At 62.0% G+C, this 922,746-nt stretch carries 777 protein-coding genes, 3 tRNA genes, 40 pseudogenes and 2 riboswitches (2 of these 822 only partly in view); of the genes and pseudogenes, 356 read left to right on the top strand and 464 right to left on the bottom strand.

Going from position 1 to position 922,746, the window contains the following annotated elements:
- The 3 genes in view from ACVI1L_RS23830 to ACVI1L_RS23820 are tightly spaced (at most 25 nt apart) and all read right to left on the bottom strand, a layout consistent with a single transcriptional unit that may run on beyond the window.
- Positions 1-703, bottom strand: partial view of an alpha/beta fold hydrolase gene (locus ACVI1L_RS23830; protein WP_456783950.1) — the 5' portion only. The gene continues 77 nt to the left of window position 1, outside the view; the window shows 703 of its 780 coding nt (coding positions 1-703); its start codon is at positions 701-703; its stop codon lies beyond the left edge, outside the window.
- Complete coding sequence (locus ACVI1L_RS23825; protein WP_456783949.1) at positions 700-936, bottom strand: lipoyl domain-containing protein; 237 nt, start codon at positions 934-936, stop codon at positions 700-702. Before ACVI1L_RS23825 ends, ACVI1L_RS23830 begins: the two co-directional genes overlap by 4 nt.
- A gap of 25 nt (positions 937-961) precedes the next feature.
- Positions 962-3,430, bottom strand: coding sequence for an alpha-ketoacid dehydrogenase subunit alpha/beta (locus ACVI1L_RS23820; protein ID WP_456783948.1), 2,469 nt, complete (start codon positions 3,428-3,430; stop codon positions 962-964).
- Positions 3,431-4,529: 1,099 nt separating this feature from the next.
- Here ACVI1L_RS23820 and ACVI1L_RS23815 point away from each other — a divergent pair.
- From ACVI1L_RS23815 to ACVI1L_RS23805, 3 genes are all read left to right on the top strand, one after another.
- A complete protein-coding gene (locus ACVI1L_RS23815; RefSeq protein ID WP_456783947.1) occupies positions 4,530-5,321 on the top strand; it encodes an SDR family NAD(P)-dependent oxidoreductase in 792 nt (263 codons plus the stop codon).
- Between the two features lie 97 nt (positions 5,322-5,418).
- Positions 5,419-7,035 (top strand): GMC family oxidoreductase, encoded by a 1,617-nt coding sequence (locus ACVI1L_RS23810; RefSeq protein ID WP_456783946.1) that lies wholly within the window; start codon positions 5,419-5,421, stop codon positions 7,033-7,035.
- A gap of 1 nt (position 7,036) precedes the next feature.
- Positions 7,037-7,780 (top strand): SDR family NAD(P)-dependent oxidoreductase, encoded by a 744-nt coding sequence (locus ACVI1L_RS23805; protein ID WP_456783945.1) that lies wholly within the window; start codon positions 7,037-7,039, stop codon positions 7,778-7,780.
- Between the two features lie 378 nt (positions 7,781-8,158).
- On the opposite strand, the pseudogene ACVI1L_RS23800 reads toward ACVI1L_RS23805, so the two are convergent.
- Positions 8,159-8,302: pseudogene (locus ACVI1L_RS23800) on the bottom strand (transposase domain-containing protein); the annotation flags it as partial.
- Positions 8,303-9,139: 837 nt separating this feature from the next.
- On the bottom strand, positions 9,140-10,912 hold the full coding sequence (locus ACVI1L_RS23795) for an IS701 family transposase (protein WP_456783944.1): 1,773 nt from the start codon (positions 10,910-10,912) through the stop codon (positions 9,140-9,142).
- 1,466 nt (positions 10,913-12,378) lie between these two features.
- Here ACVI1L_RS23795 and istA (ACVI1L_RS23790) point away from each other — a divergent pair.
- Together istA (ACVI1L_RS23790) and istB (ACVI1L_RS23785) are read left to right on the top strand one after the other, a co-directional pair.
- Positions 12,379-13,892 (top strand): annotated as a pseudogene (gene istA / locus ACVI1L_RS23790) (IS21 family transposase).
- Positions 13,889-14,701 (top strand): annotated as a pseudogene (gene istB, locus ACVI1L_RS23785) (IS21-like element helper ATPase IstB). Before istA (ACVI1L_RS23790) ends, istB (ACVI1L_RS23785) begins: the two co-directional pseudogenes overlap by 4 nt.
- Positions 14,702-14,847: 146 nt before the next feature.
- On the opposite strand, the pseudogene ACVI1L_RS23780 reads toward istB (ACVI1L_RS23785), so the two are convergent.
- Positions 14,848-15,699 (bottom strand): annotated as a pseudogene (locus tag ACVI1L_RS23780) (ISNCY family transposase); the annotation flags it as partial.
- Positions 15,700-15,808: 109 nt separating this feature from the next.
- On the opposite strand from ACVI1L_RS23780, the gene istA (ACVI1L_RS23775) reads away from it, so the two are divergent.
- Both istA (ACVI1L_RS23775) and istB (ACVI1L_RS23770) read left to right on the top strand, forming a co-directional pair.
- Entirely contained in the window at positions 15,809-17,593 is a 1,785-nt protein-coding gene (istA, locus tag ACVI1L_RS23775) for an IS21 family transposase (RefSeq protein WP_456785596.1), read from the top strand.
- Positions 17,571-18,339: pseudogene (gene istB, locus ACVI1L_RS23770) on the top strand (IS21-like element IS1631 family helper ATPase IstB). The gene istA (ACVI1L_RS23775) and the pseudogene istB (ACVI1L_RS23770) overlap by 23 nt, the downstream one beginning before the upstream one ends.
- A 74-nt stretch (positions 18,340-18,413) precedes the next feature.
- On the opposite strand, the pseudogene ACVI1L_RS23765 reads toward istB (ACVI1L_RS23770), so the two are convergent.
- The 17 genes and pseudogenes from ACVI1L_RS23765 to ACVI1L_RS23685 form a co-directional block, all read right to left on the bottom strand.
- Positions 18,414-18,989 (bottom strand): annotated as a pseudogene (locus tag ACVI1L_RS23765) (ISNCY family transposase); the annotation flags it as partial.
- A gap of 16 nt (positions 18,990-19,005) precedes the next feature.
- Positions 19,006-20,598: an IS66 family transposase gene (tnpC, locus tag ACVI1L_RS23760; protein ID WP_456783943.1), complete on the bottom strand. Its 1,593-nt coding sequence runs from the start codon at positions 20,596-20,598 to the stop codon at positions 19,006-19,008.
- A 74-nt stretch (positions 20,599-20,672) separates the two neighbouring features.
- Entirely contained in the window at positions 20,673-21,017 is a 345-nt protein-coding gene (gene tnpB / locus ACVI1L_RS23755; protein ID WP_027583889.1) for an IS66 family insertion sequence element accessory protein TnpB, read from the bottom strand.
- Positions 21,014-21,364, bottom strand: a complete 351-nt coding sequence (locus ACVI1L_RS23750) for a transposase (protein ID WP_253606702.1) — start codon at positions 21,362-21,364, stop codon at positions 21,014-21,016. The genes tnpB (ACVI1L_RS23755) and ACVI1L_RS23750 overlap by 4 nt, the downstream gene beginning before the upstream one ends.
- Before the next feature lie 411 nt (positions 21,365-21,775).
- Positions 21,776-21,901 (bottom strand): hypothetical protein, encoded by a 126-nt coding sequence (locus ACVI1L_RS23745; protein ID WP_456783942.1) that lies wholly within the window; start codon positions 21,899-21,901, stop codon positions 21,776-21,778.
- A gap of 970 nt (positions 21,902-22,871) precedes the next feature.
- The gene (locus tag ACVI1L_RS23740) at positions 22,872-23,318 is read right to left on the bottom strand and encodes an enoyl-CoA hydratase/isomerase family protein (RefSeq protein WP_456783941.1); all 447 of its coding nucleotides are present in this window, start codon (positions 23,316-23,318) and stop codon (positions 22,872-22,874) included.
- A gap of 2 nt (positions 23,319-23,320) precedes the next feature.
- Positions 23,321-23,611: an enoyl-CoA hydratase/isomerase family protein gene (locus ACVI1L_RS23735; RefSeq protein ID WP_456783939.1), complete on the bottom strand. Its 291-nt coding sequence runs from the start codon at positions 23,609-23,611 to the stop codon at positions 23,321-23,323.
- Positions 23,612-23,668: 57 nt separating this feature from the next.
- Positions 23,669-25,225, bottom strand: coding sequence for an AMP-binding protein (locus tag ACVI1L_RS23730; protein WP_456783938.1), 1,557 nt, complete (start codon positions 25,223-25,225; stop codon positions 23,669-23,671).
- Positions 25,226-26,213: 988 nt separating this feature from the next.
- The gene (locus tag ACVI1L_RS23725; RefSeq protein ID WP_456783937.1) at positions 26,214-28,229 is read right to left on the bottom strand and encodes an acetyl-CoA carboxylase biotin carboxylase subunit; all 2,016 of its coding nucleotides are present in this window, start codon (positions 28,227-28,229) and stop codon (positions 26,214-26,216) included.
- Positions 28,230-28,231: 2 nt separating this feature from the next.
- Positions 28,232-29,764 (bottom strand): acyl-CoA carboxylase subunit beta, encoded by a 1,533-nt coding sequence (locus ACVI1L_RS23720; protein WP_456783936.1) that lies wholly within the window; start codon positions 29,762-29,764, stop codon positions 28,232-28,234.
- Between the two features lie 201 nt (positions 29,765-29,965).
- Positions 29,966-31,000, bottom strand: coding sequence for a 5-oxoprolinase subunit C family protein (locus ACVI1L_RS23715; protein WP_456785595.1), 1,035 nt, complete (start codon positions 30,998-31,000; stop codon positions 29,966-29,968).
- Positions 30,993-31,694: a 5-oxoprolinase subunit B family protein gene (locus ACVI1L_RS23710; RefSeq protein ID WP_456783935.1), complete on the bottom strand. Its 702-nt coding sequence runs from the start codon at positions 31,692-31,694 to the stop codon at positions 30,993-30,995. Before ACVI1L_RS23710 ends, ACVI1L_RS23715 begins: the two co-directional genes overlap by 8 nt.
- A gap of 49 nt (positions 31,695-31,743) precedes the next feature.
- Entirely contained in the window at positions 31,744-32,523 is a 780-nt protein-coding gene (locus ACVI1L_RS23705; protein ID WP_456783934.1) for a LamB/YcsF family protein, read from the bottom strand.
- Positions 32,524-32,604: 81 nt separating this feature from the next.
- Positions 32,605-33,384 carry an SDR family NAD(P)-dependent oxidoreductase gene (locus ACVI1L_RS23700; RefSeq protein WP_456783933.1) on the bottom strand — a complete coding sequence of 260 codons (780 nt, stop codon included), beginning with the start codon at positions 33,382-33,384 and terminating at the stop codon, positions 32,605-32,607.
- Positions 33,385-34,380: 996 nt separating this feature from the next.
- Positions 34,381-34,656: pseudogene (locus ACVI1L_RS23695) on the bottom strand (IS701 family transposase); the annotation flags it as partial.
- A pseudogene (locus ACVI1L_RS23690) lies at positions 34,653-34,958 on the bottom strand (IS5/IS1182 family transposase); the annotation flags it as partial. The pseudogenes ACVI1L_RS23690 and ACVI1L_RS23695, both read right to left, overlap by 4 nt.
- A gap of 170 nt (positions 34,959-35,128) precedes the next feature.
- Positions 35,129-35,301, bottom strand: a pseudogene (locus tag ACVI1L_RS23685) (IS481 family transposase); the annotation flags it as partial.
- A 689-nt stretch (positions 35,302-35,990) separates the two neighbouring features.
- Here ACVI1L_RS23685 and ACVI1L_RS23680 point away from each other — a divergent pair.
- Both ACVI1L_RS23680 and tnpB (ACVI1L_RS23675) read left to right on the top strand, forming a co-directional pair.
- Entirely contained in the window at positions 35,991-36,254 is a 264-nt protein-coding gene (locus ACVI1L_RS23680; protein ID WP_456783932.1) for a hypothetical protein, read from the top strand.
- A 23-nt stretch (positions 36,255-36,277) separates the two neighbouring features.
- Positions 36,278-36,691, top strand: a complete 414-nt coding sequence (tnpB, locus tag ACVI1L_RS23675) for an IS66 family insertion sequence element accessory protein TnpB (protein WP_456785594.1) — start codon at positions 36,278-36,280, stop codon at positions 36,689-36,691.
- On the opposite strand, the gene ACVI1L_RS23670 is transcribed toward tnpB (ACVI1L_RS23675), so the two are convergent.
- The 5 genes and pseudogenes from ACVI1L_RS23670 to ACVI1L_RS23650 form a co-directional block, all read right to left on the bottom strand.
- The gene (locus ACVI1L_RS23670; RefSeq protein ID WP_456783931.1) at positions 36,619-37,650 is read right to left on the bottom strand and encodes a LysR family transcriptional regulator; all 1,032 of its coding nucleotides are present in this window, start codon (positions 37,648-37,650) and stop codon (positions 36,619-36,621) included. The genes tnpB (ACVI1L_RS23675) and ACVI1L_RS23670 overlap by 73 nt on opposite strands.
- 229 nt (positions 37,651-37,879) lie before the next feature.
- A complete protein-coding gene (locus tag ACVI1L_RS23665; protein ID WP_456783930.1) occupies positions 37,880-38,896 on the bottom strand; it encodes a LysR substrate-binding domain-containing protein in 1,017 nt (338 codons plus the stop codon).
- Between the two features lie 968 nt (positions 38,897-39,864).
- Positions 39,865-41,342: pseudogene (locus tag ACVI1L_RS23660) on the bottom strand (aldehyde dehydrogenase).
- An 8-nt stretch (positions 41,343-41,350) separates the two neighbouring features.
- On the bottom strand, positions 41,351-41,923 hold the full coding sequence (locus ACVI1L_RS23655) for a thiamine pyrophosphate-dependent enzyme (RefSeq protein ID WP_456783929.1): 573 nt from the start codon (positions 41,921-41,923) through the stop codon (positions 41,351-41,353).
- Between the two features lie 10 nt (positions 41,924-41,933).
- Positions 41,934-42,467, bottom strand: a pseudogene (locus ACVI1L_RS23650) (thiamine pyrophosphate-binding protein).
- Positions 42,468-42,944: 477 nt separating this feature from the next.
- Between ACVI1L_RS23650 and ACVI1L_RS23645 the strand changes: the two are divergent.
- From ACVI1L_RS23645 to ACVI1L_RS23635, 3 genes are read left to right on the top strand one after another with little or no spacing between them, the layout of a single operon-like run.
- The gene (locus tag ACVI1L_RS23645) at positions 42,945-43,379 is read left to right on the top strand and encodes a Dabb family protein (RefSeq protein WP_456783928.1); all 435 of its coding nucleotides are present in this window, start codon (positions 42,945-42,947) and stop codon (positions 43,377-43,379) included.
- A gap of 7 nt (positions 43,380-43,386) precedes the next feature.
- The gene (locus tag ACVI1L_RS23640; RefSeq protein WP_456783927.1) at positions 43,387-43,692 is read left to right on the top strand and encodes a hypothetical protein; all 306 of its coding nucleotides are present in this window, start codon (positions 43,387-43,389) and stop codon (positions 43,690-43,692) included.
- A 17-nt stretch (positions 43,693-43,709) separates the two neighbouring features.
- A complete protein-coding gene (locus ACVI1L_RS23635) occupies positions 43,710-44,369 on the top strand; it encodes a chorismate-binding protein (protein WP_456783926.1) in 660 nt (219 codons plus the stop codon).
- Positions 44,370-44,552: 183 nt separating this feature from the next.
- Here ACVI1L_RS23635 and ACVI1L_RS23630 read toward each other — a convergent pair whose 3' ends face one another.
- From ACVI1L_RS23630 to ACVI1L_RS23620, 3 genes are all read right to left on the bottom strand, one after another.
- Complete coding sequence (locus ACVI1L_RS23630; protein ID WP_456783925.1) at positions 44,553-44,846, bottom strand: hypothetical protein; 294 nt, start codon at positions 44,844-44,846, stop codon at positions 44,553-44,555.
- A 129-nt stretch (positions 44,847-44,975) separates the two neighbouring features.
- Positions 44,976-45,290, bottom strand: coding sequence for a hypothetical protein (locus ACVI1L_RS23625; RefSeq protein WP_456783924.1), 315 nt, complete (start codon positions 45,288-45,290; stop codon positions 44,976-44,978).
- Positions 45,291-45,973: 683 nt separating this feature from the next.
- Positions 45,974-46,916 (bottom strand): IS630 family transposase gene (locus ACVI1L_RS23620; protein ID WP_141343507.1). Its coding sequence is split into 2 segments (ribosomal slippage): positions 45,974-46,576 and positions 46,578-46,916, totalling 942 coding nucleotides; the frame shifts between segments, so codons are not numbered across the junction.
- Positions 46,917-48,238: 1,322 nt separating this feature from the next.
- On the opposite strand from ACVI1L_RS23620, the gene ACVI1L_RS23615 reads away from it, so the two are divergent.
- Positions 48,239-49,030, top strand: coding sequence for a glycosyltransferase family 9 protein (locus ACVI1L_RS23615; RefSeq protein ID WP_456783923.1), 792 nt, complete (start codon positions 48,239-48,241; stop codon positions 49,028-49,030).
- Between the two features lie 496 nt (positions 49,031-49,526).
- On the opposite strand, the pseudogene ACVI1L_RS23610 reads toward ACVI1L_RS23615, so the two are convergent.
- A pseudogene (locus ACVI1L_RS23610) lies at positions 49,527-49,888 on the bottom strand (IS110 family transposase); the annotation flags it as partial.
- A gap of 29 nt (positions 49,889-49,917) precedes the next feature.
- Here ACVI1L_RS23610 and ACVI1L_RS23605 point away from each other — a divergent pair.
- Positions 49,918-50,217, top strand: coding sequence for an IS66 family transposase (locus ACVI1L_RS23605; RefSeq protein WP_456783922.1), 300 nt, complete (start codon positions 49,918-49,920; stop codon positions 50,215-50,217).
- 56 nt (positions 50,218-50,273) lie between these two features.
- Positions 50,274-50,405 carry an IS66 family transposase gene (locus ACVI1L_RS23600; protein WP_456783921.1) on the top strand — a complete coding sequence of 44 codons (132 nt, stop codon included), beginning with the start codon at positions 50,274-50,276 and terminating at the stop codon, positions 50,403-50,405.
- Between the two features lie 603 nt (positions 50,406-51,008).
- Here ACVI1L_RS23600 and ACVI1L_RS23595 read toward each other — a convergent pair.
- The gene (locus tag ACVI1L_RS23595) at positions 51,009-52,166 is read right to left on the bottom strand and encodes an AGE family epimerase/isomerase (RefSeq protein ID WP_456783920.1); all 1,158 of its coding nucleotides are present in this window, start codon (positions 52,164-52,166) and stop codon (positions 51,009-51,011) included.
- 549 nt (positions 52,167-52,715) lie between these two features.
- On the opposite strand from ACVI1L_RS23595, the gene tnpA (ACVI1L_RS23590) reads away from it, so the two are divergent.
- The 3 genes from tnpA (ACVI1L_RS23590) to tnpC (ACVI1L_RS23580) are packed head-to-tail and all read left to right on the top strand — an operon-like array spanning position 52,716 to position 55,170.
- Complete coding sequence (tnpA, locus tag ACVI1L_RS23590) at positions 52,716-53,114, top strand: IS66-like element accessory protein TnpA (protein ID WP_057016786.1); 399 nt, start codon at positions 52,716-52,718, stop codon at positions 53,112-53,114.
- A complete protein-coding gene (tnpB, locus tag ACVI1L_RS23585) occupies positions 53,111-53,458 on the top strand; it encodes an IS66 family insertion sequence element accessory protein TnpB (RefSeq protein ID WP_057016787.1) in 348 nt (115 codons plus the stop codon). The genes tnpA (ACVI1L_RS23590) and tnpB (ACVI1L_RS23585) overlap by 4 nt, the downstream gene beginning before the upstream one ends.
- 47 nt (positions 53,459-53,505) lie before the next feature.
- Entirely contained in the window at positions 53,506-55,170 is a 1,665-nt protein-coding gene (gene tnpC / locus ACVI1L_RS23580; protein ID WP_456783919.1) for an IS66 family transposase, read from the top strand.
- Positions 55,171-55,424: 254 nt separating this feature from the next.
- On the opposite strand, the gene ACVI1L_RS23575 is transcribed toward tnpC (ACVI1L_RS23580), so the two are convergent.
- The 5 genes and pseudogenes from ACVI1L_RS23575 to ACVI1L_RS23555 form a co-directional block, all read right to left on the bottom strand.
- Complete coding sequence (locus ACVI1L_RS23575) at positions 55,425-56,897, bottom strand: PfkB family carbohydrate kinase (protein WP_456783918.1); 1,473 nt, start codon at positions 56,895-56,897, stop codon at positions 55,425-55,427.
- A 430-nt stretch (positions 56,898-57,327) separates the two neighbouring features.
- Entirely contained in the window at positions 57,328-57,549 is a 222-nt protein-coding gene (locus tag ACVI1L_RS23570; RefSeq protein WP_456783917.1) for a hypothetical protein, read from the bottom strand.
- A gap of 1,286 nt (positions 57,550-58,835) precedes the next feature.
- Positions 58,836-59,045 (bottom strand): hypothetical protein, encoded by a 210-nt coding sequence (locus ACVI1L_RS23565; RefSeq protein ID WP_456783916.1) that lies wholly within the window; start codon positions 59,043-59,045, stop codon positions 58,836-58,838.
- 41 nt (positions 59,046-59,086) lie between these two features.
- A pseudogene (locus ACVI1L_RS23560) lies at positions 59,087-60,646 on the bottom strand (ABC transporter ATP-binding protein); the annotation flags it as partial.
- Positions 60,647-61,661: 1,015 nt separating this feature from the next.
- Positions 61,662-61,811 (bottom strand): hypothetical protein, encoded by a 150-nt coding sequence (locus ACVI1L_RS23555; RefSeq protein ID WP_456785687.1) that lies wholly within the window; start codon positions 61,809-61,811, stop codon positions 61,662-61,664.
- Between ACVI1L_RS23555 and ACVI1L_RS23550 the strand changes: the two genes are divergently transcribed.
- The gene (locus ACVI1L_RS23550; protein ID WP_456785593.1) at positions 61,743-62,186 is read left to right on the top strand and encodes an IclR family transcriptional regulator domain-containing protein; all 444 of its coding nucleotides are present in this window, start codon (positions 61,743-61,745) and stop codon (positions 62,184-62,186) included. The genes ACVI1L_RS23555 and ACVI1L_RS23550 overlap by 69 nt on opposite strands.
- Before the next feature lie 524 nt (positions 62,187-62,710).
- Here the strand turns inward: ACVI1L_RS23550 and ACVI1L_RS23545 are convergent.
- The 7 genes and pseudogenes from ACVI1L_RS23545 to ACVI1L_RS23515 form a co-directional block, all read right to left on the bottom strand.
- On the bottom strand, positions 62,711-62,998 hold the full coding sequence (locus ACVI1L_RS23545; protein WP_456783915.1) for a DUF3892 domain-containing protein: 288 nt from the start codon (positions 62,996-62,998) through the stop codon (positions 62,711-62,713).
- 2,773 nt (positions 62,999-65,771) lie between these two features.
- Positions 65,772-65,984 (bottom strand): annotated as a pseudogene (locus tag ACVI1L_RS23540) (integrase core domain-containing protein); the annotation flags it as partial.
- Positions 65,985-66,181: 197 nt separating this feature from the next.
- Positions 66,182-66,907, bottom strand: a complete 726-nt coding sequence (locus ACVI1L_RS23535; RefSeq protein WP_456783914.1) for a hypothetical protein — start codon at positions 66,905-66,907, stop codon at positions 66,182-66,184.
- A gap of 73 nt (positions 66,908-66,980) precedes the next feature.
- Positions 66,981-68,324, bottom strand: coding sequence for a diaminobutyrate--2-oxoglutarate transaminase (gene ectB, locus ACVI1L_RS23530; RefSeq protein ID WP_456785592.1), 1,344 nt, complete (start codon positions 68,322-68,324; stop codon positions 66,981-66,983).
- Between the two features lie 696 nt (positions 68,325-69,020).
- The gene (locus tag ACVI1L_RS23525; RefSeq protein WP_456783913.1) at positions 69,021-69,524 is read right to left on the bottom strand and encodes a hypothetical protein; all 504 of its coding nucleotides are present in this window, start codon (positions 69,522-69,524) and stop codon (positions 69,021-69,023) included.
- Entirely contained in the window at positions 69,521-70,924 is a 1,404-nt protein-coding gene (locus ACVI1L_RS23520; protein ID WP_456783912.1) for a B12-binding domain-containing radical SAM protein, read from the bottom strand. The genes ACVI1L_RS23525 and ACVI1L_RS23520 overlap by 4 nt, the downstream gene beginning before the upstream one ends.
- Complete coding sequence (locus tag ACVI1L_RS23515; protein ID WP_456785591.1) at positions 70,921-71,547, bottom strand: dTMP kinase; 627 nt, start codon at positions 71,545-71,547, stop codon at positions 70,921-70,923. Before ACVI1L_RS23515 ends, ACVI1L_RS23520 begins: the two co-directional genes overlap by 4 nt.
- 347 nt (positions 71,548-71,894) lie before the next feature.
- Between ACVI1L_RS23515 and ACVI1L_RS23510 the strand changes: the two genes are divergently transcribed.
- Genes ACVI1L_RS23510 through ACVI1L_RS23495 form a run of 4 tightly spaced genes read left to right on the top strand, consistent with a single transcriptional unit; the run spans position 71,895 to position 75,068 of the window.
- Positions 71,895-73,004 carry a radical SAM protein gene (locus ACVI1L_RS23510; protein ID WP_456783911.1) on the top strand — a complete coding sequence of 370 codons (1,110 nt, stop codon included), beginning with the start codon at positions 71,895-71,897 and terminating at the stop codon, positions 73,002-73,004.
- Positions 72,995-73,579, top strand: coding sequence for a 3'-5' exonuclease (locus tag ACVI1L_RS23505; RefSeq protein WP_456783910.1), 585 nt, complete (start codon positions 72,995-72,997; stop codon positions 73,577-73,579). Before ACVI1L_RS23510 ends, ACVI1L_RS23505 begins: the two co-directional genes overlap by 10 nt.
- Complete coding sequence (locus ACVI1L_RS23500; RefSeq protein ID WP_456783909.1) at positions 73,576-74,172, top strand: AAA family ATPase; 597 nt, start codon at positions 73,576-73,578, stop codon at positions 74,170-74,172. Before ACVI1L_RS23505 ends, ACVI1L_RS23500 begins: the two co-directional genes overlap by 4 nt.
- Positions 74,169-75,068: an aldo/keto reductase gene (locus tag ACVI1L_RS23495; RefSeq protein ID WP_456783908.1), complete on the top strand. Its 900-nt coding sequence runs from the start codon at positions 74,169-74,171 to the stop codon at positions 75,066-75,068. The genes ACVI1L_RS23500 and ACVI1L_RS23495 overlap by 4 nt, the downstream gene beginning before the upstream one ends.
- A gap of 159 nt (positions 75,069-75,227) precedes the next feature.
- Here ACVI1L_RS23495 and ACVI1L_RS23490 read toward each other — a convergent pair.
- From ACVI1L_RS23490 to ACVI1L_RS23475, 4 genes and pseudogenes are all read right to left on the bottom strand, one after another.
- Positions 75,228-75,521: pseudogene (locus ACVI1L_RS23490) on the bottom strand (transposase); the annotation flags it as partial.
- 342 nt (positions 75,522-75,863) lie between these two features.
- A complete protein-coding gene (locus ACVI1L_RS23485) occupies positions 75,864-76,874 on the bottom strand; it encodes a hypothetical protein (protein WP_456783907.1) in 1,011 nt (336 codons plus the stop codon).
- 893 nt (positions 76,875-77,767) lie between these two features.
- A complete protein-coding gene (locus tag ACVI1L_RS23480; protein ID WP_456783906.1) occupies positions 77,768-79,027 on the bottom strand; it encodes a pentapeptide repeat-containing protein in 1,260 nt (419 codons plus the stop codon).
- 176 nt (positions 79,028-79,203) lie between these two features.
- The gene (locus ACVI1L_RS23475) at positions 79,204-80,631 is read right to left on the bottom strand and encodes an N-acetylmuramoyl-L-alanine amidase (protein WP_456783905.1); all 1,428 of its coding nucleotides are present in this window, start codon (positions 80,629-80,631) and stop codon (positions 79,204-79,206) included.
- 989 nt (positions 80,632-81,620) lie between these two features.
- Between ACVI1L_RS23475 and istA (ACVI1L_RS23470) the strand changes: the two genes are divergently transcribed.
- The 5 genes from istA (ACVI1L_RS23470) (at position 81,621) to ACVI1L_RS23450 (ending at position 86,378) form a co-directional block, all read left to right on the top strand.
- On the top strand, positions 81,621-82,928 hold the full coding sequence (gene istA / locus ACVI1L_RS23470) for an IS21 family transposase (protein ID WP_253587187.1): 1,308 nt from the start codon (positions 81,621-81,623) through the stop codon (positions 82,926-82,928).
- Positions 82,928-83,788, top strand: coding sequence for an IS21-like element helper ATPase IstB (gene istB, locus ACVI1L_RS23465; RefSeq protein ID WP_253638728.1), 861 nt, complete (start codon positions 82,928-82,930; stop codon positions 83,786-83,788). Before istA (ACVI1L_RS23470) ends, istB (ACVI1L_RS23465) begins: the two co-directional genes overlap by 1 nt.
- A gap of 417 nt (positions 83,789-84,205) precedes the next feature.
- Positions 84,206-85,378 carry an XRE family transcriptional regulator gene (locus tag ACVI1L_RS23460; RefSeq protein ID WP_456783904.1) on the top strand — a complete coding sequence of 391 codons (1,173 nt, stop codon included), beginning with the start codon at positions 84,206-84,208 and terminating at the stop codon, positions 85,376-85,378.
- A 6-nt stretch (positions 85,379-85,384) separates the two neighbouring features.
- Positions 85,385-85,855 carry a DUF4411 family protein gene (locus tag ACVI1L_RS23455; protein ID WP_456783903.1) on the top strand — a complete coding sequence of 157 codons (471 nt, stop codon included), beginning with the start codon at positions 85,385-85,387 and terminating at the stop codon, positions 85,853-85,855.
- A 358-nt stretch (positions 85,856-86,213) separates the two neighbouring features.
- On the top strand, positions 86,214-86,378 hold the full coding sequence (locus ACVI1L_RS23450) for a hypothetical protein (protein WP_456783902.1): 165 nt from the start codon (positions 86,214-86,216) through the stop codon (positions 86,376-86,378).
- Between the two features lie 592 nt (positions 86,379-86,970).
- Here the strand turns inward: ACVI1L_RS23450 and ACVI1L_RS23445 are convergent.
- Complete coding sequence (locus ACVI1L_RS23445; RefSeq protein ID WP_253640698.1) at positions 86,971-87,441, bottom strand: M15 family metallopeptidase; 471 nt, start codon at positions 87,439-87,441, stop codon at positions 86,971-86,973.
- Positions 87,442-87,805: 364 nt separating this feature from the next.
- Positions 87,806-88,114, bottom strand: coding sequence for a hypothetical protein (locus ACVI1L_RS23440; protein WP_456783901.1), 309 nt, complete (start codon positions 88,112-88,114; stop codon positions 87,806-87,808).
- 35 nt (positions 88,115-88,149) lie between these two features.
- Here ACVI1L_RS23440 and ACVI1L_RS23435 point away from each other — a divergent pair, with 35 nt between their 5' ends.
- Positions 88,150-88,305 carry a hypothetical protein gene (locus tag ACVI1L_RS23435; RefSeq protein ID WP_456783900.1) on the top strand — a complete coding sequence of 52 codons (156 nt, stop codon included), beginning with the start codon at positions 88,150-88,152 and terminating at the stop codon, positions 88,303-88,305.
- Positions 88,306-88,320: 15 nt separating this feature from the next.
- Positions 88,321-88,616, top strand: a pseudogene (locus ACVI1L_RS23430) (DUF4411 family protein).
- Positions 88,617-88,762: 146 nt separating this feature from the next.
- Here the strand turns inward: ACVI1L_RS23430 and ACVI1L_RS23425 are convergent.
- The 3 genes from ACVI1L_RS23425 to ACVI1L_RS23415 form a co-directional block, all read right to left on the bottom strand.
- A protein-coding gene (locus ACVI1L_RS23425) for an IS5 family transposase (protein ID WP_456783899.1) occupies positions 88,763-89,598 on the bottom strand; the annotation gives its coding sequence in 2 pieces (ribosomal slippage) (positions 88,763-88,947 and positions 88,947-89,598; 837 coding nt in all).
- 323 nt (positions 89,599-89,921) lie between these two features.
- Positions 89,922-91,397: an MBL fold metallo-hydrolase gene (locus ACVI1L_RS23420; RefSeq protein WP_456783898.1), complete on the bottom strand. Its 1,476-nt coding sequence runs from the start codon at positions 91,395-91,397 to the stop codon at positions 89,922-89,924.
- A 1-nt stretch (position 91,398) separates the two neighbouring features.
- Positions 91,399-94,959: a S8 family serine peptidase gene (locus ACVI1L_RS23415; protein ID WP_456783897.1), complete on the bottom strand. Its 3,561-nt coding sequence runs from the start codon at positions 94,957-94,959 to the stop codon at positions 91,399-91,401.
- 132 nt (positions 94,960-95,091) lie between these two features.
- Here ACVI1L_RS23415 and tnpA (ACVI1L_RS23410) point away from each other — a divergent pair, with 132 nt between their 5' ends.
- From tnpA (ACVI1L_RS23410) to ACVI1L_RS23390, 5 genes are all read left to right on the top strand, one after another.
- Positions 95,092-95,565 carry an IS66-like element accessory protein TnpA gene (gene tnpA / locus ACVI1L_RS23410; protein WP_456783896.1) on the top strand — a complete coding sequence of 158 codons (474 nt, stop codon included), beginning with the start codon at positions 95,092-95,094 and terminating at the stop codon, positions 95,563-95,565.
- Entirely contained in the window at positions 95,546-95,899 is a 354-nt protein-coding gene (gene tnpB / locus ACVI1L_RS23405; protein ID WP_456783895.1) for an IS66 family insertion sequence element accessory protein TnpB, read from the top strand. The genes tnpA (ACVI1L_RS23410) and tnpB (ACVI1L_RS23405) overlap by 20 nt, the downstream gene beginning before the upstream one ends.
- Before the next feature lie 52 nt (positions 95,900-95,951).
- Positions 95,952-97,523 carry an IS66 family transposase gene (tnpC, locus tag ACVI1L_RS23400; protein WP_456783894.1) on the top strand — a complete coding sequence of 524 codons (1,572 nt, stop codon included), beginning with the start codon at positions 95,952-95,954 and terminating at the stop codon, positions 97,521-97,523.
- Positions 97,524-98,028: 505 nt separating this feature from the next.
- On the top strand, positions 98,029-98,895 hold the full coding sequence (locus ACVI1L_RS23395) for a HamA C-terminal domain-containing protein (RefSeq protein ID WP_456783893.1): 867 nt from the start codon (positions 98,029-98,031) through the stop codon (positions 98,893-98,895).
- Positions 98,895-101,006: a DEAD/DEAH box helicase gene (locus ACVI1L_RS23390; RefSeq protein ID WP_456783892.1), complete on the top strand. Its 2,112-nt coding sequence runs from the start codon at positions 98,895-98,897 to the stop codon at positions 101,004-101,006. The genes ACVI1L_RS23395 and ACVI1L_RS23390 overlap by 1 nt, the downstream gene beginning before the upstream one ends.
- A gap of 796 nt (positions 101,007-101,802) precedes the next feature.
- Here ACVI1L_RS23390 and ACVI1L_RS23385 read toward each other — a convergent pair.
- On the bottom strand, positions 101,803-103,683 hold the full coding sequence (locus ACVI1L_RS23385; RefSeq protein ID WP_456783891.1) for a tetratricopeptide repeat protein: 1,881 nt from the start codon (positions 103,681-103,683) through the stop codon (positions 101,803-101,805).
- Positions 103,684-103,890: 207 nt separating this feature from the next.
- On the opposite strand from ACVI1L_RS23385, the gene ACVI1L_RS23380 reads away from it, so the two are divergent.
- The 3 genes from ACVI1L_RS23380 to ACVI1L_RS23370 are packed head-to-tail and all read left to right on the top strand — an operon-like array spanning position 103,891 to position 107,762.
- A complete protein-coding gene (locus tag ACVI1L_RS23380) occupies positions 103,891-105,765 on the top strand; it encodes a hypothetical protein (protein WP_456783890.1) in 1,875 nt (624 codons plus the stop codon).
- Between the two features lie 53 nt (positions 105,766-105,818).
- Complete coding sequence (locus ACVI1L_RS23375) at positions 105,819-107,300, top strand: MBL fold metallo-hydrolase (RefSeq protein ID WP_456783889.1); 1,482 nt, start codon at positions 105,819-105,821, stop codon at positions 107,298-107,300.
- Positions 107,301-107,342: 42 nt separating this feature from the next.
- The gene (locus ACVI1L_RS23370; protein ID WP_456783888.1) at positions 107,343-107,762 is read left to right on the top strand and encodes a hypothetical protein; all 420 of its coding nucleotides are present in this window, start codon (positions 107,343-107,345) and stop codon (positions 107,760-107,762) included.
- A 229-nt stretch (positions 107,763-107,991) separates the two neighbouring features.
- On the opposite strand, the gene ACVI1L_RS23365 is transcribed toward ACVI1L_RS23370, so the two are convergent.
- Positions 107,992-108,420 (bottom strand): hypothetical protein, encoded by a 429-nt coding sequence (locus ACVI1L_RS23365; protein ID WP_456783887.1) that lies wholly within the window; start codon positions 108,418-108,420, stop codon positions 107,992-107,994.
- Between the two features lie 174 nt (positions 108,421-108,594).
- Here ACVI1L_RS23365 and ACVI1L_RS23360 point away from each other — a divergent pair, with 174 nt between their 5' ends.
- Complete coding sequence (locus tag ACVI1L_RS23360) at positions 108,595-109,401, top strand: alpha/beta fold hydrolase (RefSeq protein WP_253641088.1); 807 nt, start codon at positions 108,595-108,597, stop codon at positions 109,399-109,401.
- Between the two features lie 35 nt (positions 109,402-109,436).
- Positions 109,437-110,144, top strand: coding sequence for a helix-turn-helix transcriptional regulator (locus ACVI1L_RS23355; protein WP_253640707.1), 708 nt, complete (start codon positions 109,437-109,439; stop codon positions 110,142-110,144).
- A gap of 2 nt (positions 110,145-110,146) precedes the next feature.
- Here the strand turns inward: ACVI1L_RS23355 and ectB (ACVI1L_RS23350) are convergent, their stop codons facing one another.
- The 4 genes from ectB (ACVI1L_RS23350) to ACVI1L_RS23335 form a co-directional block, all read right to left on the bottom strand.
- Positions 110,147-111,433, bottom strand: a complete 1,287-nt coding sequence (gene ectB / locus ACVI1L_RS23350; RefSeq protein ID WP_456783886.1) for a diaminobutyrate--2-oxoglutarate transaminase — start codon at positions 111,431-111,433, stop codon at positions 110,147-110,149.
- Positions 111,430-111,675 carry a hypothetical protein gene (locus tag ACVI1L_RS23345; protein ID WP_253640709.1) on the bottom strand — a complete coding sequence of 82 codons (246 nt, stop codon included), beginning with the start codon at positions 111,673-111,675 and terminating at the stop codon, positions 111,430-111,432. Before ACVI1L_RS23345 ends, ectB (ACVI1L_RS23350) begins: the two co-directional genes overlap by 4 nt.
- Positions 111,672-112,295 carry an acyl-homoserine-lactone synthase gene (locus ACVI1L_RS23340; protein ID WP_456783885.1) on the bottom strand — a complete coding sequence of 208 codons (624 nt, stop codon included), beginning with the start codon at positions 112,293-112,295 and terminating at the stop codon, positions 111,672-111,674. Before ACVI1L_RS23340 ends, ACVI1L_RS23345 begins: the two co-directional genes overlap by 4 nt.
- A gap of 330 nt (positions 112,296-112,625) precedes the next feature.
- Positions 112,626-113,093, bottom strand: a complete 468-nt coding sequence (locus tag ACVI1L_RS23335) for a transposase (protein ID WP_456783884.1) — start codon at positions 113,091-113,093, stop codon at positions 112,626-112,628.
- A gap of 641 nt (positions 113,094-113,734) precedes the next feature.
- Here ACVI1L_RS23335 and istA (ACVI1L_RS23330) point away from each other — a divergent pair.
- The 5 genes from istA (ACVI1L_RS23330) to ACVI1L_RS23310 all read left to right on the top strand — a co-directional run bounded on the left by istA (ACVI1L_RS23330) (position 113,735) and on the right by ACVI1L_RS23310 (position 119,480).
- Entirely contained in the window at positions 113,735-115,273 is a 1,539-nt protein-coding gene (gene istA, locus ACVI1L_RS23330; RefSeq protein ID WP_456785590.1) for an IS21 family transposase, read from the top strand.
- A gap of 11 nt (positions 115,274-115,284) precedes the next feature.
- The gene (gene istB / locus ACVI1L_RS23325) at positions 115,285-116,028 is read left to right on the top strand and encodes an IS21-like element helper ATPase IstB (protein WP_456783883.1); all 744 of its coding nucleotides are present in this window, start codon (positions 115,285-115,287) and stop codon (positions 116,026-116,028) included.
- 346 nt (positions 116,029-116,374) lie between these two features.
- On the top strand, positions 116,375-117,556 hold the full coding sequence (locus tag ACVI1L_RS23320) for a pentapeptide repeat-containing protein (RefSeq protein ID WP_456783882.1): 1,182 nt from the start codon (positions 116,375-116,377) through the stop codon (positions 117,554-117,556).
- Between the two features lie 440 nt (positions 117,557-117,996).
- A complete protein-coding gene (locus ACVI1L_RS23315; RefSeq protein ID WP_456783881.1) occupies positions 117,997-118,359 on the top strand; it encodes a hypothetical protein in 363 nt (120 codons plus the stop codon).
- A complete protein-coding gene (locus tag ACVI1L_RS23310) occupies positions 118,356-119,480 on the top strand; it encodes a hypothetical protein (RefSeq protein ID WP_456783880.1) in 1,125 nt (374 codons plus the stop codon). Before ACVI1L_RS23315 ends, ACVI1L_RS23310 begins: the two co-directional genes overlap by 4 nt.
- Positions 119,481-119,722: 242 nt before the next feature.
- Here ACVI1L_RS23310 and ACVI1L_RS23305 read toward each other — a convergent pair whose 3' ends face one another.
- From ACVI1L_RS23305 to ACVI1L_RS23280, 6 genes are all read right to left on the bottom strand, one after another.
- Positions 119,723-121,054, bottom strand: a complete 1,332-nt coding sequence (locus ACVI1L_RS23305; protein WP_456783879.1) for a M20 metallopeptidase family protein — start codon at positions 121,052-121,054, stop codon at positions 119,723-119,725.
- A 662-nt stretch (positions 121,055-121,716) separates the two neighbouring features.
- Positions 121,717-123,105: a CapA family protein gene (locus ACVI1L_RS23300; RefSeq protein ID WP_456783878.1), complete on the bottom strand. Its 1,389-nt coding sequence runs from the start codon at positions 123,103-123,105 to the stop codon at positions 121,717-121,719.
- A gap of 818 nt (positions 123,106-123,923) precedes the next feature.
- Complete coding sequence (locus ACVI1L_RS23295; protein WP_456783877.1) at positions 123,924-125,435, bottom strand: porin; 1,512 nt, start codon at positions 125,433-125,435, stop codon at positions 123,924-123,926.
- Between the two features lie 727 nt (positions 125,436-126,162).
- On the bottom strand, positions 126,163-127,485 hold the full coding sequence (locus tag ACVI1L_RS23290) for a hypothetical protein (RefSeq protein ID WP_456783876.1): 1,323 nt from the start codon (positions 127,483-127,485) through the stop codon (positions 126,163-126,165).
- Positions 127,486-128,392: 907 nt separating this feature from the next.
- Positions 128,393-129,793 carry an aminotransferase gene (locus ACVI1L_RS23285; protein ID WP_456783875.1) on the bottom strand — a complete coding sequence of 467 codons (1,401 nt, stop codon included), beginning with the start codon at positions 129,791-129,793 and terminating at the stop codon, positions 128,393-128,395.
- Positions 129,794-129,803: 10 nt separating this feature from the next.
- Complete coding sequence (locus ACVI1L_RS23280) at positions 129,804-131,282, bottom strand: NAD-dependent succinate-semialdehyde dehydrogenase (RefSeq protein ID WP_456785589.1); 1,479 nt, start codon at positions 131,280-131,282, stop codon at positions 129,804-129,806.
- A 191-nt stretch (positions 131,283-131,473) separates the two neighbouring features.
- On the opposite strand from ACVI1L_RS23280, the gene ACVI1L_RS23275 reads away from it, so the two are divergent.
- Entirely contained in the window at positions 131,474-131,950 is a 477-nt protein-coding gene (locus tag ACVI1L_RS23275) for an Lrp/AsnC family transcriptional regulator (RefSeq protein ID WP_456785588.1), read from the top strand.
- 358 nt (positions 131,951-132,308) lie between these two features.
- Here the strand turns inward: ACVI1L_RS23275 and ACVI1L_RS23270 are convergent, their stop codons facing one another.
- Entirely contained in the window at positions 132,309-133,604 is a 1,296-nt protein-coding gene (locus ACVI1L_RS23270) for a serine hydrolase domain-containing protein (protein ID WP_456783874.1), read from the bottom strand.
- A gap of 742 nt (positions 133,605-134,346) precedes the next feature.
- On the opposite strand from ACVI1L_RS23270, the gene ACVI1L_RS23265 reads away from it, so the two are divergent.
- The gene (locus tag ACVI1L_RS23265; RefSeq protein WP_209910113.1) at positions 134,347-134,514 is read left to right on the top strand and encodes a hypothetical protein; all 168 of its coding nucleotides are present in this window, start codon (positions 134,347-134,349) and stop codon (positions 134,512-134,514) included.
- 11 nt (positions 134,515-134,525) lie between these two features.
- Here ACVI1L_RS23265 and ACVI1L_RS23260 read toward each other — a convergent pair whose 3' ends face one another.
- Positions 134,526-136,271 (bottom strand): hypothetical protein, encoded by a 1,746-nt coding sequence (locus ACVI1L_RS23260; RefSeq protein ID WP_456783873.1) that lies wholly within the window; start codon positions 136,269-136,271, stop codon positions 134,526-134,528.
- Between the two features lie 1,232 nt (positions 136,272-137,503).
- Between ACVI1L_RS23260 and ACVI1L_RS23255 the strand changes: the two genes are divergently transcribed.
- A complete protein-coding gene (locus ACVI1L_RS23255; RefSeq protein ID WP_456783872.1) occupies positions 137,504-138,076 on the top strand; it encodes a GNAT family N-acetyltransferase in 573 nt (190 codons plus the stop codon).
- A 191-nt stretch (positions 138,077-138,267) separates the two neighbouring features.
- Positions 138,268-140,178: an asparagine synthase (glutamine-hydrolyzing) gene (gene asnB / locus ACVI1L_RS23250; protein WP_456783871.1), complete on the top strand. Its 1,911-nt coding sequence runs from the start codon at positions 138,268-138,270 to the stop codon at positions 140,176-140,178.
- Positions 140,179-140,354: 176 nt separating this feature from the next.
- Here asnB and ACVI1L_RS23245 read toward each other — a convergent pair whose 3' ends face one another.
- The 4 genes from ACVI1L_RS23245 to ACVI1L_RS23230 are packed head-to-tail and all read right to left on the bottom strand — an operon-like array spanning position 140,355 to position 145,001.
- Positions 140,355-141,188: a serine hydrolase gene (locus ACVI1L_RS23245; RefSeq protein WP_456783870.1), complete on the bottom strand. Its 834-nt coding sequence runs from the start codon at positions 141,186-141,188 to the stop codon at positions 140,355-140,357.
- A gap of 49 nt (positions 141,189-141,237) precedes the next feature.
- The gene (locus ACVI1L_RS23240) at positions 141,238-142,410 is read right to left on the bottom strand and encodes a sugar ABC transporter substrate-binding protein (RefSeq protein WP_253640724.1); all 1,173 of its coding nucleotides are present in this window, start codon (positions 142,408-142,410) and stop codon (positions 141,238-141,240) included.
- Entirely contained in the window at positions 142,411-143,421 is a 1,011-nt protein-coding gene (locus ACVI1L_RS23235; protein WP_456783869.1) for an ABC transporter permease, read from the bottom strand. It lies immediately after the preceding gene.
- Positions 143,422-143,426: 5 nt separating this feature from the next.
- Positions 143,427-145,001: a sugar ABC transporter ATP-binding protein gene (locus ACVI1L_RS23230; RefSeq protein ID WP_456783868.1), complete on the bottom strand. Its 1,575-nt coding sequence runs from the start codon at positions 144,999-145,001 to the stop codon at positions 143,427-143,429.
- A gap of 291 nt (positions 145,002-145,292) precedes the next feature.
- Between ACVI1L_RS23230 and ACVI1L_RS23225 the strand changes: the two genes are divergently transcribed.
- Positions 145,293-145,421, top strand: coding sequence for a hypothetical protein (locus ACVI1L_RS23225; RefSeq protein WP_456783867.1), 129 nt, complete (start codon positions 145,293-145,295; stop codon positions 145,419-145,421).
- A 7-nt stretch (positions 145,422-145,428) separates the two neighbouring features.
- A complete protein-coding gene (locus ACVI1L_RS23220; RefSeq protein ID WP_456785686.1) occupies positions 145,429-145,761 on the top strand; it encodes a hypothetical protein in 333 nt (110 codons plus the stop codon).
- Positions 145,762-145,948: 187 nt separating this feature from the next.
- Here ACVI1L_RS23220 and ACVI1L_RS23215 read toward each other — a convergent pair whose 3' ends face one another.
- Positions 145,949-146,218: a hypothetical protein gene (locus ACVI1L_RS23215; protein ID WP_456783866.1), complete on the bottom strand. Its 270-nt coding sequence runs from the start codon at positions 146,216-146,218 to the stop codon at positions 145,949-145,951.
- Positions 146,219-146,692: 474 nt separating this feature from the next.
- Here ACVI1L_RS23215 and ACVI1L_RS23210 point away from each other — a divergent pair, with 474 nt between their 5' ends.
- From ACVI1L_RS23210 to ACVI1L_RS23190, 5 genes are all read left to right on the top strand, one after another.
- Positions 146,693-148,072, top strand: a complete 1,380-nt coding sequence (locus ACVI1L_RS23210) for a hypothetical protein (RefSeq protein ID WP_456783865.1) — start codon at positions 146,693-146,695, stop codon at positions 148,070-148,072.
- Between the two features lie 178 nt (positions 148,073-148,250).
- Positions 148,251-148,332 (top strand) — tRNA-OTHER (locus tag ACVI1L_RS23205).
- Between the two features lie 163 nt (positions 148,333-148,495).
- The gene (locus tag ACVI1L_RS23200) at positions 148,496-149,869 is read left to right on the top strand and encodes a hypothetical protein (protein WP_456783864.1); all 1,374 of its coding nucleotides are present in this window, start codon (positions 148,496-148,498) and stop codon (positions 149,867-149,869) included.
- A 74-nt stretch (positions 149,870-149,943) separates the two neighbouring features.
- Positions 149,944-151,740, top strand: coding sequence for a DEAD/DEAH box helicase (locus ACVI1L_RS23195; protein WP_456783863.1), 1,797 nt, complete (start codon positions 149,944-149,946; stop codon positions 151,738-151,740).
- Positions 151,740-153,695, top strand: coding sequence for a hypothetical protein (locus tag ACVI1L_RS23190; RefSeq protein ID WP_456783862.1), 1,956 nt, complete (start codon positions 151,740-151,742; stop codon positions 153,693-153,695). Before ACVI1L_RS23195 ends, ACVI1L_RS23190 begins: the two co-directional genes overlap by 1 nt.
- A 139-nt stretch (positions 153,696-153,834) precedes the next feature.
- Here the strand turns inward: ACVI1L_RS23190 and ACVI1L_RS23185 are convergent, their stop codons facing one another.
- From ACVI1L_RS23185 to panD, 4 genes are all read right to left on the bottom strand, one after another.
- Positions 153,835-155,040, bottom strand: a complete 1,206-nt coding sequence (locus ACVI1L_RS23185) for a phospholipase effector Tle1 domain-containing protein (protein ID WP_456783861.1) — start codon at positions 155,038-155,040, stop codon at positions 153,835-153,837.
- Between the two features lie 19 nt (positions 155,041-155,059).
- Complete coding sequence (locus ACVI1L_RS23180) at positions 155,060-156,514, bottom strand: hypothetical protein (RefSeq protein ID WP_456783860.1); 1,455 nt, start codon at positions 156,512-156,514, stop codon at positions 155,060-155,062.
- A 220-nt stretch (positions 156,515-156,734) separates the two neighbouring features.
- On the bottom strand, positions 156,735-157,370 hold the full coding sequence (locus ACVI1L_RS23175; RefSeq protein ID WP_253640736.1) for a dethiobiotin synthase: 636 nt from the start codon (positions 157,368-157,370) through the stop codon (positions 156,735-156,737).
- 872 nt (positions 157,371-158,242) lie between these two features.
- Positions 158,243-158,644: an aspartate 1-decarboxylase gene (panD, locus tag ACVI1L_RS23170; protein WP_456783859.1), complete on the bottom strand. Its 402-nt coding sequence runs from the start codon at positions 158,642-158,644 to the stop codon at positions 158,243-158,245.
- A 444-nt stretch (positions 158,645-159,088) separates the two neighbouring features.
- Between panD and ACVI1L_RS23165 the strand changes: the two genes are divergently transcribed.
- The 3 genes from ACVI1L_RS23165 to ACVI1L_RS23155 all read left to right on the top strand — a co-directional run bounded on the left by ACVI1L_RS23165 (position 159,089) and on the right by ACVI1L_RS23155 (position 161,538).
- On the top strand, positions 159,089-159,448 hold the full coding sequence (locus ACVI1L_RS23165) for a Dabb family protein (RefSeq protein WP_456783858.1): 360 nt from the start codon (positions 159,089-159,091) through the stop codon (positions 159,446-159,448).
- A gap of 114 nt (positions 159,449-159,562) precedes the next feature.
- Positions 159,563-160,957 carry an aminodeoxychorismate synthase component I gene (pabB, locus tag ACVI1L_RS23160; RefSeq protein ID WP_456783857.1) on the top strand — a complete coding sequence of 465 codons (1,395 nt, stop codon included), beginning with the start codon at positions 159,563-159,565 and terminating at the stop codon, positions 160,955-160,957.
- Positions 160,954-161,538, top strand: coding sequence for an anthranilate synthase component II (locus tag ACVI1L_RS23155; RefSeq protein WP_456783856.1), 585 nt, complete (start codon positions 160,954-160,956; stop codon positions 161,536-161,538). Before pabB ends, ACVI1L_RS23155 begins: the two co-directional genes overlap by 4 nt.
- Before the next feature lie 761 nt (positions 161,539-162,299).
- On the opposite strand, the gene ACVI1L_RS23150 is transcribed toward ACVI1L_RS23155, so the two are convergent.
- The 13 genes from ACVI1L_RS23150 to ACVI1L_RS23090 form a co-directional block, all read right to left on the bottom strand.
- Entirely contained in the window at positions 162,300-163,181 is an 882-nt protein-coding gene (locus ACVI1L_RS23150) for a pantoate--beta-alanine ligase (protein ID WP_253640741.1), read from the bottom strand.
- 201 nt (positions 163,182-163,382) lie between these two features.
- Entirely contained in the window at positions 163,383-164,864 is a 1,482-nt protein-coding gene (locus tag ACVI1L_RS23145; RefSeq protein WP_456783855.1) for a pentapeptide repeat-containing protein, read from the bottom strand.
- Positions 164,865-165,698: 834 nt separating this feature from the next.
- Complete coding sequence (locus ACVI1L_RS23140) at positions 165,699-167,411, bottom strand: dipeptide ABC transporter ATP-binding protein (protein WP_456783854.1); 1,713 nt, start codon at positions 167,409-167,411, stop codon at positions 165,699-165,701.
- The gene (locus ACVI1L_RS23135) at positions 167,412-168,275 is read right to left on the bottom strand and encodes an ABC transporter permease (RefSeq protein WP_456783853.1); all 864 of its coding nucleotides are present in this window, start codon (positions 168,273-168,275) and stop codon (positions 167,412-167,414) included.
- Positions 168,272-169,261 carry an ABC transporter permease gene (locus ACVI1L_RS23130; protein WP_456783852.1) on the bottom strand — a complete coding sequence of 330 codons (990 nt, stop codon included), beginning with the start codon at positions 169,259-169,261 and terminating at the stop codon, positions 168,272-168,274. Before ACVI1L_RS23130 ends, ACVI1L_RS23135 begins: the two co-directional genes overlap by 4 nt.
- Complete coding sequence (locus ACVI1L_RS23125; protein WP_253640746.1) at positions 169,233-170,849, bottom strand: ABC transporter substrate-binding protein; 1,617 nt, start codon at positions 170,847-170,849, stop codon at positions 169,233-169,235. The genes ACVI1L_RS23130 and ACVI1L_RS23125 overlap by 29 nt, the downstream gene beginning before the upstream one ends.
- A gap of 101 nt (positions 170,850-170,950) precedes the next feature.
- The gene (locus ACVI1L_RS23120) at positions 170,951-172,291 is read right to left on the bottom strand and encodes an NtaA/DmoA family FMN-dependent monooxygenase (RefSeq protein WP_456783851.1); all 1,341 of its coding nucleotides are present in this window, start codon (positions 172,289-172,291) and stop codon (positions 170,951-170,953) included.
- Between the two features lie 1,562 nt (positions 172,292-173,853).
- Complete coding sequence (locus ACVI1L_RS23115; protein ID WP_456783850.1) at positions 173,854-175,176, bottom strand: amidohydrolase family protein; 1,323 nt, start codon at positions 175,174-175,176, stop codon at positions 173,854-173,856.
- A 160-nt stretch (positions 175,177-175,336) separates the two neighbouring features.
- Positions 175,337-176,230, bottom strand: coding sequence for an amino acid ABC transporter substrate-binding protein (locus ACVI1L_RS23110; RefSeq protein ID WP_456783849.1), 894 nt, complete (start codon positions 176,228-176,230; stop codon positions 175,337-175,339).
- A gap of 446 nt (positions 176,231-176,676) precedes the next feature.
- Complete coding sequence (locus tag ACVI1L_RS23105; RefSeq protein WP_305884570.1) at positions 176,677-177,444, bottom strand: amino acid ABC transporter ATP-binding protein; 768 nt, start codon at positions 177,442-177,444, stop codon at positions 176,677-176,679.
- Between the two features lie 59 nt (positions 177,445-177,503).
- Positions 177,504-178,199: an amino acid ABC transporter permease gene (locus ACVI1L_RS23100; protein ID WP_456783848.1), complete on the bottom strand. Its 696-nt coding sequence runs from the start codon at positions 178,197-178,199 to the stop codon at positions 177,504-177,506.
- On the bottom strand, positions 178,196-178,987 hold the full coding sequence (locus ACVI1L_RS23095) for an amino acid ABC transporter permease (RefSeq protein ID WP_253640751.1): 792 nt from the start codon (positions 178,985-178,987) through the stop codon (positions 178,196-178,198). The genes ACVI1L_RS23100 and ACVI1L_RS23095 overlap by 4 nt, the downstream gene beginning before the upstream one ends.
- Positions 178,988-179,192: 205 nt before the next feature.
- Positions 179,193-180,353 (bottom strand): aminotransferase class V-fold PLP-dependent enzyme, encoded by a 1,161-nt coding sequence (locus tag ACVI1L_RS23090; RefSeq protein WP_456783847.1) that lies wholly within the window; start codon positions 180,351-180,353, stop codon positions 179,193-179,195.
- Between the two features lie 212 nt (positions 180,354-180,565).
- Between ACVI1L_RS23090 and ACVI1L_RS23085 the strand changes: the two genes are divergently transcribed.
- On the top strand, positions 180,566-181,363 hold the full coding sequence (locus tag ACVI1L_RS23085; RefSeq protein ID WP_253640753.1) for an IclR family transcriptional regulator: 798 nt from the start codon (positions 180,566-180,568) through the stop codon (positions 181,361-181,363).
- An 891-nt stretch (positions 181,364-182,254) separates the two neighbouring features.
- Entirely contained in the window at positions 182,255-182,416 is a 162-nt protein-coding gene (locus ACVI1L_RS23080) for a DUF2934 domain-containing protein (RefSeq protein ID WP_253640754.1), read from the top strand.
- A 96-nt stretch (positions 182,417-182,512) separates the two neighbouring features.
- On the opposite strand, the gene ACVI1L_RS23075 is transcribed toward ACVI1L_RS23080, so the two are convergent.
- Both ACVI1L_RS23075 and ACVI1L_RS23070 read right to left on the bottom strand, forming a co-directional pair.
- Entirely contained in the window at positions 182,513-182,860 is a 348-nt protein-coding gene (locus ACVI1L_RS23075; RefSeq protein WP_253640755.1) for a hypothetical protein, read from the bottom strand.
- Positions 182,861-183,156: 296 nt separating this feature from the next.
- On the bottom strand, positions 183,157-184,230 hold the full coding sequence (locus tag ACVI1L_RS23070) for a hypothetical protein (protein ID WP_456783846.1): 1,074 nt from the start codon (positions 184,228-184,230) through the stop codon (positions 183,157-183,159).
- 1,192 nt (positions 184,231-185,422) lie between these two features.
- Between ACVI1L_RS23070 and ACVI1L_RS23065 the strand changes: the two genes are divergently transcribed.
- Positions 185,423-186,802: a hypothetical protein gene (locus ACVI1L_RS23065; RefSeq protein WP_456783845.1), complete on the top strand. Its 1,380-nt coding sequence runs from the start codon at positions 185,423-185,425 to the stop codon at positions 186,800-186,802.
- Between the two features lie 920 nt (positions 186,803-187,722).
- Complete coding sequence (locus ACVI1L_RS23060; protein ID WP_253640758.1) at positions 187,723-188,157, top strand: SET domain-containing protein; 435 nt, start codon at positions 187,723-187,725, stop codon at positions 188,155-188,157.
- Between the two features lie 1,717 nt (positions 188,158-189,874).
- Here ACVI1L_RS23060 and ACVI1L_RS23055 read toward each other — a convergent pair.
- Both ACVI1L_RS23055 and ACVI1L_RS23050 read right to left on the bottom strand, forming a co-directional pair.
- Entirely contained in the window at positions 189,875-190,306 is a 432-nt protein-coding gene (locus ACVI1L_RS23055) for a hypothetical protein (protein ID WP_253640759.1), read from the bottom strand.
- A 1,161-nt stretch (positions 190,307-191,467) separates the two neighbouring features.
- Complete coding sequence (locus ACVI1L_RS23050; protein ID WP_253640760.1) at positions 191,468-194,881, bottom strand: autotransporter family protein; 3,414 nt, start codon at positions 194,879-194,881, stop codon at positions 191,468-191,470.
- Positions 194,882-195,793: 912 nt separating this feature from the next.
- On the opposite strand from ACVI1L_RS23050, the pseudogene ACVI1L_RS23045 reads away from it, so the two are divergent.
- Both ACVI1L_RS23045 and ACVI1L_RS23040 read left to right on the top strand, forming a co-directional pair.
- Positions 195,794-196,034: pseudogene (locus ACVI1L_RS23045) on the top strand (MFS transporter); the annotation flags it as partial.
- Between the two features lie 234 nt (positions 196,035-196,268).
- A complete protein-coding gene (locus ACVI1L_RS23040) occupies positions 196,269-196,496 on the top strand; it encodes a hypothetical protein (protein ID WP_253640761.1) in 228 nt (75 codons plus the stop codon).
- Positions 196,497-196,806: 310 nt separating this feature from the next.
- On the opposite strand, the gene ACVI1L_RS23035 is transcribed toward ACVI1L_RS23040, so the two are convergent.
- From ACVI1L_RS23035 to ACVI1L_RS23020, 4 genes are all read right to left on the bottom strand, one after another.
- Positions 196,807-198,114: a type II toxin-antitoxin system HipA family toxin gene (locus ACVI1L_RS23035; protein WP_253640762.1), complete on the bottom strand. Its 1,308-nt coding sequence runs from the start codon at positions 198,112-198,114 to the stop codon at positions 196,807-196,809.
- A complete protein-coding gene (locus ACVI1L_RS23030; protein WP_050399954.1) occupies positions 198,114-198,368 on the bottom strand; it encodes a helix-turn-helix domain-containing protein in 255 nt (84 codons plus the stop codon). Before ACVI1L_RS23030 ends, ACVI1L_RS23035 begins: the two co-directional genes overlap by 1 nt.
- A gap of 227 nt (positions 198,369-198,595) precedes the next feature.
- Positions 198,596-198,796 (bottom strand): hypothetical protein, encoded by a 201-nt coding sequence (locus tag ACVI1L_RS23025; protein WP_253640763.1) that lies wholly within the window; start codon positions 198,794-198,796, stop codon positions 198,596-198,598.
- A gap of 996 nt (positions 198,797-199,792) precedes the next feature.
- A complete protein-coding gene (locus ACVI1L_RS23020) occupies positions 199,793-203,140 on the bottom strand; it encodes an autotransporter outer membrane beta-barrel domain-containing protein (RefSeq protein ID WP_456783844.1) in 3,348 nt (1,115 codons plus the stop codon).
- An 892-nt stretch (positions 203,141-204,032) separates the two neighbouring features.
- Here ACVI1L_RS23020 and ACVI1L_RS23015 point away from each other — a divergent pair.
- Positions 204,033-205,364 (top strand): MFS transporter, encoded by a 1,332-nt coding sequence (locus ACVI1L_RS23015; protein WP_456783843.1) that lies wholly within the window; start codon positions 204,033-204,035, stop codon positions 205,362-205,364.
- Positions 205,365-205,485: 121 nt separating this feature from the next.
- Here ACVI1L_RS23015 and ACVI1L_RS23010 read toward each other — a convergent pair whose 3' ends face one another.
- Together ACVI1L_RS23010 and ACVI1L_RS23005 are read right to left on the bottom strand one after the other, a co-directional pair.
- On the bottom strand, positions 205,486-206,490 hold the full coding sequence (locus ACVI1L_RS23010; RefSeq protein WP_253640766.1) for a nucleotidyl transferase AbiEii/AbiGii toxin family protein: 1,005 nt from the start codon (positions 206,488-206,490) through the stop codon (positions 205,486-205,488).
- Positions 206,483-207,082 carry a DUF6088 family protein gene (locus ACVI1L_RS23005; protein ID WP_253640767.1) on the bottom strand — a complete coding sequence of 200 codons (600 nt, stop codon included), beginning with the start codon at positions 207,080-207,082 and terminating at the stop codon, positions 206,483-206,485. The genes ACVI1L_RS23010 and ACVI1L_RS23005 overlap by 8 nt, the downstream gene beginning before the upstream one ends.
- Positions 207,083-207,766: 684 nt before the next feature.
- On the opposite strand from ACVI1L_RS23005, the gene ACVI1L_RS23000 reads away from it, so the two are divergent.
- From ACVI1L_RS23000 to ACVI1L_RS22985, 4 genes are read left to right on the top strand one after another with little or no spacing between them, the layout of a single operon-like run.
- Positions 207,767-209,296, top strand: coding sequence for a Wadjet anti-phage system protein JetA family protein (locus tag ACVI1L_RS23000; RefSeq protein ID WP_456783842.1), 1,530 nt, complete (start codon positions 207,767-207,769; stop codon positions 209,294-209,296).
- Positions 209,286-209,924, top strand: a complete 639-nt coding sequence (locus ACVI1L_RS22995; RefSeq protein ID WP_253640769.1) for a DUF4194 domain-containing protein — start codon at positions 209,286-209,288, stop codon at positions 209,922-209,924. The genes ACVI1L_RS23000 and ACVI1L_RS22995 overlap by 11 nt, the downstream gene beginning before the upstream one ends.
- On the top strand, positions 209,921-213,355 hold the full coding sequence (locus ACVI1L_RS22990) for an SbcC/MukB-like Walker B domain-containing protein (protein WP_456783841.1): 3,435 nt from the start codon (positions 209,921-209,923) through the stop codon (positions 213,353-213,355). Before ACVI1L_RS22995 ends, ACVI1L_RS22990 begins: the two co-directional genes overlap by 4 nt.
- Positions 213,356-213,357: 2 nt before the next feature.
- Positions 213,358-214,527: a Wadjet anti-phage system protein JetD domain-containing protein gene (locus ACVI1L_RS22985; protein ID WP_456783840.1), complete on the top strand. Its 1,170-nt coding sequence runs from the start codon at positions 213,358-213,360 to the stop codon at positions 214,525-214,527.
- 689 nt (positions 214,528-215,216) lie between these two features.
- Here ACVI1L_RS22985 and ACVI1L_RS22980 read toward each other — a convergent pair.
- The 9 genes and pseudogenes from ACVI1L_RS22980 to ACVI1L_RS22940 form a co-directional block, all read right to left on the bottom strand.
- On the bottom strand, positions 215,217-216,815 hold the full coding sequence (locus ACVI1L_RS22980) for an ABC transporter ATP-binding protein (protein WP_456783839.1): 1,599 nt from the start codon (positions 216,813-216,815) through the stop codon (positions 215,217-215,219).
- 1,424 nt (positions 216,816-218,239) lie between these two features.
- Positions 218,240-218,446, bottom strand: coding sequence for a hypothetical protein (locus ACVI1L_RS22975; RefSeq protein ID WP_253640774.1), 207 nt, complete (start codon positions 218,444-218,446; stop codon positions 218,240-218,242).
- Between the two features lie 2,125 nt (positions 218,447-220,571).
- Positions 220,572-222,800 carry a hypothetical protein gene (locus ACVI1L_RS22970; RefSeq protein WP_456783838.1) on the bottom strand — a complete coding sequence of 743 codons (2,229 nt, stop codon included), beginning with the start codon at positions 222,798-222,800 and terminating at the stop codon, positions 220,572-220,574.
- A gap of 583 nt (positions 222,801-223,383) precedes the next feature.
- The gene (locus ACVI1L_RS22965) at positions 223,384-223,737 is read right to left on the bottom strand and encodes a hypothetical protein (RefSeq protein WP_456783837.1); all 354 of its coding nucleotides are present in this window, start codon (positions 223,735-223,737) and stop codon (positions 223,384-223,386) included.
- A gap of 283 nt (positions 223,738-224,020) precedes the next feature.
- On the bottom strand, positions 224,021-225,259 hold the full coding sequence (locus ACVI1L_RS22960; protein WP_456783836.1) for a cytochrome P450: 1,239 nt from the start codon (positions 225,257-225,259) through the stop codon (positions 224,021-224,023).
- A 586-nt stretch (positions 225,260-225,845) separates the two neighbouring features.
- A complete protein-coding gene (locus ACVI1L_RS22955; protein WP_253640778.1) occupies positions 225,846-226,880 on the bottom strand; it encodes a ribonucleotide-diphosphate reductase subunit beta in 1,035 nt (344 codons plus the stop codon).
- 29 nt (positions 226,881-226,909) lie between these two features.
- A complete protein-coding gene (locus ACVI1L_RS22950) occupies positions 226,910-227,638 on the bottom strand; it encodes a hypothetical protein (RefSeq protein WP_456783835.1) in 729 nt (242 codons plus the stop codon).
- A gap of 22 nt (positions 227,639-227,660) precedes the next feature.
- Positions 227,661-228,421 (bottom strand): annotated as a pseudogene (locus ACVI1L_RS22945) (IS5 family transposase).
- Positions 228,422-228,462: 41 nt separating this feature from the next.
- Positions 228,463-229,701: a ribonucleotide reductase N-terminal alpha domain-containing protein gene (locus ACVI1L_RS22940; protein ID WP_456783834.1), complete on the bottom strand. Its 1,239-nt coding sequence runs from the start codon at positions 229,699-229,701 to the stop codon at positions 228,463-228,465.
- Positions 229,702-229,797: 96 nt separating this feature from the next.
- A riboswitch (cobalamin riboswitch) is annotated at positions 229,798-230,013 on the bottom strand.
- 1,374 nt (positions 230,014-231,387) lie between these two features.
- Between ACVI1L_RS22940 and ACVI1L_RS22935 the strand changes: the two genes are divergently transcribed.
- Positions 231,388-232,269, top strand: a complete 882-nt coding sequence (locus ACVI1L_RS22935) for an SPASM domain-containing protein (protein WP_456783833.1) — start codon at positions 231,388-231,390, stop codon at positions 232,267-232,269.
- Between the two features lie 380 nt (positions 232,270-232,649).
- On the top strand, positions 232,650-234,959 hold the full coding sequence (locus ACVI1L_RS22930) for a hypothetical protein (RefSeq protein ID WP_456783832.1): 2,310 nt from the start codon (positions 232,650-232,652) through the stop codon (positions 234,957-234,959).
- Positions 234,960-235,098: 139 nt separating this feature from the next.
- Here the strand turns inward: ACVI1L_RS22930 and ACVI1L_RS22925 are convergent, their stop codons facing one another.
- Complete coding sequence (locus ACVI1L_RS22925; protein ID WP_456783831.1) at positions 235,099-235,275, bottom strand: hypothetical protein; 177 nt, start codon at positions 235,273-235,275, stop codon at positions 235,099-235,101.
- 352 nt (positions 235,276-235,627) lie between these two features.
- On the opposite strand from ACVI1L_RS22925, the gene ACVI1L_RS22920 reads away from it, so the two are divergent.
- Entirely contained in the window at positions 235,628-236,746 is a 1,119-nt protein-coding gene (locus ACVI1L_RS22920; protein ID WP_456783830.1) for a Fic family protein, read from the top strand.
- A gap of 337 nt (positions 236,747-237,083) precedes the next feature.
- Here the strand turns inward: ACVI1L_RS22920 and ACVI1L_RS22915 are convergent, their stop codons facing one another.
- Both ACVI1L_RS22915 and ACVI1L_RS22910 read right to left on the bottom strand, forming a co-directional pair.
- The gene (locus ACVI1L_RS22915) at positions 237,084-237,824 is read right to left on the bottom strand and encodes a hypothetical protein (protein WP_456783829.1); all 741 of its coding nucleotides are present in this window, start codon (positions 237,822-237,824) and stop codon (positions 237,084-237,086) included.
- A gap of 1,720 nt (positions 237,825-239,544) precedes the next feature.
- Entirely contained in the window at positions 239,545-239,985 is a 441-nt protein-coding gene (locus ACVI1L_RS22910) for a VirK family protein (protein WP_050420720.1), read from the bottom strand.
- A 684-nt stretch (positions 239,986-240,669) separates the two neighbouring features.
- Here ACVI1L_RS22910 and ACVI1L_RS22905 point away from each other — a divergent pair.
- A complete protein-coding gene (locus ACVI1L_RS22905; protein WP_253640785.1) occupies positions 240,670-241,689 on the top strand; it encodes a hypothetical protein in 1,020 nt (339 codons plus the stop codon).
- Positions 241,690-243,282: 1,593 nt separating this feature from the next.
- Here the strand turns inward: ACVI1L_RS22905 and ACVI1L_RS22900 are convergent.
- A complete protein-coding gene (locus tag ACVI1L_RS22900) occupies positions 243,283-243,516 on the bottom strand; it encodes a hypothetical protein (protein WP_253640786.1) in 234 nt (77 codons plus the stop codon).
- Positions 243,517-243,642: 126 nt separating this feature from the next.
- Here ACVI1L_RS22900 and ACVI1L_RS22895 point away from each other — a divergent pair, with 126 nt between their 5' ends.
- The 3 genes from ACVI1L_RS22895 to ACVI1L_RS22885 are packed head-to-tail and all read left to right on the top strand — an operon-like array spanning position 243,643 to position 246,458.
- Positions 243,643-244,332 carry a response regulator gene (locus ACVI1L_RS22895; protein WP_076828281.1) on the top strand — a complete coding sequence of 230 codons (690 nt, stop codon included), beginning with the start codon at positions 243,643-243,645 and terminating at the stop codon, positions 244,330-244,332.
- A 26-nt stretch (positions 244,333-244,358) separates the two neighbouring features.
- Positions 244,359-245,816 carry a type II and III secretion system protein family protein gene (locus ACVI1L_RS22890; protein ID WP_253640787.1) on the top strand — a complete coding sequence of 486 codons (1,458 nt, stop codon included), beginning with the start codon at positions 244,359-244,361 and terminating at the stop codon, positions 245,814-245,816.
- Between the two features lie 9 nt (positions 245,817-245,825).
- Positions 245,826-246,458, top strand: coding sequence for a CpaD family pilus assembly lipoprotein (locus tag ACVI1L_RS22885; RefSeq protein ID WP_253640788.1), 633 nt, complete (start codon positions 245,826-245,828; stop codon positions 246,456-246,458).
- 183 nt (positions 246,459-246,641) lie between these two features.
- On the opposite strand, the gene ACVI1L_RS22880 is transcribed toward ACVI1L_RS22885, so the two are convergent.
- From ACVI1L_RS22880 to ACVI1L_RS22830, 11 genes are all read right to left on the bottom strand, one after another.
- A complete protein-coding gene (locus ACVI1L_RS22880; RefSeq protein WP_253640789.1) occupies positions 246,642-247,679 on the bottom strand; it encodes an EscU/YscU/HrcU family type III secretion system export apparatus switch protein in 1,038 nt (345 codons plus the stop codon).
- The gene (gene sctT, locus ACVI1L_RS22875; RefSeq protein WP_253640790.1) at positions 247,676-248,491 is read right to left on the bottom strand and encodes a type III secretion system export apparatus subunit SctT; all 816 of its coding nucleotides are present in this window, start codon (positions 248,489-248,491) and stop codon (positions 247,676-247,678) included. The genes ACVI1L_RS22880 and sctT overlap by 4 nt, the downstream gene beginning before the upstream one ends.
- Positions 248,492-249,190: 699 nt before the next feature.
- On the bottom strand, positions 249,191-249,466 hold the full coding sequence (locus ACVI1L_RS22870; protein WP_253640791.1) for an EscS/YscS/HrcS family type III secretion system export apparatus protein: 276 nt from the start codon (positions 249,464-249,466) through the stop codon (positions 249,191-249,193).
- 1 nt (position 249,467) lies between these two features.
- Positions 249,468-250,133 carry a type III secretion system export apparatus subunit SctR gene (gene sctR / locus ACVI1L_RS22865; RefSeq protein WP_253640792.1) on the bottom strand — a complete coding sequence of 222 codons (666 nt, stop codon included), beginning with the start codon at positions 250,131-250,133 and terminating at the stop codon, positions 249,468-249,470.
- Entirely contained in the window at positions 250,126-251,181 is a 1,056-nt protein-coding gene (gene sctQ / locus ACVI1L_RS22860) for a type III secretion system cytoplasmic ring protein SctQ (protein WP_253640793.1), read from the bottom strand. The genes sctR and sctQ overlap by 8 nt, the downstream gene beginning before the upstream one ends.
- A gap of 56 nt (positions 251,182-251,237) precedes the next feature.
- Positions 251,238-251,774 (bottom strand): hypothetical protein, encoded by a 537-nt coding sequence (locus ACVI1L_RS22855; RefSeq protein WP_253640794.1) that lies wholly within the window; start codon positions 251,772-251,774, stop codon positions 251,238-251,240.
- Complete coding sequence (gene sctN, locus ACVI1L_RS22850) at positions 251,750-253,099, bottom strand: type III secretion system ATPase SctN (RefSeq protein ID WP_253641093.1); 1,350 nt, start codon at positions 253,097-253,099, stop codon at positions 251,750-251,752. Before sctN ends, ACVI1L_RS22855 begins: the two co-directional genes overlap by 25 nt.
- 2 nt (positions 253,100-253,101) lie before the next feature.
- Entirely contained in the window at positions 253,102-253,725 is a 624-nt protein-coding gene (sctL, locus tag ACVI1L_RS22845; protein WP_253640795.1) for a type III secretion system stator protein SctL, read from the bottom strand.
- Positions 253,722-254,339 carry a nodulation protein NolU gene (locus ACVI1L_RS22840; RefSeq protein WP_253640796.1) on the bottom strand — a complete coding sequence of 206 codons (618 nt, stop codon included), beginning with the start codon at positions 254,337-254,339 and terminating at the stop codon, positions 253,722-253,724. Before ACVI1L_RS22840 ends, sctL begins: the two co-directional genes overlap by 4 nt.
- A 22-nt stretch (positions 254,340-254,361) precedes the next feature.
- Positions 254,362-255,216 (bottom strand): type III secretion system inner membrane ring lipoprotein SctJ, encoded by an 855-nt coding sequence (sctJ, locus tag ACVI1L_RS22835; RefSeq protein WP_456785587.1) that lies wholly within the window; start codon positions 255,214-255,216, stop codon positions 254,362-254,364.
- A 17-nt stretch (positions 255,217-255,233) separates the two neighbouring features.
- The gene (locus tag ACVI1L_RS22830) at positions 255,234-255,755 is read right to left on the bottom strand and encodes a nodulation protein NolB (protein WP_456783828.1); all 522 of its coding nucleotides are present in this window, start codon (positions 255,753-255,755) and stop codon (positions 255,234-255,236) included.
- 253 nt (positions 255,756-256,008) lie between these two features.
- Between ACVI1L_RS22830 and ACVI1L_RS22825 the strand changes: the two genes are divergently transcribed.
- The 10 genes from ACVI1L_RS22825 to ACVI1L_RS22780 all read left to right on the top strand — a co-directional run bounded on the left by ACVI1L_RS22825 (position 256,009) and on the right by ACVI1L_RS22780 (position 266,151).
- The gene (locus ACVI1L_RS22825; RefSeq protein WP_305884585.1) at positions 256,009-256,650 is read left to right on the top strand and encodes a secretin N-terminal domain-containing protein; all 642 of its coding nucleotides are present in this window, start codon (positions 256,009-256,011) and stop codon (positions 256,648-256,650) included.
- A gap of 272 nt (positions 256,651-256,922) precedes the next feature.
- Positions 256,923-257,552, top strand: a complete 630-nt coding sequence (locus tag ACVI1L_RS22820) for a hypothetical protein (RefSeq protein WP_253640799.1) — start codon at positions 256,923-256,925, stop codon at positions 257,550-257,552.
- 612 nt (positions 257,553-258,164) lie between these two features.
- Positions 258,165-259,970 (top strand): HrpF/NolX family T3SS translocon protein, encoded by a 1,806-nt coding sequence (locus tag ACVI1L_RS22815; RefSeq protein WP_456783827.1) that lies wholly within the window; start codon positions 258,165-258,167, stop codon positions 259,968-259,970.
- Positions 259,971-260,812: 842 nt separating this feature from the next.
- Complete coding sequence (locus ACVI1L_RS22810) at positions 260,813-261,109, top strand: hypothetical protein (protein ID WP_456783826.1); 297 nt, start codon at positions 260,813-260,815, stop codon at positions 261,107-261,109.
- Between the two features lie 73 nt (positions 261,110-261,182).
- Positions 261,183-261,416 carry a nodulation protein NopA gene (locus ACVI1L_RS22805; protein ID WP_229157596.1) on the top strand — a complete coding sequence of 78 codons (234 nt, stop codon included), beginning with the start codon at positions 261,183-261,185 and terminating at the stop codon, positions 261,414-261,416.
- Between the two features lie 115 nt (positions 261,417-261,531).
- A complete protein-coding gene (locus ACVI1L_RS22800) occupies positions 261,532-262,419 on the top strand; it encodes a SctD/MshK family protein (RefSeq protein ID WP_253640803.1) in 888 nt (295 codons plus the stop codon).
- Between the two features lie 33 nt (positions 262,420-262,452).
- Entirely contained in the window at positions 262,453-262,992 is a 540-nt protein-coding gene (locus ACVI1L_RS22795; RefSeq protein WP_253640804.1) for a hypothetical protein, read from the top strand.
- Positions 262,993-262,994: 2 nt separating this feature from the next.
- Positions 262,995-263,423, top strand: a complete 429-nt coding sequence (gene sctY / locus ACVI1L_RS22790) for a type III secretion apparatus assembly chaperone SctY (RefSeq protein WP_456783825.1) — start codon at positions 262,995-262,997, stop codon at positions 263,421-263,423.
- Between the two features lie 8 nt (positions 263,424-263,431).
- On the top strand, positions 263,432-265,543 hold the full coding sequence (gene sctV / locus ACVI1L_RS22785) for a type III secretion system export apparatus subunit SctV (RefSeq protein ID WP_253640806.1): 2,112 nt from the start codon (positions 263,432-263,434) through the stop codon (positions 265,541-265,543).
- 104 nt (positions 265,544-265,647) lie between these two features.
- On the top strand, positions 265,648-266,151 hold the full coding sequence (locus ACVI1L_RS22780; RefSeq protein WP_253640807.1) for a tetratricopeptide repeat protein: 504 nt from the start codon (positions 265,648-265,650) through the stop codon (positions 266,149-266,151).
- A 382-nt stretch (positions 266,152-266,533) separates the two neighbouring features.
- Here ACVI1L_RS22780 and ACVI1L_RS22775 read toward each other — a convergent pair whose 3' ends face one another.
- On the bottom strand, positions 266,534-266,719 hold the full coding sequence (locus tag ACVI1L_RS22775; RefSeq protein ID WP_253640808.1) for a hypothetical protein: 186 nt from the start codon (positions 266,717-266,719) through the stop codon (positions 266,534-266,536).
- A 777-nt stretch (positions 266,720-267,496) separates the two neighbouring features.
- Here ACVI1L_RS22775 and ACVI1L_RS22770 point away from each other — a divergent pair.
- A complete protein-coding gene (locus ACVI1L_RS22770) occupies positions 267,497-268,273 on the top strand; it encodes a hypothetical protein (protein ID WP_253640809.1) in 777 nt (258 codons plus the stop codon).
- A 314-nt stretch (positions 268,274-268,587) separates the two neighbouring features.
- Here the strand turns inward: ACVI1L_RS22770 and ACVI1L_RS22765 are convergent, their stop codons facing one another.
- Entirely contained in the window at positions 268,588-269,751 is a 1,164-nt protein-coding gene (locus ACVI1L_RS22765) for an IS4 family transposase (protein ID WP_057015126.1), read from the bottom strand.
- A 643-nt stretch (positions 269,752-270,394) separates the two neighbouring features.
- Here ACVI1L_RS22765 and ACVI1L_RS22760 point away from each other — a divergent pair.
- Together ACVI1L_RS22760 and ACVI1L_RS22755 are read left to right on the top strand one after the other, a co-directional pair.
- On the top strand, positions 270,395-271,144 hold the full coding sequence (locus ACVI1L_RS22760; protein ID WP_229157581.1) for a P-loop NTPase family protein: 750 nt from the start codon (positions 270,395-270,397) through the stop codon (positions 271,142-271,144).
- 60 nt (positions 271,145-271,204) lie between these two features.
- Positions 271,205-271,924 carry a hypothetical protein gene (locus ACVI1L_RS22755; protein WP_253640811.1) on the top strand — a complete coding sequence of 240 codons (720 nt, stop codon included), beginning with the start codon at positions 271,205-271,207 and terminating at the stop codon, positions 271,922-271,924.
- A gap of 225 nt (positions 271,925-272,149) precedes the next feature.
- Here ACVI1L_RS22755 and ACVI1L_RS22750 read toward each other — a convergent pair whose 3' ends face one another.
- The 4 genes from ACVI1L_RS22750 to ACVI1L_RS22735 all read right to left on the bottom strand — a co-directional run bounded on the left by ACVI1L_RS22750 (position 272,150) and on the right by ACVI1L_RS22735 (position 277,726).
- Entirely contained in the window at positions 272,150-273,970 is a 1,821-nt protein-coding gene (locus ACVI1L_RS22750; RefSeq protein ID WP_253640812.1) for an NEL-type E3 ubiquitin ligase domain-containing protein, read from the bottom strand.
- A gap of 790 nt (positions 273,971-274,760) precedes the next feature.
- Positions 274,761-275,006: a hypothetical protein gene (locus ACVI1L_RS22745; protein ID WP_229157577.1), complete on the bottom strand. Its 246-nt coding sequence runs from the start codon at positions 275,004-275,006 to the stop codon at positions 274,761-274,763.
- Positions 275,007-275,212: 206 nt separating this feature from the next.
- Complete coding sequence (locus ACVI1L_RS22740) at positions 275,213-276,796, bottom strand: hypothetical protein (protein WP_456783824.1); 1,584 nt, start codon at positions 276,794-276,796, stop codon at positions 275,213-275,215.
- A 678-nt stretch (positions 276,797-277,474) separates the two neighbouring features.
- Positions 277,475-277,726 carry a hypothetical protein gene (locus ACVI1L_RS22735; RefSeq protein ID WP_253640814.1) on the bottom strand — a complete coding sequence of 84 codons (252 nt, stop codon included), beginning with the start codon at positions 277,724-277,726 and terminating at the stop codon, positions 277,475-277,477.
- A gap of 2,480 nt (positions 277,727-280,206) precedes the next feature.
- On the opposite strand from ACVI1L_RS22735, the gene ACVI1L_RS22730 reads away from it, so the two are divergent.
- Positions 280,207-281,277: a cytochrome-c peroxidase gene (locus tag ACVI1L_RS22730; protein WP_305884571.1), complete on the top strand. Its 1,071-nt coding sequence runs from the start codon at positions 280,207-280,209 to the stop codon at positions 281,275-281,277.
- Positions 281,278-282,081: 804 nt separating this feature from the next.
- On the opposite strand, the pseudogene ACVI1L_RS22725 reads toward ACVI1L_RS22730, so the two are convergent.
- Positions 282,082-284,347, bottom strand: a pseudogene (locus tag ACVI1L_RS22725) (DPP IV N-terminal domain-containing protein).
- A gap of 1,256 nt (positions 284,348-285,603) precedes the next feature.
- Between ACVI1L_RS22725 and ACVI1L_RS22720 the strand changes: the two are divergent.
- From ACVI1L_RS22720 to ACVI1L_RS22710, 3 genes are read left to right on the top strand one after another with little or no spacing between them, the layout of a single operon-like run.
- Positions 285,604-286,131 carry a hypothetical protein gene (locus ACVI1L_RS22720; protein ID WP_253640815.1) on the top strand — a complete coding sequence of 176 codons (528 nt, stop codon included), beginning with the start codon at positions 285,604-285,606 and terminating at the stop codon, positions 286,129-286,131.
- Between the two features lie 55 nt (positions 286,132-286,186).
- Positions 286,187-287,383, top strand: coding sequence for a molybdenum ABC transporter ATP-binding protein (modC, locus tag ACVI1L_RS22715; RefSeq protein ID WP_253640816.1), 1,197 nt, complete (start codon positions 286,187-286,189; stop codon positions 287,381-287,383).
- Positions 287,343-288,062, top strand: a complete 720-nt coding sequence (locus ACVI1L_RS22710; RefSeq protein ID WP_375162637.1) for a DUF2478 domain-containing protein — start codon at positions 287,343-287,345, stop codon at positions 288,060-288,062. Before modC ends, ACVI1L_RS22710 begins: the two co-directional genes overlap by 41 nt.
- 96 nt (positions 288,063-288,158) lie before the next feature.
- Here the strand turns inward: ACVI1L_RS22710 and ACVI1L_RS22705 are convergent, their stop codons facing one another.
- Complete coding sequence (locus ACVI1L_RS22705; protein ID WP_456783823.1) at positions 288,159-289,151, bottom strand: hypothetical protein; 993 nt, start codon at positions 289,149-289,151, stop codon at positions 288,159-288,161.
- Between the two features lie 109 nt (positions 289,152-289,260).
- Positions 289,261-289,758, bottom strand: coding sequence for a hypothetical protein (locus tag ACVI1L_RS22700; RefSeq protein ID WP_253640817.1), 498 nt, complete (start codon positions 289,756-289,758; stop codon positions 289,261-289,263).
- Between the two features lie 327 nt (positions 289,759-290,085).
- Between ACVI1L_RS22700 and ACVI1L_RS22695 the strand changes: the two genes are divergently transcribed.
- Both ACVI1L_RS22695 and ACVI1L_RS22690 read left to right on the top strand, forming a co-directional pair.
- The gene (locus ACVI1L_RS22695; protein ID WP_229194592.1) at positions 290,086-290,640 is read left to right on the top strand and encodes a peroxiredoxin; all 555 of its coding nucleotides are present in this window, start codon (positions 290,086-290,088) and stop codon (positions 290,638-290,640) included.
- A gap of 6 nt (positions 290,641-290,646) precedes the next feature.
- Entirely contained in the window at positions 290,647-291,195 is a 549-nt protein-coding gene (locus tag ACVI1L_RS22690; RefSeq protein ID WP_253640818.1) for a carboxymuconolactone decarboxylase family protein, read from the top strand.
- Positions 291,196-291,381: 186 nt separating this feature from the next.
- Here the strand turns inward: ACVI1L_RS22690 and ACVI1L_RS22685 are convergent, their stop codons facing one another.
- From ACVI1L_RS22685 to nifH, 8 genes are all read right to left on the bottom strand, one after another.
- The gene (locus ACVI1L_RS22685; RefSeq protein WP_157348532.1) at positions 291,382-291,678 is read right to left on the bottom strand and encodes a ferredoxin family protein; all 297 of its coding nucleotides are present in this window, start codon (positions 291,676-291,678) and stop codon (positions 291,382-291,384) included.
- 39 nt (positions 291,679-291,717) lie between these two features.
- Entirely contained in the window at positions 291,718-293,025 is a 1,308-nt protein-coding gene (locus ACVI1L_RS22680) for an FAD-dependent oxidoreductase (protein WP_253640819.1), read from the bottom strand.
- Between the two features lie 11 nt (positions 293,026-293,036).
- Positions 293,037-294,146: an electron transfer flavoprotein subunit alpha/FixB family protein gene (locus ACVI1L_RS22675; RefSeq protein WP_050420689.1), complete on the bottom strand. Its 1,110-nt coding sequence runs from the start codon at positions 294,144-294,146 to the stop codon at positions 293,037-293,039.
- Positions 294,147-294,694: 548 nt separating this feature from the next.
- The gene (locus tag ACVI1L_RS22670) at positions 294,695-294,826 is read right to left on the bottom strand and encodes a hypothetical protein (RefSeq protein ID WP_256527903.1); all 132 of its coding nucleotides are present in this window, start codon (positions 294,824-294,826) and stop codon (positions 294,695-294,697) included.
- A gap of 296 nt (positions 294,827-295,122) precedes the next feature.
- Positions 295,123-295,464 (bottom strand): nitrogenase stabilizing/protective protein NifW, encoded by a 342-nt coding sequence (gene nifW, locus ACVI1L_RS22665; protein ID WP_253640820.1) that lies wholly within the window; start codon positions 295,462-295,464, stop codon positions 295,123-295,125.
- Positions 295,465-295,935: 471 nt separating this feature from the next.
- Positions 295,936-297,120 (bottom strand): homocitrate synthase, encoded by a 1,185-nt coding sequence (nifV, locus tag ACVI1L_RS22660; RefSeq protein ID WP_456783822.1) that lies wholly within the window; start codon positions 297,118-297,120, stop codon positions 295,936-295,938.
- Between the two features lie 368 nt (positions 297,121-297,488).
- Complete coding sequence (locus ACVI1L_RS22655; protein WP_253640822.1) at positions 297,489-298,199, bottom strand: nitrogen fixation protein NifQ; 711 nt, start codon at positions 298,197-298,199, stop codon at positions 297,489-297,491.
- A gap of 149 nt (positions 298,200-298,348) precedes the next feature.
- Positions 298,349-299,233 carry a nitrogenase iron protein gene (gene nifH, locus ACVI1L_RS22650; protein ID WP_253640823.1) on the bottom strand — a complete coding sequence of 295 codons (885 nt, stop codon included), beginning with the start codon at positions 299,231-299,233 and terminating at the stop codon, positions 298,349-298,351.
- Positions 299,234-299,792: 559 nt separating this feature from the next.
- On the opposite strand from nifH, the gene ACVI1L_RS22645 reads away from it, so the two are divergent.
- Both ACVI1L_RS22645 and ACVI1L_RS22640 read left to right on the top strand, forming a co-directional pair.
- Positions 299,793-300,206 carry an ArsC/Spx/MgsR family protein gene (locus tag ACVI1L_RS22645; protein WP_253640824.1) on the top strand — a complete coding sequence of 138 codons (414 nt, stop codon included), beginning with the start codon at positions 299,793-299,795 and terminating at the stop codon, positions 300,204-300,206.
- A 450-nt stretch (positions 300,207-300,656) separates the two neighbouring features.
- A complete protein-coding gene (locus ACVI1L_RS22640; protein ID WP_375162638.1) occupies positions 300,657-301,400 on the top strand; it encodes an OmpW family protein in 744 nt (247 codons plus the stop codon).
- 566 nt (positions 301,401-301,966) lie between these two features.
- Here ACVI1L_RS22640 and ACVI1L_RS22635 read toward each other — a convergent pair.
- The 15 genes from ACVI1L_RS22635 to ACVI1L_RS22565 form a co-directional block, all read right to left on the bottom strand.
- Positions 301,967-302,314 (bottom strand): (2Fe-2S) ferredoxin domain-containing protein, encoded by a 348-nt coding sequence (locus ACVI1L_RS22635; protein ID WP_253640826.1) that lies wholly within the window; start codon positions 302,312-302,314, stop codon positions 301,967-301,969.
- 1,193 nt (positions 302,315-303,507) lie between these two features.
- A complete protein-coding gene (locus ACVI1L_RS22630) occupies positions 303,508-303,981 on the bottom strand; it encodes a Rieske (2Fe-2S) protein (protein ID WP_253640827.1) in 474 nt (157 codons plus the stop codon).
- A complete protein-coding gene (locus tag ACVI1L_RS22625; RefSeq protein ID WP_253640828.1) occupies positions 303,978-304,199 on the bottom strand; it encodes a hypothetical protein in 222 nt (73 codons plus the stop codon). The genes ACVI1L_RS22630 and ACVI1L_RS22625 overlap by 4 nt, the downstream gene beginning before the upstream one ends.
- 348 nt (positions 304,200-304,547) lie before the next feature.
- A complete protein-coding gene (locus tag ACVI1L_RS22620) occupies positions 304,548-305,702 on the bottom strand; it encodes a DegT/DnrJ/EryC1/StrS family aminotransferase (RefSeq protein WP_253641096.1) in 1,155 nt (384 codons plus the stop codon).
- A gap of 44 nt (positions 305,703-305,746) precedes the next feature.
- Positions 305,747-306,016, bottom strand: a complete 270-nt coding sequence (locus ACVI1L_RS22615; protein ID WP_253640829.1) for a hypothetical protein — start codon at positions 306,014-306,016, stop codon at positions 305,747-305,749.
- 34 nt (positions 306,017-306,050) lie between these two features.
- Positions 306,051-306,410 (bottom strand): DUF3024 domain-containing protein, encoded by a 360-nt coding sequence (locus ACVI1L_RS22610; protein WP_253640830.1) that lies wholly within the window; start codon positions 306,408-306,410, stop codon positions 306,051-306,053.
- Between the two features lie 14 nt (positions 306,411-306,424).
- Positions 306,425-306,664 carry a nitrogen fixation protein NifZ gene (locus tag ACVI1L_RS22605; protein ID WP_253640831.1) on the bottom strand — a complete coding sequence of 80 codons (240 nt, stop codon included), beginning with the start codon at positions 306,662-306,664 and terminating at the stop codon, positions 306,425-306,427.
- An 11-nt stretch (positions 306,665-306,675) separates the two neighbouring features.
- A complete protein-coding gene (locus ACVI1L_RS22600; RefSeq protein ID WP_253640832.1) occupies positions 306,676-306,981 on the bottom strand; it encodes a nitrogen fixation protein NifZ in 306 nt (101 codons plus the stop codon).
- A gap of 1,256 nt (positions 306,982-308,237) precedes the next feature.
- The gene (locus ACVI1L_RS22595) at positions 308,238-308,462 is read right to left on the bottom strand and encodes a 4Fe-4S binding protein (RefSeq protein WP_253640833.1); all 225 of its coding nucleotides are present in this window, start codon (positions 308,460-308,462) and stop codon (positions 308,238-308,240) included.
- Positions 308,463-308,472: 10 nt separating this feature from the next.
- Entirely contained in the window at positions 308,473-310,032 is a 1,560-nt protein-coding gene (gene nifB / locus ACVI1L_RS22590; protein ID WP_253640834.1) for a nitrogenase cofactor biosynthesis protein NifB, read from the bottom strand.
- A gap of 341 nt (positions 310,033-310,373) precedes the next feature.
- Positions 310,374-311,213: an SIR2 family NAD-dependent protein deacylase gene (locus ACVI1L_RS22585; protein WP_456783821.1), complete on the bottom strand. Its 840-nt coding sequence runs from the start codon at positions 311,211-311,213 to the stop codon at positions 310,374-310,376.
- Positions 311,214-311,233: 20 nt separating this feature from the next.
- Complete coding sequence (gene nifT, locus ACVI1L_RS22580; RefSeq protein ID WP_253640835.1) at positions 311,234-311,458, bottom strand: putative nitrogen fixation protein NifT; 225 nt, start codon at positions 311,456-311,458, stop codon at positions 311,234-311,236.
- Positions 311,455-312,660 (bottom strand): cysteine desulfurase NifS, encoded by a 1,206-nt coding sequence (nifS, locus tag ACVI1L_RS22575; RefSeq protein WP_253640836.1) that lies wholly within the window; start codon positions 312,658-312,660, stop codon positions 311,455-311,457. Before nifS ends, nifT begins: the two co-directional genes overlap by 4 nt.
- The gene (locus tag ACVI1L_RS22570; RefSeq protein ID WP_253640837.1) at positions 312,657-312,938 is read right to left on the bottom strand and encodes a hypothetical protein; all 282 of its coding nucleotides are present in this window, start codon (positions 312,936-312,938) and stop codon (positions 312,657-312,659) included. The genes nifS and ACVI1L_RS22570 overlap by 4 nt, the downstream gene beginning before the upstream one ends.
- Before the next feature lie 20 nt (positions 312,939-312,958).
- Entirely contained in the window at positions 312,959-313,279 is a 321-nt protein-coding gene (locus ACVI1L_RS22565) for a HesB/IscA family protein (RefSeq protein ID WP_253640838.1), read from the bottom strand.
- A 276-nt stretch (positions 313,280-313,555) separates the two neighbouring features.
- Here ACVI1L_RS22565 and ACVI1L_RS22560 point away from each other — a divergent pair, with 276 nt between their 5' ends.
- Positions 313,556-314,146, top strand: coding sequence for a hypothetical protein (locus tag ACVI1L_RS22560; RefSeq protein WP_253641098.1), 591 nt, complete (start codon positions 313,556-313,558; stop codon positions 314,144-314,146).
- Positions 314,147-314,155: 9 nt separating this feature from the next.
- On the opposite strand, the pseudogene ACVI1L_RS22555 reads toward ACVI1L_RS22560, so the two are convergent.
- Positions 314,156-314,550: pseudogene (locus tag ACVI1L_RS22555) on the bottom strand (Rieske (2Fe-2S) protein).
- A 65-nt stretch (positions 314,551-314,615) separates the two neighbouring features.
- On the opposite strand from ACVI1L_RS22555, the gene ACVI1L_RS22550 reads away from it, so the two are divergent.
- The gene (locus tag ACVI1L_RS22550) at positions 314,616-314,894 is read left to right on the top strand and encodes a hypothetical protein (RefSeq protein ID WP_456783820.1); all 279 of its coding nucleotides are present in this window, start codon (positions 314,616-314,618) and stop codon (positions 314,892-314,894) included.
- 351 nt (positions 314,895-315,245) lie between these two features.
- Here the strand turns inward: ACVI1L_RS22550 and ACVI1L_RS22545 are convergent, their stop codons facing one another.
- The 10 genes from ACVI1L_RS22545 to ACVI1L_RS22500 form a co-directional block, all read right to left on the bottom strand.
- A complete protein-coding gene (locus ACVI1L_RS22545; RefSeq protein ID WP_253640839.1) occupies positions 315,246-316,106 on the bottom strand; it encodes a host specificity protein in 861 nt (286 codons plus the stop codon).
- 411 nt (positions 316,107-316,517) lie between these two features.
- Positions 316,518-316,817 carry a ferredoxin III, nif-specific gene (gene fdxB, locus ACVI1L_RS22540; protein WP_229157522.1) on the bottom strand — a complete coding sequence of 100 codons (300 nt, stop codon included), beginning with the start codon at positions 316,815-316,817 and terminating at the stop codon, positions 316,518-316,520.
- Positions 316,818-316,820: 3 nt separating this feature from the next.
- Entirely contained in the window at positions 316,821-317,030 is a 210-nt protein-coding gene (locus ACVI1L_RS22535) for a CCE_0567 family metalloprotein (RefSeq protein WP_253640840.1), read from the bottom strand.
- 8 nt (positions 317,031-317,038) lie between these two features.
- Positions 317,039-317,503: a NifX-associated nitrogen fixation protein gene (locus ACVI1L_RS22530; RefSeq protein ID WP_253640841.1), complete on the bottom strand. Its 465-nt coding sequence runs from the start codon at positions 317,501-317,503 to the stop codon at positions 317,039-317,041.
- A gap of 6 nt (positions 317,504-317,509) precedes the next feature.
- On the bottom strand, positions 317,510-317,905 hold the full coding sequence (gene nifX, locus ACVI1L_RS22525) for a nitrogen fixation protein NifX (protein WP_456783819.1): 396 nt from the start codon (positions 317,903-317,905) through the stop codon (positions 317,510-317,512).
- Positions 317,902-319,308 carry a nitrogenase iron-molybdenum cofactor biosynthesis protein NifN gene (nifN, locus tag ACVI1L_RS22520; protein WP_253640843.1) on the bottom strand — a complete coding sequence of 469 codons (1,407 nt, stop codon included), beginning with the start codon at positions 319,306-319,308 and terminating at the stop codon, positions 317,902-317,904. The genes nifX and nifN overlap by 4 nt, the downstream gene beginning before the upstream one ends.
- 9 nt (positions 319,309-319,317) lie before the next feature.
- A complete protein-coding gene (gene nifE / locus ACVI1L_RS22515) occupies positions 319,318-320,964 on the bottom strand; it encodes a nitrogenase iron-molybdenum cofactor biosynthesis protein NifE (RefSeq protein WP_253640844.1) in 1,647 nt (548 codons plus the stop codon).
- A gap of 89 nt (positions 320,965-321,053) precedes the next feature.
- Positions 321,054-322,610 (bottom strand): nitrogenase molybdenum-iron protein subunit beta, encoded by a 1,557-nt coding sequence (nifK, locus tag ACVI1L_RS22510; protein ID WP_253640845.1) that lies wholly within the window; start codon positions 322,608-322,610, stop codon positions 321,054-321,056.
- Between the two features lie 66 nt (positions 322,611-322,676).
- Positions 322,677-324,179 carry a nitrogenase molybdenum-iron protein alpha chain gene (gene nifD, locus ACVI1L_RS22505; RefSeq protein WP_253640846.1) on the bottom strand — a complete coding sequence of 501 codons (1,503 nt, stop codon included), beginning with the start codon at positions 324,177-324,179 and terminating at the stop codon, positions 322,677-322,679.
- A gap of 391 nt (positions 324,180-324,570) precedes the next feature.
- On the bottom strand, positions 324,571-325,452 hold the full coding sequence (locus ACVI1L_RS22500; protein ID WP_253641099.1) for a LysR substrate-binding domain-containing protein: 882 nt from the start codon (positions 325,450-325,452) through the stop codon (positions 324,571-324,573).
- A gap of 139 nt (positions 325,453-325,591) precedes the next feature.
- Here ACVI1L_RS22500 and ACVI1L_RS22495 point away from each other — a divergent pair, with 139 nt between their 5' ends.
- From ACVI1L_RS22495 to ACVI1L_RS22470, 6 genes and pseudogenes are all read left to right on the top strand, one after another.
- Positions 325,592-326,341, top strand: coding sequence for an SDR family NAD(P)-dependent oxidoreductase (locus tag ACVI1L_RS22495; RefSeq protein WP_253641100.1), 750 nt, complete (start codon positions 325,592-325,594; stop codon positions 326,339-326,341).
- A gap of 20 nt (positions 326,342-326,361) precedes the next feature.
- A complete protein-coding gene (locus ACVI1L_RS22490) occupies positions 326,362-327,207 on the top strand; it encodes a transketolase (RefSeq protein ID WP_253640847.1) in 846 nt (281 codons plus the stop codon).
- On the top strand, positions 327,204-328,214 hold the full coding sequence (locus ACVI1L_RS22485; protein WP_253640848.1) for a transketolase family protein: 1,011 nt from the start codon (positions 327,204-327,206) through the stop codon (positions 328,212-328,214). The genes ACVI1L_RS22490 and ACVI1L_RS22485 overlap by 4 nt, the downstream gene beginning before the upstream one ends.
- 165 nt (positions 328,215-328,379) lie before the next feature.
- Positions 328,380-329,405 carry a TRAP transporter substrate-binding protein gene (locus ACVI1L_RS22480; protein ID WP_253641101.1) on the top strand — a complete coding sequence of 342 codons (1,026 nt, stop codon included), beginning with the start codon at positions 328,380-328,382 and terminating at the stop codon, positions 329,403-329,405.
- Positions 329,406-329,408: 3 nt separating this feature from the next.
- The gene (locus ACVI1L_RS22475; RefSeq protein WP_253640849.1) at positions 329,409-331,292 is read left to right on the top strand and encodes a TRAP transporter large permease; all 1,884 of its coding nucleotides are present in this window, start codon (positions 329,409-329,411) and stop codon (positions 331,290-331,292) included.
- Positions 331,293-331,800: 508 nt separating this feature from the next.
- Positions 331,801-331,935 (top strand): annotated as a pseudogene (locus tag ACVI1L_RS22470) (transposase); the annotation flags it as partial.
- Between the two features lie 228 nt (positions 331,936-332,163).
- Here the strand turns inward: ACVI1L_RS22470 and ACVI1L_RS22465 are convergent.
- The 26 genes and pseudogenes from ACVI1L_RS22465 to ACVI1L_RS22340 all read right to left on the bottom strand — a co-directional run bounded on the left by ACVI1L_RS22465 (position 332,164) and on the right by ACVI1L_RS22340 (position 360,035).
- Positions 332,164-333,411 carry a cysteine desulfurase gene (locus ACVI1L_RS22465; protein ID WP_253640850.1) on the bottom strand — a complete coding sequence of 416 codons (1,248 nt, stop codon included), beginning with the start codon at positions 333,409-333,411 and terminating at the stop codon, positions 332,164-332,166.
- Entirely contained in the window at positions 333,408-334,730 is a 1,323-nt protein-coding gene (gene sufD, locus ACVI1L_RS22460; protein ID WP_253640851.1) for a Fe-S cluster assembly protein SufD, read from the bottom strand. The genes ACVI1L_RS22465 and sufD overlap by 4 nt, the downstream gene beginning before the upstream one ends.
- Positions 334,731-334,749: 19 nt before the next feature.
- The gene (gene sufC / locus ACVI1L_RS22455) at positions 334,750-335,502 is read right to left on the bottom strand and encodes a Fe-S cluster assembly ATPase SufC (RefSeq protein ID WP_253640852.1); all 753 of its coding nucleotides are present in this window, start codon (positions 335,500-335,502) and stop codon (positions 334,750-334,752) included.
- A 72-nt stretch (positions 335,503-335,574) separates the two neighbouring features.
- On the bottom strand, positions 335,575-337,071 hold the full coding sequence (sufB, locus tag ACVI1L_RS22450; RefSeq protein WP_456783818.1) for a Fe-S cluster assembly protein SufB: 1,497 nt from the start codon (positions 337,069-337,071) through the stop codon (positions 335,575-335,577).
- Between the two features lie 194 nt (positions 337,072-337,265).
- Entirely contained in the window at positions 337,266-337,460 is a 195-nt protein-coding gene (locus ACVI1L_RS22445; RefSeq protein ID WP_128971097.1) for a 4Fe-4S dicluster domain-containing protein, read from the bottom strand.
- Positions 337,461-338,100: 640 nt separating this feature from the next.
- The gene (gene ald / locus ACVI1L_RS22440) at positions 338,101-339,213 is read right to left on the bottom strand and encodes an alanine dehydrogenase (protein WP_253640854.1); all 1,113 of its coding nucleotides are present in this window, start codon (positions 339,211-339,213) and stop codon (positions 338,101-338,103) included.
- 401 nt (positions 339,214-339,614) lie between these two features.
- Positions 339,615-340,662, bottom strand: a pseudogene (hypE, locus tag ACVI1L_RS22435) (hydrogenase expression/formation protein HypE).
- A complete protein-coding gene (hypD, locus tag ACVI1L_RS22430; RefSeq protein ID WP_456783817.1) occupies positions 340,659-341,801 on the bottom strand; it encodes a hydrogenase formation protein HypD in 1,143 nt (380 codons plus the stop codon). The pseudogene hypE and the gene hypD overlap by 4 nt, the downstream one beginning before the upstream one ends.
- The gene (locus ACVI1L_RS22425; RefSeq protein WP_253640857.1) at positions 341,798-342,034 is read right to left on the bottom strand and encodes a HypC/HybG/HupF family hydrogenase formation chaperone; all 237 of its coding nucleotides are present in this window, start codon (positions 342,032-342,034) and stop codon (positions 341,798-341,800) included. The genes hypD and ACVI1L_RS22425 overlap by 4 nt, the downstream gene beginning before the upstream one ends.
- Before the next feature lies 1 nt (position 342,035).
- A complete protein-coding gene (gene hypF / locus ACVI1L_RS22420) occupies positions 342,036-344,294 on the bottom strand; it encodes a carbamoyltransferase HypF (protein WP_253640858.1) in 2,259 nt (752 codons plus the stop codon).
- Entirely contained in the window at positions 344,291-345,238 is a 948-nt protein-coding gene (gene hypB / locus ACVI1L_RS22415; protein WP_253640859.1) for a hydrogenase nickel incorporation protein HypB, read from the bottom strand. Before hypB ends, hypF begins: the two co-directional genes overlap by 4 nt.
- Positions 345,238-345,579, bottom strand: coding sequence for a hydrogenase maturation nickel metallochaperone HypA (hypA, locus tag ACVI1L_RS22410; RefSeq protein WP_253641102.1), 342 nt, complete (start codon positions 345,577-345,579; stop codon positions 345,238-345,240). The genes hypB and hypA overlap by 1 nt, the downstream gene beginning before the upstream one ends.
- Positions 345,572-346,666: a hypothetical protein gene (locus ACVI1L_RS22405; RefSeq protein ID WP_253640860.1), complete on the bottom strand. Its 1,095-nt coding sequence runs from the start codon at positions 346,664-346,666 to the stop codon at positions 345,572-345,574. The genes hypA and ACVI1L_RS22405 overlap by 8 nt, the downstream gene beginning before the upstream one ends.
- Before the next feature lie 103 nt (positions 346,667-346,769).
- Complete coding sequence (locus tag ACVI1L_RS22400) at positions 346,770-347,633, bottom strand: hydrogenase expression/formation protein (protein ID WP_253640861.1); 864 nt, start codon at positions 347,631-347,633, stop codon at positions 346,770-346,772.
- Between the two features lie 20 nt (positions 347,634-347,653).
- Complete coding sequence (locus tag ACVI1L_RS22395) at positions 347,654-348,064, bottom strand: hypothetical protein (RefSeq protein ID WP_456783816.1); 411 nt, start codon at positions 348,062-348,064, stop codon at positions 347,654-347,656.
- 189 nt (positions 348,065-348,253) lie between these two features.
- Complete coding sequence (locus ACVI1L_RS22390) at positions 348,254-348,544, bottom strand: HypC/HybG/HupF family hydrogenase formation chaperone (RefSeq protein WP_253640863.1); 291 nt, start codon at positions 348,542-348,544, stop codon at positions 348,254-348,256.
- Between the two features lie 16 nt (positions 348,545-348,560).
- The gene (locus ACVI1L_RS22385; RefSeq protein WP_456785586.1) at positions 348,561-349,145 is read right to left on the bottom strand and encodes a HyaD/HybD family hydrogenase maturation endopeptidase; all 585 of its coding nucleotides are present in this window, start codon (positions 349,143-349,145) and stop codon (positions 348,561-348,563) included.
- Positions 349,146-349,156: 11 nt separating this feature from the next.
- Positions 349,157-349,876 carry a Ni/Fe-hydrogenase, b-type cytochrome subunit gene (cybH, locus tag ACVI1L_RS22380; RefSeq protein ID WP_253640864.1) on the bottom strand — a complete coding sequence of 240 codons (720 nt, stop codon included), beginning with the start codon at positions 349,874-349,876 and terminating at the stop codon, positions 349,157-349,159.
- A 4-nt stretch (positions 349,877-349,880) separates the two neighbouring features.
- Complete coding sequence (locus tag ACVI1L_RS22375; RefSeq protein WP_456783815.1) at positions 349,881-351,671, bottom strand: nickel-dependent hydrogenase large subunit; 1,791 nt, start codon at positions 351,669-351,671, stop codon at positions 349,881-349,883.
- Between the two features lie 23 nt (positions 351,672-351,694).
- Positions 351,695-352,786, bottom strand: coding sequence for a hydrogenase small subunit (locus ACVI1L_RS22370; RefSeq protein WP_253641104.1), 1,092 nt, complete (start codon positions 352,784-352,786; stop codon positions 351,695-351,697).
- Positions 352,787-353,605: 819 nt separating this feature from the next.
- Positions 353,606-354,868 (bottom strand): serine hydrolase domain-containing protein, encoded by a 1,263-nt coding sequence (locus ACVI1L_RS22365; protein ID WP_253640866.1) that lies wholly within the window; start codon positions 354,866-354,868, stop codon positions 353,606-353,608.
- Between the two features lie 102 nt (positions 354,869-354,970).
- Positions 354,971-355,651 carry a molybdate ABC transporter permease subunit gene (locus ACVI1L_RS22360; protein ID WP_253640867.1) on the bottom strand — a complete coding sequence of 227 codons (681 nt, stop codon included), beginning with the start codon at positions 355,649-355,651 and terminating at the stop codon, positions 354,971-354,973.
- Between the two features lie 730 nt (positions 355,652-356,381).
- Positions 356,382-357,362, bottom strand: coding sequence for a PDR/VanB family oxidoreductase (locus ACVI1L_RS22355; RefSeq protein ID WP_456783814.1), 981 nt, complete (start codon positions 357,360-357,362; stop codon positions 356,382-356,384).
- Between the two features lie 10 nt (positions 357,363-357,372).
- On the bottom strand, positions 357,373-358,125 hold the full coding sequence (locus ACVI1L_RS22350) for a GntR family transcriptional regulator (protein ID WP_456783813.1): 753 nt from the start codon (positions 358,123-358,125) through the stop codon (positions 357,373-357,375).
- 3 nt (positions 358,126-358,128) lie between these two features.
- Complete coding sequence (locus ACVI1L_RS22345; RefSeq protein WP_456783812.1) at positions 358,129-359,178, bottom strand: aromatic ring-hydroxylating dioxygenase subunit alpha; 1,050 nt, start codon at positions 359,176-359,178, stop codon at positions 358,129-358,131.
- A gap of 719 nt (positions 359,179-359,897) precedes the next feature.
- Positions 359,898-360,035: a hypothetical protein gene (locus ACVI1L_RS22340; protein WP_253640871.1), complete on the bottom strand. Its 138-nt coding sequence runs from the start codon at positions 360,033-360,035 to the stop codon at positions 359,898-359,900.
- A gap of 635 nt (positions 360,036-360,670) precedes the next feature.
- Between ACVI1L_RS22340 and ACVI1L_RS22335 the strand changes: the two genes are divergently transcribed.
- From ACVI1L_RS22335 to ACVI1L_RS22310, 6 genes and pseudogenes are all read left to right on the top strand, one after another.
- Complete coding sequence (locus ACVI1L_RS22335) at positions 360,671-361,975, top strand: dicarboxylate/amino acid:cation symporter (protein WP_253640872.1); 1,305 nt, start codon at positions 360,671-360,673, stop codon at positions 361,973-361,975.
- 1,083 nt (positions 361,976-363,058) lie between these two features.
- Entirely contained in the window at positions 363,059-365,731 is a 2,673-nt protein-coding gene (locus ACVI1L_RS22330; RefSeq protein WP_456783811.1) for a PAS domain S-box protein, read from the top strand.
- Complete coding sequence (locus ACVI1L_RS22325) at positions 365,728-366,399, top strand: response regulator transcription factor (RefSeq protein WP_253640874.1); 672 nt, start codon at positions 365,728-365,730, stop codon at positions 366,397-366,399. Before ACVI1L_RS22330 ends, ACVI1L_RS22325 begins: the two co-directional genes overlap by 4 nt.
- Before the next feature lie 93 nt (positions 366,400-366,492).
- Positions 366,493-366,879, top strand: coding sequence for a response regulator transcription factor (locus ACVI1L_RS22320; RefSeq protein WP_253640875.1), 387 nt, complete (start codon positions 366,493-366,495; stop codon positions 366,877-366,879).
- A gap of 1,333 nt (positions 366,880-368,212) precedes the next feature.
- Positions 368,213-369,019, top strand: coding sequence for an effector protein NopP (locus ACVI1L_RS22315; RefSeq protein WP_305884572.1), 807 nt, complete (start codon positions 368,213-368,215; stop codon positions 369,017-369,019).
- 454 nt (positions 369,020-369,473) lie between these two features.
- Positions 369,474-370,816: pseudogene (locus ACVI1L_RS22310) on the top strand (IS5 family transposase).
- A 427-nt stretch (positions 370,817-371,243) separates the two neighbouring features.
- On the opposite strand, the gene ACVI1L_RS22305 reads toward ACVI1L_RS22310, so the two are convergent.
- From ACVI1L_RS22305 to glmS, 3 genes are all read right to left on the bottom strand, one after another.
- Positions 371,244-371,909, bottom strand: coding sequence for a hypothetical protein (locus ACVI1L_RS22305; RefSeq protein WP_456785585.1), 666 nt, complete (start codon positions 371,907-371,909; stop codon positions 371,244-371,246).
- An 8-nt stretch (positions 371,910-371,917) separates the two neighbouring features.
- Positions 371,918-372,889 (bottom strand): glycoside hydrolase family 127 protein, encoded by a 972-nt coding sequence (locus ACVI1L_RS22300; protein WP_456783810.1) that lies wholly within the window; start codon positions 372,887-372,889, stop codon positions 371,918-371,920.
- A 1,014-nt stretch (positions 372,890-373,903) separates the two neighbouring features.
- On the bottom strand, positions 373,904-375,730 hold the full coding sequence (gene glmS, locus ACVI1L_RS22295; RefSeq protein ID WP_253640877.1) for a glutamine--fructose-6-phosphate transaminase (isomerizing): 1,827 nt from the start codon (positions 375,728-375,730) through the stop codon (positions 373,904-373,906).
- A 926-nt stretch (positions 375,731-376,656) separates the two neighbouring features.
- On the opposite strand from glmS, the gene gmd reads away from it, so the two are divergent.
- Both gmd and fcl read left to right on the top strand, forming a co-directional pair.
- Positions 376,657-377,742, top strand: a complete 1,086-nt coding sequence (gmd, locus tag ACVI1L_RS22290; RefSeq protein WP_456783809.1) for a GDP-mannose 4,6-dehydratase — start codon at positions 376,657-376,659, stop codon at positions 377,740-377,742.
- Positions 377,723-378,733, top strand: coding sequence for a GDP-L-fucose synthase (fcl, locus tag ACVI1L_RS22285; protein WP_456783808.1), 1,011 nt, complete (start codon positions 377,723-377,725; stop codon positions 378,731-378,733). The genes gmd and fcl overlap by 20 nt, the downstream gene beginning before the upstream one ends.
- A gap of 230 nt (positions 378,734-378,963) precedes the next feature.
- Here fcl and ACVI1L_RS22280 read toward each other — a convergent pair whose 3' ends face one another.
- Positions 378,964-380,103, bottom strand: coding sequence for an MFS transporter (locus ACVI1L_RS22280; protein WP_456785584.1), 1,140 nt, complete (start codon positions 380,101-380,103; stop codon positions 378,964-378,966).
- A 1,030-nt stretch (positions 380,104-381,133) separates the two neighbouring features.
- Here ACVI1L_RS22280 and ACVI1L_RS22275 point away from each other — a divergent pair.
- Entirely contained in the window at positions 381,134-381,289 is a 156-nt protein-coding gene (locus tag ACVI1L_RS22275) for a hypothetical protein (RefSeq protein WP_375162676.1), read from the top strand.
- Positions 381,266-381,759: pseudogene (locus ACVI1L_RS22270) on the top strand (IS5/IS1182 family transposase); the annotation flags it as partial. The gene ACVI1L_RS22275 and the pseudogene ACVI1L_RS22270, both read left to right, overlap by 24 nt.
- 161 nt (positions 381,760-381,920) lie before the next feature.
- Here the strand turns inward: ACVI1L_RS22270 and ACVI1L_RS22265 are convergent.
- On the bottom strand, positions 381,921-384,176 hold the full coding sequence (locus ACVI1L_RS22265) for a hypothetical protein (protein ID WP_456783807.1): 2,256 nt from the start codon (positions 384,174-384,176) through the stop codon (positions 381,921-381,923).
- A 324-nt stretch (positions 384,177-384,500) separates the two neighbouring features.
- Here ACVI1L_RS22265 and ACVI1L_RS22260 point away from each other — a divergent pair.
- A pseudogene (locus tag ACVI1L_RS22260) lies at positions 384,501-384,701 on the top strand (IS5/IS1182 family transposase); the annotation flags it as partial.
- Positions 384,702-385,068: 367 nt separating this feature from the next.
- Here ACVI1L_RS22260 and ACVI1L_RS22255 read toward each other — a convergent pair.
- The 14 genes and pseudogenes from ACVI1L_RS22255 to sfnG form a co-directional block, all read right to left on the bottom strand.
- Positions 385,069-385,989 carry a sulfite exporter TauE/SafE family protein gene (locus ACVI1L_RS22255; RefSeq protein ID WP_456783806.1) on the bottom strand — a complete coding sequence of 307 codons (921 nt, stop codon included), beginning with the start codon at positions 385,987-385,989 and terminating at the stop codon, positions 385,069-385,071.
- Positions 385,990-386,335: 346 nt separating this feature from the next.
- Positions 386,336-386,563 carry a hypothetical protein gene (locus tag ACVI1L_RS22250; protein WP_253640881.1) on the bottom strand — a complete coding sequence of 76 codons (228 nt, stop codon included), beginning with the start codon at positions 386,561-386,563 and terminating at the stop codon, positions 386,336-386,338.
- 233 nt (positions 386,564-386,796) lie between these two features.
- Positions 386,797-389,901 carry an efflux RND transporter permease subunit gene (locus ACVI1L_RS22245; RefSeq protein ID WP_253640882.1) on the bottom strand — a complete coding sequence of 1,035 codons (3,105 nt, stop codon included), beginning with the start codon at positions 389,899-389,901 and terminating at the stop codon, positions 386,797-386,799.
- Positions 389,902-390,380: 479 nt separating this feature from the next.
- The gene (locus ACVI1L_RS22240; protein WP_253640883.1) at positions 390,381-391,466 is read right to left on the bottom strand and encodes a hypothetical protein; all 1,086 of its coding nucleotides are present in this window, start codon (positions 391,464-391,466) and stop codon (positions 390,381-390,383) included.
- A 185-nt stretch (positions 391,467-391,651) separates the two neighbouring features.
- Positions 391,652-392,245: a hypothetical protein gene (locus ACVI1L_RS22235; protein ID WP_456783805.1), complete on the bottom strand. Its 594-nt coding sequence runs from the start codon at positions 392,243-392,245 to the stop codon at positions 391,652-391,654.
- Between the two features lie 78 nt (positions 392,246-392,323).
- Positions 392,324-392,773: pseudogene (locus tag ACVI1L_RS22230) on the bottom strand (SOS response-associated peptidase family protein); the annotation flags it as partial.
- The gene (locus ACVI1L_RS22225) at positions 392,749-392,880 is read right to left on the bottom strand and encodes a hypothetical protein (protein WP_256527907.1); all 132 of its coding nucleotides are present in this window, start codon (positions 392,878-392,880) and stop codon (positions 392,749-392,751) included. The gene ACVI1L_RS22225 and the pseudogene ACVI1L_RS22230, both read right to left, overlap by 25 nt.
- Positions 392,881-395,174: 2,294 nt before the next feature.
- Positions 395,175-396,371: an acyl-CoA dehydrogenase family protein gene (locus ACVI1L_RS22220; RefSeq protein ID WP_456783804.1), complete on the bottom strand. Its 1,197-nt coding sequence runs from the start codon at positions 396,369-396,371 to the stop codon at positions 395,175-395,177.
- A 22-nt stretch (positions 396,372-396,393) separates the two neighbouring features.
- Positions 396,394-397,182 carry an ABC transporter ATP-binding protein gene (locus tag ACVI1L_RS22215; RefSeq protein WP_456783803.1) on the bottom strand — a complete coding sequence of 263 codons (789 nt, stop codon included), beginning with the start codon at positions 397,180-397,182 and terminating at the stop codon, positions 396,394-396,396.
- A 61-nt stretch (positions 397,183-397,243) separates the two neighbouring features.
- Positions 397,244-398,575 (bottom strand): ABC transporter substrate-binding protein, encoded by a 1,332-nt coding sequence (locus ACVI1L_RS22210; RefSeq protein ID WP_456783802.1) that lies wholly within the window; start codon positions 398,573-398,575, stop codon positions 397,244-397,246.
- A 26-nt stretch (positions 398,576-398,601) separates the two neighbouring features.
- Positions 398,602-399,645 carry a branched-chain amino acid ABC transporter permease gene (locus ACVI1L_RS22205; RefSeq protein ID WP_456783801.1) on the bottom strand — a complete coding sequence of 348 codons (1,044 nt, stop codon included), beginning with the start codon at positions 399,643-399,645 and terminating at the stop codon, positions 398,602-398,604.
- 3 nt (positions 399,646-399,648) lie between these two features.
- A complete protein-coding gene (locus ACVI1L_RS22200; RefSeq protein ID WP_456783800.1) occupies positions 399,649-400,539 on the bottom strand; it encodes a branched-chain amino acid ABC transporter permease in 891 nt (296 codons plus the stop codon).
- Positions 400,539-401,447 carry an ABC transporter ATP-binding protein gene (locus ACVI1L_RS22195; RefSeq protein ID WP_456783799.1) on the bottom strand — a complete coding sequence of 303 codons (909 nt, stop codon included), beginning with the start codon at positions 401,445-401,447 and terminating at the stop codon, positions 400,539-400,541. Before ACVI1L_RS22195 ends, ACVI1L_RS22200 begins: the two co-directional genes overlap by 1 nt.
- A gap of 25 nt (positions 401,448-401,472) precedes the next feature.
- Positions 401,473-402,561 carry a dimethylsulfone monooxygenase SfnG gene (gene sfnG / locus ACVI1L_RS22190; protein ID WP_456783798.1) on the bottom strand — a complete coding sequence of 363 codons (1,089 nt, stop codon included), beginning with the start codon at positions 402,559-402,561 and terminating at the stop codon, positions 401,473-401,475.
- Between the two features lie 811 nt (positions 402,562-403,372).
- Between sfnG and hisN the strand changes: the two genes are divergently transcribed.
- Positions 403,373-404,164, top strand: a complete 792-nt coding sequence (gene hisN / locus ACVI1L_RS22185) for a histidinol-phosphatase (protein ID WP_253640891.1) — start codon at positions 403,373-403,375, stop codon at positions 404,162-404,164.
- A 29-nt stretch (positions 404,165-404,193) separates the two neighbouring features.
- Entirely contained in the window at positions 404,194-404,409 is a 216-nt protein-coding gene (locus tag ACVI1L_RS22180) for a hypothetical protein (RefSeq protein ID WP_375162640.1), read from the top strand.
- 418 nt (positions 404,410-404,827) lie between these two features.
- Here ACVI1L_RS22180 and ACVI1L_RS22175 read toward each other — a convergent pair.
- The 9 genes and pseudogenes from ACVI1L_RS22175 to ACVI1L_RS22135 form a co-directional block, all read right to left on the bottom strand.
- Positions 404,828-405,118: pseudogene (locus ACVI1L_RS22175) on the bottom strand (IS5/IS1182 family transposase); the annotation flags it as partial.
- Positions 405,119-405,288: 170 nt separating this feature from the next.
- Complete coding sequence (locus tag ACVI1L_RS22170; RefSeq protein ID WP_456783797.1) at positions 405,289-406,191, bottom strand: terpene synthase family protein; 903 nt, start codon at positions 406,189-406,191, stop codon at positions 405,289-405,291.
- The gene (locus tag ACVI1L_RS22165) at positions 406,188-407,738 is read right to left on the bottom strand and encodes a hypothetical protein (protein WP_456783796.1); all 1,551 of its coding nucleotides are present in this window, start codon (positions 407,736-407,738) and stop codon (positions 406,188-406,190) included. Before ACVI1L_RS22165 ends, ACVI1L_RS22170 begins: the two co-directional genes overlap by 4 nt.
- Positions 407,739-408,021: 283 nt before the next feature.
- Positions 408,022-409,020 carry a polyprenyl synthetase family protein gene (locus ACVI1L_RS22160; protein ID WP_456785583.1) on the bottom strand — a complete coding sequence of 333 codons (999 nt, stop codon included), beginning with the start codon at positions 409,018-409,020 and terminating at the stop codon, positions 408,022-408,024.
- Positions 409,021-409,153: 133 nt separating this feature from the next.
- Positions 409,154-410,497, bottom strand: coding sequence for a cytochrome P450 (locus ACVI1L_RS22155; RefSeq protein ID WP_456783795.1), 1,344 nt, complete (start codon positions 410,495-410,497; stop codon positions 409,154-409,156).
- Positions 410,497-411,342: an SDR family oxidoreductase gene (locus tag ACVI1L_RS22150; RefSeq protein WP_456785582.1), complete on the bottom strand. Its 846-nt coding sequence runs from the start codon at positions 411,340-411,342 to the stop codon at positions 410,497-410,499. The genes ACVI1L_RS22155 and ACVI1L_RS22150 overlap by 1 nt, the downstream gene beginning before the upstream one ends.
- Positions 411,329-411,637, bottom strand: coding sequence for a ferredoxin (locus ACVI1L_RS22145; RefSeq protein ID WP_456783794.1), 309 nt, complete (start codon positions 411,635-411,637; stop codon positions 411,329-411,331). The genes ACVI1L_RS22150 and ACVI1L_RS22145 overlap by 14 nt, the downstream gene beginning before the upstream one ends.
- A gap of 1 nt (position 411,638) precedes the next feature.
- Positions 411,639-412,928 carry a cytochrome P450 gene (locus ACVI1L_RS22140; protein WP_456783793.1) on the bottom strand — a complete coding sequence of 430 codons (1,290 nt, stop codon included), beginning with the start codon at positions 412,926-412,928 and terminating at the stop codon, positions 411,639-411,641.
- Positions 412,929-413,022: 94 nt separating this feature from the next.
- Positions 413,023-414,225: a cytochrome P450 gene (locus ACVI1L_RS22135; protein ID WP_456783792.1), complete on the bottom strand. Its 1,203-nt coding sequence runs from the start codon at positions 414,223-414,225 to the stop codon at positions 413,023-413,025.
- 778 nt (positions 414,226-415,003) lie between these two features.
- On the opposite strand from ACVI1L_RS22135, the gene ACVI1L_RS22130 reads away from it, so the two are divergent.
- The 4 genes from ACVI1L_RS22130 to ACVI1L_RS22115 all read left to right on the top strand — a co-directional run bounded on the left by ACVI1L_RS22130 (position 415,004) and on the right by ACVI1L_RS22115 (position 418,641).
- Entirely contained in the window at positions 415,004-415,480 is a 477-nt protein-coding gene (locus ACVI1L_RS22130) for a hypothetical protein (RefSeq protein ID WP_456783791.1), read from the top strand.
- 75 nt (positions 415,481-415,555) lie between these two features.
- Positions 415,556-415,717 (top strand): hypothetical protein, encoded by a 162-nt coding sequence (locus tag ACVI1L_RS22125; protein ID WP_456783790.1) that lies wholly within the window; start codon positions 415,556-415,558, stop codon positions 415,715-415,717.
- Between the two features lie 576 nt (positions 415,718-416,293).
- Positions 416,294-417,085: an ATP-binding cassette domain-containing protein gene (locus tag ACVI1L_RS22120; protein WP_456783789.1), complete on the top strand. Its 792-nt coding sequence runs from the start codon at positions 416,294-416,296 to the stop codon at positions 417,083-417,085.
- Positions 417,082-418,641, top strand: coding sequence for an ABC transporter permease/substrate-binding protein (locus ACVI1L_RS22115; RefSeq protein ID WP_456783788.1), 1,560 nt, complete (start codon positions 417,082-417,084; stop codon positions 418,639-418,641). Before ACVI1L_RS22120 ends, ACVI1L_RS22115 begins: the two co-directional genes overlap by 4 nt.
- A gap of 397 nt (positions 418,642-419,038) precedes the next feature.
- On the opposite strand, the gene ACVI1L_RS22110 is transcribed toward ACVI1L_RS22115, so the two are convergent.
- The 3 genes and pseudogenes from ACVI1L_RS22110 to ACVI1L_RS22100 all read right to left on the bottom strand — a co-directional run bounded on the left by ACVI1L_RS22110 (position 419,039) and on the right by ACVI1L_RS22100 (position 422,089).
- Entirely contained in the window at positions 419,039-419,872 is an 834-nt protein-coding gene (locus ACVI1L_RS22110) for an ABC transporter ATP-binding protein (protein ID WP_456783787.1), read from the bottom strand.
- Positions 419,869-420,669: an ABC transporter permease gene (locus ACVI1L_RS22105; protein WP_456783786.1), complete on the bottom strand. Its 801-nt coding sequence runs from the start codon at positions 420,667-420,669 to the stop codon at positions 419,869-419,871. Before ACVI1L_RS22105 ends, ACVI1L_RS22110 begins: the two co-directional genes overlap by 4 nt.
- Positions 420,669-422,089, bottom strand: a pseudogene (locus tag ACVI1L_RS22100) (ABC transporter substrate-binding protein). The gene ACVI1L_RS22105 and the pseudogene ACVI1L_RS22100 overlap by 1 nt, the downstream one beginning before the upstream one ends.
- 320 nt (positions 422,090-422,409) lie before the next feature.
- Between ACVI1L_RS22100 and ACVI1L_RS22095 the strand changes: the two are divergent.
- A complete protein-coding gene (locus tag ACVI1L_RS22095) occupies positions 422,410-423,255 on the top strand; it encodes a Crp/Fnr family transcriptional regulator (protein ID WP_456783785.1) in 846 nt (281 codons plus the stop codon).
- On the opposite strand, the gene ACVI1L_RS22090 is transcribed toward ACVI1L_RS22095, so the two are convergent.
- The 6 genes and pseudogenes from ACVI1L_RS22090 to ACVI1L_RS22065 all read right to left on the bottom strand — a co-directional run.
- Entirely contained in the window at positions 423,230-424,216 is a 987-nt protein-coding gene (locus ACVI1L_RS22090) for a HEAT repeat domain-containing protein (protein ID WP_456783784.1), read from the bottom strand. The two genes, ACVI1L_RS22095 and ACVI1L_RS22090, sit on opposite strands and share 26 nt — an antisense overlap.
- Position 424,217: 1 nt before the next feature.
- Positions 424,218-424,451: a 4Fe-4S dicluster domain-containing protein gene (locus ACVI1L_RS22085; protein WP_057838199.1), complete on the bottom strand. Its 234-nt coding sequence runs from the start codon at positions 424,449-424,451 to the stop codon at positions 424,218-424,220.
- A gap of 14 nt (positions 424,452-424,465) precedes the next feature.
- Positions 424,466-426,202, bottom strand: coding sequence for a fumarate reductase/succinate dehydrogenase flavoprotein subunit (locus ACVI1L_RS22080; protein ID WP_456783783.1), 1,737 nt, complete (start codon positions 426,200-426,202; stop codon positions 424,466-424,468).
- An 18-nt stretch (positions 426,203-426,220) separates the two neighbouring features.
- Positions 426,221-426,505, bottom strand: coding sequence for a gamma-butyrobetaine hydroxylase-like domain-containing protein (locus ACVI1L_RS22075; RefSeq protein WP_456783782.1), 285 nt, complete (start codon positions 426,503-426,505; stop codon positions 426,221-426,223).
- A gap of 649 nt (positions 426,506-427,154) precedes the next feature.
- The gene (locus ACVI1L_RS22070; protein ID WP_456783781.1) at positions 427,155-428,414 is read right to left on the bottom strand and encodes a xanthine dehydrogenase family protein molybdopterin-binding subunit; all 1,260 of its coding nucleotides are present in this window, start codon (positions 428,412-428,414) and stop codon (positions 427,155-427,157) included.
- 403 nt (positions 428,415-428,817) lie between these two features.
- A pseudogene (locus ACVI1L_RS22065) lies at positions 428,818-429,287 on the bottom strand (integrase core domain-containing protein); the annotation flags it as partial.
- A gap of 723 nt (positions 429,288-430,010) precedes the next feature.
- On the opposite strand from ACVI1L_RS22065, the gene ACVI1L_RS22060 reads away from it, so the two are divergent.
- The 6 genes from ACVI1L_RS22060 (at position 430,011) to ACVI1L_RS22035 (ending at position 433,974) form a co-directional block, all read left to right on the top strand.
- Positions 430,011-430,799, top strand: coding sequence for a hypothetical protein (locus tag ACVI1L_RS22060; RefSeq protein WP_456783780.1), 789 nt, complete (start codon positions 430,011-430,013; stop codon positions 430,797-430,799).
- A 17-nt stretch (positions 430,800-430,816) separates the two neighbouring features.
- Entirely contained in the window at positions 430,817-431,068 is a 252-nt protein-coding gene (locus ACVI1L_RS22055) for a hypothetical protein (protein WP_456783778.1), read from the top strand.
- Between the two features lie 41 nt (positions 431,069-431,109).
- The gene (locus ACVI1L_RS22050) at positions 431,110-431,673 is read left to right on the top strand and encodes a TIR domain-containing protein (RefSeq protein WP_456783777.1); all 564 of its coding nucleotides are present in this window, start codon (positions 431,110-431,112) and stop codon (positions 431,671-431,673) included.
- Complete coding sequence (locus ACVI1L_RS22045; protein WP_456783776.1) at positions 431,610-432,317, top strand: hypothetical protein; 708 nt, start codon at positions 431,610-431,612, stop codon at positions 432,315-432,317. The genes ACVI1L_RS22050 and ACVI1L_RS22045 overlap by 64 nt, the downstream gene beginning before the upstream one ends.
- A gap of 815 nt (positions 432,318-433,132) precedes the next feature.
- On the top strand, positions 433,133-433,546 hold the full coding sequence (locus ACVI1L_RS22040; protein WP_456783775.1) for a hypothetical protein: 414 nt from the start codon (positions 433,133-433,135) through the stop codon (positions 433,544-433,546).
- 5 nt (positions 433,547-433,551) lie between these two features.
- Positions 433,552-433,974, top strand: a complete 423-nt coding sequence (locus tag ACVI1L_RS22035; RefSeq protein WP_456783774.1) for a hypothetical protein — start codon at positions 433,552-433,554, stop codon at positions 433,972-433,974.
- Between the two features lie 525 nt (positions 433,975-434,499).
- Here the strand turns inward: ACVI1L_RS22035 and ACVI1L_RS22030 are convergent.
- Positions 434,500-434,706, bottom strand: coding sequence for a hypothetical protein (locus tag ACVI1L_RS22030; RefSeq protein ID WP_456783773.1), 207 nt, complete (start codon positions 434,704-434,706; stop codon positions 434,500-434,502).
- A gap of 80 nt (positions 434,707-434,786) precedes the next feature.
- Between ACVI1L_RS22030 and ACVI1L_RS22025 the strand changes: the two genes are divergently transcribed.
- The 3 genes from ACVI1L_RS22025 to ACVI1L_RS22015 all read left to right on the top strand — a co-directional run bounded on the left by ACVI1L_RS22025 (position 434,787) and on the right by ACVI1L_RS22015 (position 437,009).
- Positions 434,787-435,536: a thermonuclease family protein gene (locus ACVI1L_RS22025; protein WP_456783772.1), complete on the top strand. Its 750-nt coding sequence runs from the start codon at positions 434,787-434,789 to the stop codon at positions 435,534-435,536.
- A gap of 19 nt (positions 435,537-435,555) precedes the next feature.
- Positions 435,556-436,569: a hypothetical protein gene (locus ACVI1L_RS22020; RefSeq protein ID WP_456783771.1), complete on the top strand. Its 1,014-nt coding sequence runs from the start codon at positions 435,556-435,558 to the stop codon at positions 436,567-436,569.
- A 197-nt stretch (positions 436,570-436,766) separates the two neighbouring features.
- A complete protein-coding gene (locus ACVI1L_RS22015; protein WP_456783770.1) occupies positions 436,767-437,009 on the top strand; it encodes a hypothetical protein in 243 nt (80 codons plus the stop codon).
- A gap of 157 nt (positions 437,010-437,166) precedes the next feature.
- Here ACVI1L_RS22015 and ACVI1L_RS22010 read toward each other — a convergent pair whose 3' ends face one another.
- Together ACVI1L_RS22010 and ACVI1L_RS22005 are read right to left on the bottom strand one after the other, a co-directional pair.
- A complete protein-coding gene (locus ACVI1L_RS22010; RefSeq protein ID WP_456783769.1) occupies positions 437,167-438,120 on the bottom strand; it encodes a hypothetical protein in 954 nt (317 codons plus the stop codon).
- 9 nt (positions 438,121-438,129) lie between these two features.
- Positions 438,130-438,318, bottom strand: coding sequence for a hypothetical protein (locus ACVI1L_RS22005; protein WP_456783768.1), 189 nt, complete (start codon positions 438,316-438,318; stop codon positions 438,130-438,132).
- A gap of 989 nt (positions 438,319-439,307) precedes the next feature.
- Here ACVI1L_RS22005 and ACVI1L_RS22000 point away from each other — a divergent pair.
- Complete coding sequence (locus ACVI1L_RS22000; protein ID WP_456783767.1) at positions 439,308-439,475, top strand: hypothetical protein; 168 nt, start codon at positions 439,308-439,310, stop codon at positions 439,473-439,475.
- 666 nt (positions 439,476-440,141) lie between these two features.
- Here ACVI1L_RS22000 and ACVI1L_RS21995 read toward each other — a convergent pair.
- Positions 440,142-440,738: an HGGxSTG domain-containing protein gene (locus ACVI1L_RS21995; protein ID WP_456783766.1), complete on the bottom strand. Its 597-nt coding sequence runs from the start codon at positions 440,736-440,738 to the stop codon at positions 440,142-440,144.
- Between the two features lie 60 nt (positions 440,739-440,798).
- Between ACVI1L_RS21995 and ACVI1L_RS21990 the strand changes: the two genes are divergently transcribed.
- Positions 440,799-441,131, top strand: coding sequence for a transposase (locus tag ACVI1L_RS21990; RefSeq protein ID WP_456785581.1), 333 nt, complete (start codon positions 440,799-440,801; stop codon positions 441,129-441,131).
- Positions 441,131-441,472 (top strand): hypothetical protein, encoded by a 342-nt coding sequence (locus ACVI1L_RS21985; RefSeq protein WP_456783765.1) that lies wholly within the window; start codon positions 441,131-441,133, stop codon positions 441,470-441,472. Before ACVI1L_RS21990 ends, ACVI1L_RS21985 begins: the two co-directional genes overlap by 1 nt.
- A 114-nt stretch (positions 441,473-441,586) precedes the next feature.
- Here ACVI1L_RS21985 and ACVI1L_RS21980 read toward each other — a convergent pair whose 3' ends face one another.
- Both ACVI1L_RS21980 and ACVI1L_RS21975 read right to left on the bottom strand, forming a co-directional pair.
- Entirely contained in the window at positions 441,587-442,165 is a 579-nt protein-coding gene (locus ACVI1L_RS21980; protein ID WP_456783764.1) for a hypothetical protein, read from the bottom strand.
- A gap of 746 nt (positions 442,166-442,911) precedes the next feature.
- Positions 442,912-443,061 (bottom strand): hypothetical protein, encoded by a 150-nt coding sequence (locus tag ACVI1L_RS21975; RefSeq protein ID WP_456783763.1) that lies wholly within the window; start codon positions 443,059-443,061, stop codon positions 442,912-442,914.
- A 295-nt stretch (positions 443,062-443,356) separates the two neighbouring features.
- Between ACVI1L_RS21975 and ACVI1L_RS21970 the strand changes: the two are divergent.
- A pseudogene (locus tag ACVI1L_RS21970) lies at positions 443,357-443,770 on the top strand (transposase family protein); the annotation flags it as partial.
- Between the two features lie 80 nt (positions 443,771-443,850).
- Here ACVI1L_RS21970 and ACVI1L_RS21965 read toward each other — a convergent pair.
- From ACVI1L_RS21965 to ACVI1L_RS21955, 3 genes are all read right to left on the bottom strand, one after another.
- A complete protein-coding gene (locus ACVI1L_RS21965; RefSeq protein ID WP_456783762.1) occupies positions 443,851-444,033 on the bottom strand; it encodes a hypothetical protein in 183 nt (60 codons plus the stop codon).
- An 887-nt stretch (positions 444,034-444,920) separates the two neighbouring features.
- Positions 444,921-446,252 carry a tyrosine-type recombinase/integrase gene (locus ACVI1L_RS21960; RefSeq protein WP_456783761.1) on the bottom strand — a complete coding sequence of 444 codons (1,332 nt, stop codon included), beginning with the start codon at positions 446,250-446,252 and terminating at the stop codon, positions 444,921-444,923.
- A 588-nt stretch (positions 446,253-446,840) separates the two neighbouring features.
- Positions 446,841-447,146 (bottom strand): hypothetical protein, encoded by a 306-nt coding sequence (locus tag ACVI1L_RS21955; protein ID WP_057019307.1) that lies wholly within the window; start codon positions 447,144-447,146, stop codon positions 446,841-446,843.
- 177 nt (positions 447,147-447,323) lie between these two features.
- On the opposite strand from ACVI1L_RS21955, the gene ACVI1L_RS21950 reads away from it, so the two are divergent.
- Positions 447,324-447,695 (top strand): DUF4118 domain-containing protein, encoded by a 372-nt coding sequence (locus tag ACVI1L_RS21950; RefSeq protein WP_057019306.1) that lies wholly within the window; start codon positions 447,324-447,326, stop codon positions 447,693-447,695.
- Between the two features lie 70 nt (positions 447,696-447,765).
- On the opposite strand, the gene ACVI1L_RS21945 is transcribed toward ACVI1L_RS21950, so the two are convergent.
- Positions 447,766-447,906: a hypothetical protein gene (locus tag ACVI1L_RS21945; RefSeq protein WP_168858519.1), complete on the bottom strand. Its 141-nt coding sequence runs from the start codon at positions 447,904-447,906 to the stop codon at positions 447,766-447,768.
- A gap of 171 nt (positions 447,907-448,077) precedes the next feature.
- Here ACVI1L_RS21945 and ACVI1L_RS21940 point away from each other — a divergent pair, with 171 nt between their 5' ends.
- Positions 448,078-448,317 carry a hypothetical protein gene (locus tag ACVI1L_RS21940; RefSeq protein ID WP_456783759.1) on the top strand — a complete coding sequence of 80 codons (240 nt, stop codon included), beginning with the start codon at positions 448,078-448,080 and terminating at the stop codon, positions 448,315-448,317.
- 425 nt (positions 448,318-448,742) lie between these two features.
- Here ACVI1L_RS21940 and ACVI1L_RS21935 read toward each other — a convergent pair whose 3' ends face one another.
- The gene (locus ACVI1L_RS21935; protein WP_057019303.1) at positions 448,743-449,279 is read right to left on the bottom strand and encodes a hypothetical protein; all 537 of its coding nucleotides are present in this window, start codon (positions 449,277-449,279) and stop codon (positions 448,743-448,745) included.
- Between the two features lie 50 nt (positions 449,280-449,329).
- On the bottom strand, positions 449,330-450,877 hold the full coding sequence (locus ACVI1L_RS21930) for an acetolactate synthase large subunit (RefSeq protein ID WP_253625695.1): 1,548 nt from the start codon (positions 450,875-450,877) through the stop codon (positions 449,330-449,332).
- A gap of 388 nt (positions 450,878-451,265) precedes the next feature.
- Here ACVI1L_RS21930 and ACVI1L_RS21925 point away from each other — a divergent pair, with 388 nt between their 5' ends.
- The 3 genes from ACVI1L_RS21925 (at position 451,266) to ACVI1L_RS21915 (ending at position 454,412) form a co-directional block, all read left to right on the top strand.
- Entirely contained in the window at positions 451,266-451,841 is a 576-nt protein-coding gene (locus ACVI1L_RS21925) for a L,D-transpeptidase (RefSeq protein WP_456783758.1), read from the top strand.
- Between the two features lie 107 nt (positions 451,842-451,948).
- On the top strand, positions 451,949-452,752 hold the full coding sequence (locus ACVI1L_RS21920) for a DUF2927 domain-containing protein (RefSeq protein ID WP_456783757.1): 804 nt from the start codon (positions 451,949-451,951) through the stop codon (positions 452,750-452,752).
- Between the two features lie 664 nt (positions 452,753-453,416).
- Positions 453,417-454,412 (top strand): LysR family transcriptional regulator, encoded by a 996-nt coding sequence (locus ACVI1L_RS21915; RefSeq protein WP_456783756.1) that lies wholly within the window; start codon positions 453,417-453,419, stop codon positions 454,410-454,412.
- Positions 454,413-454,426: 14 nt separating this feature from the next.
- Here ACVI1L_RS21915 and ACVI1L_RS21910 read toward each other — a convergent pair whose 3' ends face one another.
- Complete coding sequence (locus tag ACVI1L_RS21910) at positions 454,427-454,639, bottom strand: hypothetical protein (RefSeq protein WP_456783755.1); 213 nt, start codon at positions 454,637-454,639, stop codon at positions 454,427-454,429.
- Between the two features lie 453 nt (positions 454,640-455,092).
- On the opposite strand from ACVI1L_RS21910, the gene ACVI1L_RS21905 reads away from it, so the two are divergent.
- A complete protein-coding gene (locus ACVI1L_RS21905) occupies positions 455,093-456,229 on the top strand; it encodes an ABC transporter substrate-binding protein (protein ID WP_456785580.1) in 1,137 nt (378 codons plus the stop codon).
- A gap of 25 nt (positions 456,230-456,254) precedes the next feature.
- Here ACVI1L_RS21905 and ACVI1L_RS21900 read toward each other — a convergent pair whose 3' ends face one another.
- Positions 456,255-457,373, bottom strand: coding sequence for a M48 family metallopeptidase (locus ACVI1L_RS21900; protein ID WP_057019297.1), 1,119 nt, complete (start codon positions 457,371-457,373; stop codon positions 456,255-456,257).
- Between the two features lie 4 nt (positions 457,374-457,377).
- Positions 457,378-458,529, bottom strand: coding sequence for a DUF898 family protein (locus tag ACVI1L_RS21895; protein WP_456785579.1), 1,152 nt, complete (start codon positions 458,527-458,529; stop codon positions 457,378-457,380).
- A 266-nt stretch (positions 458,530-458,795) separates the two neighbouring features.
- Between ACVI1L_RS21895 and ACVI1L_RS21890 the strand changes: the two genes are divergently transcribed.
- From ACVI1L_RS21890 to ACVI1L_RS21870, 5 genes are all read left to right on the top strand, one after another.
- Complete coding sequence (locus ACVI1L_RS21890) at positions 458,796-458,948, top strand: hypothetical protein (protein ID WP_456783754.1); 153 nt, start codon at positions 458,796-458,798, stop codon at positions 458,946-458,948.
- Positions 458,948-459,169 (top strand): hypothetical protein, encoded by a 222-nt coding sequence (locus ACVI1L_RS21885; protein WP_456783753.1) that lies wholly within the window; start codon positions 458,948-458,950, stop codon positions 459,167-459,169. The genes ACVI1L_RS21890 and ACVI1L_RS21885 overlap by 1 nt, the downstream gene beginning before the upstream one ends.
- A 242-nt stretch (positions 459,170-459,411) precedes the next feature.
- Positions 459,412-460,683, top strand: a complete 1,272-nt coding sequence (locus ACVI1L_RS21880; protein WP_168858527.1) for a cytochrome P450 — start codon at positions 459,412-459,414, stop codon at positions 460,681-460,683.
- Positions 460,684-460,713: 30 nt separating this feature from the next.
- The gene (locus ACVI1L_RS21875; protein ID WP_456783752.1) at positions 460,714-461,988 is read left to right on the top strand and encodes a cytochrome P450; all 1,275 of its coding nucleotides are present in this window, start codon (positions 460,714-460,716) and stop codon (positions 461,986-461,988) included.
- A 225-nt stretch (positions 461,989-462,213) separates the two neighbouring features.
- The gene (locus ACVI1L_RS21870; RefSeq protein ID WP_456783751.1) at positions 462,214-463,929 is read left to right on the top strand and encodes a methyltransferase domain-containing protein; all 1,716 of its coding nucleotides are present in this window, start codon (positions 462,214-462,216) and stop codon (positions 463,927-463,929) included.
- A 238-nt stretch (positions 463,930-464,167) separates the two neighbouring features.
- Here the strand turns inward: ACVI1L_RS21870 and ACVI1L_RS21865 are convergent, their stop codons facing one another.
- Positions 464,168-464,677: a MarR family winged helix-turn-helix transcriptional regulator gene (locus ACVI1L_RS21865; RefSeq protein ID WP_057019292.1), complete on the bottom strand. Its 510-nt coding sequence runs from the start codon at positions 464,675-464,677 to the stop codon at positions 464,168-464,170.
- A gap of 105 nt (positions 464,678-464,782) precedes the next feature.
- On the opposite strand from ACVI1L_RS21865, the gene ACVI1L_RS21860 reads away from it, so the two are divergent.
- Positions 464,783-465,682, top strand: coding sequence for an alpha/beta fold hydrolase (locus ACVI1L_RS21860; protein ID WP_456783750.1), 900 nt, complete (start codon positions 464,783-464,785; stop codon positions 465,680-465,682).
- A gap of 69 nt (positions 465,683-465,751) precedes the next feature.
- Entirely contained in the window at positions 465,752-466,555 is an 804-nt protein-coding gene (locus tag ACVI1L_RS21855; protein ID WP_456783749.1) for an isocitrate lyase/PEP mutase family protein, read from the top strand.
- Between the two features lie 79 nt (positions 466,556-466,634).
- On the opposite strand, the gene ACVI1L_RS21850 is transcribed toward ACVI1L_RS21855, so the two are convergent.
- Complete coding sequence (locus ACVI1L_RS21850; RefSeq protein WP_057019326.1) at positions 466,635-467,588, bottom strand: ABC transporter substrate-binding protein; 954 nt, start codon at positions 467,586-467,588, stop codon at positions 466,635-466,637.
- A gap of 179 nt (positions 467,589-467,767) precedes the next feature.
- On the bottom strand, positions 467,768-469,486 hold the full coding sequence (locus tag ACVI1L_RS21845) for an adenylate/guanylate cyclase domain-containing protein (RefSeq protein ID WP_057019289.1): 1,719 nt from the start codon (positions 469,484-469,486) through the stop codon (positions 467,768-467,770).
- A 368-nt stretch (positions 469,487-469,854) separates the two neighbouring features.
- Between ACVI1L_RS21845 and ACVI1L_RS21840 the strand changes: the two genes are divergently transcribed.
- Together ACVI1L_RS21840 and ACVI1L_RS21835 are read left to right on the top strand one after the other, a co-directional pair.
- Positions 469,855-470,415, top strand: coding sequence for a phosphonopyruvate decarboxylase (locus ACVI1L_RS21840; RefSeq protein ID WP_456783748.1), 561 nt, complete (start codon positions 469,855-469,857; stop codon positions 470,413-470,415).
- On the top strand, positions 470,415-471,008 hold the full coding sequence (locus ACVI1L_RS21835; RefSeq protein WP_456783747.1) for a thiamine pyrophosphate-dependent enzyme: 594 nt from the start codon (positions 470,415-470,417) through the stop codon (positions 471,006-471,008). The genes ACVI1L_RS21840 and ACVI1L_RS21835 overlap by 1 nt, the downstream gene beginning before the upstream one ends.
- 13 nt (positions 471,009-471,021) lie before the next feature.
- On the opposite strand, the gene ACVI1L_RS21830 is transcribed toward ACVI1L_RS21835, so the two are convergent.
- Positions 471,022-471,945 (bottom strand): LysR substrate-binding domain-containing protein, encoded by a 924-nt coding sequence (locus tag ACVI1L_RS21830; RefSeq protein ID WP_028334965.1) that lies wholly within the window; start codon positions 471,943-471,945, stop codon positions 471,022-471,024.
- 152 nt (positions 471,946-472,097) lie between these two features.
- On the opposite strand from ACVI1L_RS21830, the gene ACVI1L_RS21825 reads away from it, so the two are divergent.
- From ACVI1L_RS21825 to ACVI1L_RS21800, 6 genes are all read left to right on the top strand, one after another.
- Positions 472,098-473,267 carry an acyl-CoA dehydrogenase family protein gene (locus ACVI1L_RS21825; protein ID WP_050386889.1) on the top strand — a complete coding sequence of 390 codons (1,170 nt, stop codon included), beginning with the start codon at positions 472,098-472,100 and terminating at the stop codon, positions 473,265-473,267.
- 11 nt (positions 473,268-473,278) lie between these two features.
- Positions 473,279-474,379 (top strand): CaiB/BaiF CoA transferase family protein, encoded by a 1,101-nt coding sequence (locus tag ACVI1L_RS21820; RefSeq protein WP_456783746.1) that lies wholly within the window; start codon positions 473,279-473,281, stop codon positions 474,377-474,379.
- A gap of 27 nt (positions 474,380-474,406) precedes the next feature.
- A complete protein-coding gene (locus ACVI1L_RS21815) occupies positions 474,407-475,261 on the top strand; it encodes an FAS1-like dehydratase domain-containing protein (RefSeq protein ID WP_456783745.1) in 855 nt (284 codons plus the stop codon).
- A 103-nt stretch (positions 475,262-475,364) separates the two neighbouring features.
- Entirely contained in the window at positions 475,365-476,417 is a 1,053-nt protein-coding gene (gene hisC, locus ACVI1L_RS21810) for a histidinol-phosphate transaminase (RefSeq protein ID WP_456783744.1), read from the top strand.
- 94 nt (positions 476,418-476,511) lie between these two features.
- On the top strand, positions 476,512-477,402 hold the full coding sequence (locus tag ACVI1L_RS21805) for an MBL fold metallo-hydrolase (protein ID WP_456783743.1): 891 nt from the start codon (positions 476,512-476,514) through the stop codon (positions 477,400-477,402).
- A gap of 107 nt (positions 477,403-477,509) precedes the next feature.
- A complete protein-coding gene (locus ACVI1L_RS21800; RefSeq protein ID WP_038386258.1) occupies positions 477,510-477,698 on the top strand; it encodes a Rossmann-fold NAD(P)-binding domain-containing protein in 189 nt (62 codons plus the stop codon).
- 19 nt (positions 477,699-477,717) lie between these two features.
- On the opposite strand, the gene ACVI1L_RS21795 is transcribed toward ACVI1L_RS21800, so the two are convergent.
- Genes ACVI1L_RS21795 through ACVI1L_RS21780 form a run of 4 tightly spaced genes read right to left on the bottom strand, consistent with a single transcriptional unit; the run spans position 477,718 to position 480,724 of the window.
- Positions 477,718-478,011: a putative quinol monooxygenase gene (locus tag ACVI1L_RS21795; RefSeq protein WP_456783742.1), complete on the bottom strand. Its 294-nt coding sequence runs from the start codon at positions 478,009-478,011 to the stop codon at positions 477,718-477,720.
- Positions 478,012-478,046: 35 nt separating this feature from the next.
- Positions 478,047-479,414, bottom strand: coding sequence for an epoxide hydrolase family protein (locus tag ACVI1L_RS21790; protein WP_057019282.1), 1,368 nt, complete (start codon positions 479,412-479,414; stop codon positions 478,047-478,049).
- Positions 479,411-480,061: an isochorismatase family cysteine hydrolase gene (locus ACVI1L_RS21785; protein WP_168858541.1), complete on the bottom strand. Its 651-nt coding sequence runs from the start codon at positions 480,059-480,061 to the stop codon at positions 479,411-479,413. The genes ACVI1L_RS21790 and ACVI1L_RS21785 overlap by 4 nt, the downstream gene beginning before the upstream one ends.
- Positions 480,062-480,118: 57 nt before the next feature.
- Entirely contained in the window at positions 480,119-480,724 is a 606-nt protein-coding gene (locus ACVI1L_RS21780; protein WP_456783741.1) for a VOC family protein, read from the bottom strand.
- Positions 480,725-480,846: 122 nt separating this feature from the next.
- Between ACVI1L_RS21780 and ACVI1L_RS21775 the strand changes: the two genes are divergently transcribed.
- The 4 genes and pseudogenes from ACVI1L_RS21775 (at position 480,847) to mdlC (ending at position 484,689) form a co-directional block, all read left to right on the top strand.
- Positions 480,847-481,344 (top strand): winged helix-turn-helix transcriptional regulator, encoded by a 498-nt coding sequence (locus ACVI1L_RS21775; protein ID WP_156436432.1) that lies wholly within the window; start codon positions 480,847-480,849, stop codon positions 481,342-481,344.
- A gap of 112 nt (positions 481,345-481,456) precedes the next feature.
- Positions 481,457-481,840: a tautomerase family protein gene (locus ACVI1L_RS21770; protein ID WP_456783740.1), complete on the top strand. Its 384-nt coding sequence runs from the start codon at positions 481,457-481,459 to the stop codon at positions 481,838-481,840.
- A 128-nt stretch (positions 481,841-481,968) separates the two neighbouring features.
- Positions 481,969-482,856 carry a BJP family subclass B3 metallo-beta-lactamase gene (blaBJP, locus tag ACVI1L_RS21765; protein ID WP_225648158.1) on the top strand — a complete coding sequence of 296 codons (888 nt, stop codon included), beginning with the start codon at positions 481,969-481,971 and terminating at the stop codon, positions 482,854-482,856.
- A gap of 203 nt (positions 482,857-483,059) precedes the next feature.
- A pseudogene (mdlC, locus tag ACVI1L_RS21760) lies at positions 483,060-484,689 on the top strand (benzoylformate decarboxylase).
- A gap of 124 nt (positions 484,690-484,813) precedes the next feature.
- On the opposite strand, the gene ACVI1L_RS21755 reads toward mdlC, so the two are convergent.
- Positions 484,814-486,358 (bottom strand): 4-hydroxyphenylacetate 3-hydroxylase family protein, encoded by a 1,545-nt coding sequence (locus ACVI1L_RS21755; RefSeq protein WP_456783739.1) that lies wholly within the window; start codon positions 486,356-486,358, stop codon positions 484,814-484,816.
- Here ACVI1L_RS21755 and ACVI1L_RS21750 point away from each other — a divergent pair.
- Both ACVI1L_RS21750 and ACVI1L_RS21745 read left to right on the top strand, forming a co-directional pair.
- Positions 486,357-486,578, top strand: a pseudogene (locus ACVI1L_RS21750) (TetR family transcriptional regulator); the annotation flags it as partial. The gene ACVI1L_RS21755 and the pseudogene ACVI1L_RS21750 sit on opposite strands and share 2 nt — an antisense overlap.
- Before the next feature lie 349 nt (positions 486,579-486,927).
- The gene (locus tag ACVI1L_RS21745) at positions 486,928-487,065 is read left to right on the top strand and encodes a hypothetical protein (RefSeq protein WP_456783738.1); all 138 of its coding nucleotides are present in this window, start codon (positions 486,928-486,930) and stop codon (positions 487,063-487,065) included.
- 113 nt (positions 487,066-487,178) lie between these two features.
- Here ACVI1L_RS21745 and ACVI1L_RS21740 read toward each other — a convergent pair whose 3' ends face one another.
- Together ACVI1L_RS21740 and trhA are read right to left on the bottom strand one after the other, a co-directional pair.
- Positions 487,179-487,973, bottom strand: a complete 795-nt coding sequence (locus tag ACVI1L_RS21740) for an SDR family oxidoreductase (RefSeq protein ID WP_076830800.1) — start codon at positions 487,971-487,973, stop codon at positions 487,179-487,181.
- A 148-nt stretch (positions 487,974-488,121) separates the two neighbouring features.
- Complete coding sequence (gene trhA, locus ACVI1L_RS21735; protein ID WP_057019273.1) at positions 488,122-488,817, bottom strand: PAQR family membrane homeostasis protein TrhA; 696 nt, start codon at positions 488,815-488,817, stop codon at positions 488,122-488,124.
- Positions 488,818-489,011: 194 nt separating this feature from the next.
- On the opposite strand from trhA, the gene ACVI1L_RS21730 reads away from it, so the two are divergent.
- Entirely contained in the window at positions 489,012-490,475 is a 1,464-nt protein-coding gene (locus ACVI1L_RS21730) for a YcjX family protein (protein ID WP_456783737.1), read from the top strand.
- Positions 490,472-491,503, top strand: a complete 1,032-nt coding sequence (locus ACVI1L_RS21725; protein ID WP_456783736.1) for a YcjF family protein — start codon at positions 490,472-490,474, stop codon at positions 491,501-491,503. The genes ACVI1L_RS21730 and ACVI1L_RS21725 overlap by 4 nt, the downstream gene beginning before the upstream one ends.
- 115 nt (positions 491,504-491,618) lie before the next feature.
- Here the strand turns inward: ACVI1L_RS21725 and ACVI1L_RS21720 are convergent, their stop codons facing one another.
- Complete coding sequence (locus tag ACVI1L_RS21720) at positions 491,619-493,160, bottom strand: glycosyltransferase family 39 protein (protein ID WP_456785578.1); 1,542 nt, start codon at positions 493,158-493,160, stop codon at positions 491,619-491,621.
- A gap of 220 nt (positions 493,161-493,380) precedes the next feature.
- Here ACVI1L_RS21720 and ACVI1L_RS21715 point away from each other — a divergent pair, with 220 nt between their 5' ends.
- The 5 genes from ACVI1L_RS21715 to ACVI1L_RS21695 all read left to right on the top strand — a co-directional run bounded on the left by ACVI1L_RS21715 (position 493,381) and on the right by ACVI1L_RS21695 (position 497,731).
- The gene (locus ACVI1L_RS21715) at positions 493,381-495,126 is read left to right on the top strand and encodes an adenylate/guanylate cyclase domain-containing protein (protein ID WP_410469703.1); all 1,746 of its coding nucleotides are present in this window, start codon (positions 493,381-493,383) and stop codon (positions 495,124-495,126) included.
- Positions 495,127-495,288: 162 nt separating this feature from the next.
- Entirely contained in the window at positions 495,289-495,516 is a 228-nt protein-coding gene (locus ACVI1L_RS21710) for a hypothetical protein (protein WP_229192994.1), read from the top strand.
- Between the two features lie 208 nt (positions 495,517-495,724).
- Positions 495,725-496,924, top strand: a complete 1,200-nt coding sequence (gene sorA / locus ACVI1L_RS21705) for a SorA family sulfite dehydrogenase catalytic subunit (RefSeq protein ID WP_456783735.1) — start codon at positions 495,725-495,727, stop codon at positions 496,922-496,924.
- Between the two features lie 11 nt (positions 496,925-496,935).
- Positions 496,936-497,247, top strand: a complete 312-nt coding sequence (gene sorB / locus ACVI1L_RS21700; RefSeq protein WP_456783734.1) for a SorB family sulfite dehydrogenase c-type cytochrome subunit — start codon at positions 496,936-496,938, stop codon at positions 497,245-497,247.
- Between the two features lie 283 nt (positions 497,248-497,530).
- Positions 497,531-497,731 (top strand): cold-shock protein, encoded by a 201-nt coding sequence (locus ACVI1L_RS21695; RefSeq protein ID WP_057019268.1) that lies wholly within the window; start codon positions 497,531-497,533, stop codon positions 497,729-497,731.
- Positions 497,732-497,944: 213 nt separating this feature from the next.
- Here the strand turns inward: ACVI1L_RS21695 and ACVI1L_RS21690 are convergent, their stop codons facing one another.
- From ACVI1L_RS21690 to ACVI1L_RS21680, 3 genes are all read right to left on the bottom strand, one after another.
- Positions 497,945-500,017 carry a tetratricopeptide repeat protein gene (locus tag ACVI1L_RS21690; protein ID WP_253589444.1) on the bottom strand — a complete coding sequence of 691 codons (2,073 nt, stop codon included), beginning with the start codon at positions 500,015-500,017 and terminating at the stop codon, positions 497,945-497,947.
- Between the two features lie 209 nt (positions 500,018-500,226).
- Positions 500,227-500,850, bottom strand: a complete 624-nt coding sequence (locus tag ACVI1L_RS21685) for a hypothetical protein (RefSeq protein ID WP_456785577.1) — start codon at positions 500,848-500,850, stop codon at positions 500,227-500,229.
- A 104-nt stretch (positions 500,851-500,954) separates the two neighbouring features.
- Positions 500,955-501,416, bottom strand: coding sequence for an Lrp/AsnC ligand binding domain-containing protein (locus ACVI1L_RS21680; protein WP_038386239.1), 462 nt, complete (start codon positions 501,414-501,416; stop codon positions 500,955-500,957).
- A gap of 114 nt (positions 501,417-501,530) precedes the next feature.
- Between ACVI1L_RS21680 and putA the strand changes: the two genes are divergently transcribed.
- Entirely contained in the window at positions 501,531-504,539 is a 3,009-nt protein-coding gene (gene putA / locus ACVI1L_RS21675; protein WP_456783733.1) for a bifunctional proline dehydrogenase/L-glutamate gamma-semialdehyde dehydrogenase PutA, read from the top strand.
- Positions 504,540-504,710: 171 nt separating this feature from the next.
- Positions 504,711-505,916, top strand: coding sequence for a CaiB/BaiF CoA transferase family protein (locus ACVI1L_RS21670; RefSeq protein WP_057019265.1), 1,206 nt, complete (start codon positions 504,711-504,713; stop codon positions 505,914-505,916).
- A gap of 153 nt (positions 505,917-506,069) precedes the next feature.
- Here ACVI1L_RS21670 and ACVI1L_RS21665 read toward each other — a convergent pair whose 3' ends face one another.
- From ACVI1L_RS21665 to ACVI1L_RS21655, 3 genes are all read right to left on the bottom strand, one after another.
- Positions 506,070-506,234, bottom strand: coding sequence for a hypothetical protein (locus ACVI1L_RS21665; RefSeq protein WP_168855758.1), 165 nt, complete (start codon positions 506,232-506,234; stop codon positions 506,070-506,072).
- 99 nt (positions 506,235-506,333) lie between these two features.
- Positions 506,334-507,881, bottom strand: coding sequence for a hypothetical protein (locus ACVI1L_RS21660; protein ID WP_456783732.1), 1,548 nt, complete (start codon positions 507,879-507,881; stop codon positions 506,334-506,336).
- A gap of 194 nt (positions 507,882-508,075) precedes the next feature.
- The gene (locus ACVI1L_RS21655) at positions 508,076-509,146 is read right to left on the bottom strand and encodes a hypothetical protein (RefSeq protein ID WP_456783731.1); all 1,071 of its coding nucleotides are present in this window, start codon (positions 509,144-509,146) and stop codon (positions 508,076-508,078) included.
- A 204-nt stretch (positions 509,147-509,350) separates the two neighbouring features.
- Here ACVI1L_RS21655 and ACVI1L_RS21650 point away from each other — a divergent pair, with 204 nt between their 5' ends.
- The 3 genes from ACVI1L_RS21650 to ACVI1L_RS21640 all read left to right on the top strand — a co-directional run bounded on the left by ACVI1L_RS21650 (position 509,351) and on the right by ACVI1L_RS21640 (position 511,285).
- Positions 509,351-509,725: a Crp/Fnr family transcriptional regulator gene (locus ACVI1L_RS21650; RefSeq protein WP_018273297.1), complete on the top strand. Its 375-nt coding sequence runs from the start codon at positions 509,351-509,353 to the stop codon at positions 509,723-509,725.
- Positions 509,722-510,531 (top strand): MBL fold metallo-hydrolase, encoded by an 810-nt coding sequence (locus ACVI1L_RS21645; RefSeq protein ID WP_057019263.1) that lies wholly within the window; start codon positions 509,722-509,724, stop codon positions 510,529-510,531. Before ACVI1L_RS21650 ends, ACVI1L_RS21645 begins: the two co-directional genes overlap by 4 nt.
- Before the next feature lie 139 nt (positions 510,532-510,670).
- Positions 510,671-511,285 (top strand): glutathione S-transferase family protein, encoded by a 615-nt coding sequence (locus ACVI1L_RS21640; RefSeq protein WP_057019262.1) that lies wholly within the window; start codon positions 510,671-510,673, stop codon positions 511,283-511,285.
- A 198-nt stretch (positions 511,286-511,483) separates the two neighbouring features.
- Here the strand turns inward: ACVI1L_RS21640 and ACVI1L_RS21635 are convergent, their stop codons facing one another.
- Genes ACVI1L_RS21635 through ACVI1L_RS21625 form a run of 3 tightly spaced genes read right to left on the bottom strand, consistent with a single transcriptional unit; the run spans position 511,484 to position 513,516 of the window.
- Complete coding sequence (locus ACVI1L_RS21635; protein WP_057019261.1) at positions 511,484-511,978, bottom strand: TPM domain-containing protein; 495 nt, start codon at positions 511,976-511,978, stop codon at positions 511,484-511,486.
- A gap of 2 nt (positions 511,979-511,980) precedes the next feature.
- Positions 511,981-512,877, bottom strand: a complete 897-nt coding sequence (locus tag ACVI1L_RS21630) for a TPM domain-containing protein (protein ID WP_057019260.1) — start codon at positions 512,875-512,877, stop codon at positions 511,981-511,983.
- A 21-nt stretch (positions 512,878-512,898) separates the two neighbouring features.
- Positions 512,899-513,516, bottom strand: coding sequence for a LemA family protein (locus tag ACVI1L_RS21625; protein ID WP_057019259.1), 618 nt, complete (start codon positions 513,514-513,516; stop codon positions 512,899-512,901).
- Positions 513,517-513,676: 160 nt separating this feature from the next.
- Here ACVI1L_RS21625 and ACVI1L_RS21620 point away from each other — a divergent pair, with 160 nt between their 5' ends.
- The 3 genes from ACVI1L_RS21620 to ACVI1L_RS21610 are packed head-to-tail and all read left to right on the top strand — an operon-like array spanning position 513,677 to position 516,895.
- Positions 513,677-514,531, top strand: a complete 855-nt coding sequence (locus tag ACVI1L_RS21620) for an enoyl-CoA hydratase (protein WP_082653946.1) — start codon at positions 513,677-513,679, stop codon at positions 514,529-514,531.
- An 8-nt stretch (positions 514,532-514,539) separates the two neighbouring features.
- Positions 514,540-515,685 carry an acyl-CoA dehydrogenase family protein gene (locus ACVI1L_RS21615; protein ID WP_456783730.1) on the top strand — a complete coding sequence of 382 codons (1,146 nt, stop codon included), beginning with the start codon at positions 514,540-514,542 and terminating at the stop codon, positions 515,683-515,685.
- A gap of 13 nt (positions 515,686-515,698) precedes the next feature.
- Positions 515,699-516,895: an acyl-CoA dehydrogenase family protein gene (locus ACVI1L_RS21610; RefSeq protein WP_253625665.1), complete on the top strand. Its 1,197-nt coding sequence runs from the start codon at positions 515,699-515,701 to the stop codon at positions 516,893-516,895.
- A 122-nt stretch (positions 516,896-517,017) separates the two neighbouring features.
- On the opposite strand, the pseudogene ACVI1L_RS21605 reads toward ACVI1L_RS21610, so the two are convergent.
- The 7 genes and pseudogenes from ACVI1L_RS21605 to ACVI1L_RS21575 all read right to left on the bottom strand — a co-directional run bounded on the left by ACVI1L_RS21605 (position 517,018) and on the right by ACVI1L_RS21575 (position 528,809).
- Positions 517,018-519,344, bottom strand: a pseudogene (locus tag ACVI1L_RS21605) (xanthine dehydrogenase family protein molybdopterin-binding subunit).
- Positions 519,345-519,504: 160 nt separating this feature from the next.
- Positions 519,505-520,593, bottom strand: coding sequence for a S1C family serine protease (locus tag ACVI1L_RS21600; RefSeq protein WP_316395294.1), 1,089 nt, complete (start codon positions 520,591-520,593; stop codon positions 519,505-519,507).
- Between the two features lie 98 nt (positions 520,594-520,691).
- Entirely contained in the window at positions 520,692-521,567 is an 876-nt protein-coding gene (locus ACVI1L_RS21595) for a dihydrodipicolinate synthase family protein (RefSeq protein WP_456783729.1), read from the bottom strand.
- Positions 521,560-522,516, bottom strand: a complete 957-nt coding sequence (locus ACVI1L_RS21590) for an NAD-dependent epimerase/dehydratase family protein (protein WP_456783728.1) — start codon at positions 522,514-522,516, stop codon at positions 521,560-521,562. Before ACVI1L_RS21590 ends, ACVI1L_RS21595 begins: the two co-directional genes overlap by 8 nt.
- A 23-nt stretch (positions 522,517-522,539) precedes the next feature.
- Positions 522,540-524,180, bottom strand: coding sequence for a phosphoglucomutase (alpha-D-glucose-1,6-bisphosphate-dependent) (pgm, locus tag ACVI1L_RS21585; protein ID WP_456783727.1), 1,641 nt, complete (start codon positions 524,178-524,180; stop codon positions 522,540-522,542).
- A 231-nt stretch (positions 524,181-524,411) separates the two neighbouring features.
- The gene (locus ACVI1L_RS21580; protein WP_456783726.1) at positions 524,412-526,064 is read right to left on the bottom strand and encodes an acetolactate synthase large subunit; all 1,653 of its coding nucleotides are present in this window, start codon (positions 526,062-526,064) and stop codon (positions 524,412-524,414) included.
- Positions 526,065-526,142: 78 nt separating this feature from the next.
- Positions 526,143-528,809 carry a M1 family metallopeptidase gene (locus ACVI1L_RS21575; RefSeq protein ID WP_456783725.1) on the bottom strand — a complete coding sequence of 889 codons (2,667 nt, stop codon included), beginning with the start codon at positions 528,807-528,809 and terminating at the stop codon, positions 526,143-526,145.
- A gap of 249 nt (positions 528,810-529,058) precedes the next feature.
- On the opposite strand from ACVI1L_RS21575, the gene ACVI1L_RS21570 reads away from it, so the two are divergent.
- Positions 529,059-530,513: a GH1 family beta-glucosidase gene (locus ACVI1L_RS21570; protein ID WP_057019250.1), complete on the top strand. Its 1,455-nt coding sequence runs from the start codon at positions 529,059-529,061 to the stop codon at positions 530,511-530,513.
- A gap of 1 nt (position 530,514) precedes the next feature.
- Here the strand turns inward: ACVI1L_RS21570 and ACVI1L_RS21565 are convergent, their stop codons facing one another.
- On the bottom strand, positions 530,515-531,582 hold the full coding sequence (locus ACVI1L_RS21565; protein WP_456783724.1) for a maleylacetate reductase: 1,068 nt from the start codon (positions 531,580-531,582) through the stop codon (positions 530,515-530,517).
- A gap of 20 nt (positions 531,583-531,602) precedes the next feature.
- Complete coding sequence (locus tag ACVI1L_RS21560) at positions 531,603-532,583, bottom strand: helix-turn-helix domain-containing protein (RefSeq protein ID WP_456783723.1); 981 nt, start codon at positions 532,581-532,583, stop codon at positions 531,603-531,605.
- A gap of 152 nt (positions 532,584-532,735) precedes the next feature.
- Between ACVI1L_RS21560 and ACVI1L_RS21555 the strand changes: the two genes are divergently transcribed.
- Positions 532,736-533,461 (top strand): alpha/beta hydrolase, encoded by a 726-nt coding sequence (locus tag ACVI1L_RS21555; protein ID WP_456783722.1) that lies wholly within the window; start codon positions 532,736-532,738, stop codon positions 533,459-533,461.
- A gap of 197 nt (positions 533,462-533,658) precedes the next feature.
- Here ACVI1L_RS21555 and ACVI1L_RS21550 read toward each other — a convergent pair whose 3' ends face one another.
- Positions 533,659-535,152, bottom strand: coding sequence for a flavin-containing monooxygenase (locus ACVI1L_RS21550; protein ID WP_076830680.1), 1,494 nt, complete (start codon positions 535,150-535,152; stop codon positions 533,659-533,661).
- Between the two features lie 121 nt (positions 535,153-535,273).
- The gene (locus tag ACVI1L_RS21545; protein WP_057019245.1) at positions 535,274-535,723 is read right to left on the bottom strand and encodes a cupin domain-containing protein; all 450 of its coding nucleotides are present in this window, start codon (positions 535,721-535,723) and stop codon (positions 535,274-535,276) included.
- A gap of 263 nt (positions 535,724-535,986) precedes the next feature.
- Here ACVI1L_RS21545 and ACVI1L_RS21540 point away from each other — a divergent pair, with 263 nt between their 5' ends.
- The 4 genes from ACVI1L_RS21540 to ACVI1L_RS21525 all read left to right on the top strand — a co-directional run bounded on the left by ACVI1L_RS21540 (position 535,987) and on the right by ACVI1L_RS21525 (position 538,957).
- Positions 535,987-537,015 (top strand): AraC family transcriptional regulator, encoded by a 1,029-nt coding sequence (locus tag ACVI1L_RS21540; RefSeq protein WP_456783721.1) that lies wholly within the window; start codon positions 535,987-535,989, stop codon positions 537,013-537,015.
- Between the two features lie 97 nt (positions 537,016-537,112).
- On the top strand, positions 537,113-537,979 hold the full coding sequence (locus ACVI1L_RS21535) for a S1C family serine protease (protein WP_456783720.1): 867 nt from the start codon (positions 537,113-537,115) through the stop codon (positions 537,977-537,979).
- On the top strand, positions 537,976-538,347 hold the full coding sequence (locus tag ACVI1L_RS21530) for a response regulator transcription factor (protein WP_057019243.1): 372 nt from the start codon (positions 537,976-537,978) through the stop codon (positions 538,345-538,347). The genes ACVI1L_RS21535 and ACVI1L_RS21530 overlap by 4 nt, the downstream gene beginning before the upstream one ends.
- A gap of 397 nt (positions 538,348-538,744) precedes the next feature.
- The gene (locus ACVI1L_RS21525; protein ID WP_456783719.1) at positions 538,745-538,957 is read left to right on the top strand and encodes a hypothetical protein; all 213 of its coding nucleotides are present in this window, start codon (positions 538,745-538,747) and stop codon (positions 538,955-538,957) included.
- Positions 538,958-539,096: 139 nt separating this feature from the next.
- On the opposite strand, the gene ACVI1L_RS21520 is transcribed toward ACVI1L_RS21525, so the two are convergent.
- On the bottom strand, positions 539,097-539,447 hold the full coding sequence (locus ACVI1L_RS21520) for a hypothetical protein (protein WP_057019241.1): 351 nt from the start codon (positions 539,445-539,447) through the stop codon (positions 539,097-539,099).
- A 349-nt stretch (positions 539,448-539,796) separates the two neighbouring features.
- Here ACVI1L_RS21520 and ACVI1L_RS21515 point away from each other — a divergent pair, with 349 nt between their 5' ends.
- The 7 genes from ACVI1L_RS21515 (at position 539,797) to ACVI1L_RS21485 (ending at position 548,825) form a co-directional block, all read left to right on the top strand.
- Entirely contained in the window at positions 539,797-540,888 is a 1,092-nt protein-coding gene (locus tag ACVI1L_RS21515) for a mandelate racemase/muconate lactonizing enzyme family protein (RefSeq protein ID WP_456783718.1), read from the top strand.
- 219 nt (positions 540,889-541,107) lie between these two features.
- Entirely contained in the window at positions 541,108-542,526 is a 1,419-nt protein-coding gene (locus ACVI1L_RS21510; RefSeq protein WP_057019239.1) for a M20 family metallopeptidase, read from the top strand.
- 446 nt (positions 542,527-542,972) lie between these two features.
- Complete coding sequence (locus tag ACVI1L_RS21505; RefSeq protein WP_057019238.1) at positions 542,973-544,763, top strand: peptide ABC transporter substrate-binding protein; 1,791 nt, start codon at positions 542,973-542,975, stop codon at positions 544,761-544,763.
- A gap of 280 nt (positions 544,764-545,043) precedes the next feature.
- On the top strand, positions 545,044-546,000 hold the full coding sequence (locus ACVI1L_RS21500) for an ABC transporter permease (RefSeq protein ID WP_016842735.1): 957 nt from the start codon (positions 545,044-545,046) through the stop codon (positions 545,998-546,000).
- A complete protein-coding gene (locus ACVI1L_RS21495; RefSeq protein ID WP_028334911.1) occupies positions 545,966-546,883 on the top strand; it encodes an ABC transporter permease in 918 nt (305 codons plus the stop codon). The genes ACVI1L_RS21500 and ACVI1L_RS21495 overlap by 35 nt, the downstream gene beginning before the upstream one ends.
- Positions 546,880-547,860, top strand: a complete 981-nt coding sequence (locus ACVI1L_RS21490) for an ABC transporter ATP-binding protein (RefSeq protein ID WP_456785576.1) — start codon at positions 546,880-546,882, stop codon at positions 547,858-547,860. Before ACVI1L_RS21495 ends, ACVI1L_RS21490 begins: the two co-directional genes overlap by 4 nt.
- A complete protein-coding gene (locus tag ACVI1L_RS21485; RefSeq protein ID WP_168855782.1) occupies positions 547,857-548,825 on the top strand; it encodes an ABC transporter ATP-binding protein in 969 nt (322 codons plus the stop codon). Before ACVI1L_RS21490 ends, ACVI1L_RS21485 begins: the two co-directional genes overlap by 4 nt.
- A gap of 188 nt (positions 548,826-549,013) precedes the next feature.
- On the opposite strand, the gene ACVI1L_RS21480 is transcribed toward ACVI1L_RS21485, so the two are convergent.
- Positions 549,014-549,976: a LysR substrate-binding domain-containing protein gene (locus tag ACVI1L_RS21480; protein WP_456783717.1), complete on the bottom strand. Its 963-nt coding sequence runs from the start codon at positions 549,974-549,976 to the stop codon at positions 549,014-549,016.
- A 100-nt stretch (positions 549,977-550,076) separates the two neighbouring features.
- On the opposite strand from ACVI1L_RS21480, the gene bla reads away from it, so the two are divergent.
- Complete coding sequence (bla, locus tag ACVI1L_RS21475) at positions 550,077-550,976, top strand: class A beta-lactamase (RefSeq protein ID WP_456783716.1); 900 nt, start codon at positions 550,077-550,079, stop codon at positions 550,974-550,976.
- A gap of 34 nt (positions 550,977-551,010) precedes the next feature.
- Here the strand turns inward: bla and ACVI1L_RS21470 are convergent, their stop codons facing one another.
- Positions 551,011-552,432: an amidase gene (locus ACVI1L_RS21470; RefSeq protein WP_456783715.1), complete on the bottom strand. Its 1,422-nt coding sequence runs from the start codon at positions 552,430-552,432 to the stop codon at positions 551,011-551,013.
- Positions 552,433-552,636: 204 nt separating this feature from the next.
- Between ACVI1L_RS21470 and ACVI1L_RS21465 the strand changes: the two genes are divergently transcribed.
- Positions 552,637-553,569 (top strand): ankyrin repeat domain-containing protein, encoded by a 933-nt coding sequence (locus ACVI1L_RS21465; protein ID WP_456783714.1) that lies wholly within the window; start codon positions 552,637-552,639, stop codon positions 553,567-553,569.
- A gap of 115 nt (positions 553,570-553,684) precedes the next feature.
- Here ACVI1L_RS21465 and ACVI1L_RS21460 read toward each other — a convergent pair whose 3' ends face one another.
- The 11 genes from ACVI1L_RS21460 to ACVI1L_RS21410 form a co-directional block, all read right to left on the bottom strand.
- Positions 553,685-554,251, bottom strand: coding sequence for a c-type cytochrome (locus tag ACVI1L_RS21460; RefSeq protein WP_229190982.1), 567 nt, complete (start codon positions 554,249-554,251; stop codon positions 553,685-553,687).
- Between the two features lie 247 nt (positions 554,252-554,498).
- Positions 554,499-556,208: an outer membrane protein assembly factor BamB family protein gene (locus ACVI1L_RS21455; RefSeq protein WP_456783713.1), complete on the bottom strand. Its 1,710-nt coding sequence runs from the start codon at positions 556,206-556,208 to the stop codon at positions 554,499-554,501.
- Between the two features lie 406 nt (positions 556,209-556,614).
- On the bottom strand, positions 556,615-557,553 hold the full coding sequence (locus ACVI1L_RS21450; RefSeq protein WP_456783712.1) for a carbohydrate kinase family protein: 939 nt from the start codon (positions 557,551-557,553) through the stop codon (positions 556,615-556,617).
- Between the two features lie 10 nt (positions 557,554-557,563).
- Positions 557,564-559,216, bottom strand: a complete 1,653-nt coding sequence (locus ACVI1L_RS21445) for an FGGY-family carbohydrate kinase (protein WP_456783711.1) — start codon at positions 559,214-559,216, stop codon at positions 557,564-557,566.
- A 41-nt stretch (positions 559,217-559,257) separates the two neighbouring features.
- On the bottom strand, positions 559,258-560,031 hold the full coding sequence (locus ACVI1L_RS21440) for an SDR family NAD(P)-dependent oxidoreductase (protein ID WP_057019317.1): 774 nt from the start codon (positions 560,029-560,031) through the stop codon (positions 559,258-559,260).
- Positions 560,032-560,124: 93 nt separating this feature from the next.
- A complete protein-coding gene (locus ACVI1L_RS21435; protein ID WP_456783710.1) occupies positions 560,125-561,132 on the bottom strand; it encodes an ABC transporter ATP-binding protein in 1,008 nt (335 codons plus the stop codon).
- A 16-nt stretch (positions 561,133-561,148) separates the two neighbouring features.
- Positions 561,149-561,979, bottom strand: coding sequence for a carbohydrate ABC transporter permease (locus ACVI1L_RS21430; protein WP_028334898.1), 831 nt, complete (start codon positions 561,977-561,979; stop codon positions 561,149-561,151).
- Positions 561,980-561,983: 4 nt separating this feature from the next.
- Positions 561,984-562,856, bottom strand: coding sequence for a carbohydrate ABC transporter permease (locus ACVI1L_RS21425; RefSeq protein ID WP_024583852.1), 873 nt, complete (start codon positions 562,854-562,856; stop codon positions 561,984-561,986).
- Between the two features lie 136 nt (positions 562,857-562,992).
- Positions 562,993-564,306, bottom strand: coding sequence for an ABC transporter substrate-binding protein (locus ACVI1L_RS21420; RefSeq protein WP_456783709.1), 1,314 nt, complete (start codon positions 564,304-564,306; stop codon positions 562,993-562,995).
- A gap of 377 nt (positions 564,307-564,683) precedes the next feature.
- Entirely contained in the window at positions 564,684-565,637 is a 954-nt protein-coding gene (locus ACVI1L_RS21415) for a sugar-binding transcriptional regulator (protein ID WP_057019228.1), read from the bottom strand.
- A 9-nt stretch (positions 565,638-565,646) separates the two neighbouring features.
- Positions 565,647-566,312, bottom strand: coding sequence for an HAD family hydrolase (locus ACVI1L_RS21410; protein ID WP_456783708.1), 666 nt, complete (start codon positions 566,310-566,312; stop codon positions 565,647-565,649).
- 114 nt (positions 566,313-566,426) lie between these two features.
- Here ACVI1L_RS21410 and ybaL point away from each other — a divergent pair, with 114 nt between their 5' ends.
- Together ybaL and ACVI1L_RS21400 are read left to right on the top strand one after the other, a co-directional pair.
- A complete protein-coding gene (gene ybaL, locus ACVI1L_RS21405; protein WP_057019226.1) occupies positions 566,427-568,148 on the top strand; it encodes a YbaL family putative K(+) efflux transporter in 1,722 nt (573 codons plus the stop codon).
- A gap of 61 nt (positions 568,149-568,209) precedes the next feature.
- On the top strand, positions 568,210-568,443 hold the full coding sequence (locus tag ACVI1L_RS21400; protein ID WP_028343292.1) for a hypothetical protein: 234 nt from the start codon (positions 568,210-568,212) through the stop codon (positions 568,441-568,443).
- Between the two features lie 260 nt (positions 568,444-568,703).
- On the opposite strand, the gene ACVI1L_RS21395 is transcribed toward ACVI1L_RS21400, so the two are convergent.
- From ACVI1L_RS21395 to ACVI1L_RS21370, 6 genes are all read right to left on the bottom strand, one after another.
- Positions 568,704-568,928: a hypothetical protein gene (locus ACVI1L_RS21395; protein WP_057019225.1), complete on the bottom strand. Its 225-nt coding sequence runs from the start codon at positions 568,926-568,928 to the stop codon at positions 568,704-568,706.
- Positions 568,929-568,992: 64 nt separating this feature from the next.
- The gene (locus ACVI1L_RS21390; RefSeq protein ID WP_057019224.1) at positions 568,993-569,268 is read right to left on the bottom strand and encodes a chaperone modulator CbpM; all 276 of its coding nucleotides are present in this window, start codon (positions 569,266-569,268) and stop codon (positions 568,993-568,995) included.
- A complete protein-coding gene (locus tag ACVI1L_RS21385; protein ID WP_456783707.1) occupies positions 569,265-570,167 on the bottom strand; it encodes a DnaJ C-terminal domain-containing protein in 903 nt (300 codons plus the stop codon). Before ACVI1L_RS21385 ends, ACVI1L_RS21390 begins: the two co-directional genes overlap by 4 nt.
- 125 nt (positions 570,168-570,292) lie before the next feature.
- Complete coding sequence (locus tag ACVI1L_RS21380; protein ID WP_028343296.1) at positions 570,293-570,475, bottom strand: hypothetical protein; 183 nt, start codon at positions 570,473-570,475, stop codon at positions 570,293-570,295.
- A gap of 83 nt (positions 570,476-570,558) precedes the next feature.
- Positions 570,559-571,971 (bottom strand): hypothetical protein, encoded by a 1,413-nt coding sequence (locus tag ACVI1L_RS21375; RefSeq protein ID WP_456783706.1) that lies wholly within the window; start codon positions 571,969-571,971, stop codon positions 570,559-570,561.
- Between the two features lie 96 nt (positions 571,972-572,067).
- Entirely contained in the window at positions 572,068-572,292 is a 225-nt protein-coding gene (locus ACVI1L_RS21370) for a hypothetical protein (protein ID WP_141340045.1), read from the bottom strand.
- 347 nt (positions 572,293-572,639) lie between these two features.
- Here ACVI1L_RS21370 and clpB point away from each other — a divergent pair, with 347 nt between their 5' ends.
- The 5 genes from clpB to ACVI1L_RS21345 all read left to right on the top strand — a co-directional run bounded on the left by clpB (position 572,640) and on the right by ACVI1L_RS21345 (position 577,897).
- Positions 572,640-575,252 (top strand): ATP-dependent chaperone ClpB, encoded by a 2,613-nt coding sequence (gene clpB, locus ACVI1L_RS21365; protein ID WP_057019220.1) that lies wholly within the window; start codon positions 572,640-572,642, stop codon positions 575,250-575,252.
- Between the two features lie 100 nt (positions 575,253-575,352).
- Positions 575,353-575,607 (top strand): DUF2171 domain-containing protein, encoded by a 255-nt coding sequence (locus tag ACVI1L_RS21360; RefSeq protein ID WP_057019219.1) that lies wholly within the window; start codon positions 575,353-575,355, stop codon positions 575,605-575,607.
- 147 nt (positions 575,608-575,754) lie between these two features.
- Positions 575,755-576,816 (top strand): Dyp-type peroxidase, encoded by a 1,062-nt coding sequence (locus ACVI1L_RS21355; RefSeq protein ID WP_168855796.1) that lies wholly within the window; start codon positions 575,755-575,757, stop codon positions 576,814-576,816.
- Positions 576,809-577,624 (top strand): family 1 encapsulin nanocompartment shell protein, encoded by an 816-nt coding sequence (locus ACVI1L_RS21350; protein WP_456783705.1) that lies wholly within the window; start codon positions 576,809-576,811, stop codon positions 577,622-577,624. The genes ACVI1L_RS21355 and ACVI1L_RS21350 overlap by 8 nt, the downstream gene beginning before the upstream one ends.
- Before the next feature lie 81 nt (positions 577,625-577,705).
- A complete protein-coding gene (locus tag ACVI1L_RS21345) occupies positions 577,706-577,897 on the top strand; it encodes a hypothetical protein (protein ID WP_057019217.1) in 192 nt (63 codons plus the stop codon).
- Positions 577,898-577,912: 15 nt separating this feature from the next.
- On the opposite strand, the gene ACVI1L_RS21340 is transcribed toward ACVI1L_RS21345, so the two are convergent.
- Positions 577,913-579,133: an MFS transporter gene (locus ACVI1L_RS21340; RefSeq protein ID WP_456785575.1), complete on the bottom strand. Its 1,221-nt coding sequence runs from the start codon at positions 579,131-579,133 to the stop codon at positions 577,913-577,915.
- 187 nt (positions 579,134-579,320) lie between these two features.
- On the opposite strand from ACVI1L_RS21340, the gene ACVI1L_RS21335 reads away from it, so the two are divergent.
- Positions 579,321-580,532, top strand: coding sequence for an amidohydrolase family protein (locus tag ACVI1L_RS21335; RefSeq protein WP_456783704.1), 1,212 nt, complete (start codon positions 579,321-579,323; stop codon positions 580,530-580,532).
- A gap of 27 nt (positions 580,533-580,559) precedes the next feature.
- Here the strand turns inward: ACVI1L_RS21335 and ACVI1L_RS21330 are convergent, their stop codons facing one another.
- From ACVI1L_RS21330 to ACVI1L_RS21320, 3 genes are all read right to left on the bottom strand, one after another.
- On the bottom strand, positions 580,560-581,582 hold the full coding sequence (locus tag ACVI1L_RS21330; protein ID WP_456783703.1) for a glycoside hydrolase family 5 protein: 1,023 nt from the start codon (positions 581,580-581,582) through the stop codon (positions 580,560-580,562).
- Entirely contained in the window at positions 581,579-582,868 is a 1,290-nt protein-coding gene (locus tag ACVI1L_RS21325; RefSeq protein WP_253625636.1) for an O-antigen ligase family protein, read from the bottom strand. The genes ACVI1L_RS21330 and ACVI1L_RS21325 overlap by 4 nt, the downstream gene beginning before the upstream one ends.
- Before the next feature lie 75 nt (positions 582,869-582,943).
- Positions 582,944-583,798 (bottom strand): WecB/TagA/CpsF family glycosyltransferase, encoded by an 855-nt coding sequence (locus tag ACVI1L_RS21320; RefSeq protein WP_316398888.1) that lies wholly within the window; start codon positions 583,796-583,798, stop codon positions 582,944-582,946.
- A 461-nt stretch (positions 583,799-584,259) separates the two neighbouring features.
- On the opposite strand from ACVI1L_RS21320, the gene ACVI1L_RS21315 reads away from it, so the two are divergent.
- Positions 584,260-585,390 (top strand): GNAT family N-acetyltransferase, encoded by a 1,131-nt coding sequence (locus ACVI1L_RS21315; RefSeq protein ID WP_456783702.1) that lies wholly within the window; start codon positions 584,260-584,262, stop codon positions 585,388-585,390.
- A 24-nt stretch (positions 585,391-585,414) separates the two neighbouring features.
- On the opposite strand, the gene ACVI1L_RS21310 is transcribed toward ACVI1L_RS21315, so the two are convergent.
- A complete protein-coding gene (locus tag ACVI1L_RS21310; protein ID WP_456783701.1) occupies positions 585,415-586,635 on the bottom strand; it encodes an FAD-dependent oxidoreductase in 1,221 nt (406 codons plus the stop codon).
- 618 nt (positions 586,636-587,253) lie between these two features.
- On the opposite strand from ACVI1L_RS21310, the pseudogene ACVI1L_RS21305 reads away from it, so the two are divergent.
- Positions 587,254-588,580: pseudogene (locus tag ACVI1L_RS21305) on the top strand (lipopolysaccharide biosynthesis protein).
- 18 nt (positions 588,581-588,598) lie between these two features.
- On the opposite strand, the gene ACVI1L_RS21300 reads toward ACVI1L_RS21305, so the two are convergent.
- Positions 588,599-590,707, bottom strand: a complete 2,109-nt coding sequence (locus tag ACVI1L_RS21300) for a GumC family protein (RefSeq protein ID WP_456783700.1) — start codon at positions 590,705-590,707, stop codon at positions 588,599-588,601.
- A 168-nt stretch (positions 590,708-590,875) separates the two neighbouring features.
- Here ACVI1L_RS21300 and ACVI1L_RS21295 point away from each other — a divergent pair, with 168 nt between their 5' ends.
- Both ACVI1L_RS21295 and ACVI1L_RS21290 read left to right on the top strand, forming a co-directional pair.
- Entirely contained in the window at positions 590,876-592,177 is a 1,302-nt protein-coding gene (locus ACVI1L_RS21295) for a glycosyltransferase family 4 protein (protein WP_141340042.1), read from the top strand.
- A 15-nt stretch (positions 592,178-592,192) separates the two neighbouring features.
- Positions 592,193-593,749: a glucosamine inositolphosphorylceramide transferase family protein gene (locus tag ACVI1L_RS21290; RefSeq protein ID WP_456783699.1), complete on the top strand. Its 1,557-nt coding sequence runs from the start codon at positions 592,193-592,195 to the stop codon at positions 593,747-593,749.
- A gap of 16 nt (positions 593,750-593,765) precedes the next feature.
- Here the strand turns inward: ACVI1L_RS21290 and ACVI1L_RS21285 are convergent, their stop codons facing one another.
- The 12 genes from ACVI1L_RS21285 to ACVI1L_RS21230 form a co-directional block, all read right to left on the bottom strand.
- The gene (locus ACVI1L_RS21285) at positions 593,766-594,968 is read right to left on the bottom strand and encodes an ABC transporter substrate-binding protein (RefSeq protein WP_229189132.1); all 1,203 of its coding nucleotides are present in this window, start codon (positions 594,966-594,968) and stop codon (positions 593,766-593,768) included.
- Between the two features lie 55 nt (positions 594,969-595,023).
- On the bottom strand, positions 595,024-595,725 hold the full coding sequence (locus ACVI1L_RS21280) for an SDR family NAD(P)-dependent oxidoreductase (protein ID WP_057019207.1): 702 nt from the start codon (positions 595,723-595,725) through the stop codon (positions 595,024-595,026).
- Positions 595,726-595,764: 39 nt separating this feature from the next.
- Positions 595,765-596,571: a glutathione S-transferase family protein gene (locus ACVI1L_RS21275; RefSeq protein ID WP_168855807.1), complete on the bottom strand. Its 807-nt coding sequence runs from the start codon at positions 596,569-596,571 to the stop codon at positions 595,765-595,767.
- A 24-nt stretch (positions 596,572-596,595) separates the two neighbouring features.
- Positions 596,596-597,756, bottom strand: a complete 1,161-nt coding sequence (locus tag ACVI1L_RS21270) for an iron-containing alcohol dehydrogenase (RefSeq protein WP_253625628.1) — start codon at positions 597,754-597,756, stop codon at positions 596,596-596,598.
- A 40-nt stretch (positions 597,757-597,796) separates the two neighbouring features.
- Positions 597,797-598,570, bottom strand: a complete 774-nt coding sequence (locus ACVI1L_RS21265) for an enoyl-CoA hydratase-related protein (protein WP_456783698.1) — start codon at positions 598,568-598,570, stop codon at positions 597,797-597,799.
- A 12-nt stretch (positions 598,571-598,582) separates the two neighbouring features.
- Positions 598,583-599,593, bottom strand: coding sequence for an NAD(P)H-dependent flavin oxidoreductase (locus ACVI1L_RS21260; protein WP_057019203.1), 1,011 nt, complete (start codon positions 599,591-599,593; stop codon positions 598,583-598,585).
- 21 nt (positions 599,594-599,614) lie between these two features.
- Entirely contained in the window at positions 599,615-600,802 is a 1,188-nt protein-coding gene (locus ACVI1L_RS21255; RefSeq protein WP_168855810.1) for an acetyl-CoA C-acyltransferase, read from the bottom strand.
- A gap of 14 nt (positions 600,803-600,816) precedes the next feature.
- Positions 600,817-601,947, bottom strand: coding sequence for an acyl-CoA dehydrogenase family protein (locus ACVI1L_RS21250; protein WP_456785574.1), 1,131 nt, complete (start codon positions 601,945-601,947; stop codon positions 600,817-600,819).
- A gap of 96 nt (positions 601,948-602,043) precedes the next feature.
- Complete coding sequence (locus tag ACVI1L_RS21245; RefSeq protein ID WP_456783697.1) at positions 602,044-603,225, bottom strand: acyl-CoA dehydrogenase family protein; 1,182 nt, start codon at positions 603,223-603,225, stop codon at positions 602,044-602,046.
- A 12-nt stretch (positions 603,226-603,237) separates the two neighbouring features.
- The gene (locus tag ACVI1L_RS21240) at positions 603,238-603,975 is read right to left on the bottom strand and encodes an SDR family oxidoreductase (protein WP_076830559.1); all 738 of its coding nucleotides are present in this window, start codon (positions 603,973-603,975) and stop codon (positions 603,238-603,240) included.
- Between the two features lie 51 nt (positions 603,976-604,026).
- Entirely contained in the window at positions 604,027-605,571 is a 1,545-nt protein-coding gene (locus ACVI1L_RS21235; RefSeq protein WP_456783696.1) for a class I adenylate-forming enzyme family protein, read from the bottom strand.
- Between the two features lie 59 nt (positions 605,572-605,630).
- On the bottom strand, positions 605,631-606,269 hold the full coding sequence (locus ACVI1L_RS21230) for a DsbA family protein (RefSeq protein WP_456783695.1): 639 nt from the start codon (positions 606,267-606,269) through the stop codon (positions 605,631-605,633).
- 206 nt (positions 606,270-606,475) lie between these two features.
- Between ACVI1L_RS21230 and ACVI1L_RS21225 the strand changes: the two genes are divergently transcribed.
- A complete protein-coding gene (locus ACVI1L_RS21225; RefSeq protein WP_456783694.1) occupies positions 606,476-606,982 on the top strand; it encodes a winged helix-turn-helix transcriptional regulator in 507 nt (168 codons plus the stop codon).
- A gap of 49 nt (positions 606,983-607,031) precedes the next feature.
- Here the strand turns inward: ACVI1L_RS21225 and ACVI1L_RS21220 are convergent, their stop codons facing one another.
- The 3 genes from ACVI1L_RS21220 to ACVI1L_RS21210 form a co-directional block, all read right to left on the bottom strand.
- On the bottom strand, positions 607,032-607,907 hold the full coding sequence (locus ACVI1L_RS21220) for a PhzF family phenazine biosynthesis protein (protein WP_456783693.1): 876 nt from the start codon (positions 607,905-607,907) through the stop codon (positions 607,032-607,034).
- Positions 607,908-607,933: 26 nt separating this feature from the next.
- Positions 607,934-608,977, bottom strand: coding sequence for an alpha/beta fold hydrolase (locus ACVI1L_RS21215; RefSeq protein ID WP_456783692.1), 1,044 nt, complete (start codon positions 608,975-608,977; stop codon positions 607,934-607,936).
- A gap of 102 nt (positions 608,978-609,079) precedes the next feature.
- Positions 609,080-611,401 (bottom strand): molybdopterin guanine dinucleotide-containing S/N-oxide reductase, encoded by a 2,322-nt coding sequence (locus ACVI1L_RS21210; protein WP_456783691.1) that lies wholly within the window; start codon positions 611,399-611,401, stop codon positions 609,080-609,082.
- A gap of 408 nt (positions 611,402-611,809) precedes the next feature.
- On the opposite strand from ACVI1L_RS21210, the gene ACVI1L_RS21205 reads away from it, so the two are divergent.
- Together ACVI1L_RS21205 and ACVI1L_RS21200 are read left to right on the top strand one after the other, a co-directional pair.
- Positions 611,810-612,469, top strand: coding sequence for a hypothetical protein (locus ACVI1L_RS21205; protein ID WP_456783690.1), 660 nt, complete (start codon positions 611,810-611,812; stop codon positions 612,467-612,469).
- Positions 612,466-612,732 carry an HGGxSTG domain-containing protein gene (locus ACVI1L_RS21200; protein WP_456783689.1) on the top strand — a complete coding sequence of 89 codons (267 nt, stop codon included), beginning with the start codon at positions 612,466-612,468 and terminating at the stop codon, positions 612,730-612,732. The genes ACVI1L_RS21205 and ACVI1L_RS21200 overlap by 4 nt, the downstream gene beginning before the upstream one ends.
- A gap of 953 nt (positions 612,733-613,685) precedes the next feature.
- Here ACVI1L_RS21200 and ligD read toward each other — a convergent pair.
- Positions 613,686-614,609, bottom strand: a complete 924-nt coding sequence (gene ligD / locus ACVI1L_RS21195) for a non-homologous end-joining DNA ligase (protein WP_057019192.1) — start codon at positions 614,607-614,609, stop codon at positions 613,686-613,688.
- Positions 614,610-614,731: 122 nt separating this feature from the next.
- On the opposite strand from ligD, the gene ACVI1L_RS21190 reads away from it, so the two are divergent.
- Complete coding sequence (locus ACVI1L_RS21190) at positions 614,732-614,962, top strand: DUF3606 domain-containing protein (protein ID WP_057019191.1); 231 nt, start codon at positions 614,732-614,734, stop codon at positions 614,960-614,962.
- A gap of 314 nt (positions 614,963-615,276) precedes the next feature.
- Here ACVI1L_RS21190 and ACVI1L_RS21185 read toward each other — a convergent pair whose 3' ends face one another.
- The 3 genes from ACVI1L_RS21185 to ACVI1L_RS21175 form a co-directional block, all read right to left on the bottom strand.
- A complete protein-coding gene (locus ACVI1L_RS21185) occupies positions 615,277-615,456 on the bottom strand; it encodes a hypothetical protein (RefSeq protein WP_141340039.1) in 180 nt (59 codons plus the stop codon).
- Between the two features lie 103 nt (positions 615,457-615,559).
- Positions 615,560-615,751 (bottom strand): hypothetical protein, encoded by a 192-nt coding sequence (locus ACVI1L_RS21180; RefSeq protein ID WP_057019190.1) that lies wholly within the window; start codon positions 615,749-615,751, stop codon positions 615,560-615,562.
- 25 nt (positions 615,752-615,776) lie between these two features.
- The gene (locus ACVI1L_RS21175; protein WP_168855819.1) at positions 615,777-616,019 is read right to left on the bottom strand and encodes a hypothetical protein; all 243 of its coding nucleotides are present in this window, start codon (positions 616,017-616,019) and stop codon (positions 615,777-615,779) included.
- Between the two features lie 1,766 nt (positions 616,020-617,785).
- Between ACVI1L_RS21175 and ACVI1L_RS21170 the strand changes: the two genes are divergently transcribed.
- A complete protein-coding gene (locus tag ACVI1L_RS21170; RefSeq protein ID WP_200844582.1) occupies positions 617,786-617,944 on the top strand; it encodes a sigma factor-like helix-turn-helix DNA-binding protein in 159 nt (52 codons plus the stop codon).
- 340 nt (positions 617,945-618,284) lie between these two features.
- Here ACVI1L_RS21170 and ACVI1L_RS21165 read toward each other — a convergent pair whose 3' ends face one another.
- From ACVI1L_RS21165 to ACVI1L_RS21155, 3 genes are all read right to left on the bottom strand, one after another.
- Entirely contained in the window at positions 618,285-618,491 is a 207-nt protein-coding gene (locus ACVI1L_RS21165; protein ID WP_057019187.1) for a hypothetical protein, read from the bottom strand.
- A gap of 174 nt (positions 618,492-618,665) precedes the next feature.
- Complete coding sequence (locus tag ACVI1L_RS21160) at positions 618,666-618,875, bottom strand: hypothetical protein (protein WP_141340037.1); 210 nt, start codon at positions 618,873-618,875, stop codon at positions 618,666-618,668.
- Between the two features lie 98 nt (positions 618,876-618,973).
- Positions 618,974-619,387, bottom strand: a complete 414-nt coding sequence (locus ACVI1L_RS21155; RefSeq protein ID WP_076830452.1) for a hypothetical protein — start codon at positions 619,385-619,387, stop codon at positions 618,974-618,976.
- 364 nt (positions 619,388-619,751) lie between these two features.
- Here ACVI1L_RS21155 and ACVI1L_RS21150 point away from each other — a divergent pair, with 364 nt between their 5' ends.
- From ACVI1L_RS21150 to fabF, 3 genes are all read left to right on the top strand, one after another.
- Entirely contained in the window at positions 619,752-620,870 is a 1,119-nt protein-coding gene (locus ACVI1L_RS21150; protein ID WP_456783688.1) for a hypothetical protein, read from the top strand.
- Positions 620,871-621,168: 298 nt separating this feature from the next.
- Complete coding sequence (locus tag ACVI1L_RS21145; protein WP_456783687.1) at positions 621,169-623,478, top strand: tetratricopeptide repeat protein; 2,310 nt, start codon at positions 621,169-621,171, stop codon at positions 623,476-623,478.
- 171 nt (positions 623,479-623,649) lie between these two features.
- Positions 623,650-624,912, top strand: a complete 1,263-nt coding sequence (gene fabF, locus ACVI1L_RS21140; RefSeq protein WP_456783686.1) for a beta-ketoacyl-ACP synthase II — start codon at positions 623,650-623,652, stop codon at positions 624,910-624,912.
- Positions 624,913-624,962: 50 nt separating this feature from the next.
- Here the strand turns inward: fabF and ACVI1L_RS21135 are convergent, their stop codons facing one another.
- The 4 genes from ACVI1L_RS21135 to ACVI1L_RS21120 form a co-directional block, all read right to left on the bottom strand.
- Positions 624,963-626,144, bottom strand: a complete 1,182-nt coding sequence (locus ACVI1L_RS21135; protein ID WP_456783685.1) for a radical SAM protein — start codon at positions 626,142-626,144, stop codon at positions 624,963-624,965.
- Between the two features lie 128 nt (positions 626,145-626,272).
- Entirely contained in the window at positions 626,273-626,668 is a 396-nt protein-coding gene (locus ACVI1L_RS21130) for a hypothetical protein (RefSeq protein ID WP_057019179.1), read from the bottom strand.
- Between the two features lie 535 nt (positions 626,669-627,203).
- Positions 627,204-629,987, bottom strand: coding sequence for a UPF0182 family membrane protein (locus tag ACVI1L_RS21125; protein WP_456783684.1), 2,784 nt, complete (start codon positions 629,985-629,987; stop codon positions 627,204-627,206).
- 216 nt (positions 629,988-630,203) lie between these two features.
- Positions 630,204-630,278: transfer RNA gene (locus ACVI1L_RS21120), tRNA-Glu, on the bottom strand.
- A 585-nt stretch (positions 630,279-630,863) separates the two neighbouring features.
- On the opposite strand from ACVI1L_RS21120, the gene ACVI1L_RS21115 reads away from it, so the two are divergent.
- The 3 genes from ACVI1L_RS21115 to ACVI1L_RS21105 all read left to right on the top strand — a co-directional run bounded on the left by ACVI1L_RS21115 (position 630,864) and on the right by ACVI1L_RS21105 (position 634,106).
- Positions 630,864-631,316: a (2Fe-2S)-binding protein gene (locus ACVI1L_RS21115; RefSeq protein WP_028333166.1), complete on the top strand. Its 453-nt coding sequence runs from the start codon at positions 630,864-630,866 to the stop codon at positions 631,314-631,316.
- 1 nt (position 631,317) lies between these two features.
- A complete protein-coding gene (locus ACVI1L_RS21110; RefSeq protein WP_456783683.1) occupies positions 631,318-633,633 on the top strand; it encodes a molybdopterin cofactor-binding domain-containing protein in 2,316 nt (771 codons plus the stop codon).
- A gap of 200 nt (positions 633,634-633,833) precedes the next feature.
- Complete coding sequence (locus ACVI1L_RS21105) at positions 633,834-634,106, top strand: hypothetical protein (protein WP_456783682.1); 273 nt, start codon at positions 633,834-633,836, stop codon at positions 634,104-634,106.
- 179 nt (positions 634,107-634,285) lie between these two features.
- Here the strand turns inward: ACVI1L_RS21105 and ACVI1L_RS21100 are convergent, their stop codons facing one another.
- The 3 genes from ACVI1L_RS21100 to ACVI1L_RS21090 all read right to left on the bottom strand — a co-directional run bounded on the left by ACVI1L_RS21100 (position 634,286) and on the right by ACVI1L_RS21090 (position 637,193).
- On the bottom strand, positions 634,286-636,016 hold the full coding sequence (locus tag ACVI1L_RS21100; RefSeq protein WP_038387773.1) for a methanol/ethanol family PQQ-dependent dehydrogenase: 1,731 nt from the start codon (positions 636,014-636,016) through the stop codon (positions 634,286-634,288).
- A 67-nt stretch (positions 636,017-636,083) separates the two neighbouring features.
- On the bottom strand, positions 636,084-636,731 hold the full coding sequence (locus tag ACVI1L_RS21095; RefSeq protein ID WP_456783681.1) for a QcrA and Rieske domain-containing protein: 648 nt from the start codon (positions 636,729-636,731) through the stop codon (positions 636,084-636,086).
- Between the two features lie 126 nt (positions 636,732-636,857).
- A complete protein-coding gene (locus tag ACVI1L_RS21090; RefSeq protein WP_456783680.1) occupies positions 636,858-637,193 on the bottom strand; it encodes a hypothetical protein in 336 nt (111 codons plus the stop codon).
- Between the two features lie 21 nt (positions 637,194-637,214).
- Between ACVI1L_RS21090 and ACVI1L_RS21085 the strand changes: the two genes are divergently transcribed.
- The 5 genes from ACVI1L_RS21085 (at position 637,215) to ACVI1L_RS21065 (ending at position 642,648) form a co-directional block, all read left to right on the top strand.
- Positions 637,215-638,234, top strand: a complete 1,020-nt coding sequence (locus ACVI1L_RS21085; protein WP_456783679.1) for an RluA family pseudouridine synthase — start codon at positions 637,215-637,217, stop codon at positions 638,232-638,234.
- Between the two features lie 216 nt (positions 638,235-638,450).
- Positions 638,451-639,347, top strand: a complete 897-nt coding sequence (gene rpoH, locus ACVI1L_RS21080) for an RNA polymerase sigma factor RpoH (protein WP_024581019.1) — start codon at positions 638,451-638,453, stop codon at positions 639,345-639,347.
- Positions 639,348-639,796: 449 nt separating this feature from the next.
- Positions 639,797-640,204, top strand: a complete 408-nt coding sequence (locus ACVI1L_RS21075) for a hypothetical protein (protein ID WP_057018049.1) — start codon at positions 639,797-639,799, stop codon at positions 640,202-640,204.
- 433 nt (positions 640,205-640,637) lie between these two features.
- A complete protein-coding gene (locus ACVI1L_RS21070) occupies positions 640,638-641,657 on the top strand; it encodes a hypothetical protein (RefSeq protein ID WP_456783678.1) in 1,020 nt (339 codons plus the stop codon).
- 178 nt (positions 641,658-641,835) lie between these two features.
- Positions 641,836-642,648: an aminoglycoside phosphotransferase family protein gene (locus ACVI1L_RS21065; protein WP_456783677.1), complete on the top strand. Its 813-nt coding sequence runs from the start codon at positions 641,836-641,838 to the stop codon at positions 642,646-642,648.
- Positions 642,649-643,799: 1,151 nt separating this feature from the next.
- On the opposite strand, the gene ACVI1L_RS21060 is transcribed toward ACVI1L_RS21065, so the two are convergent.
- From ACVI1L_RS21060 to ACVI1L_RS21040, 5 genes are all read right to left on the bottom strand, one after another.
- Positions 643,800-644,675 carry a L,D-transpeptidase gene (locus ACVI1L_RS21060; RefSeq protein WP_456783676.1) on the bottom strand — a complete coding sequence of 292 codons (876 nt, stop codon included), beginning with the start codon at positions 644,673-644,675 and terminating at the stop codon, positions 643,800-643,802.
- 1,025 nt (positions 644,676-645,700) lie between these two features.
- The gene (locus ACVI1L_RS21055; RefSeq protein WP_253588098.1) at positions 645,701-646,321 is read right to left on the bottom strand and encodes a peptidoglycan recognition protein family protein; all 621 of its coding nucleotides are present in this window, start codon (positions 646,319-646,321) and stop codon (positions 645,701-645,703) included.
- Between the two features lie 34 nt (positions 646,322-646,355).
- Positions 646,356-647,561 (bottom strand): GGDEF domain-containing protein, encoded by a 1,206-nt coding sequence (locus ACVI1L_RS21050; protein WP_076827935.1) that lies wholly within the window; start codon positions 647,559-647,561, stop codon positions 646,356-646,358.
- A 791-nt stretch (positions 647,562-648,352) separates the two neighbouring features.
- On the bottom strand, positions 648,353-648,964 hold the full coding sequence (locus ACVI1L_RS21045) for a LysE family translocator (RefSeq protein ID WP_038386831.1): 612 nt from the start codon (positions 648,962-648,964) through the stop codon (positions 648,353-648,355).
- A gap of 114 nt (positions 648,965-649,078) precedes the next feature.
- Positions 649,079-649,483, bottom strand: a complete 405-nt coding sequence (locus tag ACVI1L_RS21040) for a response regulator (RefSeq protein ID WP_456783675.1) — start codon at positions 649,481-649,483, stop codon at positions 649,079-649,081.
- A gap of 160 nt (positions 649,484-649,643) precedes the next feature.
- On the opposite strand from ACVI1L_RS21040, the gene ACVI1L_RS21035 reads away from it, so the two are divergent.
- Positions 649,644-650,513, top strand: a complete 870-nt coding sequence (locus ACVI1L_RS21035; protein WP_057018056.1) for an SDR family NAD(P)-dependent oxidoreductase — start codon at positions 649,644-649,646, stop codon at positions 650,511-650,513.
- 226 nt (positions 650,514-650,739) lie between these two features.
- Here ACVI1L_RS21035 and ACVI1L_RS21030 read toward each other — a convergent pair whose 3' ends face one another.
- The 4 genes from ACVI1L_RS21030 to ACVI1L_RS21015 all read right to left on the bottom strand — a co-directional run bounded on the left by ACVI1L_RS21030 (position 650,740) and on the right by ACVI1L_RS21015 (position 653,230).
- Positions 650,740-651,588, bottom strand: a complete 849-nt coding sequence (locus ACVI1L_RS21030; protein WP_076827937.1) for an FRG domain-containing protein — start codon at positions 651,586-651,588, stop codon at positions 650,740-650,742.
- A gap of 23 nt (positions 651,589-651,611) precedes the next feature.
- The gene (locus ACVI1L_RS21025; protein ID WP_158074192.1) at positions 651,612-651,830 is read right to left on the bottom strand and encodes a hypothetical protein; all 219 of its coding nucleotides are present in this window, start codon (positions 651,828-651,830) and stop codon (positions 651,612-651,614) included.
- A gap of 13 nt (positions 651,831-651,843) precedes the next feature.
- Positions 651,844-652,650 carry a lytic murein transglycosylase gene (locus ACVI1L_RS21020; protein WP_076827939.1) on the bottom strand — a complete coding sequence of 269 codons (807 nt, stop codon included), beginning with the start codon at positions 652,648-652,650 and terminating at the stop codon, positions 651,844-651,846.
- Positions 652,651-652,819: 169 nt separating this feature from the next.
- Complete coding sequence (locus ACVI1L_RS21015) at positions 652,820-653,230, bottom strand: ester cyclase (RefSeq protein WP_456783674.1); 411 nt, start codon at positions 653,228-653,230, stop codon at positions 652,820-652,822.
- Positions 653,231-653,747: 517 nt separating this feature from the next.
- Here ACVI1L_RS21015 and ACVI1L_RS21010 point away from each other — a divergent pair.
- Together ACVI1L_RS21010 and ACVI1L_RS21005 are read left to right on the top strand one after the other, a co-directional pair.
- Entirely contained in the window at positions 653,748-656,564 is a 2,817-nt protein-coding gene (locus ACVI1L_RS21010) for a CHAT domain-containing protein (protein WP_456783673.1), read from the top strand.
- A 170-nt stretch (positions 656,565-656,734) separates the two neighbouring features.
- A complete protein-coding gene (locus tag ACVI1L_RS21005) occupies positions 656,735-656,971 on the top strand; it encodes a hypothetical protein (RefSeq protein WP_026192271.1) in 237 nt (78 codons plus the stop codon).
- Positions 656,972-657,130: 159 nt separating this feature from the next.
- Here the strand turns inward: ACVI1L_RS21005 and rpoD are convergent, their stop codons facing one another.
- Positions 657,131-659,263, bottom strand: coding sequence for an RNA polymerase sigma factor RpoD (rpoD, locus tag ACVI1L_RS21000; protein WP_456783672.1), 2,133 nt, complete (start codon positions 659,261-659,263; stop codon positions 657,131-657,133).
- A gap of 366 nt (positions 659,264-659,629) precedes the next feature.
- Positions 659,630-661,651 (bottom strand): DNA primase, encoded by a 2,022-nt coding sequence (gene dnaG / locus ACVI1L_RS20995; protein WP_456783671.1) that lies wholly within the window; start codon positions 661,649-661,651, stop codon positions 659,630-659,632.
- Between the two features lie 210 nt (positions 661,652-661,861).
- Between dnaG and ACVI1L_RS20990 the strand changes: the two genes are divergently transcribed.
- Positions 661,862-662,416: a chlorite dismutase family protein gene (locus tag ACVI1L_RS20990; protein ID WP_456783670.1), complete on the top strand. Its 555-nt coding sequence runs from the start codon at positions 661,862-661,864 to the stop codon at positions 662,414-662,416.
- A gap of 155 nt (positions 662,417-662,571) precedes the next feature.
- On the opposite strand, the gene ACVI1L_RS20985 is transcribed toward ACVI1L_RS20990, so the two are convergent.
- From ACVI1L_RS20985 to ACVI1L_RS20975, 3 genes are all read right to left on the bottom strand, one after another.
- Complete coding sequence (locus ACVI1L_RS20985) at positions 662,572-662,970, bottom strand: gamma-glutamylcyclotransferase family protein (protein WP_316395585.1); 399 nt, start codon at positions 662,968-662,970, stop codon at positions 662,572-662,574.
- Between the two features lie 109 nt (positions 662,971-663,079).
- Positions 663,080-663,892 carry a transglutaminase-like domain-containing protein gene (locus ACVI1L_RS20980; RefSeq protein WP_057018064.1) on the bottom strand — a complete coding sequence of 271 codons (813 nt, stop codon included), beginning with the start codon at positions 663,890-663,892 and terminating at the stop codon, positions 663,080-663,082.
- Positions 663,893-663,894: 2 nt separating this feature from the next.
- The gene (locus tag ACVI1L_RS20975; protein WP_456783669.1) at positions 663,895-664,794 is read right to left on the bottom strand and encodes a transglutaminase family protein; all 900 of its coding nucleotides are present in this window, start codon (positions 664,792-664,794) and stop codon (positions 663,895-663,897) included.
- 104 nt (positions 664,795-664,898) lie between these two features.
- On the opposite strand from ACVI1L_RS20975, the gene ACVI1L_RS20970 reads away from it, so the two are divergent.
- Together ACVI1L_RS20970 and ACVI1L_RS20965 are read left to right on the top strand one after the other, a co-directional pair.
- On the top strand, positions 664,899-665,696 hold the full coding sequence (locus tag ACVI1L_RS20970; protein WP_456783668.1) for an N-formylglutamate amidohydrolase: 798 nt from the start codon (positions 664,899-664,901) through the stop codon (positions 665,694-665,696).
- Between the two features lie 128 nt (positions 665,697-665,824).
- Positions 665,825-667,564: an adenylate/guanylate cyclase domain-containing protein gene (locus tag ACVI1L_RS20965; protein ID WP_456783667.1), complete on the top strand. Its 1,740-nt coding sequence runs from the start codon at positions 665,825-665,827 to the stop codon at positions 667,562-667,564.
- 191 nt (positions 667,565-667,755) lie between these two features.
- On the opposite strand, the gene ACVI1L_RS20960 is transcribed toward ACVI1L_RS20965, so the two are convergent.
- From ACVI1L_RS20960 to ACVI1L_RS20935, 6 genes and pseudogenes are all read right to left on the bottom strand, one after another.
- Complete coding sequence (locus ACVI1L_RS20960) at positions 667,756-667,938, bottom strand: hypothetical protein (protein WP_057018065.1); 183 nt, start codon at positions 667,936-667,938, stop codon at positions 667,756-667,758.
- Between the two features lie 7 nt (positions 667,939-667,945).
- Positions 667,946-669,109: a PepSY-associated TM helix domain-containing protein gene (locus tag ACVI1L_RS20955; protein ID WP_456783666.1), complete on the bottom strand. Its 1,164-nt coding sequence runs from the start codon at positions 669,107-669,109 to the stop codon at positions 667,946-667,948.
- 110 nt (positions 669,110-669,219) lie between these two features.
- A complete protein-coding gene (locus ACVI1L_RS20950) occupies positions 669,220-671,481 on the bottom strand; it encodes a TonB-dependent siderophore receptor (protein ID WP_456785573.1) in 2,262 nt (753 codons plus the stop codon).
- Positions 671,482-671,817: 336 nt separating this feature from the next.
- On the bottom strand, positions 671,818-673,023 hold the full coding sequence (locus tag ACVI1L_RS20945; RefSeq protein WP_456783665.1) for an NAD(P)/FAD-dependent oxidoreductase: 1,206 nt from the start codon (positions 673,021-673,023) through the stop codon (positions 671,818-671,820).
- Positions 673,024-673,140: 117 nt separating this feature from the next.
- Positions 673,141-673,476, bottom strand: a complete 336-nt coding sequence (locus ACVI1L_RS20940) for a hypothetical protein (protein ID WP_057018069.1) — start codon at positions 673,474-673,476, stop codon at positions 673,141-673,143.
- Positions 673,477-673,573: 97 nt separating this feature from the next.
- Positions 673,574-674,520 (bottom strand): annotated as a pseudogene (locus tag ACVI1L_RS20935) (helix-turn-helix transcriptional regulator).
- Between the two features lie 369 nt (positions 674,521-674,889).
- On the opposite strand from ACVI1L_RS20935, the pseudogene ACVI1L_RS20930 reads away from it, so the two are divergent.
- Positions 674,890-675,821: pseudogene (locus ACVI1L_RS20930) on the top strand (helix-turn-helix domain-containing protein).
- A gap of 12 nt (positions 675,822-675,833) precedes the next feature.
- Here the strand turns inward: ACVI1L_RS20930 and ACVI1L_RS20925 are convergent.
- Positions 675,834-676,013 (bottom strand): hypothetical protein, encoded by a 180-nt coding sequence (locus tag ACVI1L_RS20925; RefSeq protein ID WP_456783664.1) that lies wholly within the window; start codon positions 676,011-676,013, stop codon positions 675,834-675,836.
- A gap of 9 nt (positions 676,014-676,022) precedes the next feature.
- Complete coding sequence (locus tag ACVI1L_RS20920) at positions 676,023-676,256, bottom strand: DUF6894 family protein (protein WP_028333132.1); 234 nt, start codon at positions 676,254-676,256, stop codon at positions 676,023-676,025.
- 193 nt (positions 676,257-676,449) lie between these two features.
- Between ACVI1L_RS20920 and ACVI1L_RS20915 the strand changes: the two genes are divergently transcribed.
- From ACVI1L_RS20915 to ACVI1L_RS20905, 3 genes are read left to right on the top strand one after another with little or no spacing between them, the layout of a single operon-like run.
- Positions 676,450-677,136, top strand: a complete 687-nt coding sequence (locus tag ACVI1L_RS20915) for a TetR/AcrR family transcriptional regulator (protein WP_316395557.1) — start codon at positions 676,450-676,452, stop codon at positions 677,134-677,136.
- A complete protein-coding gene (locus tag ACVI1L_RS20910; protein ID WP_456783663.1) occupies positions 677,133-679,814 on the top strand; it encodes a molybdopterin-dependent oxidoreductase in 2,682 nt (893 codons plus the stop codon). Before ACVI1L_RS20915 ends, ACVI1L_RS20910 begins: the two co-directional genes overlap by 4 nt.
- A complete protein-coding gene (locus ACVI1L_RS20905; protein WP_057018074.1) occupies positions 679,811-680,734 on the top strand; it encodes an FAD binding domain-containing protein in 924 nt (307 codons plus the stop codon). Before ACVI1L_RS20910 ends, ACVI1L_RS20905 begins: the two co-directional genes overlap by 4 nt.
- Before the next feature lie 64 nt (positions 680,735-680,798).
- On the opposite strand, the gene ACVI1L_RS20900 is transcribed toward ACVI1L_RS20905, so the two are convergent.
- The 4 genes from ACVI1L_RS20900 to ACVI1L_RS20885 all read right to left on the bottom strand — a co-directional run bounded on the left by ACVI1L_RS20900 (position 680,799) and on the right by ACVI1L_RS20885 (position 685,587).
- Positions 680,799-682,571 carry an adenylate/guanylate cyclase domain-containing protein gene (locus ACVI1L_RS20900; protein ID WP_456783662.1) on the bottom strand — a complete coding sequence of 591 codons (1,773 nt, stop codon included), beginning with the start codon at positions 682,569-682,571 and terminating at the stop codon, positions 680,799-680,801.
- A gap of 164 nt (positions 682,572-682,735) precedes the next feature.
- Complete coding sequence (locus tag ACVI1L_RS20895; RefSeq protein ID WP_028333127.1) at positions 682,736-683,353, bottom strand: LysE family translocator; 618 nt, start codon at positions 683,351-683,353, stop codon at positions 682,736-682,738.
- A 244-nt stretch (positions 683,354-683,597) separates the two neighbouring features.
- The gene (locus ACVI1L_RS20890; RefSeq protein WP_456783661.1) at positions 683,598-684,140 is read right to left on the bottom strand and encodes a hypothetical protein; all 543 of its coding nucleotides are present in this window, start codon (positions 684,138-684,140) and stop codon (positions 683,598-683,600) included.
- A 7-nt stretch (positions 684,141-684,147) separates the two neighbouring features.
- The gene (locus ACVI1L_RS20885) at positions 684,148-685,587 is read right to left on the bottom strand and encodes an LVIVD repeat-containing protein (protein ID WP_456783660.1); all 1,440 of its coding nucleotides are present in this window, start codon (positions 685,585-685,587) and stop codon (positions 684,148-684,150) included.
- 120 nt (positions 685,588-685,707) lie between these two features.
- Between ACVI1L_RS20885 and ACVI1L_RS20880 the strand changes: the two genes are divergently transcribed.
- The 4 genes from ACVI1L_RS20880 to ACVI1L_RS20865 are packed head-to-tail and all read left to right on the top strand — an operon-like array spanning position 685,708 to position 687,487.
- The gene (locus ACVI1L_RS20880) at positions 685,708-686,022 is read left to right on the top strand and encodes an ArsR/SmtB family transcription factor (protein WP_028343393.1); all 315 of its coding nucleotides are present in this window, start codon (positions 685,708-685,710) and stop codon (positions 686,020-686,022) included.
- A complete protein-coding gene (locus ACVI1L_RS20875; protein ID WP_456783658.1) occupies positions 686,015-686,479 on the top strand; it encodes an SRPBCC family protein in 465 nt (154 codons plus the stop codon). The genes ACVI1L_RS20880 and ACVI1L_RS20875 overlap by 8 nt, the downstream gene beginning before the upstream one ends.
- A complete protein-coding gene (locus tag ACVI1L_RS20870; RefSeq protein WP_456783657.1) occupies positions 686,472-686,939 on the top strand; it encodes an SRPBCC family protein in 468 nt (155 codons plus the stop codon). The genes ACVI1L_RS20875 and ACVI1L_RS20870 overlap by 8 nt, the downstream gene beginning before the upstream one ends.
- Before the next feature lie 32 nt (positions 686,940-686,971).
- Entirely contained in the window at positions 686,972-687,487 is a 516-nt protein-coding gene (locus ACVI1L_RS20865; protein ID WP_456783656.1) for an SRPBCC family protein, read from the top strand.
- A gap of 174 nt (positions 687,488-687,661) precedes the next feature.
- On the opposite strand, the gene ACVI1L_RS20860 is transcribed toward ACVI1L_RS20865, so the two are convergent.
- From ACVI1L_RS20860 to ACVI1L_RS20840, 5 genes are all read right to left on the bottom strand, one after another.
- Positions 687,662-689,272, bottom strand: a complete 1,611-nt coding sequence (locus tag ACVI1L_RS20860) for an acyl-CoA synthetase (RefSeq protein ID WP_456783655.1) — start codon at positions 689,270-689,272, stop codon at positions 687,662-687,664.
- A 270-nt stretch (positions 689,273-689,542) separates the two neighbouring features.
- Positions 689,543-691,063: an FAD-dependent oxidoreductase gene (locus tag ACVI1L_RS20855; RefSeq protein ID WP_456783654.1), complete on the bottom strand. Its 1,521-nt coding sequence runs from the start codon at positions 691,061-691,063 to the stop codon at positions 689,543-689,545.
- 27 nt (positions 691,064-691,090) lie between these two features.
- Positions 691,091-691,708, bottom strand: coding sequence for a GTP cyclohydrolase I FolE (folE, locus tag ACVI1L_RS20850; protein WP_028333118.1), 618 nt, complete (start codon positions 691,706-691,708; stop codon positions 691,091-691,093).
- A 119-nt stretch (positions 691,709-691,827) separates the two neighbouring features.
- Positions 691,828-692,283 (bottom strand): GatB/YqeY domain-containing protein, encoded by a 456-nt coding sequence (locus ACVI1L_RS20845; protein ID WP_028333117.1) that lies wholly within the window; start codon positions 692,281-692,283, stop codon positions 691,828-691,830.
- A 58-nt stretch (positions 692,284-692,341) separates the two neighbouring features.
- Positions 692,342-693,043 (bottom strand): alpha/beta fold hydrolase, encoded by a 702-nt coding sequence (locus ACVI1L_RS20840; RefSeq protein ID WP_141340933.1) that lies wholly within the window; start codon positions 693,041-693,043, stop codon positions 692,342-692,344.
- 160 nt (positions 693,044-693,203) lie between these two features.
- Here ACVI1L_RS20840 and carA point away from each other — a divergent pair, with 160 nt between their 5' ends.
- From carA to ACVI1L_RS20815, 5 genes are all read left to right on the top strand, one after another.
- Positions 693,204-694,397 carry a glutamine-hydrolyzing carbamoyl-phosphate synthase small subunit gene (gene carA / locus ACVI1L_RS20835; protein ID WP_076827979.1) on the top strand — a complete coding sequence of 398 codons (1,194 nt, stop codon included), beginning with the start codon at positions 693,204-693,206 and terminating at the stop codon, positions 694,395-694,397.
- 104 nt (positions 694,398-694,501) lie between these two features.
- Positions 694,502-694,999, top strand: a complete 498-nt coding sequence (locus ACVI1L_RS20830; protein WP_168855236.1) for a PaaI family thioesterase — start codon at positions 694,502-694,504, stop codon at positions 694,997-694,999.
- A gap of 136 nt (positions 695,000-695,135) precedes the next feature.
- On the top strand, positions 695,136-696,236 hold the full coding sequence (locus ACVI1L_RS20825) for a mandelate racemase/muconate lactonizing enzyme family protein (RefSeq protein ID WP_456783653.1): 1,101 nt from the start codon (positions 695,136-695,138) through the stop codon (positions 696,234-696,236).
- Between the two features lie 66 nt (positions 696,237-696,302).
- A complete protein-coding gene (locus ACVI1L_RS20820; protein ID WP_229191362.1) occupies positions 696,303-696,824 on the top strand; it encodes a cupin domain-containing protein in 522 nt (173 codons plus the stop codon).
- A gap of 341 nt (positions 696,825-697,165) precedes the next feature.
- Positions 697,166-698,629 carry a DUF1254 domain-containing protein gene (locus ACVI1L_RS20815; protein WP_456783652.1) on the top strand — a complete coding sequence of 488 codons (1,464 nt, stop codon included), beginning with the start codon at positions 697,166-697,168 and terminating at the stop codon, positions 698,627-698,629.
- A 106-nt stretch (positions 698,630-698,735) separates the two neighbouring features.
- Here the strand turns inward: ACVI1L_RS20815 and ACVI1L_RS20810 are convergent, their stop codons facing one another.
- The gene (locus tag ACVI1L_RS20810; protein ID WP_028344084.1) at positions 698,736-699,263 is read right to left on the bottom strand and encodes a Dps family protein; all 528 of its coding nucleotides are present in this window, start codon (positions 699,261-699,263) and stop codon (positions 698,736-698,738) included.
- Between the two features lie 123 nt (positions 699,264-699,386).
- Between ACVI1L_RS20810 and ACVI1L_RS20805 the strand changes: the two genes are divergently transcribed.
- The 5 genes from ACVI1L_RS20805 (at position 699,387) to ACVI1L_RS20785 (ending at position 705,436) form a co-directional block, all read left to right on the top strand.
- A complete protein-coding gene (locus tag ACVI1L_RS20805; protein ID WP_057017034.1) occupies positions 699,387-700,076 on the top strand; it encodes a class I SAM-dependent methyltransferase in 690 nt (229 codons plus the stop codon).
- A 77-nt stretch (positions 700,077-700,153) separates the two neighbouring features.
- Positions 700,154-700,229, top strand: a tRNA-OTHER gene (locus tag ACVI1L_RS20800).
- 322 nt (positions 700,230-700,551) lie between these two features.
- Entirely contained in the window at positions 700,552-704,016 is a 3,465-nt protein-coding gene (gene carB / locus ACVI1L_RS20795) for a carbamoyl-phosphate synthase large subunit (RefSeq protein ID WP_456783651.1), read from the top strand.
- A 197-nt stretch (positions 704,017-704,213) separates the two neighbouring features.
- Positions 704,214-704,687 carry a transcription elongation factor GreA gene (gene greA / locus ACVI1L_RS20790; protein ID WP_018269816.1) on the top strand — a complete coding sequence of 158 codons (474 nt, stop codon included), beginning with the start codon at positions 704,214-704,216 and terminating at the stop codon, positions 704,685-704,687.
- Positions 704,688-705,040: 353 nt separating this feature from the next.
- Positions 705,041-705,436 (top strand): DoxX family protein, encoded by a 396-nt coding sequence (locus tag ACVI1L_RS20785; RefSeq protein WP_057017035.1) that lies wholly within the window; start codon positions 705,041-705,043, stop codon positions 705,434-705,436.
- A 125-nt stretch (positions 705,437-705,561) separates the two neighbouring features.
- On the opposite strand, the gene ACVI1L_RS20780 is transcribed toward ACVI1L_RS20785, so the two are convergent.
- Complete coding sequence (locus ACVI1L_RS20780; RefSeq protein WP_016845095.1) at positions 705,562-706,041, bottom strand: Lrp/AsnC family transcriptional regulator; 480 nt, start codon at positions 706,039-706,041, stop codon at positions 705,562-705,564.
- A 282-nt stretch (positions 706,042-706,323) separates the two neighbouring features.
- On the opposite strand from ACVI1L_RS20780, the gene trxB reads away from it, so the two are divergent.
- From trxB to ACVI1L_RS20765, 3 genes are all read left to right on the top strand, one after another.
- Positions 706,324-707,289 (top strand): thioredoxin-disulfide reductase, encoded by a 966-nt coding sequence (trxB, locus tag ACVI1L_RS20775; protein WP_057017037.1) that lies wholly within the window; start codon positions 706,324-706,326, stop codon positions 707,287-707,289.
- Positions 707,290-707,291: 2 nt separating this feature from the next.
- The gene (locus ACVI1L_RS20770; RefSeq protein ID WP_026192264.1) at positions 707,292-708,212 is read left to right on the top strand and encodes a LysR family transcriptional regulator; all 921 of its coding nucleotides are present in this window, start codon (positions 707,292-707,294) and stop codon (positions 708,210-708,212) included.
- A gap of 530 nt (positions 708,213-708,742) precedes the next feature.
- Entirely contained in the window at positions 708,743-709,657 is a 915-nt protein-coding gene (locus ACVI1L_RS20765; protein ID WP_057017038.1) for a 4-hydroxy-tetrahydrodipicolinate synthase family protein, read from the top strand.
- Positions 709,658-709,820: 163 nt separating this feature from the next.
- On the opposite strand, the gene ACVI1L_RS20760 is transcribed toward ACVI1L_RS20765, so the two are convergent.
- A complete protein-coding gene (locus ACVI1L_RS20760) occupies positions 709,821-712,214 on the bottom strand; it encodes a heavy metal translocating P-type ATPase (protein ID WP_057017025.1) in 2,394 nt (797 codons plus the stop codon).
- 65 nt (positions 712,215-712,279) lie between these two features.
- Here ACVI1L_RS20760 and ACVI1L_RS20755 point away from each other — a divergent pair, with 65 nt between their 5' ends.
- On the top strand, positions 712,280-712,555 hold the full coding sequence (locus ACVI1L_RS20755; RefSeq protein WP_018269815.1) for a metal-sensitive transcriptional regulator: 276 nt from the start codon (positions 712,280-712,282) through the stop codon (positions 712,553-712,555).
- A 379-nt stretch (positions 712,556-712,934) separates the two neighbouring features.
- Here the strand turns inward: ACVI1L_RS20755 and ychF are convergent, their stop codons facing one another.
- From ychF to ACVI1L_RS20735, 4 genes are all read right to left on the bottom strand, one after another.
- Positions 712,935-714,032, bottom strand: coding sequence for a redox-regulated ATPase YchF (ychF, locus tag ACVI1L_RS20750; RefSeq protein WP_057016605.1), 1,098 nt, complete (start codon positions 714,030-714,032; stop codon positions 712,935-712,937).
- A gap of 59 nt (positions 714,033-714,091) precedes the next feature.
- Positions 714,092-714,706 carry an aminoacyl-tRNA hydrolase gene (gene pth / locus ACVI1L_RS20745; protein ID WP_253624882.1) on the bottom strand — a complete coding sequence of 205 codons (615 nt, stop codon included), beginning with the start codon at positions 714,704-714,706 and terminating at the stop codon, positions 714,092-714,094.
- Between the two features lie 55 nt (positions 714,707-714,761).
- Positions 714,762-715,484 (bottom strand): 50S ribosomal protein L25/general stress protein Ctc, encoded by a 723-nt coding sequence (locus ACVI1L_RS20740; protein WP_168856580.1) that lies wholly within the window; start codon positions 715,482-715,484, stop codon positions 714,762-714,764.
- 269 nt (positions 715,485-715,753) lie between these two features.
- Positions 715,754-716,014, bottom strand: a complete 261-nt coding sequence (locus ACVI1L_RS20735; RefSeq protein ID WP_050384261.1) for an accessory factor UbiK family protein — start codon at positions 716,012-716,014, stop codon at positions 715,754-715,756.
- A 177-nt stretch (positions 716,015-716,191) separates the two neighbouring features.
- Between ACVI1L_RS20735 and ACVI1L_RS20730 the strand changes: the two genes are divergently transcribed.
- The 7 genes from ACVI1L_RS20730 to ACVI1L_RS20700 all read left to right on the top strand — a co-directional run bounded on the left by ACVI1L_RS20730 (position 716,192) and on the right by ACVI1L_RS20700 (position 722,631).
- Positions 716,192-716,926: a dienelactone hydrolase family protein gene (locus ACVI1L_RS20730; protein ID WP_168856578.1), complete on the top strand. Its 735-nt coding sequence runs from the start codon at positions 716,192-716,194 to the stop codon at positions 716,924-716,926.
- Positions 716,927-716,941: 15 nt separating this feature from the next.
- Positions 716,942-717,784, top strand: coding sequence for a prolipoprotein diacylglyceryl transferase (gene lgt / locus ACVI1L_RS20725; protein WP_456783650.1), 843 nt, complete (start codon positions 716,942-716,944; stop codon positions 717,782-717,784).
- Between the two features lie 99 nt (positions 717,785-717,883).
- Positions 717,884-718,942, top strand: a complete 1,059-nt coding sequence (locus tag ACVI1L_RS20720) for a class I SAM-dependent methyltransferase (RefSeq protein WP_456785572.1) — start codon at positions 717,884-717,886, stop codon at positions 718,940-718,942.
- Positions 718,939-719,706 (top strand): peptidoglycan editing factor PgeF, encoded by a 768-nt coding sequence (gene pgeF, locus ACVI1L_RS20715; RefSeq protein WP_456783649.1) that lies wholly within the window; start codon positions 718,939-718,941, stop codon positions 719,704-719,706. Before ACVI1L_RS20720 ends, pgeF begins: the two co-directional genes overlap by 4 nt.
- A 136-nt stretch (positions 719,707-719,842) precedes the next feature.
- Positions 719,843-720,775 (top strand): MerR family transcriptional regulator, encoded by a 933-nt coding sequence (locus ACVI1L_RS20710; protein ID WP_057016611.1) that lies wholly within the window; start codon positions 719,843-719,845, stop codon positions 720,773-720,775.
- Between the two features lie 102 nt (positions 720,776-720,877).
- Positions 720,878-721,498, top strand: a complete 621-nt coding sequence (locus ACVI1L_RS20705; protein ID WP_076825524.1) for a hypothetical protein — start codon at positions 720,878-720,880, stop codon at positions 721,496-721,498.
- 179 nt (positions 721,499-721,677) lie between these two features.
- Positions 721,678-722,631, top strand: coding sequence for a ribose-phosphate pyrophosphokinase (locus tag ACVI1L_RS20700; protein WP_028344316.1), 954 nt, complete (start codon positions 721,678-721,680; stop codon positions 722,629-722,631).
- Positions 722,632-722,784: 153 nt separating this feature from the next.
- Here ACVI1L_RS20700 and ACVI1L_RS20695 read toward each other — a convergent pair whose 3' ends face one another.
- Together ACVI1L_RS20695 and ACVI1L_RS20690 are read right to left on the bottom strand one after the other, a co-directional pair.
- Positions 722,785-723,591 carry an SDR family NAD(P)-dependent oxidoreductase gene (locus ACVI1L_RS20695; RefSeq protein WP_076825526.1) on the bottom strand — a complete coding sequence of 269 codons (807 nt, stop codon included), beginning with the start codon at positions 723,589-723,591 and terminating at the stop codon, positions 722,785-722,787.
- Between the two features lie 104 nt (positions 723,592-723,695).
- The gene (locus tag ACVI1L_RS20690; RefSeq protein ID WP_057016614.1) at positions 723,696-724,277 is read right to left on the bottom strand and encodes a 6,7-dimethyl-8-ribityllumazine synthase; all 582 of its coding nucleotides are present in this window, start codon (positions 724,275-724,277) and stop codon (positions 723,696-723,698) included.
- 78 nt (positions 724,278-724,355) lie between these two features.
- Positions 724,356-724,509, bottom strand: a riboswitch (FMN riboswitch).
- Between the two features lie 441 nt (positions 724,510-724,950).
- On the opposite strand from ACVI1L_RS20690, the gene ACVI1L_RS20685 reads away from it, so the two are divergent.
- Positions 724,951-725,451, top strand: a complete 501-nt coding sequence (locus ACVI1L_RS20685; protein ID WP_016844492.1) for a type III secretion system chaperone family protein — start codon at positions 724,951-724,953, stop codon at positions 725,449-725,451.
- A 179-nt stretch (positions 725,452-725,630) separates the two neighbouring features.
- Complete coding sequence (gene proC / locus ACVI1L_RS20680; RefSeq protein ID WP_076825528.1) at positions 725,631-726,461, top strand: pyrroline-5-carboxylate reductase; 831 nt, start codon at positions 725,631-725,633, stop codon at positions 726,459-726,461.
- A gap of 123 nt (positions 726,462-726,584) precedes the next feature.
- On the opposite strand, the gene ACVI1L_RS20675 is transcribed toward proC, so the two are convergent.
- The 4 genes from ACVI1L_RS20675 to ACVI1L_RS20660 form a co-directional block, all read right to left on the bottom strand.
- The gene (locus ACVI1L_RS20675) at positions 726,585-726,995 is read right to left on the bottom strand and encodes a thioesterase family protein (protein WP_057016658.1); all 411 of its coding nucleotides are present in this window, start codon (positions 726,993-726,995) and stop codon (positions 726,585-726,587) included.
- Between the two features lie 115 nt (positions 726,996-727,110).
- Positions 727,111-727,314 carry a tautomerase family protein gene (locus ACVI1L_RS20670; RefSeq protein ID WP_018269806.1) on the bottom strand — a complete coding sequence of 68 codons (204 nt, stop codon included), beginning with the start codon at positions 727,312-727,314 and terminating at the stop codon, positions 727,111-727,113.
- Between the two features lie 119 nt (positions 727,315-727,433).
- Positions 727,434-728,948: a histidine--tRNA ligase gene (hisS, locus tag ACVI1L_RS20665; RefSeq protein WP_456783648.1), complete on the bottom strand. Its 1,515-nt coding sequence runs from the start codon at positions 728,946-728,948 to the stop codon at positions 727,434-727,436.
- A 273-nt stretch (positions 728,949-729,221) separates the two neighbouring features.
- The gene (locus ACVI1L_RS20660) at positions 729,222-730,301 is read right to left on the bottom strand and encodes a branched-chain amino acid aminotransferase (protein WP_168856574.1); all 1,080 of its coding nucleotides are present in this window, start codon (positions 730,299-730,301) and stop codon (positions 729,222-729,224) included.
- 330 nt (positions 730,302-730,631) lie between these two features.
- Here ACVI1L_RS20660 and ACVI1L_RS20655 point away from each other — a divergent pair, with 330 nt between their 5' ends.
- From ACVI1L_RS20655 to ACVI1L_RS20645, 3 genes are all read left to right on the top strand, one after another.
- Positions 730,632-731,180 carry a MarR family winged helix-turn-helix transcriptional regulator gene (locus ACVI1L_RS20655; protein ID WP_038375766.1) on the top strand — a complete coding sequence of 183 codons (549 nt, stop codon included), beginning with the start codon at positions 730,632-730,634 and terminating at the stop codon, positions 731,178-731,180.
- A gap of 19 nt (positions 731,181-731,199) precedes the next feature.
- Complete coding sequence (locus ACVI1L_RS20650) at positions 731,200-731,904, top strand: response regulator (protein ID WP_038377300.1); 705 nt, start codon at positions 731,200-731,202, stop codon at positions 731,902-731,904.
- A 112-nt stretch (positions 731,905-732,016) separates the two neighbouring features.
- The gene (locus ACVI1L_RS20645) at positions 732,017-733,402 is read left to right on the top strand and encodes an ATP-binding protein (RefSeq protein WP_028333083.1); all 1,386 of its coding nucleotides are present in this window, start codon (positions 732,017-732,019) and stop codon (positions 733,400-733,402) included.
- 1 nt (position 733,403) lies between these two features.
- Here the strand turns inward: ACVI1L_RS20645 and ACVI1L_RS20640 are convergent, their stop codons facing one another.
- The 3 genes from ACVI1L_RS20640 to ACVI1L_RS20630 all read right to left on the bottom strand — a co-directional run bounded on the left by ACVI1L_RS20640 (position 733,404) and on the right by ACVI1L_RS20630 (position 737,133).
- Complete coding sequence (locus tag ACVI1L_RS20640) at positions 733,404-735,539, bottom strand: TonB-dependent siderophore receptor (RefSeq protein WP_456783647.1); 2,136 nt, start codon at positions 735,537-735,539, stop codon at positions 733,404-733,406.
- A 720-nt stretch (positions 735,540-736,259) separates the two neighbouring features.
- Entirely contained in the window at positions 736,260-736,790 is a 531-nt protein-coding gene (locus ACVI1L_RS20635; RefSeq protein WP_168856572.1) for a DUF3617 domain-containing protein, read from the bottom strand.
- Between the two features lie 43 nt (positions 736,791-736,833).
- Positions 736,834-737,133 carry a hypothetical protein gene (locus ACVI1L_RS20630; protein ID WP_028341043.1) on the bottom strand — a complete coding sequence of 100 codons (300 nt, stop codon included), beginning with the start codon at positions 737,131-737,133 and terminating at the stop codon, positions 736,834-736,836.
- A 166-nt stretch (positions 737,134-737,299) separates the two neighbouring features.
- On the opposite strand from ACVI1L_RS20630, the gene ACVI1L_RS20625 reads away from it, so the two are divergent.
- The 4 genes from ACVI1L_RS20625 (at position 737,300) to ACVI1L_RS20610 (ending at position 740,145) form a co-directional block, all read left to right on the top strand.
- Positions 737,300-737,776 (top strand): hypothetical protein, encoded by a 477-nt coding sequence (locus ACVI1L_RS20625; RefSeq protein WP_456783646.1) that lies wholly within the window; start codon positions 737,300-737,302, stop codon positions 737,774-737,776.
- A 114-nt stretch (positions 737,777-737,890) separates the two neighbouring features.
- A complete protein-coding gene (locus ACVI1L_RS20620) occupies positions 737,891-738,577 on the top strand; it encodes a ribonuclease T2 family protein (RefSeq protein ID WP_057016621.1) in 687 nt (228 codons plus the stop codon).
- A gap of 233 nt (positions 738,578-738,810) precedes the next feature.
- Positions 738,811-739,671 carry a 23S rRNA (adenine(2030)-N(6))-methyltransferase RlmJ gene (locus ACVI1L_RS20615; RefSeq protein WP_057016622.1) on the top strand — a complete coding sequence of 287 codons (861 nt, stop codon included), beginning with the start codon at positions 738,811-738,813 and terminating at the stop codon, positions 739,669-739,671.
- Between the two features lie 261 nt (positions 739,672-739,932).
- Complete coding sequence (locus ACVI1L_RS20610) at positions 739,933-740,145, top strand: cold-shock protein (protein WP_016844477.1); 213 nt, start codon at positions 739,933-739,935, stop codon at positions 740,143-740,145.
- Positions 740,146-740,418: 273 nt separating this feature from the next.
- On the opposite strand, the gene ACVI1L_RS20605 is transcribed toward ACVI1L_RS20610, so the two are convergent.
- The gene (locus tag ACVI1L_RS20605) at positions 740,419-741,042 is read right to left on the bottom strand and encodes an outer membrane protein (RefSeq protein WP_016844476.1); all 624 of its coding nucleotides are present in this window, start codon (positions 741,040-741,042) and stop codon (positions 740,419-740,421) included.
- Positions 741,043-741,308: 266 nt separating this feature from the next.
- On the opposite strand from ACVI1L_RS20605, the gene uvrC reads away from it, so the two are divergent.
- From uvrC to ACVI1L_RS20570, 7 genes are all read left to right on the top strand, one after another.
- Positions 741,309-743,408, top strand: a complete 2,100-nt coding sequence (gene uvrC / locus ACVI1L_RS20600) for an excinuclease ABC subunit UvrC (protein ID WP_456783645.1) — start codon at positions 741,309-741,311, stop codon at positions 743,406-743,408.
- 193 nt (positions 743,409-743,601) lie between these two features.
- Positions 743,602-744,216, top strand: a complete 615-nt coding sequence (gene pgsA, locus ACVI1L_RS20595; protein WP_057016624.1) for a CDP-diacylglycerol--glycerol-3-phosphate 3-phosphatidyltransferase — start codon at positions 743,602-743,604, stop codon at positions 744,214-744,216.
- The gene (gene moaD / locus ACVI1L_RS20590; protein WP_456783644.1) at positions 744,213-744,464 is read left to right on the top strand and encodes a molybdopterin converting factor subunit 1; all 252 of its coding nucleotides are present in this window, start codon (positions 744,213-744,215) and stop codon (positions 744,462-744,464) included. Before pgsA ends, moaD begins: the two co-directional genes overlap by 4 nt.
- 67 nt (positions 744,465-744,531) lie before the next feature.
- On the top strand, positions 744,532-744,999 hold the full coding sequence (locus ACVI1L_RS20585; RefSeq protein ID WP_076825543.1) for a molybdenum cofactor biosynthesis protein MoaE: 468 nt from the start codon (positions 744,532-744,534) through the stop codon (positions 744,997-744,999).
- Positions 744,999-745,958 carry a 50S ribosomal protein L3 N(5)-glutamine methyltransferase gene (prmB, locus tag ACVI1L_RS20580; protein WP_076825545.1) on the top strand — a complete coding sequence of 320 codons (960 nt, stop codon included), beginning with the start codon at positions 744,999-745,001 and terminating at the stop codon, positions 745,956-745,958. The genes ACVI1L_RS20585 and prmB overlap by 1 nt, the downstream gene beginning before the upstream one ends.
- Positions 745,959-746,122: 164 nt before the next feature.
- The gene (locus tag ACVI1L_RS20575) at positions 746,123-747,535 is read left to right on the top strand and encodes an EAL domain-containing protein (RefSeq protein WP_456783643.1); all 1,413 of its coding nucleotides are present in this window, start codon (positions 746,123-746,125) and stop codon (positions 747,533-747,535) included.
- Positions 747,536-747,550: 15 nt separating this feature from the next.
- On the top strand, positions 747,551-748,405 hold the full coding sequence (locus ACVI1L_RS20570) for a TIGR01459 family HAD-type hydrolase (RefSeq protein ID WP_456783642.1): 855 nt from the start codon (positions 747,551-747,553) through the stop codon (positions 748,403-748,405).
- Positions 748,406-748,854: 449 nt separating this feature from the next.
- Here ACVI1L_RS20570 and ACVI1L_RS20565 read toward each other — a convergent pair whose 3' ends face one another.
- A complete protein-coding gene (locus tag ACVI1L_RS20565; protein ID WP_016844467.1) occupies positions 748,855-749,250 on the bottom strand; it encodes a response regulator in 396 nt (131 codons plus the stop codon).
- Positions 749,251-749,463: 213 nt separating this feature from the next.
- Between ACVI1L_RS20565 and ACVI1L_RS20560 the strand changes: the two genes are divergently transcribed.
- From ACVI1L_RS20560 to arfB, 8 genes are all read left to right on the top strand, one after another.
- Positions 749,464-750,435 carry a bifunctional riboflavin kinase/FAD synthetase gene (locus tag ACVI1L_RS20560; RefSeq protein ID WP_076825550.1) on the top strand — a complete coding sequence of 324 codons (972 nt, stop codon included), beginning with the start codon at positions 749,464-749,466 and terminating at the stop codon, positions 750,433-750,435.
- Entirely contained in the window at positions 750,432-750,983 is a 552-nt protein-coding gene (locus ACVI1L_RS20555) for a sugar O-acetyltransferase (RefSeq protein WP_168856566.1), read from the top strand. Before ACVI1L_RS20560 ends, ACVI1L_RS20555 begins: the two co-directional genes overlap by 4 nt.
- A gap of 210 nt (positions 750,984-751,193) precedes the next feature.
- Complete coding sequence (gene ileS / locus ACVI1L_RS20550) at positions 751,194-754,208, top strand: isoleucine--tRNA ligase (RefSeq protein ID WP_456783641.1); 3,015 nt, start codon at positions 751,194-751,196, stop codon at positions 754,206-754,208.
- Positions 754,181-754,702, top strand: coding sequence for a signal peptidase II (gene lspA / locus ACVI1L_RS20545; RefSeq protein WP_092089066.1), 522 nt, complete (start codon positions 754,181-754,183; stop codon positions 754,700-754,702). Before ileS ends, lspA begins: the two co-directional genes overlap by 28 nt.
- Before the next feature lie 101 nt (positions 754,703-754,803).
- Positions 754,804-755,535 (top strand): hypothetical protein, encoded by a 732-nt coding sequence (locus ACVI1L_RS20540; RefSeq protein ID WP_057016632.1) that lies wholly within the window; start codon positions 754,804-754,806, stop codon positions 755,533-755,535.
- A 152-nt stretch (positions 755,536-755,687) separates the two neighbouring features.
- A complete protein-coding gene (locus ACVI1L_RS20535) occupies positions 755,688-757,079 on the top strand; it encodes a M16 family metallopeptidase (protein ID WP_194295318.1) in 1,392 nt (463 codons plus the stop codon).
- Positions 757,076-758,440, top strand: a complete 1,365-nt coding sequence (locus ACVI1L_RS20530; RefSeq protein ID WP_168856563.1) for a M16 family metallopeptidase — start codon at positions 757,076-757,078, stop codon at positions 758,438-758,440. Before ACVI1L_RS20535 ends, ACVI1L_RS20530 begins: the two co-directional genes overlap by 4 nt.
- Positions 758,441-758,631: 191 nt before the next feature.
- The gene (gene arfB / locus ACVI1L_RS20525) at positions 758,632-759,051 is read left to right on the top strand and encodes an alternative ribosome rescue aminoacyl-tRNA hydrolase ArfB (RefSeq protein ID WP_057016633.1); all 420 of its coding nucleotides are present in this window, start codon (positions 758,632-758,634) and stop codon (positions 759,049-759,051) included.
- Positions 759,052-759,315: 264 nt separating this feature from the next.
- Here arfB and ACVI1L_RS20520 read toward each other — a convergent pair whose 3' ends face one another.
- On the bottom strand, positions 759,316-759,615 hold the full coding sequence (locus ACVI1L_RS20520; protein ID WP_057016634.1) for a hypothetical protein: 300 nt from the start codon (positions 759,613-759,615) through the stop codon (positions 759,316-759,318).
- A 390-nt stretch (positions 759,616-760,005) separates the two neighbouring features.
- On the opposite strand from ACVI1L_RS20520, the gene ACVI1L_RS20515 reads away from it, so the two are divergent.
- From ACVI1L_RS20515 to ACVI1L_RS20500, 4 genes are read left to right on the top strand one after another with little or no spacing between them, the layout of a single operon-like run.
- Positions 760,006-760,326 (top strand): c-type cytochrome, encoded by a 321-nt coding sequence (locus ACVI1L_RS20515; protein ID WP_168856586.1) that lies wholly within the window; start codon positions 760,006-760,008, stop codon positions 760,324-760,326.
- Positions 760,327-760,722 (top strand): VOC family protein, encoded by a 396-nt coding sequence (locus tag ACVI1L_RS20510; RefSeq protein ID WP_057016635.1) that lies wholly within the window; start codon positions 760,327-760,329, stop codon positions 760,720-760,722.
- 53 nt (positions 760,723-760,775) lie between these two features.
- Entirely contained in the window at positions 760,776-761,324 is a 549-nt protein-coding gene (locus tag ACVI1L_RS20505) for a twin-arginine translocation pathway signal (RefSeq protein ID WP_057016636.1), read from the top strand.
- A gap of 17 nt (positions 761,325-761,341) precedes the next feature.
- Complete coding sequence (locus tag ACVI1L_RS20500) at positions 761,342-762,910, top strand: GMC family oxidoreductase (protein ID WP_229190508.1); 1,569 nt, start codon at positions 761,342-761,344, stop codon at positions 762,908-762,910.
- A 317-nt stretch (positions 762,911-763,227) separates the two neighbouring features.
- On the opposite strand, the gene ACVI1L_RS20495 is transcribed toward ACVI1L_RS20500, so the two are convergent.
- Positions 763,228-763,548, bottom strand: a complete 321-nt coding sequence (locus ACVI1L_RS20495) for a ribbon-helix-helix domain-containing protein (protein ID WP_016848007.1) — start codon at positions 763,546-763,548, stop codon at positions 763,228-763,230.
- 232 nt (positions 763,549-763,780) lie between these two features.
- Between ACVI1L_RS20495 and mutL the strand changes: the two genes are divergently transcribed.
- Positions 763,781-765,598 carry a DNA mismatch repair endonuclease MutL gene (gene mutL, locus ACVI1L_RS20490; RefSeq protein ID WP_456783640.1) on the top strand — a complete coding sequence of 606 codons (1,818 nt, stop codon included), beginning with the start codon at positions 763,781-763,783 and terminating at the stop codon, positions 765,596-765,598.
- Between the two features lie 135 nt (positions 765,599-765,733).
- Here mutL and rsmD read toward each other — a convergent pair whose 3' ends face one another.
- Together rsmD and ACVI1L_RS20480 are read right to left on the bottom strand one after the other, a co-directional pair.
- Positions 765,734-766,288 carry a 16S rRNA (guanine(966)-N(2))-methyltransferase RsmD gene (rsmD, locus tag ACVI1L_RS20485; RefSeq protein ID WP_456783639.1) on the bottom strand — a complete coding sequence of 185 codons (555 nt, stop codon included), beginning with the start codon at positions 766,286-766,288 and terminating at the stop codon, positions 765,734-765,736.
- A gap of 6 nt (positions 766,289-766,294) precedes the next feature.
- Entirely contained in the window at positions 766,295-768,337 is a 2,043-nt protein-coding gene (locus ACVI1L_RS20480) for a pseudouridine synthase (RefSeq protein WP_456783638.1), read from the bottom strand.
- 140 nt (positions 768,338-768,477) lie between these two features.
- Here ACVI1L_RS20480 and ACVI1L_RS20475 point away from each other — a divergent pair, with 140 nt between their 5' ends.
- Positions 768,478-768,924 carry a nucleoside deaminase gene (locus ACVI1L_RS20475; RefSeq protein ID WP_225163883.1) on the top strand — a complete coding sequence of 149 codons (447 nt, stop codon included), beginning with the start codon at positions 768,478-768,480 and terminating at the stop codon, positions 768,922-768,924.
- 322 nt (positions 768,925-769,246) lie between these two features.
- On the opposite strand, the gene ACVI1L_RS20470 is transcribed toward ACVI1L_RS20475, so the two are convergent.
- Positions 769,247-770,152, bottom strand: coding sequence for an alpha/beta fold hydrolase (locus ACVI1L_RS20470; protein ID WP_456783637.1), 906 nt, complete (start codon positions 770,150-770,152; stop codon positions 769,247-769,249).
- Between the two features lie 122 nt (positions 770,153-770,274).
- On the opposite strand from ACVI1L_RS20470, the gene ACVI1L_RS20465 reads away from it, so the two are divergent.
- The gene (locus tag ACVI1L_RS20465; RefSeq protein WP_038388024.1) at positions 770,275-771,507 is read left to right on the top strand and encodes an acyl-CoA dehydrogenase family protein; all 1,233 of its coding nucleotides are present in this window, start codon (positions 770,275-770,277) and stop codon (positions 771,505-771,507) included.
- 135 nt (positions 771,508-771,642) lie between these two features.
- On the opposite strand, the gene ACVI1L_RS20460 is transcribed toward ACVI1L_RS20465, so the two are convergent.
- Together ACVI1L_RS20460 and purD are read right to left on the bottom strand one after the other, a co-directional pair.
- Positions 771,643-772,968: an adenylate/guanylate cyclase domain-containing protein gene (locus ACVI1L_RS20460; RefSeq protein WP_456783636.1), complete on the bottom strand. Its 1,326-nt coding sequence runs from the start codon at positions 772,966-772,968 to the stop codon at positions 771,643-771,645.
- Between the two features lie 46 nt (positions 772,969-773,014).
- Positions 773,015-774,292: a phosphoribosylamine--glycine ligase gene (purD, locus tag ACVI1L_RS20455; RefSeq protein WP_456783635.1), complete on the bottom strand. Its 1,278-nt coding sequence runs from the start codon at positions 774,290-774,292 to the stop codon at positions 773,015-773,017.
- A 165-nt stretch (positions 774,293-774,457) separates the two neighbouring features.
- Here purD and xseA point away from each other — a divergent pair, with 165 nt between their 5' ends.
- Positions 774,458-776,080 (top strand): exodeoxyribonuclease VII large subunit, encoded by a 1,623-nt coding sequence (xseA, locus tag ACVI1L_RS20450; RefSeq protein ID WP_456783634.1) that lies wholly within the window; start codon positions 774,458-774,460, stop codon positions 776,078-776,080.
- A gap of 16 nt (positions 776,081-776,096) precedes the next feature.
- Here xseA and ACVI1L_RS20445 read toward each other — a convergent pair whose 3' ends face one another.
- Entirely contained in the window at positions 776,097-776,927 is an 831-nt protein-coding gene (locus ACVI1L_RS20445; RefSeq protein WP_456783633.1) for a dienelactone hydrolase family protein, read from the bottom strand.
- A 186-nt stretch (positions 776,928-777,113) separates the two neighbouring features.
- Here ACVI1L_RS20445 and ACVI1L_RS20440 point away from each other — a divergent pair, with 186 nt between their 5' ends.
- Positions 777,114-777,341 (top strand): DUF2093 domain-containing protein, encoded by a 228-nt coding sequence (locus ACVI1L_RS20440; RefSeq protein ID WP_016848019.1) that lies wholly within the window; start codon positions 777,114-777,116, stop codon positions 777,339-777,341.
- 14 nt (positions 777,342-777,355) lie between these two features.
- On the opposite strand, the gene lpxK is transcribed toward ACVI1L_RS20440, so the two are convergent.
- The 6 genes from lpxK to ACVI1L_RS20410 form a co-directional block, all read right to left on the bottom strand.
- Positions 777,356-778,378, bottom strand: a complete 1,023-nt coding sequence (lpxK, locus tag ACVI1L_RS20435) for a tetraacyldisaccharide 4'-kinase (RefSeq protein WP_456783632.1) — start codon at positions 778,376-778,378, stop codon at positions 777,356-777,358.
- Entirely contained in the window at positions 778,371-779,705 is a 1,335-nt protein-coding gene (locus tag ACVI1L_RS20430) for a 3-deoxy-D-manno-octulosonic acid transferase (RefSeq protein ID WP_229192932.1), read from the bottom strand. Before ACVI1L_RS20430 ends, lpxK begins: the two co-directional genes overlap by 8 nt.
- Complete coding sequence (locus ACVI1L_RS20425) at positions 779,668-780,381, bottom strand: lysophospholipid acyltransferase family protein (protein ID WP_050384219.1); 714 nt, start codon at positions 780,379-780,381, stop codon at positions 779,668-779,670. The genes ACVI1L_RS20430 and ACVI1L_RS20425 overlap by 38 nt, the downstream gene beginning before the upstream one ends.
- A complete protein-coding gene (locus tag ACVI1L_RS20420) occupies positions 780,378-780,626 on the bottom strand; it encodes a DUF4170 domain-containing protein (RefSeq protein ID WP_016848023.1) in 249 nt (82 codons plus the stop codon). The genes ACVI1L_RS20425 and ACVI1L_RS20420 overlap by 4 nt, the downstream gene beginning before the upstream one ends.
- Positions 780,627-780,770: 144 nt before the next feature.
- Positions 780,771-781,580 (bottom strand): 3'(2'),5'-bisphosphate nucleotidase CysQ, encoded by an 810-nt coding sequence (locus ACVI1L_RS20415; protein WP_225163891.1) that lies wholly within the window; start codon positions 781,578-781,580, stop codon positions 780,771-780,773.
- A complete protein-coding gene (locus tag ACVI1L_RS20410) occupies positions 781,567-782,955 on the bottom strand; it encodes a TldD/PmbA family protein (protein WP_456783631.1) in 1,389 nt (462 codons plus the stop codon). Before ACVI1L_RS20410 ends, ACVI1L_RS20415 begins: the two co-directional genes overlap by 14 nt.
- Before the next feature lie 273 nt (positions 782,956-783,228).
- Between ACVI1L_RS20410 and ACVI1L_RS20405 the strand changes: the two genes are divergently transcribed.
- Complete coding sequence (locus ACVI1L_RS20405; protein ID WP_456783630.1) at positions 783,229-783,753, top strand: DUF6101 family protein; 525 nt, start codon at positions 783,229-783,231, stop codon at positions 783,751-783,753.
- 225 nt (positions 783,754-783,978) lie between these two features.
- On the opposite strand, the gene ubiA is transcribed toward ACVI1L_RS20405, so the two are convergent.
- The gene (gene ubiA, locus ACVI1L_RS20400; RefSeq protein ID WP_057016651.1) at positions 783,979-784,911 is read right to left on the bottom strand and encodes a 4-hydroxybenzoate octaprenyltransferase; all 933 of its coding nucleotides are present in this window, start codon (positions 784,909-784,911) and stop codon (positions 783,979-783,981) included.
- 10 nt (positions 784,912-784,921) lie between these two features.
- A complete protein-coding gene (locus ACVI1L_RS20395) occupies positions 784,922-785,656 on the bottom strand; it encodes a hypothetical protein (RefSeq protein ID WP_456783628.1) in 735 nt (244 codons plus the stop codon).
- 450 nt (positions 785,657-786,106) lie between these two features.
- On the opposite strand from ACVI1L_RS20395, the gene ACVI1L_RS20390 reads away from it, so the two are divergent.
- The 6 genes from ACVI1L_RS20390 to ACVI1L_RS20365 all read left to right on the top strand — a co-directional run bounded on the left by ACVI1L_RS20390 (position 786,107) and on the right by ACVI1L_RS20365 (position 792,355).
- A complete protein-coding gene (locus tag ACVI1L_RS20390; RefSeq protein ID WP_456783627.1) occupies positions 786,107-786,883 on the top strand; it encodes a 16S rRNA (uracil(1498)-N(3))-methyltransferase in 777 nt (258 codons plus the stop codon).
- A 323-nt stretch (positions 786,884-787,206) separates the two neighbouring features.
- A complete protein-coding gene (locus ACVI1L_RS20385) occupies positions 787,207-788,373 on the top strand; it encodes an ATP phosphoribosyltransferase regulatory subunit (protein ID WP_456783626.1) in 1,167 nt (388 codons plus the stop codon).
- Positions 788,370-789,347 (top strand): ATP phosphoribosyltransferase, encoded by a 978-nt coding sequence (hisG, locus tag ACVI1L_RS20380; protein ID WP_057016654.1) that lies wholly within the window; start codon positions 788,370-788,372, stop codon positions 789,345-789,347. The genes ACVI1L_RS20385 and hisG overlap by 4 nt, the downstream gene beginning before the upstream one ends.
- A 141-nt stretch (positions 789,348-789,488) precedes the next feature.
- A complete protein-coding gene (locus ACVI1L_RS20375) occupies positions 789,489-790,535 on the top strand; it encodes a glycosyltransferase family 2 protein (protein WP_316395501.1) in 1,047 nt (348 codons plus the stop codon).
- Entirely contained in the window at positions 790,532-791,374 is an 843-nt protein-coding gene (locus ACVI1L_RS20370; RefSeq protein WP_057016656.1) for a ChbG/HpnK family deacetylase, read from the top strand. The genes ACVI1L_RS20375 and ACVI1L_RS20370 overlap by 4 nt, the downstream gene beginning before the upstream one ends.
- Positions 791,375-791,503: 129 nt before the next feature.
- On the top strand, positions 791,504-792,355 hold the full coding sequence (locus ACVI1L_RS20365; protein ID WP_456783625.1) for a DUF2076 domain-containing protein: 852 nt from the start codon (positions 791,504-791,506) through the stop codon (positions 792,353-792,355).
- 72 nt (positions 792,356-792,427) lie between these two features.
- On the opposite strand, the gene ACVI1L_RS20360 is transcribed toward ACVI1L_RS20365, so the two are convergent.
- On the bottom strand, positions 792,428-793,234 hold the full coding sequence (locus tag ACVI1L_RS20360) for a L,D-transpeptidase family protein (RefSeq protein ID WP_456783624.1): 807 nt from the start codon (positions 793,232-793,234) through the stop codon (positions 792,428-792,430).
- Positions 793,235-793,544: 310 nt separating this feature from the next.
- Here ACVI1L_RS20360 and ACVI1L_RS20355 point away from each other — a divergent pair.
- The 5 genes and pseudogenes from ACVI1L_RS20355 to ACVI1L_RS20335 all read left to right on the top strand — a co-directional run bounded on the left by ACVI1L_RS20355 (position 793,545) and on the right by ACVI1L_RS20335 (position 797,908).
- Positions 793,545-794,322, top strand: a pseudogene (locus tag ACVI1L_RS20355) (protein phosphatase CheZ).
- Positions 794,323-794,696: 374 nt separating this feature from the next.
- A complete protein-coding gene (locus tag ACVI1L_RS20350) occupies positions 794,697-795,059 on the top strand; it encodes a potassium channel family protein (protein WP_456785571.1) in 363 nt (120 codons plus the stop codon).
- A 1,500-nt stretch (positions 795,060-796,559) separates the two neighbouring features.
- Positions 796,560-796,745 (top strand): hypothetical protein, encoded by a 186-nt coding sequence (locus ACVI1L_RS20345; RefSeq protein ID WP_156436301.1) that lies wholly within the window; start codon positions 796,560-796,562, stop codon positions 796,743-796,745.
- A gap of 215 nt (positions 796,746-796,960) precedes the next feature.
- Positions 796,961-797,440, top strand: coding sequence for a hypothetical protein (locus tag ACVI1L_RS20340; protein WP_244558799.1), 480 nt, complete (start codon positions 796,961-796,963; stop codon positions 797,438-797,440).
- 189 nt (positions 797,441-797,629) lie between these two features.
- Positions 797,630-797,908: a hypothetical protein gene (locus ACVI1L_RS20335; protein ID WP_141339615.1), complete on the top strand. Its 279-nt coding sequence runs from the start codon at positions 797,630-797,632 to the stop codon at positions 797,906-797,908.
- Positions 797,909-798,127: 219 nt separating this feature from the next.
- Here ACVI1L_RS20335 and ACVI1L_RS20330 read toward each other — a convergent pair whose 3' ends face one another.
- Complete coding sequence (locus ACVI1L_RS20330) at positions 798,128-798,646, bottom strand: hypothetical protein (protein WP_026192247.1); 519 nt, start codon at positions 798,644-798,646, stop codon at positions 798,128-798,130.
- Between the two features lie 318 nt (positions 798,647-798,964).
- Between ACVI1L_RS20330 and ACVI1L_RS20325 the strand changes: the two genes are divergently transcribed.
- From ACVI1L_RS20325 to ACVI1L_RS20315, 3 genes are all read left to right on the top strand, one after another.
- The gene (locus ACVI1L_RS20325; protein WP_018269780.1) at positions 798,965-799,261 is read left to right on the top strand and encodes a co-chaperone GroES; all 297 of its coding nucleotides are present in this window, start codon (positions 798,965-798,967) and stop codon (positions 799,259-799,261) included.
- Positions 799,262-799,436: 175 nt separating this feature from the next.
- Positions 799,437-801,083 carry a chaperonin GroEL gene (groL, locus tag ACVI1L_RS20320; RefSeq protein ID WP_038388056.1) on the top strand — a complete coding sequence of 549 codons (1,647 nt, stop codon included), beginning with the start codon at positions 799,437-799,439 and terminating at the stop codon, positions 801,081-801,083.
- 90 nt (positions 801,084-801,173) lie between these two features.
- Positions 801,174-801,464 (top strand): hypothetical protein, encoded by a 291-nt coding sequence (locus ACVI1L_RS20315; RefSeq protein WP_229192774.1) that lies wholly within the window; start codon positions 801,174-801,176, stop codon positions 801,462-801,464.
- A gap of 31 nt (positions 801,465-801,495) precedes the next feature.
- On the opposite strand, the gene ACVI1L_RS20310 is transcribed toward ACVI1L_RS20315, so the two are convergent.
- Complete coding sequence (locus tag ACVI1L_RS20310; protein ID WP_076827529.1) at positions 801,496-801,864, bottom strand: antibiotic biosynthesis monooxygenase family protein; 369 nt, start codon at positions 801,862-801,864, stop codon at positions 801,496-801,498.
- Positions 801,865-801,962: 98 nt separating this feature from the next.
- Here ACVI1L_RS20310 and ACVI1L_RS20305 point away from each other — a divergent pair, with 98 nt between their 5' ends.
- Complete coding sequence (locus ACVI1L_RS20305; protein WP_057018090.1) at positions 801,963-802,439, top strand: MarR family winged helix-turn-helix transcriptional regulator; 477 nt, start codon at positions 801,963-801,965, stop codon at positions 802,437-802,439.
- Between the two features lie 108 nt (positions 802,440-802,547).
- Complete coding sequence (locus tag ACVI1L_RS20300) at positions 802,548-803,747, top strand: hypothetical protein (protein ID WP_456783623.1); 1,200 nt, start codon at positions 802,548-802,550, stop codon at positions 803,745-803,747.
- Positions 803,748-803,765: 18 nt separating this feature from the next.
- Here the strand turns inward: ACVI1L_RS20300 and ACVI1L_RS20295 are convergent, their stop codons facing one another.
- Complete coding sequence (locus ACVI1L_RS20295; RefSeq protein WP_057018092.1) at positions 803,766-803,963, bottom strand: hypothetical protein; 198 nt, start codon at positions 803,961-803,963, stop codon at positions 803,766-803,768.
- A 248-nt stretch (positions 803,964-804,211) separates the two neighbouring features.
- On the opposite strand from ACVI1L_RS20295, the gene ACVI1L_RS20290 reads away from it, so the two are divergent.
- Positions 804,212-804,739: an ester cyclase gene (locus ACVI1L_RS20290; RefSeq protein ID WP_456783622.1), complete on the top strand. Its 528-nt coding sequence runs from the start codon at positions 804,212-804,214 to the stop codon at positions 804,737-804,739.
- A 203-nt stretch (positions 804,740-804,942) separates the two neighbouring features.
- Here the strand turns inward: ACVI1L_RS20290 and ACVI1L_RS20285 are convergent, their stop codons facing one another.
- Both ACVI1L_RS20285 and ACVI1L_RS20280 read right to left on the bottom strand, forming a co-directional pair.
- A complete protein-coding gene (locus tag ACVI1L_RS20285; protein WP_456783621.1) occupies positions 804,943-805,410 on the bottom strand; it encodes a PaaI family thioesterase in 468 nt (155 codons plus the stop codon).
- A 19-nt stretch (positions 805,411-805,429) separates the two neighbouring features.
- On the bottom strand, positions 805,430-806,005 hold the full coding sequence (locus tag ACVI1L_RS20280; protein ID WP_456785570.1) for a bifunctional transcriptional activator/DNA repair enzyme AdaA: 576 nt from the start codon (positions 806,003-806,005) through the stop codon (positions 805,430-805,432).
- 206 nt (positions 806,006-806,211) lie between these two features.
- Between ACVI1L_RS20280 and ACVI1L_RS20275 the strand changes: the two genes are divergently transcribed.
- Positions 806,212-806,886, top strand: a complete 675-nt coding sequence (locus tag ACVI1L_RS20275) for a hypothetical protein (protein WP_456783620.1) — start codon at positions 806,212-806,214, stop codon at positions 806,884-806,886.
- A gap of 58 nt (positions 806,887-806,944) precedes the next feature.
- Here ACVI1L_RS20275 and ACVI1L_RS20270 read toward each other — a convergent pair whose 3' ends face one another.
- Both ACVI1L_RS20270 and ACVI1L_RS20265 read right to left on the bottom strand, forming a co-directional pair.
- Positions 806,945-807,361, bottom strand: coding sequence for an META domain-containing protein (locus ACVI1L_RS20270; protein WP_438077719.1), 417 nt, complete (start codon positions 807,359-807,361; stop codon positions 806,945-806,947).
- A 160-nt stretch (positions 807,362-807,521) separates the two neighbouring features.
- Positions 807,522-809,192: an L-lactate permease gene (locus tag ACVI1L_RS20265; RefSeq protein WP_038380167.1), complete on the bottom strand. Its 1,671-nt coding sequence runs from the start codon at positions 809,190-809,192 to the stop codon at positions 807,522-807,524.
- 310 nt (positions 809,193-809,502) lie between these two features.
- Between ACVI1L_RS20265 and ACVI1L_RS20260 the strand changes: the two genes are divergently transcribed.
- Positions 809,503-811,248, top strand: coding sequence for an ABC transporter ATP-binding protein/permease (locus tag ACVI1L_RS20260; RefSeq protein ID WP_456783619.1), 1,746 nt, complete (start codon positions 809,503-809,505; stop codon positions 811,246-811,248).
- Positions 811,249-811,420: 172 nt separating this feature from the next.
- Here ACVI1L_RS20260 and ACVI1L_RS20255 read toward each other — a convergent pair whose 3' ends face one another.
- The 5 genes from ACVI1L_RS20255 to ACVI1L_RS20235 form a co-directional block, all read right to left on the bottom strand.
- Positions 811,421-812,416, bottom strand: coding sequence for a TorF family putative porin (locus tag ACVI1L_RS20255; protein WP_057018099.1), 996 nt, complete (start codon positions 812,414-812,416; stop codon positions 811,421-811,423).
- Between the two features lie 498 nt (positions 812,417-812,914).
- Entirely contained in the window at positions 812,915-813,325 is a 411-nt protein-coding gene (locus ACVI1L_RS20250) for a histone (RefSeq protein WP_456783618.1), read from the bottom strand.
- A 214-nt stretch (positions 813,326-813,539) separates the two neighbouring features.
- Positions 813,540-814,856 (bottom strand): glycolate oxidase subunit GlcF, encoded by a 1,317-nt coding sequence (gene glcF, locus ACVI1L_RS20245; RefSeq protein WP_253588102.1) that lies wholly within the window; start codon positions 814,854-814,856, stop codon positions 813,540-813,542.
- Entirely contained in the window at positions 814,853-816,091 is a 1,239-nt protein-coding gene (locus ACVI1L_RS20240) for an FAD-binding protein (protein WP_456785569.1), read from the bottom strand. The genes glcF and ACVI1L_RS20240 overlap by 4 nt, the downstream gene beginning before the upstream one ends.
- Positions 816,092-816,123: 32 nt before the next feature.
- Positions 816,124-816,813 (bottom strand): ArsR/SmtB family transcription factor, encoded by a 690-nt coding sequence (locus ACVI1L_RS20235; RefSeq protein ID WP_244558800.1) that lies wholly within the window; start codon positions 816,811-816,813, stop codon positions 816,124-816,126.
- A gap of 196 nt (positions 816,814-817,009) precedes the next feature.
- Between ACVI1L_RS20235 and ACVI1L_RS20230 the strand changes: the two genes are divergently transcribed.
- On the top strand, positions 817,010-817,492 hold the full coding sequence (locus ACVI1L_RS20230) for a putative quinol monooxygenase (protein ID WP_225162242.1): 483 nt from the start codon (positions 817,010-817,012) through the stop codon (positions 817,490-817,492).
- A gap of 143 nt (positions 817,493-817,635) precedes the next feature.
- Here the strand turns inward: ACVI1L_RS20230 and ACVI1L_RS20225 are convergent, their stop codons facing one another.
- Complete coding sequence (locus tag ACVI1L_RS20225; RefSeq protein WP_233475491.1) at positions 817,636-818,781, bottom strand: acyltransferase family protein; 1,146 nt, start codon at positions 818,779-818,781, stop codon at positions 817,636-817,638.
- 320 nt (positions 818,782-819,101) lie between these two features.
- On the opposite strand from ACVI1L_RS20225, the gene ACVI1L_RS20220 reads away from it, so the two are divergent.
- Positions 819,102-819,515 carry a hypothetical protein gene (locus tag ACVI1L_RS20220; RefSeq protein WP_076827552.1) on the top strand — a complete coding sequence of 138 codons (414 nt, stop codon included), beginning with the start codon at positions 819,102-819,104 and terminating at the stop codon, positions 819,513-819,515.
- 285 nt (positions 819,516-819,800) lie between these two features.
- Here the strand turns inward: ACVI1L_RS20220 and ACVI1L_RS20215 are convergent, their stop codons facing one another.
- On the bottom strand, positions 819,801-821,294 hold the full coding sequence (locus ACVI1L_RS20215; protein ID WP_076827554.1) for an FAD-linked oxidase C-terminal domain-containing protein: 1,494 nt from the start codon (positions 821,292-821,294) through the stop codon (positions 819,801-819,803).
- Positions 821,295-821,531: 237 nt separating this feature from the next.
- Between ACVI1L_RS20215 and cycA the strand changes: the two genes are divergently transcribed.
- Positions 821,532-821,924 carry a cytochrome c-550 CycA gene (cycA, locus tag ACVI1L_RS20210; RefSeq protein WP_018269764.1) on the top strand — a complete coding sequence of 131 codons (393 nt, stop codon included), beginning with the start codon at positions 821,532-821,534 and terminating at the stop codon, positions 821,922-821,924.
- Between the two features lie 90 nt (positions 821,925-822,014).
- Here the strand turns inward: cycA and poxB are convergent, their stop codons facing one another.
- Positions 822,015-823,751, bottom strand: coding sequence for a ubiquinone-dependent pyruvate dehydrogenase (gene poxB / locus ACVI1L_RS20205; RefSeq protein ID WP_168856526.1), 1,737 nt, complete (start codon positions 823,749-823,751; stop codon positions 822,015-822,017).
- A gap of 111 nt (positions 823,752-823,862) precedes the next feature.
- Complete coding sequence (locus ACVI1L_RS20200) at positions 823,863-824,825, bottom strand: alpha/beta fold hydrolase (protein WP_456783617.1); 963 nt, start codon at positions 824,823-824,825, stop codon at positions 823,863-823,865.
- Positions 824,826-825,184: 359 nt separating this feature from the next.
- Here ACVI1L_RS20200 and ACVI1L_RS20195 point away from each other — a divergent pair, with 359 nt between their 5' ends.
- Entirely contained in the window at positions 825,185-825,361 is a 177-nt protein-coding gene (locus ACVI1L_RS20195; protein WP_018269760.1) for a hypothetical protein, read from the top strand.
- A gap of 97 nt (positions 825,362-825,458) precedes the next feature.
- On the opposite strand, the gene ACVI1L_RS20190 is transcribed toward ACVI1L_RS20195, so the two are convergent.
- On the bottom strand, positions 825,459-826,127 hold the full coding sequence (locus tag ACVI1L_RS20190) for a tetratricopeptide repeat protein (protein WP_057018108.1): 669 nt from the start codon (positions 826,125-826,127) through the stop codon (positions 825,459-825,461).
- Positions 826,128-826,250: 123 nt separating this feature from the next.
- Positions 826,251-826,376 (bottom strand): type B 50S ribosomal protein L36, encoded by a 126-nt coding sequence (gene ykgO, locus ACVI1L_RS20185; RefSeq protein WP_002718645.1) that lies wholly within the window; start codon positions 826,374-826,376, stop codon positions 826,251-826,253.
- A 469-nt stretch (positions 826,377-826,845) separates the two neighbouring features.
- Between ykgO and ACVI1L_RS20180 the strand changes: the two genes are divergently transcribed.
- The 4 genes from ACVI1L_RS20180 (at position 826,846) to ACVI1L_RS20165 (ending at position 829,953) form a co-directional block, all read left to right on the top strand.
- Complete coding sequence (locus ACVI1L_RS20180) at positions 826,846-827,730, top strand: amidohydrolase family protein (protein ID WP_316399315.1); 885 nt, start codon at positions 826,846-826,848, stop codon at positions 827,728-827,730.
- Between the two features lie 164 nt (positions 827,731-827,894).
- Positions 827,895-828,734: a dienelactone hydrolase family protein gene (locus ACVI1L_RS20175; RefSeq protein ID WP_456783616.1), complete on the top strand. Its 840-nt coding sequence runs from the start codon at positions 827,895-827,897 to the stop codon at positions 828,732-828,734.
- A complete protein-coding gene (locus ACVI1L_RS20170) occupies positions 828,731-829,474 on the top strand; it encodes a haloacid dehalogenase type II (protein WP_057018111.1) in 744 nt (247 codons plus the stop codon). The genes ACVI1L_RS20175 and ACVI1L_RS20170 overlap by 4 nt, the downstream gene beginning before the upstream one ends.
- Before the next feature lie 5 nt (positions 829,475-829,479).
- Positions 829,480-829,953, top strand: a complete 474-nt coding sequence (locus tag ACVI1L_RS20165; protein ID WP_050384246.1) for a YbaK/EbsC family protein — start codon at positions 829,480-829,482, stop codon at positions 829,951-829,953.
- Here the strand turns inward: ACVI1L_RS20165 and ACVI1L_RS20160 are convergent.
- The 4 genes from ACVI1L_RS20160 to ACVI1L_RS20145 all read right to left on the bottom strand — a co-directional run bounded on the left by ACVI1L_RS20160 (position 829,950) and on the right by ACVI1L_RS20145 (position 835,432).
- Positions 829,950-830,330, bottom strand: a complete 381-nt coding sequence (locus ACVI1L_RS20160; protein WP_168856521.1) for a hypothetical protein — start codon at positions 830,328-830,330, stop codon at positions 829,950-829,952. The two genes, ACVI1L_RS20165 and ACVI1L_RS20160, sit on opposite strands and share 4 nt — an antisense overlap.
- A gap of 141 nt (positions 830,331-830,471) precedes the next feature.
- Entirely contained in the window at positions 830,472-831,461 is a 990-nt protein-coding gene (locus tag ACVI1L_RS20155; protein ID WP_076827566.1) for a tripartite tricarboxylate transporter substrate binding protein, read from the bottom strand.
- A gap of 448 nt (positions 831,462-831,909) precedes the next feature.
- Complete coding sequence (locus ACVI1L_RS20150; RefSeq protein WP_076827568.1) at positions 831,910-834,345, bottom strand: Nal1-like putative serine protease; 2,436 nt, start codon at positions 834,343-834,345, stop codon at positions 831,910-831,912.
- 172 nt (positions 834,346-834,517) lie between these two features.
- The gene (locus ACVI1L_RS20145; protein ID WP_016846155.1) at positions 834,518-835,432 is read right to left on the bottom strand and encodes a LysR family transcriptional regulator; all 915 of its coding nucleotides are present in this window, start codon (positions 835,430-835,432) and stop codon (positions 834,518-834,520) included.
- Between the two features lie 116 nt (positions 835,433-835,548).
- On the opposite strand from ACVI1L_RS20145, the gene ACVI1L_RS20140 reads away from it, so the two are divergent.
- The 7 genes from ACVI1L_RS20140 to ACVI1L_RS20110 all read left to right on the top strand — a co-directional run bounded on the left by ACVI1L_RS20140 (position 835,549) and on the right by ACVI1L_RS20110 (position 843,708).
- A complete protein-coding gene (locus tag ACVI1L_RS20140) occupies positions 835,549-836,301 on the top strand; it encodes an SDR family NAD(P)-dependent oxidoreductase (RefSeq protein ID WP_057015452.1) in 753 nt (250 codons plus the stop codon).
- A 75-nt stretch (positions 836,302-836,376) separates the two neighbouring features.
- Positions 836,377-837,075, top strand: a complete 699-nt coding sequence (locus tag ACVI1L_RS20135) for a pirin family protein (protein ID WP_057015482.1) — start codon at positions 836,377-836,379, stop codon at positions 837,073-837,075.
- Between the two features lie 149 nt (positions 837,076-837,224).
- Positions 837,225-837,824 carry an NAD(P)H:quinone oxidoreductase gene (gene wrbA, locus ACVI1L_RS20130; protein WP_456783615.1) on the top strand — a complete coding sequence of 200 codons (600 nt, stop codon included), beginning with the start codon at positions 837,225-837,227 and terminating at the stop codon, positions 837,822-837,824.
- A gap of 238 nt (positions 837,825-838,062) precedes the next feature.
- Positions 838,063-839,679, top strand: a complete 1,617-nt coding sequence (locus tag ACVI1L_RS20125; RefSeq protein WP_076827575.1) for a B12-binding domain-containing radical SAM protein — start codon at positions 838,063-838,065, stop codon at positions 839,677-839,679.
- A gap of 132 nt (positions 839,680-839,811) precedes the next feature.
- Positions 839,812-840,759 carry a DUF5996 family protein gene (locus ACVI1L_RS20120; protein ID WP_076827577.1) on the top strand — a complete coding sequence of 316 codons (948 nt, stop codon included), beginning with the start codon at positions 839,812-839,814 and terminating at the stop codon, positions 840,757-840,759.
- 231 nt (positions 840,760-840,990) lie between these two features.
- On the top strand, positions 840,991-842,097 hold the full coding sequence (locus ACVI1L_RS20115) for a glycoside hydrolase family 5 protein (RefSeq protein WP_076827578.1): 1,107 nt from the start codon (positions 840,991-840,993) through the stop codon (positions 842,095-842,097).
- A gap of 123 nt (positions 842,098-842,220) precedes the next feature.
- Entirely contained in the window at positions 842,221-843,708 is a 1,488-nt protein-coding gene (locus tag ACVI1L_RS20110) for a hypothetical protein (protein WP_456783614.1), read from the top strand.
- 48 nt (positions 843,709-843,756) lie between these two features.
- Here ACVI1L_RS20110 and ACVI1L_RS20105 read toward each other — a convergent pair whose 3' ends face one another.
- Positions 843,757-844,356: a 3-keto-disaccharide hydrolase gene (locus ACVI1L_RS20105; protein WP_057015457.1), complete on the bottom strand. Its 600-nt coding sequence runs from the start codon at positions 844,354-844,356 to the stop codon at positions 843,757-843,759.
- A gap of 252 nt (positions 844,357-844,608) precedes the next feature.
- On the opposite strand from ACVI1L_RS20105, the gene ACVI1L_RS20100 reads away from it, so the two are divergent.
- The 3 genes from ACVI1L_RS20100 (at position 844,609) to ACVI1L_RS20090 (ending at position 845,756) form a co-directional block, all read left to right on the top strand.
- On the top strand, positions 844,609-845,046 hold the full coding sequence (locus tag ACVI1L_RS20100) for a cupin domain-containing protein (protein WP_057015484.1): 438 nt from the start codon (positions 844,609-844,611) through the stop codon (positions 845,044-845,046).
- Positions 845,047-845,118: 72 nt separating this feature from the next.
- Positions 845,119-845,358: a DUF2171 domain-containing protein gene (locus tag ACVI1L_RS20095; RefSeq protein WP_456783613.1), complete on the top strand. Its 240-nt coding sequence runs from the start codon at positions 845,119-845,121 to the stop codon at positions 845,356-845,358.
- Positions 845,359-845,414: 56 nt separating this feature from the next.
- The gene (locus ACVI1L_RS20090) at positions 845,415-845,756 is read left to right on the top strand and encodes a hypothetical protein (protein WP_076827584.1); all 342 of its coding nucleotides are present in this window, start codon (positions 845,415-845,417) and stop codon (positions 845,754-845,756) included.
- Here ACVI1L_RS20090 and ACVI1L_RS20085 read toward each other — a convergent pair.
- Positions 845,730-849,845 carry a bifunctional diguanylate cyclase/phosphodiesterase gene (locus ACVI1L_RS20085; RefSeq protein WP_456783612.1) on the bottom strand — a complete coding sequence of 1,372 codons (4,116 nt, stop codon included), beginning with the start codon at positions 849,843-849,845 and terminating at the stop codon, positions 845,730-845,732. The genes ACVI1L_RS20090 and ACVI1L_RS20085 overlap by 27 nt on opposite strands.
- Positions 849,846-850,248: 403 nt before the next feature.
- Here ACVI1L_RS20085 and ACVI1L_RS20080 point away from each other — a divergent pair, with 403 nt between their 5' ends.
- The 3 genes from ACVI1L_RS20080 to ACVI1L_RS20070 are packed head-to-tail and all read left to right on the top strand — an operon-like array spanning position 850,249 to position 853,488.
- On the top strand, positions 850,249-851,301 hold the full coding sequence (locus ACVI1L_RS20080; protein WP_057015461.1) for an Ldh family oxidoreductase: 1,053 nt from the start codon (positions 850,249-850,251) through the stop codon (positions 851,299-851,301).
- Positions 851,302-851,325: 24 nt separating this feature from the next.
- The gene (locus tag ACVI1L_RS20075) at positions 851,326-852,690 is read left to right on the top strand and encodes an LLM class flavin-dependent oxidoreductase (protein WP_076827588.1); all 1,365 of its coding nucleotides are present in this window, start codon (positions 851,326-851,328) and stop codon (positions 852,688-852,690) included.
- Positions 852,691-852,702: 12 nt separating this feature from the next.
- Entirely contained in the window at positions 852,703-853,488 is a 786-nt protein-coding gene (locus ACVI1L_RS20070) for a fumarylacetoacetate hydrolase family protein (RefSeq protein WP_076827590.1), read from the top strand.
- 50 nt (positions 853,489-853,538) lie between these two features.
- Here the strand turns inward: ACVI1L_RS20070 and ACVI1L_RS20065 are convergent, their stop codons facing one another.
- Positions 853,539-854,375 (bottom strand): IS5 family transposase, encoded by an 837-nt coding sequence (locus ACVI1L_RS20065; protein ID WP_076824982.1) that lies wholly within the window; start codon positions 854,373-854,375, stop codon positions 853,539-853,541.
- 529 nt (positions 854,376-854,904) lie between these two features.
- On the opposite strand from ACVI1L_RS20065, the gene ACVI1L_RS20060 reads away from it, so the two are divergent.
- Complete coding sequence (locus ACVI1L_RS20060) at positions 854,905-855,960, top strand: serine hydrolase domain-containing protein (RefSeq protein WP_456783611.1); 1,056 nt, start codon at positions 854,905-854,907, stop codon at positions 855,958-855,960.
- A 54-nt stretch (positions 855,961-856,014) separates the two neighbouring features.
- On the opposite strand, the gene ACVI1L_RS20055 is transcribed toward ACVI1L_RS20060, so the two are convergent.
- Complete coding sequence (locus ACVI1L_RS20055) at positions 856,015-856,935, bottom strand: LysR family transcriptional regulator (protein ID WP_076827592.1); 921 nt, start codon at positions 856,933-856,935, stop codon at positions 856,015-856,017.
- A 191-nt stretch (positions 856,936-857,126) separates the two neighbouring features.
- On the opposite strand from ACVI1L_RS20055, the gene ACVI1L_RS20050 reads away from it, so the two are divergent.
- Complete coding sequence (locus ACVI1L_RS20050; RefSeq protein ID WP_310885481.1) at positions 857,127-857,480, top strand: hypothetical protein; 354 nt, start codon at positions 857,127-857,129, stop codon at positions 857,478-857,480.
- A gap of 57 nt (positions 857,481-857,537) precedes the next feature.
- Positions 857,538-858,038, top strand: coding sequence for a hypothetical protein (locus tag ACVI1L_RS20045; protein WP_076827596.1), 501 nt, complete (start codon positions 857,538-857,540; stop codon positions 858,036-858,038).
- A 299-nt stretch (positions 858,039-858,337) separates the two neighbouring features.
- On the opposite strand, the gene ACVI1L_RS20040 is transcribed toward ACVI1L_RS20045, so the two are convergent.
- Positions 858,338-858,793 (bottom strand): Lrp/AsnC family transcriptional regulator, encoded by a 456-nt coding sequence (locus ACVI1L_RS20040; protein WP_057015467.1) that lies wholly within the window; start codon positions 858,791-858,793, stop codon positions 858,338-858,340.
- Between the two features lie 157 nt (positions 858,794-858,950).
- On the opposite strand from ACVI1L_RS20040, the gene ACVI1L_RS20035 reads away from it, so the two are divergent.
- Positions 858,951-862,427: an indolepyruvate ferredoxin oxidoreductase family protein gene (locus ACVI1L_RS20035; protein WP_456783610.1), complete on the top strand. Its 3,477-nt coding sequence runs from the start codon at positions 858,951-858,953 to the stop codon at positions 862,425-862,427.
- On the opposite strand, the gene mctP is transcribed toward ACVI1L_RS20035, so the two are convergent.
- The 4 genes from mctP to ACVI1L_RS20015 form a co-directional block, all read right to left on the bottom strand.
- Positions 862,398-863,888: a monocarboxylate uptake permease MctP gene (gene mctP / locus ACVI1L_RS20030; protein ID WP_456783609.1), complete on the bottom strand. Its 1,491-nt coding sequence runs from the start codon at positions 863,886-863,888 to the stop codon at positions 862,398-862,400. The genes ACVI1L_RS20035 and mctP overlap by 30 nt on opposite strands.
- Positions 863,889-863,898: 10 nt before the next feature.
- The gene (locus ACVI1L_RS20025; protein ID WP_038384255.1) at positions 863,899-864,084 is read right to left on the bottom strand and encodes a DUF3311 domain-containing protein; all 186 of its coding nucleotides are present in this window, start codon (positions 864,082-864,084) and stop codon (positions 863,899-863,901) included.
- Between the two features lie 145 nt (positions 864,085-864,229).
- Positions 864,230-865,201: a tripartite tricarboxylate transporter substrate binding protein gene (locus tag ACVI1L_RS20020; protein ID WP_456783608.1), complete on the bottom strand. Its 972-nt coding sequence runs from the start codon at positions 865,199-865,201 to the stop codon at positions 864,230-864,232.
- Positions 865,202-865,377: 176 nt separating this feature from the next.
- On the bottom strand, positions 865,378-866,289 hold the full coding sequence (locus tag ACVI1L_RS20015; RefSeq protein WP_456783607.1) for a LysR family transcriptional regulator: 912 nt from the start codon (positions 866,287-866,289) through the stop codon (positions 865,378-865,380).
- A gap of 143 nt (positions 866,290-866,432) precedes the next feature.
- Between ACVI1L_RS20015 and ACVI1L_RS20010 the strand changes: the two genes are divergently transcribed.
- The 3 genes from ACVI1L_RS20010 (at position 866,433) to ACVI1L_RS20000 (ending at position 870,050) form a co-directional block, all read left to right on the top strand.
- Entirely contained in the window at positions 866,433-867,581 is a 1,149-nt protein-coding gene (locus ACVI1L_RS20010; RefSeq protein WP_456783606.1) for an HlyD family secretion protein, read from the top strand.
- A 366-nt stretch (positions 867,582-867,947) separates the two neighbouring features.
- Entirely contained in the window at positions 867,948-869,564 is a 1,617-nt protein-coding gene (locus tag ACVI1L_RS20005) for an MDR family MFS transporter (RefSeq protein WP_456783605.1), read from the top strand.
- A gap of 27 nt (positions 869,565-869,591) precedes the next feature.
- Positions 869,592-870,050, top strand: coding sequence for a carboxymuconolactone decarboxylase family protein (locus ACVI1L_RS20000; protein ID WP_057015474.1), 459 nt, complete (start codon positions 869,592-869,594; stop codon positions 870,048-870,050).
- 157 nt (positions 870,051-870,207) lie between these two features.
- Here ACVI1L_RS20000 and ACVI1L_RS19995 read toward each other — a convergent pair whose 3' ends face one another.
- The 7 genes from ACVI1L_RS19995 to ACVI1L_RS19965 all read right to left on the bottom strand — a co-directional run bounded on the left by ACVI1L_RS19995 (position 870,208) and on the right by ACVI1L_RS19965 (position 875,972).
- On the bottom strand, positions 870,208-871,068 hold the full coding sequence (locus tag ACVI1L_RS19995) for a D-amino-acid transaminase (protein WP_057015475.1): 861 nt from the start codon (positions 871,066-871,068) through the stop codon (positions 870,208-870,210).
- A gap of 166 nt (positions 871,069-871,234) precedes the next feature.
- Entirely contained in the window at positions 871,235-871,966 is a 732-nt protein-coding gene (locus ACVI1L_RS19990) for an amino acid ABC transporter ATP-binding protein (protein WP_057015476.1), read from the bottom strand.
- Between the two features lie 191 nt (positions 871,967-872,157).
- Positions 872,158-872,850, bottom strand: coding sequence for an amino acid ABC transporter permease (locus tag ACVI1L_RS19985; protein WP_057015486.1), 693 nt, complete (start codon positions 872,848-872,850; stop codon positions 872,158-872,160).
- A gap of 2 nt (positions 872,851-872,852) precedes the next feature.
- On the bottom strand, positions 872,853-873,584 hold the full coding sequence (locus tag ACVI1L_RS19980) for an amino acid ABC transporter permease (protein ID WP_168856500.1): 732 nt from the start codon (positions 873,582-873,584) through the stop codon (positions 872,853-872,855).
- Positions 873,585-873,735: 151 nt separating this feature from the next.
- Positions 873,736-874,665 carry an amino acid ABC transporter substrate-binding protein gene (locus ACVI1L_RS19975; protein WP_456783604.1) on the bottom strand — a complete coding sequence of 310 codons (930 nt, stop codon included), beginning with the start codon at positions 874,663-874,665 and terminating at the stop codon, positions 873,736-873,738.
- Positions 874,666-874,695: 30 nt separating this feature from the next.
- The gene (locus tag ACVI1L_RS19970) at positions 874,696-875,559 is read right to left on the bottom strand and encodes an alpha/beta fold hydrolase (protein WP_456777677.1); all 864 of its coding nucleotides are present in this window, start codon (positions 875,557-875,559) and stop codon (positions 874,696-874,698) included.
- Positions 875,556-875,972 carry a hypothetical protein gene (locus ACVI1L_RS19965; RefSeq protein ID WP_168856499.1) on the bottom strand — a complete coding sequence of 139 codons (417 nt, stop codon included), beginning with the start codon at positions 875,970-875,972 and terminating at the stop codon, positions 875,556-875,558. The genes ACVI1L_RS19970 and ACVI1L_RS19965 overlap by 4 nt, the downstream gene beginning before the upstream one ends.
- A 388-nt stretch (positions 875,973-876,360) precedes the next feature.
- Between ACVI1L_RS19965 and ACVI1L_RS19960 the strand changes: the two genes are divergently transcribed.
- The 3 genes from ACVI1L_RS19960 to ACVI1L_RS19950 all read left to right on the top strand — a co-directional run bounded on the left by ACVI1L_RS19960 (position 876,361) and on the right by ACVI1L_RS19950 (position 879,482).
- The gene (locus ACVI1L_RS19960) at positions 876,361-877,326 is read left to right on the top strand and encodes a Bug family tripartite tricarboxylate transporter substrate binding protein (RefSeq protein ID WP_038384272.1); all 966 of its coding nucleotides are present in this window, start codon (positions 876,361-876,363) and stop codon (positions 877,324-877,326) included.
- 155 nt (positions 877,327-877,481) lie between these two features.
- Positions 877,482-877,967, top strand: a complete 486-nt coding sequence (locus ACVI1L_RS19955; protein ID WP_028332964.1) for a tripartite tricarboxylate transporter TctB family protein — start codon at positions 877,482-877,484, stop codon at positions 877,965-877,967.
- 6 nt (positions 877,968-877,973) lie between these two features.
- Positions 877,974-879,482 (top strand): tripartite tricarboxylate transporter permease, encoded by a 1,509-nt coding sequence (locus tag ACVI1L_RS19950; protein WP_028341157.1) that lies wholly within the window; start codon positions 877,974-877,976, stop codon positions 879,480-879,482.
- A gap of 43 nt (positions 879,483-879,525) precedes the next feature.
- Here the strand turns inward: ACVI1L_RS19950 and ACVI1L_RS19945 are convergent, their stop codons facing one another.
- A complete protein-coding gene (locus tag ACVI1L_RS19945; protein ID WP_456783603.1) occupies positions 879,526-880,467 on the bottom strand; it encodes an IS481 family transposase in 942 nt (313 codons plus the stop codon).
- Between the two features lie 182 nt (positions 880,468-880,649).
- Here ACVI1L_RS19945 and ACVI1L_RS19940 point away from each other — a divergent pair, with 182 nt between their 5' ends.
- Positions 880,650-881,813 (top strand): IS4 family transposase, encoded by a 1,164-nt coding sequence (locus ACVI1L_RS19940; protein WP_456783602.1) that lies wholly within the window; start codon positions 880,650-880,652, stop codon positions 881,811-881,813.
- A gap of 181 nt (positions 881,814-881,994) precedes the next feature.
- On the opposite strand, the gene ACVI1L_RS19935 is transcribed toward ACVI1L_RS19940, so the two are convergent.
- The 3 genes from ACVI1L_RS19935 to ACVI1L_RS19925 form a co-directional block, all read right to left on the bottom strand.
- Positions 881,995-882,840 carry an IclR family transcriptional regulator gene (locus tag ACVI1L_RS19935; RefSeq protein WP_057015479.1) on the bottom strand — a complete coding sequence of 282 codons (846 nt, stop codon included), beginning with the start codon at positions 882,838-882,840 and terminating at the stop codon, positions 881,995-881,997.
- 247 nt (positions 882,841-883,087) lie between these two features.
- On the bottom strand, positions 883,088-884,374 hold the full coding sequence (locus ACVI1L_RS19930) for an MFS transporter (RefSeq protein WP_057015480.1): 1,287 nt from the start codon (positions 884,372-884,374) through the stop codon (positions 883,088-883,090).
- A gap of 233 nt (positions 884,375-884,607) precedes the next feature.
- The gene (locus ACVI1L_RS19925; RefSeq protein ID WP_076827757.1) at positions 884,608-885,993 is read right to left on the bottom strand and encodes a M20 family metallopeptidase; all 1,386 of its coding nucleotides are present in this window, start codon (positions 885,991-885,993) and stop codon (positions 884,608-884,610) included.
- 239 nt (positions 885,994-886,232) lie between these two features.
- On the opposite strand from ACVI1L_RS19925, the gene ACVI1L_RS19920 reads away from it, so the two are divergent.
- Complete coding sequence (locus ACVI1L_RS19920) at positions 886,233-887,618, top strand: LLM class flavin-dependent oxidoreductase (RefSeq protein ID WP_456783601.1); 1,386 nt, start codon at positions 886,233-886,235, stop codon at positions 887,616-887,618.
- A gap of 245 nt (positions 887,619-887,863) precedes the next feature.
- Here ACVI1L_RS19920 and ACVI1L_RS19915 read toward each other — a convergent pair whose 3' ends face one another.
- The 3 genes from ACVI1L_RS19915 to ACVI1L_RS19905 form a co-directional block, all read right to left on the bottom strand.
- Complete coding sequence (locus ACVI1L_RS19915; RefSeq protein ID WP_057017884.1) at positions 887,864-889,528, bottom strand: thiamine pyrophosphate-binding protein; 1,665 nt, start codon at positions 889,526-889,528, stop codon at positions 887,864-887,866.
- 130 nt (positions 889,529-889,658) lie between these two features.
- Positions 889,659-890,174, bottom strand: coding sequence for a GFA family protein (locus ACVI1L_RS19910; RefSeq protein ID WP_229190744.1), 516 nt, complete (start codon positions 890,172-890,174; stop codon positions 889,659-889,661).
- Positions 890,175-890,236: 62 nt separating this feature from the next.
- Positions 890,237-891,364 (bottom strand): alkene reductase, encoded by a 1,128-nt coding sequence (locus ACVI1L_RS19905; RefSeq protein ID WP_456783600.1) that lies wholly within the window; start codon positions 891,362-891,364, stop codon positions 890,237-890,239.
- 161 nt (positions 891,365-891,525) lie between these two features.
- On the opposite strand from ACVI1L_RS19905, the gene ACVI1L_RS19900 reads away from it, so the two are divergent.
- Positions 891,526-891,909 carry a winged helix-turn-helix domain-containing protein gene (locus tag ACVI1L_RS19900; protein WP_016846469.1) on the top strand — a complete coding sequence of 128 codons (384 nt, stop codon included), beginning with the start codon at positions 891,526-891,528 and terminating at the stop codon, positions 891,907-891,909.
- 277 nt (positions 891,910-892,186) lie between these two features.
- Here ACVI1L_RS19900 and ACVI1L_RS19895 read toward each other — a convergent pair whose 3' ends face one another.
- The gene (locus ACVI1L_RS19895) at positions 892,187-893,683 is read right to left on the bottom strand and encodes an aldehyde dehydrogenase family protein (protein ID WP_253590513.1); all 1,497 of its coding nucleotides are present in this window, start codon (positions 893,681-893,683) and stop codon (positions 892,187-892,189) included.
- Between the two features lie 192 nt (positions 893,684-893,875).
- Between ACVI1L_RS19895 and ACVI1L_RS19890 the strand changes: the two genes are divergently transcribed.
- Positions 893,876-894,727: an SDR family NAD(P)-dependent oxidoreductase gene (locus ACVI1L_RS19890; protein WP_057017889.1), complete on the top strand. Its 852-nt coding sequence runs from the start codon at positions 893,876-893,878 to the stop codon at positions 894,725-894,727.
- A 277-nt stretch (positions 894,728-895,004) separates the two neighbouring features.
- Here the strand turns inward: ACVI1L_RS19890 and ACVI1L_RS19885 are convergent, their stop codons facing one another.
- From ACVI1L_RS19885 to ACVI1L_RS19850, 8 genes and pseudogenes are all read right to left on the bottom strand, one after another.
- On the bottom strand, positions 895,005-895,211 hold the full coding sequence (locus ACVI1L_RS19885; RefSeq protein ID WP_024581255.1) for a hypothetical protein: 207 nt from the start codon (positions 895,209-895,211) through the stop codon (positions 895,005-895,007).
- Positions 895,212-895,293: 82 nt separating this feature from the next.
- A complete protein-coding gene (locus ACVI1L_RS19880) occupies positions 895,294-896,289 on the bottom strand; it encodes a nitroreductase family protein (RefSeq protein ID WP_057017890.1) in 996 nt (331 codons plus the stop codon).
- Positions 896,286-897,407: a hypothetical protein gene (locus ACVI1L_RS19875; protein ID WP_057017891.1), complete on the bottom strand. Its 1,122-nt coding sequence runs from the start codon at positions 897,405-897,407 to the stop codon at positions 896,286-896,288. Before ACVI1L_RS19875 ends, ACVI1L_RS19880 begins: the two co-directional genes overlap by 4 nt.
- Positions 897,404-898,603: a hypothetical protein gene (locus ACVI1L_RS19870; protein WP_057017892.1), complete on the bottom strand. Its 1,200-nt coding sequence runs from the start codon at positions 898,601-898,603 to the stop codon at positions 897,404-897,406. The genes ACVI1L_RS19875 and ACVI1L_RS19870 overlap by 4 nt, the downstream gene beginning before the upstream one ends.
- Positions 898,600-899,475 carry a HesA/MoeB/ThiF family protein gene (locus ACVI1L_RS19865; RefSeq protein ID WP_057017893.1) on the bottom strand — a complete coding sequence of 292 codons (876 nt, stop codon included), beginning with the start codon at positions 899,473-899,475 and terminating at the stop codon, positions 898,600-898,602. The genes ACVI1L_RS19870 and ACVI1L_RS19865 overlap by 4 nt, the downstream gene beginning before the upstream one ends.
- Complete coding sequence (locus tag ACVI1L_RS19860; RefSeq protein ID WP_199805262.1) at positions 899,472-900,539, bottom strand: hypothetical protein; 1,068 nt, start codon at positions 900,537-900,539, stop codon at positions 899,472-899,474. The genes ACVI1L_RS19865 and ACVI1L_RS19860 overlap by 4 nt, the downstream gene beginning before the upstream one ends.
- A 304-nt stretch (positions 900,540-900,843) precedes the next feature.
- Positions 900,844-901,119 carry a YiaA/YiaB family inner membrane protein gene (locus ACVI1L_RS19855; protein ID WP_038384293.1) on the bottom strand — a complete coding sequence of 92 codons (276 nt, stop codon included), beginning with the start codon at positions 901,117-901,119 and terminating at the stop codon, positions 900,844-900,846.
- 83 nt (positions 901,120-901,202) lie between these two features.
- A pseudogene (locus ACVI1L_RS19850) lies at positions 901,203-901,903 on the bottom strand (PspA/IM30 family protein).
- 112 nt (positions 901,904-902,015) lie between these two features.
- Between ACVI1L_RS19850 and ACVI1L_RS19845 the strand changes: the two are divergent.
- The 3 genes from ACVI1L_RS19845 to ACVI1L_RS19835 all read left to right on the top strand — a co-directional run bounded on the left by ACVI1L_RS19845 (position 902,016) and on the right by ACVI1L_RS19835 (position 904,498).
- The gene (locus tag ACVI1L_RS19845) at positions 902,016-902,624 is read left to right on the top strand and encodes a TetR/AcrR family transcriptional regulator (protein ID WP_050385268.1); all 609 of its coding nucleotides are present in this window, start codon (positions 902,016-902,018) and stop codon (positions 902,622-902,624) included.
- 298 nt (positions 902,625-902,922) lie between these two features.
- Positions 902,923-903,132, top strand: a complete 210-nt coding sequence (locus ACVI1L_RS19840; RefSeq protein WP_028341292.1) for a cold-shock protein — start codon at positions 902,923-902,925, stop codon at positions 903,130-903,132.
- A 232-nt stretch (positions 903,133-903,364) separates the two neighbouring features.
- A complete protein-coding gene (locus ACVI1L_RS19835) occupies positions 903,365-904,498 on the top strand; it encodes an acyl-CoA desaturase (RefSeq protein WP_057017925.1) in 1,134 nt (377 codons plus the stop codon).
- Between the two features lie 26 nt (positions 904,499-904,524).
- On the opposite strand, the gene ACVI1L_RS19830 is transcribed toward ACVI1L_RS19835, so the two are convergent.
- Complete coding sequence (locus tag ACVI1L_RS19830; protein WP_057017895.1) at positions 904,525-904,896, bottom strand: cupin domain-containing protein; 372 nt, start codon at positions 904,894-904,896, stop codon at positions 904,525-904,527.
- Positions 904,897-905,194: 298 nt separating this feature from the next.
- On the opposite strand from ACVI1L_RS19830, the gene ACVI1L_RS19825 reads away from it, so the two are divergent.
- The gene (locus ACVI1L_RS19825; RefSeq protein ID WP_057017926.1) at positions 905,195-905,479 is read left to right on the top strand and encodes a hypothetical protein; all 285 of its coding nucleotides are present in this window, start codon (positions 905,195-905,197) and stop codon (positions 905,477-905,479) included.
- A 50-nt stretch (positions 905,480-905,529) separates the two neighbouring features.
- Here ACVI1L_RS19825 and ACVI1L_RS19820 read toward each other — a convergent pair.
- Both ACVI1L_RS19820 and ACVI1L_RS19815 read right to left on the bottom strand, forming a co-directional pair.
- A pseudogene (locus ACVI1L_RS19820) lies at positions 905,530-906,355 on the bottom strand (amino acid kinase family protein).
- Between the two features lie 13 nt (positions 906,356-906,368).
- A pseudogene (locus ACVI1L_RS19815) lies at positions 906,369-907,180 on the bottom strand (amino acid kinase family protein).
- A 444-nt stretch (positions 907,181-907,624) separates the two neighbouring features.
- Here ACVI1L_RS19815 and ACVI1L_RS19810 point away from each other — a divergent pair.
- Positions 907,625-909,625 carry a hypothetical protein gene (locus ACVI1L_RS19810; protein ID WP_456783599.1) on the top strand — a complete coding sequence of 667 codons (2,001 nt, stop codon included), beginning with the start codon at positions 907,625-907,627 and terminating at the stop codon, positions 909,623-909,625.
- Between the two features lie 68 nt (positions 909,626-909,693).
- Here ACVI1L_RS19810 and ACVI1L_RS19805 read toward each other — a convergent pair whose 3' ends face one another.
- A complete protein-coding gene (locus ACVI1L_RS19805; RefSeq protein ID WP_456783598.1) occupies positions 909,694-910,665 on the bottom strand; it encodes a zinc-dependent alcohol dehydrogenase family protein in 972 nt (323 codons plus the stop codon).
- A gap of 120 nt (positions 910,666-910,785) precedes the next feature.
- Here ACVI1L_RS19805 and ACVI1L_RS19800 point away from each other — a divergent pair, with 120 nt between their 5' ends.
- Both ACVI1L_RS19800 and ACVI1L_RS19795 read left to right on the top strand, forming a co-directional pair.
- Complete coding sequence (locus tag ACVI1L_RS19800; RefSeq protein WP_456777701.1) at positions 910,786-911,367, top strand: TetR/AcrR family transcriptional regulator; 582 nt, start codon at positions 910,786-910,788, stop codon at positions 911,365-911,367.
- A gap of 143 nt (positions 911,368-911,510) precedes the next feature.
- Positions 911,511-911,867, top strand: a complete 357-nt coding sequence (locus ACVI1L_RS19795; RefSeq protein ID WP_456783596.1) for a hypothetical protein — start codon at positions 911,511-911,513, stop codon at positions 911,865-911,867.
- Positions 911,868-911,899: 32 nt separating this feature from the next.
- Here ACVI1L_RS19795 and ACVI1L_RS19790 read toward each other — a convergent pair whose 3' ends face one another.
- From ACVI1L_RS19790 to ACVI1L_RS19770, 5 genes are all read right to left on the bottom strand, one after another.
- Positions 911,900-913,975, bottom strand: coding sequence for an FAD-binding oxidoreductase (locus ACVI1L_RS19790; protein ID WP_456783595.1), 2,076 nt, complete (start codon positions 913,973-913,975; stop codon positions 911,900-911,902).
- Positions 913,976-914,036: 61 nt separating this feature from the next.
- On the bottom strand, positions 914,037-914,651 hold the full coding sequence (locus tag ACVI1L_RS19785) for a glutathione S-transferase family protein (protein ID WP_456783594.1): 615 nt from the start codon (positions 914,649-914,651) through the stop codon (positions 914,037-914,039).
- A gap of 197 nt (positions 914,652-914,848) precedes the next feature.
- Complete coding sequence (locus ACVI1L_RS19780; RefSeq protein WP_456783593.1) at positions 914,849-915,262, bottom strand: Rieske (2Fe-2S) protein; 414 nt, start codon at positions 915,260-915,262, stop codon at positions 914,849-914,851.
- Positions 915,263-915,269: 7 nt separating this feature from the next.
- Positions 915,270-916,382, bottom strand: coding sequence for an amidohydrolase family protein (locus ACVI1L_RS19775; RefSeq protein WP_092089441.1), 1,113 nt, complete (start codon positions 916,380-916,382; stop codon positions 915,270-915,272).
- Between the two features lie 73 nt (positions 916,383-916,455).
- Complete coding sequence (locus tag ACVI1L_RS19770; protein ID WP_456783592.1) at positions 916,456-917,520, bottom strand: amidohydrolase family protein; 1,065 nt, start codon at positions 917,518-917,520, stop codon at positions 916,456-916,458.
- A 237-nt stretch (positions 917,521-917,757) separates the two neighbouring features.
- Here ACVI1L_RS19770 and ACVI1L_RS19765 point away from each other — a divergent pair, with 237 nt between their 5' ends.
- Positions 917,758-918,237 carry a hypothetical protein gene (locus ACVI1L_RS19765; RefSeq protein WP_456783591.1) on the top strand — a complete coding sequence of 160 codons (480 nt, stop codon included), beginning with the start codon at positions 917,758-917,760 and terminating at the stop codon, positions 918,235-918,237.
- A 6-nt stretch (positions 918,238-918,243) separates the two neighbouring features.
- Here the strand turns inward: ACVI1L_RS19765 and ACVI1L_RS19760 are convergent, their stop codons facing one another.
- A complete protein-coding gene (locus tag ACVI1L_RS19760) occupies positions 918,244-918,957 on the bottom strand; it encodes a DJ-1/PfpI family protein (RefSeq protein WP_057017904.1) in 714 nt (237 codons plus the stop codon).
- Positions 918,958-919,021: 64 nt separating this feature from the next.
- Between ACVI1L_RS19760 and ACVI1L_RS19755 the strand changes: the two genes are divergently transcribed.
- A complete protein-coding gene (locus ACVI1L_RS19755; RefSeq protein WP_229192419.1) occupies positions 919,022-920,017 on the top strand; it encodes a GlxA family transcriptional regulator in 996 nt (331 codons plus the stop codon).
- A 57-nt stretch (positions 920,018-920,074) separates the two neighbouring features.
- On the opposite strand, the gene ACVI1L_RS19750 is transcribed toward ACVI1L_RS19755, so the two are convergent.
- Both ACVI1L_RS19750 and ACVI1L_RS19745 read right to left on the bottom strand, forming a co-directional pair.
- Positions 920,075-920,623, bottom strand: a complete 549-nt coding sequence (locus tag ACVI1L_RS19750) for a carboxymuconolactone decarboxylase family protein (protein WP_057017905.1) — start codon at positions 920,621-920,623, stop codon at positions 920,075-920,077.
- Between the two features lie 190 nt (positions 920,624-920,813).
- Positions 920,814-921,731: a LysR family transcriptional regulator gene (locus tag ACVI1L_RS19745; protein ID WP_199805264.1), complete on the bottom strand. Its 918-nt coding sequence runs from the start codon at positions 921,729-921,731 to the stop codon at positions 920,814-920,816.
- Positions 921,732-921,844: 113 nt separating this feature from the next.
- On the opposite strand from ACVI1L_RS19745, the gene ACVI1L_RS19740 reads away from it, so the two are divergent.
- Both ACVI1L_RS19740 and ACVI1L_RS19735 read left to right on the top strand, forming a co-directional pair.
- Positions 921,845-922,411 carry a chromate transporter gene (locus tag ACVI1L_RS19740; protein ID WP_076827649.1) on the top strand — a complete coding sequence of 189 codons (567 nt, stop codon included), beginning with the start codon at positions 921,845-921,847 and terminating at the stop codon, positions 922,409-922,411.
- Positions 922,408-922,746: the 5' portion of a chromate transporter gene (locus ACVI1L_RS19735; protein ID WP_168858497.1), read on the top strand. 192 nt of this gene lie beyond the right edge of the window; 339 of the gene's 531 nt are visible here — the first part of the coding sequence; it begins with the start codon at positions 922,408-922,410; its stop codon lies off the right edge, out of view. The genes ACVI1L_RS19740 and ACVI1L_RS19735 overlap by 4 nt, the downstream gene beginning before the upstream one ends.

Raw genomic sequence — 922,746 nt, 5'->3', positions numbered from 1 at the left:
GAGGGAGGTGGCCAGTGTCAGGCAAAGTAATCACTTTGCTGCTGAACGCAGCGAGTTTCGTTCCGTCAATTGGATTTATCCGATCGTCCTCTCCCCAAACTACCAGGCGCGGAATATTGGTAGCGGTCACGGACACGGCATGAGGTTTGATCACTGCGTCCGCGTCGAGGAGTTCGTGAGCTAGCATCTGCATTGCAGCGCGAACGCCAGATTGATGCAGGTGCCCAAGAACTCGCTCGGCAATCGGAGGAGTGATAAGGCGCGGGCGCGCGACCAATCGCCGAAGAAGCGCCAAAGCGGTATCCATATCGGAAAGTGTTGGAAAGCGGCCCAGAAAATCGCTGTCTATTCCCTTGCCGAGGCCGGCGGGTGCGAGAAGTGCCAATGCGGCGACAAGATCCGGTCGACGAGCTGCCAATTCGATGGCGATGGCGCCGCCAAGCGAATGACCTATCATAACAAAGCGCTCGCACTGGATGTCAAGCGCCTTAATCAGCTCGTCGACGATTCCCGAAATCGTCATCGTAGAGGCGAGAGGCGGCTGATTTCCATGAGCCGGCAATTCGCAAACAAAGACGCTACCTACCTGTCGAAGCCTATCCTGATTGGCGAGCCAAGTCATGCGATCGGCACCGAATCCATGGATAAGCAGCAGATTGGGCCCGGCCCCTCCTAGAGGAATTAACCGAACTCCATTCGTCACGTTTCGATCACTCCTAGCGTAGCTCCTACCGTGGCGAGCTCGCCTGCGGGAATAAGTATCTTCTTTAGCCTACCTGCGGCAGGCGCTTCGATTTCCGTGGTCACTTTGGGCGTTGTGATCAAGACGACCTGTTCGCCTTCCGCTACAATATCACCTTCGGCTTTGAGCCATTCGGTGACTTCCGCCTCTTCAATCTCATTTCCAAGCACCGGCATGACAATGTGATTGTCCATCCTCATCCTCGTTCGATTGTCGCTTCTATAGACCGATCCTGGCGAGCTCTTGGTCGTCCCAGGTTCGAATGCCCCGCCGATTACCACGCTTGTCCGGGAAAAGCTCAGCAGTTACGACATCGATAATGTCATTTGCTTGCGGGTAGAAATCCACCTTGCCGCTTCCGCCGGGGACGATCCAGTTGGGCGAACCCAGAACGCGCGGCGCAGCTGTCAAATAACGATAACCGAAACGGGTAATGTTTGCGGCCACCGTCATTAGGACACTTCCCCGTTCCGAAGCTTCTGACACGAGCAGGATGCGTCCGGTCTTCTTAACGGAAGCAAGCACAGGCGCGTAGTTGAAGGGCACAAGGGAGCGTGCATCAATCACTTCGGCAGAGATTTTGAATGTTTTTTCTAACTCGTCAGCCGCGGTTAGCGCCGGGTACAATGAAGGTCCGATAGTCAGAATGGTGACATCGTCTCCCAGACGCTTACGGTCCGGTTCGCCAATCGGGATCCGATAGTATTCTTTCGGGACTCCTTCGGGGCGGAACTGTTCGATAGCATCGTAAAGGCGCTGACTTTCGAAGAAAACCACTGGATCGTTGCTCGACAACGCGGAGGCCAAGAGTCCTTTCGCGTCATAGGGCGTTGCCGGATAGACAATCTTCAGGCCAGGAACATTTGCGCATAGAGCTGTCCAATCTTGGCTGTGCTGAGCCCCCTCAACTCCCGTTCCAACAGAGCAACGCAATACGATGGGCAGGTTTAACGCACCACCGGACATGGACTGCCACTTTGCCATCTGATTGAAGACTTCGTCGCCGGCTCGGCCGATAAAATCACCGTACATCAGCTCGATGAGGGCGCGGCCACCTTCCATAGCGTATCCGACAGCAGTCGCCACAATAGTGGCTTCGGAGATGGGTGTGTTGAACAAACGGTCATATGGAAGTAATTCGGCAAGCCCGCGATATACGCCGAGCGCGCCGCCCCACTCCCGACACTCTTCACCATACGCTAGGAGCGTCCGATCATGAGCCATGTGGTGTAGAATGGCTTCAAACAGCGCGTCCCGCAAAGTGATTGCCCGCATGGGCGACAGCTTTGTGCCGTCCTCAGCGAAGCCGGACCTGCTTTTCTTAGCGTCTTGCTGGACGCGAATTCCGGTCTCGAGAGGCTTCAAGAGCGGAGCCTTCTCGATAGGGAGCTCTATCTCGGTATTAGAGAACATGAGCTTGCCCACCGACAAGGGGTCCGCCCCAACATCGATGTACGGAGTGAGAGCCGGATCAACAGCGACTGCGAGGATTTCTCGCATTCTTGACGCGACTTGCTCGCGAATCGAGGCAATCTTATCCACCGTCGTGATGCCAGCTTCCTGAAGCCGGCCCGAGAATAGCAAGATCGGATCGTGTGCAGCCCAAGCTTGGATTTCGTCCTTCGTTCGATACACGTTGGCGTCGATGGCTGAGTGCCCAATGGAACGGTAGAATTCGACGTCCAAAAGAGCTGGCCCCTTCTCCTGGATCAAAATCTCCCGCTTGCGCCTCACCGCGTCGGCCACAGCAAGCGGGTTGGTTCCGTCAACGGTCTCCGCATGCATAGCTTCTTTGTTAACCCCGAGCGCAATTCGCGATAGACGATCGCGGCCCAACGTTTCGCCTATAGCTTGGCTGCCCATGGCGTAGAAATTGTTATGGAACAAAAATAGTACTGGTAAGCCGCCCTTGAAGACATCACTCCACAGCGTTTCGAATTGGGCCATTGCAGCGAAATTCATCGCTTCCCATACCGGCCCGCATCCAGTTGAACCGTCTCCCAGATTCGCCACGGTGATTTCACCGGAATGCGCGAGCTTTTTTTGAAGTGCCGCCCCGGTTGCTATTCCAGCAGAGGCTCCAACAATTGCGTTGTTAGGGTAGATGCCAAAAGGCGCAAAGAAAGCATGCATCGACCCGCCCATGCCGCGGTTAAAACCTGTGGCGCGCGCAAGCATTTCTGCAAGAAAGCCGAGGATAAGAAAGTTCTCCGCGACCTCAGCGGCATTTGCTCCTTGAAGGCAGCTCTCAACGGTACGAAGCAATGCTCCACCCTCATGATGCTCCATGATTGCGCGAGTGGCCTCGTGGGGAAGCTTGCGGATTGCAGCTAGGCCCTTCGCAATGAATTCGCCGTGACTGCGGTGGCTCCCAAAAATATGGTCTCCGGGCTCAAGGGAAGCCGCAGCCCCAACTACGGCCGCTTCCTGCCCGCTGCTGAGATGTGCCGGCCCCTTGTAGTTGAATTCAACGCCGCCATAGGCGCCTTTGGACTTCAATGAGCCTATCGCTGTTTCGAATTCCCGAATGATCATCATGTCACGCAGCATTTGCAGGAGACACGCATCACCAAAACGGGCGCGCTCAGCCTCGATATTAGCCTCATAGGCATGGACGGGAATCGAAGGAGCGCTCAGCACGCTGCGCACTTTGAATACGTTGGGATCAATGAAGATTTCCTTGGGCATTCCGATCTCCGATTAGAGCACGCGGGCCATTTCAGACCCTACTTACTAAACCTACAGGCCCGATACGCAATGATCATATGGACAGACCGACGGTACGCCTTATCGTCCCTATCTGCCCAAACCAAAGAGGGCCACGTTACCCTTGGCACACGTAATCCCTCGGACGTTTCGAAAGCAAATCACGGGCTCCATCAGTGCGACGGGCATGTAGACATTGGTAGGGAGAAAAGCTCAGGAAAGGCCGCGCCGCTTAGGCATCGACACAGCGCCCCCCCCCCCCCTATCCGCTCGCATGCCGGAATATTTGGGCCTGTGAAAGCCTGTCGGGCAGCTACTAACTTGCTAAGTGCCGTACTGTGGGGACCGCAGCATCTTTCCCGAACGTTGACGTAGTCTTCCAGACGGCGCCCCTCCAGAGATATTCGATTAGTTTACGAATTATGGTCGCCCGGCCTCGGACGCCAATACCAATTGCGAATTCATCAATACCAGGTGGGAATAGATCATTGTTCTCATTATGTCGGCATACTCCCAGAGTTTCAGCGGGAGTCGGACAGCCACTATCGCGGGAACCTGAATGAGCTCGAAATTAACCGCGAAATCACGAACCGAGTAAAAGCAGCTCATCCTTCGAACGCCCTGAGTGTCACGTTCTAATGAAGGGATGGACCCGTTTATCGAGCCTGGCTCGGGACTATTGAGCGTTCTCAAATACAGTGGCTGGCCCATCCAACGCGCGTCCGGATTAAACTGCGTGTGCAGATTGGTTGACGCCAATTCTGTCCGTAACCCGAGTTCTGAGATCGACGGCCTTGGATATACTCCTCCCACCTCACAACCCGCCTCGCCGTTCATGCTCTCGATGAATTTCGTGCACGTGAATTGATGACCTAAAGCTCCTTCGACATACGCAAGCACTAATAATCGCTATTACCAATTTGGAAATGCTCAATACCGATTTGGTCATGGAAAATGCTTAGGCTGTCTGCTTAGCATCGTGAAAAGGTAGACGGGTTTGGAGCGAGATGCTGAGCACTGAGCATGAACAATCCGGAACACTCGACCAGCTACATGGAAGCCAGCCTCGGAGAACATTTCAATGTCCTACCCACCCCGGAACGATACGCAAACCGGCTTATCGGCCAAGGATTCTGAACGGCGTGTCGCAATAGTAACCGGGGCTGGATCGGGCATCGGTCGTGCCACCGCTCACAAGCTGGCCTCGCAAGGCTACGCGGTTGCCTGCGTCGACGTCAATGGCGACTCTGCGCGAGAGACCGCGGCGGAGCTCGCAGACTCAATCGGGATCACCTGCGACGTGGCGGTAGAAGCTGACGTGATCGCCTGCGTCGAACAGGTCATGAAGCGCTACGAGCGCCTCGACGTCTTGGTCAACAACGCGGGGATCGCCTCCAGAGCGCGTGCCGAGGACGAGACGGCGAAGCACTTCGACGCGGTGATGGCCGTTATTGCTCGCGGAATCTTTCTCTTTTCTAAGTATGTGATGCCCCATCTTCGCTCGAGCCGCGGCTGTATTGTCAATATCGCTTCGTATAGCGGCTTGGTCGGAGCGCGCAAGCATGTCGCCTACTGCGCTGCGAATGCGGCGGTGCTCGGTCTGACCCGCGCTCTCGCTGTCGACCACGTCGGCGAGGGTATTCGCGTTAACGCAGTCTGCACTGGCACTGTGGACACCCCATGGTGCGACCGCCTGATTGCGAAAGCGGAGGATCCGGTCGCTGAGCGAAAGCGACTCCACGCCAGTGCACCCATTGCTCGGATGGGGAGACCAGAGGAGATGGCTGCCGCGGTCGCCTACCTGGCGTCCGAGGAGGCCGGCTTCATCACAGGCTCGCAGCTCGTGATCGATGGCGGCGTCACGATGCAGTAGGCCCCGGATCTACGGCTCCGCGACTGGCAGGAAGGCCGAGCCGCGCAGGAGGTCGACTGAAGCATCGGTCTCGATAGCTAAAGGAAGAACTAGAACTATGGGAGCAGAACAATACACCCACATCATAGTCGGCGCCGGATCAGCCGGGTGCGTCTTGGCATCCCGACTCTCGGCGGACGCCGCCAACCGAGTTCTGCTTCTGGAAGCCGGCGGCAACGACTGGAATCCCTTGATCCGGATACCGGCTGGCACAGTCAAGTTGCGCAACGGTCTGCATAGCTGGGTGACGTCTGCCGAACCAAGTGAAGCAGTGGGGGGCCGGCGCATCAGCTGGCCAGGAGGAAGGGTGATTGGCGGGTCGTCGTCAATCAACGGCATGATGTATATGAGGGGCAACCCTATCGACTACGATCATTGGCGTCAACTTGGTAATCTTGGCTGGAGCCACGCCGACGTCTTCCCGTATTTCCTGAAAGCAGAAGGACATGTGTCCCGAAGCGGTGCATTCCACAACAATGATGGCCCATTACGCGTCGAAGAAGCCGCTCCGTCCAATCCGTTGAATTCGGCGTTCGTTCGCGCCGGCGTCGAGGCGGGATTCAGGCAAACCGATGACTTCAACGGCACATCGCAGGAGGGCTTCGGCCTAACTGACTGCACCGTATACAACGGGCGGCGCTACTCGGTCGCCCGCGCCTATCTCGATCCGGCGCGTCGGCGCCCCAATCTACGAGTGGTCACGCGGGCCCGCGCAACGCGTGTTCTCTTTGAAGGACGGCGAGCGGTTGGCGTCGAATATCGGCGCTTTGGAACAACTGTTCAGGTCATGGCGAACGCGGAAGTCATCCTGAGTGCGGGGACGATCCTCTCGCCGGCACTGCTGCTCCGCTCCGGTGTGGGCGACTCGCGTGCCCTTGCGGAACTAGGCATTCCTGTGGTTGCGCACCGGCCTGAGGTGGGACGCAATCTTCAGGACCATCCGTGCGTCCGCGTGGCCTTTGGTTGCGCGCAGCCAATCACACTACACAGCTTGGCGCGGGTGGACCGAGCGGTGTTGATGATGCTTCAAGCTCTCTTGCTGCGTTCGGGACCCGCTAGCCGCCCTGTGTTCGAAGCTAGTGCGTTCACCCGAACGCGAACAGAGCTTGCTGTGCCAGATATCCAGTGGTACTTCATGATTGGCCTCGAATTCCGCGGGCTGAGGTGGCCAGGAGTTCGCGGCGGCCCGCTCGATCGCGATGGCTTCTCGATGATCCTGGCGTTGCAAAGACCTGAAAGCCGCGGAAGGGTTTCGCTGGCGTCGCCCGATCCGTTCGCGCCGCCCAAGGTCGAGCATGGCTATCTTTCGGCGCCGAGTGATCTCTCGGCCTTGGCCGCAGCGGTGGCGCAGGCACGCAAAGTGGTCGCGCAACCTGCCTTCGCGCCCTATCTGAAGGACGAACTCGCGCCCGGTCCCCGCGTACGTAGCGAGCACGAGGTTTGCGATTGGATACGCAATACAATTATGTGCGGCGTACACTGGGCCGGCTCGTGCCGCATGGGCAGTGACGATGCCGCCGTGGTCGACCCTGAATTGCGTGTTAGAGGTGTCGAGAGGTTGAGTGTCGTCGATGGATCGATCATGCCGCAGGTGGTCTCTGGAAACTTGAATGCACCAATCATCATGATCGCGGAAAAAGCCGCTGATCTAATCCGCGGACGCCGGAGCTACTGAGATGAGCACGACGCGAGTAGCGCTAGTAACTGGCGCCGGGTCGGGAATCGGCCGCACCGCCGCCCACAAGCTGGCCTCACAAGGTTACGCAGTCGTCTGTGTGGCCCGTCATATCGACTCTGTCCGGGAGACCGCAGCGGACCTCACGGACTCACTCCCGATCGCCTGTGATGTGGCGGTGGAGGCCGACGTGACCGCATGCATCGACCAGGTGGCAAAGCGCTACGGCCGCCTCGATGTGCTGGTTAACAACGCCGGCATCGTCTCGACCGCGCGCGCAGAGGACGAAAGGGCCGAGCAGTTCGACGCTGTCATGGCCGTCTGCGCGCGCGGGACCTTTCTAACGTCCAAGTACGCGATGCCTCTTTTGCGTTCGAGCCGCGGCTGCATCGTCAATATCTCCTCGATCCAAGGTTTGGTCGGAAACCAAAACCGTGTCGCCTATTGCGCGGCTAAGACTGCGGTAGTGGGGCTGACCCGCGCGATGGCAGTCGATCACGTGGGCGAAGGTATCCGCGTCAACGTGATCTGCTCAGGAGCCGTAGATACTCCTTGGCTCGAGCGTGTGGCGGCCCAATTTGAGGATCCGGTAGCGGCCCGTCAGACAATCAACGACCGCGTGCCCATCGGTCGGGTGGGGACTACCGAGGAGATCGCCGCCGCGATCGCCTACCTCGCTTCCGAGGATGCCGGCTTCATCACGGGCACCGTGCTCACGATCGATGGCGGTTGGACCATGCAGTAAGCTGCCGCGGCTCCCAAGCGGCACATCCCAGACGTCCGCAAAGTCCCCAGCATTCGCATAGCACAATGGGCAAACTGGCGCCGAAGCAGCAAAGTGAGCTCCCGTACGGTGTCCATTTGACGTAGACCGCAGGCATCGCGGTCACCGCCTGAGCAGAACGGAGTTCTATTTGTAGAACCTGATAAGTTCGAGCAGATTTTCGGTTGCGAAGTCGGTGAACGCCTGGACGCCGTCTTCCCCGACACCGTAGACCCCAGATCACGCCATCCTCGATCTCTATTTCCATGGCGATGTCCCATAGCCAGTCGTCGTCTTGACTGAGGTCCTTCGCGAACTTGGTAATGGTGGTGACGTGACGGACTTTGTTGACGTGGGTGGTCATGCGGCTTGAGCAGAGATCGGAGATGCCGGCGTCCAATTGCAGGGCAGAAATTCGACCAGCCGATGAGCCGGATGGGCGGCGATGCGGGCGAGGATGTCAGTGAGCCACGCCTGCGGATCGATGCCGTTCATTTTGGCCGTTTATGCCGACTGCCGAACTATGCCGAACGGGCTTGTTCTCCTTGAGATTTACCGTGAGCGGAGTGTAATCGGCTTGGCATAGCTTGTCTTGTACCTCCGCTTTCAACAGTGAAGGCCAGGATATGATAGTCCAGAGCTTGATCGACGAAGGGTAGAAACACGCTCCATCAAGGGTACGATCGGGCGTTCCGCTGATTCCAAGGAAGACCGGCGCCGCGCTGAACTCCTGCTTGCGTTCGAAAAGGGCCGGGCCCGAGAACGTCATGACCGTCGACCTCTTGCGTAACGATCTGTCCCCTATTTGCGCCCAATTCGATGAGGTCCCACTGCGCTCTGCTGCTGCATTCCGCAGCGTGACGGCAAAAGGACGGGTCGACGTGAAGCGTAGGAGAAGAGCCTCGTCTTCAAGAATGGTCAGCGCGCCGACATCTAGGGGCGCATATCGGCGCTGTGCCGAGGCCGCGGCATGAAGCGCTGTCTTGCCGAAGGACGCGAGCGTTTCGAGCTGTGGGTCGGTGCCACCGTGGTCGCCAACAATTTCATGAGGATCGCAGCAATGCTGGCGCGACCGTCACGCAAGCGAAAAGCTGCTTGATCGACACGACGACCCGCCGGTCATTCCAAGTGGCCACAGCTCAGCACATCCCAAGCTGACAGACGGCGCGCAACTCCGAACCGCACCGAAAAAGCCGCCAGTTATGAGCTCGCCGGTTCCCGCATTTTCCGTAACTTTTGTACCCAATCTATCGGCATCGCTTGAATCGAGCCCCCTAAGTTCAGCCGTTTCGCGACAGAAACTAGCACTACTTTGGCAGATTGTGTTTTCGCCGCTGTTTTTCACGGATTTGCTTTCGGCAATATGGGCACTGCTGAGACGGCGGCCGAAGGATGAGATCGACGATGGCGTGACGTACGGCTGGCATGGTTGGCTGAGGCGGAGGCCCGTTGATTCTTTTTTTTCCGCCCCGCGTATGCGAGGCGACGATGTTGCAGGAAGGCGTAGGCAATCATTGTCATCAAGGCGTGACGATGAAGACCTTGCCATGATCGCCCTTCGAAGTGATCAAGTCCAAGTTCCTCCTTCAACTGCTGATGCGCCTGCTCACAAATCCACCGTGCCTTGATGGTGGCGGCCAGCGTGCGCAGATCCGTCGCCGCCGGAAGATTGGCCAGATAGTATTTCTTCTCCCCGGACGCACGTTGCTCGCCAATGAGCCAGGCTTCGTCGCCTGGGAGATGCTGCTGACCTTTATCCCATATCCGCTGCGGAGGGCCGTCGGCGGTCCGGACACGGAGAGCAGCAAATTGGGCTTTCAGCCGACCTTTCGTCCCGCTACGCCAACTCACGGTTTTCCATTTGGCGCTGGCGAGCATTTGTTCTGCGGCAATCGATAAGATATCGGGCACGTGGTGCTTTCGTGGTTTTCCGCGGACCTTGGTAATCGGCCAAATGAGCTTCACATCGACCGGATACACTTTCTGGTGCCGAGGGATGCCGACAGCCCAGGTCAGCCCGCGCTCTGTTAGCCCTTGTCGAAACGGTGCGCTGAGGCCGTATCCTGCATCCGCCAGCACACATCCAAAGCGCACGTTGGCTGCCATTGCGCGGTCAATCTCGGCTAGAGCAATCTCGGGCTTGGACCGTGCCGTTCGATGTTCGACTGGCACGCGAGCGCGCTTCATACGAGATACGTCGCTTGTCCAACTGTCAGGCAGAAAGAGACGTAACGCGACCATCACGGGCACTTCGCCGCGCGCAAGCGTCAAAGACACCAGCGTTTGGCAATTTGCCGTTTTACCGAGAGCCGACGCGTATTGAGCCGCAACACCGACCGAGCGCTCACCCTTCTTCGGCAGTGAGGTGTCATCAATAACCAGCACCGCATCCCTGCCGTGGATGAGGCGGATGATGCGCTTGTCGCCGATCCTATGTTCCAAGAAGCGCACCAGCCAAGATTGACTGACTGCGCCAAAGAAATTTTGGATGTCGGCGTCAACGATCCAGTTCACCTGCCGCGTCTCGATCGCTGTGCAGAGCGCGTCCAACGCATCATGTGGCCCTCTGCCGGGCCGAAACCCGTAGGAAAAGCCACAGAAGTCTCCTTCGTAGATGGCGTTGAGCACGATGACGGTGGCGCCCTGGACGATTTTGTCCTCGAGAGCCGCGATCGCTAACGGCCGCTGCTTGCCGTCTGCCTTTGGTATGTACGTCCGGCGAGACGGTTGCGGGCGGTATGTTCCTCGTTGGACCCGTTTGTGCAGATCGGCGAGCTGGGGCTCGAGATCTTCCTCGTAGTCCTGCCACGTCATGCCATCCACTCCGGGAGCGGCCCTACGCCTGAGCGCAAAGAACGCCGCCCGCAGTGTATCGACATTGATGTGGTGAAGGAGCGCGGTGAACCGGTCCTTCTTCCTCAGCCTTGCGGCTGCCCGTACGCGGTCCAGCGACTGGGTCATGCGAGCCCGGCCCTGTGTCCGGTGTATGCGCCGCTGTTCCGCGTTTCCCTTGGTCCCCAGCCTTGGCTCCACCCACTCCTCCGCCGGTAATCCGGCTTTGTTCGTCGGCTTCTCAGCTACTATGCCAGAGTCAGACTTCTCCGTGTCGTGCATCAGCGGCTACGGCTCCTCGCCTTCCCGCTGCGGACCATATCCTCGGAGGAGGAAGGTGGCCGACCCGGAGATATCCCGGTTCCCGTACAAGGAGCTTCCATGCATGCCAGGGTCTACGACCACGCCGGGCTGGACGGGTGCTCGCGTTTGCGCACTCGCCCATGTTGCCTTCCGCTCTTTGGACAGCGTCGACGCCCGGGATAACACTGTTTCGCGGCTCAATGGCTGGCCTGCATGCTCCCCTACCGACGCTTCGCCGACCCCCTCGCGGAGGCCTGCGCACGGCTCGGGGCCGATGTGGTTCGCTACACCTTCATCGCAATGGACTTTCACCATCTACTCCTTGCCGGTCTCCCGGCGCACCCAAAGTAGTGCTAGGCTAGAGCTACCCGCTCCCTGATGCCGCGGTTAAGGGAATCAGACAGCAGGCAACAAGCTCTCGGTTCAACTGATTATGGTCCCTCTATGCCGCCACCTCGCGGCTTATGATATTCGATCCCTTCTATAATCAGTTCGTACTACCCATGTCACGATTGAGGAATTTTCTGATTTGACCAGTGTCCGCGCTCCGAACTGATTATCTCTTCGCATCGCGCGACCTTGATACAATCAGTGGAGCTATCATCGAAGGAGCAATTGGTGCTCGCTTCCCTCTTCGCCTCGTAGCGGACGTTGAAGTCACTTGCTTCGCAATTTGAATGGCGGGTTTAGGCGACCTTCTTGGTGATTATGGTGAGTTCATTGTATTTTATGCAGACCGTTGTGGAGCAGCTTGCCCGTGCGCATCGTGATCCGAATCAAACGATTCCAATCCACACCCACCCGCTTCCAAAAGTCGGTAAGGGTCTTAAGAGGTCGTGATGCAAGGACGCAGCAAGCGAATCAGCACTCGACGATGACGTACGTGTACTGTTCCGCTTTCACAACGGGACTAATCCTTCAACGTGGAGTGGAGTGGCGCTCAAGCCTTCGACCAGCTGCGCCACTCGACCACACCTCCAATGGCTGCTGCTCGTGGAGTTAGACCAGGGACATCAATGCATTGTGACGCCACCATCTATTACCAGCCGGGTGCCGGCATGAAGCCAGCCTCTCCGGAGGTCAGGCAGGCGAACGCGGCGGCAATCTACTCGGGTGTGGCCCTCTGGAAGATGGCACGCGCGCGTAAAATCCCTTTCGCAGGTCCTCGACCTAGCGCCCGGGCAGACCGCGTTGACGAGGACGCCCTCGCCCACGTGGTCGACTGTCATGACACGGCTCAGGCCCAGGACTGTCGCGCGGCGATCAGGATGGAAGAGCGCGTCAATCAAGGAGAGAGAGTTTCGCCGGGCTCGTGATGTAGGGAGGGCGTAGCCCGACCGGAGTTACGAGCCCGGCGTCGGCGCGATCCACGAGGGACCGCGCCGCTTGGTGATCGCGGCCGGTAGGTTATGCAAGTGGTTCTTCCGCCAAGAGGAATCACTCGCTTGCCCGGCCGACACATCACAGATCACCAAATGAGGCTCTACATGAAGTACCGTCAGACCGATAGCCCGCCAGTGGCGGCGGCCAAGGCGTCGTTCAGTGCGTCGACCGGTTATCGGATCGAGAGAGATCCCCGACGTCCATCGCAAAAGAAAGCTCCTCGCGGCCGACGACGGCCGGATCCGTTGAGCGAGGTGTTCGAGACCGAGATCGTCCCGATCCTGAAGTCGGCACCTGGCTTACGCCCGGTGGCGGTCTTCGAGGAGATGCTCCGACGTCATCCGGATATCGGCACCGGTATCCGTCGCACCCTGGAGCGTCGGATCCGCGCCTGGCGGGCGATCCACGGCGAGGAGCAGGAGGTGATCTTCCGCCAAACCCACGAGCCTGGCCAACTCGGCCTCTCCGACTTCACAGACATGGGCGAGTCGGGTGTTACGATCGTGGGCGCACCCTTGGATCATCGTCTCTATCACTTCCGTTTGGCCTATTGCGGGTTCGAGCACGCCCACGTCGTGCTTGGCGGCGAGAGCTTCGTTGCCCTGGCCGAAGGCCCGCAGAATGCCCTCTGGTCGCTCGGTGGGGCGCCGCGGGAGCATCGGACCGACAGCCTGTCGGCCGCATTCTGCAATCTCGATCGCGATGCACGGGACGATCTGACGCAGCGATACGAGGCCCTTTGTGCCCATTACGGCATGCGGCCTTCCCGCAACAATCGAGGCGTTGCCCACGAGAATGGCTCGATCGAAGGCCCCCACGGTCATCTCAAGCGAACAATCGCGGACGCCTTGCTGCTGCGCGGAACTGCCGACTTCGACGATCTTGCCACCTATCGCGGCTTCATCGACGAGATCGTCAGCCGCCGCAATGCCCGCAACGCCAAGTGGATCGATAGCGAGCGCGTGGTGTTGCAGGAGCTGCCTGATCGCCGCACCTCCGACTACGAAGAGGTGATCGTCCGCGTGACGTCGTCGGGCGGCTTCACCCTGCGCAAGGTGTTCTACACCGTGCCATCCCGCCTGATCGGCCACCGGCTGCGGGCGCGCCTCTACGACGATCACCTCGACGTGTTCGTCGGCGGCACGCATCTCCTTACCTTGCCGCGCGGGCGGCCGCATCCCAATGGCAAGTACGATCAGGCCGTCGATTATCGGCACTGATCCTTTCTCTGCGGCGCAAGCCAATGGCGCCTCTCAATCTGGTCTATCGGGACAGGCTGTTCCCGCGCGAGGGCTATCGGAGAACCTTCGACCGATTGCGCGAGCGATTACCGGACAAGAAGGCCTGCCGGATCATGGTCGATCTCCTCGCGCTCGCTCATGAGCGTGGCTGCGAGGCCGAACTCGCCGATCAGCTCACAGCCGACCTCGATGCCGGCCGACTGCCCGAACTCAACCGGCTGCGAGCTCACTTCGCTCCTGACCCCGCCCACCTTCCGAACGTCGTGGTGCAGCTCGCACCGCTTGCCACCTACGAATGCCTCATCGGTACTGCCGAGACCGGAGGTGCCGCATGAGCGTGGCCAACACCGTTGATACCGCGCGCCTCAATCTGTTGCTCAACGAACTCCGCCTCCCAGCCATCAAGGTGCTGTGGGCGCAATTTGCCGAGCAATCTGACAAGGAAGGTTGGCCAGCGGCCCGCTTCCTCGCCACCATTGCCGAGCACGAGATCGCCGAACGCGGTCGCCGGCGCACTGAGCGCCATCTCGTCTAGGCGCGGCTGCCTGCCGGGAAGACCTTCGACAGCTTCGACTTCGAGGCCGTGCCGATGATCTCCAAGGCGCAGGTGATGGCACTCGCCGCCGGTGACAGCTGGTTGGGCAAGGGTGCCAATTTGCTCCTGTTCGGGCCACCCGGCGGCGGCAAGAGCCATCTGGCGGCAGCTATTGGCCTGGCCCTCATCGAGAACGGATGGCCCGTCCTCTTCACCCGCACCACCGATCTCGTGCAAAAGCTCCAGCTGGCTCGCCGCGAGCTTAACGTCGAGGCCACCATCAACCGCCTTGATCGCTTCGATCTCCTGATCCTCGACGATCTTGCCTATGTCACCAAAGACCAGGCCGAAACTAGCGTGCTGTTCGAACTCATCAGCGCACGTTACGAGCGCCGCTCCATGCTGATCACCGCCAATCAGCCCTTCGGTGAATGGAACAAGGTCTTCCCGGATCCCGCCATGACGCTGGCCGCCATCGATCGTCTCGTTCACCACGCTACCATCGTCGAGATGAACGTCGAGAGCTACCGCAGGCGCACCGCGCTCGAGCGAAAACGAGGTCCAGGACGGCCGCCTTCGCACGCGACAATCAAAACCGTCGCTGATTGACGCTCGTATTGCCTCACATATCGATGCTCCTGAGTGCGATGGGTTGCCTCATTTATTTTGCTCCCGGCTTGGGTTGAGGAGGAGGCCGGGTGCGGAGATGGCCGGGGTTTCGGAGCGCCCGGCGTCCTCCGCTGGCACCTGGCACATCATTGGGGTGTTGTGACCTCATACTCCGGAAGCGTTTCCTCCGTAGGAACGAACAGTAACGCGTTCGCTTGCTCGCTGCGCCAGGATTTAAGTCGACGTTGAAGCGTTCGAAGAAGCTTGTTCGGATAGGCTCCAGGATATTCCACCTGCAACCGGGAGAGCAGTTCGCTGCCAGTCCGCCAAGGTTCGACTTCAAACCATTTTCGCAAATCTGGCGTTGCCCTGATGAGCGGGTCGGGACGGCGCCGACCTCTCTTCGCTTTCGCGATTGGCCGATCCGTCGGTCGCATAGCTCCGTCCTTCCAGGCGGTTCGTAGACTTGCCAGAAAGAGATCAATCGATTGCGATGCCCCAGCAGGATTGACGATAGGCTGGGTATCCGCAAGCGCCGCGAGGCCTTCCTGCGCGCCGCGGATATCGCGCAACAACGCGACCGGGTCGAGAGCGGCATAGATTTCTTGGAGTTGGGCGCGAACCGCGTCGGGCGTGCGGGCGTCGGCGGCCAAGCGCTGGTGTGGTGTTGTCGGCACGCTGTATGTCTTGCGCACACGCGCACCGTCGCGCTGCTTGGCTATCAATTTGAACGAGGGTTGGAAGAAGTTCACGAACAGCCGCGCCGATCGATAGAGTTCAGCCAGCAGCTTGGCCGCTTCCAGGCCCTCGAACCGACGATAACCGACCATCCTGCGCACGACGGCGCCGTTCTTCTGCTCGACGAACGCCTGGTCATTCTTTCGGTAGGGCCGGCAACGCGTGAAGACGATGTTGGCCGCCTCGCAGTAGGCTTTGAGCGTCTCGTTCATGAACACGGTATCATTGTCAGTATCGAAGCCGAGTAGCGCAAAAGGCAAATCCCCGTGGGTCGGTCAAAATCCCCCGGGTATGGTCACTTGAAACTCCCCCACCTGATGATCGCCGTCAGCGCCGCTGAACAGCGGTAGCCGGTCAGGCAGGACGTTTATTTTCGGTCCCTTTAGCCAGCAAGGGACCGGGGAGTTGAACGTCTTGAAGCCACACCTGCAAAGCACGGTATTTACGCTACTCGATCGCAACACCAGCCAGCGCGAGATCCACCGGCTGACGGGGGTCGATCGAAAGACGATCCGGCGTTACCGGGCGCTGCGGGCTGGTGCGGAGGCAAATTCCCCCGGGGAAGTGACCACCGGCCCGGTGAGCGTAGACGGCCAAATTCCTCCACCCCGACCACCGGCTTTTGGGGCATCGGAAGCGACGGTCACCAGCAGCCTGGCCCGTTCGGCTTGCGAAGCGCATCGGACGTGGATCGAAGAACAGGTCCGCCTGAAGCGGAATGCGCAGGCGATTTACCAGGACCTGGTCGATCAATTTGGCTTTCCGTCCAGCTACCAGAGCGTCAAGCGGTTTGTGCGCCGGTTGCGGCACACCGACCCCGAGCAGTTTGATCGCCTTGAGTTCCTCCCCGGCGAGGAAGCTCAGGTCGACTACGGCGAGGGCGCGCCGACGGTTGATCCGAAGAGCGGGCGGTACCGTCGTCCCCGCCTGTTCGTGATGACGCTGCGCTACTCGCGGCGCAGCTTCCGGCGGGTAGTCTGGCAGTCCAGCCAACAAGTCTGGGCGCAGCTTCACGAAGAGGCGTTCCGGTATTTTGGCGGGGTCCCCAGCTATGTCGTGCTCGACAACCTGAAGGAAGGCGTTCTCAAGCCGGATTTGTACGAGCCCCAGCTCAACCCGATTTACAGCGCGATGCTGGCTCATTACGCCGTGGTCGCCGATCCCGCGCGCGTGGCCGATCCCAATCGGAAAGGATGCGTCGAGAGTGCGATTCAACATACCCAGGGCACCGCGCTGGCCGGACGGCGCTTCGCGACGCTGGAAGCCCAGAACGAGTTCTTGAGGCACTGGGAGGAGAATTGGGCCTCCAAGCGCATCCACGGCAGCACGCGTCGTCAGGTCGAGGCGATGTTCCAGGAGGAGAAGCCACACCTGCGGCCGTTGCCAGTGGCGGCCTTCCGCATCTTCACCGAGGTCGTTCGGACCGTCTGCGACGATACCACCGTGCGTGTTGATAGCAGCTATTACGCCGCGCGGCCTGCGCCCCTCGGCAGCCAGGTCGTGGTGCGGATCTACGCCGCGACGATCGAGATCCGCGATCGCCACACCCATGCGCTGCTGCGCGTTCATCCCCGGATGGCGCATCCCGGTTCTGTCGTCCTGCCGACCAACGAGCGGCCATTCAATCCGTCGCGGCAAACAGCCTTGCTGCTGTCGAGCGCCGGCCGCATCGGCCCGCAGACCAAGGCGCTGTGCCAGCAGATGTTTGACACCGAAGGGCGCGTTGGACAACGCGCGATGTGGGGCATTGTCGGGCTGAGCCGGAAGTATCCGGCACGGCTGGTCGAACAGGCTTGTGCGCACGCCATCAGCAACCGCATCTACCGTTACAAGCACGTGCGTGCGACCGTCGAGCGGCTGCTTGAACAGGCATTCGCGCAGATTGAAACGACGCCACCACCGACATCGCAGCTCATCCAGGATCATCCGTTGATCCGCACCTCCGAGGAATACGGCGACCTCTTCAGCCGCGCTGTGCGGCGCGACGCCGACGACAATGGCCGGCAGGCCGAGGCTCACGACGACCGCGCCCCTGCAATCCGCGCTCGTGGCGCCTGCGCAACCCCGGCCAGCTCCGGCGCCACGAGCGCTCCCGCTGCGCCTTCTCACCTCAAACTGGAGACCCAGCCACATGATGACCATGCCGGAAATTGAGCGTTGCCTGCGACAGCTGCGCCTGTCGGGCGTCCGCGACACGCTGCAGACGCGCGTGCTGCAGGCGCAGGGCGCCAACCAGCCCTTCCTCGAGACCTTCTCTCTGATCCTGCAGGACGAACTGGACCGTCGTCAGTCCCGCCTTATCGAGCGACGATACCGGCAATCCGGGCTCGACGAAAAGCTGACGCTCGCCGAGTTCGACTGGTCCTTTAATCCCAAATTGCCGCGCCAAACCTGCTTCCAGCTCCACACCCTGGCGTTCATAGCCGCTGGCGAGAACGCCCTGCTTGTCGGCAAACCCTGGCACCGGGAAGTCCCACATCGCCAAGGCGATTGCCTATCAGGCGATCCTGCAAAGCCACAAGGTCCAGTATCTTGAGACCGACGACTTCTTCCACCGCTACGCCCTGAACTCCCCGGCGCAACGCGAGGTCCGGCTGCGAACCATCATCGACTGCGATCTCCTCGTGCTGGACGATCTGTTCCTCGCACGCGCCATCCCTGACGACGCCGGCGCATTGCTGCAGACCCTGATCCATCAGCGCTACAAACTGCACCGCAGCGTCATCGTCACCTCCAATCGCGTCGTGCAGGATTGGGGGACATATCTGGGGGACAACACCATGAGCACCACCATCCTCGATCGCCTGATGCACCACTGCCATCTGCTTGAGTTCGACGGACGCAGCTATCGGCTCAAAGAGGCCGCTGAAGCTCTTGCCCGTGAAACAAAGTCAAAATAACAATCCCTTCTGTCCTGCCTCGCGGGTGGAGGAATTTGACTGACCACACCCGGAGGAATTTGAAGTGACCCGCGGGGAAATTGTTTGCGCAATTCCGTCAGCACCGTGCTCAACAGCGTCTGTTCGCGCACGATCAGAGGAACGCACTCCGTCCAGCCAGTAGCAATGTCGGTGAGCACGAGGGTCTGGATGAAGCTGCCACGCGCGGATGGACCGCTATGCGCGACAAGGTCGGCCTCGACGAATCCCGGCGCCGGATCATTCCAATCTGCCGACGTCCTTATTGGAACACTGCGGCGCAATTAGTGCGCCGCGTGCCGCCGGCGCTTGCGACCTAATTCTTCTCGGACCCGCACCAATGCGCGGTCGATCGTCGCAGCGCTCATCGCCAAAAGTTTGTCGCGGATCTCGGAGGCAAGGTCGAGGTGGCCGTGCCGTTCCATCGCCTCAATCAGCGCAGGCATTAACGCCTTCAGCCGCTTCCCGCAGATCCGGTCTGACGCCTCCCAAAGGAGCACGAGCGCGTTGTGTTCTGCCTCATTATAGACTCGACGTCGCGCCCGTCGGCCCTGGCGTGCGTCTTCCTGACCTCGAAGTAGGCGCATCGCATGCTTGCGATGGAATCCGGTGATGTCGACGAACTCGGTAAGCGGCAAGCTGAGGCCGTCAGGCTGCGTGGTTCCATGGCATAAGCGCGTCGATTTGGCTGCTCGGCCAGCCGTTGGCGATACGCTGAAGTTTTAAGGCGAGCCAGGCGAACGGATCGACGTTGTTCATTTTCGCCGTCTGCAGCAGCGTTGCGATGGTCGCCCAGGTTCGTCCGCCGCCGTCGCTGCCAGCGAAGAGGCTATTCTTTCTCGTGATTGTTTGTGGCCGGATGGCGCGTTCGACGACGTTGGAGTCGAGCTCGATACGTCCATCGGTCAGGAAGCGTTCGAAGATGGCACGGCGCGAGACGGCATAGCGGATCGCCTCGGCCAATTTTGATTTGCCGGAGCTCCGCCGCAAGGTCTGCTGCCAGAGATCGAAGAGATCTGCGACGATCGCCGCGGAGGCTTGCCGGCGCGCGGCAACGCGAGCGTCGGGGCTTTGACCGCGCACGGTCTTCTCGACCTGCCAGAGCCTTGCCATCCGCTCGACCGTCGCCGTTGCCACTTCCGAGCTCCCTGCAACATGCAGCTCGTAGAACTTGCGTCTGCAGTGTGACCAGCAGCCAGCCAATGTGATGCCATCATTGCCGCGATCGGATCGCGCGAGCTTGTTATAGGCGGCATAGCCATCCACTTGCAGGATGCCGCGATAACCATTGAGATGGCGGACCGCGCATTCGCCGGAGCGGCTGTCTTCGAAGCGATAAGCCACCATCGGGGGACCGCTGCGGCCAAAGGTTCGGTCATCCCGGGCATAGGCCCATAAGTAGGCCGTCTTTGTCGATCCGGAGCCCGGAGCGAGCGTCGGCAAAGTGGTTTCGTCGGCAAAGACCCGTTCGGCCTTCTTGACCTCGCTGAAGATGTAGTCGGCCACGATCTCGAGCTCGAAGCCGAGCTTGCCCATCCATTGCGCCATCAGCTGGCGGTCGAGCTCGACATGATCGCGGGCGTAGATAGCCTCCTGCCGGTAGAGCGGCAGGCCATCGGCATATTTGGCGACGGCTATCTGGGCCAGAAGCGCTTCCGTCGGAATGCCTCCTTCAATGATATGGGCCGGGGCCGGCGCCTGGATGACGCCGTCCGCGTTCTTGAAGGCATACCTGGGACGGCGCGTGACGATCACCCGGAACTTCGCCGGCACCACATCCAGGCGCTCCGACACGTCCTCGCCGATCAGCACCTTCTGCTTGCCGGCATGCTCAGCCAGCTCTTCCGGCTCAATGACGGTTTCGATCCGTTCCAGATGGGGCGCAAAGCCCTTGCGCCGACGCGGTGCACGCTTGCCATCCGCCTGCGCACGGCCCTTGCTGACCTGGGCCTTGATCGCGGCGATGCCGGTCTCGATCTCCTCGAAGACGAGGGCCTGCTGTTCATCGTCGCCGTTCGCCGAGCCGAGCTTCTCCGATCGTCGGCCGAACCGGGCGCGGTCGAAGGCCTTCAGGATTTGCGTCAGCCGCTCGATGCGCGCATCGGCATCGGCGTTGCGGGCCTTGAGATCGGCGACTTCGCTCTCCAGAGCATCGGCGCGGGCCGCTTTCTCGGCCATGGCAAGCACCATGGCTTTCAGCGTCTCTACGTCATTCGGGAGGCTGAGATCGGGCGGCGTCATTGACCCGACCAGAGCACATTTTGCCCCGGTTCTCTTGCCCTTTCAGGCCGCTGATTCACTTCGCCGCAGTGCTTTTACCCAACAATCTCCGGCGGCTTGACCGCCGCGGTCCGGACCCGCTTCCAGTCCATCCCATCCACCAGTGCCATCAACTGCGCAGCATTCAGCTGCACCCGATGATGCCCGATCCGCGGCCAGCAGAACCTCGCCTTCTCAAGCCGTTTTAAATAGAGGCACACGCCGGAGCCATCCCACCATACGATCTTGATTCGGTCGGCTCTTTTGGCGCGGAACACATAAAGCGCACCGTCGAACGGATCTGAGCCGGCATCGCGCACCAGCGCAACAAGGCCATCGATACCCTTGCGGAAGTCGACTGGATGGCTCGCCAGGAACACCTTCACGCCAGAGGGGATCATGCCGAACGGACCGCCCGGATCACCCGCTGCAACTGCGCCTCGTCGACGTCCACGCCGGCGCGCACGATCACCTCGCCAATGGCAATCTCGATCACCGCGCCTGCCACAGGCGCCACCACACCCTCGCAACTCGAGTGCCGTGAGCGATAACGCCGCCGCTCGGCCCGAGCGTCACGGCGCCAGGCGAACAGCTGCGACGGGTGAATGCCGATCCGGCGGGCGATCGCCGAGACGCTCGCGCCAGGCTCCAGCGCCTCCATCACGACTTGGGCCTTAAACTCGTCCGACCAGCGTCGGCGAAGCTGCCGCGGCGCTCCCTCAAGACGGTCGGCGACCGCTTCGATCATATGGAAGGTTCTAGTTCCAGAACTAGGCGCAGACATAGAAGCTCACATCGGCTCACAAACTTAGCAGCCGATAGCCGATCGTTCACCCCCTCCGCCAGACGGGGTCTCCTTGCCGCTTACCGAACTCGTCCAATATCCGCGCCTTCTTCTGCGCGATCCGAACGCCGATAGCGCGCGCATGCTGCCGCCGTCAGTTCCTTCCGCGTTGCTATGCTTAGCCACCCCATCTTCGCCCCCGCTCGTTCCCGATCCAAGGGAGCAATTTACGTGAGGCAACGGCTCAGCATCCGGTAACAATTAGGGCGAGGCAATGCGCTTCCAATCCAGATCGACGCGCTACACAGGACCGCCTAAATCAGATAGGACGAACGCAGGAACACCTCCTGCGCGCCCCATTCCTGGGCCGCTAGTCTAGGCAATGGCATGGCGATCATGCCTAGCATTGCCATCAGCATCAACCGGGCGTTCCGAGCCTTCAGCGGCCGCGATGATCTTGCGAGAGGCCTGATGTTTGGGATTGCGCATGTGGGTGATCATGTTAGTCACGTCCACACCGCTCGAGCAGCGGTTGAACGCACTTCCGCCGATCCGACACCAGTTGATCCTCGCTAGCATAATCGAACCGGTCGCCCAGCTGCTTCTCAATGCCGGCCGTAGCCCAGCTCACGTTTGATCTTGTTAGTATCGTAGAGCCGGTGCCAGCTTCCTTGCGGGTCTGTAATAATCATCGGCCACGAAGGTACGCAAGCGAGGCCGGAAGGCTGACAATCTCCCACTGGTGATCAAAGGCTGTCGCAACGACTTCCGCCACCTGGCGCAGCGTAAGTTGACGTTCATCGCCGCAGTTATAGATCTGACCGCCCGCCTCCATCGGGCGATCCACTGCGCACAAAACCGCCTGCATATTCACGGAATAATACCCGCGTGTGATAAGTCGTAGGCTTGCATCAGGAAGAACCATGAACGGACGTCGATTGAGAGCGCGGCGAACCAAGCACCATTCAAAAGGAGGCGGCTGACGCGGTCAGTAGATAATTGGGCAGCGCAAGATGGTGGCTCGGGGACGCATAGCCATAATCTCGCGCTCGGTCTCGGCTATCCGATAAGCAAATCGCCCATCAGAATCCCTCTTGGTTTCGCTGAAGTGTGGATCGCCGTGTATGTGTTCGACGGCGTCTGGGATTTCATCACTCTCGTGAGAGCCTCGGTGAAACAGAGTGGCTCGGAACCCGCGAGCAATCAATCCGTTGACGATGGGGTCCGCTGGGACCCGTACCGCCGACGACCAAGGCGCGGTTTTCTTTGCCCATGACAATTTCTTCACCAACGGACTGCCTCGGCGCAATCATTCGAAGCCAACCACAAGGTTGATTCCCTACACATTGATTTTTTCGCGGCGTAATGGCCTGGCAGAATGCGGACCGCGGCCACCGCCCCAGAACACTAGCTCGCTCTAGTACGAATGTCCCGACTTTTCATGGGGCAGTCTTTCGCAACTTTGCGAGCGTCAGATCCCAGAGCTCCCTCGTTTGTTAGCGGGCTTGGGTGCAGACCCTCGGGCGCCGGGGCCCTGGAAGAATTGACCAATCTCTTTTTGGGGAGCACCTGTCTCAAACGCCTCTCGATACACACTGAGCGCCATTTGCATTGCAGTGGAATAGCGCTCTTCATCGAACTGCCAATTTTCCGATTTTGGGAGCTTGTACGCGATGCGAGGTTGCTCCGATAAACGTCGAGCGGCCTCCAATGCGGCCTCGAGCACTTTCGACTGCTCCACCATTTCCTGAATGAAGCCGAGCTGTTTAGCTTCCTCGACATCCATAAGGCGACCGCCCAGCGCAAGCTCGATCGCCCGGCAGCCCACTCGCTCCCACATGAGCCACGTGCCGAAGATGCTGGGTAGGCCCGAGCTCACTTCGGTTTGGCCGACCCTGACGCCAGGATGCAACCACATAGTCACAGAATTGCGTGATCTGGCTTGCTGAAGTGCCTGACCGCATCATAACACGTCCTGATGCGTCGCAGCCACGGTTCGATGTTTATCCCGTCGGCGAACTCCCGCAGCTCAGCTAAATCCTGACCGGAGCAGAATGCTTTGTCGCCTGCGCCTGTGAGCACAACCGCGTCAACATTGCCGTCTGTGTCGACGGCAAGGAGCTTGCGTGAGAGTTCGTCACGCAGGGCCGAGGTCCAGGAATTGTAGCTGTCCGGCCGATTGATCGTGAGCACAAATACCTCATCGCGCATCTCGGAAAGCAGTTCCTCGGTTTATGGGCGAACTTCTGGTTTTCTTCTGTCATCGTATTAAGTTCGCGCCGGCCTGTACCCGGCTCGCTCGGCATCCCATGCCTTCTTAAGGTCGATCTCGATGTCGCTCTTCTTAATGCGCTGTGTCGGCCCGCGCGGGAAGTCATCGACGAATTGAATGAATCTCGGTACCTGATAATAGGCAAGGCGTTCGCCGCAGAAGTTGGCGATGTTGAGGGGATTGGGGTCGGCGCCTTGACGCAGCTTAACTACTGCGAGAATGTCCTGATCGCCCAAGGGAGAGGGCACTCCGATTACCGCTGATTCCTCCACACCGGGCGCTGCGTTGAGCACGCGCTCCACTTCCCAGGCGGACACGTTTTCACCTCGGCGGCGCAACGCATCCTTTTTCCGGCCCTTGAAGTAGTAATTGCCGTCCTGGTCGACGGTTGCGGTATCACCGGTGTAAATGCAGCCGTCTGGCCGCATCACCTCTGCCGTTTTCTCCGGATCGCCGAAATAGCCGCTCATCGTGACACCGGCGACCTTCGGCTTAAGGACGACTTCGCCAACGATCCCAGGTCCAACGCGTCGGCCCTGGCTATCGATCAACCAGCTGTCGAACTCCTCGACAGGAGTGCCGACTGAACCGACGACTCCGCGCAAGTTTAGATGAGTGAAGTTCTGGCCCTCGCTGAGGCCGTACCCCTCACGCACCTGAAGTTCGAACCGCTCTTCGAACTTGCGCCAGCTATCGGTAGGACATGCGGCTCCCCACGCGATGGAGACACCGTTATTTCGCTCACTTTCTACGGGCGGCTGCGACAAGATGATGTTCACCAAGCCGCCTAGATAGTGGAGTTTGGTTGCGCCCGCCTCGGCGATCTGGTCCCAAAGCCTAGACGCACTGAAGCGCTCCACCATATGGATGCTCAGGCCCTTTTGGAGCGCCATAATTACCGTCATCCAGGCGGCAATGTGATAGAAGGGCTCCCACAAGAAAAACGTGTCGTTACGCTGTGCGTCCGAAAGGATGGCCGCGTTTTTTGCTCCGACCCAGTACCAGCGATGCGACAACACGACCCCTTTGGGAGCTCCCGTCGTTCCCGAGGTGTAATTGATCGCTACGGCGTCGTCGAGAGATCGTGGCACCGCCAAAGGCACAGAACGACTTGTGCGCAGAAGCACATTCAGTCCGATCTCCCCGTTACCGTCGACGCCATCTTCCAGCCAAACCAAACGTGGCCGATGAGAAACGGCTGAAAGAGCCTTCCGGATCGGATCCGCGTGCGCGCGATTAGCAAGCAAAACCTGCGGTTTACTGCTACTGAGCTGTAGTTCGAGGCCCGCTGCCTTCAGGTGGATGCTAAAGGGCACGGCAGCCGCCCCGATCCAAGACGTCGCAAGATAGAGCTGCATGTGCTCAATAGACGACGCAAGCATAAAGCCTACACGATCGCCGGGCTTCACGCCTGCATCTACCAGCGCACCAGCCATCACTTGGACTCCGTGCAAGAGCTGTTTGAACGTGGTGTGTTGTTCGGAGAACGTACAGAAAACCCGCTCGCCACTATCTTGGGCACGTGCGAGGAGAAGCTCAGGGATCGTATACATCAGGTGAACTCGATTCAGTGACCGATCGGGGAGACACCAGTGCGATCGGTTTCAGATTTGTTGAAGATCTTGTCTAAATAGAGCTGCTAGACTGCGCGGTGGCTTCGAAAAGAATAGGGACTGCGTAAACTCCGCTCGGTTCGACCAAAAGTGTGGGTTCGAGTGAGCTAGACATATTTGGCCTTGAATCTAGAAAGGATGCTAACACCGAATTCATACTGGACCACGCGGATCGGGCGGATTGAACTCCTGTTGCTCGGTACCCTTGAGACTATTCTCATCGATTAGTAGAGAGGATCAATCGCCTCCTTTGGCGTGCGCCAACTGGCCATGATATTTCGAGTTGATACCGCATCGTACGGCTCGCAGCCATAGCCCATGCTGCCGTGAATGGCTTTGCGAATGTTGCACGAACCGCAAATGGGAGTTCTTTGGAGCCGCTGCAGAAAGCCGTCCGTGCGGTTGCCAACGGCCGCTCTGCGAGCGCTAGATGACACTCCGAAATCGCTTTCACTTAGTTCTGCTGAGGTAGCTAGCATTCGTAAACCTTGGCCCATGTATCCAGTCGGGGAATGCGGTACGTGCTGGAGGTTTCGGTTGAATTTTGGACAAACCGGCCGAGGCTAGACCAATACCAAATTCGGAAGAGTCCATACCAGATTGGAATGAGGCGAAACTCGTAGACTAGAGGAGGCGTGGTCCTGTAGAACGTCTTCAATGTCTCGCGTAGAAAGCTGACCTATTTCCAAACGGTTTGAGGTAGAGCAGCGTACGTGAGGATCCCGGAAGTCAGTTGAGGCAGTGATGTCATTCTGGCCGGATGCGGAGTACACCGGATTGATCACATATTTGCCGTGCGATCGAAATCGATCAGCCTTGATCTTCTCGTCGGCAATCCTTCTTCGCTCATCGAGAACCATCAATCGCGCTCCCGACTTAATCAGGTGCAGAATGCGTTGGTCAACGATGGCAGTGAGCGTAAAAGATTTCAGACAAACTCCAGGATCAACGCATCCGCTGCCAGCGTGGCGCCGGCGGCGGCGTGGATCTTCTTGACCGTGCCCTCACGCTCGGCGCGCAGCACGTTCTGCATCTTCATGGCTTCGACCACCGCCAGGGTCTCGCCGGCCTTGATCTCCTGCCCCTCGGTCACCGCGATCGACACCACGAGACCAGGCATCGGGCACAGCAACTTCTTGCCGGTGTCGGCGGCCGAGACCACCGGCATCAACCGCGCCGAGGTCGCCTCGGTCTCGGTGAAAACATAGACCGGGATCTCAAAACCCTGATGCGCGAGGCGGAAGCCGTTGTTGATCGCCCGCACCTGCACGGCGACGAAGTTGCCGTCGATGGTGCCCTGCCAAACCGGATCGCCCGGGATCCAGCTCGATACGAGGTTATGAGGGTTGCCCGGCAGCCCGTCGGCGGCAATGAAGCGCACCGCAATCGCGTCACCCTCGCGGGCGACATCGAGCGCGATCTCGGCGCGGTCGAGCCACACCGCGCGGCGGCGCTCGCGCAGCACCACGCGGCCGCCCATCTGGCCGGAGATCTGCCGCTTGCGCTCGCCCAGCACGTGGTCGATGGCGGCGCCGACCGCGGCTAGCCGCCGCGCGAACTCGCCCTCGGGTGCGTGCGCCGAAAATCCCTTGGGGAACTCTTCCGCAATGAAGCCGGTCGACAGCCGGCCCTCGCGCCAGCGCGGATGGTTCATCAAGGCCGACAGGAACGGAATGTTGTGCCGGATGCCGTCGACATAGAAGGCGTCGAGCGCGGTCGCCTGCGCCTCGATCGCCGCGGCGCGCGACGGGGCGTGGGTGACGAGCTTGGCGATCATCGGATCGTAATGGATCGAAATCTCGCCGCCTTCCTGCACGCCGGTGTCGTTGCGGATCGTGATGCCGTCATGGCTGGCCTCGGCCGGCGGACGGTATTTCACCAGGCGCCCGATCGACGGCAGGAAGTTGCGGAACGGATCCTCGGCATAGACGCGGGATTCCACCGCCCAGCCGGTCAGCGTCACGTCCTTCTGCGCGATCGCGAGCTTCTCGCCGGCGGCGACGCGGATCATCTGCTCGACGAGATCGATGCCGGTGATCAATTCGGTGACGGGATGCTCGACCTGCAGGCGGGTGTTCATCTCCAGGAAGTAGAAGCTCTTGTCCTGGCCGGCGACGAATTCCACGGTGCCGGCCGAATCGTAGTTCACGGCCTTCGCCAGCGCGACGGCCTGCTCGCCCATCTTGCGGCGGGTGGTCTCGTCGAGCAGCGGCGACGGCGCCTCCTCGATGACCTTCTGGTTGCGGCGCTGGATCGAGCACTCGCGCTCGCCGAGATAGATCACATTGCCATGCTTGTCGCCGAGCACCTGGATCTCGATGTGCCGGGGATCGACGATGAATTTCTCGATGAAGACGCGGTCGTCGCCGAACGACGACTTCGCCTCGGCCTTGGCGAGGTTGAAGCCTTCGGCGACCTCCGCCTTCGAATGCGCGATGCGCATGCCCTTGCCGCCGCCGCCGGCGGAGGCCTTGATCATCACGGGGTAGCCGATCTCGTCAGCGATCTGGACGGCGTGCTTGTCGTCCTCGATGACCCCGAGATGACCCGGCACGGTCGAAACCTTCGCCTTCGCCGCGGCCTTCTTGGATTCGATCTTGTCGCCCATCGCGGCGATGGCGCCGGGGTTCGGACCGATGAAGACGATGCCGGCGGCTTCGAGCGCGCGCGGAAACGCCTCGCGCTCGGACAGGAAGCCGTAACCGGGATGCACCGCCTGCGCGCCGGTCTTGCGGCAGGCCTCGACGATCTTGTCGATCAAAAGATAGCTCTCGGCCGCGGCGGGCGGTCCGATCAGCACGGCCTCATCGGCCATCTCGACATGCAGCGCGTCGCGGTCGGCCTCGGAATAGACGGCGACCGTCTCAATCCCCATACGGCGCGCAGTCTTGATGACCCGGCAGGCGATCTCGCCGCGGTTGGCGATCAGGATTTTCTTGAACATGATCACAGAGGCAGGTTGTCGTGTTTCTTCGCGGGAATCTCGACCTTCTTATCGCTGAGCATCGCCAGCGCCCGCGCGATCCGCCGCCTTGTCGAATGCGGCATGATGACGTCGTCGATGTAGCCGCGTTCAGCGGCGATGAAGGGCGACAGGAAGCGATCTTCATATTCCTTGGTGCGGGCGGCGATCTTGTCGGGGTCGCCGATGTCAGAGCGGAAGATGATCTCCACCGCGCCCTTGGCGCCCATCACGGCGATCTGGGCGGTCGGCCAGGCGTAGTTCATGTCGGCGCCGATTTCCTTCGAGGCCATGACGTCGAAGGCGCCGCCATAGGCCTTGCGGGTGATGATGGTGACGAGCGGCACCGTGCACTGCGAATAGGCGAACAGCAGCTTTGCGCCGTGCTTGATCAGGCCGCCATATTCTTGGCTCGTGCCCGGCAGGAAGCCCGGCACGTCGACGAAGGTGACGATCGGGATGTTGAAGGCGTCGCAGAACCGCACGAAGCGCGCCGCTTTGCGCGAGGCATCGCTGTCGAGCACGCCCGCCAGCACCATCGGCTGGTTGGCGACGAAGCCGACGGTGCGGCCGGCGATGCGGCCGAAGCCGGTGACGATGTTTTTCGCAAAGGTCTCCGAGATCTCGAAGAAGTCACCCTCGTCGACGACCTTCAGGATCAATTCCTTCATGTCGTAGGGCTTGTTCGGATTGTCGGGGATCAGCGTGTCGAGCGACATGTCGACCCGCCCGATATCGTCGAAGCTCGGCCATTCCGGCACGCCGTCGCTGTTGTTCGAGGGCAGGAAGTCGATCAGGCGGCGCATCTGCAGCAGCGCGTCGACGTCGTTCTCGAACGCGCCGTCGGCGATCGAGGAGCGCGTGGCGTGCACCGAGGCGCCGCCGAGTTCCTCGGCGGTCACCACTTCGTTGGTGACGGTCTTCACCACGTCGGGGCCGGTGACGAACATGTAGCTGGTGTTCTTCACCATGAAGATGAAGTCGGTCATCGCGGGCGAATAGACGTCGCCGCCGGCGCAGGGGCCCATGATGACGGAGATCTGCGGGATCACGCCCGAGGCCTGCACGTTGCGGCGGAACACATAGGAATAGCCCGCCAGAGCAGCGACGCCCTCCTGGATACGCGCGCCGCCGGCGTCGTAGAGACCGATGATCGGCGCCCTCGCCTTCATCGCCATGTCCTGCAGTTTCGTGATTTTCAGCGCGTGGGTTTCGGAAAGCGAGCCGCCGAACACCGTAAAATCCTTGGCAAAGACGAACGTCTTGCGGCCGTTGACCGTGCCCCAACCGGTGACGACACCGTCGCCGGGGATCTTGCTCTTCTCCATGCCGAACTCGATCGCGCGGTGCTCGACGAACATGTCGAATTCCTCGAACGAGCCCTTGTCCAGCAACAGCTCGATACGCTCCCGCGCGGTCAGCTTGCCGCGGGCGTGCTGCGCCTCGACGCGCTTCTCGCCGCCGCCCAGCTTGGCGCCGGCGCGTCGATTATCAAGTTTATCAATGACCTCAAACATAATTGAGCCTTCTGATACCTCGGACGTATACAATCGAGCGCGGATTCGTTCTCTCTGACGACATTGATTGCCTACACTTTAGTACGGACGTGCCCCTCTCACGCTCCACAGGTTTTTAGAACTTCGGCGAAGTACTTGGCCGCGTCTAAGACGAAATTCGTGCTGCGCTTTTCATTGTCGACCATCGGCAGCTCCTGCAGCCTACTTCGTCTCGACGCTTGAGGACGTGTTGGAGCGAGCGTCAACCACACCGCTGACGAGATTTTCGCCCATCAATTTTTGTGCCAAACTTCTCCCGGACCGCGAAATGGCCGAATAATATCGGCTCAGAGCGGCAGCCCGACTACGAGCCATATTGATCGCCTGCTCTGGATTAAGAGACACGAAACGAACTTCGTCGCGACTGCGCATTTGCACGAAGGCGTCGAGCTCGCAGTCCAAAACCGTCGCTATCTTCGGATAGCCGCCTGTCGTCTGATGATCCGCCAATAGGATGGTCGGCACGCCATCGCCCGATATTTGAATGGAGCCACGGATGACCGGCTCCGATGGCATATCCAGAGGACCCTTCGGCACAAGCGCGGGTCCCCTTAACCGAACGCCCATGCGATCGTACGCATCACTTAGGTGAAAGGAGCTCGAAAGTAGCGTAGCGAGAGCGTCGTCGCTAAAGAAGCGGTCCTGTGGGCCAACGACGACATGGAGCTTTGATTCGGGAGACGCAGATGGGCGCAATATGTCCCCCTCGCGCTCTTGACGCAGCGACGCACCACGAATGACGAGTCGTTGACCGGGTGATATTTTTCCTCCTCCGAAGCCAGAGATTGCATGAGTCGAGGCGCTGACCAGCCACCGTTCAGCCACAAGCTCGCCAGCGAATGCCAAGTAGGTCCAACTCCCCCACGAGCCGGGGCGGACCGTGAGACGCTCCCCTGCACGCAGGGAAATTACCGCCCAAGAACCGGTCTTGAGGCCGGCGCTCTCGACGAAAAATCCGCCACCTGCGACCGCTGCACTCAAAGCCCCACTGTCGCATTCGATCGAAATGCCTCCCATCGAAACCTCGATGGCTGGAGTGCCTGGGCTATTCCCCAAAGCCACATTGGCGGCAATGAAAGAGGACCGGTCCATGGGACCCGAAGCCGGAACCCCAAAGCGCATAAAACTGGTACGAGCCGCATCCTGGATAGAAACGTGGGGGCCGGCGGATACGACGGACAACACAGCGTCACCCATGCCGTGCGCTTTCATATTGTGCTCGGCTGATGCGTTGAAAGCGAACGCTATCGCCAACATCGAATAGGAATGGCCGATTGGCTGCTGCCTCGTTCAAAATCCTCGTCGGTGACCGACCAATTATCCACCACCCAGTTGGCATCTTGAGGGTCGTAACCAGACATTGCGACCCGGCGATAAGCACGCTGCCCGCGGGGATATCGCGCACAGCCGCCTGCTTCCGAGGAAGTTGGATCGAAGGAGGAACTCCCGCCATGTAAGCATAGCCCGGCGCGAAACCGTACATATAGACCTTGTAATCACCGGATGAATGAGCCGAGATGACTTCCTCTTGGCTCAGCCCGCAGGCTTCCGCCACACGGGCCAGATCGGTGGCGAATTCCTGATCGTAGCAGATCTCAACTTCCCAGAGCGCTCCGGCGAGCTTCTCCGAGGGGCCGGCGACGACAAGCGCAGCAACAGCATGCCTCACAGCCGCGTGGTCGGTCAACAAGGGATCGAAGCAGACGAGAACACTGGCGTAAGCGGGAATCGCTTCGACAAAACCCTCGAACGGCGATTTCGACAGAGCCCGATCGAATTGTAGCACTCGGTCGTGCGTCGCGGTGTTGATCTCTTCACCAAACTCGACAAGCAAGGCGTGCTCGGCGACCGGTCGGTATTGCGGGAATTCGGCAACGGATCCTATCAGCATAGCGCTCAGTCTTAATCCGCCCCTCAGGAGTCAACGAAGTCCGTGGCGATTAGTCGGCCAGGTACTCTTGAATAAACGGGCGTAGTTTAATGCCTGCGGCTTCAAGAGCCCCCCGCAAATGACGTGCCATAGCCAGAGCGCCTTCGCTATCGCCATGAACACAAATCGAATGTGCCTCTAGCCTAATTGGCTCAGCGTCCACCGTCGGCATCAATCCACTGGACAAGAAATCGAGGAGGCGCTGTGCTGCGGCTTTTGGATCATGGATCATTGCGCCCGCAAGTTTGCGGGGAACGAGACGTCCGGTTCGGAGATACCCACGATCAGCAAACACCTCGCTAAACACAGAGAGCCCAGCTTTCCTGCCAGCACTTTCAAGCTCGGTTCCGGAAATTGCGAGAATCGCGAGATCGGACGATACCGCCTTAGTTGCTCGGACAATTGCATCAGCAATCGGTCGCTCGTCAGCAGCCCAGTTCCCCAATGCGCCATGCGGTTTTACGTAACGCACCGCGCATCTAGCCAGCGCAGCCGCACCCAAGAGCGCTCCTAGTTGGGTCGCAACCAATTGCTCGACCTCGCGTCCGCTCAATGGAAGGAGCCGTCGGCCGAAGCCTTCCCGGTCAGCAAACCCGGGATGGGCACCCGCAATAACCTTCCAGTCCTTGGCCAGCGAAAGAGTCTCACACATGGTCGCAGGATCGCCCGCGTGACCGCCGCAAGCGATGTTTGCACTGGTGACTACGGTCAAGATCGCCGCGTCATCGCCCATACGCCAGGATCCATAGCCCTCGCCCAGATCAGAGTTCAGGTCTATCGCGATAGACATACTTCACCTAAACTCGGAGTACGCCTGCAATTTGTAATGTGGCACGTCGATGCGATAAGTGGAGCCTTTCGAAGATACTCACTAGGCAGTCTCCGGATCGGGCATCACATAGTTCAGAACACGCCGGCCCCCGTCCGGGTAGATCGTTTCGCCGGTGATGTAGGACGCATCGTCGCTCGCGAGGAAGGCCACGACAGAAGCGATTTCGGAGGCGGTTCCATATCGCCCCATAGGAGTCCGCGCGATGATGGCGCTGTCAGTCGCACTGGCGACAAAATCTCCGCGCACCATTTCAGTGTCGATCGTGCCCGGACCGACACCAACGACGCGAATACCGTTTCTCGCAAAGGCGACGGCGGCAGTCCCGGTGACCTGGTTCATGCCGGCCTTTGTGATGGCATAGGTTGCAACGTTTGGATTTGCCAATCCTGAGTTGATCGACGACATGTTGATGATTACGCCACCCCCGCCTTGAGCGATCATCTGTTTCGCGGCCGCTTGAGTGCCCCAAAACGCACCTTCCAGATTGACGCTAAGAACCCTGTCGAAATCGACTTTCGAGATATCTAAGAACGGCTTCACCTGAGCGATGCCGGCATTATTGACCATTATGTCGATGCGGCCGAACTTGCTTACCGCGGAGGCAATCAGCGCCTCGACTTCTTCCTTCTTGCTCACATCCGTGACGACAGACAGGATCTTCCCTCCGGCCCCGAGAGATTTGGCTGTCTCACTCAGACGCGCGCTATCTATATCGGCGACAACAACCTTCGCGCCTTCGATCAGAAGTCGCTCTGCGCACGCCCGCCCTATGCCGCGCGCCGCGCCGGTAATAACCGCGACCTTCTCCGCCAACTTCATATTGTGCTCCTCAGTCTATAAAAGACGCTCATGGCGGGTCACCGAGTCTGCCCGCTTCTAATTTCCGAGCTCGGTCGAATAAAACAGCATCAGGTGCGCCCCCCAACATTCCCGCAGCCACTTAGAACAAAACTCCTCGAGCTGGGAGAACTGGTAGAAGCGGTTGGAGTCGTGACATCCCCCCAGCAGCAAGCTCCTTGCAATCTTGTGGCTCGCTTGCACGTGGAGTGGCGTTGGACGGTAGCGGTGATGCACTTTTGGCATGAGCATCCTTATGGCACTATGGGAAGACCGGCTCCGCGAGGAGCACACCAATTCCAGTGAGATCAACACTGGATTGGCATTACGGGTTTGACGCTGCACAGGCCGCGATGACGCAATCGCCACGCCCAAGGCCGTTGGCCCTCAGACCATCGGCTGAAGTGGTGATAGACTACCTTCCTTTGAGCTACCAACAAGCGTAAGAGCCTCCTCAGTCGAGGGATCGATCACATCGGTTACTCGCGTTCGCTCAGTTTTCGGCACCTTGCAAAGCTGATCAGCTGATGTCGTTGTGAAGCATCGACATCCGGGAACGCCAATACCGATTTCGGAGAGACTCATACCGCATTGGAATTGATCATGTACGCCGCGATCAGATGGTGGCGTGGCACACGCCCCTTCTGCGCAAATGAAATGTAATACTAGACCATCGTAAACGAACGATCTCGGCCAAAGCCGAAACGACTTTCGGGGGCACGAGATTGGAATTGATGCGGTCGTCGATGAATGCCTGAAGCCTGCGCCAGCGATCGTCAACTAAATGGAAGTGACTATCATGAGCGATGACAATGCCGCGGTAGTCGTCCTAGATGCTGGCCTCGGCAATTGCTTGAGCGTATTGGTAACGAAGCGTTCGGGTTGGCAGCTCGAGCTTGCAAATGAACCCCTAGCACTACAGTTGCATTTTGATTTGAGGTGCGCCTTTCGAGCTGCGGCTTGATGGGCGCGTCGGAATGAGGCGTCGGATTTCCTGGACCGACCAGCGGATGAGCCTTGCCGGTGCGTCGATTTCGTTTTTTCGGCATGATCGCATTCACCTGGGATCGGACGGTGGTCATGAGGGAGACACCCGGTGCCAGCCGTGCCAAGAGCGTGGTCGAGACCGAGCTCGCCCTTTGTCGTCTCAAAACCTTCTTCGACGCGCCATCGCGCTCCTTCAACGCGAACGAGGTTCTCGATCGAGGTACCCTCGGGACACCATGTGGTGAAGCAAGAGAGTTCACCGTCGGCAAGGCGTGGCAGAAACTCAACTCGCCCCAGTAATATTGGTAGTAGGGGTTCTCGATCCAGCGGGCATACAACACGTCATCCGACAGGTTGTGTATGTGCTTCAGAATGAACAGGCCAGCGACAGGCTGCTTCGGCAAGCCAGGCTGTCCGGGACCGGTTTGATACACCGAATCAAAGCGGTCATCCAGAAACTTGCAATCGATCAGCGCCGCTAGTCGCACCAGCGGGCGACCCATGTCGATGATTTGATCGAGCGCAGGAAACAGCAGGTCCTTCTGGCGATCGTTCCGCGGTTTTCTCATCGCCTTCCGCAATGCCGATGACCCGCCATCATGGAATCACGAATCACTCGAAAGCGAAATCCAAAAACGCAAGAAAGCGCGTCACAACATCCGGCTTTCCTGCAAAATCGAATACTTTATCGAGGCAACTTCTGCACGTCTCCCAGGGCCGACCTGCGTTCTTCACGGACGACGAAGTCAGCGAGACGCTGGCGGAACTGGTCGTGGCTCTCGTCGCGGAAGCGCTTGACTGTTGCCTCTTTGATAGTTCGGTTCATTCGCTAGACCTGACCGGTGGCCACGGGTGCCTTGCCTTAGTGGTCCGGTGCTCGATGTCGATCCTGGCGCAAGCGTGTTTGAACGCGGGGCCCCCAACAGTTCGCCGTACGCGCTAAGCCTGTCGGAGGAGGGATCGTCGGCTACATGCTGCAGTCCATGTAAGCAATCATCGAGTGGCAACAGCGTGTAGCAACGAAAGCCGATGTTGATCGCCTTTTCTTCCGCAGACAGCGCACCGTCAATCTTGCCTGTCGCGGACCGCGTTGGGAGGTCAACAACCATGGTTCGCATTTCCATTTGGCAACGGCCTTTGCTTATCCGTGGTGTTTCTGCAGCGCCCCCAGGTTCGCTTGATGTATCGATCGACGAATCGCCTCTGTCGTCCCGGCCCTCCTGTGAAGAACTTGACGCATGGCGCATCTTTGAGTCTTAAAGTAAGGATGTCTCATCAAAACTCGGGCTCAAACATCTAGACGAGAGGTGGCTGCCGACCAATCGTAACCGGTATGAGGCCCCACCTGGGCATCGCGCGAATGAGCTGCGATACAGCCGGGTATGAACTGTCTTTTGGAGGTGGGCTATGGCAGATGCCATGCTTGATGCCAGGCAGCAAGGCGGCTCCTATCGTCGGATCGAGGTGATCACGGGACAGCCGTCGGCGACGGCACTGGACGGCGGAAGAGAAGGCCCGGATCGCGGCGGAGAGCTTCGAGGAAGGGTCAATATTTCCGAGGTCGCTCGGCGCCACGGCGTTGTTCGTGGGCTGCTGACGGCGTGGCGCAAGTTCGCGACGGCAGCAAGCTTCAGGCGCCAGGCTTCGTGCCGGTCCGGATCGCTTCCGAGAGCGGTCCGGAGACGGCAAACGAGCCGGACCGGTTAGCGTCCGCGCATAAGGTGCTGCCGCAGATGGCATCGCCTCCAGGCAAGCTTGGCGGGACGATCGAGATCGAGGTGAGCGGGGCACACATCCGGGTCGAGCCCGGAGTGGAGCTGGCGACGCTTTCGACAGTGCTATCGGCGCTTCGGCGCATCCGTTGATTGCATTACGGTCTGACCTCAAGGTGGTGCTGCCGGCACAGCCGGTCGACTTTCGCAAGTCGGTGCACACGCTATCGGCGCTGGTGAGCGAAGCGCTGCGTGCGAACCCGCATTGCGGCGACGTCTTCGTGTTCCGCAGCAAGCGCATGGACCGAGTGAAGCTTCTGGCGAAGGCGAGGTTCTGCTGGCCGCGGATCGGACATCATCGAGTGCAGCTGAATGCTGCGCAGTGGAACTCATACCGGTCACAACCAATCAGCTGGCCCGTTCCTGAGTTTCGATGTTCGCGATTGTCTCCCACAATCGACCAGCAATTCGGGCGGCGCATCAGGCCAATGGCATATCCGCTCGCCTCAAGCCCGGATCACCGCGCGCTTTCGTGTGCGAGGCGCTGCCTGGTGGGCTTTATGTTTTGTGAACTCGCCCTCCTCTGTTGAACTCTATGTGGACGGGGCATAGGAACCCAGTCTTCGTGCTGCTGGAGAGCCGCAAATGTCACGTCAACGGCTAAACGCGTCAGTCCAACGTACTCATTTGATCTGCAGACGACCGATGTCCACCAGTGTATTGGCGAGCCTTCCAAAGGTCTCCAAGTGAAGTCTTTTGATCCGGCGTTGCCGCTCCGGTTAAGAACCCGCTCTGTCGCAAACGTCACCGCAGATTCTGTCCTGAGAAACGCCGCCGTCATCTTCACGGCATGCAGAATACGTACAGGCACGTAGCCTCCAGCTCGGCAAAACTCCAGTAGTTCGTCGTAAAGGCCCGGGGAGAAGTCACGCTGAAAGTGCACGAGCGGGTAGGGGCTTAAGTCCGGAAGACGCAGCTTTTGCAGTCTTGCGAGTGGATGCTTTGCGTCAATCACAATGCCCAGAACTTGGCCAAGCGGCGGAGACGCCCAGAGGCCCCGCTTCTCAAAAGGATGGCGGAGAACACCGACATCGATCTCTGCAGCCGAGATGAGACGTTGCTGCTCTGCTGTAGATGCCTCGACAACATGCACCTCGACGCGCTCGTGCTGCAGGCGCGTTAGAACGCTCGACAGCACACCTCGCGAGGTTTCGGGAGGAAGTGCGATCCGAAGGCGCCGTGTTTGGCTCGGGGAGAGCGACCTCACCAAACTCAGTGCAGCGTCAAACGCTTGGACGGCATTGCGTGCTTGCGGCAGCAGCGTCTCCCCCGCTGGAGTTAAATTGACCTTCTTGCTGGTACGATCAAACAGCCTTACGCCCAGATCGCTTTCCAAATCCGCAATGCGCTTCGAAAGAGGCGGCTGGCTCATATTCAAGTCGCGAGCGGCCCTCGCGAAGCTGAGAGCTTCCGCGACTGCCACGAAATAACGGAAGTGCCTTATGTCCATTTTGTGAATTATAACCATAAAAGCCTGCTTTAGCAGCACAAATCACTCCTAATTCTAGCCAATTTTAACACGCCCGAGAGCGCAATGCCGAGCGCGCGAGATGGGGCGACGATCCCAGGAACCCGCTCCGGGGTCCTTTGCAAGCTCTGTCGCTTGATGCCCAGGTGGGAACCGGGCAAAGCAAGCAGTGGCCGCTAGTTTATGAACACCTCTACCCTAACGCCTATTGCGGGTAGCCGACGACGTTAACGCTCCTGATCGAGAGCGGCTATCGGTTGACCTGGCCTCGTCGCAGGCCGGCGTGTGGCTGCGCATTCCGCAACAGCGGCTCGGCGCGCGCATTTTTCAACCCAGGCGCGCCCTCGAGCAACCGCCCAATCCAGATGTCCCGCTTCACCAGATCCGTGGCGATTTCTACGAACGTGCGTCCGACGAAGCCCGCCGCCGGGCTCGCCGGGCGATCGGCCGAGTAAGCCAAGACCAACTTACGCACCGGAGCTGGTTGCACAATCGGAGCGGCCGATAATATCCCTTGTTTCACCTGATCGTAGATCGGCGCCAACGGCAATATTGTCGCACCAAAGCCGTTCCGAACGAGATCGACCATCGCCCCCAATGAATCGGCCTCGACGCTAATATGCAGATCAATCGCCGCGCTGCGCGCTCCCTCCTCTACGATGCCGCGAAGGCCGTGTCCCCGACTTGGAAGCACAAGTCGCTCTCCGGCCAGACGTTTGAACTCGACTGCTTTCGATGACGTTTGGCGCAATTTGCCGGGGCTGATCTGGAATAGATCTTCCATTAACACGGGAACGATCCGCAGAGACTTCAGCGGCTGGGGATTGTAGGTGACGGCGACGTCCAGTTCTCCGCGTTGAACCCAGTCCAGAAGATGACCACTGAAGGCGGAAAGGAGACGAATTCCCAGTTCCGGATGGCTGTTCTTGATCCGGCGGACGAGAGGAACCGAGACGATTTCCGACACAGTGGGCGTCATTCCGATCATAACGGTGCCTCTATATGAGGAGTGACCGGACGCCGCCATTACACGTATCTCGTCCATCTGCGACATGATCGTGACCGCCCGCTCGAGCACCTCACGGCCGGCGTCCGTGATCACCATGCCGCGACCGTGACGATCGAATAGACGCGTCCCTAGCTCCTTCTCCAGAAGCCTTATTTGCCGGCTCAACGCGGGCTGTGCCACCTGGAGCCTGTCCGCAGCCTTGCTGAGACTTCCCAATTCAGCGACGTGGATCAGGGTCTTAAGCTGGGCAATGTCCATGGGTGGCCGCGCCGTTCCAAAAGAGAGCCTCTCATTGAGACGAGGGCGTTCCGATTTGATTCTATATCACGCAGCCAATTTCAGGAGGAGCCAACGTTCGCCCTGGATCAATCCCTCAACCGGACCGAGGAGTCGGTCCGTGTCTCCTATTGGAGAGTCTGGGCTCAAGTACCTCGCAGCGACTTCGTGGCTTCACAGGTTGCTCAATCATCACACCATCCAAAGCGGTTGCATCGTTGCCGCTGCTAGAACGCTAGGGCACAAGAGGCTCGGGCATTCGTCGATGGGCGCCCTAATGAGGATGAATGAAAACTTCCCGCCGGGTACCGGATCGCGCGCGGCAGGCATCGTTCTTCGTGGCTTGGAGTCTCGAACGCTGCCTTGACCCGCTCCAAGAGGTGAGGTCTCATAACTCGCGCTTCATGTCGTGTTGCGGACACGCCAATAGGATCATGAGATCGGATTTCTGATTGGAGAGATCAAGACCTTTTTGTCGCTGACGAAGTACTGATCGTCTTTGTGCACCGCTTTGATGCGAGTGGGCCAGTTCGCAATGGCCAACTCCCTCAAGCCCATCGCCTGCAAGCGAAGTTCTCCGCTGTCAATCTTGGGCAGATGGCGCTTCTGCGGCTCCTCGGGAGCCATACGTCACCAGCTGTTGATGCGACCGTGAGAAGTGCCGGAGTTGCTGCCCCAGCGCTTGATCTCCTCCATTACTGATGAACGCTTCGGCCCAGTTCGGATCCACCGTACTGCTCCAAGATCTGCTACCGTCCATACGTCTCTCATCGAGGCGTCGACGAATTCCTCAGAATAAGCTCGCGCGATGGTGTTCCGGAGGGACCTCCGCGGCAGAGCACGGAGTCGCGGATGTCCTGATGGCGCTCGCTCGCGGCGGCTTCCAAGTCTCCAGCCGGTACTCTTGCGGTAGGACCCCGCCGACGTACCGCATGCCAAAATATTCGCAGCTAGCGGAGCACGAACGGGTCGGGCACGCCTTCGGCGAGATTTATCCAGATGCACTTCGTCTGTAGATATTCGTTGATCGCGTCCCGACCGTTCTCGCGTCCTATTCCACTCTGCTTGTAGCCACCGAACGGCGCCATGAAACTAACCGCCCGGTAGGTATTCACCCAGACGGTGCCCCGCGCGTATCTTGTCGGCCATCTTGAAAGCCCTACGAATGCTGGACGTCCACAATCCAGCTGCGAGGCCATAAAGACTATCGTTGGCGATTTCGATCGCCTCGTCGTCATCTTCGAACGGAATGATTGATAATACCGGTCCGAACACCTCTTCTCAGGCGATACGCATGCCGTTCGAAACATCACCGAAGATCGTCGGCTCGACGAACCAACCGTCGCGCAGTTCGGCTGCGTTCGGCGTCGCGCCGCCGAGAAGACAGCGGGCGCCCTCTCCCCGCGCGATGTCAATATAGTTCAGCACCTTTTGGCGCTGTTGCTCAGTTGTGATGGGACCGACCTGTGTCGTTCGCTCCATCGGATCGCCCAACCTTGCACTCGCTGCGAACTGGACGACCTTTTCGGACACCTCGTGATAGACTGAGCGCTGCACCAGGAGTCGCGAACCGGCGATGCATGTCTGACCGGAAGCTGCGAATATGCCAGAAATTGCCCCCTTTACATCATCCTCGATGTTGGAATCCGCGAAAACAATATTCGGCGATTTCCCCCCAATTCGAGTGTAACGTGCTTGATACCCTTCGCAGCGGCCGCATAGACGGCCGCGCCTGTCGCATCTCCACCTGTGAATGCTACCTTAGCCACGCGGGAATGCTCGACAAGTGCCGCGCCTATCTCTGAACCGACACCCGTGACTGTATTAACAACACCGTCTGGGAATCCGGCTTCCTTCACAAGCTCGATGAACGCGAGTGTCGCGCAAGAAGTAAACTCCGAAGGCTTGATGACGATCGTGTTGCCGGCAGCAAGCGCAGGAGCCAATTTCCAAGTTAACAGCAAAAGCGGCGAATTCCATGGTGTGACGGCAACAACTACACCAAGAGGCTCACGCTTGGTGTAGTTGAACGCTTGTCGGTCGGAATGCCCCCCTCGATTTTGTCGGCAAGGCCGCCATAGTAGTAGAACCACTCTGGAATATACCGCAATTGCCCGCCAATCTCGGCCAGAAGTTTCCCATTATCCCTTACCTCGATTGCTGCCAGCCTTTCGGCGTCGCGAGCGATTAAATCCCCGAGCCTGCGCATCAGACGGCCACGACCGGTCGCATTAAGATTCGCCCAAGGGCCCGAGACGAAGGCGCGATGGGCCGTTTGAACCGCGGCATCTACGTCTTCGGCCGAGCATTGCGGTACTTCCGCCCAGGCTCGGCCGGTGAATGGATTCTTTGATGGAAGCCAACGGCCGCTCTCGCTCGCGACCTGCTTACCATCAACGACGTTGTAGAAGCGTTGCAAGTCGGTCATGACGCACCTCAGATTGAATGAAATCCAAGAGCCGAACGGAAGCGGTTCTTGATGTAGGCGCCGTCGCGCGACGGCAGCACTCGCGGCGGACTGTTGGCCGCGATGCGGATGCGGGCAAATTTAGTGCCATTCCTAGTGCCAAGCCGTTCGCGCAGATCGTCGAGGCCGGAAGGCTCAACGATGTCAGCCATCCAAGAGAATCCGCATGTCTTAGCGACCTGATCGAGGGCAAGCCCGCGACCCGCATGGCTCTCCTGCATGCCGGTCTCGCCGAAGCGCCCATTATCGAGCACAGCAATCGTAAGGTTCGCCGGTTTACGGACCGCAATAGTCGCCAGCGCCCCGAAACCCATGAGCATTTCGCCGTCACCGGTAAGCACGAGCACGGAGTAGTCTGGGCGAGCCGTCGCAAGCCCGAGGCCGACGGTCGCTGCGCTACCCATCGCAGCCCAAAGATAATAGTTGTTATCATGGTCGCCCGCGGCCATGACATCGTACGACGCTGCCCCCAATCCGGTAACGACCAACAGCTTCTTTCGTCCCGTTAGCAGACGAGCAACTGCCTCTCGTCGATCGAGCACGCCTTGGTTCTCACTTCATCCATTTCTTTTCTCCTATCAGCCGCTGTCCAAGCAGCAATGCGCAAGCGCGGTCGCCGTTGAAGGCCATCGTCGCGGCACCATGCAAAAGCGGAGAGACATCTTCCGGTGCGCCGGCTCGCCAAGTCATGACGTTCATGAGCTTGAGCGCCTGCTCGGTCACTTGCCCCGTGGGATTCTGCCAAGAGTTGAATTCAGCCCAGTCGCCTCGCATGGTCACGACCATCAGGAGCGGAAACTGCGCACACGACTGCAACGCGAGCGTATTGATGCAGTTTCCCACGCCGCTCGACTGCATCAGCAAAGCACCTCGCTCGCCACCGAGTCAAGCGCCAGCGAGATATCCGACCCCCTCCTCCTCCGTCGTGAGAACCACCGAGTTGATTTCGGGATCGGCTTCAGCCATTCGAATCGCGGTCGAGTGACCCGCATCAGGCACGTAGACGACGTGCTTTACGTTATGTTGCTTCAGCACCTTAAATACATCGTGCTGCCAACCCTGCTTTTCGGCTACTGCTGCATCCATTTCCGCTCCTTAGGGGCTAAGTCCCGCCGGTCACCTCGAAACGCGCCGCGGGTGCTCTTGATGTCATCGTCGCATCGATATCTCCGCATGACCGATAATCGCTCAAGCTTCCGCGTTGCTAAGCCGCTCGGGACAGTCGTCTGCTTGCATTCGGCCGAGTTATCGTCGGCGGCCGTCGATCAAATGACTATCAGAGCTTGTCGCGTGTCCAAGACCCCGGCGGTTAGAACAGCTATCGAAATATTCTATTGCAGATTGATCGGCCACGCGTTCCCGAGCGCGGTATTCAGACCTTGAGCGCTTGGCAATTCCCACGTCCTGATCAGGAAAAAGGTTTTTGTGAGCTTCTGTTGCGCTCCCGCGTGCCCGCACGAGTGTCGAACGCGGCATCTGCCGTCAATATGATGCGAACATTGCCCAAAGCTTGACCCCGATATATGGATGCGACTGAGTTGCAACGTCACCTTTGCGGGCACCATGATCCGTCATATCGTCTTCTTCACTGCAAAGAACAAGGCCGATATCGACCATATGGTTGAAGGCCTATCGGTTCTCGCCTCGATCCCATATGCACGCCGACTCGATATTGCGCGCAACCGCAAGAGCGATCAGCTTGCCAACGATATCGATGTCGTGGTCTATGGAGAGTTCGACAGCGAGGGGAACCTCGCAGCGGGACGTAATCCAGCGCGTACGAACGCTCCGGGAGCTGTGGTTTGCTGCAGACTACGATCCATCAATAGATGTGCATTTCGCTGGGCGCTGGCGGCTTATTCCATCTCGGCCGACCAGCTGCCGAAGACAAACTTGATGATTAGCCTCGATGGCTCGTACATTTCGTACGAAACAGGCCTATTTGGAACGGGGTACGATCGACACGGGCCGCGCTGCATACAAGCAGTCGGTGAATGATAGCCAAATGTACGTCCGCGAATTGCAGTGGATTGAGCCTGTCAAAGCGCCGCGGTGTCTTGCGCAGCGGCCGCAACTTACTTTTCTCGATAGCGCGGCACCGGACAACGTGCTGGGGCGTTATTCGTATCTGGCCTGTGAGCCATTCAGCACCTATTTGGTGGCGGATGGACAAGCAAGTTGTAATGGAGAGGTCATTGAGGGCGATCCATGGGCGGTGCTTCGAGCGCTTCTCGCCGGATACCGACAAGCGCATCGCGCGGATCTCCCGCCGTTCCAGGGCGATGCCGCTGGCTACCTCGCTACGATCTGAACCGGACGTTAGAGCGATTGCCAGCGCCCAAAACTCCCGGCCAAGGGCTGCCTCAATCCGTCCTGCATCTCTATGACGTGGTGGTCAGCTTCGACCAACGGAGCCACAGGTGCTGGATCGTCTCGACCGGATGGCCGGAGCAAGACTCCGCTCGACGAAACGAGCGTGCTCGTCGTCGCGCCGACGAGTTTGCAGCGCTACTTGCCAAGCCGAGATTAGAGCGGATTGTACTCCCAGGCACGGCGGGCGCATGGCATTCGAGCTTTAGCCGTGAAGGCTACATTGCGGCCGTCCAGCGCGTCGTCGAATTGATTCTGGCCGGGGACCTATTCCAGGCCAATATTGCGCAACGCTTCACTGCTAAGGTGTCGCCTCTGCCCGACCCGCTTACTTTCTACTGCCGGCTGCGGACAGTGAACCCGGCGCCGTTTGCAGCCCTTTTGCGCTACGGCGAACTGACGATCGCATCAAGCTCTCCGGAGCGTTTTTTGAAGCTTGACGGACGACAAGTCGAAACGCGACCGATCAAGGGTACGATCTTACGTTCTGCTGATCCCGAGGAAGATCAGCGCCGCGCTGAAATCCTCCTCGCGTCCCCACTGCGCCGGTCGCCCTCCGTCCAGTCATCAGGCGCCGGACAGACTTGTCCGAGAAGGGATATAGGCTTCTGGTTTTGACGAAGCCAAGCTTCTTAACGACGCGTCTTCGGTGGGTTCACTTTCATTCGTTTTTCGGATGCATACCTGCTCGAGGACTTGCTTTGAGCTTTTGTTCCAACGCTCACCACCACGGCTCTTTACTGCAGCAACTTGGAGTTGTTTGAGATGTGCTCCTGCAAGCCGATCCCGAGGGACCTGCCCTCATCTTTCACGCAGCTTTACGACACCGTTTTCTCCTTGCTGTTTCCCTCCTTTCCATGTGTCTCTGCAGCACACTGTACCCAAGTCAAAGCTTTCCGATCGGGCACTCTTCACCGAGGTTTTAGTCTCGTTGAGCGTCAATCCAAGCGTGGTTATCACCGCTTTCGTCCACATTAATGCGTCTTCCGCGTGGCCGCGGCTGAGAATGATGAAGTCGTCGGCATAGGAGATAATCGGGCCACGGAATGCTTCACGCCGACCGCTGAGACGCCAATGCTTCCGGAACCGGTTCATGTAGATGATGGAGAGCAGCGGACTGCGGACGCCGCCATGTGGCGTGCCACAATTGTTGCTACCGCCGCTCGTGCGCCGTTTCCCCGTTCCTATCCCGCCCTTCGACCGGTACTCGCAGCCATAACTTAATCAGCCGCAGCACATTCCGGTCGACGGCGCCTCGGGCCACCGCCGCACCGGATCGGACCGATAGTTCTTCGTGACGAGTTCATCGCGCACTAGCCAACCACGCTTCGAGTCCCGACGCTCGATCTGCTCGAAAGTTATTCCGTCCGCTCCTGATGCACCCGCGTTGACGCGGGCCAGCTTGTAGGCGTGGCTCAGAATGTCCGCATGGCAGATATTGTCATACAGCACGTAGAAGCGGAAGTCAGGCTCCGCCTTCGCCTTGCAATAAAGCTTTCCCTGAAGAGCTCCTAATCCTAACCTTATCGGGCGTTTCAAGGCTCATCGCCAATCTACCCTTTCCCTCGCCATCTTCAAAAGCGCACCTGAAGTCGGAGTCCTTTCCTCAGCCGGAATTATTCGGTTTCATCGGTACCTATGCCCCAGTCCGACTCCCGTCCGATCCATCGACTACTCAATGCTGAAGGCGCGACCTTCGACCAAGACGGGTCTCTCCCGATTACCCGCACTGCCTTTTCAACGTGCCGTGCACATTACCCGGTGAACCAGACAGATACATGCGTCGATTGCTTCCCTGTCCGCATGGCCTTCCCCGGCATATGATCGGGTCTGCATTCACATCGTAACTTTCGAGGCGTGCTCAGGCTTCACTCACGTTACGGCCCACTGCATTGCTCGGCCGCCTAAAGCGACTTTTGTCACGAGGCTTCGAACCGTCCGATTGCTCGTCCGAACCGCTCGTCAGCTACCAAAATCAATCGACAACTCTCTCGGTGGATCCCTCTTCTACTGGTATACGCGCCGTCGGGTCGCGCCATACGGTCTTACCGAGGAGCGACGTCGCGCCACTCTAGTCGATCCGACCGCCCGCGAGAGATCTCGATCGACCGGGTTGTCGTCCACGCGAATGACAACGCGCAGCTTCCATTCAGGCGCGACCTATACCGCGTCATGAACGCTATTTCGAGCCGAGATCTAGAGCATTTTCCACATGATGTGGATCATCTGGTGTATCCAGCATGCCTAAAGTAGTTGGCACACATCTGCGGCGCAAACGACTTGACGAGTTTGCCGATGAGTTTGAGCAGGGCTTGGACCGTGCGGGTGGCGCCTTTGCGCAGCGCAGCTTTCAACCGGGAGAAGGCCTGTTCGATTGGATTGAGGTCGGGCGAGTAGGCCGGCAGATAACGCACGCGGGCGCCGACAGCCTCGATCGCCTCGCGGACACCGGCGATCTTGTGAGTGCGCAAGTTGTCCATGAAGACGATGTCGCCCTTGCGCAAGGTCGGCGCCAGGACTTGCTCGACATAAGCCAGGAACGAGGGCCCATCCATTGCACCGTCGATGACATAGGGCGCCGTGAGGCCATCGATGCGCAGCGCGGCGACAAGCGTCAGCGTCTTCCAGTGACCATGGGGCACGCCAGAGACGAGGCGCTCACCGCGAGGAGAGCGCCCATAGTGCCGGACCATCTTCGTCGTGACCGCAGTCTCGTCGATAAAGATGAGGCGCGGTGCACGCAGCTTGGGCTGCTCGGCTTTCAGCGCGGCACGCTCGGCAGCGACGTCAGGTCGATCCTGCTCGGCGGCGTGCAGTGTTTTTTTTGAAGGTGATGCTGTGACGGTCGAAGAAACGCCAGATCGAACCGATGCCGGCCTTTTGCTTTCTCTGAGAGCGCAGACGCGCGCGGATCTCCTCGAGCGTCAGGTCCGGCTCCGCGGCGATCAGCTCGATCAGCCACTGCTTGTGCTGCTCCAACGGCGAGCGGCTGTGCCCGGTGCCGGGCTTGGCCTCAACGTTTCCGGTCTTCCTCCAACGATCCATCCATCGGATCGTAGTCGAAGCGCCGAGATTGAGAATGCGCGCAGCCTCACGTGCGCTTTCGCCGGACTCAACAAGCTCAACCGCACGCACCCTGAGGTCCTTGGAGTATCCCTTCGCCATCGCATGCCCCGCATGTTGTCGCGGGCAACACCGAATCTGATTTGCGTGCCCGTGGGAATCCCCTTTGACTGTTCCGATTCACCTCAACTGGAAACCGCTCTAGTGATCATCAAACATGGTCTGTAGCCGACATTATGATGCCATTAAAGGGTCGAGATCACAATCGCGAACTCGGAAATGCGAGATACTTAACCGTAAGCGCACGCCTCGCACAGGTCCCACAACGCACGCACAATTGCAAAATCAAGCTTGATACAGCTCGATAGATCGACGGCGTCTGGACAATGCGAACGCGCGCGCAATTGCCACCAGCAACGATCAAACACGACCACGCCAAATTCCCGCACGACATGCCATAGCGACACGGTCAACTAGCAACATTGGTGATTGATCCCGGTAACGCAACTTGTCATCTATCGTTTAATGAATACTTGGCTCGTCAGCTGCACCATGCTGGGGACTTCTGCATGCACCATCAACCACAAGCCGCTCTCGCCGACCGGCCTGATCGACACGCTCGTTCTTCAGCGGTAGAAATGCTGCGCACTGAGGTATGCTCCACCCGCGACCTCTCCTTCCTCATGGAAACGGACGAGTCGGGAGCGCTCGCTGAGCGCGGAGGCGTCGACGGTTTCCCCGCATCGAGCATGTCCATTGCCTGGTCTCCTGGCTACTGCGATGCCTCGAAAACTTCCAGCCGCAGACTCGACGACCTGATCCAACCCATAGTGGATTCGACCGAACTACCTGTGCTCGTTGGCGGCTATTCCGACCTTGGTAACCTGAACCATGTGGGCCTCCCACGTAAGTTCCCCGGCGTGGCGCTGCCAAGCTTGCGGCCAATAGCGGCTGCTTTCCGAAGACGAAGTTGGTTGTTGGCAATCGTCATCCTCTCGCCGCTGTCGGTGAATTCGGCCGATAGTTTGCAGCGTCCCCTGCCGCGACGACTACGAACGCGAACCGCATTTAATCGGAAGCGTTGCCGACATTGAGAAAGAGGTCTTCAGCCTCATCGGCTGCGACGACCTTGCTCATGCGAAACGGTGATAGCTGCTGAAGACGATCGAGTAGCGGCAGCCGCGAGCCAGATTACAGACTCAACGGTCAGCTTGAGCAGCGCAGATGCTGGTGCAGGGGGTTTCTTTGGATCAAGGTGCAGCATTTGCCGCCGCTCGCGAGGCGACTTCGCTACGGTCAGCTTGGGCGAGCTTCCGCTTCCGCACGTCGGAACAAGCCGGTAGCGCTGATCGTACTTTTGTAACCGGAGGAGCTCGCCGAGGAGGCCGAGGAGATTGTCCGCAAGGAAGTCGGAAGGAGTTTCGATGGGATATGGTGATGAACTCATGGGCTCCGGCATGGCGCGCGGAGCTCACGCCCGGGGCGTCAAGATCGCCTTCGGCGACGGCCGTGAAATCAAATGGCACGAATGGGCTCACTTAATCTTTTATGACAATCCCAATGTGGCCGCCCCCGGACAGGAGCGAGCTGATAATCTCGAATGGATCGAGCACTACGGCGCTGTGCGCAAACATTGCCGGCCCGGCGGCGGCGGGTGCCGGCACTGGATTTTCACTCCGGGCACACAACGGCCGGGCGAGCTCTTCTTCGATCCGCGCGAGCTCGAATTTGCTAAGCGCGTCGGCGAAGACTTCGTGGTCATAGAGCCCAACATCAAGGACAAAGCGAAGCAGTGGGGCGCGCAGAACAAACAGTGGGGCCTCGATCGCTACAACGGCGTCGCCCAGATCCTGCGCAACCGCGGATTCCGAGTCGTGCAGTTCAATACCGGCTTGCACGCGATCGATGGTATCGAGCGCATCGCGACCCCGAACTTCCGAACGGCCTGCGCGGTGCTAGCACGCGCGGCGCTCTACATCGGGCCCGAGGGGGGCTTGCACCACGCCTGCGCGGCCGACCCGGTCAACACGCCAGCGGTAGTGATCTTCGGCGGCTTTGTGTCGCCGTGGGTGACCGGCTACGCACAACACGTGAACTTGTTTACCGGAGACGATCTAGGCTGCGGCAACTTCGACGCCTGCGAACATTGCCGGAGGTGTATGTCGAAGATCAGCATCGAGCAGGTTGTCAGCTCGGCGCTGAGGCTTCTAAAATGAGAACATTTCTCGAGCGCCGCCTAGGACGTACGCCTCCGACGAGGCTTACGATTACCCACATTTTGAGTCAGAGTCTTGCTCCCGTTGCGATATCGATGAATCGCGATAATCCGCGCCACATGATCAGATTCGCTGGTGACGGATCGTTGGCGCGGGCGACTTAGCCGCCGAGCCTGGCGATCTTGATGAGATAATGCGACAATGTCTTTCGTCGTGCGCTGACTGGATTCTTGTCTTTGACGAGGCGATCAAGCAATTGGATTTCAGCTTTGGTCAGCACAAGTTCCGCTGAGGCATTTGGCGCTGAACGATTAAGCATCGTCATCCAAAAACAATGCGCCAGCTCACAATGCAGAATACCGAGATCGGATTCATCGATCGCTGAGCAGTCCGCAGTTGCGAGTCCCCTGCCCTACACCCGGATTTGAGCATCTTGTGGAAGACCTCGATCTTCCATCGCAGAGAATACCATTCGAGTTTATCGATCGTATCCCCGCGCGATTGCACCGATGCGCTGATCCAACCGGCGCCAATCGACTGCCAACTCCTCGATGACACGCAACATGCGTGGTGACAGGCATCTGCGCGCGTCGCAAGAATGATGTGTCGTTTGCGTAGCAAACCGATGCCCTGTCGCATGGCGATCCCGCGCTCCAGCATGAAGGCGCGAATCTGGTTGATGATCCCGGTACGTTGCGACACCAGTCGCTCGCGCACCCGACGCAACGCCTGCAGATTTAGCTGCTCGGCGATCTTGGTCGCGACGAACTTCATCGTCGGGCGCTGCACGGCCTCGGCATTATTGAAGTCGTTCCTCTGTCCCTTGCTGTACTCGCGCAGTTGTGCCGGGAGCATCCGCAGGCCCGTCTTGCCGGCTAGCGGGCCTTATGCTGGCGGATGCCTTTGATGGCTACAACCAGCCTCATCGAAAGCCAACACCGATCCTTGAAGCCGCCTGCTGGAGCCATGGATGGAGCCAGTTTGTCGACCTGGTCGAACAGGGAGAGGCGCCGATCGCCAGCGAGGCCGTACGTCGCATCGATATGCTCTTGGAGATCGAGCGCAGCATCAACGGCAAGACGCCCGAGGTGCGGCTTTCCGTCCGTCGTGAACGATCGCGGCCGCTCATTGCCGAGCTCGCAATGCGCCAACAGCGAACGCTACTCTCCACTAAGAACTACCGCTAAGGCGATCAATTGCAGCCTTAGCGTTCACCCGCTTCCTGGACGACAGTCGCGTCTTCTTGTCAAACAACGCAGCCGGACGCGCCTTGCGGGGCATCGCGATCGGAAGAAAGAACTGGACCTTAGCGGGTTCGGACGCTGGCGGTGGTCGCGCAACCACAATCTATACGTTGATCGAACTTACAAGATGATCTCAATCCGCAGCCTGGCTGACCAATGTGTTGGCATGGCTTCCTGATCATCCCGCCAGTCGGTCGCCGACCTCCCTCCGTGGACTTGAAGGCTGCTCAACAAGATCGCCGCAGCAGCTTAACGCGCCCATGACGTTAGCGCCACGGCGGGCGTCTTCGTCGGACGGCCGACGTGCAGCATAGTTTCGATCGGGCTTCAGCGATGGACGGCGGGAGAGCGTCATCGTTATGCTGCTAGGCCAACTCGGTTTGCCGGGCGGTCGTGCCGCTTACCCTCATTGGTAACAGCAAGATGCTTGTCCGTTCCAACGGGCGGCAGCGAACGCGAGCGACGATGCTCTAGAAGTCGGCACGGCCGTCGTTCGACAGGTTTTGGCTTCCTGGTCGCCGAAGCTCTCGCCACCTGCCCACCCTTGCTAGCATCTTATATCGACCCCATCGAGATAAATGCTAACATCCGCACTCGAGCTGATTGCTCCACTTCACCGAGATGGATGGCTTTGCCGTTATTCGCGACATACCGCCTCGCCGGCGAGGGACGGCATCGCTCCATTTCGACGGTCGTGGGTATTCAGAAGGCGATGGCTTTCTTCACCTGTGGGTTTAAAAGGGATCGCCCATGGGATCAATCGAGGACTGCAGACATCGTTCGCACTCGGCGAGAGCGAACATCAGATGATAAAGAGTGCTCGCTGGCATAGATGTACTTATCGGTTCATCTTTGTCGGACACATGATCGAGCCAGCCACCGCCCAAGCTTTCGGGACAATGGACTTTTGCAAGGCGGCCTAGAAACGCCGCGATGTCTACTTGATAATCACTCCCTCGCCATGTTTCTACAGCGAGGCTCTTCAACGCTTCAGCATGGGGCCAGCTTCGACTAGAACGCCTGCGAACTGAGCCGTCCTCACTTACTTCATCAACAATACGGCCTCGCGCGCGGTCGGTTCCTAGCGTCAGCGCCGACGCAACAAGCCTCCCAATCTCGCTTTCAAGCGACACTGACGCAAAGCCCTCATAGCGACGGAGCAGCCATGCCCATTCGAACTGGTGGCCCGGCTCAACGCTGCCCGCGCCAGGGGCGGGAACGACTTGCCAATGATCGTCGAAATACTCTCGTAAGACGCCGCGGCCGGCCCCTATGAAGTGACGGATCGCAAGCGCTACGAGCGCGCCCGCCCGATCAAGATAACCGTGCTGCGACGTGGCTTCAAATAGCTCAAGATAGGCTTCCAGCAAATGCATGTGAGGATTCTGTCGTCTCGGATTACGGCGACGCGGCAGCCCATCCCAAAAACCACCACGTTGTCGATCCGCTAATCGGTCGTCCAGAAATAGGACTGTGTCCTCAATCGCCTTATAGAACAAGTCATCGGGCGATAGCTTAACTAACCAAGCTAGCGCAAACAACACGAATGCATGAGCGTAAAGATCGCGTCGAGAATCGGCAACAGCACCGTCTCGAGTAATCGAGAAGGCCCATCCCGGCTCTCCGTCGGGCGCCCAGAACAATCCTATCATTGACCGGCCCGTGGCCAAGGCAATGTCCCGTCCGTTGAACCAGCCACGTTGGCTCGCCAACGCATAAACACTGATCTGGCGAGCCTGAACCATGACTCGACGGGGCGCAGATACCAGTGGACTTCCCTCGAAAGCGATCGCCTCTTCAAACAACATGGCAGATTGATCGAATCCCACATCTGCCCATAACGGTAAGGCCTGTCGCAACGCCCAGTTGCGAAACTTTGAAAGCTGGTCCATCCAGCGAACGCTCCGTCCAATGGACAACTTGATCATCGATACTGATCGTGTTCAGCGAATTACTTCTCTATATAGCGACGAACGTCGCGTCCTCAAGCGGCATAAACTCCGCCACATATCCGGCCTGACGCAAATGATCCCGCGAAGTCTCGGTGAAGTACTAATGCTGGGCTAGGAGGGTGAGTATCGTTATCGATGTATTCGATGCTTGCTGGCATCTCGAGCAAGCCAAAGCACCTGCGCTGGGCGCGAAAGGTACGGGCCTTGCCCGAGTCTACGTCGAAGATATCAGAACGTCCGCCGGACCGACAGTCAAAGTACTACGGCGGCCACACCCTGACTAAATAAAGTCGCGTTGCTGTTTACCATCTGCAATGCTGTCCTGTGACGATTGAATAGTGAAACAGATGGACCCTGCGCAGTATCTGGAAACATGTTGGTAGTTGCGCTTTTCATATCTCGCTTTTCATAGTATCCCTCCGTTGAGGGCCGCCTTGTTTGACGAACGCGATCGCTGCAGGTCCTAGGGGTAATCCTAGGAGAAGCGCTATGACGATTTCGAGGGCGGAGGTGATCACGTCGGTCGAGCGGCGGCGCCGCTGGTCGCAAGATGAGAAGGAACGGCTTGTTGCAGCGTCGCTGGAGCCCGGCGCCAATGTTTCCGAGGTGGCTCGCGTGGCCGGGCTTCATGTGAGCCAGCTGTTCAGGTGGCGCAAGGAGCTTTGCAGGCACGGCGAAGCGAGCATAGCGCCGTTTGTTCCGGTCGAGATTGGGTCGTCCGCGCCACCGCGGGAGGTGGCCGAAGCGCCGTTGACGACGACGACGCGTCGACGCAAGAGCCACGGCATCATCGAGATTGATCTTGGTACCGGGCACCGCATCCGGGTCGATGGCGACGTTGATGGAGACGCGCTACGTCGTGTTCTCGATGCTTTGGTCCGCCGATGATCCCAGTTCCCACGGGCGCGCGAGTGTGGCTCGCGACAGGCTACACGGACATGCGCCGAGGCTTTCCGTCGTTGGCACTCCAGGTGCAGGAGGTGCTGCGCAAGGACCCGCTCAGCGGTCATCTGTTCGTCTTCCGCGGTCGCCGAAGCGATCTTGTGAAGGTGATCTGGCACGATGGCCAGGGAGCATGCCTGTTCACCAAGAGACTCGAGAGAGGAAAGTTCGTCTGGCCATCGGTTGCGGGTGAAGCTGTGACGATCTCGCCGGCTCAGATGAGCTACCTGTTGTCCGGAATCGATTGGCGTAACCCTCAAGAAACCCATCGGCCGACGCGGGTCGGATAGCCGCTTTTACGATTTGAATCTGCTGCTCGATCTGATTCAATGGCTTCATGACATCGAAGCCGGACGATCTTCCTTCTGACCTCGCGAGCGCCTACCTTGCGCTGCTGGCCGAGCGAGAGATGTTGCAGGCTGAGCGCGATGTCGCCGTCGCGGATGCCGCCAGTGCGCGGGCGGAGCTGTCGGACAACGAAGCGCTGATCGCACATCTTGAGCTGCGGATCGAGAAGCTCAAGCGCGAACTGCACGGGCAGCGATCCGAGCGCTCGGCACGGCTGCTCGAGCAGTTGGAGTTGGAGCTCGAGGAACTCGTAACCACGGCGAGCGAGGATGAGCTTACCGCTCAGGCGGCGGCGGCGAAGACGCAGAACGTCCGTCCCTTCACGCGTAAGCGGCCGGTGCGCAAGCCTTGGCCAGACGATATCGAACACGAGCGCGTCGTCGCTGAAGCTCCAACGACCTGCGCCTGCTGCGGTGGATCACGGCTGGCGAAGGTCGGCGAGGATGTGACCAAGACGCTGGAGGAGATCCCGCGCCGCTTCAAGGTCATAGAGACGGTACGCGAGAAGTTCACCTGCCGCGATTGCGAGACGATCAGTCAGGCGCCTGCGCCGTTCCATGCCACGCCGCGCGGCTTCATCGGTCCACAATTGCTGGCGACCATCCTGTTCGACAAGTTCGGCATGCATATCCCGCTCAACCGCCAAAGCGCGCGCTTCAAGAGCGAGAGGATCGACCTGTCGTTGTCGACGCTGGCGGACCAGGTCGGCCACGGGACCTTCGCGGTCATGCCGCTCTTCCACCTGATCGAACGCCATGTGCTCGCTGCCGAGCGCCTTCATGGCGATGACACTACCATCCGGATCCTGGCGAAGGGCAAGTGCACGACCGGACGGATCTGGACGTATGTACGGGATGATCGGCCCTTTGCCGGGCCTGCGCCGCCTGCGGCGGTCTATTACGCCTCGGGTGACCGACGAGGCGAGCATCCCCAGAAGCATCTGGCCGCCTTCGCCGGCATCCTGCAAGCCGATTGCTACAACGGCTTCGAGCCGCTGTTCGATCCGCAGAAGAAGACACTACCAATTACGCCGGCGTATTGCTTTGCCCATGCCCGGCGAGGCTTCTTCGAGCTGGCTGACATCGAGAAAAATGCTCGGGAGGGCAAGAAGGGTAAACCGGTCTCCCCGATCGCACTGGAGGCGGTCAAGCGGCTGGACGCGTTGTTCGAGATCGAGCGCGCCATCAACGGCTGTGACGCTGACGACCGGCGCGCCGTCCGCCAGGAACAGAGCAAGCCGCTTCTCGACGACATGCACGCCTGGCTGCTGCGCGAGCGCGAAACCCTCTCGCGCTCGTCCGAGGTCCTGAAGCCGATCAACTACATGCTCAGGCGCTGGGAGGGCTTCGCCCGCTTCCTCGACGACGGCAGGATCTGCTTGACCAACAATTGCGCTGAACGCGCATTGAGAGGCATCGCCTTGGGACGGCGCAACTGGACCTTCGCCGGCAGCCAGCGTGGGGCCAACCGTGCCGCCATCATGCTGACGATGATCACGACGTGTCGGCTCAATGACGTCGATCCAAAGGCCTGGCTTGCCGACGTCCTCACCCGTATCGCCGATCTTCCCACTTCGCGTCTGCACGAACTGCTGCCCTGGGAATGGAAGCTTCTGCGCCAGGCTGCAGAGCCCTCCGATCAGCGGGCCGCCTGATCTTCACCCAACGCCATCATAGCGCTCTCGAGACCCGCGCGCATGCGTCAATCGGGCGGCCCTCGTCGTGTGCGTACCTTTTCATAGACCTAGTGCACCTTTGCTCGGAGCAGGCGACCGCTCAGCGATCCTGTCTGTAACAATAAGGTCCAACTAGCGCTTGCTGCGAGCATAAAGACTGAGGGACGCGTTCGAAGGCAAATGATCGGATCTATCGGATCTCATGAAACGGGCACGAATCTTATCATTTCTGCCTATGTTTCATCGCTTTCGGCATTTGAGATTGTTCCGCCGAGGCTTCCTCTAATGATCGAAGTCGTCGACTGTTGGGGCACAAGCGGCACCAACACCACCTTGCCACCGCGCGCTTTGACAAACGCCGAACCAACGACGTGGTCTTCGGTATAGTCTGCGCCCTTGACTAGCACATCAGGCTGCAGGGCCTCGACAAGATCGATGGGCGTATCATCCTGAAAAATGACGACTAGATCGACCATGCGCATTTCACCAAGAAGATGAGCCCGTGCCTCTTCGCGCTGAAGTGGCCTCGACGGTCCTTTGAGCCGTCTTACGGAAGCGTCACCGTTGATTGCCACGATCAATTTGTCGCAAGCCTCAGCCGCCCGCCTGAGCAGCACGGCATGGCCGGTATGAAGCAGGTCGAAACATCCATTCGTAAAGCCTACCGTGAGACTCTGACGGCGCCATCGCTCGCGTTGATCCAACGCTTCACGCAACGTGACTAACTCGCCTCGCTTTTCCCGATTACTTCCGACCTCTTCGCCCAGTGCGGCGTAGACTTCGGGAAGTGTGACGACCGCTGTACCGACCTTACCCACAACGATGCCGGCCGCTGTATTAGCCAAGCTCATGATTTTGTTCACAGGTAGCCTGGCGCCGTAGCCGAGGGCGGACACAGCGAGAACCGTATCGCCGGCTCCGGAGACATCGAAGACATCCTGAGTCGCCGTCGACAGATGTAGCACCTGTCCGCCGGGTGAGAGGAACGACAGACCTTGCTCAGAACGAGTCAATAGAATGGAGGCGCCCGTTTGTTCAATCGCACGTCTGCCAGCGCGCTCGACTTCTACGTCAGTTTCGCATCGCATTCGGACGGCGTTCGCTAGTTCGTTTCGATTTGGCTTAATAAGGGTGGCGCCTCGGTAAATTTCAAGAGCGAAACGCTTCGGATCAACGATACATGGTTTGCCAGAACGCGCTGCACATTGGATTGTCTCCCGAATAACGCGATCCGAGCAGACCCCCTTCGCATAATCAGAGATCACCACCACGTCAGCCTGCACGGCGGCCATACGAACGGCGCCCATCAAATCCGCCTCGATCTCGGCTTTCACAAAGTTCGACTGCTCATGATCTATCCGGACGATCTGATGTGCGCCGCTCGTGACGCGGGTCTTACACGTCGTAGGACGATCCTTATCCACGACAATATCCATGCGCGCGCCTTCCAACCCTTCAAGCATATCGAGCAGGCGGGTGCCGCTGTCGTCCGCACCAACAACGCCCACAAGATCTGTTTCGGCTCCGAGGGCCGAGAGGTTGGCCACCACGTTAGCCGCGCCTCCTAGCGCGTCACGCTCGCGCTGTCGCAAGAGCACTGCGACGGGAGCCTCGGGCGACAATCGCTTAACGGTCCCGTCGAGATAGCGATCGAGAATAAGGTCGCCCACGACGGCAATTCGCAAACCGGAGAAATCAAAATGCATAATGTCCGACGCCCTGCCTATTTACTGGTTCCCTAGTCCACGGCACGAGAGAACGATCCAAGGATCGGTCAGCCGAAGCGATATGTTAGAGAATTTGTGTGAGCCAGACGCATGGTGTTGTTCTCTCGATGGTGCGGCATTGAGGTCGCGCCGCAATTGATGGGGCCCGGATCGTCCGCTCACGGGTTTTGAGTCAATCTCGATGTGACGGTCGCCGAGCAGAAGGTTCAGTGCCAAGATGTCTTCGGACAAATCCTTACCCATCACAAATCGCCCGGCAGGCGGCAAGTAGGAGTTAGTCTTCGTCGAATCGAAGAGTTCGTGTATCGGCCCTGCCATCCATACCTCCGATCTTTGCCGACTTTGTCGCAAACAAACTGGCGGATGACCAGCGAGCCCGGGTGAAGCAAGCTACTGTTGTTGCTCGGCATCACACGATTGCCTCGCCAATCGTTGAAAGGGCCACCGCGGCGTAGATTTTCGGCGATCCGCTTCGCATGCTGATTTTAGTTTCGTCGCCGGTATGCCAAACGCTATTGAGCACTTTCGACAATGCATCATCGAGCTGCATCGGATGACCGATGGAGGCGATGCGACTGTCATGATCGGCGAGGGACGAGGTAGACATCCCAAGGGAATGGCAGAGCTCCATCCAACGTTTCTCATATCGCCTGGATAGTGGAATGCAAACCGATATTTCAGCTTCGACCCTTTCAGTTAAACCACGCGTCAACTTGGCTCGGACCGCTTTCGCCGATGACGCTCTTTCGCTAGCCACAGCTCTGATGTTCTCTTACCCGCTATCTCTATGTTTTTCTTTCGGATGCTCCAGATAGGCATCGCTGCCGCACATGATCTGCACCATGTTGCCAACAATTTGACCATTGCACTTTCCTTGGCTAGGCAGTTTAAAAGGGCTGGACTCCTAAGTCTCCACCTTGATCGCAGGAGCTGGGGCTCGACGCACATGGCCATGTTGCTCTCCAAAGTTGTTGCCAGGCGTTGCGCGCCTCCATGCGCGAGCTTATTTCGTTCTCAAAACTTGGCACCTTGGCTCGGGAAGGAGGCGTATGTCACTGTGTACACTCAGCCTTACCCGTTATCTGCATCTTGGCAATGGCTGTGCCAACACCGCCGGCCCTCACTAAGCGCTTGATGCACTTTGAAAACGCTCTATTGCGCTCGAATACGAACACTGTTTTAAACCTGACAGGCTCATCGCCGTTGTCGACAACCTGACACTTAGAGCGGTTCACGGATTTATTGAATCGGTGCGATTCCAGATTTGGCGCGAATATGATTCCGAGATGCTTGGGTGGCCTGGATGCTAGGATCCGATGGCCCGACCAATTTCCAATGATCTGCGTAAACGCGCGTCGCGGCAGTTGCAAAGAGCCGTCGTTCGATGGCATCGCGGTTTGGGGTTGCGGTGGTGGCAAGGAACCCACGCAGCTGATGGCGGCGACGCTTTTCTCCTGAACAGCACAGTTCACGCATCGCCACGATGCACCTGGAACACATTCTTCGCCAGATCCAACCCGATTGTGTTAACTTCCAACATGGGCGCGAACCTTGCGTCGCCTGCTGATCATCGGAGCCCACGCCACTGTGCGCTGGGCCATGCCCTGCGCGAGGGCGCGCGCTTCGAACGGCCGCGACGGCCGCTGATAGAGCACTGAGCGGTTGTCGCGGCAGGCCTTGTGGCCCAAGGCGCAAGCAATCCAGCTGGACCGACCGATGATGATCAGGTTCTCATCCGGTCGATCCACTCGCCGGCCACGAGCTTTTGGAACAGCGGCTTGTCAAGTTCGCACTCCGTCTTCATGTCGATATCCTCGACGACGGCGTTTTGCCGGAGGCTTGCGACGAACGACCGGCCGTTTGTTTTTGCGTTCGTTCGCCTCACGGTCGAGGAGCAGCGCGAGACGATGCGGCAGGCTATGCTTTAGTCTGGCTTGCCGCCGAGATCTGGCCGAACTCAGCGGCCTGCCGCTCGAACAGACCGCGATAAGTTCCGCCGGGTCGCTTGCTCAGCGCAGCATGCGTGCCCTGCTCGACTATTTTGCCGCGATCGAACATCAGGATGCGATCGAGGCTGCGCACGGTCGACAGCCGGTGCGCAATCACGATCGAGGTTCGTCCTTTCATCAGCCGCCCAACCGCCTGCTGGATCGCTGGATCAGCGCGTCCGATTCCGAATCAAGGCCCGAGGTCGCCTCGTCCAGGATCAACACCGGCGCGTCCGCCAGAAAGGCGCGGGCCAGCGCGACGCGCTGTCGCTCGCCGCCCGACAGCTTTACGCCGCGCTCACCCAGCGTGGCGTAGCCCTTCGGGCGTGTAGGATGAAGTCGTGCGCATTGGCGAGCCGCGCCGCCTGCTCGATCGCCGCGGCGCCGGCGCCGGGCCGGCCATAGGCGATGTTCTCGGCCAGCGAGCGGTGGAACAGGATCGGCTCCTGTTGCACGACCGCGATCTGGCTGCGCAGCGAGTGCTGTGTCGCCGTCGCGATATCCTGCCGTCGATTAGGATCCTGCCGCTGGAGATATCGTAGAGCCGCTGTACCAGCTTGACGAACGTAGTCGTGCCCGAGCCGGAGCGTCCGACCAACCCGACGCGCTCCCCCGCACGGATGTTGACCGACAGCCCGTCATAAAATGGCACACGATCCCGCCGTAAAGGAAGGTCACATCCTCGAAGGTGATACGTCCGCCCTCGATGTCGATCCGCTTCGCGTCAGGCACATCGACAACACCGATCGGCTCGCCATGGATAGCGGTCAGTTCCTCCATGTCGTTGACCGAACAGCTGCAGATTGTTGATGTGCATCCCAACGTCACGCAGATAGGCATGGACGACGTAATAGCTCGTTAGCACGTAGGTCACATCGCCTGGCGAAGCGCGGCCGGCGATCCACAACAGGCACCTCCAATCACGAAGGTGCGGGAACACGGCAGCATCACAAGCTGCGCCATGTTGCTGGCATTATAGCGCAGCCAGGTGCGCCGCACCCGCGTTGGCCAGCGGTTGACGACGCCATCAAGGCGCGCGCCCTCTTGCGCCTCCGCGCCAAATGATTTCACCACTGCGTTGCAGGTGAGCGCGTCCGTCAACGTGCCGCCGATCTTGGTGTCCCAGGCGTTGGAGACGCGCGCCGCCGGCGCGATGTAGCCGATCGTCAACGCCGCCGTCAGCGCGACATAGATCACCGCGCCGAGGGCGATCACGCCTAGCACTAGCCAATGGAGACCGAGCAGGACCATCCACCCCACAAGCACCGCCGGCGACGGCAACAATGCCATCAGGATCGTGCGGTTGAGCAGGTCGAGCACCCACATGCCGCGCGTGATCTTGCGCACAGTCGAGCCGGCGAAGGAGTTGGCGTGCCAGTCAGTCGAGAACCGCTGCACTCGCATGAACATCTCGCGCGCCACGCCCGAGATCATCGTCAGCGTGAACGGAACGATTGCCTGCAGGCCGGCGAGACGCAGGACGATCGATGCCGAGCCGAGCGCGACGATACCGCCGAAGGCGACCAGCGCCGTATGTCGCGCCGCGGGGGCGGACGGACCTGACATCAATGCATCGACCAGATGGCCAGAGTAGACCGGCATGAACAGGTCGGCCGCCGCTGCGCCGAGGAAACTGACGAGCACAATCGTGACGCGTACAGACTGCTTGAGCCAGTGGAGGAATACAAACGCGAGCACCACGCGGATCGCGGTGGATCGTTTGTCTTCTTGAACAGCCATGGAACGAGCGGTGCGTGCCGCATGCGGCCTAGGACTCTTTCGATGCAGATGAGGTGCGCTCAATGCTTGGCGCTCCGAGGCGACGCAATAATGCCCGCAATCTGGGCCACGACAGACTTCTTCTGCCCATTTCACCTCTCTTTGCGTAACGGTTCAATCTTTTGAGGGTGCACCACCGTATGCGAACGCCGATCTGAGGCATTGGCCGGCCCTGCGCGATCAGTTCGAGAGTTTGTGTGAGCCTCGGATCGACGCCATTCGTCTTCGCCCGTCTGCTGACGCGTGGGGACGGCCGGTCGGTCGGCCGCCGCCGTGGCTGAGTGCAAATGGTGCATTTTGATGGCGGAGGAGTCGTTCAGCATTTTCGTGCAGACTGTCAGGATGTTTGCGTTAGGGATCTCGGTGCGACTTCACCTGAACGATCGCTTCCGCGTTGATCGGGCCGGCGGTCGTCGCAATCTGAACCTCCAACCCGCCGCGAACGGTTCAGCGCTATGCTCGATAGTCTTTAGTGCCACGGGCCCGCCGAAGAGACAGACGAATTGGCCAGTGAGTAATTCCACTATTACCCCTTTTTATACCCTTTCTCATGTTATCTCTTCCAGCGCTTGCGCTTAAACCCATTTGAAAACCCACCTTGCGGAGCCGCACAAAGAGACGCGTAGAAAGTCTTCCCCGCTGTATAATTGGGCCGACGGTCGAACCTACAGGGACATAACGTGCTTTTTTACTTTGTCCCGGATGGGCTCAGGAGCATCTGGCGATTCCAGCGTCACCTCAACCGACTCGAGCGCGCGGTCCTTATTTCCGCTCTCGTAGCAATACGGGGCGACTGGCTCATATGACAGGTAGTTGGAGCCATCGCCGCGTGGCGGATAACGTACTGCCAAGACGGGTTCGAATAGTCCATTGCTCATCGCAAAGCGGTCGGCCCGCCGGAACTGAGAGTTCTCATTCGCCGTACTAGAGAGCTGATGGATTGCCTCGGCCATCCACAACTCAGAGTTTTTCTCGATCACGGCAAAGCAATTGACGTATAACCGACAGGCCGCTTACGAAGCAACAAATCCGCGTGCAGCACGGCGACGTTCACGTCATCCGGCAGAACAGCGACAGCCTCTTCCGCCGAAATCGCCTTCGGCCAATCCAGCGCCTTCATCGCCAACGTAAGTTTGGCGACGATCAGCGACGATCGGCTCAGTCAAGGCTCGCTTGCGCGAACGATCGCGCCTGGGTCGGACAGCAACTTGCTGACACCCGACAGCGAGGCTACGCGACCTGCGTTGGAGAGATAGATGAAGGCCTTGCCGCGATCGCTGTACCGGTGAAGCTTTCGAGCGGAATGGTTTTGCGCTCCGTGGCCATGACCGGCCCTCTACAGCGCATCATGAACGACCAATTGGCTGACAGGCTCCGAGCTCTGCGCGGTACGGCCGATACGCTCGCGGTGTCGCTTTCTATCAGAGGGCAATTGAAACGGAAATCGAGATCAGCCGCCGCTGAGAAACCTGACCAAGTTTCACGTCGCTATGCTCCATAGCGCCGGGGCATCCGCGCGGCCGATCACGAAAGGTGTTGGAGCTTTTGTCCCGCAGTCTGACAAGGTCAATCTTTGCTCCTCTCAGGCCATAGCGAAATGCTAAGAGGAAGCAATGGCCTATCCGCCCTGCACAAGGACATCGCCTCGTCCTTGCGGCCCGGGAGCCCCTCGCTCCGAGCGACATCTCGAGTGGGCGTAGATTGCCCATGCCCGGGGCGGCCAGCCATGAGCTATGACTTCACGGCACGTTGAAGACGCCGTCACTCTTGCTCCTGGATGGGTCCACTGGGAGGGCGACGTAGCGCCGTCGAGTCCGAAAGCGATTGAGGCAACATCGGCGGTACCGAGGTCGACCTGGAAGCATCTGATAGGCAGATCAAGGGGACCGAGCGATATCCTCGTCGTCAAAGCGAGCCCCTTTGAAGATCGTCCACTCCGCGAACTGCTCCACCTCAAGTTGGCGCTCGCGGCGATCTGGCCGGCAATGAGGATTTGTTGATCACCGGCCAGCACGATCTCTTCCTTTAGCCGCACTCGTCCAGAGCAAGTAAATTATCCTTCCAGACACCGTCAGAGCGGGTTTGCAAGAATTTGTTACCGGCGGCACTAATCCGCACCTCGACCCAAGCTGTTGCCCCACCCTCGGCCGTGTAGAAGCGGTGAGTTCCTTGCTCGATCATGCGGACAACGTCAGGAACTGTATCCTTCCATCGCCCCGCCCCGTTCGGCTTTGGCCCACCTACGTGCGTGATGTGCTCGTGGGGGCTCTTACGATTCGGCTTATTGACGCAATCGATCCTGCAGTCGACCATTACGACTATACCCTTCACAAAATATGATGACCCGTCCGAAGCACCGAGTCATTGGGTTCTAAAATGCAGCCAGCTAGATTCTGACAGAACTAGCGGGCTTCGGCCCTGTTTTGAGAATCCGTCACCAGCGCCCGGAGCGAGGTCCCATTCGATCGGAATGCCCGCCGCGGGCCGCCGGCAGCCTTCCATAAAAAGACATCCCGAGTCCCGATCGCTTCGCAGAGCATCGGTTCGCGCGACGGCCATTCAGAAATGACCGATAGCAAGTCAGTAGCTGAACAGCTGCCTCTGCGATCGGCGGGCGCCTGCGCGGATCACTCTGTTGCTGGGCGCAAACTGAATGCGCAGCCAACGTCTGTTCAGTCGCAGGCCGAACTAGTGCCGACGGACTGTTGGATCAGCGGCACCTTACAAGGCCTTCGCGCGATCCCTTTTTGTCATTGTTGATTGTATACCGCTCCGGCCTGTGACCGACATTGATGTGTAAGTTGTCTGGATAGCAGTAGCCGAGCGCGGCAAGCCAACAAAGGATTTTTTCTGTACGTAACGTACAGGTCCGTCGCTGCTGGGGTGTTGCCTCCAATTTGTTCTATATGCGCACCGAAGCGCCCCTTGTAGTTCTTCCGGTAAATTCCACGTAGGATCGCATCGGCCAATGTATTTGCTTGTTCATGGTTCGACCTGCAGCCACTTCTCCAATTGAAGAGCAGCACTCATCGATTCATTATCGCTTGACTTGGTAATGAGGTGTCTTGTCGAGGGCACGATATTCGGCTACTGGAGGCTCGCCTGCCACTGGCAATAATCGCGTAGCATCACCGCTGCGACGGCATGATTCTATGTCAAGCACCACCGATCGAGACAGGATCGTGGCTAACAGTACTGGCGCTCAATCTCGATCCTCAAGTGTTCGCCGGTTATTCAAACCAGCCAGTCGTCAACCGCAATATCCCCTCGACCAGGTGCAATATCGACCCGTCCGGCTCACCATGCGTGACTTCGTAGACGCCTTTGTCCACCGTCCAGCGACCAGTCCACATGCGAAATCGGGAACCCACATGGCAAATGACGCGTGCTATTCTGCCGAGGATCTTGGCGATGCCTTTCCCTCTAAAATCTCCACGGATCCAAGTATCCCCATGGTAGGCAATTTTCCCGGGCATCTTCTTCGCGCTTGGCGCTGTACAAGTACAATGGTCCCGAGGATGAGCATGTATGGCCGGATCAGTGTAAAATGCCTTTAAGGATTGAAGATGTTCTGAAAAGTTGCTGCGTGAAGGATCAGACAATCGGGCAGCCTGTACAAGGGCGAGCTTGTTCTTCCTGTAAACGCCCATGCTCCAGTAGCCCTCCCCGGTTCAATTGCAGAGCGCTCGGGCCTAAAATTAGGATATGTCGGCCGCTTTGTCGGGGTCGCCCGTGTGATCGAACATATTGCCGAAAATCGAAACCTGTCGAAAGCCTGATTTCTATTAGGGCCGCGGCGGCCTCATATACCTGCAGAAGGCGTGAGACGTGCAAGGGATTCAGCACGCCTTTCATCACTGCACTTTATCCTCTCTTGATCAGCGGCACCCACGGTGTGCGTTACCGACTCGCGGTTCATCATTAATCACGGATCGGTGCACCTACCTGTTCTGGTGAGTCAGTTTGTATTTGATGATTGAGAAAGTGGTGGTGAATGCTTCAATCATCGTCGTTTCCGTGCAAGACAGAAGTCTTTGAACAAGCCGGTTTTTTTCGTCAAGTGAACCGCTTCGCGTTCTGACCGGCCACTGTTTATTAGGAAGGAGCCAGCCCGGCCCGGGCATGGGCCCCTGTTCGGGACTTTTCAAAGGAGGAAGTCAGCACCCGCACTGCGCCAGCGGCGGTTTACACCGGCGCAGAAGCTCCGATCGTCAATGAGACGCTCAACCGGGCATGTCGATCGGCTAAGTCGCCCGTCGCTATCGCCCCGATCCGACTTGCGATGGAGACGGCTGTGAGCGAAGGAAACAAAGAAGCGATACGTAGGGACAACGACGATGTGGTCGCCGCGTCCGAACCTAGCGTTCAGGATGGGCTCGATACCTCGAACGCCTGCTGGGCCACAAGACCACAGGGCGAGGTCCTCAAGGAGATTCCTGACATTGCGTCCTAAAAACCGACTTATTGTCGAGATCAGAGGCACCGGAGGATACGTTGTGAACGGACCCAGAGACCCTCAAGGTTGCCCGCTCCGACCTATGCGAGACTGACGGCGCATTAGGAAACGCCATGTCGCTCATGCAAGGCCAATACTTACCGGCTCCGTCGCTAAACGCACGCTCATATGCAGTTGGAGTATAACTGTCTGCCGCGTACCCACGTTGGTCCGCTACCCCGGTATTGAACGCAATATGTGATCGTGAGGCTGCAGGGGCAAAATGGGCCAGCCCCCGACGTCATGAGACCCATCATTTCGGCTGCTACCATCACTTTTGGTGTTGGCTTTCCAAATGGTGAGGCTGCCGACTGAAAACGCCGGCCTTGGGTCAGGCCCAACTCGCAAGAGGAGCTGAATCATGAACATCACGGCACCGGTCCGTCACACTAATTACAGCTTAACCCGGGCGACGATCTGAACGACCTTCGCATGTCTGAGGTCGTGCGGCCGTTGTATGACCGCGCGCGAGAATTCATTCGCGAGACCGTGGAACCGATTTCGGATGAACTTGAGAAGCTTCCTGAGAACGTAGCCGACCGCTGGATCTTCATTCCAGCTTATCTCGAACTGCTGGAGAAGGCGAAGGCAATCCTCCACTTTTTGCTGGGCGTCCGCAAGAGACAGGAACCAGTGGGCGTTGAGGCATTCGGCCCGGAAGCGGCCATTGAAGGCCTCGATGAACGCGTTGTCGGTTGGTTTGCCGGGCCGCGAGAAGTCCATCGTGACGCCGCGCTGGTAAGCCCACGGATCAAGATCGCGCGACACGAACTCGCTGCCTTGATCGCCCCGGACTCGTTGCGGGGAAGCCCACTTACCGCGGGGCGCTACGCCCCCTCATCCGCCGAATCGCGGAGTTCTAAGGCTTTGCCCATTAATCTCTCCCGCAGCCTGTACCGCCATGGAAAACTGCGTATGGTGAGAGTCTAGGCATACGCGACGACAACTCACTGCCGATCGGCGCCTATCGTGACCGGGCTGCGCGGCTCAGGACCAGCAGTCTAACCGCCCTGACAAACACTCCCTTGAACTGGAATCGGCTTCTCGTGGCGATCAAGGCGAGCTCTCAACTCCTCACTGGTCAACCAAATAAGCCAATCGTCGTCAGTAATTCCTTCGTCCACGAGCCGCAATATCGAGCCTCCCGGCTCATGATGCAGATATCCGTATTGCGCAACGACGCCCTTGTCTATCAGCCAGCGCGCCACAAGCGCACATACGAAATCCGGATCCCATTTGGCATAGGCTAGCCCGAACGCTATTCCTGCCATGATCTCGGGCATGCCCTTTCCTCTGTAGTCTTCTCGTACCCACAAATCGCCGTGGTAGGCTAGCTTGCCGGACATCTTTCTTGCACTTGGCGCAGCGCACGTACAATTGTCCTCGGGATGCGCATGCTTCGTCGGCTCCGCGTAGAACGCCATTAGGGATTGAAGATGTTCCGCAAGGTTACTGCACGAAAGATCGTAGAGCCGAACGGCCTGCAGCGCCGCAACGTCGTTGTTCCTATCGACGCCTACCATCCAGAATCCTTCGCCTGGTTTAATCTGCGATCTATCCGGCCGGAAATTTGGATATGTCGGCCCCTTAGTCGGGGTGGCGCATGTAATGGCGACGTAGTCTTGAAAGTCAAATCCGATCGAAAGCGTGATGCCCTTTCGCGCGGCGCCTTCATCATACACTTGAAGAAAGCGTGAGACGCGCAGTGGATCAACCAAGTGTTTCATTCTGCATCTTGTCTTCGCGACGAACTACGTAATAGGCGGAGAGCTGCGTTAGCAGCTCACAGCATGCTCGCGCTCATGTCGAGCCCACGCCGGATGAGCGGCCAACGAGATCGGAACTGGATCCGTCCAATGTTTCTGCCAAGGAAAGCTCGAATATATCGAGGCCCTGGTTTAGGGTCTCAAGGTCGATTGTGAGCGCAGGAAGAAACTTTATAACCTGGTTGCTTGGGCCGCATCGTTCGATCATCAGTCCCTTCTGAAATGCCTTGCGAGCCGTCGCTTCGGCTATTTCGGCCGCTTTGCAATCAAAACCCAGCGCCATGCCGCGCCCTCGAACGCTAAAATGATGTCCACGTTTGGACGCGATAACATCAAGACGGCGGCGCATAGCCTCTCCCATGTGCCGGACCCCTGCTGCAAAGGTGCGACTGCGCCAATAGATGTTTATCGCCGCGGTCGCAGACACAAGCGCAAGATTGTTTCCTCGAAAAGTGCCTGTGTGTTCTCCTGGCCGCCAGGAATCGTGCTCCTCTTTGATCAGCAACATTGACAGTGGCACCCCGTAGCCGCTGAGCGACTTCGACATCACGACGATGTCCGGTGAGAGGCCCGCGAACTCGAAGCTGAAGAATTCTCCGGTGCGACCGCATCCCATCTGGATATCGTCAACTATGAAAAGGGCACCCACACTTTTCGCTATGGCCTGAATCGACTGTAGCCATTCCTTGCGGGCGACGTTAATTCCGCCCTCCCCCTGCACGGTTTCGACGAGAATCGCGGCCGGAGCGTCGATGCCACCGCTATCGTCCGACAACAGGGCGCCTAAATACTCAGCCGTATCAACAGCTGGCCCGAGAAAGCCGTCATAGGGCACGAACGTTGCACCAGACAAAGGGATGCCGCAGGCCGCACGATAACTACGACGAGCGGTGACGGCGCTCGCCCCCAAACTCATGCCGTGAAACCCGTTCGTAAACGAAATGATGTTCTGACGTCCTGTCACTTTGCGCGAGAGCTTCAAGGCAGCTTCAATGGCGTTAGCACCTGTCGGCCCCGTAAACTGGAAACGATATCGCAGACCTCGTTCTCGAAGTATGACCGCGTTAAACGTCTCCATGAATTCGAGCTTTGCGGGAGTGGCCAAATCAAGCCCGTGGACTACGGCGTCCGATGCAAGGTATTCGGTGATGGCCGCCCTGATCTGGTGATTGTTATGGCCATAGTTCAGCGCGCCTGCACCAGAGAGAAAATCAATGATCTTTCGGCCATCATCAGTGAGCATGATGGATCCGCGCGCCCGACTGAACACTGCCGGAAACGAAATCGGGTATGAGCGGACATTAGATTCCAGACTCTGCAAAGCGGTTTCGCTGCGTGGCTCATCAGTTACTCGAGCTAGGGCATTCTCTACAAGCAAGCGGTTCAAGAACAAGCACGCCTTCCACTGGTTGCGCTGGTTATCGCTAAAGTGAGTCGCCCTCACGCCCGCCGGCAGCACTCATGCTGCACGAAGCGGGTTGAGAACGGCTCCGCTCACCTAACTCAGACCTGGCCTGAACGGACCTACCAAAAATGGTAGTTTCGAGGTGGCACCGAGCCGGTAAGACTCACACGGATCACGGGTGCGCAGCTGATTTCACGAGAACTGCCATGGCGTTAGCCGCGGCCGACAAAATCGTGAATCCCGGCCTCTAGAAGGGGCCACGGGACGATCCGAATAGATTTTTGGGACTGCCGTCGTGTCAGGCGCCGCCTGGCCGACAGCAAGCGGTCTCGCTATCCGCACAAGGCAGGCCAGCACGGCCGACAGCGGCTGCTCACACGCACCGCCAGTTTTGTGGGCCTTTATCAGTTCGCAATTGACCGCAGGTAATCACGAATTTCGGTTCGCTAAGATCGAGCCGTCCTCTTCGATCACCGCACTCGTACGGCTTTGCCGCTCAGCAAAGCAGATGGTGGCTTAAGATCTGACCTCGATCAGATTGCGCCCTGTTCTGTAGACGGCTCCCCGGGATGGGCTGGTCCAGCGCAGATCCCTGGGGCTCTGTATTGCTGCGACGACCCTGAACGGGTTTCAGAGGAGGAGGCGATCTGAGTACATCAGCTCAAGCGGCTAAGTTGCAGCTGATCGAGCCATTGATGCACGACGAGCCATGCTATCGATGCAGTCGCCGAGCCGCTTGATGTAATCCGTTCGCTCCCGCAACGGACGTCGCATGATAAACGAGGGGTGTTCCAACCGCACCAGCCGCGGCCCCGACTTCTCTCCTGCGGCTGATCTCGTGTTCTTCACTCGTATCAGTGCATCACCCACAATGGAACTCAACCCAATCACAACGTCGGAATCTCCAAGGCTCCAAAGCTCATGACGCTCGAGCTCGTCGACGAGTTCGGCACATGAGGGGTAGCGCTCGCGGCCCTGTTTGTCGAACAGCGCACGGGGGATGACGTTGTCAAAGGAAATCGACACCGTCTTCGGCAAGCCGGCCGCCTCGATGGCACCACGCAGAAAATTGCCGGATCGAGAACTTGGTGAGAAAGCCGGGAACGGCTTATCAGTTGCTGGATCGAACTTCCTGCACGGGCCCAGAAACAGAACCGAAGTTTTTCTTCTCATCGTCGTCGCTGCTCCCGCATGATCGCCGCCAGATTCTGCTTCACCGTGGCCACGGATACCTCGCCGAACTGAAGACCGGTCGAGAAATTGAACTCGTCCCGGTCAGGCGAGAACGACTCATCATCGAGACTGTCCGCGTATTTCAGCATGGCTTCCGGCGAATACCCAGCCATAATCAATCGCTGCCAGTCTGGCGTGCCCGGATAAGGCCGGTACTCAAAAACGCTGCAACGAAAACGGCCAGGTAATCCCTCGGTCAGATCCCAAAGACGTCTGATCAGGTCCAAGGTCGCCTGGTGTTCACCGCGCGCCTCAGTAGGCAGCCCAAGTATGAAGTATCCCTTAACGTGGATCCCCCTGCGGCAAAGCCGGACCACGGCTTGGACGACCTGGGCCACGCTGATCTTCTTGTCAACATGCGAAAGCAGGCGATCGCTCCCTGTTTCGATGCCGAGCGCCACTTCCCGGCAGCCAGCCTTGGACATCAACGCCAGTAGGTCATCTGCCGCCGAGGCCAACACGTTGATCCGCCCCGTTGCATCCCAGCTCATGTCGAGAGATTCGTCTAGGAACGCGTTTAAGGTCGTTCGCATCAATCGCGTGTTCGCCAGGAAGAGGTCGTCCACGAACCTGATCCTTTGCACGCCGTATGAGGATCTGAGCTGCCGGATTTCGGCCGTGAGGCCCTCTGGTCGGCGCATCCGGACCGTCACATCTGGGTTGCTGCTGATCGCCGCGCCGCAAAACGAGCAGTCGAAGGGGCATCCCCGCGAGGCCACCATTGCCGATTCCAGGACACTGCCGTCCATGTAAGGATCCTGCTGCAGGAATCTGCGGTCCAACAGCGGCATTGCATCCAGGTCTGGCGCGAGAAGAAGGGGGTCCTTTGCCCGAACAACAGGCATGATCGCCCGGCCAGCCTCGCGCCAATACACCGCCGGCAGTTCGCGCCTGGTCTCAAGGTCGGCCAGCAATCGAGGCACGCGGGTCTCTGCCTCGCCAAGTACCAAGGCGTCTATCCGTGGAATCCGCACGTCCTCTAGAATGGCGCGCGGCATGGCTTTGGCTTGGTGGCCGCCCAGCATTACCGAGATACCGGGATCTAGGAGCTGCAACAGGCTGACGCTGTGGACGTAGGTCGGCGCAAGCAAATTCAATCCGACCCATCGCGGTCTAGCCTCATTGATGAGCGCCGCAATTTTGGACAAACCAAGGCCAAGGGCCTCGGCATCCAAGACATCAACCGCTAATCCCGCCTGCTCTGCGCAGGTTGCGATGTAGCCCAACCCAAGGGTCGGAAGCGTGAAGTCATTCCTGCGCGGTGAGAGATCGTAATTCTTCAATGGCGAGTTGACCAACAGGAGGTCGGCGTCAGCGGTGACCTTCCAATCAGTTTTCATGTTGAGCGAAACTTCGCCAACTCAGAGCTGATCTCAGCCGAAAGTTGGTCCGCGATGGTGCTCTTGTCTACCGAAGCGTCGACGGTACTTACGCGATGCCCGCGCTGTTCGAGCAGCGCCGAACCCGCGTCATACAGTGCGATCTCCCGATTGATGTCGAGCCGATCCTTGAACCAGTCGGACCTGCCGGGCCGGCTTCGTCGCCGCTCCGCCAGTTCGCCGGCTTCGAGCCGCAGAACGATCGTGAGGGATGCGGCCAGCAGAGGACGATTGATCGAGTAGAGATATTCGATCGGCACTCCGGCAAAACGCTGATAGACCAAGGTCGACAGGACGTAGCGATCACAAAGCAGCGGTCGAGGAGCGACTTCTCGCAGCTCCGCTCTTGCAGCCGCGGCGGCCAGCGCAAGCGTGAGCGGGCGATCAGGATCAGCGGCCAGATCTCTGATGACGCGCCCCCAACGGCCACTGTCATTATTGCTGGCCACCTCGATAAGGGTAGCCGCTCCCGTGAGCCGTTCCGCAGTCGCTCGCAATAGCGTCGTTTTACCGACGCCGCTCGGCCCTTCCAACGCGATTATCGGCAACCATTGTTTCTCGCGCTCGGAGCCGCTATCCGTCATCGTGCTCAACTCAGTCCATCCCGGCGCATATCTGGACGATCGTCAGCATCTCGGCTGTTGGGCAAATCTCGCCACGTCATAGCTCAACACCCGTCGTTCACCCGTTGCCAACGATCGCGCCTTGCCTACCCGGCCAGGCTCGACAGCGATCGAACTATCCGGACGATTGCGCAGCGATGGCATAGCCAAGGCGAATCCTAGCCATCATCGCTCCAAGCAATTGCGGAACGTACTAGGGATTTCCCTAGCTTCTCGCCGCTTGCGACCAACCTTGACCAAGCGCTATCAACAACAGGACGGACTCGCGCCGAGTAGGTCCGGTCAACGCCATTGCCCAAGTGAATAAGATGCCGATCCTTCGTCCTGCGCCCGCAGATATTCCCGCCGAGCTTCGCGTAGTGGTTGACTACCGCAAATCCGGCCTCAGCCTTAATCACGTGGTGGGATGTCCACTTGATTGCGGATACTGCGTGCGACATCTGTTCCACAACTTTGGTATGAAGCAGCCTCGTCTGGTGATGGACGACGTGGAGGCCGTGGACCGATTGGTCGGGCACTGGGCGTTTCGCCCAGGCACAACTCCGCTGCAGATATTCAATCGCGCGACCGATCCGTTTCTGCCGGGGGTTAAGGAGCACCTGTTCGCAACCCTTGAAGAACTGGATCGAAGGCGCCTTACCAATCCTACCCTGGTGATCACCAGGTGGAAGATTGAGCCAGACGATGTCGCACGCCTGGACAAGCTGAAGTCCCTTCGCCTGACTGTGTTGGTCACCTGGTCGGGCATCGAGGACGATCGGATCGAGCCGGTCGCCAGTTCCATTGCCGAGAATTCGATGCAGGTCCTCAAGGCGGCCGCCGTGCGGACCAAGTCGATCCTCTACTGGCGCCCGGTCATTGCCGGCCTCAACGACACGGCGCACCATCTGGAGCGAGCGCGGGAACTATCGTTTTTAACCGATGCAACGGTATTTACCGGCCTTTTTCATCGTCAGGAGATCAGAGACTATTTCCGCGATGTGGGCGTTGGCGACCTCTATCCGTCCATCGCACGCCGCAAGATCCTGCCCGCCGAGACCGAACAACGCATCATTGCTGCTCTCGCGGGGCGCCCGCTGTTCCGAAAGACCTCGTGCGGCGTCGCCTATGCGCATCGGACGACGGACTACAACGGACATTTTGGAATTCGTGAAATCTGCGATATTTGTCCTGTCGAACAGGTCGAACGATGTGCATCGTCCCACCGGAAGCCTGACCTGACCGCAATTAGCAAGCTGGCAGAGCTGGCCGAGCTCGATGTCACGTCTATCGACGTGAACGACCGGCGAATCGAGGTTGAGGGAAGTACCGAGCAACAGCGCTATTTCATGCAGCACTCATTGAACTTTCAGGTTCACGATCAGGGAAGCCCGCATTTCTATGGACGTCACGGCCGGGCGGAGGTCGGATGGGATTAGATCGCTTCTGCGTCGTCGACGTCGAAGGCAACGGCGGCTCGCCGCCGGAAATCGTCGAACTGGCGATGATTGAGCTAAAGGGGCTGGTTCTGACCGACCAACGACGCCATTGGCTCATTCAGCCCAGCCGACCCATAACACCGTCAGCGAACCGGATCCACGGCATTACCGACGCCGACCTGGCCGGCGCACCGGCCATCGAAGACATCGCCGAAGACATCATGGATTGGCTGTCAGACGTACCGATCGTGGGTCATAATGTCCGGATCGAATTCGACATCTTGACGCGATCTTTGGATGGATGGCGACCACCCGCGGCGATCGACACATTGAAGCTGGCAAAAAAACTACGCCCCGGTTTGGCTTCATACGGCCTTGAGAATTTCGGACGCGAACTAGGCCTTGCCGAGAAGGCAGCCGAACTCACCGGACGCAGTCATCATTCCGCGCTATATGATGCGACATTGACTGGCCTGATCTTCATCCATCTTCTTTCTCCGCTTTCGAGCGAACAGCGCGCAGCAGCAATCCAGGATGCCGATATCCTTAATCCGAGCCAGGGGTCTCTGCTGTGACCAGACCAATCGTAAAAGTCGCCATTACGGGCACCCATTCGACGGGCAAATCGACTTTTCTCGACGAGTTGGCGGGGCGGCTGCATGATCTGGATCTCAAAGTGACCCGGATCGGCGATATCCCGAGCGCAGCCGCTCGCGCCGGCTTTCCGATATTGAGGAACCACACGTTCGAGAGCACGCTGTGGCTGATCGCCGAATGCATGCGACAGGAGGCCGCCGCCTCGCTCAAGCACGACATCATCCTCGTCGATCGACCTGTCTCTGACGCACTTGGTTACCTGCGTGCTGCCTTGCAGCTCTCTCGGCGCGAGCTGCCCGCTCGCCGTCTCAATGCGCTTTTAGCCATCATCGAGGCGCACACGCCGGATTACGATGTCCTGATCGCAACGCAGCTCGACCAGAACATCCCGCTGGGCCCCGGCAGAGACACCGACGATGAGCTCCGCCGGTCGGCCGCAGAGCATATCGAACTTCTGACTTCGAAGATCGCGCCGTCCGCACCGAGACTCACTTTAGCGAACCGAAGCGACATACTCGAAGAGACCATCGCCCGAGTGTCAGGGCTTGTGCGGGGCGCAAGTCTTCGATGAAGTTGGGACGGATCGGACTCGGATGCATGGCTCTTAGCGGCATCTATGGAGCCGTGCCCCGCGAGCGCGCCATCGCCTTGATCCATCGTGCTGTCGATCTCGGGGTCACCCATTTCGACACCGCGGAACTTTACGGACCATATGCGAATGAGGAATTGCTCGCAGAAGCGCTCGGCTCCAGTAAGAAGGACGTCGTGATCGCCACAAAATTCGGCTATCGGCTCGATAGCGGCAAGATAGTCGGGCTCGACAGTGCACCTGCCAAAATTCGTCCAGCGGTGGAGGGCTCATTGCGGCGGCTGCGCCGCGATCATATCGACATTCTGTATCAGCACCGGCAAGATCCTTTGGTACCGGTCGAAGACGTCATCGGAGCGATGTCCGACTTGGTCCATGAGGGTAAGGTCCGGGCTCTAGGCCTATGCGCCGTCGACCATCAAACCCTCCGAAGAGCTCAGACGGTCGCTCCGATCGAATTCGTCCAGAATGAATACTCCCTCATCAACCGTACCCCTGAAGACGACCTGCTCCCCCACCTAAATGCGAGCGCCGTACGGTTCGTCTGCTATTCGCCCCTTGGCCGCGGCATCTTGACCGGCAACGCGTATCCCTTTTCCGGTCCGTCCGATTACCGGCGCAACGACGCTCGCTTCGAGGAGGGCAACCTCCTCGTTTTTCGAGAGCGTCTGCGAGCACTTTGGGAGATTGCGCAAGCACATGCGGCAGCTCCCGCCGCTGTGGCACTTGCATGGTTGCTTTCCAGGAGAGAGAACGTCCATGTCATTCCGGGACCGAAAACAGTTGAACAGCTTGAGGATTGCCTTTCGGCCGCTCGCCTTTCGCTGACCCGCTCTGAGATCGCACAATTGGGCGACCTGACCTCAAAGTCTCATTAAGCTCGCGCACTCACATTTGCTGCGATGCAGCTGATGGATTCAGTGAGATCTCGAAAAGCCTGCCGCCGACGATCATACGTTTTCGCCAGTCGCGGGCGGTCCTAGCACGAGCTCGGTGATACGCTGTTAGAAGAGAGGCTATGGCTATTGTCCCGAGCAGGCTCCATGTTGATGCACGCGGCAATCGATGTGTCGATCATTTGCACAGCGGCATCATGGGGGCAGCTGCCAAAGCCTTCATAATTGCCGCCCACACACCTGCTCGTCGCCAGCGAACGAAGCGATTGTAGCAATGGTATGCGGGCCAAAGGCCTCCGGAAGATCGCGCCATGGTGCCCCCGACAAGATGCCGTTCAGTACCCAGCGGTCATTCACCCGCGGTACGCCGCGCGGCTTGTTCGGCAACATTGGCCTTATGGCAGCCCACTCCCCGTCGGTGAGTTCGTGGCGCATGATTCGAGCCCCCAGTTTGGGAGTTTGAATCACAGTTCGGAGCGCAGGTTCAATGCGACCTTGCCGCCTAGGGATTTGGACGCTATCCGCCTGGCAGCAGACCTATTATGCTCACATTGAGTTTTGTCGAGTTTGACCCATCTCGGGAGTGGAAGTGCACGGCAACTGGTCCCAGGTGCGCACGCCGCCCGCAAAGGTGAAGGCCTAGTCGGACTTTGTTCAAAGATTCTTTTGAGAGCGGGCGCGCTACGAAGCTGGATGTCCCGCGAGGTGCGACCACGACCCACCGGCGGCCGAACCCGGCGCTGGGCCTTCGCTGCGTCGGAGATGCAATGCCGAGCATCAACCACTTTTCTCGTTATCGATGTCGACGGATGCTCGATGGTGATCCGCGTCAGTGTTGTCTCGATAGAGTCGCTCCGTGAGAAGCCACCTTTCGAGCCGATCGACAAGCGGCCCTCGGAAGTGAACAGAGGCAACGAACACGGGGAGCACCCACTCATGTTCAATCTCATTCGCGGGGTTCGCTTCCGCTGCCGCTCTCGCCTCCGCTCTTGTCGCCTCTTCAATCGCCACGACACCTTGGATGACTCTTGGAGCGATTGTGACCATGTCTGCCGCCGGGTCCCGCAGAACTGTTACCGCTGCAGTTGCAGCAGCGATCGCAGCAACTACCGCGGCGTCTTTCACTACATCGAGTTTCACATCGTCCTCCAGCGCAGCTGGTCGATGTCTCGTGAGCCATGCATGGATTTTGACCAGCCATGGAGCCTGAAATCCAACGCGGAGTCCGAGACCAATAGGTATTTCAAATCCACGATCAAAATAAGCGTGCTGGGTGATGGCTATTGCGAAGGCGAAAAGAACCGCAAGCGTCCCTTGAGAGAAGTCGCCCGGTGGCACCGACGCGCCCATCGCAAGTTTGGCGGCGGGCTGCGCGAGCAGTATTCCACCTAGGCCCGCCAAGAACTTGATCACGCTCCAAACCGCCACCAACCCTATCTGCCGAACATAGATTGGTGCGGTTGCTGACCCTGATAGTCCGCTTAGCACATATGTTAGCAACTGGGGCGCGACGCCGAGATAAACAATAGTGCCCACCAACAAAAGTTCGTCCTGGACGTTTGTCAACATTCCATGAATGGCTTGCAGCGTCTCTACGAAGGACGGGCCCAAAACCTCCGTAACTCTTTGACCTTTCTTTTCCGCAACAACGTACAGGGCGAAAAAGATCAAAAAGAAAAGAGAGAAGATATACCAGATAGCATAAATCTCGTGAGGGTAATTCCTTCTCATTCCGGAATTGGTTACGAAGAGCATCGCAAGTATCACCGAGAGGAGTCCGTAATCCATGGTCATTACTCCGGAACAGCTCGCTTAGATTGTAGATCGACACGCTAGGCTAACCAACGGCCGATATCGTGTGCTTGCTTACGTCTCGGTGGAGCAACGCAACGTGCGCAGCTTCCACCGAAACGACAGGAGTTTGCAGCTCACTAGTGCCGTTGGCGGCCGTCCCGCTGATCAAAGCACAGATGGAATTCGCAGCCGCACCAAGCCTGTCCATTTCACGCTTTTCGAGCAGCGGCTTCCAAAGACCTTCCCTTCCCGTTTACATTGCTGCGCTCCACTGCCGGCGAGACAAGGCGCTGGAAACGCCCCGAACGACAGGTGCTGATCGTCATTCATATGGTACACGCTTTGTGAACCAGAGGAGATCTCCGGGATATGATGCCGAAGGGCCTCGCAAGCATAGTGGAACAGTGGTCAGGTCGGCGCGGCCCTCGCATTTCCATTTGACCCGAGGTATGCCGGCATCGCTAGATCGATCCGCCAGCTTCTGTGGGCGTACATTGCGTCGACAGCGTCTCGTGGCACGGAAACCACAATGGCTCGCCGCGGCCGGATATCCTATCGATATCGTCGTTCACAAAGCGCCGCCTCGAAACCAACCACTGCGATCTTTCAGAATTAGGAAGTTCTACACCGTCAGATCGAAAATATAGTCGCCGAGTTGGACCTCCCTGCTGTCGCGACTCCAGAAGCCTTATCTGTCCCCAGCGTTCACGGCTGGGTCCTGTCCGACAGCGCGCAACCAAATGAGGACCGCGGCATGGATCCCAGCGCATCTTTTTTGGCAAGGATCTAGTCGCCCGCAATGATCGCCCTTTCCAGTCGGTCATCAGATCCCTCTCATGGACAAGGCACCCGGCCAAAAGCAGAAAATGGCCGGACCCGTTGATTGCCTAACGCGACGGGGATACGGGGCAAGCTATCGGTTCATACTTGGCGCCGACCGGAGACGAGCCATCGGGTTTTGAACCGCATGCCCTAATGCCCTTCGCCAGCACGGCGTTCTTCTTCAGCTCGGCTTGCATGTCTTCGGAGAAATAGGGCTGCTCACATTCGAGCTGTTCAGCCGTCATGCCTGGTGCCCCGACACACGCTGTTTCGAGCTGCTCGGCCTTCAGGCCCGTCACGCCTTTGAAGCTGACGCGCGAAATTGTCGCGTAGTTGAAACTCGCCTCCGTGAGCGTGGCCCCCGAGAAATCGGCCCCCTGGATATTTGCCGCTGTGAAGTCCGCACCGGTAAGATTGGCGTCGATGAAGTGCGTGACGAAGTGCCGGCGCTCCTCCCCATTGGAGATCCCTCTGCACCGGGCTGGCCTCGAATCACCCTTGGCAGGCTCGTGTAAGCGATTGCCGATCTCCGTGCACCAACCAGGATTCTGGTAGTCGCCCGCTTCTATCCCCATGAACTGGGTGCCCTGCATCTCGGCCTTCACAAAGTTGGCACGGTGCATTTTTGAGGCCGACATACGGGTGTGACCGAGGCCCTTCACCACGCCCCATTCGTCCTGTAGATCCAGGCCGACATAGCAACCATGTTCCAAATCGAAGTGCTTTCCGGTGGGATCGTCCTGGATCCTTCGTTCTCCAATGCTCCGCATCGCGAGTTGCAGGGATCCATCCAGTTTGAACCCTGCTTCGAAGGGCTTTCGACCGGCACATAGCTTGTCTGACATGGTCCTTACGTAGGAAGACAGGGCATCAAATACGGCGCGGTGGTAAGATCGGTCGCTTCGCGCGATGAACGACAGCACGTTGATCGCTTCGGCGCGAGCCGGCTCCGACCCAGCCGTTGCATCGGTCGCCAGCAGCGGTTTGATATTTGCTGAGAACAGCTCTGCCTTTTTTTGATTGAACGCGTCTTCGGTTCCTCTGATTCCCTGCAGGCTCGTAATGACCGTGCCAAACACGGCGAGACCACCTAGCGTCTGCAGAATAGTTGAGCGGATCTTCGATCGCATGTCGATGATCTTGCCTAGATCGTCCGGCGGGATCGGGACGAGCCTTCCGTCGGGATCGACCGTGCGGTCGATGGGAACCGCATAAATCGGAACGAGAATAATGAGCGTAATCGAGGCGACCACGTAGAACGCAATCGAGATAAGTAGGATATTCGCGGGGATGTAGAGGCCCCATAGCGTCAGCCCTGCGTCCATTCTTCACCCATACCAGCGCGGAACTTGTTTCATCCGCATCAATCAGCGAAAAGCCGTCCGAGAATGTCGGCAAGGCGCCCCCCTTGCTTTGCGACTGCCTGTAAATGACAGGGCCTGACCTGTCAGATATCTGCTGCGCCGTTAAGCAGGCAGATCCCCAAACGCAAGCGCTTGATTCACTGAGCTGATGCGACGACCTCGTCATGATGATCGTCAGGGGGCGGCGAGATCACTGGTGCATCCACCGGCGTCAAGTTTTTGAAATTGCGTTGGACCTTCGCCAGAAAATTGCTCCACCCGTCTGGCTTAGACCGCAATACTCGCGGACAATTCTTCTTCGACCAATCGTAGTGCTGGTAGACTCCACTCGGCACGTGAATGCCTAACCGGTAAGCCAGCCATGAGGTCAACAAAGCAGCTCTATCGTAGCAGGCATCCACATCGCGCATGTCTGAGTTCATGCAGATCTCTATTCCAATGCTGGTCGCGTTGCCCTGCCTCGTGGCCGTGTGCCAGGCTACTTCGTTCGTCGGCAGGCTCTGGTACACAAACTTGTCGTCGACAGTGAAATGCCATGACACTTGTCTTTGTTGCGCGTCCGGGCCCTTCATGTAGCGCGCATGAGCCGCAGCGTTTGCGCCCGCAGACACGTTATCGGTATTGTGAATAGTGATGGAGGTCGCCGTCATCCGCGTCCCGGGACGATTGCTGTTGCCGACCGGCACGTAATCCTGGACTATATTCAGCTTCAGTTGGGCCGCGTCGAGGTTCATGGTCTCTCCTGTGAATGATGCGATGCTGAAATTACTCGTGGATACGGGCGTATCCACAAATAGCTGCCAGATATCTTCGGGAGCTGTGTCTGCACACCAGAAACTGCAGGACGCGAAGCCGTTGCTCGCAATCAGACCAAAGAATTTGTTAGTGGCCGACAGACAGGTGGCGACGTCCGGAAAACGGACGTCCTCGGTCATTGTGATGTTTCCAGTCGGCTTATAGCGCGAGAGGAAATCATTAGCCGGAATGAGAGCTTTATAGTCGCGTATCGACTTGGCGAGCCGCGTCACGGCCCTGGCCGTCGTGTAGTAGACTTGAGGGCATACGTCTTCGATATGGTCTAGGAATGGAGCAAACGGCATGTCCCGGTGCAGCGATGGTTGATCGTGACTGGAGAACGCGATGCCGCGCGCCGCGGCTTCGAGTCCCTTGCTGAGAGGATCGAGATAGGCGACCGCTTCTCTTTCCGCGCCCCGGAATCGCGGATTTTCCGGCGTCCGCTCGGCGTCGACCACAATACCGGCCAGCGCCGCGTCATCGGCCCACGATAGGACGTTCGAAGCTTCTTCGGCCGCAGCCCTTTTGTCCGCGCAAAACGGAACGTGCCAACCCCAGAGTTCTACGCCCGCGGCGGACAGCTCTGTACCGAGCGCGGCGATCTCCGGATGTTGAAGATTAGCGTCCCGGTTGGGACCTCGTCCGGCCCGTATCCAGATGCCTTTCAGATGGGCTCGGCTGCACTTGGCCGCGAACTCCGCGGGATCGGTCCTCGCGAGAACCTTTGTCAGATCGGTAACGAAGAGGTTTCGACCTTCGGTACGTTTCATAGCACGGCTCACTCTCGGCCATCCGATATCGCGGACAGCTTGCGTCATCTGCGCCGCAGAAGACACTAGGGTCTCACCTAGGTGCCACGGTCGTTTGCAGGCGCACTAGCGGCTGACGCCCAGACAATCGGCCCCTTTCGGACGAAACGAGCGGAGGGGCTGGAGGACAGGATGTAACCTAACTCCTAGGTCGCTAGCCTGGAGCAATCCGCAACGTCGTGACAGCCGCTGCCTCATTGCCTTCAAACGCTTGCGGGCTCAGCACGACATCTCAAGCTCTGGCCGCTTCAGCTTCCGCCCTAACGGCGATCTTTCGCAAGCATCGCGTAAACTTGCGATCGCCGCGCAGTTCTTGACGTCCGTTACGGCGGCAGCCGGCGATACGGACTCGTCTGGCAGCTCTAGGATGCTCAGAATTTCTTCTTCCGGAAGGCCTGAACGACTGCTCTTCGACCTCGAAATGGTCGCTCCCTTGGGCCAGAACACGCGTCCGCCAGCATCTTTCTCGGGAAATTCTCCTCGCCGGTGTCACGAAACAGCATCACTGCAGCAAGGGTCTCGCGTATCATTGGAAACCAACCGAGTCCGGACATCGCTGCGCTCTCGAACCAACGCTGCCCGCGTTCTGGCGTCGTAGGCGATGGCGATAGGAAATAGGTCCGCCATCATCCACGATCCATATTTCGACCTCCTGAAAAGAAGGCGAAGCCCATGGAAGCCTCACGAATCATGCGAGGGAGATTTTTGGAAAGCTCGGTTCTAATTGGGCAAAAGCACAGCTGGTCACTGCCGTGCGTGGTGATAGGATCCTCATGACATGTCCCTGAATTTTTCATCCAGCGGCAATCAGAGTCTCGGGGGTTTTGCGAATGCAGCGGAAACCAAGCAGTTTCGGATCGCGAATGGTGCGGTTGTCGCGCGCCATGGAAAACTGCCCCCTCGGCGTCATGAGGAATTGCCCCCTCCTCGGATAGCTGAGGAGAGAGCGAATGAACGAGGAACGAATCACTAGAGGCTCGCCGTGGAGTGATCCACGGGGGCAGGTGATGAAGACGCCGGATGACGTGGCGGAGATGTTGCGCCTAAGGGCGTGCGGATGGGGGCTGAAGCGGATTGGGCGCCAGCTGGGCTGCAGCCATCACACGGTGAAGGACTACGTGGCGGCGGGCGGGGTGAAGCCGTTCAAGTCGCCTGAGCGGCCGAAGCTGCTCGACGGCCTTGAGGGTTGGCTGCACGAGAGGTTCATTCGCCATCGCGGCAATGCTGACGTGGTTCGCCAGGATCTGTTGGCCGAGAAAGGCGTGGAGGTAAGCCGGCGAACGCTGCAACGCGCCGTGCAGCCCTATCGCCAGGCGCTGAAGGCGGAGGCGCTGGCGACGACGAGGTTCGAGACGCCTCCTGGCCGACAGCTGCAGATCGACTTCGGGGAGCGTCTGGTCGAGATCGGCAGGGTGAAGGTCAAAGCATTCGTGTTCGTGGCAACGCTCGGGCATTCGCGACGGCTGCATGTGCGTGCGTTCCGGGCGGAGAAGCAAGAGCACTGGTTCGCCGGGCTCGAGAGCGCATTTACGACCTTCGGCGGCGTGCCGGAGGAAGTGCTGATGGACAATCCACGCGCGCTCGTCGTGCGTCACGACGCGGTGAGCCGGTCGGTTCAGTTCAACGACAAACTCATCGCGTTTGCGAAGCATTGGGGCTTCCGTCCACGCGCCTGCGCGCCATATCGGGCACGCACGAAGGGCAAGACGGAGAATGGCGTCGGCTACGTGAAGAAGAACGCGATCGCGGGGCATTCCTTCGTAAGTTGGGAGGCATTCGAGGCGCATCTCGCCAAGTGGGAGCGTGAGGTGGCGAACGTGCGTATCCACGGCACGACCGGCGAGGCGCCGATGGTTCGCTTCGTACGCGACGAGGCACACCGGTTGAAACCGCTCGGCGGGCAGCCCTCGTTCGGATCATTGCGCGAACTAACCCGGGTCGTCGGCAACGATTGCGCCATCGAGATCGACACGAACAGTTACTCAGTGCCGTGGCGCCTAATTGGCGAGCGCGTGGCGGTAACGGTCGCGGCCGGCGAGGTGCGGATCCGCCATGGATTGCACCAGGTGGCGGTCCACAAGCAATCGGAGGGGCGCCGGCTGCGGATCGCCGATCCCGCCCATCTCGATGGTGTTGCCGGGCGCAATGGCGCGGTCCGCCGGCCGGAGATTGCGGCGGCGGTGCCGGGGTCGTCTCCACCGCCTTCGTTGTTGCGTCCTCTTGCCGAATATGAAGCCGTGATCGGGGGAAGCTTCTGATGACGCGCGCAAAGAAGGCAACCGAAGTACCGACTGATCCCCTTGATGCCATGCTGGCGCGATTGCAGCTCTCCGGCATCCGCGATCAGCTCGATAGCCTGCTCGACGAGGCAGCGCGCGCGAACCTGTCGGCACGTGAGACGCTGATCCTGCTGTGCGAGCGCGAGATCGCACGCAAGGATCATCGCCGCATCGACATGGCGCTGAAGCTTGCACACTTCCCGGCCGTGAAGGAGCTTGCTGGCTTCGACTTCGAGGCGCAGCCGTCGATCGATCCGAAGCAGATCCGCGACCTGGCCGCGTCACGTTGGATCGCCAACGGAGAGAACGTGCTGCTGCTCGGCCCGCCGGGCGTCGGTAAGACGCACTTGTCGATCGCGCTCGGGCGAGAGGCAATCCTGGCCGGGTATACGGTGCAGTTCACCACGGCGACGACGCTGGTCGCTGGCCTTGCCAAGGCGCATGGCGATCGGCGCCTGGACGAGAAACTACTCGCGCTGTCGAAGCCAAAGCTACTGATCGTCGACGAGCTCGGCTATCTGCCGCTGGAACCCGACGCGGCCCATCTGTTCTTCCAACTGGTCAGCCGGCGCTACGAAACTGGTGCCATGCTGATCACGTCGAACCGCAGCGTTGCCGAATGGGGCACCGTGTTCGCCGATCCGGTGGTCGCCACCGCGATCCTCGACCGGCTCCTGCACCACAGCTACGTGTTGACTATCCGCGGCGACAGCTACCGGCTCCGCGCCAAACGGAAGAGCGGCCTCATCAAGCCGCCGCCCGCCGGTGACGGCCCTCCGGTCGGCTCCGCCTCCCTCCGTCCCGTCACCGACGGAAGCAACCTTCAACCAAGATCATAACCCGATGGTGGGGGCAGTTCTTCATGACGCAAAGGGGGCAGTTCCGGATGGCGTTTGACAGCGGTTCATATCGGTCTTCTTTGACCCGAACCAGAGGTCAGCGATGCCAGGGAGAATCACGGCAGAGCGTCGACAGTTGCCGACCGGACCGAATCCAATCGACCTAAGACACTGAAACTGCTCGCGCTTCTGGGTTGACCGGGGGAACATTTCATTGACTTGCCGGTTTAACGGCCTATCTAGAGGTTTGGATCCGGAATGCTTGGTCGGCGCAAGGGCTCGGTAGACATCGGGGCCATTCGCTTCAACCGACCGCGGCTGGGTGCGCATAGTTGAACGTTTATTTTAACGCGTGCTGGTCAAAGCTTTGTGGGTCGCTTGATGGTTAGGTTAATCTCTTCCGCGGGAAGCGAGAAGATGGCGAAAAGCGTGAAGGCCCTTATCAACCCGACCATGCTTGCATGGGCGCGGAGACAAGCCGGGTTCAGCCCGGACGAGGCCGCACGCCGGTTGCACATCGACGATGAACGGTTGACCGCGTTCGAGGAGGGCGGCGAAGCTCCGACTTTCGCGAAGCTTCTGGACATTGCGGACCTCTACAAGCGCCCGGTCAGCCTGTTTTACCTCAAGACCCCGCCGAAGGGCTGGCAGCCCATTCAGGACTTCCGCCGGCTGCCCGGCGTTGACGAGGGGTTCTCTCCCCAGCTCACGTACGTCATCCGTCTGGCACGGGAACGCCGTGAGATTGCATTGACCGTGCGCAATGAGTTGGGCCAGCCGGTGCAGCCGTTTGACCTCACGGCCACGCTGAAGACGGATGTTGAGCAATTTGGCCAACAAATCCGCGCATATCTTGGCATCACCGAAGCCAAGCAACAGCGGTTTGGCCGCAAGGCCTTCGATAACTGGCGCATGGCAGTGGAAGCCAAGGGCGTCCTTGTCTTCGTCGTGCCGCGGCTGAAGATCAAAGAAATGCGAGGCACGGCGCTTGCCGAGCAAACCATGCCGGTAATTCTGATCAACGGCAAGGATCGCGGTAACGGCCGCGTGTTTACGCTGCTGCATGAGTTCTGCCACCTCGCTCTCCGGCAAAGCGGGGTCAGCAATATGGGCGGCGATCGTAATGACGCCCCTCATCCCGACGTCGAGAAGTTCTGCAACGCCGTCGCGGCCGCGGCATTGATGCCGAGCGACTGGTTGCTTCGCGAGACCCTTCTTGTCCAGAAGGGGACTCAGAAGAGCTGGCGCGATGATGAGCTGGAGGCGCTGGCGCTGCGGTTCGGCGTTAGTCAAGAAGTAGTGCTCCGTCGCCTGCTGACCCTCGGCCGTACCACGCAAGCCTTTTATGACAGCAAGCGCGTCGACTTCCAAAAACGCTATGCCCAGCTCGATGAGCAAAAAGAACCATCCGAGGGCGGCCCCAAGTATCATTACGTGGTGCTCAGCCAGCTCGGCCGTACGTTCACTCAGCTTATTTTCCAGGGCTATCACGATCGCTATTTCACGCTGCGCGACGTCGCAGGTCTTTTGAACATGAAGGTTACGACTGTTCCTGTGATGGAAAAGGCGGCCTTTGGGATGGCGGGCTAAGCCGGCATGGCCCAAAAGACCTATTGCATCGATACGAGCGCGCTGATCGCCGCCTGGTACGAGCGCTACAAGCCGAACCGTTTCCCGAAACTGTGGGACCAACTCGACCAGCTCGTCACGGATGGCAGGTTGGTTTCTTCGACACTGGTCCTGCGGGAATGCAATAAGCAGCGCTCAGAGGAGCTGCACGAGTGGCTCAAACCACGCGAGGCCATATTTATTGTGCCGGATGAAGCGGTACAGCGGCAAGTTGACCACATCGTCAACACCTACACGGCGCTGGTCTCGGCCGGCAAGGAGAAGTTTCAGGCCGACCCCTTCGTGATCGCCCTTGCCAAGGTCAGTGGCTACACGGTCATCACCGAGGAGACCGGTATCGGCAGCCTTGGCAAAATTCCCGGCGTCTGCAATGCAATGAAGGTCGAGTGCATCAACCTCATGCAGCTCATCGACGAAGAGGATTGGGTACTGGGCTAACTTCCACGCAGACAACATCATCAGCGCTTTAGCGGCAGGAGACTTCCGTGCTCAATTTTGATCCGTCCTCGCTCGCTTCGGAGACTAGGCAGTCCGTCGTCGTGCCGCTGCCCGCCTGCATGACGGGGCAAGCACGGCCGCACTCAATAAGCGCCACCCTAGCGTGGTTTACCCCTGTGCAGGCCGGAAGGCAGTCGTACCGATCAGTACGACTGTCGCTGATCGCGTCAGACGATATCGATCAGTTCCGGGTGTTGCCAGCGAAGTCACAGCCTGATGTCAATCAGCCAATAGAGGGACAGTGGTTTCCAGGAGATGGGATGGTGAAAAAGCGCCAGCCCTGACGGATACTTCGGCAGTGGAGTTTATTGTTCAGCGCGAGCCCGATCGCGGACCCAAGATCGACGAACTGGCGCCATTTGGCCTCGCAGTCACAGTCACCATGCCCGGCATGGTCGAAGTCTACAGCCAAGCACAGGCAAGGATTACTCAACCTGCACGCATTCGCGCCGGAGCGCGTTGAACATGCGAACAGACGCTCGATGAGGCGGCAAACTCCAATATCGGTTTAAAACCTGAAGCTTAGGAAACCATATAGAACGCTCATTTAGCTCAGGTAGCCCGATGCACGCGGAGGGCTTGACGAATGCCAAGCGGCACGTGCCCTCTCTATGGCGGGATGGCAGGCCCCGAGAAGGCATCTACGGGGGGCGCCGTTTGGCCCAAGGCCGAGCGCGCGGCGGAGGCGTGCAAGGCGGCGTGACCGGCGAGCGTGGAAAGCCTGCACGGCCCGCATGCTCGCGTTCCAAGGGCCTGCACAGCCGTCCCCTTCACTGGGCGGTACCTTCAACGTCGCTATCTTGGGGTGAAGTTATCCAGGCCGCGACACCCATGAGACCGAGGACGCTCGATATCATTCGGCGGCCGAAGACAACGCAGATCAATAGCCAAGAGCGATAAATGGAGGCGCAAGCGAACAGCGAGGGTATCCGTTTAAGCGCAGCCGTTCTGATCGCGCTACGACCAACCAAGATTCAGCCCATGCTCCGCGATCATGTGGCGGCGGGGCGAGCAGTGGAGGAAGCGGCTCCAGTTAGCCATGAGCCGGCTTTCCGCTATGCCCGCCCGACGCCAAACTCGGCTTCGATAGTCTCCTTGGCGAGTTCAAAATGCATGCTGTCGACGGAGCGCCCACTGAATCCGGCGCCCCAGTACCAGCCATGACGATTGAAGAACGGCGCCAGTTGAAGACAACCCTGGTGGCAGTGATTGTCCCCCTGGCCGACGACGCCGCGACCGAAATAAAGGTCGATCGCCGTGCCCCAACTATGGTTCGAGAACGAATTCGGGTTGTGCCGCTTCGAGCGCACGCACAGCAATCCGGCGGAATTCACCGCCGCGACGACATCTGGAATCTGTTGCTCTGCTTCTTCGAACACGGTCTTCAACGAATTCACGGCGTAGTTGAGACCGCTTACCTTGAAGGGGCCGACATCGACGCTAGAAAGAATCTTTGCCTTGAACGAACCTGTGACCGGACTGCATTCCGAAGTTTTGGCTCCTGGCGCGCCCAGTAGGCGGATCATCGTCCTTTCGTCAGCCGATGTCAGCCCTTGATTGAACGTGTTCCGAGGCGGTATCGGGACTTTGGTATCCGGACTCGGTGACGCGCCGGCGAACATCCTGGTGGCGATTGAAGCACTTCTAATCCTCGTAGCGGCCCTGCCCATGCCGATCCCTCCCTGCTCAGGTCTCGATATTCGACAACATCGAGGCCGCCTCGCCCACTCGGAGAGTCCCTAGGATCGACGCGTGAGACGAGAGCTCGTGGCAGCGCGGCTCTTTTCGACTCAACCGTATTGAAGGGCAACTTCGACAGTCGGCTGGACGCTCGCCTATCTAGATCGGTTGCCGGAAAATTTCGGCCGGCCATACTTATCGGGAAGGCGTTCAAATTCGGTGAGAAGTGAGTGGGAGTGCGATCAGCATGCCCCTCATCCCGACGTCGAGAAGTTCTGCAATGCCGTCGCGGCCGCGGCATTGATGCCGAGCGACTGGTTGCTTCGCGAGACCCTTCTTGTCCAGAAAGGGACCCAAAAGAGCTGGCGCGATGATGAGCTGGAGGCGCTGGCGCTGCGGTTCGGCGTTAGTCAAGAAGTAGTGCTCCGTCGCCTGCTGACCCTCGGCTGTACCACGCAAGCCTTTTATGGCAGCAAGCGCGTCGACTTCCAAAAACGCTATGCCCAGCTCGATGAGCAAAAGAACCGTCCGAGGGCGGCCCCAAGTATCATTACGTGGTGCTCAGCCAGCTCGGCCGTACGTTCACTCAGCTTATTTTCCAGGGCTATCACGATCGCTATTTCACGCTGCGCGACGTCGCAGGTCTTTTGAACATGAAGGTTACGACTGTTCCTGTGATGGAAAAGGCGGCCTTTGGCATGGCGGGCTAAGCCGGCAAGGGTTGCATCGATACGAGCGCGCTGATCGCCGCCTGGTACGAGCGCTACAAGCCGAACCGTTTCCCGAAACTGTGGGATCAACTTGACCAGCTCGTCACCGATGGCAGGCTGGTTCTTCGACGCTGGTCCTACGGGAATGCAACAAGCAGCGCTCGGAGGAGCTGCACATGTGGCTCAAGCCGCGCGATGCCATGTTTATTGCACCGTATGACGCGGTACAGCAGCAAGTTGACCACATCGTCAACACCTACACCGCGCTGGTCTCGGCCGGCAACAGAAGTTTCAGGCCGATCCCTTTGTGATCGCCCTTGCCAAGGTCAGCGAGCGCGTCGCGGAAGCTTCTCGACTATCTGGAGCCCTCCCGTGAACGCGAAGGCCCCAGCCGGAACCTCGGTCGCGAAGGCGTCGAGGCCGAACTCGAAAACCTCCTCAGAGTCTGACTCATAAATCACCCAACCTTAGCTGCAGCCGCGAGTCTGCGGGTCAGGAGCCTGATGTGTGCAATCAGCAGCCAGGCAGCTTCGGTTGCCACCGTCGCCTCGAAGTCCTTGGCGAGGCGGCGGCATCTGCCGAACCAAGCGAATGTGCGTTCAACCACCCACCGCCTCGGCAGAAGCTGGAAGCCTTTGACGCTTGAGACCGCTCGACGATCTCGACAGTCCATGGACCGCAGTCTGAGAGCGCGTCGAGGAGTTGATTTCCGCGGTAGATCCGGTCGGCAAAGACGTGGCGCAGCCGGGGGAAGTTCATCCGCACGTTCTTCAGCAGCGGTACGGCGCCATGGCAGTCCTGAACGTTGGCCGGATGAACATGAACCCCAAGGAGGAGGCCATTGGTATCCGTCACGATATGCCGCTTGCGGCCGTAGATGCGCTTGCCTGCATCGTAGCCGCGCGGTCCGCCAGCTTGCGTGGTTGGCGCACTTTGACTGTCGATCACGGCTGCCGTCGGCTTCGGTGTCCGTCCAAGCTTTTTTCGCGCCCGTCGGACAAGCACGCTGACAATCCTCTGCCACCGGCCTGTATCCCGCCATCTATAAAAATAGCCCTGCACCGTCGAATAGGGCGGGAACTCCTGCGGCAACGCCCGCCACTGGCAGCCGGTCGAAACGATATAGAGGATCGCTTCGATCACACGACGCAGCTCCGTCTTACGCGGCCGGCCGCGCCGGTTCGCTCGCGGCAACAGGCGTCTGATCACCGCCCACTCCGCATCGGTCATATCGCTTGCATAACGCAGATCGTCCCGCCGATATTGCTCCCGAGTGATCTTGGTCCAGGGCATCGTGCTCTCCCTCGAATCTTTGCAAATCCGATGGAATCACACCCCACTGAGATCACTCACCCATTTTTCAGTCAGGCTCTCAGGACGGAGCACGAAGACAGTCTACGCGTCAGCGCGCACACCTGATCGCCAGCGACGTCGAAGCCACCGATGAATTGAATCCGCTCGATGACCTCAGCCTTTTTGCGCATAATAGCATCGATTAGGTCTTGCCACACAGATCGTCTTTGCCTGCCGGCTGTCACCACTCCCATCGATATCGTCGCCTCTCTCGCAGCCTCGGAAACCACCTACTCAGCGCGATGTTTTCGAATTCCGAAGGTCTATACTGTTAGCTCGAAGTACAGGTCTTCAATCTCGACGCCTGCTATCGTTCCTTCAGGGGCCTTATCTGTCCTAAGCGTTCGCGCTTGGGTCCTGTCAGATAGTGCGGCAACCAATGAGGCCAGCGGCATGGCTCCCCAGCGCATCTTCTTGGCAACAACCTCGTCGACCGGGATGATCGCCGTTTTCAACGCGGTCATCAGGTCGAGCCCTTTTTCCTTCATGGTCGCGTTGTAGCTGCCGTGATGACCGACCTTGTAGAAGATCGTGTGCTCGAGCAATCCCGGTCCGGTTCTCCGGTCCGCGCCGGCGCCCCACTCCAGCGCCTCCCACGAAAGCCAGTTCCCGACCTGAGCATCCGCGGCGAAGAGCAGTACGTCGCCGCCCTCGAGTTCGATGGCCAGAACGAGACTGGTATTATTCGTCGCTGATTGGAGCATCAGGGCGAACTCGTCCGTATTGCCAAGCCAATCGGCGTCGATCCGCCGCCAATCGGCTCCTGTCCAATAGGCCTTTCGGAAGAACTGATGTGCCTGCGAGGTGGAAAGCGGAATCCGGGAGGATGGTGGAAAGGGGACGACGTCGCCGTCCCCGGAGAGAGCGCTGATGACACCGAGTGGCAGCACGCCACTGCCGTCGAGCGCCAGCTCATAGGTTTCTGGATTCTTCTTTGAAGGGTTAAAGTGCTTGATGGCCTTTTCATCGTGAGGGGGCCCAAGGACGAAGATCTGGAAGTTACATCCTTCAGGTACGATGGGCGGATCGGCCGGATGCAGATAGATGGGACCGCCGCCTCCCGACTTTGCCTTCGCAAGGCCGAATGCAGCCTTCGTCTTCTCTCCTGCCGCGCCGAACATCCCCGTCAAGGCGAGAACAGAATCCGCGCCAGTCTCGTTTCCTGCTGCTCTCAAGGCATCAACACTCGCGGATATCAATTCCAGTGACTGGCCGCGTTCCTTGCGCAGCTTTTTTGCGAGCTCATCGCGGGGATCTTCGGTCCAAGCAACCCAAACCTGACCGACGGCGAGTTCCTCGAACAGTTCCTCCGCCTGTTGGAAGCCGGAGACGTGGTCCCAATGCTCGTGAGTTACAGCGAGCACGTCCACAGATCCTTTTGTTACGTCCAGAATATCCCTCATCACGGCTTGCATTTTTTCTGCGCCCTTTTTCTGGGCAACCGCCACTCCGCAATCGATGAGCAGCTTGAACATCGGCCCGTTCTTGCGCGGAATGCGAACGAGGATGCAGTCCCCGAGACCGTGTCTGTAGATACGGATCAGAGCCCTCGGATCGTCTGTCTTTTCGGTGGTCGGCTTGCGTCGCGTCCCTCCGGATGGCTTCGTCTTCTTCGCAGCAGGTGGCTCCTTTGCCGCGCTGGCCTTCTTGCTCGCCCTGGTCTTGGTCGCCGGCGCGGACTTTCCATGACTTGATCGCTTGGCGCGCTTAGCGGCCTTCTTTGCGGTCCTCTTGGCCATTTCAAGTCCCCCAGCCACGGTGCAGGAGAGCAAACTGCTCGCGATCGTGATGAGGATCGCCTGGCGAAACATAGGCGATGCCCAGTTCCGCAGCGCGCTCTTTCGCAGCCGCTCTGGCTTGTTGCTGCGCCGCCGCTCCGGTCGACCCGCGCAGGCACTTCCTGATAAAGTAGACCGGCATATTGTCGTTGAGATCGACCATCACCGTACACCCGCCGCGGTAGCGCTCGGCGTCGGGATGGGCTCTGAAGGTCTGCGTGATCCCCATCACCAACCAACCGTGACTGGTGCCGTCAGGTGCCGTCTTTCGTGACGGCCGAACCGAATGGACCTCCACCGGGCGCATCTCGCCGACCATCTCACCGATCTTGACGTTCTCGGCTGCGTTCTCGAAGCCAAGCGAAGACAGCAGCGCCGCGCGCTTGGGATCGGATATCCATTTCCAGACCTTGAGACGGTTCCTCTCGGAGGTTTCGTATGCGTTACGACGGACCGAATTCAGATTCCAGTCGAGGTCCAGGGACTTGACGAGAGCCGCAAAATCACGCGCCATCTGATGATCGATCGCCGGCGGCCTCCTCCAGACCAGGCTATCCTCAGCGAGATGGGCAACATCCTTCGGATAGATGCCGCGATCCCGAAACGCGGAGATGAAGGCAACGCGGTAACCGCGGGTATCTTCACGCACCAGATCACGATCGCCGGTGATCAATGCTCGCAGGTATTCGCCAAAGGTCAGATCCGTCGGCGGACAATAGTCCAGTGCGCGGATGCAAATATTGAGAACCTGGTCGGCGATTGTTGACGCCTCTGCGGCCAGCCTCAATGCCAAATCGTGCGAGATCTCGCCTTGCGGCAATATGCCGGTACCATTGGTCGCCAGCCTGACAAGGTCCGCGCTGCGTCCCCGATAGATCGTCTCGAACGCTGCAAATACTGCGGAAACCAGCACTGATCCCAAGAGGTGCGGATCCCCGGTTGCCTTCTGCGTCTCGTAGTCGGTTCTGCTGGGCTTGACTGCTTGCCACTCGCCCTTCTCGTCAGTCCTGCCGATTGCGCTTCGCAGTGGCCCGTGCATCCCGCTGGCCTGTCCGAACTGCACGGCGAGTTGTCCCAACAGACTTTCCTGGCTGAGGTCGCCGCGCGCCCGCTTGATCTGTTGAAGGAGCGCTTCCGGGATCGTGAAGTGCTGGAACAGCGCCACGATATCCGCAAATGCCTCATGGAACGCGAGCATGTCCGGATTGGTCGCTTCCTGGTATCTCGGGTGCAGACCGTCGAGCAGCGCGTGGGTCGTCTCGTGCGCGATGATGTCATGCGAGACTGAGCAGAAGACCTGTGATCCCGGCAGGGATGTGCCGATATCGCCCTCTTCCGCGGTGAAATAACCGAACAGAAGCGCCATTCGGGCGCTGCTGTAGTAGGCGTTGTTCTCCCTCAACGCGTGCGGATAGACGCGTAGGCGCTGCACGAATTTGCGGTCGACGACATTCCCGTCCGGCCCTCGTACCATCCGCGGCGCCCAAAGCGCCCGGCGTCCGAGGGCGCGCTCGAACCGCGTAATGGTCCGCATCGCAACTGCATAAGCCATCTGTTGGTGGAACTGGGGGTTCGCCTCGGATGGGGCGTGCCCGTTCGTCCCGAGAAGATGGGGATGATTGAGATCGACCGGGGCGTAGCAACATTTGCTTGCCGGATCGACGTCCACCACTTCCAGATATTCGCCCGTCGGACCTTCGGTAAGCTCGGCTTCCCAAGGAACCGACACCGTCGCCTCATTGATGCCGAACATCTGAGGATCGGTCTGCAGGGTCGGGTCGTAGGCGAAGACGCGGAGCTTCCGGACGGGAGGCACCGGCAGCGGAGGTTCGAGCGCTTGCTCAAGGTTGAGGTGATCCATTGGCGTGATCGCGGCGGATTGCGCGCTCGCCGGCGCCTTTGCGCTCGTCGCCACCACGGGCGCCTTCATGAGTGCCTTCTTTAGCGTATGCGAAGCAAGTGGGCTCGCCAGGACCTCAGCGACCACGGCCTCGAGCGCGCCGCGTGCGGGCCGCCCGGTCAACTTGGAATCGAGCCCGGTCTTCTGCAGCACCTGGCACAATTCAAGGTCCAACATCGGCTGTTTTAGCGGTCCCGCGGCCGCCAGTCCGAACACAAGGTGGGCCATGGAAAAGCTGGCATCGTCTTCGGGCTGCTTCTCCAAGCCGCCGCGCGGTATCCAGGTAGACGCGTCCTTGGCGCGTAATCTTCCCGCCCCGAGATACTTCGCGCGGGCCTGGTCGTGAGCTGCGGATTCGAACAGCGCATTGCGGATCAATTCGACCCTTTGCCAGGGCTCTGCCACTCCATCGTAGAGTGGACGATTTGCCTGGATCCAAGTCGCTGCGGCAGCTGCGATCTGAGGCGTTGCCGCGGAGGTGCCGGCTCCATCGAAGTCGACGACAGCCGCTTCTCCGAACCTGGCCCAGGGCACATTAGGTGTGTAGGCGGCCAAGGCCCCCAGCATCTTGCTGTCCGGGCCGTAATCGCCGGCCATCAATGCGGGCGCGAGGTCGGCGTAGGGCGCCCCATCCGCCATGACACCGCAAGCGGCAACCACCCGGTTGAACCGTGCCGGATAGACGATGAGATGGGTCGGAAAGTTGCCATAGTTGTTGCCCGCGGCCGTCACCACGAAGACGCCAGCGTCATAGAGCGAATTCACAGCTTCTGCCCAGGCTTGCGACGGTACGCCTCCCATGCTCATCGTGACGACATGGACCAACGTCGACGGCGTCCTGCACAGGCCGTGGACATGATCGAACGCCTGCGCGATCGCGCTGTTGCGAAACAGAACGACGCGGTTCGCCACTCGAATGGGAACGATCTCAGCGTCTGGCGCGCAACCGAACGGTTTCACCCCCGAGCCACCTCCTCCCGCAAGAATACTAAGCGTGCCGGTGCCGTGGCTGAAATTGTTGAACAGACCCGATGAGCGGTCTCTTGCATCGTCTGGAAAGTCAGGGTCGACGAAATTTTTCTGGCCGTCGATGAACTTTGGGCAAGTCACGTGATCCGGATCGAAGCCGGTATCGAGATGAGCAATTCGGATCCTATGGCCTTTGCCTGGATCGGACTGTACCAATGCGGAAAACTGACCGTGATCATTATCCGCGAACCAATAATTGTCGGCCTCACGGGGGTAGTGCGGATCTTGGTCGTTCGGTGCCCCGGTGCGCAGCGCAAGCTTGTCCTCGACCAATGGCTCCTTGCCGATCGGCCACTGCTGCTCCAGATCCGGCTCGGCAAATCGGATTCCGCCGGGCGCAAGCGCCTGCCCTTGGGCGACCAACTCATGGCAGGCCTGCCAGGCGGCGGCTACGTCCAATTGGGGAGCATCCGCCTCGACCATGTGCCACTCGGCGGGCGCCGCGGCGCCCAGGCCGCCGCCTTTGCCGATACTTTGAAAAAGCGGCTTTGCCGACAGCTTAACCGCGGGCGCCTGTGCCAGACCGATCGATGCTGTCCTTAGTGAGCCCGCCGCCTTCACCAGAAACCGCATTTTACCGTGTGCATCGCTCATCATCGATTCCCGAGCTGTAGGGATCGGCCGAGGCCGGAGACCCCTCAAGAGTAAGCGCGAATTTCCCCGCACCTTTTGGTTTTGAGTGCTCTGATGCATGAGGTGTCCACTTAAATAGGTGGACACCTCATGATGAGCGACGATGGTCAGAAACTGCGCGTCAGGCTTGTTGGTCGGAACGGTCGCCGGCGCTTTGAGACGACATCGAAGGAGCGTCTTGTGGCGGCCTGCCTTGAGCCTGGCGTTTCGGTCTCGAGACTTGCACTCGAACATGGGGTCAACGCGAACCTGCTTCGGAAGTGGATCAAGAAGGACGCCGCGGCCAGGTCGGCGCCGTCGTCGTCACCCTCGGCGTTCATCCCGGTTCACCTTGAGGGGGCCGCCGAGCGGGGTTTGTCGCGGCAAGGCAGTGTGGCGGCGGTGGATTTGCCGGCGACTTGCGCTGAAGTGGGTGGGTCGGAATCCAAGGGGTCTCCAGCTTTTTGTTCTCCGGCCAAAGTGAGCGCGTCGCTGCCGAATGGCGTGAAGCTCGCGCTGGAATGCGGGGATGTGGATGCATTGACGGCGATCATTGGAGCCCTGGGCCATGTTCAGACTGAGCGGTGACCTGCAGGTCTATCTGCACCGTGAGCCGATCGACTTCCGAGCTGGCATCAACAGCCTTGCGGTTCTGGTTCAGGAGACGATGGCGCTCGATCCGTTTGTGCCGGCAGTTTTTGCGTTCTGCAATCGCCGTTGCGACCGGATGAAGTTGCTGTTCTTCGACCGGTCCGGCTTTGTGCTGGTCCTGAAGCGGCTGACCGAGGACAAGTTCCGATGGCCGCGCCGCCAGGAGGCGGTCGTCCGGCTTACGACCGAGCAGTTGCACTGGATCCTCGACGGCATCGATATCGATGCGATGGTCCGTCATCCGGTGCGGCAATATCAGGTTGCCGGCTGAGCTCTTGAGTTGAGCGGTTGACGCGTCGGAACGGTTCAGATTCAAGAATCCGATGAATCGAACCGGCAATCCGAGTGTCGAGGTGCTGTTGGCGCGCATTGCCGCGCTGGAGGCGGAGAATCGTCAGCTCACGGAGCGCGTCGTCAAGCTGGAGGAAGAACTGGCGCTGGCACGCCTGCATCGTTTTGCGCCGCGCAGCGAAAAGCACGTCGACCGTCTCTTCAATGAAGCCGAGCAGGCCGCCGATGAGGATGACGCCGGCAGCGAAACGAACGATACCGCCGAACTTCCGGACACGGGTCTGCCATCGGTCGAAAGCACGACGGGAAAGAAGCGCGGCCGCAGGCCGCTGCCGGCAAACCTGCCGCGCGAGCGCGTCGAGTATGACCTGCCCGACGATCAGAAGGCGTGTCCTTGCTGCCGTGGCCAGATGCATCGCATGGGCGAGGCTGTCACCGAGCAACTTCATATCGAGGTGAAGGCGAAGGTTTTACAGAATGTGCGCTTCAAATATGCCTGCCGCCATTGCGATCGCACCGGGATCAACGCCCCTGTCGTGACCGCGCCGATGCCGACGCAGCCGTTGCCGGGCAGCGTTGCCACGGCCTCGACGCTGGCGTTCGCGCTGGTTCACAAATATGTCGACGGCACGCCGCTCTACCGCTTGGCGCAGGCCTTCGAACGCGCAGGCGTTCCTGTCAGCCGCGGCGCTTTGGGCCACTGGGTGATCGGCTCGAGCGAGAAGCATCTGCATCGCATTTATGATGCCCTGAAGCTGCGGCTCAGATCGCAGCCTCTCATCCATGGCGACGAGACGACGGTTCAGGTCCTCAAGGAGAAGGACAAAGCGGCCACCAGCACATCGTACATGTGGGCGTATCGCAGCGGCAAGGATAGTCACGAGCCGATCGTTCTTCTGGATTATCAGCCGGGCCGCGGCCAAATCCACCCGCAGGTCTTCCTCGGCGATTACCGTGGCATCGTGATGAGTGACGGCTATAGCGCATGGCGCACGCTGGAAGGGGCCACCCACATTGGATGCATGGCCCACTCCCGGCGGCGTTTTGTCGACGCCCTCAAAGCGAGAAAGAAGGGCGGCGGGCCGCCCGAGCAGGCGCTGCGGTTCTTCGAGCAGCTCTACCGGGTTGAAAGGCAGGCGCGGGACGAGAAACCGGACAGAGACGAAACGCCGGATCAATGCATCCGTCGCTTCCGCCAGCAACACAGCATTCCTGTCCTGAACGCCCTCAAGGAATGGCTCGATCAAATCGCCCCGAAGGTCCTGCCGGACAGCAAGCTTGGCGACGCCGTATCTTACACCCGGAACCAATGGGACTATCTGACGCGTTACACCGAAGATGGCAGGATGCCGATCGACAACAATCTTCTGGAGCGCGACATCAGGGTTTTTGCCACTGGCCGAAAAAGCTGGCTGTTCAGCGACACCGTCGACGGAGCCAGGGCCAGCGCCGTCGTCTACAGCCTGATGCTGACCTGCCGCGCCTCACGTGTCGAGCCGTTAACATGGCTGCGCCATGTGCTCACCGAATTGCCTCAGCGCGCAGACAACGCCGATATCGCTGACCTGTTGCCCTTCAACTTCCCCAAAGCGGCCACTGCCTGAACGGCTCAGCATCGCCCCGATACGAAGGCCATCCGTCAAATCGCGGCCGACAACGTGCGCGGAAAATCGCGCTTACCCTCAAGAGAACGAAATCAGGAGATGAACGGACTGACTACTGGGCGCCTCCCTAGGTGACGATCGACGTCGTGTCACGTAACAGCGTGATCGGCCATTACATTGACTCGAGGGCAAGCTGGAGCGTGACAGCCCCGAATACACAGGAGGCTGTTCTAGGCCCATTCCCAGTGAGCAAGACCCTACGGGCCAGGCCGTTACCGCGGTTTCCGCGTCCGTTTGCACCAACCCTGCCCGCCGCCTCGAACCAGCTAAACCCCGATCAATCAAAAGCGGGGTAAATGGATGCGGCTCGTCCCGCCACCGAGGAACGTGCAGTAGGAACTTATACAAATCTGAACTCGCATACGCTTTTTTGGGGACAATTATCTCAATGACAGGGTTGTCATTCGAAATCCTTATCGACAACGCTCTTGCCGGAATAACTTCCGTGTCACAGCTCACCACTTTAGTGAACAACCGGGTCCTTAGTTTAATTAACGACTTCGAGGACACCCATTGGCGGTATCTCAAATTCCAGAGTTATCTGTGGGACAATATCGCTCAAACTGCCCTGTCCCAGCGAGAGCGCTCTGCACTTGTGGATCAGAGTCACAGCAGCCTGATCGCGGCCGCTCAGAACCTCAGATTGACTGACAAGGATGAGCAAGGTCAGGGCAGCGAAATAGCCGAAGTATTCTTGTATGGACTGATGCGCCATCGTTTTGGTGCTTTGCCGGTGGTTCCGAAGATATTCTACAAACAGAATGTTCAGGATAATGCCAAGGGAGCAGACAGCGTACACATCGTCCTGAACGGCGACGACTTTACACTTTGGTTTGGCGAAGCGAAATTTTACAACTCGATAGCTGACGCTCGGCTCGATGCAGTGGTGACTTCCGTCCTGAACTCACTATCGACCGATAAGCTGAAGAAAGAAAACGCAATCATCACCAGCGTCTCGGACCTGGATGGACTGCCGATCGCTGAGGCCCTTCGGAAAAAGATCAAGGCCGCCCTAAGCAATCGCGAGTCGATCGACAATCTGAAGGCAAAGATTCACATACCGATCCTTTTGCTGCACGAATGCGCCACGACCGCGGCGGCGAACGAGTTGTCGGAGAGGTACAAGGCGGAGTTGATCGCCTTTCATAAGGACCGGGCCGAGTCTTACTTTTCTAAACAGCTCGCAAAATCCAGCTTAGTTCACAAATACAATGATCTCAACTTCCACATCATACTCTTTCCGGTCCCAAGCAAGAGAAAGATCGTTGATGCGTTTATCCACGCCGTTGCCTTCTACAAGGGACAGAAGTGATGGAGATTTTTGAGACCTGTCAGGAGATCAATGGGCTGCTGTCTATCCACAATGAGCTGGCCGCCAGAAATCTGTTGATACAGCTGCTGGCAGACCTGAATCGGGCCAAGACCCCCTACCCGCAGTTGGTGAACCATATGATCCGGGCGACCGGCCTGTTTCCGTACCTGCAGCTTGAGGGCGCGTCGTGGGATCAGAAATACGTGCATCACGCGTTTGAGGTCAACGTCGGCCGCCAACTAGCAACCCTGCACCGAGAGCAGTCCTCTGTCCTTGCTAGGCTCCTGGACGGAAAGAGCATCGCGGTAAGCGCCCCAACGAGCTTCGGAAAAAGCTTTATCATTGACGCATTTGTAGCCGCGAAGCGCCCCGACACGGTTGTGATCATCGTCCCGACAATCGCACTGATGGACGAGACACGAAAGCGGCTGTTCAAGAAATTCTCCGAGCAGTACACGATCATAACCGCTCCAGATACACGGCTCGGATCCAAGAATATCTTCATCTTTCCGCAAGAGCGCGCCTTCGGATACCTGTCCTCATTGGAAAAGATCGACCTTCTCGTCGTAGATGAATTCTACAAGGCGAGCCAGGAGCATGACCCCGAGCGCGCCTCCACCCTCATAAAGGCGATTCTAAAGCTCTCCAAGCGGGCGAGCCAGCGGTACTACCTTGCGCCGAACATCAAGAAACTCAACGACAATGCGTTCACGCGCGACATGGAGTTTGTTGAACTCCTCAATTTCAATACGGTGTACTTGAATATCCAAGAACCTTACAAGGAATTTGGAAAAGACGCCGCCAAGAAAGGCGCGAAGCTGATTGAGCTGATTTCTCCGGGCGATCAAAAATCACTCGTTTACGCTGGCACTTACTCTGAGATCCAAAAAATTGCCGATCTTGTAATCAAGAACCTGCCACGCGTAGATCGGATATACACCTCAGCGTTCGCCAGGTGGCTGAGGGAAAACTATGCAAAGGATTGGCTCTTGGCCGATCTGGTTGAGCGGGCCGTCGGCGTTCACAATGGCAGCATGCACAGATGCCTCAGCCAGCTGCAGATCAAGCTTTTCGAGTATGAGGACGGATTTGACAGCATTGTCTCCACGTCCTCCATCATTGAGGGCGTCAACACTTCCGCTCAAAATGTGATCATATGGCGCAGTAAGGTTGGCAGCACCAACCTGAAGGATTTTACATACAAGAATATCATTGGCCGCGGCGGCCGCATGTTCAAGTACTTCGTCGGCAACATCTTCCTGTTGGATGCGCCGCCAAAATCCGAAGACGCTCAACTCGAAATCTCGTTTCCGGATAAGATGCTGGGGACTCTCGACGAGAATAGTGATGCAGACCAGTTGACGGACCTTCAAATTGAACGGATCGTCACGTACAGAACCCAGATGTCCGACATCATTGGCGCGGAACAATTTGCACGTCTCAAGAAGGAAAATGTTCTGCAGGACAGCGACGCAGACTTTCTACTGAGCTTGGCGAAGGATATGAGGGACGCTCCAGATGAGTGGAAGGGGTTCGGCTATCTCAACTCGCCAAATCCTGCCCAATGGGACTTCATGCTGTATAAAGTGCTCAAACTCAAACCCGGCGGTTGGGATACGACGTGGTCTAACGTGGTGAACGCCACCAAGGCGATTGCGCACAATTGGCGTGATGACCTGTCCCAGATTATTTCCTCGCTGAGGCAAAGCGGTATAAGCATAGAAGACTTCTTCAAACTGGAGCGGACTGTTACATTTAAGTTGTCTGCCCTCCTCGGCGACGCAAATGAGCTTCATAAGATCATTGTGAACCCATCTGTCGATATTTCGGGGTTCGTAGGGAAGATGAGCCGCGCGTTCCTCCCCAGTGCGGTCTACCATCTCGAGGAATACGGCCTACCGCGCATGATATCGAAGAAGATCCATGCGGCCGGTCTCATCAACTTTGAAGATCCTGAAATGGATCTCATCAGAACGCTTGAGCGGTTCAAGTCTTTAGGAAGTAACGCTGTGCTCGCGATCAAGTCTCTAGGACCTTTTGATCGATACGTTGTGCGGTTCTTCTTCGATGGGATCACTCTTGACGAGTCCCAGACGCCGGAAGACGCTTGACAAGATGTTACCCTCAAAGGCAAGGCGATTACACCAATCGAAACCAGTCGCTAGAGCGCGCGGTAATTTGGAGAAATCGACATCGGTCGGTCCCAGGGCTGGCGTTCGCCTGCGCCACCGTCGTCGAGGTTTGCTCCGCCAAATGCTTGCTTCGAGGAGAATAAGGTCTGCGGTACCCGCGCGGGCAGCCGCATGAGCTTATAGGGACCATCGCCCTCGGGGAGGGTCGGCGCGTAGGTCAAATTTTGCGGTCCCTTGCACCGCTGTACGCGAAGCAGTTGTGGTCTCCAGCTCGTGACTGGTTGCCCCGACAGATGCTTTCAGCGCGTATTAGGGAGCCTGGAAGCCAACCTCGCGGAGCTTGCCGAAGAGATCGCCGATGGAAATCTCCCCTCTGCCCGAATTCATATATTCGGAAGGTCTCGCAATGCCCAAGCTCGCCCCAGTCCTGTTCGAATGTTCGAATCGACCGTGCTCCTACCGTATTGCCGTGCCCACGTGTTCGCGCCGGAGCGCATTTGGCGCCGCGATAGCTTTACATCCGCAAGACGATGAAACTCGCGAGACGAGTCGAACTCGCAAGGAACACTCCGCCTGCCGACGAACGGACCTTAGCCAGGATTGGGCCACGCCTAGAAATGACCGAGAAGCTCTGATCGACCGGCGACAACAAAAAGGCCGCCTCTTCCGGCGGCCTTTTTCGGCTGGGTTCAATCACCCTCGCCTTCCTCAGGATAGATCATGGCTAGGCTCCAATTCTGCCTCTTTTTAGACAACCACAACGAGCGCATGTCAACTACTTTGAGCGCCTTTTGCCCGGCTTGCGCCGCTTTGGTGCGCCCTCCGGACTGGCGCCATGACGGCGAAGGACCCACAACGCATGCTCGAGGATGTCTCTTTCCTTTTCGTTAAGCTGACTGGTCGTGGCGTAGAATGTGGGGCCAGGACTCGGCGGTACCCCTCTTAATTCGGAGTCATCTTCGATTGCGGACGGAGATGCTGCGCTCGCGGGCGGCATACTAATTAGGCGCTCGATTGTTTCAGCGGCCATGACCGCCTGCTCTACCTTGCCGAAGAGCAGGCTTGCTCGACATAACGTATCGATGAAGTTGAGCTGTTGCCTGGTACTGTTCCGAAGATCGAGATTTTGCTCCAAGAAGGTGAGGTGCTCCCTCACTTCTTCCTTGCTGATCTCAACGCCTTTGGGATTCAAGTCCAAATACTCAGCCGCGTAATGCAGCGCATTGTTGGCGTTACGCAACCGCGATATCATCGTCGACGTATTGTGAAGCGCCGCAAACTGGCAGGCTTTCTTGCTATAGCCGTATGCTTGCACAAGAAGGCGTATTCGTTCAGCCCTCCCCTCTTCATCGAGTGGCTGCGAACGGCTCTTGGCCCACAGCGCGAAGCCGAGCATTCTTGGAATGACAGTATGTAACCAATGATCGCGGGGCACGTAGCGATCAGCCGCAAGCAGAGATTCTGCCTTTTGATACTTTGCGATCGCGGCATCCAGTTCATTGAGCTTCACCAAGGCCTGCGCGTAGCGGTAGTGTACAACGACGCTTTCAGGCGATATCTCCTGCGCCTCGCTGTATAATTTGATGGCTTCATCCAAGGTCTCCTTCTTGCCAATGGATAGCAGACAGAACGCGCGCTCCATTGTCACCAGAAAGGTCGCCACCTCTCGCTCACGATCAGAATCGAACGCTGAGGTCGGAATGAGGGCTCCAGCTGCAGAGAACGCTTCTGCCGCCTCGCGGAACATCTTCTCGGCTGCCGAACCCGCCCCTGAAGCTGCAGTGCTCATTGCGACAGCACGAGCCTCGTACGCCGCCCTGAACGCAGCCTGAAGCTTGGTAGACGACTTTCCGACACCTTTGAGTGCATTCTCGGGATCATCGACCGGAACGATGAGATACGCTCCTGGTCTGGCGTGGACGTCGATGGCTTGGGATTTTATTATTCCGGCGTATTGACTACAGCCGTCCGTAAACGTCTTGAGCACGTTGAGGTGAGGCCGCCAACTATCAATGAGTTGCTCCGGCTCGACTCGGCTCCTGTAGATCGAATACCGCAGCTTATGATCGATTTCCCCCCAAGCGTCTTCGAACACGGTCCTGATCTGGATTTCGATTGGAACCTGCACAACCTCGTCGTCTTGCTTCACGCTGCAGAATGCAACGAGATGGATCGATGAGTATCCTGTTTGGACCTGCAGAATATTGGCGTCCCTGATGGGAAAGCCGAAGGAATCAAACACACTTCTCAGGCGGCTCGTGATCGCCTCGGGGTCGCCAATGGTAGCGTTAGTGTAGATGAGCCCCTCTTTGAGGCTATCCTTTGTGAACGGCGACTTGGAAAAATGGGCGCCTTGATGCTTGATCAGGCTAAGGAATATCTTCAGGGCATCGATGACGTCCTCCCGAAACAATGTAACCACGCGAACACCTACGATGTCCGTGATGTCCTCGGGCCGATAGCCTCCTCTGCCCTCTTCTTTTCGTTTACGCTGTGTCTTCTCGAGTATTGCCTTTACGGGCTTAACGCGACTTCTAACCGCGTAGAAGACGTCTGCGCTCGATTGCAGTGCGCTGAGGATTTCTTGCAGGGCCTTCTGTGCCGGCGCGTGGATTCTGAATGCCCTTAATTCCAGATCTTGCTCGCTTTCGGACATCGCGCTCCTATCCTTCGCCGTGCTCGCGTAGTTCGGCCCAGGCAGCTGTTCCGCAACGGCGAGATAGCCGTCGGCGAGGACGCAACACCGAACTCTCCTTGTGGAGACACCGTTTCCACAACTGAAGGCAAGCTAGGGAAGAGCCTAGGATACGCGGCCGCAGTGAATGCTAGGCTGGGTATCAGCATTCAACAGGCGTCCCTCTGCATGCAGGCTGGAACCAAGCAACCAGGAAACACTCCTCCTTTTCGGCGTCTACGGATCTATGCGTTTGATCCGTCAGCTTCGTTGGATATACAGACCGCCGTGATCAACGAAGCGCGGGTGCAGCTCCCTTGGGAAGAGTTGGCCGATGGGCCCAGCGGAGAGTATATTGAAGTCATCGACGTGGATCCGGCCAGCGGCGGCTTCTACTCGGCAGTGAGGCTTGATGAGGTGGCACTGCTGGTTCAGGACGGGCTTGCTCCTTCGGAGGGGAACCCGAAATTCCATCAGCAGATGGCTTACGCCGTCGCAATGATGACGATCCGCAATTTCGAACGCGCTCTGGGACGGAAAGTGCTCTGGGCTCCTCGACCTTGGCGCTCGATCGGAAAAGGCAGCGAACGTTTTGTCGAGAAGCTTCGCATCTACCCTCACGCACTGCGCGAGGCAAATGCGTACTACAGCCCCTCAAAGGTCGCCCTACTGTTCGGCTATTTTCGAGCTTCCACCCGTGACGCCGGCCGCAACCTTCCTGGTGGCGTGGTCTTCACCTGCCTCTCCCACGACGTGCTCGCTCACGAAACTGCCCACGCAATCCTCGATGGGATGCATCGGCGCTTCATCGAAGCGAGCAACATCGATTCTCTGGCCTTCCATGAGGCTTTTGCCGACATCGTGGCGCTGTTTCAGCACTTCACGTTACCCGAATCCGTTCGGCATCAGATTTCGCACTTGCGCGGCGACCTCGGACAACGCTCGCTTCTTAGTGGCCTTGCGCGTCAGTTTGGAGAGGCGATCGGGCGACACCACGCGCTCCGGGATGCAATCGATGAGGTAGATCCGATCACCAATCTACCAGATCCTACGGCGCTCGATCGCATGACCGAGCCTCACGAACGCGGCGCTATTTTAGTCGCCGCAGTGTTCGACGCCTTCGTATCGATCTACAAGTCTCGGGTGGCTGACCTACTCAGACTGACAACGGGCAGCGGAAATCAATTTCCTTCTTCTGACCTGCATCCCGATTTGGTCGGCCGGCTGACGGTTGAAGCCACGAAGTCAGCGGGACATGTTCTGCGAATGTGTATCCGCGCGCTGGACTATCTTCCGCCTGTGGACGTGACCTTCGGCGACTACCTGCGAGCTATAATCACGGCTGACGCCGATCTGGTTGCCGACGACGTACGCGGATATCGGCTCGCCTTCATCGAGGCGTTTCGCCGCCGCGGCATCTACCCAAAGGACATAAGGTCTTTGTCGGTTGAGAATCTCATTTGGGAGGCTCCTGCGCAGCCCATCAGCATAGGATGGCTGACCAAGCAAGACTTTTCGTATCGCAGGAAGCGGCGCGACATATTCCGGACAGAGGAGGTCAGGAAACGAAACCTGGCGAAGTGGCTCGTTTCGAATGCGGAAATGTCGCATGAGGCGATCAGAGCTATGGGACTATGGCTCCGGTCGGATGCGAAGAATACAATCCGGCGCTCCAGAGAACTAAGAGGGCCGCGTTTCGAGATCCAGTCTGTCCGTGTCGCGAATCGAGTGGGTCCCGATGGCCAGCTCGAGCCACAGATTATCATCGAGATAACTCAGGAACGCAGAGGCTATCGCACCGCCGAGCTCCAACAACAGGTCGAACAACAGGGGCGCATTCCAGGTGTCAGAGCGGACTTCACCTTTCGCGGTGGTGCCACACTCATCGTGGATTTTCGAACACGCGAAGTCCGGTGCTGCATTGTCAAGGATATCAACAGCGATTCCCGCCTTGATGCGCAACGTGCGTTTCAATTTGGTGCACAGAGCGAGTCACTTGGTGCCACGTATTACGACGCCGCTGGTCGTCGTGAGCCGTTTGCGTTTCTCCACAGAATGCTGTGAGCACGATGCCTAATAGAAATGAGAAATTGACGGCTGGGAGCATTGCAATCCGGATGTATCGCGACATCCTTGGGGATTGTTTCCTGCTGCGGATTCCTCAATCGGAGGGTGCGTTCCATATCCTGATTGATTGCGGAATTCTGCAGGGAATGCCCAATGCCACCTCCCGGGCAAAGCGCATCATGAGCGACATCTGCAAGCAAACCGATAGAATCGACATTTTAATTGTCACTCACGAACATTGGGATCATTTATCTGGCTTCGCGGAGGCCGCCGAGGAGTTTATGTCGATTTCGGTCGGACAGCTGTGGCTTGCCTGGACGGAGGATCGTCGGGATGAACAGGCTCGGCGTCTTCGCGAGGGACGTGAGCAGGCTATGAGAGTGATCGATCGTAGCTTCAACGCTCTCACAGCGCTTCTCGCTCCTGAATTCGATCCAGACGCTGCAGAGGAGGAGGAGTCTGAGCCCTCCTCTGCTTCGATGCCACTGGATGGCCTCACGGGACTGATGGCATTTGTTGGAGCTGAACAACCAGGCGACATGCTGTCAGCGGCAGCACGTACAACGTCGATCCTGGATCAATTGCGCGCCAAGGCCGAGACCGTGAAGTTTCTTGCACCCGGCGGAGAAATTATTCGCCCGATGAATAGCGACGAGCTATCGGTCTATGTGCTCGGTCCGCCACGCGATGAAAAAATGCTGAAGCGGAGTCGTCCCAGTAAACGGAAGCCGGAAGTTTACGAGCTCGCTGGAGACGGTCCGGAGGTGGACATGTTCTTGGTGGCGGCCCTGTCGCCGGTCGCGGGCATCGACATGGCTCAATCAAAACTTGGCATGCCGTTCGCGACGCGCGAACTTATCGCCAATGATGCGACGGGTGTTCGCGCCGAGGGGATCCGTAATTCTCGAGCGAAACACAATGATCCGGACGGGGAATGGCGACGCATTGATACTGACTGGCTGGGCGCGGCCGAAACGCTAGCCTTAAGACTCGATTCGGACACCAACAACACCAGTCTAGCGTTGGCTTTCGAGCTTCGGAGTGGAAAGGTGCTGCTTTTCCCTGGTGATGCTCAAGTCGGCAGTTGGCTGTCGTGGGCAGATTACGTGTGGCCTGCAGAGGCCAAACACAGCGACCCAGGAAGCGTGACTGCCGAAAAGCTTCTCGCTCGAACAGTCGTTTACAAGGTCGGCCATCACGGCAGTCATAATGCCACGCTGCGCGAGCGTGGATTGGAGCTAATGAATCATCCCGGATTGGTCGCTTTTGTGCCGGTCGACGAACGCTTCGCGCGGGACGTAAAGAAGTGGAATATGCCCTTCCCTTCATTGAACAAGCGTCTCGAGCAAAAGACCGGCGGCCGCGTGATCCGCGGTGACAAGGATAAGGACTTTCTCATCGAAGAGGCTCGCCAACGAGCCGGGAAGGCTGGCGAGTTGTCGAGATCAGACTGGGAAACCTTCCTCGATGACATCTTCGATATCGAGGACAAGGAGGGAAAGGTGGCGATCGAATATCGTCTGCGCATCTAACCTCCCCGACGGCGAGGAGGCGGATCGGATATCTCAGGCACCATGCAGAACGCGGACGATTTCAACACGGCTCGGGGCCGCCTTGTAAAAGAGCCGTACGTTCCGCAGCAAAGCTCCGGTGCTGATTCCGAGCTCGGGACGATGGTGACCGGCCCTGGGGGTTCTCGGCGAACGTCTGAAGAGATGGCCGGTGCGTTCTACCAGGCCATCCGCCTGCACGAATTCGATACGAAAAAGCGCCAGCTTCATTTCGATCCATTTTGCACGGAGGGCGCCTGGATAGATCACCTCATACTTGTTGATTTCAGCGGTTCGTGTCCGTGGGCCTCGGCCTGTTCGCCAACTCGCTGGGCTGGAATGGATCGCGGGGCCATTGCCACTTCCTACGGAGAGGCGGCACGCATCGCCTCCAGCTTCGCTTTCCGATGGTGCTCGCGTTCTTCGACCAGCCGCAGCCCTTGACATTGGTTCCAGGCGGTCACGTAGCGATCGCTGCCGAGGACGTCTTCGATGAAATCTCATTGTGTTTGCCGAGCGCGTCGCTAGTGGCCGTGAGCAGCTCCTAGTTTAAGTTATGGATTCCATGGGTCTTACTGAAGCGCACTGCGGTACGGCTGAGGGAACGCGCCCGACGACTTGGCGCGTCCAAGTACGCCCGCTGCGCACGCGGTTCGAGCCGCAGGATCCGAGCTCAGAGGTCCGGCTTCGCGAGGACGTGTGCACCCGACCCGCTGTCCTTCCCGATTTCGGTAATATGCTGGATCAGGGCCGCCCCCGACTTACCTGGATCATGGCCTCGCCGCATCTGGCCACGTGCGAGTGAATCGCGAGCTTCGGCAAGGCCGATGTAGGCGACGTCGGGGTCCAGATTTGGTGCCTTTCCGAGACGCTTGGGAAAATCCGGGCAGATGCCAGGGATGAACAGGCGTTCCTCGGAAGCCTTGCGGATCCGACCCGACCGCCAGCTCCATCGCGAGAAGCTGATCCAGCCCGTTTCCGAGCGTCTGTTTCTTCCCGCCCCGAATAGCTCTGAACGCACGCGCGTCTTGCGGATTCGAATCACGATGAACAGTGACGCCGCATGAGGCCAAACCACGCCTGCGATGCAAAAGCCAGTCACTGCAGCTCAGGCGACTCAAATGCGGCCGGGATGTCCCGGCGACTGGGGGATTCCCTAGGTTGTTGAAGGGCGCTGTCTGGCCACAGATGATGGAAAAAAGACAGGGATTCGCAGCCTTCTGCAGTGATCCTGCTGTTTGGCACTCGCCAAGGCCGGGAGAACATCGTGCTCGATATGAAGATTCGTCTCGCCGGAAATGCGTTGGCAGTCCGGGTTCACCGAGGCCGGGGATCGGCCGTCCTCCTGATCCACGGGAATTCCTCCTGCAAGGAAATCTTCCTTCATCAGGAAGCTTATCTAGCGAGGCGCGGGCATACCGTCATCGTCCCTGACCTTCCCGGGCATGGCAATTCGTCGGACGCCCTCGCACCTAAGAGAACTTACAGCTTTCCCGGCTATGCCGCGGCTCTAAAAGGAGTGATGGACAACCTGGGTATTTCCAGCTTCCACGTGATCGGGTGGTCCCTGGGCGGCCACATCGGCATCGAGATGTGGTCTGGTATGAGCGCCGTCCGCTCGCTTCTGATTTCGGGAACCCCGCCCATCCACTTGAATCCGGCCGGCGTCGCAGACGGCTTTCTCTCCTCATCGGTGATGGACCTCGCGGGCAAGCGCGACTTTACGCCTGAAGACGTCTCGGCCTACGGTTCGGCCATGCTCGGCAAGCCTCTCAATCGAAGGAGCCGCTTTGCGGCAATGATCGAGCGAACGGACGGCAGAGCCCGCTACTGGATGGTTCGCAATGGTCTGGCCGGACAGGGGAAGGACGAGATCGCGTCCGTCGCCAAATGCGCCAAGCCGCTTGCGATTATCCAAGGGCGGCGCGACGTTTTTGTACGAATCGAACATGTCCGTAAACTTACCTATAGACACCTCTGGTTGCGCAGACCAATATTGATGAACGCTGGACACGCGGCGCATTGGGAAAGACCCGATGCGTTCAATAGATGGATGGGAAGGTTCTTGAAATATGTAGATTAATTATCGGGGAGCATGGGCGTTTAAGGGGATGCCGTATGGTCGCCAATGTAGATGATTTTATTGCTGCTAGTATTTCGATTGTTTCCGATACCGAACTGCTCGAGCTGTTTCTGCAAGCCGTCGAAGCGGAAGGCTACCAGAATGCCGTGTTCGCGAAAGCGCGAAACAACCGCCTGGAGTCGATCCCTTGGGAGCGGTTCCCGACGGGATATCTAGACACCTACAGGGAACGCCAATGGGATCGGATCGATCCCGTCGTGCAACAGATCCAGCACGCCAGGCGTCCGTTCAGCTGGGACGATCTTTGCGCGCGGACAAATTTGGACCGCAAGCAGAAGATTTTCTTGGAGGAATGCAAGGAACTCGGCGTCCATTCAGGCGTCACGATTCCGCTGCACGGACCTGGCGCGGATGTCGATCTGATCAGTCTGAGCTTGAGGGATGAGCGGAAGCCGAACCCCCATGCGCTCGGACGAATTTATGGCCTAGCCGTGCAGTATCGGCTCAAATTAGGAGAACTGCAGGCAAAACCCGAGCGGCGCGCTCCGCATCTCACAGGGCGGGAGATCGAGTGCTTGCGCTGGTGCAAGGAGGGAAAGACGAACTGGGAGATCGGCGAGATCATCGCGACCTCCGAAAAGACCGTCGAATTTCATTTGTCGAATGCGATCAGAAAATTGGGAGCCTGTAACCGGATTACGGCTGTAGTGATGGCAATTCAGACCGGAGTGATCGCGCTGTAGGCTCATGCAGCCAAGTCGGCGCGGTTAGCTTGCTCAAGCGCTACGACGTCGAGCGCGGCTGCCAACCGAGCCAACCCCTCTCGGAAAAGGGGAAGCTCGATATTCAAAGGCGCCAAGATTTTGACGACCTCGTCGCGAGGGCCGCATACCTCCAGCACAAGGTGCCGTTTGAACGCCTCTTGCGAAATGGCACGAGCAAGCTCAGGAGAAGAGCACTCGAACCCGACCATCATACCCAGTCCCTTCTTGTTTGTTATGGTGTGCGGATAGCGGACGCACACCTCCGTCAGCCACCGATCGAGCATTGTCGAGCGAACAGCTATTCCGGCGATGAAGTCGGAATCCGACCAAAGCTCGAGCGCAGCCCGCGCGGTGACGAATGCCAGATTGTTGCCGCGGAACGTGCCGTTGTGTTCGCCTGGACGCCAGGTATCGATCGAGGGATTGATCAGCAGCAGCGACATCGGTAAGCCACCACCGCTGATCGATTTTGCGAGGCATACCATGTCGGGCGCTATCCCAGCATCCTCGAAGCTGAAAAAGCGGCCGCTCCGTCCGCAGCCGGCCTGTATGTCGTCGACGATCAGCAGCGCCCCGATACGCCTGGCAACATCGCGAAGGTGACGAAGCCAATCTCTCGAGGCGACGTTCAAGCCCCCCTCTCCTTGGACTGTCTCCACGATAATGGCCGCAACAGGATCTATTCCACCCGACGGATCTTCGGCCATCGCCGCGAACCTTTCCAGATCCGATTGGCCTGCCCCGTGATAGCCGTCGAAGGGAAGCCGCACCACCCCGTCCAAACATCCCTGCAGACCCTCGCGCGCTCGGTTCGAACCGGTCGCCGACAGCGCTCCCAACGACATGCCGTGGAACGCGTTCGTGAAGGCTACGACGTTCGTCCGTCCGGTGTGCTTGCGCGCCAATTTGAGAGCGGCCTCCACCGCATTGGCGCCGGTTGGGCCGGTGAACTGCATGCGGTAGTTCATGCCACGGGGCGACAAGATGAGGTCGCGAAAAGCGCGGATGAAAGCCAGTTTGGCGCCGGTATGAAGATCGAGCGCACAGCCGATACCATCAGCTTGGAGATAATCCTGCAACGCCGCTTTGATCTTCGGATGGTTATGGCCGTAGTTCAACGACCCGCATCCTGCCAGAAAGTCGATAAATTCCGTTCCTTCCGCATCCCAGAGGCAGGCCCCCCTTGCCGTCGCGAAGAGGTTCGGGATCTGTCGACAGTAGTAACGAACTTCGGATTCCGAGTCCGCGAAATCAGCAAGATAATTCATTTTCCGGCCTTTCTGAGCGGCGCCTCGTCCTCTCGGCAGAGTTCGCCCGCTGGGAGGCCCGCGCCCTCAACATCGGCTTGCTCGGTTTCTTTCATCAAACTGCAACGCACGGCGCGGAGGTCATCTGCGATCTTCGACAGCCCTGTCCGGTCAGCTACGGAACTCAAATAGGTCACAGCATCGGCCATCCGCCGCGCAATCTTGGCCGGAGCGGTTTCGTCCTCTGGATTCTCCAAAGTCATGCAGCTCTCCGGAATGGTGTGGGTGGATGTTCCTTCAGGATAGAGCTAGGGATGCCGTATTTGCGGCAAAAATAGTTCGGCCGAATATGGGCGGTGGGAACGAAGAAGGCTCGTTCGATCTCGCCTTCGATAAGCGCTTGCTCGCCGAGCCACTCGATCCCCTCCCGGATGAAATGGGATAATAGATGTTGACGCGTCACGCCGACCATGCCCGCAAAACCGTTTGCTTGAAAAAATTCAGCGATCGCACTCAACAACTCGGGAAACACCGTCCTGCGCACCAGGGGTGTCAGTGTCCGATCAACACAAACCCTTGTCACCTCCCAGATCTCGGAGCTGTTCGGCAGGGCACTTGCTTTCACCAGAAATGGCCAGTGTCCCGCCAGCATGTAAGGTCGGTCGGTGCGAAGCAATCGCGCCATGCCGCGGACCCGCCGCTCCTCGTCTCTCCAGACCAGGTAGAGGGCGGAGGGCGTGTCGAATTCATCGAATTCCAGTTCGTCGAACGATGAATGATCCAAGCCGCGCTGTTTTACGAAGACTTCGTATCGAAGCCTTGCCTGTGAGGCCAAGGCGTCCTGATAGAGATGGGCGGTCGCAAGCGAAAATGCCTCGATCATCGGTCTGTCCATCCTTCCGGCTTGGGAAGGAAAGCAGGGGACGCCGATTCGACCTACTCGGAAGGTTCCTAGGTTTGTGCGACCATAGCTGTGTGGCCTTCGAAACCCACGACCACCGCCACCACTTCCTCGAGCAACCAAGCGAATCGCTGCGCTTGCCTTGATCGAACCGTGATTCATTTGCCTGAGCCGGGCGGCGACGCGCGGGTGCCTGACGACATTTTTGCCAACAACTTCCTGACCGGCTGCGTTGCACGTTGTTGGAGGAACCGGTCGTCGGGATCGAAGCTAACGGACGGTCAGCGCGAACATGTTCCGCCGCTTGCAATCTCATGGCCTAGGGCGCGGACCGCCAGCCATAGCCGGATAGATGCGAGTTGGACGAAGGCGAGGTAGTTGGCGGCGAATCTGTCGTAGCACGTCACCACCAAGACACTGTTTGATCCTATTGAAGAACCGCCCGGCCTGGTTCTGAGCGCGGTAGATACGGACTGAAGTAGATCGGATCGCCGCGATTGCTTTTCGGCGGAATATTGGCCGATGCGCCTTTTTCATGAAAAGCTCTCTGATCCAGTCGGCCTCATAGCCAGGATCGGCAAGCAGCATTGATCCGGATTTCAGACGAGACAGCAGCTTTCCAACGAGTCGGACGTGGTGGGCCTCGCCGGGGCTCAACGTCAGTCGGACCGGCAGACCATTGCTATCGACGACAGCATGAATTTTGCTCGTCAACCGGCGCTGATTCCTCGTGGTGCAGGCTCCATGCTGATGCTCGCGGACAACGAAGGTATCGATCATCTGGACAACGGCATGGGCACCATCGACGATGCGGCCCCAGACGCCAGCCTCGCCGCCATCTCACAAGTCGGTTATAGCAGGTGGTGTACGGACCAAACGCCTCGAGGAGATCACGCCAAAGTGCTCCGCAAGGCCGAGAAGATGCCATTGAGGACACGGCGGTCGTTAACCGTGGAACACCGCGCGGCTTGTTGGGCAGCATGGACTTGATTGCAGTCCCATTCATAATTCGCGAGTTCGTAGCGCATGATTCGGGCCCCCGGGTTCGGGAGTTTGAGTCAGGACGGTCTGACCAGACGCAATGCTTCCGGGCAGGTCCCGGTCGAACGCTTAGTGGGTAGAAGCAGACGTCAGCCAGCCGACAATCTCCGCTGGAACCGTCGAAAATGACCCAGAGCTGACCTTTGCTAGGTGCTTTTCGGCCTGCCTCTACTTGGCTGCTGATTCCGCTCGATGTCGCCCACGATTCCGGAATGATCTCGCCCACCGTTCCGATTTGATGTCGCCCGCCATTCCGAGATGATCTCGCCCACCATTCCGGGATGATGTCGCCCGGGGTGACGAGGCCTCTTCTGGCTCCGATACGGTCCCGCCTTTCGGCTTTGCGAAGGGGGACCTGGATGCCGACGGAGAGGTTTGCGATGCGCCATGTGCGCGATGTGATCAGATTGAAGTCGGCCGGGATGCCGACCCGCGAGATTGCGCGGCGGGTGGGGACAGCCCCTTCGACGGTGCGGTTGACGATCCACTGGTTCGAGGCAGCGGGGCTGACCTGGCCATTGCCCGACGACATCACCGACGCTGCGCTGGAAGCCCGGCTGTTCGCCAGCGCGGGAGCCGGTCCCGGCACCCGGCGGGGCCATCGCCGGCAGGCCGAGCCGGACTGGGCGGCGGTACACCGCGAACTCCGGCGCAAGCATGTGACGCTGTCGATCCTGTGGGACGAGTACATCGCGGGCGAACCCGGCGGATATCGTTATTCGCGGTTCTGCGAGCTCTACCGCGCCTGGGAAGGCCGCCTGTCGGTGACGATGCGCCAGTCGCATACGGCCGGCGACAAGCTGTTCGTCGACTATGCCGGCGACGGCGTGCCGGTGGTAATCGACCGGTTCACCGGCGAGCGACGCGCCGCGCAGATCTTCGTCGCGGTGCTCGGCGCATCGAGCTTCACCTACGCGCAGGCGACCTGGACGCAGGGGCTCGCCGACTGGATCAGCGGCCACGTCGGCGCCTTCGAGGCGATCGGCGGCGTGCCGGCGCTGCTGGTGCCGGACAATACCAAGGTCGCCGTGATCAAGGCCTGCTTCTACGACCCGCAGATCAACCGCAGCTACGCCGACATGGCGGCGCATTACGGCACCGCCATTCTGCCGGCGAGGCCGCGACGGCCACGGGACAAGGCGAAGGTCGAACAGGCGGTCCTCATGGTCGAGCGCTGGCTGCTCGGGCGGCTGCGCCACCGCACCTTCCACAGCCTCGCCGAGGTCAACGCGGCGATCACCGAGCTAATGACCCGGCTCAACGAGGAGCGGCCGATCCGGCGGCTCGGCGTGACCCGCCGCAAGCTATTGGAGGAGATCGACCGGCCGGCGCTCAAGGACTTGCCGGAGAGCCCCTACGTGTTCGCCGAGTGGCGGATCTGCCGGGTCAGCATCGACTATCACGTCGAGGTCGAGGCGCATTACTACAGCGTCCCGCATCGCTTCGTCCGCGCCGAGGTCGAGGTGCGCTTCTCCGCCCGCACCGTCGAGATTTTCCACAAGGGCGAGCGGATCGCCGCGCATCAGCGCATGAGCGGCAACCACAAGCACACCACCGTGCCGGAGCACATGGCGTCCAGTCATCGGCGCTACGCCGGCTGGACCATCGAGCGCATCCGCAAGGACGCCGCCACGATCGGGCCGGCCACCGCCGCGCTGTGCGACCTGATCCTCGATGAGCGGGCGCACCCCGAGCAGGGCTTCCGCGCTTGCCTCGGCATCATCCGGCTCGCCCGATCCTACGGGCAACAGCGGCTCGATGCCGCCGCCATGCGGGCGATCGACATCGGCGCGCGCACCTACGGCTCGGTCAAATCGATCCTCGCCAACAATCTCGATCGGCGTCCTTCACCCAAGCGCCCCGCGGACGACGCGCCGGTCCTTCATCCCAACATCCGCGGGCCGCGCTACTACAACTAGGAGATCACGCCTTGCTCACGCATCCGACCCTCGATCAACTCCACGCGCTCGGCCTTCATGGCATGGCCAAGGCCTTTGCCGACATCGAAGCCGGCGGCGATGCCGCAAGCCTCGGCCATGCCGAATGGCTCGCGCTGCTGCTCGAACGCGAAGCCTCGCTGCGACGCGACAAGCGGCTATCGAAGCGGCTGCAATACGCCAAGCTGCGCCAGCAGGCTTGCGTCGAGGACATCGACTATCGCACCCCGCGCGGCCTCGACCGCAGCCTGCTGACGATGCTGGTCGAAGGCCAATGGATCGACGACCACGCCAACCTGCTGATCTGCGGGCCCTCCGGCGTTGGCAAGAGCTGGCTCGCCTCGGCGCTCGGCAACAAGGCCTGCCGCGATAATCGCTCGGTGCTCTATCAGCGTGTCCCGCGGCTGTTCAGCGATCTCGCTTTGGCGCGCGGCGACGGCCGCCATCCCCGCATCCTGCGTGCGCTCGGCCGCGTCGATCTCCTCATCCTCGACGACTGGGGCCTCGAGCCGCTCGACGCCGCAGCCCGCTACGACCTCCTGGAGATCCTCGAGGACCGCTACGGCCGCCGCTCCACCACCGTCACCAGCCAGCTCCCCGTCGATCAATGGCACGCGCTGATCGGCGATCCCACCTACGCCGATGCCGTCCTCGACCGCCTGGTCCACAACGCCCACCGGATCGATCTCAACGGCGAGAGCCTGCGGCGAACCCGCAAACCCGATCGAAAGGCCTGAGCCAGTGGCGCTGTGGACATGCCGCTGCGCTTGGACAACGCAAAGAGCGTTGCCCACATGCCCACAGCAGACCAACAGCAGACGAAGAAGGGCCTCAAGCCGCGATTCAAGGTTGACCCCGCGGCTTCACCGATGCCAGAAACCAAACAGCCAGAACGCCTCGCGCCCCGGGCGACATCATCCCGGAATGGTGGGCGAGATCATCTCGGAATGGTGGGCGAGATCAAATCGGTACACCCGGGCGAGATCATCGGAATCCGCACTTGGCAACGACCCGACCGTCTGAGAATATCTTCTGATGCCCGCCCCCATATCAGCCTCCACCCAGGCAGCGAGGGTATCGTCCATGGCCAACGGCGAGCACGTCGCATTGCTCAAGCAGGGCGTGGACGCGTGGAACGCGTGGCGGTTCAAGAACCCCAATAGCCGTCCAGACCTCAGCGAGACAGACCTCAGCGGGATGAACCTCAGCGGGGCGAACCTTGCCGAGGCGAAGCTCGTCGTTGCGAACCTCAGCGGGGCGGACCTCAAAAGAGCGCGCCTCATCGACGCGAACCTCAACTCGGCGAATCTCAGGCGGGCGAACCTGAGTGGGGCAAACCTGCTCGCTGCGAACCTCATCGAGGCGAACCTCATCGAGGCGGACCTCAGGAGGGCGGACCTCAACTTTGCCGAACTCTACAAGGCGTACCTCGACGGTGCGGACCTCAGCGAGGCGAACCTGAGCTGGGCGAATCCCATCGAGGCGAACTTCAGGCGGACGAACCTCAGCGGGGCGGACCTCAGAGGCGCAAACCTCAGGGAGGCGAACTTCGTCGACGCCATCCTCAGCGGGGCGAACCTCGAGGCTGCCACTCTGCTGGATACTGACCTTACCGGCGCCGACCTTACTGGCTGTCGCGTCCATGGTGTATCAACATGGCGCCTGAAACTAGACACCAGGACCAAGCAGAAGAACTTGGTCATCACACGGCAGGACGAGCCTGCGATCACCATCGACAATATCGAGGTCGCGCAGTTCATCTATCTCCTGCTCAACAATGAAAAGGTTCGCGACGTGATCGACACCGTTACTTCAAAAACGGTGTTGATCCTTGGTCGCTTCACCGCTGAGCGTAAATCAGTTCTCGATGCCATCCGCGAGGAGCTGCGTCGGCGAGGCTATCTGCCAATCCTTTTCGATTTTGATAAGCCAGCCAATCGGGATGTCACGGAAACTATTTCCCTGCTGGCCCGCATAGCCCGCTTCGTTGTGGCGGACATCACAGATGCCAAAGCCATCCCACAAGAACTCAATGTCATCGTGCCAGATTTGCCGTCCGTTCCCGTGCAACCTCTCCTACTGAAAGATGGCGGCGAGTATGGGATGTTTGAGCACTACGCGCGTTATCCTTGGGTATTGCCACTCTATCAGTATGAGACACAAGATCAGTTGATCACTGCGCTTGGAGAGCAAGTTATTGAGCCTGCTGAGCGTAAGGCATTGGAGTTGGCTTCAGGGGCCAGACCAATTCCACCAATAATCTAGTTTACCCATCAGCCCGCCCGCGGATGCCGGATGTCGGTTCTTGGCCCATCGCAACATGTTGCGCTGCCCACGAACTTGGTCACTATAGGAGCAAAGCGGACGTGGTCACCACTCCCATCGGGCTGCCGAGCTTAAATCTGCCAGGCCAGGTACGGTAGGTTGTTTGTACCGCTTCACGTTCTCTAACGGAAAAGATGGGGTCAAACATTCCAGCGGCAGCTCCAATGCGCAATCCCCCTCCGCTCCAGCACCGCCGACATCGGGCCCGACTCAGCCCCTCACGCGCCTCCGCCTCTTAGTGATGCTCTGAAACTCAGCCGCCGAAGAATGCTGGATTTCCCTAACCAGGGCCGAGGAGTCCCCCCGAGCAATCTGGGGACTTCCCTAGTTCCAGCCTGCTCAAGCCGAATGCAAGCTGCCAGGGGATGGAGGACATCGAAATGAAGAAAGCAAAGGCCAGCCCGAAACCGGGGCTAGCTTCGGGGGAACGCTTCAAACAAGCTCTCGCGCTTCACGCGAATCGTCTCAGTAACAAGGTCATCAAGGACACCACAATCGTGGCCAGGATCATGGCTGCGCTTGGCCTCAAGCCGCCTATCAAGACGGCAATGCAGATTTCCAAGCTACTTGGCGGAGACGCCAACGCCTGGGATATCGCGTTGGTACTGATGTCCTACCCGTCGTTCAAAAGCGATGGCCTCGTGCTTCAGAAGGGCGAAGTCATGGACAAGGAAACCCTTGCCGAACTGGGCGACTTGGTCTTCGCTTGGTATGAGGATAACGGCTGGAGCATCGAATCATGACTCGGATTCGGGCGGCCCTCGCTTCCACTTTCCTCGTCTGCGCGGCTCTACCCACGTCAGCGGTACACGCTGAGGGCTTCGACGTCGACCACGCCAGCGTGGAAGAGCTGAAGAAGCGGAATGCGCTACTCGATCGGGAAAAGGGCGCGATCGCGAAGCGCCTCAACGCGCTGACGCACAAGCAGGGAGGCGCGTTCGAACGCGGCGCCGAAAAGCTTTATCCCTCCGGGCCTGACAAGCCTGCCGAAGCCGTGCAGAAGGTTTCCTTCTGCAATCAGGATCAGCGCCTCTTCATCAGAGCCGACAGCCTCGACAATTTCCTGTACACCGCCCTAACGGCTGCAGACGCGCAAGGCGCGTCGGTGTCCTACACAGACGATCGTATAGCGAAAACCCGTACCCTTGCAGTTCAAGGACAGCTCTCCTACGTCCTGTTCCGCGACCTATGCCCGCCAACACCCATCGAATACGTTCCCTTCATCTCCGGCTGGGCCGTCGTCCCCTTCGTCGCAGCTGACGGCGACTTTACGTCTCCCCGATCAAAGAACGAGCAAAGCTCGGCAAAGATCGGCGTGGAAACCCAGTTCGAATTATCCAGAGGATTAAGCTTGTTCGGCGACTTTCCCTTGCGTCAGGTCTTTACCTTCGCCCCTTACTACCAGTCCGATTTCCGCGGCGAGGCACGCGCTTATGGTTTCAACGGTTATTGGGACGCCTACGATCTCCGCTACCATCTTGGGGGTTATCTGAAGACCGATCCTTATCTCGGCTGGTTCGTGCAGCTTCGAGGCGAGGCTGACATCCGACAAGTCGACATTCCAGGTGTGACAGGACTTTCAAAAACCAATTACGAATGGGCTGGCGCGACAGCAAGGCTGACTTTTAACTTTCTCCCGAGCGCGGACGTCCCGGATTGGCTGCTAAATCGCTTCAGCTTCATCGCCACAGCAAAGTACTTCCACGATTTCAATTCGGGAATGGATGTGAACTTCTACCAAGCGACACTCAAGTACAGGCTCAATCCGTACTCATCGATCGGCCTGGAATACACCAACGGAACAACCAAGGAATCGCTCGTGTACGCCCAGAAATACATGATCAAACTTCTCTATGCGGAATGAATTCATCTGGCCATGCCGAGGCGACAACGCTCAACGCGCATCGCTTAACCCACGTCACAGGGAACCGCGTGAAATCAAGCTGCGCTAGTGACCGAGGAACAGCGTTGCGGGGGACGCCGCCTAGTTAATGATGACGCAGGCGATCAACTTGACGCAGCGCCACCTGGTAACATCAACCCAGATCGTTGGCGCCATAGACGCAGGAAGCCTCCTCTACGAGCAGAGCCTGTTTTGGCGATAGGCTATGCTGCTGGTGTAGCGTTCGCGAACGGGGGGCCGATTCGCGAGTTCAACAGATCCAGGATGTATCTGATTGCGAGCTCCGTGGTCGGAATGATGAGGTCATCAGAGGCTGCAAATGTCGGCGTATGCAAATGCGAATCATTGCCCGGCGCACGGCTGCCAAACCAGAAATAGATCGACGGAACGGATGCCGAGTAGAACCCGAAGTCGTCACTGCCTCCTACCCGCTTCTTGCTGGTGAGGCGTTCCGCGCCAACCGTCTCTTGAACGACCTGTCTGAAGCGTCTTACCATTTCGGCGTCATTGAAGACGGCTGGCTCGCCAGCTTGGATATCGCATTCAGCGCGGCCGCGGTGCATCAGGGCAACGGCTTCGGCGACGTCGCGCACACGTTGGCATAGCAGCCCCCGCCGTTCCGGACTGCCCGTCCTGATGGTCCCCTCCAGCGCGACGGAAGGACAGATGATATTTGTCGCATTACCACCATGGATGGTGCCAATTGTGAGAATCGCGCCATCATCAGCTGGCATTTCGCGCGATACCACTTTCTGAACTTCATTGACAAAGGCAGCCGCGATGGCGATCGCGTCAACACCCTGATGCGGAGCAGCGCCATGCGCCATCTTGCCGCTGAAAGTGAGCTTGAACTGGTCGGCGGATTTGGTGATCGCGCCCTCGCACGCATCGAATACGCCGGCCGGAATCTCAGGATTGACGTGAAAGCCGACCGCCCGATCGAAGCCGTCCAAGAGCCTCTCCGCTGCTACGGTGCGTCCACCCAACGGCTCGGCTTCCTCAGCCGGCTGGAAGAACACGCGCAACCTGCCGGCAAAATTGCCACGCAGCCGATGGAAGGTTAGAGCAGTGCCGAGCGCGATCGACGCGTGGATGTCGTGGCCGCACGCATGCATAACGCCATCGACTCGAGAACAGTAGGACAAATCCTGCCGCGTCTCCTGGATTGGCAACGCGTCGATGTCGCCACGCACCGCGATGGATCGCTTTGGGCCGGAAGCAGTACCTTCGATGTCGACATAGAGCCCGGTATTGTGAAAGACCTTAGCGTCCGCAAGGCCGAAGCGTCGGAGTATGTCGCGAATGCGTGCTTGTGTCTTCCACTCTGCGTTGGAGAGCTCAGGCTCGCGATGCATAGCATGGCGCAGTTCGATCACCGCGTTGCGCTCGGTCTCCGAAAGAAGGCTATTGCAGCGCATCGTCGCTCCGAGGTTCTCTTCTTGCCGTTCGGCCAACCAACCGCCATTTGAGTAGGTAACCTGGCGCGGCGACGAAAATCGGCCAAGTTCGACGCGCTGCGCATACGTTCGGCTCATTCGTTTGCTTTCGTGCAGAAATCCATCACAAGGAGATCGTCTCCATGAAGCTGAGAGAAGGCGGTTCAAACCCAACGCTCTGCTCCTCGCCGCTTGTGGCCGCCGATGTCGTTCCTGCTCACCGAGCTGACGCTGGGCAAGTCCACGGGAGCGCCGCCGGAGCGGGCGCCCGTCGCGAAATGCGACCGCGTCCATGGCCTAGATCGCCGTGCAGCTGATGATTCAGAGGCTTAGGATGGTGAATCGCTTATCTCGATTGCCCTTAATACCTTGGCCACTGTCAATCCCGCCGACATGCTGAGCGCGTCGGCCCCCCATTCGCATGAAACCAGGAGGAGGGAACAACTCCGTCATGAGCCGCAGATCGTCGATCGTAATTCGTGGCGGCATGATGGTGGACCTTGCCAAGGCTGATACGTGACAACCACACCGCTGCACCTCCAGGATTCGGCGCAAATGCCGATTGACGAGCGACGGATGGCGGTCGAGCTCCGGATTCGTACCTGACGTCAGTAAGCTAGAGAGGTCTCGGCAGAATGCAGCATGGTCAAGCAACACTCATCAACATGATGTCGCTCGCAGATTCGAATAGCGCCCGGCATTAGGTTATGTCGTTGAGGGAGATCTCCTTCTGATGCCAGGATTCGCGCCGGCCAATCGTATCATCGGGACGACTTGGGCCGCAGCCTGATAACGCCGACCTCGTTCTCGATGGCGATCTCGGTCCCAAATGGCTGCGAGAGCGCCTGTAGGCGCTCAAGAATGACTTTTGCTTGCAGAGCAGAGGTCAGGCGCGGGACGCCCCGGTTCGCAAGTCTCTTCGCGTGACCAAGCTCGATCGGAATAAGCCGCAACTCGGCAAGCTGGTTCTGCTCAAATCGACTGACGGTGACAACGCTCTCATAGAAGATGGGATCCGAAAATCCCGGATCTGTCTCGTATCCTCCACCCATCTCGGCTGCCGTCACTTCGGCGTCGGTGTCGAGGCGCGGGTCCTTGCCCTGAGCGGCAAACATATCCGCGCCTATTGGCGTGCGAAGATCATCCATGATGAAGTTGCCGAGGCTGTAAAAGATCGGCTTCCCCTTGTAGATCTCGATGCCGCGCAGCTGGTGCGGCCCATGCCCGATATAGGCGTCGGCACCGGCATCGATGAGCCTGTGGGCAAATGACTGTTCGTAATCGGGCGGCTCGTTGCTCCAATTGCCGGGCTCGTGACCGTGGTTCGTGACAATGCAAAAATCGGCAAACTGCTTGCCCTGGCGAACATTTCGAAGAATGCCGGCGACATCGCCCTGATCTGCTTCATAGCTGTAGCAGGCCCTGTCGCCAGCCTTGTATGCCGTGCCGGCGAGCACGAGGCGATCCGGATCATCACGGTCCGGCCTGAGGCCGGGCAGCGCATCGCGGATTTGCCGCAAGCTCTCGAGCATTTCCCGCGGAACGACGATGCTTCGCGTCAAACGAAGGCTGTTGAGCCCGGCTCGTCCTGGCGCCTCGCCGGCAGGATCGGCCGCACGAGAGAGCGGCGTGAATGTTGAAGCGGAAGACACCAGGGCGACGCGTCCGCGTGCGGTCTCCAGGAAGCGAGCAGCGCCGGCTTGTGCAAGATTTTCGCCCGCTCCGGCATGGACGATACCGCATCGATCGAGCGCTCGGCTTGTCTCGCGCATACCTTCGACGCCCCAGTCAAACGAATGGTTGTTGGCGAGGCTTACGATATTGATCCCCATCGCCTTCAAGTCAGGTCCGACCTCCGGAAGGCTCACGTGATAGGCGCCGCCGTACTCAGCTTGCGGACTTCCCTTGAAGGATCGAATATCGAAGACGTTGGTTTCCATATTGCCAAACGTCACATCAGCGCCATGAAGAATGTCGACGACGGCGCCGAATTCGCAATCCTGGCTCTTGGTGAGCGCCCTCGTCACGATGAGATCACCGACCGCGACCAGTGTGAAGCCGTCCGCAACGTTGGTTGCAATCGAACCGACGAAATCGTAGCCGACACCCGGCTGGTCTGAATGGCGACCGCTTTCTGAATCTTTGTCCATAGTGCTCTCCGTCCACGAACTCTTTATAGCTAAATCCGGCCTGCCTGTTATCTCTCTTCTCTGGCTCCACTCGGCGCAATTTGCGAAAGAGGCCGCTGGCCCTCGCCTCCTCGACGTTCTACGTTAGCTGCGCTTGAGGCAAAGAGCCTGTCCTGCTCGTCCGCTGTTATGCGCACAACCCAGTAACCGATTTCGATGGCCGTTTGCCGCCACGTAAATTGATGATGGAGTCCGTCCAGCGGCATAAAATTAAATGTCTGCCCTTCCCCGGAGCTGCGCTGATAACTAGTTCTTCTATCGATTCGAGCCCTCTTCCCTTTTGCTCGGGATGTTTCATTGTGCCTGCGCGGCTCGGCTTGTGTGCGTGAAAGCTCATGAACTGGGACGCATTCATTGATGGCGGCCAAAAGAAGCGCCTGTTCGACCCTAAGGTCCTGCTCAAACCGGCGGCTACCCTGAGTGGCCAGGAGAGGAACCGCCATGATGCCACTGTGCCGATCGGAAGAGCGCCCGATATAATCCAAGGCCTCATGGTGAGTTCCTTCATGCTGAGATCAGTTGGTTTTGTTTGGTCTTGGGTCCCGCTCCTCAGCGATCGAATGTGCCAACTTTTACGCCCATGGCAACATCGCCCCTCCGCGCCCGCCGTACGGCCATCCAATTCCATGGCCGCACTGCCATCCAATTGATCTATTCTCGGAAAACTCAATACGAGTTCTAAAAAGGCCCCCAGCGGGCATGCCGGAGGCCTTCTTGGAGGTCACACTTGGATCAACAGAGCCGTTCCGTTCTCTCCTTTCCTCTGGTTGATTTAGAACTCACCAGTTGCGCTGAGCGCGTAGCAAGAGCGTGAGGCTGTTCTGGTCCTTCAGTTCATAGGTAGCGCCTGGCTTGGCTATACCTGGCTGCGCTGGCAGCGTCACCGTGCTTCCGCTCGCATACTTCTGATCCAGCATCGTGTAAGCGAGATCGGCCGAGAACGTCAGGTTCTTAACCGGTGTCCAGCCAGTCATCAAACCGACAACCGCATAGTTGAAATCGGGGTTACAACCGGCAGCCCCGGTCGACAGCGCAAGTGTTGTTACGAAAGCGCCGCAGATGTAGCTTTTGGCTGTGCTGTTGTATCGCACCGCAGCCCAGGCACCGTAGAGGCTGGTGGCCCAGCGCGGATCCCAATTATGGGTGTAGCCGCCGCGGAAACCGTAGGTCGTGGTCAACTCCTGTCCGGAGCCCGCGACAAACACAGAATCGGAAAGACCTGCAAGCCCGACGCTCTGGTAAGCGCCGGCAAGGCCGCTGCCGCCGTACATTGCGAAGGTGCTCGACGTATAGTCCTGGAAATTGTAACGGCTCGCGCCCTTGGTATAGACGCCTGTCAAGTTGATTGTGTCGCCCGGACCGGTCGGGATGTTTTTGATCGACAATGCCAGCTGACCCGCCCAGCCCCATTTGTCGGCCGGATGGCCACTCGTTTCATCGGCGCCGTAGTAGGCGGCGTGATTGTCGTGCGCTGCGACCGCCGCCTGGAACAGGCCCCAAGCCTGGTCAACGCGAAGCATAGCAATCAGATCTGGAGCTGCCGTGCCGGCGATGTCGTTGCCACCATACGCACCAGTTGCAAGGCCCGCGGGCGTGGCTGCACTCACATTCCAGATGTTGGTTGTGTCGTGCTGAACTTGATCCTGAGCTGAGAAGGAGGCGGTGATGCCCTGGCCGAAGTCGGCGGTATAGGTGAACTGGTTGACCGGATCCCAGCCGCCGCCACCTGGCAGGCCGTCGAAATTGTTACCCGGATAGTTCGCCCAGGGCGCTGAGAATTGCGACTGCGCCTTGCCAAACGTGAACCCAGCGAATTGGATGAACGCGTAGTAAACACCGAGCGTGCCGCCAGCGACGCTCGCGCCACTATAGGCAGTCGAACCATTCGAGGCAGTGGTACCGGCGCCGGCATAGCTCCCCGCGTTCCAGTTGAATACGCCGTCAAAGAACGTACGGACCACGCCGTACTCTGTCTGGGTACGCGTGTCGATCGACAGGTCTTCACGCGAGGCAGTGCTGTAGTAGTTGCGGAGGCGATTTTGCGCACCGGCTACGCCGCTATTGGCCGCGTCATAAACGGCGTTCGTGGCCAAGCCCGCTTGGACGCGCAGATAACCGCCGAGCTTGATGCAAGTATCAGTGCCGGGAATGTAGTAGAAACCTGGTCCGTATAGGGAGCAAATCTTCACATATTCGATCGCTTTGGCCTTCACAGGTAGATCGGCTGCCTGCGCGCCGGCGCCCGCGAACAGCGCCGCAGAACAGAGGACAACACTCGTCGTCAGTTTCATCGATGAACCTCCAAGTTGGAAATGTGGGTCCCGTGGCCCAAAGGTCCGCCGCTGCTACGTTCACTGCGACGGACGGAGCTTGACGGAACGAACTTCGAGGCCCCCCTCGATGTCTGACGAAACGTTACCGAGGTACCGAAGTCGAGGTTTGCCGATGTAGGCCCTCGCAACTTCCAAATTCTGCGCCTGAGTGGGATGATTTGCAGTTTTTGTGCGATTCAGCGCTCAATCTCGGTACTACGTCCGAGCTGACGCCGGACTCAGAAGACGCCTGATCCGCACTGGCTTAAGGCTGGCTTCGATGCAACGACTGCGTCGGATCGCAGCACCGAACCTCGGCGATGCAGATTGGCCAAGTCTGGTGAGACCCTGCGCACGCCTTCGTAAGCGCGTTTTGCTTATTCACGCTGACGCCCGCGCCACGCTTGGAGATTGGTCAGCTCGCCGTGCTGAAGCGCGACCTGGGGACATTGAGATCTGGGGACCTTGAAACGTCTCCAAGATTTTGAGCTTTTCTTCTTCAGACCAGCGCTACCGCTGGGCTGCGTCCACCGCCTGCAAGCCGCTCGACTTCGGCGCTGCGCCCATCGCCCATGGCAACAGGCCTTTGATCCCCAATCCTGCTCAAAAATGGAGCTCGGGAAAGAACTCAATCGTCCCTGACGTCATCGACGTCCTACGTTGTCCATTCGCTTGAGAGCCATGGGTCCAACCTGGATGGCCTCATCTAGGCAGCTTCAAGTAGCCGGTATCCATGGTTCTGCGCTTGAAGTCGCACGATCGTAGAGGCCACCCCGATTTCGCCCGAAACCTTATCGAGTAAAAAGGTCGAGACGTCCTTTTCTTTGCCCAGACGCTTTTCGAGGTAGCTTGCAGGAGCAAGCAATTCGGCCCCGAACGCTCGGCTAGCTTGCTGCTGACGGGTCCGTGACGTCGTTACCAAGCGCGAACTCTCGTCATCGCTAACCCACGCCAAAAATGATCCGCGTGCTGCGGAGAATTCCTTGTCGGTTCCGGACGACAAGGCAAGTTTGAACTCGCTCTTGGCGCGCCCAACTGCCCCCTGTATCGGAAATATTGTTGAAACAGGATTGCCTAGGTCGGCAGCTTGGCTCGGATCAAATCCAAGCTTCTTGAAGAATTCTTTTCTGCCTTCTGGACTATCATGAGCAATGCCGAGAGCGTTTCGTACTTGCGCCGCAGCATTGTAACCCCACTCGTAGGCCCGCGTGACATTATCCTTTGGCTTGGCCAGCCGGGTGAGCGGGGTCACATCAAATGAGCCACTGTTTCGAAGTGCTTCAGCGATACGTCCAGTGAATTCGGCAGCCCTCTTGAAGTTTCCAAGAGTAGTGGCCTCACAGAGATCCACCAAAGCAGATTGAGAAATCGTGTCCGAGACTCTCTCTAGAGCTGCATCGATTTCGGGATGTTCAACATAAGGGGAAAGCCCCATCGATCCTATTAGTCGGCAGTACTCTTCTTGCTCCGCTGACGTCTCAATCACCTTTTGCCAGGCTTGGTGAGCCTCCGAGGAGCCCACCCCTTTCTGCTTCATGTGATCGAGTACGGCATTTATAAATTTGTGCAGCTCCGCCTTTACGTCAGTGGTTCTAACCGTCGACACGCAGGCTTCAGTGAAACTGAGCTGCGCAAATCTCAAATAGGCCTGCCGAGCGACGATCTCGATTGTTTCGCCGGAAGGGACAAACATAACGTCAGGCAGGGCTATCCCGTGCCTCGGAAAGCCGAACCAGTGCCGGGAGCGAAATTCGCTATCTGCGTCGCTGCGATCTAGCTTTTTTGGTTCATACAAGAACGCCCACCAGTTCTGGGCCAGCCATTCGACTAGATAGTATGCGGGAACAGTCAGGTACGTGTTCTTCGTCCCCAGGTCGGTCAAGTACGCGGTTATCGCGCTCGCACCGACTTTCATCTCGAAGCGACTGAGCGAGGCGTCCAATTGCGGATTGCCACCGGCCTCTGGATCAGATGGCCATTGCACATCAATGCCGAAGCTATCCGGCTCTATCGAAAGTTCTTCGGCCATTGCGATCGATCTTCCAAGGGGTACGCGTGATACTCTCCGTTCTCGCGATTAGTCAGCCTAGCCTCATAGAGAACGTCGCCGTCCAAATACCAGACATAACGCGGGAACCCGGCGCCCTCCCAATAGCAAGACACCTTCGCCTCGCTTATAGCACGCCTAAGCGCCTCGGTCGCTGTAGCGTTTGTCCAGTTCGGAGGGCACTTGCTGGTTAGACCGGCGCGCCGCGCGATGGGGCCAGCCCTTGATCCAACGGCGCGATGATAGGCACTGCCAGTGTATCTAACTCGGCTTATGATCGCCTTTAGAGCCTTTTCGAACTTCTGCGCGGCTTCTTTCGATAAGTCCTGCAGGATTAACAACTCTCCCGACTTGGTCGGCCCGAACCTCGCTTCCTGCTTGGGTTTTTTCAAAGCCATTAACAATCACTTGCTTCCGTCAGGAAAACACAACCGCAGATGGTGCACCTGCCGCCGCAAATGGCAACTATTCTGGCGAGCTGGTGGGAATGCAACACAAACTGCGAGGCGCGCCCTCGACGTCTAACAAAAGCTTGGCCATTCCCGCCACGCACCGGCGGCCAGCTCATCTCGAATGTTCCGCTTTTGTTCGCTTAGCAAGCAACCGAAGCTCGACGCCGGCTTCCGGCTCCCCTTGGCCGCGTTGAAGGTCATTGCCTCCGTTCTGCGACAGAGACACGCATCACCGCGTTAGGCCCGGCCTTGGCGTTGCTACAGGCTGCGCCTCTAAAGCGCGATGAGATTGCGGTTGTATCGTCATCGCGCTTTAGCTTTGCGCATGATCTTTCGGAAAGCCGCCTTCACGCTGTGCGGATCTTGCTCTCAGGCTCGATCGTTCTCGAAGGGGACGATATTCTCAGGTTGGCAAGCGCAGGTATCGGAGTTCACGCTCACTGGTTGAGCGATGTTTTTGAAAGCTCATCGAGCACTTGCTTGGTTGCTCCGTATGCGAGTTCGACGATCTCATCGATCTCAGCTTCGGAGACAACAAGAGGCGGCGCGAATCCGAGAATGTCTCCGTGCGGCATTGCGCGAGCAATGAGTCCCCGATCACGGGCAGCTTTCGAAATGCGAGCTCCGACCCTGAGCTCTGGATCAAATCGACGCTTGGTCTGACGGTCGGCAACGAACTCGACCGCCCCCAGCAGGCCCACACCTCTCACCTCTCCGACGATCTCCAACTGAGCAAACCGTTCCTTCAATCGCCGCTGCAAATGCGCTCCGACGGTTCTGGCGCGGTCGCTTAGTCGTTCCTTCTCAACGATATCCAGGACCGCATTTGCAGCGGCGGCCGCGATCGGATGGCCCGAATAGGTGTATCCATGCGAAAACGCCCCGACCCGATCGGCCGCTTCCTCCATGACGGCGTAGACTTTTTCTCCAACGATGGCACCCGAGAGCGGCACATAACCGGAAGTCAGGCCTTTCGCGACAGTCACCAGGTCGGGCTCGATCTCGTAAAGTGTGCTGCCGAAGTCCGCACCAGTTCGACCAAATCCACAGATCACCTCATCGGCAATCAGAAGGACGTCATACCGCCTGAGCACAGCCTGAATTTCGCGCCAGTATCCGGCAGGCGGCGGCGTAATTCCCCCCGTACCGAGCACCGGCTCAGCAATGAAGGCGCCAATCGTTTCCGGTCCTTCCCGCAGGATCAGCTGTTCGAGCTCAGCTGCGCGCCGGCGCGAGAAGGCCTCCTCCGTCTCGCCAGGCTCGGCGCCCCAATAATGATGCGGTGTGCCTGTGTGCAAGATTCCGCGAACGGGAAGGTCCATATGATCATGGTAGAACGACATGCCGGTCATCGAACCGGATATGACCGAGCAGCCATGGTAACCGCGCTCGCGTGAGATGATTTTCTTCTTGTTGGGCTGCCCACGGAGATTGTTATAGTACCAAACGAGCTTGGCCTGCGTTTCATTGGCGTCCGATCCGGACAAACCGAAGAACACTTTGCTTGGTTTACCCGGTGCTATTCGCACCAGACGATCAGATAGGGTGGCCAGCTCTTCGGTCGTATGGGCGGCATAGGTGTGGTAGTACGCGAGATTGTAAGCCTGCTGCGCGATGGCTTCAGCCACCTCGGTCCGACCGTATCCGATGTTCACGCAGTACAGACCAGCAAAGCCGTCAATGTAGCTGCGGCCTTCGGCATCTTGGATGCGGATGCCTTCGCCGCCCGTGACGATCGTTGGATCACCAATCTTGCCTTGGGCGAAATCCTTGAGCTGCGTGAATGGATGCAAGACCGTTGAGCGATCTCGTTCGGCGATGGTTTTGACGTCGAGCACTTTTATTCTCCTAAGCTATCAAATCGCCGAAGCAGACGTATTTAAGTTCCATATACTCGGCTAAACCGTGTCGCGAGCCCTCACGACCGAGCCCAGACTGCTTCCATCCGCCGAACGGAATAGGCGGCCCCGTGAACGAGGCTGTATTGACACCAAGCATGCCGCACTCAATTTGCTCCGAAAGTCGGAACGCTCGACGTAGATTGTCCGTGTACACGTACCCGGCCAGCCCCATCTCACTGGCATTAGCTCGGGCAATGACCTCTTCCTCAGAATCGAACGAAAGCACGGCAGCCACCGGCCCGAAGGTTTCCTCGCGCGCAATAAGCATGTCATCGGCGACACCAGTGAGTAGTGTCGCAGCGACGAAGTTCGGACCCAAATTGGCGCCTCGATGCCCGGAAAATGCTCGCGCCCCCTTCTTCACAGCATCATCGATGTGGGTCCTGCATTTGTTGGCGACCGCCAATTTGGTCATCGGCCCGATGTCCACCCCGGGCTCCAAGCCGTGACCGACGTTGAGGTCAGCAATAGCCTCGGCAAACGCCTCAACGAAGGCATCATAGATGTCGGCTTGAACATAGATGCGATTGGCTGCCAGGCAGTCCTGGCCTGAGGTGGCGAATTTTGCGGCCATCGCTCCTTTGATGGCTTTCTCAAGGTCAACGTCATCAAAAACGATGAAAGGCGCATGTCCTCCCAGTTCCAGCGACACTTTCTTGATCGTGTCGGCCGCCCCCTCAAGCAAGAGACGGCCAACGTCGGTGGACCCAGTGAACGAAAGCGCTCGGATTCGCGTATCGCGCAACAGCGGAGTCGAAAGCTCGATCGGATGGCCAGTTACAACTTGGAACACACCGCGCGGGACTCCCGCCTCTTCAGCCAACCTCGCCAAGGCAAGGGCGGAGAGCGGCGTCTCGGGTGCAGGCTTCACAATGACCGGACAACCCGCCGCAAGCGCGCACCCCGCCTTGCGCGTAATCATCGCGATGGGAAAATTCCACGGCGTGATCGCGGCTGCAACGCCGATTGGCTGCATTCGCACATGAAGCAGACTTCCAACCTTGTGGCTTGGGATCGTCTCGCCGTATGCGCGCTCCCCCTCCGCAGCAAACCACTCGAGAAATCCAGCACCATACGCAATCTCTTGGCGAGCTTCTGCTAGCGGCTTGCCCTGCTCGCTCGTCACCAGGATCGCGAGCTCTTCCGAATGCTCGAGCATCAATGATGCCCAGGACCTGAGCATCGCTGCCCGATTTGCTGGCAACAGACCCCGCCAGGCAGCAAACGATCGTTCAGCTGCGGCGATCGCTCGGTTCATGTCGGCGCTTGAGCAACGCGCTGCGTTGGCGATTTCTTCGCCAGTCGCGGGATCGACCACGGCATCTCTTTGCTCGCCGGCAAACCAGCGGCCGTCAATCAGCGAATGCCCAGCCAGAAAGTCGCGGCGGCGTACATTGTTCAGATGTTTGATAGCAAGGCCAGCCAACTGAGGGCTGTTCTGCCGAGCAGTTTGAAGGGGCATTCGAACGTCCAGTGTGGTGATTTTGTTGAAATTTCCGATGTATTCAGGATAGTTGTGTCACAATCGACATTTGCGGCGCATTTTCTGCCGCTCTGAGGATTTCCTGCATCGCACAGGCGCTTTGCGGCGCAATTCACCTGAAGGCGGAGATGACCATGCGGTACGATCGAATAGACGCCCGGATCCTCGAGATCGTGCAAAAGAACAACCGTTTGACGTCTGAGGTGATCGGCGAAATGGCGGGGCTTTCCGCCACCGCGTGTCAACGGCGGCTGAAGCGGTTGCGCTCGGACGGCATCATCGAGGCCGACGTCTCTATCATTTCGGCAAAGGCGGTCGGGCGCCCCATACAGATGCTCGTGCTCGTGAACCTTGAGCGAGAGCGCTCGGATATCATCGACAGATTCAAGAAAGCGATCAGGTCTTCCGCTGAGGTCGTTAATGGATTCTATGTCACTGGCGACGCCGATTTCGTCTTATATGTTACCGCGCGCACCATGGAAGAATATGAGCAGTTCACTCGGCGGTTCTTCTATGAGAACCCGGACATCAAAGGCTTCAAGACGATGGTCATCATGGACCGGGTCAAGGCGGGATTTGCCGTTCCAATAGAGAAACCGTCCGAGGATTGATCCGGGCGTCTTCCCTCGCGGATCATCTCTTTGCACCTTGGTCAGACATCGGGCAGACCTTGGAGCATCCTGCATCACGTATTCTCAGCCAACACTCACGTCGCGTCAAACAGCCGATGAGAGCAGCCAATATCTGTCGATCCAGACAGTTCCTGCTCTATCATTGAATAGCACGCACCGCATAGACGGCTCGCTACAGAGCAACTTAGCAATAGTTCTGAAGGCTGCAGATTGCTTTCGCTATATTCCCCAATCCGCGCGCGAGCCTGCGCAGACCCGTCAATCGCCAGATGCGAGCCCAACAGTGGGCGCCATCTGACCGAGAAGGTGCGAGTGCGATGACCGCTTGCTGCCGGCATTATCGACGCAGCATCTGGCCCAATGCGAACATCTGAGGCATGGTGATCGGATCGCTGAGCGCGGCCGACGCTATCGGGTGCGAGCAGAAGCGCGCGATCACCATCTCTGCTTTCGGCGCGATGTATAGGCGCTGGCCATGGATGCCCCGAGCTTCTATGGCGTCCAGCTCGTTATGTGTCATCCACCACTGGCTGCGATAGGAGTAATTATACCCCATCAGCGGAAACTCGAGGGAGTGGTCGGCCTTTTGCAAGTCGTGTACGACCGAAGCGGGAATCAGTTGCTTTCCATTCCACTCCCCTTCACGGCGCATCAACTCGCCGAAACGCGCCATGTCACGCAGCGTTGCCGATAATCCCGCGCCAGCCATCGGCATGCCCGCGGAATCGACAATCATGTAGCCATCTTCTTCGCAACCGAGGGGCGCCCAGAGCCGCTCGCTGAGCAGCTGCGCAAATGAGCGGCCCGTCACGCGCGCCATCACCCAAGCCATGACCTCAGTGTTTACGCTCTTATACGCGAATGCCTCGCCGTGCACGCCAGCTTTCTTGATTGAACGCAGGTAGTCGGCACAGGTCTGTGTCCCCTGCTCATCGTTTGAACGCGGGCGCCAACCGGCGGCGCGCGCATACTCCCAGACGCTCGAGGTCGATTCCGCGTAAGATTCTGTGTAGGCAAGACCCGTTTGCATGTCCATCACCTGGCGCAAGGTGGCGTCATCCCATGCGGTGCCGCGCAACTCGGGTAGGTAATGCGGGATTGTCTTCGTATCGTCGAGCACGCCTTCACACACGAGGGCAGCTGCGAGCGTGCCTGCGTACGACTTCGTGATCGAGTTACACGCATGCGGCAGGTGAGGTGCTAGCGCGCCAAAGTATCGCTCGTAAGCGACGCGTCCACGATGCAGCACTAGAATGCCGTCAGTATAGGTGTCGATTAATGCCTCATCGAATCGGCGCTCGCGCCCGGTCGTATCAGTGAATGTCAGGGCATCGATCTCAACCGTCCGATCGTCGCCCTGCAGACGTGACGACAGGTACGCCCCCCGCCAAACATTAACGGTGGCCGTCAGTTCGCGCATATGCGAGAGCGCCCAACGTATTTTTGGGAATTCGAGGAAGGTGTCGCTCTCGAAAGTAATGCGCTTGTCTGCAGACGGCGGGGCACCCCGCATCCAGCCAAGCTCGCCGGGATCAGACGCACGACCGTCAAGGTAACGCTTGCCATCGAATTCGACCATTCCCTTCGACAGCTTGTCACTATTTCCGATACGTGTACGCCATTCGTCTTTCATCGGCTTCTTTCCAGCGCCCCTCTGTTCTTGGCAGACTTTTACTGAGTTCCTGAAGTCGAATTCTCTCAAGCCATGCGTGGCCACGCTCAAATACTGCGGCTAAGTGCCTGGATGCGCCGTTTTCGCGCTATCGGACGCAAGGGAGAGAACCTGGGCATTAGAGCGATGGCCTCTCGGCACACTAGAGTAGTGAATATAGGCACCCGTCCGCTCGGGCCTGCCGAACCGGCAAACTGCGCCAACTATCCGAGCTTCTCCTCCATAGCCTGGTTCTTGAGGCGACGGCTTGCACTTCATCGCATAGACTCGCGTGATGTCGAACGCACTTCGGGCGCTGGCGATCGATCTGACCGCGGAGATAAGCTACTCCACGGCGAGGCCCTCCGTCAGATAGTAGAGGCCCTGCGAGGCTCTCCTCGCACGTTGTCCTTCAGGACCTCCAAGTTAACGCTGAAAACACGTCGGATCGGAGGGGGAATCTGCCTTCGCGGAAATGCAATCGACGATCGGCAAGCAGGACGATGCCTACCTCAAGCGACATGACGATCGACCGGTCTGGAACAGGCGTGCTCAATCGACGGTTCGAGGCTTCCTGCCCTCGTCCGCGCCAACCAGACGGGAAGTTATTGGAAGATAATGCTTAATTAAGCAAGTTTGGCTCGATCCGGGCCTTGTTTGGCCGCACGCAAGATGTAGATTGTATTATAGATTTCCACGGTTTCCGGGGAAGCTGAGGCAACTGATGGCCAACATTTCCAAGAAGTACTCGGAACAGACTCGCAAGGCGAAGAAAGCCGCAGCGATCGTCGTCAGAAAGTCGTCGACAGACCCCGAGGAGAAGCGCATTTTTGAGACCTTCACCAAACGCGCTCAGCAAGACTTCAGGCCCGCAGCGAAGAAGCGTGCCTAAAATCGATCGGTCTATTTGGATCTGGCCACACCGGTCGTGATCCAATCAGGCCGATCTTGTGCTCCCACACTGACAGCACAGTGCGCATCGTAGACCCATCGATGGGTCGATCCATCGTCTGACCGACCATCCAGCGTCCGTTCGGTTTTTCCTTCCGCGACAAGCTCCAGAACGAGAGCGTCGCAATCTCTCGGAAGCTCAAGCTTCTTCGCCCCGTTCACGTCGTCTTTCCAAAGCGCTATCGCGCTGGCTTGCGGATGATCCCCAAGTTCGTTTTGACGCGCTATCAGGCCGAACGAAGTGAGTGTCAGAACCGACGTTCCCGGATCCTCAGCCAGGACCGTTGCGTATCTCGCCGGCCACCTGTTCTCCAATTGTGGTCCGTCCATCAGGAGCGCGATCAGCAGGTTGGGCCCGACGCCCCGGACGACCGCTTGGCATGGATCGACGCGCGCCAAGTCCTCACAAATCAAAGTCGTCAAGGTACTGTTTCCTCTGAACACGAGGACGTCCAGACTCCGGCTGAGAATGGACAGATGCTCCCACCAGCTCTTCTTTGGGTCTAGTCCAAGATCATACGCTTCGATCTGCGAAGAATTGAGCTTCCAGCGATGGTGCTTTTCCCGCACCAGGATGATCTTTTCCCAGTCCGTCATATTGGCGGTCCGACGACCTTCCAACAGGAAGAACGGGGCGATCGCGACGAAATTTCCGCCGCGGCCGGACCGATCGTGCGTTGTTCCCGCAATGAGGAATTCGATCATTTCGTCCTTGGCGAGAGCTCGAGCGAGATCCACGAACTGCGTGAAATTGAGCGCAAGCTCGGGAAGCACGACCGCGTCGACGCGTTTGCCTTTCGACCTCGCCTCGCGCACCAACTGCAAGACATATCCGACGAACGCCTTTCGCTTCGTTCTGTCTCGATTATCCGGCAGCCAGCTAGACCGCACACCGAACCATCCCCATGCGTCCTTTGCATGCACAGCAACCTCCTCGAAGACGTCGTCAGCGATCCGGAATGGGTACGGCAAGAGCAGAAGTCCCAACTTTCTGGGCCTTTGGCCGGCTCGTTCGGGAAATACTGGTTGGACCCAACGAGCGCGAACCTGGCCTCGCGGAGGAAGCAGCGCGAGATGATGCGAAAGCGACCTCAGCGTGCATCCGACAGTGGGAGTCCTTGACTTAGGTTGGACACACACAAGATCATCGACGGCAGTCGATAGTGAGAATGACGCTCGTTGAAGGGCATAAAAATCGTCCTCGGTCTCTTCCAATACGTATGCGGAACGCATCGGCAGAATGAATGGATGATCCGAATCGAATCCAATATCTCGGGACGCCTCGTCCGCGATCATCATCAGCTCCAGACAAGGCATCCACCAGTCGGGAGCATCCGATTTCTCCAATAGCGGCTCATAGACGATTTCATCGCGATATTTCCTGAGACGACGCCACGTCGCTATGACTTTGCCTGGCGCGCTGGGAAGCGTCCGACCGGCCGGCGTCGGCGCGCGGAGCCATTCCTTCCCAAGCCTGGCGGCCCGATTTCGCATCGCCGCGTCCACGATCAGGCTGCGAAAATCCGAGTCCGGCATGGGCACGTGCGGCGCGATGTGATGGGATGCGCCCGAGCGCTCCAGCAGGTGAGCTGAGAACGCAAAGACGTCGGCAGGCAACCTAGGCGGTTGCACGAACGGGTCTTGATCGGCGGGAAATTCAGGAAACAATGAACGAAATACGTCTTCTAATGTTGCCATCACTGCTACGGGTATTTTCTGTTCTCTGCTCGCAGGGATTTTGGATCAGTCCGGCTCGCAGGTCGACAGAATAAAGCGCGAGCCCTGCCCCTATCCTGTGGAAGCGTCCCTCTCCCTGCCGGCCGAAATCACGCAGCAGGCTCTGATCGCTTGTCCTCATTGGCAGTCCACGCAAGTCCTTGCGCCCAACACCCGTGTCGGCGCTCGCGCTGACGGCGCCGGCCATCGAAATCACAACGTCTGGCCGCCGGACGCCACTCGCCTCCGGCGTTCTCCGAACCGGAAAATTGCCGCGACGCAGTTTAGGATCCGATCTTTGTTCTTGTTATGTTCGAGCGAATACCGATTGAGTGCGGGACTGCCCGGCGTCGAGTGAATCGATCCTGAATGAGCAACAGACCAGCGAGTTGTCACATGCCGAAGGAGATGGAGAAACTCGCCGTAGCAGCCGAACGAGATGCCATGGAGCGCCCAGTCGCTCTCGATGCAGACATGCCGGCAGAGAGAAACGCATTCGTGAGCGAGCTATCCTCAAGTGGCGGATATTGGCGTTGAATTACACGTTGGAGCCACGTGCCTCCACGGGTTCGGTCACGCAAGACCTTGGTCAAGGTGTGCCGAACGAGGCCAACCATCTCTTCGTATCGGCGGTGTGGTTCAGACAGTCGTTGTCCAACAGTTTAGCCGATAGACCCAGATAGACCCAGATAGACCCAGATAGACCCAGATAGACCCAGATAGACCCTCACCCGCGGCCGGCCGGCGATCAACGGTAGTGTTGGCTGGAGACCGAATGTTCGCGTTACAAGCCGCTGCGCGATGTGGATCTCGCGGTTCTTCCGCATCGCCGGACAAGGTTCGTCCATGACCCGGGCAGCGGGCGTCGGTGCAGCAAGGCCGGTCGAGCACTCGCAACGTTGCTGCAACTGCGACACCGCGCCGCGTGCAGCCGGAGAGCTGATCGTGTGCGCTCTTCAACTCTCAGCTTTAGTAGGTGCCTACATTTGAATGCCTGCTAGTGTGCCGCGGTCCCGGCATTTCAGCCGCACAGATCTGGGTAAAGTGGATGCTTGGTTTCAGTTCGGCCGGTCTCATGCGTCAGCATCTCGCTGATCGACAACGGCGCGCTGTATCAGGATGTAATTCAACTACGAGCAGAGATTTCGATGTTCTTAAGGTCTGATCAGGCCACTTGACTGTGGTTCGACACAAATCTTCTTGGAAGAAGACCGATGATCAGATCTGAGACCGAACGCTTGATCCTCGTCCCGCCGGGACTCGCCCACGAGGCGGAATTGTTCAAGTTGCACAACGATCCCCTCGTTCAGACGGCGCTATTCAATGGCGTGCCGCAAAGCACTGACGATGTTGGCAAATGGCTCAATCGGTTTATCGCCACCTGGCGCAAGAATGGCTTCGGCGACTGGATTGTCTACGAGAAGACCAACGATGGTCCGATTTTCATAGGCCGCTGTGGCCTGCGCGACTATGAGGGTACGAATAATCTAGAACTCGCATACTCTCTCACTGAATATGGAGCAGGACGAGGTCTGGGGCCGGAAGCCGCACGCTTTACCATCACGCACGCCTTGCAAAGCTCGACCAGGAAAAAGATTGCCTGCGTCATTGCGCATGGCAATCTTCGCTCCGAGCGGGCCGCCAAGAAGCTTGGGCTACGCTACGTCGACGACCGCTGGTATCAGCGCAAGTTTTGGCAGTACTACGAGATGACCCGCGAGGAGTTTTACGACTTGCAGGACGAGCAACTGACAAGGATTACGCGAATGCAGCGTGATGGCAATTGAATGCCGACTGCCGGTTAGTAATCCCTGTTTGACACGGATCCAGCCGCCCCCACAAACGATTTGACACTGCCGGGCTACCCGCTCGCAAATCGAACCTTACAACAGCTCAAGCCTGCCACCCGAGTAAGTCGGTGCTCGCCGTCTGGCGCTATCCGAGGGAGCCTGTTGAGCCAAAGCCAACGACACAACCAATGAGGGGCCGTGCTCGCGGATGCGGTGTCTCGTCACCCCTGAATTTGCGCGACAGCTCACCTAGGGTAAGGAGCCAAAATATGTGCGGCATCTGTGGATGGATTGACTTCGATCGTGACCTTGGAGCTCCCAAAGCGCGACAGGAGCTTGCCCAGATGACGGCCACCATGGCCAACCGCGGTCCCGACGACGAAGGGACTTGGATCGACGGACCCGCCGCGCTTGGACACCGCCGCCTGGCAATCATTGACATTGAGGGCGGTCGCCAGCCAATGACGCTCCAGCAGGACGGCCGAACCGCCCTGGTGCTTGTCTACACCGGAGAAACCTACAATTACCGCGAGCTGCGTCGACGACTCGCCGCCCTTGGCCATCGGTTTGATACGAGCAGTGACACAGAGGTGGTGCTGCAGGCTCATCGCGAGTGGGGCCGACAAGATCCGCGCTCCGCGGTGAGCGAACTGAACGGGATGTTTGCCTACGCGCTTTGGGACGTTGGCAGGCGCGAACTGCTTCTCATACGCGACCGGCTCGGCATTAAACCGCTCTACTACTACCCCACCCCGCACGGCGTGCTGTTCGGCTCCGAGCCAAAGGCGATCCTGGCCAATCGCCTGGCTGCCCGGATCATGGACGGCGACGGACTTCGCCGCACGCTATGCTCCATTGCCGATCCGGACATCACTGCCTTTCGCGGTATGCGGGAGGTACGACCGGGTCATATCGTCCGCGTGACGCGCGATGGCATCCACCAAATGAGATATTGGCAGCTCACCGACACCGGGCATACCGACGACGTGCCGACAACGGTTCGGCGCGTCCGCGATCTGCTCGAGGACACAGTCCAGCGGCAGCTTATCGCTGACGTGCCATTGTGCACGCTTTTGTCGGGCGGCCTGGATTCCTCGGCCTTGACCGCACTGGCCGCGCGCTTCAGCGACAATAGGATCCGATCCTTCGCTCTCGATTTCGTCGGCTACACCGACAATTTTACCCCAAGCCCGATGTGTCCCACACCCGACGGACCGTACGTGCAGGAGGTCTCAAAGTTCGTCGATACCGAGCACACAAACATCACATTATCCGCAGACGAACTCATGGACTCGAGCGTGCTGGCCAGCACCCTCCATGCCCACGACCTGCCATTCACGGGAGGGGATCTCGATAGCTCGCTCTATCTGTTGTTCCGGGCTGTCCGGAAACGCTCGGCGCTCGCGCTGTCCGGAGAGTCGGCCGACGAGCTTTTCGGGGGCTATGCCTGGTTCCACAATTCCGCGTGCGTTCAGGCCGATACATTTCCCTGGTCCGAGAGCATCGATACCGCCCGCCAGTGCTTAGACAGCGGCGTTGCCACAAAGCTCGAGATGACCGGCTATCTTGACGAGCAATACCGCAGGGCTCTGGCTGAAGTCCCCGCCTTGACCGGCCCCGCCTCGGCTGATCCGCTTGAGTGTCGTATGCGCCAGGTCTGTTACCTCTTTCTCACGCGCTTCCTGCCGAGGCTGCTCAATCGCAAGGACCGGCTGAGTATGGCTTCAGGCCTGGAGGTGCGGGTTCCCTATTGCGACCACCGGCTGGTCGAGTATGTGTTCGGTGCCCCATGGGGCCACAAGACGTTCGACGGGCGCGAGAAAAGCCTGCTGCGGGCCGCGACCGCGGACCTGCTGCCGGAGTCAGTGGTACGACGAGTTAAAAGTGTGTTCCCCTCTATCCAGGATTCAGCCTACTGCCGAATGCTACGCACCCGCTTCACCGGCCTGCTGAACGACCCCAATGCGGCAGTGGCCCCGCTGCTGTCCATCGATCGCTCGCAGTCCTTGCTCAACGCTTCAGACAATATTAGGTGGGTACAGCATATCCTCAACCTGCAGGATTTCCTGACCAACTACAAAGTCAGCCTCACCATCTGAGACGCCAGCAGTTGGTCGGCTGATCCATAAGGTGTAGGACTAGATCGCCTCGGCTCGACAAATCGAGCCGTCGTTGTTTCGCCTTCAAAGCGCCCGGACCGATCATCATCGTCAGGATCCGCTCCCGCGCTCCCGGCCCGATCAGTCGCCAGCACAATGTAATCAGTCACCAAATATCAAGGGACTGACAAATCGTCGAACAGCGCCTCACCCAGATCACCCATGAAGCGCGCCACTGCGTTGTCTGGGAGAAACGACCGATCATCTCCACTGGCGAAAGCTGTCATCACCACTATCACGCCACGCCGCTCGACAATGACGGCGTCCCCACGAACACCGGAAACGAACCCGGTCTTGCCAGCGATGGTGAGGTCTGGCGGCGTGCCGTGGTCCGCGGCATACGGATCATACGGCAGTTTGCGTAGCAGCAGATCGACATAATGCTGGCGCGACATGATTTCGCGGATTGTCTGCGAGGCTCGGACGCTGATCAGTCGGCCTTCGGCAATGGCAGTTAGTGTCGCAAGGAAGTCACGGGCAGTGCTCACTGCAAAATTTCTTGGATCGTTTCCGATCTTTCCGAAATCGATGCGATTGACGAGGCGCGTCGATGTCAAACCGATGTCGGTGATAACTTGGTTGATCTTGTCGAGGCCGAGCAAGTCAATAATGATATTGGTCGCGGAGTTATCGCTCAGGATGATCATGAGGGTCGCGATATCGCGAAGCGGCATGCTCACCCCAGGCGATAAATACTTTAGCACTCCCGATCCGCCGACTAAATCGCTGGTTTTGACGGAGATGACCTGATCAAGCGATTGCCGCCCCTTCTCCACCTCGTTCATTAGCGCGACGAGAATATGAATCTTGATGCAGCTGGCGGTCGCGGTGGATTTATCCGCTTGCCAAGTGATCGTCTTTCCCGTCGAGATGTTGTATCCGGCGAAGACAACATCGCCGGACCAACTTCTGGCGAGATTAATCGCCCGGGACGAATCATCCTCTGTCATAGGTCGCTGCCGGAAAATGAGGGCTGAGATTTGCCTCGACCTAGCGGCATCAAAGATCTTTGACATTGCCAAACTTCTGCAAGATGCCTGTTGCTGCCAGATAGCGATTTTCCGGCACAAGGGGCGGCAGCAGGACAACCTTTCCGGCCGCATCGTAGTAGGTGTCTACATCCTTCTTCGTGAGCACGATCTGTGGTGCCTTTGTCAGCGGCGGTGGCTTTTCGTCGTTCACGATCGCGACGCCCATGGCGAGAAGATACTGGCCCCAGTGAGTGCTGAACACGGAGCCTTCGCCGACCCATTGCGGATTGGTGCGCAGCTCTTTCAGAGCCGCAAGCGAACCGCCGAGGCCGGCGACCAGCGCCTTGTCGCCGCGCCCGGACTCTGCAACAGCCCGCCACGTGGCGATGGCGGAATCATCGTTGACCGCAAACAGCAGCAAGTTGCGGTCCTTGGGAATGGTCTGGAGAACGTTCTTGACCGCCGCATAGCTAGCTTCGAGCGCGCCCTTTCCATCCACCTGTATACCGGTCGGACTAATAATGGTTGTCGTCGCGGTGATCGCCTCGGGGCCAACCTGCTGCATCCCCATCTCCTCGGCGATCGTAATGTAGAAGTAGCGAACGCAGTCGTTCACCTCCACACCGGCGGCAGCCGCCTGAGCGACAAGCACAGTGGTATTGTCGGCGGTCCAGCCTTTCTCCCTGGCGGCGGCGGCGACAATCTTGGCAGCGTCGATACCGATCTCCTTGTTGACCAGGTTGAACCAGTGCCCGCCCGGTACGGGTACATTGATCGCGACATAGGGCACCTTGGCCCGCTCGAAAACCTTCCGCAGGGAATTCCCGATACCTTCGACACCGTTGTATTCGAAAACAATGTCCGGCTGCTCCTCGATCATCAGCCTTGCATTGTTCAAGGCGGTGACACCGTCGCCGTTATTGTTGTATCGCGAAAGTACAACGCCTATCTTGTCAGCCGCCGCCTTGAAGCCGTCGCCAAACTGCTTGAAGAGCTCGCCCGACTCCTGAACATTGGCAAAAGCGAACTTGTACTTGCGATCGCCGGCTTCAGCCTTCTGGATGCCCAATCCGGCGAGAACAGAGCCGCCCAGAACCGCAGTACCAGCCACGAGCGTGCGCCGGCTCATCATGATTGATCTATCTGTCTTCGAGTTCATCATTTCCCCCTGAGTAGAATTGTCCGCGATGGCCACGACCACTTAGCTGTCCTCACGCGCGAGCACCTCACGCAGCCTGGCGAAGCTCACACCGATGAGCAAAATGGTTCCGGTCACAATCTGCTGGTAGAAAGCAGGCACATGCAAAAGGGCCAGGCCATTCGCCACGGTCCCGAGGATGAGCACACCGATCAGCGTTCCTCCGATATTGCCTACGCCGCCCGATAGTGAGGCTCCGCCAAGCACGACGGCAGTGATCGAGGATAGTGCCACATCGGAACCGACCGTCGCCGAACCTGCGAGCAGCTGGCTTGCAACAACGACACCAGCAAATGCCGAGAGGGATCCGCAGAGTACATAAACTGAGATCGTCACCAGATCGACACGAATGCCGGCGAGACGGCTCGCCTCCGGGTTACCGCCGACTGCGTAGAGCATGCGGCCATATACGGTAAAATTCAGCAGGAACGTGCCAGCGAGCGCGAGAGCGACAAACGCCACGACATAGGCAGGAACGCTGGCAAAGGCAGGATCGGCCAAAACACCGGCCTCGACATTGGCGAGTGGCACGGTAACGCCATCGGTCACTGCATAAGCTAGACCGCCGGTGATGGACAGCGTTCCGAGGGTGACGATCAGCGGACTAATTCTAATTTTGGTGACGATGAGGCCGTTTATCAATCCGACGACTGCTCCGATGATGATGACGAGCGCAATGGCCGCCGGCACATTCATCCCAGCATTGGAGAAGAGCGCGAACAGAACCGAGCCGAGTGGCAAGACACCGGCGACGGAGAGGTCGAACCCCCCGGAAATAATCGCAAGTGATTGTCCGAGGGCCACGATACCAATCACCGTGACATTGGTCAGCACATTGGCCGCATTGCTCCAAGTCAGGAAAAATGGGCTCGAAAATGAAAGCGAGACGACGATCAGGAGATAGAAGAAGCCCATCCCGAAGAACTGCACGAGAAGCCGCACCACCTTTTGCCGGCGAATACCGGGATCTGCTGCCGTTTCGGGCGCGGTGGTCTCAACGAAAGCCTGACTCATTTTGATCAAATACCTCCTGCCGCGAGCGCAGCCGCGGCCGACTGAGTTTTGGCCGCGCCGCTTAGTTCTCCGACGATGCGGCCATCACGGATCACGATCAATCGATCGCTCAGCTCGACCGCTTCCTCGATGTCTGACGTGACGACGACCATCGGACACTTCGTGCGGGCGATGTCACAAAGGAAGGAATGGATTTGTGCGCGCGCGCCGACGTCGACGCCCCGGCTCGGCTCCTGCAACACGAGGAATGAGGGGGCCATCGCCATTCGCGAAGCGAGAAGGATCTTCTGCTGGTTACCACCGCTCAACTGACCGAGAGGCTGCTCCAGCTTGCGGTAACGCACGTCGAAGCGCTGGCCTATCTCTGCCGCCCAGCGCCGTTCAAAGCCGGCGCGGATCACACCGAAGCGAGACATATGCGATAGCACCAACAAAACGAGATTCTCGCGGATGCTCCGCCTTAGCACCAGCCCTTCGCGCTTGCGTTCGGCAGGAACGTAGCCAATACCGAGGCTCCTTGCCTTGATCGGCGTGGCAGGGATCGGGCCACCTCGGCCAAACAAGGAGAACGTTCCAGAGATATCATTTCGAGTTCCGCCAAGTCCTTGCGCGACAAGTTCGGCGCCAGACCCCCGCAGTCCGTAGAGGCAGACGATTTCGTTTGCCGCGACGCTGAACGACACGTCAGAAAGAGAAGGGATACCAGATCGCGACCATTTACTAACAACAAGCGCCGCCCGGTTGGATCTGCTCATAGGCGCGATCACCGTTTGCTTGCTGTGCTGATCGCGGCCGAGCATATGGCGGATCAGTTCCGACTTGCTCGTGCTGGCCGTCTCCAGGTCAGCGACCTTACGACCATTGCGCAGGACGACGACACGCTGGCTAAACTCATGCACCTCGTCCATACGGTGCGAAACGTAGATGACGCCGACACCATCGCGGTTCAGCCTGGCGACGATGCCAAACAGTCGGCGACTCTCCTCCCCGCTGAGCGCTGCAGTTGGCTCGTCCAGCACGATGATGCGCGCCCGGCGGGCCAGCACCTTGACGATCTCGACGATCTGCCGCTCGGCCAAGGTCAGTCGAGCCATCGGGCGCGACAGGTCACCGAGATCGACTCCAATGTAGGCCGCGGCCTCCTCTGCCGCCCGCCGCGTGGACCGTCGCGTAACGAGCCCACACTTTCCTTCCCAGCGATTAAGCATCACGTTATCGGCCACTGATAAATGCGGCACATAAGCGAGCTCCTGCGGGATGAGAGCGACCCCATGCGCCAACGCATCGCGGGGCGCCTGAAAGAGGACGGGGCGGCCCTCCAGGATCATTTCGCCGTCATTGTCGGGCCGAATTACACCGGAAATGATCTTGGAGAGCGTGGACTTTCCGGCGCCGTTTTCACCAAGCAGAGCAACCGTCTCTCCGCGCGCAAGATCGAGATCGACGTGCTGCAACACGCGCGTGACGCCGAAGGTCTTGCCAATGTTACGTAGCCGCAACAGGCCGCCCGAAATCCGGCCGCAGTTCAACAACACGGCCCCAGGACAAATCTCGGCCGCGGAGACAGTCGAACTCCTCATCACCCCTCTCGCGCGCTTCACTTCCGTAGGATATTCTTTTGTCCGTTCGCCTGAACGGATGGCCAGATATTCTATCTATTCAGCGCAGTTTGGCGGCGATTTTCGTGTAATTTCCGCATCTTTTGTGCGAAATCGGCCTCTCCTCAGCCCCCTCAAGAACACCCATTCGCGAACCTATTCCGGCACAGGGCCTCAAACCGTGCATCAGCGCGACGGTGTCTTGCTTGATCGATGCTCTGTGCCGGGACAAGGAAAAATCGGAGATGCTTACCCTAACTCCAGGTGATCTACATGTTCGTTTTGAAGCACCTGCGCGACAAGGCCTCGATCTTCGAAGCCTACGTGAAGGCGACCTGCCTCAAGGACGAGTCCGCTCGCGTGTTGTCTCTTGAGGGATTTTTTTGCAAATCCGGAGCTTGAGCCACAGGTGACCGAGGTCTTCGCCGCGATTCCGGATTTCCGGCATCTCCGGCACGAAAACCGTGCCGCGGCGGAGTATCTGACTCATCTTTGCCGCGATGAAACTCTGTCCGTCACGTATCTGGTAGCTGATGGCCGGGAAGGTGAGGCTTTGCAGCAAGCGCTCGCTGCCGAGGGCTTACTTCCACCCAAGACGCGCGTGATCGTCGAAGCGGAAACAAACGCTCATCTGTACATGATGTTCGCGTCCGCAGGCGGTGGCTATCAGGTGACGGGTTTCGTCCTGTCCGATCTGGTCTTTAGAGAAATGCCTGGCGTCTGCGCCAACCAGATTTTTTGACAAGGTACACAACTGGTCACGCGCGAGGACGCGCGGTGAACGCAGGGTCGTCGCGAGTCTGGCTTGGTCTGCAAGTTCAACGGCATCCGCGCGCTGCGCCAGGATGCCGTTCTTGCAATCGACAACGATCAGGCTCACGCCCGCTTTGACAGCTTGCGAGATGGTGTCTGCGCCAATCACTGGAGCGTCAATGGATGGCCGAGATAGTCGCGGACGCTAACTTGACTAACGCGCGCATCTCTCCGCTCGGGGCCAGCCCCTCCACTGTGTGAAGTAATTCGCGCGTGTTTTCCTGTTCTGTTTCTATGACCCTGCCCGCTTCTACGACGACGGCCTGCCGGACAAAGCGGCGCGGCTGACGCTGAATATCGGGTACGGCGAGGTCGACGATCAGCTTCACTGTCGTCAGATCGAACCTCTGTACAGCCACGCGGTTGATGGCCAGAAAGGCGGCCAAAAGCTCAGATTCGCAATTGTGCGTCGCAACATTGGGCGTGCGATGCAAGCTAGAATTGACTAGCCGAGTCCAGCAATGCTCGGCAAATGACACGGAGTAAGCCTGCTGCTTGTGTTTTAGCCAAGAATTTAAGGTCTTGAATGGGGGCGTTGCTTCACATGAAGGCCAGCGACTCGCCGTAACCGCAGACATCAGGATTCCGCGGACCGCCCGGGCAAAAGACGGCCGCCTGCCGATGTCGCATTACCCGAATTCTACTGTGGAAACGGCCGCCCGGGCCGGCATCAGCGCCCACCTCCGCGAGCGCGACAGCAGGAAACAATGAACATTTGCTTGGACTTAATGGGGCGTGCGTTTTTGCCTGCGTTTTGGGCACCGGCTTACGACATCGATCGTGGTGGCATATATTCGATCCGGCCGCGGCAGCGGAGAAGAGGCTCTGCAGCCACAACAGCAAGGGGGGCCAAACCGGGGGTGGCGTCGGCATCGGCCTACATACTGATCGTGCGGCCCGAACGGCGCAGCACACTGCTCAATTCGGAATCCGGTTGGTTCGGCGGTCCCAAAGCGTCGGAGCCCGTCCCCGTTTTCGACCATAGCAGGCGCGCGCCCCTGGTGTTGCTCGCCTCCTTCGAGGACGGCTACCTGACGCACGTGGGCGACGCACGGAAAGGCGCTTCGGCCGGCACGGCCCTCGTGCGGCTCAATATGACGTCGCTTGAAGCGCTCGCGCATCCCATCCCGTTCAGGGAAGTGTTGCGTCGCGTGCCTCCCCGCTTCAAGACACCGCTCACCCGCATCGCGACAAAGGGCGGCCTAGTGTCCCCCAAGGCCCTCCGAGCCCTCGTCGACGTCCTGAGCGACATGGACTCGCTGCTCGCCGACAAGCTTCGCAGGCTGTCCGCAAGCCGGCGAGAACTAATCGACGCTCTAAATCGGCGGCAGCGCGAGAATCTGGCGCTACAGAAAGAGTCGGTTGCCGCGGCGCTCGAGATCGCCGGTGTCGACACGGACAAGATTCTGGAATGGTCCCCGCCGGCGTCCGAGCAAACCTTTTTCTTGGACGGTCTCCCCGGGACAGCCGTTCGCGAAGACGTCATGCTTCATGCCGACATCACCGAACTGCCAGGATTTGCCGTCATCCGCGAGCAGCCCTATCTGGCTGCGCGCACCTTCCAGGCCAACGACAACCCCGATGTGCGCGTCACTATCCTGATGGCCAACCGCCTGCCGCTGGAGCAGCAAACCGGGGCCGACTTGATCTACTTCAACAGCGCCTACCGCTCGTTCGTGATGGTGCAGTACAAGGCGCTGGAGAAAGGCGCGAAAGAACACGAATTCCGGTGGACCGACGGCGATCAATTCTGCGACGAGGTCGCGCGCATGGACCAGTTGCTAGAAGAGTTGTCTAAGATTGAGCCGGACACTGACCCTGATGGCTTTCGCCTGACCAGCAATCCCTTCTTCCTCAAGTTCTGCTCGAGAGTGGTATTCAACCCGGACGACAAGGGTATGTTTCCCGGGATCTATCTCCCACACGGATTGTGGAAGGTGCTGGCGAACAGTGGTCGCCTCAAAGGTGCGCGCGGCGGCAATGTTCTGACCTATGCCAACGTCGGCCGCCGTCTAAGCGGCACCGATTTCGTGGCTCTGGTAGGCAGCTCGTGGATCGGGACGACGATCCCGCAGACTATTGCGCTCGAACGCCTGTTTCGGTCTGTGCTGGCGACGGGCCGCACACTGACCTTCGCAGTCAAGACCTCCCGACCAGCACCGGGCGGGCCGATTGGACCGTTGCCGGGGCTGGATGATAGCGAGGACCTGCCTGATCACGGTATGGACGCCAGCAAGTGAGACGGCTAGGCAGACCACCACGACTGCCATCCTGCGGGCCGCACCGAACCACGCAGACGAGACTGCAGCTCACCTGAGCGTTCGCCGAACCTCACGCTCCATGGCCAAGACGACAATAAACTTCTCTATCAGAGCGTGTAGTAGTCAATCCTAACGAGATGCGTTATGACGCAGCCGCGCGGACGGCGGAATTGGTAGACGCGCAGGTCTCAAAACCTGTTCCTAACGGAATGTCGGTTCGATTCCGACCGGCCGCGCCAAGGCTCATGAGCCACACGAAACCGAAGCGCTAGCCGCCGCTATTTGTCTCATCGCATGTGCTTGCTCAGCGAGGTTGGAGATTCCGGGGGACGGCGGCGGTCGAGAACAGCTTGCACGATTGAATTGTGCTAGCCTGTCTCTGCAACAAAGGATGAGTGAGCAATGCCGGCGTTAGACGAAAGTGCGAGAAGGCAAACGATATCTGCTGCTCTGGCTGGCGCCGCAAGCAATCCCGATGCCGAACGAATTCAGTTGCCATGGCGCGGCTCTCAGATCATGGCCACTGTTGTGCGTGTGCCGCTGGACGCTGTAGTGCTCAACCCCCGCAGCCACCGTATCCGCTCCCAGCTTGAGTCGAACACCGAGGCTGCCCTTGTAAGTTCGGTCCCCTTCGAGCCTCGGGCGCAGTCCATCATCACCGAAATCCTCCGGACAACCGACAAGTTCGACGACCTCAAAGCCAACCTCCGTGACGTCGGTCAGACCGATCCCGGCGTCGTTAGCGTTGCGGGCCTTCTCGTTAACGCGAACACGCGCTGCGTGGCACTCCGCGACATCAACGCGCGAGACATCCGGGTCGCCGTGCTGCCGGACGATGCGACGGACGAGGATATCGACCGGCTCGAACTCAATCTGCAAATGGTCCGCGACTTTCGTCGCGACTATACCTTCACCAACGAGCTTCTGTTTATCGAAGAGCTGGTCACTAGGTATCACTACACCCCCATTAACATAGCGACCGAGATGAACTGGGTATCCCGCACGGATGCCGCCGCAACGCGGCGTGCCGAGGAGGAAGTCCAGACCCGCCTCCGGATGCTCGCGATCATCCGGGAACTACAGGCCATGGGCGCCAACCGGTTACGGCTCGTCGAGTTCGACGCCATGCGCCAGGCCATCAGCGAACTCGACAGTGAGTTCGAACGAATTAACGCAATCGATCCTATGGAGGCTCAACGCGTCAAGGACATGCGGCTGACGGGGCTGCTTGCGAACGTTGGCTATCGCGAACTGCGCGAGATCAAGGAAGGTTTCCTGGACGAGTTTCTCCTGCCTGCACTGGAAGAACAGTCCCTCTTCCAGGACAGGATCGATGATCTGACGCGGCCAATGGTGGCGGACACGGCCTCGATACCGGGTCTCGATGTACTCGATGGTCTTGTGCCCACCGCTAGCAGCGGAACGCGGAGCGCCGAGATGCTGTTGAGCTTGATGGCATCCTCGATAGGCAAGGATACCGTGCTGTTACCGGCAAACGGTTCCGGTTCTATCGAAGTTAGCCGTCCCCAATTTTTGGATGAATTCAAGCAAGCGGTCGAAGGCGCGGCGGAGGACGCCCGCCAGGAGCGTACCAAGGGGGACCGGATCGATCGTCCTCGTCTCCTTATCCGAAAAGCGAGCAAGCAGATTCGAAGCGCGATGGAAGCTTTAGCGCAGGTTCGAAGCAGCCCTGAGTTTGACGACGCGAAGTTGCTTGCTGCCGTCAGCGATCACGTCGCAGCCTGCGATGCCCTTCAGAAAGCTCTCGAACTGTGACTGCAGCACTTCCGAAAATCCTCATAGGTCGCAACCAGGCGGCAGCAGGACTCAGGGTCACCCGGCGTGCGCACGTGCCCGATGCTTTCTGGACCAGGGTGCTGGCTGAATGGGGCATCCACGGGCCGAACGCGTCCGTCGAGATCGCCGTCCCGACCGAGCGCTTCCTCTCACGCTTGGACTGGCTCCCTGCGGCCTGCCAACGGTTTGCCGTTTCCATCGAGTGGGACGAGACGGCTGGCAGGCTTGTCCGTGCCGCGCGCGCCGAGCGCATCGCACTCGATCAGGTGATCCGGGCCGTTCCCCTTCCCGCTGACGAGATCTCCCGCAGACTCGAAAACGGTCGGTTTACGCGCCCGCTACGAGACTTCCAGCTTCGTGATCTCGGCAAACTGCTGGTCCTCAACCACGGCGCTAACTTCTCCGTTCCCGGCGCTGGCAAAACCACCGTCGCCTATGCGCTTTACGAGGCGGAGAGGCTCGCTCAACGAGTTCAGCGGTTACTGGTTGTCGCCCCCCTTTCTGCCTACGACGCCTGGACGTCGGAAGCTCGGGACTGCTTCGACCAGCCGCTTCGTGTCCACCGCTACGATGGCACCGAGATCCCAGCCGACGCCGAGGTCTGCCTGGTGAACTACCAACGTCTTTCCACCGCGTACGACGATATTGCACGGTGGGTTGCTGAACGCCCCTGTCATGCCATTCTCGACGAAGCGCATCGCATGAAAAGGGGGCGAGCCGGCGAATGGGGCACCACTACGCTCAATCTTGCCTATCTCGCCATTCGTCGCGATGTCCTGACCGGAACGCCGGCCCCGCAGAGCATGCGCGACCTGCAAGCTCTGCTCAGCTTCAGTTGGCCTGGCCAGGCGCTTCGCATTCTGCCGGAGCAGTTGTTCCGCCGCCAGCCACCCCCCGAAGTCACTGCGATCGCAGCCGCCGCGGTTCGCCCCTTTTTTGTGCGCACGACCAAATCCGATCTTCGCCTCACTGCACCTGAGAAAACTGTCCTGACGATTCCTCTCGAAGGCCTGCAACGTGAGATCTATGAGGCACTCCGCAATCAATATGCGGGGCAATTTGCGGTCACCCGTCGCGAGCGCACCGATTTTGCGCGGATGGGTGCCGTTGTCATGTATCTCCTGGAAGCCGCAACCAACCCGGCACTCCTCAACGACACCCCGGCCGACATGAACCTCAGCGGCTTCCGTTTCCCGCAGATGACTATTCCGCCGGGCTCTTCCCTTGCTGACTTGATCGCGCGATATTCAGATCACGAAATTCCGCGAAAAATCATCGAGCTCACAAAGCTCGTGAAGGCAAACGCCGACCTCAACCGGAAAACGCTCGTTTGGACCAACTTCGTCCATAACATCGCCCAACTCGAGAGGTCCTTCGCGCGCTACGATCCCGCCGTCATTCATGGCGGAATTCCATCCGAGGTCTCTCAGCCGAATGCGCCTCGCACACGCGAGGATGAACTCGAAAAGTTCCGCCACTCGCCTGATTGCCTGGTCCTGCTCGCCAATCCGGCGGCGACAAGTGAAGGCGTCAGCCTGCACCAACACTGTCATGACGCGATCTATCTCGATCGGACATTCAATGCTGGCCAATACCTTCAAAGCGTTGACCGGATTCACAGATTGGGGATGCCGGAAGACACGCCGACGCGCATTACTTTCCTCATCACGGAGGACTCAATCGACGAGGTCGTTGATGCGCGCATCCGCGAGAAGGCGGAACGGCTCGGCGCCATCCTCGAAGATGGTGATATCGCCACAATTGCCCTGCCGGACGAAGACGATTATGCCCGCGTCATTGACAGCGACGAAGACGTCGCCGAGCTGTTTAGACACGTCCGCGGTGAATGATGCCCACCGTCTCGCCAAGTCGATCGGCAGGTGCGGCACACCACACCTCGGTTGCGCAGCCCATTCAAAGCCTTCTGCGGCACATCAACCAGAAAGCGCTCAGCAGCGCCGTCGCGGTTGAGACCCGCAATCGCGAACGACACCTTCCTCCCGTGAGTGTCTACCGTTGGTGGGCGCGCAGGACGTTAGCGGTCAACGACGCATTGCTCGGCGCTTTCTCTCGTGAAACAGGCTACGCGTCCGCTGATATCGTCGTCGCAGACCCATTCGCTGGCGGAGGCGTCATTCCTCTTGCAGCAATGAGACGTGGATTTTCTGTCTACGCGCAAGATCTCAATCCTTGGGTCGCCAAGGGGCTTGCTACAATGCTGGCTTTGCCCGGCAAGGAGCTGCTGCAGAGCGCGCGCGAAGAACTGGCACTATCCTCGGATCCTCTGTGGAGACAAGCGTACGCCACAACGTTTTCCGATGGCACACCCGCAACGATCAGCCAAACCCTCAGGGTCGCCACGTCCCGTTGCTCGAATTGCGGCTACAAGCATAAGCTGTTTCCTCATGCGCTCGTGTCTTTGACGAAAAGAAAGGAGCTTCGAGCCGGTAAAGCTTACCTCGCCTGCTCGCATGGCCATCTTTTCCTTGGCAGTCGCGCTCGACTGTCAGAATGCCCAACGTGCGGCGAGGCCGTTAATCCTCGATCGACGCATTTGACAGATCGGATCGTGAAGTGCCCCCGCTGTTCCCATGAGGAATCCGTTTCAGTCCGGGCAACGTCTCGGTCCTGGAACTGGGAGGTAGCGCTCGTCGAGCGGGTTGATAAGAGCCGGCGCGAGATTAGCGAGCCAACCGCCAAGGAAGTGGCCCAAGCGTCGTCCAGGTCATGGGCCCCGCGTCGCACGCTTGGGCCTATACCGACTGCCGCGGAAACCAATGTTCTGCTAAGACACGGCTTCAAAAATTGGGAAGATCTTTATCCCCGTCGCCAGCGAGTAGTAATCGAGCGGCTGCTCACCCTCGCTCGTTCGAACAAGAATCCTCAGCTCAAACTGGCTCTAGAAATGGCCGTGCTAGGGAGCACGGAGATGGCAGGCTTCCTATCTCGGTGGGACAGGTTTTATCTCAAGAGCTTCGAGAGTATGTCCTCGCACCGCTTCAATTTTTCTACATTCGTCGCCGAGCCAAACGTGCTCGGAGCCGGTCTTGCCGGCAGAGGAACCGTCAACAGGCGCCTGGTGTCATTCGAAAAAGCCGCGGAGTGGCTTGCAGCCGCTGGCGTTGATCTACATTCACGGCCCATATTCAAGTCTTCCAGACGGCGAATGTCCCAAACTCCGGCGACCGGCGCCACAATCGTCGTCGGCAGTTCAGAGCGAATGCTCATGCCTGACAGGTCTGTGAATCTGATCCTGACAGATCCCCCATACTACGACGACGTCCAATACCACGAGCTTTCTCTACCGTTTCGAACTTGGGCAAAGCTTGGGAAGCGCCGCAACAAGGGTGAAGCTGTCAAGATTCCGCATACGCAAGAGCTCAACGAGCACAGGCGATATCGTGATGTCCTGACAACCATCTTCAAGGAGTTTCATCGAACCTTGAAGACCGACGGCCGCTTGGTCTTCAGCTACGCGAACCGCGAGCCGGCAGCCTGGGTCAATCTTTTCGCAGCTCTGAAAGCTACGCAGTTTAGGCCGGTGGCCTTTACCATCGTCCAGAGCGAGAACGAACACGATCTGACCAAGCGCAAGGGTCGGTCTTGTCATCTTGACTTGATACTGGAATTGGCTGCGTCGACGGCTGCTCCGATCGAGCAATGGCGCCCCAAACCCGTGTTTCGGACCAACGAAGAGCGCTACCTGCTTTCCGTCGGTGATGCGTTCCTCAAGTCGGGCAGCATGGTCAACGGCTGGGAAGCCGAACTGGTACGGCGGCTCAAGACAGAAATATTCGTTGAGTAGGTGTTGCGGCCTATATCGAATTATCCGCCCCACTGCGTCGAGAACCGATTACGGCTGCCAGCTGACGCATAAACAGCCGTCCGGGACATATTCTCGAGCGCTCGCACAGCCATTCGCTTCCGCAAGATAGAGCCGCGCCTTACGACGATGCGGCAACTGAGCCATCGCCGCGGCTAACGTCATCTTCGAAGTATTTTTTCGCTTCCAAATGCTTCCGCAGGGCGACCGGTCTGTACGGGCCGAAGCTCGTGTAGTTGCGCACAGATTTCATGGCAAGTCGTTCGTAGACGGTATCGTGAAGCTGCGCGGTGTCAGGGACTTCACGGGACGCCTTGGACCAATGGAGGGCCGTTCCACCCATTCCGACCATGCATTCATCGTGCATCATTCCATCCGCTGATGGATAGAGCCGCAGCAGATTCCTGTCGACGAGGACGCGGCCAGGTTCTGGAATTTTTTCAGCAATGAATTCCACCATCCAAGCGAGCGTGACGTCTGATAAACGTGATTCGTTTTCTGGATAGCTTCCGCCGACGTCAGCGTGATTGCCGGCGAACCAGATCTGATCGAATTGCTCGGGTTCGCCGTGCCTGTCGGGCCACGTAACGGTCCCGCTTCCTCCCCATGGGACGCGCTTGAAATCCTTACGCCCTTCGTCGATCGATTGCAGATGCCGTGCGTACTGAACATCGGAAGGGAAATGGCGGTCGTACGCCCAATCGGGAAAGATCCGTTGCCAGCCTATCGCCGCGACTGCATCCCATATCCCGATGAAATAGGCGGAAGCACCGGCGGCGCGTCCAGCTTCTGCTTTGTACGCCGACCGGAACTGCTCCGCTCGCTTGTCCGCCTCTGCTCCGCTGCGCGGCATTCCGAGACGATAGACGCAGGCAACGGCCTCACCGGCCACGCGCCGCAGCGATTTTGGATCGAGGCTGATCGATTGCCCACTCCGCTCCTGTCTCGGAATGCCGCAGAGCTCCAGTACATGGGCGAGGCACCTGGCCGTGTAGGCACCCCGGCTGAAGCCGAACAGGTAGATGCGATCCCCCGGCTCCCACACGCCGATGATGGCCGTGTAGCAATCGATGATCTTCTTGGTGATGCCGAACCCAAACATCTGCTGGAGCGTTTCCTTGAACCGGCGCCAGCGACTGTCATATCCTGGTGCCGGCGTTCCTATTCCTGGAACGTAGAGCGCTAGCTGCTTTCTGGGGTCGATGATCGAGTCAGGACCTGTCCGCGTCGCCCGGTACAGTTTATAGACATTGGTCCGGCTCTCGTCTGGCAGCAGACCGCCTTCGTTTCCGGTGCCGTCAGCGAACAGCAGGATGTTCTTGGCCACGTTCGGTTTTCCTCTCAGGTCACACCAGAAGATCGATCGACGATTCTGCGATGACAATGCCGGTAGCATCCGTGAAAATTGCAGCAACGTCCCTCATCTTCTGCCGGAACGTGTCATAGGCATCCTGACCGATCAGTGGAATAGCTTCAGCGAGGCTTGCCACCTCTCCCGGCTTTTTTGCAAGAATGCCCTTGAGCTTTTGCTCTTCAGAGCGAAGGCCTGCGATAGCGGCGTTAAGGTCGGAGATGTTGGTCGGGGTTACGAGTTTCCCACCAATGTAGACAACCTGACTGAGACCAACGATGCCGAGAATCGTACCCGGAACGACGAATGTCGACAACTGATTGACACCCGCAGCGATCAGACCGCCAATTACAACCAGACCAAATATGAAGCTCTGATAACGGTACACGTCAAAGGCCCCGTCCGTGGTGAAGAAATCCCGCCAGGTTGCGTTTGCCGGGTCAACGACAGTCTTCGCCATGGGTATCCAGCCATGTCGCAGGAGCCATGCCCGGTTATCAGCTGAGAGCGTATTGCGCTGGCTGTCGGTACCTTTGGCGATTGTGGCTCCGATGCCGCTAATGCCGAGCAGCGCCAGGATTGAGGCAGAGAGGTCGACAAGAGTTCCTGTCTGCAACAGCAGCAGAGTTATGAGGGCGGCAACGGCCAGCGAGAATGCAAGTGTCTGGAACGTCGAAAGACTACCCTTCCCATCCGGACCTGCGCAGACCTGAGCGGGACTTAATGCTCGCAGAAACGAACCAAACGTGTGATCCTGTTTTCTCAGAGCAAACGCAATCCAAAGGTAAAGAACGAGGACCTCTGCGAATACCGAGAAGATGCTGAACCAGTACGGACTGAGCCTGACACTCACGGACGATACCCGCCAGGGAGATTGACCAACCGGACTGTTACACGTGTAGAGGTACAAATCGACCCTGCTCCAAAACCACGCAAGGTCATCGGCCATGTTCAGCGTAACGATTGTCTGATCGGGCTCGAGCAGATGCTTCTGCACCAGCGGATCCAAATCCGTCGCGCGGCGTGTCACAGCGTCTTGTCGCTTGAAGATATAAGTCTGATCGCCGTAGTCGATTCCGGCAAAGTATCGCGCGCCATCGACGAATGGCGCACGAACTCCGATGTCCACGCGCTGATTTGTAGGAAGAAAATTCGTGGCGAGCACGAGGGGGGCGCCAACCGGATTGCGGCCTGACCTAAGCTCCACGGCAAATTCGCCAGGCTTAACGCACTGCTTTTGAGGGTCGCGGGACGCGGCGACAGCCGGAGCCTCGGCAGCTGCGGGCTTCTGATCCAGCTGATCCGCGCGCGGTTGCTCGGGCGCGGGGCCCTGCCCAGGGAGGAGCGGGCCATCAACCGCAGCCGTGTGCTGTCGGGCTTTCGTCGGTGAGCATAGCAACACACTCGTCAGCATAATCGTGTACATCGCAACGAACAGCGATCTCGTCATTCGCCCTCCCCGACAGCCCGAATAGTCGGCGCCATTTACCAGGGGTTGCGTCCGTCACGCAAGCCAACCTGTCCAGTTGAACCCTCGTGGGATCGGTGCTGCCGACGAACCGGCAGCGAGAGCGGTCCTGAAGCGAAAATTCGTCCGCGGTCAAATGTCATGGCGGCCAGCTCCGAAGACCCGCTCCCGCGCAGAGTGGCGGCAAAGACAAAGCGGAGCCTCATGGCTTGAAATCATCATGCCGGAAGGAAGCCCTGAACGCAGCTTGCAGCGTGTCTGCCGACAACGGAGCAATCCAGGGCAGCCGTCCTAACCACCGCACCCGGCCAATCTCGCAAATTGCTTTCGTAACATCCGAATTCTTTTCACCAACGAGGGCTATTCCAAGAATATCGATCTGGCGCCTTCGGAGCGCATCTATGGACAGCAGCGCACAATTGACCGTCTCCATACTTGTGCTAGCGCAGAGCACGACAGGAAGTCGCCATCTCTCCAGCACGTCAATGTAAAGCGAGCTGCAATTGAGCGGGTCCATCAGTCCGCCGGCTCCTTCGATCACAAGCGGATACTCTCCGGGATCCGGCACGTCCAGCGAATCGATGTTGATGCGCACTTCGTCAATCGCTGAAGAACAGTCGGGCGAAACGATCGCCGGCAGTCGGTAGCGCTCAGGCACGATGCGGTTCAATGGAAGATTCCCAAGACGACGGACGCGCTCGCTGTCGGTTTCTCCCTCGAGACCGGCTTGAACTGGTTTCCAGAACTTCGCGCCGAGAAGATTAACAAGTCCAGCGCAGAACACCGTCTTTCCGACCCCGGCACCTGTACCGCTCACCACTATTCTCTGCAGGCTCATCGACCTTGCACTCACGTCATCTCCAGCGGTGCGCGCAACTCAACCTCCACAACAATCTCGGTTCGTTAAGAGGATCGCCTGACCTTCTAGACGATCGAAAGCCTGCATTCGGCGCACGGCCCAGCCTTTAAGGTTGAGCAAAGCGTCCGGCGCGCACTTGCGGCTGTTTCTTTCTCCAGGCCAAGGCGGCCGCAATCATGGAAGATGCATCTCGTGTTCGCTCCCAAAGACCTGCCCCAGAAAGACCTGCTCCGCATGACTAGATTGACCATGCGCCTTGAGCGTGCATGCGATGGCTCTTCCCTGAGTTGCGTGCCATTCGTTGTGACAGGTCAAGATTGTTTCCGGCACACAAATTTTGTCCGCGCCGTACGAAAGCAGCCCCCCTTTGTCAGAGTGTGTCCTGATAGATGCAAAACTGTACGCTTCGAACGACGGCCGGGGGTTCACCTGGTTGGTATCACCAATGGCGATCGTCTTGTCGGAAATGGGCGTCGACGCATACCAGGCTGCTACGAGTCATCTGCGCGCTCCGGCCCTGTACGCGAATATCGATCGAAGCGCCGAGCAGGCCGGGCGGTTCATCGCATAGGCATCAAGAAGCAGCTGGCCCACTTCCGCCGCGACCAATTTTTGTGCTTCCCCTATCGCCGCGCAGAATCGGCTCCTGGGCCCATCCCTACGCCACCCGCCTCCACCCGAATGAATTTAGCGGTGACGCGCTATCCAGCGCAGACCTATCGTCGAGGCGGATTTTAGTTCCGTCACCGGTCTGAAACTGCTCAACCATTTGACTTATTTGAGACAAAAGCGGCGACGTTGGCCGGTCGCTCATCGTTCGTCTCCTGGTGAGCGCGGACTCGCGTAGAGCTCTATCGGTTCGCGACGGCCACGCCGGCTCCCGGGCCACCGTTTGCGCTTTCAGGTCGACAAATATGATTCTCCCGATCAACCAGCACAACGCGCGGCTTGAATTCGTTGGCCTCCTCCTCGTCAAAAGACGCATATGCAACGATGATCACCTTGTCGCCAGGCATTGCGAGCCGTGCAGCCGCTCCATTCAAGCCTATTGTTCCCGATCCCATAGGGGCCTCAATCACATAGGTGGCGAACCGCGCTCCAGTTTCGATATTGTAGATTTCGACGCGCTCGTTGATGAGGAATCCCGCCGCATCCAGCAACGCGCGATCTATCGAAATCGAGCCTTCATAGTGCAGGTCGGATTGGGTGACCGACGCGCGATGGATTTTTCCCTTCATCAACGTAACCTGCATGGATTGCCCATCCTGAAGTTTGTGCGGAGTGCACTGCTGCCTGGTTTTAACAGGATTGCCGACCTGCCCCCGTTTCCAGCCCGGCATTGCGTGCTGGCCGGCTTACGGGATTATGCTGGTCGAAAGCAAGTCGCCGCGGAGATCGAAGTCGCGCTGTTCAAAGAGGATGGTGCTGTACTTCAATCGATCATGTATTCCGTCCGCGAGCCACACCATACCTCTCGAGCACCACGGTCCGTGCTGTCGTGCAGCTGACAGTCAGATCGTTGACGTGCGGCCAACTTACACACCTTGATCAACCAGAAATTCTGCGAGCTCCGCTACAAGGCCATCGACACAAGCGGCCAAATACGAGTTCTGCTGTCAATGCCCTTCCGGCGTTGCGTTGAGCTTGATCCCGGGATAAGAACGCCGCCAGGTTAGGTCGTCACGTTTGCGGTCGCCATGATCCGTCACATCGTCTTCTTCACAGCCAGGGACAAGGCCGATATCGACCGAATCGTAGAAGGTCTATCGGTTCTCACGTCAATCCCATATGCACGTCGGCTTGAGATCGCGCGCAACCGCAAGAGCGATCAGCTTGGCAATGATATCGACATCGTGGTGTACGGCGAGTTTGACAGCGAGGCGGATCTTGCTGCGTACAAAACGCACGGTTTGTATCAAGAAGCGATCCGGTGCGTACGGCCACTTCGGGAGATGCGCTTTGCTGCAGACTACGAGCTATCAACAGACGTGCATTTCGCCGGAACTGCTGGACTAGGGCAGCTCGCTCGGCCCGTGAGACGAGCCCGCCATGAGTAGCTTGATGATCGGCCTCAAGGGTTTGTACGTATCGAACGGAAATTGCCCTCGTTCGGAATGGCATGACCATCGGCGCGGGCCTCACAGGCTGTCCCTCTTCGGCAATCCATAGCCATGCACGTCCGCGAGCTGCATTGGGTTGAACCTGTCAAGGCGCTGCGATGCGTTGCGCAGCGGCCGCAGCTTACTTTTCTCGATAGCGCGGCTGGGCCCGAGCTGCTTGGACGTTACTCATATTTGGCTTGCGAACCGTTCGGTACCTATTTGGTCGCCGAAGGACAGGCAAGCTGGCATGGGGAGGTCCTTCCAGGCGATCCATGGGCGGTGCTGCGCAACCTTCTCGTCAGATGCCGGGAAGCACATCGGCCCGATCTCCCGCCGTTCCAGGGGGGAGCTGCCGGCTTCTTCGCGTACGATCTGAACCGAACCCTGGAGCGGCTGCCAGGGCCATCAATTCCCTGTCTCCGATTGCCTCAATCAATTCTACATTTTTATGACGTGGTGGTCAGCTTCGATCACCGCGACCGCAGATGCTGGATCGTCTCGACAGGATGGCCGGAGCAGGACCCTGCTCGACGAGCCGACCGTGCGCGTCGCCGGGCCGATGAGTTTACGGCGCTGCTTGCCAGACCAAGGTCGCCGCAGATTATAATTCCTGCTAGGGCGGGCGCGTGGGAGTCGAACTTTAGCCGTGAAGGCTACATAGCAGCGATCCGACACGTTATCGAACTGATTCTGGCTGGGGACATATTCCAGGTGAACATCGCGCAATGCTTCAATGCGAGGGTGTCGCCGCTGTTCGATCCGGTCACATTCTATTGCCAGCTCCGGTCATCAAACCCAGCTCCTTTTGCTGCCCTCTTGCGCTACGATAAGCTCACGATTGCATCGAGCTCTCCTGAACGATTTCTGAAACTTGACGGGCGACAGGTCGAAACGCGTCCTATTAAGGGAACTATTGCGCGTTCCGCGGATCACGCGGAAGATCGCCGCCGGGCCGAAATCCTGCTTGCGTCCGAAAAGGACCGCGCGGAGAACGTCATGATCGTCGATCTGCTGCGCAACGATCTGTCACGCGTTTGCACAGACGATTCGGTTGACGTTTCAACACTGTGCGCCCTCGAATCCTATGCCTCAGTGCACCACCTCGTCTCGGTCCTCACGGGCGCACTCGCAGCAGGGCAAGATGCTGTCAGTCTGCTTCGCGCCTGCTTTCCTGGCGGATCCGTGACCGGTGCTCCAAAGGTGCGAGCCATGGAAATCATTGCGGACATCGAGAAAGTGGCCCGAGAGGTCTATTGCGGCTCAATCGGCTTCATCGGATTCAACGGACGCATGGAAACCAACGTTGCCATCCGCACAGTGATGATCAATGACGACCAAGCCTTGTTTCATGCAGGGGGTGGAATAACGGCAATGTCGAATCCTGAAGCCGAATACGAGGAAACGCTTGCGAAGGCGCAGAGTCTCTTCGGCGCTTTTGGTGTCGATCCGGCCGGTGCATTTTGATTTTCATCATCGATAATTACGATTCCTTTGTGTTCAATATTGCGCGCTGTTTTCGCAAGCTTGGCGCGGAGACGAAAGTCGTCCGGAACGACAGGATCACCGTCACCGATCTCGTTGAACTTCAGCCACGAGCAATCGTCATATCGCCCGGTCCCTGCACACCAGTCGAGGCCGGCATATCCACTGCCGTTGTTCGCGAACTTTCGGGGCGCATCCCCGTGCTTGGCATCTGTCTTGGGCACCAGTGCATTGGAAGCATGTTCGGCGGATGCGTGGTCCGCGCACGCCATCCCATGCACGGTCGGGGTTCCCATGTAACGCACGAAGGGGGCGGATTGTTCAAAGGACTCCCGTCACCCCTTTACGTGGGGCGCTACCATTCTCTGGTCGTCGAACTTAATCCAGCAGACGCGCCGGATCTCATGGTGACAGCTCGTTCAGATGAAGGTGAGATCATGGCCTTGGCACATCGGCATCAACCAACCTATGGGGTGCAATTTCACCCGGAGTCCGTACTTACTAAGGACGGTAATTTGCTACTTTTGAATTTCTTGCGATTGGCGGAGAGTTTTCGAGCGTGAACCAGAGCTCCTTTATTAACAGCTCCAGAAATCGGCTCGCCGAAGACAAGACGAGCTGCTGCGTTTGATGGACGAGCTCGGTGCACGTCGTGAAAGACAGTTGTGGTCTGTTGAAGATGGAGCGAAAAAGCGCGAAAGAGCTCAATTTGTACGCCGCGTACTCAACTTTTTCTTTTAGCGCAGCCACAAATGCACTACTTGAGACCACCAATGCAAAGCCGCGCATCACCTCCTTCGATGAACAGGCGGATTACCCTCTGGCGTAATCGCAAAAATATTTACTCGAGATCCGCCAAGAGATTGGCGGTGCCTTGCGGTAGTCTTGCTACCGCTGCCCTTAAGGGCGTTTCCTCCCTTGACTTGGCCGCCGGTCCTCCAGGATCGGCGGCTCTCTTAGGGTTAGGTCAACGTCCTTCTGATTGAGAAATCATAGATCATCTCCACTCGGCCTACGCGGCACCGGACTGGCGGAACGTGTGGGATGGGAATTGAGAACATTCATGCAGCACAGAGGCGTGCAATTCAGCATCCTGGAAGCATCGCCAGGCCAATGGCGCTACAATTTCAAGATCGATGGCAAAACGATCAGTGGCAAGACCCAAACGAGATTGCAGCTTCTCGCGGTCCGTCGGGTCAAAGATCGCATTAATCGAGAACTGAATCGCAGCGCGGAAAGCCAGAGTTGACGTCGCGTGTATGGCTCTCCCGGCTGCGCCCGCTCGACCTTGTCGTTCAAGCGTCAGCTACGCGTAATCGCCTGGCTACGGCCGCTCAGGCAAATCAATCCAGATATCCGAAGGACCATTCAGGAGCATATCCTGATCTGCAACGTAGATACTATCGAAGACCCTGATGCCATGAGCCATTGCTGCACCGACGATTATGAAGGGGAGCTTGACCTGTTCCAGATTTTCGAAGCTCTCGGCGTCAACGATTCGGATAAAATCGAGTTTGAATTTTCGGAACGCTATCAGAGATGTAGCTGACGTGATCAGATTCCTGACACACGAGGTTCCCTGGGTGACCTGTTTTCTCGCATGATCGAGTGCCATGAAAAGGCACGACAGCTCGTCAAGCTCGGAGCGGCTAAACCGCCTCAATCGCGACGAGATCGGCACTCCGTTCCTGTATCTCACCGTCGGCACAAACCGTATCTCACAATCGAGAAGGAGGTCGGTGACGGCGCGCTTCACCAGGATCGCCTGACCAATATCTTTGAGTCCGAAGTAGCTGCGGGTTGGTCGCGCATAGCAAATCCAGCGGATCGCACCGGTCACGGCTTCCTTCAAGCGCTCCTGGGGCCCGTCCAGACGCAAATCATAGTCCTCTTGTGATATAAGCGTTCGATAGCCTGCTGGAAACATCTCGGCATCATTAGACGAAACCACGGCAGTTGCGCCCGCTCGTAGCGCAAGCCCGATATCATCGTCCAAATTGAAATCATAGCTAACACCCGGCTCAAACTGGCTCTTGTTCGGGTATACCGTGACAATTGCTACGTCATTTTCGCTTGCAGCCCTTCTGATCAGTTCTGCATGACCGCGGTGCAGGGCGCCCAATGTGTGCACCGTGCCGATCGTCTGCCCTGTTCTCGCGACTTCGCGAAGAAAGGTTCTGCCAGCCGAAAGGGACGCCAGATGCATCTGTTTTACTCCAGTTCTTCTGAATGAAACAAAGCTTCTCCGATCGCCTAGTCACGGAAGATACGTTCTGCGTGCTGCACCGACGGATCGCGCGCTGCGCCGGGACGAAAGTTTCACGTCGGCCGCATGGGCATTCTGCCCAACCTGGCCAAGCTAATAGCGTTGTCTCTTCCCCCGTTCATCGCTCGTTTTCCCAAAGCGTCAAGTTGACCCTTCTCGACTGCGTTTCATCAACGATGAAAATCCGGCGAGATACTCTGTTGGCTCGCCCGGCGGATCATGCTTCAGAGCGGCTTTCAGTCCTGGGCATCGGTCTGCAAAGAACGGTGGCTCGAATGTGGTTATCTTGACACCCGAAAAATCGACCTTTACGAAGCTGGCCTGGAACGGCGAGATCCCACTCAGGTTCGCGTCGCGCAAGGACGATTGGTTCGCGCGGATGTATGCGACGCGCGTTGCCTCCAGGTTACTCTCGGTCATTCCCGCCGCGAGATATGCTTGAACCAGATTGGATCCCTGGAAGTTTGCGCGATCCAATGCCATGGATTGCGGGGGATCACCGGTAAGCATCGACCTGTAGAGGTAAGCCTGTGACAAATCTGCATTCTCGAGATCGCAGTCACGCATAAACGCACAGCGGCCACGAAAACCCGTGAACTTGGCGGCGCGCATCGTGCTTTCTGTTATCGAAATGCTTTCGCCTGATGCCCGGGACAGGTCCGCTCCATCGAGCTGACAGGAACGAATTGACACACCGTTCAATACGGCGCCGATGAGGTTCGCCTCGGACAGGTTTACGGACAGGAGCCGCGCCTCCGTGAAATCTGCCTGTTCAAGCTCCGCTTTTGAAAGGTTTGACAGGTGCAGATCAGCGAACGGTGCGCTCAGGGCCCTCGCCTTAATCCGCCCGCTCACCTTTGAGAGTCTCAGATACGGAAGATGAGCGCCTTCCAGGATAAGGCCATCGACCGAGGTGGGGCGCATGATCGATAGACAATCTCCCTTCGACTGGAAGAACGAGCAAGCCGCCAGATATGCCTTCGTGATCGTGACCTGGCTCAATTTGGCAAAGCGGAAGGAAACCGAAGAAAGGAAGCACTCATTAAGAGTTGAACCTTGCAATTCCGCCCCATCGAATACAGCATGACTCGCGTCGCACTGATAGACGAGAAGTCCACTGAGCATCGCGTTGTCAAAACGCGTCCTCTTCATACTGCAACCGTGGAACAGACCACCGGTCGCATCAACTACATTGCGCAGACTGGCATCGTCGAAGTTGCACACCTGTGCCGCAATCGCGTGCATATACGCAAAGTCCAGCTTGGCCCCACGGAAGCTTGCTCTCTCTAGCCCGGGACAGATCAGGTTCGCTCCAGAAAGGTCTGCCCGATCCAGCTTTGCTCCGTAGAGTTGCGCGCGATTGAGGGTGCAGCGCCGCAACGGAAAATCGGATAGGTCGAGACCGCTGAAGTCCTCTGAGGATAGCTGCAATCCAATCCCGGTCCTCCTGATCACCTCTTCAGTTCGCTTCCCGACGGCCACCACCGCACGTAGCCGATCAGCAGCTCGGCTCCAGTATCGAACGAACTCTCCATCCGATGAAAAATTGTCTGTCGTCCCGCTCCGGTCTTCTGATTCTTGATTCGCGCTGCACACGCAGTTAGCGCCGATCGTTTGCGACATGTCGACGATTCCGTCTTGCCCGGATTAAGAGTGGGCTTTTTTAGCACTTGTTACTCGGCAAACGCCGATACGCCATACGATTCGTGCCATCGCCGGCTGCCAAATCAAAGCCTCGACGTGCCGATGACGTAGCAAGTTCGCGGCGGGCCTTCCCATCCGTAGGCCGTGTGCTCGTCGACTGAATGCATCATGGCCGTCCATCACCGCCTTGTTGGCGATTGTTGCTCACCGGGGGCCACCGAGGTCGCCAACACAAGCTCGTTTGACTTTTCTGATATGCTCAAACACCCGATTCGTCTCTCCCAGTCGAAGTCCATCCGTCAACCGAATGCGAGAAGCTCTCAATCTTGCTTCCCAGAATGAAGCCACGGCTTGCGGCCGAAAGCGATCGCTTATGTAGCGCCGTACTCGGCAGTACCTGAGCAATGACCGTGCCAGCCGATCAGCTGTAATAAGGGGCTGAATAAATGCGATGAAATCGAGATCGCCGGATCGCCCCCAGCTGTTTTGAACCTGACAAAAGCCGACGCTTGTCGGGGATCGCACCAGGTTCGCGAGGAGATCGCAAGAAACCAGGTTCCGAGCTTGCTCGCGAGACGCGCGATGGCCGAGAAGGTTCCGGCAGTCAAGGAATTCGGCACGTTCCAGGCGTATAGTTAGCGAAACAGTGTACGAGGTCGAGTGGTCCGCCCCACGCGCCGGCCGACCCATCGCGAACCACACTGGCGGTGCGATGAACGAGCGCGCAATCGTGACCGAACCGGCGCGCAAAATGGTAGTGCCTCCCGATTGAAGATCCGCTATTTATGACCCAGAAAGTCGAATTCGGCGCATTCACGCGATGCCTCTTTCGAGAATCATTGACGGACGACTTATCTCAGGATCGCGCACAAGACGGGGCATGGCGGCGATAAGGCTCCTGGTATATTCAGATTGTGGATTGAGGAATATCTCTTCAGTAGCGCCACAGTCGACAATTCTCCCCTGGCGCATCACGATGATGCGATCGCTGATATGACGAACAACGCCGAGATCATGGGAGATGAAGAGATAACTCATGCCGAGGTGGCGCTTTAGATCGCCGAGCAGGTCCAGGACTTGGGCCTGGATCGAGACGTCGAGCGCCGAAACCGGCTCATCGCAGACGATCACGGCAGGATTAGGCGCGATCGCGCGCGCGATTGCGACGCGCTGGCGCTGACCGCCCGAGAGCTCGAGCGGTCGCCGGCCAAGCAAGGCGCTCGACAGCCCGACCAGATCGAGCAGCTCGATAACGCGCTCCTGACGCTTGCGCGATGTCTCCACGTCCATCGATAGGCTATCGGATAAAATGCGACCGACGGTCCAGCGTGGATCAAACGAGCTAAGAGGATCCTGATATATAATCGATATCGACCGCCGGCGAGCCCGCCGTTCACGTTCGGCAAGCGTGGTCCAGGCCCGGCCTTCAAACTGGACAGCTCCCCCGTCCGGTCCCTCGAGCGCGAGAACCATCCGCGCCATCGTGGACTTTCCTGACCCGGACTCACCCACGATGCCCAAAGTCTCGCCGGATCGCAATTCAAATGAGACGCTGTCGACGGCTGCCCGTAAGGAGCCATCTGGGCCCTTGAAGCGCTTCACCAGGTTTGTCGCTTCGAGCACGATGGAGCGAGATGTCGGCGGCCATTGCACGGGTGGCTCCGTTTGCTCGCCAATGGCCGATGATGAGAGACGTGATCCACGCGGCCGGCCTGACGGCACGGCGTCCAGCAGCTGACGAGTATAGGAGTGTCGTGGATCTCCGAATATCTGAGCGGCGGTACCGCGTTCGACGACCTCGCCTTGACGCATGACGAGGACCTCATCCGCCACGCGGGAGACCACTGCCAGATCGTGACTGACCAGGATCAGAGCTTTACCTCGCGTTTTGGTTTCCTCGAGCAGTGCCAGCACCTGAGCTTGCGCTGTCACGTCGAGAGCGGTGGTCGGCTCGTCGGCGATGAGCAGGTGTGGATCGAGCGCGAGTGCTGCGGCGATGAGTGCCCGTTGGCGTTGGCCACCGGACAATTGCTGCGGCAGTTGCTTGGCCTTGATTTCGGGTTCAGGGATGCCGACGAGCTTGAGGAGAGCAATCACGCGCTGTGCGAGCTCCTGGCGTGATGATACGGCACCATGCAGGCGCAGTCCCTCGCCAATCTCTTTGCCGACCCGGCGAAGCGGGTCCAGCGAGACGAGTGCATCCTGTAGTACGAAGCCAATCCCGTTGCCGCGAATGCGCCGCCAACCACGATCGTGAAGGCCGATCAGGTCCGTTCCATCGAAGCTCAGTTGGCGTGCATGGACCCTGGCGTGGCGACCGGCGAGGCCTATGAGAGCCCGCGCGGTCACGCTCTTGCCTGAGCCGGACTCACCGACGATCGCAAGGCACCGCCCCGGGCGTAAGGAGAAGGAGACATTGCGCACGACCGCTTTTGCGGAGATGTCGCGCCCGAAGGAAACATGCAGCGAATCGACCGTGAGGAGATCTGCCTGCTGCGAGACAGGCTTGGGAGGAGCCTGCAGCATTCAAATTTTTCCTTCCAGACGGTCCTGCAGGTGGCCTCCGACAATGGTGAGGCTGAGGGCAAAAATCGTCACGGCCAGTCCGGGTATGATCTCCAGCCACCACGCATAGATCACATAGTTGCGGCCGGCATTGAGCAGCGCACCCCATTCAGGGGCCGGGGGAGCAACGCCAAGACCTAGAAAGGCCAGGCCGGACGCCCAGATAATCGCCTGACCGACCCCGATCGTCACCATAGCCGTCAGCGGGCTCATCGCGTTCGGAAGAATATGCCTCCAGACGATACGTGGAAACGGATGTCCGAGGGCCTTGGCTGCCTCCACGTACCCGGTCCCCTTGATAGATAGCATCTGGCCCCTGATCATGCGCGCATAGCCGGGCGCCGCGCCGATTCCGACGGCTATGACCTCAGTCAGCACCGACGGCCCAAAGACGGTCACGAACACCAGGGCGAGCAAGAGCGTGGGAATTGCGAAGAGCACGTCGAAAATCCGGGTGAGAATGCTGTCGAGCAGGCCACCGGAAAGCGCGGCGGCGACGCCGAGAATGAGTGCAACGGACATGCTCAGTGCGGTCGCACCAAGTCCGATGGCAAGCGATTGGCCAGCCCCCTCCAGCACGCGGGAGTAGAGATCCCGGCCCAATTGATCGGTACCCAACCAATGGACGATCGAAGGCGACTGCAATGACGAGCTTAAATCAATAGCGAGCGGGTCGTGCGTCTGCAGCACTTTTGGCGCGATGGCCGCGAGGACGAAGAAGCCAATGGTGGCAAGCGAGGCAGCAACCCGGAAGGGAACATAGCAGATGAATTCCAGGAGTTCTCCGAGCGGCCGAGACACCGTGACTTCTACGGACCTGCTCATGTCAGCTTCATCCTCGGATCGAGTATCCGGTAAGCCAGATCAACAATCACACTGACAAGGACGAATAGGCCGGCAGAGATCAAAACAGCTCCCGAGACAATCGGAACGTCCCGCGAGGACGTCGCGGCAACGAGAACTCCACCTAGGCCTTGACGGGCGAAAACGACCTCTATCAAGATCGCCCCCGAAAGAAGCTTGCCAAGAGCCCAACCTGACAACGTAATGCCGGGCAATGCGGCATGACGCAGGACATGGTGAAGTCTGACGCCGAAATCACTCATGCCTCGAGCTCGCGCGGACGTAACGAAGGGCTGCTCGAGCACGCGCGTGAACTCGTTCAGAACGACTTGTCCGAAAAAGCCCGACAGTTCGAGCGCCAGCGCAAGGGTTGGGAGAACCAGTCCCATCGGCGAACTTTCCCCGACAACGGGAAAAATCCGCAAGTTCACCGCAAAGATGACGAGCAGAATTGTAGCTAACCAGTAAGGCGGTACGGTTGCCAGGAAGATTTGCGCGCCGCTGAGCAGCTTCGACCATATGTTGTCTCTGCCGGCGATCAACAGGGTGGTCAAGATGGCAATAGCCCATGCCATCAGCAGCGCGGCGATCGCCAGAACGATAGTTGGACCAATCTGCTCTGCGATGATCCCCGCGACTGCTCGATGCTGCTGGTATGATTCACCAAGATCGCCGTGCAGGATGCGCCATACGTACTTGGCATATTGAACCACGAGCGGTTGATCAAAGCCGTATTGCGCATTGATGGCTGCGAGCTCTGCCGGAGCCGCCGGCCCGACATTACCACTCCGTACATTGATGATGATCTGCGCGCGATCGCCGGGCAGCAAACACTGAATCAGGAACGCAAATGTTGCTGCAGCCCAGACGACAGCCACGCCGGAGAGTATGCGGCGCGCGAACCAAACAAGCGGATTGTGGGCTACGCGCTTCACGGCCTCATTTCCGTTCATCAAAATGAGCATCATAGAAGACGGGCTCGCCCACTGACCCGTGGTCCAGCCACACGTCTTTCAGATTAGGGCTGGTAGCCAAAGTCACGTCCAGCACCGTGAAGCCAATCACAGGAGCCTCATCCACGATCTTCCGTTCCGCCTGCTGATAAAGACCCTTACGTTCAGCGCTACTGAAGTCCTGCTCCGCCCTTTGGATCACCTCCCAAAGCGCCGAATCCTGGAAGCGCGACGGATTGAATCGATTGGGTTCACCATTCTGGTCCGGCTTCCATGAAATTCGGAATATCTCGGCGCCGGGTGCAACCCAATAGAGCAGCACGATTTCATAATCATCCGGGCCGAGGTTTCTTCCGGCGAAGAAATCAGCGGGATTAGTGGGTTGAAGACGTACGTCAAAACCGGCCGCCCTTGCCTGCTGTTGGATTACTTGCAAGGCTTGCTCGCCATCGGGCTTCAGAAAAGCGTTCGAATAGGAAATACGTACCGTCAGTGAATTGCCGTTCTTGACACGGACGCCGTTACGGTCGCGCTCGGTCCAACCCGCCTGATCAAGCAGCTGATTGGCTTTCCGAATATCGTACGCATAGGCCCGCCCGAGTTCGTGCAGGTATTCCGGCGAGCTTTGACTTAGCGCACCGTTGCCTTCAAATGGCAAAGAGCCAAGGAAGGATGTGTCAACCGCGGCCTTTCGATCAGTAGAATAAGCAAAAGCCTTGCGGACGAGTACGTCGTCAAACGGGGGCCTGGCCGCATACAATGCAAGGCGTAGAGGGGTGCCGCCGGTAATATGCCGCAATACTGGAAAGCGGGAATTAGCGTCTTTCCATGCAATGGCCGGGATATCGTAAATGGCATCGGTCTCGCCCGTGATCAGCGAGCCATATCGGACAGTCTGATCTGGCAGAAACTTCCAGCTGATTCCGTCAACGTAAGCCGGGCCCTGGTGTTTCGCGGTGGCCGGCGCCCAATTGTAGTCGGGATTACGGCGGAAGGTGACTTCCCGCCCATGGCGCCACTTGTCGACGATGAAAGGACCCGAGCCGACCGGGTTCTCGCAATTCACCGCAAGCCCACGTTTGAGCGCGGTTGGCGACAGAATACCTTGTGAGGATTGGGCGAACACGTTGAGCAAGGGCTCGAACGGCACCTTCAAGGTTACCTGCAGCGTCAGGGGAGCGATTGCCTTTGCCGATTCGAAGCTGTCGCTAAGATACGGAGCGGCAGTCGGATTGCGAAGATCGGGATCATTGCTGAGCCACCCGTTGATATTGTCAGCGATGGCCTGCGCATCGAGAGCAGTCCCGTCCGTGAACTTCACATTTGGTTTTATCTCGAATGTGTACACCTTTTTGTCGTCGGAGATGGTCCAGGACTCGGCCAACCATGGCGCAATCTTGCCGTCGTCGCTACGAGCAACCAGATTGTCACTGTACTGGCGTTGCAGGTACCATTGCTGCACCCACCCGCCGAACAGGCAGGCAGGCTCTTGAAAATGTCCATAACGGATAACGCCTCCCCGCTTCACGGCTACCCCTTCTTGGGCATGAACGCTGGGTGTCCATTGAGACAGGCCTGAGAGCACGGCAAGGGTGGCCGCCATCTTTCGTGCTAGATGGTTCGACCGGCCAGTGAAGCGCCTCGTGGGTCGCGCAGTCGGTGAAAGCATATCCAGGCTCCGGAGCGTTTGATGTTGAGGAAACGTCACAGCGGTGAGCTAGCTGCGGCTCTTGTCGGCTCAGAAGGAATCGAAATTCCAAAATGCTCCCGCAGTGTCTGCCCGCGATATTCTTTGCGAAACAGTCCGCGCTTCTGCAGGATGGGCACCACATTGTCGACAAAGGCCGGAGTGCCATCCGTCAGCACGTCCGGAATGATATTGAAACCATCGACCGCGCCAGCGCGGAACCATGCTTCAATCGAATCCGCGATCTGCTCGGGTGCGCCTACGATCAGGCGATGCCCAAACGCTTGAACGCCACTGATGATCTCGCGAACCGTCCGGCCTTGACGTGCAAGGACTTCAATCGTGCGATGGTGGCCGACAGAAAACGGAACCTTGTCTGCATCGGGCAAAATCTCCTGCGGGATGGTGCTTTCGAGGCTGAGCTTCTCGACCGCCACGCCCATGCTTCGTGCAAGAGCAGCCACGGCGCGCTCCAGATCGAGCAGCTCGTCCAGCTGCTCTTTGCGACGAGCCGCCTCTTCCTCGGTTCCCCCGATGCAGGTGACCAGCCCTGGCAGGATGAGCGGAGCCGCGGGCCGTCCGAATTGCCGCGAGAGCGCGCGCAGGCGCGCGGCCTCCTGCAGCGCCGTTGCCAAGTCCCCGGCGGCCGCAAACACGACATCTGCACTGCGGGCACCAAGCCGCAATCCGGGCTCCGAACCGCCTGCCTGAACGATGACTGGAAGACCTTGCGACGAAGCGGGATGCGTAAGCGGGCCTCGGATACCGAAGATATTCGTAGTTGGGTCGAGAAGCCGGAATTGACTCTGATCTGCATAAACACCCGCAGCCTGATCGGCGATGATCATCTTGTCGCTCCAGCTCAGCCAGAGAGCACGGACGGTTTCAACGAAGTCCTCGGCGCGTCTGTAGCGATCCGCTCGTGCGATCTCTTGACCGCCAAAGTTCGCGACCGTCGCCGGGCTCGAGGTCGTGACGGCGTTCCAGGCGACGCGGCCACCGCTGATGACATCGAGAGATTGGAAACGCCGGGCGAGATTGTATGGCTCATTGTAGGTTGTCGACGCCGTCGCGATCAGCCCAATCCGCTTCGTTTCGCGGGCAATCACAGAGAGAACCAGCGTAGGCTCGAGCCCATTCAGCGGCGGCTGGTGCGTAATGTCGGAACTTATCGCGGGCGTATCGGCGAGGAATACGGCATCCAGCAGACCGTGCTCCGCAAGCTTCGCGGCCCGGACGTAGTGCTCGATATCGAAAAAGGCGCTTGGATTGGTGCTCGGCCAGCGCCACGCGGCAGAGTGCCCGCCAGCCCCATGAAGATTCAAGCCCAGATGAAGCATGGAGTTGACCGAAGACATCACACCTCCGAATGCGACGGCCTCTGAGCCGCTCGCCGGGTCTTGACGTCAAGCCGATCTCCGCCTGCGATTTCGGCGGCCCCCCTGCCCTTTCGCGCAGGCCCGCCCTGAATGCCGCCGAGCGACCGATTTGAGAGCGCTGATAATAAGCCGCCAATTGATACCGGGCGGCTATCACCGAAGAGGCCTTGGCCAGGCCTTCCGATGTTCTCGGAGCCGGCGCGCCTCAGAAGAGCTTCGACCACGATAGTTGCCGAATGACGCCGAACTGTGTGCAGCGCTTTTGCAACCCCGATTTGATTCCACACGAGTGCACTCACATCGGCTCTCCACTACTCATCAAGAGCTCGCTTCGTTCTCAGGAAGGTGCTGTCGACGCGCCCATTTGCGACCGTAATGTTTTGGACCGACCGAGCGAGCTCAAGCTGGACGATCTGTAGAGGTCAAGAGCAGCTAAACGCAATAGTTGAGTATTTCAATCTAACATCCTCGGTTGGCATCCTCTTCTATTTCGATGTCTATCTTCCCATCGCTAACCAGACTCGTCTCTGGTCAGGTTCACCGAGCAAGTCGATGCATGACTACAGTAACTTCGAGCGGCAACGCCGGCTCGCAGCCAAACGGCATGAATCGATGCGTTCGACGACACATGAGACATTTGGCGCAACAGTTTTGATCAACTGCTTTCTGCCGCGCTTCAAAGTTGAAGCCAGCCATTGAGGTGAAGCCAAGCCAATCATCCAATAATGCGATGAAATACTGCAGATTCTCGATGCCCCCGTGACACAATCCTGGCGGCCGAGATTGCTACTGAGGTCACGCGCGCGCGCGCCCAGGCCGCATGCCTTGGCGGGCTTGATCAGCGGCCTCAGAGATCAGCCTCAATCTGCACTCGGCCGACGTGGTGCTGAACCGGTGCAAACGCCGGTGATGAGGTCGAAAGAAATTATGCAATACAGGGGCGTGCAATTCAGCATGAAGCGTCGGCAGGCGAATGGCACTAAAGTTTTGAGATGGGCGGCAAGACGACCGGCGCCAAAGCCCGAACGAGATTGCAGCTTCTTACAGTCCGTCGGGTCAAGGATTGCATTAGTCGTGACCTGAATCGCGGTGCGGAACGTCAGAGTTGATATTGCCGTGGATGCTTCTGCCAGCTGCGCGAGCTCAATCTCTGCCGCCTTGGGATCGGGGGTACCAGTTGGCCCGCATATCGAACTTGATGCGCACGCACCGCACTGGCGCAATTCAGGATTGGACATCGCCATCAGACGACGAGCGGTGCCTCCCCTTGGCCGTGGCTCTCGGCCCGGGCGTCCACCGGTAACGCAATGTCCTAGCTGCAGCCAGGCTAATGATGAGCGCGGCCGTTGCTGAGTGTTGTCGGCGGCCTGCGGTTCGTACCTGTCGTCGAACAGGCGGATGAACCGGCAGTCGCGCGGAAAGAAAGCGTCCGTCCGGGAGCTCGAGCGCTGTATCACGCTCGATGCGCTGGGCGCGCCAACCACCCTCACATCGCTGATGGTCATGGATGTAGACAAACTTTAAAAAAGGTTGTGCGCCATTCACCGCTGCGTCGTATCCTCCCGATGCGCTTTCTGAAAGAACTGAAGCGCGTTGCCGCGCATGATCCGGTCAATCAAGTCACGGGTGTCCTCGAGCGCGATCCAGCCTTCGGCGACCAATTGCGAGAGAGCTCGTGCGATTCCACGGCGCGCTACGCACGCATGGCCATAAATTGGCTCGACAGCGACATAGTCGCCGCCAAAGGTGAAGATCTTGTTGGACGGAACCGCCATCAAAAACTCCTTCAAGAAGCGAACGCCCGCCACCGGGTTGATGATCCATGCCCAGCACATGTCGATCGCCGCGTTAGGATAATGTTTGGCCAACGCAATAAACTCGTGCTCGTATGGGTAGCCAATATGCATGAGGACGAATCGGGTTTCGGGAAAATCCTGCAGCAGACGGCAGAGATCTGCTGCATTGCTGCGAGTACGCGCGAGTTGCATCACGCCGTGGCCCGCCAAAACGCCGGTGTGCAGTTTGACCGGCAGGCCGTACTCGCCAGCCTTGCTGACGCAATAGCGGAATAGATAGTCTTGCAGCGCCTTAAGGTCCTCAGGACCAAGGGCGTGCAATGCGCCTACCCTGTCGGCATGGTGCGGGAATAGTCTTGCGGCATGCGCCTTGGTGACCGGCTCGAAATCGAGAGCGCGAGAATAGGCAATTTGCGATTTTACAGCCACGGCTTTGGCGGCGTAAGTCGCAAAATAAAAGTCTATAACCCCGAGCCATTCATCGAGCGTGGTGGGGCGTCTGCCCGTCTCGGCTTCCACCCACGCAAAGTCAGCAGCACTACACCGGCACAATTGAAGGATGCTTATGTCGTGGTCGAGCAACCCTGGCTGCTCGGTCTCCATAAAGATGCGCTGTAGCGAATTGACGTGACAGCCGTTGATGTTTGCCAGCTCCAGAATCCGTGCGTAAAAACCCGGCTGAACGGTTTGATGGTATTTCTCGGCGATCCGGGGCAGACTTTCGTCGGACAGGTCTTCTTCACCGTAAACGCCACGAAATGTATGGCGCAGCGCCTGGGCGTAGCCGGTGTGACGGATCCGTTCCCAATAGGGCGCGATCAGCCGATATTTTTCCTGGCTCGTAAGATCCGGCCCGAGAAACGCTCGCAGGTCGCTCACTGGCAGGCCCGCAACCACCAGATCCTCGGCAGCATAGGATCTGAATAGATAGGCCCAGTCGTTGCATGGCAATGTTCGTGGATGGACTGCTCCGGAAAGGCGCTGGCTTTCCTCGATCAGGTGTTCATGGGTGTCCACAAATGGCGTCTGCTCGACCCATTGCGCGATTTGTCGATCCGCGTCCGTCATCGACTCCCAGCCAACCGCTCCGCTTCTCATTTCGCGCTCCCTTTAGGTGACGACAGTTGCTTGCGTCAGCACTCGCGATCACAACCAGCATTGTGACCATGCTGCAGGTCTGGCGTTGACGTCCTATTGCCGCAGCGGCTTCGGCTCGCCGCGGTCAAGCTCAGTAATCGACGACATCACTGGGGTGAGCGACGCGCTCCTTGAGCGCATCGGGCATTGGGAAGTTCAGATTGATATTTTTCGGCGGGATCGCAGCCACGAACCATTTGTCGTAGATTTTGGTGAACTCGCCGGAAACCATGAGTTTGGAGAGAACGTCGTCGACTATCTTTTTGAAGTCGGGATCATCCTTCGAGAACATCAGGCCATAATAGTAAATGGTACCATAGTTAGCTTTTAGAAAGATGAGGTCGGTTGGTTTCGAATAATCCGCCTTCATACCGGCCAACAGAATGTCGGCTTCCACCCACGCCGCCACACGACCGGTCGTGAGCAGCAGCAACGATTCCGCATGGTCTTTGGCTTGCGCGATTGTCAGGTTGAGATCGTCCTGCTGCGAAATGCCTTTGGCGATGCCAAGAGCATCGGACCCTTGGGTTACGACAACGGTCTTCCCTTTCAGATCTTTCGGCGTCTTGAGCCCGCTCGAGGCCTTTGCGAGCCAAGCCGTTTGACTGGCGAAGGTCGCAACGCTGAATGAGACCTGTTCTAGACGCTGCTTACTGCTGGCTGTGCCACCGCACTCGATGTCGATCGTGCCATTCTGGATAAGTGGAATACGATTGGACGAGTTGACGGGCGTAAGCTTTGTCTGAATGTCCGGAGTGCCGAGATCAACTTTCAGACGATCGACGACGTGCGCGCACAGCTCGAGAGAAAAACCAACAGGCTTCTGGTCAGCGCCGAGATAGGAAAAGGGTATCGAAGCTTCGCGATAACCAATGGTGATCACCTTTTTAGATTTGATGTTTTCAAGCGTTTGGCCCGCTTGGACCTTGGAGATCGCCATTAGGGTGATCGCAGTCGCTGAAAGCAGTGCAAGCACTTTAGCCATGGGAATTCCTTTGCTTCATATGAAACGCGGCTTTTGCGCCTTTGATCTGGGCAGCGCGTGCGCTGCCAGCGATCCGTGCGCGATCAGCCGTCTAAGATGACCGCTTCCAACCGCCGGCAGACGCCTTAGTCCCCGAAGCTGGGCAGCGCACCATGCGCTCACTCCGAACCGCACATAAACCGGGCAGCACTCAACCGTGGCTAAATGATAGGCCGCGGGCGCTATTGGCACCACATAAATGTCAGTTTACGAGTTCTTTAATTTCGAAATATGATAATTCCTCTATAGGCTAAGACGCCGAGAACGACGGCTCGCCTTCCCCACCCGCGATATGCTCCAGCGCGTGGGCATACGCGATCGCGTCATTCGCGCTCCGTCGGCGATGCGCTGGTCATACTCTAAGTGTCTGCCATGGCGTTTCACGGAAGACGGCGCGTGGCGCGATCTCAGTGAATGATCTGGTTGAGGAAGGCTTTCGCGCGGTTCGTGTTCGGCGCTCGAAAGAAGGTGCTCGGATCGCCCTCTTCCACGATTGCGCCGCGATCCATGAAGACCACACGATCCGCAACTTCGCGCGCAAAACCCATTTCGTGCGTGACGCAGACCATCGTCATCCCGTCCTGCGCGAGCTCAACTATGGTCTCGAGCACCTCCTTGACCATTTCCGGATCGAGGGCAGACGTCGGCTCGTCAAAGAGCATGATCTTGGGCTGCATGCACAGGGCGCGGGCTATAGCGACACGTTGCTGTTGGCCGCCCGACAATTGCGCCGGATATTTCTTGGCCTGATCATGGATCCGGACTTTCCTCAGCAGGGCCATCGACCGCTCATGCGCCTCGGGCTCAGCAAGGCCTCTGACCTTCATCGGAGCCAGCATGCAATTTTCGAGCACCGAGAGATGTGGAAACAGGTTAAAGCTCTGAAAGACCATGCCGACTTCAGAGCGAACGTTATTGATGTCGCGAATCCGGTCTGTCAGTTCGATCCCATCGACGACTATACGTCCGGAATCGTGCTTTTCGATATGATTGATGCAGCGGATGAGAGTCGACTTCCCGGAACCCGATGGCCCGCAGAGTACGATCTTTTCTCCTTTTGCGACTTTGAGGTTGATGTCGCTGAGGGCATTGAAGCTGCCGAATCGCTTGACGAGGTGCTCGACGACAACCATCGGGAACGGGTCAGCTGGGCTAACTGTGCGCTCTTGCTGCATGCTGATCTCCAGGTTATAGCCCCAGGGAACGACGGGCCATCAGATTATGATTGACTTGACTATCGGCGGGCGCCCGCGATCGCGTACTTCTTTCGGAGCGAGGCGACAAATTGGGACGCGCCGCAGCTTACGATGAGATAAACAACGGCCACTGCGAGGTACATCTCGACGAGACGACCATTGAGCTGTGCGAGCTTCGAAGCCGCACCAAGGAGATCCGTGAGCGATAGAACGTAAACAAGGGACGTATCCTGAAACAGGATAATGGTCTGGCTCAGTATGATGGGGCTTGCGACCCGAAACACCTGCGGAAGGACGACATGGCGATACGTATCGAATGTCGACAGGGCGAGAGCCTGGCACGCCTCGAATTGTCCTTTGTTCACTGCGCGCAATCCGACACGGATGATTTCCGAATAGTAGGCGGCTTCGAACAGGCCGAACGTAAAGAACGCTGTATAGGTGGCACCGACTGGAACTGGGCGACCGTTGCCTGACAGGTGTCCCAGAACGATGGGCACCAAGAAGAAGAACCAAAACAGGACTAGAATAAGCGGAATCGATCGCATCAGGGCGACATAACTACGGACGAGCGGGCTCAGAACGCGGAGCTCAAAGTGCTGCACGAGGGCGAAGAGCGTTCCAAGAAACATCCCGATCAAGAAGGCGGCAGCCGCCAAGGAAAGCGAGAACAGCAATCCTGACCAAAGATAGGGCCATGCCTGTACGACAATCGAGAAATCGAGACTGTTCATTTCACGACCTCCATACCGCTAGGGAGGGAGCTTTCCAGCTTCACATCGTCGAAATCTGACCCGCCGGTCTCCCTACCCGGTGCGGTACCAGGTATGCGCACGGCTTTATCGATGAACATCATCGTCTGGTAGGCGATCAAAGCCAAAGCGAGATAGATGAGTGTGGCGGCGCCGAATGCCGCGAAGGTTTGGAACGTCGCGTCGCTGATTTGGCGCGCCTGGGCGGTCAGCTCCATCAGACCGATGGTTAGAGCAACGGATGTATTCTTATAGATGCCCATCACCTCGCTTGTCAGGCTAGGTACGATAAGGCGAAGTGCCTGCGGCAGGATGATATGACGATACGCCAGGTAACCACTCAGGCCGAGTGCGGCAGCCGCTTCATCTTGCCCCCTGGGCAAGGCTTCGATGCCAGCGCGAATCTGTTCTGCGATGCGCGCGGCGGTGTAGAGGCCCAGGCACCACAAGGCCGGAAAGAAAGATCCCCAAGGCAGAGGTATCTGCTTTATCCAGTCGCCCATGGTCGTTGGAAGAAGCTCGGGCAGGACGAAGTACCAGAGAAACATCTGCACGAGAACGGGGATGTTTCGGAATATCTCAACGTACAATCGAGCTAGGGCCCGGAAGAAGGGGTTCTGCACAGTTCGACCTATGCCGACGACGACTCCGATTGCGAATGCAATCCACCAGCCGAAGAAGGCGAGCGCCAACGTCCAACCGAGACCCGAAAGAAGCCAGTCGATGTAACGCTGGCCATCCACGGTCTTTTCAAGAAGAACAGTGAACATCGCGAACCTCACGATTGCGGGTGTGCACGACGACCACGCTCAAATGATCGCTCATCGTGCGCGTTGTGCCGGTACTAATCGACCGCGCCAGCTGAATGCAAGATCCTCTCCTTCGGCGTATCGGCAAGCGCAAAGCCATGATCTTCGCGCTTTGGCAGGATCAGGCCGTCCGCTTCGAGCACCTTTTCTCTAACTGCTCCCATGCCTACGCAGCCTTGAATGAATTTTTTGACAGCCGTCCGCGGATGAGATGCACTAAGCGATCCACATCGTCGATCGTGTTGAACATGCCGAACGATATACGGATGCCGTCACGCTCTGGGGAAACACGCACGCCATTCCCTTCGAAGTAGCTGAGCCATTCTGTCGCGGGAAGACCGACGACGTAGATGTGAGGCGATCGATGTCGCCGCTGACGCGGACCTATGAGACTGACGCCGAGATTGTCCAGCTGAGCGAGCAGATGATCACCTAAATCGAAGCAATGGTTCTGAATGTTCTTCACACCGATCTGCTCGATCATGTCGAGCGAGGCTCCGAGCGCATGAATTGCAGGAAGGTTGAAGTTGCCTAACTCGAAGCGTCGCGCGGTGGGAGACGACGCCAAGCGATCGGGACGAGCGATAAGGTCGTCAGGAATTTCTGCCAAACTGGCAGCGGCAAGATAGGCGGGCTCCAGCTCCTTCAGAGTCTGGTCCCAATAGAGCAATCCGAGACCTTGAGGGACGAGCAATCCCTTGTGACTTCCGGAGCCCACGAAAGTCGCCTGGATGGCCTTCACATCGATAGGAACGACCCCGATTGCCTGCATGACGTCGACGACGAAGTAGAGCTTCTTATCCGCGCAAAGAGCGCCGATACTCTCGATATCGAAGCGATGTCCCGCGTGGAAGGTTACGTGCGACAGCGAAATCGCGCGAGTTGTGTCGTCGATGTAGGGAAGAAAAGCCTCGGCGTTTACGACATCCGTCATGGGAAGGAAGTCAATCCGGACACCCTTCTTCTTCAAATTGAGGAAAGCATAGGTGTTGTTTGGATGGTCGCCATGGATCATCAAAACGCTATCGCCGTCTCGCAGAGGCAACGCGTTCGCCGCGATGTTCATGCTTTCCGATGTATTCTTGGTGAAGGCGATTTCGTTGGCCGACACCCCAAGGAAACGGGCTACTTTGGCACGCGTTTGCTCAACCCGATCGAGCCACACGCTCTTCGGCCCGGCGGTCTCCAAGCCTTCACGAAGAAAGGTTTCGATGGCGGCCATTACGGGACGCGCTAGCGGCGCCTGAAAACCGGAGTCGAGGTAAACCATCCTTTCGGCTACAGGGAACTCCTTGCGCACAGCTTCCACGTCGTAATGACGAGACATTCCCACTCCCCTTTCAAAACGCGTCGCCCGTATTGCCAAGTTTCCTGGGCTTGATCGCCATCCAAACCGGGCCTGTGCAGTGCACAAAAACCGATCAACGAGCGCCGACGCCAACGATATGAGCAAACTGGAGCTTAATCCAGGTCATTTTTCATATTTCAGTAGCAATAGTTCCGAAAAATGATAATTTACTTCCGACTAGGGAGATTGCGATGGCCGACCAAAAAAAGACTGCTGGGCCCCTCGACCGAGCGTTCGCCATAGTTGGCCATGTCGCTCATCAGACAAAGGCCGTCTCGGTCGTTGAGATCGCGAACGCCCTTTCGTTACCCGTTCCGACGGCGCATCGACTTGTCGGAAATCTGGAAGAACGCGGCCTTCTTCAAAAAGCGCTTGGATCAAAGCGCTACGTGGTAGGCAATCAATTGGTGATGCTGTCCGCCAGAGTCATCGGCGCGGCTTTTCGCACAGCACGGCGCCACGCCGTGCTGCGCGCGGTTGCCGGCGAGATCGGCGAACAGTGCGAGATCGGGGTCGTGCGCGACAATCTCGTCACTTACGTTGACAGCGTACGTGTGTCCCAACCACAGGGGCTTCAATTCAATCCCGGCGAGGCGGCTCCACTTCACTGCACCTCGACCGGAAAGATCTACATGAGCCGACTGCCCAAAAGGCCGCGTGAAAAGTTATGCCGCTCACTCGCTCTGACCCAGTACACTGATAACACCATCGTGGATTGCGAGACGCTTCTGAAGATTCTCGAGGAGACACGCCATCACGGGTGGGCCAAGACCAATGAGGAATACGTGAAAGGCGTGGTCGGCTGCGCGGTCCCTATCGTTTCACCGGACCGGGAGCTGATAGCTTGTCTTGGCGTCTCGGTGCCCGCGGCGCGAATCAGCTTCGCAGAGCTTGACCGGTTCATTCCTCCACTCCAAAGAGCCGCCGCGCTCCTATCGCAAACCATTCTTCAAACCGACAGCGAGGATGAAACGCTTGAGGATACTTGAGGAAAAGGATCCCTCGACTTCGCCCCTTCTGGTCGGGAGAAGGCACGGATATGCGTCAGAAGATTCGGAGTGATCGCTCGCCGGCGACATCATGAAACGCGCTGGGCGTATCGATGCAAGTCTTTGCCCTCCGGAAACGGCATAGATGGCGGTAAAGTTGATCGCAATTCTGCACAGACAACAAAGATGCACATTTTCAGAGAAGACGATGAAAGAATGCGCCAGAACCACAACAACGCATCCCGCGCAGCCGAGCTATAGTGCACGATGCGCAACATTGCGGGTTCCAAGCTCTCGGTGGTCGCGAGCAGCGCAAGGTGATTTTGCAAGACTTGTTTGTTCGACAATTGGCTGCTGAGCCCACCCGCGCTGTTTGCGCCAGTACTTGGTTGGCGATGGCCAGCAACTCGTTTCAGGATACAGGCAGCTCAAATACGAGGTGGCCTCATCTTGAAAGGCGGATGAACCCTATCGCTGGAGAGAACCGAAGCTTACTGGACGTGACGGGTCCAACGCGAGGAGCTTCCGGTTCGGCTTCACCAGGCCTATGCAGCGCCTCTGCCTGCGCAAGCCGGAAGGCCCGGTAGCTGGGCTAGATCGGCAAGGTCGGGACTAGTTGATCGCGGACAGTGTCCTGCCAATCGGCGAAGCCGTTCGACTCTAGACGTGAGCCCGAAGTCAACGCTCACCGAGCCAGTCAGAAAAGGCGAAGGCTCGATGGGTTGAGGCGCCGCTCTCCTCCTGATTGTCGCGCTGTAGGCGTCGATTGTCGCCGACTCGAATACCGCGACGTCACAACCGAAAGGTTGCGACGCGCCAGTTCGTTCGAGGGCCGACCCAGGACATAGGAACGCATGAAGCTCCCGTCCGTTGAAGCTCCGGAGAAATCCTATGAACAGACGGATTGACGAAACAGTCGCCGTGCGCGCCTATCAGCTCTGGGAAAAGGCCGGCAAGCCGGAAGGACGCGACGAGGAATTCTGGCGTCTGGCCGAACAACAGTTGCTCAACGAGGATAAGAGCTCGCCTCTACGCACCCCCGACGCTCTCTGAGGACGCCAACTGCTCATTTGCCGGGGCCTCGGATCGATGTCCGCGCCTCGCCTCGATGTGAGCGGATTGCTCAGTGAGATTCCGGCCCGGCAAGGCTTAGCGTCGACCTTGTTTGGGCATCTTCTCGGATGTTACCTTGATGCCCGAGAGCTTCTCGAACCCCGGCAATTGGGCCGCGACCGCGTCGGCATACGGATGAATGTCGTAGGCCCAGACGATCGATGCGCCTTCAAACTGGCGCCAATTGATGTCGTCCGCCTTGGCTTGGGTGAAGACCACGGCCGTTCCAGCAAAAAGCGTGGAACAGATGAGAACGTTTCGGGCAACCAATAACCGCGAGAAGCGGCGAGCTTTCTTGTCATCATTCCCTTCTAGGCTCTTTGGCCCGTGAACCCACGCGCCCTCCTCTTCCGGGGCCGCGGGGCAGGGATGCCAATCCGTCATTTTTCCGCCTTGAGGCGGTTTTCAAACCAACGTTGGGTAACATTGGGTAAGATCCAAATTCACGCTTGGTGCCGACGACGCACCTGGTGGGTAAGACAGCATCACGGTTCCGTAAAACAGGTCCTTCTCGGCGAAGCATGATCGCTTTCGCTGACTTGGCTATCGACCTGACGAGGGGCCCGGCCTTCGGACCGGACGCGTATGCGCTCGGCACGCTTGACTTGCAAACAGCTGAAAGGAGGGGCGCCAGTCCCGCCCGATTAGCCGCAGTCGATAGCTCGTCAGGACTGAGAGGGTCAGTTGCCGGAATCCGAGGGGCAATGAGCTCGAGAGTCCATCATCTTCTCGGGCGTATCGAAGGTGATCCTCGCCTTCTTGATCGGCGCATGATCTTGCGGTGTGCTAGTAATGTTCAAATTATCCACGCTGGCTGTCCGATAATCAGCTAGGTTGCCGCCCAGAAACAAGACCTCGGTCTCCTCGCGCGGTATTCCCCTCAACCAATCTCGCAGCTCCTCATCTCCGGGAGCATGCCCACGCTCTAGAATATCGTTGATCTTTTTGATCGGCCAGGCGGTGACGCTTGGTAACGTATAAGTGTGCAGCTTCTTAGCGTTCCTTGCAATCGCGTTTGCGCCATTCTCGCTGTGGTCCTTTGAAAGGAGCAGTCGCGAGGGGGTCTGGCACAATGACACAAAAGCACTCTCTGTAACGCCTTTCGTGTGCCATGCCGCGAGACGCGCCATATCAATTTCGTCCTCCCTTTCGTCGTCCGAGCAGATAGCAGCCTTATAAACATGCGGGCTAGCCTGAGCACGCAAACCGGCTAGGGAACGCACATGCGCGATGGCACTCACCTCCTTGTCTAGAATGGGCTCACAATCGATGTCCTCGTTCTGAAAGCGGTGCAGCGACAGATACGATGATGCCAGCACATCGTCGAAAATGCGATCGCCGTCGATACTGCCGGCAGAAGATCCGGCGGTTCGTTGCCACTGTGCGGCTCGCTGTGCAGCGAGTTTGATCTCGTTCTTCAGCGCCTTAACGCTCGCTCCGGCTAGCGATGCGGCAAGTTCGGCGCGCCCCCTAACGAAGGATGCGGCCGGGCACCGCTCGCTTTCCTGGATGGCGCCCGCTCTCCGATTGCCCCTCATCATGGTCGAGGGTGATCCAATCCGGGAATCCGCCGAAGCGGCAGTTGAATATGATGTTCGGTGTGACCGCAGTTCACTCAGCTGCTGCTCAAAGTCCGCTTGATCCGGCGACGGGTATGCTGGTGAGCTGGTTTGTGCGCTTAGGCCGCCCGGCTGTTGCTGCGTCCGCTGCTGCTGGGTCAAGGGTTCCAATGTGTTTGGTGGATCGATGTTCATCTGTTCCCCTCGCGCGTGGGACGTTCAGTTTGATCTTGGCAGGTGCGGCTTTCGAGAAGCTGACAAGTGAGGAAAGGAATGGGACCGACCGCCAACTTTTCGGGGGCTTCCCGCTCGGCTACCGATGCTACGGTGCGTACTCCGGGTAATCCCGCGTCTTCGGCGCGCATGAAGGGTTATCGGGTAACGTTGCGGCTGTGTAGCTCCCTGCCAATAGTTGAACAGCCGCTGGTAGTGTGCGCGCAGCCGTGCTGTCCCACATCCTTTTACGCGGCTGAAGTCGCGCAGAGCCTCGGAACGAAGCCACACTTAGCAAAGTATCGCGGCAGAGAAGCAAAGGAAGGGAAGAATTCTGCGCACAATCTGCACATCGAATCTGCCAAGCATCTGCGCGCTTTGTGTCCCCCAGCTACTTCCAGCAGGAGCGAGCGTAACCGGGGGACGCCGGCCCAGGCTAAGCAAGCGGACGGCTCGTTGGCCTGAACATCCCAAATGCCCGCGTTCTCGAGCGCAGTCCACCGGTCGGTGGCCAAGGCAAAGGAGGAGGAGCTTCTGCGCGAGGCAGCATTCCTCTTTCTATGCGAATATATGCTCTCCACCTATATGATGGTCGGGGTGCGGGTCCTTCGCCGCGCGATGAACCAACGGTTTTCAATGGATGACGCCTTGCGAGTGCAATGATTCAAGCTTCCTCCTGGCGACACGCAACATGTCGCACGTCGGTCCTCCTTCACATCGGTCGCAGCTGCAAGAATTCCTGCACCGTCCGCACCGCGACACGTGCCAAGATTGCTGGATCCGATTTCCCCTTTGCGGCCAGAGTCCAGACCTTCTCGGCAAAGCATGCCTTCAACGAAGAAGTCCGCCTCAGTTGGGGCACCATCCGGATGGCATCGTCAGAGCACATCCCAGCTCAGTACACACTTTATTTGGGACGATTTTGTAGGTCTCATGATGCTACTCAAAATAGAATCTGTTCGTGCCGGCTCCGACTCAGCCCAGCGAGTGTTTCCGAAAAATGTAATCCGGCATCCCTAGCGCGTCCCTCGGGTGAGTGTGGCAGTCGGGCTAGCCAATTTGGCTCTCTTAAATCCCTAAGTGCGTCAGCTTGTCGACAGCTGAACCTAATAGGCCGAGAACAGAGAGCGACACTATCTGCTCGGGATTGCGACCGACTCAAACGGGAGGTGACATGGACCCATTTAACAGCATCAACCCATTCAACCAAGATCGCGCTGCTCACAACGCCGCGGAGCCACAACCGCAACAGCAACAAGCGGCGTTTGAGCCGTACTTGGATGAAGTGCCGCAGCTTGATACCAGTGCCGTCGCAGGGGTTCCTGTTTCTCCAGGTCACTACTATCCTCGTTTATCCGACGAAGACCGTAGACTCACCGAGGCGTTGGAACTTGTGCACCATGGGGCCCGTGGTCCTCATCCCGAAGACGCAGGACGCCTCGGGGGCGCCGCCGCGCAGCACAGCGCGCCGCGAGAAGCTTTAAGTTGGCCGAACGAGCTGACTGCGGAACATCACGATCAGGATCCGCTGCGGGGGATGATGGGCGAAGCCATCCTAGCATCGTCTCTCATGCCAACCGCGCGCGATCACCAGGCACCGGATCCCGGAGAAGCCGTTCGTCACTTCAACTGGAGCGACGGTTACCAGCCGGCTGCGAATGAACGGACGGGGAGCACCTCCCTTTCAAGTCACGCGGCCCTCATGGGTGAGGATTTCAGCGGGCAGTTGAGTCCTGCGAAGAGGCAGAGGACGCTAAGCCATGCGGAACTGGATGCTATTGAGCGCCAGCTGAGCGAGCCGGGCAATTCAATGGCTCGTGTGCTGATGGAAAGCGCCGGCGCACCGTCGCCTTTCGGGCCAGCGGTCGGTTCGCCATTGGTCCTTCCTGAGGAAGGTTACGATCAGGATCGGCTGTGGGCGATGGCGGAAGACGCCGGCCCATCATCGTCTCTCGAGCCAACCGCGCGCCATCAGCAGACCCTGGATTTAGGAGCGGTCGTTCGTCCCTTCAACTTCCGGCAGGGCGACCAGCACGCGTCGGCTGCGCTTGACGGTAGCAGCATCCCGCCGAGCCAGGACAGCCGACCCAACAGTTTAGTGGTTCACACTGACCGCTACACCGCGCTGTTCGTGCCCGCGGCGACGATGAGGCGAAGCAGCCCACTCAATCCGTCAGGCGCTGCCATGCGTCCCGGCTTTCGACTGGAAGGCGTTCCGAACCCCAGTGCGCAGCCGGCGAATCGGGCCTCGCAAGCGCAGCTTGGACGGTCGACGGAAAAAGCCGCTCCGGCGTCCGCCAGGGCTGAGACGCCGTCCCCCGCGGCCCGCGAGATTTATGCTGCATCATGGGCCGTTCCCGAGGGCTTTTCGCACGGCACCCAACCCGCCCCGGACACGATGCTCTCGAAGCTCGGCCGCTGGGGCCTCTTGCCGGACGCGGCGCAGCCGGCAAAACAGTACGACATTCGTGGCGAGCGGTACACCGCCCTCTTGGGCCCGGGAGGGCCCAATGACGTTCGGCTCATCCATCACCCACGAATGGAGGCCGACTGACACTCCCGACGCTAGGAGCCCGTCCAGATAGCTCTGGTATCGGGCTTGTTAATGGACGATAGCTTGCTCCAGCGACTCTTGCGAGCTTGGCGACCTTATGGGCGGTGCAGATGAGCGCTCCCCGATGAACTTGCGCGCATCATCGCTCAGCGACTCCTCGTTCAACCGAACGGCCACCGCCTCTTGTTAGCAGGCCGCCAAAGCTGCGAAGAAACACCTACGGTGTTCTTCACGGCACGTTTGGCGGCATTGCCCTTCGTAAGGCCCTGCTCGAGCCCGAAATAAAGGAAGCATCCTCGGAGTAAAGAGGCTGCTTCCTGCCTCCCATTGAAACCCCGGTCGACTGAGCTGGCGGCACCCGACGACGACGGGTCAGGTGGTCCATCAGCCCCAGATGCATATCCTGGTCGTGGCCTTCCGCAAAAGCTCCTCTGGCCAACGGCGTCTGCGGCGTCGTCCATCCGCCTCGAGCCTATCAGTGCCGTATCTTCGGGATCAGCAATGGTCGGGATACCAGGCGCGATCGCCATCGCTCTAGCGCCCACCGATGACTTCCGCAGCTGAGCCAGTGCTGCGCCGACGTTGCCGCCAACGCCAGTGTCCTGGTTATAGCTCTTGACATCAGCATCCAGCGCCTCCGCGGAAAGCTGGCCAGCAATGCCCTTCCTATTTTTTGAGGCAGATAGTCGCTGAACCCTCTGAGCGCAATGCATAGATCATCCCAACTACGCCGCTGACGCTCGCCCAGTTCGCCGAGATCCTGATCCGACAGCAACAGCACCGAAAACAATGCAGAGATCGAAGAAAAATCGAAATCGTGGTGGATGCGCGATTAAACGACCCTACCAATTCTTGCAGGAGATTTGCGGGACTTAGGTCAGTTAGCGTGCTGGGTGTTAGTCACTTTTGGAGATATTTCAGTGTTGATTGTTGAAACCATTTTGAAGCCAGACCGCTTTGGCGGCATCGGACTTTTCTCTGCTGCTCTTTTACCTAAAGGCACATTGGTTTGGATTCATAATCCAATCGTTGACATTGCCGTGACGCCTGAACAGTACGAAGCCCTCCCTCCAACATTTCAAGCTTTACTTGACAAGCATGCCTATCCAAGAGACCGCGATGTTGATGATGGTGTTGTAGAGTACAATGCTGACAATGCCCGTTTCATGAATCACAGCAGTCAGCCAAACACATATCAAGACGATCATTGCCGAATTTTTACAGCCCGTGACGTACAACCGGGTGAAGAACTGACTTGCGATTACTTGTCTTTCGATCCACGGTGCGACTTATCGTGGGTTAAAGAGCTAGCGCCGAATCCTGGAGCCGGAAGGCGCCAGGCGGCGTTGGATTGAGTTTGCGGTCTGGCGACGTTGATTCCGTCGGCGAATTTAACACCGGGGAGAGTTTCGGCAGCGGTGTCCCTATCGAGACGACGCGAGTTGAAGACCATCGTGAGCGCGGTCTTGTTCGACGTCCCTCGGCCGCGCACGAATGCGCTTTCGATGACGTTGGTCCCCTCTACGCGGAGTTCACTACATCTGTTGTGCCAACCTAAGGCTTCGTTACTGGCTCGTTTTTTTACTCGCTAATTCCGCAACGCGTCCTGGCAGCGAAAACACTGGGCTGCGGTTACGATTCCCCCGTGAGTCTTTAAGGGATTTGGTGCGGCGTTCATGCAAAGCAGACCGTGGGAGCGGACGCTGCTGCCCCGAATGCCTCGACGACTTGATTGACGAGAGCAGCCCGGTTCGCGTGATCGATGTATTTGTCGATGCGCTCGGCTGAGATAGGCTTTGAGGTTGCGGAGCCGGCGGCGGTTGGCCATCGTACCATCCCTCGGCGCTCCTCAGGCTTTACATTTACGGCTATCTAAACCCGGGTGCGGTCGGGCCGGCGGCTGGAACGAGAGGCCGGGAATGTCGACGTGATGTGGCTGCTGGTTCGGCTCGCTCCCGATCACAGACGATTGCGGACTTCCGCAAGGACGACGGCCTGTCGCTGCGCAAGCTGTGTGCGAGCTTCGTCGAACTCTGCCAAGAAACGGGCCATCTGGCGGCGGCCAGCCGTCGCCATCGACGGTAGCAAGTTCAAGGCCGCGAACACCCCGGACAGGAACTTCACGCGCGCGAAGATGGAGCGACGGCGTGCTCTGTTGGAGGAGAGAGGCACGCTATCTGAGCCAAACACGGCCGAAGCCAAGAGCCGACAAGCCGCCGACCACGAAGGTGACGAGGCTTACCCACAAGCTGACAAAGCCGAAGGAAGGAAATGGACATGCTTGCTTTCTGCGAGAAGCAAATGCTTGCTTCACCAAGTGACCTGCCACTGAAGTTTCATCCAGCAGCGGTTAGGTACGCCAAGTGGCTTGCAGTGAGACTGAAGTTTGGACTCGAGAACTAGAGTTTTGCGCCTTGGTCACGTTGGCGGGCGGTTACGCCGACTGGTTTTTACGCCGACTGGTTTTGCAGCAAAATCGGCGGTCGATTGCCGATCGCCCCGTGAGCGACAGGTCCGCCATTGCAGCCACGGCACTTTATTGACATCGGCGAGGTGTTGATGTGGAGCTTTGAGTGCAAACTCGGCGCTCCCCCCGCCTCATTCCGACCGAAAGGCCGAGCCGAGGCAGAGGAAGCAGCATGACGAGGAGATCGTCGCATCCTTGCCGGGAGTGAAAAGGATCGTCCTCGCCGCTCACAGAAGCCTTCGATGCCCTGCAGCAACGTGACTATGCCGCCTTGCGCAGTTTGACAGGAGTCGCGCCAGTCACCAAGCGCTCGGGTAGGAGCTGCCTTGGATAGAAGGCAGGCTCCGCGCTTTTTGTCTTTATTCCTGCATAGTGACGTTTGGCATGCGAGCTGCTGAGCGGCTCATCGGCTTGGCTGTTTATCTTCACGCGTCTCCAGACAGTTGAAGCTTGGCGTAGAAAACTCGGCGCGGGTGGTGCCTCCAAACACCCGCGCGTCTTTTTCCGTTAACCCCAGGCCGCGGCGTTGGCCAAAGACGCTGTGGAGACCATTCCATGAATGTGAAGCCTTCCGAACGTGGCGAGTGTCTGCGCCCGTTGCCAGACTAGCGCCTTGACTTCGGTTTCCACCCGCGCCTCGCGCTGCAGTTGCCGGCATAACGCTTCGGTCGCGACCCGGGTAGTATTTGTATTTTATCGGTGTTCAGCTCGACGCTTTTTGCAACCTCGCCGCCAAACCATTCGCTAAACTGAGCTGGAATGATCCGAATGTTCTTTCGGCAGGCAGCCGACTGCAGCATCGCCTGAAGCGTCGTGCAGTTGTTTTTCAAGACCGCCGATTCGCCCGCCGGAATGACAGACTTTGCAAAAACCGTAACTGTTTTTGCAGAGGCTGTAATCTTGCGTGGAAATGCAACGCAGCGGAAGCCGTCCATGCCGTAGACGCATCTCATCTTTCGAAGCTCGATAGGCTGCCCAATGAACTCGGCGGGATCGGCACAAATGTCGTTCCACTCAACAAGCCGAAAATCATTCACGGTGGAAGTCACAACGAACCTGTTAGTTATCTCTGTTTCCGGCGAGCGAGGTACGTCGGCAGCGAGCGCGGGCCGCGGCGAACAGAGCGTGATTGCAGCTCCAAAAGAACACCATAGCAATCTACTGACTCGCACATTCGACATCAAAGCTGGCCCTTGTTTTAAGAATTCGCATCGTCAGCGCCATAACGGAGTATTTCGACTGAGCGGGTTGTGCATGAGCAAGAACCACACCAATGTTCTACGGCAGAGGCGACGAAGCGGCACGCCGCAGATGCGCGGGACAATCTATTATGTCTGACGACCTCACATCGCGCTGCGTTCCCTACACTCAGTCTCTTTCGACACTTGATGTAAGCGATTTAACGTGCGAGCTGCTCGACGAACCAGCAGCGTTTTTGGCAAGATGCAGGACCAAACCGGCTCGGAAGCACAGTGCATAGCCACCCTAAGACTACTGAAGCGGCCGACCGCGTTGAGCGACACCTCCCTTCGCGTGGACAGTGGGACAAGAGTCACTTCGAGGTCACGACCAAATGGTTGACTTCGAAGTTTAATCCGCCTTAAGACGAGGTTATCTCAACGCCGTATTGGACGATGGTTCGTTTGGTCCCGCCGGCCTATTCCCCGGGCACGCCGCAAAGGGGCTCCAGCCACTGCCGCTGCTTTTCCAGAGTTTGTCCGCAGCGCGCGAGCGTTTCTCCAGAGCCTCGGCCTCGCCAGGATGGCCGAATCCGTTGCGCGCATTCGCGCATGGCTTTGTCCAGCGCTGCCTGCCCGAAGCCATTGACTTGTCGCGCCGTTCGCGACCCGTTGCGTCGAGGCTTCCTTCCCGCAGGCGCTCGGTCCTTGGGCCCCCAACGTTCCTTTGGAATTCAGCTGGATCTCCGGCTCACGCTCGGTGATCATGCGAGCCGGAGTCGGACGGCCGCTCGATCCCACCCGACGCTTGAGGCGCTCTAGACGATGTCGGAAGATCGTCAGCGTTGATGCAAATGCTGCTTGCCCTCGAGAGAGTTCGCTCCGACATCCCGCGCGGAAGTCAGCACCGGCGTTCAAGCAGGCTAGCCTCGATCGTGAGCGCCAGCCTCTCGTCGAGGAAACCTGGATTGAAATAACGAGATCTCATTGCTGTGTAGCACGCGGGCGAAATGCATTGCATCAGAACTTCACATTGAAGGTGGCATTCAGTCCGTTCTGGGTGATGCCTGAACCGAACTGACCCTGGTAGGCGATGCCAAGAGTGCTGTTGCTCGAAAGCTGGAAGTCCAAACCGGATTCGACGAGTGCCACGTCCTTGCCGATGGATAGGCCTGAAGCTGCAAAAGGGCTGGATCCAGCAGCAAAGCTGGCTGTCGACAGCGGAATGAGGTCGCCTACGGCATGACGCCAGCCAATATCGGCTCGCGCAGTCGTGGCTATCTGGCCAAGTTGAAAACGGGTGGTCGCGTAGACGCCGAGCGTGGAGAGCGTCGTATCCAGCGTGCCAGCGTGAACACTAAGCGCCGCTCCGTTCAACCCCCTCTCGCTAAAGCTATCCGTCGCCGCGCGAACATGGGCGAGATTGGCATAGGGCTCGATCACCGACCCGTCACCGAGATGGACTTTATAGCCGAGTTCTCCAAAAATCTGGAACGTGCCTGCATCGTAATCCGAGATCAAGTTGTCGTTGAACCCTGGGAACCTCACGTTGCGGCTCATCTCGAGATCGTGCCATGTATAGGCAAGGCCTGAACGGAAGGCGATGGCCCCTTCTGGCACGGTCCACTCGGTGCCGGCATAGGTCCCGAACGTGTAATTGTCGCTGCGGCCTGACGACGAGGCCGCGCCGACCTTGAAAATGGAACGGCTATAGCCTGCAACAACACCGACCCGCCAGTCGTCAAATGCCGACGTGTCGATCCCGGTCATGAGGCCGCTGATGGTGGATCTGGTGCTCGCACCATTGTTATCGCCCGATTGGGTCGTCCATCCGCCAAAGGCAGAAGCCCACGCTGCATACCCCTGCAGGTCATAAGAGGGCAGGCCAGACGAAGCCGGGCCGACCAGGCCTGTAGCAGAGGCAGAATTGCCGCGCGACCACTTCTGCTCAGGACCATAACCCATCACCGCCATCGCCGAGGTTGGCGCGCCGTCAAACGCCTGTTCGAGACGGTTGTAGACTGCCGAACGCGCATAGTAGCTGTCATTGACACGTCTGCCCTGCTCGGACGCATAGATGGACGGCGAAAGCTGACGCAGCCCAGATGTCACCGCCGTGCCGTCCGGCGCGGAAAAGTCGAGCGCCGCGAGAAGCGGGTGCAGCCCTGTAGCTGCGTTGCCAGCTACTCGATCGAGCGCCGCGCCCACCTGGCGGCTGTTGGCGTCGGTCCCATAACGCGAATAGGCATCGGATGGGCGGGAGAGTGTCAAGGCGTAGGTGTTGTCGCCTTGAGCCGTTGCACTCGCCAGCAAGGTGGGCGATTGCAGCGATGTCGTCACGTTCGTGAACGAGCCTGTGAGATTTGTCGCATTCAGCCACTGATCGGAGGAGACGTTAAAGCCGTTACCATACCAGCCACGCTGCGGGGTGATCGTGAGCGTACCATCGAGCGTCGTATTGCCATTCACCACGAGATGGCTGAACGCGCCAGCATCGTTTACGGCGACCTGCAAGCGACCGGTCGAGGTTTGCAGATAGTCGCCATACACCTTGATGCTGTTGTCCAGACCGTTGATGAGGGGCGCGACAGCACCGCTGTTGGTGAAGCGACCACTAGCATTGAGCAGATAACTGCCGTTACCGGACAGGGTTGCACCTTGCGCGACACTTGCATCGTACACCGCGTGATTGCCAGTCAATGTCGTGGCGCCACCGGCGAACTGCAGCGAAAGATTGTTACGTCCAACGATATTACCGTCGTAGCGGGTTGCAAAATTTGTGTCGGGCTCCTGCGTTGAGTGATCGTTCGCATCAGGCTTCAACCCGAACGTTAATTTGGTCAGACGCGGAGCACCGTTCTCGTCAAGCTGGTTGTAGTCAGACAAGATGTCCCCCGACAATGCAGAGCCACGCATCACATTGATCTCGCCGACGTAACCATTGTTCGACATGTACATCGCTGCATGACTGCCAGCCAGTCGCCCGGTCAGATCGAACTTGCTGACGAGCGGACCTGCGATCTCGTTCAGCATCGGGGCTTGGTTATTGCCAATCGTGCGAATATACGAACCACGATATTCATAGTAATTGCCCATCGCATTGTTGCCAAAGTCGAAACTTGCCGCGATGCCATGCTCACCGAGAGCCTGCACATCGCCACGCTGAGTCAGTGTGTGGTCCTTGCCATAGGCGAACATAACACCGCGCCCATAGGCGCCGTCGGCGTACACACGGGTCCCGGACGGAATTGTGATCTGATTGTTTTCGCCGTCGACGCGGATGCCGGAGCCCCCTGCTCCTTTCGAAAGCAGGTCGGCGCGCTGGACCACAGTGTTGCCGCTGCCATAGACGTGCAGTCCCAGTCCGAGAGTAGCCGTATTGTACGTATTTGGCAGATAGGCGGTACCCTCAGCATTCCGAGCGAAGAACGGATTGTCGTTTATCAGATCGCGACCGGTGCCATAGATGGAGTAACCAAATAGACCACGCCGATCAATGCTTTGGCCGATGTCCTGGAAGGCGGCGATCTCCGCCTCCATCGGGGCGGTGTAGTTCCGGTATTGCTGGTGGCTCAACAGGCTGTTCTTAAGCTCGCTATGCGAGACAAAGGGGACATCCAGCCGGCCGTCCTCAGTCATCACTCGAACGGGAATACCTGGCATGGCACCGGCCAGCACTTCACTCACATGCTTCCCGGCAAAATAGCCCCGATCGTGGCGCAGGTCGAAAACGTCCTCAGCTGGCGAGTTCACGCACAGCGAGCAATAGATCACCTGCCCCGGCCTGGCTTGTTTGCCGTTGTCGTCATACAAATGGTTAGTCCAGGCATTTATCGCATTAGGGAAGTACGGCGATATCGGCTCGGTGCGCCAACCATCATAACCGTCAATGGTACCGGCCATTCCCAGCTGATGAGCGAACTCATGAATCATAACAGGTGCCAGGCCGATCTTCGGCGTCATTGGCAATTGCGAAGGAATGTATGCTTCGGATGAAAATCCCATTTCGCCGATCGCAATCATACCATGTGCGCCATGGTTCAACTCGCCCGGATTCTGACCGGTGACTGCCGCCTGCACCTTGTTCTCGCCATCAGGCGAGCTCTGGACTGAGGCCCATGCCGTGTTGCCCTGAATTCCGCCGATGTTGACGACGGCCGGCGACTGCCCGGGTTTGACCCTTATGATTTCGGCCCAATAGCGGATCGCTGCCAGCGAATGGTCCGTTTCCCATTGCGCTAGATCCCGAGCTGAATACGCCGGCTCGCTACCTCCGCCACAACAGAAAGGGCCATCTCCGGGACCGAATATCCGTGCTCGGATAAAGGACACGCCGTTCGAATCCCTAACATCGTAAGTTTCAACCGCTCTACTGGGAGAATCCAGCAAGGCACTAGCCGCAAGCACGATGGTCGTAATTGTCTTCGTCTTCATTTACAGATTCTGTTCGAGGTCTTGATTGCCGGCGTGCTTCGCCGTCCAACTTGGAGCGCGCGTGCACGCAGATGCGCCAGCGAAGCGCAGCCGTCATTGATCGGACATCGGCCTTGCGCCTTCGTAGCCCGAGTCTGACGGCAGAACTTCAATTCAAAAGGAAGGCTAGCTCTCTGCAGGGAAGCCAGCCTTGATGAAGTCAAGTCAATTCACAAGTATGTCCCTCATTGCTGGTGACTTTGATTTCAACTTCCTCAAACTCAAGCTCTGGCACTTCACGCTTGCTATTTGCGATCCGCCGAGCCGCGGCTCGCCTGAGCGATGATGACCGCCCGATGCTTCGCGGCCGTGGCCGATGTCGAGCGTTTTCATGGGCCCCGTTAACAATGCGAGCTCCTATTGTCTTTTGATCGCAGACAGATCCTGCATTCTGCAGCGCCAATCCCGACAAAGCAGGCGACTGCACGCAACTAACAAGCAGCGGAGCAAAAGCCGGGCCAAATCGCCTGATGCCTTCGCCGTGCGCAAACAGATGAACGCAGCAACGCCGCGCGGCGGCCCTTCTGCGTGAAAACGGGCGATGCCTGTGCGTCGCCCGCCAATGTTGTCGCAAACTCGCCATTGCACAGGAGCAAAACGACTGCCACGCCTGACAATTGCAGCGCGCCCTGTTCATCTTTGCTGGCGATCGCCGTGATCGGTTCAAGGTTTGAATGGGGCGCAAGAGGCAGGCATTTTTGTTACACTCATCGTCGTGAGCTTCGCCCTGGCATGCGTCAGGCAGATGTAGAGCACCGGGACGTAAGCCCGGCCACCTCAAGCTAGACGACGCGTAGGGCAACTGAAATGCAGCGTGCGCGACCTGACTGGTCGAAATGCTCGGCCGGCGATCGAACTCCAGACGGATCGAGGATGGCTAGGCAGTTTACTGGGGAGAAGCCGGAGCCCGTCCTCTTTCCGGCAGACGAACGCTTGACCGGCCGCGCCGTGTGGGGAGCAACCATCGGCAATATTCTCGAGTTCTACGACTTCGGAACCTATGGCTTTTTCGCCATCCAGATCGGTCATGCATGCTTCCCGGCAAGCGACCCGTTGCCAGCCTCATGCTGTCGCTCGCAACCTTCGGCGCTGATTTGTGACCACGCCGATCGGGCCATTCTGCTCGGCTCGCCGGCGCTTCCAATAGAACAAAGCCGTCCGCCATTGTCTTGTACGAGCATGGCAGAGTCCTTTGGCAACTCCTTTACTGTTGTCGCCGTGACGGCCGACAATGTCTCGGCGGACGGGCCAGAGCAGCGAATCTGGATCGCATTCGCCAAACCGAGCCAGGCTTCGACATTAGTGCTCACCGCTGCCCCCCGAAGGTTGGACAGCGGTGGTTGTGGACATGGAATTGACGGACAAAGAGCGACGAACGTTCGAGGAACTTAACGTCAAGCTCGGCGATGTTTACCGATTGAGGAAGTATAGCCAGCTGCATCGCAGCTACCTATTCAACGCTTACGCCGTTTGCTCTCAGCCTATTCGCGGCCTTAAGCTGGTCTGCGATGTGATCGGAGATGTCGCCGATTTCAGCTTGCAAGTCGGCCTGGATGTTCGGAAACCGAGCCCGTAATAGCGAGACTCAGCCCGTTCGTTGAATATCTCAAGTGCGGCCCGAATCGAGCTCCTCTGGAGCGATCGGGCCATCATAGCGGGAACACCCTGGAGCGCGCGGGGCTGGCGTTGCTGGTGACCATGATCATCATCGGCGCGCCGATCATCGCGTTCCGGCAATTCTGGCGCCGGCGCCGCCGACGGCGATCATGGGCGCGATGATCGCCTGTCGACATTGATGCCGACGCCGACGATCCTCATGCTGCTGGTGCCGGTGTTGGTGCCACCAGCGCTGGCCCGCTCGCACGCAGCCCCTTAGGCTGAAAGTGTCAACGGTCGTTTATAAGACCGATGCGGCGAATAGCGGCGACTCTTATCGAGTCTGCCAATTCTTTGGGAAAGCCTTTGGGGAGGTCCTTTATCACTTTCGCAAAGGCTGCCTCGAAGTTTTCGACGAGATCCTCAAAGATTGCGTGGACTACGGCCGGTCCAACGCCGGAGATTTCGGCGGTCTGTAGGAAATGACGCGGCAAAATATCAGTCATTCCGTAGTGGCGATTTTTGCCGACCGACATTGCAAGTTTAAAAGCTTTGCGCTGAATTTGTCCGGCGTCGAGGCTTGGTTGCGCGCTCAAGACATCATAAAGCGGCGTGAGCCGGAAGCGCCCGCCGGGGCTCAGGAATAGGCTAAAATTCTTGGCGTGTCCGTCAGTTGCGCCGATGAGCCAGAACACGATGCTGGCCCGCAAAAATGTCGCGATGTCTTCGGTCGGTTCATCGCTACCCTTGAGGAGTTGCAGGATGTCTTTCATGCCGGGGCCGCCATCCGATTGATATTTCCGGGTGGTGGGTACGGATAGAGCCTGGCAGCAATCTTCCTGAGGAAGGCGCAGCAACCTTTTATCATTGGTCCAGCGCCTATCGAAGCGCTCGACAATCAACGTGCGGCGACCACCAAAATCGGCGATCTCGACGTTCGCCGTTGGTACGCCAAGCGCGGCCAGCAGCTTAAGGCAGAAATATTCGTTCTCGACGCTGTTCGAGAGATCGATCCCGTTCGGCAAACGACCGATTTGCGGTTTGAGAATGTGCGTCGTCGCCGTGGTACCAGTCGGCTTGTACCATTTGCCATCTCGCCGCAGCAGGGCGGTCTTCTCCTGGGCACCAGCGATGGAAATCCGGAAATCGTCGTCTTCCCCCATCCCAAGTGGAGCGCTCGCAAGGTTCTTGATGATGGCGGCGACATCGCGGTCGGTGACAGCGTTCCCTTCGATCGTACCGGCAGGTCCAGGATCGACACGCTGTGGAAGAAACTGGAGCGCACCAACGCAATCATGCCCGAGTGCAAAGAGCATGCTGTAGGCGTCAGTACCTTTTGCCCCCACCCGCTCCGCGACTCGTTTGCGTATCTGTTCGCTATCGGGCAACAGGTTGTCAAACACGGCGATTACAGGTGCGCCGATATAGCGGTCTTCGCGCAAGGGCAGCGATAGCGAGATTGGGAAGGTCGATTCCCAGGAGAGCCATTGCGGAGTGTAACGAAAGTCGATCGCACCGCTGGACTCGCGCCGGAGCATGCCTGCCAGGCGTGCGTTGACGAACACATTCAGGGGCGCGTTTGCTGGAGGCCGGCCCATCAGAAAATGTCCTCGATGTCAGTCGAGGTGGCCTTGCTGCGGGTACGGACCACCAGTTCAAGATTGAGCGCGGCCAGCGCCTCCATGAGGGTGTGGAGCTGAATGGCAGGCTCGCCCGCTTCCAGTCGGGATACGGTGCCCTGACGCAGATGGATCTGCTTTCCTAAGCCTGACTGGGTAAGTCCGGCCTGTCGGCGAGCCCGCCGTAGAATGGCGCCGAGTTGCTTTTCCGTACGAGCAATATGCTGCGTCATGTGAATCTCCGCGTTCAATATACGCATATCCGTATATATCGTCAATATACGCAAATCCGTATATTACAGAAATATACGCGTTAGCGTATATAACACAGATATACGCGATCGCGTATCGGCTATTCTCGATTGCGGGCGTGCGGGATGGTGCTTGGCAAGTCAGTGTTCGGCAACATTCCAAAATGTCATCGATCGCCGCCATCAATGCTGCCGTACTCGAGGCGTGCTTATCGGTCGTGCCAGATGGTCGCAAAGACGCATCCGCTGTTGGGATCGAAAAATGCGGCTTGCTCGTCCTTCTTGATCTCCTTGCGCTTGGCCCGAAGCAACTGAACAAGACAGCGTCCCTCACCTGCATTGACCAGAAAGTGGCCGGTCGGTTTGTCCTTGGGGCCGCGTTCGGGTTCGACGACAGGAAATTGCAGCATGCCGAGGATGCGATATTGGCGGCGAGAGCTTCGACTTCAGCCTTTCGAATTTGGCATCTTACGAGCATTCTTGGGCGACTTCTTCAGTTTGCCGCGCGGCACCATCACGACGGACTGCGGCGGAGGTCTTGGTTCTGTTGTTTTTCTCCTTAAGGCTGAGGTTGCGCGCGGCAAAAAGCCGCCATAAGCCCTGCCTCGCGGCGAGTAGCGAGGTGTGCAAGGCGCAAGGGCTGAAGGAAGTTGGAACAACTTTTTTAGGGCACCGCGCGGAGCGTGGGGGAGCCAAAACCGAAGGCCTGCGCCGCGCTGAAGGGCCGCGCCCCTAAGCTGCTGCCGCGGCAGCAGCGATACAGTGCTTTAGAGTACTAAAGGCGCGCAGAGCTTGAGAATAGAAGTATTTCCAAAGCCTCGGGGAGAGTGGTGCTCCGGCGGCACCGGCCTTTGAGCGGCACCCGTCTAACGCGGCAGCGATAGCGACGGCGGCCGGCCGCCGGCCCGCTTCAGCGAGTGCCCCCGGCGAGGAGAACCTTATGTCTTCGCGAGTGATCGCGACCCGAAGGGCCGAGACAGCATGCTCGGTGAGCTGGCGCATAGACGAGGTCGTCGCTGCGTATAATTGCGATCTGCGCAGCGCCCTCAAGGTCCTGTTGCTCGCCAATGAGCAGTTGGAGCACATTCTGAACTGTTTGAACGCCGAATTGAACGAGCATATGCAGCGGCATCATCGACAGCAGACGTTGCATTAGCCGGCAAAGTTCGAGTTTGGACCCCCGATCCCCCTAAGCTTTTCGGCGGCAAATGATCTTACTTCGCGCCACCTCAGGCGGGCGCGGCGCCGCGATGTCGCGGCATGTCTTCGGCTGGTGGACCGCTGCGAGACGCCGGCGGCGGCGTTCAGGTGAGCTCGATGGCTGGCCGAGTTTTGGCCGACGAGATGTGGACAGAAATCAACATGGTTCACTGCACAGCGGCGCCGAAGCCACGCATCCCCATTCATCAGAACTTCACGTTGAAGGTAGCATTCAGTCCGTTCTGGGTGATGCCTGAACCGAACTGACCCTGGTAGGCGATGCCAAGAGTGCTGTTGCTCGAAAGCTGGAAGTCCAAACCGGATTCGACGAGTGCCACGTCCTTGCCAATGGATAGGCCTGAAGCTGCAAAAGGGCTGGATCCAGCAGCAAAGCTGGCTGTCGACAGCGGAATGAGGTCGCCTATGGCATGACGCCAGCCAATATCGGCTCGCGCAGTCGTGGCTATCTGGCCAAGTTGAAAACGGGTGGTCGCGTAGACGCCGAGCGTGGAGAGCGTCGTATCCAGCGTGCCAGCGTGAACACTAAGCGCCGCTCCGTTCAACCCCCTCTCGCTAAAGCTGTCCGTCGCCGCGCGAACATAGGCGAGACTAGCATAGGGCTCGATCACCGAATACTTACCGAGATGGACTTTATAGCCGAGTTCTCCAAAAATCTGGAACGTGCCTGCATCGTAATCCGAGATCAAGTTGTCGTTGAAGCCTGGGAACCTCACGTTGCGGCTCATCTCAAGATCGTGCCATGTATAGGCAAGTCCTGAGCGGAAGGCGATGGCCCCTTCCGGCACGGTCCACTCGGTGCCGGCATAGGTCCCGAACGTGTAATTGTCGCTGCGGCCTGACGACGAGGCCGCGCCGACCTTGAAAATGGAACGGCTATAGCCTGCAACAACACCGACCCGCCAGTCGTCAAATGCCGACGTGTCGATCCCGGTCATGAGGCCGCTGATGGTGGATCTGGTGCTCGCACCATTGTTATCGCCCGATTGGGTCGTCCATCCGCCAAAGGCAGAAGCCCACGCTGCATACCCCTGCAGGTCATAAGAGGGCAGGCCAGACGAAGCCGGGCCGACCAGGCCTGTGGCAGAGGCAGAATTGCCGCGCGACCACCTCTGCTCAGGACCACAACCCATCACCGCCATCGCTGAGGTTGGCGCGCCGCCAAACGCCTGTTCGAGACGGTTGTAGACTGCCGAACGCGCATAGTAGCTGTCATTGACACGTCTGCCCTGCTCCGACGCATAGATGGACGGAGAAAGTTGACGCAGCCCAGATGTCACCGCCGTGCCGTCCGGTGCGGAAAAGTCGAGCGCTGCGACGAGTGGGTGCAGCCCTGTAGCTGCGTTGCCAGCTACTCGATCGAGCGCCGTGCCCACCTGGCGGCTGTTGGCGTCGGTCCCATAACGCGAATAGGCATCGGATGGGCGGGAGAGTGTCAAGGCGTAGGTGTTGTCGCCTTGAGCCGTTGCACTCGCCAGCAAGGTTGGCGATTGCAGGGCTGTCGTCACGTTCGCGAACGAGCCTGTGAGATTTGTTGCATTCAGCCACTGATCGGAGGAGACGTTAAAGCCGCTGCCATACCAGCCGCGCTGCGGGGTGATCGTGAGCGTACCGTCGAGCGTCGCATTGCCATTCACCACGAGATGGCTGAACGCGCCAGCATCGTTTACGGCGACCTGCAAGCGACCGGTCGAGGTTTGCAGATAGTCGCCATTCACCTTGATGCTGTTGCCCAGACCGTTGATGAGGGGCGCGACAGCACCGCTGTTGGTGAAGCGACCGTTGGCATTGAGCAGATAACTGCCGCTACCGGCCAAGATTGCGTCTTGTGCGACACTTGCCTCGTACAGCTCGTGATTGCCAGTCAATGTCGTGGCGCCACCGGCGAACTGCAGCGAAAGATTGTTACGTCCAACGATATTACCGTCGTAGCGGGTTACAAAATGTGCGTCTGGCTCCTGCGTTGAGTGACCGTTCGCATCAGGCTTCAACCCGAACGTTAATTTGGTCAGACGCGGAGCACCGTTCTCGTCAAGCTGGTTGTAGTCAGACAAGATGTCCCCCGACAATGCAGAGCCACGCATCACATTGATCTCGCCGACGTAACCATTGTTCGACATGTACATCGCTGCATGACTGCCAGCCAGTCGCCCGGTCAGATCGAACTTGCTGACGAGCGGACCTGCGATCTCGTTCAGCATCGGGGCTTGGTTATTGCCAATCGTGCGAATATACGAACCACGATATTCACGGTCATTGCCCACCACATTGTTACCAAAATCGAAACTTGCCGCGATGCCATGCTCACCGAGAGCCTGCACATCGCCACGCTGAGTCAGTGTGTGATCCTTGCCATAGGCGAACATGACACCGCGCCCATAGGCGCCGTCGGCATACACGCGGGTTCCGGGCGGAATTGTGATCTGATTGTTTTCGCCGTCGACGCGGATGCCGGCGCCCCCTGCTCCTTTCGAAAGCAGGTCGGCGCGCTGGACCACAGTGTTGCCGCTGCCATAGACGTGCAGTCCCAGTCCGAGCGTAGCTGTATTGTATGTATTTGGCAGATAGGCGCTACCCTCAGCACTGCGAGCGAAGAAGGGATTGTCATTGACCAGATTTTGGCCGTTTCCGTAGATGGAGAACCCGAACAAATTGCGCCGATCGATAGTGTAACCTATATCTTGAAACGCGGCGATCTCCGCTTCCATTAGGGCGGTGTAGTTCCGGTATCGCTGATGACTCATCAAACTGTTCTTCAGTTCGCTGTGCGCCATAAAGTCCGTCGATCGCAGCGGAATACCTGGCAGGGCACCGGCCAGCACTTCGCTCACATGCTCCCCTCTGAAATAGCCTTGTTCACGTCGCAGATCGAAAACGTCGGCAGCTGGCTGGTTCGGGCATTGGGAACAATATATCGCCTGCCCCGGCTGAGCCTGTTTGCCATTGTCATCGTACAAATGACTCGTCCACCGATTTATCGTTTCGGAAATATACAGCCCGTCGGCACGACCAATGAAGGCAGCACCAGTCATACCGAGCAGATGCGCGTTCTCGTGCACGCTAACGGCTGAAAGGTTTGTGCTCGGTGTCATAGACACTTGGGACGGGACGTAGGTGTACGGTGAAAATCCCATCTGGCCGATGCCGATCGCGCCATGAGCACCAGATTCAAGTTCGCCCGGATCCTGACCGGTGAGCGCAGCCTGCACCTTCGTGCCGGCTCCATGAGAAGGGGACATGCCCCAGGCATTGTTATCGTAGTCCGCGCTGATACTAATAATCGCTGGCGATTGACCAGGGATGACCTTGATGATTTCCGCCCAATACCGAATCCCGGTAAGCACCTGACCTATCTCCCAACGAGACAAATTGCGCGATGAAGATCCCGGATCGGCCTCGTCGGCACTGAGTATGCGGACCCGCATGAACGGCACACCGTTCGAATCAGCGACATCGTAAATTTCGACGGCCCTACTGGGCGACCCCAGCACCGCTGTAACTGTAAGCACGACGGCGGCGATTGTCTTCGTATTCATACTACCCATTCTATTCGAGGCGTTGATTGCGGCGCGGTTGCCATCACACGTTCGACCATGCGCACGCGTGATGCGCTTGAGCAAAGCGCGCCTGCCGTTGATCAAACACTGGCTGTGCACATTCACGGCGACAACCTGACGGCCGCGCCGCAATATCAAAGGAAAGCTCCTCCCGTGGAGGAGACCTGATGAATCCGGGTCAACTCACAGAGGCGCGCTCGCTGATGACGTTTACTTCCATTTCCTGGAGCTCAGTGTCCGGTGCATGAGGTTCGCCATGTGCGTCCGGCTGAACGCGGCCCGCCATGAGCGGATATCCTCGACGTCTGCAGCGCAGGCTGCGATCCGTCCTTTAAATTGTGTCGTCAACAATGCGAGCTCATGCCACCTCTGATCGTAGGAGGATCCCTGGTTCTGCAGCGACAATTCCGACAAAGTAGGTGGCCGCACACAACTGGTAAGCAGTGGAGCAAAAGCCGGGCCAATTGCCTGACGCTTTGCGCACACGCGCAGCCGGCTGAACCCTGTCTGCATGCGCGGTCATCTGTGTGAAAGCAGGCGGCTTCTGTTCGGTGCCCACCAATATTGTCGCAAACTCGCCATGCACAGAAGCACAACGAGCGCTGCGCCCGACAATTGCAACGCGCTTGCTCATCTTTGCCGGCGATTGCCGCGATCCGTCCAAGCTTTGAAACGGGCCGCAAGAGGCAGGCATTCTTATTGCATTCATCGTCGTGAGCTTCGTCCTGGCATGCGTGAGGAATGTAGAGCACCGGGACGCGGGCCCAGCCCACCTCAAGCTAGATGACGTGCAGAGCAAGTGAAGTGCAATGCGCCCGACCTCGCTGGTCGAAATGCTCAGGCCGGCGATCGTGCCTCAGACGGATCGAGGATGGGCAAGCAATCTACTCGGCAGAAACCGGAGCCGGTCCTCGTTCCGGCAGACGAACGCTTGACCGGCCGCGCCGTGTTAGGTGCAACGATCGGCAATATTCTCGAATTCTACGACTTTGGGACCTATAGCTTTTTCGCGATCCAGATCGGACAAGCGTTTTTCCCGGCAAGCGACCCGTTCGCCAGCCTCATGCTGTCGCTCGCAACCTTCGGCGCGGGTTTTGTGACCAGGCCGATCGGGGCCATCGTGCTCGGCTCGTATTCAGATCGGGCCGGGCGCCGGCCTGCGATGACCGCCAGCTTTGTCCTGATGAGCGCCGCGATCCTTGTGTTAGCGCTCACCCCCTCATACGGGACAATAGGAGCTGCTGCTCCGCTCCTGGTCATTGTCGCGCGTTTGGTGCAAGGCTTCGCGCTCGGCGGTGAGGTTGGTCCGACAACTGCCTATTTGCTGGAAGCGGCGCCGGCCGAGGGGCGCGGTCTTGCTGTCTCGTTTCAGCCTGCCAGCCAACAAATCGCTGCGACGGCCGGGGCGCTTGTTGGAGAAATACTCTCCCTGACCATGACAAGCGAGGCACTCAACGCGTACGGATGGCGGATCGCGCTCTTGCTCGGCGCCGCTACGCTGCCGTTCGGATTTTGGCTGCGGAGCGGCTTGCCCGAAACGTTGCACCGGCCCCAAGCGCCGGCTCCGGGCGTTCACCCTGTAGGAAGATTGCCTGCCACTCGCCGTATCATGAGCTTGGGATTCGTCGTCCTGGCCAGTTGCACGATCATCACCTACGTCACGGGATATATGACCACCTATGCACTGAACACCCTACAAGTTTCCGCGCCTCTCGCCTTTGGCACCACGCTCGTTAGCAATACGGTAGGAATTGCTGCCGCGCTGCTGGGCGGCTGGCTCGCAGACCGCGCGGGCCGCCGGCACATCATGATATGGCCGCAGATCGCTGCGTTGTTGATGACCTATCCGGTGTTCTTCTGGATCTCAGAGAGCCGCAGTGCCCTCGCACTTCTCGGGGGCCTCGGCGCGCTCACACTTATCGGAACGATTCCGTATAGCGCCTTCTATGTGAGCATGGCCGAAGGTTTGCCTAAGAACATTCGTGGTGGCGCCTTCGCGATCATCTACGCTTTTGCGATAGCGATCTTCGGAGGCACAGCTCAACCAGTCGTCACCTGGCTGATCTATCTTACCGGGAGCGCGCTGGCGCCCGCCTGGTACATGCTTATCGCTAGCGCGGCTGGGCTCCTTGCCATGCTCATGATGCCGGAGACGGCACCGCTCAAAATTAACAGCGCTGCAAACAAGCAAAGCCCGCTATAGCGTGGCGAATGCGCTATTTTTCCAACGTGCAGCAGCGCGTGCTAGGGCTCATCTTCGGCAATCCTCAGCACAGCTTCTATACGTCGGAAATCTTTCGAAGCGTCCGTTCCAGCAACCGGCCTCACTTACTATTTGCGCGCCGCTGCAGAGCTTCACAGCGCTTCATGAGCTGCTCAAACGGCTCAGGTTCGCCGAGAAGTAATCCAGCGTCGATTGTCTTTTGATAATCGGCCTCAAGGTCCTTACGCATCTTTTCGTCAGGAACTAACTGAAGCTTGCCGGATATCGCGGCGTGATAGTCGATGACATTGTCGTCGCGATCTTTCTCCCGGAAGAACTTGCTCTTCCAATCGGCGACTTCCTGCGCCAGCACTTTGTCATCGAAGGCGGCTTGCGCAAATCCCTTATCATCGAGCTTCACGAGATCGTACCAATGGCGCGACACACGATCGCCCGCGATACCCTGAGCGCAAAGAACGTGGACGGCCGTTGCTTTCTCCCAAACGGTGCGCTTGGGAAGCATGATTTTTGGGGTCGCTACAGGAAACTCGAGCTCGGACAGGGATTTCGCCGCATCGCAGGTGATCTCTCTCGTCTCGGACGGCTGACCGGTCGAGCGCGCACCGAATTCGAGCTTGATCCAGGGCGGAACATAGTCGAAGCCCTGGGTCAGCTTTTCATAGTCGACATAGATGACATCGTTCTCAACACGGAACGTGACGTCGACTCCTGTAGCTGCTGCGTGTTTCTGTAGGACAGGAAGTGTCTTGTCTTTGACCCAGGCGGTGAGCCGCTCGCGAGCAAGCTTTGTCCACTTGTCGGCCTGGCTTCGCGAAGCGGGTATGGGTGGGTCGCCCGTGGCAAGCTCAGGAATGATCCGGCGGACATCGTAAGTGAGATCGATATCCTCCGAGAACCGTTCGATGACGTCGTAACCTTTGGAGAGGGACGTACCTCCCTTAAAGACAAGATGCTCACCCAATTCAGAGTCAAAGAGTCCTTGCAGGGCCCAAACGGCCCAGATGTCCTTCTCCAAAAGATGGACCGGGCGGCCTGAGGCGGTGGCGGCGACGCCAAGTGCCTCAAGCCTCTCGTCACGAGAGAGCGTCAGGTAAAGTTCAGCCATGATTTAGAAGGGATTGGCTGACGGATTTCGACATCCACGGAGGCATCGCGCGACGCAGCGCGACGAGATCCTGCAAAGTGTCGTCGGACAGCTTGCGCTTCAATACCTTAAGAGCCTCGCCCGCCTCTCGCTCGCCGAGCCAGGCAAGAGCCCGGATTGCCTGTCCAGCAATCGAGTCTGTCGGCAGAAGCATCCAGTGCGGTGCATGCCGCATCTCAACCGTCTGTGCTCCGAGACGAAACTGACGATCTGGACCGGAGGTCAAATAGACGAGCTTCGTCGGCACTTGCGTAGTGAGACCAAGTTTATTCGCGGCCGCGGCTCCGTGTGGAACGATCGTTTCCGCGTGCGTGGAAGCCAGCGCTTCGATGACCTTTTCGGCAGCCGGCGCGCGTATGCCAAAACGTGTTTTCACTGGCAGAGCGTAGAGCCCATGGGCAAGACGCATCAACTCGTTGCGTTTGGCGAGACGCTTCAAAGCTTGATCGACCGCAGCACGGCTTCCCAAATGCAAAACTTCCTTAGCACCGATCAAAGTGCCTTCTGGAAGTGCTTGGGCATAACTCAAAATACGCTCGGCGACGGTTTGCATGGTTTCCCTCCGTTGTCAGAAACATAAGCCAATTTCTGACAACACGCAAGGTTTATCGAAATAAAAAATAAAAATCAATAACTTAGCCGCTGCTTGATATTACTTAGCAGGGGCCAAAATCAGAACGGCAAGGGCATGAAAGGCCATGAGCGTGTGGGGTCTCATTGCTCGGGGCATCGAACGGTGGGCTCAATCCTCAAGCCTCCGTCGGCAAACGAGATGGAGGCGGCAGAAGCGCGGCCGTTACACACTTCAGCGGTTCGCAGGGCACAAACTACAGATTGCGACCACCTTAGCACCACGCCCGGCTTGGATACTCAACGGAGCCCTGCTCGTCCGTCAGCCCGGAGGCTTCCGTCCTCAATAGTTCTTCCCTAAGATCTCCGCGCCTACTTCGGCCGAATAGCGGGGCTTTTTTGTCTCATTGGACAACATAGCTTGCCGAAGTTCTTTGAACGGCTTTTCCCCGAAGACCCATCCCTCCCTCAAAGCGCCGGCACGGAGCCCTGAGGCTCGACAGCTTCCCTTCGGCAAGCTATATAGGAACATACAGCGAACAAAACCCTTCTGGTTGCGAGTCCTCGCGATGCATCTCGACTGAAGTATTTCCCCAGTAGATCATGAGGTTAGGGGCAGGGCAGCTCGCCCCTTCTCTGGATGACGCCGATTCAGGAGTGGTAGCGATTGTCCTTGTTCCGTCATTTGCATGATGAGGCTTTTTTGGCCTTCTCGCGCGATCACAAGCACCTGTACGCGGCCTGTCTGCTCGACCTCCTCGAACGCTTCTTTTCAGGCGCGCCGTCGTTCCCGACTCCGCAGCAGGTCGTCCACGCCATCTATGACGTCATGCGCGCCAACCCAGCCCTCTGGAGCGAAGGCGACGACTTCGGCACCTTGCCGGAAATGATCTCGGCAGGTCGCCGCCGTATCCGGAAGGCCGACGTCGCGCTCGCGTCCGAGAAGGGCGACAAGGCGCTCGGTCTGGCGCGGCAACTCTACGCGCGGCTGCTCGCCTGGGGTTGGCTTGAGGAGGAGGAATACGGGCTCCGTGTCACGGTCGACATGGCTATGGGACCGCTGCTCGTGATCCAGCGGCTCGCGAGCCTCAATAAGGATCTCTCGCAGCGGTTCGGCGGCTTGATCGTGCAGATCCGCCTCAATCTCGAGGCCGTCGAAAAGCTGAGGCCCGCGATCACCGACCGCAAGCAGCGCGAAGCCGCGCTCGCCGTCCGCGAGGCACGCAACCAGGCCGACCAGTTTACCAAGAGCCTGCGGGCCATTCTGGCCGACCTGAAGCGGATCCGACGGACCGTCATGGAATCGAAGACGGTGGCTACCCGGCTGGAAGCCTTCTTCGAGGAGTTCGTCGACCAGCTCCTGCTGAAGGATTTCGAGTCCATCCTCACCGTCAACCATCCGTACCGCTTCCGCGATGCCATCGTCGATCTCGCACGGCGGATCTCCTATACACCGGACACCATGCAAGTCCTCGCCGAGGAGTACACCGCTTCCAGCATGGCCGCCGACGTCGAGGACGGTCGAATGGCGGCGGCCGACGATCTGCTTGCAATCGAAAACATCTTCGAACAGATCGGCGAGATGTTCGAACGGATCGAGGCCTTCCGCAGGCAGCTCGAGGCCCGGGTCCGCAATACCATCAAGTACGCCGAGCGCGGCGGGCAAGGACTCGTCGGCCGGGCCGGCGACCTGGTGCGGCGGCTGGACGCTCTGCTGCGAGACGGCAGGCACGATAGGGCGACCGTCGAGTGGAGTATTGAGCCGCTGCGGTCGCCCTGGTCGGAGCACCATCAGGCGCCGGCCAGGCAGCCGCGCCGCCCGGTCGAGGCAAGGGAGCTCGCCGGCCCGCCCTCGGACCCGTTGTACGAGCTGAGGAAGAAGCTCCGTCTCGAGTACATCGCTCGCATCGCGCCCCGGCCCGAGGATGTCAGACGATTCCTTGAGGGCCAGGTGCCGCCATTCGCGACCAAGGAAGCTCGCTTCATGGAAATCGACACCGTGGACGACTTCCTCGCCTTCGATTGCGCCCGCCGCTATGCGCTGACGGGCGAGGTTCCGCCGCAGGTCGCGGCCGGATTCGATCTGGAGCCGCGCCCAGACACGCCGCCACACGACAGCGATTGGCTTCGTTGCGCGAACTTCCTGGTCAGGCGGTCCGGCAGGCTCCGGAAAGCGGAGGCGCCCAATGCTCAGTGAGTTCGAACACGTCGAGCGCTCCTTCGGCGCGGAAAAGGCGGCCGACCTCCGCAAAGCGCTGCACTTCCTGCTGCGGCGGCAGTTCGTGTTCGCGGGAGATCCCAGAACCGGAACCGTCTACAACATGATCATGGACGGCCGCTTCCGCAACGTGGTCGATGACTTCTTCGATAGTTGCGGATACCGCGTCCATCGCGATCCGGAGGCGCAGTGGGCCGGCATCGTCGCCATGGATGAGGACGTGCCGCTGCCCCGGATGAAGCTCGACGAAACCATCGTCATTCTGGTGCTGGCAGCGTACTGGCAGCAAGAGGTGAACGTCGGAGCGGTCGAAGACCGGGCCGTCGTGGTCGCCACCTTGAACGATCTGTTCGACCGCTACCGCGAGATGGCGCAGCACGGCGGCGGAGGCGCGATCTCGGCCGCCCGCTTCCGCGACATTCTGCGCGAGGCTGCCCAGCGCAGCCTTGTCGAGATCGGCGACTTCGACGACGAGCAGCAGGACTGCGAGGTCAGGATCCGCCCGATGATCAAGCTGATCAGCGGCGGCGACGCCCTGCAACGGCTCGAGCGCTACGTGCGCAGCGAGGAGGCCCGCTTTCCGCAGCCCGCGGGAGACGAGGCATGATGGAGCTACGCCACCTGACGATGGTGAACTGGCACCTGTTCGACGTCGCGGACATCGATGTGACGGGGCACGTCGGCGTCCTTGGCGAGAACCGTTCCGGCAAATCGACGATCCTGGACATGGCCCAAGTCGTACTCACCGGCGGCAGCCGGCGGTTCCTGCGCCTGAACGCAGTCGCCGGCGACAGCGGAAAGTCGCGTAGTGGCTCGAAGCGCAGCGTCGTCGACTACTGTCTCGGCACGCTCGGCGAGGACCAGCGCCGGCGCGACGAGGCGCGCACCTACATCGCGCTCGGTTTTGAAGACACGGAAGGCGCGCGGCCGCCGGTCACAATCGGCATGGCGCTCGAGGCGCGGAAGTCAGACAGCAGGGAAACCGTGCTGGCGCTGTTCGTCACCGTCGGCACCCTTCTAAGCTCCAAGGACTTCATCGAACAGCGAGGGAAGTTGCAGTTCCCGGCGCAGTGGGAAGACGTGCGCGCCCGGATCGTCGCGGCGGTTGGCGAAGGCAACTTCGTCAACCACCGCGATCGTGCCGGCGACTACGTCCGCGAATACATGCGCCATCTCCTGCCGCATTCGCCCTACGGCGAGCAGAACGCAAGCGCCCTGCAAAAGTCGATCGTCAATGCGATGACGCTCGATCACAACCAGACGGCCACGCAGTTCGTGCGGAACTATATCCTCGAGGACAGTCCGATCGGGATCAAGGAGCTGCGCGAGTCGATCCAGACCTACCGCAATATCAGCGAAACGATCCGGAAAATGCGCCTCAGACTCGAAGCCCTGAGGGCACTTCGGGGGGTTCTCGCCGCACTCGAAGAGGCGCTCGAGACCAAGTTCAGGGAGGAGTGGATCGCCAAACGCGCGGCCTGGCTCGCGGCGCGCGCGATCAACCTGGACTTTAAGACCAAACGGCGTACCGAGATGGCGCGCCGAGATGCCGCAGCAAAAGAACTCGAATTCATCGAGGAGGACGTCAAGGCCATCGATCAGGAGATCGAACGCCTGACGGCGGCGATCGCCGAGCACGATGCCAAGACCGGAAGAAAGTCGCTGCAGCAGAGCGCCGATGTGGCCGCGCAGGCGGCGCACCGCGCCTCGGCCGAGTTCAAGGCACGCCTGGATAACATCCGCAGCCTGTATCCGCTCCGGGCGATGTGCGCGGACTCTTTCGAAGACTTCGTCCCTGCGCTGGAGCGTCTTCTAACCGCCGCCGTCGGAGCCGACATAGCGGGCGTCTCAGACGAGCTCTCCGCGGCCGAGAAATCCTTCGCGACCAGCGGTGCGAAATGGCTGCCGAAGATCGACGAAGCGCGTCAGGCGATCATCGCGGAGCTTTCCGGGCTGCGAGGCCGGCGCGACGAGGTGCTGGAACGGGTCCGACAGCACGCCTCCGGAGGGGCGCGGGCCTATCTTGGCGACGACACTGAACTCCTCTGCCGAAGGCTCCGGCAGAAGGGAATGGCCCCGCGCGTGCTCTGTGACATCATCGAAGTCGCCGAACCCGAATGGGTGGGGGCCGCCGAGGCGCTCCTCGGCCGCGACCGGGAGGCGGTGTTCGTGGACAGAGCGGACATCAGCGCCGCCACGGCGATGTTCAAGGAAGGCCGCCGCGAGTTTCGCCACGCATCCCTCGTGAGCCTGAACAAGCTCGAGCAGTTCAGGGCCAAGCCGGAGCGCGGCAGTTTCCCCTCCATCTTCCGGAGCCAGGATCCGGACGCGATGGCGTTCATCATGCGCCGCTACGGCACGGTCCGTCTCGCCGACACGCTCGATCAGTTCAATAGGCCCGGCCGGGCCATCATGAAGGACGGCCTCTACGACGATGGACTCGTCAGGACCCATCGCTGGATCGAAGCCTCGCAGCACAAGATCGGAAAGGCGGCCCAGGCGAACGCCCTGCGCTCCCTGCAAGATCAGGCCGAGGAACTGGATCGGCTCCTGGCCGACAAGAGCAAGGAGGCCCAAGCCGCGGAGCAGGCCTTTGCCGCTCTGAAGAACATCTGTGACGGGCGTGACGACCTGAAGGCTTTCGCTGCGGCCTTCGCGGCCGCGCAGATCGAGATCGGCGAAGCCCATGCCAGGCTCGATGCACTCGATGGCGCGGGCGACGGCGGCCTTCGCGACAAGAAGCGAGCGCAGCAGAAGCTGAAGGACAAGAGGCTCGACGAGAGAAAGACCCAGCAGAAGGCGTTTGGCGAGCATGACGGCGAACTCAGATCGGCCGAGAGGAGGCTCAAAGATGGGGAGAACGTGCCGGGCTCCGAGCTCAACCTCCGGGTCGCCCGATCGATCTACCGCAAGACCTTCCCGCTCTACTCCGCCGCGAAAGGCAGGCTCGTCTACCGCGAGCGCCTCGATGCCGCAGCAAAAGGCGGTTTTGCTGAGAAACACCGTGCCATCGCAGACAAGGCGGTTAAAGATGCCGACGCCTCGGACGTCGAGCGCGTCCGGATCGAGCGCCGGGTTCGCGAGTTCCTCTACGATTACTTCGACCAATTCGGGATGAGCTCGCAAGTTGGCGCCGAAAGCGAGCCGCTACGCGAGGTGAAGCCCTGGATGGAGCAGCTCATCTCGGATATCGAATCCAACGAGCTGCGCCAGTACGAACGGCAGGCCCGAGAAGCAGCAGAAAAGGCCTCTACGCTACTTCGCGGCGAGTTCATCAACGCGCTCACGGCCCGGATCGGCAAGATGGAGCGGGAACTGCAGTCGTTGAACCGTAGCCTCTACGCACATCCCTTCCACAACGAGAGATATTCGTTCCATCGCACCCAAGTGGTGGAATTCCAGCCCATCCTGAAGATCATCGAGATCGCCAAGACCTCTCCGGAGGCGCTCGACATGCTGTTCCGGGGCGATGTGCCCGATGACTTCCCGCACAAGGATACGATTCTTGCACTCGAGGCGCTGCTAGAGGATCCCGACAAGGACTTCACCCAGTTTGAGGACTACCGCAACTTCTACACCTTCGAGATCCACATGGAGGATGTCGCTACCGGCCGCTCGACCCGCTGGGAGCAGCGGCGCGGCACCGGATCGGGCGCCGAACAGCAGGTACCCATCTATGTCGCCATCGGCGCTTCGCTCGCCGCCGTCTACGGCAGCGCCGAGCGTCGTACGGGCAAGCCCGCCGGCTTCGCTCTCGCCATGTTCGACGAGGCCTTCTCGAAAATGGACGGCAAGAACCAGCGGCAGATGATGAGCTTCTATAGGAATCTCGGGCTCCAATTCGTGATCGCGGCGCCGTTCGAGAAGCGGGTCGCCGTGCTCGAGCACATGGATACGATCGTGGAAGTGGACCGCATTGGCGAGCAGTCCAGAGCCACCGTGGTGGAACTGAAAGAGAAGGCCAAGCGCGAGCTGATGGCCATCGATCCGGACCTAATGTCCGAAGATGAGCTCGCCAGCCGTCTGGCCGCCGAGTAGCCATGGCGCGGCGTTTCACGGACGCGAACGGCCTCCTGAATGACCTGCTCGATCGCTTCGAGGCCGGCGCCGCGAGCCCGATCGCGCACCCGGATTATGCCGCCTTCGTCTCGGTCGTCGCGGCGGACGCCTTCCTCAAACAGATCAGGGAAGCCGAAGGTACCGGCGCGGTGTCCGTTGGCTGGGGCCGAGGCGTCAAGCGGGATCAGGTCGCACACGTGCGGCTGGCCTCGGCGGAGATCCTATACCGATATCTCGACCGCACCCCCGCGTCGCGGATTGCGCAGGACGCTGCGGCAAGGCTTGCCGCCGGATCGGCGCTGCGCGACTCTCTGAAGAACAGCGCTTCCCAAATCGCCGAGGTCTGGGGACGGGGGAAGACGTGGCACGGATTCGCTTCGTCCGACGTCGAGATGCTGCGCGACGCCTTCGTTCTCGCCCAGGCCATCCTGGACGACAAGCATCTCGACGTCGACTACAAGACCTTCTCGCGACGGACGGTGGGTCACAGCAAGACGCTCGAACGCATCGAGGGTGCGGTCGTGCGGCTCCTGAGCGGCATCCTGGAGTTTCCCCCCGGCGCGCGGCCCCGCGAGGCACTGCGGGCAATCGGACTGGAACGCTTCGCGCCACCGCTGCTGGTCGCAGGAAAAATCGACCTCGAGGGAGCCGACCTCTCCAGGATTTCTCCACATTACCTCGGAATCACTCCCAAGGAAGCAGATCGCGTTCGTTTTCGGGAGCCACCGGCATACATTCTGACGATCGAAAACTTCGCAAGCTTCAACCGACACATTGCCGAGGCGGACCCCGGTCGACTGGGAACGACGATGTATGTCGGCGGTTACCCTTCGCTCGCCACCCAGCAGGCGCTGCGGATGATCGCAGGGTCGGTATCCGAAAAGACGCCAATCTTTCATTGGTCGGACATCGATCCCGACGGGAGCTGGATCTTCCACACCATCGAGCGCGCCATCGGCCGACCGATCCGACCCCACCTGATGAGCGTCGAAATTGCGGAGCGCTCGGGACAAGTGCCGTCCAAAAAATCCGCACCCGCCAGATGCTCACCACAGTCCGGTATCGCGCGGCTGGCAGCGTACCTGGCGGAAGATGGAGCCAAGACGCTTGAGCAGGAAGAACTCGATCCCGTTTTGCCAGAGCTTCGTTAGAAAATCCGTGTCGGTGTGAGGCCGACATCGCGCCGTCCGCAGTTCAAGGATCTCGGCCGGCGATGGTTGAACAACACATGCGATCGGCAAAGCGGACGCCATGAGTAAGGCGGCTGCTTGCCGGGATCGAAAAACGCCGTCGGCACGCGCTCGACACGCCCCCAAGCACCGCCTGCTCTCCGGAAGAGATCGCGTCCACCGTTTTTCCTGAGTTGCATACCCACCTTCGTGGTCAAGCGCATGCGTGCAAGGGCGGCGCCTGCGATCCGGGTGACGGCGCAGGACCATGTCCATCTCGCCAATGCCCGCGAAGGCATCGTGGCCGATGTTGCCGTCCGGACGCGAGTAATGGGTAGCGGGGCGATGTCTACCTGGTCGCCGAGCTCATCAATCGCGGCACATATGCGCAGAATTCCGTCTGGTGCAGCCTGAATTCAGGACGAAGGAGCCTGTTCCGACCGCAAGCCGGCCGATCGCCAACTTACGCCCGCCCCTGCCACCTGGCGTCGCAGATTGGCAATCGGCACCCTAGAATACTTCACGTCTACCGGAGCACAGGGCCCCGATTCCATCATAGATACCGAGGATGGTCTCTATGACGTGGGTAGCTCCTTGAACGGCGAAGGCATCTCGTCCGGCGATGCACCTTCTGTGCGGCGTCAACGCGCCGGGCCGATCATTCACTTCGGCTATGTCACTGACAAGCCGCAGTCGGTCAGGTCGACCACGACGTCGCTTGTAGAAACGACGCCCTTGCGGTGAGTGATCGCCAGCACGGTCACATCTTTGGCTAGCGTACGGATATGGTTCATAATGTCCTGCTCGGTTTCTTCGTCGAGCGCGGAGCTGGCCTCGTCAAGAAGAAGGATCGCCGGCTCGCCATAAAGCGCGCGGGCAATAGCAATACGCTGGCGTTCCCCGCCGGAAAGCTTCAAACCACGTTCTCCAATTGCTGTGTCAAATCCTTCAGGCAAGGCCTCGATCAAGGGGAGAATAGCGGCTTTTTCCGACGCAGCGCGAAGGCGCACCTCGTTGCGGGGCCGCCCTAGCAGGATGTTGTCGGCTAGCGACTCATTGAGCAACATCACGTCCTGCGGCACGACAGCAACTGCGGCATACCAATCCGCGCGTTCGATGCCCGCTATATCGGTTCCATCTACCAGAATACGACCGCGGTCCGGTTCAATCGATTTCAAGACGAGCTTAAAGATTGTCGATTTTCCCGATCCCGATTCACCGACAAGGAAGGTAATCCCACCCCGCCCAGCCACAAACGAGACGTCCGTAACGCCACGACCGTTGTCGTAGGCGTAACCAATGCCCTCGAAAGAGAGCTGGCCAGCGGAGGGCGTGAAATCTTGAGCGTGAGACGGTCTGCGCTCTTCGGGTGCGGCCCATAGTCTAGCCAGAGGGATGAGGTCGGCTCGCGACCGCGCCGCGTCAGAGATGGCGCGCGCAACCATCTCGAATGGCATATTGAGCTGGAGTAGAAGCGTGTTGAATAGCACCATATCCCCGATGGTGACCGCCCCGACCTGGTATTCAGGTATGAGAAGGAAAAACGTGACCGCAAATTGTAGCGCGACGGCTGGGCCGAGCACGGCGATGTAGGCAACGCGTTGCAACACATAGGCGCGCCAGTTATCACGCACCTCCCGCGCCGTTATCGTAAAGCGCTGGCTCATCCAGGAATGACTGCCGAAATAGCGCAGGGTGTCCATGGAGCTCATGACGTTGCCAACGAAACGCGCATTGTCCTGTCCGGCTTCTCTGGCTCGTTCCAGGAACACGTACGCCCGACGCGTGGAACTCCACGTCAATGCAATTAGGACTGCCCCATAGACGACGACGATTGCAGCGATCTGGATATTGAGGAGCGCGCCGAGAGTAGCGAACGTAAGTAGAAGTTGTGTTGCAGCAGGGATGAAGACGACGATCCCAAGCTGGACCAAAGCCGTCAGGGCGCTGCGCCCGCGCGCGGCCGCATTCTGTATCTCTACGGGATTGTGCTCAAGAAAAAAGAGCGCGGTTTTCCTCAAGATGCGATCAAAGAAGCCCGTTGCAGCGATGAAGCCCAGGTTCTCGGCTGTCATGAAGGACAGATACTGCAGCATGCGCTGCAATGCGGAGGCTACCCCAAGTAGGACCGCATAGCCTGCGAACCCCCACGCAAGCACCGACATGTCTTCCTCGCGCGGGAGACGGTCAATGAGACACGAAAATACATAGGGCGCTGCGACGCTGGTCGCGCTTGAGATCAGCACCACGGCGACAACGACGAGAAGCAACCACCGATCGGAGCGCCAGTACGCATGTAAAATTTCGGAAACCGGTGATAACGTGCTGCCGTTCGACATATCTAGCGGATAGAGAAATGGGCTTTGCTGAGGTTGAAAGAGCCGACATAGCCCTGTTCGCACGATGATTCCATGGCGAGCGCACGTGAAGATGCTCGATGAGGGCTCGCAGCACTTTCCTGTGTATCATTGCTTGGCTTCAAATCAATTGATCCAGCACGGTCATCAACTCACCAAGGCTGGTAGGTTGTCGTCTGCCTTCTCACATGAGAGATCATTTTGTGGCGGGGTGGCTGAACGCCAGCTGCGAATTTTGCGATTCTTGTTTGGCGATTGACAACTCGACGGAGCGCTATGGATCTCACCTTGAAGCGCGCCGAGGCAACATTAGGCAGGAGGTCTGAACTCAACGATTTTACCCGCGTTTTAATCTCGTCCCGGCCTTGGTGACAAAGCGGAGCTCAGCAGTGCGCGTTGCCTGATCGTTGTTAAGCACCCTGTCCTTATCCGCGCGATCCCAAAGCTCCTGTGGCGAAACTTGAACAGCTTCAGAGACCGGAACGCAACGGCTTTGATCAAATCGCAGTTGGCTTGGCCTTTGAACATAGCCGGACGCACACATGTGCTCGGTAAGTCTTGATCTTTACCGGCAGGTGAGCCTTGGAGGCTTACGGCGAGATAAATGTATTCGGGCGTTCTGAAGTTCGCGGCTATATTGGAAAGTATGGCATCCGGGGTGCTCAATCGGGAACACCGAGTAGCGACGTCCGCCTACATCGTCCGCCTGCCTCTTTGCCTTTGGCGGACCGATTTCGGAGTTGTCGGGATGCTCGCACGCGCGCCGCGATCCAGCGCACTTCTTTTCCTGTCCGCAGTGCTCCTCACAGACCGGCTGGCCGCGTCATCAAGAGCAGATTCAGCCAGCTCGACCAGGCGAAGCCTCATATGGGACGCGCCGAGTCGCCTGCGAGTCCCAGACCGCGTTCAGTTTCTCCGACGGCTTTGCAGTGCCCGCCGATCGACGACGAGGTTCCTAAGGTTCAGGTCTGGCTGCGGACCTTCTGCTAATCGACTGACCAGTGCCCGCGTCCCATCAACCACGACGACGCCGCAGTCATACTGATTGCTCTGCTGGCTTATGGGCGCGTCTTGCAGGTTGGCCCCGACTCGTTCAGCGATCCTGCTGCGTATCATTATATCCTAGAACTGAGTCATAGTGATAGGTAACGAGCCGAACGCGGCGATCCACCAGCAGGAACGACCAATGGGAGCCAAGGCGATTGAGGTCTGTAGCGCTAGCATCATTCACCGGCAAGAACAGGAAGTCGGCTGTAGCCGGAGGAGGAGGACGCGACCGCTGTCCAGCTAGCGGCCGGCGCCTCTATCCTCGTTCTATGCTTGGTTGTCTTCCGTCGTTAGTGCTGCACGCACGAGGGATCGGTCAAACAGAAGAATAAGTCGCAGATACCATCCAACGGGTCATCCGCGCATTGAGGATATGACGTATCGGCTACCTGCACCTTGGTGGCGACCGGTTGGGCGGCAACCTCAGCAACAAAGGTCGGCACCGCCGGCGTTCCAAGCGTGAAGGCGCTCGCAGTCACAATCACGAATTTTTTCATTCTAGAGTCGCTTCCCTAGGTTGGCCCCAGCCGTCCGCCACGTCTATATGACCTCACCGCAAGTGGTAAAATTGATTTTCTTGATTGGGTCTATCTACGGAATGGATACGTTCGGATATCTCGGCAGGGCCTCGCCTTAAGTCAATCGGAGTCAGCGGAGCCGTTTATGCTCGAGCTCTCGCCCAGCCATCGAAGCTATCGATACATCTGTCGAAGCATTGATCTTGGCATTGCATTGGTTGGGACTGCACGGGTTTCCCGACGGCCCCTGCGTCACTTTCCGGATGAGCGTATACGCGATTTCTTCACCGCCGATACGACCGATTGCGGAGATCGCTCTACTAGTTCCTTTTTCTTATGGCTACGCTGCAGGCCACACCGCAAGGCTTTCGCCGCTGTGGTGCCAAGTCTGGTGCAGCACCGGGCAAGTTAGTCCCTACGACCTCATCAACCGAATGAAATCGTTGAGGCCAAGATTCACGATCGCGAGGATTGAACGACCGATCCGGGCAAAGCAGATTCCCCTATGCACGTGCACAAGGTTTCATAAAATCGTTCCCTCGGGTTGAACGATCTCGATCGAACAACAACACGCCATCTTGGCGGCGTCCTTGATGTTGGGCTGAGGCCACGGCAAAGGCGCTGCCCGACGCCGTTCCAGGTCGCCGAGCCCACGCGAATCCTCGCGCTCCGTCAGGAATCCCAGCAGAGCACAATGTCGCTTCCACGCAACGCCAACCGGTCACGAGCCCGATGGCTGTCTCGGCTATTCCGACCAGAGCCAGCGTCTCGAGCGGCACTTTCGGGCCATCGATTCACGATCGATGCAAGCCTGCCTCGGCAGCCTTCCTTACGCAACTCAAGCTCAGGATCGTTGCGCCTCCGCCGGGCCGCATCTGCCCGACTTTCGCACTGCCGGATTTAGCGACGATGGCGCCATCTCGCCAAAGTCAGCTCTGCGATGAACAATGGACGGGCGCCACAGTCGCAAGGGCTGGATCTTCAAGCAATGAAACTCGTCAGCTGATCGACAGCTAAACCCTCTAGCATGAGACCATCTCTATCCGGACAAGGCTAGGCTTGTGAGCGATACCCCAACCGAGGAGCGCGAGGTACTGTTTCTGGGCGGGAATCTGGATGACTATCGGACCGCTAGCGAATTGAATCCATACAGAAAGTCAGAGACGAGAGGCTGAGGCTAAAGGGTGCGAGAAAGCGCGACATCTCTTGTTGCGCTGCTCGGAAAAATCGGAAGCAGCGTTCGCGGCATCTATAATGCCTGATCGGAGTGGCCAGCGGGGGAGCTGACCGGGTAGCGTACGTCGACCATCAAAGTGTCCGCCGAGATCTGTATCGTCTTCAAATTCGTCGCACTTGTCGTCGTCGGGAAGCGAGGTATTTCGCTCGCCGATAGCCCAATATGCTCCATTATAATCGCCATAGCTCCCGCTCGGTCTGACAGCAATGCCAGCAGAGCACAACGAGCTTCCCGCCACCCCGACGCGGTCGTGGCCGTCACAGGATCAGTATTTGCAGAGAAGCAGCTCCGCCCTCACCGGCTGGGACAATCGGAAGAACGAAAAGCCCCAGCACCTTCTGGGGGGCCTGGAGGCCGGGATGCTGGGGCTCTCGTCGCCTTATCCAAGCAAAAGGATAGGCAGGCTCATTGTGCATTGCGAAGTCGATTCGTCAAACCAGAGCGCATAGTTTTCTATTGGCATGCCAACCATCGGAAGCAGTCCCTCTGGAGGTTTACTTGTCAGTTGGCGACGCACATGCAGGCCTTTCGCGACGAGCGCGACGACATCCGACCGTATCGTCATCGGGATCACGCACATGAGGATTTTCTCCTGCTGCCGCGCTCAGCGGCTGGCTTCGTGCCCACGCGCCGATCTTCGGCGTCACCAATGGCCTCATAGAGAGCTTACTTGCCCGCGATCGAAAATGATCCGGCTCCCCGGCCGACGAGCCTCTCGTGGATTTGGTGCGTGTTCTCTTCCTCCGCGCTCCATCCTTTGGGAGATGGAGCCTGAGGAGCCCGGTGCGGCTCAGGTAATCCGCCGAGCCGATCTGGAGGCATGAAAGCTGCCATCGAACGGCATGCTGCCGCAAGACAAGAAGCTGACTAGATTCCCAGTCGCCCCATCTGCGCTGACACGTGCCCAGCATCGGGAAGGTGGTACAACGCCTGGCCGCCAGCTGCGGTGCTCAACAAGGACTTGCAAAACGCAGGTGTGAGCTTGCCGCGGTGGATCACGACGTTGTTGTGCCCCTCGGCGGCTCGAGCGTTCTGCCAGTGCCGATTATAGCCGCGCTGTTCATCGGACTTCACGTGGCAAGCGGCGAAGTCACGTTCCCCCAGCATTGCCAATTGCCAGGCATGTACCGGCCGCTTGGTATGGATGTGCACCCACATCGGGCTTGGCCTCGCACCACTGCTCAGCGCCTTTGGCTGCAGCTTGACCTCGAACAGCTTCCCTGGCTCTCCCTGCAAGGCGCGCGGTGGATCGACTGGCGCCAAATCCCCCGCCGCCCGCAATTGTTCAAGGTACCTTTGCGACGGAAACGCATAGGTCTTCATGCAATCGCTCGTGATTGCCGCCTTTCGCCCGCTCAGTGAGTTTGCCTGCCCCTGCACCTCGGACCGCATCGCCTTGAGCCGAAATATTTTTTCGTGCACTTCGGGCACTTGCGCCGGCGTGAGCAGGCCCCGGCGGCGAGGCTCCTCCAGCGCGGCTATACAGGCCTCAATCTCAGTAGCCTGCGTCTGCAAGCGCTTACTGACGAGATCCAAGACGTGGTCGGCGTCCTCGGGCTTCATCTGGCGCGCTTGCGAGACGGCACTTTGTTGAGCCGGCAGATCGAATTGCAGCAGTTCGTCCAGTCGCTCAAGTAATCCCGCCAGCGCTTTCCTTGAGGGCGGAGCCTGCCACATCTGGAGGTGCTCGGTAGCAGAGGTTGAGGCGCTCGCGCGTGCCTCCTCCGCGGTCACGAGTTTTTTGGTACCGAGGTCCGAGAGCACGATAACCTTGCCGGTCGGGGCCGTGGCCGCATCGGGCCTGGCGAGTTGCGGCTCGGGTGGGCGGGGCGTCGAACTCCCCTCGCCTGCGGCCGCTGCGCGCCTTCCTTTGCCCTTTCTGCGCGCTCTGCTGCTTTCACCCACCATGGCGGTATTTTCCGGCAGCGCAGGCCGGACCGGCGGTTCAATTGTGGCTGCCAACTTTGGCTGCACTGCCAGCAACCGCATGACTTCGTTCGCCGTAAGCCACGCACCTTCCACGATCTGGTCCAGCAACTGCAACGGAAGGTCAGCTCCTGATCCGGCTTCCCTCAGCGTGGCAACCATGGAACTCACTCCTGGAGCGAACTCCGAAAGCCGCTCCATGACACCTTCTAGAACGGCGCGATGCTCGGCGTCGAGCGGTGCCCCGTTGCTGTACATAACGGCATGGCCGGTCGAGACAAATGCTGGGAAAACATCTTCGATGAAGGTCCCGAGCAGACGCACACGCCCGTTCTCGTCCATGAGGGCCTCGTGTGTGTCTGGTTCCAACGTGCTCGCTTGCGACTTAATCAAGAACTCCGCCAGAGCTATGCGCGATTGCAGATACATGCACTTCATATTGAGCGCGCAGCCGGTGTGCAGCCTTAATGCGGCCTCTTCGGCCTTGCGCATCTCCGGCGTAGCGCTTGGCAAGTCTGCAGTAGCTGCGCAGACCGATTGCATCCGCTCCGCGCGCAGTGCCTTCTTTCCCCACCACTCCATGTGGGCCGCATGATGTTCCGCCACGCTTGCGACCGAGCGGCTCAGCTGGTAGGGCGTAGCGATGCCTTTCAACCTCTCGAACCAACTTAGCGCTTCTTTTCTCTTCTTCTCCACTTGCTCAACAATCTGCCTGGCCACGGTGTTACATTGGGTGGCTGCGTCAAGGACGTCATCGCGGAGAAGGCGGGCCCGATCGTCGGGCAGAATGCGACGCGCCAAATTTGGGGGCAGATCGGCGTAGTAGTCCAGAGCTGCTGAGCCTGCCCTGACGACTTGGTCGATCAGCTCTTGCGCCTCGGGCAAGTCCCGGCCGTGCATGGCCGCTCGACGACAAATTTCAAGTTCCTCAAGGAGACTCTCCAATCTTTGCCTTGCTGCTCTGATCTCGTCCCGCGTTGGCGCCACTACATCTGAATCTTGTGGCTGGCTCGCGAGCGGCGCGGCCCGCTCCTGAAGCCCGGAGCGCATCCGCTCCACGACGGCGTCGAAGGATTGACTGCGGTCTCCAGTGACGCCGCCGAGTTCCCCGGTGCTGTCGGCTGCTGCCGCCCCAACGTGCGATTTCCCGGATCGGCCAATGCCCGTCATGCTTTATCTCCGATTAAGTCGACGATGTGCAGCCTGTCTGGATAGACCGCTTGGCTGACGAGTAGCTGACCAAGAGCGTTCTCCAGGGATGCGATCCTCGCAGCTCCTGTGTTGCTGCGGGGATAACCGCGTGAGTTGCGGGATAATCAGCTGAAGCACGACCGCGGACTAACCTGTCCTGGTCGTGATCTGCTTTGTCGAATGCGGCAATACCGGCCGCGAGGCGATCCGTGGTCATCTTGGCTCCAGGCCAGTCGTGTGTTCACACGAACTGGACGAAGCCATCCAAATGCTGGAGAGCACCAGGCAACGCTCGCTCATAGCGAATTGTGGTCAGGCAGAAACTGGCCAGCGTAGATCGATCAAGACCTTACGGCCGCCGCACGCATCTCACGATCCGGCAAGCAGACTTCGAGAAGAGTTTACGAAGCCAACGGCCACGCACCGACCGTGATGAAATGTTGAAAGCCGGTCAGCAACAACATTGGCCCCGTGCGAAGCGAGCAGAACCGACATTGCGCAGGTCCTTTTCAAACTACATCTCGCCAAAGCCGGCACCCATCCATGCTCAATCAGAATTCCCTCATAGACATATGGCAGCGAGCGTACCAAGCGCACCGAGCAACAGCCCGATCAGCGAACCGGTTGTCGGAACGTCTCCAAAGAGGAGAAGGGTGAGTATCGGCTCCACCACCAGAATAGCTCCCACCGATATTGCGACAATGATCCAGATATTCTTCAGATGCGTGTAGCCCAGCGCGTATCCGAAAACGAGAAGGATGCCACCGAAAGATATCAGCAGAAACATCGGCAGGAGCATTGTCACATCCCCGCCCGATTTTCCAAACCGCCTTGAGGCAATCAACTCGGCGATGATCGAAATCGCTTCTCCAAGGAAAATCGCTGCCACCGCTACAATCTTCAATATCAAGCTCATCGACCTTTACGGTTGCAGCTATCCAAGGCGGCCCGAAGATGGGGCTTTGAGGCGCCGTTGGCGTTGCCCTTTTCGCTTGTCATGCGCCGGCAAGGCCGCCCGGCCCGCTACACCTGTCGCTCCTTACACGAGCTCCACAACGCCTGCCCGGTTGCCGACCGGATCCCGACATGCAGCGATTGTTTGGCGCCGATCAAGCCGCTTTCGCTACCTGCGGCAACGAAAGCGGCTCAAGACAAACCCAACCGCACCGCGTGCCGTCTGCCACCGACGCGATCAGGGACTAGGCTGCAATCTGCACGGGCAGCGCGGAATAGCCGTGAACGAAGTTTGACGCGATTCGCTCGGGCTCGCCGACAACCCTGACGTCCAGCCCTGCACGCAATATTTCCTCCCAGAGGATATTCAACTGCAATTGCGCAAGATGCCGACCAACGCACCGATGGATACCAAATCCGAACGACAGATGCTGCCGCACATTCTTGCGGTCGATCACAAAGCTATCGCCATTCTCGATGACTTCTTCATCCCGGTTGCCAGAGATGTACCACATAACGACCTTGTCGCCCTTGCTGATCTGCTTTCCACCCAGAATGCAATCTGCCGCGGCGGTGCGGCGCATATGGGCGATCGGTGTCTGGTATCGAATAATCTCGGACACGGCGCCCGACACCAGCCGCGGATTGTCGCGCAGTTTTCGCAGCTCGCCGGGGTACTGATTCATGAACAGGACGCCGCCGGTCATCGAGTTGCGGGTGGTGTCGTTGCCTCCGACGATCAGCAGGATTAGATTGCCGAGAAACTCATCCGGCTCCATATGGCGCGTGTCGGGCGAATGTGCCATCAAGGAAATCAGGTCCAGCCGCGGCTCGGCATTAATGCGCTCGTTCCAAAGTCGTGTGAAATACTCAAGACATCCGGACAGGATTGTCCTTCGCTTTTCCCAGCTGTCGATGGCATGGCCGGCTCTCGGAGGTGTGACAGCTACATCTGACCAATAGGTCAGGAGCCGACGGTCTTCGAAGGGAAAGTCGAAAAGCGTGGCGAGCATCTGCGTCGTCAGCTCGATCGAGACCATATTCACCCAATTGAACGGATCATTGCGCGGCAAGCCGTCCAGAATCACCCTGACCCTCGAGCGGATCAGACTTTCAAGCTTCGCCAGGTTATCCGGTGCAACTATCGGACTTACGGTGTTGCGCTGCCGGGCGTGTTTTGGAGGGCCCATCTTGATGAAGCTCGGGGTCCAGTGCTCGTCAGGCACGTCGACGATCGTGACACCCTGCTCTGATGAGAATGCCTTATGGTTTGTATCCACCGCGACAATATCGCGGTACTTCGTGACGGACCAATAGGGGCCATAGCGGCTGTCTTGGCAGTAGTGAACGGGATCCTCCCTTCGCAGCCGCTCGAAGTACCCCCATATGCTGTCATCCTGAAAGCGCTTGGCTTCGCTTACATCCAGCTTGCTCAGCGGGATACTCGACGCCCCATCGGCTCTACGTGCCGATCTCGCTTTCATGATGGGCTCCGCAGATTTTGCTCATTCGAGAGCATACGGGTCCGCATAGTCGCTATCCCCGACCGCCCTGGTGTGTTGGTTGCGAGCATGTCCTCGCTCCAACAGAGTATCTCAAAGCGCGAGGCGGCCTCTCCTACCATTTCCGGCAGTCAGAACCGCATTGACTTTCCATATCGATCTGTTTGTGGCTGGCCGAGAGCCATCATCCCATGGTTCGGCGCCAGGGCTGCGCTGTAAAGGGGCGCAAGTTCAGAACGCAGCTCCGCCACCCGCATGCCGCGAGGCTAAGCTTGTCAAACTCGCAACACATACGCGTTTGAGCGCCGGCCGCGTGCGCAGGTTCACCATCGACTGCCTGCTCTGTCGACGCCATGACGGCCGATCCTCCACAAGCATAAGGACCTCAGCGACTGATGGTGAGTGGCGCCAGATCCAGCGGCTTTGCTGTCACGGGTCTGCGATAATCATTTCGAGCGGACCAGATCGGTGTCACGCGATGTGGCCTTGCTGCGCGGTCTCCAGCGGACTTTCGCGAAAAATCCTAGGTGCACCAGAATCGAAGCGCAAAAGCGTTGTTGCGTTCGTGCTAGATACGGCCGAAAGTAGCCCATACTCCCTCTTCGCCGTCCCAGCTGCCGCGGCTCGCGGCCTTGGAGTACTCCGTAGCGCGCTGCTCGAAGAAGTTGGCGTGCTCGACCCCATTGAGGATCTCGACCAGCCAGGGCAATGGATGCGGCTTGAGCTGGGTAAACCCGCTCTGACCAGCCTCAAAAAAATCGAAGACCGGGGTAATCCCGAGCTGGGTCAGCCGCCAATCGGCGACATAGCGGACATAGGCATGGATCTGCTCAGGGCGCATGCCGTCGATCTCGCCGAGACCAAAGGCGAGATCAACGAAGTTTTCCTCCAGCTTCACCATGGTCCTGGCGACATCGATGATGTCGTCGCGAACGGAGCTCGTCACCGCGCCAGTTTCGCGGTGCCATTCGTGAAATAGCTTGATGATGCCCTCGCAGTGGAGACTCTCGTCGCGCACTGACCAGCTTACGATTTGTCCCATGCCGTTCATCTTGTTGTGCCGCGGAAAGTTAAGCAGCATGGCAAAGCTCGCGAACAAAGCCATGCCTTCAGTAAAGGCACCGAACATGGCCAGGGTGCGAGCGACGTCGGCCACAGTATGGACGCCGAATTCGTGCATGTAGTCAGCCTTGGCGCGCATCTGCGCATAGCCGCGGAATGCCTCGAACTCGGCCTTGGGCATGCCAAGCGTCTTGAGCAACAACGCATAGGCGTCAATATGGACGGTCTCCATATTGGTGAAGGCAGCCATCATCATCTGCACGGTGAGCGGCTGGAAAATCGGGATGTAGCGTTTGAGATAATTGTCACCGACCTCGATGTCCGATTGAGTGAAGAAGCGGAATATCTGGGTGAGCAGCGCGCGCTCGTTGGCAGTGACACGATCCGACGCCCAATCCTTGAGGTCGGAGCCGAGCGGAACCTCCTCGCCCATCCAATGGGTCTGCTGCTGACGCTTCCAGAACTCGTAAGCCCAGCCATAGCGATCAACGTCATAGCTTCCGGTCGAGTCCAGGAGGCCGACCCGTCCCTTGCCGATCAACGTGCGCGGATCGACAGCCGAGAGGTCAATCACTGACATGCAAGGCACTCCTCATAGTCGGTGCGCTGCGGCTGCGGTCGTTCCGCCTCGTCACGGCCGCTGATTTTGCCGGCGAACGCTGCGCGCGAGATCGACTTCGAACGGCAGTAATAGAGGCTTTTCAATCCGCGCTCCCATGCCGTCCAATGCAGCATATGGAGATCCCACTTATCGACGTCGGCCGCCAGATAGAGGTTGATCGATTGACTCTGGCAGATGAACGGCGCGCGGTCGGCGGCGAGCTCGATGATCCAGCGCTGGTCAATCTCGAAAGCGGTGCGAAAGATCGCTTTCTCGTGCTCCGAGAGGATGTCGAGATGAGCGACCGATCCCTCGTGCGCTATGATCGACTGCCATATCGCCGGGGTGTTGGCGCCCTTGGCCGTGAGTACCCTGGCGAGATGCGGATTGCGCACTGAGATGGCGCCAGACAATGTCTTATGGGTGTAAATGTTGGCCGGGACTGGCTCGATGCAAGCGCTCGTGCCGCCGCAGATAATGCTGATCGAGGCGGTCGGCGCAATTGCGATCTTATGGCTGAATCGCGCCATCACGCCGCGTTCCAGCGCATCCGGGCAAGGGCCGCGCTCGCGAGCGAGCGTCACCGACGCCGCGTCGGCATCCCGCCGGATTTTCCGGAACATGTTCAGATTGAACGACTTGGCCAGGACGCTCTCCATCGGAATGCCCTTGGCCTGAAGGAACGAGTGGAAGCCCATGACGCCTAGGACCGATCGACATTCATTGCATCCAGATCATTGCGGCAGCGAGATGGATGAAGCCGGTAAAGTTGTCAGATCGCCTGTCATAACGGGTTGCCAAGCGTCGGAAGTGTTTGAGCTGGCCAAAGCAGCGCTCGATGCGGTTGCGCTGTTTGTATGCGTCGGCGTCGTGCGGAATGATGATCCTGCGGGTGCGGTTTGACGGGATCACCGCCGTTGCGCCGATTTCCGCGATGATCGCACGCAGGGCGTTGCTGTCATAGGCCTTGTCGGCGAGCACGGCATCGCCGCTTTGGCCGTGGAGCAGTGCCGGCGCCTGGGTGATGTCATTAACTTGCCCAGCCGTGACGATGAAGCGGAGCGGACGGCCGAGCGCATCAGCCAGCATGTGGATCTTGGTGGTCAGTCCACCTCGGGAACGCCCCAGCGCCTGATCTTTGGCCCCCCTTTTCCGCTCGTCGCCTGCTGGTGGGCGCGAACGATGGTGCTGTCGATCATCAGATACTGGTTGTCGCGATCGGCGGTCAGAGCAGCGAACACGCACTCCCAGACGCCGGCATGGCACCAGCGGCTGAAGCGCTGATGCACCGTTTTCCACTTGCCGTACCGTTCCGGCAGGTCGCTCCAGTGTGCGCCCGATCGCAAAACCCACAAACATCCGTTGACGAACAGTCGATTGTCCGCAGCCGTACGTCCCGGGTCGCCAGCTTTCCCCGGCAGCAGTGGCGCAATCCTCGCCCATTGCGCCTCCGTCAGCTCATATCGTTTCGCCGCCACCATCTGCTCCGTGTCTCGAATCACGGAACTCTATGAATCAGCGATCAAACCGCTTGGGAATCCTGAATGTCGATCGGTCCTAGGCCGACGGAGCGCTCGCGTAGGGCAGCATAGCGGGCACGCCTCATGCCCTCCGGCGCCACCGTGATGAAGTGGGTGAGCACGTTGTCAAGGAAACGCATGATGTCTTCGATGAAGCCCGGCTCCTCGCTCCACCGGTCCCATGTCTCGAGATTGAGCGATGAGAGACAGCACACCGCGGTGCGCTCCTCGTCGCGATGATCGATGCCGGTCGGCAGGGTAATTTCGCTGCACAAATTGGAGGTCGAGACCTTGAGGCCGAGGTCGCGCTGGTGCTTGGGAAGGGCGCGGTTCACGGTGTCGATGAACAAGAGATAAGGCTCGCCGGTCTGCAGCCGGTTCTCGAGGATACGTTGCCACAGCTGGCGAGCGTCGATCTCGCGAACCATTTCGCTGGTCTTTGGACTGCGAAGCGCGAACGCTGTCCCGGCTCGCACGGCATGCATAAATTCGTCAGTAACGTTGATGCCGTGATGCAGGTTGAGGCTCTTACGATTGAAGTCGCCGGACGACTTCCGGATCTCAAGGAACTCCTCTATCTCGGGATGTTGGACATCGAGATAGACTGCCGCCGAGCCGCGCCGCAACGAGCCTTGACTGATCGCCAGCGTCAGGCCGTCCATGACGTGGATAAACGGGATGATGCCCGAGGTGACACCGCCCTTAACCTTCTCGCCGATCGAGCGAACATTCCCCCAGTAGGTACCGATGCCGCCGCCGTTGGAGGCAAGCCAGACGTTCTCGTTCCAGGCGCCGACAATACCTTCGAGCGAATCCGAGACCGAATTGAGGAAGCATGAAATGGGTAGACCACGCAAGCTGCCGCCATTCGAGAGCACCGGCGTCGCCGGCATGAACCACAGTCGGGACATTGCATCATATAGACGCTGAGCATGTGCGACATCGTCCGCAAACGCGCACGATACCCGCGCAAACATGTCCTGGACGCCTTCGCCCGCGAGCAGATAACGGTCGGTCAATGTCAGCTTGCCGAACGATGTCAGGAGGCTGTCGCGCGATCGATCAAGTGCAAGGTCGGACGGCTTTGGAGCTGGCGCGAGGGGACGCGGCAGCGGGGCCAGCGATGGAGGCGGCGCAACAGACCGCTGAAGCGGGGCAAGCGCTGCCTGTGCTTGCGCTGCCCGCACACTGGATGGTGTAACGAGATGACCCTGCTGATCGAAATCAAAAGACGGCGACATCGGCAACCCCGCGATGTTTGGAGCCGGGGCCACGGACGACTTGCAGGAGACAAACGTCCCTCAGTGCAAGCGCTCCACCGGGGCACCCCGCCCGAGGACGTTTGTTCTGTCGCGGCAGGTCTCCTGGCTTGCGGGTCGCTGCGGCTGTCGACCTTCCCGGCGCGTTTCTGCGCCAGTGGCCCATGATGACAACCGCTCACCGCTTACAGTTGCGGGGGCAGCCCCGGAGTAGCCGTTCGGCGCACCGGGTTCCCTCTTAGCTTCCTGTCCTACAAGATAAAGGATGGAAGAACCATGACAGATCTACATCTAGGCGTCACTTGCCGAGATTCGTCAAGTCTCGTTTGGGGTACATCAAGTCAGAAGAGGACACCGCGAAGTCAATGAATGGAGTGGCCGACGCCGAGCACCGGTATGTTCCGCTATCCATATACGTCCACCTGTGGCTGTTCAGGCAAATCAATCCAGAAATCCGGCCGACCATTCATCAGTCTATGCTGATCTGGAACGTAGATCCTACCAAAGGCTCTGAGACCGTTTTTTCCGTTCCGATGAGTATGAGCGGATCTTCAGCTCAAGATCTTCGAAGCTATCAGCGTCAACGATCCAGATGAAATCGTGTCTAAGGCGCTGGAAAGCTATCATGGACGTAGCCGACGCAGTCAGCTCCTCGACGCACGACGCTCCCCGTGCGATCTCGCTGCTCGAACGGCTGACGGCCCTGAAGAACACGAAAGCTCATCGAGCTCGCAGCGGCTAAGCCGCTGTAAGCGCGACGAAACCGGCTCCCTTCGTGAATTTACCGTCGGCGCAAGCCTTGTCTCACAATGAAGGAGCAAGTCCGCGGCGGCGCGTCCCACCGGGATCGCCTTGTCAATATCTTTCTAGCCAGTATAGCTGCTGTTCGGCGCGCATAGCAGATCGATTTGGTCGCGGCGCATCTAGGTCGCCGCCCTTCTGATCAATTCGGCACGTGCCCGGTGCATGTTTGTAGCGAACCAATTGTCTGGCCCATTCTCGCGATCTGCCGATAAAGGCTTCGCCTACTGTTCGGTGCCCAAAGAAGCCAGGTTGGTCCTACTTACTCGGCCGCGTCCATCAGGATTTCCGGATCGTCGCGCCTCTCATCGCGTCCCAGAGCAATCTTCGCAACACGCGAAAGCCTCCAGGGCCATGCTGGATCACGCCCGACGCGCTTGAATCGTACCCGACGTCATGTTGCAGGATTCGGCGCAAGCCACGACTGTTTGGCAAACAAGCTTGGCATTTCGGACGCGATCGGAACAACGTATGTCGCCTCTGGGCGGTCCCATGTCGGCGATTGACTGCGCGGTCCGGCGACACGGAGATGATGTGGTCCTCAGGATCGAGCACCTCCCGGAGCCCTATTTGCGGCTCTCCTCGACAACATCAAGAGCTGTCGAGCTGACGTGTTTCTGGAGGAAAGGAGGATGCTAGGCGCAGACATGGTGGTAGGCGGCAATCGACACCCAGAGAGAGGAGCGCCGGACTGGTCCTCCTGTACCCTGTTGTCGAAACCAGCGTGGCAAGGCACGGGCTTCATTCAAGGCATCTCGCCCAACGTCCAAACTCCGGTTGCGATCGTTTCAGGCAAGGCGCGACGCCGCGTTAGCTGCGCTCGATCTGCGGCAATTGCCTGCTCCGGCACCTGAAAGGACCAGATACATGACGGCATACCCTAGGGTCTTACAAGAGTTGCGTGTGGTTGAGCCCGGCCATCGGGTATTGGAGATAACCACGACCACCGGCTGCATCGTCAGATGTTCTTATTGCTCCCAGGACAAGTTTGCAGATCGCCAAAGGCCCGTATCCCAAGCCAAGCATCTGGGTGTTCAGGATTTCAAGCAATGTCTCTCACGCGTACCGACAGCTACTGGCATTAGTTTTTCCGGATATTCGGAACCCTGGTTGCATCCGCATTGCAGCACGATGGTTGAGCATGCTTACGCACGCGGCCACGACGTCCGGATCTTCACGACCCTTGTTGGAATGAACGGGACTGACGTTCGACGCCTGCAAATGCTCCGGTTCAAGACTTTCGTCGTGCACGTTCCCGACGACGGCACTTATATGAACAGCCGCCTCGTCGGAAAAAACTACATCAATGTCATGCGCCGACTGATTGAGGCAAACATTCCCTCGATTCAATTTGTGATCCTGGGTAAAATCCATCCTGATCTAGCCGATGTAATCCCCGCCAAAAAGCTGCAACGCTTGCGGCCGCTGAGTAGCAGGCGAGGACATATAGATCCGAAAATGATCACCCCGCGGCAGCCGATCGCCGGCACCCTGACATGCAATGGGAAACAGCAACATCGGAATGTCCTTCTTCCAAACGGCGATGTTACTTTGTGCTGCATGGATTTTGAGCGGCGTCATGTCCTTGGGAATCTTTTGCGCGACGAGTACGAAGATCTGTTCGAAGGCCGGATATTTAGCGAAATCGCCGACCGCATGAACGGTACAGATGGCTTTCTGCTTTGCAGGACGTGTGAATTTGCCAAACCGGAGCCGGAATGCTGCAGGGCCCCTGCCCGCGCGCTGTGAGGAATGGCCATACCAATGGAAGCTCGCCGCACCAGCTGGACTAGAGGGGAGGGATTATCCGGCTGAAGGAGCGATACGCTCTCCTCTCATCAATCGCGAACTCGGCCAATGGCAGACCGATCATCACGATGACAGGCCTGGGATCGTCGCGATCGCGAGCTGAGCGTTGGATCGAGGTCCTCGCATCGCATTTCAGTTCGAACCTCAGTTGAAGGATTTGTCATCCTGCGCTCTCCTTTTCGCGACGCGAACACACAGCATCGCCTTGGGTGCCGCCCTGGTTCGCTATCATTCTCTGTCTTGCTTGGGGGCTACGTCAGGTTTTGGACAGCCACCGCTAGTACCGAGGCGCCGAGACCGATGCAAGCGGAGACGCGACCATGAACCAATTTGACAATATCAACCCTGCCGATAATCGTCCCGCTGCGTCCGAGACAACCGTGGAACAACGGCAACCGCAGCTAGCCTACTTTGAGCAGCAGCTGGCAGATGTGCAACAGCTGGGGCCTATATATGCTCACAGTCAGCTTTACGATGTCACTCAGGAAGACGATCGCCTGATCCAGGCAGCGTCTGGTGCGGCTCTCGAGCGAGGACCACCGCCTGGGCCGACAACCATCAGTATTTACGATCGCCGCCTTCGCAAGTTGGCTGAGGCGCTGAAGAAGGATGGCAAATCAATAGCGGCCCTCGATGATGATACGCTGCTCGATTGCGCCAAGAAGCTGCTGCCAAACGATAAGATTATCGCCCCAGCATTGTTGATTGTCAGCCGCTACCGCAAGCCTGGCGCCACCCTTCGGATCACGACACATTACCGTCCATCGAACGAAGACGAACGCCTCATTAGGAAGGCCGCCGAGGCAGGCTTCGGTCGAGGGATCGACGCGAAAACGGCCGGAAATTACGCAAGCTGCCTCCGGAAGTTGGCGTCAGCTCTCCGCCCCCTGTCCATTGCCAGGCTCAGTGCCGACAAGTTGCGCGGTCACGCCGATACTTTGTTCCCGAAAGACAAGAAACTCCTCTACGCTTTGAACAGACTCCGCGACTATCGCGCGGGCGTCAGGCAGGACAATTTGGAAGGACAAGGAGGTGGCTCGCATCCGCCAACTCAGCCGGCCGCGCGTTCGTCCATGCTGACTGTCGAGGACCAGCTTTTGGAGAATGCTGCGGATCAGGGCGTATTGCTGGCTGGCAATCTCAATGCTCCGGAGGTTTGGGGTGAAATGGATTTGGCCGCTCATTCTCCCCTACAAAGTGTCGCGCAGGATGTGCTTTTCGACAACGCGGCGCGGAGCGGAGAGCTTGCGGTCTCCGGCTTCGATGCACCGTTACTTTGGCAGGGAATGCGCGCCCCCGCTTTCTCGTCCGTACAGAGTTTTGCTCAGGAAGAGCTTTTCGATGCTACGGATCGCGAGAACCTGCTGGCAGCCGCGCCGTACGATCAATCGGCGCTTTGGCGAACGATGAGCTCAGCCTCCCGTTCGGACCTGCAAAGTGCCGACCAGGCGGAGCTTTTCCATGGCATTGATCGAGATGATTTGCTGCCAGGGATGACTTTCGATACACCGGAACTGGCGTCGCGGGTGAATCCGGTCGTCCCTTCGCCCGTGCAAAGCGCAGCCCAGGACGAGCTTTTCGAAGCGGCCCTGGAGGGCTTCGTGGTCGCGGACGATCTTGTTGTTCCGGAACCGGACTCTACTGCCAACTTGCCCATTGAAAGTGCCGGCCGAGAAGAGTTTCTCGATGCTGCAACCTCACAGCCGAACTCGCGATTGCTGAACCTTGCCTCTGAACAATACTTCGCACGCATGATGGACCAAGGCGGTGCCGCCCCGGCCACAACGCCACTTCCAGTCAGCGAAAGCTTTGACGCTTCTTTGGTCGTTCCAGGTGACTTCTTCCACGGCAACCAGCCCGCGCCGGATATGATGCGCTCCAAATTGGGCCGTTGGGGTCTGTTACCGGATGCGACGCAGCCGGTGAAGACGTACGACATTCACGGTGAGCCCTATACGGCCGTGTTAGGACCCGGAGGGCACAATGATATTCAGCTTATTCATCTGCGCTCTCTCGCCGTCGGCGACACGTTTGATGTTTCATTCGCCGTGCCGAAGGACTTTTCCCATCGCACCCAGCCGGCTCCCGACACGATGCTTTCTAAGTTGGGTAATTGGGACTTCTTGCCTGATGCGGAGTATCCGGTGATGAACTATGAGATTACCGGTGAACGCTACACGGCTGTGTTGGGACCGAAAGGGCCCAACGACGTTCAACTTATCCACCACCCTAGGTTCGCTTTGCGGGGTGAAGCTGCGCTTGCGACGCCGACGGCTCCCCCGCGTACCTATGGCGGCCCTGTATCCGGGTTTAATCCACCCGCCACGCTCGAATTACGAAAGGACGCCCCTTCGGCGCTGGGGCCAAACCTTCCATTGCCGTCTGCGGCTTCGGCATGGAGCCATCAGCCGGCCCCGCAAGTGCCTGAACTCGGAGAGTTGTTCGGCCAAGACTGGAGGCACGGCCCCCAAGAGGCTTCGCCTCTCGTGATCGACATGCTCCAGGACCTGGGCCTTTTGCCGAGCCAGGGTGTCCCCATGACCTGTTTTTTGATCCATGGTCAGCCCTACACGGCCGAAAGCGTACCCGGAGGCCGCATTCTTCTGTTTCATCGGCCGCAATTTGACTGAGTGAGGTGCTCGTTGGCACCTTGCACGGCTACTCAGGCCGCGAAACCATATCGAATCGTTTGCTTTCAGAGAACCTAAAACCGCAAGCGCATCAGAGGAGAGCTCGGCAAACTTGTCTCCGCGAGCGCGGAGAAGACCTTCAAAGACGCCGCTGGACAGCTTCGCCTTCAACGTCGGTGACGGCCAACATGTCCTTCATATTGAGAATGTCGGCATAGAGATGGACACCGTCGACGCGGTAGGCGATGTTCGTCGACAGGTTGGCAAGCTTGATGTCCCGGACATACTCCTTGATTTCGATATCCTTAAGCGGCAACGCGTCGATCTTGGCGCCAGTGCGCTTTGTCGCCCGATCCTTATTCCAATTGCGGCCTGCCTCTAAAGCTCCTGTTCAGCGCCGAGCGCCTTTTCGGTAATAAAATCAGATGCAACCGCAAATGGTGCGTCCCAGGAAGTTCCGCCAGCTCCAAACGGGAACAATCCACAGCCTCAAGCTCGCTTTATAGAACATATCAGGAACTACGGGAGCCCCCTGGCTAGGAATGCCTGTCAAGATCTGGGCCGTCGGGCGGGCTCGCGCGTTATCTAGATTATTCTCATCATTTTTTGACGAGCACCTTGCGGTGACGAGAATACGCCCCATAATCTCTTCATAGGATGCAGAGATTATGCCGTATATTCACAACACTCCCGGCTGGCCCAGTTTCAACTGGAACGTTCAAAGCATTGCTAATCGGCTCGCCGCAGTCCGCCACAAGCAGGGGCGCCTCATAGGCCGCATGGAGCGCCTAGGCTTCCCACTCAAAGCAGAAGCAACACTTCAAAGCCTCACCGAAGAAGTCGTGAAGTCCAGTGAGATCGAAGGCGAAGTCCTCGACCGCAACCAAGTGCGCTCGTCAATTGCTCGCCGATTGGGCCTGGACATTGGTGCGCCTACACCGGCTGACCGGAATGTCGAAGGCATCGTCGAAATGATGCTCGATGCCGCAGAAAAATATGCCGATGAGCTGTCAGCCGAACGCCTCTACGCTTGGCATGCGGCGCTCTTCCCCACCGGACGAAGCGGCATGACCAAGATCGTGGTCGGTGCCCGGCGCACCGAGAAGTCCGGGCCCATGCAAGTCATCTCTGGACCCATAGGGCGAGAGCACGTGCATTACGAGGCTCCCGCCGCCGCACGGCTCGAAAATGAAATGCGGGCCTTTCTGGCCTGGTTTAACAGCCGGGCTGACATGGACCTCGTTCTCAAAGCCGCAATTGCCCATCTATGGTTTGTAACCATACACCCTTTCGACGATGGAAATGGACGCATCGCGCGAGCCATCGCCGATCTAATGCTGGCGCGTTCCGAGAACAGCACGCACCGCTTCTACAGTATGTCGGCCCAGATCCGTCGCGAAAGGAACGATTACTATGCGGTTCTCGAAAGAACCCAAAAAGGCGACCTGGATATCACCGAGTGGATTAAGTGGTTCCTAGATTGCTTGGACCGTGCCTTTGACGGGGCTGCGGTGGTCCTCGCCAGCGTTCTGCGGAAGGCTACTTTCTGGGACGAACATGCGGGAAAGCATCTCAATGAGCGTCAGCGGACCGTTCTCAACCGGCTTCTGGATGGCTTCCATGGAAAAATGAGTTCATCCAAGTGGGCGAAGTTGACAAAGATTTCCCAAGCGACGGCTTCGAGAGATATTGATGAACTCGTTGCACTCGGCATCCTGAAGAAAGACGCAGCAGGCGGCAGAAGTACCAGCTATTCTTTGATCGAGCCGAGGGTAGAAAGCTCATGAAGGACGATCAAGAAGAGCCTTTGAGAAGACTCTCTCCATGCGACTTGTCCGAACCATCGATTTCGTCAAGTTCGCCGAAACCAAGAATGCCGCCCTTCTTACGTTCTCCTCGGCTTGGATCATCGGCACGATCAACCTGCTAACGAGCCAGGCCAGCTTGCCACTTGGTTACAACGTCGCATTCTGCGCAGCGCTTCTTCTCTTCGCTGTGGGCGGCCTGGTTTGTATTCTGTCGTTTGTCCCGCAGGTGTTGGCTCAGTTTTTCGAGACGGATGACGACTCCGTCAGCTTGCTGTATTGGGGCGCCGCGCCGAGCACACATTCAGGCGCTGCCTTCTTATTCCATATGCGAGGCGCTCCAAACCCTGAGGGCCCGGGGTGCCAGTCTGGTATCGACGAGTTTGCTCCAGGACTTGCCTACTTCGATCCAGCGGCATTTTCGCGCCGGCAAGGTCTCCAGCACTTTTTGGGCAATAGGTGCGAGACTCGCAGCTTCGGAGGTTGGGTCAAGGCCAGCATCTGCAAGGATTTTCACGGCGGTCTCTTTGGATCGCATCCACGCCGCTTCGGTGAACCTGCTCTCCGAGAAATACTCGAAACAGGTGCGAAACGTCAGAGCACGGCCGATGACCTTATGGTTTGGTAATCCCGTCTCACTGAGCCATCGGCGCAAATGGTCGCACCATTCCTTGTTGCTGAAGTCGAGAAGATTGCCACCTTCGAAAATCAAAAGCGCCGCCATGCTGGCGATTTCACATCGCACGTCTTCATCTTGTTTTTCGAACCATTCGCGGATTGCTTGCAAGGGCGTCCTCGGCATCTCGGCCGCGCCGGTCCGTTTGAACGGGACGACGTTTTCCAGTGGGGGCATGCGCGGCCAAGGCTTGCCCTTTGCGTCCCATAACACCCAACGCTCTGCGATCGCTTTTGCTTCTTCCGGTGATCTGGTCCGCCAAAGCTCCTTGAGCGCCTCGTCGACGTAGTATGAAACATCCGCCTTCAGGCCGCATGTACGCGCGATTGCTGCTAGGCGTCCGGCGTCAAGGAGCCGGGCCGCGAAGTTGTTCTCTGCGTTCATTTTCCGAGCTCTTTCGCGCCCTCTCCAGCGCGTCCCGTTCATTCTGCTCTAAGCGCACTACAAACCCGCTATTCACGCCGTTGAAAGTTAGCGGCGACGTGACAGAACGTCCGTCGGTATCGGCCGAGCAGACGCCGTCTGCCTTATGTCACGCGCCGCTAACTTCAGTGGCCAGCCACGGCCGCAACTTGCGATGTAGCCATGCCCGGAAAGCCCCTAGGCATGGCTAGGGGCATGCATTCTTTGTGCCAAGCAATAGTCGACAGTCTGGATGACGTTTGTGTTGGGTTTGTCTGCTTCCCGACATACTAAGGTCTCGATCCTAGCAGTCGACCTTGTCGGCAGCGGGCTCATCTTGATGCTGCCGTCTCCGCAACCACGCGAGCGACGTCGCTAGTGGATCAAAAGGCCCTTCTGTTTTCGCTATTGGCGCTTTAAATCGGCACCCCTGCAACAGCGCTGGGCTCCCTCATGGTTAGTTTAGTCAGTCCGGTTCGTACAAAATTCCTGCTCCAAGCTGGTTGCGGTCACTCTTAGACACACAACCTGCATTCCAATCATCTCAGTAGCAGTCTGGCCATTGGTGATTGTGTTTTCTATCTCAGGCGTCTTCACAATTTTCCGACAACGACGGCAGTTTAACGTCGCCGGTACGTGCATACGAGAGAGATGCACTGATACCCAGTTAGGACAATTTTCATTCGTCGAATTTTGGACATCTTAATGAGCGTATCGCGTGCGGAGATCGACTCTAACAAACAGATCGTTCCTTTCCGAGGAAGATCACGTCTTTACTTTCTTCCATCGCCAAAACGGGGATGACTGGCTCACAACTCTTGAGGAGGTCGATCGGCGCCGTGTTGTGGTTGCCTCAATCGAATAAGTTATCTATCGAGTTGGCGCGTCGGTTTCGCCGACTGAGCTCTACGCGCTACGCGCGCCGAGCCGCCGTCTCCCATCCCGGCTTCACGCCCCTCGCGCGCGGCTCCGCCCCGGCGCCCACAAGGGCTCTGTGCTCACCGCGGCCGTCTCCCCAGCCTTCCGCGCTGCGCTTGTGCAGGCTGAGTGATCCCCTCGGCAACGTCGTCCCTGCGTGCGCCCCCGGTCTCAGTGGGCTTGGCATGACGATTCAGCGTGGAAGTCTGCGCTGAATCGTTACCCCCAAAAGGAAAACTGAAAAATCAAGAATTGCGTCCAAACGAAAGCTTAAGGCGTACAAACGCACCGCGGTAGTCGCGGCACGATCTTAAGCGGGATGGTTCAATCACTGTGACCACGTTTGGAAGCACGAAACTCTCAGATGAAAGGACCAAAAAGACGCGGGAAGCATGATACGAGCGCATTGTCGGGCGGCTGAGGAGTAAGCGTCATCATCGCGGGCCAGCAGCTTGATCAGGTTGAAACCTCACAGGATCGCGGATCAGATGCGGACGTACTTTGGAAACGTCTGGAATGTTCAAATGACAGGCCCGTCTCCGAACAATATGAGGATAGCCGGAACCGCCGATCTTCCGACAACTGAGGCTCAATGAGGATCGATGGCCATCATACGGTACCTTGAGACAGCAAGTTCGTGCACTCGATGCGGCTCGGGAAAAGACGGCCAGATACAATCTGGCCGTCTCTCACGATCAAAACCATCCGTCATGACATGCGAAGGTGTTTGCACGGTTAAAGGATCAAGGTTTCGAAGCGCGTCCCCCTGCGCTGTTCGCTTCGTTTACCAGATGAACTTAGCGCCATCCGGCAGTTCGCAGATGAATTCGCCCTGGTTCACGAGTTCGGTGGTCCCGACGACAAGCTTCGAGGCCCGCACCGTGAGCCTGCCTTCGCGGCTTAAGCTATGGCGGATGTACTCGGTCACGGCATGTCCGGAGCTGTCCACCGTTTGGTGGGCATTGGCGAAGCTAATGCCGTTCTGGGGGGTCACCCTGAAGGCATTGATGACCAGACCAGCCTGAGTTGCCGACGCAGCTTTGCCACCCTCCGCGGCTGTACAGCGGCTCATGTCCAGTACGAGCTTCACATTCTTGCCGGTCTGCAGGGCATGGAGCACCTCGGTGTATTTCGGCGAAGGCTCATCGGCTCTCGCCATCGTGCTCACGCCTACGGTCGAAAGCAAGGACAATACGATGGCCAGTCCTTTGCCAGTACACTTCATACGCTCTTCTCCCTCGAAAAGTACCACAGATCGTACGTTGCAAGACGTCGTGTAAGCCGATTGGCGGATTTGAGACATCAAGCGCGCCTGCGACAAAGACAATTTGCCGCAACTAGACGCAAGTGGTTGTGACGGCTATTCCGACGTCACAACCTCGTAGGTCAGGTTTGCTAAAGCGGCTCGCCCCCGCGCGAAATCGACTAGACGATTTGATCGAGCGTCGGCCGCTTGGAAACCACAAAACGGTGACCGGTCGCGCTCGTCCATTGCAGGTCCGACGGCCGAGAGGATACCGTTCTTACATCTGTGTAAGCAAACGACTTGAAAAGAACGCGTCGGCCCGTCGCATCCGCCAGCTTGTCCATGTGATACGCGGGCAAGGACCGCTGCCCCAGACGGCGTACCCGCAACGAGGTGGTGGTGGAGCGAACCTGGCGCGGCAGTCCGAACAAGCTCCGATCTCGGCCCATTCGAAATAGCAACGACAGAGAGCACAAGACAGCACCGACTTGTGAATCCCTGGTTTTGCGTGCCTTCCTTCTGGCTGACGATCGCCTCACTGACCAAATCCGTCCGGCTCCCTCAAAGGTCAAGGCAAATGGCTTCCTTCCTGGTCCGTCAGCTTCTCGAAAGCTGCGCCTGCAATAGTCTGCGCCAATAGCCGGCACCCGAATGGAGACACAAATGAATGTTGATCCCCGGAAGGCCGCCGACACTCCATGCGAGGTTCACGACGTGCTGCAGCAGCCGAGCCGGATCGACAGGCAATCAGACGAGCTTAGCGCCCAGACCAGCGCACCCGCACACAGTTCCGAAGATCTAGCAAGCTTTGAGCAGCAGCTGTATGACCTGAACCTCAATGACCAGGATTCGGTTTTGCCAAGGTCGGATTCAGTCTCGTCAGTGGCAAGCTCGGCAACCAGCACGTCGTCGTCTGCGTCGAACCAGGCGGCCCCGGAAGCCGTTTGCTATCCAGCCACATCATTTGTCAGCGCGCGCGCCCAACTTGCCGCAACGCTGACAGGTGCCACTCTTGAAGCGCTGCGGAACGAGATCAACCTTGCCGAGCAGCAATCGGCACGTTGGTCACCGGCGACCGCACCTCCCGTCGATCGGGACCGCGTATTCGAGGACGTGGCGGGCTCGTCATATGTCACACTGCGGCGCTTTCAGAATCAGAACAGCGATTGCAAGCCGCGCAAGGAAGAAAACACAAGCGCAATATCGCATGTCCGTAACACGGCTCGGGATCACTCTTCCGTTGGATACCCGCTAGAGCGCTATCCTCTGGACCGGGCGCGCCAAGCTGGCTGGCATATGCGCGGCCAGACAACGACATCTGCCTTCGTATCGTTGGTCGAGGATCCGGAAACACTAGCCGTTTCGCGCGACCCTTGGGCAAGAGCGATCGCCAACCATGCGGACGCGCTGCACACCTACACGGTACCGAAGTCGGCGGTCAGGACGCCTGACGACGTGCTGTGCAGCATCGGTCTTGGAATGAATGCCGAAGATCCGGACCACGTCGACGGCGACGTCGATTTGATGTGCTCACTCGGCAGAACTCCAACCCGAGAGACTGAACGCCTGTTCCTGGGCGGCATTTTGGAGAGTTACCGAACCGCAAGCGAAGCCAATCCCTGTCGACCGCGCCATTTGGCAGGTTCGTTTGGGTTCATGGCCGAGACAACCACCTCAAGGTAGACCTGGAGCACGACACATCTCACGCGTTACAATTTGAGCATAGGGCATGGCGTGACCGACGTCTGATCAACTCGCCGATCGACCGGGGCAGCCCTCTACGCAATGCGCAACAGCCGGTTGAGGGTTCCGAGAGGGAAAGTCGCATTTCGACGGTCGGGAGGAGCCGGCCGTTCGGGCATCCTGGTATCTTGGCTGCGTTCTGACATCGCACGGCATCTATTTGTTAGTGGACATCACGCGTGGCCGGAGGCGTGATGAGGTAAGCCGCTGAACGCGAAGCATCGCCCCTTTAGCTAGCTCGACCTGACATTGAATGGGCGATCAACACTTTGGCCGCGATCGCATCAGCTATTCACTCGTCTCCGGCAAGCGTACTGTTGTAGCCGGTCCGATCCGTCACCTGGATGCGTTCCATCAAAACAATCGATTTTGCTGGGGACGGCTAAACGTCTCATAGTCGACCGCGATCTATGGAGGCAGCATTCAAAAATGACGTCTGGCAATCGATTCTCTTCTCAATCTCTTGATGGTCAAATTGGTTCGCGCGATCGCTCGTCCGCATCTCGGCTGTTAGCCCATGACCGTCACGTGAACGCATACCCGCCCCGGTCTTCCCGCAAAATTGCCACGCATGTGGCGTATCCGTCGATCGTCCGATCGTGACGCCCTGGCTTTGCTCAAAGCCTGGCACGAACGACTGACTCTTCGTGCACATCCATGGCTCTGACGCCAAGCTTGATCGGACGGCGAAATGGTCACGACCCGGACAGCGCGAGACAGACCGCCACGCGAAGGTCGATGGTCCAGTCCAAACTGTGTCACCATTAGCTCACAAGACTTTCGAGTTTGATGGCACCGCCACAAGCATCGAAGGCACTTGAATCTCACCTAGCGTCAGATTGTAGGATTTCCGACAGTCTCGCGACAGAATCCGCTCGCGTGAACTATTCCCGACAGGTAGCAAGAAATGCGATCGTCTCAAAAACTCAATGCTCGGTGGCTCCGCCTGGTTAAGCTACTCGATGGCTTCTCTTCGGAGCGCACATCGTGCATCGCCTCTGCGCACAGCAGAGGACGAAGCGCCCCACGCGTAGCCAGGGCAGGACCCAGCGAGCGAGAAGAACGGGGGCAGTCGCAATTTTGCTCATGCCGGTCACGCACCGAGTTGGAGATCAAATCATTCATTCGCCGTTCATCCTGTGTGACGACACGGTGCCTACGTAAGCACTTCGGGCGATGCGCGATGACAACACCGGACTCGACCCGTTCTTCGTTCGCAGCATTCGCGCCGCGGCGGCGTGGGAGAACTTCGGCGCGTCCAAACTTCGGGACGCTTGGCATCTCGCGTGGCAATCACCGACCAGCGAGAGGATGTCTATCAGGCCGATAGACGTATTGATCTTTTGTCATGCGTCTCGGCCTTTCCAGCAATCGGCTAGATGCAGATCGCGTGAACCGTCTTAAAAGCGCGGGAACACTTGCATCGTCGTGGCTTGACGACAGTACGGGCTCAAGCCCTAGCAGGAACTGACCGCGGATTAAGACGAATTGGGGAGTTTCCAAATGTCAGCTTCGCTAGTCTGTTCGGACAATTCAGCCGCTTTCGCCTGCGATTTCGTTTCGCTCGTGCGGTTTGGCGCAATCGTTCCCGCAGGCGGTCTCGGCCCACAGATGCATCAGCGCGCTGCCAAGGCTTTCAACCTTGTTGGAAATCGCAGAGCTGTTGCCGACATACAGGATCTTTTGAACGGTGTCGCCGGCGGACGCGATGCGCGGCAGGTCGCCTGTCCGATAACGGTAGACCGGCAGACATTGATCGCCTGTCATTATGCTCAACCCTGGCATTTCCGACTTTTCGAATTCACGTCAAAGCGGCCGCCTCTCGGATCCACCGAGCCTCATGGTCAACCGTGACACGCTCAAGTCCTGCCGAGGATGGACGAGAGGCAATGAATGCGAATTCTCCTGGTTGATCATCATGCGGACTTTGGCCGCGCCGTGAAGGAAGCGCTCTTGGATTGCGGCTTCGCCGTTGATGTGACGCGCACACTGGATGAGGCGTCGGCCGCGCTGGAATGCGCGAACTACCACATGGTTCTGCTCGAATCTGTCTTGCCCGACGGAGACGGACTTGAATGGCTGAAGCAGTTGCGGCGCGAAGGACGCTCAATGCCGGCGATGATGATGAGTAGTCTCAATGATCTCAGCCGCCGAATTGCAACTTTCAATGCAGGTGCGGATGATTTCCTGCCCAAGCCCGTGTCTATCGACGAACTCATCGCCCGCATGCGAGCCATTCTGCGACGGTCAACGCAAATGACGGCGCCGGTGGTGACATTCGGCAATCTGCATTTCGACCCGATCGCAAGGCAAGTCTCGGTTGGCGGCCGGATACTGAGAATTGCGCGACGCGAAGTCTGCATTCTCGAACATCTGCTCAACCGCGCCGGCCGCACCGTGCCGCGCACATCGCTGGAAGATAGCTTGTATGCGTTTGACGACGAGGTCTCGACCAATGCGCTGGAAGTCGGGATCTATCGCTTACGCGCGCATTTGAACCAGGCCGGTGCGACGCTCAGGATCAAGACCGCGCGCGGGGTCGGCTACACCCTTGAACTCGTCGGCGCAGCATCGGCTGCCTAGCAATCTAACTTGAAAGCAACAATCCCTTGAAGGTCGTCAAGAATGCTGCCGGCGCCAATCTGCCGCCGATGGCCATCATCTCGCAACGCTCTGCCGTCCTGCCCCGCTTGTGCTACGTCCTGTGCGGACTTGCTCTGCTATTTCCACTTGCTGGCGCAGCCGAGACAAAACGGGACGGCAAAGGAGAGCCGCCACGTGCGGCGCCTGGCAGCACCACCGGCACGCTCAACCTCACCTCCTCACAGGGCAAGACGGTTCATCTGAACGCGCCGGCAGCGAGCATTTTTGTTGCCGACCCGGCGATCGCCGATTACCAGGCGCCATCGAGCAGCACGATATTCGTATTCGGCAAAAAATCCGGACGAACCAGCCTGTTCGCTTTGAACGAGAACGGCGAGGCTCTCGCCGAGCTGCGCGTCGTTGTCACCCAGCCGATCGAGGACCTGCGTGCCACGCTGAAGGCTGAGATCGGCGATTATCCGATCCAGGTCAGCTATACCCCACGCGGCGCAATCCTTGGCGGTACGGCTCCCAACGCCGATATCGTCGAGACGGCCAGGAAGGTGACCGAGCAGTTTCTCGGTCCGGGTGCGCTGGTCGTCAACAAGATCCAGGTGGCAGGTTCGCTGCAGGTGAATCTGAGTGTGCGGGTGGCAGAAGTCTCCCGCAGTGCCGTCAAGGACCTCAATATCAACTTCACGGCTTCCGGTCCGAACGGCGCTTTCCTTGTCACCGGAAAAAGTGGCGGTTCCGGGCCGGCCCGCGGCGGCGGCACGATCGGCATCGGGTACAGCGCTGGCAATACCAACCTGAGCGCTGTTCTCGACGCACTCGCCAGCGAGCACCTCGCCTCGATCCTGGCTGAACCGAACCTGACCGCCATGTCCGGGGAATCCGCAAGTTTTCTGGCCGGTGGCGAATTTCCAATTCCGGTGATGCAGGACAACCGGCAAGTCTCGGTCCAATTCCGACAATTCGGAATCAGCCTGGAGTTCGTCCCGACCGTCCTCAGCAATAATCAGATTAATATCCATGTGAAGCCTGAAGTCAGCGAACTGTCGAAAGAAGGCGAGGTCAGCGTCAACGGAATATCGGTGCCCGGTCTCTCCACGCGTCGTGCCAGTACTGTCGTCGAGCTTGCCAGCGGTCAAAGCTTCGCCATTGGGGGGCTCATCAGGCGCAATTTCAGTACCGACATCGGCACTTTTCCTTGGTTAGGAGACGTTCCGATCCTTGGTGTGCTGTTTCGCTCCTCTTCATTTCAGAAGCAGGAGACCGAACTGGTCATCATTGTCACTCCCTACATCGTCCGACCGGGATCTGGCCCGGGCAAGATGAGCGCTCCAACTGATCGCATCGGACCGCCTTCGGACGCAGGGCGCACCCTGACCAATACGCTGGCTGGTTCATCGAAGGGCCGCGAGGCGGCGCCCGCCACGGCCAGATCGGGTGCGACCTTCGGTGCCGGCTTTATCATTGAATGAGGACTGCCAATGACCTTGCGACACCTATGTCTTTTGATCGCAGTTGCGGCGGCCCTTGGCGGATGTGCAAATAGTGCTGCGATTTCTTCCGGATCGGCTGGACAAGCGGCCCGGGTGGAGCAGAGGACCAGTGTCCTGCTGCTTCAAAATCTTCGTCGCAACGAGAGGTACAGCCTGCGGGATTTCATTGCCAATGCCAGCCGCGGCCGGCGCGATGCACTCCAACTCGACGTCGCCGGCTCACCGCGGCTCGTAGCGCAGGTTGCCCATGAGGCGCGCGCGATGGGCATTGCCCCCTACAATATCCGCCTGTCCGCCTCTCCCATCGATCAACGCGCGCATTTCGGGGTCCGGATCGAGGCAATTACCTACGAAGCACATCCTGCCGTCTGTCCGCCGCTCGCTGTCACCGGCCCTTCTCTAGGCGACAATTCATTCGATCCAACGCTTGGCTGCTCAGTCCGCAATAACCTCGCAGTCATGGTCAACGATCCTGGCGACCTGCTAGGCAATGGCGCCGTCATGCCGACCAGCGGTGATCGTGCAGTGCTTCCCATCACAGCTCGTGGGACCGCGGCGACGGGCAATCGCAGCAATTTGGAGGATGGAATCCGAAACAGGAGTGCGCCAGAAACCCAATAAGCGGCTCGCAACATCCGGGCAGGACGAACGACGCTGGGCACTCTGGTTTCCATATCAGTCTTGCGATGAGCGGACGAGGCTCCTGGCATCCTGTCTTTGCTCGGCCGTTGTTTTTGGATCGCGCAGCTTGTACCAGGTTCTGCGACAATAGGGTCTTTGCCGGTAGGTCTGAGCGTATCGACGCTATACAAGGCCGGCGGCAAACACCGCCTTTGCGACCCTCTCGAAACAATCCATCGGAACGGCCTTGCCCATCGCACCTTTACGGATCAGTTGACGCGCCAACACATGATCCTCGACAATGCTCAGACGCTGGGCCCGCGCCTGCGCCAGTAACTGTGACGCCACCTCGCCTTCACCGCGGCACACCAGCACCGGGACGCCTGTCTCGCCCCGAACGTAGCGCAGCCCAATCACCGCCGCCGGCCCACTCAGTATTAAGGTTGCCCGGTGGATTCCCAGCGGAGACTCGTTCGCCGACTCGCGACGGAGCCTGCGGTGTTCACCCTTGATATGCGGATTACCATCCTGTTCCTTGGACTCGCGCTTGGCCTCGCTCTGCGTCATGCGCATGTCGCGCAGGAATAACCAACGCTGAATGAGCAGATCGGCCAGCCCACCAATCAGAAAGGCGCCGGCAGCAATCGCTATCAGTACTTTCAACTCGTTAAATACAAAACCAAGGCAGCTTAAATCGCACACCGGCAAATAGACCAGCGCTCTCCAACCTGCGAGCACAGTGAAGACGAACGTGGCACCCAGAACCAATACTTTGACGAGGGACTTTCCAAGCTCGACAAGCGAGCGCTGGGAGACAATCCGCTTCAGCCCTTTGACCGGATCCAATTTCTCAAAGCTAGGTTTCAGCGGCTCGACGGAAATCGTCAACCCGCCGCCGGCCAAGACGCCGGCCAAGATGGCCGCAATCAACGCCGCACCCAGGATGGGAGCTACGGCTGCCATAGAAAGGTCCATCAGTCCGACCAACGCCTGCCGGACCGCGCTGTTGAACGGCTGGCCCTGCAGCTTGTCGATGAGCCGCACGGCTTCGCGCCATGCGTCTACGATCGGGCCCGCCCTGAAGTACAGGCAGCCGAAACCAGCGCAAAGGCTTGCCGCGGTCACAAAGTCGGCGCTGCGCGGGCTCTGCCCTTTCTTACGCGCGTCCCTCAGCTTCTTGTGACTTGGTGGAAGCTTTTTCTCTTCACTTGTGTCGTTCATTTCAAGAACTTCTCGAGCCACTCCAGCACACCGTCGAACTGACCGATCTCGGCTCCCATATATTCGATCAGGAAGACGGCGTAGCTCACCATGATGATGCCAAAGGCGGCATTCTTGATAGTCGGTGAGAGATCGTTCAGCTTGATTTGCGGCGCAAAGCGCCCGAGCAGCATGAGGGATACGTCAATCAGAAGCAGCAGAGCCAGCACGGGCCCGGCGACCACGAGGGTCGTATGCATGATATGGTCGAGCAGCTTGATAAATTCCATTGCCCCCTGCTGGGTCAGGGGCGGTAGCAGTCGATACACGGGCCAGATCAGATAACTTCCGTAAAGGCATCTGATCATTGTCTGCAGGCCCCCCGATACAACGAAGATCGTAACCGCCGCAGTTCCGAGAAAAAGCCCCATTGCGGAGGTTTGACTGCGTGTCGCAGGATCGTCTACCTGACTGGAGATGCCGCGCTGGGTATCAATGATGTCACCAACGGCTTGGATGCTCCAAAGTGGTATGCTGAGCAGAAAGCCGAACAATAGGCCGATAAATATCTCCTTCACACCAAGGAGCGCGACCGCAATCATACGGGTGCCGGGATCCAGCGTCTGCAAGCCGCTCTTGATTTGCATCAAGCAAGGCAATCCAATCACAACCGTCGCGCTTGCGCGGATCATCCCGCTAATGTGCGGCCGCGTGAATACAGGATGAACCAGCATAATACCAAGCGCACGGGCAGTGCCAAGTCCAGCCGCAACGACGAATTCGACGGCAGTCTGAACCAGACTTTGCGTCTCGGTGGGTGACAACGCATCCATTTGAGCTCAGCTCACCGCTCGCTTCAAGCCAATCTAATCGCCCGTGCGCCTCGCCATGATGCGAGTCGACAAGAACTCTGCTGGTCATCTACCTCGTGTCCTAGCGGTTGCAGATTGACATACCGAGCACTAGGGTCACTCACTTGCGCTTCAACTCTCCGCAGCCGGCTGTCCACCAATAAGGTATGACCATTTCAATGATAGGACCCGCCGAATAGCGCCGCTACCAGGCCAGCAAGCCAAGCTCCTTCGGCTGTCACCGGCCGCAGGGCGGTTCTGGTGACCTAGAGCTTCGGAGCTTGCATCAATTCAACAGTTCGCGGCGATCGGTCTCGGCCGGCGCTTCATCGCGGCTTTGATCCATCAGATCGTCAAAACCCTGCGTCCACTTGAGATCAAATCGGTTCGCCTATCCACCTAGTTAACAACTCGTCAGGTTATGCATCGAGGACCAGGCCTCACCGCAGGTCATTTCATCGTAAGCCAGACTTGAATTGAGTGGATGACAATATCAGATGAGGTCATTCCTCCTCCGAAGGCCGATCGAGCCGAACAGGACAGTCCGGATATCTATCTGTCCCATGCTAATGAGGCGAGCTTTCGGTAAGCTGACGAAACTCGCCTCTTCCATGGTTCAGAAAGAGGACAGACAAACGCGACGCCATAGCTGTAGGCTTCGTCCGCCTTGCGTTCCCCGCACTAATACCTCGCTGTGAGCGCCGGGAAATCGGTGAAGATGTGCTGTGCTTGCTCGATCAGTGGCGCGCTCAGCACCGGGGCAAACAGAACGAGCACCGCGACGACGACGAGGAGCTTCACTGTCAGTGGCAAGGTTTGATCCTGGAGCTGGGTTGCTGCCTGCACGATGCCGATACCCAGTCCGGCCACGAGGGCTGCCAGGAGCGGCGGCAGAACCCAGATCATGAACAGGACAAGTGATCGGCTCAGGTGGGTGAGGATGCTGGCTTCGTCCATCTCAACCTCCGGGGGTTGCGTAGCTTAACACCAATCCGTGCATGAGCCGCGACCAGCCGTCGATTGTGACGAACAGAAAGAGCTTGAAAGGAACAGATATCATTGTTGGTGACACCATTGACATGCCCATGGCCATCAGAATTGTCGTCACGATCAGGTCGATCGTGATGAACGGAAGGTAGAGAAGGAAGCCGATCTCAAATGCACGCTTAAGTTCCGAGATCAAAAACGACGGCACGAGAATTGCCAAATCATCGGCTGTTGCGTTGCTGCGCATCTCGTCCGACCAGATATGTTCCGTCGATGACAGGAAGAACGTGCGCTGCTCCTCAGTGGTGAACTTTTTGAGGTGGGCGCGCAGCGGCTCGCTGCCCTCCTTGGCGGCGGTCAACCAGTCGTCGGCGGTTTGGTAGCGAAGTTGCGGATCGGTCACGCGGTTGTAGGTCTGCTCGAACACTGGAGCGCCTATGAACACGGTAAGAATCAATGCAGCGCCATACAGAACGATATTCGGTGGTATGGACTGAGTCCCGAGCGCGTTGCGAACCAGGAAGAGAACGACAGAGACCTTTATGAAGGCAGTCGTCGTGACTACTGCGAACGCCAGCAGGCCAAGGCCGACCGTCGCCGCAAGAAGCGCAAGGATACTCGGTTGAATGTCAACCATTGACTGCCAACCTGCTACGTAACCGGATCCCAAGCGCCTCACCGATGCGCACGATGTCGCCCCGGCCGATCAATTGACCGTTGGCTACAATATCGACTGGACCGTCCAGGGGCCGCCCAAGTTCGAACACGTGTCCCTCGTTGATGCTTCTCAACGTACCCAGGGGGATAGGCCAGCGGCCGCATTCGAACACAAGCGTGATCTCAACACTGTCGATGTCGGCTTCCGAGGGCGGGATTGCTTGTTCCGTTTGGGGGCGTATCGTCATATCTACATACCTTAGAGGATGGGGCTGCAGGCGGAATGGTCCGCGAAGGACAAGTCTGTCGTCCACGGCCTGCGCCGGCGCCCACAACCTGTCCGCCGTGAGGATCAGCTGGCTATGGGCAAAGGGAATGACGTCGGGCAGCAGTGCGTCGCCGGGCTGTGCTTGGCGAAGTAGTCTGACAGGCGCCCGCAGCGAGCCGATCTCTGTCGTAATCACGACCGGCAATTCCGACGAAATCTTGCCTTGCTCTCGCGGTAATTGGCCAATCAATTCGCCTAACAAGCGAAACGCAGAAGGAATCAGACCGTCAAGCGGTGCGAACAAGAACAGGCGGGCCTTTCCCGCCAGCGCTCCGATGGCGACATCGAGCTCCAGATAGGGGTCTTTGGCCGTTGCGTCTTCGATGCGGATCAACTGCACATTCGATGCGAGCACGTTCTCTAGTCCAGCGATCCAGGGTTCCAGTGCGAGCTCGAGAACGAGCGAGCGGGTTGGGTCGGAAGGTAACGTAAGGCCCTGCTGGACCGTTGAAATCAGTGTCTCGACGAGAAGACGAGGCAAGGACAAAACAGCTGTCTCGCCGCCGGCGCCAAATACGCAGTCGAGCATCGACATGTCATATGGCTCTGCCTGCCAGACAAGCCGGCTCACACGGATGGATAGTATCTTGTCGCCATGGCGGCTCTGCAAGATGGTACGCCGTGCGGCAATCTCGTTGGCCCACGAGACCACTTCATGCGCCAGCTTCACCGCTGGCTGAAATAGTGCGGGTTCAGCCACGGCGCTTACCGACAGGTTGCACAGGCGCAGTTCGCGACGTCATAACAGAACCAGCATTAGAACGCCCCGCCGATCGTCTGGCTGCGCGAACCACCCTGATATCGGAGCAAAACCTCATCGTCGGCGTCGATTTCGGCCGCAGACTCCGAACGGACGGCGCTCGCGCGCTGGACATTGCCCTCGATCTCTTGCCATTTCTGGCTCGCCGCCGAACGCCCGGCCCATACTGCCCGCGCCTCACTCACAGCCCGCTGTGCCTCCTCATGCGCCATGCGTGCCTGCTCAAGCGCCCGACGCGCCGATTCGATCTCTGCTGCCAGACGCCCAATGACGAGTTGACACCGTCGATCGAGCTCGGTCACGGACGTTGTGCCGAGCGCCGCCAGTTCCCGATAAAGTTCAGCTTCGACCTTGGCGCGATGCTTCTGCGCGGCTTCAAGACCCTCAGACGCCCGCTGCAGCGCGTCGGCTGCAATTCGGCGCTTGGCTTCCATGTTCGACAATTCACGAAGCGCGCTTCGCTCCCTCATGTCTTTCACCAGCCGCAATTTCGACGCTTGCACGGGATTCAGGCCGTGAGACGCGACATCCATGAAACGGTCTCCTCAAAGCTGGACGGCTCGTCCTGTCCCTGGCGCAAGAATGCGCGCAGTTCCTCGATTGAATCAATTGCCCGATCAGTCAGTGGGTCGCTGCCGGGCTTGTATTCACCGACCTTGATCAGAAACTCAGCTTCATTGTAGCGCGAGAGCAGATCGCGGAAGACGGAGGCCGCCTTGCGATGTGGCGCGGAGGCGACCGCATCCATGACACGACTTCGGCTCGACAGCACATCGATGGCGGGAAAATGCTCGCGCGAAGCCAGCGCGCGCGAAAGAATGATATGACCATCAAGAATGCCGCGCGACTCTTCGGCAATCGGATCGCCCGTGCCGTCACCTTCGACAAGCACTGTATAGAATGCCGTGATGGAGCCCCGCTCTCCCATACCGGCACGTTCCAACAGACCGGGCAGCAGCGCAAAAACGGAAGGAGGAAAACCGCGTCGGGTCGGAGGTTCTCCCGCGGCGAGGCCGATTTCGCGCATCGCGCGGCTAAAGCGCGTCAGCGAATCCATCATTAGCACGACCTGCAGTCCTTGATCCCGAAAATACTCCGCGAGTGCGGTCGCCATATGAGCGCACTGCGCCCGCTCCATTGCGGATCGATCGGATGTCTCAACGACAACGATCGTGCGCGCAATGGCATCTCCAATATGACGTTCAATGAATTCACGCACCTCTCGGCCGCGCTCTCCTATGAGTGCAACTACGGTGACATCAGCGGCCGCCCCTTTTACAATTTGCGACATCAGCGTCGACTTACCGCACCCAGCATCCCCATAGATTCCGATCCGCTGACCTTCGCCACACGTCAGAAGCCCATCCAACACGCGAACGCCGAGAGGAAATGGCTGCTCGATGCTACGCCGTTTCATCGGGTTGGGTGCCCTGCCGCGGAGCGGACAAGTGTGGACCGTCTTTATGGGCCCCTTGCCGTCGAGTGGACGGCCGAAGCTGTCGATCACGCGACCGAGCAGGCCGGGCCCGACTGACACTTCCTGCATGCGCCCGGTCGGGACCACTTCCGCGCGGTGTGACAGGCCTACCATATCGCCGATAGGCGTCAGCAGAACCCCATCCGGCAACAAACCGATGACTTCGGCCTCAAGCGCCCATCCGGATGCGTGATCCTGCAACAGGCAAAGTTCTCCGACACGGGCCCCTGGTAATACGGCATGAAGTAACGTGCCGATCGCCCGCGTGATCCGTCCCCGCACAGCACGCGTATCGACATCCTTTGCTGCGGACCTTACAGATGCCAGCGCCGCACGCAAATCTCCTTCTCTGGCCGCTTGACCAGGGCCTGATCGTTGCATCGTCACGATTCGCCTTCCTGAGAGGACGGATCAAGGCTGAGACGCAATTTGCGGAGTTGTGCGGCAAGTCCTAAATCCACATTGCCGAACTCGCTCCACAGAACGCACTGGTCAGGTCCCATAGCCGGGTCCGGATCAATTCTGACTTTCGGCCGACCATCCGTCCCGTCGAACGCCTCGAATTCATGTCTTAGTGCATCAGCGTTCACAGGAGACACGTGAAGGCATACTTCCGCGCTGCTATATCTTTGCTCGACGGCGTGACGAACGGTTCTTACCAGCATCTCGCCGGGATCAAAGGAGCCCAACAGGTCGGTCAATATCTCAAGGACGAGCTGTGGCAACTCCTGCTGCAGAACGGCTTTTCGCCGGGCCACATCGGAAGCAGCTCGGGCGATCAGCTGCGCCATTTGGTCCGATCCTGACCTAAGACCCTCGCTGTGGCCGTGCTCCCGCTCTTGCTGATAGGCTTTGCTTGCCCAGCTGCGAACCTGCTGCAGATATCGGTCGGCTAGCGCACGCGTCTGCACCGCATCGTACCAGATGCCGAGTTCCGCGGCTGGTATGAGTGGACCAACCGGCCGTATCCGCGGGCTATCTGGCTGGGCCATCTCATCGGCCGTCATGCCGCTGGCGCCTCGTTGGCCAAGTGGGCTACCACCAAAGACAGCAAACGACCCGCTGCGCTGTGGTGTTCGGCTGCTGGGGATTCGGCGGCGGTCCCAACACGTAAACGGAATAGGACGCGCAAACGGTCAAGCTCTGATGCGTCCTTGAGCCAGGCACCAAGGCTGGCATGTCCGTCATGTTCAATCTGGCTCGACAGTTTATGCGGATCGACAATCGATGTGGTCGCGACCGCAGCAGATAAGTGTCGGATTGCGAAAGCGTGCGCTTCCGCACCAATATTTTCGATCAGAATCGCCACATCATGCTTTGACACAAGCTTCAGCATCGAACGGGCATGCCAGATACTGCCAGCGAGCAAGGCCGCCCGACGCGGATCATGCCCGAGCAGAACGTCCCTGCCCCAGTCAGCTCCGTTCGAGGCCAGCTCACTTAGCAGCAATCCGGCCAGTCTTTGCTGCAACCTCGGCGTCTTCTGCAACTGCAGCACCGTGGCCTCCGACAGGAGCCCATCAAGATGGCCGGCCAAACGGCTGGGATGGATCAAGGCGGCAAGCTCGCGCAGGCGATCGGAATGCGCGTTGAGTGAATGATTTTGGTCGGGGGATACCATCGATACGAACCTGAATGCCGGCCTATTTCGCATCGGAGGAGAGCTTTTTGCCAGCGGACTGGACCGCTGGCCTGCTGGCACCACTGCCGAGATTTATCAGCTTACGCCAGGATTGGCGAAGTTGCCCACCGCGTGCGCTCAGCAGTAGCCAAGATACGATGCCCAATACGGCGAGCGCACCTCCTGCGCCGATCGCAATGGGAGCCGCGACGAACCTGGTTGACTCGTTTGACGCTGCCGCTGGCGTAACCGAGACCTCATGCTGAGTCCGCTCGACGGGCACGAACACGACCGCCACTTTGTCGTATGATAGACCTTCGATGCTATTGGCGACGAGCATCTTGATTTGCGGCAGCAAGGCTGAGAGCTTCGCGCTGGAGGCGTGCCGAATGAAAACCGACGCCGAGGACGGGGTTGCATCCTGCCGCAGCAGATCATTCTTCGGTAGAACGACATGAACACGGGCGGAGAGAACCCCATCAATATCGTTGATCGTACGCGACAATTCTTCACTTAGGGCATAGACGTAGCGGGCCCGCTCCTCGACCGGGGAGGCAACGAGCCCCGACCCCTTGAACACCTCACCAAGGCTCTTGAAGGGCTGGCGCGGCAAGCCCTGGTCATTTAGCAACTCGATGGAATAGGCGAGCTGCTTTTCTTCGACCTGAATGGTGCTCGTCCCATCCTTACCGACGACCCGGATGGCATCTACGCCCCTGCTCAGCAGCAGCCCAAGCATCTCGTTGGCGTCACGCTCCTGCACTTTGGTATACAGATCCGTTTTGCAACCGGTGAGGGTCGGTAAAAGTAGCAGCAGAACAACAGCATGAAGCCGCTTGCTCGCGGGCCGACCGTTACCGATCTTACCTTTCGTCAAGACAGCCAACGGCCCGCTCAGCCTGCTGATAGAAGTTTATTCAGAGATGAACTGACGGCACCTGTACCCTTGGAGATGAGCGAAACCTGGACGACGCCGTTGTAAACATCGCGCAAATTCGTCAGCGCCGAATCGAAATGATCCGCACCTTCCGGCTTGCCCGCCGGATGCACCCCGACTTGCTGCGGCCGCAGGAGCGGTTGCGCGGCCGGCCCAAGCTGGAAACTCTTCGCAGGATCAAGGTCGCCGACGAGCGTCGGCGACACTGCACCTCCAGGAAATTGTTTGCCCTGGTGGATAGCAGAAATGCTCTGAAGGACGCGATCGCCAAGCGGGCTCGCCGGCGTGACTGCGCGCTGCACTTCCGGCACCGATGAAACTGGCGCGCGCTCGGTCACAGAAGAGACGCCCCCCTGTTTCAAGGCGGCCTGCGCGAGACTCTCATGAAACTGGGCGTGCGCCAGCGAACAGCCGCTGGAGGCACACTCGACGGGGTTGGCGGAGACCGACGCAATTCCAAGCAAAATGGGAGAAATCATTTCTGTCCCGTGGTGAGAGTAGCCATTCGCTCGCATGAATGGGCTGGCACCCTAGAGACCCAGACTGACCAAAAGCTGACGAGCATCTGTCATCTAATAATCACGGTTGGCTTCCAATTTCGTTCGAAGCGTCGGCCTCCAAATTTTGGGACGAATTCCGGTGCTTGGTCTCAAGTAGAAGAAACTCGCTGGAATGCTCATCCCGTCTACAAGGTTGCATATCTTGAAGAAAGTTCTCTATCTTGCTGTTTTCATGTGCTTGGGCGCCATCAAGGCGCTCGGCGCCCCGCTGGCGCTGCCGTCGACGCCGTATAGTTACACAGTGCTGGATCAGGACCTCGCGACCGCGCTGCAGGAGTTCGGTAACAACCTCAATATCAGAGTCAATATCAGCACGGGGGTGAAGGGACGAATTCGCGGGCGAATGCCGGATCTCTCACCGCGGGAGTTTCTCGAACGGTTGATCAGTCTCTACAACCTTCAATGGTACTACGATGGGCTGGTGCTCTACGTATCTGACGCGCATGAGGCGCAAAGTCGCCTTCTGATACTAAATCCGATCAGCTTTGACGCGTTCAAGGCGGCGCTCGACGCACTTAACATCTCGGACGAGCGCTACATCGTGAGAGCCGTGCCGGGAGATGGCCTCGTCTTCGCGTCCGGTCCGCCTCGCTTTATCGCGCTTGTGGAGCAAACACTCAAAGGACTGGTGACGGAGGCACAGGCGCGACGAAACCCGAACGGAGCCGAAAAGCCACCGCATGAGTCGGTCTTGATGCTGTTTCGCGGATCTTCCAGCGTGGTCGTTCGCGAAGGACGCCCCAACGACGTTCCTTCACCCGAGCTTTCACATCAAGACGGCGTGGTTCACGCACCTGATCCTGGCAAGAATTGAACGGATGATAACAGATGGGTCAGGAAGAGATGTAATTTCCCTCTGTCAGCTTTTCGAAAGCTGCTGCTGTCATGATTAGAGGGCGGCTGTCGAGCGGCGATGCCGCAAGACAGGCAATAAACGTCCGGGCCCGCATCACGGATGCGCGAGTATCCGTGACCTGCTTTGCAGCCTTAGCGCTTCATGCGCGCCTTTGAAAAGCTCTACGAAGTCCGTCATGAAGTTCGTCGCATCGGATGAGAGCCGCTTTGTTGTGCAAAAGGAGGAACAGGATGGACTTCAATGCGCTAAGCGCAGCAGACAAGAGCCCACCGCACCACTCGGCCTCATCGCCCGCCGATCGACGTGAGTTTGAGCGTGAACTGATGGCATTGGATGAAATGCCCGAATACAACCAGGACCTGATTTGGCAGGAGCTAGGAGGCCAATCATCACGCGGCGAGCCGTCATTGATCGACGGCGAGCAGTCCAATTCCCAACAAGCGGCCGCTCAAGAACGCGCGGATGCCTCCGATTTCGGCAACGACCCTGTTTGGCAAGATCTTGAGCCTGGACTCCTGCGGGCGGGGTCGCCTCACGCCGGACCGTCCCAAGCGGGACCCGCGCTGCCCGCACGCGGCGCGCCGCCGGAGCTTGGCGATTTCGTCATGGCGAACGGATATCTCGCTAGCGAAAACTGGGTCTTCGTCGGCCAAACAGCTACGCCTGCTCAGATCGAGATGCTGAGAGGCCGTGACGTCATGCCGAGCAGAAATGTCCGGACTACAACGTTCACCGTCTTGGGTATGCCTCACACGGCACAATGGCGAGCAGAAGGGTTCATTCGTCTCGAACCGTCGCTAGACGCCGCCCTTCGGCCCGCAGATTCGAGCGAACACCCGCCAGGTGACGAAGCACAGTGACATTGACAGATGCAGAGGTACATTTGAGATCCGAGGTGTCCGGAGTACCATGCGCCGCTCAACTTTTGGGATGGATTGATTCGTGCGTCCACCCCGGCAATCTGATCCGATCATGCTGCATCGCCGCGATCGGGCAGACGCCAACAACTTGTTTGACACGCAGGCGCGAGCTGGCTGAACGCTGGTGAGTTGCCGAGCGATGTTGCGGAACCGGCGATGTGTTGCATGAATCAGCGCACGCGAATCCTGCGAAGAGCGGCAGACTCGTTGACCTTGCTGTCGCAGAGGCGAGCGATCGAGCACCGAAGCAAGCCGATGCCGAATTGAGGACACGCCGCCGCCTTGAGCGACGTCATTTCTCAACTCATTGTGAAATCCTTTGAGCGCCGTCAGCTTCTCGAAAGCTAATCGCTCCTACCATACGGCGTGAATATCTAGACGGCGATATGCCTCTAGATTGTAGCCAAACTGAGCGCTGGGAGCGCTGTGCAATCGGAAGCAAGCGGTAGGAGCCATTGAAGCCTATCGACATCTCTTGCTCGTTGTTCGCCGCGATCTCAGGCTGCGCCACATAGCCAGCTTGTGGTGCGATCTCAAATCAGAGGACGTATGATGTCAGTCAACAATCTGCCGCTAACCACCAGCTCGAATTTGGCTTTGTCGGGGCTAGCTTCCGGGCCCTCGCCGGCGCGTGACTTTTCAAGCTTCGAGGCGGTGCTGGTCAGTTTGTCGTTGAAGGGCACGACTGACGAGCATTCCCCACCGCAAGGTCCGGCGGCCGAGGACTCGGCCAAGCAACTGACGGAGGAACTCACGCAAGAGGTGCGGAACATCATCCCGCCGGAGATCAAGGCCGCACTGGACGCATGTCAGGAGACCCCCGAGCCGTCCTCTGAGGAAGCCTCCTCCGCTGCGAACGCCCCAAAGATTGCAGAAGCCCCCGTACAAAGCTCCAGAATTACGTGGAACAGCGGCACCCCGACTGAGGCCGAGCTGCAGATTGTGTCGGTGCTGATCCGACATAAGGACAAATGCCCGCTGGATTGGAAATCTCTGGGAGATTTGGCCAACGATCCCTCCACACCGCCGGATCTAAAGGCGGCCATCGAGGCACTGCAGCGAGACCCCGAGCTCTTCTACGCGATAGGCTCGCAAGGCGACGGCCGCTGCGGCGGTAAAATCAAAGCGGGTGATCTCTCCGGCTTCTCCGATCACCACCCGCAAGTTGCTGAGTTCCAGGAGCAGCGGGCAAAGAACTATACGCAAAACTACATCCCCTCCGACGGCAGCGGCAACGGCGAGCCATCGGTTATGATGCTGACCGATGCATTGCGCGAGCTCTATCGCTATTCCGACAACCTGCCCAAGAACCTAAGCCTTTCGGATTTCAAGCAGATCGTCGACGGCGAAGCCAAGACGGGCAAATGCCCGCCGCAGGTTCTCGCGGCCGCTCAATACTTCCTCGACCATCCGGATGAATGGAAGCAGTTGTATGGCGGCTCGATAGACAAGGTCCACAAAGAGGACTTCCTGCAGGTTGCTTCATCATCGGTGAATCTCACGAAAGCCGAGCTCGATACGCTCGACACGATCAGCAAGAACCAAAGCGCCTTTTTCGGGAAGGGCGACCTGACGCGGGAAAAGCTGGCGAGCATGGCTGACGACAAGAGCCTCGCGCCCGAGGTGCGAAGGGCGGCATCCCGGCTGCTGTCCGACCCTGTGCTGTTCGGGTTGATGAACAACGCGATTACGGGCTACAAAACCCACCACAAGTTCTTCGACTTCGGCGGCGGTCATACGGTCGATTCCGGCAATATCAGCAAGAGCGACTTCAACCAGTTCTTCAGCAACATGTCCGGTGCGAACCGCACCGTTCAGCATGTGAAGACGCATGCCGCCCGAACGGCCGCCGAGAAGGACGCGGTCGCGGACATGACGATGGGCGTGGCAGACCAGCCCGACATCAAGTCTCCCAAAAAAAACGGTGGCGCCTTCATGCACGCAATCAACGACGTGCTCAAGGTTGGCTCGAAGGTACTCGACTGGGCCGCGACAGCAGTCGGTGTACTTAGCTTCATTCCAGGCTTGGGCGAATTGGCCGATTTGGCGTCAATGGTGCTCGAAGCCGAAGCGCAAGCTGCAAATCTTCTTCACACCGCGATCAGCGGTGGCAATATAAAGCAAGCGCTCGAAGAAGCTGGCCTGAACCTTGCGGCACAGGCGGTAGGCTGCATCGGCGGCCCTGAGGTCAAATTGGCAATGCGAGAAGGCTTGGTAAAGCAGGCAATTCAAGAAGCGGCCACGGCGGGGGTCAACCTCCCGGTTTCGGTAGCCCAGTCCTACGCGGAGGACTACCTGAACAACTTGAAGGCTCGCATCGAGTCCGAACGCATGCAAGCTGCAGGCGCTAACGCCTAGCCGGATCGCACTGTCTGTCAGGATCAGGCTGAAAACGCCAGTCGAGCTTGTGCGGCTACGCGCGGTCAGGTCTCCCTGCCGAGCAGTCGGCCGCGCAAGCTCTACCATCCTCGATACCGTCCGCTGGATCCAAGGAACTTGCTCGCTCTTCACTGCGCACAATTTATGTGGGCCGCGCTCGATCGCGCGAGGGCGACCTCAAATCCAGTCTGCCGCTGCGAAGGTCGATCGACTGCATACGCAGCCCGGCAAGAAGGTCGATGCATTAAAACCGCGCGACAGAACCGGTCGGAGCCGCGGAGCCTGCCGGCTTGCGCAAGGATCAGGAGCACGCGGATCGTAGAGCGCCAGGGCTCAGGACCTTTCTCGAGCGGCAGGCTGCTGTTCGCTCTCCTGAAGGCGGGTCCCGATTGACGGATCCTTCATGAGCCCTCCAGGACCGAGGGATCGTCATGAATCGCCGTCTCGCTTTCCGGCCCGCTCCAAACCAAGTCAAGATCTGTCCCGCTGCGCCCGGCCGCGAGCAAATTGTCGAAAGACCCCGCGGGTATCGAAAGGGACGTCAGCCCGGGATTGCAGCACGTCGACTTCGAACGTGATCTATTAATGGTTGCGTTAACATCCGCCTGTTGAAGCTTTCGACTTGATGAGCAGCGATCCGACCCGATCGAGCTCCACAAACGAACGTTTGTCCTGGTACATACCATCTGATCTGCAGCTTTCGCAGATCCAGCATCGGCTCAATTTTCTAGAACTCGTCAGCTTCTCGAAAGCTAACGTTTGCACATTGGTGGGCGGAAACTGCCTCCATTGGCACGATCGAATTGACATAGGAGAACCCGATGCGCGTTACGAGCTCTAGCGCCGCAGGGCACGTTGATGCCGACCTCCATGCGGCTGGCGGCAAAAGCAGCGGCAAAAAAGGATCTCACAAACCTGACGAGCGCGACGATCATGGCCGATCGCCAGATGCGAATAGTCCCGTAAACGGCGGCGCGTCCACTCCGGGCGGCACCTCGCGAGAAGCTGCTATGCAGCAAGCATTCAACGTCGCTCTGGGAGCCGCTGCTCTGCAGATTGCCAATAGTGCAATGGGTCATTTCGACGACGTCATGGCCGAAACAGAAGAGGATTCCTGACGTCGCATGTTGCGGCGTCAGGAAAATAGGAGCCGCACGTTGCGGCGAAATTCGAGCAAACAGGAGAATTACTATGACTAAGGGCGTTGGTGCGTCTGGTACCTCGATTGCAGGCGGTGCAGCTGGCACCGCTGCAACTGGAGCCGCTTCCGCCGGTGCTGAAGTTGCTGGAGAGGCGGCATTCCAACGGCAAATCGCCGCTCTGACCGCCACGAGCACCAAGGCTGCCGAGAGGGATGTGGAACTTCGCGTCGTCTCGACCGAGCTTTCGACCGTCAAGAAAGCAGCCGATGAGCGGGTGCAGTAAGGGATGACGTGGGGCGACGTACGTCGCTCACTTTCCCGGGCTGCTTAGTCCGTGAAGTCGCAACGGGCCGTACGGTTTTGCCGTACGGTCCCGTTCGCAGTTCAGGAGAGCGACCGTGAATGAACCACATTGCCCGCGTTTCGAAGTGCTGCTGGGGTGCTATTCTGGGCTGACGGGCAAAGTAGGGGTCGGATCGTGTCTGATCGGAAGCAGCCTCGATGCTGATTTAATCTTTGTCGAACAGGGCCTCGAACCACACCATCTTCGTGTCACCCCGCATTCCAACTCGATCGAGATCGAGGCCCTGGCGGGCGACGTTCGTGTCGAGGGACACGAGACTGTTTTGCCAAACGCGCCCATCGTTGTCCCTCTTCCTGTTGTCCTTCATGCCGGCGAAATGTCGATCCAGTGGTCTATCGAGGGCCTCGAAAAAGCTGGCTCTATCGATCGCCGGCGTGTATCGCTCGCCGGACTTGCCATGGTCGTTATCAGCCTTGCCGCGGCTGGCACATTGTCGACCAGTTTTGTCCAGACTGACACGGCTGCAGTGCCAAGTCCGCCTCCTGCCGCCGACGTTGCCCCCAAGCTGGCGCTCAGCGCTCCTGATGCTCTGGTCACCGATGCAACTGCGGGGCTGCTGCAAGAGGAAGTTGACAGAGCGGGCCTTGTCGGCATCAAAATCGGTTCTGGGTCCGGCGTTGTCACGGCCGACGGCAGCATTACGCCCGCTGCACTTGCCACGTGGCAAGGCATCCAGCAACGCTTTGATCGCAATAGCAACGGCGCTTATACGCTCGTCAATGCAGTCGCCGTCAAGGATGAGAAGACACCCTCCGCAATTGGAATCCAGGCTGTGTGGCGCGGCAGCGACCCTTATATCGTCGTTGCTGGCCAAAAGTATTTTGTTGGCGCGCTCTTGAGCAATGGATGGACCGTCAACGGAATTGAGGAAGGGCGTGTTCTGCTGAGCCGGAATGGCCGGCTTGCCGCTCTGTCCTATTAGCGTTTCAGGCCGCAGGTAAGGAAGCAAAGTGCCATGACTAGGCTGCCCCCGAATTCCGTCGAGCCTGGCGCCTCTTTTCAGGGACCAAACCTTGATCATCATGCATCTAGCATCACGCCGGGCAATTCTCGAGCCAAGTCCATCGGGATCGATCGGACGCGTGGCAATGATGACAAGAACCACGGCGCAATTTCCCAGCATAACGACGCACCGGATCGCTTGGTTGAGGGCACGATCGACAGCGCGCTCGAGCTCGGTTCGATCAATGCGATTTCGCGCGTCAATCTCGACGAGGCCCGCGCCGAGCCATGTCAGATCGAGCCAGGCTCGGAACTCGCTTGGCTTAACGGGCCTAATCTCGCGCATAGCCTGCTCTCTTTCGTGACGCCGCGGCTACGTCATTCGCACGTTCTGCGTCCTGATCAACACGGCCCTCTTTTGGAGCGTTTGGCCAATACGCTATCTGCCGCGCCAGAGGATTTGGTGGCACGTGAAGGAGCCGCCCTTCTGCAGCTGGAGCTGCAGCGGTTAATCTTGCTCCGGCAGAGCCACAACGGCTTGATCAAAGGCTAGCAATGGCCGAGCCAGACAAATTGCAACACGTCACATCTACACAGCCGCCAAACGTTTCCGAAGCCGATGCTCGCGAGCTGGTCTCTGGGCCGGAGCGAGATTTGCTCTGCGTGCTTTCTTATATCTATCTTTCCTGCGGGCAGAGCGCAAAGAGCCTGGCTCTGTTGCGGCTGGTTGCTCACGAACAGTCTCGAGACATCGGCTTGCTGCGGATCCTGGCCTACGCTCTCATCTCGGAACGTCGCGGTGACGAAGCACTGTCGGTATTGGATCGGCTTGACAAACTAGATGACGAACCGTCCTCGTCTCTGCCCTTGATGCTTATGCGCAGCCACGCCCTGCGCCATGCCGGCCGCATGACCGAAGCGCAGGCCACCTTCAAGCGCTATGTTTCATTGCGGTGCAACACAGCTGCAGCTAGGCAACAATAAGGCTTTTCATGGCCAACGTTCTACGAAATCTCATCACGCGCGCGCCCGCTCATCCGGATTTGATGGTCGCGCTGATGCTTCTTCTGGCGATCGGAATGATGATCATGCCGATCCCGATTGTCGTGATCGATATGCTGATCGGCTTCAATCTGGGCTTTGCCATATTGCTGCTGATGGTCGCCCTGTATCTCAACACGCCACTCGACTTTTCGTCGCTGCCGGGCGTCATCCTGATCTCCACTGTTTTTCGACTCGCTCTTACCGTTGCAACGACGCGGCTGATCCTGTCCGAGGGTGACGCCGGCAGCATCATCCATACGTTCGGCGATTTCGTCATATCCGGCAACATCGCCGTCGGCATTGTCATATTTCTGATCGTAACCATGGTGCAATTCATGGTTCTGGCCAAGGGCGCCGAACGAGTGGCAGAGGTGTCGGCGCGCTTCACGCTCGATGCGTTGCCGGGCAAGCAGATGGCGATCGACGCGGAGCTGCGCAACGGCCATATCGACCAGCACGAAGCCCGCAGCCGACGCGGCGCGCTGGAGCGGGAAAGCCAGCTTCACGGCGCGATGGACGGCGCCATGAAATTCGTGAAGGGCGACGCCATCGCCGGACTCATAGTCATCTGTATCAATATGCTAGGTGGCATCACGATCGGCTCGCTCTCCAGGGGCATGTCCCTTGAGGAGGCGATGCATCAATACACTATCCTGACAATCGGTGATGCGCTCATTTCGCAGATCCCAGCCCTGCTGCTGTCAATTACAGCCGCAACCATTGTCACTCGTGTCAACGGTCCTTCCAGACTCAATCTCGGCGCCGATATCGTCAACCAGCTTACGGCCAGCACACAAGCGCTCCGGCTGGCCGCCTGCGTCCTGCTTGTGATGGGGCTCGTTCCTGGCTTCCCTTTGCCCCCCTTTGTCATACTGGCCGCGCTCTTTTCCGCAGCCAGCTTTGTCAAGGTTGGCGTGCCAGAGAGCAAGACCGCTCCCAAGGCCGGCGTCAATCCCACCGGTTCGGCTCCCGCTTCCACGCAGGGTCAGAAGCAAACCGTGCCGGCCGAAGCACTTCCGATTACCCTGTTGCTGGCGCCGAACCTAATGAAGGCAATGGACGTGGGGGAACTCGAGCAGTGCGTCGCACGGGTTTCAGCACTGGTCTCAGCTGATCTGGGTATCACAATTCCACGCATTCCCGCCCAAAGCGCCAACCACTTGGCCCGATCGCAATTCAGTGTGGCCGTCGAGGGCGTACCCGTAGAAGAGGGCGCTATTGACCCGACAAAGCTCTTGCTTGACGACGACGTAGCGAACATCGAATTGAGCGGTATCCCGTTCTGGCAGGATCCAGACACGCATCGGATCTGGATCGAACAGGACCATGCGGCTGCTCTCAAAGCGGCCGGCATAGGGCACCACGGTCCGAGCGAAATCGTCGCCTTGCGCGTCCGGTCCACGTTGACGCGCTATGCACAGCGCCTGGTTGGCATTCAGGAAACGCGCCAGTTGCTTGGCCGGATGGAGCAGGAATATGCCGATCTGGTGAAAGAGGTGCTGCGCACGACACCGATCCCTCGGATCGCGGATGTCCTGCGTCGTTTGTTGGACGAGGGCATCCCAATCCGGAACACCCGCTTGGTTCTGGAGGCGCTTGCGGAATGGAGCGAACGGGAGCAAAACGCTGTACTGCTTACCGAATATGTGCGCTCTGTTCTGAAGCGGCAGATCTGTCACCGCTATGCCAACGCACATCGCGTTGTGGCCGCCTTTATCGTCGAGCGTGAGACTGAGGATATCGTGCGGGGTGCCGTGCGCGAGACCGCCGTCGGCCCATACCTCGTTTTGGAGGATCGGCAAAGCGAGATGCTGCTCTCCCAATTTCGCCAGATCCATTCAAGCATCGCGCGCAGCCAGAACCAGCCAGTTATTCTAGGTTCGATGGATATCCGGCGTTTCGTTCGCGGCTTTCTCACGCGTAACGGAATCGACCTACCTGTCCTTTCTTATCAGGATCTCGCCGCAGATTTCACTGTCCAGCCGATCGGATCCGTGAAGCTGGCACCTGCCAAGGACAAGAGCCCTTCCCCGGGCGGTCTCCTGAGCGCTGCGAGTTGAGACTGCACGAGCAGGCCATGAATTCAAATGGAACCAAACGTCGGCGGCGCTTGTGCTTCGTTAGTCCAGGCCCATGGTCGGTTCTGCCTGCGATGCTCACTATTATGATGCTCACCGGTTGCGCGAACCTGTCACGCCAGCAGTGGTCCACGTCAGACTTAGCAGACGCCAAAGAGTTTGATCCCGCCAAGCGCGAGCGCATCTCGCGCGCTCTCATTGATGCTGATGAGAAGAATCTGCGCGCGGCCTTGGACCAACAACCGGACAACGTCAATGCGGCAATTTCTCTTGCACGGGCCTTGTTGGCGCGCAACTCCTCAGATGAGGCACTTCAGGTGCTCAATGAGGTACTATTGGCAGCACCCGGCGACCTGCGCGCATTGAATGCCAAAGGCGTAGTACTCGATCAACAGGGGCGCCACGAGGAGGCGCAAGTGCTATATCGTCAAGGCCTCGCGATCGAGCCCACAAATTCGATGTTGCGCAACAATCTCGAGTTGTCGGCCGCACTTGAAGGTAAGACGGACATCCGAAACTCCAATCAGGAGTTACAACCTGGCGACGAGTACGCATTAGCCAGATCGAGATCTCACAGCCGACAACGGTAAATCGCGAATGCCTAATCCACGTCAGTCGGCTGGCCGACAGACAGCTGGATAATGATCACGTGCAGAGATTACAGGCGCATTTGCATTCGAACGATATTGTCGCGAGGAGCGCAACTTTATCGTGCACAATCGGGAGAGCCGAGCGCCATCTCTTGGCTGGATGGCGTGAGCCCGACACGCCCTCGCTTCGACGGAACGGCGATCGGCCGGGCCCTGATGTCGCGCCCGCGGCTTCTGCTGCTCGACGAAGCCTCTACCCTCAATTAGAAGCCAGTAAGTCACCGATCTTTCACACGACTTCGTAACCAGGTCACCTGGCCAACATTCTGTATCTTGAGTTTACCAATTCTTGGGTAGCGGCTCTTTGGATCGTCCGGTCACTTCAACGAAGACATGCAGGCGAACAGTTAAAATATCTCTCAAGCTCCGCAACCGCGCGCTCCTCCCACTCTACAGCTTGCGCCAGCAATGAGACGCCTTGTATTGGCCGAAATGCGGCAGCCTGCCGGCACAGAGACGCTATCGCGCGATAGCGGCGCACGTTTTCCATAACGGCCAGTCCGGTCATTTGCGGATATTTCCCCTGCTGTTTCAGGCAAGAACTTGCTGCATAACAGTTTTCGATCCGTTAGCGGCAAGGGCGAAAGGCGTGAATGGTTGGCAGATTCTTGCCGGCCCGACGGCCGATGAACCTTTCCCAGGAGGAGATCCTCCATCAAACGCGCCTCGGCACTGCCGGCCAAGGGCGCCGCTGCTCCGCGTTTTCTCGGCATACAGTTTCAGCCAGGCAAAAGTATAGATGAAAAACGGGAGCGAGGGCACGTCTCGGCTTGCACGTCAATCAAGCGACCTGTGATAGTGGTCGGCTTCCAATGTGAGAAGCGGAGGCCAACGCTTTGTCAACCCCGCGACGAGGCCAAGGTTTGGGATCGACTCCGACGCAGATTGACGTCCATTGGTGCCAGTTCGAACCTCGGTCCCATGCCACACGACAGGGTTAATTCTGCGCGGTCCAGACTGACCGATCCGTAGCCCGAACCAGCGACGTCGCCGGATCTGGAGACACTTACAGTACCTGTCAGCATGACAGCGAGGCAGCACTCTCAGCGTCAGGCGCATCATTTTCCACCTCCGATTGAGAGTCGGGCCTTCGATTTGCGGCCTTTGGCCCATGCACTTGCTGCCCCTGCGGGTGACGCTTGGGCCAAGGCGGACGTCTCCGACTTAGACTCAACTCGCCAAAACAGATGGGTGACGGCACGTGTTGTTTGCAGCAGACTGCTTAACAAGTGCTCGGTTAACAATGCCACGCTAGAGCGCTCGCACCGCGATTAGGGGCACTCAGATGATCACGCCGGTTCGACGGAACTGGAGTCCAAAAGAACTATTCAATTCTCTTACGCCAGCGATGTTCAACGCTGAGCCGTCGGCTATACGTGCGCGTTGGAATAAATTGTGGCCTGACCTGTACACGGAATATGACGCCCGGCACTTGAAACAAGAGTTAGCCGACCGAAACCTCATCGTTAGCGATGAAGCTGCGGCATTCTTCAACGCGTGGGCGATCGACGAGGAGCGCCACACCGATGGCTTCATCCGCATCATTGAACTCGTCGCTAATGGATCCGAAAGGGATCTTCGGGAGAGATTGGACGCTCGGCCTCACGATTTTGGTCCAATCGTTGAACACATGAAGGACGAATTCTCCCTGATGGTTATGATTGCATTTGATGAGATGTGCACTTGCCGTGCCTATGCAGCAGAGAAGCCCTTCTATGACGCCCTTGGTAACAACACGTTTCATCACTGGCTGAGGGAAGTGATTGCCGACGAGGCGGTTCACTCGATGAACGCCGTAAACGTTATCCGTGCGCGCTATCGCGATCGCATTGGCCAAGTGGACTCAATTCTCGATAATCTAATCCGCGCGACCGAAAGTCTACGCTATTCCGGCACCTTCGTCCTCGACTACTTCGGCGCGGTGTACTCTAAGGAGCTGCTCGCCGGTTCTCGCCTCGTGACTATGAGAAATATCGCCAGGCCATTCACGGTGGAGAGCAGAATGTTGACCGCGAGCCTGTCGAAACTTCAGTCGGCGCCACATCGACGCCCTTCCCCGTAAATATCCATTGTGCCAATTGGCTCCAGCTTTTCGTTTGCGTTCGAGCGTGCCGAATTTCGACAACCGCGTCGGGAAGCCGCAATTCGACGCCCGATCTTCTGCAAGTCCGCCTTAGCTAGATAGATGCGGTTATCGACGCGCGCGATGTTGTCGGACACGCGTCCGCCGGACCGGTCGCTCCGGCTTCCCTGCCGTCCTCGTCAGCGACACGATAATCCTGCTTCGACACGGATGCAGGATTGCGATTTGCGTCCTCGCGGATTTAAGCACTCGCACATCCCGCCCCCCTCCTACGCAGGGGTGTCCGGGGAAATTCAGGCATAGCGGAGCTCCATCTGGTCAGGTGAGATGGTTGATTTCCGACGGCTGGGGTTGATGGGCGGAGGTTTGTCGATGGCAGCGAGGGATCGACGCGTGAGCAGGAGCTGGCCGACGAGTTCGGCGAACCTGAGCGGGAGCATTTTGATGCAGTTGGTGTGAGCGGCGATGCGCAGCAGCAGGTAGGCAATCATCGCAGCGAGCACCTGAAGGCGGATCGCGTTGTCGTTGGCGCCGAGGAACTTGCGAATATCGAGATGCTGCTTGATCCAGCGGAACAGCAGCTCGATTTGCCATCGGCTCTTGTAGAGGGCGGCGATCTCGACGGCGCTACGGGCAAGGTCGTTGGTCAGGAGTGTGATCTTGCCGCCTTTCTCGCGTCTGATCTTGATGCGGCGGAGCGGGATTGGAAGGCGCGAATCGCCCTTGCTGGTGAGCTTCACCTCGTCATCGGCAAGGATTTCGAAGCCATCCCCGTTACGCTTGCGGATGGCGCGATGCCTGAGCGAGCGAAGACGGATGCTCGTCTTCGCCCGGGTAACGAAGAAAGCCTTGCTATCATTGATCTTCTGCCACCAGTCGAAACGGCAATAGCCCTTGTCAAACACATAGGTGGTGGCGGGCTGGATTGGGGTCTGTCGGCCGATCTCGATGTCATTGACGTTCGCGGCCGTCATCTCGACGCAGGTCGGGACATCGCTCCTTGGGTCGTAGACGACATGCAGCTTCATGCCGCGGATGCGGCCGTTCCACGTCGCCCAACTGCAGACCTTGCCGAGCGGGATCGGACTGGCGTCGATCAGACGCACCATCTCCATGCCTTCACTCCGCAGCTGGCGACGCGCCATCGCCGACAGCGCCGCAAAGGTTTGCGCGAAAATGCCGATCGGACGGCGGGCATTGGCATCGGACAACGTCGAGCGCGACAGCTTGCCGGTTCCCAAGTGATAGTGATGCTGCGAATTGGCGTTGAAGCCAGTCACCACCCCGCGCAGACTGCTGTTGCCGCTAAGCTGGGCATAGATCAGCGCCACCAGATGATCCCAGCTCCTGAACGACTTGTCGTAGGCATCCCCGTCCAGACGATCCACAACCGTCTGAAACTGCCGTCGATTGATCGGTTCAAGCAGCCTTCCAAAAATGCTACCGCGATATCGCATGCTCGGCCCTCTGTGTCTCGACAACCAGAAAAGACCGATTTGCCTCGGTCCTGCCGAGCATGCACCGCGACACAGTGAATCATTCCCCGGACACCCCTGCCTCCTACGAGGGTGAGAGCGAGTTCGTTCAACCCATTTTTAGAACTGATGAGGCGCATTCCAGCGAAAACGTCATCACGCTTCTGGAGACACTAGATCGGCCAACCCAGGTCAAACGAGCTAGATTCGCGACTTTTCTCCAGGCAATTGCCGCACCACCTCGATCCTGTTTACATCGAGGCTACAAGCTGACGCAGCGCAAGATTCACGTCATTTCCACGCCGCTCCAACGATCGGTAGATAGAACGCTATCGTTATCGCAACGACCACCAGCCTCACGGTTGATCCTTTGGTGGCCGACCCTTCGGCTACTCACAAACCTCACGTAGATCACGAGCAGGAGCGATTACTTTCTGCTCTCGGCCTGCGTCACCGTCTCAATCGCACGACGCAACTCGTTCGATGTTGAAAACGTTCGTCCACCTGAGGAGCGCTCTCATCGAAAATTCAATTACCCTTCTTTCTGCCATGTTCTCACCCAAAGCAGAGACGCGCCGATTGCGCACGTCGCGCACGGCAAGAGCGAGTGTCTCAGGAGAATTCGATGGTGAAGCCAGTTGTGATTGTAGTGGGCGCAGACAAGGGAGGTGTCGGCAAGACGACCGTATCACGAACGCTGCTGGACTACTTCAGCGTCAACAACGTGCAAACACGCGCCTTCGATACGGAGTCTCCGCGGGGGACGTTGAAGCGCTTTTATCCCGCGATCACCGAGATCGTCGACATGACGACGACCGCGGACCAGATGAAGATTTTCGATACCCTGAACTCCGGGCTATCCGTCACCGTCATTGACGCTCGCGCCGGATTACTGTCCTCAGCACTGGCCTCCTTGCGCGACATCGGATTTCTGGATTCGGCGCGGTCCGGCCAGATTACCTTTGCCGTATTCCACATCCTAGGATCGTCCATCGCTTCGCTCGACGAGATCGCGGAGACCGCTACCTTCATGAGCGGCGCAAAGTACTATCTGGTCAAGAACTTCATCAATGACACTCAGTTCTTCCAGTGGGACCAGTCGACCTATAATTCCTATTTTCACCGCATCAAACAGGCGACCGAGTTGACCATCCCGAAACTTAACGAGATGGCCTATGAGCAGGTCGAAGTCGCATCCGTCCCGTTCGTCGATTTCGTGGCAAACAAGGGCCGCAACGATGAGCCCGCGAACAACTCCTTCGTGCTACGCGGTTATGTCCGGCACTGGCTGGCAAATGTCTGGAGCGAATTTGATCGCATCAACTTGACGGAATTGGCCGGCGCCAAGTCCGCTACGCGGAGTGGCGAGAAGTAGTCGCATATTCTTGCGGGCCAAGAGCAGGCCCATATACGAAACGAGATTGATCTGCTGGCTATGTTAGCGACCCCTATCTACATCATCTGCTCTCCTAGCCCGCAGGTTGGAAAAACCCTCATCGCTCGCGTCCTGAGCGAGTTCTTGCTGCTCAAAGACGGCACCGCCCTGTCGTTCGATGTCAATCTAAAAGAGCCATCACTGCTCGATTACCTGCCGAAGATCACCGAGACCGCGGATGTGACGGACACTTACGGCAAGATGCAGTTGATGGACCCGCTTATCGTCCACGATCGGGTACCCAAGGTGATCGATCTCGGCTTCCATGCCTTCGACGAATTCTTCAAGATGTGCGAGGAGATCGGCTTCATGAAGGAGACGGCGCGCCGCTGTGTCGCTCCTATCATTCTCTTCATCGCCGGCGCTGACCGCATTTCCTTTCGCGGTTATGACATACTGCGGCGGCAGATTCCGTCAGCATCGCTGGTCACCGTCCACAATGAATTTGCGCTGCGCGGCGGATTACCTGAAGTCATGGATGGCGAGCGGGTGCTCCAGATTTCGGCGCTGCCGCTGTTTCTCAAGAGATATATAGACCGACTTAGCTTTTCCTTCACCGGATATCTGCGGGACGAAAAAGACTGGTCCACCGAGCTGCATCAGTGGATACGACGGAACTACACGATGTTCCGCGACCTAGAATCGAGCTTGATGCTGCGAAGATCCTATCGATCCCGGGGGACGAACATCGAGAGCCTGCGTTGCACAAAGGCAACTTGAGGCTGGGACTACTCGCCATCTATTCGTCCAGCTTATGAGCAGTCGTTTGACCGGCCGCCAACGGCTTCGGCGGTCATGAAATGCACGTGCGAATCCCCGCCAGGATTGGGTGCAATCAAGCGTCCTTTTCCTTGAGCTCATCCGCCCCCAATCGCGCGACCGGCAACTACCTCTTGGGCTTTGCGGGCGGCCGAGACGCATCGATGATCTTTCCAGCGGAGGGGCTCATAGCTCGAAGCCGAGCTTCCCGAGCACCTGGTCCATGACCGCGCCTTTGATCTCGCGGGCGATCTCGTTGCGTATCTGGGCGCCGAGCACCCGCTCGGCATCGGCGTCTCCTGTCAGACCATCCTCGGCCAGCCGCCGATCCAAGCGGGCTTGAAACGGTTCGCCCATCGCGTCGACAAGCCGTTCCTGCATCTCAGCATGGTCTTCGGGCGCGATGCGCCTTAGCACACTTTCCCATGGCTGCCATCGGGTCGCGAGGAACTGCGGAAATTCCGTCGCCTCCTGGTTCCGCACTGCCGTCTCGGCCCTGGCTACATCATCCCCAGTAACGTGAGAGACGCTCATGAAGCGCATATCGGGAGCGATGTGCCGCAGCTCCAGCGCATCATGCAGCCGGGTCTGGTAGGCAAGGTAGACCTCGATCTCATCGATGTCCGCATCCGGATCGGCACGACGAAGCGAGTTGACGGTCTCGCGCGCGATTCGGTCCAAGGCCTCCAAGCGAAACATGACGCGGCCGTGCTGAAGCAGTTCGCCAAGGCGTCCGTCATAGACGCCGTCTTCAACATCCGCGTTCAGGCGTGCGCTCTGCATGCCGTTCCAGGTCAAAGTGATGCGATCTTCACAGCTCGCGCTCGCTCCGGAGGCCAGTTCGAAATACTGCTCGCGCAAATTCGGCCTGATGGCTGCCTGCCGCAGATCTTCGGCGACCGCGTGCCGGAACGCGTCGCGACCATAGTTCACGGTGCCGCGGAGCCTGTCGAGAAAGCGTGCATAATCTAGGGCACCTGGCTCTTCGGCGAAGGCCTGCCAAGCGGTTATTGCTGCCGGCTCGCCCTCGAGCCAGTGCGCGACAACCTCCTGCAGCGACCGCGGCTCAACTTGGACCGCGCCTGCGGTGTTCGAGAAGAAAACCTGCGGGCCGACATAGTCTCCGGCATGCATGGCAGTCGCCAGGCCGGCCTGCACCGCGTCGGGCAGAGGATTGTTCTCCAGATCAACACTCGCGTCACGGCTTAGCTGTGTCAGCACGGTCTCGGGCACGCTGGTTAGCTGGTTGTTGCTGGCGGCAAACCATAGCAGCTCGGCCGGAAACGTCTGGGGAATACTGGTCAGCCGATTATGGCTGGCACTAAGCCATTCAAGCCCGGCCGGAAGAGGCTCGGGCAGATCGGTCAGCTGGTTATAGTCGACATTCAGGCGCTCGAGCCCGGCTGGAAGCTCGGGCAGACGAGTCAGCTGATTGCCCGCGACGTCCAACTCCTGAAGCGTCGCTGGAAGGCGATCGGGCAGACTAGATAACTGATTGTTGTCGACATTCAGACGCCGCAATCCAGGCGGCAGCTCTGCGGGCAGGCTGAATAGCCCGTTGCTAATGGCATAGAGCCGCCGCAGACCGCGCGGAAGCTCGGGCAGCCCGGTCAGCCGATTATTGTTCGCAGAGAGCCGCTGCAGACTGGCCGGAAGAGTTTCGGGAAGGCTGTTCAGCTGATTGTTGTCGACATTCAGGCAGCGCAAGCCGGCCGGGATCGGAGCCGTCAAAGTGGCCAGGGAGAGGGACGACAGATCTAGTGGCTCATTGAGATTGCCCGTGTCCCTCCAGGCCCTCATTCGACTTACCGCCTGCTGCCGATCCTCATGCTGCCCCTGCCCGTCTTCGGCAGCCCAATCCGTCAAGACTAGGTCCGGCAAGTCGGCAGACGCCTGCGCATCCGTCAAGACTTCGTGCCATTGCGATGAGGCCGGAGACCCTGGTTCGGAGCTTTCCCAATCGGAAGCTTCGGAAGGAGCGCCCGTGCCGAGCTGTTCTGCATTCATAAATGTCGTCTCTTGGGTAGCTAAAGGAAGCGAATGCACCGGGGGCGGCGTATCATGAATCCGGTAGAGTCCCGCTATGGATGCGCTTCATCGGCTGACGAGAGCACGGGATCACGAAGCAGTCGCCACGCAGGGATTGGTACGATTACTCTGCGCCGGATGGCGACCGAGGACCAATCTCAACGGGCCTCACTCGCTCCCGGATCGGGTCGATACTGGAATCCACCTCTCCTCTCCTGCAATGCTTGAGCACATCGAGCCGGCCTTGCCAACGAGTAGGGACTTTCAGCCTACGAGATAGAGCTGTCGACAAGCTGACGGCCTCGACGATGATCAATGCGCCGCCCCACATTCCTTCGATGTCTCTCGACGCTTAGTCGCAGGGCTCCGCAAAACGCCCGACGGGATCAAAACGGCTTCCTGCTCGCCGAATTGGTGTCCGAGCGGCGGCCCGCCGGGAGCGTGATGTTGGCAGGACGGCGAGGTTGCCGTTCCTATGCGGTCGAAGCGGCTACCCCTTCCTGAGAGAAGTTGTGTTGATCGACGAGCCGAACGCTAGCAGAGTTTTGCGCGTAACGCGCTCGCTACTCACCAAGGGACAAGGCGTGTACCCAATCAGCCCGACCTGAACGATGAACCTACAGCTATTAATGATCGGGGCCATGATCCTCAAGCTCGACTGGCGCTTTCGCGGATTGCGGCAGGCAAGCGGTAATTCCGCTCGCGGATCCCTTCCGTATCGAACAGACACCGCGTATCGCTGCCGGGACCGAATTTCCCTACGTCGCGCTCAGTGGAGCCGGCCCTCGCCGCGACCAACGAACTCGAGCACTGACTGCGCTTGGTTGATCTCGCGCGACACGCGCTTCAATACCCGTATTGCGACCTCTTCCGTCGCGATCAATCCCGCTCTTTCGCACGCCAGCCCGAAATGATGCATCACTTGTTCGTCGGATGGCGCGATACGATTCTGAAATAGGCTGATCGTCAATGATGAGAGCATATGCTCGACGACGTCGTTTTCAGCCTGGCTCACGAATCTACGTCCTTCTGATTAGTCGCTCGATTCTGTACAATATGGGCATCGCCGATAGGGTCATGACACCTCTCATTGTGCCGGGTTGTCGCCTCTTGACATCGCCGCATGATGCGTATCGAACACCGCTAGCTGGCGCTTTCTTTCCTCGATCGCCTCATCTGCTGGCATCACCTCTCTTCCTCACGAGGCTGCGCGGCCTCAGACTACGCAAGTCTCAGCTCCCTGATGATCTCAGTTATCCTCCCTTGGCCGGCGGCGTGTTGCGGCCACTTGCTAAAGCCACTCAGCAAATTCTCCGATTCGAGCCTGGTAAAGTCAAAGAGCCTGACACCGCGCCCAAGGACCTCATTGACGATCGTGATCGTGGCTTGGCGAGCGGCACTTTCTTGTGGCGATCTGTTGAAGCCGATCAGCAGGCCCCTGAGATCTTGGGTAGTGAAATCCGAGAGCCCCGTCCTCGGATCGGCGCGGCGAAGGACCTCGCCTGCGAGCACCACGTTCACTTGACCGCATGGTAGCTCGTCCGGCCAGTTACTGAAGCCGCTCACTAGGTTTGCAAGTCCCTGCTGTGAGAACTCGCAGAGCTGATCAGCGCGGCGCAGGACCTCGCGAGCGAGTGCGACCGCAGCTCGGCGAGACGCGGCCTCTTCCGGCCACTTACTAAAACCGTTCACCAGGTTTGCCAGCCCCTGCTGAGTCAGATCGGGGAGCTGGGCAGCACGGCAAAATACCCCACCGGCGATCGCGACCGTAGCCTTACGGCAAGTCGCATCTTCGGGCCATTTGCAGAACCCGTTCACCAGGTTCGCCAATCCTTGCTGGGTAAAATGGGGAAGCTGGGCGGCACGGCGCAGGAGCTCGCTTGCGATCGCGACTGTTGCCTGACGAGATGCATTCCCCTCTGGCCATTTGCTGAAGCCATTCACCAAATTCGCCAGATCCTGCTCGCTAAACTCGTGGAACTGCGTCGCACGTCCAAGCACTTCGGTTGCAACCGCGACCGTGACTTGACCGCAGGGCAGCTCTTCAGGCCACTTGCTAAAACCGTTTACAAGGATGGCCAACCCCTGCTGAGGGAAATCGGCGAGCCGGCGGGGGCGCCGCAGGATTTCTAGTGCAAGCGTGGCCGCGGCTTGGCGCAAGGCCGCCTCTTCTGGCCACTTGCTAAATCCGTTTACCAGGCTCACCAATCCTTGCTGTCTAAACTCAGAGAGCTGATGGGGGCCGTCCGCTCGGCGGATGACCTCACCCGCGATTGCAACCGCGGCCTGTCGAAAGTCACTCCCTTCCGGCCACTTGCTGAAGCCGTTTATCAGCCCTGCCAGGCTGAGATTGTTCAATTCTTGAAGCGATTTGCTTTCCTCGCGACAAAACTTGGCTATTCGGACCGCCCCATGGCGACATTCCGCTCTCCTGGCGTGCCTGCCGAACGATGCCGCAAATATGGAAAGCGCCCTGATACCGATCTTTCTCATCAGAGCATGGTCCAGCTGCGACACGCGAGAAGCTATTCTCTCGCAAGTATCCCGCCCCGCCTGACCTCCAGCCCTTCGGCTCACCGCATTGCATGTCGTGGCATAGCCCCACGATTTCTCTGCACGGATGCTTTCCTCGAAACTCGGTAGAAATCTGGATTGAAACTCAACGGCTGCTTGTTGCAGAAACACCGGCAGGTCCGCCTTGCACAGTTGCTTGTCGCGCCTGACCACTGCAGTCGAGAATTCAACAATGCCGCCAGCACGATCGATTTCGTTTAGCGCCGTCGTGAGACTAGTTTGAACGGACATAGGACCTTCCGAGCGTTCATCGCAGCACCCTTCGGCTATATGCGACCGGTCATCGCCTCTGGCTAGATATTAATCGTCTACGCTCTTGGAGCATCTGCCTGACGCCGGGCTGTTCACTCGGCGCGCTTTCGCTGCGCGACTAAAAACGCGATTGCAGTTGTCGCTAACCACATTTTGCTGCCCGCACCATTCCATCGTTCCAGCCAATCCGCTTGCCAGCACTTGACAATGCCCCGCCCAGCGTTCCCGTGGCGATGGTGCAACTCCCCTTCCTGGCCATCGCCTGAACAAGGTTGGCAATCAGCAAGCCATTCCCCTCGGTCTCGATTTGCCAATGAGCCGTCGACGCCTGCCCCATCCTGAGCTTTGTCTTGACGCATCGGCAAGTCTACAACCTGCCGCAACGTGAGATTCAAGCTGTAAATCGGCCTCCCGAGGCAGAGGCGGATTGTATAAAGCGGATATCGATTGCAATACTTGCCGGTGGAGTGCTTATTTAGCTCGACACCGCGTCCAGCTGACGTTTGCCGTCGATAGCTGAGATCCCACCCTTGGCTCATGCGCTTTGTTTGATCGATTTGCGAGCGCCGACGGTCGCGGTCAGGCTCACCCGCCTGCCCGTAGGCGAAAGCATCTCCGCCACGTCATTTCTCATGCTGTAAATGAGAGCGCCCTCACTCATAAATTTATCCATTCGGAAAAACGATTGCCCGTACCGGTGGCGGCGCGGGACTGCCCAACCATTAGAGAGGAGGCGAGCGCAATGAAGGCGCCACCCTTGATACCGCTTGCGCCGCCAGAGGACGATATCGCTATATTGCGGGTCACGAGTTGCCGGCCTAAAGTTAAGCCGCGCCGAGTCTGGGCAATCAACAAAGCCGCCGGACGCTTGTAAGTTTTGGTGCCATAGACCATGGCGACATTCACCATGCTTTACCAGCTCGTGCTTAAACAGCCTAATGCCGGACGTGACTTAACATCTCTCCATCTTTCGTATCTGATGGGCACGAAACTGTAGAGCGCAGGAATTATGCAAGATACGCTATCAGGGCGCGGAGAACACTCGCGGATCTGCCGCGATTTCACGTCAGACGTGCGGTGTAAGGTGATATGGATTAAGAGGGGCCTTGCACAAATCGAACCGCTCGCCACATCTGCGCAGAAACGGGGGAGCAGTCACAAGTCCTCAGACGGAATTGTTCGGCATGAATGCGGAGCCACCGCTACTCATGAAGATCCGCGTGCTTAAGCTCGAATGCCAAAGTGAACTACATCTGCAATGACTTCGATCGATGATAGATTAAGTGAGATCAGGTGGCTGCGGAACGAGATTTGGCGCTGCCGGCGGTTACTTAAGACGGACCTATCTGGCGCGGAACGCGAGGGTGTTGAGAAGCGCCTGCTTGAACAGCTGTCTGCCTTTGAGCGGCTCTCGTCGACGACGTTTCCTTTGGTTTTGAACCCTAATGTTAATTCGACCAAGAGCATCACGACCGGGCCAAACGGCTCCACCGAAGCGCCCATCGAAAACGCCGCAATGGCATCAAGCAGTTCCTTCGCGAATTCAATTGGGGGTTAACCTCAGCGCTCTCCTCGGCTCGATTCGACCCCCTCGAGCCCAACCTAATCCCAATGTGAAAATATCTGGAAGACCGCGATCGAATGCCCGCCCCAACGCGAGCATTCCGCGATTTTTTGCCAGTCATACTCGATCTGGTCACCTGCGGAAAATGCTAGGCTGAAGACAACGACGCCATAGATTGAGGGACAATACGGACTCCTGAACGATGTGCGGCCTAACGACCTCCGACGTTGAAGCAGATTCGTCCGTCGGATCATTTGCAGCCAGCCGATTGCAACTTCACGGTTGCCTTATCCGCCGAACAGGCTGCAGCGCAGATAGCGCGCAACTGCTGCAGTAGCGCATCGAACCTCAAAGCGAACCCTGACCTCGTAACACGCGTGGCGGCCCTGTCGATCGCCGAACGAGGCCAATCGGCTCACGACGTTCAGTGCCGCTGGCGGACGCGTCCGGCTCGACAGGGTGACGATTCCAGTCCGATAGACTTTCGAAACAGTAGTCAGATCAAAGTCCGGTGCTAATCAGCCTGGAACACGTCACCGTGCGTCAAGTTCTGTAACTTCTGCTCGGACGGATCACTCTCGATGGAGGACGATCGGAACTCTATTGAGGCGTCGTTTTCGCCCGCCGTTTCTGTCCGCCGCGGTTGGCATCGCGCGGCGACATTCGACGCCCAAGCTTTTGAAATTGTCCCTAAGACAAAACATGGCTGCGTCTACATCCCTACGTCCTGTGAATCGCTCACAGAAGCGCATTACGTCTGGTCTGCACGACGTAAGGACTTCTTCGGCCCGCTGATCTCGCGCACGAGCGTATCCTGCACACCACATGGCCGCGATCGCGATCGCAGCAAGGGCGGTTGCCGAGCGGTGCGCATTGTAAGTCCACCCCATTCGTCGTCTTTGATTCACCAAACCCCTCTTAAGCCGCATATCCTTCACTATGGTTCTTTGCCCAACGAGCGTCATCTGTTTATCGGGAGCTAGGCAACAGCTCGGCAGCGGCCGTCGCGGGGCCGCCGTAATCATTGTGGTCCCCTGAATCATCGTCTCGCCACGCGCAACACGTTCACTGCTAAGACTGAGACACGACAGAGACCCGCTGCGCTTTGCAGCGCGCGCAATGCGTTCCAGCCTCTGTGACATTCGCGATGCTAGTTCCCAATGTGGCGTTTCCTGATGCGAAGCTCTGCTTCGCAATGCCTACAACCTGACGCTACGATCGATTCAAGCATTTTTAGCGTCCAGCAAGTGTGAATACGCTCTGAGACGGGCACATCCGCATTGTGGACGAACTCGCGCCAGCTGCACGCTTCACCGGCTGCCCCCGTGTGAGAAACGTCGCCGGTGTTGGTCGATGACCGCTCGGCCTAGTGTTGGGTTGAAGGCGCGCCGGGACAATCGGCGATAAGTTATCGCCAACGCTGCTCGCTTGTTCGTCGTCCGATCCAACGATCTTAGAGCCTGCAGACAAGAGTTTGGCACGATAGTTTTCCGAGAAGCACAAGACTTTGGACCGGTGGGTCAGAATGGCTTGTTCTGGATTGTGACGGTCGCGGCTCTGACCGACGGCGGATCCTGTAGGCTCAAGCTGCCCCCTGCCTATTGCTAGTGTGCAATTGTTCAACGCCAGCTCAGCGGCTTCGACCTTGCGCTCCGCTGGCACGGCAGTTGCTACTCAGCGCGTGAGCTGGGTTTGGGTGCAGCCTAGCCGCAACGCGGAAGATATCATTCGTCGTTGATTGCTGCGGATCTTTCTGCGGACGGACTGAAGCGCCCGCACCGCCCTATGTTCGCGATCGCCTGATCTACGACGAAAGAGGCTTAATATGAGGAAACCAGCGGCAGGCGAGCTTTATATGGTGGGCAAGCTATTTGTCGTGGCCATTGCCATTCTGGTTTCGTCGGCAGCAGGTGCCAATGATGATCTAATGAGCGCCGCCAGGCGACTTTTCATGCCGATCCCCTCAATGGTTCCAGCGGTGAAGGACAATCCGATCACCCACGAAAAGGTCGCCCTTGGCAAATCCCTGTTCTTCGATCCGAGGCTTTCGGCGAGCGAGGTCATTAGCTGCAACACGTGTCATAACGTTGGGATGGGCGGGGTAGATGCCGGTCCGACTTCGATCGGTCATCGCTGGCAGCAGGGTTCACGTCGCGCGCCAACTGTCTACAACGCGGTCTTCAACGTGGCGCAGTTCTGGGACGGGCGCGCGGCAGATCTCAAGGCGCAGGCCGCGGGCCCTATCCAGGCCGGCGTCGAAATGAATGCGACGCCCGATCGCGTGCTCAGCACGTTGAATTCCATGACGGAATATGTCGTTATGTTCAGTAAGGCATTCCCCAACGATGCGGCGCCCGTTACCTTTGAAAATTCTGCCAAGGCCATCGAGGCTTTCGAGGCGACCTTGATCACACCCACCGCCCCCTTCGATCAGTACCTTGAGGGCGATGCATATGCTCTCAATGATCAGCAGAAAGCCGGGCTAAAGCTATTCATCGAAAAGGGATGCTCCTCTTGCCACAACGGAATCAACGTCGGTGGACAGGATTACTTCCCGTTCGGCGTGATTAAAAGGCCCGACGCAAACTTGCTTCCGAGAGACGATAAGGGACGTTTTGCCATCACTAAGAATCCTAGCGATGAGTATGTTTTCCGCTCCGCGCCATTGCGCAACGTCGCATTGCGGTCTCCCTACTTCCATTCCGGTCAGGTTTGGAGTCTCAAACAAGCGGTTGGCGTAATGAGCGAGGTTCAACTCGGCATAAAGCTGAGTGACAAAGAAACCGACGAAATTGTCGCCTTTCTAAATTCGCTTACCGGGCAGTTGCCGAAGATCGATTATCCGATACTACCCACACGCACCAACGTCACGCCAAGGCCCTCTTTAGACAAATAGGCCGTCACGATCGCGACACTCCATGTGATTAGCGAGCATACAGCGCAGTGACTCAGGCCGCGACGAAGTCAGGATCGGGTGGTCGAGCTAAAGCTATCAGCCAAACCTCTAGGTCGCTACCCTTTCGCAGCTGACGCTAGCACTCTTTGGGCGCGGGTCGACTTCATCTCGATCCTAGGTGGCTCAGCCCCGGAAAGAACAGCTGGCACTGCAACAAAAGCCGCACTGAGACGCGCCAAGTGACGCTGCTACGAGGGATCCGCGCCTTCCGTAGCTCGCGAGCACCGCATATCATCGCACGCCGGCAATATTTCCACCCTGACTTCAACGATCAAGACGCCCCTACCCTAGCGCGAGGAGCAAGCGCGACGTCGCAGCAATTTGCAATACCGTCCGATTATGCGAAAGGCAACCGCTCTCTCTGACAGGAGAAAAAGTGATGGGGCAGCCGAACGTTTTTGGAAACCGTCACTCTGTACGATCTCACTCCAGTTGAGCAGCTCGAACTTGCGAGAGCAGTTTTGCCTCCCTTGCGCAATGTTACGACGGCACGGCAACTTCGATCTCGTATGCGGGACGCGCAACGCTGACGGGCGGACGCAGGCGCATTCGAATGCGCACAAGCTCCCGGAGGTTGCAAGCTGACATTGCCGCCTCAGCCGCGATGAGCTTCTTAAGAAGCCATTCAGTTGTGAATGCCCTTTGCCTGAAATGCTACAGAGCCCAAGTTTCGGGAGAGCTGTCGTGCGAAGTGTCATGGCGACAGCGACCAAAATGATCAGGGGTCCTTACGCCATCACCACGTCATTTGGCCTTCGGCAACTCGCTCATTGGGGCATTCCAGTTCGGCGTTCTCTGACCGAGTATGCTGCAAACAAAGAAGTCCAGCAGCTTGAGCTCGGCATAATTGCCCGGTGTTCCGTGATTGCCGCCCGGCACATAAAGCATATCGAAGAATTTTCCCGCCTTGATCAGCCGATCTACAAGCTGCAACGTGGAGGACGGATCGACATTCCGGTCCATTTCGCCGACGACAAGCATCAGCTTACCCTGCAACCGATGTGCGTTGTCGATCGCCGAAGACTGCGAATATTCGACGCCGACCGGCCAACCCATGTACTGTTCGTTCCACCAGATTTTGCCATGCGGTTGTCGTAGCAACCGCTGTTGGCCACAGCTACTTTGTAGAATTCAGGATAAAACAGCAGCGCGCTCACTGCATTCTGCCCGCCGGCGGACGTGCCAAAGATGCCGACATTGGAGATATCATACCAAGAATATCTTGCGCTGGCCGCCTTGTGCCACAGGATTCGGTCGGGAAAACCGCCGTCCTTCAGATTCTTCCAAGCAACGTCATGAAACGCGCGCGAGCGGTTATTCGTACCCATGCCATCGATCTGAACAACGATAAATCCCAGCTGGGTGAGCGGTTCGACCCGCGTCGAGAAAGATTTCGGAACGGAAGATCCGTGTGGGCCGGCATAGACATCCTCGACGACCGGATATCTCCTGTTTGGATCGAAGTTGACCGGCAGGTGAATGACGCCCCATATATCGGTCTTGCCGTCGCGCCCCTTGGCAGTGAAGCTCAGTGGCGGCTGCCAACCGACGCCGATCAGGTCTCTTATGTCGGCCCTCTCGACATTCGTAAGTTCGGCATTATCGCTGGTCCGGTACAACACCATGCGCGGCGGCAAGTCAAGGCGTGACCACAGGTCGGCATAGTAGCGGCCGCTCGGTGAGAACTCAATGTGATGATTGGCCTGCTCAGGCGTCAGCGCAGTCAGTCCCCTCCCATCGAAGTCGATGCGATAGGCGTGGATGAAATAGGGATCCTCCCCAGAGTTCATCCCGCTGGCGCCAAACCAGATCTGGCGTCTGATCGGATCGACATAATAGACCGCGCGGACCACCCAATCTCCTCTGGTGATCTGATTTTTTAGCTCACCGGTCCGGCCACTGAACAAATACAGGTGCTCATGCCCGTCGCGCTCGGACGCCCAGATGATCTCCTTCCCATCCTCAACGTCGTACCGGAAGGTCTTTCCAGTACGCGGCTGCAGACGCCCGTACTCGATAAAGGTCTCGCTGACCTCGTCAATCAAGGAGCGCACCTGCCCGGTGGCGGCGTCCACCTCGACAAGTCGATAGAGCTGATGCCCACGTTGATTGTATTCGAAGGTAAAGCCACGTCCGTCCTTCCACCACTTGATCGGCGACAGTTCATACGGATTTGGGAAAGCGGTGCTGTCGATTGCAATCACGCGCCGGCTGACGACATCAATGAGCACCGGCTGGGACAACGCCAGGGCATCACCCGGCTTTGCGTATGTCATCGACAAAGGCCTGGGTTGAATCTGGTCAGTTGGAGAAGATTCGACGTAGTGAATCTTCCTTTGGTCGCCTGGACGGATCCGATAAGCAGCCAGGCGAATTGAGTCCGGAGACCATCTCAACGTCGACAAAGCATAGTAGTTTCCTTCTGATCCGTCCCAGGTCAATGGGATGTCCTGCAAGCCGTCCTTGCTGCGCAGAAAGATATTGTAGTTTCTAATATAGGCGTCCCATCTCCCGTCGAGAGATGTACTTGTCTTCGACGAATGATTCACAGCAGGTAGCGTGTCGTCAGCACTCAGCCCTGATGGACCTGCATGCTTGTGCAGACATAACTTGCAAGTTCGCAGCTCCAGCGGGTATTCTCGATTTCGAAACTGAGCCTTTGACCGCTATCGGCCAGCTCGAAACGGGCGAAGGGCAGATCGTCGGCTTTGTAGTTCTTATGGCTCTTCCTGTTCAGCGCCGCCGCGAGGCGAATCTGATCAAAAGCTGGTCGCTTTACACCTGTGGCAGCATTCACCAGCATGAACTGGCGTTTGCCCTGGGTTGTACGTCGGTAGACGAACGACTCGCCCTCTGGCAGCCAGAACGGCACTTCGGGTACATTGACGGTGAGTTGGCCGTAGCGGTCGCCGATCGTCAGCGCTCGCTCATAATCGGACTGAACCAGCGGCGGACGGGCGATTTCGTCGGCCAGGGCATGCGTGGCAGCAGATTCCGGCTGGACCAGCATCGCAAGCACTACAAGAACTCCAGGTCGCATTTCATCCCACGAAAATGACAAGCTCGTGCCAACCGCGGCAACCTGACCAATGTCCGATCGCTGCTCGGTCGCCGGTGATATGCAGGGGCCATGCCAGCTGATGCGGCGCGCGTGCCGGCTCTTTTCGATCTCAACGTCGTTTTCGCGCCAAGATCTGTGACTGTTCAACGCACAGCTGGTCGGAGGTCGAACACAAAGCACATATCGCACGTGGTCTGGTGGTTGATTTCAGGCCGCAGCATGCTGAAAGACTTGAACTCCGGCTCCAACAACTGCCAAGGCAGCATGAAGATGCCATCGAAAGTCAACCGATTGGCTCCTACCGCCATCACATGCAAGGACGCAGCGATCTCCTCTTCGTTTCGCCACGGCTGCCGTGGTTGTTGCAGCTGGTCAGATATGCGATCATCTTCGTCATCAGATCGCGCGCCTCGGCCTCGACGGCAATTGCAACCGGACGATAAGTGCCGCTGGTTAGACGTACATCATTTGGTCGACAGCTCTTTGACTTGCCGTGAGGCGCAATCGATGGGCTGCCAATGATCGAGCCTCTGTCGGTATCGTTGCAGACGCCCCTGCCGGTCGAATCCGTCTGCTCCGAGAACGCAACGTCGTACTCTCGACACCTTGATGCGGGGACTGACGCGCAATGGAGCGGTGGTGTTGCGGTGTGCTGCTCCTGATGAGAGAATGTTGCACGCACTGGCACCGTTGATCGGTTGCGGCCGAAACCACCTGTGTGCTGATGTGACCAGGAGATCGATCATGAGTTCGCGCGTGACGCCTCGCCCTCCGGTTGCTGGGACGATCGCGCGCGGCTACGAACTGGGCTGGATCTGAATGCTCATGACCTAGCGATAACTCGCATCCGTGAGATGTCCGTCCAGGCGATCACGAAAGCTTCTAGATAGCCAGTCAAGTCCCTCAGGTTGCCAATGAGCTCACCTTCTCTCCTCCGGCAGATCGGTGAGGTCTGACAAACTGGATCGCATCGCCTTGTGCATTATTGGCGAGTTTGACGGTCGCACGTTCGCCAACGCACCATCTTCAGCGCAAGTGACGATGGTACCGCGCCCAGCTTCATCTCATCGCCCTGCATGTGCGGTTGATGACGCGAGCGTCCAAAACCCTACCATAAGATACGACCATCTAAGACGCCGGGCGGAGAGCGATGCGAAGCCCCTTCACGCCGGCCGCGCACCATATTCCTGGGAACGGCACGCGGATTGCTGGGCAAGGATCAACGAGCTGCCGCGAAGAAAGCGGTCGCAGCGGACCCGGAGTCCAAAATGAGGCTTATCCGATTGATCTTGATCGATCTGACTTTGATGCTGCTCGCACCGGGGAACGCAGAAGCCACGATTAGGGCCGCCGGCGCAGCCTTCACATCTGCTACCAAAACTGTGGCGTCATCGGAGCGGATTTCGGCCCCAGATCCAATCTTGAGCTCTGGCGCGAGCCGACAGCCTTCCGGCCCAACGACACAAGCGGCGCCATTTCAGCTTGCAACGAACACCCTCGGTCCGGTCAAGCCGGCTGAGCATTCCACGATGCTGGAATTGGGCTCTCCCTGTGTGATCGGCAAGCGCGCAGGGCAGCTTCCGATTGCCACGATGATCGATGGCTCGGAGATGCTCAACAAGCCGCTTGTCCTAACACCATCGATCTGTATTGCCGCAACCATGCGTTATGGCCTCTTGGGGCGCAGACACCGCGTTGGAGCGGAACAGACTGGATTCTCGGAGGCATGGTGATCGCGGCGATTCTGCTCGTGATCTTGGTAGAAAGATACTTCACAGGCGCGGGCACGTGAGAGAAGCAAAACCTGGCTATATCGAATTCGCCTTCAACGGCTCTCTCGCAAACATCCCGCTGGTGGCCCAATTCAGCGCGCCAGCCAAAGGCATCACGGCTATTTTCGGGCCGCCTGGCTGCGGCAAGACCGCGCTCGCACGCTGCATCGCCGGCGTGCAGCGTCTGCCGGGTGGATTTTGCGCAATCGATGGTGAGATTTGGCAAGATCAGACGACGTTTCGGCCGCCTCATCTGCGTCCCGTCGCTTATGTATTCCAACGACCAATTCTTTTTTCGCATTTGTCCGTCAAGCGCACCCTTCTGTTCAACGCGTCAAAATCGAAACCGACACTGATCGACTTTGATGGCGTGGTCGAATTGCTCGCCCTTACCCCGCTCCTCGAGCGTTCGCCATCGCATCTTTCTGACGCCGAGCGACAGCGCCTTGCCCTGGGCAGCGCGCTGCTGGCACAACCTCGGTTACTTTTGCTTGACGACCCGCTCATTTTGCTCGACCGCTCCGCTAAGTGCGAGATCTTGCCGTTTCTCGAGCGCATGCGGGAAGAGCTCCCATTACCCATGATCTATGTCAGCCATGACATGACTGACATAGAGCGTTTTGCCGATCATCTCGTCATGATGAAAGACGGCGTTGTGACTGCGGCCGGGCCACTCAATGTCGTTCAGACCGCCCCGGCTCTTGCCGCGCGCGGCGATGCGGCAGTCTGCCTTGATACCGTGGTCGGCGGCTATGACGGGCGCTATGGGCTGATCATCCTCCGCCTCAAAGGTGCGCGCCTGTTGATCCCTGGAGCGCCGCTTAGGCCGGGCGCGCAGCTGCGGCTGCGCGTCGCAGCCGGCGATGTCAGCATCGCGTGCGAGCCGCCGCGCGCCAGCTCAATTCTCAATGTCTTTCCGGCACGCATCAAAGCCTCTCTGCCGTTCGACGATGCTGAGATCACCTTGGTCCTGGCTCTCGAAACTGGCCGTTCGGGCGTACCGCTTCTGGCCCGCATCCCGCGTCGCTCCTTTGATGCGCTACGGCTCAGCGATGGCATTGACGTATTCGCCGAGGTCGCGCGCGCCGTGCCGGTCGCAGTCCCCGAGCGGTTGCTCGCAGGGCCTTCCACATCAACAGGAGGCGTTCGACAGATAAGCGTCGATACGAGAAATGAACAGAAATCGGAGTACGACAGTGAGCGACAATCTTGATGAGATAGATCCGAAGCATATTGCGGCTGTCTTCGACCGGCCAGACGATGTAGATATGCTACGGGGCGATTTAGCCCAGGATCTCGCGCGGCGAGCCGTACGCGTCTGCGGCATCATCCGGCGATACTTGACGGGCGCACACGGTACCCGGCCTGGTCGCAGAGGACATTATGTCAGGGCGAGAAACCTCGATTTCCGAGCAAGTCGGCAGCGCAACATTGTCTATAAGCTGGATACAAATGGACTCGCGAAAGCCGCAGCTATCGCTTTCCGAGCGCTTCGCGAGCTGGTCGATCTCCTCGCGATGGGCACATTTTGCCGGCAGCAAGCAACTGGCGGCCGCCTGCGCGCCGAATTCGTCGACCCAATCGCCCGTGACGTACCACTTCTGACAGCCGTTCTAGTTAGATGTCTTGCCGCTTGGCGAACTTTCACGCGTGATGTTGGCACGTTGCTATTTTGCGATCGCCAAATCGTTCAGCGATGGTGGCGCGATATCTCCGCGCGCCTAGCGCGCAGCTGGGCTTTCATTCCCAGCTGCGACTATTTAGGTACTATGATACCGGAGCGCCTGATGACGACTGTACGACCACCAGATACGTCGCTCCGAAATCGCCCGTCGGACTCCGTCGCCGTCTCTGAAAACAGCCTTAGCTCCGGGCTCCGCTCCTCGTTATGAGACACCATGATGCTTTGCGAAGGTTCCGATTGTGGACGTTCAGCCGGCGAGAAGTCGCGGTTCAATCAACTTGGCGCTATTCAGTCGAGGCCGATATCAGCCCCTCAGCCGGTTTTGCAGTGCCTGCCGATCAATGACGAGATTGGTGAGACTGAGGTCTGACTGCCGTCTTCCCGCGAGCCGCCTGACCAGCGCCCGCGTACCGTCGACCACAAAGACACCGCAGTCATAGCCGTTCCTCTGCTGGCGTATTGAGGCGCCTTGCAGATCGGCTCCCACCCGCGCTGCGAGCATTGCTGCATGCCTGGCGTTGTATCCCTGAGCTGAGTCGTAGTGGACCGGCCCGTCGCGATCGCGGCGGTCCACCAGCAGCAACGACCAATGGGAGCCGCGGCGATCGAGGTCCGTGGCGCTGGCATCATTGACCGGCAAGAACAGGAAGTCGGCTGTATCGTTGCCATCCCGATCGTCGACAATGCGATGGAATGCGGCTAGCGCGTCGGCATCGGTCCCCTGGCCCACCCGAAAGGCCATGAGAGGATCGACGAACCAAGTCCTGGCGGCGAGGTTTGGATTGCTCGCCCACAACTCCTGCGCCAGGAGTTCGTAGTCCCGCTGGATATGCTCGTCGCCCAGCCATTCCCTCGCTCCGAGAACCCGTCCGCTGCGGTCGCTGGCAGAGGCACCCGCAGCCGAACCAGCGACCCGGGTCTTAGGAACCGAGGATGGGCCAGCATGATAGACCAGCTGAGCGTCGCGGCGTCCTCGCGGACCCAACGTGATGGAGTAGGTCTCCCCGTTGATGGAGACCGGCTGGGGAGCCATTCGCGAACTCGGCAACAGGCTTTTTTTGTCCAGTACATCGAGCAGGACATCCGGCACCGGCTGTGAGCCATGCTGCCAATCCTCGCCGACGCGATTTCCGATGTCCTCGAACTCTTGAGGCATACCCGATGGCCCGATGAAGAACGGAGGTCTCTGCACCGACCCTGACTGGGCATCGTCACGCATGTCCGGCGGTGTGGACGGCAGGTCAACCAAAGAACCAAGACCCCGATAGATGTCTGAGAACCGAGCTGGCTCGCCCATCGGCGTTGGAAAGTCCAAATAGGACGGCAGTTGCCGGGACCAAGTCGAGCTCGACCCGGCCTGCTCCTGCAAGCCGGCCGGGCCAAACGGGCCTAACACCGGCGGCCACTCACTTACGGACGGCGGCGTCGGCAAATTTCGTATCCAGGTCGAGGTGGAGGTTGAGTCCGAGCCTGCTCTTTGCTGAGGAAAGCGTACACCCCAGCGCCCTGTTTGCCTCGACGACTTGCACATACTGCCTGAGCTTCTTGAGCGTCACGCCAGATTTCCTGTTGGCTTCGGCGCAAGCCCGGTAGTCTGCATCCAGCGAGCGTTGCTGCTCATTATTGCCGTTGATTCGGCTTGCGATGCTCGCCTTGCCCTCTGTGCGGAGCCAATCACCGAACTTGCGTTGCGCCGAAGCAGTACTTTGAATGGTTCTTCTCCTATTCTGGGAACTCGAATCGAGCTTGCTCAGCTCTTCGTTGGCAAGGCCAGCGATGAGGCTGGCGTCGTCGTCGTAAGGACGAAATCCTTGTTGGGGCTCGAGACCTAGATATTCTCTAAAGGGATCGAGTGGGGCCGTCCGCTTTGTGGCTTTACTGAACGCCGCATAATCTGCGTTCAATGACGATTTTGCGCAGCATTGCCGTCGATTCGGTCCATGATGTGATAGCCGCATGTGCGTTGACACTCTACAACCTGACGCTACGTAGATTTCCAGCCTTCATTGTCACCACAGCGAGCCTGGTTTGGGTTCATTCCTGTTTCAGATGCGGCACATCCTCGCAGCTTGGTGATCGCCTGCCGTTTCGAGCGGCCTCAATGCGCGAGGCGAACTCAGCCAAGCCGCTGCGCGGCGCAACCAGGACAATCGGCTCTTGAGAACTGATGGCATGTCGTTTGCTTCAGCAGCATGGTCACCATGTCCGGAAAACAAACGTGTGAGGACCGTATGCTTGGAATTGGAAGTCAATTGCCGCCGTTCGAGATTACAGGCGTGAAGCCTGGCTTTCAGGCGCAGGAAGAAGATGGGCAGAGTGCATTCGAGACGTTGACCGAAGCCAGCTTCCCGGAAAAATGGAAGATCATCTTCTTCTATCCCAAGGACTTCACCTTCGTCTGCCCGACCGAAATCGCCGAGTTTGCCCGGCTTTCCAAGGAATTCGTCGACCGCGATGCAGTGGTACTGGGGGGCTCGACTGACAACGAGTTCTGCAAGCTTGCGTGGCGACGCTCACATGTCGACTTGCAAAATTTACCAATCTGGCAGTTTGCCGACACAAAGGGGACCCTGGTCGATGGCCTTGGTGTGCGTTCCCCCGAAGGGGTCGCGTATCGCTACACCTATATTGTTGACCCCGCCAACACGATCCAGCACGTCTATGCGACCAATCTCAACGTCGGGCGCAGCCCCAAGGACACACTGCGCGTGCTGGACGCCCTCCAAACTGACGAGCTCTGTCCCTGCAACCGCGAAATCGGCGGCGAAGTCCTGAAGGTCGCTTGAGGCAGCATGTTGTCGATCGAACAGTTGAACGAAAAGATCCCCGATTTCGCCAAGGACGTCAGGCTCAATCTGACGTCCTTGATGGCCGATGAGACACTCTCGCCGCAGCGGCAATACGGGCTGTTGCTGGCGAGCGCGATTGCCACCCGCAATGTAGATGTCATTGCCGCAATGGAATCCGCCGCGGTCGCCGTGATGACGCCCGTGGCGATCGCGGCAGCGAAATCTGCGGCCGCTGTGATGGCGATGAACAATGTGTACTACCGCTTCGTTCACCTCGCCTCAAATTCGGAATACAAGACGATGCCGCCACGGCTGCGCATGAACGTGATTGGCAGTCCGGGTGTTGACAAGTCTGATTTCGAGCTATGGTCACTTGCTGTCTCCGCCATAAACGGATGCGGTGCTTGTATCGATGCCCACGAGAAGACACTGCGAGCTGCGGGCGTCAGCTCCGAAGTGATCCTCACTGCCGTGCGTTCTGCCGCTATCGTCCAGTCAGTGGCGATTGCTATCGAAGCCGTTCGGCCGAGCCCATCCCAGGCAACGCGCTGATTCCTCCTCTGCCAGCCGATCGACAGGGTGTGGCGCCGTTCCGTATCGCCACACCGATCCTGTTACCTTGATGCGGGTCTAGCTCAAATTGCTCGCACCGTGCCAGAGGCGGAACGCGCGAAGGATGCAAATATTCCGACGCTTAGGGAGGCTCGTACCACGGCTCGTTCCATCCTCACCTCACCCTCAGCCAAATTTGAACAGCACCCCATATCCGCCGCGCGGGTAACTCCACTGGATATCGCCGGTGGGCTCGGCGATCACCCGACAGGTACCGCACTCGATACAGCCGTCAACAGTCACCTCGACTCGCCCCTCATCGTTCAGCTCATAGCATCGCGCGGGGCACGCTTTCAAAAGCGCAACTAGCTGCGGCGATGGGGACGTGTGTGCGCGAACCTTGACGTGAGGACGACCAATGTCGACAAGGTAGCGGTTGTAATACAGCTTGTCTTCCACGCGCACCGAGGGTTCGGCATCCATGCTTTGTCCTTCCATACTTGGAACTCACACTTTTGATAATTAGCGCCAGGCTCGCGCAAAACGACATGCATCGCCGAACAGCCCCATCCATGAGCGCGCCTTGACAAAGGATTTCAAGGTCGCCTTCTCCTTCTCAACCTTGGGCGTACCATCGACCCGCACAAAGTTTTGCATTGCCTTAGAGATGAGCTGCGGATAGGTGAGAAAGAAGTTTTGTGAGTGAGTATGCATTAGGGGTGGCAAATCCTTGTACTTCTTGAGGTCCTTGATGACGAAGGACTCATCCAACATCTTCTTGTAGAGCGACAGATTTGTCGCTGTCATCGGCTCGCCGCGCGATTTCACCAAGCCGATCGCTTCGGCCGCTATGCGACCTGAGGTCATCGCGAGATTGGAGCCCTCGCGATGAACGGCATTGTTGAGTTGCGCCGCATCGCCAACGACCACCCAGCCTTCCCCGTAGAGCCGTGGGATCGATTTGTAGCCTCCTTCAGGGATGAGATGCGCCGAATATTCCTTGACTTCGGAACCTGCTAGCAGAGGCAACACAGAGGGATGCCTTTTGAATTGATCGAGCAAGCCGTAGGGCGTCTGGCCGGTGCGCTGGAAATCGGCGACGAGACAACCGATGCCCAGCGAAATACACTCTTTGTTGGCATAGATGAAACCCATTCCGGTCATACCGCGGGAAATGGTGCCCGCCGCCTCGATCACGACGCCTTCTTCGCCCTTAAGATTGAAACGCGCTTCGATGGTCTCGCGAGGCAAGAAGTGCATTTCCTTGACGGCGAGCGCAACGTTATCGGGTGTCGGCCGCGCGCGCAGGCCCGCGCGCGTCCCAAGCAGACCATTGACCCCTTCAGCGAGCACGACGACATCGGCATGTATTTCGCCGTCGCGGCGATCTGTACGAACGCCGACAATCCTTTCACGCTCGTCCCGTACGAGCTCCGTCACGGTCGTCTCGCAGAGCACGGTCGCGCCGGCTTCGCGCACCTTTGACGAGAACCATTTGTCAAACTGCGCGCGTATGATCGTGTAACGGTTCGGCCGCTCCTCGTTGAAGTCGTCCGAGCGGTAATGCATCCCGACATGCGAGCGGTCGTCCATCATCCAGAACCGTTGTTCAACCAGATGACGTTCGAGCGGCGCCTCTTCGCGAAACTCGGGGATTAGCTTTTCCATCATGTCCGCGTAGAGGATTGCGCCCTGCACATTTTTCGATCCAGGATATTCGCCGCGCTCGAGCTGCAGCACCTTCATGCCTTGCCTGGCCATGGACAGCGCCGCCGCGTTACCAGCCATACCGGCTCCTACCACGATGGCATCGAACCTCTCTTCAATCATCATCATCTCCTCTAGACCGCGATCCGCGCGCGCGAATTCGGCAAGAGCCGAGCGCGAAATGCCGCCGTCAGCGCCGGCAGCAATTGCATGGCATCACTGACGATCGCAACATGGGCGAAGTCGAAGATCGGAGCACGTTTGTCAGTATTGATGGCGACGATCAGATCCGCCCCCTCGACACCCACCCGGTGCTGGATCGCGCCGGAAATACCGGCCGCAATATAGAGCTTTGGCCGGATCGTCTTGCCGGTCTGACCGATCTGCCGATCAGACGTAACCCATCCCTTCTGCACCAGAGGACGCGAGCAGCCATATTCAGCGCCAAGAAGAGTTGCAAGCTCGCGCACCAGCCGGAAGTTCTCAGGCGATCCCAATCCCAAGCCACCCGCAACCACGACGTCGGCATAGGCCAGATTTGATGTCTCGGAATCACGATCTGGGAGGAACGACAGAACTTTCGTGACAATATCGTCTTCGACAAGGCCGAGCGGATGGACGATGATACGGGCCGCATCACGTTCGACGCGCTCAGGCATCGGCATGACCCGCGGACGCACTGTTGCCATCTGCGGACGATAATTCAAGGTATAGATCGTGCAGAGCAACGAGCCACCAAAGGTCGGACGCGTCGCCGCAAGAGAACCATCGGCGTCGACATCGAGCGCGGTGCAGTCGGCAGTGAGTCCCGTTGACAAAGTGGTCGCCACCGAACCCGCGAGATCGCGCCCCAGCGTGGTCGCGCCCAACAGCAGGATCTCGGGCTTGTAGGTATTGACGAGTTCGGTGAGCGCTTTGGTATAGGATTCATTGCGGTAATCCGCCAAAACGTTGTCGCTCACGAGATAGGTCAGATCGGCCCCATAGCAAAAGGATTCAAGTGCGGCGTTACGGGTGGACTGCCCCTCCGGGCCGACAACGACCGCGGCGAGATTCACCTTCAGCTTGTCGGCAAGCCTGCGCCCCGCTCCCATGAGCTCCCAGGAAACCGGATGCACCTGGCCGCGCTCCAGCTCGACGAAAACCCAGACATGCTTGTAGGCCTTAAAGTGCTCCGGCAGTTCCTTCTTGGCTGCTGCCCGGCCGGCCGCCGCAGGCACAGCTGTTTTGGTGACATTGCTCATGCTTTAAAGTCCCCTCAAGAATACGCGCGCCCGCGCCACAGGTTTGTATCTAGATTCAGTTGACTGAGGATCAGTTCTGATCAGCAAGTGGCCTGGCTGCTCGGCTGCCCGGCCCGCTTAGTGCAAACCGACCAGGCAGTAAAACTCGTCATCGACGTAGACGCTCCGGGCGGGCCAGAGCCAGAGATGTCCTCGACGGTAGTGCCTCGCGCGCTCGGTTCGACAAGCGCCACGGTGCCGGCGACGCCGCTACGGCATCTGTGCCCGGAAGAGTTGTTGCGTCCGCCTGCTCTGCAGTATCGGCGCCTCGCTTTCGGCCCAGCGCTCTGCACCGGGTGCGACCACCAAAGCGATCGGAGCTGCGCACCTGTCATGCACTGCGTGGTCAGCCTCCAGCCCCGGCACCTTGCATCGGCCGAGCTTGGCGCCTCCGCCGGACGCATGTTGCTATCCGCGTTGCGACGAATGCCACTTTGCACGCATCCGCGGACTCGCTCGACGCTGACGACTATGTACATGCCCTCTCCAGATGTTGCGCAACGGACAACTTAGCCAATGACCACCATCTCACGGTCGGTGTCGGCTTCGTTCGCATCAAAGGCCATATCGAACGGACCGGGTGCGAGCGTGAGCCGCGAGATCATGCCGCATCGCTCGGTAGGCGGTAGAAGCAGCGTCATAGGTGTTCCTTTTTTTCATCTCGGACGACCGCCATCTGTCAGCATCGATGACGGGATAGGCACGACAACAGCAAGTGTCGTACCACTTGCAAGAACCATCGAAAGTCAGGCGGAAGCAATGATTTGACAGAAACTTAAATGCTCGCTCAGGGCCTTGGACACGATCAGTCCGGACATGGGTCGGGAATGCGACAGCGTCGCTCGGGTCATGGCTGGCAGAGAGATGATCTGGATGAAGGAGCTTTCAGACCGCACGGCAATCGTTAGAGAGCACCTCATTGCGGTGGAGCGCGAAGTCACTTCAGCTCGCTCAACGGAACAAAGGCTGTCGGTTTGCCTGGGCCTGCAACCGCATCCTTCAAAACCTTGAATACTCGCTGATCAATCGGCCGCGATGCCACGAAATCAGCATAAGCCTGCTCCAGCATCGCTTTGCACCGAGCTCTGATTTCCAGCTCTGTGGCGCCAGAAAATTGCTCTTCGGCGAAATATTGTCCCATGCGCTTTAGGATGTGAAGGCGCGCGACATTTACAATCTTCGGATCATAATCGACGCCAAGCAGCGAAAAGAACTCCTCTGCCGACGAGGCGTTGCTAAGCCGGTCCAGGATAGGGGCGGCCGGGGATGAGTTGATCATCGAAAGGTCTCCTTTGGATCAGCTCTCGGACGCCAAATTAGATACTCTTAGCGCCTGATGATATTGCCGCGGTTCTACCTCGCACAGCGGGTGCGCATCGCCAACGCCTGGAACGCCGACGCGCTCAACTTCGCTATCCAGATCTGCAGGTTCGGCGGGCGCCGACGTCAGCCCGGATGAGGAAGGGGCATGAACGGCCAAACCGCAATCGGTGCTGATGCTCGTCCGACCGGTGGTGGGGCGGGACGGCAGCCTCAAGAGAAGACGTCGCTTGGCAGCGGCTCGCTGCCGGATTGCAGATCACAGCATGAATGCCGGAATAGCCCGTAATAACTGGAGCGCAGATTTGCGACCAGCGAGCTGGCGTGCGGAAGTGGGTCATTTTCGCGCCAATCAGTGGCATCGGATGGCCTCCTTGCGACGCACTTGGTCTCTCGAATAGTCGGCGCAAACGATGCTAAGCACGGCTCTTCACTCGCTTTGGGTGGCTGGGCATCCGCACACGTCGCGCCAGATCGCCGCCACCGTTTGGCGCTCGACCGGCAGCTTGTGCTCGATCGCATGCTTGCGAACCTGCGACAGGATCTGTCTGGCTTGATCGGCGCTGGCGGCCAGCTCGAGTTCATCGAGCAACGCCGTAATCGCCGCAAGTCCAGAATGCTTGCCGATCACAAAGCGGTTGCGGCGGCCAAGCAAAGCCGGATCAAGCGACTGATAGGTGCGCTGATCCTTCAAAAGGCCATCGACATGAATGCCGGATTCGTGCGTAAATACGTACTCTCCAACGATGGCCTTATTCAGAGGAATGGCACGCGCGGCCGCTGCAGCCACCAATGCGGCGACGTTCTCGAGCTCCGGAAGTACGATGCCGGTCCCGCGTCCGTAGAGCTGCTTGAGTGCGACCGCGACTTCCTCGAGCGGCGCATTTCCGGCCCGCTCGCCTAACCCGATGACGGTCACCGAAGCGTGGCTCGCGCCAGCTTTGATGGCTGAGAGTGTATTGGCGGTTGCGAGTCCGAGATCGTCGTGGCCGTGAAATTCGAGTTCCAAATCGGTGGTCACACGCAGTTTCCTGACCAGCGCGTAGGTTGCGTCGGGATCGAGCACACTGAGCGTATCTGCAACACGAAAACGACGCGCGCCCGCGGCTTTTGCGACTGCAATCAGCCGGATCAGAAACTCGACGTTGGCGCGCGAAGCGTCCTCGCCGCCAACAGAAACCTGAAGCCCCTTCTGACGAGCATAGCCGACCAATTGCCTCACCTGTTCCAGTGCCAGGCTGCGATGACCGCCGAGCTTGGCTGCGATCTGCACATCGGAAGTCGGGATCGACATGTTGATCATGGACACCCGGGCTTCAATCGCCGCATCGACGTCCGCTTTCCTCATCCGGCACCAGCCTATCGTAGTCAGCGGAAGATCTGCTTCGACAATGGCGCGGATTGCTGTGATTTCCTCATTGCCCATCACGGGCGTTCCCGCCTCGATCTCCGTGACCCCGGCCCGCGCGAGCGCCTGCGCGATCGCCAGCTTTTCCTTCGTGGTGAACGCAACACCGGGCGCCTGCTCCCCGTCCCTTAGCGTCGTATCGTTAAGCACGGTCGGCTTCGCGCGTTCTTGATCGAACCATGAGGGTTCGTCGCTAGAGGCGATCACGCAGGCTGGCTCCTTATCTTTGACCACATCCCCTTAAGCAACCCGCATGCCACTGCGCTATTCCTGGCAACGGATTGAAAATCTACGCTTCCTTCCTTAACCTCCTCCCGCCAATGGATTGCCGCAAACGCGACTGGCTCATGAAGCGGGCGCTTTTGCCATTCCCAAGTCAAGTTCGAAAGCCAACCCGATTGCAGCGCGCCGCGATGTTGGCGATTGATCCCGGAGCAATTCTGGCCGGCATGTCTTGGATCCATGGCCACTTGCTCGCATTAAAGCGACGTTTATCCGCACGATGACATGCCGCGGGGATCGCCAGATCCTGGAAGCGTTGTCGCGCTGCAACGCACGAGAATATTTGTGGCAAGTCAGATGGGCCAATCAGCGGTGACCTGCTGGCGAGCCGCCTCCAGCAACTGGTCGCGCCGGCGCTCGGCCATCCGGCTCTCACCGCTTTCTTCGCCGAAACAAAGGTTGAAGTCATTACATTGCGTGCACACTGGTGTTGTGCACATCGCGAGGCCTTCATCCTCGCAAAGCATGCGATAGAAGAAACGCTTCCAACGCATATTGTTGACATTGCGCGCGGCGAGCGGCGCGTAGTGACGGCTGAGCAGCCGAGAGAGCTCGCCACGATTGCGCAATCCGAGATCTTCCCATAGATGGTCTGGTTCGATGGCTCGTCGGGCGATCATGGCAGCCAGCCAGCGGCCGAGATCTCCTTCCGTCGAGCGGTGTTTCAGGAGTAGATCGCGCACCATTGCGATTTCGTCGTTCTCGTTGCATTTGCACCTCAGGAGCTCATCGGGGAGTTCGACCTCAAGTGAGGGAAAGTACTGCGCGAGCAAAGCCGCGAGTTCATCGCCCGATAGGCCAGTCTTCTCCGGGAGAGCGCCACCATCCATCGTGGCAGCCGCCAGAATAGATGCCAAAGCGTGGCGGTCGAAATGACTGTCACTGGCAATGTCGGCAGCCGCAGAAAGTACGCCGGTGAGGAGGCGGTAGGCTACAATTCCGTTGGAACTGCTCGCATCAGGCTCACAAGCAGCCATAAACGGAAGGAAGTGCACTTCGGACATGATTTTGTGGGTCTCTATAGCGGCCGGGTTTGCGTCGCCGCGTCCTGGTCCCGGCCGGGAGCGCTGATCAGAATGCCGGCCTCCCCGGATGGGGGGTGAGGGAGGCCGGCATCCGTCGCGCGCCTTCACAAGGCCGCGACTCACGACCTTTACGAGGCCGCGAGTTCGGCGGCAGTTTTGCCGATGATGGATTCGTCGACCGCCTTCATAATGCCATGCTCCATCAGCATGTCCTCGAGCTCGTCCATGGAGATCGGAGTCGGAATGATACCCTTGCCGCCATTGTTGTGAACCTTGGTAGCGAGATTGCGATAGTGATCGGCCTGCTTCGAATCCGGCGCATACTCGAGCACCGTCATGCGGCGGAGTTCGGCATGCTGCACCACGTTGTCGCGCGGCACGAAGTAGATCAGCTGAGTGCCTAGCTTCTTGGCCAGCGCCTCCGCCAGTTCCAACTCCTTGTCCGTCTGTCGTTCATTGCAGACCAGGCCGCCCAGCCGCACACCGCCCGAGTTGGCGTATTTCAGGATACCCTTGGAAATATTGTTGGCGGCATACATAGCCATCATTTCACCGGACATCACGATATAAATCTCCTGCGCCTTGTTTTCACGGATTGGCATCGCAAAGCCACCGCAAACGACGTCGCCGAGCACATCATAGGATACGTAGTCAATGTTCTCATAGGCGCCGTTCTCCTCGAGGAAGTTGATCGAAGTGATGACGCCACGACCGGCGCAGCCGACGCCCGGCTCAGGACCACCGGACTCCACGCAGCGGATGTCTTTGTAGCCGACCTTCATCACGTCCTCGAGTTCAAGATCCTCCACGCTGCCGGCACTCGCCGCCAAGCTTAGAATCGTGTCCTGCGCTTTGGCATGCAGGATCAAGCGGGTCGAGTCCGCTTTAGGATCGCACCCGACAATCAGGATTTTCTGACCCATCTCGGCCAGCGCCGCCAACGTGTTCTGGGAAGTCGTCGACTTGCCGATGCCACCTTTCCCGTAGAACGCGATTTGCCTTAGTGAAGACATGTTGCTCTCCATCAACCGATTTGCCAAAAGTTGCGCGCCTCTCACGCGCGAGCTTGTTTCTCTCTCTCAGAAACGGGGCACACGGGTTCAAGGGAAGGAGCACATCGCTCGTCTTACGCGTCGGCGTGCACTCAGCCCTCACTCAGTGTTGCTGCCCGATATTAGCAACCGCCGTGCCAACGCTCGTAAGCGCTGCCCAAGTCTTTGATTACATTTAAAAAGCCACCTGCCCGCGAGTGCGCCTGGCCGTTTTGGAACCTATCGGTCAGCGCGGCTGTCAGAAAACGAACAAGAGGCAACCGCTGACGCGAAGCTCATTTGCATGGGCTGTCCCATATCTTCAGCCACGGAATGGGACTTGCTACTCCTCTCGTGAACCGGCTCTCTGGGGCTTGAGCGGTGCGACAATGTCGGTTGCGATCCAGACTGACCGGACAGCGGATACCAGCGGCGCTTAGCCGACTGACATTGAAGATAATCGGCAAGACCATCGACTGGGCGTCGAACGCAGCAGCGACAGGGCCACCGTTCAGCTCAGCGCTGCCAACATAGGTATGACATGGCGACAATCATCTTTTATCAAAAGCCCGGCTGCGCGACCAATGCGCGTCAGATTCAAGCGTTCAACGCTGCCGGTCACGACATCATAGCCAAAGATATTTTGATGGAGCCGTGGGCTTCGGAAGAACTGCGCCGCTTCTTCGGCAATACCCCGGTCGCCTCCTGGTTCAACCAAGCGGCCCCCCGTATCAAATCAGGCGAAGTCAATCCCGCCATGATTGACGCCCAGCGCGCACTAGCGTTGATGTTAGACGATCCGCTCCTGATACGCAGACCTCTGATCGACGTCGGCGGATCACGATGCGCCGGATTCGATCATGAGCTCGTGCTGTCGCTGCTTGGCCGCGAGGCCCCAGATGATCTCGAGCGATGTGCGCATGACGCAAACGAGACGCGCTGTCCGCAAACGTGAGGCTAGTACAGAAGGCTTTGATGCGAAGAACCACATTTTTCTGCTTCCGGATTGGTTCGTGACCGCCGACTCGGACCCTCGCTGAGAAGGCCAACCTGGCTGCTCCGTAACACGGATCTGCCGATATTGCGCCTCGGGTGATTGCTGCCTCCACCGGCCCTGCAATGTGCGGGGTTGCTGCATTGCCATTTTGATTTTGCATGGCCCAACGGGCATTGATTGGATCGGGGCATCAAGCCAACCAACAATCTCCTGAAGAGATTGGACTCAGCACAGACAATGAATCGAACAGCTATCAAGCAAAGACAACGACGCTTCGATAGCCGTGCTTCTTATGCAACTCAGCCGCATAATTGCGGTGAACCAACCACTATTTTGATCCGCATCAAATCCTCCGCCGCTTGTCATGTGTGACAGAGATCTCGCGCGTGTTATCGCGCGACTTTTGGAATGGAGAATTCGATGAGAAGAAGAACAATTCTGACGACGACGTCGCTCCTCACGCTCGCGATCTCGTTGGCCAGCATCTCGGCACAGGCTGCAGATCTCGGTCCGGCGCCGGTTTATTACAAAGCACCCCCGATCGAACCGTTCAATCCATGGATGATCCGCCTGCGGGTGCTCGGCGTTTTGCCGGATACCGCAGGCAGTTCAGTCCACGTCTCCGGGGTACCCTCGCTGTCTTCTCCCAACTCCGGGCTATCGATCAGCGATCAAGCCATACCGGAGCTCGACATCACGTATTTCTTCACAAAAAACATCGCGGCCGAACTTATTCTCGGCGTGACCCGCCATCACATCAGCGGCACTGGCACGCTTAATGGACTCGATATCGGCAAAGCCTGGCTATTGCCGCCGACGCTAACCCTGCAATATCACTTCAACGATTTCGGCCCACTGAAGCCTTATATCGGCGCAGGCATCAACTACACCGCATTCTTCAATCAGTCGGCGGCCAATACGTCGCTCGCCGGCCTTACCGTGACGGATCTGCACATCAGCAACAAGTTCGGCGCGGCGGTCCAATTTGGCTTCGATTACATGCTTGACCGTCATTGGGGCCTCAACTTCGACGTGAAGAAGCTGTGGCTGCGGCCAGACTATTCTGCGACCGTAAACAATGCGATTCCCGTCTCCGGGCGCGCCAATATCGACCCATGGCTCATCAGCGGCGGCATCGCTTACAAGTTCTGACGTCAGAACAGGGTCCAAAGAAGAAGACAAGGTTGATCAATCCGGACGCGGCGAGCCATCGAGCGCGTCCTTCAACCGCACCGCAGTTCATCCGCGAGCGAGATGGCGTGTCAAAGACGCGTCGTCTCGCGAAGAAAGTGAGCGCCATCCGCACCTTGCGCTTGCGGCGTGCTGCGTAGGGACAGTATTAAGTGACGCGAACAGATTGATCCAACAGCCATCGAAGGAAACACGTTCTTGCTTTGTCAGGCGTTGCGACCGTGCCAGTTGCCGATCGGGTCCGACAATTCAAGGCGTCGCGCTGCGCCGTGACAATGATAGTCTGACAAAGGAGTTGACGCTCAAGGTTCAGGGCCCGGGCACGAGCAGCGCTCTAATCTGGGCCCGTCTCACCGAACATCTCAAAGACCGCCATAACGACAAATTCCATGACGCGCTGTCCGCACGTCCTGACGCCTGAGGGCCGCTCGGTCATCCTGAGCCGACCGACGTGCCGAGGGGACAGCTCATCGACGGAGAAGCTGTCCATGCTTGATTGCCCGGCCAAGCGGCGCGAAGAAAGCCGTTTAGCTGCGCTTTAGCACCATCACGAGGCGGTCGACACGTTTACCCTGCTTGAGATGGGATTCCAGGATTTCGTCGACGTCTTCCGGCGTAGTCGCGCGGTACCAGATTCCGTCAGGATAGACGACCATCAAGGGACCGGAGTTACAATATCCGAGGCAGCCAGCCATCGTGAAACCGATATCATTAAGGCCTTGCGCTTCGATCGCCTTGCCCATTCGATCCCACAATGCTTGCGCGCCAGAGGCGCCGCAACTGCCGTGCGGATGAGTGGGCGGACGCTGCGTGTTGCAGGCAAAGACATGATGCCTATAAATTTGGGGGAGCTCGAATTCGATTTCTGAGTCCATGCGCTTATCCTGCGATCAATGCGAGCGATCCGAAAGAGACATGGCCCGGGCTCGCATCGCCCTCACAGGGTCTCTTGCTGTCGAACGCCGCATCGATAGATTGATGCTACTGATTTCGACGCGCGCCTGCGAACGCAGGCGAAATGAGCGAACGCAACACTAATTGTAAACGCTGAAGATCAGCCACAGATGACTCACGTCTGGCACAACCTTCCTGATTCGTTTCAACGTCTTCTCCTACCATCGCAATCTCTTCGCTCCTACATTGCTCAACCATCCGATTGCTCCAAAGCAAGTTCCACACCAAATGCAGAATCCTCGCGTTTTTACGACCATCTCTTGTTCTGCCGAGGCGCTCCTCATCGTTGATGCTCGAGTTCCGACAATGTCGTTTCTCTTCTGTTTTGGACAAGACAATCGTTGGCTTCGCGTTTGACGCCCCCCATTCTGCCTCAGCCGTTCGCACGCATGATGTGCGCTCCGCTGTTTCCGATCTATTGTTTACCAGATAGCGCCTGGCGCAAACGCCCCGACAGTCAGAGTGAACGCAGACCCGCGTTCAAGGCTATAGGTTAAGCTGCCTGGACTTGATCGGCCGTCACGAAACCGGCAACACAGCGGTTCTGGATCGCGCCCACAGCCCTCCACGACACCGTCAAGGCGCACTTGCCGCCTCAATGCCGAACAGCGAACACGTGTTATGCATGCGTCCGCAAACCGGCGGTGCGCTGAGGATCGCGGCGCCACTCGCTGAGTGTCGCATTGAGGCGTTTGGTATCGCAATTGCTGCGCGGGCAACAAGCCAGTCTTAGCGGATAGCCAAAAGCTTCTGACACAGGATCGTCATTGTTCCTCCCAAACGATCCTGTCAGTCTGGGTCTCCCCATTCTTGCAGCCCAGACGGTGCCCTCGGCGGACTTCCAGCCGCCGAGGGCATTTCTTGACCATGTTCTATCGGCCGGCAGCAAGAAGCATGTCCCGCCTGCCGGGTCCATTTGGCGAGTTGACGTAAGAGCAACCTTTCGTTGGTGCGGTGGAGCTCGCTGGCCGCCTGGCAGCAATGCGTTGGACTGCCGTTTGCTCTGACAAGCTACGAACGCATAATACCGATCTGCACCAACGCTCAGGAGGGACGATTTCGTCCTCCGATGAAATCCCGCAGCCAAGTTGAACAACAGCCAAGTGATACGCCATCAATCCGGATGGATCGTGATATCCATTGTTTCTTCGCTGTCCTCGAAGCGTTCGGAAGCCCGATCCTCCTCCAGCAGCTTGACGCCGCATAGGCAAACGTCACCTTCGATCACGGCGAGCGCTACCGGCTCAAGCGCTTGTCCATTGCATAGACCATCGATGCACACTCCGGTCTCGATCTCGAACCTTGCACCATGCCGGCCGCATCTGAGAAAGGAATGGTCTGCCGAGAAAAACTCGCCGGAGCCGATGTTCAGCCAGACGCCGTCATGCGGACAACGATTCACATAGCCAAAATAGTCGTTGCCGAAGGTACGCACCACAATAATGGAAAACAGCCGGATCTCGCCGCTATCATCGATACGCGACAGGCTAAAGCCCCTGGCGCCACTCCGCTCGATGGCGTCGGCCGGACAGACGGCAAAAACCTCGATCTGGTCGCCCATTGGGTTCCCGATCATCGCTTGGCTCATCCCGGCCTCGCAGTTTCCTGCTTGAAGGCTTCGACCGCAGTACGGCTCAGTCGGAATATGCCACGGCCACGAGCGAGCGGTCGATATGCCGCGCCAGCGCGGGCGTTGAGAACTTCAAACCATTGGTTCGGCGTGAGCTTTGCCGGTCGCTCGCTGATCTGGACCACTCTTCCGTTCGGAGCGAAGCGGACGTGAATGATGACTTCCTGTACGTTCATGGTAATCTCTGTTTGACTAACTCGAGACACCCCAGCCGAAACGATGATGGCGCGTGCTGGGATTCGAGCATCTTGGTGCGTAGGCCTCAAGCCACGGCATGGGTACGGCACTTTGCGACGATCGAGCAGGTTTTCTGCGAGCGCGAGGCTAGAGCATTTCTCCCGCAGCTTCCCGAACAGTACATGATGCAGCGGCATGTGGCGTGCTCCGGCCTTACGCGGATAGCTATCTGCCCGCGAGGCATCGCATGACATGCGGCTCGCTCGATTTCTCATCTCGCGCACGCCCAGAGCTACGATTGTGCTCAATCGATCCTGCTCCCTTTCATCTGGTGCATAACGATCATCTCAGTAGATCGCCGCACCTGCGCCCACGTTGATCGACGCATCTTTCATGGTCTCCACGATAAACTCGATCTGCTTGTTCGTGAGATGGGTGTGAAACGGCAGCGCTAAAGCGCGATCGGCGACCTTTTCGGTAACCAGGAAATCGCCACGGCGATAGCCAAGGTCAAAATAGTGGCGTTGCAAATGCAACGGTTGGCTGTAGGCAGCGGATTGAACCTGGGCGGCGCGCAGATCATCGATAATGGCGTCCCGACCGGAGCGCGTGAAGCGTGTCCCCAATTGAACGAGATAAAGCATCCAGTTCACATCCGTCACATCGGGACCGACATAAGGCGGCTTGATGCCTTCAAATGACTGGATATGCGCGTTATAGAGCTGCTCGATGAGCCGACGCCGCTCCAGGATTTCATCGAGACGCTTCAGCTGCGCCAGCCCCAAGGCAGCCGTGAGATCGCTCATGCCAGCCTGGTAAGGTGCTGTGCTCGCGACGACAACTGAGAATCGCTCGTCCAGGCGGTGGGCGCGATGGCGGCGCAACCCAACCGCAATATCGATGTCATCCGTCACCACCATTGCGCCTTCACCGCAGCTTAGGGCTACCGGCTGGGCAAAGTCGAACACGGCCAGGTCGCCAAATCGGCCGACGAGCTCCCCCTTGTAGCTCGACCCGATCGCCTCGGTAGAATCCTCCAAGAGCAGCAGCCGGTGGCGCTGTGCGACCGTCCGCAGTTCTGCCCATGGCGCAGGATGACCGTTGGGATTGCCGGCGACTATCGCCCGAGTGCTCGCCGTAATGCTCTCTTCGACCTTCGCTGGAACCAATGTTCCCGACCAAAAGTCGACATCGGCAAATACCACCCGTGCGCCTGCGAGACTGATGGCATGCGCTGCTTCGCGAAAGGCGTAGGGCGAGGCAATGACCTCGTGTCCTGCTCCGATCCCGAGCGCCTTGAGTGCAAGCAGGAGCCCAATAGTACCACTCGAAACCGCAACGGCATGTTTGCGGCCCAGATAGACCGCGAAGGCCTGCTCGAACGCCTCAGTGATCGGCCCGCTGGAGATCTGCGACGAACACAGCAGGGTTTCCACTGCAGAGAGCTCAGCGACGGTAATATCCGGGTCCGACAGTGGGATGAAGGACGCATTATTCTCCACATTATGCGCGCCATCGCACGGATGCTCTGCGAGCTCAGTACCGCTCACTGCGCAGCGGTCCTTTTGGCCAATATGATGCCAGTCGCCCGTGCCGGATCGGCCGTAATCTGCACGCAGTGATCCGATCCATCGATCAGATGGAGATCGAAACGCACAAACTGCCGGAATGGCTGATCCGTCATATCCGACGCATCACAGCGCACACAAGCAAGCTGCGGAAAGCGGCGCCGCAGCTCGACAAACGGCTCCTCCTCGGCCCTGTCGGCCGCAAGCAGCTGCTCGATTTCAATCAATTCCTGCGCAGTGAGCGTCATCGTGGCTCCTCTGTGGCCCCTCAAAAGCCGCCCCTCATTGCCAGAACAGACGCTCCGGATCCGCGTTCAATTCGTCGATCGCTAAAGTCAGGCGGTGATATAGGCTGTAAAATTCCCAGATTCCTTGGGCGTGGTTCTTGCAAAACACCTTCCAAATTCCGCTCACGCCATCATAAAGAATCAGCGCGACGTCGATTAACGCGCCGTCCTTGTCAATATTGCGCGAACAACAGGGGCTCTCGACGAGGTAGCCGGCTTTCACCGGTGTCACCTTCGGCGAGACGTAGAGATAGCGCGTGCGGGAGCTCAAGCTGCGCTCGATCCGCTTGCGATCAAGCTCGTTGGGGTGCGCCACCAGCCCGGTCTTGACCTTCCTCATCAGCCCGGCATTCATGCGAAAGCCTCCCTTCAAAGACCTGTGATTTCTTCTTCAAGACAGCCGATGAGCAACCGCTCTCCAAAATCGACAGTATAGATCGGAACGTTCGCTTTGGTATGGATGGCAACCCTGATGATCTCTCCGGCCACTCCGGCGCCGAGCAAGACCCCGTCAGGCTCCGCATTGGGAAAAGAGCCGTCGTTAATGATATCGACTGCGGTTTTAACCCGCTGGCCCCGCCGATATTTCAGAAAACCGCCTTCATCCACGACACGGCCTCCTACAGCAATGGCACATCATCGATCTCCTCGCAGGCATCCACCGGCTCGAGTTCCTTGCGCTTCATGCCAACGCGGTAGCCGCTTTCCATAAACTCGACACCGTAGATGTAGAACTGTTGCAGGAATGTGCCGATCGAGATGACGTAACCGATCTCTCCCTTCTTGACCAAGATGTCGCCAATCTCCTTGCCACGAAAGGTGCCATCATTCCGGATGGTGCGATTGGCTCGTACCTTTTGGCTAAAACTGAAGACAGGGGGCTCGTCGAGCTCGACGACGTCGCTGTCGCGAACAATACCGCTCATGTAGCGCTCCTCATGCATCGCTCGCCGGCAGACATGCAGGGGTGCTGCCCGGCCCGACCAGGAGACATCCTCCACGATTGTGCTCATCCCTCGCCGCACTCAGCCGATTCGCCCACCGCAATGCGGTTCGCCAGCTTGTGCCGACACCAGGATGTCGCTGTAGGGCAGTCCGTGCCCCGAGTGACAGCCATTCCGCGAGATCTAGCCGCGCTCTGGCGTATCGGCCCGTAGCTACGCCAAGTAGCCCCGCAACGGCAGCGCGACGCGGCACGATGTGTCGGAACTGGACGTCCTCAGCGCAGACCGATTGATTGCGGAGCTGCCGGGCGAAGTGGCGCGCGAGGGCGTCGCCAGCTCCTTGTCGGTCAGCCTCGGCATCATTTCTCCGTATGAAACGATGTTCCGGCTTGGGCGACGAGGCTTCTATGGCCATCGAGCATCGACGATAAGACGACGGCATTGGCCTGCATGGACACGATCGCTCGGATCTCGCCGTCTGCGCGCCACGTGCCGCCGTTGCTGAGCGCGGGATTGCGCTGGGAGAAGTGCTGGAAATGTTGCCGGCACGATCATTTGCGCAAATAGCCGAACGCCGGTAGTCGCAGCCCTTCTTGCGCGACGGACGAGCGCAGGCACTGCAACTAGAGTGATGCCCCGGGGCAGCGTTGCCAATGTGATCGATCTTCGGATTGGCTCCTCCGCTGCAGGACGTCCGCGAACGATTCGGTACCGATCGTGTCAGCCAGTTCGAGTTCGAGCAGCTTGGTCGCTGCCTCGCCCCTGCTTCCAGATTGCCGGCCCATAGCGGGAGGCCGGTGAGATCCTTCAACACGGTGGGATGCAACCGCGGCATGATGATATCGGCGTGATCAAGTGCAGCGTCAGTCACGTTGACCATCCTCCAGTCTTGGCCCGGGACTTCGCCGAACAAAGTGCGCGCGAGCAGCGCTCCCTGACCGGCAGATGCCGACTTGGCTGCTGCCTCGAAGGTCATCGGTAGCTTCGCTCGCCCGGCACATTCCGCGATGTTGCGGCTCGGTAAGGCTGATCCCGCCGGGCATGCGCCGATCAGCGTGACCTCGTCAGTCACATCAACGATAACGGCGCTGGCCAGAAGCCTACGCTCGGAGTTGAGAGGCGTTTTTGGCCTGCCGCGCCAAATGAAATGTCTGCCGACGCTCCGCTGCCGGCGAGCAACGAAGTTTGCAACGCTTTCAGTCCCAGCTCTTGGCATGCCGTTCACGGAAGCTCGCGTCCTAGGCTGGCGCCCGATAGCGGGGCAAGGAGGTGTCAATTACGCAGGTATTGTCGACCGGACAGGCCGCGGCGCATTGCGGCTCGTCGAAATGGCCAACACATTCGGTGCATTTCGTCGCTTCGATGACAAAGCTTCCTCCCTTTTCCGAGATGGCAACGTTCGGGCATAAGGGTTCGCAAGCTGAGCAGCTGGTACACTGAGAGGCGATGATCTTGAATGGCATATACCCCCCTTTACGCCGCGGAGATCAGAGCTCCCTGGCGGATCGCGGCGTCCCCGCGCTTCTCATGCTGGACATCGCCGCTCTTCACCTTGTCTAGATAGGACCTGAACCAGGCGATCGTCGACTTCTCGATGAACTCATGCGCGTATTGATCGACTGGCTCGATCCCGGCCTTGATCAGGTTGCTTTTTGGGCAGCCACCGATCTTGGCCACGAACACCGCATGGCAGTCATGGATGCCACGAATGATGGTCGAAAGCCTGTCCTCCTCGCCATAACCGCCCTGACAGTAGACGTCGACGCGACGGTGACCGATGAATTTGGCGCCGGATGTGGAAAGTTCGTATACTTGGAATTCCTTTGCATGCCCAAAGTGCTCGTTGATGAGTCCCGAGCCCTTCGTTGCGACTGCCACCAGAACCGTGATCGCGCTCGTCTCGCCGGCGAACTGTGTAAGCTCTTGTTGGTGGGCCACGACGCTGGCGGCCCGCTCGTCCTCCACCCTATCTTGATAAGCCTTGCGCGTCCCAAGGTCATATTTGACGTCCATTTTCATGATCTGATCGGTACTGAACTCTGCGCTGCGATCCTCTCCGATCAGTCCGACAGCATCAGCGCGGCACTGGCGACAATGCCGCATCATGTTCATCTTCCCTTCACAAGCATCCTGCAGCGTCTTCAATTCCTGCGCCGTCGGCCCCCGCTGACCGTTTAGGCCAAACACCGTGCCGTACTCAGGCGCGGAGATCAGCGGCATGATATTGTGAAGGAAGGCACCGCGCGCCTTAACCGCCTTGTTGACCTCGACCAGGTGCTGATCGTTGATGTGGGGGATCATCACCGAGTTGACCTTGCACAGGATCCCCCGTTCGCTAAGCATCTCCAGTCCTTGCAGCTGACGGTCGGTTAGTATCCTCGCCGCATCGATGCCGGTATAGCGTTTATGGTTGAAGAAGATCCAGGGATAGATCTTGGCGCCGATTTCGGGATCGATCGTGTTGATAGTGATGGTCACGTGGTCGATTTTGGACCTGACGATCGTGTCAATATGGTCCGGCAGAGCCAGTCCGTTGGTCGACAGACACAGCTTGATGTCGGGGGCCGCCTTGGCGACCAGTTCGAATGTCTTGAACGTCTTTTCTGGATTGGCGAGAGCATCGCCGGGACCAGCGATTCCGAGCACGGTCATCTGCGGAATGGTGGTCGCGACCACGAGCACTTTTCTCACCGCCTGCTCGGGGGTGAGCTTCTCGCTCACCACGCCCGGGCGAGATTCATTGGCGCAGTCATATTTGCGATTGCAGTAATTGCACTGGATGTTACAGGCCGGCGCGACCGCCACATGCATGCGGGCGTAATGATGATGCGCCTCTTCGCTGTAGCAGGGATGGTTCTTCACCTTTTCCCAGATTTCGCTCGGCAGATCGCCTTGGCTTGTCCGTGACCCGCAGTCTGCCTGGGCGGTCTTGGCTGCGATGCGACAGCCCTGTTGCTCGGCGGCAGACTGCATCATCGTGCCGTTATCCAGCGCAGCTTTGGCGTATCCTCCGCCCCCCACGACCGCATTCATTCTCTTTTTCCCCGCAGGCACATTGGCTTCCCAGGACCATCCGTGAGCGAGCCTCTAGACGAGGCGTAGCAACTCACATGCCACGGCGCAGAAGACGAACTTTCATCGGTTTGTCATAGCGTTAGCGGACCCGGCCGACGTTGAGACATGTAAGAGCCGCAGTGATACGCTTGTTAAGAATGCGACAGATGCGTCCCCATCCTCACTCAGAGCTTCGCGGGCTGGCGCGTCAATGATGGCGGCAAAGCGCGCGCAACACCCAGCTCCATCTGAGCGGGCCTTTCGTGCGCCGCCCCCACTCACAACTGGCGATACAAGTCGGGCTATCCAGCTTCACACATCTAACGGTTGAGCAGTATCTCAACCGCGCAAGGGAGCCGAATCGCAAGCGGCGCCAGACCTTGTTCGAGCAGAAAACGGAGCTCGTTGCGCGACAGCGTGTCCGGATCGACGATCGCATAGTGGGCGCCACCCGAGCGCTTGATAATCTGCCGCGCATAGCCGCGCAACAGCTGGTCGTCAAAGCGACAACCGATGAAGAGAAAGGCCCGTCCGCTCCGCCTTTCCTTGATGATGTCCGGAATTGGACTCTGAATGTCAATCTCGGTCACGGCCTCGACATAGTCAGCATCGGAGATCAGGAAGTTGTTGGCTGGACGCACGCTGCCATGCGGCTTATAGAGCACTGTCGCCCAGCTACCGGCCACGGCACTGTCGACCTCTTGGCCAGAGAAATCATAGAAGCGGTACCAACGATTCTCGCCAATGCCGGCACGGGTAATGCCCTGAACTTCACCCCAGCCCTCGCGCTTGCCCAGCGCGGCGCGCATTGCGCCGTCGTACCATGCATCGACGATGACGGGAAGCGACAGGGACGCGAAATGATGATGTAGCGGCGTCGGCTCAGCTGACCGAGCGAAGGCCTGCACCATCAATGTCGTCAGCGTAGAGCGATGTTTGCTGACCTCGATATGCTGCGCCGATGCCCATGCATTGCCTTTGGCCCGCCGAGGCAGTGCAACCTTGCTGGCGAAGAAGTCGGCCAGCGCCTCGGGCGAAGTCGGCACATCGGATCTGGACAGTTCGGTGAGGCCAGGACCGAGATAGGGCACGACGCGCGCAACCCTTAACCCGGCAGCGATGTCGACGAGAATGGTCCTAGCCTCAGCTGCATCGACCAAGTCGACCCGCCGAGGCCCCTTCACTGACCCTCTCCGTCCGTTCCTCGTTTTTTGGCGTCGATTGTGATTGGCAATTTTGTATCGCTCGCCATCTTGGGCAAATCGAGTACCCAACCGTTGGCTATTTTGATCCACCCACCCCAGAGCGTCTCATACTCGGACTCAACGATCGGCTCTTCGAGATCTTTCTTTGGTACGTAGATCGACAGGCCTGCCTCTGGAGACCGGCGGATCATGATTTTCACATTGAACTCCTTGACTGTGAACCATGGCTCGCCAAGCGAGCCGACTCCCGCGAAGCGGCGCGCAGGCGAGCCACGATGTCAGACACGGCGCACACGACCTCGTCGACCTCTGCAAATGAGGTTTCTCGCGATAGCGAGAAGCGCACCGCGCCACGCATGCTCCACGCCGGCACCTGCATGGCCCGCAAGACATGCGATGGCTCCATTGAGCCCGCGTTACAGGCTGATCCGAGCGACACAGCAATGCCGGCCCGATTGAGATGATGGGCGATCGCTTCGCCTTCGAGATGGTCGAAGGCAATATTGGTCGTGTTCGACAGCCGGTTACTGATATCGCCGAGCGCAATGCACTGACCAATGTGCAGTATCCCCTGCTCCAGGCGGTCGCGCAACGCAGCAATGCGAACGCGCTCCGGTTCAAGCCGCTCCGCCGCTAGCTCTGCAGCCTTTCCAAGGCCGACGATTGCGGGAATATTCTCCGTTCCGCCGCGGCGCCGTCGTTCCTGGGATCCGCCCCGGATCAGCGGCCGGAAACTTGTCCCTTTGCGCAGATATAGCGCGCCGATGCCTTTGGGACCATGCAGTTTGTGCGCGGATAGCGACAGCATGTCGATCGCACTATCCTTAAGGTCTACGCGCATCTTGCCGACGGCCTGGACCGCATCGGTGTGAAACAGCGCGCCCGCCTCATGGGTCAACCCTGCAAGAAACTCTACAGGAAATATCGTACCGGTCTCGTTATTGGCCCACATAACGGAGGCAATCGCGGTCCTTGGTCCGAGCGCACTCCGAAACGCCTCGATATCGAGCCGGCCGCGGGAATCTACCGGTACGACATGCGTCTTGACTCCGCTTGCCGCCAATTGCTCAGTTACAGTAAGAACGGCAGAGTGCTCGACTGAGGTGGTGACGATCTCGTCGCGGCCTTCCTGGGTCGCAAGCGCAGAGAGAATCGCGGCATTGTTGGCCTCGGTCCCTCCCGAGGTGAAAACGATCTCACGATCGTATGCGCAGCCTAGCAACCCCCGTAATCTACCCCGGGCCTGCTTCATGGCGACTGCGACTTCGCCGCCAAAGACATGCGTGGATGAAGCGTTGCCGAATTGCTCTGTGAAGAACGGCAACATGGCTTGCACGACGGATGGATCGGTCCGGGTCGTTGCATTATTGTCGAGGTAAATCGGCACTTGAATCCCGCTCAATCCAGCGCCTGGCCGACAGCCGCAATCGGGACGAGACGAACGCATTCGCCGATTTTGTCGACCAGCCTCGTCTGAATGCGGTCCAGCGTCAGTCTAGGACGCTTATAGAACGCGGATGCGCCGTTCAGACTGGCGATGGTCCTGTGACTATTGGTCCCGATGAGCCGACAGTCGCCACGATCGCCATGCAGATCCGCTCGCATCTGTCCGATTGCGCCGCGAATGCGACGCACTCTCGCAGCCGACGATTGCCATACTTCTTCCGGTTCAGCCAGCATGCTGCGATGTTTCCTCTTTATCAGCTGAACGATTTGCCGCAGGAGCAGCTCGCGGCGGCGTTCGGGTTCTGAAAGGTGAAGCCCGAGCTCTCCGGCGCCACGACGAAATCAATGGTCGTGCCGAGCAGATGCTCATGGCTCTTGCTGTCGACAAACACCTTCAGACCGCCGCATTCGATCACGGTGTCACCAAGCGTCGGCGCCTCGGCCAAGCCCATCTTGTATTTGAACCCATTGCAGCCGCCTGCTTCGACCATAATGCGCAGGCCACCGGTCGGGTTCGTCGATGATGCCATCGCGCCTTTGATGGCACTCACTGCGCTGTCTGTCAGGTTGATCATGGCTTACCCTCTCATGAGCTTAGGTCTGCCCGACAATGGCAAGTCATGTGCCAGCGTGCACAAGCTTGACCCCACTTACCTTTTTTTGATCGCATCTGTCGGCTTCGGGACCGGTGTCGAGTTCGTGACAACGCTGCCTGAGGCGATCGCCTCTCGCATACGCGTTTTGTTTCGAGGCACGGCTGGAGGTCGTTACAGATGCGGCGGCAAGCAATTTGCATCGCATCTGGCATCGGCCAGCGCGCCGGTGAAAAGCTCAAATCGAGGACGAATTTAATGACTGCAATCGAGAACACCGCACTCGGTCGACTTGAGAAGGAGGGCCGCCTGCTCAATGCTGTACTCAAGGGCGGGACGACCAAGCCGGGCCGGTTTGGCTTTCGCGGCGACATAGCACTCAAATTTCAGACGCAAGTCGCGGACGAGAAGCGGCCACCGGACTATTCGATCGAACAGGTTCTGACGGTCGCGCAGGACGGAGAACGTACTATCCCGGTACTGGCCGGCTACCTGCACTCGTTCGCCTATCTTGCTGACGTCGCGGCTGTGCTTGACGGTGCGTTAAGCCAAAAGGGCAGCTATTTCTTGTTCTGTAACAACGTCGATTTGCTGGCGAAGTACCACATCAAGCTCGGTGGCATTACCTTCCACGTCCTGCCATGCGATGAATCCACTGTTTGGAAGGAGATGATGGACTTGGTCGGGCTCAACAAGGACGACCTCAAGAAACTGGATGCGGGCGGCAAGCTTGATTACCTCCTCGATGCGGCGAAGGCTCTCGATCTATCCTACGACGAGATCTCCTACGAAGACGGGCTGGAGAGGATGGAGCCGGTAAAAAACCGCAACGAGAACCGGCCGGTCTGAGCGCGGACGTCATTCGTTCCGGGACGCATCGTCTTCGACAAGACGCACGCCGACGACACAGATATCGCCATCCAGAACTGTCAAGGCGATCGGCGTGAGCGTTCTGCCTTACACGGACCATCGACGCACAGCCCGGTTCCGAGCTCGAAGGTGGATCCGTGTTTGCCGCACATCAGCCGGACGCCGTCTGGATCGAGGAACTCGTTTCGTTCCCAGTCCAAAGCAACGCCGTTGTGCTGGCATCTATTGACATAGCCAAGCACCTTCTTACCCCAGCGCACCACAACGATGGACCACGGCCGGTGATTGCCGTCATGATCGAGGACCATAAGGTGGAATCCCATGGCCTTGCGGCTCGGAATGTCGTTAAAACCACAAATCGCGTAAATAGCATCTACCTGCATTCATTGCTCGTCTATCGCAAGGGCTCTGCACTGTTGCTGTGCCTTGAGCTGTAAGAATCGTCCGAGTGCTGCGTGCCGTTCTCTTAGCCCAACGCGCCCCCTTCGGTGCCGCACACCTTGTCCGGCTAGCAGAATCGCAAGCGCGTGCGCAACTCGCTGCTCCTGGCGTAGCGATCCATCCCGCCTCCGGCGTACGCGCATTGGCGCTCTCGGGCGTCTCTATAACGCTGATGTTCTATTTTACCGATAATTTCGTCCATTTGCTGGACGAGCCCGACAAGACGCTCGATCGTATGCTGGAACGCTTCGTTTGGTCGCACTCCCGATGGGGCACCTCGCGCTAGCCGTCGCAGAACGATTTTCACGATCGCCAACTTCGCAACCGCCTAAGTGATATCTCAACGAAAGTACTGATTTCGTGAGCGCAATCGGTTCTCGCATTTGCCTCAGATTGCCGCTCAAAAAGCCGGACTAAAGCAGGTCCTCTCCCAAACCGTACCAAAGCCCCGCTGGCTCGGCGCCGCAGGCCCTCCGGCACGTATGACACAAGGCCGGCCCAGCTCCACCAACCAACTCGCGAACCGGTATCTGGCAAGCATAAGGGAGCGCGACGTGGCGCACGCCCCCTTCAAGGCTACGACTTCTGCTCGTGCGCGAGCTATGGCGAAAAACCGATCGGTTCCGCCGCACTCCGATTATTCCGAATCGTCTTCAACAGCCATTCGTCGAAGTTCGCGCTCCAAGTAAAACGAAGGGTCATCGTCAGATGAATTCGTCTCAACGCTCTCTTGACGACCGCTGCGGGCCTCTTCGACTTTGGAAAGATATTTTGTAGGCTTGTCTACTCGCTGCCACTTGTCGTTCTCGTTCTTCGTCCACACTTCGGGATGCTGGTGAGGGTCGAGCACCCAGTGATTTTGAGCCACGTGAACAAAACCCATTTCAGCCAGACGGGGCTCCATCCCCGGTCGGGCAGGACGTGACAATACCAATGGATGATCGCCGTCCAATCGCAATTGATGCTCGAGCAGGATATCGCCTGCGTTTTCGACGAGCGGGTGAGTAACGCGTAGATCTACTACGGACGTGATATCGTTACGCCCGAACTGTTCTCGAAACCGGTCTCCCTTGATCCGGACCGGGCCACCCACTGCTAGCAGGCCGACACTTTCGTTACCCAGTTGATAGCTGAAGAACCGCGCGGGTCTATTCGGGTCATGGTAAGTGTTGGCATAGGCTCCAGCAACAGTTGCAGCCCACTCAGCTTTCTTCGAGACAAACTCAGGGTACTCTTCTTGTGGGTCGTCTGCGATGTCCATGATATCGCGACGCAAGTATCTCTCCACGAGATCCATGAAGTCGTCTTGTTCGTGGATTTCGATAATGGGTGGATCGGAACTCAGAGAGTATGGCGCCGCGGCCCCCGACGACGACCCACCTCGCTCCATGCGCGCAACTGTTTCCGCAAAACGGGGGCTATCTCCCGCCTCGCTCGAATCATCAGCCTGATTAGCGCTTGTGGACTGGCTGGATGAGCCAACGATTCTGCCATACATCCGGATCGTTCTCCTATCGGCGAATTGCACGCAATCGAGCTCGTGCCGCGCAAGCTCTGCCGACGAGGATACAATCTCTAGCTGACCACAAGCTTACCACGCCACCGGCCCACCACGGGCTCGGCAAGGCATCCGCCGGAAGACAGACAACGACTCGGCCGCCTTAAGGCTCCACTGGATAGATGAACTGCGTGTCCCTTGTCGCGGACGGGCGATCAACGACGTGCCGCTCGACGTTGTTACTCTCAACCAACTAAAATACCCAATCAATCATTTCCAAGTCACTTGGTCTCGGAGGTTTGAGCACGACGGCCTGATCAAAGCTGCGAGCTCACTGACCACGTGCGCGTCATCCGCAGGCGGCGCATGTGCGTGCACTATCCTCTGCTGCGGTTGGACGAGGCGGTCTTCTCACGCGACTTCCGCTCCGACTGAGGCGTGGATCTGGCAATTGGCCGGGCACACCCTGGCGCAGGCGCCGCAGCCGATGCATGCGCCCTGATCATTCAGAACCATGATCTTCTTTTCGATCTCATCGTCCGCGTCATCGTCCAGATCGACAAGCTCGCCCTCTTCGCTGATTCCCTTCAAGGTCATTACATCTCGACCGCACACTTTGAAACAGCGGCCACAACCGATGCACTTCTTGTCATCGATCGATATCAAGTATTCCGGTATCCACTTGCGGCCATCGCGCGCTGCAAATGACATAAGTCAGCCCCTTTGATTGTTTTCAAACGCCTTCAAATCATGGTTCTTGCGCTCGAGTTCGGCATAGGCATCGTACGCCTTCTGCGCCACCGTCATGATCGAGCCCCAGTTGACGGGCAATTCCTCCGACAGGTCGTGCAAATCCATTTTGGCTTGCAGCGCTTTGCCTGACAGCTTCTTCAGTTCTGCTTTCAATGCTTCACGTTCGCTCATGAGCGTCCTCAATAGTTCGCCACGTCCGGAAATCTGCGAACCATCTCGATTCCGTCGTTGACATATTTGTCGCCTTCCTGTGCCAGCTTTACGAGACTAACGAAGCCGAAACGATGCACATCGCGTAGCTGCTTGTTCACGGCGATCAGCCGGCCAGCGATCAACACCACGCGGCCGAAGCCTTCATGATGCAGCTTCATAATGGGCTGGATCATCACACCGGTGACCCTCTCGATCGAGAGCGCGACCGCGTCGAAGAATAGTTCAAGCCGCCACAGCGTGTCCGGATCGGGATCGCCGACAATAGGTAGGGCGCGCCGCTTCTCCTTATCCAAGATATAGGGTTCGAGCAGGTCGAGATCGCTCTTCTTCGTCCAGGCGCCGTTGGCATCCTGAGCACGCCAAATCTTGATCAACTCCATGAGGAACGGTTTGTCGATGCCGCTACCCTGCCGCACAATTTCTTCGGTCATCTCACCTCATTTGTCGAACTCAAACGCGCGGCGCTGGTCCTTGGCCATGGCCTTGCGAAGCCAGGGAGGTGGCGTTCCCTTCAGTACGTCCTGAAGCTTTTCAAGCAGCTCAAGGATGCTTTCCGGCTTGCTCACCTTGATGGGATGGATCTTGTTGGCCACCACCCGCGCGGCCCCAGCACCGCCGATGGCGGCGACGTAGAGAATTGCGCAATCCTTGATTGCCTCGATCTTTGGCGCCAACTTATCGTCGTTGCCGTCCTCCTTGAAATCGCCCTCAAACTCGACTGCTTTAAGAAATACGTGCCCGCCCGGCGCGACATCATAGATTGCGATATTCTTTGCCCAACCAAAATGCGCATCGACCCGTCTAAGATCTTGCGTAGCGAATGCGATCTTCATGCTATCGGCCTCTCAGTTGCGCCATGCGAGCTGTAGCCGGCTCGTCGTGGCAGTGCGGGCGGAGCTCGCCAGCTATCGGGCGTAGGCTGATGATTCTCCTCGCGGTCAGCAATCACGAGATTGGCGATATCGAAGAGCATGTCGCGCGTACCACGGTAGCCGACGGATAGCTGGTGTCCTGCACCAAGCCGATCGAACATCGGAAAGCCCGCGCGATAGAACGGGATTTTCAGCCGAGCCGCCGCTTGCCTGCCATGCGAATGCGTGATCAGCAGGTCGCATTGCCTGGTTCTGGCGAGCTCTTCGAGATCCTCGAGATCGCCGATGAAGACTTCCTCGGTCTTGACTCGCTCAATAACGACCGACTGCGTGGTTGTCACTGCTGCGGTCACCTGCGCACCCATGTCATGCAGCATAGTGGACAGGTCGAACAGGAGGTCCGGCTCGGCGGCAATCGCAACTCTGCGACCACCAATATGGAAGTGCGCGTCCAGCATTGCATCGGCGAGCTGGCCACGCTGCCGCCGATATTTCACCGGTACGGGCCGGCCGCTGATCTCGCTCAAAAAGGTGATAAATTCGTCGTTGGGATCGAGACCGCAAAGTCGTTCGAACAGGCGAAATGGCACGCCGGCCTTGGCCTGCAGGACCTCCGCCGCGCGTCGCATCTGTGCGCCGATTGCGATTGTCCATTGAGCGCGTCCCATGCTCGCAATTTCGTCGATGCCGATGCCGCCTATGGTTGTCGGCGTAAACTCATCGGGGATATGCCCATCAAGCGAGCCTGCCAGATCAGGCAAAAAAGACGGCCGCAATCCGAAATCCTCCAGGATGGCCCGGAGTTCGTCTAGATCACCGGGGGTAAGGTGGCATCCTGGAAGAACATTCACCTTGGATGGGTCGCGCAGTCCACTTACGCCCGGCCCCTCGACCAACGCCTCCACAATGCGCGCCACAGCCTTCTCCCAGCCGTCCTGGAACGCTCCCTTGAAATCTGGTGTCGAGACATAGACCAGCGGCAATTTTGCAAGTTGCGGATGCTTGTCCCGGATCAGCTTGAGGTAGGCATCGACATCGTCGCCATTGGTCTCTGTAACCCCGGTCGAGCAGATCCCCACGATCTTTGGCTTGGCTCGGCTGTGGATATTGAGTATCGCCTGCTCGAGATTCTCGTAGCCGCCGAGCACGGTTGCGACCTCGCTCATAGCGGTGGTTTGCAGCGGTACTGCTTCCTTGAAATGGCGCACGAAGAGCGTGAGCCCGAAGGATGTACAGCCTTGCGAGCCGTGCATAAGCGGCATAGCGCCACGCAACCCCATAAAGGCGAAGGCTCCACCGATCGGCTGGCTCATCTTCAGCGGATTGACCGCACAAGATTTTGTAGACGCTTTGACGAGGGCCATAACAGGTCCTTATTCTGCGGCCTGTGGCAGGGCAGATGGTGAGGCCGCCAAGATTCCCTCGATGCGTCTGTTGCAGCAGCCGCCGACCGCATTGGTGTGCTCTCTGACAGCTTCCACGCTGATCAAGCCATGCGCGGTGATTGCATCCTCGATTGTTCCGAGATCGACCTTGTTGCAGCAGCAGATCTCCTTGGCTCGGCGCGCCGTTTCGCCGAGCGCAGGATCGCAAGCGATCTCGGCCAGCGGTGATCGCATCTGCACCATCGCCTTCGCCAAGACCTGCCATGGCGCAGGTCGACGCAGCTGCTCCCACATCGGATTGGAGAGCGACTTGTCGATCTCCTCCACCAGTTTGACCATTCCAAGATAGCCCAGATAGGCATGGCACCGCTCCTGGTTGATATCGATCCAGGGCATCGCCGCCTTCAGTGCGACAAACTGCGATTTGCCGCCCGACAGCATGATGTCCGCCTCCGCTTCTTTCAACATTCTGTACATTTCGCGCGGCGTCATCTCCTCGATCATGTGGGCATCCTGCCCCATCAGCTCCTTGATGCGTTCCTTATCCTCCCTGGTCGATTTTTTCACGCTGGTTCCGACCAATTCGAGACCGGCTTCCTGCAGCGCCGCCACGACCGACCATGACTTGACGCCGCCGGTAATCAACAAGACCTTCTTGCCTTTGAATCGTGGCTTGTACGGTTCGATGGCAGCCCAGGCGCGCGTTTCCTCGCGCGCGATCACCGCATCAGTGCGCCCGAGCAACTCTTCGGGGGCGCCGCGATCGACCAATAAGCGGGCGATCTGGCGAAGCGAATCGCTCGAATCCTGGATACCGTAGAACGCCCCCTCGAAGAACGGGATCCCGTAGCGTTCCTTCATTTTGCGTGCGACGTTGATCATAGATTTTGAGCAGACCAACATCGCCGCCCGCGCGCGATGAGAAGAAGCGACCTCGCGATACTTTCCGTCGCCAGAGATGCAGGAGAGAATCCGGACTCCGAGCTCGTCCAGCAATGGCTTCACTTGCCAGAGCTCTCCCGAAAGATTGTATTCTCCGATCAGGTTGATGTCGTACGGCGTTGTGTAGTCCGGCTCCTGCGTTCCGATGACATGTTCGAGCAGGGCCTCGCCGGCGAGCTTGTTACCCAGGTTCTTGGAGCCAACGAACCCGGGGGAATTGATCGGGATCACTGGCTTACCGAACCTTTGAGACGCAGCCTTGCAGACCGCATCGATATCGTCGCCGATCATCGCCGGGACGCAAGTCTGATAGACGAAGATCGCGGGAGGGTCCCACTTATCAATGATTTCTTTGATTGCTTTGCACAGCCGCTGCTCGCCTCCGAACACGATATCGGTTTCGTTCAGATCGGTTGTGAATGCGGTCCGCCACAGGTTCAAGCCAGAAGACGCGGAGCCGCGATTGTCCCAGGAGTTGCCTTCACACGCAATCGGACCGTGCACCAGGTGAGCGACATCGGTAAACGGCTGCAGCGCGATCTTGGCACCGTCGAAGGCACAGCCCCCCGCAGCACTGCCCGGCTGCAGTTGCTTGGTGCAGCCCTTCCTGCGTTCAGCCTCCGGCTTATTGCCATTCTTGCCGCAGCCCGGCTCGTCGAAAATATTCTGGACCGTAGCCGCCAGCGAACTCATCCGTTTTCCCCTCAGCGGAAGTCAATTGAAAGTGTTTAATGCGTTTGTGCCATCGCCGCGTTCGGCGATGGCACGTGCACCATTCGTCATCAACGAATGATGTCGAAGCTGTAGTCGGTTTTGCCAAGAAGGTTGGTCTTCTTGTCGATTTCGTCGAAGATCTTGTCGAGGATCTTGACCAGCACATTCAGGCCGCCCTGATACCCCCAAACGGGCGAGCGGTGATGGTGATGCCGATCAAAGACTGGAAAGCCAATTCGGATCAGTGGCGTTCCAGTGTCGCGCTCAAGGTACTTGCCGTACGTGTTGCCAATCAGAAAATCGACCGGCTCGGTAAATAGGAGCGAGCGCATGTGCCAGAGGTCCCGGCCAGGGTAGACTTGGCAGCTCTGCCCAAACGGCGAGCTGGCAAGCAGCGCCGCCATTTTTGTCTGCCATGCCTTGTTGCCGTTGGTGGAAAGCACATGGGTTGGCTCGGCGCCCAGTTCGAGCAGAAAGGCAGCTACTCCGTAGCAGAGATCCGGATCACCATAGATCGCGAACTTCTTGCCATGGATATGCGCACTGGAATCGGCGATGGCATCGACCAAGCGGCCACGCTCTCGTGCGAGTTGCTCGGGAATGTCCTTGCCGCCGATCCGCGATAACGCCACCAGCAAGTCATCCGTTGCGGATATGCCAATCGGGTAGTTGAAGGACACGACATCCTGACCATGCTCGGCCACGAATTGCAACGTTTTCTCCGTACACCACTCCTGCATGGAGATTGTCGCCTTGGCGTGAACGGCGTTGGCTGCGTCTTCCAGCGTGGTGCCACCGTCATACATCCGGAACTCGCCATCTGTCGGGGTGTCGAAGACTTCGGAGTTGTCGGCGAGTATGGTGTGCTGGATTCCCATCAGTTCCAGGATGCGCTTGATCTCGCGAAGGTTTCCGACGGTATAGCCATCGAAACCGCCGATGATGTTGATGGCCTGGTTCGGCCTGCGCTCCAGCTTCGGCGCCGTTCCGGCCTTGCCGTCCCAAAAATGCTCCAAGATGCCCTTGAGCGCGTTGTCGTAGCCGGTGACGTGGCTGCCGACGAAGGCCGGCGTGTGGGCGAACGGCACGTCGAACTCCGCCGGAACCGAGCCCTTCTCCTTGGACGTCTTGATGAAGGCGTTCAGGTCATCGCCGATCACCTCAGCCATGCAGGTCGTGGAGACCGCAATCATCTTAGGTTTGTACATGTTGTAGCTGTTGGCGAGCCCGTCGATCATGTTGTTCAGGCCACCGAATACAGCAGCGTCCTCCGTCATCGACGATGAGACGCAGGAGCTCGGCTCCTTGAAGTGTCGCGACAGATGGCTGCGGTAATAGGCCACGCAGCCTTGCGAGCCGTGGACGAATGGCAGCGTGCCTTCAAAGCCGACGGAGGCGAATACGGCGCCAAGCGGCTGGCAGGCCTTGGCCGGGTTTATCGTTAGCGCCTCCCGCGCAAAATTCTTCTCGCGGTACTCCGGCGTTTTCGTCCATTCCTTGATACGCTCGACTTCGGCAGGCTCGCGGGGATCCTCGAACATTTTCTTCTTGTCCAGCATCTGCTGGTATTCTGGACCGCGGAACAGTTCGAGATGATCGAGCACGTGCTCGGCACTTTGCGCCATTATTAAGATCCTTTTACTGTCGAAATTGATCGCCTCAGCTCTCCGCTAAGAGCGTGACTTGTTGCCCTATTCTGCAGCCAAGAGCTTGGCCCTCGGCGATTCCTTCCAGGGCGCCTTCGTCTTTTTCCAGACAGGCGAGTTGACAGCCATGTCCATGTCGCGCGCGAAGATCGCAAAGCCGTCATAGCCGTGATATGGACCCGAATAGTCCCAGGAATGCATCTGCCGGAACGGCACCCCCATCTTCTGGAACACATATTTCTCCTTGATGCCCGAGCCGATGAGGTCAGGCTGGAGCTTTTCGACGAAGCGCTCGAACTCGTACCCATTGACGTCGTCATAGATCAGCGTGCTGTCCTTTACGTAGTTCTGAGCGGTGCGCTGATAATCGTCGTTGTGGCCAAACTCGTATCCGGTGCCCACGACTTCCATCCCGAGGTCTTCGTAGGCGCCAATCACGTGACGCGGACGAAGCCCGCCGACATACAGCATGACCGTCCGGCCCTCCAGGCGCGGGCGATACTTCGCAACCACTGCGTTCACCAGCGGCTGGTACTTTTCAATCACGCGCTCGGCCCCTTCCTTGATCTTGTCGTCGAAATAGGCCGCAATCTTCCGCAGCGATTCTGCGATCTTTGAAGGTCCGAAGAAGTTGTATTCGCACCAGGGGATGCCGAATTTCTCTTCCATGTGGCGGGAGATGTAGTTCATTGAACGGTAGCAATGCAGAAGGTTGAGCTTGGCTTTCGGAGTTGCCTCGAGTTCAGCGAGTGAACCGTCCCCGGACCACTGCGCGATCACCCGCAGGCCCATTTCCTCCAGCAGAATTCGCGATGACCAGGCATCGCCGCCGATATTGTAATCGCCGATGATCGCAACATCGTAAGGCGTCGGCTCGAACTTTGGTGTGCCGTCGGGCTCGAGCTTGTCGAAGATCCAGTCACGTACCGCGTCGTTGGCAATGTGGTGACCTAGTGACTGCGATACGCCACGAAAACCCTCGCAGCGGACTGGCACGATGGTCTTGCCTCCATACTCCTTGGATTTAGTTCTTGAGACAGCTTCGATATCGTCGCCGATCAGTCCGATCGGGCATTCCGATTGGATGGTGATGCCGTTGTTGAGGGGAAACAGCTCCTGGATTTCGTCAAGAACTTTGACCAGTTTCTTGTCACCACCGAATACGATATCCTTTTCTTGGAAGTCGGAGGTGAATTGCAGGGTCACGAAGCTATCGATCCCCGTCGTACCAACGTAATAGTTGCGGCGCGATCCCCACGAATACTGACCACAGCCAACAGGACCATGGCTGATATGGACCATGTCCTTGATCGGTCCCCAAACCACGCCCTTGGATCCCGCATAGGCGCAGCCTCGGATCGTCATCACGCCGGGTATGGATTTGATGTTGGACTTCACCCCGCAGTCGGACTTGCCGGCCTGATGAACGTTGAGGTGCTTGGCACGCCTTTTCGCGGTTTTCTCCGGATAGACCTTCAGCACCTCCTCGATCAGCTGTTTGTTGCGAGCCCTGATATCTGCGATACTCTGGGTCGTGGCGAGACTCATCTGATGTCCTCAAGGTTAGCTGTTGCAAGAGCGGCTTCGGACCAGAACTTTTGCAACCAGCATGCCAGCGCTTCGCGAACACAAAACCCACAACGATTAACGGCAGTTAGCGCGTCTCGCGCGGTGGCAACGCCGTTGTTGCGAACGCGACATCGCGCTTTGCTCGGAGGCTTCTTGGTTTGACCTGTTCGAAACGGAACAAGGGGGAGCTATGCGCGAAATGGCCCCGCTCAGCTATCAGCGCGTGTTTTCGTTCTAGACGATGAACCCATAAATCTGCCGGGCGGACGGCTTGCCAGAATCCGCTATGGCCCGATAGCGACCAAATTCCGCAGCGCGACGAAATAACGCGAAGGGTCAGGAGCGGATGTCAGCTCCAGCTCACGCTAATCTATGAACTTGGCGCAATCTCAGATCTGATCCATTCCACGAAGGTCTGCAAAGCGCGGCGCTGACGGCCAGCGCGCGGGAACACTAGATGATGACCAACGTAGCGGATGTCGGTGGAGCGGCCAGCCAGGGGCGCTATCAGGCGCCCCGACGCTATCTCACTTTCAGCCAACCGAGTTGATTCCAACGTCACGCCAACCCCGCCGCAAGCCATGGCTATTGCGAGGAAGCTGCGGTCGAATCGCATTCCATGGATCGCTGGAGGTTCGAGCCCGTTCGCGGCGAACCATTGATACCATTGAACCTGCTTCACGTCGGAGCGAATAAGAACTTGGCTCAACAAATCCTTTGGCTGGCGGATTCTCTTCGCGATTTGAGGAGCACACAGAGGGGTGACGGTTTCCTCACCAAGCGGGATCACTTCGAGGCCCTCACCGCGAGGTGAACCGTAGACGATGTCCAGATCGAAATCGTCGTTCGTGAAGCGGGCGTACTCCGTATTGGCGGCGAGCCGAACCTCCAGTTTCGGTTCGGCCGCGAGAAATTTGGTCAGGCGCGGGGCCAGCCATTGCGCTGCGAAACTTGGGGCACAATGCACCCTCAGGAGCTGCGGCCCGCGACCTGCGACTTCTTCGATCCCGCGCCGCAAATTGTCGAAGGCCGCACCGGCGTGGCGCATCAGGTTCTCGCCAGCGGGCGTTAGACGGACGGAACGAGCACTCCGCTCGAACAGAACGGTGCTCATGGTGCTTTCCAGCTTGCGGATCGCGTGGCTGACGGCGCTCGGCGTCAAATGCAACTCGTCGGCCGCATCGCTGAAGGAGCCAGTGCGCGCAGCCGCTTCGAAGGCCCGGATAGCGGAGATCGGGATGCTCGACAGCAGCATACCCATAAGTGAACCAGATTCACACATCCAAGACAACTGCGCGTTTGTCCCGGCCGGCCCCTCGGCTCTAGCAATGGGGCAAGAGGACCGGCTGCCTACCGCGGCGTCCAAAACGACAGGGACAGGGAGGATTCGAATGCTGCTTCGCGGCAAAACGGCGATCATCACGGGGGCGGCCTCGCCTCGTGGGATTGGCCTCGCAACCGCCAGGCGATTTGCCGAAGAGGGCGCGCGGGTCGCCATCCTCGACATCGATGGGACCGCCGCACAGGCTGCCGCGCAAGGCCTCGGCGACGCTCATATCGGAATTGCTTGCGACGTCGCCGACCGGGCTTCGTGTCAGAAGGCAGTCGAAGCTGTCGCTGACGCTTTCGGCCAAATCGATATCCTGATCAACAATGCCGGCATCACACAGCCGGTCAAATTCCTCGACATCACGCCGGCCGACTGGGACCGTATCCAGGACGTCAACCTGAAGGGCATTCTGTTCCTCTCCCAGGCTGTGATCCCGCATATGTGCAAGCAAAAATCGGGATCGATTGCATGCATGTCGTCGGTATCGGCCCAGCGCGGCGGCGGCATTTTCGGTGGTCCGCACTACTCGGCGGCGAAGGCCGGGGTCCTTGGGCTTGCCAAGGCGATGGCTCGGGAATTTGGCGCCGATGGTATCCGCGTCAACTGCGTCACGCCGGGATTGATAGGCACCGACATCACCTCTGGCAAGCTCAACGACGAGATGAAAGCGAAGATTCTGGAAGGCATTCCGCTCGGACGGCTCGGGGAGGCCAAGGACGTTGCCGGTATCTACACATTTCTTGCATCGGACCTCTCGGCATACGTCACCGGCTCCGTGATCGACGTCAACGGCGGGATGCTCATTCACTAAGAGCAGCGATGGAGAGACGGATGTCCACGAGTTTACTTGTCAACACGCCCAGCCTTTCGCAGCGTGCGCGCAACATTCGCCGCAACGCCCTGCGCATGGGCGAAGTTCAAGGCCAAGGCTATATCGCGCAGGCGCTCGATATTTCCGACGTGTTGGCGGTCGCATATTTTCACGCGATGCGCTACCGGCCTGAGGAGCCCACCTGGGAAAATCGCGATCGTTTCCTCCTTTCCAACGGTCACTACGCGATCGCCCTTTATGCCGCACTGATCGAGGCCGGCATTATCCCCGAAGTCGAACTCGAGACGTATGGCTTCGACGAAAGCCGCCTGCCGATGTCAGGCATGGCGTCCTACACGCCCGGTATGGAAATGTCCGGCGGGTCCTTGGGGCTCGGACTGAGCATCGCGGTCGGCATGGGCCTCGGGTTGAAGCACAAGGGCTCCAAGAGCCGCGTTTTCACGCTGTTCTCGGACGGAGAGCTCGACGAGGGTTCGAAGTGGGAAGCAATGATGTCGGCTGCGCACCACAAGCTCGACAATTTGATCGCGATCATTGACGTCAACAACCAGCAGGCCGACGGCCCTTCGAAACAGATGATGGGGTTCGAGCCGTTGGTCGACAAGCTCGAGGCCTTCGGCTGGTTCGTACGCCGCGTCGACGGCAATGACCTGGACGCCGTCGTGGCAGCATTCGACGCAACGATTTCGCACCCCGAGCAGCAACCGAGGATCATCATCGCCGACACTCTCATGGGCAAGGGAGTTCCGTTCCTCGAACAGCGAGAAAAGAATCACTTCATCCGGGTCGAAGCGCACGAATGGAAATTGGCGCTGGCAGAACTTGATGCGGGAGACAGGTCATGAAGTCGGTTACCCCAGGTACGCCCGGGAAACCGCGGTTCACCACCTCCGCGATGATCGCGTCGATCGCCGCCGAGGGACAAAAGACGAAACCAGCGCCGTTCGGTCACGCGCTTGTCGAATTGGCCCGGAGCTGCCCCGAGGTGGTGGGCCTCACCGCCGATCTTGGCAAGTACACGGACCTGCACATTTTCGCGAAGCAGTTTCCAGACCGCTACTATCAAATGGGTATGGCGGAGCAGCTCCTCTACGGTGCGGCTTCGGGCATGGCGGCTGAAGGATTCATGCCCTTCGCAACAACTTATGCCGTATTCGCCTCGCGGCGCGCCTACGACTTCATCCACCAGACGATTGCAGAGGAAGACCGCAACGTAAAGATCGTCTGCGCCTTGCCAGGTCTCACTTCCGGCTACGGCCCAAGCCACCAGGCGGCGGAAGACCTCGCGCTGTTCCGCGCAATGCCGAACATGACCGTGATCGATCCCTGCGACGCTCACGAGATCGAGCAGATCGTTCCGGCCATCGCGGCGCATCACGGGCCCGTATATATGCGGCTCTTGCGTGGTCAGGTGCCCCTCGTCCTGGACGAGTACAACTATCAATTCAGGCTCGGCAGGGCATCCTTGATTCGGGACGCTCGGGACGTCCTGATCATCTCCTCTGGAATCATGACCATGCGAGCGCTGGATGCTGCAAAGGAACTCGCCGGTGATAGCGTGGACGTAGCCGTGCTGCATGTACCGACAATCAAGCCGCTCGACCACGGAGCGATACTGCGCGAAGCAGCAAAACCCGGCCGTCTCGTCGTGGTCGCCGAGAACCATACCATCATCGGCGGGCTCGGAGAGGCGATTGCAGCGCTGTTGATGCGCTCCGGCGTCCATCCAGCTTTCCGCCAGATCGCGTTGCCCGATGAGTTCCTTGCCGCTGGGGCGCTTCCCACGCTGCACGATCGCTACGGCATTTCGACTGCGGAAGTTGCAAGGCAGATCAAGGGGTGGCTGCGCTAAGCGCGCACCTAGATACGTCAACTTCGACTGAGGGAAGCATCGCCTACGCGGCGTCGCCGCGGAGAACGATGGCCGCTGCCTGACGGCCGGTGCCCGAGAACCGGCCGGAACTGCAGAAGCGTGCTGCTGCCGATCAACATACCGATACTCAACAAGGAGGAAGCAATGACCCAACGCAAATCGACTGCCATCACCCGTCGCAAGTTGCTCCTGGCCGGCGCGGCTGTCCCGTTGTGCGCCGTCCTCAGCCGCCCGGCCGCCGCCGCAGAGTTCACTTACAAGCTCGCGACCGGGCAGGACCCCGCGCATCCGGTGAATGCTCGGGCCAAGGAGGCCGCCGATCGCATCAAGGAAGCGACTAGCGGGCGCTTGGAAATCAATCTCTTTCCCGCCAACCAGCTTGGCTCGGATACGGATCTGCTGACGCAGGTTCGCAACGGTAGCGTCGAGTTTTTCAACCTTTCCTCTCTAATCCTCGCTACCCTTGTACCCGCCGCGGGCGTCGTGAATCTCGGCTTCCTCTTCCCCAACTATGATGCCGTCTGGAAGGCCATGGACGGCGAACTCGGCGCCTACATCCGCGCGCAGATCGCCAAGACGCCTATCATGGCGGTGTCCAAGCCTTGGGACAATGGCTTCCGCCACATCACGTCGTCGGGCCGTGAGATCAAGACACCGGACAACCTCAAGGGCTTCAAGCTCAGGGTACCTGCCGCACCCAATCTGACGTCGCTGTTTCTTGCGCTCGGGGCAGGACCAGCGCCGATCAACTTCAACGAGGTCTATTCCGCGCTCCAGACCAAGGTCGTGGACGGTCAGGAAAATCCCCTTCCGATCATAGCAACGGCGCGCCTGTATGAGGTGCAGAAGACCTGCAGCCTGACGGGTCACGTCTGGGACAATTACTGGATCCTCGGCAACAAGCGCGCGTTCCAGAAGCTTCCGCAGGACGTGCAAGAGATCGTGACGCACGAACTCGATCGCTCGGCCAACGATGAACGAGCCGACATCGCAAAGCTCAGTGAATCCCTCCGCACCGACTTGACAGCCAAGGGCATGCAATTCCTCGACGTCGACCGATCCGCCTTCCGGCAGGCGCTGGCAGAGACGAGCTTCTATGCCGACTGGAAATCCAAATTCGGCGCGGAGGCCTGGGTTCAACTTGAGAAAGCCGCGGGCAAGTTGGGGTGAGCCATGGAACAAGCGCACATGGACGGGGCGACACTTGCTCTTCCTGAGCCTGCCTCCGGATGGCGCAAGGCCGTTGTGAACCTGAACAAGGCACTGAAGCCCGTCGTCGCCATTCCTGCCGCACTGCTGGTCATCGCAGAGGTGATAGTCCTTTTCGTCGGCATCGTCTCTCGCTACGTGCTCCATACCCCGATTGTCTGGTCGGACGAGCTCGCCGGCATCCTGTTTCTGTGGCTGGCGATGCTGGGATCGGTCGTCGCCTTCCAGCGGGCCGAGCATATGCGGATGACGGCCATCGTTGGCATGATCCGCCCGGAAGCCAGGTTGTTCCTTGACGTCTTTGCGACGGCTGCCTCGTTCGCGTTCTTGCTTCTGGTAGTTCGCCCCGCCTACGAGTTTGCGGCCGACGAAGTCTTCGTCACAACTCCGGCTCTGGGAATAGTCAACACTTGGCGCGCCGCCGCCCTGCCGGTCGGCATCGGCTTGATGCTGGTCGTTGCCACTCTGAGGCTGGCAGCCACGGCCAATGTGAAGCACCTCGCGGCTGCAATCGCTGCGGTGGGAACGCTGATCGGGGTTCTCGCGCTGCTCGCACCGATCCTTAAACCGCTCGGCAATCTGAACCTGTTGATCTTCTTCGTGTTTATCGTTGGCGCCATGGTTTTCGCAGCAGTGCCGATCGCCTTCGCGTTCGGCCTTACGACCATCGGCTACATAATGCTGACGACCAGCACACCCGACGTGGTCGTTATCGGTCGCATGGACGAAGGCATGAGCCATCTCATCCTGCTTGCGGTGCCGATGTTCGTGTTCCTCGGCTTGTTGATCGAAATGACCGGCATGGCCCGCGCCATGGTCGTTTTCCTCGCCAGCCTGCTTGGCCACGTTCGGGGCGGTCTCCAATATGTGCTTGTCGGTGCGATGTATCTGGTCTCGGGTATTTCGGGATCCAAGGCGGCCGATATGGCAGCAATAGCGCCTGTGCTCTTCCCCGAAATGACCAGACGCGGCGCGAAGCGTGGTGACCTGGTCGCGCTCCTGGCGGCGACCGGCGCTCAGACCGAGACGATCCCCCCATCATTGGTGTTGATCACAATCGGATCGGTGACGGGTGTGTCGATCGCGGCCCTGTTCACGGGCGGGTTATTGCCGGCGATCGTGCTCGCGGTCGGACTGTGCGCGGTGGTGTGGTGGCGGTACCGTGGAGAGGATTTGTCGCACGTTCAGCGTGCGACCAGCCGTGAAATCGGCCGTTCCTTTCTGATCGCGCTTCCCGCCATTGCCCTTCCATTTGTGATCCGCGCTGCGGTGATCGAGGGGGTAGCAACAGCCACCGAGGTCTCGACGATAGGCATCGTCTATTCCGTATTGGCCGGGCTTTTTATCTATCGCCGGTTCGACTGGCGCCTCCTCTATCCGATCTTGGTTGAGACCGCGGCTCTTTCCGGCGCGATCCTCTTCATCATCGGTGCGGCGACGGGGATGGCCTGGGCTTTGACCCAATCGGGCTTCTCGGCATCACTTGCGAAGTTCATGACCTCCTTGCCGGGTGGTGCGCCGATATTTCTGATCGTCACGATCCTTGCGTTCGTCGTCCTGGGAAGCGTGCTCGAAGGCATCCCTGCCATCGTGCTCTTCGGTCCGCTGCTTTTCCCCATTGCCCGTCAGGTGGGGGTGCATGAGGTCCACTATGCCATGGTCGTCGTTCTGGCGATGGGGATTGGACTTTTCGCGCCGCCATTCGGCGTCGGCTACTATGCGGCGTGCGCCATCAGCCGGATCCATCCCGACGAAGGCATGCGTCCGATCCTGGCGTACATGCTGGCCCTGCTCCTCGGCACAGTCATAGTGGCTGCAGTGCCGTGGATTTCCATAGGTTTCCTTTAAACTCTGCGAAACGTCTCAGCTACGGAGATCGCCCGCACCTCTCTCCTTTCACCGCATTCGGAGGGACGCGAGGTGAGATTCTGGCGAGCTAGACAGGTTGTTCGCACAGTTCTTTGCTCCTCGTGGAGGCAACGATCGCCTTCCTCGGGGCGCGGAGCGACGCACGGCCTTCAGGGCCATACGCGACTATGGATCGCGCATCGACCAGATCGCATGCGAGTTTCGAACAAAGGCCTGACGTGAATGCGAGTCGCCTTTCGTTCGAAGCTCCGATCACTTTTCATGACCAGCGCGACTGGCCTCTGGTAGTCCTCCAAGGCCGATCCTGCGTCATGTCCGCTTCGGGATCATTCACGACCGGGTCGAGCCACAAGCAAGCCCGGCCAAGTCCGCTACGCCGCCAAAAAGTGGATGTGTATTCAGAGCATTAGCGGCACGCCACGGGGCGTTGCCGGTTGATGGCGTTGCCCGAGGCATGATTCAAGCTCCGAAACCGGAGCCTCGAATCATGCGCCACGAATTCAGCGATTGCGAATGGACCGCCATCAAACCGATGCTGCCGAACAAGCCGCGCGGCGTTCAGCGCGTAAATGACCGCCGCGTGCTTAGTGGCATCTTTTGGGTCCTGCGTTCAGGTGCGCCATGACGCGACCTGCCGTTAGAACACGGCCCCCGCGCTCGACGAAGGCGGTCGCAAAGGAAAAACGGCTGCAAGGTACCCTGGCCGACCAGGCCTGCCAATGCGAACTTTGCTTGCCGAGACCTCAGGTGTTGACCTTCTGCGATGACGATAATGCTCAGGGGCACGACGTCATTCAACTTCGCAGCTCAATGCAGGCTCTCTCTCACCTCGACGCAGCACGCCAGCCGATCACGCCAATAGCTGGCGTGCCTTGATAAGTGCGCGCGCGAGCACATCAATTTCTTCACGGGTGTTGTAAAGTCCAAGGGACGCACGGCATGTTGCCAACGCCCCGAAGCGCTTGAGCAGCGGCATCGCGCAGTGAGCCCCTGCCCGCACCGCTACACCGGCGCGATCGACGACGGTGGCAATATCGTGCGCATGCGCACCTTTCACATCAAACGAGATGATCGGCCCCTTCTCGGCCGGCGCCCCGATCATGCGCACGGAGTTGATGTCCCCGAGCTTCTCCTGCGTGTAAGCGAGCAGTTCGCTCTCGTGCTTGCGGATCTGAGCCTTGCCTATTGAATTGATGTAATCCACGGCTGCGCCCAACCCGATCGCCTCGACGATCGGCGGCGTACCCGCTTCGAACCGGTGCGGCGGATCCCCATAAATGACGCCGGAACGCGAGACCTCGCGGATCATCTCGCCGCCGCCATTGAAGGGCGTCATCGATGCCAGATGCTCGGATTTTCCGTAAAGAACGCCGATTCCGGTCGGACCATAGAGTTTGTGGCCGGTCATGACGTAGAAATCGCAATCAATATCGCAGACGTCGACACTCAGATGGACGCATGCTTGCGAGCCGTCGACCAGCACCGGGATACCACGAGCATGTGCGACCCTCACCAGGTCTTTCACCGGCAAGACCGTGCCGAGCACGTTCGACATCTGTGTGATTGCGACCATCTTGGTGCGCGAGGTCAGCAGTCGCTCAAATTCATCGAGTAAGAAGTTGCCGGCATCATCCACTGGTGCCCATTTGATCACTGCACCGAGCCGTTCCCTAAGAAAATGCCATGGCACAATGTTGGAGTGGTGTTCCAAAATTGACAGAACGATCTCATCACCCGGGCTGATGCGCTCGCGACCAAACGTCTGTGCGACCAGATTGATCGCCTCGGTGGCGCTGCGCGTGAAGATAATCTCTTCGTCCAAATGCGCGTTCACAAACCGCGCTACCTTGGTACGGGCGCCCTCATACGCTTCGGTCGCCGCATTGGCGAGATAGTGCAAGCCACGATGAACGTTGGCATATTCGCTGGAGTACACCTGCATCATGCGGTCAAGTACCGCATTTGGCTTTTGCGCGGACGCAGCGTTATCGAGATAGACAAGCGGCTTGCCGTACACGGTCATGGCCAGCGCCGGAAAGTCACAACGCAGACGGTCGACCTCGTAACGACCATTGCTGACCGCGGGATGTTCGCTCATTGCCGTTCCTGCAGCCAGTGTTCAGCTTGCGCGGTCACAAAATCGCGCAGGTTATCGGCGAAGATCTCCTCAATTGACTCTCCAATGAACGCTTTAATCAGCAACAACTGCGCGTCCTTCTCGGACAGCCCCCGCGCGCGCAAATAGAATACGAGATTGCCGTCTAGCGCTCCTGAGGTCGCTCCGTGGCCGCAGGTCACGTCGTCGGCCGAGATTTCAAGTTCCGGCTTATTGTCGGCCTCGGCCTGGTCGGATAAGAGCAACGCTCGCGTCGACAGGCTGGCGTCGGTCTTCTGGGCAACGGGACGAACGACGATCCGGCCCTGAAACACCGAGCGGCCGCAATCATCAACGACCGCGCGGAACTTCTGCCGACTGGTGCAATGCGGCACGGCGTGGTCGACCACTATTGTTGTGTCGGCGTGCAGTTTATCTTTGATGAGATTTACCCCGTTCGCAGAGAGTTTGGATCCCTGGCCACCCAGCGTCACGAATCCCTGATAGCGATTAATAGAGCCGCTGCACGTCATGCTGAAGAGATCGAGCTTAGCTCTGGTGCCGACCGCGATGATCCCCGACGAGATGTTCACCGCATCAGCGGCGTCAGCCGCTATGCGGATATGCGAAAGGCTCGCCTCGTCCCCAGCCAGGGCGATTAAGACATCGTTGGCCTGATAGCCGCTCGCGCCTTCGGCAGAGATGAAACTTTGCACCACGGTCGCATGCGCCCCTTTATCGAGCTGCAGATATGAGCGTGTAAAAGCGGACACCGACGATCCCGTTGCGACCTGAACGATTTGAATAGGGCGTCTAATCGTGTTGCCTTCGGCAATCGAAATCACCAAACCATCTGAGGCCATTGCCGCATTGAGCGAGATCACCGCATCGTCCGTCGTCGAAAGCACCAAACCGGCCATTGCGCCAGTGGACGAATTCTCCAACACCTCTCGCAGTGACTGCACATGGAGCTCATTTTCCAGCTCGCCGAGATCCGATAGCTCAGGCGCGAATATGCCGTCCACCAAGACCAATTTGACCGCCTGATCGACAGCCACTCGCCTGGCCGACGCCTTTGCGCGCGCCAACGCCGCTGCATCCGGTCGCGGGGCGAGTGGCAACACCTCGCCGATCAGGGCACGCAGATCCGTGTATCTCCAGGCCTCCATGCGCCGATGCGGCAGGCCGGCGCGCTCATAGGCTTCGAATGCCCTCGCACGGATATGGGGGACGAGGCCCGCGCCAGGCAACCGTCCGAGCGCAGCTGCGAGAAAATTGCTCGTTGCGCACCCGGCATCGGCCTTAGCCAATACTTGCTTCATGGGGAAATCCATAGAGCCGTCAGGCCGCGGTTTCGAACTGGGCGTAGCCACAGGCCTCGAGTTCCAGCGCGAGTTCCTTGCCGCCGCTCGTCACGACGCGGCCTTTCGACATCACGTGCACATAATCGGGCACGATGTAATGAAGGAGCCGCTGATAGTGGGTGATCACGATCATCGCCCTTTGCGGCGAACGCAGGCCGTTGATGCCGCTCGCGACAATACGCAGGGCGTCGATATCCAGCCCGGAATCGATCTCGTCCAGTATGCATAGACTCGGCTCGAACAACGCCATCTGCAGGATCTCGTTGCGCTTCTTCTCGCCGCCCGAGAAGCCGACATTGACGCCGCGCTTGAGCATGTCCCGGGTAATGTTGAGTGACTCGGCCACCTCACGGACCTTTTTCAGAAATTCGGGCGTGGATAATTCCCCTCGGCCGCGCGCCTTGCGCTGGGCGTTGAGCGCCGCGTGCAGGAAATTCCAGGTGGTGACGCCGGGGATCTCGACCGGATACTGGAACGCCAGGAACACGCCCTTGGCGGCGCGCTCGTTGGGCTCCATCTCCAGCAGGTCCTCGCCCCTGAACAGGATCTGCCCGCCGGTGACTTCATAGCCCGGCTTGCCGGCGATGACGTGGGAGAGCGTCGACTTGCCGGAGCCGTTCGGCCCCATAATCGCGTGCACTTCGCCCGCATTGACCATAAGATCGAGGCCACGGATTATTTCACGACTGTCGACACCAACATGCAGATCTTTGATTTCGAGCAGCGTCATTTTTTATCTGATCCCTCAAACTGCGTCGTCCGGAACGGCGAGCCGCGTTCGCGGGGCTCGCGGGACGTTTGGTTATCCGACAGATCCCTCGAGAGAGATCGAGATCAGCTTCTGCGCCTCCACTGCGAACTCCATCGGAAGCTTTTGCAGGACATCTTTCGCGAAACCGTTGACGACAAGGCCGATGGCCTGTTGCTCACTCAAGCCTCTTTGCAAGCAGTAGAATAGCACGTCCTCGGAAATCTTCGACGTCGTCGCTTCATGCTCGAACGTCGCCGAGGAATTCTTGGCCTCGACATAGGGCACGGTGTGCGCGCCGCATTTGTCGCCGATCAGAAGCGAGTCGCAGGCGGTGTAGTTGCGCGCGCCGGTGGCCTTGCGATGGGCGCTGACGAGACCGCGATAGGTGTTCTGCGACTTGCCGGCGGCGATGCCCTTGGAGATGATCCGGCTCGACGTGTTCTTGCCGAGGTGGATCATCTTGGTGCCAGAGTCGACCTGCTGGAAGCCGTTCGAGATCGCGATCGAGTAGAACTCGCCGCTCGAATTGTCGCCGCGCAGGATGCAGCTCGGATATTTCCAGGTGATCGCCGAACCGGTCTCGACCTGGGTCCAGGAGATCTTCGAATTGCGACCACGGCAGTCGCCACGCTTGGTGACGAAATTGTAGATGCCGCCCTTGCCTTCCGAATTGCCCGGGTACCAGTTCTGCACCGTCGAATATTTGATCTCGGCATCGTCGAGCGTGACGAGCTCGACGACGGCGGCGTGCAGCTGGTTCTCGTCGCGCTGCGGTGCGGTGCAGCCCTCGAGATAGGAGACGTAGGAGCCCTTGTCGGCGATGATCAGCGTGCGCTCGAACTGGCCGGTGTTGCGCTCGTTGATGCGGAAATAGGTCGACAGCTCCATCGGGCAGCGCACGCCCGGCGGCACGTAGACGAACGAGCCGTCGGAGAACACCGCCGAATTCAATGTTGCGAAGTAATTGTCCGAGGTCGGCACCACGGTGCCGAGATATTTCTGCACCAGCTCGGGATGCTCGCGGATCGCCTCCGAGATCGGCATGAAGATTACGCCGGCGGCCTTCAGCTCCTTCTGGAAGGTGGTCGCGACCGAAACCGAATCGAACACGGCATCGACCGCGATCTTGCGGTTCGGCGTCTGCTCGCCGCCGGGCGGCGGCTCGACGCCCTCGAGGATCGCAACCTCGCGCAGCGGGATGCCGAGCTTCTCGTAGGTCTTGAGGATTTCCGGATCGATCTCGTCGATCGAGGACAGCGTCTTCTTCGGCTTCGGCGCCGCGTAGTAGTAGATGTCCTGGTAGTCGATCTTCGGATAGTCGACGCGCGCCCAGGTCGGCTCGGTCATGGTTAGCCAGCGGCGATACGCCTCCAGGCGCCATTCCAGCATCCAGGCCGGTTCGTTCTTCTTTGCGGAGATGAAGCGGACGGTGTCTTCCGACAGCCCCTTCGGGGCCTTGTCGGACTCGATCAGCGTCTCAAACCCATATCGATACTGGTCGACGTCGATGCGCCGGACGCGCTCGACCGTCTCTTGTACAGCTACCATTGCCCACTCCGTTCACGCATGGACGATTCCCGGCGGCGATGATCGCGTCGCCTCTCCTCCGAGCGGATCGCGCAAGTCATGGCCGACTCGAGGCCAGGTTGGGAAAGAACCAGGAGACTGACCCAAAAGGGAGCCGCCCTGGATAGGGTTTCGATCATGTTTCGCGCCGGAGTGCCATCCGTCGGCTACTCGATCTATGCCGGCACACAGGTATCAGGCACCGGACAAACGACGGCGCATTGCGGCGCATCAAAATGCCCTTCACATTGAGTGCACTGGCTCGGATTGATCACATATATGTCGTTCTTCAGGCTGATCGCGGCATTAGGGCATTCGTACTCACACGCACCACAGACCGTGCATTGTGACGCGATTATTTTGTAGGCCATCACTACGATTCCATAAGCGAAGGTGCGGGACGACGCCTTGCCTTCAAGTCTCATGCCAAGGAGTCTTGTGCTTGATTTGTCTTGGCTAATTTCGATAGCGCAAGCCGCCGCCTCGACCAGGTGTCGTAAACCCTACAATCGGCATCGCAGCTGCTTGATCTCGTAGCTTGCGCATTGTCGAGATTTCGCGATAGCCAGCGATCATGTGAAGGGGTTCGCCTATAGGACGCAGCTCGGCTCGACCTGACGTGGCGGCGGAGCGCTTTTGAAGTGGTATCGATTGTAGCCGTGCCACCGTCTCGGGGGATCGCAGATCGCCCTCTGGCGATGGTTCTGCTCACCCGGACAGCGGCAGCGAAGGCACCACGATGTCAATCGGGCGACGTCGTCATCGGCTCAAGCAACGTCTCCATATCGCAACGAGAAAAATCGTCGCGATGGCACCAAATAGAACCGCTCCGGTAATCGAGGGCCCCCTGGCCGAGCCGGCGCACGCAAATGTTCAAATCTCGCAGATTACGGCCGCGCTCGGCGTCGCAAACAAATCTCAGCGAACCGCAGCAGATTGATAGAGCCGAAAAAAAGCCACCCCGGAGGGTGGCCCAAGTCAGGGAGGAAACGCCCGTAGGGGCCTCTGGGATCAGGCTGCAGCCTGCTCGATCGGTGAGAACGGGAGCCCGAGACTGTCGGCCACCGCCTTGTAAGTCAGCCGGCCTCGATAGACGTTGAGGCCTGCACGCAAATGCGGATTTTCCAACACGGCGGAAAACCCCTTATTGGCCAGAGCCAAGCCAAACGGCAGCGTGGCGTTATTTAGTGCCTGGCTCGAGGTCAGCGGCACGGCGCCGGGCATATTGGCCACGCAATAATGAATGATGCCATCCACTTCATAGGTTGGATCGGCGTGAGTGGTTGGGTGCGAAGTCTCAAAACAGCCGCCCTGATCGATAGCGACATCCACGAGCACGGCCCTCTTACGCATCGAGCTCAGCATGCTCCGGCGGATCAGCTTCGGCGCACTCGCACCTGGAACGAGCACGGCACCAATCACAACATCGGCCGCAAATACCTCTTCCTCCACAGCTTCGATGGTCGAAAACCTGGTTCGAACGCGCCCTTCGAATAGCTCATCCAACTCGCGCAACCGAGGTATCGAGCGGTCGATGATACTCACTTCTGCACCCAGACCGGCCGCCATCCGTGCCGCGTGCGTACCAACGACGCCACCACCGATCACCACGATGCGGGCCGGCTGAACACCGGGCACGCCACCGATCAACAGCCCTCGTCCGCCTGCACTGCGCTTTAGGGCGCTACCCGCCGCTTCGACCGCGAGCCTGCCTGCGACCTCGCTCATCGGAGCCAGCAGCGGAAGGCCACCATGCCCATCAGTCACGGTCTCATAAGCGATTGCGGTGCATCCCGATTTTAGAAGCCCCTTGGCCTGCTCCGGGTCCGGCGCCAGATGCAGATAGGTGAACAGGATCTGGCCATCCCGCAGCTGGCTCCATTCGGACGGCTGAGGCTCCTTGACCTTCACAATCATTTCGCTCGATGCGAATACCTCAGCTGCAGAATCCAGAATCGCTGCACCGGCGCTGCGATAATCGTCATCGGTTGCGCCAATGCCAGCGCCGGCATTGGTCTCCATCATTACGCGGTGTCCTGCTGCCGCGTATTCGCGGACGGCTCCAGGGGTCAGGCCCACGCGATATTCGTGTGCCTTGATTTCCTTGGGAACTCCGACCTTCATTTGCAAACTCCCTGCCTAGTGCGCCTTTCTAATTGAAAGAGCGCAGCGATATTGCGACGCAGCAGCCCAAATGGCGCAGGAATTCAGCGATCTTTGACCAGCCGCGCAGGTTTTCGATGCCGAATGGGTTGAGCGACCGTGCTCGCTAAGCTTAACCGTCGTACTCCGCGATAGAGATGACGCGCTTAATCGAATTCTCGGCTCGCGGAAAAGTTAACAACGAATCCAGTCTTGCCGACCTTGTCGAAGAACGAACAACGTAGTCTGCCAGTGAGGCAGGATTTACCCAGAGGCTGGATTGTTTGCCACCGCTGATGGCCAAATGACCATTGATCATCAATCTGATTCCTAGATGCGCACGGTTGACGCCTTCATGCTCGTCGCAAATGGGCGTGGATTGTTCAACAAATCCGAGGCAACTGTTCGCCTGACAACCAATCGACGATCCGTCCGCCGCCGAAACTGGTCGCTATCTGCACAAATTTGTGATCGTCAGCTACCGTCTCGCCGATATCAGCAGCATCGCGTCCGAGCGGATGCGCCTTCATAGCTGCAAGCACTGCATCGGCCAAATCGGGCGTGACGATCGCAACGAGCTTGCCCTCATTGGCGACATGGATCGGATCAAGCCCAAGGAGTTCGCAGGCTGCCGCGACCGCTGGCTTCACCGGAATGGCTGCTTCCCTGTAGACGGAAGCCAAGGCCCGATTGATGCGCAATTTCGTTGAGGGTTGCGGCAAGACCGCCGCGCGTGGGGTCGCGCATCACCCGGATGCCGGCGCCGCCAGCCGCAATCATAACGGCGACAAGGTCATGTAGCGCTGCGGAATCCGACACGATCTCGGTTTGAAACCCGACGTTCTGGCGTTTTGACATGATCGCCACGCCATGGTCGCCAAGGCTGCCCGACACCAACACACGGTCCCCGACCATAGCCTTATCGGCGGAGAGATCGAACCCATGGGCCAGAGCCCCGATTCCGGTCGTGGAGATAAACAGACCATCAGCCTTGCCGCGCTCGACGACCTTAGTGTCCCCCGCAATGATGTAAACGCCCGCGCCGCGCGCTGCCGCGCCCATCGAATCCGCAATCGCCTTCAGATCAGACAGCGGGAACCCCTCCTCAATGATGAAGCTGGCCGACAGATAGAGAGGGCGCGCGCCGGACATCACGACGTCGTTGATCGTCCCGTGCACAGCGAGTGAGCCGATATTGCCGCCAGGAAAGAACAGCGGCGAAACCACATAACCGTCGGTCGTCATCACCATTTTACCCGTCGCAACGTCAAAGGCCGATTGATCATTGCAGCGGGCAAGCCATTCATTACCGAAGGCTCGGTGAAAAAGGCTGTAGATCAGCTGTGCCATGGCTCGTCCCCCGGCCCCATGGGAAAGATCAACGCGTCCGTTCTCGAGATCGAGCTTGCGTTGATAGCCCTGTACGCTCATGACGTTCGCCTCACCTGATCATCGCGAACGCGGCCATATGTCCAATACGCCGCACAGGCGCCTTCCGATGAGACCATGCAGGATCCTATGGGAGTTTCCGGCGTGCAGAGGGTTCCAAACAGCTTGCAATCGACTGGCCGCTTGGCGCCGCGCAGGATGGCGCAGCACTCGCACGCCGGATTGTCGGCGACCCTCAGTTCGTGCATCGCAAAACGCGCCTCCGCGTCGAACCGCGCGTAGGCCCGCTTCAGCTTCAGTCCACTATTTGGTACGAAACCGAGCCCGCGCCATTCGAACTGCTCACGCGGTTCGAATGCCTGCGAGACCTCGTCTTTGGCGCGCCGATTGCCTTCACGCCTCACTGCACGGCTGTATTGGTTCTCCACGTCGTAGCGGTCTTCGTTCACCTGTCGCACCAGCATCAGGATCGCCTGCATCACGTCGAGCGGTTCAAATCCCGCGATCACGATCGGCTTGCCGAATTGTTCCGCCAGGAGCTCGTAAGGCTGCGTCCCGATGATCGTGCTGACATGTGCAGGCCCGACGAAACCGTCGATTGCAGCCCCGCCGATATTGCGGATTTTCGGGTTCTCGAGAATGCTCTGCATCGCAGAGGGTGTAAGCACGTGGTTGCAGAACACGCTAAGGCTCTTCAGCCGCTTCTTCTCGGCTATCCGGATCATCACGGCCGTCGGGGGTGTCGTGGTCTCAAATCCGATGGCAAAGAACACGACCTCGCGGCTCGGCGCCTGTTCGGCGATCCGGATAACGTCGACCGTCGAGTACACCATCCGGATGTCTGCGCCGAGCGCCTTGGCTCGCAACAGGGACCGTCCTTGCGAGCCAGGCGCCCGTATCAGGTCGCCGTAGACGCAAAGGGTGACCTCCGGCCGCTCGACGAGACGAATCGCCATGTCGATCCTGCTGGCAGGTAGGACACAGACCGGACAACCGGGCCCGTGGATCATGCGAATATTCGCGGGCAGCAGATCCTCAAGGCCATAGCGTGATATCGCATGAGTGTGTCCACCGCAGAATTCCATGAACCGATAGGCCTTTTGCGGATCAGCTTCGGCGCTAATCGCACCGGCGAGCCGCTGCGCAAGGGTCTTGTCGCGAAATTCGTCGGCATATTTCATGGCCGGAGTTCCTGCCCTGCGCTGCCTAGCTCCTGCAGGAGCTCCAGCGTGCGCTTGGCTTCTATCGGATCGATCTTGGCCAGCGCGTACCCAACATGGACAAGGACGTGATCACCGACGTCGAGCTCGTCGATAAGAGCAATCGATATCTCCAGGCTAACACCGTCGATGCACACGACGGCCATGTGGTCGGGAAGAAGTTTTACGATCTTTGCCGGAACCGAAAGACACATATCAGATTCTCCGTTCGGTGGCGGACGACTGTCCAGCAATCTGCAAAGCGGCAATCCAGGCTTGGCCAAGGCTCAAACCACCATCGTTGGCCGGCACCCGCTGTGGCACCAGCGGGGTCAGGCCGGCAGCGCAGCACCCGCGCCAGATCTCATCCATCAGTACCGCGTTCTGAAAGCAGCCTCCGCTCAAAACGACGGTATTGACGCCGGTTATCCGCGCGGAGCGCATGACCCAGTCAACGCAGGCAGCGGCGAAGGTGCCATGAAACAGGCCGGCTGCGCCTGCGGCGTCAATGTCGTCCGCAATCAATCGCGCAAACAGCGGACGAAGCGACAGCACGCCACCATCGATCGTCCACCCGGCCTCTAGAATCGCAGTCCGCCGCACTAGCGCCTCGAGCTTGATCGCGGCTTCTCCTTCATAGCTCTGCCAACTCACAATCCCCAGCAGCGCCGCCACCGCGTCGAATAGCCGGCCCGCGCTGGTCGTGCTGGCCCCGCCCGACTGATCGAGCAAGGCCGAGATACATCGAGCTTGCCGTTGCGCTGCAAAGCGCGGCGCGATTTCGTTACCCCGTCCGAGCCAGTGTAGTATCGCGCTCGCCATGCGCCACGGCTCACGGGCTGCGCGATCGCCGCCAGGCATTTGCAGCGGCGCGAGATGCCCGATGCGTCGGCACATCGCGCCTTCGCACAACAATAGCTCGCCACCCCAGTTACCAGCATCCGAGCCAAAGCCATGGCCGTCGAGCACCAGAGCTAGCACCGGTCCTGCATGGCCATGTTCAGCGATCACGGCGGCGGCGTGTGCGTGGTGGTGCTGGACTGCAATCAGCGCGCGGCCGCTTGCTTGCGCAAAGCGGGTGGATGCCATGTCGGGATGCAGATCATGAGCGATGACGACAGGCTCTACGTCAAGGATCGATGTGAGGTGTTGAATCGTCCCCTCGAACACACGGATGCCTTCGGGCGTATTGAGATCGCCAATATGTTGGGAGACGAACGCTTGGTTGTCCCGCGTGATGGTGACGGTCGATTTCAGCGCGCCGCCGACGGCGAGCACGGGCGGCACAGACTGCGCGAGCCGGATCGGTTCGGGAGCATAGCCACGAGCGCGACGAATGAATTGGGAGCGGCCAGCCACCACCGCGACCACGGAGTCATCAGCACGCGTCAAAATATCCCGATCATGGGTCACGACAAGGTCGGCGATCGCCTCGAGTCGGCGCAGCGCCTGCGCGTTGTCGATCAGGAGCGGCTCGCCGCAAGGATTGGCACTGGTGACGACGATGACCGGGCTTGGTTCCGCAATCCACGCTCCTGTCGAGCGAAGCGCATGAAAGATCAGATGATGCAGCGGCGCTACAGGCAACATGACGCCAACGCGAGACAAGCCGGGCGCTATGGCGGGCGCTAGACATTTGCGCGAAGTTAAAAGCACAATGGGCCGCGCTGCGGATTCGAGCAGCGCGAGCTCGAGAGCGTTCGCTTCCGCGATCTCGTTGACGCACTCTATGGAACCGAGCATAACTGCAAACGGTTTCTGACGGCGCTGCTTTCTGCTGCGCAGGCGCTGCACAGCGTCCTCGTTACGGGCATCGCAAAGGAGCTGGTAGCCGCCGAGACCCTTTATGGCTATGACTTGACCGCCTGCGATTGCAGCGACAATGGCGTTGATCCCATGGCTAAGCCGAGGGCCGCATTCTGGACACGCGATCGCCTCCGCATGAAACCTGCGGCTCGCCGGATCCGCATATTCGGCCGTGCAGGCGGCGCACAGCCTAAACGCCTTCATCACCGTGTTGTGGCGATCGTATGGGAGCCGCCCGGCAATAGTGTAGCGTGGACCACAATGGGAACAACTAATGAAGGGATAAAGGTAGTGGCGATTCTGTGGATCGAACAGCTCGCTGAGGCATTGCGCGCAGGTCGCGGCGTCGGCGATGATGTGCGTTGACAATTTTCCGCCTTCGCTCGCGCCGATCGAAAATTTTTCTGTCGCGAGCGCCGCTGTCTCCTGAACGCAGATGTGGTCGATGCGCGCCAACGGAGGCGCCTCGAGCGGCAATGTGGCAAGAAATTCTGACGCACGGCCACCTTCGACTTCGATTGTGACGCCCTCCGGGCCGTTGGCGACAAATCCTGCCAATCCGTACCGCGTAGCGAGGCCATAGACGTAAGGACGAAAGCCGACCCCTTGCACCGCTCCGCTCACGCGCACGCGCAGTCGTGTTCGGTCGCAAATGGTTGCGGCGCTCATCGCCTGGCGTCCTCTACGGCCTGCCTTTGGTGGACCACCTTTCTATCGATCCAAGCGTAGAGCGCGTCAAAACCCTCGCCGGTACGGGCCGAGACCGTAAGCACTTCGATCTTTGGATTGGCGCGTCTGGCATATCCAATGGTCTTGTCCAGATCGCACTCAAGCAGTGAGGCCAGATCGATCTTGTTGATCACCATGAGTGAAGAAGCCGCGAACATATCGGGATATTTCAGCGGCTTGTCTTCACCTTCGGTCATCGACAACACAACGATCTTGCAGGCCTCGCCAAGATCGAAGGCCGCGGGACAGACCAGGTTACCGACGTTCTCGATGAAGAGAATACCGCGCGTGAGCCGCGGCAAGCGGCGATAAGCCTCGCCAATCATTGCAGCATCGAGATGGCACCCCTTACCCGTATTGACTTGAATAGCTGGCACGCCGGCCGCTCGAATGCGTTCGGCATCGTTTGAGGTCTGCTGATCGCCCTCGATGACGCCGGTCGGATAGCTGAGCTTGAGCTCGGATACGGCGCGGACGAGCAGCGAGGTTTTGCCAGCACCGGGACTCGACATAAGATTAAATACCACCAGTTCATCGGCCGCGAAGAGCGTCCGGTTGTCGGCGGCGATCGCATTGTTCTTGCCGAGGATGTCACGCTCGACCCGAATGATGCGTTCGCGGCTCGCGCCCTTGACCTTCGATCCAGCTGGGCCGGCGCTGCAGCTCAGAAGCGCTTGCCGACCATCACTCTGATAATGTTCGTGATCATGACTGTGGCGGGCATGGGATGAATTCTGCACGCTCTCGTCGCCGTGAAAATGTACGTCATGGCGCCCGCAATCGTCCTGACTATGAGGATAGCAACGGCCTTGGCTCTCCGGATCACGTGCTCCGGCAAGTTCGATCGAAGACGTCGCTTGGCTGCAACCGCAAACGGTACACATCAATCGATCTCCAGTTCTTTCACTCGCATCTGCTCGCCGCCCGTTACTTGCAACTGATAGCTGCCGCAGCAAGGACAGGGGTCACCGCGGCGAGCAATTTCCACACTGTTAGAACAGCTCATGCACCAGGCGACACCCGGAAGTTCGAGGATCTCAAGAGCTGCCCCCTCGGCAATCGTTCGCGTCGCAACGACAGCAAAGCAGAACCTGATCGCATCAGGCGCGATATGGCTGAGCGCCCCGATTTCCAGACAGATGCTCCGCACCCGCGACAACGATCGCTGACGCATCTCCTCCTCGACGATTTGGATGATGCCCAGACAAATCGCCATTTCATGCATCGTCAACTTTGCGAAACCTGAGTGTGAATCCGACACAGGGATCAAGCGATTCAATCACCGCACGAACCGCTTTCTGATGCCGTCTCGCCCTCAGCACCACGCCGTGCAGGTTCCGGACAACCGGTCCGCTCCTATGGAAATTCCATTCCGTCGGAGCAAGAAATTCGAAGCGGTATATCTGGCCCCAAGGATCAAGCTCAACCGCGTGATAGAGCCTGCCCCTGGCGCATTCGACCGCGGTCGCGGCGCGTCCAGAACCCAACCGGTAGCTTTCGATGATCCCAGGCTCCGCTGAGTCAATATGAGCGCCGGAATTGAGCCAATCGCAGAGCCGAACGATTTCTGCAATTCTGGCCTTCAGCCGCTCGACCGCACCCGACCGACCCAGCCAGAGCCGATCACGCGTCATTTGGCGTGCCCATGGACCCGTCTCGGGCGCACGCCCCCCAAGGTCGGGACAATGACAAAATGTCGGGTCATCACCGAGCAGCCGTTCAATGATGTTGCGGTCGTCGGCAACGGACAGGAACGAGTGCGCGATCCGGATCGATTTCAGGTCGATCTCGTCCAGCGCGGCTATGCGAATTGCCAATGGGCTGCAGGGCCTGGGCGCGCCATCTCCGTTCGGCATGCCGATCGCGGCCAGCCCAGCCACAATTCTTGCCGTCGCTTCGCGTCGAGCAGGACCGCAGGCCGGTTGTCCGCTACCGATAAGTGCTGACATTCCCTGCATCACGGAGCGAATAGCCGCGGCACTGGCGGTGTCCTGGGCAAGATGTCCGACCAAGAGACCCCGCAGCAATTCCGCGATGCGCTCGGCAACGACCAGCGCAACACGATGCTGCCTTGTCGTGGGGCTGATCGCTTCGTCGCGCGCCGTCTCGATCGCAGACAGAAGCGCGGTTTGCTGCGCAACGGCACACAATGCGAAGAGCCGCGGGATCTGTTTGAGCAGCGACGAGGCCGGTTTGCCGACGAACAGCCGCGCCAGCGGTGGCCGGGCTCGCGGTAGGATCTCGACCGCGGCAATTACGTCGGCAGCAAGCCAGACCGTGACATCGATTTTATTGCGGATCGCGAAGCTCATATGCACCGCTGCGTCATTAGCTCGCGCGGAACGGCAGCCGCGCTGCCTGCGCTGTCTACGCTGTCTGCGAGATCCCACTGAATTTCGAATATCTTTAAGTTCTTCATGTGAGGTACGCCTCCATAATTTCCTGCAGGCGCCCGGCGGAGTCCTCGAAATCCTCGTCAGCAGCCAAGGCAACGATCGGCACGTCTCCGACCTCCACCGTATCGAGGATGACGTCGTCCAAAGAATTGAAGTACTGCACCGACCAGACGTTCCTCACTCCTGTCGCCTGCACGCGGCATGTGCCGTAACCGCGGAAGATGAGCTGGACCGGACCATGGCCCAAACTTTGCTGCAGGAACGTCATGTCCACAGCACTCATCGGCAGCAACGTCAGATTGATAACATGCGCCCGCATGCCCGACCGCCACACACGCGCCCGCGCGCGTATTTCCGCAAGCACCGCGAGCACGTTCATGGCGCCGTCCGGCGCCGCGCCGATCGGAAAGTCGGCAGACGTCAACTCAGTTGCGGCGCGCTGCACAATCTGCGGGATTGCCCCAACCTCGACATATTCGTGCGCCGATTCGGCCCCGATACGCACGCGCCAGATTCCCGCAAGGACCGCCTCCCGGAGTTGCGCAAAGGAGCCATCTGGCAGCGCAACCACGCCGGCGACCTCGCCCTCCCCGAGCACCTCGCCAATCAGCTTGCGCTCGAGCTTGCTGAGATTGGCGAGTCCGTACAGTTGCGTCCGAGTGCTCTGCCTCTGGCCGCGAGCGGCAGCGGCGACATTAGACAACAGCACCGTGACATTCGGATAGTTCCTTGCAAGCTCGTTGCCGTCGCGCCGAGCGCGCTTGGCTACCGCCTCCATAGTCGTGAGCCCGCTATGGAATACATCGAGACTTTCCGTGCCCGTGGCAGACTTGCTCACCACCTGCTCGGCGTCCTCGGATACGACGCGGACCGCTGTCTTCATGATACGATGTCCCGTTGGATCTATCGGGAGGCATAGCCGGCACAAATGCTACCCGCGTACAGCCAAATGATCGGTACGACGATGCGGTCGATCCTGACCAAACGGTCCAGACGCCTGCCGATCAGGCAGAGCGTATCGTGCCGATGGCACAAAATTGGCGTCAATCGACGACGCGGGCCGAGTCTTCCGACCAGCTTTCCAGCCAACGCATGCGCAGGCCCTGTGCTTTGCACGCAACGCCGAAAAGCCTTGATCAATTCAGGAAGGGATAATGCGAGATGGACGGCCCGGAGCGAATGTACGGCATCGACCGCCAGCGGCACTTCCGGCGTGCTCGCGGAAGCGTGCGTGACGAGGCGTGCATCCGCGCCAACGCTCTCTACCTCGGACGGACAGGGTGCCAGATCATGCCGCGCCAGCTTGAATTTCATCAGACTCCTTTCTGATAGTTCTTGGTTTGAGCTAGGTGAGATGTAGCAAGGCACGTGCCAATCGTCGTCTCGCTGTGGGGGAGACCGGAATCAATGGCTCGAAGCATTTTGATCTTTCCATGCAGAAGGTGCGCGCGATCGATCGATTTGCGGGCAGGCGTAGTCACCGCAACATCCGCAGCAGAACCGCTAACGTAGGTGTTCGGGCAATTGCGGCTCACGGCCGACCAGGTCTGCAAAGAAGGGATCGCAGTCCTGGCCGTTACGGCTGGCGTCAAGCCCGTCGAGAGCTTCCGAGATCAGTCTTGCTTCATCCTCATCCAAGAGTCGCACGGCGCTGTCGATATGAACGAGCACCCTGGCGCCGACCGGGGCGCCGTAGAGCAGCATGACCGAGACACGCCGCTGTTCGTTGCGATACTCACAAAGTGCCGTGATGTCGTCCGTCTCAACAATCGTCATTGGCAAGCCGAGGCACATGATCAATCGCGGGCCGCTAGATTGGCTGCGCTCCCATCTCATAACTTGCATGGTCGATATTGTTCGCCAACAGCCGTTCTGATGCGGGCAGCGGCGTCGTTCGCGGTGTGGCCGGCGAGCCCCACTGCGCCAGGAGTTTGCAAGCCAGTTCGATCGCCGGCGCAATCTGGAAGCGCACCGGAGCTGTCAGCGGACCGCCCCAATGCTCCAGGTCCAGCGCCTGACATCCGATGAGAGCGAGGTCTCGCGGGCAGCGGCCAAGCAGATCGGCCGCACTCAAGACCTCCTGAAAACCGGTCTGATGTAGGCTTATCTTATTGGCGCCAGCAAATTTTGGCACCTCGGCATCCCGCATGAGCTTCAACTGTCCGGGCGGGAGTGCAAAGTCGATGGCATCGAACACGATCATGCAATCGGCCTGCTCAAGATAACTTACCAGGTAGAGCCCCTGCGTGCCGCCATCAAGGATGGTGACATTGTCAGCGACTACATAGCGGCGATAGAACTCCTCTACCGCCCGCACGCCGAACCCCTCATCGGCCCACAGGATATTACCGATGCCAAGCACAAGGATCCGTTGCTTGTTCTCCGGAACTAGTATCCGCTTGCCATTCAATCGCGTAACTCGCGCTCACCCGAAATCATCGAGGAGATGCTCCGGCGCGACATGATGTCCTCCCGGATCACCGCGTAGATGTGAACCAGCACAAAGACCACGATCACCCACAGACCGAGATGATGCCAGGTATGGACGTCCTGGCTATTTGGCCAGATTGAAAACACCCACCCGAACAGCCTGTCCTGCCAACTGTCGCTACCGGCGCCCTGCCCATAAAGTGCAAAACCTGTGACGATCATGAAGGTGATCGTTTGCGTAAACATAAGGAACATTGCGAGCTGAGCCAGGCGGTTGTGCCCGACGCGTCTGTCGGGCTCAACTGCAAGGAACGCGTACCAGCGAATCTCGTGGTGCACCTCGCGCCAAAAGCACCCGCGCCAGAGCGGAACACAAAAGATCTGCATGGCATGTCGATTTCCAATCAGGGCCGAGTAAATACGCAGAAGAAAGCCGACGCTGAGCACATATCCCGCAGAGAAATGCGCAAATCGGATATAACCGAACAGGTAATTGCCGCTTGCCTGTCCCGACATCGCCGGCGTCCCCGTTCCAATCAGATAGCCGGTCAAGGCCAGCATCAGAATGGCCGCCGCATTGACCCAGTGCCACAGTCGCACCGGCGCCTCATAAACGTAGGCGCCGCGACGGCCGATGCCGCGCTCGGTCGGTGCCGCATCGACGGCAGCGGGGGGCTGCGGAGCGTTGTTCAGCATGTCCCTAACGAACATTGACTGAAGCCATCTCTTGGCCGTCAAGACTCATCACATGGGTCGAGCACGCCAGGCACGGGTCAAAGGAATGGATCGTACGCAAGATCTCCAGGGGGCGCAGCGGATCGGCCAACGGGGTGCCGATCAGGGAGGCTTCAAAGGCGCCAATATTGCCCTTGGGATCGCGAGGAGATCCGTTCCATGTCGTCGGTACGACACATTGATAGTTGTCGATCTTCGTGTCCTTGATCTTGATCCAGTGCCCAAGCGCACCGCGCGGCGCCTCAGTGAAACCGTAGCCCATGGCCTCCTTGGGCCAGCTTTCCGGCTTCCATCTTGCGACATTTGCAGTTGCCGTATTGCCTGCCTTAATATGGACGACCAACTTATCCTGGAAATAACGCAGCTGATGCGCCGCCCACTGGCATTCGAGTGCCCGCGCCGCGGTACGGCCAAGCGTCGAGAACATCGCCGTCAGGGGAAGATTGAGTCCCTTGAGCAGTCTGTCGGTCGGCTCCTTGAACTCGGCTTTGCCCTGCGCATAACCGATGATGTATCGCGCCAAAGGTCCGACTTCGACGGCGTGGCCGCGCCAGCGCGGCGCTTTGATCCACGAATACTTGCCACCTTCGTCGAGTTCCTCGATATCTGTCTTGCTCCCCTTGACTTTTGACCCGAGCTCGAAACTCGGTTCGGTGATGCCATCCCATGGATGCAGTCCACAGCAATCGCGCGGGTACTTATACCACGAGTGCGTGACGAACTCCTGGATCTGGTCCGGATCGCTATGGTCGATCGGCAATATCTCCTCGAGATTGCCATCAAGAATGACGCCGCGTGGCAGCTTGAGATTGTTCGCAGAACAGTCGTTGGCGTTTTCGAGGATGTCGCCATAGGACATTACGCTTTTGCTTGAAAGTCCGCCACCATGTAGCCAATCCTTATAGAACGAGCCGATCATTGCGACGTCGGGCAGATAGACCTGCTCGACAAACTCGATCGAACGGTCGATGATCGAGGATACGAGATTAAGTCGCTCCATGTTGATCGCACCCACCGCACCAGTTGCGTCGATGTTGATCGCGCAGGGCACGCCGCCGACCAGCCAGTTCGGATGGGGATTTTTGCCCCCATAGACGGCCTGGATTTTGACGATCTCTTTCTGGAAGTCGAGCGCTTCCAGATAATGCGCCACGGCCATCAGGTTCGCCTCCGCTGGCAGCTTGTAGGCCGGATGCCCCCAATAGCCGTTCTTGAAGGGACCTAGTTGCCCTGATCCGAAAAATTTAGTCAGCCTGATCTGCAAATCCTTAAAATAGCTAGGGGATGACAACGGCCACGGCGAGATGGACTGCGCCAGCGCGGAGGTGGTCTTGGGGTCGGCCTTGAGCGCGGATACCACGTCGACCCAATCGAGCGCGTGCAGATGGTAGAAATGCACGAGATGATCATGCACGAGCAAGCACAGCTGCATGATGTTTCGGATCGAATTGGCATTCTCCGGAATCGTGATCCCTAGCGCATTCTCAACCGCGCGCACGGAGGTCAGCGCATGGGTGCCGGTGCAGACACCGCAAATCCGCTCAGTAAACGCCCAGGCGTCGCGCGGATCACGTCCGCGCAAGATGACTTCGATGCCACGCCACATCGTCCCGCTCGAAACCGCATTGCGGATCACGTTGTCGGAATCGACATTGGCTTCGACACGCAGGTGGCCTTCGATCCGCGTCAGCGGATCGATGACGATTCGCTTGCCGGAGCGATCGAGATTGAACCCTTTTGGTATCTGTCCGGCCACCGTCGTCCTCTTCTCAATTCCGCTTATTTTTGTGAGGCTGTGCGATCCGGCTTGTTGGTCAACCGCTTCACGGCAGTGACCGCCGCATGGGCGGCGACGGACAGCCCAACTACCCCTGCAGCAGCCATACCAATCTGATCGGCGTTCTTCTCAATGCCGAACTGCTTGATGGTCGTGAGTCGGTCGTAAAATGAACCTCTGTCCCAAAAGCCGTCTTCGGAGCAACTGAGGCAGCCGTGGCCGGATTGAATTGGAAATGAAACACCGCCGTTCCAGCGAAGGGCCGAACAGGCATTGTAGGTGGTTGGCCCCTTGCAGCCCATCTTGTAGAGGCAATAACCCTTGCGTGCGCACTCATCGTCCCACTCTTCGACGAATTGGCCGGCGTCGAAATGGGAACGTCGATAGCATTTGTCGTGAATGCGCTCGGAATAAAACATCTTTGGGCGCCCTTGGCGATCGAGCTCCGGAAGCTTTCCGAACGTGGTGATGAAAGTCACCAAGCCGCTCATGACCTCTGCGATAGGCGGACACCCGGGTACCTTGATGATCGGCTTGTTCTTGATCACCTGATCGATCGGCGCCGCGCCCGTCGGATTGGGTCTGGCCGCCTGCACGCACCCCCAGGACGCACACGTGCCCCAAGCGACGATCGCCATCGACTCTTCCGCCATCGACCTGAGCTTTTCAACGAACGGCTTGCCGCCGTCAATGCAGAACATGCCCCCCTGCTTCAGCGGCGGATTACCTTCGACCGCAAGCACATACTTGCCTTTATACTTGGCGCGGGCTTCCTCCAGGATGGCTTCAGCCTGGTGTCCAGCCGCCGCCATGATCGTATCGTCATAGTCGAGCGAAATCATTGACAGCAGCGTGTCTTTGATCAACGGATGGGCCGAGCGGATAAAGCTTTCCGAGCAGCAGGTGCACTCGAGCCCGTGCAGCCAGATGACGGGTACGCGCGGTTTGGTCTCCAGGGCGTCGGCAATAGTGCTTGCGGCAAGCGGACCAAGTCCGAAGCTGGCGGCCGTCAAACTGCAGAATTTATGGAAACTACGACGCGTGATGCCCTGACGTCTGATCACGCTGTAAAGCGTCTCCGTTGCCCCGCTCATGAAGCCTTCCATGTGAGTCGTCGTCGGCCGACCGAACTGCTAGCGCAGCAGCAAGAAACAGGCCATCGGAACCCAACGCTTGACTGGGCGCCAAGCCAGCCTTTCGACTCTTGCCCTATCGGCGAGCCGGCCAGCAAGCCCCAGGCTCGCGCCGTTGAGCCATGTCACGCCAGTGATGTCGGGCTTTGAACGTCGATGTGAGAACTTCAACAGAGCAGCACAATTATTTGCCAATCCAGGGCGACCACGTCATACCGGCTTTTGCACAATCGGAACAAGCGCGCGCATACCGCTTCTTGAACGAGTTGGTGACAGAACGAGTTGGTGCAGTTGACGGGCACCGTCCATCTCAATCAGACTTGCTCTCCGCGGGGCAAATGGGGTTCGATCCGCGTCGTAGTCCGACTGCGGAAACACGCCAAAGTGGCCGGCCCAGCGCCGAACAGAACGCGATGCCGAGCCGCGCAGCGCACATGCTTTGATTTGCGAGGCGGATCGATCTGATCTGTCTGTCATTCAGTGTGGCTGCCGCACGGCATTACCAAGGGATCGGACGCGACGGTCTGGATGTTCTAAAGCGACATCTAGGAGAGCATCGCGCGAGCCAATCGACGGCAAGCCGCGGTCCTCTTAGCATATCGCGACACCGCACTCGCCTACGAGAGTCTCTTCGCGATGCCGGAAGCGTCACGTTCGTTCCTAGCATCGGCGCAATCCGGCCGAGGATAGCCGTTCCGGCGCTGAGTTCAGTCATCGGTGTCCAGCGGCAACGCCGGTTTCCAACCACCCAAAACTGTCGTCGGGTCAACGCCGGGCGAATTATCGAGTTATTCCAGCATAGACGATGTACTGGACTTGTTCGCGATAGTACTTGCGGATTTCTCCGGGCGCGGCCGTTCCGACCACCACGATCAGACGCTCCTTCGGGTCGCAGAAAAATTGTGTTCCGTAAGCGCCGGTCCAGGTGAACTCACCTGGATTGCCCGGAACCGCCGAGATACCCTCGCTTATGCGCACAGCCACTCCGAGTCCGAAGCCGAAGCCGGCGCGATGCGCCTCCACATTGGCAATCTTATTCTTGATCTCCGGCCCGAGGTGGTTGGAGATCATGTGGCGCACCGTCTTCGGGCCGAGAATGCGCTGCCCATCGAGCTCCCCGCCGTTTAGCAGCATTTGCCCGAAGCGCACATAGTCACCGACTGTCGCAAACGCGCAGGCCCCTCCGCAGTCAAACAGTGTCGGACTTTCGAGGAGCTCGATCTCTTGTTGCTTTCCAGTCAGCGGGTCGTCTGGAAACGGATGCGCGAGGCGCTCGCGTTGTGATGTGGACAAATGGAAAGTGGCATCCTGCATCCCGATCGGCTTCCACAAGTTGCTGGCAAGATAGTCGCCCAATCGTTGTCCGCTGACCTGTTCCACCACAGCTCCGAGCACGTCGGTCGAGAAGCCGTATTCGAATTCCGTCCCCGGTTGGTGCGCTAGCGGCAACTTGGTAATGGCCTGGATGAACGCCTGCTTGTCACCCTTTAGCGGCGGGGCTGCAAAATCCGGGTAGAGACGCGCCACTTGGTCTGGGCTATCTGGAGGCGCGCCATAGGTGAGACCTGATGTGTGCCGATAAAGATCGTGGATGTAGATCGGAGAACTCTGCGCTTGATACATTAACGAACCGTCAGGCCGTGGCACCGCGACCTTCATGTTTGCGAATTCCGGGTAATAGTCCGTAAGCCTGCCCTGTAGAGGCAGGCGACCTTGCTCCATGAGGGTGAGCCCGGCAACGGCCACCATCGGCTTGGTCATAGATGCAAGCGCGAACATCGCATCGAGGCGCATCGACGATCCTTTTGCAGGATCAAGTTGGCCATACGCCTTGTAATGAATCAGCTTGCCGTCTCGGGCGATTGCAACCACCGCGCCCGGCACGCGCTTGCTTTCGATCTCACGATCGAAGAACTCATCTAGCTTGGCAAGGCGTTGCTGAGAAACTCCGACGTCATCGGCCATGGCCTCGGGCAGAGGCGCTGAATGTACTGAATTGAAGCTGATTCCAGCAACCACTGCGGTCATAACAAGCTTGTTCATTCTATCCTCGCCAATAGACGGAGCTGGCTTGCGCTGTTCCAGCTCTGGCATGTCTGGTCTGACGAGCCGAAAGCCACTCGGTCCGGTCTGGCGCGCCTGCGCTCATGTGCTTCTCCTGGCACAGCGTCTGTCGAGGAGAGCTAAGGTGAAGATGACCGCAAAAGCAAACATCACCATACCGCCCGCAACCACACCCGCCTCGCGCCAGCGTGATGCTTGGACGTAGTCTATGACGTAGGCTGACAACACCTTGGTGCGCCCAGGAATATTGCCGCCGATCATCATCACGACGCCGAATGTGCCGATCGTATGAGCAAAGCCAATTACAGCGGCTTTGACAAACTCCAATCGTGCCAGCGGCAAACCGATGGTAATGAAGGCATACAACGGAGAAACCCGCGCCGCAGCTTCCAGCGGAGGGTCGCCCATCGCGACAAAGGCGTTGCGGATCGGCTGCACCACCAAAGGCAGCGCCGAGAGCACCGATCCGACTACGATTCCTGCGAAGGTAAAGGCGAGCGAGCGCTCGCCCCAGAAAGAAGCGAGAAGCCCCCCCGGTCCGCCGGGGCCGAGCAGCACGAGGACACAGAAACCGAGTGCCGTCGGCGGCAGCACCAGCAGTAGCGTGATGATCGCTGCCACCGCCTCGCGCAAAACAGTATGTGAACACGCTAGCCACCACGCGAGCGGCGCGCCAATCACCAGGAGGATCATGGTCGTCACGCTGGCGAGCTCGATCGTAAGCGCAACGGATTGCCAAATCTCTGCCGAAAACGCATCCATAGGCTTCAGCGCCCCAGTGAGAGACGGTCGCTGTCTCTAGGCAGTGATCGTGTGCACATCCGGCGCGCCGAGGTATGGAACGCGCAGCGCCTCTTAGTGGTGCAGACCTTCGCGGCGGCCACCACATTGACGCGCGTCGTTTTCGCGAGCAAGAGCAGCGTCGCAAACTTCATAGGAAACTCCTGTCACGGGCCGCTTCGACTGGTCTTGACGGCGGCAGCTCCTCGCTCGTCATCCAGCAATACCTGTGCCGCTTGCGCAATGTGGTGCACCACCCTAGGCTCGACGTGAGAAAATACGCACAGACGACGAGTCCGCCGTGGAGTGGATCTTGCGCTCTGTCAGGTTTCCGGCATCTTTGTTCCCGAGCAGACAGCGACGGCACAATGATGCGGCAGGGTTTGCCCCCGCCTAGGGTTTGTTATTGGATCTTACGGCGCTTCATGATCACTCGACGCGCCCCTTAAGTGGATTCTGTTTCGAAAATTGCCCCGGTCGTTTAGAGTTCGCTCGAACGCGGGCGCGGCTGAGCGCAAGCACAACCCGCCACAGTGCCATTTACGATAATGGACGCGGCTGGTAGCAAGGGTATCGGAATTCATGCCTTGCTGGACATGGCCGCAAAGGACCTCCAAGCAGCGACGCCTTTATCCGGTAATCATGTGCGCACCGTGATATACGCGACATGCAGCTAGTTGTGAGGGAGGCACCGAAAACGGTTTGCAGCGACCTACAGAGCTTCCGGGCGGTGCCGTATATCGACCGTGATAGTGCCCCGGGCGCGGGAGACACATGCACAGATCTTTTCGTTCGCGCGTTTCTGCGGCTCGCTGAAGAAGACGTCACGATGATCAAGCTCACCGTCGATCTTGATGATGTCGATGGCGCAAACACCACACTCGCCGCGCCGGCAATCCGCAATCACCTCGCAACCGGATTCATTGAGTACGTCCAGCAGCGAGCGATCACTCGGAATTTCGATTTCGAGGTTCCGATCGACAAAGCGAACCCGAAATCCTTCAGTCGGCAGCGAGCCGCTCGACCCGAAGGTTTCGTAGCGCAGGTCGGACACCGTTCGTCCTGCGCTATCCCAGGCCCGGCGCGCGGCATCGAGCATCCGCATCGGACCACACAACATGGTCAAGGCGTCAGGCGGCAGCGAGGCGAACAGATTATCGAAATTGAGCCGGCGCTCCTCATTGCCTGCATGGACAATAAGCCGCTCGTTCAGCAAGGGGGCGAGGACATCCAAATAGGCGGCTTGCTCGCGGGAGGGCACAGCATAATGCAGCGTGAAATCGGCATCGCGACGGGCGAGCGCCTGAGCTGCCCCAACCAGTGGCGTAATGCCGATGCCGCCCGCAATCAGGCAGTAGTGCCGGCGCGCCCAGTCGATCTGCAGCAACGAGGCAGGCAATGTGATGCTCAGCCGCGCACCCGGCGCAAGGGACCACATGTACCGCGAGCCGCCGCGGGTGTCCTCGGCGCGGCGCACCGCGATACGATAGCCGCCTCGGTCGGCTTCGCCGACCAGCGAGTAAGACCGCGTCTCTGGGCGCCCATCGATAGTGACAGCGACATTGATATGGCTGCCGACCGGATAGGTCGCGCCATCAAAGCTTTCCGGTCTGATTAGCAACTCGCGGATCGAAGGCGTCAGATCGCGCGTCGCGACAAGGGTTGCCGGTATCCAGCTTTCAATGAACCGCATGCAGATTCCTTTACTCGCCTGCCATCCTGATAAGCGCCAGCCCCGGCAGTAGGTCAAAATGCGTCTTGTTCTGGAGCACAAAGCGCAAATTGCGCGCCGCCACTCGCGCATGCTCGCGCATGATCGCCTCAGCGCGCGCACCTTCGCGGTTTTCGATTGCGTCGATCACGACGCGGTGTTGATCTTGCGCAATCATGAGCGTGTCGCGCGCATCCGGCAGTGTCGATTGGGTCACCACAAAGCCGCTCGGGGAGGCAAAGGGCAGCGCGGAGGCGCGATCCACCTGCCGGATCAAGGGCGGGGTACGCGACAATTCGGTCAACATGGCGTGAAAGCGCGCATTGAGCGCAACGTACGAGGAGAAAGCGTCGACGGAGATTGGATCCTGCCGCACCACGCCGTCGATCTCGTCAAGGCATCGTTTCAGAGGCTCGAGATCACGCGACGAAGCACCGCGCTCGGCTGCAAAACGAGCGGCCAGACCTTCGAGCGTGCCACGCAGTTCGATCGAATCCAGGACATCTCGCTCGGAGAACGCCTTCACCATGAAGCCGCCAGAAGGAAGCGCTTCCAGAAGTCCTTCCTCTTCGAGGCGGACCAATGCCATTCGCACCGGGGTGCGCGAAGCGCCGGTCGTTTCAACAGCCTGCAATTCGGAGATCCGCTCCCCCGGCCGCAAATCTCCGGAGAGGATCAGATCGCGCAAGCTGAGCTGGGCGCGTACAGTTTGTGAGACGGAGCGATCGCCTTCGCGCTCGGTCATGCCCTACTCCGCGGCCTGCCGACTGTGCGACGGAATCTCGGCGTCGATCATCCGGTCTACCAGGCGGCGGGCCCACATCGCGCCCGCATCGATATTAAGATTGTAAAAGGCGCGGTCAGGATTTTCGTCAACCGCGCGCTGCTGCGCCTCGAGGATGACCTCGTCCTCACGGAAGATGCCAGAAACACCTTGGCGGAGCTCGGTGGTCAGGCGCTGTTCGTTCAACCGATAATTGCGCACAAATGCCCAGAAATAGTGGCAGCTCGTTTCCGTTTCGGGCGTGATCGTGTTGAGGACAAGACCATTGACGCCGGCAGCGCGATTGCCTTCGGGCGCGCCGGTTCCAGTGGGCGCCACCCCGACGTCGATATTGATCGTGCACGGGGCCTCGAAACGAATGATTTGCCAGCGGTCCACCGGACCAGGTTTTTGCAACTGCTTGGCCCAAAATGGCGGCGCGGTAATCCCCTTCATCCAGCGCGTCACGGTGGCGGTCTTCTCCCCATGAGTGACGTCAAACGGCGCTTCCGCGATGGCGTCATTGCCGATGCTGGCGCCGTGCACAAAAGTTTCGTGCGTCAGCTCCATGAGGTTGTCGATAACCAGACGATAATCGCATTTCAGATGAATGGTATCACCATCGCCGGCCCAAGCGGGATCATCGTTCCAGTGCATGTCCGGCACCAAGGCCGGGTCGGCTAGCGCCGGATCACCCATCCATAGCCAGACGAAGCGATGGCGCTCGACGACGGGATAGGCACGCACACAGGCGGAGGGGTTGATCGTTTCTTGCGAGGGCATGAAGGTGCAGCGGCCCTGCGCGTTGAATTTCAGACCATGATAGCCGCAGACGACGCTGTCGCCCTCAAGGCGGCCTTTTGAGAGAGGCACTAGTCGATGCCAACAGGCGTCCTCGAGCGCTACCACTTCGCCATTGGTGCGCCGATACATCACCACGTGCCTGCCGCAGATCGTGCGCGGCAGCAAGGCCTGCTTCACCTCGGCATCCCAAGCGGCTGCGTACCAGGCATTCATCGGAAAGCACCGGCTCATGTATCAACCCCTCCAGTTCTGGACACTGCATGTATACACTCGCCGGTAACTTCGGTTGAAGTGTGGCCATAAATGCGCAACTGAGTGGCTAGTCCGAAAAGTATGTATACAGAAAAGGGGCCTGAACTGCTCTCGCCAGCCAAGCATCAGCTGGGTTAGCGCGCGGCAAAACGGCAGTACCCGCTGAGTTCGACCTCGCCGGCGCGCATGCCCGACCGCATCTCGCGCCAGAATCTGCGCTGTCCTCATATGCGATCTGCTGCGTCCCTAGCCTGATCGGGCTCTCAGCACCGTCCAGCGTGCGCGACAACCGCGCGATAGCCCGAGATCGGATCGAGCTTGATAGCTCCAGGTGAAATGCGCAGCGCGATGGCAGCACCTTTATTGATGCCAATATCGTGCATACGCGCGCTCCCCGAAGCGATAGCAAAGTCGATGGGCGACGTCCAACACCCAAGCAGAAGGCGCCATCGGTCCGTGCGATCCGAATGGCCTCCGCCAATTTTTGCCGAAGCGCGCCTCTGCGCGATTTACGATAGTGGCAGCCCCTCCCCCGATGCGCATGAATGGCGTGAAGGCACGTTGCTCAAGCATCGCGCAATGCTTGAACAATCCGATAAAAACGACGGAATCAGCGCGCCCATTCATCTTGCGCCGCGCCGCATGCGCTCGTGCTCGGAGATTCTCATTGAGCCACGATTCGGCTCTGTAGTGCGCGCCTACATGCGGGAGCTATCGAGCATGTGCGGTGTTCCATTCTCGCCAACCGCGAGGTCGAGCAGCGACGACGGTACCCCGTCTTTGAGGGCCACGTTGCCGCTGAACTCGGCAACAGACGGCAGGACTTCAAGGGCCATAAGATTGCTTCTTCTTGGACGCCCTCTGCGGGCTCTTGTGCGCACAGCCAGATCTCCGCCTTCTGCTGAACTGTGCGGTCACTTCACCTGGAGACAAATGCCCCGCGAACGGACATGCTTTGCCGCTAGCGAAAATGCAGCGCCTCCATCACAGAATTTGCGGCAATCGGGTCCTAGATCTTCGATGTGCCAGACTTCCATCGTGTGAATGCCTACGATCGAAACTATCGATTTTACCAATCTCACGCAGTGTTGCATCAATCTCATCAGTCGGCGCATACCGATCACGCCAAGTTTCCAGATCGAGACGTGCCCGCGGTGCGCCCAGCCGACCAAACATACACATTATGCTGCAACGTCATGTTCGAGCTTGCAACCGCGGTCCGAGCACCTGGACCGAGCCAACGGCGAGAGACGGTTTATCCGCGGGCACTTGATTGGCCCAGATCGGGCATCTGGTGCATATCTTGCTTAGCGAAAAAAGATAACGTAACTGAACGCCTGCCTTTGGGATGACGCGCCGCTTCTCGGATCGTCTTCAATCGGACACGGCTAAAACGACGAGCCTCGCATGATGCTGTCGCCTCTCAACGACGCGGCGGCTTGCATTCGGGTATATTCGGGAAGGAAGCGTCATGACCACCATGGCAACCGCGGCGCCCGCGCGCGCGTCGCAAACTTGGTATAAGATCCTCTATGTCCAGGTGTTGATCGCCATCGTGGTTGGCGCCTTGGTCGGTTGGCTGTGGCCATCTGTCGCGACCAACGATTGGGTCAAGGCGCTCGGTGACGGATTCATCAAACTCATCAAGATGGTGATCGCGCCGATCATCTTCTGCACCGTCGCATCCGGCATCGCACACATTCAGGATGCAAAGAAAGTCGGGCGCGTCGGCGTCAAGGCATTGGTTTATTTTGAGATCGTCTCCAGCTTTGCGCTGCTGTTGGGCCTTATTATGGGTAATCTGGTCCAAATCGGTCATGGCCTTGCAGTCAAGCCGGACGCTGCAGCGGTCGCCAATTACGTCAAGCAAGCGGAAGCCTCCAAGAGCGTCGATTTCGTTCTCAACATCATTCCCGATACCATAGTTGGCGCGTTCGCTCGCGGCGATGTTTTGCAGGTGCTCCTGTTCGCGATCCTGTTCGGTTTTTCTCTGATGGCGCTAGGAGAACGCGGGGAGCGGCTGCGCGGCATGATTGACGACGTCGCGCACGCGGTGTTCGGCGTAATCGCCATCATTATGAAAGCGGCCCCGATCGGGGCCTTCGGCGCCATGGCCTTCACGATTGGCAAGTTCGGGCCGGCAGCGCTCGGCAATCTGATCGGTCTGATCGCACTATTTTACGTGACGGCTGCGCTTTTTGTGGTGGTTGTGCTCGGCATTATCGCACGCATCGTCGGCTTTTCGATTTTCAAGTTCATTGCCTATATCAAGGACGAGCTTTTGATCGTGCTCGGCACTTCGTCCTCGGAAAGCGCGCTGCCGCAATTGATGGGGAAGCTTGAGCGGCTGGGCTGCTCCAAGCCCGTGGTCGGCCTGGTGGTCCCAACTGGGTACTCCTTCAACCTCGATGGCACCAACATCTATATGACACTTGCCACATTGTTCATTGCCCAAGCACTCGGAGTCGATCTCACCTTTGGCCAACAGCTCACGATCTTGCTCGTGGCAATGCTGACCTCCAAGGGGGCAAGCGGCGTCACCGGCGCGGGCTTCATTACGCTCGCCGCAACATTGTCGGTCGTCAACCCAGCGCTGGTACCGGGTATGGCAATCGTGTTCTCGATCGACAAGTTCATGAGCGAGGTACGCGCCCTTACCAACATCACCGGCAATGGCATTGCAGCCGTGTTCGTATCCTGGTGGGAAGGCGAGCTAGAGCACGCGACGTTGCACGCTCGGCTCGACCGGCCCACCACTGTCGACACAAGGAGGTAGCCCGGATCTCGGTCGCCGTCATTGCAAGACGCGTCGAATCCAAGCGCAACCGCATTCACGATTCTTCGCAGTTCAAGTCGGCACCGTGCTCGAACTGCGAGTCGGAGCTTTCTCCCACTGGATCTCCAGAACGCAGCTCTTGCTCCGCTTCACGCCCCCGGCAGTCGCCTGTGAGGCGCTACCGCACGCGAGAAGGAGCTGCAATTTTGGAAAGTCATTTTCAAGCGTGGTCTTTCGAGGTTAGGCTTCTGGCCAGCCGAGCGCCTGTGCAACATTGCCGAGCCAGACAGTAAGACTGCGAAAGAACGTATCCAGCGTGACGGACCAAGGTGTTGACCTGCCCACAAATGGCCACGTCCGTGGTCACCGCACTCGCCTCGCCCGGCCGGCTAGGCGGTAGCCTCTTCCGCGTTCGACTCAGTCTAACGGTACGTATCCAGATCGCGATAAGTGTGATCTGCGTGGACTAGATTGGCACCTTGACTGAGACGAGGCGGCTCGAAGAAGCTAGTGTCGGCTCGGCGTCATATACGCGCTCTCGATTCCGGCTAACGGCTCATCGGCACGAAACCTGAGCTGAGATGGCCGCGAGTCATAGACAGCCGTTGCATAACTTCGCCTTACTATCTTGGCACATTACATTGCGTTCCCTTCCGCATGATCGACCGCGAGATGCGTGGTCCCGCAGCTTGCATCTATCCTTTCCGGATTCGGCGAGCGGGGTGCTTTTTCGGCCGCGACGTCCTCGCTGAACTGTAACCCTTGTCCTCGTCGTGGCGTGCCAACAGGTCCCGGCGGCGATCCTAGGGCCGCAACCTCCAATGCCTGCCCCGAGGTCACCGGCCGCGGAGGAAACCAGACAGCGCAGCCTCGATTGTACACAGGTTAGCGCGCACTATTGAAAGGTTTAGGACAACTATACGTACGTTTGTAATGCGTATTTCTTCGGCGCGTGCTGAGTTCAACAGAAGGCAATCGATCTCGGATCCGCTCACGAAGTTCTGTCGGCAGCGAAAGGATTGCCCCATTTTTGCCTAAAATGTTATAGCTCTCCCGCCGGAGAAAAGGCCGGACGGTATAAAAATGCGTAGCCAGATCAGCAGTTTCAAAGTTTCAGCGCCTCAGTTTACCTTCGGCAGCATAACGTTGGCCGTGGTAACGCTGGCTTGCTTGTACCTTCACGCGCAGTTCGCTGCGACGGCGTTCGCCTATTTGTTAGTCGTGTTGCTGTTTTCGTTGATGGGCAGCTTCATCGCGTCATCCGCGCTTTGCGTCGTGGCCATCGCAGCTCTCGCTTACTACTTTGCGCCGCCAGCGTTCAGTCTGCGGATCGATGATCCACAAGATCTTCCGGTGGTCGTTGCGTTTTTCATTGTCTCGATCGTCGGAACGCACCTGATCGGAAAAGTGCGCCAGGAAAGCCAAGCCGCGCGTGAGGCCGCAGCCATGCTCCGGATCAGCGCGGCCGATTTGGAGGACCGCGAGAAACGCTGGCAAGCAATCTTCGAACACAATCCGGCTATGTACGTCATGGTCGACGAAGCCGGTACCGTCCTCAATACCAATTCGTTCGGCGCGGCACAGCTCGGCTATGCGCGTTCCGAACTGATCGGCCACTCCATCCTGGGAGTCTTTCTGGAGGAGGATCGCGAGTTAGCTCGCGAATGCATTCGCGCCTGCCTTGAAGATATCGGTCAATCGCGAACCTGGGAGGCCCGGAAAGTCAGGAACGACGGCTCGGTACTGTGGGTACGTGAAAATGCCAAAGCCATGATCTGGGCTGATGACCGGCCCATTGTTCTGATATCCTGCGAAGATATCACCGAACGGAAGCGGACCGAGTTTGCCCTACAGCGGAGCGAAGCACATTTGGCCCAGGCCCAGGAGCTGAGCCATACAGGCAGCTTCGGCTGGAATGTCGTCACCGGCGAGGTCTTCTGGTCAAAGGAGACGTTTCGAATATTTGAGTTGGACCCGCAGACCGTTCCGTCGCCGCACCTCGTCGTCGAGCGCACCCATCCAGATGATAGGGCTTCGGTTCAAGAGGTTATTGATCGGGCGATGCGAGATCGTAAGGATTTCGAGCATGAATACCGGCTGCTGCTGCCGGACGGCTCGGTGAAGCACATCCATGCGCGGGCACGAGCCACGAGAACCGCCAGCGGTGATATTGAGTTTGTCGGGGCAGCGACGGATGTTACCGCGGAGCGGCAAGCAGAGCAGAAGCTGCGGCGCAGTGAGGCCTATCTCGCCGAAGCCCAGCATCTCAGTCACACGGGCAGCTGGTCCTGGGACGTTCACGGACTCGATTTTGTGTATCGCTCCGCCGAGGTCGATCGTCTGTTTGAGTTTGATCCGCAAGAGACCGTAACAATAGAGACCATTCGCTCGCGCATCCATCCAGACGACCTCCCCGGGCTCCAGGAGGTGCAGCGCCAGGCTATCGAGCTCAAGGAAGATCGCTTCGAGTATGATTTTCGAATTCTTCTAAAAGACGGCGGGATAAGGCGCATACACTCCGTTGCGCATATCGTGGTCGGCAACGATGGCTGCGTGAGCGAACTGATCGGAACGCATATGGATGTGACCGAGCAATACGCCGCCAGAGAGCGCCTGGAAAACACACTGGCTGCGCTGCGCGAAAGCGAGCAGCGCTTTCGCGATTACGCCGAGACAGCTTCCGATTGGCTCTGGGAGACCGGGCCGGATCACCAGGTTACGCGCTTGTCCGAGCACACCAGCGCTGCGGGAATCTTAGCGACAGGATTGATCGGCCTGCTCCGCTGGGACATTGCGTGCGATGTGGAAGAGGAACCTGAGAAGTGGCGGCAGCACCGGGCCACACTTGAGGCGCATCTGCCGTTCCGGGATCTGGTCTACCGTACTGTCAACCGGACCGGATCTCCGATCTACGTTCGGACGAGCGGCAAGCCCTTTTTTGATGCGAACGGCAAGTTCCTTGGCTACCGCGGCGTCAGCACCGACATCACCGCTATTATTCGCGCAAATCAAGCCGAACAACAGTTGCGGAAGGCACAGGCGGAACTTGCGCATGTGACACGTGTGACGACGTTAGGAGAGCGGACAACCTCCATTGCCCATGAAATCAACCAACCACTCGCCGCCATTATCAGCAACGCTGACGCGTGCCTCGGTTGGATGGGCCGCGAAACTCCTGATCTATCCGCCGCGCGCTCTTCGGTTGAGTGGATCATCGAAGACGCAATACGGGCAAGCGAAGTGATCCGTCGCGTGCGCGCTCTTGCGAAGAAGGGCGAGATCGAGATGGTGCCGCTCGATATCAATGAGGTCGTTGGGGACGTCATTGCGCTGGTGACGCGAGAGCTGGTGAGCCACCAGGTGGCGTTAAGAACCGAGTTGACGGCAGCGCTGCCTACGATTCTCGGTGACCGGATTCAGCTGCAGCAAGTGATCATCAATCTGGTGATGAACGGGATCGAAGCCATGGACGCAGTCACGGACCGGTCCCGTGAATTGCTGATTCAGTCGTCTATGGACGATATGGGGCATGTGCAGGTGGCCGTGACAGATTGGGGCGTCGGGATCGCCGAGAATGATGCGGACCGCGTGCTAGAGCCTTTCTTCACCACGAAATCCAGCGGCCTTGGAATGGGTCTTTCGATCTGCCGGTCGATCGTTGAGGCTCACGGAGGACGGCTGTCAGTGGTGCGCAAGGAGCAGCCGGGCGTGACATTCCAGTTTGCCCTGCCGTTGCATGAGGAGATCGTCTTATGACGCGACGCTCTGACTCGCCAAGCAGCAATCCTGAGGCTTCGACAAAGGCGATCGTCTTCGTCGTCGAGGATGACATCTCCATGCGTCGGTCGCTCACCAACCTTTTTCATTCGGTAGGATTGGACGTCGTTGCATTTGGATCGGCCCGCGAAATGCTGCAGAACGCACTTCCGGATGTTGTTAGCTGTCTGGTTCTTGATGTCCGGCTCCCAGGCTTGAGCGGCTTGGAGTTCCAAACCGAGCTGGGGAAGTTGAACATACATATTCCGATCATTTTCATTACCGGCCATGGCGACATTCCCATGAGCGTCAGGGCGATGAAAGGAGGCGCGGTCGATTTCCTTACCAAACCGTTTCGCGATCAGGAATTGCTTGACGCGGTGATCGCCGCGACCGAGCGCGACCGCAAAAGACGGGAGGCCCAGCAAACAGTCGCAAACCTGCAGTCGCTATTTGAGACCCTGAGCCCGCGCGAACAGGCGGTGATGAAGCTGGTCGCTTCCGGCCTGATGAACAAGCAGGTAGCCGCTGAGCTTGGGCTCGCCGAGATTACGGTCAAGATCTACCGGGGACACGTAATGAGAAAGATGCGTGCCCGCTCGCTGGCCGATCTGATCAGAATGGCTGAGACCCTGGGGATCGGCGCGAATCGTTCTGAACAAACCTAAGTATGATTTTACAATTTCGTCACTCGAGCCCACTTTTCGCCCAGGGTGGCTAATGCCTCGGCAGCCGTTAGTCCCGCGCCAGGAGGGATCGTCTTGTCCACGCCTTTGATTTCTGTCGTTGACGACGACGCATCTGTTCGTGCGGCGACGGAGAACCTATTGAAATCGCGCGGCTACATCGTTCAAACATTTACATCGGCGGAGGATTTCTTGAGATCGCCGCGGTTGAACGAGACCTCCTGCGTAATTACGGACGTGCAGATGCCCGTTATGGGCGGCTTGGACCTGCTGGCGGAAATGCGGTCTCGCGGTTACGGGGTGCCGTTCATTTTCATTACTGCCTTCCCGAACGACCGCGTGCGCGCCTCAGCTCTGAGTGCAGGAGCGGTTGGCTTCTTGGCCAAGCCCTTCGCCGGACATGCACTGATCGAGCACCTCGATGCCGCACTGAAGGAAAACCGCAACGGAGGATGCACTTGAAACGATCAGCCGGCAGCGAGCCATTTCAGTACCGAATGTCGAGATCCGGCGAACTCGGTACGATCTTACTGAAGCGGCCTTTGCGAAATCAGGTGGCCCAGCGCCAGTCGATGCCGCATTGCCTTCTTGGCCCGTGAGCTGCCCAGGCATCAGGCCGCTCAGGACGACGTTGCCACCAAGGGTCGGAGTACTTGCTTCTAGGCTCCACTCGTCCTTTTTTTGGCACTTCGGGGGACATTGCGCAGAGGGTGTTCGACAAGCTCAAGCGCGAACGTTCTGCGCGAGCTCCTTCCGCCACGGCGCCAGTCGCCGCATTTTTCCCTGCCTACCTCCCATCGCTCTGCGCTTTCCTCAAACCACCCTTAAAGCGGCCTCCTCGACGCTCCCCAACTCTGCTCATGTTAGATGGTGTACAAGACCTCCGCAGCCAAGCCGCCCAGATACTCAAGCGAAACGCCGGCCGCCAATGGCGACCGGGCGCATCTTGTTCTGATCTGACGTAGCCCATCACCGGATGCGAGCAACTCCATCTATTGGATTGCGCATCGGATCGGCTGCCCAGTAGGAGCGAAACCTGACGGTGCAGCTGTACTCCAAGCGGTATCTCGCTCGAAAACAGCAGGCTCTCTTCGGGCTGCGAGCCGCAATAGACCGCTTAGTTACTGACGATCTCGCGAAGAGCGGCGCCAGATAGTCTAGATGACGATCTTATGTGAGATTCTCTTGTCACATGAAATCGTCCTCGTAGTCGACCTTGAGGAGCTTACTGCGTTATCGTTATCGCTACCATTACTGTCGTCAGCTTTTGAGAGGTACGGGCCAGTGGCTCAAAGAGCTGATCATCATCGAAAGCACTTCGTCACCAGTGAAACGAATGAGATCGAATCCGTAGTCCTCATTCGCTCGCAGGCCGTCCTCCACTCGTGCACCGTACTGATCTGCGGTAAGGCGAGGAGCATGATTGATGTTGACGCGACAAGGTCGAAATCCACACTCGATCACAAAGTCGCAATTGGCCGATTGTTCTTTCTAGAGGTGGGCGCCAACCGCATTCAGACCATGAGTCCGGACGGATCCAACCGTAAATCGGCATAAACGCCGGATCAATCGAACGTGCCGACCTCGTTTGATCGTTCGGCGCAGCGCGATATTTGCGCCGAAGCAAATCCAGCTCGACCATAAAAATCCGAAATTCTATGGCCCTGCAGACCTCGATTCGTGACTTTCCGGCCACGTTCTCCTTCAAGACGCGGTGTCAGCTTGCGGACAGCTAAGCTCGGTATCAGGCAGGGGAGGTCGAGGGACCTGAACAAAATGCAACATCGATAGGAGTATGGTCGTCATGTATAATCGAATTAACAATTGGTCGGATGTCCCATCCAATGATGAGTATCATCACTCAGGCAGTCACGGGAATGCCGACGACTTTTCCGATGCGTTCGCTAGAATGCGATTGCACGATTCCGGTGCCAGCTCATCATCGCAGCCGAATTATTATCTCAGCTCAAGAGCTCCTGTCATTGAAATCGACCAAGCCAGATTCCGGCGAGAGGTGAGGAACTTTTATGGCGATGAAATCAATCATATCGCCAACAATCCGCAGGAGTACTCGGATTATGTATCCGAAAGAGCCAGGCGCACGGCGGATGTCGCTAGCAATTACGGGATCCGAAGGGATTCTGACGCCGCCCGATATTACAGCTATCAACTAGGAAACAGGAGCGTCGGTCTCCAAAGAACGGAAGCGGGATTTCCTATGGAGAGTGAGTTCTACAGCCAACAGTGGCGAGCACAGTTCCCCGGACGCACTGACGTCACCTCGATCGTGGATTTTCAGGTTGCTCATCCGCTCGTCGGCAACGCTGGCGATATTCTGCTCGAGCACCAGCTACGGCAAGACGGCGAACGGCCGCTGGTGAACTGGCGTCCTGCTAATGACGAAGCGAGAACTCGTGCAGAACAAATGGGCTTCGTTGAAGTGGATCAAAATGATATGGTGCTCGACCCCACCCAGTCCAGCCAATGGCGATACAGGGATGGTGGATGGCAGCGTGCAACCAGTTCTTCGAGGTATCTCTCCAAAGTGGCGAGCGATACCGAAGCTTCTTCAGAGTCCGACTCGGACGGAGACTTTATGTGACGTGAGATCTGCACCTCCATGAAAGGAGGTGCAGGAGCGCAGACCAACCAACACTTGCGGCTTACGATCGAGCCCGGGACTGAACGAAGCCGAATCCAATTCGGCTCAATGCGTGAGGTGCACCGTAGCTAACCGCACCGCGGCGGTTACGAGAGTTGGCTGGCTATGAATAGCGCAGCAGAAAACCCCGGCTTGCCGCCGGGGTTTTCGACGCCGCCGGGCGGCACGAGCGGGTTGCCTATGGCAGGCGCGAGCGTCATCGTGTCCGCTTCCGGTCAGTTAACGCGTCGACCGTGAAGAGCGGCTAAGCGACTGAGGTGAGATCGCATTATTCGTTGTGGCCTGTTTTGGGATTGCAGAGTTTTGGTGTTTCGGGCATCGGAACCCTACAATTTCATTTTCAGGATTCCGCCGAATCGCCAGTCATGATTCCGTGCTCGCATCGGAGGTGGCGATGCGACCGAAGAAGCCCAAAGCAACGGGATCGGGCGATCTGTTCCGGGCCAGGCTAGGCCAGATCATCAACATGAACCACGAGCTGGTTCAACTCGCCAGCAGGGTTGATTGGGACTGGATCGACGGCGAGATCGCGCCGCTCTATAGCGAGAATGGTCGGCCCGGGATCGCGACCCGCTTCATGATCGGGCTGTTGCTGCTCAAGCACATTTACGGGCTGTCCGATGAGGGGGCGTGCGAGCGCTGGGTCACGACCCATATTTCCAGTACTTCACCGGCAAAGAGTTCTTCCAGCACGCCTTCCCGCACGAGCGCTCGGACCTGAGCCACTGGCGCAAGCGGCTCGGCGAAGCTGGAGCTGCTATTGGCCGAGAGCCTGCGGGTGGCGCACCAGACCTGCACGTTACGCAGCCAGGATCTCAAACCGGTCACGGTCGATACCACCGTGCAGCCGAAGGCCATCACCTTCCCGACCGATGCCAAGCTGCTGCACGCGGCGATCAAGCGGCTCAACCGCCTGGCGAGGGAGCACGGGGTCAAGCTGCGGCAGTCCTATCTGCGCACTGCCAAACCGCGACAATGATGGCGGGACACTACGGCCAAGCCAAGCAATTCAAGCGGCATCAGCGGCAGTTGCGCATCCTGCGCAGCCGGTTGGGCCGGATCATCCGCGATATCCGCCGCAAGATCGAAGGTCAGGCTGCGCTTGAGAACACGTTCGCCTTCCCGCTCAGCCGGGACTCGCAGATCCGCTCGCAGCAGCAGCGCCAGCGCGGCTTCAAGCTTTATTCCTTCCACGCCCCGGAGTTGGAGTGCATCGGGCAAGGGCGAAGCAGCCGCGCCTTACGAGTTCGGCGTCAAAGCCTCCATCGTCACCAACAACCGCCGTTCTCCCGGGGGCCTGTTCGTGCTCCACGCCAGGGCGCTACCCGATAACCCGTACGACGGTCACACCTTGCGGGACGTCATCGACCGCACCGAGACACTCACCGGCTGCGCGATCGAGCGCGCCTATGTCGACAAGGGATACCGCGGCCACGACGCACAAATCCCCGCCGGGTCTTCATCTCCGGCCAGAAGCGCGGCGTCTTCGGGGTCATCAAGCGCGAGCTGCGCCGCCGCTCCGCCATCGAACCCATCATCGGACACCTGAAGACCGATGGTCACCTCGGCCGCTGCTACCTCAAAGGCCGCGCCGGCGATGCCGCCAATGTGATCCTCTCGGCCGTCGGCCACAACCTCCGCCGCATCCTCGCCTGGCTGAGGGCTCTTTGGTGCCTGATCCTGACCACCCTCATCGCGACCGCCAGCGATCGTTTGCCGTCTAAATCGATTTTTTAACAGACGACTAGATTTCTGCACTTGGTCAAAGCCTGTTAGGCCGTGTGGAGCTGATAGGCAGCCTGGCTTACAAAAACCTGACGTGGATCCTCTAATCGAACTTCACTTTGGCTTGTCGCCGTGCTTGCTTCAAAACACGCACGGCGGCACGCTCAAGCCATCGGCATTTGCTCGGCTTGATGAGGCCAAGAGCAACTCCGAGGGTGCCTCTTCACCAACAATTGGATCGTTCGATGTTGGCCTGCTTACTCCAAGCGGCTCGTTCGCGTTCCAACGGCTCGCTGAACCGGCTCATATCCTGTTCTTCGCTTGATAGTTCAGTGGAGCTCGTGGACGGGCCGACTTAAATGGATTGACGACGTCCAGGCTTTGACCGGCGACATTGCCTATCTAACTAAGATTCATGGCAGCGGGCCCCTTGTCAGCGTCAGCGCTCATTTATCCAAATCCGCATTTCGCCTTCGCCGCGGTTCGCCCAGCTGAACCACGGAATGAATGTCAACCGCGTTGGTTCTAGCTGCCCAGGCACCTTGTCGTAATGATAAAGTGGCGCTTCTTCGGATTGCGTGTGTTGCAGTCGCACTCCGTCAGCCTGCAGCAAAATCTTGCCCTTGAAGAGGCCAGTTCCGTCGACAAGCGAAAACCGGCTGTCTGCATGAAGCCAAACGTTGTGTAACTCGGTCCCGTTGTCGACTTCCTCAAGGCAATAAACTAACGGGCCACGCTCTATGGCCACCTTGCCGGCCGAATTGCGAACTTGCGGATGGCCGTAGACGCGACGCACTTGCATCGGCAGCAATAGTTTGACGCGATCTCCCTGCCTCCATGTCCGGTGAATGTGCAAATAGCCATTTCGCGGCTCGCAATTGATACGCTCCCCGTTCAGGCTCGCCTCCGGCGCGCTGCACCATTGTGGTAGGCGCAGAGCGAGCGTGTGGGAGATTGGCAGTGCAGATTCGACGGCGATCTCCACCTCGTCTTTCCAGGGATAGTTGCCGCTCATGAGCAGTCGCAGCTCAGCCCCGCCGACCGATATTTCCACTCTATTGCCGTAGAGATTTACATAGAGCGCCTCGGCGCGAGGCGTATAGATATAATGACCTATCGATGCGAAAAGCCGTGCGATGTTCGGTGGACAGCACGCACAGCCAACCAGGGCTTTCGCACCGGCGAGACATGATTATAAATGCCATTGGACCTCAGCGTTTTGGGATGCATTTCGAGCGGATTAACATAGAAATAATGACGACCGTCGAATGCGATACTGCCGAGAACGGTATTGTAGAGCGCGCGCTCCATCACGTCGGCATAGTGACCATCCAGCTCCATCTCCAGCATACGACGCGCCAACATCATTAGGCCAGTGGACGCGCAACTTTCCGCGTACGTCGTATCATTCGGCAGATCGTAATCGCAGCTAAACCCTTCGCCCGCGCTTTGCGAGCCGATGGCTCCGGTGATATAGATCTGGCGCTGCACCATGCTTTGCCACAGCCGTAGGCAAATCTGACGTTGCTGATCGTTCTGACGCAGCCGGGCAAGATGAGCTACCCCGGTCATGAGGTATACAAAGCGAACCGCATGGCCGGTGGCAGTCCGCTGCTTGGAAAGTGGCAAATGCGCTTGGCTATATGCTTTGTTTCTTAGCATCCATGGCGGGCCGCCTGATTCGGTCGCACAGGATTGCCGGCGCTTCTCGTACTCAATGTCGTAAAAATGGGGCTCCGAGCCCCATTGCTCCACAAAAAAATTGGCTAGCGCGAGATATCGCTGCTCATGAGTCACTTCGTAGAGACGCACTAACGCAAGTTCAATTTCCGGGTGGCCATCGTAGCCATGTAGCTGATCACGCTCCGGGCCGAAAACTCTGTCGACGTGGTCAGCAAGTCTGCAACCAACCTCGAGCAATCGCCGTTTGCCCGTCGCCTGAAAGAACGCGACACCCGCTTCAATCAAATGGCCGGCGCAGTAAAGCTCGTGGCACTCCGCTAGGTTGCTCCAGCGTTCCCGAGGCGCGTTCAGTATGAAATAGGTGTTAAGATAGCCATCGCCACATTGGGCGGTTGCAATCAATTGTTCTCCTGCGGCGTCGCACGACCACACATGTGCTGGCAGCAGCTCGTTCGAGGAGCGGGCCAGCAATTCCCATGCCGAGAATGAGGACGTTCTGGTCGATCCGATCTGCGGCTCTGCGATAAGCGGCCGTTGCGATCCTGGTCCACCAACCGGATTTTCCAGTCGAGCTAATCCCGCGCCGCCGCATCGCTGGGTCGATCCTGGTATACGAACCGATCGGCTGTCCCCGGGGCAGATAATGGCCGGTACTCGCCGGCCGCAGATATAGCCGGAACGCCGCTCCTTTCGTCGCGACTAGCCGCCCGCACCTGATTCGAGCCCTTCAATACGCTGCGCGGCAATGTCCGGTTTCAGACAATCCTTTGATGACGCGTGGCAGGTGGGAGGGCTGCACAATGGCGCGTGGGACCCAAGTCGAATCGAATGGGCAGCTGCTACGCAGGATTCAACGGAAAAACTAGACCGTTAATCCTAGGCAATCCCGACGGGTCGAAGCGCTTGCTCAACTTGGCCGACATGGCGCGCATGCTGGCATTTGGAAAAATGTAAGTTGCCGCGCCTGCGCGCTGCCAATGAGCTAGCCGCGGCGGAGCAGCCCGAAGCTCTCTACGCTGGTCTGCTCGTCGCCTTCGGCAAGGTGCGAGGAGGAGGAGCATCCGTCCTGAACCGGCTTCGGGCTGATTTCGCCCTGTAGGAGGGTAGGCCTCACTCCCATCGTGTTAGTTAGGGTTACGATCCAAGCAAAACTGAAGCTGCTCGTCCAGCTGATCATGATTGACCCGTTGATGCCGGGATCGTTCTCCTTCGAAGCCCACCTGTCCGGCCGATCAGCGGAGCCTGGGGCGACGGCGACAGCATTGCCTGAGCGCGCAACCGGGCAGAAACTACGAGCAACTTCGGATGCAACTAGATCAAGGACTTGTCCGCTCCGTCATCCACAACCAACGCAACGGAACGCAAATCCAACACCCCCATGCCGAGGCGAGAGGCTCCGACATTAACACTGCGGCTTCATTCGACAGTCACCGATTTGGCGAGATTACGCGGTTGATCTACGTCGGCGCCTCTTACGAGGGCGGCATGGTAAGCCAAGAGCTGAAGCGGAATAGCATAGACCATCGGTGTAAAGTTTGCGACCATCTCCGGCAGCACAATGGTCATGAGTGTGTCCAGCGTCGCTTCCAAAGCGCCTCTCGCATCGGTGATCAGGATGATCTTGCCGCCCCGAGCTGCGACTTCTTGCATATTCGATACGGTCTTCTCAAAGAGTTCGTCGTAAGGCGCAATCATCACCACTGGCACGGCCTCATCGATCAAGGCGATAGGTCCGTGCTTGAGCTCGCCGGCGGCATAACCTTCTGAGTGGATATAGGAAATTTCCTTCAACTTGAGTGCGCCTTCCAACGCCAGGGGGGCCGACGTGCCACGGCCGAGATAGAGCACGTCCCTTGAGTTGGCGATATCACCCGCGAGCTTTTCGATCTGCGGCTCGGTCAACAGCGCCGCAGCAATCAACCGCGGCACTTCGATGAGCTCGCGCACGAACTTCGATTCATGGATCTCTGACAGCTTGCCGCGCTCCTTTCCTGCTGCGACGGCAAGCACCGCTAATACCATCAGCTGGCAGATGAATGCCTTCGTAGAAGCGACGCCGATTTCTGGCCCCGCCAACGTCGGCAGCACGGATTCGCTCTCGCGCGCAATCGTCGACGTAGGGACATTGACCACAGATATTGTGTGCAGGCCCTGGCTCTTGGCGTATCGCAACGCAGCTAGTGTGTCAGCGGTTTCGCCGGACTGTGAGATGACGATCGCGAGATCGCCCTGACGCAAAGGCGCCTCCCTGTAGCGGAACTCGGAGGCTACATCGATCTCGACAGGCAAGCGAGCTAACCGCTCGAACCAGTATTTGGCGATGTGACCGGCGTAGCTTGCCGTTCCGCACGCGGTAATTGAGATGCGCTGAATGGAGTTAAAATCGAACGGCAATGTGAGCGGCAGGGCTACGCGCTCGCCTGCCGTATCAAGATAGTGCGCCAGTGTTTTGCAGGCCACTCTCGGCTGCTCCTGGATTTCCTTGGCCATGAAATGGCGATAATTCTCTTTATCCACAAGGAGTGACGATACGCCAGGCTTTGATGTCTCCCGCTGCACGACGGAGCCGTCTGCGCTATAGATCACGCAAATCGCGCGGGTAAGCACGGCCCAGTCGCCGTCTTCAAGATAGGTAATGGTGTCGGTCAACGGCGCGAGCGCGATCGCGTCCGATCCTAGATATACTTCGCCGTTGCCATGTCCGATCGCGAGGGGCGATCCCTTGCGCGCACCGATCAAAAGGTCGTCGTTAGCCTTGAAGAGGAATGCAAGCGCGAAGGCTCCGCGCAGCCGCGGCAGCGACGCTTGTACTGCATCCTGTGGCGAGTAGCCATTCTTGAGATAAGATTCGACGAGATGCGCCACCACCTCGGTGTCCGTCTCTGAGTAGAAGTTGGCCCCATCCCGCTCCAGCTCGGCTCGCAACTCGCGGAAGTTCTCAATGATCCCGTTATGAACGACCGCGACATTTTCCGTCGCATGCGGATGAGCATTGCTCTCGGTCGGTTTCCCATGAGTCGCCCAGCGGACATGACCGATACCGGTATGACCCTCTGGCGGACAATAGCGCAGCCGCTCCTCAAGGTTTCTCAGCTTACCTTCAGCCCGCCGGAGCTCGATACGTAGCCCTTCGAGCGTCGCAAGGCCTGCGGAGTCGTAGCCACGATATTCCAATCGCTTGAGCGAAGCGACCAACTGCCCGACGACCGGACCACGCCCCAAGATGCCGACAATTCCACACATATCGATTAATGCCGCCCAAGTTCAAAGAGCCCGACGTCCCCGACAGGAAATCTGGTCATGAAATTCGCTTTCGACAAAAACTGACTTTCGCTGGATAGCGACGATGGCGTCACTGCCGCACGAGGCCGCCGAAAGGATACGTCGTGCAAGTAGTGTGGCGTCACCTTACAACGTCCTGCTCTCGCATTCACGCAACTGTTCTAGGGTTTGTCGCGCTGGTGTAATAGGCTCATCAGCCTCTGACGGTTTCCAGCTATGTTGGTCGGGATGAGACTAATTGATTGCCACCGAAGCTCCATTGTACGAACGTAAGCTTTCGATATCGAACTTGTTCGAAGAACTATACCAACGTTTGCTGCATTCTCACATTTCGTGCTCGCGTCAACCATCCGCCGCTTACGAGAGCGGGCCGTCAGCAGAAGAGCGATGATCATCGTCGACGATCCTGCCGCCCAGACTATGGGGTCCGTTCAGAAGAAGGATCGGAGCATTTTGTAGGGCTAATGTTGTTGATGCGCAGGCTTCGTCGTGCTCTGGCTTACGTGCCAGAGTTCAGACGAACATCGACTACCGCGGCTTCAGCAAGTCACCCTCTTGCGCCATGGCCACACTGAGCGAACGCACGCACCCAATGAAACGATAGAGAACACGGACTTTCGGCCTCTCTCATTGACGTATGCACATAACGGGGTTTGCCATCTGCGATGGTTCGTTGGTTTTCATTTTGAAGCTCGATGGGTATTCCCCCTCCAGCACAATATAAATCAATGTATATAGTGTGCATTCCTGCACGATGTGTATGACTAGATCTAACTATCGGCTTCCTCTGATTGCGGGTGAAGTGCGCCGGCGGATTTCTCGAGAAGCCCGTTTCGCAAAGGACGATTCGAAGGGACGCTTTCTTTCCAGCGCAGCTAAGAGAGACGATGACGGCTCAGGATTCGAAGCGGCGCGTTGCGCTGATTACCGGCATCACCGGGCAGGACGGCGCGTATCTCGCCGAATATCTGCTCGGCCTCGGCTATACCGTGCACGGGGTCAAGCGTCGCTCGTCCTCGCTCAACACCGCGCGCGTCGATCATCTCTATCAGGACCCGCATGCCGGCAATGTGCCGTTCCTGATGCACTACGGCGACATGACCGATTCGACCAATCTGATCCGCTTGATGCAGCAGATCCGGCCGACCGAGATCTATAACCTCGCCGCCCAGAGCCACGTCCAGGTTAGCTTCGAGAGCCCGGAATACACCGCCAACGCCGACGCCATCGGCGTGCTGCGCTTGCTGGAAGCGATCCGCATCCTCGGCATGGAAAAGGAGACGCGGTTCTATCAGGCCTCGACCTCGGAGCTCTACGGGCTCGTGCAGGAGGTGCCGCAAAAGGAGACCACGCCGTTTTATCCGCGCTCGCCCTATGGCGTCGCCAAGCTGTACGGCTACTGGATCACGGTGAACTACCGTGAGGCCTACGGCATGTTCGCCAGCAACGGCATCCTGTTCAATCATGAGAGCCCGATCCGCGGCGAGACCTTCGTGACGCGCAAGATCACCCGCGCCGTTGCCCGCATCGAGGTCGGCCTGGAGAACAAGCTTTATCTCGGCAATCTCGATGCCAAGCGCGACTGGGGCCACGCCCGCGACTATGTCGAGGGCATGTACAAGATCCTGCAGGCGGATGCGCCCGGCGACTTCGTGCTGGCGACCGGCGAGACGCGCTCGGTCCGCGAATTCGTCGAGCTGGCGTTCGCAGAAGTCGGCCGTAGCATCGACTGGCGCGGCAAGGGCGTCGAGGAGGTCGGTGTCGACAAGGCGTCAGGCAGCACCCTGGTGCAGATCGATCCGACCTATTTCCGCCCGACCGAGGTCGATCTTCTGATCGGCGACGCCAGCAAGGCGCGCGCCAAGCTCGGCTGGGCGCCGAAGACGCCGTTCGCGCAGCTGGTGAAGGAAATGGTCGCCAGCGATCTCGTCGAGGCCAGGCAGGACGCGGCCAATGGCAAGCACGGCGTTTGAGCTGAAGGACAAGACGGTCTTCGTTGCCGGCCATCGCGGCATGGTCGGCTCGGCGCTGATGCGCCGGCTGGCGCGCGAGGAGGCCGATCTCCTGACGGTGTCGCGCAGCGAGGTCGATTTGCGCGACCAAGCCGCGGTCAACGCCTGGTTTGCCGCGAAGCGGCCGCAGGCCGTGTTCCTCGCCGCCGCCAAGGTCGGTGGCATCGTCGCCAACAACACGCTGCGGGCGGAATTCCTCTACGACAATCTGGCGATCTCGAGCAACGTGATCCAGGCGGCGCACGCCAATGGCTGCGAGAAGCTGATGTTCTTCGGCTCGTCCTGCATCTATCCGCGCCTGGCGCCACAGCCGCTGCGCGAGGATTCGATGTTGACCGGCCCGCTCGAGCCAACCAACGAGCCCTATGCCATCGCCAAGATCGCCGGCATCAAGATGGCCGAGGCCTATCGCAGCCAGTACGGCGCCGATTTCATCAGCGTGATGCCGACCAATCTCTACGGCCCCGGCGACAATTATCACCCCGAATACAGCCACGTCGTCGCCGCGCTGATCCGCCGCTTCCACGAGGCCAAGGTTTCGGGCGCCGGCAACGTCGCGGTGTGGGGCACCGGCACGCCGCGCCGCGAATTCCTCTATGTCGACGATCTCGCCGACGCCTGCATCCATCTGATGAAGACCTATTCATCGCCCGAACTGGTCAATATCGGCACCGGCGAGGACATCACCATCGCCGAGTTCGCCCTGTTGGTCGCGGCCGCCATCGGCTTTCGCGGCGAGATCAGCTTCGACACGTCGCGCCCGGACGGCACGCCGCGCAAGCTGCTCGACGTCGGCCGACTGGGCAGGCTCGGCTGGCGCGCCCAGACCTCACTGCAGGAGGGCATTCAGTTGGCGTATCGCGCGTATCTCGCCGACAGCAGATGGACGGCCAAAGTCGCCGCGTGTCCCGACAAGCGGGCGCAGGGCCGATCCCAGAATACCCGGCGGTGAATGTCCCAACATAGCCGGGCTAACCGCTCACGCAGATAATCAACCTCGCCGCGCAGTCAACATCACTTCGTTAACAACAACGCTCGGTGGGACGCCCAACGCCGAGTGATCCGGTGTGTCAAAGCCGCGGCCACAGCCATCAAGTTGCGAGCTATCGACGGTCGGCGCGAACGCCGCCTTGAGACGGGTCATTAGCTCGACGCGCGTCGCTATTCCCTCTGAGCCGATGCTTAGAGAGACTCTGCCATCACCATCCGCGCCGACAGGGTCGCGATGCACATGAGCACGCCTAACATCGCGAACGCCAACGGCAAGCCGACCATGTGTGCGACGAGCCCGATGCTGGCGGGACCGACCAGTATACCCGCATACCCCGCTGTGGTGATGACTGCAATCGCAACGCCTACGGGCATCACTCTCTGTTTGCCGGCGCGTCGACACAGTACGGGCACAACATTTGAAACACCCAATCCAATAAGCACGAACCCCGCCATGGCAATCAACGCAATCGGCGCGGCCACCACGGCCAAGAAGCCGGTCAAGATTGGCACGGTCCCGAGCATCAATGTGTTACGGTCGCCGAGCCGAGCTACCATGGTATCTCCGCTGAGACGGCCTGCGGCCATCGCAATTGAGAAGAGCATACAACCAACGCCCCCGTGCGCCTCTGCGAGGAGGCCTTGCCCAACGAGAAGCAAAGCGCTCCAATCAAGCATTGCACCTTCGACGAGAAAGGTGATAGCCGCGAGTACGGCTACCAGCAACACACTGCGATTGGGCAAGACAAACAACGGTTCCTGCGGTCTCACACTCATGGCGAGCAGCCGCGGCCAAGCTGACATAATCGCGATCATCATTAAGGCCGAACAGACCAACGTCGAAATAAGCGGGCCACGCTGCAGCGAAAGGAACGAGGTCACCGCGGCAGAGCCGGTGAATTCGCCAATGCTGTACTGGGCGTGGAAGCCGGACATCAATGGACGTCCAGTGGCGCGCTCCAATTCGATCGCATGAATATTCATGGCTACGTCGATCGAACCAAGTGAAACACCGAAAGCAAACAGCATGGCACCGAGGCCGAGAGGTGTGCCGGCAACTGCAAGGCACGGCAGGATGAGCGAGATGCCAAGCCCACCCGCGATGATGATGGGCTTGCTGCCGTAGCGCGCATTCGACACACTGGTCAAAAGCATAGCGATGACGGACCCCGCTCCGAGACAGAGTAGCAGAAGACCGAGCACGCGGTTATCCACCCCGAGCCGCTCCTTTGCGAGCGGCACCAAAGGCGCCCAGGCCGCGAGGCCGAAGCCGGCCACAAAAAATGCGAGCCGCGTCCCGAGCAGGCCCGCAGACCAATTAGCAGATGGTATCACGGGCACTCCTGAGAGAACGGCTCGCGAGCGCAGCGCTCCTCATCCCGTGCGCAACGCCTGCAAGCGGCCCGAAGCTCGATGATGACGGCCTCAAGTTGACAATCTTCATCTCTGCAAGAGCTATGCCGTCGCAAAACGGGCCCAAGTCCTGGCGCGCGAACGTCAAATGGGAGTAATTGTCGATCACCATCCGGCCTGTCGCGCAATCTTTCTGGGATAAACTAGCCCGACGAGTGACAATCGTCTTTGCTGGTACCCGACGGAGCGCGAAGCTCAAGGACCCTTGTCGGAAAACATACAAAGCTCAGCGCGTTCTTCCATGCACTGACTCACCTCGAACACGATCGTCAGTTTTTATCACATCACTTTTCAGCCAATCCGGAAGCTCTCATCATAAGCAACGACACTGCGTTGCAAGATCGATACAACGCGCAACACCAGAGCGGCTTCCAGATCAACACACCAGCTCTATTCGGCACTGTCGCGGAGGCCAAAACCCCCTTCATTCGTGCGGCGTGCGCGACGCCTCGGGCCGCGCGTCTGGCTTCCGCGCAAGCGCTTCCGTCAGCCCAATGATCTCAGCGAATTGCCATCTCGTTATCTGAGAGAGATTGCGCCGAATGCGACGGTGGTAGAAGCTGAGCAGGCTTAGCGTGCGCGCGGGATCTCTCGGACAAGCTGGGACGCAATTAAGTCCCCGCTGATGACGAAAGAGACCTCTCCGCCGATGAAGCCGCCGGGGACCGGTCCAATACTTGTGGGTCGTTCGTGAACAAGAGTTTAAGCGATTGAGCGGGAGTCTGTTTTTCGGCTGAGGGGGCGTTTGGGATTGCAAGGATTTGGAGTACAAGACCGCCAAACCTTGCGATTTCGCTTTGTGGATTTCCCTTTTTTGCGAACCATAATTCTGTGGTGCATCGGAGGGGACGATGCGGCCGAAGAAGCACAAGACGACGGGATCGAACGATCTGTTCCGGGCGCGGCTGAACCAGATCATCAACATGAAGCACGAGCTGGTTCTGCTCGCGTGGCCAAGGCCGCCGCGGTGATGGCTTCCCGCTACGCTCACGCCAAACAGTTCAGGCGGCATCAGCGACAGTTGCGCATCCTGCGTAGCAGGCTCGGCCGGATCATTCGCGACATCCGTCGCAACATCGACTTCCATGCTCCGGAGGTGGAGTGAATCGGCAAAGCCAAGGCCGCCGCACCGAGTTCGGCGTGAAGGCCTCCGTCGTCACCAACAATCGCCGCGCTCCGGGCGGCCTGTTCGTGCTGCACGCGAGCGCAATGCCCGACAATCCGTATGATGGGCACCCCCTGCGGGAAGTCATCGAGCGCACTCACCGGCTGTCCGATCGAGCGGGCCTATGTCGACAAGGGGTACCGCGGCCACGATGCCCAAAATCACCGTCGCGTCTTCATCTCCGGCCAGAAGCGCGGCGTCTTCGGCGTCATCAAGCGCGAGCTGCGCCGTCGCTCTGCCATCGAGCCCATCATCGGGCACATGAAGGCCGAAGGCGACCTCGGCCGCTGCTACCTCAAAGGCCGCGCCGGCGACACCGCCAGCGTCGTCCTCTCAGCCGTCGGCCACAACTTCCGCCGCATCCTCGCCTGGCTCAAGAACTCTTGGGCCTCTTCCTGGAGTTGCGATAGCGAACGCTCGCCACTCCAACACAGCTCAATCCGGCTTATTAACTCGGGAGTTGGAGCGCCCAAGGTGCGGTTCATTCGGCCACTGGATCCGGATGCGAAGAAGACCGATGCCGTACCACAAGCGGCACTCTATCGAGTCGTTTAACTAGTCTCGTATCGAGTCACCTGCGCGCCCCGCGCTCCATTCCGGCAAAAGGAGACCCTGGATAGCCACTAAAAGCGGAACCTAACAGGGACTTGCAGAACGCAGGCGTGAGCTTGCCGCGATGGATCACGACGTCTTCGTGACCCGCTGCGGCTCGAGCGTTCTGCCAGAGGCGATTGTAGCCGCGCTGTTCGTTGGATTTCACGTGGCAAGCGGCGAACTCGGCGTCATCCAATGTCGTTAACTGCCACGCATAGGCCGGCCGCTTCGTATGGATGTGCACCCACATCGGATTTGGCACCGTACCATTGTCCAGTGGCGCAGGCTGCAGCTTGATCTCGAACAGCTTTCCTGGCTCGCCCTTCAACGCCCGCGGTGGCTCCAAGGGAGCCAGCTCCTCGGCCGCCTGCAACCGTTCGAGGTATTTCTGCGAGGGAAACGCATAGGTCTTCATGCAATCGATCTCGATCGAAGCCTTTTGCGCCTTCGAAGTACGTGCCTGCCCCTTAACCTCCGACCACATCGCCTTGAGGCGGACTATTTTTTTTTGCACTTCGGGTACTTGCATAGGCGTGAGTAGGACGCGTTGCCGATGTTCGTCCAGCGCGGCTACACAGGCCTCAATCTCCGCGGATTGGCTGTGCAGCCGCTCAACCACGGTGTCCACGACGTGCTCGGCATCTTCGGGCTTCATGTGGCGCGCTTGCGAAATGGCTCTTTGCTCACTAGGCAGATCGAATTGCGAGAGTTCGTCCAATCGCGCGAGCAGGCGCGTCAGTGTCTCCTTCGATGGCGCAGCCTGCCATATCGCCAAGTGTTCCCTCGCCGAGGATGACCTCGTATGCGCCTCCTCCGCGCTCGCGAGTTTCTTCGTGCCCAGATCCGAGAGCACAATAACCTTGGTGGTTCGCGTCGTGTCGGCGTCGGGCCTAGCGAGCTGCGGCTCGGGCTGCCCGGCTGCCGAACTCCCCGCACCTCCGGCCTGCCTGCGTTTGCCCTTCCCTTTCCTGCGCGCTGGACTGCCTTCGGCCGCCGGGTCGTTGCCGGCAGCGTCGGCCGGTAACGCAAGGCCAGCCCCTGTTGGCGGTGCAATGATGGCTGGTGTCTTCGGCTGCACTGCTAGCAGGCGCATGACCTCATGGGCGGTGACCCACGATCCTTCCACGATCTGATCCAACAGATCCAACGGAAGCTCGGGACTTGCTTCCTTATTCCTTAGCTCCGCAACCATGTTAGGCAACGCCGACGCAAATTCCGATAGCCGCTCCAAGACCCCTTCCAGAACGGCGCAGTGCTCTGCGTCGAGAGCTTGTCCTTTGCTGTGCAGAACAGCGTCGCCCGTTGAGAGGAATGCCGGAACAACATCGCCCATGAAGGTTCCGAGTAGACGTGCCCTACCGTTCTCACCCAAGAGAATTTGCCTGACGGCCGGGTCGAGCGTGCTCGCGTGCGACTCAATCATGACCCGCGCGAGAAGGACTTGCGATTGCAGATGCACGCACCGCGTATTCAGTGCCCAGCCGGTATGCAACCGTAGTGTCGCCTGTTCGGCCTGTCTCATTTCGGCCGTTGCACTTGGCAAGTTGGCAGTGGCTGCGCAGACGGACTGCATCCGTTCAGAGCGCAGTGCCTTCTTTTCCCACCACTCCGTGCAGCCCAAATAGTGTTTCGCCGCACTGGAAGCCACTCGGATCAGTTGGTCGGACGGAGCATTGGATTGGCGCATCCGCTCGAGTATCTTTCCCGCATTCTCCCTACGCTGCTCCAAGGCGTAGATGGTCGGTGCGGCCAGCGCATTGCATTCGTTCCCCGCATCCAGAGTCCGGTCACGAACTCGGCGAGCCTGATCTTCGGACAGAATGCTGCGCGCCACATCTGGAGACAGGCTCGCGTAGTAGTCCAGAACTGCTGCGCCTGCTTTGACAACCTGATCGATCAGCTCTTGCGCCTCAGACGAGCTCTGAGCGCCCATCGCAGCACTGTGGCAAGCATCAAGTTCCTCAAGCAGGCCGTCCATATTTTGTTTCGCTGCGTTGATCCCCTCACCGCTTGAGGAAATGGGGACAGCCACACCCGAACGTGAGCGCACGCTCGCGAGCATCGCCATTCTATCTTCAGGCGCTAAGCACATCCGCTCCAAGACGGAGTTGAAAACTCGGTGGCCTTCCGCAGGGACAAAATTTGGCTCCGAATGCGCATTGCTCGATCCCGACGTGCTGTCGGCTCCTGCAGCCCCAACGTGCGGTTCGCCAGGTCGGCCAATGCCCGTCATGTTCCATCTCCCATACGGTCAACAATGCGCAGCGTCCCTGGATAGGCCGCCTGGCTGACGGTTGGCTGACGAAGGATGCTCTCCGGATGCAAAGCCCCGCCGTCCGAGTTCCAATTTCATGGAAGCTGTTGTGGTGCTGAGGCAGCAATATGGGATGGCCCATAAGGTGCGGGATCGTCGATTGTAGCGCCTGTCCGCGTTCCGTTGCCTCGCCGTGACCAGTATGGAAATGTGCGCTGCCAGAAATAGCCCTGCCAAAGTCATTCCCGAATACCGAAAGCCGTCGAGCACGGCGAACCGCAGGGTCGATTTTCAGACTTTCGCATCGGACACCTGAAGACCGATGGTCACCTCGGCCGCTGCTACCTCAAAGGCCGCGCCGGCGATGTCGCCAATGTCATCCTCTCGGCCGTCGGCCACAACCTCCGCCGCATCCTCGCCTGGCTCGGAGAACTCTTGTGCCTCATCCTGCTACAGCTATGGCGCACGTTCGGCCGTCCCGCCCCGCTCAATTCGCCTTCTTAACGGACGACTTGTGAGATTCCATTTATTCCCAGCTTCAGGCTGGTGATTCTCTACGTCGTGCCAAATGTCTTCGTATTTCGGGTGATCCAGTCTTTCAAGGTTAGTGTGCACTGACGAAGATCACCAACCATTTCGAGTCTAACGGCGAGAACATCAGCCTCCAAATGTTCTGGGCTTTCCTCTGATATTGGATATCTGGCTCGTGCGCTGGGTTGTCTTTGGAGCAACCAGCTGGATGTTCATGTCGTTCCGGTCGACACCGAAAAAGGGCAGCGCGGCGCCGCGAGCACATTAATTCAATTAGCTCTGCGATCGCTTGGCCAGGTCCAGGACGGGTGCCTTTGACATAGGCGCCCGCTGGCATCGTTCAAGCGCTTATACCCGCAGCTTGCCGAGGTCGCCGTTCTGACCAGCTCGAACGGCGCGCGGTAAGGAACGGGTATAGCAACCAAAGATCGATCAATATCGTCGCGGCCATCACGCTATAAGCCCATGCGCTCTGCACTAGATTGAGCTCGATCAGAACCCGTGACAAACCGAAGCCCACGATCCAAGCATCGAAGCTCATGCAGATGCGTCGAAATATCTCCGGATCAAGTCGGCGAATGACGTAGGATCCCAGCGGGATGCCGAGCACAACGCTGGGTATTAAGACATGCAGAAGACTGCCGCTTTCGGAAATGAACAGACCGAGTTTGTAATAGACGAAAGCGGTCACGCTCGATTCCACCACGCGCACCAGGGCTAGGCTGGCGCGAAATTCGTTTTTAACCAGGCCCTGATTGTTAAACAGCATCGCCAAGGGCGGGCCGGAGATAGTCGTCACCGAATAGAGGATGCCCAGCATCGATCCGAATGGCAAACCGATCAGCCAGCTTGCTTCGATAGGGCGGCGCCAACCGGCGGCTTGCAGCAAGATCAAAGGTAAAATGATCGTGTAGGTGGCGAATTTGATCCAGCCCGGCTGCAGTGAAGCCAATGCATAGCCGCCAAGCGCGATGCCTGGTAAGAGTCCAACCAAGATGGGAAACACGCGCCTCCAAATCGCCGGTACGCCCTTCAGATTGATGAGGAGCACGTAAACGTTGACGAAGACTTCGACGATGACAATGGCAGGATTGAGAATGCGATTGGTGTAGAAAACCAGCGCAAGCGGCACAGTGAGCGACGAAAAACCGTAGCCAATGGCTCCGTTTACGAAAGCCGCAAAACACGTCGTTGCGGCCAGGAACCAGATAGAAGCATCAAACCCAGGCATTTCCTTAACTTTCTCACGCCAGAGGGGCATCCAATCCCGCCAGGGAATCAGACGCAAGATTGCGAAAGATTCTGACCACTCGCTTACGAGCTCCGGCCGCCTTGATAATGGCGATGGCCGTGGTCAAGTGCAGAGCTTTTACATTTGCTCCCTGTTATGGGTTGCAGTTGTGCAACAAAAAGCGGCGCTGTACTTCGCGCTGCCTAACTAAATCATTCAGCCGTGCGCCTCGGTTTGCTCAACCAATGGTCTTCGTATCGAAATCGTAACTGCGTCAGCATCCGTATAAGTGTGGACAACCAGTTCTCCAACCCCACAGAATTGCACGCGCGGTAGCCACCCTAAGGCGGATCAGACCGGAGTTCATCTCTTTCAGCTAGCAATTCAACGAGGCCAGACGAAAGAAAGTAAATTCTCTTTCAAGATCAATTTGGATGATGAAAAGGCTGTATTCCGCTCGAGAGCGCATTAATTCTCGCCGCGCGTGGCTGCGGTGAACGTGCGGCAATTCATCGTGGCGAAGCAACAGCGGATTGTTGACGTGTTCTTCGAGCGCCCGATGCGCAGCAACCTCGGCAGCATTGGCGCGAAGATCTCGATGCAACGGAGCGTTACGCCCCTCTTGAGGCTCCACCGTTCACGACGCTGACACCTTGAAATAATCTTCTTCCCCTGTATGAGGCAGTCCTTTGCCGCGGGCGAACGATGGGTCGAGAGGAGCGCCGCCGCGAGAGACCGTCCTTTGGGCCCGCCACGAATTTCGGGGCGCGTTACCACGTTTGGCAAGAAACGTCCTACCGTAGAGCAGTAATCAGTCAATCCGGCCTGATCCTGGCGTCATTGCTCGGCCGGCTGGGCCTCGGCAGCGCTGGTGAGATCGAACTTGGGGCCCTTCCTCGCCTGACCGGCACTCGCATCGACACGGTGATCGGAGGCGATCGCGACATAGACCGCCGGCAGGACGAAGAGCGTGAACAGTGTGCCGATAGACATGCCCGCGACGAGCACCAGCCCAATCGAGAAGCGGCTCGCGGCGCCAGCTCCCGTTGCCGCCAACAAAGGTACCACACCTGTGACCATCGCCGCCGTCGTCATCAAGATTGGACGAAGTCGGACGCGAGCCGCCATCTCTATCGCCGAGCGACGGTCAAGTCTCTCCTTGAGCTGCAGCTCGTTGGCGAACTCAACCATCAGGATCCCATGCTTGGAAATTAAACCGACCAGCGTCAGCAGCCCGACTTGAGTGTAGATGTTCATCGTCGCCCAGCCAAAGAATAGTGGTATCAAGGCGCCGACAATTGCCATGGGTACACTGATCATAATAATGAGGGGATCGCGCAGACTTTCGAACTGCGCCGCAAGCACCAAGAATATGACGATCAGTGCAAATGCGAAGGTGATGGCAAGTTGGTCACCCTCGTGCACATATTGCCGCGCGTCGGCAAGGAAGTCGTGACCGAAACCCGCCGGCAGCTTCTTTGCCTCTGCTTCCAAAAAGTCCACGGCTTGACCGATCGTGACCCCAGGCATCGGCACGGCCCGAAAGGTCGCGCAGTTGAGCTGGTTGTAGTGGGTGAGCGCGTTCGGATCAGTCGCAGTCTCGACCGAGACGACGGTAGATAGGGGAAGCATCGAGCCCGTCGCAGTCTTTACATAATAGTTCCCAATCGCTTCCGGGGCCATGCGCTTCTCGCGCGGCACCTGTGGGATCACCTGGTAGGAGCGGCCCTGCAGATTGAAGCGATTGATGTAGTTCCCACCAAGTAGGGTGGCGAGCGCGTCGCCGATATTCTGCATGGTGATGCCAAGATCGTTGGCCTTGGACCGATCGACCTTGATTCGCACCACCGGCTGGTTGAATTCGAGGTCAGAGTCGCTAACCATGAACAGACCGCTTTTGCGCGCGGCGTCCTTCAGTTTCGACATCTGCTCATAGACGGATTGGAACCCAAGCGTCGAATTGATCACCATCTGAACGGGCAGGCCGTCCGATCCCCCCGGAAGCGCCGGTAAGCTAAAAGCAAATGCGTTGATGCCTTCGATTTTCGAGAGCTCGGCTTGAACAAGGGACCTAAGCACGATCGATGATCGCTTGCGCTCGTCCCATGGCTTCAGCAACATTCCGGCCATGCCTGATTGCGAGCCGCCACTTCCGTTGAGCACGAAGCTCAAATCGGTCTCGGAAAACTTCCGGAATGCCTTTTCGAGCTTGGCACCGTAATAGTCGAGATAGTCGATATTGGCATATTTCGGCGCCTTCGTTAGTGCGAATACGATACCTTGATCCTCCTCGGGTGCAAGTTCCTTAGAGGTATGCACATAGAAAAAACCGACAAGCCCCAGCATGGTCAGCGCAAACAGCCAGGTAACTGGGCAATAGTCGAGCGAGCGATCAAGCTTGCGGCCGTACCAGCATGTGATGGCAGCGAACACGCGATTCGCGAATCTTGCAAACCGCCCCTCCTCGGCGCTCTTTAGAAAGACCGAGCACATCATCGGCGACAGCGTCAAAGCGATCACGCCAGACACGATCACCGCCCCGGCCAGTGTGAACGCGAACTCGCGGAACAGCGCACCGGTGAGGCCACCGAGAAAGCCGATGGGAGCGTATACGGCCGCCAACGTAATCGTCATGGAGACAACGGGGACCACGATCTCGCGCGCTCCCCTCGTGGCGGCCTGCAGGGGCGGCGCCCCTTCCTCTAGATGACGATGGACGTTCTCCACCACGACGATCGCGTCGTCGACCACAAGACCTATCGCGAGCACCATCGCAAGCAGGGTCAGGAGGTTGAATGAGAACCCCAGCGCCAGCATCAAGCTGCAGACGCCAACGAGCGACAGCGGAATCGTGACGACGGGAATGACGACCGATCGCAACGAGGCCAGGAACAGGAAGATCACGACCACCACGATCACGATGGCCTCGATGAGCGTTTTCTCCACTTCATCGATCGACGATTGGATGAATTTCGTTGAATCGTAGGCCACTTTCATCTTGAGCGATGGCGGCAGGTTACGCTCCATTTCTGGAAACAGCGCGCGAACACCTCGCACTATCTTCAGCGGATTGCCTTGTGGACCCGCCTGCACGCCGATGACGACCGCGTGCTCGCCGTTCATGACTGCGCTGACGTCTGTCGTCTGTGCGGCAAGCTCGACGGTCGCAATGTCCTCAATGCGCACAAAGCCACCATTATTGGCTTTAACGATCATGCGCTTGAAGTCATCTACACTCCGTAGGTCGGTATTTGCCGTGACGTCGGAGATAGTGAAATATCCCTTGGTCTGGCCGGCCGCCGCCTGGAAGTTATTGGCGGCGATTGCAGCCGAAACATCAGCCGGCGAGACGCCGCGCCCTGCCATTTTCGCCGTATCGAGCCATAGCCGCATCGCAAAACTTTGGCCGCCCAGGATGTCTGCCGCGGCGACGCCGTCAACGGTTGTCATAACCGGTTGCACGACGCGCGAGAGATAGTCAGAAATCGCGCTGGCCGTCAGTTCCTCGCTGGAGAAAGCGATATACATGACAGCGGTGGCCTGACCCGTTGCCTTAGTGACGACTGGATCGTTTGATTCCTTCGGGATTAAATATTTGATTGAGTTGACCTTAGAAAGCACCTCGGTGAGTGCCTCGTTGGGATCGAAATTCAGCTTTATGTAGACTTGGATCGTCGACGTACCGAGTACCGATGAGGAAGTGATGTAGTCGACGCCCTCGGCGGAAGCGACGGCCTGCTCCAGCGGAGCGGTGATGAACCCCTGGATCATGTCGGCGGAGGCGCCAGGATAGGAAGTCGTGATATTGACGACCGTATTGGACAGCTTGGGATACTGCCGGATCGGCAGAACGGTGGCCGCACGAAGTCCGATCAGCAGGATCAGGAGACTGAGGACGACAGACAACACCGGGCGTTTGATGAAAAGTTCGGTAAATGCCATCTCGACTCGCATTCAAGGTAACGCAAATTCGCGAGCAGGTCGCGCTGCCCGCGGCTAATGCGCGTAAAATTTGGGAACTGGAAACGCCTGATCCAAAGGCACACGCTCCCAAGCAGGGAGCTCAGTCCTGCGCTTCTTACATCGTGGTTGCTTGGATGAACATCGGCCCTACCCTTCTCACCACTGACCGCGGCCTCGAATTGCGGGAGCACTTCCCAAGTTAAGCATCCATGTCTTTTTTGCGCCTAAGCAGCCTGCGGGCCGCCTCGAGACGTGGAATTGGGCTCACCTGTTTCCATGTAGTTTCGTCCTCAGACCTTGATGGAACGCAACGACTTCCAGCAAGGAATCAAGCCAGCTCAAGGCTTCGCTTCGATCGCTCGTTCGAATGATCCGGCTTCGATGTCGAAAGTAGAAGCGATCTGATGGATGCTCAACTCTACAAAGGTGAGTGGATAATATAGGATGGGCTGTCAAACCTATACCAAGGTTTTGTCAAAACGGAACGCTGAAGCCTCATCGCCCGCCTCAACACCAGCGAAGAGCTCGCTAGGTTGGAAACCCGTAGTCAGATCAAAATCGACCAGGAGACCCGGCGTAGTTGAAACAGCCTCTCCGGCCAACACAATTAGACGCGGGTCCGCTATCTCTGTCGCGCTGGCGACTACTTCGCGAGGTGAAGCGTTCCTTAGTGCCAGCCGGATACTGTCGATCGTGGCTGGCGGTGCGACCTTGAGCTGAAGTCGGGCGGCCTCGACCGGATTGCAAAATGCAGATACGAGCACAGCGTGCAAGCTATAAAGAGGCTCTTTCGATGCGAAGTCCACAATAGGCTGCGCCACTTTAGGCTGCAGCCTAGGCGGTGCCGATCCAACCAGGCGCTCCTCCATTCCGGCCACCTTTCCGATAACTGGCCAGAGCGCCTTGATCATCTCGGGGGTGCTCTCAATCCATCTCCACAAGCCTCTTGCGAGAGAATTGCTTTTGTCTGCTGCGGCTACGGTCAGGCCACTAGCTACCGCGGCCCGCCACTCCTGGGTGGCATCGGTTCCAGTCGTGTCCGCGATCATAGATCTAAAGGCATTGTCTTGGGCGGGCGGGAAGGAGCTGGTCGCGACCCACTGGCTAAGTGACGCCCATAAGGATGCAGGCTTCCTGTAGGCGGACAATACAAGATTGCGCAAAGCCAGCACATCTTCGCAGGTTGCACTTTCGATTTGAGTGGTTAGGCGGATGAGCAAGTCTTGCTTCGCGCTCTCACCGCTCGATTGTTGTGGCGATAAGCGTTCGATCAGGCGCACAGCAGCGATAGTTTTGCCGATAGCGCCCGGCTCAGCGACGGCAAAACGATAGGCTTGCTCTAGAAGAGCCAGGTCTCCAAAGACTGCGAGTTCGGCGCCGATTTCGTGGGCGAAGCTCCGCAGCGGATCGTCCTCTCCAGACCTACTCAGCATAGCGACGGCAGGGGACGGCGGAGTGCCGCGAAAGTTTTCGGCCAGCAGGTAAGCCGAGGGCGGGACCTTTAAGTTCACGCAGATCAGAGAGAAATACGGCTCGATCCGCATCTATTGGAGCGGCCGTCTCTCTCCGGAAGCGAGCGCCCGCGTCGAGGGGGCGATCGACCTCGCCGAGGCCCGCAGCTCCTGCACTTGCGATGTCTGTGGTGAGACGGGTGTGCTCCGGACGGGTGGCTGATCATTACGCCACCGGGCGCGGGAAGAAGGTCGCGCACGACAGGGGCTGGATTCCGCTACTCGGCGTTCAGATTCGTTACGCCCGGAACATCGGCGACATTCGTGCTGAGCAGGCATTTCATCACGCTGGCCGCCGGCACGAATGCCTCCTTATACGAAAAGGCATGCCAGTCGATGTTTTCCCGGGCTCCCAAGCGATCTTGGTGAAGCTTGTCTCTGACGCTCTTCACGGTCCCGACATTGGCGTCGAGATCGAATTTCGCCTCTGCGTCGAATTTTCTTTGCAGTGATGATCGCCAATCTTCGATGCCGATCTTACTGGCGTCGGATCCGTCTTTGCCGTTCTCCCTCAGCCAATGAGCCGAGCCCAGACCTTCGCATACCGAGAACACACCGACGCAGAATTCGAAGTTGAGCATGTGGAAGTAGGACTCGAACAGCATTTTTCCTTGCTGCGCGTGGGGAACGATTAAAGCGGCCTTCATCTCCAGTGCGACGAGAACGTGCTTGAGGTTAGAGATCAGTCGTCGCTGCACTTCGTTATGGAGACCCGCCGGAAGGCAGTTACGGATCCAGATTTGCCAGTCGGAGGCGATCGAGAGGTTGACGTAGCCCGAGGTCTCTTCGGGCAGCTTGATGAGATAGAACAAATTCGATCTCCCTGGCTGGCAGGTCTCGGGGCGGCGCCGAACTTGATTGTAGTTGTTGCATGGAGCATCACGCAACCTTTAGGGGAGCGGCTGCTGCGCCTCAGCACCGGGGTCTTCCTTCACGCCGCGTGCCACGATCCGGAGCGTCCCGTCCGGAAGGGGCCGCTGCAGCTTCAGCGCCTCGTCCGCCGTTGCAGTCATCCAGGTCTCGACGTCGTCCGGCGTCGTCAGGATCACCGGCATCGCCTTCGGGTGGATGGCGAAGACTTCGGCGTTGGCCTTGGTCAGGAACGCGTAGAGGTCGTTGGTGGTCTCGCCTTCCTTGACTTTCCGGACGGACGTCCAATTGGTCCAGATGCCGGCGAAGCAGGCGAGCGGCCGTGTCTCGTCCAGCGCGAACCAGATGTCGCCGCCTTCGGCCTTGTTGAACTCGCTGAACGAGTTGAACGGCACCACGCAGCGGTTCTCCGGGCCCAAACACCCGCGACAACGACGCCCTGAAGTCAGGGAGCTCGTTCGAGAGCGGTTCCGGCGATGGCCGAACCTCGAATGATCTGCTCGACCGTCGACAAATCCGAGAGCCGCCCCGCCTCGACGCCGAGCAGCCTGACCGAGGCGACGTCGTTGTCGACCATGCCGTTGCTGCTCCCTGCACCAGCCTTATGGCGACCAGCAATATCAATGAGTGAAATTGTCGATTGCCAAATTCAATCCATCAAGATTGAAAGCTAATGTAACGATTGCCGCACCGACCACGCATTTCTGCGGCCCGACTGTATCGGGCGGGGGAGAGCCAACTCTTCTGCTCGTGCTGCTGCTGGTCACTGCCGACACTCGACGATGCCGATGATCGGTAAGTCGATGATCATTGCCAACATGATGGTGATGCCGTCGAACAGCATGCTCATATGCCGATGATCAGTTGATCATCGGGTATCTGGCACTTTGGCCGCACTACGTCGCGATCGGGCTGGTAGGCCGATCCGAGAGAATCCTGTCGTCGAACGAGATCGAAAGCCTCGTTTTCGATCACCATAAGACCGATATCTGCTTCACCGTACCATTTTGCGCTTCGGTCACTGGTAACTAACGCTCGCGGTCTGACAACGGGACACGCCGACGTACTCTCTGAGAGTCAGATTTCTACTCAACAGACTTGTAATCCTCGTTCGCTTGAATTCGAGATTGCGCCTGACGGGCCCGTTCGTCGATCGCGCGTCTGGCCGCGGGACGCGCGTCCAATTCAGCGGCAGCGGCGCTGTTGGCGAACGCCAAGCCGTTCCCTCTTGCGGTCCGTATCAGGAAACCTCGCTTTTCGAGGAAGCGGCCCTCGTAGTTCGCCCTGATCCTGCAAACTGCCGGATGTCGCCGACGATGCGCAAGGCCAAACCGCAAGGAATCTGCGGCGGTCATTTCCTCCAGCTCAACTAGACCAAAACGAAATGCAACCCGGTATCATAGATGGCAGTCGACCAGTTCCGATAGAAGAACCTTCCGGTTGAACATAACGCAAGGTCTTGATGCTTCTCGACCACCTCTACGATCCCACTCTTCAGCCCCGGGGACGCATCACCTGCCTCACCAACGCCATAAGCCCATAGTTCTCACATCGGCGCCGTATCCATGCCGCTGGTGACTCGTTCTGCCCTCCAGAAGCTTAAGCTGGAACGACGCCTGCGATCCTGACGGAATGCTCGTTCGAGTCTTCCTCAACGAATCCTTGGGAAATCGCCAGAGCCGAGGTCTCGAAGGCAACGGATTCTTTCCCATTAAATGAACCGGCCCCGCCCTTCGCCGGAACGTTTCAAATTGTAGCGATCGTTCGCGGCACTCGTTCACCGCCGCCGGCCAATCCTCGAAGCACACGCGAGAGCTTCTCCCGCGCACGAAGAAACTTTGCCGCAGGCGACGTGCCTGGCCGGCGCCAATAATGGAAGTGCGACGTGTCCTCGGCCCCCTCAAGCATCTGCAGGCGGAAACTGCCTTATCGGGATTGCCACGTAATCGTCTCAGGACCGGAAGATCCGGCGGGCCTGGGCACCGTCACCTGTGTCGACGTCGAGACCGGCACGTTCGTCGGTAACGCTCGGATCGCCGATTGGTACGATCGTCCGATCGGGGACGAGGAAGTCACGCGGATGGTCGGGGGAGCGTACCGATTGGCCTCGATCGCGGTGGATTTGGAAACGGATCTCCTGTCTCGCCGCAGCAGGCGCATTTCGGATATCCTGCGGACCCGCCGACGTCTCTGGCGTCGCGGCTGCCACGCCCGACTGCACGCTCTCGGCTGATTTTTCGCGCCGCCCGCGTCTTGCAGGCCGAACCATTAAAATCTTGAGCACGAATGTAGCGCGATCACGGCCACTTCGGACCGGCCGGGAAATCATCCGGATCAGGCTCGTCGGGATCGACCTCATCTTCCTGACGGCCGGTCAGCCGAGCGCAGGCATCGTTGAGGAGCCGCTGGCCGACCTCCTGCCAGACCGACTCGGGACCGTACAGTCGTAGCGCTAGCGCCGGCGCCCGCCGGTCCTTTGTTCGAATCCTGGATGTCCCGATGGCGCCATTACATTATCTGCCCCTCTCTCGGGAGGCCCTCAATAGCGAGTTCGGGAAGGCAGGCGATGATGAATATCCTTATCGACCTCGATATCAAAGCAAAATGGCGGATCCAATTATCGCCAACAGGATCGCTCTTGATCTCGGACGCGCCCTAGCTGCCATTCGACAGATAAGGCTCCGTTTAAGGCGCCCTGAGAAGACGGCGGGAGTCTTGCTGTGGACATGGACGCCGCTGGTCTGATCGAGACCGTTGACCTCCCGACAGCACACGTCCCGGTCGCTCTAGCATCGCCACCGGCAATGGAGAGCTATTCCACAAGAGAGACATCTCATGTGCGCCAAGGTTGGGGATGTCCCCCTATTCGACTTACTCTCCCCCCTCGTAGAAGAGCTCCAGCGGCAGACCGACCACTGCCTTTCCGATCCAGTCGCGTGCGATGACATTGGACGGGCCCATCGCGATCGCCGCGCGCGCGTCGCGATAGGCGCGCTCGATCGGGCCGCGATGATAGCCATAGCCGCCGGTCACCGTCAGCGCCGTCGCCGCGACCTTGTTGGCGACTTCGGCAGCGTGCACCTTGAACTCGGTCAGCGGGATCAGGATTTCGCTTTGCGGCTTGCCGGCGCGCCAGAGCGCGTCGAGCTTGCCCGCGAGCTCGTTGCGCCACGGCCGCAGCGTCTCGACCAGCACCTTGGCCGCGCCGAGTTCCTGACGGATGGCCTGATAGTCCGACAGGCTCTTGTTCCTGTCCTTGTGCACGAAACTCGTGGTGTGGGCGATCGCGGCGCTCAACGCGCCGCGCGCGACGCCTTCCCAGACCGCGCCGAGCCCGATCAGATAGACCGGCGACACGCCGTCATAGATGATTTCCTTGCCCTGCCCTTCGGCGCCGAGCCGGTCGCGCTGCGGCACATGCACGTTGCTGTAGCGGATCGCCCCGGAATGGTTGGCCCGCACGCCGAGCGCATCCCAGGGCCGGGACTCGATCCCCTCCGCCTTGCCGTCGACGATGAAGAAGATGATATCGGCCTGGTCCTTGGCGCCGGGCGTGCGCGTCTGCACCACGTAATAATCGGCCTGGCCCGAGCTCGTGGTGAACGACTTCTCGGCGTTGACGCGATAGTCGTCGCCGTCGCGCGAGGCTTCGGACAGATTGTACCACCAGTGCCCGCCGGTGGCGCGTTCGCTAGTCGAATAGGTGCCAAGCAGGCTGCCATTATTCGCCTTCAGCCAGCGCTCCTTCTGGTCGGCGTTGCCGAACAGGTTGATGGTCTGCGCCGCACCGACATGCATGACATAGATGAGCCCGGTGGACGCATCGGCCTGTCCGATCCGGTAGGCCGCTTCGGCGAAATCCAGATGGCCGAGGCCGAGCCCGCCGAACTGGGTCTCGTTCAGCACGCCGGTCCAGCCGGCCTCCGCCAGCGCGCGAAGATTCTCGCGCGGGAAGCGGCTCTCGCGATCGTTGCGGTCGGCATTCACTTTCACCGTCGCGTCGATGGCGGCATCGAGCCTGGCATAAACGTCGTCGTCGATCTTGCGTGCGAGATTGTCGTTGGCCATGGTCAGTCTCTCCGGGTTGCAATCATGCGACAGCCTGCGTCGGCTGCTTCCGGCTGAGATCGCCCTGCGACGATCCGCCGAGATAATGGGTCTTGATGTCGGCACGCTGCCGCAGCTCGGCTGCGCTCCCTGCCAGCACGCTGCGCCCGTTCTCGAGCACCACCGCGTGGTCGGAAAAGCGCAGCGCCACGGTCGAATTCTGCTCGGCGACCAGGATCGACAGCCCCTGCTCGCTGTTGAGCTGCTTGAGCGCGCGAAAGATCCCTTCGACGACCAGCGGCGCGAGCCCCATCGATGGTTCATCCAGCACCAGGAGCCGAGGGCGCGACATCAGGGCCCGACCGATCGCCGTCATCTGCTGCTCGCCGCCGGAGGTCAGACCGGCGAGCGCGCGGCGATGCTGCTTCAGGCGCGGAAAGAGCTGATAGAAGCGCTCGAGGTCTGCGGCGATCTCGGTCCGCCGCGCATCACGCCCCATGGCGCCGGTGATGAGGTTTTCCTCCACCGTCAGCGAGGCAAAGCAGTGCCGCCCCTCGAGCACCGGCACGAGGCCGGCGCGAACCAGCGTCGCCGCCGACGTGCCCGCGACGTCGCGGCCGTCAAAGATGATCCGCCCGGCGGTGATCTGGCCGCGACGCGCCGAGAGCAGCGCCGAAATGGCCTGCAACGTGGTCGACTTGCCGGCTCCATTGGCGCCGAGCACGGCGACGATCTCGCCGCGACGCACCGCGAGCGAGGCGTCGCTGACCGCCGCGATCGCGTGGTTGTAGGTGGCGGCGAGTGCCTCGACCGAAAGCAGGATTTCACTCATATGTTGATCCATGGCGTTGCAGGACGCGGGAGCCGGATAGCTCCCGCGGCCTGTCGCGGCGTCAGTTGCTGACCGCGTCGTCGCCGGAGGTTCGCACCTTGATGCCGTGCTCCTTGGCATAGGCGGCGGCCGACTTCTCGATGATCGGGCGAAGGAAGGCCCAGTCCGGCGCGATCCAGCCCGAGACGACTTTCCATTTGCTGCCATCCCACTGCTGGAAGGTGACCCGGCCGTCGCCTTCGTGATTGTCCCAGGTGACGTTGATCGAGTGGAACAGATCCTTGGCGCCGAGCGCTTCGACCCGCGCCGGATCGAGCTGAAGGTGCTCGAAGCCCCAGCGCACTTCGTCACCGGTCAGGGTGCGCTGGCCGAACTTCTTCTGCGCGATCCTGATCGCCTCGACGTTGAGGATGCCGTTCACGATTCCCAGATTGTGGTAGACGCTGCCGATTCGCTTCTTGTCGTCGAGATTGCCCTTGCCGGCGCCGTAGACCGTCTTGATCACCTCCTGCAGCACCGGATATTGCTCGCCGGATGCCTGCGTCGTGATCGCGATATAACCCTTGGCGGCGTCGCCGGCCGGAATCACGTCTTCCTCGGAATTGGACCAGACGTTGCCGATGATGTGGTCGGCGGGGAACCCGACCTTCTGCGCGGTCTTCAGCCCCACCGGATTCATCACGCCCCAGCCGCGCAGCACCACGTAATCGGGCTTCGCCCGGCGGATCGACAACCATTGCGATTGCTGCTCGTTGCCGGGGTGCGGGACCTCGATCTGCTCCAGGCTGAACTGATACTTGTCGGCCAGCAACTTGTAGATCGGGATGGTCTCCTTGCCGTAGGGCGAGCCGTGGTAGAGCACGACGAGCTTCTTGCCCTTCAGCTTGTCGACCCCGCCCTCGCGGCTCGCGATGTAGTTCACGATGCCCGAGGTCTCGCTGTAGGGATTGAGCAGCAATGGGAAGACGTAGGGAAACACACGACCGTCGGTCGAATCGGTGCGGCCGTGATTGATGGTGATGAGCGGCACCTTGTCCTTGGTGATGCGGTCGATCATGGCATAGGCGATGCCGACCGACAGCGGGTTCCACGCGGCAACTCCGGGCCGCCCCTTCAGCCGCTCATAGACCTCGACGCCACGCTCGACTTCGTACTGGGTCTCGCCCTCGTCCCAGGTCAGCTTGACGCCGTTGACGCCGCCGTCGCGGGTGTTGATCAGGTTGAGATAGTCGATGAACCCGCCGAAGAAGCCGGTGCCGCCGGCCGCATAGGGGCCGACCCGGTAGCTTTGCAGGGGAAAAAACTGCTCGTCGGCCCGCGCGGCAGGTAGCCCGGCCAGCACCGAGGCGACCGCCGCGGCGAAGGCAAATTTCAGAAATCTCGATTTAATCATCTTGAACTCTCCAGTGGTGCGAAATGTCATGTGTTGCTGATGGCGGCCGGCCCCGTGACGGCGCGCCAAAGCCGATCCCACAGCGCGACCAGGCCGCGCGGTTCGGCAATCAGGAAGGCGATGATGAGCGCGCCGACGACGATGCGCTGGCTCATCTCCAGCACGCCCGAATCGAACACGCCGCCGAGCAAGGCCATGCCGGCGCGTGACAGGATCAGCGGAAACACCACGATGAAGGCGGCGCCGAGAAACGCGCCGCGCAGCGAGGCCAGCCCGCCGATGATGATGATGAATAGGATCTGGAAGGAGCGGTCTAGATTGAATCCGGCCGGCTCGACCGTGCGCAGATAGGCGAAAGCCCACAACACTCCGGCGATGCCGATCAGGAACGAGGAGACGCCGAAGGCCAGGAGCTTGGTGCGCAGCAGCGGCACGCCGATCACCTTGGCCGCGAGCTCGTGATCGCGCACCGCGATGAAGTTGCGGCCGCTCTGCGCGCGCAGCAGCCGCAAGGTCAGGAACGTCGCCACCACGACGACACTCAGCGAGAACACATAGCGCCCCGCCGGGCTCGTGAAGGTGAGCCCAGCCACGCTGAGCACCGGAGCATCGATCACGCCGGACGGATTGTCGTTGGAGAACCAGCCGAACTTGGTGAGGGCCCATTGCACGAAGAACTGCGCGGCCAAGGTCGAGACCGCGAGATAGAACCCACGCAGGCGCAGGCTCGGCAATCCGAACACGATGCCGATCGCGGCCGCGATCAGGCCGGCGATCACCAGATCGACGATCAGGGGCAGCTCCGGAAGCCGGAGGTGAAGGTTGTAGGTGGCGTAGGCCCCGACCGCGAGGAATGCGGCGGAGCCCAGCGACACCTGCCCGGCATAGCCGGTGAGGACATTGAGCCCGACGGCGGCGAGCGCCAGCGCCAGAAATGGCGTCAGCACCGCGTCCATCAGATAGTCGGAACCAAGCAGTGGAACGGCGCCAAAGGCGATCACCGCCGCGGCGGTGATCGCAACGGTCTCGACGCCAGGCGCGAGCCGTCCTCCCGGTGCTGCTGTGCTCATCGCCTAGACCCTTTCCACCAGCTTCTGCCCGAACAGCCCGGACGGCCGCACCAGCAGCAGCACCAGCGCTACCGCATAGGCGGCCCAGGCCTCGATGCCGCCGCCGAACAGCGGCCCGACATAGACTTCCGCTAGCTTCTCGATGGCGCCGATCAATAGACCGCCGATGATCGCACCGGCGATCGAATCGAAGCCGCCGAGCACCAGCACCGGCAGCGCCTTCAACACCACGAGCGACAGCGAGAACTGGACGCCGAGACGCGCGCCCCACAACAGCCCCGCGACCAGCGCGACGATGCCGGAGGCGGTCCACACACTGGCCCAGACCCGCGGCAGCCGCAGGCCGACGGCAAGTGCCGCGAACGGGTCGTCGGCAACCGCGCGGAACGAGAGCCCGGTCCGGGTGTAGCGGAAGAACAGCGCGAACAGCGCCACCAGACTCCCTGCGACTGCTGCGGCGAACAGATCGAACCGGCTGATGAAGACCCCGGCGATGTCGAGCGGCACGTCGCTGATCCCGATGTCGAGGCCGTGAACCTGCGTGCCCCACAACAGCTGCGCCGCGCCCTCGATCACGTAGGACAACCCGAGCGTTGCCATGAACAGGGTAATCGGCGGCTGGTTGACGAGCGGCCGCAGCACGGTTCGCTCGACGCTCACGCCCAGCACGACCATGATCGCGAGCGTGACCAGGAACGCGACCAGAAACGAGATGCCCCGCTCGATCAGGCTGACGAAGGTCAGCGCCGCGAACAGCAGCATTGCTCCTTGCGCGAAATTGAGCACGCCCGAGGTCTTGTAGATCAGCACGAAGCCGATCGCGACCAGCGAGTACATCACCCCCGACAGCAGGCCGCCGACCAGCACCTCGATCAGAAACTGATAGTCGAACATCAGACCGCGAGCTCCGTGACGTCCTGATGCGCGACGCCGAGATAGGCGTCGATCACCGCCTGGCTGGATCTCACCTCGTCGGGCGTGCCGTCGGCGATCTTGCGGCCGTTGTCGAGCACCGCGATGCGATCGGACAATGCCATTACCACGGCGATGTCGTGCTCGATCAGCACGATGGTGGCGTCGTAGCTGTCGCGCGCGTTGCGCACGTGCTCGGACAGCTCGAGCTTCTCGCTCGACGTGACGCCCGCGAACGGTTCGTCCAGCAGCAGCAACGTCGGTCGCGCCACCAGCGCCCGCGCCAGCTCGACCCGCTTCTGCAAACCATAGGGCAAAGTTCCGGCGGCGCGCTCGCGGACATCGCCAAGATGCAGGAAGCGAATGACGTCGTCGGCGGCGGCGCGGTTCTCCGCCTCGATCCGGCGCGCCAGTGGCGAGCCGATGATCTGGCGCAGGAAACCTGTGCGGACACGATGCGCGAGCCCCATCAGGACATTGTCGAAAACCGACAGCCCCTTGAAGATCGCGAGGTTCTGGAACGTGCGCGCGACGCCGTGCGTAGCCAATTGCGCCGTCGGCACCTGAACGAACGCATGCTCGCCGAGCCACACCTGGCCGCGGTCGGGCCGATAGAGCCCGCTGATGACGTTGAGCAACGAGCTCTTGCCGGCGCCATTGGGCCCGATCACGGCGCGGATCTCACCCGGCGCGACCGCAAGGTCGACGTCGCGCAGCGCCGCGACGCCGCCGAATGTCAGCGCGATGTCGCTCAACGCCAGCACCGGCCGTGCCGCGCGATCGGCGGCCGGCGCGAGCCGCCGATCGGGAGCATCGGCCATCGCCGTTGCCCGCGGCTTGCCTTCCGCTGGAGCCGCCTCCAGCGCAAGGACGTCAGCATTCGTCGCCATCGCCGTCACGTCGAAAGGCTCCCGATCATTCGGCGGCCTGGGCGTGCGCGGCGGTTTTCGCCTCCAGCGCACGGACCAGCGGAATGACGCGGCGGCCGAAATATTCGACCTCTTCCTGGAAATGCAGGAAGCCGAGCAGCACGAGATCGACGCCGACCTCCTTCAGTGCCACGATGCGCTCGGCAATCTGCTCAGGCGTGCCGATCAGATTGGTCTTGAAGCCGTCATTGTACTGGACGAGGTCCTCGAAGCTCGACTTCGCCCAATTACCCTGACCTTCCGGCGAGGCCTTGCCGGCATTCTTCACCTCATGCGCGAAGGCGTTGACCGCATCGGGATCGGCCTTGACGACGATCTCGTCCAGCACCGCGCGCGCCTCGGCCTCGCTGTCGCGCGCGATCGCAAAGGCGTTGACGCCGATCTTGACCGAGTGATTGTTGGCGCGCGCCTTGGCCCTGATGTCGTCGACCTGCTTCTTGATCTCCTCGACCGAGTTGCCATTGGTGAAGTACCAGTCCGACACCCGCGAGGCCATGTCGCGCGCGGCGCGCGAGCTGCCGCCCTGGAAGATCTCGGGCAAGGGATGCGCCGGCTTCGGCTTCAGCGTGTAGTCCGAGAAGCGGTAGAAATCGCCGCGGAACGTAAAATTGTCCTGCGTCCAGATCCCGCGCAGCGCGCGGATGAATTCTTCGGAGCGCCGATAGCGTTCGTCGTGGTCGAGCCAGGGCTCGCCGATCGCAGCGAACTCGCCGCGGAACCAGCCGCTGACGATGTTGACGGCAACGCGCCCCTCGGTCAGCTGGCTAATGGTCGCGATCTGCTTGGCGGCGACCGCCGGATTCCACGGTCCGGGCAGCAGCGCCGCGATCACCTTCAGCTTCTTGGTCGCCGCGAGCAATGCATGGCTGAAGGCGACCGGCTCATGCTGGAACTCGGCGCCATAACCGGCGGTGAAGCGGATCTGGCTCAGCGCATAATCGAAGCCAGCCTGCTCCGCGATCTGCGCCAGGCGGCGGTTATAGTCGATGTCCCACCCGGTTCGCTGTTCGATCTTGCTGATTACAAGGCCACCGGAAACATTTGGAACCCAGTAAGCGAATTTGACCTGAGTCATTGGATTTGCCTCAAACATTGGACGTGAAGGGGTGAGGAAGGCAGCACGAAGCGTTCGCGCGGGCGCGCATCCAGCGGGTTACAGCGCGGCTCATGCGAGCTGCCGGCAGATTTGAACTAGGGGAAGGGTGGCCGATCAGTATCCGTGATACGTGCCGGCACACGCTCGCTGCGTCAACAACACACCGTTCGACACGATGTCAGCGGCGCGGCGCGACTTCGAGATCGGTCAAACGGGCCATTGCAAGTCATCCGCATTCCCCTCGCAGGCAGCATCGGCGAACGATCAATAGTCTCAGAGAAAGCAGAGACGAGCGAGTCCAAGGCAATCTCTTTTTCAGCCAGTCCGGGAAAGCGGTATTCTTTTCTTGATGCAAAATGCATCGTTTGATGCTGAGCGGTCGATTTTCTTCGGATTGAACGCACCGCTAAACACCGAGCGACGCTTATTATTGCGTCTAGCCCCGAGCCTTGCTGCTCCATTCGGTAAGGCGAGCATACATGCGCGAAGAGATGAGGATCTGACTATCGCGGACCAATGTGGGTTTTGCGCGCCTCCAGGAGGTGTCGGCAAATTCTTCCAGCGATTGGTAATTGCCGATGAAGCCAAAAGCATTTCTCTGTCGAAGCCAATATCAATTACCGCATGGTAGGCCGGAGTGGTCGTCCGGTTAGAGATACGAGCGCTAATCGGGATGGCTTTTTGTTTTTGGGTTTCTGCGTGGCAACCGAAGCCACGGTATCAAAAGCGATCTGGCAATATGTGTTTTTGTACCTTAAGCTGGATCTGTAATGCTCAGGAGGTTGCCAGCATGGATGGTGCAGACTCGATGTCTGATTTGGTCGATTTCGCGTTTGAGATCGCTGGAAGCGCAGGTTCTCACGCCACCGAATGGTTTCGACGGCCGATAGACATCAACACGAAGGATGACGAGAGCCCCGTTACGGAGGCAGATCGGCGTGTCGAGCAAGCCATCAGAAAGGCGATTTCCGCTCGATTTCCAGAGCATTCGATTTTCGGTGAAGAATACGGGATCCAGGGTGATCTCGATTCGCCTACGTGGGTGGTCGATCCCATAGATGGCACGCGCAGCTTCATTTCCGGGTCTCCGCTTTGGGGAACGCTGGTCGCGCTCGCTATCCAAGGACGTTCACAGATTGGCGTCGTCGAGATGCCCGCATTGCGGGAACGCTGGACGGGCGCAACCGGCCTGGGTAGCTGGTTTGTCAACTCGAGCGGCATTCGCACAAAATGCCAAGTTCGCGACTGCCGGCGCCTCGCCGACGCGAACTTCTACACCACGTCGCCCCTCTATTTTGCAGAATCAGAACGCGATCAAATCCTGGGCATCAGCCAAACTGCCCGGATGTGTCGCTTCGGCGGCGATTGCTATAATTATGGGTTGCTTGCATCTGGACACATCGACCTCGTCATCGAGACGCGGATGGAGCCTTACGATTTCATGGCGCTGGTGCCGGTGATCGAAGAAGCCGGCGGCATTGTCACCGACTGGGAGGGCAAGCCGCTCACGATTACCTCCGGCAAGCGGGTCATCGCTGCAAGCACGGCAGAACTTCACGCCGAAGTTCTGCCGTTGCTCTAGAAACGATAGAAGCGCGGCTGAGCCGGTCAGTGACTCAGACGATCTTTCTCGACGCGGGAAGCACGACAACCACCCTGGCCCAACGCTTAGCTCAGATGGAAGGGCTCATTGTCGTCACCAACTCTCTGAATGCCGCCAAGTGCTTGACTTCCGCGGGTGATTGCACGCAGCGCGGAAACAGAGGTGTGATCCTGGGTGGGGACAGACGATCCGCCCGCAACGATCGGGGCGATTACCGTCAATGAGAAAGCTCGCTACCGAGAAGATTTCGCGATGGTCTCTCCGTTCGGTCTCGATGCGACCGCTGATGCGATGAGCTTCATCCCGACGAAGTAGAGATAGCAAGAGCGATGTTTGCTCATGCGTGGAAGCGCGTTATTCTCGCCGACTGTTCCAAAGTGGGTGCCGTTAGCCGGGTTTCATATTGCGCGCTGGTAGACGCAGACTGCGTGATCGTCGATGTCAGGGCCCGTCAGAACGCCATGTTTCCGCAACTGTGCTCAGTCAATCCGAACGTAGTTGTCGCTTAGGGACTGCGGCGCATCGAGAGGCACGTGAGGCATTTCCGCCGTCCCCAACATACCTAGATTCCAAATTTGTAAAAACTTAGCGACCACTTGCGGCTCGCCATTGTGCCGCCATCGAATTGCTCAGAAGTGAGCGGAGCGCGTGTCCGATGTAGCGCAGCGCCGTGCTGCCTTTGCGATACAGCCGCGCATCCAGATCGCTCGTGGACACGTGCGCATGCTTGCTGCGCGATTGTCCGCGGAAGTCGCTGCCGCCCTCGTCATCGCCGTCCTTCTTGAAACTCTTCTGCTCGGCCCAAGCCTAGATCAACGTGCGATCCACGCTGAAATGTTCGCCCGACAACCAGCCCCGGTCATTGGCGATCTCCACCACTTTGTTGAACAGCGCGATCACCGCATCGTGTTCGATCAATCGCTCGCAGTTCTTGCAACCGTGGCCGGCGCCGTTTGCCGACCCAGCACGAGGTCCAGATGGCCGTCCTTACGCCGGCTCAGGGCGCCGTGTCGCTCATGTTCGCTCCGTCGGTCGCATCGGACGACGGCGTTGCGCCGGATCGGACCGACGGCAGTGCGCGCACGCCATCGCCTCGCGCGCGTTCAAGCCAGTGCACGCTCGCCTTCCCCCGCAGCGTCGCTGCGGTAGCGGCTGGTCGAGGTCTGGTAGTACTGGGCGCGGATGGCCGCCATGGCCTCGATCAACGCGCCCCACGGCGCGGGAAAGCGTTCTTCCGCCATCACCCGGTGCAGCATGCGCGTATGGCCGGCCAGCTCGTCGTTAAGGAACTCCACCACAGGGATAGCCGGATAGCGCTGCAGCAGCAGGATCGCTGCGTTGCCGGCCTCGCCGGCCGACCTGTCCCTCTCCCGTCCATGCAGATCGTTCTGCAAGCGCCCTATCGCGGAGATGAGCCGCAGGACCTGACGAAACGCCGGACGCGCGCGCAAGGTCGTCATGTCCAGCCCCCACAGCAACGATAGGCAGCAGAACACGTTCGCGTAGGCGATCGAATCGATGCCGTTGTGCAGGTACTCGGCGTAGGACCAGCGTTCCGCTTCTGCCGCCCGCGCCTGTCCGGCGCGCAGCGCCGCGCAGTAGCGCCGGGTATCGTCGAGAAGCTGAGCATAGTCGCGACGATCGTAGGCAAGCGCCGCCAGCGAAGCGCGCAGCACAGTGCAGCCCTCGAATCCGGGGAGCGCGCACGGCTCGCCCTGCCCCAGCGCCTGCTCCACCGCGGCGAGCTGTTCCGGCGCGATCAGGCCAAGGTCGTTGCAATCGTCGAGCCAGAACAGCAGCGCCAATTCGCGATAGAACGCCACGATCAGCGTTTCGTCCTGCGGGTCGCGGCCGGTGCGGGCGCTGGTGTCGCGCAGGCTCGGGTGGATGCGCTGCAGGATGTACTGGCCGCCCCTGACGGCTTCCATGGCATGCTCGTCGGCGAACCCGGTCAGGGAACGCCCCCACTCCAGCACTTGCTGCAGCGCGCGTTCGGGCTGGATCATGGCGCCGCTCCTGCGCCCTCGGCCTGGACGCGCCGCCCCCAACGAAACGCCAGCCACAACCCGGCGAGTTCGGCCACGCGCACGACCCGCGTGGGGCAATACAGTTCTTTACCGATCCACAGCGGCGTTTGCGGCAATGCATGCGCCGCATGGCGGGCGAGCATCCACTCCAGCGCACGCGCGACCGCCTGCGCGATGCGCCAGCGCCCTGTCGGCTCTTCGCTCCCGTCCATCACGCGCAGCGCGAACAGGGCATAGGCGGTTTCCTCGAATGTGGACGCGCGACCGGCGCCCCAGCCGCCGTCGTCGCGCTGCGCCTGTAGCAGCGCCGCCAGCGCGCGCTCGTCGCGCCACTGGGGCCTGCCTTGCGCCAGCGCAGCGACCGCATGCGCGGTGGGATACAGCCACGAAACGTGCCATTTTTCGTTGTCCCATAGACCGTGCGGGTTGCGATTGGCCTCGACGTAAGCGCTGGTGCCGGCGGCGGGCTTTCCCAACAGTCGCAAGGCATGCAGGGCATGGATGTTGGTCGACACCGAGGCATTGCGCTCGCCGGGGAAGGTGGCGAACAGCTCGCCGATTTCGAAATGGCGCAACGCATCGACCGCAGGGTCACGGCCAGCAAGGCGCAGGACGCACAACGCAACCGCGGTGTCGTCCGCATCGGCCGCGAAGTGCAAGGCCGGGCCCAGACCGCGCCCGCTCAGACGCGCGTCAAGCTGCGCGACGATCACGCGCACCGCCCCGGCGAGCGCGGGATGCGCGAGCAGCCCGGCCAGATGCAGGGTGTACAGCGACCAGCATGGCTCGAACACATTGATCGGCCAGACGTTGGGAACGACACCTTCGATGCCGCTGCGCGTCGCCCGCGATGCCGTCTGCAAATACGCGTCGGCGCGCCCGACCTGCGGCGTGCTCCCCTGTGTCACGGCGTGCGCGCGCCACGCGGCGGTGGCCGCCGGACTGATGCCGATGCTGCCGTCCTCATCCGGGACTGCGGTGGTCGGCGACGTCCCCCAGGCTTCCCAGGAGTGCAGCAACGGATGGCCGCTCGGCAACGTCACCACCGCCGCCAGCTTGACCAGACACGCTTGCCGCAACGGCAACAGCGCCGAGTGGCGCGGAAACGCCACGGCGCCCAGCAAGGATGCGGCCTCGCCGCAAAACTGCGGCAGGATCAGCTCCGCGCCGATCGGCGCGTCTTCCGGGACCGCATGCGCGTAGGGATCGGGCTGGCGCTGGAGGAAGCGGGTTGCAGCCTGGACTGCGTCGGCAGCGCCGGGAAGAGGATAGGCCCGCTGCAATGCCAGCAATGCCGCCCACGTAGGCGCATGGCGGAACAGCGGGAAGTCCGCGCTTCCCCATCCGCCATCGGCCTGTTGCTGCGCCATGAGCCACGCGTATGCGTCCTGCCGACCGGCGACGTTGCCGTGGAACCGCAGAGCTCGCGCGGTGTCATAAACGGACGGACCGACGCTGCCGCCATCGCTCATCTCGCTCAACAGGCGACGCAATTCGCAAAGGATCTGTTCGGACAGCGCGTTCACGCGGGCTGCTCCTTCTGCAGGCGGATGGGCAAACGTCGCGCGCATGTCGCCGCAGGCCGTCGCGTAGGCAGTGCCGGACGGCCGTCCCGCTCCGGCGCGGCGACCACCCCGATGCTGGCGCCGGCCCGCCGCATAGGCTTGCGGGCAGCGCGCCCCCGTGCGCCGCGGCCGTGCTGGGCAACCGCTGCGATCGGCGCCGGAGACTTCGCACATAGTGCAGCATGCACCGCTGCCGCCGGCCGATCGCAGCGGCACAGGAGCGTCTCCAAGCGGACGGGCACGCTCATGCGCATGGCGCGTGCTTGAACAGATACGCGTTGGCCCGCTGCAGGATTTGCGCCAACCGTTCTGCACGCGGTCCCAGCGGCGCGATGGCCTCCCCGGCATCGCGCAACAGATCCAGCGCGAACTGGCGCGCTGCCTGCAGTCCCATGATCGACGCGCAGGTCGGCTTCTGCGCCGCCGCGTCCTTGCCGGGGGTCTTGCCCAGCGTCGCGGTATCCGCTGTCACGTCGAGAATGTCGTCGATCACCTGCAACGCCAGGCCGAAACAGGCGCTGTAGCGATCGAGCGCACAGTACAGCGCAGCGTGCGCGACATCCTCCGCGATGGCGCATAGTGCGCCCATGCGAACGGACGCGCGCACTAGCGCTCCGCTCTTCATCCGGTACATCGCCACGATCCTGTCCAGCTCCACGTGCTTTCCGACCAGCGACAGATCGATGGCCTGCCCGCCTGCGGCCCCCTCGGCGGACACCGCCTGCGCCAGTTCGCGCACGAGCGCGATACGGTAGTCGCCCGGCGCATCCAGGCTCGCCAGGGTCAGGAAGGCGTGCGCCTGCAGCGCATCTCCGACCAGGATCGCAGTAGCTTCGCCGAACTTGACGTGCACGGTCGGTAGGCCGCGACGAAGCACGTCGTCGTCCATAGCGGGCAGATCGTCGTGGACCAGGGTACAAGCGTGCATCATCTCGATGGCGGCGCCGACGTCGTCGAGCATGTGCGTCGGCTTGTCGGCCAGTGCGCCGGCAGCCAGACAGAGCAAGGCGCGGGTGCGCTTCCCGCCATGCAAGGTGGCGTAGCGCATCGCCGTCATCAGCTCGGTCTCACCGTCACGTTCGGCGCAGAGAAGGCGCGCCAGCACCTGTTCGACCCGCTTTGCGCCGTCCTGCATCCAGATCTCGGGCAGCAGCCCGCCGGATGCGCTGCGCGCCTGTCCGCCCAATCCGCCGAGCGCGGAATCACCAGTTCTGTCGTCCTGTGGCGTGGAACCGGTCTGCATGTTGTTCATGTCCTTGTCCCTGACAGGCGAGCCGCCGAGGTGTTGTCCGATCGCACCGTGCGCGCGCGCCGAGTGCAGCAATGCCGCGCGTCGCTGGCACCGCTGCCTCGCCACAGGGGCATGCGGTGCAAGCTCATGAGAATCCGATGCGGATAGTCATGGACGGATGTGCGGTCGGGTAATAGCGCCGGCCTTTTTCGACGTCGCTCAACAACCGCGGCCGCACCCCGGCCTCGTGCATGGTCAGCGCCAAGGCGATGCAGAACTGCACCAGTTCCAGCCATGCCAGGTGGTAGCCCATGCAGACGTGTGGGCCGGTACCGAACTGCAGCATGTCCACCGGACGGATCGGCTCGGTGCGTTGCAGCCACCGCGCCAACCGAAACTGATCAGGCGCCTCGTGCAGCAGCGCCGAGGTCGAGAAATGCAGCAGCGGGATGCACAGATCGGTGCCCGCGGGAATGCGCCGCTGGCCGAGTCGCAATTCACGCACTGCGCGACGCACTAGGAGGGGCGTCGGCGGATGCACGCGCAGCGTTTCGCGGAACAGCGCCTCGGCGACCGGACACTGCGCCAGGTCCGCGTGCCGGGTCGGCACCGCGCCCACGCGTTGCGCCTCCTCGACCAGGGCGTCCCACAGCCCAGGCTGCCGCGCCAGCTCGATCACCATCCAGGCCATTGTCGAGGCGGTGGTGTCGTGCCCACCAAGCAGCAGCAAGCGGATATTGGCGACCAGGACGTCATCGGTAAGCGCATCGTCGCTGCGATCGAAGTCGCTCACCATGTCGTTGATCAACCCGGTGCGCGAGGCATGTTCGCGCGCGGCGCGGACGAACTCGCGCAACCGCGCATCGATCCAATCGCGGGCGGAGCGGCCGCGCCGCAAGGGCAGCCCGGGCAGGTCGACCGGGGGCGCGACGATCAACTGCAACAGTTGCCGGTACTTGCGATGCCATCCCGGCAGATCCTGCGCGGGGATTCCCATGAGACTGAAGATGAGCTTGAGCATCAGATCGCCGGTTTCACGCAGGATGGTTACGTCGCCGCGGTCGCGCCACCTCTGCACGCGCGCCCGGATGACGGGCGCGAACAGCTCGCCGATGCCGGCCTGGGTCAGCCCCTTGGGCAGGAGCGCCGCCTGGATCGCATCGCGCGCCTGCCGGTGCGCGATGCCGTCCTGGGCGACCAACGTTCCGCCGAACAATTCGGGCGCGATGTCTTCGATCAGCGCCGATGACACGTCCTTGTGCCGGAGCAGTGCGAGAGCATCCGGGTCCAGACTGGTCATCAAGTGTCCGGCAGGGCCGAAATCCAGCCAGAAGTGGCTGCCCAGCGTCCGTTCCGCGCGCCGCAGCAGGCGCGGCAGGTCGCAGACGACGGCGGGAAGATGCCCGACCAAGGGGAAAGCGCGCGGCACGACCGGGATGTCGTGCCGCAGGCGATGCCGACGGTTCAGCGGGTTGAGCAGCATGTCCATCAGCAGCGCCGCGACGCGTCCGCTTCGGCGGTCTTGCCGGAAGGCCGCGCGGCGCGGCTGTTGCCACCATCGGCGTACGTCGGCACATGCGCCAGCATGCCGCCGTCGATGCACACGACTTGGCCAGTAATGAACGCAGCATCGTCGGAGAGCAGGAACGCCACCAGCGCGGCCACGTCTTCGGGGCGGCCGACGCGCGGCAGGAGCTGGTGCCGGCGCAGATGCCATTGCGTGCACTCGTCCAGCTTGGCGAGGAGACGATCGGTCATGATGAGACCCGGCGCAACCGCGTTGCAGCGGATCTGCGCATGACCGTACTGGGTGGCGAGCGAGGCGGACAGCATGTTCATCGCCGCCTTCGACGCGGCGTAGGACGTCTGCGCGGTGTCACCACTGAGCCCCTGGCACGACGACATGTTGACGATTGCGCCACCACCGCGGGCGATCATCCGTGGGATGGCCTGCCGGCAGCAGAGCAACGTGCCGCGCAGATTGGTCGCCATTGTCTGATCCCAGACCGCCAGGTCCAGGTCGAGGATCGCGCGGTCGCGCGGAGTCAGGTGCATGGCGCTCGCGTTGTTCACCAGCAGGTCGACCCCACCGAAGTGCCGCTCCGCCGTTTCGAACAGCGCAGCCACCGCCTGCGCATCAGCGATGTCTATGGCCAAGGCCAGCGCGTGGTCCGCTTCGGATGCAATTTGCGTCGTGCAGGCGATAGCCGCCGAGCCATCAATGTCGGCGACGACCACCCTACCTCCCTCGCGCGCGATAGCGAGGGCGCATGCCTTGCCGATGCCGGCGCCGGCACCGGTCACGACGGCCACCTTGTCTTCAAACCGTCCCATCGTGTCCTCCTGGATGGCGTTGGTCTCTTGCGGCATGCCGCTCGGCCTCCCGTGGAGAAGGCGGAGGGTCGGCGCTGCCGCGCTCGTCATCGCCAGCGTCGCTTTCGATGACCCGAATGGCGGCGACTGGGCACTGGCTCGCCGCCAGCCTCACGGCGGCGTGCAGCACCTGCGGGACCGTCGCCACGCACACTTCGGCCACGCCGTCCGATTCGCGCTGGCGAAAGGTGCCCGGCAGCGTCAGCACGCACTGCCCGCTGGTTCCGCACAGATCCTGGTCGACCACGACGCGCATCTCAGCTCCCTTGCGCATGCAGCCGCACCGGCAGCGCGCGGAACGTCCGAAGGAACGCGGAGGGCTCCCGGGTCGGCTGCCCGGCCAATGCCAGCGTGGGGAAACGGGCCTGGATCCGCGGCAGGCTCTCGGCCAACTGCACCCGGGCCAGTTGCGCACCGAGGCAGAAGTGAATGCCATGGCCGAAGCTCAGCATGATCTGCCCGTCGGTCGACATACCTGGACTGGTGCCGTAGAACCGCGCCGGATCGAAGCGATCGGGATCGGCGAAGGCGTCCGGGTCGCGATTGCCGGACGCGATCAGCACGCGCACGTCCGCGTTCTTCGGGATCACCACGCCGCCCAATTCGATGTCGCGCTGGGCGATACGCGGAATGGAGCTGAACATCGCGGGCGCGTCGCAGCGCAGGACTTCTTCGACGAACGCCTTCACCCCCACGGCGTCTCCCTGCAGCCAGTGTCTCTGTTGGGGATACGCCAACATCGCCAGGACCGCATGGTCGATGGTGGCAGCAGTGGTGGCGAAGCCGCCCAGCAGCATGCCCCACAACATGCTGATCAACTCCGCATCCGACAGCGTGTCGGCATCATCGTCGTGTGCGCCGACCAGCATCGACACGATGTCGTGGCGGGGATCGGTGCGCTTGCGCTTTATGAGGCCGCCGAAGTAGGCCTTCACTCTGGCACTGGCCGCGTCCGCCGCGGCGAGCTGGGGATCGCTGGCGTGCGGGCTCAGGCCTTCCAGAATGGCGCCGATGCCGGCGGCGAGCCCGAACATGTCGTCCTGGGGCATGCCAAACAGTTCGGCGAAGACCAGCATCGGCAAGGCCAGCGCGAATTCCCGATGCAGGTCCACGGCCTCTCCGCGCTCCAGCGCGGGCGCCATGCCGTCCAGGCGCGCGGCGACGATGCGCGCGATGCCCGGCCGCAGGTCGTCGATCTGGCGCATGGTGAAATCGCGCGAGATCAGCCGGCGCAGACGCGTATGCGCCGGCGGGTTCTTCATCGCTAGCGTGGACGCCAGCAGATTGAGCGACAAGCTGGTCGCCGCATACGGAAAATAGCGCGCCAGTTCGCCCGGCGCCGGTCCCCGAAGCGCATCGCCCGTGGCCTTGAGCGCCCAGTAGATGTCGGCGTGGCGGCTCAACAGAATAAGGCCCGACGCCGCGTGATGCACCGGATCGTGCTCGCGCAACCACCGCATGAACGGATATGGGTCGTGGATGCACGCTGGCGACGCCAGTTCGGCGAAGGCATCCCGGCATGCTGCCGTGGTTTCTTGCACGTCCATCTTGGTTACCTATCGGCGGGCTGATCTGACCGGCGCGCCCCACGCGCGCGGGCAAATTGCGAAGAAGATCGCGATCGGCGGCGCCGTCCGCGCATCACCAGAGCACCGGGAACTCCTCGAACCCGCCTGTGATGATCTCCTTGCGCAACTTCAGTTCTTCGGGCGGCACGGCCAGGCGTAGCGCGGGAAAGCGCTGGAAGATCGAACCGAACACAGCCTTGAGTTCCAGCCTGGCCAGCGCCCCGCCGATGCATGAGTGCGGCCCGTAGGAGAACGCCAGGTGCGGCTTTTCCTGGCGTCCGATGTCAAAGATTTCCGGGTCATCGAAATGGCGCGGATCGAACGACGTCGCCGGCAGGCCGATCAACACTTTGCTCTCCGCGGGAATATCCACCCCCGCGATGGTCACGTCGGTCCTCGGATAGCGCATGATGCCGTCCCAGCCCGCGCCCGGCGGGTACATGCGCAGGATTTCCTCCACCGCCTTGTCCACCAGGGATGGATCGCCGACCAGGCGTTCGCGCTGCTGCGGATGGCGGAACATGGCCAGTAGGCCGAATTCGATCTGCGCGACGGTGCTCTCGTGCCCCGCCACTAGCATGCCAGCCGCCAGGCCGATCGCCTCTTCCTCGGTCGCCTTGCCCTGGTCGACCGCCGCGAGCAGATCCGTCAGCAAGTTGTCGCCCGGATCCTGGCGCTTGTCCCACATCTTGCCGCGCATGTAGGCGCGCAGTTCTTCCCAGGCCCGGCGCGACGCACTGCGCGGGCCGCTTTCATGCTGGTGCGTCATCACCTCGTCGGACAGCCGGGCGAAAAAGGCGTGATCCTCGTAGAGCACGCCCATCAGCGCGCTAATGACCATGGCCGGAAGCGGAAAGGAAAGGTGGCGCCGCAGGTCGGCGGGCTGGGCCTGGGCCGCTAGCGTCTCGAACAACTGCGCGGCGATCGCCTCGACCTGCTGCGCGAGCAGCTTCATCCGGCGGTTGCTGAAGGCTGGTGCCACGATCGTGCGTAGCCGGGCATGCTCGCCCCCCTCGTGCGAGACCAGCCAGCCCGGGGAACCGAGAATCACCGAATCCGGGGTGAATGCCGCCGGCGGCATTCCCGCGGGCCGGAACGCCGCGTCGGACAGCACAGCTTTGGCCTCGTCATAGCCTGTCACCCACCAGCCTTTGTGTCCGGACGGGAAGCGCACGCGGTGGATCGGACCGTTGGCGCGTAGTGCCAACATCCCCGGCGAAGGCTCGATGTGATCGACGCGCCACATCGGCAGCGTCGGCAAGGGTTGTTCGGACATAGTGGCACTTCACTCTCTAGGCGATGGAAGGGCGGAAGGTGACCGGTAGGCGCCGCGGGCAGCGAATGCGTAAGACGGCGGGTAGACGACATCCTCCGCGGCGATGGTCAGCGCCAGATCCTCCAGCCGCACGAGCGGCGCGAGGAAGGCGCATCGCAATTCCAGGCGCCAGCGCCGCGCTCAGGCAGAAATGCGGCCCCGAGCCGAACGACGAGTGCGGGTTGTGCCGCCGCATGACATCGAACCTGTCGGCATCGCCATAGATCGACTGACCGTAGGGATTGGTGAAGGAGGCTGGAGGTGCCTGCCACCGACTTGTCCGCCAATATAGCCTCCGTACCAGTCGCACGCTTCCGGTGGCAGTTTCACTGTGGCTCCCAAAAGAAGAACTCTAGATCGCATCAACGCTTCCCTGCATTTTCTCGCTCCACAACGGCGCGCCAAGTCATTGCCACAGCAAACCGTCGGAACGGACCAAACGCGAACAGCGACGCGCGCCGTGTCCGTTCCGAAGACCATCGCACTGCGATTGGTGATGATGCAGTGAACAGAGCAAATCGTGTGCCGAAGTGAATTCGCAGGCTCAGCAGGCACTTGGTAGCGGCGAGTAGTGTCAGGTTTCTGGCATTGAGTCTCAATGCCGACAACCGGCGCAGCAAGTGCCCGACAAAGGCCTGCTCTCGCGCTGAATGTGCGGGGCGGCCGTTGCGCGATATCAAGTATCCGGATTGGCTGCAGCAAGTGTGGTTCGCCGGAAACCACTCCGATGTAGTGGCCGATGCTCGAGGCATCCGGAGCCACGTCGCTCTTCCAATCGACGACCGAGTTCGATGCCGCCGGCGTCATCGAACGCGATCGCGTCAACCTATCCGGAGGGCAAGACCTCGCCGCCTTCGTGGGCCTGCCTCCCGAACAGCGGAAGCTCGGGCACGAGGTGCGGTCGCAGCGTCACGATGTCGGACAAGCCATCCTTGAGGGGGGGCCCTGGAGCGAAGTTGAAGGAAAAGATCGGCACTCTGGAAGCACACAAGGCCGAGTTAGTCGACCTGCTCGCGAACGCGGAGGAACCGCCGCCCTCCTCCACCCGAATATGGCGAAACTCTATCAAGCCGCCCTGTACGAGATCGTCACGAAAGTTCGTGACCACGCCGAAGGTGAGCTGCGAGAGCTTGCGAAGCCCAAGGCCTTTCTCGAACGCCTGGAATTGGTGGGGCTTGGCGTGCTTCTGCTCGTGACGGCGCTTGGGCAGATGTAGTTGCGGACGTAGCTCTCATAGACCTGAAAGTTACGGGCGCGTCATGCACTCGCCGCGTTCCATGCGGGCGTGGCAATGGTCGAGAACGACTTCTGCCAATTCGGCGACAAGGACCTTGTCGGCTTCGGGGCGATAGGTGCCGGCGCGAAGCTGGCTTTCGGTTTCGATCCGGAAGTCATTGGCCTCGGCGCGGGTTTCCAATTGCTTGGCTGGCGCACGCCTTGCGTGTCGAACTAGTCAACGGTGAGGCCGCTGCGGGCTTCGTCTTTCGATGTCCTCCAGTTGCGTTTGCGTAGGGTGGCCATAGGTTAGTGATGCGTTCGCCGGAGCCTTTCGGCCACGACAAAAGGTGTGCTGACGGTTAGCCGACCGACTGACACTGACCTGACGGCGGGCGCTTTTGTTTTTCGATGTGTCTGCATGGCTACGAAAGGGTACGAGCAGCTCTGGAATGATCGTAGTTCCCTCCAACGAAAGGCGCCTTGGAGAACGAACCAGCGCAAAGCGCGATGTTGCCGCTTCCTCCCGATCCGGCACTGCATGAGCGCGTCGCATGGTGCGAACAGATTGTTCGCGAACGCCGCGCAAACAAACTTTGTACGGTACGGACGAACCTCGGGAAGCGTATTCTAACAAGCGTCTAATAGAGGCGTAACGGTACGATTCGTACCGCAACGCCCGCGACGTCACCGCGCGTCGCGGCGGGCTGCATAGAGTTGCTAGTGCCTTCGAATCTGAAGTTCGATAACATGTCCAACGAAGAACGAAGCGAATTTCGGATTCGGGACACGAGCGCACTGATCCAGTCCAACCATGGCACTCGCACCGCTGATCTCCTACGCCCATGTCGGGAAGAGCTTTGCCAACGCCGAACGCGTCACGGCCGTCGACGATGTCTCGCTCGATATTGCCGCTGGGGAATTCCTGGCGATCGTCGGCACCTCCGGCTCCGGCAAATCCACCTTGCTGCGGCTCGCCAACCGCCTGCTCGACCCTGATAGTGGTCGCGTCATGGTGGAGGGCGAGGACGTGCGCGACGTCGATCCGGTTCACTTGCGCCGGCGCATGGGTTACGTGTTCCAGAGCGGCGGGCTTTTTCCACACATGCGCGTTTTCGACAACATCGCCGTTACGCCGAGACTGCTCGGCTGGCCCGCCGCCGAGATCGCCGCGCGGGTCGATGAGCTCCTCGACCTGGTGCGGCTCGAACGCTCCCTCCATCGCGATCGCCTTCCGCATGAACTGTCGGGCGGGCAGCAGCAGCGTGTAGGCGTGGCGCGGGCGCTCGCCGCCCGTCCCCGCATCATGCTGATGGACGAACCCTTCGGCGCGCTCGATCCGCTGACCCGCGATACCCTCGGCGAGGAATACCGCGCCCTACATCGCAGGCTCGCCTTGACCACGGTCATGGTCAGCCACGACATGACAGAGGCCTTGCTGCTTGCCGATCGCATCGCCGTGATGCAGGCCGGACGGGTTGTGGCGCAAGGCCAGCCGGCTGAGCTGGCAAACAACAACGACCCCTATGTGGCGGAGCTGTTGAGCACGCCGAGGCGCCAGGCCGAGCGGCTGAACGCCCTGCTCCCGGGAGCAAGCGCGGGATGAGTTTCCTGACCGACCCTCGTTGGCGCGACGCTGCGGCGCACCTGCCGGATTACCTTGGCAGCCATGTTCAGGTCAGCCTGGCAGCGCTCGCGCTCGGGCTCATGATCAGCCTGCCGCTCGCGATCCTCGCACGCAACGCTGCCGTGATCCGCAGCATCCTGCTGGGCCTCGCCAGCGTCGTCCAGACCGTGCCAGGACTGGCGCTGCTCGCGCTGTTCTACCCGCTGCTGCTCGCCATTGCGTCGTTGACACTTCACTGGTTCGGCTTCGATTTCTCCGCGTTCGGATTTTTGCCCGCCATGCTGGCGCTGGCGCTCTATTCCATGCTGCCGGTGCTGCGCAACACCATCACCGGGCTGAACGGCGTCGATCCCGCGTTGCTTGAGGCGGCGCAAGGGGTGGGCATGACGCCGCGGCAATCGCTGTTCACGGTGGAATTGCCCTTGGCGCTGCCGGTGATCATGGCCGGCATCCGCACCTCGGCGGTGTGGGTGATCGGAACCGCGACACTGTCGACGCCGATCGGGCAAACCAGCCTCGGCAATTACATCTTCGCCGGATTGCAGACCCAGAACTGGGTGTTCGTCCTATTCGGCTGCATCGCGTCGGCGCTGCTGGCGCTCGCGATCGATCAATTTCTGGCGCTGATCGAGCGCGGATTGCGTGAGCGCAAGCGCCTCCGCACCGTGCTCGGCAGCGTCGGGATCGCCGCACTGGTCGCGGCCACGCTGGTTCCTTCGATGGCGCGAGCGCCGTCGACCTACGTCGCCGGCGCCAAGACGTTTGCCGAGCAATATGTGCTCTCGGCGCTGATCGAGCAGCGGCTGCAGGCCGCGGGATTGCAGGTCTCGACGCGCGAAGGTCTCGGCTCCAGCGTGATTTTCCAGGCGCTCGCGGCCAACAACATCGACGTCTATGTGGATTATTCCGGCACGCTGTGGGTCAACCAGTTTCACCGCACCGATATGCCGCCGCGCGAAACCTTGCTCGCCGGGTTGAAGGAGATCCTGGCAAAACAGCACATCACCCTGCTCGGCACGCTCGGTTTTGAGAACGCCTACGCGCTGGTGATGCCCCGGCAGCGCGCCGATGCACTTGGTATTCATTCGATCACCGACCTGGCTGCGCATGCGTCGACGCTGTCGATTGCGGGCGACTACGAGTTCTTCTCGCGCCCCGAATGGACCGCTCTGCACAAGGCCTACGGACTGTTATTCCGCACGCAACGACAGATGCAGCCGGATTTCATGTATGCTGCAGTGGCGAGCGGCAACGTCGACGTCATCGCGGGCTATACCAGCGAGGGGCGGATCAAGGAATACGACCTGGTGACGCTGGCCGATCCCAAGCACGCGATCCCGCCCTATGATGCGGTCCTGCTGCTCGCACCGCGGCGCGCGCATGATGCGGCGTTGCAGGAGGCGCTGAAGCCGCTGCTTGGCCGGATCGACATTGCGACAATGCGCGAAGCTAATTTGCGCGCCAGTGGCAGCAATGCGAACTCCTCGCCCGCCGCGGTGGCGCGTTGGCTGTGGCAGAGGATCGGTGGGCAGTAGGGCGGGACGTACTTTGCCCGTCGCTGCAACCCGGACGAGCAGGCATATGTCAAGTTTGATTGTGCAGCCGCACGACGTCGTCGAACCGAACATGCTAAGCATGGCTACGGGAACAGTCCACGCGTCTCCTTTGCGCCCGCACGTGCCGCCCGCGCCCAGGATCGCGGACACAACTTTCACGGCTGTGTATGTCTTCTGCTTAGTCGATGTGCATGCGGATTGCGCAAGCGATGCACAACACCGACTAAGCGGTTCAACGCTGTACCGATACTCCGCACCTGGCAGACTGACGCCGGGATTTACAGGACTTCTGGTTGTTGGATTGACCGTAACGTTTTCTGCGATCATCGCCGAGTTCGTCCGCGCCGGATCCTGTGCTTTCCCGTCCTGAGGCGAGCTAGCCTCCGAGCGAGCTTAGACGGGGCAGCGATGCAGTGTTGTCCGAGCGCCGCAGGAGCTCGAGCACGTGTCGCTTCAGACGCACGAACTCGCTCTCGGTGACGAGCTCGCTCTGCCGCGGCCGCCCAAATGGCAGGCGAATGTCGTCGATCACCCGTCCCGGTCTCGCGCTCATGACGATGATCCGATCGGCCAGGAACAGCGCTTCCTCAATATCGTGAGTGACGAACACCGTCGTCGTCGGAATCTTGGTCCTGATGTCGAGCAGCACCTCCTGCATCAGGCTGCGTGTTTGGGCATCGAGCGCGCCGAACGGCTCGTCCATCAACAGAACCCGCGGCTGATTGATGAGAACCCGCGCGATCTCGACCCGCTGCTGCATGCCACCGGAGAGCCGCGATGGATAGAAGCCTTCGAAACCCTCCAGACCGACCAGTCTGAGGATGTCGTCCGCGGCACGGCGCCGCTCAGCCTTACCGACACCGCGCATCTTCAGCCCGAAGGCGACGTTGTCGCGGACCCGTTTCCAGGGAAACAGCGTGTGCTGCTGAAAAACGATCCCTCGATCCGGGCTCGGACCCAGGATCGCCTGATCGTCCACCATCACCTGGCCTCGTGTTACCTGCAAATGCCCAGCCAGCGCGCCGAGCAAGGTCGATTTGCCGCAACCGGACGGACCGAGCATGCAGACCAGCTCAGCCGGGGCGATCGTGAAGTCGAGATCGCGAACCGCCTCAAACGCATCCCTGCCCTCTCCAAGAGAGATGGAGAGGTGGCTGACGTCGATCCGTCCCACGGTGTGCGCTGCAATATTCGACACCCGAAGGTTCATCGCGCGACCTCCGCACGGCGCCAGGGCATCAAATATTGTCCCAGTGCCGTCAACAGCCAGCTGCTGCCCATGCCGAGCAGACCGATGACCAGCATACCGACCATGATATCGGCATAGTTCTGCAGCGTATAAGCCTCCCACGTGTAATAACCGATCCCGAACTGGCCAGAGATCATCTCTGCCGTGACGAGGCAGAACCAGGAGGTACCCATACCGATGGCAAGGCCTGTGACGATACTGGGCGCAGCGCCCGGCAGAATGATTTCCCACAGGATCGCCGCGGGGCGGCCTCCGAGGCTGCGTGCGGAGGCAATCAGCCTGCGGTTGATATTGGCGACGCCGTGCACCGTGTTCAGGATGATCGGAAACAGTGCGCCGATGAAGGTGATGAAAATCATCGAAAGTTCGGACGATGGGAAGATCAGAATTGACAACGGTATCCACGCGACCGCCGGAATCGGCCTTAGCAGTTCGAGCGGGGGCAGCAAGAGATCGCCGGCGGCACGCGAGCGGCCGATCGCAAAGCCAAGGGCTATTCCGAATACCACCGCGGCTCCATAGCCCGCGAACACCCGCCACAGGCTACTCGTGATATGCGCGAGGAGTTTTGGCGACTTCGCGAGGGCGATTGCCGACTGCACGACCTCCGTCGGCGGCGGCACGTTGCGGAAGGTGGCGATGCCGAGATTCACGTGCAGCACGGAAGCGAGCTGCCAAAACGCAATGCAGACTGCGATCGAAAAACCACGTACCAGCCAACGCAGCGCGAACCGATCCTTGCCGAGTTTTGAGACCATTACCTGCTCGCTATGACTGCATCGCGCGCGCCGGCGTAGTCAAGCACTTGTCCGCCATGCTGCGTCGACCACTTCTCGGCGCGATCCTTGAGCAGGAACGCGGTGAGCTCTCCGTCTGGTGAGCGCACGAACCGGGCCTGGCTTGCGAAAAGCTTGATGCCGCTCTCGCGATCCTGGGCATAGACCACGCGGATCGTCTTGCCCTCCTTCTCCAACGCCGCCACCGCCCTCAAGGCACTCTCCGGCGAGCTGTAGTGACGAACCTGAGGCTCATCCCTGACCCAGATCTGCGCCACCCGGCTGACGTCTGTGATATCGGCTCCCGTTGTCGCATCTTTCGCCTTGAGCGCAAGCTGGCCATAGTCCTTGAGCTGTGTCTCATAGTCGCGGCCGGATTGCGCAAACGCGACGCGGATGAATTTGTCGGTCACGAACTGGTCGACGTGGAGATCACTATCGGTGCGCTTGAGGTGCTTCAACGTCTCGATCGACGTCGCAACCGCTTGCCAGTATTCCGGCTTCCAAGTGAGGTCACGCGTCTGCAACCCGAGCGGCCCATGGAAGAGGTAAACGACCTCGGCCTCGACGCCCGTCACCTTCTCGATCAACTCGCTGTATTTCTCGGGATCTTCTGCAATCAAGCGGTCCGCTTCGAGCGCGGCCCGCAAATAGGCGGTGACGATCTCTGGATACCTTTGCGCATAATCGTCATCCACCAAAGAGCCGTGAAACGTCGGCACCCCGGCTTGCGATCCGTCAAAGATCTTGCGAGCAAAGCCACGCCACGGAAACAGCTCCGCGAATGGTACAAAGTCGGCATGCGCCTCGATCTTGCTCGCCTGCAAGGCGGGGCCGGCGACCTCGGGCGCCTGGGAGATGATATTGACGTCGGTTTCCGGATTCCATCCTTGAGCTTCGATAGCGCGGAGCAGCATTCCATGGGACGTCGAGGCGAACGGAACGGAGATCGTCTTACCCTTCAGATCCGTAATCGACTCTGCCGGTGAATTTAACGGCACCACGATGCCATTTCCGCTGCCTTTGGTGCTGCCCGACAACACGCTGATGAAGACGCTGCGCCGGCCGACTTTCCGGAAGGCCCCCCGTTCAGCGAGCCCGGGAAGTCCGCCATCGCTCCAAAATCAAGCTTTCCGGCCACCATTTCATTGGTCAGCGGCGCACCGCTCGTAAAGTTCTTCCACTGGATGTCGTAGGTGACGTCTTTGTACTTTCCGTCATGTGGCAGGAATTTCTCCAAGAGCTTCAACTGGCGGATCAGAAGGCCGCCGGTTGCGCAATTGATCGTCGTATCCTGCGTCCCGACAGCAACGCGAATGGTTTCGGCATGCGAGATGCCCGTGCCGCCAATCGCCACCAAGGCGACCGCGGCGGTCAGTCTGGCAAGTTTGAACGAGATCATTGGCCCCTCTTCCGATTGCTGACGGCCGGCAATGGCTGGCAAGATGACCTCCAGCAAATCCGACACCAACTATTGAGCCGACGTCGTGCACGCCGAAGCAATTGCTTGCGTTGCGACTTTGCTCCGTCCATCTCAATTCTGTTGCAATGCGCGAATGGGAACCGCCAAATATTTTCTCACTGCGCAGCTATGAGAAAATGAATCGTTCGCTCACCAACACACATTTGACATCACTTTGCTAAGTGCATTCCGCGTCAATCAAAGAGATGGACTTTGGGTTTGCCTGCCTCTTAGCTTGGTGCGAACCGCAAGGCGAAGCGATGGCAATGACCCTACTTAAAGACGCATCCAAAGCCGAAACCAAGGACCTGATCGCGCGCGCTGGCGCCACAGTCCAGCTTGGCTGGCCTACCAGTCATCGAGCTGCCGCGACGTCTGATCGTCGCATCGCCGCAGCCGACTCCGCCCTCTTCCTGAGCGAGAGCATTGAGGGGCTTAACGTTGGCGCCCATTTCCTCGATCGCTTGTCGGCCATCGAAACGACGCAGGTGCTCGCTGCCGGCCGAAGCGTATCTGTCCCACAAGGAGAGATGGTGTTCAGCCAGGGCGAACACCATGACGGAATCTTCATCATCAGGCGCGGCCAGGTTCGGGTCTATTACACTGCCCCCTCCGGCCGGGAGATCACTTTGGCCTATTGGACGCCTGGACATTTCATCGGAGGGCCAGAGATCTCAGGCTTCGGTGTGCACATGTGGTCCGGCGTGGCCGTTGAGGACTGCGAGATCGCCGCATTGTCTCGCCTCACATTGCAAAAGCTCCTTGTGCAGATCCCTGCTTTCGCACTGGCCATGATCGACGGGCTGATCGCCAAGGGCAAGTGCTACTCCTCGATGGCGCAGATGCTGGGCACGCGCTCCGTCATCGAGCGGCTGGCGCAATATCTTTTGAACCTCGCTGAACTCTACGGAGTTGCGGATGGAAACACCGTCCTGATCAACCGCAAGGTCACGCATGACCAGATCGCCGCAATGGTCGGCTCTACGCGTCAATGGGTCACGATGATGTTGAAGCGTTTTCAGACCAAGCACATGATCAGCATCCAGGGAAACGTCATCCGTATCAAGCGGCTCGATTTGCTCAAGAGGATCCTGTTCGAGGATTAGCACGCGCCTCGATCTGTTGGAGCGCCCAACTCACGGTCTTCCTGACGTCTGGATCAGCGTCGCGCACGCGTGCGATCAGCGCATCACGCGCGAAGGGAACCGCGATTTCACCAAGCGCGGCGGCGGCATCCTTACGGAGCGAGGGCAACTCGTCTTCGAGGAAGCGAATGATGGCTCCCACCGCTCCCCGAACCCGGAGTTTGCCCAGGCTTTGCAGAGCCTTCTGACGAACCTGCCAATAGCCGTCGTCCAACGCTCCGGTAAGCGTCATTGCTGCGGAGGCCTGACCGATCCGCCCGATTGTCTCCGCGGCGACTGCCCTCACCTGCCATTCCCGGTCCGAAAGCGCGGCGGCGGCGGCCTGGGCAGCGGCCTCGTTCCGTGCAAAGGATAGCGCATCGACCGCGGCAAGCCTGACATCAGGGTTCTCATCCTTGCTCGCATGGATCAGCGACGGGAGTGCTTCGATCAGCTTGAGATAGCCGACCACTCCGACCGCCTGCGCGCGCACTGCAGGCTCATTGTCACTGAGTGCGACAATGGCCGGCTTGAGTGAAGCGCTGACCTGGAGCGCCTTCAAAGCGCGAAGGATCGCGGCCCGTACGAAGCTGGACGAATGCGTTACCAATGGCAGCAGGATGACGCTGGTCCCGGGGTCGCGGAGCTCCGCCAGACTGTCCGCAGCCGCCTGCGCGACGCCAGTCTCGGTATCGACAAGAATGCCAGTCAGCGCCTTGGCCACGTCGAGGCCATCAAAATCTCCCAACGCACGAGCGGCCTGCACCCTGACCCCGGCATCGTCGTCACGCGCCGCTCGCGCCAGCAAAGGCACGGCTTCATCCGTCGATGTCTCCACGAGTTCAATTACCGCAAGACGGCGGACCGATGGGTCGGGGCTTTGCAGCCGTTCCGCGATTTCATCGAGATCGCAAAAGGCCTCGAATGGCTCGAATGCGGTCATGTCAACGCAACAGATAGGGAATGTTGACGGTCACGGCACCGGTTGGACAATCGGCCTCGCAGGGCATGCAGTACCAGCATTCGTCATATTTCATGTAGGCTTTTCCGGTGAGATCGCTGATCCTGAGCACATCGAGGGGACAGACGTCGACGCAAACCGTGCAGCCTTTGTCGGCGATGCATTTGGCCTCATCGACGACGACGGGTACGGTTGTAGGCGTATGAGCAATCGGCATATGGAGTCCATATTTTACGCGTGCTGGCGAATGCGCTGGCGGTCGTAAGCCGAACGCTCGGATTCGTCGATTGGGACGATATAGGGTGCGATCGTTCGCTTCTCCGCGGTCATGCACCCATTCTGCTTGCGCAGGATGGTGTGGCAGAGCCATTCGTCGTCATTCTTCTCGGGATAGTCGACGCGGTGGTGGTAGAGGCCCCAGCGGCTCTCGGTGCGGAACAGGGAGGCGAACGCCGCCATCTCGGCGCAATCGAGAATCGAGGCGGCCTCCAGCGAGCGCATTAATTCGTGCGCATCGCGTGCCACCATGGCATTTTCCATATCGTCGCGGATTTCGGCAAATCGAGCCTGCCCGAGCCTCATCTTCGCTGTGACCTTTGGCGGCTGAAGATAGTCGTTCACGAAGCGTCGGGTCTTGTATTCGAGCTGGTTCGGCGGAATGCCGTCCTCCCGCTTCGTCGGCGCCAGCACACGGTCGCGCTCCCGCGCGACATCGCCAGGGTCATAGTCGGGAAGATCGACATTGGCCGCGAATTCGGCGGCGTGCTCGCCGGCCACCGCGCCATTGGTAAAGGCGCCGAGCATATAGTTGTGCGGCACACTTGCCATATCGCCGGCAGCATAGAGGCCCGGCACAGTGGTGCGCGCGAACTCGTCGACATGGACGCCGGATGCGCTGTGGCCTGAGCAGAAACCGATCTCGGAAATATGCATCTCGATCATGCGCTCGCGGTAATCGGTGCCGCGATTTTCGTGGAAACGCCCGCGCGACGGCCGCTCGACGTGATGCAATATCCCCTCGATCTTGCCGATGGTGTCGCTATGCAGATGGTTGAGCTTCAGGAACACGGGACCCTTGCCCGATTGCAGCTCGTCATAGAATTCCTGCATCATCTGGCCGGACCAGTAGTCGCATTCGATAAAGCGGTTGCCGTCGCTATTGGTAGTGTAAGCCCCGAACGGGCCGGCCACGTAGGCACAAGCGGGTCCGTTGTAATCCTTGATCAGCGGATTGATCTGATAGCATTCGAGATTCGCGAGCCCCGCTCCGGCGTGATAGGCCATCGCATAGCCGTCGCCGGAATTGGCGGCGTTCTCGTATGTGCCCCAGAGGTAGCCGGACTGCGGCAGGCCAAGCCGTCCTGCTGCGCCGGCGCAGAGAATTACGGTCTTTGCGCGCAGCACGAGGAATTCGGCGCTACGCGTTGAGACCGCGATCGCGCCCGCAATCTCGCCGTCGCGCCCCGTCAGCAGACGCGTTGCCATGTAGCGATTGGAGATCAGCAGCTTCTCGCGGCGCAACTGCCGGTACAGCGCCTTCTTGACGGTATCTCCATTCGGCATCGGCAACACGTAGGAGCCGAGGTGATGCACCTTCTTGACGTCGAACTCGCCGTTTTCGTTCTTCTGGAACTTGATGCCGAAGCGATCGAGCTCCTGGATGATATCGAAGCAGCGTGAGGCGTATTTGTAGACTGGCGCCTGGTCGCAGATGCCGTCGTTGGCGATTGTGATTTCCTTGGTGTATTGCTCGGGCGTGGCGTAGCCAGGCACCACCGCGTTGTTGAGGCCGTCCATGCCCATCGCAATGGCCCCGGAGCGCTTGACGTTGGCCTTTTCCAATAAGATCACGCGCGCCGCAGGATTCCTCCGCTTGGCCTTGTACGCCGCCATCGGCCCCGCCGTCCCGCCGCCGATCACCAGGACGTCGCAAACAACTTCCGTCAATCCGTCCCTGATCTCGTCCATGTCGCGACCTCAGGCTGTCTACTGCTCGGCGAGCTCTCGCAGATAGGACCAGGGGTAGATGCCCCGATCGTGCCCATCCGAGAATGACAGCCGCAATGCGTAATTGCCGGTCGGCTCGATCGACGCGACATGAAGTTCCGGCGCAATCATGAGCGCTATGCGGTCGACCTGACGGCGGATTTCGCTGGCCGCACGGCTGGCGCGGCGCAGCGTTTCCGCACTGAGCAGGCGCGTGCCGCAATCCGGCCAGGTCAGCGCCAGCACCGTGGAATCATTTCGTAGCTCGACTTCGACTGGTTGCACATTTGCCTCGCACGATCCTCGCGACGGCTTTTACGCCGATCCAGGCGGCCCGCGCCCGCAATAAATTGCTTTCGTGTTCGTGAGCGCGGAAGCGATCGGCCCTGCTCGACTGATCCGCCCTTCCGATCGGACCCTTCTTGGCGCCCTACCGGGGCAGCAGCGACCGGCCAGAACGTTTAGGAGCGTGGTCTTGCGGCACCCGAAGCGAGATATTGCAAAGCGCAACCGTTCGGAAGGGCCAAAGCCGTAGCCGTGACCCAGCTTGATTGGGCAGTCATAGACTGTTTGTGTAGGTGCAAGCCCGCTAGGTGAGCCTTGTCCGGCGAGGAATGTAAACCTCGGTGAGTTGCCGGTCGGCGGGAACGATAACCAGGTTGGCCCACCGTCAGCTCCATGGCCGGCGCGTCGCTGCAGTTGTCACTGCGGAGCTTGCGATCGCGCGTCGCCGAAGACACGCTGGCGCCGCCTTCACGCAGGTCCTGCAGGATACCATCCAGCTCCCTGGCAAAGCCGAGGCTGCTGAACGTATGTTGCGCTAGCAAGATGCGATTTGCCTCGGCCGTCTCGGGCACGAGCGGCTTGCCGCCGCACCACCAGCCTGCGCCTACGTTCGGTCTCCGGGTCAGGCGTAGAGATTTCGCTTGAGACGCTACCGGTTCACCGTCGACTGACGGCCACGCAGCTTCGCCGGCGTCAGCGGCAAGAACTCCGCTTTAACTCCGAATGGCTTCAATGCGTCCTCGATTGCGCTGGCAATGGCGGGCGGGGCGCCCATCCTGCCACCCTCGCCGCCGCCTTTGATCCCATACTCGGTAAAGGGGGATAGCGTTACCACGTGGCCAACCCGGATATTCGCAGGCACTTCGTGGATACTGGGCAAGATATAGTCGGCGAAGTTTGCGTTCAGGAACTGGCCATCGTCGGCGTATTTATACTCTTCATAGATCGCTGTACCGATCCCCTGCGCCGTACCACCCCGAACATGGCCCGCGAGTGTCATCGGGTTCACGATCGTGCCGCAGTCATGCACCGCGACATAGTCGAGAAACTTGACCTTGCCGGTCTCAACATCAACCTCGACGACAGGCATGTGACACATTTGGCCCATGATCGGATAGAAGATGCCCAGATCCTTCCGGTCTTCCGACGGCATGGTTGTCAGCGGATGATCGTAGGTGCAGGAAGCATCAAGTCCTGTGTCGAATTCCGGTGTGTCCGGAAACGAGAGGCGGAAGAAATGCGCCATCATTGCAAGATCAGCGATGGACTTTTCAATGCCTTGCCGCCCCTTGACCCTGACCTTTCCGTCGAGCAATTCCATGTCGGATGGGTCGGCGTCCAATAGATGCGCAGCATGGAGGAAAAGCTTCTTCCTGATCACTTGAGAGGCGGAGACGATTGCCCCGGCCACCATCACGGTGAAGCGACTTCCCCCCGGCCCAGTGCCGGCTATGCCGCTATCGGTATCGGCGTAGGTGACCGAGATATTTGCAGGATCCATGGTCAGATGCTCGGCCAAGAGCATGGTCGCCATGGTTTCCGGACTGTTGCCCCAGAAGGACGCCTGAAGAGTAATCACGGCATTGCCGGTCGGATCGATCTTGATCTTCACACCCTCGGGCGATGAAGTTAGCGCAAAACCGGCTTCGTGGTTCAGCATCCAGAATTCAGTTGCCGAAAAAACCGAGCGCTCCTGGCAGGTAGCAAGTCCGATTCCAATGTACCGCCCCTCCTTGCGAGCCTCTTCCTGCTTTTTGCGCCAGCTATCGTAGCCGAGCATCTGCAGCGCACTATCGAGCACGGCGGGATAGTTGCCACTGTCATAGAGATTGCCAGTGCGGATGAAATAGGGAAACTGCTCGGGCTTGATGAAATTCCTGCGCCGGAACTCCACTGGATCGAGGGCCAAACCATTGTACGCCCGACTAGGTTAGGCTTTGTAAGCACGCGATCATCGGGAAGGTTGATCCATTCAGCAACCCTTCGACTCCGAAACAAACATACTGATTCGTCTGGAGCGCGTGCCCATTTCGGTCGCCTACGGATTCTGGCGATACGGGGCCGATTATGTTGCACTCAAGCCGCCCGCGGACTTCCGCATGTATAACTCTGGCTACGCCGATGTAACCGAGAGCGGCAAAGATAATCGTTGCTGCGAGATATTTGCGCATAGGCCTGCTGAAATGCAAAAAGAAGTTCTCAAAAAACTGAGCGCGGCTGTGTATTGGCAGATGGTATCGCTATCGGCGTGCCAGGATCGGTACGTGACGGACCAACGTGTGCGCGTGTTCAGCCGGCGCGCCCCAATTACATCATAACGGTACGATTCGGACTGCAGCGCCCGGGACACGGCATACCGCTAACGTTGTGGCGGGTCCGACCTCAGGATAGTGATGTGATCGACTTGCGACACCGCTTCGACGATGCCAGTTGCAGCGGTGAAGCCATCGTGGCAGCTCGGCTGCTCTTTCTGTTGAGGTGTTGTAGGCCTGCGCGCAGGCCCATTCTCGTAGGCTGGTTTGAATGAAGCGTTCGGCCTTGCCATTGGTTTTGGGCATATAGGGCTTGGTGCGGATGTGCTTGAGGCCGAGGCGCTTACACGCCCTTAGGAAGGCGAAGGATTTGTAGCACGCGCCATTGTCGGCATGACGCGCTCGACCTTCACACCTAGGCTCACGTAGTAGGCTACGGCCGCCTTGAGGAAAGCAACGGCACAGCCCTTTCGCTCGTTCTTCATGACCTGGCTGAATGCGATCCGCGACGCATCGTCGATGCAGACATAAAACGAGCTCCGCCGGTGCTACGCCATTCCCGCCGCTCGTACGAAAATTGTAGTTATATCAAATAATAAGCCCGCCGAGCCTCGCCTTACCTGCGCTGCAATGATCTTCGCCGATCGGCGTCCACGGTGATGGCCGGCCGGCTTGGCGTGTTGCCACACATAGTGGAGGCGATCCTAAACCACGTCAGCGGCCACCGGGCTGGCGTAGCTGGTGTATATAACCGCGCGGTACGCGGCCGAGATGCGCGAGGCGCTTCAGCACTGGGCACAACACGTTGCGGCCTTGCCAGCTCAAAAGCTGGGAAAGGTTGGCATTGTGAAAGCGGGATCTGACGTTTCTCATACTGGCGCCCCTCACGGGGCAGTCGGCGTCCACTCCTAGTTCAAGGGCGGCCCCTTCAAGCAGGCGGAGTCTTTGGTCAAATCGGGGACATGGGTCATCTCAGATTACTGTTTCAGGCGGCAGCCTCGGAGACAACCTTGCCCTCCGAAGGCAAAGGTCACACGTTCGAATCGTGTCGGGTGCGCCAGCAAGATCAGTTATTTAGCTCCGTTTTAGCGCCCGTCCCACACTGCTATCCCACACAGCGCAAGCTACAACTTCGGTCACGCTTTCGTTGAAAGATACCGCTCTCGGATTCGATCAACGTATGGTGCGCAGGACACGAAGCTCTACTTGCAATCGAACGCTTCGACCGCAGACGACCCGACGCGGAGGAGACATTGCCGACCGTTGAGGATGCCACCGCTTTTTTGGTCAACTACTTGCAACGGCCGCGCCCGAGCAATGGCTATCCTACATTCGGCTATGACCTATTTTTGCCGAACGTTGTGACTGCTTACATAGTGGAAGTTGAACGATCGACAGATCATCTCTCGACGATTTACAGCGGAGCTCGACTGCGTCAGCTGTCGTCCTTTTTCTACGAAGCAGCTTGGGAGCTCGCCCGTCGCGGGCTGTTGCGGCCAAGCGTGCGCGAGTTCGGCGGGCAAATTGAAGGCTCCGGTGATGGTTACAGCCTCACCTCGAGGGGTCGAGAATGGCTCAACGACGCCGGCGACGGTCTGATTGTCCTCGAACCCACCCGCCTAGCGCATGCATTCCGTACGCTTGCAGGAAGGCTCGGCCAGGGATTTCTTCAGAGAGCAAGCGAAGCGTCTCAGTGCCACGCGTTAGGTCTGAATCTTGCGTGCTGTGCAATGTGTGGTGCCGCAGCGGAGTCAATCCTGTTGGCCGTCGCGATCGCGAAGAGCAACGACGAGTCAGCGACCCTTCGAACATATCGCTCTGCGCAAGGACGGCGCCTCACAACGAACCAAGTCATCGGCGGCGCAAGGGCGGAACTTGCTGGCCCGTTCACTGCTGCAACTGGCCTGTTGTCGTACTGGCGAGATGATGCCGCTCACGGCGTGGCGTCCAGCATATCTGAAATCGAAGCACACGAGGCGCTCAGCCGTTTGCTCCGATTCGCTCAATTTGTTAGCGATCACTGGGCAGACCTGATTGCCTAGCCGCAATGCGAGATATGATGTCCAAGCAACCGACGCCCGACAAACTTCACCGGCTTTCTCCCGCTCAACTCCGTCAAAACATCGAGCGCATTCAGCGAGGCATCGCAGAAATCGAAAATTTCGAACCTGCTTCAGTTCAAGAACGCTGGGCACCGGAAACGAGAACGCTCGGGGTTGCGATAGACGATACACTCAGCAAAACCTTTGCGACAGCCCTCAATACCATCGGTACGCCGCAGCGGCACAGCTCGATCACGGCAGCCTGGTGATAGGCGGTGGCGCGGACCCTCTGGACAAGATCCATGCATGGTTGAGAGAAGGCAAGGCAAACTCGCTCGCTCTCCTAAGGCAAGCCGTCAAATCGCTGGAAGAGGATCTGGCTGATCGCCTCAACGAAACAGGCGAAACGTCTCCCGGCGGGGTGCGGCGTACGTCGCCGAGTGATGATGTGTTCGTCGTTCACGGCCGGGACAGCCCCGCCAAAGTCGAAGTTGCCCGGCTGATCGAGCGCGCGGGTCTCAAAGCAGTGATCCTCCACGAGCAGCCTAATCAAAGGCGCACCATCATCGAGAAGTTTGAGGCGCACGGTGGGAATGCTGGGTTCGCGGTGATCGTAATGACACCAGATGACGTCGGCGGCCTTGACGCGGAGAACCTGCGTCCCCGCGCGCGGCAGAACGTTGTCGGCGAGTTGTTTTGGTTCGCGGCTCGCCTTGGCCGTGATCGTGTGTGCGCCCTGAGGAGGGGTGACATCGAAATGCCCTCCGACTTCGCCGGTATCGGGTATACCGACATGGATGACCGAGGTGCTTGGAAAATGGAATTGCAGGCCGCCGGCTATGCCAATATCGATTGGTCCAAAGCACTCGGCTGAGCAACGCGATTATTTCTGGAAGAGCACAATACGATGAGTACCTCAGTGCGGCCGACGTAGGCTTCTACGGAATCACGGCTCCTCAGATCCTTGCGTTCCTCCTGACCATCGCGGCCTCATTCCTTTCGGCGCGATGGGGAAGCACCGAGTACCGGAAACAATTTGCTAGAAAGACGCAGGACGACGAGCGAGCAGCAGCCGCTGCCCTAATACCGATACTGTCAAACTTCGCGACGAACTGCGACACGATGAAGTCGAACCTCTCCCTGTCGATTTCCTCGCAGAGACAGGAAGGTCGGGACGAAAACCTTGCGGATCTTACGTTTGATCCTGCGGTGCATACGCACGCTTCTAGGCTGGGGCCAGCGATCACTCAGCGTGCAATCAAGCTGGAAATGACCCTTGCGCGAGCAAAAACATACCTGAGCAAGGCATACGATCATCTCGATAGCGGAGATGTAGATCAACAGATGCTGAGCTTTTTGGCCCTACTGTCGCTACGAGCTCGGCACCTGATCGACATGGCTGCCAATCAAACGGGTATGACGATGCGTTACCCACGCAGCGATATGGAACGCCTCCTCAAATTAGCGACAAAGCACAGTCACGAGATTGACTCTGGAGACGAAGGCAGTTGGTCCTGACCTCTATCCGATCTGCATGAAGTCGCGCGCAAGATCGTCCGGCGCGAGTTTTGATCGCATCGTCTCGCGATGTTTGTGACAACGCCATCGCCTGTGTCGGTTCCGCCCAATTCTAATCGAACTCGGCATCAGCTGGTCTGCCACTCGGGCTTTGGAAGTACGGAAGGCCACAATTCCAAGACGACAGATTTCAGCGCGGCTGTGAGCGATACGCTTGTACCATCGAGCCGCCGAACGATAACGTCCAAGACCGGCGCGGACCAAGCGACATCCAGAGACCCGATGGTCCTGATCTCTACGCTGTCCAGTGAACCGGCTGTGTTGATTTCGTAATGCGCCCCTCTGGCGTGAAGGTGCTTGTAGGCGGTTGCCGCACTCCGGATCGTATTGAAATGACGATCACGCCCGCAGAGATCAATTCGCAGTGCTCGCACCCCTCTCGCCTCAGGTGCCCCTTCTGTCCACCACTGGACGATCTTTGCAGGATCCTCGCGTCGATAGTATGCGATTACGATGTCGGCGAGCTGAGAAGCCGCGACGCAAGCGTTGAAGCCTCGTCTAATGTCACCACTGCGATCGAGATAATCCTCAAAGTTTGGGAGGACGAAGTGCTCATAGTATTCTGCCGGAGTTGTGCGGCCCATTTGGAAAGATCTCGGTTCGAGTGTGAGTTTCCCCGGCCGTCGACGACGCATGAGCGCGCCGGTGCCTCCGCGATCATATCCACACCCACCACGTGCGGTAGATGGCGGAGGAGCTGATCCCCAAGGGATTGATGATTTGCGCAGGGTTGGTCGAATTGCTTTTCTGCTGCCATGACCACCAAATCCCGGGAACACCTCTTCGGCAGCACCGTTCGCGTGCTGACCGAGCGCGCCGCGGAAGCGTGGAAGGACGCCGACGGGCTCGCGTGCCAGGCGTGGAACGCGCGCATGCCCGGCTTCCAAGGGCCGGCGCAGCCGTCGCCGTCCCTAGGCGGCGCGCTGAACGCCGGCTACCGCTATCTCGAAGTGAAGTGCCTCGGCTGCGAGACGCGCCAGACGGTCGCGCTTGATATCGTCCGGCGTGCCACGACGACGCCAATCCATGAGCTCGAGCGTTACATGCGCTGCAAAGATTGCTCCGCAGTGCGCGGCTATCCATTCAAGCGCAGTCACCTGGTGGCGCTGCACTATACCGAGATCTCGACCGGCGATCCGCCGACAACTTGGTGGCCGGAAGACAGATAAAAGCAATGGCACTCCTCGATTGGTCGAAGTCAATTCGCGTTGCCACCGCCATCGCTTTTTTCGTTCTAGCCGGCATCTTCAGAGGGCCGATCACCTGCAGAGACGGATGGCATTCACCATCGATCGGGTCGCGAGAAGCTTGCTCTTATCACGGCGGCGTAGCGCGAGGGGCATCATCGCTGTGGTTTCTCTTGAGCGTGGGCATCGGCTTCGCAGCATGGTTCGCGGCCGACGCGAACAGTCCGCGTCGAAGACGAGAGGAAGAGGAAGAGCGGATCAGACGGGAAACCGCGCGAGCCAAACTCGAAGAGCGTCGCCGCGAATTGAACGAGCTGCAGGCCCAGCAGATGCTCCAGGCTGAAGGGATGGCAGAAACGCCGCAAAAGACGGTTACGGGGAAACGTTGCTATAAATGCGAAATGCAATGAAGGCCGTAATCTCGTCGACAGGAGAACATGCAGGCAAATTGCGCTGGCAGTGCGTCGATCCCAGTTGCGATGGAAATTATTTGGTCGACGAGGATGATCCCTTCCCTCTGCACTTCCTTCCTCGATCGACCCGCCCTTCAAGATCGCGTTCACCAGTTCGAAGGCGCCGGCGGCGGTAGTGTTAAAGGGGTCAAATCGCGAAGGCCTGCGCCGCGGCCGCGCTGCTCATCGCCGCACCGGGCCCGTCCGACGACATCTTCGGCAACTGCGCGATTCGCCTCGATCTCAGGAGCGGTATCTGGCTTGTCTGTCATGCCAGTGACTTAACATGCTGGCCTCGGTCCTGCTAACCTGAGGGGCACGAGCCAAGACAGGCGTTACTGCATGAAGCAACTTGTCGAAAAGTTTCAGGCGAGAGGCAGCGATGGCGCGATATACACAGTGCACATCTACCAGAAGATGACCGAATTCAATCCACTCAGCGGTCCTGGCGCTCGAGTTGGAGGGACCAAAGACGCTCGGCTCTCAGATGGCCGACATTTGAATTGGATCGACGACACGTTTCAGATTCTCGATAACGACCAGATCATTAGGCGGGCTTGACATTGAGCCGCTCGGCGCAAGCCGGACCCACGCCTGTTCGCCGGAGACAAGCAGATCGCAACTAGCGTTTTCGGGCCCTGACACTTGTGACAGGTTTTTGACGGAAAAAGTTGCGGTATCGCCGCTCATCTAGGCCCGAGCAGTGGGGCCATGACGAGCGCGACCGGGGATATGCTCGGCGCGATCTGGCGAAGCGGGAAGGAAGTTACATGACTGATGCACCTAAGATGGAAGGTCACTATTGGGCGAAATGGCGCATTGCAAATCACGGGACGAGAGACGCCGCTGAAGTGGTGCCATCCGACCACTGGGAGGTGGTGCAGGTTTTCGAGACCTGCATCGATCCTGATCACGACGATTTTTTGATGGTCTTCGTTCCCGGGGTCGAGCGCTTCCAGTCAATCGAGAATACGCAAACTGATGGGGCCAGGAATTTTCCGATTTATGCTACTGCGGCTTGCCGTCGTGGCTGCGTTGGTGCTGCTCTCCGCCGCCCCATCACTCGCAGAGGACATCATCGGACGCGCCCGCGTGGTCGACGGCGACACGATCGAGATCAACGGCACGAAGATCCGGCTGTGGGCATCGATGCGCCGGAGTGCGATCAGCTGTGCCGCAACGATGATAGCAATCTCTATCGCTGCGGCGAGAAGGCTACCCGCCCTGGTCGTATCCAGCGGCCGGTCATTTGCACGCCGAAAGACCATGACCAGTACGGCCGCATCGTCGCTGTGTGCAAAATCGACAACCCGGAGCCGGACATCGCACACTGGCTGGTCGCCAACGGTCGCGCGCTCGATTGGCCGAAATACTCTGGCGGCTCTTATGATGACGCGCAGCGCGAGGTGCAGCGCGCCGGCCGCGGCATGTGGGCCGGATCTTTCGTCGCGCCCTGGCTTTACCGGGCTTGCATTCACGCGGATAAGACGCCGTCCTATTGCTCGGACGAAGCCAAGTGATTGACCAAGGGAAACCCATATGTTCACGAAGAAGGTTGTTCTCGTTATCGGCGCCGGCGCCAGCTACGAATACAACATGCCGTTGGGCAGTGAGCTGGCGAGAGCCATCTCCTCGTCATTGGATTTCAAATTTCAGCGCGGAACGATGCTCTCCGGCGATCGCGATCTGCTCGATCACATTCGTCGTCACGTCGGCGGAACGACAGAAGAGGTGAACGAATATCTCGTGGCCGCGACGATGCTAGCGCGAGCGATTCCTTCGTTCGTGTCGGTCGATGAAGCGATTCATTTCGTCAGCTCGTTCCCAAAGGCTGTCGAGATCGGGAAGGTTGCGATCCTTCACCACATTCTGATGGCCGAGCGGGAGTGCACACTGCAAATTGACCGGAATACCGGCCGCATTCTTCAGCTGCCGCAAATCGGTTGGTTGCCGCAGTTCTTTTCCCAGCTTGTGGCGCGCGTGCGGCGCGAGGAAATGGCGGCTGCCTTCAACAATGTGACCTTCATCAATTTCAACTACGATCGGCTGATCGAACAGTACCTCTATTGGGCCTTGCAGGAGCGGACCTCGCTCTCCGCCGGGGACGCCGAGGCGATCGTCGCAAACCTCAATATGCTGCGGCCCTACGGTTCCATCGGCCAGTTCGATCCCGACTTCGGCAATGAGTTCGGGTTTGGGACCACCGCATTCTTCGATCCGTTCCGCAGATTGAGCAGCCTCGGAACGTACACAGAGAGCAAACCGCTCCATGATCAAGCTGCAGCAGAGGGCGCGCTCCGCGATGCCGCCTTGGTGATCTTCCTGGGATTCGGCTTCCACACATCGAACCTCGACCTGATCAAGGCCCCGCATTCAGGCGACAAATACGCGTTCGGGACGGTCAAGGGCATCCACCGCGAGAACCACGATCCGATCAAGCGAACGATATATGGCAATCTGGGTGGCCTGAACCACAGCAGCGGTCTTTACGACTTTACGGCCGAAGAGCTGCTGAGAGAACTTCGGCCGCAGATCATGATGCTAGTAGGCTAGCGCAGTCTATTTTGGGCTTGAACGGGGGCGGGCTTTCAAGATGCGAGCTGCCGCTCCCACTCGCGGAGCAGCTTCCGGCCGTCGTCGGTGTCGATGTAGCCTTCGATCTTCGCATCGCGCGCGCAAGGCGGTAGGCGGCTCGGCCGAGAGCCTTCGCCTCTTCAATCGTAATACCAGAGCTTTCCTGTGAGCCGTAGATGCCTCACGTGGGCCGGGCTAAGCGCTCCGAGTTCTCCATCGGCCTCACGTCCGAGATGCGAGCGGCGGCCGAAGCCGCCGCCCGATTGATGATGCTACGCCGCGGTGCCGGCGATACGACGCACAGCGATGGCGAGCTCGCGGAAGGCATGGTGAGTAAGCGACGCGGCCGCCCTTACCGCTCCGGACGTACGAAGGACTGGATCAAGGTCAGCATCAACAGGTTGATCGAGGCGAAGTGATGCATGGACACCAGCCGACACAGAAGACCTCGAAGCTGTGCATGCGCGCGGCGGGACGATCAGCGAGGCCGCCGAGCTGCTTTGCCGTACCGGCAACATCGACGAGGTTCAGCACAGAGCGCTGGACATCTTGAACAGGAAAACGGAGGGGCCTGACCTAGAGGCCCATCGGCGAGCCTTTGCAGCGGTCCCAGATGCGTTCGAATTCCATGTGAAACAGGTGATAGAGGCCATCGGGGTTTGGGGTCACCGAGATCAGCCATACGGGCGTTTCATCGACATGCGGCCCGCCCGGCAGATAATATTGAAGCCAGACGCCCGTGCTGGTCATGATCAGCTTCCAGTTCGGCTGGCCATTGTAGAAGCGGCCCTCGACCGGCAGCTGTGCTTTCCGAAGTTCGGAGAGGCGCCGCTTCGAGGCGTTGATCGCCTTGACATAGTCGGTCGGACTCACCCCGACCGCTTTGGCACGGCCGACCATTTGCTTGTTGGTTTTCGGATCACAGAGAATGACCCTGATTGTGCCGCGAAAATCCTTCAGCGTGTCGTGCAACGGCGCACCGGCGCGGCCGAAGGTGTCGATGCCGTTCGCACCAAGGATGTGCACGAACTTGTTGCTCGGGTGCAATACCTCCTCGCGTAACGCGCCCCAAGGCGCGCCATCCTCGGTCGTCTTGGCGTGGGGATAGCGCGCTTTGAGGCCAGATTGCGACAGCAGCGAGTTGCTGATGTCGGCGGTCTGCAAAATCGTGCTCTGTCGATTCAGTTGCCGCCGCGCGTGCGCCAGCAGGTAGACGAGCAGGCCGAAGCCGGCCACCAGGAACGCCAGCAGCAATGCGTAAGCGGGATTGAGCAGCGCGAAGCTCGTGGCCTGGCGCAGCATGTCGTGGATGAAAAACGGATAGTTCTTCAGCGACGACCACAGCAGCGGCGCCACCTCCGTCCAGTCCGGCGTGTGGTCGAGGTTGTACCATTTCTGGAACAAGCCCAAGATATACGGCGCCAGCAGCACTCCGAAAACATAGAGTACCGCCTTCTTACGGCCGTCCTTCAGGACATCCGAAGCTGTCGATTTGAGGCTGTCGCGATCAGGTAACCAAAACGGAGCCAAGCGAAAACTCTATGAGTTTCGCACAGACTCCCATGTGATCGCCGGATGATCCGGCGGAAGGATCACTGGCTGATCCGTGCGGACAATGGTCTGCTGGTATCGGAGCTTTTGGTCAATGTATCGCGAACCGAAAAATCCGGTCACAAGGGCGCCGCCTGTCACGCCGAGCAATCCTGCGATTAAGGCGAATTCGACCATCGATCCCTCCCAGAGCTGGCTGGGTACCATCCTGAGTTGAGTTCCAACAGGGTGCCGCTAAATCCGTTAACAGATATTTACCCGGTGTCTTAAAAATACAACACCCTGACAAAAATAAATCGCGTACGGCAACTCCGTACGCCTTAGCCGGTTCCCCGCTGCGCCGCAAGTGTCCCAGATCACGCAAACGACGGTCAATGCTCCTTTTCTGCGCCTTTGGGCTACCCCAAGGCCCCCGTCCGCTCACGCGTTAGAGGCGGACTGCACCAGGGGGTCCGCGCCGCACTGTCCCATAACTCCCTGCCGACCTCGGCTGCGGCCGACCAAGTGCTGCACGACCACGACGGGGAGTGCTCGGAGAGAAAGCTACCATTTCGGATCGCTGCAGAGGATCCTAGTCACGCCAGCGGCCCGCAGCGGCGCTCATTGCTGCCGTCTTCGCTCTCGTGAGCGGCGTCTTGCGTCGTATTTGATCGGCTCGAGGCAGGCCGACATTGCTTCTCAACAGGCCGCCGCCGCAAGAATATCAGCCGACGCGGCGAGAACGACAGCAACTAGCGCTGGGAACCGAGCCTTAGCGAGCGTGCGGCTAACGTGGCTTCAATCTCTCCGGGACAATCTTTCCGAATATCACTCAATTCTAATGAGCGCCGACAATTCTCGAGAAGGGCTCAGCGCTGCGGCAGCCCTCGAAGAAAAAATGGGATGCAGACGAACGCCGCCTTTCGTATCTCGGCGCTCAATTGGACCTTCTTCTGAACCAGAAGAAGCCGTTGCAACAAGCGTTGTGGAAAATCAGTGACGACATTCTGAAATTGAGCACGAAAACGGAGCGAGCAGCCACCACACATTGTCGGTGTACTCTTCAACCAACGGCAACGTGGTCAACGTTAGGACCTCCGACTTGCTCTTATCGATCGCGAAGATTCGCAGATGGTGTTTGTGCGGCGCAATTCCGTACCTCACTCACCCTTTGCGACGAAGCGGACATGGTCCAGTTGCTGGCCGAGAAAGCCCGGACAGCGGAACCGCCGACGCTGACAGCGATTGAACGCGTCGCCATGGAAAGGCAAAAGGTTCAACTGCACGCTCGACGCCGCGTCCAGTTAAAGGCGCTGAAGAAGCAAGTTCGGGGGATGTTGCGTCGGACCACCTAGTTCGGTCGAAAGCGCCACGCTGCCTGCGCAGAGCCTCGCTAGGAGGGCCGCCCAACGCGAGAGGCTCCGGTCTAATCGAAAACGCTTCCGCGGCTTCGGCCGCCCTTCTCGCCGCTGGCTAGCCTGGCTTGCATTTTCCGCAGCTGTCGCGTGATCTCGCTGGGGTCAACGTCAGCCGTAGCGCTTTCGCCGTTTGCTCGCTCAGCCTCAGCGTCCGGCTTCGCGAAATAGCCGGCCGAACGAAGGAGCGCCCGGGTCGCGACGGTTCTTGCACCCGCAGGCGCCTCTCGATCGCTGCAGATAGAAAATGCAGTCTCATATCCGACCTTGGCCCCCTCCAGCAGCTCACGCCTAGTAAGCCCTCGGTGTTCGGCGGATTCACCGGTCTTCCCTTCCAAAGCTGCCGCCACCCCTCTAGACAGCTCTTCGGGTGACATTTGGGAGAGATCTTTCGAAACCTCCTCGTAGGCGCTGTGGAAGAAACCTGCGCAACGGATCAACACCTCAGCCATCGACGCGCGAGCGAGCGCCGGCGCTTTCGAATTCTGCAGATCGCAATCGCGGCTCGATGCGCGGCCTTGGAACCGACTGTTGCGATGCGGAACGAGAGCTCGGCCCGGAACGCCTGGTCGTTGAGCTCGTCTAAATCGTCCTCCTCAGTGAAGCTCATGCAAAGATCCCTTCGTCGTCATTGCTCGGTCGGTCAGTTTTTTCGAGCAGTTGCGCAAGCCTGGCCTTCGCGGCAGCGAGCGCCTGCCGGATGCGCAGGGCTTCCGGATCTAGCGGCGCGGGACCGGGTGCGTCTTCCAGCAAACGGCGAGCGTCGGCAGCCTGCTCCGCCCGGACCCGTTCGCTCGCCCTTGCTGCTCGAGATCCCGGCCGGTGCGATCGATGCCAGTTTTCGTGAGCTTTGCGCTGGGTCGCGGTCATAGTCGCCAGACGTTCGGCGCGTTGCTTGGCGTGCTTCTGCTGTCGCCGGACTTTGGCGTTGAACTTTGCCGACCCTGCTGGGGTCGAGCAATCGGGGTATTGGGTCACGTGCCAGTCGGCGCCACTGGGTGTCTTTCCGCCGTGAATGGCGCACCGGCCGTTCTTCATCGCCGGCTTCGCGCAGAGTTCGCTGCTCTTCTTTAGCCGTGCTCCGCAGCGCGGCGCGGTCCGAAAGCGCTCGTGGTTCGCCGCCGCGTTCCGGCGCGCCTGCTCTCGGCACGCGGGCGTCTTTCGCCAGCGCTCCAACCCCGACGTGCGCCCACGCTTAGCCATTCGCGGACGCTCCAATAGCGGGCCCCACGAGGTATCGCGGAAAAAACGGCTTGAAGCCCGATACACTTACCGACCGAAAACGTATGTCACTTAAACCCGCGCATACGCGCTCCGCAAAGCTGGCGCGGAAAAAGCGGCTTGCGCGTGCGTAAGACAGTGAATGAGAGCGGTGCCAGGGGGTATAGAGAAAGAAGAAGAAAAAGCATTCTGCCTTATGCTGTTAGCCAGCGCATCCGCAAGCGGATTGAGGAGGCATTCGGCTGGATCAAGACGGTCGCCGGGCAAGAGAAGACCAGATTCCGTGGCTGTGATCGGGTCGGATGGGCCTTTACCTTCGCTGCGGCCGCCTACAATCTGGTGCGGCTGCCCAAGCTGATCGCGGAGACCGGTTGATGGCCAAGGTGCCCGGCTTTGCCAAGGCCTTTGCCGGCCGCTGGCGCATCGTCGAAATGGACAACTGGGACAGCGACTTCCTCGATCTTGTCGGAGAGGCGCATCTCACCTTTCGTGGCAAGTCCGATGGCAAAATAGCGTTTGGGGCTCTCAAGGGCTTCCTGGATGCTCGCTACGGCACCCGCGACGGATCGGCCTGCGCCGAGTTCTCATGGGAGGGGCACGACGAGAATGATCCGTCCTGTGGTCGCGGATGGGCCATGATCGGCACTGCGGGCAGGCTCGTTGGCCACTTCTACATCCACAATGGCGATTCAGCCTTCGTTTGCGAACGCGGCTGAGTTCTTCAACGGCCTGCTAGATCGGCCCATTAGCAGGAGCGGGAGCGCTGCTAGCAACTTTCGCGATTGGTCGTCGGGCGCGGCCCCCGCGTCGATATGCTCCCTTACAATAAGCTACTCGTTTCCGATCGGCCACCTTCCGTCAGCCTTCAGCATGTCGATGTACTTGTTCAAAGCCTTCAATACGGCCCTAAGCTGATCAACCAGTTCTCGGTATTTGACAAGAAAGGATTCTATGGCGTTGACTTCATCGGCCGAAACCGGCGGAGGCGACTCGATCAACCTACCGAGCATCCGTTGACGTTTACGCAGCGTAAGCGATAGCTCGGCGTAGAATTCAGCCGTAACAGCCTGGCCTTCGGTCAGCTTGAGTTCACTCAGTAGATCTTCAATATCATTCAGTGTTTGCGCAACGACGGACTTCACACTTTCCCATGCCTGCTGTCGGTTTGGGTGATCAACAAAATCCTGTACGGCCGAGAGAAGCAACTCGCACCGAGATTGGTTTAATTCGAGAGCCATGCCAGAAATCTTCGAAAGCTTCTTTCGGGTCTGCCGAGCCTCGTTCCATTCAAAAATTTCATGCCCGCTGCCAATGGCGGCGACAATCATCCTCGTGAGCTTCGCGAACGTGTCCGTGAGCTTGTCAACGGCCCGTGCCGCATCTTCAAATATGGAGATGTTGAAATCCATCGCGAGCGCCCCCCTATTGTCTTTAGTGAAGTTGAGCCTCTTGCTAACAAACCCCGATCATGCGCCTTAGACACGCGAAGGCAAGACCGACTGAGATTGCGACGACCACGGACGGCGCGTCATGTCGCGCCGATGGATACTGACACACACCTCACAGCATTGATAAGAGCGAGAGAGCGTTGAGCCAAACGGGTCAACAACGCTTACCGAACAAGCTGCCACAGGTTGTCGCAGGCAACTTGAGTGACCCTTGCGTGACGTTCAGCGATCAAAGTAAGATCGCGTTATGGTCACGCGGACTGCTTATGCCGGACATCGATCACATCCGTTGCCCTTGGAAGTTCATCAAAAAACCCGCCTAAGCAACACGGTCGGCAGTCTATCGCCCAGCCGACCGTACCGCCGCACCGCGTATCGGGACGCTACGCGTGCTTGCCGCTGCCTAAGACCAAACTCAGCGGCGCAATGATTCCACCAGATCGCGCGCGGCTTTCATCACCCTTCCAGCCGCAGTGTCCCGCATGACGCGCCCGATGCTCGAGTCCTCAGCAAGAGTACCCGCCGCGTCGGCACCGGTCGCAGAACAAAAGGCTGGTTCGCAGGCACCGCTTTTAACGAAGCTCACTTCTTCCAAGGTAGCGGATCGAACTATGTGCACGGTCTCGCCATCCACGTCGGTCGGCTCTGGGCCATGCATGATGACGCCCACGCTTAATGACGTGAGCTCGCCTGATTTCACGCCTAAGTTATGCCTTCTGACGTACCGCTGAGGCGTCAATCTCAAGCCACATTGCCAACCCATAATCATCGACATGGAAAGACAGGCCGTCGCGGGTAGTGGCGATCACTTCACCAGGATAGTGGTTGAACAATGCGAGCTTCGGTTCACCAGCCATCGGCGACAAACTCCTGAAGACGACAGGCAATGCAGCCGAGATTCTTCGGCCTCCTGCTTGCGGGTGTGAGTGATCACAACAATGAGGTTGCGGCAGCTTGCCATACCTCGCTTCAAGCTCCGCGAGCGCAGCCGCCCCATCGGCCTCAGTATCGACGTGCGTGGTGAGGGCGGCTACGTCATCGCGCCGGGGTCAGTACGCGACGACGGCTGCGTCGCAAGCCCGCAAACGGTCCGTGAAGCGATTGCAAGCGCACTTTGCAAGCAGAGGTCAGTCGATCCTCTATGCCGACCCCGCGCGGGAACTGACGACGGTTGTCGCGCGGCGCGGCAAACCCAGCCTGATCGTCTCCGACAACGGCACCGAACTCACCTGTAGCGCCATGGTGGCCTGGTGCAAGGAAACCGGCATCGACTGACACTTCATCGCACCGGGCAAACCGATGCAGAACGGCTTCGTCGAGAGCTTCAACGGCCGGATGCGTGACGAGCTCCTGAATGAGACGCTGTTCTTCGGTGACGATGCCAGGGCCAAACTTGCGGCATGGGTCGCCGAATACAATGGCGAACGCCCCCATTCCTCGCTGCAATACCTCACGCCCGCGGCCTACGCCGCCTCTCTCACCGCAACGGGCGCTCGGCTGCGCAACCCCGACCAGCTCCGCCGATCGCCCGTTGCTTCCACCGCGCCGCAAGGCGCAAAACTCTAGTTCTGGGTGGTCCAAACTTCGGTCTCGCTGCAGCCCCCCGAGACTCTAACTGCCCGGCTGGATGAAAATTCAGGGGCAGGTCATATCTTCAAACCGAAGCTCTTGAAGCGCTTGCCGATCTCACTGAAGTCTATGGTGCGGTCGCTTGCGTCATAGGTGACGCCACCCAAGCCATCGGGCACCGGCTCATAACGCGCGCCCAGAATATCCTTCGGATCGGCGTTCGGCGCCGCACGCACCAGCACTTCTTTTGCGAGTAGCAACACGCCCGCGTAGAAATTTCGGACTGCAGAAAGAGCGCGCTTGGGATCATCGCGCCATAGTCCTCGATGCCGAGCTGGAGCAACTCGACGGCGTTCCGAAAGAGTGAACCTGCGGTTGTCACGATGCACTCGGGCACGAGTGGAGGGACTTCAAAACTATCATCGGTGAACGCAAAGGCCACGTTTTTTGAACCATTTTGAGAGCATCAGAATTTGGGAAAGAGAAGTAAATGGTGGATAGCGAGTAACAGATTGAGATAAAACGGTTTTTGACGTCATCGACTGTAACGTAGCCAAAGTCCTGCAACGCATCGAAAGTGTCCAATAACAGTTTTACTGACTGAATTGACTGGAGACTCGGCTGCGGGCAAGATTTGAACTGCGATCTTCAGTTATAGGTGAGGTCGGAGTGACAGCAAGAAGCGCTCCCGTCACGCCCCAGAGCAGTAGAACCGGCTCCTCCTATTTGTACGCCACGACTACCCAGCAGCGATACCTGCCCACTCGATCTCTTTCTTTTTGCAGAAGCGTAACATCCTATTGCTTCGGACCACTCGTGGTTCGAGGCGGAGACATGGGCTGCAAGAACGAAGAGACTCGGATCGAGGTTTTTGGGACGCCAGGTTACCCAAAGATGCCGTATGGGACGAAGCGCCGACGGAGTAACCGCGGTATGCCGCCGCCGGCAACGTTTGACATCGATACGCTGCCGGGCAGCTCCAATTTGACGGCACTGGAAACAGCCGCGGTCATCCGGCGCACGCCCGGAGCGCTGGAGCAGTGGCGGCGCGATCCGAACCATCCGCTGAAATGGCGCCACGTCGACGGCCGCCCGCTCTATCGAGTAGACGCGGTGCGCAACTATTTGGCCGGAGGCGACAAAACCGCTAAGCCATCTCAGCCGCATAGTGCTCCCGGAGACGGCCGAGCAACTCGGCCTTGATCGGATCGAGCGGGTTCGTTCTTTGCAGGCGCACGACCTTGCCACTCCGTATCGCACCGACCAGCTCCGCGATGTAATCATGAGCCGCTTCGAACGCCATCTTGCGGATGATCCACTGTTCGTCGTGATTGTAGACCTGATCAATTCCGCCTGGCTTTTGCCCGACACACAGACGCTGGATCTCATTGTCGTAGCCGCAGCGGGACATGATAGTACGCAGGCTGCGCCTCAAATCATGCATGGTGAACTTGTCAACACCCGCTTCCTTAATCAAACGATTGACCATCTTGGTGAAGCCCGACATCTGGCCGCCGGTCTTCGGTGACGGGAAGACATAGTCTGAAGTCGCCCGCTGGAAATGTTTCGCGGCAGTGAGCACCTCATCAACGAGATGAGTACGCGGTACATCGTGGTGTAGGCCCATCTTGGTCCATGCCGCATCGAAGGTGATGCGGTCCTCCATGACGTGCTTCGACCACTCGATCATGGTTGGCTCGCTCCGGCGCGGACCACCGAGCAAGCACGTCCTTGCCAGAAGCCCGAAGGTCCCGAGCTTGCCGGATGCCTGCCAGACCTTGATGATTTCTTCGTCAGTTAAGGCGCGGCCCTGCGTTCGGCGTCCGACCCTTTGCGCACGGGTTTCCTTGGGCTCGCGATAACCGGCAAGCACATTGTGGTCGACATAGCCCTCGCTAACGCACCATTCGAGGAACGTGTGGGTGTGCTTGCGCAGATCCTTGGCTGCGCCACGCTTCCCGGTCTTGGTAACCTTGTCGACCGCTGCCATGATTTGCCGTCGCGTCAGGTCTCCGACGCCACTATCGGCGTGCTCCTTGAGTCCGCGCCGCAACGCCGACATTGCCGGCTTCCAGTTGACGACCTGGCGTCCGGTCAACGACGTCTCGTAGGGACCATCTTCAACGATGAGGTCAGCCAGCATGGTGCGCAGCTTTTCGGCGGCCTGTTGCCGCCTCGCCTCGCGTTTCGCATCGTTCGGGTCCACGCCTTTGAACACCTCACCAGCGGCGATAGTTGCGGCCTTGCGAGCGGCCTTCTCATTATACTTGGGCCACGGGCCGAGGGTCTTGCGCTGGGTTCCCCTCACTCCCGGCTTGGAGAAGAGATAAACCCACGTCCGACCGCCAGTGGCACGCATGCGCAAGGCGAGGCCGGGCAGCTTGTCGTCGTGGAGATAATGCTGCGCCTTGCCGGGCGGCAACGTGGCGTTGCGGATCACTGCGTCGGTGAGTGTCAGTTGGTTGGTCGACTCCGGCATGCTCCTGCGCTCCCTGTCGCGGTGTGCCCCGCAGACGCCCGGATCATCCAAGCGACGGGAAAGTGGTCATTGACTTTCCTTCGCTTTTCCCGTCTCGGGGCACACCCAGCGTGGAAGGACGGCCCCTTAAAGAACACAAGGGCACAGACCTTCCCCGATTTGTGTGCCCCAAGGGAAAATCTGCGGCGGGCACAACGGGGGCACACAAAATGCAGTATGGCCGCTTATGGCCCGTTGGGGTCAAAACGAACATAAGCCGATGTAATAGAATGAATTATTTCGACAACACTATGGCTGCGTGCGGTCTGCCTGGATCTACAGATTGTGGTTCACACGGGAGAGGTCCAAGGTTCGATCCCTTGTGCGTCCACCATCCTGCCTCCTGAACTCTGCCAGGTGCGAACGATTGTCGACATTCTGCTGTCCTCCGGGACCGCCTCACAAAAATGTCGAAAACAACCCCATGCAAAGTAGCCGAGGCGAGCCGGATCAACGGGTTACGCCATTTCCGAATTTTGATTAACTCGTCGCGCAAAACACCGGCAGGCCAGCGGCGCCGATCTCGGCGATGCGGCCCGGCATTCCGGCTCACTGCCGGCGGCGCTGCGGTGCGGATGACGGCTTGGCGTTGCGCCGGCTGAGCTCGCCGAGCAGGTCGCGAACGGCGCCGTCGAGTTCGTCGGGTGGCGGGATGGCGTGATCGGCGTGCTGCGTGCCGGCCCGCCGATACCAGCCGGAGGCGGAGCTGTCGTCATTCGCGGCGCGAACCTGCGGCGCACGAACGTGAGCGCGCGAGGCGGATCCCCGCCGCCGGCGCGAGATCAGCTCGCGTGCGCCGTACCCCGAGATGAAACCGATCCCGGCGACGAGAGCGACAATCAGAAGCTCAAGCATCGTGTTGCCCCCAATCACCGTGCCGCAACGCAATATGCGCGACAATGCGGCGGCGGCTTGACCGGGCCGGTTCCTTTTCACTGTATCGAGCACAACCCTGCCCCTCGGAATCGTACGGGGTTTTGTTTGCAGGCCTCCTCGGCTACCTTCCCGGAGCTCGCGGGGGCCGGAGTCTGGATGCGCAAGGGCAACGACTACATTTTGAAGCTGCGGCCTTGGTCGTTGTCGACATTCGTCGTCGCCCTGCTTGCGGTGGTGCTGGCCACCGCGACCCAGGAGATGTTCTCGAGCTTCGGCATGCAGTTCTATTTCGCGGGCTTCGTGCCGGCGATCCTGATCGCCGGCCTGATGGGCGGCGCGCCCGCCGGCGCGTTTGCGACCATCATCACGGTACCGATCGTCTGGTGGGCGTTCATGCCGCCCTATTTCGAGTTCGGCTGGCCGACGGCCGGCGACTATGACAGCCTGGCGATGTTCCTGCTGTCGAGCGCGCTCTTGGTCTGTTTCTCGCAGCTCTATCGGGAAGCGCTGGCAATTCTGCGGAAGTAGCGGACGACCCAGGCCGTGGCCCAGCCGCCGGCGATAGCGCACCGGTTGCCTTGTCGTGGATCGTTCGCTCTCAGATCCCGAACATCCAGATCGCGACGATGGTGGCCAGCGTTGCCACGCCGCTGATGGTCCAGCCCGCCGCGTAGAAGGTGTCCTCGGGGGCGGTGTCGAGCACCGTATTGGTGGTTTCCGTCATTGACCGCCAGCGCATGGCGTCTCTCCTCGGAACTCCTGCCCGGCCAGATAACGCGGCGCCCGGTTCCCGGTTCCGCGGCGGCCATGCCGTTCACGCAGAGCTCACGGATTGCTGATCGGTGCCGCGGAACCCTGCGACATTCTGTCCCGTTGAGGCTCGCCGGAAACCAACTTGGGAGAACATCCGATGCGAACACTGATCCTCGCCGCCACCGCCCTTGCCTTCGTCTCGTCCACCGCGCTCGCGCAGGACAAGGCGGGCGGCAGCCCGGCCCCCGCCGCGCAGAGCGGCGACACCGCGACCAAGGGCGAGGCGGCCAAGGCGCCGAAGAAGAAAACGAAGAAGTCCGCCAAGAAATCGAGCGCCAAGACCGGTGCCGCCGCCACCGGCGCTGCCCCGACCGGCAGCGATGCCACCAAGCAATAAACAGAAACAATCGCGCTCGGTGATCCAACTGGCGACCACGGACTTGCCCAGCACGGACTTGTCGAGCACGGAAAAGGCCGCCCGAAGGCGGCCTTTTTACTGTCTCGGTGCGGATGTTGCCTCGGCCCGTCGCGTCGCAATCGAGTGCGCCGACCACCTCGGGCAGTGGAAAGTTGGGGCAGTGGAAGTTGGATCAGTGCAGGCTGGACCAGCGAGCGTTGGACCAGCGAATTCAGGTGCGGGAGGGGGAGCGAAAGAGTTGCGGAGCTGATAATCCGCACCGCCATCGGATCGTTCTGAAAATTGACCACCAGCTCCAGGAATTGCTCCACCTCCCGCACCTTCTGTTGTGCCGCGCGTGCAGGGGCGACGCATGATCCAAACGGGCTATCACTGCAAACGCGAGGAAAGATTCACCGATAGACTTAATGCGGAGCGCCATCGTCGCGCCTGTTCGCGAGCCCGCTCTCGCGTAGCCGCTCGGCAAACCAGAGCGAAGTCGCGCTATCGATGGCTCCGCCGGCATAGACCTCGGTAAAGCTCACCCCGCCTTGTCCGACGATCACCAGCACGCCCATCGCATAGGCAAACCAGACATTCGGATCGGTCAGCGCCTGCAGCTTGCGCTGATCGTGCTCGATCGGCTGGTGATTGCTGTCCTTGCGCAGTTCGATGGCCAGGAGATTGTTCGGGATGTCGCGCTGATGCACGACGATATCGGGATAGATCGACTTGCCGAGATGGTCGTCGGTCGAGCTCCCTGAGCCGCGCGGCAGCCGCAGCGTGCGTTCGCCGAGCCGGTCGTAGTTGCAATCGACCTGCCAGCCGGAAAATTGCCGCTCGACATAGACCGCCAGCCGGTGAGTGAGCGTTCGCTCGCCGAGATCGCGCTCCAGCAGGAACATCTCCTGCGCATAGAATTCCTCCACGGCGGCGATCACCTTGTTCAGCTCGGTCTGCATCGACGCCTCCGACTGGACTGGGCCGCCGCCGCGGCCTTTCAGCTACGCCTCTACATATGCACTTCGATCAGCCGCGGTCCCGGCTCCGCGACGGCTTCCGCGAGCGCCTTGTTGAACTCGTCGGCCGTCGTCACCGCCCTGCCCGGCACCCCCATGCCCCTGGCGAGCGCGACGAAGTCGAGCGTCGGCCGGTCGATCTTCAGCATGTCCTGAGCCCGCTTGCCCGGCTCGCCGGCGCCGACGCCGTCGAACTCGCCGCGCAGGATCTGATAGATGCGGTTGGCGAACACAATGGTCACGACGTTGAGCCCTTCGCGCGCCTGGGTCCACAGCGACTGGATCGTGTACATCGCGCTGCCGTCGCCGACCATGCAGATCACCTTGCGGTCCGGACAGGCGACCGCCGCGCCGGTTGCCACCGGCGTCGAGAAGCCGATCGAGCCGCCCATGTTCTGCAGCCAGTCATGCGGCGCGGCCGCCGCCGTCGGCGGGAAGAAGCCGCGGCCCGTGGTGACGGATTCATCGACCATGATGGCGTGCTCGGGGATCGCGCACGCAATCGCCTGCGCGATCGTGGCGTGGTCGAGCGCACCGGTCGGCTTGACCAGTTCCTGCAATTGCTGCGGCTTGACGTCCTGCGCGGTCGCATGCAGCGCGCCCGCGAGCGCCTCGAGCGCCGCGACCGAATTCTCGCCCCAGGCGGTCATGCGATGCACCTCGCAGCCTTCCGCCTTCAGCATGCTCGGCTTGTTCGGATAGGCGAAGAACGCCACGGGATCGTTGGCCTCGACCAGCACGATGTGACGGAATTTCTTCAGGATCGGCAACGCCTGCTCGATCACATAGGGAATGCGGTTGATCGAGAAACGGCCGCGGCCGCGCGCCATGCGCGGGTGATAGGTCTGGCCCATCACCGTGCAGCCGGTCTTGCCGGCGATGCGCTCGGCGAGCGCCAGCCCGTGCTCGGTCAGCGCGCTGCCGGTGACGAGCAGCAGCGTATGCGCGGCATCGCCATGCAGGATCTTCGCCGCGGTGTCGACCGCCTGCGGCGAATAGCTCGGACGCTGCGTGTCCACGGGCACCTCGGCGATGCCGTCGGCTTCGTTCCAGGCGGTGTCGGCCGGCAGGATCAGGGTCGCGATCTGCGGCGGCGCGCTCCTGGCGGCGGCGATCGCAGCCGCGCCGTCGGCGGCGACCGACTTGGCATCCGGCGAGGTGCGCACCCAGGACGACATCGGCCGCGCCAGGCCCTCAATGTCCGACGTCAGCGGCGCATTGTAGCCGATGTGGTAGGTGGCATGCTGACCGACGATGTTGACGATCCCGGAATGCGCCTTCTTGGCGTTGTGCAGATTGGCAAGGCCGTTGGCGAGGCCGGGCCCGAGATGCAGCAGCGTCGAGGCCGGCGTTCCCTTCATGCGGAAATAACCGTCGGCCGCACCGGTCACCACGCCTTCGAACAGACCGAGCACGCAGCGCATGCCCGGGACCTTGTCCAGCGCCGCGACGAAATGCATCTCCGAGGTGCCGGGATTGGTAAAGCAGACATCCACGCCGCCTGCGACCAATGTCCGCACCAGACTTTCCGCACCATTCATGCTCTCGCTCCCGTTTCGAGATGTTCTTGAGGTCGCTCAGAGCATGATCCGATCCGATTGAATCGGATCATGCTCGTATCCTTTTGTTTGGTCGCATTTTCTTCACGCGAACCGGTGCCCACTTCGCTCGAAAACGCTCCAGCTTTTGTTTGGTCGCGTTTTCTTGACGCGAACCGGTACCCACTTCGCTCGAAAACGCTCCAGATCAACCATTCTTCAGCCGCTTCGTCAAAGGCTTGGCCGGACAATGCAGGTATCGCTTCCGATCTGTTGCCTTTTTAAACCGTGTTGTTCGAAAATGCCTGAGGTCACGGCTTCGTCGCTTGCGAAACGCCGGCAGTTGTGGCCTCTCTGACTGCATATTTGATTGTTCGCGAGGACGACGACCATGCGCCCGATTGCCTTGATGTTTGCCGCGCTCACGATCCTGGCAGGTGCCGGCCAGGCCCACGCCCAGTTCTTCGACTCCCGCGGCTATCAGTCCGAAGGCCCGAGCTTCTTCGGCGGCGGCGGCGCAAGCCCGATCCCGCGCACCACCGTCAACTACCCGACCAACTACGCCCCCGGCACCATCGTGGTGAACACCGCCGAGCGCCGGCTCTATCTGGTGCTGGCGAACGGCCAGGCGCTGCGCTACGGCATCGGCGTCGGCCGCGACGGCTTCCGCTGGAGCGGCGTCCACCGCATCTCCGCAAAGAAGGAATGGCCGTCGTGGACGCCGCCGTCGCAGATGCTGCGCCGCCGCCCCGATCTGCCGCGCCACATGAACGGCGGCATCGAGAATCCGCTCGGCGCGCGCGCGATGTATCTCGGCTCGACGCTCTACCGCATCCACGGCTCGAACGAGCCGGAGACGATCGGCCAGGCCGTCTCGTCGGGCTGCTTCCGCATGACCAACGACGACGTCACCGATCTCTATGGTCGGGTCTCGGTCGGCACCACCGTGGTGGTGAAGAACAACTGATCGCGTCGATTTCAACGGAACCAGGCGCCGCCATTCGGCAAGATCGCTGATCCCGCCGCCTTGATCCCTCCTTGCGCTGCCGCAAACCTTGCGGCAGCGTTGTCACAATGCCCCAGCACCGTCCTTCGATCCTCGTCCTTCTCGCCGCAACGCTCGCCTCTTGCCTCGCAGATGCCGCGGTGCCCGCGGCCGCCACCGAGGTACCGGCGGCGATCGCCGCGCGCCAGCGCAACGAGAAGAAGGTCTTCACCGACGCCGAGATCGTCGAGGGCTTTCTGAAAACCGCGTTCGGCGCCGAATATCATCTCGCCGGGCGGGTCGACCGGATCCGCAAGTACGACAGTCCGGTGCGCGTGTTCGCCGACGGCAGCCGCGCCGACCGCAAGACCCAGCTCGCCAGGGTCGTCGCCGACATCCGCAGCAAGGTGCAGCATCTCGACATCGCGATGACCGAGAACAACGAAGCGGCCAATGTCGTGGTCAAGCTGGTGCGCGACCGCGAGCTGTACCGCACGATCGCGACCTTCTACGGCCAGGAGCGCGCCAGGGAGATCCGCTCCTCGCTCGACCCGCAATGCCTGTCCGGCTTCCGCAAGAACGAGAACTACGAGATCGAGCATTCCGACGTGATCCTCACCGTCGACAACGGCGATTTCGTCTTCCTCGACTGCGCCTATGAGGAGCTGTTGCAGTCGCTCGGCCCGATCAACGACACCGCCACCGTGCCCTGGACCATGTTCAACGACAACGTCTCGATGGGCTATTTCGACGTCTACGACCAATATCTGCTCAACCTGCTCTACGACCCCCGCATCAAGCCCGGCATGACCGTGCAGGAGGTCAAGGCCGTGCTGCCCGCCGTCCTCGCCGACGTCCGCGCCTGGGTGGCGAACGTGAACCATCTGGAGTGAGGGTGGCGGCCTCCGTCGATCGGCGCACACGCTCGCGGCATTCACAGCCGTCGTCCCGGCGAAGGCCGGGACCCATACGCCGCAGCGGGTGTTGTGGATGGGACTCGTCGTTCCGACATCGCGCAACAATGAACTTCGGTGGTAATGGGTCCCGGCCTTCGCCGGGACGACGATGAAGCCGGAGAGCAGTCGGGTCCCGTCATGAGGCGCACTGGGCGCATCTCGAAGGATACACGGCCACAGTCGGGCCGTCGTGCTTCGAGACGGCCGCTGCGCGGCCTCCTCGGCATGACGGTGATGGAATGGGCGTACGGTCTCCCCAATCGTCGTCCTGGCGAAAGCCATAACCACCGCACTTGATGATGAACGAGATCGCGGCCACAGCATCGCGCAACAATTGACATTTGGGGTAATGGGTCCTGGCTTTCGCCAGGACGACGAGGATGGTTCTCGCGCGACGTAACGTAGCGTCATTGCGTAGTCCTCGCCCGGCTTTGACCGGGCGATCCAGTATTCCAGAGACAGTCATTGTTGAACCGCGCGCACCGAAGGCACGATCGCGTGGCGGTCGCCCTGACTTCTCGCATTGGTTGTATTATAATCGCATGACAATGCACGACGCAGGTCGGATGCGCGCCAAAAAAGTGTGCTATAAGCACGTGCGATGATCGAGCTTCCCCGTACCCAGGCCTTGCGTTGCTTCATCACGGTTGCCCGTGAGGGCACGGTATCGCGCGCAGCGGCGATGCTGAAGCTGACCCAGCCCGCGGTCAGCCTGCAGCTGAAGGCACTCGAGGAAAGCACCGGGCTGCAGCTGTTCAACCGCACACCTGCCGGATTCACCCTGACCGAGGCCGGCGCCGCGCTGCTGCCGCTGGCGCACCGGGCGGTGGCGGCCGCCTCCGACTTCAAGGCGATGGCGGACTCGCTGAACGAGGCACAGCGCGGCACGCTGCGCGTCGGCACCATCCTCGACCCCGAATTCACCCGGCTCGGGCCGTTCGTGCGCAGCCTTGCGATGTCCTCGCAGCGCACCGAAGTCTTCCTGCGCCATGGCGTGAGCGACGACGTGCTGGCGCAGATCGGCCGCGGCGAACTCGACGTCGGCTACTATGTCGACGCCACGCCTCAGGACCAGCTCGTCCATCACAGCTTCACCGAACGGACCATCATCGACGGCCGCTACCAGCTCGCCCCGCTGCTTTGCTACGACTACCGGGTGATCGCACCGATCGCCTGGCGCGACCGGGTGATGGGCAAGGGCTGGGCCGAGCTCGCCGAGCTGCCCTGGCTCGCGACACCGCCGCACTCCGGCCACCGGCGGCTGCTCGACGACATCTTCCGACCGCTCGGCGCATTGCCGAAGCGGATCGGCTACACCGACCAGGAAGAGGCGATGATCGACTTCGTCGAATCCGGCCTCTGCCTCAGCCTCGCACGCGACAACGTGCTGGCGCCGCGGATGGCGCGGCCGCATCAGTTCGTGGTCGCCGACAAGGTGAAGCTGACCTGCGATCTCTCCTTCGCCAGCCTCGCCGCCCGCCGCCAGGAGCCGGTGATCGCCCACGCCTTCGCAAGCGTGCGCGCGGTATGGAATATCAAGCCGACGATCGCCGGCGCCGGACCGACGCGGACACGGAAGGTCGCGAAGAACGTGTGACGCAGACGCTCGGCTTAGGCCGCGGCGACCAGCGGCCTCGTCATCTCAGCCATTGTCGGCACCAGCGCTGGCGCTTCACACTCCTGCAGAGCGAGCTCGTTGACCAGCTCGCGCAGCCTTGGCGGCAGATCGGCGTAATCGCCGCGCAGGGCATGGCGCAGCCGTTCGCCAATCTCTTCGCAGATGGCGCGCGCGTGCTCGGACGCAATCGGATGAGGCTCAATCATGGACGTGGACCGCCGGCGATGACCGCGCGCCGTCCAACTGCACTTCCGCAACCACGGATCCCGCATGTGCACATGCGATCAAGACGAGGATCCGAACAATACTGGACATGTTCGTACTCCCTTTTCTGATCCTTCAATAACAGCGAGACGTTGCCGCCCGATTAGGGAAACTGGTTCCCGCGGCCTTTAAGGGAGTGGTAAACGCGAAGTTTCAGGACCGAACCGAAGCTGGGTCAGAGATTTGGCCGGGCGCCGTCGACCCAACCGATCGCGGACAATTTGAGGCCTCGGGCCGCAGAGCGCGCGAACCTTGCCCGAGCGCAGTCCGGTGTCCCCAATCAGGGGGACAGACGGATCGGGCGGAATCAATATGATGCGCGACCGGACGGCGGTCGGCTATCATCGGCCGCAGATAAAAAGAACCTGCTGGGAGGAGTTGCAATGAAGCTGGCCATGGCCGGACTGTTGACATTTGCGAGCGCGATCCTGATTGCGCCGGGCGAGCGTGCCGACATCAAGGTCGGCGTCGTGGTGTCCGGATCCGGACCGGGCTCGGCGCTCGGCCAGCCGCAGATGCGCACCATCGCCGCGCTGCCGAAGGAGATCGGCGGCGAGAAGGTCACCTATATCGCGCTCGACGACGAGTCCGATCCGACCAAGGGCACGCAGAATGCGCGGCGCCTCGTGATCCAGGACGGCGTCGATATCCTGATCGGCTCCTCGCTCACCCCGGTGACCATGCCGATGCTCGACGTCGCCGTGGAGAGCAAGACGCCGATCATCTCGCTCGCGGCGGCGACCGCGATCGTGCAGCCGATGGACGACCGCCGCCGCTGGGCGTTCAAGGTGGTGCCCAATGACGACCTGATGGCGGCGGCGATCCTGAAATACATCGCCAAGTCCGGCATCAAGACGCTCGGCTATATCGGCGTCTCCGACGGCTATGGCGAAGGCTACTACAAGGAGGTGTCGCGGCTCGCCCCGCAGCTCGGCCTCACCGTGACGACGCATGAGGTCTATGCGCGGGCCGACACCAGCGCGATGGGCCAGGCGCTCAAGGTGATCGCGACCAATCCGGAAGCGGTGTTCATCGCCTCCGCCGGCACGCCCGCCGTACTGCCGCAGGAGGCGCTGCGCAGCCGCGGCTATGCCGGCAAGATCTTCCAGACCCATGGCGTGGCCTCGGAGGAGTTCATCAAGCTCGGCGGCGCCAATGTCGAGGGCGCGATCTTCACCGGCGAAGCCTTCACCATCGCCGACGATCTGCCGGCGAACGATCCGTTCCGCCAGGTGCGTGACGAGTTCGTGTCGTCCTACGAGAAGGCCAACGGGCAGAAGCCGAACATCTTCGGCGCGCATCTGTGGGACGCCGTCACGCTGTTCAAGCGGGCGGCGGCGAATGCGCTGAAGACCGCGAAGCCCGGCACGGCGGAATTCCGCGCCGCGCTGCGCGACGAGCTCGAGCGCGGCAAGGACGTCTACCTGAACAACGGCCTCTCGACCATGAGCCCGACCGATCACAACGGCTATGACGAGCGTTCGGCGTTCCTGATCAAGGTCGAAGGCGGCAAGTTCAGGCTGGTGAAGTAGCGAGGGAGCGTCGGCGGCTGCGCCGTCACACCTTGCCGGCGCCGCTGCAGATGCCCTTCAGCGCCTGCCATTCGGCCGATGACAGCAGCGGCGGACCGTCGGGCCGGCTGGCGGCATCGGCCTTGTCCATGCGCGCGAGGCGGTCCTCGGTCAAGGGATGGCTGGAGACGAGCGAGAGCCCCTTGCCGCCCTCCTTGCCGGTGACGCGGAACATCAGTTCGCCCATCGGCTTGGCCGGACGGCCGAGCTTGTGCATGGTCTCGATCGCGAAGCTGTCGGCGTTGGTCTCGGCGTCGCGCGAATAGGACGACGTCACCAGCGAGCGCGAGGCGAAGATCAGCGCGCCGGAGCCGGTGACGTCACCGAACAACAGCCCGATCAGGAACGAGGTGCCGCCGTTGTGGATCAATTCGCGCATGCTGTCGCGGTGCCGGAGATGGCCGAGCTCATGCGCCAGCACGCCGGCGATCTCGTCGGGGTTCTCGGCTTTTTCCAAGAGTCCGTCGAACAGATAGACCTTGCCGCCGGGCAGCGCGAAGGCGTTCGGCACCGACGTCGCCAGCACGCCCGACTGCACCGACGTATCGAAGCCTGCGGACTGCCGCAACTTGCCGACCAGCTTCGCGAACGCCGCCTGGCCGGCCGGATTGCTGCACGGCTTGCCGTCGAACAGCACCTTGACCTGCGCCTCCGCGACATCGCCGATGCGACGCTCGAACGAGTCGGGCACCAGCGGCGTCAACCGCTCGGCGGCGAGCGGCACGCCGAACAGCACCACCAGCACGATCGACACCGCGGCCGCGAGCGACCAGCCGACGATCGCGGCGACGCCCCTGCGGTTCGGCAAATCCGCCTCGAGCGTGTCGCAGCGCGCGACCAGCGCGGCGATCAGCCCGGCGTCGCGGATGTCGAGCCGCGCCAGAGGCGGTGCGGTCAGGCAGCTCAGCCGCAACAGGCCGGACGGGCTGTCGGCGCGGCGGATGTCGTGAAACACCCAGCGCGCGAGCAGTGCGCCGTCTTCGCGGATCTCCAGTGCGTCGGACAGTCTGAGTGCGACGATGCGCCGCCGGTTCGACAGGCCGTCGAAGAAAACGCCGCCGGGAGCCGGCGCCGCGGAATTGGTCTGACCGGAATCGGATTCCATGGAGCTAGAAGCCCCCGACGTCGAGGCCATCGGCAAAGCCTTCGCCGAGCGCGTTGGCGAGCTCGCCGCGCGCGGTGACGTTGGCGGCCGCCTGGATGTTGTGCACGATGGTCGAGGACAGCACCCGAACCCAGAGATCGCGCATCAGATAGACGCGCAACACCACGTTCAGCGCCAGCGCAAAGGCGAGGTAGCCGATGCCGAGCAGCACGATCAGCGGAATGCTCTTGGCGAACGCCTCGGTCCTGAAGAAGTCCGAGATCGAGGAGCCGTCCATGCTGGCGACCAGCAAGGTGCAGAGCGCGAGATAGGCCGCGAACACCACGCCGAGCAGCACGACCCAGCCGATCACCTTCCAGTACAGGCCGATCAGCGCGCCGCGGCGGAGGGTGGATTCCAGCCTCACTTCGCCGAAGCGGATTCCCGACAGCCACCAGCGCCACTCGACCGCCTTGAACGCGGCATAGGCGAACGGGGCGAAGATCGTGCTGTAGAGCGCGAACGGCATCAGGACCCAGAGCCACCAGCCCCGCGCGAAGAACTCCCAGCCGCGGCCGTCGAACGAGCCTTGAAGGTCGCCGTAATAGGAGTGCCGCATCTTGTAGCGTTCGAGCGCGGCCTCGCGCCACGGCAGCGCGAGACCGAGCGTGATCACGACCAGCACGCCCCAGAGCGAGGCCTTGAGCGCATAGACCCAGCCCGAGCCGCTCATCCAGAAGCGGACGCCGCGCCACACCGTGCGGGTCAGGCGGTAACGCCGCGCGCGATAGATCGCGAACTGGCCGAACAAATAGAAGAAGGCGACCAGCGGCAGCGAGGCGAACGCCTTGAGATGCTCCGCCTCGATGCCGATCAGGAAATAGCCGAGATAGATCGGCACCAGGATCGCGAGCGCGACCAGGAAGCCGATCAGGAGCTCCTTGCCGCGGCCGGTATATTCCGGCGCGTCGCCATCGATCTGGCTGTTCGACCACAGATGACGGCGGATGTCGGTGGTGAGCCAGAACCGGTAGAAGCCGACCGTGACCAGTTCGAGCCCGGCGCCGCGCGCGACCAGGCGAAAGAACTCCTTCCGGTTCCCTGAAAACGCCACCGGCATCGGCGGCGGGGCCGGTTGCGGAGGCGGCTGCGGCGGCCCCAGCGGGGTCCAGCTCATGTCGTTCACGGGATGGCTCCTGGCGGGACAATCTCTGGGTATCAAAAGCACAGATTTGTCGTCGCGAGTGTGATCCAGGTTTCACACAAGGTCGAGATCGCCGGCCGATTTTTGGCGGGATGCGGTTGGCCATGCCTTAACGGCAATGCCGGAAAGCGCGCAGTCCTCGATCGACCGCCGGCGTCGAACCCCCGGGCGGCAATGACATACTTAACGATCAGGCGATGGAGGCGAAGCCGCCGCCGCAAAGCGAGGAAACCGCAGCGATGAACAGATGGATCCTGTCAGCATGCCTTCTGGCGCTCACGGCAGCTCCGGCCGCTGCCGTCGACGTGCGGCTCGATTCCTATCGCAATCCAAAGAGTGAGAATTTGCGCATCTTCAATCACATGTACCTCGACGGCGTCAGGGCGGCCTGATGGCGTCCAATGCCTGGCTGAAACGGCATGGCGGCCAATTGTTGTTCTGCATGCCCGACGACCTCGCACTGAGCAGCGAGCAGACCGAAGAGATCATGCTCAAGTCCGCCGACAAGCGGTCGGCGAAAGGTGAGATGGTGATCGCTCTCCTGCTGCTGTGGGGGATGCAGGACACCTACCCCTGCGAAAAGCCCGCCGGCGAGAAGACCGGCAGTCAATAAACGGCGCCCGCACCGTTCGCAGGCCGCCGCCCGACCAGATCAAACGCCGTTTCAAACGGGCGTGGTCGCGGCCGCGGCCCCTTCCCCACCGGAAAGGCCCGGATTCGGCCGCTTTGGCCTGACATCAATGCGGCCAAATGCGCGTCGAGAGCCCTTGCGCAAACCGTGGAATGAGAATGTAATTCGGTAAAACATGCCGCGCCGGCCATGCCCCGGCAGCTCAAACGGTTGAGGAGCCGCTCATGCACGGGACCATCGATCTCGTCGACAACACGAATCTGGACGCCGCACGCGAACGCGCCAATTCGCTTGCGCTTTCGGACTACGATCCCGGCAATCCCGAACTGTTCAAGACCGATACCTTCTGGCCGTATTTCGACCGGCTGCGCCGCGAGGATCCGGTGCATTACTGCAAGGACTCGATGTTCGGTCCGTACTGGTCGATCACCCGCTACAACGACATCATGGATATCGAGACCAACCACTCGGTGTTCTCCTCGGCCGCCTCGCTCGGCGGCATCACCATCCGCGACGTACCGCCGGATCTGCGCCGCGAAAGCTTCATCGCGATGGACCAGCCGCGCCATTCGGCGCAGCGCAAGACCGTGGCGCCGATGTTCACGCCGACGCACCTCGACGAGCTCGCCACCAACATCCGCAAGCGCTCGACCGAGTGCCTCGACAATCTGCCGCGCGGCGAGGTGTTCGACTGGGTCGACAAGGTCTCGATCGAGCTGACGACCCAGATGCTCGCGGTGCTGTTCGACTTCCCCTGGGAAGACCGCCGCAAGCTGACGCGCTGGTCCGACGTCGCGACCACCCTGCCCGGCGCCGGCGGCCTCGTCGCCACCGAAGACGAGCGGCAGGCCGAGCTGATGGAATGCGCGAGCTATTTCGCAAGGCTGTGGAAGGAGCGCTCGAACCAGCCGCCGAAGAGCGATCTGCTCTCGATGATGGCGCACAGCGATGCCACGCGGAACATGGACCCGAAGAACTTCCTCGGCAATCTGATCCTGCTGATCGTCGGCGGCAACGACACCACGCGCAACACGCTGTCCGGCAGCATCTATGCGCTGAGCAAGCATCCGGAGCAGTACCGCAAGCTGCGGGAGAACCCGGCGCTGATCGACAGCTTCGTGCCCGAGGTGATCCGCTGGCAGACGCCGCTCGCCCATATGCGGCGCACCGCGCTCGCCGACTACGAGTTCCGCGGACGCCAGATCAAGAAGGGCGACAAGGTGGTGATGTGGTACGTCTCGGGCAACCGCGACGAGGAAGCGATCGAGAAGCCCTACGAGTTCCTGATCGACCGCGCCCGGCCGCGCACCCATATCTCGTTCGGCTTCGGCATCCACCGCTGCGTCGGCCTGCGGCTCGCCGAGCTGCAGCTCAAGATCATCTGGGAGGAGATCCTCAAGCGCTTCGACACCATCGAGGTGGTGGAGGAGCCGCAGCGGGTGTATTCCAGCTTCATCAAGGGCTACGAGACGCTGCCAGTGCGCATCGCCGCCTGACGCGTCGCGAGCCAACCGGGATCAAGGAACATGAACGTCCAGACCGCCATCCGTGCCGACCGGGCCGAGTTGCTGCGCCAGGCCCGCGAGGAAGCGTATTCGACACCGCTCAGGGATTTTCATCCCGGCGCGCCAAAGCTGTTCCAGAACGACACGCTGTGGCCGTGGTTCGAGCGGCTGCGCAAGGAAGAGCCGGTGCACTACTGCACCAATGCGCCGATCGAACCGTATTGGTCGGTGGTGAAGTACAACGACATCATGCATGTCGACACCACCCACGGCATCTTCTCCTCGGACTCCACGCTCGGCGGCATCTCGATCCGCGATGTGCCGCCCGGCTACGACTATCCGAGCTTCATCGCGATGGACCAGCCGAGGCACGCCCATCAGCGCAAGACCGTGTCGCCGATGTTCACACCCACGCATCTCGACGAGCTGGCAAAGCTGATCCGGCAGCGCTCGGCCAGCGTGCTCGACAATCTGCCGCGCAACGAGACCTTCAACTTCGTCGAGCGCGTCTCGATCGAATTGACCACCCAGATGCTGGCGACGCTGTTCGACTCCCCCTGGGAGGAGCGGCGCAAGCTGACGCGCTGGTCCGACGTCTCCACCGCGCTGCCGAAGAGCGGCATCGTCAACTCGCCGGAGCAGCGGCGGCAGGAGATGGACGAGTGCTACGCCTATTTCTCGAAGCTCTGGAACGAGCGCGTCAATGCCCCGCCGCGCAACGACCTTTTGTCGATGATGGCGCATAGCGACGCCACGCGGCACATGGACCCCGACAATCTGATGGGCAACATCATCCTGCTGATCGTCGGCGGCAACGACACCACACGCAACACCATGAGCGGCTCGGTGCTGGCGCTGCACGAGCATCCCGACCAGTTCAGGAAGCTGAAGGAGAATCCCGCACTGATCGACACCATGGTGCCGGAGGTGATCCGCTGGCAGACGCCGCTGGCGCATATGCGGCGCACCGCGCTTGTCGACACCGAGATCGGCGGCAAGACGATCAGGAAGGGCAACCGCGTCGTGATGTGGTATGTCTCCGGCAACCGCGACGACGAGGTGATCGATCGTCCGAACGAGTTCATCATCGACCGCCCGCGGCCGCGCATCCACCTGTCGTTCGGCTTCGGCATCCACCGCTGCGTCGGCATGCGGCTCGCCGAGCTGCAGCTTCGGATCGTCTGGGAAGAGATGCTGAAGCGCTTCGACCGCATCGAGGTGGTCGGTGAGCCGAAGCGGGTCTATTCCAGCTTCGTCCGCGGCATCGAGAACCTGCCGGTGCGGATCCCGGGCTGAAGCCAGATTGTCCTTGGCCACAAAGACGATCGGCCCTATGTCTTCCCGGGCGTGGTAGTTGATGCACCGCGTCTTGCAGCTCGGGCCAGTTGACGGAACATGAACCGAAAAGAGCGGCGTGCGGCCGGGAAGCAACGGGACGCGTCCAGCAAAAACGCACCTGCCTTCGGTTCCACGGGTGTCAGCATTGGCGGCCTCGCCGCTGAGGCCAGCCGCTTCTACGGGATGCGACGCTTCAACGAAGCGCAGGAGATCTGCCGGCAGCTTCTCGCGCGCGATCCTGGCCATGTGCAGAGCCTGAATCTTCTCGGCCTGATGGCGCAGGCTGCCGGCGATCACCGGGCTGCAGCAAAGATGTTCACCAAGGCGATTGCCTCGGACGAGGTCAATGCCGCCTGCCATTACAACGCCGGCAATTCCTACCAGGCGCTGGGCAATCGCAGCAAGGCGGCCGCGCATTTCAGCAAGGCGCTGGCGCTCGGCATGGACGCGAAGGCGGTCGGCTTCATCCTGCAGAGCCCGACCGTCACCAGCTATGTCGGGCGGATTGCAAGCAAGTGGCCGCTACCGGTCACAAGCGTCGAATTGTTCGGCAGCGAGGGCGTCGCCCCGCTCGCGAACGACCTGTTCCTGCGCTGCGCGATGGAAACGACGACGCTGGCGAGCATGCAGCTTGAGGTGCTGTTCGGATATGCGCGGGCCGAGCTGTTGCGGCTCGCGAGCAAGCCGGATCAGGATGACGTCGACGACGATATCGTAGCCTTTGCCTGCGCGCTCGCGCGGCAGTGCTTCATCAACGAATATGTCTATGCGCAGACCGGGGCGGAAAGCGAAGGCGCGGGCGCGCTGCGCGACCGGTTGCTGCAGGACCTGGCATCAGGCGCTGCGATCATGCCGCTCACGCTGGCCGTTATCGCCGCCTATGTCCCGCTTCATGCCCTGCCTGATGCAGACGCGCTGCTGCGCCGGGATTGGCCCGCGACTGTCGCCGGCCTGTTGGGGTTGCAGCTTCGCGAACCCCGCGAGGAGATCGAAGAGCGCGGCGCCATTGCGACGCTGACCCCAATCAGGAACGACATATCCGTCGAGGTGATGCGCCAATACGAGGAAAATCCCTATCCGCGCTGGACCGTCAACCCGCTGACGGCCTTCGCAGCGGACCGGGCGCAGGGACGGACCGTCGCAACCGCGGACCAGCGAGCCGAACGGGATATCCTGATCGCCGGCTGCGGCACCGGCTCGCACGCGATCCAGATCGCGCAGGTCTATCCCAACGCCCGCCTGCTCGCGGTCGACATCAGCAGGACCAGCCTTGCCTATGCGCGCCGCAAGACGCGGGAGCTCGGCTTGCGCAACATCGAGTATGCGCAGGCGGACATCCTGGAGTTGGCCTCGATCGATCGCAGCTTCGACAGCATCGAGTCGGTCGGCGTGCTGCATCATCTTGCCGAGCCCTTGGCCGGCTGGCGCGTGCTGGTCTCGCTGCTGCGGCCGGGCGGCACGATGCGCATCGGGCTCTACAGCGATCTGGCGCGCCGCGTCATCGTCGAGGCCCGCGATCGCATCGCGGCGCGCAATTATCGCGCCACCGCCGGCGACATCAGACGTTGCCGGCAGGACATCTTCCGCGAAGCCGACAAATGGAAGCCGCTGATCGGCGCCAAGGATTTCTACAGCATGAGCGGCTGCCGCGATCTACTGTTCAACGTCATGGAACACCGCCTGACGATTCCGGCGATCGCGGCATTCCTGAACGAGCATGGCCTGTCGTTCGAGGGGTTCGAGCCGTTTGACGATCCGGCGGTCCTCGACCGATTCCGCAAGCAGTTTCAGGGCACGGCCGACGAGACCAATCTCGATCAGTGGCACCGCTTCGAGGTCGATCATCCCGAGACTTTCTGGGACATGTACGTGTTCATGGCGGGCAAGAACGCGCGCTGACGGCAAGCTGCTGGAGCGTGAGGAGATGAGATCGAATAGCGGCCGCGATGGCACCGCGCTCCCTCTCCCCGTTCTTACGGGGAGAGCGTTGGGGTGAGGGGCACCTCCGCATAAGCGGTGATAGCTGTGTTTGCGGAAACTCCCCCTCACCCGGAACGCATCTAGCGATGCGTTCCGACCTCTCCCCGCACGCGGGGCGAGGTGAGCGGAGTTGGCCGCTCGATTCAAAGTAACCTCTCTAGCGCGCGTGCTGACCCTTGCTGGTCGGCAACGGGCAATTGGTGCAGACCCGGTCGTCGCACATCCGGCAGATCGTGAAGCGATCCATCTCGGATGTGTCCTGCCTTGCCAGCAGCTCGCGGATCAGCGTTGCGAGCTGCTTCCGCTCAGCGACCGACAGCACGTCGAGCAGCGACGTCACGGCTGAAATCCGCGACGCCAGCAGTTCATTCCGGGACGCAGCGCCCGATGCCGTCAGGTGCAAGGCGACCTCGCGGCCGTCCTTGCCCGCCCGGCGTTCGACAAGCCGATCCGAAACCAGCCGATCGACCAGGCGGACCGTTCCGGAGTGCGACAGGCCAAGGATCCGCCTCAGCTTGTCGTTGGTCATGCCCTGACCATAGCCGATGACGATGAGCGCCGCGGGCGTTTCGCCGCCACGGCCGACGACCTCGCGCGCGCCTTGCTCGATCCGATCCATGACAGCGAGCGACAGCGCGCCCAGCAGATTAGCGATTCCGTTTTCCATGCCGGGAACAATATGTGCGCTGCGCACAAAAAACAACTTGACCAGATATGTGCGCTACGCACATATTTGCCCGGGAGCGCAACGACGACACAAATGGAGAGCAGGATGACGACCCGAAGCACCGCACTGGCAACGCGTGACGCTGCCGGCAGCGAACCCGCCCTGAAATACGTGCAGGCCAACGGCGTGCGATTTGCCTATCTCGAACAGGGCAGCGGACCGCTCGTCATGTTCATGCACGGCTTTCCCGACAATGCCTGGTCGTACCGAAAGCAGCTGCAGGTGTTCGCGGATTCCGGCTATCGTGCGGTCGCGCCGTTCCTGCGCGGCTATGCGCCGACGGAGATTCCGGCCGACGGCATTTTCGATCCGATCGCGCTGGGCCAGGATCTCGAAGCGTTGATCGCGGCGCTGAGCGAAGACGGACGGGCCTACGTCGTCGGCATGGATTGGGGCGGTACGTCAACCTTCCAGGCGCTGGCCACGGCGCCGTCGGCGATCAAGGCCGCGGTGGTCATGAACACCGCGCACCCGATCACAATCCCAAGCCTCCGGAGCGACCCCGATGCCGTTCGATCGGTTTTCCATGTCTATTTCTTCACGGTGCCTGGCGCTCACTCGGCGGTCAACATCGAGGGACTTCCCTTCGTCGACTACCTTTGGAAGCTGTGGTCGCCAACCCTGCAGAACGACGAGCATCTCCGCTCGGTCAAGGAGACGCTCAGCTCTCCCGGCACCATGAAGGCGGCGCTGAAATACTACAATGGCCTGGTCGATGCGGGAGTTGCGGGCCGGCTACCGATCAACGACATGCATACACCGACGCTGACAATCTATGGCGGCAACGATCCGACGGCGCGGTATTCGATCAAGGAAGAGCCGCTCTTCAAGGGACCACATCGGCGCATCGTCCTGCCCGACGTCGGCCACTTCCCGCACCTCGAGCGTGAGGCCGAGGTCACAGGTCTGATCATGGACTGGTTCACAACGCACGCCGCCGACTGAACGGACGCCACCACCTGCAGCCGCGTCAGCCACACCATCCTTCGAATTCTCTGACCAGGAGTGCGCGCAATGGACGCCACGACACAGCAGCACTACGCCGAAGCGTTTCACCGACTTCACAAGCAGGGCGATCCGCTCGTCCTGTTCAACGCCTGGGACGTCGCCACCGCCAAGGCGATCGCGAAGGCCTCGCCGGCGGTGGCGACCAGCAGCGGCGCGGTCGCATCCGCACTCGGCTACGCCGACGGCGAAAATGCCCCGCTCGACATCGTGGAAGGCCTGGTCTCGCGGATGACCGCGTCGGTGCCGGTTCCGGTGTCGATCGATCTGGAGGCGGGTTATGGCGACACGCCGGATGCCGCCGCGCATTCGGCGGCAAGCATCCTGAAGGCCGGCGCGATCGGCATCAATATCGAGGACGGGCTTGTTGGCGGAAAGCGGCAGCTCGCCACTCCGGAGCAGCATGCCGCGAAGATCAGGGCGGTGCGGGACGCCGCGCAGAGACTCGGCGTTCACCTCTTCATCAATGCGCGAACCGATCCGTTTCTGCTGAAGTTCGGCTCGCCCGAGCAATGTCTGGATGAGGCGGCGCGACGTGCGAAGGTCTATGCCGATGCCGGCGCTGATGGAATTTTTGTACCGGGGCTCACCGACCTCATACTGATCGAGAGGTTCGTTCAACTGACGCCGCTGCCCGTCAACATCATGGTGACGCAAGGCGTGCCCGAAATCGGCGAACTCGCCCGCGCCGGTGTTCGCAGGGTGAGCCTTGGGCCGTGGCCGATGATGGCGGCAATGCGTGTCATCGGACAGGCGGCCGCCGCGGTCGCCACGAGCAAGCAATACGGCGCGTTTCTACAGCCCGGCAGTTGAGCACGTGAGCGCACGCGATGTCACGGTCCGGCCGGACCGTTCAGCCCGTGCCGGCCGGACTACCAGGTTCATGAACGAGTCACTCGATCACTTCGTCTGCGCCGCTGACGACTGAAGCAGAGAACTCGTGGCCAAGCAGTTTGGCGGTCTTCAGGTTGATGACGAACTCGACCTTGGTGACCAGCTGAACCGGAAGATCGGCAGGCTTCTCACCCTTCAGAACCCGGCCGGCATAGACGCCCGCGCGTCGATGCGACTGCACGAAATCTCCGCCATAGCTCATCAAGCCTCCGGCTGTCGGGAAATCCCGGGTCTGCGTGATTGCGGGAACGCGATACTTCAGTGCGAGATCGGCCAATCGCCGGCTGCGAAATGCAAAATAGGGATCGGAGGTGAAAACAAGCGCGTTTGTCGAATCTCTCTCTACGGAAGCAAATACGGCTTCGAACTCCTCTTCCTTGCTTGCCCTCGATATCTGCAGATGGACCCCCAAAGTTTCGGCAGCGGCCTGAAGCTTCTGCAGTTGCGAGCTGGCCGTTGGACTTGTCGGGTTGGTCACGACCCCCAACGTTTTCGCCGCCGGCAGAAGTTCGTGCATCAACTCGAGCCGCTTCGGCGACACGTCGACGCTCAGGCTCGAGATTCCCGTGATGTTGCCTCCCGGCCGCGACAGGCTGTCCACCACACCCAGCTGAACGGGGTCGCCGCCCATCTCGAAAACGATCGTCTTGGTGACGCCGGCAGCTTTGGCGGCAAGCGCGACGGGGGCGCCGCCGGGCGCAACCACCACATCGACGTCGCGCGCGATCAATTCGCCGGCCAGTGCAGGTAACCGGGCATATTGCCCATTGGCCCATCGATATTCGATCGCAACGTCGCGGCCCTCGACAAAGCCGGCTTCACGAAGTCCCTGGTGGAAAGCCTTCAGCCGGCTGCCAAACAACTCCGGCGATTCCGGACAAAGATAGCCGATCACAGGCATCGACGGCTTCTGCGCCCGCGAGGATGTGGTCCAGGCCGCGGCGGCAGCCATCAACAACAGGACCTCGCGCCGGCTGCCGCGTCCGTGGGATGTTGCTGCACGAGAATGAGCGCAACTCATGCTCTATCGACCCGCTGGCGTTCGCCGTCGGCGGAAGTATATCCCACGATCCGAAACCAGTCGCCAATGGACTGCACCGAACCGCTCCGGCCGGCATCGGCCAACACACATCAAAAAGATATTCCGAACACCGGAATGGCGTCATCGAAGCCCTTGATTTGGCGACTCCCGATATCCTCCAGGGAGCGCTTGCCTCTGACGCTTGCGGCGGTCCCTGCGTCCATCAGGATTTCCCGATCTGCGGCAGATGCGCACAGGCGGGCGGCGAGATTCACGACACTGCCGATCGCCGTGTAATCGAGCCGGTCTTCGTAGCCGATCCGCCCAACCGTCGCCGATCCACTTGCAAGCCCTATTCCAAAGCCAACCTGGTAGCCCCGCGACCGCCAGCCGCCGATCAAGCCCTGCACGCGCTTCTGCATTTCGGTCGCGAGGTCGACGGCTCTCAGCGCCGGCTCCTCGACCGGCACGGGTGCGTTCACCAGCACCATCAGCCCGTCTCCCGAGAAGCTGATGAGCGTTGCTTCGAACCGCGCAATGACCCTGCCCAGAACCTCATAATATTCGGACAGCACGCTCATGACCTCCTCGGGAGCGACGCCTGCGGAAAACGCGGTGAATCCGCGCAAGTCACAGAACACAACGACGACATCGGTGCGGCGGCCATCAAGCACGCTGTCATCGCCGGCACGATCGACGAGATCGGCGACTTGAGGCGCGAGAAACCGCTTGAGCTTCGCGATCCGCTCCTGGTGCTGCTGCGCCAGCGCGAGCTCGCCCGCCATCCTGTTGAAGCTGCTTGCCAGACGCTGAAATTCGTCCCCGGTCTGGATCGAAATGCGGTGCTCGAACGATCCGGCGCCGATCCGCTCCGTCCCCTCCTCGAGCAGCCTGATCGGCTCGGTCATCCGGTGCGCGAATGCATAAGCGAGCAGCCCTGCAAATACGGTGCTGCCTGCGAGAAGCACTGTGGTCCGTCGCAACGCGGCATAGATCGGGGCGTAAGCCTCGGAGAGCGGCTGCGCCACCACGACGGTCCAATCGGGACCCGCCACCGGAGCCGCGCGGGCGGCAACCGGACGTCCCTGTCCGTCGCGGCCCGTTGCAAAGCCCGCTCCCGGGCCGATCGCGTCGCGTATGGTGCGAAACGGCTGAGAGGTTGTTTCTTCCAGCCCGCGGAGGACGAGGCTGATGTCGGGGTGGGCAATGAGACGGCCCGGCCGGTCCAGCACGAAGGCGAGGCCCGTCTCTCCCACCTTGATCGCCGATACGACATCCCAGATCAGCTTGAGATTGACTTCGGCGATGACAGCGCCGACCGCGGATCGGTTACCCACGAGCGCAATGGTCAAATACGGCTCTGAGCCTCTGTTGTAGCTGACATCGCTGAACCAAACCTGGCGTGCGTGGGCGCCGACCAGCGCAGGTTCAGCCGATCGGTCGATACGACTTTCAATTCGATTGAGGCCGACCCGTGAGACGTAGAGACGCTCCAACCCATTGTTGTCGATGAGTGTCAGGCTGACGACGGCCGGCGCTTGACGAAACAGACGCAACGCATCGGTTCGGCGTCCCTCATCGACCTCGTCGGTCCAGGGAAGCTGGACCAGCCAGCCGAGCTGGCTTGCAATGTCGGAGATGAAGTTATGAATTTCAGCGGCCGCGGAAGCCGCCTGAACACCGAGCAACTGGTCCAGCCTTGCGCGCTGATCGCGGTAACCGAACCAGGCTTCGATCGACCCGTTGATCACGAGCGGAAGCGCGACGGCCAGGAACAGCGCGAGAAAATACTTTGGGAAGAGGCCGCGAAACCGATCTCGGACAATCATGCCCTGATCCCTGAAAATGCGACGGATATATCGATATGCGAAATAAAGCCTTGAAAATGAAGCCCGGCGCTGCCGCCAACCGGCATCTTCTAGCATAGAGCATCGTCTTAGGCCGTAATGGGGCTGTTGCTCGACCCGACCAAAAGACGCAGCCGGCTCCGGCCGCCATTTCGCTTGCGTCGGCCCTGCAAAACCTTGGGCCCTATAAAATTCCGGCATAGCTGGGCGAGCCAGATGCGAAGAGAATAAACCCCTGACCTGGCTTAGAGCCAGCGGTGTGAGGACGCGCCCATGCGCGTCCCTTGTATTGACGCGTTTTTCTTCGCGAACCGGTACCCGGTTCGTTCGAAAACGCCACCGCCGAGGCCATGATGGACCAGATTGCCGTTCACCAGGACAGAGCGACCAGCCGGGACTGGCCGGTTGCGATCTACCGCACGCTGAAGAGCTTTGGCGTGGCACAGGTGTCCTACGTTCCCGATGCGGGACATTCCAAGCTGATCAAGCTGTCGCACGCCGATGCCGACATCAAGACCACGGTGCTGACGACAGAGGAAGAGGGCGTGGCGCTTTCGGCCGGCGCCTGGCTCGGCGGCGATCGCGCGGTGCTGTTGATGCAATCGAGCGGCGTCGGCAATTGCGTCAACATGCTGTCGCTGATGGCGAGCTGCCGTTTCCCGCTGCTCACCTTGGTGACGATGCGCGGCGAATGGGCCGAATTCAATCCCTGGCAGATCCCGATGGGCCGGGCGACGCCGCAGGCGTTCGAGATCATGGGCACCACCGTGCTGCGGCTGGAGAACCCCGATGATGCCGAGGAGGTGATCTCGGCCGCCGCCTCGCTCGCCTATGACGGCGACCAGCAGGTCGCGGTGCTGATCTCGCAGCGGATGATCGGCCGGAAGAAGTGGACCAGGGAGACGCACTGATGTCGGCATCAACAGGCACTCTCGATCGCCGCGCCGCCGTGAAGGCGCTGCTTGCCGACCGCAGCGAGCTGCTCGTGATCTCCGGGCTCGGCTCCTCCTCCTACGACGTGTTCGACGCCGGCGAGCATCCCGGCAATTTCTATCTGTGGGGCGCGATGGGCGGCGCGGCGATGGTCGGGCTCGGCCTCGCGCTGGCGCAGCCAAAGCGCCCGGTGCTCGTGATCACCGGCGACGGCGAGCAGCTGATGGGGATCGGCAGCCTGCTGACGATCGCGACCAAGCAGCCCGGCAATCTCTCGATCGCGGTGCTCGACAACGGCCATTTCGGCGAGACCGGCATGCAGCCGAGTCACTCGGGCCTCGGCGCCAGGCTCGAGGTGATCGCTGATGGCGCGGGCATCGGCAATGTCTGTGAGATCGCCGAAATGGCCGGCATCGAGAAATTCCGCACCAGCCTGCGCGATCTCGGCGGCGGCCCGCGGCTGGCGCGCATCCGCATCGCCGCCGGCGAGGTCGAGCGCGCGCTGCCGCCGCGCGACGGCACCTACCTGAAGAACCGCTTCCGCGGCCATCTCGGCTTCAAGGTGAGCTGATGCGAAGCCGCGCTCAGGCGAGCTGGATATCCCAGAGCCCCTCGGCGCGCAGCGCGGCGACCTCGTCGCGCAACAGCTTCGCGATCAGCGTCATCGCGTTGGAGCCGGGATGCTCGACCGGCGAGGCCAGGGTCAGCTCGCGCCGCGGCGCCGGCCGCGCGATGGCGGCGGTCTCGAGCCGGCCCTCCGCCACCTCGGCGCGGACCGAGGACGGCGGCAGCAAGGTATATCCGAGCCCCTCCTCGACCAGGCTGGTCAGCACGCGAAACGAATCCGCCTCGAGCTTGACGTCGAGATCGATCTTCTTCTTGGCCGCGGCATGTTCGAGCAGCGCACGGAGGCCGTGCGAATGACTTGGCAGCACCAGGCGCTGGCGCATCAGCCAGCCGAAGTCGACTTGCTTCTTCGGCTTCAGCCCGCTGCCGCGCGGGCCGACCGCGACGATGCTGTCGCGGCCGAGGCTCTGCACCGCCAGATGCAGATCGACCGACGGGCCATAGATCACGGCAAGGTCCATCTCGCCGCGATGCAGCCACTCGATCAGATGGCCGCTGTAGCTCTCGACGATGCAGAGCGAGATGCCGGGATAGCGCTCCACCGTGCGCCGCGCCAGCCGCGCCGACAGCACGCAACTCACCGTCGGCACCAGCCCGAGCACGACGCGCCCGGACGGTGCACCGCCGGCGGACTGGATGTCGTCGCGGATCTGGTCGATCTGCCGCACGATACCGCTGGTGCGCGCCAGCAGCAGCCGGCCGGCATCGGTCAGCACCATGCCGCGACCGTTGCGCGTGAACAATTCGGTGCGCAGCTCGTGTTCCAGCAGCTTGATCTGCCGGCTCAGCGCCGGCTGCGCGACCCGCAAGGTATCGGATGCCTTGCTCAGGCTCCCGAGTTCCGCGACGCACGCAAAGGTCCTAAGCTGGCGGAAATCCATACTTGCCAATCCTGGAAGGCAGGTTCATACGCTATAACAAAACAGCATAGGGAGTTTACCGGGCCCCCACAACAGCGGGCGTTTTCTTCACGCGAACCGATTTCCACCTCGCTCGAAAACGCTCTGGCGCAACCTCTCGGCAAGACGAAACAATGACCGCACACGATCAACACATCGACGACCATTCCGACATCCGCGACGCGGTGGCAAAACTCTGCGCGCAGTTTCCAGGCGAATACTGGCGCAAGCTCGATCGCCAGATGGCCTATCCGAAGGAATTCGTCGATGCGCTGACGGAGGCCGGCTATCTCTCGGTGCTGATCCCCGAGGAATATGGCGGCGCCGGCCTGAAGCTGTCGGCGGCGGCGGCGATCCTGGAAGAGATCCAGCGCGCCGGCTGCAATGGTGGCGGCTGCCACGCTCAGATGTACACGATGGGCACCGTGCTGCGGCACGGCAATGACGCGCAAAAGGCCAAGTATCTGCCGAAGGTCGCGACCGGCGAGTTGCGGCTGCAGGCGTTCGGCGTCACCGAGCCGACCAGCGGCACCGATACCTCGTCGCTGAAAACCTTCGCGCGCCGCGAGGGCGACCATTACGTCGTCAACGGCCAGAAGATCTGGACCAGCCGCGCCGAATATTCCGACCTGATGGTCCTGCTGGCGCGCACCACGCCGAAGGAGCAGTCGAAGAAGCGCACCGACGGTCTCTCGGTGTTCATCGTCGATATGCGCGAGGTGAAGGGCAAGGGGCTGGAGATCCGCCCGATCCGCACCATGATGAACCACGCCACGACCGAAGTGTTCTTCACTGACATGAAGGTGCCGGCGGAGAATCTGATCGGCGAGGAAGGCAAGGGTTTTCGCTACATCCTGTCCGGCATGAATGCCGAGCGCATCCTGATCGCCGCCGAATGCGTCGGTGACGCCAAGTGGTTCATCGCCAAGGCCACCAACTACGCCAAGGAGCGCAGCGTGTTCGGGCGGCCGATCGGCCAGAACCAGGGAATCCAGTTCCCGGTCGCCAAGGCCTATGCCTCGATGCGCGCCGCCGAATTGATGGTGAAGGAAGCCACCCGCAAATATGAAGCCGGCCTCGACTGCGGCGCCGAGGCCAACATGGCCAAGATGCTGGCGGCCGATGCCTCCTGGGAAGCGGCCAATGCCTGCGTGCAGACCCATGGCGGCTTCGGCTTTGCCGAGGAATACGACGTCGAGCGCAAGTTCCGCGAGACCCGGCTCTACCAGGTGGCGCCGATCTCGACCAACCTGATCCTGTCCTACGTCGCCGAGCACGTGCTCGGCATGCCCCGCTCCTACTGAGTTGCTTGATCATGCTGCCGCTTGAGGGATTGACCGTCATCGCCGTCGAACAGGCGGTTGCCGCGCCGTTCTGCTCGTCACGCCTCGCCGACGCCGGCGCCCATGTCATCAAGATCGAGCGGCCCGAGGGCGATTTCGCCCGCGGCTACGACGCCGCGGCGAAGGGCCAGAGCAGCTATTTCGTCTGGCTCAACCGCGGCAAGGATTCCGCCGTGGTCGACCTCGCCACCAAGGAAGGCCGCGCGCAGCTGGAAGAGCTGATCGCCGGTGCCGACGTGCTGCTGCAGAACCTCAAACCGGGCTCGATGGACAAGCTCGGCTTCTCGCGCGAGCGGCTGCGCAAGGATTACCCGAAGCTGATCATGTGCACGATCACCGGCTATGGCGACACCGGTCCCTATGCCGACCGCAAGGCCTATGACCTGTTGATCCAGGCCGAGAGCGGCCTTGCCTCGATCACCGGCGGCCCGGAAGGCGCCTCGCGCGTCGGCATGTCGATCGTCGACGTCGCAACCGGCGCCACCGCGCATGCCGCGATCCTCGAAGCGCTGATCGGTCGCAGTCGCACCGGAGACGGCGCCGACATCCGGATCTCGATGTTCGACGTGATGGCCGACTGGCTCACCGTGCCGCTGCTCAATGCCGAGGACGGCAAGTCGCCGAAGCGGATCGGCCTCGCCCATCCCTCGATCGCGCCCTACGGCGTGTTCCGCTCGAAGGACGGCAAGGAGATCCTGATCTCGATCCAGAGCGAGCGCGAGTGGAAGACGCTGTGCGCCAAGGTGCTGGACCAGCCCGGCCTGCCCGACGATCCGCGCTTTGCCAACATGGTCGAGCGCGTGCGCAACCGGGTGCTGACCGACGGAATCGTCAGCGACAGCTTCGGCAAATTGACGCGCGAGGAATTGCTGGCGAAGCTCGCCGAGGCCGACATTGCCTTTGCCGAGGTCAACAGCATGGACGACCTCGCGAAACATCCGCATCTGCGCCGCATCGAGGTCGACACGCCGAACGGCAAGGTCAGCTATCCGGCGCCGGCCGCGATCGTGGTCGGCGAGGACAGGCACTACGGCAAGGTGCCCGCGATCGGCGAGCGCACCAGACGTTCCTGAAATCCCTCCTGCCCGGGCAACACAATCATGAGCGACAAACTCGACCTCGATCATCTCCGCCAATGGATTGGCAAGACCACGGAGGCCTCTGACGTCGTCACCAAATATCTCGTGATGGGGCTGCGCGCGACGCTGTTCCAGGAGATCGGCGAGCCGAAGGCCGGTGATGCCGCGCCGTGGACCACGCACTGGTGCCTGGCGCAGCCGGTGTTTCCGATGTCGCAGCTTGGCCCCGACGGCCACCCGACCCGCGGCAGCTTCCTGCCGCCGGTGCCGCTGCCGCGCCGGATGTGGGCCGGCGGCGAGCTCGAATTCTTCGACAGCTTGCGCATCGGCGATGAGGCCAAACGCACCTCGAAGATCGTCGACGTCACGGTCAAATCGGGCTCGACCGGCACGCTGTGCTTCGTCTCGGTCAATCACGAGGTGACGACCTCGCGCGGGCTTGCGGTGCGCGAGCGGCAGGACATCGTCTATCGCGAGATGACGAGCACGCAGGGCGCTGCGCCCGCCAAGGAGCCGCCGCCTCCACCGGTCGCGCAGCATCGCGAGAGCCACGTCTCCGACCCGGTGCTCTTGTTCCGCTATTCGGCGCTGACTTTCAACGGCCATCGCATTCATTACGACCGCGACTACGTCACCAAGGTCGAGGGCTATCCTGGCCTGATCTTCCACGGCCCGCTGCAGGCTTCCTTCATCGTCGAGTTCGCCGCCAAGCTGCGCGGCGGCAAGCCGCCGAAGAAGCTCACCTATCGCGGCGTGCAGCCGCTGTTCGAGGGCAGCGAGTTCTCGATCAATGCCAGCGACAAGGACGGCGGCTTGGAGCTGTGGACCGCGAATGCCGAGGGCCAGCCGACCATGAAGGGCACGGCGACCTGGTAACGCGCGAGCACGACGCGCGTCATGATGCGAGGGAATAAAGAGGCGCTTTCATCAGCGCCTCGTATTCCTTATTGTGATCGCGTTCAATCCTGGGTCGCAGATCATGAGTCGCTTCTGGAGTTCGGTCGTCCACAATCTGTCGCCATACGTGCCCGGCGAGCAGCCGAAGATCGACGGCCTCATCAAGCTCAATACCAACGAAAATCCCTACCCGCCGTCGCCACGCGCGGTGGCGGCGATCACAGCGACCACGGATCGCCTGCGGCTCTACCCTGATCCGCGCGCAACCGCGCTGCGCGAGGCGATCGCGAAGCGTTACGGCGTCACGGCGGACGAGGTGTTCGTCGGCAATGGCTCGGACGAGGTGCTGGCCCACGCTTTCCCGGCGCTGCTGAAGCACGACGCGCCGCTGCTGTTTCCCGACATCACCTACAGCTTCTACCCGGTCTATTGCCGCCTCTATGGCGTCAGCTGCGAGCAAGTGCCGCTCGACGCCGCGATGCGCGTGCAGCTTGCCGACTACCGGCGGCCCGGCAGCGCAATCCTGCTGTGCAACCCCAACGCACCGACCGGCACCGCGCTGCCGCGCGCCGCGATCGAGGCGCTGCTCGCCGAGCATCCCGACCGGCTCGTGGTGGTCGACGAGGCCTATGTCGACTTCGGCGCCGAGAGCGCCGTGCCGCTGGTCGCGCGCCGCGACAATCTGCTCGTCATCCAGACGCTCTCCAAATCGCGCGCGCTGGCCGGCTTGCGCGTCGGCTTCGCCATCGGCCAACGCCCGCTGATCGAGGCGCTGGAGCGCGTCAAGGACAGCTTCAACTCCTATCCGCTGGACTGCTTCGCGATCGCCGGCGCGGTCGCCGCCATCGAGGACGAGGCGTGGTTCGAGGAGACGCGGCAACGCATCATCAGGAGCAGAGAGGCGCTGGTCCGCAGCCTCATTGAGCTGGGGTTCGAGGTGCTGCCGTCGCAGGCGAATTTCGTGTTCGCCCGCCATCCCAGCCATCGCGGCGCCGATCTCGCCGCGAGGTTGCGCGAGCGCGGCGTGCTGGTGCGGCATTTCCACAAGCCGCGGATCGAGGACTTTTTGCGCATCACGGTCGGCACCGACGATGAGTGCGGCCGCCTGATCGGCCTGCTGCGCGGCATGGTCTGATAGCCGTTCACAAGCGACGCAACTTGCGATCGACGGCGCCACCCTGCATAGTGACCGCGCGTTTGGATGCACGGTTCTCCGGGAAGGAGCGGTCATGCGATTTACGATCGGCGACGCGACCGTCGATGTCATCGTCGACGACGACGATTTCGGCCTTCCGCTCGCCGAATTCCTGCCCGGATACGATCGCGGCTTGATCGAGGCGCATCGTGCTACGCTGGAGCCGGTGTTCATCGACCTCGCCCGGGGCGTCACGAAACACGCGATCCAGAGTTTTGTGGTGCGAACCGGCGGCCGAACGCTGCTGATCGACGCTTGCATCGGCGAGCGGAAGGACATCCCCGAGATTCCGGCCTGGCATCGGCGGCGCGGCAGCGGCTTCCTTGATCGGCTGCGCGCGAGCGGCATCGACCCGGCCGGCATCGACGTCGTATTCTGCACCCATCTGCATGTCGATCACGTCGGCTGGAATACGCGCCAGGACAACGGCCGCTGGCAGCCGACCTTTCCTAACGCGCGGTATCTGTTCGGCCGCCGCGAGCTTGCCGACTGGATGACACAGCATGATGCCGGGCGTGCCCCGCCGATCCACGCCCGCGCCCTGGAGCAGAGCGTCATCCCGATCGTCGAGGCAGGCCGTGTCGATCTGGTCGACGATGGCCATCAGTTGGGACCGGGCCTGCGGCTGGTCCCGCTGCCGGGCCACACCAGCGGCCAGATGGGGCTGATGGTAGACTACGCACAACATCGCGCGATCTTTTGCGGCGATGCCGTGCACAATCCGGTGCAGATCTTCCAGCCCGATCTGTCGACATCATCCTGTGCCGACCCGCAGCTCGCGCGCGAGACGAGGACGAAGATCCTGGAAGAGGCTGCGGACAGCGGCCGCCTCGTCATACCCGCCCACTTCCGCGGCCCGCGCTGTGCTCATGTTCGTCGGGACGGCGGTGGCTACGCGCCGGTACTCGATGCGCGGCATGGGTAAGATGCAACACCCGGAGCCACAGCTCACCGGGTGAAAGCCGGGTGTATCATCCGGCCCCTTGGAACCGAAACCCGGCTTGCGCGTTCCCCGCCCTGACGGAGGACGCCATGCTTAGAGATGAACAGGTCGCGGTTCTCTGCGACATCGCCCAATCCATCGCCTTCGCCGACGACGTGCAAGGCGAAGTCGACCGGCTCATCAGGGAGGGATACGTCGCCAAGGACGGCGACCTCTACGAGCTGACGCCGAAGGCCGAGAAGGTTTTGTCCGAGCGCGGCGCCTGCCTCAAGGCGTAACGCCGCTCGCGGCAGCTCCCTAGGCGGCAGGCGTGCACCGCATCGCTGATATCTTGATGCCGAGCCCTGCGCTCTCCTCGCGGAACTGCGCGATCGACCGCGCATTGCGGTGCGCCTCGAACGCGGCGTCATCCTGATAGACCTCGTAGATCAAGAGCTTGGCGGCATCCTCGCGCGGCACCAGGATCTCAAAATTCAGTGTGCCCGGTTCATCCCTGAGCAACCGGGCGCCATGCGCTGACAGCAGCGACAGCGCGTGATCGCGCTTCTCCGGCGCCACCTCGACGGTGGCGATCGGTGCAAGTTTCGACATGACGAATCCGCCTTCGGTTCTTTTGCACGTTCAGATCAGCTGCGGAGCGGCCGAAACGCGTCGCGAATTTCCCTGCTGAAGATGTCGGGCTGCTCCCATGCGGCGAAGTGGCCGCCGGCTTCAGCCTGATGGAAGTAGATCAGCTTGTGATAGGCCTTCTCCGCCCAGCTCCGCGGCGCCACGAAGCTCTCGCCGGGAAATGCGGTCACCGCGGCGGGGATCGCGACATTGGCAGGCAGATAAAGGTTGGTCTTGTTTTCCCAGTATAGGCGGCCCGAAGAGATCGCCGTGTTGGTCAGCCAGTAGAGCGTGATGTTGTCGAGCACGTCGTCGCGGGTCAGTGCGCCGGCGGAATGCCCGTTGACCTCGCGCCCGAGCACAGCTGATTGCATCGCGGAGGCCGGCTGGGCATAGCCGTCGCCGTGATCGAGCAGCCAGGCGGCGAGGCCGGCCGGCGAATCCGCAAAGGCCGCAAGCGTCTGCGGGCGCGTGCCCATGATCTGCGCGTAGGCCCGCCGTTTCGCGAATTGAAGCTTGATCTGGTCGAAGGCGTGCTGCTCCTCCGCCGACATATTGTCCGGCGCAGGGCCGCCGGTGATGACCGCCTTGAAGACCTCGGGCGGAACGACACCGGGCAGATTGACGTGGATGCCGAGCAGCTCCGGCGCACCAAGCTTGGCCATCTCATTGGAGACCGGCGAACCCCAGTCACCGCCCTGCGCCACGAACTTGCTGTAACCGAGCCGTTTCATCAATTGCACCCAGGCCCGTGCGATGCGCTGGGGATCCCAGCCGACCGTGGTCGGCTTGCCGGAGAAGCCGTAGCCCGGCATCGACGGGATCACGAGATGGAACGCGTCCGACGCACTGCCGCCATGCGCGGTGGGATTGGTCAGCGGGTCGATGATCTTCATCTGCTCGATGACCGAACCCGGCCAGCCATGCGTGACGATCAGCGGCAGCGCATTGTCATGTTTCGAGCGGACGTGAATGAAGTGAATGTTCACCCCGTCGATTTCGGTGATGAACTGCGGCAGGGCGTTGAGCCGCGCCTCCACCTTCCGCCAGTCGTAGTCGGTCTGCCAGTAGCGGACGAGATCGCGCAGCATCGCCTGCGGGACGCCCTGGGAGTCGTCATTGACGGTTTCCTTGTCGGACCATCGGGTTGCGGCCAAACGGCGGCGAAGATCGACAAGGTCTTCCTCGGGAATGTCGACGCGGAACGGGCGGATCGCATCGCTGGTGGCCGCTGCGGCGGGATGCGCGGGGAACAGGCTGGCAGCACCGGCAGCAGCCAGGCCCAACGCCGCGCCCGTCAGCAGCCTGCGCCGGTCCTGGTCGATCGCTTCCTGGGTCGATTGGCTTATCGCAATTGCAACGGGCGTCTTCGATGGCGCGCTCATTTGACAGTCTCCTTGGAATGAGAGGCCGCCGGCAACGCCGCGATCACCTCCTTGGTTGTCAGGATGGAATGGGCGTAGGTCGGGCCATTCAGCTCGTGAGCGGCGTGCATCATGTCGTGCGAGAAGGCGGCGGTGGCATCGCGCACCAGCGTCACGTGGTAGCCGAGCTCCATTGCGAAGCGGGCGGTCGATTCGATGCAGGTGTTGGCCAGCAGCCCGACCACGATCACATGCGTGACGCCCTTCTGCTCCAGCAGGAAATCGAGATTGGTGTTGGCGAACCCGCTCTGCCCCCAATGCTCTTGGGCGATCAGGTCGCCAGGCTTGGGCGCAAGGTCCGGATGCCATTCCCCGCCCCATTCGCCGCGCGCAAAGCTATGGCGCTGCATGATCAAGCGTTGAGTCGGATTGGGATGATCCCAATCCTCATAATCGCCCGGCTCCCAGCGACGGTGCGGGACGATCACCACCTGGATGCCGGCGGCCCGGACCGCGCCGTCGAGCTGGCGCAGATTGTCGAGCAGCCCGACCTCGTCGGCGATAGGCTTGATGCGCGGAAAGACCATGCCGCCCTCGGAGAGGAAATCATTGTAAGGATCGACGAGGAGCAGCGCGGTCCGCTCGCGTGGATAGGTGATCTGGGACATCGATCGCTCCTTGGCTATCAGGCGGCCGGTTGGATTTGCTTCGATGACGAGCTCCGTTCACTCGGGCAGCGGCTTGCCGGCCTGTTCGCGGACCATGTACTCGGCGTACCAATCGGGCCAGTTCGCATCGTGGCCGCCGGTTCGCTTCTCGTGCTCGCCATGGGCCATAGCCGCGCGGCGCAGCGCGGCAGCAAGATCAGCCGATGAGGAGAAATTCGTACTGTTGCCGTCGAATCGCCCGGGCAGGCGTTGCGTCACCTGCTGCAGCAGCCAGACGTTTCCGTCGGGATCGTTGAACGTGGCGAGCGACCCGTAACTCGGCCGCTCCGGGTCCGGCCCCTTGATGCGCCCTTCCGCGCCGCGGTGAAACACCTCGCTGACATCGACGCCACGCGCGATCAGCTCGGCGCGCGCCGCTTCGATATCATTGACGATCAAGAAGCGCGGCAGCGCGGGTCCCGAGCCGAGATGGATCGACGTCGGCGAACCCGGCGGCGTTAGCTGCACGGCGCGCGAGCCGTCGGGCCTGACGAAGTCGGCATCAAGCCGCCAGCCCAGGTCCTGATAGAAGCGCTTGGCGCGATCGACATCCGAGACGGGGATGACGACGACCTCGAGCTTCAAATCGACTTTGGCCGCTGTCGGCCCCGGTTCGGTGGTCATGGCTCACTCCTTGGCGATGACAGATCGGGCCATCGACGGCCCATTGCATTTGCGATGATGTCGGGTCATATTACTATGAAAATCATAGTCTCAAGCCTGATGAAGAAAACGTGATGACGAAAATGAAGGACAACACGGCTGACCAAACGCTCTGTCCTGTCGCTCGCGCCGAAACCGTCGTGGGCGACCGCTGGACAGTACTGGTTCTGCGCGAACTGTTCGCGCGCAATCATCGCTTCGAGGAGATTCAGGCGCAGTCCGGCGGCACGCCGCAGATGATCACGGCACGGCTGAAAAAGCTGGAAGCGGACGGCCTGGTGACGCGGCGCGTCTACAACAAACGCCCGTTGCGCCACGAATATCACCTCACCGAGAAGGGCGACGCGTTCTTTCCGGTGCTGATGGCGCTGCGCGCCTGGGGCGAGACCTGGTGCAAGTCACCGCGGGAAGGCCGCGCAATGAACTACACCCATCGCGTCTGCGGCAAGCCGGCCGGGCTCGGTCCGGTCTGCGAGTCCTGCGGCGAGCCGGTTCATCGCGCCGACATGGTGGGCGAGCGAACTCCCAAATACCAAAGAGAGCGAGATGCGCGCTGGGAGGCCTTCAAGGCGACCCGCTGAATTCCCCGACGCCGCCGGCGCAAGCGGACGACGCGAGAGCCTTCGCACCGCCGCAGCGTCTCGATCACACGGGGCCGATCCGGCCGAGCCTCGCACAACACAGGAGACCACCATGCCATTCGTTCGCATCGACCTGAAGCGCGGCAAGTCCGCCGAATATCGCAAGACGCTGGGCGAGATCGTCTACAAGGCGATGCGCGAGGTGATCAACGTCCCCGAGAACGACAAGTTTCAGGTCATCACCGAGCACGACCGTGGCGATCTGAACTACGCCGACAACTATCTCGGCAACACCTACAGCGACGACCTCATCTTCATCCAGATTACCATGAATGCCGGGCGTACCGTCGAGATGAAAAAGGCGTTCTACAAGCGGATCGTGGACGACTATCAGAGCCAGCTGCAGGGACGGCCGGACGATGTTGTCATCAATCTGGTCGAGGTCACCAAGGAGAACTGGTCGTTCGGCCACGGCATCGCCCAATACGCGAGCTGAACGCAGAACAGGAATGCGCCGGACGGACGGCCGCTTGCCCGGCGGCTTGCCGTCCGCAGCTTGCGGCCGGCGTCGCCAGCACGCATAGTGCCGCCCCTGCACGAACAACAACAAAGAGGGAGGCAACCATGAGGACGATCGCAGCCGCGCTGTGCGCGCTCACGCTGATCGCAACCGGTGCGCAGGCACAGACGCTCAAGGACTTCATGGCTGTTGTCATGAAGAAATGGACCGCGCCGTTCGAGCCGTTCCAGCTCATCGACAATATCTACTACGTGGGCACTGACGGGATCGCGGTCTACATCATCAAGACGTCGCAAGGGCTGATCCTGATGGACACGGCGATGCAGCAGTCGACCGGCATGATCAAGGACAACATCGCCAAGCTCGGCTTCAAGGAGGGCGACATCAAGATCATCCTCAACACCCACGCCCATCTCGACCACACCGGCGGCTTTGCCGAGATCAAGAAGGAGACCGGCGCGCAACTGATCGCCGGCGAGCGCGACAAGCCCCTGCTCGAGGGCGGCTATTATCCGGGCGACGAGAACAACGCCGATCTCGCCTTTACGCCGGTGAAGGTCGACCGCACCGTCAAGGAAGGCGACAAGGTGACGCTCGGCGATGTCACGCTGACCGCGCACACCACCCCCGGCCATTCGCCCGGCTGCACCAGCTGGGAGATCACGGTCAAGGATGGCAGCCAGGCGCGCAACGTGCTGTTCTTCTGCAGCGGAACGGTGGCGCTGAACCGGCTGGTCGGCCGTCCGACCTATCCCGGCATCGTCGACGACTACCGCTCGACCTTCACCAAGGTCAAGGCGATGAAGGTCGACGTGCTGCTCGGGCCGCATCCGGAGGTCTACGCCATGCAGGCCAAGCGGGCGCAGATGAAGGACGGCGCGCCGAACCCGTTCGTCAAGCCGGGCGAAAATGCCACCTACGTGGCCGGGCTGGAGCAGGATTTCGACAAGCAGCTCGCCAAGCAGACCGCCGCGCTGCAGAAGGCCAATTAGGTAGTCACCCCGTCATCCTGAGGAGCGCGTAGCGCGTCTCAGGATGACGGGATAGCCGCCTACGCAAATTTTCAGCCGTTGCCGCGGCAACTATGCGCGCAGCGGCTTGACATCGTCAGGCAATCCATCGACAGGTGGATTGCCTTTCCGCTTTTGCCGCCCGCAATGACGGAACGTAACAAGACAGAAATGGGAGCCGCCCGATGTCCTCGCGCAAACCCGCCGCCAGCAAAGGCACGACTGTCACCGTCAAGGATGCCACCTTCGGCCTGCTTCGCGCATGGGGCATCAAGAAGGTGTTCGGCAATCCCGGCTCGACCGAGCTGCCGTTCCTGAGCGACTGGCCCGACGACATCGACTACGTGCTCGGCCTGCAGGAGGCATCCGTCGTCGGCATGGCCGACGGCTACGCGCTGGCGACGCGCAATGCCGGTTTCGTCAATCTGCATTCGGCGGCCGGCGTCGGCAACGCGCTCGGCAACATCTACAACGCCTATCGCAACCAGACCCCGCTGGTGATCACCGCGGGCCAGCAGGCACGCTCGATCATGCCGCTGCAGGCCTTCCTCTATGCCGAGCGGGCCTCCGAATTCCCGCGGCCTTACGTGAAATTCGCGGTCGAGCCGGCGCGCGCCGAGGACGTGCCTGCCGCGATCGCGCGCGCCTATTATGTCGCGATGCAGCCGCCCTGCGGGCCGACCTTCGTCTCGGTGCCGATCGACGACTGGGCGCATGCGACGCAGCCGCTCGACGCGCGCCAGGTCAGCCGCGAGATCGGCCCCGACCTGTCGGCGATGCAGGCATTGGCGGCCGCGCTCGGCGAGGCCAAGCGCCCTGCCCTCGTCGTCGGCCCGGCCGTCGATCGGGCCGAGGCAGTCGATCTCATGGTTGACGTCGCCGAGAAATCAAAAGCCGCGGTCTGGGCCAGCCCGTTCTCGGCGCGCTGCTCGTTCCCCGAACGGCATCCGCAGTTTGCCGGCTTCCTGCATGCCGCGCCGGGCCAGCTCTCCGATGCGCTGCGCGATCACGATCTCGTCGTCGTGGTCGGCGCGCCGGTCTTCACCTTCCATGTCGAGGGCCATGCCGCGATCTTCGACGGTTCGACCACGATCTTCCAGATCACCGACGATCCGGACGCCGCCGCGATGACGCCGACCGGCCACAGCATCGTCGCGACCATGAAGCCCGCGCTGACGGCGCTGCTCGAGATGCTGCTTGAGACGAAACGCACCGCGCCGGCTGGCCGTGTCCTGCCGCCGGCTCCGGCCGCCGGCGACCCGATCCCTGCCGAATACGCGCTGCATGCGCTCTCGGCCGCGATGGGGCCATATGATGCGCTGGTCGAGGAAATACCGTCGCATCGCCCGCTGATGCAGAAGGCGATGCCGATGCACGGCCAGGACAGCTTCTACACCATGGCGAGCGGCGGCCTCGGCTACAGCCTGCCGGCAGCGGTCGGCATGGCGCTCGGTCGACGTCAGGGACGCACGGTTTGCCTGATCGGCGACGGCTCGGCGATGTATTCGATCCAGGCGCTGTGGGACATCGGCGCAGCGCAAGCTGCCGCTGACGGTCGTCGTGCTGAACAATTCCGGCTACGGCGCGATGCGCTCGTTCAGCCAGGTGATGCAGGTGCGCAACGTGCCGGGCCTCGATCTGCCCGGCATCGATTTCGTCAAGCTCGCCGAAGGCCTGGGCTGCGACGCCGTGCGGGTGACGAAATCAGCCGAGCTCGCCGGCGCCTACCAGCGCGCGCTGTCGCATCAAGGCACCAGCCTGATCGAGGTGATGGTCGATTCCGCGGTGCCGCTGCTCTACACGCAGAAGAGCTGAGCGGCAATCTCGCCACGTCATTGCGAGCGAAGCGAAGCAATCCATCTTTCGGCAAGTGGAGATATGGATTGCTTCGTCGCTGCCGCTCCTCGCAATGACGGCTGGACATATATTCGCAACCTTATTACGAGGGCATTGGATCGCCGAGCATGGGCGCCGCTGACGGCGTCGGCACCTCGCAGCCGGTTGCGCAGCAGCGTCCGGGCTGCTTCGACACCCGTTGTCCCTGGTCGACGAGGTCGCGGCCGAGCAAATTCTCGACCAGCTCGGCCTTCTCCATCACCGGATAGTTGCGCCAGATCTCGCGCTTCATCGCCTCCGGCGAGCCGCCGCCGTGCAACGAGATCACTGAATACCAGCCGGCTTCGTGCGAGACGGTGAGGTCCTCGATCAGCCGCGCCACCTCGGCGCGCTGCTCGGCCGGGATATCGGGACGTCCGCCCATGACAGCGGCAAGCGAGGCGCGCGTTTCCGGATTGTGATCCTCGTCGGGACCCGGCAGCGCGACGATCAGCCCGCCGGAGACGTAATGCGCGACGCGGTGCATGTCGTAGATCTTGGTCGCCAGCAGCAGCTTGCCGATGTTGGAGAACACCGCATCCGGCATCACCGAGCCCGCCGGATCCTTCGTGCAGTAGACCGAGGAGGCGACGCCGCAGGCATAGAAACTCTCGGTGATGGTGATCAGCTCGACCATCGCCTCGCGGATGTGCGCATGCTTCTCGGCATCGAGCCCGTTGGCCTCGATCATCAGCGCGCCGGCGCCGATCAGGAGATCGCCGAAGCCGGCGCGGGCGCCGATGCAGGAATGCCGGTGATGCGTCGCGTAGGAGGTGGTGAGGAAGCCGCCCTCCTCGGTCTCGCCGGCGAGGAACACGCGGTCATGCGGCACGAACACGTCGTCGAACATCACGACGCCGACCGACTGACCGTACTTCGCCGAGAATTTCGCCGCGGCATCGCCGGGCCGGCCGGCCGGACGCGCGACGATGGTGACGCCGGGCGCATCGACCGGCACGGCGCAACAGACGGCAAAATCCTTGTCGACAGGCACATGGGTGCGGCACGGCATGACAAGGAATTCGTGCATGTAAGGCGCGCCGGTCACGATCGCCTTGGTGCCGCGGATCACGATGCCGTCGGGCCGGCGCTCCTTGATATGGACGTAGACGTCCGCATTGGCCTGCAGGCCGGGACGCTTGGAGCGGTCGCCCTTCGCATCGGTCATGGCGATGCCGAGCGTCAGATCCTGGTCCTGAACCTCGTGCAGATAGTTGAGGAAGCGCTGGCTGTAATCGGTGCCGTGGCGATCGTCGGTCAGCCTGGTCGCCTGAAAGAGACCGTTCAGCGCATCATGGGTCAAGTAGCGCTGCGCGCAGCCCGACGTCCTGCACACCAGCCGCACCGCCTCGAGCTTGTCGAGCAGGTCCTGCGAGCTCCGATCGATGTGGAGCATGCGGTTGACGGTCTTGCCCGAGGTGCCCTGCCGCGCCGTCATGATCGGCACATGCTCGGGCTGTAGCGCGAAATCATAGGTCACGCCGACGCCTGCCACGCCGGGCGCCAGCAACGGCTCGTCCGCGACGCTCGCAACGGCCGCGCCGTTGATGAACACACGCGGTTTGTAGCGGCGCAGGGATTCCCGGTAGTCCGCAGCCGTCATCAGCATGGCGCTTCTCCCTTGCTCATTTATTCTAACACTGTTAAATTATCTAACGCTGTTAGAATTGAGTCAAGAACGGATTTGCCGGGCCATGCAGATGCGCGAGAGCAGGAAGGAAGCGGTCAGCCGCCACAAGCGGGAGCTGATCCTCGACGCGGCGCGCAGCGTGTTCGCGGAGGAAGGCCTCGAGGGCGCGAGCCTGCGGGCGATCGCGACGCGGGCCGGCTACACGCCGGCGGCGCTGTATTTCCATTTCGATTCCAAGGAGGCGATCTACGCCGAGGTGCTGCGGCAATCGCTGGCCTCGCTCGGCGAAGCCGTCAGTGCGGCGGTCGCGACGACGCGCGGCGCCAAGCAGAAGCTGCACGCAGCAGGCATGGGCTTCTTCCGCTATTACGCGGAGAACCCGCGCGACCTCGATCTCGGCTTCTACTTGTTCCGCGGCGGCATGAAGCCGGCCGGGCTCGGCCATGACCGCGATCACGCGCTGAACGCCGCGCTGGAGGCGGCGCTGCATCCGATTGCCGAAGCCGCAGAGGCGCTCGGGCGCCTCCAGGTCGAAGGCGAACACGGTGATGGTGGACTGCTTCGCGCATGCGACCGGCCTCCTGCTGCTATTGCACACCGGCCGCATCAGGATGTTCGGCGCCTCGGCACCCGATTTGATGGATGCCTATCTGCGCGACAGGATCGCACAGATCGCAAAGGAGTGAGGCGCCTCAGTTGCGCGGCCGATATCGTAGCTCGGATGAAGCGCAGCGAAATCCGGGATTCACGCGCGCACGTTCGACCCGGATTACGTTTCGCACCATCCGGGCTACAGGTCTCACTTCCCGTGCGCTTCCCGCATCTTGGCCTGGATCTTGGCCATGCCGCCGATCCATCGGTCGTAATTCTCGGTCTTCTTGCGCATGTAGCCGAGCACCTGCGGATGCGGCAGGATCAGGAAGGTCTCCTGCTCGATGCCCTTGAGTGCATCCTGCGCCACCTGCTCGGCGGAAAGATCGCCGTCGCCGGATTGCGGGCCCTTCGGGATCGAGCGCAGCATGTTGGTGTCGACGCCCTGCGGGCAGAGGATCGAGACCTTGATGTTGTCGGCGCGGTGCGAGATCGCGAGGTTTTCCGCAAAGCCGACCGCGGCGTGCTTGGTGGTCGAATAGGCCGGGCTGCCGACCTGCGACAAGAGGCCCGCGGCCGAGATCGTGTTGAGGAAATAGCCGCCGCCGCGCGTCTTCATGCGCGGCACCAGATGCCGCGCGGCATAGACATGCGCCATCACATGGATCGCCCAGCTCCGCGACCACGGCTCGTCCGAGGTGCCGCCGGCGTTCACCGACAGCGGATCGAAGCCGCCGCCGATGCCGGCATTGGAGCAGAACAGCGCGATCGGGCCGAACATGCGCTCGGTCTCGTCGATCACATGCAGGATGTTCTTCTCCTGCCCGACGTCGCATTTGAAGGCGGCACCACCGACCGTGGCCGCGACCTTCTCGGCCGCGCCATGATCGAGGTCGACGACCACGACCTTCGATGCGCCCGCGGCATGGAACGCCTCGCACAGCGCCTTGCCGATGCCATTGCCACCGCCGGTGACCACCACAACCTTACCTGCCACCTGCATGGCCATCCTCCCAATATCTTGATTTCAGCGCATGATCCGGAGAGCCGGTCTCATGTTCAAACAGAGGGATCATGATATCCCATCTTTTGCCGATGCATGATCTTTTCGCGAGGCCGGCCCGGCCCTGTGCGTAACGCTGGCGGACCGCTCAGCTCGCCAACACGACGTCGAACACGGCCGTGTAGTGGCAGGCGGCCCCGAGCAGCACGAAGCAGTGCCAGATCGCGTTCTGGAAGCGCAGCCGCCGCCAGGAGTGGAAGATCACGCCCAGGCTGTAGAGGATGCCGCCGGCCAGCACGAAGCCGAGCGCCATCGCCGGCAGTGCCTTCACGACGCGGTCGTAGAGCATGATGCCGCTCCAGCCCATCGCGAGATAAAGCCCGATCGAGAGTCGGTCGAAGCGGCCGGGATAGCGCAGCTTGAGCCAGATCCCGACGATCGCCACGCACCACACCCCGACCAGCAGCGCGATCGCGAAGGTGCTGTCCTTCAGTTCCACGATGAACGGCGTGTAAGTCGCGGCGATCAGCAGATAGATCGCGGAATGATCGAAGCGCCGCAGCACCCATTTGGCGCGCGACACCGGCCACAGATTATAGGTCGCCGACAGCACCAGCATCGCGAGCAGGCCGGCGACATAGACCGACACCACGGCGATGTCGAACGGGCCGGCATAGACCGCGGTCAGCACGATCAGCGCGGTGGCGGCGACCAGCCCGAAAGCGACGCCGACGAGATGGACGACGCCGTCGGCGATCAGCTCGGCACGGTCGTAGTTCCACAGCGCGGCGCCGGCCGCGTGGATCGAGGTCGAGGCAAGTTGCTTCAGGCGGAAGACCGTCATGCAGGCTTTCCCGTGGGCCGATGGACGATGGGTAGCGCGGGTGGTCTGACGCGTTCAATTCCCCTGCCCCCCGACAACCCCTCGCCTGCAAAGGCGCCGGAAATGTGAAGCTTGATTTTGGCCCGATAATCGCCACCTTGCAGGTGATCGCCCGCCCCTTTTGGTCCCTCCTGCCGGGTTTTCGTTAACCCTCCATGCCCCCCAGCTTCACTGATATCGTCGAGGAAGCCCGTCTCTCGGCACGGGCGCTGCTCGACTATGGCGAGGGCTTCTTCAACCCGACGGTGCGGCTCGGCGTCACCGGCCTGTCGCGCGCCGGCAAGACCGTGTTCATCACCGCGCTGGTGCACGGCCTGACCCGCGGCGGCCGCTTCCCGGTGTTCGAGGCCTATGCCTCGGGGCGGATCGCGCGCGCCTATCTCGCCCCGCAGCCCGACGATGCGGTGCCGCGCTTCGCCTATGAGAACCATGTCCGGACATTGGTCGAGGAGCGACGCTGGCCGAGCTCGACCACCGACATCTCCGAGCTCCGTCTCGTGATCGAGTATCAGCGGCAAAATGGCGCGGACCGCACGCTGACCCTCGATATCGTCGACTATCCCGGCGAGTGGCTGCTCGACCTGCCGCTGCTCAACAAGAGCTACGAGCAATGGTCGGCGGAGAGCCTTGCGCTGTCGCGCGAGCCGCTGCGCGCAAAACTCGCGGCGTCCTGGCACGCCCATCTCGCGACGCTGAAGCCCGAAGCCAAAGAGGACGAGCAGGCCGCGCTCACCGAAGCACGCCTGTTCACCGACTATCTGCGCGCCTGCCGCGACGAGCGCTTCGCGATGAGCCTGTTGCCGCCCGGCCGCTTCCTGATGCCCGGCAATCTCGCCGACACGCCGGCACTCACCTTTGCGCCGCTCGACGTGCCCGCAGGCGGCAGCGCGGGTGACGGCTCGCTATGGGCGATGATGCGGCGACGCTTTGAAGCCTACAAGGACGTCATGGTGCGGCCGTTCTTCCGCGACCATTTCGCGCGGCTCGACCGCCAGATCGTGCTGGCCGATGCGCTCGCCGCATTCAATGCCGGCCCCGAGGCGCTGCACGATCTCGAGGCCGCACTCGCCGGCATTCTCGACTGCTTCCGGATCGGCCGCAGCACGATCCTGAGCGCGCTGTTCCGGCCGCGCATCGACCGCATCCTGTTCGCGGCCACCAAGGCCGACCATCTGCACCACCAGAGCCACGACCGGCTGGAGGCCGTGCTGCGGCGGATCGTGGCCAAGGCCGCCGAGCGCGCCGAATATGCCGGCGCCGATATCGACGTCGTCGCGCTCGCCGCGGTGCGCGCCACGCGCGAGGCGCAGGTCCAGCGCGGACGCGACCGGCTGCCGTCGATCCTCGGCACGCCGGCGCCGGGCGAGGTCGCCAATGGCGAGCGGCTCGACGGCGAGACGGAAGTTGCGACCTTTCCGGGCGACCTGCCCGATAATCCGGAGGAGCTGTTCAACGGCGGTTTCCGCGGCCTCTCAAGCTCGGACACCGAGGCCGTAGACTACCGCTTCCTGCGCTTCCGTCCGCCAAAGCTGGAACGAAACGGCGATGCAGAGCCGGTGCTGCCTCACATCCGCCTTGACCGCGCCCTCCAGTTCCTGATCGGAGACAAACTGCAATGAACGAGAAGACGCCCCCGCGGCGGCCGGCGACGTTCAAGCTCGACGATCCCGGCGTGGTCGTGATGGATCCGGACGACGGCAGCCGCCTCACCCGCGGCACGATCCAGATCGTGCCCGAGGCCGAGCCCGCGCAGCTCCCGGTCCCGGTCGATACGCCGCTGGTGCCGGCGCGCCGCGGCTTCCGCTGGGGCACGCTGTTCTGGAGCGCGGTCGCGGGCCTCGTGGTGCTCGGCACCGGGCTTGGCGTCCTCAACCTGGTCGAGGACCTGTTCGCACGCAATGAAGGCCTCGGCGTCCTCGGGCTGGGACTCGCCGTCATCGCCGCGGTTGCGCTCGCCGTCGTGACCACGCGCGAGCTCGTCGGCCTGGCAAGGCTTGCGACGATCGAGAAGCTGCATCTGCGCGCCGCCGAGGTGCTGATCAGCGACGACCGCGCCGCAAGCCGGGTGATCGTCGCCGATTTGCTCAAGCTCGCGCACCAGACCCCGCAGCTCGCTCGCGCCCGCAGCGCGCTGCAGAGCCACACCGACGACATCATCGACGGCGCCGACATGATCCGCCTCGCCGAGCGCGAGCTGATGACACCGCTCGATGAGGAAGCGCGACGGCTGGTGTCGACGGCCGCGCAGCGCGTCTCGGTCGTCACCGCGGTCAGCCCGCGCGCGCTGTTCGACGTGCTGTTCGTGTTCGTGGCGAGCTTGCGGATGATCCGGCAGCTGGCGCGGCTCTATGGCGGCCGGCCCGGCGCGCTCGGCATGATCCGCCTGCTGCGCCACGTCATCGCGCATCTCGCGATCACCGGCGGCATGGCGGCCAGCGACAGCCTGATCCAGCAGATGCTCGGTCACGGCATCGCGGCAAAACTGTCACAACGCCTCGGCGAAGGCATGCTCAACGGCCTGTTGACCGCCCGGCTCGGCCTCGCCGCGATCGACGTCACCCGCCCGCTTCCCTTCAACGCCCTGCCGCGCCCGGCGCTGACGGATCTCGCGAAAGACCTGATCCGCAAGCGCGAGGAAGAGGAATGAGGTGCTTGCCTCGCCCCGCTTGCGGGGAGAGGCCGGAATTTTCGCGAAGCGCAAATTTCGGGTGAGGGGGAGTCTCCGCGAGACCAACTCTCGCCGTCCCCGTGGAGACTCCCCCTCATCCCGACCTTCGCAGAGCGAGCTCTGATCGTCTCGTCCCCGCAAGCGGGGAGAAGGAGGAGGCCAGCACGCGCCAGCGGAAGAAGGTGGTGTCCGGCGGCGGCGACAGATCGGGGGTCCAGCCGCTGATCTTCTCCAGCGCATAGGTGTCCATCACCATGCCGCGCCAGCTGCGCGTCACGCGCTCCAGCGGCTGGCGCACCGCTGATGTCTCGCTCCACAGCGGCAGATTGTTCTCGGGCTCGCGCCCGACATAAATGCCGGTGTGATCGCGGATCTTGCTCATGCCGGGATCGGCAAAGCCCTGGAAGCGGCCGCGTTCGTTGATTTCGATGACCGTCACCTTCCCGCGCAGCAACCAGCGCAGCATCGCATAGGTGCGATAATCCGTGGTCGCGACCCAGGTCGCGCCGGTCGCCTCAACCTGCGCCAGCGTGCGCGCAGCCACCACATCGTAGCCCGCCTCGGTGCCGATCGGATCGGTGCGGCCGATCAGATTCCACGGCGCGAACATGTAGTAGAGGAAGACGCAGACGACGAACACGATGCCTGATGTGATCGCGGTCCGCGCCCAATACACCGTCGATTTGACGAGCCCGACCGACCAGCCCTCGAACGGCATCCGCGTGACGTTGATCGCGACCGCCGCAAATCCGGCTGGCCACAAAAACATCGGCCAGGTGTCGCCGACCCGCAGCGTCAAGGACTTCCAGAGGAAGTAGATGGACGGCGCCAAGACCGCGGTCGCCAGCAGGATCGCAACCGGCTCGCGCTTGCGATAGCCGCGCCATGCCGTCAGCGCGGTGCCGAACAGCGTCACCGGCAGCAGCACGAAGCCGACCAGGCCGAACTGCATGCCGACGAATTCGCCGACGGTGCGCAGCGTGAAGGCGCGCTCGGCGGTGGCGCGCACCGCCTGGAAGCGGAACGAGGCCCAGTCGTGCTCGGCATTCCAGATCAGCACCGGCGAGAACACAACGATCGCGATCAGCGCGGCAAGATACGGATACGGGCTGCGCAGCCAGCGCCAGCGCCAATCCGGCACCAGCGCAAAGGCGAGCACCGCCGGCGCGAACATGATCGCGGTGAATTTCGACAGCAGCGCCAGCCCGGCAAACAGCCCCGCGGCGAGCCACCAGCGCCCGTCACCGCTTTGCGCAAGCCGCACCAGCGACCACAGCATCGCCACCGAAAACGGGATCAGCGCCGTATCCGGCGCGACCTTTGCCATCAAGAGGCCGTAATACAGCGCCGCCTCCGGCAGCAGCAGCGCCAGCATCACGGCGCGGACGTTGTTGGCCGTCACGCGGCGGACGATGTCGGCGAGCAGGAGCTGGGTGGCCAGCATCGCGACGATGCCGCCGAGGCGGACGCCGAGATTGGTGTCGCCGAGGATCGCGGTGCCGAAGCGGATGAACCAGGCGACCATCGGCGGATGGTCGAGGAACGACAGCACGTTTTCCTTCGACCAGGTCCAGTAATAGGCCTCGTCGGTGCGCAGATCGAGCGCATGGGCGTAGACCAACCGCATCGCGGTCATGGCAACGATCACGGCGATGACGCCCCGCCAGTCCGGCGCGCGCGAACGGGCCGGCTTTACGCTGTTGTTATCGGCTCCAGGTTCGGCTTGGGCTATCGTCACGGCGCGCTTTTTGTTCGACTCTTAACGGAGTGTCAACGTGCCGCGCGGCCCGCTCTCACGGCTGGTCCGGACCCGCGGTGGTGTTCAGCGCGGGAATTAACCACTAGACTTGCCGATCATGAATCACATGGCCTCCCCCTCGCGCGAGCACTTGCAGGACATGGCCCGCGGTATCGGCCTGCGGCAGGTCCGCATCGTCACGGGGGCGATCATGTTCGCCTACCTGACCAGCCATTTCCTCAACCACGCGCTCGGCAATATCTCGACGCAGGCGCTGGCGATCGGGGTCTACTACCACACCGAGTTCTGGCAGTTCCTGCCGGTCGCGATCGTGTTCTACAGCGCCTGCCTGGTGCATACCGGGCTCGGCATCTGGGCACTCTATCAGCGCCGCGAGTTCCACTGGAAGGCGATCGAGCCGCTGCAACTGACGCTCGGCCTCAGCATCCCGATGCTGATCGTCGCCCACGTCGTCGGCGTACGGCTCGGCCAGACCCTGTACGGGCACGAGAAGCTCTACCCCCAGGAGCTGTACACCTTCTTCATCGCCTCGCCGAACCGGCTGTGGCAGATGCTGGCGGTGCTGGTGATCGCCTGGGTGCATGGCTGCATCGGCCTGTATTTCTGGCTGCGGCTGCGTCCGTTCTTCAAGCGCGCCGCGCCGTTCCTGCTCGCCGGAGCGGTGCTGATCCCGACCCTGGCGATGCTCGGCGTCTACCAGGGCGGCCGCGCCACGGTGGCGGATTATCAAGATCCCGACTGGCGGCGCGAGGAGCTGTCGGTGCAGAAGCTCGGCACAGCGGCGCAGGGGAGCACGCTCGAGAAGATCACCGACGGCCTGACCATCGGCTATCTCGGCCTGCTCGGCCTCGTGCTGCTGGCGCGCGGCGCGCGGGCCCTGCTGGAGCGCCGCGGCGGCATGATCGCATTGTCCTACGGCAACGGCCGCACGCTGCGGGTACCGAAGGGATTGAGCGTGCTGGAAGCAAGCCTGCGCTACAACGTGCCGCATGCGAGCGTCTGCGGCGGCCGCGCACGCTGCTCGACCTGCCGCATTCGCATCATCGGCGACCACGCCGGATTGCCCGAGCCCTCGCCGCGCGAAGCCTTCGTGCTGCACCGGGTCGGCAATGACGATCCGTCGATCCGGCTGGCCTGCCAGTTGCGGCCGACCGCCGACCTGAATTTCTTCCAGCTGTTCCTGCCGAGCACGACATCGGCCAACGCGCACGCCGCCAATCCGGCACGGGTCGGCCAGGAGCGCTATCTGGTCAGCATGTTCGTCGACATGCGCGGCTCGACGCAGCTTGCCGAGAAGCGGCTGCCGTTCGACACCGTGTTCATCGTCAACCGCTTCCTCGGCGCGGTGTCGCAGGCGGTGCTGGAAGCCGGCGGGCGGCCCAACCAGTTCATCGGCGACGGCATGCTGGCGCTGTTCGGGCTTGCCACCGACCGGCAGGTGGCCTGCCGCCAGGCGTTGCGCGCGGCGGCGCTGATCGCAACCCATATCGACGAGCTGAACCAGTTCCTGAGCCACGATCTGCGCGAGCCGATCCGCTTCGGCATCGGCATCCATGGCGGCGAGGTGATCGTCGGCGATATCGGCTATCGCGACCACATGGTGTTCACGGCGCTCGGCGATGCCGTCAACGTCGCGGCACGGCTGCAGGACATGACCAAGGCGCTGGCCTGCGAGGCGATCATCTCGGACGAGGTGCGCGTCACCGCCGGGCTGGCCGACGATGCCCTGCCGGCGCAGGAGGTCGCGATCCGCGGCCGCAACGAGCCGATGACCGTGCGCACGGTCGAAAAGACGCAGCTCCTGTCGACGCTGGTCGACGACCGGCGTGCCGTCGCGGCCTGACCGGTTCATCTCCGCTTCAGCCCAATGTGACCTGCCGCACATCCGACGGTGCGTTCAGCAGAGATGCTCGAACGTGCCCGGTGCCGGATGCGACTGACTGGCGATGGGTAACACTGCAACCGCGCCGCGACAGAGCTCAACGCGCACCCGAAGGAGAAGACCATGTTTCGCAAAGTCACGCTCGCTCTCGCCACTGCCGCAACCCTCGGTGTCGCCGCGCTGGCGCCGACCGCAGCTTCCGCCAAGCCGTTCTTCTGGCATCCGCATCACCATCACTTCTGGGGTGGCCCGGGCATTGCCGTCGGCTTCGTCGACTCCGGCTGCTACGCCACCCGCCTGGTGCTGACGCCCTACGGCTATCGCTATCGCACCGTGAACGTCTGCTACTGATCGAACGTTCTACTTGGATGGAAACGCCCCGGTCGTCCACGCGACCGGGGCTTTTCGTTGTTGCGACGCAACGCTGCGAAAGCTCAATTGACTTGCCGTTCCCCGGTGCGACATTTGGACAGCGCGCATTCCGCGATGCGAAGGCGCGCAAGGCAATCTGGGCCTGGTGATGACCGGCTCACGACAGAACAGCTTCGGAGGAAGCGGAATGCTCGATCGACGAGACTTGATGAAGCGCGCCGGATTGGCCGCTTTGGTGACGGGGCTGGGATCAAGGGGCGCATTCGCCCTCGACACCGTGACGCTGCCCTTTGGCAATGGCGAGCGGCCGCTGGTGCGCTACCCGCAAAAGCGCCCGATGATCGGCCTGACCGCCCGCCCGCCGCAGCTGGAAACGCCGTTTGCGGTCTTCAACGACGGCCCGATCACGCCGAACAATGCGTTCTTCGTGCGCTATCATCTGGCAGACCTCCCCTACAATCTCGATCCGGACAAGTTCACGCTGGAGATCAAGGGCAAGGTCGACAAGCCGCTGAAGCTGTCGCTGAAGGACATCAGGAAGCTGAAGGCGACCGATATCGTTGCCGTCAACCAGTGCTCCGGCAACAGCCGCGGCTTCTTCAGTCCGCGCGTCGCCGGCGGCCAGCTCGGCAACGGCGCGATGGGCTGCGCGCGCTGGCACGGCGTGCCGCTGAAGACCGTGCTCGACATGGTCGGCGTGCAGGCCGGAGCCAAGCAGGTCACCTTCAACGGCATGGATGGTCCGGTCAGCGACAAGACGCCGGATTTCGTCAAGGCACTCGACATCGACCACGCACGCGACGGCGAGGTGATGCTGGCCTGGGGCATGAACGGCGAGGACCTGCCCTTCCTCAACGGCTTCCCGCTCCGCCTCGTGGTGCCCGGCTATTACGGCACCTATTGGGTGAAGCACCTCAACGAGATCACCGTGATCGACAACGTGTTCGAGGGCTTCTGGATGAAGTCCGCCTACCGGATACCGGATACGCCGAACAATGCGGTCGAGCCCGGCACCGCACCGAAGGCGACGATCCCGATCAATCGCTTCACGGTGCGCTCGTTCATCACCAGCGTTGCCGACGGCGCCAAGCTGAAGGCCGGCCGCACCATGCTGCGCGGCATTGCCTTCGACGGCGGTAAAGGCATCAAGGAGGTGATGGTCTCGACCGACGGCGGCAAGAGCTGGACGCCGGCCAAGCTCGGCAAGGACCTCGGCAAATACGCCTTCCGCGAATGGAAGTTGCCGGTGAAGCTCGCGGCCGGTCCCGCAGAGCTGAAGGTGCGCGCCACCAACAATGCCGGCGACACCCAGCCGATGGATCCGTTGTGGAATCCGGCCGGCTATCTGCGCAACGTCGTCGAAACCGTGCGCGTCACCGCAGCGTGAGGAGAAGCATCATGACCAGCAAGCTGCTTCCATCCCTCGCCGCGATCGCCGCGCTGTCGATCGGCGCCGCCATCGCCGCGCCCGTGAACTACACGGTCCCCGAGGAAACCGCGGCCTTCAAGCTGGGTCCCAACCTCGAGGTGGTGCAAAACAACTGCACCGCCTGCCACTCGGCCGACTACATCAAGACCCAACCGCAGGGCGAGAAGTTCAAGAAGGATTTTTGGCAGGCCGAGGTGACCAAGATGATCAAGGTCTACGGTGCGCCGATCGACGAAGCCGACGTCGGCAAGATCGTCGAATACCTCGCCGCGACCTATTGAGACGCCGCCGGTCGATCCCCGCGCGCCGGCCGAAAAGGCAGCGCGCGGGACGATCGATCCAGTTCGGTACACCGGAACCGATCCCTTTTTGCAGCGCATCAATTGACCACGAAACGGGCAATCCGGCGTAAAACCCCCGCAAAGCGGGTTGTTTCCGGTCAAAAACACACCGTCGTTTGATCTACCCAGCTTTTTTCAAACTGCTATCCTGTCGTTGCGGACAAGCCGGTTTTTGCGGGGACCGACTGGTCTGTTTTCGATTGATTCCGCGGAGACGACTGGAATGCCCAAAGGTACAGTGAAGTGGTTCAACCCGACCAAGGGTTATGGATTCATCCAGCCCGCATCGGGCGGCAAGGACATTTTCGTTCATATTTCAGCAGTTCAGAAGGCTGGCCTTCAGACCCTCAACGAAGGTCAGTCGGTTGAATACGAAGAGATTGCAAATCGCGGCAAGACGTCAGCCGAAAATCTCAAGGTCTAGCGTCACAGCGCCAGATCCGGCGGCGCACTCTCGGACGCCATCCGGGAGTGGGGGCCGATCCACACACCAGACAACGTGACGTTCGGCGGGGCGGGCACGATGCCCGCGCGCCATGGCGTTGAACTATATGGCGTTGAACTATTTCGGCGGCCACCGCTCGCGCGCCGACGACTGCCTTTTGCGCCGGGAAGCGCGCGGCTGCGCATTGCAGCATCACAGGCACGTGCCGCTCTGGCCGTTGCCGCACGGCACCCGCTTCGACAGCTGCTGAACCTTGCGCTTCGACTCGGCCTGCGCCAGCACGTCGAACACGCTTGACGGGGTGAGCTGCGTGGCCTTGCGGAAGTCCTCGGTCGCCTTGTCGACATGGTTGAGCGCCTCATGCGCCTTGGCGCGGGCGAACAGGCCCTCAACCGTCTCCTTCTGCGCGATCGCCCGGTCGAGATCCTCGACCGCCTTGTCGTAGTTGCGCAACGCCGACCAGGTGATGCCGCGCAATGTCAGCGCCGGCTGATAATCGGGCCGCGCAGAGAGGATGAAGTTGAGATCCTTCATCGCGTTGTCCGGCTTCTTCAGCCCGAGATAGGCCCGGGCGCGCAGCACATGCGGGAAGGCATCGTTGGGCGCCCGCGTGATGATCTGGTCGAAGGCGGCGATGGCGCGGTCGTACTGGGAGGAAGTCAGCATCGCGAGCCCGCGGCCGAGCTGTGCCGTCGGATTGTTCGGGCTTCGCTCCAGCACAGCGTCGATATCGACCAGTCCCTCATCTGCGCGGCCCTTGAGCATCAACGCGAGGCCGCGCCACGATTTGGCGATCAGATTGGTCGGCACCAGCGCCAGGGCCTGATCGAAATCCAGCAGCGCCTTGTCGAGCTGATTGAGGCCGATATGGGCGAGCCCACGTTCGGTGAAAGCGAGCGTCTCCTTGGGATTGAGCGAGATCGAATGATCGTAGTCGGCGAGCGCGTCCTGCACCTTGCCGGTGCCGGCCTTGACGAGGCCACGCGCCAGATACGCCAACGAATTGTTCTGATCGAGCGTGATGGCACGGCCGGCGTCGGCCATCGCTTGATCGAACTGCCGCGTGCCGGCGGCATTGAGCGCGCGGGCCGCCAGCAGCTGCGGATCGTCCGGCTTGACCTTGAGCAGGGCATTGAGATCGTTGCGCGCGTCCGCCGACCGGCCGAGCTTTGAATAGGCCAGTGCACGCAGGCGCAGCGCAGCCTCGTTGCGGGGATCGCCGCCCAGCACCTGGGTGAGATTGGCAACGGCGCCCGCGTAGTTGCCCTGTGCGACGAGCTGCTTGGCCTGCTCGACCTGCTGGTTACCCGCCGCCGGCCCGGCTGGCCGCGCCGGCGGCGCGCCTGGAGCCGGTGCGGCCTGCGGCGGCGCGGCGCCGCCTGCTGCCTTGGCGAGTTCGGCCTGCATCGTGACCGCCTGCTGGCGCTGCTGCTGTATCTCCTTGTTGTCGGGAAGCACCGCCAACAACCGGTCGAAGTCGGCAATCGCGCGGGCATAGTCACCCTTGGCGCTGTAGAGCTGGGCACGGGCGAAATAGGCGTTGCGCTCGGCCTGCGGCGCCTGCGCGATCGCACGCGAGAAATCCTCGATCGCTTTATCCATGTCGCCCTTGCGGCGATGGGCCTGACCTCGCCAGTAGAATGCATTCGGCGTGCCGGCGTTGACGGCAATCGCGGTGTTGGCGTCGGCCACCGCCGCATCAGGTTGTCCGGTTTCGACATAGGCCCGCGCGCGCCCGACACGGGCAGCGGGAAGATCCTGCCGCAACGTGATCGCCTGGTCGTAATCCGAGATCGCATCGCTCCAGGCGTGCTGGTCGGCGCGCAGATTGCCGCGTGCCAGGAAGCCGAACGGGTTCTTCGGCTCGAGCTCGATCGCGCGATCGAAATCGGCGCGGGCCTGATCCAAGCTGCCCTTGCGTTGCTGGACATAGCCGCGCGCGATCAGCGCCGGCACGAATTGTCCATTCAGCTGCACCGCTGCATCGGCATCGCTGAGGGCCTGATCGATCTTGCCGCGCGCGATGCCAAATCGCGAGCGGCCGGTGAAGGCCTTGGTGCGGTCCTCCGTGGAGCGTGCGGTATCGTTGATGATGCCCGAGCACGCCGCCTCGGCCTTGTCCGTCGGCGGCCCGCTGCAATCCTCGACATCGCCCGCGCGGGCCGGACCGGCGAGCACGGGCCAAAGTAGCAGCGCAAGCGCCAGCAGCTGTGGGAAACGAACGCCGCGGGTGGCGGCATCAATGCAGATCGAACGTGAACGCATATGGTAGCCTCGGGTTGACCGAATGCTGCCGGTGTTAACGCGTCACTTGGTTCTTATGGTGATCGGCACTGAACGTATTTTTTGGAACCATATCGTGCGAAGCTATTGTTCGAATCCTGGCATTCGGTTCCCAGCGTCGCGCGGAACGCTATCCCTGCGATCAATGAGGATGAAACAGCGCGGAACGCGCAGCTGCGACGCTCAGCCGTTCAATCTTCCGTCACCCATTTGGCGACGGTCATGACATCAGGCGGTTGCAGATAGCCGCGGGGCCAGAGATCGACCGCCCATTCCACCTTGGTCGCGCGCTCGACGAGAACGGCGGTGTTGTGCGGCGTTTGCACCAACGAAAATCCGCGGTAATGGGGATCCCCAACGTCATGAAACCTGAACAGGTTCCACGCCTGCATCACCAGCATCAGGCTGGTCGTGTTCCGCGTCGTGTCCCAGCAATCATAATTGTGTTTGTCGTCGTTGGCGCGGAAATCCGCTTTCGCCACGCGCTTGTCGGTGCCGAGGATCGGCCCCATGCGCCGGTCGAACCAGATCACGGCCTTTTGCACGGCCGCGCGTTCGGCGGCGGCATTGGCGCGGCCCGTGGCCATGATCTTGGCCAGAGCCGCCCGGTCGGCTGCGCTGAAGTCGAGCATCTCGCGACGCCGGCAGACGAAGCCGTAACAGACGGTCATCCCCGTCGCCGACGGCGGATAGATCGAGACCGAGGTGTAGAGCTGCAGGATGCCGGAGCTGAGCTCGGCCGCGCGGGCCGGCATGGCCGACGGCAACGACAGCATGAGCACAGCAAGCGCGCCGGCAAATCCGGCCGGCTTCATTCGTATCGGCTGATCAGCGTCTTTCATGAACCACCGCCCCAACTCGACCAAAGGATTATCGCGGGCGTGTCGCGATGCCAAGACATCCGGCGCATGGCTGTGGATCAGACCGGCAGCGGCGCGTCGCGCTTGACTTCCTCCATCACCGCGTAGGTTCGCGTTTCCCGCACGCCCGGCAGCGCCAGCAGGGTCTCGCCGAGAAACCTGCGATAGGCGGTCATGTTGGCGACCCGCGCCTTGACCAGATAGTCGAAGCCGCCGGCCACCATGTGACACTCGAGCACTTCCGGCGCGGTCTGGACCGCCCTGGCGAACTTCTCGAATACATCGGGCGTGGTCTTGTCGAGCAGCACCTCGACAAACACCAGTAGGCCAAGCCCGAGCCGGTGCGGATTGAGCCGGGCGCCATAGCCCTCGACGAAGCCGTCGCGCTGCAGCCGCTTCAACCGTTCGCCGACCGAGGTCGGCGACAGGCCGATCCTTTCCGCCAACTCCACATTGGCAATCCGGCCATCCCCTTGCAGGATCGAGAGGATTTTGCGGTCAGTCTTGTCGATTTCTGTCATATCTACGGTAATTCTCGAATTGATCCTGATTTTCTAAGGCAAATCTGCTAATTTGTCTATCGAACTACGGTTCACTAGCGCGTACGTGTTCCCACACAATCTCAAGGAACCGCCATGCCAGACCCGTTGCCGCTCCCGCCCCCGTTCAGCGCGCCGTATGCGCCAGACGACAGCGCCATCGCCGCCCGCCTGCGCCAGGACGCGACGCTCGGCGCGGAGGCGGAGGCACGGATCGATCGCACGGCAACCCGCCTGATCGAGGCAATCCGGGCCAACGACGATCCGCTTGGCGGGGTCGAGGACATGTTGCGGGAGTTCGCGCTTTCAACCAAGGAAGGGCTGGCGCTGATGGTGCTGGCGGAGGCGCTGCTGCGGGTCCCGGACGCGCGCACCGCCGACCAGTTCATCGAGGACAAGCTCGGTCAGGGCGACTTCGTCAACCACGAGACCAGATCGAGCGCGTTCCTGGTCAACGCCTCGGCCTGGGCGCTCGGCATGTCGGCGCGCGTGATCCAGCCCGGCGAGACGCCGCAGGGCACGATCGGGCGGCTGACGAAGCGACTCGGTGCGCCGGCGGTGCGCGCCGCGACACGGCAGGCGATGCGGCTGATGGGTAGCCATTTCGTGCTCGGCGAGACCATCGAGGCGGCGCTGTCGCGCGCGCAATCGCACACGGCGCGCGGCTCGCGCTATTCGTTCGACATGCTCGGCGAGGGTGCGCGCACCGCCGACGATGCCCATCGCTATTTCGAATCCTACGCCCGCGCCATCGATGCGATCGGCAAGGCGGCCGGCGATCAACCCCTGCCCGACCGGCCCGGCATCTCGGTGAAACTCTCCGCGCTGCATCCGCGCTTCGAGGCGGTGAGCCACGCGCGGGTGATGACCGAGCTGGTGCCGCAGCTGATCGATCTCGCGCGCCGCGCCAAGGCGTTCGACCTCAACTTCACCGTCGATGCCGAGGAGGCCGACCGGCTGGAGCTGTCGCTCGACGTCATCGCCGCCGCATTCGCCGACCCCTCGCTCGCCGGCTGGAGCGGCTTTGGCCTCGCGATCCAAGCCTATCAGAAGCGCGCCGCCGACGTCATCGACTATGTCGATGCGCTGACGCGTGCGCTGGATCGCAGGATGATGGTGCGCCTGGTCAAGGGCGCCTATTGGGACACCGAGATCAAGCGCGCGCAGGAGCGCGGGCTCGACGGCTATCCGGTGTTCACCCGCAAGGCGATGACCGACCTGAACTACGTCGCCTGCGCGCGCAAGCTGCTGGCGCTGCGGCCTCGGCTGTTTCCGCAATTCGCCACCCACAACGCGCTGACGGTCGCAACCATCCTCGAACTCGCCGACGATCCCTCAAGCTTCGAATTCCAGCGGCTGCACGGCATGGGCGAAGCGCTCTACGCCCAGCTCGGCGAGGACAGGCCCGAGATCGCCCACCGCACCTATGCGCCGGTCGGCAGCCACCGCGACCTGCTCGCCTATCTGGTGCGGCGGCTGCTCGAGAACGGCGCCAACTCGTCCTTCGTGGCGCTGGCCGCCGACAATCGCGTGTCCATCGTGGACCTGCTGCGCCGCCCGGCCGAGATCGTCGGCACCGACGACAAGGCGTCGCACTCCGCGATTCCGTTGCCGGCCGACCTTTATTGGCCGCAGCGCGAGAACTCGCACGGCATCGAATTCGGCGAACGCAAGGCGCTCGGCGCGCTGACGTCGGCGATCGCGGCCGAACGGAAGGCTTCGCCTTCCGTCACGCCATCAACCACCGAGCAGGCGAATGCCGCCGTTGCCGCGGCGCGCCGCGGCTTCAAGGCCTGGAACGCCACGCCGGCCATAAAGCGTGCGGCGATCCTGGACAAGGCCGCGGAGCTGCTCGAGCAGCGCCGCGCACACTTCCTCGCTCTGCTGCAAAGCGAGGGCGGCAAGACGCTCGATGATGCGCTATCGGAAGTGCGCGAGGCGATCGACTTCTGCCGCTACTATGCCGCGCTGGGGCAAGAGCTGTTCGGCGAAGGCGAGACGATGCCGGGCCCGACCGGCGAAAGCAATGTGCTGGAGCTGCACGGCCGCGGCGCGTTCGTCGCGATCTCGCCGTGGAATTTCCCGCTCGCGATCTTCCTCGGCCAGGTGACGGCGGCATTGATGGCGGGCAATGCGGTGATCGCAAAGCCGGCCGAGCAGACGCCGCGCATCGCAGCCGAAGCCGTTGCCATGCTGCATCAGGCCGGCGTGCCGCCATCGGCGCTGCATCTGATCCAGGGCGACGGCGCGGTCGGCGCCGCGCTGGTGGCGCATCCCACCATCGCCGGGGTCGTCTTCACCGGCTCGACGGAGGTCGCGCGGTCGATCAACCGCACGCTCGCCGCCAAGGACGGCCCGATCGTGCCGCTGATCGCGGAAACCGGCGGCATCAATGCCATGATCGTCGATGCCACCGCGCTGCCCGAGCAGGTCGCCGACGACGTCGTGACCTCGGCGTTCCGCTCCGCCGGCCAGCGCTGCTCGGCGCTGCGGCTGTTGTTCGTACAGGACGACGTCGCGGACCGCATGATCGAGATGATCGCGGGCGCCGCGCGCGAATTGAAGATCGGCGATCCCTCCGAACCGTCGACGCATATCGGACCGGTGATCGATGCCGACGCCAAGCAGCGGCTCGATGCGCATATCGCGCAAATGAAGCAGGAGGCGCGCGTGCATCTCGCCGGCGAGGCGCCATCAGGTAATTTCGTCGCGCCGCACATCTTCGAACTGTCGGCGGCCGGGCAATTGAAGGAAGAGGTGTTCGGCCCGATCCTGCATGTGGTGCGCTACCGCGCCGACAAGCTCGGCGAGGTGCTGAGTGCGATCGAGGCGACCGGGTTCGGGCTGACGCTCGGCATCCATTCCCGCATCGACGACACGATCGAGCACGTGATCGACCGCCTCCAGGTCGGCAATATCTATGTCAACCGCAACATGATCGGCGCGGTGGTCGGCGTGCAGCCGTTCGGCGGCAGCGGCCTGTCCGGCACCGGCCCCAAGGCCGGCGGCCCGCATTACCTCGCGCGCTTCGCCACCGAGCAGACGATCACCATCAACACCGCCGCCGCGGGCGGCAATGCGGCGCTGATGGCGGGGGTGGAGTAATACTCATCACCGACATGTCATTCCGGCATGGTGCATGGGCGCCAGGTCCGGAATGACTTGGTTGCATCGTGCCCCCCAGATGGGTCAAATGGCGGTCCGATCGGGATCATTGCTTGCGATAATTCCAGCTACCGGAAAAACACCAACAAGCGCCACGGGAGCGACGGCACGATGGAAAAAGGCATTTTTGACGGGCTCAAGGTCCTGGACTGCGCGAGCTTCATCGCGGCACCCGCGGCCGCCACCGTGCTGTCCGACTTCGGCGCCGACGTCATCAAGATCGAGCCGCCCGGCGCCGGCGATCCCTATCGCAATCTGCCCAATCTGCCCGGCTATCCATCGAGCGAGCACAATTTCGCGTGGATGCTGGAGGCCCGCAACAAGAAGAGCCTCGCGCTCGACCTCACCAAGCCTGACGCGCAGCAGGTGCTGTACAAGCTCGTCGCCGAGGCCGACGTGTTCATCACCAACATGCCACCGCAGGTGCGCGCAAAGCTCGGCATCACCTACGACCATCTTGCCCATCTCAACGACCGGCTGATCTACGCGTCCTTCACCGGCTATGGCGAGAAGGGCGAAGAGGCCAACAAGCCCGGCTTCGACTCCAACGCCTATTGGGCCCGCTCCGGCCTGATGGATCTGGTGCGCGCCGACGAGGAGACCACGCCGGCCCGTTCCGTCGCCGGCATGGGCGATCACCCCTGCGCGATGGCGTTCTACGGCGCGATCGTCACCGCGCTGTTCCAGCGCGAGAAGACCGGCAAGGGCTCGCACGTCTCGACCAATCTGATGGCCAACGGCGTCTGGGCCAATGGCGTGCTGGCGCAGGCCAAGCTCGCCGGCGCCAAGTTCAAGAAGCGCAAGCCGCGCGAGGAGGCGCTGAACGCGGTCACCAACCACTATAAGTGCAAGGACGGCCGCTGGCTGATCCTGTCGCTGCTCAACGAAGACCGGCAATGGCCAACGCTGGCGCGCTGCATGGGCCGCGAGGATCTCGTCGCCGATCCGCGCTTCGCCACCAAGGCGGACCGCCATGCGCGCTCGGTCGAGCTGATCAAGATCTTCGACGAGGTGTTCGCCGGCAAGGACCTCGCCGAATGGCGCAAGATACTCGATGGCAACGGTCTCGTGTTCGGCGTCGTCGGCATCCTCGACGACATCCCGAACGACAAGCAGATGATCGAGAACGAGGTGCTGGTGCGCTTCGAGAACGACACCATGCTGACCGTCAACAGCCCGATCTTCATCGACGGCGCGAGGAAGGTGCAGCCGCGCAAACCGCCCGAGGTCGGCGAGCATTCCGACGAGATCCTGCGCCAGGCCGGCTACGACGAGGCCACGATCCAGAAGCTGCGCGCGTCGGGCGCGGTGGCGTAGCGAACTAACCACCTTCGTGAGTAGCCCGGATGGAGCGAAGCGAAATCCGGGACAAGTATCGCAATCGGATCACGCAATCCCGGATTTCGCTTCGCTCCATCCGGGCTACGAGGTCAGCGAGCATTCCATCGCAGGCATCCAACGCCTAGAAAGCTATCTTTTCATCCAGGCCCAGACCAGGACCACAACGATGATGCCGAGGATGACCGCGAGCCCGATCGCCCAGCTGCTGACGCGGACGGCGCTGACCGCCTGACGCTCGGCCTCGTTGGCCGCGATCTCGCGGTCGCGCTGCTTGTCGTCCTCGGGAGCACTCATCGGCCGGTCTCCGCTCAAGGCTGGGCTGTTCGGGGCATGGTCGCGACGTGGAATGTAGCATCGAATAATGACGCGCAGCGGCTTCGGTTCCGGCGGAAATCACCGGCCCTTCACGAAGCACATGCCGATGCGCGAGGCCTTCCCGGCAACCTGGCAGGCAAGGCCGTCGGCGCAGGTCCAGCCGCGGAAGCTGCGGTCGCTCTCGGCGGGCCTGGCGCCCGGCAGATAGCAATGCGCGCCCCAGCCGTCGCTGTATTCGGTGCCGGCAAGTTCGGTGCTGCCGCGCAGCTGCGGCCGGTTGGAGAAGCCGCGCGAAAAGTCCGGCGCCTTGCCGTCGCGGAGGCTTGCGAGGATATCGCGGCGGCGGGGCTGGTCGCCGAAGAAATGCGGCGAGGCCGGCACCACGGTGGAGTTCGACGGCTTTGCCGCCATCCAGTCGACGCCGGGGAAATGGAAGCCGCCGATGCCGCGGGTCTGGTGACAGCCCGCGCAGGTGACATCGTTGAGGCGCCGCTCGAAGCCGGCCAGCGACTGGATGTTTTGCAGCTTCGTTCCGTCGGCCGCAGCCTTCTGCAGGGCGCCGACGACGTCACCATCGGAGAACACCGCATTGCCGGCCGTGCCCTCACCCTGCACCATGCCGAATTCGGGCTCCAGCTCGCTGACATCGAAACCAGTCGGCGTCGGCGCGACCGCTACGGTCGCGAGGAAGCGATCGGGGATCAGCAAGGTGCCGCGATCGAGCTCGGCAAGATGTTTGGGATCGAGCAACCACGCCTTGAAGTCGCGCCTCAGTGCCCCGTCCGCCAGAATGCGGTCGCGATCGATCTGGTTCTCCAGCGGTGCTTCGGCAAACCGTTTTGCCACGCCGTCATAATCGAACACTTTGAGCAGATAGTCGGTGCGGAAATCGCGCACCGCGGATTTCGGCGCGTGCGCGATCTGCAGATTGGTCTCGATACGATCGATATTGCGCGCATCGATCAGCTCGAGCGGACCATCCTTGCCGAGCAACTTCTCCATCGCCGGCGGCGCGCTGCCGGTCGCGAGCCAGCGCCGCGCGATTTCGCGGCAGCCGAGCGATGCGTCGTTGCCGTCGCCTTTCGCCTTCAGCACGAGGTTCAGCGTCATCGGCAGCCGCTGCGACACCGCGTTCTCGCCGATCGGCGACACATCGGTACGGGTCAGCCGGTAGATCAACCGGATCTCGCCGCAATCTTTCGGCGCCACATAGGCGCGGTCCATGCGGTTGACGATGCCTGACAGCACGAAGCGGACGTCGGAGGATTCAAGTAGCGCGCGATCGAACAGCTGAAACGCGAAGCCGTCGCCGATGCCGATGCTCTCATTCGGCAGGCTTGCTTTATGCTTTGCGACATAGCGATCGAACTCGCGATCCAGCGCCTCGCGCACCGGAACCATCGCGGCGAGCCCGAACAGATCACGGTTGGACAGCAGCGTGTCGGCGGAACGCTTCGGCGCGAGCATCCGGCCGAGGTTGAAGCGGCCGTGATCGAGCTCGCGCAGGATGGCGGGATCGATCACCGCCGCGCCGCGCTCGAGCGCGCGATCCTCGGCGGCACGTCCAGGCGCGGCGCCGCAGAGCAGAACGGACATCACCAGAAGGCATTTCAGCGCGCGGCTCATGCCCCCACTAACACCGCGCGGCAAACCCTATTCAAGAAAAAAGGCGCTTCACATCGTGGTGAAGCGCCTTGGTGTTGTCGTGTTGCGGAGATCATAGCGTTTTCGAGCGAAGTGGAGCCCGGTTCGCGTGAAGAAAACGCGTCCAAACGACGAGTTGGAGCTTCGGTTCTGATTCAATCAGAACCGAAAATGCTCTAACGCGAAACGATCAGGCCCTTGCTGGTGACGACCACCCAACGGCCGTCCTGCTTGCGGATGGCATCGACGCGGCCCAGGCCCGGGACGGGGTCGCCCGCGTAAACCTCGTAGATGCCGCCGCGGCCTTCGATCAGCGCGCCGCCATTGCCGACGTCGCGCAGCGACCAGCCGTCGACCACCGGCAGGCGGCCGACCTCTGGCCTGGGGGCGGCCGGCGCCGCCGCGGGCGCCGGGGTGATCGAGCCCGTGACCTCGCGGGCGGGCGTCGCCGCGGCGACGGTGGTCTGCGGCGCGGCGCGGAGCTTGTCGACCGCCTCGCTGAGCTTGTTGAGCTTGGCCATCGGCTCGGCCTGGGCCTTCTCGACCTTCTCGATCCGGTCGTTGGCCTTGCTGAACTGGGTCTGGCCGGCCCTGGCGGTCTGCTCGACGCTGGCCTTCAGCGCGGCGACCTCGGATTCGATCCGGGCGAGCGCGGCATCGGCCGCTTCCTTGTTGGCGGCGGCGTCCTTGGCAGCCACATCCCTGACGGAAGCAGCGGCGGGGGCGGCGAGATGGCCGAGCCCCGCGGTCGCGAGCGCACCGCCGATGGCGCCGGCCACGGTCGCCAGCGCGATCACCGCGGCCATCGCGCCGATCCGGCGCGTGCCGGCCGGCTTGCCCGCCGCCTTGGCCGCCTGTTCGGCGCCTGGCCTGGATGCCGTCGCCTCATGGTCCCAGGTGCGGTCACCCGGCGCCATGATCATCAGCTTGCCCGGAAAATGCGGCTCTTCCCGCTTGCCGGTCGCGACCCTGGGCACGTCCATATTGGTCGGCTCGACCTTGGCCTCGACCTTCGGCTCGATCATGGACTCGATCTTGGGGTCGATCTTGGGCGGCTCAACCTTCGAGGGTTCAACCTTGGGCGCGTCCATACGGGGCGCGTCCGCCTTTGGCGACGTCTCTTCCTGCTCGGGCGCAAGCCGGGGAGCTTCGACACCGGTCGCGGCCATCACGGGCTCGCTTTTCGCCGCCATTTCGGCGCCGGTTTGACCGCTGACCGGCTCGCTCTGCTGCTCACTCACGTTCAAAGTCTCCAGACTAGGTTGACAATTCGGTAACTTTTATTGCTTGCGAAATGGTTACCCCGCTCCGCCATTACCTAAATTTTAGGGAGTTTTCCGGGCCGGATTTGGGCGATGCTGCCCTGCGGCAATCTGCGCCGCTTCCGTTTGCGCGCGGCGCTTTCCCGATTAACATACCGTCATCTTCCAGCCAGAAGGCAGGAGAGCGCCATGACGATCGAGAAATGCATCAAGGAATTTGGTGTCGATGACGTCATCTTTGAGGAAGGCTCGACCGGCCGCGAGCTGTTTGTCGTGCTCGACGGCAAGGTCGACATCGCCAAGATCGATCGCGGAAACAAGACTGTTATCGTCAGCCTCGGCAAGGGCGAGTTCTTCGGCGAGATGGCCGTGATCGACGGCTCGGCGCGCTCGGCGACCGCCATCGCCTCCGCGCCCGCAACGCGGGTGATGCGGATCAACCACGCCCGCTTCGTCTATCTGGTCAGCCAGCAGCCGGCGTTCGCGCTGATGGTGATGGATGCGCTCTCGAAGCGCCTGCGCGCATCCAACGCGGTCACTTACCGGACGGCGGCAACCCCATGAGCGACCGCAAGCCAAGCCCGTTCAAGACGCTGTTCGACGCCGAGGTCGCAACGCTGATCCAGGCCGCCGACGACGTCTATCAGATCCGCTTCAAGAACCGTGCGGCGAACGCCTATCTGGTGCGCGGCAGCAAACGGACCATCATGATCGACGTCGGACTGTCGAGCAATTATCCGTCGCTCGTCGCCTGTCTCAACCATCTCGGGGTGACGCCCGAGATGGTCGACATGGTGGTGCTGAGCCATGAGCATCTCGACCACATCGGCGCGGCGTACCATTTCCACGGCAGCGCCTACGTCGCCGCGCACCGGCTCGCCGCCAACAAGATCATGCTGCGCGACGATTTCTCGATGCTGCGCAAGATGTTCAACGAGCCGAACGTGCCGATCGATATCGACATCTGGCTCGAGGAAGGCAACCTGATCGACCTCGGCAATTTCCGCCTCAACGTGATGTACACGCCCGGCCACACCTCGGCCTGCATCACGCTGTTCGACCAGGACAAGGGCCTGCTGTTCGCCGCCGACACGCTGATGCCCGGCGGCGTGATGGGCGGCGTGTTCGGCTCCGGCTCGATCGCCGACTATATCCAGTCGCTGGAGCGGCTGAAGGGCCTCAACTCGAAGATCCTGCTGTCGGGACATGGCCGGCTGTCCGACACGCCACAGGACGATGTGCGGATCGCGCTGCAGCGCTCGCACGGCCTGCTCGAGGACACCGCGCAACTGTTCGATGCACTCGATGCGCGCTCGAATTTCGAGCCGATCATGCAGTCGGTGCGCGACCTCAACAAGCTCGACGATTGAGCTCAGTTCCTCCCCGTCGTTGCGAGCCAACGGGTCGCAATGACGTTCGGGCGACCGAGCGCCTTCACATTTGACAAATCCGCGCCCGGCCTGTTCAACAGCGGCAACAACAACGTTGAAGAAACAGGGAGCGAGGATCATGAAGCTTTACGACTCGATCGGACCCAATCCGCGCATCGTGCGCATGTTCATGGCGGAGAAGGGCATCGAGATACCCAAACAGGCCGTCGACCTGCGCAAGGGCGAGAACCGCGAGACGGAACACCTGAAGCGCAATCCGCACGGCCAGATGCCGGCGCTCGAGCTCGACTGCGGCAACTACCTCTCCGAGATCACGGCGATCTGCGAATATCTCGAGGAGAAGCACCCCTCGCCCGCGATGATCGGCACCACGCCGGAAGAGCGCGCGGAATGCCGGATGTGGACGCGCCGCGTCGATCTCAACATCGCCGAGCCGCTCGCCAACGGCTACCGCTTCGGCGAAGCGCTGAAATTCTTCGAGAAACGCATTCCCGTCGCGCCCGAAGCCTCGCCCGGCCTGAAGATGATCGCCGCCAACCGCATCAAATGGCTGAACGACCAGATGGCCGACGGCCGCGACTACATCTGCGGCAAGCGCTTCACGCTCGCCGACATGCTGCTCTATTGCTGGCTCGATTTCGGCAACCAGGTCGGCCAGCCGCTGGACCAGGCGAACGCCAACATCGTCGCCTGGTTCAACCGCGTCGGCGCGCGGCCATCGGTGAAGGCGTAAAAGGCGGTCGTCTTATCCTCCCCTCGAGGGGGAGGATCGGTTCGCATGAAGCGTAGCGCAATGCGAACCGAGGTGGGGTGATCTCTCCCCTCGGGTAGCGTTCACGCGGAGAGACCTTCACCCCACCTCGCCGCTCATTGCATTCGCGTCGATCCTCCCCCTTCAGGGGAGGATGAAGAGCACCCGACCACTCAGTCCCTAAATCACCACCGGCTTGTCCGGCAGCTCGTTCGGGCCGGCCGGTGGCGGGAAATGCTTTGCCAGCTCGCGCGACACCGCCTCGATCCCCTTGATCACGCCCTGCTCGAACCGGCCGGCCCGAAAGTCCGTTTCCATCGTGCGGCAGATCGCCTCCCAGCCGGCATGGCCGACCTTCGCGTCGATGCCGCGGTCGGCGACGATCTCGACGTCGCGGTCGGCGAGCAACAGATAGATCAGAACGCCATTGTTGTGATCGGTATCCCAGATCCGCAAATGCGAGAACACGTCGAGCGCACGCTCCCGCGCAGGCTGATTGCGGAACAGCGGCACGCCGTCGAGCGCGCCCTCGACGACGAAACGGATCTGGCCGGAATGAGTGGCCTCGCCGGCCTTGATCGCTCGCTCGATGGCGTCGAGCACGCGCGGCGGAAAATCACGCCGCACCCGCCAGCGGTGCTCGAGCAGATGCTTGCCGATGCGCTTGATGCCCATGCCTACCAGCTCCCCGAGGCGCCGCCGCCGCCGAAGCTGCCGCCTCCGCCGCTGAAGCCGCCGCTATCGCTCGAGCTCGAGCCGCTGCTCCAGCCCCCGCCGCCGGACCAGCCGCCGGAATAACCGCCGCCGCGCCGGTACGGTCCCGAGCCTGCCGTCGGACCGCCGAAGTTCAATCCGCCGAAGATCAGCGCCGCGACGGCGGCGAACAGGCCGACCACCAGCGCCGTGGCGAGCGAGCCGGCTACCATCCAGGTGAAGACGCCGACGACACCGCCGGTCGCGACCGAGCCCAACAACCGCCCCAGTATCCCGCGCAACACGCCGGCCACGATGATGACGATAAAGATCGTCACCGGATTGGCGAAGTCGACCAGGTTCGGCCCTTGCCAATGCTCGGGCTCCGGCGCCGGCAATTGCTCGCCATTAATCAGGCGGATCATCCGGTCGACGCCGGCCGAGATGCCGCCGGCGAAATCGCCGGCCTTGAATTTCGGCGTGATGTCTTCGTCGATGATGCGATGGGTGACGGCATCGCTCAGCACGCCTTCGAGGCCATAGCCGACCTCGATGCGCAAGTGCCGGTCGCTCTTGGCGACGACTAGGAGCGCACCGTCGTCGACCTTCTTGCGCCCGATCTTCCAGGCCTCGGCCACGCGGATCGAGAACTGCTCGATGGTTTCCTCGCCCGTGGTCGGCACGATCAAGACCGCGATCTGGCTGCCCTTGCGGGCTTCCAGATCCTTCAGCCGGTCGGTGAGCGAGGCGACATCGCTCGCCGACAGCGTCCCGGTCTGGTCGACGACGCGGCCGGTGAGCGGAGGCACCGCGACCTCGGCCCATGCCGGGCACACGAAGCCCAGCAGGAAGGCGAGCAGGATGACGCGTGCGGCGGTCATCGCGATGCGCGCGCGCCGGCGCTATTTCGACGGCGCGGGAGCCGGTGACGGATTATTGAAATCGACCTTCGGCGCGGTCGATATTTCCTTTTCATTGTCGAGCGTGAAGTTGGGCTTCTCCTTGTAGCCAAACGCCATCGCGGTCAGATTGTTCGGGAAGGTGCGGATACCGACGTTGTAGTCCTGCACTGCCTTGATGTAGCGATTGCGCGCCACCGTGATGCGGTTCTCGGTGCCCTCGAGCTGCGCCATCAGGTCGCGGAACAGCGCGTCCGATTTCAGCTGCGGATAGTTTTCGGTGACGACCAGCAGCCGCGACAGCGCGCTGGTCAGTTCGCCCTGCGCCTGCGTGAACTTCTGGAACGCGGCCGGGTCGTTGAGCACCTCCGGCGTTGCCTGGATGCTGCCGACCTTGGCGCGCGCGTTGGTGACGCCGAGCAGCACGTCCTTCTCCTGCTGCGCAAAGCCCTTCACGGAGTTGACCAGGTTGGGCACGAGATCGGCGCGCCGCTGGTACTGGTTCACCACCTCCGACCAGCTCGACTTGACCTGCTCGTCACTGGTCTGGATCGCGTTGTAGCCGCAGTTGGTCAGGCTCAATGTCGCCAGCGCTGCGAGCACGGTCCAAAGCTTGCGCATGAAGATGGTCCTCCCCGGGTGGATTCTGCGTCAGCGTAACAGATTTTCGCCGGATAATCCCGTGCGGCGGATTTCGCGGCTTCTTTTGCGGATGATGACGCTTGCCTATCCCTGCCCGCGCCGTTCATCATGGCGAAAAAATCGATCGCGGGAGGATCCATTGGCGTCTGAACAATTCGAGACGATTGTTGTCGAACGGCCCGAGCCCGCGATTGCGCGGATCGTGATGAACCGCCCCGAGGCCCGCAACGCCCAGAACCTGCAAATGACCTACGACCTCAACGCCGCCTTCGACCGAGCGGTGCAGGACGACGCGGTCAAGGTCATCATCCTCGCCGGCAACGGCCCACATTTCTCGGCCGGTCACGATCTGCGGCCAGGGGCCAAGAACCAGGCCGGTGCCGATTTCCCGCCAGTCGGAAATTGGGGCGGCTTCGCCGAGCCGAACGCCCATGGCCGCTTCGCGCGCGAGCAGGAGATCTACCTGCAGATCACAAGGCGCTGGCGCAATCTGGCAAAGCCGACGATCGCCGAGGTGCACGGCAAGTGCATCGCCGGCGGACTGATGCTGGCCTGGGCCTGCGACCTGATCGTTGCCAGCAACGATGCCGAGTTCTGCGACCCCGTGGTGACGATGGGCGTCTGTGGCGTCGAGTGGTTCGTGCATCCCTGGGAGCTCGGCGCGCGCAAGGCCAAGGAGATGCTGTTCACCGCCGACGTCTGGAACGCCGACGAGGCGCATCGCCTCGGCATGGTCAATCACGTGGTGGCGCGCGGCGATCTCTCGTCGTTCACGCTGGCGCTGGCGCGGCGGATTGCCGCAAAGCCCGCCTTTGCGCTGAAGCTTTCCAAGGAGGCGGTGAACCGCTCGATAGACATCATGGGGCAGCCTGCCGCGATCGATCAGGCCTTCGCGCTGCATCAGCTCTGCCACGCCCACAACCTTCAGGAATTCGGCATGGTGGTGGACCCCGCGGGTCTGCATCCCTCCGTCAAGAAAACCGCCAACGTGTAGCAAGCCAGATGGACCTCACCCTCAGCGACGAGCAGCGCCTGCTGCGCGAAAGTGCCGACCGCTTCGTGGCGGAAACCTTCAGCCCCGAGCATCGCAGGAAAGCGGCGAACGATCCGCTGGGCTATTCGCCCGCGATCTGGAAACAGTTCGCCGAGCTCGGCTGGCTGGCGCTGCCGATCAGTGAAGCCCATGGCGGGCTCGGCGGCGGCGCGATCGAGATCGGACTGCTGATGGAAGCGTTCGGCCGCGGACTGGTGTCCGAGCCGTTCCTCTCCACGGTCGTGATCGGCGCCGCGCTGGTCGCCGAGTGCGGCACCGAGGCGCAGAAGCAGGCGATCCTGCCTGATGTTGCCGAGGGCAAGCTTACGCTCACCTTCGCGCATTCGGAGCGCGCCGCGCGCTTCGATCTCGCCCATGTCGACACCACGGCCAGCAAGACCGCCGACGGGTGGCGCCTGAACGGCAGCAAGATCGCCGTACTCGACGGCGCTTCAGCCAACCAGATCATCGTCTCGGCCCGTATCGCCAACGCCAATGGTGCATCGGGCAAGCTTGGCCTGTTCCTGGTGCCGGCGAAAACGCCCGGGCTCACGCTGCGCGACTACGCGCGGCTCGGCGGCGGGCGCGGCTGTAATCTTGATCTCAGGGATGTGCAATTGCCCGCCGATGCGCTGCTCGGCGACGGCAGCGATGCGCTACCCGCGATCGAAACCGTGGTCGACCGCGCGATGGCCGCGCTCGGCGCGGAGGCGGTCGGCATCATGCAGACGCTGCTCGACACCACGCTCGAATATACCAAGATCCGCAAGCAGTTCGGCCGGCCGCTATCGAGCAACCAGGTGATCCGCCATCGCCTCGCCGACGTGGCGATGCAGGTCGACGAGGCGCGCTCGATGGCGTTGCGCGCCGCGCTGATGGCCAATGCCGAGCCTGTGGCCCGCTGCCGTGCGGCGTCCGGCGCCAAGGCGAAGATCGGCAAATGCGCGCGCTTCGTCGCCGAGCAGGCGGTGCAGCTGCACGGCGCCATGGGCGTCACTGAGGAGCTCGACATCGGCGCCTATTTCAAGCGGCTGCTCGCCTTCGACACGCTGTTCGGCAACAGCGCCCATCATTATCGCCGCCACGCCGCGCTCAGCGGCCGCGCCCACACCTAACGGAGAGCGCACCATGGATCTCACCTTCAGTGCCGAGGAACGCGCGTTCGAGCAGGAAGTCCGCGATTTCATTGCCGGCAGCCTGACGCCGGAGATGAAGCGCGCCACCGCGCTGACGCCGTCGGTGTTCTCCGACCCCGACATCGGCATGGCCTGGCAGCGCGCGCTGCACAAGAAGGGCTGGGGTGCGCCGGGCTGGCCGGTGGAGCATGGCGGACCGGACTGGACACCGGCACAGCGCTGGATCTTCGAGGCCGAATGCGCGCGCGCCGGCGTGCCCAATGTCAACGTGATGGGCGTGAAGATGGTCGGCCCCGTCATCATCGGGTTCGGCTCGCCCGAGCAGCAGAATTTCTATCTGCCGCGGATTCTCTCCGGCGAGGATTACTGGTGCCAGGGCTATTCCGAGCCGGGCTCGGGCTCCGACCTCGCCTCGCTGAAGACCCGCGCGGTGCGCGACGGCGACGAATACATCATCAACGGCACCAAGATCTGGACCACGCATGCGCACCACGCCAACCGCATGTTCGCGCTGGTGCGCACCAATGACGGCGAGCGGCAGCAGGACGGCATCAGCTTCATCCTGATCGACATGAAGACGCCGGGCATCGCCACGCGCCCGATCCTGACCATCGGCGGCGACCACGAGGTCAACCAGGTGTTCTTCGACGACGTCCGCGTGCCCGTCGCCAACCGCGTCGGCGAGGAAGGCAAGGGCTGGACCTACGGCAAATATCTGCTCGAATTCGAGCGCGGCTCCGGCATCGCGTCGGCCAAGCTGCGCGAGGCGCTGAAGACGATCACCGATCTCGCAGACTCCGAGGTCACCGGCCGCGCCATCGAGGATCCCGACATCGCGATCCGGATGTCGGAGGTCGAGGTCGATATCGACGCGCTCGAGATGACCGAGCTCAGGGTGCTGTCGGCGCTGCAGACCGGGCAGAATCCGGGCGCGGTGTCGTCGCTGATCAAGCTCCGCGTCAGCGAGATCCGCCAGGCGGTGACGCGGCTCGGCGTCGACGTGATCGGCCAGGACGGACTTGCCGTCGAGCCGGCGCGGCCGTTCTACCGGCTCAACCACGAGCCGGCGATCCCCGAAGAACTGCTGCCGGTGGTACCGGAATATCTCAACGGCCGCGCCTATACGATCTTCGGCGGATCATCCGAGATCCAGCGCGACATCATCGCGAAGATGGTGCTGGGACTGTAGGGCACCTCGTTCCGGGGCATCGCAAAGCGATGAACCTCAGGTGCGCAATTGCGCACCGGGGAACCTCGATGTTGTGGCGCGAGCTTCCGGGTTCGACGCTGCGCGTCGCCCCGGAATGACGGCTAAACGGCCGTCGCCTTGGCGTCGCGGATCGCCTGCCAGATCTTCGACGGCGTCAGCGGCGTGTTCAGCTGCTTGATTCCGACCTCGCTCAGCGCATCCATCACGCCGTTGGTGATGCAGGGCGGCCCGCCGATCGCGCCGGACTCGCCGCAGCCCTTGGCGCCTAGCGGGTTGGTCTTGCACGGCGCGGAGCCATCGAGCGTCACCGTGATCGGCGGAACGTCATCCGCGCGCGGGATGCAATAGTCCTGATAGCTCGCGGTCAGCAGCTGGCCTTCCTCGCTATAGGCCACACCTTCGTACAGCGCCTGGCCGATGCCCTGGACAACGCCGCCATGCACCTGCCCGGTCACCAGCATCGGATTGACGGCGACGCCGACGTCGTCGACCGTGGTGTAGCGCACCACCCGCGTGACGCCGGTCTCCGGATCGATCTCGACCTCGCAGATATGCGTGCCGTTCGGCCAGCTCGGCCCGTCGACATTGCCCTCGCTCTCGACCGAGAGCTTTGCGCCGTTTTCCTTCGCCGCGATCTCGAACAGGCTGATGCGCCTGTCGGTGCCGACCACGGTGAGGAAGCCGTCGCGATATTCGATGTCCTCGACGGAGGCCTCCAGCAAATTGGAGGCCTTGTCGCGCGCCTTGTTGATCATATCGTTGCTGGAGACCGCAACCGCGGTGCCGCCGACGAACAGCGAACGCGAGCCGACGCTGCCGAAGCCGGTGGCGAGGTCCGTGTCGCCCTGGATCACGTCGATCTTGTCCATCGCGATGCCGAGCGTATCAGCGATCATCTGGGTGTAGGTGGTGGCGAGGCCCTGCCCCATCGCCATCGTGCCGGAATGCAGGATGACGCGCCCTCGGCGGTCGCGTGCAGCGAGACGTTCTCGGTGTGGGCGCGGCCGCCGGTCCATTCGATGTAGCTGGTGAGACCGCGGCCGTAGAGCAGGCCCTTCTTCTTCGCCGCCTTCTTGCGTGCGGCAAAGCCGTTCCAGTCGGCCAAATCAGACGCGCGCTCCAGCATGTGCGCGAAGGCACCGGAATCGTACACCTGCCCAACCGCGTTGGTGTAGGGCAGCTGTGCCGGCTTGATGTAGTTGACCTTGCGGATGGTGCGCGGGTCCATGCCGATCTGGCGCGCGGCGGCGTCGAACAGCCGCTCGACGATGAACACCGCCTCGGGCCTGCCGGCGCCGCGATAGGCGCCGACCGGCGCGGTGTGGGTCATCACCGACTTCACCTCGAAATGCACCAGCGGCAGGTCGTAGACGCCGGTCTGCACGAACGGGCCGAGCACCAGCGGAATGATGTTGGCGGTGCCCGACGAATAGGCCCCGGTGCCGCCTATCGAGCGCACCCGGTAGGCCAGCACGCGGCCCTTGGCATCGAGCGCGAACTCGCCGGTCGAGGTCAGGTCGCGGCCATGGGTGCCGCCGACGAACTCGTCGGTGCGGTCGCCGCGCCAGCGGATCTTCTCGTTCAGCTTGGTCGCGGCATAGGCGACGATGCCGTCTTCCGGATACAGGCTGGTCTTCTGGCCGAAGCCGCCGCCGATGTCGCCGACCAGCACGCGCACGCTGTCCTTCGGCCGCTTCAGGATCGATTCCGCCAAGAGGTCGCGGGTCGAACCCGGAGTCTGCGACTGCACGTGCAGAATCAGCCGGCCGGTCTTCTTCTCGATCTCGGCAATGGTCGAGCGCGGCTCCATCGCCGACGGCACCAGGCGCTGGCTGACCAGGTCGAGCGACACCTTGTGCGCGGCGTTGGCGAAGGCTTCCTCGACCTTGGCGGCATCGCCATAGCTCATCGCGGCCACGATGTTGTCGGGCGCCTCCGGCCAGACCGCCGGCGCACCGGGCTTGATCGCCTCGACCGGATCAACCACCGAGGGCAGCACCTCGTAATCGATCTCGATCGCCTCGGCCGCGGTCTGCGCCAGCACCCGCGAGGTCGCGACCACAGCCGCGACGCCCTCGCCCGCGTAACGCACCACATCATGCGCCAGCAGGCGCCGTGGCGGCACGGTCATCGGCGAGCCGTCGGGCCGCTTGAAGATCGCAAGCGTCGGCAGCGTGCCGATATCGTCCTTGACGAGGTCGGCGCCGGTATAGACGGCCTTGACGCCCGGCATCTCCAGCGCCGCCCTGGCGTCGATCGACTTGATGTTGGCATGGGCGTGCGGCGAGCGCAGCACGTGCAGCCAGAGCGCGCCGTCCTGCGGCTTGTCGTCGATGAAATGCCCCTTCCCGGTGACCAGCCGCTGGTCCTCCAGACGCTTGACTGGCTGGCCCGCACCAAAACGCATATTGCCGGGAAGAATGTTCATTAGAGGGTCCTTCGAGCTTCCAAGAATTTCCAGAGAATTTGGCGGCGGTTTTAGCGGATTTTGGCGGCCTGACAACCACAGCGCCGGCCAGAGGACAGGCGTGTCGTCGCGCGGCGCGCGGAAGCACAATCCGGCGGCACGCGTCAGGCCAGTGACGACATCATTGCGCCCGGCCGATATCGACGATGGCGACCTCGACATCGCGCGCCGAGCCGTCGCGGTTCACGCTGAGCCGCACTTTCTTGCCGACCCCGATCTGCTCGAGCTGGTCGGCCAGATCGGAGAGCCGGTGCACCGGCTTGCCGTCGACCGCGGTGATCACGTCGCCGAGCTCACCGGTCGACATGTCGACCCCGCGTATCCCGGCGCGCTCGGCCGGCGACCCCGGTGTCGTGCGCACCACGATCAATCCTTCGGCACCGATACGCGTGGCGACCGCCTCATTCGCGGTCACGATGCCGATCCCCGGCGTCGGCACGCGGCCGTTGCGGATCAGGTCTGGCACCACGCGATTGACGATGTCGACCGGGATCGCAAAGCCGATGCCGGCATTCGAGCCCGACGGCGACAGGATCGCCGTGGTCACGCCGATCAGCCGGCCGGCGGAATCGAGCAACGGGCCGCCCGAATTGCCCGGATTGATCGCGGTGTCGGTCTGGATCACATTGGAGATCTCGCGCCCGCTCGAGGTCGGCAGCCGGCGCTTGAGCGCGCTGATGATGCCGCTGGACATCGATTGATCGAGCCCGAACGGGTTGCCGATCGCATAGGCAAACTGGCCGACCTTGAGATCGGCCGAGCTGCCGAGCGCCAGTGACGGCGGCAGCTTGCGCGCGCTGCGGATGCGCAGCACCGCCAGGTCGTAGTTCGGCGCCGTGCCGACGATTTCGGCGCGCACCGCTTCGCCGGAGGCAAAGCGGATCGCGACCTGGCTTGCGTTCTGCACCACGTGATTGTTGGTGACGACGTGGCCGTCATTGTCCCAAACAATGCCGGTGCCCGACGCCGCGCCGCCTTCCTGCTCCTCGCTCAACGGATTGGCGGCGGTTTGCGTCACCACCTGCACGACCGACGGCGAGACCTTCTCGAAGATCTCGACATTGGCCTTTTCGGCATCCGACAGCGCGCCGCGCTCGGTGACCGCGCGGGCAGCCGGGCCGCTCCACGGCGCCTGACGGATGCTGCCGGCCGCGAAGATCAGCAGAATGGCCGCGATCACGGCCAGGACAAGGACGGTACGCCGATTCATTGGTGTGCTCCACGCAACAAACGCGCTGACCAAGCGGAGGTTTCCGGCATGGCCAAGGCGGATTGCCCGGCATTTTGCCGCGCAGCCCCCCGACGGCCTCAGCCCAGATCGCGCAACGCCGCCTCGACCACCTTGCGCTGCTCGGCCGTGAGCGGCGCCTGCGGCGGCACGGGATCGCCGACGTCGTAGCCCTGGCTCGCGAGCCCGGCCTTGATGCAGGCGGCGAGGTTGAAGCGGGCAAACGCCTCGTTGATGCGCCACAGCTTGCGCTGCAGGGCCATCGCCTCATCCCAGCGGGTGCGGCGGCACAGATTGTAGAGCTCGACACTCTGCCGCGGGATGATGCAGGCCGGGCCCGCCATCCAGCCGTGGCCGCCGATCAGCATCACCGCGGCCGGAATATGGGCGGAGGCCGAGAACACTTTCAGGCCGTCGCCGCAGCGGTTCATGATCGACAGCAGCCGCCCGGTGTTGGTCGACGCGTCCTTGATGTAACCGATGCGCGGATGCCCGGCGAGCCGCGCGATGACGTCAAGCGTGAGGTCGGAGCGCTGGAAATTCGGATTGGTATAGATCACGACCGGAATGTCGACGGCGTCGGCGATGGCGCGGAAATAGGCTTCCACCTGCGCATCACCGACCGGAAAATACGCCTCCATGATCGCGAGGATGCCGGTCGCGCCGCGCTTCTGGTAGGCCTTGGCCTGCGCCACCGCATCCGCCGTCGAGGTCGAGGCGACGCCGGCGACCACCGGCACGCGGCCCTGCGCGGCCTCGATCGTGGTCGCCACCACCTGCATGCGCTGCGCATTGTTGAGGTAGGCGAATTCGCCGGTCGAGCCGAGCGGCGTCAGGCCGTGGACGCCGGCCTTGACCAGATCGTCGCAGAGCCGGCCCAGCACCTCGGTGCGGACATGGCCGGCAGGGTCGACCGGGGACACCAGGTACGGAAAGACGCCGTGGAAATCAGCCATTTGCGAGCCTCGTTGACGGCGAGACATAATCGGGATCGTGCGCAAAGGGAAGCGGCGCGCCGCTGCGCATGGCGCCGAGCACCGCTGCGAAATCCGTGCCGGCGCGGAAACCGAGCAGCCGTTCGGCCTTGCTCGCGTCGTAGATCCGGCCGATCGATTTCGGCAGGCGCCAGCCACGCCGCGCGAACAGCGCCGGCGCATCGGGGAACGTGCGCGCGATCACCCCGGCCGCGTCGGTCTTCAGGTCGGCGACATCGCTGCGCGCAAACGGCGTCGGCGCGCTGATCACGAAGACCTCGAAGCCGCGGATCTTCTCGAGCGCCACGACATGGGCATCGGCGGCGTCCTCGACGGTGAGGCGGCGGTACAGCAGCTCGGTCGCCTTCAGGTTCTCGCCATGGAAGTCGCGGATGGTATCGTCATCCTCGGGGAAGAAGCGGCTGGTGCGCAGCACCGCACAGTTCAGCCCGTGCTCGCGGCTGTACAGACGGCACAGCCCTTCAGCGGCGAGTTTTGTCACTCCGTAAATGTTGCGCGGCTCGAGCGGCCCTGTCGTCTCGTCGAGCCACACCGCAGCATGGCCCTCCTCGTCGCGGATCGCCTGCGAGATCATCAGCGACGTCGTCGAGGTGAAGACGAAACGGGCGTGGCCGGCAGCCACGGCTGCCTGCAGCAAATTGAGCGTGCCTGACACATTGACGTCGACAAAGGCCTGCGGCGCGAACCGCTCGATATCGGGCTTGTGCAACGCGCCGCCATGGATCACGGCCTCGATGCCGTAATCCGCGAACACGCGCTCGACCACCGATCGCTCGGCTACCGAGCCTGTGACATCGGTCGCCTCGCCCGGGACGACGTCGAGGCCGACCACATCATGGCCGGCCTGTCGAAGCCGCGGCGCGAGGAAACGGCCGAGCCAGCCGGAGGAGCCGGTCAACAATATTCGCATGAGGTCCGCCCGGCCCGCGCCTTTCAGAACACCTTGGCGATCGCGGCCTGCGCGTCGCCCTGGATCTGCTTCAGATGATCCGGCCCGCGGAAGCTTTCGGCGTAGATCTTGTAGACATCCTCGGTGCCGGAGGGACGCGCGGCGAACCAGCCCGCCTCGCTCTCGACCTTGATGCCGCCAAACGGCTGGTCGTTGCCCGGCGCCTTGGTCCTGACCGCGCGCACGGCATCGCCGGCGAGCTGCGTCATGTTGAGCTGATCGGGCCCGAGCGCCTTCAGCGCGTTCTTCTGCTTCGGCGTCGCCGCCACATCGATGCGCTCGTAATAGGGAACGCCGAGTTCGGCGGTCAGTTCGCCGAACAATTCGCTCGGATCGCGGCCGGTCTTGGCGATGATCTCGGCCGCCAGGAGGCCGAGGATGATGCCGTCCTTGTCGGTGGTCCACACCGAGCCGTCGCGCTTCAGGAACGATGCGCCCGCGCTCTCCTCGCCAGCAAAGCCGAAGCCGCCGCTGCCCAGCCCGTCGACGAACCATTTGAAGCCGACCGGCGTCTCGACCAGCTTGCGGCCCAGCTTCTTCGCGACGCGATCGATGATCGAGCTCGACACGATGGTCTTGCCGATCGCGGCGTCCTTGCTCCATTGCGGCCGGTGCGCGAACAGATAGGCGATCGCGGTGGCAAGGAAGTGGTTCGGGTTCATCAGCCCGTTCGAGCGGGTCACGATGCCGTGGCGGTCGGCGTCGGTGTCGTTGGCGAAGGCGACGTCGAAACGGTCGCGCATCCCGATCAGGCTCGCCATCGCATAAGGCGACGAGCAGTCCATCCGGATCTTGCCGTCCCAGTCCGCGGTCATGAAGCGGAAGGTCGGATCGACGGCATCGTTGACGACTGACGCGTTGATGCCGTAGCGCGCGATGATCGGCTGCCAGTAGTGCACGGCCGCGCCGCCGAGCGGGTCGATGCCGATCTTGACGCCGGCAGACTTGATCAGCGCCAGATCGACGGTGTTGCCGAGATCGGCGACATAGGGCGTTATGTAGTCGTGCAGATGTGTGGTCGCAGCCTTGCGCGCGCGATCATAGGGCAGCCGCGCGACGCCCTTGAGGCCGGCCTCGATGTAGCGGTTGGCGTTCTTCTCGACCACAGCGGTGACGTCGGTGTCGGCCGGACCACCATGCGGTGGATTGTATTTGTAGCCGCCGTCCTCCGGCGGGTTGTGTGACGGCGTGATGACGACGCCGTCGGCGAGGCCCGTGCTGCGGCCTTTGTTGTAGCTCAGGATCGCGTGCGAGATCACCGGCGTCGGGGTGTAGCCGCCCTGCGCGTCGATCATGATCTCGACGCCGTTCGCCGCGAACACCTCGACCGCGCTGGCCAGCGCCGGCTCGGCCAGCGCATGGGTGTCGATGCCGATGAACAGCGGCCCGGTGAGACCCTTCTCGCGCCGGTAATCGCAGATCGCCTGCGTGGTGGCGAGGATATGGTCCTCGTTGAAGGAATTCTTCAGCGACGAGCCGCGATGGCCCGAGGTGCCGAACGCAACCCGCTGAGCGGGATCGCCAGCGTCGGGCTTGCCGGCAAAATAGGCCGTGACCAGCCGCGGCACATTGGCGAGCTGGGCGGGATCGATGGGTTTGCCGGCGGCAGGATTTGGTGCAGTCACGTGACCTCTCAGATCTGGTATCGCCGACCATCTGCGCAATGGTGATGCAGTGGCGTGCTACCATGGCGGCTTACGTTCAATCAAGCCGAGGGCTTTTCGTTCCTTGGCCACCGCAGCAATGCTTCAGCTTCTTGTTTGAGCATGATCTCCGCGCAAACGCTTTGCGTTTGTCGCGAGGGAAAACCGCTTCGCACTTTGCGCTAACGCGGCCCTTCGGGTCCGGATCATGCTCTACGACACATCGATCTGCTGCACCTTCTCGCGCAATTCGTCGACCAGCACCCGCTTGTTCTCGGTATAGTCGATCGGCACCACGACAAGATGCACGCCGCCGCCGGAAAACGCCCGTTCCAGGGTCGGAACGATCGCATCCGTGCTCGCGATCCGCGAACCCTTGGCGCCGTAGCTTTCGGCGTATTTGACGAAATCCGGATTGCCGAAGGTCAGGCCGAAATCCGGGAAATTGTCGACCGCCTGCTTCCAGCGGATCATGCCGTAGGCGGAATCCTCCAGGATCAGGATCACCAGATTGAGCTTGAGGCGGACCGCGGTCTCGAGCTCCTGCGAGTTCATCATGAAGCCGCCATCGCCACAGACCGCGAGCACGCGGTTGTTCGGATACAGCATCGCCGCCATCATCGCCGACGGCAGGCCGGCGCCCATGGTCGCGAGCGCGTTGTCGAGCAGCAGCGAGTTCGCGAGCAGCGTGCGGTAATTGCGTGCGAACCAGATCTTGTACATGCCGTTGTCGAGCGCGACGATGCCGTCCTCCGGAATGACCTGCCGCACATCGTGCACGATGCGCTGCGGTGTCGGCGGCCAGCGGCCCTCGGTGGCGCGATCGGTGATCTTGGCCAGAATGCTCTGGCGCAGGCTGAGCAGCGCGCTGGCATGCGGCAGCTTCCCCTCGACCCGATCGGCCAGCAATTCGAGGCTCGGCCCGACATCGCCGATCACCTCGCATTGCGGGAAATAGACCTGCTCGACCGTTGCCGGCATGTAGCTGACATGGATCACCTGCGGCCCCTTCGGGCCCATGATGAAAGGCGGCTTCTCGACCGTGTCGTGACCGATCGCGATGATGAGGTCGGCGCGGTCGATCGCCTCGTGCACATAGTCGCGCTCGCTCAGCGCGGCGGTTCCCATGTACTGATTGGTACCGCCGGATACCGTGCCCTTGCCCATCTGTGTCGTGAAGAACGGGATTTTCGTGCGCCGCACGAAATCGCCGATCCCGGCAGTCGAACGCGGACGCGATGCCGCAGCACCAAGCATGATCAGTGGGCGCTGCGCCTTCAGGATCATGTCGGCGGCACGGTCGAGCGCGGCGGCGTGCGCGATCGGAATTTCGATCGGATGCGGCGGTATCATTTCGACCGGCGCAATCTCCTCGCCTGCGATATCCTCCGGCAGTTCGAGCAGCACCGGCCCCGGCCGTTCCTGCGCCGCAATTCGGAAGGCGTCGCGGACCAGGGTCGGAATGGTCGCGCCGCTGACGATCTGCAGCGACAGCTTGGTCAGCGGACGGAACGTGTTGACGATGTCGACGATCTGGAACTTGGCCTGCCGGCTGCTCAGGATGCCCTTCTGGCCGGTCAGCATCACCATCGGCATCGCGCCGAGCAGCGCATAGGCGGCGCCTGTCGTGAGGTTGAGCGCGCCGGGGCCAAGCGTCGTCATGCAGACGCCGGGCCTTCCGGTCAGCCGGCCATAGGTCGCCGCCATGAACGCCGCGGCCTGCTCGTGGCGGGTCACGATCAGTTTGATCGAGGATTTGCGCAGGCTCTCGACGACGTCGAGGTTCTCCTCGCCGGGGACGCCGAATACCCGCTCCACGCCCTCATTCTCGAGGGCCGCGACCAGCAAATCGGAACCTTTGACCATCTCAGCCTCGCATCGTTGATTGCATGCCGCGCACGGAGCATAGCCGCATCGCGCGCCGCCGGAAACTGCTTCGCGATCTTACGGTTTGCGCGCCCTGATCCAGCCGTCGGCGGCGGGCAGCACGCGCGCGGCGAGATCGGCCGAGATCGCGATCGCCTGCACGGATCGCGCCACCATCACCCGTCCGCCGGTGGTCGATTGCGACGGAGCAAACGCGGCCAGTTCCGCCGCATGGTCCTCATCGGTAAAATTGGTCATGAAGTTCGGCACGAACTGGTCGCGGAAGTTCGGCCCCTGCCTTGCCAGCAACGTATCGAAATTAGTCCGGATGAAGTCCCAGGCCAGCTGCGGCTGCTCGCCTGAAGACGCAACCGCGTTGATCATCCCCGTCACGATCGTGTCGGGCAATTCGTTGGTCAGCGTCAACGCCAGCGTCGCCCGCGCCAGTTCGGCATCGCGGGCGCTTGCCGCCGCGAGATAATAGCGCAGCCGTTCATTGGTCGCCGTGCTGTTGCGCGCGAGCGCCAGCAGCTGGTCGTAGGTCGCCCGATCGGCGGTCACACCGACAACATGCGTGACGGCATCGTGCAATGCGGTCGGAAGCGAATTGGGATCATCGACGAATCCCGCAAAGCGCCGCTTCGCTTCCGCCACAATAGCTGCATCCCCGAGATCGCCAAGCGTCGAGATCAGGCTTGCACGCAACAACGCAGTGTCATCGTCGCCTGAACCGGCGCCGTCCCATCCGACCCGATCGAACACCGGGCGCAGCTTGGCGCGGGCATAGGCCTGGATCACCGGCCGCTCGGTGCGGCCGCGCGACAGCCGGTTCAGCGCCGCGAATGTCGAGATCACCTGGTCCCACACCGCGCGTTGGTCACCGGCATCGAGCGCATCGAGCAGCGCGAGATAGGACGGCGCCTCCGCGCGGCCCGCCTGCACCAGCGCCCAGCTGTCGGTAACGACATTGAGACGGTCCGTGACCTGCATTTGCGGGAATGCGTTCAGCAACGCCGCACGGTTCTTCGGGCCGTACTCGACTCTGAAGTAGCCGACGTCGCCGAGGTTGACCTTGATCGCATCGCCGCAGGCGCCGGCCGGGATATTGGTGCTCCCCTTCAACAATATCTCGTCAAACGGCTTGCCATGCGCCGGTCCGACCGCAACGGGGATCTGCCAGTTGCGGGCCGGCAGCGGCGGATTGTTGGCCGGCGCGATCACGAAGCGATCCTGCCGCAGGGTCAGACGTTGCGCCATGCCATCGCAGGCCGCCTCGGCCACGACCAGCGGCACGCCGTCCTGCTCGGTGAACGAGGCGGCGATACCGGTGATGGTCTTGCCGCCGCTACTCTCGAGCGCCTGCCAGAGATCAGCGGTCGTCGCGTTGCTGTAGGCATGCGCGGCCATGTATTTGCGGATGCCGTCGCGGAACGCTGGTTCGCCGAGATAGGTCTCGAGCATGCGGATCAACGCCTGCCCCTTGCTGTAGGTGATGGCGTCGAACGCCGTCACCGCTTCGCTGTGATCGGCAATCGGCTGCTGCACGGGATGCGAGGTGCGCCGCGCATCGAGCGCCATGGCGAACTGCTTCGCGCCGTAGCCGTTCAGCCAGCCCTGCCATTGCGGATAGAACTGCTCCGAGGCCTTGGTTGCCATCCAGCTGGCAAAGCCCTCGTTGAGCCAGAGATTGTCCCACCACGCCATGGTGACGAGATCGCCGAACCACATATGCGCCATCTCGTGCGCGATGATGGCGAAGATGCCACGCCGCGCGGTCTCGGCGGACGTCGCGGGATCGAACAGCAGCCGGCTCTCGAAGAAGGTGATGCCGCCCCAATTCTCCATCGCGCCGCCGAACCCGGCCGGAACTGCGATCAGGTCCAGCTTCGGCAGCGGATATTTGACGCCGAAATAGTCGTTGTAATAGGCGAGCAGCTTCACCGCGCTGTCGAGCGCGAACCGGCCCTGCCCGCTCTTGCCCTCCGTCGTCACCACGCCGACCGTGACGCCGCCGGCATCCGCTGTGACGCGCTCGAGCTCGCCAACCGTAAGCACGAACAGATAGCTCGACATCTTCGGCGTCGGCGCGAACGCAACCTTTTTGAGATCGCCGGCGACCGGCTCTTCGCTGGTCACGGGCATGTTGCCGACCGCGAGCAGATTGCGCGGAATGACGACGGTCAGCGCGAAGCTCGCCTTGAACGACGGCTCGTCCCAGCACGGGAAGATCCGCCTCGCATCGGCCGGCTCCAGCTTGCTGGAGATCATCCGCTTGATCCCGGTCCTGGTCGGGTAGTCGACCGAGAACAGGCCGGTGCCGAATTTGTTGATCTGCGCCGTGAAGGCGATACGCAGCTTGTGGCGGCCGGCCGCAAGCGGCCTGGCGAAGGTCAGCGTTGCGGTCTGCGCGGCGGCGTCGGTCGCGACCTCCGCGTGCTGCGCGCCGTCATCGATCGTGACCTCTGCGAATGTCGTGTTGACCGCGTTCAGCGTCAGCTGCGCGGTCGCCTCGCGTACCTCGATGTCGACGGTCTCGACGCCCGGCAGAGCGAGGCTCGTGATATCAGGCGTCAGCTCGATCGCGTAATGCAACGGGACGACCGTCTTCGGTAGCTTTCCGGGCGTGCGGTCGAACGAAAATGTCTGCTCGGCCTGCGCGCTTGCGGCCATCGCCAAAGCCATGCCGATCGCAGTGGCAAGACGACGCAGCAGCGCCGTTCGGACATGGGTTGCAGGCTTGTTCATCGCGCGCAGCTCACGGGAATCTCGGGGATATTCGGATGTCATTGCGGAAGGACGTAGCAGGCAATCTAGTAGAGAAAATGTCGCCACAAAACTGACAACTCCGCGACATTGACATCACAATGGTTCGCATTGATTGGTGCGCCGTTCGCCACGGCGCTTTGGCCCACCGACCCTTGTTGCTCAACGGCGGAATGGAAGGTTAACCTACGGCCCGCATTCCAGCGGCAACATCCGCGACGGGAGACAACAATGTTCGGAAAGTTCTCGCGCCGGCAGTTTGCGGGCCTTGCAGGCCTCTCGGCGCTCGGTTTGACCGGCCCTGCCGAGGCTGCAAACCGCGCGTCGCGGCCGGACGGCACGAACTTTCCCACGGGCTTCGTCTGGGGCACCGCAACCTCGTCCTACCAGGTCGAGGGCGCGGTCAATGAGGACGGCCGCGGCCCATCGATCTGGGACACTTTCACCCACACATCGGGCAAGATCGAGGACGGCTCGACCGGCGACCGCGCCAACGATCACTATCACCGCTACAAGGAGGACGTCCGCCTCATCAAGGATCTCGGCGCCAAGGCGTATCGGTTTTCGATCGCCTGGCCTCGGGTATTTCCCGACGGCACCGGCACGCCGAACCCGAAGGGCCTCGACTTCTACAACCGCCTGGTCGACGAGCTGCTGGCGAACGGCATCGAGCCCTACGCCACGCTCTATCACTGGGACCTGCCCCAGGCGCTGCAGGACCGCGTCGGCGGCTGGCGCTCGCGCGACACTTCGAAGGCGTTCGGCGACTATGCCGGCTACGTGGCGCAGCGACTGACCGACCGCGTGAAGAACGTCTTCACCCTCAACGAGGTCGGACGTTTCCTCCCCTTCGGCTATGCGCTCGGCGTCGACGCCCCGGGGCTGAAGCTGCCGGCTGGCGAGGTGAACCAGGCGCGCCATCATGTGGCGCTGGCGCACGGCCTTGCGGTGCAGGCGATCCGCGCCAAGGGCCGTGCCGGCACGCGGGTCGGGCCGGCCGAGAACATCACCGCCTGCGTGCCCGCCTTCAACACGCCGGAGAACATCCGCGCCACCGAGACCGCGACCCGCGAGCTCAATGCAGGTTTTCTCGGTGTCGTCCTCGAAGGCAAGTACACCGAGGGATTCCTGCAATATGCCGGCGCGGATGCGCCCAAATTCACCGCGGACGAGCTGAAGATCATCTCGCAGCCCAATGATTTCGTCGGGCTGAACATCTACGCGCCGCAATGCTACATCCTTGCCACCGACCATGCCCCCGGCTGGAAGCCGCTGCCGATGCCGGCTTCCTTCCCGCATATGAGCTCGGAATGGCTGCGGATCGCGCCAGAGACGATCTATTGGGCGCCGCGGATCGCCGCCAAGCTGTGGAACATCAAGAGCATCTATATCAGCGAGAACGGCACGTCCGGTGAGGACAAGGTGCATCCGGACGGGCAGATCTACGATCTCGACCGCATCATGTTCCTGCGCAACTATCTCGCCCAATTGCAGCGCGCGACCGCCGACGGGGTCCCGGTCCACGGCTATTTCCTGTGGAGCCTGATGGACAATTTCGAATGGATCTTCGGCTATGAGAAGCGCTTCGGCCTCTACCGGGTGGATTTCGAGACCCAGGCCCGGGTGCCGAAATTGAGCGCGGCGTTCTACCGCGACGTGATTGCGCGCAACGCGATCGGGGTGTGATCTATCCGGCCTGCGGCCGCGACCCGGACCACGCGCGCTTCAGCAGGTCGCGGATGCCGCTCTCCTCGATCGGCCTCGGATTCCAGTAAGGATTTTTGGTGGCGAGCGCGGCCGCCTTTGCGATGCCGTCCTCGGGCATGCCGATCTCGGCGAGCGAGCGCGGCGCGCCGAGCCTTGCCGACAGATCGAACAGGCCATCGGCGGCGTCAGCCGCCCCAAGCGCGTTCGCGGCACGGCCGATCGCCTCGCGTGCGGCCGGCGTGTTGTAGGCGATGGTATGCGGCAGCAGCACCGCATGGGTCTCGGCATGCGGCAGGTCGAACAGCGCGCCGACGGTGTGGCAGAGCTTGTGATGCAGCGCCATGCCGACGGTGCCGAGACAGACGGCGCACAGCCAGGCACCATAGAGCGCGTCCGCGCGTGCCTCGAGATCGCGCGGACGCGCGATCACGTTGGGCAGCGACGAGGCAAGCTTCGCAATCGCCTCTTCCGCCATCAGCCAGGTGATCGGGTTGCCGTCCCGCGCGTACAGCGCCTCGGCCGCGTGCGCGATCGCGTTGAGGCCGGAGATCGCGGAGAATTTTGCCGGCATCGAGATCGTCAGGTTGACGTCGTAGATCACGGTCTCGGGCAGGATCTTGGGCGATGATTGCGTGGTCTTGACGCCGTCGACGGTCTCGCCGAGCACCGGCGTCATCTCGGAGCCGGCATAACTGGTCGGCACGATCAGTTGCGGCAGGTCAGTGCGCAGCGCAATCGCCTTGCTGAGGCCGGTCGCGGCACCGGCGCCGATCGCAACCACGCCGTCCGGCTTGAGCTCGCGGACGATCTCCATCGCATGTTCGGTCACCGCGACCGGCGTGTGCACCACTGCACCGTCGAACAATCCGGCCACACGGCCGCCGGTCAGGTCAGCAAGATCGCCGAGCTCGGCCTGCTGCCGCCGGCTCGCCAGCACCAGCGCGCGATTGATGCCGAGCCGGTCGAGCTCGTCCGCCAGCTGCGCGACCGTGCCGACCCCGAACACGACCCGCATCGGGCTGACCTGGTAGGTGAACGGCTGCGCCATGGTGATTTCCGAAGCGTTGGTCAGCCGCGTCGCCAGTCGCGCGGCGTGCAGCCGAAGCGGTGCCTGAAGCGCCGCGTGAAATGCGACAGGTCGGAGAAGCCCCAGTCGAACGCGATGTCGCCGATCGCGCGCCCGGCGATCGCGGGATCCCTCAGATCGCGCGCGGCGCCGTCGAGACGGCGGTCCATCACATGGCTGGCAAATGTGGTGCCGGCGCGCTCGAACAGTTTGTGGACATAGCGCTCGCTGATGCCGATCGCAGCCGCAATGGCGGCAACGCCGAGGCCGGGCTCGCGCAGCCTGCGGTCCACGGCACGGCGCAGCGCAAGCCACGTCGCATCGGCAAGGCTTGCGCTCTCCGCGACACCTGCGCGACCACTGCGCGACAGGCTGAGCGCGACCAGATCGAGCAGCACGCCGAACAGCCGTGCGTTGTCCGCGTCCGAAGCACGGAGCGCGGATGTGTTCAGGACCTGCGCCGTCTCGGTGATGAGATGGCCGACGAAGGGATCATCCGAAACCCGCGCCGGCGCGACCTCGGGCGCCGACGGCAGCCGTTCATCGAGCGCCCCGGCCGGCACCCAGAACGAGGCGACCTGCAGCGCCGGGCCGCGGTCGTGCAGCAGCGCGAAGCGCTGGCCGCTGTCGAAGATTCCGACCTGCCCCGGCGACAGGCTGATCTCGCGTCCCGCCTGCTGGATCCGGCAGCGGCCGGCAAGCTTCAGATTGAGGTAGTAGCAGCGCCGGCTGGACGCGGCGATGTCGGCAGCGGAGCGCCGCACGACATGCTCCGGGAAGCTGACCCGGTTGACCGCGCCATCCCCGAGCCCAACGGTCTCGACGCGGGCGAGGAAGCCCGGCGTCGCCGGCGGCTCCGGCGTCAGGTTCATGAAGGCCTGGCAGATCGCCTCGCGGTAATACGCGAACTGCTCGCCGGGCCTCGTATCCGCGGTATTCCAGCTCAGCCTGCGCGAGCGATCCGCGGCGGCGATTTGCTGCATCAGTTCACTCCGAGCCCAGTCCGGTTCGCTCACAGCCAAGCGCGTTCCGCGGGTCCAGGTCAATATCCAGGTCAATATCCATCAGGAAGCGGATGAAACTTGCGCGTATTCCGGGCCGTCCGGACGCGGCAATCCAGACAGGGAGGTACAACATGTCGACCTATGTTCTCGTCCATGGCGCCTGGCATACCGGCGCCGAGTTTGAGCCGGTTGCGGCCGTCATCCGCAAGGCCGGCCATGTCGTCCACACCCCGACCATCAGGGGCAACCGGCCCGGCGACCGGAAGGACTCCGGGCTCGCCGAGGCGATCCAGTCGATCGTGGATTATCTCGCCGAGCATAATCTGAGCGACATCGTGCTGGTCGGCCACAGCTATGGCGGCATGGTCATCACCGGCGTTGCCGACGCCGCCGCGAACCGCATCCGCCGCCTCGTCTACTGGAACGCCTTTGTCCCGAACAATGGCGAATGCCTCAACGACATGGTGCCGCCGCACTATCGCGGCCTGTTCGACGCCATTCATGCCGAGCGGGGCGACGGCTCGGTGGTGCTGCCGTTCCCGATCTGGCGCGAGGCCTTCATCAACGACGCCGATCTCGAGACGGCGCAGCGCGCCTATGACAAGCTCAACCCGCACCCGTTGAAGACCTTCCAGGACAAGATCGCGCTGCGCAGCAATCCCGCCGAGATGCCAATCGCGAAATCCTACGTGAATTGCACGGAGGACACCGCGATGCCGCACAGCCTGCCCTGGCATCCGCGGTTGTCGGAGAAGCTCGGGCTGTTCCGCCTGGTCCAGGTGCCGGGCAGCCACGAGCTGTGCTTCTCCAACCCCGAGCGGCTGGCGCAGGCCTTCCTCGACGCCGGCCGCGATTAGCGGCCTCCGTTTCACCTCGCCCCGCGTGCGGGGAGAGGTCGGAACGCATCATTAGATGCGTTCCGGGTGAGGGGGAGTCTCCACAAACGCAGCTATCACCGCAGATGCGGGGACCGCCCCTCACCCCAACCCTCTCCCCGTAAGAACGGGGAGAGGGAGCGCAGCGCCCTTGCTGCTCGCCCCAATCCCGTGATGCTCTACGCCACCGCTCTGTATGCTGGCGCAGTCGCGAGGAAGCGGGCATAGGCGTCGGCGTCCGGCGGCGTGAACTTTTCGACGAGCGGGTTGCGGCGCGACGCCTTGGTGCCGATGTCCGCCAGCAGCTCGTCGAAATGCTTGAAGTGGTACGGCGCGACGCACAATCCGCCATAGACGCCCGCTGCCGGACGCTCGACGCGCTTGAAGTTCAGCATCATCGCGATGTTGTCGTGCATCTCGGCCGCGCTCGGCTGCCGCGCCAGCTGGCCGTCGGCGTAGCGCACCAGCCAGTTCGCGGCGAGATCGGCGCACAGCACGGTGCAGAAGCTCGAATTGAAGCCGACGAAGCCCATGTCGGGCAGATCGGGATTGGCGATCAGCCGGTAGAGCCGGTACTGCCCGTCGGGCTCGACCAGCTTGCTCTGATACTCCTCGGGCAGGAACGGCACGCCGAGCTTGTAGCCGATCGCGAGCACCGCGACGTCGGCCGCGACGCGCTGGCCGCCGCTCATCACGATGGTCTTGCCGTCGTAATGGTCGAAGGTACCGCGCACCGCCTTGATCCGGCCGTCGGCGACCATCGGATAGAAGCCGGGGGTTGCGATCGGCACCGAGCAGTTGACGCCGTCCTCGATCCGCTCCTTCGGCACCATGCCGCATTGCTTCAGCTTGAGCTGCATCTTCAGCATGCTCTCGAGCCCGCGCCAGTTCGCCCACACGAACGGCTTTGCCACGACATGCGCGAGGCGCGCCATCGGCCCGATGCCCCAGCTGGCAAACATCTCCTCCTGGGCGCGGATGTAGAGGATGCGCTTGAAGTTGACGAGGCCGCCGACGAAATAGGGAATCCGCCAGACCGGCTCGCGAAACACGATGGTGACTTCGCTGGCGCCGGAATTGACCGCATTCACCGCGATGTCGGTCGCCGATTTGGAGCCGCCGAGCACCACCACCTTGCGGCCCTTGGCAAGCGTTGGATCGCCGTATTGCGATGAATGCAGGATCTGCCCGCCCTGCGCCTTGAAGCCGTCCTCGCCGGCCAGCGGCAGGGCCTGCGGCTCGTTGAATTGCCCGGTGCAGACCGCGACGAAGTCGAAATCCTCGTGGCCGGTGGCGCCGTCGGTCGAGCGCAGCGCCAGCGTCCAGCCCGGCCTGCCGTCAGTGCGACGCGTCATGGTCTCGACCTTGGTGTCGAACCGCATCGCGCCGTCGAGCCCGTGGCTGCGGGCATAGTCGCGCAAGTAGGCATGAACCTGCGGACCCTTCGGCCATTCCGGATAGGACTCCGGCATCGCCTTGTCGGTGTAGCGATAGAGCTCCTTCGGGCTCTGGGTCTGCACGTCGGGATAGGAGCGCGCCGGCTCCCAAACGCCGCCGAGATCGCCGCTGCGCTCGATGATGGTCACCTTGTGGCCGCGACCGGCAAAGGCCTTGCCGGCGGCGAGCCCGGAAATGCCGGCGCCGATGACGCACACATGCTTCTGCTTGACCATGAAACCGCTCCGAATTGAATGAACAGGTCCAATTTCGTTAAGCGCACGCGTCCCCGTCATCGCCGGAGTCCAGCTCCGGCGATTGCCGCCTCGTGCGCGTATTGTCTGTTTGACCGCCGGGCTAGTCGTTGGCTTCCGGCGGCAGGAAGTCCACCTCGTGCTCGGCGGAGATACGCACCACTTCGGCGGGGTCCTGCAGATTGTGCAGCTTCTCGAACAGCGCCTCGAGCTTCTGCATCGGCGACACCCAGAACAGCGCCCGCGCCGGCTTGTCCGACTTGTTGAAATAGCCGTGCGGGATGCCGCGCGGCATGCGCACGAGGTCGCCGGCCTTGGCCTGCACCCAGACGCCGTCGAGCTTGAGGTCGAGCACGCCTTCCTGCACCAGGATGAACTCGTCCTGGGTCGGGTGGATGTGCACCGGCACGAACTGGCCGGGATCGCTGTTGGTTTCGAACGCGAAGGTCGAGTCGGTGACCGCCTTCGGATAGTAGATTTGGCCCAGGATATTCCAGGTCTTGCCGCCGTAGCCGGTGCCGGTTCGGGTAATGCCTTTTTCGAGCGTGCCCATGTCAGCCTCTCCAGTTTTGATGCGCAGTGCCGGCACGGAGCCTGTCGCCGGCCGGTGAGGCTGTCTAGCCGATAAACGAATCCACACCCGGCACCTTCATGCTGCAATGCGGGAGCATTGCGCCGGCCAGCTGCTGCCCAATGCCGTCGCATCGTCCTGACCGCCGATCAGGCAGATTGCACGACGAAACGGCGTTCCCCTTTGCCGCGGGATGCTCTAGGCTGCCTGATGTTTTAGACCTCAAACAACTCCGGACGGCCGGCGTGACTGCTGTTGGCAACGAGGTTTCGGCAAGCGCAAATCCGGCAAGCGCAAGGCTCAAGGATTTCGCACGCGTCGCGACGGCGCGCGTCGATGACGCGGCGGAAGCGATCGGCCGCATCTTCTGTCCGCACGATCTGACGCCGGTCGATCATTCCGCGAGCGATTTCTCCGCGCATCACAATTGCGCCGACTTCGACGGCTTCTCCGTCAACTATGTCGCCTATGGCGGATCGGTCGCGATCAATCCCGGCTGCCTCGACCGCTTCTTCCTGCTGCAGATGCCGCTGTCCGGCTCGGCCGCGGTGCGGACCGCCGCGCGCGAGCTCACCACCGGACCACGGCACACGGCCTCGCTGCTGTCGCCGACCATTCCGACCGAGATGACCTGGCGCGGCCACTGCGCTCAGCTGATCTTGCTGCTCGACCGCAAGCTGGTCGAGCATCGCGCCGCGGCGCTTGGCGGCGTGGCGGTGAGGCCGGTCGAGTTCGATCCGGCCGTCGCGCTGAGCGGGCCACTCGGGCAGACGCTCTCGGCCAAGATCGAGCAGCTTGTCACGGCCGCCGAGCAGCTCGGGCCGCGCAAGGCTTTGTCGGCGGTCGCGGCGGCCGATTGGCGCGAGTCGTTTCTCAATGTGCTGCTCAACGAGCAGCGGCACAGCCTGAGTTCGGCGATCGATGTCTTCAACGGCCGCACCGAGGCCCAGCCGGCCGCCTTGAAACGCGTGCGCGCCTATCTGGAGAGCCGCGCGACCGAGCCGATGGACCTCGCCGAGCTCGCGGAGATCGCGGGCACCGGCATCCGCGCGCTGCAACTCGGCTTCCGCCGTCACTTCGGCACCACCGTGTCCGAGATGCTGCTCGACATCCGCCTCGCCCATCTCAACGCCCGCCTCAACACGGCGCGGCCGGGCGAGCGCATCGTCGATATTGCATTCGACCTCGGCTTTACCCATCTGAGCCGGATGGCGAGCGCCTACCGCGCCAAGTTCGGCGAGAGCCCGAAGGCGACCCTGCAGCGGCTGAGCTGAGCGGCAGTTCCGGGCGGCCCGGCCACGCCCTGCCCATCCGGCCAGTATCGCCGTCAGCCGCGACATCCCAGATTGAGGGAAGCCAACGGAGTTTCCCATGACCGAACCGAATATCCTGTCATCGCTGTCATCCGCCCTTGCAGAGACCATTGCACGCGCTGCGCCCGCCATCGTCTCCGTGCATTCGCATCGCGCGCGCGCCTCCGGCTTTGTCTGGAAGGCGGGCTTGATCGTCACCGCCGACGAAGCGCTGGCCGACGAGGGCGAGATCGAAATCCAGTTCGCCGACGGCAGCCGCAGGCCAGCGACCGTCGTCGGACGCGACCACACCACCGACGTCGCGCTGCTGCACGTCGAAGGCGATGTCGCCCCCGTCAAGCTCTCGACCGAGAACCCCGCGCTGGGATCGCTCGCGGTGATCGTCGCCGCCGACCGCGGCGCGCCGACCGCGCGGCTCGGCATCGTCGCACTGTCCGGCCCGGCCTGGCGCAGCCTGCGCGGCGGCGAAATCGATGCACGGATCGAGCTCGACGTCCGGCTGCGGCACAGCCAGCAGGGTGGCCTCGCGCTGAACGCCGCGGGCGAGCCGTTCGGCATGGCCGTGCTCGGCCCGCGCCGCGTGCTGACGATCCCGGCGACGACCATCGAGCGGGTCGCAGGCCAGCTCGAGAAGAGCGGCCGCATCGCACGCGGATATCTTGGCGTCGGATTGCAGCCGGTCCGTCTCGACGACGGCCTCGGCGCGATGGTGATGAACGTCGACAAGGCCGGCCCCTCGGCCGCCGCCGGCATCCGGCAAGGCGACGTGATCATTGCCGTGAATGGCGAGAAGCTGTACGGCGTGCGCGCGCTGTCGCGCGGCCTCGGACCGCAGAGCGTCGGCACGGTAGTCGAGCTCACCGTGCATCGCGGCGGCGAGCCGCTGAACTTCAAGGTGACAGTCGGCGAGAGGCCCGAGACGTGAGCGGTGAGCCGGCCAACGACATCGTCATCGCGCTCGAGGTCGACGACGCCGTCCTCGCCGACCGGCTGGCGACCCTGCTCGGCAGCGTCGCCGGCCTGCGGCTCGCCGCGCCGGGCGAACAGGCCACGGCTGCGGTCGTCGCACGCAACCGCGAGGCCGCGGGCGGCGACTTCGAGCTGACGCCGCGCGAGCTCGACGTGCTGGCGCTGCTGGCGGAAGGCGCGTCCAACAAGATGATCGCACAGCGGCTCGGGATTTCCGTCCACACCGCCAAGTTTCATGTCGGCTCGCTGCTCGACAAGCTCGACGCCACCGGCCGCACCGACGCCGTCGCCCATGCCGCGCGGCGCGGGGTGATAAATTTGTGAGGGCTGGGATGACTGTTGTAGTGACGTTGAGCTGAGATTTCTCCACCCGTCGTTCCTGCGAAAGCAGGGACCCGTACGCTGCGGCGGATGTTGCAGGCAGGACTCGTCATTGTCGTCCTGGCGAAAGCCAGGACCATAACCACCGCATTTGACAGTGAACGAGATCGTGGCCCTAGCGTCGCGCAACATTGCGCACTTGGGGTAATGGGTCCTGGCCTTCGCCAGGACGACTGCGAATCTTCGTGCGCACTCGTCAGTTGCACGCAGCCACTGCACAGCGACCCCAAATCAGTGATTTGGAAAATTCCGCCCTGCGGACACCCGACTCAGTATTCGACCGGATACAGACGCCTTCACGATCTGGCTATGCAATCTTCAGCCAACAAGAAGAAACGGCATGAAGAAGCTGATCGGTCGTCATCGGGACATTCAATACACACTCACCAACATCGAACCCGACCTCTGGGCCTGGTCGTTCGACATCAACTGCAAGACCAGGCAAGGCACCACGCGCGCGCGGCTCGACCTGCTGGCGCGGCGGCGCGTCTGCACGCTGATCGATCGCGAATTGAAACGCGCGGAACGTACCAGGCCCAACGAGCCTGACTGATCGCTCTCCCCGGTGAGGGTCCATTGGACGGGCCGCGCCTATCAGAAATGAAAACTCCCGCAGCGCCGGCTGCGGGAGTTGTTGGCATCGGTGGCCGCGGGGAGGTCCAACCACCGATACCGACATTCGCTGACCCTGGTCAGGCTGTTTTGGCGAACATCGTCAGCACGCCATCGGCAATGTTGATAGCGACGACCTGCGACGAAGTCAGGCCCTTGGCCTTGAGCGCGGAGACCGCCTGCGGTGTCGCGTCAATCGACTTCCGAAGCGACTGGATGTCGTCTTCCTTGGTCTTTGCCATCGCATCCTCGATCTTCGATCGCATCTCGGGCTTGAGGTCCTTGATGTCGACGACCTGTATGCTCCGGATGACGGTGGACTGATCAGATGACTGCGGCGGCGCATTGGGTTGCGTGCCTTGCGCTTGCACCAAGGCGGGCGTTCCGAGGACGAGCGCGGCAACAGTGACGAATGCTGTGAGATTGCGCATGGTCGATTCCTTTTCGAGGTCAGCAAGCGATAAAACCTACGCGCGAAGTTTGGCTGACGTCTGATTTTTCCATGGCCATTCATTGGAGCCAATGCGACCGCAATGCGGGCGTCGAAGCCCGCTCAGCCGCAGCGTCGACGTCCAGCACGCGGCATCGCTCGTCGCCACGACACCCGCACGGTCCCAGTCCGTTATGACCGCCGATCTGCATGGCGGTCATATGCTTTGCATCTCCGAAGGCACGCCGATCGCTCAAGGCAGACATTCGCAGGCGCAAGGTTGCAGGCAGCCGGGGCTTTTGAGATCGTGTGTCACGCATTGCAGTCGTCCCATGACAAGGAGTTCCGGCGTGGCCATCCTCAAGGACCTCAGCATCGGATTCTACAAGATCCCGCTCCCGGTGGTGCTGAGCGACAGCACGCACGGCGAGATCAAGGCGTTCGAGCTCGTCACGATCCGCGCCCGCGATGCCGACGGCGCCGAAGGCACCGGCTACACCTACACGGTCGGCCGCAATGGCGGCGCCATCGCCGATATCCTGGGCCGCGAAATCACCGAGATCGTGCGCGGGATGGAGGCCGACGACACCGAGCAGCTTTGGCACAAGGTGTGGTGGGCGCTGCATTATGGCGGCCGCGGCGGGCCGGCGGTGCTGGCGCTGTCCGCGCTCGACATCGCGTTGTGGGACCTCAAGGCGCGGCGGGCATCGCTGCCGCTGTGGCGGCTGCTCGGCGGCTTCGACCGCCGCGTGCCCTGCTATGCCGGCGGCATCGATCTCGATCTGCCGCTCGATGGCCTGCTCAAGCAGACCGACGACAATCTGGCCAAGGGCTTTCGCGCCATCAAGATGAAGGTCGGCCGGCCGAGCCTTGCGTCCGACGTGGCGCGCGTGAAGGCGATGCGCGGCCATCTCGGCGACGAGTTTCCGCTGATGGCCGACGCCAACATGAAATGGACCGTCGAGGAAGCGATCCGCGCCGCGCGCGCCCTGCAACCGTTCGACCTGACCTGGCTCGAGGAGCCGACGATTCCGGACGACGTCGCGGGACACGCTCGCATCGTGCAGGCCGGCGGCGTGCCGATCGCGGCCGGCGAGAACCTGCGCAGCCTGTGGGAGTTCAAGCCGTATATCGCCGGCGGCGCGCTGTCCTATGCCGAGCCCGACGTCACCAATTGCGGCGGTGTGACCAGCTTCATGAAGATCGCCCGGCTCGCCGAGGCCTTCAATATTCCCGTCACCAGCCATGGCGCGCATGACATCACCGTGCATCTGCTGGCGGCGTGCCCGAACCGGTCGTATCTCGAGGCGCACGGCTTCGGCCTCGACCGCTATATCGAGCACCCGCTGGTTCTGGAGCAGGGCATGGCGATCGCGCCGGATCGCCCGGGGCACGGCATCGCCTTCGACTGGAAAGGCCTGGAGCGGCTCAGCGCCGCCTGACGCAGAAACATTTCTGCACACCAAGACGTGACATTCGGAAAAGCAGGTCTGCCGGCGCGCGCTAGGCGGCGTCGCGACAAGCTGCTAGCGTTTCGCGCTTCAGATTGCCCAAAGAGCGATGAGATCATCGCGCTTTGGCTCATTGTCTGAGCATGATCTTTTCGGAAAACCGCTTCACACTTTTCCGGATCATGCTCTAGCGTTAAGGGATCGGAGCAAATGGACAACCGTAGTGATGTTTGGCGCGGCGTCGACGCGATCAAGCCGCGTTTCATCGAATTGAGCGACCGGGTCTGGGCGATGCCCGAGGTCTGCTACACCGAGGCGCGCTCATCCGCCGAACATCTGGCCGAACTGCGCCATCAGGGTTTTCGCATCACCGAGAACGTCGCCGACATCCCGACCGCGGTGATGGGCGAATGGGGCGAAGGCGGCCCGGTGATCGCCTTCCTCGGCGAGTATGACGCCCTGCCCGGTCTCAGCCAGGAGGCCGGAATCGCCGAGCATCGCCCGGTCGAGAGCGGCGGCCACGGCCATGGCTGCGGACATAATCTGCTCGGCTCCTCCGCGCTGCTCGCCGCGACCGCGGTGAAGGACTGGCTTGCGGCCAACAAGGTGCCGGGCCGCGTGCGCTATTACGGATGTCCTGCCGAGGAAGGCGGCGCGGCAAAGGCCTTCATGGTGCGCTGTGGCGCGTTCGAGGACGCCGACATCGCCATCACCTGGCATCCGCACAGCTTCTGGGAGGTGGCGGTGACGCCGTCGCTCGCCAACACCCGCGCCGATTTCATCTTCACCGGGCGCACCTCGCATGCGGCAGCCTCGCCTCATCTCGGCCGCAGCGCGCTCGATGCGGTGGAATTGATGAATGTCGGCGTCAACTACATGCGCGAGCACATGCCGAGCGACGCGCGGGTGCACTACGCGCTGCTCGACACCGGCGGCATCGCGCCCAACGTGGTGCAGGCCCATGCCCGGGTGCGCTATTCGATCCGCGCCCGCGACCTGCCCGGCATGAACGAGCTGGTCGAGCGCGTGCACAAGATCGCGCAGGGCGCGGCGCTGATGACCGAGACCAAGGTGGAGATGAAGATCATCTCCGCGGTCTCCAACATCCTGCCCAACACGCCGCTGGAACAGACGCTGCACCGGATCATGGAAGAGCTCGGCCCGCCGCATTTCGACGATGCCGACAAGGATTTCGCCGGCAGGATCCGCGCAACCCTGACCGACAAGGACATCGCCTCGGTCTATTACGCGATCGGCATGGAGCCGACCGACCGGCCGCTCGCCGACTTCCTGGTGCCGATCGACGCCAAGCGCAATCCGCTGATCGGCTCGACCGACGTCGGCGACGTCAGCTGGGTGGTGCCGACCGTGCAGGTCCATGCACCGACGGTTGCAATCGGCACGCCGTTCCACACCTGGCAGGTTGTGGCGCAGGGCAAGACGCCGGCCGCGCACAAGGCGATGGTGCAGGCCGCCAAGGCGATGGCCGGCCTCGGCGTCAAGGCGCTGATGGAGCCGGAGCTGATCGCGGCCGCCAAGGCCGACCTCAAGAAGCGGACCACAAGAACGCCCTACGTCAGTCCGCTGCCGGCGAATGTTGCACCGCCGTTGGATATGTCGATCGCCTGAGAGCCGCGTGTGCGGGCCGGACCTGCTCTCCGGGATCAAGCAATCGCATATCCCCATCGTCATGGCCGGGCTTGTCCCGGCCAACCACGACTTTCTCACGCGGAAACGGAGACGTGGATGCCCGGCACAAGGCCGGGCATGACGAGTTTGTGGACGGATCGCTTCAGACGCGAACTCCGGCCTGCGTGGCAAAAAAGCATCTCGGAACAAAGGATAACGAACAAATTTTCCGCACTGCGAGGCGCGCAAGGGCGTGCTTTGGCGCCGATCTGCTGAACCGGTGTGCGGCAAGGGGAGGTTCTGCACAAGCGATAGCCAAAAGACCTAGGCGCTGAAGGGCGGGAGGCGTTGACCTTCGCGGTCATTCGGTGTGCCATCCTGCCGCCAACACGGCGGCCGGTTCCACGGCCAGCCGCAATAACCAATTGAGCCGGACCGAGGGGACAATGTTCGACAGGAATCTGCGTGGCATGATCGACGACGTGAAGGACGGGCGGATGGATCGCCGCGCCTTCGTCAAGCGAATGATTGCCGTCGGCCTCACCGCGCCGATGGCCAACCAGATCCTTGCGATCGGCGGCGTCGCGATGGCGCAGAGCCCGAATCCCTACAAGCCGACCAAGCGCGGCGGCGGCGGTCCGCTGAAGCTGTTGTGGTGGCAGGGCCCCACCCTGCTCAATCCGCACTTCGCCACCGGCACCAAGGACCAGGACGGCTCGCGGCTGTTCTACGAACCGCTGGCAAGCTGGGACGTCGACGGCCATCTCAACCCGATCCTCGCCGCCGAAATCCCCTCGATCCAGAACGGCGGGCTTTCCAAAGACGCCAAGTCGGTGGTCTGGAAACTCAAGCCCGGCGTCAAATGGCATGACGGCAAACCCTTCACCGCCGACGACGTCGTGTTCAACTGGGAATATGCCACCGACCCCGCGACCGCAGCCGTCTCGAGCGGGACCTATTCCGGCATGACCGTGGAGAAGGTCGACGACCTCACGGTCCGCATCAAGTTCAAGGATCCGACGCCGTTCTGGGCCAATGCGTTCGTCGGCGCCTATGGCTGCATCATCCCAAAGCATTTGTTCGCCGAGTACAAGGGCAGCAAGTCGCGCGAGGCGCCGAACAATCTGAAGCCGGTCGGCACCAGCCCCTACAAGTTCGTCGAGTTCAAGCCGGGCGATCTGGTGCGCGGCGAAATTAATCCCGATTACCACATGCCGAACCGGCCCTATTTCGACACGATCGAGATGAAGGGCGGCGGCGATGCGGTGTCGGCGGCGCGCGCGGTGATCCAGACCGGCGAATATGATTTCGCCTGGAACATCCAGGTCGAGGACGAGGTGCTGCTGCGGCTGGAAAAGGGCGGCAAGGGCAAGACGCTCTATGCCGTCGGCGGCGACATCGAATTCATCGCCATCAACTTCACCGACCCGAACACCGAGGTCGACGGTGAACGCTCGTCGATCAAGACCAAGCATCCGATCCTGTCGGATCCGGCGGTGCGCAAGGCGCTGGCGCTGCTGGTCGACCGCGACTCCGTCAAGAAGGTGATCTACGGCCGCGCCGGCCGCGCCACCGCCAATTATCTCAACGGCCCCGAGGAGTTCGTTTCCAAGAACACCAGATGGGAGTTCTCGGTCGAGAAGGCGAGCGCGCTGCTCGAACAGGCGGGCTGGAAGGTCGGCTCCGACGGCATCCGCGAGAAAGACGGCAAGAAGCTGAAGCTGCTGTACCAGACCTCGATCAACGGCCCGCGGCAGAAGACCCAGGCGATCGTCAAGCAGGCCTGCCAGAAGGCCGGCATCGACGTCGAGCTGAAGTCGGTGGTGGCCTCGGTGTTCTTCTCCTCCGACGTCGCCAACCCCGACACCTATTCCAAGTTCTACGCCGACATCGAGATGTTCCAGATCCCGATGACACAACCCGACCCGGGCCTGCACATGCGCCGCTATCTGTCGCGCAATGTCGCGACCAAGGAGAACAAGTGGCAAGGGCAGAACTTCCCGCGCTGGGTCAACAAGGATTTCGACGCCGCGATCGAGGCGGCCGATACCGAGACCGATCCGATCAAGCGGGCCGAGCTCTACATCAAGTGCAACGATCTGATGTGGCAGGATACGGTGGTGATCCCGGTGATGCACCGCCTCGCGGTGGAAGCCTGCTCCAACACGGTGCGGCCCGCGCTCTCCGGCTGGGCCAACCAGACCGACAATCTGCAAGACTGGTATCGTGAAACCTGAGACACGGGGACAGGTTCGGAGTTTGAGTAGGTGCATCTTCTCCCTCTCCCCGTTCTTACGGGGTCGAGACGAGCGGAGCTCGCTCTTGGAGGGTTGGGGTGAGGGGCTTTCGCAGCAAACACCGTGAAAGATGAGTTCGTGGAGACTCCCCCTCACCCGGAATTCAAGCCGTGCTTGAATTCCGACCTCTCCCCGCACGCGGGGCGAGGTGAAGCTCGCCTTTCGACTGGAAGCAAGATCAACGTGCTCAAGGTGCGAGCGTTAGTTAGATGATCTCTCGATGAGTCAATATATCCTGCGTCGCCTGATGATCGCGATCCCGAGCCTGCTCGGGATCTCGCTCGTGCTGTTCGTCGTGCTGGCGCTCGCGCCGGGCGATCCGTTCAGCGAGCTCGCGACCAATCCGAACGTGCCGCCCGAGGTACAGGCCGCGTTGCGCGCCAAGTTCGGCCTCGACGACCCAATCTATCTTCGCTACCTGCACTGGCTCGCGGCGATGGCGCAGGGCGACTGGGGCTTCTCCTTTGTCAGCCGGATCAATGTCGACACGCTGATCCTGCAGCGGCTGCCGACCACGCTCTACGTGATCGGCTCGGCGCAGCTGCTGGCGCTGTTGATCGCGATCCCGGTCGGCGTCTATGCCGCCACCCGGCCGTATTCGATCTTCGACCAGCTCGCCAACACCTTCGCCTTCATCGGCTTCTCGCTGCCGACCTTCTTCACCGGCATCCTGTTCATCCTGGTGTTCTCGGTGAAGCTGGACTGGCTGCCCTTCGTCTACACCGACGTGCCGGGCAGCGGCATTCCCTGGCTGCTGGAGATGATCCGGCAGGCGATCATGCCGGTGATGGTGCTCGGCCTGTTCCAGGCGGCGTCGATGACCCGCTTCGTGCGCTCGGCGATGCTCGACGTGATCCGGCTCGACTATGTCACCACCGCCCGCGCCAAGGGACTCGGGCAGGCCAAGGTGATCGTCAAGCACGTGATGCGCAACGCGATGATCCCGGTCGTCACGCTCATTGCGCTGCAAATGCCTGCCGTGTTCGGCGGCGCCATCGTCACCGAGCAGATCTTCCGGATTCCCGGCATCGGCTCGCTGCTGATTTCCTCCATCCTCGCCAATGACACGCCGGTCGTGATGGCCGTGACCTTCGTCTTCGCATGTCTCGTGGTGCTGTTCAACCTGATCGCAGATGTCCTCTATGGCTGGCTTGACCCTCGCATCTCCTTCCGCTGAGCGGCGCGGCTATTCGCCCTGGCGCGAAACCTGGCGGCGGTACCGCCGGCACCGGCCGGCCGTGGTCAGCGCCGTGCTGCTGCTGCTGCTGATCGCGGCCGTCGTGATCGGCCCGTTCGTCTGGCGCGTCTCGATCAGCGACATGGACGTCGTGGCCGGCCTGCAGGGGCCGTCGCTGGCGCATCCGTTCGGCACCGACGATCTCGGCCAGGACCTGCTCGCCCGCATGATCTATGGCGGGCGCATCTCGCTCGCGGTCGGTCTCGCCGCGATGCTGGTCTCGGTGTTCGTCGGCACGCTGATCGGCGCGCTCGCCGGCATGTCGCGCGGCGCGCTCGGCTACGCGCTGATGTGGCTGACCGACTTGTTCCTGTCGCTGCCGCAATTGCCGCTGCTGTTGATGCTGATCTATCTGTTCCGCGACGGGCTAAAGGCGATGTTCGGTCCCGAGGGCGGCATCTTCATCCTAATCGTACTGGTGATCGGCGGCTTGCGCTGGATGCCGGTCGCGCGCCTGGTGCGCGCCCAGTTCCTGTCGCTGCGCGAGAAGGAATTCGTCGAGGCCGCGCGCGCGCTCGGCGCGAGTCCGGTGCGCCAGGTGGTGCGCCACATCCTGCCCAACGCGCTGGGACCCGTGATCATCGCCGGCACGATCGACGTCGCCGCCGCCATCATCGCCGAATCGACGCTGTCGTTCCTCGGCCTCGGCTTCCCGCCGGATACGCCGACCTGGGGCCGCATCCTCTATGACGCCAAGGATTTTCTCGACATCGGCCCGCATTGGGCGCTGTTCCCGGGTGGCGCGATCTTCATCGCGGTGGTCGCCATCAACTTCATCGGCGACGGGCTGCGTGACGCGCTCGACGCGCGCAAGGTGATCTGATGGCGCTGCTCGACATCAAGGGCCTGAAAACCCATTTCACCACCGACGACGGCATCCTGCAGGCGGTCGACGGCGTCGACATCAGCATCAACCGCGGCGAGACGCTGTGCGTGGTCGGCGAATCCGGCTGCGGCAAGACCGTCACCGCGATGTCGATCCTGAAGCTGATCGCCATGCCGCCGGGCAAGATCGTCGAAGGCGAGATCATCTTCGAGGGCCGCGACCTGGTGCCGCTGACCAGCCACCAGCTCGACGACATCAGGGCCAAGGAGATCGGCTTCATCTTCCAGGAGCCGATGACCTCGCTCAATCCGGTGCTGACCATCGGCGAGCAGATCGCCGAGAGCCTGCGCCGCCACGAGGCGGTGACCAAGAAGCAGGCGCTCGAGCGCACCATCGAGATGCTGAAGCTGGTGCAGATCCCCAACGCCGGGGGCCGCGTGCATCATTATCCGCACCAGTTCTCCGGCGGCATGCGCCAGCGCGTGATGATCGCGATGGCGCTGGCCTGCCGCCCCAAGCTTGTGATCGCGGACGAGCCGACCACCGCGCTCGACGTCACCATCCAGGCGCAGATCCTCGACCTGTTGCAGGACATGAAGGAACGCTTCGGCATGGCGGTGATGCTGATCACGCACGCGATGGGCGTGGTCGCCGAGACCGCGCAGCGCGTCGTCGTGATGTACGCCGGCAAGGTGGTGGAGGAGGCGCCGGTCGACGAACTGTTCGGCAATCCCGGCCATCCCTACACTCAGGGCCTGATCCGCTCGATCCCGCGCATCGATCTCGACGCCGCGCACAAGACGCGGCTGGAGGCGATCGGCGGCTCGGTGCCGATCCTGATCAATCCGCTGCCCGGCTGCCGCTTTGCCGCCCGCTGCAAATACGCCATGAGCATCTGCACCGAAAAGGAGCCGCGGCTGCGCGAGATCGCGCCCGGCCACCGCATGGCCTGCCACCTCGGAGACGCGTCATGACCGAGCCGCTGCTGCGCGTTTCCAATCTGAAGAAGCATTTTCCGGTGCTGGGCGGCCTGCTCTCGCGCGAGGTCGGTCAGGTCTATGCGGTCGACGGCGTGTCGTTCTCGGTCAACCGCGGCGAGACACTGGGGCTGGTCGGTGAATCCGGCTGCGGCAAGTCGACCACCGGCCGCTGCGTGCTGCGGCTGATCGAGCCGACCTCGGGCGAGGTCGTGTTCGACGGCCGGAGCGTCACCGGCCTCGGCGGCGGCGACCTGCGTGCCATGCGGCGGAACATGCAGCTCGTGTTCCAGGACCCGTTCGCCTCGCTCAATCCGCGCATGACGGTCGGCGCGATCCTCGGCGAGCCCTTCATCATCCATAACCTCGTGAGCTCGGCCAGCGAGCGCGAGGACCGCGTCGCGAGCCTCCTGGTCAAGGTCGGGCTGAAGGCCGAGCACATGCGCCGCTACCCGCACGAATTCTCCGGCGGCCAGCGCCAGCGCATCGCGATCGCCCGCGCGCTGACGCTGGAGCCGAAGCTGATCGTGTGCGACGAGCCGGTCTCCGCGCTCGACGTCTCGATCCAGGCCCAGGTCATCAACCTGCTCGAGGATCTGCAGGCCGAGCTGAACCTCACCTATCTGTTCGTCGCCCACGATCTCTCGGTCGTGGAGCACATCTCCGACCGCGTCGCGGTGATGTATCTCGGCCGCATCGTCGAGCTCGCCAAGGCCAGCGATCTCTACCGCAACCCGCAGCACCCCTACACCAAGGCACTGCTCTCGGCGGTGCCGGTGCCGGATCCCAAGGCGAAGCGCGACCGCATCCGCCTGAAGGGCGACGTGCCGAGCCCGATGAATCCGCCCAAGGGCTGCCACTTCCACACGAGATGTCCAATCGCCGAGGAGCGCTGCCGGCAGAGCGCGCCGGAGTTGCTGGAAGGCAGGAATGGGCATTCCGTGGCGTGCCATCTGGCGTAGGTCGCGCGCCAGATGCGATAGCCAGCCGGCGCGGGAGCGCACCGCCTAAAATATCGAAAACAACCCCATGCAAAGTAGCCGGCGGCTGCGGGCGTCCGACACGGCACTTGACATGTCGGGCAAATCAGCGGCATCATTCGATAATTCAGAAATAATGGCGACGATAGTTGAAGTCACGTCGTCAGACGTTAACGCCGCTTGGTGTTGGTCCGCGGCTTCGGTCCGGCCTTTGTCGTGATCTTCCGCCGCGGTGCGGGCGCGACGGCGTCCTCCACCTCATTCACCTCCGTCCGCAGCGTCTCGAGCAGCCAGTCGCGAAACGCGCGCATGCCCGGCGTCACCTCGCGCGACTTCAGCCAGGTCAGCCAATAGGATCCCGCCGGGACCTCGGCCGCGAACGGACGCTTGAGCCGGCCGGTGGCCAGCTCATTTTCGAACATCGCGATCGGCACCAGCCCGACGCCGACGCCGCGCGCGGCGGCCTCGGCCATCGCGACCGAACTGTCGAAGATCGGCCCCTGGATTTTCGGACACGGCGCGCCGGCGACCGCAAACCATAGCGGCCATTCCTCGGCGCGGTAGGACCGCAGCAGGAATTCCTGCGCGAGATCGGACGGCTTGCGCAGCCGGTCCGCCGCGTCGGGGCAGCACACCGGCGAGAGCGGTGCGGACAACAGATGGATCGCCTCGGTGCCGTGCCACGAGCCGTCGCCGAAGCGCAGCGCGAGATCGAGCCCGTCGCCTGCGATGTCGACGCGGTTGTTGTTGGTGAGAAGACGCAAATCGATATAGGGATGCGCGCGCTTGAAGCGGTCGACCCTTTGCAAGAGCCATCCGGTCGCGAACGTCGTGACGCAGCCGACGGTCACGACCTCGCGCGTGCCCTTGGCCTCGATGCGGTCGATCGCGGCGCCGATCCGGTCGAGCGCGTCTGACAGCACCGGCAGCAGCGCCAGCCCCTCGTCGGTGAGCACCAGCCCGCGCGGCAGCCGGCGGAACAGGCTCGTGCCCAGGAGATCCTCGAGCTGCTTGACCTGATGGCTGATCGCAGTCTGCGTCACGCGCAGCTCCAGCCCGGCGCGGGTGAAGCTGAGCAGCCGCGCGGAGGCCTCGAAGGCGCGCAGCGCGTTCAGCGGGAGATGCCGGCGCACGGCGTCATGACCAAGTTTTCCTCATGTCTCGCTGTATAAATGATTGTTTGTGCGCCGTCACGCCGCCCGGCAGGTTCGCGCCGCCAACGGGAGATTCGACATGCTGACGAGACGGACATTTGGATTGCGCGCGCTGGGCCTTGCGGTGTCCTGCACTTTGCCGCGGCAAGGCGCAGCGGCAGGACCAGGCGAGCCGGCGCAGCGGCTGCAGCAGGAGTTTGCGCGCATCGAGCTGGCAACCAGCGGCCGGCTCGGCGTCGCCGCGCTCGACATGGAGACGGGATTGCGCGCGAGCCGGCGCGGCGACGAGCGGTTCCCGATGTGCAGCACCTTCAAGGCGTTGGCCTCGGCCGCGGTGCTGCACCGGATCGACCGCGGCGAATCCAGCCTCGATCAGCAAATCCGGTTCGAGGCCAAGGATATCTTGGCCAACTCGCCCGTCACCAAGGAGCACGTCGCCTCGGGCATGACGCTTGCCGAGCTTTGCGAGGCCGCCATCACAAGGAGCGACAACACTGCGGGCAACATGATCCTCCGCGAGATCGGCGGGCCAGCCGGCCTGACCGGCTTCTTCCGCACCATCGGCGACAATGTGAGCCGGCTCGATCGCTGGGAGCTGGCGCTGAACGAGGCGGTATCAGGCGATCCGCGCGACACCACGAGCCCGGTGGCGATGCTGAAGGACTTGCAGCGCGTCGTGCTCGGCGATGTCCTGTCCGCGGCCTCGCGCCAGAAACTGATCGATTGGATGGTCGCAAACAAAACCGGCGACGCAAGGCTGCGTGCCGGCGTGCCCCGCGACTGGCGGGTTGCCGACAAGACCGACACCGGCGAGCGCGGCACCTACAACGACATCGGCGTGTTCTGGCCGCCCGGCCGCAAGCCAATCGTGGTGACGGCTTACCTGACCGGGGCAAGTGCTCCCATCGAGAAGTGCAACGAGGTGATCGCCAATGTCGCGCGCGCCGTCGCCAATGCGAGCACCGGGCAGACCGGCTAAACCGGCGACGCCGCGACCGGCGGCGCCGACAACATCAAGCCGGCCAGCGACCAAGCAAGTCGCTCGCCGCCTCGAACAACGCTGCAACGCGCAATAGTTCGGCATCGGCCCGGAAGCGGCCGACCAGGTGCAGTCCGATCGGCAGGCCGTCGCGGCCGAAACTTGCGGGGATGCTGACGGCGGGATGCCCGGTCATGTTGAACAGCATGGTCCAGGGAAACCAGTGCGGCCGCACGCTGTCGAAACTCCGGCCGTCGATCTCGATCGTGCCGAACAGGTCCTGGTCGATCGGCAGCGCCGACCGGGTCAAGGTCGGCATCGCCAGGAGATCGCCGCGCGCGAACAGCGACTGCACCCGGCGGAAGAGCGCGGTGCGCTCGAACATCGCCCGCTGGTAGTCGACACCGCTGACCTGGGCCGCCAGCGCGAGCTGCTTCAGGAAGGTTGCGCTGAGATCATCCGGATGATCGGCCGCGAGCTTCTCGAAGCGGGTGCGCCAGACGGTGTGATTGATCGCACGCCAGATCGGCTCGATGTCAAAGCCGTCGCCGGAAAACTCTTCGAGCTCGGCGCCGAGGCTCGCCAGACGGTCGAGGCTTGCCTTGAACGCGTCAGCCACATCGGACGTGACCGGACGCCGCGGCGGCGACACGCAGAACAGCACCCGCCGGCCCTTGAGGTCGCCGCGCGGGGCGGCAAGCCCGAGATAGTCAGGCACCGGCACCCCGATCGACCAGGGGTCCGACGGATCCTCTCCCGCCATCGCCTGCATCATCAGCGCCGTATCGGCAACGGTGCGCGTGGTCGGCGTGACATAGGTCTGGTTGCCGAAAGCGTCCTGCACCTGGCTATGCGGGATCACCCCGTTGCTCTGCTTGATTCCGACCACACCGTTGCAGGCGGCGGGAATCCGGGTGGAGCCGCCGCCATCGGTCGCAACCGCCAGCGGCGCGATGCCGCTCGCGACGGCCACCGCCGCGCCGCCGCTGGAGCCGCCACTGGACCGCTCGGCACTCCATGCATTGCGGGTCCGCCCGAACAGCGGCGAGTCGGTCAGGCACTTGCTGCCGAACTCCGGCGTCGTGGTCTTGCCGATCAATATGCCGCCCTGGGCACGGAGGCGGGCCACCGCGACGGCGTCATTGTCGGGCACGTTGTCCCGGTACGGCACCGCGCCGAAGGTCGTCCGGACGTCTTTGGTGTTGACGATGTCCTTCACGGTGAAGGGGATGCCGTGGAGCAGACCGGCCGGCTCGCCAGCCGTGATTTGCCGCTCGGCAGCTTTCGCCTGCGCCATCGCCGCGTCACCGCACAGCGTGATGAAGCAGTTCAATTCGGGTTGCAGCCGCTCGGCACGGGCGAGCACCGCGCGCGTAACCTCGACAGGCGAAACCTCCTTGCGGGCGATGCGCCCACGAAGCTCAACGGCAGACAGCAGACACAGATCGTCGCTCATTTGGGCAAGGACTCGCGTCAGATAGGGTCGACGCCCGCATCGTGCCGCGCTGCAAGCGGCAAGTCCATCGGCTCGGACGCATGGCGAAAGGCCACGGAGCCGCGACGGCGCATGGCCTGCCGGCGCGGCGGGCCCTTCCCGGCCGCGCGGCTTGGCAGCGACGGAGGATCATGCGACGCTCGACCGAATGGCGCTGCTGTCAGCATGACGGAGGACCACGCTTTGTATCGCCGCATCCCCCTCGCCGCGCTGATCGTTGCCGGCAGCGTGCACGGCAGCCTCGCGGCGCTCGATCCGGCGCGATGCCGCGAGCTGATCCGCAAATACGAAACCGACAAGGCCCAGCTCAGCGCGATCGAGATCTCGCTGTCGCTATTTGCGGCCGCCAATGCCGATTGCATCAACCTTGCCACCGAGCTGCTCGATCACGGCGCCTCGGTCGACGCGCGGGACCGGCTGGGCGCAAGGCCGCTGAGCCACGCCGCCCGCTCCGGCCATCTTGCCATGGTCGACCTGCTGCTGGCACGCGGCGCGCCGCTCGATGCACGCAACCTCGCGGGATCGACCGCGCTGTATTTTGCCGCCGAGCGCGGCCATGTCGCGATCGTGCAGCGCCTGATCGACCGCGGCGCCGACGTCAATCTCACCGGACGCAGCGGCGCCTCCCCGGTCGCGGCCGCCGCCTATGCCGGCAGGGACGTGGTGGTGCGCATGCTGCTGGCGCACGGCGCCGACGGCCGCAAGGCTGACGACACCGGCAAGCCGCCGATCGTCTACGCCGCGGCCGGCGGCCAGTTCGGCATCGTCAAGCAGCTGCTGGCGCGCGAGATCGACATCAACGCGCGCTATGCCAACGATCTGACGCTCCTGATGTGGGCCGCCGGCCCTGACGAGACCGTGCCGGAAGCGCAGGCGCTGGAGGTCGTCTCATATCTCCTGGACGCCGGCGCCAAGGTCGACGACCGCGATGCGCGCGGCCGCACCGCGCTGATGATCGCCGCCGAAGGCAATCATCCGGCGATTGCCAGGACACTGCTGGCGCACGGCGCCGACCCTGGGCTGGCCGACAAGGCCGGCAAGCACGCCGCCGATCTCACCATCCTCTCAGTGCTGCGCGAAGAGCTGACGCCGCGTTGAGGCGACTTGCTCGGACGTCATGGCCGGGCTTGTCCCGGCCATCAACGTCTTCTTTTGCCTGGATACCAAGACGCGGATGCCCGGGACAAGCCCGGGCATGACGAGTGCCCGCCGCTCACAGCCCCGCCAGATAGTCCACCAATGCGGCAAGGTCGTCGGGCGACGTTGCCAGCATCAGGTCGGACATGCCGGGATTGTTGCCGCGCGCACGGGTGCGGAAATCGGCGATGGTCTTGGCGAGATAATCCCGTCCCATGCCGGCAAGCCGCGGCACCGTGCCGTCTCCCTGGAAGCGATCGAGATGGCAAGCCGGGCAACCGACCGAGCGGCTGGCGCTGACCGCCTTCTCCGCCACGTCCTTGGGCGCGCGCGGCTGGCTGAGGTCAGGCCACGGCTTCTGCGAAAAATATTCCGCGATCGCCAGCATATCGTCGCGCTCGAACTGCGCCGCGATCGGCTGCATGATCTCGTTCTTGCGATCACCGCGCTTGAAATCGCGCAGCTGGATGTAGAGATAACCGGCCTGCTGGCCCCAGATCGTCGGAATGGTCTTGTCGACGGGCTTGCCGTTCTCGCCATGGCAGCCGGCGCAGACCTGTACTTTTTCCTCAATCGTCTCTGCGCGCGCCTGCGCCGCCATCAGCAACAGCGCGACGCCGCAAATCATCAATTTACCGAACATTGGCTCATCCTGAGGCGCAGTATCGGTCCACCTCCGTCATTGCGAGGAGCTCGCGACAAAATTGCAAAGCAATTTTGCGCTGGAGCGACGAAGCAATCCATGCTTCCACAAACGCGGCACAATGGATTGCTTCGCTTCGCTCGCAATGACGTGGCTGGACCTTTTATCCGACCAAAACAGAGGCGGGACCGAACCGGTCCCGCCTCGCCGTCAATGTTTGCACGCGTGATGATGCATCAGGCCCGGCTCAGTCGAGCGTGAAGGCGATGATGTTGTTGCCACGCTTGTAGTCGAGCTGGGTGTTACCGCCCGCGCCGACCACAATATATTGCTTGCCGCCGACCATGTAGCTCGACGGCGGCGCGTTGACGCCGGCGCCGGCGCGGAAGCTCCACAGCTCCTTGCCGTTCGACGAATTGTAGGCCGCGAACTTGCCGTTGCCTTCGCCGGTGAAGACCAGGCCGCCGGCGGTGGCGAGGATGCCGCCGATCATCGGCTCGGGCGTGTTGACCTGCCATTTGATCTTGCCGTTGTTGTAGTTCACCGCGGTGATGTTGCCTGCCTGCTTCTCGCCCGGGATCACCTTGAAGGCGCCGCCCAGCCAAAGCTTGCCGTTCGGATAGGCCGAGCTTTCGACGTGGTAGGTCATCGGCTGGTGCAGATTGATCGCGTAGGCCAGCTCCTGTCCCGGATCGGTTGCGATCGGCGACCATTCGACGCCGCCATTGGCGCCGGGCAGCATGCGCGCGCCTTCCTTGGTCGGCAGCACCCACATGTTCTCCTGCGGCACCATCGCCTCGGAGAAGCGGATCAGGCTGCAATCCTTGCGATCGTGCACATAGATGTGCCCGGTCTTGCCGGCATGGATGACGCCGGGAATCGTCTTGCCGCTCTTGTCCTTGACGTTGACCAGCACCGTCGGGCTGACCGCGTCGAGGTCCCAGACGTCATGGGCGATGTACTGGAAGTGGCAGACATACTTGCCGGTGTCGAGATCGAGCGAGACCAGCGAATTGGTGTAGAGGTTGTCGCCGGGCCGGTTCGACCCGTCGAGGTCGGGCGACGGGTTGCCGACGACGAAGTAGATCCGGTTGGTCGCGAGATCGACCGACGGGTTCTGCCACACGCCGCCACCGAGCTTGGCATAGGGATCGCCGATCTTGGCGAGCATGTCCTTCTCGGCCTGGATATTGCGATGCATGTCACGGCCGGTGGCATCCTTGGTCGCCCAGACACCGACGGAGTTCTCCGGAATGGTGTGGAAATTCCAAAGCTGCTTGCCGGTCTTGGCGTCATAGGCGCGCACGAAGCCGCGGATGCCGTACTCGCCGCCATTGGTTCCGATCAGCACCTTGTCCTTGACCACGGTCGGCGCCATCGTCTCGCTGTAGCCGAGCTCGGGATCGGCGATGTTGGTGGTCCAGACCACCTCGCCGGTCTTGGCATTCAGCGCCATCAGCCTGGAATCAAGCGTCGCCAGATAGACCCGGTCGCCGAGCACCTGGACGCCGCGATTGTTGGGACCGCAGCAATAAACCGTGATCGGGCCCATCTTGTGGGCGTAGTGCCAGAGCTGCTGACCGGTCTTGGCGTCGAGCGCATAGACATGGCTGAACGACGTCGTGACGAACATCACGCCATCGACGACGATCGGAGATGTCTCAAGCGATTCCTTGACGTCGGTCTGGAAGATCCATGCGACGTGCAGGTCCTTCACATTGTCCCGGCTGATCTGCTTGCCCGGATAGAATCGCGTCTGGGCATAGTTGCCGTTGGTGAGCAGGAAATCCCTGCTGTTCTTGTCGGCGGCGTTGAGCTGCTCCTGGGTCACCGGAGAAACATTGGCGTTGCCGAGGACCGACTGCTTCTCCTGCTTGACTTCCTGCGCGATGGCGGCGCCCGACAACAGGCCAACGCCGAACGCGGCGGCGAATGCCGCAATCCCTCTCACATACATATCTTCCCCCGTTGTTTCTTGGTTGCAATATTAGGGATGCGTGTCTGCTACTTCCCTTCGAGGCCCGGTCGCCCTGGCGAGCCCGCAACCCGTTGCGTGGCCTGGTTGCGCTGCAATAGACGATCAAAAAAGGACGAAGACAGGTATCGATGGATGGATTCCATGTTAGCGCGGTCTTTCACAAAGACAACCGATGCGCTCAATGCGAAGCCTAAGCAGCATGACTTCGCACGATCGAAATGCAGCGATCGCGGGTTGGCATCAAATCCGAGCGATATCGGGTGCTTCGGACGCTTTCACGCATCGCCGGGCAGATTTGCCTTCGCAGGCGCAGCACGCAAAATGAGACTAAGCGTCAAGCGACGGCATCGCGCGGGAGGCCGCGCCGGCTGAGGCCCTGCATGGCTTACCAATAGTCGGCCGGCAACTCCCGGCTGCGCGGCGGATCGGCGCCGGGCCGCGTGCAGGTGAAAGCGGCGCATTTGCAGGCAAAGGACAACGCACGGGTCAGCTCAGCTGCGGAGACGTCGCGCAACTGCGGCTGCGCGATCCGGTCCAACCGATGCAACGCGGCGAGCAGCGCCGCCTGAAAGCTGTCGCCGGCGCCGATCGTATCGACGACGTTGACCACCGGCGCTTCGGCCGCGATCGGTCCGGCATTGCGATGCCAGGCGCAAGCGCCATCATTGCCGCGCGTAATGACTACGAGCGATGCGCCGCCCGACAGCAGCGTCTCGGCCCGCGCAGCATGGGCCTCGTCACCGAACAGATAGGCGAAGTCGACGTCGGACATCTTTACGATGTCGGCCTTGCCGCAGAACGCCAGCATGCGCGCGCGATAGGCGTCCTTGTCCTTGACGAGGTTCGGTCGGCAGTTCGGATCGAGCGAGATCGTCACGTTCGGCCGCGCATCCTCGATCAAGGCCAGCGTCTCCGCCGCACCCTTGTCATGGACCAGCGTGGTCGAGCCGGTGTGCACGCAGGTGACGCCGTCAAGCGCGACCGCATCGCGCCGATAGGTCCAGTTCCGCGACGCTGTGTCGGCGTCGTAGAAGGCGTATTGCGTCTCGGTGCCGGTGACGCGCGCAAAGGCCAGCGTGGCCTGGCGATTGCTCCGCGTGGCGCGACGAAGATCGACGCCGGACGCCGCGGCATGATCGGCGATCATCCTGCCGAAGGTGTCGGTCGAGATGCCGCCGACAAAGCCGGTGGGAACATCGAGCCGGGCGCTGCCGATCGCGATGTTGAGGCAGGAGCCGCCGACGGCGGGCGTCAAGGCCTCACGTCCGTCCGCCGTCTTCGACGGCAGGAAATCGATCAGCGCATCTCCGCAACTCAGCAGCATGGGGCAAACCTTACGTCGGCGCTTCGCCGGGCACCCGCCTCATCGCCTCGCGGCTGTCGCGGTCAAGCTCTCGCAGCAGCTTGTGCACGCCGCGCTTCTTGCGGTGGAACTCGGCGAGCTCCGGCCTGGTCGGCTCGCTCAACCGTCCAAGCGCCGACATGCCGGCCATCGCCGCATTGATCGAGTTGTGCGCGCCGCTGGCGACCGCGCCCAGCATCGCGGCGCCGAGCAAGACGGGTTCTTGGGTCTGCGGCAGTGCCACCGTGTAGCCTGTCGTGTCGGCCATGATCTGGCGCACCAGGGGGCTGCGGCTCGCGCCGCCGCCGATCACGATGGTCTTGCCTTTGACGCCATGCGCCTGCAAGGCGTCGATGACGTCGGCAAGGCCATAGGCCAGCCCGCACAAACCGGCGATGAACAGCCGCTCCAGCGCCGACACGTCGGTGTCGAGATCGAGCCCCGCGATCACCGCGCGCGAGCCGGGATCGGCATAGGGCGAACGGTTGCCGAGGAACTCCGGCAGAACGTGAACGTTGCGCGCGAGCAACGCCGCAGCACCGGCATTGCCGCTGCGCGCCAGGATGCGCCTCTCGAGATATTCGATGACGTCGACGCCGTCGGTCTTCGCCGCGAGCGCAACCTCGGCATGCGCCGGATGCGACTTGAGCAGGTGATCGATCGCGGCGCCCGCCGCCGATTGGCCGCCCTCGTTCAGCCAGAAGCCCGGCACCATGCCTTCGAAATACGGGCCCCAGACGCCGGGCACGAAGCAGGGATCGACCGTCGTCGCCATGATGCAGGCCGACGTTCCCATGATGTAGGCGAGCCGTTGGCAGACATCGACCTCGGCGCCGGAGCCATCGCGGCCGCCGATCGCGCCGACGCCGCCGGCATGGGCATCGATCAGGGGGGCACCGACCGCGGTTCCCGGCAGCAGGCCGAGATCGCGCGCGGCATCCTCGGACAGCCCGCGACCGAGCGGCGAGCCGGGCGGCACGATCTCGCTGCCGATCCGCCCAAAACGGTCGGCCGCGAGCGCCTCGAGCCCGACCCGCTTGAAAAAGGATTCACTCCAGCCGCCCTCGCCGGCGACATAGGTCCATTTGCAGGTGACCGTGCAGGTCGAGCGCGCCAGCGAGCCGGACGCGCGGAACGACAGATAGTCGGCAAGATCGAAGAAATGCCCGGCGGCCTCGAAGGTCGCGGGCAGATGCCGCTTCAGCCAGAGGATCTTCGGGATCTCCATCTCCGGCGAGATGGCGCCGCCGACATAGCGCAGCACCTTGTCGCCGGTCGCGTTGACGAATTCGGTTTCATCCATCGCGCGGTGATCCATCCAGACCACGACATTGCGCGCGGGATCGCCCGACGGGTTGACGGTGAGCGGCCGGTCCGCCCTGTCGAGCACGACCAGCGAACAGGTCGCGTCGAAGCCGATGCCTTTGACGTGTTCGGCGGCAACCGCAGCCTCCCGCATCGCACCGCGCACGGAGGCGACGCAGGCCGCCCAGATGTCATCGGACGATTGCTCCACGATATCGCCGGGCTCGTGCCAGACCCGGATCGGATGCCGGGCCGACCCGAGCAGCTTCCCCGACTCGTCGAACACGCCCGCCCGGGCGCTGGTGCTGCCGACGTCCACCCCAATAAAGGCTTGCCGCATGACCGCTCTATCTTCCGTTGAGCACGATCCCGGGCGCAAGCCTACCAGCAAGTGTAGCCGCCATCGACCAGAACGATGCTTCCGGTCATCAGGCTCGCCGCCTCGGACGCCAGGAACAGCACCACGGAGGCGATCTCGTCAACCTGCCCCATCCGCGCCATCGGGGTTCCACCGATCCAGGCGTCGTACATTCTGGGGCTGTTCTTCACGAAGGCGTTCAGCGGCGTCTCGATATAGGTCGGCGCCACGGCGTTGACGCGAACCCCGCGCGCGCCCCATTCGGCGGCGAGCGATTTGGTCAGGTGATGCACCGCGGCCTTGGAAGCGTTGTAGAAGCACTGTTCCTGCGGCTTGTTGACGATGAAACCGGACATCGAGCCGACATTGACGATGGTGCCGGACTTCGCCTTCAGCATGTGATTGCCGAAGGCGCGGCAGCACCAGAAGGTGCCGTTCAGGTTGACGTCGATGACGTTGAGCCAGTGCTCGTCGGTCACGGTTTCCGCCGGCGTCTCGCTGCGGGCGATGCCTGCATTGTTGACGAGAATGTCGACCTTGCCGTACTTGCCGACCAGTTCGTCGGCGACCGCAGCGACGCGACCGGAATCCGTCACGTCCATCAGCGCGATGTCGGCGTCAAAGCCCTTGGCCTTCAGCGCCGCCTGCGCGTCATTGGCAACCTTGGCGTCGCGATCGCCGATGATGACCTTGGCGCCGGCTTCGGCGAGCGCCTCGGCGCAGGCGAGCCCGATGCCCTGACCCGCGCCGGTGATGATGGCGGTCTTGCCGCCGAGCCTGAATTTTTCGAGATACATTTTCTTCTTCCTTAGCTTCTCTTTGAGCATGATCTGTTCGGAAAGCCGCTTCACGCTTTGCACTAACGCGGCCCTCCGGGTCCGGATCATGCTCTACGCGTGAATCGATTTTCCGCTGTCGTCGAAACGGTGGATGCGCGCCGGATCCGGGATCAGCGACACCCGGTCGCCGGGATGCAGGTCGAGCTCGCCGACATAGCGCGCGGTCAGCATTCCCAGCGGTCCGGCGTCGACATAGAGGAAGGTGTCGCTGCCGAGATGCTCGGCGACCGAGACGGTGCCGTGCCAGCCGCCCTGCCCGTCGCGCTCGACCTTCAGATGCTCGGGCCGTACCCCGATGGTCGCGGCGCCCTGCTGCTTGGCGATCTCACCGGTGACGAAATTCATCTTCGGCGAGCCGATGAAGCCGGCGACGAACAGGTTGGCAGGCTTCTCATAGAGCTCGAGCGGCGATCCGTATTGCTCGATCTTGCCGCCGTTCAGCACCACGATCTTGTCCGCCATGGTCATGGCCTCGACCTGGTCGTGCGTGACGTAGATCGCCGTGGTGCCGAGCTGCTTCTGCAACCGCGTCACCTCGAGCCGCATCTGCACGCGCAGCGCGGCATCGAGATTGGACAGCGGCTCGTCGAACAGGAACGCCTTCGGCTCGCGCACGATGGCGCGCCCGATCGCGACGCGCTGGCGCTGGCCGCCGGAGAGCTCGCGCGGCTTGCGGTCGAGATAGGGCGTCAGGTTGAGCGTCGCCGCGGCGGCCTCGACCTTGCGGTTGATCTCGTCCCTGGCGATCCCGGCCATCTTCAGGCCGAACGCGATGTTGCCGCGCACGCTCATATGCGGATAGAGCGCGTAGGACTGGAACACCATCGACAGCCCGCGCTTGGCCGGCGGCACGTCGACCACGTTGCGTCCATCGATCAGGATGGCGCCGCCGGTGACATCCTCGAGCCCTGCGATCAGCCGCAGCAGCGTGGTCTTGCCGCAGCCGGACGGACCGACGAACACGACGAAGGAGCCGTCGGCGATGTAGAGATCGGCGCCCTTGATGATGTGGACCGGCCCGAACGATTTTTGCACACCCTGCAGCGTAATCTGACCCATGGCAAAAGCCTTTCTGCTACTTGACCGCGCCGAAGGTCAGTCCGCGGACGAGCTGCCGCTGACTGAACCAGCCGAGCACGAGAATGGGCGCGATCGCGAGCGTCGACGCCGCCGACAATTTCGCCCAGAACAATCCTTCCGGGCTGGAATAGGACGCGATGAAGACGGTGAGCGGCGCGGCCTCGAGCGTCGACAGATTGAGGGTCCAGAACGCCTCGTTCCACGCCAGGATCAGATTGAGCAGCAACGTCGAGGCCAGCCCCGGCACCGCCATCGGCGTCAGCACATAGATCAGCTCGCGGCCGATCGTGGCGCCGTCCATCCGCGCCGCCTCGAGGATGTCCTTGGGGATCTCCTTGAAATAGGTGAACAGCATCCAGATCACGATCGGCAGATTGCCGAGGCACAGGATGAAGATCAGGCCGGAGCGAGTGTCGAGCAGGCCGAAGGTGCGGTAGATCAGATAGATCGGCACCAGCACGCCGACCGGCGGCATCATCTTGGTGGAGAGCATCCAGAGCAGCACGTCCTTGGTCCGCTTGGTCGGCGAGAACGCCATCGACCACGCCGCCGGGATCGCGATCAGCATCGCGATCAAGGTCGAGCCGCCGGCGATAATGATCGAGTTGAGCGCGTGATGGAAATAGTCGCTGCGCTCCTGCACCGTGGCGTAGTTCTCGGTGGTCCAATGGAAGAACAGGAACGAGGGCGGGATCGCGAACGCCTCGAGCTCGGTCTTGAAGCTCGCCAGCACCATCCAGAGGATCGGGAAGAAGATCAGGAAGCCGACCAGCCAGGCCGCCGCCGTCGAGATCACCTTGCGCCGTGTCGTGACCATCCGCGCCATGACGTTACGCCTCCAGATTCCGACCGACGATACGAACGAGGAAGAAGGCGACGATGTTGGCGAGGACCACCGCGACCAGGCCACCCGCCGAGGCGCTGCCGACATCGTACTGGATCAGCGCCTGCGAATAGATCAGGAAGGCGATGTTGGTGGTCTGCAGGCCGGGGCCGCCGCCGGTGGTGACGAAGATCTCCGCGAACACCGTGAGCAGGAAGATGGTTTCGATCAGGATCACCACGGTGATCGGGCGCGCCAAATGCGGCAGCGTGATGTAGATGAAGGTCGAGATCGCGCTCGCGCCGTCCATCTCGGCCGCCTCCTTCTGCTCCTCGTCGAGCGATTGCAGCGCGGTGAGCAGGATCAGGGTTGCGAACGGCAGCCATTGCCAGGAGATGATCAGGATCACCGAGAACAGCGGCGCGTCGTTGAACCAGTCGATCGCCGGCAGCCCGAACAGATGCGCGATCCAGGCGAACAGGCCCGACACCGGATGCATCAACAGGTTCTTCCAGACCAGCGCGCTCACCGTCGGCATCACGAAGAACGGCGCGATCACCATCAGCCGGACGATCGATAGCCCGACCACCTGCTGGTCGAGCAGCAGCGCCAGCGGCACGCCGAGGATGATCGTGATCGCGAGCACCGAGCCGACCAGCACCAACGTGTTCTGCAACGAGGCGAGGAAGGCCGGATCGGTCAGGAAGTAGCGGAAATTCTCCAGCCCAACGAATGATTCAGAGCCGGGATCGAGCAGATTGTAATGCAGGGTCGCGAAATAGATCGTGAGCGCCAGCGGCACGATCATCCAGATGAACAGCAGCGCCACCGCGGGCGTGAGCAGCGTGCGTGCAAGCAGTTGGGTCTGCTGGGTCGCCATCCCCGCCTCCTTCTCAAGGAAAGGAGCGACCATCCCGCTGCGGGACAGGATGGTCGCAAGTGGCCCAGCTCGGGAGGTCTAAGCTGGTCGGGCGGCCAAGGCGGCTGTCGCGCCCCGGCTTTGTTTCAGGCGTGCTCTACTTGATGTAGCCCGCGCGCTTCATTTCGCGCTCGGTCACGGACTGGGCAGCGGTGAGCGCTGCATCGACGGTGGTCGAGCCGGACAGCGCCGCGGAGAACTGCTGGCCCACCTGGGTGCCGATGCCCTGGAATTCAGGGATCGCCGCGTACTGCACGCCGACGTAAGGCACCGGCTTCACCGTCGGCTTGTTCGGATCGGCCGCGTCGATCGAAGCCAAGGTCAGCATGGCGAACGGCGCGACCTTCAGATAGTCGGGGTTCTTGTACAGCGAGGTGCGCGTGCCCGGCGGCACGTTGGCCCAGCCTTCCTTCGACGCGACGAGCTTGGTGTAGTCCTTGCTGGTCGCCCAGGCGATAAACTTCTCGGCCGCCTCGACCTTCTTCGAGCCGGCGGGGACCGCGAGACTCCACGCCCACAGCCAGTTAGCGTTCTTGCCGAGCCCGGTGTTCGGCGCCAGCGCAAAGCCTACCTTGTCGGCGACCGTGGATTCCTTCGGATTGCTGACGAACGACGCCGCCACGGTGGCATCGATCCACATCGCGCATTTGCCGGCGTTGAACAGCGCGAGGTTCTCGTTGAAACCGTTGGAAGAGGCGCCGGGAGGGCCGGCCTGCTTCATCAGGTCGACATAGGTCGTCAGCGTCTTCTTCCATTCCGGCGAATTGAACTGCGGCTCCCACTTCTCGTCGAACCAGCGCGCACCAAAGGAATTGGCCATCGCGGTCAGGAACGCCATGTTCTCGCCCCAGCCGGCCTTGCCGCGCAGGCAGATGCCATAGACGCCGGCGGACTTGTCGGTCAGCTTCTTGGCGGCGTCGACCACGAAGTCCCAGGTCGGGCTCTCCGGCATCTTCAGGCCGGCCTTGTCGAACAGGTCGGTGCGATACATCACCATCGAGCTTTCGCCGTAGAACGGCGCGGCATAGAGCTTGCCGTCGACCGAGACCGCATCCTTGATCTTGGGCAGGAGGTCGCCGACGTCGTAATCGGCGCCGAGCTTGTCGAGCGGCACCAGCCAGTTCTTCTTGGCCCAGATCGGCACCTCATAGGTGCCGATGGTGAGCACGTCGAACTGGCCGCCCTTGGTGGCGATGTCGGTGGTCACGCGCTGGCGCAGCACGTTCTCCTCGAGCGTCACCCATTTGACGGTGATGTCGGGATTCTTCGCGGTGAATTCGCTGGTGAGCCCCTGCATGCGGATCATGTCGCCATTGTTGACGGTGGCCACCGTCAGCGTGGTCTGGGCGATCGAGGGGGCAGAGATCAAAACAGCAGCCGCGCCCGCAACGGCGCAAAGGACGTTTTTCAAGGTGACCTCCCTTATGTCACGTTGAGCATATGCCCACGTGTTGAGCGTATGTTCACTCCGTCGCCAAACTTTGTCAAGCACGCGGGAGCGCCGTCCCGCGCGTTCGCGGGTTCCACTGCACGCTGGAATGGAGGTGTCTGCGGAGATGAAGAAGGGCGCTGAGACCCAGAAGGCAACTTGATTTGCGGCCACAGCGGGACTGCGCTCCCTCGCCCGGTTCTTACGGGGAGAGGGTTGGGGTGAGGGGCTCTTTCCGCGCATACGAAGCGGACGAATGCGCGGAGACTCTCCCTCACCCGGATCGCATCTCCGATGCGATCCGACCTCTCCCCGCAAGCGACCGCAAGCGGGGCGAGGTGAAGTACGACTCGTGGCACCTAACGATCCAGCACCGCGCGCGCGGTGGCCTCATCGGTGATGAGGCCGTTGACCACCCGGCCCGCCAATGCGGCCTTGATCGAGGGCACCTTGGCGGCGCCGACCGCCGCGGCGATCGTGGTCGCTTCCGCGGGGATCTGCGGCGGAATGCTTGTCAGCCGCTTGTTGGTGCCGCCCTTGATCAGGCGGCCCTTGGCGTCATAGGCCCAGCCGGTCACCTCGCCGACCGCGCCGAGCCGCATCATCTCCAGCAGCTCCTCGCGGGTGACGAAGCCGTCGACATGGACCTGGGCCTTCTGGTCCATCTGGCCGATGCCGATCAGCCGCAGATCGGCCTTGGCGGCGACCGCCCTCACCCGCGCGATCGGGTCGATGCGCACCATGCGGTTGCGCTCGTCCTCGCTCGACATCAGGAACGGCAGCGGCATCGGGTAATGGCGCGCGCCGGTGCGGTCGGCGAGCCGTCCCACCGTGTCGTAGAAGCTCGCCGAGCCGTCGGCGGAGATGTTGCCGACCAGCGAGACGATCTGGTGATCGGGCCGCTCGATCGGCGAGACCCGCTCGACCGCGGCGCGCACCGCGCGGCCGGTGCCGAGCGCCACGATCACAGGCGTCTCCGAGCGCAGCGTCGTCTCCAGCAGATTGGCGCTGCGCTCGGCGATCCCTGCATTGGACAGCGGCGCCGCCGGATCGGTCGGCACGACGTCGCAATGCACGAGGTCGAACCGCGCCTTCAGCCGGGAGGCCAGCTCCATGCAGGCCGCGATGGGGTGTTCGAGGCGAAACGTGATCAGCCGCTCCGCCAGGCACAGCGACACCAGACGCTGCGCGGAGGCGCGCGACACCTGCAGCATTTTCGCAATCTCATCCTGGGTGTGGCCCGCGATGAAATACAGCCAGCCGGCGCGCGCCGCATCGTCGAGGCGAGACTTTTCGTTGTCGGGCGCAGCCATCGTCTTGCGTCAGCCTTCCATCCAGAAATCCGTCATCGCGGCTAAGATTCGATCCGCCCCCGCTTGCCGCAGCAGAGCACTGCCATCCGCCAACCGATAGTGGGCGCCGCCGACAAATCCCCACACTTTCATGCCCGCCGCCTTCGCGGCCATCACGCCGCTGACGCTGTCTTCGATCACGAGCGTGCGGCGCGGCGCGGCGCCCATGGCGCTTGCCGCATGCAGGAACAGATCAGGGGCCGGCTTGCCGTGCCTGACCATCTGCGCGGTGTAGAGCCGCGGCCCGAAGCTGGCAGCGAGGCCGGTCAGCTCCAGCGAGAACTTCACCCGCTCGAGATCGCTCGATGAGGCGACACAATATGGCAGCCGCAATTCCTCGAGCACCGCCGCGATGCCGGCGATCGGCTTCAGTCGGGAGCGGAAGGTCTCACGGACCTGCAGCGCGAGGTCAGGCAGAAACGTCTCGGGCAGCGGCTTTCCGACGCCCCGGCAGTAGTCGACCACGGCCGCGGTGCTGCGGCCGAGAAAGAGCTCGAGCGCCCGCTCGGTGCTCATCCCGATGCCGGCCTGCACCATCGCCTCGGCAAGGCAGCGGCAGCTCAATTCCTCGCTGTCGACGAGCACGCCGTCGCAGTCGAAGATGACGAGATCGGTCTCGGGAAGCCGCTGATCCATCCCGGCATGAGATCATATGCTCACGCCATGAGCAATAGATCACGGTTTCCGCGCGGAATGCCGCGCCTCAAATGGTCGCGGTGCACCGCCAGGGATGCTGTGCGACAAGGCGAAATGCCGCATGACACACCTCTGATCGCGACCGTCGTCGCGGGCCTCGGCCTCGCTTTTGTCTTCGGAACCATCGCCCAGCGCTTTCGGGTTCCGCCACTGGTCGGTTATCTGCTCGCGGGCGTGGCCGTCGGTCCCTTCACGCCCGGCTTCGTTGCCGATCAGGCGCTGGCAACCGAGCTCGCGGAGCTCGGTATCATTCTCCTGATGTTCGGCGTCGGCCTGCATTTCTCGCTAAACGATCTGTTGTCGGTGCGGGCGATCGCGGTGCCCGGCGCGATTGCGCAGATTGCGGTCGCCACATTGATGGGCCTCGGCCTCGCGCTCTTGATGGGCTGGACCGTCGGCGCGGGTCTGGTGTTCGGCCTCGCGCTGTCGGTCGCAAGTACCGTCGTGCTGTTGCGCGCGCTGCAGGAGCGCCGCCTGATGGACACCGAACGCGGCAAGATCGCGGTCGGCTGGCTGATCGTCGAAGACCTCGCCATGGTGCTGGCGCTGGTGCTGTTCCCGGCGGTGGCCAGCTTGCAGGGCGGCGATGGCGCGGCGCTCACCTCCGACCCGCTCGCCGCCCGTTTCGGTCTCGGGCTCACCGGCGTGCTGGTGCTGACGCTGATCAAGATCGCCGTGTTTATCGCGCTGATGCTGGTGGTCGGACGCCGGCTGATCCCGTGGGTCCTGCACTACATCGCGCATACCGGCTCGCGCGAGCTGTTCCGGCTGACCGTGCTCGCGATCGCGCTCTGCATCGCGTTCGGCGCGACCAAGCTGTTCGGCGTCTCGCTGGCGCTCGGCGCCTTCTTCGCCGGAATGATGCTGCGGGAATCGCCGCTCAGCCAGCGCGCGGCCCAGGAGACCTTGCCGCTGCGCGATGCGTTCGCGGTGCTGTTCTTCGTCTCCGTCGGCATGCTGTTCGACCCGATGAGCGTGGTCCGCGAGCCCTGGCCATTCGTCGCGACGCTGTTCGTCATCGTGGTCGGCAAGTCGATCGCAGCCCTTCTGATCGTCGTGCTGTTCCGTCATCCGATGGCAACCGCCCTGATGATCTCGGCGAGCCTCGCCCAGATCGGCGAATTCTCCTTCATCCTGGCCGAACTCGGCGTTGCGCTCAATCTGCTGCCGAAGGCCGGCCGCGACCTGATCCTGGCGGGCGCGATCTTCTCGATCATGCTCAACCCGCTGGTGTTCGCGGTCGTCGACTGGCTGACGTCGCGGCTCGAGAAGCCGCAGACCTCCTCGCCAACTGCCGCAGCTTCTGAACCAATCCCGGTCACTGAATTGCAGGATCACACCATCCTGGTCGGCTACGGCCGGGTCGGCAGCATCGTCGGCGATGCGCTGCATCAACGCAGCGCGCCGTTTCTCGCGGTCGAGGCGTCCGACGACATGGTCGCCAAGCTCAAGGAGCGCGGCATCGAAGCGCTGATGGGCAACGCCGCGCGCGCCAGCGTGCTGCGCGCGACCAATCCGGCCGGCGCGCGATCGCTGGTCATCGCCATTCCCGAAGCCTTCGAGGCCGGCCAGATCGTCGAACAGGCGCGCGCCGCGAATGCCGATATCCAGATCATCGCCCGTGCACATTCCGACGCCGAGGTCGATCATCTCAAAGCACTTGGCGCCGACATCGTGATCATGGGCGAGCGCGAGATCGCCCGCGGCATGATCGAGGAGCTCGACAGGGCGCGTCCGGCTGCTATGCGAACGGCCGAGCAGGATTCGGCAGCTTGAGATAGACTGCACCCACCGTACAGATGCGCGCCGCGCGTCACGCGATGAGGGAGATCGAGCGATGGCCTTCAAGAGCCCGCACGTATCGCTGGTGTCGTTCTCGGTCGAGATCGGCGCCGCGGACACGACAAACGTCATGCAGATCGAGACCGACTTGCATCTGAACACCCGTCATCCGAGCTATGACGCGGCCGCCGTGGAGCGGCTGGTGCGTGACGCACAAGCCTATCTCGCCGGCAATGCCGGCCAAGTCACCCGGATCCGACTGGTCTCCACCCGCGGCGGCCAGACCTGAAGCCTCATTATTTGAGCTCTTTGTTTGAGCGTGATCACCGCGTAAACGCTTTGCGTCTGTCGCGAGGGAAAACCGGCTTCCACTTTTCCGGATCATGCGCTAGTGTGCTGAATGCGAAGTTCGTGCAACTTCGCGGCAGCCACTTTCACGAACTTCGCATTCATAAAGCACACTAGAATCATAAGTTCGCTAGTGTCCTTATCGAATCCGAAGTTCGCCCCGAAGGTGCGGCAAATGATGCGAACTTCGGATTCGGGACACTAGCTGCCAAGGAATGCCGGCGCGAGATCCTCCTGCACGATGATGTTGGCGGCTTCCGTCGTCAGTTCGCTGCCGACCAGGTCAAGATTCTTGGCGGCCTCGAACAGCATCGACCGGACGTCGTCCGGCGTCAGCACGCCTTTCGCGATCAGCTTGCGCACCAGCGCCTGCAGGATAAGAACGTCGATCTCGCCATGCGCCAGCGGCGTCGGCTTGTCCGTCATGATCGCCTCCCAGGCTGATCCCAAGGCTGAGTCCCAAGGCTGAGGTTCATCGCAAGTGAGGCGCCTAGCGCGGTGGTGACGCCATGTCCTTGTGCAATTGTTCGAACGCGCGGCGCAGGCCGTGCAGCTGATCGACCAGATGAAGGATGACGTCGATGCCCTCGTCGTTGACGCCGAAGTCGCCCTTCAGGTCGCGGATCAGATGCGCGCGCGCCACGTCGGTGTCGGAGAAGCTGATCTCGCTGGCGGTCTCGTCCGGCACGAGCCATTGCTGCTCGATCCAGAACTCCAGGGTCTGCACCTCCAGACCCGCATCGATGAGGAACTGCTGCTTGTTCATGATGCACCATCCTCGCGCGGATCGAATGCCTTTCGATCCCAGTTCGACACAAACGCCTCGAGCTCGGGATCGGGTCCCTTGGGCAGGACCACCTTGAGCTTGACGAGCTCGTCGCCATGGCCTCCGCCGACGCGGGGCGCACCCTTGCCGCGCAACCGCATGGTCGTGCCGGTGTTCGATCCCTTCGGAACCGTCATGGTCACGGCACCCGTCGGCGTCGGAACGCGGACTTTTCCGCCGAGCACCGCCTCGGACAGCGAGATCGGCAGATCCAGCGTAATGTCGTCACCCTCGCGGGTGAAGCGCGGGTCGGGACGAACCTCGACCTCGATCAGCGCATCGCCGGGACCGCCCTTGCCGCTGCCGGGCATGCCCTTGCCGCGCAGACGAATGATCTGGCCATCGACGAGGCCCGGCGGGATCGTCACATCGAGCGTGCCGCCGTCGGGAAGCGTCAGGCGCTTGCTCGCGCCGGTGATCGATTCCGCGAAGTCGATCGCGAGAGCATAATGCAAATCGCGGCCACGCCGGTTGGCGCGCGCCTGCTCGCTGCGCCGGAGCAGCTCGGCGAAGGCGTCGTCCTGGTCCATATAGTCGGCATAGCCGGAACTGTCGGCATAGGGATGCCCCGCATCGGCGGTGGCGAAATCCCGGTAGTAGCGGTGCTGCGGCCGCTCGGTGCCATCAGCGTCGATCTCGCCGGCATCGAAGCGCTTGCGCTTCTCGGCATCCGAGAGCAGATCGTTCGCAGCAGCGACTTCCTTGAATTTGTCTTCGGCCGCCTTGTCACCCGGATTGAGGTCCGGGTGCAGCTTCTTCGCCAGCTTTCGATAGGCCTTCTGGATATCGGCCGCAGACGCCGTCGGGGCAACGCCAAGAACCTCGTACGGATTTCTCACAACCTGCTCCGCAACACCGTGAGTGCACCTGCAATCATGAGGGCGCAAAAGCAGGCGATTTGCAAGTGCGCAGGCGCGCCGCCCGGAAGCGGCCGACGCAGCATGCGCTCACGTCACATGACAAGTTAAGATGTATGTCCGGGGTCCAGATAGTTCGGCATGTTCTTTTGCTGCTGCGGCGTCATCTTGGCGGTATCCGCCTTGCCTGGCACGCCCCGCGGACCGAGCAGGGCGCGCTGCATATCGTCCTCGCTCAAACGCGGCTTGCCATCGTCGAGCTGTCCATCGCCGCCATGACTCTGTGCCATGACCAACCTCCAGTGATGATCGCTTGCACAGGCGGAACAATACCGCGCTCCGCCGGAACGAGCCAGCGGAGCGCGGACGTGCCTTAGTGTTGCTCCTGCCGCTTCTCCTCTGCGGGATGACCTGCCGCAGGCGCAGCATGCGGAGCGGCGTGCGGCTCCGGCCGTGCCGCCGGCTGGGGATGGGCGGCCTGCGGCTGCGGATGCGGCTCAGGGCGCGCCATCGTCTCCGGGTGCGCTTGCAGCTTCGCTGCTGGCTCCGGTCGCGCTTCGGGCCTCGCTGGCTCGGGCCGCGCGACGGGCTTCGCGGCAGGCTCGGGACGCGGCTCTTCCTTGCGCGCCTCTTCGGGCCGCTTCTCCTGCACGGCAGGCCGCGTCGCTTCTGCAGGATGCGGCTCAAGCTTCGGCTCGGCGGCAGGCGCCGCGCGCTTCTCTTCGACCGCGGGCCTGTTCGCTTCGGCGGGCGGATGCGCCGCAACGCCCTTCTCGGGAACCGGAAGCGCGTGGGATCCGGCAGGCGCCGGCGCGGCAGGATGCGGCTCGGCCTTGGTCTCGGGAGCAGGTGCCGCGCGCTTCTCCTCCGCCGCGGGCTTGTTCGCCTCGGCGGGCGGATGCGCCGCCGGAAGCTCCTTTCCCGGGACCGGGAGCGCATGGGAGGCAGCCGGTGCTGCTGCGGGTGCGGGTGCGGCTCCCGGGTGCCCCGGCTCCCCGGCCGCCGGCCGTGCGGCGTTGGCAGGCACCGCCTCGCCGAGCGGCCGCGCGCGAACCACGCCCGGTCCCTTCAATTCGCCAGGACGCGCCGTTGCGGCGACTGCGGGCACGCCATTGTTGGTCCGCTTGAACAGGCTCGGATCCTGGCTTGCGGTCTCGACCTGCTTGCGTTGCAACGGCGTCGCCGCGAAGTGCTGCTCCTTGGCGACCGCGCGCTCGGCCGGCGTCGGCCGCACCTCGATGCCGCCGCGGCCGCCATTGTAGCTGACGTTGTTGACGGTGGTCTGATTGATCGTGACGTTCTTCTCGTAGACGTTGGTGATCCGCGCACCCTGCAGATTGTTCACGGTCCGATTGTAGAAGAAGTTGCCGTGATCCCAGCGGCCGCCTTCATAGCCCGACCCGCCGTAGCCGAAGCCGTAATTGATGCCACCGTAGAAGCCGACGCGATCACCCCAGTAGCCCTGATGGAAGATGAAGCCGCCGCCGAACGCGCCCCAATAACCAGGTGTCCACAGCAGCCCGACCCGCGGCGGCTGCACCCAGGTGCCCGGCACCCAGTAGTAATCGCCGCGATCCTCGTCCCACGACCAGTTGCCCGGCGACCACATATAGCCGGGACCAGGCACCGGCGGCTGATCGTAGGTCGGCAACGGCGGCGGCGCGGTCTCGACGGCAGAGACCGGCGCGCATGCCGCATCCTGCGCGATTGCGGGCACCGCGGTCGCATAGAACAGCGCCGTGGCAATCGCTGCACACGACGCGGTCGAAAGGAGACGAGTTGTCATTGGGAGCCTCTTCGATGAGCACGTTCAACGTGAGACGGAACAAAGGTTCCGTGCATCGGCAATGCACCGACACACTTCATCGCTAGCGCCTTGACCTTACACCAGGCTGAAACGCATCGACGCAAACGGAAACGCGCTCATCCGGCTATTCATGGTCGGTTCAGAGCGCGCCGTGATGCAACGTTGCGCGATGCAGTGGAACATCGCGCGTTGCTTCTCTGCATCATCGGGCGAGCTACGCGAAACGCGACGTGATCGATTCCGATAGCGTGTCCCGATCATGCCTTTGGCCTTTGTACGATCACGGCGATCCATGCTCATCCAGCACTCGCTTCGCGAGCCCGGCGATCCATCGAACCGCAATCAGCGCGACGCGTGCACCCGGCTTGCCCGCGCGGCCGTAGCAGTGCCCCCGGATGAGTGCCAGCGACGAACATCAGCCCTCACAACGGCTTAACCGAAGCATCCCAGCGAGCGCGCTGCGCGATTGACACTCCCCTGAAAGGACCACACGATGCGAGATGCGGCAGCCTTTGGCCCGCGGTTTTCCGCCGGCGCAATTGCACGGGGCTGTTGCATGATGGATGTCATCGTTCCGCCATCTGTCGCCGACGGAACTGCGTGGCATAATGGATCTCGACGAGCCTGCGTTGCCTTGAGGTGCCACGATGAACATAGAAAAATATACCGATCGCGTTCGCGGTTTCATTCAGTCGGCGCAATCGCTCGCGATGCGCGAGGGGCATCAGCAGTTCTCGACGCTGCACATCCTGAAGGTGCTGCTCGACGACAATGAGGGCCTCGCGGCCGGCCTGATCGACCGCGCCGGCGGCAATTCGCGCGCGATCCTCAAGGCGACCGAAGACGCGCTGGCGAAGATACCGAAGGTCAGCGGCGCCGGCTCCGGACAGATCTATCTGGCGCCCGAGACCGCGCGCGCCTTCGCGGCGGCGGAACAGGCCGCCGACAAGGCCGGCGACAGTTTCGTCTCCGTCGAGCGCCTGCTGCAGGCGCTCGCAGCCGACAAGGACAGCGAGGCCGGCAAACTGCTCGCCAAGGGCGGTGTCAATCCGCAGAACCTGAATGCGGCCATCAACGCGCTGCGCAAGGGCCGCACCGCCGACAGCGCATCGGCCGAGAACGCCTATGACGCGCTGAAGAAATACGCCCGCGACCTCACCCAGGCCGCGCGCGACGGCAAGCTCGACCCGGTGATCGGCCGCGACGAGGAGATCCGCCGCACCATCCAGGTGCTGTCGCGGCGGACCAAGAACAATCCTGTGCTGATCGGCGAGCCCGGTGTCGGCAAGACCGCGATCGTCGAGGGCCTCGCGCTGCGCATCGTCAACGGCGACGTGCCGGAAAGCCTGCAGGACAAGGCGCTGCTCGCGCTCGATCTCGGCGCGCTGATCGCCGGCGCAAAGTATCGCGGCGAGTTCGAGGAACGGCTCAAGGCAGTGCTGCAGGAAGTGACCTCGGCCGAGGGCGGCATCATCCTGTTCATCGACGAGATGCACACGCTGATCGGCGCCGGCAAGGGCGACGGCGCGATGGACGCATCCAACCTGTTGAAGCCCGCGCTCGCTCGCGGCGAGCTGCATTGCATCGGCGCCACCACGCTCGACGAATACCGCAAGCATGTCGAGAAGGATGCAGCGCTGGCGCGGCGCTTCCAGCCGGTGTTCGTCTCCGAGCCGACGGTCGAGGACACCATCTCGATCCTGCGCGGCTTGAAGGACAAATACGAGCAACATCACGGCGTGCGCATCGCGGATTCGGCGCTGGTTGCAGCCGCGACGCTGTCGAACCGCTACATCACCGACCGCTTCCTGCCCGACAAGGCCATCGACCTGATGGACGAAGCGGCCGCCCGGCTGAAGATGCAGGTCGATTCCAAGCCGGAAGAACTCGACTCGCTCGACCGCGAGATCATCCGGCTGAAGATCGAGCAGGAGGCGCTGAAGAAGGAGACCGATCTCGGCTCCAAGAGCCGCCTGCAGACGCTCGAGAAGGATCTCACCGACCTGGAAAAGAAATCGGCGGATATGACTTCGAAATGGCGGTCGGAAAAGAGCAAGCTCTCCGATGCGCAGAAGATGAAGGGCGAACTCGAGCAGTTGCGTACCGAGCTTGCCAATGCGCAGCGCAAGGGAGAATTCCAGAAGGCCGGTGAGCTGGCCTATGGCCGGATTCCCGAGCTCGAGAAGAAGCTCGCGGCGGTCGAAGCCAGCGAGACCTCGTCCGCCAGCGAGACCGTGACCGCCGACAACATCGCGCAGGTGGTGTCGCGCTGGACCGGCGTGCCGGTCGACAAGATGCTGGAAGGCGAGAAGGACAAGCTGCTGCGCATGGAGGAGATGCTCGGCAAGCGCGTCGTCGGCCAGGCCGAGGCGGTCCGCGCGGTGTCGACCGCGGTGCGCCGCGCCCGCGCCGGCCTGCAGGACCCCAACCGGCCGATCGGCTCGTTCATGTTCTTAGGTCCCACCGGCGTCGGCAAGACCGAGCTTGCGAAAGCGCTTGCCGAATATCTGTTCGATGACGAGACCGCGATGATCCGCCTCGACATGTCCGAATACATGGAAAAGCATTCGGTCTCGCGGCTGATCGGCGCGCCTCCCGGTTATGTCGGCTATGATGAGGGCGGTGCCCTGACCGAAGCGGTGCGGCGGCGGCCTTATCAGGTGGTGCTGTTCGACGAGATCGAGAAGGCGCATCCCGACGTCTTCAACGTACTGCTGCAGGTGCTCGACGACGGCCGTCTCACCGACGGCCAGGGCCGCACCGTCGATTTCCGCAACACGCTGATCATCATGACCTCGAACATCGGCGCCGAGTATCTGGTCAACCAGCCGGAAGGCCAGAGCACGAGCGCGGTGCGCGAGCAGGTGATGAACATGGTACGGGCGCACTTCCGGCCCGAATTCCTCAACCGGATCGACGAGATCATCCTGTTTCACCGGCTGCAGAAGAGCGACATGGGCCGCATCGTCGAGATCCAGTTCTCGCGGCTGCGCAAGCTGCTCGAGGATCGCAAGATCGAGCTGGAGCTCGACCCGAAGGCGCGGGACTGGCTCGCCGAGAAGGGTTGGGATCCGGCTTACGGCGCCCGCCCGCTGAAGCGGGTGATCCAGCGCAGCGTGCAGGATCCGCTGGCGGAGATGATCCTTTCCGGCGATGTGCGCGACGGCTCAGAGGTAAAACTCTCGGCCACCAAGGCCGGCCTCACCTTCAACGGCAAGAAGCCGGAGAACGCGGCGGCGGACGAATTCGAACCGGTGTGAGACAGGCCGGATCGCCAACGACGCGCTGTCATCGCCGCGTCGTCGGCCGGCATCATATGCAAGCCGAATATACAAGCTGACCTGCAACCAGGAGAGCGCCATGACGCAGCACAAGATCAAGGACAACATGGAGGTCATCGGCGCCGATGGCGTGCATGTCGGCACCGTCGATCACGTCGAGGGCAACCGCATCAAGCTCAAGAAGAGCGAGAGCGACGGCTTCCACAAGGGCCATCATCACTTCATCGAGCTCGGCTTCGTGGCGGGTGTCGAAGGCTCCAAGGTTCGGCTCTCGGCCAACGCCGCGATCGCGGTGACCCTCGAGGAAGAGAAGTCCGGCAAGCCCGTCGATTGAGGCAGGCACCTCTGCAAGAGCGTGAGCCATTCGAGCCCTTGTAAAGGTTCCAGTGGCATGCTCCTCTGCCCCTGTCTGGACGCCGATCCGGCGTCCAGCGCCTGCCTTTTGTCCTCGTGGAAGTGCCGTTTAGTCAAGGAGACATGCGTGCCATCAGCCGTTCCGCAACCGGTCGCTGCGAAGCTGACGCGCGCGGCCATCTTCCTTGCGGTCACGATCAAGCCCAATCCGGAATATGACGCGGTGGTGCGGTCGCTGTGCGCCGATCTGGGCGCGCTGCTGCGTGCGGTGGGCTTCCGCGATCTCGAGGGCCGGCTGTCATGCGTCATGGGCATCGGCTCCGACGCATGGGACCGGCTGTTCGGTGCGCCGAAGCCGAAAGGCCTGCATCCGTTCCGCGAGATCAACGGCGTCCACCACGCCGTCGCAACGCCGGGTGACCTGCTGTTTCACATCCGCGCCGTGCCGATGGATCTGTGCTTCGAGCTGGCGACCCAGATCGTGACGCGGCTCGGCGATGCGGTTGCGACCTCCGACGAGGTGCACGGCTTCAAATATTTCGACGAACGCGACCTGCTCGGCTTCGTCGACGGCACGGAGAATCCGGAGGACCAGGCGGCCGCCGACGCCACCATCATCGGCGACGAGGACGCGGCGTTCGCCGGCGGCAGCTATGTGATCGTGCAAAAATACCTGCACGATCTGAAGAAGTGGAACGAGCTGCCGGTCGAGATGCAGGAAAAGATCATCGGCCGAACCAAGCTGTCCGACATCGAGCTCGACGATGCGGTGAAGCCGAGCTACGCGCACAACGCGCTGACCACGATCGTCGAGAATGGCGAGGAGCTCGATATCGTCCGCGACAACATGCCGTTCGGCAATATCAGCAAGGGCGAGTTCGGCACCTATTTCATCGGCTATGCCAAGTCCCCGCAGCGGATCGAGCAGATGCTCGAGAACATGTTCGTCGGCAAGCCACCCGGCAATTACGACCGCCTGCTCGACTTCAGCCGCGCCGTCACCGGCATGCTGTTCTTCGTCCCGTCGGCGACCTTCCTGGAGGATGTCGCGAGCGAGGCGCCGGCACCTTCGCCCGCCGAGCCGTCTCCGGATGACGCCGGGGCTCGCGACACACCTGCACCAGGAATACCGCCGTCCGACGGCTCGCTCGGGATCGGCTCACTGAAAGGAGAGGCTGGACATGAATAATCTTCATCGGGGACTCGCCCCTATCTCGGACGCGGCATGGGCCCAGATCGAGGAGGAGGCCTCGCGCACGTTGAAGCGCCATCTGGCGGCGCGCCGTGTCGTCGACGTCGACGGTCCGAAGGGAACGGATTTCTCCGCGGTCGGCACCGGTCATCTCAAGAAGATTGCGGCGCCCGGCGACGGGGTCGAGGCGACGCAACGCGACGTTCGCGCGCTGGTCGAATTGCGCGTGCCGTTCGAGCTCTCGCGCCAGGCGATCGACGATGTCGAGCGCGGCGCGAATGATTCCGACTGGGATCCGCTCAAGGAAGCGGCGCGCAAGATTGCCTTCGCCGAGGATCGCGCGGTGTTCGACGGCTACGCGGCCGCCGGCATCGAAGGTATCCGTCAGGGCACCAGCAACCCGGTGCTGACGCTGCCGTCGAGCGTCAAGAACTATCCCGCCGTGGTCGCGCAGGCGGTCAGCCAGTTGCGGCTTGCCGGCGTCAACGGTCCCTATACGCTGCTGCTCGGCACCGAGCCCTATACCGCGATCGGCGGCGCGACCGACGACGGCTATCCGGTGCTGCAGCACATCCAGCGCCTGATCGACGGCAAGATCATCTGGGCGCCCGCGATCGAGGGTGGCGTCCTGCTGACCACCCGCGGCGGCGATTTCCAGCTCTCGATCGGCCAGGATCTTTCGATCGGCTATCTCAGCCACTCGCCGAAATCGGTTCAGCTGTATTTCCAGGAGACCATCACATTCCTGATGCTGACGAGCGAAGCGTCGGTGGTGCTTGCGCCGGAGGCGAAGAAACCCGCCTAGTCTTACCGGCGTTGACTCTTCCAGGAGGCTCCGGCCGTTGCCGGAGCTTCCGCCAAACGTGAACCGGAGAGGAGGCGCGCAATGGACTACGATCTCTACATCAATCCGAAGAAGGCATCGGTCGGTCTCTACGTCCGCAAGGGCGCCGGCCTTCCCGACCTTGCCGACGCCAAGGACTGGGTGTTCGACGGCACCTCGGCGCAGGCCAATCTGCCGCCGCAGCTCGTGAAGGAAATCGAGGCCAACGGCCACGCCTTTCGCGACATGGATTGAGCGCGTCTGCCGGCGTTATTTCTCGCCGACCTTCACCGGGGCGGTCTCGGGCATCAGGCTCATGGCCACGATGCCGACCGCCGCCGCGAGCAGAAGATACCAGGACGGCGCCAGCGGATCGCCTGACACGTGCAGCAGCCACGTGACCACGAGTTGCGCGGTGCCGCCGAACGTCGCGATGGCGACCGCGTAGATCGTGGCGAACACGCCGCCGCGAATGCTCTGGGGCAGCGCTTCGGTGAAGGCGGCATAGAACGCGGTGAACGGCAGCGATCCAATGAACGACAGGATGCCGAAGCCGAACAGCAGCGACCACGCGCCGGGGTCCTGGACGATCCACAGGAAGGCCGGATAGGTCAGCACCAGCACGACCAGCTGCGGCCAGATCATGATCGGCTTGCGTCCGAGCCGGTCGGCAAGCCAGCCGCCCAGCACCGCGCCGATGATCTGCAGTCCGTTGCTGACCAGCGATACCGTGAACGCCAGAGACGGCGACACATGCAGCGTATTCTTGGCGTAGGTCGTCATGTATTGCGTCACATAAGTCGAGATCGTGCCGCTGGCCAGGATCATCACCGCCAGCACGATGACGCGAAGATGCCGCCGCGCCAGCGCCACATGGCTCGAGCGTTCGACCTGCCCACCGACGTGCTCGCCATGCGAGACGGTTTCCGGCAGCGTGCGGCGCATCCAGATGCCGAACGGCAGGCAGACGGCGCCGAGCAGGAACGCGACGCGCCATCCATAGGCCTGCAGCATGTCGGGCGCCATCGCGCTGCTCAGGATGACACCGACAAGCGCGCCCACCGTCGCCGCGATCTCCTGGCTGGCAGGCTGCCAGGCGACCACGAGGCCGCGGTTCCTCGGTGCAGCGATCTCGATCAGATAGGCCGTGGTCGGCCCGACCTCGCCGCCCAGCGCAAATCCTTGCACCATCCGCGCCAGGATCACGATGATCGGCGCCACAATGCCGATCGCGGCATAGGATGGCGTCAGCGCGATGGTCAGGATCGCGCCGCCCATCAGCGCAAAACTCAGCAGCATCGCCGGCCGCCGGCCGACCCGGTCGGAGAAGATGCCGAGCACGATGCCGCCGATCGGCCGCGTCAGGAAACCGGCGCCGAAGGTCGCAAGCGACAGCATGAGGCTGCCGTATTCGCTGTGCGCGGGGAAGAAGGTGCGGCCGATCTCGGTCGCAAAGAAGCTGTACGTGATGAAGTCGTAGAACTCCAGCATGTTGCCGATGGTCGCGGCAAAGGCTGCGCGCTTGACATCGAACTGTTCCCCGCTTGCAATCTCCGGCAACGCTCTCGGTTCCTTGTCTGCTTGTGCGAGCGGAGTATTATTCCTCTGACCATGTTAGGCAAGGCATGGAGAGCCGCGCGATCTGCATGCGACGCAAGCGAGAAGAGGAACAGATCCGATGCCAGCCGACAAACTCTTCATCAATGCCAGGTTCGGTGACGGCGCCAGCCGCGATATGCTGGTTCGTGGCGGCCGCATCGTTGCGATTGAGGCGAAGGGCGAACGCCCCAGCGGGGTCGAGATCGTCGATCTCGGCAATGCGCTGGTCGTGCCCGGCTTCGTCGAAGGCCACATCCATCTCGACACCAGTTTTTACGGCGATACCTGGCGGCCGCACCGCCCCTGCACCGACGGATTCGACGTCCATGAGCGGGTGGCGTTTCAGGCCGAGAACCTTGCCGCCGCCGCGCCGATGGACGTGCGCGCACGGAACCAGCTCGACCTCTGCATCGGCCATGGCACGACGCAGATGCGCAGCCACGTCATGGTCGACGGTTCGGTGGGACTGAAGTCGCTGGAGACCATCCTCGGGGTTCGCGAGAAATACAGGGATTTGATCGATATCCAGCTCGTGGCGTTCCCGCAGAACGGGATCCTCACCAGCCCCGGCACGCCGCAACTGCTCGACGAGGCCGTCAAGCTCGGCGCCAACGCCGTCGGCGGGCTCGATCCCGCAAGCTTCGACCGGGATGTCGAGGGCCATCTCGATGTCGTGTTCGGCGTTGCGCAAAAGCACGGCGTCGATGTCGATATCCATCTTCATGACGGCGGCATGCTCGGTGCCTTCGAGGTCGAGCAGATCGCGGCGCGAACCCGCGCGCTCGGCATGGCGGGCCGCGTCACCGTCAGCCACGCTTACGGGCTCGGCGACATTCCCGCCGATGCGCTGAAGAAGACCGCCGACAGTCTGGCGCGCTCGGGCGTGGCGATCATGACGAATGCGCCGGGCAGCCGGCCGTTCCCGCCGGTCGCGCTGTTGCGGAAAGCCGGCGTCACGGTGTTCAGCGGCAACGACAACATCCGCGACTCCTGGTGGCCCTATGGCGACGGCGACTTGCTGGGCCGTGCCATGATGATCGGATACCGCTCGGGCTTCTACACCGATGAGGAGCTCGCGATCGCGTTCGACATGATCACCGCGGCCGGCGCCAAGGCGCTCAGGCTCGAGGACTACGGCCTGCATGTGGGGGCCAAGGCCGATTTCGTGACCTTGAACGCCGTGCATATCCAGGAGGCCGTGGTGGCGCGGCCGTCCGGGCGTTCAGTCTACAAGGGTGGCGTGCTCGTTGCGCGGGACAATCGCGTCGTCAAGGCCGCCGGCCAATCCTGAATCGGACGCTGCGTCCAATCGAACGGCTTAGCGGACCGGAGGGATGATCGCGCGGAGGATGTCCGCCTTCCAGCGTTGCCGGGCGCCGTCGAATGCAGCAAAATCGTGGTCGAACTGCCAGTACGCCCACGCCCAGCCATTGCGTTCCGCGCGTCGCGCCATGAACGACAGATACGTCGCGCGGCTCTCCGCGGGCGCACGTTCATAGACACCGAACTCGCCAAGATAGATCGGGCGCTGTTCCTTCTCGGACCAGGAGCGGATCTTGTCGAAATCGGCCGAGGCCCTGGCTTCGTCTTCCGCAGAGCCCCAGCGCAACGGACCGATCTTCGAGAAGGTCGGCGACCACGGCGCGCCCTGATGGGTGAATTGCAGCGGCAGGTAATAGTGGAATGTGACGATGAGGTTTCGGTCGCCGGCCGGCAGCACCAGCTGATCGATCGGCAGCTCCTCGGTGTTCAGGATCGCGACCACGACATTGCGCTTCGGGTTGGTATCCCGGATGATGGCAAGGCAATCGCCGAGCAGCGCATTCCATTCGGCCGAGGTCATGTTGCCGCCGGGCTCGTTCAGTATCTCGAACACCAGCGCCGGGTATTTCCCCGCATAGCGCGATGCGATCTGGCGCCAGAATGCCTTGAGCTTCACGCCGCATTCCGCCACGTCGCGCTGGCAGAGATCGGTGTCGTGCTCATCGAGGATCGGAACCAGCCTGTTTGCCAGCACCTGCTCGATCACGGCATCGAGGCGCCGCAGGACGGCATCATCGAGGATGTTGCCGGACTCCATATGCCTGAAGCCGAAGAAGTTGATCCGGACATGGGAAAAGCCGGCCCTGCGAATCGCGGCGAGGTTTTCCAGGCGGAACGGCGCGTTCCGGTAGCCTTCCCAGATGCCGTCATAGCCGAGAATATTGATGCCGCGCCCCAATGCCGCGGCGACCGGCGATGCCCCCTGCCCCGCAGCGTTCGCCGGCGCGATCAGCGGGAGAGCAAGTGCCGCCGCCAGCATGACGAAGGCTCTTTGCAGAAGCAATCGGAACGCGGTCATGGCTGCTCCAACTCGCGCGGCTCTACGCGCGATGACGGCACCGGCCGGCAAATGGCGAGGAAGAAGGCGATCAGCAGCACCGACGTGAACATCGTCGAGCGAAGGAAGACCGTCTCGGTGAAATTGGTTTGGCAGTTGAGGAAGACGAACCCGATGATCAACGCGCAGTGCAGACGGTCGATCGCCCGCCCTGCGATCAGGCAGAGCACCTTGTAGGAAAACAGGAAGACGCTCGCCGTGAACAGGAAATAGCCCAGGAATCCGGTCTCGACGAGAATGGCGATATAGCCGTTGTGATAATTGTCGAGCACCCAGCCGTGGTTCTGGTTGAAATAGTCGTAGATCGCCGGATTGGTCCAGAATCCGTTGATGCCAAATCCGAACAGCGGCGCGTCATCGAAATGGCTGATGGCGTACTGCCAGATGAAGGTTCGCTCGGTGAAGTCGATCGTCGTGTCGAAGGCATGAATCGAATCGTATCCGGTCGTGTAGAAATACAGGATCAATAGCGCTGCCGCGACGCACATGACACATGGCAGGATCGCGTAGACCTGCATGCACCGGACCGACCACAGGGAGGTGAGCAGCAGCGCGCAGGCAACCAGCGACAGGGCGCCGGCGCCGCGCGACTCCGAGAGCATGACGCAGGTGGAGGCCAGCACGAACGTCACGAGGAACGGCAGCCATCCTTGTCCCGCTATCTTTCGATAGCAGGCGAAGAACATGAGATAGGCGCCGGCGAAGCCGAGGGTTTGCTTCGACTCGAAGACACCCTGCCACTGCCCCTTGTGCATCCAGGTCTGATCGATCCCGATGTCCGGGAGGATCACCGCACAGAGCGCAGAGGCCGCGATCAGCACCAACAAACCGCGGGTGGCCGATGTCACGATGTCGTCGATATCGACGCGGGTGATCATGCAGAACGCGCCGAGCGTCGTGATTGCGAGCGCCGCGGCCTTCATCAGGGCCGCCACGCCGAGGTTGGTCCACAGCACGGAAACAGTGGCGAACGCATAGAACGCGACGATCACGAGCGCGTCGAGATTGAGGGCCAGCCGCAGGCAGGGACGGATGAACAGGCTTGCGTAGATCAGGACGCCCCACATCAACAGGGCGACGGCTTGCTGCACCAGGGTCAACTCGGTCGGAAGCAGCGCGGCGTGGAAGGTCCCCATCGACATGATCACATTGATGGTGATCGACCAACCGATGACGGTCCTGGCGAAATTTTCCGCCCCGACGCCGGGTGCCTGCCAGACCGAACTGTCGATCGCACGTCCGTCCATTCGGTTGTACTCCGCTCATGGAATGAGCTTGCTGCTCCGGTGGATCGGAGCAGCACATTGCACTCGTGAGAGGCGTCAGTCTTTCGTTGACGAAGATCGGGTCCGGTTGAACAGCAGATAGAGCGCGTGCGGGTTGGTCGTCAGGTAACGCCAGAACAGCCGCCGCGGCTCGAGCCACAGGCGCCAGGCCCATTCGAGGCCGACGATCTGCATCCATCTCGGCGCACGCGGCCGCGAGCCGGACAGGAAGTTGAACAGCCCGCCCGAGGTCTTGATGACGCCGACATTGCCGAGTCGAGGCATGAATTCGTCGACGAAAGCCTGCTCATAGGGCACGCCGAGCGCGACCCAGAGAAAATCCGGCGCCAGGGCGTTGATCTCGTCGACCTTGGCCCGCAGCGCGTCGCCGCGCAGATAGCCGTGCGAATGGCCGACGATCTTGAGCGCCGGATAGGCCCGGCGGACATTGGCGATGGCAGCCTTGTTCTCGGCCTCGTTGGCGCCGAACAGATAGAAAGTCAGCCCGAGTTCTTCCGCCTTGCGCGCGACGTCGTGAAACAGGTCCGTGGTCGCGACGCGCTCGGGAAGCGGATTCGGCGACCGAAGCTTGGACACCATGACCAGCGGTTGCCCGTCGGCGTTGATCAGGTCGGCGGTACGGAACAGCCGATCCGTCATCGGCTCGGTCGAGCAGCGCGACAGCACCTCGCCGTTGGCGGAGGTCAGATACAGCGGACGATTGACACGCCGGTTCGGATGCACCGCCTCGACCATGAACTCGGCGGTCTGCTCGCGATCGAGCACGGCGAGCCGCAGTCCACCGATGGTCGCCCGGGGAACACCGGCAGTCGCAGCCCTGCCGACAGGATTGATACGCCGCTCCGGCGCACCGTGTGGCAATGATCCGATCTGCGCCGACGCCGGGGACATCTGCTCGGCCCGCGACGTGTCGCAAATCCGGACAGGCGGAGCAGCGATGTCCGAATTGAGACGCCGAGGCGGCTTGCGGTCGGCCTGCGGAAACGAAATTGCGTAGGAAGCGCGGGTTTTTTGGCTGTGACTCAGCATTTCGGCGGGACTCCAGGACTTGCGAGCCCTTAACTGCAATATCCGGTCCAGACCGGGTGCGATATCTCACCACGGCGCGATTGAACGCATCCTTAAGGGATTGTTAACGATGCTGATCCCCGGACGCGGCCAACTGAGATGACAGCCGATCGCAGTCGATGCGATGAAGGCAATGGCTCGCCCCAGCAACAATGTGCAAAGGTCGAGGCATTACATTAATACAAATCGTGTTCTGCCGCTGCCCGAGCCGATCGACCTTTGCTATAAGGGCGGCGTGCCGGATTCAATCGGCGCTTTGAAACTGTCGTTTTGTTTGGTCTCACATGAACAAGAATGATGACGCGTTCGATGTCTGCATCGACGACGCATTCGACTTCCTGTCTGAAGAGTACGTGAAGTTATTTGAAGGCTCGGACGCGACCGCCTTCCAGCATCCGCTATGGCTGGACAGCCTTTATCGCAAGCTCGCTCCCGCTGCGTCGGCCAAGCCGCTGGTCGTCGCCGTCCGCCATCGTGCGAACAGGTCGCTTGCGGCCGTGCTGCCGATGCTGCGCGTGCGGCGCGGCCCGATGCGCACCATCGAATTCGCCGATCTCCGCGTGTCCGACTATTTGTCGCCGGTGTGCAGCATCGCGACATTCACCGACCTGCTGCAAGACCAGCGTGCCTGCGAACGGCTTCGACAGCTGCTGAGGCCGTTCGACCTGCTGCGCATACCCAAGCTGCTCGATGCGAGGATGCCGATCGAGAATCTGCTCGGAGCGCCCCATCGCAGCCTGATGGATACCAATGCCTACGCGACGGTCCTGGTTGCGCCGTTCGAGCAGTGGCAGATCAATGCAATGGGAAAGTCGTACCAGAAGGAGCTGGCAAAGAAATGGCGTCAGATCCACAAGAAGGGCACGCTCACCTTCTCATGCTGCGACGATAGCGCTTCCGTCGGCGAAGCCATGGAGACGATGAGAAAGTTTCGCGGTCCGCGGTTTCACGAACAGGGTGATGGCGACCTGTTGCAGCGACCGGAGTATTTCGATTTCTACTCGAGCGTGGCGCTTCGCGGCATGGGCTCGTTTGCCCGGCTCTACGCCATGAAGATGGACGGCAAAGTCATCGCGGCGGCCCTTGGGCTGGTTCACCGTGACAGCCTCCTTGTCGTCATGACGGCGTTCGATGTCGAGGGATACAAGAGCCAATCGATCGGCGCGCTGACATTCGAGAGCGTCGCCAAGGATTGCATCGAGCGCGGCGGTCGGGTGCTGGACTTCACCATCGGTGACGAACCCTACAAGACGTACTTCGGCGGTCAGCCGACGCCGATGTCGGCCGTGACGCAGGCCGGGAGCGCGGCCGGCTCGCTCGCGCTGTTTGCCTTGAAGCAGGCGCCCTGGATCAAGCAGGCCGTCAAGCGTGTGACCGATTTCAGGCCGGTCCGCACCTCGACCGGCACGCGCTAGCGCCGCCCGGCGCTGGCAACCCGATCAGCGGAGCGCGCCGCGCACGCGCATCACCCATCCCGGATGAATCCGGTCCACCCGGTGTGTGATCGTGCGGCGCAGGAAGTGCAGCTTCCGCCGCAAGTTCCAGCGCACACCGGTGTTCAACGTCAAGGCCTGGCGGAAGCTCGCCAGGTGCAGCGAGTGCTGATCCGCGGCGAGCTTGTCCTGATCGGAATAGAACTGCGCAATCTTGTCCGCGCCCATACCGGCGGTCTTCAGCCAGCGCGGCACATAGTCCGTGCAAAGACGTTCTACGTCCACCAGCAGTCGGCCAACGCCGGTTCCGGCTGCGGGACAATTGGTCTGAAACGCATCGCCGATCAACACGACGCCGGGCTGCAGATGGCCCTCGGTCACGGTCAGATCCATGACCCAGTTCTGCACCTGGCCGACCACCTCGAAATCCCCGAGATAGGGCTGCAATCCCGGCATCAGGCGAAGCAGCGTCCGTCTGGTGTCGCGGCGCAGCTCACGCATGATCGGATCGGCCGGATCGCGGAACATGAACAGGTTCGCCCGCATGCCGCCCGACATCGGAAACAGGCTGAGATAGTCGACGCCATCAGCCGCCTGCTCGCCATAGCAGGTCAGCGCATCGAAATCGAACGGCGCGTTGTCCGGCCGTGCGATCGTGAAGCCGAACGAGACCGAGTGGCGCGCAGCAAGCATCTGCCGGCGCATTCCGAGACTGTGGCCGAGCATGTTCGCCATGCCGGTCGCCAGAACGACCAGACGCGAGACGACGCGTTTTCCCGAGGCCAGCGTCAACTGCTGACGTTCCTCGCTGCAACTGACATTGGTCACCTGGTCGAGCAGCAAGCTCGACGCATCGGGCGTCAGGCCGCGTGCCATGTTGACGAGGTTGGCATAGGAAATCCCGTAGGACCGGCCGACGCCGATATCGACCAGTTTGCCGCCCCTGATGTTGAGCACCCGGTCATAGGGCGCGGCAATGGCCTCGATGTCGTCGATGAAGCCGAGGCGGCGGAGGATATCGATCTGCCGTCCGGCGATTTTTTCGACCCGGAATTCGTCCGGCGGGATCGATCGCTTGTCGATCAGGACGACGCGGTATCCGGCTCGGGCGAGCACAGCCCTTGCAAGCGAGCCTGCCAGACCGGCTCCGACAATTGCGACGTCCGCTTCGATGACCTCGGTCTCGCAGGCCACGATTGGCTTGGTCGCACTTTTCTCGGCAATCATGTTCGTCCGCTCCGACGGCTAGAGCGTTTTCGAGCGAAGTGGATACCGGTTCGCGTGAAGAAAACGCGTCAAAACAAGAATCTAGAGCCCCGTTCCGATTCCATCGGAACGGGAAAAGCTCTGGTTGGCCGCAGGACTGCAATTTCCTTGCCTGCGGTGCCGCCTTGCCGATCGAACACGGCGAGTTCCAGAATCGAGGTTAATGACAACGTCCGGACCACGATCTGCGGTCTCTCGGCACATGGCTTGCACGACGGTCGGCCATGAAACTGAATCTTTGCAGGCTCCGCAGCGGGATGGCGAGGCAATTGCCAGGCCATCGAGCAGCGACAAATGGCGTTGACGCGCAAGCGCGGTCTCTTCCGGTAAGGTCCGCACCACTGGACTGGACGCTGGAGGCAAATCCAACCTGCGCCGTTTGGAGACAGGGCAGACGGCGCCGTTCCAGAATGGAGCAACGCGACCTGGCCCTGTTCACAACTGCGTTGGGCCCGGCAGCCCTTCGAAAGGAACGGAATCTTAGCAAGAGAACATTAACACTCCAGGCTTCACCGATTGCTGCGGTCAACAGCCCGACTGGATATTGAGACGTCTCTGGTGATTGCCTCCGTGCTCCAACTGTTACGACGCGACGTTACGCGCGGCGTTGCCGGGACCATCCTGCTCAAGGTTGGTAGCGGCGGGCTCGCATTCGCGTTGTTCTCGCTCGCCGCGCGGGCGATGACGCCGGACGCGTTTGGAAACTTCGCAACCCTGCTCTCCGTCGCCCAGATCGCCTCGGTCGTGGGCCTGGTCGGCCAGGAGCTGCTCCTGGTTCGATTTCTCAATGAGTATGAGGTGCGCGGCCAGGCCGAGTTCACCAAGGGTGTGCTGCTGTCGAGCCTGAAGAACTCCGCGATCGGGATGCTGATTTCGATCGCCGCGATCTCCGCGGTGGCAAGCATTCGCGGCGAGTGGTGGCTGTTGATCCTGTCGGTCTCGGCGTTCACCGCGATCAATGCAGGGCTGATGCTCGGCAGCCAGATCGCGCGATCGCTGGTCAGCATCCTGATGGGCGAAGGCAATCGGGAGTTCTTCTGGCGCGTCGCCGTCGTCCTGTTCCTGATCGCGGTGCTGTTCGGCCACCGGCAGCTCACCCCCGCCGAGCTGTTCAGCGCGATGTCGGCCGCGATGGCGCTCGGGCTCGTCGTGCAGATCGTATCGATCATGCGGGCGCTGCCGAACCTGCGGTCGGTCACGGCGCGCTTCGAGGCCTCGCGCTGGAACAAGAGCGCATTCCGGTTCTGGCTCGCCTCCATTCTCGAAGCGGCAAACCAGTATTTCGACGTCATCCTGGTCTACTGGATGCTGGATCCGGCCACCGCCGGCGTCTATTTCGCCGCCTCGCGGCTGGCGAACATCTTCGCGATGCTGTCGGCTGCGCTCTACACGTTCGGGGCGCGTCGGCTGCCCTCGCTGTATTTCAGCAAGAACCACGGCGAGCTCGAACATACGTTAAAGCTGATGGCCGAGGTGACCGCGCTCTGCGTGCTCAGCGGGCTCGTCATTGTCTGGGTGGGCGCCCCCTATCTGCTCGGCCTGTTCGGGCCGCACTTTGCCGCGCAGCAGTGGGTGTTGATCGTGCTCGCGATCGGAACGGCCTTCCAGGCGGCAGGCGGACCCTCTGCCGCTGTTCTGCAGCTGACAGGCCATGAGCGTGATTATGTTCCCGTCGTCGCAGCCAACGTGGCACTACGGCTGCTGGGATTTGTCGTGCTGATCCCCCTGGCTCGGCGTGCTCGGCGCCGCGATCTCGGCGACGGTCTCGCTGGTCCTCGCCACCGTCGCGCTCAACGTGCTGTGCCGGCGGCGGACCGGCGTCGACCCATCCATTCTGGTGCTGTCGCATCTATGGCCGTCGAAAGGTGACGCCTACGCGGTCCGCGTTGCGGACAGCAACGACTAGACGTCAGCTGAACCGCCTTCAGCTCGCCAGGCCCAGCGCCTCTCCCTCAGGATCGCGAACGGCGGCATTGACCGCCACGCGGTTGACGACCAGCACGGTCGGGACCGAACCATACCCGGATAGATCGGCCCGCGCCTTGCCGATCGCAGCCGAGTTGGCAGCCCCTTCGCGAACCACGAGGATCACGAGGTCGGCATGGGCAGCCAGCGCCACCGCGGCAGGCTGCAGCGCAAACGACGATGCGTCGACGATGATCAGGCCGAAATCGGCGCGAATATCGTCTGGTGGATAGGGCGGCTCCTTGCTGCTGGCGCCCAGCAGTTCGACGACCGACGGCAGGTCGGCCTTGATGATGCCCGATCCTTGCGGCGGCGCGGCCTCGGCGCGCCTGGATTCCATCTCGATCAAGACGCTGAGCGCGCCGTTCTTGACGGCGGATCGGTTCAGCGACCGCGCAACGGTGCTTCCGCCCGCACCGCCCTCGACCGAAAGCAACAGCGCCACCTTGCCGTGCTCTCCCGAAAGCTGCTCGATGTTCTCGATCAGCAGCTGAAGATGCGGCGCGAGATCGGGCTCGGCCGTCGACGGGATCGGGGTCTGCCAGACGCTCCTGACGGCGTCCGGCGACGCGATGTTGGGAATGCGGGCCAGCACCGGCAATTCCGGCGGCAGCGCAGGTTGCGGCGCGGCAGGCGCCGGCGGTGCGGGCGCCTCGGCCCGACGAAGCGGCGGAATGGCCTTGATCGGGAGCTGCTTCAGATTCAGGCCGGGAACGGCGACGATCGCCGTCGACGTCAACAGCGAGACGATCGCGAGCGCGACCAGCAACAGCGGAAGCGGCGGCAGCGTCGAGCGCACCGGCGGCGTCGCAGGCGATGCGACCTTGGTCTGCGAGCTCTGCAGCAGCCGCTGCTCGTCGGTGGTCTTGTAGCGCGAGAGGAATTGCTCGTAGATATTCTTGTTGGCATCTGCATCGCGCTGCAATTCCTGCAGCTTGACGAGAGCCTGACCGTCGACCAGGATTTGCTGTTCGACCGCCTTCTGCTGATCCTCGAGCGCCTTCTGCTGATCGCGCTGCGCCTCATATTCCGACTTCGCGGTCTCGATGTTCTTCTTCCGCTCGATCTCGATCTGGCGGTTGAGATCGCTGAGCTGGCTGAGGGCCATCACGAGGTCCGGATGACGATCGCCCAGCACCCCGCGCTTCTGTGCGATCTGATCGTTGAGCGCCGAGCGCTGGGCGCGCAGCGCGCTCAGCAGGTCCTGCTTGACGGGCCCGTCGACATTGGCCTTCAGGTCGCGCTGCAGCTGCTCATAGCGGACCTTGGCCTCCTCGGTGCGGGCGCGCGCGGCGGCGACCTGCTGGGTCAGATCGGTGACGCGCAATTGCTGCGTCGTCGATTCCTTGCCGGCGTTGACGATCCGGTGCTCGAGCTTGAACTTCGCAACGGCATCTTCCGAAGACCGCAAGCGGTCGTTCAACGTCTTGAGCCGGCTCTTCAGCCAGTCGGCGGCTTCGTCGGTCGCCACGCTGCGCGTGCCGCGCTGGCTGGCGACGAACGCCTCAGCCACCGCATTGGCGTAATACGCCGCGCGCTGCGGGTTGTTGGACGTGAACTTGATGGCTATGACATAGGTCAATCCGCGCCGGGAGATGTCGAGCCGGTTGCGAAACCGGTCGAGCAAGCGCGTCGGGTCGGTTCTGCCGCCGGAGATGTCGCTGTCCTCGGCGACCTTGAGCTGCTCGATCAGCGGCCCGAGAAATCCGTCGGATTTGGCGATCTCGACATAGCTCTGCAGTGCTGCGGCATCTTGACCGATGCCTGGCAGGACGTCCTGGTCCGTGGTGACGCGCTGCTCGCGCGGGTCGACCACGACGAGCGCGGTCGCGGCATAGCGCGCCGGAATCAACATCAGCAGAATGACGCCGACCGCGAAGATCACCGCGGCGAGCATCAGAATGCGTTGACCGTTCTCGCGGAAAAAAGCCACCACGCCGGGAATGCTAAGCACGCCCTGGGTGGTTTCCGCAGAGGATCGGCTGGTCGGCACGCCGGCAGCTTCCCACGACGCGGCGGGTTCCGTGGCTTCGGAACGTCTCGGGCCTACGCGGCTACCGAACTTCATGGGGCGGTTACTCGAATTCAACTGACAGTACTGCTCCAACGTAAATATCTATGGTTAATCCACGGTTACACCCTCCTCATGCGGACGTAACCAATTAGTTAACGAGCCAGCTGTACCCTATGTGTGAAACAATGGCTCTCGATTGCTGGCAATGTCTGATCGCACTAAATGAGCAGTAACCTCAACACGCGCTACTCGATCTACGAGCGCGCTTCGCGTGATAAGTACGCGCGCAATAGCGAGGGAGACGATTTCACTCCTTCGACGGGTGAGGAAGCCGTACTTCATTACAGGCCAAGCACAGAATTGCGCGAGGCATCGACCGCATCACGCGATCGACCGAACGAGAGCAAGCCAAAGCTGCGTGTCGTCCTGGTACAGACCCAGGCCGAGAACGCCGGCGCGCAGGAGATATCGCGGCTGCTCGGCGCGGGCCTCTCCGCGCGCGGCTATGACGTCGCCAACCTGTTCTTCTTCCGCAAATCGGATTCCTTCGACGAGCCGCCCAATACTTTCTATTGCGCGCAGACCCGCCCGGGAAATCCCCTGGCCCTGCTGCGGATGCTGTGGACGCTCGCCGGTCATCTCAGGACCATCAGGCCCGATGTCGTGCTGACCTTCCAGCACTTCGGCAATGTGATCGGCGGAGGCGTGTCGCGGCTCGTCTGCCGCGCTCCGGTGATCGCCAATCAGGTGTCCTCGGCGATGTCGATGAGCATGCCGGTGCGCGCCGCCGACATCTTCATGGGCTCGACCGGCTTCTTCCAGTGCATCACGCTGAATTCGCGGGACATGGAGCGTGAATACGCCCGCTACCCCGCGACCTATCGCGCGCGCATGACGCACGTCCCGCACGGCTTCGACGACAAGTCGCACAGCCTGCCAAAGAACGTCGCGCGGCAGCAGTTCAGGCTGCCGCCGGATCGCACGCTGCTTGGCTGCGCGGCAAGGCTGCATCCGCACAAGCGGCTCGATGCGGCAATTCGCCTGCTGGCCGCCGACCAATCCTGGCATCTTGCCCTTGCCGGACAAGGAGCGGACGAGGAACGGCTGCGAGCCCTGGCGAGCGAGCTGAAAGTCGCGGATCGACTGCACTTCATCGGCGAGATCCCACCGCGCCAGATGGCCGAATTCCTGGCGTGCCTCGACGTCTTTGTATTTCCGACGCAGGCCGAAACCTTCGGCCTTGCCGCTGTTGAAGCCGCGAGCGCCGGCATTCCCTGCGTCGTCAACGATCTTCCCGTGCTGCGCGAGGTGCTGTCCTACCAGGGACAGCCCGCGGCGGTCTTCGTTGACGCGGCTAACGAGGCCGAGTTTTCGGCCGCCGTGTCGAAAGTCCTGACCGATCGTTTGTTGAGCGACCAGCTGCGGCAAAGTGCCGTGGGCCTGAAGTCGCGTTATTCGTTGGATGCCATGATAGAGGAATACGTCCGCATTCTCGGCAATGCCGTGGGAGTGGACGCGCACTAGGAAATTGGGCTGGACATGATTATCGAGTTTCGCTGCGATCGCGCGCAGGCGCGACTCTGGATGCGTCGCGAGACGCTGCGCGTCAGCGATCAGGATATTCCCGTTCAGATCGCCTGGACGACGACGCCGGGGCCGAGGCCCGCCGGCCTCGACATGCTGTTCGAGCTCGAACGCATCGTGCTGCGCAAGGGCAAGGCGGGTGATGTCGACAGGCTGAAGACGATTGCGGAACGGCCGCGCATGGGCAACCCCGATGTGGTGGTCGACTTCACCACTGCCGAGCGGGACCCGAACTGCTCCGCCAGGCTCTATCTCCGTCCACGCTTCAACGGACAGGCGGGCGAAGCCGCCGCACTGGCCGCCATTCTCGCCGGCGACCTGCCGGTGATTGAAATCGTCAACGAGCTCGACGGCACGGTCATGGACCGCGGCCATCCCTCGGCGGAAATCGCCACCGGCCTGAGCGGCGGGCTCGAAACGGTGATGGCGCGCACCCTGTCCATGCTGCCGCCGATCCTGTCGGGGGCTCCGCGGCTGGTGCCGCAACTGGCTGTGCCGGCGACCGGCAGCGCGCCGGGAAATCCCGCGCCCTTTGTCCTGCGCGGCGTCGCGACCTCGATCGCGAAGGAGATCTATCGTCTTTGCTGCTACGCGCCGCATTGGCATGTCGGCTGGCGCTACGCCGACGACGCGGATATCTGGCGGACCGGTGACCTGTCGGGACCTGCCTGGAACGTGCTCGGCGATCCCGGCAATCACTTCTATGCCGATCCCGTCCCGGTGAAGTGGCAGGGCAGGACCTTCGTGTTCTTCGAGGACCTCGACCACCGAACCGGCAAGGGCATCATCTCCGCGATCGAATTCGACGGCAACGGTCCGGTCGGCACGGTGCTGCCGGTGCTCGAAGAGCCGTGGCACCTGTCCTACCCGTTCCTGATCGAGAACAATGGCGAGCTGTGGATGATCCCGGAAAGCACCGCGCATCGCGATGTCCCGATCTACAAATGCGTTCGCTTTCCCGACAAGTGGGAACGGCAGGGCACGCTGCTGTCCGGGCTCGAACTCGCCGACGCGACCATCACGCAGCATGACGGCCTCTACTACATGTTCGGAGCCTGGCGCGACGGCACCGGCGGATATTCCGACACGCTGGCGATCTATTACGCCGAGCAATTGTTCGGGCCGTGGCGGCCGCATGCAAGCAATCCGATCCTGATGGATCGCGCGACGACGCGGCCGGCCGGCAATTTCGTGACCATCAACGGCAAGCTGTGGCGGCCGGTGCAGGACTGCAGCAACGGATACGGCGCGGCGCTCGGACTTGCGGAAGTGCTCGAACTGTCGCCGACGACCTACCGGCAGGCCGTGCGCCATCTGCTCAAACCCGGGCCGCTGTGGACCGGACGCAAGCTGCACACGCTCAACCGCTGCGGCCGGCTCGAGGTGATCGACGGCTCGCGGGTCCAGCCGAAGACCACCGCCTTGCTGAACAGCCTGCGGTCAAGCGACCGACCAGCGCAGCGGGAGTGGCAAGGCACGCTGGCGAAGCCGATCGCGCGACGGCTCCACTAGCCTCGGTCGACCCGGTTCAGTTCAGGTCGGCACTCAGCACGCCGCCGAACTGCTCCCATGAGCTTCCGGTCCAGCGTTGCAGCTGAAGCTGCGTATAGGCCATGCTGTTGTCGGGGCCTGTGTTGATGGCGATGCCCGGCATCAGCGTCGGCAGCACGAGCCCTCTGATGTTGCGCGCCTGCTTCACGATGTTCTCGCGCGACAGGTCGTCACCGCACTGCTTCAGCACCTGCTCCAGGATCTGGCCCTGCTGGGTGCCGAACAGATAGTTGTTGTCGCCGATATCGGCGCCTGGGAGATATTTCTCGAAATGGGCGCGATACCATTTCATGCCGGGATCGTCGGCCCACTTCTTGTCGTTCGGATCCTTGGTGATGGTCGCCACGACAACGCCCACCGCCTTGTCCGCGCCCGCCGGCACGATGGTCGCGGACACCGAGCTCGACACATAGTTGACGATGGTCAGCGGCGACCAGCCGATCTCGTTCGCCTTCTTGATCGCCTGGGCCACGAATTTCGGTGTGCCGGCGATCAGGAACGCCTGCGCACCCGACGCCTTCAACGTCACCACGCGGGATTCGATGGTCGGCTCGGTGACCTCATAGGGAGACGTCACCACCTTCTTGTCGAAATCGGCCTTCAACACCTCCTTGAACGCGGCGACGAAATCGCGGCCGAGATCGTCGTTCTGGTAGAGGATCGCGATCTTCGCATCGGGCGCCGTCTGCGTAATGTATTTTGCGTAGATCTTGCCTTCGGTGTTGTAGCTCGGCAGTCCCGTGGTGGTCAGCGGAAATTCCGCGAAATTCGTAAACTTGGTCGCGCCGCTGACGACGAACAGATGCGGCACCTTCTTCGCGGTGACGTATTTAATGGTCGCACCGATGCCGGGCGTGCCGAGCGGGCTGAACAGGAACGCCACCTCGTCGCTCTCGATCAGCTTGCGGGTCTGCTCCACGGCCTTGGGCGGCGTGTAGGCATCGTCATAGGTGATGAGGTTGATCTTGCGGCCGTTGATGCCGCCGCGGTCATTGACGGAATGGACGTAGGCGATCAGGCCCTTGCCGGTGTTGCTGAGCGGAGACGCCGGGCCGCTGAACGGGAACGTCGCCCCGACCTTGATCTCTGATTCCGATACCCCCGGCGTTTCGGCGCGGACTGGAGCCGCGGCAAGCGCCGCGAGCATCGCAACGGACACGGCAAACGTCTTCAACAACATGAAATTCCTCCTGAGCTTTTATGAATTGACCAACTCTTGCGACCGGCGCGCGGCGCTACCAAGCTTCGCCGAACGGCCTGATCTCGACATTGAACGACCACGCGCTGCGATCCTGATGGGCGACGTGCCAGACCTCGTCGGCGATCGCTTTCGGCTTGATGAAGAAGTCGTCCGGCCGATCCGGCCAGCGCTTCCGCGTCCACTCCAGATCGATCACGGCATCGATCACGAGATAGGCGACGTGAACACCTTGCGGCCCCAGATCGCGGGCCATCGCCTCGGCGAGAATCCGCTGTGCCGCCTTGGTCGGCGCGAACCCCGCGAAGCCGGCCTTGCCGCGCAACGCCGACGTATTGCCGGTCGCGACGATGGCGCCCTTGCCGGCAGCGATCATCGCCGGGGCAAATCGCCGTGCCAGGTACAGCAATCCCATCGTGTTGACCTGGAAGTTGCGATTGAGAATCTCTGGATCGATCTCGCGGAAGGTGCCGAACGCCCCGCCGACGGCGTTATGAATGACCACGGCGGGATTGCCGAGATCGCGCTCCACGGCGGAGGCCACCGCCTCGACCTGCGCGGGATCGGACACGTCGCACCGATAGGCCTTTGCGCCCGGCAGCTGCTTTTCGAGCGCGGCGAGGCGCGCCTCGTTCCTGGCGAGAAGCGCGACGCGATAGCCGCCCTCAGTGAATCTCCTGGCGAGCGCCGAACCGGTGCCGGGCCCAACGCCGGATATCAGAGAGACAGGTGCGGTCATGCGATCAACCCTCCGCGTTGCGGCTCATGGCCTTCATGGTCAGGCGGCCGCCTTCGACAGCAGCTTCTCGACGTAAGGCTTGAGGTCCGGCCCGACATGCTCATGCGCGATCAGGCGGCCAAAGTGCGCGAACATCAGCGGATACTCATCCTGCACGCCCGAATGCAGGATTTTCGCCAATCCTTGCTTTTTCAGCTGCTCGGTCCGCGCATGTTCATTCATGAACAGCGCGAGTTCGGCGGCAAAGCAGATGTCGGCAATCGAGATACCGTTCCCGACCAGCGCCTCCCGCCGCGGCGACAGCGCCTGCTCGATGCCGGACGCATAGATCGCGAACGCATCCTTGGCGCGCGCATGAATGGCCGCATCGACGGTGCCGCCCGAGAGCGCCAGCAGATAGATTTGCGAGTCCCGCGCGAACACCAGGCTTACATCGAGAAAACTGTCGATCCGCGACGCCTCAAAGGCGTCGCGCCCGTAGAGCGGGAACTTCGCCTCGCCGAGCCGCGCCACCGTGCGCATGATGCTGTTCGATTCGAAGATTCCGACCTTGCCGTCGGCGCCGAACGCGGCCGGCACATTACCGAACGGCTGCGCCGCCATGAACGCATCGGTCTTGAACAGTTGCGCCCCGGTCAGTCCGACCCGCCCGGTCCGTGCCAGCGACGACAGCGAGGCGCGCTCATGCTCCGCCAGCGGGCGGGCATCATAGTCCCACAACCAGTCCCGCAACTCCTTGCCGGACGCGCCCCTGACCTCGACGTCGACGCCGCAGAACCGCGCCGCGATGGTCGCCTTCCAGACCCGTGGGTTCGGCAGATAGGAGAAGATGCGCAAGGCGGCCATGGCGGCTGCTCCGGTGCTGATGCCTCAGGCGGCCAGCTTCAGGATCTTGACGACGTCGGCGGGCTCGCGGATCGGCTGCGGGTTGGCCCGCGTGAAGATCGACAGCATGGCGTTCCGGCCGATCAGCTCAAACCGATCCTCGCCGACGCCGACATCGGCAAGCCGGCGCGGCAGGCCGAGCTCCGCGATGAACGCCGCAAACGCCTCGCCGGCGTCGCGCCCCGGCGCGCCGAGCGCGGCGGCGATCGATTGCTGGGCTGCCTCCGTCGCCGGGCGGTTGTAGCGCAGCACGCTCGGCATCATCACCGCCGTGCAGAAATAATGCGGCACATCGCAGGTGCCGCCGAGCACATGGCCGATGGCATGACTGGCGCCCATCGGCACCCGCGACTGCAATCCGAACGCCGACAGCCAGGAGCCGAGCTGGCAGCTCAGCCGCGCCGCCGCGTCGTCGGGGTGGGCCTTGGTGCGCAGCAGACCGTCGTGCAGATAGCGCAGCCCCTGCTGGCACACCGCATCGACCAGCACGTTGGGGCGGCTGGAGCAGATCGCCTCGATGCCGTGATCCATCGCCCGCGTCCCGGAACCGAGCCAGAGCTTCTCCGGTGTATATTTCGTGATCGCGGGATCGAGGATGATGCTGCGCGGCATCATCATCGGGTGGTTGAAGATCTGCTTCAGCTTGCGGCTGGTATCGGTGACCAGCGCGCCGGAATTGTATTCGCCGCCGGAGAGCGTGCTGGGGATCGCGATCATGCGCACTTTCGGCGTGCGGAACGGCCCGAAGCGGCGGTCCGGCGTGGTCTCGAAGCCGTCGAGGCCATCAGGCTCGAAGATCTCGTGCTCCATGCACATCAGCACGATCTTCGCCGCATCGACCACCGAGCCGCCGCCGATCGCGACGACGAGGTCCGCCTTGGCCTCGCCGGCTTGCCGCGCGATCTGCGTCACCACGTCCCGCGTCGTGTGCTGCGGCACGCCGTCGAAGGTCGCGGCGTGGCGGTCGCCGAGGGCTTGACGGATTTTCCCGATCTCGTCGGTCGTGGTGTTCAACGTCCGGCTGGCGATCAGATAGACGCGCCTGGCATCCAGCCGCTCGGCCTCCTCGCGCAGCGCTTCGGCCGCCGGCTTGCCGTAGATCACGGATTCCATGGTCGGGTATTGATGGCTGCCGGTGACGCGCATGCTTTCACTCCCTCGATGTGTCCGTGAGTTCCGCTGTCGGTCAGGCCGACAGCTTGGTGAAATCAGGCTGACGCCGTTCGGCGAAGGCGGCAAAGGCTTCGCGCGCCTCGGGCGTCGTCAGCCGCTCCTTGAACAGCACGCCTTCCTCGGCGATCTGCGCCGCGATCTTCTGCTGCTCGCGCATCAGCTTCTTGGTCATGCTGAGCGACCCCGCCGGCCGCCTGGTCAGTGCGACAGCCGCGTCATGCGCCCTCTTGCGCAGATCGGCCTGCGGCACCACGGCGTTGGCGAGACCAGATGCCAGCGCACCCTGCGCATCCATCGGCTCGCCGAGCGCGAACATCGCATAGGCGCGCGCGTGCCCGATCCTGAGCGGCAGCAGCCAGCTCGACGCCGCCTCCGGAACCAGCGCGAGATTGACGAACGGCGTGATCAGCCGCGCATTCTCGGCAAGATAGACCAGGTCGCAATGCAGCAGCATGGTGGTGCCGACGCCGACCGCATTGCCCTGCACGGCGGCGACCAGCGGCTTGCCGACCTTGCTGATGGTCTCGATGAAGCGATGCGCGGGACTATCGACGACGCTTTCGCCGCGTGCCTGGCTCGCGAAGTCGGCGAGGTCGTTGCCCGCGGTGAAGCTGTCGCCGTCGCCCTGGAACAGGATGACGCGGACGGCCGGATCGGTCTCGGCCTCTTTCAGAGCATGCGACATCGCGTCATACATGGCGCCGGTCAGCGCATTCTTCTTCTCGGGCCGCTGCAAGGTCAGCGTCATGACGCCGGCGGTGATCTCAACCTTGACATGCTCGGTCATGGCACTCTCCCGTCAGGCGACCGCGCGGGCCGGCATGGTTTCGAACTTACCGTCGAGGAAGCCGGTCAACCGCTGCCGGATGATCGCTTCGGCTTCGGCCATGATGCGGTCGATCAGCTCCTTGACGGTCGGGATGTCATTGATCAGGCCGACCACCATGCCGCAGCTCCAGGCGCCGGCATCCATCTCGCCGTCGATCATCACCTTCGGATAGACGCCGGCGACTTGCTCGTGGATATCCTCGATCTTCAGCCTGGCGCCCTTCTCGCGCTCGATCTCGAGCAGCTCATCGACGCCCTTGTTCTTCAGCACCCGCTCGGTGTTGCGTAGCGCGCGCATCACGAGGCGGGTGTCGAGCTCGTCGGCGTCGAGCAGCGCCTGCTTCACATTGGGATGAACCGGCGCTTCCTTCGTCGCGATGAAGCGCGTGCCCATGTTCATCCCGGCAGCGCCCATCGACAGCGCCGCGACAAGGCTGCGCGCGTCCGCCATGCCGCCCGAGGCGACGAACGGGATCTTCAATTCGTCCGCTGCGCGCGGCAGCAGGATCATGTTCGGGATGTCGTCCTCGCCGGGATGGCCACCGCACTCGAAACCGTCGACGCTGACCGCGTCGCAGCCGATCTTCTCGGCCTTCAGCGAATGCCGCACCGAGGTGCATTTGTGGATCACCTTGATGCCGGCCGCCTTCAGCGCCGGCATGTACTGCTCCGGGCTGCGGCCCGCGGTTTCCACCGCCTTGACGCCGCCCTCGCGGATCGCCGCGATGTATTCGGGATAGGGCGGCGCGGTGAAGCTCGGCAGGAAGGTGAGGTTCACGCCGATTGGCTTGTCCGTCATGTCGCGGCAGCGCGCGATCTCCTTCGCCAGCAGCTCCGGTGTCTTCTGGGTCAGGCCGGTGATGATGCCGAGACCGCCGGCATTGGACACCGCGGCCGCCATCTCGGCGAAGCCGACAAAATGCATGCCGCCCTGGATGATCGGATGCTGGATGCCGAACAGTTCAGTGATTGCTGTCTTCACAAGTCTCTCCCGCGTTTCCGCTCAGTGGACGATTTCGAACAGGCCCGCCGCGCCCATGCCGCCGCCGATGCACATGGTCACCACGCCGTATTTCGCCTTGCGCCGCCGGCCCTCGATCAAGAGGTGACCGGTGAGCCGCGCCCCGGTCATGCCGTAGGGATGGCCGATCGCGATCGAGCCGCCATTGACGTTCAGCTTGTCCGGATCGATGCCGAGCTTGTCGCGGCAATAGATCACCTGCACCGCATAGGCCTCGTTGAGCTCCCAGAGATCGATGTCGTCGATCTTGAGGTTGTGCCGCTTGAGGAGCCGCGGGATCGCGGCAACCGGGCCGACGCCCATCTCGTCCGGCTCGACGCCGGCGGCGACGAAGCCGCGGAAGATGCCGAGCGGCTTCAGGCCCTTCTGCGCGGCAACCTTGTCGCTCATGATCACGCAGGCCGAGGCGCCGTCCGAGAGCTGGCTGGCATTGCCGGCGCTGATGGTCTTGCCCTCGAACACCGGCTTGATCTTGGCGAGCCCGTCCGCCGTGGTATCCGGCCGCGGGCCCTCATCCTTGGCCAGCGTCACCTGCTGAAAGCTGACTTCCCTGGTGTCCTTGTTGACCACGGCCATTTTGGTCGTGATCGGCACGATCTCGTCGTTGAAGCGGCCGCCCTGCAACGCGGCGCCGACGCGGCGCTGGCATTCGAGGCTGTACTCGTCCTGCTTGTCGCGGCCGATCCCGTAGCGCTCGGCGACGACTTCCGCCGTCTCCAGCATCGACATGTACATCTCGGGCTTCATCGCCATCAGCTCGTCGTCGACGGCGTGGAACCTGTTCATGTGCTCGTTCTGCACCAGGCTGATCGACTCGATGCCACCGCCGATCGCGATCTCGACGCCGTCGAGCATGACAGAGCGGGCGGCGACCGCGATCGCCTGCAGGCCGGAGGCGCATTGCCGGTCGATGGTGGTCCCGGCGACCGTGACGGGAAGTCCAGCGCGGATGGCGCCCTTGCGCGCGACGTTCATCACCATGGTACCCTGCTGCATCGCGCAGCCCATCACCACGTCCTCGACCTCGCCGGGCGCGATGCCGGCACGCTTCACCGCTTCGGCCATCACATGGCCGGCCAAAGTCGGGCCGTCGGTGTTGTTCAGCGCGCCGCGATAGGCCTTGCCGACGCCGGTGCGCGCGGTGGAAACGATGACTGCATCCTGTGACATGTTGCCTCTCTGGCTTAGGCGACCGCGTCGAGCTGCGTATAGCGCAGCACGTGATAGGCGGGATCGCCGAACTGGATGTTGATGGAGGAAATCCGCTTGAAGTAATGGCCGACATTGAGCTCGTCGGTCATGCCCATGCCGCCATGCAGCTGCACCGCCTGGTCGGCGACGAACTTGCCGGCATATCCGATCTTCGACTTGGCGCCGGAGGCGAGCCGAGACACGCCGGCCTCATCGTCGCTGAGACTGAGGCTCAGATGCTGCATCAGCGACAACGCCTCCTGATGCGCAATGAACATGTCGACCATCCGGTGCTGCAGCACCTGGAAGCTGCCGATCGTGACGCCGAACTGCTTTCGCGTCTTGGAATAGTCCAGCGTCGCGGCGTTCAGTTCGCCGATCGCGCCGACCGCCTCGGCGCAGAGCGCGCCGATCGCGCGGTTACGGCAGGCTTCCAGCGCGGCGACGCCCCCGCCTTCGCTGCCCAGCAATTCCGCGCGCACGCCGCGCAGGCTGATCTCGGCCGCCCTTCGGCCATCGATCGTCCTGAAGCTTTGCAGATCGAGATTGGCGGCGCGGCGATCGACCACGAACAGGCTGACGCCGCCGCGATCATGACGATGGCCCGCGGTGCGCGCGGAGACGATCAGATAATCCGCCCACGGCGCGGCCAGCACCGCCGTCTTCTCCCCGGTGAGCACGTAATCGTTGCCGTCGCGGCGCGCCGTGGTGGTGACGGTGGCGAGATCGAAGCGCGAACCCTTCTCGGTCCAGGCCAGCGCCCAAAGTTTCGTGCCTGCGATGATGTCGGCGATGAACGCCTGCCTCTGCGCGTCGGAACCTGCCTGCTCGATCAAGCCGCCCGCCACGACGACCGTCTCGACGAATGGCTCGACCACGAGATGGCGGCCGAACTCCTGCATGATGATCATGGTCGACAGCGGCCCGCCGCCGAGCCCTCCAACCGCTTCCGAGAACGGCGCGGCGAGCAGGCCGAGTTCGGCGAATTCAGCCCATTGCTTGCGGCCAAACCCCTCTTCGCTCGCGACGATCTTGCGGCGGGCGTCGAAATCATACTGATCGCGCAGCAGCCGCTGGACGCTGGACCGCAACAATTCCTGCTCTTCCGTGAACTGGATATCCATCCGATCCTCGTTGCCGTTAAAGCGCGATGAGATGCGCTTTCTTTGTTTGAGCATGATCTCTTCGGAAAACCGCTTCACACTTTTCCGGATCATGCTCTAGAGTCCAAGCACCGCCTTGGCGATGATGTTGCGCTGGATCTCGTTAGACCCGCCGTAGATCGAGAGCTTGCGCGAGTTCAGATATTTCTCAGACGCCGTGTGGCCGTAGTCGGGGCCCGGCATGAAGTGGTTGGCGCTGACCGCATGCTCGCGGATCGCAAGCCCGTAATTGCCGATCGCCCGATGCGTCAGCTCGGTGATATCCTGGAAGATTTCGGTGCCGCGAATCTTGAACAACGAGGCGGCCGGTCCCGGGTCGATGCCGCGCGCCATCTGGGCGACGACGCGAAGCTCGGTCGCCTCCAGCGCCAGCACGTCGAGCTCGACGCGGGCGATGTCCCGGATGAATTCCAGATGCGCCGGATCGTCTTCGGGGATTTCCGCCTTCACGATCTTCTTCAGCCGCGCGATGTAGCGCGTCGAGCGGCCGATGCCGGCCATGCTGGTGCGCTCATTGCCGAGCAGGAATTTGGCGTAGGTCCAGCCCTTGTTTTCCTCGCCGATCAGGTTCTCGGCGGGGACACGCACGTTCTCCAGGAAGACGTCGTTGACCTCGTGCGAGCCATCGATGGTGATGATCGGGCGCACGGTGACGCCGGGCGACTTCATGTCGATCAAGAGAAACGAGATGCCGGACTGCGGCTTGGCCGTGGGATCGGTGCGCACCAGGCAGAAGATCCAGTCGGCGTGCTGCGCCAGCGTGGTCCAGGTCTTGTGGCCGTTGACGATGTAGTGGTCGCCGTCACGCACCGCCTTGGTGCGGACGGTCGCGAGGTCGGAGCCGGAGCCCGGCTCCGAATAGCCCTGGCACCACCAATCCTCGCCGGACAAGATGCGCGGCAGGAATTTCTTCTTCTGCGCATCGTTGCCGAAGGTGTAGATCACCGGGCCGACCATGGTGACGCTGAACGCCAGCGGCGGCATGGTGCCGGCGCGCGTGGTCTCCTGCTCGAAGATGAAGCGGCGGGTGATCGACCAGCCGGGCCCGCCATATTCCTTAGGCCAGAGCGGCGCGATCCAGCCCTTCTTGTGCAGGATGCGATGCCACAGCAGCATCTGCTCCTTGGAGAGATCGGTCTCCGGATTGGCGACGCGCATCTCCGCCGGGTAGTTGTCCTTGATGAAGGCGCGAACCTCATCGCGGAACGCCGCATCTTCAGGGGATAGCGCGAGCTCCATCTGACCGGCTCCCTACCACTTCTCGCCGAAGGGCCGGATTTCCAACTCGAAGGTCCAGGCGCTCTTCGGCTGCTGATAGAGCTGCCAATAGGCGCCCGCGACCGATGCCGGCGGCATCAAGAGATCGGGATCGTCGAGCGCGTTCGGGCCGAGCGCCTCGATGCGGCGCTGCCGCACCCATTCAGTATCGACGCCGGAATCGATGATCAGATGCGCGACATGGATGTTCTTCGGTCCCAGCTCGCGCGCCATCGCCTGCGCCACGGCGCGCAAGCCGAACTTGGCGCTGGCAAAGGCGGCATAGCCGCTGCCGCCGCGGAGTGACGCGGTGGCGCCGGTGAAGAAAATGTTGCCCTCGCCGCGCGGCATCATCAGCCGCGCCGCCTCGCGCCCGGCCAGGAAGCCGGAGTAGCAGGCCATCTCCCAGACCTTGCGGAACACGCGCTCGGTGGTCTCGAGAATCGGGAAATTGACGTTGGCCCCGATATTGAAGATGCAGACCTCCAGCGGCGCATGCTTGTCGGCGTCGTTGAGGAAGGCCGTGATCTCCTCTTCCTTGCGCGCATCGAGCGAGCGCGCATGGATCTCGCCGCCGGCGGCCTCGATCTCCTTGACCAGCGGCGCCAGCTTGTCGCCGTTGCGGCGGCCAGCGAAAATCGTAAAGCCTTCGGAGGCGAACTTCTTGGCGATCTCGCCGCCGATGAAATCACCGGCACCAATGACGGCCACCGTCCTGTTTCTCTTCTGCATGGTGTACTCCGGTCTTGTTTGAGTGAACTGGCTCGCGGCGATGGCTCAGCCTCAGCCGCGCAGCGACTCCGCGAGCTTGTGCTTCAGCAGCTTGCCCGTCGATGTCGCGGGCAGCGCGTCCATCAGGATAATCTCCGACGGCCGCTTGTACGAGGTGAGTTGCGGGGCAATATGGGCCATCAGGTCCTGTACCGTGGCGGTCGAACCCTTGATCAGTTGCACAAAGGCAACCACCTCTTCGTTGCCCTCGACCGGCCGGCCGACCACGGCGCATTGCACCACGGCGTCGTGCGTGCTCAGCACCGCCTCGATCTCGGCCGGATAGACGTTGAACCCGGAGCGGATGATCATCTCCTTGGTCCGCCCGACGATATAGAGCGCATCATTCTCGAAGCGGGCCAGATCGCCGGTGTTGAACCAGCCGTCGGGGTCGATCGCCTTCGCCGTCAGGTCGGGCGCGCGGTAATAGCCGCGCATCACGTTGGGGCCGCGAACATGCAGCTCGCCGACTTCGCCTGACGCAACCGGCTTGAGGTCGCGGCCGACCAGCTTGGCCTCGAGGCCGGGCATGACGGTGCCGACCGCATGGTCAGCCCGCGGATTGTCGGGCCGGACGCCGGAGATGCCCGGCGAGCATTCGGTGATGCCGTAACCGTTGAGCAGCGGCAGCCCGAGCTCCTGCTCGACCCGTGATTTGAGATCGAGGTCGAGCGGCGCGCCGGCCACCGAGATCACCCGCAACCGGCCGCGATCGAGCTTCGGCAGGCCGGCATTGCGCCGGTATTCGAGCAGACGCTGATAGGTCGCGGGCACGCCGTTCAGGATCGTGATGCCCTCTTCAGTCATCGCCTTGACCAGCGCGGCCGGATCGTATTTCGCCACCAGACGCACGGTGGCGCCGATCATCAGGGTCATGGTCAGCAACGAGATGCCGACGATATGCGAGATCGGCAGCACGCAATACTGCACGTCATCGGCCGCCATCTTTCGGAAGCTTGCCGTCGCCCGGGCGCTGAACAAGAGATTGCGATGGGTCAGCATCACGCCCTTTGGCGTGCCCGTGGTGCCGGAGGTGTAGATGAGAACCGCGACCTGGTTGGCGCCGTCGGCCTCGACCGGCTCAGCCACGGTTGCCAGGTTCAGGCCGGTGACGGCGATGCCGCGGAGCGGCCCGACATCCTGCACAGCCGCCTCATAGCGTGCGGCATGCGTAGCCGCCTCCTGCGACACCTCGGCGGTCAGCAGCACCCGGCGGGCGCCGCTGTGATCCCTGATCTGGTCGAGTTCACGCGGCGACAGCCGCGGATTGACCACGATGGACCAGACATCGAGCCGGCTCGCCGCCAGCAGCAGGCAGGCGAGCGGGATCGAATTCTCGCTCACGATCATCATGCGGTCGCCCGCACGGATGCCGAGCGCCCGCAGCGCCTCGGCAACGCGACCGACCGTTCGGTCGAGCTCGCGGTAGGTCAGCCGCATCTTGTCGTCGATCAGCGCCGGATGATCCGGCGTCGCCCCGACGTGGTGATCGATCACCTCGTGGATGCGGTTCGGCAAGCCTTCCACACTTCCTTCAAACTGGGTCGACGCCTGCACTGAAACCTCCCTGTGACAGCCCTTTGGGCCTGATTTGTTGTCTTGAGGAATTTTCCCGCTCAGGCGGTCTTGCGTCGCGGCGCAGCCAGCTGCGCGACGATCTCGTCCTCGACCTCGCGCAGCTTGTCCTTGCCGAAGAAGATCTCGTCGCCGACGAAGAAGGTCGGTGAGCCGAACGAGCCGCGCGCCACCGCGTTGCTGGTGTTGTCGATCAGCTTCTTCTTCACCTCGTCCTGCTGGGCGCGGGCGATGATGCGGTCGATATCGAGGCCGGAGGACAGGAACGCTTCGCGGAACACCTGCGGATCGTCCATCTTCTTGGGCTCGGACCACATGTGGTGATAGGCGGCGCGAAAGTACGGTTCGAACAGCCCTTCGAAATCGGCAGCGACGACGCCGCGCATCAGCATCAGCGTGTTGACCGGAAAGAACGGGTTGGTCTTGAACGTCGTGATGTTGTAGCGGCGCAGGAAGCGCTCGGTCTCGAGCGCGTTGTATTCGGGCTTGTTCTTGATGCCGCGCAGCGACTCGCCGGGCGACATGTTGCCGGTCGCCTTGTAGACGCCGCCGAGCAGCACCGGGATGTAGTCGAACTTCACGCCGGTGCGCTTCTCGATTTCGGGCAGCGCCTGCTCCGCCAGATAGGCGTTCGGACTTCCAAAATCGAAATGGAATTCGACCTTGAGCGGAGCAACCATGGAACGCCCTTCCCTTTGAGTACCAGCAGCCCTCAGCCGCCGCGTTGATCGAGCCGGGACCTTAAGTTCTATTTTAGAACTGTCAATATGATATTTGTCATCTAATGACCAAGTCACGGCTCCAGGTGACGCATCCTATTGAAATGACGTTAGTTCTGTTTTAGAATTTTACTAAGCGATATCGTTGCTGACCGCAGGAGATGCTGATGAAATGGGATGCCCTCGAGGAGGAGCCGTGCTCGGTGGCCCGCACGGTGGCTGTCATCGGCGACCGCTGGAGCCTCTTGGTCCTGCGCGAATGTTTCCTGCGCATCCGCAGGTTCGATGACTTCCAGGCCTCGCTCGGGATCACGCGGCATCTGCTCGCCGACCGGCTGAAGAAGCTGGTGCGGTTCGGCGTGCTGCGCAAGATCCCCTATCAGGAAGCGCCGAAGCGCTACGAATACATCCTGACGCAGAAGGGGCTCGACCTCTATCCGATCATCATGTCGATCGTGCACTGGGGCAACGTCCACATGGTCGATTCGCGCGGCCGGCCGATGCTGCACGAACACAAGACCTGCAAGAAGATGTTCGATCCCGTCATGGTCTGCTCGGAATGCGGCGAGCCGCTGAGCGCGAAGGCGGTCCACGTGCATCCCGGCCCCGGTGCGCGGAAATCATCACCGGTGCACGCCAAGGCGCAGGAGCAGGCCAGGCGTGCCGCTGATTAGACCAGGATGTACTGTTTACGAAGCCGGCTCGCCTTGCGCTGGCGGCTGCTCAGTGTGACGGCGCAGCCATCAGCGCAACATTGCCGCCAAGCAGACAGCCGACGGCACGGCCGCCAGCGAAGCCGATGCGGACCCGAATCTCGGACAGCCGCCCCATCGCCCTGCCCTGCAGGATTCGAATCTCCTCGTCATCAGGAGCGACCAGGCCGTAGTCGAGCAGGCCGAACGCCAGCGCCGCGGCCGCAATGCCGGTCGCGGCATCCTCCCGATAACCTGAGGAGCGCGGGAATTGCCGCGCCTCGAACAGGCGAGCCTTTCGGTCGATCACGGCGAATGGATAGAGCCCGGTCGATCCGATCCGGCCGCAGACCGCCTCGACTTGCTCGGCCGCGGGATCGAGCGCATTCAGCGCGTCGGGAGAACGCATCGGAACGAGTGTCTTGATCCGCGATGTGACGGCATTGCACGGTGTCGCCGCGTCGATCGCTTCCGGCCCGACCGCGAGCGCCCGCAGCACGTCGTCGCGTTGCCCCGTGGTCAGCGGAACGGTCTTCCCGGCCGGCTGGGTGATCTCGACACGCGGCTCGCCGTGACGATCACGGCTGATGAAGCCGGTGACCGGACCGCTGCGCGTCGAGATCCGGATGGTGTTGGCCGGCAGCCTTCCCTGGCGCGCAAGCAGCCAGAGCGCGCCGATGGTCGCGTGGCCGCACATTTCCATTTCGTGATTCGGAACGAAGAAGCGGAACGTGGCGTCGAAATCGTCACTCTGCGCCGGCAACACGAAGCCGGATTCGTGACCATGGCGGCGGGCGACGTCCTGCATCTCGGACGCGCTCATGCCGCTTGCATCCACCACGATCGGACAGGGATTGCCGCCCTGCCCATCCACTGTGAACACGCTGACCAGTTCCGCTGTCGCCATGATGTCGCTCGCCTGTCTCGCCGTCCCTACTTGACCAGCGTCGCGCCGGTCTCCGGATGCTGCAGCCAGCCGAGCAGCGCCTCGTGGAAGCGCGCCGGCGCCTGGATTTGCGGCGAATGGCCGAGGTCGGGGAATTCGATCAGCTGCGCATGCGGGATCCGCTTCACGGCCTCCTTGCCCAGCACCGGATAATTGCCGAGCGTCTTGCGGATCTCCGGCGGCGCAGTGTCCTTGCCGATCGCGGTGGTGTCCTTGTCGCCGACAAACAGCAGCGTCGGCGGCTTGATCTGCTCGAATTCGTAGAACACCGGCTGGGTCGCGATCATGTCGTAGAGCCGCGCCGAGCTCGACGCCACGGCGGCGCGGCCCTCTCCGCGATACATGCCGGCCAGCATCTGCACCCACGTCTCGTAGGACGCATCCCACGTGTCGGCGTAATAGGTGGCGCGCTCATAGGCGCGGATGCTGTCTGCGGTGACGCGCGTCTCGCGCTGCATCCAGCCGTCGAGGCTGAGCCACGGCACGCCCTTGGCCTTCCAGTCCTCCAGCCCGATCGGATCGACCAGAACCAGATGGTCGGTCGCCTCCGGATACATCAGCGCATAGCGCATCGCCAGCATGCCGCCGGTCGAATGGCCGACCATGATCGAATGCGCGATCCCGAGCGAGGCGAGCAGCGCGCGGCTGTTGCCGGCGAGCTGCTGAAAGGTGAACTGATAGCGCTCCGGCTTGCTGGACTTGCAGAATCCGATCTGGTCCATCGCGATCACGCGATAGCCGGCGCCGCTGAGCGCCTTGATGGTGCCGTCCCAGGTCGCGGCACAGAAATTCTTGCCGTGCAGCAGCACCGCGGTCTGGCCGTTCGGCGTCGCCGGCTTGACGTCGAGATAGGCCATGTCGAGCTCCTGCCCCTGCGAGCTGAAGCGATAATGCTCCACCGGATAGGGATAGTCGAAGCCCTGCAATTCCGGTCCGTAGGCCGGCTCGGCGGCCGATTGCGCCAAGGCGTTGGACGATCCGAGCGCAACGGTCGCAGCGACGGCGATGTGAAACAGGGTTTTCAGGGGCATCTCGGCAAATCCAGAACTCAGGGGCGATCTCGTGATGCCGTAGCCGAACGCGTGGGCGCCATCCAGCGCCCAGCGATGATTTGTTCGTGATCCCGCGCGAAATTACGCCGGATCGAACGCGCGGATCGGCGGCAGATTGCCGTTGAACCGCTCGACCTCGACGCTGGTGAGCTGGCCGGTGCAGCCCTGCGCGAAGGATGACGTGCCGATGTCGCGAGTCAGCACGTTCGGATTGCCGTGCACGCAGAGCGGCGCATCCTCCTCGGGGTCCATCGGATCGTACCAGGCGCCGGTCGGCAGCTGCACCACGCCGGGCGCGATGCCGTCGGTGACATGCACCGCGGCAAGGCAGGCGCCGCGCGCGTTGAAGATGCGGATGATGTCGCCGTCGGCGATGCCGCGCGGCTTGGCGTCGCGCGGATTCATGCGCGCGACCTCGCGGCCGCGATGCTTGGCGTCGAGCGAATGGCCGCCGAAATCGAGCTGGCTGTGCAGGCGCGTCACCGGCTGGTTGGCGACGAGGAAGAACGGCGCGCCCGGCGTCGGCGTGTCTGATTTCTCGAGCCAGACCGGATGGCCCGGACAGTCCGCATCGCCGTGGCTAGCGATCTTCTGCGAGAAGATCTCGATGCGGCCGCTCGGCGTCGGCAGCGGGCGCGCGAGGGGGTCCTCGCGAAAACGGCGCAGCGAGCCGCCGTCGTCGAGATGCTGCGGCACCACCAGGCTGCCGCGCGCCCAGAACTCCTCGAAGCTCGGCGCTTCGAGCCCGCGCGCGGCGAGCGCCTTGCGGGTCGGCTCATAGAGATGTTCCAGCCATTGCCGCGAGGTGCGTTCCTCGGTGAAGGGCTCGCGGGCCCCTAACCGCTCGGCGAGGTCGGCGAAGATCTCGTAGTCGTCGCGCGCAAGGCCGAACGGTTCGGCGATCCGGTGCATCGCGACCATCAAGGGATCGTTGCTGGAATAGCCGATGTCCTCGCGCTCCAGCGTCATGGTCGAGGGCAGCACGATGTCGGCGTGGCGCGCCGTCGCGGTCCAGGCGAGCTCGTGCACCACCAGCGTATCGAGCCGCGCAAACGCCTTGCGCAGGCGGTTGAGGTCCTGGTGATGGTGGAACGGATTGCCGCCGGCCCAATAGACGAGGCGGATATCCGGATAGGTCCGCGTCTCGCCATTGTAGCGATAGCTGGTGCCGGGATTGAGCAGCATGTCGGCGATGCGCGCCACCGGAATGAAGTTGGCGACGCCGTTGCGGCCCTGCCCGAGCGTCGGTCCCGGCACCGCATTGACGCGGCGGCCGTAATAGCCGATCGCGCCGAGCGAATAGGCGTAGCCGCCACCGGGCAGGCCGATCTGGCCGAGCGCCGCCGCCAGCACCATGCCCATCCACACCGGCTGCTCGCCATGCTCGGCGCGCTGCAACGAATGCGACACGGTGATCAGCGCTCTGCGGCCGGCAAGCCGGCGCGCGAGCGTCTTGATGGTGCCGGCGTCGATGCCGCAGATCGCCGCCGCCCATCCGGCGCTCTTCGGCACATCGTCGCTCTCGCCGGTCAGATAGCGCAAAAACACTGGCCAGCCCTCGGTGTAGCGATCGAGGAAGGCCTGATCGTGCAGGCCCTCGCTGACGAGCGTATGGACGATGCCGAGCATCAGCGCGGTGTCGGTGCCGGGCGTGGCCGTCAGCCATTCGGCGCCGGCCTCGACGGGGAGATCGTCGCGCAGCGGGCTGACCAGGACGAACTGGCAGCCGCGCCGCTGCGCGGCTGCCATCGCGCCGCGCTCGACATGCTTGCTGATCGAGCCGCCGGCCACCATCGAGTTCTTCAGCGCCATGCCGCCGAACGCCAGCACGATGTCGGTCTCGGCCGCGATCTGCTCCCAGGTGACGTTGCGCTTGGTGATGTCCTCGTAGCCGGTCAGGATCTGCGGCAGCAGCACCGATGACGCGCCCGAGGAATAGGTGTTCACCGAGCGGACATAGCCGCCCATGGCGATGTTGAGGAAGCGGTGCACCTGGCTCTGCGCGTGATGGAAACGGCCCGCGCTCGACCAGCCGTAGGAGCCACCGAACACCGCGCCGGGGCCGATCGTGTCGCGGATCCGCGTCAGCTCGCCGCCGAGCAGATCGATCGCCTGCTCCCAGCTGACCGAGACGAATTCATCGCGGCCGCGCCGATCGTCTGGGCCCGGCCCGCGCTCGAGCCAGCCGCGGCGGATCGCAGGCTGCGCGATGCGCGCCTGGTGGCGCAGCGCGCCGGGGAAATTGTTGATGATGCGGTTCGGATCGGGATCGGCGGCATAGGGCCTGACTTCGAGACCCGCCTTGCCGAGCCGCGCCGAGAACACGCCCCAATGCGAGGTGTGCGGCTTGAACCCGTCGGACAAATCGAGGCCGGGATCGGGGTGGCCAATGGTCTCGCTCATCGATGCTCCTTCATCCCAGGCCGGCGCCGCGCCTGTAGCAACATTCCGCCAGTATAATGATCCAATCGGCGCACGGTACCCGCTAACACGGATCGCACCGTGCCTTGCCGGCATGACTGCGGGCGACGGCGGCGGAACTCCCCGCCGGGGCCGCGCCGCCAAAATATCGAAAACAACCCCATGCAAAGGAGCCGGCGGCCGCCGGCGCTCGAATGGCGGCTTGACACGTCGGGCAAATCAGCGGCACACTTCCAATATTCCGAAATCGCGCAAGCCCCACTCGCCCGCAACAGCGGGCTCGCGGATGGCGCTTGCCGCCCAAACCCCTCCCCACAATTGACATCGCACCGGCTGCCGCAGCGAGCGATCGTCTGCGCGTTTGCCGCGCGCGTTCCAGGGACTATCGACATGACACCTGCACCTGAAATCTCCGTGCCGACGATACCCGCCGGCCCCGCGCAGACCCAGGCTGCCACACCTCCGCGGATAAAGTTCTCCTCGCACGGCTTCTGCATCGACCATCCTGATCCCGAGCTCGGCGCACAACTGATGGCGAACGCACTGGGGGTTGCCGACCGCGACGCGATGGACGGCATCCTGCGGCAACTGGTCAAGGCCAGCGTGAGCGGCGGCAAGCCCTGCGAGGTCAACCTCGCCTTCATGATCTCGATGGTGAGAAGCATTCGTCCACGGGATTCCGTCGAGGCCATGCTGGTGGCGCAGATGGTGTCGGTTCATGTGATGGCAATGCGATGCGCCCATCACCTCGCGCATGCCAAGGACCTCGCCCAGCACGACAGCGCCGCGCGCGCATTGGGCCGGCTCGCCCGCACCTTTCCCGCCCAGATCGAGGCGCTGAACCGCCACCGCAGCCATGGCGAGCCCGCCATCACCGTGCAGAACGTCAAGGTCGAGGACGGCGGCAACGCCATCGTCGGCACCGTCACGCAGCATGCGAGCGTGATCGTGTCCGAGAACAGCCCGGCATCCGCGGCGCGGGCACTGAGGCCCGCGGGCGCGAGGCGACGGCGGAATTCCGCCGATGCGGCGCGGGACCCACAGGCATGAGCGGCCACATCCAAACGACCGGCCCGATGCTGGCCAGCCGGCGTTGCGGCGCCAGGACTCGCTGCGGCAGTTCTTGCCGCGCGCCGGCGGTGCACGGCAAGGCGCGCTGCCGCATGCACGGCGGCGCAAGGGGATCCGGCGCGCCACGGGCGAACCGGAATGCGCGCAAGCACGGCCGGTTCACGGGGGACGCGATCGCCGAGCGAAGGCAGATCCGGGTGTTGTTGGGGGAGGTGCGGAGGATGCTGGAGGGGATGAAGTGATTGCGTTTCGCAAATGGCCGCGCGCAGAAACGACCAATGGGCCGCCGGGCGCGAAATCCCGCCGGCCCATTCCCGCTAAAGCATGATCCGGAAAAGTGCGAAGCGGTTTTCCCTCGCGACAAACGCGGGACGCGTTTGCGCGGAGATCATGCTCAAACAAAGAGCTAAAGCGCGATGACGATTCAACCTAATCTCATCGCGCTTTAATGGATCATGAGGGCTGCGGCGATGCCGAACGCCGTGAGCGTTGCAACGGCCAAACTCATCAGGGTTATCGCTACAGGCCTCGGCATACGTTTAAACCCGCTGACGCAGTAAAAGCTTGCCGGTTGCCGGACATCGCCGCGTTCCGCGAAGACAACGCACCCCGTAGCGGCCCCGCGAGCAAATATCCGGATTCCCGGCGGTCAGTGCACGAAAGCCAGCATCAGCGCAAAGGTGACCAGCGCGTAAGTGCTGGTGACGGTGATGCCCAAATACAGACGCTCCATTGCGGCCTCCTGCCCTCAAGGCGCCGCCCCCGCGCCATCAACTTAGCGCCCGCTCCGGCGCCGAGCAGCTGGAATTCCGGGTCATGGTAAATCTACGGGACCGTCCATCCGGGCTAGCCCCTGTAAGCTGCCGGCGCCGACCCCGTGGGCTCTTTGCGTCCGACTGAGGAAGTACCCCTCTCTTTCCAATTGCCGGCCCGTTGGGCTTATCACCGTGCAGAACGTGAAGCTGGAGGACGCCAGTTGCGAGATCGTCGGCAACGTCACGGCCAAGCCTCGTTTATTCGTCTGGTTGGAAGCCCTCCGGCATTCGAGGAGGACCGTCATCATTCGGCTGATTGCAGGCCGGACAGGGCGCACCGGCGCCTCCGCAAGCGCAGGCGTGCGGACCGGTCCAGGGCTGGTCCTGATGATTCTCGCACACCCATCTTGTGTCGTCGCAAAAGATGCAGCGAGGCTTGCTCATAGATCTTCTCGCACCCCACGAAAGAACGGATGCCGCACCTTGCCCTCGGCGGATTTGGCGCGGTACTCGATTTCGGCCAGCACCTTCGGCTCGACCCAGATCGCCTTGTGTGCAATGCGCTTGGTGTAGGGCTGCGTCTTGCGGATCAGCGGCGTCAGGCGTTTGCGGAGATCGGCGGCCGAGGCCTTGTCGAAGCCGTGGTCGACCTTGCCGGCGTAGATCAGCTCGTTGCCCTTGCGCCGGCCGACGTAAATTCCGTCCCATTCGTTGTCGTCCAGTGCAAAGCCGGCGATGGTCAACGTCTCGCGCTGGGCGCAGGTTTTCTTGACCCAGTCGCGGCTGCGGGTGCCGGTCGGATAGGCGCTATCCGCCACCTTCGACACCACGCCCTCATAGCCGAGCCTACAGGCATGCGCGAACATCTTGGGGCCGTCCACCTCGAAGCTTTCGCTGAACTGGACCTCGGTGCCAGCGACGAGCTTCTTCAGCAGCGCTTTGCGCTCCTTCAGCGGCAGCTTCCGGAGATCGCGGCCATTGAGATAGAGCAGGTCGAAGGCCACCATCACGATCCTGGTCGACTTACCGCGCAGCTCGTTCTGCAGCACGGAGAAGTCGGTCGTGCCGTCTGGTGAGGGAACGACGATCTCGCCGTCGATGATGGCTGATGATGCGGAAATGTGCCAGGCGTCTTGGACCACCTTCTTGAAGCGCCTGGTCCAGTCGTTGCCGCGCCGGGTGTAGATCTTCACGTCTTCATTAGCGATGTGAGTCTGAACCCGGTAGCCGTCGAACTTGATCTCGTGAATCCAGCGTGTGCCGCTCGGCACCTTCTCGATCGGCGATGCCAGGGCCGGCGCGATGAAGCCGGGAAAGAGCGCCTTGGTCCCGATCGCCTCGGGCTTCCTACGCTGAAACGCCACAACGCAACTCCACAAACAATAAGCTGATTCAAACTGGCGCAATCGCAATCGTTCCGACGCGGGTCCGCAAATGGAACGGTCGATCATAAACCGAGTTGGCCCTCATCGACAGGGAGGCCGGAATGGCAAAGAACGCGAAGAAGCAGACCGCGCGCGGTCGCAAGCAGGACCGAGCGCGCGTCGCCGGCGGGCAGGATTACGAAGTGCGCTATGAGGCGAAGAAGACCGGCAAGTCGGCCGCATCGGTGAAGAAGGCCGTCAAGAAGGTCGGCACCAGCCGCAAGCGAGTTGAGCGTCGGCTCGGGTCGGCGATGAAAAGGTCGTTAGGAACGGCACCTTCGAAGCGACGTTAGCAATGTGCTGCTCGCGGCAGAGCGGCATCATGGATGAAAGTGCCCCGGCTCTTGCCCCCGAAGACCGGGGCACATTCTCGATCAGTTTGAGCGGCCCCGGCTGGCACCTCGCTGGGGCACCGAATCGGCCTCGGCATGTCCTCTCGCTGGGGCCGTTTCGCTTCGGGGAACAAGCAGGAGTCCAGAGGCCGTTTCGCGAGAGTAAACAGCCCGCTCCTTTGTCTCGGTGGCCGTCAGCCGCAAGCGCGTCGATCGTCGGCCGAGTTGCGGTGCCGGTCGGAGTTAGGGCCTGGTCGGCAGCAATCAACCGGTGCTCATTCGATCCCGAAAGCGCGCTCGTTCGGAAGCGGAATCGGCTCATGGTGACTTCGTCCCAGAAACGTGTCGGGCTTGGGCAACCCCAGCGCAGCGTTGGCTCGGGCGAGGAGATCGTCCGCTGACCTGCGCAGCCGTTCGAGTTCAATCTGCAAATTCGTTGGGCGGTAAACAAGCATTGCCGGCTCCGAATAACTGGACTGCTCGTACAGGATTGAGCGTAGGCCTGAATATTTCTCGGAGCAAGGGCTTAGATGACCGGCCTCGCCGCTCGGCTCGGATCTAATGGGTCGTGGGCGCGGATATAGTCCCAATGATTTGCATGTCTTCTTTCCGCACGGTTACGCGGCGTCCCGTCTCGGCAGCGATCTTTCGGGCGGCTCGCATCGCGGAATCCTCGTCCGTCAGTTCGAGCAGGATGATGCTGCCTGTTCCCGAGAACGCGTCAGGGTTCAAGAGTTCGATGATGAACAATGGTCCCCCCTCCGGACGATCATTTTCACCGCGCGTTTATAGCGGCCTTGACGCACCGCGATTGCGCAGGATCATCCGATCTCGCACGAATCTGGTTCGTCAGCGCCTGCGCTATGATCTCGGCTTTTTCCTTGGTCAGCTTCTCGGCAAAGGGGCCATTTTTCTTTATCTGTGCCGGTCCTTTGAGTTCGCTGTCGTAGACCATCCAGCCAATGCTTCCTTGCCGAACGAGGAAACGGCCTCGCATCGGGCGTCCAATAAATTCCATTGCAACCATCCACCTGTGAAACGCAAGTTCACCGATTAGCTTGCAGGATGGTGTGCTCCGCATTGAACTATGTGAATCGTTGCGATCAACTTTGGACAAGCACCGCTCGCGCTTTCCGCAGCGAACTGAAAACGGCCCCAACGAGGGGGCCGCCAACCCGAGCGATACGGGTTTTCTTCCAGGCAGTCGGGGGGCACCTTGGCTGACCAGAAGCGCCAATTAGACGCTCTTGTCCTCTCGATGGTTCCTTGCCTACTGCGCATATTTTGGGAGAAACTGGCGGTCGCACAGGAGCGTGCTAGCAATAGCTCCGTCGGGTCGCGCCCCGGCAATATCGGACGACTGGGCCTCAGCAACGGCGTTTCGGCGTGCTGGGGCCTTTTTGCGATTACCTAAGGGGGCGCCATCGAATTGCTAGGAAGTCGCCATCTCGCCAGACGAGCTGACACGAACTTCGGCTAGCTAAGGGCTTCAAGAGATTAACACATGCAAGTGCCGGAACTTTCGTCGCCAGCATGATCCGGTGAACCTGCCTCCAACAACACAGACCGGAATCAGGTAGCGGCTCCAGCACCGGCCTCCCGGCCCCCAGAGGTGCTGGGGCCGTTTTTACAATTAAGGGGTAATCCAAGGTGCCGTCGGCGTTTGTCGCATTCCCCGGTAATATGCAGTGCGCTCTCGGACATGAGCGCGCGTGGGGACGGCTCTGGCGCGCACGCTAGCCCCGCAAAGCGCCGGAGCCGTCTCACGGCGGCGACGGGTGCTATCCTACATGAGATGGATCACCGGCTCATAGCGGTCCAGATGCGCGGACCGAGGCTGGGGCTAATAACCGGCTCGTGGTGATCGCCAACAGAGCCAGACGGGCCGAGCGCCGTCAGCCAAGCGCGGGCCATCGCCCTCGCTGAGGGCATTTTCTTGGGCCAAGAAAAAAGCCCGGCGCGAGCGTGGTCGGCTTTCTCTTGGGCGGATGCGAAAATGAAAGAGGCCGCCAACGGAGGCGGCCGTAGCCCAAATTGGGTCATTCCGTCATTTGGTCGCTCCAGATGCGTTCGCCGCATTTGCATTCCATGAGCCGCACGGTTTTCCCGCCGACAGGATCGAGGATGGCACGGACGAGTTCGGGGATGTCAGAGCATCTGGGGCACTGCTGCCAGTTCATGGCTTTGTGCGGCGTCGTTCGCTGATCTAGAGTGGGCTGGTTCACTTCAGTTCTCGATGCGCTCTTAGTGGACTCCTTAAGTTACAAAGTGAACAGTTGTTCCTGGGTTGCGCCGCGAAGGCCTTTGTTTGCCTCGAAAAGCGCTAGCTCTAACCGGAACGACCGAAGGCCGGCCTCGGCGAGATGGCGTCGCCTCTGTTCACGCACCAGGATCGCATATCAATGGCTCGCTGAGCGCGATCCAATAACGCTATCGTCTCTTCGCTGAATGGCTGGCTCATGGCGCAGCTCCTCCTTGCAGGCGGGAGCGCGCTCGGTCTTCAGCCACCGACGCCTACGGACAAAGCCTTCGCCGGTGATCGCGGGACAATGAGCCAGTGCAGCAAGCCTGGCAAGTTGATTTACTGTCCACCCGCGCCGGTCATCCCTTTCGGGACGACCGACGGCGAGCTTTGGGCCGGGCATCCCGTGCTAAGGGAGATACTGTCCTAATTAGGACACTCGACCGAACAAACGAGAAGGACCGGCAAATCCCGGGAAGACGAGATGACCAGGATGTGCAATTGGTACTGGCATTTCAGGACGAAACAATTCGGAGAACATCTTGCCAGCTTGGGCCGAAGAGGAAGAGCAGCGCCTGCTACAGATGATCCGCGAGACCGAGCTAACCCAGCGCGAGATCGCCCAGAAACTCGGCCGCACAGAGGCCGCAGTCAGCGCCCGACTGACGATAATGAGGAAGCGTCTCGCGGCGGGGAGCTAGGCTCGCTCAACAGCTTCTTCCCGCGAAGAATCTTCACTTAAGATAAGGCCGGAACCTAGATGGGACACGGCTCCTGACACGCCTAAGTAAATGCGAACACCAAGGCCGCGGCGCAAGCTCTCCATATGTTCAGGTTCAGTCACGACGATGGCGTCGAGTACAGCCTCATGGCGTTGGCGGCGATATCGTTCGTAGCGCTCATCGTAGGCGTCGGCGCCCTGTTTATGTGATGAGCCTGCCATCTCATGGATGATCCAACCGTCTTGGCCTCAGCGTGTACCCCCTCGCTGGGGCCATTCTTTGGGGCGCCAGCCTAACGGTGCTATCCCGCCGCCGAAAATCAAACCGGCAGCTCGATACCTCGCAGCTTGAGCAGGTCCTCGATCTCAATGGCCCGCCGGGCTTCGCGCGCTTTTTTCAGCAAATGCTCGCGCTCTGCTCCGGGGGGAAGACCTGCCGCTTTCGCCCTCGATTCCTGAGCAAGCCGGTCAAGCCGAGCGGTGAGCGACAACGTTTGTATCGTCCGTTTGCGCCGTTTCTTTACCATGACAGTTCGCCTGACATTCCAACTAGCGACCGTCAGAACACCAGCCGCACGGGCTCGCATTGTCCTGGGATAATCTAGGCGCTCGAAATTTTTTCATCCGTTAGGAACTGACGCGCCGGTGCTTTTTGAGCGAACAGGTCTCAGCTTGAATTTCGTAGCGGGTGGTCAGCCACTTTAAGACCGGGCCAGATTGGCAGGTCGCCTGCCTTCGGGATGCTTGTCGATTGTCCGCTTCGCTGCAGCGATCGCTTCTTGAGTACGTTGGTAGGTCATTGTTCTGATGGTTTGGCCGCCGGCGATCGGCGTGACTTCGACCAAGAACCCACCGCCGGGTTGCTCGATAATCACCAATCGGTGCGCTAGATATTCAAATTCGTCCGTCACGTTAGTGAACTCGTTCTGGATTTCGGAACAAGCGGGTAAGGCCTGGAATGTTCCAATAGTGAGGTGGGACTTTGGGCGCAGCATGCTCTGCGACGGTGTCAGCGCTCTCCCGGCCACCAGGTTGAGGGCGGGTTCATGGCGGAGATCTTAGTCGTCCGCAGTACCACAAGATGGCTGCGCTTGAACGGGTAGCCGGAGCGTCGCGAGCACAGCTTGCAGCGCATATAGCGCTCCAGCTCGTGGATCGGCGTCCACTTCGGCCGCCTCACGATATCGAGCGCGACCGTCTGATGCGTCTCGCAGCCGAGGCATTTCACTTCGAGGTAGCGGAAACCGGCGTTGAGTGCATCGCCGAGCGCGGGCGACGGCTGGGCGGGCCCCTGAAAAGCGAGCATGCGGGCGTTCCATGCCCGGCAGGCCGCACCATCCGCCTCGAGCCGAGCCTCCTTGGCGCGCTCGGCCAGATGCCTGACCGTCGCTCCGAACAAGTACTCCCGAGATTTAGAGCCCATGCTGGTCACAAAAGCCGGATTCTCCTGTCGTTGCAAATTCCCAAGATATGGTCGCGCGGAACCGGTCCTGAGTACAGAAATCAGGCCGGTCAGTCGTTGTACTGGTTGCAGTCCGCGGCAGCGATTCGATCGTTGTGCAATACGATCTGATCTCCGCCGTGGCAGCGATTTCAAGAAGACTCTGCAGCGGCCGCAACCTCGACTGCGAGCACCGCCGGTAACTGATCCGCCGACGCATCCTGCGCGTTTCAATCCGAGGCCCGCGTCATTTTCAGAAACAAATCTCCGGGCGAAACGAGCGCCCGAGTGTGTCATCACAACGGAATTGTTTGCTCGATAGACGGCACGACCCAGGATAAATTTCATGATTGTGCGGGGACTTGTTTTCGTCATCCTCACGCTTTTCCCGGCAGGCGCAATTGCCAGAAGCTGGTTTCTCAATGGCGTCGGGAGCAGCGGCATTTATCACATCTGGGAGTTCGGCGACGACGGCCTGGTGTCGAGCCTGACGCCGGCGCTGTCGCCGCCCGATGGCGTTCTTCATTTGGCGTGGCCATCCGCGATCGCGCCGGATGCGCATACAAGGCGTCTTTATGCGTCGGCCTATACGACGGGCTGGTTTCAGCTGCGGCTCTGGACGTCGACGAACGAAGGAGCCTGGATTCCGCAGGGAATCGCCTTTCAGTCGGACGCGTCCGAGCCCGGCGGGATCGGCCCGGCGCAGGTGGTGTATGAGCCCGGAGCAGCCGAGCCGTACATGATCTATTACCTCGACCGCGCGGCGAAGCAGATCAAGCTGGCGACCAGCGTCGACGGCATCACATTCACGCGCCATGGCGCCGTGATCACCCCCTCACTGCCCGAGGAAGCGTCCGGGCTGTCGATCAGCTATGCCTGCCGGCGCGCGAACGGCGAATATGTCATCTTCTATCACGGCTACTACAACAACACGCAGAACGCCGTCGCGCTGGTTGCCACGGCAGATAGCCCGCACGGCCCGTTCACGAAGAAGACCGTCATTGCGCGGCCGGATGGTTTTGCGTCGACGCTTTCCGCCCACCGTCTCAATGCCACCGCCACCGCTGATGTCGCGGTGCCGTTGGGGATTCCGCTGCTGGTCGGCGGCGGCACGGCACGACAGGAGGCCAACGTCGCAATCAAGCAGGACGAGACGACGATCTGGTTCGAGCGGCCATTCGTGTTCGATCACGTTTCGGATCGCCTGGTTTCGGTCTCGCGAAACAAGGTGGAGCTGTCCTACGCCCAGGAGCAGCCGGACGGCAGCTGGCGCGGCGTCTTCTCGCTCTACAATCCAGACCCTGGCGTCGCTTCAGAATATACGACGGAGGGCAGCGCCCGATCCCTGACCGCGCCATGGTCGTATGCGAGAACCGGGTTTCGCTTCAAGCCATGGTATCGCGGCGGGGAAAATTCGACCGAGAACCCGACGCCGCTGCTCAGCAACGACGCGTGTTCGAGCTAGAATGGCAGGCGCATCGTGAACGCCGGCCTTAATGCTCCGGACGATGCCCCCGCTTCCATCGTCCACGGTTCGGCTGCGGCCGACGAGACGGCCGCTGGGCTGACCGAGGACCATCCGCTTCAGCCCGACTATTGGTGGAGCTGTTCCTGGAGCTGTTCCTGGAGGCCGTTGCGCAATCGAGGACGATCTGCCAGTTTTCAACCTTTGATCAACGGGCGATCCCTATCGCGGGCACAGGATGCGACAGGTCTGCCAGCGTGAGGCCAGGATCCGGACACGGAGCGCGTGAAGACGTCTGATGCCCGAAACAGGTGAATTTCAAGAATCCAGTTCGGCCGCCTTGCAGCGCGCCTTCGCGCAGGCCGTCGCGCTGCATCAGCGAGGGCAGCTCGCGGCAGCAGAGAAGATCTATGAAGACATGCTCCGACAGCAGCCGGACAACTTCGATGCGCTGCATCTGCTGGGCCTGATTTCGGCGCAGACCGGCCGCAGCGAGCGCGGCGTCGACCTGATCCGGCGAGCGATCAGGCTCAACGGCAACGTCGCGGACGCGCACAGCAACCTCGGCAACGCGCTGCGCGCGTTGCGTCGCTTCGACGAAGCGCTCGCGAGCTTCGATGTGGCGGTCGCGCTCAAGCAAAACCTTGCGCCGGCGCTCTACAATCGCGGACTTACGCTCGCCGACCTCGGGCGCCACGAGGAGGCGCTTGCAAGCTACGCTCGCGTGATCGCGCTCGTGCCTGACCATGCGGATGCCCATCGAAACAGGGGCGCCGCGCTGAGAAAGCTGCAGCGGCTGGATGAGGCGCTGGCGAGCCTGGACAGGGCGATTGCGCTCAAGCCCAACGACGCCGGTGCACACAACGATCGAGGCAACGTGCTCAACGACCTCAAGAGGTTCGATGATGCGCTCGCGAGCTACGACCGGGCCCCGGGAATCGCCGGCGCGTGCTACAATCGCGGCAACGTGCTGGTCGAACTGGATCGTCTCGAAGAGGCAGTTGCAAGTTACGACAGAGCGATCGCGCTCCAGCCCGACTATGCCGAGGCCTACAACAACCGCGGCTCGGCGCTGTTCAGGCTCAGGCATCACGAGGCGGCGCTCGCCAGCATCGACAAGTCGATCCGGCACAAGGGCGACGATGCGGCTGCTTACGCCAACCGCGGCAAGGTTCTATCCGTTCTGGCGCGCTACCCCGAGGCACTCGCCGCCTATGACAAGGCCGTCGCGCTCAAACCGGACCAGGCCGACATCGAAGGCTATCGTCTGCACGCCAAATCCCACATTTGCGACTGGGCCGGCTTTGACGCCGAGTGCGACCGACTTGTCGAGTTGATCAGGACCCGGAACGCGACGACGCCGCCATTTCTGTTTTGTAGCGTTCCTTCATCGACCGCCGACCAGCTGCTGTGCGCCACGCGATGGACCGCGAAGAATCATCCGCCGTCCGCAAGCCAGCGCTGGCGGGGCGAGCGCTACCATCACGATCGAATTCGCGTCGGCTATTTCTCGTCGGATTTCTGCAACCACGCGACATCGCTCTTGATGGCAGGGATGTTCGAGTGCCACGACCGGTCGAAATTCGAGACGGTGGCAATCTCATGGTCGCCCAACGACCCCTCGGAGATGCGTCAACGGCTGGAGGCGTCGTTCGATCGATTTGTCGAGGTCCGGGACATCAACGACGATGAGGTCGCCGACCTGATCAGACAATTGGAAATCGACATCCTGGTCGATCTGAAAGGCTTTACCGGGGGATCCCGCACCAGAGTCCTCGGCCGCCGGCCCGCCCCCATCCAGGTCAATTATCTGGGCTATCCGGGAACGCTCGGTGCCCCGTTCATCGACTACATCATCGCCGACCGTACCGTGATCCCGGACCGCCATCGCGAATTCTACAGCGAAAAGGTGGTCGCCCTGCCCGACAGCTATCAGGCCAACGACGACAAACGCGTCATTGCCGATCGCGCGTTCACGCGCGGCGACGTCGGGCTGGCGCCGACCGGCTTCGTGTTCTGCTGCTTCAACAACAACTACAAGATCACGCCTGACATGTTCGATCGGTGGATGAGGATTCTCGGCCGCGTCGAGGGCAGCATGTTGTGGCTCCTCGAAGCCAACGCCGACTCTGCCGCAAATTTGCGAAAGGAGGCGGTCGCGCGTGGCGTCGCTGCGGAGCGCCTCGTGTTCGCACCGCGTATGTCGTCACCCGACCATCTCGCACGCCATCGCCTCGCCGGCCTGTTCCTCGACAGCACGCCCTACAACGCCCACACCACCGCCAGCGATGCGCTATGGGCCGGCCTGCCGGTGCTGACCATTCTCGGCGACACGTTTGCCAGCCGGGTCGCGGCGAGCTTGCTCCATGCGGTCGGCCTGCCCGAGCTCATTGCGGAATCTCCGGAGGCTTATGAGCGCATGGCGGTCGACCTTGCGACCGATCCTTCGAGGCTCGCGGCGCTCAGAACCAGGCTGGCGGCCAACCGGCTGACGGCGCCGTTGTTCGATACCAAACGTTTCACCCGGCATATCGAGGCCGCCTACACCACGATGTATGCGCGTCACCGGGCGGGCATTGCGCCGGACCATATCGTCGTCCCGGCGTGATCGTTGCTGCCTGACGGCAGTTGCTCGTCAGCGGAGCGCTGAGAGCGAAGTCAATCCCTTGACGTCCGGCCGGTCGAGACAATAGATGACGAACATCATATAACGACCCGACGCCCGGGCAGGTTCGAATCCCGGCCATGCCGGTTCGCACCAGGGCGCGACAGGAGAGCCATGCGTCGAATTGTTGTGACGGGCCTGGGGACGGTGTCGCCGCTGGGCTGTGGCACCGAACTGGTGTGGTCGAGGCTGCTGGCGGGGCATTCCGGGCTAACGGCATTGCCGGAATGGGCGGCGGCGCTGCCGGCGCGCGTCGCAGGACAGGTTCCCGACAAGGCCGGGGATGCCGAGGGCGGCTTCGATCCTGACCTGGCGGCCCCGCGCAAGGACCAGAAGAAGATGGACCGGTTCATCCTGTTCGCGCTGCTCGCAGCGGCTGAAGCCGTGGCGCAAGCCGGCTGGATGCCGGCCGACGCGCAGGCGCAGCAGCGCACCGCGACCGTGATCGCATCCGGGATCGGCGGGTTTCCCGCGATCGCGGACGCCGTGCGCACGGCGGAGAAGAGCGGCCTGCGCCGGCTGTCGCCGTTCACCATTCCATCCTTCCTGGCAAATCTCGCGGCCGGGCACATCACCATCCGCTACGGCTACAAGGGTCCGATCGGCGCGCCGGTGACCGCCTGCGCCGCCAGCGTTCAGGCGATCGGTGACGGCGCGCGCCTGATCAGATCAGGCGAAGCCGACATTGCGATCTGCGGCGGCGCGGAGGCCTGCATCGATCCGGTGAGCCTCGGCGGCTTTGCAGCGGCGCGGGCGCTCTCGACGTCGTTCAACGACACGCCGGCGCGGGCGTCGCGGCCGTTCGACCGCGACCGCGACGGCTTTGTGATGGGCGAAGGCGCGGGCGTCCTCGTCATCGAGGGGCTCGAACACGCGCTTCGGCGCGGCGCGAAACCGATCGCCGAGCTCATCGGCTACGGCACGACGGCGGACGCCTATCACATCACCGCTGGTCCCGAAGACGGCGACGGCGCCCGGCGCGCGATGGAGGCGGCGCTGCAGCAGGCCGGGCTGCGGCCCGGCGAGGTCCAGCATCTCAACGCGCACTCGACATCGACGCCGGTCGGCGATCTCTCCGAGTTGGAAGCGATCAAGCGCGTGTTCGGGCGCGCGGGAGGAATTGCCGTCAGCGCCACCAAGTCGACGACCGGACATCTGCTCGGCGCCGCCGGCGGCATCGAGGCGATCTTCACCATCCTGGCGCTGCGCGACCAGGTCGCGCCGCCCACGCTCAATCTGGAGAACGCCGATTCCGCAGCTCAGGGCATTGACCTCGTCGCGAACGTTGCGCGGCGGATGGCCATCGAACACGCGATCTCGAACGGTTTTGGATTTGGCGGCGTCAACGCCAGCCTGGTGTTTCGACGGTGGTCCTGAGGCGGTCGGGCGTTGCGCGCAATGGAACGATACCGCGCGTGCCGAATTGCCTAACCGCCCGCCGCTGCGTTGCGCACGTCAATCCGTTCCCCGTCCTGCTTGCGGACGTAGAGATGACGTTCCAGCACGGATTGCATGTTCTCGAACATCGAATAGAGATCGTCGCAATAAACCGACGGATTGTCGAAACCGTTCTTGGTGGAGAAGCGGTGCGGAAGGTAGCCTCCGCCGCAGGCGTTCATGAACTTGCATTGCCGGCACTTCTCGCAAAGATTGACTGAAGCATCGCGTGCGGCTTTCCAGCGCGGCTCGGTCCTGACGTCGTCGATCGCGTGATCGAAGATGTTGAACCGCGTGTTGGTGAAACCGTCACCCGCAATGCGCAACACGTCGTGGGCCTCCACCGTGCCGTCGGTCATGACCGTGCAAAGCTCGACCGGCTTGTGGCCGACACCTTCGGTCGGCGCGTTGTTGCCGATCAGGGCCGCGACCATGTCGGAAATGATGCGGACATTCGATGTCGGCGTCGTGCGATTGGCTTCCAGCCACAAGTCGAAAAGGCCGTTATAGAACGGGGCAATGGACGACGGCTTCTCGTCCACCGTCGCGTCGGGAATCATGATGTCGTAGTTGGCGATGCCGCACGCCGCGAAAAAATCCGCGTACTCCTGCGGCGCGTAGGCCGGGTTGCAAACCGCGAGGGCGATCACGCCGATGTCGCGCGATACCAGCATGCGGGCGGCGCGTTCCACGGCGGCATGGGTGCCGGTCCCTTGAAACGTCTTGCGGTGAGCGTCGTGAATATGTGCCGGCCCATCGATGCTGATCGCCACCGAAATATTGCGGGCCTCGAAGCAGTCGAGCCATTCATCGTCAATCAGGATGCCGTTGGTCGTCACCGCGATCGGGATCTCGCAGCCGGTCCGGGATGAAATGCCCTCGCAGCCCTCCGCAAAACGGTGAAAATTATCGACACCCCAAAGCAGCGGCTCACCGCCGTGCAGGATCACGGGAAAGTCGACGAGGGAGTATCTGGCGACGTGCTGTTCGAGGCGCAGCAACAGCTGCTTCAGCACCTCCGCACTCATCAGCTTGGGCTTGTCATAGACGGCCGCATCGCGAAACCAGTAGCAATAGGAGCAATCGATGTTGCACCTCGCCGCTACCTTGACCAGCAACTGCGTGATCGGCTGCTCCTGGAACGCGACGGAATTTGAAGCGTCAACCGACATGCGGATTACCGGCAAGCTGCGATCGGGCTAGATCATGATGCGTTTCCACGGAATCGCATCATGATCTCATCTGGTTGTTTGAGCATGATCTTTTCGGAAAACCGGTATCCACTTTTCCGGATCATGCTCTAGTAGCCCCTGACGAAGCCACCTCGTCGGAACGCGCCTGCTCCGGGATAATATCCGCCGGCCCTGCGAAATGCGCCGGCGCCCGGATAGTAGCCGCCGCCTCTGCGAAAGCCGCCCGCATAGGGCCCCCTGGCAAAGGCCCCGCGCCTGAAATAAACCTGAGTTGCCTGAGGCTGGTCGGAAACCACCCCCAGCTGGAAACCCTGTACGTCTTGAGGGCTCTGTTCTTGCAAGCTCTGTTCTTGAGGGCTCTTTTCCTGAGCGCCCTGTTCCTGAAGGCTCTGCTCGCGCACACCACTCAGCAATGCGTCGATACCCTGATGATCGCTTTCGATTGTCGCACCCGGCCCGTGCAGTTGCAGCAGGCTCGCCAAGACCGTCAGCGTGATCGCCATCGTTGAGCTCCTTTTCGCGATATCGCAATCAAACGAAATGTCGGCGCGTGCCGTACGCCGGTCGAGCAACTGAAAGTATAGCAGCTGATTTGCAGCGGAGTCTAGGTATCGCGTCTGATGCTGCGCCGATCAGTTCGCGATGGGCGAACGACCAGGGCACGCTCTCGCGCGAGCCCGTTCCGAAAGACCTGCGCAATCGTTCACGAATGTGATCGCGGCCAACGGCACCGCAATCTGAATCGGGAGCCGCAGGCATGCGCGCGAAATGGCCGCTTTTGCGTGCCGAAGCGGGTCAGTTCCGGGTTTGCGGATGAGGGCTCAATGGCGCGCCAACCGGAACGAAACTGCGAACTCTTATGTGATTGAAATTGCAATGCGACCTTTAACAATACCCGATTGAGGTGTGCGTCCGCACTCACAATTCCCCGAGCCCATTGGAGCGCGATGACTTTTTTTCGAATCGTAATCCCGCTCTGGCCCTTTGATTTGACACGATCTTTTCGGACAACCGCTACACGCTTTTCCGGATCATGCTCTAGTGACCGGCGGAGCGTCGGTTCATTTCCTCAAGGGGCTCGCGCAGGGCATCGAACTGGGTACCGAAACCTTTCCAGTCTCCCGCCTTCAATCGCTCCATCGCCTGATTGTAGTGATCGAGCGCCTGCTGCGCCGGGCTCGCCCTCCCGCCCGCAGGGGACACCGTTTCGGTTGCGTTTGAAACCGCCGGCACCGCACCGGGCTCCGCGAACAACGCGGCCAGGGCGTCAGCGAGCGTCTCCTTCATCACGACGTGCTCACCGTAGGCCGCGATCACGCGTTTCAGCTCCGGCAGGTGTCCAAGCTCGGCGCGCAAATAGAGCGGCGAGACATAAAGGATCGAGTTCTCGATCGGGATCACCAGCAGGTTCGCACCGCGTATCACCCGCGAGCCCATCTGATTCCACAGCGTGAGTTGTTGCGAGATCTCGGTATTCTGATTGATCCGTGCCTCGATCTGAAACGGCCCGTAGACAAGCTTGTCCTTGGGGAACTCGTAGACAATCAGCTTGCCGTAGTCGGGGGCGTCGCAACGCGCCGCGAGCCACGCGATCATATTGTCGCGACGGCTCGGTACCATGGGAAGCATCAGGAAGAACTCGGCCTGCGGCTCGCCGGGCAGCCGCATGATGATGTAATAGGGGGTCATCACCGAAGTGCCGTCGCCGCCCGGCTGTCGCGGAAACTGCCAGAAGTCCTCGCGGTTGTAGAATATTTCGGCCTGCTCCATGTGGTAGGTCTGATACAGCCGCGCCTGGATCAGGAACAGATTCTCCGGATAGCGGATATGCTTCTGCAAATCCGCCGGCATGGCCATGAACGGCTTGAACAGGTCCGGGAAGATGCGCTGGTAGGTCGCTGCAATGGGGTCGCTTGGGTCGATCAGGTAAAAATCGACCGTCCCGTTATAGGCATCGACGACAATTTTCACCGAATTCCTGATGTAGTTGAGATCGAGCTCCGGCACGGGCTGCGCTGAGGGGAAATAGGAGCTCGTGGTGTAGGCATCCTGCATCCAGAACAGCCGACCGTTGCTGACGACCAGATAGGGATCATGATCGAGCCTGAGGAATGGGGCGATCGTGCGCACCCGTTCCGTGATGTTGCGCCGGATCATGATCCGGCTGTCGGCCGTGATATAGCTTGAGAGGACCAGATTCGCGTCGTTGAAGTAGTAGGCGAACAGCGTTCTCCATCCCAATGCTCCGATCGGCACACCGCCGCTGCCGTCATAGGCCGCATAGACGTTGTCCTTCCCCTTCGGATAATCGAACTCCGGGATGCTGGCCTTGACGATGACGTAGTCGTCGCTCTCTTCGCCGAAATAGATGCGCGGTTCGTCGATCCTGGGGCCACCGTCGGCAACGGGCGGAATATCGCGCAAATAGAAGAACGGCAGTCCTTCCGTGCTCTTGCGGGTGACCGGGCTCATCACTGCGCCGTTGCCGTGCGTAAACAGCACGTGGCGGTTGACCCAGGTCTGGGCGTTCGCCGGCAGCAGGGAGGCCCGGAGTTCGCGGGCCGAGAGCATCACGCTCTGGTAGGAGCCGTCGAGCCAATAGCGATCGACGTCAAGATCATGGAATTTGTAATAGGTACGGATCTCCTGCAGCTGCGCGTAGGTATTCGACAGCGGCAGCCAGTCCCACAGCCGGATGTTGTCGATGGTCGCCTTGTTCGCTTCCAGCGTCTTGAAGGTCAGCCTCTGTTCAGCGGCAAACGGCTTGGTTGCGATCCGGTCGAGATTGTAGGCCTGCCTGGTGAGCGCAATGTTGCGTTCGATGTAGGGCTTCTCCAGCTCCAACTCCGTCGGCTTGACGACGAAGTGCCGGAAAAGCGAAGGGACGAGGCTCGACAGCATGACAGAGCCGACGCCGACGAGGATGAACGCGGCGGCAAGAAGCCGGTAGGTGCACGCCCGCAAATTGGCCCATGCGATGAGCGCCGCGATGATCGAAAGCCCGATCATCAACCACAGAGCCGGCAGCCCCAGATGGACATCGGTGTAGCTCGCCCCGACCACGACACCATTGTCGCCGTAGAGCAGCAGATAGCGGTCGAGCCCATAGGACCAGGCTTTCACCGCGAACAGAAGGCCAATCAGCGCCGAGCCATGCGCGATCACGGTCGGCGAAATTGAACGGTTGTGAACATCGTATTCGATGTCGCCGCGCACACAGTAGATCGCTCCGGCAAACAGCGCGCCCAGGATAATTGTCAGCAGCATCCAGTTCTTGATCGCGATATAGGCGGGTAGCGAAAAGAGATAGAACCCGATGTCCTTGTTGTAGAGCGGATCCTGCGCACCGTAGGGCACGTGGTAGAGAAACTGCAGGAAGATGTTCCAATTGCCGACTTCGCCTGCGGCAACCAGCACGGCGAGCACACCCGCACCGAGCGCGACAAACCGCGGCCGGGCTAATTGGTCGCGCAGTTCTACGAACGGATCGGGCGGCGCCGTAAAACCGGCGACCTTCCCCGGGGCAACTCGGTTCTGTAGCGGCTGCTGCATGGCAAACAGCACCGCCAGGACTCCGTTCAGCGAGAGGACGACGGTGGTCACCGCGAAGACGGAGAGAAAGACGATTGCCTTGGCGCCGATCGCCGTCAGGAAAACCTGTAGGTAGCCGATCGATGAAAACCACAGCCAATCGACCAGGAAGTCGCTCGCGAACGAGAGCAGGATCAGGCAAATCGTGATGACGATGGCCGCAACGATCAGCCTGACCACGCCACTTTGCCGTGGTCCTTTCCGGCCGGGTCCGGTAATCCCGATCGTCATGACTTCATCATAGCGGAAACGAGGGACGCCCGCCGCTTGTTTCGTGGTGGGGATTGCCCGCCAAGGCGCGATGAGGGCTCGAAGATGCGTCACCGGGCCCCAAATGAGCACAAGGCGGCAACTGCTCAGGCGGCCGGCGTGATCAATCTGTCGTCGAGCAGGAAAGCTCCCAGCGAATGGAGCCGTATCGTAAAATGTCGTGGAATAGCGAACATTTGGCGCTCCCTAGGGGAATCGAACCCCTGTTTCAGCCTTGAGAGGGCCGCGTCCTAACCGCTAGACGAAGGGAGCGTTGAGAGGCAAGGCAATAGCCTTGAAATCCGGCCGCCGCAAGATGCCTTGTGCATTGCGGCGGAGATTTTGTCACGCATGCTTTACGAACGCCCCCGGCGGCATCCGGCGCCATAGCGCTGGATTCCGGGTTCATCGCCGCGCGATGCCCTCAGGTGTGCAATCGCGCACCCGGGAAGACGAGGCCGGGCGAGATGCCGCGCGTGCCTTTGCCGAGCGCGTCGCACCTGCACGCTACAGTGGCACCGCCCGCGCGATTGCATGATGGCCACCCTGAGATGTCATGTCGTCGTCGTGCACGGCCCTGCTTTCGCCAAATGGCAATGCAAAACACTTGGCTGTGAAGTCACCCGGCGTCCGTCTCTGCTAACATCGCAGCCCTTCACCATGCTGCGCCCCGCACGGCGCCGGACAAGCGAGAGGAGTGCTTGGAACAAAGCGCAAGCGCTTGACGGCCTTGGCGCACGGCAGATTTGGCTCACGAATATCTTGGCACAACAAACATCAGCGCGGTCGCAGGCCATGGAAGACGTTCCGCACCTCGCGCCGCACAGGTCAATAGCTTAAGCAGAGCGAGGACAGACCATGATCAAACTAAAAATCAACGGCCAGGAACAGAATTGGGACGGCGACCCGGATCTTTCGCTGCTCTGGTATCTCCGTGACGAAGCAGGCCTCACGGGCACCAAGTTCGGCTGCGGCCAGGCGCTGTGCGGCGCCTGCACCGTGATCGTCGACAAGGAGGCGGTTCGCGCCTGCATCACCTCGGTGTCCGACGTCGTCGGCCGCGAGGTCACCACCATTGAGGGGCTGCATCCGACCGGCGACCATCCGGTGCAGAAGGCCTGGCGCCAGGTCAACGTGCCGCAGTGCGGCTACTGCCAGGCCGGCCAGATCATGCAGGCCGCGGCGCTGCTGGACCAGAACCCGAAGCCCAGCCACGACCAGATCCGCGAAGCCATGGCGGGCAATATCTGCCGCTGCGGCTGCTACCAGCGGATCGAGAATGCCGTCCATCTCGCATCGACGGGGGTGTGACATGAATATCCGCACCAATCCCAGCAAGCTTCGCGGCTTCGAGAAGCACGTGAAGGTCGAGAACGTTTCGCGCCGCAGCATCCTCAAGGGGCTCGGCATCGCCGGCTCTTTCGTGCTCGCCGCGCCCGTGATGACGCGCCAGGCGTTCGCCTATGAAACCGGCGCCGGCAAGATGCCGCACGGCGTGGTGGTCGACCCGCGCGTGTTCGTCGCGATCGCCCCCGACGGCATCGTCACCATCCTGGCGCACCGCTCCGAGATGGGCACCGGCGTGCGCACCAGCCTGCCCTTGATCGTCGCCGAGGAAATGGAGGCCGACTGGTCGCGCGTCCATGTCCAGCAGGCGCATGGCGACGAGGTCAAGTTCGGCAACCAGGACACCGACGGCTCGCGCAGCACGCGGCACTATCTGATCCCGATGCGCCAGATCGGCGCCTCGGCGCGCTCGATGCTGGAAGCCGCCGCCGCTAAGAAATGGGGCGTGCCGGTCACCGAGGTGAAGGCGCAGAACCACGAGGTGGTGCACAGCGCGAGCGGCCGCAAGGCAGGCTTCGGCGAACTCGCGGCCGACGCCGCAAAGGAGTCGGTGCCGAGCGTCGAGGGCCTCAAGCTGAAGGACCCCAAGGACTTCCGCTATCTCGGCAAAGGCCAGGTCTCGATCGTCGACCTGCACGACATCACCACCGGCAAGGCGAATTACGGCGCCGATGTCCGGCTGCCCGGCCTGAAATACGCCGTCATCGCGCGTCCGCCGGTCACCGGCGGCAAGCTCAAGTCGTTCGACGACAGCGCGGCCAAGAAGGTGCCGGGCGTCGAGAAGGTGATGGAGGTCAAGGGCTGGCCGTGGCCGTCCAAGTTCCAGCCGCTCGGCGGCGTGGCCGTGATCGCGCGCAACACCGGCGCCGCAATCAAGGGCCGCGACGCGCTGAAGATCGTCTGGGACGACGGCGCCAACGCCAAATACGACTCCGTCACCTATCGTGCCTCGCTCGAGGAAGCCGCGCGCAAACCCGGCCTCGTGGTGCGCAAGGAAGGCGACGCCGATGCGGCCCTGAAGACCGCCGATAAGGTGATCACGGGCGAATATTATTTGCCGCATCTCGCCCATGTCAGCATGGAGCCGCCGGTCGCGGTGGCCGACGTCAAGGGCGACAAGGCCACGATCTGGGCGCCGGTGCAGAGCCCCGGCGGCACCCGCGAGGATGTCGCCAAGACGCTTGGCATCCCCGAGGAGAATGTCACCGTCAACGTGACGCTGCTCGGCGGCGGCTTCGGCCGCAAGTCGAAATGCGACTTCGCGCTCGAGGCGGCATTGCTGTCGAAGGAGCTCGGCGCGCCGGTCAAGGTGCAGTGGACCCGTGAGGACGACGTGCATCACGACTTCCTGCACACCGTCTCGGTGGAACGGATCGAGGCCGGTCTCGACAAGAGCGGCAAGGTGATTGCGTGGCGGCACCGCAGCGTGGCGCCGACCATCGCCTCGACCTTCGCCGCCGGCGCCAATCACGAGGCGCCGTTCGAGCTCGGCATGGGCCTGATCGACAACCCGTTCGAGATCGCCAACCTGCAGTGCGAGAATCCGGAAGCGGCCGCGTTCACGCGGATCGGCTGGTTCCGCTCGGTCTCCAACATCCCGCGCGCCTTCGCGGTGCAATCCATGGTCGGGGAAATCGCGCATGCGACGGGCCGCGACCAGAAGGAGATGCTGCTGGAGCTGATCGGAAGCCCGCGGATCGTCAACCTGTCCTCGGTGAAGGATCCCTGGAACTACGGCGAGCCCTATGACAGCTACCCGATCGACACCGCGCGCTTGCGCAAGGTGGTCGAGCTGGTCGCCGAGAAGGGCGAGTGGGGCCGCAAGGTGCCGAAGGGCCACGGCCTCGGCATCGCGGTGCACCGCTCGTTCGTCAGCTACATCGCGACCATCGTCGAGGTGGCGGTCGACGACAAGGGCAAGTTCTCGGTGCCGCGGGTCGACACCGCGATCGATTGCGGCACCTATGTCAATCCGGAACGGATCCACTCGCAGATCGAGGGTGCCGCGATCATGGGGCTGAGTCTGGCCAAATACGGCGAGATCAGCTTCAAGGACGGCAAGGTGCAGCAGGGCAATTTCGACGACTTCCCGGTGATCCGGATGGACGAGTCGCCTGTGATCACCAACGTCTACATCGTGCCGCCCGGCGCGGACACCCCGCCGAGCGGCGTCGGCGAGCCCGGCGTGCCGCCGTTTGCGCCGGCCTTGATCAACGCGATCTTTGCCGCGACCGGAAAGCGCATCCGCGCCCTTCCGATCGGCAAGCAGCTGGAAACGTGAGAGGAACGTGAATCTATCAACTGCGTCATTGCGAGGAGCGACAGCGACGAAGCAATCCATCCTTCCATTTTGCCGAGCTATGGATTGCTTCGCTTCGCTCGCAATGACGTAGACAGAGTCGTGCTCATCTTATCCTTCAGGATGGAACGACGGACGAGATAGGCAGTTCTCATCGATCGCGCTTTAGAGGAAGCAGATCGATGAGAACCCCGCCTCAGACGTTCGGGACGCTCGCGGCAGCCTTGTCCGCGGGCGTCTTTCTTTTTGCGACGCAGGCTGCGCTCGCACAGCCGGCCTCGCCGCCGAAAGCGACCGCGACCCGTCCGGCGCGGGTGCTGCCCGACCAGAACTCGGTTCCGAGCAGCGGCCCGCCAGCGACCACCGGCCAGACCACTGGCGAGGCCAGCCGCGATCCCACGATCAAGCAGATGAACGACGACGAGAAGCGGAAGGTCGATACCAAGGGCAAATAAAGCAAGCGCGGACCGGGAAGCGGCGGTCTCCCCATCCGCCGCTTCCCGATCGCATCGCCCCCTATAGGTGAGAAGCGTTTTCGAACGGAACGAACACCGTTTCGCTTCGAGAAAACGCGTCATAACAAGCCGGCGCTTCGGTCCTGATTCAATCAGGACCGAAGCTCGGATCACGTGGCTTACTTCTTGTCGAGCGCGAACACCCAGATCACGCCGCCTTGCGGGACGTTGTTCTCGAAGCCCTTGACCTTGCCGGCCAGAGCATCCTGGATGCGTTGCGCGTCGACGCCCCAACCCGACTGGACCGCGATGTATTGCGTTCCGTCGACCTCATAGGACATCGGCATCGCCATGATGCCGGAGTTGGTCTTCTGCTCCCACAACAGCTCGCCGGTCTTGGCGTTAAAGATGCGGAACATCCGGTCGTTGGTGCCGCCGGCGAGAACCAGATCGCCCGCGGTCGCCGTCACCGAGCCGAACAGCTGCGAGGTCTTGAAGTCGTGCTGCCAGACCTTCTTGCCGGTGGCCGGATCCCACGCCTGCAACTCGCCGAAATGATCGGCGTTCGGTGCCGGCGTCAGTCCGATGTCCTCCGGCTTGGTGCCGAGCCAGAGCTGGCCGGGTACCAGCGGCTGCTTCTCGCCCGTGAAGCCGCCGCAGAAGTTCTCGTTGGCGGGAACGTAGACGAGCTTGGTGCTCTGGCTGTACGCCGCCGACGGCCAATCCTTGCCGCCCCACAGCGACGGGCAGAACTCGACCCGCTTGCCGATCACCGGCTTGTGCTCGGGATCGACGATCGGCCGACCGGTCTCGGCCTCGATGCCCTTCCAGACATTGGTCTTCACGAACGGCCAGCCGGACACGTAGTTGATCTTGTCGGGCTTGTTCTCGAGCACCCAGAAGATGGCGTCGCGTCCCGGGTGGATCAAGCTCTTGAACGAACGTCCGTCACGCTGCAGGTCGACCAGCATCGGCGCATCGACCTCGTCCCAGTCCCAGGAATCGTTCTGGTGATACTGGAAGTGCTTCTTGATCTTGCCGGTCTCGGGATCGAGACCGATCACCGAGCTGGTGTAGAGGTTGTCGCCGGCGTGAGCCGAGCCCGGCCACGGCGCAGCGTTGCCGACGCCCCAGAGGATCGTCTTGTTGTCCTTGTCGTAGGTGCCGGTCATCCAGGCCGATCCACCGCCCGACTTCCAGTCGTCGCCACTCCAGGTCTCGTGCCCGGGCTCGCCTTCGCCGGGGATGGTGAAGGTGCGCCAGAGCTCCTTGCCGCTCTCGGCATCGTAGGCGACGACATAGCCGCGCACGCCGAACTCGCCGCCGGAGCCGCCGACGATCACCTTGCCGTCGACCACCAGCGGCATCAGCGTCAGATACTGACCCTTCTTGTAGTCCTGGACCTTGGTGTCCCAGACCACCTTGCCGGTCTTGGCATCGAGCGCGACGACATGGTCGTCGGTGGTGGCGAAGTAGACCTTGTCCTGCCACAGGCCGACGCCACGGCTCGTCGGGTGCAGCTGGAACAGATCGTCGGGAAGCTGCCGCTTGTAGCGCCAGTACTCCTCGCCGGTCTTGGCGTTGAGCGCGATCACCTGCCCCATCGGGGTCGCGGCAAACATCACGCCGTTGTTGACGATCGGCGGCGCCTCATGGCCCTCGATGACGCCGGTCGAGAAGGTCCAGACCGGCTTGAGGTCCTTGACGTTGGAGGTGTTGATCTGGTTGAGCGGACTATACCCCTGTCCGTCATAGGTCCGGCGATACAGCATCCAGTTGCCGGGTTCGGGATTTTCGAGACGCGCCGAGGTCACCGAACTGTAGTTTTCGATCGGCCCCGCGACGGCATAGGTCGAAATGAGGCACGTGAATGCGACACAACTCGACAGTAACCACTGCTTGCTTGTCATGAGATGCTACCTCCCTGCTCTGTTTTGATTTTTTCAGTTTAGGTCATGCAGAAATCCCGATGTGGCCTCATCCTCCCTGCTGAGCACCCACCTTTCCGACGAATGGCGCTGCGACCGTGATCGCGCCGTCGGCAACCGTCAGCGGCAATGCCGCGAGGCGACGTGGCGCCGGCCCGAACACGACCTGCGCATTCTGCCGCGGATCGTATTCGGAGTTGTGACAGAGGCATTTCAGGACGTTCTTGTCGCCCTGCTCTTCCTTCAACCAGGCAGTGATCGGACATCCGGCATGCGTGCAGATGACCGAGTAGCAGACGATGCCGTCAGGGGCGCGGGCGCGCGTGGCATCGTCGAGTTCGGCGGGATCGAGCTTGACGAGCACGACCTCGTTCAGCCGCGAGCCCTTGCGGATGACGGAGGTCTTCGGATCCTGCGGCCAGGCGCGAATGGGCGGGCCGCCCAGGGTCAGATCGTCCGACTTGATGACCTGGCCGGCCTTGTCGCCTTCGGCGCGCACGAGCCGATCGGCTTTTTGCGGCCGCTCGCTGGCACCGGGCTGTTCTTCATCATCGGCGGCGGCGGGCTCGATCGCGGCGAGACAGGCGCAGCCTGCGAGCGCGGTCAACACCCCGCGGCGCGTCGGGTCGGCGCACGACCCTGCCGCATCGGATTCACCGGACTGTTCGATCGAAGCGCTGGAGTTGGCTTGCGACATGGCGCAAGCTGAACGTGCAACTCGGCCGAAAAGATGGCGACACACCTTCTCGATGCGCGAACGCATGCGCAAAAAATACGCTGCAGCTTTCGGTTGATCGACGGCGCGGCTTCGCGACTGCTGCGATCAGGGTTCGTTGACGAAGCTCAGCCTGCCGACAGGTTTCAGCGTCTTTGCATCAAATGTGCGAATCTCTGTTGCACCGCCCACGTCAAGCGTGAGGACCAATCGTTCGCCGGCGACACCGGTGGCGACGATGCGCGCGCCTTTCGGCAGCGCAGCAGTGACGTCGGAAACGGAAACGGGGCTTTCCTCGCTGCGATAAAGGCGGTAGCCGATGGCAATCAATACGACGGCCACGGCCAGTGCCGAGGTCAGGCCCGCGATCAGCATCATGCGCCGCACCCGCGCGATCAGCGCGGCCTGGTCGGGGGTCGGTTCGGTCACAGCGGTGTCGGTCATCACAAGGCTCTATCTTTGCAAGTGTCTTCGCAACAAGTCTCTTCGAATGGCGGTCGGAAGCTGGAGGTCGTCGTCGCCGGCGACGAGGGCTCGGCCCGGCTCGACCGCGTGCTCGCGCAGCGCAGTCCCGAGCTGTCCCGGTCCCGGCTGAAGGCGCTGATCCTCGCCGGTTCCGTGACCGTCAAGGACGCCGTCGTCCGCGACCCCGCTTATCATGTCGCCAAAGGCGATACGATCATAATCGACGTGCCGGAGGCCGCGCCCGCCGAGCCGCAGGGCGAGGACATCGCGCTCGATATCGTGTTCGAGGACGACGACATCATCGTCATCGACAAGCCGAGGGGCCTCGTCGTGCATCCCGCCGCCGGCCACGCCAGCGGAACGCTGGTCAACGCGCTGATCGCGCATTGCGGCTCGAGCCTGTCCGGCATCGGCGGGGTCAAGCGGCCGGGCATCGTGCACCGCCTCGACAAGGACACCACGGGGCTGATGGTGGTCGCCAAAAACGACCACGCCCACCAGTCGCTGACCGCGCAGTTCGCCGACCATGGCCGCACCGGGCCGATGGAGCGCGGCTACATGGCGTTCGTCTGGGGCGTGCCGAACCGGCCCCACGGCACGATCGACGCGCCGATCGACCGCCACCCGCACGCCCGCGAGAAGATGGCGGTGCGCCAGGGCGGCCGCGAGGCGATCACGCATTTCGAAGTGCTCTCGAGCTTCGCCGGCCGCGACGGCAAGCCGGTCGCCTCGCTGCTGGCGTGCCGGCTCGAGACCGGGCGGACCCATCAGATCAGGGTGCACCTCGCCCATCTCGGCCATCCCCTGCTCGGCGACAGCGTTTACGGCGCCCACTTCAAGACCAAGGCCGGGCAGCTCGGCGCGGAAGGTAAGGACACACTCACTGCGCTGGGCCGGCAGGCCCTGCACGCCTATCTGCTGGCATTGGAGCACCCCCGGACCGGAGAACTTTTGCACTGGGAGGCGCCTTTGCCGGAGGATTTGCTTCTTCTGCAATGGGCGCTGGAAGCGGCGGTATGACGCACCCCTCCCGGAAAAGCCGCGTTATGACAACAGGTTATACCTGCCACACGGGGACGTGACGTCAGCAATCCTTCCCTATCACGGACAGTTTGGTGTATGTTGCACTTGCGCTGAATATCTAGCGCGGAACATCGCAGCATGGCCGGCTTTAACCCAGCGGCCACCTGCCGGGCCCGCCGCTATCGGGGGCCTGAACCACTGGAGGGCGCTCAAATGGCCCGTACAGCTACGTTGCCGGTCCTCAATGGAGAATCCGGCCTCTCTCGATACCTCGCCGAGATCCGCAAGTTCCCGATGCTGGAACCCCAGCAGGAGTACATGCTCGCCAAGCGTTGGCGCGAGCATGACGATCGCGACGCGGCGCATAAGCTCGTCACCAGCCATCTCAGGCTCGTGGCCAAGATCGCCATGGGCTATCGCGGCTACGGCTTGCCGATTTCCGAGGTCGTCTCGGAAGGCAATGTCGGCCTGATGCAGGCGGTGAAGCGATTCGAGCCCGAGAAGGGCTTCCGTCTCGCCACTTACGCCATGTGGTGGATCAAGGCGTCAATACAAGAGTACATTCTGCGTTCCTGGTCGCTCGTGAAGATGGGCACCACCGCGAACCAGAAGAAGCTCTTCTTCAACCTGCGCAAGGCGAAGAGCAAGATCTCGGCCCTGGAAGAGGGTGATCTCCACCCCGACCAGGTCAAGCTGATTGCCAAGCGCCTCGGCGTGACCGATCAGGACGTGATCGACATGAACCGCCGCCTCGGCGGTGACGCGTCGCTCAACGCCCCGATCCGCGACGACGGCGAAGCCGGCGAATGGCAGGACTGGCTGGTCGACAACTCGCCCAACGCCGAAGCCCTGATGGCCGAGAGCGAGGAGTTCGATCATCGCCGCCAGGCCCTGAACGGTGCGATCGGCGTGCTCAACCCGCGCGAACGCCGCATCTTCGAGGCGCGGCGTCTGGCGGACGAGCCGATGACGCTGGAAGACCTCGCCGCCGAGTTCGGCGTGTCGCGCGAGCGCGTGCGGCAGATCGAGGTCCGCGCGTTCGAGAAGGTGCAGTCGGCCGTCAAGGGCACGATTGCCCGGCAGGAAGCCGCGCTCGAAGCCGCGCACTGATCGCGCAGCAGCGAGCCAACAGACACGAAAGCCGGCGGCAACGCCGGCTTTTTTGTTGTTTGCAAAGTGGTGCTCGGCACGCACCTCGATCCGGGGCGTGTAGCCATCAATCCGCCTGCCGACGAATGTCCGCATCAGCCTCGGGTGCGCACTCGCGAGGCGCATTCGGTCATGCCGGCTAAGGGGCCAGTTTCGGACCTTCCCGACAGGCTGCAGTGTCTTCGTGCAACGCCACCTGTTCCCCGGATGCGTCAGGTGCCGTAGAATGTCGTGGCCCTTGAAGCGGGACGTGCCGAAATCACCGTCCGGGCAAACGAGCAGCACAGGTGCTATCGGCAGGCACACGCTCTCCTAGAGGCCGTTCTTTTTTCGGTTTCACACCACCGTTCACCACGAACTTTGCGCGCTGCATTTGCGGCCGCTCGTTCGGTAACGTCGGGAGAAAAGCGATGAGGAAGGTCGATCGAAGGTCCGCACTGGGAATCGCGTTGGCAGCGGTTTCGACTGCCATGATCAAGCCCGCCAAGGCTCAAGCCACGGGCTACAAGGATGCGGCACCTTGGCCAGGTGTCGTGGTGCGTGAATATGAAGGCGAGACACCATCCCTGATCCCAGGATTTAAGACGGTCTCAATGCGCGATGTCATTATGCAGCCGGGATCGAAGACCATGGGCCCCCCGATGATGAATGCCATGATCTGCCATATCACCGAAGGGGAGCTTCGGCTTGAGCAGGACGGAAAGACCTTTACGGGCAAGAAGAATTTTGTCTGGACCTGTAACAAGGAAACAAAAGAGCAGGCGTACAATGATGGGAATGTGGTCGCGATCATGCGGATCACGGACCTGAAGGCCTAAGGCTCTTTTTCTTCGCAAGAGATAGCAAGCGATAGATTGCAGGAGCGGATGGCGCACGCGACGACGCGCCATCCGCGTACAGGACCGCTTCGGGTCAGAAGGCGATATCCGTGAACTTGGATCGGGTTTCCGCTTCGTCCCCGAAAGCAGGCGTTCTGGATTTTGATGGAGTACGCGGCCCTAATCGCCCACTGCCGCGCTTCGCCGCGACATCGCGATGAAACCCGAGCCGCCCACGCTCATTCCACCGAAAACCACGGAGTGTCCTATGGCTTCGCCTTCACCGACTTCGACGGCACCTTCAAGTAGCCGCCGGGAATCCGAGGGCGACGATGAACCGGCATAAACTCCAAAGCGACCCATTGATACGCGGATATTTCAATCCGGGTCCTACCCGTTCCGCAGTCGGTCTCTCCGTTGGGAGATAGTCAACATGGCATCACCTGGAAAAATCCAGGAGTACGGATCGCAGGCACCGGATACGATTGCGGCGAAGTTATTCAACTTTGAAGTCGGCAAGTTCGCCATAAAGCCGGAACATTCCAATTGGCTGATCAATGTCGTCGCTCCAAAATTGAGGAGCGGAGGAAGCCTTACAATCATAGGACTTGCGAGTCGTACCGGCAGCGACGATTTCAACATGGAATTGTCGCAGAATAGGCTGCGGGCCGTAATTGATTTCCTTCGCAAGCAAGTACCCAACAATTTCAAAGTTGCGCTCGAGGTGGCGAAAGGGGAACGCGCGGCCAAGTATGCAGGTGAAATGGATGGGGTGGAAAACGAAGCCTGGCGTGGTGTGATCATCTCGGTTTGGAATAAGCCAAATCCACCGCCGCCGCCGCCACCACCGCCGCCTCAACCGAAACCTCAATTTTATCCGGAGGAACGCAAGTTCTTCAAACGTTGGCTTGGCTTCGGCGTCAAGTCTGGCGGACAGTTGTTGATCGGCGGCATCGAGAGCACGACCGCGTACGTCGTGAACCTGGGAGATTTGGAGACCTTTGATCTCCAGATTATTAGCAGCCGGTGGGGACTGGGTCTTGGAGGCAGCGGAGGGGCGGTTGCTGTTATCGGCTTTGGTTTCAGCGTTCCATATGAGTTGCACCGTGAACCCCTGAATGACTGGGGCGTCAATGTCGCATTTACCGAAAAGCTGATCTCGAAATCGGCACTACAATCGATCCATAACAGCAAGTACTTCATCGATGGCTTGAAAAACGGCAGGTACGTGGCACCCGCGCTGAATACGCGTAACACCTTTACGGCTATTGGCTTACTTCAAAACGTGAGAAATGCACTCCACACGCTGTACGGAGGATTCGAGGCAGCCAAGGGCTCGGGCGTCATTGTGCTCGACTTGCCGTTTTTAGGTGTGGGACTTGAATTGTCCGCTTTCTTGACGCGAGGAACCATGTACGTCTCGAATCCTTCCCATTGGATTGAACCGAGTTGAAGGCTCGGACGAGACTCGCCAAAGCCTTGCCGCTACCGAGGGACTTCCGGTTCACCTCGAAGACCCGGCGTTCTCGATGGTCACGCAGGCCGTCAGCGATGGTGTCCGGCGGCCCCGCGACGGGAGGGGTTCCTTTTTGCTCGCCGCCGGTGTTTGCTCTGCACGGCGGAGAACGGGCATGCAGGGATCGCTGGGGGAAAAGATCGGTGAAGGCGCCTACTCCGAAGCCTACGCCTGGGCGCCGGGGCAAGTCGTCAAACTGTTCAAGCCCGGCTTGCCGCGGCGGATGCCCTGGTTCGAGGTGCACATGATCCGCGCCGTCCACGCCGCCGGCGCTCCGGTGCCGGAGGTGTTCGGAGAGGCTACCCTGGACGGGCGCTTCGGCATCGTGCTGCAGCGCCTCGACGGACCGACCCTGCTGCAGCTAACCCGAACCGGCGCGGTGACGTTCGAACAGGCCGGCGCGATCGTCGCGGCTCTCGCCATGTCCATTCACAAGACGCCCCTGCCGCCGGAGGTCCTCTCCATGCGCGAGTATATGGAGGCTCAGTTGGAGCACGACGACGGCAAGCTACCGAAGCACATCGCCACTGAAATCCTCGCGCTGATCGATCGCTTGCCGCCGGGCGACGGGCTCTGCCATACCGACCTGAGCCCCGGTAACGTGATCATGACAGCGGAAGGCCCAAAGCTGGTCGACTGGGTCAGCGCGATGCGCGGGCCCGCCGTCCTCGAGCTTGGGTTCTTGCGCGTGATCCTGTCCGAGCTCGGGCCGGAAGTCGCCGACAATCCGGAGCGGCCGCGCGCGACCAATGCGGCGGCGCAATCCGAATATGCCCGGCTCAACGGCATGTCTCTCGCGGATCTAACGGCGGCAATGGAGCCGTATTTGCCCATCGTCCGCACCTTCGCCGTTCTCGGCAACGCGGTGCCTTCGCTGCGGGAGCGGCTGATCCAGCGCATCGAAGCGACTCTGCGCTCGGAAGACTGAATGGTGACCTCTCCGCACGCTTCACAGCGCTCCGTCGCAATTCATCGAACGGCGGTTAATTGCCTGGCGTTTTCGAACCTTGCCTGGGCCTCTGAGAGGGCACTGCCGATGGCGAGTCCCAGTCAATCATTTTCAAGCAAATGAGGAGTTCGACATAGCTTTGTACTTGCCCTGACCCTGCCATGAGTTCGCAACTTTCTCGCGGTCCCGCCGGGACAGTTAGCCAGATCGAGTTTAGCTGCTGCCGCGCAACCGCCTCGTCACTCACGCACTTGCTCGCGTCCTGAGGAAGCCCCGACGCTTTATCGTCAACGGAAACGTCCGCGCAAAGCGACATGATGTCGAAGTTGGGAACACTGTCTGAAATTTGTACGGGCGGCTGACCAACGAGCGATAATGCCAAGAGCGCTGCCCTCATGAGACCTCCCTCCCCGTCCGGTGCGCCCAGCTGGAAGGCGGATTGAGCTGGGACTGACGCGGCTTCGGAGGCTGTAGCGGCCGCCCTCCGCCCACGACGTTACATTGCGCCTTTTTCCCAATTTCTATCCACTACGAACCGCAATGCTGCGGCGCGCTACTACTTTTGCGCATGCGATTTGCCTGCCCGTCTGTTGGTTAGGACCAGTTCCGAATGGCAATTGCCGCGGGCATTTGCCGATTTACGATGTGCTCAGTGAGACGTGATCGCTAACGCGAAAGGGCGCCTGTGACCGCGGTCCCTGCATGCTGGTGCTCTTGGCCGTCGCCATGGTGTGGGGGTTGTAACGCTGATCATCCGAGCAGAAGAGCGCCCCCGCCGACGACGAAGAAAACGATCGCTAGACCTATCAGGCTGTACTCGACGCCATCCATCCCGATCGACCATCGAACGAGGAACCAAGCAAGCCCCAGCTCAGGGGGTGAGCTGGGGCTGCCGGGGCTGGAAGGCTGTAGCGGCACAGCCTCTACTCACGACGCTACGACTTTCCCAAATTTGATCCACAAGAAACCGCTGTTGCTGCAGCGCGCTACTACCAATGCCCCACGCACGCGATCATACGGTCTCATACAGCGCACGGACGCCTGGCATGCCGCAGGTTACGGTGCGGCCACCCAGCCCATTTTGAACGGGGCTGCTTCTCAAGTTGTAGATCTGGGACAGAAGAATTGAGTTACTGGGCGTCCGCCATCTTCGATCGAGAAGCCTGCGGTTGCGCGTTGGCTGCCGAGGGCCGGCTCGACGGCGACGCCGGTTCCTGCGATGAGACGGCGGCGTCGGGCGGCGCGCCCGGGGATGGTCGATGGGCAGCTGGTGCCGGAAGCACGATCACTTTCGCGCCGACTTTCACCCGATCATAGAGGTCCATGACGTCGTCATTGGTCAGCCGGATGCAGCCGGATGAAACCCGCTTCCCGATCGTATCGGGCTTGTTGGTGCCGTGGATTCTGTATTCGGTATCGCCCAGATACATCGCCCGGGCACCGAGCGGATTGCCGGGGCCGCCCGCCATGAACCGCGGCAGATAAGGCTGGCGCGAAATCATCTCTGCCGGCGGACGCCAATCCGGCCACTCTGTCTTGCGGGCCACGACCTGCTCACCGGACCATGTGAAACCTTCGCGGCCGACGCCAATGCCGTAGCGCATCGCCTGCCCGCCATTCAGAACCAGATAGAGGAATGTGTTTCCGGTATCGATGACGACGGTGCCCGGCGGCTGGTGACTGACGTATTCAACCACCTGCCGAGCAAATTTTCCGGGAGCGTCAGCGGCTTTTGGTGTTTCGATCCGGGGCGCGGGGACCGGGATCGGAACCGGAGCTGGCGCTGGCGCCTGAACCGCCGCCGCTACGTGAATGGGAGTCGACGGCGTAGGACTAGATGGTGCCGGCACCTGGTGCGCGGCTTGCTTCCGTATCGGTTGAACGCCCGCCGGCCGCCACAGCAAGCCGTACCCCAATGCGGCAGCGGCCACGACGCCAATTACAACTCTTCCGGCCACTGGTAGCGCGAGCGTCTCGGTCTTTCCACGTTTGGCCCGCTTACCCATACTTCTCCCCTGATCGCAATGCCCGGAAGGGGTACCCGGCAAATTTTAACAAGCTTCGAAGCGATGTCGCCCAGGCTGGAAATCGCCAAGCGTCGTTAACGCCAGCCCCTGTGCTGCAACACCCATCGTCCACATTCGATCGCCGGTTCGGGCAAAGCAAGGGCCGCCCAAAGGCGGCCCTCGCGCAAAGATGCAACATCACTTCAACGTATAGGTACCAGTCTGGTGATTGCAGTCTTGAAAGGTTCCCTCTTTGATGACCGGGAAAGGCCCTAAGGGTTGTATCGTTGCGGTCATGACCATGCCGTCGTACTTCCCAGTCCCCGCGACTGTCTCTCTGGTTACCTTTCCTTCTGACGTCGAGAAGTACGAAAGTCGCTTATCACCGTCTCGGTCAATGGACTCGCAGACCGTGGTGCCAGTAATCTTCCCACCAAGAGATGCACTAACCCCTACGCACCGGAATGTATCTTTGTCGAAAAGCCCACCCGGAGGATTGCTTCGGATAGAGCCGGTATGCTCATAGCTTCGCGCGATGTGGGTCTTGGAAAATGAGATAGTGTTGCTCGTGCCCGACCAGCACGCCGTGTAATCGAAGTTGCCTTCTTTTGGGAGCTCGGCGGCGAAAGCAGACGGTGCCAACGCAAAGACGATCAACGCTAAGGGATACCTGCATGCGCTTTCCATAGTACCCTCCGTATGGATTGGCAGAACGAACGATGCCAACGCGAACGTGAGGGGACGCATTGATCCAGATCAATGGATGAAGACGAGGAAATGTCCGCGATGGGTCAAGGCTGCCCTGGCCAGTCCGTAGGATAGGTGGAGCGCAGCGATACCCATCATCCCACCGCGCAGCACAAGCTTGATGGGTATCGCTTCGCTCCACCCATCCTACGAAGCGGACAAAACAGGCGCTCTTGGCTATGTCGGCTAGGGGCTCAGAAGGCGATATCGCCGAGGTCCGGTCCGGTTGCCGCTTCGTCCCCGAACGCAGGCGTCCGGGATTTTGATGAGTACCCGCCCTACTCGCCCCACTGCCGCGCCATGGTGGCGAGCGCGCAGCCCTCGCAGTAGCGGGCATCCTTGAAGTCGATCCAGTTGTGGGCGTAGACGCGCTCCGGCGGGATGCCGTAACGCGCGCGCAGCAGCTTCACCAGCACCCGCCAGGCCGCGACCTGTGCGTCGGTCGGGCCCGTCGTGACGTCGGGATAATTGCCGGAGAACTCGACGCCGATCGACGTGTCCTTGTTCACCTGGTGATAGGTCTTGCTGTTGTCGATGTATTTGTTGTCGTTGCGATCGGCGCCGTCTGTGTGGGTCGGAACGAGGCTGTCGGCGACCGCCCAATAGACCGTGCCGTCGGTTTCGACCCAGATCATGACGCCGCGCCGGGTCGGGTTCTTGTGCTGCGCCTCGGCGCCGTATCGCGCCGAGCCCTGCGGCCCCTCGGTCTGGTGCACGATGATATTGCGCCAGGGATGCGATTTGGCGACGTCGCCCCAGGGCGCCAGCCAGACCATCTTCAAGCCGGGAATCTCGGGCGTGCCTTGCGATCGCGCGATGGCCGCGAGATCGGGCGTTTCGGCCGATGCGGCAGTGAACAGGACAAGCACAAGTAGTGCGGTGAGCAGGCGAGGCATCATCACGGAGATCCGGTGTCGTCTCTCGTTAGCACGCTCAGGCGCGCTTGCGCAGGCTCGCCTCGACCGTCTCGGGCGCCGGCTTCGGCTCGTAGGTCGCGTAGCCGTTCTTGCCGCCCTTCTTGGCGTCGTAGAGCGCGTGGTCGGCGGCGGCGACCAGGCGATCGGGATGCAGGCCGATCTCGCGGGTCCATTGCGCGACGCCGATCGAGACCGCGATCGGAATGTCCCTGCCGGTGCACTGCTCGGCATCGGCGCGGCAAACCTCGAGCACGCGGCGCGCGATCATCGCGCCTTCGCGCAGCGTCGAGGACGGCAACACGATGCAGAACTCGTCGCCGCCGGTGCGGGCCAGCATGTCGCCCGGGCGGAGCCGCGTCTGCGCCATCAGCGTGAAATGCTGCAGGCAGGCGTCGCCGGCGGCGTGGCCATGGGTGTCGTTGATGCCCTTGAAGCCGTCGAGGTCGATCACCAGCAGCGCGAACGCCTCGCCGTTGCGGTCGGAGCGCGCGCATTCCTCGGTCAGCCGCTGCAAGAGATGGCGGCGGTTGCCGACGCCGGTGAGATCGTCGAGCAGCGCGAGGTCGGCGACCTCGTTGCGCAGCCGGTCGATCGCCATCAGCAGGAAGCCGAAATTGAGCGCCATCGACAGGAACACCATCAGCAGGATCACCAGCGACTGCCCCGCAGAGAAGCGGAGGAAGGAGAACTCGCCGGGCTGCAGCAGCGCGCCGACGGCACGCAGCGCATAGATGCCGATCAGCACGGAGGCGACGATGCCGGCGAGCCGGGCACCGGGGCTGACGCGGCCGTTCTCGGACGATAGCAACAGCTTCAGCGTCAGCGCGAACGGCGTGACCTGGGCAATGGTGTAGACCAGGATGCGCATCGGCATGCTGTCATAGGCGAAGATGAAGGTGCCGAGACCGGCGAAGGCCAGCGCCGTGGTCAGCAGGGTGGCGCGCCAGGTCGCAGGCTTGTCGTAGAACCGCTCGATGCCCATCGCGGCAAGGCCGGCGGCGAACACCATCAAGGTCCCGGCCGCAAGCAGCGGCAGCAGCGAGTCCGTCAGCATCACGCGAAGCATCGCGCAGCTGGCCCCGGCGGAGGCGACGAGGGCCGACGCGGTCCAGAACCGCGCCGCGCCGAAAGCAGGATAGCTGCGCGCGACATAGGCCCAGATCAGCCCGAGCGCGAGAAAATTGATAATGAATACCGTCCAAAGCGTCGGAACGCTCAACATCGCCCCTGTTCGAGAGCCGTATCGGCCTCGCCTCTCCTGAAATGACCGTCTGCCGCTAAAGCGCGATGAGATCAGGCTGAATCATCATCGCGCGTTAGATTCTTGTTTTGGCATGATCTTTTCGGAAAACCGCTTCGCACTTGTCCGGATCATGCCCCCGGGGCGCTTCCTCAAATGACAATCCCCGTTGTCTTACGGAACAGCATGCGGCCGCGCCGCTTAACGGAGCGTCACCCACAACGTGCCAATCCGCGCCGTGGTTTTGAATTGATGAAGATCTGCGCATCCGCCGTTTGCGCATCGTTAAGCATGACGGATGCGCCGACGCCGCGACGCGCGACATGCGCAACGCTTTGCGAAAAAGCTGGCGAAAACGCGTAACAGTTGTGGATAACACGATGACGACGCCGTGACAGCACGCGGCAGCAGCCTCCGAATCTGCTGAGTTTGATATCGAGGATGTTGCGAGGCTGGCCCTCCGCCAAGCATGCCTCGGAGTCGCGTTCAATCCATGAAACCCTGAGAGGATACTATGGCTAAGAAAGCGAAGAAGGCGAAGAAGGCGAAGGCGAAAAAGGCCACCAAGAAGAAGGCCGCCAAGAAGTAACGAATTCCAGCCCGGGTAGCGGCTCTTGCCCTGCCCGGGCACCCGGACCGGGACAACCGGTCGCAGCGACGTCAACCTCGAATTCACCACCCTACATCGATCGGCCCCGAACTGACGGGGCGCAAGGCAGCAGGCGCAACGCCTGCTTTTTTATTGCCTGCGTCCGGGCGTGACGGCCGCGACGTCAGCGCTCCGCCAAGGCGAGCCTGGCGCCGAGCAGGGCAAAGCCCGCGGCAAAGCTTCGCCGCAGCCAGGCCATCACCTTCGGCCGGGTGATGACGCGGTCGCGCACCGAGGCGGCGAACAGCCCGTAGACCGCGAACACCGCAAAGGTCATCGCCATGAAGACACCGCTGAGCTCGACCATCCGCGCCAGCGGGTGCGGCTCGTCGACCGCGATGAACTGCGGCAGGAAGGCCAGGAAGAAGATCGACAGCTTTGGATTGAGGATGTTGATCAGGATCGCGGTCACGATCACCCGCCGGCGCGAGCGCGGCTTGATCTCGGTGTCGACGGCAAGCGCGCCGCGCTCGCGCAGCGCCTGCCAGGCCATGTAGAGCAGATAGACGACGCCGCCCCATTTCAGCGCCGCGAACGCCACGGCGCTGGTGTGCAGGATGGCGGCGAGCCCGAGCATCGCCGCGATCATCTGCGGCACGATCCCGAGCGTGCAGCCGAACGCCGCCGCGACGCTCGCCCGCGCTCCCCGGGTCAGCGCCACCGCCAGCGTATAGAGCACGCCGGTGCCGGGCGAGGCCACCACGATCAGCGACGTCAGCAGAAAGGACCAGGTCACTTCAAATCCTCGGCGGGCGGGACAGGCGGACGGGACATCGTCCGCCAATATCACGGCGACGGGGACGGCGGAAGCGGCTGCCGGCCTCCGCCCGGCGCCAGCGTCGACACCCCGTTATGACGACCTGCGCCATCCGCGATGCGAAAGCTCCGACGCCTTCATCTCGGCGACCCGGATCACGTCCAGCGGCGCCCAGGGCTTGGCCCAGAACAAGGCGCCTTCGGGCAGGCGCTGCCGCAGCGGCTTGCCCGAGGTGACGATCACGTCGAGATCGGGTCTGTACTTCTTCGCGGCATAAGCGAGCTCGATGCCGGTCATGTTTCCGGCCAATTCGACGTCGGTCATCATCAGCACGACGTTGTCGCCGTTGCCCTGCAGCACCAGCTCGGCGGCCTCGGCGCTCTCGCAGGCGATGACGTCGAACTCGCTCTCCTCCAGCAGCAGCCCGATCATCTCGCGCTGCATCGGGTCGTCCTCAACCACCAGGGCCTTCGCACGGTAGGGCATTGACTGTCCCATGGGTGTGGCTCCCTTGGTTTGAATGCTTCGCTTCGAGCGCGTAACATAGATTAAATGCCCAAAATCACTGGATGGTTCAGTTCCAATTTGAGAAAAGCGTGGAAATGCCGTGTTCCTCGCTTGGCAACCACCACCCCCGTTGAGATGGAGCTCACCCGACATGACCGCGATCCCTGGATCCGCCGCTGCCGTGACCGGAGCCGCCAGCGGCATCGGCCGCGCGCTCGCGCATGAACTGGCGCTGCGCGGCTGCGATCTGGCGATCGCCGACCGCGACGAGGCCGGCCTGCAGGCCGCCGCCGCGGAGATCGCGAAAGCGAGCCCGCGCAAGGTCACCGTGCATCGGCTCGATGTCAGCGAGCCGGACCAGATCACGGCGTTCGCGGAGGCCGCCGTTACAGCGCACCCCTCGCTCAACATCGTCGTCAACAATGCCGGCGTCGCGCTGCTCGGCGAGTTCGGCGAGTTCGATCAGGCGCAGATGGAGTGGCTGTTCAACATCAATTTCTGGGGCGTGGTGCACGGCACCCGCGCCTTCCTGCCGCAGCTTTCGCGGCGGCGCGAGGCGCATATCGTCAACATCTCGTCGATCTTCGGCATCATCGCCCCGCCCGGCCAGAGCGCCTATTGCGCGGCCAAGTTCGCGGTGCGCGGCTTCTCGGAAAGCCTGCGCCACGAGCTTGCGGTGGCGAACAGCCCGGTGCGTCTGTCCGTGGTGCATCCGGGCGGCGTTGCCACCAGCATCGCGCGCAACTCGCGCGCCGGCACCGGCGTCACCGACAATGCCCGCCGCGCCGAATCGATCGAGCGCTTCGACGCACTGGCCAGGACCACGCCGACCGCGGCCGCGCAGCGCATCATCGCCGGCATCGAGAAGAACCAGCCGCGCATCCTGATCGGCAAGGACGCATACTTCATGGACCTGCTGCAACGCTTCCGCCCGGCGACCTACTGGAAAACGATGCAACGGATGATGGAGAAGACGGCGGCGCGGCGGATCGCGCGCGATGCCGCGAGTGCGAGCCAGTAGCACGATAGCGCGGAGTAACCCGCGCACCGCCGTCGTCCCGGCGAAAGCCGGACCCATAACCACAGGATTGGGTTGGTGAGGCACGCCGGGGGCCACAGCGTCGTGCAACACGGACATTTGTGGTTATGGGTCCCGGGTCAAGCCCGGGACGACACCGGGGATGTTGCACGGCCCGCGGGTCATACCATGCCTGCGAGTCACGCCTGCGCGTCATCGCGACACGAGATTACCCGCCCAGCTGCTTCTTCACCCCGAGCGCCAGCCGGAACAGCGGATCGCTCCGCTCCGAGGGATAGAGCGCGCTCCTCGCCACCTGCGGAAAATTATCATTCTTCCAGAACGACGCCGGCGCGAACGAGAATTTGGCGACCAGCCGCCGGCCGAAATCCATCTCGTAGGGAAAGTAGTTTTCCTTCTGCTCGGTGCCGGACATCTCCGGATACTCGCCGAGCAGATAGCCCTCCTGGATGTGCGGCCGCACCGCCGACGGCGGGCAGACGCTGGCGAGGCGCACGATCTGCAGGCCGGCCTCGGCGCTCGCGGTGATCGCGCCGCTCAGATTCGGCACGCCGAGCACATAGAGGAAGGCGGTGCCGGTCTCCGCCAGCGAGGCAAAGGAGGCGGCAATCCGGATCGAATGGGTGACGTCGAGCAGCGGCGTGGTGCAGACCTCGTAATGCTGCAGGATCGACCAGCGCAGGATGCGATGCCGCTTCAACCGCTCGAGCCCGAGCAGCTTTTCCCTGGCGTATTCGGCGATCAGGATCCGCTCGGCGCGTTGCAGCGCATCGAACCGCCCGACCAGCGTCGCTTGATCGGGATTGCCGCGGCCGCCGCGAAACAGCGTCGGCTTCAGCGACGAGTTGCGCTTGATGTTCCTGTAGTCGGCGCCCTGGCCGCGAAACAGCAGCACATGATCGCGGTTGAGGAATTGCAGCTCGGCGATCTTGGTGGCGAGCTCGAGATAGGAGCCGACGCGATGGCCCGGCCCCTCCCGCACCGCCGAGTTCTTCGCGACCTGGCATCCGCGGCGGTCGAAGAACGACCAGATTTTTTGGCTGCCGATGGTTTCCATGGAGACACCAGAATTCTCAACCGTCATTCCCCGATGCGCAATTGCGCATCTGAGGGCAGCCCGCAGGGCTGAACCCGGAATCCATTTTTCCATGCGTGATGCGGCCCGATGGAAACGATCGTCATTGCGAGGAGCTCGGCGACAAATTTGCGAAGCAATTTTGCGCTGAAGCGACGAAGCAGTCCATCGCCCCGCATGTGCCGAAAGATGGATTGCTTCGCTCCGCTCGCAATGACGGACAAGGCCGCCGCGCCCTCACCGCCCCACGAGCTGATCGGCAAAATACCCGATGGTCTTGCGATAGATCACCGCCCTGTTCCACTCGCGCATCGCCTCGAAATTCGCGGTGCCCTCGCCATAGGGCGCGCCCATCTTGAAGCCGCTGGTGTGCAGGAGGTTCGCGGTCGAGGCCAGCACGTCGGCGACCGAGTGGCGCAGGTCGACATGGCCGTCGCCGTCGAAATCGACGCCGTACTTGATGTAGGACGACGGCAGGAATTGCGTCTGGCCGATCTCGCCGGCATAGGCGCCGATCATGTCGTTGAGACGGAGATCGCCGCGCTGCACGATCTTGAGCGCGGCGAGCAGTTCGCCCTGGAACAGGTCGGTGCGGCGGCAATCATGCGCCAGCGTCGCGAGCACGCGAAACACCGGCAGCTTGCCCATGTCGCCCTTGCCGAAATCCGTCTCCAGCCCCCAGATCGCGACCAGGATCTGGCGCGGCACGCCGTATTGCTGCTCGATCTTCGAGAGCAGCGCGGCGTGACGCTGCAGCATCGCGCGGCCGCCATTGATGCGCCCGGGCCCGACCCGGGTTGCGACATACTGCTCGAACGTCTTGTTGAAGGTGTAGCGCTGCCGCCGGTCGAAGGCGAGCACCCCGCCATCCTGCTGCACGCCGCCGAGCGCCGCGGAGATCACATCCTGCTGGATGCCGGCGCTCGCCGCCTCCTGCGAGAACGACTGGACGAAGGTCGGAAAACTGCCACCGCAGCGCGCGGCATAGGAGGGGGTGGCAAGCAGCAAGGCGCCGAACACAACCGCCAAACGACACCTGAGCATGCAAAAATCCCCCTGCTTCGATTGGCCGATCATGCCATGGAGCAAACGAGGCAGTCAAAGTGTCGGCACGACGCTCCATCCATCGCTGCCGCAGCTGGCCGCCTCAATCCATGTTCGCACGGTGAATGACCACGGCGCATCCATCAACCGATCGGCACGTAGCTGAAGCTCAATCCTTGAGCTGGCGCTCCAACCCGACGAAATCGATCTCCGCCCAGCGCTCGGAAATCCTGCCGTCCTGAATCCGCCAGAACGTCATGCCGCGGAATTCGACGTGGCGGCCGGTTGGCTGGATGCCGCGCCATGGGCTGCGGTGCCGGCCGCGCCAGACGAAGCGGCCGGCGACGATGTCGCGCTCGGCCACCAGGCATTCCGCCACCGCCGACAGGTCGGCGAAGGTCTCGTGCATCGCGGCCGAATGCGCGATCACGTCCTCGGCGCTCAGCCGCTTGCCCACCGCATGGTCGAAGAAGTCGGGCGCCAGCTGCGCGCGGATCGCCTCGGGATCGTGGCGGTTGGTCACGGCGTCGCAATGCGCGAGCACGAGCGCCTTGTTGGCGTCGATTGTGGCGTTGGACATCGGCGATCGATTCTCGAAGGAAAGGTTGTAGAAATAGAATGATGCGCCTCATACGCGAATCGGACGGCATGACGCAAGTGACGATGGTCAGAAAAAGCTCGGCTTTCGGCCGTCGTTCGTTTGCGCGACGATACGAAAGACCGCTGCCGGAAAAGTGCGCTGGCGCGCGAGGCTCCACCGCCAGCCATTCCCTCACCTCTGCCCTCGCCTCTGCGCGAACGGCGGGCCGGCGGTAACATCGTCCGTTGGCTTGACTGCCGGTGGCATGCAAGCGGCGGTGCCCGGGCGAGCGACGCACCGCACGGCAAGCATTTGAGGACACGACGCATGAACGCCGAAGCCGCCGGCCGCGACCAAGAAGCGCGGGCCGGGCAAGCAGCTTCCGCCGGCAGGCGGCCGGTTGCGCTGTCTAGTTCATGCAAAGCCGCGCCGCTAAAGCCAGGCACGCCGGCTGCAACGCCGCCGTCATTTGGGGATGCCATCCGATGACGCGTTTGGGGATGAGGATGTGCTGCCGATGACGATCGCCTTGGGCTTCCCCTTGGGTTTCGCACGCGCGCGCAGGGCTGCCGCATCGATCGGTGTTGTGCTCGCGCTCGGCGCTTTCTTGAGCGCAGCGATCGACACCGCCGCCGCGCAGAACGCCCCCGCCAAGCGCGCGCCGGCGCAAGGCGCCGGCAGCACGCAGGCGATCGCCGCACAAATGAAGAACGCCGTCGCGCTGACGCGCGGCGGCAAGTTCGACGCGGGCTATGCACAGCTGCTTGCAGCACTGGATGCCGCCGACAAGCTCGACGACGCCCAATTCGTCATGGAGCAGTATTTCGACGCGACCACGACGCTGCGCGCGGTCAAGCGCGACGATCTCGCCGAAAAACTGTTCGTGCGCGCGTTCCAGAGCAAGGCGGCGGCGCAACGGCCGCCCGGCAATGCCGACGTGCTGCTGATGTACGCGATCCTGCTGTCCGACCACGCCAGGATCGCCGAAGCCGTTCCGCTCTACATGAAGGCGATCGCGGCGTTCAACGCCTATTGGGGCGAAGGCTCCGAGGAATCGCTGATCGCGAGCGACAAGCTCGCGGTCGCGCTGTCCGCCAACGGCTCGGCGGCGTCGGCGACCAATTTGGGCCGGCACAATTTCGAGCGCGCGGAGAAGGCGCTGGGGCCCGACCATCGCACCACCTGGAAGCTCGCCAACAATTATGCCGACATGCTGCGCGAGATCGGCGCGCCGGCGAAGGCGCTCGAGCTCGATCTGTTCGCGATCGAGAAGCGCGCCAGACATTATGGCGAGAACCATCTCAACACGCTGGTGACGGTCAACAACGCCGGCCAGGATTTCCTCAATCTCGGCCGCTTCGACGACGCCCGCCGCTACTTCCGCCGCCACCGAGCGATCGCGGCCGCGATGGCGCCGAAGGATCCGAGCTTTGCCGGACAGGCCGACGGCTGGCTGTTCTACACCGACATGCTCGCCGCCGGCGATGCCGCGATCGCGCCGGCCGATCTGGGGCGGCTGGAGGCGATCGTCGCCAATGAGGCGAATTATGCGGATTTCCTGCGCATCAAATCCGCGGTGCTGGCTGCCGGCCAACGCGAGCAGCGCCGCGAGCGGGACAAGGGGATGCGGCTGCGCGAGACCGCGCTGGCGATCTCGACCCGCGCCTTCACCGCGCAGCATCCGATCAGCTTCGAGATCAAGCTCGGCATCGCGACCGCCCTGATCGCTGATGATCCGAGCCGCGCGGTGCAGGCCTTCGCCGCGCTTGACCGCGAGATGTTCGACTGGATGAAGCGCGAGGTCGGCACATCGGGCGATCGCGCCGTCGCCGAAGCGATCCGCGCCCATGCCGACCATCTCTTGTTCGCGTTCGGCCGCTTCGCCACCGGCGCCGGCTCCGCCGTGGCGCAGCCGGCCTTTGCCGCCGCCGTGCTGCGCTGGAAGACGCTCGGCGGCGCCGACGCCACGGCGCTGCGCCAGCTCGAGACGGAGGTCGCCGGCAAGGACGAGGAGACCGCGACGCTGCTGCGGACGGCGCTCCGGCTCAACGGCGAGAAACAGGAGCTATTCTCGTCGGGCAATATCGACGACTGGGCGAGGTCGGTGTGGGGGCGGCAGGACGCCGCCGAGAAGGCGCTGCAGAAGCGGCTCGATGCGATCGGTGCGAAGCGACCGCAAGACCCGATCCGTCCGTCACAGCTGCTCGCGGCGCAGGAAGCCGTCGTCAACTATTTCATCACCCGGCAATGGAAGGCGGATCGCCAGGCGAAAGACCCGTTGGCGGCGACCGTGCTCTACGCCATCGTCGAGACCGCAACGAGCGAGCCGCGCGTGGTCGATCTCGGCGATCCCGGCCGGATGGTCGACACCGGCGTGCGCACCGAGATCGCGCGGCTGCGCGCGACGCGGGCCGCTGCGCCGGATCCCGACACGCACGCGCCCGACGTCAAGGGCCGCTTCCAGAACCTCCGGGCGCGGCTGTTCGCGCCGCTGGAGCCGCTGCTGAAGGACAAGACCACGCTCTATGTCGTGCCTGACGGCTTCCTGTTCGCCGTGCCGTTCGCGCTGCTGCCTGGCAGTGGCGGCGGCCTGCTGGAGGACAAGTTCACGATCCGGATGCTGACCAGCCCCGATGCGCTGATCGCGATCCATGCGCGCGAGACGCTCGATCAGCGGGGCGCGATGCTGCTCGCCGGCGGCATCGAATACGGTGAGCCGGGGCCGATGCCGCTGCCCGCGACCCGGACCGAGATCGAGGCGATCGCCAAACTCGCCCGCGCGCGCGGCGCGCCGGTCGAGATGCTGACCGGGCGCGGCGTCAGCGAAGGCACGCTGCGCGCGGCGATCGGCAAGGCGCGCATCGCGCATCTGGCGACGCACGGCTTCTATCGCGACAGCACGGCCTCCGGCCTCGATACGCTCTGGCAGAGCGGCATCGTGCTGTCGGGCGCCGGCGACAGCCGATTTCCGCTGCGCGACGAGAACGACGGCTATCTCTATGGCTTCGAATTGATGGACTGGGACCTGTCCGGTCTCGACTTGCTGGTGCTGTCGGCCTGCGAGACCGGCCGCGGCGACGAGAGCTTCGTCAGCGGCCTGCGCGGCCTGCCGACCGCGCTCGGCATCGCCGGCGCGCGGCGCGCGCTGCTGACGCTGTGGCCGGTCGCCGACCAGGGCACCGCGAACTTCACTGTGCGGTTCTACGAGCACCTCGCGGAGGGCCTGACCTATTCCGATGCGCTGCGCCAGACGAGGCGCGATGCGCGCGACGGCAAGGTCGCGGGCGCGGGCGACGCCAGCGTGTGGGCGGCGTTCGTGCTGTTCGAGGGCTGAGCCGTATATGTCGTTGATGTGACCGGACGGGCACCGCGAGCGCATGCCGGGCCGAACTGCGCCCGACGTTGCGCAAGGGCCGCACGCAACCCCATCGCGCAGGGCAGACCGGCGCGCTGACGCAGGCGATTTGCTTTGACAGCGGCGCCCCGATCGAGGACAAGCCGCGCATGCCGAAAAAACCCGGGACCAATCCCAAAGGCGAATTCGCCTTCTTCAACGTCTTCTATGAAGACGGCTCGCAGCGCTCCAACCGCCGCGTGCCGTCGGAGCTCATTGGCGGGCTCGACGGCGACGAGCCGGTGCGCGCCTTCCTGCGCGAGCAGGACCGCGAGATCGCCGAAAAGGGCGGCCGCCCGCCACTCGAGATCAAGTCCATCGAGCGCGTCGGCGCCAAGAAGAAGTAGCGGCGGCCACACAACTCTATCCACGTCATTGCGAGTGCAGCGAAGCAATCTCCTCGCGATGACGTCGGAGACGGATCAAAATGAAAACGGCGGGCCCAGGCCCGCCGTTGTTGTTTCGATGGATTGCCGGGTCGAGTCCGGCAATGACAATCGGAAATATTAGTTGTCCAGGAAGCTCCGCAGCTTCCGCGACCGCGACGGGTGCTTCAGCTTGCGCAGCGCCTTGGCTTCGATCTGGCGGATGCGTTCGCGGGTGACCGAGAACTGCTGGCCGACTTCTTCCAGCGTGTGGTCGGTGTTCATGCCGATGCCGAAGCGCATGCGCAGCACGCGCTCCTCGCGCGGGGTGAGCGAGGCCAGCACGCGCGTGGTGGTCTCGCGCAGGTTGGACTGGATCGCGGCGTCGATCGGCAGGATCGCGTTCTTGTCCTCGATGAAATCGCCGAGATGCGAATCCTCTTCATCGCCCACAGGCGTTTCGAGCGACAGCGGCTCCTTGGCGATCTTGAGGACCTTGCGCACCTTCTCGAGCGGCATGCCGAGCTTCTCGGCGAGTTCTTCCGGGGTCGGCTCGCGGCCGATCTCGTTCAGCATCTGGCGCGAGGTGCGGACGATCTTGTTGATCGTCTCGATCATGTGCACGGGAATGCGGATGGTGCGGGCCTGGTCGGCGATCGAGCGGGTGATCGCCTGCCGGATCCACCAGGTGGCGTAGGTCGAGAACTTGTAGCCGCGGCGATATTCGAACTTATCGACCGCCTTCATCAGGCCGATATTGCCTTCCTGGATCAGGTCGAGGAATTGCAGGCCGCGGTTGGTGTACTTCTTGGCGATCGAGATCACGAGACGGAGGTTGGCTTCCACCATCTCCTTCTTGGCCTGACGGGCCTCGCGCTCGCCCTTCTGCACGCCGTGCACGATCTTGCGGAATTCGCCGATCTCGAGCCCGGTGAGCGCCGCAAGCGACTGGATCTCGTGGCGCAGGTCCTTGATGCGGTCCTTCTCGTGATGGACGAAGTTCTTCCAGCCCTTGGCCGACAGCTTGGAGACGCGGTTGAGCCAGCGCGGATCGAGCTCGGAGCCCTGGTAGTTGCGCAGGAAGTCCTCGCGCGCGACGCCGTGGCTGTCGCCGAGGCGCAGCAGGCGGCCCTCGAACGAGACCAGCTTCTTGTTGATGTCGTAGAGCTGCTCGACCAGCGAATCGATGCGGGCCTGGTTGAGGCGCAGCGACTTCACCTCGACGATGATCTCGTCCTTCAGCTTCTTGTACTTGCGCTCCTGCGAGGGCGACAGCGACTCGCTCTGCAGCTGGTTGGCGATGTCCTGCTCCTGCAGGCGGCGCAGCTTCTTGTACTCGGATGCGATCTTGTCGAAGGTCTCGACCACCTTCGGCTTCAGCTCGGCCTCGATGGCGGCGAGCGACATCTGGTTCTCGAACTCGTCGTCGTCCATGTCGCCTTCGGCGGCGGCCTCGGCGGGATCCTTCTCCTCGGTGGCGGCTTCGCCACCGGCGGGCGCGGCGCGGAACGGGGTCGGCGACGGCGGCGCTGCCGGCGGCGCGACATGGGCCGGCGCACCGGCCTGCGCGTCGCCGCCATTGCCCTCATCGGCGGCACCCTCGGCGCCGTTGTTGCCGATCAGGTTCGGATTGATGCCGCCCTTGGACTCGGGGCCGGCATAGGTGGCTTCAAGATCGATGATGTCGCGGAGGAAGATCTTTCCTTCGTTGAGCTCGTCGCGCCAGATGATGATGGCCTGGAAGGTCAGCGGGCTTTCGCAGAGGCCCGCGATCATCGCCTCGCGGCCGGCCTCGATGCGTTTTGCAATCGCGATTTCGCCTTCGCGGGAGAGCAGCTCGACGGTGCCCATCTCGCGCAGATACATGCGCACGGGATCGTCGGTGCGCTCGCCGGGCTCCGACTTCTTGACCTCGGTGACGGCCTTCTGCGTGACCTCGACGAGCTCGTTATCGGTCTCGTCGTCGCCGTCGTCCTTCTCGTCCTCGCCTTCGCTGTCGTCGGCCTCGGTGACGTTGATGCCCATGTCTGACAGCATCGACATGATGTCTTCGATCTGTTCGGGCGACGTCGTATCGGAGGGCAGCACTTCGTTGAGCTGATCGAAGGTCACGAAGCCGCGCTTCTTGGCCTGCTTGATCATCTTCTTCACCGCGGCATCCGACAGGTCGAGCAACGGCGACGGCGCGTCAGCGGCATCCTTCTCAGGAGCATCCGCTGCCTTGTCGTCTTTTTCCTTGTCCTTAACCTGCAGCGTCTTTGCCTTGGTGGCCATTCACTAAGCTCCCGAAACGCGGTCATGCAAAATGGCGCCACGCACGCGCATCCGCACGAAATCTAGATTTACTCTCTCGACGCACAAAGGGCGGCGCAATATCTCGCCACCCCTGTCATCCGTCTCGACGGTTTCCAATCTGCAATAGCCCGTCGCGTCTTCCGTAAAAGTGGATACCGGTTTTACGATCGGAAGACGCGACAGATCTAGATCTGGCGCATTTTCTGACGGCGAACCGGGAACCACTTCGCCTGAAAATGCTACGGTAGCTATTAAGTTTCGCTTAACCCTGTTTTTGCAGCCAAACCATGGATTTGGCGAGTCTTTTCGCGGGTGCGGCCAGCGCCGTCCGCAGCATTTTTGTTATCAGACATTACGCTGGAACCGGCCCGATAATTCGCCGAACCCTTCAATCAGGGCTTCGGTCCCGTCGGCTTCTGCCATCCGGGCCTGGATATCCTGCAACCATGCCAGATTGGCCTCGCTGGAGTCTTCAGCCAAAGCCGCTTCCGCATCTTTTCTTTCCCTAAGTAAGGCGTGGGTTTTCTGATGCAAGGCAACAAGTTGACGCCAGGTTGATAAAACATCCTCGCGCGCCGCGCCGATCTGCGCACCCCACACCGCCTGGGTTGTGATCGCCCGCTCAACCCTTTGAAGAATAGGGGATAATCCGCCTGCTTCCAGGTCGGCCCGCATCTTCTCGGCCTGCTCCTCGGCGTCAGGGGAATGGTGATGGTCGTGGGCAAAGGCGGCGATGATGGCGGCCCTGAGCTTGTGGGCCTCGGGATGGGAGAGTTCCAGCGCCGCCACCTCCTCGAGATGGTCGTGCAGCAGCCAGGGGTGGTTGATCAGCGACTGCAGGATCAGGGCCTCGCGGCGCGAGATCGCGCTGCGCTGGCCGCGCATGATCGGGCTGTTGGCCAATTGGGGGCTGGCGGCCTGATAGGGACCCCGTGAAATCCCGGGGGTGGCACCGAACCGGCTGCCCTGCGGGCCTCCCTGTCGGCCGTTTTGGGCAGGTCCCCGGGGGACAAACTGGCGGGGTGATTCGCCGCCGCGGCCGCCGCCGAAATTGCCCCTTCCGTAGCCGCCGCGGCCATAACCGCCGCGGCCGCCCTCGGGCGCAAAATTGCGCTGCAGCCGCTCCTGCAGGTCCTGCCGGTAATAGCGGCGCACCACCTCGTCGCGGATGCCATTGGTGAGCTCGCCGATCCGCGCCTCCAGCGCGGCGCGGCGCTCGGGCGTATCGAAATTGCCGCCCTCGATCTCGCGCGACCAGATCATTTCGGCGAGCGGACGCGCGGCCGAGATCACGTCCTCGATCGCGCCGCGGCCGCCGGAGCGGGCGAGATCGTCGGGGTCCTGCCCTTCCGGCAGCAGCGCAATCCGCAGGCTCTTGCCCGGCTTGAGCTGCGGCAATGCAAGGTCGGCAGCACGATAAGCCGCCTTCTGGCCGGCGCGGTCGCCGTCGAAGCAGAGGATCGGCTCGTCGACCATCTTCCAGAGCAGGCCGAGCTGGTTCTCGGTCAGCGCGGTGCCGAGCGGCGCGACGGCGCCGGGAAAGCCCGACGTGACCATGGCAATGACGTCGACATAGCCCTCGACGACGATCAGCTGTGCGCCGTCATGCGCGGCCTGCCGCGCGGTGAACAGATTGTAGAGATTGTCGCCCTTGTGAAACAGCGTGGTTTCCGGCGAGTTCAGGTACTTTGCCGGAACGTCCTTCTCCAGCGCACGCCCGCCGAATGCGATGACGCGGCCGCGGGCATCCGTGATCGGGAACATGACGCGGTCGCGGAACCGATCGAACGGCACCGGCTTGTCCTCGCCGGACACCAGAAGCCCGGCCTCTACCATGTCGTCGGTGGAGATACCTAGTGCGCCGAGATGCTCCTTCAGCGCGAAGCGATCCGGCGGCGCATAGCCCATCCGGAACTGGAGCTGGGTCGCCGGCGAGATGGCGCGGTCGGCAAGATAGCCGCGCGCCTTGGCGCCGCCCCGCGAAGCCAGCGTGTCGGCGAAGAACTTGGTCGCCAGTTCCATCACGTCGTGCAGGGTGCGGCGGTGCTGCTCGTGTCGCGCGGCATCGGGCGTCACCGCCGGCAGCGGGACACCCGCCATCGCGGCGAGACGTTCCACCGCCTCGGGGAAAGTCACGCCCTCGGTCTTCATCAGGAAGTCGAAGATGTTGCCATTCAGCCCGGACGAGAAGTCGAACCAGGCCTGCTTCTGGTCGTTGACGAAGAACGACGGCGTCTTTTCCTGCTGGAACGGCGACAGCCCCTTCCACTCCCGGCCGGCCTTCTTGAGCTTGACGCGCCTGCCCACGACTTCCGAGACCGGAAGCCGGGCGCGCAGCTCATCGAGGAATTCGGGCGTGAAACGCATCAGTCAGGATTTTGGGCTCGGGCGGCGAATCGCGGACAACCGGTTAGCCATATAGCGGCACGGCCCGCCATGCCGAACAATGTGGGGCTTTTCCGGGCTATTCACAGGTCTGGCCCGTCGCGGCTCCGTCGAGCGGGTTACCCCCAAATCCACGGTGGAGAGCCTGTGCGGCAAGCTTGCCCCTTCCCCGCTTCCGGGATTGGATAGGCCATGTTCACGACATTCAGAGGCGGACAGAGCGGCGGCTGGCAGGTCACGTCCATCACGCGGGTGAAGGGCGAGACGCTGCCGAAGGTCGCGGCGTTGTCGATCGTTGCGAGCGAATCGATCGCGCTGCCGCTGCTGCCGGCGCAGACCTCCTGGCGGCTCGCCGGCGTCGCCAGCCATCTGCGCTACACCGAGAAGGAGGAGCGCGAGAAGCTCTTGGCCGTGCAGGCCGGGCTCGGCCGCAGCGAGGCAACGCACGCGGCGCTGATCCCGATCCGGAAATCCGCGGCGTGGTGGGAGCTCACGCAGGAGGAGCGCCGCAAGATCTTCGAGGACAAGTCGCACCACATCGAAGGCACCCTGAAATTCCTCCCCGCAATCGCCCGCCAGCTGTTTCATTCGCGCGACCTCGGCATGCCCTTCGACTTCCTGACCTGGTTCGAATTCGCCCCCGACAACGTCACCTTGTTCGACGAACTGGTCGGCATGCTGCGCGCGACCGAGGAATGGAGCTATGTCGAGCGCGAGGTCGACATCCGCGTGGTGCGGGAGGATTGACTTCTCTTTCGTGGTGGCCGGCACAGCCGTCAGAATGACGGCGTCGCTCCCGCTCGCCTATGACCCGGCAATCCATCAAGAGAATGACTATTGCGAAGTGAGATGGATCCCCGGGTCAAGCCCGCGCATGACGAAACATGCGGTACGTCCGAGCGCTAATGCTCGAGGAATTTTCCTGACGCGATCCGCGGCAGCTCGGTGACCGGCCAGTTGTAGAGATAGGTCCACGCCTCGCTCACATTGCCGTCGGCGAGCGTGACGGCAAGCATCTCGCGGACATATTCGGTCGGCGGCGGAAAGCCTTCGCCGCAGGCTTCGTACATGTCGAATTCACGCAGCATGGCCTCACGCTCCCGCAAGCGGAACAGCTCACCATGCACGATGTCCGCCGGATCGTCCGACACCACGAGGCCCGGATAATGCTTCACCAGATAGAGCCGGCCGCGGCACTGCGCCGGCCCGAGGAATTCGGCATTGCCCGCGAGCAGCTTCGCCATCGGATGGTCGAAGCCGCGCATCAGCGTGCCGTAGACGAAAAGAATATCGGAGGTCATAGGTTCAGTTGTCATTCCGGGATGGTCCGAAGGACCAGACCCGGAATCTCGAGATTCCGGGTCTGGTGCTAACGCACCATCCCGGAATGACAGAAAATCCCGGGGGACGCTAGGCCGCCGCCACCTCGTCCGTCACCACGACGAACTTCGTCAGCGTCATGCGGCCGAAGCTCGTGGTGAGGGCGACGTCGGCGGCGTCGCGGCCGGTCGCCATCAGGATGCGGCCGATCCGCGGCGTGTTGTGGCGGGCATCGAAGGTGTACCACTGGCCCGACAGATAGACCTCGAACCAGCCGGAGAAATCCATCGGCGCCGGGTCCGGCGGCACGCCGATGTCGCCGAGATAGCCGGTGCAGTAGCGTGCCGGAATGCCCATGCAGCGGCAGAAGGTGAGCGCCAGATGCGCGAAGTCGCGGCAGACGCCGGCGCGGCTTTCATAGACGTCGTGCGCCGACTTCATGTGATGGGCGTGCTGATAGCCGAACGTCACGTGGTGGTGCACGAAATCGGTGATCGCCTGCACCCGCGCCCAGCCCTGCGGTGTGTTGCCGAACAGCGACCAGGCGACATCGGTCAGCTTGTCGGTCTCGCAATAGCGGCTCGGCATCAGATAGAGCAGCATGTCGTCCGGCAATTGCTCGACCGGCAGCTGCTGTCCAGCCGGATTGACGATGTCAGGCAGTCCGGAATCGCGCACCAGCGCGCTGCCGCGGAAGGTGACGCCACCGCTGGGGGCAACGAGCCGCCCGCAGACATTGCCAAAGCCGTCGCGATAGAGACCGATCGGCACCTCCGGTTCGGTCGAAAGGCGCTCGGTGCCGACGATGTCGGCGTAGCGCGACGGATGGATCGACAGCATGATCACCATCGGGGTCGGCTGCGCCGCCGTGTAGGTGATCTCGAAGCCGACCTTGATCTGCATCGTCAGGCCGTCTCCTGCTCCGCGTTCTCGCCGACCGAGACCACCTTGATGTCGACATCCATGCCGAGAAAGGCGTCCGCCGCGCCGAGATAGACGCCGTGCAGCGGGATCGCCTGGCGCGGGTCGCGCGCCACCGCGACGCGGATCAGATCGCGCGTGCCAACGATGCCGTTGGTCGGATCGAACTCGATCCAGCCCGCGCTCGGCAGATAGACCTGCACCCAGGCATGGGTCGAGCCGCCGCCGACATAGCCGTGCGCGCTGCCGGGCGGCATCGCGAGATAGCCGGAGACGAAGCGCGCGGCGACGCCGAGCCGGCGCAGCGCCTCGATCATGAACAGCGCATAGTCGCGGCAGGTGCCGGACTGCGTGCGCAGCGTGTCGAGCGGATGCTGGGTGCCCTGCTCGTAGCGCTTGCGATAGCTGAACGCCTCGCGGATGCCGTGGGTCATGCCGCTGAGGATCTTGAAAGTCGGCGTCGGCGCCTCGACATCGAGGAAGCGCCGCGCGCAGGCCGACAGCTCGCCGTTCGGGTCGCCATATTGCGGCGTAATGAACTGCTGCAGGTCGGGGAATTCCTCATCGTCGTAGAGGAACGGATAGAAATAGGCGGGATCGTCCGGCGTCAGCGCAAACGTATCGGCCGGATTGTGCTCCACCGTCGCGGTCGAGACGAAGGACAGCATGTCGGCGCGCTCGTCGAAGGCGGCGATCGCCATGCTGTTGCCGAACACGTCGTGGATCCAGCGCAGCGACATCGGCTGTGGATCGATCACAAGTGCGCTGTCGAGCACGCGCAGATCATGGCCGTCACGGGGGCGCAGCATGATGCGGTGCTCGCCGAACGCCACCGGGCGCGCGTAGCGATAAACGGTCTTGTGATGAATAGTCAGCAGCGGCATCTTCAAACAATCATCGTGATTTCGGGCTGCATAATCTATAGAGAAAGCTGCCCGATTCCAGTTCAGCATGCCGCCTGAATAGGCAAAGTTGAGGAAAAAAGCCCTTGAATTACGGAGGCGGTCCATCGTTCCTGCTCGCGAGCACCGACGCTTCACCGGTTCTTGAACACAATGCCGACGGCCGCTCGCCGTTCCTGTTCACCTGCGACCATTACGGCAGGCTGATTCCCTCTCCGCTCGGCGACCTCGGCCTGCCCGAAGACGAGCTGGTGCGGCACATCGCCTGGGACATCGGCATCGCCGGCGTCGCAACCCGCCTCTCGGACCGGCTCGGCGCGCATTTGATCGCGCAGCGCTATTCGCGGCTCGTGATCGACTGCAACCGTCCGCCGCATGTCGCAAGCTCGATCCCGCTGATCAGCGAGGCCACCACGGTGCCGGGCAATGAAGGCCTGTCGCGCGAGGCCACCGAGATGCGCCACGCGCAGATCTTCGATCCCTATCACAAACGCATCGACGAGATCATCGACGCGCGCGCGCGTCGGGGCCTGCCGACGCTGCTGGTGTCGCTGCACAGCTTCACGCCGATCTACGCCGGCATCGCGCGACCCTGGCACATCGGCACGCTCTACCACCGCGACACGGTGCTGCCGCCGCTGCTGCTGAAGCATCTGCGCGCCGAGGGCGATCTCGTGGTCGGCGACAACGAGCCCTATGCGGTCAGCGACGAGACCGACTACACGATCCCCGTGCATGGCGAGGCACGCGGCCTGATGAACTCGGGCATCGAGATCCGCCAGGACCTGATCTCCGACCAGGCCGGCGAGACGGCGTGGGCCGAACGGCTGGCGCGCATCCTCAGAGAGATCGAGGCGACGCTGCGCACGGAAGCGCTGATCTAGCGACTAACGGTCAGCCAGGGCGTGGCCTCTAGCCCGAAGGCGGCTCGACGTGCTTTAATTGGCCGGGTTGAACTTCCAAGTTAGGGTAGTCCGTGGCGCCCGAGCGAGTGGAAAGGCGACTGGCAGCAGTGCTGGCGGCAGATGTCGCCGGCTACAGTCGCCTGATGGGAACGGACGAGGAAGGCACGCTCGCGCGGCTCAAGGCGGCCAGAAAAAATCTCATTGATCCAACGATCGCCGCTCATCGCGGCCGCATCGTCAAAACGACCGGCGACGGCATGCTTGTCGAATTCGGCAGCGCCGTCGATGCAGTGCGCAGCTCTGTAGAAGTCCAGAGCAGGATGGCAGAGATTAACGCATCCGCACCGCAACAGCAGCGGATCGAATTTCGAATCGGCATTCACGTCGGCGACATCATCATCGACAACGACGACATCTTCGGCGACGGCGTCAACATCGCCGCGCGGCTGGAGAACATCGCGGACCCGGGCGGCATATGCCTGTCCGACGACGCCTACCGGCAGATCCGGGGCAAGGTCGATGCAGCCTTCGAAGACATGGGCCAACAGAATCTGAAAAACATCACTGAACCGATCCGCGCCTGGCGAATGAAGATTGGCGCCAGACCTTCGCCTGAGCGCCATCCGGCTCCTGCCGAATCGCATCACATGCGCCCGTTTTCGGGAAAGCCCTCCATCGCGGTGCTGCCGTTTCAGAACATGAGCGGAGACAACGAGCAGGAGTATTTCGCGGATGGGATCGCGGAAGACGTCCTTACGACCCTGTCAAAGATTCAGGAATTGATGGTGATAGCTCGCAACTCGAGCTTCGCGTTCAAGGGGCAGAACCGGGACATTCGCGAAATCGGGCAGATCCTGGGTGCTCGTTATCTGCTGGAGGGGAGCGTTCGAAAGATCGGCAATCGCATCAGGTTGACGGCGCAGTTGATTGATGGTCGAGACGGCGGTCATCTCTGGGCGGATCGCTTTGACGGAGACCTGGACGACGTGTTCGATCTCCAGGACCGAATTACGCAAGAGATCGTCGAAGCGCTTGAGGTCCAGTTGACGGTCGGCGAACGCGCGAGGGTGTGGAGAAAGCGCTCGGGCAGTCCGCTGGCTTATGAGTATGTTTTAAAGGGGCGCGCCCTGTACGTTAATTTCGCAAGGCAAACTCACGCACAGGCCCGGAAGCTTTTTGAACAGGCGCTGGAGATCAACGGCTCGTTTATGCCTGCGCTCTACTTGTTGGGTCTGACCCTGACTGACCAGGCGCGCTTCGGTTGGATCAAGGATGAAAATGAAGCGTATCAAGCCGCACTGGGCTGCGCCGATCGGGCTCTCGCCGCCGACCCCAGCTTCGGGGAAGCATACCTGGTGATCGGCTATGTTCGTACCTATCAACGCCGTCATGATGAGGCTGTGGCAGCAGGAGAAACCGCGATCAGCCTCGCTCCCAGCAGCTCTGACGCCCATCACATGGCGGGCATGTACCACGGCTACGCCGGCAATTTCCGAAAAGCCGTCCTCTACGAGGAACACGCCCAACGGCTCAGTCCGATTGAGCGCAACGAATCCATGGTGGACGAAGCGCGCGCAAGATTTCATCTCGGAGATTTCGCGGCGGCGCACGATATAGCCTCCCGCGTTCTGAGGCAGCGGCCGCTCTGGCTGACCGCGCAGTCGACACTCATAGCGGCGCTTTGGAATCTCGGCCGGCAAGATGAAGCGCGCATGATCTCAAGCGACTTGCTGGCGGGCCACCCCAATTTCAGCCTGGCCCGCTGGGCCAGGCTGCTTCCGTATCGCCGACAAGGCGACCTGGATGCATTGGTCAACCCGCTACGCATGGCGGGGCTCCCGGAGTGAAGACCTGTCATCTTACAATGCCGGCGCGACGCCACACGCCAGACACCTGCGCGGCCGCGACTGCTTATTCGATTGCTCGTTCGGCTTCTTGCGCATCTCCGCGGATGAGACACCGCAGGGATCGGCGTATTCCGATTGGACCGGCTTTGCTGATTGCCCGGCCGGTTCGAAGCGCGATCAGGCAAACCCGATCAATTCGGCTGGCGCCGCCAGATGAACACCAGATAGAGCAGGAGAGGCAGGCCGAGCCCGGCCCACGAGACCGCATCCCACCAGCCGTCGCCAACCAGCGCGCTGATCAATCCGACCGTGCTCACGATCGCGATGACGAGCGGGGCGGCGAAGATCTGGGTCAATGAACGATGCGAGACCATGCTGACGTCACGACGATAATGCGGGGTTGTCGAGGGAGGCGGCGTTGGCGATCGCGCGTTCCTGGCTCACGCCCGCCTTGCGGCGACGCATCCACAGATACACGCCGGTGACGAGGATGAGGATGGTCAGGATGTCGAGCAGCGCCCAGACGATCTTGAGCGGCATGCCGCCATAGTCGCCGAAATGCAGCGGCTGCGAGACGAACAGGGTCGTCACATACCAGGGCATGTCCCTTGTGTCGGTCAGCTTGCCGGTTTCCGCATCGATCAGCGCCGGCTTCAGCAGCCGCGAGGTCAGCGGCGTATCGCCATGCAGGAACACCGCGTAGTGGCTCTTGCTGCTGAACAGGGTTCCCGGGAAGGCGACGAAGCTCGGCGTCATGCCGGGCACCGCATGGGTGGCCACTTCGACCGCCGCATTCAGCGAGGTCAGCTTCGACGGCACCGGCCGGTCCTTGTACTGCGCGGTCATTTCGGCGAGCTGGCCGAACTGCCACATCTTGAGCACGAGATCGGCCCAGGTGTTGATGACCCCGGTGAAGCCGACGACCAGCGTCCAGGCGACGAGCAGGATGCCCGCGAGATTATGGACGTCGAGCCAGCGCACGACGCGGGTCCGCTGCGCGCGATAGGCGCCGAAACGCAGTTTCCGCATCGACGGCGCATAGACCACGATGCCGGAGATGATCGCGACGCAGAACAGGATCCCCATCAATCCGAGGAACAGCTTGCCGGGCAGGCCCGCGAACATGTCGGTGTGCAGCTTCAACATGATGTAGGTGAAGCGGCCGGTCACATCGGGCGCATCAAGATAGGCGCCGGTATGGGTGTCCATCCGGATCAGCAAATTGTTGGTCGGATCGGCATCGATGGTCGGGCCGACGCTGACGAACATCGCGCTCGGATCGTCGCGATCCCAGATCAGGAAGTGAGGCACCTTTCCGGGCGCCTGCGCCAGCGCGTTGCCGAGCAGACGGTCCAGATTGGCCGGCGGCGTGCCTGGCGGCACGTCGGCCGGCTTGACCTGGCTGTGCAGGAGATCGTCGATCTGCTCGTGGAAGATCAGCGGCAGGCCGGTGATGCAGAGCAGCAGCATGAACAGCGTGCAGATGAGGCTGGTCCATTTATGAACAGCGCCCCATCGCCGCAAGGATCTGGTCGTCGCAGTCAATTTCGTTACCTAAAGCGCGATGGGATCAGGTTGGATCGTCATCGAGCTTTAGCCTCTTGTTGAAGCATGATCTTCTCGGAAAACCGCTTCGCACTTCTCGGGATCATGCTTTAGTTCCAGGTGTACTTCATCGTGCCCAGCACCGTGCGGCCATTGCCGAGGCCGCAATAGGGAAGCCCGGTCAGGCAGGATGCAACGTAGAAGTGGTCGGTCAGGTTGGTCACGTTGACCTGCGCCTTCCATCCCTTCAGGTCCGGCCACAGATAGGCGAAGTCGTAGCTGACCGACGCATCGAGCAAGGCATAGGAGGGAATGACAAAGGTATTGAAGTTGTCGCCGTAGGTCTCGCCGACATAGCGCACGCCGAGGCCGAGCCCAAGGCCCGCGAGCGCGCCGTCATACCAGCTATACTTGCCCCAGACCGCGACCTGGTCCTGCGCCGTGTTCATCATGTACTTGCCGGCATAGCCGGCAATGCTCGTCGTCACCCGCGGGTCGAGATGGGTGTATCCCGCCGTGATCTCGAGCTCGCGCGTGAGATTGCCCTTCAGCTCGAGCTCGAGGCCGCGGACGCGCACGGCATCGGTCTGCACGTTGAACAGCGGGTTTAACGGATCGGCCGTCAGCACGTCCTGCTGACGGATATCGAACGCTGCCGCCGTCACCATGAAGTTCGAGCCGTTCGGCTTGAACTTGACGCCGACTTCCGCGCCCTCGCCCGTCGTCGGCCTGAACGACCGGCCGGCGCTGTCGGCGCCGAGGTTGGGCGTGAACGAGGTCCCGTAGCTGACATAGGGCGCGAGGCCGATATCGAACAGGTAGCTCAGGCCGATGCGCCCGGTTTGCGCCGAGTCATCGCGCGAATAGTGGCCGGCCGGCGGATAGAACGCCATGCTGGTGAAGCCGGAGCTGACCCAGTCCTGGCGGCCGCTCATGGTCAGCGTCCAGCGATCGAGCTTGATCTGATCCTGCAGATAGGCGCCGAGCTGCGACTGCCTGTCGTCGCGCAGAATGAAAGGCGCCAGCGAGCTGGCTAACGGAACGGCGGTGCCGTAGACCGGGCTATAGGCATCGATCGGCGCAATCGGCGTCGTGCGATAGTCCGTGTTCGCCCACAGATCGAAGTAGTCGACGCCGGCCAGCACCTTGTGGACCAGCGGCCCGGTGGCGAAATCCGCCTGCAGCTGATTGTCGAGCGCGACATTGGCGGCGTTGGCCTTGACGTAGTTGTAGGTGCGCGCGACCAGACGATCCGTCACCATGCCCTCGGTCCGCACCGAGGCGAGGTCGTTGCTGACCTGGGTGTAGCGGAGGTTTTGCCGGAACTGGAAGATGTTGTCGAAGCGATGCTCGAACGCGTAGCCGACCGCGAACTGCTCGAGATGATAGCCATCCAGCCCGGGCTCGCCGAGGTAACGATTGTAGGGAATATGTCCGTTGGGGTTGGGCAGGAAGGACACCTGTCCCGGGACGTATTGCTGGTAACCCTTGTTGTCGACCTTCTGGTACTGCGAGAGCACGGTGAAGCTGGTGTCGTAGGTCGGGCGCCAGGTGAAGCTCGGCGCGAGGAACAGCTTGTTGTCCTGAACGAAGTCGGTCTGGCTGTTGCTGTCGCGGCCAAGGCCGACGATGCGGTAAAGCACCCGGCCGTCCTTGTCGGCCGGGCCACCGATGTCGAAGGCGCCTTGGAAGCGATCGAACGAGCCGAAGCTGCCCTCGATCTCGTAATGCGGCGTCTCGGTGGGCCGCTTGCTGACCAGGTTCAACAGGCCGCCCGGATCGGACTGTCCGTACAGGCCGGATGATGGCCCCTTCAGGACCTCGATGCGCTCGAGACCATAGGTCTCGATGCGCGGGACCGCGAAGGTCGTGGTGTCGGTCGGCAGCCGCAACCCGTCGAGATAACGCGGCGCGGTGAACCCCCGCAGCTTGAACTCGTCGAAGAACGCGTTGGCGCCAAAACTCTCGATCGTCACGCCGGGCGTGTAGCGCAGCGCTTCGGTGATGTTCTGCGCACCCTGCGCCTGGATCTGATCCTGGGTGACGATCGAGATCGACTGCGGCGTCGTCAGCACCGGGCTGTCGGTCTTGGTTGCGGTGACGCTCTGGCTGGCGAGATAGCCGGTGACCGGCCCGTTGCCGCGCTCTCCGCCGCCACCCGCCCCCGGTGCTGGAACGTTCTGCGCGGGCGCCCGGTTCGCGATCGATCGCGGCGTCGTACGTGCAGGACGCGCCGCGCGTCGCGCCGGCTGCGTCCGCCGCGCCTGCTGCTGTTGTTTCGGCGCCTCGACCGTCACCGGCGGCAGCGCCGATTGCGCAACGCTTTCACGCGGCATCACCACACTCAGCACGAACAAACCACTGCCGGCCATGTACCCGGCCGCCAGCGCAGTGCGACGAAACATCCGACCCCCGTCAACTCACATCGCCTTCATCCTGGCCGTCACTAACACGATGAAAGACGTACGCAGCCGATCGGTGATTAGAACACGTCCAGTGTTGGGCTTATCGCCGATGGTGTTGCGTGCTCGCAACGTGAACGCAGCGAAACTGCGTCAATGCGCCTCAGATTTTTCGAGCGCTTCTAAGGACGATTCTAAACTGCGTTTCGCTCCGCGATACTTCGAGTCAGTTCCGCGCACAGCGATCGAACGACGCCGTGCGCGGAAGCGATGATCGCAGTTGCGGTGCTCTCGCCGAGCTCAGCGTCAGACTTCGGTGACGTGCTCCGGATCGGCCGATGCCAGCGCCGCGGCACGCTCGGCGCGCGGCGGATAGATCCAGACGGTGTTGATCTCCCGCTTGGTCTTCTTGGCCACATCGCCGACCATCTCGACCTTGCGCTCCCAGCCGCGGGTGAACAGCGCACCGGCCTCGCCGAGGTCGAGGCAGGTGACATAGGCCTTCTGGTGATACGGCCTGGTCGGGACACCGAGCAGCTCGGCCGCGGCGTTGTTGCCGGCAAAGGCGCCCATCCGCGTCGCGTGCTGGCACGACATCAGCGCGTAATTGCCGACATCGTCGCATGCGGCACGCGCCGCATCGCCGGTGGCGAACACACCCGCGACCGACGGTACGCGCAGATCGCGATCGACCAGCAGCCGGCCGAAATTGTCGCGCTCCGCCGGGATCTGCGTGGTCAGCGGCGCGGCGCGAATGCCCGCCGCCCAGACCACGGTCGCGGCCTCGATATGCTCGCCGCTGGAGAGCGTGACGCCGGACTTGCTGACCTCGGCGACGCCGGCGCCGAAGCGGCCTTCGACGCCGAGCTTGCGCATCGCGTCCTCGATGATCGGGCGCGGGCCCTCGCCCATGTCGGGCGCGATCGCCACGTTGCGATCGACGATCACGACGCGCGGCTTGGCGTCGCTGCCGAGAATGTCCCGGAGCCGCGCCGGCATCTCGGTCGCCGCCTCGATGCCGGTGAAGCCGCCGCCGGCAACGACCACGGTGTCGCGTGCCACTGATGCCGGCTGCCTGGCGAGGTCGTGCAGATGGCGATCGAGCGCGATCGCATCCGCAAGATTGTCGACGCTGAAGCCATGCTCGGCGAGACCGGGTACGTTCGGACGGAACAGCCGGCTGCCGGTCGCCACCACAAGGCGATCATAAGGCAGCGTCTTGCGCGCGTCCTTGGCGGTGACGATCTGCACGGTGCGGGCCTTGGTGTCGACGGCTTCGGCGCTGCCCTGCACATAGACGACGTCGATCGCGTTGAAGACGTCGAGCAGCGGCGCGGTCAGTGTCTCCGGCTTCGGCTCGTAGAGCCGCGGGCGCACCACCAGGGTCGGCTCCGGCGCGACCAGCGCGATCTCGAGCTCCTCGGGCGAAACGCCCTTGATGTCGCGCAGGCGGGCTGCGCAGAGCGCGGCGTACATGCCGGCAAAGCCGGCGCCGATGATGACAATTCGCATGGGTATCTCCTCTGGGTTGGCAGTCTCTGATGTCCGCGCGTTGCCGCCGCTGCCTGCCGCTTGCGGCGAAGCCTGTCGCGATCGGCGACGCGAAGAGGTGAAACGAAAAGCGAGCGCCTATTGCCGGGCGGCGCAGCTCGACAGGAACGGCGTGCGCGCCCCGGGCATGCAGGCTGCGCGGCAGCCTCTCGCGCCCGACAGCGCTCCATGCTGAAGGCCGATCGGCAGCGCGGCCCCCGGGAGCCAGTCCCGGTAGAGCGCCTGGGCGGCGTCGCTGATCATCACCGACGTCATGGCATCGGCGCCCTGAACGGCCTGCGCCGGCGCATCGGCATCCTCGCCGGTTGCCGACGTGAAGCGCACGGTGAGCGTAAGCCCGTACATCAGTGCAGTCGCGAGGACCCGGCGTCGCCGTGTCACTGCAAGGGAGCTACCGAAATCCTTCCAGGCCATCGCTTGTCTCCGTTGTTGGCGTCGGCGCCACGGTGATCTAGCGAATTGGCCTTATGAGTGCCCCAGAGCGATTGCCCGACCTGAAGAGCGATTGCGGCTACCGCAGACGGCGCCGCCAATCGCTCGGGGTTTCGCCGGTCAGCTTCCTGAACGCGGCCGCGAACGCGGTCTGCGAACTGTAGCCGAGCGCCGCCGCGATCGAGACCACGGATGCGTCGGTGTCGCGCAGCATGTTCATGGCCTGCTCGAGCCGGTGCTGGCGCAGCCAGGCATGCGGCGAGAGCCCGGTGCTTTCCTTGAAGGCGCGGCAGAAGTGAGCGACAGGCCGGCGTCCGCCGCCAGCGCCGCGAGCGAGACGTCCGCATCGCTGTCCGAGCGCAATCGCTCGATGGCGCGGCGCAGCGCCGTCGGCGCAAGACCGCCTACGGTCACCTGCACGGTCGCAGGCACGCCGGCGTGCGCCGACAGCAGGCGCGTGGCCAAGAGATCCGTCAGTTGCTGCCGGAACAGCGCATCCAGCGCCGCGCTGCCCTCGAGCGCATCAGCGGCGCTCAGCAGCAACCGCGATGTAATCGGATCGGGATGCCCGGTGCGCTCCAGCAGATCGCCGGGAGCGGCGGTGTCGGCCTCGCCGGCGACGCGCGCCAGCGTCGCATGCGGAAGATAGAGCTGAACGACATGCACCGACTGGTGAATATCCCAGCGCGAACTCGAGCCGGCCGGGATGATCGTCACGACCCCGGACCGGGCCGTTCCGATCGAAGCCACCCTGCCGGTGCGCCGCTCCAGCCGCTGCGAACCTGCGGGATAGCTCATGACGACGTGGTCGACCATCGGCCTGACCACGTCGTGCAGGGCGTCATGCTTCCAATAGGCGATCGCGCCGCTCGACGGGTCGGCCGCCATGCGAAGCGGCTGCGTCTTGAGCACGCGGGCCATCTCCTGGCCGGCCGGGCAGCGCGGACCGGCCGGTGCCTCGGCCGGCCGCGCTTCGGATGCGGCGGGCGAATCCCGCAAAGGATCGTGCAGGATCGGCTTACTCATCACCTGTACTCGCGTTTGAAGGCTCATGCGCTCCCTCCTTGCGGGCCGGTCTGTCGGACCCATGAGGCGCGGAACTGCCCGCCGGACCTAAGCGCCGCGCAGTTCGAATGTCTTTCCTGAAACGGCCATGCTTTGCCCAATTCTGCGCCAAGCGCGCGGCTGCGACATTTCTGCGTCCGGCACGGTTGATTGGACCAAAGCAGTTGAATTCATCCCGGAATCGCATTGCGCTGAACGACCGGCAGCATCGTTCATGATCGCGTGAGACAACTGGACTGCGCCGCAGCAATCCCGGATAATGAGTGACGGCTTCGCAGGCTGACTGACAAGTCCCTGCCCGGCTGCACATCAATGATGGACTCAACACGCATGGCACAGGCGGGCGCCTACGGGCAGCGGCTCGGGCAATTCCTACGCCTGAGGGATACGCCGCCGGCGCTGATCACGCGCACGCTGCGCAGCGCCGAACTCGCGGTCACCGAAACCCGGGACGACAACCCGGTGCCCGGGCTGTCCGGATCGCTCACCGCCGAGGATGCCTTTCTGGTCAGCCTGAAGCTGCACGATTATCCGGACTGCGAATTGTGGGAGGGCGGCAAGTGCCTCATGAAGCGGGACATCCCGGCGGGCGCGACCTATCTCTACGATCTCAAACGCGATCCGCGCTACGTGATCGACAAGCCGTTCCACTCGCTGTTCTTCTATCTGCCGCACTCGGCGCTCACTGACTTCGCCGAACAGACCGGCTCGCCGCGCATCGGCGAACTGGCCTGCGAAATCGGCACCGGTCACGACGACGGCGTCATTCGTCATGTCGGGGCGCTGCTGCGCGAGGGATTGCACCGGCCGGACGAAACCAACCAGCTGTTCATCGATCACATGATGCTGGCGCTGACCGCGCACGTCACCCGGACCTATGACGGAATACAACATCCGACCGGACCGACCCGTGGCGGCCTCGCCGCCTGGCAGATCAACCGCGCCTGCGAAAGCTCGAATCCGACCTCAGCGGGAAGATTTCGCTGAAGCAGATTGCGGCCGAGCTCGATCTGTCGGTCGGCCATTTTTCGCGCGCCTTCCGCATCTCCACCGGCCTGCCACCGCACCAATGGCTGCTTCAGCAGCGCCTGAAGGTGGCCAAGCAGCTGATGGCGGCGCGCGACCTGTCGCTGTCCGAGATCGCGATTTCGGCCGGCTTTGCCAATCAAAGCCACTTCACGCGGGTGTTTTCCGCCGTGGTCGGCGTCAGCCCGACGGCGTGGCGGCGCGAGATGTACCGCCCGGCGAGAAGCGAGAGCTGAACAGCGCCGCGCTCAACCGGCGGGCGCAGCTTGAACGGCGTGCTTCGCATGCCATTTGGGACCCGGTCCGCGCATGTAGTGCAGCTCGGGCCGGTAGGGATCGCGAATTCGCGCGATCAGATTCTGCAAGCCCGCCGTAATCGCGTTCCAGCTGTTGTGCAGAGAGAGCAATGATGCGTGCGGTGACAGCATGGCGCCCTCTCAGTGCGGCTTGCCGAGCACGGATGCGAAGGACAGGATCACGATCTCCTCGCCGGACTCGTCGCTGACATGCACGACCCAGTCGCGCCAGTCTTCCAGGCTGACCGTTGCGACCAGCGATCGCATCATGCACGTCGCCGCCTCGCAGGCCTCCGAGAGGCTTGTCACCGAGGTGCCGCGGCGATCCATCAGCACCCCGTGCGTGGTCGAGCAATGGAAAAAGACCTGGGTCATGTGCGTATCCTCGCAAGCTCCGGACCAGAAGGTCATCTTTGGAGCTCCACGTTTCTTCGACGCGACCATTCGCAAGGCGGTTCACATGGGCGCCGGCCGCGCGGCGGCCTCGCGGAATGGTGATCAAGCCCCAGCACCGCCTCCTCACCAAATCGCGATTTGACAGTTTTTCTATATTTGTCAAAATCGTCAAATGGGACCGAAAACCCGCATTCTCGATGCCACCATGCTGGTGTTCCGCCGGCACGGCTTTCGGCGCTCCTCGATCGAGCAGGTCGCCGAGGCGGCCGGCCTGACGCGGCAGGCGCTCTATCACCACTTTGAATCCAAGGAAACGCTGTTCCGCGCCGTGATCGAGCGCGTGCATGAGAGCGCGATCGCAGCCGAGGACACCGCCATTGCCGAGGCGGAGGCGGCGGGCAGCGATCTCGGCGACATCCTCGCTACGGGCATGACCGCGCGGATGTCGACCATGATCGGGTCGCTGGACGGCTCGCCGCATCTCGAGGAACTGTATTCCGAACACCTCGTGCATGCGCGCGACCTCTTCCAGACCTACGCTGCGCGCTATGCTGAGCGCATGGTCGCGACGGTCGCGCGGGTCGTGCGCAAGCAGCAGCTTGCGCTGCCGCAGGACCTGACGCCGGCCGAGTTCGCGCGGCTGGTCGAAATGTCGATTCACGCAGCGAAGTCGCAGTATCCGGCGATGCAGCCGGCGGAAGCGTTCCTGAAGGACATGGCGATCATCGTGCGGACGCTCTGCGCCGGCGCCAAGCCGAAATTCAAGTCCAAATCCTTGCCGAAACCGCAGAAGCCGTCCGTCGAGAGGGCGGCAATCCCCAAGAGGCCGACACGCAGGACAACTGGAGGACATCCATGAGCACGACGACCGTCAATGGCCGCGTCGAATCCCTGCCCGATGATCCCGATGCGCTCTTGATCGACATCGTGCGCGACCAGCTCAAGCTCACCGGCACCAAGCTGGTGTGCGGCGCCGGCGTCTGCGGCGCCTGCACCGTGCTGGTCGACGGCGCGCCGGTCGCAAGCTGCCTGATGCCGGCACACGCCGCCGCCGGCAAATCGGTGACGACGGTGGAAGCTATCGGCGCGTCCGGGCTGCATCCGGTGCAAAAGGCGTTCATGGCGCATGACGCCCTGCAATGCGGCTTCTGCACGCCCGGCTTCATCGTGGAAGCGACCGCGTTCTGCGACCATTGGCGCGCGACCAGGGGAACGGCGGTGCCGTCGCGCGAGGAGATCGGCGCGGCTCTGTCGGGCCATCTCTGCCGCTGCGGCGCCTATGACGGGATCTTCCGCGCGGTGGCGGATGCCTGTGCCGGCCGCTTCGACGGCGATCACGTCACGGCGCCCCGCATCGAGGCGCGCGACAAGGTGACGGGCGCGGCGAAATACACCGTCGACATCCATCATGACGGCCAGCTCGAAGGCCTGATCCTGCGCTCGCGCGAGGCGCATGCGCGCATCACCACACTCGATCTCGCGCCGGCGCGCGCGCTCCCGGGCGTCGCCGCGGTGTCGCTGCTCGGCGATGACCGGATCGTGCGCTATGTCGGCGAGCCGATTGCGGCGGTCGCAGCTCCGGACCGCAAGACGGCGCTGGCCGCGCTCGCCGCAATCAAGCTGGCCAACAAGCGGCTGCCCGCGGTGGTCGGGCTCGACGCCGGACGCAAGGATGATGCGCCCGTCGTGTTCGACAAGGCGAGCCGCAAGCGGGCCGGCAACGTCTCGGAAGCGGCCGGCGGGCCGGCGCCGTGGAAGCAGAATATCCGCGGTCCGACCGCTGTTTTCTCGACCCGCGCCAAGAAGGCCCGCAACTGGGTGGACGAGGCGCGCCAGGCCAACAACAAGCTGCTCGTCGAAGCCACCTTCCGCACCGCCACGCAACAGCATGCGTGTCTCGAGCCCCACGCCGCGGTGGCGCGCTTCGACGGCGACCGGCTAACCCTGCACGTTTCGACCCAGCAAGTGTTTCACCTGAAGGAGCAGATCGCAAAGCGCTACAAGCTCGATCATGACAAGGTCCGCGTGATCGCCGAGCACGTCGGCGGCGGCTTCGGCTCGAAGGCGAGCCTCGGCACCGAGACGATTGCCGCGATCGAGCTGGCGCGCGCGGCGAAAGCGCCGGTGCGGGTCGCCTATGATCGCCAGGAAGAACTCTCGGTCGCCGGTTATCGGCCGGCCGCGGAGTTGAAGGTCGCGCTGCTGCCTTCCGAGCAAGGTGCCCTGAAAGCGCTCTCCGTCACCGCGCATGCCGACACGGGCGCAGCGACCAACTCGACCATCGCGGGACTGGCGCGGCTGATCTATCCGGCCGAGGCGAAGGACCTTTCGGATTTTGACGTCATCAGCAATCTGCCGCCCGGCGCCGCCTTCCGCGGCCCCGGCGGTCCGCCGATGGCATTCGCCGTGGAGCAATCGATCGACGAGGCCGCGCTGCGGCTCAAGGTCGATCCGATCGCCTTGCGCAAGCGCTGGGATCCCGATCCCAACCGGCAGCGGCTCTACGATTGGGCATCAGGGCTCGAGATCTGGCGCAACCACAAGCCGGCGCAGAACGGGCGCTATCGCCGCGGCATCGGGGTCGCGACGGGCTACTGGCTCTATCTGTGGCAGCCGAAGGTGAAGGTCGAGGTCGCGGTCAGGGGCGGCCGCATCGTCGCCAGCACGGCGACGCAGGACATCGGCACCGGCACCCGCAGCGTGCTTGCCGACGCGATCGCGCGCGAGTTCGATCTCGAACCCGGTGAGATCGATGTGCGGATCGGCGATTCCTCGCTGCCCGAAGGCCCCGGCTCCGGCGGCAGCCGCGTCACCGCCTCGGTGATGCCGCCGACGCTGCAGGCAGTGCGGAAGCTGAAGGCCGCGATGCTCGAACAGGCCACGCGAAAGCCGGCGCCCGGCTCGAACGCGCCCTGGCGCGAGCTGATCGCGCGCTCGCCCGACATCGCAATGGTGGAGACGCGCGGCGAGGACGGCAAGAACACTGCGCCCGGCATCCGCTCGCCGCTGCGCGAAGTCGGCCTGATGGGCATGGTGTTCGGCTGGATGATGCGCCGCTTCTCGAACATCGCCGTCGGCGCCGGCGTGCCGAGCTCGGTGCAGGTGATCGAGGTGGAGGTCGACACCTGGCTCGGCCATGTCCGCGTGCTCAACGTGCACACCGGCATCGCGGTCGGCAAGATCGCAGCGCCCGCGCTGGCGCGCAACCAGGCCTGCGGCGCGGTGATCCAGGGCCTCGGCTACGCGCTCTACGAGGCGCGCGAGCTTGATCCGACCAGCGGCGACGTCCTGACCGCGGGAATGGAGGATTATCGTATCCCTGGGATCGCCGACACGCCGGAGATCGAGGTCCATTTCGACGAAGCCGGCTTCGACCATGTGCTCGGCAACAGCGTCGGCATCGGCGAGGCGTCGACGGTGCCGACCTCGGCCGCCGTCGCCAACGCGATCCACAACGCGATCGGCGTCCGCCTCACCGAGATTCCGATCCGGCCCGACCGCATCGTCGCCGCGCTGAAGGGGAGGGACGCCGCATGAGTGTCGCGACTGCAGACGTCATCTCCGCGCCCGAATTCCGCGCCGCCGGCACCGATCTGTCGGAGCGCCGCCGCAGCGGCCTGTCGTGCGGCTCGATCATCGATCTCGCCGCCAGTCCCGATACGATCGGCGTTGCGTGGAATGCGGACGGCTCGGCCCGCATCGGCGCCCTGACCACGATCGCTGCGATCGCATCCGATCCGCGGCTCGCCGAGGCTTACCCCGGCATCGCCGCAGCCGCGCAGGGCCTCGCCACGCCGCAGATCCGGCACATGGCGACGCTCGGCGGCAACCTCGCCCAGCGCTCGCGCTGCTGGTATTTCCGCAATCCGCAGATCGCCTGTCTCAAGAAGGGCGGCCCCGACTGCCCGGCGCGATCCGGCAACCACCTCTATCACGTCGCGTTCGATCTCGGCCCATGCGTCGCGCCGCATCCGTCGACGATGGCGATGGCGCTGCTCGCCTATGATGCGAAGGTCACCACCGATCGGCGCAGCGGCTTGTCGATCTCCGAGCTGCTCGGCGACGGCAGCAACGGCGCGGCCGACAATCTGCTTGCACCGGGCGAACGCATCGAGCGGATCGAGCTCCCCGTTCCGCTGGCCGGCGAGCGCGCGCTGTACAAGCGCGCCATCAGCCGGACGCATGCGGAATGGCCGCTGGTCGAGATCTGCGTGCGTGCGGTGATCTCCGGCGGCGCGTTCCAGCAGGTCCACATCGCCGCCGGCGGCATCGCCCCGGTCCCGCTGCGTCTTGCCGCGTCCGCGGCGGCGCTGCAGGGTAAGCAGATTAACGCGGCGACCATCGCGCAAGCCACCGAGCTGGCGATCTCGGGAGCCAGGCCGCTGCCGATGACCGGATACAAGCTCGAGCTGCTGACGGGCCTGGTGCGCGACGTGGTCGAGCGGATCGTGGCGTAGGATCAAGCGCCCATTCGCGGCCTCGAGGCAACGTCGCGTCTAGAATGCATAGATCCAGGAATTCCTACGCCGGAATGCCGGCCTCACACAGCACGGCGACCATGTGTTCGCCCCATTCGACGGTCCTGGTCGGAAAATTCTGCCGCGCGTAGGACGCGCGGAAATCGGGTCGCAGTTTGAGCAGGCGGCCGGCGATGACGCGCGCCTCGTCGAGGCGCCCCGAGCCGACCTCGTTCATGATCAACGCGCTGAGCGTGTGTGCGTCTTCGCCGATCACCAGCGCCTTGGCGGCGGCCGCGCGGCCCTGCTCATACTGACCGAGCATGAAATGCGCGAAACTGATTCCGTTCCACATCGACGCACGCCCGGGATCGATCGGGCTGAGCCGGAGTCTGTGCTCAAAACTTTCGATCGCGCGTGCCGGCTGGACGCACATGAGCGAAATCCAGCCACGATATCCCCATGCCGCAGCATCGTTCGAATTGAGCGAGATCGCCTCTTCGATCATGGTCTCGGCGCGATCGTAGTCGTGGCCGAGATAGGCAAACATGTGAGCCGCGCGCGCCAGCACGAACGGATCGTCGCTGGACAGCACGCAGGCGAATTCGGCGATCCGCAGCGCCTCCGCCAACTCCTCCGCGCCGGGGGGCGTGCCGCGCGTGGTCTGTTTCAGCAGCGACGAATAGGCCAGCATGACCTGAGCGGCTGCATAGTTCGGATCAAGCCCGCAGGCCTTGTTGAACCACTCGCCGAGTTCAGCGTCGCCCCACTTGGAGCGATCTGCATAGGCCGCAATGCCTCTCAGAAAGAGATCGTAGCTATCGAGACGGTCGGTCGGCTTGGTTCGGGTTCGTTCGATTTCGCTCTGCTGGATCTTCGGAGCTATGATGCTGACGACATTCGCGGTGACCTGGTCCTGCAGGTCGAACACATCCCTCAGTTCGCCGTCGAACCTGTCCGCCCAGAGATGCGTACCGCTGCCGGCCTCGATCAGTTGCGCGGTGATCCGAACGCGCCCACTCGACTTGCGCACTGATCCCTCCAGCGCGTATCGCACACCGAGCTCGTGCCCGACCTGCTTGATGTCGACGGACTTCCCCTTGTAGGTGAAGCTTGAATTGCGCGCGATCACAAACAGCGATCTGAAGCGCGACAGCGCGGTAATGATGTCCTCGACGACGCCGTCGGCAAAGTATTCCTGCTCCGGATCACCGCTCATATTCTGGAACGGCAGCACCGCGATGGAGGCCTTCTCGGCAATCGCGGCTGGGGAAGCCGGTGCAGTGAACGCGTGCTTCGCGATCGCGGCCGCTGCGGAGGCGCCGCCGACGCGAACTCTCCATGTCCGAATAGGCTCGGCAATATTCTTCAGGACCTGCGGCCCCATGTCCTCGAAGGTTGCATCGACCTTGCCGCGAATGTGCCGTTGCACGTCATCGGAAATGCAGACGCCACCCGGCTCGGCAATCCCCTCCAGGCGCGCTGCGATGTTGACGCCGTCGCCAAAGATATCGTCGTCATCAAAGATGATGTCGCCGACGTGGATTCCGATTCGGAATTCGAGCCGCTGCTCCGTTGGCACGGCAGCATTCTGATCGGCCATGCGGCGCTGCACTTCGACGGCACTGCGCACCGCGTCGACGGCGCTGGCGAATTCAACGAGGATTCCGTCGCCGGTCGTCTTGACGACGCGGCCGCGATGTGCCGCCAGCGCTGGATCCAGCAACGCTCGCCTGACCGACTTCAGCTTGGCCAGAGTGCCTTCCTCGTCGATTCCCATCAGCCGGCTGTAGCCGGCGATATCGGCCGCCAGAACCGCTGCCAGACGCCGATCCATGCTATCGGTGGTCAAAGACATGCCCCCGGACGAGGGGTTAATTTTCGTCGCCGATCAAAGCACGGCTGACGGCCTCCGGGCTAGAGCAAACGTCTGCGCTGCTTGCCCAGGCTGGAAATCGGCGGCATTGTCAACGACGACCTTGAGGCTATCGCCCAGCGGGTCTATCGCGCCCGGGTCAGCGCCAGCCAGATGCCGCCGCCGATCATGAAGCCGCCCGAGATGCGCGACATCAGCCGGGTCCGCTCCTTGGAGAAGAATTTGCGGGCGCGGCCGGCCGCCAAGGCGTAGGCGGCGTCGGTCAGCACGGCGGTCGCCATGAAGGTGAGGCCGAGCAGCGCCACCTGCGGAACGTGCGGCTTGTCCATATCCATGAACTGCGGGATGAAGGCGCCGAAGAACACCAGCACCTTCGGGTTCGAGAGCAGCACCAGAAAGCCTTGCAGGAAGAAGCCGCCGCGCGGCGGCGGCGGCGTGTCGTCGGTGCTGACGCCCTCGACCGGAGAGCGGATCAGCTTGAAGCCGAGCCAGACCAGATAGGCGGCGCCGGCAAAGCGCACCCAGTCGAACCAGTAGCCCATCGTCGCCATCAGCGAGGTCAGCCCGACCGCGACGGTGCCGATCACGATCGCAAGCCCCACCTGCGCGCCCAGCACGTTGGTGAGCGCGGCGCGCGTGCCGTAGCGCAGCCCGTTGGCGATCACCATCGTGACGATCGGACCGGGCAGCAGCGCCAGCGCGATGCAGGCGGCGACGAAGGCGAAATAGGCTTGCAGGGACATGGGAGAGCTCGTTTGTTTCTTATCGTCATTATGCACGAGAGTGGCAGACATGGAAGCGCGTCTGCCCCCTCGCCCCGCTCTTCACCGGGTCGAGACGAGCGAAGCTCGCTCTTAGAGGGTGGCGTGAGAGGCTTTCTCCGCCAGGCGGTGCGAGTCGTTAGACCTGTACCCCTCACCCGGATCGCATCTGGCGATGCGATCCGACCTCTCCCCGCAAGCGGGGCGAGGTGAAGAGAGATCACGCTCAACGGCCTTCCATTGCCGCGATCATCCATGACCTGATCTCTCGCCCCTCCAGAAATTTCAACGTCGCCCGCTGCACCCCTGCGGCATCTCCCCTGCCCTGCGCCGCGACCGCCATCAGGTCGCAGCGATGCGATACCGCGATGCCGATCGCAGTGCGCTTCCCGTTGGGCATCTCGAGGTCATAGACCCTGATCCGCCCCGGCATATCGGCGACAGCAACGACATCGCCGGCCTTCAGCGGCACAAAGCGCGGGCTGATCATGTCGACGTCGGAAACGCGGTCGACCTCGTCGTCATCGGCGACGCCGCTGTCGCAGTTGCAGAAGCCGAGTTTTGGCCTGAGATAAACCTCGAGGTCGTCACCGCACTCCGCCGCGCCGCAACGGAAGGCGCGGCCGGCGGGCCAGCCGTCGCGCGGGAACGGCCAGGCGATCTCGCGCCACGCGGCCGCGCGCGGCGGCGCCATCTCGTAGCCCGCAACTGCGGAGAGCCCGCCGAGCACGAGGACCATCGCCGCGATGACCGGCCAGGAGCGCATCATCGCGCGCTCACGGCAGACCGGCGACGGCGCGCGCCGCGCCGGTCAGTTCGAGAATATGCAGGCCGGTGTTGGCGCGGTCGACCGCGTAGATGTAGCCGCGCTCGTCGGTCTCGACATTATTGGTCTGGATCGCGACCTTGCAGCGGTCCTTGCCGTCGATGGTGACGCAGCGCTTGTCGGTCGCCGCCGTGATGGAGGGAATGAAGTAGCCGACTTCCCTGGGATGATAGGGATCGCGGATGTCGAGCGCGCGGACGCCGGCGTTGAAGAAGGCGATGAAGGCCAGCTTCTTGTAGTAGACCGGCGCCATGCTCTCGTTCGACGAATGCGAGCCGAACCGGCCGCCGCGCGCGCAGAACGCGCCGGAGGCCTCGGGCACCGTATAGCTCGAGATCAGCATCGGCCGCGCCTCGGTGGTGACGTCGGCGAACCACACCATCTGCCGGGCCTCGCCGCATTCGTTCTGGATCGCCTCGTCGACGATCATCACGATGTCGCGGCTCTTGCCATCCTTGTCGCGGGCGAACTCGGCGATCGGCATGCCGGGCATCGGAAACACCGTATGCGCGCCGTTCATGGCGGACAGCGGCATCCGCGCGATCTCTGGGAATTTCAGATTGTCCGGCGTCGGCTCCTTCGGTCCGTTCAACAGCTTGTCGCGGTCGACGATCTGCAGGAAGCCACCCTTGTTGGTGCCGTAGCCGAAATAGACGCGATTGCCCGTTGGCCCGGTCGAGATCGGCCCGTGCAGTTCGGTCGGCACCGTGCCGGTCGCGCCCGGCTCCTGCCCGGGCAGGCCGAAATCCCGGATCTTCTTTGGCTGCGCGGGATCGGAGAGATCATAGACCTGCGTCATGCGCCGCGTGCGCCAGTCCGGCGCGCCCGACACCAGGAAGGCGATGCCGGTGCTGCATTCCCAAAAACTCTTGTGCGTGTCCTTCAGCCCGCCGATCCGGGTGACGAGCGCCGGATTGGCGGGATCGGCGACGTTCCATATCTCGTGCGCCTCGCTGCCGAAGGTGCGCAGCATGTAGACCGCGTTGCGATCGCCCTTCGGCAAATCCTTGCCGTCGCAGATCCGCACCATCTGCGCGCCGCCGGATTCATACTTGCCTTCCTGTCCGGGAATGTGCCGCAGATATGTCGGGTGCGCGGGATCGGTGACGTCGACGATCGAGGTGCCGTTCGTCTCGGCCTTGCCGGTCATCGGGTTGACGGGATCGGGAATGTCGTCGGTGCCGCCGTGATGACCGATATAGGCGATCCATTTGTCGCCCTGATGATGAATGGTCGGCTGATAGGCGCTGCGGGCCTGCAAATCGTTGGTTCCAATCAGCCTCATGTTGGAGGCTTCAGGCGGATCGCCGATCTTTGGCTGGGCGCTCGCACCATTCGCGAGCAGGACAAGAACCAACGTGCAGCAAACTGCCGTAACGCGACCGCCCATGCGCACCACCCAATGTTCCACACCAATCTGCGTTGGCTGCCGGCAAGGCTAGCACGGCGCTGCCGATGCCAAAACACACGCTCTTGACATGCAACCATTTGGTTGCCTATTATCCGACCCATGGATGAAGTCTTCAAAGCCCTCGCGGATGCCTCACGGCGAACGCTGCTTGACCGGCTTCACGATCAGAACGGGCAGACGCTCGGTGAGCTCTGCGACGGCCTCGACATGACGCGTCAGGCCGTCACCAAGCACCTTGTGATTCTCGAGGAGGCCAACCTCGTCACCACGATCAAGCATGGCCGCGAGAAGCTGCACTATCTCAACCCGGTTCCGATCCATCAGATCGGCGAGCGGTGGATCAGGAAGTTCGAGCGCGGGAAACTCGCCGCGCTGAGCGAGTTGAAAAGACAATTGGAGAAGCGTGATGAGTAAACCGGACTACGTCTACGTCACCTATATCGAGACCACCGCCGACAAACTGTGGCACGCGTTGACCTCGAGCGAATTCACCGAACGCTTCTGGTTCGGCTATCGCGTCAGCTCCGACTGGAAGGTCGGCTCGCTTTATTCTCTTACCAAGGACGGGCGACGCAGCGTTCAGGGCGAGGTGCTGATCGCCGATCCACCGAACAAGCTCGCCTACAGCTGGGACGTCGTGAAGGAAGGCGTCGAGCGCGAACAGGTCTCGCGCGTGACCTTCGACATCGAACCGCACGGCACGGTCGTCAAGCTGACCGTGACGCACGACAATCTCGGCCCGAAGACGCTGCGCGACATCTCCGGCGGCTGGCCGATGGTGATCGCAAGCCTGAAGAGCTTCCTCGAGACCGGGCGCGAGCTGCCGGCCGACCTGCTCACCAGCGGCGCCAGGGAGGCCTACCATGCCTAAGCCCGAATTCGCCTACGTCACCTACATCGAGACCACGCCGGACAAACTGTGGGACGCGCTGACCAAGAGCGCGTTCACGCGGCAATACTGGTTCGACACCGAGCTGCAATCGGACTGGAAGGTCGGCTCGCCGCTCGCGCTGGTGATGGGCGGCAAGACCACCGACACCGGTGAGATCCTCGAGGCCGACCGGCCGCGGCGCCTCGCCTACACCTTCAAGCACGTGCTCGACGAGGACATGCGCAAGGAGCCGGCAACCAAGGTGGTCTTCACGCTCGAAGCCCATGGCAAGATCGTGAAGCTGACCGTGACCCATGAGGGCTTCGGCGCGGGCAGCAAGCTGCTCGACGGCATTTCCAAGGGCTGGCCGGCGATCCTGTCGGGACTCAAGAGCCTGCTCGAGATCGGCAAGGCGGTCACGATCCCGCCGGCCGCGCTCGGGATCGACGGCTTCGAATGACAATGAAAATCTATCGACGGGTGCGAACGGACATGAACATCGAGAAATTCAAACCGGCAATCGTCTACGCAATCTACATCGCCGCCACGCCCGAGAAGATGTGGCAGGCTTTGACGACTGCCGAATTCAGCCGGCAGTATTTCTCCGGCAACGCGATCGAGGTCGACCTGCGGATCGGCGGCGCCTACGTCGTGCGGACGCCCGACGGCGCGCTGCACATCTCCGGCGAGGTGATCGAGTGCGATCCCCTGAAGCGGCTGACCGTCACCTTCAACGTCAACTGGCCGCAGCTGGTCGAAAAGCTCGGGCCGACGCTCGTCACCTGGAAGATCGAACCGGCAGGCGACGGCGTGAAGCTGACGCTCCTGCAATCGCATGACCGTCCGATCAGCGACGACATTCTCGCAGGCGGCCGCACCGGCTGGCCGGCGATCCTCTCCAGCCTGAAGAGCCTCGTGGAGACCGGCAAGGCCATGGTGATCCCCATGCAACCGCCAGCGCGCATGATGGCCGCGCTGAAGGAATTGGGAATTGCGATGCCGACGTGAGGTAGGCGATACAGCCGCTCCATACTCCGCTGTCGTCCCTGCGAAAGCAGGGACCCATAACCACCGCTCCAAACGTTTAGAGTTCGCTGGGGCCATAGCGTCGCACAACAACTTTACCTTGTGGTTATGGGTCCCGGGCCGCGCTGCGCTTGCCCGGGACGACGACGGAGAAAACTACCCCAGCGCCCTCAGCTCCCGGCGCAGCACCTTGCCCGTCGCCGTCATCGGCAGGCTGTCGGCGAACTGCACGAAGCGCGGATACTCGTGGGCGGCGAGCTGGACCTTGACGAACTCCTGGATCTCGCGCGCCAGGGCATCGCCCGGCGCGTAGCCCGGCCGCAACACGATCCAGGCCTTGATCGATTCGGTGCGGATCGGATCGGGGATGCCGACCACCGCCGACATCGCGACCGCCGGATGCTTCATCAGCGTGTGCTCGATCTCGGACGGGCCGACCCGATAGCCGGCCGTGGTGATGACGTCGTCCTCGCGGCTGACGTACCAGAAATAGCCGTCCTCATCCTGCACGCCGAGATCGCCGGTCAGCAGGAACTCGCCGGCATATTTCTTCGCGGTCGCTTCCGGATTGCGCCAGTACTCGATCATGGTGCAGGGGCACGGCTGGCGCACGCCGATGATGCCGCGCTGGCCCCGCGGCAGTTCCGCGCCCTTGTCGTTGACGATGCGGACGTCGAAGCCCGGCGTGGCGCGGCCCATCGAGCCCGGACGGATCGGAAACAGATTGGAATTGCTGCCGATCACGAGATTGCATTCGGTCTGCCCGAACACCTCATGGGCGTCGATGCCGAAGGTGTCGCGCACCCAATCCAGCAATTGGCCGCCGAGCGACTCGCCGCCGGTGAAGATGCTGCGCAGCCTGACGCCGGAATTCTTTACATTGGCCTGCCGCATCAGCTTCAGCGCGGTCGGCGGCAGGAACACGTTGCGGATGCCGAGCTCGGCCATCATCCGCATCGCCGCCTGCGGCTCGAACTTGCGGGCGCGGTGTCCAACCATCGGGATGCCGTGGTACCAGAATGCGAACAGGCCGTTGATCAGGCCGCCGATCCAGGCCCAGTCGGCCGGCGTCCACATCAGGTCGCCGGGCCTCGGCAGGAAGTTGTGGCACATCTCGACATTGGGCAGATGGCCGAGCACGACGCGATGCGCATGTAGCGCGCCCTTCGGGTTACCCGTGGTGCCCGACGTGTAGATGATCAGCGCGGGATCGTCGGCCGAGGTGTCGACGGTCGCAAACTCGGGCGATGCCGACTTGACCGCGCTCCAGAACGGTTTCGTCCCCGCCGGCGTCTTATCGCCGACGATATAGACGCTCTTCAACTCGGGCAGACGATCGCGGACTTTCGCGATCTTCTCCCAGCCTGCTTCATCGGTGATCACGGCCTTGGCAGCAGAATTCGACAGGCGGAATTCGAGCGCGTCCTCGCCGAACAGCGCGAACAGCGGGATTGAGATCATCGCTGCGCGAAACGCCGCGAGATGCGCAACCGGCAGTTCGAGCGATTGCGACAGGAACACGGCGACACGGTCGCCGCGCACCAGCCCGTCGGCGGTCAGCACATTGGCGAAGCGGCGCGAGGCGTCCGCGACCTCGTCAAACGAGGTGCGCGTGGTGCCGCCATCCTCGTCGACATAGACCAGCGCGAGCCGCCCGGTGCCGTCGGCATGGCGGTCGCAACACGCGGTCGCCATGTTGAAGCGCGCGGGAACGTCCCAGCGGAAGTTGCGATAGAGCTCGTCGTAAGTAGCGGCTTCCTTGAGCATGGTGTGTGTTGCTTCCGTCCCTCGTCATGGCCGGGCCTTTCCCCTGCCATCCGCATTTGCTGCGGCAGATTGTAGAGACGTCGATGCCCGGGACAAGCCCGGGCTGACGAAGAATGTGATGCCCGGATAAAGAACCCCGGATGGAGCGGTCGCGCGAACGCGCGCCCGATGACAGGCTCCGCGCAATCCGGGGTTCTCATCGAGTGGACAGACTCCCCCGGATTTCGCTTCACTGCATCCGGGCTACGAACATCCTTGAGGAGAAAGCCGTCAGGCTGACGCCCGCTCCATTGCGACCTCGGCCTTGAGGCTATCGAGGTCGCGATAGATCGACGCGACCGCGAGCACGCGCCCGCCGCGCTTGTAGCGCAGCACGCAATCCCTGCCGGCAATGCTGCCGTCCACCGCGATCTCGTCCCACTGCTCGGCATGGCCGACATAGTTGATCGGCACGTCGTAATGCTGGCTCCAGAAGAACGGCACCGCGTCGAACACCTCGCGCTGCCCAAGCATATTCCGCGCGGCGGTCTGGCCCTGGCGCTCCGCCACCACCCAATGCTCGACCCGGATCGTCTCGCCGCTGTGCGGATCGGGCCAGCGCGCGATATCGCCGGCCGCGTAGATGCCGGGAACGCTGGTCTCGAGATAGGCGTCGACTGTCACGCCGCGGTCGATGGCGAGCCCGGCCGCTTCCGCCAGCGCCAGCCGCGGCTTCACGCCGACACCGACCACGACGAGATCGGCATCGAGCACAGGCCCGCTCTTCAGGCGGGCTCGCTTGCCCTCGATCGCGGTCACCGTGTCGCCGAGGTGGAATACGACACCATGCTCTTCGTGCAGCGCACGGACGAAATCGCCCATCTCCGGCCCGAGTATGCGCTCCATCGGCCGCTGTTCCAGCCCGACCACGTGAACCTCGATCTGGCGCGCGCGGAGCGAGGCCGCCACCTCGAGACCGATGAAGCTTGCACCGATCACCACCGCGCGGCGCGCTCCGCTGGCCGCGGCGATGATGGCCCGGCAATCGTCGACGGTGCGTAGCACATGAACGTGGGGCTGGTCCGCGCCCGGGATCGGCAGCCGCACCGGCTCCGCGCCGGTCGCCAGCAGCAGCCGGTCATAGGCGAGCATTTCGCCACCGGCGAGCACGACGTTGCGGCGGCCGGTATCGATCGACTTGACCTCGGTCCTGAGTTTCAGATCGATCGCCGCGTCACGATAAAAATCGTCCGGCTTCAGCGGCAGCCAGTCTTCCGGCGCGCTGCCGGCGAGGAAGTCCTTTGACAGGTTCGGACGATCCACCGGCGGCGCGGCCTCGCCGCTCAGCATGACGATGCTGCCGCGATAGTCCTGCCGTCGCAGCATCTCGGCGGCGGCAAACCCCGCCCCGCCGCCGCCGACAATCACGATGCTGCCGGGCGCATCGACCGGGCCCTTGACGCGGAGTTTCGGCTGCGCGCGCTTCTCGCGCACGATGATGCGATCGCCCTCCCGCTCGACCTTCCAGACAGCGAGCGCGTTGAAGGCGGGCGCGGCGGTCGCTTCACCGGTGCGAATATCGAAGCAGGCGTGATGCGAGGGGCAATGGACGGTCTCGCCCTCAAGGAGGCCTTCGGCGAGCGGGCCGTGGTAATGGCTGCAATGCGCGTCGATGGCGAAGATATCCGCCCCCGAGCGCACCAGCAGCACGTCCTCGTCGCCGACATGGCCGAGCAACATCGCGCCCGTGAAGTCGGAGAGGGCAACGCCTTGTGTCAGATCCGGACCGGAAGGAGCTTGCTGATCGGCCATATCATTCCTCCATCGCCCTGTGACGCTCTAAACCGCTATGCCGAGGAATTCCTGGCGGGTTAGCGCATTGTCGCGAAAGCAACCCAGCATGCGGCTGGTCACGAGATCGGTATCCGGCTTGTGCACGCCGCGGGTCGTCATGCAGTGATGCGACGCCTTGATGATGACGCCTACGCCCTGAGGCTTCAAGACGTCGTTGATGGTGTTGGCGATCTGCGCCGTCATCTTCTCCTGGATCTGCAAACGCCTGGCATAGATGTCGACCACCCGCGCCAGCTTGCTGATGCCGACCACGCGGCCGTTCGGGATGTAGGCAACCCAGGCCTGACCGATGATCGGCGCCATATGATGCTCGCAATGGCTCTCGAAGCGGATGCCCCGCAGGGCAATCATTTCGTCGTAGCCTTCGATCTCCTCGAAGGTCTTTTCCAGGATCTCCGCGGGACGTTGGTCGTAACCCGCAAAGAATTCCTCGAACGAACGCGTCACACGCGCCGGAGTTTCAAGCAAACCATCCCGCTCGGGATCGTCACCAGTCCAGCGGATGATGGTGCGGACTGCTGCCTCGACTTCGGCCCGGGTCGGCTTGTCGGATTCGGTTTGAGCGGCTCTTGCACGATCCAGCGCATGCACAATCGGGTTCATCGGGGCCTTTCCTTTGCGGAGTCATCGCGAGGTCATGCCCGTCAGATGCTCCGTCAGCAGAAAGGTTCCCGCAATTCGGTCCGCGGCACTTTGCGCCGCAAGCCAGCCGGGACGAACGGCTAGCCCGTCAGCGCCGCCTTCACCAGGCCGCTGGCCTTGCCGAAATCCATCTGGCCGGCGTATTTCGCCTTCAACGCGCCGATCACCTTGCCCATGTCCTTGATGCCGGCGGCACCCGTCTCGGCGATGATCGCCGAGATCGCGGCCTTCACGTCGTCATCGGACATCTGCTTCGGCAGGTACGCCGAGATCACGGCGATCTCCTCGCGCTCCTGGGCCGCGAGCTCGGCGCGGCCGCCCTTGTCATAGAGCTCGACCGACTCCTGGCGCTGCTTGATCATCTTCTGCAGCAGGCCGAGCAGGTCGGCATCGGAGAGGGGCGGCTTGCCCTGCCCGCGCGCGTCGATGTCGGCGTTCTTGATGGTCGAATTGACCATGCGCAGCGTGGACAGCTTGCGCTCGTCCTTCGCCTTCATCGCTTCCTTGACCGCAGTATTGATGTCGTCGCGCAGCATTTCGTTGTCCTTGAGCCAGCAATCCCCTCATCTAGGCAGTTTGCACCGGCAGAACAACCTAGTTCCTCAGCCATTCGACCAGCGCATCGGCGCAGGCCTGCGGCAGTTCCAGCTGCGGCAGGTGACCGCAATTGGCGAGCACTACAAGTTTTGCGCCGGGAATGCCGTTGGCCATCTCGTCCGACAGCGAATTTGGCACGGTGTTGTCGGTATCCGACGTCAGCACCAAGGTCGGGCACTTGATCCAGGCCATGCTCGGCCGCGAATCCGGCCGGCTGAGCACCGCGTTCTGCTGGCGGATGAAAGCCTCGGCGCCGATGTCCTCGCTCATGTCGTCGACGATCCGGCGCAGGCTTGCATCGCCCTGCCGCGACGGATGCACGAAGCCCGGAAACAGCTCATCGACCACGCTGCGATATTGGCCGCTTCTGGCACGCTCGATCATGCCGCGGCGACGCGCGGTCGCTTCCGGCGTATCGGCCCGCGCCTGGGTGCTCATCAGCGCCAGCTTCGCAACCCGGTCCGGCGCCTGCCGCATGATCTCGAAGGCGATGTAGCCGCCCATCGAGTGCCCGGCGAGCGCAAAGCGCGGCGGCGCCTCGGCCAGGATCCGGCGGGCGATGGCCCCCATATTGTCGTCCCTGATATGGTTGGCGACCGTCACCGGCCCGCATCGCCACAGCGCCGGAATGACGGGGGCGAAAATCCGCGGCGAGCAGATGAGGCCCGGGACGAGCAGGATCGGCATCGTATTATCCATGCGGGAGCTCCGGACGGGTCATTTTCGGCAAGCAAACGGCCGCTTCAGGGAACTTTAGATTAAAAGGCCGTTCGGGCCTGTCAAATCGGCCGGTATTGCCGTGTGAATCCGTGCCCTTTCGCTTTGACGCCGCCGGGTGCGGCGTCTATTTAAAGGGCTCATGACAACATCCGAAAACGCTCCCGCCTGGCCGGACCATAAACCGACCGCGCTCCTTGTGCTCGCCGATGGTACCGTGCTGGAAGGCTTCGGTCTCGGCGCGGAAGGCCACGCCGTCGGCGAGGTCTGCTTCAACACCGCGATGACCGGCTATGAGGAGATCCTCACCGATCCGTCCTATGCCGGCCAGATCATCACCTTCACCTTCCCGCATATCGGCAATGTCGGTACCAACGAGGAAGACATCGAGACGGTGAACATGGCGGCGACGCCCGGCGCGCGCGGCGTGATCCTGCGCTCGGCGATATCAGATCCCTCGAATTACCGCGCCACCCGCCATCTCGACCTGTGGTTGAAGGCGCGCGGCATCATCGGCCTCTCCGGTATCGACACCCGCGCGCTGACCGCGCTGATCCGCTCCAAGGGCATGCCCAATGCGGTGATCGTGCACGCCAGAAACGGCGAGTTCGACCTGCACGGCCTGAAGGAAGAAGCCCGCGAATGGCCCGGCCTCGAGGGCATGGACCTGGTGCCGATGGTCACCTCCGGCCAGCGCTTCACCTGGGACGAGACGCCCTGGGTGTGGGGCAACGGTTTCGGCCAGCAAACCGCGCCGGAATTCAACGTGGTCGCGATCGATTACGGCATCAAGCGCAACATCCTGCGCCTGCTCGCCGGCGTCGGCGCCAAGGTGACCGTGGTGCCGGCGACGACCGCCGCCGAAGACATCCTGGCGATGAAGCCGGACGGCGTGTTCCTGTCGAACGGCCCCGGCGATCCCGCCGCCACCGGCAAATATGCCGTGCCCGTGATCCAGAAGGTGATCGCGTCGGGGACGCCGACCTTCGGCATCTGCCTCGGCCATCAGATGCTTGGCCTTGCCGTCGGGGCCAAGACCATGAAGATGCATCAGGGCCATCACGGCGCCAACCATCCGGTCAAGGACGAGACCACCGGCAAGGTCGAGATCACCTCGATGAACCACGGCTTTGCCGTGGACCAGGCGACGCTGCCGAAAGGCGCGACCCAGACCCATATCTCCCTGTTCGACGGCTCCAATTGCGGCATCGCGCTTGAGGGCAAGCCGGTGTTCTCGGTGCAGTACCACCCGGAAGCCTCGCCCGGCCCGCGCGACTCGCACTATCTGTTCCAGCGCTTCGCCGATCTGATGCGGAAGAACAAGCAGGCCGCGTAGACACACCCGTCATTGCGAGGAGCGCAGCGACGAAGCAATCCATCTATCCCAGCCTGGAGCGATGGATTGCTTCGCTTCGCTCGCAATGACGGAGATTTTTCTCAATGACCGCCCCCGCCACCCCGAAGCCCGTCTACGGCGTCTCCTCGATGGCGGTGATGGCATCGATGTCCGGGCTCGACTTCGTGCGCGGCATCTTCGCCCGGACCCTGCCGGAGCCGCCGATCATGGAGAATGTCGAGCCGTTCGACTGCTCCGCCGAGACCGGCCATGTGGTGATCCACAGCGTCCCGGGCCTGCGCCACTACAACCCGATCGGTTCGGTGCATGGCGGCTACGCCGCGATCCTCTTGGATTCCGCGATGGGGCTTGCGGTGCAGACCACGCTGCCGCAAGGCTTTGGCTACACCACGCTGGAGTTCAAGATCTCCTTCGTCCGCGGCATGAGCCAGGACACCGGCAAAATCCGCACCGAGGGCCATGTGCTCAACGCCGGCCGCCGGGTTGCGACGGCGGAAGCGCGGATTACCGACGACAATGGCAAGCTGCTCGCCCATGCCACCACGACCTGCCTGGTGTTCGAGTTGCCCAAGACGACCTGAAGGCAATCGCGTCTTGGCGCCAGATCTTGGCGCATTGGAGCCATGACGAAGCGCGCTGGATCGCGGCCTGCGCTCTGTGATTGAGTTTCCCTGTCCGAGATCAGGCAAACATGATCCGGCCTGGAAGGAAACGCCGATGATTTCAGCCCATTCAGACATGACCATCCGCGACATCCGCGTGACGATGCTGCGGCTGCCCTGGGCCGACGATCCCTGGCTGAAAGGCGCGGCGCTCGGCGCGACGCGCGACATTCTGATCTGCGACGTCGAAACGTCCGGCGGCGTTACCGGCATGGGCTATCTGTTCGTGTTCAAGCCGGCGATGAAGTCGATCGCGGCCTGTCTCGAGGAATGCATCATCCCGCGCGTCATCGGCAAGGACGCCACCGCGATCGAGGCGATCTGGCGCGATCTGTGGACGGCGACGATGACCTATGGCCGCGGCGGCATCGCCACGATGGCCATGTCGGCGCTCGACATCGCGCTGTGGGACGCGGTCGGGAAACGGGCCGGCCTGCCGCTGCACCGGCTGTGGGGGCACTATCGCTCGGAAATCCCGATCTATGGTTCCGGCTGCCTCCGGGGCGCCGGCGGCGACGGAATGATCGAGAAGGCGCTGCATTTCGTGAAGCAGGGCTACAAGGCGATCAAGATGCAGGTCGCGCACGTCCACACGCCGGCGCAGGACCTCGACAATGTGCGCCGCATGCGCGAGGCGCTCGGGCCCGACATCGACATCATGATCGACGTCAACATGGGCTGGAGCGCCGATGTCGCGATCGAGATGGGACGCAAGTTCGAGAAGTACGATATCTACTGGCTTGAGGAGCCGGTGCCGGCCGATGATTTCGCCGGCTATCAGCGGATCGCGGCGGCGCTGGACATGCGCGTCGTCGGCGGCGAGACGCATTTCACGCGCTACGATCTGCGGCCGTTCTTTCTCAATCCCTGCCTGCCGATCCTGCAACCCGACCCGATGCGCGGCGGCATGACCGACCTGCGCAAGATCGCGGCGCTTGCGGACACGTTCGGCATCACGATCGCGCCGCATCTGTTTCCCGAACTCAATGTGCACCTCTTGGCTTCGATTCCGAACGGGATCTGGTGCGAGAACATGGCGCTGATCGACGATCTCTGGGTCGACCCGCCCGAAATCGCCAACGGCATGATCACCGCGCCGGAGCGGCCCGGGCACGGGCTCAGGTTCAGGGAAGACGTGTTGAAGTTCAAAATCTAGCTGGAACGGTTTGCGGACCGACGGTTTGATGGTCTGGAGACCACCTCGCAGCGCTGGAGAGCCACCATGTCGGTCGTCCGTACCGATATCGAACCCCAGACCATCGTCTTCCGGGACGACGGCCTCGTGCCGAACAATCCGATGCCGTTCCTAGTCTACAAGGCCGCCGTCGACGTCAGCAAGAATCCTGAGGCCACCATCGAGCAGCTGTTCGGCGAGAACGGCTGGGGCGCGATGTGGCGCAACGGCGTATACGACTTCGCGCATTACCACGCCACCGTGCACGAGGTGCTGGGCGTCGCGCGCGGCCGCGCGCGCGTGCAGTTTGGCGGCGAGCGCGGGCAAGCAATCGAGATCGCGGCCGGCGACGTTGCGATCCTGCCGGCCGGCACCGGGCATCAATGCCTGTCGGCGAGCGACGATTTCTGCGTCATCGGCGCCTATCCGCCAGGCCCGCCGATGGATCTGCAGCGGCTGACGCCGGAGAACCACGCCAGGGCGCTGAAGACGATCCCACAGGTTGCGACCCCCGCGACCGATCCGGTGATGGGCAAGGACGGGCCGCTGGTGCGGCTGTGGAAGCGATAAGATCTAGGATGGTCGAACGGGTTGCTCTTGCCCTGCCCCCTCGCGAGAGGTGACCGGATACAGGCAACCTGAATCGATCATCGGAATTGCAGGCCATTTCAATCAAGCCTGCCGGCTTCACATTTCCAAGCTCCTTGATTTAAGTCAGCATCGCTGCGGCGATTTATGCCGCCAATGACACCTTAAAGCGCGCGATTCATCTGCGGGAGTGACAGAGCTTCCGCGTCCGCTGCTGCTCTTTTTGCAGGAGCAATGGAGGTCATACACATCACCTGACGGCATCAGATGCTCCGCGCTTCCCACAAGCAACCGCAACAGAGATCAGGAGAGGAGAATTCGACATGTTTCGAGGAATTCTGACGCTGACATTGTCGCTCTGCATTGGCGCGGCTACCGCGCCTGCAGCGCTGGCCCAGACGGCGCCGGCAATCAACGAGCAGGAGGCACACGCGATCGCGGTGGACGCCTATATTTACTTCTACCCGCTCCTGACGATGGACATCACGCGAAAGCAGTTCACCAACGTCGAGCCCGGCAAAGAGAACTTCAAGGGCCCGATGAACACCTTCGTCAACATCCCCGAATACCCGCCGGCGAATTTCAAGGGCGTGGTGCGGTCCAACTTCGATACGCTCTATTCCGTTTCATGGCTGGACATGACCAAGGAGCCGGTTGTCGTCTCCGTTCCCGATACCGATGGACGCTTCTATTTGCTGCCCATGCTGGACATGTGGTCGGATGTGTTCGCCTCGCCCGGCTGGCGCACCACGGGTACCAAAGCGGGGACCTTTCTGGTGACGGCCCCGGGATGGCGGCCTGATCTGCGCGACAGGTTTGCGGAGGAGTTCAAGCTTCCGAAGGATACCCAGCGCATCGACGCGCCGACGCCTTACGTCTGGGTCATTGGCCGCACCAAGACGGACGGCCCGCCGGACTACGATGCGGTCCACAAGATCCAGGCCGGCTACAAGGTCACGCCTCTTTCCGAGTTCGGCAAGACTCAGAAGCCGACCGAGGTCAGGATCGATCCCAGCGTCGACATGAAGACGGCGCCCAAGGTGCAGGTCGACACGATGTCGGCCGGCGTCTACTTCGCGCAGGCCGCCGAGCTGCTCAAGCTTCACCCGCCGCACATCACCGATGAACCAATCATCGCGCAGATGAAGAGGATCGGCATCGAGCCCGGCAAGAGCTTCGAAATCAGCAAGGTGGACCCGGTGCTGCAACGGGCGCTGGAGACGGCGCCGCAGGACGGGCAGAAGCTGATGGCATGGAAGGTGCCGACGCTGGCGCGCGTTGCGAACGGCTGGTCGATGAACACCGACACGATGGGCGTTTACGGCAACTACTATTTGAAGCGTGCGATCGTCGCGCAGCTCGGGCTTGGCGCCAACCTGCCGGAGGACGCGATTTATCCGCTCAATCTCGCCGACAATACCGGCAAACCGCTCGACGGCGCCAACAAGTATACGATCACCTTTGAGAAGGGCGCGGCCCCGCCGGTCAATGCCTTCTGGTCGATCACGCTTTACGACCAGGAAGGATTCCAGGTCGGCAACGTGCTGAACCGCTTCGCTGTGTCCAGCTGGATGCCGTTCAAATACAACCCGGACGGCTCGCTCGATCTCTACTTCCAGAACGAAAGTCCGGGCGCGGACAAACAAGCCAACTGGCTCCCGGCGCCGAAGGGCGCTTTCAACCTGACCATGCGCCTTTACGGTCCGAAATCGGAGGCGCTGACCGGAAAGTGGAATCCTCCGCCGATCGTGCGATTGGAGACAGCGATGGGTCTGTCAGCTCAGTAGGCTTCAACCGCACTGACCGCAGCCGGGCGGCCAGACCGCAAGCTTCGCGAAGCAGTCCGGAGCAAAGCAGCTTTGGATTGCTGCCTCGCGGGTGCGGCAACGCAGCTTACGCCGCGTTGCTGCCTTCCTGGCGGCTGGCCTCGAACAGGAACCAGGTGCGCCGCTCGGTTTCGTCGATGAAGGTTTCGAGCAGGCCTGCGGTGCCGGAGTCCTCCTGGTCGTCAGCCAGCTTGTGCGCCTTGCGCATCGCAGCCGCCATGTGCTTGTTGTCTTCCATCAACTCGCGCAGCATTTCGCGCGGCGGCACATAATCGTCGTCATTGTCCTTGATGGTCTGGTGCCTGGCGATATCGCCGATCGACTTCAGCGTCGCGCCGCCAAGCTTGCGCACCCGCTCGGCGAGCTGGTCGGTGGTCGCGAAGATCGCCTCCGACTGCTCGTCCAGCAACAAATGGTAATCATGGAAATGCCGGCCGCTGACGTGCCAATGGAAATTCTTGGTTTTCAAATAGAGCGCGAAGGCGTCGGCCAGAAGCGTGTTGAGCGAGGCCGAGATCGTGTCCACCGCAGCCTGCGGCAGGTCGCTCGGCGTGTCGAGATCGGGCGAGATCTTGTCAGTCTTGGCTTTGCTCACGTTGGACCTTCCTGTTAGGAACCCGTATTTCGGCGCATTGAACATTGGCCGCCGGACCGCTAACGCATCATCAGCCCACCCGTTCCTGAGGCCAGGAACCCGTTCTGCCGGATACCAAACGCGATGGATGAATGGATCGATTATTACGATTCCACGCATACGATCTATGCGAGCCGACTGCACCGTGACCTGCATTTCCAGATCATCGCAAACGACATCATCGGCTACATCGCTTCGCCGGATGCCGTGGTGCTCGACTATGCCTGCGGCGAGGCGCTGTCGGCGGCGAAGGTCGCCAATGCCTGCGCCCAGCTCTATCTGGCGGAGCCGGCGCCCGGCGTACGCGGCCGTCTGGTCGCGCGCTTTGCGCCCGACACCCGCATCCGTGTCCGCTCGCTCGATGACCTGAAGCACATGGACGCGGACTCGATCGACCTCGTGGTGATGAACTCGGTGGCGCAATACATGACGCCGCAGGAGCTCGATTCCGCGTTCGACGTGATCCACCGCCTGCTGAAGCCCTCGGGCCGGTTCGTGCTCGGCGATATCCTGCGGCCTGAAGTCGGGATGGCGAGGGACGTCGCGGCCCTGCTGCGCTTTGCGGCGACCCACGGTTTCCTGCGCGATGCGCTGGTCGGGCTGGCTTCAACCGCGCTGTCCGACTACCGCCAGCTGCGCACCCGGATCGGACTGCAGCGCTACCGCGAGGACGAGATGATCGCCAAGCTCGGCGCCGCGGGGTTCAGCGCCCGCCGCGCGCCACGCAACATCGGGCACAATCCGTGGCGGATGACGTTCGTGGCGCACCACTGATCCTGGGTTGCGCCAGCTATTAACGTTACCCACCAGTAAACGTGGCGGCCTCTGAAATAATCAGCAATGATCCACTCGGCCCGGTGGCGGAAGCTTCGACGCGGCAGTGGTGCAACACTGTTTATCCTGGTTCAAATCCAGGCCGGGCCTCCAGCCTTCGCTGCTGACGCAGCTTCGGCTCGGCAGGCCTTCTCGTAGCGAAGGCTGCCGCGGCGTAGCCCGCAGGGCGAAGCCGGGCCGGTAGCCCCTCCCAATCCCGAGCACCCCCAACCGGGCATACGCCGAATGCGGATTTTCCCCCAGAATCGCGGTTGATTGCGCGTTTTTGGGGGTTTCGCGGGTGCGGAAACTGGTCTAAAGACCACCCGCGCGCGAGGGATCGCGCTTCCGGCGCTACAACATGTAGCGCATGGCTCGAGGGACGCGCGGGAAGCGCGCCCTTTTTTTGTGCCTAAATTCCAGTCCGCGAGAGCTGATGCCCAAAAGAACCGACATCTCCACCATCCTGATCATCGGCGCCGGTCCCATCGTGATCGGCCAAGCCTGCGAGTTCGACTACTCCGGCACGCAGGCCTGCAAGACGCTCAAGGAAGAGGGCTATCGGATCGTCCTGGTCAATTCCAACCCGGCGACGATCATGACCGACCCGGAGCTGGCGGATGCGACCTATATCGAGCCGATCACGCCCGAAATCGTCGCCAAGATCATCGAAAAGGAACGCCACGTCGTGCCCGGCGGCTTCGCGCTGCTGCCGACCATGGGCGGCCAGACCGCGCTGAACTGCGCGCTGTCGCTGCGCAAGCAGGGTACGCTGGAGAAGTTCGACGTCGAGATGATCGGCGCCACCGCCGACGCCATCGACAAGGCCGAAGACCGCCAGTTGTTCCGCGACGCCATGGAGAAGATCGGGCTGCAGACGCCGAGGTCGCGGCTCGCCAATGCGTCGGCGCTGAAGAAGTCCGACCGCGACAAATACCTCGCCGATCAGGCCAAGCTGTCCGGCCCCGAGCTCGAAGCCTTCGAACGGCAGTGGGAAGGCGGCGAGAACGAGCGGCGCAAGCGCTACCAGCAGCAGGCCTTGGCCGAAGCGCTGATGGCGCTGTCCGACATCGGCCTGCCCGCGATCATCCGCCCCTCCTTCACGCTCGGCGGCACCGGCGGCGGCATCGCCTACAACAAGGAAGAATATCTCGACATCATCGAGCGCGGCCTCGATGCCTCGCCGACCAACGAGGTGCTGATCGAGGAATCCGTCCTCGGCTGGAAAGAGTTCGAGATGGAGGTGGTGCGCGACAAGAAGGACAATTGCATCATCATCTGCTCGATCGAGAACGTCGATCCGATGGGCGTGCACACCGGCGATTCGATCACGGTGGCGCCGGCGCTGACGCTCACCGACAAGGAATACCAGATCATGCGCGACGCATCGATTGCGGTGCTGCGCGAGATCGGGGTCGAGACCGGCGGCTCCAACGTGCAGTTCGGCATCAATCCGGACGACGGCCGCATGGTCGTGATCGAGATGAATCCGCGAGTTTCTCGTTCTTCTGCATTGGCTTCGAAGGCCACCGGCTTCCCGATCGCCAAGGTCGCCGCCAAGCTTGCGATCGGCTACACGCTCGACGAGATCGCCAACGACATCACCGGCGGCGCGACGCCGGCCTCGTTCGAGCCGACGATCGACTACGTCGTCACCAAGATTCCGCGCTTTGCGTTCGAGAAATTCCCCGGCGCCTCCTCCACGCTGACCACCTCGATGAAGTCGGTCGGCGAGGTGATGGCGATCGGTCGCACTTTCCAGGAGAGCCTGCAGAAGGCCCTGCGCGGGCTCGAGACCGGGCTGACCGGCCTCGACGAGATCGACATCGAGGGCCTCGGCCGCAGCGACGACAAGAACGCGATCCGCGCGGCGCTCGGCACGCCGACGCCGAACCGCCTGCTGCAGGTCGCGCAGGCGATGCGGCTCGGCTGGTCCAACGAGGATATCTTCAATTCCTGCAAGATCGATCCCTGGTTCCTCGCGGAGCTGCGCGCCATCGTCGAGATGGAAGGCAAGATCCGCAGCAGCGGCCTGCCGACCAATGCGTTCGCCATGCGGATGCTGAAGGCGATGGGCTTCTCCGACGCACGGCTCGCCGTGCTCACGGAGACCACCGAGGCCGACGTCACCGCCAAGCGCCACGCGCTCGGGGTGCGCCCGGTATTCAAGCGCATCGACACCTGCGCGGCGGAGTTCGCTTCACCGACCGCCTACATGTATTCGACCTATGAGCGGCCGTTCGCCGGCGAATTTGCCGACGAGAGCGCGCCGTCGGACCGCAAGAAGGTGATCATCCTCGGCGGCGGCCCGAACCGCATCGGCCAGGGCATCGAGTTCGACTATTGCTGCTGCCACGCCTGCTTCGCGCTCGAGGACGCCGGTTACGAGACCATCATGGTCAACTGCAACCCGGAAACGGTGTCGACCGACTACGACACCGCCGACCGGCTGTATTTCGAGCCGCTGACCGCCGAGGACGTGCTCGAGATCATCGCGACCGAGCGCAAGAACGGCACGCTGCACGGCGTGATCGTGCAGTTCGGCGGCCAGACCCCGCTGAAGCTTGCCCGCGCGCTCGAAGCCGCCGAAGTGCCGATCCTCGGCACCTCGCCCGACGCGATCGACCTCGCCGAGGACCGCGACCGCTTCAAGCGCGTGCTCGACAAGCTGCGTCTCAAGCAGCCGAAGAACGGCATCGCCTATTCGGTCGAGCAGGCCCGCCTCGTGGCCGGCGATCTCGACCTGCCGCTGGTGGTGCGTCCGTCCTACGTGCTCGGCGGCCGCGCGATGCAGATCATCCGCGAGGAGAACCAGCTCAACGACTACCTGCTGGGAACGCTGCCCGAGCTGGTGCCCGCCGACATCAAGGCGCGCTACCCGAACGACAAGACCGGGCAAATCAACACCGTGCTCGGCAAGAACCCGCTGCTGTTCGACCGCTATCTGTCCGACGCAACCGAAGTCGACGTCGACTGCCTCTGCGACGGCAAGGACACCTTCATCGTCGGCATCATGGAGCACATCGAGGAAGCCGGCATCCATTCCGGCGACTCCGCCTGCTCGCTGCCGCCGCATTCGCTCGACGCCAAGACCATCGAGGAGCTGGAGCGGCAGACCCGCGAGCTCGCGCTCGGCCTCGACGTGGTCGGCCTGATGAACGTGCAATACGCCATCAAGGACGGCGAGATCTACGTGCTCGAGGTCAACCCGCGCGCATCCCGCACCGTGCCGTTCGTCGCCAAGGTGATCGGCACGCCGGTCGCCAAGATCGCGGCGCGGATCATGGCCGGCGAAAAGCTCGCCGACTTCAAGCTGAAGAAGAAGAAGCTCGGCCATGTCGGCGTGAAGGAATCGGTATTCCCGTTCGCGCGTTTCCCCGGCGTCGATACTGTGCTCGGACCGGAGATGCGTTCGACCGGCGAAGTGATGGGCATCGACCGCTCCTTCGAGGTCGCGTTCGCGAAGAGCCAGCTCGGCGGCGGCACGCGCGTGCCGCGGCAGGGCACGGTGTTCGTCTCGGTGCGCGGCGACGACAAGATGCGCATCGCGGATGCGGTGCGGCTGTTGCACTCGCTCGGCTTCAAGGTGATGGCAACCTCGGGCACGCAGCGCTACCTCAGCGACAACGGCGTGCCGACGGAAAAGGTGAACAAGGTGCTCGAAGGCCGTCCGCACATCGTCGACGCCATCACCAATGGCGACGTCCAGCTGGTCTTCAATACCACCGAAGGTCCGCAGGCGCTGGCCGACAGCCGCTCGCTGCGGCGGGCTGCCCTCTTGCATAAAGTGCCATATTACACCACTCTTTCGGGCGCGGTGGCGGCCGCACGGGGAATCCGGGCCTATCGGGACGGGGACCTTGAGGTCCGCACGCTTCAGAGTTACTTTTCCGAAAGCTGACCGCTGCCCGGGCTGAAGGCCCGAAGCGGTCAATTAGCCGAATGGCTGGAACTCACCGCGCGATTGGATGTTGTCACGGCCCTTAGCGGGGCCGAGTATCACTGGGCTTCCGGGCGCGTTGGCGCCCTGATTCCTGCGTTAGCTGAACTGGATATTCGTGCACGGCCGCCGGGCGCGCGCGATGAAGGACGAAGATGATGGATAAGGTTCCGATGACCGCGGGCGGATACGCCGCGCTGACGGACGAGTTGAAGCATCGCCAATCGGTGGATCGTCCGCGCATCATCGAACACATCGCGGAAGCGCGCTCGCACGGCGATCTCTCGGAGAACGCCGAGTATCACGCCGCCAAGGAAGAGCAGTCGCACAACGAGGGCCGCATCGCCGAGCTCGAGGACAAGCTCGCGCGCGCCGACATCATCGACATTTCGAAACTGTCAGGCGACACCATCAAGTTCGGCGCGACCGTGACGCTGATCGATGAGGACACCGAGAAGAAGGCGGTGTGGCAGATCGTCGGCGAAGTCGAGGCCGACGCCAAGAAGGGCCGCATCTCCATCACCTCGCCGCTCGCGCGCGCGCTGATCGGCAAGAAGAAGGGGACCACCGTCGAGGTGATGGCGCCGGGCGGCGCCAAGGCCTACGAGATCACCAAGGTCGAGTGGCGGTAGTTACCTTCACGTGACTGGTGCAGAAAAGCCGCGTCCCGCACGCGGCTTTTTTTATGCCCCGCGTTTCTCCCCGGTCTGACAGCAATGTGAATGGAGAGCCGCTGCACGCCATGCCAGTGAGGCCGTGACATGTTTATGCGGTATAATCATGTCGGGGGACGGAGTTCAGGCTGACGATTGCGTCGCAACACGCATCGCTGCGCGTCACCGTGTCACTGCCGCGTTCTCTCGCAACTGCCATCGCGCGAGGAATGATTCCAGGCGCAAGGTGTTGACATCACACTCCGGTGGCGGACACCGTGTGTTTCTGCATCTTGCAACGTTCCAGTGTGTCAAACAGGGGGTAAATGACAATGGACCAGATGTTCTCCAAGCTCCAGCCGGTGGCGCTCAGCCTGTTCCGGTTCATCACCGGACTGCTGCTGTTTCAGTTCGGCGTTGCCAAAATTTTCAAATTCCCACCCGGGACAATGTTCGAGAAGGTCGAGCTGTTCTCATTGATCGGCGCGGCCGGCGCCCTCGAATTGGTGCTCGGCGGGCTCCTGATGATTGGCCTGTTCTCGCGGATCGTAGCCTTTATCTTGGCGGGTGAAATGGCCTTCGCTTACTTCATCGGCCATTTTCCAAAAGGGTTCTACCCGCTGCTCAATAACGGCAGTCTGGCGATCGCGTTCTGCTTCGCCTGCCTCTACCTCGCGACCTCGGGCCCGGGTCCGATCAGCGTCGACGCTGCGATGGGGAAGAGGTAGCAGCGCTAGGCGCTTCCCACTCATTGACGACGTCATTCCGGGATAGCGCGTTAGCGTCAGACCCAGAATCTCGAGATTCCGGGCTCGATGCTAACGCATCGCCCCGGAATGACGCGCACGGCGCTCTAGCCGACCGCCTTCAATCCCAGCGGCACCGCGGCCTCATATTTCGAATTGTGCAGCACCAGTGACGTCCTGACGTTGCGCACATGCGGCGCCGCCGTCAGGTGGGTGACGAAATCCTGGAACGTCGCCATGTCGGGCGCGACGCATTTGAGGATGAAGTCGACTTCGCCCGACAGCATCCAGCATTCCCGCACCAGCGGCTCGGCGCGCACGAAATTCTCGAAGGCGCGGAGATCGGCGTCAGCCTGGCTCGACAGATGCACCGAGGCGAACACCGTGACGTCGTAGCCGAGGCGGCGCGGATCGAGCAGGCCGCGGTATCCCTGGATGTAGCCTTCCTCCTCCAGCGCCCGGACCCTGCGCAGGCAGGGCGGCGGCGAGATACCGACGCGTTTGGCCAGTTCCACATTGGTGATTCGGCCATCGGCCTGGATCTCGGCGAGGATTTTGAGGTCGATCTCGTCAAGGTTCTTCGACACGCGACTACAGTTCCCTAGGGGTTTGGAAGGCTTGGCGGGTCCGCCGGCAACTCTCATAGCGCAGCCCGCTGGCATTGCGCAATTTTATTGCGCGTGCAGCGCACGATTTCGCGAATGTGACTTCAGTTCCGGGGAAAAATCGCTGCCATGGATTGCAAATCTTGCATAGCTTCCCAGATATCTTAGACTTGGATTTGACACTTTCAGCACCGCCGTGACCTGCTTCCGGGGTGCTTCCCACACAAGTCCCCGTCAAAGTCCCCAGCAGAGAGGGATCAGCTAATGCCCGCGCCTGTCCACGCCAAGGTCGTCATCATCGGGTCCGGCCCCGCCGGTTACACCGCAGCGATCTACGCGGCACGCGCGATGCTCGAGCCGGTGCTGATCCAGGGCATCCAGCCGGGCGGGCAACTCACCATCACCACCGACGTCGAGAACTATCCCGGCTTCGCCGATGTGATCCAGGGCCCCTGGCTGATGGAGCAGATGGAGAAGCAGGCGGCCCATGTCGGCACCAAGATCGTCACCGATCTCGTCAACAAGCTGGAACTCGGCCAGCGCCCGTTTCGCCTGACCTGCGATTCCGGCGACGTCTATCTCGCCGAGACCGTGATCCTCGCCACCGGCGCCCAGGCGCGCTGGCTCGGACTGCCCTCGGAAGCAAAGTTCCAGGGCGGCGGGGTGTCGGCCTGCGCGACCTGCGACGGCTTCTTCTACCGCGGCAAGGACGTCGTGGTGGTCGGGGGCGGCAACACCGCCGTCGAGGAAGCGCTGTACCTGACCAATCACGCCTCCCAGGTCACCATCGTGCATCGCCGCGATCATTTCCGCGCCGAGCGCATCCTGCAGGAGCGGCTGTTCAAGAATCCCAAGATCAAGGTGGTGTGGGATTCGGCGATCGACGAAATCTGCGGATCGGAGAACCCGAACAAGGTCACCCATGTGCGGCTGAAGAACGTCAAGACCGGCGCGCTCACGAACCTCAAAACCGACGGCGTCTTCATCGCGATCGGCCATGCGCCGGCGACGGAGCTCGTCAAAGGCCAGATCAAGCTGAAACCGTCGGGCTACGTCGAGGTTGCGCCGAACTCCACCGCGACCTCGATGCCCGGCCTGTTCGCCGCGGGCGACGTGGCGGATGAAACCTTCCGGCAGGCGGTCACCGCCGCCGGCCTCGGCTGCATGGCTGCGCTCGAGGCGGAACGCTTCCTGGCTCTTCGCGCGAGCGATCGCGCAGCGGCGGAATAATCATGGCACGATCTCGCGACGGATTTACGGATATGGATTGGGACAAGCTGAAGGTCTTTCACGCAGCGGCGGAGGCGGGCAGCTTCACGCATGCCGGCGAACAGCTTGGCCTGTCGCAATCGGCAGTCTCCCGCCAGGTCAGCGCGCTGGAGCAGGAGCTCTCGGTGTCGTTGTTTCACCGCCACGCCCGCGGCCTGATCCTCACCGAGCAGGGCGACCTCCTGTTCCGCACCGCGCATGACGTGTTCATGCAGCTGCAGGCGGCCCGCGCAAAGCTCACCGACAGCCGCGAGCGGCCGAGCGGCGACCTCAAGATCACGACGCCCCCGGCGCTCGGCATCAACTGGCTGATCCCGCGGCTCGACGAGTTCACCGCGCTCTATCCCGACATCCGGATTTCGCTGATCGTCACCGACGAGGATCTCGACCTCTCGATGCGCGAGGCCGACGTCGCGATCCGCACCCGCAAGCCGACCCAGCCGGACCTGATCCAGCGCAAGCTGTTCTCGATCGGCTTCCATGCCTACTGCTCGCCGGAATACATCAAGCGCTTCGGCACGCCGCGCACGCTCGATGATCTCGACTCGCACCGCATCATCATGCTCGGCGACTCGCAGGTGCCGGCGCATCTGCAGAACCGCAGCTGGCTGATCGATGCCGGCCGCAACGGCTCCGGTCCGCGCGAGCCCTACTTCAAGGTCAACAACATCCTCGGCCTCGTGCGCGCCTGCCAGCAGGGCCTCGGCATCGCCGCGCTGCCGGACTATCTGGTCGAACAGAACAACCTCGTGCAGCTGTTCGGCGAGTCCGACTCGATCGCGCTCGACACCTACTTCGTCTATCCGGAAGAGCTGAAGACGGTGGCCCGGGTGCAGGTGTTCCGCGACTTCGTGGTCAGCAAGGCGCAGCGCTGGCCGTCGTGATTAAGCCGCCCTTATAGGGCTGCTTTATAGGGATATCCGTGCTGCCCCCGGTCTCCGCATGACTGACATGCGACCTGGATAGTTGCTGCAAGCCGTCGATGGGGATCATAGTGCTTACACGCTGAGCGTTCGCGTCGCGCATATGTCCCCCTCCTCCAGTGGCGCGGAAGTTCAGTAATCCCTCTTGGAAGGTGATTGTGTCGGCCTCACGTGGCCAATACCTTAAGCCGGGCTCGCTCGAGCCCGGCTTTTTTTCATCGCCGTGCCTTTTCACCTCCATGGCATGCGCAAAACGCGCCGCACGCGCCGGTCAGCATGTGCATTGACAACAACCTCGCAGCGCAGCATCATTATCCCATGATCACGACTTCGTGCGCCGTTCTGTCGTCGAAAAAAGCTCCCCTCCCGGGGACACGAGATCGCGCGCGATAAGATCACCTTCGCATTCAGACCGATCCCGAAACCCCGCCGCCTGGACGGGGTTTTTTGTTGGTCCCGTCTCCGGCTTTGCCTTCTTAAGGAGATGGAACATGACCGATCTACATCAGCAATTGCAGGGCCTCTGGCTGCCTTTGATCACGCCATTCCGTAACGGCGAGCTCGACGTCACGTCGCTGCGGCGTCTCGTACGGCACTACGCCAATGGCCCCGTCGACGGGTTCATTCTCGGCGCAACCTCCGGCGAGGGCATGGCGCTCAGCGTGGACGAACTGGAGGGGCTGGTGAGCGTCGTGCTCGACGAGCTCAGTGCCAGCTCCCGCCATTTGCCGGTCTGTCTCGGGCTCTCCGGCGCCTCGACCGCCCGGATGAAGGAAGCGCTGGATGATACGGCCGACTGGCCGATCAACGGCTATCTGATCGCCAGCCCCTATTACATCAGGCCCTCGCAGCGCGGGCTCGTGCAGCACTTCAACGCGCTCGCCGATCACGCGTCGTGGCCGATCGTGCTTTACAACATTCCCTATCGCACGGCGGTGAACCTGACCAACGAGACGCTGCTGGCGCTCGCGGACCATCCGAACATCGCCGGCATGAAGGATTGCTGCGCCGACCGCGCGCAGTCGATCGACTTCCTCAACCGCCGGCCGGCCGGCTTTCGCGTGCTGACCGGCGAGGACGCGCAAACCTTCGATGCGCTCTCGGACGGCGCCGACGGCGCGATCCTGCTGTCCGCACATCTGGAAACAGACACCTTCGCTGCGATCCGCACGCTGCTGCAGCAGGGCCAGCGCGATGCGGCGCTGGCTGCCTGGCAGAGCGTCGTCGGCTTGACGAGGCTGCTGTTCGCCGAACCGAGCCCCGCGCCGGCCAAGCACTGGCTGTGGCGGCAGGGGCTGATCGACAGCCCCGAGGTGCGGCTGCCAATGGTCGCGGTCAGCGAGGATCTCGCAACCTGGCTCGACGCCGAGATGGAGCGCCGCGCGCAGCTGCTGCTGCCAGCGTGATCGCTCCGCTCCCTCTCCCCGTTCTTACGGGGAGAGGGCTGGGGTGAGGGGCTGCTTCCGCACAAAAGGCGAGAGACAGACTCGTGGAGAGTCCCCCTCACCCGGATCGCATTTTGCGATGCGATCCGACCTCTCCCCGCAAGCGGGGCGAGGTAAGGGACGCCTAGTCCAGCTTCACCTGCGAAAGCCGCAGCGCATTGCCGATCACGCTGACCGAAGACAGCGCCATCGCGGCGGCACCGACCATCGGCGACAGCAGGATGCCGAACAGCGGATACAGCACGCCGGCTGCGATTGGCACGCCGGCGGCGTTGTAGACGAACGCGAACGCCAGGTTCTGGCGGATGTTGCGCATGGTCGCGACCGACAGCCGCCGCGCGCGCACCAGGCCCATCAGGTCGCCGGTGAGCAGCGTGACGCCGGCGCTCTCGATCGCGACGTCGGTGCCGCCGCCCATCGCGATGCCGACATCGGCGGCGGCGAGCGCCGGTGCGTCATTGACGCCGTCGCCGGCCATCGCGACGGTGCGCCCCTCGCCGCGCAGCCGCTGCACGACCTCGCTCTTGCGCTCCGGCAGAACGCCGGCCTCGACGTCGCCGATGCCGAGCGTCTTTGCCACCGCCCGCGCGGTGGTCTCGTTGTCGCCGGTCAGCATCACGATGCGCAGGCCCTCGGCACGCAGTGCCTGCAGCGCGCTGGTCGCGGACGGCTTCACCGGATCGGCAATCGCGATCACCCCGGCGATGCGGCCGTCGACCGCGACATAGATCGCCGTCGCGCCGTCCCGCCGTGCGGCCTCGGCCGCCTCGTCGAGCGCTGCCGTCGCGATCTTCAGCTCGGCCATCAGCACCGCGTTGCCGAGCGCAACCTGCCTGCCCCCGACCGTGCCGGTCGCGCCCTTGCCGGAGGGCGAGGCGAAATTGCTGACGGCGGACGATGCGAGCTTGCGCTCCCCGGCGGCGGCGATAATCGCCTGCGCCAGCGGGTGCTCGCTGCCCTGCTCGACACTGGCGGCAACGCGCAGCAGATCGCTCTCGTCGAATCCTTCGGCGGCAATGACGCGCACGACCTTCGGCTTGCCTTCGGTGAGCGTTCCGGTCTTGTCGATGACCAGCGTGTCGATCGCCTCCATCCGCTCCAGCGCCTGCGCGTCGCGGATCAGGATGCCGGAATGCGCGCCGCGGCCGACGCCGACCATGATCGACATCGGCGTCGCCAATCCCAGCGCGCACGGACAGGCGATGATCAGCACCGTGACGGCGGCGACCAGCGCGAAGGTCAGGCGCGGCTCAGGGCCGAACACCGTCCAGGCGATGAAGGCGAGCACGGCAGCGGCGATCACCGCCGGCACGAACCAGCCGGCGACGCGATCGGCGAGCCGCTGAATCGGCGCGCGTGAGCGCTGCGCCTTCGCCACCATGTCGACGATCCGCGACAGCATGGTGTCGCGGCCGATCTTCTCGGCGCGCATCACGAGGCCGCCGCTCTGGTTGACCGTACCGCCGATCACGCTCGCGCCTTCGGCCTTCGTGACCGGCATCGACTCGCCTGTGACCATGGACTCATCAATGACCGCACTGCCCTCGACGACGACGCCGTCGACCGGAACCTTCTCGCCCGGCCGCACGCGAAGACGGTCGCCGACCTTGATCGCATCGATGTCGATGTCCTCGTCGCCATGATCGGTGATGCGCCGCGCGGTCTTCGGCGCGAGACCGAGCAGCGCGCGGATCGCGCCCGAGGTCTGCGCGCGGGCGCGCAATTCCAGCACCTGGCCAAGCAGCACCAGCACCGTGATCACCGCCGCCGCCTCGAAATACACCGCGACCGCGCCATGCATGTCGCGGAACGCGGGCGGGAATAGCTGCGGCGCCAGCGTCGCGACCACGCTGTAGACATAGGCAACGCCGGTGCCCATCGCGATCAGCGTGAACATGTTGAGATTGCGGGTGACCAGCGACTGCCAGCCGCGCACGAAGAACGGCGCGCCGGCCCACAGCACGACCGGCGTCGCCAGCACGAGTGAGACCCAGTTCGACCAGTGCTGCGGCACCAGCTGCATCAATCCGAGATGGCTGCCCATCTCGAGCACGAACACCGGCACGGTCAGCGCGAGACCGATCCAGAACCGCCGCGTCATGTCGATCAGTTCAGGATCGGGACCGTCGTCGAGCGAGACCTGCTCGGGCTCCAGCGCCATGCCGCAGATCGGGCAGCTGCCGGGGCCGACCTGGCGCACCTCGGGATGCATCGGGCAGGTGTAGATGGTGCCCGCGGGCGCCGGCGGCTCCTCTTCACGCGGCTTGAGATACTTCTGAGGGTCGGCCTCGAAACGCTCGCGGCAGCGGCCGCTGCAGAACAGGTACTCCTCGCCCTGGTAGCTGAAGCGATGCTTGGCGGTCGCCGGGTCGACCTTCATGCCGCAGACCGGATCGATCGCGAACGCCGTCTCGGCCGGCGGCGTGTCGTGATCATGCTTGCCGCCGCAGCAGGAATGCGCGGCCGCGCCATTGTGGTGATGATCCGCGTGCGAATGGTCGTGCTTTGCGTGTGCCACGAAACTCTTCCCGGCCGGTAATCCGACCTCTTGATTTAGATACCCTAGGGGGGTATATGAGACCTATGAGAGACGAGGTCAAGACATCCTGCTTAAAACGGCTCAAACGGATCGAAGGTCAGATCCGCGGATTGGCCGCCATGGTCGAGGACGACCGCTATTGCATCGACGTGGTGACGCAGATCGCGGCCGCGCGCGCGGCGCTGCGCCGCGTCGAGGAAGAGGTGCTGCGCGATCATGTGGCGCATTGCGTCGAGCATGCGATCTCGTCCGGCGACAAGGCCGACCAGCGGCGCAAGATCGCCGAGCTGATGGACGTGATCGGCCGTGCGGATAGGTAGAGCTGGTTGATCGCGGCGCGCCAATCGCGCTGATGGAAAGATCAGCAGCGCTTCTACATATTCAGTGTCGTCCCTGCGAAAGCAGGGACCCATAACCACAGGACGTGGGGATGAAGCGAGCTGGGGCCACAGCTCGATTCAACAACACGACCCTGTGGTTATGGGTCCCGGGTCGCGCTTCGCTTGCCCGGGACGACGTGGGGATAGAGCGGCACCCGCACATTCAGTGTCGTCCCGGCGAAGGCCGGGACCCATAATCACAGAGAGCGGTTGTTTGTGCGAGCTGGGGCCCCAGCGTGCTTCATAGCCATGGCCGGTGGTTATGGGTCCCGGCCTTCGCCAGGACGATATGGGGAGAAAGCTCTCTCGAAATCGATGCTCAGGTATTGAATCTGAAATGCATGACGTCGCCGTCGGCGACGACGTACTCCTTGCCTTCAAGCCGCAGCTTGCCGGCATCGCGCGCGCCGGCTTCGCCGTTGCCGGCGATGTAGTCGGCATAGGCGATGGTCTCGGCACGGATGAAGCCCTTCTCGAAATCGGTATGGATCACGCCGGCGGCAGCGGGCGCCTTGGTGCCGCGGTCGATGGTCCAGGCGCGGGCTTCCTTCGGGCCGACGGTGAAATAGGTGATGAGATCGAGCAGCCGGTAGCCGGCGCGGATCAGCCGATCGAGGCCGGCCTCTTCCAGACCCAGCGTCTCCAGGAAGTCAGTGCGTTCCTCACGCGACAACGTCGCGATTTCGGATTCGATCTTGGCCGAGATCACGACCGCGACCGCGCCCTCCTCCTTGGCGCGCTCGAACACTGCCTTGGAGAAATTGTTGCCGTCCTTGGCCGAGCCTTCCTCGACGTTGCAGACGTAGAGCACGGGCTTCGAGGTCAAGAGCCCGAGCATGCGGAACGCACGCTCCTCCTCCGGCTTGCGTTCCAGTCCGCGGGCAGGCTTGCCGTCGCGCAGCAACACCAGCGCGCGGTTGACCAGCTCGAGCTGCTCCTTGGCTTCCTTGTCGTTGCCCTTGGCCTTCTTCGAGAGGTTGTCGACGCGCTTCTCGAGGCTGTCGAGATCGGACAGCATCAGCTCGGTCTCGATGGTCTCGATGTCGGCGAGCGGCGCGATCTTGCCTTCGACATGGGTGATGTCGGAATCCTCGAAGCAGCGCACCACATGGGCGATGGCGTCGACCTCGCGGATGTTGGCGAGGAACTGGTTACCGAGACCTTCGCCCTGCGACGCGCCGCGGACGAGGCCCGCGATGTCGACGAAGGTCAGCCGGGTCGGAATGATCTGCGCGGACTTCGCGACCGCCGCGAGCTTCTCCAGCCGCGGATCGGGCACCGCCACCTCGCCGACATTCGGCTCGATGGTGCAGAACGGATAGTTCGCCGCCTGGGCGGCCGCCGTCTCGGTCAGCGCATTGAACAGCGTCGACTTGCCGACGTTCGGCAGCCCGACGATCCCGCATTTGAATCCCATGTCTTCCTCAATAATCTCTGGTTCGTCATGGCGGGCTCGTGCCGATGACGAAAGGGAGATCAGGCCGGCTTCTCGCCGCCGTTCTCACCCTTGTCGAAAAATCCTTTGGCCTGCATCGTCAGATGCACCTTGTTGGCGAACGACGCGTCGTGCCCCGCAGCCAGCAGGCCGGCATTGTCGGCGACGGCCTGGCACAAGGCCTCCACCCACGCCCGGTCGCTCTTGGCGAAGTCCGACAGCACGTGGCTGTGCACGAGCTCCTTGACGCCGGGATGACCGATCCCGAGCCGCACCCGCCGATACTCGTTGCCGATATGCGCGGAGATCGAGCGCAGGCCGTTGTGGCCGGCGATCCCGCCGCCGATCTTGACCCGGACCTTGGCGGGCGGCAGTTCGAGCTCGTCCTGGAACACGGTGATGTCGGAGGGCGCGAGCTTGAAGAAGTTCGCCGCTTCCTGCACTGCGCGCCCGGAGTCGTTCATGTAGGTGGTCGGCTTCAGCAGCACGACCTTCTCGCGATCGACGACGCCCTCGGAGGTCTCGCCCTGAAAGCGACGGCGCCATGGTCCGAAACCATGACGCCGTGCAATCTCATCGACCGCCAGGAAACCGATATTGTGCCGGTTGCTGGCGTATTTCGCGCCGGGATTACCGAGACCGACAAAGAGGCGCATGGCGCGGCATCCCGCGTCGGCGCGCCATCAGACGATCGCGCGCCGACCTGATCGATTACTTCTTCTTGTCGCCACCGGCGGGAGCCTTGGCACCCGCGGCCGGAGCCGCAGCACCCGCAGCCGGAGCCGCCGCAGCGGCCGGAGCTGCAGCACCCGCGGCCGGAGCAGCGCCACCGGCAGCAGCCGCAGCCGCAGCTTTCTGCTCTTCGGCGTAGCCGGACGGCGGCACGAGGGTGACCAGGGTCGCGTCCTCGCGGGTCAGCGACTTCACGCCCTTGGGCAGCTTGATGTCGGTGAGATGCAGCGAGTGGCTGATCTCGAGGCTGCCGACGTCGGCTTCGATGTATTGCGGAATGTTGTCGACCGCGCATTCGAGCTCGAGCGCGTGGGTGACGATGTTCACGGTGCCGCCGCGCTTGACGCCGGGGGCAGTTTCGGCGTTCACGACGTGCAGCGGCACGCTGACGCGGATGGTGGCGCCTTCGCCGAGCCGCATGAAGTCGACATGGACCGGGAAGTCCTTCACCGGGTCGAGGTGGTAGTCGCGCGGAATCACGCGATGCTTCTTGCCCTCGAGATCGATGTCGAACAGCGTGGTGAGGAACCGGCCCGCCAGGATGCGCTGGCGCAGTTCACGGTCGTCGACCGAGATGGTGACGGGGGGCTGGTTGTCTCCGTAGATCACTCCGGGAACTCTCCCGGCGCGACGCTCTGCCCGGGCGGCCCCCTTGCCGCTCTTCGGACGCGCGGTCGCCTTCAATTCCTTGACGGTCGCCATAGCGTTAAGTCCTTGTATTTAAAAAGTTAAAGGCCGCAGCGCGGCCCATGCTCAGGTCCACAGCAAGCCTCCAGGGGTGCGGGGGCCGCGGACGTGGCGGGCTTTTAGCCCCAAAGGGCCGAAATGACAAGGAAATGAAGGGATTTTTCTTGGGTTACCGAGCGAGGATCGTAGCCCGCATGGAGCGAAGCGAAATCCGGGACCACTGCCTCCGCGGGGCCGGCCCCGCTTCGCTCCATCCGGGCTACGGGGCTGCGCTCCGGGCCTTTTCAGCCGGCCGTACCGCCGAGCTTGGCTTCCAGCGCCGCGATCCTCGCCTTCAGCGCCTCGTTCTCCTCGCGCGCCAGGCGGGCCATGTCCTTGACCGCGTCGAATTCCTCGCGCTTGACCACATCGAGGTCGCGCAGGATCCGTTCGGCCTGGTTGCGCATGACCGTGTCGACCTCGCGCTTGACGCCCTGGGCGGCGCCCGCGGCATCGTTCATCAGACGGCCGATCTCATCGAAAAACCGGTTGCTGGTCTGGGTCATCTCGCAAAACTCTCCGCGTTCACTGCCTCGCGCCAAAGACAATGGCGATCTCAGCCATCCGGTTCAAGTCCGCCGCGAATGGCAGGCCTCCCGAGGCTTGCCTTGTCATGCTCGGGTTTCCTTGCAATCGTATGAACTCACAACAGAAATCGCACACATAACGCGAGCAGAAACGCCATGATCGACCAGACCGTCGAGATCCCGACCAAGGACGGCAAGACCACCACCTTCATCACCCATCCCGAGCGCGGCGGCCCCTTCCCCGTCGTCATCTTCTACATGGACGCGCCGGCGATCCGCGAGGAGCTGCGCGACATGGCGCGCCGGCTCGGCACCTCCGGCTACTATGTGATGCTGCCCAATTTGTATTACCGCGCCGGCGTGATGGAGCTCGGCCCGATCAATCCCGATCCGGAATCGCCCGAGCGCAAGCGCATGTTCGAGCTGATGCACTCGCTCAACATCCCGCTGGTGATGGAAGACACCAAGGGCCTGCTCGCCTATGCCGAGACGCAGAAGGCCGCCAACACCAGGATCATCGGCACTGTCGGCTATTGCATGAGCGGCCGCTATGCGGTGAACGCGGCGACGCATTTCGGCGATCGCGTGAAGGCCGCCGCCTCGGTCTACGGCACGCATCTGGCGACCGACCAGCCCGACAGTCCGCATCTTGCCGCGCAAAAGACAAAGGCCGAACTCTATTTCGCCTGCGCCGAGACCGATATCTACGCGCCACAGGACATCATCGAGCAGGTGAAGGCCGGCATGAAGGGATCGAACAACGAGGTCGAGATCTATCCCGGCACGCATCACGGCTTTGCGTTCCCCAAGCGTCCGGTCTATGACCGCGACGCCGCCGAACGCCATTGGGAGCGGCTCCTCGCGCTTTACCGGCGCAACCTCGTGGGCTGAGCCTCAAGACGCACGATGCCGTTCCTGCTGATCGAGTTTCCGGTGTTCAATCCCGTCGCGCTCTCGCTCGGGCCGATCGTGATCCGCTGGTATGCGCTGGCCTACATCGTCGGCATCGTGCTGGGCTGGATCTACGCTCGCTCGCTGATCAAGAAGGAGCGGCTGTGGGGCGGCCCGGCGCCGATCACGCTGCCGCAGCTCGACGATTTCATCCTCTGGGTCACCATCGGCATCATCGTCGGCGGCCGCACCGGCTATGTGCTGTTCTACAATTTGCCCTTCTTCATCGCGCATCCGGGCGAAATCCTCGAATTGTGGAAGGGCGGCATGTCGTTCCACGGCGGCTTCCTCGGCTGCGTCGCCGCGGTGATGCTGTTTGCCCGCCGCAACAACATCCCGATCCTGTCGCTCGGTGACATCACCACCGCGGTCGCGCCGATCGGGCTGTTCCTCGGCCGGCTCGCCAATTTCATCAACAGCGAATTATGGGGCCGTCACGCCGATCCGAGCCTGCCCTGGGCCATGATCTTCCCTAATGGCGGGCCGCTGCCGCGGCATCCGAGCCAGCTCTACGAGGCCGGGCTCGAGGGCATCGTGCTGTTCGCGGCGCTGGCGATCATGATCCGGATGGGTGCGCTCAAGCGTCCCGGCCTGATCCTCGGCAGCTTCATCACGATCTATGGCGTTGCCCGAATCATCGGCGAGCACTTCAGGGAGCCCGACCCGCAACTCGGATTCCTGTGGGGCGGACTAACCATGGGCATGCTGCTGTCGGTGCCAATGATCATCGTGGGCGTTATCATCATCACGGCCGCCGTCCGCCGCAGGGCGAACGGTCCGGCACCGAGTTCAACCTGAACAAGTTCAATCCAAAGCAAGTGCAATCCAAGGAAGGCCGTGAACGAACCCTCCCCGCTGCTGGATGAGATCAGGAAGCTGATCAAGCTGTCCGGGCCGATGCCGGTCTGGCGCTACATGGAATTGTGCCTGATGCATCCGCGGTACGGCTACTATCTGTCGCGTGATCCGCTCGGCCGCGAGGGCGATTTCACCACGGCGCCCGAGGTCAGCCAGATGTTCGGCGAACTGCTCGGGCTGTGGAGCGCCTCGATCTGGCGCGCGATCGGCTCGCCGGAGACGTTCCGCCTGATCGAGCTCGGGCCCGGCCGCGGCACCATGATGTCCGACGCGCTGCGTGCGCTGCGCGTGCTGCCGCCGCTCTACCAGTCGCTCAGCATCCACCTCGTCGAGGTCAACCCGGTGCTGCGCGAGAAGCAGTACGCCACGCTGACGGGCGTGCGCAACATCACCTGGCACGACAACATCGACGACGTGCCCGAGGGACCGGCGGTGATCCTCGCCAACGAATATTTCGACGTGCTGCCGATCCACCAGATGGTCCGCCGCGAGACCGGCTGGCACGAGCGGACGGTCGGGATGGATGCCAATGGCAACCTGTATTTCGCGCCCGCGCCCGAGCCGACACCGCATTTCGAGGTGCTGCTGCCGCCGCTGGTGCGCGCCGCGCCACTCGGGGCAGTGTTCGAATGGCGGCCCGACAACGAGATCATGAAGCTCGCCACGCGGCTGCGCGACCAGGACGGCGCCGCGCTGATCATCGATTACGGCCATCTGCGCAGCGACGCCGGCGACACCTTCCAGGCGATCGCGCGCCACAGCTTCGCCGACCCGCTGAAGAACCCCGGACAGGCCGACGTGACCGCGCATGTCGATTTCCAGGCCCTGGCGCGGGCCGCCGAGGATGTCGGCGCGCGCGTCCACGGACCGGCGACGCAGGGTGACTTCCTCAAGCGTCTCGGCGTCGAGGCCCGTGCGGCCGGGCTGATGGCGAAGGCAAGCCCCGAAGTCTCCGCCGACGTTGCCGGTGCGCTGAAGCGCCTGACCGATTCCGGACGCGGCGGGATGGGCTCGATGTTCAAGGTCATGGCCATCTCCGACCCACGCCTCACCTCGATCGCCGGATTGAGCGATCAGCCTGACGAGACCGAAGAATGACATTGGGATCACCGCTGCTGTCGTCCATTCCGGGCCTGCGCCATGCCTTCTTCTCGCGCGAGGGCGGCGTGTCGGAGGGCATCTATGCCGCGCTGAATGGCGGGCTCGGCTCGCGTGACGATCCAGCCAAGGTCGCGGAGAACCGGCGGCGGATGGCGGCGCAGCTCGGCGTGCCGCTCGATCACCTCGTCAGCGTGCATCAGGTTCACTCGCCTGACGTCGTGGCCGTGACCGGTCCATGGAATGGCGCCGCGCGCCCGAAGGCGGACGCGCTCGTCACCCGCACCGAGGGCCTTGCGATATCGGTCACGACGGCCGACTGCGGCCCGATCCTGTTCGTCGATCCCAATGCGCGGGTGATCGGCGCGGCGCATGCCGGCTGGAAGGGCGCGCTGACCGGCGTGCTGGAATCGACCATCGACGCGATGGAGAAGCTCGGCGCCGAGCGCGGCGGCATCGTCGCCGCCATCGGCCCGCTGATCCGCAAGGAATCCTACGAGGTCGGCAACGAATTCGTCGAACGCTTCATCGAGGCCGATGCGGAGAACGGCATGTTCTTCATGCCCGCCGAACGCGACGGACACGCGATGTTCGATCTTGCCGGCTTCATCCGCATGCGGCTGGAAAATGCCGGCGTGCTGATGATCGACGATCTCGGCATCGACACCTATTCCGACGAGCGCTGCTTCAGCTACCGCCGCTCCGTGCATCGCAAGGAAGCCGATTACGGCCGGCTCGTTCACGCCATCGCGCTGGAAGGCTGACGCCGGGCATCCAACGCGTTTTCCCGCGAAGTGGATACCGGTTCGCGGTGAAGAAAACGCGTCAAGATAAAATCTGGCGATTTTTGTGCGACAAGCGTCTTGACTCTCCACCTGCTGGAGACCGGACAAGCGGCGCATGACACAACGCACCTACAGCATCGGCGAGGCGGCACGGCTCAGCGGAATTTCCGTCCGCAAGCTCCGCTTCTATTCGGACCAGGGGTTGCTGCCGCCGGCCGGCCGCACCGCGAGCGGCTATCGCGTCTTCACCGACGACGAACTGGTTCGCCTCGACCTGATCCGCTGTCTGCGCGATGCGGGGCTCGGTCTCGATGCTATCCGCGAGGTCCTGACCAAGGAACTCTCGCTGGTCGAGGCGCTGCAGCTTCGCCTCGAGACGCTGGAAGCGGAGATCGCGGCACAGCGCCGCGTCGCCTCGGCCCTGCGGGCTGCGTTGCGTTCACCGCAACTCACCGAAGCAGACTTGAGGAGATTTTTGACCATGACGCAGCTGTCCCGCGCCGAGCGCCGCAACGTCGTCGAACGCTTTTTCGAGAAGGTGTCCGACGGTATCAACATCGACCGGAAATGGATCCGGCAGATGATCGAGACCAGCGTGCCCGAATTGCCCGACGAGCCGACGCCCGAGCAGTGCGATGCCTGGATCGAGCTTTCGGAGATGCTCAACGACCCTTCCCTCGTCGCCAACATCCGCGCCAACGCGGAGGACGTCTGGAATCACCACGTGCTGGATCTCACCGCCTGGCAAGCGGCCAACGAAACCGTGCTGGCGAGAGCCAAGGAGATTATCGCGACCGACCTCGGCCCGACGTCGGAGGTGGGCCAGGCGCTGGCCCGCGACTGGCTGGAAACATCGGCGCGATTGCTGAAGCGAAAACCTGATCTGGAATTCCGCAACTGGATCCGCGGCAAATATGCCCTGCACGACGCCCGTGCGGCGCGCTATTGGGAGCTCGTCGCCATCATGCGCGGGCAATCGCCGGACGCGAGCCCGAACCGCGAATGGGCCTGGATCACTGCAGCCATGCGGCACCATCTCTCTGACTGAGCAGGGAAATCCGAAACCTCGCGGCGCGCCGCCCGGATCGGTTAAGCGCTGTGGCCGTCCTGCCCTAGACGTTAAGCCGTTTTAACGATATCGCAGGACGCAATGAGGGAAGCGTCGAACCGCCAGTTTCAAACTGGGACAGCCGTGCGTGCCGCGATCGCATGCTCGTGGCTCGCGATCGCGTGCGCGCTTGGCGGCTGCGCGGCCGGCGGCAACGTGGCCGATTCCTACGCCATGGCCACGCCGGCAAGCAGCGGCGCAACGGTTGCGTTCGAATCGATCGACGGCCCGCCGCCCCAGGTGTTCGACCGCATGGTCGGCGTGCTCGACAGCGAGTCCAAGCTGCGCAGCCTGTCGATCGTGTCGCGCCAGGGCGCTGCCGCCTATCGCGTGCGCAGCTATCTGTCGGCTCAGGTGGTGCGCGGCCGCACCATGATCGCGTGGGTGTGGGACGTCTACGACAGCAACCAGCAACGCGCGCTGCGGCTCTCCGGCGAGGAGCCCGCCGGCAAGGCCGGCCGCGACGCGTGGGCCGCCGCCGACGACCTGGTGCTGCGCAAGATCGCCCAGGCCGGCCTCAGCGGCCTGTCCGGCATGATCAATGGCGGCCCGGCGGACGGCCCCGCGCCCGCCCCGGCACCGGACCTCCGCGGGCCCACGGTGGCAAGCGCCCCGGCCGCCGCCGCGCCCGAGACCGTGGCGCTCGGCTATTCCGCCGACTAAACCCCGTTATCGCCCGGGGAAATGCGTTTTTTGCCCAGGAAAACGGCGGCCAAGCCCGGCTAATGGGTTGCCATCGGATGCGCCTGCCTGATATTCCCTCGCGCACCGAAAACCCGCCGGTTCTGTAAGGACTTGAGATGCTGAACGTCGTATCCAGCAAGGCGCGGGGGGAAGCATCGATGTCGGCAAAGAACGGATCAATCAAACTCGTCGCCGGCAACTCCAATCCTGCGCTGGCGCAGGACATCGCCAAGGGACTTGGCATCGAACTGACCAAGGCCGTGGTCCGGCGCTTCGCCGACATGGAGATCTTCGTCGAGATCCAGGAGAACGTCCGCGGCTCGGACATGTTCATCCTGCAGTCGACGTCGTTTCCGGCCAACGACAATCTGATGGAACTGTTGATCATCACCGACGCGCTGCGCCGCTCCTCGGCGCGCCGCATCACCGCGGTGGTGCCCTATTTCGGTTATGCCAGGCAGGATCGCAGGTCCGGCTCGCGTACGCCGATCTCGGCCAAGCTGGTCGCCAACCTGATCTCGCACGCCGGCGTCGACCGCGTCATGACGCTCGACCTGCATGCCGGCCAGATCCAGGGCTTCTTCGACATCCCGACCGACAACCTGTTCGCGGCGCCCCTGATGGTGCGCGACATCAAAGAAAAGTTCGACCTCGCCAAGGTGATGGTGGTGTCGCCCGACGTCGGCGGCGTGGCGCGTGCCCGCGGCCTCGCCAAGCGCATCAACACCCCGCTCGCCATCGTCGACAAGCGCCGCGAGCGCCCCGGCGAGTCCGAGGTGATGAACGTGATCGGCGACGTCGCCGGCTACAACTGCATCCTGGTCGACGACATCGTCGATTCCGGCGGCACTCTGGTGAATGCGGCCGAGGCGCTGATCGCGCACGGCGCCAAGGAAGTCTCGGCCTACATCACCCACGGCGTGCTGTCCGGCGGCGCCGCCGCGCGCATCGCCTCGTCGCGTCTGAAGGAACTGGTCATCACCGACTCGATCCTGCCGACGGAAGCCGTCAACAAGGCACCGAACATCCGCCAGATCTCGATCGCCGGACTGATTGCCGAAGCGATCGGCCGCACCGCGGCGGAAGAGTCGGTTTCCAGCCTGTTCGATTAAGCCCCACTGTCGTCCCGGCGAAAGCCGGGACCCATAACCACAGGCCTCCATTGTGGAGAGCCACTGTGGCCCCAGCTTTCGTGACAACAAACATTCGTGGTTATGGGTCCCTGCCTTCGCAGGGACGACACCAAGTATGTGGCGCCAGACGCGTTAGAACCCCGGCCGTGGAACGTGGCTCATCAGCGTCCGCGCATAGCCGCCATCGACGATGATCTCCTCACCATTGACGTATGACGAGCGGTCGCTGGCTAGGAACAGGGTCGCGTCCGCCATGTCCTGCGGTGCGCCGATCCGGCGCATCGGCACCACGGCGGTGCGCCGCTCGGTGACCCCTGGCGTGTCGTAGAAGGCCTGGCTCATCGGCGTCACGACAAGGCCGGGGCTCACCACATTGCTGCGGATGCCATGCGGCCCCCATTCGGCGGCGAGTTGCTGCGAGAGCATGACGACCGCGGCCTTGCTGACGCTGTAGGCGCCGCTCTGCCCCTGCGCATTGCTGGCAGCGATCGAGGCGACGTGGATGAGGCTGCCGCGTCCGGCCTTGCGCATCTGGTGGCCGAACGCCTGGGCGCAGATGAAATAGCCGGTGAGATTGACCGCCAGCACCGCATTCCACTCCGCGAGCGGCAGCGTGTCGAGCCCGCCCGGGCGCAGCACCGCCGCGGTGTTGACGAGGATGTCGCAAGCGCCGAGCGTGCGCGCGACGGCGTCGGCGGCTGCCGCGACATTGTCCTCGCTGGTCGTGTCGCAGGTCGCGACGAGATGACCGTCGCCGAACTCGCCAAGCTTTGCCTTGGTCTCCGCGAGGGAGCGCTCGTCGCGATCGAGCGCGGCGACCCTGGCGCCGGCCCGCGCGAAACTGACCGCGGTAGCGCGGCCGATACCGCCGCCTCCGCCGGTGACGACGGCAACGCGGCCCGACAGGCCGAGCCAGTCGGAGGAATGTTGTTCGGTCATGGGGCGCCTCCCGCGCGTTTTGGTTTTATGCCGCAAGCATAACCGAACGCGCCGCGGGCGAGAGCGATCCCGGCACGCATGCCGGAATCGCTTTTCCGCCGATGCTAGCCGGGAATCCCCGCCGCGACCTGGCCGCGCAGACGCTCGAGGCTGAGCAGCGTGTTGGCGCAGGCTTCCGCGACCTCGATCCCCTTGATGACGAAGTGCTTGCGGAAGAACTCGTAATGCACCTCGGTCTCGTGGAATTGCTGCGGCGTCAGCACCGCCGAGAACACCGGCACCTCGGTGCGCAATTGCACATCCATCAACGCCTTGATCACGGTGTCGGCGACGAATTCGTGGCGGTAGATGCCGCCATCGACGACGAGCCCGGCCGCGACGATCGCGGTGTAGCGGCGGGTCTTCGCCAGCAGCTGGGCATGCAGCGGGATCTCGAACGAGCCCGGCACCTCGAACACATCGACATTGGTGATGTGCCTCGCCTCGATCTCCTTCAGGAAGGAGATGCGGCACTCTTCCACCACGTCCCGATGCCAGGACGACTGTACGAAGGCAACACGCTGCGGCTTTGCGAAGTGCGGATGCTCCGGCGTCGGCGGAATGGCCGGCGTATCGGGAGCGCTTTCTGCCTGGGGGGTTTGGACTTGAGAAGCTTGAACGTCTTGGTCTTGCAACATCTGATTCATGGCTTTCCTCTTTCAGGACCAGAATCAGGGCACACGGACAACGACACGAGCCCACGCGAAAATCGCGTTGGCTGCCGCAACCGTTCTCTTTCATCCGGACTGTAACCGTCGGCTTCGGAATTGCACCGAATCTGCTGACCCTTCTCCCGGCTTCGCGGAGGAAGGCGCTCGCGGGCTTGGGCTCATCACCCTTACCGCCGGTGGGGATTTTCACCCCGCCCTGAGAACTCGGCACGCCCGGGATGGACGTGCCTGAGACGAAATATGACCAAAGCGCGACAGCCGGGCAAGGCCTTTGGCATGGGGAAACGGCATGTCCCCATGAGCGCGTTGCGGCTCTGCGAGGTTGATGCGAGGGCCCGACAGCTGATTCACAGGCGCGGCGAAGCGCCGGCAAATGGTTAACAAAGCGTTACGCAAACGCTTAGATTCCGATTTGTTCTCAAAATCACAGATGTGGCGGAGATCAGCTGTGGACGATGCGCGCTTTGGCTGTGGACGGACTCGGCGTGCGGTTGCGCGGATTCCGCAAATCACATCACTTCATCGGCGTCAGGTCCAGGGGCATCCGGAAGCCCGGTCAAGGAACTGCACTCGGCCACGACGCAGTATGTCGCAAGTGCCGGCTTCCGTGTGCGTATCAAGCGATCATAAGAACAAGGTCCGAGACGGCATGTCCCTCCTCGAAAGCATTATCGATTCCCGGAATAACCCGCTTGCGGTGGTCGAAGATATCGCCACCGACAACAACTGGGCGTTCGAGCGTTCCGGCGAAGACGAGGTGACGATCGTCTCCAAGGGAGACTGGATCGATTATCAGCTCTCGTTCACCTGGATGGGCGAGATCGAGGCGCTGCATCTCGCCTGCGCCTTCGACATGAAGATGCCGCAGGCGCGCCGCGCCGAGGTGCAGCGGCTGGTCGCTGCGATCAACGAACAATTGTGGGTCGGCCATTTCGATCTGTGGACCCACACCGGCATGGTGATGCATCGTCAGGCGCTGGTGCTGCCCGGCGGCCTCACCGCCTCCACCGCGCAGTGCGAGGCCATGGTGGTCAACGCGATCCACGCCTGCGAGCGCTACTACCCGGCGTTCCAGTTCGTGGTGTGGGCCGGCAAGTCGACCGCCGAGGCGATGGCCGCGGCGATGTTCGATACCGAGGGCGAGGCGTAAGGATTTCGCTCCAGCGCTCCCACACGCTCGGCGTCGTCCCGGCGAAGGCCGGGACCCATACTCCGCGGCCCCTGGGCTTAAGCAAACTGCTTGTGGCTGATCGCGTGCCTCACTAGAACCGCCTGTGGTTATGGGTCCCGGCCTTCGCCGGGACGACGTGAGAGTTTGCGGAGTCACCTGTGAGCACATCCAGCAGCGCACTGACGAATACTTCCGGCACCATCGCGCTCGCGGGCGCGGGCAAGATGGGCGGCGCCATGCTGACCGGCTGGCTCGCGCAGGGCCTTGCACCCGAGCGCGTCGCGGTGATCGACCCGCATCTCTCGCCGGAGATTTCCGCGCTTGCCGCAAAGGGCGTGCGGCTCAATCCGCAGGCGAAGGATCTCGGCACGGTCGACACGCTTGTCGTCGCGGTGAAGCCGCAATCGTTCCGCGACGCCGGCGCCGCACTGAAATCCTTCGTCGGTCCCTCGACACTCGTCGTCTCGATCATGGCCGGCACGACCATGTCAGCGCTGGAAGAGGTTGTCGGCGGCGCGGTGGTGCGCGCGATGCCGAACACGCCGGCGGCGATCGGCCGCGGCATCACCGTCGCTGTACCGTCGAAGCACGTCACCGCCGCGCAGCGCGCGATGACCGATGCGTTGCTGAAAGCGACCGGGCTCGTCGAATGGGTCGACGATGAGAACCTGATGGACGCGGTGACCGCGGTCTCCGGCTCGGGCCCTGCCTATGTGTTCCTGCTCGCCGAGGAGCTGGCGCGCGCCGGCGTTGCGGCCGGCCTGCCCGAGCAGCTTGCGACCACGCTGGCGCGGGCGACCGTCGCCGGCTCCGGCGAGTTGCTGCATCGCTCGGATCTGCCGTCGGCGACCCTGCGGCAGAACGTCACCTCGCCCGGCGGCACCACCGCCGCGGCGCTCGAGGTGCTGATGGCCAATGACGGCATGCAGCCACTGATGACCCGCGCGATTGCCGCCGCGGCAAGGCGCTCAAGGGAATTGGCGAAGTAGCGCATGCACCGTCATTGCCGGGCTTGACCCGGCAATCCATCGAACAAGGACGCTTTCTTCCTTGATGGATGCGCGGGTCAGGCCCGCGCATGACGAGTTCGCCGGACCAACGACACAGGCCGCCTACTGCGCCGAACCCGACGTCCCGGCCAGCCGCTTGTTGAAGCTTTCGACATTGATCAGACCGCGGGCGTGGCGGCCTTCGCCGAGCTTGCGCGTGCCCTCAAAGGCCTCGACCTCGAAGCGGATCACGCGGCGCTCGACCGCGATCACTTTTGAGGTCGTCCGCACGGTGGCGCCGACCAGCGCGGCGGCGAGATGGCGAATATCGACCTCGGTCCCGACCGTGACCCAGCCGGGCTGCAGCGCGGCGCGAATGGCATCGCCCGACGCCATCTCCATTTCGAGGATCATCATCGGCGTCGCATAGACCATCGGCATGCCCGGCACGAAATGCCCGACGGTGCGCTCCGGCGGCACCACGAGCATGCGCTCGGCGCTCATGCCGATCCTGATGAAGTCGCGTGCGTCCATGGATGCCTTGCTCGTCATTCCGGGGCACGCGAAGCGTGAACCCGGAATCTGGAGATTTTGATCGAGATCCCCGGCTCGCGCTAATGCGCGCCCCGCGATGACGCGCTTTCGCGCGTCACTTCTTCGCCGCAGCCGCGCGCTCGACGAACGACTTGCCGCCCTTCATCTTGTGATGCAGCGGCGCTTCGTTGATCTGGATCACGACCGCGTCGGCATCGACGCCGAGATTCTTCACCAGCGCCTGGGTGATGTCGCGCATCATGCCGAGCTTCTGCTCGTCGGTGCGGCCGGCGGCCATGCTCACGGTGATCTCAGGCATTGTTGCTCTCCCTCTTGTTGTCGCCATGGCCGGGCTCCTCCCGGTCATTCACGTCGCCGCGCATCAAACAAGAGGTGGATGCCCGGCACAAGGCCGGGCATGACGTCACAAGCGAATGGCTATCCCCACGCCACGTCATGCCGCGCCAGGACCTCGCGGACCCTGACGACCAGATCGGCCTCCGCGCAGGAGAACTGCGCCGGACGCGTCTCACGCCATTCCTGGTTGGAGGCGATCGCAGCTGCGGCCTTGGCGCCTTCGATCAAATCCTTGATCTGCACCTCGCCGCGCGCCTTCTCGTCCGAGCCCTGGATGATCACGCAGGGCGAGTTGCGGCGATCGGCATATTTGAGCTGGTTGCCCATGTTCTTCGGATTGCCGAGATAGAGCTCGGCGCGGATGCCGGCCTGGCGCAACTGCGCGACCATCTTCTGGTAGTCGGCGACACGATCGCGGTCGAACACGGTGACGACGACAGGGCCGAACTCGGCCCGCGTGTCGAGCTCGCCGAGCATCGTCAGCGCCGCCTGCAGGCGCGACACCCCGATCGAGAAGCCCGTTGCCGGCACCGGCTCGCCGCGGAAGCGCGAGACCAGGCCGTCATAGCGGCCACCGCCACCGACCGAGCCGAATCGCACCGGGCGCCCCTTCTCGTCCTTGGTGTCGAGCAGCAGCTCAACCTCGTAGACCGGGCCGGTGTAGTATTCGAGGCCGCGAACAACGGTGGGATCGATGCGGATGCGATCCGCGCCATAGCCGGACGCCGCGACCAGCTTGGCGATCTCCTCGAGCTCGCTCACGCCGGCCTGACCAACTTCGCTCTTCGCCAGATAGGTCTCCGCCGCAGCAATTGCCTCTCGCCAATCGTCGCGCTGCTGCGTGACGGCCAGGACGATATCGGCATCCGCGGGGCTCAGGTCGGCGCCCTTGGTAAAGTCGCCCTTGCCTTCTTCGCCGCCATCCCATCGTCCGGGACCAAGCAGCTTGCGAACCTCGTCGGCGGGAAATTTGTCCAGCTTGTCGATCGCGCGCAGCACCGTGAGACGGCGGCCCGCATTCTCCTCACCGCCGAGGCCGATCGCCTCGAGCACGCCGTCGAGCACCTTGCGGTTGTTCACCTTCACGACATAGGAGCCGCGCGGAATGCCGAGCGCTTCCATCGTGTCGGCCGCCATCATGCAAATCTCGGCGTCGGCCGCCGGCGTCGCCGAGCCGACCGTGTCGGCGTCGAACTGCATGAACTGGCGGAAGCGGCCGGGACCGGGCTTCTCGTTGCGGAAGACATAGCCGAACCGATACGACCGACAAGGCTTCGGCAGCGCGTCGAAGTTTTCCGCGACATAGCGCGCCAGCGGCGCGGTGAGGTCGTAGCGCAGCGATATCCACTGCTCGTCATCGTCCTGGAACGAGAACACGCCCTCATTGGGCCGGTCCTGGTCGGGCAGGAACTTGCCGAGCGCGTCGGTGTATTCCATCGCCGGCGTCTCCACCGGCTCGAAGCCGTAGAGCTCGTAGACGGCGCGGATCTTCTCGACCATCGCCCGCGTGGCATTGATCGCGGCCGGGCCGCGATCTTCCAGCCCGCGCGGCAGGCGCGCCTTCAGTTTCTGGGGTTTTTTGGGTTTCTCGGCCATGTCATGCGCTGCAAGGTCTGTAAGCCGCGGTAGCTTACAAAGATACGCCGGGTTACCAGCCGAGGCGGCGCGGAGCAAGGTATCCGGCCGCTCTTACCTCGCCCCGCTTGCGGGGAGAGGTCGGAATTCAAGCGTAGCTTGAATTCCGGGTGAGGGGGACTCTCCGCGAGCCGTGCTCTTACCATGTTTGCGCAAGCAGCCCCTCACGCCACCCTCTCCCCGCAAGAGCGGGGCGAGGGAGCGAGAGAGAGTGCCTACCGTACAGCCCGCGCGTCAGGCGACGTTCCTGATCCAGTTATGCGGGTCGTTGGTGCGACCGTACTGGATGTCGACCAGCTTCTTGCGCAGGCCCATGGCGACCGGGCCGGCCACGCCGCCGCTGATCTGGAAGTCGCCGCTCGCCGAGCACACCTTGCCGATCGGCGAAATGACGGCCGCGGTGCCGCAGGCGAACGCCTCCTTCAGCTTGCCGCTGGCGGCGTCAGCGCGCCATTGCTGGATCGTATAGGGCTCCTCGCGCACGCGCGTGCCGGCATCCTTGGCAAGCGCGATGATCGAGTCGCGGGTGATGCCGGGCAGGATGGTGCCGAGCGGCGGCGTCAGCAGCGAGCCGTCGTCGAATGCGAAGAACACGTTCATGCCGCCGAGCTCCTCGATGTAGCGGCGCTCGACCGCATCGAGGAACACGACCTGGTCGCAGCCCCGTTCGATCGCCTCGGCCTGCGCGCGCAGGCTGGCGGCGTAGTTGCCGCCGCACTTGACGGCGCCGGTGCCGCCGATCGCGGCGCGCGTGTAATTCTCCGACACCCAGATCGACACCGGCGCAGGGCCGCCCTTGAAATAGGAGCCGACCGGCGAGGCGATGACCGAGAAGATGTATTCGGCCGACGGCTTCACGCCGAGGAAGACCTCGCTCGCGATCATGAAGGGCCGCAGATAGAGACTGCCCTCGCCGCCCGGGATCCAGGCGCGATCGATCCGCACCAGCTGCTCGACTGCATCGATGAACAAATTCTCGGGCAACGGCGCCATCGCCATGCGCTCGGCCGAATCATGGAAGCGGCGGGCATTGGCGTCCGGCCGAAACAGGTTCACGCCGCCGTCGTCGCGCTTGTAGGCCTTGAGGCCTTCGAAAATTTCCTGGGCGTAGTGCAGCACCGCGCCGGCCGGATCGAGCGGAAAATTCGCGCGGGCCTCGACGCGGGCGCTGTGCCAGCCCTTGCCCTGGCTGTAGCGGACGATCGCCATGTGATCGGTAAAGACCCGGCCGAAGCCGGGGTCCACGAGCTTCGCCGCGCGATCCTTGTCGGACGTCGCATTCGGCGAAGGCTGGATGTCAAATTTCAAAGTCATTTTTCTTGCTTTCCGCTGTCGGAACCGGCGCGATACCCGGCGCCGGCCTGTTTCCCCCGGAGCCATCAGGCTCGGCTGGCCCGAACTTCACCACCGCCGGCCACGCCGCCGGCTTCCATCGCCAACATGCCGTTTAGACATGCTTTTGCGGAATGCTGAAGTCCAGTATGTTTGCCGAAATGCCGCTCGACAATCGCACGGTAGTCCAATTTGCGGCCCAAACCGCCTCACAGGCTCGTTCAGGCCGCCTTAAACGCTGTCGAGGACAAAACGACCTAATGTTTCGTCGTGACAGGCAGTTTTGTAACATTGAACCCAAGATACGTCAATATGACTGACATAAATTTCTCAGGCATGGCTGCCAAGCCCGATTCGCAGGGAGACGACAACGCCCCGGCGGCGGGGGCGCGCGACCTGCGCTGGGATATCATCGAGCTGTTGTTCTTCGCCTACCGCGACTTTGTCGGCGATGCCGACCAGGAGCTGGAGGCGTTCGGCTTCGGCCGCGCCCACCACCGCGTCATCCACTTCGTTACCCGCTATCCGGGGCTGAAGGTCGCCGACCTGCTCGACGTCCTGCGCATCACCAAGCAGTCGCTCGGGCGCGTGCTCAAGCAGCTCCTGGACGAGGGCTATATCGTGCAGAAGACCGGCAACAACGACCGCCGGCAGCGCCTGCTCTACGCCACACCGAAGGGCGAAGCGCTGGTCGCCAAGCTCGCGGGGCTGCAGACCGACCGCATCAACCGCGCGGTCGCCGGCATCGATCCGGCCGGCGTCGAGACGGTTCGCCAATTCCTCCGCGCGATGATCGACCGCGACGATCCCGACAAGGTGCTCGAAGCGATCTTCGGCGGCGGCAGGAAAACGAGGGAGTGAGCTGGTGCAGGCTGCAACCATGATGCGCGCGCCGGTCGAGCCGGCCGACGACGCGCCGCATCTTCTGCTGGTCGACGACGACCGCCGCATTCGCGACCTGTTGTCGCGCTTTCTCTCCGGCGAAGGCTACCGGGTCACGACGGCAATGAGCGCCACCGATGCGCGCGCCAAGCTGCTCGGGCTGCATTTCGACCTGCTGATCCTCGACGTGATGATGCCCGGCGAGAACGGCTTCGACCTCGCCCGCTTCATCCGCAGCTCCTCGACGGTGCCGATCATCATGCTGACCGCCCGCCACGAGGCGGAAGCCCGCATCGAGGGCCTGCAGATCGGCGCCGACGATTATGTCGCCAAGCCATTCGAGCCGCGCGAGCTGGTACTCCGGATCGGCAATATCCTCAAGCGCACCGCGCCGCCGCAGGTCGCGGTCGTCGAGCAGATCGCGTTCGGCCCCTATATTTTCCACATCGAGCGCAGCGAACTGCGTCAGGGCGAGGAGATCATCCACCTCACCGATCGCGAGCGCGAGATGCTGCGCATCCTCGCCAGCGCGCCCGGCGAGACCGTGCCGCGCGCCGAGTTGACCTCCGGCGGCACCGTCAACGAACGCGCGGTCGACGTGCAGATCAACCGCCTGCGCCGCAAGATCGAGCACGATCCTGCCAATCCGCTGTTTCTGCAGGCGGTGCGCGGCATCGGCTATCGCCTGGTGGCTTCGCCCTGAGCATGACCCAGAAAGTAGCCCGCATGAGCGAAGCGATATGCGGGGTTGGCAAGCCCCGGATATCGCTCGCTCATCCGGGCTACGAAATCCCATCGCTCAATAAGTATCGAACATGAGCACGCTCGACTCCGGCCTGACCCTGATCCGCAACGCCTCGCAGCGCGTCTCGAAGGCGAACGGCTGGATGGGCAACGCGTTCAAGAGCTGGATGCCGACCGGCCTCTATGCCCGCGCGCTGTTGATCATGATCGTGCCGATGGTGATCCTGCAGACCGTGGTGGCGTTCGTGTTCATGGAGCGGCACTGGAACACGGTGACGCGGCGCCTGTCGGCCGCGGTGGTGTCCGATATCGCCGCGCTGATCGACGTCTACAAGAGCTACCCGCAGGACAAGGACCGCGCGCAGCTTCGCCGCATCGCCCAGAAACTGCAGCTGGTGGTCGACTTCCTTCCCGCCGGCGACATGCCGCCGCCGGGGCCGAAGCCGTTCTTCTCGCTGCTCGACCAGACGCTGTCGGTGCAGCTCGGCCGCCAGATCAGCCGCCCGTTCTGGATCGACACCGTCGGTAAATCCAATTTGGTCGAGATCCGCGTGCAGCTCGACGATTCGGTGATGCGGATCTTCGCCCAGCGCAGCGCGGCCTACGCCTCCAATTCGGAGATCTTCATCTTCTGGATGCTCGGCACCTCGACGATCCTCCTGATCGTCGCCGTGCTGTTCCTGCGCAACCAGATCAAGCCGATCCTGCGGCTCGCCGACGCCGCCGAAAGTTTCGGCAAGGGCCGCGAGGCGCCGAACTTCCGGCCACGCGGCGCGCGCGAGGTGCGGCGCGCGGCGCAGGCCTTCATCGAGATGAAGGCGCGCGTCGAACGTTCGATCGAGCAGCGCACCGCGATGCTCGCCGGTGTATCGCATGATCTGCGCACCATCCTGACCCGGTTCAAGCTCGAGCTTGCCCTGATCGGCGAAGGCCCCGAGATCGACGCGATGCGCAAGGACGTCGACGAGATGTCGATGATGCTGGAGGACTACCTTGCCTTCGCGCGCGGCGATTCCGGCGAGGTCGCGCAGCCGACCGACATGGCGTTGGCGCTGGAGGAATTGCGCAGCGACGCCGAACGCCACGGCCACACCGCGACCGTTGCATTCCACGGCCTGCCCGTCGTCACGGTGAAGCCGGCCTCGTTCAAGCGCTGTCTCGCCAATCTCGTCTCCAACGCGGCGCGCCACGCCAACACCATCTCGATCACCGGCCATCGCGACCATCGCTATCTCAACGTCACGGTCGACGACGACGGGCCGGGCATCCCCGCCGACATGCGCGAGGAAGTGTTCAAGCCGTTCCTGCGGCTCGACGATGCCCGCAACCAGGACGAAGGCGGCACCGGGCTCGGGCTTGCGATCGCCCGCGACATCGCCCGCTCGCATGGCGGAGACATCATGCTCAGCGAAAGTCCGATGGGCGGCCTGCGCGCCGTCGTGCGGGTGCCGGTGTAACCTACCAGCGGTAGGATAAGGTGCCGATGACCTGTCGCCGTTCGCCGGCATAACAGTAACCGGACTGGCAGGTCTGGTAGTGCGTATCGAACAGATTGGTGGCGTTGACGCGCATCGTGGCGCCGAGGAAGCGGCGGTCCAGCTTGCCCAGATCGTAATCGATCACCGCGTCGAACAACGTCGTCGCAGCGTTCTGGAACGTGTTCTGGTCGTTGCCGAAGTTCGTGCCGATATAACGCACGCCGAGACCAAGCCCGAGGCCTTCGACGGGCACGCCGGACTGGAACGTATACTTGCCGAAGGCGGCGAAGGAATTCCTCGGAATGCCGGAGAGCTCATTGCCGGTCGTATCGGGATTGCCCTGCGTGATCACGACGTTGAGATGGGTGTAGGCGGCGGTGAGATCAAATCCCTGCTTGAGCGCGAGCTTCGCCTCGAGCTCCACACCCTTGGATTCGACCTGCCCGGTCGCTGCCTGGAATGCCATGTTGTTCGGATCGGTACGCAGCACATTGTCCTGCGTGATGTCGAACACCGCGGCGGTCAACAGCACCGGAACGTTCGGCATCTGGTACTTGATGCCCACTTCCTTCTGCTCGCCGGTGGTCGGCCTGAACGGCAATCCGGATGCGTCGACGCCGACCTGCGGGGCGAATGCCGTCGCGTAGCTGATATAGGGCGCAATGCCGTTGTCGAAGACGTAGCTCAGGCCCGCACGGCCCGTGAAGGCGGTCGCCTTCTGCGTTGACGGCACGCCGTCGAGACCCGCGGTCGTGGTCTGCGACACCCAGCTCTGGCGGCCGTTGAGCGTCAGAATAAAGCCTCCGAGCTTGGCCTGCTCCTGCGCATAGACACCGACCTCGTCGGTCGACTGCTTGTTGAAGATCGAGAATGCCGGCGTCGCGATGGCCTGGGCGCCGTAGTTCATGGTCAGGAGATTGAGATCGGGCGCCGGGCCGTAACCGATCTTGTCGTTGTAGTAGGAGTGACCGTAGTCGACGCCGAACAGCACGGTATTCTTGATCGCGCCGAGCATGAACTTGGCCTCGGCCTGATTGTCGAGCGTCACCGTGTTGAAGCTGTCCAGGATCCGCCACGCGGACCGCGACGCCAGATTGGTGCTGCTGTCGATTGAATCGATCTCGGTGTATTTCGCGTCGACGTCGACCTGGTAGAAGCGGAAGTTCTGCCGCACCGTCCACACGTCGTCGACATTGTGCTCGAACGCGTAACCGATGCGATATTGCTTCTGATCCATCGCGCTGAACGCCGGATCATTCGAATAGATGTTGGTCAACTGTCCGTCAGGCGTGCGGAAGTTGCCGATGCTCGCGGCGGTTCGGCTGCTTTGATATTCGCTCAGGATGGTGAAGGACGTGTCGGCGTCGGGCCGCCAGGTCAGCGCCGGCGCGATATAGGCGCGATCGTCGTCGTTGCCGGGGTACCAGGTCTTTGCGTCGCGAAGCAGGCCCGTCAGCCGGTAGTACAGCTGATCGCTGCCGGGCACCGGACCACCGACATCGAAACTGCCCTGGTAACGGTCGTAGGTGCCGCCCTGCAGCTGCACCTCACCGAATGCCGTCAACGGCGGCCGCTTGGTCGTGACATCCACGATGCCTCCCGGAGAGCCGAGGCCATAGAGGCCCGAGGCTGGTCCGCGGAGGATCGACACGCTGTCGAGACCGTAGGGTTCGATCTTGGGAATTGCGAAGTTGCCGCCGCCCTGGCGCAGGCCGTCGCGATAGATCCCTGTATAGGTCGCGTCGAAGCCACGGATGTAGAAACTATCGAACCTTGGATCATAGCCGAACGCCGTGGTCGTCACGCCGGGCGTGTAGCTGACGGCGTCCTTGAGCGTCTGAACGTTGCGATCCCTTAGCTCCTTTTGCGTCACGACCGAAAGCGACTGCGGCGTTTCGATCAGCGCTGTGCTGGTCTTGGTGCCGGCAGTGCTGGCGGTCGCGACGTAACCCGTCGTCGTACCGATCGCGCCACCTGTGCCTTGCGACCGCGGAGCCTGACTCTGGGCGGACGCCGAGGCACTGCGGCGCCGGTTCGCCGCGACCGCGCGCGAAGTCCTGGTATTCTGACTTGAAACGACGGCACCGCGCTTTTTTGCGGCGCCAGGTTCATCCACCGTCACTGCGGGAAGTTCGCTGACATTGCTCTGCGGAGGACTTGTCTGCGCCTGAGCGCTGGCGACGTCTGCACCCATTGGCACAAGTATGACCGAACCGAGTAGCGCCGCATTGATCGCAGCCGTTGATGCGAGCAAGCCGCGCTTGCTCCGCAACGAAGCCATTCCCACCGAACAAATCCCCACATTGCCTTACGCCGACATCGATCGAGTCGCGTTTGCGACAAGGCCGGCATCGATTGGGGCGGACTTCTATCGGCGGGATGATCGAAATTCCACACGCGCAAAATAGAATCGATGGAAGCAGAAACGAAGCGCAACACTGGAGTGATTCAAGATGCGCAACGCTGGAACGATTCAAAACGACATGTTGGCGCGTCAGGCTTTCGACACAACGAATGCGAATGCGATGCGCGTCGTCTCTCGCAGAGAGTCTCGAACGCGGGAGCACGCGGCGATCATTCGATGATGTTGCATCCGTCGACGTCATCGCGCGCCAAGGAGCGCACGAACGCGGTGAACCGTCATCCCCGCGCAAAGGCTTCGCCTTTGCGCGGGGATGACGGGGAGGGATCGGATGGATTTCACATCGCCTCAGCGCAAGATTGCTTTGCAATTTTGTCGCGAGCTACTCGAAGTGATGGTGGTGCAAGCTGCGCAGCCTCTCAGCATGCGAGGCGATGCATTCGGGCGCCCGGCAACAGCCGGATGCGCTGCGCGCTACTTCTGCTTGGGCATGAGGCCCTTCAGCTTTTCCATGTCCTTGACGTTCATCTTCATGCCGCCGGGCATGATGATGTCGCCGGCCTTCTGGTCGCTCTTGCAGGCGCCGAGCCATTTCGCCTCGATGGTCATCGTGGTGTCACGCGAGCCGGCCGCGCCGCCCTCGGCATGCGAGGTGCTCTTCACCGTGTAGGCGGAATTGAAATCGCCGACGATCTCGGCATGGCTCTGCATCGTCATGCCGGCGACGCTGCAGACGCTGTCGCTGACATAGCCGGTCGCGGTCTTCTGGATATCCTGCTTCGAGCAGACTTCCTTGGCCATCGGCGAGGCCGCCGCGCTCATCTCCTTGTCGGTGGTCTCGTCGGTGCAGTGCTGCATGGTGATTTCGGGCATCGGCCCGCCGGTGCGCACCATCTTCATCTCCCACAGACCGGCCTTGCGGATCGGCAGGTCGACGGCACTTGCGGCGCCAGCGGACAGGACAAGGCACACAGCCGAACCAAGCAAGGCAAGCTGTCGGGTCATGCGGTCGGCTCCCGGCTGAACGATCGAAAGATCCGGTGCGCGCTCAGTAGAGCGTGCGCAGCGGCCTCTGGGCTGCGCCATAGGGCACCCAGCGACAGGCGAAAGAGATGTAGCCGCCCGGATAGTTCTGCATCGCAAGGAACTTAACCACCTTGCCGTAGGAGGCGCAGTGATCGACTGCGAGTTGCCGGGCGTCGCTCTGGGTCGCCAGCGTATAGGCGATGATACCGCCGGTATCATTGCCCTTGAACGGCGGTACCGGCTGCATCCAATCCGCCCGCGCCGGCACAACGGCCAGCATCCCGCAAACGGCAACCAGGCACGCGGCCAATTTCCTTCGCATCGCAGACTCCATTTCGCTTCGAGCCAACATAGAGTGCGCCGGCGACCGTGAAAAGAACGAGCCGGCTCCCCAAAGTGGACTTCTCCGCAGGTGTTGCCGCCCTGCACTTGACCTTGCCGGGGCTTCGCGGCACCGTCCGCGGCATCGGATAATCGGGTGGATTCCCATGCGCAACCTGTTCAACTCCCGCAATAAACTCGGCCGCAAGCTCGGCCTCGGCGCCGCACTCGCGGTCGGCCTGCTGGCTTTCGGGGGTACGGCCCAGGCCGCCAATCCGCTCGAAATGAACTTCTGGCTGTCCGGCCCGCGCTATGACGGCAATGTGGCCCCATGCGAGAAGGCCCTGACGGTCATCAGCACGCAATTCCAGGAAAAGGAAGCCACCTTCTGGAATTCGCCGCTCGTGATCACCGGCTTCAACGGGATTCACGAAACCGCCTTCCGCCCCTGGCAGTCCGACAATATCCCGCGCCGTTATTGCACGGGCGAGGCGATGCTGAGCGACGGCAAAGTGCGCAAGGTGCACTATTCGATCATCGAGGACGGCGGCTTTGCCAGCATCAATCAGGGCGTCGAATGGTGCGTCGCGGGGCTCGACCGCAACTGGACCTATAACCCGTCCTGCAAGGCCGCGCGGCCCTGATCTCCGACCAGATTGCTAAAGCAGGAGCCGCCGCCATTTGGACGGCGGCTTTTTGTTCTTGAAATGTTCTCGCGGCCTGCTAGGCTCTGGGCGGTCGAGTGAGGGAGCGTTTTGATGCCTCGGTTGGACACGATTTCCCGATTTTTGATTTCGGTTGCCATTATTCTGTGCGGTGCGGTCGGGGCGTCGGCCCAGGATCGCCGCCAGAATGCGCCCGGTGAGTTCGATTTCTATGTGCTGTCGCTGTCGTGGTCGCCCTCGTTCTGCGAGGCGGCGAGCGAGCGCGGCAACAACGGCCGCGGCACGCAGGCGCAATGCGGCGGACGGCCCTATTCCTTCGTGGTGCACGGCCTGTGGCCGCAATATGAGCGGGGCTTTCCGGAATACTGCCAGCGGCCTTCGCCGCGACTCGCCCGCAGCATCATGAGCTCGATGCTCGACCTGATGCCGGCGCCCGGGCTGATCTACAACGAGTGGGACAAGCACGGCACCTGCTCCGGTCTCGGCGAGCGCGCCTATTTCGAAGCCATCCGCAAGGCCCGCGCCACGGTGAAGATCCCCGAGGAATTCCTGCAATTGTCGGAGCCGAAGACGGTCGCGCCCGACGAGCTGGAGACGGCATTCATCAAGGTCAATCCGGGCCTCAGCAACTCCGCGATCTCGGTGACCTGCGACAGCAAGCGGCTCAGCGAGGTGCGGATCTGCCTCAGCAAGGATCTGCAATTCCGCTCCTGCGAGGAAATCGACCGCCGCGCCTGCCGCCGCGATCAGGTGCTGATGCCGCCGGTTCGCGGCGGCTGAAACTCTGGGTCATGGCCGGCAGACCCGCGCTGCGCGTCGTCGCGCAGCATGTCCCGGCCACCTGCGCCATCGCGAAACAAGCAAGATAAGGCGCAGATGCCTGGGAGCCGGCTACGCCAAGGCTTCGCCGAGCTCGGACGTTACCCCCGCCGAAGCTTTAGCGAAGGCCGGGACAAGCCCGGGCATGACGAGTACAACATGCGCACCCTTTGGGAGCGCAGCACGATCATCACATGAACTACCGTCACGCCTTTCATGCCGGCAGCTTTGCCGACGTCATCAAGCACATCGTGCTGGTGCGCATGCTCACCTATCTGCAGGACAAGCCGGCGCCGTTCCGCGTCATCGACACCCATGCCGGCGCCGGTCTCTATGATTTGACGTCGAGCGAAGCGCAGCGCGGCGGCGAATGGCTCACCGGCATCGCGCGGCTGATGCAGGCGCGGCTCTCCGACCAGGCATTGCCGCTGATCGCGCCCTATCTCGACATCGTCAGAGCATTCAATCCGAAAGGCGAGCTGAAAGCCTATCCTGGTTCGCCGTTGATCGCGCGGGCGCTGCTGCGTCCGCAAGATCGCCTCACCGCCTGCGAGATCGAACCGACGGCGCGCAAACAACTGATCGACGCGCTGCGACGCGACGCGCAAGCGCGCGTCGTCGATCTCGACGGCTGGATGGCGCTGCCCGCATTCGTGCCGCCGAACGAACGGCGCGGCCTGGTGCTGATCGATCCGCCGTTCGAAGCGAAGGACGAGTTCGAGCGGCTGGCCAGTGCTTTCACGGAAGCGTACGCGAAGTGGCCGACCGGCTCGTATCTTTTGTGGTACCCCGTAAAAACCCGGAGAGCCACCGATGAGCTAACGCGCAGTGTGGCTGCTGCAGCAGCAAGCAGCCGGCCCGCCGGCAAATGCCTGCGATTGGAATTCAGTGTGGCACCGCAAGAAGCAGGCGCAGGCCTCGTTTCCACAGGGCTTTTGCTGGTGAATCCGCCGTGGACGCTGGCGAATGAGTTGAAGATCATCCTGCCCGAACTCGAGAAGCCGCTCGGTCAAGGCGGCGCGGGACGCTTCAGACTCGAGACGCCTAAACCATGATCGACAACCTCCTACTGAAAAGTTCAATTTTGAGCATAGGCAATTTGCGCGGAACCGTATTATGCTCATCCTGTTACGACTGGCTTTACGTTCCGCTTCCGCGAATGGTTGCGGCGGAGTGACAAGGCCGAAATAAATCCAGGCAGACCGGCGGCGTGACGCCGGCCTGTTCAGGTGGCCAAGCTTCCGACAAGCGAATGTCGGTCAACCGCTACGCGGCGTGCGCGTAGCGGTGGAGCAATACGGGGGAGGAGTTTCCCGATGGCCATGACTGGGACAGTCAAGTTCTTCAACGGAGAGCGTGGCTACGGCTTCATCAAGCCTGATGATGGCGGCCGCGATGTGTTCGTTCACATCACAGCTGTCGAGCGTGCAGGATTGAAGGACCTGACTGAAGGACAACGCATTACGTTCGAGGTTGAGCCCGACAAGAAGGGCAAGGGCCCGAAGGCGGTCAACCTGGTGGTCTCATGACGAGCGCTCGCGATGCGCGGCTCGGAATGAACACCGAATGAGGCGTTGCGTGTGAGTTGGCTGCCGAGCGCGTGGCTGGCGCTCGCTGGATGACCACCTGCATGATGCGGACGCGACCGGCGGAGCCGCATATCCCACACGTGCGGCCCACCGATTGGATTCGCGCACGCCGCGGCATGCATGTCGCATGCGCGACGTTGAGATCATCAACACAAAGAAAAACCCGGCCGCGCAAGGCGCGGCCGGGAGTTGATGGTTGACGTTTTCTTGTTCTCAGAAGTGATAGTTGATGCCGGCGCGAACCAGGCTGAAGCTGTAGCCGTTCGACACACCACCGGTGATCGTGAAATTGCTGTTGGCAAGGTCGACGTAGAGATACTCGATCTTGGCGCTCCAGTGCGGGGCAAAGCCCATTTCGGCGCCGGCACCGACGGTGAAGCCCGCATTGGTGTGGCTCTCCGTGATGCCGAACGTCTCGCCGCGCAGTTCGCCGAAGGCGAGACCGCCGGTCGCGTAGAACAGCACGTTATTGACCGCATAGCCGGCGCGGCCGCGCACCGTGCCGAACCACGGGTTGGAGAACTTCCACGGCGCGAACCGGTCGTCGGCTGTGGTGCCCTGGATATCGGCCTCGATACCGAACACCCAGGGGGAGCCGTTCTGGAAGTTGTAGCCGGCCTGTACACCGCCGACGAAACCGGACGGCTTGGTCGGGTTGTTCTCCACCGAGCCCCAGCCATAGCCGACATTGCCGCCGAGATAGGGGCCGGCCCAGCTATAGGCATTGAGCGGCTGATAGACGGTATAGGGCGATCCGTAATTGAGGTCGGCCGACGCGGCCGAGGTCGTCCAGCCTGCAACGATCAGTGCCAGCGCACGCGCAACAAACCGGGTCATTGGTACTCTCCAGAACGCAACTGCCGCAGCCCGCCGGCGAGGGCCGGCGTGGTTACGGAATTCCACTTTTTTCGCTAAGGTTTATCGAGAGTTTTAAGTTAAAGGGCTGTTAAGCCGGGTTACCGGCCCGCTCATCAGTCTTAACAAGGTGTTACGCACCCCCTCCCGGCGCCCGTGCGGGGCCGGTAACCTCCTGCAATCGAGGTGCTTTTTGTAGGTGCCGTCAACGCTGGCGACCGCTCGCCCAAGCACTTAGTTTACGGCCCATGGTTCACGATTCTCCCGAGCGCCCGACGCCGGCCCCCAAGGTTGACTCCAAGGCTGCCCCCAAGCCACGGCGCGGTTCGAAGTCCGACCTGCCGCAGGACGATCTGACGCTCGATACAAGCGACGTCGATCCCGAAACCTCCGCCGCCGAGGAGGAGGACGAGGCGCGCCTGCCCGAGACTTCGGAGGACGCCGCCGAGGCGGTCGCCGAGGGCACGCTCTCGGTCGGGCATGCCGCGATCGAGAACGCGGTCCGCCTCGCCCCGACCTCGCCCGGCGTCTACCGCATGCTCAACGCCGCCAACGACGTGCTCTATGTCGGCAAGGCGAAGAACGTCAAAAAGCGGCTGTCGTCCTATGCGCGGGCCAACGCGCCGCTGCCGGCGCGCATCCTGCGCATGATCGCGGCGACCACGCAGGTCGAGATCGTCTCGACCATGACCGAGACCGAGGCGCTGCTGCTCGAAGCCAATCTGATCAAGCAGCTCCGTCCGCGCTTCAATGTGCAGCTGCGCGACGACAAGTCGTTTCCCTATATTCTGATCACCGGCGACCATTGGGCGCCGCAGATCCTCAAGCATCGCGGCGCGCAGTCGCGGCCCGGGCGCTATTTCGGCCCGTTCGCCAACGCAGGCGCAGTCAACCGCACCATCACGGCGCTGCAGCGCGCGTTTCTGATCCGCTCCTGCACCGACGGCTTCTTCGAAAGCCGCAGCCGGCCCTGCCTGCTCTATCAGATCAAGCGCTGCGCCGGCCCCTGCACGCGCGAGATCGACTTCCCCGGCTATAGCGAACTGGTGCGCGAGGCGACCGAATTCCTCTCCGGCCGCAGCCACGCCGTGAAGGAACTGCTCGCGGCCGAGATGGAGAAGGCCTCCGGCGAGCTCGAGTTCGAAACCGCGGCGCTGTACCGCGACCGTCTCGCGGCGCTGTCGGCGATCCAGTCGCAGCAGGGCATCAATCCGCGCACGGTCGAAGAGGCCGATGTGTTCGCAATCCACCAGGAGGGCGGCTACTCCTGCGTCGAGGTGTTCTTCTTCCGCACCGGCCAGAACTGGGGCAACCGCGCCTATTTCCCGAAGGCCGAGAAGAGCTTCACGCCCGAGGAGGTGCTGTCCTCGTTCCTCGCGCAATTCTACGACGACAAGCCGCCGCCGAAGCTGATCCTGCTCTCGCACGAGATCGAGGAAAGCGCGTTGCTCGCCGACGCGCTGTCGGTCAAGGCCGGATCCAAGATCGAGGTCACCGTGCCGAAGCGCGGCGAGAAGAAGGAGCTGATCGGCCACGCCCTCACCAACGCGCGCGAGGCGCTCGGGCGCAAGCTCGCCGATACCGCGACGCAAAGCCGGCTGCTGGAGGGCATGGTCTCGACGCTCGGCCTGCCGCACACACCCAAGCGGATCGAGGTCTACGACAACAGCCACATCCAGGGCACCAACGCGGTCGGCGCGATGATCGTGGCGGGACCCGACGGGTTCATGAAGAACCAGTACCGCAAGTTCAACATCAAGTCCGAAGGGCTGACGCCGGGCGACGATTACGGAATGATGCGCGAGGTGCTGGAACGTCGCTTCAAGCGGTTGCTGAAGCCGCCGGAGGGCGAGGCCGCTGCCAAGACGAAGGCGGATGACGATTCGTTCCCGCAATGGCCCGACCTCGTCATCATCGACGGCGGCCGCGGCCAGCTCAACGCGGTCCGGGAGATCTTCCAGAATCTCGGGCTGACCGAGGTCTCGCTGATGGCGGTGGCCAAGGGTCCGGAGCGCGATGCCGGGCGCGAAACCCTGTTCATGCCCGACCGCGAGGCCATCAAGCTGGAGCCCCGCGACCCGGTGCTGTATTTCATCCAGCGGCTGCGCGACGAGGCCCACCGCTTCGTGATCGGCTCGCATCGCAAGCTGCGCAAGAAGGACATCCGCGAGGCCGGACTGCAGGAGATCCCGGGCATCGGCCCGTCCCGCAAGCGTGCCTTGCTGCACCACTTCGGAACGCTCAAGGAGATCGAGCGGGCCTCGATCGCCGACCTCGGCAAGGTTCCCGGCGTCAGCGCCGAGAGTGCGCGCAAGATTTTCGAGTTTTTCCACGCCCAGCCGGGTTAAACCAAAGGCGAGTCATCAGGGCGTCGCCTGCGACAGGGCATCTAGGGCATGATGCGGAAAAGTGTGAGGCAGTTATCCGAAAAGATCATGCTTAAACAACGAGCTAAGGCGCTATGACGATGCAGCGCAATCTGGTCGCGCTTGACGCGTCCGCACGGTTGACCTTCTCGCTTCAGCGGTATTGGTAGAACGGATGAACATCGCCACGACCCGGGGACAGACCAAGACCATGTCCCTCCCGAATATCCTGACCTACGCCCGGATCGCCGCGATCCCCGTGGTGATCGGCTGCGTCTACTGGCAATCGATCCTGGACGGCCCGTTGTGGCTGCGCTGGGTGGCGCTGGCCGTGTTCATTGCGGCGGGAATCACCGACTATCTCGACGGCTATTATGCCCGGATCTGGGACCAGCAGTCCGCCTTCGGCCGGATGCTCGATCCGATCGCCGACAAGCTCCTGGTCGCCTCCAGCCTTCTGATGCTGGCCGCCGACAATTCGATCCATGGCTGGACGCTGTGGGCGGCGATCGTGATCCTGTGCCGCGAGATCCTGGTCTCGGGCCTGCGCGAATATCTCGCAGGGCTCAGGGTCAGCGTTCCCGTCACCAAGCTGGCGAAATGGAAGACGACGATCCAGCTGGTGGCGATCGGCTTTCTGATTGCCGGCGAAGCGGGCGAGCAGGTCTTCCCGGCCACCACCCTGATCGGCATCGTGCTGCTCTGGATGTCGGCTATCTTCACGATCTACACCGGCTGGGATTACTTCCGTGCTGGCATCCATCACCTCATCAAGGAGGATGAGGGATGAAGCTGAAATATTTCGCATGGGTGCGTGAACGCGTCGGCAAGGCTGAAGAGATCGTCGAGCCGCCGGCTGAGGTGCGCACCGTCGGCGACCTGATCGGCTGGCTTGCGGCGCGCGACGATGCCTACGCCTATGCCTTCGAGAAGCCGACGGTGATCCGCGCCGCGATCGACCACGCCCATGTCAAATCGGACGCGGCGATCTCCGGCGCCGGCGAGATCGCGTTCTTTCCGCCAATGACCGGCGGCTAGGATAGCGTTTTCGAGCGAAGTGGGTACCGGTTCGCGTGAAGAAAACGCGTCAAGCAAAGAAGTCCACATGACCGTCGCAGCGACCATCCGTATCCAGCAAGCCGACTTCGACGTCGCGCAGGAGATCGCGGCCTTGAGCAGGGGCCGCACCGATGTCGGCGCGGTCGTCAGCTTCAGCGGCATCTGCCGCGGCAGCGAGCAGGGCGAGCCGATCGCGGCGCTGACGCTCGAACATTATCCGGGCATGGCGGAAGCCGAGATTGGACGCCACGCCGACGAGGCGCTGGCGCGCTGGCCGTTGCAGGGCCTCACCATCATCCATCGCTTCGGCCGCATCGCGCCGGGCGAGAACATCGTGCTGGTCGTGACCGCCTCGGCGCACCGGCAGGCCGCGTTCGAGGCCGCCGAGTTCCTGATGGACTATCTGAAGACCAGCGCACCGTTCTGGAAGCGCGAGGAAAGCGCGCGCGGCGCGAGCTGGATCGAGGCGCAGGGTCATGACGACGCGGCCGCCGCGCGCTGGACCAAATCCTGATGGCCAAGCGCAGCAAAGTGCCGGCCAGGCGCAGCCCCGCCGTGCCGAAAGCGCCGAAAGTCGGCGCCGGCGAGCTGCAGACCCTGTTTGATTTCCTGCGCTATGCGACGAGCCGCTTCAACGCGGCGAAGCTCGTGTTCGCGCACGGCACCACCGATCCGGTGGCCGAGGCCGCGTTCCTGATCTGCGAAACGCTGCACCTGCATCCCGACCAGTTCGAGACCTTCGCCACCGCGCGCGTCACCGTGGCCGAAGGCAAGCAGATCCTCGACCTGATCGAGCGCCGGATCGCGACGCGGAAGCCGGCCGCCTATCTCGTCAACAAGGTCTATATGCGCGGCCTGCCGTTCTATGTCGACGAGCGCACCATCGTGCCGCGCTCCTTCGTCGGCGAATTGCTGGATTCGCATTTCGGCGGCGACGAGGACGGCACCTCGCTGATCGGCGATCCCGAGGAGGTCGAACGCGTGCTCGACCTCTGCACCGGCTCCGGCTGCCTCGCGATCCTGGCCGCCCGGCATTTCCCCAACGCCGCGGTCGATGCCGTCGATATTTCAAAGGACGCGCTCGAGGTCGCCGCGCGCAACGTCGCCGACCACGGCCTCGACGGTCGCCTGACGCTGCATCGCGGCGACCTGTTCAAGCCGCTCGGCGGCAGCAGATACGATCTCATCATCTCGAACCCGCCCTATGTCGACGCCGAAGGCATGGCGGCGTTGCCGCGCGAGTGCCGTGCCGAGCCGAAGATCGCGTTCGATGGCGGCGCCGACGGGCTCGACATCGTCCGCCGCCTGCTCGATGAGGCGAGGCAACATCTGACCCCGCAGGGCGGGCTGCTCTGCGAGATCGGCCGCGGCCGCGACAATCTCGAGGCCGCCTATCCGAACCTGCCGCTGCTCTGGCTCGACACCGAGGACTCCGAGGGCGAGGTGTTCTGGATCGCTGCCGCGGACCTCTGACCGGCGTGCCGCCGCCGGCTCCGGCGCTTTACGGAGCCCGACCCCGGCGAAACGAAAATCGTGTGCAGTTCCAGCCGGTTCCGAAGATCGCTGGCCCGTCGAATCAACAATGGTGCTAAGGTCGCGGTCCGGGGACGTTCGGACAGAGGGCGCGGGCGCGCGACATGATTCGCATTTCGACGATCTTCATCGCCATCTGCATGGTGCTGGTCGCAGCCTCGCTCGGCTTCGTGCTGTATTCGGTGGCGGGCATCAGCGGATCGGAATCGGCGATCGTGGCGCTCACCGCCCTCACCTGCCTGATCCTCTACAACGCGGTCTCGATGCGGCTGCGTGACCGCAGCGACGTCGGCGGCCAGATCGCGGATCTGTCGCGCGGCACCGCCGACCTTGCCCGCCAGGTCGCCGAATTCGGCCGCCGGCTGGCCGCGGTCGAAGGCCGCGTCGCCTCGGCCAACTCCACCGGCGCCGACCGGATGCAGGGCATGGCCGGCGAGATCAGCGAACTCGGCGGACTGGTGCGGCAGCTCGCGGCATCCGTCGCGCATCATGAGGATCTGCTGGCGGCGGCTCCGGCGATGCAGCCGGTCGCGTCCCCGCGTGACGATGTGTTGCAACGGGTTGCGCCGGCGCCGACCGTCGTGGTTGCGCCTCCGCCGCCACCTGCGGCTCCGCCGGAGGTCTCGCGCAGCCAGACCCAACTCATCGGCGCGATCAAGCAGGCCATCGACGAGAACCGCCTCGACATCTACCTGCAGCCGATGGTGACGCTGCCGCAGCGCAAGGTGCGCTACTACGAGGCGGTGACGCGGCTGCGCGACGAGCGCGACCAGGTGCTGGCCGCCGAGGATTTCATCGAGGCGGCCGAAGCCGGCGGCCTGATCGGCCGCATCGATCACATGGTGATGCTTCGCTGCGTCCAGGTGCTGCGCCGCCTGATGATCCGCAGCAAGGATGTCGGCGTGTTCTGCAACGTCTCGGCGGCGACGCTGTCCAACCAGGCGCATTTCACCCAGTGTCTCGACTTCCTCGAGGCCAACCGCGCGCTGGCGCCGTCCTTCGTGCTCGAGTTCAAGCAGGCGACCTTCCGCAATCTCGGCGGGACCGAGAGCGAAAACCTCGCGGCGCTGGCACAGCGCGGCTACCGGTTCTCGATCGACCATGTCAGCGACCTTCGCCTCGAGCCGCGCGAGCTCGCCGATCGCGGCGTCCGCTTCATCAAGGTGCCGGCGGCGCTGCTGCTCGACGCCAGGCAGATCGCGAGCACCGATATCCATCCGTCCGATCTGTCCGACCTGCTCGGCCGCTACGGCATCGACCTGATCGCCGAACGGATCGAGGGCGAACGCTCGGTGGTCGATCTGCTCGACTACGATGTCCGGTTCGGCCAGGGGTTCCTGTTCGCGCCGCCGCGGCCGTTGCGGCCGGAGGGGGCATCTGCTACCGCCGAGGCTCCGCAGACCAACCCCCAGGATCTTAATGGCGCCAGCACTTCAGCCCCTGTCTCCAGCCCCGCAGCTCCGCCGCGCGCAACCGGCAGCGCCGCGCTGGCGCGCCGCGCCCTCGGTCCAAATTAGCCGGCAATTTGCATCATGACCTCACTGCGTTTCGTGGAGCAGCTGCGCGACCTCGTCGGCGGCGTCGATGTGGTGCTGTCGGACATCTGGGGCGTCGTGCACAACGGGCTCGAGTCCTTTCCCGAGGCCTGCGAGGCACTGCACACCTTCCGCCAGCAGGGCGGCACGGTCATCCTGATCACCAACGCGCCGCGGCCGGCCGATTCCGTGCAGCGCCAGCTGCGCAAGCTCGGCGTCGCCGACGAGACCTATGATGCGATCGTCTCCTCGGGCGACCTGACGCGCCACTTCGTCGCCGATCATCCCGGCCAGAAGATCTTCTGGATCGGCCCGGAGCGCGACAGCTCGATCCACCGCGGCCTCGACGCCACGCTGGTACCGCTGGAGCAGGCCGACTACATCATCTGCACCGGCCTGTTCGACGACGAGACCGAGTCGGCCGAAGACTATCGCGACACGCTGCTGAAGGCGCTCGAGCGCAAGCTCACACTGGTGTGCGCCAATCCCGATATCGTGGTCGAGCGCGGCGACCGGCTGATCTATTGCGCCGGGGCGGTCGCCGAACTCTATCGCGAGCTCGGCGGCGAGGTGATCTTCTACGGCAAGCCGCACCGGCCGATCTATGAGCACGCCATGGCGCTGGCCGCCGAGCGCCGCGGGCGTCCGACCGAGCTCAGCCGGGTGCTCGCGATCGGCGATTCCGTGCGCACCGATCTCACCGGCGCCCTTGGCTTCGGCATCGATCTCCTGTTCGTCACCCGCGGCATCCATTCCGAGCAGTTCGAGGGCATCGAGCAGCTCGATGCGGCCTCGATCAAGGAATTGTTCGGCCATCCGCCGCGCGCGCTGATGCGCGAGCTGAAGTGGTAGCGGCAAGCGACGCTGTCCCTCGCCCCGTTCTTCACCGGGTCGAGACGAGCGAAGCTCGCTCTTGGAGGGTTCGGTGAGCGGCTGCCTCCCCAGGCGCCGGATGCCGAGAGACCTGTACCCCCTCACCCGGATTGCATCTCTCGATGCAATCCGACCTCTCCCCGCAAGCGGGGCGAGGTGAAGGGGCGCGCCGCCAAAATATCGAAAACAACCCCATGCAAAGTAGCCCGTGGCGCGCGGGGTTCGCCAGTCGCCTTGACACGTCGGGCAACTCAGCGATACTCTTCTAATATTCCGAAATCGTGCAGCCGCCCCTCCCCCTCGTGTTGCACAAGCGGGGCGGGTAAAGGGAAGCGTGATCAAATGCAAATGCCCGGGACATCTAGCGCGAAGACGCGCTTCTGCCCGGGCATGCGTGAATTTCAGCCGATGCGATCGATGTCGGGCGGTTATGCCGTCGCCATGTCCGGGAACACCGCCTCGATCTTGGTCTTCAGCGTGGCCGCGTTGAACGGCTTGACGATGTAGTTGTTCACGCCGGCCTTCTTGGCCGCGATCACGTTCTCGGTCTTGGATTCCGCCGTGATCATGATGAAGGGCGTGGTCGCGAGGTTGGGATCGGCGCGGACTTCCTTGAGCAGGTCGTAGCCGGTCATCGGCTCCATGTTCCAGTCGGAAATCACCAGGCCATACTTCTTGCCGCGCATCTTGTTCAGCGCTGCGGAGCCGTCGGAGGCATCGTCGATATTTTCAAATCCAAGCTGCTTGAGAAGATTCCGGATGATGCGGATCATGGTGCTGTAATCATCAACCACCAGAACCGGCATGGACAAATCAACCGCCATCTTTCCCCCCAAAACACAAACGCAACTTGGCTTCTGCACGAACGCAGCTTTCCGCCAACGACTAACAGCAGCCGTTAAACAGCGCGTTAACCGGCTGAATCCGGATTGTTACGGATTTGACGCGATTTTCGTTAGCCTTGACTTCCACGCCGCCGCCGCGTCACGGTCCGGCCCGCACCAATCATGCTTAAGAATCCTTGAAGAATACCGCTCATGAGCACCGGCTTTACCGTTATCCGCGACAACACCCCCGCAAGCGCCATTCCGAAAGGCGCCGTGGTCGCGATGGGGAATTTCGATGGCGTCCATCTCGGTCACCGCGCCGTGATCGGCGCGGCGCTTGCGATGGGCAGAGCGCGCGGCGTGCCCGCGCTCGCCGTGACCTTCGAGCCGCATCCGCGCAGCTTCTTCAGCCCGAACACTCCGCAATTCCGTCTCACGGACGAGACCAACAAGCTGCGGCTGCTCGCGGCCACCGGCCTCGCGGGCGCCGTCGTCATGACGTTCGACAAGGCGCGCGCCGGGACCACGGCACAGGATTTCATTCACCATGACCTGATCGGCCGGCTCGGCATCAGCGGGATCGCGGTCGGCTACGACTTCCATTTCGGCAAGGGCCGGGTCGGCTCGCCGAGCCTCCTGGTCAGCGAAGCACCGCGGCTCGGCATCGAGGTCGATGTGCAGGCCCATGTCGACATCGAGGAGCGTCCGGTTTCCTCCAGTGCCATCCGCATGGCGCTCGCCGAAGGCGAGATCGCGGATGCGACCACGATGCTGGGCGGACCCTGGTTCGTCACCGGCAAGGTGGTCCACGGCGAGAAGCGCGGCCGAGATCTCGGTTACCCCACCGCCAATATCCGCCTCGACAAGCATTGCGGCTTGAAGCACGGCATCTACGCGGTGCGGGTCGGCAAGGGCTCGCAACGGTTCGACGGTGTCGCAAGCTTCGGGCGCCGGCCGACCTTCGACAACGGCGCGCCGCTGCTCGAGGTGTTCCTGTTCGACTTCAAGGGCGATCTGTACGACGCGGTCCTTGATGTCGCATTCATCGGTTTCATTCGCGAAGAGCTGAAATTCGACACCATCGAGGCGTTGATACGCCAGATGGATGACGACAGCGCCAAGGCGCGCGCGGTGCTGGCCGCGGCGCCCGACGCGTTCCCGCAGCTCGGAGTGATTGGTTGAACCGGACTGAAAAGCAAAAGATGCTGGCGGGCGAGCTGTATCGCCCGGATGCGGAGCTCGCCGCCGAGCATACAGCGGCGGAACAATGGATGGCACGCTACAATGCGTCGGGCGCGTCGTCCGCGGCCGAGTTGCACGCGCTGCTCGGCGAGCGCTTCCGCAAGGTCGGCAGGGATGCCGTGATACGCCCGCCGTTCTTCTGCGATTACGGCAGCAATATCAGCCTCGGCGACGGCGTGTTCCTCAACTTCAATTGCGTCATCCTCGACGTCGTCGAGGTCGCGATCGGCGATCGGACCCAGATCGGACCCGCGGTGCAGATCTATACCGCCGACCACCCGCGCGATGCCGAAACCCGCCGCGCCGGGCTGGAATTCGGCCGCCCGATCCGGATCGGCAGCGACGTCTGGATCGGCGGGGGTGCCATCATTCTGCCCGGCATCACGATCGGCGACGGCGCCCTGGTCGGGGCCGGCAGCGTGGTCACACGGAACGTCGCCCCCGGCGCGATCGTGGCGGGAAATCCGGCCCGGGCACGGCCGGCCTGAACCGCGCCATGCGCGGCCCTGCGAGCCACCGGGGGCTTTGCGATTTCCCCGTCCGGCTGCTATGGAAACCCCATGTTTTCGCGGCGCATCATACGGATTAGCGGCCCGGCTTCCGCCTGAGCCTGAAGGCTCGGCGCAAGACCGGGACTTCGCCGTTTCACCCGCGATTGATCGCGTATCCGCGCCCGCACCTGCCAAATCAGAGCTTTCATGTCCGACAAGCCGCAAAAGACCGACGCCCAAAAGACTGACGTTAGGGACTATTCCAAGACCCTTTACCTGCCGCAGACGGATTTCCCGATGCGCGCCGGCCTGCCCCAGCGCGAGCCGGAAATCCTGAAATACTGGAACGACATCGGCCTCTACGACAAGCTCCGCCGGGAAGCCGAGGGCCGCGCCAAATTCGTGCTGCATGACGGCCCGCCCTACGCCAACGGCAACATCCATATCGGGCACGCGCTGAACAAGATCCTCAAGGACGTCGTGACCAAGAGCCAGCAGATGCTCGGCTTCGACTCCAACTACGTGCCGGGCTGGGACTGCCACGGCCTGCCGATCGAATGGAAGATCGAGGAGGAGAACTACCGCTCCAAGGGCAAGCAGAAGCCCGACTTCCGCGACTCGGCGGCGATGGTCGCGTTCCGCAAGGAGTGCCGTGCCTATGCGACGCACTGGATCAACGTGCAGCGCGAGGAGTTCAAGCGGCTCGGCATCATCGGCGACTGGGATCATCCCTACCAGACGATGAGCTATCCGGCGGAGGCCCAGATCGCCCGCGAGCTGATGAAGTTCGCCGCCAACGGCACGCTCTATCGCGGCTCCAAGCCGGTGATGTGGAGCGTGGTCGAGAAGACCGCGCTGGCCGAAGCAGAGGTCGAATACGAGGACTACACCTCCGACATGGTGTGGGTGAAATTCCCGGTCACCTCGCCGGCGCATGGCGCGCTGGCCAATGCCTCGGTCGTGATCTGGACCACCACGCCGTGGACGCTGCCCGGCAACCGCGCCATCTCGTTTTCGCCGAAGATCGCCTATGGCCTCTATAAGGTGACGGATGCGCCGGCGGACAATTGGGCCAAGACCGGCGATCTCCTGATCCTGGCCGACGCGCTTGCCGCCGAGGTGTTCAAGCAGGCCCGCGTCACGTCCTATGAGAAGGTCCGCGATATTCCCGGCGACACGCTGGACGCCGTGGAATGCGCCCATCCGCTGCGCGGCTTCGGTGGCGGCTACGAATTCATCGTGCCGCTGCTGGCCGGCGAGCATGTCACCGACGACACCGGCACCGGCTTCGTGCACACCGCGCCGAGCCACGGCCGCGAGGACTTCGACGTCTGGACGGCCAACACCCGCGAGCTCGATGCGCGCGGCATCCCGACGGCGATCCCGTATACGGTCGACGAGAACGGCGCCTACACCGCGCAGGCTCCGGGCTTCACCGGCAAACGCGTGCTCAACGACAAGGGCGAGAAGGGCGATGCCAACGAGGCCGTGATCAAGGCGCTGATCGAGGCCGGCAGGCTGCTCGCGCGCGGCCGCCTCAAGCACCAGTATCCGCACTCCTGGCGCTCCAAGAAGCCGGTGATCTTCCGCAACACGCCGCAATGGTTCATCGCGATGGACAAGCCCATCGCCGAGAACGGCCATGCCAGGAAGGGCGACACGCTGCGCGCCCGCGCGCTGCACGCGATCTCGGTCACGCAATGGGTGCCGCCGGCCGGCGAGAACCGCATCAACGGCATGATCGCCAACCGTCCCGACTGGGTGATCTCGCGGCAGCGCGCCTGGGGCGTGCCGATCGCCGTGTTCGTGAGGGAGAACGGCGACGGCTCGGCCGAGATCCTGCAGGACGAGGTCGTCAACCAGCGCATCACCGAGGCGTTCATGGAGGAAGGCGCCGACGCCTGGTACATGGACGGCGCCCGCGAGCGCTTCCTTGGCAGCCGCGCGTCCGAGAACTGGAAGAAGGTCGACGACATCTGCGACGTCTGGTTCGATTCCGGCTCCACGCACGCCTTCGTGCTGGAAGACCGCCAGAACTTCCCGCAGCTCGGCAACATCGTCCGCAAGGTCGATGGCGGCAACGACACCGTGATGTATCTCGAAGGCAGCGACCAGCATCGCGGCTGGTTCCACTCGTCGCTGCTGGAAAGCGCCGGCACGCGCGGCCGCGCGCCTTATGACATCGTGCTGACCCACGGCTTCACGCTCGACGAGAACGGCCGCAAGATGTCGAAGTCGCTCGGCAACACCGTCGAGCCGCAGAAGGTGATCAAGGATTCCGGCGCGGACATCCTGCGCCTGTGGGTCTGCGCCACCGACTATGCCGACGACCAGCGCATCGGCCCGGAGATCCTCAAGAACACCATCGAGACCTACCGCAAGCTGCGCAACTCGATCCGCTGGATGCTCGGCACGCTGCATCATTTCAAGCCGAGCGAGAAGGTCGCCTTTGCCGAGATGCCCGAACTCGAGCGGCTGATGCTGCACGAGCTCGCCGGCCACACCGAGACCATCCGCAAGGCCTATGCCGACTTCGACTACAAGACCGTGGTCGCAAGCCTCGCGGCCTTCATGAACTCCGAGCTGTCGGCGTTCTACTTCGACATCCGAAAGGACACGCTGTATTGCGATCCGCCGTCCTCGGTGGCGCGCAAGGCGGCGCTGACCACGATCGATCTGCTCTGCGACGCGATCCTGAAATGGCTGGCGCCGATCCTCAGCTTCACCACCGACGAAGCCTGGCGGATGTATCGGCCGAACGCCGAGCCTTCGGTGCATCTGACGCTGTTTCCCGAAGGTCTCGAGCAGTTCCAAGACGACGCACTTGCCGCGAAGTGGGAGATGGTCCGCAACGTCCGCCGCGTCGTCACCGGCGCGCTCGAACTCGAACGCGCCGCCAAGCGGATCGGCTCCTCGCTCGAGGCATCGCCGGTGATCTACGTCGCTGACAGGGAGATGCTGGCCACGCTGTTCGATATCGATCTCGCCGAAGTCTGCATCACCTCGAACTACGAGGTGCGCGAGGGCGAGGCGCCGGCGAACGCCTTCCGCCTCGACGCCGTGCCTGGCGTTGCCGTCGTGGTCGAGAAGGCGGTCGGCACCAAATGCGCCCGTTCGTGGAAGATCCTTCCGACGGTGGGCGAGGACGGCGAATATCCCGACGTCTCGCCGCGCGACGCGCAAGCGCTGCGCGAATGGAAGGCGCTGGGGGTCACGGCTTGAGCTCGCCCGTGCGCGCCGGTGTGCTTGCGGCGGTCATCACCCTGATCGCCGACCAGGCCTCCAAGCTCTGGCTGCTCCACGTCCTCGACATCGTGCATCACGCCCCGGTGCGGGTGACGCCGTTCTTCGACCTGGTGCTCGCCTGGAATCCCGGGATCAGCTTCGGCTGGTTCCAAAGCGAGACCCCGGCGGCCCAGATCCTGCTGATGGTGATCAAGGCCGCGGCCGTGATCGCGCTGGCGATCTGGATGGCGCGGTCGCGGACCTGGCTCGCGACGGTGTCGCTCGGCCTGATCATCGGCGGTGCCATCGGGAACGGCATCGACCGCTTTGCCTATGGCGCGGTGGTCGATTTTGCCCTGCTTCATGCCGAGATCGGGGGAAAAACCTTCAATTGGTACATCTTCAACCTTGCCGATGTAGCCATCGTTGCTGGCGTGGCAGCCCTATTGTATGATTCCGTGGTGGGGACCCCCGCCGTAAAAGCGCCCTGATCCCGGCCGATACGAGCCGGTCAGCGGCCCACACCTGTATCAAGCGGAACTGTGCCTAAGCCAGTGATCGCTTTGGCGAATTTTGAGATGGGAATGGCGCAATGCGCAACACCAAAGCCCGCGGTTACCTGATCGAGACGTCCCGGCTGTCGCTGATGCGCGGCCTGCGCCTGGCGTTCGTCGCAGCCGGGATCGGCCTTGTCATGACGGCCGGCCCGGTGCGCGCCGGCGACGATGAAGATGACGGCGACGACGGCCTGACCTTCGAAGAGCGGATCGTCGACAATCTGATGACCGGGCTCGGCGCCAAGAGCGCGGCCAGCAAGGGCATCGACTACCGCGAGCGCTCGCCGCTGGTGGTGCCGCCGAAGCTGGATTTGCCCCCGCCGGCGTCGACCGCCCAGGTCAACGCGCCGAACTGGCCGAAGGACCCTGATATTGCGGCGCGCAAGGCTGCGATCGCGGCGCGCAAGAAGGAAGTCAAGAAGGAGCCCTGGCAGTCGGCGGTGGCGTTGACGCCGGCCGAGATCGAGGCGGGCCGCAAGCAGCAGACCGCCACCGATGGGCGCAAGGAGCCGCTGGAGCCCGGCGTGAGCACCAATCCATCGCTGATGCCGAGCCAGCTCGGTTACAACGGCGGCCTGCTTGGCATGTTCAAGGGGAACAGCAGCGAGTCCAAACCGTTCAAGGGTGAGCCGACGCGCGAATCCCTGACCGAGCCGCCGCCGGGCTACCAGACGCCGTCCGGGGGCTATGCCTACGGCACCGGCCCGCAGGCGCCGATGGCGAAAGAAGGCCAGTACGACGTCATGACCGGAAAACCGGTGCAGTGATCGCTTGGCCTCCGCGGGCGAAGGCTGACATGAGCAAAGCTTAATGCGGGGCGGCGGGTGTCTCTCCGCTTCGTGACCATCGGCACGGGAACGACCGTGTACGATGGCATGCTTTCGCGCCCCGGCCGTGTGTCCGGGCTTTCATAAGGACCATGATGCGCTCTCGCCGATCGATCGCCCTGTTCGCTGCCGCATTCGTTTCCACCATCCCGCTGCCGGGTGCCAGCCTCCGCGCCCAGACCACCGTCACCTCGGAACGCCCCGCCAGTTTCACGCTCGACAACGGCCTGCAGGTCGTGGTGATCCCCGACCACCGCACGCCGGTGGTCACGCAGATGATCTGGTACAAGGTCGGCTCGGCCGACGAGACGCCCGGCAAGTCGGGCCTCGCGCATTTTCTCGAGCATCTGATGTTCAAGGGCACCGCCAAGCATCCGGCCGGCGAGTTCTCGCAGACCGTGCTGCGCGTCGGCGGCAATGAGAACGCCTTCACCTCGGTCGACTACACCGGCTACTTCCAGCGCGTGCCGCGCGAGCAGCTGCCCACCATGATGGAGTTCGAGGCCGACCGCATGACCGGCCTGATCCTCAAGGACGAGAACGTGCTGCCGGAGCGCGATGTCGTGCTGGAGGAGTTCAACATGCGGGTTGCCAACAACCCGGATGCAAGGCTGACCGAGCAGATCATGGCCGCGCTTTATCTCAACCATCCCTATGGCCGGCCGGTGATCGGCTGGCATCAGGAGATCGAGAAGCTCGACCGCGAGGATGCGCTCGCCTTCTACCGGCGCTTCTACGCGCCGAACAACGCCATCCTGGTCATCGCCGGCGACGTCGACGTCAAGGATATCCGCCCGCTGGTCGAGAAGAACTTCGGCCCGATCCCGGCGCAGCATGCGATCCCCGAGAAGCGGGTCAGGCCGCAGGAGCCGACACCGGCCGCGCCGCGCACCGTGACGCTGTCGGATCCGCGCGTCGAGCAGCCGAGCCTGCGCCGCTATTACCTGGTGCCGTCGGCGACGACGGCGGCAGCGGGCGAGAGCCAGGCGCTCGATGTGCTCGCGCAGTTGATGGGCGGCGGCGCCAATTCCTATCTCTATCGCTCGCTGGTGATCGACAAGGGCCTCGCGATCTCGGCCGGCGCCGGCTACCAGGGCACCTCGCTCGATCCGTCGCAATTCTCGATCTCGGTGACGCCGAAACCCGGCGTCGAGTTCGCGCAGATCGAGGACGCGATCGACAAGGTGATCGCCGACCTCGCGCAGAACCCGGCGCGCGCCGAGGATCTCGAACGGGTCAAGACCCAGCTCATCGCGGAGGCGATCTACGCCCAGGATAACCAGGCGACACTGGCACGCTGGTATGGCGGCGCGCTGACCACCGGGCTCAGCATCGAGGATATCCGCAGCTGGCCGGATCGCATTCGCGCCGTCACTGCCGAGCAGGTGCGCACTGCTGCCGCCAGCTGGCTCGACAAGAAGCGGTCGGTGACCGGCTATCTGATCAAGGATACTGCGCCGAAACGCGAGGAGAAGCGCTCGTGATCTATTCCCTCACCCGTCGTGCGGCGCTGATCGGCGGCGCCTGCGCCGCGCTGTTGACGCTGACGTCGGCGCCCTCGCAGGCCGCGGCCAAGATCCAGCGGCTGGTGTCGCCGGGCGGCATCGAGGCGTGGTTCGTGCAGGACGCGACCGTGCCGTTGATCGCAATGGAATATTCCTTCAGCGGCGGCGCCAGCCAGGATCCGCCCGGCAAGCCCGGCGTCGGCAATCTGGTCGCCGACCTGCTCGACGAGGGTTCCGGCGATCTCGATTCCAAGACCTATCACGAGCGGCTCGAGCGCCGCGCCATCGAGCTCAGTTTCCAGTCGAACCGCGATCAGTTCCGCGGCTCGCTGCGCATGCTCAAGGACAACAAGGACGAAGCCTACGACCTGTTGCGGATGGCGCTGACCTCGCCGCACTTCGAGCCGAAGGACGTCGAACGGATCCGCGCCCAGGTGATCGCCAATCTGCGCCGCGAATCGACCAATCCGTCCTCGCTCGCCGGCCGCAAGTTCCTCGAGCTCGCATTCGGCGATCATCCCTATGCCAGGACGGCCACCGGCACGCTCGACAGCGTGCCGACCATCCAGATCCCGGATCTCAAGGACTATACCCGCCGCATCATCGCCAAGGATACGCTGCGCGTTGCCGTGGTCGGCGACGTCGATCCCGATACGCTCGGCAAGCTGCTGGACAAGACCTTTGGTGGCCTGCCGGCGAAAGCCGAATTGACGCCCGTCCCCGACGTCGTGGCGACCAGGCCGCCGCAGCGCGCCTTCGTCCCGCTCGACGTGCCGCAGACCGTCGTCACCTTCGGCGGCCCCGGCATTGCCAGGCATGACCCGGACTTCATGGCGGCCTATGTGGTGAACCACATTCTCGGCGGCGGCGGATTGTCGTCGCGGCTCTACAAGGAAGTGCGCGAGAAGCGCGGGCTGGCCTACTCGATCTATGAAGCGCTGGTCTGGATGGATCACTCCTCGCTGTTCATCGGCAACACCGGCACCCGCGCCGATCGCGCCGGCGAGACCGTCGATGCGATCGAAGCGGAAGTGCGCCGCATCGCCGAGGAAGGTCCGACGCAGAAGGAGCTCGACGAGGCGAAGTCCTACCTGAAGGGCTCGCAGATGCTGGCGCTCGACACCTCCTCCAAGCTCGCGCAGGCGATGCTGCAATACCAGCTCGACAAGCTGCCGATCGATTACATCGAGAAGCGCAACGCCATCGTCGACGCGGTGACGCTCGACGATGCCAAGCGGGTCGCCAAAAAGCTCTGGGGCAACGGCCTACTCACCGCAATCGTCGGCCGCGCCCCGCAAGCCGCGGCGCAGCCGGTGTCGGCGCCGCCGAAGGCGAACTGACGCGTTTCGGCGGGCCACCTTCCCTCTCCAACCCCGAGAGCGAGCTTCGCTCGCCTCGGACCCCCGCAAGGGGGAGAAGGGGGAGCCGCGCACTCGGACGCCGACGTAACAACCACTGCATCAACACCACCCAAGCAGATCCAAACCCGCTATCCTGCGGCCTGCCGATTCTTCCCTCCACGGGTGATGTCATGCTGCGGGTGTCCCGCGACCTTACGATCGATGAGAACGACATTGAGATCGTCTTTGTCCGCGCCTCCGGCCCGGGCGGACAGAATGTCAACAAGGTCTCGACCGCAGCGCAGCTTCGCTTCGACACCAACAAGATTGCATTGCCGGCAGACGCCGCGCAGCGGCTGGCGCGGCTCGCCGGCAGCCGCATGACCAAGGAAGGCGTGATCGTGATCCACGCCTTCCGCTTTCGCACCCAGGAACGCAATCGCGCCGATGCGATCGAGCGGCTGCTCGAGATGTTGAGGGAGGCGATGATGCGGCCGACACCGCGGCGGCCGACCAAGCCGACGCTCGGCTCCAAGCAGCGCCGGCTCGAGGGCAAGAAGCGCCGCAGCGACATCAAGGCGGGGCGCGGCGCCCGCCGTTTCGACGATTAGATCATAATGCGTTTCCACGGAATCGCATCATGATCTCATCTCCTTGTTTGAGCATGATCTTTTCGGAAAACCGGTTTCCACTTTTCCGGATCATGCTCCAGGGAACGCCGGACGCAGCGCGCGCGGCACTGCATCCGGGATCCGGTCAGCGTAACCAGAAGCGTTTTCGCGCGAAGCGGATGTCGGTTCGCGCGAAGGAACGCGTCAGAACAAGAAGCTTGAGCCTTGGTTCCGATTGATCAGAACCGCGAAGGCTCTCGTGCTTCAGTACTTCTTGGTTGCGGGCGCCATCTCGGAACCGCCCGACTTCGGTGCCGTGCGTCCGCTGCCGACCGTTCCCTTGCTGCCCGACTTGGCGGCGGCGCCGCTCTTCTGCGTCGTCGCGCCAGGTTGCGCCGTCATTTCCTCATCGCCGCTGCCGGACATGCCGCCGCCCTGCTGCATGGTACCTCTGCCCTGCGCACCGCCGCGGGTATCCGGTGCAGTCGTTCCCTGTGCCAGGACGGGGCCGGCCATCGCGGCCGAGATGGCAAGGGCGAGCACGCTGGTTTTTGCAAACGTCATCCATTTCTCCTGGGACTTTAATTGACGATGGAGGAGCGGCGCAGGTGGTGCGCCGTTTGCAGCGCCGACCCTGAACCCCATCGCGCAAGACTGCATTTTCCGCAAACGGCGCACGCGAGATGCAAGCTGCGTCGTGTGGTGATCGTGCAGGGATTTCGCGGTCATTTTGCGAAATTGTCGTCCGCATATGCGGCAACCACCGGTTCCGCGCCAGATCACCGCCCAGCTTTGTTCTGCTGTGAAACAGCCCGCTACTACCAACGGCGGATTTCAGCCTCCTACAGTCACCGCACAGAGGCGGTGATGTAGATGACAAAGCTGCGCGCAAGGTGGTCGTTGGGGCTGGGATTTTGCAGCGCAATGCTTGCAGTGCAAATGGCCGGCGCGCAGATGCCCTTGCCCGCCGCCAAGCCGCCCGATGGGGCGACGCTGTTCAAGCAGCAATGCGCGACCTGCCACACGTCAAACATGTCGGATGCCGTCCGGCAAGGACCGTCGCTCTATAAGGTCGTCGGCCGCCACGCCGGCAAGGCCGACGGCTTCAAATATTCCGCGGGCTTCAGCAAGGCCGACTTCGTCTGGGACGACGCCAGGCTCGACGCCTGGCTGACCAATCCGCAGGAGGTGATCCCCGGCGCCGTGATGGCCTACCGGCAGGCCAAGCCGGAAACCCGCGCCATGATCATCGCCTATCTGAAGGAGCTGAACTGAATGGCGAAACCCGTGCATTCGATGATCCGCGTGTTCGACGAAGGAAAAGCGCTCGACTTCTACCAGCGCGCGTTTGGCCTGGAGATCGCGGACAATCTGAGATTTCCCGATTTCGCGCTGATCTATCTGCGCCATCCCTCCTCGCCGTTCGAGGTCGAACTCACGGTCAACTTCGATCGCAAGGAGCCCTACACGCTCGGCGACGGCTACGGCCATCTCGCCGTCATCGTCGATGACGTCGATGCCGAGCACGCGCGCTTCGAAAAGGAGAAACTGTCGCCCGGGCCGCTGCGCGACTTCAAGCACGACGGCAAGACGCTAGCGCGCTTCTTCTTCGTCTCCGATCCCGACGGCTACAAGATCGAGGTGATCCAGCGCGGCGGGCGCTTCGGCTAGAGCATGCTCAGACAACAAGGCAATTGCACAAATAAAAATTGACGGAGGAACCCATGAGAGAAATCGATCGACGCAGCAAATATGACCGGCGTGTCTTTCTCAAAGGCGCGGCCGTGACCGCACCCGCAGTCGCGATTGCGACCTCGACGGGGCTCGGCATCACCGATGCGTGGGCCGAAGGCGCCACGACGCTGACGCCGGCCACGATGAAGACGTTGCTGAAGATGGCGCGCGACATCTATCCGCACGATTTCCTCGGCGACAGCTACTACATAGCAGCGGTCAAGCCGTATGACGAGAAGGCCGCGAAGGATCCGGCGGTCAAGTCGCTGATCAATGACGGCGTCACGAGGCTCGATCAGGCGGCCAACGACCGCCACAAGATGCCTTATGTCGAGGTCGCCTGGGAAAACGATCGCGTCGCGCTGCTGCAACAGATCGAACCGAGCGCCTTCTTCCAGAAGATCCGCGGCGACCTCATCGTCTCCATCTACAACAACAAGGAGGTGTGGCCGCGGTTCGGCTACGAGGGCTCCTCGGCCGAGCATGGCGGCTACATCAAGCGCGGCTTCGCCGATATCGACTGGCTGCCGAAGGTCTAACGGGTCGGGAGGAAACAATGGCAAAATTCGATCTGAATGACAGCGGCGTTGTGGTGATCGTCGGCTCCGGTGCCGGCGGCGGAACGCTCGGCAATGAACTGGCGCAGAAGGGCGTCAAGGTCGTGATCCTCGAGGCCGGCCCGCGCATCGAGAACCAGGACTTCATCAACGATGAATGGGACAGTTTTACCCAGCTCGCCTGGTCCGACGCGCGCTCGACCTCGGGCAGCTGGCGCGTCCACCAGGACTTTCCGGGCCTGCCGGCCTGGATCGTGAAGGCGGTCGGCGGCTCGACCACGCACTGGGCGGGCGCCTCGCTGCGCTTCGACGAGCACGAGTTCAAGATCAAGTCGGCCTATGGCACCATTCCCGGCGCCAACCTGATCGACTGGCCGATCACGCTCGCCGAGATGGAGCCGTGGTACGCCAAGGCCGAGGACAAGATGGGCGTCACCCGCACCAACGGCATCCCAGGGCTGCCCGGCAACAATAACTTCAAGGTGATGGAAGCCGGCGCGAGGAAGCTCGGCTACAAGGAGGTGCACACCGGGCGGATGGCGATCAACAGCGAGCCGCGCGACGGCCGCGGCTCCTGCCAGCAGATCGGCTTCTGCTTCCAGGGCTGCAAGTCGGGCGCCAAATGGTCGACGCTCTACACCGAGATCCCGAAGGGCGAAGCCACCGGCAATCTCGAAGTGCGCCCCGGCAGCATGGTGATCAAGATCGAGCACGACCAGTCCGGCAAGGTCACCGGCGTGGTCTACGCCGATGCGACGGGCGCGATGCAGCGCCAGAAGGCCCGCGTCGTCGCGGTCGCCGGCAACTCGATCGAGAGCCCGCGGCTCTTGCTCAACAGCGCGTCCAGCATGTTCCCGGACGGGCTCGCCAATTCATCCGGCCAGGTCGGCCGCAACTACATGCGGCATATGACCGGCAGCGTGTATGCGAGCTTCGAGAAATCGGTGCACATGTATCGCGGCACCACGATGGCCGGCATCATCCGCGACGAGGCCAAGAACGATCCGAAGCGCGGCTTCGTCGGCGGCTACGAGATGGAGACGCTGTCGCTCGGCCTGCCCTTCATGGCCGCGTTCCTCAATCCCGGCGCCTGGGGACGCAGCTTCACCAGCGCGATCGAGGGCTATCCGCGGATGGCCGGCATGTGGCTGGTCGGCGAGGACATGCCGCAGGAGACCAACCGCATCACGCTGGATCCGAAGATCAAGGACAAGTTCGGCATGCCGGTCGCCAGCGTGCATTTCGACGATCATCCGAACGACGTCGCGATGCGCGACCATGCCTACAAGCAGGGCTCCGCGGTCTATGAGGCGGTCGGTGCCACCGTCACCTATCCGACGCCGCCCTATCCCTCGACCCACAACATGGGCACCAACCGGATGAGCGAGAAGCCGCGCGACGGCGTGGTCAACAAGTTCGGCCAGACCCACGACATCAAGAACCTGTTCGTTTCCGACGGCAGCCAGTTCACGTCAGGCGCAGCGTGCAACCCGACGCTGACGATCGTGTCGCTGGCGATCCGCCAGGCCGACCACATCGCCGGCGCGATGCAGCGCAAGGAGATCTAGACCAGACGACCATTCGAACCGAGTCGCGGATTCCGCCTCACCTCGCCCCGCGTGCGGACGCGCGCGGGGAGAGGTCGGAGCGCATCGTTAGATGCGTTCCGGGTGAGGGGGAGTCTCCGCAAACGCAGCTGTCACCGGATACGCGGAGACGGCCCCTCACCCCAACCCTCTCCCCGTAAGAACGGGGCGAGGGAGCGCAGCGCCGTCGTGGTCGCCACTGCGCTTTAGCAAGAAAATACAATTCCCCTCTCACTGAAGCGGCCTTGCCCAACTGGACAAGGCCGCTTTCTTCTTTGCGTGATGGACCGGTGCGAAATCTATTCCGCCGCATCCATGATCGCCGCCGCCCCGCGATAGTCCGGGACCACCGCCGGAGCATTGGCCTTGGCGCGGTAGATCAGGCAGGAGCAGCGCAGCAGCGACGCGAAATTGTTCACCTCGCCGTGATGATCGAGCACCTCGTTGTGCAGGGTGGTGAGGAACTTGGCCAGCGTCATGCCTTCCTTGGCCGCGATCTCCTCCAGCGTGTCCCAGAACGACATTTCCAGCCGGATCGAGGTGCAATGGCCGTCGATCCGCAACGATCGGGTCTGCGATTCATAGTCGCGTTGCGGCTGATGCGCGAAAAGATGGCACATGGCGTTCCTCCGGCGAGAACTTATAATTTTTCTAAACGATATACCTGTGCGCGCGGCCCCACAATCGGGACGTAGGGCGTGACGCGCCGGCCGCCGAAGCCAAGCGTCTTCAAGGCGATAGGCCGGAATCATCCCCAACCTGCTTGCGGCCGCCAGATCGGTCCCATGCATTTGCCGGCGCGGCGATTTATAGTAGCGGCCAGTCTCGAATCGCGCTCCGAACGTCCAATCCATGCCTGTCCGCCAGCTTCCCGAACAGCTCGTCAACCGCATCGCCGCCGGCGAAGTGGTCGAACGCCCCGCGAGCGTGGTCAAGGAACTGGTCGAGAACGCGATCGACGCCGGAGCCAGCCGGATCGACGTTTTCACCGATGGCGGCGGGCGGCGCCGGATCGGCATCACCGACGATGGCGGCGGCATGACCCGCGCCGACCTCGCGCTCGCGGTCGACCGCCACGCCACCTCCAAGCTCGACGACGAAGACCTGCTGCGCATCCGCACGCTCGGCTTCCGCGGCGAGGCGCTGCCCTCGATCGGGGCGGTCGCAAAGCTCGGCATCACGACGCGTCATGCCAGCGAGCCGCATGCCTGGTCGCTGTCGGTCGAAGGCGGCGAGAAGTCGGAGGTCATGCCGGCCGCGCTCGGCCAGGGCACCCGCGTCGAGGTCAACGAACTCTTCTACGCAACGCCGGCGCGGCTGAAATTCCTCAAGACCGACCGCACCGAGGCGGAGGCGATCCGCGAGGTGGTGCGCCGCCTCGGCATGGCGCGCCCGGACATCGCCTTCACGCTGGCCGGCGAAGACCGCGCGCCGGTCACCTGGGCCGCAGCGCTGCCCGGCGCGGCCGGCCGGCTGACCCGGCTCGGCGACATCCTGGGTGCGGATTTTCGTGCCAACGCGATCGAGGTGCGCGCCGAGCGCGAGGGCGTCGTGGTCGAAGGCTTTGCCGCCGCGCCGTCGCTGACCCGCGCCAATGCGCTCGGGCAATATCTGTTCGTCAACGGCCGCCCGGTGCGCGACAAGCTGATCCTCGGCGCCGTGCGCGCGGCCTATTCCGACTATCTGCCACGCGACCGCCATCCCGTCGTGGCGCTGTTCGTGACCTGCGACCCCGAGGGCGTCGATGCCAATGTGCATCCGGCCAAGACCGAGGTGCGCTTCCGCAATGCCGGCCTGGTCCGCGCGCTGATCGTGCACGCTCTGAAGGAAGGCCTCGCACGCGAAGGCAGGCGCACCGCGGCCAATACCGCCGACGGCGCCGCGCTCTCGGCCTTCCGCCCCGCCTTCACGCCGCCGCGCCCGAGCAATTGGGACTGGCGCGGCTCGCCGTCCTATCCGGCTGGTCCGCTGCGCGCGTTCGACGGTGCGGCGGCGCCCGCCTTCGCCGAGCCCGGACAGGCCGCCTTCGACGTCGGCACGCCGACCGCCGATGTCCGCTTCGAGGCCGCGCCCGCGCCCGACCTGCTCGACCGGCCGCTCGGCGCCGCGCGCACCCAGATCCACGAGACCTACATCGTCTCGCAGACCCGCGACGGTCTCATCGTGGTCGACCAGCACGCGGCGCATGAGCGCATCGTCTATGAGAAGCTGAAGGCCTCGCTGGCGAAGAACGGTGTGCAGCGGCAGATCCTCTTGATCCCCGAGATCGTCGAGCTCGATGAGTCGACCGTCGAGAAGCTGCTCGATCGCACCGAGGAATTGGCATCGTTCGGGCTCGCGATCGAATCCTTCGGCCCCGGCGCGGTCGCCGTGCGCGAAACGCCCTCGCTGCTCGGCAAGGCCAATGCGGCCGGTCTCTTGCGCGACCTTGCCGAGCACATGGCCGAGTGGGACGAGGCGCTGCCGCTGGAGCGCCGGCTGATGCACGTCGCCGCCACCATGGCCTGCCACGGCTCGGTCCGCGCCGGCCGCCGCCTTAAGCCGGAAGAGATGAACGCACTGCTCCGCGAGATGGAAGACACGCCGAACTCCGGCCAGTGCAACCACGGCCGCCCGACCTATGTCGAATTGAAGCTGAGCGATATCGAGAAGCTGTTCGGGCGAAGATAAGACCGCATACTCCGGTGTCATCGCCCGGCTTGACCGGGCGATCCAGTACGCCGCGGCGATCGTGATCAATCGAGAAGCCGCGGCGCACTGGATCACCCGCATGCGCGGGTGATGACAGCACAACAAGCGGCAACATTACGCCTTGCGAAGAAACACGAACTCCGTGTCGTCATACGCGCGCCGCTCGAGCTCCTCGAAGCCCTCGGGTGCCGCGAACGCCGCGGCCTTTGCCTCTTCCACCACGAGCAGCGCGCCCGGCGTCAGCCAGCCGCCGTCGCGCAGCGAGGCGAGCGCCTTGTCGGCCAGCCCCTTGCCATAGGGCGGATCGAGAAACACCAGCGAGAACGGCTCGACCGGATGTGCCGGTCCAAGATCGGTGGCATCGCGGCGATAGACCTTGGTCGTGCCGCCGAGGCCGAGCGACTCGACATTGTTGCGCAGCAGCGCCCGCGCCTCGGCGCCATTGTCGACGAACAGCGTGAACCTGGCGCCGCGCGAGACCGCCTCGATGCCGAGCGCGCCGGTGCCGGCAAACAGATCGAGCACGCGCGCGTCCTCAATCGGATTGTCGTAGGCGTGGATCAGAATGTTGAACACGGACTCGCGCAGGCGGTCCGCGGTCGGACGAATCTCGCGGCCCGCAGGCGAAGCGAGATTGCGGCCCTTCAGCCTGCCCCCGACGACGCGCATTGACCGTTACTCGTCCCGCGGCTTGAGATCGCGCTTGCCGTGATAGCCGCGCTTGGGACGGCGCGGCGGGCCGTAGCCGTTGGCCTCGTCTTCATTGCGGGCACGCGCTTCCTCGCTGCCGGTGCGCTGCACCAGCACGCGGCGGCCCTTGCGATCGTTGATGGTTTCGCGCTTGCTGGGCTTCGGCTTCCTGGCCGGCGCATTGTCGCCGTCGGCTGCGTCACGCGGCTCCGGCCGCGTGAAGTCGGCGCCCGCGATCTTGGCGATCTTCTCGCCGAGCTGCTCGCGCAGCACCCGCGTCTTGACCTCCTCGACCTTGCCCTCCTCGAGCTCGCCGAGCTGGAACGGGCCGTAGGAGATCCGGATCAGGCGGTTCACCTCGAGCCCGAGATGCGCCATCACGTTGCGCACCTCGCGGTTCTTGCCTTCGCGGATCGCGAACACCACCCACACATTGGCGCTCTGGTCGCGTTCCAATGTCGCGTCGATCGGTCCGTATTTGACGCCGTCGACCTCGACGCCACCCTTGAGCTGGTCGAGCTGGCCCTGCGTCACCTCGCCATGCGCACGCACGCGGTAGCGGCGCAGCCATCCGGTGTCGGGATGCTCCAGCGTCCGCGCCAGGCCGCCGTCATTGGTCAGCAGCAACAGGCCCTCGGTGTTGAAATCCAGCCGGCCGATCGAGATCAGCCGCGGCAAGCCCTCGGGCAGATTGTCGAACACGGTCGGCCGCCCCTCGGGATCGGCATGCGTCGTCATCAGCCCGCGCGGCTTGTGATACATGAACAGCCGGGTCCGCTCGCGCGGCGGCAACGGCTTGCCGTCGACCGCCACAACATCGTTGTCGGTGATATCGAGCGCCGGCGAGTTGATCACGCGTCCGTTGACGGTGACGCGCCCTTGCGTGACGATCTCCTCGGCATCGCGGCGCGAGGCAAGACCGGCGCGCGCCAATACCTTGGCGATGCGTTCACCTGTCTTCTTCGGCTTCGGCTCGGGATGCTCGCGGCGATCGTCGTAGGAGCGCTCGCGATAGGCGCCGCGGCCGCCGAAGGCCGGGCGCTTCGCAAAGACCTTGCTGTCGTCCTCATTGTCGCGGCGCGGCCGGTCGGAGAAGCGACCCTCGCTGCGCGGGTGCTCCTGCCAGTCGGTGCGGCCTTCGGGCCGCTCACGCCGGCGATTGTCGCGGCCACCATCTTCATCATGACGATCCCAGCGCGGCCGGCCGAACTTCGGACGATCACCCTGCTCGCGGTCGTCGCGTGACTTCGAGAACCGCGGACGTTCGCCGCCACCGCGATCGTCGCGCGAACGCGAAAAGCGCGGGCGCTCGTCGCCGCCGCGGTCGTCGCGCGGTTTGCGATCCCGCTTTTGCCAGGGCTTCTCGTCGCCGCGGTCGCGGCCCTCGAAGTCGCGGTCGCGCTTGAAGCGCGGCCGATCGCCGAAATCGCGGCGCGGTGCGTCGCCATCCTCGCGGCGACGGAACGGGCGGCCTTCGCCCTTGTCCCCGAACGAGCGCTTGTCACGATCGCCGCGCGAAAACTTCCTGTCGTCGAATTTGCGCTCGGCGCGCTCGCCGCGCGGCACAAAGCTCCGCTTCTCGCCGTCGCGCTCGCCACGCGGCGTATAGGGACGCTTCTCGCGATCGCCATAGGACCGCTTCTCGCCGAACTTGCGGTCGGATGACCGGCCCTCCGAGCGCGCGCCACCGCGCTGCGGACGATCGCCCGCATCAAAGTCGCGGCGCTCGCCGCGCGGCTTGAACGGGCGCTTTCCGCCCCCCTCGCCGCTACGGTCGTCGCGCTTGAAGCGCGGCCGGTCGCCGTAATCGCGGCGCGGCGCATCGCCGTCCTCACGGCGGCGGAACGAGCGGCCCTCGCCCTTGTCGCCGAAAGAGCGCTTGTCGCGATCACCACCTTTGCCTCCGAAGCTGCGCTTGCCGAACGGCTTATCCGATCCGCGGGAACCACTGGGCCGCCCCTTCCCGGGCGCCCCCCGGTCCCGCCGGCCGCGCGGGGAATCGTTGTTTTTGTCGCTGTCGCGGGGCATGAATGTTCTCGCCTGGAGGTTCAATTGGGGCGCAGGGCAACCGGCGATACGCGCGCCATCTGGGCGCGACTGGCGCAAAACCGGCATCCACTTCTGCTGAAGGCGACGCTACTAGCAGGTTTCTTCCGATGATACGAGGCATGTCTGCCCCTTCTTTCATGGATTTGGCGCTAAAAACCGCCGAAAGTGCCGGAAAAGCTGGCGAGGTTCCGATCGGATGCGTGATCGTGCGGGGCTACGAGGTGATCGCCACCGCCGGCAACCGCACCCTGACCGACCACGATCCGACGGCCCATGCGGAAATCCTTGCGATCCGGCAGGCCGCCGAGGCCATCGGCACCGAGCGGCTGGTCGATTGCGACCTCTACGTGACGCTGGAGCCCTGCACCATGTGTGCCGGCGCGATCTCCTTTGCCCGGATCCGCCGGCTCTATTACGGCGCCGCCGACCCCAAGGGCGGCGCGGTCGAGTCAGGCGTCCGGTTCTTCGCGCAGCCGACCTGCCACCATGTGCCGGAGGTCTATGGCGCGGTCGGCGAGACCGAGTCCGCGCGCCTGCTGCGCGAGTTCTTCAGGGAGCGGCGGTAGATGCACGAAAGACAGACCCGTCATCCCGAGGTGCGAGCGCAGCGAGCCAAGAGGCGAGCACCCCCGGAGGACGGGACTGAAGGCGGGACAACATGTCCGTCGTCGTCCCTGCTTTCGTGTTTGGTCCCTGCTGATTGGTTGGATGGAATCGGTGTAGAACGAGGCGTGGCTTTTATCATGGAGCGCTTCGCGTCATGGAACTGAGCCTGCATGCGAACGCCACGACGACACCGAATGTTTGGTGCCGCTCCTCCGCCATACATTCAGATTCTCTGAGGTGCGCGCATCGCGCGCGTCTCAGGATGACGGTGCCGCGGTTGCATTACCCCGCCAGGAAAAACTCCCGCAGCAGCTTCGCCGTCGCCTCCGGATTCTCCTCGGGCAGGAAGTGCCCCGACGCCACCGGCGCACCGCTGACATGGGTGGCCCAGGTCTTCCAGGTGTCGAGCGGTGTCGTTGCCGCGCTGGCAACGCCGGCATCGCCCCACAGCGCCAGCATCGGGATCGTGATCTTCTTGCCGGCGTCGACATCGGCCTTGTCGATCTCGTAGTCGGCATAGGCGCCGGCGCGATAGTCCTCGCACATCGCATGGATGCGCGCGGGATCGCGGAATGGCGCGAGGTAGTGCTCGAGCGCGCGCGGATCGATCGCCTCCAGCGTCTTGCTCCTGGTCTGGCTCGCCATCTTCTCCTTGAGGAAGAATTCGCCATTGTTGGAGATCAGCGTCTCCGGCAGCGGATAGGGCTGCGCCAGGAACGCCCAGTGGTAGATCTTCAGCGCCGAGAGGCGATTGAGCTTCTGCCAGTAATCATAGGTCGGCGCGATATCGAGCACCGCGAGCTTCGACAGCCGGCCGGGATGATCGAGCGCGAGCCGGTACGACACCCGGCCGCCGCGGTCGTGGCCGGCGAGCGCGAAATGCACGTGCCCGAGTTGCTCCATCACCTCGACCATGGTCTTCGCCCAGGCCCGCTTGGTGTAGGGCGTATGGTCCTTGTCGCTGTCGGGCATGTCGGACCAGCCGTAGCCCGGCAGGTCGGCGATGATCAGCGTGAACCTGTCGTCGAGTTTCGGCGCAACCGTGTGCCACATCACATGCGTCGAGGAGAAGCCGTGCAGCAGCAGCAAGGGCGGGCCCTTGCCGCCGACGCGGGCGAAGATGCGGCCCTGCGAGGTGTTGATCCATTCGGACCCATAGCCGGGAAAAAGATCAGCGAGATCAGGCATCGGTAGCTCCTTCCCTGGGGCGGCCGCGCTGCTTCAAACTTTGTTCGGCGTTGCCGCTGGCTTTGACGAGGTTTATGCCATCCTCAAGTCCTGCCAACAACAACATGAAACGAGGAAGTGCCATGTCGATCGACTTCGAAATTCCCGCCGAAGCCAAGGCGATCCGCGAGAAGGTTCGCAAATTCGTCCACGACGAATGCATTCCGGCGGAAAAGGAACTCGACACCAAGCCGCTTGCCGAGGTGCTGGGACCGCTGCGGAAGAAGGCCCGCGCGCAGGGCCTGTGGTGCCCGTTCGTGCCCAAGGAGTATGGCGGTATGGGCCTCGGCCCGCTCGCCAACGCCCTGGTGCAGATGGAGCTCGGCGAAAGCATGCTCGGCGCGCTCTCGATGAACACGCAGGGGCCGGACGACGCCTCGATGATGACGATCCTGGCGCACGGCACCGAGTACCAGAAGGAAAAATTCCTCAAGCCCCTGCTGAACGGCGAGAAGCGCATCTGCTTCTCGATGACCGAAAAGGCCGCCGGCGCCGACGCCACCGGCATGCAGACCACGGCGGTGAAGGACGGCAACGAGAACTACATCCTCAACGGCGAGAAATGGTTCTCCTCGTCGGCGAGCGTCGCCGACCTCGCGCTGGTGATGGCGAAGACCGATCCGAACGCGCCGCGCCACAAGCAATACTCGACCTTCATCGTCGAGCTGCCCAACCCCGGCTACCGCATCAAGCGCAACGTCGCCAACATGGCGATCGAGGGTCCGCATGACGACGTGATCCATGGCGGCCATTCCGAGATCGAGATCAAGGATCTGAAGGTGCCGGCCGACAACCTGCTCGGCGGCGAGGGCAACGGCTTCAACATGGGCCAGCACCGCCTCGCCTACGGCCGGCTGCGCCACGGCATGCACAACGTCGCCAAGGCGCAGCGCGCGCTCGACATGGCGGCCGCCCATGTCACCAAACGCTCGACCTTCGGCCAGTTGCTGGCCGACCGCCAGGCGGTGCAGTTCATGCTCGCCGACTGCGCGAGCGAGCTCTATATCGGCCGGCTGATGCTGCTGCACATCGCCTACAAGGCCGAGAAGGGCCTCGACATCCGCCAGGAGAACTCGATCGCCAAGATCTTCCACGCCCACATGGTGCACAAGGTGATCGATACCGCGATCCAGCTGCACGGCGCGCTCGGCTTCAGCCAGGATACGCCGCTGGCGAAGTGGTACACCCAGGTGCGCTCGCAGCGGCTGGTCGACGGCCCCGACGAGGTGCACAAGTGGAAGATCGGCAAGAACGTCATCAAGGCATTCCGCGAGCACGGCACCACCGCCAGCGCGGCGGGCGGGGATCTGCTCTGACCCACTTCGTCATTCCGGGGCGGCGCAACGCGCCGAACCCGGAATCTCGAGATGAGGTGAGAAGGTGCCCACAACATCGAGATTCCGGATCGACGCGCGATGCGCGTCGTCCGGAATGACGGCGTGGGGCCGAACCTAGCCGCTCGCCACAAACAGCTCCCATGTCCCGGGCAGTCCCTTCAGCTCGAACGCGCCGCGCTCGGCGAATTTCAACCCGGCGCCCGCGACCAGATCGGTCACCACGCGTGACACCAGCACCTCGTTCGAGCCGCACTGCGACATCACGCGCGCCGCGGCGTGGACCGTTATGCCGCCGATATCCGCCCCCCTCACCTCGATCTCGCCGGTGTGCAGGCCCGCTCGTACCGGCAGGCCGATCTGCCGCGCGGCCGAGCCGAACGCCAGCGCACAGCGTACGGCGCGGCCGGGACCGTCGAAGGTCGCCAGAATGCCGTCGCCGGTGCTCTTCACCAGATGGCCGCGATGGCGGCCGACCACCTGCTGCGCGAGTTGATCGTGATCGTCGAGCAGACGTCGCCAACGATGATCACCCATCGCGGCGGCGCTGCGGGTCGAATCGACGATATCGGTAAACAGCACGGTCGCAAGCACACGGTCGAGCTCGGCATCACCACCATCGCGATGGCCGGTAACGAATTCCACGATATCGCCGAGCATCGCGTCGGTCTCGCCGACCCAATAGTAGTGATCGCCGCCCGGATATTCCACGTATTTCGCGCCGGGGATCGAGCGCGCGACGGCACGGCCGAGCGCCACAGGAACGCGGGCATCGCCGGTCCGATGCAGGACAAGCGTCGGAGTCTGGAGCATCGGCAGGATCGCCGTGACGTCGATCGCGCGATTGAGAACGAGCAGCGTCCGCAACGCTCCCGGACTGCTCGACAGCCGCTCGAATTTCGCGATCTGCGCGATCACTTCCGCATTCGTTGCCTGGCTCGGCGCGACAGTCTTGACCGTATCGCCAGAACCCCAGCTCTGCACGATCTCATCGCAGCGCAGCTGCCACACGTCATCCGGCAGGCGATCCTTCGAGCGGGCAAAACTGCCGAGCAGAACGAGATGCGAAACGCGGTCCGGATAGGTCGCTGCAAACAGCACACTCATCGGACAGCCCTCGGAGAAGCCGAACAACACCGCCTTCGCGGAGCCGATGGCATCCATGATGGCCCGGACGTCGTCCATGCGCTGCTCGAGGGAGGGCGCGCCGGTCATCCGATCCGACAATCCCTGTCCGCGCTTGTCGAAGGTCACGACCCGGGCGAAGCGCGACAGGCGGCGCAGCACGGCGGTGTAGCCGGGCATCTCGTGCATGAACTCGATGTGCGAGAACAGGCCGGGGACAAGGATGATGTCGACAGGACCATCGCCCATCACCTGATAGGCGATGCTCGCGTCGGCGCTTTGCGCGTAGTGCGTCTCGGGCGGTCTGAAATCGGTCATTCGAAGGCCCCGGGGCGCGCCATTGTCGCCGCTGAGGCCGGATCGATCAACCCTTCTCCGCCTCCACCGCCTGCCAGGCGATGTCGCGACGGCAGAATCCGTCCGGCCATTTGATGCGATCGACAGCCTGATAGGCGCGGTCGCGCGCCTCGGTGACCGTCTTGCCCATCGCGCACACGTTCAGCACCCGGCCGCCATTGGCGATGATTGCGCCATCCTTCGCCACCGTACCGGCATGGAAGATCTCGACGCCCTCGACCTTGGCGGCGTCGTCGAGGCCATCGATCCGCGTGCCCTTGATGTAGTCGCCGGGATAGCCCTTCGCCGCCATCACCACCGTCAGCGCCGGGTCCGGATACCAGCGCAGATCGAAGTTCTTCAATTGCCCGTCGATGGAGGCGAGCAGCGCCGGCACGATGTCCGACATCATCCGCAGCATCAGCACCTGGCATTCGGGATCGCCGAAGCGGACATTGTATTCGAACAGTTTTGGGCCCTGCGCGGTCAGCATCACGCCGGCGTAGAGCACGCCCTTGAACGGCGTGCCGCGGCTCTTCATCCCCGCCACCGTCGGCAGGATGATCCGCGCCATGATCTGGTCGTGCACTTCAGGCGTCACGAACGGCGTCGGCGAATAGGCGCCCATGCCGCCGGTGTTCGGCCCCTTGTCGTGATCGAACACCCGCTTGTGGTCCTGCGCCGAGGCCAGCGGAATCGCGGTCTCGCCGTCGCACAGCGCGAAGAAGCTGATCTCGCGGCCCGACAAGAATTCCTCGATCACGACCTCGGCGCCGGCCGAGCCGAACGCGCCCTCGAACATCATCGCAATCGCGGCCTCGGCCTCGGGCAGCGTCTGCGCCACCACGACGCCCTTGCCGGCCGCAAGCCCGTCGGCCTTGACCACGATCGGCGCGCCCTGGGCGCGGACATAGGCCACCGCGTCCTTTGCATTGTCGAAGCGGCGATAGGCACCGGTCGGAATGTTGAACTCGCTGCAGAGGTCCTTGGTAAAACCCTTCGAGCCCTCGAGCTGGGCGGCCTGCCGGCTCGGTCCGAACGCCTTGATGCCTTCAGCGGCGAGGTCGTCGACGATCCCGGCGGCGAGCGGCGTCTCCGGACCGACCACCACCAGATCGACCGCATTGCCCCGGCAGAATTCGATCACCGCGGCATGGTCGGCGATATCGAGCGCAACGCATTCGGCCTCGCGCGCGATCCCGGCATTGCCCGGCGCGCACCACAGTTTCGTCACCAGCGGGGATGCGGCGATCTTCCACGCCAGCGCATGTTCGCGGCCACCGGAACCGAGCAGGAGGATGTTCATCTGTGTCGCCGATCAGAGGGGTTGTAACGCCATTTCGTCCGGTTTAGCACGCTCCCGAACCGCGGCAACACGCGGTTCGATCAGATGTGGATATGTGATTCGACGCCCGAAACGCGGCGTCCGGACCTTGCACACGGGGTCGAAAACCCCGATTCTATAGATCAGATGACCGCTGCTCCGAATCTCGTCAACGCGCCTGAATTCACCGTCTCGGAACTCTCTTCCGCCCTGAAGCGGACGGTGGAGGACCGCTTCGGCCATGTCCGTGTCCGCGGCGAGATTTCGGGCTTTCGCGGCCCGCATTCCTCCGGCCACTGCTATTTCGCCCTGAAGGACGAGAGCGCCAAGATCGAGGCGGTGATCTGGAAGTTCGCCCATGCCCGGATGCGCTTCAAGCCGCAGGAGGGCCTCGAGGTCATCGCCACCGGCAAGCTGACCACCTATCCGAACTCCTCGAAGTACCAGATCGTCATCGATTCGCTGGAGCCTGCCGGCGTCGGCGCGCTGATGGCGCTGATGGAGGAGCGCAAGAAGAAGCTCGCGGCCGCGGGCCTGTTCGACGAGGCCCGCAAGCAGCTTTTGCCCTGGCTGCCCGAGGTGATCGGCGTCGTCACCTCGCCGACCGGCGCTGTGATCCGCGACATCCTGCACCGGCTGGAGGACCGCTTCCCCCGCCGCGTGCTGGTTTGGCCGGTCAAAGTGCAGGGCGACGGCTCGGCCGAGCAGGTGGCGGCCGCTATCCGCGGCTTCAACGCGCTGCCGGAGGGCGGCAGGATTCCACGGCCTGATCTCTTGATCGTCGCGCGCGGCGGCGGCTCGCTGGAGGACCTGTGGTCGTTCAACGAGGAGATCGTGGTCCGCGCCGCGGCCGAGAGCCATATCCCGCTGATCTCCGCGGTCGGCCATGAGACCGACATCACGCTGATCGACTTCGTCGCCGACAAGCGCGCGCCGACGCCGACCGCCGCCGCCGAAATGGCGGTGCCGGTGCGCAGCGAGCTGTTCGTCGAGGTTGCCGCGCTCGCCCGCCGCACCATGGTGTGCTGGCAGCGTGCCCAGGAGGCGCGCCGCAACGAGCTGCGCGCCGCGGCGCGGGCGCTGCCGGCGGCGCACGAACTGCTGGCGATCCCGCGGCAACGGCTCGATCATCTCGCAGCAGGTTTGCCGCGCGGGCTGAAGGCCAATACGCACGCGCATTTCCGCCGCTTTGCCGCCAGCAGTTCGCGCCTCACCATCGGCGTGCTGCGCGGCCAGATCGCGCATGCGCGGCAGCGGCTCACCGCATCCGGCGAGCGCATCACGCTATCGGCGCGCGCGCTGCTGCATCGCCGCCGCGAGCGCTTCAGCGGGCTCGAGATCCGGCTCAAGGCCTCGAAGCTCGCCAACGCCAAGGCCCAGCGCAACGCCATCGCCCGCGACCTCGAGCGCACCCACCGCCTGGCCGAGCGCGCCCGCCGCGCATTGGTGACGACGATGCAGCGGCTCGAGGCGCGCGTCGCCCATAGCGGCCAGCTGTTGTCGGCGCTGTCCTATCGCGGCGTGCTGGCGCGCGGCTTCGCGCTGGTGCGCGACGCGCACGGCCACGCCCTGCACTCCGCCGCGGCGGTCGGCCCGAACGCCGGCCTGTCGATCGAATTCGCCGATGGCCGCGTCGCCGCCACCGCGAACGCCGATCAGCCCCCGGCGACGGTGGCGCCCGAGAGCCAGCCGAAGCCTCAGCCGCGCGAGGCGAAACCGGCAGCGCCGAAGCGCGTCACCAAGCCGGTCGATCAGGGTAGTCTGTTCTAGCCCGGCAACAGCTGTCTTAGCGCGACAGCCACTCGGCGACTTGCTTTTGCGCATCCTTGCGCGCGCCGGTATCGGTGCCGACGTGACCGCGCTCGGCGATCTCGGCATCGGAGGCCGCGACCGCGTGCAGCGGCAGGTTGGGCCGGTCGAAGTCGTGATAGGCCTCGGGATAGACCACGATCCGCGCCAGCGCGCTGCGGCCGCGGGCGCCGTCGACCATCTGGTGGCAGGCCGATGACGATGTGACGTCGTCGCGCGCGCCGATCAGCACCAGCGTCGGCACCCGCGCGCTCCAGCCGAGGCCGAACGAGGCGCGGCAATCCGGATAGAATGCGACCGCCGAGCGAAAGTCCGGCTCGACGTTGCGTGACCACATCTGCGGCCGCACCGCCCACAGCAAAGCGGCGGCGCCGTTGCCCCAGCCGATCAGGCTGATGCGGCCCTTCGCCACCCATTTCTGCTGCACCAGCCACTGCCGCGCCGCGTTGATGTCGGCGACCCGCGCACGGCGGGTCTGGACCTGATGCTCTTTGATGCGGCACTGCGGACCGAGCGCGCGCGAGCCGTAGCTGTCCGGCAACAGCACCGCATGGCCGGTCGTCAGCAATTGCTCGGCCCAGTCGCGATAGCGCGGCAGCACCGGCTCGGAACGGCCGGCGAGACCGCCGCAGCCATGCAGCGCGATGACGGCCGGGAACGGGCCGTCGCCATCGGGCCGGTAGAGCTGCGCGTGCAGCGTGACGTTGCCTTCGGGGATCTCGACCTGATGCGGGTCCGGGAGCGGCGCCGCGGCCGCGGCCGGCACGGCAAGCATGGCGAGGCACATGAAAACTGACGTGAGGCGCATCCGATCCGGCCGGCTCGTTATGGCGCTGCAAACACAGCGGACCACACCTACAAGGCTACCATGCGCCTCCGCCGCCAAATCATCACAAGTCGGTGGTTTAACGGGCGGACATGACACCCTATCTGTGATAGACGGTTTCATCGACATCCAGATGGCCTCATCGGAGGCAAGGCGGAGAGCTCAATCGTGCTGAACAAGTTCGGTCCCTCGGGCCATGGCGAAGCGCAGGTGCAATATCTCGACGGCGATTTCCGCGTGATCTCGCCCGGCACCTTTGTGCGTTGTGCCATCACCGACGTCCGGATTCCGCTCGACGAGCTGAAGTACTGGAGCGTCGATCTGCAGGAAGCCTACGCCACCCCGACCGCCGTGCTGCAGCGCCACCATCCTGGCGTCCTCAAGCCGCAGGCCTAGGCTCAAGGCCGGGTTCATTTGGAGCGTCTCCTGTCCCGCGCCCTGAACAGCTGATCGGCCACCAGGCGCCGCAGCGCGTCGCCATCATCGAATTGCAGCATCACCGCGAACGGCACGATCGCCTGTGCCCAGGCCGGCATCCCGTCCGGACCACGCAACCGAGCGAGATCCTTTTCCGTCGTCACCAGCGTCAGGGCGTCGCCACGCGCGTCAGCAACGAGCGCTTCGATCTCCTCCTTCGTGAAGGCATGATGATCGGCGAAAGCCTTGCTGCGCACGACGTCGACGCCGCTTGAGCGCAACGTGTTGAAGAAGCGCGCGGGATCGCCGATGCCGGCAAAGGCGAGCGCACGTGTTCCGTTCAGCGCCGCCAGCGAAGCCTGCTCCGGCTTCAGATGCGCCGACAGCACCGGCTTGCCGCGGGACGCGAGATCGGCCGCAATCCGTTGCGCCGCGCCCCCCTCGCCGACCACGATCAGCGCGTCGGTCCGTTGCAGCTGCGGCACCAGCGGCGCGCGCAACGGTCCTGCAGGAATCACGTGGCCATTGCCGACGCCGCGCGTGCCGTCGATCACGATCAGGCAGGTGTCCTTGAGCACGCTCGGATTCTGGAAGCCATCATCCATCAGGATCACGCTGGCATCCTGCGCGCGCGCCAGCGCCAGGCCTGCGGCGCGGTCGCGCGACACCACGACCGGCACGCTCGCCGCCATCATCAGCGGCTCGTCGCCGACATCGGCCGCCGTGTGGCTGTCGCGATCGACCTTGACCGGGCCGCCGAGCCTGCCGCCATAGCCGCGGCTGAGCACCACCGGCCGCTCGTCGAGCTCACGCAGCAATCTTGCCAGCGCCAGCACCGTCGGCGTCTTGCCGGCGCCGCCGACATGGTAATTGCCGACGCAGACCACGGGAATGCCGGCATCGACGCCGGATTGCCGCATCCGCCGTGCGGCGACCGCGCCGTAAAGCGCGGCGAGCGGTTGGAGCAGTTGCGATAGGCAAGACGACGGCCGGTGCCAGAAGGCCGGCTCACGCATTGGCGGCTCCCATCTCGAGCCGCAACTGCAACAGATAGGGCTCGAGAGCGGTCACCGTGCGCTCCAGCGCGCCACCGAGCTGTTCGACGACGCGCTCGGAGGCCGCCAGCGAATTGTCGCGGGCTGTGGAATCCGCAAGGAACTGGCCGAGCTGCTTGACCAGCGCTTCCCGATCATCGGCGCGGCGCGCGCCGCCGGCGCGATCGAGCGCCTCATAGACATCGGTGAAGTTGAACACGTGCGGGCCGTGCACGATCGCCGCGCCAAGCTTGATCGCCTCGATCGGATTCTGGCCGCCATGCGCAACCAGCGAGCCGCCCATGAACACGATCGGCGCGAGGCGATAGAACAGGCCGAGCTCGCCCATCGTATCGGCGACGTAGATATCTGTTGTCGCGACCGGCAGATCCTCATGCGAGCGCAGGCCGGGGCGCAGGCCGGCCTCCGTCACCAGCCGCGCCACCGCCTCGCCGCGCGCGGCATGCCGCGGCACGATGACTGTGAGCAGGCCGGGGAAGAATCCCGCGAGCGACTTGTGCGCCTCGATCAGGATCTCTTCCTCGCCGGGATGGGTCGACGCCGCAACCACGATGGCACGGCCGCGGGTCACCGACATCAACCGCTCCAGCTTGGCCGGATCGGCCGGCGGCGCCGCGACGTCGAGCTTGAGGTTGCCGGTGACGACGACGTTGTGGCTGCCGAGCGCGGCAAAGCGTTCGGCGTCGGTGTTCGACTGCGCGAGGCAGATGTCGAACCGGCCGAGCAACGCGCCGATGGTGTTGGAGACCCGGCGCCAGCGCGGGAAAGAGCGCTGCGACATTCGCCCATTGATCAGCACCATCGGCAGCCGCCGCGCGGCGCTCGACAGGATCAGATTCGGCCACAAATCGGATTCGATGAACAGCGCCAGCGACGGATGCCAGTGATCGAGGAAGCGCGTCACATAACGCGGCGAGTCGTACGGCACGTATTGATGGATGACGTCGGGCGGGAAGCGCTTGGCGACGATCGCGGCCGAGGTCACCGTGCCCGAGGTGAGCAGGATGCGCAAATTGAGCGCGCGCAGCCGCTCGATCAGGCCGGCCGCTGCCAGCACCTCGCCGACGCTGGCGCCGTGAATCCATACCAGCGGGCCCTGCGGCCTGGTATCGGCGCTCACGCCGCGCCGCTCGCCGACACGTTCGGGATCTTCCTTGCCGAGCTTGAGCCGCCGCTTGATCAGGGCAGGCGCGAGCGGCACCATCGCGGACGACAGCTTGCGGTACACACGCAACGTCATCGGTAGCGAGCTAGCCAAGCGCTGCCTCCGGCCGCCCGACCGCTGCATAGGCACGTCGGGTCGCTTCGTTGAGAAGTTCCTCCACGTGCTGCCGAAGCTTTTCCATCGTCGCGGCGTCGGCGTCGGGCGGCACATAGACCGGCTCAATACCTACCACTGCGCCGCGCCCGAATGGCAAATTGATGGTGGTCGAATCCCAGTTTTTCAACCGGATGAATCGGCTGGTGACCATCGCAAAGGGGATGATCGGCCGGCCGGTCTCCCGCGCCAGCATGATGGCCCCGAGGCCCGCCACCCGCGCCCGCTTCGGCACGTCGGCGGTGGTGGCCATGTTGCAGCCGTCTTCCAGCGCCCGAACCATCTCCAGGAAGGCGCCGACGCCGCCCTTGCGATGGAACGCGCCGGAATGATCGCCGGAACCTCTGATGGTGCCGATGCCGAGCCGCTCCACCGCGAGGGCGTTGAACTCGCCGTCGCGGTGGCGGGAGATCAGGACCTTGGCGCGGTAGCTCTCCTTGGTCTTGATGAACGGCGTCATGAAGTGCTGGCCGTGCCAGAACACGAAGATCGCCGGCATCAGGGGCTCGACGATCCCGTACACGTCATGCGGCTGGTAGCTGAAGCGGTTGGTGTACCACACCAGCCGCAGATACTCGGCCGCAAGCACACCCAGCGCGCGCTGCACGAAGCCGCTGCGCAGCAGATCGCGAAAAAGTCGTTTCAATGGGAATGCTTTGTGTCCTGCTCAGGATCGAGCAACCGGTGGAGGTGAACGACGAAGTAGCGCATCTGGGCGTTGTCCACGGTCTGCTGCGCCTTCGCCTTCCAGGCCGCATAGGCGGTCGCATAGTTCGGGTAGACGCCGACGATCTCGACTTCGTCCAGATTCTTGAAGGTGTTGTGCTCGAGATCGGTCAACTCGCCGCCGATCACGAGGTGAAGCAGCTGGGGCTGGGCATTGTCTGACATGATGGTGCTTTTCCTAACGAGATGCCCGGCAAACAAATGAAGTCGTGGTCGTCACAGGTCTGGTCGTCACAAGGCTAGTCGTCACAAGGCTGTCGCAACAGGTCTGGTCGTCACAATCGGAAAGCGGCGTGGATCGGCGAGGCCTCACGGCAAAGGACGGCTGCGAAAATGCTCGACAATGCGTGCATGACGTTCGCGTCCTGCTGCCACCAGCACCCCATGCGTCACCTCCCGGCGATTGTACTCAATCGCGTCCCCCGAGAGCGCGGTCATCTTACCACCCGCTTCCTGCACGATCAAATTCGCGGCGGCAAGATCCCAGTCGCGGCTTTGCCCGCCCGCAAAGGCCGCGTCAAGTCGACCTTGTGCTACACGGCACAACCGCAGCGCCAGCGATCCGATGCGCGGATAGAGCGTGATCTCGTCCGGCGTCGGGCTGAGCCGCTGCACCAGCGGCTTCGGTCCCGCCATCCGCGGAAAGTTGAAATCGGTGCCTGCGGTTGCATGCACCGCGCCGTCGTTCAGGGTGGCGCCCTGTCCACGGGCGGCGAAGAAGAATTCCTCGCTGACCGGCGCATACACCGCCGCGAGCACCGGAGATGCATTTTCAACCAGCGCCACACTGACGCACCAGTCCTCGCGGCCGGCGAGATAGGCGCGGGTGCCGTCGATCGGATCGACGATCCAGGTGAAGCGCCTGCCGAGGCGGGTGTCGTTGTCGGCGCTCTCTTCCGACAGCCAGCCATAGCCGGGCGTTGCCGAACGCAGCTGCTGCTCCAACAGGTCGTTGACCGCGATGTCGGCCTCGGAGACCGGCGAGGACGCGCCCTTGATCCAGTTCTTCAATTCGGTGCGGAACAGTGACGATGCGAGCCGGCCCGCTTCCTGCACCGATCTGGTCAGCAAGGCGGCATCGCGCGCCTTGGTCCAGTCGTCCGTATCAGCGTCCGCCAAGCGTCAGGCCCTCGATGCGCAGCGTCGGCGAATTGACGCCGTAGCGGAATTCCAGATCGTTGGCGGCGACCAGCGACTTGAACATCGGCAGCAGATGGCCGGCGATGGTCACTTCGCTGACCGCATAGGTGATCTCGCCGTTCTCGATCCAGAAGCCGGACGCGCCGCGACTGTAATCGCCGGTCACGCCGTTGACGCCGGAGCCGATCAGGTCGGTGACATAGAAGCCCTGCTTGATGTCGGAGATCAGCTCCTTCGGCGTCACCGCACCCGGCTCGAGATGCAGATTATACGTTCCGGGAGACGACGAGGACGACACGCCGCGATGCGCATGACCGGTCGTAACAAGCCCGAGCTCTCGCGCGGTCGCCGAATCCAGCACCCAGGTGGTGAGCACGCCCGCATCGATCAGCGCGGTCTTCTTCACCCTGACGCCCTCGGCGTCGAAGGTCTGCGAGCGCAGGCCGCGCACCCGCAACGGATCGTCGATGATGCGGATATCTTTCGAGAACAGTTGCTCGCCGAGCTTGTCCTTCAGGAAGCTGGTCTTGCGCGCGATCGAGGCGCCGTTGATGGCGCCGACGAGATGGCCGACGATCGAGCCGGCGACCCGCGGATCGAACACCACCGGCACCTTGCAGGTCTCGACCTTGCGCGGATTGCCCCGCGCCACCGCGCGCTCGCCGGCCTTGCGGCCAACGGAAGCAGGTGAATCGAGATCGGAGGCATGCGGCGCGCTGGTGAAATCGTAGTCGCGCTCCATGCCGGTGCCCTCACCGGAAATCGCCGTCGTCGAGATGCCGTGGCTGGAGCGCAGATAAGAACCGTGGAAGCCGGTCGACGTCACCAGCACCATGCCGCCGATCCCGGTCGAGACCGACGCGCCGCCGGACTTGGTGACACCCTTGACCGCGAGCGCCGCAGCCTCCGCTTCGATCGCGCGCTGCTCGAGTTCGGCCGTGCTCGGAACCTTGCGATCGAGCAGATCGAGGTCGGGGAAATCGTGGGCGTGGAGCGCCGGATCGGCGAGACCGACATATTTGTCGTCCGGCGCCACGCGCGCCATCGCGACGGCACGCTCGGCAAGCTTGGCGACCCCGTCGCCGCTGACGTCATTGGTCGACACCACCGCCTGGCGGTGGCCGACGAACACCCGCAGGCCGACGTCATCGCCTTCGGAGCGCTCGGTTTCCTCGACGCGGCCGTCGCGCACCTCGACGCCCTGCGAGACGCCGCGCACCGCGATGGCATCGGCCGCATCGGCCCCCGCGCGCTTTGCGGCATCGACCAGGCGCTGTGCAAGGTCGCTCAGGCCCGATTGGTCGAACAGATCGGAGCTATCGCCGTGTCGCGATGCAGATGGTGAAGAGTTCACGAACGAATTCCTGCGGATTGAGGGGGGCCCGGAACGAGGTCGACAGACCCACCAGATGTGCCGGTTTCACAGGGATTTCAAGCACTTTGCGCCGCAGGCAACAAAGATTTGAGTGATGGGGGCAAGGCTTCGTCAATCATGCGGGCCAACCTCTTGTCAATCATGGCACGAGGTGAGGAGGGATTAACCAGGCTTTTTAAGGGGGAACGGACATCGCTCGGCTAGGCTCTCACACAACGACCGGGAACATAATCCCGGCGGGGAGACAGAGCTTTGAGGCGTCAAACACCAACAAGCGGAATCAATTCCGCCGGGTCGAGCTGCGCGTTGCGGCTCGACCCTCTTTCCCTTCCGCTCAGCTTCCACGCGCAGGACGCGCGCGCGGATGGCGGCATGCGGCAGGTCGAGCTTCATCGCGAACATGTCGTGCTGCGCCGTGCCGTTCTCGGCATGCGGATGGCGGTCAATGTTCGCGTCAGCGACTTTCTCGGCGTCGCGGTGCGCGGCATCGACGACGCGCAGATGCTGGTGCTGGTTCACCGCGATCCCGCGCTCAGCATTCCGCTCGGCTCCAGTTCGGATGCCGAGGAGATCAGCTCCGCCTGGCAGATGTGGAGCGACATCTTCCGTCTCCCGCAACTGACCGAGCCGGCGCCGCGGACGCCCTCGCCGCGCCGCCGTCGCCGCAACGCGATCCGCGCGCGGAGACCCAAATTCCTGGTCCGCCGCCGCGCCGGTGTCAGCCTCAACGGCACCAGCATACATCGCGGCGAACGCGAGATCATCGCGCGGGATTAATCTGACCGTCTCGCTCCATTTGCCTCACAATCGGTGTCGTCCCGGCGAAGGCCGGGACCCATACGCCGCAGCAGATGTCGTTGACGGGACTCGTCGTTCCAGCGTCGCACAACAAGAAGCATTGGTGGTTATGGGTCCCGGCCTTCGCCGGGACGACGGCGAGTTTGTGGCGCGGCCGCCGAATCATGGGTTTGTACGCTTCGCTCCGCCCATCCTGCGAAGTCATCACGCCGCGCGCAGCACCGCGTCGACGACGAGGCTCGCGAACAGGATCAAGCCGGCGTCGCGGTTGGACTTGAAGATGCGCAGGCAGAGCGCGCCATCGCTGATGTCGAGCCGCCGGACCTGCCAGGCGAGATGCAACGCAAACGCCGCCAGCCCGATCCAGGCCGGCCAGCGCGCCCCTGCGAGTGCGAACGCCACGCCGATCAAGAGCACGGCGAGACCATAGAAGATCACGAGCGCACGATGGGTGCGTGCACCGAACAGGCGCGCGGTGGATTTGACGCCGATCAGCGCATCATCCTCGGCGTCCTGATGGGCGTAGATGGTGTCGTAGGCGATCACCCAGGCGATCGATCCGGCGTAGAGCGCAATCGCGGCCAGATCGATGCGCTCGAGCGTCACCGCAAATCCCATCAGCGCGCCATAGGAGAAGGCAAGGCCGAGCACGACCTGCGGCCACCAGGTGATCCGCTTCATGAACGGGTAGATCGCGACGATCAAAAGCGAGGCGATGCCGGTCATCACCGCGAAGCGGTTGAACTGCAGCAGCACGAGAAGCCCGATCAGCGCCTGCAGGACCATGAAGACCACCGCCTGCGTCACCGTGACCTGCCCGGCGGGGATCGGCCGCGACCGCGTGCGTTCGACCTTGGCGTCGAGATCGCGATCGGTGATGTCGTTCCAGGTGCAGCCGGCACCGCGCATCACAAAGGCGCCGATGAAGAACAGCAGGACCACGAGCGGCAGCGAACGCACATCATGCGCGACGCCGGCGGCAAGCGCCGCCGACCACCAGCACGGCATCAACAGCAGCCAGGAGCCGATCGGCCGGTCGTAGCGCGCAAGCCGCAGATAGGGCCGCGTCCAGACCGGCGCATGGGTATCCACCCAGTTGCCTGTGGAGTCGGCAACGCGGGTGGAGACATCGCTCATGGGTGATCCCTCAACGGGTGAGGACGTTGCCGTTCAGCGTATCGAAGGTGCTGCCGCCCTTCTTGGTCGGCGTCGCTTCCGGCAGCGAGGCGGACGAACCGAGTACGTCGCTCAAGCTCGGCCCCGCTGGCCCACGCGGCTGCGCCGCCGCCTGCTCCGCGACATTGCAGACCTTCTTCAGCAGCGCTTCGGTATTCTTGTGTCCGGCCTTGAGCTGGTCGGCGATCTGCGGCGGAATTCCGCACTTCTGTGCGTTGGTGTCGACATATTTGATCATCTTGATCTCGGCCTGGCTGTAATTGCCGATCAGCTTGCAGGCCTCCTGGGGGCTGGCGTGGCGATCGCTCGCCGCCTTGATCGCCTTGCCGCGCTTCTCCGCATCCTCGCGCAGCGGCGTGAAATTCTTCATGCAGGCGTCGGCGGCACCACCACCACCCGCACCCGGCGGGGGCGGCGACGACAGCCCGCCGCCGGCGATGGGGGCCGCGCCACTGCTCGGAAATGCCGACGGCGTGGCACCGACCCTGGCCGCCGGCGCGCCGTTGACCGGCGGGAATGCGGAATCCGAGGCGGTTCCGGCCTGGCTTGGACGCATGCCATTGACCGGCGGAAACGCGGGGTCGGACGCGGTGCCGGCCTTACCGGCCTGATTGGGCAACGGGGCCGGAAAAGCGCTCTGGGCAACAGCTTGCCCCGCGGACAGGGCGGTCGCAGCAACGGTCAGCACGATCAGACGGCGGATCATCGAGGGTGTTTCTCCGGCAAAAGGTCCAGGCAACCCCAGCGCAACAAAAACGAAGCAACGAATTTTGGGGGCGTTTTACGATTCCTGTGAGGCCTTAACAACCCGTGGATTTGGGCGACAGCGCGGCGTAGGGCCACACCGGCCATATTAAATTGTTCCCCGATTCTAAGCCTTTAGGCTACGAACGGCGGTAAAAATGGACCATCAAATTTGCCTGAACAGGATTTTCGGTAAGGCCCCGGTTTGGATTCATGGGCCGACGCCGCGGGCGACCGAACAGCAAAAGGGACCGCGTGCAAGCGGCCCCTTGGACTAAAGAAATGACTTGGTGACAGAAGCAATATATCGACGCTCAATATTACCTGGCTGGCGAGTTCCTGAGGAGTCCGCGGGATTACGGTGTCGCGCAGTTTGGTAAACTGGCCACACCGCACTGAAGCCGCCTCGAATATGCCTGAACTCGATTTCCGCAGCCCCCGCCTGTTTGTCGACGCCCCGCTCGGCGCCGGCGCAACCGTTCCGCTCGCACGCGATCAGAGCAACTATCTCGGCAACGTGCTGCGGCTCGGCGCCGGCGACAGCGTGCTGGTGTTCAACGGGCGTGACGGCGAATGGCGCGCCGAGATTTCCGGCCGCAAGCGGGCCGACATGCTGACGGTCGCGGCACAGACCCGCGCGCAGGACCGCCTGCCCGACGTCACCTATGTGTTCGCGCCGCTGAAGCATGCGCGGCTCGACTACATGGTGCAGAAGGCGGTCGAGATGGGCGCCGCGCGGCTCGTGCCGGTGCTGACACGCTTCACCCAGGTGTCGCGGGTCAACGGCGAGCGGATGCGCGCCAATGCGGTCGAGGCCGCCGAGCAATGCGGGATCATCTCGCTCGCCGAAGTCGCCGACCCCCTGCCCCTCGAACGTTTCCTGGCGGGGCGCGATCCGGCGCGGCTGCTGGTGTTCTGCGACGAGGCGGCCGAGGTCGAAAGCCCGGTGCAGGCGCTGGCGGCGGCATCGGCTGCGAACGCCGGGATCGATGTCCTGATCGGCCCGGAAGGCGGCTTTGCCGAGGAGGAGCGCGCGCTGCTGCTGCGCCAGCCCGCCATCCTCCGCCTCGCCCTCGGCCCGCGCATCCTGCGCGCCGACACCGCCGCCGTCGCCGCGCTGGCGCTGGTACAGGCGGCACTGGGGGACTGGCGAGGAAATGGGCCACATACTCCCTCCCCGTCAACCTGAGGTGCGAGCCTCTTCGGCGAGCCTCGAAGGATGCACGGCCCGGCTGGTGGCCGTCGATCCTTCGAGGCTCGCTGCGCTCGCGCCTCCAGCGACAAAGGCGAAGCCTTTGCGCCGGGATGACGGAACCTGCAGCTCGCTTACCCGATGAAAGCCGAGGACAAACATCTGCCCCTAGCCAAGCCGTCGCAAAATCGTTAACGCACGCAATCATTAAGCCACTTGGCCGATCGCTGTCGAAACCCCGATCCGGCCATGGTAAGGGCTGCCCCGAACCACCCTTGGAACCCGCGCCGGAACCTGGTCCGGACCTATTGGACGTCGAGATGACCGAAGCTGCCGCACCACGATCCGCCGCCGGATCCGCCGTTTGGGCGGATGCGCTGCTGGCCTCGTTCGCGCAGGCCGGCTATCAGAGGTCCGAGCCCGCGATCCTGCAGCCGGCCGAGCCGTTCCTCGATCTCTCCGGCGAGGACATCCGCAAGAGCCTGTACCTGACGACGGACCCGAGCGGCGAGGAGCTCTGCCTGCGCCCGGACCTCACGATCCCGGTGGCGCGCGACTACCTCGCCTCCGCCCGCGCCGGCCAGCCCGCCGGCTTCAGCTATCTCGGCCCCGTGTTCCGCTATCGCGGCGGCGCGCCGAGCCAGTTCCTGCAGGCCGGCATCGAATCGTTCGGGCGGCAGGACCGCGCCGCGGCCGATGCCGAGATGCTGGCGCTGGCACTGGAGGCGACCACGGCGTTCGGGTTGAAGGACGTCGAAATCCGCACCGGCGACGTCGCGCTGTTCAACGCGCTGATCGATGCGCTCGACCTCTATCCGGTGTGGCGGCGCCGGCTGATCAAGGACTTCAACCGCAAGGTCTCGCTGACCGACGACATCGAGCAGCTGACGCTCAAGACGGCGCCGGGCCGCAACGAATATGAGGGCGTGCTCGCCGCGCTGGCCGGCTCCGACCGCAAGGCGGCGCTGGCGCTGGTCACCGATCTGATGTCGATCGCCGGCACCACCAATGTCGGCGGCCGCACGGTGGCCGAGATCGCCGACCGTTTCCTCGAGCAATCGACGCTGAAGGGAGGCGCGCTGCCGCGCGATGCGGTCGCGACCATCAAGCGCTTCCTGGCGATTGCGGGCGATCCCGACGACGCGGTCGCGCAGCTGCGCGCGCTGGCTGGCGACGCCCAGCTGAACCTTGCCGTCGCGATCGACCAGCTCGAGAGCCGGATCGGCTTCATGGCCGCGCGCGGCATCGACATCCGAAAGACCCGGTTCTCCACCGCGTTCGGCCGCGGCCTCGACTACTACACCGGCTTCGAGTTCGAGCTGCACGCCAGGGGCAACGGCGCCGAACCGCTGGTCGCGGGCGGCCGCTATGACGGGCTGATGACGCAGCTCGGATCAGTCAATCCGATCCCCGCGGTCGGCTTCTCGGTCTGGATCGAGGCGATGACCCGGCATGGCCAGGCCACCTCCTTCGGAGCCGCCCAATGAGCACGCCATTCGTCGTCGCCGTTCCCTCCAAGGGGCGGCTGCAGGAAAACGCCGAAAGCTTCTTCGCCCGCGCCGGGCTAACCTTGTCGAAGGCCGGCGGCGCCCGCGACTATCGCGGCACTATCGCCGGCGTCGACAATGTCGAGATCGCCTATCTCTCGGCGAGCGAGATCGCGGCCAATCTGGCCCGCGGCTCGGTGCATCTCGGCGTCACCGGCGAGGACCTGGTGCGCGAGAGCATTCCCGATGCCGACAAGCGCGTGCTGATGATCGAAGGCCTCGGCTTCGGCTTTGCCAATGTCGTGGTCGCGGTGCCGCAGGCCTGGATCGACGTCCGCACCATGGCCGATCTCGACGACGTCGCATCGGGCTTCCGCGAGCAGCACAATCACCGCATGCGGGTGGCGACCAAATACATCAATCTGACGCGCGGCTTCTTTGCCAAACACGGCGTCGGCGACTATCGCATCGTCGAAAGCGCCGGCGCCACCGAGGGCGCGCCCGCCGCCGGAACCGCCGAGCTGATCGTCGATATCACGACCACCGGGGCGACGCTTGCCGCCAACGGGCTCAAGGTGCTCGACGACGGCGTCATGCTGCGCAGCCAGGCCAATCTGGTGGCGTCCAAGGATGCCGACTGGTCGAAGGGCGCCCGCGAGACCGCGCGCGTGATCCTCGACCACATCGCTGCGCGCGCCCGCGCCAGCAAGTATCGCGAGGTCCGCACCCGCTTCGCCGGCTGCAACGATGCGCTGCTCTCCGAGGCGCATAACCGTTTCGGCGTGGTCACCCCGTTCGGCGGCCCGACCTCGTCGGGCATGCTTACGCTGCACTGCCCACCGGGCAAGCTCTACGCGCTCGGCAGCTTCCTGCGCGAGCACGGCGCCGAAACCGTGTCGGTGGTGTCGCTGGACTATGTGTTCGACCGCGAGAACCCGCTGTTCGCCAGGCTCGAGGCGTTCCTGCGACAATGAGGCGGCCACGCCGTTCATGTTGGCGACAGCTACCCTGCGGTACCATATTGTGTTCGAGGGATCTCTCGTTTTGACGCGGTGTCTTCGTGCGAGGCGGAAGGCCATTTCGCTCGAAAACGCTCTAGTTCTGGAACCTGATCGATGATGCTGGGCTCTGACGTTTCCAGCCTGACCACGACCGCCAAGACCGCCGCCGGGCAGGGTCTGTCGATCGTCGTGCCCGTCTACAACGAGGCGGCCGGGCTTGCTGCGTTGCATGAGCGGCTGATCAACCTCGCCAAGACGCTGCGCGCCCGCTATGGCCTCGCCTGCGAAGTGATTTATGTCGATGACGGCAGCGCGGACAACACGCTGATGATCGCGCGCGGCCTGCCCGCCGACGGGCTCGACCTGCAGGTGGTGTCGCTGTCGCGCAATTTCGGCAAGGAGGCGGCGCTGATGGCCGGCCTCGACCACGCCCGCCGCGGCGCGGTGCTGTTCATGGATGGCGACGGCCAGCATCCGCCGACGCTGGTGGAGCAACTGGTCGCGCACTGGATCGATGACGGCTATGACGTGGTCTACACGGCGAAGGCGCATCGCGACAATGAATCGGCCGCGCGGCGGCTGGCCGTGCGCGGCTTCTACGCGCTGATCAACTGGGGCGCCCGGCAGCAGATCCCGGAGGATGCCGGCGACTTCCGTCTGCTGTCGCCGCGCGCGGCCGCGGCGCTGCGGCAATTGCCGGAGCGCAACCGCTTCTTCAAGGGCCTCGCCAGCTGGATCGGCTTCCGGCAGATCCGCGTCGACTACGAGCCGGCGCCGCGCGCGCATGGCGTCACCACCTTCAATGCCGGCCGGCTGATCGGTCTGTCGATCGAGGGCCTGACCTCGTTCTCGGTGGCGCCGCTGCGCTTCGCAAGCCTGCTCGGCGCGCTGCTCGCCGGCGTGGCGTTCCTGTTCGGCCTCTCGATCCTGTGGGAAGTGCTGACCACCGGCAAGCAGGTCCCCGGCTATCCGTCGCTGATGATCGGCATGATGACGATCGGCGGCGTGCAGCTGATCATGATCGGCATCGTCGGCGAATATATCGGCAAGATCCTCTCCGAGTTGAAGGCGCGGCCGATCTACTTCGTCGCCGAGCACACCGAGAAGCACGCCGACGGCGGCGCGGCGCAAAATGCCTCCGAGCGGACCGCCGCGGAATGAACACCGATACGCCGCGCCGGATCTGGCTGTGTGCTGACGATTATGGCTTGAGCGACGGCGTCAACCGCGCGATCCGCGACCTGATCGAGCGCGGCCGCCTCAATGCGACGTCGGTGATGACGGTGACGCCGGCGATCGGCCGCGATGCGGCCAGCGCACTCACGGCGTCGGTGGCGAACAGCCCGCGCTGCGCGATCGGGCTGCATGTGACGCTGACCGCGCCGTTCCGGCCGCTGACGATGCATTTCGGCCCGCTCGACAGCGACATGTTCCTGCCCTTCCCGCGGCTGCTGCGCGCCGGGCTGATGCATCGGCTCGACGCCGAACTGGTCCATGCCGAGGTGCTGGCGCAGCTCGACGCCTTCCATGATCTGTTCGGCCGCGCACCCGACTTCGTCGACGGTCACCAGCACGCGCAGCTGTTCCCGCAGGTGCGCGACGGCTTCCTGCGCGCCGTGAAGGAGCGCGCGCCGGGCGCCTGGGTGCGGCAGTGCGGCCGCGAAGGCCCGCTGGCGCGCCAGCTGGCGGCGCCGAAGGCGCTGGTGCTGAACGTGCTCAGCACGCAGTTCCGGATCAAGGCGCAGCGAGCAGGCCTGCGGTTCAATCCGGCCTTCGCCGGCGCCTATGATTTTACGCGCGGCAATGATTTCGCGGCGCTGATGCAGGGCTTCCTCGACGGCATGCCCGAGGACGGACTCGTGATGTGCCATCCCGGTTTCGTCGACGAAACGCTGAAGAGCCTCGACCCGCTGACGACGCAGCGCGAGATCGAGCGTGCCTATCTCGCAGGCGACGATTTCCCCGCGCTGCTGGCCCTGAATAAAGTTACACTGGCCTGACAAGGCTCATAGGAATCCGCCGGTCGTATTGTCGCATACATAAATTTAATTCTGGCCCCCACTCCTTGCGCCACAAACCCCGTCCTACATCTCGGACGCGCCGATTCGATCGACGCGATGGAGAACGCCATGACACCGCAAGAACGCCAACTGATCGACGATCTCTTCGACCGGCTCGCCAAGCTGGAGAATGCCCCGCGCGACGGCGAGGCCATGTCCGCGATCATGCAGGGCCTGCGCAGCGCGCCGAATGCGGTCTACGCGCTGGTGCAGACCGCGCTGGTGCAGGACGAGGCGCTGAAGCGCGCCCATGACCGGATTCAGGAACTCGAGGCCGCGGTCGGCCAGCAGCAGGGAGCCCAGCAGCAGGGCGGCGGTTTCCTCGATTCGATGCGCGATGCGATCTTCGGCGGACAGGGCCAGCAGCATGGTTCGGTGCCGCCGGTGCGGGCGCCCGACCTGGGCGGCCGCGATCCTGGCAGCCGCCCGGTCTGGAACTCGGGCCAGGCGATGCAGCAGGCCGGCGGCGGCTATGGCCAGCCTTACGGCCAGCCCGCGCAACCCTACGGCCAGGGCTATGGCGGCCCGCAGCCGCCGGCGCTCGGCGGCGCGCCGGGTGGCGGTGGCGGCTCGTTCCTCGGCACGGCGGCGGCGGCCGCGGCCGGCGTGGTCGGCGGCGGACTGTTGCTCTCCAGCATCCGCGGCATGATGGGTGGCGGCGGCCACCAGTCGATGGCCGATGCCGGCGGCCTCGGCGGCGGGTCGCGTCCTTGGGGCGGCGACCAGTCGTCGAGCGACCTCGCGCGCGACGCCGGGGTCAACGACATCGGCTCCAACCGCGACAGCGGCTCGCGCGCCGGCGCGTTCGACCAAGCGCAGGCCGACCGGGACAGTGACGATGATCAAGACGCCGACGACTTCGACAATGATGACGACGGCTTCGACGGCGGCGGAGATGGTGACGACAGCAATTACGCGTAAGCGTCTCACCTGAAACACAAACGGCCGCTCCATCGAGCGGCCGTTTTATTTTGATCGATCGGGACTACAACTTCACATCACAACGACCCTGGCCCCGACATTGACGCGGCCGTAGAGGTCGATGACGTCCTCGTTGCGCATCCGGATGCAGCCGGACGAGACGTTGGTGCCGATCGTCCAGGGCTCGTTGGAGCCGTGGATGCGGTAGAGCGAGGAGCCGAGATACATCGCGCGGGCGCCGAGCGGATTTTCCGGGCCGCCCTCCATGTGCCGCGGCAGATCGGGACGGCGCGCCAGCATTTCCGGCGGCGGCGTCCAGGCCGGCCACTCCTTCTTCGCCGAGATCGTCTTGACGCCGGCCCAGGTGAAGCCGGGCCGGCCGACGCCGATGCCGTAGCGCAGCGCGCGGCCGTCGCCCTGCACCAGATAGAGAAACTTGTTCGGCGTATCGACGACGATGGTGCCGGCGCTTTCCTTGCCGCTATAGTCGACCAGTTGCTTCTCGTATCTCGGATCGAACGGACGCTGCGCCGGATCGCCCGCGGCCTCTTCCTGCTGCCGGAGCATCTGCTGCTGCGGATCCATCGGCGGCAGCTGACGGTTGCCGTAATAGCCGGGTTGCTGCTGATACATCGGCTGCGGCGAATAACCCTGCGACGACGGCGCATCGCCGAACAGGAATTCGATGAAGCCGCCGCCCATGTTGGAGCGCTGCGGCTGCACATAGGCGGTGCGCATCGGCGGCTGCGGAGCGCCCTGATTGGCATAGATGACGGCGGGCCCGGCGGGCGCTGCCGCGTCGATCGCCATGGTGTGATGGGGAACGGCAATAAGAGAAGACGCGCCGGCGAGCAGCGCAAGCGTGGTTTTCCTGAACATCGACGTACTCTGTACTGGTTTCGTCGTGACGTGATGCGCGCGGCGCCGACTTTGCGCCGTTGCACGTGGTCAATAAGCAATGAAAACCGCATCGGTTTGGTAAACGGATCGGCCGTTTCGATTCACCACATCGGCAATGGAGCGCGGTTTTCCCTGACAGCGTTTATTTTGCGTGAACGGCGTGGCGACATGGTTAATCGCCGGTATCGCCGCGCTTGCGCGCTATCCGCGCAAACAGTTCCGGCGTGAACCTGACGTTAAATCCGCTCTGTCTAGAACGGACTTCAGTGAAGGGGCGGGAATGAAAATCATGTCAGTGAAGCGCAAGCGTTTTCGTGTCGAGCAGGCGATGGGCGAGGTTGTGATGCCGGAGCCGGATGTTGCGGGCGGCGCCGATCTCGGTCCGATGCATCGCGAGATCATGGCCGAGCTTCGCTCGATCCGCGCCCAGATGGCCGCAGCCCCGGCACAGCGCACCGGCGACAGCGTCGATGCGGCGGTCGCCCGCGAAGTCGCCGAGACCCACGCGCTGCTCGAGACCTACCGTGCGCAGGTCGAACAGTGCGAGAAGCTCAAGGTCGAGCTCGACCTGATTCACGACGCGATCAGCCGCACCAAGCGCGAGATCGCCGTGCTGCACGGCAAGAGCTTCAACGGCGAGGAGGATGGCCAAGGTCAATGGCGAGCTCGGCGCCGTGGTCGGCGGCACCGAACAGGCCACCCAGCAGATCCTCGAGGCGGTGGAGGCGATCGACCAGGCCGCGTCCGCGCTCGCCAACAACGTCACGCCCGACCAGCAGAAGCGGCTCAGCGAAGATATTCAGGAGCGTGTGGTCTCGATCTTCGAGGCCTGCAACTTCCAGGACCTCACCGGCCAGCGCATCAGCAAGGTGATGCAGACGATGAAGTTCATCGAACAGCACATCAACGAGATGATGAAAATCTGGGGCGGCGTCGACGCCATCAAGTCGCACGTCCCGGCGATCGTCGACACCCGCGAGGGCGATGCCCGCCTGCTCAACGGTCCGAAGCTCGACGGCGACGCCGGCCACGCCTCACAGGACGACATCGACGCGATGTTCAACTGAGGTTCGTCAGATCAACACGAAAAACGCCGGCCCTCGGGCCGGCGTTTTGTTTGAGCGATGGTGCAACTCCCGCGAGGATCGCCGCCTCGCCCTCCGCGCAAGCCGATGGTCGCAACGCGTCGGATCGGTCAAGGCGACTTACCAATCGCAGCATTCTTTATCCTCCGTCGCCATACAACATCGCCATACTGGCTGCCGGCTGGCTCGCCATCTCGCTCACGCTCGGAGCGGTGGTTGCGCACGCCGTATTCCGGCGCGGTCGCGTCACCTATCATCGGATCATCGGCGCGGCCCTGCTGTATCTGCTGATCGGGCTCGGCTTCGGGACGCTATTCGTCTTCCTCGGGTTGTGGTTTCCGGATGCATTCAAGGGAATGAATTTCGAGGATGACTCAGCCCCTGCGAGCTCGGTCTATTATCTCAGCTTCGTCACGCTCACTTCTACCGGCTACGGGGACATCATCCCTGTGCACCCGCTAGCGCGCATTGTGCAATGTCGAGAGCGTGATCGGCCAGCTTTACCCGGCCACGCTGCTGGCGAGGCTCGTTACGCTCGAACTGAGAGACCAGGGCTCATTAAGGCTTGTATTTCACGCTGCGAACCCGGCTCGCGCTACTTCGGGCTTCGGGCGACCGAGCCTCGCTCCCTTGGCACAAACCGCCCTATCGCCTTCAAGTTTTCCGACGTAGATTGGGTGCCCGATGGAAGGGATCGTTCATGGCACCCGGGTGCTTAAAACCGAACCCGTCAGATCACGTCCTCTATGACGAGAAGAGCTTGCTGCGACATCGAGCCGCGGCACCTCCCATCGGCGCTGCAAAAGTCGGATCGGCTCGCCAACCACAACGCGCATTTCAATCGAGCAAATTGCCTCGTCAGCTCAGGCGTCGATGGGTCGAACCGTCGAGCGGTGACGTGGTGCTCCGCATCACTCTGGCCGCGAGCGCGCTCTGGCCGATCCTGCTGTTGACCGTCCTGTTGCTCGAAGCTCAGTAAGGCACGGCAGGCCCGACGGATTGTCGCCGCTGATTGTCATGGATGATTTAGAAGCGGCATTCGACCGGATGCACTACAGTACTGGCGCCCAGTCGCGACCTGAACGCCAGTAGAGTCGTTCATTCATACAAGGCGCAGACCCCTCCCTGCCAGCGCACGCATCTGCGAACGGCTCGGCGAGTTTGACGGACGGTCGTCCTTGCTACGCATACACCATTGATACGCGTCCGGCCCGGACCGCAGCCGACGGCCACCGGTATTGCCATTGTTTCCGTCTGGGGGAGCGGCGCGGGTGTCATGGCTTGCGCAGGTGCTCCAACACACAAAGCGAAGATAAAGACAGCAAACAAGCGGATCATTGTGTTCCTCCATTTAATCCTTTGAGGCACCACAGCTCCACTCCATAGCGATGGAAAGGCCCGGCCTTGACTTGCGTCAAGGCTCGCAGGCATGCGTCCCCTCACCGCAGGCATATGCTACCTGATCACCAGATGAAGTTGCCGAACCACCCATATCGCGGACGTCGCTCCGCAAAATGCGCATAAGGTGACGGCGCGTATCTCCTGGCATGGGCATACTTCCGAGGCGGCTTGGCTTCCCTCGCCTTGCGGCCCGACGATTTTGGCCGCTCGATTTCGGATTTCTGCATCTGGGCAAACGCTTCCCGCTCGCGAACGATCGGGGAAGGCCCGACAGTTTCGGCCGCGGCTGGAGCAGGAATTTCCGCAACCGTTCAGGAACGATAGTCGGGAGACTGGTGTCGTAAACGACAAGGTCAGGCAGCTTTTGCATCGAACGGATGCGAATGGTCGGACGACTCGAGTCGGGCTGCTTTGCCAGTGGAGAATTCGGGATGGTGGCATCCAGAAGGAATAGCAGCGCGAGCAGCACTCCGCCGATATACAGGAAATACCGCGCCACTGGCATGGATCGCTCCATCCGCCATTGTGCACATCGCCAGGCTTCTTTGCCCAAGGGCACGCATCTGCGCTGAAGCATGACTCAGCACAGCGTCAGGCGGCTACCGGCCGACGAGACCGCATTGACGTGCGCGTGGTCGACACCAGCGTCCCATTCAAGAACTTCAGGACCTTTGACATAGATCAACAGATCGCGACAAGTGATGAATCAGTCCGATCCTCCGTCTCGACAAAATGCATCTTGTGCCAGCGTCGACGGTTGCAAATCCGCTGGCAGGTTTGTTGTCGCGGGTGCATATTACTGCGTGAGGGAAATTGTCATGCGTATGCCGGGAGCCAACATTGGGTGCCGGTTGCATGGGACTTCCGGAATCATTCCGGTCGCCCAGCGCGAGGATTCGCATTTTCGTCCAGCGCTGGATCATACATTCGCGGCCGGCTCGCTGCGTGTGACCAACGTGCAGAGCCTCCTATTAAAAATTGGCAAGCAGTTCGTATCGCAATAGCAATCGCCGCAAGTGCAACAAGCGGCGCGTGGTGGAAGCGAGCGTTTGAGCTTGTGGTGAGGACAGCCAACCGCCGGTAAGCACAGCGCGAGGTCGTCTTTGAAGGTGCGACGATGAGCGCCGGGCTTCTTTCAATCGCGCTGATGGCGTGCGCCTTGCTACCGGATCACTGATTGGGGCGGAGCCACTGGAGTACTCAACACTGGAGATTGAACATGACGCAAAGAATTGTCCGAAATACTGCAATTGCGCTTTCGACTATCGCTTGTGCGACACTGTTCTCCATCACCTGGTCCGAGCGGGGCGGTCTTTCGGCGTCGGTCGAAAGTGCCCAGGCGCGTGTGGGCCGGCCGCTGACGCCCGTGAGCGTCGCCGGCGTCGCGCGTCGTCAGACCCGGCGCGCCGCGTACGGGTACGGGGTGGGCGCGGGTGTCGCCGCTACGGCAGCGGTCGCTGCGGCCGCCGCTACCGCGCCGGCCTATTCCGGCTGGGGCACAAACGATTGGACCAATTCGTATGCCGCCCAGACGGATCCCTACTTTGGCCAGCCCTACTATCCGGCACGAGCCTACCAGAGGATCAGTCCGTATTACGGATATGCCGGATGGACGGAGTACAAGGCAGCCAATGGTATCGGCTGCGAGCCCGGCACGATGACCAAGATGGCTGACGGCCGCATGTACGTCTGTCAGTGAAGCCGGCGCAACGGCAGCGCAAGAGGGCGGCTCCCTGAGCCGCCCTCTTTCACGATGAAGCAGATCAATCCCACGCGGCGACGGGTCGCGCGCGGCGTTGATCTACGTCAACATCGCCTCCCCCTTTTGCCACTGACGATACCTTGGGCCGCATCTGAAGCGGGCTCCATCACCTTCAGTTCACGTGCGATGAGGAGGATCACCATGCGTCGGACGAACATTTTTCCAACCAAGTCAGTGACGGTTGCGGGAATAGCGGCGAGCCTGATGTTGGGGTTTGCAGGCGCCGCTCTCAGTCCAGCACCGGCCAACGCCGTGATTTACTGCACGTATGTCGGTTATCCGGCAGGCTGCGTGGCACGGGCAGGCGTTGTGCTCAGGCCTCGTCCGGTGGCGCGCGCTGCGGTCCGCCACAATGCGGGCGGCAATTTGAATGGCGGCGTCAATCGGGTTGGCGTGCGGCGATAAGGCCGTGTTTGCGGGTCTCCTTCCCTTCTCCCCTTGTGGGAGAAGGTGGCGCGGATGCAATCCGCGCCAGATGAGGGGTTGTCGCCGTCTACTCAAATCATCGCGGAGGGAGACCCCTCACCCGGATTGCATCTGACGATGCAATCCGACCTCTCCCACAGGGGGAGAGGTGCACCGACTATGCGGCGCTTTGTCGGAAGATCGCTCGAAGTCCCGCCGTTACGCCCTCGGGGCGCAGCGGACGTAGACCATGTTGCCGTAGCGGACCCCGGCGTCCTTGTCGACGAAGCGGGTGATCATGACGCGGCCGTCGAACGAGACGATCTCGCGGTCCTGCTCGCCGGGCGTCGGTCCAGGCGGGCCGATATAGTTCTTGCCACTCGGGGAACCCTTCAGCCGCAGTTCCTGCGGGGTGGCCTGGTCGGCCAGATGCATGATGACGCCGCCGTTCTGGCCGGCGCCGATCACGTAAGGCTGCTTGCACTGGCCGCGCGCGGCGGCCTCGGTGCGGGCGCGATCGGCGGGATTCTGGAACGAGGCGAGACCCCAGCGGCCGACGATCTCATCGGCGCGGATGCTTGCGGGCATTTCGGGGGCGACCCCCGGCTCGGCTGGCGCCGGCTCAGGGTTCGACGACAACGACGGCAGGCTCATGCTGCCGCACGCCCCCAAGAGTGTCGTCAGCGCCGAAACAGCCGCGAACCGTGCGACCAATCGCGCGTTGAATGACCTGATCATATGCATCCCCCGACTATGTCCCGGCCGCACCCGTCCTGCAGCCAAGCGTAAAACTTAAGACGGAGCAATGACGTCTGACAAAATTACGTCATCGCTACGATTTGGTTTCTGGTCCACCATCCTATATTGGCCTCACCAAGGCCTTAACCCGTTTGCTTGACAGAAACTGCGCCAGGCCATATTTCCCGGCCCACAATTAGCACTCTCGCACCACGATTGCTAAGAGCGTCGGGCGTCCTGCCCAGCGCCGACCGGGCCGGCATCCAACGCCGGTCCCGATGAACCGGACCTGAAACCGAGCCTCCAAGAGGGAACGTCATGGCTAAATCCACCTTCCGCCCCCTGCACGACCGCGTCGTGGTCAAGCGTATCGATGCCGAGGAGAAATCCAAGGGCGGCATCATCATTCCGGACTCGGCGAAGGAGAAGCCGTCCCAGGGCGAGATCGTCGCCGTCGGCCCGGGTGGCCGCGACGAGGCCGGCAAGCTGATCCCGATCGACCTCAAGGTCGGCGACCGCGTGCTGTTCGGCAAATGGTCGGGCACCGAGGTCAAGCTCGACAACCAGGAGCTCCTGATCATGAAGGAGTCCGACATCATGGGCGTGCTGGCCTGATCGCCATTCAACCGCGCGACCGCACCACTCGCATCGTCATGCCCGGACTTGATCCGGGCATCCATCACGCTTCCGAAGAGTTCTTACCAAGGCGATGGATCGCCGGGTCAAGCCCGGCGATGACGAGCGCGGAAACGGCAAGCGCGTCTCTCAAAACTGACAGGAGTTCAAACCAATGGCTGCCAAGGACGTAAAATTCGCCGGAGAGGCCCGCGACCGCATGCTGCGCGGTGTCGACGTGCTCGCCAACGCTGTGAAGGTGACGCTCGGCCCGAAGGGCCGCAACGTCGTCATCGAGAAGAGCTTCGGCGCTCCCCGCATCACCAAGGACGGCGTCACCGTCGCCAAGGAGATCGAGCTCGACGACAAGTTCGAGAACATGGGCGCGCAGATGCTGCGCGAGGTCGCTTCCAAGACCAACGATACCGCCGGTGACGGCACCACCACCGCGACCGTGCTGGCGCAGGCCATCGTCCGCGAGGGCGCCAAGTCGGTCGCCGCCGGCATGAACCCGATGGACCTCAAGCGCGGTATCGACACCGCGGTCGCGGCCGTGATCAAGGACATCGAGAAGCGCGCCAAGCCGGTCGCCTCCTCGTCCGAAGTCGCCCAGGTCGGCACCATCTCGGCCAATGGCGATGCCGCGATCGGCAAGATGATCGCGCAGGCGATGCAGAAGGTCGGCAACGAGGGCGTGATCACCGTCGAGGAGAACAAGTCGCTCGAGACCGAGGTCGATATCGTCGAGGGCATGAAGTTCGACCGCGGCTACCTCAGCCCCTACTTCATCACCAACGCCGAGAAGATGACCGCCGAGCTCGAGGATGCCTACATCCTGCTGCACGAGAAGAAGCTGTCCGGCCTGCAGTCCATGCTGCCGGTGCTGGAAGCCGTGGTGCAGTCGGGCCGTCCGCTCTTGATCCTCGCCGAGGACGTCGAGGGCGAGGCGCTGGCGACCCTGGTCGTCAACCGCCTGCGCGGCGGGCTCAAGGTCGCCGCCGTCAAGGCGCCGGGCTTCGGCGATCGCCGCAAGGCGATGCTGGAGGACATCGCGATCCTGACCGGCGGTCAGCTGATCTCCGACGACCTCGGCATGAAGCTCGAGAGCGTCACGATCAACATGCTCGGCCGCGCCGGCAAGATCGTGATCGACAAGGAGAACACCACGATCGTCAAGGGCGCCGGCAAGAAGAAGGACATCGACGCCCGCGTTGGCCAGATCAAGGCGCAGATCGAGGAGACCACCTCGGACTACGACCGTGAGAAGCTGCAGGAGCGCCTCGCCAAGCTCGCCGGCGGCGTTGCGGTGATCAAGGTCGGCGGTGCGACCGAGGTCGAGGTCAAGGAGAAGAAGGACCGTGTCGAGGACGCGCTGAACGCGACCCGCGCCGCGGTGCAGGAAGGCATCGTGCCGGGCGGCGGCGTCGCGCTGCTGCGCGCCAAGAAGGCGGTCGGCCGGCTCACCAACCCGAATGCTGACGTCCAGGCCGGCATCAACATCGTGCTCAAGGCGCTCGAAGCTCCGGTCCGCCAGATCTCGGAGAACGCCGGTGTCGAGGGCTCGATCGTGGTCGGCAAGATCCTCGAGAACAAGTCGGAGACCTTCGGCTTCGACGCGCAGACCGAGGACTATGTCGACATGGTCGACAAGGGCATCATCGACCCCGCCAAGGTGGTGCGCACCGCCTTGCAGGACGCCTCCTCCGTGGCCGGTCTGCTCGTGACCACCGAAGCCATGGTCGCCGAACTGCCAAAGGACGCGGCGCCGGCAATGCCGGGCGGCGGCGGCATGGGTGGAATGGGCGGCATGGGCGGCTTCTAAGCCTCCCCCATCCCTATCGAGATCGAAGGCCGCCTCCGGGCGGCCTTCTTTTTTGCAGTTTGATTACGATCGGGATGCAAGGATCATCTGATGTCCCGCGACGCCAAATCACTGACGTCAACGCTCGTGCTGTTCTACGCGATCGGCGCGCTGCTTGCGGTCGGCGCCTATGCCCTGGACAGCATCAATGATCTTGCGGTCGTCTTGACGTTCTGGCTCAGGCAAACGCTGACGTTCGTCGTCCTCGGCGCGGGCTATGGGCTCTATTACGTCATTTCCGGTTCTGCCGGTCATCGTCCGAAAGCGCCGTTGCGATTTCTGGACATCTCGTTTCTGGCCGCTGCTTCCACGCTTGGGGTTGGCATCCTCGTGCACAGCTGAGCGATCCTTGACGCGACGGCCTGACAGTCCGTTACGCCACGCAGATGTCCGGCACCGCCACCTTCTGGAACAGGTGCGGCGAGGCTACCGCCGAGGCCGGATAGGCCGAGAGCTTGGCCCTGAACTCGGGGTTCATGAAGGCGGCGCGGAAGGCGGCGGTCGATTCCCAGACCGCGTAGTTCAGATAGGCCGGGCTCTCGCCGAGCGCGCGGTGCAGCTGGGTCGAGATGAAGCCCGGCTGCCGCTTCATGATGGCGGCGTCGTCCTGCCAGGCCTTGAGAAACGTGTCCTCGTCGGCCGCATCGAGCGTGAAGAGGTTGACGAGCACGACGTTGCTGGCATCGACCGCGAGCTGGCGGTCGATCGGGAAAGCGGGGTCCAGGGGGCGCATCTGCGGCATGGTTGGCTCCGTTCGATATGGTGTTATGATGTCATTCCGGACTGATGGATACATACAGAAATTGACATCATGGTGTCAATACGTTTATATGGTGACAAATGCCGAATGCAAAACGAACGCCGGCGGGTGAAGCCCTGAGCACCCTGATTCCCGACCTGTTCAGGCTCAACAGCCTGCTGTTCACATCAGGCGACCGGCTGGTGGCCGGGCTCGGGCTGACCAGCGCGCGCTGGCAGATCCTCGGCGCCATCGTCGCCACAGAGCGCCCGCAACCGGTCGCATGGCTGGCGCGCGACCTCGGCGCTGCCCGACAGAACGTGCAGCGGATCGTCAACGACCTCGAACGGGACGGGCTCGTCGCCTTCGAAACCAACCCGCATCACCGCCGCGCCCAGCTCGTCGTGCTGACCGCCAAGGGGCGGCAAAGCTTCGACGCGGCCATGCGCCTGCAGCTGCCTTGGGTGAACGGCCTCGCCGACGGGCTGTCGATGAAGGACCTCGAAACCGTGAGCCGGGTCGTGACGGTGCTGCGCGGCCGACTGGAGGGCGGCGAGGAACCTGACGAACGCACATGACCGCGATCGCGGCGCGCGGCCGCCGTTAGGCGGCCTTCTTTTTTGGCCAATGACATGGAGGTTTGCTAGTTACGACGGAACCGATTCTGCCCTTCGAGGACTTATCGTATGCGCGCGCTCCCGCTCCTGCTGCTCGGTCTTGCCGTCACCTCGGCGCCTGCCCTCGCCCAGATGAAGCTGCAATCGAAGGCGGCTCCCGCCAATGGCCCCGAGACGCGCTATTTCACCTCGATCGACGGCCTGATGGACGGCAATGCCGACGTCGTGCTGAAGGAAACCCGCCAGGGCAAGACCGTGACCGCGGCCGTGCTCGACGTCTGCTATCCCGCCGACAAGAGCTCCGACCGCAAGGACCGCTTCGTCGCCAACCTGACCGTCAGCGGCCAGACGCTTTCCGGCACCGCCCAGAGCGTCGCCGACAAGCAGCCGGTCACCATCAAGCTGAACCGCAAGCAAACCGGCGACGGTTTTGAGTTCCGCGGCCAGATCACGATCGGCCAGACCGTGACCGAGGTCGCCTCGACGGACAATTCCGATCTCAGCGAGAAGGAATTCCAGGACAACCAGGCCACCGAGGACGGCATCACGCCGCAGCCGAAGGATTTCACCGACGTTTCGCCGGAATCGATCGGCGTGCGGGTGAAGCTCGATGCGGCGGCGGATTTCCTCAAGAGCCTGAAGGGCGAGGCCGTCGAGATCGGCACCTCCAGCCTCGCGGTGAGCTGCGATGCGATGCGCTCCGGCGAGCAGACCATCAACCTCACCGTCGATCCCGAGCACGCCGGCGCGCTGCTCGCCAAGGCGAAATCCGCGCCCGGCGTGACCGCGGCCGGCTGGACCAGCGGGGTGGTCGAAATGGACCGCACCATCCGCTTTGCTGCCGCCGATTGGCGCGAGGGCGACAAGATCAACAAGGACAAGCTGGCATCGGCGATCGCGGGCGTGCTGGCGAAGACGCTTGCCGCAAAGCCCGCCTCGGCGACGTGGAACGCGAACACCGGCAAGCTCAAGCTGGTGCTGAAGCGGCCCAGCACGATTTACCCGGCGCTCGGCCTCACCCAGAATTACGAGGTCACTGCCCTGGTCTCGCCCGACAAGCCCGGAAGCTCTGACAGGCTGATGCTGTGGGTCTCGAGCCCCACCGTCTCGACATCGGACGACAGCGCCGGCGCCAAGCTCAATCTTTCCGACGATTCCAGCAGCGACGAGGAAGGCAGCGAGACCAGGGACGACAACGGCGCGATCGACGCGCTGCTCAAGGAGTTCAAGGGCCAGCGCTGGGACGCCGACAAGTCGGTGTGGCGGTAAGGCCGCCGCTGTCGTGAGTTAAGCCGCCTTCGTCTTCAGCGGCACGACGTTGTCGCGCACGGCCTTCGGGGTGGCGTCCGGACCGGACTGAAGCATCCCGTCGCTTCTGACGAACAATTCAGAACGAGGCTCGATCGCAGCGCGATCGAGCAGCGCCCGCAGCTCGTTACGAAGTCCGTCGCCGCGCAGCGCGGCGATCGCATCGAAGTTGCGCATGATGTTCTCCTGCGTGATCGCAATCAGATTCTCGCATTCGTCTTTCGCGAGCCACCCGCTTCCCGATTCCGCGACGACGCTCGAGAAGCCGTGCTAAGCGCCATATCGACACAGCGGAATCTCGTCTGAAACTCGATCGCTCGCCCGATCTGAAATCGGGTGGTGCGAGACACGCCCCCAAATGTTCACTGCGCGCATCGAGAGAGCGCCGGTCGCGATACTGGCAACGCGCAAATGGAGACGAAGAGATGTCAGAGGAAAACAAGAACGTCGTAGGCCGGTGGTTCAAGGAGTTCTGGGGCAACCCCTGGAATCCGCGCATCATCAACGAGCTCGCCACAGCAGACATTGTCGTGCACTACCCGATGCACGAACCGAAGAAGGGCCGCGCCGCGGTCACGCAGTTCATGACCGAATTTCGCGAAGCCTTTCCGGATCTCAATTTCTGGGGCGTCGGCGATCTCGTCGCGGAAGGTGATCTCGTCGTCGGCCGCTGGGAAGGCGGCGGTACGCACACGGGACCTGCGTTCAGCGACTTCCGCCTCGGCTCACTTCCCGCGGCCTCCGGCCGCAAGATGACGTTCGCCGGCACCACCGTGCTGCGCGTGCAGGACGGACGGATCGCCGAGGAGCTCGGACAGGAAGATGCGATCACCGCCATGCTTCAGCTCGGCCTCATTCGTTTGCCCGAAAGCGACGGAGCCGCGTCGTGGCCGGGCGGCGAGCTGCCCGATGGCTGGAACAACATGCCGGGATATCCGGAGGGGCCGCGCTGAGCACGGCCGGAGCATGGCTCCATCGACGATCACATCATGACTACCCGAACGCGCTTGATGCGCGTTCGGGTAACGCAATCGATCGGCGCGGTGAACTTGAAAGTCTCTAAGCCGCAGGCTTGCTGGAGGCATTCCAATATTTGCTGCGCCGGCATCGCATCTTCCGATGCAGTGCCGGCGCGGTCTCGCCGTCGCAATTTTCGTCAAGACGGGAAGATCAGGCACGTCGTCGTGCCGTGCGCGAGCAATCTTCCCTTCCCGTCGGTGACCCTGCCTTCGGCGGTGCCGATGCGACGGCCGCAATTGAGCACCCGGCCCTCGGCCCTGATCGGACCGGTGTCGGGCGTGATCGGACGCACCAGCGAGATCTTGAACTCCAGCGTGGTCTGGCTGGTGCCGGCATCGAGCATCGACTGCACCGCAAGCCCCATGCAGCTGTCGAGCAGCGTCGCGGTGAGGCCGCCATGCACGGTGCCCGCCGGATTGAGATGCGCGTCGGTCGGCACCAGCGTGACGATAACGCGGCCGCACTCGGCCTCGGCGACGTCATAACCGAGTGTCCGCGCGATGGTGTTGAGCGGCAATGCGCCGCTGGCGAGGCCCTGCACGAATGCGAGGCCGCTCATCTTAAGCTTCTGTTCCGCACTAACGGTACCGTAGCTCTTGGCCATTGCCGATCTCCATCGGGGTTTATTGGATCGCGACGGTTGGCCGCTTGCGCCGCAGCGATGCGGCGGAGCGGCCGTAGAGTTTTGCGAATGCGGCATTCATGCGCCGCGCGCTGGAGAAGCCGGCGCGCTGCGCCACCAACGCAAGCGGCAGCGCGCTGCCGTCGATCAGGCGCTTGGCGCGCTGCACGCGCAGCGACAGCGCGACCTGGAGCGGCGAGGCGTCGAGATGCTCGGCGAACAGACGCGACAGATGCCGCGCGCCGACACCGAGCCGCCCTGCCAACGCCTCGACATTGCCGCGGTCGAGCGCGCCTGCCTCGATCAGCGCCAGGGCGCGCTCGACGGTGGTCCTGGTGCCTTTCCAGGCCGGACAGAACGGTGCCGCCTCGGGACGGCAGCGCAGGCAGGGCCGGAAGCCAGCACGCTCGGCTGACGGCGCGCTGCCATAGAACCGCACATTGCGCGCGAGCGGCGTGCGCGCCCGGCAGACCGGGCGGCAATACACGCCGGTGGTCTTGACCGCGACGAACACGACGCCGTCCCAGGCCGGGTCGCGGCGCTGAAAGGCTGCATATTGTGCGGCGAAATCGAGCATGCGACCGCTATAGCCCCGCCGGCGCGCCGCGACGACCCGCTTTGCGGAGACGACGTCCGGAAACGACCGCTGCATGCGGAAGATACCCGGGCATCTACGGGGCCTGCGACCAAAAGACTTCGTGCCGCCGCAGTTCGGTCACCGAAAATTAAGGCTCGATTTAGTTTCGAGGATCATGCTTCGCGCCATCGAACACAGGTCACCCCATGCAAGACCGCGAGCCGATCAACGCTGCGAACATCTGGCCGACGGATGTGCCGGAGGGTCATTCGCCGGCACAGACGCCGGACCTCTGGGATGTCACCGGCGAGAACCACGACGCCGCCCTGCTGCTGCGGGAGCCGTTTGCCGACCGCATCGGCACCGCGCTCTTGGCAGCGACCGCACTCGCCGCAAGCTTCGTGCTGGGATGGACCGGCGGAGCCAACTGGCACGACCTTGCAGCTCCCGCCCCGGTGCCGGTGGCCCAGAAGGAAGCGCCGGTCCCGCACATTGCGGAGGTGGCGCCGAGCCGAAAGAACGAGGGCCCGCGCCGGGCCGCGTCCAACGCCGACCCCGTCGTCACCGGCAGCATTCCGAGGACCGCGCCGGCCAGCCCGCGTCCGCTCGCCTTGGGCGCCGCGCCGACGACCTTGAATGCACAGGCCGCCGCATTGGGGCCGAAGCAGGCGCCGGCGGCGCCGGAGACGCGGCCGAGCACCATCCCGGGATGGTCGGTGGTCGAAGTCCGCGACGGCACCGCCGTGCTCGAGGGGCCCGAGGGCGTCAAGATGGCCGCGCGCGGCGACGTCGTGCCCGGCCTTGGACGGGTCGATTCCATCGTGCGCTGGGGCAACCGCTGGATCGTCGCCACCGCAAGCGGACTGATCGCAACGCCCTGAGCGTTTTGTCTTGACGCGTTTCCTTGACGCGAACCGCCGTCCGCTTCGCTTAACGCTTTTAGTTGCTGTTGATCACGAAACGCAGCGACTTGCTGCCGGTGAAGGTCACCTCGTCACCGTGCCGCCGCCAGCCCGTCATGTCGCCGAGCGCCGCCAGCAGATCCTTGTCCGCCTGCGCCCGCTCCGGCGTGCAGGTGCGGTTCTCCATCGCGCCGGGAACGAAGACGATGGTGTTGCCGGCCACCGAAAACTGGCCCTTGCCGCCGTCGCACCACAGCTCGAGGATCACCTCGCCATTGTCGCCGACCTCGATCGAGGGAATCCGCTTGGAGCCCGGCATGCGCGCGGCGTCGAGCGTCATCACGAAGCCGAACGGGAACTCCTCCTCGGCCCGCGCCGGCCCCGCGCCGAGAGCCGCGGCAACCAGCGCCAACGCGGCGATGCCGCCGTTCAAACCTCGCCTCATCGAAATCATGCCAATCCTCGAAATGCGACGCGCAACTGCGGCCCCTTCTATGGGAGCAGAGCGCGATTGGCCAGATTGGCATTGCCGGAAAATGTGCCTGAAAAGCAAATCCCCGCGAGTCGTTCGCTCGCGGGGATCCGTGGTTCGATGGACGCGTCGTGGCGCGGCGCTATTTCAGCACCAGCATCGTGAACGGATAGACATAGGCCTGCAGGGTCACGAACAGACCGACCAGACACGCCAGCACGATCGAGTGCAGGAACACGTAGCGCAGGATCGAGCCCTCGTGGCCGTACCAGTTGGTCGCGGTCGAGGCGACCACGATCGATTGCGCGTCGATCATCTTGCCCATCACACCGCCCGAGGAGTTCGCCGCCGCCATCAGGATCGGCGACAGGCCGAGCTGCTCGGAGGTGATCTTCTGCAGATTGCCGAACAGCACGTTCGACGCGGTATCCGATCCGGTCAGCGCCACGCCCAGCCAGCCGAGCAAGGTGCCGAAGAAGGGATAGAGCACGCCGGTCGCCGCGAAGGCGAGGCCGAGCGTGGCGTCGACGCCGGACAGCCGGGTCAGCGTGCCGATCGCCAGCATCGCCGAGATCGTGATCAGCGAGATCGCGCAGATGCGGATGGTGCGGCCATACTCGGCGATCAGCTTGAGCGGCGAGAAGCCCATCAACAGACCCGAGATGATCGCGGCGATCAGCATGCCGGTGCCGGTGAACGACAGGTAGGTGAAGCCGAACACGGCGCCTTCCGGCGTCGGCTTGGCGGCCACCGGCGGCACCTTGAAGATCAGCTTGTCGAGCTCGGGGACCGGATAGTTCCAGACGAAGTTGGCGTTCGCCCAGGCCTTGAAGGCACCGTTGCCCCAGATCAGCATCAGGATGCAGACGATGATCCACGGCAGCAGCGCGCTCCACATTTCGCCCTGGGTCAGCGGCGTCTTGTCGAGCGGAGGTGCGGCGGCCATCGTCGCCGCCGATTCATCGCGGCCGCGCAGCGCCGGCGACAGCCAGAGCTGCCGCGGCTGCCAGACCTTCAGGAACAGGATCAGGGCGCCCATCGAAATCAGCGAGGCGCCGATGTCGACGATCCAGGGATTGATGTAGTTCGAGATCACGAATTGCGGGACCGCAAACGACACGCCGGTGACCAGGATCGCTGGCCATACCTCCTTCATGCCGCGCCAGCCGGCAAACGCCCACACCACCCAGAACGGCACGATCAGCGAGAACAGCGGCAGCTGACGGCCGACCATTGCGCCGAGGATATACGGGTCGAGCCCGGTGACCGAGGCGAGGCCCTGGATCGGCGTGCCGAGCGCACCGTAGGCAACGGGTGCCGTGTTGGCGATCAGCGACAGGCCGGACGCAGCGAGCGGCGAGAAGCCGAGCCCGATCAGCACCGCGCCGGTGATCGCGACCGGCGTGCCGAACCCGGAGGCGCCCTCGAAGAAGGCGCCGAACGAGAACGCGATCAACAGCAGCTGCAACCGCCGGTCCTCGGTGACGCCGCCGACCGCGCGCTTGAGCAGCTCGAACTTCCCGCACCTCACCGTGACCTGGTAGAGGAAGATGACGTTGAGCACGATCCAGCCGATCGGGAAGAACCCGGTGATCACGCCGAGCAGGGTGGCGCGGATCGACATGTTGGCCGGCATGGTGAAGACGAAGATCGTGATCAGGTTGGTCACGATCACGGCGATGATGGCCGCAATGTGCGCCTTCACCTTGCCGCTGGCGATCAGCACCAGCAGCGTGACCACGGGAATGGCGGCCGCGACCGTCGACAGCGCCGCATTGCCCAGCGGGTTGTAGATTTGATTCCAGGTGTTCATCTCGGGATCCTTCCCACATTTTTATGCAGCGCGCCGGCCTGCATGCGGGCAGGCGCGACTGGTGCGATTGCGGGAGTCCGTCGGAAAATCTGCAGCCCCGGCTCGCGAATGAACGATCGGTAAGGATCGCTCACATCCTCGCGAAAAATCGAAGGTCCCCCGCCCCTCGCCGTTGTCCTCATGCTAGGATTGACTCGATTGCCGGGACAAGCCAACGCTTGCATGCCAGAACTACGACTTTAGTCGAGGACTACCCCGATTGTCCCGATTCTTCAGGCCTTTGCGGCCCCTTCCCCGGAGACGATAATCTGTGAACAACATTCGCTCGACGCTCGCGACGGTGTGGCGCATCGCCTCGCCCTACTTCAACTCCGAGGACAAATGGGCCGGCCGGGGGCTGCTTGCGGCGGTCATCGCGATCGAACTGGCGATCGTGGGCATCAACGTTCTGATCACGCAGTGGAACAACCGCTTCTACAACGCGCTGCAGGAACGCAATTGGGATTCCTTCGTCAGCGAGATCATCTATTTCTGCGTCGTCGTCGCGTTCTTCATCCTGCTGGCGGTCTACCAGCTCTACCTCAATCAATGGCTGCAGATCCGCTGGCGGCAATGGATGACCACACACTATCTCGGGGACTGGCTGCATCAGGCCAATCACTACAGGATGCAGCTGCAGGGCGACGCGGCCGACAACCCCGACCAGCGCATGACCGACGACGTCAAGCTGTTCGTCGACCGCACGCTCACGCTCGGCCTCGGCCTGTTGAGCTCGGTCGTCACGCTGGCGTCTTTTCTCACCCTGCTGTGGGGCCTTTCCAATGAGGCGCCGCTGCATTTGTTCGGCACGGAATATTCAATTCCCGGCTACCTTGTCTGGTGCGCGCTGATCTACTCGGTGCTCGGCACCGTGCTGACCCATCTGATCGGCTGGCCGCTGGTCGGCATCGATTTCAAGCAGCAGCAATATGAAGCCGATTTCCGCTTCAACCTGGTGCGCGTGCGGGAAAACTCCGAGCAGATCGCGCTGCTGCAGGGCGAACCGGCCGAGCGCGAGCGCCTGCGCGTTCGCTTCGGACGCGTGGTGGAGAACTGGATCGCCCTGATGAACCGGACCAAGAAGATCACCGCGTTCACGGCGAGCTATAATCAGGCCTCGGTGATCTTCCCCTATGTGCTGGTGGCGCCGGCCTACTTTGCGCAAAAGATCCAGCTTGGCGGCATGATGCAGACCGCATCGGCGTTTTCGAACGTCCAGGGCGCGTTCTCGTACTTCGTCAGCATCTATCGTCAACTGGCCGAATGGCAGGCCGTGGTGAACCGGCTCGATGGATTCGAGGCAGGGATCGCGGCGGCATCAAACCTCGCCAAGCGCGACGACCGAATTCATGTCACGGCGACGCCGGGCGACGGCGCCGTCAGCCTAGAAAACCTAGTGCTGCGGCTGCCGGACGGCACGCCGCTGCTGAACGCGGACCGGTTCGGCTTCCGCAAGGGCGAGCGCACGCTGATGACCGGCCCCTCCGGCGCCGGCAAGTCGACGCTATTCCGCGCTATCGCCGGCATCTGGCCGTTCGGCGACGGCGCGATGGAAATCCCGGCCAATGCCAGCCTGATGATGCTGCCGCAACGTCCCTATCTGCCGATCGGCTCGCTGCATGACGCCGTCGTCTATCCGGGCGAGGCCAGGCAATTCGATGCGGGACGGGTCCGCGAGGTTCTCACCGCCGTCGGACTGCCGCAGCTTGCGTCGCGGCTCGAGGAACAGGCGCACTGGAACCGGATGCTGTCGCTCGGCGAGCAGCAGCGGCTCGGCATCGCGCGGGCGCTGCTGCATGCGCCGCAGTTCCTGTTCCTCGACGAGGCGACGGCCTCGCTCGACGAGCCGGCGGAAGCCGCGCTGTACAGGCTGGTTGCCGAGAAGCTGCCCGGCACCACGGTGGTTTCGATCGGCCACCGCTCGACGCTCGACACCTTCCATCAGCGCAATGTCACGCTGGTCCGCGACGGCGACCGCTTCATCCTGCGCGACGCGGTCAAGGTCGCCGCGTCGTAAACGGCATTAGGGGTCAGCCGCGGCCACGGCTTGCCGCTGACCCCGGCGGGGGCAGCCCACAGGTCTCGCGAGCGCCTTTAGCTATTGTCCGCCTTGTGCCGATCAGACCTGGCCGGCCAAAAACAAAAGGGCGGCAGATTGCTCTGCCGCCCCTCGATCCCCGGAGGAGAGATTACTTCAGGTTGGACATCGCGGTCAGGTCGACCGAGAGCTTGGCGATGCCGGCCGCGCCGCACCAGTTGGAGCTCGTGCCACCCGGATTGATCGGGGTGACGGCAGTGGTTCCGCCCGCGGTGAAGTCGCTGGTGAAGGCGCTGCAATCACCCTTCGACATGTCGGTGTCGGAGTAGCGCAGATCGAGCGTGAACACCTTGTAGGTGAAGCCGATGCCGATGTTCCAGGTGTTGTAGTCGGCATACTTGATGCCGTTCGGAAACGCCGGGACGCCGTAGAAGCTGTCGGAGGTGCCGAGCCACTGCCGGCCGAACTCACCCGACACGTACATGCCGACGCCGCTGCTGCCGAACACGGTGCTCGGCGCAGTGTACTTGCCGATGATCGAGGAGTAGTTGCCCCAGGCGCCGGTGTTGAGGAAGTTCGGCGAGTAGTATTCGTTGATGGTGAACGCCCAGTTGTCGTTGATGGTCCAGGTCGCCTTGCCATAGACTTCGAAGAACGAGACGTCCTTCTTCATGACGGCGAGGTTGGTGAGGGTGTTGGCCTGGCAGTCGGCGCTCAGCGGATTGCCGGCGAAGTCGGCCACCGCACCGCCGCCGTAGTAGCAGGTCCCGCCCGGATACAGGTAACCCCAGACACCGATGTCGAAGGCGAAGGCGCCGAAGGTCGGGCGGATACCGCCGTAGACGTCGACTTCAGCCGCGGCGCGGTTGGCGAAGGAGATGCTTTCGGTCGACGTACCGACGTAGAGCTGCAGGTCCTTGCTGACGTTGTAGCGCGGCTCGAAATAGGCGGTGACCGACGGATTGTGGTTGGACTGGGTGACGCCGCGGAAGATGTAGTCGCTCATGATGCCGGCGCCAAAGGCGATGTCCCAAGGATCGAAGGGAGCCGGCGGCGGCGCCTTGACGGCCTTCACCGCCATGTCAGCTGCCATTGCCGAGCTCGAAATCATTGCTAGCGCCGTTGCTAACAAAGCCAGTTTCTTCATGACGATCCCCATCTACCTGTTCAGACAGCCCAGCTCCGGTGGCCCCCCAGGGCGCGCGATAACGGACTGCAACTAAATCGCGTGTGGCCAATCTGAGGCTCATGCACGGTACCGTGAAGCCAAAAAGACATGCATGTGCCGCCTTTTTAGGCGTTCTAGCCATCTTGCCGCATGTTGACTTGCGGGTGTTGCATTTGCACCACAATACCGCTGCTCTCGCACCGGTTGAACGTGTCCATCCGGACCGGGAAACGGCAACAGCCGGCTCGGCGGAAGAGCATCGGCGCGAATCGCCGTGCCCGTAAAAGCACGGATTGTCGTCGCACCTACGGAAGAAGCCGCAGCGTGGCGCGCTGCGGCTTCGATCAGTTGAACCTCGGCAATGTGGCAGCGGCCTAGAGCATTTTTGGTTCTGATTGAATCAGAACCGAAGCTCTAGATTCTTGTTTTGACGCGTTTTCTTCACGCGAACCGGTGCCCACTTCGCTCGAAAACGCTCTAGTGGTGCTCGCCCCCGTCGGCCGACCCGGCAATCCAGCCCGGCGCCGGTTCGTGGCTCGGTGTGGCCCAGCTCGGTGCCGGCTGCGGCTCGGGCGCCGGAGGTGCTGCGACCGGAGCGGCCGGCTTCGGCGCGGCAGCCTTCTTCGGAGCAGCGGCCTTCTTCGGCGCGCTCTTCTTGGCAGCGGCTTTCTTCGCAGCCTTCTTCGGCGCAGCCTTCTTGGCGGCTTTCTTTGCCGTTTTCTTTGCAGCTTTCTTGGCCGACTTCTTCGCCGATTTCTTTGCAGCCTGCTTGGCGGATTTCTTCGCAGCCTTCTTGGCCGACTTCTTCGCGGACCTCTTCTTCGCCGCTACCACCTTCTTGGCCTTTTTGGCCTTCTTGCTTTTCTTCGCCTTCTTCGACTTCGCCATCGTGGTCCTCCTGTTGCCGCTATCTGAGTCCACCGGGCGTATTGAAGTGATCGCTTGCCGGACGTTGGCTGCACCTCGAAGAGAGGCACCCTCCACTTCGCTTGTCGGGCATGATGGCCGCGCGATCGCTTCGCGTCTGTGGCAAGGAAGCGCCGGTCCTTCACGTTGCGTCAGGGCAAGGCTGAGGTCCGGATCATGCTCGAGTGGCAGTCGATCAATTCAATCCTGGCCGGGGACCTCCTGTCGCCCAATCGAGAAGCTCAATCGTGTGCACCACAGGAACTGACGTACCGCCGGCAATCTGAACCATGCAGCCAATATTGCCCGCAGCGATCATGTCCGGTTTGACAAGCGCAATATTGGCGACCTTGCGATCGCGCAATCTGCTCGCAATGTCGGGCTGGAGAATGTTGTAGGTCCCCGCCGAACCGCAACACAAATGGCTCTCGGGCACATCTTTCACCACGAATCCATTCTTGGAAAGCAATTCTTTCGGAAGTTGAGTGATTTTCTGTCCATGCTGCAACGAACAAGCGGAGTGATAGGCGACGGTGACGTCGCCTATCTGTGTTGAAGGCGCGAGTTCGAGGCCAGCGAGATACTCGGTGATATCCTTTGCCAGCGCCGAGATTCGCTTGGCCGGCTCCGCGAATGTTTTGTCCTCGCGCAGCAGGTAGCCGTAGTCTTTGACAACTGTCCCACAGCCCGAGGTCGTCACCAGGATGGCGTCGAGCCCGTTCTGGTCCGCTTCCCTTTGCCACACCGTGATGTTGGCCCGCGCGCGCGCCAGCGCGTCGCCGTCCTGTCCCATGTGATGGGTCAACGCGCCGCAGCATTGCTCGTCCTTGACCAGCACCACCTCGACGCCGTGCCTGGTCAGGACATTGATCGCGGCCTGATTGATGCGTGGCGCCAGCACCTGCTGGGCGCAGCCCTGCAGCAGCGCGACCCGGCCGCGCCGCCGGCCGATCGGCGCAAACACGGTTCCCGCAGCCGGCCCCGGTTGCGGCAGGCCGCGCGGCGCGAGCGCCAGCATCGCCTTGATCCGCCGCAGCAGACCCGGGCTCGACGCACCGACCGATGGCGTCGGCAGCAATGCGGCGAACGGACGGGCGAGCCCGGCCAGGATCATGCTGATCCGGAATAGGCCCGGCCGCGGCAGCACGAGGGCGAGTACCCACCGCAGCAGCCGCTCGGTCAGCGGTCTCTGGTAATCCCGCTCGATCCGGACCCGGGCCTGGTCGACGAGGTGCATGTAGTTCACGCCCGACGGACAGGTGGTCATGCAGGCGAGGCACGACAGGCAGCGGTCGATATGCTTGACCACGTCGGCCGTCGGCGGCTTGTCTTTCTCCAGCATCTCCTTGATCAGGTAGATGCGGCCGCGCGGGCTATCGAGCTCGTCGCCGAGCAGCACATAGGTCGGGCAGGTCGCGGTGCAGAAGCCGCAATGCACGCAGGCGCGCAGGATCTTGTCGGCTTCCTTGATGTCGGGATCGGCAAGCTGCGCCAGGGAAAACTCGGTCTTCATGCAGCCCCGCCTCGCATCATCCGGCCGCGGTTGAGGACGGACCTCGGATCGAAGCTCGCCCGGACCCGTTCACCGAGCGCGGCAAGCCCGGCCGCCTGCGGCTGGAACACATCGACCGCCCGGCGTACATCCTCGGCGGCGCGGATCAGGGTGGCGTGTCCGCCGATGGCCTCGACCTGGCCGCGGACCAGCGCGGCCTGGGCGTCGGCGCCCGGCGGCACCGCGGCCCAGATCAGCCCCCCGCCCCAGTCGTAGATCACGTCGCCGCCGGTGGCGCGCGACAACGCCTGACCCAGCGCGCCGCCAGAGGCCGGCGGGCAAACGATACGCCACACCGGCCAGGCCCCGAGCGCGCCGTTCGCCGCGAACGGCACCACGTCGCGCAGCGCACTCCAGATTGCGGCCGACCCGTCGTCGGCGAGGCTGTCGACCGTTCCATAGGACGAGAGTGTCTGGCTCAGCGAGGCCGCCCGATGTGCCGCCGACGCCGAAATCCCCTCGAGCCGCACCAGCGTGACCGGCTGGCCGGAGGCTGCGAGGCCGGCGAGCGCACCGCCCCCGGTCCGCAACGCCGAACCCGGCAGATGCGCGGCGCCGGAGACGTCGAAGGGCGAACCCAGCGCCGCCGTCATCGCCTTGTTGGCGGTGACGTCATCCAGCCCGCGCAGCAGCAGCGTCCGTTCGGCTTCCGGCTTCGGCATGACCTTAAGCGTGACCTCGGTCATGACCGCGAGCGTGCCCCAGGAGCCGGTCAGCAGCTTGCACAGATCGTAGCCGGTGACGTTCTTCACCACCCGCCCGCCGGTCTTGAAGCTGTCGCCGAACCCGGACACCGCGTGCGCCCCAAGCAGATGATCCCTGATACCGCCGGCCTTGATGCGGCGGGGACCGGCCAGTCCGGCGCCGATCATGCCGCCGATCGTGCCGGCGCCCGCGGTGCCGAGCAGCACAGAGGTGTCCATCGGCTCGAAGGCGAATTGCTGGTTCTTGGCGTCGATCAGGGATTGCACGTCGGCGAGCGGCGCGCCGGCCTGCACGGTGATGATCAGTTCGTTCGGCTCATAGGAGGTGACCGCATTCAGCGCCGAGACGTCGAGCAGCGCATTGGTCGCCATCGGATGGCCGATGGCGCGCTTCGATCCATGTCCAATGACCTCAAGCGGCTGCTCGCTGGCAACCGCCGCGCGCACCACTTCCTCGACGTCTTTTGCGTCTCTGACCTTGAGCGTATCCACGCCATAGCCGGTAGCCAAATTCGGCTCCGAAATCAAATGCGCGCGCCGAACAAATTTCTGAATGCGAGGAGTCCGGCGTCGGTGATTTCGACGGAGCGGCCCTGCGGCCGGCGCCGGATCCAGTCCCGTTGCAATGCAAGGTCGGCAACCGCAGCCCCCGCCCGCCCGGCCAGATGCGGACGCCGCTCGCTCCAGTCGAGACAGGGCCGGCACAAGATCCGCCGGCTCCGCGCCGGCGAACGCAGGTCGATGCCGAGATCGCCGAGAAAAGCACGGCCGCAAGCAGTCAGCTCGCCGGCCTCATGGTCGAGATTGAGATGGCCGCGATCCCGCATCGCGTCGGTGACGGCGACGCCGAGCTCGCCGGCAAGGTGGTCGTAGCAGGTCCGAGCCCGGCGCATCTCGGGATCGATGCGCGGCGGCGGCCGGGACGGCTGCGGATCGATCGCGGCAACCGTCATCATGCCCTCGAGCATCTGCGCAACCAGCGGCGTAGCCAGCCGGTAGAAGCGGCGCGGACCACGCCGCTCGACCTTGAGCAGCGCCCGCTCGACCATGCGCGAAAGGTGCCAGCTCGCGGTCTGGGGCGTCACGCCCGCGACCAGCGCCAGTTCGCTCGCAGTCTGCGGGCGTCCGTCCATCAGCCGCGACAGGATGCTGGCACGGCCGGGATCGGCGATCAGCCCGGCGAGTTCGGCAAGCTCCGGTGCGATGGTCTGCATGGCCGGCTCCGCATCGATCGAAATATGCCTCTTGCGCTTGTCGCACGTCATGCCGCTGCAACGCTTCGATCATGATCGAAATGTTCACGACATCGACAATTCGACCATCACCGAACTGGGACGCCGAACGATCGACTATCTCTCGCGTTGCGGTTCGGCCGGCAGGACGCTTGGCGCGAATCATCTGGAGGCGAACATGAAACGTTCGGAAGTTTCGACCACGACGATGATCCTCACCCGACGATCGGCCATCGGCTCGTTCGCGATCATGGCGATCGCCGGCGTCTCGCCCTGGGCCGGATCGCAAGCTCGATCGGAGCACAGCAACGGAGGAATGCCAATGAAGCACTATGCGATGAGCACGAGAACCATCAGCGACGCGATCAACACGTCAGGCCTTCTGGTTGTGGCGCAATGGGAAGCCAAGGAGGGACAGGCCGACAAGGTGGCGGAAATCCTCGACGGCTTCCTGCCCGAGGCGCAGAAGGACCCCGGCACCAAGCTGTTCCTGATCGGCCGCGGCAAGGATAATCCGGCGCAATTCCTGTTCTACGAATTGTTCCAGGACGAAGCCGCGTTCAAGGCACACCAGGACAGCGCGGCTTTCAAAACCTACATCGCGGAGCAGGCGCTGCCGCTGCTCGCCAAGCGCGAGCGGTCGCAATACGCGCTGCTGTGAAGAAAAGCGCGGCGGGGAGGATGCTAGAGCGTTTTCGAGCGAAGTGGACCCGGTTCGCGTGAAGAAAACGCGTCAAAACAAGAAGCGAGAGCTTCGGTTCTGATTCAATCAGAACCGAAGCTCGTCCTTCCCGCCGGCGCGGGTCAGATCGACGCGCCGCTGTTGCCGAGCGTTGCGCGCAAGCCGGCCCGCTCGGGCGGCCTGCGCCAGAAGCCGACGATCGAGATCCGCGACAGCACCGCCGCCTCGAGGCTCTCGACCTGGGTTCGCAGCCGAAGCGCGCGTTTCTCGACGAGATGCCAGGACACGACGGCGACGCCGAAGGCGAGCGGCAGGCTGATCAGGAGGTTCAGATACCAGTGCTGGACCGGCGGGCCGAAGGTGGCGACGCATTGCTGGATGACGAAACCGTAGAGATAAAGCCCGTAGGAGTAATCGCCTGACGACACGATCCAGCTCCGCCGCGGATTCATCAGGCCGAGATAGCATGCGACATAGGCGGCCGGCACGGGAGCCAGCGCGTCACCGCGCCCGGTCGCCATGCCGGCGGCGCACAGCACCAGCGCCAGCAGGCACAGCGTGCGGTTGAACGGCACCTTGTCGCGCCAGAGGTAGAAGCCGACGCCGGCAAGGAAGCAGAACACCAGAAGGTGCGGGCGAAGCTGGATCGGCACCTCGTCCCAGCGCCAGATGTCGTAGACGATGAGCCCGATCTGGGCGATCACCATGAACCCGAGGAACGCCACCCGGTTGAAGCAAATCGTGAGCACGGCGAGCAGCGCCAGGATGACGTAGCACCACAGCTCGTACGGCACGGTCCAGAGCTGGGCGTTCACCAGATCGGGCAGCGGATTGTGCAGGAATACGCCCGGCAGCTCGTAATGGATGTCGCCGACGATATTGAGAAAATAGGCGTGGAATTTCGGATCGGCGACATATTGCGCCAACGGCAGCGCGGTGAAGACCGAACCGATGATGATTGCCGATAGCGTGGTTTCGACCGCGAGCGCCGGTCCGATCCGCAGCACGCGCAGGCCGAGGAAGGAAATCAGGCTCTTGCACCGGAGCAGGCTTGCGGTCACCAGGAAGCCGCTCAACGCAAAGAACAGCGCAAGGATCATCGCGACGCCGATGCGCAGCGTGCTCTGGATTTCCAGCGCGCGGCCGAGCCCGAGCGTCACGTTCGTGCTGTGCAGGCCAATGATCGACGCCGCCAGCGCGATCCGCATGTAGTCGAAACCCGCGGGCCGATTGCGCGAAAGCGCCAGCTGATCGGCCAGGCTGGGCATCGATGTGCTCCCGAAGACGTGCATCTGCGGAAAATACCGAGCAACAGTCTAAGGCCGTGTAAATGGGTCCGCGCTGTAATTGCAGCGACGCACGGGCGCCGGCCACCGCGCAAGGATCGGTTAAGGTTATCGGCCGGCTAGGGCGATCTGTCGAATTGTATCGACCGGCCCTCGCGCGTTGGTGGCTCTGGGCGCACGTTCACGCATGTTGGCCTCGGGGCCAATAGCTGACGTGGCTCCTGATGCCCTGGAAGCAGACTTGTTATCGTCATTCGGCAACCATTGATTTGATCGCGGCTCCGCCGGGAGAAACCACCACGATGCACATCAAACTGACAGCCATCGCGCTGCTCGCGATCATCGCGCCGGGACAGGCGGGTGCTGCCATGCTCACCGACGCCGAGGCGACGTTCCTCGACCAGCTCGCGACCGCAGCCGCGGTGCTCGAACAACGATGCACCGGCTATGAGGCCAATGGTGCCGGCGGCGTTCAGACGGGCGCCAGACTTCTCGGCAGCCCCGACGCCGCGATGGCCATGATCAATGCGTTCGACGCGGCCATCAAGGCTCACGACGGCAATGACTACGATCCGCGCAAATTCCGCCCCGAGGTGTCCGAAGCGGTCGGCAAGACCTTCAAGCGAGTCCGGGCGGCGTTGATCAGAGACCCGGAAGGGGCCTGCGCCGCCTATGGCGATAGCGGCGCGGCGTCGGGGCTGCTCAGACGGTACTAAAGCGCGATGAGATTGGGTTGAATCGTCATCGCGCTTTAGCTCTTTGTTTGACCATGATCTCCGCGCAAACGCGTTCCGCGTTTGTCGCGAGGGAAAACCGCTTCGCACTTTTCCGGATCATGCTCTAGTGTGCTGAAGGCGAAGTTCGTGCGGTTTCGCGGCAGCCACTTTCACGAACTTCGCATTCACAAAGCACACTAGAATCATAAGTTTGCTAGTGTCCTTATCGAATCCGAAGTTCGCTCCGAAGGTGCGGCAAATGATGCGAACTTCGGATTCGGGACACTAGAACCGCGGGATATCCGGGAAGGCCAGCTTGCCGGCGTGGACATGGACACGGCCGAGCTCGGCGCAGCGGTGCAGGGTCGGAAACACCTTGCCGGGGTTGAGCAGACCCTCCGCATCGAAGGCGCATTTCAGCCGCTGCTGCTGGTTGAGGTCGATCTCGGTGAACATGTCCGGCATCAGGTCGCGCTTCTCGATGCCGACGCCGTGCTCGCCGGTGAGCACGCCGCCGAGCTCGACGCAGCAGCGCAGGATGTCGGCGCCGAACGCCTCCGCCTTTTCGATCTCGCCCGGCTTGTTGGCATCGTAGAGGATCAAGGGGTGCAGATTGCCGTCGCCGGCGTGGAACACGTTGGCGACGCCGAGGCCGTATTTCTCCGAGAGGTCGCGGATCCGCGCCAGGGCCTTCGGCAAGGCGCCGCGCGGGATGGTGCCGTCCATGCAGAGGTAGTCCGGCGAGATGCGCCCGACCGCGGGGAACGCCGCCTTGCGGCCGGCCCAGAACAGATTGCGCTCGGCCTCCGAGGTCGAGATCTGGCAGGAGGTCGAGCCGCAGCCTTGCGCGATCGCCTCGACCCGCTTGATCAGCTCGTCGACCTCGACCTGGGGGCCGTCGAGCTCGATGATCAACAGCGCCTCGACGTCCAGCGGATAACCGGCGTGAACGAACGCCTCCGCGGCGTGGATCGCGGGCTTGTCCATCATCTCCATGCCGCCCGGGATGATGCCGGCGCCGATGATTCGCGCGACGCATTCGCCGGCCGCCTCGACCTCGGCGAAGCCGACCATCAGCGCGCGCGCCGTCTCCGGCTTCTGCAGGATGCGCACCGTGATCTCGGTGATGACGCCGAGCAGCCCTTCCGAGCCGGTGATGATTCCCATCAGATCATAGCCGGCATTCTCGGCCGACTTGCCGCCGATGCGCAGGATCTCGCCACTCATCAGCACGATCTCGCAGCCGAGCACGTTGTTGGTGGTCATGCCGTATTTCAGGCAGTGCACGCCGCCGGAATTTTCCGCGACATTGCCGCCGATCGAGCAGGCGATCTGCGACGACGGATCGGGCGCGTAATAAAAGCCGGCATGCGCGACCGCCTGGCTGATCGCGAGGTTGGTGACGCCGGGCTCGGTGACCACGACGCGGTTGTCGAAGTCGATCTCGCGAATCCGCTTGAACTTGCCGAGCCCGAGCAGCACGCCATCGGCAAGCGGCAGCGCGCCGCCGGACAACGAGGTGCCGGAGCCGCGCGGCACCACCTTGATGCCCTGGCCCTGGCAATATTTGAGCACCTTCGACACCTGCTCGGTGGTATCGGGCAGCACCACGACCATCGGCGGCTGCCGATAGGCGGTCAGGCCGTCGGATTCATAGGCCAGCATCTCGGCGGCGCTGTCGATCACGCCCTCGCCCGGGACGATTGCGCGCAAGGCGGCCACGATTTCGGCGCGGCGAGCGAGGACGGCCTGGTCGGCCGCCGGCATCATGATGGACATCGTTGTTCCCTCGGCTGGGCTTTTGCCCTTCGCCGATTTGTTACGACAAATCAATCACGTCTGCACCTGTTTCAGTGCACCGGGCCGAAGGTCGGATTGCCCCACACCCGCAATGGCGAGTTCTCTCTCGGACAAGCGGGCGGCCGCGAAACCTGTCAAAGTTTCGTGGCTTGTCCTGTCCAAGCCGGACATGCCACAAACGATCACTACCTCCCGGGACGAAACGAAGAGAACCCCATGAACCTAAAGACCTTGAGCGCGCTGGCGGTCGTCACGTCGCTGGCTTCCGCATCCTCCGCGCTGGCGCAGGATGCCGCCGCCGGCAAGACCTCGTTCAATAAATGCCTCGCCTGCCACGCAATCGGCGAAGGCGCCAAGAACAAGGTCGGCCCCGAGCTCAACGGCCTCGACGGCCGCCATTCCGGCTCCGCGCCGGATTACAATTATTCCGATGCCAACAAGAATTCCGGCATCACCTGGAACAAGGAAACCTTCCTCGAATACATCAAGGACCCGAAGGCCAAGATCCCCGGCACCAAGATGGCATTCGCCGGCATCAAGAACGAGAACGAGGCCAACAACCTCTGGGCCTACGTCTCCTCGTTCGACAAGGACGGCAAGCAGAAGTAATCGGCGGTATCGGTCGCGCCGTCCGCCCGGCGCCTATGCCGGGGCGGACGTTAGAACGGGGATGGCCTTTCTTCGGAACGCCATCCCCTTTCAGCGCGGCAACAGATTGGTCTTGGCGAGATCGACCACCTCGTCGCCGCGGCCGCTCATCACCGCGCGCAGCACCCACAGGCTGAATCCCTTCACCTGCTCCAGCGTAATGGTCGGCGGCATCGACAGCTCCTGCGTCGCGGTCACGACGTCGAGCACGGCCGGGCCGTCATGCGCGAGCACGTCGCGGATCGCACCCTCGAGCTCGCCGGGATCCTCCACCCTGACGCCGTGAATGCCCATGGCGCGGGCCATCGCCGCGAAATCGGGATTCTTCAGATCGACCCCGGTCTCGATGAAGCCGGCGGCCTTCATCTCCAGCGCGACGAAGCCGAGCACGCTGTTGTTGAAGATCACGACCTTCACCGGCAGCTTGGCCTGGGTCAGCGTGATCAAATCGCCCATCAGCATGGCAAAGCCGCCATCGCCGGACATCGACAGCACCTGCCGTCCCGGCTGCGCCGCCTGCGCCCCGATCGCATGCGCCATTGCATTGGCCATCGAGCCATGGACCCAGGAGCCGACCAGCCGGCGGCGGCCGTTCATTTTCAGATAACGCGCGGCCCAGATCGTCGGGGTGCCGACGTCGGCGGTGAACACCGCATCCTCGCTCGCCTGCTCGCTGAGCAGGCGCGCCAGATATTGCGGATGGATCGGCTTCTGGCCCGGCTTGCCGCGGGCGAGATCGTCGAGCCCGGCGCGGGCGTCCTTGTAATGCGCGAGGCTGGCATCGAGATGCTTGCGGTCGGTCTTCACATGGAGCTTCGGCAGCAGCGCGGCGATGGTCTCGCCGACCTCGCCGACGATGCCGAGATCGAGCTTGCAGCGGCGGCCGAGATTTTCGGGGCGGATATCGACCTGCGCGATGTTGATGCCGGTCGGGAAGAACTGCTTGTAGGGAAAATCGGTGCCCAGCATCAGCAGCACGTCGCAGCCGTGCATGGCGGCATAGCCGGAGGAAAAGCCGATGAAGCCGGTCATGCCGACGTCGTAGGGGTTGTCGTATTCGACATATTCCTTGCCGCCGAGCGCGTGCACGATCGGGCTCTTCAGCGTCTCGGCAAGCTTGATCAAGCCGTCATGCGCGCCGGCGCAGCCGCGGCCGCAGAACAGCGTGACACGTCGCGCGCCGTTGAGCAGTGCCGCCAGCGCGTTCAACTCGGTGTCGGCCGGACGCACCACCGGCGCCGGCGGCAGCAAGCCGGCATTCGGCGCGATGTCGCGCTTCGGCGCCGTCCGCATCGCGACGTCGCCCGGCAGCACCAATACGGCGACGCCGCGCTTGCCGACCGCGGCGCGGATCGCGTTCTCCAGCATGTAGGGCAGCTGCGCCGGATCCGACACCAGTTCGCAATAATGGCTGCATTCGCGGAACAGGTCCTGCGGATGGGTCTCCTGGAAATATCCGCCGCCGATTTCAGCGGAGGGGATCTGGGCCGCGATCGCCAGCACCGGCGTGCGGCTGCGATGCGCGTCGAACAGGCCGTTGATGAGGTGCAGATTGCCCGGGCCGCAGGAGCCCGCGCACACCGCGAGCGCGCCCGTGATCTGGGATTCGGCGGCGGCAGCGAACGCGGCCACCTCCTCGTGACGCACATGCAGCCAATCGATCGTGCCGCGCTTGCGCAACGCCTCGGTCAGGCCGTTGAGGCTGTCGCCGACGACACCGTAGATGCGTTTGACGCCGGCCTGGGCAAGGGTTTCAGCGATGAGGTCGGCAATGTTGTCGATCCGCATGAGAGGTGTCCTTTGCTGCAATCCGAAACCGCGTGGGCTGCATGATGTTCGGCGCCACGCGGCGGCGCAAGCCTTTCCGGATCACATTCGCGCGGCGCAAAGGCGCGGCAGCTATTGCGCCGTCACCGCGTCCCGCACCATCAGGCCGGCCATCGTCTCGATCTCGGACGCCACGAGATCGGGCACGACGTACTGCACCATGTGGCCTGTGTCCGGCAGCACGGTCAGCTTCGCGTTCGGCGCCGATGCGGCGAGCGGCCGCGAGTGGATGCCGGTCGAGACCGTCTTGTCGACGTCGCCCGAAATGATTGACAGCGGCGCCCTGATCTCGGCATAGCGCGGGGCCTGTTCGACAACGGCCGCCTTCAGCGTGACGAGGTCGCGCGCATTGGCGATGAACTCGCGCGGACGCAGCAGGAGCAACGACTGGCTGTCGCGGACGAAATCAGCCGGCACCGGCTGCGGCGCGAACACGCCGCGCGTAGCCGAATTGGCGACGAGGAAACCGAGCGGCAGCGTGATCGTGTGCGCAAGCAATGGTCCGATCAAAGGTGTCGAGATCGCATTATTGTAGCGTCCGGCGCCGCCGCGCCACGGATAGGCGACAGGGGCGAGCAGCACGAGGCCGGCGACGCGGTCCGGATGATCCAGCGCAATGCGCAAGGCGAGTGCGCCGGCCCAGGAATGCGCCACCACGATCGCCCGCTCGACGCCGAGCCTGGTCAGCGCCTCCACGATCATCCGGGCCTGGATCGCGGGCGTCGAATCCGCGACGCGCGCGCGGGTGCTCCAGCCGTGACCCGGCCGATCGATCAGGATCACCCGGCGCGCTTTGGCAACGCGATCGCCGAGCGGCTGCATCGCGCGGAGATTGGAGCTTGCACCATGCAGCATCACGACCGGCGGCCCGACCGCATCGCGCGGGCCGAGTTCGACCACATGCAGCCGCGCCCCGGCCACATCGATCATTCGCCCCTGCGGCGGGAAGGCCCGCTGGATCAGCAGGGCGCCGAGCTGTGTCACCAGCGCCAGGGCCAGCCCTGCGGCCGCCAGCGCAATGATTGCGGTCAACATCGAGGGGATCCGAAAGGTCTTAGGCACCTGATTGGGCACCTGACAATTACGACGAAGCCGAAATCAGGTTTCGCGCGGATGTGCCCCCTGCCAGGGCATGCTCTTGTTCGGAAAGCCAATTGTCGATTATCCGGCTCGCGCCCCGGCGCGGAGTTGTCCACAATGCGCCCAGCCTGTGGATAGCGGGTTCATACCTGCGTCATTAGTCATTTCATAGATTGGCGGTGGCAATTTCGCCATCAGACGCGAGGCTTCATCGAAACCGGGACGCCATTGGAACGCTTCCTGGTTTGTACACGGTATCCACAGGAACCGGCGTCCGCATGACGAGTTCAACGGGAAGTAATCGGAGGAGTACCATGATTTCCGACCCTAGCGATGCGGCCATCGATCAGATCGTGGCGAGCTGCAATGGCGACCTGCGCGGCGCCCTGAAGGCACTGTTGCTGGTGAATGAGCACCTGGAGGCGGAGCTTCAGCAATTCTATGCTGCCGTAGCCCAGGATACCGCGTCCCGCGGCAAGTTCTTGCACTAGCCTCCTGCGCCGGACCGGACCGCGAGCAAGCATCAAGCTCGCGCGCAACGTGCCCATTCGCGGCCATCGCCCCACGATCGCGATCAATCGCACGCAATCAGATATCGCGGCCTTCGACCTTTTCGGTCAGCTGCTTGACGATCTGCGGCACCTTCTCGAGGTAGGGATCGACAGCCAGCGCCTTGCGGAAGGCGTCGAGCGCACGCTTGTCGTCGCCCATGTCCTGCATGATCATGCCGACGCCCGCCAGCGCGCCGAAATGGCGGGGTTCGCGGGTCAGCACCTGCTGCAGGTCTCCAAGCGAACGAACGTAATCGTTCTTCAAATAGTAGATCGTCGCACGCCGGTTCCAGGCCTCGACATAGTCGGGGCGGAGCTTGATCACCGCGTCCAGCAGCTTCAGCGCGACATCGACATTCTGGGCGTCGATCGCCGCCTTGGCGCGCACCATCAACAGCGCCGCGGTATCGCTCGGGGTTTGCAGCCACAGCGCCCAGATCCGCGCCTCGACATGGCGGGCACTGTCCTCGTCGGGCGCGGCCTTCAGCGCGCCGAACAGGAAATCCAGCCCGCGGGTCCGGTCGGCCGGCACCTTCGGCAGCTTGGTCGGAGCTTCAGGTAGTTTTTTCTGGGCCCTGGGCGGCGGGACAACCCGCGGATCGTCCTGCGCGACGGCCGCAACGGGCAGCACCAGAAGCGCGGCGATCAGGATCGCCAGCCGGCGGTTGGTGGGCCCCAGGAACTTCAATCCGAGCTTTAATCCCATCGCCGAAGTCTAGACGCACAACGCCGCGCCGCAAAGCAGCGCGGCGTCAAAGACCTGTGAAGGAAGGATCGGAATCGGCCGGCGATTCGGGCGGGATCAGCCTTGTCGATCAGATTTGTCGGATCAACCCTGGCGTGCCTTGAAGCGGCGCTGGACCTTGTTGATCACATAGACGCGGCCCTTGCGGCGAACCAGACGGTTGTTGCGATGGCGGCCGCGCAGCGACTTGAGCGAGTTACGGACCTTCATGGGACAATCCTGTTACTTCGAAAGGCCCGTGTTGGAGGCCGTACCTGATCAATGCCATTATTTGGCAAAATGGGATTTATCCCGACAAGCGGCCTGCCGCCCGGGACGGCCGGGTTCTAAGCCATCGGACCGTTAAATGTCAACCGAGATGGGCCGATTTTCGGGCCTGTCCCGGCCGGGAACCCGCGCCAGGCACCGCGCCACGCCATTGAGATCGCTTCGGAAACGGGGACAGCCACAATTATCCGGACCAGCGACGGACCCGCCGTCGCCCTTTGACGATGGCGCCGCGGCCGCCGAATCGAGTTTTCGTCCTCCTCGCGCCCGCCCCCGACCGTGACCGAACCGGACTTTGCGCTGGATTGAGCTCGGCGCGACCATAAGCCTTCAACGCTACGGCGCTTGCGAAAATCGTTATATCATATAATTATTTTCCATCACCCAATGAACACGCCGCCGGGGAAACCGAATGCCCAAGCTCAAACTGCCCGACATCGAAAAGGTCACCGCGATCGACATCCACACCCATGCCGAGGAGCCGTGCGGCATGCATGGCGACGACGGCTATGACGACTTCCAGGCGCAGATGGCCGACTACTTCAAGTCGCCGCACAAGCATCCGCCGACCGTGCCGGAGACCGCGGCCTACTACCGCGCCAAGAACATCGCCGCGGTGATCTTCCCGGTCGACGCCGAGCGCGAGACCGGCTTCCGCCGCTACAACAATCACGAAATGCTCGAGGTCGCCTCCGACCATCTCGACGTGCTGATCCCGTTCGTCTCGATCGACCCGCACAAGGGCAAGCTCGGCGTCCGCGAGGCCCGCAAGCTGATCGAGGAATACGGCGTCCGCGGCTTCAAATTCCACCCGACCATGCAGGGCTTCTACGCCAACGACCGCATGGCCTATCCGCTCTATGAAGCCATCAATGACGGCGGCGCGATCGCGCTGTTCCACACCGGCCAGACCGGCGTCGGCTCCGGCATGCCGGGCGGCATGGGGATGCGGCTGAAATATTCCAACCCGATGTACATGGACGACGTCGCGGCCGATTTCCCCGACCTCAAGATCATCCTCGCGCATCCCTCCTTCCCCTGGCAGGAAGAGGCGCTGTCGGTCGCGACCCACAAGCCGAACGTCTATATCGACCTGTCCGGCTGGTCGCCGAAATACTTCCCGCCGGTCCTGGTCCGCTACATCAACTCGATCCTGCAGGACAAGATGCTGTTCGGCTCCGACTGGCCGGTGATCACGCCGGACCGCTGGCTCGCCGACTTCGCCAAGCTCGACATCCGCGAGGAGATCCGGCCGAAGGTCCTGAAGGCCAACGCGCGGAAGATTTTGGGCGTCTAGAGCATGATCCGGAAAAGTGCGAAGCGGTTTTCCCTCGCGACAAACGCGGAACGCGTTTGCGCGGAGATCATGGTCAAACAAGGAGATGAGATCATGATGCGATTCCGTGGAAGCGCATCATGATCTAAGGGAGTATTGTCGGCGGCAAGCTTCGGAGGTGGTTCATGACGAACTTCACCGGACTTGCCACCCTCTTCGCACTCCTGATCGGAAGCGCAGGGCTCTGCTGCGCGGAACGCGGCGGGCAGCCGCCCGCGTTCGTCGAATTCGAGAGCCCGCTTGTAAGTGCGCAGCCGCTGCAAGGCTATCTGCGAACACCCGATGGACCGGGCCCCTCGCCCGCCGTGGTGCTGCTGCACGGCTGCGGCGGCTTCTTCAAGCAACTCGACGAGCGCTGGGGCAAGCGGCTGGCGGCCTGGGGCTATGTCACGTTCACGGTCGACCGGTTCGGGCCGCGCGGCATCAGCAGCGCCTGCACGGGCGGCGCGCCGGCCGCAACCGTCCATGACGCCTATCGTGCGCTGAGCTATCTCGCGCGGCAATCGGCGGTCGATCCCGGTCGCGTCGCGGTGGTGGGGTTCTCGCAAGGCGCCTGGCTCGCCCTGCTCTCGGTCGAGCGTGGCGCGATCGAACATAACGCGGCAGAGAAATTCCGCGCAGCCGTTGCATTCTACCCGCCCTGCCTCAGCATCAAGGGCGACATGACGGTGCCGACGCTGATCATGGTCGGCGAGCTCGACGACTGGACGCCGGCCAAGGAGTGCCGGACCTTGGCCGAAGGCCGCGACGACTACGGCATCTCCCGGCAGAATCATGCGGGACACCCGATCGAGCTGATTGTTTATCCCGGCGCCTATCACGGTTTCGACGTGCCGCATTACAGCACGCCGGTGCAGCTGCTCGGCCATCACCTCGAATTCAACGAGGTGGCCAGGGATCAATCCATCGACGCACTCAGGAAATTCCTGTATGCGACAATCGGCGGGCAAGAGAGATCACAATGACCATCAAGGCAATCGTCTTCGACGCCTACGGCACGCTCTACGACGTCCAGTCGGTGGCCGACGTCACCGAGGATGCGTTCCCCGGCTACGGCGACATCATCACGCAGATCTGGCGCATCAAGCAGCTCGAATACTCCTGGCTGCGTTCGCTGATGCGGCGCTACCAGGATTTCGCCGTCGTAACCCGCGACTCCCTCGCCTACACGCTGCGCTGCCTCGGCCTGCAATATGACGCGGCGACCTTCGCCCGCATCATCGACAAATATCAGCATCTGGCGCTGTATCCGGATGCGGTGGCAGCCCTCGAGGCGATGAAGGACAAGAAGCTCGCGATCCTGTCCAACGGCAGCCCCGACATGCTGAATGCGCTGGTGCGCAACTCGGGACTAGACCGCGTGCTCGACGCGACCATCAGCGTCGATGCCCACAAGGTGTTCAAGCCGGCGCCCGAGGCCTACACGCTGATCGAGGAGGTGCTGAAAGTACCGCCGGCGGAGGTGCTGTTCATTTCCTCCAATCCGTGGGACGCCTGCGGTGCCAAGTCGTTCGGCCTCAACGTCGCATGGATCGAGCGGGTGACGCCGCAAGCGATGGCGCTGGCCTGCGTCGAAAGCGAGACGGTCGCCCCATTGACGATGTTCAAGGCTCTGCGTACCCAGATGGACGAGCTCGGCGTCGCACCCGATCACCGGATCCACGGTCTCTCCGAACTTCCCGCACTGGTGTCTGCAAGGTCCTGAACAACATGAGCCTCGAGTCTGTCCGCGCCTTCTTCGCCGAGAAGGCGCCCGAAATTTCCGTGATCGAATCTACCACGAGCTCCGCGACGGTCGTGCTGGCGGCGGAGGCCTATGGCGTCGAGCCGGCGCGGATCGCCAAGACGCTGAGCCTGCGGGTCGGCGACCGCGTGGTGCTGATCGTCGCCGCCGGGACGTCGCGGATGGACAACAAGAAGGTGAAGGCGGCGTTCGGCGGCAAGCCGAAGATGCTCGGCCTCGACGAGGTCGCCGACATCACAGGCCACGAGGTCGGCGGCGTCTGCCCGTTCGGGCTGAAGACGCCGCTGCCGGTCTATTGCGACGTATCGCTGAAGGCGTTCGATGTCGTGGTGCCGGCGGCAGGCTCGACCCACAGCGCGGTCCGCATCACGCCCGACAGGATGGCGGAGCTGACTGCGGCCGAATGGGTCGACGTCTGCGAAGTCAGACCTGGGGACTAGTCCTCATCGTCGAACGGCGGCCGCGATGGCGCCGGCTGCATCGGCTGTGGTGCGCGCGGCCGCTGCTGCATCTGCGGCTGCTGCGGCGCACGGCCCTGCGCTTGCGGCTGTTGGGCCCGCCCCTGGGTCTGCGACTGTTGCGCGTTTGATTCGAACACGGCGCGACAACTGTTGGAAAGTTGCGGCGTGTTCTGCCGCAGGCAAGCCACGATGCGCTGCACGTCGGGCACCTGGTCGCTGCAGAGCCGCCACACGTCCGGTGTGCACGCCATCTGCTGTTCCCAGGTTCCCCGATACTCCTCGGCGACGGCGGCCGTTGCCGTGACAGCTCCGCCGATCGCTATGGCAAGGCTCAAGACGATCCGCTGCGATCGCATGTCGGGCTCCCGTTGTTCCAGATACTGGCCCGCGCGCGCATGTTCCCGCGCCGCGATTTGCTCCAAAGCTGCCCAATGAATGCGGCCAAGGATCGTTCGCGCGGACAACTAAAAGTGAAGAGAGTTTGTCCCGGGAGTTCCCTATTCGACCTTGCCGATCTTCTTCACCGCCGCGATCAACCGCGCGCTGTCGTCTGCAACAAATTTTGAGAACGCCGGCGCGTCCATATAGGCGACAGGACTGCCCGCAGTCTCGAAAGTCTTGATCACCTCCGGCGCCTTCACGGCATCAGCCATCGCCGCGCGCAGCCGCTCCATGATCGGCGCCGGCAGCGCTGACTGCGCGAACAGTCCCGCCCAGATGTAGAACTCGACGTCCCTGTAGCCGAGTTCCTTGAAGGTCGGCAGATCGGGGAAGCTCGCGATCCGCTCGGCGCCCCAATTGGCGAGCACGCGCATCTTGCCGTCCTCGACCTGCTGCTTGAGCGTGCCCGGCGCCGACGCCAATGCCTGCACGGTGCCGGAAAGCAGTGCGGTGAGCGCCGGGCCTGCGCCGCGGAACGGCACATGCAGCAGCTTGATTCCTGCGCTCGCCGCGAACATCTCCATCGCGACATGCAGCGTGCCGTACGGACCGGACGAGCCGTAAGGAATCTGTCCCGGGCGTTTCTTCGCATCGTCGACGAATTCCTGCAGCGTCTTCCACGGCGCCGAGGCCGGCACCGCGAGCAGCGTCGGGTCGGCAAGCACACGCGCGATCGGCGCGAACTGCGACACCTCGTAGGCAACCGGACGATCGAACAGCCGGTCGGCCTCCGGCAGCACCGCGAGCGAGGACAGCGTCATCAACAGCGTATAGCCATCGGGCTCGGCGCGCGCGGCCTGCGCATTGCCGATCGATCCGCCCGCTCCGCCGGCGCGATTGTCGACGATCACGGGCTTGCCGAGGATACGCTCCAGCGCGAGCGCCACCGGTCGCGCCGCAAGGTCGGCCTGGCCGCCGGCCGGAAACGGCACGATCATCGTGATATTGCGGTTGGGATAGGCGGCTTGCGCAAACGCGGAGTTGGCGAGCGCAGCCTGCGCAAGCGGCAATGCGGCAGCGGCGCGCAGGAGTTCGCGGCGGTTCATCGAGAGTTTCTCCCCAATCATCTTTTTTGGCGATCGCAACCGATCGCGATGCCGCAGTCAGAGCCGCGGCTTGGTCGCATCGTGCAGGACCGGAGCGCTGATCTCAAGCGTCCCGCGCGTCGCACCTGACGCCGACTGACCGATGGGGAAGATCGAGCCTGGTCGGCCGAGTGCATGTTGAGATTCGATCGAATAACGACGGCGCTGTGCTCCCTCTCCCCGTTCTTGCGGGGAAAGGGTCGGGGTGAGGGGCTGCCTCCGCGTAAACGGCGACAGTTGGACTTGTGGAGGCTCCCCCTCACCCGGAACGCATCTAACGATGCGTCATAGCCGAAGCTCCGCTTCGGCGTTCTTGAGAACGGCCGCCAAAGGCGGCCTATACCTCTCCCCGCACGCGGGGCGAGGTAAAGCTGAATCCGCTGCGCGATGTGATGTAAGTCATCTTGCTCTAGCGCTTGCGCGCCGCCCTGCGGGTCTTTCCGACCGACCGCTTGCTGGCCGCGCCGCGCTTGGTCGCGGTCTTCTTGCTGGCGGCCGCGCGTCGGACCGGAGCAGCCGCGGCCGGCCGCTTGCGCGCCGGCGCCTTCTTCGGCGCCTTCCTGGCCGTTTCCCTCACGGCTTTCCTGGCGGCCTTCTTCGCTGCTTGCGGACGCGCGCGTCGCGCGGTTGTCGCGCTGCGGCGCCGCGTGCTGCTGCCTCCGATCGGAACGAGGTGGTCGTTGGCATCCAGCGTGAGCTGCTGGAGCGGGAACGCCGGCAGGAAGCTCGGGTCGTTGTAGAGCTTGCTCAAACTGTCCTGGTCGAACTTGCCGCCCTGCCCGCGGTCCTCGCCCGCGCCGGCGCGCCAGGCCGCTTCCCAGACCCGGGCCAGGGTCTTGGCACCGTCCTGCATGCAGGCCGCGGTGGCGTCCTTCAGCTTCGACCACAGCGCCTCGACCTGTCCGCTGCCCATATGCGAATTGAACAGGTTGACGATGGTCATCGGCGGCAGCCGCTTCACGGTCCGCTGCATCAGCGCGACCACGGCGACCGCAGCGTCGCGCCCGGTCGGCGTGCCGCCCGGAGCAATCTCCGCGACGTCGCTGGTCCGGGCGTCAGGAATCATCTTGATGAGATCCTTGCCGTGGCGGCCGATCATCGTGGTCTCGTACACGCTGTGCACCTTGGCATGCGCCTTGTCGCTCGGATCGAGGCCATGGTGGAATTGCGAGATGTGCAGCGGCTGGCAGGCATCGCCGATGTAATGCGCGACGATGCCCGCGGCGCAGACGAATTCCAACTTCTTGTTGGCGGCGGCGTACTCGACCATCTCGTCGAAAATCTGCCAGACCCGGAACGGCAATGCGCCGCGCCGGTCCTCGCCGATCCCTTCGTAATAGTCGTTCCAGACCTTCGGATCGACGTTGCGCGTCGACTCCGCACAAAGATCGAGCAGCGTCTTGCCGTCCTTGCCCGGCTTGTCCATGTCGGCGAAATGGTTGCTTTCGTCGGTGTGCCGGGTGAAGCGCCAGACCAGGTCGGCGACGTCGGCCAGCGGCGAGAATGTCCCTCGCTGATGCGGCTTGAGGTCGGCAAGCAGCTTGTCGTCGAGGCCGATATTGTCGGAATTGGCGTCCATCATGGTGGCGAGCTTGGGCAACTTCGCATCGATCAGACTGGTCGCGTAGGCGCCGATCTTGACGTGGCCCCATTCGCCCCAATACTCGGTGTGACCGGCGTTCCAGTCGCCGATCAACTCGACATCGAGCTCACGGCACAGCGTCGACATGCAGATCCCGAGCGCGACCTGCATCGGGACCTTGCCGCTCGATCCGAACAATTCCTGGCCGCCCCATTCGAGCGCCAGAGGACTGAGGATCCGCGCGCCGCTGGGGTTCTTCTTGGCGTCCGGATCGTCGACAAACCAGACCGTGCCGGAGTCGCCCGGATAATTGTTGAGCGGCGTGTCGCCGTCGCGCGGGCCGATCACGAAATCGCTGACATATTCCACGCCGCCGACGGTCTTGTAGCGATAGAATAAGCCGAGGATCTTGCCCTTCATCAATCCGCTGGTCGCACCGAAGGCGATCAGCGGCTGGTTGATGATGTCGAGACGGAAGGTGCCGACATTGAGGTCGACGACGTCGCCGACCTGGCCGACGCCGTAGACCTGTGCGGTCCAGCCCTTGACGTCATCGACGCGGATCAGGCCGGCATCGAGATTGGCCACCACGCGCGAGCCGGGCCAGCCGGGATAGACCTCGCTGAAGGCGCGCTTGCCGAGTTGCAGCGCATCGCTGACGCCGAGGCGGCGGTCGGTGTTCTTGAAGCCGGCGAAGATCTCGCGGCCGGCGGCGCCGACCACGTGACGGTTGGACAACGCAAACACCGTCTCGCCATTGGTGACGAGACAGCCGATCGAGCCGCGGTGGATCTTGCCCTGGATCATGGTCTGCACCGGAAAGCCGCCGCCGACCAGATCGCTCTTGAACACCGGCGGATCGACGGTGCCGGGGCTGCCCTCGTTCGGATCGACCTTGACGACGCAGGTGGGCACGACGCGACCATCCGGCAGATAGAGGAATGGAGGCACCAGCTGGTCCTGCTTCTCGGGATGGTTCTTCAGCTCGGAGCGCTTCATCCAGTCGCGGACGAAGACGAGGATGCAGGGCCACGACCAGTCCTTGACCGACGAGTTGAACAGCGTGCGCGGTCCGAGCGCCTGCGGCTTGGAGTGCGCCTTTCTTTCCGTCGCGTTGCGGTCGTTGTCCCGGATCAGATAGCGGCCGATCGCCGTGGCGTAGACCGATTGCAGATGGGCCAGATGCACGTGATAGGCCTCGCGGGCATCGAGCAGATCCTTCACCGACAATGACGTGAAGTCATGCTTGGTCAGATCAATCATCTGGTTCCTCCGAAAATGCGCTTTGCGGCAACACCGGTGCAGGACGCAGAAATAGACGATCGCGGCAGCCCTCGATCGTGGGTTAGTTCACATAAGCAATACAATTTAAAAGGGATGACACGAATGTGACGGGGCGGGCCGGATGTCCCTCCACCGCTCCGCGTGCGGATTTCTATTTCCGCTGCGCACGCCCTTTGGCGAAATGCTTCGCCAGGAAATCCGCCAGCACCTCGACGCGCGCGGGCCGCGGGCCGCCGGGCGGGGTGACGAGATGCACGGCGCCCTCGGGCTGCTTCCAGCCTTTCAGGATCACCTCGACCTCGCCCCGCGCGATCGCGTCGCCGACGATGAAGTCGGGCAGATCGGCGATGCCGAGACCGGCGAGCAGCGCGGGCATCACAGCCTCGCCATTGTTGACCCGGAGCTGGCCGGCGGGACGCACGCTCGCCTGCTCGCCCGACGCGTTGGTGTAGTGCCAGACGCCCTGAGTCGAGAGATAGGCGTAGCCGAAGCATTTGTGCTCGGCGAGATGCATCGGATGGGTCGGCCGGCCGTGGCGCTTCAGATAGGACGGCGCGGCCACCGTGTAGCGCGGCATGCCGCACAGCCGCCGCGCGATCAGCGAGGAATCCGGCAACCGCGCGATGCGCAGGCCAGCATCAAAGCCCTCGCCGATCAGGTCGACCGTGGCATCGCTCAAGTGCAGGTCGATCGAAACCTCCGGATAGGCCTCCATGAATTCCGGCAGCAGCGGCGCCACTGTCTTGATGCCGAAGCTCATCGGCACCGCGAGCCGCACCAGGCCGCGCGGCGTGGTCGATTGCGCCAGCGCCTCATTCTCAGCCGCCTCGCCGTCGGCGAGCAGCCGCGCGGCGCGCTCCGACAATTTCTGGCCGGCATCAGTCAGCGCCAACCGCCGCGAGGTGCGGTTGAACAGCCGGGCGCCGAGCCGCTCCTCCAGCCGGCTGACCGCCTTGGACACCGTCGCCTTGGACAGCGAGAGCTCGGTCGCGGCCGCCGCAAACGACCGTAATTCCACGACTTTTGCGAAGATCGCGAGCGCCTCGAAGTCCGGCAGTTTCGACATGGGCCGCTGTCCTGATTGCTCAATACTGGAAACAATGAGTTTCAATAGTTTCCATTTCTATACCACAGCCGGAGGCATATCCAAGTGCCATCAAATTCAACCGATGGAGAAATCCAATGACAAAGAAGCTCTCAGGCAAGGTTGCCCTCGTCACCGGCGGCTCGCGCGGCATCGGCGCGGCCAGCGCCCGTGCACTCGCCGCGGAAGGTGCGAGCGTCGCGATCAGCTACGTCGCCTCTCCCGAGAAGGCCGAGGCCGTGGTCGCCGAATTGAAGGACAAGGGCGTCAACGCCCGCGCCTACAAGGCTGACCAGGCCTCGTCATCCGATGTCGATCAGCTGGTGAAGACCGTCGCCAAGGATTTTGGCCGGCTCGACATCCTGGTCAACAATGCCGGTGTCGCATCGGGCGGCGCGGTCGACGACCCCAAGGCCGACACCGCGACGCTCGCCCGCCAGGAGGCGATCAACATCAACGGCGTGATCACCGCGATCCGCGCCGCCTCCAAGCTGATGGGCGAAGGCGGCCGCATCGTCACCGTCGGCTCCATGCTGGCGGACCGCGCCTCGTTCCCGGGCCTTGCCGACTACGTCGCTACCAAGGCGGCCGTCGTCGGCTACACCAAGGGCGCGGCGCGCGACCTCGGACCGCGCGGCATCACGGTGAACGTGGTGCAGCCCGGCTCGATCGACACCGACATGAACCCGAAGGACGGTGGCGAGTTTGCCGAGACGCAACGCTTGCAGCACGCGCTGCAACGCTTCGGCCGCCCGGAGGAAGTCGCAGCGGGCGTCGTGTTCCTGGCAAGCCCGGAAGCCTCGTTCGTGACCGGCACCGTGCTCAACGTCGACGGCGGCTTCGGCGCCTGATCGCAAAATTTTCTGGAGACGCCGGGCGCGGTGCGCCCGGCCTGCTCCTCAACATCGACATCAAGGGGAATGACCATGATCGAACTCAGACCATTCGCAAAGCTTGGCGGCGCCGACCACGGCTGGCTGAAGGCCAAGCACCACTTCTCGTTCGCGAGCTACTACGATCCCGATAATGTCAGCCACGGCGCGCTGCGCGTCTGGAACGACGATGAGATCGCGCCCAACTCCGGCTTCCCGGCACATCCGCACGCCAACATGGAGATCATCACCTATGTTCGCGAGGGCGCAATCACGCACCAGGATTCGCTCGGCAATAAGGGACGCACCGAAGCCGGCGACGTGCAGGTGATGAGCGCCGGCAGCGGCATCCGTCACTCCGAGTACAATCTGGAGCCGGCGAAGACCAAGATCTTCCAGATCTGGATCGAGCCGACGACGAAGGGCGGCCACCCGACCTGGGGCTCGAAGCCGTTCCCGAAGGCGGACCGTTCGGGCAAGCTCGTCACCATCGCCTCGGGTATCGACGGCGACAATGACGCGCTGCCGATCCGCGCCGATGCGCGGGTGCTCGCCACCACGCTGAAGGCCGGCGAGAGTGCGGAATACGCCGCCGACAAGGCCCGTCACCTCTATCTGGTGCCGGCGGCCGGCAGCATCGAGGTCAACGGCGTGCGCGTCAATGCCCGCGACGGCGCCGCGATCCGCGACGAGGCCAAGCTGAAGATCACCGCGCTCGAGGATGCTGAGCTCGTGCTCGTCGACGCGGCCTGATCACCACATCCACACTCGTCATGCCCGGGCTTGACCCGGGCATCCATCGGGCTTCGCAAGGGTTCTCCGTTTGATGGATTGCCGGGTCAAGCCCGGCAATGACGGGGTTCCTTAACTTCACCCTACTGCCAAACCACAAGGAGGCCATCATGGCCAAGGTTCTCGTTCTCTATTACTCCGCCTACGGTCACATCGAAGCGATGGCGAATGCCGTCGCGGAAGGCGCGCGCGAAGCCGGCGCCACCGTCGACATCAAGCGCGTCCTCGAGCTGGTACCGGCCGAAGTCGCCAAGGCCTCGTACTACAAGCTCGACCAGGCCGCGCCGATCGCCAAGATCGACGATCTCGCCAACTACGATGCGATCATCGTCGGCACCGGCACCCGGTTCGGCCGCATGGCCTCGCAGATGGCCAACTTCCTCGACCAGGCCGGCGGCCTCTGGGCCAAGGGCGCGCTGCACGGCAAGGTCGGCGGCGCCTTCACCTCGAGCGCGACCCAGCATGGCGGCCAGGAGACCACGCTGTTCTCGATCATCACCAACCTCCTGCATTTCGGCATGACGGTGGTCGGCCTGAACTATGGCTTTGCCGGACAGATGAAGCTCGACGAGGTCACCGGCGGCGCGCCCTACGGCGCAACCACGATCACCGGCGGCGACGGCAGCCGCCAGCCGAGCGAGAACGAACTCGCCGGCGCCCGCTATCAGGGCCGCGCGATCGCGGAAACCGCGAGAAAACTTCACGGCTGATGCGATGGGGGCGGCATTCTCGTTCACGATTGCCGCCCCTGCCTAAGTCGCGACGTCGTTCCCGGACAACGGCGCAAGAGCGATCGCTGCTGGAACGCCAACAGACGCCAAGAAAGGCCGATAATCGACGTAATAGGCGTCCATGCCCAGGATTGCCTGACAATTGGCCGCGAATTGAGCCCTTGAGCGGCGACAAGCCGCGTGTCATCGTGCCCGTCAATATCCAGGCCGGAGCAACATGACGGTTCCCTGTCGCGTCCTAATGATCTATCCGAAGTTCGTTCAGGACTCCTTCTGGAACTATACGGAAGCTTGTGAACTCGTCGATGCGAAGTATCCGGCGGCGCCGCTCGGACTGATCACCGTCGCCGCCATGCTGCCGAAGCATTGGGATATTCGCCTCATCAACCGTAACACCGAGCCCTTGACGGACGCCGATCTCGACTCGGCCGATCTTGTCATGATCGGCGGCATGCTCAACCAGCAGCCTGATTTTCTCCACCTGATCGATCTCGCACACCGGCACGGCAAGCCGGTATGTGTCGGCGGACCTGACGTCTCCTCCAGCCCGCATCTTTACGCCGACGCGGACTTCCAGGTGATCGGTGAGGCAGAGCAAATCATTCAGCAATTTGTCGCCGCCTGGGAAAGTGGAGAGCGCAAGGGCGTGTTCATCGCCGAGAAATTCAAGATCGACGTCACGCTAAGCCCGATGCCCCGCTATGACCTGATCAAGTTCGAGCACTATCTCTTCATTGGCGTGCAATATTCGCGTGGCTGCCCGTTCACCTGCGAGTTCTGCGATATTATCGAGCTGTATGGTCGTGTGCCGCGCACCAAGACCCCCGATCAAATTCTCGCTGAGTTGCAAGCGCTCTACGATCACGGTTATCGCGGACATGTCGATTTCGTCGACGATAATTTCATCGGGAACAAGAAAAACCTCCGCATCCTGCTGCCGCAGCTCAAAGCCTGGCTGGAGGAGCGAGATTATCCGTTCGAGTTTTCGACGGAAGCCTCGATCAATATCGCTGACGACAGCGAGCTGTTGCAGGCGATGAAGGACGCGAACTTCTTCGGGATTTTCGTCGGCATTGAGAGCCCGGATCCGGAGACCCTCGTGCAGATGAAGAAGAAGCAGAACACCCGGCGCGACATCGCCGAATGCATTCACAAGATCTATGGCTACGGCATGTTCGTCACCGCGGGTTTCATCGTCGGGTTCGATACCGAGAAAGCCTCGATGGGGCACGCGATGATCGACTTCATCGAGGAGGCGAGCATTCCAGTCTGCATGGTTGGACTGCTCTATGCACTGCCGGGCACACAGCTGACGCGGCGGCTGGCGAAGGAAGGCCGCCTGCACGAAGGCCACGATCTCATGAAAGTCGAGCAGGCGGGCGACCAATGCACGCTCGGCTGCAATTTCGACACCATACGTCCGCTGCGTGACATCCTTGAGGACTACAAGGCCGTGATCGGGCACGTGTTCGACCCGACGGCCTATGCAGGACGGCTGTCGCGGCTCGCCGCCATGCTCGACCGGTCCGACCGGCGTCGCGACCTGCCGGATGGCGACATACGCAAGAGGCTTGGCGGCATCGAGGGCGTGCACACGATCATGCGTGCCCTGCCGGAGGTCCACGAACCGTTCTGGAAGACCTTCGTTGAGGTCGCCAAGTCCAATCCGGGCGCGCTTCGCTACATCGTGATGTTGATGGCGCTGTATTTGCATTTCGGGCCATTCTCGAAACACGTGATCCGTGAGATTGACCGCCGGATTGCCGCCCTCGACGATATGCCGCCGGTGAGGGCCACGGAGCTTGGGCCGCGAACTAACCTACGTGCGGTTTGACGGCAAAGCGCGTTCGTGCGCTTCGCCGACCAGAGCACGTCGCGCGGAACCAGAGGATCGGTTCCCCCGAGGTCATCGCGACCAATTCGTAATAGCCGAAACACTGTACGTTGCGCAGCCCAGAGGTTTGTCATGACCAACACACAGAAGACCCGCTGGCCGGAACTGCCGACCGCGGCGTGGCGCGACAGCTGTGCCACGCTCCAGCTCTTCACCCAGATCGCCGGCAAGATCCGGCTGGCGAAGTCGCCCTGGCTCAATCACTCCTGGCACGTCACGCTCTATGTCACGGCGCGCGGGCTGACGACCTCGCCGATCCCCGACGGCGATCGCACGTTCCAGATCGACTTCGATTTCATCGATCACGTGCTCCGCATCTCGACCAGCGACGGCACCGAACGGCAATTCGCGCTGGCCGGTCAATCGGTCGCAAGCTTCTACGCGGCGGTCATGAGCAATCTGAAGGACCTCGGCATCGACGTCGCCATTGACGAGATACCGAACGAAGTCGCCGATCCGATCCGCTTTTCGCAGGATACGCAGCATGCGTCGTACGACGCGGATGCCGTGCGCCGGTTTCACCAGATCCTCGTGAACTGCGATCGCGTGTTCAAGCAATTCCGGACCGGCTTCCTCGGCAAGGCGAGCCCGGTGCATTTCTTCTGGGGCAGCTTCGATCTCGCGGTGACGCGCTTTTCCGGCAGAACCGCGCCGCGGCATCCCGGCGGCGTGCCCCATTTGCCCGACGAGGTGGCGCACGAAGCCTATTCGCACGAGGTCAGCAGCGCCGGCTTCTGGCCGGGCGGCGGCGCGATCGATTATCCGGCATTCTATTCCTACGCCTATCCGGAACCCGCGGGCTATCGCAACACGCCGGTACGGCCCGATGCTGCGTTCTTCAGCGAGGCGCTTGGCGAATTCATCCTGCCCTACGACGCCGTGCGGACGGCTGCCGACCCGGACAAGGCGCTGCTCGAATTCCTGCAATCGAGCTATGAGGCCGCGGCCATCAACGCGAACTGGGACCGTGCTGCGCTGGAATGCGCACCGGGCCAGCCGGGCGTGGTCCGAGGGATCTAGCGGCGCGCCGCACCGGCGGCTCAATCCTCTTCGCGACGGGTCGCCTTGGACAGTCGACGAAGGCGCATAGGTCAAATTTCGTGTTACGTCTTTACCGCATCGTTGCTTGGCCGAGCTATCTTTCGGACGACGCCCCGCGACCCCGGCCGGCTCGAACACTACAGGCAGTATATTCGTGAGCGCCCCGCAACCCGTCACGATCCCGCGACAACCATCGCACGCTGATCGGTCATGACGCGGCCATCGATCCTTGCCCTCGCGGTCAGCGCGTCGATTCTGCTGTCGGTCGCCGCGCGGGCCTGTCCCGCCTTGATCGAAGGCGTCCCGGCCGAGCGGCTCGAGGCGCTGTCACGCGGCGTCAATGCCGACGGCTGGATCGCCGATCCGCGGTCGGCGCCGCCCCGCGGCCTGCTGCGCGAGCTGCGCAAGGCCGGCATGACCCACATCCGGCTGCCGGTGCCCGCCGACTTCGTCATGCCGCGCTTCGCCGCGAAAGCCGAGATAGACGGCCGCCTGCGCACCGTCGATGCGACGCTCAAGACCCTGCTCGCGCTCGGCTATGCGGTGTCGATCGACTTGCACTCCGGCGAGCGCTTCAACGCGCTACACAAGGACGATCCGCCCAATGCGATGACCGAAATGAAGCGCGCCTGGACCGAGCTCGCACGGGTCATGCAGCGCTATCCGTCCGACCGTGTGTTTGCGGAACTGTTGAACGAGCCGGATGTCGAGGCCGCGCAATGGCAGGGCGAAGTCCGGGAGCTGGCCGGCTTCATTCGCGCCCTGCTGCCGCAGACCACACTGGTCACCGGGCCGGTCAACTGGCAGCGCGCGGATTCGCTGCCGGATTTCACTCCGCTCGACGATCCGAATGTCGTCTATGCCATCCACTTCTACGATCCGATGGTGTTCACCCATCAGGCCCATTGGGATCCGAATGAACCGCTGCACGACGTCACCGGATTGCCCTATCCGGTCCGCTCCGACGATCCCAAGGTTCAGCAGCTGCGGGAGCAACTCACCGCGCTGGACAGGCGCACGGCGCTCGCGATGGTGGACCGTGCCATTCCCGACCGCGGCATTGACAAATGGCTCGAACCGGCGGCCGCCTGGCAACGGCAATATTCGCGGCCGATCATCATCAATGAATTCGGTGTGCTCAAGGCCGGCGCGCCGCGCGATAGCCGGCTGCGCTGGCTCGCCGGCGTGACCGCCTACGCCCGGCAACAATGCTGGGGCTGGACTCATTGGGAGCTGTCGCAAGGCTTCGGCCTCGCCGACCCGGTCACTGGCAAGGTCGACCGCGAGGCGCTGAGGGCCTTGCTCGGGACCCGCTGACCCATCTGGTTAACCAGTTCTTACACAATGCGCGGCTAGATCGACGATGCGGTGTGGCACGCCCACACGTCCGGTCACGCTAGGTCAGAGCCTGTGCGAGCAGAGATAGCCCCGCGGCCGCTGTTGGCCGGCGATCTGATTCCTGCACTCGGCATCGCCGTGGCATCGATCGCATTCGCGCCGATCATGCAGACGGCCAACGCCGGGCTCGCGATCGTCGTCGAAAGCCTGATCGGCTGCGCCATCGTGCTCGCGGTGCCGGCCTACGCGCCGTCGATCGCCATCTTCATCATCTTCTTCCAGAACCTCTTCGTCTCGATCCTGTCGTCCTACATGACGACCGAGCAGGAGATGGATTTCGTCAAGGGCTACAATTTCCTGGTCATCGCGGTGATGTGGCTGGTCACGCTGGCGCTCTACGCGCTGCACGAGCGGAAACATTCCGCCGAGATCGACCAGATCATGAAATGGGGGTCGTTCACCCTCGCAACCGTGACGGCGTATTTCCTGCTCGGCGCCACGCAGGATTCGCACGCGGCCCTCGTCTATCTGCGCAACATTGCGCTGCCGCTGTTTCTGTTTCAGCTATCGCTGCTGACGGCCGCAACCTTCGAGATCCGCATCACGCCGTTCCTGGTGACGGTTGCGGCGCTGCTGATCGTCTGCGGATATGTCGAACTGCTGTTCCGCGATTTCTGGCTCTCCATCACCAACGGCTACACGTTCTGGCATTTCGACGAGCTGAAGGCGACCCGTTCCGGATCCTGGGAAGCCGAGATGCGCGCAACCGGCAGGGTGCCGGTGGATCTGATCGATCGCTTCCGTTTCAGCTTTCTCAACAGCCCGTTGTTCGAAGACCTCGGCCTCTCGTCGTTGCTGCGTATCTTCGGACCGAATATGAGCCCGATCAGCTTCGGTTACGGGATCGCCTTCTCCATCCTGTTCCTGTTCGCGGTCGGATATCGCTGGCTGGCCTTGGCCGCGATCCCGCTGCTGATTTGCTGTAGCGTAAAAGGCGCGCTCATCCTGGTCATCTTCGTGGCCCTGGCCTGGACGGCAACCTGGCTGCTCGGCGCCACCATCACCCTTGCCGTCGCGCTGGTCGGGCTCGTGCTGTACGCCATCGCGGCGATCTATATTGGACTCCAGATCGGCGACTTCCACGTGATCGGCTTCATGGGCGGGTGGGACGGCTTTCGGCAGAATCCGATCGGCCGCGGACTTGGCGTCGGCGGCAATCTCTCCGAAGGTTATTTCTCGATCGACTGGAACGCAGCGCAGGCGGCCGGCACGATGGACGGCGCGGTGGAGAGCGCCGTCGGCGTGCTGCTCTACCAGATGGGGATCGGCTCACTGGTGCCGCTTGGCTACTTCCTGGCGATGGCGCTGAAGGCCTGGCGGCTCTACGCCTCGTCGGGATTCCTCATCCAGGGGCTCGCCGCTTTCGGCACGATGGTCGTGCTGGTGAACGGCATCTTCCAGGAAGAGGCGCTGTTTGCGCCGCCGGCACTTGGGCTGTTGCTGTGCCTGACCGGGCTCGTGATCGGCCATCATCTGCGGACGCAGAGTGACGATCGGAAGGTCTCTGCGACCGACAGTGCTCCTCAATGAGGAGGGGCCCCGTCGCAGTGCGACCGAGGCCCCGCTCAACCCGCGCCGTCAGAGCGGCTTGATCTGCACCTTGCGGAACTTGACCACGCCCGAACCATACTGGAGCGCGATATAGCCGTTGGCGTGCTTGGAATCCTGGGCGTCGACGGTCTTCTGGCCGTTCAGCGTCACGACGAAATGCGGCCCCTGCGCCGTGATCTCGTAGACGTTCCATTTGCCGGCCGCCTTCGGCATCGGATCGACCTTGCCGACGTCGACAATCGCGCCGGTGCCGTAGGTCGGGTCCGGCCGCTTGTCGAAGATGTTGACCTCGTAGCAGACCTTGGAGTCGATCACCTTGTTGCCTTCGCAGCGGATGAAGATGCCGCTGTTGGCATCCTCGTCGGTCCAGAACTCCGCCCTGATCTGGAAATCCTTGTATTGGGTCTTGCTGACGAGATAGGAGAGATCCTTGCCGTCGAGCTTGTCGGCGACCAGCGCGCCGTCCTTCATCGCCCAATTGGCCTTGCCGACCTCGTCCCAGTCACCCTTCTTGGAGCTGTCGAGCAGCGTGACCCAGCCGTCGTCCCCCGAGGCGGCGGTGGAAAATTGCAGCGCGGCCGCACCGATCACAAGTCCCGCCGCCAGTATCGACAGATGCTTCTTCAAGGTTATCCTCCCGTCTTTTGGTTGGCGCGCAACCTATCATCGTCTGCGGCGGCGTAAATGCTTTTTCATATTGCAACTGCGTTGTGTCACGGATCGTTGCCGCAATCCTGAGATCAGACATGCACGGCGGCGTCTTGCCGGGCGGAAGCGAGGACGACTAGCATGGCGCGACGTACGGGCGCGGCAGTCGCCCGAGTAATCCGATCTGGGAGCATACCGATGACGGCGTCAAACCGACCTTGGCGATATCTGATGATGCCGTTGGCTTTTGCCGCGACGCTGAGCGTCAGCTCCGCGGCCGAGCTCAATCCGGCCGCCGTGACCTACAAGCTGCCTGATCAGATTCCCTGGAGCCCGGCTGACGCGCGCGGCGCACAGAATGCGGTCGTGGTCGGCGATCCCTCGAAGCCCGGCTTCTACATGGTCTACACCAAATGGACCAAGGGCAATCACTTCAGCCGTCCGCATTTCCATCCCAACGACCGCTACATCGTGGTGCTCAAGGGCACCTGGTGGGTGGGCTCGGGTCCAAAATTCGATCCCGATCACGGCACCGTGGCGATGCCGGCCGGCAGCTTCGTCACCCATTTCGGCAAGCAGGTGCACTGGGACGGCGCCAAGGACGAGGACGCCGTGCTGCTGATCATGGGCGAAGGCCCGGCCACCGCGACCGAGGTCGAGCAGAAGTAGCCGGAACCGGCTAGCAACCTTTGCATCCAGGCGGCGTTTCATCCCCTCATCATCATGACGAGGAAATGACGCATGGCAAACGCCGCTGATATTCGGGAACATATGGATGTGATCTCGTCGGACAAGAAAACGGTCGGCAAGGTCGACCACATGGAAGGCACCGACCAGATCAAGCTGACCAAGCAAAGCTCGCCTGACGGTCAGCACCATCACCTCATTCCGCTGTCCTGGGTCGACCATGTCGACCAGCACGTCCACCTCAACAAATCGGGCTCCGACGTGACGGCGCATTGGCAGCACGGCCGCCAATAGCCGCGTTGCGCGAGGTGGGAGCGATGCTATCATCCCGGCCCAAGGAAGGGCCTTCGATGCATCCCGCCGCCAAGCTGCAATTTGCCCGCATCGTCGACGAGTTCGCGCGCTGGCGCGCCATTGCGGAACCGGAACGGCCGCCCGCTCCGGCCTGGTGGTGGGGGCCGGCATTCGAGATGCGCGATGCCGCCGAACCGCTGCCATCCGCCTGGAGCCGCCAGCTCCGCCTTGCCGACGGCGCGAGCTTTGCGGAGGCTGCCGTTGTGTTGCGCCAGACGTTGGCCGGCCAGGACATCCTGCCGTGGCCCTATGATTTCTCGCGCAAGGTCGCATCAACCGATTCCGACGTTCGCGACCTGCCCGTGCAGCCGTCAGACGACGGCGCGTTTCCGCCCTAGATCCGGCCCGGCCTCGCTGGTCGCCTCGCCATCCAGCGACGGCTGCAACGGCGGCGACGCCTCTGCCTGCGACGGCTTCAACAATTCGGCGAGATCGCGCGGCGGCAGCGGCCGGCTGAACAGGAAGCCCTGCATCTCGTCGCAGGCATGGGCGCGCAGGAACTCCTGCTGCTCGGAGGTCTCGACGCCCTCGGCGACGATGGTCATGCCAAGCGCCTTGCCCATCGAGATGATCGCCTGCGCGATCGCGACGTCCTCGGAATCATTGGGCAGGTCGCGCACGAAAGAGCGGTCGATCTTGATGGTGTCGATCGGGAACTGCTTCATCAGCGACATCGATGAATAGCCGGTGCCGAAATCGTCGATCGCCAGCCGAATGCCGCGATTCTGGATCGCGTCGAGCACGCGCACCGCACGCGTCACGTTGCGCATCACCATGCTCTCGGTGACCTCGAGCTGGAGCAACGCCGGCGACATGCCGCTCTCCTCCAGCGCCGCGTCGATGTCGTCGAGCAAGTTCGGATCGCCGAACTGCCGCGGTGAAAGGTTGACCGCCATCGTCACGGCCCTGAGGCCGCAGCGCTGCCACGCCATGTTCTGCCCGCAGGCTTCCTTCAACACCCAGCGGCCGATCGGCACGATCAGGCCGGTCTCCTCGGCAAGCGGGATGAACTGCCCCGGCGATACCTTGCCAAGCTCGGGATGGGTCCAGCGCAGCAGCGCCTCGACGCCGCTGATCTGCCCGCTCGCCATGTCCACCTTGGGCTGATAGTCGAGCGAGAATTGCTTGCGCTCGAGTGCGCGGCGCAATGCGCTCTCCATCGTCAAGCGCTCGATCGACTGCGCCCTGATCTCGTTGGAGAAGAAGCGGAAGCCATTCTTGCCGTCTTCCTTGGCGAGATACATCGCCATGTCGGCATTCTTGGTCAGCGTCTGCACGTCCGAGCCATCGGCCGGATACATCGCGATGCCGATCGAGGCCGTGGTGTGGCACTCATGCCCGCTGAGCTGCAGCGGCTGGCTGAGCGAAACCAGAAGATCGCCGGCGATGCGCTCGACGTCGTCGCGTTCGGCGGTTTCCTCGAGGATGACCACGAACTCGTCGCCGCCGAGCCGCGCCACCACGTCGCTCGCGCGCAACGATCCACGCAGCCGCTCGGCGATCGCCACCAGCAGCATGTCGCCGGCGTCGTGGCCGAGCGAGTCGTTGATCACCTTGAAGCGGTCGAGATCGATGAACAGCACCGCGAGGTGCCGGCGATGGCGATCCGCCGCCGAGATCGCGTGATGCAGCATCTCGTTGAACGTCTCGCGGTTCGGCAGATTGGTCAGGCTGTCGTGCGAGGCAAGATATTCGATGCGCTCGTCGGCCTTGTGTTTCTCATCGGCGCGATCGAAGCTCTCGAGCGCGAACGCCAGATTGTCGGCAAGGCGCTGCAGCAATTCGGCGAACTCCGGCGTGAACGTGTCCTTGTCGATCGCGACGAAGATCATGACCCCGACCACCTGCCCGCTGACAACAAGCGGAAACGAGGCGCTGGACTGCGTTCCATCGAGCCGCGCGCGCTCATGGAAAGCGGCGGTCTCGGGATCGGCAAAATAGTCGTTGATGATGCACGCCTTGCCGGAGCGGAACGCCCGACCGCAGGCGCCGCGCCCCTCGGGGTGCGCCTCGCTGGTCGAGAGCGTCACCTGGCGCGCGCCCTCCGCCGCCGGCCCCGCAATCGCGACGATCCGCAGATAGTCGCTTCCGGTCTGCGCCAGCGCGATCGTAGTCGAGGTGAACTTGCCGCCGGTCGCCGCCGCCGCGCAGACCAGTCGATACAATTCTGCGCGGGACTTCGCCCGCATGATCGCCTCATTGGTCGCGCTCAGCGCCGCGAACATCCGCGACAGCCGCTCCTTCTGCTCGTCGTCCCGCGCCTTCTCGTCGGCGCGATCGAAATTGGCAAGCGCGAACGACACGTTCTCGGCAAGCCGCTGCAACAGCGCCATCATCTCCGGGCTGAAGGTGCCGAACTCGCTGGAGAGAAACACCAGCGCGCCGATCGCCTCGCCGTTCTTGAGCAGCGGCAGGGCTGCGCCCGATTTGCTGCCGCTGTCGCGCACGGCCGGATAGACGTGCGATTCGGGGCCGAAATCGCTGAGATAGTCGTTGCTGATGCAGGGCCTGCGCGTGCGGATCGCAACGCCGGTCAGCGTCTGTCCCTCCGGACGCGTCGCGTCGGCCGACAGCTGAACCTCTCGGGCCCGCACCCGGTCCGGGCCCGAGGCGGCCACATTGTCCAGGAAGACCTCGCCCGGCCGCACCAGCCTGATCGTGGCCGAGACGAACTGGCCGCCGACCGCCGCGGCATCGCAGACCAGATCGAACAGTTCGCTGCGGGATTTCGCCCGCATGATCGCCTCGTTGGTCGCGCTCAGCGCCGCGAACATCCGCCGCAGCCGCTCCTTCTGCTCCTCGGTCCGCGCCTTCTCGTCGGCACGGTCGAAGCTGCCGAGCGCATAGGAGACGTTGTCGGCGAGCCGCTGCAGCAGCTCGGCGAATTCAGCCGAGAAGGTGTTGCGCTTGGCGGAGATGAACAGCATCACGCCGACCGGCTCGTCGTCGACGATCAACGGGAACGCCGCGCCCGATCGCGCATCCTCGCGGTCGATGACGTCGCGGAACGGATTGCTGGCGACGTCGCCCAGAAAATCGTTGTTGATGCAGGCGCGCCGCGAGCGGAACGCCCGGCCGCAGACGCCGCGCCCTTCGGGGCGAGCCTCGCTGCGCGAGACGTTGAGGCGGCGCGCATTTGCCGCGGTAGGCCCCGCGACCGCCATCATCTCCAGGAAATCGTCGCCGGGCTTCGCGATCAGGATGCTGGTGGAGTTGAATCCGCCGCCATGCGCCGCCGCCGCGCAGACCAGCTCGAACATCTCGAGCCGCGACCTCGCGCGCATGATCGCCTCGTTGGTCGCGCTCAGCGCCGCGAACATCCGCGACAGCCGCTCGCGCTCGGCGTCGGCCTTGGCCTTTTCGGTGGCACGGCCGAAATTGTCGAGCGCGACCGAGACATTCTCGGCGATCCCCGCGAGCAGCGCGATGATCTCCTCGTCGCGCGCCCAGGAATTGCCGGTGAAGAAAATCAGGACGCCGACGCTCTTGCCGAACCGGGTGAGCGGCAGCGCCACGCAGGCCATCAGGCCGCTGCCGCCGATCGGCATATGCGACGGGCCCATCGATATCGGGATGTCGTGCTCGACGCAGGGCCGCTGGGTCCGGAACGCCTCGCCGCAAATCCCCTTGCCATAGACGTTGTCCGGATCGGTCGAGAAGCGCGTCTGGGTGATCAGGTCGAGCGCCTCGCCGGTGCCGGCGACAGGCTCGAACCAGTGCGTGTCGGGTTCGGCCAGCAGCACCACCGTCGCGAAGGACTTTCCGCTGAACACCGCGGCATCGCAGACCCGCTGATAGAGATCGTGCTCGGTCTTGGCGCGAAGGATCGCCTCGTTGGTTGCGCTGATCGCACCGAACATGCGGTTGAGCCGACGCATCGCCCGCTCGCCGCTCTTGCGCGAGGCCTCGTGGTCGAAATTATCGAGCGCGAAGGACACGTTCGCGGCCATGCGCTCCAGCAGCGAAACGGCCTCGTCGCTGAGCGAATTGATCTCGCGCCGCGTCACCATGAAGACGCCGACGCTGCGCCGGTTGCAAACCAGCGGCACCGCGGCGGCCGCCCCGACGCCGGCCGCTGCCGCGCCGCTGCGCCAAGCCGCCGAAACAGCGTCGTTGACATAGTCGTTGCGGACGCAGGCCTTCTGGTCGCGGAACGCGCGGCCGGCCACGCCTTCGCCCTCCGGGGTGTTGGCGATCGCGGAAATGGTGATGCTGCATAGTCGCGCGACATCGTCGCCGTAGCCAGCCGCGAACCTCAAGAGACCGGTATCCGGCTCCAGCAAAAACACGGTCGCGGCCAGGAAGCTCCCGCTCGAGAACGCGGCTTCGCAGACCTTGCCGTACAATTCTTCTGGTGATTTCGCGTACAGGATCGCTTCGTTGGTGGCACTCAACGCCGCGAAGGTACGCCCGATGCTCGACTGCACGATTCCTGAAGGCCCGGGGGCCAACCCCTCCAATCTGGCAGGGAACATTGCCCGCGAGAGGCCTAAGTGGTGGTTAGCGTATCCGGCAAGTTGCACGACAAAGTAAACGGCTGACGAACGCCGGCGGCGGTTTTCCGGGATATTACGGACACCGGTGTGCCAGCCTGAGGCGGAGGGTGGCGAGGCGCGGATGGACGTCCTGCTCGCGCCGCCCGAGCAGCCAAATTCCGCATCGCGACCGCGCCCGTTCCACTCCGTGAAATCGCGGCGGCGAGCACCCTGCTGGCGGTATGGCCGCCCGGATTTTTCTGCCCTTGCTCGCCCCTCGGCGCTTTGAGAGCATGACGTCGACAACAGCAAGCACGACCCGCGCATCACGCGGGCAGACCGCGAGGAAAATCCCATGCCGATCGTCCAGGCCGACCGTCTCACGCGCATCGGCGCGGCACTCCTCAAGGGTGCCGGCGCATCGGAGGAGGAAGCCAGCGCAGTCGCCTCCGGCTGCGTCAACGCCAACCTCGCCGGCCACGACTCCCACGGCGTGATCGCAATCCCGACCTATATCGACCGCATCAAGGCCGGCCACATCGTGCCCGGCGCGAAATGGACCATCGTGCAGGAGACACCGACCACGACTGTGATCGACGGTCATTGGGGCTTCGGCTTCCACGTCAACGCCAAGGCGATGGAGATGACCATCAACAAGGCGAAGACCGCCAATGTCGCGGCCTGCACGGTGTTCCGCCAAAGCCACGTCGGACGGCTCGCGCATTACCCGATGATGGCGATGCGCGAAGGCATGATCGGGATTGCGGCCGCCGATTCCGGCCGCTCGCCGAAACACGTGGCGCCGTTCGGCGGCCGCGAGGCCCGGCTCGGCACCAACCCGCTCTCGATCGCGGTGCCCTCCGACCTCGAGGCGCCATTCTATCTCGATATGGCGACCTCGGCAGTCGCCGCCGGCAAGATCCAGCTCGCGGTGGCGCGTGGCGAGAGCATCCCGAAGGGTTGGATCATCGATGCCGAGGGGCGCGACACCACTGACCCGAAAGACTACCGCAAGGGCGGCGCGCTGCTGCCGCTCGGCGGCAGCGAAGGCTACAAGGGCTCGGGCCTTGCCGCGATGATCGAGGTGCTGTGCGGCCTCCTGACCGGGCTCGGCTTCGGCGTCGAGCCGACCGGCCGACACAACGACGGCTGCTTCATGGCGGTGTTCAACGTCGCCGCATTCCGTCCGCTCATGGACTTCAGGAAGGAGGTCGCCGACTTCGCCCGCTACCTGAAATCGACGCCGCCCTCGGAAGGGAGCCGCGGCGTGTTCTATCCCGGCGAGATCGAATATCTGCGCGAGCAGCAGCGGCGCAAGGACGGCATCGAGATCGAGGATGCGACCTGGGACAAGCTCAAGGCGCTCGCCGCCGATTACAAGCTCACCGATGAGCTCGACCTTCGCTGATAGTTGCGGACACAGGAGAACGACATGACACGGCAAATGGCGCTGGTTGGCTTTTTGCAGGCGCAGAACTGCACCAACCTGCCGAGCTCCTGGCGTCACCCGGAATCGCGCGACGATTCGATGTCGGCGGACTACTATCAGGAGATCGCGCGCATCCTGGAGCGCGGCAAGTTCCACATGGCGTTCTTCGACGATCGCCTCGCAATGCCCGATCGCTACGGCAACGATCACGCCCACACCGTCGAATACGGCATCCGCTGCGTGAAGATGGACCCGATCGTGGTGCTGACCACGATGGGCATGGTCACCACCAAGCTCGGCCTCGCCTCGACCGCCTCCACCACCTATTTCGAGCCGTTCGACGTCGCCCGCCGTTTCGCCACGCTCGACCTGATGACGGGTGGCCGCGCCGCCTGGAACGTGGTGACGTCGGTCAATGACGGCGAAGCGCTCAACATGGGCCGCGAGCAGCATCTCGAGCACGACCATCGCTATGACCGCGCCGACGAGTTCATGGAGGTGGTGCTCGGCCACTGGGACGCCTGGGAAGACGGTTCGCTGCTGATCGACAAGAAGAGCGGCCGCTTCGCCGATCCGACCAAGGTGAAGCGGCTCGACCACAAGGGCACATTCTTCACCTCGCGCGGCCCGTTCACGGTGCCGCGCTCGCCGCAGGGCCATCCCGTCGTGATCCAGGCCGGCGCCTCCGGCCGCGGCCAGCGCTTTGCCGGGCGTTGGGGTGAGGTGATCTTCACCGCGGCGCGCAACCTCGCCAATGCCAGGCAGGGCTATGACGCGATCCGGGGCGAAGCCGCCAAGGCCGGGCGCGATCCCGACCAGATGTTCCTCTGCAATCTGATCACGCCGGTCACCGGCGCGACCAAGGCCGAGGCCGAGGACCGGATGGCGGTGATCCAGAAGCTGCCGCTCGAGATCGACGCGTTGTCGCTGCTCGCCGAAGGCCTCAACTTCGATTTCGGCGCCAAACCGATCGACGAGCCGCTAACCACCGAGGAGTTGCAGGGCATGCAAGGCATGCTCGGCATCCGCGACGGCGTGCTGCGCACCTCCGGCAAGACCAATCCCTCGACCCGCGACTTCATCACCTTCTCCGGCCGCGGCCAGGTGCAGGACGCGATGGTCGGCGGCCCGAAGGAGATCGCCGACCGGCTGGAGGAGATGTTTGTCAATCGCGGCTGCGACGGCTTCGTCGTCGCGGCGAGCTACGTGCCGGGCTCCTATGCCGACTTCGTCAACCACGTGGTGCCCGAACTGCAGAAGCGCGGGCTGTTCCACAAGGACTACGCCGGCACGACGCTGCGCGAAAATCTCGGGCTCAAGCGCCCGGCCGCGGGCGCCTGGAAGACCCGCACGCAGGCCGCGGAATAGAGGGACATCATCATGCGCTGGCTGAAATTCACCGCCGCAGGCAATACATCCTGGGGCCTCGTCGAGGGCGACACCGTCACCACCGTCAACGGCGATCCGTTCGGCGAATGGAGCAAGACGTCGAAGACGCATGCGTTGAAGGACGTCAAGATCGAGCTGCCGCTGATCCCGCGCACCTTCTACTGCGTCGGGCTGAATTATTTGAAGCACCTCAAAGAGGCCGCCGACAAGGCCGGCACCGTGCCGAACGTTCCCGATCGTCCCGAGATCGGCTACCGCGCGCAGAACGCGCTGATCGCCCATGACGAGAACGTCGTGATCCCCGCGAGCGCGACCGAGAAGATCCATTACGAGGGCGAGCTCGTCGTCGTGATCGGCAAGACCGCCAAGCACCTGACCGAGGCCAACGCGATGGACTGCGTGTTCGGCTACACCATCGGCAACGACGTCTCCGAACGCAGCTGGCAGAAGGCGGATCGCGGGCTGTGGCGTGCCAAGAACGCCGATACCTTCAAGCCGATGGGCCCGTGGATCGAGACCGATGTCGACCTCGACCGCATGGAGACCGCGATCCGCGTCAACGGCAAGGAAACCGGCCGCTTCCACACCAACGAGATGATCTTCGGCATCGTCCCGTTCCTCGTCGAACTGACCAAATATTTCACGCTGTCGCCCGGCGACGTGATCTGGATGGGCACCGACGGCGCCTCGCCGGACCTGAAGGACGGCGACGTGGTCGAGATCGACATCACCGGCATCGGCACGCTGCGGAACAGGTTCGTGAGGGAGAAGGTGTGAGGCGGCTTGCACCACTTTAGAGCCGTCATCCTGAGAGTCTGACTCATAAATCACCCAACCTTAGCTGCAGCCGCGAGTCTGCGGGTCAGGAGCCTGATGTGTGCAATCAGCAGCCAGGCAGCTTCGGTTGCCACCGTCGCCTCGAAGTCCTTGGCGAGGCGGCGGCATCTGCCGAACCAAGCGAATGTGCGTTCAACCACCCACCGCCTCGGCAGAAGCTGGAAGCCTTTGACGCCTTGAGGCCGCTCGACGATCTCGACAGTCCATGGACCGCAGTCTGAGAGCGCGTCGAGGAGTTGATTTCCGCGGTAGATCCGGTCGGCAAAGACGTGGCGCAGCCGGGGGAAGTTCATCCGCACGTTCTTCAGCAGCGGTACGGCGCCATGGCAGTCCTGAACGTTGGCCGGATGAACATGAACCCCAAGGAGGAGGCCATTGGTATCCGTCACGATATGCCGCTTGCGGCCGTAGATGCGCTTGCCTGCATCGTAGCCGCGCGGTCCGCCAGCTTGCGTGGTTGGCGCACTTTGACTGTCGATCACGGCTGCCGTCGGCTTCGGTGTCCGTCCAAGCTTTTTTCGCGCCCGTCGGACAAGCACGCTGACAATCCTCTGCCACCGGCCTGTATCCCGCCATCTATAAAAATAGCCCTGCACCGTCGAATAGGGCGGGAACTCCTGCGGCAACGCCCGCCACTGGCAGCCGGTCGAAACGATATAGAGGATCGCTTCGATCACACGACGCAGCTCCGTCTTACGCGGCCGGCCGCGCCGGTTCGCTCGCGGCAACAGGCGTCTGATCACCGCCCACTCCGCATCGGTCATATCGCTTGCATAACGCAGATCGTCCCGCCGATATTGCTCCCGAGTGATCTTGGTCCAGGGCATCGTGCTCTCCCTCGAATCTTTGCAAATCCGATGGAATCACACCCCACTGAGATCACTCACCCATTTTTCAGTCAGGCTCTGAGGAGCGCGAAGCGCGTCTCGAAGGATGTACGGCCACCGCTCCATCCTTGCGTCGAGAGCCGGGCCGTCGTGCTTCGAGGCTCGCTGCGCTCGCACCTCAGCATGACGGTGATGGACCGGGTCGCTTCTCTCTCCATTTGTCGTCCCGGCTTTCGCCGGCACGACGGCGAGTTTGTGGCGCCGCTGGTGGATCACACACTCGCATTCTCGCGACGGCATTTGCCCGACGGGCCATCGTGACGTGATCACACAGCCGTTCGCATCGTGACAACACAGGGCAAAGCGCAATAAGGTCCGCGCGCACTCATCAGACAAGTCAGCCATGCCACTTTCACGCCGAACGTTACTTCAGGGCTCCCTGCTATCGGCCGCAGGGATCGTTTGCGGGCCGTCGACCGCCCTTGCCGAGCAGCCCGCGGAGCTTCCGACATCGGAGCAACGCAAGCAGATGGCTGACCTGGCCGCCGACTTCATGAAGGACTACGATGTACCGGGTCTTTCGATCGCGATCGCAATCAAGGGAAAGCCGGCTTATGTCGAGGCGTTCGGGGTTGCGGATCGGGAGACCGGCGAAGCATTGACCCCGCAACACCGCTTCCGGATCGCGAGCATATCGAAGCCTGTGACCTCGACCGGGATCTTCACCCTGATCGAGGCCGGCAAATTGCGGCTCGGCGACTATGTGTTCGGCGCAAGCTCCATTCTCGGCAAGGACTATCCGACGACACCCACGCTGCCAAGCTTGATGCCACCCGGCTCGTCTCGCTCCCATGTCGAGCAGATCACGGTCGAGCATCTCTTGACCCATACCATCGGGACCTGGGGAAACCAGTCTCGCGATCCGATGTTCATGAACCAGAACCTGAAGCATCGCGAACTGATCGGCTGGACGCTGGAGCATATGCCGCTCACCAGTCCGCCAGGCGAAGCCTATGCCTATTCGAACTTCGGCTATTGCATCCTCGGCCGCGTGATCGAAAAGCTGAGCGGCCAGAGCTACGAGCAATACATCAAGGACGCCGTCCTGAAGCGATGCGGCATCACCGACATGCAGATTGCCGGCAATACGCTGAGCGAGCGCGCAAGCAACGAAGTGAAATACTACAGCCAGACCGGCGATCCGTACCGGATGAACGTCGCCCGGATGGATTCGCACGGCGGTTGGATTGCGACGCCGGGCGATTTGACGACGCTGTTCGTCCATATCGACGGCTTCAAGGACACTGAGCAGCTGCTGACCGACGACAGCCTCCGCGTCATGAGCACCCCCAGCGCCATCAACCCCCGCTACGCCAAGGGCCTGTTCGTCACCGCGAACAATAATTGGTGGCACAGCGGCCTGCTGGACGGAACGACGACGATCTCGGTGCGAACCAGCGGCGATTTCTGCTGGTCGGCGTTCACCAATACCAGGTCGCGGGAAGGCATGACCCGCGCCCTCGACCTGCTGGTCTGGCACATGGTCAAGACGGTGCCTGACTGGCATCCTCAGAAGCGCGCCTAGACCCTCCCGTCATTCCGAGATGACGTGAACGAGCAATGCAAATCCGGGCTCTCCTCACCGCGCGGCCCGCGGCCTGCTCTTCACGTGATCGATGAAGGCGCGCAGCTTCGGCATGATCTGGCGATGGCCGGGATAGTAGAGGAACACGCCCGGCGTCGTCGGCGCGAATGGCTCCAGCACGCGGACGAGCTTCTTCTCCTTGACGGCGCCTGATATCAGCGGTGCGGGGACTTGCGCGAGGCCCACGCCTTCGATGGCGGCGCCGACCAGCGTCGGAAAATCATGGCCGATGAAGGATCCCGACACGGCAAGCTCGATCGAACGGCCATTGTCGTTCAGCGACCACGGCGCGAGCCCTCCGTTCGACCGCCGGAGCCGCAGGCACGCGTGCGCGCGCAGATCGTCCGGACGCTTGGGGCGGCCGCGGCGCGCGAGATAGTCCGGGCTGCCGACGATGGCGAACGGGAACGGCTTGGTCAGGCGCACCGCGACCATGTCCGGATTGATGAACTGGCCCATCCGGATGCCCGCATCGAAGCCGCCGGCGGCGAGGTCGACCAATTCCTCGCTGGCGGCGAGCTCGACCTCGATCTCGGGATAGGCCTTGCAGAACGAGGCGATCAGCGGCTCGAGCAGGATCGGCACCACCGAGCGCGGCACGGTGAGACGCAACAGCCCGGCGGGCTTCTGCCCGAGCTCCCGCGCCGCCCCGCTCGCCGCGACCAGCTCCTCGAATGCCGGTCTTGCGCGCGCCAGAAACCGTTCGCCGGCGTCGGTCAGTCCGACGCTGCGGGTGGTGCGGATGAACAGCACCGCGCCGAGGCGCGCCTCGAGGGCGCGCACCGCCTGGCTGATCGCCGATGGCGTGACGCCGAGCTCGGCCGCCGCACGGCGAAAACTGCGGTGCTGGGCGACGGCAAGGAATGCCTCGACGCCGTCGAGCGCGCCCTGCCGGACTGTGAAGTTCTGCTTCATGGCCCGTGAACATTATCGCGAATAGTCGCTCGCGGAAAGCTGCCTTACATCGGAGCCACAAGCGGCAGCAACGCGACGCGCGCTGCTCACGCGACATCACGACATCCGTCGTGAACGGAGACATGCGACCGATGCAAGCAATCCGTCACACAATCCTGGCTCTCACCCTCACTCTGACAGGCGCCACCATCATGACCGCTCCCTCCCCTGCTCAAGCCCAAGTACAGGCACAAGCCGCCTCCACCATCACCACAGGCGTGATGGTCATCCTCACTGCGAAAGCCGGCGTCACCCGCGATCAGGTGATGGCCGTGATGCCGGACGAAATCCGGCAGACCGTGCAGCTCTATCTCAACGGCAAGATTCGCGAATGGTATTCGCGCTCCGACGGGCGCGGCGTGGTCTTGCTGCTCGACGCCAAGGATGTATCCGAGGCGCACGCGATCATGGAAGGGCTGCCGTTGTCCAAGCTCGATCTGATGGATCACGAGTACATCGGGGTCGGCCCGCTGCTGCCGCTCCGCCTGCTCGTCGCCAAGCCCTGAGCGTCAAGGTCCTGAACGCAAGCCAACCGAACCGATCGACAACAAGGAAATCCGCCGATGCCCCCGGGCTTCAATCTTCCATTCGTCCTCAGCGTCGCCGGCGGGTTTCTGACAAGTGCCGTCGTGGCCGTCACCTACGTCTGGCCGGCGATCCGCGCGATGCCACGTGACAACGCGCTCCGACTGCTCGCAGCGTTCCATGCGTTCAGGTTCCTGGGCATGAACTTCATGGTGGCCGGGTTCGTGTCGCCGCAGTTGAGCACGGATTTCGCAAGCGAGGTCGGATGGGGCGATCTCGTCGCCGCCGTTCTCGCGCTGCTTGCGATGGCGGCGCTGTCCTGGCGGTGGGCGATCGCGATTCCGATCGTCTGGGTCTTCAACATCTGGGGCACGCTGGACCTTCTCAACGCCTATTACAACGGCGTGAAGATCGGCGATCCCGGCCTGTTCGGCGCCGGCATCTATATTCCGGCGCTCTATGTGCCGCTGCTGCTGGTCAGCCATGTCATGGTGTTCATGATTCTGTTGAAGACCAAGTCGACAGAACAGGCAGCATGACCCGTATCTTCGTAGGATGGGTAGAGCGTAGCGAAACCCATCAAGTCGAACCCGCGGCACCAGGATGGGTTTCGCTTCGCTCTACCCATCCTACCGACTGGTTCGACCGTCATCCCCGCGCAAAGGCTTCGCCTTTGTCGCTGGAGGTGCGAGCCTTGCGGCGCACTTGCGCCGCTGGGCGAGCCTCGAAGGATGCACGGCCGGGCTGGAAGGCCGTTCGCCCTTCGAGACGGCCGCTACGCGGCCTCCTCAGGGTGACGGGACAAAATTGAGCGCGCGGCCCCATCATCGTCGTCACCTCAAAACGGCAACGCCACGCCGGTCTTGATCTCCTTCAGGATCACGTTGGTGCGGACGTGGCGGATACCGGGAATGCGGAACATGAACTCGTCGAGGAATTTGTTGTAGGCGTCCATGTCGCGCACCACGACGCGCAGATGATAGTCGGCGTCGCCGGTGGTCGCGAAGCATTCCAGCACCTCGCGGCGCTTCATCACCCGGGCGACGAACTCGTCGACGAATTTGACGTCGTGCCGCTCCAGCGAGACGTGCAGGATCGCGGAGGTCGCAAAGCCTGCGCGCTCGCGCGCGACCAGCGCCGAATAGCCTGAGATGACGCCGGATTCTTCCAGGGCGCGGACCCGGCGCCAGCAGGCGGAGGTCGACATCCCGACGGTTTCCGCAAGCTGCTGGTTGGTGGCGCGGCCGTCCTTCTGCAGTTCGGCGAGGATTTTCTCGTCCTGCTCTTCGACCATTGCGAGGCCCTCGATTTGGTAGATCCTACCGAACTACATCGTTCTCAGCAATATCCTGCCGATTTTTCCGCGACAAATGAATGGATAGGTAAGACCTACCACGCCCACAGGCATAGCCTTGTCGGATCAGACATCGCGAATCCCGGAGAGGTAAGTCATGGGCCAGATGCCGTTGCTCGACGCCTATCAGCTGTCCGAGCGCTACAGCCGCGACCGCGGCCGCGTCTTCCTCACCGGCACGCAAGCGATCGTCCGCATCGTGCTCGACCAGGCGCGGCGCGACCGCGCTGCCGGCCTCAACACCGCGGGCTTCATCTCCGGCTATCGCGGCTCGCCGCTCGGCGGCGTCGATCTCGAACTGTGGAAGATCGGCGAGCAGCTCAAGGACAGCCGCATCGAATTCCTGCCCGCGGTGAATGAGGACCTCGCGGCGACCGCCGTACTCGGCTCGCAGCAGGTCGAGACGCAAAGAGATCGCGAGGTCGATGGCGTGTTCGCCCTTTGGTACGGCAAGGGCCCCGGCGTCGACCGTTCCGGCGATGCGCTGAAGCACGGCAATGCCTATGGCTCCTCGCCGCGTGGCGGCGTGCTCGTCGTCGCCGGCGACGACCATGGCTGCGTGTCGTCCTCGATGCCGCACCAGTCCGACGTCGCCTTCATGAGCTGGTTCATGCCGACGCTGCATCCGGCCAATGTCGGCGAATATCTCGCATTCGGCGAGTATGGGTACGCGCTGAGCCGGTTCTCCGGCATGTGGGTCGGCTTCAAGGCGATCTCGGAGATCGCGGAGTCCGGCGCCTCGGTCGAGCTGCGGCCGCCGCGCCGTTTCGTGCAACCGGATTTCGTGCCGCCGCCCGGCGGCCTGCATTATCGCTGGCCGGATCTGCCGGGCCCGCAGATCGAGGAACGGATGGAGGCGAAGAAGCACGCGGTCTACGCCTTCGCGAAAGCCAATCCGATCGATCGCCACATTTACGACATCAAGGATGCGAGCTACGGCATCGTCACCACGGGCAAGGCGCATCTCGATCTGATGGAGGCGCTGCGGCTGGTCGGGCTGGATGAAGCCGCGTGCCGCCGCTTCGGCATCGACATCTACAAGGTCGGCATGGTGTGGCCGCTGGCGCTGCGCGATGCGATGGAGTTCGTGAAAGGCAAGCGCGAGATCCTCGTGGTCGAGGAGAAGCGCGGCATCATCGAGAGCCAGTTCAAGGAGTATTTCTACGACTATCCCGGCGCCAAGCCGGACCGGATGGTCGGCAAACATGACGAGAGCGGCGCGCGGCTGATCTCCTGGACCGGCGAATTGTCGCCGCGCATGCTCGCCGACGTGCTGGCGCGCCGGCTCGACCCGATGTTTCCGGAGCTGCAACTCGCCCGCCGCGTCGCCGCGCTGGTACCCGAACAGGACCGCATGATCGCGGTGCCGGGCGCGACGCGCACGCCGTATTTCTGCTCGGGCTGCCCGCATAACACCTCGACGAAAGTGCCCGAGGGCTCCAAGGCGCTGGCCGGCATCGGCTGCCATTTCATGGCAAGCTGGATGGACCGCGAGACCTCGTCGCTGATCCAGATGGGCGGCGAAGGCGTCAACTGGGCGGCGTCATCGAAATTCACCGGCAACAGCCACGTGTTCCAGAATCTCGGCGAAGGCACCTACTATCACTCCGGCTCGATGGCGATCCGGCAGGCGATCTCTGCGAAAGCCAACATCACCTACAAGATCCTGTTCAATGACGCGGTGGCGATGACCGGCGGCCAGCCGGTCGACGGCCCGGTCAGCGTGCAGGCGATCGCGCACTCTGTCCGCGCCGAGGGCGTCGCGCGGATCGCGCTGGTGTCGGACGATCCCGCGCATTTCTCGCCGGCGGATCTGCCCGCCGGCGTCACCATCCATCCGCGCGAGGCGATGGATGCCGTGCAGCGCGAGCTGCGCGCAATTCCCGGCGTCACCGTGCTGATCTATCAGCAGACCTGCGCCACCGAGAAGCGGCGGCGGCGCAAGCGCGGCACGATCGAGGATCCCGCGCGCTTCGCCTACATCAACGACCTCGTCTGCGAGGGCTGCGGCGACTGCTCGGTGGAATCCAACTGCCTCAGCGTCGAGCCGAAGGAAACGCCGTTCGGCCGCAGGCGCCGGATCAACCTCTCAACCTGCAACAAGGACTTTTCCTGTCTCAACGGCTTCTGCCCGAGCTTCGTCACCATCGAGGGCGGCAAGCGGCGGGCGAAGAGCGCGAGCGCGATCGATCCGCTGGCGCGCGCAGCCGCGCTGCCGGTACCGGAGCTTGCGGGACTGGAGCGGCCCTATGATCTCCTTGTCACCGGCGTCGGCGGCACCGGCGTCATTACAGTCGGCGCATTGATCGCGATGGCCGCGCATCTCGAGGGCCGCGGCGTCTCGGTGCTCGACTTCACCGGTTTTGCGCAGAAGTTCGGCCCCGTGCTGAGCTACCTGCGGCTGGCGGTTACGCCCGACGCGCTGCATCAGGTGCGGATCGACCAGGGCGCGGCTGACGCGCTGATCGGTTGCGACCTCGTGGTGAGCTCGTCGGCAAAAGCATCCGGCACCTATCGCAAGGGAATGCGCGCCGCGGTCAATATCGCCGAGATGCCGACCGGCGACGTGGTGCGCTTTCGCGATGCCGACCTCGCCTCGCCGGTTCGCTTGCGCGCGATCGAGCGAGTGATCGGGTCGGGCAACCTCACCATGATCGACGCCAACGCGCTGGCCGAGCGGCTGCTCGGCGACAGCGTCTTTGCCAACATCATGATGCTCGGCTTCGCCTGGCAGCAGGGCCTGGTGCCGGTCTCGCTGGAGGCGCTGACGCGCGCGATCGAATTGAACGGCGTCGCCATCGAGCGCAACAGGCAGGCGCTGGCGTGGGGCCGGATCGCCTTCGCCGATCCGGAGTTCTTGCCGAAGGCCGACGGTGCTGCGGCCGATGACCCGGAGACGCTGGAGCAGGTGATCGCGAGGCGCGCCGATTTCCTCAGGGCGTATCAGGACGAGGCCTATGCCGCGCGCTATCGGGCGACAATCTACCGCGTGCGTCGCGCCGAAGTGGCGCTCAGCAGCGAGACCTTGACCGACGCCGTGGCCCGGTCGCTGTTCAAGCTGATGGCCTACAAGGACGAATACGAAGTGGCGCGGCTGCATATGCAGAGCGGCTTCCTCGACGAGCTCAGCCAGGAATTCGACGGCGACTTCACGGTGCAATATCACCTTGCGCCGCCGTTCCTGCCAGCGCGGCGCGATGCACGGGGACGGCCGAGGAAGCGCGCGTTCGGACAGTGGATCCAGACGCCGCTGCGGTTGCTCGCGAGCCTGAAAGGGCTGCGCGGCACACCCTTCGACCTGTTCGGCTACGCCGCGGAGCGCCGCACCGAGCGCGAGCTGATTACCTGGTATGAGGCGCTGATCGAGACCATGCTCGGCAAGCTCGACGAGGCACGGCTGCCCGATCTCGTCGCGCTGGCAAAGGCGCCGATGGAGATCCGCGGCTATGGGTCGGTGAAAGACGCCGCGATCGAAAAGACCAGGGCGGAGGTTGCGCGGCTCACCGCGCGACTTGCCTCCGCCCCGTCAGACCAAGGCGACGGCTCAGGCCGCCGCGCGGCGCTTGGCGGGTGATATCAGGCCGACCACGACAGTCGCGAGCACCGCCACGACGATGTTGAGCAGCAACGCGCCGAGGCCGACATAGAAGCTGTAGCTGGCATCGCCGAGCGAGATGCTGGCGAGCGGCTTCAGCCCGTTGCTCCACGCCGTATACGTGCCCCAGCCGATGCCGACCGCCCAGCCGAGCAGCAGCCCTTCGGCGCGGAACCAGACGGTGAACAGCCCGAACACCAGCGCCGGCAGCGTCTGCACGATCCAGAGGCCGCCAAGCAGTTGCAGGTCGAGCGCATATTGCGTCGGCAGGAACAAGATGAAGGCGAGCGCACCGACCTTGACCACCAGCGATGTGATCTTCGCCACCGACGCCTCACCGGCGTGCGAGATGTCCGGGTTGACGTAGGACTTCCAGACATTGCGCGTGAACAGATTGGCGGCGCCGATGCTCATCACCGCCGCCGGCACCAGCGCGCCGATCGCGATCGCCGAGAACGCAAAGCCCGCGAACCATTCCGGGAACAGCGTCTTGAACAGCATCGGCACCACGTCGTTCGGCGAAGTCACCTTGATGCCGGCGGCATAGGCCATGTAGCCGAGCAGCGCGATCAGGCCGAGCAAGAGCGTATAGGCCGGCAGCAGGATCGCATTCTTGCGGATGGTATCCGCCGACTTCGAGGCGAAGATGCCGGTCAGCGTGTGCGGGTACATGAAGGCGGCGAGCGCCGAGCCCAGCGCCAGCGTCGCATAGGGCAGATACTGTCCGGGCTTCAACGTCAGGCCGGTGGCGCCGCCCTTCGCCGTGAAGGCGTCGTTGGCGGCCGAGAACACCGCGCCGTAGCCGCCGAGCTTCGCGGGCACCACGACCACGGCGGCCAGCACCACGATGTAGATCATGATGTCCTTGACGAAGGCGATCAGCGCCGGCGCGCGCAGGCCGGAGCTATAGGTATAGAGCGCGAGGATGACGAAGGCGGCGATGATCGGCAGTTCGCCGGATAGCCCCATCGCCTTGATCACGACCTCCATGCCGATCAGCTGCAACGCGATGTAGGGCATGGTCGCGACCAGGCCGGTCAGCGCCACCGCGAGCTCGAGCGCGCGCGAGCCATAGGCGCCGTCGACGACATCGGCGGCGGTGACGTAGCCGTTCGCATGCGCCTTCTTCCACAGCACTGGCATGACCGCGAACACGAAGGGATAGACGATGATGGTGTAGGGCAGCGCGAAGAACCCATAGGCGCCGACCGCGTAGACCAGCGCCGGCACCGCGATCACGGTGTAGGCGGTGTAGAAATCGCCGCCGACCAGGAACCAGGTGATCCAGGTGCCGAACTGGCGACCGCCGAGGCCCCATTCGTCGAGATGCTCGCTGACCGGGCCGGATTTCCAGCGCGCCGCGAAGAAGCCCATCACGGTGACGAGCGCGAAAAAGAAGATGAAGACGGAGAGCGCCACCCAGGCGATGTGATCGGTCATGGCTGTCCCCTCACCGCGGCTCATCGGCATCGGGCCGGCGGCTGCGATAGACCAGCCAGATCAAGAGCGAGGAGATCGGCACCCAGGCGAGCTGGTACCAGTAGAAGAAGGGAAAGCCGAACAGCGACGGCTCGACGAAATTATAGAACGGCACCCACAGCAAGCCGATGAACGGCAGCAGCAACAAAATCCACATGGCCTACTCTTTGACGCAAGACACAGCTCAAGGCGGGAGGTTCCGCTGATCATGGCAACGATCCAGGAACCGGTCCGTTGCGTCTAGAATCACGGTTACGGCAATGCGACGCAAAAAGATGTGATCGTCACCTGGCGCATGCCGCCTATTCGGCCTTGATGCCGGCGTCCTTTATCACCTTGCGCCAGCGCGCCTCCTCGCCGGCAAAGTAGCGGTCGAGCTCGGCCGGAGGAGAGGCCACCATCACGAGGCCTTCATTGACGCTGAGCTTCTTGAAGGCCTCCGCCTGCACGGCCTTGGCCGCCGATCTGTTGAGGCGATCGATGATGTCCGGCGGCGTATTCGCCGGCACGTAGAGGCCGTACCAGGATTCGGCGACATAGCCGGAGGCGCCGGCTTCCGAGACCGTCGGCAATTGCGGGAACGCAGGCGAGCGTTCGGCCGACGTCACTCCGATCGCGCGCAGCTGCCCGGCCTCGACCAGCGAGGCGCAGCTTGCCACCGTGGTGAACATTACCTGGATCTGGCCACCCAAGAGGTCGGTGATGGCAGGCGCCGCGCCCTTGTAGGGAACGGTGGTGAGATTGACCCCGGTCATGTGCTTGAACAGTTCGCCGGCGAGATGCGCCGAGGTGCCGGTGCCATAGGTGCCGTAGGACAGCTTTTCCGGATCGGCCTTCGCGGCCGCGATCAGATCGGCAATCGACTTGATCGGCGAAGCGGGATTGACCACAACGACGTTGAAGGAGCGCGCCACCAGCGCCACGGGCGCAAAATCCTTGTGCGCATCATAAGGCAGCTTGCTGTAAAGGCTCGGATTGACCGCGTTGGCGAAGGTCGCCATCAGCAGCGTGTAGCCGTCGGATGGGCTCGCCGCGACGCTCTGCGTGCCGATAATGGTGCCGGCGCCCGGCTTGTTCTCGATGATGACGGTGACGCCGAGATCCTTCTGCATCTCCTGCGCCAGCGTCCGCGCCACGACATCGGTGCCGCCGCCCGGTGCGAACGGCACCACGATCTTGACGATGTGGTCGGGATAGGCGGCGCGCGCCGGCAGTTGCAGCAGCAGGTTTGCTGCGAGCGCGAACAGGAGTGATGCGAGGAGACGAAACGGCATGACGGACCCCGGCAGGTGAGGCGATCTTCATACACGCAACGGCTGCCGGGTGGTCATGACGCGGAAGGAACGTCGCACTATTAGTCCCGTCATCCCCGCGCAAAGGCTTCGCCTTTGCGCGGGGATGACGGTGATAAAGGGCGCACGCGTGCCATCATCGCAAGCGCCCGCGCCGCTCACGAATACGGATTGATCAGCTTCTGCTGCTCGGTGGCGTGATGGACCAGCAGGTCGATGAAGGTGCGGACCTTCGCCGAGAGATGATGGCGATGCGGATAGACAGCATTCATGGTGAGCTCGACCGGCCGGTATTCGGGCAGCAGGCGGACCAGTTGTCCCGACTCCAGCTCGTCGCGAACCAGGAAGCCGGCCGCGAGGAAGACGCCGACGCCGGCCAGCGCCGCGAGCTTCAGGGTTTCGCCGCTGTTGGAGATCAGATTTCCGGAGACGCGCACCGCAGCCGGCGTGCCCTTGCGGTCGGCGAAGCGCCACTCGTCGCCATAGGGATAGTTGGCGTGGCGCATGCAGTTGCGCGCGGAGAGGTCGGCCAGCAGCGTTGGCTTGCCGTGCTGTTCGATATAGCCGTGCGAGCAACACAGCACGTGGCGCCAGGTCGCGATGGTGCGCACGATCAGGCTGGAGTCCGGCGGCGGCACCATGCGCACGGCGAGATCGTAGTTCTCGTCGATCAGATCGGCATTGCGCTCGCCGATCGTGAGATCGACCTTGACCTCGGGATAGGTGGCGAGGAACTCGGCCACCGCGGGCGACAGGAACTGGACGAGATGGGTGTTGGTGAAGATGCGCAGGGTGCCGCGCGGCACCGATTGCTGGGCGCCCGCGATGTCGTCGGCCTGCTCGATGTCGGCGAGGATCTGGACGCAGCGGTCGTAATAGGCCTGGCCGACCTCGGTGAGGCTGACCTTGCGCGTGGTGCGGTTGAGCAGCCGGGCGCCGAGCCGGTCCTCCAGCGATTGCACGTGGTTGCTCACCATGGTGGTGGACATGTTGAGCTTGCGGCCGGCCGCGGAAAAGCCGCCGGCGTCCACGACCCGGACGAAGGCGGTCAGGCTGGTCAGGCGATCCATGCGGCAAGGTCCGGATTATCAGCGCTGGCTTGATAATGCTTCCAGTTTTATCGGGATTATCACAGCGGGGAGGACATTGCATCTAAGGGGGCGTACTGGGCGCCCTTTCTGGAAGGACGCGAATGTTCGACCCGGAGGATGCCATGTCGACCACTACTTATGTCCCTGAACAAGCAACGAAAATCGGCCTCCGCCCGTCGCGGAAAGCGGTCAAGCGGGTGGCGCTCGGGCTCGCCGCGATCATCGGCGTCGCCGTGGCAGCCGACTTTGGCTACGACTACGTCACCACCGGCCGCTACCTCGAAACCACTGACGACGCCTACGTGAAGGCGGACTCCACGATCATCGCCCCGAAAGTCTCGGGCTACATCGCCAAAGTGCTGGTCACCGACAACCAGCCGGTGAAGGCCGGCCAGTTGCTGGCCGAGATCGACGACCGCGATTACCGCACCGCGCTCGGCCAGGCCAAGGCCGATGTCGACGCCGCCAGCGCCTCGGTGCGCAACCTCGATGCCCAGCTCGAGCTGCAACAGCCGATCATCGACCAGAGCACGGCCGACGTCACCGCCGCCGAGGCAAACCTGAAATTCGCGCAGGAAGAGCAGACCCGCTACGACGGGCTGATGAAGTCCGGCTCCGGCACCATTCAGCGTGCGCAACAGACCGACGCGGCGCTGCGCGCCAACACCGCGCAATTGCAGCACGCGAAGTCGGCGCTGTCGGCGGCCCAGCGCAAGGTCGACGTGCTGACCACGCAGCGCGCCCAGGCCGCAGCGCAGGTGGACCGCGCTCGCGCGGTCGAGCAGCAGGCCGAGCTCAACCTGTCCTACGCGCGGATCACCGCGCCGGTCGACGGCACGGTCGGCGCCCGCACGCTGCGCGTCGGGCAATATGTGCAGGCCGGCACCCAGCTGATGGCGGTGGTGCCGCTGGACGCGGTCTATGTGGTCGCCAATTTCAAGGAGACGCAGCTGACCCATGTGCGCAACGGCCAGCCGGTCGAGCTCACGGTCGACAGTTTTCGCGGCACCACGCTGAAGGGCCATGTCGACAGCCTGTCGCCGGCCAGCGGCCTCGAATTCGCGCTGCTGCCGCCCGACAACGCCACCGGCAATTTCACCAAGATCGTACAGCGCGTGCCGGTCAAGATCGTGCTCGACGATCACAGCCTAACCGGCCTCTTGCGCCCCGGCATGTCGGCGATCCCGACCGTCAACACCAAGGCGACGGTGCTGGCCGAGCGCGAGGAGAAGCGACGGCTGGCATCGGCGACGCGGCAGCACGGCGGATAGGACCAAACGCTTCTTCGGCTGGCTCCGCGCGATCGATCACCCATCGGTGGTCGATCGCGTTTTGCTGTCTACGCCCTCTTCGCCTCTCCCGCTTGCGGGTGGGGGCTCTCTCCGCGAGTCATCTTGTGGAGAGAGCCCCCACCCCACCCTCCCCGCAAGCGGGAGAGGGAGCTTGAGAGGCGTGCTCACCTCACTAGCGACGGCACGCAGGCCAAACGCAGCCGTCGTGCCGTGGTCATAACCGCAGTCGCTCTCTCAGCCGCAGCCGTTGATTATCAACCTCTACCGGACAATCCTTCCAGTCTTTCTCGGATTATCGAAACCGGCCGCCTAATACATCTTGTGTGGGTAGCAAGGACGACCTCGATGACCGCACTTCAGCCCACAGCCGACGCAGCGAACGCCGCCGCGCTCCCCGCCCCCGCAGCGCCGGCGGCGCCGGCGATCCCCACGAAAACCTGGATCGCGGTGATCGGGGCGACGCTCGGCGCGTTCATGGCGGTGCTGAACATCCAGATCGTCAACGCCTCGCTCGCCGATGTGCAGGGCGCGATCGGCGCCGGGATCGACGACGGCGGCTGGATCTCGACCTCCTATCTGATCGCCGAGATCGTGGTGATCCCGCTCTCCGGCTGGCTCGCGCAGGTGTTCTCGGTGCGCATCTATCTGCTCACCAATGCGTTCCTGTTCCTGGTGTTCTCAGCGGCGTGCGCGCTGGCGCAGGACCTGCCGCAGATGATCGCGCTGCGCGCGGTGCAAGGCTTCACCGGCGGCGTGCTGATCCCGATGGCATTCACGCTGATCATCACGCTGCTGCCGAAAGCCAAGCAGCCGATCGGGCTCGCGCTGTTCGCGCTGTCGGCGACGTTCGCGCCGGCGATCGGCCCGACCATCGGCGGCTATCTCACCGAGAACTGGGGCTGGCAGTACATCTTCTATGTCAATCTAGTGCCGGGCGCCGTGATGATCGCGATGCTCTACGTCTCGCTCGATCCGAGCCCGATGAAGCTGTCGCTGATCCGCCAAGGCGACTGGCTCGGCATCATCACCATGGCGATCGGCCTCGCCGCGCTGCAGACCGTGCTGGAGGAAGGCAACAAGGACGACTGGTTCGGCTCGCCCTTCATCGTCCGCCTGTCGGTGATCGCCGCCGTCGCGCTGGCCGCCTTCCTGATCGTCGAGTTCACCGTGGAGAAGCCGCTGCTCAATCTGCGCCTGCTCGCCCGCCGCAATTTCGGCTTCGGCATGCTGGCCAACTTCCTGCTTGGCATCGCGCTGTACGGCTCGGTGTTCATCCTGCCGCAGTACCTCGCGCGCATCCAGGGCTACAATGCCGAGCAGATCGGCATGGTGCTGGCCTGGACCGGGCTGCCGCAGCTCGCGCTGATCCCGCTGGTACCGCGGCTGATGCAGCGCTTCGACCCGCGCCTCATCATCGGCGTCGGCTTCGCGCTGTTCGCCGGCTCCAACTTCATGAACATCTTCATGACCAACGACTACGCCACCGACCAGCTGTTCTGGCCCAACATCGTCCGCGCCATCGGCCAGGCGCTGGTGATGGCGCCGCTGTCGGCGGTTGCGACCGCGGGCATCGAGCTGGAGAATGCGGGCTCGGCCTCCGCGCTGTTCAACATGATGCGCAACCTCGGCGGTGCGGTCGGCATCGCCGTGCTGCAGACGCTGCTGACCAAGCGCGAGCAATATCACTCCAACGTGCTGATGCAGTCGGTCTCGCTGCTGGAACAGGCCACGCGCAACCGGATTGAGCAGCTGACGCAGTATTTCATGAACCACGGCGTCGCCGACCAGGCCGCGGCCGCCCACCGCGCAATCGCGGCGATCGGCAAGGTCGTGCAGAAGCAGGCCTACATCCTCGCCTTCAGCGATACCTTCTACCTGCTCGGCGTCGCGCTGATCATCGCACTCGCGGCGACACTCTTCCTGAAGAAGCCGGGCCAGCTCGCTGGCGGCGGTGCGCACTAACCCAAACCACAACCACGGAGAACGACCATGAAGCCCCGTATGAACTTCTACCAGGCCGCACCCGAGACCATCAAAGCGCTGGTCGCGGTCGAAAACCAGATCGCTGCGAGCGGCCTCGAGCAGTCGCTGATCGAGCTGGTCAAGACCCGCGCCTCGCAGATCAACGGCTGTGCCTATTGCATCAACATGCACACCGAGGACGCCCGCAAGCACGGCGAGACCGAGCAGCGGCTCTATCTGCTCAACGCCTGGCGCGAATCCCCGCTCTACAGCGAGCGCGAGCGCGCGGCGCTAGCCTGGACCGAAGCGCTGACGCTGGTGTCCGAGACGCATGCGCCCGACGCCGACTATGAAGCCGTGCGCGCCCAGTTCTCGGACAGCGAGCTGGTCAACCTGACCACGCTGATCGGCGCAATCAACGCCTGGAACCGGATCGCCATCGGCTTCCGCGCGGTGCATCCGGTGAAGGCGAAGGCGGCGGCGTGAGGGCAGACAAACGATGATCTGTCCCCGTCATCCTGAGGTGCGAGCCTCTTCGGCGAGCCTCGAAGGATGTACGGCCACGGTCGGGCCGTCGACCCTTCGAGAGCCGCTAAAGGAGCGGCCACCTCAGGGTGACGATAAAAAAAGTCGCTCCGGGTAGTCAGACCGCCGTCGCCTTGGCGAACTCGACATAGATCTCGCGCAGGCGGTCGGTGATCGGACCGACCTTGCCGCCTCCGACCTTCTTGCCGTCGATCGCGACCACCCCCTGCACGAACACGGAAGCGCTGGTGATGAAGGCTTCCTTGGCGGCGAGCGCTTCCTCGATCGTAAAGGCGCGCTCCTCGATGCGCAGCTGGCGTTCCTCGGCGAGCTTGACCACCGCCTTGCGGGTGCAGCCGGGCAGGATCTCGTTGCCGTTCTGCCGGGTCACGATGACATCGTCCTGGGTGACGATGAAGGACGAGGACGAGCCGCCCTCGGTGACCTTGCCGTCCTCGATCATCCAGGCTTCGCCGGCGCCGGCCGCGGCCGCCGCCTGCTTGGCCAGCACCTGCGCCAGCAGCGCCACGCTCTTGATGTCGCGCCGTTCCCAGCGGATGTCGGGCACCGTGATGACGTTGATGCCGGTCTTGGCCGAGGGCGCGTTGATGATGTCCTTTTCCGAGGTGAACATCACGAGCGTCGGCTTGACGTCGGCCTTCGGGAAGGCGAAGTCGCGACCCTTGTCGGCGCCGCGGGTGACCTCGAGATAGACCATGCCGTTGACGAGGTCGTTGCGCGCAACCAGCTCCTTCTGGATCTCCTCGATCCGCTCGAGCGTCTCCGGCAGCGCGAGCTGGATCTCGCCGACCGAACGCTTGAGCCGCGCCAGGTGTGAGGCGTTGTCGATCAGCTTGCCCTCGAGCACCGCCGCCACCTCGTAGATGCCGTCGGCGAACAGGAATCCGCGGTCGAACACCGAGACCTTGGCCTCCGAATGCGGCACGAACGAGCCGTTGACATAAGCGATCTTTTCCACGCGAGTTCTCCTGCGGACGAAGGGGGGTTCAGGCCTTCGTATACGCAAATTGTTAACGGGGGAAAACCCTGTAGCAGCCGTCATTCCGGGGCGATGCGCAGCATCGAACCCTCAGGTGCGCCTCTTCGAGGCGCCCCGGAATGACAGGCGGAGAGGCTCCCTAAGCTCAGTGCTGCAGGATCTTCGACAGGAACTTCTGCGCGCGGTCGCTGCGCGGCGTGCCGAAGAAGTCGGCCTTCTTGGCGTCCTCGACGATCTCGCCGCGGTCCATGAAGATGACGCGGTCGGCGACCTTGTTGGCAAAGCCCATTTCGTGGGTCACGACCATCATGGTCATGCCCTCGCGGGCGAGGTCGACCATCACGTCGAGCACTTCGCTGATCATCTCCGGGTCGAGCGCCGAGGTCGGCTCGTCGAACAGCATCGCGATCGGGTCCATCGCCAGCGCGCGGGCGATCGCGACGCGCTGCTGCTGGCCACCGGACAACTCCGCCGGAAACTTTTTGGCATGATCCTTCAGCCCGACGCGCTCCAGAAGCTTCATGCCCTTGGCGGTGGCGTCCTCAGACTTGCGGCCGAGCACCTTCTCCTGCGCGAGGCGGAGATTGTCGATGATGCGCAGATGCGGAAACAGCTCGAAATGCTGGAACACCATGCCGACGCGCGAACGCAGCTTCGGCAGGTCGGTCTTGGGATCGTTGACCTTGACGCCGTCGAGCGTGATGTCGCCGCCCTGGATCGGCTCCAGCGCATTGACGCATTTGATCAGGGTCGACTTGCCCGAGCCGGACGGGCCGCAGACCACCACCACCTCGCCCTTGGCGACGCTGGTGGTGCAGTCCTTCAGCACCTGGAAGCTCGGCCCGTACCATTTGTTGACGTGGTTGATCTCGATCATGCGTGACTCAGGCGTTGCAGCGAGCGCGCTTCCACCTCTCCCATCGGGAGAGGTCGGCGCGCAGCGCCGGGTGAGGGATTGCGGTCTATCGATGGAGCAAAACCCCTCACCCGGATCGCTGACGCGATCCGACCTCTCCCGATGGGAGAGGTGAAGGGGGCCGTGTCTTGAATGTTCGAAAGCATGACTGGCTACCGGACAATCGCGATGCGCGACTGCAGGCGGCGAACGCCATAGGACGCGACACAGGAAATGACGAAGTAGACCAGCGCGGCGAACAGGTACATTTCGACCAGGCGGCCGTCGCGCTGCGCGACCTTGCTGGCGGCGCCGAGGAAATCCGGGATCGACAGCACGTAGACCAGCGAGGTGTCCTGGAACAGCACGATGGTCTGCGTCAGCAGCACCGGCAGCATGTTGCGAAACGCCTGCGGCAGCACGACGTAGCGCATCGACTGCGCGTAGGTCAGGCCGAGCGCGCTGGCCGCGGCCGGCTGGCCCTTCGAGATCGACTGGATGCCGGCGCGCATGATCTCGGAGAAATACGCCGCCTCGAACGCGATGAAGGTGATCAGCGAGGAGGCGAAGGCGCCGACCGTGATCGGCCGCGACGCGCCGGTCAGCCACTGCCCGATATACGGCACCAGGAAGTAGAACCAGAAGATCACCAGCACCAGCGGCAGCGAGCGGATGAAGTCGACATAGAAGCCCGCGATGCGCCCGAGCACCTTGTAGCTCGACAGCCGCATCAGGGCGATCAGGGTGCCGAACACCAGGCCGCCGAACGCTGCGAGCGCGGTCAAGGTCAGCGTGAAGCGCATGCCCTCCAGGAACAGGTAGGGCAGCGAGCGGCGGATGACGTCGAAATCGAAACTGCCGATCATCGTCATTTGCCCGTGATGTAGCCGGGGATCGCGACATAGCGCTCGAGGAAGCGCATCGCGGTCACCACGACGAAATTGAGGAGCAGGTAGAGCACGGTTGCCGCCGTGAACGCCTCGAACACCTGGAACGAGAACTCCTGCATCGAGCGGGCCTGGCCGGTCAGTTCGATCAGGCCGATGGTGATGGCGACCGCGCTGTTCTTGATGGTGTTGAGGAATTCGGAGGTCAGCGGCGGCAGGATGATGCGGAATGCCATCGGCAGCAGCACGTAGCGATAGGTCTGCACCGTGGTGAGGCCGAGCGCGGTCGAGGCCTGCTTCTGCCCGCGCGGCAGCGAGGTGATGCCGGCCTGCAATTGCACGGCGACGCGCGCCGACATGAAGAAGCCGACGCCGATCGCGGCGGTCCAGAACGGCGCATTCGGCAGTTGCTTCAGCCACAGCCCGGCCGACCGCGGCAACAATTCGGGCAGCACGAAGAACCACAGGAACAGCTGCACCAAGAGCGGCATGTTGCGGAAGAACTCGACCCAGCAGAAGCCGATCCACGACGCGGCCCGCGACGGCAGCGTGCGCAGCACGCCGATCACCGAGCCGGACACCAGCGCGATGATCCAGGCCAGCACCGACACCTTGACGGTGACCACCAGCCCCGACAGCAACAGGTCGAGATAGGTGCCGGTCCCCATCGGGTTCGGCTCAAGGAAGATGTGCCAGTTCCAATTGTAGTTCACAGGTCCCCCACGCGGCCGTGCCGGTCACGGCATTACGCCGGCATCGCGCGCGGCGTCTATGCAAATGTCCGGCCATTCTCCTCCAAAAATGGCCGGACATGCTAACTTTCAGGACCCGCTCCCAAAAGGGACGACGGGTCATACACAGCGGTCAGTTGACCAGATAGGCATCCGGATCCGGAGAGTCCGACGGCTTCGCAAACTGCTTCTTCATCTCCGGTCCAGCCGGCGAGTTGAGATTAAGGCCCTTCGGCGGGATCTTTTGGGTGAACCACTTGTCATAGATCTTCTGGCCCTCGCCGCTGGTGTAGAGCGCGGCGGTTGCGGCGTCGACGACCTTCTTGAACGGCGCGTCGTCCTTGCGCAGCATGATGCCGTAGGGCTCGGGCTTGGAGAACGCGTCCTTGGAGATCACGTAGTCATCCGGCGACTTCGAGCCGGCGACGAGGCTCGCGAGCAGGATGTCGTCCATCACGAAGGCGACCGCGCGATCGGTCTCGACCATCAGGAAGGCCTCGGCATGGTCCTTGGCCGGGATGATATTGACGCTCAGCCCGCGCGCGAGGTTGGCCTCGGTCAGCTGCTTGATGTTGGTGGTGCCGGCGGTCGAGACCACCGTCTTGCCCTTCAGATCGTCGATCGAATTGATCTTGCTCGCCTTCTTGGTGACGTAGCGGCTGGCGGTCAGGAAGTGGCTGTTGGTGAAGGAGACCTGCTTCTGGCGCTCGGCATTGTTGGTGGTCGAGCCGCATTCGAGGTCGACGGTGCCGTTGGCCATCAGCGGAATACGCGTCGCCGAGGTCACCGGGTTGAGCTTGACCTCGAGCTTGTCGAGCTTCAGCTCCTTCTTCACGGCATCGACGATCTTGTAGCAGATGTCCATGGCGTAGCCGACCGGCTTCTGGTTGTCGTCGAGATAGGAGAATGGGATCGAGGAGTCGCGGTAGCCGAGCGTGATCGCGCCGGTGTCCTTGATGTTCTTCAGCGTGCCGGTCAGCTCCTGGGCTTGCGCCTGGCTCGCGCCCAGCGCGGCGGCGAGCGCGGCGGCGAGCGCGAAGCCGATCAGATAGTTGCGTGTCATACGTCTACTCCTTGCGTGGAAACGGTCGTTCTAGTGCGTGAGAATATCAGCGAGGACGGGTGCGATATAGCGGCGAAACTGTTCCGGATTCTCGCTCATCGGAAAATGACCGAGCTGCTCCATGATCGTGACGCTGGCGCCCCCTATTGCCGCTGCGGTCCGCCTCGTATCCTCGGGCGTGCAGGAGAAATCATACTCGCCCGTAAGCAGATAGAGGTTGCATACTTTAGTCTCGATTGACGCGACCCGGCCGCGCAGGTCGCCGTCGACACGGTAGAAATACAAGTCGCCCTTGAACACGCCGGGGCCGCCCTGCTTGTAGGCCCACAGCGTTTCCATCCGCGCAGGCTCCGGGCTTTGCGGGGCGATCAGCCCGGACACCAGCGCGGCGCAGACTTCGCCGCCGTGAACATCCGGCCGGTTCAGCCAGTTCGTGTCATACCACGGCGCCTGGAAATCGGCAGCCTCGAGCCCGATCAGCGCGCGGAACTCGGCGGCATATTCGATCGCAAGGTTAAGCACGATGCGGCCGCCGATCGAGCAGCCCATCACGACAGGCTTCTCCAGCCGCAGCGCACGGCAGAAAGCGCGGATGGTCTCGGTGTAGCGCGCAGTGGTGAGTTGGTATTCATCGCCGGTCCAGCTCATCGGCGGATTCGACTTGCCATGCCAGGGCATATCGAAGGCAATGATGCGGAAATTTTCGGCAAATTGCGTATCCGCGAGCAGATGGCGCCACTGCCGCGCATCCGATCCCGCGGTGTGCAGGCAGACCAGCGGAATGCCCGTGCCGTTCTCCTCGAAATAGATCCGGTGCAGCTCGCCGCCGATCTCGACGTGAACGTAGCGGCCGACCATCGGCTCGATGTGGCCGTCCATGATCTTGCCGCTCATGATACGGCCGCCGCGAAATGCTGCCGCGGCAGCGCCAGCAGGTCCTTGAAGTATTGCAGATGCGCCATGAAGGGATGCAGGTCGCCTTCCAGCACGGCCTCGCCGCGCTTGGTCAACGCCAGCAGATCGTGCCAGCCGGGCTTCGGCTCGGCCTGCCAATAGGCGGCCCAGGCCTGCGGCGTCGCGCGATAGGAAAAGCGCCAGGAGCGCATCAGGACCGGTGAAGGCGCAAGCTCGACGATGCGCCCGCTGCGGATCGCGGCATGAAACGGCCGCGCCATCGGGCCGATCAGGCAGTCGCAATCAAGCAGCCGCCCGCGCGCAAGCAGCCGAGGGGCCTCGTCGAGCAACGCGGGAAGGCCGGCAAACGCCCTCGTCACAGCGTCGTCGGTGGCGTCAGGCGATGGCGTCATCTGTCGGGCGGCGTTCCTGCAGCGGGCGGCGCCATGATGACGGCAAGCGCGCAATCCCGCAAGGCGCCGATGCCTTTGGGTTCCCTTGATTATTCGCTTGACCAAACCCGGCTTGCCGGTCAGGCGCGCACACCCCGCGCCCTCCCCGGCACAGTGCCAGGAACGGCCAATCCGTCCGACCAAAGGCCGATTGAATTCCGCGGCTCGGCAGGTCGCGCCAAGTCGCGGCAGACCAATTGTCGCAGCCGGCGCTTCGAGCGCAATTCGCGCTTCCGTTGCCCGCCCCGTTCTGTCCAATGCGCTCGGTCCTAGCATGACAGGGACGATCATTGCCAACACCGAACAAGACGCGGCCGCGATCGAACGCGGTCATAAGGGAGAGATCGAGATGTCGCACCGCAATCGCTTGATGGTCCTGCTCGCCGCCGCCGGCATGCTGGTGTCAACAGCGGCGCTCGCGCAGGACTATCCGACCAAGCCGATCACGCTGATCGTGCCATGGCCGGCGGGCGGCTCGACCGATATCTCGATGCGCGCGATCGCCGAGAGCGCCTCGAAGGTGCTGGGCCAACCGATCGCGGTCGACAACAAGGCGGGCGGCGGCGGCACCGTGGGCCCCGCGACGATGGCCGCCGGCGCCAAGCCCGACGGCTACACCATCGCCCAGATCCCGATCACAGTGTTCCGCCTGCCCTTGATGCAGGAGGTGTCCTGGGATCCGGCGAAGGATTTCTCCTACATCATTCACCTCACCGGCTACACCTTCGGCGTCACCACCAACGCGGAGTCGCAGTTCAAGACCTGGCAGGACGTAGTCGATTTCGCCAAGAAGAACCCGGGCAAGGTGACCTATGCGACGCCCGGCACCGGCACCTCGCTGCATGTCGGCATGGAGCAGATCGCCCTGATGGCCGGGATCAAGCTGACCCAGGTGCCGTTCAAGGGCGGCGCCGAGACCAATGCGGCCGTGCTCGGCCAGCACACCATGCTGCAGGCGGATTCCACCGGCTGGCGGCCGCTGGTCGATGCCGGCAAGCTCCGCCTGTTGATGGTGTGGACCGGCGCGCGCTCGCCGAACTATCCGGACGTACCGACGCTGAAGGAGCTCGGCTACCCCATGGTCTATGACTCGCCGTTCGGCATCGCCGGCCCCAAGGGCATGGACCCCAAGATCGTCGCCAAGCTGCACGATGCCTTCAAGAAGGCGATCGAGGACCCGGCGGTGATCGCAACGCTGGCCAAATACGACATGGTGCCGAACTACAAGAACACCGAGGACTACAAGAAGTTCGTGGGGGAGGTCACCGAGTCCGAGCGCAAGGTGATCGACACGCTGGGGCTGGCGAAGAAGTAAGGACTGGCCGCGAAGTCTCCGTCCGTCATTGCGAGGAGCGAAGCGACGAAGCAATCCATCCCTCCGCACATGCGGTGAAATGGATTGCTTCGCTTCTCTCGCAATGACGGGGATAGGTCGATGCCCCACCTTGCGACTTGACGAGAGCACATCCCATGACAGACCAAACCAACGTCAAATTCCGCCTCAACAACTCCGAGCTCTGGGGCGGGCTGATCGGGCTCGGGCTCGGCGCCTTCGTGATCTGGTCGGGCCTCAAGCTGAAGCTCGGCACCATCAACGATCCCGGCTCCGGCTACGTGCTGTTCTACACCGGCATCCTGATGTGCGTGTTCGCGGCCTCGATCATGATCGCGGCGGTCACCGAGGGCGGCCCGACCTTCGCCTCGCGCTGGGAGAATGCGCGCTGGGGCAAGCCGGTGCTGGTCATCGTCTGCCTCACCGCGTTCGCCTTTGCGCTGGAGCCGCTCGGCTTCCTGTTGTCGGCGATCCCGCTGATGCTGTTGCTGCTCCGCGTGATCGATCCGGTGCGCTGGTCGCTGGCGATCCCGCTGTCCATCCTTGCCCCGCTCGGGATGTGGTGGGTGCTGAAGCACCTGCTCGCGATCCAGCTGCCGAGCGGCATGTTCGAGATCGGTTGAGCGCCCATGGATACTCTCGTCAACGTCGCCCACGGCCTCGGCGTCGCGCTGCTGCCGATCAACCTGCTCTACTGCTTCATCGGCGTGTTCATCGGCACGCTGGTCGGCGTGCTGCCCGGCATCGGCCCGATCTCGGCGATGTCGCTGCTGCTGCCGGTGACGCTGTCCGGCACGCCGGAATCCGGCATCATCATGATGGCCGGCATCTATTACGGCTCGATGTATGGCGGATCGACCACCTCGATCCTGGTCAATATCCCCGGCGAAGCGGCTTCCGTCGTCACCTGCATCGACGGCCACCAGATGGCCAAGCAGGGCCGCGCCGGCCCCGCGCTCGGCATCTCCGCCTTCGGCTCGTTCATCGCCGGCACCTTCGCGCTGATCGCCCTGATGCTGGTGGCGCCGTCGCTCGCCAGCGTCGCGATCGCGTTCGGGCCGGCCGAATATTTCAGCCTGATGGTGCTCGGCCTCGTGGTGCTGACCTTCCTCACCCAGGGCTCGATGGCCAAGGCGCTGTTGATGGCCTGCATCGGCGTCGTGCTCGGCCTGGTCGGGCTCGACAGCATCACGGCGCAGCCGCGGCTGACCTTCGGCCGCCTCGAGCTGATCGACGGCATCGGCCTTGTGCCGGTCGTGATGGGCCTGTTCGGCGTCGCCGAGGTGCTGCTCAACACCGAGCAGGCGATCAAGCGCGACATCATCAAGACCAGGATCAACCAATTGCTGCCGAGCAAGGAGGACTGGAAGGCCAGCGCCGGGCCGGTGGCGCGTGGCACGGTGCTCGGCTTCTTCCTCGGCATCCTGCCCGGCGGCGGCGCCGTGGTGGCATCGTTCGCCTCCTACGCGCTGGAGAAGCGGCTCTCGAAGCATCCGGAGCGCTTCGGCCACGGCGCGATCGAGGGCGTCGCGGGGCCGGAATCGGCCAACAATTCCGCGGCCGGCGGCGCCTTCATTCCGCTGATGACGCTCGGCATCCCACCGAACGTGGTGATGGCGCTGCTGCTCGGCGCCTTCGTGATCCACGGCCTGCAGCCGGGACCGCTGATGATCTCGCAAAACCCGACGCTGTTCTGGGGCATCGTCGCCAGCATGTATATCGGCAATTTGATGCTCTTGGTGCTCAACCTGCCGATGATCGGCATGTGGGTGCAGCTGCTGCGGCTGCCCTACAACGTGCTGTTCCCGCTGATCATCCTGTTCACGATCATCGGCGTCTACTGCTCCAGCAACAACGTGTTCGACGTCCACGTCATGATCGCGTTCGGCGTGATCGGCTATTTCATGCGCAAGCTCGGCTACGAGCCGGCGCCGCTGGTGCTCGCCTTCGTGCTCGGGCCGATGCTGGAGAACAATCTGCGCAAGTCGCTGATCCTCTCGCAGGGCGACCTCATGACCTTCGTGGAGCGGCCGATCTCGGCGATCTGCCTCGCCTTCGCGCTGGTGCTGCTGGTCGGCCCGCTGCTGCCCTCGCTGCGCAAGAAGCGCGAGCTGGTGGCGCTGGATGAGGGGGCGTAGCGGAGGTCGCGCCGCACCGGCGGTCAGCTCCCTCGCCCCGTTCTTACGTGTTCGGTCCCGTGTGATTGGCGAGGGCCTGGATTGGCGCCAGGTAGCCGAGGCATTTGAGGCGGGTCCGATTGTAGTCGTGGACGAACTTGGCGATGAAGGTGTCGCGGTCGGCGTGGTTGACAAAGGTACGGCGCGCGCTGCCCCGTTTGTGTTCGCGGCCGATGGCTTCGGCGATGCGCCGGTTGAAGCGTTCGACGAGGCCGTTGGTCTGCGGATGGTAGGGCTTGGTCAGGCGATGCTCGATTGCGCGCTGCTTGCAGAGCCGATCAAAGGGATGGTCGCCGGAAGGCTTCCCGACCGGTTTGTTCTTCTTGTCGACGGCGAAGCGGTCGGTGAACTCGGCTCCGTTGTCGGTCAGGATGGTGTGAACCTGGTGCGGAAAATCAGCCAGGAAGCGCTTAAGGAAACCGGTCGCGGTCGTTCCGTCTCGCCTGGAATGGATCTCGACGAAGACGTATCGGGTGGCGCGATCGATCGCGACAAAGGCATAACTGGTGCGGCGCTGCAGCGCGGGCAGATACTTCACGTCGATATGAATGAAGCCGATGCTGGCGCTTTCGAAGACGCCGGCCCTGGGCTTGTCGGGCTTGGCAAGCCGGCTGATGCCGTTGCGCTGCAGGCAGCGGTGGATCGCGCTGCGGGACAGCTTGGCATTGATGCACCGCTGCATCACCTCGACGATATCGTCCAGCGGCAGCTGCAGCGATGTCCGCAGCTCACACACTGCCCGTTCCTCAAGGGCGGACAGGCTGGTCGTGAGGTGCTTCGGCCGATGCGAGCGGTCCTCGACCGTCGTGCGGCCGCGCCAGCGATAGATTGTGGTCTCGCTGACCCCCAGCTCGGCCGCCAATTGGGCGACCGACTTCCTGCTGCGCTGGATGTAGGCACGCGTCTTCGGTGTCGTCGTGGCGTTCGCGTGCAAGCTCAGTTCCATGACACGAGGCGCTCCCTAACAAAGGCCACGCCTCGTTCTACACCGATTCCATCCAACCAATCTGCAGGGACCAAACACTTACGCAGGGGTGTCCGGGGAATGATTCACTGTGTCGCGGTGCATGCTCGGCAGGACCGAGGCAAATCGGTCTTTTCTGGTTGTCGAGACACAGAGGGCCGAGCATGCGATATCGCGGTAGCATTTTTGGAAGGCTGCTTGAACCGATCAATCGACGGCAGTTTCAGACGGTTGTGGATCGTCTGGACGGGGATGCCTCCGACAAGTCGTTCAGGAGCTGGGATCATCTGGTGGCGCTGATCTATGCCCAGCTTAGCGGCAACAGCAGTCTGCGCGGGGTGGTGACTGGCTTCAACGCCAATTCGCAGCATCACTATCACTTGGGAACCGGCAAGCTGTCGCGCTCGACGTTGTCCGATGCCAATGCCCGCCGTCCGATCGGCATTTTCGCGCAAACCTTTGCGGCGCTGTCGGCGATGGCGCGTCGCCAGCTGCGGAGTGAAGGCATGGAGATGGTGCGTCTGATCGACGCCAGTCCGATCCCGCTCGGCAAGGTCTGCAGTTGGGCGACGTGGAACGGCCGCATCCGCGGCATGAAGCTGCATGTCGTCTACGACCCAAGGAGCGATGTCCCGACCTGCGTCGAGATGACGGCCGCGAACGTCAATGACATCGAGATCGGCCGACAGACCCCAATCCAGCCCGCCACCACCTATGTGTTTGACAAGGGCTATTGCCGTTTCGACTGGTGGCAGAAGATCAATGATAGTAAGGCTTTCTTCGTTACCCGGGCGAAGACGAGCATCCGTCTTCGCTCGCTCAGGCATCGCGCCATCCGCAAGCGTAACGGGGATGGCTTCGAAATCCTTGCCGATGACGAGGTGAAGCTCACCAGCAAGGGCGATTCGCGCCTTCCAATCCCGCTCCGCCGCATCAAGATCAGACGCGAGAAAGGCGGCAAGATCACACTCCTGACCAACGACCTTGCCCGTAGCGCCGTCGAGATCGCCGCCCTCTACAAGAGCAGATGGCAAATCGAGCTGCTGTTCCGCTGGATCAAGCAGCATCTCGATATTCGCAAGTTCCTCGGCGCCAACGACAACGCGATCCGCCTTCAGGTGCTCGCTGCGATGATTGCCTACCTGCTGCTGCGCATCGCCGCTCACACCAACTGCATCAAAATGCTCCCGCTCAGGTTCGCCGAACTCGTCGGCCAGCTCCTGCTCACGCGTCGATCCCTCGCTGCCATCGACAAACCTCCGCCCATCAACCCCAGCCGTCGGAAATCAACCATCTCACCTGACCAGATGGAGCTCCGCTATGCCTGAATTTCCCCGGACACCCCTGCGTTCTTACGGGGAGAGGGTTGGGGTGAGGGGCTGCTTCGACGAGTTCAGAACGCGGTGAGACCTGTACCCCTCACCCGGATCGCATCTGGCGATGCGATCCGACCTCTCCCCGCAAGCGGGGCGAGGTGAAGCGGAGCCGGCGCTCACACCTCGGGCCGATCTAGCCCACCTTCGCCGCACGCCCGTTCTTCGGCGCCTGGGCCAGCGCGCGGGCCAGCACCTGGGCTTCCTTCTTCAGCATGTCGGCGAGCTCGCCTTCGCGGCGACGGATGCGGTCGGACGCGGCGCCGATCGAGAGCGCGGCGACCACCTCGCCGGCATCGTCGCGCACCGGCACGCCGACGCCGCCCATGCCGGGGAACGCGGCGTCGATCAACACGGTGTGGCCGGCCTTGCGCGCCATGGCGATCCGCTCGCGCAGGAACTTTGGCGTGATGCGCGGCGATTTCGCCAGCCGCGGCACGATCACCTCGATCACAGCCTCGATCTCGGCATCCGGCAGCCAGACCAGCAGCGCCAGCGCGCCGGCGCCGACGCCGAGCGGACGGCGGCTGCCGATCTGCAAATAGTTCGGTTGCAGCGGATGGTTGCCGACCGAGCGCGCCAGATAAAGCGCCTCGACGCCGGATCGCACCGACAGCAGCGCGGTATCGGCCGAGCGCTCCGACAGCCGGAGCAGGCTCGGCTGCGCCAGCTCGGCGATGTCGACCGAACGGCGCGCGCCGACCGCCATCACCCGCGCCTCCTGGCCGAGCTCATAGGTCTTGGCGCCGGCGACGCGGCTGACGAAGCCTTCCTCGATCAGCGAGTTGAGAATGCGCAGCGCCGTCGCCTTGTTCAGCGAGGTGGAGTCGGCGATGTCGGTGAGCCGCAGCGGCGAGCGCTGCGCCAGCACGCGCAGGATCGCGCACACCTTCTGGATCGCGTTGAACTTGTCGGGTTGGCCCGGCTCCGGCAGTGGCCTCTTGCGGCTGGTCCGTGCGGTCGCAGTCGTGGAGGCGTTCATGCCCTGGCCTTCCTTGCCGTCAATTCCAAATCCTGAACCGGGCGGGACGAAGATGCGCGCCCGGCCGACATCATCCTAGGACGGATGACGTGCGCCGGACACCGTATACTTTCGTCAGATGAAACTTTGATTTCGACTATCTACGCTGCTGTGCAACAATGAGGATATTTGAATTTCGTATCACGAAATCTGATGCGGTTAGCATGATCCTTTCGAAAAACCGCTTCGCACTTTTTCGGATCATGCGCTACGCCAGCCGCAGCCTGCGGATCGTGAACAGCGCGCAGAGGCTGAGGATGCAGACCGCGGTGAGATAGTAGCCCGGCGCGAGCTCGCCGATCGTCGCGAAGCCGCCCATCCAGGTCATGATCGCCGGCCCCATGCCGCCGAACAAGGTGACGCCGATATTGTAGCTGAGACCGAGCCCGGTCGCACGCGTCGCCGCCGGAAACAGTTCCGACATCAGCGCGGCGAGCGGCCCGTAATACAGCGACTTGAGGACGCCGAGCCAGAGCACGCCGATCAGGATGATCATCGGCGTCGGCTTGCCGGTGAGCAGGAGGAAGGCCGGGAAGATCGACACCAGCAACAGCAGCGCGAACAGGATCATGTGGGTGGTGCGTCCGATCTTGTCGGAGACCATGCCTGCGATCGGCGCCAGCAGCGCAACCGCGGTCTGCGCGGCGAACGAGGCGATGAAGCCGACCGATGGCGCGAGGTTGAGCGTCTTCACCACATAGGTCGGCATGTAGACGATCAAATAGTTGACCGCGGTCGACACCGCGAGCGCGCCGATCGCGAGCATCGTGGCGAGCTTCTGCCGCGCGAACACTTCCCTGACCGGCGATTCCTTCTTCGCCGCCGGCGGCGGGGTCGCATCGTCGACGTGGTTGCGGATGTAGATGCCGACCGGGCCGATCAGGACGCCGAACAGGAACGGCAGCCGCCAGCCCCAGTACTGCAAATCCTCCGGGCTCATCAGCGAGGTCAGCAGTGCACCGAAGCCCGCGCCCAGCAGCCCGCTGACGCCTTGGCTCGCGAACTGCCAGCTCGCCACGAAGCCGCGCCGCTCGGGCATGTGCTCGACCAGGAACGCAGTCGAGGAGCCGAACTCGCCGCCGGCGGAAAAGCCCTGCACCAGCCGTGCCAGCAGCACCGCGATCGGCGCCAGGATGCCGATGGTCTGATAGGTCGGCATCAGCGCCAGCACCAGCGTGCCCAGCGTCATCAGCACGATCGACAGCATCAGCGAGGCCTTGCGGCCGTGCCGGTCGGCATAGGCGCCGAGCACGACGCCGCCGATCGGGCGGATCAGAAACGACAGGCCGAAGCTGCCGAAGGTCAGGAGCAGCGAGGTGGTCGGATCATTGGCCGGGAAGAACGCCTTGGAGAGATACACCGCGAAATAGGCATAGACCGAGATGTCGTACCATTCGAGCGCATTGCCGACCGAGGTCGCGACGATCAGGCGGGTGATGTTTTTCTTGTCGACCGCTGTTGCGCGCTGAGCGTCCGCCGAAGTTGATAGTGTCATTACATTTTCCTTGCCGGTGAAGGCACCAGCTTTTCAACTCGAAATGGCCGGCTTGACCCGGCCATCCACGTCTTCCCCGTCATCCGCGCGCAAAGGCTTCGCCTTTGTCGCTGGAGGTGCGAGCTCTTGCGAGCCTCGAAGGATGCACGGCCCCACTGGTGGCCGTCGATCCTTCGAGGGCCGCTGAAGAAGCGGCCACCTCAGAATGACGGGGAACAAGCGAGCCCAGCTCCTTATCCCTTGTGCTTTGCCTCGCCGAGGTCCCAGAACAGGCCGGCCATGATGGTCAGCGCCTCCTCGGTCACCGGCAGCAGGATGTGCTCGTCGGGGGCGTGCTGCGAGCAGCCCGGATAGGAATGCGGCACCCAGATCGTCGGCAGGCCGAGGCCTTCGGAGAACACGTCGTTCGGCAGCGAGCCGCCGAAATTCGGCAGCACCGCCGGCGCCTTGCCGGTGGTGGCGCGGATCGAGTTCGCCGCCCAGTCGATCCACGGGCTATCCATGTCGGTGCGCGAGGCGGCAAAGCGCTGCGTGCCCGAGACCTCGACCATCGGGAAACCGTTGTTGTGCAGATAGTCCCGCACCGCGTCGATCACCTCGAGATGCCGGGTGCCGACGACGAAGCGGAGCTGCAGCACGGCGTTGGCCTTGCCGGGAATCGCGTTGGCGGGCTTTTCGATATTGCCCGACGACATCGCCAGCACCTCCAGCGTGTTCCAGGCGTAGAGCCGCTCCGCCGCGGTCAGGCCCTCCTCGCCCCAATCTTCCGCCAGCGCCGGTTCGTCCGCCGTCGGCTTGATCTCGACGTCGGCGAGCGCGGCGCGGACGCGGTTCGAGATCGGCGGCGGTTTCAGGATCTCGAGCTTCATGCGGCCCTTGCCGTCGACCAGGCTCGCGATCGCGCTCGCCAGGATCGTGGCGGGGTTGGCGAGCACGCCGCCCCAATTGCCGGAATGGTTGCCGCCCTCGCGCAGATTGACGTCGAGATGGATGCGGTTGCCGCCGCGGCAGCCGAGGAAGATGGTCGGCCGCTCCGCCGACAGCCGCGGCCCGTCGGAGGCAATGAACAGGTCGGCCTTCAGCTCCTCGCGATGCGCCTCGCAGACCTCGCGCAGATCGGGCGAGCCGATCTCCTCGCCGGTCTCGATGATGAATTTGGCATTGAAGCCGAGCTTGCCGCCGCGCGCCTGCTTCACCGCGCGCAGCGCCGCCATGTTGATCGAATGCTGGCCCTTGTTGTCGGCGGTGCCGCGGCCATAGACGCGCTCGCCCTTGACCGTGGTCTGCCAGGGATTGAGCCCGTCGCGCCATTCGCCGACCATGCCGTCGACGACGTCGCCATGGCCGTAGGTCAGCACGGTCGGCCGCGAAGCGTCTTCCTGGTAGTCGGCAATCAGATAGGGCCCACGGCCGGTCGGCGACTCGATCAGGTGGGTCTTGAAATCGAGCTCGGCGAAGGCCGGTTGCAGATTCTCCACCAGATAGGCGCGCAGCGCATCGGCCTTGTCGGCATTCAGGCTCTCGGTCTGGTAGCCGACCCTGCGGTCCAGTTCCTTCAAGAACTCTCCCGATTGAAAATGCTCTCGCACCTTTGCGATTGCGTCGGCCCGTGTCGCCATGATTGTTCCTTCGTCCGGTCGCGTCGTGGCATGATCGCACCGGAACGCCATGGCTTGGCGTCCCGATCATGCTTCTGGAGGGGCGCAACCTATCGGGATCGGCTCGCGACCGGAAGGGCGCGAAATGCGAATGGGCCTTGCCAAAACGTGGGAAGTCGCAACAAGTTGATGCGGGACGCCCGGCATCGACCGGGCAGCAATCGAAGCGGCGCGCAAGATTTCGACCAAGGTTTTCGACAATGACAAAACAAATCCGGCTCAACGCCTTTGCCATGAACTGCGTGGCGCATCAGTCGCCGGGGCTGTGGACCCATCCGCGCGACCGCACCAAGGACTACAACAAGCTGTCCTACTGGATCGATCTGGCGAAGACGCTGGAGCGCGGCCGGTTCGACGGGCTGTTCCTCGCCGACGTGCTCGGCGTCTACGACGTCTATGCCGGCAATCCGGATGCGGCGCTGCGCAACGCGGCGCAGACCCCGGCCAATGAACCGTTGATGCTGATCCCGGCGATGGCCGCGGTGACCGAAAATCTCGGCTTCGGCGTCACCAGCAATCTGTCCTTCGAGCCGCCCTACCCGTTCGCGCGGCGGATGTCGACGCTCGACCATCTGACCGGCGGCCGGGTCGGTTGGAACGTGGTGACCGGCTATCTCGATTCCGCCGCGCGCGGCGCCGGCAAGGACAAGCAGACCGCGCATGACGACCGCTACGAACTCGCCGACGAGTATATGGAGCTGGTCTACAAGCTCTGGGAAGGCAGCTGGGAGGACGACGCCGCGATCCGCGACGTCGCGCGCGGCATCTTCACCGATCCGAGCAAGGTGCATCCGGTACGCCATGACGGCAACAACTACCGGCTCAACGCGATCCACCTGTCGGAGCCGTCGCCGCAGCGCACGCCGGTGCTCTACCAGGCCGGCACTTCGCCGCGCGGCCGGCAGTTCGCCGCCGAGCACGCCGAATGCGTGTTCATGTCGGGACCGTCGGCGAAGGTGATCGGTCCGCGGGTGTCGGCGATCCGCGAGCTCGCCGCCGCGAAGGGCCGCAACCCGGCCGAGATCCTGATGTTCTCGATGATGTGCGTCGTGGTGGCGCCGACCGAGGCGGAGGCGAAAGCGAAGTACGCCGAGTATCGCAGCCATATCAGCCATGAAGGCGCACTGGCGCTGATGTCGGGCTGGACCGGAGTCGACTTCTCGACCTATTCGCTCGACCAGGAGGTCCGCCACGTGCAGAACGACGCCGGCCGCTCCGCGATGGACAACGTCACCCGCGCCGATCCCGACCGGGTCTGGACCGTGCGCGAGGTCGCCGAGCATGTCGGCATCGGCGGCGCCGGCCCCGTGGTGGTCGGCTCGCCGGAGCAGGTCGCCGACAAGATCGAGCAATGGTTCGAGGACACCGACGTCGACGGCCTCAATGTCGCGTTTGCGATCTCACCCGGCGATTTCGAGGACATCGCCGACATGCTGGTGCCGGAGCTCGTCAAGCGCGGCCGCTACAAGCGCGAGTATGCGAAGGGCACCTTGCGGGAGAAGCTGTTCGGCGCAGGGCGTGCGAGGCTGGGCGCGACGCATCCGGCGACACGGTATCGGGTGAAGCGGAGTGCTGCGGCGGAATGATCCGCGCCGTCATTGCGAGCGAAGCGAAGCAATCCATCGTTCCGCATATGCGGGATCATGGATTGCTTCGTCGCTTCGTGCCTCGCAATGACGCGGCACACACATCTGCCCATCCCGTCATCCTGAGGAGCGCGCTCTTGCGCGCGTCTCGAAGGATCGACGGCCACCAGGCGGGCCGTACATCCTTCGAGGCTCGCTTCGCTCGCACCTCAGGATGACGGGGAGGCAGCAAGCGCGCGGCTTGCTCAATTCACCGAATTGCTCACCACCACCTCGATCAGCTTCGCGCCCGGACGGCTGAACGCCGACTTCATCACACCCTTCAGCTCCTGCGGATCGGTGACCTTGATCGCCTCGAGCCCAAGCGAGCGCGCGACGCCGGTGAAATCGACCGGCGGGTCGATGAAATCCATGCCGACATAGTTGTCGTCGCCGTGGAAGGCGAGCAGGCGCTGCTTGATGATGCGGTAGCCGCCATTGTTGACGATGACGAAGGTCAGCGGCAGCTTGTGATTGGCGGCGGTCCACAGCGACTGGATCGAATACATCGACGAGCCGTCGCCGGAATAGCACACCACCGGCCGCTCTGGATTGGCGAGGCTGACGCCGACCGCGGCCGGCAGGCCCCAGCCGATGCCGCCGGATGCCAGCGCGTGATAGCCGTAGCGGTCGCGATGCGGCCTCAAGCCAATGATCTGGCGCGACGAGGTCAGGCCCTCGTCAACCAGGATCGCGTTGTCGGGCATCGCCTCCACGACCTGCAACGCCAGCCAGTCCGGATCGATCGGCGAGGTCTGGCTCGCCTTCGAGATCTGCTCGACCAGCGCCTTGCGCTTCGCCGCCCAGTTCTTCGTCGACAAGGCCGCGAGTCCCCGCTTGGCGCGCGTCTCCAGCGCGCCGTCGCCGGCCTCCTTCAACGCCGGCACCAGCGCGCGCAGCGTTTCCTTGACGTCCGCCTTCACCGCGATCTCGGCGCCGTAGTTCCTGGCGAGGTCGCTGTCGACCAGGCCGACCTGCACGATCGAGAGGCCGTCCGGCAACGGATCGACCTCGCTGTAAACGGACATCCGCAGCGGATCGCCGCCGAGCGCGATCAACAGATCATGCGGTGCCAGCACGTCGCGCGCGACCTTCTGCAGCCGCGCGATCGCGCCCATGAAGCTCGGGCTTTCGGAGAGGAAGTGCGAACCATAAGGAGTCGGCGATTGCCAGGCCGGGCAGCCCAGCGTCTCGGCGAGATCGGCCGCCTCGCGCAGCGCATCGCTTTTCACGATCTCGTCGCCGACGACGATCACCGGTCGCTCCGCTTTCAGGATGCGCGCGGCCAGCGCCTTGAGCGAATCCTCCGACGGCCTCACCCGCGTGTCGATCCGGGTGGAGCGGCCGAGCTCGATGCCGGCTTCGGAATTGAGGATGTCGCCGGGCAGCGAGATGAACACCGGCCCGGTCGGCGGCGTGGTCGCGATCTTGGCGGCGCGGCGCACGATGCGCGGCAGGTCTTCGAGCCGCGTCACCTCGACCGCCCATTTCACCAGCGGCGTCGCCATCTGCACCAGCGGACCGTAGAGCACCGGTTCGGTCAGGCCGTGGCCCTGTTCCTGCTGCCCGGCGGTCAGGATCAGCGGCGTGCCGGTGAAGCTGGCATTGTAGAGCGAGCCCATCGCGTTGCCGAGGCCCGGCGCAACATGAACATTGCAGGCGACCAGCTTGCCGGAGGCGCGGCTGAAGCCGTCGGCCATCGCGACCACCAGGCTCTCCTGCATCGCCATCACATAGGTGAGATCGGGATGGTCCTTCAGCGCGTGCATGATCGGCAGTTCGGTGGTGCCGGGATTGCCGAACAGATGGGTGACGCCCTCATCCTTCAGCAGCGCCAGAAATGCCGAGCGGCCGGTAATGCGATTTTTCATGTTCCCTCCAGGCCTGTCGGCGCGTTGGCCGACGGGGATCAAGGGAGATGACCAAACTTGCGCGCGAGGGGCAATCGAGCAAGCGGTCATGGCCGCATTCCGCAGGCGCGCGCCTGAGGTGACGCGCTCGCTAGAACATCCCCTCGCGCGCGCTGCGCTTCCTCTTTTTCGAGCGCTGCCAGACCACGCCGGGATAGCCCTTCAGCGGCACCAGCGGCTCGCCGGTGTAGGCCCATTCCTGCAGTTCCTCGATCGCGATGTGATAGAGCGGCTGCCGGCCGGTGCGCCCCGAGAACAGCGCGCGCGGGATGTTGACCATGTGCGGCGACCGCGCGCGTTCGTAGATGATGGGCGTGCCGCAATTGGCGCAGAAGCTGCGCGCGGTCTTGCTTTTCGCGTCCTCGTAGCGCGACAGCTCGCTTTCGCCTTGCGTGATGCGGAAGCGCTTCTTCCAGCTGCCGACATAGGTCGCGTAAACCGCGCCGTGCGCACGACGGCTGGCGGCGGTGTGATCATGCCAGGCCCAGCGCGCCGGCACGTCGATCTCGAACCGCACCTTGCCGCACAGGCATTGGCCGGCCGCGGGCTTCGCCAGCGCCACCGGCTTTGGCTTTTTGGTCGGCTCGAACTCGTCGTCCGGAAACATCACGGTCTCCCATCAAGGCATCGTAGCCCGGACGAGCGAAGCGATATCCGGGCTACGAAGAGTTACGCCTGCGCCAATTCGTCGTGCACCGGATAATCCGTGTAGCCCTTCTCCTCGCCGGCATAGAAGGTGGCGCGGTTGTACTTGGTCAAGGGATAGCCGCGCTGCAGACGGCGCGGCAGATCGGGGTTGGAGATGAAGTAGCGGCCGAACGCGATCGCATCGGCATGACCTTCGGCGACCGCGCTCTGCGCGGTTTCGCCGACGAAATTGCCGGCGGTGATCAGCACGCCGCTCCACATCGGGCGGTACAGCACCATCGCCGACGGCACGTTCTGCCAGTCGACCTCGGCACGCCCGGTGCCCGAGGCGCGCGGCTCGATGAAATGCAGATAGGCGAGCCCGAGCTTGTCCAGCGCCGTGATGGCGTGGCTGTAGAGCGGCATCGGGTCGGCCTCGCCACTGCCATTGGCGATGCCGTAGGGCGAGAGCCGCACACCGACGCAGCTCGCGCCCCAGACCTCGGTCACCGCCTGCGTCACCTCCATCAGGAAGCGGACGCGGTTCTCGATCGAGCCGCCATACCGGTCGGTCCGCAGGTTGCTGCGCGATTGCAGGAACTGCTCGATCAGATAGCCATTGGCGCCGTGAACCTCGACGCCGTCGAAGCCGGCGGCGAGCGCGTTCTTCGCGCCTTGCCGGTAGGCCTCGACCATCAGGGCGACCTCGTCGGTCTCGAGCGCGCGCGGCGTCTCGTAATCGACCACCTTGCCGTCCGCGGTCATGCACTTGAACTCGGAGGGGATCGCGACCGCCGACGGCGCCACCGGCAGCGCGCCGCCCGGCTGGAACGAGGAATGCGAGACGCGGCCGACGTGCCAGAGCTGCAGGAAGATCAAGCCGCCCTTGGCGTGCACGGCATCCACCACCTCGCGCCAGCCCGCGATCTGGGCCTCGCTATAGATGCCGGGAACACCGGGATTGCCGAAGCCGGTCGCGACCACCGGCGAGGCCTCCGCGATCAGCAAGCCGCCCGGGGTGGCGCGCTGCGCGTAGTATTCCGCGTTGATCGGCCGCGGCGCGAGGCTCGGCCGCGCCGCCCGCATACGCGTCAGCGGCGCCATCACGACGCGATGTTCGAGCTGGTAGGGACCGATCTTGAGCGGAGAGAACAGCGACGGAGGATTCATGCCTGCCCCAATTAATCTTGTGTCATTTCCCGTTGTAGTCCGGGCATGATCCGCCCGGAAAACCGGTACCCACTTTTCCGGATCATGCCCGTTATCTAACGAGTTCATCTTGTTCATGAAAGCGGGTAGTGGCAATCTGTTGCCACGAGAACAGGTCTCCCATGTCGAAATCGAGCGCCTCATCGCTCCCCTCCCTCAGCGTCCGCATCGACCTCGATGCCGAGGACCGGATCGGGCCGGGCAAGATCCTGCTGCTTGAGCGGATCAAGGAATGCGGCTCGATCTCCGCCGCCGGTCGCGCCATGGACATGAGCTACAAGCGCGCCTGGGACCTGGTCGACGAGATCAACCGCATCTGCCGGCAGGCGGCGGTGGAACGGCAGACGGGCGGCAAGAATGGCGGCGGCGCGGTGCTGACCCCGTTCGGCCTCTCCTTGGTGGCGCGCTACCGCAAGATCGAGCGCGACGCGGCAAGCGCCGTGCGCAAGGATCTCGAGGCGCTGCGCAGCGACATCGGCAAGCCGAAGAAGGCCGCGGGGCGGTGAACGCAGGAACCGGCGGCTGTCGCTGGGGCGCTTACGAAAATATCGAAAACAACCCCATGCAAAGGAGCCGGCGACGGCCGGCGTTCGACAACCCAACTTGACGCGTCGGGCAAATCAGGGGTAGTATTCTAATATTCCGAAATCATGCGGGCTTGGAGCGGAGAGCTCCCCTCGGCGAACACGCCGAGCGTTGAGACCTGTACCCCCCTCACCCGGATCGCATCTGGCGATGCAATCCGACCTCTCCCCGCAAGCGGGGGAGAGGTAAGAAGCGGCCCTAGCCCGTCTTGATCCAGACCGCCTTGACGTTGAGATATTCCTCGACGTGCTGCTTGCCGGACTCGCGGCCGTAGCCGCTCATCTTGTAGCCGCCGAACGGCACCGCCGGATCCATCGCCTGGTAGCAATTGACCCAGACCGAACCGGCGCGCAGCGCCTTGGCGACCTGGTGCGCCTTGCTGACATTGGTGGTCCAGACGCCCGAGCCGAGGCCGAAGGTGGTGGCGTTGGCGCGCTTGATCAGTTCGTCCGGATCCCTAAACGAGATCGCCGAGATCACCGGGCCGAAGATCTCCTCCTGCGCGATACGCATGTTGTCCTGCACGTTGGCGAACACGGTCGGCTGCACGAAATAGCCCTTCGACAGCGCGCCCTCGGTGAGGCGGCCGCCGCCGGCAAGCGCCTTGGCGCCCTCCTTCTGGCCGATGTCGAGATAGCCCGACACCCGGTCCATCTGCTGCTGCGACACCAAGGGACCAATCTGGGTGTTGGGGTCGAGGCCGTTGCCGACCTGCAGCTTCCTGCCGAACTCGGCGACGCGGCCGACGAATTCGTCATAGACCTTCTGCTCGACGAACAGCCGCGTGCCGGCGCTGCAGATCTGGCCGGAATTGGCGAACACCGCCATCGCCGCACCGGGCACCGCGGCGTCGAGATCGGCGTCGGCGAACACGATGTCCGGCGACTTGCCGCCGAGTTCGAGCGAGACGCGCTTGAGGTTGCCGGCCGAGGCGCGGATGATCGACTGGCCCGTGACGTGCGATCCGGTGAAGGCGACCTTGTCGACATCGGGATGCGAGGCAAGCGCGGCGCCCGCGGTCTCGCCATAGCCCGGCACGACGTTGACGACGCCGGGCGGAATGCCGGCCTCCATGCAGAGTTCGCCGATGCGCAGCGAGGTCAGCGGCGATTCCTCGGCCGGCTTCAGCACCACGGTGCAGCCGGTCGCGATCGCCGGGCCGATCTTCCAGATCGAGGCGGTCAGCGGCCCGTTCCAGGGGATGATCGCGCCGACCACGCCGATCGGCTCCTTCAGCGTGTAGGAGAAGATCTCACCGGGCAGCGAGTTCTCGATGGTCTCGCCGTGGATCGCGGTCGCCTGTCCCGCATAGTAGCGCAGCATGCCGAGCGCGCGCAGGCGGTTGCCGCGGGTCCGGCTGATCGGTGCGCCCATATCGAGCGTGTCGAGCTGGGACAGTTCCTCGAAATTGGCTTCGACGAGCTCGGCGAGCTTGAGCAGCATGTTCTGCCGCTCGAACGGCTTCACCTTGCTCCAGGGCCCTTCGAACGCGCGGCGCGCCGCCGCGACCGCACGGTTGATGTCCTCGGCATCGCCCTCGGCGACCGACGCGAGCAATTCACCGGTCGCGGGATTGTGCGTCTCGAACTTCTTGCCGGAGGCGGCGTCGACCCATTTGCCGTCGATCAGCATCTTCTTGTAGGAGCCATCGGCATAAGGATGGCGCGTGATCGGAACAGCCTGCGAAACAGCCATGTTTGCACTCCCTGTAAAATGTCGGCTGAGGTCTTTTGGAAGCGTTATATCCCGAATTCTACAGCGCGAGCGCGAAACCGTAAAGCCGAGCCGGCGTTGATCAGGGCGGCACGCACGAAAACCTCCCATGCGTCAGCGTGCATGGTACGATAGCGACAAGAACTCAGCCACACATGTGTCCGGAGACCGCAGATGCCCCACCCCGTGATATCAGCCAATCATGTTGCCGTGATCACCGGCGGTGCGTCCGGCATCGGGCTTGCCGCCGCATTGCGGTTCGCGCAGGCCGGCATGAAGGTCTGCATCGCCGACCTCGGCGATGAACGGCTGAAGGATGCTGCGACAAAGCTGTCATCTGCGGCGCCGGGCGGCGCTGATGACATCATGACGGCGGCTGTCGACGTCAGCCGCGCCGACGCGGTCGCAAGCCTGGAGGACGCGGTCGAGAAGAAGTTCGGCGGCACCGACATCCTGATGAACAATGCCGGCATCCAGCCAGGCAGCGCGATGTTCGGGCCCGCGGACAATTGGCAGCGCATCCTTGGCGTCAATTTGTGGGGCGTGATCAACGGCACGCAGGCGTTCGCGCCCAACATGATCAAGCGCGGCCGGCCGGGGCTGATCATCAACACCGGCTCCAAACAGGGCATCACCACGCCGCCGGGCGATCCCGCCTACAACGTTTCCAAGGCCGGCGTGAAGGCATTCACCGAAGCGCTGCAGCACCAGCTGCGCAACACCGACGGCTGCAAGATCACGGCGCATCTCTTGATCCCGGGTTTTGTCTTCACCGGGCTGACCGCCCGCGGCCGCACCGAGAAGCCAGCCGGCGCCTGGACAGCGGAGCAAACCATCGACTTCATGATCGAACGCCTCGATGCCGGCGACTTCTACATCCTCTGCCCCGACAACGACGTGCCGCGCGCACTCGACGAACGCCGCATCCTGTGGGCCGCCGGCGACATCGTCGAAAACCGCCCGCCGCTGTCGCGCTGGCATCCGGATTACGGCGATGCGTTCGCCGCGTTCGTGAAGGGGAAGTAAGGCCACCCGTCATTGCGAGGAGCTCGCGACGAAATTGCAAAGCAATTTTGCGCTGAAGCGACGAAGCAATCCATGGCACCGCATACGCGGAAGGATGGATTGCTTCGCGGAAGCCCGTCATCCGGCGGCGCTTCGCGCCGACCGGGTGGCTCGCAATGACGTGGAAGCGTCGTCGAGAATTGTAGCGAGCGGCCTCCGCACGCCGTCGTCCTGGCGAAAGCCAGGACGACGCTGAATACATTCACATTCTGTCAGGATGACGGGAGCGCGGCCCCGCTCACAGCGTTTCCTGCTTGTGGTCGCAGTTCTTGCAGGTGAACTTGACGCGGGACTGGCCCTTTTCCGCCTGCACCCGGTTCGGCGCACCGCATTTGCCGCAAACGGCCTCGATCCGGGTCGTGCCCTGCTTGATGACCAAGTTCCGCTTTTCCATGGTCTCGCGGATGAGGCGTTCGGCCTCCTCGCGCAGCGATTGCTTCGACATCATCTCCACCGGTCGTTGGTTAGCGGGCGGCGTCATAGCACGACCGCGTGAAGCTTTGACAGCGGGGATTGCAGCTTAATTTTCAGACAATGAGCCGGTCAACCGGCAACCGGAAATGCCGCGGCTTGATCGGTTTTGATGGCCGGCCGATGCGGAACACGTTGACGAGGCGCAGATCGGCACCGATTTTGCCGAGCTTTCGCAGCCGGTCGTTGAAATCAGGATGATCGGCCAGTGCCGAAATCGGGCACGCCGCGAAACCGGCGCGATCGATCTCCAGCCAGGCGCGGTAGAAATGCCGTCCGGTCGTGAGTGGATCCTCACCGAGCGGACGGCAAAACAGCACGATCGCCGATGCCGACGCAGTCTTGGCGCCGTCGGCAAGCAACGACGCGGCGAGGCCGAGACGATCGAGCGGCTTGAACAGGCTGCCGAGCACGTAACGCGCGGCGGTGGCCTCGACCACATTCATGGCCAGCGCATCACGGTTGAGGCCATCGAGCAGATAGTGCGGATGGCCGGGCGACAGCCGCATCCATGCGAGCAGCTCAGCCCGGTAGTCGTCACCGCGGACAAAGGAGAATTCGGCCCGGTCGGCCCAGCCGGCGATATCGGCAATCGCCCGGCGATCGCCAATGCAGATCACATCGTCGCGCGCGGCAACGAGCTGCGCCAGCGCCGCCGCATCGTCCGGCGATGCCGCGAACTTGCCGCGCCACGACATGCGGCGTGCCACGAGGTCCGCCAGCGGATCGGGCTCGGCTCCTTGCTTGATCGCAAAAGAGCAGAGCACGGCAAACTGCGGCGACAGCGGCTGCTCGAGCGTGGTGATGCCCGTGATTGCGAAGCCACGGCGATTGAGCGCGAGGCTCATGCCCTCCAGCGCCGCGCCGTGCGACACCAGAACATCATGCCCCGCGGGGTCGGCGACCGGCGCGCGCACGCCGGTCGCATCGACCAGCGCCAGCCGCCCGTCGCCGAGCAGGCGCCAGCGGGTCGGCTGGATGTTGTGGACGCTCGGCGCCAGCCGCGCCTCCGCGACCACCTCGCGCAGCAGATCCGGCGTCAGCTCGCTCATGCCGCGGCCAGCCGCTTGGTGAACAGATGCAGCCGGTGCAGCGGCCTGGCGCCGACCTTCTCGACCTGGCGCAGCGACGGACCGTTGATATCGGCGATCCAGGTGCCACCGAGCGTGCGGTAGCCCGCCTCCTGCAACGCCAGCGCGGTGCGGTAGAGCATCGCGCCGTTGAGGCCGCGATTGTGCAGGTCGCGGCAGACCGACTGATAGATCAGCACCGCGCGCCTGTTCATCACGCGGTGCTGCACGAATTTGAACGGCGCTGACAGCCCGACCCGGCCGTCGATCGCCTTGATCAGCGGATTGAGGTCGGGGATCGCGATGATCGCGCCGGCGGGCCGGCCGCGGTGATAGACCACGGTCGAAATCCGCTTGTCGATGATCCACATCATGTCGCCGGCCTGGAACAGATATTCGGCGGCGGTCGGCGGCACGAACATCGGGTTGTCGGCAAAGCCGTCATTGAGGATCAGCCGCGCATCCTCCAGCCGCACCTTGAAGGCGGAACGCTTGATCGGCTGCCAGACGAAATCCGGGTCAGTGAGCACCGCGCGCTGCTTGTCGCCGAGCAATTGCTCCGGCTTGCCACTGTCGAGGGCGATCTCGAACGTCGTCATCGGGAAGGTCGCGGCGTAGCCGGCGCGTTCGAGATGCTTTGCGATGTGCGGCGGCGACCACATCATGTCGGTGAACGGCGCATGGTCGAAGCCGTCGGTCATCACGCCGATCTGCTGCATCGCGGTGAGATTGAAATTGCCGGCGACGCGGCTCATGCCGCGCGCCGACAGCCATTGCTCGGCGGCGCGCAGCAGCGCATCGGCCACCTCGACGTCGTCGATGCAATCGAAGAAGCCGAATGCACCATGGCGAGTGCCGTGCTTGTGGTTGGACGCGTCGTGGATCGAGGCGGCGATGCGGCCGACCGGCCGGCCATCGCGATGCGCGGAGAACAGCGCGTAGCGGCCGTGGCCTTCAGTGACGAACGGATTCTTCGCCGGATCGAACATCCGGTCGAAATCGCTCCACAGCGGCGGCACGTAGAGGCTGTCGGATCCATAGGCATTGAGCGCGGCGTCGAATGCCGCCCTGCGGTCGCCCTCGCGGATCTCTGATGTCATTTGGCCTCCGGGGTCAACGCCAGCAGCCGGCGCACCAGCGCCAGCGCGGTCTCAGTGGCGGGGTCGGCCGCGGTGACGGGCACCGCGAGCACGATCAGGTCGAGCGGATCGTGTCCGAGCACGATGACATGGGAGGCGTTGTTGGCTGAGATCAGCGAGACCATGCGCTCGGCCGCGGGATCGGTCGGCGCCAGTCCCCACGGCGCGTCGGACCGCCGCAGCACACGCCGTGTCGACAGGAAGTCGTGCAGCAGCGGCGGATCGTAGAGCGCAAGCTCGTTCTCGCGGAAGCGCCGCGCGCTTTCGAAGATCGGGTGCCGCGCCAGCTCGGCGATCAACTGCTCCCTTGTCTGCGCCGGCGATGCCGCGACTGAGTTGAGCACGCCCGGCTCCTGCGATTCGAACAGCGCCCGCAGCGCGTCCGTCATCAACCCGATGGTCAGGACGCCGGCGATCGCAACCGCGACGAAACGGATCATCTGCGCGGCGTCGACGTCGGGCGCCATGAAGGCAGCGGCGAGCCCCAAGAGGCCCGAAGAGATCAGCCGCAGCGCCATCATCGCAAGGCCGTGCCGGCGCGTCTCGGCGCCGCCGCCGGCGATCAGCATCACGGTCACGGTGAGCAGCGCGCCCAGCGCGCCGAGCCGCACAGGGATATCGGGAAACAGCGTACGGAAGTCGGTCAGGATGAACGGGATCACGACCAGCGCGCCGACCGCCATGCGGCCGATACTGCGGTTCTCCGCAGCCATCAGCGCAGAGCGATCGCGCGTTGCCAACAGCAACGCGCAAGTGGCGAAACCCAGCAGCTGGAACAGCGCCAGCGCGATCGCGTAAGGCATCGCCAGCCGTTGCAGTCCGAACAGGCCGCCGAGACCGAGCAGGATGGCGCCCGCGAGCGCCGCGATCTTGACCGCGCGCGGCGCGTGGCGCCGCAGGATGCCTTCGGTGACGATCAGGGCGCCGAGCGGGACCAGCGAGGCCGGGATCACCGAGAGGCGGTCGAGCAGGCGGCTTCCGGTCCACCAGGCAAGACCGCGGTCGAGGAACAGGATCGCGATCACGCCGAGCGCGAGCAGCAGGCGGCGCGTCAACGGGCTCCTCGGATCGCGCCGGTAGAACGTCATCATCGCCACGGCGAGCCCGATGGCGCCGCACAGATTGACGATGGAATCGGCGATCACCCCGGAGGTCATTTGCCGCCCGTCAGTTCATCGATGGCCCGCCGCACCAGCGGACGCATCAGGGCGGCGACGAGCGCATTGCGCGGCTTCTCGATCGCGGGCCGGTGCGGGTTGAGAAACCAGCCGCGACAATCGGTGCCGGAGGTGCGGCCGAGGATCAGCGCGACCGCCTCATAGGCCATCAGCATGCCGGTCGAGATCACCATCGGCGCAAACGACATCCGGCTGCGGCGGCCGGCGGCGACTTCGCCGGCGATGGCGAGGTCGACATAGTTGCGCGACGAGGAGTGCAGCATCACGTGCTCGATTTCGGCGCGCATCGCGGCGCGGCGGTCGTCCTCGGTGATATCGGTCCAGTCCTTGCCAAGGGTCGGAAAGCCGAGGCGCTGCTCGGGCCGCGGATCGTGCGGGCGCACCACGATCACCGACGGCAGCGGCGACATATAGGCGTCGATCACCGTTGCATCGGCGCGCTTCGCGGTTCGGTACAGATGCACGCCGGCAGCGATATCGTCCATGCCGTTGACGATCACCGGGCACTGCGCGGCAATCGCGGCGAGCTCGCTGGTCCAGTTCTCGCCAAGCACCTCGATCTCGATGGTCGGATTGATGCGCTTTGCGGCTTCGGCGGCAACTGCCGCCTTCTCGCGCCCGACCTCGTCGGCGAAGGCGAACACCTGGCGGTTGAGGTTGGAGACCTCGAAGCGATCGATGTCGGCGATCACGAATTTGCCGACGCCGGCGCGCGCCAGCGCCATGAAGGCCGCGCCGCCCATGCCGCCGACGCCGCAGACGAACACCCGCGCCTGACGCAGCAGCTGCTGCTCGTGCTCGTCGATGAAACCGATATTGCGGCCGGTGAAGGAATAGTAGTCGAAATTCATCGCGCGGCCCCGCTATCCTGCTTGCGCGGACGCAGCGTGCCGAAGGCGCGGCTGTCGTCCATCCAGTAGACCACCGGCAGCACCAGCCGCTGCAGCGCCAGCATCGCGGACGCCGCGAGCAGCGACGGCAGCGAGCCCGAGGGCACCTCGCTCATGAGATAGCGGCGCGCGCCGGCAAGATCGACGCGGCCGATCTGCAGCACGTCGTCGCCGCGGCCGTAATCCAGCTCGCGCTCGCAGAACTCGTTGTAGATTGCGTTGCGATGTTTCGGTGCGATCTCGAAGGTCTTCTTCAGCGCGTCCGAGCCGCCGGTATAGGCGTTGGTGATGACCGAGCGCGCCTCGTCGAAGCCGGCCTCCTCGCCGACGCCGAACACCGCGCGATGCCTTGCCATGATGCCGCGCGCCAGCTGCAGATGCGCAAAGCTCTGTCGCACGCCCGGCAGCGGCGACGGGTAGACGTCCGAGAACGTATCGCTGACCATGCCGACCACCGCCGGGACCTGGGTGACGTTGGAAATCCATTTCGGCCGCAGCCCGTCGCGGGCGAACAGCACCAGCGCGGTCAGGCCGTAGAGCACCCAGGACAGCCCCTGCCCGCGCACATCGGGATCGACCATGACGAGGCCGAGATGGGTGACCTCGGCCGGCTCGCCGTCGAGCGGCACGTCCATCACCGACAGCGCGTTGAACGCGATCGGCCGCCCGGTGTCTTCCTCCGAGATCAGCGTGACGACGGCGCGCGACAGCCGCTCGGGTTCGCCGGAGAAGATGCCATAGGTCAGGCTCTCCTCGGGCAGCGTCTTGGCGGCGACGATGCGCAGCTGCTCGACCAGCGCGTCGAGCTCGTCCCTCGGCAGCGACAGACCGGGCGATTCGACGATGCGGGTGCGTTGGCCGGCCTGGGTGCGCAAGCTGAGATCGATGGTCGGCTGCGACAGCGCCTTCAGCCAGAAGCCGCCATGGCTGCGCAGACCGTCAAAGGCGGCGCGCGCCTTGCCAAGACTCTTGCCAAGGTTCTTGCTGCCGCGCGAAGCCGGCGTGGGATTGTCCGTGGACGCCATTTCTCTGTCCCTCGGGCGCGATCTCTGCACTCGCCCCTGTTAAGGAGCCATGAGCGCAACCTGACGCTGTTTGCCGCACGGTAAACAAGGCCTTCCGGAAACGGAACAAGTTGGCCGTAAGCGGTCGGCGGCCTATCCACACCGTCATTGCGAGGAGCGATAGCGACGAAGCAATCCATCGCTCGGCATACGCGGAAGAATGGATTGCTTCGCTGCGCTCGCAATGACGGCGGGGTCGGCCAAGTCCCCGGAACGACGAAAGCGGCGGGCGAGAAACCACCCGCCGCTTCGACTTGACTTCGGCTCACCCGGCCTTGGAGACCTCCATCAGCAGGCGCTCCGCCTTGGCGTCCTCGATGCGGTTCACGAACTTGCTGCTCTCGTAATTGTCGCGCACCGTCTTGGTGAGCGTGACGCAGGTCTGGATCAGCATCACGATGCCCATCGTGAGATAGCCCTTCATCCAGAGGTCGATCGGCAGGAAGAACACGCCGACGGCGACGAGGAAGGCGGAGGCTGCAAAGGACGCGTAGGTGAAGGTAACCCAGCTGCCGCTGTGGGGTTGGATGGTCTGGTTCATGGTCGTCTCCTTGATGATAGATGGTTTGAAATTGGCTTGGTTTCAGACTTGAAGTTCAGGCTTGAGGTTTCAGGCTTGGGATTTCAGGCTGCTGGCGGGCGCTTGGCTTTCAGCCGCGCCAGCACGTCGTCGGCGGTCGATTTCATGCGCGGGCCAAAACCCTGCTCGGCGAGCTTCTCGGCGGTGGCTGATGGTCCCGAGGCGGCGTCGATCTCGACCAACGCCTCGTCGGCGGCCTGGATCTCCATCTGCCGCTCGCGCAGCCGCTTCAGCGTCGCCTCGCCTCCGCTTCCGGCAGCGTCGATTCGTAGGGGCGTGCAGCCTCGATGCCGCTCCGGCGCAGCGAACGCACCGCTTCCGATGCGCGGGCGAGGCGCCGGCCGCGGTCGAGCTCGGCGATGCGCGCCTCGGCGTTGCCGACATGGCGCTTCAGCCGTGTGATCTCGGAAGCGAACAACGCGCGTGCGGTCATCGCGGCGTCGCGCTCGGCTTCGAGATTGGCGATCGCCTGCGCGGCTTCGCGGGCGAGGTCTTCCCGGCCGCCATCGAGTGCCGCCGACGCGCGCACCTCGAGATCGGCGATCCGGGCGTTGGTGGCGTCGAGCCGCCGGCCCTCCTGCTGGTCGCCGGCGATCGCCAGCGCCAGGGTCCGCTTCGAGCGGTCGACGGCGGCGGCGGCATCGCGCATCTGCTGGTCGAGGATGACCAGCGCGGTGCGATCTTGAAGTTCCTCTTCGGCCACCGCAACGGTGCCGCGGAAAAGAGTGAAAACAGTTTTGAACATTTCATCGCTCCCTGTTATGAGCATCGCTCATGAATCTCTTGTACCACATAATGAGCATTGCTCAAGTCATATTTGAGCAACGCTCAAGACAATGGTTAACGAAGGATCAAAGATGTCCAAGGCATTGGAACGACGTGCAAAACTGCGGGAAGCGCTGATCGAGGCGGCGGAACGGGCGATTGCGGCAAAGGGTCTCGGTGGCCTGAAAACCCGCGAACTGGCCCAGGAAATCGGGGTCGCCAATGGCGGCGTCTACAATCTGGTCGAGGATGTCGACGAGCTGATCCTGCGCGTCGGCTCGCGCACGCTGGCGCGGCTCGATGCGTCGCTGTCGCTGGCCGAGATCGGCGGGGCTGCCGCGCCGCGCGAGATGCTGGTGCGGATCGCGGTCGCCTATTGCGATTTCGCCGCCGACAATCTCGAACTGTGGCGCGCGCTGTTCGAGCATCGCATGCAGCCCGGCAAGCCGGTGCCGGAATGGGCGATCACCGAGCAGATGGAATTGTTCCGCCACATCTACAAGCCGCTCGCCGCGCTGTTTCCGCAGCGTTCGCCGGCGCAACTCGGCGTCACCGCGCGCAGCCTGTTCTCAGCCGTGCATGGCATGGTCGCGCTCGGGCTGGAGCACAAGCTGATCGCGGTGCCGATCGGCGCGCTGCGCAGCGAGATCGCAACGTTGACGCGCGCAATGGTTGACGGGCTGACGGCGAAGAAGGAATAGGCCGCGTGGCCCCAAACCGCACGATGTCCCCGCCATCCGGTCAGGCAAAGTTGCCGCAGAGCACCGTGAATTGCAGCCGTTGCCCCAGGGGGACGCAGCGGTCGAGGTCAGAAAGGGGAGAAAGCCACTTGCGGAATGACCGAACCGTAGCTATGTACCGCTGATCGAATTTCGGCCGAACGACTTGGCCTCGCCGCTGATAGCGTGCCTGACTGACGACCCTCACCCCCTGAACTTCGAATTCGCCCGCTGCACTCGTGAGTGCGGCTCCAAACACGTATCTATAGGACGATTTTCCATGAGCATGGGAACTGTGAAGTGGTTCAACAGCCAGAAGGGTTTCGGCTTCATTCAGCCGGACCAGGGCGGCCAGGACGTTTTCGTTCATATCAGCGCAGTCGAACGCGCCGGCATGAGCACCCTCAACGAGGGACAGAAGGTCTCTTTTGAGATCGTTGCAGACCGCCGGACCGGCAAATCTGCTGCGGACAATCTGCGCGCGGTGTAAGCTGCGACAATCGGCCATGATGCTTTGACCCCGGATGAACTGGCAAAGCCTCTGGTTACGCGACCCCGCGACCGGTCACCCGGCCGCGGGGTTCTCTTTGTCAACACCGCGCGCAATGCCCGCCAGGACCAGGACTTGAACCGTCTGCCGGCGAAACGGCCCGCGCATCGAAGCAGCTGAGGTCGCGAGCGTGTCCACCAATATCGATCCAGCTCGGCAGCACGACGACATCATGTACCCGCAGGTCCTCCCGTTTCTGCTGGTCCACGCAGGGTGTCTGGCGGCGATCTGGACGGGCGTCTCATGGCAAGCGATTGCAATTTGCGTCGCCCTATACTGGCTGCGCATGTTTGCGATCACCGCCGGCTATCATCGGTACTTCTCGCATCGGGCCTACTCAACGAGCAGGGCGTTTCAATTCATCCTCGCATTCCTCGCCCAAAGCAGCGCTCAGAAAAGCGTCCTTTGGTGGGCCGCGAAACATCGACATCACCATCTTCATTCGGATACCGAGCAAGATGTGCATTCGCCGGGGCATAAGGGCTTCGTGCACAGTCATCTCGGGTGGATTTTTTATCGACAGCACGATGCAACTGATCTGACGAAAGTTGCGGATTTTGCCTCGTATCCGGAGTTGATGTGGCTTCACAGATTGGAGGTCTTGCCGGCGATCGTGGTCGCAGGTCTGTGCTTCCTCATCGCCGGATGGCCAGGGCTCGTGGTCGGTTTCTTCTGGAGCACCGTGCTGCTGTATCACGCCACGTTTTGCATCAACTCCCTCGCGCATGTTCACGGGCGCAAGCGGTACGTTACGGGCGATGACTCCCGCAACAATTGGCTGCTGGCTCTGTTTACGATGGGTGAGGGTTGGCACAACAATCATCACGCCTACCAAAGCAGTGCGCGGCAAGGCTTCCGGTGGTGGGAGATTGATGTGACCTATTATGTTTTGGTGACTTTGTCCTTGCTCGGTATTGTCTGGGATCTGAAGGCGCCGCCCACGCTGGTTCTCCGCAACGAGCAGCGCTTGGGATCGCGTGTGATAAAGCGAACGGCTGAACAACTCGCTGGTCGCTTCAATCCCGAGTACATCGCGCAGGCCATCAAATCGTCGGTCCACGAAACCGGATTGTCGGTGCGGGAAGCGCTTGTTCTGTTACAACATCGCGCCGACTTGCATCTGCCCAGCATACCAACGCGCGACCGGTTGTTGGCTGAAGCCCAGGCCATGTTCGCGAAGACAAGTTCGTTGGACGACATTGTCGACCGTGCGCATGAACTCCTGGTGGAGTCGGTTTGCCTCCTGCTCGCGGTTCCACCTCGGATGGCCGGCGCAAGCCCGAAACCTCAGGTGAGCCAACCGTAACATTTTGCCTTGGCCTTTTCCCGACCTCACGGCTCCATCGCGTAGGCGCGCCCGGGCTCGAGCGCGTAGATCGTCAGGAAGCGCAGCGGCCGTTCCGGATCGCAATTGCGAAACAGCGTGTGCGGAACGTCAGGGCGATCCTGCAAGGTCTCGCCCGCCCGATACTGGCGCGGCGCCTCGTCGTCATACGCGGACTCGGCAACGCCTTCGACGATGAAGACCACGCCGCCAACGGGATGCCGATGCAGCGGGGCGACCCCGCCGGGCGGATAGGTCACCTCGGCAACGACAAGCTCGCGATCATCGCCGGGCAAAGCGAGACGCTCAAGGGTCTTGCGGGTGACGCCGGCGAATCCGGCTTGTTGAGCTTTTGCCTGACCGTCGCTGCCCTCAGCCATTGGAACCCTTTCTTGACGCGTGAGCCTCCGTCCCGAACCGGGCCGCAGTGACTATGGGGGCGCTCCAGCGACGCAACAAGCGCGCAAGCATTTCAACACATGTCGCGCGGGCGAGGCGAAGCCCTTGCCACCCCTGCTCCCACGTTGCAGGATTCCTGCGCAGTAACATTTCAGCAGTGGGCCTTGCATGAAAACGAGTATCGTCACGACGCGGGCGTCGGGGATCGCCGCCCTGGCGCTCATCTTTGCATTAAATGTCACGCCGGCATCTTCGGCGCAGCCCGTGCCGGAATGTTCGATGTCGATGACATTGGCGGACTGGGGCGAGAATTCGAGCGGCGATATCGACGTCGCCTCGGGCCAAAGCTGCCAGATCCCGATCGGGATCCGCGGCACGGTGACGGACTCCGCGATCTCGCAGAAGCCGGCCTACGGCAAGCTGAAGAAGATCAACGCATCGACCTTCGAATACAGGGCGAAGGCCAAGTACAAGGGCAGCGACACCTTTGCCATCAAGGCAACGGGCCAGGGGCCGAAGGCATCCGGCACCTCGGTCATCACCGTGCACGCGACGATCAAGTAGTCCCTCGGTCGCGCGCCGCCTAAACGCGACGCGCGAGCATTACATCGGTATCAGGCCGGCCGCGCGCCGGTGCGGATGATCGACCCGACATGCTGGCCGCGCAGCGCCGCCGTGAGCCGGCCGGGAACGAGGCCGTTCACGACCTGCACGCGTTCGATATGCCGCGCATTGGCCATCACCTCGAGCAGCGCGGGATCGAACGGCAGCGTGCCCTTCAGCTTGGCAAGGTCAGCGAGGCTGGCCTCGCGCAGCAGCTGCGCCTTCTTCCCCTCGGGACCATTCGGATCGTCGGTGTAGACGCCGTCGACATCCTCGACGATCGTCAGGCCGGCGGCACCGAGCGCATCGGCGATCAGGAACGCACCGGTGTCGGCGCGATGCAACGGGATGCGCGAGACCGGGAATTCATGATGGTGATAGGGCGGAAACGCGCTGCTCACCACGGCGCGGGCCGCGGAGAGATGGATCGCAAGCTGGCTCGCGATGGTCGGATGCTCGATATAGGACACGCCCTCCGGCGCGAGCAGGCAGGCCAGGATATGGCCGTTCTGGCCGGCTTCGCTCGCGGCGAGTGGCGCGAGCGAGCCGACCGGCAGGCCGAGATCGAGGCCGACGCTGTAGAGATGGCGGGCGCGGATGCCGGCGCCGGTCAGGATCAGCAGGCGGTGCTCGGGCAGCAGCGAACGCAACTCGGCGACGATCGGCAGGATCGCCTCGTGGCCGCGATCCATGATGGAGCGGCCGCCGATCTTCACCACCTGCACCCCGGGGCAGCAGCGGGATCGGGCGGCCGCCGGCAACGGGACGGGTGAGATCGCTGTCGAGCAGGGTCTGGCGCGCGAGCGGCGAGGCGACGTGCTTGATGGTGTCATCCATGGTCGGTCCCTGCTCAGTTCGCGGTGATGATGGTGCCGACATGCTCGCCCGCAAGCGCACGGGTGAGGTTGCCGGGGACGAGGCCATTGACGACCTGCACCTGGCGGACATGGCGCGCGGTGGCGAGCAGATCGAGCACCGGGAATTCGAGGATCGAATCCTGCAACCCCTTGGCCTTCATCTCGGCGACCGAGATTTTCGGGATGAAGGTCGCGCCCTTCGAATTCTTGGGGTTCGCGGTGTAGAGGCCGTTCTCGTCCTTCACATAGATCATCGCCTTGCAGCCGAACTGTTCGGCGACCAGGAAGCATCCGGCATCGGTGCGATAGGGCGGGATCATGCCCTCGGCTGCCGGCCGCATCCAGAGGCCGTAAGGCGGCATGCCGCTGAAGATCACGGCGTTCACCTCGGCAGGATAAAGCGGCACGGCCGACAGCCCGGCGCCGCTGACCGCGGAGATGCCGTGCCTGGCGAGCAGCTGGCCCAGCATCACCGCGTTCTGGTCGGCAACCGAGGCGCCGAGCTGCGACAGCAGCCGGCCGGCAGCCGAAGCCCGGCCGCGATCGAATAGAGGTGCCGGGCGCGGGTGCCCGCGCCGGTCCCGATCAGGATCTTGTGCGCCTTGCGGGCCGCGACGATCTCATCGACCAGCGGGTAGACGGCGGCGCGGCCGCGGTCGATGACGCTTTGCCCGCCGATCTTGATCACGGTGGCATCCGGCAGGATCCGGAAGTCCGATGCCGCCTCCGCCGTCGCCAGAAGCTGCGGATCGGTCAACGATCGCTGCATCAGCAGCGCTTCAAGCTCCGCCGTCGTATTCGCCATGAGAAACGTCCTTTCTCCAATGCGCCTGGCATTGCTTCCATCGGCCCGCGATGTTCGATGTCTCCACCGGTGTCTCGCAAAGACCCGTGTTCGAATTGCACGGCTAACGGCAAGCCTGGCGCGTCTCAAGCCGCAACGGCGGGGATAGACCATCGCGAATGGCACCGGCGAGTGCGTGTCGCGACACCCGCTGCGAGGCCGTTCGGAACGGGATACCTATGACGTTTTGCCGCACGCGACTCGACGATGGGTGTGACACCCACCATAGATGCTGCATTGAAATTCTGCGATCCTGAATTTGATATTAACGATTTCTTCGGAATGCGCTGATCTCAGCCGGACGATACTAATCTCAGCCTGGCCCGCCTCACGGGCCAAAATTGATTGCCTTGCACCTTGGAAATTAGCCGGTCTCGACCGGCGCACCCCACGAGGAAGCAAACCATGGCCAATTCCGCACCGGTCGTCACGATTGGTAACCACAGCCTGTTGTACAATCAGTGGCAAAAAATACAGCCATGGCTCACCTATGCCGACTCCGACGGCAATCCCGCGCAGAAATTTCAGTTCTGGGACGGCGGCACAGCTGCGAACAGCGCCTATTTCTGGACTTCCACCAACGACCATTGGGCCGCCAACACGACGATCGAAGTTTCGGCCTCTGACCTCTCCGACGTGTGGGTGCGTGCTGGTGCGGTCGGCGGCACCGAGACACTGTGGGTACGCGCTTTCGACGGGACCGATTGGGGTAACTGGACGTCTTTCACGCTCACGACGATTCCAAACACTGCGCCGGTCGTCACGGTCCCCGACGTGCAGCTGCACACCAATACTTGGACGCAAGCCAAGAATTGGCTGACCTACTCCGATGCCAACGGGGATGCAGCCACCAAATATCAATTCTGGGACAGCGGCACCTCCGCAACAAGCGCCTATTTCTGGACTTCCACCAATGATCATTGGGCTGCCAACACGACGATCGAAGTGGCGGCCGCCGACCTGGCCGATGTCTGGATCAAGGGTGGCTCGACAACCGGTGCAGAGACGTTCTGGGTCAGAGCGTTCGACGGAACAGACTGGAGCAACTGGGACAGCTTCACGCTGACGTCGGCCAATACTCCGCCCGTCGTGACAGCCGGTGATCATTCCATACATATCGATCAATGGGTCACCGTCGACAACTGGTTGACCAAGACCGATGCCAATGGCGATGCGATCACGAAGTACCAGTTCTGGGATAGCGGCACCGCCGCCACCAGCGCCTATTTCTGGACACCCGACAATTCCCACTGGGCTGCCAACACGACGATAGACGTTTCGGCTGCGGACCTCGCCAATGTCTGGATCCATGGCGGCTCGACAACCGGTTCCGAGACGATGTGGGTAAGGGGATTCGACGGAACGGAGTGGAGCTCCTGGGACACATTCACCGTGACGTCGACGCCGAACACGGCTCCGGTCGCGACCATCAACGACCAGTCGCTGCACGTCAATCAATGGGTCAAACCGCAAGGCTGGCTCACTGCCAGCGATGCCGAAGGTGACACGATCACCAAATACCAGTTCTGGGACGCCGGCGCGGGCGCGACCAGCGCCTATTTCTGGACACCCGACAATTCCCACTGGGCTGCCAACACGACGATCGACGTTTCAGCATCCGATCTGGCCAATGTGTGGATCAAGGGCGGCTCGACGACCGGTTCCGAGACGATGTGGGTAAGGGCATTCGACGGTATCGCCTGGAGCAATTGGGACAGCTTTAATCTGACGTCGACCAATACGGCTCCGACCGCGACGATCAACGATCAAACGCTGAACGCCGCGCAGTGGGCGCAGCTCGTCAACTGGACGACGGCATCCGACACTGACGGCGATGCAATCACCCAATACCAGTTCTGGGACGGTGGCGGGGCTGCGACCAGCGCCTATTTCTGGACGCCCGACAATTCACACTGGGCGTCCAGCACGGTCATCGACGTCTCGGCGTCCGACCTCGCCAATGTATGGGTGCGAGGTGGCACCGCGGCCGGTACCGATTCCATGTTTGTGCGCGCTTTCGACGGAACGAGCTGGAGTGCCTGGGACAGCTTCACCGTGACCAGCCTGGCAAACCACGCACCCGATGCCTCGATCAGCAATCAGACCTTGCATGTCAACGAGTGGAGCCAGGTCGGCAACCTGGTGTCCTATGCTGACGCTGACGCGAATCCCGCGGCCGCCTATCAGTTTTGGGATGGCGGCGGCAACGCCAACAGCGGCTATTTCTGGACCTCTGCGAATTCCCATTGGGCAGCCAGCACCGTGATCGACGTCAATGCCGCCGACCTCGATGATATCTGGATGCGTGGCGGCGCCACCACCGGCAGTGAGACGATGTATGTGCGCGCCTATGATGGTATTGACTGGAGTGCGTGGCACGCGTTCACGCTCTCGACCATCGTCTAGCTGCCCCGGCGTGACGTCGTGAGGACATGCGCCGGCGTGTCGCGCCGGCGAATATCGGGGGGTACGACCTAACTTGGCGTGAAGATCACCTTGCCCTTGAATGCCGCCGCCTGCGCGATCGCCTGTGAAAAATCCTCCAGGCGATAGGTGCCGACCACCGGCGCGCTGATCGCACCCGATGCTACCATCGGCACCAGATGGTCGTACATTCCGGCCAACGCTTCGTCCGTCGCAGTCTTGCCCCAATGACCGAGCCAGAAGCCGCGCACCGACACCTCGTTGAAGATCACGCTCAAGGCCGAGCCGGAGAACGGCTGTCCGCTCATCGCGCTGTAGATGACGAGCACTCCTTTTGGCGCGAGGCAGTTCATCAGGTTCAAGGCGGATGAGCCGCCGACCATGTCGAGCGCCAGCTGGATCGGCGCCCCACCCGTTTCCCTGGCGACGCGCTTGGCGAGATCCGGCCCGTCGAGCAGCACGATATCGCCGCCGACCGACTTGACCTCGTCCACGACGTCCTCGCGGCGGACGATGTTGACGGTCTTGAGCCCGAGCGACTTGGCGATGGCGATCACCGCGCGCGCCGTCGCCGAATTGGCGCCGTTCTGGATCACCCAGCCGCCGGGCGGCACTTTCACGAAATCGGTCAGCAAGAGATAGGCGGTGGCCGGATTGACCCCGATCATGGACAGTTGCTGGACATCGGCATTGTCAGGCAGCGCACGCTGCCATGATGCGGTGAATTTGACCCGCTCGGTCCAGGTCGGGACCGTGAAGGGAATCAGCGTGCGGTCGCCCTCCTTCAGATTCCTCACCTGCGATCCGGCGGCAACAACCCGCCCGACGCCCTCGATCCCGAGCGTGGCCGGCGGTGACGGCAGATAGCCGTAGCGCCCGGCGATGATCATGAAATCCGAATTGTTGATCGGCGCAGCCGCGACCACGATCTCGTCGGGGCCGGGGCTGCCGACGTCCGGCACCTCGTTGAGCTTGACCACGTCCGCTGCACGTCCGAACGCAACGACCTGAACCGCTTTCATGGCGTGATCTCCCGATTTCGTTGTGTACTTCTAAGTACAGAATATGGATTGCGTCAATAGCCGGACCTGCCTTCACAGCAAGGTGAAGGCTTCACATCCGACGCGGGAGTACATAAAAAGATGGATATGGCAAGGCCGCGCAGCTTCGATCCGGACGATGTCCTGGAAATCGCCCGCCAGATGTTCTGGCAGAAGGGCTTTCAGGCGACTTCGCTCGACGACATCACGGCGGCGAGCGGCGTCGCGAAACCCAGCCTCTATGCGGCGTTCGGCGACAAGAACGCGTTGTTCCTGAAGGTGCTGGACCGCTATCACGACGGCATCCTCGGCTGGGCCGAGCGCGTGCTGGCGCAGCCGGGGCCCACGCGGGACGTCATCAGGCAGTGGCTTACCGGCTTCATTCCCTATTGCTCGGGCGAGAAGGGACAGCGCGGCTGCCTGTCGATCAATTCCGCGACCGACGGCTCGCTCGACCAGGTCGAGCTCCGCAAGAGCATCGAGCGCTACAACCGGCGGCTCGAAGAGCTGCTGCGCACGCGGCTGCGCACCGATCGCGCCCAGTTCAGGAAGGGCTTTGACCCCGACGTCACCGCCCACACCATCATGGTGGTGCATGCCGGACTGCTGGCGCTCGCGCACCAGAGGCCGGATTCGAAGCAGGTGAAGGCCGTGATCGACCAGGTGATGAGCCTGCTCGCCTGAGTTTGTCGGCACCCGGCCCTCCCGGCAGCCCACACGCGCTCTCACGATTGTGATTATATGACGATTATCATCTGATTGATGTCCTGATCTCGATGACCATGTCCGGGTTGGCTGTCATGGGCTTTCCGGATTTTGGGGATCAGATGAACAATCGGTTTTGGCGTGCGGCAATCGTTGTAGTCACCGCCCTGCTGGCGAAGCCGGCGATCGGGCCGGTGCAGGCCCATGATCACGGGCATCCCGAATTGAACGCCTGGTATGAGAGCCTGCGCACCGTCAAGGGCCCCTGCTGCGACGGCAGCGACGCGAAGCGTGTCGATGACGCCGATTGGGACACCAAGGACGGCCACTATCGCGTCCGGCTCGAAGGCGAGTGGGTCGACGTTCCCGATGAGGCCGTCGTCGCCGGACCGAACCGTGCCGGCCGCACCATGGTCTGGCCGTATTATCTGGACGGGCACCCGAGGCCACGCTGCTTCATGCCGGGCAGCATGGGCTGAGTGCCCGCGAAAGCGCTATGCGCCCGGTTCGGTCACAGCGCGAGCTGGATCCGGTCCTCGCCATCGCCCTCCGGCTTCGCCGGCACGGCGCAGCAGATCAGCACCTCGTCATCGGCTACCTCGGCGGCGGGCTGCTTCACATAGGTCACGGCGCCTGCCAGCAATCGCGTTCGGCAGGTTCCGCAATTGCCCTCCCGGCAGCTGAAGGCGGGGCTAAGGCTGCGCGCTTCCGCCAGTTCGAGCAGCGTCCCCGCCTCCGGCGTCCAGCGCGCCTCCTTCAACGAAGTGGTAAAGGCGACCGGGACCGGCGTTGTCGCCGGCGGTCGCCGCGGCGGCGCTGCGGTGACGAGGTCGGGCTTCCGAACCAGCGATGAAGGACCGAATGCTTCGGCGTGAATCCTGCCGTCGGCAATGTTGTAGCCGCGCAGGGCGTCATAGAGCGATTGGGTGAACCGCGGCGGTCCGCACAGATAGAAGTCATAGTCGTTGAACGGCAGGACGCGCGACAACAGCGCCATGTCGATCCGTCCCGCCGCGTCGTAGTCTGTGCCCTGCTCGGCGCCGTCGACATCGCCGAGGACGCGGACGATCCGCACCGCGCCGCCGGCGGCATCCACCAGCTGCTGCAATTCATTGCCGAACGCGCGGTCCTGTTTCGCATGCGCGGCCTGGATCAGGGTCGTCGGCCGGATGCCGCGGGTGCGCAGCCCCTCATAGACCACGTGGCGCAGCATCGCGAGCAGCGGCGTGATGCCGACACCGCCGGCGAGCAGCACCGCGGGCCGCTTCTCGCGCGCATCGATCGTGAAGCCGCCAGCCGGAGCGCGCGCTTCGATGATGTCGCCGACATGGATGGTATCGTGGAGATGCTGCGATACGACACCGTCGCGCTTCACGCTGATCCGGTACATGCCGTCCGACGGCGCGACCGACAGCGTGTAGGTGCGGATGACCGGCTTGTCGATACCGGGCAACGAGAGACGAATCGGCAAATGCTGTCCCGCCCGGTGCGGAAGCAACCCCGCGCCGTCGTCCGGCTGCAAATGAAACGAGCGGATCGATCGGCTCTCGTCGACGATCCCAGTGACCTTGAACGGCCGCCACTGCGTCGCGCGCTCGGCGGCGCGGATTCGGTCGGCGGTCTGCACCCAGTCGCCAGTCATCAGCGAATTCGGCGACCAGCCTTCGGCCCGGAACGCCCAGCGCAGCGGCAGCGCGCCGCGCCGGCGCACCACGCGGCGGGCACGGAAGCTCCACAGCCGCTCGGCACCCTGAAACGCCGCGATCTCCGGCGAGTCCAGCATCACCTCAGCGTCACCGCTCAGCTGCAGCAGGTCGCCGGTTTCGAAATCGACAAACACCAGCCCGGCCTTGCCGTTGACGAGGATGTTGCCGAGCGTGTTGAAGAACAGATTGCCGGCGAAATCGGGAATCGTCAGCGTGCCGTCGTCGGCGACGCGGACGAAGCCCGCCCGGCCGCCGCGATGCGAGACGTCGACCTGACGACGGTCCTCACGCTCGGCATAGGACGCCACGAAGAACGTGTCGGCTGCCCTGATCATGTCGCGCGCGGCCTGATCGAGCGCCGTGCTTGCCTCGATCTCTCCCGTGAACGGTTCGTCCGGCGCGCGCACGAAGGTGAAATCGCGAAGCTGGATATACTGCGCGCAATTGCCAAAGCTCTGATCGAGCTCGAAGCTGAGTGCCTTACCTGACGATGCACGCAGCAGCCCGTTGGCACGGTTGCGGCGCCGCGTGTGCAGTTCGATTCCGAGCAGTCCGATCGCATCGCCCGCGCGCATGCCTTCGCTGACGGGATCGCTGGCGTCAGTCCGCGCATCGATCTCGAGGCTGCGCGGTGTCGGCGAGGAAATGAAGCCGGGCCTACCGGCCAGCAACGAAGCCCAGGCGTCGCCGCTTCGGTCCACGCTGCCGACGACGATGAAGGGAATCTGCGCGAAGAAATCGCGATGCTGGTCGGGCATGAAGTCGCGCACCGCACGCTGGCCGACGGCCTCCATCTTCTCGGCGACACCAACCTGCTGCTGGATCGCCTTTTCGCCGGCATGCCAGGTCGCGAGCTTGCTCTTGGTTCGTCTGTCGCTCATCGTATCGCCCTCCCCTTCGGGGGTTGGACGGGCGCGCCCGACGGCACGCCCGGTCAGGAGGTCACGCGGCCGCCAGACCGACTGGGGTCTTGGCGAAGGCCACGAAGCCCGGCAGCGCCTCGATCCGGCGCAGCCACGCGTTGACGCGCGCATAGGCGGAGAGATCGACATTGCCTTCGGGTGCGCTGGACAGATAGCTGTAGAGCGCGACATCAGCGATTGTCGGCGCCTCACCGACCAGCCAGTCGCGCCCGGCGAGATGGGCTTCGAGCCGTTTCAGCAGAACATGCGCCCGCGCGATCACGTCGTCCGGATTGTGCTTCGCGCCGAACACGGTGATGAGCCGCGCCGCAGCGGGCCCAAACGCAAGATCGCCGGCAGCAACCGACAGCCAGCGCTGGACCGCGGCAGCGCCCCTTGCATCCTGCGGCAGCCAATCGGTGCGGCCGAGCTTGGTCGCGAGATAGACCAGGATCGCGTTGGAGTCCGGGATGATTACGCCGTCATCGTCGAGCACCGGCACCTGGCCGAACGGGTTGAGCGCGAGATATTCCGGCCGCTTCTGCGCGGCGGACTTGAGGTCGACGTCGACCAGTTCGTGCGGAATTTCCAGTAGGGACAAAAACAGGCGCGCGCGATGCGCGTGGCCGGAGAGAGCGAAGTGATAGAGCTTCATATGCCGTTCCTGATGTGGTGGACGGGTTCATTCCCGACCGCGACCTCAAGGTGGCCCATTGCAGCGGTTATTATAATTGCCGTCGACGGCACTTCATTATTGCAAAAACTGCAATATCCTTCATGGCCGGGCTTATCCGGGGCATGACGAGGTCCGCGGCGACGCGCACGGTCGCGTGACCTGCGCCAACGCGCCGGCTAGACCTCAACGATCACATAACTGTCTTCGATGTGCACCGGGAAAGTCTCGGCGACATACGGCCCCTTCTGCAACTCGGCGCCGCTTCCGACCGCGACCGGATAGGAGCGGATCCTGAACCGCTTCGGATCGAACCAGGACTGCCCGTTGCGCATGTCGAATTCCCAGCCGTGCCACGGACAGCGCAGCATCTCGCCGACCCGGTCGCGCTGATAGATGCCGGGCTCCGGCGAGGTCAGGCGCGCGACGCAGGCCGCCTTCTCCAGCGGCGCGCCTTCATGCGGGCAGCGATTGAGCAGCGCGAAGAACTCGCCATTGACATGGAACACGACGATGTCGCGGCCCTCGATGCCGAACACCTTGTTGCCGCCGGCCGGAATCTCACTGGTGCGCGCGACGATGTGACGGGTCATCTGTGTCCTAGAATTTGTAAACCGCGCGGGCGTTGGCATTGAAGATCTTGCGACGCTCGGCGTCCGTCAGCGGCGTCTTGAAGGCGTAGCGCGCGTCGTCATAGTCCCAATGCGGATAGTCCGACGAGAACAACAGCCGGTCGATGCCGACCCATTCGATCAGCTGCCGCAGGTGCCTGGCTTCATCCGGTTCGTCGATCGGCTGGGTCGTGAACCAGAAATGCTCCTTCACATATTCGCTCGGTCGGCGCTTCAGATGCGGCACCTCGCTGCGGAAGCGTTCGAAGTGCTGATCCATCCGCCACATCGTCGCGGGGATCCAGCCGAAGCCGCCCTCGATGAACACGATCTTCAGTTTCGGGAAGCGCTCGGGAACGCCTTCCAGCACCAGGCTGGTGAGGTTCGACGCCACCGTGTGCGCGTTCGACTGGTGCTCCTCGCAATAATAGGACGGCCAGCCGCCGCCGGTCGGCGCATGGCCGCCATAGCCGCCGACATGGATGCCGAGCGGCAGGTCGAGCTCCTGCGCGCGTTCATAGATCGGCCAGTAGCGGCGGCGGCCGAGCGGCTCATTGGCGCGCGGCGAGACGTTGATCTGGATGTATTCGCCTGATTTGGCACAGCGCTCGATCTCGGCGAGGCCGAGGTCGGAGCCGTCCTGCCCGACCAGGATCGAGGCCTTCAGGCGGGGATCGCGATGCGCCCAGAACGCCAGTTGCCAGTCGTTGATGGCGCGCTGGATCGCGGCGCCGAATTCCAAATTCTGCTGCGAGAAGATGAAGAGGTCGAGCACCTGCAGGATGCCGAACTCGACGTCGAAGGGATCGAGGTGCTGCTTGCGCATGAAATCGAGATCGGAGCCGGGCACGCCGCCGGTCGGCGGCCAGGCATCGCGCCGCGCGATCAGCGGCGAAGAGCGCGGATACGGCGTGGTGCCGATATAGGGCGTGCGCAGGTGGCTGCCATATTCCTTCAGATGCTGCTGCCAGCGCTTCGGCAGGAACTCGTTGAGGTCGCTATGCGCGTGAAGGCTCGGATGGATGTCGCAGTCGATGATCTTCAGCCGCGTCGCGGCGGTCTTCTCCTGGTCGAGCATCGGGCGGTCGATGACGTCACTCATGCGATCCTCCTTCTTGTTTGCGCATGATCTTGTCGGAAAACCGGTTTCCACTTTTCCGGATCATGCGCGCGAATTACGAATTCAGCTTCAAACGCGGGAACGTTTCAATCGGATTGTCCTCGCACATCCGCTTGACGATGCTGTCGGGCAGATATCGCGGGATCGGATCGTCGCCGTCGAACTGCCAGTGCGGATAGTCGGATGCGAACAGAAACATCTTGTCGGAGCCGATCTGATCGATGATGTCGGCAACGCTTGTAGGATCCAGCGGCGCGTCGAACGGCTGCATGGTGACGCGGAAATGGTCGCGGATGATCGCGGCCGGCTCGCGCTCCACCCACGGCACCTCGACGCGCACGCCGCGCCAGGTCTTGTTGGCGCGCCACATGAACGCCGGCAGCCAGCTGACGCCCGACTCCATCAGCACGACGGTCAATCCGGGATACTTCCCGAACACGCCCTCATAGATCAGGCTCAGCGCCTGCGCCTGGAACGCCTGTGCCTCGGCGAGATAATATTCGTAGCGGTAGGACGGCCAGCCGATCGAGCTCGGCGCGCCCCGGTAGGCACTGCCGGCGTGGATCGCGATCGGAAGCTTGTATTTCTCCGCGGCCTGATAGATCGGCCAGTAAGGCCGCCGGCCGAGCAGCGTCTCGCCCTGCGAGGGCACCAGCACCGAAACGAAGCGATTGTCGCCGGCCCTGCGCTCGATCTCCTCGACCGCAAGGTCCGGCGCCTGGATCGGCACCACGATCGAGGCGCGCAGCCGCGTGTCCTTGGCAAGCCATTCGGCCGCGATCCAGTCGTTGATCGCCCTGCAGAAGTCCGCGGCCATGTAGGAATCGAACACCGCCTGCGCGCCATAGACGACATTGCAGATCGCGTGGCTGGCGCCGAGCTGGTCGAATGCGCCGCGCTGCACCATGGCAAGATCGCTGCCGGGCTTGCTGCCGTCGGCCGGCCGCCAGTCGGCTCGGCCGGATAGCGGCATCGACGGCGGATAGGAATTGAGGTCGAGCCCGTCGATGGCACGGCTGACGACCTGTTCCTTCCAGTGATCACTCAGATAGGGCAGCAGCGTGGTGCGCGTTCCCCCCACCGCGGGATGGATGTCGCAGTCGATGCGCGTGGCCGCCATGGCGTTCCCCCGGATTGATCTTCTTGTCGTCGTTGTTGGCGGCATCGCTGCCACGGATCGGACTGTGACGCCGATGGCGCGATCGTGCAAGCGGGTCCACGCGGGGCCGCCCTGCCCTGTGCGCATCCGCGCCTCACGCGAAGTTGCGGGATCGCGTGTGAATGGCGTCACCCCTTGAAGTCACGCGACATGCTAGCGATTCCGCGCCGCGGAAAGCGCGGGCACCGGGAGACGGGAATGAGACTGGGCCGATTGACGATCCTCGCATGTTCAATGTCGCTGGCCTCGTCGGCCGCCTGGGCTGCGCCTGCGACCAGCTCGGGCTCGGTCGCGCTGGCGCTCGCCGGCGTGGTGGCGCCCTACTCGCCGCTGCCGGCCAAGGAGAAGAAGGCGGTCGCCGCATTCTTCAACGGCGACAGCAATGTCTCCTATGCCAGCAAGATCATCGTCACCGCCGACAAGGTGGTCTGCCGCGCCAGCAATGTCGACATCACCTCGCGTTCCTGCGCGCTGACCTTCGGCGGCAACACCCACACCGTGAAGGGCAGCGAAGCCAACGCGATCTTCGCCACTGTAGCGCTGGCCGGCGTGCCGCCCGACGGCGCCGCCGGCACGATCTACGAGGCATTGTCGAAGCTGTCCTGCACGTTCGATCCAACAGTGATCAAGGACAAGGCCGGCGGCGGCGCCGACTGCAGCTTCGAGCCGGGGAATTAGTCCCGCTCAATCTCCCTGCACGGCGACGCCCAGCCTCGCCGCGACACGGCGCGCAGTCTCTTCCCGCTGCTCCGTGATCGCGCGCACGGCCTGGCGCGACTGCTGCAGGATTTCGGGTGGCGCGGTCTCCGGCGTGCCGCTGTCGAACGGCGGCTCCGGCGCATACACCATATAGAGCTGGATCGCGCGCGCGGCATCGTCGCCGCGCAGTTCAGCCGCGAGCCGCAATGCGCCATCGATGCCTGCCGTGACTCCGGCGGCAAAGACGAAGCTTCCGTCCACCACCACGCGCTGGTTCACGGGCGTAGCGCCGAACAACGGCAGCAGATGAAACGACGCCCAATGCGTCGTCGCCCTGCGTCCCTTCAGCAGGCCGGCCGCTCCGCAGATCAGCGCGCCGGTGCAGACCGAGAAGATGCGGCATGCCCCCGCCGCCTGTCGGTTGATCCAGCCGAGCACCTCCGTGTCCTCCATCAGGGCTTGCTGACCAAAGCCGCCCGGCACATGCAGCACGTCGAGCGGCGGCGCATCGGCCAGCGTCGCATCCGGTGTCAGCCGCAATCCCTTGATGTCGCGGACGGGATCGGCGGTCTTGCCGTAGATGCGGTAGGTCGAATTCGGAATCCGCGACAGCACCTCGAACGGCCCGGTCAAATCGATTTGGTCGACGCCTTCGAACAGCAGCGAACCGATCCGCAGATGAACATCGTGAGCGATCATCGAACTTCCCTCGAACTTTCCTTGCGCTATGGACAAAGCGAATCTAGCGCGGCAGGTTTCGGCGATGACGCCAACCAGCCCACGTTTTTCGCCAAACCGCCGCCGCTCGATCGAAGTGCTGGCCTATCCGGCCGTGCAGTTGCTCGACGTCACCGGGCCATTGCAGGTGTTCGCGTCCGCCAATGCGCTGGCGGCCAAGGCAGGCAACGCCGAGCCATATGAAGTCCGCGTCGTTGCAAAGGATGGCTCACACGTCGAGTCGTCCGCCGGCGTCGGGCTCGCGGTGCATCCGCTGCCCGCGATCGGCAGCCCGGTCGACACGCTGGTGATTCCGGGCGGCGACGGCGTCAACGCCGCGGCGGCCGATGCCGTCCTGGTGGACTGGGTGCGCGAACGCGCCGGGCAGGCGCGCCGCACCGCATCGGTCTGCACCGGCGCGTTCCTGCTCGCCGCATCGGGCGTGCTCGATGGCCGGCGTGCCGCGACCCATTGGGGATTTTGCGCAGAGCTCGCCGAGCGTTTTCCCGATGTCCGCGTCGAGCCCGATCCGATCTTCGTGCGCGACGGTTCGTTCTGGACGTCGGCCGGCGTCACCTCCGGCATCGATCTGGCGCTGGCGCTGCTGGAGGAGGATCTCGGCCGCACGGCGGCGCTTGCCGTCGCCCGCTATCTCGTGGTGTTCTTCAAGCGGCCGGGCGGACAGGCGCAATTCAGCGAAATCCTGTCGCTGCAAGCCACCGACGACAGGTTCAGCGCGCTGCACGACTGGATCAGCAACCATCTGGCCGGCGACCTCTCGCTGTCGACGCTGGCGAAACAGGCCGGCATGAGCGAGCGCAGCTTCAGCCGCCATTACGCCGAAGCGACCGGCTTGACGCCGGCACGCGCAATCGAGCGGCTCCGGGTCGAGGGCGCGCGGCATCTGCTCTCGGAAACGCGCCTGCCGATCAAGCGCATCTCACAGCGCTGCGGCTTCGGGTCGGAGGAAACGATGCGGCGCAGCTTCCTGCGCCTGCTGTCGACCACGCCGCAGGACTATCGCGCCAGGTTTGCGCTCTGACGTGCACGGCCGGCCGCGCGGTCGACGTGCAATGATTGACGCTCAGGCGAGACCGTCTCAGCTATTCCAGGCATATTCCTGCAACGCCGCCTCCAGCGGCGGATTGGTGACGCTGCCGGTGTAGTTGGTGATGGTCGAGGCCGCCACGATGGTGATCACCTCAAGCACGAGGTCCTTGTAGAACCCGGCTGCCAGGAATCGTTCGATCTCCTCTTCGTCGAGCCGCCCGCGCTTCTCGATCAGCGACCGCGCCAGCGTCGAGAGCGCGCCGAGCGTCTTGTCGGCAGGCGAGCGGCCGGCACGCATCGCATCGACATCGGCCGGATCGAGCCCAGCCTGCAAGCCGAGCGCGGAATGCAGCGCGACCGCCCAGGCGCAGCCATTGGTCACCGCGTCGGTGAGCAGCACGGTCTGGATCTGCTGCTCGGTGAAGCTGCCGCCGTGAACCTTGTCGAAGATGCCGATGAAGCTCTGGATCAGCACGGGCGAGGTCGCCATCGCCGCCGCAAGGTTCGGGATCATGCCAAACCGCGCCTCGACCTCGCGCAAAGTAGGCCTCGAGGCTTCGGGGGCAGACTCGAGCGTATGGACAGGAAAACGCGCCATTGGAAATGCCTTTCGCGGTGTTGATTGAACCCGAAGCCTCCGGTCGCAACCAGGCTGTTGCGATCCGTGCGCCGGCAATCGAGTTTGATGGAGCTGTCTAACCGCGCCCGGATATGCGCGTTCGCCAAACTCCCCACATTCCGCGCCACCAGCGGCAGCGGCGACGTTCAGCCTCGTCGCGCAGACTCCACTAGCCGCCGGCACGGTCCTTCACCCGTCGCGTCACGATCCCGAGCAGACGGCCAAGCGTGCCGGCGGCGGGGCCCTTCTTGCGCGCCAGCGCCAGCGGCGCGACGAGGCCGGTGGCGCGGTCGAGGCGGAGATAGGAGACGCCGGCGGTCTCGAGCCGCGCCATCGATTCCGGCACGATCGAAATGCCGAGCCCCGCCGCGACCAGGCTGAGCGTCGACACCATCCGCGTCGCCTCCTGCGCCACTTTCGGGCTGAAGCCCGCGGCACGACAGGCCGCAATGATGCTGTCATAGAGGCCGGGCCCGGTCGGACGGCGGTAGAGGATCAGCGGCTCGTCGGCGAGCGAGGCCAGCGAAATCCGCCGCCGCGTATCCTTGCGGGCGCGCGGATGATGGTCGGGTAACGCGACCACCATCTCCTCGTCGAGCAGATGCGTGATCGTGAGGTTCTCCAGCCGCTCGCTCGGCGCGCGCACGAATGCGGCATCGAGCCGGTCGGCCTCGACGGCTGCGATCAGTTCGCCGGTCGAGGCCTCCTCGAGCGACAGCGTGATCGCCGGCGCGCGCTCGCGCATTTCGCGCATCACGCCGGTGACGAAAGGATGGAAGGCGGCCGAAGAGGTGAAGCCGATCGCAAGCTGCCCCTCCTGGCCGCGGCTCGCGCGGCGCGCGGCCTCCACCGCGAGGTCGGCGTCGCGCAGGATCGCGCGCGCCTTGCCGACGAAGGCACGGCCGGCCGCGGTCAGCTCGACCCCGCGCGGCTGCCGGCGAAACAGCGGCGCGCCGATCGCGGCTTCCAGCGCGCGGATCTGCTGGCTCAGCGGCGGCTGCTGGATGCCGAGCCGCGCGGCGGCGCGGGTGATATGGCCTTCCTCGGCGACCGCGACGGCATAGCGGAGATGGCGCAGTTCGATCATCGGGCGATCCATATGCAACAGATATGCGAATTCCCGTATCCATATATTGGAAATTTGTCACGCGGCCAACTAGAGTCGGCTCAAGAACAAATCGAACCGGAGCCGCCCCGCCGATGGACGCCATCCCCGCCGCGCAAACCACTAAGCATCACGCACCTGACGTCGGCGAGTTGTTCACGGGCTTCTTCATCCTCGGACTGACCGGCTTCGGCGGCGTGCTGCCGCTGGCGCGCCACATGATGGTGGAGAAGCGCGGCTGGCTCACCGGCGCGGAGTTCACCGACCTGCTCGGGCTGTGCCAGTTCCTGCCCGGAGGCAACATCATCAACATGTCGGTCGCGGTCGGGCTGAAGTTTCGCGGCATTCCCGGCGCGTTCGCAGCGATCCTCGGCCTGATCGCGGTGCCGACCGCGGTCGTGATCGGCCTTGGTGTGATCTATGGCCGCTTCGCCGACGACCCGGTCGTCCGTCATCTATTCGGTGGCCTCGCCGCCGCAGCAGCTGGGTTGCTGATTTCCACCGCGATCAAGATCGCCTGGCCGCTGCGGCGCGATGTGCTCGGCCTCTTCATCGGCGCGCTGTGCGTGCTGGCGATCGCCGTGTTCCGCTTGCCGCTGCTGCCGACCCTGCTGACGCTCGCGCCGCTCAGCATTGTTCTCCGGTCGAGGCAGGCGTCATGAGCGCAACCCTCGTCACGCTCGCGCTGATCTTCGCCGAGCTGTCGTTGCTCGCCTTCGGCGGCGGCAACACCATCCTGCCGGAGATGCAGCGTCAGGTGGTCGACGTCCATCACTGGATGACGGCGCAGGAATTCGGCGCGCTGTTCGCGCTGGCGCAGGCAGCACCCGGGCCGAACATGATGGTGGTGCCGCTGGTCGGCTGGCATGTCGCGGGCTTCTCCGGCGTGCTGGTGACATCGCTCGCCAAGTTCGGGCCGTCGTCGCTGGTGACAGGCTTCGCGCTGCGGCTCTGGGAACGCTTCAAGGACCGGCCCTGGCGCGGCACCGTGCAGGCG

The sequence above is a fragment of the Bradyrhizobium sp. USDA 4516 genome, assembly GCF_054055915.1.
The sequence above is the reverse complement of the archived record's forward strand: the minus strand, read 5'-3'. Positions and strand labels throughout refer to the sequence as shown.

Coding starts and splice junctions, on each gene's coding strand:
- ACVI1L_RS23825 (WP_456783949.1), bottom strand. CDS start 936: ATGGACAATCACATTGTCATGCCGGTGCTTGGAAATGAGATTGAAGAG.
- ACVI1L_RS23820 (WP_456783948.1), bottom strand. CDS start 3,430: ATGCCCAAGGAAATCTTCATTGATCCCAACGTATTCAAAGTGCGCAGC.
- ACVI1L_RS23815 (WP_456783947.1), top strand. CDS start 4,530: ATGTCCTACCCACCCCGGAACGATACGCAAACCGGCTTATCGGCCAAG.
- ACVI1L_RS23810 (WP_456783946.1), top strand. CDS start 5,419: ATGGGAGCAGAACAATACACCCACATCATAGTCGGCGCCGGATCAGCC.
- ACVI1L_RS23805 (WP_456783945.1), top strand. CDS start 7,037: ATGAGCACGACGCGAGTAGCGCTAGTAACTGGCGCCGGGTCGGGAATC.
- ACVI1L_RS23795 (WP_456783944.1), bottom strand. CDS start 10,912: ATGCACGACACGGAGAAGTCTGACTCTGGCATAGTAGCTGAGAAGCCG.
- tnpC (WP_456783943.1), bottom strand. CDS start 20,598: ATGACGCCGCCCGATCTCAGCCTCCCGAATGACGTAGAGACGCTGAAA.
- tnpB (WP_027583889.1), bottom strand. CDS start 21,017: ATGATCCCCTCTGGCGTGAAGGTGTTCCTGGCGAGCCATCCAGTCGAC.
- ACVI1L_RS23750 (WP_253606702.1), bottom strand. CDS start 21,364: ATGATCGAAGCGGTCGCCGACCGTCTTGAGGGAGCGCCGCGGCAGCTT.
- ACVI1L_RS23745 (WP_456783942.1), bottom strand. CDS start 21,901: ATGATCACCCACATGCGCAATCCCAAACATCAGGCCTCTCGCAAGATC.
- ACVI1L_RS23740 (WP_456783941.1), bottom strand. CDS start 23,318: ATGTGGTTGCATCCTGGCGTCAGGGTCGGCCAAACCGAAGTGAGCTCG.
- ACVI1L_RS23735 (WP_456783939.1), bottom strand. CDS start 23,611: ATGCGCGATGAGGTATTTGTGCTCACGATCAATCGGCCGGACAGCTAC.
- ACVI1L_RS23730 (WP_456783938.1), bottom strand. CDS start 25,225: ATGTATACGATCCCTGAGCTTCTCCTCGCACGTGCCCAAGATAGTGGC.
- ACVI1L_RS23725 (WP_456783937.1), bottom strand. CDS start 28,229: ATGTTCAAGAAAATCCTGATCGCCAACCGCGGCGAGATCGCCTGCCGG.
- ACVI1L_RS23720 (WP_456783936.1), bottom strand. CDS start 29,764: ATGTTTGAGGTCATTGATAAACTTGATAATCGACGCGCCGGCGCCAAG.
- ACVI1L_RS23715 (WP_456785595.1), bottom strand. CDS start 31,000: ATGGGTGACGCTGTGTTGTCCGTCGTATCCGCCGGCCCCCACGTTTCT.
- ACVI1L_RS23710 (WP_456783935.1), bottom strand. CDS start 31,694: ATGCTGATAGGATCCGTTGCCGAATTCCCGCAATACCGACCGGTCGCC.
- ACVI1L_RS23705 (WP_456783934.1), bottom strand. CDS start 32,523: ATGTCTATCGCGATAGACCTGAACTCTGATCTGGGCGAGGGCTATGGA.
- ACVI1L_RS23700 (WP_456783933.1), bottom strand. CDS start 33,384: ATGAAGTTGGCGGAGAAGGTCGCGGTTATTACCGGCGCGGCGCGCGGC.
- ACVI1L_RS23665 (WP_456783930.1), bottom strand. CDS start 38,896: ATGGACATTGCCCAGCTTAAGACCCTGATCCACGTCGCTGAATTGGGA.
- ACVI1L_RS23645 (WP_456783928.1), top strand. CDS start 42,945: ATGATCCGTCATATCGTCTTCTTCACTGCAAAGAACAAGGCCGATATC.
- ACVI1L_RS23640 (WP_456783927.1), top strand. CDS start 43,387: ATGTACGTCCGCGAATTGCAGTGGATTGAGCCTGTCAAAGCGCCGCGG.
- ACVI1L_RS23630 (WP_456783925.1), bottom strand. CDS start 44,846: ATGAACCGGTTCCGGAAGCATTGGCGTCTCAGCGGTCGGCGTGAAGCA.
- ACVI1L_RS23615 (WP_456783923.1), top strand. CDS start 48,239: ATGGGATATGGTGATGAACTCATGGGCTCCGGCATGGCGCGCGGAGCT.
- ACVI1L_RS23605 (WP_456783922.1), top strand. CDS start 49,918: ATGCTGGCGGATGCCTTTGATGGCTACAACCAGCCTCATCGAAAGCCA.
- ACVI1L_RS23595 (WP_456783920.1), bottom strand. CDS start 52,166: ATGGACCAGCTTTCAAAGTTTCGCAACTGGGCGTTGCGACAGGCCTTA.
- tnpA (WP_057016786.1), top strand. CDS start 52,716: ATGACGATTTCGAGGGCGGAGGTGATCACGTCGGTCGAGCGGCGGCGC.
- tnpB (WP_057016787.1), top strand. CDS start 53,111: ATGATCCCAGTTCCCACGGGCGCGCGAGTGTGGCTCGCGACAGGCTAC.
- tnpC (WP_456783919.1), top strand. CDS start 53,506: ATGACATCGAAGCCGGACGATCTTCCTTCTGACCTCGCGAGCGCCTAC.
- ACVI1L_RS23575 (WP_456783918.1), bottom strand. CDS start 56,897: ATGCATTTTGATTTCTCCGGTTTGCGAATTGCCGTCGTGGGCGACCTT.
- ACVI1L_RS23570 (WP_456783917.1), bottom strand. CDS start 57,549: ATGGAGCTCTGCCATTCCCTTGGGATGTCTACCTCGTCCCTCGCCGAT.
- ACVI1L_RS23565 (WP_456783916.1), bottom strand. CDS start 59,045: ATGAAAGGACGAACCTCGATCGTGATTGCGCACCGGCTGTCGACCGTG.
- ACVI1L_RS23545 (WP_456783915.1), bottom strand. CDS start 62,998: ATGGTCGACTGCAGGATCGATTGCGTCAATAAGCCGAATCGTAAGAGC.
- ACVI1L_RS23535 (WP_456783914.1), bottom strand. CDS start 66,907: ATGAAACACTTGGTTGATCCACTGCGCGTCTCACGCTTTCTTCAAGTG.
- ACVI1L_RS23525 (WP_456783913.1), bottom strand. CDS start 69,524: ATGAGAAGAAAAACTTCGGTTCTGTTTCTGGGCCCGTGCAGGAAGTTC.
- ACVI1L_RS23520 (WP_456783912.1), bottom strand. CDS start 70,924: ATGAAAACTGATTGGAAGGTCACCGCTGACGCCGACCTCCTGTTGGTC.
- ACVI1L_RS23515 (WP_456785591.1), bottom strand. CDS start 71,547: ATGACGGATAGCGGCTCCGAGCGCGAGAAACAATGGTTGCCGATAATC.
- ACVI1L_RS23510 (WP_456783911.1), top strand. CDS start 71,895: ATGCCGATCCTTCGTCCTGCGCCCGCAGATATTCCCGCCGAGCTTCGC.
- ACVI1L_RS23505 (WP_456783910.1), top strand. CDS start 72,995: ATGGGATTAGATCGCTTCTGCGTCGTCGACGTCGAAGGCAACGGCGGC.
- ACVI1L_RS23495 (WP_456783908.1), top strand. CDS start 74,169: ATGAAGTTGGGACGGATCGGACTCGGATGCATGGCTCTTAGCGGCATC.
- ACVI1L_RS23485 (WP_456783907.1), bottom strand. CDS start 76,874: ATGGATTACGGACTCCTCTCGGTGATACTTGCGATGCTCTTCGTAACC.
- ACVI1L_RS23480 (WP_456783906.1), bottom strand. CDS start 79,027: ATGGACGCAGGGCTGACGCTATGGGGCCTCTACATCCCCGCGAATATC.
- ACVI1L_RS23475 (WP_456783905.1), bottom strand. CDS start 80,631: ATGAAACGTACCGAAGGTCGAAACCTCTTCGTTACCGATCTGACAAAG.
- istA (WP_253587187.1), top strand. CDS start 81,621: ATGAACGAGGAACGAATCACTAGAGGCTCGCCGTGGAGTGATCCACGG.
- istB (WP_253638728.1), top strand. CDS start 82,928: ATGACGCGCGCAAAGAAGGCAACCGAAGTACCGACTGATCCCCTTGAT.
- ACVI1L_RS23460 (WP_456783904.1), top strand. CDS start 84,206: ATGGCGAAAAGCGTGAAGGCCCTTATCAACCCGACCATGCTTGCATGG.
- ACVI1L_RS23455 (WP_456783903.1), top strand. CDS start 85,385: ATGGCCCAAAAGACCTATTGCATCGATACGAGCGCGCTGATCGCCGCC.
- ACVI1L_RS23445 (WP_253640698.1), bottom strand. CDS start 87,441: ATGATCCGCCTACTGGGCGCGCCAGGAGCCAAAACTTCGGAATGCAGT.
- ACVI1L_RS23420 (WP_456783898.1), bottom strand. CDS start 91,397: ATGGCCAAGAGGACCGCAAAGAAGGCCGCTAAGCGCGCCAAGCGATCA.
- ACVI1L_RS23415 (WP_456783897.1), bottom strand. CDS start 94,959: ATGAGCGATGCACACGGTAAAATGCGGTTTCTGGTGAAGGCGGCGGGC.
- tnpA (WP_456783896.1), top strand. CDS start 95,092: ATGAGCGACGATGGTCAGAAACTGCGCGTCAGGCTTGTTGGTCGGAAC.
- tnpB (WP_456783895.1), top strand. CDS start 95,546: ATGTTCAGACTGAGCGGTGACCTGCAGGTCTATCTGCACCGTGAGCCG.
- tnpC (WP_456783894.1), top strand. CDS start 95,952: ATGAATCGAACCGGCAATCCGAGTGTCGAGGTGCTGTTGGCGCGCATT.
- ACVI1L_RS23390 (WP_456783892.1), top strand. CDS start 98,895: ATGGAGATTTTTGAGACCTGTCAGGAGATCAATGGGCTGCTGTCTATC.
- ACVI1L_RS23385 (WP_456783891.1), bottom strand. CDS start 103,683: ATGTCCGAAAGCGAGCAAGATCTGGAATTAAGGGCATTCAGAATCCAC.
- ACVI1L_RS23380 (WP_456783890.1), top strand. CDS start 103,891: ATGCAGGCTGGAACCAAGCAACCAGGAAACACTCCTCCTTTTCGGCGT.
- ACVI1L_RS23375 (WP_456783889.1), top strand. CDS start 105,819: ATGTATCGCGACATCCTTGGGGATTGTTTCCTGCTGCGGATTCCTCAA.
- ACVI1L_RS23370 (WP_456783888.1), top strand. CDS start 107,343: ATGCAGAACGCGGACGATTTCAACACGGCTCGGGGCCGCCTTGTAAAA.
- ACVI1L_RS23360 (WP_253641088.1), top strand. CDS start 108,595: ATGAAGATTCGTCTCGCCGGAAATGCGTTGGCAGTCCGGGTTCACCGA.
- ACVI1L_RS23355 (WP_253640707.1), top strand. CDS start 109,437: ATGGTCGCCAATGTAGATGATTTTATTGCTGCTAGTATTTCGATTGTT.
- ectB (WP_456783886.1), bottom strand. CDS start 111,433: ATGAATTATCTTGCTGATTTCGCGGACTCGGAATCCGAAGTTCGTTAC.
- ACVI1L_RS23345 (WP_253640709.1), bottom strand. CDS start 111,675: ATGACTTTGGAGAATCCAGAGGACGAAACCGCTCCGGCCAAGATTGCG.
- ACVI1L_RS23340 (WP_456783885.1), bottom strand. CDS start 112,295: ATGATCGAGGCATTTTCGCTTGCGACCGCCCATCTCTATCAGGACGCC.
- ACVI1L_RS23335 (WP_456783884.1), bottom strand. CDS start 113,093: ATGATCGATACCTTCGTTGTCCGCGAGCATCAGCATGGAGCCTGCACC.
- istA (WP_456785590.1), top strand. CDS start 113,735: ATGCGCCATGTGCGCGATGTGATCAGATTGAAGTCGGCCGGGATGCCG.
- ACVI1L_RS23320 (WP_456783882.1), top strand. CDS start 116,375: ATGGCCAACGGCGAGCACGTCGCATTGCTCAAGCAGGGCGTGGACGCG.
- ACVI1L_RS23315 (WP_456783881.1), top strand. CDS start 117,997: ATGAAGAAAGCAAAGGCCAGCCCGAAACCGGGGCTAGCTTCGGGGGAA.
- ACVI1L_RS23310 (WP_456783880.1), top strand. CDS start 118,356: ATGACTCGGATTCGGGCGGCCCTCGCTTCCACTTTCCTCGTCTGCGCG.
- ACVI1L_RS23305 (WP_456783879.1), bottom strand. CDS start 121,054: ATGAGCCGAACGTATGCGCAGCGCGTCGAACTTGGCCGATTTTCGTCG.
- ACVI1L_RS23300 (WP_456783878.1), bottom strand. CDS start 123,105: ATGGACAAAGATTCAGAAAGCGGTCGCCATTCAGACCAGCCGGGTGTC.
- ACVI1L_RS23295 (WP_456783877.1), bottom strand. CDS start 125,435: ATGAAACTGACGACGAGTGTTGTCCTCTGTTCTGCGGCGCTGTTCGCG.
- ACVI1L_RS23290 (WP_456783876.1), bottom strand. CDS start 127,485: ATGGCCGAAGAACTTTCGATAGAGCCGGATAGCTTCGGCATTGATGTG.
- ACVI1L_RS23275 (WP_456785588.1), top strand. CDS start 131,474: ATGCGGTACGATCGAATAGACGCCCGGATCCTCGAGATCGTGCAAAAG.
- ACVI1L_RS23270 (WP_456783874.1), bottom strand. CDS start 133,604: ATGAAAGACGAATGGCGTACACGTATCGGAAATAGTGACAAGCTGTCG.
- ACVI1L_RS23265 (WP_209910113.1), top strand. CDS start 134,347: ATGGCCAACATTTCCAAGAAGTACTCGGAACAGACTCGCAAGGCGAAG.
- ACVI1L_RS23260 (WP_456783873.1), bottom strand. CDS start 136,271: ATGGCAACATTAGAAGACGTATTTCGTTCATTGTTTCCTGAATTTCCC.
- ACVI1L_RS23255 (WP_456783872.1), top strand. CDS start 137,504: ATGATCAGATCTGAGACCGAACGCTTGATCCTCGTCCCGCCGGGACTC.
- asnB (WP_456783871.1), top strand. CDS start 138,268: ATGAGGGGCCGTGCTCGCGGATGCGGTGTCTCGTCACCCCTGAATTTG.
- ACVI1L_RS23245 (WP_456783870.1), bottom strand. CDS start 141,188: ATGACAGAGGATGATTCGTCCCGGGCGATTAATCTCGCCAGAAGTTGG.
- ACVI1L_RS23235 (WP_456783869.1), bottom strand. CDS start 143,421: ATGAGTCAGGCTTTCGTTGAGACCACCGCGCCCGAAACGGCAGCAGAT.
- ACVI1L_RS23230 (WP_456783868.1), bottom strand. CDS start 145,001: ATGAGGAGTTCGACTGTCTCCGCGGCCGAGATTTGTCCTGGGGCCGTG.
- ACVI1L_RS23225 (WP_456783867.1), top strand. CDS start 145,293: ATGTTCGTTTTGAAGCACCTGCGCGACAAGGCCTCGATCTTCGAAGCC.
- ACVI1L_RS23200 (WP_456783864.1), top strand. CDS start 148,496: ATGCCGGCGTTAGACGAAAGTGCGAGAAGGCAAACGATATCTGCTGCT.
- ACVI1L_RS23190 (WP_456783862.1), top strand. CDS start 151,740: ATGCCCACCGTCTCGCCAAGTCGATCGGCAGGTGCGGCACACCACACC.
- ACVI1L_RS23180 (WP_456783860.1), bottom strand. CDS start 156,514: ATGACGAGATCGCTGTTCGTTGCGATGTACACGATTATGCTGACGAGT.
- ACVI1L_RS23175 (WP_253640736.1), bottom strand. CDS start 157,370: ATGAGCCTGCAGAGAATAGTGGTGAGCGGTACAGGTGCCGGGGTCGGA.
- panD (WP_456783859.1), bottom strand. CDS start 158,644: ATGCAGGTTACGTTGATGAAGGGAAAAATCCATCGCGCGTCGGTCACC.
- ACVI1L_RS23165 (WP_456783858.1), top strand. CDS start 159,089: ATGATCCGTCACATCGTCTTCTTCACAGCCAGGGACAAGGCCGATATC.
- pabB (WP_456783857.1), top strand. CDS start 159,563: ATGCACGTCCGCGAGCTGCATTGGGTTGAACCTGTCAAGGCGCTGCGA.
- ACVI1L_RS23150 (WP_253640741.1), bottom strand. CDS start 163,181: ATGCATCTGGCGTCCCTTTCGGCTGGCAGAACCTTTCTTCGCGAAGTC.
- ACVI1L_RS23145 (WP_456783855.1), bottom strand. CDS start 164,864: ATGTCGCAAACGATCGGCGCTAACTGCGTGTGCAGCGCGAATCAAGAA.
- ACVI1L_RS23140 (WP_456783854.1), bottom strand. CDS start 167,411: ATGCTGCAGGCTCCTCCCAAGCCTGTCTCGCAGCAGGCAGATCTCCTC.
- ACVI1L_RS23135 (WP_456783853.1), bottom strand. CDS start 168,275: ATGAGCAGGTCCGTAGAAGTCACGGTGTCTCGGCCGCTCGGAGAACTC.
- ACVI1L_RS23130 (WP_456783852.1), bottom strand. CDS start 169,261: ATGATGCTCATTTTGATGAACGGAAATGAGGCCGTGAAGCGCGTAGCC.
- ACVI1L_RS23125 (WP_253640746.1), bottom strand. CDS start 170,849: ATGGCGGCCACCCTTGCCGTGCTCTCAGGCCTGTCTCAATGGACACCC.
- ACVI1L_RS23120 (WP_456783851.1), bottom strand. CDS start 172,291: ATGTCTTCGGTCAACTCCATGCTTCATCTGGGCTTGAATCTTCATGGG.
- ACVI1L_RS23115 (WP_456783850.1), bottom strand. CDS start 175,176: ATGACGGACGCGGATCGACAAATCGCGCAATGGGTCGAGCAGACGCCA.
- ACVI1L_RS23110 (WP_456783849.1), bottom strand. CDS start 176,230: ATGGCTAAAGTGCTTGCACTGCTTTCAGCGACTGCGATCACCCTAATG.
- ACVI1L_RS23105 (WP_305884570.1), bottom strand. CDS start 177,444: ATGCAGCAAGAGCGCACAGTTAGCCCAGCTGACCCGTTCCCGATGGTT.
- ACVI1L_RS23100 (WP_456783848.1), bottom strand. CDS start 178,199: ATGAACAGTCTCGATTTCTCGATTGTCGTACAGGCATGGCCCTATCTT.
- ACVI1L_RS23095 (WP_253640751.1), bottom strand. CDS start 178,987: ATGTTCACTGTTCTTCTTGAAAAGACCGTGGATGGCCAGCGTTACATC.
- ACVI1L_RS23090 (WP_456783847.1), bottom strand. CDS start 180,353: ATGTCTCGTCATTACGACGTGGAAGCTGTGCGCAAGGAGTTCCCTGTA.
- ACVI1L_RS23085 (WP_253640753.1), top strand. CDS start 180,566: ATGGCCGACCAAAAAAAGACTGCTGGGCCCCTCGACCGAGCGTTCGCC.
- ACVI1L_RS23080 (WP_253640754.1), top strand. CDS start 182,255: ATGAACAGACGGATTGACGAAACAGTCGCCGTGCGCGCCTATCAGCTC.
- ACVI1L_RS23075 (WP_253640755.1), bottom strand. CDS start 182,860: ATGACGGATTGGCATCCCTGCCCCGCGGCCCCGGAAGAGGAGGGCGCG.
- ACVI1L_RS23070 (WP_456783846.1), bottom strand. CDS start 184,230: ATGAACATCGATCCACCAAACACATTGGAACCCTTGACCCAGCAGCAG.
- ACVI1L_RS23065 (WP_456783845.1), top strand. CDS start 185,423: ATGGACCCATTTAACAGCATCAACCCATTCAACCAAGATCGCGCTGCT.
- ACVI1L_RS23050 (WP_253640760.1), bottom strand. CDS start 194,881: ATGAAGACGAAGACAATTACGACCATCGTGCTTGCGGCTAGTGCCTTG.
- ACVI1L_RS23040 (WP_253640761.1), top strand. CDS start 196,269: ATGGAATTGACGGACAAAGAGCGACGAACGTTCGAGGAACTTAACGTC.
- ACVI1L_RS23035 (WP_253640762.1), bottom strand. CDS start 198,114: ATGGGCCGGCCTCCAGCAAACGCGCCCCTGAATGTGTTCGTCAACGCA.
- ACVI1L_RS23030 (WP_050399954.1), bottom strand. CDS start 198,368: ATGACGCAGCATATTGCTCGTACGGAAAAGCAACTCGGCGCCATTCTA.
- ACVI1L_RS23025 (WP_253640763.1), bottom strand. CDS start 198,796: ATGCTGCAATTTCCTGTCGTCGAACCCGAACGCGGCCCCAAGGACAAA.
- ACVI1L_RS23020 (WP_456783844.1), bottom strand. CDS start 203,140: ATGAATACGAAGACAATCGCCGCCGTCGTGCTTACAGTTACAGCGGTG.
- ACVI1L_RS23015 (WP_456783843.1), top strand. CDS start 204,033: ATGGGCAAGCAATCTACTCGGCAGAAACCGGAGCCGGTCCTCGTTCCG.
- ACVI1L_RS23010 (WP_253640766.1), bottom strand. CDS start 206,490: ATGGCTGAACTTTACCTGACGCTCTCTCGTGACGAGAGGCTTGAGGCA.
- ACVI1L_RS23005 (WP_253640767.1), bottom strand. CDS start 207,082: ATGCAAACCGTCGCCGAGCGTATTTTGAGTTATGCCCAAGCACTTCCA.
- ACVI1L_RS22995 (WP_253640769.1), top strand. CDS start 209,286: ATGCTCAGTGAGTTCGAACACGTCGAGCGCTCCTTCGGCGCGGAAAAG.
- ACVI1L_RS22990 (WP_456783841.1), top strand. CDS start 209,921: ATGATGGAGCTACGCCACCTGACGATGGTGAACTGGCACCTGTTCGAC.
- ACVI1L_RS22985 (WP_456783840.1), top strand. CDS start 213,358: ATGGCGCGGCGTTTCACGGACGCGAACGGCCTCCTGAATGACCTGCTC.
- ACVI1L_RS22975 (WP_253640774.1), bottom strand. CDS start 218,446: ATGAAAAAATTCGTGATTGTGACTGCGAGCGCCTTCACGCTTGGAACG.
- ACVI1L_RS22970 (WP_456783838.1), bottom strand. CDS start 222,800: ATGACGGGCATTGGCCGATCCGGGAAATCGCACGTTGGGGCGGCAGCA.
- ACVI1L_RS22965 (WP_456783837.1), bottom strand. CDS start 223,737: ATGAGCTTGATATTGAAGATTGTAGCGGTGGCAGCGATTTTCCTTGGA.
- ACVI1L_RS22960 (WP_456783836.1), bottom strand. CDS start 225,259: ATGAAAGCGAGATCGGCACGTAGAGCCGATGGGGCGTCGAGTATCCCG.
- ACVI1L_RS22950 (WP_456783835.1), bottom strand. CDS start 227,638: ATGGGCTTCCACTCGTTCCTTCAGGCCAAGGGCATTCCGATGGAGAGC.
- ACVI1L_RS22940 (WP_456783834.1), bottom strand. CDS start 229,701: ATGTCGCCGTCTTTTGATTTCGATCAGCAGGGTCATCTCGTTACACCA.
- ACVI1L_RS22935 (WP_456783833.1), top strand. CDS start 231,388: ATGACGGCATACCCTAGGGTCTTACAAGAGTTGCGTGTGGTTGAGCCC.
- ACVI1L_RS22930 (WP_456783832.1), top strand. CDS start 232,650: ATGAACCAATTTGACAATATCAACCCTGCCGATAATCGTCCCGCTGCG.
- ACVI1L_RS22920 (WP_456783830.1), top strand. CDS start 235,628: ATGCCGTATATTCACAACACTCCCGGCTGGCCCAGTTTCAACTGGAAC.
- ACVI1L_RS22915 (WP_456783829.1), bottom strand. CDS start 237,824: ATGAACGCAGAGAACAACTTCGCGGCCCGGCTCCTTGACGCCGGACGC.
- ACVI1L_RS22910 (WP_050420720.1), bottom strand. CDS start 239,985: ATGAAGTGTACTGGCAAAGGACTGGCCATCGTATTGTCCTTGCTTTCG.
- ACVI1L_RS22905 (WP_253640785.1), top strand. CDS start 240,670: ATGAATGTTGATCCCCGGAAGGCCGCCGACACTCCATGCGAGGTTCAC.
- ACVI1L_RS22900 (WP_253640786.1), bottom strand. CDS start 243,516: ATGACAGGCGATCAATGTCTGCCGGTCTACCGTTATCGGACAGGCGAC.
- ACVI1L_RS22895 (WP_076828281.1), top strand. CDS start 243,643: ATGCGAATTCTCCTGGTTGATCATCATGCGGACTTTGGCCGCGCCGTG.
- ACVI1L_RS22885 (WP_253640788.1), top strand. CDS start 245,826: ATGACCTTGCGACACCTATGTCTTTTGATCGCAGTTGCGGCGGCCCTT.
- ACVI1L_RS22880 (WP_253640789.1), bottom strand. CDS start 247,679: ATGAACGACACAAGTGAAGAGAAAAAGCTTCCACCAAGTCACAAGAAG.
- sctT (WP_253640790.1), bottom strand. CDS start 248,491: ATGGATGCGTTGTCACCCACCGAGACGCAAAGTCTGGTTCAGACTGCC.
- ACVI1L_RS22870 (WP_253640791.1), bottom strand. CDS start 249,466: ATGGACGAAGCCAGCATCCTCACCCACCTGAGCCGATCACTTGTCCTG.
- sctR (WP_253640792.1), bottom strand. CDS start 250,133: ATGGTTGACATTCAACCGAGTATCCTTGCGCTTCTTGCGGCGACGGTC.
- ACVI1L_RS22855 (WP_253640794.1), bottom strand. CDS start 251,774: ATGGATGTCGCGTCTCACGGCCTGAATCCCGTGCAAGCGTCGAAATTG.
- sctN (WP_253641093.1), bottom strand. CDS start 253,099: ATGCAACGATCAGGCCCTGGTCAAGCGGCCAGAGAAGGAGATTTGCGT.
- sctL (WP_253640795.1), bottom strand. CDS start 253,725: ATGACGGCCGATGAGATGGCCCAGCCAGATAGCCCGCGGATACGGCCG.
- ACVI1L_RS22840 (WP_253640796.1), bottom strand. CDS start 254,339: ATGGTATCCCCCGACCAAAATCATTCACTCAACGCGCATTCCGATCGC.
- ACVI1L_RS22830 (WP_456783828.1), bottom strand. CDS start 255,755: ATGATTTCTCCCATTTTGCTTGGAATTGCGTCGGTCTCCGCCAACCCC.
- ACVI1L_RS22825 (WP_305884585.1), top strand. CDS start 256,009: ATGTGCTTGGGCGCCATCAAGGCGCTCGGCGCCCCGCTGGCGCTGCCG.
- ACVI1L_RS22820 (WP_253640799.1), top strand. CDS start 256,923: ATGGACTTCAATGCGCTAAGCGCAGCAGACAAGAGCCCACCGCACCAC.
- ACVI1L_RS22815 (WP_456783827.1), top strand. CDS start 258,165: ATGTCAGTCAACAATCTGCCGCTAACCACCAGCTCGAATTTGGCTTTG.
- ACVI1L_RS22810 (WP_456783826.1), top strand. CDS start 260,813: ATGCGCGTTACGAGCTCTAGCGCCGCAGGGCACGTTGATGCCGACCTC.
- ACVI1L_RS22805 (WP_229157596.1), top strand. CDS start 261,183: ATGACTAAGGGCGTTGGTGCGTCTGGTACCTCGATTGCAGGCGGTGCA.
- ACVI1L_RS22795 (WP_253640804.1), top strand. CDS start 262,453: ATGACTAGGCTGCCCCCGAATTCCGTCGAGCCTGGCGCCTCTTTTCAG.
- sctY (WP_456783825.1), top strand. CDS start 262,995: ATGGCCGAGCCAGACAAATTGCAACACGTCACATCTACACAGCCGCCA.
- sctV (WP_253640806.1), top strand. CDS start 263,432: ATGGCCAACGTTCTACGAAATCTCATCACGCGCGCGCCCGCTCATCCG.
- ACVI1L_RS22780 (WP_253640807.1), top strand. CDS start 265,648: ATGATGCTCACCGGTTGCGCGAACCTGTCACGCCAGCAGTGGTCCACG.
- ACVI1L_RS22775 (WP_253640808.1), bottom strand. CDS start 266,719: ATGACCGGACTGGCCGTTATGGAAAACGTGCGCCGCTATCGCGCGATA.
- ACVI1L_RS22770 (WP_253640809.1), top strand. CDS start 267,497: ATGATCACGCCGGTTCGACGGAACTGGAGTCCAAAAGAACTATTCAAT.
- ACVI1L_RS22765 (WP_057015126.1), bottom strand. CDS start 269,751: ATGCGATATCGCGGTAGCATTTTTGGAAGGCTGCTTGAACCGATCAAT.
- ACVI1L_RS22760 (WP_229157581.1), top strand. CDS start 270,395: ATGGTGAAGCCAGTTGTGATTGTAGTGGGCGCAGACAAGGGAGGTGTC.
- ACVI1L_RS22755 (WP_253640811.1), top strand. CDS start 271,205: ATGTTAGCGACCCCTATCTACATCATCTGCTCTCCTAGCCCGCAGGTT.
- ACVI1L_RS22750 (WP_253640812.1), bottom strand. CDS start 273,970: ATGAATGCAGAACAGCTCGGCACGGGCGCTCCTTCCGAAGCTTCCGAT.
- ACVI1L_RS22740 (WP_456783824.1), bottom strand. CDS start 276,796: ATGTCCGTTCAAACTAGTCTCACGACGGCGCTAAACGAAATCGATCGT.
- ACVI1L_RS22735 (WP_253640814.1), bottom strand. CDS start 277,726: ATGGTGAATGTCGCCATGGTCTATGGCACCAAAACTTACAAGCGTCCG.
- ACVI1L_RS22730 (WP_305884571.1), top strand. CDS start 280,207: ATGAGGAAACCAGCGGCAGGCGAGCTTTATATGGTGGGCAAGCTATTT.
- ACVI1L_RS22710 (WP_375162637.1), top strand. CDS start 287,343: ATGAACAGAAATCGGAGTACGACAGTGAGCGACAATCTTGATGAGATA.
- ACVI1L_RS22705 (WP_456783823.1), bottom strand. CDS start 289,151: ATGGGCGAGCCAGCTCGGTTCTCAGACATCTATCGGGGTCTTGGTTCT.
- ACVI1L_RS22695 (WP_229194592.1), top strand. CDS start 290,086: ATGCTTGGAATTGGAAGTCAATTGCCGCCGTTCGAGATTACAGGCGTG.
- ACVI1L_RS22690 (WP_253640818.1), top strand. CDS start 290,647: ATGTTGTCGATCGAACAGTTGAACGAAAAGATCCCCGATTTCGCCAAG.
- ACVI1L_RS22685 (WP_157348532.1), bottom strand. CDS start 291,678: ATGGATGCCGAACCCTCGGTGCGCGTGGAAGACAAGCTGTATTACAAC.
- ACVI1L_RS22680 (WP_253640819.1), bottom strand. CDS start 293,025: ATGATTGAAGAGAGGTTCGATGCCATCGTGGTAGGAGCCGGTATGGCT.
- ACVI1L_RS22675 (WP_050420689.1), bottom strand. CDS start 294,146: ATGAGCAATGTCACCAAAACAGCTGTGCCTGCGGCGGCCGGCCGGGCA.
- ACVI1L_RS22670 (WP_256527903.1), bottom strand. CDS start 294,826: ATGACGCTGCTTCTACCGCCTACCGAGCGATGCGGCATGATCTCGCGG.
- nifW (WP_253640820.1), bottom strand. CDS start 295,464: ATGATCAACTCATCCCCGGCCGCCCCTATCCTGGACCGGCTTAGCAAC.
- ACVI1L_RS22655 (WP_253640822.1), bottom strand. CDS start 298,199: ATGTCCGAAGTGCACTTCCTTCCGTTTATGGCTGCTTGTGAGCCTGAT.
- nifH (WP_253640823.1), bottom strand. CDS start 299,233: ATGTCTTCACTAAGGCAAATCGCGTTCTACGGGAAAGGTGGCATCGGC.
- ACVI1L_RS22645 (WP_253640824.1), top strand. CDS start 299,793: ATGGCGACAATCATCTTTTATCAAAAGCCCGGCTGCGCGACCAATGCG.
- ACVI1L_RS22640 (WP_375162638.1), top strand. CDS start 300,657: ATGGAGAATTCGATGAGAAGAAGAACAATTCTGACGACGACGTCGCTC.
- ACVI1L_RS22635 (WP_253640826.1), bottom strand. CDS start 302,314: ATGGACTCAGAAATCGAATTCGAGCTCCCCCAAATTTATAGGCATCAT.
- ACVI1L_RS22630 (WP_253640827.1), bottom strand. CDS start 303,981: ATGAGCCAAGCGATGATCGGGAACCCAATGGGCGACCAGATCGAGGTT.
- ACVI1L_RS22625 (WP_253640828.1), bottom strand. CDS start 304,199: ATGAACGTACAGGAAGTCATCATTCACGTCCGCTTCGCTCCGAACGGA.
- ACVI1L_RS22615 (WP_253640829.1), bottom strand. CDS start 306,016: ATGACGCTCACTGCGCAGGAATTGATTGAAATCGAGCAGCTGCTTGCG.
- ACVI1L_RS22610 (WP_253640830.1), bottom strand. CDS start 306,410: ATGAATGCCGGGCTGATGAGGAAGGTCAAGACCGGGCTGGTGGCGCAC.
- ACVI1L_RS22600 (WP_253640832.1), bottom strand. CDS start 306,981: ATGAGCGGTATTGTTCGCGACAGCGACGTCGTCGAGCTCGACGAGCCC.
- ACVI1L_RS22595 (WP_253640833.1), bottom strand. CDS start 308,462: ATGCCATTCAAGATCATCGCCTCTCAGTGTACCAGCTGCTCAGCTTGC.
- nifB (WP_253640834.1), bottom strand. CDS start 310,032: ATGAATGCGGTCGTGGGGGGCGGAGGATACGCCAAAGCTGCGCTGGAT.
- ACVI1L_RS22570 (WP_253640837.1), bottom strand. CDS start 312,938: ATGCTGGCTGAACCGGAAGAAGTATGGCAATCGTCGGCTGCGAGAGTG.
- ACVI1L_RS22565 (WP_253640838.1), bottom strand. CDS start 313,279: ATGATCAACCTGACAGACAGCGCAGTGAGTGCCATCAAAGGCGCGATG.
- ACVI1L_RS22560 (WP_253641098.1), top strand. CDS start 313,556: ATGACTGCAATCGAGAACACCGCACTCGGTCGACTTGAGAAGGAGGGC.
- ACVI1L_RS22545 (WP_253640839.1), bottom strand. CDS start 316,106: ATGTATGGCAGAATCGTTGGCTCATCCAGCCAGTCCACAAGCGCTAAT.
- fdxB (WP_229157522.1), bottom strand. CDS start 316,817: ATGTCATTTGCAGCGCGCGATGGCCGCAAGTGGATACCGGAATACTTG.
- ACVI1L_RS22535 (WP_253640840.1), bottom strand. CDS start 317,030: ATGAGCGAACGTGAAGCATTGAAAGCAGAACTGAAGAAGCTGTCAGGC.
- ACVI1L_RS22530 (WP_253640841.1), bottom strand. CDS start 317,503: ATGACCGAAGAAATTGTGCGGCAGGGTAGCGGCATCGACAAACCGTTC.
- nifX (WP_456783819.1), bottom strand. CDS start 317,905: ATGAAGATCGCATTCGCTACGCAAGATCTTAGACGGGTCGATGCGCAT.
- nifN (WP_253640843.1), bottom strand. CDS start 319,308: ATGGCCCTCGTCAAAGCGTCTACAAAATCTTGTGCGGTCAATCCGCTG.
- nifE (WP_253640844.1), bottom strand. CDS start 320,964: ATGAGTTCGCTGGCGGCTACGGTCCAGAATATTTTCGACGAGCCGGGC.
- nifK (WP_253640845.1), bottom strand. CDS start 322,610: ATGGCGCAAAGTGCCGAGCACGTGCTCGATCATCTCGAACTGTTCCGC.
- nifD (WP_253640846.1), bottom strand. CDS start 324,179: ATGAGTCTCGCCACGACCCAGAGTATCGCAGATATCAGGGCTCGCAAC.
- ACVI1L_RS22495 (WP_253641100.1), top strand. CDS start 325,592: ATGCTGCTTCGCGGCAAAACGGCGATCATCACGGGGGCGGCCTCGCCT.
- ACVI1L_RS22490 (WP_253640847.1), top strand. CDS start 326,362: ATGTCCACGAGTTTACTTGTCAACACGCCCAGCCTTTCGCAGCGTGCG.
- ACVI1L_RS22485 (WP_253640848.1), top strand. CDS start 327,204: ATGAAGTCGGTTACCCCAGGTACGCCCGGGAAACCGCGGTTCACCACC.
- ACVI1L_RS22480 (WP_253641101.1), top strand. CDS start 328,380: ATGACCCAACGCAAATCGACTGCCATCACCCGTCGCAAGTTGCTCCTG.
- ACVI1L_RS22475 (WP_253640849.1), top strand. CDS start 329,409: ATGGAACAAGCGCACATGGACGGGGCGACACTTGCTCTTCCTGAGCCT.
- ACVI1L_RS22465 (WP_253640850.1), bottom strand. CDS start 333,411: ATGAGCGAACATCCCGCGGTCAGCAATGGTCGTTACGAGGTCGACCGT.
- sufD (WP_253640851.1), bottom strand. CDS start 334,730: ATGAAGCAAGTATTGGCTAAGGCCGATGCCGGGTGCGCAACGAGCAAT.
- sufC (WP_253640852.1), bottom strand. CDS start 335,502: ATGACGCTGCTCGAAATCAAAGATCTGCATGTTGGTGTCGACAGTCGT.
- sufB (WP_456783818.1), bottom strand. CDS start 337,071: ATGGTAGCTGTACAAGAGACGGTCGAGCGCGTCCGGCGCATCGACGTC.
- ACVI1L_RS22445 (WP_128971097.1), bottom strand. CDS start 337,460: ATGGCCTACAAAATAATCGCGTCACAATGCACGGTCTGTGGTGCGTGT.
- ald (WP_253640854.1), bottom strand. CDS start 339,213: ATGAAGGTCGGAGTTCCCAAGGAAATCAAGGCACACGAATATCGCGTG.
- hypD (WP_456783817.1), bottom strand. CDS start 341,801: ATGAAATATGCCGACGAATTTCGCGACAAGACCCTTGCGCAGCGGCTC.
- ACVI1L_RS22425 (WP_253640857.1), bottom strand. CDS start 342,034: ATGTGTCTTTCGGTTCCGGCAAAGATCGTAAAACTTCTTCCCGACCAC.
- hypF (WP_253640858.1), bottom strand. CDS start 344,294: ATGAGCGCCGCAACCATTTGCGACCGAACACGACTGCGCGTGCGCGTG.
- hypB (WP_253640859.1), bottom strand. CDS start 345,238: ATGTGTACCGTTTGCGGTTGCAGCCAAGCGACGTCTTCGATCGAACTT.
- hypA (WP_253641102.1), bottom strand. CDS start 345,579: ATGCATGAAATGGCGATTTGTCTGGGCATCATCCAAATCGTCGAGGAG.
- ACVI1L_RS22405 (WP_253640860.1), bottom strand. CDS start 346,666: ATGAGCTTCGCGATCCGCAATAAAATCGATGTCACGGTCTGGCTTGCT.
- ACVI1L_RS22400 (WP_253640861.1), bottom strand. CDS start 347,633: ATGAAGACAGCGGTCCGCGTCGTATCCGAGGACGCCGAGCAGGTGGTG.
- ACVI1L_RS22395 (WP_456783816.1), bottom strand. CDS start 348,064: ATGAAATTCAAGCTGGCGCGGCATGATCTGGCACCCTGTCCGTCCGAG.
- ACVI1L_RS22390 (WP_253640863.1), bottom strand. CDS start 348,544: ATGTGCCTCGGCTTGCCAATGACGATTGTTGAGACGGACGACATCACG.
- cybH (WP_253640864.1), bottom strand. CDS start 349,876: ATGCTGAACAACGCTCCGCAGCCCCCCGCTGCCGTCGATGCGGCACCG.
- ACVI1L_RS22370 (WP_253641104.1), bottom strand. CDS start 352,786: ATGAGCGGGGCAACGGAGACGCTTTACAGCGTGATCAGACGTCAGGGC.
- ACVI1L_RS22365 (WP_253640866.1), bottom strand. CDS start 354,868: ATGAACAAGCTTGTTATGACCGCAGTGGTTGCTGGAATCAGCTTCAAT.
- ACVI1L_RS22360 (WP_253640867.1), bottom strand. CDS start 355,651: ATGGATGCGTTTTCGGCAGAGATTTGGCAATCCGTTGCGCTTACGATC.
- ACVI1L_RS22355 (WP_456783814.1), bottom strand. CDS start 357,362: ATGCGGTTCATTGAAAGCTGGATACCGGCAACCCTTGTCGCGACGCGC.
- ACVI1L_RS22350 (WP_456783813.1), bottom strand. CDS start 358,125: ATGACCGAGCGCGAAGGCGATCGCTCCGTCTCACAAACTGTACGCGCC.
- ACVI1L_RS22345 (WP_456783812.1), bottom strand. CDS start 359,178: ATGAGCCGGTGCTTTCCGATGAATGCCTGGTACGCAGCCGCTTGGGAT.
- ACVI1L_RS22340 (WP_253640871.1), bottom strand. CDS start 360,035: ATGGCCCTTGAAGTCCTGCCGTCTGTTGCCGAGTTCAGCGGCAACGTG.
- ACVI1L_RS22335 (WP_253640872.1), top strand. CDS start 360,671: ATGACCACCATGGCAACCGCGGCGCCCGCGCGCGCGTCGCAAACTTGG.
- ACVI1L_RS22330 (WP_456783811.1), top strand. CDS start 363,059: ATGCGTAGCCAGATCAGCAGTTTCAAAGTTTCAGCGCCTCAGTTTACC.
- ACVI1L_RS22325 (WP_253640874.1), top strand. CDS start 365,728: ATGACGCGACGCTCTGACTCGCCAAGCAGCAATCCTGAGGCTTCGACA.
- ACVI1L_RS22315 (WP_305884572.1), top strand. CDS start 368,213: ATGGTCGTCATGTATAATCGAATTAACAATTGGTCGGATGTCCCATCC.
- glmS (WP_253640877.1), bottom strand. CDS start 375,730: ATGTGTGGAATTGTCGGCATCTTGGGGCGTGGTCCGGTCGTCGGGCAG.
- gmd (WP_456783809.1), top strand. CDS start 376,657: ATGACGGCTCAGGATTCGAAGCGGCGCGTTGCGCTGATTACCGGCATC.
- fcl (WP_456783808.1), top strand. CDS start 377,723: ATGGCAAGCACGGCGTTTGAGCTGAAGGACAAGACGGTCTTCGTTGCC.
- ACVI1L_RS22265 (WP_456783807.1), bottom strand. CDS start 384,176: ATGACGGGCATTGGCCGACCTGGCGAACCGCACGTTGGGGCTGCAGGA.
- ACVI1L_RS22255 (WP_456783806.1), bottom strand. CDS start 385,989: ATGCCCCTCTGGCGTGAGAAAGTTAAGGAAATGCCTGGGTTTGATGCT.
- ACVI1L_RS22245 (WP_253640882.1), bottom strand. CDS start 389,901: ATGGCATTTACCGAACTTTTCATCAAACGCCCGGTGTTGTCTGTCGTC.
- ACVI1L_RS22240 (WP_253640883.1), bottom strand. CDS start 391,466: ATGCGGATCGAGCCGTATTTCTCTCTGATCTGCGTGAACTTAAAGGTC.
- ACVI1L_RS22225 (WP_256527907.1), bottom strand. CDS start 392,880: ATGGTCGACAACGACGTCGCCTCGGTCAGGCTGCTCGGCGTCGAGGCG.
- ACVI1L_RS22220 (WP_456783804.1), bottom strand. CDS start 396,371: ATGGCCAACGACAATCTCGCACGCAAGATCGACGACGACGTTTATGCC.
- ACVI1L_RS22215 (WP_456783803.1), bottom strand. CDS start 397,182: ATGAGTGAAATCCTGCTTTCGGTCGAGGCACTCGCCGCCACCTACAAC.
- ACVI1L_RS22210 (WP_456783802.1), bottom strand. CDS start 398,575: ATGATTAAATCGAGATTTCTGAAATTTGCCTTCGCCGCGGCGGTCGCC.
- ACVI1L_RS22205 (WP_456783801.1), bottom strand. CDS start 399,645: ATGAGCACAGCAGCACCGGGAGGACGGCTCGCGCCTGGCGTCGAGACC.
- ACVI1L_RS22200 (WP_456783800.1), bottom strand. CDS start 400,539: ATGTTCGACTATCAGTTTCTGATCGAGGTGCTGGTCGGCGGCCTGCTG.
- ACVI1L_RS22195 (WP_456783799.1), bottom strand. CDS start 401,447: ATGGCGACGAATGCTGACGTCCTTGCGCTGGAGGCGGCTCCAGCGGAA.
- sfnG (WP_456783798.1), bottom strand. CDS start 402,561: ATGACTCAGGTCAAATTCGCTTACTGGGTTCCAAATGTTTCCGGTGGC.
- hisN (WP_253640891.1), top strand. CDS start 403,373: ATGGATGGTGCAGACTCGATGTCTGATTTGGTCGATTTCGCGTTTGAG.
- ACVI1L_RS22170 (WP_456783797.1), bottom strand. CDS start 406,191: ATGATCCAGCCCGAACGCGCGCTGCAGCAAGTGCTGGAGTGGGGGCGT.
- ACVI1L_RS22160 (WP_456785583.1), bottom strand. CDS start 409,020: ATGCAGACCGGTTCCACGCCACAGGACGACAGAACTGGTGATTCCGCG.
- ACVI1L_RS22155 (WP_456783795.1), bottom strand. CDS start 410,497: ATGGACATGCTGCTCAACCCGCTGAACCGTCGGCATCGCCTGCGGCAC.
- ACVI1L_RS22150 (WP_456785582.1), bottom strand. CDS start 411,342: ATGGGACGGTTTGAAGACAAGGTGGCCGTCGTGACCGGTGCCGGCGCC.
- ACVI1L_RS22145 (WP_456783794.1), bottom strand. CDS start 411,637: ATGCGCGTCGTGGTCGACCAGGATCTGTGCGGAACCAGCGGGCAGTGC.
- ACVI1L_RS22140 (WP_456783793.1), bottom strand. CDS start 412,928: ATGGACGTGCAAGAAACCACGGCAGCATGCCGGGATGCCTTCGCCGAA.
- ACVI1L_RS22135 (WP_456783792.1), bottom strand. CDS start 414,225: ATGTCCGAACAACCCTTGCCGACGCTGCCGATGTGGCGCGTCGATCAC.
- ACVI1L_RS22130 (WP_456783791.1), top strand. CDS start 415,004: ATGCTCGAGGCATCCGGAGCCACGTCGCTCTTCCAATCGACGACCGAG.
- ACVI1L_RS22125 (WP_456783790.1), top strand. CDS start 415,556: ATGGTCGAGAACGACTTCTGCCAATTCGGCGACAAGGACCTTGTCGGC.
- ACVI1L_RS22120 (WP_456783789.1), top strand. CDS start 416,294: ATGGCACTCGCACCGCTGATCTCCTACGCCCATGTCGGGAAGAGCTTT.
- ACVI1L_RS22115 (WP_456783788.1), top strand. CDS start 417,082: ATGAGTTTCCTGACCGACCCTCGTTGGCGCGACGCTGCGGCGCACCTG.
- ACVI1L_RS22110 (WP_456783787.1), bottom strand. CDS start 419,872: ATGAACCTTCGGGTGTCGAATATTGCAGCGCACACCGTGGGACGGATC.
- ACVI1L_RS22105 (WP_456783786.1), bottom strand. CDS start 420,669: ATGGTCTCAAAACTCGGCAAGGATCGGTTCGCGCTGCGTTGGCTGGTA.
- ACVI1L_RS22095 (WP_456783785.1), top strand. CDS start 422,410: ATGGCAATGACCCTACTTAAAGACGCATCCAAAGCCGAAACCAAGGAC.
- ACVI1L_RS22090 (WP_456783784.1), bottom strand. CDS start 424,216: ATGACCGCATTCGAGCCATTCGAGGCCTTTTGCGATCTCGATGAAATC.
- ACVI1L_RS22085 (WP_057838199.1), bottom strand. CDS start 424,451: ATGCCGATTGCTCATACGCCTACAACCGTACCCGTCGTCGTCGATGAG.
- ACVI1L_RS22080 (WP_456783783.1), bottom strand. CDS start 426,202: ATGGACGAGATCAGGGACGGATTGACGGAAGTTGTTTGCGACGTCCTG.
- ACVI1L_RS22055 (WP_456783778.1), top strand. CDS start 430,817: ATGTCCAAGCAACCGACGCCCGACAAACTTCACCGGCTTTCTCCCGCT.
- ACVI1L_RS22040 (WP_456783775.1), top strand. CDS start 433,133: ATGACCACCAAATCCCGGGAACACCTCTTCGGCAGCACCGTTCGCGTG.
- ACVI1L_RS22035 (WP_456783774.1), top strand. CDS start 433,552: ATGGCACTCCTCGATTGGTCGAAGTCAATTCGCGTTGCCACCGCCATC.
- ACVI1L_RS22030 (WP_456783773.1), bottom strand. CDS start 434,706: ATGAGCGGCGATACCGCAACTTTTTCCGTCAAAAACCTGTCACAAGTG.
- ACVI1L_RS22025 (WP_456783772.1), top strand. CDS start 434,787: ATGACTGATGCACCTAAGATGGAAGGTCACTATTGGGCGAAATGGCGC.
- ACVI1L_RS22020 (WP_456783771.1), top strand. CDS start 435,556: ATGTTCACGAAGAAGGTTGTTCTCGTTATCGGCGCCGGCGCCAGCTAC.
- ACVI1L_RS22015 (WP_456783770.1), top strand. CDS start 436,767: ATGCCTCACGTGGGCCGGGCTAAGCGCTCCGAGTTCTCCATCGGCCTC.
- ACVI1L_RS22005 (WP_456783768.1), bottom strand. CDS start 438,318: ATGGTCGAATTCGCCTTAATCGCAGGATTGCTCGGCGTGACAGGCGGC.
- ACVI1L_RS22000 (WP_456783767.1), top strand. CDS start 439,308: ATGGTCCAGTTGCTGGCCGAGAAAGCCCGGACAGCGGAACCGCCGACG.
- ACVI1L_RS21995 (WP_456783766.1), bottom strand. CDS start 440,738: ATGGCTAAGCGTGGGCGCACGTCGGGGTTGGAGCGCTGGCGAAAGACG.
- ACVI1L_RS21985 (WP_456783765.1), top strand. CDS start 441,131: ATGGCCAAGGTGCCCGGCTTTGCCAAGGCCTTTGCCGGCCGCTGGCGC.
- ACVI1L_RS21980 (WP_456783764.1), bottom strand. CDS start 442,165: ATGGATTTCAACATCTCCATATTTGAAGATGCGGCACGGGCCGTTGAC.
- ACVI1L_RS21975 (WP_456783763.1), bottom strand. CDS start 443,061: ATGGCTGGTGAACCGAAGCTCGCATTGTTCAACCACTATCCTGGTGAA.
- ACVI1L_RS21960 (WP_456783761.1), bottom strand. CDS start 446,252: ATGCCGGAGTCGACCAACCAACTGACACTCACCGACGCAGTGATCCGC.
- ACVI1L_RS21955 (WP_057019307.1), bottom strand. CDS start 447,146: ATGCTTGAGCTTCTGATTGTCGCTCTCGTCGCCGGGATCGGTTTCATC.
- ACVI1L_RS21950 (WP_057019306.1), top strand. CDS start 447,324: ATGCGCAAGGGCAACGACTACATTTTGAAGCTGCGGCCTTGGTCGTTG.
- ACVI1L_RS21945 (WP_168858519.1), bottom strand. CDS start 447,906: ATGCGCTGGCGGTCAATGACGGAAACCACCAATACGGTGCTCGACACC.
- ACVI1L_RS21940 (WP_456783759.1), top strand. CDS start 448,078: ATGCGAACACTGATCCTCGCCGCCACCGCCCTTGCCTTCGTCTCGTCC.
- ACVI1L_RS21935 (WP_057019303.1), bottom strand. CDS start 449,279: ATGCAGACCGAGCTGAACAAGGTGATCGCCGCCGTGGAGGAATTCTAT.
- ACVI1L_RS21930 (WP_253625695.1), bottom strand. CDS start 450,877: ATGAATGGTGCGGAAAGTCTGGTGCGGACATTGGTCGCAGGCGGCGTG.
- ACVI1L_RS21925 (WP_456783758.1), top strand. CDS start 451,266: ATGCGCCCGATTGCCTTGATGTTTGCCGCGCTCACGATCCTGGCAGGT.
- ACVI1L_RS21920 (WP_456783757.1), top strand. CDS start 451,949: ATGCCCCAGCACCGTCCTTCGATCCTCGTCCTTCTCGCCGCAACGCTC.
- ACVI1L_RS21915 (WP_456783756.1), top strand. CDS start 453,417: ATGATCGAGCTTCCCCGTACCCAGGCCTTGCGTTGCTTCATCACGGTT.
- ACVI1L_RS21910 (WP_456783755.1), bottom strand. CDS start 454,639: ATGATTGAGCCTCATCCGATTGCGTCCGAGCACGCGCGCGCCATCTGC.
- ACVI1L_RS21905 (WP_456785580.1), top strand. CDS start 455,093: ATGGCCGGACTGTTGACATTTGCGAGCGCGATCCTGATTGCGCCGGGC.
- ACVI1L_RS21900 (WP_057019297.1), bottom strand. CDS start 457,373: ATGGAATCCGATTCCGGTCAGACCAATTCCGCGGCGCCGGCTCCCGGC.
- ACVI1L_RS21895 (WP_456785579.1), bottom strand. CDS start 458,529: ATGAGCTGGACCCCGCTGGGGCCGCCGCAGCCGCCTCCGCAACCGGCC.
- ACVI1L_RS21890 (WP_456783754.1), top strand. CDS start 458,796: ATGAACAGATGGATCCTGTCAGCATGCCTTCTGGCGCTCACGGCAGCT.
- ACVI1L_RS21885 (WP_456783753.1), top strand. CDS start 458,948: ATGGCGTCCAATGCCTGGCTGAAACGGCATGGCGGCCAATTGTTGTTC.
- ACVI1L_RS21880 (WP_168858527.1), top strand. CDS start 459,412: ATGCACGGGACCATCGATCTCGTCGACAACACGAATCTGGACGCCGCA.
- ACVI1L_RS21875 (WP_456783752.1), top strand. CDS start 460,714: ATGAACGTCCAGACCGCCATCCGTGCCGACCGGGCCGAGTTGCTGCGC.
- ACVI1L_RS21870 (WP_456783751.1), top strand. CDS start 462,214: ATGCGACGCTTCAACGAAGCGCAGGAGATCTGCCGGCAGCTTCTCGCG.
- ACVI1L_RS21865 (WP_057019292.1), bottom strand. CDS start 464,677: ATGGAAAACGGAATCGCTAATCTGCTGGGCGCGCTGTCGCTCGCTGTC.
- ACVI1L_RS21860 (WP_456783750.1), top strand. CDS start 464,783: ATGACGACCCGAAGCACCGCACTGGCAACGCGTGACGCTGCCGGCAGC.
- ACVI1L_RS21855 (WP_456783749.1), top strand. CDS start 465,752: ATGGACGCCACGACACAGCAGCACTACGCCGAAGCGTTTCACCGACTT.
- ACVI1L_RS21850 (WP_057019326.1), bottom strand. CDS start 467,588: ATGGCTGCCGCCGCGGCCTGGACCACATCCTCGCGGGCGCAGAAGCCG.
- ACVI1L_RS21845 (WP_057019289.1), bottom strand. CDS start 469,486: ATGATTGTCCGAGATCGGTTTCGCGGCCTCTTCCCAAAGTATTTTCTC.
- ACVI1L_RS21840 (WP_456783748.1), top strand. CDS start 469,855: ATGATGGACCAGATTGCCGTTCACCAGGACAGAGCGACCAGCCGGGAC.
- ACVI1L_RS21835 (WP_456783747.1), top strand. CDS start 470,415: ATGTCGGCATCAACAGGCACTCTCGATCGCCGCGCCGCCGTGAAGGCG.
- ACVI1L_RS21830 (WP_028334965.1), bottom strand. CDS start 471,945: ATGGATTTCCGCCAGCTTAGGACCTTTGCGTGCGTCGCGGAACTCGGG.
- ACVI1L_RS21825 (WP_050386889.1), top strand. CDS start 472,098: ATGACCGCACACGATCAACACATCGACGACCATTCCGACATCCGCGAC.
- ACVI1L_RS21820 (WP_456783746.1), top strand. CDS start 473,279: ATGCTGCCGCTTGAGGGATTGACCGTCATCGCCGTCGAACAGGCGGTT.
- ACVI1L_RS21815 (WP_456783745.1), top strand. CDS start 474,407: ATGAGCGACAAACTCGACCTCGATCATCTCCGCCAATGGATTGGCAAG.
- hisC (WP_456783744.1), top strand. CDS start 475,365: ATGAGTCGCTTCTGGAGTTCGGTCGTCCACAATCTGTCGCCATACGTG.
- ACVI1L_RS21805 (WP_456783743.1), top strand. CDS start 476,512: ATGCGATTTACGATCGGCGACGCGACCGTCGATGTCATCGTCGACGAC.
- ACVI1L_RS21800 (WP_038386258.1), top strand. CDS start 477,510: ATGCTTAGAGATGAACAGGTCGCGGTTCTCTGCGACATCGCCCAATCC.
- ACVI1L_RS21795 (WP_456783742.1), bottom strand. CDS start 478,011: ATGTCGAAACTTGCACCGATCGCCACCGTCGAGGTGGCGCCGGAGAAG.
- ACVI1L_RS21790 (WP_057019282.1), bottom strand. CDS start 479,414: ATGAGCGCGCCATCGAAGACGCCCGTTGCAATTGCGATAAGCCAATCG.
- ACVI1L_RS21785 (WP_168858541.1), bottom strand. CDS start 480,061: ATGTCCCAGATCACCTATCCACGCGAGCGGACCGCGCTGCTCCTCGTC.
- ACVI1L_RS21780 (WP_456783741.1), bottom strand. CDS start 480,724: ATGACCACCGAACCGGGGCCGACAGCGGCCAAAGTCGATTTGAAGCTC.
- ACVI1L_RS21775 (WP_156436432.1), top strand. CDS start 480,847: ATGAAGGACAACACGGCTGACCAAACGCTCTGTCCTGTCGCTCGCGCC.
- ACVI1L_RS21770 (WP_456783740.1), top strand. CDS start 481,457: ATGCCATTCGTTCGCATCGACCTGAAGCGCGGCAAGTCCGCCGAATAT.
- blaBJP (WP_225648158.1), top strand. CDS start 481,969: ATGAGGACGATCGCAGCCGCGCTGTGCGCGCTCACGCTGATCGCAACC.
- ACVI1L_RS21755 (WP_456783739.1), bottom strand. CDS start 486,358: ATGCTGATGACGGCTGCGGACTACCGGGAATCCCTGCGCCGCTACAAA.
- ACVI1L_RS21745 (WP_456783738.1), top strand. CDS start 486,928: ATGGTGGACTGCTTCGCGCATGCGACCGGCCTCCTGCTGCTATTGCAC.
- ACVI1L_RS21740 (WP_076830800.1), bottom strand. CDS start 487,973: ATGCAGGTGGCAGGTAAGGTTGTGGTGGTCACCGGCGGTGGCAATGGC.
- trhA (WP_057019273.1), bottom strand. CDS start 488,817: ATGACGGTCTTCCGCCTGAAGCAACTTGCCTCGACCTCGATCCACGCG.
- ACVI1L_RS21730 (WP_456783737.1), top strand. CDS start 489,012: ATGCCCCCCAGCTTCACTGATATCGTCGAGGAAGCCCGTCTCTCGGCA.
- ACVI1L_RS21725 (WP_456783736.1), top strand. CDS start 490,472: ATGAACGAGAAGACGCCCCCGCGGCGGCCGGCGACGTTCAAGCTCGAC.
- ACVI1L_RS21720 (WP_456785578.1), bottom strand. CDS start 493,160: ATGACCGCGATGCGGTTGGTCTACGCCCATGCGCTCGATCTGCGCACC.
- ACVI1L_RS21715 (WP_410469703.1), top strand. CDS start 493,381: ATGAATCACATGGCCTCCCCCTCGCGCGAGCACTTGCAGGACATGGCC.
- ACVI1L_RS21710 (WP_229192994.1), top strand. CDS start 495,289: ATGTTTCGCAAAGTCACGCTCGCTCTCGCCACTGCCGCAACCCTCGGT.
- sorA (WP_456783735.1), top strand. CDS start 495,725: ATGCTCGATCGACGAGACTTGATGAAGCGCGCCGGATTGGCCGCTTTG.
- sorB (WP_456783734.1), top strand. CDS start 496,936: ATGACCAGCAAGCTGCTTCCATCCCTCGCCGCGATCGCCGCGCTGTCG.
- ACVI1L_RS21695 (WP_057019268.1), top strand. CDS start 497,531: ATGCCCAAAGGTACAGTGAAGTGGTTCAACCCGACCAAGGGTTATGGA.
- ACVI1L_RS21690 (WP_253589444.1), bottom strand. CDS start 500,017: ATGCGTTCACGTTCGATCTGCATTGATGCCGCCACCCGCGGCGTTCGT.
- ACVI1L_RS21685 (WP_456785577.1), bottom strand. CDS start 500,850: ATGAAGCCGGCCGGATTTGCCGGCGCGCTTGCTGTGCTCATGCTGTCG.
- ACVI1L_RS21680 (WP_038386239.1), bottom strand. CDS start 501,416: ATGACAGAAATCGACAAGACTGACCGCAAAATCCTCTCGATCCTGCAA.
- putA (WP_456783733.1), top strand. CDS start 501,531: ATGCCAGACCCGTTGCCGCTCCCGCCCCCGTTCAGCGCGCCGTATGCG.
- ACVI1L_RS21670 (WP_057019265.1), top strand. CDS start 504,711: ATGGAAAAAGGCATTTTTGACGGGCTCAAGGTCCTGGACTGCGCGAGC.
- ACVI1L_RS21665 (WP_168855758.1), bottom strand. CDS start 506,234: ATGAGTGCTCCCGAGGACGACAAGCAGCGCGACCGCGAGATCGCGGCC.
- ACVI1L_RS21660 (WP_456783732.1), bottom strand. CDS start 507,881: ATGAGCCGCGCGCTGAAATGCCTTCTGGTGATGTCCGTTCTGCTCTGC.
- ACVI1L_RS21650 (WP_018273297.1), top strand. CDS start 509,351: ATGACGATCGAGAAATGCATCAAGGAATTTGGTGTCGATGACGTCATC.
- ACVI1L_RS21645 (WP_057019263.1), top strand. CDS start 509,722: ATGAGCGACCGCAAGCCAAGCCCGTTCAAGACGCTGTTCGACGCCGAG.
- ACVI1L_RS21640 (WP_057019262.1), top strand. CDS start 510,671: ATGAAGCTTTACGACTCGATCGGACCCAATCCGCGCATCGTGCGCATG.
- ACVI1L_RS21635 (WP_057019261.1), bottom strand. CDS start 511,978: ATGGGCATCAAGCGCATCGGCAAGCATCTGCTCGAGCACCGCTGGCGG.
- ACVI1L_RS21630 (WP_057019260.1), bottom strand. CDS start 512,877: ATGACCGCCGCACGCGTCATCCTGCTCGCCTTCCTGCTGGGCTTCGTG.
- ACVI1L_RS21625 (WP_057019259.1), bottom strand. CDS start 513,516: ATGCGCAAGCTTTGGACCGTGCTCGCAGCGCTGGCGACATTGAGCCTG.
- ACVI1L_RS21615 (WP_456783730.1), top strand. CDS start 514,540: ATGGACCTCACCCTCAGCGACGAGCAGCGCCTGCTGCGCGAAAGTGCC.
- ACVI1L_RS21610 (WP_253625665.1), top strand. CDS start 515,699: ATGGATCTCACCTTCAGTGCCGAGGAACGCGCGTTCGAGCAGGAAGTC.
- ACVI1L_RS21600 (WP_316395294.1), bottom strand. CDS start 520,593: ATGAATCGGCGTACCGTCCTTGTCCTGGCCGTGATCGCGGCCATTCTG.
- ACVI1L_RS21595 (WP_456783729.1), bottom strand. CDS start 521,567: ATGGCTGATTTCCACGGCGTCTTTCCGTACCTGGTGTCCCCGGTCGAC.
- ACVI1L_RS21590 (WP_456783728.1), bottom strand. CDS start 522,516: ATGCGAATATTGTTGACCGGCTCCTCCGGCTGGCTCGGCCGTTTCCTC.
- ACVI1L_RS21580 (WP_456783726.1), bottom strand. CDS start 526,064: ATGGTCAAAGGTTCCGATTTGCTGGTCGCGGCCCTCGAGAATGAGGGC.
- ACVI1L_RS21575 (WP_456783725.1), bottom strand. CDS start 528,809: ATGAACAAGCCTGCAACCCATGTCCGAACGGCGCTGCTGCGTCGTCTT.
- ACVI1L_RS21570 (WP_057019250.1), top strand. CDS start 529,059: ATGTTCGGAAAGTTCTCGCGCCGGCAGTTTGCGGGCCTTGCAGGCCTC.
- ACVI1L_RS21565 (WP_456783724.1), bottom strand. CDS start 531,582: ATGGCGCAGCCGTTCACCTACCAGGTCAGCCCGATGCGGGTCGTGTTC.
- ACVI1L_RS21560 (WP_456783723.1), bottom strand. CDS start 532,583: ATGCAGCAAATCGCCGCCGCGGATCGCTCGCGCAGGCTGAGCTGGAAT.
- ACVI1L_RS21555 (WP_456783722.1), top strand. CDS start 532,736: ATGTCGACCTATGTTCTCGTCCATGGCGCCTGGCATACCGGCGCCGAG.
- ACVI1L_RS21550 (WP_076830680.1), bottom strand. CDS start 535,152: ATGGTCAAGCAGAAGCATGTGTGCGTCATCGGCGCCGGCATTTCCGGG.
- ACVI1L_RS21545 (WP_057019245.1), bottom strand. CDS start 535,723: ATGGGCACGCTCGAAAAAGGCATTACCCGAACCGGCACCGGCTACGGC.
- ACVI1L_RS21535 (WP_456783720.1), top strand. CDS start 537,113: ATGACCGAACCGAATATCCTGTCATCGCTGTCATCCGCCCTTGCAGAG.
- ACVI1L_RS21525 (WP_456783719.1), top strand. CDS start 538,745: ATGAAGAAGCTGATCGGTCGTCATCGGGACATTCAATACACACTCACC.
- ACVI1L_RS21520 (WP_057019241.1), bottom strand. CDS start 539,447: ATGCGCAATCTCACAGCATTCGTCACTGTTGCCGCGCTCGTCCTCGGA.
- ACVI1L_RS21510 (WP_057019239.1), top strand. CDS start 541,108: ATGGACAACCGTAGTGATGTTTGGCGCGGCGTCGACGCGATCAAGCCG.
- ACVI1L_RS21505 (WP_057019238.1), top strand. CDS start 542,973: ATGTTCGACAGGAATCTGCGTGGCATGATCGACGACGTGAAGGACGGG.
- ACVI1L_RS21500 (WP_016842735.1), top strand. CDS start 545,044: ATGAGTCAATATATCCTGCGTCGCCTGATGATCGCGATCCCGAGCCTG.
- ACVI1L_RS21495 (WP_028334911.1), top strand. CDS start 545,966: ATGGCTGGCTTGACCCTCGCATCTCCTTCCGCTGAGCGGCGCGGCTAT.
- ACVI1L_RS21485 (WP_168855782.1), top strand. CDS start 547,857: ATGACCGAGCCGCTGCTGCGCGTTTCCAATCTGAAGAAGCATTTTCCG.
- bla (WP_456783716.1), top strand. CDS start 550,077: ATGCTGACGAGACGGACATTTGGATTGCGCGCGCTGGGCCTTGCGGTG.
- ACVI1L_RS21470 (WP_456783715.1), bottom strand. CDS start 552,432: ATGAGCGACGATCTGTGTCTGCTGTCTGCCGTTGAGCTTCGTGGGCGC.
- ACVI1L_RS21465 (WP_456783714.1), top strand. CDS start 552,637: ATGACGGAGGACCACGCTTTGTATCGCCGCATCCCCCTCGCCGCGCTG.
- ACVI1L_RS21460 (WP_229190982.1), bottom strand. CDS start 554,251: ATGTTCGGTAAATTGATGATTTGCGGCGTCGCGCTGTTGCTGATGGCG.
- ACVI1L_RS21455 (WP_456783713.1), bottom strand. CDS start 556,208: ATGTATGTGAGAGGGATTGCGGCATTCGCCGCCGCGTTCGGCGTTGGC.
- ACVI1L_RS21450 (WP_456783712.1), bottom strand. CDS start 557,553: ATGCTGCTGAGTTGCGGAGATGCGCTGATCGATTTCCTGCCGTCGAAG.
- ACVI1L_RS21445 (WP_456783711.1), bottom strand. CDS start 559,216: ATGCGGCAAGCCTTTATTGGGGTGGACGTCGGCAGCACCAGCGCCCGG.
- ACVI1L_RS21440 (WP_057019317.1), bottom strand. CDS start 560,031: ATGTATCTCGAAAAATTCAGGCTCGGCGGCAAGACCGCCATCATCACC.
- ACVI1L_RS21435 (WP_456783710.1), bottom strand. CDS start 561,132: ATGGGTCAGATTACGCTGCAGGGTGTGCAAAAATCGTTCGGGCCGGTC.
- ACVI1L_RS21430 (WP_028334898.1), bottom strand. CDS start 561,979: ATGGCGCGGATGGTCACGACACGGCGCAAGGTGATCTCGACGGCGGCG.
- ACVI1L_RS21425 (WP_024583852.1), bottom strand. CDS start 562,856: ATGGCGACCCAGCAGACCCAACTGCTTGCACGCACGCTGCTCACGCCC.
- ACVI1L_RS21415 (WP_057019228.1), bottom strand. CDS start 565,637: ATGGCTGCGCCCGACAACGAAAAGTCTCGCCTCGACGATGCGGCGCGC.
- ACVI1L_RS21410 (WP_456783708.1), bottom strand. CDS start 566,312: ATGGATCAGCGGCTTCCCGAGACCGATCTCGTCATCTTCGACTGCGAC.
- ybaL (WP_057019226.1), top strand. CDS start 566,427: ATGCCGCATGACACACCTCTGATCGCGACCGTCGTCGCGGGCCTCGGC.
- ACVI1L_RS21400 (WP_028343292.1), top strand. CDS start 568,210: ATGGCCTTCAAGAGCCCGCACGTATCGCTGGTGTCGTTCTCGGTCGAG.
- ACVI1L_RS21395 (WP_057019225.1), bottom strand. CDS start 568,928: ATGACGGACAAGCCGACGCCGCTGGCGCATGGCGAGATCGACGTTCTT.
- ACVI1L_RS21390 (WP_057019224.1), bottom strand. CDS start 569,268: ATGAACAAGCAGCAGTTCCTCATCGATGCGGGTCTGGAGGTGCAGACC.
- ACVI1L_RS21380 (WP_028343296.1), bottom strand. CDS start 570,475: ATGGCACAGAGTCATGGCGGCGATGGACAGCTCGACGATGGCAAGCCG.
- ACVI1L_RS21375 (WP_456783706.1), bottom strand. CDS start 571,971: ATGACAACTCGTCTCCTTTCGACCGCGTCGTGTGCAGCGATTGCCACG.
- ACVI1L_RS21370 (WP_141340045.1), bottom strand. CDS start 572,292: ATGAGCATGGATCGCCGTGATCGTACAAAGGCCAAAGGCATGATCGGG.
- clpB (WP_057019220.1), top strand. CDS start 572,640: ATGAACATAGAAAAATATACCGATCGCGTTCGCGGTTTCATTCAGTCG.
- ACVI1L_RS21360 (WP_057019219.1), top strand. CDS start 575,353: ATGACGCAGCACAAGATCAAGGACAACATGGAGGTCATCGGCGCCGAT.
- ACVI1L_RS21350 (WP_456783705.1), top strand. CDS start 576,809: ATGAATAATCTTCATCGGGGACTCGCCCCTATCTCGGACGCGGCATGG.
- ACVI1L_RS21345 (WP_057019217.1), top strand. CDS start 577,706: ATGGACTACGATCTCTACATCAATCCGAAGAAGGCATCGGTCGGTCTC.
- ACVI1L_RS21340 (WP_456785575.1), bottom strand. CDS start 579,133: ATGCTGGAGTTCTACGACTTCATCACGTACAGCTTCTTTGCGACCGAG.
- ACVI1L_RS21335 (WP_456783704.1), top strand. CDS start 579,321: ATGCCAGCCGACAAACTCTTCATCAATGCCAGGTTCGGTGACGGCGCC.
- ACVI1L_RS21330 (WP_456783703.1), bottom strand. CDS start 581,582: ATGACCGCGTTCCGATTGCTTCTGCAAAGAGCCTTCGTCATGCTGGCG.
- ACVI1L_RS21325 (WP_253625636.1), bottom strand. CDS start 582,868: ATGGACGGACGTGCGATCGACAGTTCGGTCTGGCAGGCACCCGGCGTC.
- ACVI1L_RS21320 (WP_316398888.1), bottom strand. CDS start 583,798: ATGTCCCCGGCGTCGGCGCAGATCGGATCATTGCCACACGGTGCGCCG.
- ACVI1L_RS21315 (WP_456783702.1), top strand. CDS start 584,260: ATGAACAAGAATGATGACGCGTTCGATGTCTGCATCGACGACGCATTC.
- ACVI1L_RS21310 (WP_456783701.1), bottom strand. CDS start 586,635: ATGATTGCCGAGAAAAGTGCGACCAAGCCAATCGTGGCCTGCGAGACC.
- ACVI1L_RS21300 (WP_456783700.1), bottom strand. CDS start 590,707: ATGAAGTTCGGTAGCCGCGTAGGCCCGAGACGTTCCGAAGCCACGGAA.
- ACVI1L_RS21295 (WP_141340042.1), top strand. CDS start 590,876: ATGAGCAGTAACCTCAACACGCGCTACTCGATCTACGAGCGCGCTTCG.
- ACVI1L_RS21290 (WP_456783699.1), top strand. CDS start 592,193: ATGATTATCGAGTTTCGCTGCGATCGCGCGCAGGCGCGACTCTGGATG.
- ACVI1L_RS21285 (WP_229189132.1), bottom strand. CDS start 594,968: ATGTTGTTGAAGACGTTTGCCGTGTCCGTTGCGATGCTCGCGGCGCTT.
- ACVI1L_RS21280 (WP_057019207.1), bottom strand. CDS start 595,725: ATGACCGCACCTGTCTCTCTGATATCCGGCGTTGGGCCCGGCACCGGT.
- ACVI1L_RS21275 (WP_168855807.1), bottom strand. CDS start 596,571: ATGGCCGCCTTGCGCATCTTCTCCTATCTGCCGAACCCACGGGTCTGG.
- ACVI1L_RS21270 (WP_253625628.1), bottom strand. CDS start 597,756: ATGCGCGTCACCGGCAGCCATCAATACCCGACCATGGAATCCGTGATC.
- ACVI1L_RS21265 (WP_456783698.1), bottom strand. CDS start 598,570: ATGACCGAGCATGTCAAGGTTGAGATCACCGCCGGCGTCATGACGCTG.
- ACVI1L_RS21255 (WP_168855810.1), bottom strand. CDS start 600,802: ATGTCACAGGATGCAGTCATCGTTTCCACCGCGCGCACCGGCGTCGGC.
- ACVI1L_RS21250 (WP_456785574.1), bottom strand. CDS start 601,947: ATGGATATCCAGTTCACGGAAGAGCAGGAATTGTTGCGGTCCAGCGTC.
- ACVI1L_RS21245 (WP_456783697.1), bottom strand. CDS start 603,225: ATGGAGCTCGCGCTATCCCCTGAAGATGCGGCGTTCCGCGATGAGGTT.
- ACVI1L_RS21240 (WP_076830559.1), bottom strand. CDS start 603,975: ATGCAGAAGAGAAACAGGACGGTGGCCGTCATTGGTGCCGGTGATTTC.
- ACVI1L_RS21230 (WP_456783695.1), bottom strand. CDS start 606,269: ATGGTTGCTCCGCTCAAGGTCGAATTCCATTTCGATTTTGGAAGTCCG.
- ACVI1L_RS21225 (WP_456783694.1), top strand. CDS start 606,476: ATGAAATGGGATGCCCTCGAGGAGGAGCCGTGCTCGGTGGCCCGCACG.
- ACVI1L_RS21220 (WP_456783693.1), bottom strand. CDS start 607,907: ATGGCGACAGCGGAACTGGTCAGCGTGTTCACAGTGGATGGGCAGGGC.
- ACVI1L_RS21215 (WP_456783692.1), bottom strand. CDS start 608,977: ATGCCCCTGAAAACCCTGTTTCACATCGCCGTCGCTGCGACCGTTGCG.
- ACVI1L_RS21210 (WP_456783691.1), bottom strand. CDS start 611,401: ATGAGCGAGACCATTGGCCACCCCGATCCCGGCCTCGATTTGTCCGAC.
- ACVI1L_RS21205 (WP_456783690.1), top strand. CDS start 611,810: ATGACACCTGCACCTGAAATCTCCGTGCCGACGATACCCGCCGGCCCC.
- ACVI1L_RS21200 (WP_456783689.1), top strand. CDS start 612,466: ATGAGCGGCCACATCCAAACGACCGGCCCGATGCTGGCCAGCCGGCGT.
- ACVI1L_RS21190 (WP_057019191.1), top strand. CDS start 614,732: ATGGCAAAGAACGCGAAGAAGCAGACCGCGCGCGGTCGCAAGCAGGAC.
- ACVI1L_RS21185 (WP_141340039.1), bottom strand. CDS start 615,456: ATGCTTGTTTACCGCCCAACGAATTTGCAGATTGAACTCGAACGGCTG.
- ACVI1L_RS21175 (WP_168855819.1), bottom strand. CDS start 616,019: ATGGAATTTATTGGACGCCCGATGCGAGGCCGTTTCCTCGTTCGGCAA.
- ACVI1L_RS21165 (WP_057019187.1), bottom strand. CDS start 618,491: ATGGTAAAGAAACGGCGCAAACGGACGATACAAACGTTGTCGCTCACC.
- ACVI1L_RS21155 (WP_076830452.1), bottom strand. CDS start 619,387: ATGGGCTCTAAATCTCGGGAGTACTTGTTCGGAGCGACGGTCAGGCAT.
- ACVI1L_RS21150 (WP_456783688.1), top strand. CDS start 619,752: ATGATTGTGCGGGGACTTGTTTTCGTCATCCTCACGCTTTTCCCGGCA.
- ACVI1L_RS21145 (WP_456783687.1), top strand. CDS start 621,169: ATGCCCGAAACAGGTGAATTTCAAGAATCCAGTTCGGCCGCCTTGCAG.
- fabF (WP_456783686.1), top strand. CDS start 623,650: ATGCGTCGAATTGTTGTGACGGGCCTGGGGACGGTGTCGCCGCTGGGC.
- ACVI1L_RS21135 (WP_456783685.1), bottom strand. CDS start 626,144: ATGTCGGTTGACGCTTCAAATTCCGTCGCGTTCCAGGAGCAGCCGATC.
- ACVI1L_RS21130 (WP_057019179.1), bottom strand. CDS start 626,668: ATGGCGATCACGCTGACGGTCTTGGCGAGCCTGCTGCAACTGCACGGG.
- ACVI1L_RS21125 (WP_456783684.1), bottom strand. CDS start 629,987: ATGACGATCGGGATTACCGGACCCGGCCGGAAAGGACCACGGCAAAGT.
- ACVI1L_RS21115 (WP_028333166.1), top strand. CDS start 630,864: ATGATCAAACTAAAAATCAACGGCCAGGAACAGAATTGGGACGGCGAC.
- ACVI1L_RS21110 (WP_456783683.1), top strand. CDS start 631,318: ATGAATATCCGCACCAATCCCAGCAAGCTTCGCGGCTTCGAGAAGCAC.
- ACVI1L_RS21105 (WP_456783682.1), top strand. CDS start 633,834: ATGAGAACCCCGCCTCAGACGTTCGGGACGCTCGCGGCAGCCTTGTCC.
- ACVI1L_RS21100 (WP_038387773.1), bottom strand. CDS start 636,016: ATGACAAGCAAGCAGTGGTTACTGTCGAGTTGTGTCGCATTCACGTGC.
- ACVI1L_RS21095 (WP_456783681.1), bottom strand. CDS start 636,731: ATGTCGCAAGCCAACTCCAGCGCTTCGATCGAACAGTCCGGTGAATCC.
- ACVI1L_RS21090 (WP_456783680.1), bottom strand. CDS start 637,193: ATGACCGACACCGCTGTGACCGAACCGACCCCCGACCAGGCCGCGCTG.
- rpoH (WP_024581019.1), top strand. CDS start 638,451: ATGGCCCGTACAGCTACGTTGCCGGTCCTCAATGGAGAATCCGGCCTC.
- ACVI1L_RS21075 (WP_057018049.1), top strand. CDS start 639,797: ATGAGGAAGGTCGATCGAAGGTCCGCACTGGGAATCGCGTTGGCAGCG.
- ACVI1L_RS21070 (WP_456783678.1), top strand. CDS start 640,638: ATGGCATCACCTGGAAAAATCCAGGAGTACGGATCGCAGGCACCGGAT.
- ACVI1L_RS21065 (WP_456783677.1), top strand. CDS start 641,836: ATGCAGGGATCGCTGGGGGAAAAGATCGGTGAAGGCGCCTACTCCGAA.
- ACVI1L_RS21060 (WP_456783676.1), bottom strand. CDS start 644,675: ATGGGTAAGCGGGCCAAACGTGGAAAGACCGAGACGCTCGCGCTACCA.
- ACVI1L_RS21055 (WP_253588098.1), bottom strand. CDS start 646,321: ATGATGCCTCGCCTGCTCACCGCACTACTTGTGCTTGTCCTGTTCACT.
- ACVI1L_RS21050 (WP_076827935.1), bottom strand. CDS start 647,561: ATGTTGAGCGTTCCGACGCTTTGGACGGTATTCATTATCAATTTTCTC.
- ACVI1L_RS21040 (WP_456783675.1), bottom strand. CDS start 649,483: ATGGGACAGTCAATGCCCTACCGTGCGAAGGCCCTGGTGGTTGAGGAC.
- ACVI1L_RS21035 (WP_057018056.1), top strand. CDS start 649,644: ATGACCGCGATCCCTGGATCCGCCGCTGCCGTGACCGGAGCCGCCAGC.
- ACVI1L_RS21030 (WP_076827937.1), bottom strand. CDS start 651,588: ATGGAAACCATCGGCAGCCAAAAAATCTGGTCGTTCTTCGACCGCCGC.
- ACVI1L_RS21020 (WP_076827939.1), bottom strand. CDS start 652,650: ATGCTCAGGTGTCGTTTGGCGGTTGTGTTCGGCGCCTTGCTGCTTGCC.
- ACVI1L_RS21015 (WP_456783674.1), bottom strand. CDS start 653,230: ATGTCCAACGCCACAATCGACGCCAACAAGGCGCTCGTGCTCGCGCAT.
- ACVI1L_RS21010 (WP_456783673.1), top strand. CDS start 653,748: ATGACGATCGCCTTGGGCTTCCCCTTGGGTTTCGCACGCGCGCGCAGG.
- ACVI1L_RS21005 (WP_026192271.1), top strand. CDS start 656,735: ATGCCGAAAAAACCCGGGACCAATCCCAAAGGCGAATTCGCCTTCTTC.
- rpoD (WP_456783672.1), bottom strand. CDS start 659,263: ATGGCCACCAAGGCAAAGACGCTGCAGGTTAAGGACAAGGAAAAAGAC.
- dnaG (WP_456783671.1), bottom strand. CDS start 661,651: ATGCGTTTCACGCCCGAATTCCTCGATGAGCTGCGCGCCCGGCTTCCG.
- ACVI1L_RS20990 (WP_456783670.1), top strand. CDS start 661,862: ATGTTCACGACATTCAGAGGCGGACAGAGCGGCGGCTGGCAGGTCACG.
- ACVI1L_RS20985 (WP_316395585.1), bottom strand. CDS start 662,970: ATGACCTCCGATATTCTTTTCGTCTACGGCACGCTGATGCGCGGCTTC.
- ACVI1L_RS20980 (WP_057018064.1), bottom strand. CDS start 663,892: ATGCAGATCAAGGTCGGCTTCGAGATCACCTACACGGCGGCGCAGCCG.
- ACVI1L_RS20975 (WP_456783669.1), bottom strand. CDS start 664,794: ATGCCGCTGCTGACTATTCATCACAAGACCGTTTATCGCTACGCGCGC.
- ACVI1L_RS20960 (WP_057018065.1), bottom strand. CDS start 667,938: ATGGTCTCGCATCGTTCATTGACCCAGATCTTCGCCGCCCCGCTCGTC.
- ACVI1L_RS20950 (WP_456785573.1), bottom strand. CDS start 671,481: ATGGCCGGCAGTGGTTTGTTCGTGCTGAGTGTGGTGATGCCGCGTGAA.
- ACVI1L_RS20945 (WP_456783665.1), bottom strand. CDS start 673,023: ATGCGAATTGTCATCATCGGCGCCGGCTTTGCCGGCATGTACGCCGCG.
- ACVI1L_RS20940 (WP_057018069.1), bottom strand. CDS start 673,476: ATGGCCTGGAAGGATTTCGGTAGCTCCCTTGCAGTGACACGGCGACGC.
- ACVI1L_RS20925 (WP_456783664.1), bottom strand. CDS start 676,013: ATGCTGTCACCGCACGCATCATTGCTCTCTCTGCACAACAGCTGGAAC.
- ACVI1L_RS20920 (WP_028333132.1), bottom strand. CDS start 676,256: ATGACCCAGGTCTTTTTCCATTGCTCGACCACGCACGGGGTGCTGATG.
- ACVI1L_RS20915 (WP_316395557.1), top strand. CDS start 676,450: ATGGGACCGAAAACCCGCATTCTCGATGCCACCATGCTGGTGTTCCGC.
- ACVI1L_RS20910 (WP_456783663.1), top strand. CDS start 677,133: ATGAGCACGACGACCGTCAATGGCCGCGTCGAATCCCTGCCCGATGAT.
- ACVI1L_RS20905 (WP_057018074.1), top strand. CDS start 679,811: ATGAGTGTCGCGACTGCAGACGTCATCTCCGCGCCCGAATTCCGCGCC.
- ACVI1L_RS20900 (WP_456783662.1), bottom strand. CDS start 682,571: ATGGATCGGCGTCTGGCAGCGGTTCTGGCGGCCGATATCGCCGGCTAC.
- ACVI1L_RS20895 (WP_028333127.1), bottom strand. CDS start 683,353: ATGTCCCTGCAAGCCTATTTCGCCTTCGTCGCCGCCTGCATCGCGCTG.
- ACVI1L_RS20890 (WP_456783661.1), bottom strand. CDS start 684,140: ATGATGCGCTCCTGGCCGGTCATCGCGGCGATGGTCCTCGTGCTCGGC.
- ACVI1L_RS20885 (WP_456783660.1), bottom strand. CDS start 685,587: ATGGGCGGTCGCGTTACGGCAGTTTGCTGCACGTTGGTTCTTGTCCTG.
- ACVI1L_RS20880 (WP_028343393.1), top strand. CDS start 685,708: ATGGATGAAGTCTTCAAAGCCCTCGCGGATGCCTCACGGCGAACGCTG.
- ACVI1L_RS20875 (WP_456783658.1), top strand. CDS start 686,015: ATGAGTAAACCGGACTACGTCTACGTCACCTATATCGAGACCACCGCC.
- ACVI1L_RS20870 (WP_456783657.1), top strand. CDS start 686,472: ATGCCTAAGCCCGAATTCGCCTACGTCACCTACATCGAGACCACGCCG.
- ACVI1L_RS20865 (WP_456783656.1), top strand. CDS start 686,972: ATGAACATCGAGAAATTCAAACCGGCAATCGTCTACGCAATCTACATC.
- ACVI1L_RS20860 (WP_456783655.1), bottom strand. CDS start 689,272: ATGCTCAAGGAAGCCGCTACTTACGACGAGCTCTATCGCAACTTCCGC.
- ACVI1L_RS20855 (WP_456783654.1), bottom strand. CDS start 691,063: ATGGCCGATCAGCAAGCTCCTTCCGGTCCGGATCTGACACAAGGCGTT.
- folE (WP_028333118.1), bottom strand. CDS start 691,708: ATGAACCCGATTGTGCATGCGCTGGATCGTGCAAGAGCCGCTCAAACC.
- ACVI1L_RS20845 (WP_028333117.1), bottom strand. CDS start 692,283: ATGCTGCGCGACGACATCAATACTGCGGTCAAGGAAGCGATGAAGGCG.
- ACVI1L_RS20840 (WP_141340933.1), bottom strand. CDS start 693,043: ATGGATAATACGATGCCGATCCTGCTCGTCCCGGGCCTCATCTGCTCG.
- carA (WP_076827979.1), top strand. CDS start 693,204: ATGACAACATCCGAAAACGCTCCCGCCTGGCCGGACCATAAACCGACC.
- ACVI1L_RS20830 (WP_168855236.1), top strand. CDS start 694,502: ATGACCGCCCCCGCCACCCCGAAGCCCGTCTACGGCGTCTCCTCGATG.
- ACVI1L_RS20825 (WP_456783653.1), top strand. CDS start 695,136: ATGATTTCAGCCCATTCAGACATGACCATCCGCGACATCCGCGTGACG.
- ACVI1L_RS20820 (WP_229191362.1), top strand. CDS start 696,303: ATGTCGGTCGTCCGTACCGATATCGAACCCCAGACCATCGTCTTCCGG.
- ACVI1L_RS20815 (WP_456783652.1), top strand. CDS start 697,166: ATGTTTCGAGGAATTCTGACGCTGACATTGTCGCTCTGCATTGGCGCG.
- ACVI1L_RS20805 (WP_057017034.1), top strand. CDS start 699,387: ATGGATGAATGGATCGATTATTACGATTCCACGCATACGATCTATGCG.
- carB (WP_456783651.1), top strand. CDS start 700,552: ATGCCCAAAAGAACCGACATCTCCACCATCCTGATCATCGGCGCCGGT.
- greA (WP_018269816.1), top strand. CDS start 704,214: ATGGATAAGGTTCCGATGACCGCGGGCGGATACGCCGCGCTGACGGAC.
- ACVI1L_RS20785 (WP_057017035.1), top strand. CDS start 705,041: ATGGACCAGATGTTCTCCAAGCTCCAGCCGGTGGCGCTCAGCCTGTTC.
- trxB (WP_057017037.1), top strand. CDS start 706,324: ATGCCCGCGCCTGTCCACGCCAAGGTCGTCATCATCGGGTCCGGCCCC.
- ACVI1L_RS20770 (WP_026192264.1), top strand. CDS start 707,292: ATGGCACGATCTCGCGACGGATTTACGGATATGGATTGGGACAAGCTG.
- ACVI1L_RS20765 (WP_057017038.1), top strand. CDS start 708,743: ATGACCGATCTACATCAGCAATTGCAGGGCCTCTGGCTGCCTTTGATC.
- ACVI1L_RS20755 (WP_018269815.1), top strand. CDS start 712,280: ATGAGAGACGAGGTCAAGACATCCTGCTTAAAACGGCTCAAACGGATC.
- ychF (WP_057016605.1), bottom strand. CDS start 714,032: ATGGGATTCAAATGCGGGATCGTCGGGCTGCCGAACGTCGGCAAGTCG.
- pth (WP_253624882.1), bottom strand. CDS start 714,706: ATGCGCCTCTTTGTCGGTCTCGGTAATCCCGGCGCGAAATACGCCAGC.
- ACVI1L_RS20740 (WP_168856580.1), bottom strand. CDS start 715,484: ATGGCGACCGTCAAGGAATTGAAGGCGACCGCGCGTCCGAAGAGCGGC.
- ACVI1L_RS20735 (WP_050384261.1), bottom strand. CDS start 716,014: ATGACCCAGACCAGCAACCGGTTTTTCGATGAGATCGGCCGTCTGATG.
- ACVI1L_RS20730 (WP_168856578.1), top strand. CDS start 716,192: ATGATCGACCAGACCGTCGAGATCCCGACCAAGGACGGCAAGACCACC.
- lgt (WP_456783650.1), top strand. CDS start 716,942: ATGCCGTTCCTGCTGATCGAGTTTCCGGTGTTCAATCCCGTCGCGCTC.
- ACVI1L_RS20720 (WP_456785572.1), top strand. CDS start 717,884: ATGCCGGTCTGGCGCTACATGGAATTGTGCCTGATGCATCCGCGGTAC.
- pgeF (WP_456783649.1), top strand. CDS start 718,939: ATGACATTGGGATCACCGCTGCTGTCGTCCATTCCGGGCCTGCGCCAT.
- ACVI1L_RS20710 (WP_057016611.1), top strand. CDS start 719,843: ATGACACAACGCACCTACAGCATCGGCGAGGCGGCACGGCTCAGCGGA.
- ACVI1L_RS20705 (WP_076825524.1), top strand. CDS start 720,878: ATGAGGGAAGCGTCGAACCGCCAGTTTCAAACTGGGACAGCCGTGCGT.
- ACVI1L_RS20700 (WP_028344316.1), top strand. CDS start 721,678: ATGTCGGCAAAGAACGGATCAATCAAACTCGTCGCCGGCAACTCCAAT.
- ACVI1L_RS20695 (WP_076825526.1), bottom strand. CDS start 723,591: ATGACCGAACAACATTCCTCCGACTGGCTCGGCCTGTCGGGCCGCGTT.
- ACVI1L_RS20690 (WP_057016614.1), bottom strand. CDS start 724,277: ATGAATCAGATGTTGCAAGACCAAGACGTTCAAGCTTCTCAAGTCCAA.
- ACVI1L_RS20685 (WP_016844492.1), top strand. CDS start 724,951: ATGTCCCTCCTCGAAAGCATTATCGATTCCCGGAATAACCCGCTTGCG.
- ACVI1L_RS20675 (WP_057016658.1), bottom strand. CDS start 726,995: ATGGACGCACGCGACTTCATCAGGATCGGCATGAGCGCCGAGCGCATG.
- ACVI1L_RS20670 (WP_018269806.1), bottom strand. CDS start 727,314: ATGCCTGAGATCACCGTGAGCATGGCCGCCGGCCGCACCGACGAGCAG.
- hisS (WP_456783648.1), bottom strand. CDS start 728,948: ATGGCCGAGAAACCCAAAAAACCCCAGAAACTGAAGGCGCGCCTGCCG.
- ACVI1L_RS20660 (WP_168856574.1), bottom strand. CDS start 730,301: ATGACTTTGAAATTTGACATCCAGCCTTCGCCGAATGCGACGTCCGAC.
- ACVI1L_RS20655 (WP_038375766.1), top strand. CDS start 730,632: ATGACTGACATAAATTTCTCAGGCATGGCTGCCAAGCCCGATTCGCAG.
- ACVI1L_RS20650 (WP_038377300.1), top strand. CDS start 731,200: ATGATGCGCGCGCCGGTCGAGCCGGCCGACGACGCGCCGCATCTTCTG.
- ACVI1L_RS20645 (WP_028333083.1), top strand. CDS start 732,017: ATGAGCACGCTCGACTCCGGCCTGACCCTGATCCGCAACGCCTCGCAG.
- ACVI1L_RS20635 (WP_168856572.1), bottom strand. CDS start 736,790: ATGACCCGACAGCTTGCCTTGCTTGGTTCGGCTGTGTGCCTTGTCCTG.
- ACVI1L_RS20630 (WP_028341043.1), bottom strand. CDS start 737,133: ATGCGAAGGAAATTGGCCGCGTGCCTGGTTGCCGTTTGCGGGATGCTG.
- ACVI1L_RS20625 (WP_456783646.1), top strand. CDS start 737,300: ATGCGCAACCTGTTCAACTCCCGCAATAAACTCGGCCGCAAGCTCGGC.
- ACVI1L_RS20620 (WP_057016621.1), top strand. CDS start 737,891: ATGCCTCGGTTGGACACGATTTCCCGATTTTTGATTTCGGTTGCCATT.
- ACVI1L_RS20615 (WP_057016622.1), top strand. CDS start 738,811: ATGAACTACCGTCACGCCTTTCATGCCGGCAGCTTTGCCGACGTCATC.
- ACVI1L_RS20610 (WP_016844477.1), top strand. CDS start 739,933: ATGGCCATGACTGGGACAGTCAAGTTCTTCAACGGAGAGCGTGGCTAC.
- ACVI1L_RS20605 (WP_016844476.1), bottom strand. CDS start 741,042: ATGACCCGGTTTGTTGCGCGTGCGCTGGCACTGATCGTTGCAGGCTGG.
- uvrC (WP_456783645.1), top strand. CDS start 741,309: ATGGTTCACGATTCTCCCGAGCGCCCGACGCCGGCCCCCAAGGTTGAC.
- pgsA (WP_057016624.1), top strand. CDS start 743,602: ATGAACATCGCCACGACCCGGGGACAGACCAAGACCATGTCCCTCCCG.
- moaD (WP_456783644.1), top strand. CDS start 744,213: ATGAAGCTGAAATATTTCGCATGGGTGCGTGAACGCGTCGGCAAGGCT.
- ACVI1L_RS20585 (WP_076825543.1), top strand. CDS start 744,532: ATGACCGTCGCAGCGACCATCCGTATCCAGCAAGCCGACTTCGACGTC.
- prmB (WP_076825545.1), top strand. CDS start 744,999: ATGGCCAAGCGCAGCAAAGTGCCGGCCAGGCGCAGCCCCGCCGTGCCG.
- ACVI1L_RS20575 (WP_456783643.1), top strand. CDS start 746,123: ATGATTCGCATTTCGACGATCTTCATCGCCATCTGCATGGTGCTGGTC.
- ACVI1L_RS20570 (WP_456783642.1), top strand. CDS start 747,551: ATGACCTCACTGCGTTTCGTGGAGCAGCTGCGCGACCTCGTCGGCGGC.
- ACVI1L_RS20565 (WP_016844467.1), bottom strand. CDS start 749,250: ATGGCGGTTGATTTGTCCATGCCGGTTCTGGTGGTTGATGATTACAGC.
- ACVI1L_RS20560 (WP_076825550.1), top strand. CDS start 749,464: ATGAGCACCGGCTTTACCGTTATCCGCGACAACACCCCCGCAAGCGCC.
- ileS (WP_456783641.1), top strand. CDS start 751,194: ATGTCCGACAAGCCGCAAAAGACCGACGCCCAAAAGACTGACGTTAGG.
- lspA (WP_092089066.1), top strand. CDS start 754,181: ATGGAAGGCGCTGGGGGTCACGGCTTGAGCTCGCCCGTGCGCGCCGGT.
- ACVI1L_RS20540 (WP_057016632.1), top strand. CDS start 754,804: ATGCGCAACACCAAAGCCCGCGGTTACCTGATCGAGACGTCCCGGCTG.
- ACVI1L_RS20535 (WP_194295318.1), top strand. CDS start 755,688: ATGATGCGCTCTCGCCGATCGATCGCCCTGTTCGCTGCCGCATTCGTT.
- arfB (WP_057016633.1), top strand. CDS start 758,632: ATGCTGCGGGTGTCCCGCGACCTTACGATCGATGAGAACGACATTGAG.
- ACVI1L_RS20520 (WP_057016634.1), bottom strand. CDS start 759,615: ATGACGTTTGCAAAAACCAGCGTGCTCGCCCTTGCCATCTCGGCCGCG.
- ACVI1L_RS20515 (WP_168856586.1), top strand. CDS start 760,006: ATGCCCTTGCCCGCCGCCAAGCCGCCCGATGGGGCGACGCTGTTCAAG.
- ACVI1L_RS20510 (WP_057016635.1), top strand. CDS start 760,327: ATGGCGAAACCCGTGCATTCGATGATCCGCGTGTTCGACGAAGGAAAA.
- ACVI1L_RS20505 (WP_057016636.1), top strand. CDS start 760,776: ATGAGAGAAATCGATCGACGCAGCAAATATGACCGGCGTGTCTTTCTC.
- ACVI1L_RS20500 (WP_229190508.1), top strand. CDS start 761,342: ATGGCAAAATTCGATCTGAATGACAGCGGCGTTGTGGTGATCGTCGGC.
- ACVI1L_RS20495 (WP_016848007.1), bottom strand. CDS start 763,548: ATGTGCCATCTTTTCGCGCATCAGCCGCAACGCGACTATGAATCGCAG.
- mutL (WP_456783640.1), top strand. CDS start 763,781: ATGCCTGTCCGCCAGCTTCCCGAACAGCTCGTCAACCGCATCGCCGCC.
- rsmD (WP_456783639.1), bottom strand. CDS start 766,288: ATGCGCGTCGTCGGGGGCAGGCTGAAGGGCCGCAATCTCGCTTCGCCT.
- ACVI1L_RS20480 (WP_456783638.1), bottom strand. CDS start 768,337: ATGCCCCGCGACAGCGACAAAAACAACGATTCCCCGCGCGGCCGGCGG.
- ACVI1L_RS20475 (WP_225163883.1), top strand. CDS start 768,478: ATGTCTGCCCCTTCTTTCATGGATTTGGCGCTAAAAACCGCCGAAAGT.
- ACVI1L_RS20470 (WP_456783637.1), bottom strand. CDS start 770,152: ATGCCTGATCTCGCTGATCTTTTTCCCGGCTATGGGTCCGAATGGATC.
- ACVI1L_RS20465 (WP_038388024.1), top strand. CDS start 770,275: ATGTCGATCGACTTCGAAATTCCCGCCGAAGCCAAGGCGATCCGCGAG.
- ACVI1L_RS20460 (WP_456783636.1), bottom strand. CDS start 772,968: ATGACCGATTTCAGACCGCCCGAGACGCACTACGCGCAAAGCGCCGAC.
- purD (WP_456783635.1), bottom strand. CDS start 774,292: ATGAACATCCTCCTGCTCGGTTCCGGTGGCCGCGAACATGCGCTGGCG.
- xseA (WP_456783634.1), top strand. CDS start 774,458: ATGACCGCTGCTCCGAATCTCGTCAACGCGCCTGAATTCACCGTCTCG.
- ACVI1L_RS20445 (WP_456783633.1), bottom strand. CDS start 776,927: ATGCGCCTCACGTCAGTTTTCATGTGCCTCGCCATGCTTGCCGTGCCG.
- lpxK (WP_456783632.1), bottom strand. CDS start 778,378: ATGCGTGAGCCGGCCTTCTGGCACCGGCCGTCGTCTTGCCTATCGCAA.
- ACVI1L_RS20430 (WP_229192932.1), bottom strand. CDS start 779,705: ATGCAGCGGTCGGGCGGCCGGAGGCAGCGCTTGGCTAGCTCGCTACCG.
- ACVI1L_RS20420 (WP_016848023.1), bottom strand. CDS start 780,626: ATGTCAGACAATGCCCAGCCCCAGCTGCTTCACCTCGTGATCGGCGGC.
- ubiA (WP_057016651.1), bottom strand. CDS start 784,911: ATGAGCGATGTCTCCACCCGCGTTGCCGACTCCACAGGCAACTGGGTG.
- ACVI1L_RS20395 (WP_456783628.1), bottom strand. CDS start 785,656: ATGATCCGCCGTCTGATCGTGCTGACCGTTGCTGCGACCGCCCTGTCC.
- ACVI1L_RS20390 (WP_456783627.1), top strand. CDS start 786,107: ATGCCTGAACTCGATTTCCGCAGCCCCCGCCTGTTTGTCGACGCCCCG.
- ACVI1L_RS20385 (WP_456783626.1), top strand. CDS start 787,207: ATGACCGAAGCTGCCGCACCACGATCCGCCGCCGGATCCGCCGTTTGG.
- hisG (WP_057016654.1), top strand. CDS start 788,370: ATGAGCACGCCATTCGTCGTCGCCGTTCCCTCCAAGGGGCGGCTGCAG.
- ACVI1L_RS20375 (WP_316395501.1), top strand. CDS start 789,489: ATGATGCTGGGCTCTGACGTTTCCAGCCTGACCACGACCGCCAAGACC.
- ACVI1L_RS20370 (WP_057016656.1), top strand. CDS start 790,532: ATGAACACCGATACGCCGCGCCGGATCTGGCTGTGTGCTGACGATTAT.
- ACVI1L_RS20365 (WP_456783625.1), top strand. CDS start 791,504: ATGACACCGCAAGAACGCCAACTGATCGACGATCTCTTCGACCGGCTC.
- ACVI1L_RS20360 (WP_456783624.1), bottom strand. CDS start 793,234: ATGTTCAGGAAAACCACGCTTGCGCTGCTCGCCGGCGCGTCTTCTCTT.
- ACVI1L_RS20350 (WP_456785571.1), top strand. CDS start 794,697: ATGAATTTCGAGGATGACTCAGCCCCTGCGAGCTCGGTCTATTATCTC.
- ACVI1L_RS20345 (WP_156436301.1), top strand. CDS start 796,560: ATGCGTATGCCGGGAGCCAACATTGGGTGCCGGTTGCATGGGACTTCC.
- ACVI1L_RS20340 (WP_244558799.1), top strand. CDS start 796,961: ATGACGCAAAGAATTGTCCGAAATACTGCAATTGCGCTTTCGACTATC.
- ACVI1L_RS20335 (WP_141339615.1), top strand. CDS start 797,630: ATGAGGAGGATCACCATGCGTCGGACGAACATTTTTCCAACCAAGTCA.
- ACVI1L_RS20330 (WP_026192247.1), bottom strand. CDS start 798,646: ATGATCAGGTCATTCAACGCGCGATTGGTCGCACGGTTCGCGGCTGTT.
- ACVI1L_RS20325 (WP_018269780.1), top strand. CDS start 798,965: ATGGCTAAATCCACCTTCCGCCCCCTGCACGACCGCGTCGTGGTCAAG.
- groL (WP_038388056.1), top strand. CDS start 799,437: ATGGCTGCCAAGGACGTAAAATTCGCCGGAGAGGCCCGCGACCGCATG.
- ACVI1L_RS20315 (WP_229192774.1), top strand. CDS start 801,174: ATGTCCCGCGACGCCAAATCACTGACGTCAACGCTCGTGCTGTTCTAC.
- ACVI1L_RS20310 (WP_076827529.1), bottom strand. CDS start 801,864: ATGCCGCAGATGCGCCCCCTGGACCCCGCTTTCCCGATCGACCGCCAG.
- ACVI1L_RS20305 (WP_057018090.1), top strand. CDS start 801,963: ATGCCGAATGCAAAACGAACGCCGGCGGGTGAAGCCCTGAGCACCCTG.
- ACVI1L_RS20300 (WP_456783623.1), top strand. CDS start 802,548: ATGCGCGCGCTCCCGCTCCTGCTGCTCGGTCTTGCCGTCACCTCGGCG.
- ACVI1L_RS20295 (WP_057018092.1), bottom strand. CDS start 803,963: ATGCGCAACTTCGATGCGATCGCCGCGCTGCGCGGCGACGGACTTCGT.
- ACVI1L_RS20290 (WP_456783622.1), top strand. CDS start 804,212: ATGTCAGAGGAAAACAAGAACGTCGTAGGCCGGTGGTTCAAGGAGTTC.
- ACVI1L_RS20285 (WP_456783621.1), bottom strand. CDS start 805,410: ATGGCCAAGAGCTACGGTACCGTTAGTGCGGAACAGAAGCTTAAGATG.
- ACVI1L_RS20280 (WP_456785570.1), bottom strand. CDS start 806,005: ATGCTCGATTTCGCCGCACAATATGCAGCCTTTCAGCGCCGCGACCCG.
- ACVI1L_RS20275 (WP_456783620.1), top strand. CDS start 806,212: ATGCAAGACCGCGAGCCGATCAACGCTGCGAACATCTGGCCGACGGAT.
- ACVI1L_RS20270 (WP_438077719.1), bottom strand. CDS start 807,361: ATGATTTCGATGAGGCGAGGTTTGAACGGCGGCATCGCCGCGTTGGCG.
- ACVI1L_RS20265 (WP_038380167.1), bottom strand. CDS start 809,192: ATGAACACCTGGAATCAAATCTACAACCCGCTGGGCAATGCGGCGCTG.
- ACVI1L_RS20255 (WP_057018099.1), bottom strand. CDS start 812,416: ATGAAGAAACTGGCTTTGTTAGCAACGGCGCTAGCAATGATTTCGAGC.
- ACVI1L_RS20250 (WP_456783618.1), bottom strand. CDS start 813,325: ATGGCGAAGTCGAAGAAGGCGAAGAAAAGCAAGAAGGCCAAAAAGGCC.
- glcF (WP_253588102.1), bottom strand. CDS start 814,856: ATGAAGACCGAGTTTTCCCTGGCGCAGCTTGCCGATCCCGACATCAAG.
- ACVI1L_RS20235 (WP_244558800.1), bottom strand. CDS start 816,813: ATGCAGACCATCGCACCGGAGCTTGCCGAACTCGCCGGGCTGATCGCC.
- ACVI1L_RS20230 (WP_225162242.1), top strand. CDS start 817,010: ATGAAACGTTCGGAAGTTTCGACCACGACGATGATCCTCACCCGACGA.
- ACVI1L_RS20225 (WP_233475491.1), bottom strand. CDS start 818,781: ATGCCCAGCCTGGCCGATCAGCTGGCGCTTTCGCGCAATCGGCCCGCG.
- ACVI1L_RS20220 (WP_076827552.1), top strand. CDS start 819,102: ATGCACATCAAACTGACAGCCATCGCGCTGCTCGCGATCATCGCGCCG.
- ACVI1L_RS20215 (WP_076827554.1), bottom strand. CDS start 821,294: ATGTCCATCATGATGCCGGCGGCCGACCAGGCCGTCCTCGCTCGCCGC.
- cycA (WP_018269764.1), top strand. CDS start 821,532: ATGAACCTAAAGACCTTGAGCGCGCTGGCGGTCGTCACGTCGCTGGCT.
- poxB (WP_168856526.1), bottom strand. CDS start 823,751: ATGCGGATCGACAACATTGCCGACCTCATCGCTGAAACCCTTGCCCAG.
- ACVI1L_RS20200 (WP_456783617.1), bottom strand. CDS start 824,825: ATGTTGACCGCAATCATTGCGCTGGCGGCCGCAGGGCTGGCCCTGGCG.
- ACVI1L_RS20195 (WP_018269760.1), top strand. CDS start 825,185: ATGATTTCCGACCCTAGCGATGCGGCCATCGATCAGATCGTGGCGAGC.
- ACVI1L_RS20190 (WP_057018108.1), bottom strand. CDS start 826,127: ATGGGATTAAAGCTCGGATTGAAGTTCCTGGGGCCCACCAACCGCCGG.
- ykgO (WP_002718645.1), bottom strand. CDS start 826,376: ATGAAGGTCCGTAACTCGCTCAAGTCGCTGCGCGGCCGCCATCGCAAC.
- ACVI1L_RS20180 (WP_316399315.1), top strand. CDS start 826,846: ATGCCCAAGCTCAAACTGCCCGACATCGAAAAGGTCACCGCGATCGAC.
- ACVI1L_RS20175 (WP_456783616.1), top strand. CDS start 827,895: ATGACGAACTTCACCGGACTTGCCACCCTCTTCGCACTCCTGATCGGA.
- ACVI1L_RS20170 (WP_057018111.1), top strand. CDS start 828,731: ATGACCATCAAGGCAATCGTCTTCGACGCCTACGGCACGCTCTACGAC.
- ACVI1L_RS20165 (WP_050384246.1), top strand. CDS start 829,480: ATGAGCCTCGAGTCTGTCCGCGCCTTCTTCGCCGAGAAGGCGCCCGAA.
- ACVI1L_RS20160 (WP_168856521.1), bottom strand. CDS start 830,330: ATGCGATCGCAGCGGATCGTCTTGAGCCTTGCCATAGCGATCGGCGGA.
- ACVI1L_RS20155 (WP_076827566.1), bottom strand. CDS start 831,461: ATGAACCGCCGCGAACTCCTGCGCGCCGCTGCCGCATTGCCGCTTGCG.
- ACVI1L_RS20150 (WP_076827568.1), bottom strand. CDS start 834,345: ATGATTGATCTGACCAAGCATGACTTCACGTCATTGTCGGTGAAGGAT.
- ACVI1L_RS20145 (WP_016846155.1), bottom strand. CDS start 835,432: ATGTCGAAACTGCCGGACTTCGAGGCGCTCGCGATCTTCGCAAAAGTC.
- ACVI1L_RS20140 (WP_057015452.1), top strand. CDS start 835,549: ATGACAAAGAAGCTCTCAGGCAAGGTTGCCCTCGTCACCGGCGGCTCG.
- ACVI1L_RS20135 (WP_057015482.1), top strand. CDS start 836,377: ATGATCGAACTCAGACCATTCGCAAAGCTTGGCGGCGCCGACCACGGC.
- wrbA (WP_456783615.1), top strand. CDS start 837,225: ATGGCCAAGGTTCTCGTTCTCTATTACTCCGCCTACGGTCACATCGAA.
- ACVI1L_RS20125 (WP_076827575.1), top strand. CDS start 838,063: ATGACGGTTCCCTGTCGCGTCCTAATGATCTATCCGAAGTTCGTTCAG.
- ACVI1L_RS20120 (WP_076827577.1), top strand. CDS start 839,812: ATGACCAACACACAGAAGACCCGCTGGCCGGAACTGCCGACCGCGGCG.
- ACVI1L_RS20115 (WP_076827578.1), top strand. CDS start 840,991: ATGACGCGGCCATCGATCCTTGCCCTCGCGGTCAGCGCGTCGATTCTG.
- ACVI1L_RS20100 (WP_057015484.1), top strand. CDS start 844,609: ATGATGCCGTTGGCTTTTGCCGCGACGCTGAGCGTCAGCTCCGCGGCC.
- ACVI1L_RS20095 (WP_456783613.1), top strand. CDS start 845,119: ATGGCAAACGCCGCTGATATTCGGGAACATATGGATGTGATCTCGTCG.
- ACVI1L_RS20090 (WP_076827584.1), top strand. CDS start 845,415: ATGCATCCCGCCGCCAAGCTGCAATTTGCCCGCATCGTCGACGAGTTC.
- ACVI1L_RS20080 (WP_057015461.1), top strand. CDS start 850,249: ATGCCGATCGTCCAGGCCGACCGTCTCACGCGCATCGGCGCGGCACTC.
- ACVI1L_RS20075 (WP_076827588.1), top strand. CDS start 851,326: ATGACACGGCAAATGGCGCTGGTTGGCTTTTTGCAGGCGCAGAACTGC.
- ACVI1L_RS20070 (WP_076827590.1), top strand. CDS start 852,703: ATGCGCTGGCTGAAATTCACCGCCGCAGGCAATACATCCTGGGGCCTC.
- ACVI1L_RS20065 (WP_076824982.1), bottom strand. CDS start 854,375: ATGCCCTGGACCAAGATCACTCGGGAGCAATATCGGCGGGACGATCTG.
- ACVI1L_RS20060 (WP_456783611.1), top strand. CDS start 854,905: ATGGCTGACCTGGCCGCCGACTTCATGAAGGACTACGATGTACCGGGT.
- ACVI1L_RS20055 (WP_076827592.1), bottom strand. CDS start 856,935: ATGAAGCAGAACTTCACAGTCCGGCAGGGCGCGCTCGACGGCGTCGAG.
- ACVI1L_RS20050 (WP_310885481.1), top strand. CDS start 857,127: ATGACCGCTCCCTCCCCTGCTCAAGCCCAAGTACAGGCACAAGCCGCC.
- ACVI1L_RS20045 (WP_076827596.1), top strand. CDS start 857,538: ATGCCCCCGGGCTTCAATCTTCCATTCGTCCTCAGCGTCGCCGGCGGG.
- ACVI1L_RS20040 (WP_057015467.1), bottom strand. CDS start 858,793: ATGGTCGAAGAGCAGGACGAGAAAATCCTCGCCGAACTGCAGAAGGAC.
- ACVI1L_RS20035 (WP_456783610.1), top strand. CDS start 858,951: ATGGGCCAGATGCCGTTGCTCGACGCCTATCAGCTGTCCGAGCGCTAC.
- mctP (WP_456783609.1), bottom strand. CDS start 863,888: ATGACCGATCACATCGCCTGGGTGGCGCTCTCCGTCTTCATCTTCTTT.
- ACVI1L_RS20025 (WP_038384255.1), bottom strand. CDS start 864,084: ATGTGGATTTTGTTGCTGCTGCCGTTCATCGGCTTGCTGTGGGTGCCG.
- ACVI1L_RS20020 (WP_456783608.1), bottom strand. CDS start 865,201: ATGCCGTTTCGTCTCCTCGCATCACTCCTGTTCGCGCTCGCAGCAAAC.
- ACVI1L_RS20015 (WP_456783607.1), bottom strand. CDS start 866,289: ATGGATCGCCTGACCAGCCTGACCGCCTTCGTCCGGGTCGTGGACGCC.
- ACVI1L_RS20010 (WP_456783606.1), top strand. CDS start 866,433: ATGTCGACCACTACTTATGTCCCTGAACAAGCAACGAAAATCGGCCTC.
- ACVI1L_RS20005 (WP_456783605.1), top strand. CDS start 867,948: ATGACCGCACTTCAGCCCACAGCCGACGCAGCGAACGCCGCCGCGCTC.
- ACVI1L_RS20000 (WP_057015474.1), top strand. CDS start 869,592: ATGAAGCCCCGTATGAACTTCTACCAGGCCGCACCCGAGACCATCAAA.
- ACVI1L_RS19990 (WP_057015476.1), bottom strand. CDS start 871,966: ATGATCGAGATCAACCACGTCAACAAATGGTACGGGCCGAGCTTCCAG.
- ACVI1L_RS19985 (WP_057015486.1), bottom strand. CDS start 872,850: ATGATCGGCAGTTTCGATTTCGACGTCATCCGCCGCTCGCTGCCCTAC.
- ACVI1L_RS19975 (WP_456783604.1), bottom strand. CDS start 874,665: ATGACACGCAACTATCTGATCGGCTTCGCGCTCGCCGCCGCGCTCGCC.
- ACVI1L_RS19970 (WP_456777677.1), bottom strand. CDS start 875,559: ATGAGCGGCAAGATCATGGACGGCCACATCGAGCCGATGGTCGGCCGC.
- ACVI1L_RS19965 (WP_168856499.1), bottom strand. CDS start 875,972: ATGACGCCATCGCCTGACGCCACCGACGACGCTGTGACGAGGGCGTTT.
- ACVI1L_RS19960 (WP_038384272.1), top strand. CDS start 876,361: ATGTCGCACCGCAATCGCTTGATGGTCCTGCTCGCCGCCGCCGGCATG.
- ACVI1L_RS19955 (WP_028332964.1), top strand. CDS start 877,482: ATGACAGACCAAACCAACGTCAAATTCCGCCTCAACAACTCCGAGCTC.
- ACVI1L_RS19950 (WP_028341157.1), top strand. CDS start 877,974: ATGGATACTCTCGTCAACGTCGCCCACGGCCTCGGCGTCGCGCTGCTG.
- ACVI1L_RS19945 (WP_456783603.1), bottom strand. CDS start 880,467: ATGGAACTGAGCTTGCACGCGAACGCCACGACGACACCGAAGACGCGT.
- ACVI1L_RS19940 (WP_456783602.1), top strand. CDS start 880,650: ATGCGATATCGCGGTAGCATTTTTGGAAGGCTGCTTGAACCGATCAAT.
- ACVI1L_RS19935 (WP_057015479.1), bottom strand. CDS start 882,840: ATGAACGCCTCCACGACTGCGACCGCACGGACCAGCCGCAAGAGGCCA.
- ACVI1L_RS19930 (WP_057015480.1), bottom strand. CDS start 884,374: ATGACACTATCAACTTCGGCGGACGCTCAGCGCGCAACAGCGGTCGAC.
- ACVI1L_RS19925 (WP_076827757.1), bottom strand. CDS start 885,993: ATGGCGACACGGGCCGACGCAATCGCAAAGGTGCGAGAGCATTTTCAA.
- ACVI1L_RS19920 (WP_456783601.1), top strand. CDS start 886,233: ATGACAAAACAAATCCGGCTCAACGCCTTTGCCATGAACTGCGTGGCG.
- ACVI1L_RS19915 (WP_057017884.1), bottom strand. CDS start 889,528: ATGAAAAATCGCATTACCGGCCGCTCGGCATTTCTGGCGCTGCTGAAG.
- ACVI1L_RS19910 (WP_229190744.1), bottom strand. CDS start 890,174: ATGTTTCCGGACGACGAGTTCGAGCCGACCAAAAAGCCAAAGCCGGTG.
- ACVI1L_RS19905 (WP_456783600.1), bottom strand. CDS start 891,364: ATGAATCCTCCGTCGCTGTTCTCTCCGCTCAAGATCGGTCCCTACCAG.
- ACVI1L_RS19900 (WP_016846469.1), top strand. CDS start 891,526: ATGTCGAAATCGAGCGCCTCATCGCTCCCCTCCCTCAGCGTCCGCATC.
- ACVI1L_RS19895 (WP_253590513.1), bottom strand. CDS start 893,683: ATGGCTGTTTCGCAGGCTGTTCCGATCACGCGCCATCCTTATGCCGAT.
- ACVI1L_RS19890 (WP_057017889.1), top strand. CDS start 893,876: ATGCCCCACCCCGTGATATCAGCCAATCATGTTGCCGTGATCACCGGC.
- ACVI1L_RS19885 (WP_024581255.1), bottom strand. CDS start 895,211: ATGTCGAAGCAATCGCTGCGCGAGGAGGCCGAACGCCTCATCCGCGAG.
- ACVI1L_RS19880 (WP_057017890.1), bottom strand. CDS start 896,289: ATGAGCGAGCTGACGCCGGATCTGCTGCGCGAGGTGGTCGCGGAGGCG.
- ACVI1L_RS19875 (WP_057017891.1), bottom strand. CDS start 897,407: ATGACATCAGAGATCCGCGAGGGCGACCGCAGGGCGGCATTCGACGCC.
- ACVI1L_RS19870 (WP_057017892.1), bottom strand. CDS start 898,603: ATGACCTCCGGGGTGATCGCCGATTCCATCGTCAATCTGTGCGGCGCC.
- ACVI1L_RS19865 (WP_057017893.1), bottom strand. CDS start 899,475: ATGAATTTCGACTACTATTCCTTCACCGGCCGCAATATCGGTTTCATC.
- ACVI1L_RS19860 (WP_199805262.1), bottom strand. CDS start 900,539: ATGGCGTCCACGGACAATCCCACGCCGGCTTCGCGCGGCAGCAAGAAC.
- ACVI1L_RS19855 (WP_038384293.1), bottom strand. CDS start 901,119: ATGAACCAGACCATCCAACCCCACAGCGGCAGCTGGGTTACCTTCACC.
- ACVI1L_RS19845 (WP_050385268.1), top strand. CDS start 902,016: ATGTCCAAGGCATTGGAACGACGTGCAAAACTGCGGGAAGCGCTGATC.
- ACVI1L_RS19840 (WP_028341292.1), top strand. CDS start 902,923: ATGAGCATGGGAACTGTGAAGTGGTTCAACAGCCAGAAGGGTTTCGGC.
- ACVI1L_RS19835 (WP_057017925.1), top strand. CDS start 903,365: ATGTACCCGCAGGTCCTCCCGTTTCTGCTGGTCCACGCAGGGTGTCTG.
- ACVI1L_RS19830 (WP_057017895.1), bottom strand. CDS start 904,896: ATGGCTGAGGGCAGCGACGGTCAGGCAAAAGCTCAACAAGCCGGATTC.
- ACVI1L_RS19825 (WP_057017926.1), top strand. CDS start 905,195: ATGTCGATGACATTGGCGGACTGGGGCGAGAATTCGAGCGGCGATATC.
- ACVI1L_RS19810 (WP_456783599.1), top strand. CDS start 907,625: ATGGCCAATTCCGCACCGGTCGTCACGATTGGTAACCACAGCCTGTTG.
- ACVI1L_RS19805 (WP_456783598.1), bottom strand. CDS start 910,665: ATGAAAGCGGTTCAGGTCGTTGCGTTCGGACGTGCAGCGGACGTGGTC.
- ACVI1L_RS19800 (WP_456777701.1), top strand. CDS start 910,786: ATGGATATGGCAAGGCCGCGCAGCTTCGATCCGGACGATGTCCTGGAA.
- ACVI1L_RS19795 (WP_456783596.1), top strand. CDS start 911,511: ATGAACAATCGGTTTTGGCGTGCGGCAATCGTTGTAGTCACCGCCCTG.
- ACVI1L_RS19790 (WP_456783595.1), bottom strand. CDS start 913,975: ATGAGCGACAGACGAACCAAGAGCAAGCTCGCGACCTGGCATGCCGGC.
- ACVI1L_RS19785 (WP_456783594.1), bottom strand. CDS start 914,651: ATGAAGCTCTATCACTTCGCTCTCTCCGGCCACGCGCATCGCGCGCGC.
- ACVI1L_RS19780 (WP_456783593.1), bottom strand. CDS start 915,262: ATGACCCGTCACATCGTCGCGCGCACCAGTGAGATTCCGGCCGGCGGC.
- ACVI1L_RS19775 (WP_092089441.1), bottom strand. CDS start 916,382: ATGAGTGACGTCATCGACCGCCCGATGCTCGACCAGGAGAAGACCGCC.
- ACVI1L_RS19770 (WP_456783592.1), bottom strand. CDS start 917,520: ATGGCGGCCACGCGCATCGACTGCGACATCCATCCCGCGGTGGGGGGA.
- ACVI1L_RS19765 (WP_456783591.1), top strand. CDS start 917,758: ATGAGACTGGGCCGATTGACGATCCTCGCATGTTCAATGTCGCTGGCC.
- ACVI1L_RS19760 (WP_057017904.1), bottom strand. CDS start 918,957: ATGATCGCTCACGATGTTCATCTGCGGATCGGTTCGCTGCTGTTCGAA.
- ACVI1L_RS19755 (WP_229192419.1), top strand. CDS start 919,022: ATGACGCCAACCAGCCCACGTTTTTCGCCAAACCGCCGCCGCTCGATC.
- ACVI1L_RS19750 (WP_057017905.1), bottom strand. CDS start 920,623: ATGGCGCGTTTTCCTGTCCATACGCTCGAGTCTGCCCCCGAAGCCTCG.
- ACVI1L_RS19745 (WP_199805264.1), bottom strand. CDS start 921,731: ATGATCGAACTGCGCCATCTCCGCTATGCCGTCGCGGTCGCCGAGGAA.
- ACVI1L_RS19740 (WP_076827649.1), top strand. CDS start 921,845: ATGGACGCCATCCCCGCCGCGCAAACCACTAAGCATCACGCACCTGAC.